The organism is Arthrobacter sp. A5 (assembly GCF_051131705.1).
GTDB lineage: Bacteria > Actinomycetota > Actinomycetes > Actinomycetales > Micrococcaceae > Arthrobacter_M.
This window is the reverse complement of record NZ_CP180316.1, coordinates 682,982-1,605,727: the sequence shown is the minus strand read 5'-3', so window position 1 is coordinate 1,605,727 and position 922,746 is coordinate 682,982. Positions and strand designations below refer to the sequence as shown.

The window sequence follows — 922,746 nt, the reverse complement described above, 5'->3', positions numbered from 1 at the left end:
CAAATGAAGCGTCGGGCAATTGGCGATAGCGCCGCTTGACCAGTCCGTCCCACGCAGCAACGCGGACCTCCTGCATGACATCGTCGAGGTCGTCGACGCGGCCAATGCGAAGCAGTCTGGCGCGCACGTACGGGCGAACACTTTCGACGGCGATCATCAACTGATCGATGGGAATGTCGAACTCCGGCGGGCGTACCAACGACGGGTCGATGCTGCTGTGGAGGAAGGCGGTACTTGATTCTCTGGAGTTGAGGCCCATCATCTTCACCGTTTTCGTGCGTATGGTGACTATCGACGAGCGGCGTCGCGACTGGCGCCACCGCTATGGCTCACGTCCGCGCAGATAGGTGTGTTGACGAAAGCACGCTGGATTTCCCAGCTGTGAAGCGAGCCCTCGTGGTTCCCGTGGGCGCCTCCGCATGAAGTTACCATTTCAGTGTTAGACATGTCTAAAACATTGTCAAGAGCGTTCTGCCCGCTTGTGGACAGCCCTGGGGTGGAATGACCCCATGCCTCAGGACGCTACCGACAGACGGAGAGTGGTCGTCCGGAGGGTCGGCGTCGAACTTGTTCACAGGCAACGAAGGGCGCCGTGGTACTCGACAAACAAGGCCCGTATTAGGGAGCGGACGGCCGCCCATCATCGAAATCTTCTGAAAAATTAACGGCCAGGTGCTCGCCGCTTGAGCGCCGTTTGATGTCCTTGTTGAGGTAATCGGTGATCGCCTTGAGGGTTTCAGGCGATACGTCCCCCAACGCTCGGGCGGCAAATGATTTCACCCTCGCAGCCCGTAATGACCTTACAAACTCAAGGCGGGAATCGATACGCTCCGGCAACTCCGATTCGTCGTCCCCTAGCAAGTAAGCCGGATCTACGTCAAAAACGTCACTAATGGCCGTCAACAGTTGGGGGTCCGATACCAGGCGCCCCGTGCCATCTTTCATATATGACCAGCGAGCCCGAGAAAGACCTACACCGCGGTCGGCCAGTTCCTTTTGCAACTCGGGGAATGTTAGCGGACTACCCCTTTCCGCCATAACGACGTCGAGCAGCAAGTTCAGGCGGCGCGCGAGAATAAGTTGGGCCGACGGAGTGACATCAGCATCTCGTTCCTCGCCTGCCACTTCGCGCTCCCGGTGCTGGACATCCCGGCACCAGCCGTCCCTCAGTCCGGTGCGCCCTTACTGACCCCAGTATTCCGTGCGGTTGTTCCCGCCGCAATAAGCCGCTCCAGCGCATTGTCGGCTGCCGTCATCAGGACCAGTTCGGCGTTTACCTTGCCGGCGACGGGATACATGGTGATCCCCGCGGCGGCGCCATAGGCGAAGAGCCCTGCGGGATCCAAGACCTGGATGGCATCGAGATGGTACGAAACCTCCTTCAGGACATCCATCAGCGCACGAAGAAACTCCGCGTCTTCATCACCGTTCCGATGCCAATACCGTTCGTTTCTCATTAGCTCTGCGGCTTGATGGAATGCGTTGGCTTGCGGATGCTCAGTCACGGCATCCTCCTTCCTGACTATGGCGAACCAGCCGGATATGTTCGGACGCTTCAGTCTTTTGGCTGTTCATCGTTTCCCGAGGCTCTTCCGACATGACCAAACCGATACAAACTCGGGCCCTGGGTGCCTCAGCCACCAACCTGCAAGTTCCTCGCCGGACGGGCAGCCTGGCGGATACACGCTAGATCGCGGATCCGAAAGAGAGTATTGCGGCCGCCCAGACGGATTCAGAGCTAGCCAGAGGCGTGCGGGGAGGTTACGTCGCTTGCTGCACTTACCACTATGAACAGTGCAAGGCTCTAATTACAGAATCTCGGGCCACAGTTCGCCACTGTCCGCACCGAAAGGGACTTGCAATGAAGATCAGTCAAAACCCGGCCGCTCATGCCTCGACCCAGGCGGAACAGTGGATGTCCCCCCAAGACGTCTGCGACCAACTGCAGATTCCACGACAAACCTTCTACCAATGGCGAGCCAAACACATGGGTCCACCCGCTTACCGCTTCGGAAAGCTGATCCGGATTGACCGCGACGACTTCAATGCATGGCTCGCCGGGCATGCCGAACCAAGCACCTCGTCATCGAGTGAAGTCGCGGAAAACGGACGGTAGCAACATGCGCCTCGAATTCTACGAGCCCGATGAGGCCGCTGCACTGCTCCGCTGCTCTGAAGCCTGGCTGCGGGCCGGAGCTGCGAACTGCGAATTTCCCCACCTCACCTGGGGCAAGGGCAAGATCATTTTCACTGACGAGCATCTCGAGGAGATCGCCCACCTCCGTGAAGTCAAACCCCAGACTCTCGATGCAGGCACCCGCCGCGTCATCGGCACACGAGCCGAACGCAGGCTCAAATAGGCGAGCTGCGAGAAGCGCCCTACTCCTGCCAGGCCCTCGACGATCGCTCGACCGCGTCCGCTGCGTCCTGAAGTGCCTGCGGCATGAGGTGTCCGTAGATTTGCTCCGTTGTCGACGTGGAAGCATGGCCAAGGCGCCGCGAAATCGTGAACAGCGAGACGCCGTCCTGGATAAGCCACGAAGCATGGGTATGCCGAAGATCGTGGATGCGCGGCTCCTTCACCAACCCCTTCGCCTGCGCCGCATTTACGGCGGGGAGCCAATAAATTGCCCAAAACACCCGGTGCCGCAACTGCCCGCCACGAGGCGCAGGGAACAGCAGCTCCGTGCTTGCCCGAGTCGCGACCAGCGGAATCAATCTTTCCACCAGCTGCGGGTTCAGTGCGACGGTCCGCTTGCCGGCCCCCGTCTTTGTTGCGCCAAGGTAGAACTCGCTGTTAGCGCCGCGCTTCCATGCCTTGTTGATCCGCACCGTCGCAGGCTTGGCCAACAGGTCCACATCGGTGACGGTGACAGCTGTCGCTTCCCCGAAGCGCGTCCCTGTCATGACGAGGAACTCGGTGAAGACTTTATATGCCTGCTTCATTCCGTCCATGATCAGTCCGAATTCGCGGTGCGTCAGGAATCTGGCCTCGTCTTCGGGCTTCTCCCCCGTGGGCAGCTGGACCCGCCGGCAGGGATTGTCGCTGCGGTACTTCAACGCGATAGCCGTTTCCATAGCCGAGTAAAGAAGGGCATGCACGTTCTTGATCGTCTTGGCACTTCGACCCTTTTTCTGCATGGACTTAATCCACGCGGTCAGGTGCCGGATGTCGACTCTGTCTACTGCAATAGAACCAAGGGTGGGAACGATGTGGAGGTTCAGCATGGTTTGATACGTCCGGACGGTGCCGACAGACGGCCGTACCAGCAAGTCGATGTGCTCCTGGACGACTTCGGCGACGGAAGGAACGTTCCGCCGGGCGTCGAGGATGGCGTCTTGCGCAACCTTGAACGACTGACCGTTGGCGTCAAGGAGCTTCTTCAATGTGACTGCTTCCGTCTCGGAAGCAAAGGTGATGCTCTGCTGGGCCCCTACCTCCGGGTCTCTCCACCGGACTTGGTAAGCCTTGGGTCCGGTTCGAGATGGGCGCACTACGATGCTGGCCATAGCCTTAATGCTACGCCGTTTGGGAACACTTTATAAGGTTTTGGGAACACCACGCCGGTCAATGCGCCTCTGACCTGCGGTAACACGGTGCCCGAGGTGGGACTCGAACCCACACACCTCTCGATACTGCATTTTGAGTGCAGCGCGTCTGCCATTCCGCCACTCGGGCCTTCAACGTGAGATAAAGAGCAAAAAACCCTCACCCATGCGAGAAACTACTCTACATGCCGATAGGCTAAATCCTAGAACCGCAACCTCCAGCCCGAGGCGTGGACTGTTGAACGCCCCCGGAGTCCCGTTGCCCAACAATACCGCTTTCAAGGAGCCCTCGTGTTAGAACAAACGGAACCCGCGCCGACCACTCCGTCCACGCCCGTTCCGGCTCGCCGCGTGGTGGTCGCCGAAGATGAAACGCTGATCCGCCTGGACATTATGGAGATTCTCCGCGGCGAGGGCTACGACGTGGTCGGCGAGGCGGACAACGGTGAGAAGGCGGTGCAGTTGGCCGAGGAGCTGCGGCCGGATCTGGTGCTGATGGACGTGAAGATGCCGGTGATGGACGGCATTACGGCCGCGGAGAAGATTGTGAAGGCCCGGATTGCCCCGGTGGTGCTGTTGACGGCGTTCAGCCAGCGGGAGCTGGTGGAGCGAGCGCGGGACGCGGGCGCGATGGCGTATGTGGTCAAGCCGTTCACGCCGGCGGATCTGATCCCTGCCATCGAGATCGCGTTGTCCCGCCATGAGGAGATCAAGGCGCTGGAGGCGGAGGTCAGCGATCTGCAGGAGCAGTTCGCGACGCGGAAGCTGGTGGAGCGAGCCAAGAGTCTGCTGACGACGAAGATGGGGCTTTCAGAGCCGGAGGCGTTCCGCTGGATCCAGAAGACATCGATGGACCGGCGGCTCGGCATGCGCGAGGTCGCGGAGACGATCATCAATCAGGTCAACTAAGTCGCACTTATGGCACTCAAACGGTAGTTTGGGTGCCATAAGTGCGACTCAGTTGGGAGAGCAGCGCTGCCGGTTGGGACAGCAGCGCTGCCGGAACTTTAGTGGGTGGGCCAGGGGCCGACCTTTTCCCGGTTCGAGGTTCCGGTCGCGCTGAAGTCAGCCAGGTCGCCCACCTTGTGGACCTTCAGCGAGTTCGTGGAACCGGCCTGGCCGGGAGGGGAGCCGGCCGCGATGACCACCAGGTCGCCGTCGTCGACCAGTTTTTTCTCCAGCAGGATCTTGTCCACCTGTTCGGTCATTTCGTCCGTATGGTGCACCATCGGTACCAGGATGGGCCGGATGCCCCAGGTCATGGCCAGCTGGTTCCAGACATGCTCCACCGGCGTGAACGCGAAGACGGGCTTGACGGGGCGCAGGCGCGAGAGCCGGCGCGCGGAGTCGCCGGACTGGGTGAAGGTACAGATGTACTTCGCGTCCAGCTGATCGGCGATGGTGACAGCTGCACGGGTGATGGCGCCGCCGCGGGTCCTCGGCTGGGTGCCCAGTGGCGGGACACGTTCCAGTCCGTGGACCTCGGTGGATTCAATGATCCGGGCCATCACCTTGACGGTTTCGATGGGGAACTTGCCGACGCTGGTTTCGCCGGAGAGCATGACGGCGTCCGCGCCGTCCAGGACGGCGTTGGCACAGTCGGAGGCCTCGGCGCGGGTGGGGCGCGGGCTTTCGATCATGGATTCGAGCACCTGGGTGGCCACGATGACCGGCTTGGCCCAGCGGCGGGCCAGCTCGATGGCGCGCTTTTGCACAATCGGGACCTCTTCGAGCGGGAGCTCCACGCCGAGGTCGCCACGGGCCACCATGATGGCGTCGAAGGCGTCGATGATGGCCGGCAGGTGCTCGACGGCCTGCGGCTTTTCGATCTTGGCGATGACCGGGACGCGCCGGCCTTCCTCGTCCATGATCTCGTGCACGCGGTCAATATCGGCGGCGTCCCGCACGAAAGAGAGGGCGACGATATCCACGCCGCGCGCCAGTGCCCAGCGCAGGTCGTCCTCGTCCTTCTCGCTCAGGGCGGGGACGTTGACGGCCACGCCGGGCAGGTTGATGCCCTTGTTATTGGAGACGACGCCGGGCACGGTCACCTCGGTGACCACCTTGACGTCGTCGACCGCGGTGGCCCGCAGCGAAACCTTGCCGTCGTCAATCAGGAGGATGTCCCCCACGTTGACGTCCTCGGGCAGGCTCTTGAGCGTGGTGGAGCACATGTCCTTGGTGCCCGGGACGTCCTCGGTGGTGATGGTGAAAACGTCGCCAACGGCCAGCGCGTGCGGACCGTCCACGAAGCGGCCGAGCCGGATCTTGGGGCCCTGCAGGTCGGCCATGATGCCGACCGGTTTGCCGAGGGAGGCCGCGGCCTTGCGGACGTTCTCGTAGGTGGTGTCGTGCACGGCGTAGTCACCGTGGCTCATGTTCATCCGTGCCACGTCCACCCCCGCCTCCAGCACGGCCAGCGTGTTTTCATAACTGGCGATCGCCGGTCCGAACGTTGCAACAATTTTCGCGCGTCTCATGTACCTACCCTAATGGAGTTCTTCGGCTAACAATCTTGTCAAAATTAACAGTTGGTGAATTCGCCCCCATTGCAGCAGCCACCTCGTGGCGGCGGCGCCGGCCCCGCTACAGGACGCTGACCGCGACGTCGGTCGGCGCGACCGGCGCGGGGAGCAGTGTCTGGCCGCACAGGAACTGATCCACCGCGGCCGCACAGGATCTGCCTTCGGCGATCGCCCAGACAATCAGGGACTGTCCGCGTCCGGCGTCGCCGGCGACGAAGACTCCCTCGGTACCGGTCATGTAGTACCCGTCGCGGACTACGTTGCCGCGGCGGTCAAATTCGGCCTTGATCTGCTCGGTGATGCCTGCCGGTTCCGGACCGGTATAACCGAGCGAGAGGAAGACCAGGTCGGCGGGAATTTCGCGCTCGGTGCCGGCCTTGGGTACCCGGCGGCCGTTGACGAACTCGGTCTCCGCGATCTTGATGGCCGTCAGCACGCCGTCCGTGCCCACAAATTCAACCGTGGAGGCAAGGTAGGTCCGCTCGCCGCCTTCCTCGTGCGCGGCGGCCACCTCGAACAGGGTGGGAAAGGTGGGCCAGGGCTGGTGCGCGGCGCGCTCCAGCGGAGGCTGCTGCCCGATGGCCAAGGTGGTGACGGAGGCCGCCTGCTGGCGGTGCGCGGTCCCGAGGCAGTCTGCGCCGGTATCGCCGCCGCCCAGAATCACCACGTGCTTGCCGACGGCGTCGATCTGGTCCGCCACGGCGTCCCCGGCCACCACGCGGTTTGCCTGGACCAGGTAGTCCATCGCGAAGTGCACGCCGGTCAGCTCCCGGCCCGGGATGTCCAGGTCCCGCGGCACGGTGGAGCCGGTGGCGATGACGACGGCGTCGTAACGGCGGCGCAGCTGCTCCCAGGAAACGTCAGTGCCCACCTCGACGCCGGGACGGAAGCGCGTGCCCTCTCCCGTCATCTGCTTGATCCGGCGGTCCAGATAGTGCTTTTCCATCTTGAAATCGGGGATGCCATAGCGCAGCAGGCCGCCGATCCGGTCGTCGCGTTCGTAGACCGCCACGGTGTGCCCGGCGCGGGTCAGCTGCTGTGCCGCGGCCAGCCCGGCCGGCCCGGAGCCGATCACGGCCACGGTTTTGCCGGTCAGCCGTGCCGGCGGCAGCGGCTTGACCCAGTCGTGGTCAAAGGCCTGCTCGATGATCGATACTTCGACCTGCTTGATGGTCACGGCGGGCTGATTGATGCCCAGCACGCAGGAGGACTCGCACGGCGCGGGGCAGAGCCGGCCGGTGAACTCCGGGAAGTTGTTGGTCGCGTGCAGCCGCTCGACTGCCTCCTCGCCCTTGTCCCGCCGGATCAGGTCGTTCCATTCCGGGATCAGGTTGCCCAGCGGGCAGCCCTGATGGCAGAACGGCACGCCGCAGTCCATGCAGCGGCCTGCCTGGCTGCGCAGCACGCCCTTCTCCTGTGCCTCATAGACTTCCTTCCAGTCCATGATGCGCACCGGCACCGGCCGGCGCGGTTGTGTGACGCGTTCGCGGACCTTCAAAAATCCCCGTGGATCAGCCACCGGTAACCTCCAGAATTCTCTGCCAGACGGCGTCCCCGTCGGGGTCAAGACCCTCGTTGGCGGCGTCCAGGCGCGTTTGCAGTACGGCGGCGTAGTCCCGCGGAAGTACCTTGGTGATCCGGGCGGCGGTGGCGGCAAAATCCTCCAGCAGCCGCGCCGCGACGGCGGAATCCGTTTCTTCGCGGTGCCGCACCAGCAGGGCATGGACCAGGGTGCGGTCCTCGGCGTCCAGTTCAAGCAGCGTCAGCTCCCCCGAGTCCAGGCTTTGTTTGTTCACCTTGGCCGGCTGCAGATCCAGCACGTACGCCGTCCCCCCGGACATGCCGGCGCCAAAATTGCGTCCGGTCCGTCCCAGGATCAGGGCCTGGCCGCCGGTCATGTATTCACAGCCGTGATCGCCCACGCCTTCGACGACGGCGGTGGCACCGGAGTTGCGCACCAGGAACCGCTCCCCGACCTGGCCGCGCAGGAACATTTCCCCGCTGGTGGCGCCGTAGCCGATCACGTTGCCGGCAATGACGTTGTCCTCGGCGGGGAAGACGTTCGTGCGGTCCGGTCGAACCGTGATCCGGCCACCGGAAAGCCCCTTGCCGACGTAGTCGTTGGAGTCGCCGAAGAGCCGCAGGGTGACGCCGGCGGGCAGGAAGGCGCCCAGCGACTGGCCGGCCTGGCCGGTCAATGTGACGTCAATGGTGTCCTGGCCCAGCACGTCGATGCCGAATCTTTTCGTCACCTCATGACCGAGCATGGTGCCTACGGAGCGGTCCGTGTTGACCACCTTGACGGAGATTTTCACCGGGATCCGGTCGCTGAGCGCCTCGGCGCTCATGGTGATCACCTGCTGGTCAAAGTGCTTGTCCAGTTCGTGGTTCTGCGGCACCAGATTGCGCAGCGGCGCGTCGGAGTCGAAGTCCATGCCCGCCAGGATCGGATCCAAGTCCAGCCCCGACGCCTTCCAGTGGCTGATGGCTTCCTGGGCGTTCAGCGTGTCGGCGTGGCCGATCGCCTCCTGCAGGCTGCGGAAGCCCAGTCCGGCGAGGATTTCGCGGACCTCCTGGGCCAGGAACTCGAAGAAGTTGACCACAAATTCTGGCTTGCCGGTGAACCGGCGGCGCAGCTCGGGATTTTGCGTGGCCACGCCCACCGGACAGGTATCCAGATGGCAGACGCGCATCATGACGCAGCCGGAGACCACCAGCGGGGCGGTGGCGAAACCGTATTCCTCGGCACCGAGCAGCGCCGCGATCACCACATCCCGGCCGGTCTTGAGCTGGCCGTCCACCTGCACCACCACGCGGTCGCGCAGCCCATTGAGCATCAGCGTCTGCTGCGTCTCCGCCAGGCCCAGTTCCCACGGAACCCCGGCGTGCTTGAGCGAGTTCAGCGGGCTGGCGCCCGTGCCGCCGTCATGCCCGGAAACCAGGACGACGTCGGCCTTGGCCTTGGTCACACCGGCGGCCACCGTGCCGATCCCGATCTCGGAGACCAGCTTGACGTGCACGCGGGCGGCGGGGTTGGCGCGTTTGCAGTCGTAGATCAGCTGCGCCAGGTCTTCGATCGAGTAAATGTCGTGGTGCGGCGGCGGCGAAATCAGCCCGACGCCGGGCGTGGAGTGCCGGGTGCTGGCCACCCACGGGTAGACCTTTTGCGCCATCAGCTGGCCGCCCTCACCGGGCTTGGCTCCCTGCGCCATTTTGATCTGGATGTCCGTGGCGTTGGTCAGGTACAGGCTGGTGACGCCGAAGCGCCCCGAGGCAACCTGCTTGATGGCCGAGCGGCGTTCCGGATCCAGCAGCCGGTCCACGTCCTCGCCGCCCTCGCCGGTGTTGGACTTGGCGCCGAGCCGGTTCATCGCGATGGCCAGCGTCTCGTGCGCCTCCTGCGAAATGGAGCCGTAGCTCATCGCTCCGGTGGAGAAGCGCTTGACGATGCTGGCGACGGATTCCACCTCGTCGATCGGGACCGCCGGGCGCACTCCTTCCTTGAACTTCAGCAGTCCGCGCAGGGTCATCAGGTTCTTGGACTGGTCGTCGATGCCGACGGTGTACTGCTTGAAAATGTCGTAGCGGCGTTCGCGGGTGGCGTGCTGCAGCCGGAACACGGTGTCGGGGTTGAACAGGTGCGGCTCGCCCTCGCGGCGCCACTGGTATTCGCCGCCGTTGAGCAGGGGGCGGTGCGGGTCTTCGACGCCGTCCGCCGGGTAGGCCATGGCATGGCGTGCGGCCACCTCCGCGGCGATCACACCCAGCCCGATCCCGCCAAGCTGGGAGGTTGTGCCTGCGAAGAACTCGTCCACGAGGTCCTGGGATACGCCGAGCGCCTCGAAGGTCTGCGCCCCGCAGTAGGAGGCCACCGTGGAGATGCCCATCTTTGACATGATCTTCAGCACGCCCTTGCCGAGACCCTTGATCAGGTTGTAGACGCCCGCCTCGGCGCTCACCCCGGTGATGTCGCCGTTGCGGATCAGCTCCTCGACGCTTTCCATCGCCAGGTACGGGTTCACCGCGGCGGCGCCGTAGCCGACCAGGACCGCCACGTGATGCACCTCGCGGACGTCGCCGGCCTCCACCACCAGCGCGGTTTTGGTGCGGTTGGCACTGCGCAGCAGGTGATGGTGCACCGCGCTGAGCAACAGCAGCGACGGGATGGGAGCCCACTGCGCGCTGGAATCGCGGTCCGAGAGCACGACGTACTGCACGCCGCGGTTGATCGCGCCGGAGACCTGCTCACAGATTTCCGCCAGCCGGGCACGCAGCGCGGCCTCGCCGCCGTCGGGCTTGTACAGACCGCGGACCTTCACGGCCACCCGGTCCCCTGCGGCGTTTTCAATATTGGCGATCTTGGCCAGCTCGTCGTTGTTGATCACCGGGAACGGCAGGGCCAGCTGCGGCTGGCGCACCTCGGCAAGCGAGAGCAGGTTGCCCTGCGGACCAATCGTCGAATTCAGCGAGGTGACCAGCTCTTCGCGAATCGCGTCCAGCGGCGGGTTGGTGACCTGGGCAAAGGACTGGACAAAGTAATCGAAGAGCAGCCGGGGCCGCTTGGACAGCACTGCGATCGGGGTATCGGACCCCATCGCGCCCAGCGGTTCGGCGCCGGTGCGGGCCATCGGGCCGATCAGGATGCGCAGTTCCTCCTGCGTGTAGCCGAAGGTGCGCTGGCGGTGGTTGACCGAGGCAGGCGTGTGGACCACGTGCTCACGCTCCGGCAGGTCCGCCAGCTTGATGACGTTCTCCCGCACCCAGTCACCCCACGGGTTGGCGGCGGCGAGTTCGCTCTTGATTTCCGTATCAGAGATGACGCGCCCGGCATCCGTGTCCACCAGGAACATTTTCCCGGGTGAGACGCGGCCCTTCTTGACCACCTTGGCGGGCTCGATGTCGATCACACCCACCTCGGAGGCAAAAATGACCAACCCGTCCTCGGTGATCCAGTACCGGCCCGGGCGCAGACCGTTGCGGTCCAGCGTGGCCCCGACCACGGTTCCGTCCGTGAAGGACACTGCGGCCGGCCCGTCCCACGGCTCCATCAGCATCGAGTGGTATTCGTAGAAAGCCCGGCGCGCGGGATCCATGGTGGCGTGGTTTTCCCAGGCCTCCGGAAGCATCATCATGATGGCCTGAGTGATGGGACGCCCGGCCAGCCAAAGCAGCTCCGCGACCTCGTCGAAGGATGCCGAGTCCGACGCGCCCGGCGTGCAGATCGGGAACAGGTCTTCGGGATTGTCACCCAGCAGCGGGTGGCTCAGCGTGGACTGGCGCGCGCGCATCCAGTTCCGGTTGCCCTTGACGGTGTTGATCTCGCCATTGTGCGCGATTGTGCGGAACGGCTGCGCCAGCGGCCAGGACGGGAAGGTGTTGGTGGAAAAGCGCGAGTGCACAATCCCGAGCCTGGTCTTAAACCGGCTGTCCGAGAGGTCCGGGTAAAACGGCTCGAGCTGCGCGGTGGTCAGCATGCCCTTGTAAACAATGGTGCGCGAGGACAGCGACGGGAAGTATACACCGAATTTGTTCTGCGCGCGCTTGCGCAGCCGGAACGCCTTGGCGTCCAGCGTCCTGTCGTCCGGGTGCCTGGGCTCCGGGTGACTCGGCTCATGGTGACTCGGCTTCGGGGAATTATGCTCTTGGTGATCCGCCGGGGCGGCGGCATGCTCCGGCAGCGCCAGGAAAAGCTGGACAAACCGGGGCATGCAGGCCTTGGCCATGGAACCGACCAGACCCTCCACAATGGGCACGTCGCGCCAGCCGAGCACGGTCAGCCCCTCGTCGGCAGCCAGCGCTTCGAGGCCGCTCCGGGCGAGTCTGGCTTCGGCTGCTTCCGGCGGCAGAAACGCGATGCCGACGGCGTAATGTCCGGCGGGCGGGAGGGTGAAGGTGGTGACGGCGCGGAAGAACTCGTCCGGGATCTGCGTCAGCAGTCCCGCACCGTCGCCGGTGCCTTCGTCGGCCCCGACGGCCCCACGGTGTTCCAGGTTGCGCAGGGCGGTCAGGGCGGCGTCCACGATGTCGTGGCCCGGTTCGCCGCGCAGCGTGGCCACGATTGCCAGTCCGCAGGCGTCCTTTTCCTGCTCCGGATGGTAAAGGCCCTGAGCGGGCGGCATGGCGGCGAAACGCCCGAAAGGTGACTGCACAGCTGCCGGCGGCGCGGACGCCGGTTCGGTTGCCGCTGCCGGATCGGTTCCGTTTGGGATACGAATCATTGCGATCTGTCCTTCCCCCTGATTGAGCGTACGGAGGGGACAACATTGGCCCTGAGCAACGGACGGCACAGAACCGCCCGCAGATTTACTTGTGGAAATTATATGACAGCAGTCACAGATGTTCTAACGGACACCAAGTGTCAGCTGACACCACTGGAGCGACGGCGGATGCTCTTGATTCCATCAGCCGCGCCAGTTGTTCCCACGTCATCGTGGGAACGGACCATTCCGGGTGATAACCCGGTGCTGTCAACGCTTTCCCTTAGTACCGGCAGGCCAGCTGGATGATCCGCCCTGTCCCGGCGCCTTGGTACCGGCGGCTTTCTCGCCACCGGTACCCGCGAGATTATCACGCGCTGGGGTCTCTTCGCCGCTGCTGGACAAGTTGTCCGCATTCTGGACAGGTGCGGCACCGTCGGTACCGGCCCTGCCAGCGGCGGCCCCGGTCCCGGCGTCGTCGTCCGCTGTACCGGACCTGCCGTCGTCCTCGGTACCGGGCCCGCCGCCGTCGTCCTCGGTACCGGGCCCGCCGCCGTCGTCCTCGGTACCGGCTCCGCCGCCGTCGTCCCCGGTCCTTGAGCGTTTCCTGCCAGCGAGCAGCACCGAGTCATTATCCGGCTTGGCCTTGGCAAATGTCAGGGCCAGGAAGATCACCGTGGATACCACGAAGACCAGGATGCTGGTCCACACATTCAGCCGTGTGGTGATCCCGAAGAAAGTGATCTGCTCCGCGTCGTCTATGCGCAGCAGCTCGATCCAGACCCGGCCCAGGGTGTAGTACATCGCATAAAGCCAGAACAGCCGTCCGCGGCGGAAATGGAAGCGGCGGTCCAGCAGGAGCAGGAGCGCCACCCCGACCAGGTTCCAGATGGACTCATACAGAAATGTCGGGTGGAACAGCGTATCGGCGGCATATCCGGCCGGGAAGTTAGCGTTGGACGGGTCGACCTGCAGCCCCCAGGGCAACGTGGTGGGGCCGCCGAAGAGTTCCTGGTTGAAGTAGTTTCCCCAGCGTCCCAGTGCCTGCGCCAGCAGCAGGCCTGGTGCCGCGGCGTCGACGAACGCGGTCAGCTTGACCCCGGAGCGCCGGCAACCGATCCAGGCACCCAGTACACCGAGGACGACGGCGCCCCAGATTCCGAGGCCGCCGAGCCAGATCTGCGGAATCAGCCAGAGGTTTCCTGTGCCGTCGAAGTGCGGGCCGAAGTATGCGTCCGGGGAGGAAAAGACGTGATAGAGCCGGCCGCCGATGATGCCGAAGGGGATGGCCCAGATGGCGATGTCCCAAATGGACCCTTCCGGCGCGTGCCGTCGGGTCCAGCGGATGTGCGTCAGGACCGTCGCCGCGATGATGCCGACCAGGATGCACAGCGCGTAGGCGTGGATCCGGAGGGTTCCCATCGGGAGCGGAATATCGAATCCGGACCACCCCGGGGCCGGAATGCTGGCCGGCAGCGCCGTTAGAGCGGTCTCAAACGCATTTCTCATCGGGTCAGTCAGCTTCCGTGCCGGCGGGCCGCAGCCCGGAACTCAGTTCTTTGGTCAGGTCAGCCAGGGCGGGAACGCCGCCGTCACGCAGGGCGGCCACCAGTGCGGTGCCGACGATGACGCCGTCGGCATAGGCCGCGATTTCACGGACCTGGTCCGCGGTGCTCACGCCCAGGCCGACGCAGACCCGGTCCGCTCCCGCCGCGAGGGTGTTCGCCACCAGTTTCTCCGCGCTGCTGCTCACGGCCGTCCGGGTGCCGGTGACGCCCATGATTGAGACGGCGTAGACAAAGCCGCGGCTTGCCGCGACGGTGCGGGCCAGCCGTTCGGGTGTGGAGGACGGTGCCACCAGGAAGACGCGGTCCAGCCCGTACTTGTCCGAGGCGGCCAGCCACTCGGCGGCCTCGTCCGGTATGAGGTCGGGCGTAATCAGTCCCGCTCCCCCGGCCTCGGCCAGCCGGCGGGCAAATTCGTCCACGCCCAGGCGCAGGACGGGGTTCCAGTAGGTCATCACCAGCACGGCCGCGTCGGTGGCCGCCGTAATGGCCGCGACGATGTCAAAGACACTGGAAACGCGGAAACCGTTGGCGATGGCCTCGGTGGTCGCCGCCTGGATCACGGCACCGTCCATCACCGGATCGGAGTACGGGATGCCGATTTCGATAAGGTCCGCACCGTTGCGTGCCAGCGCGATGCCGGCATCGATGGTGCTCTGCACGTCCGGGTAGCCTGCGGGGATGTAGCAGATCAGCGCGGCGCGGCCCTGTGCCCTGGCGCGGTCAATGGCGGCGGCGCTCTTGCTTCCGGCCCTCAGGTCCATGCTCATTCTCCAGTCCATCCGTGGGCTTCGTCCTCGCCGGCGTCATTACGGGGCGATCCGGCGTCGGGCCCGGCATCGGTTGCCCGGTTGACCGCTTCCACCGCGGCCTCCGCCGCGGTGGAGGCATCCAGCAGGTCGAACCAGGCCGCAGCTGTTTCCACGTCCTTGTCCCCGCGCCCGGACAGGTTGACCACGATGATGGTCTCCTCCGGATTATTTGTGCCGGCCGTCAGCCGCTGGCCGACCTTCATGGCCCCAGCCAGGGCATGGGCGGATTCGATCGCGGGAATGATCCCCTCGGTGCGGCACAGCAGCCGGAAGGCCTCCATCGCCTCGGCGTCGGTGATCGGTTCGTAGCTGACCCGGCCGATGTCGGCGAGATAGGCATGTTCGGGACCCACGCCCGGATAGTCCAGGCCGGCGGAGATGGAGTGCGATTCGATGGTCTGACCGTCGTCGTCCTGCATCAGGTACGAGCGCGCGCCGTGCAGCACGCCGGGCCGGCCGAGGGTAATGGTGGCGGCGTGGCGTCCCGATTCAACGCCCTCGCCGCCGGCCTCAAAGCCGTAGATCTTCACGTTAGGGTCGTCGAGGAAGCCGTGGAATATGCCGATCGCGTTGGAGCCGCCGCCGATGCAGGCGCAGACGGCGTCGGGCAACCGGCCGGTCTGCTCCAGGATCTGCCCGCGGGCCTCCTCGCCGATCACCTCGTGGAAGAACCGGACCATGGCGGGGAACGGGTGCGCACCGGCTGCCGTGCCGAGCAGGTAGTGCGTGGTGTCGACGTTGGCAACCCAGTCCCGGAGCGCATCGTTGATGGCGTCCTTCAAAGTCTGGGAACCGTTGGTCACCGGGACGACGGTGGCTCCGAGCAATCGCATCCTCGCCACGTTCAGCGCCTGCCGGCGGCAGTCCTCCGCCCCCATGTAGACGACGCATTCGAGCCCCAACAGGGCCGCCGCCGTCGCACTGGCCACGCCGTGCTGGCCGGCGCCGGTTTCCGCGATCACCCGCGTCTTGCCCATCCGCTGGGCCAACAGCGCCTGCCCGATCACATTGTTGATCTTGTGCGAGCCGGTGTGGTTCAGGTCTTCACGCTTGAGGAAGACCCGGGCCCCGCCGGCATGGGCGGCGAAGCGCTTCGCCTCGGTCAGCAGCGAGGGCCGGCCGGAATAGTTCTTGTTCAGGTCCGCGATCCGGGCCAGAAAATCGGGGTCGATCTTGGCCTTCTCGAAGGTGTCTTCCAGCTCATCGAGGGCGGCGATCAGGGATTCGGGCATCCAGCGGCCGCCGTAGCTGCCGAAGTAAGGCCCGGGCGCATGGCGCAGGCTCTCGTGTCCGGGACCCGTTCCCTTGGCTCCGCTGAGAAACGCATCGGCTGGCCCGTCCTGGGCCGAAGCTGCCGGCGTAGTGGCCATCGTTCCCACCATCCTGTTCTAAAAGTAAGTGCGTGTGAATGTCATCGGTCCGGAGGTGCGAGGAGGCCGGGCGTGGGGGGTACCGGCCGGCTAGCGGACGGCCTCGTCGGCGCTGGCCAGGCCCGCGGCGCTGACGGCCGCGGCACCGGCCGAGGCGAACGCGCCGATCCGTTCCCGCGGGGCGGCATCGCTGACCAGCGCCTCGCCGACCAGCACGGCGTTGGCCCCATGCGACGCATAGTGGCGGACGTCGTCGGTATTACGGACACCCGATTCCGCCACGATGATGGCGCCGGCCGGAATGAGCCCGGCCAGCGCGCCGAACACGGAGCGGTCCACGTCCAGCGTTTTGAGGTTGCGGACATTCACGCCGATGATCCGCGCCCCGGCGGCCACGGCGCGCCGGACTTCCTCGCTGGTATGGGTTTCCACCAGCACGTTCATGCCCAGCTCATGGCCCAGCGCCAGGAATTCGCTCAGTTCACCGTCTGTCAGGGCAGCGACGATCAGCAGGATCAGATCCGCCCCGTGCGCCCGCGCTTCCCAGATCTGGTACGGGTCGCAGGTGAAATCCTTGCGCAGCAGTGGGATGTTGACGGCGGCACGCACCGCATCGAGATCCGCCAGCGAGCCACCGAACCGGCGCTGTTCGGTGAGCACGCTGATCACCGCGGCCCCACCGTCGGCATAGCTGCGCGCCAAGGACGCCGGATCCGCAATCTCGGCCAGCGCCCCCTTGGACGGGCTGCGGCGCTTGACCTCGGCGATGATTTTCAGGGCGGCGCGCGGGGAATCGTCTCCGCCCAGTGCGGCCCACGCGTCCAGCGCCGGCGGCCGGGACGCAATCAGCTCCTGCAGCCGTCCCAGACCGACCATCTGCCGGCGCGCCTGGAGATCCTCCCGGACTCCGGCGATGATGTCGTCGAGAACGCTCACGCCTAGTGGCCGTCGTTCTTGAGCTTGCTGCCTCCGACACCATAGCCGGCAGCACGCATGCCGTATCCGACGCCCAGTCCGAGCACCATGATCACAACGCCGACAATGAACAGCACGGTGGCTTCCTTGCCCAGGACGAAGCCAACACAGCTGATGGCGGCGCCCACCAGCATGACGGCAACCGTGGTCCACGCTGCGGGGCTGTTGCCGTGGCCGACTTCAATGGAATGATCCACGTCCTGCGTCGCTGCGGCGGCCTCGCCCGTGCTGGCGCTGTTGTTGCTCATGCTAAATCTCCCTCACGCTGAATCTCCCCGAAATGGATACTGCCTACATTCTGCCATTAGTTCCCCCGCCCGGTTCCCAGGCCGCGGCCGCCGCGTCACCTCAGGATGTGGGGTCGTCGCCGCGGCTGAGCTGATCCCAGCTGTCGATGTCATCCAGCGGCTCGGCATGCTCCGGGCCGGCAGCCGTCCTGCCGTCCGTTTCCAGGCTGCCCCCTGCCGTCCCGTGAGACGTTTCCAGGCCACGTGCCGTTCCGCCGGCGGCATTCGCTGCGGCTGCGCCGGTTCCGGTTCCCGCTGCTGCCCGGCCGGCGGCGGCGTCGTATTTGGTCCGCTGGTTCCAGGACCGGCCCAGCCAGGCGATCAGCACGGCGGCAAAACCGAGAACGACGGCGGCCGCGACGGCTATCAGCGGGAACACCGTCGTCGTGACGTCGGAATTTTGGCCGGTAACGCCGGTGGCCGTGCCGACCGGGCCGGCCGCCGCTGCCTGCGGGTTGAGCACGACGGCGAGCGCGGAGACCACGATGCCGGCGGCACCAAGGAAGATGATGATGGCGGCCACCACCCGGGAAATCCGCCCGGCGATGGATGCCGCCAGTGCACCTGCCAAGGCCACAAGCGCCAAGGCGGTCACCGCCGTCGCCGCCTTACTGCCGGGAACGTTCAGGTCTGCCTGCTGCACCACGCCTTCGCCAAGTTTCACCTGCACCCAGGTCTGCGTCGTGCTGCCAAAGACCACCAGCGCGCCGACCACTGCGAGCATAATCAGGGTGGACTTGCGTCTGAACCGCCCGCTGCCTTGGTTTCCGGGCCGCTTGCGGTTGGGCGGCCTACGGTTGGGCCGCATGCCGCTTTCGGGCCCGAAGTGGACGGGGTTATTCCCAGCTGTTTCACTCATGAGCGGAGTCCGTGCGGGGTGTTGAACGCGGCGTGGCTGAAGTCCGCGGCGATGGTCTGCAGCGAGGAGGCGGCGTGCACTGCGCGCAGCGGCGCCGCGGCCTTGTTCACCGATTCCTGCGCCTCGGTGGCATTGTCCGAATCCGCCACGATTCCGCCACCGGATTGGACATACGCCCGTCCGTCACGCAGCAGGGCGGAACGGATGGCGATCGCCATGTCCATGTCGCCGGCGAAGTCCAGGTACCCCACCACTCCGCCGTAAATGCCGCGGCGGTGCGGCTCCAGTTCATCGAGCAACCGCAGCGCCCGCGGCTTGGGCGCCCCGGAGAGCGTTCCGGCCGGGAAGGTCGCGGCCAGCACGTCGTAGGCCGTCCGTTCCGGGTCGAGACGGCCGACGACGGTGGAGACCAGGTGCATGATGTGGCTGAATTTCTCCACCTCCATGAACTGCGTGACGTCCACGGTGCCGGGCACGCAGACCTTGGAAATGTCGTTCCGGGCCAGATCCACCAGCATCAGATGCTCGGCACGCTCCTTGGCATCCGCCAGAAGTTCTTCGGCCATAACCTTGTCCGCCTCGACCGTCCTGCCACGCGGCCGTGAACCGGCGATCGGGTGCGTAATGACCTCGTCCCCGGTCACCGTGACCAGTGATTCCGGCGACGAGCCGACGATGGAGAAGGCCCGGCCCTTGGCATCCTCGAAGCTGAAGAGGTACATATACGGGCTCGGATTGGTGTTGCGCAGCACCCGGTACACATCCAGCGCGGAGGCGCCGCATGCCATCTCGAAGCGGCGCGAGATGACCACCTGGAAGACCTCGCCCTCCACGATGGCCTCCTTGCCGCGGTCAATGGCGGCCAGGTAGTCCGTCTCGGCCCAGCTCTGCTGGACCCCGTCCGCGAACGGGACCGCATCCTGCGTGTTCATCACCGAGACGGGCTGCAGCACCGGGGTGCTGATCCGCTGGAGCAACACGTTCACCCGGGCCACGGCGTCGTGCCAGGCCTCGTCCACCCGGTCGGTGGTGCCGTCGTAGTTGATCGCATTCGCAATCAGCATCACCGTGCCCTCGGCGTTGTCGTGCACCGCCATGTCCGCGACCAGATTCAAGGCCAGCTCGGGCAGATGAAGGTCATCGTCCGGCGGCGAGACCAGTTTCTCCCAGTGCCGGACGGATTCCCAGCCCACAAACCCCACCAGCCCGGAGGTGAACGGCGGCAGCCCCTCAAACCGCTCGGTGCGCAATTCCTCGATGGTCGCCCGCACGGCTTCCACCGGGTTGCCAGCCAGCGGGACGCCCACGGGAGCGTCCCCCAGCCAGCAGGCGGCGCCGTCGTCCGTCGTCAAGGTTGCGCGCGAGCGGACGCCGATAAACGAATAGCGCGACCAGACACCGCCCGCGGCTGCCGACTCCATCAGGAAGGTGCCGGGCTCCCCGTCCGCCAGCTTGCGGTACAGCCCGATGGGCGTCTCGGCGTCGGCCAGGACCTTCAGCCGCACCGGGATCACCCGCCGCGTCTGCGCCAGCAGGCGGAATTCGTCAAGGGTCGGGCTGATCACGCCTAGATCCTGCATGGAGTTCATTGACTTTCCGTGAGTAGGGTTGACGTTGAAAAAAGACCTGACGCCGGCTCAGAGGCGCTGGCCGGAGCTGCCGCACACCGGAAGCGTTTGACGGCTGGCGCACACCGGTGCGCGTCCGCCGGGTCAGCCGGTGACGGCGCCCAGGTCCCGGCCGTCGAAGCAGCTCCGGGTTCCGGTGTGGCAGGCCGCACCGACCTGGTCCACAGCGATCAGCAGTGCGTCGCCGTCGCAGTCGAGCGCGACCGACTTGACCTGCTGCAGGTGGCCGGACGTATCGCCCTTGCGCCAGTACTCCTGCCGGGACCGGGAGTAAAACGTCACCCGACCGGACGTCAGGGTCCGGTGCAGGGCCTCGTCGTCCATCCAGCCCAACATCAGGACCTCACGGGTGTCGAACTGCTGGATGACAGCGGCCACCAGGCCGGCCGGATCACGCTTAAGCCGGGATGCGATAGGGGCGGGGAGGGCGGATTCCCGGGCTGACCCGGTAATAGTGGTGGAAGAGGACGGGGGGTTCGGCTGCTCAGACATCACCCCAATTCTAGTGCCGCTGGCGTAAGCTGGCGTCACGAGGCAGGTGCCGTCGATTCGATGACGAAATCCGGCGGTTCAAAGTCCATCTGGGAGGGATTGCGTGCTAATTTCACAAGTGATGCATTTTGTAGATCCTTCCCGCGAAGTCCTGGCCGAAACCCTGCTCGCAGCCGGGCCCGACGCCGCCACACTGTGCGCCGGCTGGCGCACCCAAGACCTGGCCGCGCACCTGTACCTGCGCGAACGCAACGCCAGGGTGGGGTTGGGACTGCTGATTAAGGCCTTCAGCAAGGCCTCAGACAAGGCGACGGCTGCCCTTGCCGGGAAATCCGGCACGCCGGAGGCGTACGCCAAACTGGTGGCTGATTTCCGCGCCGGACCTCCTCCGCTCTCTCCGCTCAGGATCAAGGCCCTGGATGAAAGCTCCAACCTGATCGAGTACTTCGTCCACACCGAGGACGTCCGGCGGGCCACAGACCGCTGGGCCCCGCGCGCTCTGGATGACGAATATTCGGATGCGCTTTGGGACGAGCTGATCAAGCGCGCGGCCATCCTATACCGCGGTGTGGACCTGGGCATTGTGCTGGTACGGCCGTCCGGACCGCGGCACGTGGCCAAGCGGGCTCCGGTGTCGGTTGCGATCCTGGGCGAGCCCGGTGAGCTGCTGATGCACGCCCACGGCCGGACCGGGCATGCCTTGGTCACCTTCGAAGGACAGCCCGACGCCGTCGCCCTGCTGCAGACGGCCGAAGTCGGTCTCTAACCCACACGTCCCGCCCCGCCTCTCCCAACTGGGTAGGCAACAGCGGGCCGGCGGGGCTAGCGGACCTCGTACCCCGCGGCGCGGATGGCGGTTTTTACCTGGGCGATGGCGTCGTCGGGACCGAAATGGAAAATCGAGGCCGCCAGCACGGCGTCCGCTCCTGCGGCGACAGCCGGCGGGAAATGCTCCGGTTTGCCGGCACCGCCCGAAGCGATGATCGGGACCCGTACCGCGGCCCGGACCAGCCGGATCAGCTCCAGGTCAAAGCCTTCCTTGGTGCCGTCGGCATCAATGGAATTGAGCAGAATTTCCCCGACTCCGCGGTCGGCCGCCTCCCGCGCCCAAGCCACCGCATCGATGCCGGTTCCCTGCCGGCCGCCATGGGTGGTCACTTCAAAGCCCGACGGCGTCGACGCTCCGCGGGTGCGCCGGGCGTCGACCGAGAGCACCAGCACCTGCGAACCAAACTGCCGGGTGATCTCATCGATGACGTCAGGCCGGGCAACCGCCGCGGTATTGATGGATGCTTTGTCCGCACCGAAGCGCAGCAGCTTGTCCACCTCGGCGACGCCGCGGACACCCCCGCCCACGGTCAGCGGGATAAAGACTTCCTCCGCAGTCCGGGCGACGACGTCATAGGTCGTCTCGCGGTTGCCCGAGGAAGCGGTCACATCGAGGAACGTCAGTTCGTCGGCCCCGGCCCGGTCGTAACGGTGCGCCAGCTCCACCGGATCGCCGGCATCGCGCAGGCCCTCAAATTTGACGCCCTTGACGACGCGTCCGGCATCGACGTCCAGACAGGGGATAACGCGGATTGCAACACTCATGACTGATCCCTAACGCTCATGAAACTGGCCCTTAACGCCCACAAGTAACGCCCACAAGTAACGCCCACCAATAGCTCCCACGAGAGGCACCTCAGATTCGGCAAGCGTGGATGCTGCTGACCAGAATTGCTCTGGCACCGAGTTCGTACAGCTCGTCCATGATCCGGTTGGTGTCCTTCTTGGGCACCATCGAACGCACCGCAACCCATTCGGAATCACGCAGTGGGGAAATCGTCGGGGATTCCAGTCCCGGCGTCAGCGCGGCTGACGTTTCCACCAGATCCTTGCGGATGTCATAGTCCATCAGCACGTAGCGGCGGGCCACCAGCACGCCCTGCAGCCTGCGGATGAGGACATCGAGCCCGGGCGGGGCCTGGACGCCGGCGCGTCCGATCAGCAGGGCCTCGGACTTCATGATGGGATCGCCGAACACTTCCATCCCCGCAGCCTTGAGCGTGCTTCCGGTTTCCACGACGTCGGCAATGGCATCGGCCACGCCCAGCCGTACGGATGATTCGACCGCACCATCGAGCCGGACCACCGTGGCGGCGATGCCCTCCCCGGAAAGGTAGCGGCGCAGCAATGCATCGTAGCTGGTGGCCAACCGCTTGCCCTGCAGCTGGGCCAGCTGGGAAAACTGTCCCGCCGGTCCCGCGAAGCGAAAGGTGGAAACCGCGAAACCAAGCGGCAGCAGCTCCTCCGCATCCACCTCCGCGTCCAGCAGCAGATCGCGCCCGGTAATTCCGACGTCGAGTGTTCCGGCGCCTACGTAGACGGCAATGTCCCGGGGACGCAGGAAGAAGAATTCGACGTCGTTTTCCGGGTCAACCATGACCAGCTCCCGCGGGTCACGGCGCTGCAGGTAGCCGGCCTCGGCCAGCATGGCGGAGGCGGCTTCGGACAGGGAGCCCTTATTGGGGACGGCAACTCTAAGCATGGCAAGAGATCTTTCGCATCTGGTTCACGTGATCTGCGCACGTGTGGTGGTCAGGGAGGTCTGGCGGTCCGGCCACGGCGCCTGCTGTCTCAGCATGGGCTGCTCCGGTCGTTCGGAGGCGGCAACCCGTGAGCGCGGCGGGTGGCTAGAGATGCTTGTAGACGTCGTCCAGAGTCAGACCCTTGGCGATCATCAGCACCTGCAGGTGGTACAGCAGCTGGGAAATTTCCTGGGCAGTATTACTGTCCGATTCGTATTCGGCGGCCATCCAGACCTCGGCAGCTTCTTCCACAACCTTCTTGCCGATGCCGTGCACACCCGATTCGAGTTCGGTGACGGTGCGGGAGCCGGCCGGCCGCTGGAGCGCCTTGTCGCTGAGCTCAACAAAGAGCGTTTCGAAAGTCTTCACACCCTCTAGACTACTTGTCTTGCCGGGCTGCCCCTGATTCGGCGCCGGAGTATGAACAAAGTCACCGCTCCGCATTCCTTGCCGGCTCCGCTACCGGGCCGCCGCGCTCATCAGCGTCCGGCAAACAGCAGCGCCGTGGTTAACGCCGCCGTCGTCGCCTCATGTCCTTTATCCTCGCTGGAGCCGGGCAGACCAGCGCGCGCCAGGGCCTGCTCCTCGTTGTCACAGGTGAGCACGCCAAAGCCGATCGGGACGCCCGTGCGGACACTGACGTCTGTCAGGCCAAGGGTCGCGGCCTGACAGACGTAGTCAAAGTGCGGTGTGCCGCCGCGGATCACGACACCAAGGGCGACGACGGCGTCATGCTCCGCTGCCAGCCGGGCGGCGGCGACGGGCAGTTCAAAGCTCCCGGGGACACGCAGCACGGTGGGTGCGTCGATGCCCGCCTCCGCCGCGGCCCGGAGCGCGCCCGCCAGCAGCCCGTCCATGACTTCCGTATGCCAGCTGGCCGCCACAATGGCAAGCCGCAATGTAGAGGCCCTCTCTTTGTCCTGCGTGCTGAACCCGATCGTGGGTGCTCCGTGGCCGCTCATTGTCGTTTACCTTTCGTTGCCGGCGTGGTCGTTGGGGTCTTCGCCGATGTTGGTCCCGCCGTGCTGGCTGCCGTGATGGTGGGTGTGTTTGCTGCCGTGCCGGTGCTGGCTGCACCCGCGTGGTCCGGCAGAATGAGGATGTGGTTCATGCGGTCCCGCTTCGTTTCCAGATAGCGGACATTCTGCTCCCGGGACGGAACCTCGGTGGGCACCATTTCCGTGACCTCGATGCCGAGGGCGGCCAGCTGGCTCTGTTTGAGCGGGTTGTTGCTCATCAGCCGGATGCGATGCAGCCCCAGTTCCGCCAGAATCGCCGCCGCGGCCGCATAGTCCCGCGAATCGACCGGCAATCCTAGCTGTTCATTCGCCTCGACGGTGTCGGCGCCGGCTTCCTGCAGTGCGTAGGCACGAAGCTTGTTGGCCAGACCGATCCCGCGGCCCTCGTGGCCGCGCAGGTAGATCAACGTCCCGCCGCCGGCATGGATCATCTGCAGCGCGTAGGCCAGCTGCTCCCCGCAGTCACAGCGGTAGGAGCCAAAAACATCCCCGGTCAGGCATTCCGAGTGGAGCCGGACCAGCGGTGCCGCTCCGGCCCTGACAGCGGATTGCGGTGTCCCGTCCGGCTGCGGTGTCCAGGCCGCCTGTGGTGTCGCGGCCGGCGCGGCAGCGCTGACGGTGAGATGTTCGGCGCCCGTGGTGCCATCGATCCACGCCTGTGCCAGGAATTCGCCGAAGACAGTCGGCAGCTGAACCAACGGCCCCGCACTCACCGGGCGCGCCCCCGTCCCGGGCTCCGGCACGGCCCCCGTCCCGGACTCCGGCACGGCTCCCGTCCCGGACTCCGGTCCGGCTCCCGTCCCGGACTCCGGTCCGGCTCCCGTCCCGGACTCCGGTCCGATTCCGGTCCCGGCACCGGGCATCATGACGCCCCCGGGGATGCGGGGGCATCGGCCGCCGGTGGGCCCAGATAGGTCACCAGATCCTCGATGGAAATGAGCAGCAGACCGTGTTCATCCGCGAACGTGCGCAGACCGCCCAACCGCAGCATTTCGCCGTCGTCGTTCACGACCTCCGCAATGATCCCCACGGGCTCGCAGCCGGCCAGACGGCACAGCTCGACGGCGGCTTCCGTATGCCCGGGACGCTGCCGGACACCGCCGGCCACCGCCCGCAGCGGAAACATGTGCCCGGGCCGGGTCAACTGGACCGGGACCGCGGCCGGGTCGGACAGCACGCGAGCCGTGCGCGAACGGTCGGTGGCACTGATGCCCGTCGTGATCCCCGCCGCGGCGTCGCAGGAAACCGTATAGGCGGTACCTTTGGCGTCCTGATTGACCGCCACCATCGGCGGGAGCGCCAGCGCGTCCGCACGGTCGTGGCCCAGCGGCACGCAGATCACGCCGGAGCTGTGCCGGATGGTCCAGCCCATCAGCGCAGGGGTGCTGTGCTGGGCGGCGAAAATGATGTCACCCTCGTTCTCGCGGTCCTCGTCATCCACCACCAGCACGGGCCTGCCCGCGGCGATGGCAGCGACGGCATCCTGCACCGTGTCCAGGGCAGTGGCCTGGCCCTGCCCGGTCATTTGCCCTGCTCCGCGGTGACCGGGGCAAAAGCGAGCAGCCGCGCGGTGTATTTCGCCAGCACATCGACCTCCAGATTGACGGCGGACCCCGGCCGTTTGGCGCCCAGCCCCGTTTCGGTCAGTGTGGTGGGGATCAGCCCAACCTCGAACCATGGGCTGGCCTGCGCAGCGTCGCTGACCGCCGTCACGGTGAGGGAAACGCCGTCGACGGCGATGGAACCCTTTTCCGCGATGTACCGAGCCAGCGGCTCGGGAACAGCAAAGCGCAGGCGCTCCCAGTTGCCGAGGTTTTCGCGTTCGAGCAGTTCGCCGACGCCGTCCACATGTCCTTGGACAACGTGGCCGTCAAGCCGGCCGCCCGCCGGCACACAGCGTTCCAGATTGACTCCGTCCCCGGGCGCCAGCAGTCCGGTGGTGGTCCGCTCCAGCGTCTCGCCCATTACATCGACACTGATCTCCCCGCTGCCGATGGCCGTTGCGGTCAGACAGACCCCGTTGACCGCGATCGAACCGCCCAGCCCGAGGCCCTCGAGGGATGAATCCGCGCTCAGGACCAGGGTGGCGCTGGCACCGTCAGGCGCCTGGACCAGCGACTCGACGCGACCCTGCTCAGCGATGATTCCGGTGAACATTTCAGTTTCCTCCTGTGGTTCCGGCGGCAAATGGTGCCGCGGGTGTTAGTCGAAGTTTCAGATCCGGTCCCAGCACGGTGACGGGACCTCCGCCTGCCGGGTCCCAGGCCCACTGCTGGGCGTCCGCCAGGGTGCCGATGCCCAGATCCCCGAGCGCAGGGACGCCGGAGCCCAGCAGGTTGGGTGCCAGGTAGATAATGAGCTCATCCACCAGCCCGGCAGCGAGAAAGGCGCCGCTGATCCGCGACCCGCCTTCCACCATGAGGTGCCGGACATTGCCGGCGAACAAGGTGCCGGCAGCGGCCAGCGGATCACGGGTGCGCAGCTGCAGGTAACCGGCATTAGATGCGACGTCGGCGTCGGAGCCGACACCAACGCCGGCGGGGCCGGCACCGACGCCGGCGGGGGCGGCACAGGTGCCGGCGGGGGCGGGGGCGGCACAGGCGGGGGCGGGGGCGGGGGCGGCACAGGCGGGGGCATCCGAGCCATGCACCCCATTCGTCCCGCGGACAGCGGCATCCGCCGGGATGTCCCGCAGCCCCATCACGACCCGCAGCGGCTGCCGCATAGACTCCGATCCGTCCGGTTCGCGGGCCGTCAGCCGCGGGTTATCCACCAGGATCGTTTCGGTGCCGACCAGAATCGCATCGATCAGGCGGCGGATCCCATGGTTGTCGGCTCGCGCGGCGGTCGAGGTGATCCACTGGCTGGTCCCATCGGCGGCCGCGATCCGGCCATCCAGCGTCTGAGCCAGATGGAGGGTGATAAACGGCCTGCTGTCCCGGACGGAGGCGAACCAGCGGCGGTTAAGCGCGAAGGCTTCATCCGCCCGCAGCCCGCCGTGGACGTCAACTCCCGCCTCGCGCAGCCGGCGCGCTCCCCCCGCCGCGGGCTGGTGCGGATCGTCGACGGCGTAGCTCACCCGGCCTATTCCCGCATCGATAATGGCCTGTGCGCAGGGCCCGGTCCGACCAACGTGGTTACACGGTTCCAGCGTCACGACCATGGTGGCAGCTGCCAGTTTGCCGGTCAGCTCCGCTGGAACCCGCGCCAGCGCATCCACCTCCGCATGGGCTGTCCCGGCGCCGCGGTGGTGCCCCACGGAGAGGATCTTGCCCGCGGCGTCGAGCACTACCGCGCCCACCAGCGGGTTGGCACCCCGAACACCCAGGGCAGCGGCGGCCAGTGCGGTGTCCATCGCCAGCGATTCCGACTGCGTCCAGCCGTTGCCCGCACCCCTGTCGACCGCGCCGCCGCTGACCTTGGAATCGGGGGAATCGCTCATCGGGACACCTTCGGGTCAGGAAAAGCCGTTTCCACCGTGACGCGTTCGGCGTTCCGGTTGCGGACCCGCCACCAGATGAAGAACCCGGTGAGGGTAAATGCTCCATAGAAGATGTACATGAAGGCGGAGGCGTAGTAGCCGGCACCAAACAGAAGTGGTACGCCAACAACGTCGACCGCGACCCAGACCAGCCAGAACTCGACCCAGCCCTTGGCCATTCCGAAGGTCGCCAGCAGGGAACCCATGAAGATCCAGGCGTCCGCCCAAACGGGAGGGTAGGAACCCAACGCGCTGAAGATCGGCGTCAGCACCGCCGTGCCGCCGATCATGGCAATGACCAATGCCAGCCGGACTCTGCTGGATGCCCATTTGGGTTCGACGGCGGCTCCGTTGGGGTCGCGCTGGCTTTGCTTCCAGCGGTACCAGCCAAAAATGGAGACGGCGATGAACATCAGCTGCCGGCCGGCCTGGCCCAGCAGGTTGGCGTAGACGGGCGAGCCGAAGACGGAACCCATGAAGACGGTGAAAAGCAGCGCATTACCGACGATGCCGACGGGCCAGGCCCAGACCTTGCGGCGCATTCCACCCAGCGCGCTGGCAAGACCGAAGAGATTGCCCAACACCTCGCGCCACAGCAGGAAGCCGCCGCGCGGAAAATCCAGTTTCGCTTCAAAGAGCCACCGGAGGATGTCCATCGTTACTGCCTTTCCGAAACCACGATGGCTCCGGGGGTAACGACAGAAGACCTAAGCGCGAGCTGCACCGGTGGTGGTGCAGCTATGGCAGGCCAAAACTGTTCGTGCTTCTCCCATCCAGACTTTAACTGTCGGTACCGGAATTCCACCGGTTCAACCGTTTACTTCCTGCTGCTGCCAGCCGAAAGCGTGCGGGTCGCGGACTATAACCGCCGGTTCGGACTTACACCGACCCCGGAGCACGTAAATACTTACTACATCTTCATTATGACACTGACAACGCCATGCTCGGGACAACTGGTCCGCCCAGGCCGATTGCTGCCCCGGATGACGCTTCCCGGCTGCGCGGTCACGTGCTGCACCGTTCCCTGATCGCGGGCACCCAACCCGGTGTTCAGCCCGGTGTTCGGTCCAGGGCCAGCTGGCCTTTGGCCCTGAGCGTCTCGATCGCTTTGGCGGGATCGGGGGTGCCGTAGACGGCGGATCCTGCCACGAACATGGTGGCCCCCGCCTCGGCGGCCCGGGTGATTGTTTCCTCGGTGATGCCGCCGTCCACCTGGATGGCCACTTTGACTCCCGAACCCTCAATTGCCTGCCGCGCCCGGCGGATTTTCGGCAACGTCAAATCCAGGAACGACTGCCCGCCAAATCCTGGCTCCACGGTCATGATGAGCAGCACGTCCAGCTCCTCCAGCATGTCCAGATACGGCTCCACGGGCGTCGCCGGACGCAGTGCCATTCCCGCCTTGGCGCCCCGCGCGCGCAATTCACGCGCCAGTTTGATCGGGGCGTCGGAGGCCTCCACGTGGAAGGTCACCGACGCCAGCCCGGCATCGGCATAGGCCGGCGCCCAGCGGTCCACCTCCGCGATCATCAGGTGCGCGTCCAGCGGCACCGGGCTGATCTCCTGGATGCGCTGCACCACGGGCAGCCCGAGGGTCAGGTTGGGCACAAAGTGGTTGTCCATGACATCCACGTGCACGGCGTCGGCGTTGCCGATCCTGTCCAGCTCGGCCTGAAGATTGACAAAGTCCGCGGAAAGAATGCTTGGACTGATGCAGCAGCGCGCAACGGAACGGTTAGCGGTCATGAGGTGCCTTTCGTGCGAATCAAGCTTTTTTGCGGATCAGCGCCAGGAACATGGCATCGGTCGAATGGATATGCGGCCACAGCTGAGCAGTGTTCTCGTGCCCGGAGTCCAGGTTCCCGGTCAGGCTGACGGCGTTCAGCACGGCGCCGGCGTCGAGCAGTTGCAGGTCGTCACGCTTGCGCAGGGCGTCCAGAACGACGGCGTTGGTCTCGGCCGGGTGCGGGGAACAGGTCGCATAGGCGACGACGCCGCCGGGGCGGACTGCCTTGATCGCCGCAGCCAGCAGTTCGCGCTGCAGCGGTCCCAGCTCGCCGACGTCGGAAGGTTTTCGGCGCCAGCGCGATTCAGGCCTGCGCCGCAGCGCACCGAGCCCTGTGCACGGGGCGTCCACCAGAATCCGGTCGAAGCCTTCCGGCCGCTGCTCCCCCAGGTCGCGGCCGTCACCGATCCTTACGCTCCAGAATTCCCGCGGCACCGCGGCCAGCGCCTGCTTGACCAGCTTGGCCCGGTGCGGGGCCGGCTCGTTTGCCAGCAGCGTTGCGCCACGTTGCCGGGCCAGCGCGGCAAGCAGGGCGGCCTTGCCGCCCGGCCCGGCGCACAGATCAAGCCAGCGTTCGCCGTCGGGCGCGGCTTCCTCTGCCGTCAAGGTGACCGAAGCAGCATCCGGGGCGCCCTTCTGCGGCGCCGGGAGCAGCTCGGCGGCGGCCAGCGCGCGGGCCACCAGCTGGGAACCGACATCCTGCACGCGGTTGGAGCCGTCCCGGACGCTGGAGAGCCGGCCCGGATCGCCGCCGGAAGACAATGCCGAATCGGGTGCCAGCCCACCGGGGATAAAGCCCTCTTCCATGGCCTCGGAAAGGTCCCCCAGCCCGGGCAGCGCCACCAGGTTCACCACGGGCGCGGCATTGTCGGCCGCCAGCAGCGCGGTGATTTCACTGACATCCCGACCGTGCGCCACCAGTGACTGGCGCAGCGCCCGGACAATCCATTCCGGGTGCGAATAGGTCAGCGCGGCGATCGCGGACGACTCGGTCTCCCCCTCGGTCAGTGCCGCAATCCACTCGTCCAGGTCCTTCGCGGACACCCGGCGGAGCACCGCGTTGATTAGCGTGGACGGTCCGGCGCCGATGACGGCCCGGGCCAGCCCCACGGTCTGGTCCAGCGCGGCGTGCGCCGGGACCCGCATGGCGAGGAGCTGGTGCACCCCCAACCGCAGGGCGTCGAGCACGGCCGGATCCAGCTGCTCCAGCGGCCGGTCAACGCAGCGCGCCAGGATCGCGTCGTACGTGCCCTGCCCGCGCAGGGCGCCGTAACTGAGTTCGGTGGCAAAACCCGCGTCGCGCTTGTCCAGCCGGTGGTGCCGGATCCGGGACGGGAGGACCAGGTTGGCGTAGGCGTCCTCGCCGGACACAGCACGGAGGACTTCGAAGGCCACCAGGCGGGCGGGATCAGCCTTGCGCGTTCGTCCCGACGGGGTCGAGGCGGTGAAAGACGGTGTGGAGCTGCGGTTGCGTTCCCGCCCCTGCGCGTTCCGCCGGCTGCCGGCGCCCTGGCTCCCGGTCCGGCCTGCGCCCTGGCTCCCGCGGCCATCGTTCTCCCGGCTTCCATGCCCGCCGCCGCGCGGACGCCCCGCATTGTCGTTCGTCACTCAAACACCACGTCTTCCTTATTCGTCAGGCCTCGCGCCCAGTCGATTGCCTGCATGGTTTTTTTGCCCGCCGGCTGCACGCGGACCAGCTTCACTGCGTGCGACCCCGTCCCGACCTGGATCGATGTTGGCCCGAAGGCAACCCGGCCCGGCGCCAGATCATGCGTTCCGACGCACAGCTCCACCGGACCGATTTTGAACCGCGCGCCCTCCAGTGTGGTCCAGCCGCCGGGCTCGTCGGTCACGGCGCGGATGCGCCGTCCGATGGCCAGTGCCGGCTGCGCCCAGTCGATTCGACCGTCGTCGATGGTCAGTTTCGGTGCCAATGTGACGTCCCCGAGCTGCTGTTGTGCCCCGGCGTGCCCGGAATTCAGGGCACTGAGCGTTTGGACGAGCAGCACAGCGCCGCTGCGCGAAAGCCGTACCAGCAGCTCGGAACTGGTGTCTGCGGGCTTAATGGTTTCCGTCAGGGTACCGAAGACCGGCCCGGTGTCCAGACCCGCCTCCAGCTGGAAAGTGGATGCACCGCTTACGTCGTCGCCATGCAGGATGGCGTGCTGTACCGGCGCGGCCCCGCGCCAGGCGGGCAGCAGCGAGAAATGCAGGTTGACCCAGCCCAGCGCCGGGATCCGCAGCGCAGCGGCCGGAATCAAGGCACCATAGGCCACAATCGCGGCCACGTCCGGAGCCAGCCTGGCGATCGCGGCGGAGGCTGCCTCGTCGATCCGCGCGGCCCGGATCACCGGAAGGCCCAGTTCCTCGGCCCGTCGTGCAACAGGCGACGGCGTGAGCACGCGTTTGCGTCCGATCGGGGCATCCGGTCGAGTCAGGACCCCAACGACGTCGAACCCGGCAGTCAGCAGGGCCTCCAGCGAAGGGATGGCGACGGCGGGGGTACCGGCAAATAGGACCCTCATTCGCCGGCGCTAAAAACGGAGGTGGAGGAGGCGGAGGTGGAGGTGGAGGTGGAGGAGGCGGAGGTGGAGGTGGAGGTGGAGGTGCCTGCATCCACGGAACGACCGGGGATGCCAGCACCGAAACCCGAGCCGCCAAAACTTGACCCCACGCTGCGGGCACGTTTCGCCGTCGTCTTTTCCGCCACCTGCTCATAGCTCGCGTCGCGGATGGCGCGCAGGGCCATTTTACGGTCCTCGCCGTCCAGCCGGTCGACAAACAGAGTCCCGTTTAAGTGGTCGGATTCATGCTGGAAACAGCGCGCCAGCAGACCCTCGCCCTCGATCTCGATGGCATCGCCGTGGAGGTTCACACCGATTACCGTGGTCCGCAGCGCCCGAGGTGCAGGGAATCCCAGGCCCGGAACGGACAGACATCCCTCCAGCCCCGCCGGCTGAAGCTCCATGCTGCTCTCCAGGACCGGGTTGATCACATGGCCGTGTTCCGCACCGATCCGGTAGGTGAAAACGCGTTTGCTCACACCCACTTGGGGAGCCGCCAGCCCGGCACCGCCGACGTCGTCCATGGTGTCCATCATGTCCTGCACCAGCTTCGCCAGCTCCGGGCCGAACTCAGTGACCGGATCCGCCACGGTCCGCAGCACCGGGTCGCCAATGATGCGGATACTCAGGATGGCCATGCGGAAGGAGCCTCACTTCGGTGCCGGAATGACGGATGATTGGATTGCGTTGCTGCACTCCCCAGTCTAGTTGGCCGGCACACTCCGGCCTGCCCCGTCTGGAGCGGTTGTAGCGGGGGCCGCGGCCGGGGCGACGAAAGCTGGCTGGGGCGGAGAAATCGGCAGCAGCGCCGCACCGGCGGCCCGCGCGTCCGCTGCCGTTTTCCACACGGTTCGCAGCGCTGCGAACTTGTACCAATGATATTTGAGCACCTCCGGGTTGGCCCGCAGCGCACGGACCTCCGTCTCCCCGATGGCCACCCCCAGCAGGATGGGATCCTCACCGTAGAGCCATGGCTCCCAGCTCCCGGCACCGGCGTCGACCAGGCCTTCTTCGGCCTTCATCCCTGCCACCAGTTGCATAACCACCTTCTCGTCCAGCGGCTTCACCCCGCCGTTACGGTCCGTTCCCTTGGTTTTGTAATCGATCAGACACAACCTCCCGCCGATCCGCGCCACCAGGTCCAGCGTCCCTGCGTAGCCGACGGAATGGTTCCAGACCGTCACTTCGGGCGCGACAGGTTCTACCTTGTACAGGTCCCACCATTCATCAAAGCGTGCGGCGAACTTCTCCTCACCATTCTCCGCAAGCGCGGCCCTCGCCTCCGGCATCCGATGCACCCGGCCCAGCGCCCGCAGCGACACCTGTTCGCAGTATGAGTGAACACGGTCTCCCCGAGCTGCGGCCGCATCCCGAAATCTCTCCGCCGCCTTGGAAGCATCGTTGACCATCCCGCGCAGTTGGGAGGGGTTGGTCAACGCTCCCGGGAGGGCCGGATGCTGGGCCAGTGAATTCGCAGCCATGTACCCGAACCAACCGTCCAGCGTCCCCGACTGCTGGGAAATCACCGTAGTGATGGACGGCATGATGGGCGGTTCCGCTAGGGACCGGGCGTACATCCGGCCGAATTCGGTGGCGTGGGCTAAGGCTGGCTGAGTCATGCTTCCACTATTGCATCCGCCACCGACACGAACCCGGACGGCAGAGTCACCGGTAGGTGCACCGGCACCGGTAGCCGGCAGCCGACCGACAGAGACCCGCCAAAACGATCCCGGCCCTTGGTGTGATGTTAACCACAGAGTATTCGGCAGTACCCTTGCCTTTTCGGGCGTAGCCTGTGGGGCAGTAGCCAGCGATGGCGCTGGTGTGGAACGAGGAGTCATGTCATGAGAAACAAGCCATGAGCACCGAGCCCAGCCCCATCCCCTCCCACGCTGCTCCTGCGCAGGTAGTGCCTGCAGGGGCGCCCGCTGCGACCCTCCCCTTCGCCGATCCGGCCGCGCTGGGCCTAGGAGCCTTCGCACTGACCACTTTTGTGCTCAGCGTGATCAACGCCGGCATAATTCCTAAACTCGACGAGCCCGTGGTGCTGGGCCTGGCCCTGTTTTATGGCGGGGCAGCCCAGTTCGCGGCCGGTATTTGGGAATTCGCGAACCGGAATACCTTCGGAGCAACCGCGTTTTGCTCGTACGGGGCCTTCTGGCTCTCCTTCTGGTTCCTGGTCCAGTTCCGGGCCGCCGCGCTGCCGCCTGCGGATGCAGGCAAAGGCATTGGCCTGTATCTATTGGCCTGGGCCATTTTCACCGCCTATATGTCCGTCGCCGCTTCCCGGGTCAGCACAGCGGTCTTCGCCGTCTTCATTTTCCTGACTCTGACCTTCATCGCCCTGGCCATTGGCGCCTTCACCGGCTCCGACTCGCTGACCGTTGTGGGCGGATGGCTCGGCATCGTCACGGCCCTCCTCGCCTGGTACGCCTCACTGGCCGTGGTGACAAACTCCACGTTTAAGCGGTCAGTAATACCGGTAGGGACCCGGTGATTCCGATGCCCGACGCCTCAGGAAACGCCCAAGTCAACCCGAATCGGGGCGGCGACGCAACGCCGGGAAACACCTCTTCCAGGACCGAGACTCTCGCGAACCTGCTGCACGAGCAGCGGCGGTTCCCGCCGTCGTCGGACTTCACTGCGCAGGCCAACGTCACAGCCGAGGCGTACGCGCAAGCGGACGCCGATTATCAGGCGTTCTGGGAACGCCAGGCCGGCCGCCTGGCCTGGGCGGAGGAATGGACGAACGTACTGGACTGGTCCAACCCGCCGTTTGCCAAATGGTTTGTCGGCGGCAAGCTCAACGCCGCGTACAACTGCCTGGACCGGCATGTCGAGGCCGGCCGCGGGGACAAGGTCGCCTACTACTTCGAGGGCGAAGGCGGGGACACCCGGACCATTACCTATGCGCAGCTGACGGACATGGTCTGCCAGGCCGCGAACACCCTGACCGACCTCGGCGTCACAGCCGGTGACCGGGTGGCCATCTACATGCCGATGATCCCGGAGACGGTCGTGGCGATGCTGGCCTGTGCCCGGATCGGCGCGCCGCACACCGTCGTCTTCGGCGGATTTTCAGCGGACGCCCTGCGCACCCGCATCCACGACTGCGACGCACGCGTTGTGATTACCGCCGACGGCGGCTACCGGCGCGGGCAGCCAGCGGGCCTGAAGTCCGCCGTCGACGAAGCGCTGCTTGACTGCCCCGACGTGCGCAGCGTGCTGGTGGTCCGGCGCACCGGCCAGGACGTCGCATGGCAGGACGGGCGCGACATCTGGTGGCACGACTCGGTGGAGCAGGCCAGCACGCACCACGACGCCGAGCCCTTCGACGCCGAACATCCGCTCTACGTCATGTACACCTCCGGCACCACGGGAAAGCCCAAGGGCATCCTGCACACCACCGGCGGCTACCTGACCGGCGCCGCGTACACTCACTGGGCGGTCTTCGATCTCAAGGCGGAGACGGACGTTTTCTGGACGGCTGCGGATATTGGCTGGGTCACCGGGCACAGCTACATCGTCTACGGACCGCTGGCCAACGGCGCAACCTCGGTCCTGTACGAGGGCACACCGGACACCCCGCATCAGGGCCGCTGGTGGGAAATCATCGACAAATACAAGGTCTCGCTGCTGTACTGCGCCCCGACCGCCATCCGGACCTTCATGAAATGGGGAGCACAGATCCCGGACAGGTACAGCTTGGCCAGCCTGCGGCTGATCGGTTCCGTGGGCGAACCGATCAATCCGGCCGCCTACATCTGGTACCGCGACACGATCGGGCATGGCCGCACGCCCGTGGTGGACACGTGGTGGCAGACGGAGACCGGCTGCATTGTGGTCAGCCCGCTGCCCGGAATCACCGCCGGCAAGCCCGGGGCGGCCATGAAGGCGCTGCCGGGCTTCCAGGTCGACGTGGTGGATGACGAGGGGCAGCCGGTACCAAACGGCTCCGGCGGGTACCTGGTGCTCACCCGGCCGTGGCCTGCCATGCTGCGCACCATCTGGGGCGACGACGATCGGTACGTGAAGACCTACTGGTCCCGTTTCCCCGGGCTGTACTTTGCCGGCGATGGTGCCAAGAAGGACGACGACGGCGACATCTGGGTATTGGGGCGGGTGGACGATGTGATGAACGTCTCCGGCCACCGGCTCTCCACCACCGAAATCGAATCCGCCCTGGTCTCCCATCCGATGGTGGCCGAAGCCGCCGTCGTTGGTGCCACCGACGACATGACCGGGCAGGCCGTCGTCGCCTTTGTCATCCTGCGCAGCGAAGCCGGCGACGGCGGCACGGACATCGTGCAGCAGCTCCGTGCGCACGTGGCCAAGGAAATCGGGAAAATGGCCCGGCCGCGGCAGATCATGGTGGTGGCCGAGCTGCCGAAAACCCGCTCGGGCAAGATCATGCGGCGGCTGCTGAAGGACGTGGCGGAGAACCGCGAGATCGGGGACGTGACCACGTTGGCGGATTCCACCGTCATGGAACTGATCCGCTCCAGCATGCCGCGAACGGAGTCCGAGTAGCCGCCGGTCTGCGCCTGTTGTCCTCAGTGGCGGCGGGATTCCCTAAGCTTGACGGATGCAACGACTAGCCAGGGTCCTTACCGAAGTCTTTTCTCCCACAGTTGTGGTGTCCGTGTTTTTGCTGACCACCGGCGCGGTGTCCGATGGTTGGCGCGGCTTCGGGTTTGCCATGCTGGCAGCGCTCTTCACCGCTGTCGGACCCTTTGCCGGCATTCTCCTCGCGACCCGCCTGGGCAAGGTCTCCGATCATCACATCGGGAACCGGCGGCAACGGCTGCCAGTACTTTTGGCTGCCATGGTCTCGGGTGTCCTGGGACTGGTCATCCTGCTCCTGCTCGGCGCCCCGCGCGTCTGCATTGTCGGCCTGCTGAGCGTTATCTTCGGAATGGTCCTTGTCGGCGCGGTGAACACCTTCTGGAAATTGTCCGTCCACGTCTCCGTCGTCACGTTCGCGGCCGTCGCTTCGGTGCTCACCTTGGGCGCGGGTTTCCTGCCCGCACGGCTGATTCCGGCGGCGGTCGGCTGGTCCCGGGTGAAACTCGGCGACCACACCACGGCCCGAGTCCTCGCGGGCATTCCGGCGGGGTGCATAGTCGCCGTGGCATATGCCGGGTTCCTTTAGTGCCCTTCCGGACAGGGAAAAGCCCCTCTGACCGGCGTTTGTGCTGGTCAGAGGGGCTTTGCTTTGGTGGGCGATACTGGGTTCGAACCAGTGACCTCTTCGGTGTGAACGAAGCGCGCTACCACTGCGCCAATCGCCCGCATGGCCCGCCGACCCGGAAGGCCGCTCAAGCACTGCGTTGCTTCAAAATCCTAACGGATACCGGCGTTGGCTCATAATCACGCCGCACATCGGCCCAGGAAGCAGGGGCTCCCCCGTGATAAGGAAGCAGGGGCTCCCCCGTGATAACGCTGTTGCGCAGCACCGTCCTCGCGAGTGAGCCCCGCCTTCGGCCGTGGCACTGGTCCGTAGGTGGTGCGGCGCCTGAAAATTACAGCGGTAAATTACAGCGGTGTAATCCCAAAATTCCGCGTCTTTCCGGGCCACTCGTCCGCGCGCGGCCCGGTCCTAAGCAGCCTTCGGTGCCTCAATTTGGCGATTCCGCGAACCTTCTGTAAAGTTTTTCTAGCAAGGAATGCCACGAACGCTTCAGAGGGAACGAAGCGGGACGGAAACAAAGAGACCTCAGATATTGAGAAATCAACGTTGTTCCTTATGCGGATGTGGCTCAGTGGTAGAGCATCACCTTGCCAAGGTGAGGGTCGCGAGTTCGAATCTCGTCATCCGCTCGCAGGACACTGTCGGATAGTGTTCGGAGCATTTCGAATCAGTTAGTCGAGTTGCTGGTTTCCGGACTGGTACACGGTGGGGTGGCCGAGAGGCGAGGCAGCGGCCTGCAAAGCCGCGTACACGGGTTCGAATCCCGTTCCCACCTCCACTTTGACGGCAGATAGCAGATTTCAGCAGATATTCTGGTGTTCATCTGGGCGATTGGCGCAGCGGTAGCGCGCTTCCCTGACACGGAAGAGGTCACTGGTTCGATCCCAGTATCGCCCACCCAAACAGTCAGCAGCTTCTTCAGGAAGCTGCTTTTTTGTTGCCCGGATTCCTGGCCGGCCGGGCACGGACTCCCGCCACCCTTGCCAGCGCTGGATTGAGTTCAAGGACCAGAGCTCCTTGGCCGCTGCTCCTTGGCAGCGTCAGAATCTGCGATTAGGATTGTTTTAGTGGAGCAAAATGGCTCCAAGGAGTGAAGGGAGGTGCCCGTTGTCAGTATTTGACGATATCAAGGGCAAGGCCGCAGGACTGGTTAACGGTAACGAAGGAGCGCTCAGAGGCGGAATCGAAAAGGCCGCGAACTTCATCGACAGTAAGACCGGTGAAAGGTTCAAAGACCAGATCGACGGCGTCCAGAACGCTGCCGGAGGCTTTATCGGCAAAGTGGGCGGCAGCACGACTGCCACCGCAGCCGATGACGGCGCCGAGGATCATCGCGCTTAAAACTCCCTTCGCCTGAGAATTGAGTCAAAGGGCGCTGGCCCTGCCGGGAGGCAGAGCCAGCGTCTTGGCGTTTAAGGACGCCTGCACAGCCAGGCACCATCGAACGCAAGCATTAGGAAGCCCGATCCTGTCTGACGTCACCACCCCTGAAGTAGACGGTGACCAGGCCGTCGCCGGCCTCCGGACTGCTGGCCCTGACGGTGATCTTCAGCATGCGCGTTTTGTTGGTTCCTGACGCAGCCGGCCGGTCACGTTTGCACGGTCCACGCCCGGGGCTGCCCTGCTGGTCAGTACCGGAACGGTCGACGACGGCTGGCCGGCCGCCGTCGGCGCCTTCCTTGCCGTCGGGCTGCTGATCCTTCTGACCGGACTGGTCCCGGCGCTGGGAACCCTGATCGGACGGATTCCGGTGGCACTGGCTCAGGCGCTGCGGTGCTGAATCCTTCGGTTTCGCGACGCCGTGGCGTTCCTCCATGCTGGTCACGGCATCGGAACCCTGCCGGGGGGCGCCCTTCGGCGGACACGCCATCAATCCGGCGGCTTTCAGGGCGGCGCCGGCGGCCGGAAGTTTCCGGCGTCGGCTGCCTAACTGACTTCCTGCTCCTGGCCTTCGCGGGCCAGAGCCGTCAGCCGGGACACCGCGCGGTAATACTTCTTCAGGTAACCGCCGGCCATCATCTCCGGGCTGAACAATGAATCGAGGGGCACCCCACTGGCAAGGATCGGCACGTCGCGGTCGTAAAGCCGGTCCGCCAGCACCACAAAGCGCAGCGCCACGGACTGCTCGGTAATGGTCTTCACATCGCGCCAGACAACGCCGTCGATCCCGTCCACCAGCTGACGGTACCGGCTGGGATGGACCGCGGCCAGGTGATCTACCAGCGTCACAAAGTCATCCACGGCAACCGTTTTGCCGTCAAATTCCGCTTTCATCGCCGAATCCAGGTCGCTGTTGGACAGCGGCGCCGGCGGCGTCGGCAGCCCGCGATGCCGGTAATCCTCGCCGTCGATCCGGACCACCTCGAACTGGTCCGCGAGCACCTGGATTTCCCGCTGGAAGTCGACGGCCGCAAAGCGGCCCTCGCCGAGGGACCCGGGCAGCGTGTTGGAGGTGGCAGCCAGCTTAACGCCGGCGTCCGCCAGCTCGCGCATCAGTCGGGACATCAGCACCGTGTCCCCCGGGTCGTCGAGTTCAAACTCATCAATGCACACCAGTTTGTAGCTGCTCAGTGCCTCCACGGTCTTGCGGAAGGACAGTGCCCCCACCAGGTTGGTGTATTCCACGAAGGTGCCGAAGGCCTTGGGACCGGGAGAGGCGTGCCATAGGGAGGCGAGCAGGTGCGTCTTGCCGACGCCGAACCCGCCGTCCAGATAGAAGCCGGACCGGACGGCCGGCTTCTTCGGGGCGAAAAGCCTGCGCAGTCCCTTGGGCTCCGGGGTTTTGATGGAGTCGGCGAACTGCTCCATGGCCCGTACCGCGGTGGTTTGCGACGGCTGCGCGGGGTCCGGCCGGTAGCTGGCGAAGGAGACCGATCCGAAACGCGGCGACGGATAAAAACCCTTGAGGAGCTCATCCACCGTCACTGACGGCATGCGGGCGGAGAGTTGCTCAAGCTTGACCAAGGGGCGGCGTCCATTCGTTGTGGTCTGTGCGGACCGGCGGAGTACGCGGTCCGCCGGCGGATGCAGGGGTGCCCTGCAAGAATACCGCCAAGGGCGACCGGCAGAATGTCGGCGGGTGTGCAGACACTGCCGACGGCGGCGCCCGGCCGGCCGACATTGCGCCAGATTAACGGGCCAGGGGCCTTTTCGGTCGTACGTGGATAAGCTGGTCAGGAGGGCGGCCGCGCACCCGTGTGCCCGCCGACGTTCCGATTGCCGATCCGACGAATTTAGGGGCACCATGCCGATTGCAGCAGAAACGAACAAGAAGTTTGCAGCCTACGCGCATCCCGACCGGCTGGTTTCCACGCACTGGCTAGCCGACGCACTGGCCGCCGGCGCCGCCGCCGATGGTTCGCTGGTGCTGGTGGAGTCCGACGAAGACGTCCTGCTCTACGAAACGGGGCACATCCCCGGCGCCGTCAAAATCGACTGGCACACGGATCTCAACGACGAAGTGACCCGCGACTACGTTGACGGGCCCGCGTTCGCCCAGCTGGCCGCGGCCAAGGGCATCTCGCGGGACTCCACCGTCGTCATCTACGGCGACAAGTCCAACTGGTGGGCCGCCTACGCCCTCTGGGTTTTCACGCTTTTTGGCCACGAGGATGTCCGTTTGCTGGACGGCGGGCGCGACAAGTGGATCGCCGAAGGCCGCGACGTCACCACCAAGTCCACCAAAGTCGAACCGGCCAAATACCCGGTCGTGGAACGCTCCGACGCCCCGATCCGGGCGTTCAAGGACGACGTACTGGCCCATTTGGGCAACCCGCTGATCGATGTCCGGTCTCCGGAGGAGTACTCCGGCCAACGCACGCACATGCCCGCTTACCCGCAGGAAGGCGCCATGCGCGGGGGCCATATCCCCACCGCCGCGTCGATTCCGTGGGGACGCGCGGCCGCGCAGGACGGCACCTACCGCAGCCGGGACGAGCTGGAAGCGCTGTACCTTGACGAAGCTGGCCTGAAGCCCGGCGATGATGTGGTGGCATACTGCCGGATCGGCGAGCGTTCCAGCCACACCTGGTTTGCGCTTAAATACCTGTTGGGCTTCGATACCGTCCGCAACTATGACGGCTCGTGGACCGAATGGGGCAACGCGGTCCGCGTCCCCATTGCCAAGGGCAGCGAACGCGGCGACCTGCCGGCGGCGCGCTGACCGCCGTCGGGCCCTCTGCATGCCGCGCTACGTATACCGTCCTTTCTATATTGTCCAATGCAACCCGTGCGCAGTAACCGCGCGGGGAAATTCTGAGTAGGCTGGTGATGATGACTACGACACCCGTATTGCCGCCCGCCCTCGCCGACATCGTCGACGATTTCCAGGCGCTGGACGAGCCCGAGAGGCTCCAGCTGCTGCTGGAGTTCTCCCGCTCGCTGCCGCCGCTTCCGGAGCGCCTGACCGATCACCCGGAGCTGCTCGAACAGGTGGTGGAGTGTCAGACACCGCTGTTTTTGACGGTGGAGACGGAAAAGCACGACGACGGCGACGTGATCCGGCTGTTCTTCAAGGCACCTCCGGAGGCGCCCACCACGCGCGGCTTTGCCGGCGTCCTGCATGAAGGTTTGGACGGACTGCCGGCCACGGACATTCTGGCGATCCCGGATGACATGCCGGATCTGCTCGGGCTTACCCGTGCGATCACGCCGCTGCGGATGCGCGGAATGTCCGCCATGTTAGGGCGGATCAAGCGCAAAGTGGCCGCTGCGGGCCGTCCGTCCGCCGGTTAGTCGGATACGTTCAGTCCGCCGGCTCCGTCCCGTGCGGCAAATCGTAACGGCCCAGCCGCGGTTTGAGCCATGCGGCCACCAGTGCGTCCCAGCGCTCCGGTTCCACGTTCCACTCCTTGGTGTGCAGAGCGTGGCTGAAGGGCTCGAACGTCACCATTTCGGGGTTGCGTGTGGCCAGTTCAGCCGACGGCCCGTAGGGCACGAAGTCGTCATCAACGCTGTGGATAATCAGCGTCGGCGTGCGCAGTTCCACGGCCCGGCTGACCCAGTCCATGCTCTTCAGATCCACCGGGGTGGCCAAGCCGGTGAGCCGGCGCCCCAGGGGATGGCTGAGCATCAGCTGCCCGTACCGGCCAGCGGCCGCGGGGATTTTGTTCAGCTCAGCCTGATGAGCCAGCACGTCCACCCAGTTAATCACGGGTGCGTCCAGAACCAGCGCCAAAATGATGTTCCGCTGCCTGCTGTGATCGGCGACCTGCAGCGAGATGGCTCCGCCCATCGAATAGCCGAACAGCACCACGTCCTTGGCACCATGGGCAACGGCGAAATCAATGGCGGCCTCGACATCGGGCCATTCCGTGGCGCCGAGCCCATAACGGCCGTCCCCCGCCGCCGGCGCCTCACCGTCATTGCGGTAGGACACCACCAGACTGTTCAGACCCAGATCGTGGGCGGTCCGGACCGCCCGCAGACCTTCATTCCTGGTGGCACCGCGGCCATGCACCATGATCGCCCAGGTGCTCAGGGCCGGCTCCGCCCGAAACAGCCATGCCGGGGACGGGCCCACGGGCAGGTCGATGGTGACATCCTCCGCCGTCAGTCCCACATCTTCGGGCCCGGCGAAGACGGCCGAACTCCACCAGCCGCGGGCCGCGTGCGCCAGATCCGATCCGGACATCCGCAGCACGTCACGGGTCACCGTGCCTTCACGCGGCACGTAGGAGCGGATGCCGCCAATGACCGCGTGGCCGGCACCGCCGTCGAAGAACAGACTGTAGGTGCCCTGCACCGTGGTTTCCGCCGTGACCGGCAGCACCACCTGCAGGTCCATGCCGTCACGGATCACGGCCAGGATCGGCAGATCCTGCTCGCGGACCCTCGCCGGCGTGACAACCCGGCGGGCGAAGTAGGCCGCCAACGCGGCCGTGGCCGTGACGAGCAAGGATGCCCCGCCGGCACCAACGCCGATGCCTAGGGCGGCCCATTTCAGCCAAGAATCCCGTTCACCCTCGGAGGACGCGGCACGGGAATTGCTCATGGACCGTTCGGCTCCGGGAGCCCGCACTGGCGGCGCTGAAGTTGGCATGGTCCCATTCTTCCCAACCCCGCGGAGAACGTCGAGCGGCGCACCGGGAAGGTGCCGAAGTCATCGGAGCCGGCCAAGGATGCCGGTGCAGCCCTCCGCTGGCATACGCTTAGGCCATGACTGATTCGATCATTATTCTGACCGAGGAGCCCTTGGGCGACATCGACGCGGAAAACATCACCCGACTCTACGAAGACGACGACGATGTTGAGCTGCTGGTACTGGTCCCCGCGGACACCAAACGGAACCTGCTCGTCGACGTCGTGGATCAGCTGACTATGCTGGATCTGCCCGGTGCCCTGCGTGAACTGCGGGAAAAGGCCCCCGATCAGGCGGCCGTCCGTGCCGAGGCCGCGCACACCCTGGAGATTTCCCTTACCACGTTGCGGAACGCCGGCACCAAGGTGACCGGCGCCGTAGCCGAGGGAAACGCCGTCGCCTCTCTGGTGGCCAAAGTCAACGAAACGCAGGCACGGCAGGCCGTCGTCGTGACCCGTCCGCATGCCCTCGCAGATACCTTCCGCCGGGACTGGGCCAGTCAGGCGCAGCATAAGCTCGGCCTACCGGTGCTGCACCTGTACGCGGGCTCGGGATTTATTGGCGACTCTTAAACGTTGGAGCGATTATGAGCAATATTGAGAAGACTCCCGAATCCGTGCCAGCCGTGACGCCGGAAGCAGCGTCACCTCAAGCGGCAAAGACCGATCAGCAGTGGCGCGATGAACTCACACCCGCGGAGTTCGATGTGCTGCGCCGGTCAGGGACCGAGCGGCCGTTCACCGGCGAATACTGGGACACACACACCCAGGGCGTGTACCAGTGCCGCGCCTGCGGGGCGGAACTGTTCACCAGCGGGGAAAAGTTTGATTCCTCCTGCGGCTGGCCTTCCTTCTGGGCTCCCTTGGCCGAGGGGAACGTCCGCTACATTCACGACAGGTCACTGGGCATGGACCGCGTGGAAGTCCGCTGCGCCACCTGCGACTCGCACCTGGGGCATGTCTTCGAGGGCGAGGGCCTTGGCAATCCGACGGATCAGCGGTTCTGCATTAATTCCGTGTCGTTGAAGCTCGTCCCGGCGTCCTAACCGGGCGGCGTTTTCGACGGCCATCCGGATCCGGCCGCCGGCGCCGGGCCGTCGGGGTTCCGGCGTCCGATCGCCCGAGGTCCGACCCGCCGGGATCGGGCCCTCCGGCAGCAGCGGCGCGTCCAGCACTCCAAACGCTGGGCCAGCGCCGCTTTTTGCTCCCATGAGCATAACTCTTTCTAATGAGAGGGATTATTTGAGATAAGGCTTGCTGTTGCCTTGATACGCTCGGGACATTCCGGCAGTCGCCAGGGCCGGCCATTTCCCGGACCGGGCGCCAGACATGAAAGGACCGGCAACGTGACCGAGACACTCAAGACGACCCCCCTTCCCACCGAACAGTTCAACACCGAACAGGTCAACCGCGAACAGTTCAACCGCGAACAGTTCAACCGCGGGCAGTTCAGCAGCGGGCAGTTCAGCAGCAAGCCGTTCAGCGCCGAACAGCCGGCCGGCGGACAGCCCACTACTGCTCAGCCCGGCGCGGCGCAGTTGAGCGCCTCGGACGTTGCCGGCAGCGCCGACTGGCTGGCGCTTAAGGCGGCAGCAAGCGCTCTGCAGCCGCTGCAGATCAAGGACGGCTCAGTTCCCGAAGCGGCCGATCATGCCGGCGCCGCGGAACATGTCGGCATCATCTGCCGCTCCATCGAGACCCTGGCCCCGCACTTCCCGCACGACTCTGCGTATCTGCGGCTGCTCGTGAAGGACTTTGGCCACTGGCGGGACTCAGGCTTCGGCGTCCCGGACTTCCTGGATTCGCTGCTCGCCTTCTCTCCTGCCGCCGAGCGCGTCAACGGGCTGGGCCATCTGGTGGTCTTCCCGATGTACACCCAGAACGGCAGCACCAGCCGGCTGGTGGAAGCGGTGCTGATCGAGGTGGTCTGGCCGGACTTCGTCGCCGAGTTGGAATCCGGCGCGTACTCCAACAAGCTCTTCGTCCCGGTCCGATTCCTGGACTTCACCGCCGGCTATGACAGCAATTCCGCAGTGCTTTTCCCGGAGAGCGTCGCGGTACGCGAGACTCCGACCTTCACCTGGGGTGCCATTTTTGCCGACCGCGAAGCAGCCCGGTTCCGCCGCGTGCTGCGTGCTGCCGCCGCCACCACCTCGCTCGAGCTGCCGGCGGACGCCGCGGCGCTGCTCGATGACCAGCAGCTGGCCCAGGAAACGTTCGTCATGTGGGACCTGATCCACGACCGCACGCATATGCGCGGCGAGCTGCCCTTCGATCCGTTCATGATCAAGCAGCGGATGCCCTTCTTCCTGTATTCGCTGGAGGAGCTGCGCTGCGATCTGACTGCCTTCCGCGAGTCGGTGAAGGTGGAGCACGACGACGACGCCTCACCCCAGGCGCGCCGGCACGCCAAACTCGTGCAGTACGCCGTGATCTTCGACCGCATCTTCCGCTTTGCCATCACCGGCAGCCGGGTCCGCAACTACGACGGGCTCGGCGGACAGCTGCTGTTCGCCTGGCTGCATCAGCACCATGTACTGCACTGGACGGACACCAAACTCTCCATCGACTGGGACGAAGTGCCCGACGTCGTTATTGCCCTGGGCACGGCCATCGAGGACCTGTATTGGCGCTCCATCGACCGGCCGAAGAAGGCACACTGGCTTGCCGCCTACCAGCTGGTCTCGGCCACCGTGACGCCCAATCCCGGGTCCGTCTGGGCCAAGGGACCCGACGCGCTTCCGCTGGCCGGCGCCCCGCGGGGCCTAACGGATCAGGTGCTGGACGATGAATTCCCGCTCTCCATGTTCTATGAGGCGCTGGAAAAGAAAATGCGCTCCGTGATCGAATCCACCGCGGGCATCACCGGAGAAACCCAGGACGCGTCTGCGGCCGGAACTGACGAGCGCGCGGCCGCCTGAGTGGCTACGCTGGGAGCTGTGAACGGATTGGAAGAACCCCGGCGGCAGCGCACCGTGCTGATCGCCGGGGGCAGCAGCCCCGCCGGCATTGCCGCCGCGCGGGTCCTCACCGGAGCGGGCATGCGAGTGCTCTCGGTCGGCTCGGATGCCTCCCGGATCAGCGCCGCCGTCGCCGGAATGACCGGGGCCACCGGCTTGGTCTGCGACCTGGCGGACGCGTCCGAGGTGGCGGCGCTGGCCGGGCGGATCCATGCCGAGCACGGGCCGGTGGACGGCCTGGTCCATCTGGTGGGAGGCTGGCGCGGCGGCAAGGGCCTGGCCGCTCAAAGCGACGCTGATTGGGACTTCCTGCACCGCAGCGTGCTGACCACCCTGCGCAACACCACCCGCGCCTTCTATCCGGATCTGGCCGCCTCACCCGTCGGCCGGCTGGCCATTGTCTCCAGCACCTCGGTCACCGCTCCGACGGCGGGTAACGCCAACTATGCCGCCATCAAGGCGGCGGCCGAGGCTTGGACGCTGGCGGTGGCGGACGCATTCGCCACCGACGCAAGCCAGGGCGCCGCCGTCGTCCTGGTGGTCAAGGCTCTGGTGGACGACGCCATGCGCGCCGCCGCGCCGCAGCGCAGCTTCCCCGGCTTCACCGATGTTTCCCTGCTGGCCCAGGAATTCCTGGCACTGTTTTCCCACCCCGCGGCCGGCCTCAATGGCCGCCGTAAGATCCTCTAGAAAAGGCGGACCCGAACCCGTGACCGAGCATGCAGTGACCGAAAAGGCAGTGCCCGATAACGCGACGGGAGAGAACGCAGTGCCCGATAACCCGGCGGCAGAGAACCCTGTGCCCGACACGACCGGCCGGGTGGCTCCCACCCAGTCGGGAGGCCGGCTGCATGATGCGTCCGTGCGGGGGTTTGCCTCTGACAACTACTCCGGCGTGCACCCGGAGGTCCTGCAGGCACTGGCCGCGGCCAACGAGGGCCATCAGGTCTCCTACGGTGAGGACGTTTACACCACCCGGCTGCAGGAGGTCATGCGCGGCCACTTCGGTCCCGGCGTCGAGGTCTTTCCGGTGTTCAACGGTACCGGTGCCAACGTGCTCGGCCTGCAGTCGGTACTACCGCGCTGGGGTGCGGTTGTCTGCGCCCGGACGGCTCATATCAACATGGATGAGAACGGCGCCCCGGAGCGCGTGGGGGGCATGAAGCTGCTCGCCGTCCCGGCGCCGGACGGCAAACTCACGCCGGAGTTGATAGACCGCGAGGCTTGGGGATGGGGCGATGAGCACCGTGCCCAGCCGCTGGCGGTTTCCATCACTCAAACCACCGAGATGGGCACCTGCTACACGCCGACGGAGGTCCGCGCGATTGCCAATCATGTGCACGCCCGCGGCATGAAACTGCACATGGACGGCGCGCGTCTGGCCAATGCGGCCGCCCACCTGGAGCTGCCGCTGCGCGCGTTCACCTCCGATGCGGGCGTGGACGTGTTGTCCTTCGGCGGGACCAAAAACGGCATGATGTACGGGGAAGCCGTGGTGGCGCTAAATCCCGAAGCGACGTCCGGCCTGTTGTTTTTGCGCAAGATGAACATGCAGCTCGCGTCCAAGATGCGCTTCATCTCGGCCCAGTTCCTCGCCCTGCTCGAAGGGGATCTGTGGTTGCGCTCCGCCCGGCATGCCAACGCGATGGCCACCCGGCTGCGGACCGGCGTGGAGGGAATCGACGCCGTTCGCCCCACCCAGGACACCGAGTCCAACGGCGTCTTTGCCGTGCTCCCTGCCGGCGCGGCGGACAAGCTGCGGGAGTCCTTCCGCTTCTACGACTGGGACGAGGCGGCCCGCGAGGTGCGTTGGATGTGCGGCTTCGACACCACCGAGGCGGACGTGGACGCATTCCTCGCGGCCATCCGCCGCGAACTCGGCTGACCTCCCCGCCACCCCGTATTCCCCAACCCGCCCGCGCCCAACCCCCCACTCCCCCACCCGCTCCGCGCCCCGTTTCCCCACGCGGCATCCCTCCCAACTGGTAGACATTCCCCAACTGAGTAGCAGTAGGTGCACTCAAATCAGTGATTTGAGTGCACCTACTGCTACTCAGTTGGGAGCGAGGGGCGGGAGCGTGGGGCAACGGAGGGGACGGGGATATCGGCGCGCCTGCCGTGTATTGCCGTCGGCGCGGCATAACCTGCCAATGTGAGCGCCATAGCACAGGTACCCTCAGAATTCCTGACGGCCTTGGAAACCCTTCGGGAAGCACAATGTCGGAGCGAGCTGCGACTGGAAGAGATTCCGGCGCCGTCGCGGCTTGCACCCTTCGCCGTCGCCCTCGGCGCCGAGGTGAAAGGCACCGGAGCAATCGGTGCCGCAGCGGTCGGTGCCGGCCTGACAGCTGCGGAAGGGACCGGCGCGGGACCAGCCCGCACGGGCGGGTCCGTACGCGCAGTGCACGGACCTGCCCTGATGGCCGCCGCACAGGATGCCCCGGAACTGGCCACCGGGCGTTTCATTCTGCTGCACGATCCGCAGGGTTCCGAACTCTGGGACGGGACCTTTAGAATCGTCACCTACATCCGTGCGCAACTCGAGCCGGACATGGGCAACGACGCGATGCTGTGCTCTGTCGCCTGGACCTGGCTGGTGGACGCGCTGGAGAACCACAACGCGCCGTACCGGGCCGCGGGCGGCACCGCAACCAGAATCCTTTCGGAGAGTTACGGGAGCCTTTCCGGACGACCCGATTCGATCGACATTGAGCTACGGGCCTCGTGGACGCCCGCATCTGCCGATGTCGGCTCCCATCTTCAGGCCTGGTCCGAGATGATCTGCACCTTCGCCGGCCTTCCGCCGCTGCCCGAAGGCGTCACGGCACTACCTGCCAAGCGGCGCAACTGAACATGCGGACCGCCACGGAGCCAGCCTTCAGTAGACTGGGATCATCATGACCACCCCTCATACCGAAAAACGCACCAGAAAACGCAGCGCCAGGACTCCCCGGGCGGCAAAGAATCCGCAGACCGGGGAAGCAATTCCGGAGGCGGCTGATTCCTCCGCTGCCTCTCCCGCGGACGCGGCCACGATGACGGCCGGCGAGCTCAGCGAGGAAATCTCCGGTCTCCCGGCCGTGATTGAGCTGGACGCCCCCCGTGACGGCGTTCCGCTGGTGATCTCCAGCCAGGAGGGACTCCAGCGCTGTGCGGCCGCCCTGGCCGCGGGATCTGGTCCGGCCGGAGTAGATGCCGAACGGGCCTCCGGCTACCGCTACGGCCAGCGGGCCTTCCTGATTCAGATCCGCCGCGAGGGCGCCGGGACCTGGCTCATCGACCCGGAACCGCTGAACGACCTGAGGATCGTCGACGAGGCGCTGCGGGGGGTGGAATGGATCCTGCACGCCGCCAGCCAGGACCTGCCCTGTCTGTTGGAGCTGGGCATGTGGCCGGACAAACTCTTTGACACCGAACTGGCGGCCCGGATCGCCGGTTTGCCGCGGGTGGGCCTGGCCGCGGTGATCGAACAGCTGCTCGGCTTCGGCCTCGCCAAGGAGCACTCTGCCGCCGACTGGTCAACCCGGCCGCTGCCCGAACCGTGGCTGCGCTACGCGGCCCTGGACGTGGAGGTCCTGGCCGAGCTCCGTGATGAACTCGTCGAACTGCTCGAAGCCGACGGAAAGCTCGGCTACGCGGAGGAGGAATTCGCCGCAATCCTCGCCGCAGGAGTTCCGGCGCCCCGGGCGGAGGCCTGGCGCCGCACGTCAGGGGTTCATCAGCTTCGTGACCGCCGTCAACTGGCCGCCGTCCGTGAGCTGTGGCAGGAGCGTGATCAGCTGGCCCAAAAGCGCGACGTCGCCCCGGGCCGACTAATCCCCGATTCTGCACTGGTGGCCGCGGCGAAGGCGATGCCCGTCACCGTGCCGCAGCTGCTGGCGGTTCCCGGGTTCCATGGCCGGGCGGCGAAGAAGGAAGCCCCGCGGTGGCTGAAAACGATCGCTACGGCCCGGGATCTCACTGATCTACCGCCGCTGCAGCTTCCGACAAACGCTCCTCCACCCCCACGCATCTGGGCGGACCGGGACCCGGAGGCTGCAGCCCGCCTTGCCACCGTGCGTCCGCAGCTGGCGAATCTTTCCGATGAACTTAATATTCCGGTGGAGAATCTGCTGACGCCTGATTATCTGCGCCGGGCCAGCTGGCGACCGCCCGCCCTCATCAACACGACAACGGTCTCCGAACAGCTTTCCGAGCTGGGCGCACGTCCGTGGCAGATTTCCCTGACCGCCCCGGTGCTGACCGAGGCGTTCCTGCACCCGGCTCCGTTGCCCCCCAAGGAACCCAAGATCAAGACTGGCGTGGGAACGGCTGCGCACACCAGCCTCGCGGCGGATGTCCCCGGCCGCGTCGCCCACGACGCGGCCGGGGCAGCCTGAAGGACCATCTGGAGCGAAACCGCACCATTGGGGGCTTGGGGAAGATCGGTACAGGATTCAACGATAAGGGTTTGGCTGTTGGTGACGCTTCGGTAGTGAAGGGCTATGCCCAGCGCCTGCCGACGCAGCATGGGCATACACGGGAGATCAGCGTGGCATATGGCTATGTTGACTTCGCTGACCCGGAATCCAATGGGCGGAAAACTGGTGCTTAGGATCGAGTCGGCGGCACTATCCCGCCACCGGATCCTGATCCGGTCGACGTTCGGAGTGTCCGGTTGAGCTGAGGGATGAACAGTTACGCGAAGCTGCATCATCCAGGCTTATCGGGGTTTTGTGATGGGAGACTATATGTGTGGCTTCTACAACCGGACGTTTCACCGTTAACGCGCATGGGCCGGCAGCGTGGGATGGTTGAGGGTGGCTGTTCAATCGCTGAAGAGGTACAGAAACATGCCTCAGTGCTTGCGGCCGATGATTTACGGTGCGTCGCTGAATCTGTTTTGAAGGAGTGGTCCGATGGGGACATTCGTTCCCCGTGTTCTGAGCATTGCGGGCACGGACCCGACCGCCGGCGCCGGAATCCAGGCAGATTTGAAGAGCATTGCCGCGCACGGAGGATACGGTATGGCCGTCGTGACGGTACTGGTCGCCCAGAATACTCACGGTGTCCGTTCGGTACATATGCCTCCGGCGCCTTTCCTTCATGAACAGCTGGACGCTGTCAGTGACGACGTCACGATCGACGCCGTCAAGATCGGGATGCTTGGCAGTGCCGGATCATCGATGAGGTTGATTCGTGGCTTCGCCGTAGCGTGGCGCCGGTTGTGGTGTTGGACCCGGTGATGATCGCCACCAGCGGCGACCGGCTGCTGGATCCAGGAGCTGAGGAGGCTTTGGGTCGGTTGCTGTACCGTGCGGACCTGGTCACCCCGAATCTGCCAGAACTCGGTGTCCTGCTCAGGGAACCCACGGCGCGTACCTGGGAGCAGGCTCTTGAGCAGGGGAGCCGGCTTTCTGCGGCCAGAAACGTCATCGTCCTCGTCAAGGGCGGCCATCTGGAGGGTACGGACTGCCCGGATGCGCTGGTGGATGCTGCCGGACGGCTGACCGGTAACCGGGAGGTTTATGAGGTCACTACCCCGCGGGTGGACACGGCCAATACGCATGGGACGGGATGCTCCATGTCCTCCGCCATGGCTACCCTGCAGGCGCGCTTTGGTGATTGGACAGAGGCCTTGACGGTGACCAAAGCGTGGCTGCAGGACAGTCTGCTTCATGCCGGGGAACTGCATGTCGGTTCAGGCGCAGGTCCGATCCATCATTTTCACCAGTTATGGAACCCAACCGTGCCCATTCCGGCTGAACACCCGCTCCCGGAGCCGTCCGCGGGGGTACCGGGCTCTGACGGTTCCGACGCTACCCACCTCTGAGGGGCGCTGTATGTTGATGCGGTTATTGGAGGTGTCTGTTTTGGTGGTTTGCAGGGCCGGCCGGTCCACGGGGGTACCGGTGCCCGCGGTACGGGAGGTCCGGTGGTCGCGCCGCGGTGTCCGGGACGGGAGCCGTTTGGGAAGCGGTTCGGGCAGGGCACGGCGGCCGCACGGCCAGGTGCGGGCGCTGGTTTGGCCGCGGGCTGGGTATATACTCGCTCCCAGTGACACGGGGTGCCGGGCGGCTTTATTGGCCCGGCTGAGATGACACCCGTTGAACCTGATCTAGTTGACACTAGCGAAGGGATGTCCTGCAACGGTTCGCACGGTCCTGGCGTCCGGATCGCATCCTTTCGCCTTATCCGAAGGTGAAGAAACTGATGGAACTGGCAGAACAAATTGTTCTTGTGACCGGCGGCGGGCGGGGCCTGGGCAGCAGTATTGTGCAGGCGTTCGCGGGCCGGGGGGCGCGGGTGGTCATCAATTACCGCCGCAGTGCCGAAGCCGCCGGGGAACTGGCCGCCGGTTATGGCCCCGAGCGCGCTGTTGCTCTGCAGGCTGACGTCACCGACGCCGGTCAGGTGTCGGTTTTGCTGGAGCAGGCCAGGTCCCATTTCGGTTCCGCCGTCACCACTGTGGTCAATAATGCGCTGGCCGATTTCTCGTTTAACGGGGATGCCCGCTCCGGTGCCGGGGATATTTCATGGGCGGAGTTCGAGGCACAGTTCGCCGGCAGTGTCCGGGGTGCTTTGACCACGACCCAGCAGGCTTTGGAGGGGATGCGCGGCCACGGGTTTGGGCGCATCATCAACGTTGGGACCAATCTGTTCCAGAACCCGGTGGTCCCGTACCACGACTACACCGCGGCCAAGGCCGCCCTGCTGTCCTTGACGCGCACCATGGCCAAGGATCTGGGGCAGCACAATATTGCCGTGAACATGGTCTCCGGCGGCCTGCTGCGCACCACTGATGCCAGCGCCGCAACCCCGGAGGAGGTCTTTGACTACATTGCCGCTTCGACCCCCCTGGGTAAGGTCACCACCCCGGCCGAGTTCGCCGATGCCATCTTGTTTTTCGCCTCGCCTTGGGCGCGGTCGGTTACCGGGCAGAACCTGGTGGTCGACGGCGGACTGGTCATGGACTAGGCGCCCTGGCGATGAACGGGAATCGGCAACTGCATTTGAACGCTTTCCTGCTGGGAGCCGGCCACCACGGTGCTGCGTGGCGGCGGCGCGGATCGCCGCTGGAGCAGCTCGGAGAGATCGGCTATTATGAGCGGCTCGCACAAAGCGCCGAACGCGGCTTGTTCGATGCCGTGTTTTTCGCCGACGGGCAGTCCGCCGGTGACGTCGGCGCCGGGCCGAGATGGTTTCTGGAACCGTTGACCGCGCTGGCGGCCATGGCCCGGGCAACGGAAAACATCGGGCTTATCAGCACCGTCTCGGCGACCTTTTATTCCCCTTTTCATGCTGCCCGGATGCTCGCCTCCCTGGATCACATCAGTGCCGGGCGGATCGGGGCGAACGTGGTCACGTCGATGTTCGATGCTGAAGCCCGCAATCACGGGCTGGAAGCGATGCCCGGCCACGCGCAGCGCTACGGCCGCGCTGCGGAGTTCATTGAGGTAGCGCTGGGGTTGTGGGACTCTTGGGCTGATGATGCGCTGGTTCGGGACAGGGCCGGGTTCTATGCCGATCCGGCCCTGGTCCGGCCGTTGCATCATGAGGGGGACCACTTCCGGGTGGAGGGGCCCTTGAATGTGCCCCGGGGCCCGCAGGGACGCCCCGTGCTGTTCCAGGCCGGTGCTTCCGGGGCCGGCCGGGATCTTGCCGCCCGGTACGCGGAAGGGATTTACGCCGTGGCCTACGATCTTCCCAGCGCCCAGGCCTACTATGCGGATATGAAACAGCGGATCGCTGCTGCCGGGCGTAATCCGCAGAAGGTAGCGATCATGCCCGGATTGGTGACGTATGTGGGCTCCACCGCGGCCGAAGCCCGGGCCAAACAGGACCGGACGGATGCGCTGCTGCCCACCGGAGAATCCCTGACACAGCTGGGCACGTTCGTGCAGCAGGACTGTACCGGCTGGGAGCTGGACGCCCCCGTGCCGTCCCTGCCACCGGCGGCAGAATTTACTGGGCCGCAGGGCCGTTATGCCACCATATTGCGCATTATTGAAACCGAACGTCCCACCGTGCGGCAGTTGCTGGGGCGCCTGGCCGCAGGAGGGGGCCACTGCACCATGGTCGGCACGCCGGAGCAGATCGCTGACCAGATGGAGCTCTGGTTCCGCTCCGGGGGCGCTGACGGGTTCAACCTGATGCCCCCGCTGCTGCCCGATTCCCTGGACGAGTTCGTCGATGACGTCATCCCCGTCCTCCAGCGCCGGGGACTCTTCCGCACCCGCTACACCGCCTCGACGCTGCGCGGTCATCTGGGGCTGGACCGCCCGGCTGCTGGCGCCCCACCGTAAGAGAGCCACCACGGCATGGCGGCGGTTCCGATCATCCAATACCGTCCGGGACAGGGTTGCCGGGGCGGTGAAGGGTTTCGAGGAGTTGGAGTTCGTAGTGGGCGAACCGGGCCGAAGCCATCATCGACAGCTGACGTGGTCTGGGCAGGTCGATGGGGAGGTTTAGGCGCACGGAGGCGGGCCGGGGGCTGAGTACGACGACCCGGTCGGCCAGGTAGATCGCTTCACGGATGTCGTGGGTGATCAGGACCGCGGTCCAGGAGTTGTGGGACCAGACATCTTGAAGCCACGCCTGCATGTCGGTGCGGGTGAGGGAATCGAGGGCACCGAAGGGCTCATCCAGTAATAGGACGTCACGGTCCTGGACCACCGTGCGCAGCAGTGCGGCCCTTTGCCGCATTCCTCCGGAGAGCTCTTCCGCCGCGGACTTCCAGGCCCAGGGCGGTGTTCTGGAGGATAGTGCGCCAAGGAAAGAGGAGGTCTTTTTGCGGCATGTAGGCGAAGTGTTCACGTTCCCCGGTGACGGGGCGCCCGTCGATGAGGATTTCGCCGTCGCGGGGTTTTTCCAGGCCGGCCATGATGTTGAACAGGGTGCTCTTTCCGCATCCGCTGGGACCGATGATGGCAAGGAATTCTCCTTGTTGTGCGGAGAAATCGACTTTGTTGATGACGGGACGGGATTGTCCGTGGCCCAGCTCGAAGGATTTGGTAATTGCACGTACTTCGACCCTGGGTGCGGCAGCGGTGGTTTCAGACATGGCGGTTCCTGCGTTCCTTGGAGTGCCAGGGGATGATCAGCCGCTCGGCGGCGTAGGTCAGCAGGAACAGGCCCACACTAAGGAAAGCGGTGACTGCGACTGCTGCCAGTACGACGTCGGTGCGGAACGAGTTTTTCATCGTGACCATGTAGATACCCAACCCTTCCCGGGCGCCAATGTACTCGGCGAAAATGGCGCCCGTAACAGCGTAGGCAATGCCGATCCGCAGGGCTGTGAAGAAGGAAGGAAGAGCCGATGGAAGGCGTACATAGACGAATTGCTTCCACCGGTTGGCGCCCATGCTGCGCAGCAGATTGCCCACGTCACGATCGGTGAGGTTGAAGCCGTCGATCAGGCCGACGGTCACCGGAAAGAACGTGACCAAGGCGATGACCATGATCTTTGGCATCAGACCGAAGCCGAACCAGATGATCATCAGCGGGGCAATGGCGATGATGGGTATGGTCTGGGATGCCACCAGCAGGGGCATCAGGGCTCGGCGAAGCCACGGTGAGAAGTCGATGGCGACGGCAAGGGCCCACGCCAGGGTCAGGGAGACGGCGAAACCGAGAAAGGTTTCCTGCAGCGTCGGCACCGTGTTGTCGAAACCGCAGCAGCGTACAGGATTTTATGAATACATGATTCTCTGTACTATTGGGTTTCATGGAGACCCTTTCGTCCACGGCAGTCCTGGCCCGTTTCGGCAAGGCTCTGGCTGATCCGACCAGGTCCTCGATCCTAATGGTGCTCAAGGACGGCGGCGCTTTTCCGGCGGACCTCGCCAATTCGATCGGAGTGAGCAGACAGATACTCTCGAACCACCTGGCCTGTCTGCGGGACTGCGGGCTCGTGGTCGCGGAACCTGTCGGGCGGCGGGTCCGCTACGAACTCTCCGATACGAAGCTCGCCCACGCGCTCGAGGATCTGCTTGCGGTGATCCTGACGGTCGACCCGATCTGTTCCTGCCCGATCGAGGAATGCGCCGTATGAGTGTCCTCACCGTTGACCGACGCAGGGTCCTGAACCGGCGGATCCGTTGGTTCGTGGCCGCGACCATCAGCTACAACGTCATCGAGGCGATCGTCGCCATTGCCGCCGGGACGGCGGCGTCCTCGGTCGCGCTGATCGGGTTCGGCCTGGATTCGGTCGTGGAGGTGCTCTCCGCCGCCGCCGTCGCGTGGCAGTTCGCCGGCCGCGACCCCGAAGAACGGGAAAAAACGGCCCTGCGGGTCGTGGCATTCTCTTTTTTCGTGCTGGCCGTCTATCTGGTGGTCACCGCCGGGCTGAAGTTCCTCGGCGTCGACGAGCCCGTTGATTCCCCTGTGGGTCTCGGCCTGACGGCGCTGAGCCTGCTGATCATGCCGCTGCTCTCCTACGGACAACGGCGCACCGGGAGGGAACTGGGGTCCCGGAGTGCTGTGGCGGATTCGAAGCAGACCCTGCTGTGTACGTACCTTTCCGGCGTGGTCTTCCTCGGTCTCCTGGTCAATACCCTGTGGGGGTGGACCTGGGCCGACCCGGTCGCCGCTTTGGTCATCGCCGGCCTCGCGGTCAAGGAAGGTCTGGACGCCTTCCGGGGAGATGGCTGCTGCGCCGCCCCCGCCTGGCGGGACGTCACCGAGGAAGCGGCGGTGCAGGACTCCTGCTGCGGCCCCGACGGAGCCTGCCACACGGATGATCAAACCGGACCTGCCTACAGATCAGGAAGTACACCCGGTGAGCGCTGAGCATTCCCATGCCGTGGACCCGGTGAAGAACCAGACCCGTTTGATCCTTGTCCTGTCGGTGACCCTGCTGGTGATGGCCGCCGAAGTCATCGGCACGGTGATGACCGGCAGCCTGGCGCTGCTGGCCGACGCCGGGCATATGCTCACCGACGCGGCCGGGCTGCTGATCGCCCTGATCGCGGCCTCCCTTGCCCTGAAGCCCGGCCACCGCGAAAAGGACCTGGGGCTACGCCCACGCCGAGATCCTCGCCGCGGCACTGCAGGCGGGCCTGCTGCTCATCGTCGGCGGATTCGTGATCTACGAAGGCATCCGCCGGCTCATCGACCCCCCCCGTTACCTTTTTAGTAGCCCCTAATTGAGTAAGAATTGGGTTGCTGGCCTGTTGGTTCCCGGCATGATTTATGCCCCCAGTCTTCAATGATCCGGGGGGTGATGTCACCGGGATCCGATAGGTGTCAGGGGATCGCTAATAGGGACCGGACCAGCGGCAGTTTTTATCGTGGCAGGTCAGCCGTAACGTGGATGCCGACTCTTGTCGCCGCAGGACAGACCAGCGCTGTTTTACAGGTCTCGGATGCGGGAGGTTTTGAGGTTGATTAAGGATTACGAGAGTATCGATGTCTTCATCGGAGTCGATGTCGGCAAGAGCAATCACCACGCGGTGGCGCTGGATAAATCCGGGAAGAAGCTGCTCGATAAGGCTTTGCCTCAGGACGAAGCGAAGCTGCGGGCGATCATCGACACACTGGCCAAAAACGGCACGCTACTGCTGGTCGTGGACCAGCCCGCCACCATTGGTGCGCTGCCGGTGGCGACGGCCCGGGCCGCCGGAATCCTGGTCGGTTACCTGCCCGGGTTGGCGATGCGCCGGATCGCGGATCTGCACCCCGGCGAGGCTAAAACCGATGCCCGGGACGCGTACATCATCGCCGAGGCAGCCCGGACGATGCCGCACACCCTGCGCTCGATCGAGGTCGCCGATGAGCAGATCGCCGAGCTGTCGATGCTGTGCGGTTTTGATGATGATCTGACCCAGCAGACCACCGCTACATCAAACCGTATCCGCGGGCTTCTGACCCAGATCCACCCGGCCCTCGAACGGGTGATCGGCGCACACCTGGACCACCCGGCAATGGCGGAGCTGCTGGTGAAATATCCGACCCCCACCGCACTGAAGACCGCCGGCCAGGCACGGGTGGCCACGTACCTGGCCAAGTTCGCCCCGCGGGCAGGCAAACACTGGGCAGCCGATATCTTTACCGCCCTCGGCGAGCAAACCGTGGTCGTCGCCGGCACCGCCGGAGCCGGCATCGTGCTGCCCCAACTGGCAGGCATGCTCGCCGGTCTGCGTAAAGCCCGTGTCGAAGTCCATACCCGGGTCGAGGCGCTCGTGGAGGCCCACCCTCTTCACCTCGTCCTGAGCTCGATACCGGCGGTCGGGATCAGGACCGAAGCCAGGATCCTCACCGAAGTCGTCGGTAAACACTTCGCCACCGCCGGGCATCTGGCCTCCTATTCCGGACTGGCGCCGGTGACCTGGCGATCAGGGACGTCCATCCGGGGAGACCACCCCTCCAGGAAGGGCAACAAGATCCTCAAGCGCGCTCTCTTCCTGTCCGCGTTCGCCGCCCTCAAGGACCCCACCTCACGGGACTACTACGACCGAAAACGCGCCCAAGGGAAACGCCACAACCAGGCCCTGATCGCCCTGGCCCGGCGCCGCTGCGACATGCTCTTCGCCATGCTCAGAGACATGAGCATCTACGAAGAAAAAAACCCCAAAAGCGGCTTGACAAAAACATAGGGACACCCCCCCCCGGAGGTCGGCTCTTCCCTGATGCTGGTCTTCGGCATCATCGGACTGGCCGGAAACGCGGTAGGGCTGATCATCCTGGCCTCGGGGCGGCACCATAACTTCAACCTCAGGGCCGCGTTCCTGGAAGTCCTCAACGACGCCCTCGGCTCCCTCGCCGTGATCGCTGCCGCCGTCGTGATTGCCCTAACCGGGTGGACCCGCGCCGATGCCCTGGTGTCTGTGCTGATCGGTGTGCTGATCATTCCCCGGACCCTGCGCCTGCTCAAGGACACCGCCGACGTGCTGCTCGAAAGCACGCCCAAGGGCCTGGACCTGACATCGGTCCGGGAACATATCCTGGCGCTGCCGCACGTGATTGATGTCCACGACCTCCATGCCAGCCTCATAGGCTCCGGCACCCCCGTCATCACCGGCCACGTCACCCTCGAAGATGAATGCCTCACGGACGGACACGCCGCCGAAATCCTTGCGGACCTGCAGAAATGCGTGGCGGAGCATTTCGACGTTTCCGTCGAACACTCCACCTTCCAGCTCGAACCGGCTGCGCACCGCGACCAGGAACACATCCCCCATTGACGAAACGGGCTCACTTCATGACCAGTGCCGATCCCACGGCCACCATCACGAGCACCGGCCTGCTGCAGCGCCGCGGGCTGCGCCTGGAATACGCCACGCTCGGCTGGAACGTCATCGGACTCGCGGTCCTGGCCGCCGCCGCCCTCCAGGCCGGCTCCCCTGCCCTGGCCGGCTTCGGCCTGGACTCACTGATCGAGATCTTCGCCTCACTCGTCGTGGTGGTGTGGCAGCTCAAGGGCGTCCACGCGGACCGGGAGGCCCGGGCGATGCGGCTGATCGGGGCCGGTTTCGCCGTCCTCGTCGTCTACCTGATCATCCAGCTCATCGTGGTCTTCGCCACCGGCGGCCGGCCGGGCGTATCACTGCTGGGCATCATCTGGACGGGCCTGACGTTCCTGGTCAAGCTCGCCCTGGCCTGGGGCAAAATCCGCACCGGACAAGCCCTGGGCAACCCGGTACTCACGGCAGAAGGGAAAGTGACCCTGATCGATGCGTGCCTGGCCGGTGCCGTCCTGGCGGGCCTGGTCCTGAACGCCCTCTTCGGGTGGTGGTGGGCGGACCCGCTGGCCGGCGCCGTGATCATCTACTACGCCGCACGGGAAGCACACCACGCCCTCACCCACACCAGCGACGAGACCACCGCATGAACGGGTGGGACGCACTCATCGCCGTCATCGGCGGGATCGTACTGATCTACGCAATCCGGCTGGTCTTCCTGGTCCTCTACGCCCATAAACATCCGGCTACGGTGGGCATGAGAGATGCCCTGCGGCTGCTGCCGGACCTGCTCACCCTGCTGCGCCGGCTCACCGCCGACCGGACGCTGCCGCGTGGAATCCGCGTCCGGCTCGTGCTGCTGCGGATCTACCTCGCCTCGCCCATCGACCTCGTGCCCGATTTCCTGCCCGTCATCGGATACGCCGACGACGCCATCATCACCGCCCTGGTCCTGCGCTCCGTTATCCGCAAAGCCGGCAACGGACCACTGGAACACCACTGGCCCGGCACACCCGCCGGCCTCACCCTGATCCAACGACTGGCCGGAACCACCAGGACCGAATGAGTGGCGCACAGTCCACCACCGCCCGGAGTGGTCCCGCCTGCGGACGTCAGGAGCTCCGGGACCCAACCCTCCACATCGAACCAGCCGCCCACCGCGACCAGGAAAGCATCCTGAAAATCTCGCCTGGGGTGCGGTGACCGCAGGGGCCGGTCCGGAGACTTACATGTCCCGGATCGGCGCCCTGCGGCGTTATTGTCTATTTGGCGGCTCGGGTGCGGCGCCTGGCCAGGACCAGGGCGAGTGCTGCTGCTCACCACTGGCAAACCTCATGCTCTCCGTCGTGGGTGCGTTCGCGGAGTTCGAGCGGGCCCTCATCGGCGAACGCCAGTGGGAAGGGACCGTCCTGGCCAAAAAGCGGGGAGCTTACCGGGGACGCAAGAAGGCGCTGTCCTCCGAGCAGGCGGCAGAACTGGCTGGGGGCGTGCCGCTGCCGGAGAGCCGAAAGCGGTCCTGGCCCGCGATTTCGGCATCAGTCGCGAAACGGTCTACCACTACATTCGCCCGACCGGCTGAAGCCAACAGTGCCGCGGTGCAGCCATTGCGGCTTGCGGGATGCCCGAAAACCGCCAAACCGGACTGTGAAATTGCCACCATTCATGGGCAACGGTCGGACCACGGAGCCCGATACTTCCATCTCAAAATACCTTAGCGTTCAATCCTGTACCGATCCTCCCCCAAGCCCCCATTGAGGCTGTGCGCTCGTGGCCGACGGCACCGAATCCGCGTATTGATCCGCTTGCCCAGCTGCCAGCCGAGCCACTTGCCGACTGCGCGTACCGAAAGTCCCGCGCACCTGGCCGCACCCGGGAGGGCAATACAATTAGGCTCAACGGCTCCGCTTGTCAGCTAAGTTACCGTCTAGTAACATAGGCGGTGACGCCGTCGAACATCACACCGGCAGCATGCAGGACCCTACATCCATGTCCCGATGAGGAGTTACAGGTGAGCCACAACAGGCAAGTAAGGGATGTTGTCTTCGTCGACGGCGTCCGCACACCCTTCGGCAAGGCCGGCGAAAAGGGCATCTACGCCGGCACCCGGGCCGACGACTTGGTGGTCAAATGCATCCGGGAACTGATGCGCCGCAATCCTTCGCTCCCACCCGAACGCGTCGATGAAGTTTCCATTGCCGCCACCACGCAGACCGGCGATCAGGGCCTGACCATCGGGCGCACCGCCGCGCTGCTGGCGGGCCTGCCGAAGTCCGTCCCCGGTTTCGCGATCGACCGGATGTGTGCGGGCGCGATGACCGCGGTGACGACGACGGCGTCGGGCATCGGCTTCGGCGCCTACGACGTCGTCATCGCCGGCGGCGTCGAACACATGGGAAACCATCCCATGGGCTCGGGCGCCGACCCCAATCCGCGGTTCATGTCCGAGCGCCTGGTTGATCCGGCCGCACTGAATATGGGCAACACTGCGGAGAATCTGCATGACCGCTTCCCCGCCATCACCAAGGACCGCACCGATGCCTTCGCCGTCGGAAGCCAGAATAAGCTGGCCAAGGCCTACCAGGACGGCCTGATTCAGCCGGACCTTGTACCCGTCGCGACGCTCAAGCCCGAAAAGGGCTGGGCACTGAACACCGTCGATGAGCCGCCGCGTCCGGGCACCACGGTGGAGGACCTTGCGTCCCTGCGCACCCCCTTCCGTGCCCACGGCCGGGTCACGGCAGGCAATGCCGCGGGCTTGAACGACGGCGCCACGGCAGCCCTGCTGGCCTCGGCCGAGGCTGCGGAGGAACTGGGCCTGAAGGTAAAAATGCGCCTGATCTCCTACGCCTTTGCCGGCGTCGAGCCGGAGGTGATGGGCATCGGCCCCGTCCCAGCGACGGAAAAGGCATTGAAGATGGCCGGCCTGAGCATCGAGGACATCGGGCTTTTCGAAATCAACGAGGCGTTCGCCGTACAGGTGTTGTCCTTTTTGGACCACTTCGGCATCGCCGACGACGATCCGCGCGTCAACCGCTATGGCGGCGCTATCGCCGTCGGGCATCCGCTGGCATCCTCGGGCGTGCGCCTGATGAATCAGTTGGCCAGCCAGTTCGAGCAGGATCACAGCGTCCGCTACGGCATCACCACCATGTGCATCGGCCTGGGCATGGGAGGAACCGTAGTCTGGGAAAACCCGCACTGGGACGGCACGACTTCACAGAACGTCGCGGGCGCAGCGGGCTCGGCCAGCGCAGCAGGCACCGCCAACGCAGCAGGCACGGCCAACGAAAAGGAGCACGCAGCATGAGCGCGCAGGACTACAGCACCCTTACCGGGCTCTTTCCGGATGAAGTGGTCACCCACTCGTATGTGCAGGACGTTCAGCTCCCCGCGGTCAATGGCCGTCCCGGCGCCGGGACCTTTGCCCTGATCACGCTGGACAACGGCCTGGACCACCGTCGGCCCAGCACCCTTGGACCCAACACGCTGGTGGAGCTCAAGGGTGTGCTGGAGGCCCAGCGGGCCCGCGCAGCCGCGGGGGAAATCATCGGCGTCGGCGTCTCCGGCAAGCCGCACTTCCTGGTGGCCGGTGCGGACCTCTCCGCTGTCAAAGGCCTGCACGACCGCGAGTCCGGCGTCTTAATGGCCAGCCTTGGCCACGACGTCTACAACACCCTGAACGATATCGGGGTCCCCAGCTTCGTCTTCATCAACGGCGTCGCCCTCGGCGGCGGGCTGGAAATCGCCCTGAACGCGAATTACCGGACCGTTTCCACCGGTGCCGGCGCCATTGGACTGCCGGAGGCGTTCCTCGGCCTGGTGCCCGGCTGGGGCGGGGTCTACCTGCTCCCCCGGCTGATCGGACCGGCTAACGCCGTCAAGGTGATGATCGAGAACGCGCTGAGCAACAACCGCACCCTCAGCGGCGCAGCCGCGTTCAAACTCGGCATTGCGGATGCCCTCTTCGAACCGGCAGACTTCGTGGAACAGTCCCTCGCGTGGGCCGCCAAGGTCATCACCGGCGAGGTCACGGTGAACCGTCCCAACGCGGTCTCCGAACCGCTCTCGGAAGCCAACAGCGCGGCCTGGGATGCCGCCGTCGCCGGTGCCCGTAAGTTTGTTGAAGACAGGACATCCAACGCCGCCCCCGCTCCGGCACGGGTCATCAACCTGCTGGAAGAGGGCAAGCACTACACCAAGGCCGAGTCCTTTGCCCAGGAAGAGCTCGCGCTCGCGGACCTGATCGGCACGGACGAATTCCGCTCCACCGTCTATGCCTTCCTGGACCTGGTGCAGAAGCGTGGTAAGCGTCCGGCCGGGGCACCGGATGCAAAACTGGCCCGCCCCGTCACCAAGGTGGGTGTGGTGGGTGCCGGCCTGATGGCCAGCCAGCTAGCCCTGCTCTTCGCCCGGCAGCTCAAGGTCCCGGTGATCATGACGGACATCGATCAGGCCCGCGTGGACAAGGGCGTGGGCTACGTGCACACGGAGGTGGACAAGCTGCTGGCCAAGGGCAGGATCTCCCCCGATGCCGCCAACCGGACCAAGGCGCTGGTCTCCGGCTCCGTCTCCAAGGCTGCCTTCGCGGACGTGGACTTTGTCATCGAAGCCGTCTTTGAGGAACTCAGAGTCAAAAAGCAGGTCTTCGCCGAGGTGGAGGCCGTGGTTTCCGAAACCTGCATCCTCGCCACCAACACCTCTTCACTCTCCGTCACCGCGATGGCCGAGGACCTGGCGCACCCCGAGCGGCTGGTGGGCTTCCATTTCTTCAATCCGGTAGCCGTGATGCCGCTGCTGGAAATTGTCCGCGCCCCGAAGACAGACGACGCCGTGCTGGCCAGCGCCTTCGAGACGGCCAAGGCGTTGCGGAAGACGGCGGTCCTGGTCAAGGACGCCGCCGCTTTCGTGGTCAACCGCATTCTGGGCCGGATGTTCGGCGAAATCACTGCCGTCTTCGACGAGGGCACCGATGCGGTCACCGCCGACAATGCGCTGCGCCCGATGGGCCTGCCGATGAGCCCGTTCGGCCTGCTCGCGCTGGTGGGGGTGCCCGTGGGCCAGCATGTGCAGGAATCCCTGCATGCAGCCTTTGGCGATCGCTTCCACGTCTCCGCGAACCAACAGCGGTTGATCGATGCAGGCAAGAAGGGCCTGTGGGAGAAGAACGACGACGGCAGCCAGTTTGTGTCCGAGGAGACGCTGGCGCTGCTGAGCTTCGGCGACACTCCCTCCACCAGCGAAGAAGTGCTCATCCGCACGCAGGATGCCTTGGCCGACGAGATCGGCCGGATGCTCGCCGAGGGCGTGGTGGCCGGATCGGAGGACATCGACCTGTGCGTCATCACCGGCGCCGGCTGGCCGATGCATCTGGGCGGCATCACGCCGTATCTGGACCGGGTGGGGGCGTCCGAGCGCGTCAACGGCAGGCTCTTCCACCCGGAGCTGGCTGCCTGAGCCCTGGCGAATCCGCGGGCCGGCCCCTACCTCAGGGGCCACGGCCGGCGGGCGGGTGGGATTGGGCTGTGGGAAACTTCCCAGTCAGAGCTGGCAGACTGGATCCATGACTTCGAGCGCTCCGCTAAACCGCCGCACCCTGCTGAACCATTCCCTCCTGACGGCAGGTGCCGCCGCTGGCACAATTGCGGCACTGACGGGCTGCTCTCCGCAGCAGGGCGCCCCGGCCGGTGCGCAGATGCCGTCGGCCACTCCCAGTGCCGGCGGAACCCCCGTCCGGGTGGGTCGTTTGGCCGATATCGCCGTCGGCACCACGGGCAGTGCAACAGCCAATGATAAGAACATCGTGCTGTTCCGCCCGGACGATACGTCGGTCCTCGCCTACAGCGCCGTCTGCACGCACGCCGGCTGTACGGTAGCGGCAGCCGGGAAAAAGTTTGACTGCCCCTGTCACGGATCGTCCTTTCAGGCCGCGGACGGGACTGTCATTACCGGACCGGCCCAGCGCCCCCTGGTGCCGCTGCATGCCGCCATTGACGGTGACTGGATCACCGTCACGCTGTAGCTGCCCACGCTGTAGTTGCCTGCGTTGTAACTGCCTCAGGCAACAATTTCCGCAAGATAGCGTCCCGTCCGCCCCGCCGAGATCCAAATCACGTATGCTCACTACCAACGGCCCTGACACAGGGGTCGAAGACTAGTTTCACCACAGGAGAGCAGAACTAGAGACGTTACATTCCGTCGTAAAAATCGTGGAAACGGGTTGGCATCGTGCAATTATCCGTCATTGGTTCCGACGGCCTTATCCGTGGGGACGTCCAGGTCCCGAACTCGAAATATCATGCCCATCGGGCCCTGATCCTCGCCTCGCTGGCTCCCGGCGTCAGCCATATTTCCGGGCTCAGCGACGCCCGTCACGTGGACTATACCGTTTCGCTGCTGCGATCGCTCGGCATCCGAATCGAGATCAGCGGAGATACCTTCATTGTCCACGGCGGCCCGTACCACCCGCGCTCGGACGCAGCCTCCGCCGGCAGTTCGGGCAGCACCTTGTATTTTATGGTGGGACTGGCTTCACTGGCAGACCGCGACGTGACCATCACGGGTCAAAAGTACTTCCAACGCAGACCCGTCGGCCCGTTACTCGCCGCCCTGCGCCAGCTCGGCGTAGACGCCAGCTCCCCCACTGACTGCCCGCCGATCCGGGTCAAAGCCCGCCGTCCCAGCGGCGGCATAGTGCACATCTCCGGAACGCTCTCGCAATGGGTTTCGGGATTGCTCCTGCTCGCTCCGTTCGCTCTGGACGAGAGCACAGTGGTCATCGACGGGCCGCTTAACGAACGCACCTACATTGAGCTCACCGTGCGCATGATGCGCCAATTCGGCCTGCAGGTCGATGTGTCCGCGGACGGCAGGCGTTACACCATCCCGCCCAACCAGGTGCCGCGGCCCACGGATTTGGTCCTGCCGCCGGACATCGGCTCCGCCGCCTTCGGGCTGGCCGTAGGGGCCCTGCACCCGTCGGACATTCTGCTGCGCGGCTTACGCCAAACCAGCTCCAGCGGCACCGACCATCCGGAGTCCGAGCTGCTGGACATCGTGGCCGCGATGGGGCTGCCGATGGAGTACGACAGGCAGGCCGACGGCGTCCGGGTGCGGCACCAGGGCCGGCGGATGGGACCGATGGACGTGGACTGCCGGACGGTGCCGGACATGCTGCCGGTGCTCTCGGTTATGGCGGCCCTGGCCGATGGCGAAAGCGTCTTCCGGCACGTGGAGCACGTCCGGCTGAAGGAGTCAGACCGCGTCGTGGCCATGCTCCAGCTCAACAGCATGGGCGCAGACCTGAACTTTGACGGCAGCAATTTATGCGTCCGCGGCGTTCCACGACTGCATGGCGCCCACCTTTCATCCTTCAACGATCACCGGGTCCTGATGTCCTTGGCCGTCGCGGCAACGGCCGCGGCCGGCAGATCCTCGCTGACCTACCCGAATGCCTACCGGATCTCCTACCCGAAATTCCTGGCCGCCATGCAGACGCTCGGCCTGGATATGGAGGTGGAGCAGGGCTCCGCACGCGGGTCCGTGCTCCGTCATCCCGCCGGACCTGATGCGAAGGAGAGCGCCGCTGCCGAGTCGATGACGGCGTCGGACTGGATCCGGCGCTGGGCCGAGGAGAAACCGCATGCCCTGGCCGTGGTGGATGCCCGGTGGAATACGACGTCGCACCTGAGCTGGGCGGCCCTTGATAACGAGGTTGATCACGCGGCGACCGTCTTCCTCAATCTGGGTGTAGCCGCCGGAGACAGAATCGCGGTCCAGCTGCCGAACTGGCGCCAGTTCGTCGTGATCTCCGCAGCGGCGCTGCGGATCGGGGCAGTCATCGCACCGATCATGCCAATCTTCGGCGACCGTGAAGTCGCCTATGCGCTGCAGCAGTCCGGGGCGAAAGTGCTGTTGGTGGCAGACAATTTCCGCGGCCGCCAGCATGCCAGCGAAATCGCCCGGCTGCTCGACCGCAGCGGCCCCGGCACCGGTGCGGGCACCGGAGCGGATCCCGTCGCGGGCGGCAGTGCGGATGAGGCTACCGACGCCGCCACCACTGCCGGCACCGCCGGGATCCGCGTCGAGCACGTCTTCGTCGTGCACGGCACGGCTGGTGTCCCGCGGCTGATGCCCAACAACACCAATCCCCGGGTGCAATGGTCACCCTGGCATCATGCCTGGGCGTCCGCCGTCGTCGACCGCGCAGCCCTGGACGCGCGCGCGCCAGGTCCGGACGACGCCGCCCAACTGCTGCTGACCTCGGGCACCTCGGGCCGGCCCAAGGGTGTGATCCATACGCACCGGCGGCTTTCCCGGGCTGCCCTGATGGAAGCGCGCCAGCTGGGCCTGGACGCCACCGATTCCATCTATATCCCGTCGCCGCTGGCCCACCAGACGGGTTTCCTCTACGGGATGTGGCTGTCGTTCACTCTGGGCGTCCCGCAGATCCTGCAAAGCGTCTGGGATGCTCCCCGGGCGTTGGACATTCTGCATGATTGGGAAGGAACTTTTGTGCAGGCCGCGACGCCATTTTTGACCGATTTACTGCAGGCCGTGGAAGACGGCGGGACCCGGCCGGAACGCCTGCGTGTCTTCGTGGTGACGGGCGCGGCCGTGCCCCGGGCGCTGGCCGAACGCGCCACCCGCGTGCTCGGTACGGCAGTGTGCGGGGCTTTTGGCACCACCGAGACGGGGCTCGGCGCGCTTACCTCACCGGCGGACCCGCCGTCGAAGGCGTGGGGTACCGATGGCAGGGCGCTGACCGGGGTGCAGCTGCGGATTGTCGACGACGACGGACTGCGGCTGCCGCCGGAAGCGGAGGGGAATCTGGAACTGACCGGCCCCACGGTCTTCGACGGCTACCTGGACCGGCCCGAGCTGGCCGCGGAGACGTTTAGCTCCGATGGCTGGTACCGTACCGGGGATCTGGCCACCATCGATGACGAGGGCTACCTCCGCATCACCGGCCGCGTGCGGGACATCATTAACCGCGGCGGGGAGAAACTTCCGGTCGCAGAGCTCGAACAACTCCTGCACACCCACCCGGCCATTGCCGATGTGGCCATCGTTGCCATGCCCGATGCCCGGCTGGGCGAGCGTGCGTGCGCCTTCGTCCGGCTGGCACCGGGAGCGGAGCTGAGCTTCAGCGGGCTCCAGCGGTTCCTGCAGCACAGCGGCGTGAGCAAACACTACTGGCCCGAGCGGCTCGAACCAATAGACGAGATCCCGCGCAACCCAGTGGGCAAGATCCAAAAATTCGTGCTGCGCGAGCGCGCCGCGCATCTGGTCCCGCAGACGCACACGAAAAGAAGGGCCAGGGAAAAATGACGGTACGGCAGGCTTCCACCTTGGACGGGCGCGGCAGCGCCGTGCCGCAGGAACTATACGACAGTCTCCTGGCGGAGGTCACGGACTGGGTCGAGGGCCCCGGCGAGGCGTGGGCCAGAAGAATCGAGGACAGCGGGACGGTGGAACCGGCCCTGCGCGCCGAGCTCAAGAGCAAGGGCTTCCTGGGCCTGGCGGCACCCGTGGAACTGGGCGGACGCGGACTGAGCTTCACACAGTGGATGGGACTGATGGAGGTCTTCTCCCGGTCCCACGCCTCCATCCGGATGATCGTGCATGTGGTCAACGGCACGTGGCGGTCCATGAATCCGCACGCCAGCGCCGAACAGCGGGAAAAATTCATCGTCCCCTCCGTCGCCGGAGACATCACCGTAGCCTTCACCCTGACCGAACCCGATAACGGAACCGGGGCGGACATCAGCTGCTCCGTCCGCAGGGACGGGGACTTTTACTACCTCACCGGGACCAAGCATCTAATCACGTTCGGCGTGAACTGTGACTATTGGCTGCTCTTCGCCCGAATCGCCGGCAGCAGCGGCTCAGAAGGCACCGTGGCCCTGCTGGTGGACCGCGACGCTGCCGGCGCCACGGTGCAGGACACCTCCAACACCATGGGCGTAAGGGGCACCGATCACGCCCGGCTCACGTTCCGCGATACCCCGGTCCCGGTGTCCCAGCGCCTCGGTGCCGAGGGCGACGGCCTCACGATTGCGTTGGGCGGATTCCTCACGCCGAGCCGGATTTCCGTGGCCATGAGCTGCGTCGGGCTGGCCGAGCGTGCCCAGCAGCTCGCCGTCGGCTATGCCCAGCATCGGGTTACCTTCGGGAAGCCGATTTCGCAGCGGCAGGCCATCGCGTTTCTGCTCGCCGAAAACGCTGCGGACATCGAGGCCGCCCGGGCCCTCGTCATGCACGCGGCTGCCCAGTGGGAAGCCAGTTCCGACCGCGCCCCTGCCCTGTCCTCGATGGCCAAGCTGACCGCCGTCGACATGCTCACCCGGGTGACGGACAAGGCACTGCAGGTTCACGGCGGGCTTGGCTATTGGAAATCGCAACCGATTGAGCGTGTCTACCGGGACGCACGGGCGCAGCGTTTTGAGGAGGGAACCAATGAGATCCAGAAGGCCGTGATCGCCAAGGACCTCCTCTCCCGTGCGGGCCACGGAGCGGACCCGGCCACACCGGACCCGGCGGCACCGGACCCGGCCGCCTCGGTGGGCGCAGCCCACGACGCTGATTCGGGCCTGACGGGGGCAGCCCTGTGACCGCCGGCAGCGCAGCCGGTGCTTCCGGCGATGCAGCCGGCGGTGGAGCCGGCAAATACGCCGGCAAGGTGGCACTGATCACCGGGTCTTCACGCGGGATCGGCCGGGCGCTGGCCCTGCAGCTGGCCGCGGAAGGGGCCAGCGTGGTGATCAACTACCGGAAAAACGCAGACCTGGCCCACGCCGTCGTAGCCGAAGCCAAGGCCGCCGGCGGGGACGGCATCGCCGTCCAGGCGGATGTCGAAAATCCCGACGACATCATCCGGCTCTTCGATGAGGTGGACGCCGCGTACGGGCGGCTGGATTTCTTCATCAACAACGCCGCCGCCTCGGCGTTCAAAAAACTGCTGGACCTCAAGACCCACCACTTGGACCGTTCCTACGCCATGAACGTCCGGCCTTTCGTGCTCGGAGCGCAGGAGGCGGTCAAACTCATGGACCGTGGTGGGCGCATCGTCGCGGTCACCAGCTACGGCAGTCACCGAGGATTCGCCACCTACGCTGCCCTCGGATCCTACAAGGCAGCGGTGGAATCCTTCGTCCGCTACATGGCCGTGGAGTTTGCCGGCTACGGCATCAACGTCAACGGCGTCAACGGAGGACTGATCGATTCGGACTCGCTGGAATACTTCTACAGCATGCCGGGCATGGCCCCGATGGAATCCGTCCTCGCAACAATCCCGCTAGGGCATCCTGGCACCGCGGCGGACATGGCCAATGCCATCGAATTCCTGCTCTCCCCGAATTCCCGTTACATCACCGGGCAGATCCTCGTGGTCGACGGCGGCATGACGGTGGCGGCGGCGCCGTACTACGCGCAAACCACCGATCCAATAAGTCTGCCCGAGCGGCCGACGCGGCACTGAACGGGGGCAGTTCCACGAGCGGAGCGCGGATCGCGGCGAAGGCATTGACCGAAGGCGACTCCGCGGAATATCCACACGCCTGCACCGCTTGTTAGGAGACTGCTGGGCTTCCCCCTTTTGCCGAACCCGCTCGCCGGCCCGATAAACGGTTGAACGGCCAACTGAGAACAATTCGGCCAGCTCATACATGGCGTGCTCGTCAGCGCTATGCAACTTCACGGGATGGGAATCCTGACTGATGGTAGCTCTGGCTGCTTACACGCAGCCGCCCGTTGGCCTTCGCGATCTTCATGCCCTCCCTTGGGCGCGTCCGAATGACGTCTCCTACGAACTCCGCAACCATCGCCCGAACATTGAACAGCAGCATTCCCATGGGATCCGTCGGATCATGCACCGAACCACCGATGCTGAGCTTGATCCCGCGACCGACAAGGTCATCAGCAATTGCGTGGGCGTCCCGGACGGACCGGGCCAACTGGTCCAACTTGGTCACGACAATGTCTAGCAGTGTCCTATATATGGGCACCCCTGCAAGAACCACGGCAGCGTGAGGTTGCGCTGCACCCGAGCACTGCCGCCGCGCTGGCCCACTACACTCGGGTGCGAGACGCGCGCTGCCCGGCGCCTTCCTCGCCGGCATTCTTCATTAGCAGCTTGGGTGCTGCTGGAAGTCGGCGCGGACGCCGCAGAGGGCCTCTACCGCTTGTTGATGCCGCCCTTTATTTACATGGGCGCTGGGTCGTCGGCCATCAGCGAACGTATGGGAACTTCAGTTGGCTTCGACGCCCTCATGCACAGGACCCTCGCCACGGCGACCGTTGACCGGCTCCTGCACCACGCGCACGTCTGTCAGACCTCCAGGGACTCCATCCGGCTCACGCAGGCCCTCGCCGGGAAGGGAGTCACCCCGATGAGCTAACCGATGAAAAACTCCCCGTATGGCCAACGCCGCCAGAATCCTGGTGGGCAGATCTGTTGGCCATACATGGGCAGTTTCCGTGGCCACCAGCGGGCATTCTTGCTGGCCGCCCACGGGCAGAAACTACTGGCCATTGACATGCGCACACGTCCATCAGAGCGCAGACTCCACTACCTTAAATTCCGACAGGTGCAGACGGGGCTCCTCGGTCCTATGAAGTCAGAAACACTTCAGACCGAATTGATTCAACACACTTCAGGTCTGGATCGTGCCGTTGGATTTGAGAACCTGAGTCAGCTTTGGTGGGCACGTTTCCGCCCACTGACACGAACTTGAGAATACGTGTAGATTCCGGCGTACTTTGTCATCAAGTGATGCGCTGAGCTGCTGGTTCGCCTCAAGACGCCGAGTCGAAAATCCGTTGTTTCTTGTCACCTTCCTACGGTGGACTCGGGCCCGAGCGTCGCGCGCTCAGACGTACTCGGTTCTGGTGGTCGGTGCGCTGATCCTCCCAGTAAGTTTCCCCTAAGGTGTTCCCCCCTCCGCACCCAGCCGCGCCGCGCGATCCTTCAGGTAGGCCTTCTCCGTCTCACTCTCGGTGAACTCCGCGGCGGTGAGATAGCCGGATCGGGCGATCTCGTAGTCGCCGAGCAGCTCGATTAGGTGGGCACGAACCACGTGCAGCCGGTGGTTGGAGATGAGGCGGTCGTCGTCCTCTAGCAGGGCGAGCTTGGCGAGGCCAGCATCGGGGCCCTGAACCATCGCGAATGCGACCGCCTGCGCGAGCGAGGCCATGGGGTTGGGGGCGATAGCCTCGAGTACCTCGTAGAGCGCGAGGATCTGGGCCCAGTCGGTCTCGGCGGTGGTGGGGGCCTCCGCGTGCAGTGCGGCAATGGCCGCCTGCACCTGGTACGGGCCGAGCGGCAGGCGTGCGAGGCTGTCGGTGATCAGATCAATGCCTTCGTCGATGAACGCCCGATCCCAGAGCTTCCTGTCCTGTTCGGCCAGCGCGATCAGGGTGCCGTCGGCGCACGTGCGGGCCGCGCGTCGCGAGTCGATGAGCAACATCAGTGCGAGGAGCCCCACCGCCTCACCGTCGTCGGGCACCAGCGCGGCCAGCAGGCGAGCGAGACGGATGCCTTCGGTCGCGAGTTCGCCCCGCTGCAACTCCGGGCCGGAGCTCGCCAGGTACCCCTCATTGAACACAAGGTAGAGCACATGCTCGACCGCGCGGAGCCGATCGCAACGCTCCTCGGCGGGCGGCATCCGAAACGGCTGGCCCGACTGCCTGATCTTCTGTTTCGCGCGCGTGATGCGCTGGGCCATGCTCGCCTCGCTCGCCAGGAACGCCCGCGCGATCTGCGCCGTCGTGAGACCGCCGACCGCACGCAGTGTGAGCGCGACCTGCGAGATCGGCGTCAAAGACGGGTGGCAGCAGAGAAAGAGCAGGGTGAGCGTGTCGTCCTGGCCCGCACTCACCCCCGGATCTGCGGCCTCCAGATCATGCAACGAGAGTTCCGCCGCCTTCGTCTCGCGGCGGACCCGCGCGAGATCAGTGCGCACCTGGTCGATCAGCCGTCGGTACGCAACCGTGATCAACCAGGCTGTTGGGTCCTGCGGGATGCCGTGGGCCGGCCACCTCGAGTATGCGACGAGCATCGCTTCCTGCACCGCGTCCTCGCAGGTCTCGAAATCGCCGCTGCGCCGCACGATAGCGGCGAGCACGTGGGGAGCGGCGTGCTTGAGCACGCGCTCCACCTCCGTGTCGGCATCCATCTCAGTGGCTGGGCTGCGAGGTCATCTGGCGCACCTCGACGAGTCCATACTCGGCCTCGGCGAGGTTGCCAGCGATCTGCGTCGCCCGGTCGATGCCCTGGCACTCAACGATGTAGTACCCGGCGACGATCTCCTTGATCTCTACGAACGGGCCGTCAGTCACCTCGGACACGCCGCCCTTCGTGCGCACGATCTTGGCGTTGTCGACCGGCAGCTCATTGGTGTCAACTAATTCGCCCGAGGCCTTCAACTCCTGCTGGAGCGCCCTGTGCGCGGCCATCAGTGCCCCGAACGAGTCAGCATCCATCGCGTTCCAGCTCTCGAGATTGCCGTAGATCAGGATCATGTATTTCATCTGTCGTGTCCTCACGTCGGGGCGCCCGGTGCGGCACCCATCATACAAAGGTCGGAACCGGTCCCATATTCTCTACATCGCGGGAGCACTTCACCGCATCTGCCAGTTCAGAGCCAGCTCTGAAAATTATGCCGATGTCTGTGTTGGTGCGGGTCAAATGATTGTTGGGCTGACCTGCAGTGACATTTGCGGCCTTTCACCTTCGGTTCTCAATTTTGTGTCACTTTCCTACCACGATTGAGGTTGAAAAGTCGACCTGCGGGCTCAGAACAGTGTCAAGGGCCATTAGAAACTGACCACGGGCGGCCAGCATTTGTGGTCATGTCCCTGCAGAGGACCCCTGTGGCAGCGACGTCAGTGCCAATTGCTGATCTTGACGTCGCGCGGCTCCGGGTTGCCGGTGCCGGACTCGAGAAGCGACTTCAGGCTCATCAGGAGGACGGCCCACTTGGTGCTGCAGTGATGCATGAACTCGGCCGGCTCCTCCAGCCAACGTGGCTGAACAGGACGATGATGTACTCACCTTCCTGCTTGATCTCCCAGTTCACTGTCGTGCCGATCGGCCGGGCCGTCGACGACCTGCCAGATGACGCGCTCTGCCGGTTTGAGCTCGACGACCTGCGCTTAGAAGCCATCGGGCTCGAAGCGAAACTCGATCACTCCGCCGACCTCGACAGATCCCTTCGTGTCGCTGGCCCACCAGCCGGACAGGCCATCGAGTGTGGTCAATACGTCGTAGACCTTGTCCGGAGACGATTCCTTGGCGCCGGTTTTGTGGAGGATATCCACCATGTCCTACTCCTTCGTCTTGTCTTGGTAGGTCTGGTCTTGAGTGCGCTGGATCGCCTCGGCGATCCGCTTGATCCGCCGCAGCCGTGCATCCCAGGCCGTCCTGACCGCGGCCAGCTGGGCCACCGCGCGGGCGAACTGCGTGTCGTCGAGCCGGTAGCGCATCTCGCGACCGGCGGGTGTGACGTGGACCAGGCCGGCACGGTCGAGCACGTCGAGCTTGCGACGCAACCGCTTGACGCGTCACCGGAAGGTGCTCGCTGAGACTCGTGGCTGTTCCCCCGCCATCGGCCAGGAGCAGGTCGAGCATGCGACGACGCGTGGGGTCCCCGATCGCCGACCAGAGGTCGTCGTCCACAGCGACCGTCATGACGACGACACCAGCCGTGCGACGTACTCACCGAGGCGGGGGGATGAAGTAGTCCCAACCCTCGCTGTGCTCCTGGTAGACCTGCTCCAGAACAACAGCCTCCCAGCCCGCTCGCGGAAGCCGATCTCGGTCATCCTCACCCGGGTCCCCTCCCCCGACGGCTCAAGGTCGAAGGTCACCAGCAACGAGTTGCTCGGCCCTGGCACCGCTCGCGCCTCGTAGACCCAGCGGAACGAAAAGCGGCGCGGCGGCTGGGCGTCTACAACCATGATCGTAACGACCAGCGCCTCCTCGGGTGCGGCGCGATGAAAGACGATGCGGCCCGTGGCGCCGGCCGCAGCGTCGATCTCCGCCTCGTCCCGCCACCACTCCTTGAGGTGCTCGGGGCTGCTGAGGACCTCGAAGACACCATCAGGAGAGGCATCCACGTGGATCTCACGCTCGATTCTTCCGTACTCCATGATCGTCCCGCTTTCTGCAACGTTGGTTACAGAAAGCGGTAGTTCATAGAAACCAGACGCGCAACGTTTGGTTTCTCTTCTTGTCCTTCATTTTGCTGAACAGCGGTGACACGAAAAGCGGAAAATGAGACCAGTTGGCCCTCTCCCTGACCCGGGCACGGCGAGGCCTTCCATGACGAGACTCTGCCCCGGAACCGGCCAAGACCGCCCACTTCTGGTCCATGTGCGGGCCGAAGTTCTGCTCCATGCGCATCTCCCAGGAACTCAAGGACCAGTTCTGAGGCGTGTCCGGACAAGAAGCCATCGCCGGAATGGAAGCCAGGTCCACCGACTTCCGCGAATCCGGCGGGAATGTCTACCTGGCCGAACCGGTCCTACCCGGCAACTAGGGGCGGGTTCGGTCAGGGCCGGTCTTACTAGTCGTAGTGCTGGAAGGCGGACCAGATCGTTGTCCAGCTGGCTAACGGTCCGTAGCAGAGGGTGATGGGTTGGTTTTGTTCCTCGTTGTGGACGCCTAGTCCGTTAGCCAGCTTTCCGGTGGTGATGCATGCGCGGAAGTATTGTCGGGTTGAGCGGATTTGGCTTCCGATGACGACGGCGGTCATGGTGTCTGCGGGTGGCGTTGCGTTGTAGTAGAGCTGGTTATGGCCGCTGTAGGGCTGGGGGAGTCCGAGCGCAGGCCCATAGCGGGCGATGGCCCCGGCTTCGCCGTAGTTGCTGGTGATGATGACGGTGCGGCGCGCGGTTGCCGCGGGCAGTCCCTTGTAGACGTCCGCGATCTGCTGGACATAGGTGGGCCAACCGACCTGGTCCGCGGCGACCTGGCTTACGGAGGGTACCGGGCTGGACCCGAGGATGGAAAGCGGCAGCAGGGGCAGCCCCAGCACGGCGGAGATGGCGGCATTCACGGCTACGCCGATAGTCAGGACGGGCCGCCACCAACGCGCTGACCGGCTGATGAATTGCGCCGTCGGGACGCAGCCGGCCGCGAAGAGGACTGACAGCAGGCCTAACGGGTAGTAGAACTGGGAGCCGGCAACGAATGTAAAGACCAGGACGAGCGGGAAGGCGACGGCAACGCAGCGCACCGGGCGCCACCGAGGGCGTCGGAGAAGGGCTGTCAGTCCGGCTATCCAGATGGGGACCAGGGGAGGACCGAGCAGGAGCAGCAGGAAGGGCCACATCTCGATCCGGACCTCACCTGCGTTCTTGCGGGCCAGGGCCGCTCCCATGCTCAGCTGCGGCCAACCATTCAGTGCCTGGTAGATGATGTTGGGAGCGCCAATGATCAGGGCGATCACTGCGGCTCCGGCCACGTGTCTGGACAGCAGGGCCCGCCGCGGGCCCGCGATAAGCAGCCCGACCGCCAAGGCAGCCAGCAGTGCCGCGATGAGCAGCTTGTTGTACATGCTCAGGCCGATGACTGCGCCGACGGCGTACCACCAGCGCGGCTGACTACGCAGCAGGGCCCGGATGACCAACAATGTCACGGCCGGCCAGACCAGCAGGTCGATGGTGGAGGTGAGCATGACATGGCCCATCAGCAGGGGGAACGCTGCGAAGGCATACGCCCAGGCGCACAGTCCCTGCGCGCCCCGGTCTCCGCCGAGTTCGCGTGTGATCAGGGCGAGCATCAGGACCCAGGCCGTGGCAGCCATGGTGGCCGGAATCCGGATCGCCCACGCCTCATCGGCGACGAACGTGCTGAAGAGGTGCACCAGCAGCGGCGTCAGCGGGGGTTGGTCAACATAGCCCCAGGCCGGGGCCAGCATCCGGAAATACAACTCGTCCCGGTGGTAACCGTAACCCGCGCTGAACAGAGTCAGCAGCACGGCGACGGCGGCCATCGCCGACAATACCGGACCCCTCGCCAGCGGCGGCAGCGCGGAACACCGGTGCTGATCAAGGCAACCAGTCACCATGCCCACGCGCTGCCACAATTTTCCTCGTCGCGCCCGCAAACGCCGCCTCGAATTTCCATGTCCCCAAGGTATTCGGAATATTCGCCGCCATCAAACACCATGCCACATCATGAACCGGCGCCGAAGACAAAGCCCAAGATGCAAAACTTGACCATCACGTTCTCAACGCACCCCGTCCTCGATTGCCAAAAAACGGGCTATTCCGGATTGAGAGTGTAGTCAGTGCCGCGGTGTGAGGAGCCTGGGGTTGGCAAGTTGTTTCATCTGAGGTGAGGACCTTGGGAGAGAATCGGATTGTCTAGATCGTGATTCCTCTACCGCAGGGCCCTCGTGTTCCACGCTACCTTTCAATGCCCTGACCTGACCACATTCTGCCGCCTCGATGGGCTCGGGCTCGAGGTGACCGGGCAGTATCTGCGCCCCGATCGTGCCGTCCTGGCCTGCCGCGTCACCGAAGCGGATGACTGGTGTTCGCGGTGCGGGTGCCAACGTGTCCCACGGGATACGGTGACCCGTCGGCTGGGCCACGAACCGTTCGGGTGGCGTCCGACCACATCCTCGCGCACATGACCATGGCGGCCCGCTACGACGCTCCGGCATTCATGCAGGAGTTGGCCGCGGCCGGAAACGACTTCGACGTGTTGTCTGAGACGGTGGCCCGCCGCGACGGGAACTTGCCCTTCGCACGGCTGCTGGCCGATCTGCGCAGCGACACTATGGCTGTCTGGGCCCCACCCGGGGGTGGGGCGATGGGTGCGCTCAGCCACGTCATCATCCACGGCCTCGACATAACCACCGCCATCGGTCTGTCACGCACCGCCACCGACGAGGCGACTCAGATCGTGCTCGCCCTCATACGGACGGCGTCGCGAACCACTTCGGCACTGCCCCGTCTGGGCGGCTGCTGCGGGCGACCGGACTGGCGGTTCGGCGAAGGCGAGCCGATCAACGCCTCGGCCGCCGACCTGGTTCTCGCCCTCGCCGGGCGCCCGCGCCCCGGCCTCGACCCGCTGACGCCCGAAAACTGATTCCATGGTGTCCTGTATCGGCGAGATGGTCCTCGACCGTCCCGATCCCCAAACCTCAGCAAGTCCTGGCCTGCTGTGCTTGGCTGGCAAGTGGTACACCGCCTTCACCGGCGGTTCGAAACGGCGGATTGAGCTGCCGCGAGGAATTCGGACAGCGGAATTGGTGGATTCTTCTACGCTGCAAGGGCTGGCTGTTGATAACCATAGTGGACTTCATTAGGGCGTCGGTAATCGAGCGCGGAGTGTCGGCGCCGACTATTGTAAAACCCCTCAATATAGCGGATCACGTCGCTGCGGGCTTGTGATTTCGTCGCGTAAACGGTCCGGTAGACACGCTCGTTCTTGAGCATCGAGAAGAAGGATTCCGCCATACTGTTATCCCAACACACGCCCGTGCGGCCCATCGATGAGCGCATCCCCAAGCCGGTCACCAAGGCCCGAAACCCGGCCGAGGTATACACGCTGCCGCGGTCGGAATGCCAGATCGCGTCCGGCTCTATCAGGGTCGTTGCGGCGGCGTTGTTAAGGGCGTCGGCGACGAGTTCGGTGCGCATGTGATCGGCGATGGACCAGCCGACGACCTTCTTGGAGTAGCAGTCAATGACGGTGGCCAGGTAGATGAACCCTTGCCAGGTGTGGATGTAGGTGATGTCGCCGACAAACTTCACCCCGGGGCGAGTGGCGGTGAAGTCACGGTTGACGAGGTCGGGCATGTTGGCCGCAGCCAAGGCGTCGGCCTCGGTCGTGACCCGGAATGGCCGGGGTTGGCAGGCCACAAGGCCCTCCTGGCCCATGAGCTGCCGCACAAGTTCGGGTGAACATTCAGTCTGCTCCGCGGCGAGGTCGGCGTGGATCCGACGATACCCGTAGGTGCCTTCAGACTCCTCGAAATAGTGTTGGATCCGCGCTATCAGGGCCTTCCGGCGAGTGGCAGTCGCCGATTGCGGGCGCGTCAGCCAGTGGTAGAAGCCGGACGTCGAGACGCCTAACCAGCGGCACATCTTCACGACCGAATTCAGGTTGGCGGGCTCAGTTTTTTGGGAGTCGATGTATTCGTACTTGCTCACTACCGCTGCTCCCGCGCGAAGTAAGCGGCCGCTTTTTTTAAGAAGAGAGTCTCGGCTCGAAGCTCCTGATTTTCCCTCTCGAGCTCCTTCAAGCGAGCCCGTTCCGGCAACGTCAGGTCCGTCTCGGTGCCCCCGTTGGCCTCACGGTATTTGTTCAGCCAGTTGCGCAGAGTCTCGGGGCCGACACCGTAAGCGGTGGCAACATCCCTGATGGGTCTGGACGTGTTGATCACCTCACGACACAACTCGTCTTTGAACTCCTGGGTGAAACGCCGGCGTGCTGCAGTCATGCTGATCTCTACTTTCAGTAGACCCCCATTTTAAGAGGGCCCACTGTCCGAAAACTCCACAGCAGCTCAGATCCAGTCCAGCACGACCGCGGGGTCCGAATCCTTCTTCATCTGCACGAGCTCGCCAGTTTCCGGAGTCAGCGCACAACCAACAACGGATGCGGCGTCAACATCGAGCCCAATGAACGTATGCTCAAACATAGCCGGGACCTCCCAATGCTCACATGTGGCACTACCAATGCAACTCTCCCAAGGCCGAGACGCCAAGAGGTTGTTCACTGGCAACCCACGAAACCTGTGAAACAGAAGGCCCCGGCCCCTCATCGGCCCCGGCCCAGTCCCTGCCCGTTCCGGATAAAGGACATCTCCGCCGGGGCCAAAGGCCTCGCCGCGCCGCCTCCGGCAAGAAGACAAGGCACCGGGATCAAGCCGGCGCTGCGGGACCGCCCGGCGAAAATGGCCGCTCCGGACGGGCAGGAAACTGAACCACCCCCTACCTCATATCGTCTAAAACACTCTCCAAAAAGCCCGGGGCTAGACCATAATTGGTGTCCACGCTTTCGATCACGTCGTTCCCTGGTTAACGAGATTTCTGCCCGGGCCTCTGCGAGTCATCACGGGACTGTGATTGATTAAGCTCGTTTTGACCGTTCCCGCAACAGTGTGAGGCTTACGGGGATTCCAGAGGCGGCTAGGGTGGCGGCAACAGCGAAGGCCAATGCCGCCCCGGACATTGGGTTTGCGGGGGTCAGATTTCCCGAGGCGACTGCAACGCTGGAGCAGATCGCGACGCCAAGGGCGGAACCAATCGAGAAGGACGTGTCGAAAAGGCCTGAAGCGACCCCCGACTGCGTTTCGAGCACGCCGGTCAGCGCGGAGATTTGCGAGCCAACCATGGCTCCACCCAATCCCGCCCCGAAGACGAAAAGGGCGGGGACAAGTAGCCAGTCCAGTCCAGTCGACGAGATTGCGGCCAAGCTAAGGCACGCGACAGCGAGTAAACCCATGCCGAGGGCTGCGAGATTTCGCAGCCTGATGCGCCGCACAATTCTTTGTGCACACATTCCTCCGACGATGGAGGTGACAGTCATGACGGTTGTGACGAGACCGAATTCGATCGCGGACCATTTTAGCGAGAGTTGCGCGTAAGCGGTCAGGGTGATGAGCATGCCGTCGACTACGATGCCGGCAATGAGGACTCCGAGGTCCTCCGATGATCATCCGGGACCGCAGCAGTCCGTGCGGAATGAGTGGCTCTGCGGCGGCGCGTTCAATCCGCGTGAGGAGGATGGCAAGAACCAGAACGACCAGGCACAGTCCTCCTGTGGACCAGCTCAGAATCCCGGTGGTAGGGATTTCGGTAATCACGAAGACCAGTAGTGCGAGGGTGGTGGTCAATATCACGCCGCTCGCGAGGCCGAACGCATGACCGTTTTTCGGCTCGCGATTCGGTTTGAGCAGGAGCGGGACAGCAATAATGACAAGGCAGCCAACCGGGATATTGATCCAGAACACCCAGTGCCATCCGACCGTGTCGGTGAGCGCACCGCCGAGGCCAGCCCAGATCCCGAGGGTTTTGTTCCGTTCGGGTCCCTCCGGGAACAGGTTCACAACCATGGACAGCGCGGCTGGAGCGATTATCGCGGTCGACATCCCCTGCACCGCGCGGGCGGCGATGAGGAATTCTGACGATGTCGCCACGCCACACGCCAGAGCGGCGAATATTCGAATGCCCATTCCGATGATCAGCATTCGCCGCCTTCCCCAACGGTCAGCGGCCCTGCCGAACACGAGAAGGGGACCGCTGAATGCGATCGCGTACGCGGTAACTGTCCATTGGGTCGCCTGAGGTGACAAACCGAGTTCGAGTTTGATTGACGGGATGGCGGACAGCATGCTCGTGGCATCGAGGATTGTCATCAGGAAGGCTGTCCCCAACAGAGCCAAACTCCACCAGCGGTGACTGGTCGGTGTCCGGGACAACAGCGGCGAAAGTGAAGTCACGACTTTGACCATTCTCATCGGATCTGATGCGGGCGCCCTGGGAAGGCCGCCCCGGCGTGATGGGGGGTCCCGGGCGGGCAGCTGGAGTTGATTACTGCTTGAAGAAATCGACAAGTACCGGCACTATGACCTCATGCGCGACCGGGTGCCCCTGGCCAGGTATTGCTTCGATGCGGGCACCGGCAATTGCTGTTGCGACGGCGGTCGCAGATTTTAGCGCCCAAGCCGGGCTTTCCCCGCCATAGAACGCGACGGTGTCGGCGGCGATGTGAGCGAACCTTTGAGCGGGGACGGTGGCATCCCGGGTTAGGGCGAGATCGTAAGGCAGCGTATCGGCGAGGGCAATCAGTGTCGGCCAAAATGGTGCGTACTTCCACTCTTCGTCGAACGGGGCACCCGTGTTGCGCATCCAGTCAGCGACGGCGTCATCGCGCCGTCCCTCTGCAAGAAGCTTGTCGAGGTGTTCGGCGAACCCGGGCTTTGCTTCGGTGCAGAATGGAGGCTCATACACGGCAACTTTTGTGAACCCGGGGGTGTCCTCGGCGGCATACAGCGCGAGAATTCCGCCACTCGAGTGCCCATAGAGGTATGCCGTTCCGCCCGCGGCGTCGAGGACTGCATGGAGGTCTTCAACTTCGCGATCAACAGAATATGGTGCCGTGTTTCCGCTGTCGCCGCGGCCGCGCCTGTCGTAGCTGTAGACGGTGAAACCGTCCTGGAGTTGTGAAACGAGAGTATCGATGGACCGCCGGCTGCACAGGGCGCCCACGGTCAGAACTAGAGCGGGGCCCGTTCCCGTCTGTTCGCAGGCGATCGGTGTTCCGTCGGTAGAACGTACTGTTTCGACCATGGTCTTCTTCCTTCTTCTGTGCAGGGTTGCGGGAGCCGCTCGTTCGGCCCTATTACGCAGTTGTCGAAACCACCCGCCCAGTTTCGACTTAAACGTGACACCATTTTCGAAGAAGCTAAAGGAGTTCCCATGAAATTCATCATCCTGATTCACAGCAACCCCGAGTTCCGGCAGATCTGGGAGACCCTCTCAGAAGCGCAGCAGGTCCAGTTCGGTCGCGACCACTTGTCCGTTACTGCCGATATTGATGAAGCTGGTGAATTGATCACCTCAGAGGGTCTCGCCGACCCGGCGACGGCACGGACGGTGTCCACGCGGGGCGGCCTGCTCTCCGTTACAGACGGCCCTTACTCCGAGGTCAAGGAGCAGGTCGTTGGGTTCTACTTGGTGGACTGCGTCAATATGGATCGAGCCATCGAATATGCTGCCCGGATCCCTGATGCCGCGTATGGCGCAGTCGAAGTTCGCGCGGTGGCAGATCTGAAGTTCTTGGACATCTGATGTCGGAGCAGCTCACGGTCGAGCTAATGCGCGAAGCCGCGCCAAGAGTGTTGAGCACGCTTCTTCGTAGATATCGCGATTTCGATTCCTGTGAAGACGCCGTACAAGAGGCGCTCCTTGCCGCATCCCTGGAATGGTCAAGGGGTCGCATGCCGAACAACCCCTATGGATGGCTGCTCACCGTTGCGTCTCGTCGGCTCATCGAAATCTGGCGGAATGACAGCTCAAGGCGCCGGCGGGAAAGGGCGGTCTCGGCTGGGTTAGCACTCCGGGCAGGAGGGATCTCCGGGGTGGATGACACGCTCGACCTCCTATTCCTCTGCTGCCATCCCGCGTTGAACTCCTTGGCACAAGTAGCGCTCACGTTGCGCGCCGTTGGTGGACTCACTACAGCAGAGATCGCACGCGCCTTCCTGGTTCCAGATGCGACGATGGCGCAACGTATCAGCCGGGCGAAGCAACGGATCCGCGCAAACGGTTCCCGATTCGTGATTCCGTCAGGAACCCGGTCCGAGAGAATCCCCGTGGTGCTGCATGTCGTTTATCTGATCTTCACAGAAGGCCACACGGCCAGTTCTGGGAATCAGGTTTACCGGATCGATCTGACCAGCGAAGCGATCCGTCTTGCGCGGCAGCTTCGCTCCCTTCTGCCGGAAGACGGTGAAGTCACCGGGCTGCTGGCGCTGATGCTCCTCACCGACGCTCGTCAGGGAGGGCGCAGCCCGGACGGGAGTGCCCTTGTTCCGCTTGCCGAACAGGACAGGAGTCTGTGGGATGCGGCTGCCATTGCCGAAGGAGTCGCCTTGATCAGCGCGAGCCTGTCGAACAAGGCTCTAGGTCCATACCAGATTCAAGCCGCGATCGCCGCGGTCCATGACGAGGCCGCCCATGCCGACGATACAGACTGGGCTGAGATCGTCGAGCTGTACGACCTGCTGATGGTTCTCTCGCCTGGCCCAACGGTCGCCCTCAACCGGATTGTCGCACTGGCGATGACAAGCGGTCCCGCAGCCGGCCTGCGGACTCTTAATTGCGTCGAGACGCAATACGGTTTGTCAGAGCTACATCGGGTCGACGCCGTGCGCGCGCACCTGTTTGAAATGGTGGGGGACGTTCAGGCGGCGCAGGAGCATTACCGAAACGCCGCACAGCGCACGTCGAACGTCCCCGAGCAGCGCTACCTTAATGCCAAGGCGCGGACATTGGCGGCTTCGTTGACTCGTAAACCGCCCCTATCCGGGGAAGCCCAAAGCGACGCCAAGCCATAGGAGATATGCACACTCCGGCCCGTGACATCGGCAAAGGAACAACGTTTCAGAGACTTCACCGCTGCTTCTTTGGGACCCGGACGGGTCCTCGTGTTCCCCCTACTTGACCCGTGGATAGCGCATCCTCGCAGGTGAAAGGCCAGTTGTCCCGAGACGAACGTATGCCACTTCCAAATGAATGGCTGACCATGACCAGCAATACCCTGCTCGCCCGGTCCGCGATCGACCGGCTCGCCAAGGCGCCCACACCCTCGTCATCGAAGGACCCTCATGGCGCCAACGCAACGTCCGGGCTGCCATTGACGAAAACCGGAGGCCCGGAATGCTAAATAACATTCCAGAGTGGTCCCGTATCGCTGGCAAGCGACGCCGGACAGCTCCACGGTAGCAGGGCTCGTGGTTTCTGCTTCGCTTCCACCTGCTGTCCCTCGCCGGAAACGGCCCCGGGGCGCCGGTTCCACGGCAGCATGAGCCGCCCTTGGGAATTCTCGTCGAGGTGCGCCGTATCGTCCCGGCTCTTGGTACCTGTGGTGGGGCAAAGTGATGCTGACATGACTCGGACCCGGTGACCAGGAGCATCCGTAGCCGTAATGGTCCCGGTTACGGAAGTTTCGGGTGGCGCGGTGCTGAAAATTGACGAGCCCGGCGACGGCTATTGAGCCGCCGTTGTTTCTCACATCCGGATCCGGCCCGATATGAAGCTTGATCCGATATCAGCGGATTCGAGGGCAGCTGACCGTGTCATGGCCTGCGGCGGATGATGCGCGTTCACGGCCGTACGCTGTAAACGAGGGCGACGGTCCCAAGGTCTGTCTGTGCGACTGACCTCAGCGCGAGGTGGCGCGGTGCCGGTAGCTCGCCGAACAGGCGCTTGCCAGCTCCCAGAAGTAATGGATGGATGAAAAGACGGATTTCGTCGACCAGGTCCTCGGCGAGCAGCTCCCGGCAGAATACACCGCTGCCCAGTACCGCGATGTCCCCTTCGACGGTTGTCTTGAGTTCTCTCACCGCGGCGGAGACCCCGGACGAGAGGATCCGCGTCCCGGCCCATGTTGCGTCGGTCAGGGTCCGAGACGCTACGTACTTGGGAGTAGCATTCCGATGGGCGGCGATGGGGTTCTCGGCCGGCTGGTGGGGCCAGAACGCGTCCATTTTCTGGTAGGTCTTGCGTCCGAGCAGGTAGCTCGAGGTATTCCCGAGCCCCGACGAGGCGGTGACCTGGTGGATGCACTGGGCATAGGGCGCGCCCAAGCCTCCGTGTGTGAACCCGCCTTCCGTGTCTTCCTGCGGAGACCCAAGCCCTTGCATAACCCCGTCGACCGTCAGAAACTCGATCATGACCAACGTGCCCATAGTGACGTCCTTTCCTCGTTGTCTTACGACGGTATGATCACGAAAGCCGTTCGGTCTTGAAAAAATTGGCATCGAACGGAGTGCAGACTGTGAGCGGGTTCGGGCCGACGATCGTCAGGCACCCTGTGCCCCGCCGATTACGCGGGCTCGTCGCGGGGATCGTGGGCTACGACGAGATCGCCCCTCCGAGAGGGCGCGACCGGGTGCAACCTGCCGGCAGCCTTCTCCTGCTAGAGATTTCGTTCACAGCACCGCTTCTCGTCCGGGAACTCCACGCGGTCGCGGGGACGGAAATTGCTCATGGTGCTTTTCTTGCCGGGTTGATGCTCGGCCCGGTGCGGACAGTTTTCTTCGACCGCCACGCACCGGTGCAGATCTACCTGACTCCTTTGGGTGCCTACCGCCTGCTGGGCGTTCCGGGCCGGGAGACCGCCGGGCACGTCACGCCGCTGGCAGACCTCGTGCCGCGCTGGGAACGCGACCTGCCCGATCGGCTCGCCGGTGCGCCGGGGTGGCACCAACGTTTCACGATCGTGATCGACGAACTCATCCAACACGCCGGGTACGGACCGGCAGCTGATGCCTTAACGGAGTGGGCGTGGGCGGAACTGCAGCGCACGGGCGGCCAAATACGGATTGCAGCACTCGCGCAACGCTCAGGCTGGAGTGTGCGGCATCTCAGCAAGAGGTTCGATGATGTGACCGGCATTTCGCCAAAGGGCGTCGCACAAGTGATCAGGTTCGAACGTATCCACGCAGAACTGGAGAGATGGAGTCTCGCGGAGCTCGCCGCGCGTCACGGGCTCTCAGACCAGAGCCATTTCTCAAGAGAAGTACGTCGGTACGCCGGCGAATCACCTCTCGCCCTCGCGCGGGCGCAACGTCCCACCGCGATCGGCACACACGCTGCTCATGCGTAGTCATCCCCCTCCAAGCGCGCAGCCACCCGATGCCTGCCTGGAGAGTCCACCGACCACGACCGTCAGCCGCGCAGGCCGGGGCAGCCTCCCGCGAGTCGACTCGCTGACCGATCCGGGATGAGTTGATTCGATCCGGCATCGGGCTCACCACACAGACCGCCGGAATGTGCTGCACTTTCAGCAGAGAGACAGCAGGCGCAACGGCTGAGCTGCTGGGAACACGCACAGCTCAATGATGTCTTGAACGAGCATCAGACGTCCCCTTGCGCGCGAGAACAGCATTAGCCCGGGGTTTTCATGAGAGTGCCCGTCACAGTGCGTGTTACGCGACGAATGGTGCTTCTGTGCTGGGGAAATAGTGTTGCTGGATGATTCCGGGGGTGCCGGGGTATTCAAACGTTTGCATGATCAGGGAATCCTTCTCGACTGAGTGAAACCCCGCGGGAGGCGTAGGTGTTGCCTTCTGGATCAAGACGGAAATACCTTCACTGCACTCCAAGGACCGCGTTGTGAATTTCGACGTCAGTCTTTAGCACGAACTTGGGGCACGAGTGTGGCACATTCACCACGTGCTCGCAGGCTCTGACCCTAGGCCAAGGCCGTGTCGCTCGGTTGACGCTTGATTTGGTGAGCACGCGGCTGCCATGCCCTGCCACCCCGCCATCGAGGCTTAGACTGCTGCCGCGGTAGGTTCCCTGTGCCCTTGGAATGTTCGCCGGTATGCGGCGGGACTGATCCCCAGACTCTTGTGGAAGTGGTGCCGCAGCAGGACAGCCTGCCCGAAGCCGGCGGCGCTTGCGATGGCGTCGATAGTGAGGTCTGTTTCCTCAAGCAGGGTCTGCGCCCTGAGCAGACGCTGCGAATTCACCCAGGCGCCAGGCGTGGCACCGGTTTCGGCCCGGAACCGCCGTGCGAATGTTCGTTCGGACATGTGCATCCTGGACGCGAGCCTGCTGACCGGAAGCTCGGCATTCAGGTGTTCGGCCATCCACACCAGGAGTTTCTCCATCGTGTCGCCGCGCTGCACTGGGACGGGCCGGTCGATGTACTGTGCCTGCCCGCCGTCGCGGTGCGGTGGCACCACCATTCCGCGCGCGATGGTGGACGCGGCCTTGGCGCCGAACTCGGTCCTGATCAGGTGCAGGCAGGCGTCGATGCCGGCGGCGGTCCCTGCACTGGTAATCACGTTTCCGTCCTCCACATAGAGAACGTTCTCATCAACGGTCACTTGCGGAAAATCGGCCGCGAGTTGGCGGGAATGTTTCCAATGCGTAGTGGCACGTCGTCCGTCCAGAATGCCGGCTTCTGCCAGGGCGAACGCGCCGCTGCAGACCGAGAGAATGCGGGCTCCGCGGGAGTCGGCACGCCGCAGCAGGTCGATTACCGCCGGCGGCGCGGGCGCACCGCTGTGATAAGGCGCCATGATCACCAAATCTGCATCGTCAGCGGCATCGAGACCGTACTCCACCAGGATCGAGAACCCGATGTCCGTTTGGAGCAGTCCCGGGCAAGGAGTGCAGACCCTGAAGTCGAAGGCGGGCAGGCCGGTGCCTTGATCAGAACGGTCCAGGCCGAATACCTCGCAAACCACTCCGAATTCGAACGGGGACAGACCGGGGAGGGCAATCACGGCAACGGAGCGCAACATATGTCCATTATGGCAGAAATTTAGTGAAAGTGGTCGTCTCTGCCACTGCTGATTGCCGTTGAATCGGAGCATGATCGATGCATGGAAACCTTCGTAGTGCTCTTGCCGCAGCGCCCCTCCTCCTGATTCTCCACACCCCGCGCCTACCATGCCGTGACGCAGCGGGAGCGCCGTTCGATTCGAGGAGCCCTTGACCGCCGGCTCGCTGCACAGCATGGGTTACTCCAGCATTTCATTGGACATTCACTGATCGGTGTCCCAAGCAGGACACGAACCGAAAGAAGGACCACCATGCATCTTGTACATCCCGATGGTCGGCTGAAGTTGCACACAGCCGGTTGAGCGAGTTGGTTGAAAAACCACGCCGGCGGGCATTAACAACGGACAGCTACACCGGCGCGGCGCCGAGTCGAAGCCAGCTCCGCCGACGTTGTCCAACTTGCCCACGTGATCGGCAGCACCGGCATCGAACCCTGCGCCGCACTCAAACCGGTGTTCTACCGTCATAGCGCATTGCCCTGGAGGCCCTAGACCGACTGTGTGCGTCATCGTCACCGGCGCCCGCCCTAGTTCCCGGACGAGTTGGAGCCGAGAATCCGCCGTCAGGATGTCCTTTTCACGGGTTTGGGTCGTCGTACGGATGTAACGGTTTGAGAACTCGCAGGCAGACGTGCGCCGGCGATCGAGCGTTGAAGGAGAGCTCAAGTCATGATGAACAACGATTATGCATTCTGGCAGTTTTGGCACTTTAGGGAGGAGTGCCTCAGAGAAGAATTGGAAGGCCGCCGTATTTCTCGCGAACATGAGGAGGAACGCCGCCGTATTTCTCACGAGCGTAAATTGGAACGCCACCGTATTCCTCGCGAGGGTCAAGGTGATGACATGGACCAGGATAGGCTGCAGGCTGTCGTTGAGGCGGGTGCCTTCGGGCGGCAGAAGGCCGGTCGACCAGCTCCTCGCTGAGGCAGGCGTACTCGGGTCGGTACATATTGTTAACGGTATGAACATCAACAGGATTCAGGTGCTGACGCTGCCGGTGTCGGACCAGGAGAGGGCGAAAGCGTTCTACGTCGATGCCTTTCGGCTTGAAGGTGATCCGGGATAACCCGATGGGCTCCGATCAGCGGTGGCTCTAGGTGGATCCGGCCGGTTCACATACCGGCATCACACTGGTCAGCTGGTTCCCTACCATGCCCCCGGCAGTACCAAGGGCCTAGTCCTGCAGACTAGCGACATCGACGGAGACATCATTGGGCTCAAGCAGGCCGGAGTGACCGTAGACGGACTGCAAGATGCGGTATGGGGGTGTTTCGCCACTTTCGATGACCCGGATGGTAAGGCTATTGTGCTGGCTGGACCGCCGCCGACTGGCATGTGAGTCGTCCACGACCGCAGTCGACACGCTATTAGCGTCGTTGACCAGTCCGGACCGCCGACAGATCCTCGACACCCTCTGAATGAATGGACCCCAGCCCGCTGGAGCCATAGCCGCGAACGCCGATACCGGTTGGCCCTTGGACCCTTGCGCGAGGCCGTCTCCTGGCTCTCCCCGTACGACAGGTTCTGGTGTCAGCACCTGAAGGACCTCAGCGATTTCTTGGACGTGGAAAAACGATGTGCGGCCGCCGCACCATCGAGGTCGACCAGGACGGCATCGTCCACTGTCAGGTCCTGGCCTTTGAGCCAAAGCGCTATCTCCGTTCCACTCAATACAACTCACGCCGCATGAGTACGCGCGGGAATCCGATGTGAACCGAGTCAGTCACAGCGGCCTGGGTGAATCCGCCCCGTTCGAACAGTGCACGAGTACCCACGTAGGCCATGGTGAGGTCGACCTTCTCGCCGTGGTTGTCGACCGGATAGCCCTCGATCGCCGGTGCCCCCTGATCGAGAGCGAATTGAACGGCGCCCGCCAACAGGTGGTGCGATATGCCTTTACCGCGGTGCCCCGGTCGGACCCTGATGCACCAGACGGACCATACATCAAGGTCGTCCACATGCGGGATCTTGCGGTTTCGGGCGAAGCTGGTGTCGGCGCGCGGATGCACGCCGGCCCACCCCACAACCTCATCGCCTTCATACGCCAGCACTCCGGGGGGAGGATCTTGACCGACCAGTTCCTTGACGAGAGCTCCCCTCTCCGGACCGCGCAGCGCACTGTTCTGCTTGGACTGGATGCGATAGCTGAGACACCAGCACACATTTGCATCAGGCCGCTTTGGTCCCACCATCGCCCTCACGTCATCGAACATCGTTGCGGGAAGGACTTCGATCGTCATGTCGCCACCCTGCCACCGGTGCACAGCAGAGGCAATAGCGTTGCCGGCGTCGGCACTCCTTGGAGGGGCCTAAGCTATTGACCAACCGCAAGAACGATGTCCCGGTGTCTGCGCGGTGGCAGCGCCGATGTCTTCTCGTCGGGTCACATCGCAACGCAGCGTCAAGACGCTCGATTTTGTCTCACTAGAGGTAATCCGACAAGAAGCATCTCTTTAGTCCCGCTCGAAGCACTGGCTGGCAACCGGCCTGGTGTTCAGGATCGGAGCACCTGCGAGGGTCATTCTGATGGGCCGGGTGACGACCCCTTGTTCACAAGGGCCGCAGCCTTTGACAAATGGTGCTCAAGGGCTGCGCGCTCCTCAGGACTGAGTCGGGGGGTTCGAGCGATGAGAGCGTCGGTGATTGTGTTGTTCGCGCGGGTGAGGATGAGAGGTCTGGCGGCTGGTTCGATGTTGAGCCGGTTCTTGCGTCGATCGATCAAGTCGGCACGGATACTTATCACTCCTGCATCATTCATGACGCGGACGATGCGTGACACGAGACTCTGTGCGAGACCGGTGCGCTTGGTGACGTCACTGACGGTGCTGTCGGGATAGCGCGCGATGTCCTCGATGACCGCGAGTTCCCCGGCATTGACCGCGTCGGACCCGATGTTCTCGGTGGCTAAGAGTGCAATCTCCCGTAGAGCTCGAGCCAAGCGGTGTAGGTCAGCAACACGCATACCTATATTAAATCACTAGTGATACAGTTTTAGATACATCACTAGTGATGGAATAGGAGTGGGTATGGGTTGGGACTGGAGAGCCATCAACAGCACACTAGATGATGTGTCGATCACGGTGGGGATAGCGATCATGATCGTCCGCCAGTTCATTTGGCGTTCCGCGCAACTGCACAGGATGATGCGGCTGCCATTGATCGTCATCTGCTTGGGGATCGTCTACCTGGTAAGCGAATTGTGGGAAGGTTTCCGGTGGGTACTGGGCGACTGGTTGATTGTCGGTGAACTCGTTCTCGTCTCCATCACAGGGACCGCGATGGGTTTCGTGACCCGATTCCGCACTGCCGGAGCCAATCTGCAATACCGCCTCACCGGTATAGGTCTCATCCTCTGGGGCGTGTTTATCGCGATCCGCATCGGGTTCTTCACCCTGGCGGAACTGCTCGGAGCGAACCTTCTCTACGCCACCGGCCTAATCCTGCTCTCGTTCGGCGTGAACCGTCTCGCCGCGATCCTTGTCGTCCGACGCCGAACACGCGAAATCCTGAACCCGAACAGAGGGCCTGCACGTCCGTTCCGCGCGTCGTCATGAGATCATGCCACTGCTCATTCACTAATTACGCGGCGGCCGTAGTGGCCCGACCGCGCCGCCCTCGGTGTAAACGGCCTCACCTAGCTCCTGGCCGGTTGGCTCTGCGTGCTCGCGTTGACCGCAACATTCAACCGCGCCCTCAGGACACACCAGAATCGCTAGTCAGCTCAGTGACCCCGGCGAAGGTCGTCATGACGCACTGCGGAGCGCGTTCTCACCGATCGGGAGGCGCTCTCCCCGCTGCAGCCCTCGCCGTTTCGCGAGCCACGCCGCGCTTCGGTGACCGTTCTTATTCGCGGTGCCGTAGACCACCCTAGTTGCACCCCATTCTCACGGTCGTAGCAACCGGACGTGGCTTATGCCGTCTCGGGTTGCCAGGTTGAACTGGAACCGCTGTTCCGCCAGCCGGTGGCATGACCGGTCTCAACGCCAGGCCGGGAGCTTCAGGTGGGTGGCGTGACCGATGATGACAAGCCCATTTCGGAAGGTCATCACCTCCTTGATCATGACTCCGTGCTGGTTGCGATAATGCACGACGATCGTTTCCACTCCCGCGTAGACATCGATCAGCTCGAACCGGAGATCCTGGTTGCCCCGTAACGCCAGGGTCCAGTAGCTGCGCAGCGCAGCCTTGCCGGAGATGCTGAATGCCCAGCGAGAAACCTGTTGAGTTCACACTTGCTCTCGCCCGTTAGCCGATCCGCTTACAAGACGTATACCGCCCGGACGCGCCGACCCACCCACGCTGAGCATCCGTCTCGGGCCCACAACGCCAACCACCAACCCGCTGATCGGCCACCTAGCCGCCGTCGTGATCGGCCTATTCACTGATCGGACTGAGGTCGAGCATCTGGGTTCCTGCACCGCCAGTTTCGGCCCCACCAGAAATGGTGCCACCCTGACTGTGGCACCCTCGCACGAGCCGACCGCCAATACCGCCACCACCAAGCATCGCCTGCGGCACGTTAGGCAACCGACTCCGGGCTCCATTCTGTCTTGGACGCCCAGAACACGCGATCACGGGTCCGTCCGTGCAGAGGACTTCGGAGAAGGACATTCGCGACACCTCAAGTAGGAAGAACTTCTTTATGTTGTTGGCTACGGCTTGGTCGTGACGTCCTTCTTCGAATCGGAGCTCGGAGGCTAACGGTCGAAACGGTCCCCCGCACCACAAGTTGCGCCGACGAGTGGTGGTCTTAATTGGCTGAATGCGGTCCTGGGTTGGCAGAAATTGTGTGGACGTCAAGTCCTTGCCACTGGAACCATGGAGGGCATGACCCGGCTACGCTCAACTACAACCCGCATTCCCTCGCCCCGCGTCGCCGGAGGCACCGGCACTGTGGGACCCACCGCTGCTGTCCAGCCGACCGGCACTGTCGGGGTCCTTCAAGGTTCCGCCCTCTACATCTCCGCCGTGCTGGGCACAGGAATCCTGGTCCTGCCCGGGCTCGCTGCGGACTCCGCAGGGCCGGCATCCATCCTCGCGGTAGCCGCCGTCCTGCTGCTCTCGGTTCCGTTGGCGGGCACGTTTGCCGCGCTCGCAGCCCGGTTCCCGGATGCCGGCGGCGTCGCAACGTTTGTCCGGCTTGCGCTAGGCAAGACGGCCGCTCGGATGGCCGGCTACTGGTTCTTCTTTGGCGTGTGCGTCGGCGCCCCGGTCGTTGCCGTTTTGGGCGCCTCATATCTGGTGGCGATCTTCGGTGGTCCGCGCTGGGCAGTCGTCGTCCTCACCGTGGTGCTCCTGGTTCCGCCATTCCTCTCAAACGCCTACGGCCTTCGAGTTTCGGGACCTGTCCAATTGGGCCTCACCGCAGCACTCGTGGCCATAGTGGTCGGCGTGGTGGCCGTCTGTTCGCGGGCGATGGATCCGGCTCACTTCGAGCCTTTTCTACCGCATGGTTGGGCAGGAGTGGGAAACGCCGTGAGCCTGTTTGTCTGGGCGTTTGCGGGCTGGGAAGCCGTGACACACCTGGCCGGAGAGTTCAGGAATCCGCATCGCACCATCCCGCTGGCAACCGGCATCGCCGTAGCAGTAGTCGGCGGGGCCTATCTCGCGCTGCAGTTGATGACCGTCGGGGTGTTGGGAGCAAAGGCCGACAGCAGCCCTGTGCCGCTACTGGCCCTGGTCGCGAGCACGGCTGGGGAAACGGGCCGGATTATCGTCGCGGTGATCGCCGCGGTGGTGGCGCTCGGGGTGCTGAACGCGTACGTCGGGGCGTTCGCCAAGCTCGGGGCCTCCCTCGGCCGCGACGGCGACCTGCCTCGTTGGCTCGCAGCCGGCGTGGAACCGGGGCAAGCACCAAGGCGGAGCCTGGTAGTCGTGGCCGCCCTGACCGGCGTCTACCTCGCGGCCCTGGTTTTCACTGAACTCGACCTGCTGCCTTTCATCCTGATCCACACCAGCTCGATGGTCGCGGTGTATTCCTTCGGAATGCTTGCGGCAGTGCGGCTGCTCGATCGGTTCTCCCTCGGCTGGTGGCTTGGGGTCGTTTCCTTGGTGCTCACCGCCGGCCTGCTGCTGCTTGCCGGGGCGCACCTGCTGGTTCCCGCGGGCCTTGCAGTTGGCGCGCTGCTTGTCGCCCTCTTCAAGCATCTGAGGAATCCGATACCAACGCGGCAGGTCCGCCGATAACGTCCTTTCCCCTTCCAGGCGCGGCTTTCCGGCCAGGAAGGGGAAACATCGTCACTATCACAAGAGCCAACGAGGACCCCAACCAGGTCCGGCGTTTAACCTTCCTTGGCGTCGGGCGGATGTGACAGGTGCCACCGCGCGACGGGGACCGGAACGGGCCATCCGAACTTTGTCCACGGCCTACCGACGGACTTCGCCAACGCGCAGCAACCGACTGCCACCCCATCTTCCTCGACACCTCCCGTCCTGACAGTCCTCGCTGGTGCTTGAGGGGATCGAGGCGCAGTCCGGGCAGGCCATGCGAAACGTGCTCACAGTGCTCGCCGCAGCGGGGACAGGTCCCGAACACGTCGTCAGCTCACCATTTATCTTGTCGCTGGGGTCGACGCGCTGACAGGATTCGTCGCCTCACAGTCGGTGTGGGGTGGCCATCGCACGGCTATCAGCGTCATCACGGTGGCCAGTCTGGCACGACCAGACGCCCTGGTGGAGATCGACGCCGTAGCGGTCATTTTCATGTCAGTCGTGCGGCGGGCGACCGCCGTGAGGATTGATAAGCTCGCAAGGGAGTGTCCGGCGACAATGGGCTGCGCTGCCAATGGAGTCTTGGCAGCGTTGAATGCGCCGGAGTTCATGGATTAGGCCGAAGTTACGTGGGTGGTGACGTGGGAAATCCCCGCCGTCCTTGACTTCCAGCGGAGATTTCGTGGTTTTGGGGTTTCTTCCTTCTGTCTACTTCAGGTTCAGCGGGAGGGTTTGGCCGATGAGTTCGAAGGCACGGCGCTGGATGGGTGTGGGCGCCGCGAGCGTCGGGACTGCGGGCATCGTGGTGTCGGTGCCGTAACGGATGTCGTTGCGGGTCAGGGTGGCGAGGTGTTCGAGCAGGGCCCGGAAACTGTAGGCAGGGGCCCCGTCGGCGGTGGTCCGCCGGCTGGCTTTGGTCTGCGCGGCGGTGGAGCGTTGTGCGGGGGCGACGGGGTCGGCCGGTTCGGGGCGGTGTTCGTCGGTGAAGGTCAGCGGCGCCCACGCTTTGCGGAGGTGCCAGGTGAGGTAGGCGGCGAGCATGCAGATGAACACGTGCGCCCGGACCCGGGTTTCGGTGTGGTGGTGGATCGGGCGCAGGGCCAGGTCGATGGCCTTGATGGAGCGGAAGTCACGTTCGACGTTGGCCAGGGACTTATACGTTGCCACGACTTTGGCGGCGTCCATCTGCTTGTCGGGGATGGTGGTGCGGATGATGTAGATCCCGTCCAGGGCCGCCTCGGCGGCGATGTTCTCCTCGTTGCGGGCGTAGGTGAAGGAGGTATCGGTGATGTCGAGTTTGTAGTGCTTTTCCATGTTGTATTTCCCGACGACTTTCCCGGCGCGGATCCCGATGCGCCCGGCGTCCTTGAGCCTGCCCGCTTCGGTGGCGGCGGTGATTTTGGCCAGTTCCTGATCGGTCGCGGCGAGCAGGTCGCCGCGTTTGCGTGAGCGTTCGGCCGCGAGGGCGGGGTTGCGGCAGGCGATCAGCCGTTCGCCGGGATAGTCCGGGTGGCTGATCTCGGCCAGGTTCGTTTCATCGAACAGGGACATCTGCAGGGGCCCGTCGTCGGCGGCCGGCGCCTGGATCGCCGGGGCCCGCAGCGCGGTGACCCAGCCGAGGCCGCCGAGTTCCTTCAGCGCCTCGATGCGGGCACTGGTGATCATGCCGCGGTCCCCGACCATGACCATCTCCTGGAGTCCATACCGGGTTTTGAGGTCCTTCGCGAGGGCCTCGAAAGCGGTCGGGTCCGCCGTGTTCCCCGGCACGACCCGGACGGAGACGGGACGGCCTTCCGGGTCGGTGAGCAGGCCGTATTCGATCTGCGGCAGTCCCTTCTTCCCGTCCCGGGAGTAGCCCCGTGCGGCCAGCGGGCAGTGGTGCCCGGTGACCCAGGAGGAGGACAGGTCGAACAGGGCCAGCCGGTCCGGGTTCGCCCCCGGGGACAGGTGTTTTTTGGCCAGGGCCTTTTCGATGCTCTCCTGCCGGGTCTCGAGCCAGTCCATCGCGGCGTAGACCTCGTCGGTGCCGGCTGCGGTGAGGCCGAGGTCCACGGCCAGGGTGGTGTCGGCCCACCATCGTGTGGTGGCCAGTTTCGAGCCGGGCCGGCAGACCCGGGCGATCACCAAAGCCAGGGCCAGGTCCCGCTGCGGGCAGGCGGGCCCGAGCAGGGCCGGCAACCCGAGGGCCTTCGCCTGCGCGGTGACCGCGGCGACGTGCCCGTGCGGGCGGGAGCGCAGGATCGTGGCCGCGGCATCGGCCGGGACCAGGTGCTGGCCCTTGAGTCCGGCCTCGATCAGGTCTACGACGTGGTCGGGCAGGGCCGAGAGGTTCGCCACCGTCTCGTTGCGGACCTTCCCGCCCTCCCGGAAGCTGCGGCGCAGATAAGCCGAACGGTAATCGCGTTCCAGGCCGTGCTTGTCAGTGTGGGACTTCCTCACTCTGACTACGTGAACCGGCTTCTCCTGCTGACTCATACCAACAAACTACACCCGTGTGTGGTCAGCACCGGTAACGACATGCCGAATATTCTGTCTACAGTTATTGGCCGAAAATGGACCTTTCGCCAAGAAACTCGCGGGAATCAGAGCGAAAGGTCCACGTAACTTCGGATTAGGCGCCGACACGGGTCTGTCTACACCAAGCTCCTGGACCGAGACGTCTATCTGGGGTCAGTGCCGACGTTCTACCATCCCGATCTTGTCGATGTCCCTCGGCTCAGCCGGCGTCGGAGCGCCGGTAGATGTTGATCACCACTCCCGAGGACAGGGCGCGGGTATCGACCAGGGCGAGTCTCGAGAGCGGGAACCCGTCGGAGAACAGCCTCTTGCCGGTGCCCAGCACGATCGGGTAGACGACGAGCCGGTACTCGTCGACCAGGTCGTGCTCGGCCAGCGTCTTGATCAGCTCGGAGCTGCCCCACACGCGGATCTCGCCGCCGGGCGCCGCACGCAGTTTCGCCACGGCGACCGGAACGTCGGGGCCGAGGAGCTGCGTGTTCTGCCAGCCGAACTCGGTCAGCGTGGACGACGCAACGTACTTGGGGATGCGGTTGTACCTCCTGGTCAGCTCCCCCTGCAGGCCCTCGGCGTTCTCGTCCCACGCGCCCCACGAGCCGGCGAAGATCTCGTACGTCCTGCGGCCGAGCAGCAGCGCCTCGGTCCTGCTCTCCCACTCCCCGACGATTTCCCCGTCCTCTGCGGAATCGTACCCGTCTTGCCAGCCGCCGTGCTCGAAGCCGCCGTCTCGGTCTTCATCGGGGCCGCCCCGGTGTGCGATAGGCCGCATGCACCGTCGCCGCAATGACTGGGCCGGCGGCTCATGCACACGGCGGTAGTGCTGCTCGAACTCGATGGGATCCTCGGGTGTTGCGTACCTGACTCGGAAGTGGATCATAATACCGCCTCATCCTCAGCTGTATAGATGGCAAGGGTCGCCGGTCCGACGCGCTCCGCGGCGGTAAGGCACAGTTGTACGCCGTTGGGGTAAAGTCGACGACCTGCTCCGACCGCAACGGGGAAGGTGAGCAGCCGGTACTCGTCGACGAGGTCGGCGGCGGCGAGCTGTGCGACAATCGAGCCGCTTCCAATCACGACGATGTCACGCGTCTGCACAGTGCCGGCCACCCAGGTTGCCAACGGCTCGGGGATCCGGCTCGAGTTGGCCCACCCCGCTGGATCGACTTCGTGGTGGGTGACGACTACTTTGGCGGCGGCATTCATCGCCTGGGAGAACGGGTCGTCGCGTGTAGGCCATAGCGCGCTGAAATGTTCCCACGTTCTGCGGCCGAAGAGCAGGAGACCTTGATTCAGGATCGGGCCGAGCCGGAACTTGTCGCCGGCCACCCCCTGTGGGCCGTACCGCATTGCCCAACCGCCGCATGCGGTGCCATCGCTTCCGTCGGGATCCTCCACCACGCCGTCGAGGGTTATGAATTGGGCAACGATCAACCGTCCCATGATGTCTGCTCCTCCGTGAGATGAATGCTTCACCAATTCATGCGGGCGAGAGCAGGCAAACTCATCGGTGCGTCGAGAACTCATGCTCGAAGAGAGCGAAAAGTCGTGCATCTTGGTAGACGAGCACGTGTCCGATAGCTCCGAAACCATCACCGTCGAACAGCTGCAGGGTGTGCGGCTCCAGCGCCTGCGGCGTTGCCCGGTAGAGCAGAATGCCGTGCTGTCCATTGGCGGAGATCGTGTGTGTGCTCCATCCCGTCCCACGCCGGGAGAACAGATGCTCCATGAAGGCGCGTAAGGGCTCCCGTCCGCGCGTCCAGTTCGGCACCGGCGGCATCTCGAAGACGACGTCCTCGGCTACAAGCAACGCCAGCTCGTCCGCATCCGCTCGCTCAATCGCGCGCGCATACCGCTCCACGGCACCCTGCGCCAGCGGCTGCCGCCGGGGCGCTCCCTTCCGAATCGCGTCGCGTGCACGCCGCAACGCGGAGTTGACAGATGCCACGCTCATCTCAAGCACGGCGCTCGTTTCCGCCGCAGTGAAGTCCAGCACGTCTCGAAGCACCAGGACGCCGCGCTGTCGTGGTGGCAATCTCTGAAGCATCGCCGTCACCGCAAGCCTGACGTCTTGCGCCCGTTCAGCGGATTTCTCGACGTCAGACGTAATGCACCACTCGGTCGGCGCCGGCATGAGCCACGGGACGTCAAAGGCGGGCACAAGGGGTGCACCGATCTCCAGTCCGGGATCTAGAAGATCGCGCGGCAGCGGACGGCGCGGAGTCTCACGGAGCCGGTCGATGCAGACGTTCCGCGCGATACGAAAGCACCAAGTCGCCAACGAGGCGCGCTCCGAATCGAATGAGTCCCGGGCCCGCCAGGCACGCTCCAATACGTCCTGCGCGGCATCCTCCGCATCAAAGTGCGATCCCAGCATCTGATAGCAGAAAGCGATCAGTCCTCGACGCAACCCCGCCAACTCGACCGCCGTGTTGTGAGCCACGACGCCAATGCTACGTTGCAGTCAACCACTGGGGCTACTTCAGATTCTCAGTGAGTTGCGTCATAGCGCGTTACTGGTTCGCCGCTCCCGGTGGCGCGGCACCTGCCCGATCTCGTCCAGTGACGCTCCAGCGGCGAGCATCCGGCTCGCCGCTGCGTGCCGCAGCCGGTGAGCACCGAACCGCTCGATCCCCACGTGCCAGCAAGCATCTTGCGCGACCGCTGTGACCGCATACCCGGACATCGTCCCTGGCGGCGGCATCACCTTCAAGAACAATGTCCTACAACCACCAGGCGCCGATGGCCGACGCTGCTGGTAGCCCGCTAACGCCTCTCCGACATCGGCGGCCAGCGGCAAGAAGTCTTCCCGTCCGCCCTTGCCATGAACGAGGATCCCGCCAGCACGCCAGTTCACATCGTCCAAACTGATCCGGGCAACCTCACTTGAGCGCAGCCCCAACCTGGCCAGCAACTGCAAGATCGCGTAGTTGCGCCGGCCAACCGTCCCCCGTCGATCACGGCCAGCCAAGAGTGCATCAATCACCCCTGGTTCGAAGGCACGCGGCAACGACCGATCCCGGACAGCGGCCACCCCGGGTACCGCCCACTCAAGCGGCGCCGTGATCAGCCCGGCAAGATGGAGGTACGAAGCACCGAACGCACAACAACCACCTGCATCTGCGCCTCGGCGGCACCACGCAGCGGGCACTCACGCACGAAAAAGGCAGTCACATCGGCGGCCGTCAACCGATCCGAGCCGAGGTCCGCGAGCCCCTCGCACCGGCGAGAGGAACCTTCGAGCCCTAGGCTCATAGCAGGCCACCGTCGCCTCGCTGACCCCCCGCTCGAGAAGCACGTAGCGCAATACCCCTCTCCAGCATCCCCCTCTACTGCGTCATCCGCGAGCTTTGAGATGCCCTCCGTCACCACTCGCCGCTTGCTGTCCATCGCGGCCTCCTGAAATCGACGAAATCTAATCCAAGAAGCATCAACCCAAGCCCACGGTTATGCCAAGTAGTTCACCCAAAACCGCTCCTGACCAGCAAGAACACAGGCCGCCGGACCCCACTCGGCATAATCAATGACTCGGCATAAGACCCGTAGTGCGTATCCGGTTAGCTCAGGTTCGGCGTGTGGTGCCGGGCCCTTGTGCCACGATTTCCCAGAAGGTCGTGGGGTCATGGTGCGACTCGAGCCCGAGCAGGCTTTGGAAGGCTGACATGGGTGAGCGCCGCCGGTTGTAACGAAAGACGAACTCGTCCGGATAGACCTGCAGGTGCTCATTACTCACGGCGCGATGGGTGCCTCGCAGCCAGGACTTGAAGTTGCTGATGGCTCTGTGAACACGCGGCATGACAGGTTCAGTGTCCCCGGTGCGTTTGGCTGCCCTTTGGGATCGCGGCCGATGGTCGTAACCCTTCTTCGCGAGCAGGACATACGGACCCCATCCGTCCGTATGGACAACCGCTCCAGGTGCCACGGTGTCATGGACGAAGTTATACAAAGTTGGTCCTGACGCCTCCGGGATGACCTGCATACGAATACGCCCGGAGCCCTGGCCGCGGACCTCAACAGCAACAACAACATGGGCTGCTTTGGCCATCCGGCTGCCTCCGCCGCTCCGGCCCTTTTCCACCCCGCCGACCTCGCATTCATCAACCTCGACCTCCCCCGTCAGCAAGGTGCGCTCGGGGTTGACCATGGCACGGGGCAGCTTGTGCAGCATCGTCCACGCGCTCTCGTAGCGGCTGAGCCCGAGCTGGCGCTGTAGCTGCACCGCGGAGATTCCGAGCGTTCTGGTCGTCATCAGATAAGCCGCCCAAAACCAGTACTGGAGCGGCAGATGGGTCTTGTGCAGCGCCATCCCGGCCGTTTGCGAGGTTTGGCGATGGCAGCCAGCACATTCCCAAAGAATCCGCGTCGAAAGGGGCCAGCCCTTACGCCCCTGACATCGTGGGCAAACAAAGCCCTCCGGCCATCGGCAGGCAAACAAATATTCCAAGCAGGACGACTCGTCACCGAACCTCCCCTGGAACTCCAGAATCGACCGCGGAAAGTCCGGACGTGCCATAATCCCAAACTACACCTGAGCTAACCGGATACGCACTAGACCCGTTATGTCGAAACGGCATAACGGGTCTTACGGGACGGTTCACGGCCCGATCTTCAAGAGCGCAGGTCAGCCGGGGATTCGTCCAGTGGAGGACCGCTTACGGGACTCGTTGAGTAGTATGGAGCTAGCCTTTTTGCAACTCCGAAACGGAGACGAGATTCCTCGTGAGCACACCGGTCGTTACAGCTATAGACACGACGATTAAGGCAGGGCGCGAGCAGGAGCTGCTTGATGGGTTCAGCCAGTTGTATACGGGTCAGAAGCCCGATGGCCTCGTTCGCGCGGAGCTCCTTCGCGGTCAGGGCGGCTTTTGGCGCCTTCAGCCGACGTGGCGCGACCTGGACGCCCTCATGGTTCTGCGCAACAGCGGAGAGTCGCCCGCGGCTCTCGCTCTGCTCGACCGTCTCGGAGCCGAGCACTCGCACGCCGTCTTCACGGTGGAGCAGAGGTACGACGCATAGGTGCTGCTCCGCCAAATCTGCCGTGCGCCTGAGAACCGCCCAGCAGCTCGCCCGGATGGCTTTCCGCTAGTGGGACTCGTAGATCTCTCGACGATGTCCGACTCTGAGGACTAGAACTGTCAACTGATTGTCGTGAATCTCGCGAATGATGCGGTAGTCGTCTGTGCGTACTCGCCACTCGTCATTTACGGCGTCGGCTCCGTTTTGGTGCCATGCATTTCTTCCCGTGATTTCCCGGCTGCATGGATATCCATCTTGTCTTCTGCCAGTTCGATCAGCCGTTCTCAGTCGTCGGCATCGACGACGGCCGCGACTCGGCGAGCGCGGCGTGACAAAAAGACCGGCTCACGGTTGGCTTGGGCACGACTGATGATCGAGCCAAGCTGGCCACCCGTCAGAGACGCTGAGCGGGACTGTAGTAGACGTGCTGCAAGCGTGCGTTATGCGAGGCAGATGTACAACGGTTCTGCATTCGTACTATGTGCGTCCCGCGGGCCGTTCCCCGTAAGGACACATATCAGACGATGGCTGGCTAACGTTTCCTGCAGCCGCCGACGGAAAAAGACAGTGGCGGCCCCGCCAACCGACGGGGCCGCCACCACACCTATCGCAGGGACATTGTCAGACCTGACTCCGGTCTACTTGGCCGCCTGCACAAACTCATTCGTGAAGGTCTTGGCCAGGTCAATGGTCTTGCCCTTGACATCGGGGTTGGTCTGAAGCACGTCGTTGACGATCTTCGGTCCGTCCGCCGGCATGAGCCCGGTCGGGCTGTAGATCCCCTTTTCCGCATCCAGTGCCTTGATGTATGCGTCCTTGCCGACGCCGGCGTAGTAGTCCGCCGGCACCTTGTCGGTGATCTCGGCCGCCGTGTGGTCCGCGATGAACTTGAGCGTCTTGACGTAGGCGTCGGCGAGCTTTTGGACGACGTCCTTATGCGCATCCACATACGCCGTGGTCATGTACAGCGACGTGGCGGGGTAGGCGCCGCCGAAGGTTTCCTGCGCTCCGGCAAGGGTCCGCGAGTCGTAGAGGATGAAGGCCTTGTTGGTGTTGACCAGCTGGGACACGGTCGGCTCCGTGGTCATGGCGCAGTCGATGTTTTTGTGGTCGATCGCGGCAATCAGGGTGGCCCCGGCCTGGACGCCGATCCGGTGTGTTTCGGTCGGTGCCACGCCGTTTTTCTGGCCGATGTACTGGGTCAGATAATCGGTGGAGGAGCCCAAATCGGTAATTCCGAGGTTAAGTCCCTTCCAGTCCGCGGCGGACTTGATCTTGTCCTTGAGGTCGGTCCGGCACAGTTCCACCTCACCGGGCACCTGGAGCATCGTTACCACGGCCTCGGTGGACTTGCCTTTGGCTTGCAGGACCTGGTTGTGGTCGTAAAATCCGCCCACCCCGTCCACCTGTCCGGAGATCATGTTCGTCTCCGCGTCCACACCGGCGGGCTCATCCGTGAGCTGGATGTTCAGCCCGGCGTCCTTGTAGTAGCCCAGCTGGTCGGCCAGTTTGAACGGCAGGTAGATCTGCTTGTTCAGACCTCCCACCATGATCTTCACCTGCTGGCCTGCGGTATCCCCGACCTGCTGGGGTGCTTGGCCCGAGGTGCTGGCGGTGTTGGCGCATCCGGTCATGGTGGCCGCCAGTGCAACAGCCATGCCCGCGCCGGCCATCCATTTTCTGCCGGACGTGAAGGCGCCGGACGTGATCTTGTGAGACATTTTTCTCCTCGTTGAGATGGTGGTTCTTGGAACCGGTTTGGGCCTCGGAGCGGGTTCGCCCGCGGGGCAGTGGGGTCAGAAGGCGGCCAGATCCGCGTCGGCGCTGTGCTGCGGCGGACGCCAGCGCAGCAGGCGCATCTCCAGCTTGGTGATCAGCCATTCCGCGATCAGGGCGACGACGGCGATGATCAGCATGGCGGTCCAGATGCCGTTCTGGTTCAGGTTGCCCTGCGCCTGCCGGATCAGGTTGCCCAGCCCGGCCTGGGATCCCAGGAACTCCCCAACAATGGCCCCGATCAGGGCGAAGCCAAAGGCCACGTGCAGGCTGGCGATGATCCAGGTGACGGCGGAGGGAATGACCACCTGGCGGGTGACCTGCCATTTGCTGGCACCGAGGATGGCGGCATTGGCGATGAAGTTCTTGTCCACTTCGCGGGTCCCCTGGAAAGCGTTGAAGAAGACGGCGAAGAACACCAGCACAATGACCAGCAGTACCTTGGACATCAGTCCCAGTCCGAACATGACCACGAACGATGCGCCCAGCACAATGCGCGGGATGGCGTTGACTACCTTGATGAACGGGCCGAACACCTCCGACAGGAAGGCGACCCGGCCTAGGGCCACGCCGCAAACGATGCCCAAAACGGTGCCGATCGCGAAACCGATCAGCGCCTCCTCCAGCGTGATCATGATCTGCTCCCCCAGCGATCCGTTCACGGTGCCCTCCGTAAGCCAGACATACATCTGGTTCACCACGCCGCTGGGCTGCCCATACAACAGCGGGTCCAGTATGTTGGCCCGCACCAGCAGTTCCCAACTGCCGAGCAGAACGATGACGATCGCCAGCTGGCTGCCGATCACCCGGGTCTTGTGGGCGGCTCTGGAGGGCCTCCGGGTGCCGCCAAATTCCTCGAATTCCGGGGGCCCCGGAATCCCCTGATGGCCCGCTTGGGCGATGTCGGCGCTCATGATGCTTCCTCTCCGGTTGGTGGGGCGCTGCGGGTGGTCTGCGCGTAGGCAATGTCCACTTCCTCGCGGAGCGCCTCCCAGATGTTTTGGTAGATTTCGGTGAATTTGGCATCAAAGCGGATCTCCTGCACCACCCGCGGCCGGGGCAGGTCAATCGGGTAGTTCGCCTTGATCTCTCCTCCCGGTCCGGCGGTCATGACCACCACTCGGTCGGCCAGCGCGATGGCTTCCTCCAGATCATGGGTGACGAAGACGACGGCGGGCCTGTTCTGTTCCCACAGCCCCAGCAGTTCGGTGCTCATCTTGGAGCGCGTCTGCACGTCCAGGGCGCTGAACGGCTCATCCATCAGCAGCAGTTCCGGTTCGTTGATCAGGTTCTGCGCCAGCGCCACGCGTTTGCGCATGCCGCCGGAGAGCTGGTGCGGGTAGTTGGTCTCGAATCCGGCCAGACCCACCCGGCGGATCCAGTCCCGCGCATCCCGGTAGGCCACGTTCTTGGAGGTCCCGCGGTAGCGCGGGCCCGCGGCAACATTATCCAGCACCGACTGCCACGGCAGGATGGCATCCGTCTGGAACATAAACCCAGCGTTCGGGGTAATGCCGGTGACCTCCTTGCCGAAGACCTTCACGCTTCCCGCCGATGCCCGTTCCATCCCGGCGGCGAGGGTCAACGTCGTCGACTTTCCACACCCTGTTGGCCCGACGACGGCGCAAAACTCGCCCCGCTCCACGCGCAGGTCCAGATTCTTCAGCGCCGTATAGCCGGCCCCGTCCGGGGTTCGGAAGCGCTTGGCCACCCCGACCATTTCTATCGCCGGCGCCAACGCCGCCGTTGCTGGTGATCCCGGCATGGTTCTTGCTTGTGGAACAGTTCCTGGTTCTGACACGGTCGTCACTCGAATCCCTTCGTTGTTGCCGTTAGCTGCCGTGAGGTGTATCACATATGCTGTGAATAGTGTAGCGTGTCGTTGATTCCTTTGGGTCTGATTGTTTGTCAGACTTGATCCATGGTTTATCTGGCAAAGGCACTTCAGTTGCGCGACGGGGACCGGGGCGCCCTGGAAGCGTTGACTCGTGGGAATTCTTCCACTGCGACGTTGGCGTTGCGGGCGCGCACGGTTTTGTTGGCTGCTGACGGGATGCCGAATGTCCAGATTGAGAAGATCACCGGGTTTTCGGCGCCCACGGTTTTGAAGTGGCGCAACCGCTATGCCGAGGGCGGGATCGAGGCCCTGTCCGATGTCCAGCGCCCGGGCCGGGAGCGGGAGATCGACGAACTCGCCCTGATTGCCGACACCCTGACCAATGACGGGAACCCGCCGGCGGAGCTGGGGATCTCGCACTGGTCCGCGCGCATCATGGCCGAACGCCACGGAATCTCTTTTTCGTCCGTGGCCCGAATCTGGCGCCGTTGGAAGATCCAGCCGCATCGGATCGAGACGTTTAAATTCTCCACCGACCCGGCCCTGGAGTCCAAGCTCCGGGACGTGGTGGGCCTGTACATGTCCCCGCCGGAAAACGCGGTGGTGGTGAGCATTGATGAGAAGACCCAAATCCAGGCACTGTCCCGCACCGGCCCGGACCAGCCGCTGTCCCGACCCACCCGCTGCAGCAGACGCACGACTACAAGCGCAACGGCACCACCACCTTGTTCGCCGCCTTGGAGGTTCTCACCGGCAAACTCAGCGCGAACGCCTTCTACCCAAAGCACACCAACATCGAGTTCGTCGATTTCCTGAGCCGGGTCGCCCACGCCCACCCCGGGGTTGAGCTGCATGTCATCTGCGACAACTATGCGACCCATAAGCACCAGAACGTGAAGGACTGGCTGGCCGAAAACCCGCGCGTGAGCCTGCATTTCACCCCGACCAGCTGTTCCTGGCTGAACATGGTGGAGATCTTCTTCGGGATCATCACCCGCCAGTGCCTCAAACGCGGAGCATTCAGCTCCGTGAAAGAGCTGGAGGAAACCATGGAACGCTACATCGAGAACTACAACCAGGACGCCAAACCATTCACCTGGACCAAGTCAGCGGAGTATCTCCTGGGCAAGATGAAACACAAACAAACCATTAACACGGAACAATAGCTTAGAAAGGGGCCTTTCGTGCAGAAAGAGTTCCGGAGTTTCCGTGTCTTTTCAGCATTACTGGTGGTTTAGTGCAATTTGATCGTCCGCTCCCGGGGTACCGGGTTGAATAACATCGCCCGGCTCTGGCGCACCCGGCCGCTGGCCTCGCAGATCCTGGTGTGGATCCTGTGCATTCTGCTGCTGACCGTAGCGTTGGGTGCGTTCCTCTACAGCCAGATCAGCAACCAGACCCTGCAGCGCCAGTACGAGTTGCGCGCGCTCGGGATTGCCACCACCGTGGCGCAGATGCCGGAGGTGGCGGCGGACCTGCAGACCGGTGATCCGGGCCACCAGATCGCGGCCATTGCCGGCAAAATCCAAGCCGAAGCGCAACCGGCCTACGTGGTGGTCACGGACCGCGCTGGCGTGCGCTTTTCGCATCCCAATCCGGCCCTGATCGGGGCGACCCTCGAGGAACCGGTCGCGGTGTTGGACGGCCAGACGCACACGGGCACCGATTCCGGGAGCCTGGGCCTTTCCGCGAACGCCAAGGCTCCGGTCAAGGCCCCCGACGGCAGCGTAATCGGCCAGGTCTCGGTAGGGATTCTGGAATCCACGGAGAACTCCGAGCTGGCCCAGGATATCTGGCTGATCGTTGGCTATTCCGCCCTGGTGCTGCTGATCAGCACGCTGGGGTCGCTGCTCCTCTCCCGGCGCATCAAACGCGTGACCTTTGATCTGGAGCCGGCGGACATTGCCTCGCTCCTGCAGGAGCGCGAGGCGCTGCTGCACGGAATCCGGGAGGCCATGGTGGGGTTCGACGACGACGGCAAGGTCACCGTGATCAATTCCGAGGCCCGCCGGCTGCTGGACCTCGAGGGCAATGTGGTGGGCAAGCGGCTTGAGGACCTGCTTCCGGCCGGGCGGCTGCGCGCACTCCTGACGGGCGAAATCGGCGGCACCGACGCCGTGGCGCTGACTGAGGACGCGCTGCTGATGGTCAACCGGATGTCCGTTTCACTCGCCGGCCGCAGCATCGGCTCCGTGGTCACGCTGCGCGACCGGACCGAGGTGGAGTCCCTGGTCCGCGACCTGCACTCGGTCCAGGGTCTGATGCAGGCCCTCCGGGCGCAGGAACACGAATACGCCAACCGGCTGCACGTCGTCGACGGCCTGCTGGAGATGGGCGACGTGGAGCAGGCGCGCAGCTACGTTTCTAAAATCTCCAGCACCTCCAACTCGACGGGAGAGGGACTGCGCTCCCGGGTTGAACCGCCAGAACTGGCGGCCCTGCTGCTGGCGAAAATGACTGTCGCCGCCGAACAGGACGTGCAGATCACGGTCACCGACGACTCGCGGCTGTTCGCGCCGACGGCGGACACCCAGTCGCTGGTGACGATCGTCGGCAACCTGCTGGACAATGCCGTGGACGCACTGTCCGAGCAGCCCGCGCCGCGTAACATTACCGTGCAGCTCGATGACTCCTCGGGTGTTTTCATTTCCGTCCAGGATAATGGCCCAGGCGTTCCACTGGCAGAGATTGCCAATGTCCTGACCGACGGGTTCACCACAAAACCTGCCCGTCCCGGCATGCGCCGCGGCATCGGGCTGGCCCTGGTCAGCCGGATCGTCCGGCGTACCGGAGGAACCATGGACGTCTTCCCCGGTCCCGGCGGCCAGTTTGAGGTCTGGTTGCCGGAGACCCCCCTGGTCTCCCCCGCGGCCGCGTCCACAGCCACAGCCGTTGCAGCAGCAGCCGCCGCACTGGAAGGAAATGAAACATGATCCGCACCCTGGTGGTCGACGACGACTTCCGCGTGGCCCATATCCACGCCGCCCGGGTCAACCGAGTCGACGGCTTCGAATGCGTCGGGGAGGCGCACAATGCCCAGATGGCCCGGAAGGCCATTGCCCAGCTGAAACCGGATCTGCTCCTGCTGGACGTCTATCTACCCGACGAGGACGGCATTTCCCTGATGCGCTCTCTGCAGGCGGCTGGCGAGCCCCTCGACATCATCATCATTACCGCCGCGCGGGACCTGCAGACAGTGCGTTCGGCCATGCGCGGCGGTGCGGTCTACTATCTGGTCAAGCCCTTCGGCTTTGAACAGCTCAAGAGCCAGCTGGAAAGCTACCGGAAATGGCGGAGCGAGACAGACGTCGCGTCGGTCGTCGATCAGGCCGGCATTGACAGCGTTTTCCACCGGCGCCCGGACGCCCCGCGTCCGGCCCCGGGTCGACGGCTGCCGCCGACCATGCAGAAGGTGTTTGACGCCGTCGCCTCCGCCCCCGCCGCCAGGGGAGCCGCAGACGTCGCCGATGAAATCGGGATCAGCCGGCCGACGGCGCAGCGGTATCTCAGTGAACTGGAGCGCAAGGGCCTGGTGGAACTGCGGCTCACTTACGGCACCACGGGTCGGCCGCAGAACACCTACGTGCCGCAGAACCGCTAGCCCGGATCAGGGCCAACCGTCTCTGACCAGCGGCGCGGACTGGTGCTCGGGGCGTATTGGTGCTCGGGACGGCCTGTGCTGCCGTAGCGCAGGGCCACCTCCACCATCCTCTCCTCCCCCAGGGACGAGAGGTACCGTTGGGCGGGGACATGCCCACTGCCGCGGCGACCTCCGCCGCCGTCGCCGGCTGCGCCGAACGTGTCACCGCCTCCAGAACCGCCCGTTCGGTGACTGACCTCGGCCGTCCGGCGCCGTCGCCTCGGTGAAGTTGCCGCAAGGCACGTTCCACTGCCTCCTGATCCAGGGCGTTCTCCGTAGCCAGCAGGCGGCGGTAGCGGGCGTAGCCGCGCAGCCGCTCCGCGAGCAGCTCCGCGCCAAAGGGTTTGATGAGATAAGCCATCGCTCCGCGGCGGACCGCCTTGCGTGCGGACTCGGCATCGGCGGCCGCCGACAGCACGAAGGCGTCGACGTCCAGCCCGCGCAGGACATCCAGACCGTTCCGGTCCGGAAGGTATACGTCGATCAGCACCAGATCGGGCCGGTGCGTCTGGACCGCACGGACCGCTGCCTCGCCTCCACCCACGGGATCCAGCGCGGTGAATCCGGGCGCGGCTTCGACCTACGCGACATGAAGCCGCGCCACATGGATATCATCATCAACTATCAGCACACGCAGGTCATCAGGCATCCGCAGTTTCCTCCGGTTCCAGAGCGGCCCTTTCCAAGGCGTTTCCTTCCAAGGCGTCCTCGAGCCGCGCCGCAAAAACGACGCCCGGGCCGCCGTCGTGCCCCGCGGACAGCACCCAGACATCGCCGCCGCCCAGCCGCGCGATCTGCCGGGACAACGCCAGCCCCAGCCCCTCGCCGTGGCCCGTTCCCTGGACGCTGCCCGCGGGCAGCGCCGTCGTATATCCCTCCCGAAAGGCCAGCCCGGTATTCGGTATCCGGAGCCCGTTTCCGGAATCCGCCACGAACACGTGCGAGGCCGCGTCATCGCTGAGCAGCTCAACTTCCACCCAACGGTCCGTCCCGTCCCCCAGCACGTCCCCCAGCACGGCATTATCCACCAGGTTTCCGAGCACGGTGGTGACATTCTGCGCGTCCCGGAGCGGATGATGCAGCGCGGTCCCGTCCCCGATCCGCAACCGGACGCCCTTTTCGGCTGCCTGCGCGCTTTTGGCGCCCAGAAGATCGCGGCCACGATGCCGTCGGATTATGCCAACGCGGGTTCGGGCTTGTACGAGGAGTCCATCAATGACACCAAGACCATGTTCAACAAGGACGGCAAGATGGACGCGGACGGGGCCAAGAACGTCGTGAAGATCCTTGACCAGTACTCCACGAACGTCAAGGACAAGGGCTCCACGATCGACCTGTCCAAGACCTACACCACGGAGTTCGTGGACAAGGTCCCGGCCGAGTAGAACAAGTACGACGACGGCGGTCCCCTATCTTTCCGCGGCACCGCCGTCGCCGTCCGTTAACCCGGCGTGCCGACGTCCGTTTCTGAGCATGCCCGCGAACCCCGCTTGCCTAACTCCGACTGTTTCGGCGGCGGAGCCAGGCCGCCGGTGCCTCCACTCCGAAGGCCTCACCCGTACTGAAGTGCCGGTCCAACACCTCTGAGATCGGCCCGTCATCGACGATCCGACCGGCGGCCAGCAGCACCAAGCGCCCGCAGTGCCGATAGGCGAAGTCAAGGTCGTGCGTCACGACGACGACGGCGGCCCCGCCTGCCGCTTCGGCTCTGATGGCGTCGGCCAGGCGCCTCAGGCCGTCGCGGTCCATGGCTACGGTCGGCTCATCAAGGGCCAACACCGAGGGCCTTCGGGCCAGCACAGTTGCCAATGACACGAGCCGCTGCGCCGAGGCCGGCAGCTCGTAGGGGTGCTCCTGCGCCACGCCGCTCAGACCGCAACGCTCGAGAACGTCCCGAACGGTACCGCTATCGGCAGCGCGCTTCCCGTTGGCTGCGTCCATGCGGTTCCCGCCGCCGTCGTCCGCGTCTGCGTCCGCGTGACCGACCCCCGCCCCGGACAGTCCGAAGGCCACCTCGCGGGCGACGGACCTCTCGAACAGCTGGTCATGCGGATCCTGGAAGAGAAAGCCCACCTGGGCCGCCACCTCACCCACGGGCCTGCGGGCGATGTCAGCGCCCAGAATGTGGACGCTGCCCGTCCGCGGCCTGGCCAGTCCGTTCAGATGGCGCAGCAGGGACGACTTCCCGGCACCGTTGGCGCCGGCAATGGCCACCACTTCGCCCGGAAGAATCCGCAGATCGACATTATCCAGTGCCAGCATGGCGGTGTCCGCCGCGGCCCGGGTGCCAACGTCGACACGGCGGGCCCGGCGGAAGCGCCGGAACCAGCCTGCGCGCGGGCGGGACGCGCCGTTATGGCTGAAGACGACGCCCCGGACGTCCACTGCGGGCCGGTACCCGATGACTGACGCCGCAACGGTATCCACATGTCCGGTTTCCGCGTCTGCAAGACCGGTATCCGCGTCTGCAACACCGGCCACGGATGCTACCCTGTCTTCCGGCGGGCTGTCCAAGGGGTCTTCCAGCACGGGCAGTCGGACGGCCTCGGCCGAGGCGAGTACCGTGGAGCGGGGCCCGTTTGCCACCTGCCGGCCGCCGTCGAGCAACACGATCCTGCCAGCCAGCCGCCCGATGCCGCCGGTCTCCGGGGACAGCAGGACGATGCCCGTGCCACGGGCCAGCATGGATGCCACCAAGGATTCCACGGCGCGCCGTGCGACGGCATCCAGTCCGGCGGTGGGCTCATCCAGCACCAGCACCGCCGGGTGAAGGGCTACGGCTCCGGCAATAATGACCCGCCGCAGCTCGCCGCCCGAGAGTTCGGCGGGGCTGCGGTGCAGCAGCCCCTCCAGCCCCAGTGCGGCTGCCGTGTCGTGTACGCGCCGCACCATCAGCGTTTGTTCCATGCCGGCGTTTTCCAGTGCAAAGGCAATCTCCTCCGCCACGGTCTGCGCCACGGTGGACAGCTGGGCCGCAGGGTCCTGGCCGACGTAGGCCAGCTGGCGGTTCCACACGGCCGGATTGATGCGAGGATTGACACCGTCCGGCGTCGCCGTGGCAGCGGAAAACACCAGGTTCTCCCCCGCCACTTCGAATCGCGCGTTCAGCGTACCTCCATTGCGGCCGGGCAGAACGCCGGCCAGAATCCTCGCCAGGGTGGACTTCCCTGAACCGGAACCACCGGCCACCAGCACGCAGTTCCCGGGTTCAATGCTGAGGTCAATGCCGCGCAGTGCAGGTTTGTCCTCACCGGGATAGCGGAAGTCCGCAATGACGAGCCGCATTACCAGCCCCCGCCGGGCAGCCCGCCGGGCAGCAGTCCGGGCATCGCGACCGTCTGCAACGCCTGTGCCCGCAGCGCCGGCACATACCAGAGCAGCAGGAACAGCAGCATCGACACCAGCGCGGCCCAGCGGAACACCCGCTGGGCGCCGGAGTCAGGCACCTCCCGGTAACTGGTGCGCACGCCGCGGCCGCCGAAGCCGCGGGCTTCCAGAGCGTGTGCCCGGCTACCCGACTCGTGCAGCAGGGCCAGTACCAGCGGGACCGCCTGCTGGCGTACGGCACGGATCCGTCCCCCCAGCCCGGCGCCGGCGACCAGGCCGCGGGCCTCCTGGGCCTGGCCGATCCGGTGGGCCCGGGACATAACGGACGGGGCAATCGTCAAGGTGGAGCAAAGCACGAAGCCCAACTGCGGCGGCACACGGTAGCGGGTGAGCAGAGCCATCAGGTCCGCGGGGCAGACGCTGAAGGAAAAAGCCAAAAAAACCACCACAGCCACAGCTGTCCGCAGCCCAACGTCCGCGGCGAACAACAGTCCCTCCGAGGTCATGCGGGCCGGTCCCCACTCCCACAGGACTGTGCGGCCCTCGTGGAAAAACAATCCGTGGGTCAGCAGCAGGGACAGCCAGAAGGGAATCATGATGACCGCGGCCGCCGGCAGCACCCGCCGGCCCAGCCCGTGCAACTGCGGCAGCACGGCGGGCAGCACGGCGAGCACCAGCAGCACCGCAGCGGAAACCGTCCAGCTGTTGACCGCCGTCGTCGTAATAGCGATCACCGCGGCGGCCGTCAGCTGTGTCAGCGGGCTCAGCGGGCGGGCCGAGGCCCGCAGTTCGGATGCCAAGGAACCTAGGAACGCTTCCGGGCCGCCAGCACGCGGTGGCGCCGAATGAACGGGAACTGCAAAGTGGTGCGGCGTGGCAGGGCATAAACCAGCAGCGCCACGACGCTGAAGACGATCGCCTTATCCATCGGATCCGACAGCAGCGCCTGCTTGGTGATGGCGCTCAGGAGCGAGTCCCCCATCGCCCGGAAGGCGCTCACAACGGCCCCCGTCGCAATGCCGGAGGTCCCCCCATAGACGAACGCCGCGATCGGCGCCGAGAAGACGCCGGCAAAGATTCCGGTGATGAAGCCGGCAACCGGGGCAAGATAGAACCGCCGGAACAGGCCATAGCGTGCCGCAAGTCCGGCCAGGAATCCGATCAGCGCAGCACCGGCCGCGAACGGCAGGACGGTGGGGTTGAACAGGGACCAGACGATGCCGCTGAGCGCACCCGTTGCCGCGCCGGCCGCTGGACCGGCGAGCACCGCGATCAGCACTGTGCCGATGGAATCGAGGTAGAACGGCACCAGCGTGCTCCCGATGAACTGGCCAAGGACGATGTTAAGCACCAGGGCTACAGGGATCAGCACCAGCGTCGAGGTGGGAACGGTTGGGAGAACGCCGGCAATCAGCAGCACGGCGCCAAGCAGGAAGCCGGACAACGCCAGCAATGTGGAGCCGCTGGAGAGGCCGTTAGTAATGTCCGTCGGCTGGGCCAGCACTAAGTAGATGTAGGTTGCGGCAATGGCCGCACCGCCCAGGATTTCCAGCAGGCGGCGGTTGCGGCCGGCCGCCTGTCCAGAGGCGGGCAGGGTCAATGAGGAGGAGGAGGACATCAGGAATCCTTGAGAGTACGGAAACGGTCCGCCTATGTCACCTTGGCGCAGTTAACCATTCTAGCCGCTCGGGCTCGCCCGCGACCCCAACATCCCAGCCTTCCGTCCCCGCTGACGGCTGGGCGATCCGACAGGTGGTCATGGTCGGTGATTGTTCTGCGTGGCCGGCCCGTAGAGTTCCCGGGCCAGCCCGCCGACCGACCCGATCAGCTCCCCAAAACACTGCTCCGGGTCATTGTCCACCACAATCCGGGCGTTCGGCGCCTTACCCCAGATACCGCGGAAGTCCGCAACCGTGGTGCCCACCAGCAGCGGCGAGGAGGTTTCGACGTCGACCGTTGCCAGCCGTGTCCGATACGGGGTGCGTTCCGCGGCCACCGCGGCCGCAAACGCGTCGTGCATGTGCGCAATGTAACCCTGGTCGTAGAGCCGGTGGAACTCCATATAGAAACGGATGGCGTCCGAGAGGCAGGCCACCAGCGGGTTGTCCGAGCTGCTGCGCTGACCTTCCGGCTGCCCCGGCAGCACCAGCTCCGGGTGTGCTCCCGCAACCTCCGCCAGCCGTGCCAGGTGCTCCGGCCGCATTTCGATCCGTTCCGTGGTTTCCAGCGCACAGACAATGGGCAGCCGGTCCTCCGGCAGCCCCGTGTAGGCCTCGAAAACCTCCCGGGCGGCGTGCGGATCCACCGAAACGTTCCACTCGGCGGTGGGCGTGGTGTTGCCCTGGTAGTAGAAGCAGCCGCCCATGATCACCAGCCCCTTGAGCAGACGCGGGAGCTCCGGTTCACGCCGCAGCGCCAATGCGAAGTTGGTCAGCGGGCCGGTGATCAGGCCGGTGATCTCTCCCGGATGAGCCCTGACATGATCCACCCAAACGTCGACGGCGTGGCGCCGCGAAATATGCTGCGCCGGCTGCGGCAGGGCCGCGTATCCGATGCCCTGCGGGCCGTGGGTCTCCTCGGTGGTGACCAGCGGGATCTCCAGCGGCACCTCAGCACCGATCGCTACCTCGATTCCGGCCCGGCCGCAGAGTTCCAGCAGGGAAAGATTGTTCAGGGCCACCTGGCGGGCACCGACATTGCCCGCCGTACAGGTGATCGCCTGCACCTGCACTCCCGGCTGGGACAGCAGGTACACCAGCGCCACAGCGTCGTCGATGCCGGTGTCCATGTCGGCCAGGATCCGGTTCACTAAAACAGCGCTACCGTGGGCGTGCGCGGGAAAATGACGTCCAGCTCCGCAAGGTCATCGGCCGACGGCGTCCAGCAGACCGCCGCCGCATTGGCCCGGACCTGCTCGATCTTCGTCGCACCCGCGATGACGCTGCTGATGGAGGGCTGCGCCGCAAGCCAGGAAAACGCCACCTGCACCTCGGTCAGTTCCCGCGCCGCGGCGAACGTGCCAAACCGGCTCAACTGCTCCCAGTCCGCCTGCTCCAGCAGGTTGGTGCGCGAATGGGTGAGCCGACTGCCTTCGGGTGCACTGCCCTTGCCGTACTTCCCGGTGAGCAGCCCATTGGCGAGGGGGAAATACGGCAGCAGCCCAAGGCCGTATGCCTCCGCTGCCGGAGTGACCTCGAGCTCCGCGCGCCGGTCCAGCAGATTGTAGTGATTCTGCGAGGAGATGAACGGCGTGCAGCCGCGGACCCGGGCCGTGAACTCTGCCTCGGCGATCTGCCAGCCGGCGCGGTTGGAATGCCCGATGTAGCGGATTTTCCCTGAGGTGACCAGATCATCGAGCGCCGCCAGCGTCTCGTCAATGGGCGTCAGCGGATCCGGCGTGTGGAACTGGTAGAGGTCGATCCAGTCCGTCCCGAGCCGGCGCAGCGATGCTTCCGCCGCCCGGACGATGTAACGGCGTGAACCGCGGCGCCCCCAATCCGCGCCGTTGACGCCCTTCATGTCCATGCCAAACTTCGTGGCGACAATGACGTCGTCGCGCTTGCCGCCGAGGGCTTTACCGAGCATTTCCTCGCTCAGGCCCGGTGCCATGCCGTACGTATCGGCCACGTCAAAGAGCGTGATGCCCTCGTCAATCGCGACGCCGATCACCGCGTTGGTCCCTTCCTGCGTCTGGGTCGCAGTCCCGGTGCGGCCCAGGTTATTGCAGCCGAGGCCGACGACGGAAACGGTGAGTCCGGAGGTGCCAAGCTGTCGATATTCAGTCATTCGTCCAGCCTACCTGCGCAGCCTGACAGCGCAGAGTCTCCGGGGGAGCGCCAAAGGCCGGTGAGCTGGAGGGATGCCCTGGAAATTTCCGCGGCATCCGCCCATATCGCCGGCAAATCGTCCGAGGCACCGGCTACAGGGTGAAGGTGGCACCCTTCTTCAGCCCGTGTTTGCCCCTGATCTCGTCGAGGTGACCGTAGGGGGCCACTCCGATGCTCAGCTTGGTGACGTCCAGATCGGACTCGCGCGCGCAAATTTTGATGCCCGCGACGGCTTTGGCAGCATCCGGAGCCACCGTGAAGATATTGAGCTTCCCTGCCCCGAACTCGCTGCGGTCGACGACGCCGATGCCCCGCCAGGCGAAGAATGACGTAATGCTGCTGGTGGCCTTGCGCTCGAGATACCGATCCCGTTCCGTCCCCTCCACGGACTTCAAGGCGAACTGGGCGATGACCCAGTACTGCTCCTCCAGCGGAATGACCCGGAACCCGTCCTCGATCGCATGGGTCTCGAAGGCTGCCAGCAGCGCCGCACCGGCGTCGGACGTCTCCGCGGGCGATTCCTTGGTCGCGCTTTGATGCCCGACGGCTCCTGCGTTGACCACGAAGACCCCATCCTCGGCGTCGCGCCATGCTTCACGGAATTCCAGCACGCCGCCGTCGGTCTTCTTGTACATTCTGATAATGCTCATGCCCGCCCGTTCTCAAACCATTTGGTGTCCGTGCCGTCAAACGGCCCCTGCCGCGCCGTCACGGCCGCAAGGATGCGGTCGCATTCGGACCGTATTCCGGTAATGACCTCCGCCGGGTAGCCCATGGCCACCTGGTGTTCGGCAAATTCATCCTCGTCATCGACAAACGCTCCGTGTGCCCGCCTCCGGATGACGTCGAGGTCCATGTCGATCAGATGGAACTCAAACACGTGCGGCCGGATCAGGTTCCAGCCGGGGTCCACAGCAAGATCGACATACAGCTCGGTGCCGTCCGGATGCCGTTCATCAAAGAACGTGGCCACGTAACTGCCGCTGCGCGGAATGAGCAGGACCGCGTCGGACGCGGTATAGAGCGCGGCCCCGGGCCGGGAAATGAATTCGTTGCTGCCCTGGAAAATCCACCAGCCATACTGGTCCTCACCCAAATACCGGCCGGGCACCACCCAGTGCGGCTTCGCATTCCATTTCCGGTTCCGCGCCACCACCAGATCCCCGGGTTCGATGCCTTCCGGCCGGCTCACAGCTGTGGAAGCTGCCCGGTGTGCGGGGCCTCCTGGCCGGGCATCGGACGGGCAAACGGAACCTTGGTGCCCAGCACTTGGGCGACGACGTCCTGTGCCACGCGCTGAGCGGTCAGCCCGACGCGCTCCAGCACCTGCGACCGGCTGCCGTGATCGAGGAATTCGACCGGCAGGCCCACCTCGTTCAGTGCGGTGTCAACGCCAGCCGCGCGCAGTTCCTGGCGGATGCGCGAGCCAATGCCGCCAGCCCGGACGCCGTCTTCAATCACGACGACGATGCGGTGCTGTGCCGCCAACGAGACGACGGAGGGCGGTACCGGCAGTACCCAGCGGGGATCGATAACCGTGGAGCTGATTCCCTGCGCGCCGAGCCGGTTGCAGACGTTCAAAGCCATTTCACTCATCGCCCCGACGCTGACGATCAGCACGTCGTTGTCCGTCGATCCGGCCGGGCGCCGCGCCAGTACGTCCACACCGTCGTCGAGCCTTTCAATGGCCTCGCTCTCGGCGCCGACATTACCCTTGGAATACCGGATGACTGTCGGGGCATCGGAAACGGCCACGGCTTCGCGCAGTTCTTCCCGCAGCCGGGAGGCATCGCGGGGGGCGGCGAGGTGCAGTCCCGGGACGATCTGCAGCATGGACAGGTCCCACATGCCATGGTGGCTGGCGCCGTCCGGGCCGGTCACTCCGGCGCGGTCCAGCACAACGGTGACGCCGGCTTTGTGCAGCGCAACGTCCATCAGCAGCTGGTCAAAGGCGCGGTTCAGGAACGTGGCGTACATCGCGACGACGGGATGCAGGCCACCGAACGCCATGCCCGCGGCGCTGGTGAGGGCATGCTGTTCGGCGATGCCGACGTCGAAAACCCGGTCCGGATGCCGCTCGGCGAACTTGTGCAGGCCGACGGGGATCAGCATGGCGCCGGTGATGCCAACGATGTCCGGGCGTTCATCGGCGATGTCGGCGATTTCGTCCGCGAAAACGCCTGTCCAGGACCTGCCGCTGGTCCCGCCGACGGGCTCGCCCGTTTCGGGATCAATGACTCCGACGGCATGGAACTGATCCGCTTCGTGTGCCCGGGCCGGGGCGAAGCCGTGGCCCTTTTCAGTAATCGCGTGGACAATGACGGGACCGCCGAAGTTCTTCGCCGCGGTCAGTGCCGCTTCCATGGCTTTTTCATCATGTCCGTTGACGGGCCCGATGTATTTGAGCCCCAGGTTGTCGAACAGCCCCTGCGGCGCCCACCAGTCCTTGATGCCGGTTTTCGCCGCGTGCAGGCTCTTGTACACGAACTGTCCGGCCAGGTTTCCGCTTTGCAGCTTCTGCTTGGCCCAGGACATGGTGTCCTCGTACTTGGGATGTGTGCGGACATGGTCGATGGCCGGGCGCATGGAGGCCAAATAGTCGGCGAGGCCGCCGACGGTGGGTGCGTAGGAGCGGCCGTTGTCATTAACGACGACGACGACGCGGCGTCGTTTGTCCGCGGCAATGTTGTTCAGGGCTTCCCAGGTCATTCCGCCGGTCAGCGCGCCATCGCCGACGACGGCGACGACGTAGCGCTCTCCTTCTCCGGTGAGCTGGCGGGCACGGGAGATGCCGTCCGCCCAGGAGAGCGAGGACGACGCGTGGGAGCTTTCCACGATGTCGTGGACCGATTCCGCTCGGGACGGGTACCCGGAGAGCCCGCCTTGCTGTCGGAGCGTGGAGAAGTCCTGCCGGCCGGTGACCAGCTTATGCACATAGGACTGGTGCCCGGTGTCAAAAACGATGCTGTCCCGTGGAGAATCGAATACCCGGTGGATGGCGAGCGTCAGTTCGACGACGCCGAGATTGGGCCCGAGGTGGCCGCCGGTTGCGGACACATTGGTGATCAGGAAGCTGCGGATCTCCTCCGCCAACTGATCCATTTGCGCGCCGTTGAGTTTGCTCAGGTCAGCCGGGTGCCGGATCGTCTCTAAAAGTCCCATAGGTCCTCTCCTAGGATCGACCATTTGTCGACTAATTCTAGCGCCTGTATGCGGCCGGTCATGCCCCCGCGCACGGCGCGGGCCCCGGTCCGGACGGCAATCCGTCCGGACCGGGGCCCGCATATTCAGCCCGACAAGCTTCATCGGCGCGGCATAGGGCAGGATCAGTTCGTGGCTGAGATCTGACGCAGCACGTACTGCAGGATGCCGCCGTTACGGTAGTAATCGGCTTCGCCTGGCGTGTCGATGCGCAGCACGGCGTCAAAGGACGTATCCGTGCCGTCTTCTGCCGTGGCCGTGACCTTGAGCGTCTTCGGTGTGCTGCCTTCGTTCAGGGCGGTGACCCCTGAAACGGAGAATACCTCGGTGCCGGTCAATCTCAGCGACTGGGCATTTTGGCCGGCCGGATACTGCAGCGGCAGGACCCCCATGCCGATTAGATTGGAGCGGTGGATGCGCTCGTAGCTCTCGGCGACGACCGCCCTGACCCCCAGCAGCGCGGTGCCCTTGGCGGCCCAGTCGCGTGAGGAACCGGAGCCGTATTCCTTGCCGGCCAGAACCACCAGCGGGATCCCGGCAGCCTGGTAGTTGACCGAGGCATCGTACACGCGGGCCTGCGGCGCATCGGCTTGGCTGAAGTCGCGGGTGAAACCGCCCTCGACGCCGGCGCCGTTGTTTTCGGCCGCGAGCAGTTGGTTCCTGATCCGGATGTTGGCGAACGTTCCGCGGATCATGACCTCGTGGTTTCCGCGGCGGGAACCGTAGGAGTTGAAGTCCTTCCGCTCCACCCCATGGGCCAGCAGATACTGGCCCGCCGGCGTGTCCGACTTGAAGGAACCGGCCGGGGAGATGTGGTCCGTGGTGACGGAATCCCCCAACATCAGCAGGACGCGTGCACCGGCAATGTCCTCGACCGGGTCCGGCTGGGCCTTCATGCCCTCGAAGTAGGGGGGCTTGCGGACATAGGTGGAGTCCTCCGCCCAGGCGAAGGTGTCACCCTTGGGCGTGTCGAGGGACTGCCAGCGCTCGTCGCCCTCGAAGATCGTGGCGTAGGACTTCGTGAACATGTCCTTGTCAATCGACGCGTCCATGACCTGCTGGACCTCCGTCGGGTTCGGCCAGATGTCCTTCAGAAAGACGTCGTTGCCGTTCTCATCCTGGCCCAACGGGTCCTCGTCGAAGTCGAAGTCCATCGACCCGGCCAGGGCATAGGCGATCACCAGCGGCGGCGAGGCCAGGTAATTCATCTTCACGTCCGGATTGATGCGGCCTTCGAAGTTGCGGTTACCGGAAAGGACGGCCGTGACGGCCAGGTCGTGCTCGGCGATCGCTGCGGAGATTTCTTCCTCCAGCGGGCCGGAGTTACCGATGCAGGTGGCACAGCCGTAGCCGACGGTGTAGAACCCGAGCTTTTCCAGGTACGGGATCAAGCCGGACTTTTCGTAGTAGTCGGTGACAACCTTGGACCCGGGAGCAACCGAGGTCTTCACCCACGGCTTCGAAGCCAGGCCCTTGTTGACGGCGTTGCGGGCCAGCACCGCGGCGGCCAGCATGACCGATGGGTTGGAGGTGTTGGTGCAGGAGGTGATGGAGGCGATGCTCACGGCCCCGTGGTCGAGCTCGAATTCGCGGCCATCGGCCATCCGCACCTGGACCGGTTCACTGACGCGTCCGGCCGCGCCATGGGCCGCCGAGTACTTCGGCGGCTCGCGGTCCGTGTCGGTGACCTTGGTGTCCGGCTGCGTGAACGACGGCGGATCCGAGGCCGGGAAGCTCTCCTCCAGCGACTCGTCGACCGTCCCCGCGTCGGCCTCGTGGGCGACGTAGTTCAGGATGTCGTTGCGGAACTCGTCCTTGGCGTTGGTCAGTTCGATGCGGTCCTGCGGGCGCTTTGGTCCGGCAATGGAGGAAACCACCGTGGACAGGTCCAATTCGAGGTATTCGGAGAACTTAATGTCGATGGACGGATCGTGCCACAGACCTTGTTCCTTGGCATAGGCCTCGACCAGCGCCAGCTGATCGTCACTGCGACCGGTCAGGCGCAGGTAGTCCATGGTGACCTGATCAATCGGGAACATTGCCGCAGTGGAGCCGAATTCCGGGCTCATATTGCCAATCGTGGCACGGTTGGCCAGCGGCACCGCGGCAACGCCTTCGCCGTAGAATTCGACAAACTTTCCGACCACACCGTGGTTACGGAGCATCTCGGTGATGGTCAGCACCACATCGGTCGCGGTGGCACCGGCGGGGATCAAACCGGTCAGCTTGAACCCGACGACGCGGGGAATCAGCATGGAGACGGACTGGCCGAGCATGGCGGCCTCCGCCTCGATGCCGCCGACGCCCCAACCGAGCACGCCCAGGCCGTTGACCATGGTGGTGTGCGAGTCCGTGCCGACGCAGGTGTCCGGGTAGGCGCGCAAAGTCTTTACGCCGTCGACCTCCATCGTGCGGGTCATGACGGTGCGGGCCAGGTACTCGATGTTGACCTGGTGGACGATGCCCATGCCCGGGGGGACAACCTTGAAGTCATCAAAAGCCGTCTGGCCCCAGCGCAGGAACTGGTAACGCTCACCGTTGCGCTGGTACTCGATGTCCATATTGCGTTCGACGGCGTCAGCGGAACCAAACACATCGATCTGCACCGAGTGGTCAATCACCATTTCGGCCGGAGCGAGCGGGTTGACCCGGGTGGGATCCCCACCGAGTTCCTTGACGGCCTCGCGCATGGTGGCCAGGTCAACGATGCAGGGAACCCCGGTGAAGTCCTGCATGATCACGCGGGCCGGCGTGAACTGAATCTCCGTATCGGGCTGCGCGTCCGGGTTCCAGCCGGCGAGGGCGCGCACGTGGTCCGCGGTGATATTGGCACCGTCCTCGGTGCGCAGCAAATTCTCCAGCAATATTTTAAGGCTGTACGGAAGGCGTTGTGCGCCTTCTACCGAATTCAACCGGAAAATCTCGTATTCGGTCCCGGCTACGTCTAGTACGCCTTTGGAACCAAAACTGTCCACATTCGTCATCGTTGGACTCCTCTCGCCACAGCTTTTATCTTTGCCACGCGGCGCCTGACCCGCTAGTTAGGAGGTCCTTACTCGCGCTCGGACACGGCTCCCCGTTTTTTCAGGAACCGGTACAAGAATTCGATCGCCGTGCAGCCCAGTACTACTACTCCCATCGTAGCCGCCAGCAGCCGGCCGCCTGGAATCTGCAGGGCGAAGACGGCCCGCCCGAAGGGAACTGCAAGGATCAGGGCCAGCACCAGGATCAGGGCCACCAGCAGCAGCGCCCGCCACTTATCGAACGGCCGGGCCAGTGCCGAGAGCACCCACAGGGCCACCAGCAGGACCGTGACCGTTGTCGCCGTCTGGCCGGCCTGGACCTGGGCCCCGGGATCAAGCGCCGGGTCCGCGAAGGCGCGTGAGTAGCCGTACACCGACAGGATGCACGCACTGATGATCACTCCCGCGGGGACGGAAAACATCAGGCAGCGCCGCAGGAACCCTGGTTGGTAGCGGCGCTTATTGGGCAGCAGCGCCAGGAAGAACGCCGGGATGCCGATCGTGAGCGAACTGACGATGGAAAGCTGACGGGGCAGGAAGGGGTACTGCCACAGCAGCAGTCCGATCACCAGCGAAATGATCACCGCGTAGGCGGTCTTGGTGAGGAACAGATTAGCGACCCGTTCGACGTTCGCAATCACCCGCCGGCCTTCGGCCACCACCGACGGCATCCGGGAAAACTGTCCATCCAGCAGCACCAACCGGGACACCGCCTTCGTCGCGGCGGCACCGGAACCCATGGCGATGCCGATGTCGGCGCTCTTGAGCGCCAGGGCGTCATTGACGCCGTCGCCGGTCATCGCGACCACATACCCCCGCCCCTGCAGGGCCAGCACAATGGATTTTTTCTGTTCCGGGGACACCCGTCCCAGCACGTGCTCGCGCTCCAGCACCTCCCCCATGGCCGCCACATCATCGGGAAGCCCGCGGGCGTCGTACCCGTGCTGCGCATCCGAAAAGCCCACGGCACGGGCCACCGCCGCAACGGTGCGGGGATTATCGCCGGAGATAATGCGCAACGCAACGCCCTGTTCGCGGAAGTAGGACAGCGTTTCAGCAGCGTCGGAGCGGATCTTCTCCCGAAAGGTGAGCAGCGCCACCGGGGTGAGGGTACCCGGCAACACGCCCGCGGAGACCTGTTCGACGGCGAAAGGTGACGGGGTGTGCGCCAGCAGCAGAGCGCGCAGACCCTGGGCGGCGAGCTGCGCCGCGTGCTCCAGCGCCTGCGCGTGGCCAGGAGCCTGCGCGTCCAACAGCATCTCCGGTGCGCCGAAGAACCAGCCGGCGCCCGAACCGACCGGCCTCCCGTCGTCGGGAGCGCTGATACCGCCGGCAGCGCTGACACCGCCGGGAGAACCATCGAATCCCACGGCACTGTACTTGCGGACGCTGTTGAACGGGACCACCCGCGCGGGCGATCCGGCGGGCGTGCGGACAAATTCGGGCCGCAGCGCGGCGGCGGTGGCATTGGCGTTGTCATCCGAGCCGAAATAGCCGAGGGCCTCTTCCCAGCCCGGCGGCGGGGCATCGCCGAGCAAATGCCGGCCCTCGAGGACGATCAGCCCCTCCGTCAGCGTTCCGGTTTTGTCCAGGCAAACCATGTCCACGCGGGCCAGACCCTCAACCGCGGGCAGTTCCTGCACCAGCACTTGCCGCCGGGCCAGCGTCACCGCCGCCAGCGCGAAGGAAATACTCGTCAGCAGCACCAGCCCTTCCGGAATCATGGCCACAATGCTGGCCACCGCGCTGACCACCGCACTTTTCCATTCTCCGGAGGCCAGCGCCGGGCCCCAGCCGCCGCGGGCCTGGATCTGGCCGTTGATCACCAGCAGTACAATCGGAATCAACGCCCAGCTGATGTACACAATAATGCGGTTGATCGCGTTGCGGATTTCCGAGTTGACCAGCGAAAAACGCTTCGCCTCCGCCGTCAGCTTGCTGGCATAGGACTCCGCTCCGGCCCGGATCACCCGCGCCGTCCCGGACCCGGCCACGACGGACGAGCCGGAGAGGACCTCGTCCCCGGCGTTCTTGACGACTGCATCCGCTTCCCCGCTGAGCAGGGATTCATCGACGTCAAGACCCTCCGCAGTGAGCACGAGCGCATCGGCCGGGACCTGATCCCCTGCCCGCAGCACCAGCACGTCGTCGTGCAGCACGGCACCCACGCTAAGCTCCAGCACCGTATCGGCCCGCAGCACATGGGCCTTGGGCGCGTGCAGGACCGCCAGCCGGTCCAGCGTGCGTTTGGCCCGGAATTCCTGGACCACACCGATGGCTGTGTTGGCGACGACGATGAAACCGAAGAGCGCGTCGCGCGGGTCCCCCACCAGTAGGACGATCACCAGGCACGCGCCCAGCACACCGTTAAAGAGGGTGAAAAGGTTCGCCCGCAGAATCTGCCAGATGCTCCTGCTGCCCTCGTGCGGCACGGCATTGGTCAGCCCGGCGGCGGTCCGCTCCTGGATCTGAGCGGCATCCAGCCCGTGCTCCGCCAGCGCGGCCTCGTTCAGCGGCCGCAGTGCTCCGCGGGCCAGCGCCAGGGCGGCCAGATGTGCAGCGGCGCGCGCCGACGGGCCCGCCGTGAGAGGGGTGGATTTCGTCGCCCCCGGCTTCGCCGACGCCCCCGGCTTCGCCGACGGACCCGGCTTCGCCGACGGACCCGGCTTCGCCGCGGGCGCTGGCGTCAAGAACCGGCTCCCGGCGTGAGCAGGGCAACTGTCTCCAGATGATGCGTGTGCGGGTACAGGTCGAAGGCCCGCAGCTTCGACAGGTTCCAGCCGGCCGCCCGGAAGTAGCCGACATCCCGGGCGAATGACGCCGGGTCACAAGAAACGTAGACGACGGCGCGGGGAGCCAAAGCGATCAGCTGGCGCACCACCGTTTTACCGGCTCCGGCCCGCGGCGGATCCAGTACGACGGCGTCAAACCGGCTGTTGGGCTGACCACGCCTCGCCTGCAGCACCCGCTCCACCCGGTCGCGCTGGATCTCCACGTGGGCCGCCGCATGCAGGTTTTTGCGGGCGTCCTTGCTGGTGCTTACTGATCCTTCCACGGACAGTACCGAGCCGGAAGGCCCTACTGCATCGGCCAATGAGGCGGTAAACAGCCCCGCGCCGGCGTACAGATCGGCCACGGCGGCGCCGGGGAATAGATACCCCGTCTTACCTCGCCCGTCCGGCCTACCTGACGCGTCCGCACCGTCCGTTCCGCCGCGGCCCCCCGCGCTGCCGGCCCCGTCTGCCTCGCCCGTGAGGAAGTCCATCGCCGCCCCGGTAAGCACCTCCGGCGCGCGTCTGTGGATCTGCCAGAAGCCGCCGCCGCTGACGCGGAATTCATGCCCGGCAGCAGATTCCGAGACCCAGCCTCGGCCGTTGACGGGTGTGAGGGCTCCGCTCCCCGGTTCCCAGCCCGCGACGGAGACGGCCGAGCCGGTGGCCGCTGCCGGTCCAGCCACGGAGTCCGGCGCATCCGCAGCTCGCGCTGCTGCTCCCGCTCCTGTTCCCTGTGTTCCCTGTGTTCCCTGTGTTCCCGCTGTGCCCGGCGATCCCGGCGCATGGTGCTGAAGCTGCGATGCGATGCGCTTCAGGGCCAGTCCCCTGGCCTTGGCGGAGAGCTGCGGATCAGTGGCCAACAGCACCAGCGGCGCCGAGCCATTGGCCGGTGCCGAAACCTCGATGCGGACAATGCCTGACAGATCGATTTCCCACAGGCGCAGGGCATTGATGTCCACAGAGGCCAGCGGCATTTCACGGACCGGCAGGACAGCCTCCGAGCGGTGGGCGTGCATGCCGAGCCGGCCGGGAGCCACGGGGACGGCAGAGCCAGCGACCGCAGGGCCCGACACGGCAGAGCCGCTGTCAGTGGTCCCTGTCACAGCAAAGCCGGCGCGCGTCCGCCAGCCCAGGCCAGCACCATGGGCGTCAGCACCGCCAGAGGCAGGCCTGTCGGAATCAACATCCTCGACACCCGCGGTCAGCAGCGCCGACCCGGAACTTTCGCTGCGCGCGGCGCGCTCCCCGTCTGCACCACCGGTTCCGCCGGTTCCGCCGCCAGCTCTCGCGCCGGTTCGGTCGCCCGTTCCAATACCGAGGTCAATGCCAGCAAGCCGCCGCAGCTGCTCGGCCAACACGTCCGCCTTGAGCCGGCGCTGACGTTCACGGCTGATGTGCCCGAACTCGGCCCCGCCGACGGGCAACCGCCCGGCGGCCGCCGCCTTGAGGGCGTCGGCTTCGGCCCAGAAGTGCGGAACCCGGTCCGCGGACGCTTCCAGCACGTCGGTGACATCCGCGCGCCAAAATGATGCGTCGTCGTCGTGCTCGGTCAACGCAACCCGCACCACTTCGCCCGGAATGCCGTGCCGGACAAATATCACCCGACCCTCGTGCCGGGCCACGCAATGGCCCCCGTGCGCCACCGGACCCAAGGTGAGGGTCAGCGTCTGCAGATTATTCACCGGTCGTGCTCCTGGCATCAGTGTAAGTCCTGAAATTTCTGTGAGTCTTCGGAGGATTTCAGCTGCCACGGCACGCTGGCCACCATCACGCCCGGCTGGAAATGCAGCCGCGTCTTGATCCGCAGCGCCGTCTGGTTATGCACCAGCTGCTCCCACCATTTACCCACCACATATTCCGGGATGTACACCACGATCAGATCACGCGGGGAATCCCGGCGCATGGTGGTGATGTAGTCCATGATTGGCGTAATGGTTTCACGGTATGGGCTGGCCAGCACCGTCAGCGGTACCGGAATGGCCAACTTTTCCCAGTCCTGGATCGTCTGCTCGGTCTCCACCGGGTCCAGATCCACCGTGATGGCGTCGAGCCGGGAGGGACGCGACGCCCGCGCATACGCCAGCGCCCGCAGCACCGGTTTGCGCACATGCGACACCAACAGCACCGCGTGCACCCGAGACGGCAGGGCCCGGGGCGAGGAATCCTCGTCCACGGCCAGCTCCTTGGCCACTCTCTCGTAGTGCATCCGTATGCTCAGCATGATCATGAACAGGAAGAACATGGCCAGCAGTGCGATCCACGCGCCCTGCTCAAATTTGGTGATCAGCACAATGATCAGCACCGTCAGCGTCATCAGGAAGCCGACGCCGTTGATCACCCTCGACCTCAGCATCCGCACTCGTGAGACTTTGTCATTGACCGTGCGCAACAGTCTCGTCCAGTGCCGGACCATGCCTATCTGGCTGGCGGTGAAGGAGATGAACACTCCTACGATGTAGAGCTGAATAAGTTTGGTCACGTCGGCGTCGAAGGCGATGATCAGCACCAGCGCGCCCACGGCCAGGGCGATGACGCCGTTGCTGAACGCGAGCCTGTCACCGCGGGTGCGCAGCTGCCGAGGCAGATAACCGTCCTGGGCCAGGATCGAGGCCAGCACCGGAAAGCCATTGAACGCGGTATTGGACGCAAAGACCAGGATGACGCCGGTGGCGGCCACAATGATGAAGAACAGAATGGAACCTGTGCCAAAGACCGTGCCGGCGATCTGGCTGATGACGGGGTTCTGCACGTAACCGTCCGGCAGAGCCTGGCCATTGAGCCTGAATTCACTCGCCGGATCCTGCGCCATCTGGACTCCGGTTGTCCTAGCGAGGTACAGGATGCCGGCGATCATTGCGGCGGCGATCGCTCCCAGCAGCAACAGCGTGGTAGCAGCATTCTTGCTCTTAGGCTTCTGAAAATTTGGCACACCGTTGCTTATGGCCTCCACACCCGTCAATGCAGCGGCGCCCGACGAGAATGCCCGCAACAGCAGGAATCCCCCGGCCAGTCCCACCAGTCCGTTTTCGAAATCCGACTGCGGAACAATATCGAAAGCGGCCGACGGCGCCCGTCCCAGGTTTCCGGTCACCGCCTCGATCAGCCCCGTCACCGTCATCCCGAGAATACAGAAGATGAAGATATAGGTGGGGACGGCAAAAACGCTGCCGGCTTCCTTGATTCCACGCAGATTCACCAGAGCCAGCAGCACCACTCCGATCGTCGCCACCAAGGCCTGGGTCCCGTGCATCCCGGGAACCGCCGTGGCCAGGTAATTGGCTGCGGAAGACATGGATACCGCAACGGTCAGGACGTAGTCCACGAGCAGCGCGGAAGCGACCGTCAGGCCCGCGGTCTTGCCGAGATTAACATTGGCGATCTCATAGTCCCCGCCGCCGGAGGGATACGCATGCACATTCTGCCGGTAGGACGCGACGACGGTCAGCAGCACTATCATCACCGCAATGCCCACCCACGGCGCCAAGGTGACAGCCGCTGCGCCGGCCAGGGCCAGGGTCAACAGGATTTCGTCCGGGGCATAGGCCACGGAGGAGAGCGCGTCAGAGGCATAAACCGGCAGCGCGATCCGCTTCGGCAGGAGCGTGTGGGCAAGACTGTCGTTCCGGAAGGGACGACCGACCAGCACCCGCTTAAATGCGTTGAAAAAAGTCAGCACGGTTCTACCTTTGAGGCTCATATGCGGCCAAGGCAGGGACCAGCCTTGGCGTCAGTATCAACGCCACTTTACGGCACGGCCAGCGCGAAGGCTCCGGCAGGACTGACAAGTTACCCGCGCCGGTGGGCACGAGTTGGTCAGCGTGTATCGGGCAGCGGATAATGTCCACGAACGAGTTCACCATCCGCGTGGCAAAGAACGTCACGGAACAAGCACCTTGAGGAGGGCCAATGGCGCATTTCGTGATCATGGGCTGTGGCCGGGTCGGCGCCACGTTGGCGCATACGCTGGAGGACGCCGGACATTCGGTGGCCATTATCGATCAGGACGACCGTGCCTTCCGCCGGTTAAGGACGGGCTTTGCCGGCCGCAAGGTCACCGGCGTCGGCTTTGACCGGGAAACACTCAAGCAGGCGGACATCGAAAACGCTTACGCCTTCGCCGCTGTTTCCAGTGGTGATAATTCCAATGTGCTGGCCACACGCGTGGCACGGGAGACCTTCCACGTGGAGCACGTCGTCGCCCGCATCTATGATCCGGGCCGCGCGGAGATCTACCAGCGTCTTGGCATTCCCACCGTCGCAGCCGTGCGCTGGAGCGCGGACCAGGTGCTCCGAAGGATTCTGCCGGAGGCCACCATCAGCGGGGACTTCCGCGAGCCGTCCGGCCGGCTGATCCTCACCGAGGTCAATCTGCACGCGGGCTGGATCGGCCGACATGTGCTGGACATCGAAAAGGCCGCCGGCTGCAAGGTGGCCTATCTGACCCGATTCGGCGAGGGCATGCTGCCCCGCGCGGACACCAGTTACCAGCAGGGCGACACCGTTCATGTGATGCTGCCGGTGGCAGAAAATTCCGAGATCAGCCGCATTCTTGCCAGCGCCCCAGCCAAGGAGTCCGAGTGAAAGTCGTCATAGTGGGATCCGGCAGCGTAGGATCCTCGATCGCCCGGGAGCTGCTTTCGCACGGGCACGAGATTCTGCTGATCGATCCGAAACCGGAGGTGATCGGCCGCAGCGGCCTGCGCGGTGCGCGCTGGCTGGTCGGGGACGCCTGCGAAATCAGTACGCTCAGGGAAGCCAGACTCGAAGAGGCGGACGTCGTGGTCTCGGCAACCGGTGACGACAAGGTCAACCTGGTGGTCTCGCTGCTGGCCAAGACGGAGTTCGGTGTCGGACGCACGGTCGGTAGGGTCAATAACCCGAAAAACGACTGGATGTTCGACGATTCCTGGGGGGTTGATGTCGCGGTGAATACGCCGCGGCTAATGACAGCCCTGGTTGAGGAAGCGGTGGAAATCGGCGATCTGGTGCGTCTGCTGACGCTGCAGTCCGGGGTCTCCTCACTGGTGGAGTTCACCGTGCCCGGGGACGCGGCGGTGATCGGCAGCACAGTCGGTTCCATTACGTGGCCGGCGGATTCCACCCTGGTGGCCATTCTTCGCGACGAAGCACCGATCACCCCGAGCATCGACGACGTAATCGACAGCGGCGATGAGCTGTTCTTCCTGACCACCATCGCGGCCGAAGACGAGCTCAGGGCGTTGTTGTCCCCGCGGAAGCCGGCCCGGCAGTAGAAGATCCGCTGGCGGGTTCCGCAGCGGGGTCTTCCGCGGCCACCGGACGGCTGATCAGCCAGGCCAACCACAGGCCGAGCGCGTACAGCGGCAACCCCATGATCAGCCGGGTGGCGCCCAGGGCACCCACCTGGTCCGCGAGATACAGCGGAAGCTGCACGGCCAGCCGAAGCCCCATCACGGCGATCAACATCCAGGTGGCGGCCCGGTAGGCTCGCATCCGTCCGGCGTCTTGGCGCCAGCGCAGCCCCTCGTTGCGCACATAGCCGAAGATCACCCCCATCACGGGCCATCTCACCAGGATCGAGATCAGCATCGCCGCCATGTAGGCCGCGTTGGTGAAGAATCCGGGGACGTAATAATCCTTGGCCTCGCCGGTGGTGCGGCTGATGAAAACCGAAATGACCACCCCCGCCAGGCCGGCGAGAGCCTGCGTCAGCGTCTCCCGCTTCAGGAGCCGCGCCACGGTGAACACGACAGCGACGGCCAGCGAGACAATGAGCGAGACATTCAACGCACCCGTGATGGTGAACAGCACCACGAACACCAGCCCCGGGCAAACGCTCTCGGCGATGCCGCGCCAACCCCCCGCGGCTTTCAGCAGATCAATCTGCCCGTTGTCCTTGCGCTCCAGACCAGAATTCGTGGCCATCTCCCGCGCCAGTCCAGCCAGCGTCGGAGCATCGGGTGCCGCGCCGCTCCCTAGGCCCGGCCGGGCCGCGGGCAGCCGGGATCCCGGCACTTGACCCGGCGGCGGTTGAGAGGGGGGCTGTTGAGACGGCGGCGGTTGAGACGGCGGCGGTTGAGACGGCGGCGGTTGAGACGGCGGCTGCGGAGACGGGGGCTGCCGGGTACGGTCTTCGGGGTTATTCAACTAGATCTCCTGTTTCCCGATAATTTCATACCGCGGGTTGAACATCGTCGGCAGACCATCCCTCAGGGCGACCATGCCCTCGAACCGCAGCCGGGTTCCCGGCGCAATGCCGGGCACCCGCCGTCGTCCGAGCCAGATCACCCGGATGCGGTGGTTCTGTTTTCCGTTCGCCGTCACGCCCGGCCTGACGGCGCCGCCCGGTACAGGCAGCAGATATTTATCCACGTCGGTGATGATGGCGGAAAACTCCGGCGCCCGGCCGGGTGGAAGGATCGTCACCGAGTCGACAAAACCGCTGCAGCGGACACGTCCGCGCGCGGGCAGGGCACAGACGGGCGTCCCCTCCTGCACTTCGACGGGCTGACGGTCAGGCACGGAAACTAACCAATTTGGGTGATTTCCGGCCCGCGTCGGTACGGCTCGCCGCCCTGGCCCTCCGCGGGCTGTTCCGCGGGAACATGTCCGGTGGCATCCGCTATAGCATCCTTGGGGAGCCGCAGGGCCAGCAGGTCACGCGGCGGAAGCGGGCTGTCACCGCGGACGACGACGACGGCGCGGAAGAGAGTTTCCAGCGGCGCCGCCGCATCCCGGTCCAGGGCCGCGTCGCCGCCGAGCACGCCGCGAAGAAACCACCGCGGGCCGTCCACGCCGATAAAACGGGCCACCCGTAATCCGCGGCTGCCATCGGCCGCCACGGCGGGCAGCTTGGCCAGGAGTTCCGGGCCAAACATACCGTCAAGTTCCTCGATGCTGCCGCTTTGCGAGCCAACGGACAGGCCGATCTGCTCCCGGATTTCCGGCCACAGGCCTTCCGAGCGCGGGGCCGCGAAGGCCTGTAGCTGAAGGCTCGAACCAGCCAGGTCCAGCGTCACGGCAATGACGCGTTGGGTCCGCTCTTCCACTTCCAGACGCAGTTGGAGTCCGTCGTACGGGGTGATGAGCAGGGCACCGAGATCAAGGTAACCGTCGCGGGTGGAAATTTCATCCGCATCGAAGGGTCCGTGAACCGCGCGATCATAGGCGACGTCGGAGGGGTCACTCACGCTCACGTGCCGATCCTCCGCGGGGGCCACGGTGTTCGCGTCGTCCTGCGTCCCATCGGCCCGGCCCGGGCCTTTGGAGTTTTTCTTGCCTAACCCAAAAACCATCGTGAGGTATCTCCTTTGACTATGTTCGCAATATTCATTCCCGTGGCGATTCCACGTCTTCGTCCGGACGTCCCGCGACCCTGGCGGCAATGGCGGTGGACGGCCCTCAGCTGAATCCGCCGGTGGAGCCGAAGCCCCCGGTTCCACGAACGGAGTCCGGCAGTTCGACAACCGGGATAAAGACTGCATGCTCCACGCGCTGAATGACCATCTGTGCAATTCTATCTCCGCGGGAAAGGCTGATGCTGTGGGAAGCGTCGGTATTGAGCAGAGTCACGGCAATTTCCCCGCGGTAGCCGGCGTCGACCGTGCCGGGAGCGTTGACGATGGTCAGTCCGTGCTTTGTGGCCAGCCCGGAACGCGGGTGGATCAGCGCCACATACCCCGCCGGCAGGGCGACCGCTACTCCGGTGGGCACCAGCACCCGTTCGCCGGGTGCAATAACGAGGTCCAGCCGGGTCCGCAGGTCCGCACCTGCATCACCGGGATGGGCGTAGCCGGGTGCTTCGATCCCAGCATCAAGCATTTTCAGCTGCACCTGGAGCCGTGCCGCCCCGGTGCCGCCCGCAGGTGCGGGTGCGGCGGCCGGCCCGGGAGTTACCTCAAAGTTATCTTCGCTCACAGCAGATCACTCTAGCGGTTACCAACGGCACGGGTCCGTGCGCGGCCGGCGCACCGTGCCGGCCAAGATGAAAACATCCGGGAAAGGTGAAAAACTGTCGCTATGTCCCAAAATTCCGCGATGAACACCGCGCCGGCCGCCGCCGTCATCTACTCCGAGAAGCTCTGGCCTAACCCGTGGATCTGGATTGTCGTCGTCGGGCTCTCCGGTGCCGGCATTCTGGTCCTTGCTCCGATCAGCATGCTGGCCGGTTATCTGGCCGCTGCCGCCCTTTTCCTGATCATGGCAATTCTCCTGCTAACCTCAACACCGCGCATCGAGGTGACCGAGGATACGGTGCAGGTGGGGCGCGCCAACATCGAACGCCGCTTCGTTGGCACCGTCGAAGGTTTCCGCGGCGAGGACGCCACCGCCCAGCGCGGTACGCAGCTGAACGGACTGGCATACCTGTGCATCCGCGGCTGGATCGGCCCCGTGGTCAAAATAGCCATAACCGACGAAGCGGACCGCACTCCGTACTGGCTGGCATCAACGAGGCACCCGGAAAAGCTTGTCGCCGCCCTGACCGCCCCGGCCTAAACGTCCCTCCGCGGACGAACGTCCCGCTACTACAGCTCCGCCGGCCGGGCATCGGGCACTCCGCCGTCGCCGGCTAGACGTCGGGCCCTCCGCCGTCGCCGGCCGGGCAGAACGGCAGGTACTCAGCTTTCGCAGTCCCGGCAGAAGAGCATTCCGTTGTTTTCCCGGGCAATCTGCGACCGGTGCCGGACCAGGAAACAGGATGAACAGGTGAATTCATCGGGCTGCGGCGGCACCACTGTCACCAGCAGCTCTTCGCCGGAGGGGTCTGCTCCGGGCAGTTCAAAGGCCTCGGCCGCTTCCGCCTCATCTTCGTCCACCACGGCCGATTTCGTATCGGTGCGGTGGTTTTTCAGCTCGTCAATAGAGTCTGCACGGAGTTCATCGTCGGACGTCCGAGGCGCATCGTAGTCAGTCGCCATAATTTCTTATCTCACGCTCCGGTAGGTGTTGCTCGGTTACTGATTTTCCCCTGCACCGCCGACGTTGCCGGACCGGCGGGTGTTGAAGGATCCGGGATTGAGGATCCTGGTCCAGGGGCCGGGCGACCCGCTTTCGGCTCACCCGAATCAGGCATCTTTGGATGCACGTCTGGTCAAACGCCAGGGACCTTGGATTTGTGCCCGCAACGGCGGCATTTCTCCCACGGCGGATCCGCCGGTCCTCAGTTCCACCGGCCGATGATCCGGATGTCTTCACGCCACGCCTGCACCGGTAGTAGGAAAAGGGTGCGTTCAGTGGCAAAGTTTTCCATGATGTAGTGAGAGGCTGGAGGGCTTATGCAGGATTTGCGGTTGGTGGGTGTCCATGATGGCGGCGAACATCTGCTTCTCAGTGGTGCCGGTGGCGACATATACCGTCTGCGTATTGACGAGGCGCTGCGCGTAGCGGCCTCGCGTTCCGCCAAGGCCATCCGTCAGACTCCCCGGGACACCGGTGAGGCGAAGCCGCGCCTGTCTCCGCGCGACATCCAGATGCAGATCCGTGCCGGCGCCACCGTGGAATCGATCGCCGAGTCCTCCGGACTGGACCTCGCGCACATCCGCCGGTACGAAGGACCGGTGCAGGCCGAGCGCGACTTCATTGCCCGTCAGGCCCGGGCCGTCGAAGTGTCCGCGGCCGTTCCGGCCCATGACGGGTACCGTTCCGCCTTTGGCGACAATGCGGCTACCCTTGACGAGATGGTGGCCTACCGGCTGGCCGCGTTCGGCATCGATCCTGCCAGCGTCGAGTGGGATGCCTGGCGTCGCCCGGATGGGACCTGGACCGTTACCGCCGATTTCAACACTGCCGCTTCCAGCACTGCCGCTTCCAACACTGCCGCTTCCAACACTGCCGCTTCCAACGCCGCTGATGCCAACGCCGCTGCTTCCAACGCCGCTGATGCCGAAACCGGCAGCGCGGGGGCGGTCGCCAGCATCGGGGAGCCTGCACCGGCCCAGTGGACCTTCAGCCCAGGCCGCAAGACCATCCACAACGCCAACCGCTGGGCGCAGCAGCTTAGTGAACTTGAGCCGCTTGACAGCCCGCTCCCCGGCCGCCGGCTCACCGCCGTCGCCGACAGGCCCTTTGATTTTGAGGCCCAGGCAGCGCTGCAGTCCGAGACCGCAGACGACGACGGCGAAGCGGCCGATCCCTCCAACGCCGACAGTGACGCCGACGGTCTGCTGGATATGCTCCGCTCCCGGCGTGGGCAGCGGCTCGGGGTGGACGAGGACGAAGACGATGCCTTGGCGGCGCTGCTCACCAGCGGCGTTCCGGCATCCCATCCGCGTCAGTTGGCCCCCCCAACGGATGCGGCGGAGCCCGCCGCGGACAGCGCGGATTCCGCGGATGGTGGCTCGGCAACCGGGTCGGATGCCCCCCGCCGGCCGGAAAGCCGGTCCCGCGCCTTCCCACTCCTCAGTCTGGCACCGCGGCCCGCGGAGCCTGCTCCGGACAGCATCGCGTTGCACAATGTCAGCACGCAGACCGGCGAAATCAGGATGTCGGCCGCACCCAGAACCCCTCCGGCAGCAGCCGGCTCCGCTCCGGCAGCCCGGGACCTGCCGGCACAACCGCTGGCCGCACCGACGTCGTCCTCCGACACCCCAGACCGCGCAGACCGCAAGGCCGCTGTGAAACCCAAGCGCTCCAGTGTTCCGAGCTGGGACGAAATCGTGTTCGGCACGAAGGGCGACTAGCCGGCGCGGTGCAGCATCGCCGCGATGAGTGCAACCAGCAGGAACGCCCGCTAGGCTCCTATCCTTGGCCGGCTCCGCACCAGGTCTGCGAGCTCAATCAATCGTTGGGAGCCGGGAAAGAGCCTGGTGCGGAAGTCAGTGGCGATGCCAAAGGCAAACACATCCACGTCCATCTCGTCCACCGTGCGCGCCAACTGTTCGACCTGCCCGGACGTTTAGAACTGCACCTCGTCGCAGATCAGGTAGCCGATCCTCTCCCCCAGCGTGCGCCGTCGGACGTTTTCCGCCCACAGGTCGGTCTGCGGGATCACCTCAACGACGTCCCTGTGCAGCCTCAGCCGGCTGGAGATCATCGAGTCCCCGGCGCGGTCGTTACTACTGAATCGCAGCCCGCTGCGGCCGGGGGCGCGGTGGTTGTAGTCCATCTGCAGTGCCAAGGTTGATTCCAGCTGTCCATGGTGCCGGAAAAGAAGATCAGCTCAGCCACGCCGGCCTTTCCTGCCCTGGCTCCCGCTCCTGCCCTGCATGCTGATGCGCAGCAACGGCACTTCACGTTCGGCCTTGGTCAGGGAGCCATGCTGGCCCACTACGTCCATGGCGGAGCTGCGGACGCGCCGCAGGTCAAAGAACGCCACGGGTTCCCTTGCCGCGATCAGCACATCGCCGATCCGTCCGCTTACCTCGGGCCGCACCGGGCCGAAGTAGCCCGCCTGGACCGCCTGCTCGCGGGTGAGGACCCACGCCTGCTTGCCGTAACGCTTCAGCCAGGCAGCCACCAACCGCTCGAGCGCGCCCTCCCCGGCATCCGGTTCGAGGTACAGATGCACCATTCGCGGCTCCCCCGCGGTATGCCGAACCTGCTCAACCAGTTCCGGTTCCGCGGAATAATCGATCCGCGCCTGCGGTGGGACATCCACCATGCCGTGGTCGGCCGTGAGCAGCAGAACCGTGTCCGCCGGAAGCTGGGCCGCCAGCCGCTTCATCGCGGCGTCGAGTTCCTCCAACTGGTGTTCCCACGCCTCGGACTGACAGCCGTGTCCGTGGCCGGCCTTGTCCAATGCGCTCCAGTAAAAGTACATCAGCATGCTCTCATTTGCCGCCATCAGTTCCGCCGCGGCCGCCGTGCGGGCGTGTGGGGAAGCGGCGGCGACAAATTCACTGCCCCGCAGCGCCGCGCGGGTCATCGGCGAATCGGCGAACTTGGGCAGGCTGACGGTGCTCACCGGCACCTGGCCGCAAAGCCGTTCGAAGACGGTCGGGTGCGGCTGCCAGGCGAGCGGATCCACGCCGGCATCCCAGTTCCCCAGCAGATTGACCACCTTGTCCTGCGCGGGGTCCAGCACGTCGTACCCGACCATCCCGTGCTGACCCGGTACGACGCCGGTCCCCAGGCTGGTCAGCGAGCTCACCGTGGTGGAGGGGAAGGAGGCGTTGAGCGTGGGCAGCTGGTGGTGCGCCGCGGCGTCGCTCATGACCGACCGCAGGAAGGGCGCGTGCGCGGCCCGCTGGGTCAACAGGGCCCTACCCAGCCCGTCGACCAGCACCACGCAGATCCGCCGGGCACGCGGAATATTGAGCGCATTGGCGAACCCCGGCACGCCAAGTGCCGCCGCGCTGCTGGTGAACACTTCGCCGATGGTGTTCCGCCCGTAGCCGGGCGGCTGCGGCAGCGGAGCCTGCGTGTAGGGGGGTGGTGCCGCTGCTGTCCCGGCGGTCGACGTCACCGCTTAGCGCCGGTGATGTCCACGGCTGGACTTCGGACTCAGGGACGGAAATCTGCCGCGCTCAAGCGAATGCGGCTCGGTGTCCGTCGGGGCGGCGCTGCTGGTATTGACCGCCCGCACCGCCCGCGCGAAGGATTTGGCATCCTGGACGGCCTGCAGCCCGTCCGCCTCCGCGCTGATCCGCAGCGCAATGTCCTCCTGGGCGATGGTGCCGGTGTAGCCGTGATCCGCATCGCACTGCGGGTCCCCGCAGGCCGCCGGGCCGACATCGACCCGCTGGCCGCCGGACCACGCGATCGAGAGCGTGAGTTCACGGACCGGGTCGGAGGGCTTGTAGTTCTGCGGCTGCGAATACACGTAGCTAAGCACCACGGATCTGATCTGGCTCACGGGGACGGATTCGGTGGAGACCTGCGCCACCATCTGCTCGCCCTCGTCGTCGAGCTGCTGGTCATCAACATGGGTGATCACCAGCATGTCCTCGGTCAGCACCAGCACGGTGATGTGCCGATGCACCTCGGTCCGGTCGAAATGGGTTTCCAGATGCACCAGATGGGACAGGCATGCCCGGCCATCCAAAGCGTCCTCCACCACGTCCGAGACCAGCAGCGGATAAAAGCCGGCCCGCTGCAGAGCGGCCTGGAGGTTATGACCCTGCGTGCCCTGATGTGCCGTCGTTCCGAACGAATTCATAGCTCTATTTTCACAGATCCGCAGCACGCAAGCTAACCGATCAGGAAATCATGGCCCGACGTGCGCTGTCCGTGCGCTGCGCGGGATTTCCGATCCGCACATCCGCGGCCAGGATCCGCAACCCGTCCCGGCCGACCAGCACCGGATTAAACTCCACCAGTGCGATTTCCGGATGCTCGTCCTTAAGTACCGCAAGTCTGGCCGCAAGATCCTCCAGCGCGGCAATATCGACGGCGGGGAGCCCCTCGTAACCGAAGAGCTTGCGCGCCGCCTGCGGCGAGCGCACCAAGTCCGCCACATCCGCGCTGGTCAGCGGCGGGATCCGATGCGCCCAATCGCCCAGCAGATTAACAGCGTCGCCGGCCAGCCCGAACGAAACCACCGGGCCCAGCAGCGGGTCCTCGATCGCCCGCAGCGTGCACGACTGTCCCACCGCGGCCATGCTTTGGACTTCCATGGCGAACCTACCGAATGGTTCAAGCACCTTGGTCATCTGCGAAATGTTGCGCCGCAGCGACGCCGCATCCTCAATATTGAGCCGGACACCGCCCAGATCCAACCGGTGCCGCAGGGTGGCGTCCATCGTCTTCAGCGCCACCGGCCAGCCGAGCCGATCCGCACCGGCCACCGCTTCGTCAGCGGTGCTGAACGGCACCGACTCCAACACCGTGATCCCATAATGTGCCAGCAGTTCCGCGGCGGTGGGCTGATCGAGGCGGACCAGCCCGTCCCCATCGACGCCGTGCAGCAGATCGTCCAGCCGCGCCGCCGCCGCATCGGTATCGATTCCGGCGGGCTCGGCGAAGGCCACCTGTTCGCGCTGTTGCCACTGCGCATAACGGACGACGGCGGCGAGGGCGGCGACGGCGGCCGCCGGGTTGGAGTAGCACGGGAGACCGGGTTCGATCAATCCCTCCACATAAATCGATGGGTCCAAAATTCCGGTGAACGCGGCGACCACGGGCTTACCCGACTCCCGGGAGCAGTCGAAGAGCACCTGTGCAATCGCCTCGACGGTAAGCCCCCGCGCGGGCAGCAGCGTCACGACGGCGGCGTGCACGGTGTCCTGCTGCAGCGCGCCGAGCAGCCGGCGCCGCAGTTCCGGCAGCGCCACGGACTGCCCGCTGTCCAGCCGCAGGTCCGCAGAGACGGGTCCGGGATTGAGCCCGTACGCCACCGCGGAATCCGCGACCACCTTGCCCAGCGCCAGCGAGTTGCTGAAAACGGCCAGGCCGGGCCCGCCGGGAAGCGGTTGGCTGTCCACTATCTGCGCGACGTCCAGCAGTTCCTCAATCGTTTCGACCCGGATCACGCCCGCCTGCCGGAGCATCGCGTCCAGCGCACCGCCCGGCGCCGCCGTGGTCCGGACCGCGTGTCCGGGCGGCAGGCGCAGCCCCATCACATCCGATTTCGCCACGATGACGGGCTTGCTGCGGGCCAGCCGGCGGCAGATCCGGGAAAACTTCCGCGGATTGCCGATAGATTCCAGGTACAGTCCACAGGCGCGGGTCTGCTCGTCGTCTTCCCAGTACTGCATCAGGTCATTGCCGGAAACATCCGCCCGGTTGCCGGCCGAAAGCATGCTCGAGAGCCCCACCCGGCGGCGGCTGGACGCGGCATAGAGCGACACGCCGATGGCCGCCGACTGGCTGAACAGGCCAAGGCCGCCGCGTCGCGGCATGGCCGGTGCCATCGAAGCATTCAGGGAAATTTCGGGCCGGGTGTTCGCCACGCCCAGCGAGGCCGGACCCACCACCCGCATACCGCTCGCTCTGGCCCGCCGCACCAGGTCCCGCTGCCGCGCAAGCCCGCGGGCGCCGTCGTCGGCAAATCCGGCGGTAGCGACCAGCAGCCCCTTCACCCCCGCGTCGCCGCATTCGGCCACCACCTTTGGAACCTCCGCGTAGGGAACGGCAAGGATGGCCAGATCCACCGGCCCGGGAACCGCCCCGATGCTGCCATAGGTCATCAGCCCGGAGAGCTCCAATGCCTCCTGGTTGACCGCATAGACCGGCCCGTTGAACCGCCCCTCCACAATGTGCTCCAGCAGTTGGTTGCCGATGCTCCCCCATTGCCGGCTTGCCCCGATCACCGCCACCGAGCGCGGTGCCAGCAAACCCGCCACGCTGCGGGCCTCGGCACGGTGTTCCCGCGACTCCATCACAGCGCGCGATTTTTCCGTCGGATCGATGGCGAAGCCCAGCGAAATCACGCCGTCGTCGAAATGCCGGTGCACCTCATATCCGGCCTCGGAAAAGACCGTGAGCATCTTCCGGTTCTCCGGCAGGATCTCGGCGGTGAACCTGCGGATCCCGTTTTCCCGCGCGGCGGCAGCGAGGTGTTCGAGCAGGATCGAGCCGAGCCCCCGGCCCTGATGACGGTCGGCAATATTGAAGGCAACCTCCGCTTCGGTGGGGTCATCGAGCCGGTCGTAGCGGCCGATTCCGATGATCTCCCCGGGCCTGGTGATCACTAGGGCCACCCTGTCGCGGTAGTCAAGTTCGGTGAAGCGGCGCAGCTCCCGATCGCTGAGCCGGGCCTTGTAGGTGAAGAAGCGCAGGTAGGTCGAGTTCTGCGATTGGGCCAGATGAAAGGCCTGCAACGCGTCCGCATCGGCGGCCGACATGGGCCGCAGATGCGCAGTGCCGCCGTCGCGCAGCACGACATCGGCCTCCCAGTGTTCCGGATATTCGGGCTCAACGGGCTGTTCCACCATAGACTCACTGTACCCAGTTGAACCGTGCCTGACGGCTGAGTGCCATAACTTCACGTCCGGTCATCGAGCACCCGCAGCAGTTAGGAACCCCTTTTCGCATGGCCAAGCGCCAACCTCCCGCAGCAGAAGATTTCGCCGAGAAGATCATTGATATTGATGTTTCCAGTGAGATGGAAGGGTCCTTTCTCGAGTACGCCTATTCGGTGATTTACTCGCGCGCCCTGCCCGATGCGCGGGACGGGCTCAAGCCGGTGCAGCGGCGCATCCTGTACATGATGAGCGAGATGGGCCTGCGGCCGGACCGGGGCCATGTCAAGAGCGCCCGCGTGGTCGGCGAGGTGATGGGCAAGCTGCACCCGCACGGCGATACCGCCATCTACGACGCCATGGTGCGGATGGCGCAGGACTTCTCCCTGCGGCTGCCGCTGATTGACGGGCACGGAAACTTCGGCTCGCTCGATGACGGCCCCGCCGCTCCGCGCTACACCGAGGCACGGTTGGCGGCCGCGGCGCTGGCGCTGACGGACAACTTGGACGAGGACGTCGTCGACTTCATCCCCAATTACGACAATCAGCTGACGCAGCCGGAGGTGCTCCCCGCGGCGTTCCCCAACCTCCTGGTCAACGGCGCCAGCGGCATCGCCGTCGGCATGGCCACCAACATGGCCCCGCACAACCTCGGCGAGGTCATCGCGGCGGCCCGGCATCTGATTGCGCACCCGGATGCGACCCTCGAGGACATGATGGGCTTTATCCCCGGGCCCGATCTGCCCAACGGCGGCCGGATCGTGGGCCTGGACGGCATTCGGGATGCCTATGCCACCGGCCGGGGATCCTTCAAAACCCGCGCCAAGATCGGGATCGAGCAGCTCTCCGCCCGCCGGACCGGGCTGGTGGTGACGGAGCTGCCGTATCTGGTGGGGCCGGAAAAGGTGATTGAAAAGATCAAGGACGCGGTCACCTCCAAGAAGCTGCAGGGCATCAGCGACGTTAACGACCTAACGGACCGCAACCACGGGCTGCGGCTGGTGATCGAGATCAAGAACGGTTTCAACCCGAACGCCGTGATCGCCCAGCTGTATCGCTACTCCCCGATGGAAGATTCCTTCGGGATCAACAACGTCACCTTGGTCGACGGGCAGCCGCAAACCCTGGGGCTGCTGGACCTGCTGCGGGTCTACGTTGCGCACCGGCTGCAGGTGGTCCGGCGCCGGACGTCCTACCGGCTGGGGAAAAAGAAGGACCGGCTGCACCTGGTGGAGGGCCTGCTGATTGCCATCGTCGACATTGACGAGGTCATTCAGATCATCCGCTCCTCCGATGAGGTCGCCGCCGCGCGGGAGCGCCTGATGGCGATCTACGATCTCAGCGAGATCCAGGCGAACTACATTCTGGAGCTGCGCCTGCGCCAATTGACCAAGTATTCGCGGATCGAGTTGAAAAAGGAACAGGACGAGCTGCGCCGCGAAATCGCCGAGCTGGAAGCAATCCTGGCCTCCGAACAGCGGCTGCGGGACCTGGTTTCCGACGAGCTCGGCGCCATCTCCGACAAATACGCCACCCCCCGGCGCACGGTCCTGCTGGAATCCGAGGCCGTGGCCCCCGGCGTTGCCAAAGCCCTCGCAGCGGCTGACGGGGCCGGCGTTGGCGTCAAAGGAAAGGCCGCCCCACTGGCGCTGGAAATCGCCGACGACCCCTGCTGGGTGATCCTCAGTGCCTCCGGCCAGATCGCCCGGACGTCCCATCAGGAACCGCTCAATGATGGGGGGCCGCGCAACAAACACGATGTCTTCCGGTCTGTGCTGCGCACCAGCGCCCGTTCAGAGATTGCGGCGCTGACCTCCGCCGGGCGGATGCTGCGGCTGCAGGTGGTGGACATGCCGGTGCTCCCGCCGACAACGGCCATGCCAAACCTGGCCGGCGGCGTCCCCGCCAAGGAATTCCTCACGCTGACACGCGGCGAAACCCTAGTCGCGTTCACGGCGCTGAACGAGATCATCGCCATCGGCACCGCCCAGGGCGTGGTTAAACGCGTATCCCCGGACTACCCGCTGAACCGCGATGACTGGGATGTCATCGCGCTCAAAGACAAGGACAGCGTGGTAGGCGCCGCCTCCGCCGGTGAGGACGACGAGCTGGTCTTCATCACCGAGCAGGCGCAGCTGCTGCACTTCCCCGGCTCCAGCGTTCGCCCGCAGGGCCGTACCGCCGGCGGAATGGCCGGCATCAAGCTCTTGCCCGGGGATTCCGTGATCAGCTTTACCGTCGTCAAAACGGCCGACGACGGCGCACCCGATCCGGCCGCTGTCGTCGTCACCATCTCCGGCACCTCCGATGCCCTGCCGGGCACCGTGCCGGGCTCCGCCAAGGTGACCGCGTTCACCGAGTACCCCGCCAAGGGCCGGGCCACCTGCGGCGTCCGGGCACACCGCTTCCTCAAGGGCGAGGACCAGCTGCTGCTGGCCTGGGCGGGCCACGGTCCCGCCAGAGCCGGTTCCGAGGCCGGCGTTGCCAGGGCTCTACCCGCCGAACACGGTCGCCGCGACGGTTCAGGCATCATGCTGTCCCAGGCGGTCGAGGCGATCGGTCCCAGCTACGCGGCTACATCCGCTGCGGCCGGCACCGGGGACTGACGCAGCGCTGATCGTCGCACAGACGTCGTGGCATATGCCTAAACTACTGTCATGGTCATCACCCCGGATAGCAAGGACTGGACTTGGGTACTCACCAGGCCCTGTCCCGACTGCGGTTTCGAAGCCGCCACCACAACCCCGGCGATGGCGGCCAGCGCGCTGCCCGAACTGCTGCCCCGCTGGCACGCCGTGTTGCGCCGGCAGTACGCGGCGGAGCGCCCGGATGGACACACCTGGTCGGTACTGGAATATGCCTGCCACGTCCGCGATGTCTTCGGCCTTTTCGACCAGCGTCTGCACCTGATGCTGGAGAGCGACGACCCGGAGTTCGCCAACTGGGACCAGGACCAAGCCTGCCTGGATGAGGATTACGGCAGTTCGGATCCGGCAGCCGTGAGCGCCGCTCTGCTGGAGGCCGGCGCCGAAATCGCCGCGTCTTTCGCCGCCGTTTCGCAGGACCAATGGTCCCGGACCGGACGGCGCAGCGACGGCAAGGTTTTTACGATCAGGAGCTTCTCCGGGTATTTCATGCACGACATCGTGCATCATCTGCACGACGTCGACGGCTGAGCGGAATAGTCCCAGGCTGCTGAGCGGTGCGTGGGCCGGAAGCCCATCCGATCGTAACTGGCTAACTGGTATCCCACCATCTCACCAGTACCGGCATCCAACGCGACCGCAGCGACAGTCGCCGCTCTAGCGAGTGAGTGGTCGCTTAGTGGCCAACGACGGCCGCTTTGAACCTGTCCTGACGAAACTAAGGTGGTAATCCCGATATGGCGGTAGTCTCCATAGTGTTTCTCATAGTTGGTACGAACTTGTGCACCATTCCCGCGGCGATGCAAGTCGCGAAGGCATATCCTGAACCGATTAGCTACTTCAAGGGACCTGTAGGAAAGGTCGCCTGGCTGTGGCTTTTGGGAATTGTCTTTTTTGTTGTCGGCACCTGGACTCTTCCTCCCACTGATGGTCTAGACCAACGCTGGACCTTCGCCATTCTGCTGATTGCAACCGTCGCTCCCGGGGCCGTTCTCCGCATATTTCATAACGCTTTAGCGCGACTCTAGGAGAACCATAAGCATGGGTGAGTCGATAGTATTATGGTCCTCGGCCTCACCTGGATTGTGCTAAGAAACCCAATAGCGTATTTCCTAAATTTTATCGTGAGGTCTTTGGGCATGATGCGCCCAGCGGGAAAAGGGGCTCTTCCGAATTGAGAGTGTAGTCGGGGCTGCAGTGTGAGGAGCCTGGGGTCGGCAAGTTGTTTCAGCTGAGGTGAGGGCCTTGGGAGAGAATCAGATTATCTAGATCGTGATTCCTCTACCGCAAGGCCCTCGTGTTCCACGCTACCTTTCACAGCCCTGACCTGACCACATTCTGCCGCCTTGATGAGCTCGGACTTGAGGTGACCGGTCAGTACCTGCGCCCAGATCGTGCCGTCCTGGCCTGCCGCGTCACCGAGGCCGATGACTGGTGTTCCCGGTGCGGATGCCAGGGAGTCCCACGGGACACGGTGACTCGTCGGCTGGGCCATGAACCCTTCGGATGGCGCCCGACCACACTGCTGGTGAGTATCCGCCGCTACCGCTGCACCGGGTGCGGGCACGTGTGGCGGCAGAACACCTCCATGGCCGCGGAGCAGCGGGCGAAACTTTCCCGCCGCGGGCTGCGCTGGGCACTGGAAGGGATCGTATGCCAACACCTCACGGTCGCCCGTGTTGCCGAGGGCCTGGGCGTGACCTGGAACACCGCGAACAAGGCTGTCCTGGCCGAGGGCAGGCGTGTGTTGATTGATGATCAACACCGCTTCGACGGTGTGAAGGTCATCGGTGTTGACGAGCATGTTTGGCGGCACACCCGCCGCGGGGACAAGTACGTCACCGTGATCATTGATCTGACTCCGATCAGGGACGGCACCGGCCCATCGAGGCTCCTGGACATGGTCGAAGGCCGCTCCAAACAAGTCTTCGTCACTTGGCTGAAGGCACGCCCACAGCAGTGGCGGGACGGGGTTGAAGTGGTCGCCATGGACGGGTTTTCCGGGTTCAAGAGTGCCGCCACCGAGGAACTCCCTGATGCCGTTCCGGTGATGGATCCATTTCATGTGGTCCGCTTGGCTGGGGAGGCGCTGGATTCGTGCCGGCGGCGAGTTCAGCAGCAGACGCGCGGGCACCGCGGAAGGGCCGGAGACCCGTTGTATTCGGCTAGGCGGACGCTGCATACTGGGGCGGATCTGCTTACCGAAAAGCAACGCGACCGCCTTGAAACCTTGTTCTCCACCGATACGCATGTCGAAGTCGAGGCGAGCTGGGGCCTCTACCAACGCATGATCGCCGCGTACCGGGAACCGGACCGCTCCCGCGGACAGGAGATGATGCAAGCCGTGATCGACTCCCTCAGCGCCGGCGTCCCCAGCGCGCTCACCGAGCTCAGAACCCTTGGCCGCACGCTCAAACGCCGAGCCGTCGATGTGCTCGCCTACTTTGAGCGGCCTGGCACTTCCAATGGCCCAACTGAGGCGATAAATGGCCGTCTTGAACACCTTCGTGGTTCCGCTCTCGGGTTCCGTAACATCACCAATTACATCGCCAGATCGCTGCTGGAATCCGGCGGATTCAGACCCCGACTACACTCTCAATTCTGAAGAGCCGGAAAAGGCGAAAGCCCTGGCCGCCATCGCGATGCTTTTCGCTATTTTGCTGCTGGTTGCAGGAGCCATAATTCTTGGTCTCAACCTTGTCTATCGCCAGCTCAGAACGGCTTGGTACTCGGCGGATGCCTGGGTGGCCTGCACATCCATGGGAGCACTCCCCGTGGAGACTCTCGGCGCCCCGAGCTCCAGGGTGAGGTCCGCCGGATGGCGAGCCGCCAGGTCGTGGGTGACCAGCACCACCGCTTTGTCCCGTAGCGCCCGGCGCAGGTCCGCCAGCAGCGAGGCCGCCGATTCGGTGTCAAGATGGGCCGTGGGCTCGTCCAGCAGGAGCACATCGGCGCCGGTGAGCAGGGTTCGTGCGACCGCGGCCCGCTGGCGCTGTCCACCGGAGAGATGACTGCCCTCCGGGCCGAGCCGGGTGTCCAGCCCGTTCGGCAGCTCCCGAAGCAGCGGACCGAGCCCGACGTCGTTGAGCACCTTAACCAGCTCGGCCTCCACAGGCGCGTCTGACCGCGGGCGCGCCAGCAGCAGGTTCGCCCGGAGGGAGGAGTCGAAGAGGTGCCCCTGCTGCGGACACCACGCGATCCGGCCCGTCGAGGTGCAGGTTCCCTCGAGGGGTGCCAGGAAGTCGAGCATCACGGCCAGCAGAGTTGATTTCCCAGACCCTGACTCCCCCGTCACCGTCAGCCATTCGCCGCTGCGCACGGTCGCATCGAGCCCGCTGAAAACGGGCGCGGCCGAATCCGGCCAGTGCGCCGTGACGCCCTTTAGCCTCAGACCGGGCGTTGCGGAACTCTGCCGTGAATCCGCAGGCAGCGCCGAAAGCGGCTCCGGGCGGACGCGCCCGGAGCCGGCGTTCTCCCCGCCTGCGCCCGCGGGCACAAAGTCATCACTGAAGCGTGCCAGCACCGTTCGCAGCGCGGGCCAGAGCTGGACGGCGGCACAGACCGGGGCAAAGGCGTCCACCAGGGAGAGATTCAGCAGCACCAGCGCGGCCAATGCCTCGACGGGAAGCGTCCCGGACGCGACCTGACCTGCACCTGTGCCAAGAATGCCAAAAGCGCCCAGGGCAGAAAACAGAACCAAGAGGCCCTGCGCTGTGCCTTGTGCCCGGGCCGCCCTCTGTACTGCCGTCGTCGCGGCGCGATCATCCCGGCGGAGCCGTTCCAGCAGTGGCCCGTCCGCGCGGTTGACGCGTAAATCGGCGGCCGCGCCGAGCAGGACGCTCACGGTGCGGATGACGGCGGAGCGGTGCCGGTGTTCGGCAATGCCTGCTCTATTGTCGGCCCACAGGGCGGTGGCCGGAGCCAGCAGCAAAGCACCTGTGAGCACCACGAGCTGGAGCGGGGCGGCGGCAGGCAGCAGCAGCGCCGTCGTCGTCACCACGGCCGCTGCGGCCAGCAGGCCGGCGGCCGGCGGGAGCACCACCCGCGGCGCCAAGTCACGCACGGCGTCGAAATCCCCGATCAAGTGGTCCACCGCGCCGTCACCGCGCAGCAGGGACCGCCGGGAGAGCACCCGCAGCGTCAGGGATTCCCAGACGTGCACACGCAAACGGGTGAGCGAAGCGAAGACCGCGTCGTGCAGCCAGAGCCGCTCGCAGTATCGCGAGACCGCCCGGAGCAGACCGAAGAACCTGACGCCCACAATGGCGACCAACAGATACAGGATGGCCGGTTGCTGGCTGGCACGCACGATCAGCCAGCCGGAGAGAGCGGTCAGCGCGAGGGCGGCGAGCGTTGCCACCGCACCGGCGACGACGGCGAGCAGGAACCGCGGGCGCCATGGTTCCAGCACGGCGACCAGCAGTCTGAACAGCCGTGCGGTGGGGACGGATTTGCCAGACCGGGCGGAATGGCCGGACCGGGCGGACCGGGAGGAAGAAGGACGGTCCGCCCGGACTGAAGACGTACAGGGCGCTCGTGCGGCAGAAGGGAGGAGACCGTTGGAAGAGGGACCGGCCGCACCGCCGGAGGCCAAAACGTCCTTGACGATGAGCGTGCTCGGGTCAACGTCCCCGGAGACAGTGATCGGCAGGCTCCGCGCGTCCCTGGCTCCGCCGGCATCGGAACTTTCGGCCGTCCGAATGCCGCCGGCATCGAGGCGGACCACATGATCCGCCAGTGCGAGCGTGGATTCATTGTGCGCGACGAGGATGATAGTGACAGTTCCACAGAGAGCGATAATGGTCCGCTCGATGCTGCGGGCTGTGAGACCGTCCAAATGGGCCGTCGGTTCGTCCAGCAGCAGCACGGTTGCTCCGGCCTCGATGCGGGCCAGAGCACGGGCAAGTGCAAGGCGCCGCAGCTCTCCCGGGCTGAGCTCCGCCGGATGGCGCGCGGCGGCATAGCCAAGCCCCACTCGGTTCAGCAGCTCGTCAGCCGTTCCGCGAGGCGCCGTTCCGACGCCTGCACCGTAAAGTTCCACTTCGGCACGGGCAGTCTGTTCAACGGTGGCTGGATGCTGCGGCACCCACGCCAGGTGTTCGGGATCTACCCCCGTGATCTGGCCGCTGACCTGCACCGCCGGTGCCGCAGTCCTGCCGTCCGGTCCGGCGTCCGCGTCAGCCTCTGCCACGGTGGCTGTCGCGGCCTGCGGCGCAGTCTCGGACGGACCAAGCAGCCCAGTCTCAGTCACGGAAAGCGGGGCGACGATGCCGGCCAGTACGTGCAGCAGGGTGGATTTTCCGCAGCCGCTTGGCCCGGAAATTGCGGTGATCTGCCCAGCCGGGGCCGTGAAACTCAGTCCGGAAACCGCGTCGCCGCTCCGATCCGGATAACTGACGCGCAGCCCGGACACCCGGACCTCCGGGACGTGCCGGACCTCCGGGGCGTGCCGGTCCGCCCGCGGCCGCCCGCCGCCGTCATCCCCAGCGCCGCCGTAATCCCCGGCGCCGCCGTTGTCCGGAGCGCCGTCGTCGGCCTGCGGGGAATGCAACTGAGCCGCAGGCACCCGAACCGTCAGGGGCACCGCAACCGGAGCGGCAAGGATTTTCTCCGCCCGCTCCAGCGCCTCCCGGCCGTCCTCGCTGGCGTGGTGCGCAGTGCCCAGCTCACGCAGCGGCAGGTAACACTCCGGCGCCAGGATGAGCACCAACAGGCCCGTTTCCAGATCCATGGAGCCCTGCACCAGCCGCACGCCGATGAAAACGGCGACGACGGCGACCGAGAGGGTGGCGACCAGTTCCAGTGCCAGCGCGGACAGGAACGCCACGCGCAACGTACCCATGGTGGTCCGGCGGTAGTCCTCGGAGACCCTCCGCAGTGCCTCGGTCTGCGCCTTCGCCCGGCCCAGGCCCACCAACACGGGCAGTCCCTTTGCCAGCTCCAGCAGGTGATTGGACAGCCGGGACAGCGAATCCGCCGCCCGTTCCACCTGCTCGCGGGTGTGCATGCCGATCAGCACCATGAACAGCGGCACCAGCGGCACCGTCAGGACGACAATCAGGGCGCTGACCCAGTCCGCCAGCAGAATCCGGGCACCGATCAGCAGCGGCATCGTGGCGCAGCCGACCACGGCCGGCAGAAACTGGGTGTAATAGTTATCCAGCGCGTCCAGTCCGCGGGTGGCCAGCACGGTGCCGGCACCCTGTCCACCGGCACCACCACCGGCACCCTGTCCTCCGGCACCACTACCGGCGTCGAGGACCATCCGTCCGGCAAGTTTCAGGCGAAGGTCCTCCTTGGCGCCGAGTGCCGTCTGCCGGGCCACAACGGCGATGGCCCAAACCACGGCTGCCCGGGCCAGCGCGGCGACGGCACCGGTCAACAGAGCCGCCGTCAGGCCGCCGTGGTCGGATATCACGCTGACTATCCCTGTGACCACCGCCTGGGCCAGCAGCAGCCAGATCAGCGACTTCAGCGCGATCAGCAGACCGAGCAGATACAGGCTGCGCCTGGCCCCGGCGGGCAGCCGCGGGCCGTTGCCGAGAGCCATCTCAGTCCGTCCCCACGGCAGGCACCACGTCGTGCGCCTGCGGCAACTGGCTGGCGCTGACGCGCTTGCGGAAAACCCAGTAGGTCCAGCACTGGTAGGCCAACACCAGCGGCACACCCACACAGGCCACAATGCTCATCAACCCGAGGGTGTACGGCGAGGAGGAGGCGTTGCTGATGGTCAGGTCCCACTCTTGGTTGAGCGTGGAGGGGAGAACCGTGGGGAAGACGGATCCGAAGATCGCGGCACTGCCGGCCAGCAGGAACACGCCCAGACCCAGAAAACTCCAGCCCTCCCGGCCTCGGCCGGCCATCCGCCAGGCGGTGAAGGCGGCTACCGCGGACACGGCGACCAGCAGCCAGCTGATCCCCTTACCGTGCTGATAGGTCAGCAGCACCATCCAGAGGACCAGCGGCAGCAGACCCACCGGGAGCCAGCGGGTCACCAGGCGCCGGGCGCGTTCGCGGATCGCACCGTCCGTTTTCAGGGCAAGGAAGGCTGCGGCGTGCACCAGCGAGAAGCCGACGACGGCGAAGCCGCCCAGCACGGCGTACCAGCTGAACCAGGCGAACGGGCCGCCCACGCGGTCACCGTTGGCGTCGAGCGGGAGACCCGTCGTGGTCAGGGCCAGGGCGGCCCCGATTCCGAATGCCGAGACGAAGGAACCCAGGGCAATGGCCCAGTCCCAGCGGTCGCGCCAGCGCCTGGAATCGATTTTGCCGCGGTACTCGAAGGCGACAGCACGGAAAATCAACCCCAGCAGGACAAAGACCAGTGGAATATAGAGGGCCGAAAACAGCGACGCATACCAGAGTGGGAAGGCCGCAAACATGGCCCCGGCGGCGGTGATCAGCCAGACCTCATTGCCGTCCCAGACTGGCCCGACGGTGTTCAGCAGCACCCGGCGTTCGGTGTTGTTGCGGGCGAAGAGCTTCATCAGCATGCCGACGCCCAGATCGAAGCCTTCCAGGAAGAGGTAGCCGGTCCAGAGCACGGCAATCAGCACAAACCAGATAGTCGGCAGGGTCTCCATGACGGTGTCCTTTAACGTTAGGGGAAAATCAATGCGCTGGGCGGCGGCCGGACCGCAACTTTGGGGGTCGACCCGCGCAGGGCCGACCCCTGCACGACAGGCCCTGCCGGCGTGGCGGATCTCAGTAGGCGAAGGCGAGGACATCATCGGAATCCCCCGGGCTGCCGCCGGAGCCGCCCGCACCGCTGCCCTCGTCGTCGTCGGACTTCGACGCATCGTCGGACTTCGACGCGCCGTCGGACTTACGCAGGTTCACGGGACCCTCCTTCGCGGCGTGCGCGAGCTCGGGCATCGCCGCGGCGACACCGCCCCGGACGTAGCGGAAGAGCAGTCTCACCTCCACCACCAGCAGCACCGCGTAGACGCTCGCTAGCATCACCAGCGAGAAGATCAGCTCCCCCGCGGAGACGCCGGGCGAGACGGCCGCGGCGGTGAACATGAAGACCTGGTCAATGCCGCTGAGCTGCGGGTTGGGTGCCACGACAAATGGCTGCCGGCCCATTTCCGTGAAGATCCAGCCCGCCGCGTTAGCCCCGAACGGCGCCAGAATGCTGAAGAGGGCCAACCGCATCAGCCATCGTGACGACGGCACGGTGCCCTTGCGGACCAGTACCAGTCCCACCAGGGCGGCCAGCGCCGCCAGTCCTCCGAAGCCGATCATGATCCGAAAGCCCCAATATGTGACCGCCATGACGGGTACGTACTGGATCTCCTGGCCGGCCCGATCACCGTAGATCGGATTGGCAGGCAGTGTGGTGCCGTATTTGGCCTGATACTCGGGGACCAGCGTATTGACACCTTTGATGTCGGTGGTGAAATCGTTGTGCGCCAGGAAGGAAAGAATTCCGGGCACCTCAATCACGGCAGTGACGTCGCTGCAGTTCTTGCTGCCCGGGTCCCCGATCGAGAGAATAGAGAAACTGGTGCCGTCGTGGCAGGCGGCCTCAGCAGCGGCCATTTTCATCGGCTGCTGCTCAAACATCAGTTTGCCCTGCATGTCGCCGGTGATCGCGGTGCCGGCGAAGGCAATCATGGCCACCACAGCGCCAATGCGCAGGGAGCGGATCCAGACGGCGTGGTCGGTCCGGTCGCGGCCGGGGATGGTGGCCGACTCCCCCACCACCACGCGGCCGTCAGCATCGATGGTGTCGACGCCGTCGCGCCGGCGACGCCACAGGTGATACCAGGAAATACCCAGCAGAAACCCGCCGGCGACAGCGACGGCCCCGGTGAGCGTGTGCGGGAATGCCACCAGCGCGGTGTTGTTGGTGAAGACGGCCCAGGCATCGACCATCCGCGGACGTCCGTCCACCATTTCGACACCCACCGGATGCTGCATCCATGAATTCGCCACCAGGATGAAGTACGCCGACACCGCCGAACCAAGCACCGCAATCCACAGGCACGCCAGGTGGATCCGGGCGGGGAGTTTTTTCCAGCCGAAGATCCACAGTCCCAGGAAGGTCGATTCGATAAAGAAAGCCAGCAGGGACTCCATCGCCAGCGGGGCGCCGAACACGTCGCCGACGAAGCGGCTGTACTCGCTCCAGGCCATGCCGAACTGGAACTCCTGCACCAAGCCGGTGGCGACACCCATGATGAAGTTGATCAGGAAGAGCTTGCCCCAAAATTTGGTCATCCGAAGGTACTCTTCCTTGCCGCTCCGCTGCCACAGCGTCTGCAGCAAGGCCACCAACAGGCCAAGGCCAATGGTCAGCGGGACCATCAGGAAGTGGTAGACGGTGGTTATTCCGAACTGCCACCGTGCGATATCCAGGGCTTCCATCGATTCACCTTAGGGACGGGAACATGACTCTTCTACGATACGTAGAAAACCAATTTCTACCAATTGTAGAATATTTCGGCCGGACCCTGTAGATTTAAGCCAAGGCATCTGCCGCACCCACTTTAAAAGGATCACGATGGCCACTTTGGGGGAGCTCGAACGAGCCGTTATGGATCTGCTGTGGGAACACCCGGAAGCGATTACCGCGAACGCCCTGCGGGACCTGCTCTCCCAGCGTCCGCCCGCCGTCGCTGGCGGAACCGACAGCAGGGAACTGGCGGTCACCACCGTTTTGACCGTACTGTCACGGCTGGAAAAGAAGGGCCTGGTGGAACGCGAAAGATCCATCCGCCCGCACCGGTACCGCTCGGTCACCAGCCGAGCCGAGCACACGGCCGAGCTGATGCTCGAGGTCCTCGGATCCGCTCCGGACCGTGAGGCCGTTTTGGCGCGCTTTATCGGAACCGTGAGCGACGGCGAGGCCACCACGCTGCGTAAACTGCTCGGCCAGGGCTAGGGCCACCAGGCACACCGGTTGGACGCATACAGCTGATGTTCTGGACGTCCTGGTTCCTTGCACTCCTTGCCGTCATCCTGGCGTGGCCGGTTCCCCTGTTGCTGGCCCGCGCCGGTTGGACCGCCCGCTCCCCCTTCACCGCCATGGTCCTCTGGCAGGCAATCGCCCTCGCTGGCGGGTTGTCCATGATCGGGGCAATGCTGGCGTTTGGGCTCGTGCCACTGGGCGGAAACCTGATCTCCGGGCTGAAGAATCTGCTCGGCATTCTGCTGGGCAGCAGCACCGGTGAGCGGCTCGAGTTCTGGCATGCCTTCGCGCTCAGCGCCGCGGCCCTGCTGCTGGCCCACCTGCTGTTCACCCTGCTGTTGACCTACGCACGGATCCGCAAACAACGCCGTCGGCACCGCGAGCTGTTGGATCTGCTCAGCTCACCGGCCACCGGCAGGCCGGGAACGGTGGTCATCAATCACGACGCACCCGTAGCATATTGCCTGCCCGGCGGATCCCGTTCCGTCACGGTGCTCTCCGACGGACTCATGAACATGCTGGAGCCGGACGAACTGCGGGCGGTCCTGATTCATGAAAACGCCCATCTTGCCCAACGCCACCATCTGCTGCTTTGGGCCTTCGCAGCCTGGCGTTACGCACTGCCTTGGCTGCCCACGTCACGGCTGGCGCAGCGCTCGGTCAACTCGCTGATAGAGATGTTGGCCGACGACGTCGCACTGGAATCAGTGGACCGCTCCACCCTGGTGAAGGCGATCGCTCTGGTGGCCAGCGGCTCGGCCCTGCTGCCCGCCAGCGAGCTGGTGAACGGTGGCGCAGACCGCATCGATACTCCGGAGACGACGTCGGCACGGCTGGGCCGGCTGCTGAAGCCGGCTCCGGTACTAAGCCGGAACGCGCAGCTCCTGGTGCTGGCCGGCTCCGTCCTGCTGCTCGCGGTTCCCACGGCGCTGCTGATCGTGCCGGGGCTGCTCGGCTGAGATGATCAGCCCAGGTTCCGCCGGTTTGACGGCACCGGAAGCTTACGGCGGGCATCATCGACAAGAGCCGTGTCCAGCTCCGCGAACAGTAGGCCCGGTCGTCCGTCGAGCTGGTTGATAATCGCACCGAACGGCGAGATGACTGCGCTGCGTCCTATTCCCGTCGGCGCGGTGCCTTTAACGGAGATGCCTGCAGAGGCCGGGTCGCCCTGCCCACAGGCGAGGACAAATGTGGTGGTGTCCGCCGCGCGGGCCCGGGCCAGAAAGTCCCATTGCTCCGCCTTGCCGGGGCCGGCGCCCCACGACGCGCAGATGATGTTAACCTGCGCCCCGTGGACCGCATTAGCGGTGAACAGCGCCGGAAAGCGAATGTCGTAACAGGTGGCCAGGCCGAAGGTGATTCCGCCTGCAACGAACGTGACCGGTTCGGTGCCGGCTTCCACGGTGTCCGACTCGGCAAAGCCGAAGGCGTCAAAGAGATGGATTTTGTCGTAGCTGGTCTCCACGCCCGGTCCGGTCGCCAACAAGGTGTTGCGGACCTTGCCTTCCACCCCGGGGGTGAACATCCCGACCACGACGACCAGATCCAACTCGGCAGCCACACCGCGGACACGTGACGCCCATGGGCCGTCGGTCCGCTCCGCGATATCCGCCAGCGGATTCCCGAACGCCCGCATGGTTGCTTCCGGGAAGATGACAACGTCCGCGCCCCCGTCTTTCGCTTGGCGGGCATAGCCTGCCAGCAGATCCAGATTGTCTTCCAAGCTGGGACCAGTGATGATTTGAGCGAGTGCAATGCGCACAATACCTCCAAGTCGGTGTAATCGTAATGCACGCAGCAGCAATCAGCGGATGCCGCTGCGGGCGGGCGGCGCACGGGCGGACGGCGCACGGGCGGGCGGCGCACGGGCGGACGGCGCACGGGCGGACGGCGCACGGGCGGACGGCGCACGGGCCGGCGGCCGGAACCACGAAACGGCGAAATCCGTCCGGTCCTATATATCGGGACCGCGTTCACCAAATCGCGTTCACGGGTCGCAGCCGTGGAACCCGCCTTCGGGCTTTAAGCGTCGATGCGTTCGCGGTCCAGCGAGGAGCTGCCGGCGATGATGAAGTCCTTGCGCGGCGCAACGTCGGACCCCATCAGCAGTTCAAAGGTTTTCTCCGCCAATTCCGCATTGGCCGCTGTCACCCGCCGCAGAGTCCGGTGCCTCGGGTCCATCGTGGTTTCCGCCAGCTGTCCTGCATCCATCTCGCCCAGACCCTTGTAACGCTGAATCGGTTCCTTGTACCGCTTTCCGGTCTGCTCCAACGAGGCCAGCAGCGTGTGCAGCTCCTGCTCGGAATAGGTGTAGATCATCTCGTTCGGCTTCGTGCCGTGATTGATGACCTCCACCCGGTGCAGCGGCGGGACGGCCGCGAACACCCGACCGGCATCGATCATGGGTCTCATGTAACGGAAGAACAGCGTCAGCAGCAAGGTCCGGATGTGGGCACCGTCGACGTCGGCATCGGTCATCAGAATCACCTTGCCGTAGCGGGCCGCTTCCAAGGCAAAGCTCCGTCCCGAGCCCGCACCCACCACCTGGATCAGGGCCGCGCACTCAGCATTGGAAAGCATGTCGCCCACCGAGGCCTTCTGGACATTGAGGATCTTGCCGCGGATCGGCAGCAACGCCTGGAAATCCGAGGATCGCGCGAGCTTTGCCGTACCTAGGGCGCTGTCCCCCTCGACAATAAACAACTCGCTGCGTTCAACCTCATCTGTCCGGCAATCCGCAAGCTTGGCCGGCAGCGAGGAGGTTTCCAGCGCGTTCTTGCGCCGCTGCGTTTCCTTGTGCACCCGGGCGGAGATCCGGGATTTCATCTCCGACACCACTTTTTCCAGCAGCTGGGCCGACTGGGCCTTCTCATTGCGCTGTGACGAGTTCAGCTTGGCCGTCAGCTCCCGCTCGACCACCTTGGCGACGATGGTGCGCGCCGCCGGTGTACCGAGGATCTCCTTGGTCTGACCCTCAAACTGCGGCTCGGCCAGACGTACGGTCAGGACCGCCGTCAACCCGGCCAGGACGTCGTCCTTCTCAATCTTGTCATTGCCCGCCTTGAGCTTCCGGGCGTTGGACTCGATGACCTTGCGGAAGGTCTTCAGCAGCGCCTGCTCGAAACCTTCCTGATGACGGCCGCCCTTGGGCGTAGCGATGATATTTACGTAACTGCGCATGGCGGTGTCATACCCGATCCCCCAACGCATCGCGATATCCACCTCACAGTCCCGCTCGACCTCGGTGCTCTTCAGATGACCGTTCGAATCCAGCACCGGAACGGTTTCCCGGAAGGTGCTGCTGCCGTGGATACGCCACACATCCGTCACGGCCGGGTCGGCGGCCAGGTAGTCCACAAATTCGGACAGGCCACCGTCGTGTTGAAATACCTCTTCGTGCACCTCCGATTCCCCCGGTGTGCCTGGCAACCGACGCTCGTCACGGATGGAGATGCGCAGCCCCGGAACCAGGAAGGAGGTCTGGCGGGCACGGTCGGACAGCTCCGTGTAGGAAAACTTCGCGTCGGGGGTGAATATCTGCCGGTCCGCCCAGTAACGGATCCGGGTCCCGGTGACACCACGCTTGGTGGTGCCGACGATGTCCAGGCTTGAATCGTCCACGAACGGCTCAAAGACAGCAGTGGGGCTTAGGCTCCGGCCGCTGTCCTTGAAATGTCCGGGCTCGCCACGGCGAAAGCACATCTGGTAGGTCTTGCCGCCGCGGTCCACCTGCACGTCAAGACGGGCCGAGAGCGCGTTCACCACGCTGGCGCCGACGCCATGCAGGCCACCGGAGGCGGTGTAGGACCCGCCGCCGAACTTCCCGCCGGCATGAAGCTTTGTCAGGACGACCTCAACACCGGTCAGGCCGGTTTTGGGCTCCAGGTCCACCGGGATGCCTCGACCGTCATCATGGATCTCCACGGAGTTATCGGGGTGCAGGATGACCTTTATGCTTTGACCATGACCGGCCAGAGCCTCATCAACGGAGTTGTCGATGATCTCCCACAGGCAGTGCATAAGACCCCGTGAGTCCGTGGAACCGATGTACATTCCCGGCCGCTTACGGACAGCTTCCAGCCCCTCCAGCACGGAGAGATGGCGGGCCGTGTAATCGGAATTTGGTGGGACCACGTTCGGCAGACTCCTTGGACGGTGCTGATGGCTGGTGGGGCTGATGAGAGATGGGGCTGATGACTGGGGGCTGACAGGGGATGCGGTGCCGGGGCCCGGAAGTAGGGCCACTGTCTACGATATCTTCCGGCGCGGCCCGGGCGGTACAGGCTTGCCGCCGGGCCGCGCTCCGAGTTTCGTGCCTCGCCAATACGGTCTCCGGGTGCTTCCGTCCCCGGCGGCGACATGGCCCCGCGGTTTAGCTGCCGCTACGCGGTCAGCGAAAGTCGACCCAACCTGCCATGCTTCCGCGACGAATAGTGGTTGTATAGATGTACAGAACTACTAAGGAGGCCATCATGACAACAGCTGTAGCCAGCCGCGAACTGAACGCCCTGGACCGCTGCGACCGCTGCGGAGCTCAAGCATATGTCCGTGTCGTGCTGGAATCCTCCGGCGGTGAACTGCTTTTCTGCGGTCACCATGCCCGGGCCGTGGAGCCCACACTGAAGCCGCTGTCTGCCCAGTGGCAGGACGAGACCGCCCGGTTGCATCAGAAGGAGTCCGTTCTCGTCGAGGACTAAGCGGGAACGGAACACCGCTGAGCGGCGGTGGAAGGCGGTCGGCCCCGCCAGCCGATAACCCGGGCGGGCAGTCGGTAGCGGCAAAAGAGCATAAGACCGACCAGAATTAGAACGAAAGACCAAGAAAGGGCCCCTCCGTCGGAGAGGCCCTTTCTTGGTTCCGGGTCTCGGCCCGGTCCGCCAGTTCGTTTAACCGTGGACCGTTTGGCCCCGGACCGGGCAGCCCCGAGCCGAAGCCAAACGCGGCTGCCTGGCTGCTTAGTCCAGGTAGTCCCGCAGAACCTGAGAGCGCGACGGGTGCCGGAGCTTGGACATCGTCTTGGATTCAATCTGGCGGATCCGCTCCCGCGTTACGCCGTATACCTTGCCGATTTCGTCTAAAGTCTTAGGCTGGCCATCGGTCAACCCGAAGCGCATTGCCACCACGCCTGCTTCGCGCTCGGACAAAGTGTCAAGGACGGAATGCAGCTGCTCCTGCAGCAGCGTGAAGCTGACAGCGTCGGCCGGAACAACCGCTTCGGAGTCTTCGATCAGGTCGCCGAACTCGGAATCTCCGTCTTCCCCGAGAGGCGTGTGGAGCGAAATCGGCTCCCGACCGTACTTCTGCACCTCGACAACCTTCTCCGGAGTCATATCAAGCTCGATCGCCAGCTCTTCCGGGGTTGGTTCGCGGCCCAGATCCTGAAGCATCTGCCGCTGTACACGGGCCAGCTTATTGATGACCTCCACCATATGCACCGGGATACGGATCGTACGCGCCTGATCCGCCATGGCGCGGGTAATGGCCTGCCGGATCCACCATGTGGCGTAGGTGGAGAACTTGAAGCCCTTGGTGTAATCGAACTTCTCAACCGCACGGATCAGACCCAGATTGCCTTCCTGGATCAGGTCCAGGAACAGCATGCCCCGGCCGGTGTAACGTTTGGCCAACGACACAACCAGGCGAAGGTTGGCTTCCAGCAGGTGGTTCTTGGCGCGTTTACCGTCGTGGATTACCCACTGCAGTTCGCGCTTGAGCTTGTCATCGATCTTCCCGTCGTCCGCCGCCAGCTTCTCGTCCGCGAAGAGCCCAGCCTCAATACGCAGCGCAAGGTCGACCTCCTGCTCGGCATTCAGCAGCGCAACTTTACCGATCTGCTTGAGGTAATCCTTCACCGGGTCAGCCGTGGCACCGGCGGACATGACCTGCTGGACGGGTGCGTCATCGTCATCGGCATCCGAGTAGACAAAACCGCGGCCGGTCGTCTCCGGGACAATTTCGACGGTCTCCGAGTTTGTGCTCACCCCAGCCTCATCGTCGTCCACTGTTGTGGCATCCTCGGTTTCGTGATCCTGGGATGCCTTCGGAGCCCGCCCCCGGGCAGCTTTGGCTGGAGCGCCGGCAGTCTTGGCCTGACGGCCGCCGCTCTTCCCAGCCGCGCCGTCACCGCCTTCGACGGCGGCCTTCTTAGCGGCGATCGTGGCCGCTCGTTTCTGCGCCGGGGACTGGGACGCTGCGGCGTCGCCGCCGTCATCCGACTGGTCGATGGTGGCAGTAGCCGTACGGGCGGTGCTGGTTTTCGCAGCAGAGGCCTTCTTCGGGCCGGCAGCTGGGTTTGCCGAGGCATCAACCTCGGAAGTAGCAGAGTCATTGCTCTTGGCAGTGTCAGACACAGAAAACCTTTCTTGCGGCGGTCTGTGGAGTCACCTGCGGGCAACACCACTATGACCCTGTCAAGTCCGTGATGACTTACACACCTCATCACAACCTGCAGAGCCACTAGGTATAACTACCGTCGAACCGACATTGTTCCCATCGGCTCACAGAGTTTTCCACAGAAGTTCATCAGGGAGTCACAGGGTGAATCACGGACCCAACCGGGTCTCGACTCCCATTGTCTCACGATATTTACCCCGCCTCCCCGTTCACCGGTCTGTAGGAGGGTGCCAGGAGGTCCTGCGGTCGCGGGCCCAGTTGCAGATGATGCCGCGGCTGACCAGCTCACCGAGCAGCAACGCCAACCGGTAGCCGGCGGCGTCCCTCAACGCCAGCCGCAGATAGGCGTCGGCAGCCGAACCCCGCCCCCGGCACCATTGCGCCCAGGCCAGCATGGTCAGCACCGCGGCCCGCGGTTCCCCCGAAGCGGCCCGGGACAGATGGGTCAGCAGCTCGTCCATCTTATCCAGTCTATTCCAGTCCGGATCGCTGGCGCCCTCGCCCATGAGCACCCGGCCAAAGTCCTGCCAGAGAAGGTCGTCGCCTGCGCTGAAACTGCTGCGCAGCGCCACCCACTCCCGCGTGGTCGGCTCCCAGGGAACGGGCCGTACTATGTCCTGCTCGGATTCCGCCAGCAGCCCATAACCCAATGCCCCGGCGAAGGCCAGCTGCGCCCCCACGCTGGCCAGCACCAGTACCGCATCCCGGACCGTCACACTTTCCAGCGACGCCAACAGGTAACCGGAGGTCGTCGCGGCGGGCGGCTCGGGCCACCGTGCGATGGCAAGCTCCCAAGCCTGCAAGGTGGCCATGAACTGCTCCTGCCCGAGCTGCCGGCCCGACAGAACCGCGGTGGAGGTCTGCAATGCCCGATGCACAGCCAGCCCGGCCCCGTCCGGGAGCGGGACCACCGCGGAGCCCGCGCGTTCCTGCGGATCGAGATAGCCGCTGCCGCGGAAGATCAGCTCAGCATTCAGGGCGCTGCTGACGATGTCATCCAGCGGGCGGCCCGGCCAGCCGCAGCAGTCGATGTCCGTACAGACGTAGTTGCGCCAATACGCCGGTCCCAGGAACCATTTCTCCTTCACCGGTGTGCCTGCTTTCCGCAAGGCCGACTCGAGCACCTCCATTAAGCGCCGGTAGGGAATCCGTCCCGGTACCAACCAATCGCGCCTGCCGAATACCGCCAGCAGTACACCGTCGGCGTGCTCATCAGCTCCCAAAGCGGCGCAGACGTAGTGGGCAAAGTCCTGCAGTCCGACGTCGTGGACATCCGGCAGGTCAACGCGCAAGGTGGCGCCGATGGTCTTGCCTGCCATCGTAAGACAGACCAGACTGCGGGCCGGCCAATAGCCCAGCGAATGCGGAATGTAGCTGAGGATATCCTCGCCGGAGCTGATGGACAGGCGCTGTTCAGTAGTCATGACACCACTGTCGGGGCGTCCGGCGGCGGCGGCCAGACAAAAAGCACAGGATGTGCAAGCCGACGGCGCCGCAACGCCCTGTGCAGGATTAATCCGAACCGGCGGAACCGTCCTCCCCAGTACCGTTCTCGGCGGAGCCGTTCCGCCCGGCCCCGTTCCGCCCGGCCCCGTTCCGCCCGGCCCCGTTCTTGCCGGCGGATTTCCCACCAGGCTTCTCCGCCGCGCCATTCCCGGTTCGACCTCCCGCCATTCTGCGCGCATTGGCCCGGGCGCTGCGGACCTCCGCACGGTACTGCTGCCGGCGCCGCCGGTTGTCCCCCATTGCCACCCACAGCGGCGGGACCCGGACACCTTCCAGCGCCATTTGGCGGCGGACAGCCCGGCGGCAGGACAGCACGTAGGACGCACCCACTGCGAGCATGATGAACTGCACCGATAAAGCGATACGGAAGGAATCCAACGAGTACAGATCCCCCTTCGAGAAACCGCTGTTATTGAGCAGATCCAGTACCAGTCCCACGATATACATCGTCAGCAGTGCGGCGCAGAACCCGCCGACGTTGACGATTCCGGTGGCGGTGCCCATCCGGTGTGACGGATTATAAGTGCGGGCAAAGTCGAATCCGATCATCGAGGCCGGTCCACCCAGCGCAAGCACCAGGACCAGAACCAGCAGAAGCCACAGCGGTGCCCTGCCCGGGTATGTCAGGGTGGCCAGCCAAACGACGCCGATCGCGGTGGAAATCAGCAGGACCATGGTGGAACGGCGGAGCGGATGGCGGCCCACCCACCCTCCCAGCAGCGGTCCGCAGATGATTCCCACGACGACGAACAGACTCATAATGCCGGTCACCATCGCCGGCTCCAGCCCTTGGCCGGAGACAAGGAACGGGTAGCCCCACGTCATGATGAAGACAGTGCCGGAAAACTGCGTGGTGAAGTGGCTCCACATGCCCAGCCGGGTTCCGGGCTGTTTCCAGGCCTTGCTCACCGCCGTCGCCGTTTCCCGCAGACCCTGCTGGGTCTTGCCGCTCGGCGTTCCCGCCGGCTGATTGCGCAGCAGCGCGGCGGCGAGCACGAAGGCCAGCAGGGACAGTCCCGCCGCACCCAGAAACGCCGGGCTCCAGCCGAAAGCATGCAGTACCAGCGCGAACGGGATGACACTGATCAGCTGGCCCATCTGGCCCAGCTGCCCCGTCAGCTGCGTCAACAGCGGAACCCGGGTGGCCGGAAACCAGGCGGGGATCAGGCGGAGCACGGCAATAAAGGTCATGGCGTCGCCGGCACCCACCAGCACTCGGCCGAAGATGCCGGCGGAAACGGACGTTGCCGCTGCGAGCTGCAGCTGCCCCAGGCACATCAGCACGGCTCCGGAAGCGATCATCGCCCGCGGCCCGAAGCGGTCCACCAGCACACCCACCGGTATCTGTAGCGCCGCGTAAACCAGCAGCTGCAGCACGGTGAAGGCCGACAGCGCGGAGGCGGTTGCCTCAAATCGGGCGGTGGCTTCCAAACCGGCCACGCCAAAGGAAGTCCGCGCGGTGATCGCAATCAGATAGGCAAAAACACCGACGCCCCAGACAAACCAAGCCCTGCCACTGGAGATGCCGCCGCTCTGCCCCGGCGTGCGGCCGCTGCCGCTGCCGGTCTGGGGTCCGCTGCTCGAATCTTGTCCATGGATGGTTCCGCTACCGCTGGCTTTCACTCATCCATCCTATTCCGGCACGTTTCAGCGGGCGGCCGGTCCGCCGTCGTTCTCCGGATCCTGACTGGCCAGGTACGCCTCCACTGCCGCCCCGAGCGTGTCTGCGTCCGGAAGCTCATCGTTCTCATCCGCCAGCAGGGACCGGCGCGCGGTGCCCTTGGTCCGGTCATCAAACTGGTGTTCCAGATTGTGCACCACTGCTTGGACCTCCGCGGAGCCCTGCGTCTGTTCGGCAATCTGCCGCTCCACATCACGGCCGGCCTCCCGGAGCCGCTCGCTGGGCAGCATCAAGGATGCCACCGCTCCCAGGTGCTCCAGGCCGGCGACGGCGGCGGGCGGGTATTCGGCGTCGGCCAAGTAATGCGGGACGTGGATGGCGTACCCCGCCACGTTCCGCCCGGCCTCCTGTAGCCGGTATTCGAGCAGATGGCCGACGGCGGAGGGCAGGTCAACGGTGGCCTGCCAGGTGGAGATTCCCTCGATCAGCTCCGGCCTGTTGCCATGCACGGTGACGCCGATCGGGCGCGTGTGCGGGACAGGCATCGGGATGGAATGCACCCACGCCACCAGATTAACGTCAAAGCGTTTGACCAGCTTCAGGACCGCACCGCTGAAGCGTTCCCACTGCAGATCGGGCTCATTCCCGGTCAGCAACAAAAACGGCTGGTCCAGCGCATCCTTCATCCGGTACAGGGCAAGACGGGGCTGCTGGTAGTCGGTCAGGCGGTCCTGGGCGAAGGTAATACGCGGACGGCGCGAACGGTAATCAATGAGCTGGTCGATGTCGAAGAAGGCCACCGGCTCGCTGTCCAGATGTCCCAGCAGCTCGGCGGTGATCTGCGACACCACGTGGCCGGCATCGGAGAATCCGGAAAAACCCATCACCATGTTCAAACCGCGCAAATCCTCCTGCTGCAGCAAAACATCATTGACGGCATACAGATCCGACGGCTCCAGAAACGGTGTGTACTCGATATCTTTCACAACTTCCTCCACGGACCAGGGATCCGGTGCTGATTACTGCGGTCTGTAAACTACTGCGGTTCTGTCTCAACTGCTGCGCCGTCAAAAATGCTGCCCGTCTGAACTGTCGTGCCGTTCAAACTGCCGCGCTCTGAAGCTTCTGCTTTACCAGTACAACACCGCGGATGCCCGGAATCATTCCGGATCTGGGCGCTGTCCCTCTCATGCCATGACGTGGGCCTGCACCAACGGTATTTTGCCAACGCTGAGGGCGGCCCGACGGATTTCCCAGGCCCGCCGATTTCCCGGCTACGGCTCGTCCCCGGCGCAGTCCCCCGCCCTGCTTCTCCCCGCCCTGCTTCTCCCCGCCACAGCCGGGGAATGCCTCCAGCCCCAGCGCCAGATCGTTCTGCAACAGTAACCGGAGCCGCCAATTACCACGATATCCGGCCACCGCACCAGAGCGCCTTCGCCGCCGCCCTGCGGGCTGCCTCCTTTGCCGCCCTGCGGGCTGCCTCCTTTGCCGCCGTGGCGGGGCTTCAGACTACGATCATTAGACGAGCCGCTTTAGGTGTCTACCAACAACCAGCGAGGATCAATATTCGTGTTCAAAAATCATGAAGTAACGCTCCGGGCCATTGCCAAAGACCTCAAAAAGGACGAATCACAGGCCCTCGTGATCGGCGTCGGACAGGGCACGGACGGTCCCGTCCTGCTCGACAACCCGCTGCCCGTCAAAGCAGCCAATGCACTGGCCGCCTCCCTGCAGGTCCTGGGCATCACCGGTGCCGCCGACGAGGTGCGTCGGTTGCCCGGCGTCCCCGAGGTGGGCGCCCAGGTTCTGGTGCTTACCGGTGTCGGCAGGCTGACCGGCAACCAGACCAGCGAAGAGGCGCTGCGCCGCGCCGCCGGCTCCGCCGTCCGCCAGTTGGCTGGTGTGGAGTCCGTCGCCGTCGCATTGCCAACGACGACGGTCGGCCAGGCTGCCGCCGTCGCCGAAGGTGCCGCCCTGGGCGCCTACACCTACTCCGGGCTGCGCACCGCTGAAGCCGCCGCGAAGGCGAACGTCGGCTCCGTTACGATCTTCACCCCCGCCGCGGACGATCCCGCACTGGCACCGGCCCTGAAGCGGGCCGCCATCGTCGCTAAGGCGGTCAATGCCACCCGCTCGCTGGTCAACGAACCGCCGAGCCATTTGTACCCGGAGACGTTCGCGGAAGCGGCCAAGGACCTGGCCAAGGGGCTGCCCGTCAAGGTCACGGTGCTGGATGAAAAGCGCCTGGAGCGCGACGGCTACGGCGGCATTCTGGGCGTCGGACAGGGCTCCTCGCGACCGCCGCGCATGGTGAAGGTGGAATACGCACCGACCCGCGCCAAGGTCAAGCTGGCCTTGGTGGGCAAGGGCATCACCTTCGACAGCGGCGGAATCTCACTCAAGCCCGCCGGCAGCATGATGACCATGAAGTGCGACATGGCTGGCGCTGCTGCTGTCCTCAACGCGCTGCTGGCCGTCGCGGAACTGGGCCTGCCGGTCCGGCTGACCGCGTGGCTGTGTCTGGCGGAGAACATGCCGTCCGCCACCGCCACCCGTCCCTCAGATGTGCTGACCATGTTCGGAGGCAAAACCGTCGAGGTCCTGAACACCGACGCCGAGGGACGGCTGGTCATGGCCGACGGCCTCGCTGCCGCTTCGGCCGAACTGCCGGACGCCATCCTGGACGTAGCCACCCTTACCGGCGCCCAGATGGTTGCCTTGGGCAAGCGCGTTTCCGCCGTGATGGGCGACGACGGCGTAAGCGCCGCGGTGAAGGCCGCTGCGGACCGCGCGGGAGAGCTTTTCTGGCCCATGCCGCTGCCCGAGGAACTGCGCCCAACGCTGGATTCACCGGTGGCCGATCTGGCCAACATCGGCGAGAAAATGGGTGGCATGATGACCGCCGCGGTGTTCCTGAACGAATTCGTCGGAGAGAACAAGGACGGCTCCAAAATTCCGTGGGCGCACCTGGACATCGCAGGGCCGGCCTTCAACGAAGGCTCCGCATTCGGCTACACGCCCAAGCAGGCCACTGGTGTCGCCGTGCGCACACTGGTCTCCTACGTCGAGGACGTCCTGGTTCGTACCGCCTGAGCCTGTCCCTGTCTCACATTGCCTGTCATGGCCGGCCGCACTATAGCCGCCGGCTATGACAGGCTGCTCTCATTGCCGCGTGAGACTGAACACATCCGCATCATTCGGGGGCTTCGCGGGTGGAGCATGGTTGCTGTGAAGGATAGGGTGAAGGCTGAAAGCACTGCATCAGGGATTCAGCACCCCACCGGAATCCGGCACTGCATACGTCACACCAAGTCAGTACAAGAACAACAGGACGCGCGACTACGCGCGTCAACCGATACGCGAGGGAGCGTCTAAGTGGCCGATCAGGCAGCTGCGCAAGAATTTGACATCCTGGTTCTCGGGGCTGGGAGCGGCGGCTATGCCGCAGCCCTCCGTGCCGTCCAGCTGGGCTTCACTGTTGGACTTGTCGAGAAAGGCAAGCTGGGCGGAACCTGCCTGCACAACGGTTGTATCCCCACCAAGGCGCTGCTGCACTCTGCGGAACTCGCCGATCATGCCCGCGATGCTGCGAAGTACGGCGTCAATGTCACCCTTGACTCCATTGACATGACCGCGGTCAATGCTTACAAGGACGGCATCGTTGCCGGCAAGTTCAAGGGGCTCTCCGGCCTGATCAAGGGCAAGGGCATCACCGTCATCGAGGGCGAGGGCAGGCTCACCGCGGAGAAAACCGTTACTGTGAACAGAACCGCCTACACCGGTAAGAACATCATTCTGGCCACTGGCTCGTACTCCCGCAGCCTGCCGGGACTGGAAATCGGCGGCAAGGTCATTACCTCCGACACCGCCCTGACCATGGATTACCTGCCCAAGAGCGTCATCGTGCTCGGCGGCGGCGTCATCGGCGTCGAGTTTGCCTCCGTCTGGAAGTCCTTCGGCGTGGACGTCACCATCGTTGAGGGCCTGCCGTCCTTGGTCCCGAACGAGGACGCCGCCATCATCAAGGTGCTGGAGCGCAGCTTCAAAAAGCGCGGCATCAAGTTCAGCACCGGCACGTTCTTCCAGGGCGTGGAGCAGAACGACGACGGCGTCAAGGTGACCCTGGTCGACGGCAAGACGTTCGAGGCGGATCTGCTGCTCGTCGCCGTCGGACGCGGGCCGTCCACGGCGAACCTGGGCTATGAAGAAGCCGGCATCACGATGGACCGCGGATTCGTCATCACCAACGAACGCCTGCACACCGGCGTTGCCAACATTTACGCCGTCGGCGACATTGTCCCCGGCGTACAGTTGGCGCACCGCGGATTTCAGCAGGGCATTTTCGTGGCAGAGGAAATTGCCGGTAAGAGCCCGGTCATTGTCGAGGACATCAACGTCCCGAAGGTCACCTACTGCGATCCCGAAATTGCCTCAGTGGGCCTGAGTGAAAAGGCCGCCAAGGCAAAGTTCGGCGACGACAAGGTCGAAAGCGTCGAGTACAATCTGGCAGGAAACGGCAAAAGCTCCATTCTGGGCACCAGCGGCCTGGTCAAGTTCGTCCGCGAAAAGGACGGCCCCGTCGTCGGCGTTCACATGATCGGTTCGCGCATGGGCGAGCAGATCGGCGAGGCTCAGCTCATCGTGAATTGGGAAGCCTACCCCGAGGATGTTGCGCAGCTGCTCCACGCGCACCCCACGCAGAACGAAGCCCTGGGCGAGGCTGCCATGGCCCTGGCCGGCCACCCGCTGCACGGCTAGTAACAATTGATCAGTGCACCCGGTGTTCCGCACCGGGTGCACTATGCTCAAAGCAGTATTCCATGCGGTATTTCAGGCGTAGAAATACCGATATCAATTCGCATTGCAGATAATAAGGAGAACGGGGACGAAATGTCTGAATCCGTGAACTTACCCGCCCTTGGTGAAAGCGTCACCGAAGGTACCGTCACTCGCTGGCTCAAGCAGGTTGGTGACCGGGTAGAGGTGGACGAGCCCCTGCTCGAAGTCTCCACCGACAAGGTCGACACCGAGATCCCTTCTCCGATCGCCGGTGTGATCGAGGAGATCCTCGTCGCCGAAGACGAGACGGCTGAGGTGGGCGCCCCGCTGGTACGCATCGGCAGCGGCGACTCCGCTGCTGCGACCGAAGAGGCTCCCGAGGCGGCCAAAGCCGCAGCACCGGAAGCGCAAGTTTCACAGGCCGAGGCAGCAGTGCCCTCCACAGATGCCCCCATCGGTTCCGACTCCTCCGCGGCTCAGGCGGCTCCTGCCGGCGGCCCGGCTCCTTCCAAGGGTGCGGACTCCTCCAACGACGGCGAGACGCACGACGTCACTCTCCCCGCTTTGGGTGAGAGCGTGACCGAGGGAACCGTGACCCGCTGGCTCAAGGCCGTCGGCGACTCCGTTGAGGTGGATGAACCCCTCCTCGAGGTCTCCACGGACAAGGTGGACACGGAAATTCCCTCCCCCGTCGCAGGAACGCTGCAGGAAATCCGCGTCAACGAGGATGAGACCGCTGAAGTCGGCTCCGTGCTCGCCGTCATCGGATCCGGCGCCGCCGCACCTGCGGCCGAACCCGCACCGGAGGCCCAGCCGGCTGCCGAGGCCAAGCCTGCCGAGGCCAAAGAGCAGTCCGAGCCTGTCGATACCTCCAGCCCCGAGACGGGCGCCGGTAACGAGGCTCCCGCCCCGGAGGCCGAGGCTCCCTCTGCCGCACCGTCGGCACCTCCGGCCTCGGCGCCGACGGTTTTCACCCCGAAGGATTCCGCGCCGAAGAATGCGGCCGCACAGGCACCGGCCGACGGCGGCGAAGCCGGTTATGTCACCCCGTTGGTCCGCAAACTGGCCAATCAGCACGGCGTCGACTTGGCGTCCGTCACCGGCACCGGCGTCGGGGGACGCATCCGCAAGCAGGACGTCGCCGCCGCCGCCGAGGCAAAGGCCGCGCCCGCACCCAGCCTGGCTCCTGCTGCTGCCTCGGCGCCGTCCGCTCCGGCTGCTGCTGCGGGCGCGTCCGGAGCGCCTGTTTCATCACTGCGCGGCACGGTCCAGAAGGCTCCACGGATCCGTCAGGTCATCGCCCGGCGCATGCGCGAATCCCTGGATGTTTCCACCCAGCTGACGCAGGTGCATGAGGTCGATATGACCAAGATCGCCAAACTGCGCACCGCCGCAAAGGGCACGTTCCAGGCTCAGAACGACGTCAAGCTCACGTTCCTGCCGTTCATTGCCAAGGCTGTCGCCGAAGCGCTAAAACAGCACCCGAAGCTGAACGCCGCATATGACGAGGACAAGCAGGAAATCACGTACCACAACGCCGAGCATCTGGCGATCGCTGTGGATACGGACAAAGGCCTCCTGGTCCCCGTCATCGCCGATGCCGGCAACCTCAATCTTGCCGGCCTCGCTGCCAAGATTGCCGACGTCGCCTCGCGTACACGCAATAACAAGATCGGCCCGGATGAGCTCTCGGGCGGAACCTTCAGCATCACCAACATCGGTTCCGTTGGCGCGCTGTTCGATACGCCGATCATCAATCAGCCGCAGGTCGGCATCCTGGGCACCGGCGCCATTGTCAAACGTCCCGTCGTCATCACCGGCGTGGATGGCGATGACACCATCGCCATCCGCTCAATGATGTACCTGTCCTTGACATACGACCACCGCCTGGTGGACGGCGCCGACGCGGGCCGCTTCCTGCAGACCCTGCGGGCGCGACTGGAAGAGGGCAGCTTCGAGGCTGATCTGGGACTCTAAACTAATAGTTTGCTGTACCGTAAGGGCGTCCATCCCAAGGGGAAGGGCGCCCTTACAGATTTGCATGTCTCGAGACCGTAGCACCACCGGCGCGATGCTCCCAGCAGGCCACGTTGCGGCAGTGGTGACGCCCGGTCGCAGCCGAAATATTCTAAACACTTTATCGAAACTATATTCGATAAAAGACTACCGATTTGTCATGATTAGGAATATACTGGTAGTATGGCTGGCGAACAGAGTTTCGAATCGCTCCTCGAGGAATACCTCGGGAGGCCCGAACACGCCCGCCGCGGCCTCGTCCAAGGCACTCTGACTGCGGGGTCCGCGGTCCCTTTTCTCCCGGAACTGATCTGGGGCCCGAGCCGTCCGGTCACCGACGAGGACCTCCGGCACTCCCTGGTGAACATCCCCGCCGCGGATAACCCCGCGGCGGATAACCGAGTTGTCAATGACGGTGCGATCGTCGACCCGGCCGCCGACGTGCCGGACCCCGACGTGCCGGACCCCGACGTGCAGCCCACGGACCTGCAGCCCACGGCGGACAGTGGCCTGCCGGACCCCGGCCTGCCGGACCCCGGCCTGCCGGACCCGGGCCTGCAGCCGGCGGACGTGGAACCGGCGGATGTACAGCCACCGGTGCTGCCAGAGAGTGATCTGGCGTCCCCGGATGTGCGCCCCGCTGACCTGCAGGTCGAGTCCGTCTGCCGGGCCCTGTTGGCGGGCCTGGTCCGCGAAGAGGACCCCGACAGGCTGGACCCGCTGCGGACCGCCGAGGCCCTGCTGCTCACCGACCCCGCCGGCGGTGATGCCGACCAGAAGCTCGACTACGCCGCCGCAGCCGGGAAAATGGTGTCCTGGGCCCAGGCCATCCAGACCCGGGCCGTCGCCGCGTTCGCCGCAGAACGGCCCCCGCTGCCGGCCGAAACACCACGGCGCTTCACCGTGCCGGCCCGGTCCGAATGGATCAGCGAACGCTCCCGGTACGCGGCAGCGGAAATCGGTGCCGCCCTGCACATCGGCCGCTACAGCGCCCAGCGCCTCCTGGACAACAGCGACTACCTCACCAGCATGCTCCCTGCCACCCTCGCCCAGCACGAGCAGGGCCTCCTGGACCGGGCCCGCGTCCACGCCGTCCTCTCCGGACTCGGCACCACCCCGGCCGAACTCTGGGGCCCGGTCGAAGACGCGATCACCGCCCTCGCACCCTCCCTGACACCCAAAGCCCTGGAACGGCATGCCCGCGAAACGGCGGAGAAACTCGACCCCGAACCCCTCGCCGCCCGGCACGAACGCGCCCGCACCCACCGCGACGTCTGGTTCTTCGCCCAACCCGACGGAATGGCCGAAATCGGTGCACTCCTCCCCGCCGTGGACGCCCGGCGCTTCTACGAAACCATCGACGCCTGGGCCCACCACGCCCAACACGAAGGCGAACCCTCCACCGGCACCACCCCCGGCGGGAAACCCTCCCGCGCGATCAACGAATACCGCGCCGACGTCATGGTCGACCTCTTCAACAACGCCCTGGACCCCGACGACACCGACACCGACACCAGCGACGACACCGACACCAGCGACGACACCGACACCAGCGACTGCACCGACGATACCGACACCGGGAACGCCGGGAAGACCGGCACCGGGAACGCCGGGAAGACCGGCACCAACACCGGGAACGCCGGGAAGACCGCCCGTGGCCGCCGGGGCCGGAAGGCCCCCCGCTACGCACCCGCCCAGATCGCCGTCACCGTCCCCGTCCTGACCCTGATGGGACTGGACGAACGCCCCGGCAACCTCAACGGCTACGGCCCCATCCCCGCCGACCAGGCCCGCGAACTCGCCGGCCAGGCAACCTCCTGGCTCAGGATCCTCACCCACCCCGAAAACGGCACCATCCTCTCCATCGGCCGGACAGCCTACGAACCCGCGGCAGACCTGCGCCGCTGGATCATCAACCGGGACAAAACCTGCCGCGGCATCGGCTGCGACAAACCCGCAAGACTCTGCGACATCGACCACACCATCCCCTACCACCGGCAGACCTACGCCCCCGACGGCACACCCCTGCCCCTGGGCGAAACCAGCGACACCAACCTCGGCCCCCTATGCACAGCCGATCACCACCTCAAAGACGACCCCGGCACCGGCTGGACCGTCACCCAACCAACCCCCGGCGTCTTCATCCACACCTCACCCACCGGACGCGTCTACCCCAACAACCCCGAACCACCACCACCCTTCTGACGCCGCCCCAACAATTGGGATATCGGATATATCCTGTGCGGCATTCGAGTCGCGGTTGGTAAGCACCATAGTTTCGTCCCATTCGAATCTCCGACTCAATCCTGACTGTTGGCGTCCTTTAATAGCCACGAATGGGCGCGGCCTGTGCGAAGAACTGGCTCACGGCATAGGGTGGAATGGTTAGGATGCTTGGACATACCCCGTTGTTGCTGGTGTTTCGTTACTAACACCGGCAGCATCCACGATTATAGGAGTTAGCATGGCGACTACACGCACAGCCCATACCATCTGGAACGGCGACCTACCTACGGGCTCCGGTCAGGTCTCACTCGACACGTCCGGCCTCGGCACCTACGACGTCACATGGAAGGCCCGCGCGGAGCAGGCGGAGGGCAAGACCAGCCCTGAAGAGCTCATCGCCGCGGCACACTCGGCCTGCTTCTCCATGGCGTTCAGCAACATGCTGGGCGAGGAGGGGAAAACGGCCGACGAGGTCCATACCACTGCTGATGTGACGTTCCAGCCAGGAGAAGGAATTACCGGCAGCCATCTGACTCTCAAGGCGAAGGTCCCGGGGCTCAGCGAGGAAGATTTCCAGCGTATTGCGGACAACGCCAAGTCGGGCTGCCCGGTCTCCGCCGCGCTGGCTGGCGTCAACATCACCCTCACCGCCTCGCTGGAGGCCTAGCAATAAATTCCGGGGCTCGGTCGCCGGAGCACGAAGGCCGCGGCACCCCTTGGAACCGCGGCCTTCACTGTCCCTTGCCATCACTTTCCCTTGCCAGCACTGTCCCTTGCCATCACTGCCCGTGCCTCAACTGACCGTGGCCTTCACTGCTCGGGCCCAACTGACCGTGGCCTTCACTGTCCAAGCCGCGACTGACCCCGCTCCACAGACGCGGCGCCCTTTAGACACCTTTGCCCGGCCGACTGGTTTCTTACGGCTACGGCTACAGCTACGGAGGAGTCACTCCGCCGGTGGCCGGGCCGGCAGCTTCCCGGGCTGACGGCTGGGATATCCGGCCAGAGGCGGGGGTGTCTGGGTAGGGATCTCGGCGAGCATCTTTTTGAGCACGCCCACACCGTATTCCAGCTGTGGGTCGGAACCGTCACCGTATGCGTGCGGCGGGAATGGGACTTCGATGTCGGGATCTACCCCGTAGTTTTCCACCTGCCACCCGACTCCCCCACTGAACCAGAACGCATACCTCGGCTGGGTTACCCCCGTGCCGTCAGCAAGCGAGAACTTGCCGTCGATGCCCACCACACCGCCCCATGTGCGCATTCCGACCACGGGACCGATGCCCCGCAGTTTCGCCACCTGGGTGATGATGTCTCCATCCGAGCCGGCAAATTCGTCGGTCAGGAGAACCACGGGTCCCCTCGGCGCCTGCGCCGGATAAATCCCAGGGCGCCGACCTCGCGCCTGCGACCACGCCGTCATCTTCCGTCCGATCAGTTCCGCGACGAGTTGGGAGGTATGGCCGCCGCGATTTCGCCGGACGTCCACAACCAACCCGTCCTGGGCCGTTTCCGTGTCCAGATCCCGGTGCAGCTGCGACCAGCCCCGCGCTTGCATATCCGGAACATGCAGGTAACCGAACCGTCCCTTGGATGCCTGGCGGACGGTGCGGCGGTTTCCCAGCACCCAGTCCTGGTAACGCAACCGCTCTTCATCCTTGACCGGCACGACGGCGATCCGACGCACCTTGCCTGCAAGGTCGTCGTGCCCGGGCCCATTACGGACCGTGAGTTCAACGGTCTTCTCGGCTGCTCCGACCAGAAGCGTTTCGGGACCATTTTCCGGCAACGCCACCCCATCAATGCGCAGCAGTACGTCGCCCGGAATGACTCCCGCCCCGGGCGCACTCAACGGGGAGCGGGCTTGCGGATCCGAAGATTCGCCCGGAAGCACCCGCTCAATTTCCCAGCCGCGGGCGGTGCGTTTGAGATCGGCGCCCAGCCGGCCCTGATGGCCGGAATCCGCTTCTTTGACCACCTTGGGCGTGACGTAGGCGTGGGAGGTGCCCAATTCACCATGCATCTCCCAGAGCAGATCGACCAGATCGTCGTGAGATCCCAGTTTTTCCACGAGTGGCCGATACCGGTCGTAGACGTCCTGCCAGTCGATTCCGGCCATGTCAGCGGTCCAGTAGAAGTCCCGCTGCAGCCGCCAGGCCTCGTCGAAGGCCTGTCCCCAGACCTTGAGCGGCTCCAGCTGGACCCGGATCCGGCTCAGATCGACGGTGATGCTCTCCGCGGAACTTTCCTCGACTTTCGTCGCGGTCGGAACCACGCGGACCTTGCCATCGTGGACCAGCACGATCCGCTTACCGTCCCCGGTGATGCGGTACGCGCTCAACGCGGGAACGAGCGTGCTGACCTCACGCGTCGCGATGTCGAAACGGTCCAGCCGCTGGGCCGCGGGTTGATCGCTGGTAGAGGCCCGGCCGTCGCCGGTAACGCCCTCGGCCGCACCGGCGAGCCAAAGCAGCGCGCCGTCCGCGGCGCTGAGCTTCTCGTAGTTGCCCTGCGGAACCGGGACCGGAACGAGCCGTCCGCTGATCCCCTGCGCGTCAACCACCAGCGGCACGGCGTGGCCCTTGTGCTTGTCCTCGCCCCCGTCAGCCTTGAGTGTCTCCGGCTCCGCGGGTGTGCCTTCCACAGACGGGCCAAAGGGCGACGGCGTTCCGGCGGCGAGCGCGAGCAGGAACGGTTTGGTGGAGGCCGGGAAGCTCAGATCGAATCCGTGCGTGTCGTAGACCGGATCGAAGCTGCGCTGGGATAGGAAGGCGATAAACCGTCCGTCGGGAGTAAACGCCGGGCCGTGGTCGGCGAACCTGCCGTCTGTCAGCTCCAGGATTCCGCTGTCATGTGCGGCTGCGCCGCTGGCGACCAAGTGGTCTTTCACAGGGGCCAGCCGCAGCCTGGAACGGTCGGTATCCGCACCGACGGGTTCCACCCATAGCAGCCAGGCCGAGTCCGGGCTGAAAACCAGCTCGCCGATGGCGCCCGCATCCGTGGCTGCCACTTCCCGCAGGGTTCCTGCCGCGACGTCCAGCAGCAGTACCCGACCAAGTTCGGTTCCCACCGCGGCAAACCTGCCGTCCGGGCTGGCGGCTACTTCGCTGACGCGGACCAGACCGTCGAATTCGATCCGACGGGCGCCGGGCGCCGGATCCCTGAGCCTGCGCGATCCCGCGGTGCTGGGCTGGGTCACGGCGACGGCGGAGTCCCCCGCTCCACCGGCTGGCGGAGAGTCCTGGCGAGCCGGTTCCTCGTCAGGCCAGGCGGGGACCGGCACGGAAACCGCGCCGCCCTGGGCCACCTCGGCGGCGGAAACCGGCCGGGGCAGCGAATCCTGGCGCGATGAATCCGGTGTTGCAGCTTTGACTCCGGTGTCCTCTACCGCGCTGTCCGCATTGGCCCCCAGATTGACCGTCGCATCGGTGCCGGTTCCGCCAATGGCGTCCAATCGGCTGCTGTTCGCGGCCTGCAGGGGGTCGCCGAAAATCCCGACGCCCTCGGTCCAGCTGGCGGCACTGCCGCCGTCGGCGGTTTCATTGCCGCCGTCGGCGGTTTCATTGCCGGGTAGCGCGGCGGCGGAACTTTCCGCAACATCGGCCCGGACATCCTTAATATAGAGGGCCTCGACGCCGCCGTGATCGGCAACATAGACCACCTCGTCGTTGCCCAATGGCCGCACCAGCCGGGTCCGTACGCCCGGGGTGGCCTCCAGGATGCGCGACGGTCCGTCACGGTGCGTCAACCAATGCGCCGTGCCATGGGCCTCCACCGCGCTTGCGCGGCCGGTCAGGTCCGGCACCACTTCGCCGAGATGCTCGCTGACATTCAACGGTCGGGGCCGGCGCCCCGTCGACGCCGAGCCCAAGGTCACGGCCAACGGGACCGGTTCGGCATCAAGACTGGAGAGCAGGAACAGGTCCCCGGCGGACTCGAATATGATCCGCTCGCCATCCGTGGCGGCGTGCCGCACGTAGAACCCTTCGTGGTCCGTGTGCCGCTGCAGGCCGGTGCCGTTCGGCCGGACTGAATAGACGTTCCCGTGGCCTTCATGGTCGGAGAGGAATGCAATTCGGTCACCGATCCACATCGGATCCGTCAGATTGCCGTTCAGACCGGGAACCAGGCGGGAGAATTCCCCGGACCCGTCCGCGTCGATCCACAGTTTCCCGGCGGTGCCACCGCGGTACCGCTTCCACCAGGCCGGTTCGCGTGACAGTACCGAAGAGACGACGACAGGCCTCTCGTCACCTACTTCGCGACCGAACGACACGGCTTCAATCGGCCCGTAAGGCAGCAGCGCCCGGGCCGAGCCATCCGTTTTCAGCGCGTACGCCCAGGTGTGGCGGCTCTCCGCCTGGTCAAAAGCGCTGGTCACCACCACGTCGCCCGCGGCGGTGAATCCCTTGACCTTGGTGCTCTGATGCCCGAAGTAGGTCAGCCGGCGGAAGTCGCCGCCGTCAAGGGATGAGCTGACCACCTCCGGCGCGGAGTCCTGCACGACCGTCCAGATCAACCGGGCGCCGTCGGGGGTGAACCGCGGATTTTTGGCCGGCAGCTGCAGCGACGATACGCGCCACGCCCGTCCGCCGTCCAGCGGCGCCACCCAGACGTCGTCCTCGGCCACGAAGGTGACCAGTTCCCCGTGCAGATGCGGATAACGGAAGTAGCTAGAAGAGGTCATTGTTCGATCTTAGCCACTCAGCCCGCGGGCGCAGGGAGGCCACAGACCGCCCGCGGGCGCAGGGAGGCCACAGACCGCCCGCGGGCGCAGGGAGGCCACAGACCGCCCGCGAGACTTGTTCGCCGCGCGTCATAACTCGGATCCGGCGGGTGTTCCGCACCGGTGGCTGCTGTGATGTGATGGCTCTATGCGAATCCTCATATCCGGCGGCTCAGGACTGCTCGGCTCGGCCGTCAGTCAGCATCTCACCGCCCAGGGGCATCGGGTGACCAGTCTGGTCCGCCGTCGCGCCCGCAGTTCCGCTGAGGTACAATGGGACCCGGCCGGCCGGGAACTGGATCCGCACCGGATGGACAGTATGGACGCCGTCGTCAACCTTTCCGGCGCGGGACCGGCGGACCGCCCATGGACGCGGAGCTACGTAGAAACGCTGTATGAATCGCGAATCGGTTCCACCGCTACACTGGTCCGTGCCATGGAACAGGCGGACAACCCGCCCCCGGTCTTCCTCAGCCAGTCCGGAACGGGATATTACGGGAACGTTGACTCCGCCGCAGTGGACGAGACGGGTTCATCAGCCACGGATTCCCTGCTGGCGGATATTTGCCGGCGCTGGGAAGATGCGGCCTTGGCTGCCCCGGATGGGGTGCGCACGGTAGTGATGCGAACGGGCGTCGTCGTCACCCGGTATGGCGGAGCGATCGGCAAACTGCTGCTGCCATTGAAAGCCGGCGTCGGAGGGCCGCTGGGCAGCGGCCGGCAGTACTGGCCCTGGATTTCATTGCCGGACGACGTCGCCGCGATGGAATTCCTGCTGCATAACGACATCCATGGACCTGTCAACCTGTGCGCGCCGGAGCCGGTGCAGGTGGATGACTTGGTGGCCGCGTTGGCGCAGGCGCTGGGAAAGCCCGCACGCCTGCGCGTCCCCGAGTTCGTTCTCGCTGCCGCGCTGGGCCGGCTAGCCGACGAAATGCTGCTCACCAGCACCCGCGCGGTACCCGGGGTGCTGCTGGAACACGGCTTCAGATTTATCCATCCGACGGCGTCCGCCGTGGCGCAGTGGGTGGCCGGCACCGATTGACCGGCACCGACGGCCCGGCGCGGTGACCGGCACGAATGGTAATGCCCAGGGGCATTACGGACAGATCGGTACCCAGCAAAGAGATCAGCCCACGGTCCGCCCCGTCAATTGGCCGGCAAGTGAACCTCGGCTATCCGCCAGTGCCCTTGCTCCTCCCGTTGCAGCACGAACAACAGCTCTTGGGTTGCCGCGTCGGGCTGGGAGCGGACCACCACTCCTTGCTGGTCCTGCTCGGCGAAACCGCTGGTGACGGTGGTCGCATTGAGGCGTGCCGAATCGGGCAAATCGTCGGCCAGTTCGTGGGAACTGAGGACCTGGCTTTCCAGACCGGTGAGCCTGTGCTTGTCCTTCTGCAGCAGGGCGGCGACCGCCGCATCCGCAGCCATGGCGGGTGAATCTGCGATATCCACATGCTTCAATAGGTCCGCTTGGCCGGAGGAAAATGCATATGAGCGCAGCCATGCCAGCGCGCCCAGGGCCTCCGCGGGGTCCTCAGCGCCCAGCTTGGCGCGGATCGTGTCCGGCACGGCCAGGGTCGCCAGCGCATCCTCTGGAGGCTCCGGCCCGCCCGCGCCCTCCACCGGCGCTAGTCGACCGGTTCCGCCGACATCCGGGCGCCAGATAAGCATGCCGGCGCTCACCACCAGGAGGAGAACCACGGCCGAGGCGAAAGTGCGGAGCATCCGGACCATGCCGCTGGCGCGAAGATGTATCTCCTCACGACTCCTGGCTCGGGCCTGTCCCTCCTCACGGCCTCCGGCGTGGGCCTGTCCCTCCTCAGAGCTCCAGTCCCGACGGCGAACGCCGCCATGGCCCCGACGGAAGTATCTGCGGCGAGGACGGAAGTCTCTGCGGCTAGGACCTCCGGCTCCTGTTCCGTCGCCGAGGCGCGCAGCCATGCCCATTCCGGCCGCCCCAATGCGTTCGTTCGACCCGGGGAACACGCTCCCCGCTCCAGCCACGCCGTCTCCGGCCAGACTCCGTCCAGCCGGGCCCCGTCCAGCCGGGCCCCCTCCTGCCAGACCCGATCCAGCCTGGCCGCCACGGCCGCTCACCCGGCGCCATCCTCGCCTGCGGAAACCTGCTGATCCATGACGCCGCCCCTCCGGGTGACCGGGTCTGGAGAGCTGCCGCAGGCGTGTCCAGCTTCCAGGCCGGTACCAATGCACGGTCGGACGCCGCACCTGGCGCCGGGTGAGCAAATCCGGCAAAACGCTGGGATGGACTGAGGCTGACAGATCGATGACGGCGGCGGGAGCGCTGCGGTACACCGCCTGTGCAAATTCAAGCGCCGTCGGCCGCCGCATCGGGACTTCCTGCAGTCCGGCTTCAAGAGCCGCCGCGAGCTCTTCTGGCACGCCCGGAACTAAGGCCGATAGGGGCGGCCGGAACTCGGTTTCCCTGGGAACCTGTCCGGTGAGGGCGAACCAACCCACCGCGGCCGCAGCATAGACGTCACCGGCCGGGTCCAGCGCCGCCTCGCCGCCGTCGCCGGAATAAGCAGCGGCGTCAGCGGTGAAGCCCTGAGTGCCGGTCCTGAACTGCACGGCATCCCCGACCATCCTGGCCACGCCAAAATCTGCGAGAAGCGGTTTGCCCTGTGCGGTAAAGAGAACATTGCCCGGTGATACGTCCCGGTGTGCGACCCCCTCGGAATGCAGATAACCCAGCACCTGTGCCAGTGGGGTCAGGACCGTGACGCACTCGCCGATGCTGAGCGGGCCGCGCGCGGCGACCAGGGCCGCCAGCGATCCACCGGGCGCGTACTCCATCAGCAGGGCTCTCCCGCCGGTCCACGCGCCGCCGAGCCCGGCTGCGGAGTGGACCGTCAGTAAATGGTCGTGTGTGAAATTCGCCAGGATCCGCAACTCCCGCGCCAACGACGCGTCCGAGGCCCCGGTCAGGGATTCCTCCGGCGGAAAACACTTGGCCGCCAGCAGCCTCCCCGTTGTCTCATGTTGTACGAGCCATACCTGCGCACTGGCTCCGGTTCCCAGCAGCCTCTCGGCATGGTAGCCCGGAAGCACCGGGCGGGTGTCCGGATCGTCGTCGAACGACAGAGCCAAACCGTCGTCTGGCGGCCTTACCGAACTGTCGTCGGAAGCGAAATTGTCCATAGCTCAGGGATAGACCAAAATCCCGAATCGTGCAGAAGTTATGCACAGGTCATCTGCGGCTGGACGGATTTAGTGCCTGAGACCAACAGGTCTACCCTTGACCTCATGACTCTTGAGTTCAGCGAGGTCGGATTCGCTCCGGAATTTGTCGATTACACGCAGGCGTGGGACCTGCAGCGCAAGCTGCACGACGACGTCGTCGCCTCCACGGCGCCCAGCACGGTCCTGCTGCTGGAACATTCCGCCGTCTACACGGCCGGAAAACGGACCGAGGAGCACGAACGGCCCTTTGACGGTACGCCCGTGATCGCCGTGGACCGCGGGGGCAAGCTGACCTGGCACGGTCCCGGTCAACTGGTGGGCTACCCCATCGTGGCACTGAAGGATCCGCATGGCATCCGGGAGTACGTTCGTATTCTCGAGGAAATCATCATCAACGTCCTTCGCGAGTACGCCATTGCGGTCACCCGGGTCGGCGGACGCGCGGGCATCTGGATCGAGGCGGACGACCGAGGACCGACGCGCAAAATCGCGGCCATCGGGATCCGCGTGCATGAGGGCGTCACAATGCATGGCTTTGCGATCAACTGCAACAATGATCTGGCACCTTACTCAATGATCATCGCCTGCGGCATCACTGATGCCGGTATCACTTCCATCTTGGCAGAGACCGGGCGGGACGTTGGGCCGACCGATCTGGTGGCCCGGATCACTGAAGAATTTTGCAAGTACGAAGGGGCGCTCATTGCCCCGGACGTTCACGACGAAGCGATCGGACGCAGTCCCACAGGACCGGCGCCGGCAGAAGGAGTTTTACTGTGACCTTGGCACCCGAAGGCCGCAAGATGTTGCGTATCGAGCAGCGCAACTCCGAGACCCCGGTCGAGCGGAAACCCGAATGGATCAAAGCCAAGGTCAAGATGGGCCCGGAATATATCGGGTTGAAGAACCTGGTGAAGAAAGAAGGGCTGCATACTGTCTGCGAGGAAGCGGGCTGCCCAAACATCTTCGAGTGCTGGGAAGACAAGGAAGCGACGTTCCTGATCGGCGGGGCACAGTGCACCCGCCGCTGCGACTTCTGCCAGATTGATACCGGCAAGCCTTCCCCGCTGGACCGTCTCGAACCCACCAAGGTGGCCCGCTCCGTGCGCGCGATGAACCTGCGTTATGCCACGGTAACCGGAGTGGCCCGCGATGACCTGCCGGACGAAGGTGTCTGGCTCTATGCCGAAACCATCCGCAAAATCCACGAGCTGAATCCGGGCACCGGCGTCGAAATCCTCATTCCGGATTTTTCCGGAAAACGTGAACACATTGCGGCGATCTGCGACTCCCGTCCTGAGGTCTTTGCCCACAATGTGGAAACCGTCCCGCGCATCTTTAAGAGCATCCGTCCCGCGTTCCGCTATGAGCGCTCGCTCGACGTGATCAGCCAGGGCCGGGATTTGGGCATGGTCACCAAATCCAACGTGATCCTGGGGATGGGCGAAACCCGCGAGGAAGTATCGCTGGCATTGCGGGATCTGCACGAGGCGGGCTGTGACCTGATCACGATCAACCAGTATCTGCGTCCTAGCGAACGCCACCATCCGGTGGACCGTTGGGTTAAGCCGCAGGAGTTTGTGGAACTGGCGCAGGAAGCCGAAGAAATCGGTTTCCTCGGTGTGATGGCTGGCCCGCTGGTTCGTTCGTCATACCGTGCCGGACGGTTGTGGGCCACGGCGATGCGCAAGAAGGGCCTGACGATTCCCGAGGAGCTGGCACACATTGCCGACTCCGGCTCCACCCGCCAAGAGGCGGCAACGCTTCTGGCCGCTCATTAACCGCTTCAATTACCGATAGAATTAATTCCACTATGGCCAAATCCACCAGCTCCGCATCCACCAGCCCCGACGCACCCAAGCGGAAGCTGTTTTCACGCCGCTCCAAGAACGGTGCCTCCGCCGTCCCGAAGAAGCAGGGGCGCGTCAAGCAGATGGTGGAAATCTTCAAGATGACCCGCCGCCACGACCCGAATGTCCCGTGGCTGATGCTGCTGGTCTTCCTCGGCGTCGTTGTTGTGGGTCTGGTGCTGGGAATCTTCGTCTTCAGCGGCAACTGGATCACCGGGCTGATCCTAGGCATCGCCCTCGGTCTGCTGGGGGCGCTGCTGGTGCTTTCTCGGCGTGCCGAGCGCGCCGCTTTCGCCCAGATTGAAGGCAAACCGGGAGCGTCCGGCGCGGCCCTGAATACGCTCAAGCGCGGCTGGATCGTTGAAGAGCAGCCGGTCGCGGTCAACCCGCGCACCCAAGACGCTGTCTTCCGCGCCATCGGCCGGCCGGGCATCGTACTGATCACGGAGGGCCCGTCCGCCAGGGTGCGCCCGCTGGTCGATTCCGAGCGCAAGCGGCTGAAGCGGATCCTGCCCAACGTCAGCGTTCATGTCATTGAAACGGGCCGCGGCGAAGGACAGGTTGAGCTGAGCAAGCTGACCAAGAAGCTGCAGAAGTTCAAGCCGGAGCTGACCAAGGTGGAGGTCGGCGCGGTCAGCAAGCGCATCTCCTCGCTGGGGAACAAGCTGCCTATCCCGAAGGGCATCGACCCGTACAAGGCGCGTCCGGACCGCAAGGCCGCCCGCGGCCGTTAGAGACGTTCCGTCAATGGCCTGGCGTTAGTGATGTGCCGTCAAAGGCCGGCTGTTAGAGATGTGGTGTTAGAGATGTGCCGGCAAAGGCCGGGTGTTAGAGATGTGGTGTTAGAGATGTGCCGGCAAAGGCCGGGTGTTAGAGATGTGGTGTTAGAGATGTGCCGGCAAAGGCCGGGTGTTAGAGATGTGCCGGCAAAGGCCGGGTGTTAGAGATGTGCCGGCAAAGGCCCAGGACTCCTGACCTAGCGCTTTATTCGCTGAGCGACGTTTCGCGTTTCTTTTGTCTCGAATCGCAGGATCCGGTCCGTGCCTGGGTAACGGGTTTCGGTGCTGGTGAGGTGGTCGCAGAGTTCGGCGATCGCGGCCGTGGGCCGTTTGGTGGGGAGGGGGTCGAGGCGGATGGTGAGGTAGCCGTCCCGGCCGGGGTCGATGTCGCCGCTGGTCGTGAGGGCCTGCCGGATCAGGGCGTGGGCTTCGTCGTCGGCGCGGGCGTAGCCGGTGTTGGTGCGGATCTCCCTGGCCAGGGTGGTGGCGGTGTTGAACGCGGCCATCCGGATCGCGTGGGTGAGCAGTTTCGTCTCGGTGTCCAGGACCTGCTGGCCCGGGGCGATGTCACCAAGGGGTACCCGGGCCGGGATCTCCTTATGCACCGCCTGCGCCTCCTCGAAGACGGTTTGGGCGGTGAAAAGGTCCGCGGTGATCGCGTTGTGCCCGGCATTGGTGATCAGGACCGTGGCCGTTCCCGGCGCCGGGGTCCGGGCCGCCAGCAACGCGGCATCGGTGTCGGCGAGGGCCTTCCCGTACCGGGTTTTGGCGGTAAGTACGTTCTGGTAGGCCTTGCGTTTGGCCGGGTTCGGCACCGACCGTTCCGGATCGTCATCGGTACTGGTGTAGGCGTCGTGGGAATCCAGGGCGAAGCGGATCCTGGCGTAGCGGAAGTAGTTCTCCTGCCGCCACCTGGCACCCATACGGTAAATCGCTTCCCCGGTAGCGAGGTCTGTGTCGGTGGTGAGGATGTGGATCTGCCGTAACCCGCCTGCCGGGACCTTGACCTTGCGGCTGATCTGGCGCATCGACAACACTTCCCCGGTAGTTCCGACAGGCACCTCGACCCGGATGTCGGCCGCGGCCCAGGTCCGGGTTTGTCCGTGTTCGTCGGTGTGCGTGACCTCGCTGAAGAGGGAGTCGTCGATGTCCCCGGTGGTGCCCTTGCGCCAGGTCAGCACATCAAAACCTGCTGAACTCATGTGTTGGAACAGGGCCGGGGACCAGCCGCCCCGGTCGAAACCGACCAGGACCGGGCGGTCATCGCCGATGATGGTGCGCAGGGTCGGCAGGAGCCGGCGCAGTTCCCCGGTCAGCGCGGCCCCGGGTTCGGCCATGACCACCAGCACCGGGGACCCGTGTCCGTCGGCGACCCAGGTCTCCTCGGTCGCCGGGACCGGGAACTTCAACCTCGTGGAATGGACCTTCCCGATCTTCCTCGTGCCCTGATAGGCGCGGACATGCCCGTCAACGTAGAGCACCGCGGCCAGACCCCCGCCCTCCTCGTCACCGCTGCCGTTCAGGTGTCTGGTTGCCATCGCGGTCAGCAGTTCCCCGGCCCTGCCGGTCCCGGCCAGGGCCGCGGTTTTGCGGCGGAGGGTTTTCACTTCCGGCGCCCGGTCCAGACCCAGCACCCGTCCCATCGCGACCGGGTCGATCCGGGTTATCCCCTCGGCCCGGGGTTCCCCGGCCAGGGCCTGAAACACCGCCCCGGTGAGGATGGTGTCCAGACCGTAAAACCCGTTCGGCAACGCCCCGAACACCTCCTTCGCACACTCCAGCAATCCGGTGTTCACCAGGGCGGGCAGGGCCAGGAACAGCCCGGCCAACGGCACCCGGGCCGCCGGGGCGAACACCGGGGCCGCGCATTCCAGCAGCCCGGTCCGGGCCCAGGCCCGTTCCCCGGACCGGTCCGCCGCAGCCGGCAGAACCGGCAGCCCTTCCGCCGGTTCGGTGATGACGGGACCGGCTTCCGGGTCCTGCCGGGACGGGTGCGCAGTGGCCGGTTCCTGTGCGGCGGTTTCCATGGCCAATGTCCGCCGGACGGTGAATTCGGAGACACCCACTTTCGCACCGACTGCGCGCAGTGGCAGGCCGGTGGAGCGCAAGGCGCGGATCTCGGACATCATGGATTCCGTCAGCCGGCTGGGCCCCCTCGGGCCCGGCTTTTCCGGGGCCAGACCCAACACCCCATCCATGGCCAGGACCTGGCGCCAGCGCCACAACGTGCCCGGATCCACACCGAAAGCGGCAGAAATCTCCGCCACCGACGCGGCCTTAATGTCCGCCAGTTTCGCCGCCGTGAACCGGCGCGTCGCGGTGTCCCCGACATCCCAGGCGTAAGAGAGTTCCCCATGAACAAAAGCCCTGCCACCCGTCTCATCCTCGACCAGCGACACCGCCAGACCAATCGGGACGGCACCGGCGTCCATGGCCATCGGAAGGGGCAGTTGAGATGTCATCACGCCCATCATCCACCCCTCCCGAAGCCGCCGATTATCTTGCTTAGATTCTATCGCGTCTGAGGGAAAATTAACAGCCGACCACTCAACAAAAACACCGGAATCACACGGAAGCCATCGCGACAGTCACGCCCTATGTCCAGAGTCCTGAGGCCGGGTGTTAGAGATGTGCCGGCAAAGGCCGAGTGTTAGGGGCCTGCCGTCATAGGCCTGACGTTGGAGGCCTGGTGCGGTATGGCGTTGGATCTCCAGCCAAGACGTGATCGTCCCCCGAGGACAAATCGCCAGACAAGCTGTAAGGAGGCGCCGCTCATCCTGGGCGGCGCCTCTTTGCGGTTACCGCGGAACGGGGAAAAATTGCGGCCGCGGATCGTTTGCAGCGGCGCGATTTATGCGGCCGCGGATCGTTTGCAGCGGCGCGATTTTTGCGGCCGCGGATCGTTTGCCTCCGCAGGATGATTTCAGCTGCACGATGTTTACGCCAGGGCTTGTTCCTGATGCGGAATGGTTGCACGCCTGAAAAAGCCAACTCCGGTGAACTTCCATTACATGCGGACGAGCTTGGTGTTCATCGCCTTGTCGTGGAGCCCCCGGTGGTCCGCGTCCACTATGGCCACAGGGATCACCAGTGCCAGCAGCAGCGTGCGGACCACAGCCGCCAGCGGGCCGGCCGGGCCGCCGTCGAGCCTTGTCACGTGAATGCCGGCAATCCGGTGACCAATGCTGTAACCCAACGTGCCCACCAGCAGAATTTGTTCCAGGATGAAAATGCCCAGGATTCCGGTGGAGTTTCCGTTCAACAGCAGGTGCGCTATCAGGTAGCACAATCCCCAGTCGATGCAGATCGCCAGGATCCGCCGTCCGGCCCGGGCCATCGAGCCGGGGCCGGATTCCGGCAGGCCGAGCCGCTCCCCGGGGTATTTGGAAATTCCAGAGGTATCAGGGCCGCTGAGCCAGGAGCCGATGTCTTTACGATCCACCACGTCTCAAGCGTACCCGTGCCACCGATGCGGGCCGGACCGTATGCCGCCGTTAGACTTGGGGTAAACGGCGATCCCGTAACCTCCCCGAAACAATGCAGACACTCCCGGGTAATCCCGTGTGCCTAGTCTGGTAACAGTTGCAGTTGCACTATTCGGCCGCTCGCGGCCGGACACCCCTTATGCGTAAGGAGCATAGATGTTCAAGAACGCGGACGAAGTCCTCAAATACATCAAGGACGAAGACGTTAAGTTCGTCGATATCCGATTCACCGATCTGCCAGGGGTACAGCAGCACTTCAATGTTCCCGCGAAAAGCGTCGATGCGGACTTCTTTGTCCACGGCCAACTCTTCGATGGTTCCTCCATCCGCGGTTTCCAGGGCATTGCCGAGTCGGACATGCAGCTTATCCCGGACGTGACCACCGCATTCGTTGATGCCTTCCGGCTCGAGAAGACCCTGGCGCTGAACTTCTCCATCGTCAATCCGCGCACCGGAGATCCGTACCACCGGGATCCCCGCGGCGTTGCCGAGAAGGCCGAGGCCTACCTGGCCTCCACCGGCATTGCCGACACCGCGTTCTTCGGTTCGGAGGCGGAATTCTTCGTCTTCGACAACGTGCAGTTCGAGTCCTCTCCGCAGGGGTCCTTCTACAAGATCGATTCGATCGAAGCCAACTGGAACAGTGGTCGCGAGGAAGAGGGCGGCAACCTCGGTTACAAGACTCCGGTCAAGGGCGGTTACTTCCCGGTGGCTCCGGTTGACCACCAGGCAGATCTGCGCGATGCGATGTGCATCGAGCTGGACAATGTTGATCTGGAAGTGGAGCGCTCCCACCATGAAGTCGGCGCTGCCGGCCAGGCGGAGATCAACTACAAGTTCAACACCCTGGTCCACGCCGCGGATGATCTGCAGAAGTTCAAATACGTGATCAAGAACACCGCGTGGCAGTGGAACAAGTCCGTGACGTTCATGCCCAAGCCGGTCTTCGGTGACAACGGCTCCGGCATGCACTGCCACCAGTCACTGTGGAACGGCGGCGAGCCGCTGTTCTACGATGAGAAGGGCTATGCGGGTCTGTCCGACCTGGCGCGCTGGTACATTGGCGGCCTGCTCAAGCACTCCTCCGCCGTGCTGGCCTTCACCAACCCGACGGTCAACTCCTATCGCCGCCTGGTCAAGGGGTTCGAGGCGCCGGTGAACATGGTCTACTCCCAGGGCAACCGCTCCGCTGGTATCCGCATTCCGATTACCGGGTCCAACCCGAAGGCCAAGCGCCTGGAGTTCCGTGCCCCCGATGCCTCGTCCAACCCGTACCTGGCCTTCGCCGCTCAGCTCATGGCCGGTCTGGACGGTATCAAGAACCGAATTGAACCCCCGGCGCCGATTGACAAGGATCTCTACGAGCTGCCCGCCGAGGAGGCCAAGGACATTCCCAAGGCGCCGGGTTCCCTGGAGGAAGCGCTGCAGGCCCTGGCCGATGACAATGAGTTCCTGCAGGCCGGCGGGGTCTTTACCCAGGACCTGATCGACACCTGGATCGAGTACAAGTACGAATACGAGATCCGCCCGCTGTCCCTGCGCCCGAACCCGTACGAGTTCGAGCTCTACTACGGGGTGTAGCTAGATCAAAGGGAAGTAGCGGCCTCAGTCCGCACGGAGTCCGCACGAGCTGCCAGGACACTAGCGACGGCAGCGCGTGCGGACTCATCTTTGTCCGGCCACATATGGCTGTACGTGTCCAGCGTCGTTTTTGCTGAAGCGTGGCGCAGCCTGTTCTGCACCACCTTCACATCAAGCCCGGAAGCGATCAGGAGCGAGGCGAAATAGTGCCTCAGGTCATGAAAGCGGAATCCCTCCGGCAAGCCCTCCACGGCCACCCTGACAGCCCGGAATGCGTCCTCGATGAAGTGGGGGGACACCGACCGGCCAAACTCACTGGTCACGATGGTGTCACTCCCCCACTTTGCCGCGTTCCTGGACAGTTCGAGGGCCAACTCCTGAGGTATCGGGATAGGAGTCTTCGAAACTTCCGTTTTCAGCGGCTCCGCCGGGTATTGGATGGCCGGCGCGATGACGCCCCGCATGAAGTCAATGTCGGTGTTCCGCAGCGCGGCAACCTCTGCGATCCGCAGCCCGGCAAACGCGCCCAGGAGGACTGCGGCACGCATGCTCTCGGGCATCCGGTCATGCAACGCCCAGACCTGCGCCGTAGTGGCCACGTAGGGCCGCTGTTTGCCCATCGCCGGAGACGTTCGCCGGCTGCATGGTGACTTGGGGATGATCCCGTCATGCACGGCATCGGCCATGATTTGAGCAAGCCGCGAATGGATCGCGTAGATTGTTGAATCCGCGTAACCTGAGTCCTTGAGTTTCACCGTCCAAGCCTTGACCTCGGACGGGCGGACCTGGGCAAGCTGCTTGGAGCCGAACGCCTCCACAATGTGCTTGACATGCACTCCGGCCTGACGGACCGATGACGCCCGTTTGCTGCCGTAGCCGATCAGCCAGGACTCACACCATTCAGTGACCGTGAGCCGTGCCATTTTCGGATCAACATAGGCGCCGGTCATGATACTGGCGGTAACCCCGTCAAGCCACTTCTGAGCGTCGATCTTCCGCTGGAAGTGCTGAGAGTGTTCCTTGCCGTCAGCGTCCCGATACCGGGCACGCCACGCGCCGTCAGGCCTCTTCTTGATGCTCGCCATTGTCATTATCCAGTCCGCGATCAAGACCAACATGACGCCTAGCAAAGGCAGCTAGTACATCAACTATTTGGTCAACTTCTTCCTGTGAACTCAGGTCAACGTACTCGTTATCTTCAACGGGCCAGCGGCTGATTCTGTGTGCAATCCAATCCACATATTCCGACGGAGAAGAAGGAGTGCCGAAATCCTCATCCGTCAGACTTGCCAAGAGTTCAGGATGCTTTGTCAAATGCGCTCTCGTCTCCGCGATGGACCACGCCGCGCTAGCTAGTGGTTCCGCTAGGAGCTGTAGGTTTCTGTTCGCGGCCCTCCGGATGCTCTGTAACTCCTGCGATGGTGTCTTAGATCCGCTGACAAGCCATTCCAGATCTGTATTTAGAACTTCCGCAATGGTCAAAGCTTCAATCAGGCGTACCGATCGCGTGCCCTTTTCAATCCTCGACACCGCAGAGGCATCAACGGGCATTCCTTTAGTGGTCAACTGTTCGGCAAAATCCCGCTGACTCAACTTCATCAGCTTCCGCATCATTGCTACGGCTGCTCCGAACTCTTCCTCGGCCGAACCCGGGATGGACTCATTTTGTTGCATGAGGAACATCGTATGCGCTTGACAGCAACACTGCCAACACTTACCGTTGAATTGTTGACTTCGACAAGCGCTGTCAGTGAGAACAAATGGAGACAAGATGGAAACCGTAAAGGCCATGAAGCTACTCACGCTGGATGAGGTGGCAGAGATGCTGCGCAAGTCCCCGGCCCAGCTCCGATGGATGCGCCACAACAGCAGCGGCCCTAAGTGCGCCAAGCTCGGAGGCCGGGTCATGTACCGAGAGGCCGACGTTGTCGACTGGATAAACGCCGCGTTCGACGCTGAGGTGTCCAAGTGAAGTTCACGCCGGGCACCCGCGTTCGGTGGGCAACCCGTGACGTGGAAGGGACCGTCCTGGATGACCACGCCGCCGACTTCCCGGACTTCATCGCCATTCAGTGGGACAACGGGGACCGGACGTTCTCAGCCCCGACCCACCTCAATATCCAGACAGTAAAAGACCGTGACGCCTCGCCAAAGTCCGTCACGGCCAAGAAATCAGCACCTATCAAAATGGAGATTCCTATGAACAAGCCTATCAAGACCCCCACGACAGTGCGCGAACTCGGCGACCTCGCCGACGGGCTCGGCCTGACCCCCATGGAAGTTTGGGGATTGATCGATGGCGCGCTGGGCGACAGGTGGTGGGACCACGGTCTTGGTGAAGTTACGTTCACCACCCAGGCCCCTGCCACTATCAAGCGTCCTTCCGGCTACCTCCGCGAGAAGGGTCGCAAAGGAACCGAGGCACGCAAGGCCCGCTTTGCCGGCCCGGAGCGCGTGGCCAGGGGATGGATTCTGACGCCGACCTGGAACGCGAAGACGAACCAGCACGCCATCGAGATGTGGAGCGCGGTAGACGCCAAGCTGACGCCCGCCGATGCCCGCAAGCTCGCCGTGGCGCTCATCGAGATGGCCGACGACGTAGAAGCCGCCAGCACGACCACGGAGGACTAAATGGACTTCGACGCGGCAGACATAGCGGCTTATCGTGCATGGTTCGCTGAAGAATATCCGGACTACGGGCACAAACTCGCCGCATGGGTAGACGTACTGGCCGCCCGCCGCGCCGACGATAGGACGGTGAGCGTATGACCACGACGCCCGACTACTTCGCCGCCGAAGCTTTCACGGATGACCTGCCGACAGCCCTACAGGCCGCTAACCTTGCAGCCGAGGGCGAACAGCATCGCGGACAGGCACGCATGGCCTACCGCCTCGCTGCCGCCTACGGCTCGCGGCTCATGTACGTTCGCGGCATTGGCTGGCATATCTGGGACGGGCAGCGATGGGCCGAGGATGAAAAGGACGCTGCCAAGAATGCCGTCTTGGATATCCTGCGCCAGGCACTTACTGAATCCCTCGATAACAGGGAACTGCGGACAGACGTTCGCAAATGTGAGTCATCGGCTGGCGTGGCCGGCGTGCTGGATCTCGCCTCAGCACTCCCGGCACTGCGGGCCGCGATTATCGACCTCGACGCCGACCCCTATTTACTCAACTGCGCTAACGGCACCCTTGACCTGCGCACCCGCCAGCTACGGGAACACAACCCCGCCGACAGGATTACACGAGTCACGCGGGGAGCGTTCGACCCCAACGCCGACAGGACCACATGGGACGGCTTTCTTGCCTCAGTCCTGCCAGACAATGACGAACGGGCCTACCTGCAACGAGTCATAGGCCAGAGCGCATACGGGCGCGTTAGGGAGCACCTTTTCCCCGTCCTGACCGGCAGCGGTTCCAACGGCAAGGGGACCGCCTACGGGGCCATTACAAACGCGCTGGGCGACTACGCAACCATCATCAACCCCGATCTACTCATGGCATCCGAGCGCGGCGGCGGTGGCCCGGAAATGATGACCCTGCTAGGCGCCCGTCTCGTTGTTGGTTCGGAGACCGACGAGGGCCGGCAGCTTGACGCCGCCACCATGAAGCGGCTGACCGGCGGCGACGAGCTCACCGCCCGGCGGCTGTACCAAGAGCCGGTGAAGTGGCTGCCTACTCACCAGCTGATCTACGTCACCAACCACCTGCCGAGGGTCAAGGGGAACGATCCGGCAGTGTGGCGCCGTATCCGCGTTGTTCCGTTCGACATCGTTGTGTCCGAATCCATGCGTGACCAGACGTTGCCGGAGCGCCTCGAACTGTCCGCTGACGCGATCCTGACATGGGCCGTCGAAGGTTGGTTCGACTATGAGGACAACGGCGGCATGAACGAGCCCGACACGGTGCGCCAGGCAACGGATGACTACCAAACGGAATCCGACGCGCTGAAAAGGTTCATTCAATCCGAATGCGTCACGAGCCCTCACGTTCACGTCACTACCCGTGAGATCTTCGGGGCATGGACAACATGGTCCGCGGCTGACGGTGCCGACGCACTGACCGAGCGGGCGTTTGCCAAGGAACTGGACCGGCTGGGCTACGAGGCCAAAAGGACGCGCATCGGAGCGTCAAGGGCTGGCATTGCACTACGTGCCGACGAGTCCGAACAGCACGAAAACGGGAGTTGGTGACGCTTGTGACGCTTCTCTGCAAACTCTTTCACGATAAAAGACATAGAAGAGTTTGCAAACATCCGTCACAAGCGTCACACATCGACCAAAGACCCCGGAAACAAGCGGAAAAGGAGAAACAGCATGAGCCGCCGACCCAAGGTCCACATCAAGCCCTACGACTGGAAGGCCTCGGACGGTGCCGCTACACCCGGCATCGGGATACACCACCACGGCGTGACCATCGCCCACTACACAATTGCCGAGGCAATCACCTTGGCAGACCGGCTGGTTGATCTGGCCGAACAAATGGAAAAGGAAGAATCATGACAATAACAGCACCTTGGATCTGCCCCGAATGTTCCGGCCCGTGGGTTAGGAACTTCGTGTTCGACCACGACCACGCCACGTGCAGCTTGGGCAAGGCTGACGACGCCACCCAGTACGCCGACTTTGAGCGGCTGCACCCCTATCAGCCAGACTCGTTAGAGACCGCTTCTTGAACGAGAATAGGGGCTGAAGGCAGGAGGGAAGTTTGACCATGACTACGACCACGAGCACCACTACACCAGCAGGAACCGGCCGGCCCGTACCGGAGGAATCAATCAGTCAGGCCCCGGGGTCCCCGGAGCAGGGCCCCCGGGCCAACCGGTCGGCACGCAGGACCTTTAGCGCCGAGTTCAAACGAGCGATCGTTCGGGAATACGATGCGGCACTGATGGGATCCAAGGGTGCGGTGCTGCGTCGCGAAAGGCTCTATGACTCCCATATCCAGGAATGGCGGGCCGCGTTCGAAGCGGGCACCCTCGACAAGCCGGCAGCCCGTCGGGGACGGCCGAAGAAAACATCCGAGCAGGTCCAGATCGACCAGCTGACCAAGGAACTGGTCGCGGAGCGGGCCTCGCACGAGAAGACTCGCGACCAGCTGGCTTCTTCGGATGCCGCCTTGGATACCTTGGGAAAAGGAGTCGCGTTCTTGGAAGCTCTCTCGTCGAAGAACGCGTTATCACCGGCATCGGATACCAGTCGTGGCAAGCAGAGACCGTAGCGGAGCTCAGCTCGCATCTCGGGGTGGTGAAGGCCTGCAAGCTGGTGGGCCGGTCCCGGGCCACCCATCACCGGCAGGCCAACCCCCAACCGCGGATGCATGGGCCTTGGCCCAAGGCCCAGCACCCGGCGGAGCTCTCGGCGGCGGAGCGTGCCCAGATCCTGACGGTACTCAACCGGCAGGACTACGCGAACCTTTCACCGACCCAGGTCTACGTCCGTGAGCTGGACGAGGGGAGGTATTGGTGCTCGCAGCGGAGCATGTACCGCGTCTTGGCGGAGGCCAAGATGGGCGGGGAACGGCGCCGACAGGCCACCCATCCACCTCGGGCGATTCCCGAGCTGATCGCCACCGAGCCGAACGACGTGTGGTCGTGGGACATCACCAAAATGCGTGGCCCGGCCAAGGGCATCTGGTACCACGCCTACGTGGTGCTCGATATCTTCTCCCGCTACGTGGTCGGTTGGCGGATCGAACGTATCGAAGACGGTCAGCTTGCCGCTGACCTCGTCCAGGAGATCGTTGCGCAGACCGGGCACCCGCCCGGGTATCTGCACGCCGATGGTGGGGCCGCGATGACCTCCAAAGCCCTGGCTTCGATGCTGGTGGACATGGACATCACCCGGTCGCATTCCAGACCCCACACAAGCAATGACAACCCATTTTCGGAGGCCCAATTTAAGACCATGAAATATGTCTCTGACTACCCGGATCGCTTCGCGTCCGTCAACGAGGCCAGAACCTGGATGGAAGGTTTCATCACCTACTACAACCACGAGCACCGTCACTCCGGGATCGGATACCACACCCCGGCCAGCGTCCATTACGGCACCGCCGAAGCCGTGCGTGAACAACGCCAAGCCACCCTGGACCGGGCGCACAACGCGCATCCCGAACGCTTCGCCCGCCGCCCAATCGCACCCCCGCTGCCCCTCAAAGCGGCGATCAACGACCCAGCGAAACGGGCCGAGCCCTCAGTTCATTAAAAACAAAGACTATGTCTCATTTGATTTGACAAATTCCGGCACACCAGGACCACCTTCGACCGGGCAGCAACAAACACAGAGCTTGAACTGTTCATCGCCATTGCCGGATACAGCCCCACCGAGGCGGAATTTCGGGCACCTACCGATCCAGTCCCCACGGCACCTGTCCCCATGACTACGGTGACAAATCGAGTGTCAGGCATCCACCACCGCATCGTTGCCGGACTGGACCCGGACACCCTCGCCAAGGAGGTCACGGCATGAGCGGCACACCACTTGCAGCCGGCGGCATGGATGCTCTCATCATGGAGCGCGCAGCACGGAAGGCCGCGGAACGTGCCCGAGTGAAGGCCCAGGCTGCCGCGAAGGAAGCCAACGAACGGGCCGAGCTGTGGGAACTCCGTTGCAAAGACACCGGACGTTCCCTGAAATGGTTCAAGGCCGAGTACAGGCGCTACAAGGAACTCCACGAGCAAGCCCAGATCAACAACAACATCTACGCAGACTAGGAATATGAACATGAACACCAAAACCAACATCAACGCCAACACCGAGACCGCCAGCACCACGCCCGAGGCCCCCGAGACACCTGTCACGCCGCCCGTACCGACCCCGCAGGCCCCCGCCGAGGCAGCAGAGCACCCAGAGGCCCCAGAGGCTCCCGAGGCCCCAGAGGGCAAGGCAGGCAGGGACGCCGCCAAGTACCGGAGACAGCTCCGCGACACCGAGGCCGAGCGCGACCAGCTTTCCGCATCCGTGGAAACGCTGCGAAAGCAGATCGTCGCCGGCAACATGCCACATGGCAGCAGCGCCGGGGCAGAACTCCTGTGGACTTCCGGTTGTAACCCCGCTGACTTGTTTGACGAAGCGGGCGCCCTGGATCCTGACAAGCTCACCACCGCGGTGCAAGACGTACACAAGCGCGTCGGGCTTCACTTCGGGCCGTCCCCCGTCCATGCATCCGGCACCGGGCACTACACCGGAACCGATGGCCCAACCTGGAGCGACGCACTAAAACGCAAATAAGCAACACACTGGAATAATTGAGCATAATGCTCAACAAACGGCCCCTGGACTGGTAGAATTGCCCTAGTGGTAAGACTGCAGGCCAGGGGCCGCACTTATTGCTAGACGCCCCAGGACGGGCACCCGGTAGGGGCTGGACCTCCCGGAAAAAGCACACTCACGCTAAATACCCGTCCCTTGGAGGACCAAATGTCTTTTCTTGAAGCTGCCGCATCCGGCATCCTGCCCCCCGAATACTCCGCACTGATCACCGGGCCAGTAGCTGCCCTGGCACTCCCGTTTGATCCGGCACTCGCTACCGTCGTCACCACCGGTAACGCCACCTTCAATGTCCCCATCGTCAAGAAGGACGCCGGCGCCGCTTGGGTAGTCGAAGGCGGCGAAATCACCCCCGACGATCCAACCATGGACGAGCTGACCATCACGCCTAGCAAGGTTGCCGGCCTGACCATCATTTCCCGCGAGCTCGCCGATGATTCCAGCACGGACGCACAGAAAATGGTCGGAGACGGACTCGCCCGCTCCATCGTTACGCAGATCAACACCGCATGGCTTGGCAGCGCACCCGCCCCGGCACAAAAGGGCCTCGGCTCCCTCGGAGTCAACACCACGGCGGTAACTGGCACACTCGCCAACTTGGACGTGTTCGCGGAAGCAATCTCCGCCGCTGAAATTGCCGGGTTCAACCTCACCGCGTTTGTAGTCCACCCCTCCGACGCCCTGGCCATTGCCAAGCTCAAGGACACGGGCAGCTCCAACAAGGCACTGCTGGACAACCCCCGCCAGATCCTTGGCCGCCCCCTGTTCGTCAGCGACAAGGCCACCGCAAAGACCATCTGGGGACTTGACGCAGTGCAGACCCTCACCGTCCTGCGGGAAGACGTACAGCTCGCCGTCAGCAATGAGGCCTACTTCAGCTCCGACAGGGTCGCCATCCGCGCATCCCTCCGCGTCGGGTTTGGATTCCCCCAGCCCAAGGCCGCCGTGAAGATCACCATCACCGCGTAACCAGGCAGCACACCATGAGGCCCCGCATCTTCACAGGTGCGGGGCCTTACTGCTTTCCATCACACACAGGAGACTTGACGCCATGAGCACCAACGACCGACGCCGCATCATTGCCGCCATCAACGCCGCGAACAACGGCGGACAAATCTGCTGCCCCACATGCGGAATCCCGCTCAACTACGACCGCGGCGGACTGCCCAACACCGCCAGTGCGAACGCCGCCGGAACAGTCACATGCCAACGCTGCGCACGGGACACAGCCCGAGAGCCCGACGCATCAAAGCCCCGTATAACCAAGCCCAACACTGCTACCAACTTCACCGGCTGACCCCAGGGAAGACACCCCTCCCACACACACGCCAGAAGCACCCCTAGGCTAAGCGATATATCCCCCCGAGGTTAGTAGCTCAGCGTTTAGGTGGAGGGCGGCGCGTCAAGCCCCGGAATGTAGGGGATTTTGGCGTACTTCGTAGAGAGCCCCGCGTGGAAAAAAGACGGTGAATAGAAGAGGCACTAAGCCAAGAGGAGTGCCTGCGTATGGGCCCCCACCCTCCCCTCCCCTGGGGTCGACGGGGAGGGCACAGGAAAAGCCCCTGGTGTCCGCGTGATGGACGGCCTATCTGTTGGAGGTGCTTGGCGAGGAGCCATTTAGGCTTGCCCGCATCGAGCGTCAACAGAGTGTGGTTATGCTGGCCACATGCAAAATTTCGACATCACCTTCATCTTTCCGACGGACGGCACTCCCGCCCCTGGCCAGTCAGTCCCTGTCCAATTCGGGGCTGAGTCCCTTGAGCACGCCAAGCGCCTAGGTGCATGGGTCGGTAGTGGTTTTAGCCGTTTGATGTTCGGCGGCGTGGCAGCCGATGAATCCTGATGCCGGTAATAATTTCCTTTGAAGGAGGCGCCCCCGCCCCGAGGGATCGTTCAGCGAGGTGTGAAGAGCCGCCGTTGGCGTCCCGGGGCTGCCCCGTTGCCGGCCCCCGTTCTACATCCGCGCCAGGGAGGCCGCCCGGGTGCGGTGGCTGAAGAGCTTCATTAGGTTGTGGCACCCTGCCAGCAACTCCCACTCACGCGCTGCCTTCTCCATGCCGCGCAGGAGCACGTTTTTGCCCTGCCGGGTCTTGATCTGGCCGAAGACCGGTTCAACGATCGCTTTGCGCCGGGCATAAATTTTCTTGCCCTTCTTGGTTTTGAGTTTCCGTCCCATCCGTTCTGCCAGGCTCGCGTTGGCCGGGATCCTGCCCCGGGGCGACTCGGGAATCGGCGTACCGTGTTTCATGCGTCGGGTGGAGATGAAGAACTCGGTTGAATGAGCCGTTTCAACGTCTTTGACGTGCTCGAGGTTGGCTGCCGAGCAATACCCGGCGTCGGCACTCCACGTCGTGGGCATTGCACCTACAGAGACAGCCGTGTGTTCGATCATGGGGGCCAGCTGCTGCACATCCACGGCCACGTTGTTCAATCTGGTGGCAACAATTACCTGGTGGTCAGCATCCACGACGGCCTGGCCGTTGTAGCAGTAATGGTATGAACCATCCGCGGTTTTCATGATCCGCGCGTCCGGGTCCGTGAAGTTCCGTTGCGCCGTGGGCTTCGGCTCGGCCTTCGCAGCGGCAGTGTCGCCGGCAGCGGTGATGTCCTCGTCATCATCGCCGCGGGACCGGGCCTTCTCTTCCGCGAGCTGGCGGGCCTTGGCAGCGGCTTCTTCCTCCAGTGAGGCACGGGCCGTGGCCATCGCCGCGGCCCGGGCCCGCCTGTTCGCCAGCTCCGCGGGGAGTTCGTCCCCGCGAGTGCCCGGCCCGAAGCGGGCGTCCTCGGCCGCGTCGACGGTCTTCGCCTCTTCCATCAGGTCGCTGATCTCATCGGCCAGGACCTTCTGCTTCGCGCTCAACCGGGCATAGCTCATGGCCTTGTGCCGGGACGCGTTGGCCCGCACCTTCGTCCCGTCCAGGGCCACCCTGCCCAGGGAGACCATACCCGCGGCCCGGCACAGTTCCAGGGCCTGGAGGAACACGTTCGCCAGGGCCGCGAGGTGGCGTTCGCGGAAACGGGCGATCGAGCGGAAATCAGGGGCCTGCTGCGCGGCCAGCCACCGGAACGCGACCACATCCGTACATGCCCGCTCCAACTCCCGCGAGGAGCGGACCCCGACACAATATCCGTACAGGACGATGCGCAGCATCAGGCGCGGATCATACGGCGGCTGGCCCTTGGCCTTCGCATAGGACTTGTAGAAGCGGGCCAGGTCCAGCTCCGTGTCCACCATTTCGGCAATGAACCGGGCCAGATGGTTTTGCGGCAGCCACTCATCCAGTGACGGCGGGACCAGCATCACCGCCTCGGGTTCAAACCCCCGGAACCGCTTCCTGGCCCCGCCGTTGGCATCCATCGGCTCATCAACGGCCGGAGGCACGAGGGGCCCCACGAGCGACTCGGCGAACAAACCATCCTGGGAACCGGCATCCATACCCCAATTCTCCCAGCCCCACATCCGGCAGCCCGGCTAATCCGCCGGCGTTTTAAATAATTCGCCGGCGTTTTAAAACTAGGACGGACTACTGACCCACGCACCTAGCGGATGCAATGATCGCGAAAAGGAGCCTTACGCACCGAACCGTCACCGGTGCTTTCCTCACCATGGCTGAGGATCACGTGACAGAGGTTACGAGGTGGAACCGGAATAGCGGATGGATGGACACGTAGTCCGCAGCGAGTCCGCAAGAAGTCCGCAAACGGCCCATTCCGGGCAATGCCATATTATAGGTGAAACCCCTAGAACACGCGGAAAATGACCCCTGCCAACCATACCCAATCATGCCTGTTTAGTTCGAGCTCTACTACGGCGTGTAGCCCGCTCTCCTCATCGACTGCGCAGCAGATGTCCGGTACACGCCGCTGAGGCACAACTGCCGCGCAATCAGTGAGAACGAGACAAGCGATGAAGAACGACGGCGACGGCCCCGCACCTAAGTGCGGGGCCGTCCGCGTGCGGGGCCGTCCGCGTGCGGGGCCGTCCGCGTGCGGGGCCGTCCGCGTGCATCGACGGGCGACGTGCCTGCCGGCTTATTGCTTCCCGTATTTCTTGTGGACCGCCTGCTTGCTGACACCCAGGCATGCTGCCACCGCCTCCCAAGAAAGCCCCGCCTGACGCGCCCTGCGCACCAGCGCGGCCTCGGTGCGCCCCACTTCCTTCTGTAGTTCAGCAACAGCGTGCAGGGCCTCCGCGGGGCCCATGCCATCCATCGATCCAACCATCGTCTTCAACCGGTTCACCTCCATGCGTCAACCATAGTTGACGCGACGTTTCAAGGTCAACCCAAGTTGACAACAGGATGTTGACGGGTTCCAGGCTTTACGACGGGTTCCCTGAGCGGTGGTGACCCGGTGCCGACGGTGGCTCCCGAGCGAGGTAACGGGGCGCGGTCTTGAGGTCTTGACAAGCTCGACCAGCGGTCAGAACCCAGCACTCACCAGCCCGGCGGCGGCTTAGAAGATGGACCAGCCGGTTCGGGTGGTGAACTCGTCCAGGGCCTCGACACCGGCCAGCGAGTTTCCGGATTTGCTCAGCCCCGGGCTCCAGACGCAGATGGTGCACCGGCCCGGTACCACCGCAACGATGCCACCACCAACGCCGCTTTTGCCCGGCAGCCCCACACGGTAGGCGAATTCTCCCGCCGCGTCGTACGTGCCGCAGGTGAGCATGACGGCGTTAATGCGTTTGGTCTGGCTCGGCGAGAGAAACTGGGTTCCGTCCGCAGCCACTCCGTTGCGGCCGAGGAACCTGCCGCCGACGGCCAGATCCCGACAGCTCATTTCCAGCGCGCACTGGTCGAAGTACTGCTCCAGCACCAGGTCCACGGGGTTTTCCAAGTTTCCGTAACTGGCCAGCAGATGCGCCAGGGAGGCATTGCGGTGCCCGAACTTCGCCTCGGAGGCCGCCACCAGTGGATCGGCTGCAATGCCCAGGTTCCCGCTCTCGCGGCGGAGCAGGTCCCGGACCGAGGCGCCGGCGTCGCCGGTGACGGTGATCAGCCGATCCGTCACCACCAGAGCGCCCGCATTGATGAACGGGTTGCGCGGAATGCCCTCCTCGGACTCCAGCTGAACCAGCGAATTGAATGGCGTCCCGGAGGGTTCCCGGAAGACGCGCTGCCAGATCCGGTCGCCGTCGCCGGCGAGCACCAACGCCAGGCTGAAGACCTTGGAAATACTCTGAATGGAAAACGGGGTGTCCCATTCGCCCGCGCCGTAGAGCTCGCCGTCGGCGGTGGCCACGGAAATGCCGAAGTGGTCCGCGCTGACGGAGCTCAGGGAGGGGATGTAATCGGCCACCGCTCCCGCGGCCGCCACGGGGCGGACGGCGCCGGCGATATCTTCAAGAAGATTCTGGATATCCATCCACACCTCATTCCTCGTTTTCGATGCTTCAGTTCAATCGGTTCCATGTTCAATCAATTTCCACGGTCACCGGTGGAAGCAGGATCTGCCGTTAGAGGACTTTGGCCAGGAAATCCTGCAGCCGTGGCTGCTGCGCATGGCTGAAGATGTCCGCCGGGCTGCCCTGCTCACAGATCAGCCCGTCGGCCATAAAAATGACCCGGTCCGCCACCTCGCGGGCAAACCCCATCTCGTGCGTCACCACCACCATGGTCATTCCTTCCTTGGCGAGGTCCCGGATCACCTGCAGCACTTCCCCTACCATTTCCGGGTCCAGGGCGCTGGTGGCCTCGTCGAAGAGCATGATCCCGGGGTTCATTGCCAGCGAGCGGGCAATGGCCACGCGCTGTTTTTGGCCGCCGGAGAGTGACGCCGGCCTGGCATCGGCCTTCCCTTCCAAACCCACGCGCCGGAGCAGGTCCATGCCTGTCTTCCGCGCCTGCACCTTGGTCTGCTTCTTCAGCTCCACCGGAGCCAGCGTGATGTTTTCCAGCACGGTCATGTGTGGAAAGAGGTTGAAGTGCTGGAACACCATTCCGATCTGCTGGCGGACCTTGTTCAGATCCACTTTCGGAGCGGTCAGGTCAATACCGTCCACTACCACCGAGCCGGCGGTGATGTCCTCAAGCTTGTTCAGACAGCGCAGAAAGGTTGATTTGCCCGAACCGGAGGGCCCGATCACGCAGACCACTTCCCCGTCCGCGACCTCAACGTCGATGCCCTTGAGGACCTCGTTGGCGCCGAAGGACTTTTTCAGACCCTTGACGGCAATTTTACTGACGGCACTCCTGCCGGCGGATTTACTGCTCGCGAGCTCGCTCATTTGTTGAACCTCTTATCCACGATGTTGGACAGCTTCGTCAGGATCATGATCCCGATGAAGTACATAGCGGCCACGATCAGCAGCGTTTCGCTGATGCGGAAGTTGTTGGAGTAGATCTGCTGGCCCTGGTAGAGCAGCTCGGCGAAGCCAATGGCCAGCAACAGCGAGCTGTCCTTGAGCAGGATGACCAGCTGGTTGATCAGCGACGGCGTCATGATTTTGAAAGCCTGAGGCACGACGACGCGGCGCATCGAGGTGCCGTAACCGAGCCCCAGGCTGCGGCTGGCTTCCAGCTGGCCGGGATCCACGGACTGGATGCCGCCGCGGACGATCTCGGTGACGTAGGCGGCCGAGTTCAGGCTCAAAGTCAGCACGCCCGCAACCCAGATATTGACCGGCTGCCCGATGATCTGCGGGAGGCCAAAGTAGAAGAAGAACGCCTGCACCAGCAGCGGCGTGCCGCGGAAAATGTTCACGAAGGTGGTGGCGATCCCGCGCAGCACTATGTTGTGGGAGACCTTCAGGAAACCGAAAAGCAGCCCCAGCAGCATGGCGAAGGCGAAGGAGATCAACGTGACGACGACGGTGTTCTGCAGGCCCTTGAGCAGCGCCGGCATGCTGCTGACCAACAGCGACCAAAAGCTGCTGTCCGCCGAGACGGTGTCCTGGGGGGACTTGAGGTATTTGTCCAGGATTGCCTGGTACTGGCCGTTGCTCTTGAGCTCCGCCAGGCCCTTGTTGAAGGCGGCCATCAGCTCCGCGTTCTGCCCCTTGTTGACAGCGAATCCATAGGAGCCGCCAGCTTCTTTTTCGGTCACGGTCTTCAGCCCGTTATTCTGGCTGACGCCGTAGGCCAGCACCGGGTAGTCGTCAAAGACGGCTGCCGCATTGCCGGATTTGACCAATTCGTACATCGTGGCTGACTGGTCGAGCGGCTTCACCGTGAAGCCGTACTTGCCCGCGATGGATTGAGCGAAGGTCTCCCCTTCGCTGCCGGTCTTCGCGGTAACCGTCTTTCCCTTCAGGTCCGCATAGCCCTTGATGTCCGTGTTGCTCTTGGCGACGGCCATCTGCACGCCGGAATCGAAATACGGATCGGAGAAGTCGTAGACTTTTTTCCGTTCGTCCGTGATGGACATGGCCGCAATCACCCCATCCACCTGCTTGGAGGACAGCGCCTGCAGTGCCGCGGCGAATCCCAGCGACTTCACTTCAACGGTGAAGCCCTGGCTCTTGGCCACGGCGCGGATGATATCCATGTCGATGCCGACCAGTTCCCCGCTGCTGTCCCGGAACTCAAACGGGGCGAAGGTGGTGTCCGTGCCGATGGTAAAGGTCTTACCGGCTACGTCCGACGGCGCCGCGACCGGCGCGGGCGCGACGGCACCGGAGCGGTCCGCCGGCTGGGCGGCCACGTGCGGCGCCGGAGACAGCGCCGCGGCACCAGAGGCCCCGAAAAACATGGCCAAAATGGTCAGCAACACACCCAGTGCGGCTACGCTGCCGCGCTGGGTCCGTCGGGCTGTCGATAGCCTCTGCATGTAATACAACCCCTCACAGGTTCCGGCCGGCCGCTTCGAAAGCCGACAAAGTACGGGGTTGACGCTACCCGTTATCCCCCGGCAGCGCGAAAAGGGAGGCAGCCCGGCGGGGCGGGGTCATCGGCACGGCCGCGCACCGCGGGTAAGGGCAGCCGCCACTCGCGCGCCTTAGCCGCGCCCGAGGGTGGCTCGCCTCCGTGCTTTATCTCCGATTCAAGTCCGCCGCGCGCTGGGTCGGTTATCCAGCTAAAACCCGTAAAACAGCCGCTCGAAGACCGCCCGGGACCGTCTGGTCAGGCCAAGGTAATCGTCCTCGAGCTGGGCCGCTTGACCGCCGTCGTAGCCGCACCAGCGCGCCACCGCCTCAAGGTCACGGCGCGAGGAGGGCAACAGATCCGAAGACCTGCCGCTCCAGATCACATTGGCGGAGCGGATTCTGCTGGCCAGCCGCCAACTGTTGGCCAGCAGCCCGGCATCCTCCGCGGTGACCAGACCCAGTTCCCGGGCCGCCTCCAGCGCCAGAAGGGTGGATGTCGTGCGCAGAGCCGGCTCACTGTGGGCGTGCTGGAGCTGCCACAGCTGTACCAGCCATTCGACGTCGCTCAGGCCGCCGCGGCCCAATTTCAGGTGCCGGGCAGGGTCCGCCCCGCGGGGCAGCCGCTCGGATTCGACTCTGGCCTTGACCCGGCGGATCTCGCGCAGATCGGCTTCCGTCAGCGTGGCGGGGTAACGGACCGGATCGATCATGGCGGTAAAATCGGTGGCCAGCTCATCGGGGCCGGCCATCGGCGTGGCCCGCAGCAGCGCCTGCGCCTCCCAGATCAGCGACCAGCGCTGATAATACTCACGGTAGGAAGCCAACGACCTGACCATGGGCCCTTTTTTACCCTCCGGGCGCAGGTCCGCGTCGATGGTCAGCACCCGTTCGGCCGGAATGGCGGGCTTCAGGGGCTGCGTCAGCAGCACCGAGAGCCGGGACACCATAGCCTCGGCCTGCTGCTGCGCCTCGGCGCCGGGAACACCGGGGAGGGCGCGGTGCACGTAGAGGACGTCCGCGTCCGAGCCGTAGCCGATTTCGCGTCCGCCCTGCCGGCCCATCGCCACCACCAGTAGCTTCGTTTTGGGTCCGGCCGCAGCGTACGCTTCGGCTTCGGCCACGTGCAGTGCGCCCAGCACGGCGGCCCGGTCGGCATCCGCCAAGGCAAGGCCGACGTCGTCCTGCTTTAACAGGCCCGAGCAGTCGGCAATCGCGATCCGCAGCACCTCGCGTCGGCGGATCAGCCTGATCAGCCGGATGGCATCATTCGGCTCCGGATGGCGGGACATCTTGGAGCGGATTTCCTGCCACTGCGCCTCAAAACTCAGCGGCACCAGCTCGTTGTTCGTGCCCAGCCAGGCGGTGGATTCAGGCGAGACCTCCAGCAGATCAGTGATGAGTCTGGAGCTGGAGAGAACATGGCAGAGCCGCTCGGCTGCCGCCTGCGAGTCGCGGAGCATGCCCAGGTACCAGTGCGAGGTACCCAGCGCCTCGCTGACCCGCCGGAAGGCGAGCAGACCCGCATCGGGATCGACGCCGTCGGCCAGCCAATCCAGCAGCACCGGAAGCAGCTGACGCTGCAGGGCCGCGCGGCGGCTGACGCCGGAGGTCAACGCCTCGATATGGCGCATGGCACCGCTGGTGTCGCGGTAGCCGAGCGCGGCCAGACGTCCCTGCGCCGCCTCGGACGTGAGCCGGACGTCATCGGCACTCAGGTGTGCCGCCGTCGTCAGCAGCGGCCGGTAGAAAATCCGCTCGTGCAGGGCGCGGACACTGCGTTTGACCTTCTGCCACTGCGCCAGCAGCGAATCCGCGGTGGGGCGCGCCGTGCTTAGCGGGCCGATCGAGGACTTTGCCAGTGCCCGCAAGCCGCTGTCCGTGGCCGGCATCAGGTGGGTGCGCCGCAGCCGAACCAGCTGGATCCGGTGCTCCAGCACCCGCAGATACCGGTAGGCGGCGTCAAATTCCCGCGCGTCCGTGCGCCCGATGTACCCGGCGGAGGACAACGCCGCGATCGCCGTCGTCGTATCCCTGCAGCGCAGCGACGGATCGGCCTTGGCATGCACCAGCTGCAGCAGTTGGACGGTGAATTCAACATCGCGCAGGCCGCCCTTGCCGAGCTTGATCTGCCGCGCGCCGTCCTGTAGGGGGATGTTGTCCGTCACCCGGCGGCGCATGCTCTGGACCGACTCGACGAAACCTTCCCGCTCCGAGGACGACCAAATGAGCGGCGCCACCGCATCTTCATAACGGCGGCCCAGCTCCGCGTCTCCGGCGACGGTGCGCGCCTTCAGCAGCGCCTGGAATTCCCAGGTCTGGGCCCAGCGCCGGTAGTAGGTCAGGTGTGATTCCAGCGTCCGCACCAGCGGCCCGTCCTTGCCCTCTGGGCGCAGATTCGCATCCACCTCCCAGAGGCCCGGCTCACGGGCAGGGGCGTTGATTGCGTGCGAAATACCCGCGGCCAGCTGGTTCCCGACCGCGGCTGCGTGCGCTTCGTCCATCCCCGGCGCGTCGATCACGTAGATGACATCGACGTCGGAAATGTAGTTCAGTTCATGTGCCCCGCATTTGCCCATCCCGATCACGGTCAGCCGGACCCGGGCAACGTCGCCGGGTGCCACCTTGAACGCCAGCTCGCGGCGGGACACCGCCAGCGCCGCTTCCAGCGCGGCACCGGCCAGATCGGCCAGCTCCGCCCCGGCGTCGGGCAGGAAATCCTGCGGTGAGGCCGCGCAGAGGTCACGGATGGCTAACTCCGTCAGATGCCTACGGTAGCGGGTCCGCAGGGCAATGTACGCCTGCGTCCCGTGCATGGTCGCCACGGGCGGATCGGCCTGTGGATCCGCGCCGACCGCCTGCAGCAGCGATGATCTCAGCCCGGCGCCGTCCCTGGCCCTGGGCTCCGGGCCGACAGCGACGGAAAGCACGTCCAGGTGCTCCGGATGGCGCATCAGGAATTCCGCCAGCGCCTCGGAGGCTCCGAGCAGGCGGAACAAGGGTTCGCTGCGCTGGACGCCGTCGTCGATCAGTTCCTTCAACCCCGGATTGTGACTGAGCAGCCGGACCAGCGACTGCAACGCCAGATCCGGATCCGCGGCCATGGCCAGCCCCTCAAAGAGCACGGACGCCCCGATGCCGGCCAGCTCCGGGGCGTTCAGGAACCGCTCGCTCTTGTCAAGATCCGCGAAGCCGTTGGCAATCAGCGTGTGCTGCAGGCTTCTCACCGTTGCCATCCCCTCACCCGCGCGTCCCTGTCATTGGTTGAACCCCGTCACGTGCGCACGCTAGAGAATGCCCAGATAGCGCTGCAGCTCATAGCGGGTGACCTGGAGCCGGTATTCCTGCCATTCGGCCCGCTTATTGCGCAGGAAGTGTTCAAAAACCTGCTCGCCGAGAATGTGCGCCATCAGCTCGGAATCCTCCATCTGACGGACCGCATCATGCAGGCTGGACGGAAGTGGATCATGCCCCATCGCCCGGCGCTCGGCGGCGGTCAGCGATTCGATGTCGTCTTCGGCCGCGGCGGGCAGTTCATAGCCCTCTTCGATACCCTTCAGCCCGGCACCGAGCAGCACGGCATACGCCAAGTACGGATTGGCCGCCGAATCGATACCGCGGTACTCGATCCGGGCGGACTGACCCTTGCCGGGCTTGTACAGCGGCACCCGCACCAGCGCCGAACGGTTGTTGTGCCCCCAGGACAGATAGCTGGGTGCTTCCCCGCCGCCCCAGAGCCGCTTATAGGAGTTCACAAACTGGTTCGTCACCGCTGTGAATTCCGGCGCGTGACGCAGTACCCCGGCGATGAACTGCCGGGCCGTCAGCGAAAGCTGGAACTCAGCACCCGCTTCATAAAACGCATTGGTATCCCCCTCGAAGAGGGAGAAATGCGTGTGCATTCCGGAGCCGGGATGATCCGAGAAAGGCTTCGGCATGAACGTGGCATACGTACCCTGCTGGAGCGCGACCTCTTTGATCACGGTCCGGAACGTCATGATATTATCCGCGGTCTGCAGCGCGTCCGCGTACCGCAGATCGATCTCGTTCTGCCCCGGTCCGCCTTCATGGTGACTGAACTCCACCGAAATGCCGACATTTTCCAGCATGGTCACGGCGGTGCGGCGGAAGTCCTGGGCAACGCCACCGGGAACGTGGTCAAAGTAGCCCGCCTGATCCACCGGAACCGGTATGCCGTCCGGGCCGAGGTCCTGGGACTTCAGCAGGTAAAACTCGATCTCCGGATGCGTGTAGCAGGTGAACCCCATGTCGGCGGCCTTCGCCAGTGTCCGCTTCAGCACATTGCGCGGATCCGCCGCCGACGGCTTGCCGTCGGGGGTGAGAATGTCGCAGAACATCCGCGATGTCTGATCCTTCTCACCACGCCACGGCAGGATCTGGAACGTCGACGGATCCGGCTGCGCCAGCATATCGGACTCGAATACCCGGGCCAGGCCCTCGATCGCGGAACCGTCAAAACCAAGACCTTCTTCGAACGCGCCCTCCACCTCGGCTGGAGCCAAGGCCACCGATTTAAGCGAGCCGACGACGTCGGTGAACCACATGCGCACAAAGCGCACGTCACGCTCTTCGATGGTACGAAGAACAAATTCCTGCTGGCGATCCAAAATGCCCTCGTTTCTGACTCGGATGACGAACCGTCGTGGCGTACCAAGGATGCCTTGGTGCACCCGCAGGTTCCGTTCCGGGGTCGGCGTGCGGGCCGCCGGCCAGTGATCGACGGCAGCTCCATACTCACTTTACTGACCATTGCCCTCGCATCGGTGACATTCTGCCTTCCGGACGTCAATCAATCGACCCGGCGACTCAGGTGCCGCCCGTCCTCGTCACATTACCGGTCCAAGTCTGCAGCAGGTCATGGCCGGTCACCGCCGGCGTTAAGCTCTATCCATGGTCCCCGTAAGCACTCCTGATTCCAATACGCCCGCCGAGCTCGCCGCCCCGTACGGCTCAGGGCCCACGCCTCCGTCCGCTCCCATCAAGCGCATACGGACCCACCACCTGCAAGCGGCAAAGAACAACGGCACGAAATTCGCCATGCTGACCGCGTATGACCAGTACACCGCCCAGATTTTCGACGAGGCAGGCATCGAGGTGCTGCTGATCGGTGACTCGGCCGCGAACAACGTCCTGGGCTACGAGACGTCGCTGCCCATCACCCTCGACGAAATGATTGTCTTCTCCCGTGCAGTCAGTGCCGGCGCCCATCGTGCCCTTATCGTCGCCGACCTGCCATTCGGAAGTTACGAATCATCTACGGCGCAGGCCATCGACTCTTCAGTCCGGCTCATGAAGGAAGGACTGGTGCACGCGGTCAAGATGGAAGGCGGCGCCTACTACGCGGACACCGTCCGGGCCATGACTGCCGCCGGCATACCCGTCATGGCGCACATCGGCTTCACCCCGCAAAGCGAGCACGCCCTGGGCGGGTACCGTGTGCAGGGCCGCGGCGGCGCCGGACAGGCGTTGACAGACGACGCCGTCGCATTGGCTGAGGCGGGCGCGTTCTGTGTGTTGATGGAAATGGTTCCCTCCGACGTCGCGGCGGCTGTCGACGCCGCCGTTGCGGTGCCGACGGTAGGCATTGGCGCCGGGAATTCCACCACCGGCCAGGTGCTCGTCTGGCAGGACATGGCCGGCCTGCGGACCGGACACATCGCTAAATTCGTGAAACAGTACGCGGATCTGCGGACCGTGCTCTCCGGCGCCGCCAAGGCGTACGGGGACGATGTCCGGGCCGGAACGTTCCCAGGCCCCGAGCACTCCTTCTAGGCTGCTTCTGGATTGTCAGGCACCGTGAGTCTGCTCAGCGCGCCATGCGCGCGTCGGGAACGGTCAGTCGTCGTCGCCCGCTTCCCAGGACTCATTGCGGGCCTTGACCTTCTCCAACGCCTTTTCGGCGTCTTCACGGCTGTTGTACGGGCCGATCAGCTGCTTGTAATCGGACATGGCGTCCTCTTCGACCTGGTGGGTGTTGACGTTGTACCAGAACTGCGGCATTGCTGCTCCTTCCTGACAGTAAAGCTGCTTTAAGCAAAGACTTCGGGCGATCGGCAGACCCGGGGTCCGGCGACTCCTTATAGGATAGGACCATGCCTGCGTACGCCACCACCGCCCCCGTCGGATCTCTTGTGCAAGGAAAGGTAAGCCCCGTGCTGCCCGTTCCGTCTTCCATCCCGCGACCGGAATATGTGGGCAAGGCGGGGCCGGCCAAGTTCACCGGATCCGAGGTCAAATCCGTGGAAACGGTGGAAAAGATCCGCATCGCCTCCAGAATCGCGGCCCAGGCCATCGTTGAGGTCGGCAAGTACATTGAACCAGGAGTGACGACGGACAGGCTGGACCGAGTGGGCCACGAATTCCTCCTGGACCACAAGGCCTACCCCTCCACGCTGGGCTACCGCGGTTTCCCCAAGTCGCTGTGCTCCTCACTGAATGAGGTCATCTGCCACGGCATCCCCGACAGCACCGTGGTGCAGGACGGGGACATCATCAACATCGATATCACCGCCTACATCAATGGTGTGCATGGCGACACAAATTACACTTTCCTGTGCGGCGACGTTGACGAGGAATCCCGGCTGCTGGTGGAGCGCACCAGGGAATCCTTGGCGCGGGCCACGCGCGCCGTGGCACCCGGGCGCGAAATCAACGTCATTGGCCGCACCATCGAGTCCTATGCGAAGCGGTTCGGCTACGGGGTGGTCCGTGATTTCACCGGGCACGGAGTGGGTGAGGCGTTCCACACCGGTTTGATTATTCCGCATTATGACGCGGCCCCGGCCTACAGCACTGGGATGGAGACCGGCATGGTGTTTACCATCGAACCCATGCTGACGCTCGGCAGCATTGAGTGGGATATGTGGGACGATGACTGGACAGTGGTCACACGTGACCGCAAACGCACCGCACAGTTTGAACACACCCTGCTGGTCACTGAATCGGGAGCCGAAGTCCTCACCCTGCCCTGACCGGTATATTATCGCCAGCCGCCTGCAGTCTGTCCTTATCAACCCCCACCGACCCTCCCGGAGCCAGCATGTCGAAAAAGTCCTCGCCCCATTCCAACGTCATCGGGATTGACATTGGCGGCACCGGTATTAAGGGCGGAGTCGTTAACCTGGAAAAGGGCAAGCTGGTCGGCGACCGGTTCCGCATTGACACTCCTCAGCCGTCAACCCCGGCGGCGGTCGCAAAAGTTGTCGGCCAGATCGTTGCCGAACTGATGACCCGCGACGGCGCCCCGGAAAGGGATGCTCCGGTGGGCGTCACCTTCCCGGCCATCATTGCGCACGGGGTGGCCAAGTCCGCGGCCAACGTGGACAAGAGCTGGAAGGGCACCGACGTCGACGCCCTGCTGACGCAGGAACTGGGCCGCGACGTTCAGGTCATGAACGACGCCGATGCCGCCGGCCTGGCGGAGGCGCGGTATGGTGCCGGTAAGGGTGTCAAGGGAACAGTTCTGGTAATCACGCTCGGAACGGGTATCGGCTCCGCATATATCTTCAACGGCAAGCTGGTCCCCAACGCCGAGCTCGGACACCTTGAGATCGATGGGGCCGATGCCGAATCCCGGGCATCCGCCGCGGCCCGCGAGCGGGAAAATCTCAGCTGGCCCGACTATGCCAAGCGGCTGCAGCGCTACTTCAGCCACCTGGAATTCATTTTCTCCCCCGAACTGTTCATCATCGGCGGCGGCATTTCCAAGCGCAGCGAAGATTACCTGCCGCTGCTGGACCTGGAAACCAGGATCATCCCGGCCGAGCTGCAGAACAACGCCGGCATCGTCGGCGGTGCGCTGCAGGCCGCCCTGCACTTCAAGCTCGTCAAGTAGGTACCCCAGCCGGTACGTGTCTGAGCCCGCTGGGGTGGACGTTCGCGCCGGCTGCCATCGTGGCCTTGGTGCCGGTGGTGGCCCGGGCTTCCCCTCCCTGGCCACCACCGGAGCTTGATGGTCCCGCGGCTTGTTCAGCCGCCGCCTGGCTCCCCTGCCTTGTCGCTGGCTTTCACCGGGACCCGACCGTGCGGAGCTGATGTCGGCCCGAGGTGTGGGGTCTCGCTGCGCAACAGCCCGATGGCGCTTTCGAAGTCCTCCAGGGATTCAAAGGCCTGATAGACGCTGGCAAACCGCAGGTAGGCCACCTGGTCCAGCTTTTGCAGGGGACCAAGAATGGCCAGCCCAACCTCGTTGGCCGCCAGCTCCGCTGCTCCGCTGGCGCGGATGGTTTCTTCGACCTCTTGGGCCAGCATGGCCAGATCATCATCGGTGACAGGACGACCCTGACAGGCCTTCCGCACGCCGGTGATGATTTTACTGCGGCTGAAGGGCTCGCCCACTCCGGAGCGTTTGATCACTGACAGGCTGGCGGTTTCGACGGTGCTGAACCGCCGGCCGCATTCCGGGCACTGTCGGCGCCGCTTGATGGTCGAGCCGTCGTCGGCCATGCGGCTGTCCACCACGCGGGAGTCGGGGTTACGGCAAAATGGGCAATACACGCCGGCCCTCCTCCTGTCAGCGGACTTACCGGACCAGTCTACTACTACATCTGGCAGAATTACAACGTCGTGATTACTATATGTAGTGTTTCTTGTGTAGGCGGTGACTTAACCCAGGCGATTATCAGCCGCCGCACTGCAGCCGGGCGATCCTTCCCAGGTGACAGCTGTAGGAGGTAGGCGGTCAGCTGTTGCGGAAGCGGATCCGGACCGCATCCCCGTGTGCAGGCAGGTCTTCCGCGCCAGAGAGGGCGACGATGTGGGCGGCCACCTGCGACAGCGCCGCCTTGTCATACTTGATCACTTGGACGGCGCGCAGGAATGTGGTCACATTCAGACCCGAGGAGAACGCGGCGGTCCCCCCGGTTGGCAGCACGTGGTTGGAACCGGCGCAGTAATCGCCCAGGCTCACCGGACTGTAGTCGCCGACGAAGATGGCCCCGGCATTGCGGATCCTGGCGGCCACCGCTGGCGCGTCCTCGGTCATGATTTCCAGGTGCTCGGCGGCATAGGCATCGCAGACCGCGATGCCTTGTTCCAGCGAATCCACCAGCACGACACCGGACTGGGGGCCGGACAGCGCCTGTGCCACGCGGTCTCGGTGCCGGGTCTGCGCGGCTTGAACACTAAGCTCGGTCTGCACCGCGGCAGCGAGCGCAGCCGAATCGGTGATCAGGACGGAGGCGGCGTGTGGATCGTGCTCGGCCTGGCTGATCAGGTCGGCGGCCACCAAAACGGCGTCGGCGTCGGCATCGGCGAGGATGGCGATTTCCGTGGTGCCGGCCTCGGAATCAATGCCAACGGTGCCCTTCACCAGCCGCTTGGCGGTGGCCACAAAAATGTTACCCGGCCCGGTGATCACGTCGACGGGCGGCAGCGACGGTGCGCGCCCGGGGCCGTCGGTGCCGGCTCCGTCCGCTTCAACAGTGTTCGCCTCGGCAATGCCGGCTTCCTCCATGTCCGCCTCGACGCCGTAGGCAAATGCAGCGATGGCCTGGGCCCCGCCCATAGCGTAGACCTCCTCGATGCCCAGCAACGCGGCCGCCGCCAGGATGGTGGGGTGCGGCAACCCGCCGAAGCCCTTTTGCGGCGGCGATGCCAGCGCGATGGACGCCACCCCGGCGGCCTGTGCGGGCACAACGTTCATTACTACCGACGATGGGTAGACGGCCAGGCCGCCCGGCACGTACAGCCCCACGCGCCCCACCGGGATCCAGTGCTGGCTCACCGTGGCGCCGTCGGCGAGCTGCACGTCCACGTCGGCGGGGCGCTGGGCCGTGGCAACGGTCCGTGCCCGGTCGATGGATTCCTCCAGCGCGGCGCGGACCTGCGGGTCCAGCTCCGTCAGTGCAGTTGCCAGGGCCTCAGCCGGCACCCGCGGGTGCCGCTGTGCGACGCCGTCGAACCGCAGGGCCAGCTCGGCCAAGGCGGCATACCCCCGGTCCCGAACGTCATCGATAATTTGCCGGACCTTGTGTTCGGCATCGGCAACGGAAGCCGAAGTGGCCCGGGGCACTAACCCTCGCAGCTCGGACAGGCTCAACGTCCGTCCGCGCAGATCGATGGTGCGGAACACCACGACGGCGGCGCTTCCGGGTGCGGCTGGGCTGGAATCCTGAATCTTGCTGGGGGTCACCGTTCGAGTTTACCGGTTCCTGCCCGGATCCGGTGTCCGGGACTTAGTGTGACCGGGCCGGACCAGCGGGCGCACAGCTGCCCGGACGGCCTATTATTCGTGCGGGGCCCGGCTGGCGCGGCCGGAGAGCGGCGTCCCCGACGCCCTATTGTTCGTGCGATGGACCGGAGCGAAGCAGGCTGATCAGCGTGACAGCAAACACCAGCAGGGCACAGATGGCAGGCCAGAGGGCCAGTACGCCCGGCGACCGGAGTGAGAATGCGATGCTCGAATTTGCGGGATGAGCCGGTGCGTGCCCGAAAAGCCGGCCGGCGAGATCGCCGAGCTGCCAGGCGATGACTGATCCGGCAGCGGAGCCGACCACGGCGGCGAGCACTTTGGTATACGAGCCGGGGTTACGGCGCTGTGGCAGCAGGAAGAGCGCGACGACGACGCCGGCCACGAGTCCGAGGGTCCCCAGCACCAGATCACGGGGAAGCCAGTTCGCGGGGTCTTCCCCCGAGCCGTAAAACGCCCCTCCGGGCGCCAGCAGCCACCATAGGACGCCAACAACGATGCCGGCAGCCGCCGTGCAGCTGAACCAGCGCAGCAGCGAGGCGGGCGGTGCGCTGGTGAGGTCGCCGGGGACGGCCTGTGCGTAAACGGCCGGCGGATACTGCGGCGCACCGGTGGAGGGCGGTTCAGTCATGGTTCTACGCTAGCAAATGAAACAGCCGCCGAAGTTTGACCGCTTGTCGCCTCCGGATAGGGCAAGACGACGGCGTGTTGCCGCAACACGCCGGGTCCCTGAAATGAAACATGGTCAGATTTCAACGTGCCGGCGCCACACCTCTGCCGCTACACCTCCAGGCAGGTGGGCCCGAGCAGCACCTTGAGGTCGCCAAACAGCGCCGGCGTCGGATTCACCCGAAGGTGCAGACCCAGTTTCATGACCTCGATGGTGCGTGACCCGGCCAGCCGCAGCTGCACCTCGGTGGTTCCCGGGTGCGTCTGGAGGACCTCCCCCAGCGCGGTCACCACGTGTTCGGTGGCTTTGAAGCTCGGCAGGGAAATCACCACCGGCCCGGAATGACCGTCGCTGAGATCGGGGACTGTCAGTTCCATGGCGTTCAGCGCGATGGCGCCGTCGTCGCGCTTCTGCAGCCGTCCCTTGACGACAACTATCAGGTCTTCAGCCAAAATCGTGGCGATCGGACCGTAGACCTGGCCAAAGAACATCACCTCGATGGAAGCACCCAGGTCCTCCACCTCGGCCCGGGCATAGGCGTTGCCGCTGGCCTTGGCGATGCGTCGGGACAACGAGGTGATCATGCCCGAGATGGTGACAATGGCGCCGTCGGACGGACCTTCCTCGCCGATCAATGTGCTGATCGTCTGGTCGGCGTGCTGGCTGAGCACGCCCTCGAGCCCCTGCAGCGGATGGTCCGAAACGTACAGACCCAGCATGTCCCGTTCGAAAGCCAGCTTGTCCTTTTTCTCCCATTCGGGCAGTTCCGGGATCTCCAGGGCCAGGCTGGCCTCGGGTTCCTCCTCCGCAAATCCGGCGAACAGGTCAAACTGGCCCACCGCCTCGTTGCGTTTGAGCACGATCACGGAATCGATTGCTTCTTCGTGGACCATCGCCAGTGCGCGCCGCGGATGTCCGAGCGAGTCGAAGGCACCGGCCTTGATCAGTGATTCGATGGTCCTCTTGTTACAGACGACGGCGGGAACCTTCAGCAGGTAGTCCTTGAAGGAGGTGAAATCCCCTGCCTCCTGGCGGGCGGACACCATGGCCTCCACCGCGTTGACGCCGACGTTGCGGATCGCCGCCATGCCGAACCGGATGTCGTGGCCCACCGGGGTGAAGTTCACGCTGGATTCGTTCACATCCGGGGGCAGCACGGTGATGCCCATTTTGCGGCACTCATTGAGGTACAGGGCGAGCTTGTCCTTGTCGTCGCCGACGCTGGTCAGCAGGGCAGCCATGTATTCGGCCGGATAGTGTGCCTTCAGAAACGCAGTCCAGTAGGAGATCATCCCGTAGGCGGCGGAGTGCGCCTTGTTGAAGGCGTAGTCGGAGAAGGGCAGCAGAATGTCCCAGAGCGTCTTGATGGCCGCGTCGGAGTAGCCGTTGTCCTTCATGCCCTGCTCGAAGCCGGCATACTGCTTGTCCAGCTCGGATTTCTTCTTCTTACCCATGGCGCGGCGTAGGATGTCCGCCTGTCCCAGGGTGAAGCCGGCGACTTTCTGGGCGATGGCCATGACCTGCTCCTGATACACGATCAGGCCGTACGTGCCGCCAAGGATCTCGGCGAGTGGCTCCTCAAGCTCCTTGTGGATCGGGTCGATATTCTGCAGACCGGTCTTGCGCAGCGCATAGTTGGTGTGCGAATTGGCGCCCATTGGGCCCGGCCGGTAGAGGGCGATAACGGCGGAGATGTCCTCAAAGTTGTCCGGGCGCATCTGTTTGAGCAGCGCGCGCATCGGACCGCCGTCAAGCTGGAAAACACCGAGCGTGTCGCCGCGGGCCAACAGCTCGTAGGATTCCGCGTCATCGAGTTCCAGCTCCTCAAGCACCAGGTCGACGTCGGCATTGGACTTAATGTTTTCGACGGCGTCGGTGATGATGGTCAGGTTACGCAGACCCAAAAAGTCCATCTTGATCAGGCCCAGGCCCTCGCAGGTGGGGTAATCAAACTGGGTGATGACCTGGCCGTCCTGCTCCCGGCGCATGATCGGGACGATGTCGATCAGCGGATCCGATGACATGATCACACCGGCGGCATGCACGCCCCACTGGCGCTTAAGACCTTCGAGTCCGAGCGCCATGTCGAAGACCCGCTGCGAGTCCGGATCCGTGCGGAGGATTTCACGCAGCTCCTCCGCTTCCGAGTAGCGCTTGGCCTCCTTTTTGTGCACTTCCGTCAGGAGCATGCCCTTGCCCATTACGTCCGGCGGCATCGCCTTGGTGAGGCGCTCACCGGTGGAAAACGGATAGCCCTGCACGCGGGAGGAGTCCTTCAACGCCTGCTTGGCCTTGATGGTGCCGAAGGTGACGATCATCGCCACGCGTTCGTCGCCGTATTTTTCGGTGACGTAGCGGATCACCTCGGACCGGCGTCGATCGTCAAAGTCCACGTCAAAGTCGGGCATGGACACGCGCTCCGGATTCAGGAAGCGCTCAAAGATCAGCCCGTGCCGCAGCGGATCCAGATCCGTGATGCGCATGGCGTAGGCCACCATGGAGCCCGCACCGGAGCCGCGGCCCGGGCCGACCCGTATGCCGTTGTTTTTGGCCCAGTTGATGAAGTCGGCCACCACCAGGAAGTACCCCGGGAAACCCATCGCCGTGATGACACCGACCTCGAATTCGGCCTGCTTGCGCACCTCATCGGGAATGCCCGCCGGGTAGCGGAAATGCAGCCCCGTTTCCACCTCTTTAACGAACCAGGAATTCTCGTCCTCGCCCGCCGGGACGGGGAAAACGGGCATGAAGCTGGCGCTGGTGTTGAAATCCACGCTGCAGCGCTCGGCTATCAGCAGTGTATTGTCACAGGCTTCGGGATAGTCGCGGAAAAGCAGCCGCATTTCCTGCGGGGACTTCAGGTAAAACTCATCGGCGTCGAATTTGAAGCGCTTGGGATCGGCCATGGTGGAACCGGACTGCACACACAGCAGCGCGGCGTGGGATGCCGCGTCTTCCGGGTGAGTGTAATGCAGGTCATTGGTGGCCAGCAGCGGAAGCCCGAGTTCCTTGGCAAGTTTATGCAGATCCGAGGAGACGTTGCGTTCGATGTCCAGACCATGGTCCATCAGCTCGCAGAAATAGTTGTCTTTGCCGAAAATATCCCTGAAATCGGAGGCCGCCTGTACGGCCTCCTTGTACATGCCGAGCCGAAGCTTGGTCTGCACCTCCCCGGACGGGCAGCCGGTGCTGGCGATCAGCCCCTTCCCGTAGGTCTGGAGCAGGTCCCGGTCCATCCGCGGCTTGTACAGATACCCTTCCAGCGAGGCCTTCGAGGACATCCGGAAGAGGTTGTGCATGCCCTCGGTGCTCTCCGACCACATCGTCAGGTGCGTGTAGGCACCTGCTCCGGAGACGTCGTCGCGCCCGCCGCCGCCCCACTGCACACGCGTGCGGTCCTGCCGGGCGGTCCCGGGCGTCAGGTAGGCCTCAACCCCGATAATCGGTTTGATTCCTGCGGCCATGGCCTTGGACCAGAAATCGAAGGCGCCGAAAACGAAACCATGGTCGGTCGTGGCCAGCGCATTCATGCCCAGCTCGTCGGCATGGCTGAAAAGATCCGTCAGCCGCGCCGCCCCGTCCAGCATTGAATACTCGGTGTGATTGTGAAGATGAACAAAAGAATCGGAGCTAGCCACCTGTATATTCTAGGCTGTCCGGAGCCCGCATCCGCGGACGAGGCATTCCTCCGCGGGGAACCCGCGCCGTCGACTCGCAGGTCTGCGCTGGGCGTCCCGGCACCAGCTGCGGACCAGCGCCGCCGCTGCAGCAGCGGGCTCCGTCCATACCTGGTGCGTCGGCCCGTGCTGGAACCCACGAGACCTAAAACAACAGACCTAGGGCAGGCCCGACTGGAGCGCCGTCAGGGCGTAGGAAAGATCCTCCGGATACTCGCTGACAACCTCAACCCATTCGCCGGTGCGGGGATGGCTGAAGCCCAGCTGACGCGCATGCAGCCACTGCCGCGTCAACCCCAGCTCCGCCGCGAATTTCGGGTCCGCGCCATAGGTCAGATCCCCGGCGCAGGGGTGGTGCAGGGCGGAAAAATGGACGCGGATCTGGTGCGTGCGGCCGGTTTCCAGGTGGACCTCGACCAGGGCGGCGCGGCCGAAGGCTTCCAGAACCTCATAGTGCGTCACGGACGGGCGACCGCCTTCGATCACGGCGAACCGCCAGTCGTGGCCGGGATGGCGACCGGTTGGCGCATCGATGGTGCCGCGCAGCGGATCCGGCAGGCCCTGCACCACGGCGTGGTAGACCTTCTCCACGGTCCGCTCCTTGAAGGCGCGCTTGAGCAGCGAATAGGCGTGTTCGGTCTTGGCGACCACCATGACCCCGGACGTGCCGACGTCCAGCCGATGCACGATCCCGGCACGCTCCGGGGCGCCGGAGGTTGAGATACGGTAGCCGGCAGCGGCCAGCGCGCCGACGACCGTCGGGCCGACCCAGCCCGGCGAGGGGTGCGCGGCGACGCCGACGGGCTTCTCGATCACGACAAACGACTCGTCGTCCAGCAGGATCTTCAGATCTTGCACCGGCTCGACGACGACGGCCAGCAGGTCCCGCCGCACCGGGATGGTCACGTCAAGCCGGGTACCTGCGCGCAGTTTGTCCGCCTTGGCCAGCGCCGTGCCGTTGAACAGGACATTGCCTTCGGCACACAGCAGCGCCGCCGAGGAACGCGAGATGCCCAGCAGGAGCGCCAGGGCCGAATCCACCCGTTCGCCGGCGAGGTCGGCCGGCACTTCCACCTGCTCAGACATCCTTTCCCTCTGTTCCGGCTGCCGCCGGCCCCTCTTCGGCGGGTTGCGCCGGGGCGGCTCTTCCGCCGAACGGGATTCCTTTCAGCGTCAGAATGCAGATCAGTATCACCGAGCCGACAACGGAGGAATCGGCGATATTGAAGATCGCGAAGTTGGGCAGGGCAATGAAATCAACCACGTGTCCCATGCCAAAGGACGGTTCACGGAACAGCCGGTCGGTCAGATTTCCCAGCGCGCCACCGAGCAGCATGCCCATGGCCACCGACCACCAGACGGAGCCCAGCTTACGCGCCTGCACCACGATGCCGATCGCCACCACCGCCATCACTATGGTGAACAGCCAGGTGACGTTTTCACCGATTGAGAAGGCCGCTCCGGAATTGCGGATGTAATGCCAGCTCAGCAGCTGCGGGAGCACCGGCGTAATCTGGCCATCCGTCATGGTGCTGGAGACCCACCATTTGGTCAGCTGGTCCAGCACATACGCCAGCACGGCAAATCCGGCAAGCGTCAGCAGCAGGGACACGCGGCGCCGTCCGGGAAGGCCGGGTCCGCGAAGACCAGTCCCGGGAACAGGAGGGACGGGACGGCGCCGGGATGATTCTGATGCGGCAGGGCCGCGGGTTGGTTCGTCGCTCATAGTGCTTTCGTTGTATCACGCAGTGGTTGTATCAGGCAGTGGTTGCATCAGGCAGTGGTTGCGCTGGCCTTAACGTCAAAAACCGGTGGCCGAGGATATCCCCAGCCACCGGCTCCCATCACGTGTGTCAGGAGTTCGAGTTTCCGTCCGCCGCATCCGCGGCGACGACGGATCCCCGCGCATCCAGATCGCGCAACTGACCCTCGATGTAGGTCTTCAGCCGGGCGCGGTAGTCCCGCTCGAAACCGCGGAGCTGCTCAACCTTGCGCTCGAGGACGGAGCGCTGCTGTTCCAGCGCGCCAAGAGTCTTGCGGCTCTTTTCCTGGGCGTCGTTGACCAGCGTGCTGGCTTCCACCTGGGCTTCGGCAATGATCTTGTCGCGCTGCTCAACGCCGGCATTGACGTACTCATCATGCAGACGCTGTGCCATGGCCAGGACTCCAGCCGCGGAATCAATGCCGGCGGCATTGGCTGCCGCGGGGGCCGGTTCCGGAGCGTGCGGAGAATCGGCTGTCTTGGCCGCGGTCAGCGGGACGGCGCTCGTGGAAGCAGCATCGGTCTTGGACGCAGTGCCGTCCTTGCCCTCGGCGTCCTTGGAGTCGGTGTTTTTGGAGTCAGCGACCTTGGAATCGGCGACCTTGACGCCGGTGGCCTTGGAATCCCTACCATCAGGCTTGGCGCCGCTGTGCTTGTCGTCCCCGGTCGGTACCTTTTCAACAATCGGCGCCGGCACGGAGGCGGCCGAAGCGGAGTTTGCGGGCTGGGACGAAAGCTTCTTGCGAAGCTCCTCGTTCTCTTGGGTCAGCCGACGGAGCTCGACCACGATTTCGTCAAGAAAGTCGTCGACTTCGTCCTGGTCGTAGCCTTCACGGAATTTCGTCGGCTGAAACCGCTTGTTGACAACATCTTCTGGCGTGAGCGCCATCCAGTCACCTCGTTGGTTTAAGTTAGTCCAGACCGCCCGGGAGCGCTCTGGACTGCGGTACCTGATACGGATCTGAAGATCCACAGTTCAGGGTATGTCGAATTTACAGTATAACTTTTCTCGACCGGGGACTAACCTCGGCCGAACCTTGCCGGCTAATGCCCCCGGCGAGCGGTATTGCGGCGCTATAAAGCGAACGCCTGAGTGATGGACATTGCAATCCCCACGAGGATCAGCAGGAGCAGAAAGCCCAGATCCAACGACACGCTGCCGAGCTGCAGGGGCGGGATCAACCGCCGGAGCAGCCTCAGCGGCGGGTCAGTCACCGAGTAGACACCGGAGGCGGCCACCAAAGCCAGTGATTTTGGCCGCCAGTCACGGGCGAACATCTGCACCCAGTCGAAGACCAGCCGGACCATGAGGGCAAGAAAGAACAGCAGCAGCAGCAGATACAGCAAAGCGAACACTATTGTCACGCCGGGAGACACGATCCTTATACGAAGTCAGTCGGAGGAGAACTCAACAATACCGCCCTTGGATGGAAAAGGCCCGGGCGGTTGGCCGGGCCTTTCATCATCAGCTCTGGTTGAAGAAACTCGCCTGCGTGTCAGACGCCTTCTTGTCGTCGCCCAGAACCTCAATGTAGGAGGGGGACAGCAGGAAGACTTTGTTGGTCACACGCTCGATGCTGCCGTGCAGGCCGAAAACGAGACCCGCTGAGAAGTCGACCAGCCGCTTGGCGTCGGCCTCTCCCATATCCGTAACGTTCATGATGACGGGAATGCCATCGCGGAAGCTTTCGCCGATGACTTTGGCGTCATTGTAGGAACGCGGGTGCACGGTGGTGATCTGCCTCAGCCCGGACACCGTCTCGCGGCTTGATGCGGCGCGCTTGATCGGAGTCACCGGCGCCCGGTACTCATCGTCCGTCACCTTGGCCGCGACCGGCACGGGAACGGCCTCCACGCGGCTGGGGGCATCGCGGTCATAGTCCACTGAATAATCCTCATTCTTGTGTCCAGACTGAGGGTGCTCAGCCTCGTAGTGCTCGTCACCATCGGCAAGCCCAAGATAGATCATTGTCTTGCGCAGCGCGCCGGCCATGGTTGCTCCTCATAGGTCTTGTGACTGCTGGTCTCTGTGGTGTCCTCCGGCATAGGACAACTCCTCTGCCGTGCTGGTCTCCCACTGCTCCGACGCTACCGTAACGCCGGGCGCGGACCGAGGACATCCGATCCGACACGCAGGTGTGTCGCACCGGCAGCAAGAGCAGGTTCCAGGTCCTGGCTCATTCCGGCCGAGATTGCGGTGGCATGCGGGAAGCGGTCGACGACGGCGGCCGACGTCTGTTGGAGCCGCGCGAAGGCTTCGCCCGCGTCACCACCTAAGGGGGCCACCGCCATCACGCCGGCCAGCCGCAGCCCGGGGGCGGCCTCGATCAGCTCCGCCAGCTCCAATGCCTGGGCCGGGAGGGCACCTCCGCGCGACCCTGCTGCCCCGTAGCCCTCCACTCCCGCCGGTGTTGACAGTGCGGGGTCCAGGTTCAGCTGGATGAAACAGAGCAGGTCCGCCCGGTTGCTGCGCTGCTGCTCCGCGGTCATGGCCGCGCTCAGGGCTCGGATGAGGCCGGGCCGGGCCACGGAGTGGACGGCATGGGCATAACCAGCCACCGATTTCGCTTTGTTGGTCTGCAGCTGACCGATGAAATGCCACCGCAGCGAGGCGGATTCCCGGTGCTGCGCTACGTTGGCCGATTTGCCGGCCGCTTCCTGGTCCCGGTTCTCGCCGAGGTCCCTTACGCCCAGCCCGGCCAGCAGGAGGACATCGGAGGCAGGATGGAATTTCGTGACAACGATCAGCTTCGGCTCGCCCCAGGCCGCCGGCCGCAGCCGGACGGCGTCGGCAATCCGCTGGCGCACCGCGGCAAGATTTGCGCTCAGCTGAATCAGGCGGTCATCCCCGTCGGGCTCCCGCGCACCCTCATTCGGTGACATAAATGACTCCTGCAAATCGGCCCTGCGGGCGGTTATGAGCCGCGTCCCGGCGGTGCGAGAACAGGCCCGGCTGTTCCATCGTGCACGCCCCAAGACGACGCGTGTTGCCTCCGGCAGCTTCAACTCCGGCTATTTTCACTCCGGCTCGGGGTGTTTCCCTTCCAGCTCCGACTGATTCCATTCCAGCCACTTCAACACCGGCAGCGGACAGTTGGCTCAATACTCCGGCCGGCAGATCCAAGGCAGGCGTTCCCCAACTCGTCGTCGCGAACGTGGAAGGCTCAACCGCCGCTACTTCATCACGCAGCCGGGCGGGCACCTCATAGCAGGCTCCGCAGACGGACGGTCCCAGCCAGGCACGGATCCGCACCGCACCGCGGCTGCGCATGGCCTCCACGGTCTTCGGCACCACCTGCGAGGCTACGCCGGGCCTGCCGGCATGCGAGACCGCCAGCACCGGCCTCCCCGCCGCCGACTCCCCCAGCAGCACCACGGGGACGCAGTCGGCCACCAGCACGGCAAGCGAGGCGTCGGTGGAGACCATGGCGTCCGCCGTCGGGCCCGCGTCCACCGCTGACACCTGCACCACCGCACAGCCGTGCACCTGGTTCATGAACCTCAGCGGCCCTGCTCCCGGCCCCAACTCGAGCTGCAGCCCAGCGCGGTTCAGCCTCACGTCGTCGGCGTCTCCGCCAACGTGAAAGGCCAGGTTACCTGCACCGGTGTCCGTGAATCCCACCCGGATTCCCGGACTGACTTCATGGTGCCACCAGAACACGGCCACCTGACCTTCCGTCGATTGAAACTGCCCTCGGGGCCGGACTACTTCAGGAAATCGGGAACATCCAGGTCATCCATCCGGTGTCCGGAGAGGTCCGGCTCAACGATGGCCGGCAGATCCACATCGAAGCCGGCGTCCGCTGGGACGTGACTGCTGGACTGCTGGCCCCAGTGGTTGGTCCCGGCGGAGGGAACCGATGCCGGGACTCCGACAGGTGCCGCCAGCGGAACGGCGGGAGCGAGCTGCACAGGAACAGCCGGCTCGGCCTTGGCCGAGGTGACATCGACATTGTCGAAGCCAGCGGCGATCACTGTCACGCGGGCCTCGTCCCCGAGGGCATCGTCAATGACGGCACCGAAAATGATATTCGCTTCCGGGTGCGCCACTTCCTGCACCAGCCGCGCGGCCTCATTGATTTCGAACAACCCGAGATCCGAACCACCCTGGATGGACAGCAGCACGCCGTGGGCGCCGTCGATCGACGCTTCCAGCAGCGGCGAGGCGATGGCAAGCTCCGCGGCCTTAACGGCACGGTCCTCACCACGGGCGGACCCGATGCCCATCAAGGCGGACCCCGCACCCTGCATGACGGACTTGACGTCCGCAAAGTCAAGGTTGATCAGGCCAGGGGTGGTAATCAGATCGGTGATGCCCTGGACGCCGGAGAGCAGTACCTGATCCGCCGAGCGGAACGCATCCAGCACCGAGACGTTGCGGTCGCTGATGGACAACAGCCTGTCATTGGGGATGACAATGAGCGTATCGACCTCGTCGCGGAGTGCGTCAATGCCGTTCTCGGCGCTGGTCGCCCGGCGGCGCCCCTCGAAGGTGAACGGACGGGTGACAACGCCGATGGTCAAGGCGCCGAGCGAGCGGGCAATGCGGGCCACCACGGGCGCTCCGCCGGTACCGGTTCCGCCGCCTTCACCGGCGGTCACGAAGACCATGTCAGCCCCGCGCAGCACCTCTTCGAGCTCGTCCGCGTGATCCTCGGCGGCCTGGCGTCCAACATCGGGGTTGGCGCCGGCGCCCAGGCCGCGGGTCAGTTCACGTCCGATGTCAAGCTTGACGTCGGCGTCGGACATCAACAGGGCTTGCGCATCCGTGTTGACGGCGATGAATTCAACGCCGCGCAGTCCAACGTCGATCATCCGGTTGATTGCGTTGACGCCACCGCCGCCGATGCCGACGACCTTGATGACGGCCAGGTAATTCTGGGGTGCTGCCACGTTACGTGTCCCTTGTTCGTGTGCTGTTTGAAAATTCGTGTGCCCGGTAGGGCGTAGTAGTGACGCCCGGGGGCTCCACTGGTTGAGTCTGTGCTGCTGATCGAAGCCTGTACTGCTGGTGAAGCTTGGATTGCTGGTGAAGCTTGGGAGCCTAACCTTCAACTTGAAGGTTATAGTTATGTCAAGTAACTCTTGTCTGTGACGCTATTGGGCATCGGTTCAGCATGCAATTACCGCCGTGGGCGTGTCGGATAAATCGGTGAAGATTATCTCGTCACCGGGTGCCGCGGCGTGCTGACGTCGTAAACCTGTACCGCCGCCGGGGCAGGCTTTCCTACCGCCGCCGTCGGAGCGGGGGCATTCAGCAGCGCTTCCAGGACCTTCGCCTTGAGCTCCTTCTCGCTGGCGTTGCCCCAGATTATCGTCTTCCCATCGTTGAGCGTCAGTTCGACGGCGTCCGGCGAGCCAGCCGATGCATGCTCCAGTTTAGCGAGCACAGTCTGCGGCAGTGCAGCCAGCACCCCGGTCATGGCCTTGAAGGTTTCCTTGCCGATGACCGCGGTGCCGCCGTCGATCAGCGGCAGCGCCACGGCGGCAGGATCCGCCGTCCCGCCCAACTGTATGCCGTCGGGGTCAACCATGATGTACTGCTGGTCCGTTTTGAGCAGCGCGACCGGCTCACGTTCCAGCACATGCACCAGCAGGGACGACGGCGGCCTCGCTTCCACGGACACGGAACGGACCTGTTGAAGCGGCGCCAGCAGATGTTCCACTTGGGCTTGGTCGATCTGCGGCAGCGGCTTGTCTTCCAGCGGCGCCAGCGCTGCCTGAATGACCCCGGTCGTGGCCAGCTTGTTGCCGTCGACCGTGATGGTCTTCAGCGCCAGCAGCGGAGAGAACATCGCGATGGCAAGCACGGCAGTGACGACAACGGCAATGCCGACGACGGCGATCCAGAGATTGCGCCGGCGGCGCCTCCGCGGCGGCGCCGGAAAGGCAAGGACCGTGGCCGACGGACCTTTTACAGCTGGCGGACCCGATTCCACATCGTTCGATCTTGGGCTGTCCAGTCTTGCAGTGAGCGGCTCCGGCGCGCCCGGCGCCGTGTGCAGCGCGAGGACGGAAACCTTGGCGGAACCCGCCCTGGCAGTTGAAGCAGGCGCGGCAGTTGAAGCAGGCGCGATAAAAGCACCGACTTCTCGGCCTGCGGCTGCCAGGGCGCCGCCTTCCCGGCCCACGCCTGCCAGAGTGCCGCGTTCCATGCCCCCGTCATCGAGGGTGGAGTCCGCATGGTGATCCAGCGCACCGTCGTCGGGGACGGCGTTTTTTGCGGTGTCGATCTTTGACGCGGTGACTTTGCCGGAGTGCGGCGCCGGACCGTCATCCGCCGCCGCGGACCGCACGTCGGAACGCGTGCGAAAGCCGGAACCCGGCTTAGCCGGGTCTGTGCGGATCACCGGAGGCTTGCGTTTACCCGTCATGCGTGCCGTCCGCCCTGTCCGACGCGTTCTGGGTCGGCAAGCCGCTGCGCCCGGGGGCCGTTTTGCCGTCGAGGGCAGCGACCAGGGCGGCCCCGTATCGGGTCACGTCGCCGGCGCCGATGGTGAGGATAATGTCGCCGGGTGCCGCGGCCGCCGTGAGGACGGCGACGGCGGCCTGCGCGTCCGGAAAATGTCCCCCGGGCCGGTCCAGACCCACGGTGATCAATTCGCTGCTGACGCCGGGAATGGGATCTTCGCGGGCTGGATAGATGTCCAGCACCGCCACGGTGTCCGCGCTTGAGAGCGCACGGCTGAACGCGGCGGCGAACTCCCGGGTGCGGGAATAAAGGTGGGGCTGGAAGAGCACGTGAACTTGGTGCTCACCCGCCACAGCCCGGGCCGCGGCCAGGGCAGCGTCAACCTCCGTCGGGTGATGGGCGTAGTCGTCGAACACGCGGACCCCTGCCGCTTCCCCTTTGGCTTCAAAGCGCCGGGCGGCACCGGAGAAGGTCCTCAGCGCGGCCACCGCCACCGCCGGATCCACGCCGAGTTCCAACGCCACGGCCAAGGCGGCCACGGCATTGCGCACGTTATGGACGCCGGGGACCTGCAGGGCCAGCGGCAGCTCCAACAGCTGCCCCTGTCGGCGCACCGTGACCGTGCCTTGGGTGCCGGTACCGCGGCTGACCATCTCCTTGGAAATCCGCAGATCCGCCGTCCCGCCGTGACCGTAGAGCAGCACCCGCGTTCCGGCGGCCCGTGCCTGCTCCGCCAGCGTCCGGGAGCCGTCGTCGTCCGAGCAGGCGATCAGCAGCCCGTCCGGCGGCAGCAGCGCGGCAAAATCGGCAAAGGCACGGTGGACCGCCTCGGCGCTGCCGTAGTGGTCCAGGTGGTCCGGCTCGGCGTTGGTGACGACGGCGATCGTCGGCCGGTAGTTCAGGAAGGAGCCGTCCGACTCGTCCGCCTCGGCGACAAAGATGCCCGATGTGCCGTGTGCTGCATTGACGCCCAGCGCCGGGACGGTACCGCCGATGGCAAACGATGGGTCCAGACCGACTCCGCGCAACAGCACGGCAATCATCGCGGTGGTGGTCGTTTTGCCGTGGGTCCCGGCCACCGCCACCACGGTGTGGCCCTGCATTACGGCGGCCAGGGCTTCGGAGCGGTGCAGCACGCGGAGTCCGGCGGCCCGGGCGGCGGCAAGTTCCGGGTTGGACCCGCGGATCGCGGACGACACGACGACCGTGTCAACTGCACCGATGGAACCGCTGTCCTGCCCGACGTGCACCCGGGCACCGAGGGCTGCTAAGTCAGCCAGCGCGGTGGACGCGATCGCATCGGAGCCACTGACCGTAACGCCGCGGGCCAGCATGATCCGCGCGATGGCTGACATCCCGGCACCGCCGATGCCGATGAAGTGGACGCGGCCCAGCGTCGTGAGCGCATCGTCCGCGGCGGTCCCGGGGCTGCCGGCGCTGCCGGGGCTGCCCGCGCTGCCGGGGGCAACACTGCTGACACTGTCGCTGTTGTCGGTTCCGCTGCCTATGTTGACTGAGGCTGCCGTCATCGTCCTGCCGCCTTCTTAACCATCTCTGCCATCCGGTCGTCCGCATCGCGGATGCCCAACCGCCGGGCCTGCAAGCCCATATGTTCGAGCCGCCGCTGGTCCGCCAGCAGCGGCAGAATTTCCCGCTGCAGCCACTCCGGATTGAAATCGGCATCCCGGACCAGCAGTGCCCCGCCGGCGGAAACCAGCGGGGCAGCGTTGAGCGCCTGCTCGCCGTTGCCGACCGGAAGCGGAACGAACACCGCCGGCAACCCCACCGCGGCGACTTCGGACACCGTGCCGGATCCGGCGCGGCAGAGCAACAGATCGGCAGCAGCATAGGCCTGTTCCATCGCGTCGACGTATTCCACCTGCCGGTACCGCTCCCCCGCAAGTTGGGTACCGTCGGCGGCCATAACTTTCTTGCCCCGCCCGGTGATGTGCAGCACCTGAACACCGGCGGCGAGCAGCGCCGGCAGCGACCGCGCGACGGTCTCATTGATCCGCTGTGCCCCGAGTGATCCGCCCGTGACGATCAGCGTCGCCAGCGCCGGGTCCAGTCCCAATGCTTCCCTGGCCGTCTGCCGGGCAGCACTGCGGTCGAGTGCGGAGATTTGGGTCCGCATGGGCATGCCCACCAGCTGGCCGCGCCTAATTCTGGTCTGCGCGAACGCGGTGCCGACGAACTCCGTGAAACGGGCCCCGAGCCGGTTGGCCAGCCCTGCCTTGCTGTTGGCCTCATGAATGACGATCGGGATGCCGCGCCGGCGGGCGGCCAGGTACATGGGGCTGCAGACGTATCCGCCGACCCCCACCAGGACCGTGGCATTGGCCCGCTCCAGGATCTGCGCGGACTGCCGCACTGCCCGTAGCAGCCGGCCGGGCAGCCTGAGCAGCTCAGCGGACGGCTTCCGCGGCAGCGGGACACGATCGATGACGGTGAGCTCAAGTCCGGCCGCCGGGACCAACCTGTTTTCCATCCCGTCCGCCGTTCCCACGGCCAGCAGCCGGATCGCCGGATCGGCCGCGCGGAGGGCAGCGGCGATGGCCAGCAGAGGGCTGATGTGCCCCGCCGAGCCGCCGCCGGCCAGCACCACGGATAGCGGGCCTGATGTGCGGCCGGGGCCGGACGGACGAGCGGGAATAGTCATGATGGAGCTTTTTCTCTTTCCGGATGAGTGCGGGCAAAAGACAAGACGACGCCGATGGCCGCCAGCACCAGTGTCAGCGCCGTGCCGCCGTAGGAGATCAGCGGAAGGGGGACGCCGATTACCGGAAGCAGCCCGGTGACCATGGCGATGTTGACGAAGGCCTGGCCGATGATCCAGGTCATGATGCAGCCGCACACAATGCGGATGAACGGGTCGTTGTGGCGGACGATAACGCGGAAGATGGCCAGTGCGATGATGCCGTACAGCACAACGAGCACCATTGTTCCCAGCAGGCCCAGTTCCTCACCGATAATGGCGAAGATAAAGTCGTTGTGCGCCTCCGGGATCCAGTTCCATTTCTGCCGGCTCTGGCCCAGCCCGACACCCCACCAGCCACCCGAGGCCAAGGCATAGATGCCGTTTTGCGCCTGGAAGCAGAGGTCATTACCGTCGCTGCAGTTACCCTGCCAGCCGGAGAGCCGGGAGATCCTGTTGCCGCTGGTCAGCGCCATCACCACCGCGGCGATTGCGCCAATGACGGCCGCCGGAACGAAGACGCGTGCACGGGCACCGGCAAAGTAGAGCCCGGCAGCAACGATCCCCATCATAATCACGGCCGTGCCAAGGTCGTGGCCGAGCAGGACCAGACCGATCGCGAGACCGGCGACGGGGATCACGGGGATGGCCATGTGCTTCCCCTGCGTCAGCAATGGTTCCTTGCGGGCGAGGACGGCCGCCATCCAGAGCGAGAGAGCCAGCTTCGCCGCTTCAGATGGCTGGGCGCTGAAGCCGCCGATTTCAATCCAGTTGCGGTTACCGCCGACCGCTTTTCCGATCGGACTAAACACCAACGCCAGCAGCACAAGGGACAGCCCGACGGCCGGCCATGCCAGTTTCTTCAGACGGCCGATGCTCAGCCGGGACAATATGAGCATCGCTATCACGCCGATGCCGGCGTACATGCTCTCTTTCAGGAAGAGGTCATAGGCGGGCACATTCTGCGAAATGGATTCCGCGGCGGAGGCCGAGAGCACCATCAGCAGGCCGATGCAGGTCAGCGCGAGCGTGGCACCCAAGATGAGGTAGTAGCTGGAACCATTGCTGGGCCGGTTGCTGCCTTCGATCCTGGGCCAGAACTCCCGGAAAAACCTACTGATCCGGGAAACCGATTTCACCGGATGGCTGCCTGCGGCGCCTCCTGCGGCAATGGGACCGGCCCTGCGGGCGCCGGTCGACCTATCGTACGGGTTGGCCCCGGCGGGCCTGCCGTGCGCCTTGGCGCCGGCGGATCTGCCGTGCACCTTGGCGCCGGCGGACCTTTCATGTGGCGCGGCGCCGGCGGCCGGGCCCTTCGGGGTAACTCCGGCCCGGCCCTTGGGGGCCGGCCGAGCGGGCGTGCTGACCATTAAAACTCCTTGCCGGCCTTCGCCTGCCCTTCCACGAGCCCGCGGACGGCGCTGATAAACGCCTCCCCGCGCTGGGCGTAGGAAGCGAACTGATCCATCGATGCCGAGGCCGGAGCCATCAGCACCGTATCGCCCCGCAGGGCTATTGAGGCGGCAGAGGCCACCGCCCGGGCCATCACGGTCTCGCCGGAAAGCGGCGGCCCTCCCCGACCTGGTTGTGTGTCCGGGGGCTGAGTGTCTCCTGCCGTCTGTACCTTTCCAGTCTGTACCTTTCCAGTCTGTACCTTTCCAGTCTGTACATTTCCAGTCTGTACATTTCCAGTCTGGCCCGTTCGTGTCTCGATCACGGGCACATCCGGCGCGTGTCGCCGCAGCGAACCGCTCAGTGCGCTAGTGTCCGCCCCAATCAGGATCACGGCTTTGAGACGGTGGCCATGCCTGCGGATCAGCTCGTCGTAGTTAACGCCTTTGGAGAGCCCACCGGCAATCCAGATCACCGAATCGAACGCCGACAGGGACGCCGCCGCCGCGTGCGCGTTGGTGGCCTTGGAGTCGTTGACCCAGAGCACGCCGTTGACGCTGGCCACCGGCTGGATGCGGTGCTCTCCGCTCTCGTACCTGTGCAGGCCGTCCCGGATGGCGCCCGGTTCGAGACCGTAGGCGCGGACCAGCGCGGCGGCGGCGAGTGCGTTGGCCACCAGGTGCCGCGGCACCAGCTCCGCGATGTCCGAGACCTTGGCCAGTTCGACGGCGGAATGCTTGCGTTCGGCGATGAAGGCGCGGTCCACCAGCAGTCCGTCGACGACGCCGACCATGCTGATGGCGGGTATACCGGTGGTGAAGCCGATCGCGCGGCAGCCCTCGACGACGTCGGCCGCTTCCACCATCCGCTCCGTCTCGTCCTGCTCCGCGTTGTAGACACAAGCGAGCCGGGTGTTCGCGTAGATTTTCGCCTTATCCGCCGCATAGGCCGCAAAGGATCCGTGCCAGTCCACATGGTCCTCAGCCAGGTTCAGGCAGACGCTGGCCGCCGGGGAGACGGTATGGATCCAGTGCAGCTGAAAGGTGGAGAGCTCCACGGCCAGGACGTCATAGCCCTCCGGTTCGCGGACGGTGTCCAGTATCGGCGTGCCGATGTTCCCTGCGGCGATGGCCCGCAGTCCGCCGGCCTGGAGCATGAGCTCCACCATCGTGGTGGTGGTGGTTTTGCCATTGGTGCCGGTGATCGTGATCCAGTCGGCCGTCTTCCGCCCGGCGCGGATACGGACCCGCCACGCCAGCTCGATGTCCCCCCAGACGGGGATCCCGGCGGCCGCCGCGGCGACCAGCAGCGGATGAGACGGGCGCATTCCCGGCGTGGTGACAACGAGCTCAGCCTGCTCGCCGTCCACCTGCGGCAGGCGGGTTGACGTCTCCTCGCCCAGCAGAACATCGGCGACCCCGACGATCCGCAGGGTATCGGCGTTCCGGCGGGCTTCGCCGTCGTCGGACGCCGCGACCACCACGACCCGCGCGCCCAGTTCGGCGAGCGTGTCCGCCGCGGAAAAACCGGTCTTCGTGATGCCGGTGACCACCACGCGCAGTCCGGACCAGTCCGCGTCCCAGCTGGTCAGCGCGGCCAGGCGGTCCGGATCAGCATTGGGGAAATCAGCCTTGGGGACATCGTCGCTGGGGTTAATTGACCGGCTCACAATTGGACAATCCATTCGGCATAAAAGGCGCCCAGGCCCACGGCCACCATCAGCCCGCAGAGGATCCAGAAACGGACCACGACGGTGACCTCGGCCCAGCCCTTGAGCTCGAAGTGATGCTGCAGCGGTGCCATCTTGAACACACGTTTGCCGCCGCTGAGCTTGAAGTAGCCCACCTGAATGATGACGGAGACCGTGATCAGCACGAACAGGCCGCCGATGATGGCCAGCAGGATTTGGGTCCGCGAGAGGATGGCGAAGCCGGCTATGGCCCCACCGATGGCCAGCGAGCCGGTGTCCCCCATGAAGATTTTGGCCGGTGATGTGTTCCACCACAGGAAGCCGATCAGCGCCCCGAAGATGATGACCGACAGCAGTGCCAGGTCCAGCGGATCCCGAACGCTGTAGCAGATGGTGCTGGAGACCGCCCGCGGCGAACCGCACCCCTGGTTGCCCTGCCAGATCCCCATCAGCGTGTAGGCGCCGAAGACCATCACCGAGGCACCGGCCGCCAGACCATCGAGGCCGTCGGTGAGGTTCACCCCGTTCGTGGCCGCGGTGACAATCAGATTGGACCAGATAATGAACAGGATTACCCCGACGCCGGCACCTGCGAACGCCAGATCCAGGCCTGGAATGTCACGGGCAAAGGAGATTTTGGTGGTGGCGGGCGTCAGCCCCAGATCATTGGGGAAGTTCAGTGCCAGCACGGCGAACGTCACGCCCACGGCCGCCTGCAGAATGAGTTTTGCTTTGGCATCGAGCCCCAGACTGCGCTGTTTGGAAATCTTGATGAAGTCATCCAGGAAGCCCACCAGCCCCATGCCGACCATCAAGAAAAGCATGAGCCAGCCGGACACGCTCGGACCAGCCGAACGGGGGTCAAGCAGCCAGAGCACCAGGTGCGTGACCAGGTAGGCGAACACCACCGAGCCGACGACGACGGCGCCACCCATGGTGGGCGTGCCCCGTTTGGTGTGGTGCGAGGTAGGTCCGTCATCGCGGATGAACTGGCCGTATCCCTTATTCACCAGCAGCTTGATGAAGAGCGGCGTTCCCACCATGGCCAGGGCCAGGCCCAGGCCGGCGCCCATGAGCAGTCCGATCATTGGTTCCGTGTCCCTTCGCCCTCGGTGCCGTCAGTTGGTAATGCTATCCGATCGCCCAGAAACCGCAGTCCGGCGCCATTGGAGGATTTGAAGAGCACGATGTCCCCCGGGCTCAATTCCCGGCGCAGCAGCGCGTAGGCCGCGTCGGCATCTTCAACGAATACGGATTCGTCCCCCCAGGAGCCCTCCATCACCGCCGCGACGTGCATGGCGCGGGCTGCTTGTCCCACCACCACCAGCCGGGAGATGTTCAATCGGACCGCTACGCGTCCGATCGCATCGTGTTCGTGGATCGAGTCCGCGCCAAGTTCCAGCATGGCGCCGAGCACGGCCCAGGTGCGGTGTTCCGCGCCGCCGTCGCCGCGTCCCAGCTCGGCCAGGGTGCGCAGCGCCGCCCGCATGGACTCCGGATTGGCGTTGTAGGCATCGTTGATGACGGTCACGCCGTCCGGTCGGACGGTACGTTCCATCCGCCAGCGGCTTTGTGCCTTCTGTCCGTTCAGCGCCTCGGCAATGAGATCCGCCGGAGCACCCGCAACGCGTGCGGCAGCGGCCGCGGCCAACAAATTGGTGACTTGGTGCAGCCCGAGCAGTCCGCTCGTGACCGGCCTTCCGGCGGTGTCCGTGGCTGCATCGCCCTCGTAAGCGGCACCACAGTCATCAGCACTTTCGCCAACAGCACCATCGTTAGTGCCACCGCCTCCCGCGGCGCCGTCATTGAAGTGCAGGATGAATTCGGGATGGCCCTGCGCATTGGTCGTGGGCTCCGAGGCCCGTACCATTGGGTGGCCGCCGGCCGTATCCGGGCTGCCGGCTCCAAAAAAGACGATCCGGGCCGGTGTGCGCCCAGCCATGCCGCTGACTCGGACGTCATCGCGGTTCAGCACGGCGGTTCCGTCGGAAGAGAGCGCTTCCACCAACTCGCCCTTGGCCTTGGCCGTGTTTTCCACCGAGCCGAATTCGCCCGCGTGCGCGGTGCCGACGCCCAGCACGACGCCGATGTCCGGCTTCACCAGGGAGGCAAGATACCTGATGTGGCCGATGCCGGTGGCACCCATTTCGATGATCAGGTACCGGGTGGATTCGTCGGCCATGAAGACCGTCAACGGAACGCCTATCTCGCCGTTGTAGGAGCCCTGCGGGGCCACGGTAGGACCGAGCCGGGACAAAATGCCCGCCAGCAGATCCTTGGTGGTGGTTTTCCCCGCCGAACCTGTGATGCCGACAACCGTCAGCGTCCCGGCCGCGCGGATCAGCCGCACCGCCTCGGCCGCCAGCGCCCCCAGCGCCAGCACGGCGTCCGGGACGATCACCGCCGGATAGCTGCGCCCGGCCGAATCCAGGATCTCCCGCTCGGCCAGCATCAGAACCGCGCCGGCCGCAACGGCGGCGGGAATGAAGTCGTGTCCGTCGGCGGATTCGCCCGGTTTGGCAACGTACAAGGACCCTGGGAACGCCGCCCGCGAATCGGTGACGATGTGGCCAAGGCCGATCATCTGCTTTGGGTCTGCGGTGGACGTAAGGCGGCCGTGGGTTAGCGCGGCCAGCTGTGCCGCTGTCAGTTCAATCATCTCGATCTAGGACTCTATCCCGGGAACGGGCTCGGGAGTGAATCCGAAGCGGCGGAGGGCGTGGCGGAGTTCGACTCTGTCATCAAGGGCAAGGTTGATCCCCTTGACCTCCTGCCAGACCTCATGACCACGTCCGGCCACCAGGATTGTGTCCTGCGGACGGGCCAGTTCCACGGCCCGAAAAATGGCGTCAGCGCGGGGAAAAACCTCCAGGATCTCCCGTCCCAGCGACCGCTCCGCATTTGCCTGGCGGGCGCCGGCCAGAAGATCCCGGCGGATGGACGCCTCGTCCTCATCGTGCGGGTCATCATCAGTGATAATCACAACATCCGCGAGCTGGGCCACCACTTCACCCATCTTCGGGCGCTTGCCGGCATCTCGCTGCCCCGTGGCGCCAAAGACCACGATCACGCGCGAGCCAGGTTCGGACGAACGCACGGCCAGCAGGGCGCGCTTAAGGGCGTCCGGATTGTGCGCGAAATCCACGATGGCCGCGGGCGATTTTCCCACCAGCTGCATCCGGCCCGGCACCTGCACCGTGAACGGATCGTGGCTGTCCAAGGCGGCTTGCACCCGCTGAAGCGCCGCCGGCCCCGTCTGGCCCAGAAACTGCAGCACCATCAACGTTGCCAGGGCGGCATTGGCGACGTTGAACCGACCGGGCAGCCCGGTCGAGACGTTCAGCGTGCGTCCATCCGCCCTGCGCAGCACGAAAGAGCTGCCGAGCCCGCGCGGACGGACAGCCGTGACCTGCCAGTGCGTCGGATCGGCCCGGTGGCCCGCGGCGGGAGCGGCGGCCCCATGGGCTGCCGCTGCCACGCCCGTGGCGCCCCCCTCGATCGTGGCGCCTACCTCGGCCGTCGTGCCCGCTTCGCCCGCTTCGGCCACCTCGCCTGTAGTACCCACTTCGCCTGTAGCGCCAACTTCGCCAGTAGCGCCAACTTCGCCAGTAGCGCCAACTTCGCCAGTGGAGAGGGTGGTGACAGGTATCCGGCAGGATTCCGCCAAGCGCCGGCCCCAGGTGTCGTCGACGGTAATAACGGCGGCGCGGGCATGGTCGGGACTGAATAGTTCGGCCTTCGTGGCGAAATACGCGTCCATGGTGCCGTGCAGATCCAGATGGTCCTGTGTCAGGTTCGTGAAACCGGCGACGTCGAAGACGACCCCGTCCACCCGGTGGAAGGACAGTGCATGGGACGACACTTCCATCGACGCCGCGTCCAGCCCGCGCTCACGCATCAGGGCGAGCAGAGCGTGCACATCCGTCGATTCCGGCGTCGTGAGCCGACTGGGGATCGCCGCGGATCCGGCCAGAATCTCGATGGTGCCGATCAGTCCGGTGCTGCCCCCCAGCGCCTGCAGCAGCGAATTGATGAAATACGTGGTGGTGGTCTTTCCGTTGGTGCCGGTCACGCCGTACAGCGGCATCGGCGCGGCATCGGGGTCCGCTGTGCCGTAGATGAGCGCCGCCACCGCTCCAACGATCGCGCGCGGCTCCGGCACCACGAGCACCGGCACGCCCGGGCCACCGGGCAGCAGGCGCAGCCGGCGTTCGCCGTCGTCATCCGTCACAATTGCCGTGGCACCCGCAGCCAGCGCCTGGCCGGCAAACTCAGCCCCGTGCCTCTGGGCTCCGGGCAGAGCCAGATACAGGTCCGCCTGTTCAGTCGCGCGGGAGTCCACGCTGGCGCCGGTCACCGCAAGGCCGCCGAAGTCCTGGGCGCGCGCACCGATGAGCTCCGCCAGCGCCGCAAGCGGCACCGGCTTCACCCGGGCGGGCCGCAGGGAGGACCCGGCGCTGCCTGGCAGCGGTTCATGTGTGCTCATTTATCCGGCTCCGAAACCTTCAGTATTTCTGCGGCAGAGCCACAGAGTGTGTGGTGGACGGCGGCACGTTGTTGCTGTGCAGGACCTGACCCATCACGGAGTTGAACACGGGGGCCTGGGAAATACCGTAAATGTCACCCTGCGGGCGCTGGACCGTTACCAGCACAACATACTGCGGGTCCTCCATCGGCGCCATGCCGACAAAGGAAGCCGTGTACCCTTCAAAGCCGGCACCGTCGTCCCTGACGGCCTCGGCGGTACCGGTCTTGCCGCCCACCCGGTAGCCGGGCACCGAAACGTCCTTGGCGTCCGCGGCGGTGACAACACTTTCCAGGATGTCTTTGACCTGCTGCGCGCTCTGCGGGCTGACAACCTCGGTGCCGGCGGACCCATCCACCTTGTGTTCCGTGCCGTCCGGATCAATATAGGACTCCACCAGCTGCGGCTTAAACCGAACGCCGTTATTGGCGATCGTCTGGTAGATCATCGCGGTCTGCAGCGGCGTCTGCGAGACACCCTGACCGAAGAGCACCGTGAATTCCTGCCGGCCGTCCCACGAGTCCGGCTGCGCCAGGATCCCGGCGTTTTCACCCGGCAACGGGATCCCGGTGGCCTGACCGATGCCGAAGTTGTGCAGGTAGTCATAGCGCTGCTGTTTGCTCAGCCGCTCACCGACCATCACGGTCCCGGTGTTCATCGAATCCCCGATGATCCCGGCGAAGGTGCGCTGTTCCGTCCCATGGGTAAAGGCGTCAGCGAAATTCTCCCCGTTGACCGTGTAGGTCGGCGGCACCAGCACATGCGACAGCGGGCTGACCTTGCCTTCCTGGATGGTGGCCGCGGCGGTGACCGTCTTTTCGGTGGATCCGGGTTCTATCGCCGCCGTGACCGAGCGGGCACCCCGGTTGGCCGCGTCGGTGGCTCCCGGATTGTTCGGATCCACGGTGGAGTCCTCGGCCATCGCGACAATTTTGCCGGTCTTAGCCTGCACCACCACGATGTTGCCCCATTGGGCGCTGAACTTCTTGACCTGATCGGAAATAGCCTGCTGCGCGAAGTACTGCAGGTCGCTGTTGATCGTCAGCTTCACGGTCTCGCCGTCGACGGCGGGCTGGTTTTCCTCCGGCGCGGTGGGAATGACAATGCCGTTGGCCCCGCGCTGGTACTTTCGGCTGCCGTCTGCGCCCTGCAGCTTGGAGTTCAGCGTCTGCTCGATTCCGGCCAGCGGCGTGCCGTCGGAGCCCAGGAAACCCACAATGCTGCCGCCTACAGCGCCGAGCGGATAGGTCCGCTCGCTCGTTGCCTCGGAATAAATGCCCGGAAGCTGCAGGTCCATCACCTTGGACTCCACCGCCGCAGTGACGCCCTTGGACACATAGGCGAAGTCGGAATTGCCGGTGACCGTCTTACGGACGTCCGCTTCCTTCAGGCTCAGGGCATCCGCCAGTTCTTTGATCCCCTCATCCCGGGTGACCGTATCGACGTTGCCGGTGCCGGAGTTCTTGCGGACGAAGGTATCGGCGGCGGTGCTGTTTTTCGGTGAGACCGTGATGTTGTACCGGACGATGCTCTGTGCCATCACCTTGCCGTTGGCGTCCACGATTTCGCCCCGCGTTGCGGGCAGCTTTGAGACCACGGTGCGCTGATTGATGGCGGCCTCGGCCATCGATCCGGTGTCCAGGCCCTGAATCAGAAACAGCTTTCCGGAAATGATCAGCAGCAGCGCCAGAACCAATCCCAGCCCCACCCGAAGCCGGATTCTGTTCCGCGTGGTGCTGCCGGAGGCCCTAGTATTTTTGCGGTCGCTGCCGGTGTTTTGTGCCACTTGCCAATCCTTATTGCCTAGCCCTTGCAGCACTGCTGCCGGTCCGCTGCGCCGTCCGTTTGCCCTAGCCGTTCTTCTGCTTGGGCGCCGGTATGGTGCCGCCGTTAAGATCCTGCGCCGGTGGCGCGGCCACCTGGCGCGCCGCCGTCCCCGCCGCCGCCGTCCCCGCCTTCGACGGGCCGCCAGGCGCAACCGGTTCGGACGCAGCCGGCGCAGCGGCAGCCCCCGTCTTCTTCGACTCCTCCTGCTGGCCGGTGACCGCCGGCGGAGCGATCACCGTCAGGGGTTTGTCCCCGGCGACAGCCGCCGCCGGCTTACCCGTGACAGCCATGGTATCCAGGTTAATCTGCCCCGTGGACGAGGAGGTAACCATTCCCAATTCTGCGGCCTTGGCCACCAGATTCTGCGGAGCCTGCGCATTTTGGACCTGCTGTGTCAGATCCTGGTTCGTCTTCTGCAGTTCCAGCTGCGCTGCGCGAAGCTCCACGAGCTGGTACTGTCCGCTGGAAACGGAGATGTTCAGCACCAGCACGGTGGCCAACGCTGCCACTAAGGCGAGGAAACAGAAAACCACGAAGGGTGCCCGGCGTTTACGTGGGGTACTGACAACCAGCGAGAGCGGAGATCGGCCTTGGCGCGCCGGCCGCGCGTCCGGGGCAAAACTGGTGAGTGCACGGGCCGTATTTCCCATGATCGACTGGAAATTCCCCTGGGCCGATGCGCTCATATTGCTCTCCTGATTCGAACTCGTTCAACTGCCCGCAGCCGCGCTGACGCGGCCCGGGGATTTTCGGAAATTTCCGCTGCGGTGGGAACTTCGGTGCCCCGCGTCAGCATCTTCAGATCCGGTTTGTGCTCCTCCAGCTCCACCGGGAAGCCAACGGGCGCCGATGATTTGGAGCCGGCGGCGAACACGGACTTGACGATCTTGTCTTCCAACGAGTGATAGGACATGATCACGCAACGACCGTGCATGGCCAGCGAACCGACGGCTGCCGGGACCGCCGCTTCGAGCACCTCGAGTTCCTCATTAACTTCGATGCGCAGCGCCTGGAAGGTCCGCTTGGCCGGATGGCCGCCCGTCCTCGCAGCGCCCGCGGGCACCACCTGGCGGATTTGTTCGACCAGTTCTCCCGTACTGACGAACGGCTTCGTTTCTCGGGCAGAGACGATTCGGTTGGCTATCCGACCGGCAAATTTCTCTTCGCCCCATTTCCGGATCACCCGCAACAGGTCTTCTTCGCTGTAGGTGTTCACCACGTCCGCGGCCGTTTGCCCCCGGCTGGTGTCCATGCGCATGTCCAGCGGCGCATCGTAGGAATAGGCAAAGCCACGCTCCCGCTCATCGAGCTGGAGTGAGGAAACGCCGAGGTCCATGAGCACCCCGTGAACTTCCCGGAAGCCGAGATCGGCGGCGACGTTGGCGATTTCGTCGTAAACGGCGTGGACCAGATCGGTCCGCGCCGCGAAGGGAGCCAGCCGTTCCCCGGCCAGTGCCAGCGCCTCAGTGTCCCTGTCGATGCCGATCAGGTGCAACGAAGGAAACCGCTGCAGCATCGCCTCGCTGTGGCCGCCCATGCCCAAGGTGGCGTCGACTGCCACCGGGGTTTTTCCTGCGGCGATGGCCAGTTCAAAAGCGGGGGCCAACAGGTCAAGGCAACGGTCTTTCAGAACTGGTACGTGGCGGGCGGAGGTGGGCGGCGTGGGTTCGTCGTCGTGCGCCATCCCGCCTCCTTCCTCTCCCCGTCCGGTGTCCTGCATTCGGTGCTCGTCTATTCGGTGCTTGCCTCTTCGGTGCTCGTCCTGCTGTGCAGCAGACGGCTTCTTAAGCCAGATCCCCATCCGCGCCGGGCTGTCCCTGCCTGGCACCGGGGAAGGTGAGCCAGGTAGTTGGTGCCGGGCGGCTGGAGGTCTTGTTCAAGAATCCGTGTCTGTGTTTCGTGCCGGTGATCGACCGATGGTAGCGCCGCTCAGAAGACGCCGGGAATGATCTCTTCGTCCGTTTCGGAATACGCGTTCTCCTTCTCCCCCAGGTACTCTTCCCATGCCGTGGCATCCCAGATTTCTGCCCGGTCGCCAGCCCCGATAACGGCCAGTTCCCGGCCCAGTCCGGCATACGTCCGCAATGCCGGCGGGATGGTGACCCGGCCCTGCTTGTCCGGAACTTCATCCGAGGCCCCCGACAGGAAGACCCTGCTGTAATCGCGCGCCTGACGGGAGGAAAGTGGAGCCTGGCGCATTCTTTCGTGGACTCTTTCAAATTCACTGTGGCTGAAAACGTAAATACAACGCTCCTGGCCCCTCGTCAGGACAAGCCCGTCGGCCAGTTCCTCGCGGAATTTGGCCGGCAGAAATATCCTGCCTTTCTCATCAAGACGCGGCGAGTGTGTTCCGAGAAACATCTCTACCGCCTTGTTGAAGCGGGGATCTGCAGTCCCCCGTTGCCACTACCCTCTTACAAGCTCCACTTTACTCCACAATCCCCCACGGTCAACGCCAACACGTCCGTAGTCGAGGTGTTTCACGGCCGGAATCCGCACCATCCCTCGATGTCGCCACGTGGTGGGAGGTGGAGGGAAACGACGGCTTCGAGCATCGGAGGGCCTGGCAGCGAACCGGCGACGTCTACGGTCGAGACAGCAGGCCTGGCGGCGGCCCGCAGCAAGGTGTTTGGCGGATGGACCTGAGCCCATCCTTGCCTTGACCGAAGACTGAACAAGGCAGGTTACTCTCAGTCAGGTTAAACAAAAAAAAAGACCTGCGGCTGCGGGTCTTTCATTGGGTGAGTCAGTATTCAGCTGTATTCTTCCCCGGAGCTCTGGTCAACGCGGCCGGCTGCAGTCATAGCTTCCGGCCGCGACACCAGCTGCCCGTCCTATGAGCAGCCTCCGGCCTATTGGCCGCGACGGCGCTCATCCCAGCGTTCTTCCAGGCTGCTCATGAAGGAACTCCTGGGCTTCCTGGTCTGTCCGGCAGCAGAGCCCGTATCGGCGGTCCGGGGAGACCCGCGCCGCAGCGTGGCGACGTAGACTCCGGCACCCATGACCACAAACCCAGCCACGCCCAAGGGAATTATTTGCCAAGCCACTCCCGCCAGCAGCACCAGGATGCCGGCAATTGCTATCAGCACGCCGATCACCACGTGTCTGGTTGAAAATGAGTTGGCGGGATCCGACCCTAATGTGTGGGCAAACTTAGGGTCCTCCGCATGCAGCTGCTGCTCAAGCTGATCCAGTAACCTTTGCTCGTGCTCCGAAAGGGGCATCTCGACCTCCTTCAGGTCCTTGCCGTTGGCGTCTACTCTTCAAACGAGCGGCGCCGGGTGGTTAGTTCCCGCGGCCGCGGGACACCTTCCGGCGAAGCCGTCCTTAGATAACTCCGTGCCTTAAGAATAGGCTTGATTTCACAGAACTGAAACCCTTGCCTGCGGCGCGGGAACAGGCGCGGGAACAGGCGCGGGGCCCGAGTCTAGCCGGGACCGTTGCGTGGAGGTAGGCGGTTCGACGACGGTCTGTCCGGCCCCGGTTCGAGCAGCCGGGCGGGCACAATCTTCTGCGACCCGAATTTGGCCGTGACGGCGTCCAACGCTGCCTCTGCCGTGCGCCAGTTGTCATCGCGGCGGTCCAGGCTCAGCTGCAGAAAGGTTTGGCCGGCCACTTCCAGCTGCTCGGCCCGGAGGCCGATCAACCGCACGCTCATGGGCCGCGGTCCCAACGACTCAAGCAGCTGGACGGCGGTTGCATAGAGCATTTGCGCGCTGTCGACGGGCGTCTGAACCGTGCGCGCCCGGGTCACCGTGGAGAAATCCGCATATCTGATCTTCAAGGACACGGTCCGCGCCAGCAGCCCGGACTGCCGCAGCCGCGCCCCGGTCCGGTGTGCCAACGCCAGCAGTCCGCGCTTGAGCACGGCATCATCGGGCGTATCGACTGCGAAGGTCTCTTCGGCTCCGATGCTCTTTTCCGTCCGCACGGGGGTCACCGGCCGCGGGTCAATGCCCAGCGAGAGCCGGTGAACCTGTTCCCCTCCGACGCCGAGCACGCGGCGCAGCACCGAAAGCGGAGTTGCCGCCACGTCTGCGACGGTGTGCACCCCCAGCCTGGCGAGGACCTGCACGGTCTTGGCCCCAACTCCCCACAAGGCCTGTACCGGCAGCGTATGCAGATACCGCACGGTGTCCGCGGCGGGGATCAGCAGCATCCCGTCCGGTTTGCAACGTGTGGAGGCGATCTTTGCGACGAACTTTGTCGACGCAATGCCTACCGAGGCCGTGATCCCGAGCTCCGCGCTGACTCGCCGTCGAATCAGCGCCCCGATCTCCAGCGGTGGCCCGAGCCGTCGTATGGCACCGGCGATGTCGAGAAAGGCCTCGTCGACGCTGAGCGGTTCCACCAGATCCGTAATCGAGTCGAAGATTTCCATGATCCGGACGGAGACCTCCCGATACAGTGCCTGCCGCGGCTCGATAATGGCCGCCGCCGGACACATCCGGATGGCCGCGGACATCGGCATGGCCGAGCGCACCCCGACGGCACGCGCCTCATAGGAGGCGGACAGCACCACCGAGCGCCCCTCCGGGTGCCCCACGATGACGGGCTTCCCTCTCAGCCGGGGAGCATCCCGCAGCTCGACCGAGACGAAAAACGCGTCCATGTCCACATGCATAATGTGACTGCTGTGGTCCTGGTTCCCGCCACCGCCCTGATCTGCCTCCACACCTGCCATCTTAGGTTCAGGAACTGACATTTTGTCCCTGCCTGCCCCTCAGGCGGTGTGGACGTCCTTCCCGGAGCCCGTGCCGCGGTTTGCTGCGCCATGGCTAAACTGGAATGACCTGCTGCAGACACCTCCGCATTTAAGGAAACCAGTGATGTTGAACGGACCCGCATTTCCGAGTCAGGCCGACAAACGGGCAGATACGGCCTCCAAGGACCGGCCGGCCGTCCGGGGGAACCGGGCCCCTGCTCTGGCCGCCGCCGCCTTGGCCGCGGGGCTGCTCCTGAGCGGCTGCACCAGCCCGGGCACCGGATCCGGCGCCACAAGTCAGCCCGCATCGGGCAGCAGCCCCGCTTCGCCCGCCAGCGCCGGGAGCACGACGCCGGCCGGCCCGAGCGGGTCAGCCAGCCCCACGCCGTCCTCCTCGGCATCCGGCTCCACCTCACCCACCGCCACCACGACGGCCACGGTCGGTGCCCTCGTCCAGGGGTTTCCCGCCGGCTTGCTTCCGGTTATGCCCGGGGCCAAGGCCACGGCGTCGAGCTTCACTAAGACCAATACCGCCGCTACGGCGTCGCTGACCGCGTCCACGACCGCGTCCAGCGCAGATGTCATCGCCTTCTACACGAAAGCGTTCCAGGATCAGGGTTTTACCGCGCTGGCCGGTGACGCCGTCGGCTCGGTGGCTGCCAAGGACTTTACCCGAGCCAACGGGACGGAAACCGTGCAGGTCTCCGTGGTCCCATCCGGCTCCGGGTTCACCTTCACCGTGAGCGCCAACGTTCTCCCCGCGTCGCTGAAGTGAGTGCCGACGCCAGCAGCCGCACCGAAGCGCGCCGGGACAGCGTGCAGTTGGAGAGCCAGGCGGCCGAGCAGGAACTCTTCATCAGCGGCGTTGCCCGGGAACTGGCCGGTTTCCTGGATTCCAAACGCGGGTTGCTCACCGCCATCTCCCCCGACACAGTAATTTTGCTGGATTCCATCCGTGATCTGGTCACCGGCGGAAAACGCCTCCGTGCCCTGATGTGCTATTGGGGCTGGCGGGGTGCCGGCGGCGGTGAGGCTAGCGCCGAAATTGTCACGGCGGGAGCTGCCCTTGAGCTGTTTCAGGCCGCCGCGCTGATCCACGACGACATCATCGACCGTTCCGACATGCGGCGCGGCGGGCCGAGCGTACATCGGCAGTTCAGCCAACTGCATCAGCGCCACGGCTGGTCCTTGGACGGGGAACGGTTCGGTCACGCGGCGGCAATCCTGACCGGGGACCTGTGCCTGTCCTTCAGCGAGGAAGTCTTCGCGTCGATAGGAGCGCCGACGGCGGCCGGCACCCGGGCGCGCGAGGTGTTCAATCTGATGCGGGCCGAGGTGATGGCCGGACAGTATCTGGATATTCTGGAGGAGGTTTCCGGCCCGCATAAACCGGCGGGAACCGCCGTGCAGCGCGCGCAGTCCATCATCCGGTACAAAAGTGCCAAGTATTCCACCGAGCATCCGCTGGTGCTGGGCGGAGCCTTGGCGGGCGCGCCTTCGCAACTGCTGTCCGGTTATTCAGCCTTCGCGTTACCGCTGGGCGAGGCATTCCAGCTCCGTGATGATGTGCTGGGCGTCTTCGGCGACCCCGGAACAACGGGCAAGCCGGCCGGGGACGATCTACGCGAAGGCAAACGGACGGTCCTGGTCGGTCTCACGCTGGCAGCTGCCGGGGAGGAAGAAGCGCAGTTCGTGGACGAGCGGTTGGGCAGGCAGGAACTCAGCGACGACGAGATAGAACAGATCCGGGCGGTGATGATTGATTCCGGCGCGCTGGCCGCGGCCGAGTCGCTGATCGAGAACTACAGCGACATCGCCTACACGGCCCTGGCTGCCCTGGATATTCCCGCGGGACCGGTCGTGTCACTGCGGGCCTTGGCTACGGCAGCGGTCCGGCGCAAGTCCTAAGCCGGCGCTGCCGCGAGCCAAAGGCGCCAGGGCGCCGTGCGCACGGAGCGCAACCGCCGGAGACCGCGTTTACCAGCCGAGGGCCTGGGCGCGGCGGCGGATCTCCGTCTTGCGTCCCTCGCGCAGCGCATCGACCGGGCGGCCCGGAAGGGAATCATCTTCGGTGAACAACCAGGCAATGGCCTCTTCGTCGCTGAACGCTGCATCGCTGAGTACCACCAAGGTGCCCCTCAGACTGTCAAGAATCTTCCCGTCCACGAAGAATGCAGCGGGGACGGATCGGATTTTGCGTTCGCCGATCCGGACTGCCAACAGCGCCCGGCTCTCCAGCAGGCTGTGGACCTTGGTGATCGAAACGCCCAGCAGCTCACTGACATCGGGCAGGGGCAACCATTCGCTGACTAGTTTCTCCACATTGTTCACCCCATAAGCGTGCCACATCCCTGGACCGCCATCCTATTCCTGCCGGTCACCGGTCCGGCGGGCATATATCACTGCCGCAACACTCCCTGCAAGCCCGCTCCCCGGTTTTGGAAATGATTGTGCTATAAGAATTCTCGTGTAAATTCACATTAGTCACTTTTGTAACTAAGTTAACAGGAGGCCACCTCATTAACACTGGCACCTCCCCCATCAACGTTGAGGAACAATTTCATGACTCCCGCACATGCGCCACGACCGGGCCAGAAATCAGTAAGGAAGCTGGCCGTGGTTACCACTGCAGCCCTTCCTGTGGTCATGCTTTCATCCCTCGCTCTGGCAATGCCGGCAGCCGCTGCGCCGGGTACGGCTCCGGCCATGAGCACGGGCTCCGTGGCCTCCGTGTCGGCGATCACAGCCGCGCGGTACGCCCACTTGCCAGCGGGAAATGTCGCTACGGCCATCCCCGCCAGCTTCGCGCCGGCCAAGGCCGCCGCCCCGGCCGATTACATGGTGCTACCCGGTGATACCGTCAGTGCCATCGCGGGCCGGTTCGACTTGGACGTCAGCCAAGTGCTTGATTTGAACCAATTGGGAGCGGCCTCGCTGATCCATCCCGGCCAAAAGCTCACGCTGACCGGCACGGCCCCCGCCGCACCGGCTACCGTGACTCATGCAGCCACGCCGACCGCCGCCGTCGACAGCTACACCGTTCAGGCCGGCGATACCATCAGCGCCATCGCAGCTGCCCACTCGCTCTGGGTCAGCGACGTACTGTCCCTCAACGGCCTCAACGCCGCTTCGATCATCCGCCCCGGCCAGAGCATTAAGCTTGGCGCCCCCGCCGCGGCCGCTTCCCCGTCCAGTTCGGGGAAGTACCTGATCAAGGTGGGAGACACGCTGACCGCCATCGCGGCAGGTAACGGTGTCACGGTCCAGGCGCTGGCCTCCGCCAACAACCTCACGGTGAACAGCATCATCCACCCCGGTCAGAGCATCGCACTGCCCGGCACGGTCGCCGCGGCCTCCAGTGCTGCGCCCACGGAACTCGTGCCGAGCACTTTCCTGCACTACACCTACCCCGAGGCCGTGGTGGCCCAGGCCAACGTCAATAAGGCCGCACTGATGGCGGCTCCGGTCCCGTCCCGGGCCCAGATGCAGGAAATCGTTGCCGACACCGCCAGCCAGATGGGCGTAGATCCCTCACTCGCGCTGGCCTTTGCCCTGCAGGAATCCGGCTTCAACCATCAGTCGGTCTCCCCCGCCAATGCCATTGGCGCCATGCAGGTCATTCCGCAGGCCGGGGAATGGGCCTCCGAGCTCGTTGGACGCCACCTGAACCTGCTGGATCCGCAGGACAATGTCACTGCCGGTGTGGCGATCATTCGGGCGCTGGTCTCCACCAGTGACTCCCTGGACAATGCCATCGCCGGGTACTACCAGGGTCAGTACTCGGTCACCCTGTACGGGATGTACCCGGACACCCGGAACTACGTTGAGTCGGTGAAGGCAAACCAGGCCACGTTCGGCTAAAGCGAATTCCCCCGCGCCGCGCGGGGATAACGATGAGGGCCGGAACGGGTGTTGTTTCCGGTCCTCTTCGTTTGACCGCCTAAGATCAAAGGGTGCAAGAACTTCCGGCTGACCCCTTGGTGGGCAGCACCGTCGATCGCCGCTACCTCGTCCTGTCGAAGGTTGCGCGCGGCGGCATGTCCACCGTCTATCTGGCCACGGATCTCCGGTTGGACCGCAACGTCGCCCTGAAGGTGCTGCATCCGCATCTGGCCACGGACAGCAACTTCCTCGACCGGCTCGGAAGGGAAGCCAAGGCGGCGGCGCGCTTGTCGCACCCGCACGTCGTCGGCATGTTTGACCAGGGCAACGACGGTCCGCTGGCATATCTGGTGATGGAATACATCCCCGGCCATACGTTGCGCGATGTGCTGCACGAACACGGAGCTCTGCCGCCTCGGCTGGCACTGGCATACGTGGACACCGTCGTCGAGGGACTGGGGGCCGCACACGCGGCCGGGCTGGTGCATCGCGATGTCAAGCCCGAGAACGTCCTGATTGCCGACGACGGACGGATCAAGGTCGGAGATTTCGGGCTGGCCCGCGCGGTGACGACGACGACAAACACCGGAACGCTGATCGGCACCGTCGGATACCTCTCCCCCGAGCTCGTCGACGGGGCACCTGCCGACGCCCGCAGCGACATCTATTCCGTAGGCATCATGCTTTACGAGCTGCTCACCGGCCATCAGCCCTTCACCGGCGAACTCCCGATCCGGGTGGCCATGCAGCACCTGACCACGCCGGTTCCACCGCCCTCCGCCGAGCTGCCCGGCCTCTCCCCGGATCTGGATGAGCTGGTGCGCTGCTGCACCGAGAAAGATCCGGAGGCACGGCCCGCGGACGGCTACGCGCTGCTAGAGGATCTGCGCCATATCCGCACGACGCTCAGCGATGCGGAACTGGACTTCACCGCACCGCGGCTCCCGACGGCGGCCATGGGACAAGGCCGGACCGAGGCGATCGACCGGCCCACCGGTTCCAGCTCAAATGCCGATCACACGACGCTGATGCCGGTCGGGGCCGGTGATGGGAGCCGGTCCCAAACCGGATCCCAGCCCACCGAATTCATTGGTACTGGGGTCAACCACACGACGGTGATGCCGGCCGGCGGCCTCGCCCCGGCAGGACCGGCCGCGGCTCAACCCCATGCCGCGGCGCACCCCTACGCCGGGCAGCTCTACCCGCCGGATGAAAGAAGCGCGCCGGTCCCCGGGCCGCGCCGGCGTGACGTCAAGCGGGCGGCACGGACGGCCGAGAAGGCCCGCATCCGCGCCGCCGAGCGCCCGCTGCAGACGCTGCGCCGAGGCCGGCCACGCCGCCGCGGCATGATCTGGCTGATCATGGTGCTGGTGCTGGCCCTGTTGGGGGCCGGCGCCGGCTGGTTCTTCGGCATGGGTCCGGGTGCCCTGGCCGCCATCCCCGATGTGCAGAACAGGACCGTGGCGCAGGCCCAGGCGTTGCTGCGGGAACAAGGTTTCGGCTCCGTCAGCAGGGACGTCAACGATGAGACCGTACAACAGGGCCTGGTGGTGACGAGCGATCCGGGGCCCGCGAGGCAGCAACGGAGATTTCTCCCGGTGACTCTGTTGGTGTCCAAAGGGCCGGTGCTGTATCCGGTTCCCGCACTGGCCGGCGACACATTGGAGGCGGCCACGGCGGCCCTCCGTAACGCCAAACTGGCCGTTGGAACGGTTACGGAACAGTATGACGAACAACGGGCCGCCGGCATCGTCCTGAGCCAGGATCCCGCTGCAAAGACGCAGCAGCGCGGCGCGACATTGGTGAACCTGGTGGTTTCCAAGGGGCCGACGCCGGTCCCGGTACCCAACGTCGTCGGCCAGTCCAAGGAGGCGGCCCAGAAGGCGCTCACGGACCTCGGACTGACCACGCAGGTTGCCCCGGACACCGTTTTCGACAAGCAGATCCCGGCGGGCTCGGTGGTGTCACAGAACCCGGCCAGCGGAACGGCGGCCAAGGGAAGCGCGGTGACGCTGACCGTGTCCAAGGGTCCCAAGATGGTCAGCGTGCCCAGTTACATCGGCAAGCAGGTCGACAAAGCCGTCCATGGGCTCCAGCAGCTGGGCTTCGAGGTCAAGGTCAATAACATCCTGGGCGGGTTCTTCGGCACGGTGCGCGATCAGAGCCCGGTGAACAAGGACGTTCCCGAAGGCTCCGTCATCACGCTCACCGTGGTCTGACCGGTGCGGCGGATTTCTATGAGCGGTGGGACAGCGCTCCGGCCACCAGGAACGCCATCTCCAGCGACTGCTTGTGGTTCAGCCGTGGGTCGCAGACCGATTCATAACCTTCCAGGAAAGCCTCCTGATCGATCGGGTCCGCGCCGCCCAGACACTCGGCAACGTCGTCGCCAGTCATTTCAACGTGCAGGCCACCGGGGAATGTTCCCAAGGACTTGTGCACCTCGAAGAAGCCCCGGACCTCATCGATGACATCATCGAAGTTACGCGTCTTGTAACCGTTCGGCGAGGTAACTGTATTGCCGTGCATGGGGTCCGTCACCCAGAGGACCTGGGCCCCGGAATCGGTCACCTTCTGGACCAGTTGGGGCAGTTTTTCCCGGATGTTGCGCGCACCCATGCGGGTGATGAAGGTCAGCCGCCCGGGCTCTCGGTTAGGGTCGAGCTTGTCGATCAGGCGCAACGCATCGTCGCCGGACGTGCCGGGGCCAAGTTTGACGCCGATCGGGTTGCGGACGCGGGAGAGGAAATCCACGTGGGCGGCATCGAGCCCCCGGGTGCGTTCACCAATCCAGAGGAAATGCGCGGAGGTGTCATATGGCAGGCCTGTGCGTGAGTCGATCCGGGTCAGGGCGCGCTCATAGTCCAGCAGCAGGGCCTCGTGGCTGGCAAAGAACTCCACGCGTTTGAGCGCCTCGAAGTCGGCTCCGCAGGACGCCATGAACTTGATGGCCCGGTCAATGTCCTTGGCCAGCGACTCATAACGTGCATGGGCGGGGTTCTCGGTGAATCCCTTGTTCCACTGGTGGACCAGACGCAGGTCCGCGAAACCGCCCTGGGTGAAAGCCCGGATGAGGTTCAAAGTGGAAGCAGAGGTGTGGTAGGCCTTGAGCATCCGCGATGCATCATGGGCGCGGGATTCCGGTGTGAACTCGAAGCCGTTCACAATGTCTCCGCGGAAGGCCGGCAGCGTGACGCCGTCACGGGTTTCGTCGTTGGAGGATCGCGGCTTGGCGAACTGGCCCGCCATGCGTCCCATCTTGATCACCGGGAGCGATGCCCCGTAGGTGAGCACAACCGCCATCTGCAGGATCGTTTTCACACGGGCGCTGATCTTGTCCGCCGTTGCCGCGGCGAAGGTCTCGGCACAGTCGCCGCCCTGCAGCAGAAATGCCTTTCCCTGGGCCGCCTGCGCCAAGCGGTCGCGCAGATCGTCCACCTCGCCGGCGAAGACCAGCGGCGGCAGCATCGACAGCTCCTTTACGGACGCTTCGTATACCGAGGCATCCGACCATGAGGGCTGCTGCGCAATCGGCAGCTGACGCCAGGTGTCAAGTCCGGGATAGACGGCGGATCCGCCCGTCGCTGCGGGCACCGCAGCGGCGGCCGCAGCCCCATGGTTCGGAACAGTCGGCGCGGGCGTTGATAAATCGGTCACGTATTAAGCCTAGTTGCTTTTGTGGGCGAACGACGACGGCCGGCGGTCACGAAAGGGGAATCAGCCGTCACAAAACCGGCGTAGCACCCTGACGGTGCATCGCGAGGCCGGGAATGCCGACGCGGGAAACCGCGCCCGAAGGGCGGCGTCCGCTTAGCGGACCGGACCCCCGCTTAGCGGACCGGACACCCGCTTAGCCCACCGGGGGCCCGCTTAAAGGAGGGGTTCCTCCCCCGCCGGTGGCACGGTCCTTCGGCGGAACGGACGAAGCCGCATCGTGGCCGGCGGTCGCTCGGGCTCCGGTGTCTCCATCCTCGGCTCGAAGAATTGCTTCAGCGACGGACGGCGGAACCGCCACGGATTTCTCCGGCCTCTCCGCCGACGGGAGCCTGTCAGACGGGTCCTTGCCCAGGCCCGGCGTTGGAGGACTTCCACCGATCACCGTCACGGCCCCGGGTTTCACCGCGTTGTCTCCCGCTGCCCGCAGCCGGACGGCAGCGGCAGCTTTGGAATCCACCGCGTCTTTCCCCGCCTTCCTAGCGGCAAGCTTTTCCTTCACCGTGCTGGCATAGGCGTCCACGTATTCCTGACCGGACAGGCGCATGAGCTCGTACATGATTTCATCCGTGACGGATCGTTGGACAAACCTGTCGTTTTCGAGGCCTTGGTAGCGGGTGAAATCCATCGGTTCACCGAAGATGACGCCGATGCGCCGGATGTTGGGAATTTTGCGTCCTATCGGCTGCACCTTGTCCGTTCCGATCATGGCCACCGGGATGACCGGAACACCGGCGCTGAGCACCAGTTTCGCGACGCCGACCTTGCCCCGGTACAGCTTGCCGTCGGGACTGCGTGTACCCTCCGGATAAATGCCAAGCAGGCCGCCGTTGTGCAGGATCTGCCGCCCGGATTCCAGCGAGTTAGCGGACGCGGCGCCACCTGAGCGGTCCATCGGCAGCTGGTTGGTCAGACGAAAAAACGCGGCCGTCAGCTTACCCTTGATGCCCTTCCCGGTGAAATACTCTGATTTCGCCAAGAAGACCACCGGCCGAGGGACCATCAAAGGCATGAAGATGGAGTCTGAAAACGACAAATGATTGCTGGCCAGCACGGCTGCCCCATCCGCCGGAATATTATCCAAACCCTTGATCCACGGCCGGAACACCAGTTTCAGGACCGGACCGATGAATATCCGCTTCATCACCCAATAGAACACGCGGGGTTCCCTTCTGGTGCCTTCGCGCACGGGCGCAGCCGTTGCTGCTGTCCTGACCGGCACTTTTTCTAAAACATTACTCTAGTGAGAAAAGGCTGGAAAAGTGACACCATGGCCCTATGACGATCACACTTGGTGCCGGGGATTTTGATCTCCTTGTTCCCGTCTGCGGCAATGGTTTTCACTAGCCCGGGACACGGAGCCATGGCGCGGGTGGGCGTAGCTCTCAGTCATGGCTTCACCGGTTCCCCGGTGAGCCTGCAGGGCTGGGCCGACTACCTTGCCGGACAGGGATTCGCTGTCAGCCTGCCGTTGCTTTCCGGGCACGGCACCAGTTGGGAGGACTTGGCTAAGACCCCCTGGACCCGGTGGTACAGCGATTTTGAAAGGGCATATCTGGACCTGACGGACCGTTGCGACGTGGTCTTTACCGCCGGGCTGTCCATGGGTGGTGCGCTGGCGCTGCGCGTGGCGGAGCACCACCATGTTGCCGGGGTCGCCGTCGTTAATCCGGGACTGACATTTTCGGACAAACGCGCCAGATACTCCGGCCTGCTGAAATACATTGTCAAAAGTGTCCCCGCCATCGGTAATGACATCAAAATGACCGACGTGGACGAGGGGGCCTATGCCCGGACCCCGGTGGCGGCGGTCCACCAGCTGTCCGCCCTCTTCAAGGACACCGTGGCCGGGTTGGGGCAGGTCCAGGCGCCCACGATCGTTTTCCGCTCCTCCGTGGACCGGGTCGTCCCGGAAAGCAGCATGGATATCCTCGGTGACCGGATCGGCAGCACCAATTACGAAGTCGTTCGACTAGAGAACAGCTATCACGTGGCGACCATGGACAACGACGCCGCGCAGATCTTCGAAGGGTCCGCAGCCTTTTTCCGGGAGCATTCCGTTGGTCAATAAACCAGAGCAAAACCCGTCCGGGCCCAGCGCGAACGACGACGACGATGCGGTCTGGCGCGATCTCGTGGCGCGGCTGGAAAGCCCGTCCGCGCAGGGATACTCGCCGGAAGGACTGACCGACGACTCATCCGGCGGATCGCCCGCCGCAGGAGACGGTGGCACGGGAATCCCGGAACAACGTGATTACCCGTCCTTCTCTGACTTTGACCCGTTGGGCGTGTCCCGTCGGGAGCGCAGGCCCGGCGTTCGTGACTCCGGCCCGGGCACGGATGCCGGTTCCCGAACCCCTGCCGACGGTCCCTCCAAGGATCCAAACGAAGGAGCTCCGAGAGGCCCGCGCGACTATGCGGGAGACGACCCCTGGCCCGACGATGAGGGTTTTGTCCCGGCAGAGCCTCCGCCGCTTTCCAGCGTCGAACCCGCACTGATGCTTGCCTGGACGGGTGCGCTGGGCGGCCCGCTTGCCGTGCTGCTGGCCGCTTTGTTCTGGCGCGACGCACCAGTCACGGCGATCATCGCGATGATCGCGGTTTTCGTCGTCTCCGCCGGCTACCTGATGTTCCGGCTGCCGTCCCACCGGGAGGACGACGACGACGACGGCGCCGTCGTGTAGGCACCGACATGCAGGCGCCGCGGTCGCCCCTCGGACCGGTAGCGGAGCACCGGGAGCGCTTCTAGGTGCATGGGTCGGTAGTGGTTTTAGCCGTTTGATGTTCGGCGGCGTGGCAGCCGATGAATCCTGATGCCGGTAATAATTTCCTTTGAAGGAGGCGCCCCCGCCCCGAGGGATCGTTCAGCGAGGTGTGAAGAGCCGCCGTTGGCGTCCCGGGGCTGCCCCGTTGCCGGCCCCCGTTCTACATCCGCGCCAGGGAGGCCGCCCGGGTGCGGTGGCTGAAGAGCTTCATTAGGTTGTGGCACCCTGCCAGCAACTCCCACTCACGCGCTGCCTTCTCCATGCCGCGCAGGAGCACGTTTTTGCCCTGCCGGGTCTTGATCTGGCCGAAGACCGGTTCAACGATCGCTTTGCGCCGGGCATAAATTTTCTTGCCCTTCTTGGTTTTGAGTTTCCGTCCCATCCGTTCTGCCAGGCTCGCGTTGGCCGGGATCCTGCCCCGGGGCGACTCGGGAATCGGCGTACCGTGTTTCATGCGTCGGGTGGAGATGAAGAACTCGGTTGAATGAGCCGTTTCAACGTCTTTGACGTGCTCGAGGTTGGCTGCCGAGCAATACCCGGCGTCGGCACTCCACGTCGTGGGCATTGCACCTACAGAGACAGCCGTGTGTTCGATCATGGGGGCCAGCTGCTGCACATCCACGGCCACGTTGTTCAATCTGGTGGCAACAATTACCTGGTGGTCAGCATCCACGACGGCCTGGCCGTTGTAGCAGTAATGGTATGAACCATCCGCGGTTTTCATGATCCGCGCGTCCGGGTCCGTGAAGTTCCGTTGCGCCGTGGGCTTCGGCTCGGCCTTCGCAGCGGCAGTGTCGCCGGCAGCGGTGATGTCCTCGTCATCATCGCCGCGGGACCGGGCCTTCTCTTCCGCGAGCTGGCGGGCCTTGGCAGCGGCTTCTTCCTCCAGTGAGGCACGGGCCGTGGCCATCGCCGCGGCCCGGGCCCGCCTGTTCGCCAGCTCCGCGGGGAGTTCGTCCCCGCGAGTGCCCGGCCCGAAGCGGGCGTCCTCGGCCGCGTCGACGGTCTTCGCCTCTTCCATCAGGTCGCTGATCTCATCGGCCAGGACCTTCTGCTTCGCGCTCAACCGGGCATAGCTCATGGCCTTGTGCCGGGACGCGTTGGCCCGCACCTTCGTCCCGTCCAGGGCCACCCTGCCCAGGGAGACCATACCCGCGGCCCGGCACAGTTCCAGGGCCTGGAGGAACACGTTCGCCAGGGCCGCGAGGTGGCGTTCGCGGAAACGGGCGATCGAGCGGAAATCAGGGGCCTGCTGCGCGGCCAGCCACCGGAACGCGACCACATCCGTACATGCCCGCTCCAACTCCCGCGAGGAGCGGACCCCGACACAATATCCGTACAGGACGATGCGCAGCATCAGGCGCGGATCATACGGCGGCTGGCCCTTGGCCTTCGCATAGGACTTGTAGAAGCGGGCCAGGTCCAGCTCCGTGTCCACCATTTCGGCAATGAACCGGGCCAGATGGTTTTGCGGCAGCCACTCATCCAGTGACGGCGGGACCAGCATCACCGCCTCGGGTTCAAACCCCCGGAACCGCTTCCTGGCCCCGCCGTTGGCATCCATCGGCTCATCAACGGCCGGAGGCACGAGGGGCCCCACGAGCGACTCGGCGAACAAACCATCCTGGGAACCGGCATCCATACCCCAATTCTCCCAGCCCCACATCCGGCAGCCCGGCTAATCCGCCGGCGTTTTAAACAATTCGCCGGCGTTTTAAAACTAGGACGGACTACTGACCCACGCACCTAGGACCGGGAGCGCTTCTAGTGTAGTGTCTCAGTTTTGTTTTGTGGCTTGGAGGGCTACGCGTCCGCGGCGGACTTTTTCGATGATGGAGTCGGCGGTCGCTGTCCAAATCAGCGGCGTGGGGTTCTCGTTGTTGACGCGGATGTAGGCTTCGATTTTCTCGATTAAATCCGGCACCGAGTGGAAGACCCCGCGGCGCAGTGCCCTCTCCGTGAGGTCCCTGAACCAGCGCTCCACCAGGTTCAGCCAGGAGGAGGAGGTTGGGGTGAAATGCAGGTGAAACCGCGGGTTCTTCTCCAGCCACGCTTTCACGTTCGAATGCTTATGGGTCGCATAGTTGTCCACTATGAGGTGGATTTGAAGGCCCTTGGGGACCTCCTTCTCGATGGTTTTTAGAAACCCCAGGAATTCATCGTGCCGGTGCTTGGGCACGCAGGATCCCAGGACCTTTCCCGTGGCGACCTCCAAGGCCGCGAAGAGCGTGGTGGTTCCGTTGCGCTTGTAGTCATGCGTTACGGTCTCGGCCCGACCCCTGACCATCGGCAGGGACGGTTGGGAACGGTCAAGAGCCTGGATCGAGGTCTTCTCATCCATGCAGAAAACCATCGCGTTCTCCGGCGGATTCAGGTACAGCCCGCACACATCAATGAGCTTCTCGTCAAAGTTCGGATCGGTGGAGAGCTTGAACGTCTTGATCAGGTGCGGCTTCAGCCCACGTGCCGCCCAAATCCGCTGCACCTGCGCCGGAGACACACCGACACGTGCCGCCATGGACCGCACCGACCAATGCGTCGCACCCTCCGGTTTGGAAAACCGCGTCAATTCAACGATTTCGGCGATCTTCGACTCCGGGATCGCCGGCTTGCGCCCCCGCCCCTCCTTGACCTTGCCGAACTCCTTCAGCCCTTCCCCTACGAACCGGGCACGCCAAGCCCGCACCGTCGCCGGGCTTACACCCACCACCCGGGAGATCCACTCGTTAGCCAGGCCCTCGGCAGCCATCAGGAGAACCTGCGCCCGCTGCACCTCGCGATGTGAAGCAAGCCGAGACTTGGACAGGGCCTCCAAGACCTGGTGCTGGGCGTCGGTGAGGGTCAATGCGGGAGCTGGATTCGACATGTTCCCAGCTTAATCCACAAGTCATAAACTATTTTGGAGACACACCACTAGGACCGGGATCCGCTGCTGATCCGGGAAAGGTCCGCCGCGCCGATCATGCCCGCCCGTGGACCCAAGGCCGCCAGTGAAATCTGCGCCGCGGGCCGGAAGCCGCGGCCGGTGAGGTTTCGGCCGAAAGCCCGGCGGGCCGGTTCCAGGAGCAGTTCCCCCGCCTCGCAGAGTCCGCCCCCTATGACGAACATTCCCGGGTCCAAGGCGGCCGCCAGATTAGAAAGCCCAAGGCCCAGCCAGTCGCCGACCTCCTCCACCAACTCACGGCACGCGGCATCCCCGGCCATCGCCAGCTCTGTCACGACGGCCCCGGTAATCGTGTCCACGGCACCGCCGACCCGGCGAAGCAATTCCTGCGCCACAGGCGAATTGGCCCTGGCCAGTTCGCGGGCCTCCCGCCCCAGTGCGTTCCCGGAGGCGTATTGTTCCCAGCACCCGCGGTTACCGCACTCGCAGCGGTGTCCCTGCGGCATGATCACCTGATGGCCGAATTCACCGGCCAGTCCGAAGCGCCCGCGTTCCAACCGCGAGTCCATCACCATGGCTCCGCCGATGCCCGTGCCCAACGTGATGCAGACCAGCCGGCTTTGCCCATGGCCGGCGCCGAAGCGCCATTCCGCCCAACCGGCCGCATCGGCGTCGTTGCTGAGGACCACCCGGCGGCGCAGCATACGCTCCAGGTTTTCCCGCAGTGGCTCGTTCCGCCACGCCAGGTGTGGGCTGAAAAGCACCATGCTGGAACTTAGATCCATCCAACCGGCGGCTCCAATGCCGACGGAGACAACACGGTGGTCGGCAGAGAGTTCGCGGACCAGTTCCACAATCGTCGCCTCGACGGCGCGCGGGTCGCTTCCCGGCGTCAGCTGCCTCCGCTCGTCCAGAACCACCCCACGCGGGTCCACTACGCCGGCCGCAACCTTGGTGCCACCGATGTCGATGCCTATCACGAGCCCGCTGCGCCCCAGGCGCCGCGGAACGCGCTCCGGCCTGTGCTCGTACGTCCGGCGGCTCCCCAAGCCCGGACGGTGCCAGGCGGCCGTTAGCACGGAAGCGGCCCGGCGGCCGGATCCGCGGGAATCATTGTCGACCATTCTTGTCATTCTACCGAGGCCGAACGGGCCTCATGTCGCCGTTCGGATCCGCCGGCCGGCCCGCAGGCCTGCCCGGCCAGCTCTCACGTCCCCGCCGCCGCACCCAACCGGCAGGACCACCCCCGAAAGCGCCCCTCGCGCGATCGGTTCGGCGCGATCGGTTCGCGCGATCGGTTTATCGGCGCGCATGGTATCGAGGGTGCTGGTGGCGAACACCGGGTGGACGCGGTGGGTTTCGAGCAAGGTCTCTTGGTCCGGGGTGATCGCCGCCAGATTCTCCGGGAACCGGGAAGCGACCGCGTCGAGCTGACATGCATGACCGAACGTGAACCCGCGCAGGAACGATCCGAGCGTCGAGGGGGCAGACCACTTATTGAAAAGGTTGCCCGGGGGAATCGCCGTCACAGGGCAGGAATTACCTGCGGAAGACCGGGCAGTGGCTTCACCATTCCAGCTTTCCGAGGGAGCGTCCGCGTAATGACTCATGAGAAACCAGGACGGTTCGATTTTCGGCGGAGGGGGCGGCCCCGGCGGGGGGCCGGCTTGGGAAAGTAGGGCCTGCAGCCAAAATGTTACTGACTAGTAACAGCATCTGAGCCGCCCCGCCGATGGTGCCGGATAGAGTAATGGCAAACCCCTGTGGTCCTCAGGTATCGAAGGAGCTATAGTGCGACAATTTTCCGTTGCGGCAGTGGTGAATGTTCCCCGGAACACGAACACCACGGATCTGGTCCTGCGGCAGGCGAACAAGGCCTCCAATCCCGCCCTGTTCGCCCGTCTGGACGGGGAGAAGAACTGGGTGGACATCCCCGCCACGGAGTTCCGTGATGATGTCGGCGCCCTGGCCAAAGGTCTGATGGCCTCCGGTATCCGCCTTGGGGACCGAGTGGGCATCATGGCCCGCACGCGCTATGAATGGTCACTGGTGGACTTCGCCATCTGGTTCGCCGGGGCCGTTTCGGTGCCGATCTACGAGACTTCCTCCCCCAGTCAGGTGGCCTGGAATCTCGGCGATTCCGGCGCCGTCGCGGTTTTTGCTGAAACCGCCAACCATGAAAATGTGGTCCGCCAGGCCGCCACCGCGGAGGGCCTGACCGCGCTGGCGCACGTCTGGCAGCTGGGGGCGGCCAGCCTGCAGGAACTGCGTACTGCCGGGCAGTCCGTTTCGGATACCGAGCTGGAGGAACGGCGGACCGCCCGCGGCCTGGACGACCTCGCCACCATTATCTACACCTCCGGAACCACCGGCCGGCCCAAAGGCTGCGAGCTGACGCACGGCAACTTCGTTGAACTCTCAGACAATGCCCTGGGTGTGCTTTCCGACGTGGTTCCCGAGGGTGCGCAGACCATTATGTTCCTGCCGCTGGCCCATGTCTTTGCCCGCTTTATCTCCGTCCTCGCGGTGGCAGCCGGCGCCAAGGTGGCGCACACACCGGACATCAAGCACCTGCTCTCGGATCTGCAGAGCTTCCAGCCGAGTTTCATTTTGGCCGTTCCACGGGTATTTGAAAAAATCTACAACTCGGCCGCGCTCAAGGCCGAGTCCGAGGGTAAGGGCAAAATTTTCACTAAGGCCGCGGAGGTTGCCATCGCATACTCGCGCGCCCGGCAGGGTGGTTCGGTCCCGTTCCTGCTCAAGGCCAAGCATGCGATCTTCGATAAGCTGGTCTACCGAAAACTTCGGGCAGCCATGGGTGGGCAGGTCAAACATGCGGTGTCCGGCGGTGGGCCGCTGGGCGAGCGGCTCGGCCACTTCTTCCAGGGCATCGGGTTGCAGATCCTCGAAGGATACGGACTGACGGAAACCACCGCGCCGGTGACGGTGAACCGGCCCGCGATGATCAGAATCGGCACCGTTGGGGCCCCGCTGCCCGGCAATGCGGTCAAAATTGCCGACGACGGCGAAATTCTCGCCAAGGGCGTCAGCGTGATGCGCGGTTACTGGCACCGCGATGACCTCACCACCGAAGCGTTTGCCGATGGTTGGCTGCACACCGGGGACATCGGCGAGCTCGACGCCGAGGGTTTCCTGCGCATCACCGGGCGCAAGAAGGAAATCATTGTCACCGCCGGCGGCAAAAACGTTGTTCCGGCGCTGTTGGAGGATCAGATCCGTGCCGACGCGCTGATCTCCCAGTGCGTGGTGCTCGGAGATCAGCGGCCCTTCATTTCCGCTCTCGTGACCCTGGATGAAGAGGCGCTGCCTAAATGGGCCGAAAACCACGGCCTGCCCGCGGGCATCAGCCTGAGCGAGGCGATCGGACAGGACACCATCCGGAATGCCGTTCAGAAGGCAATCGACAAGGCCAACGCGTCCGTCTCGGCGGCCGAATCCATCAAGGCCTTCCGCATCGTGCCCACCGATTTCACCGAGGCTTCCGGACACCTCACGCCGTCGCTGAAGATCAAGCGCAGCCAGGTGCTGAAGGATTTCGATGATGTCGTCGCCGATATTTACTCGGCGAAGAAACCGGCTGACCGATAGGACGGGTGTTGCGGCCGGAACCTCGCAGCACCCGGATGCCAGCAGGTCAGTGCTTCGAGCCGACTTTCAAGGACAGCAGGGCGTTTTCCACGACCTCGGTTAGGGCTGGATGGATCCAGTACTGGCCACGCGCCATGGTGCGGACATCCAGACCGAAGCTCATGGCCTGAATGAGGGGCTGGATCAGCATTGACGCCTCGTGGCCCATGATGTGTGCGCCGAGCAGCAGTCCACTGTCTTTCTCCGCGACGAGCTTCACGATGCCGGTGGTGTCCTCCATGGCCCAGCCGTAGGCCGTCGAACCGTAATCCTGCACGGCCGTGACGATCTCCAGGCCGTGGCGGGCGGCATGGGCCAGAGCCTGCTCCTCGGTCATCCCCACCTTGGCGATCTGGGGCCGCGTAAAGACGGCCTCCGGGACAAATCTGTGGTCGCTGGCGCGCAGCTGCCCGGGGTGCAGCAGATTGTGTGCCACCGTACGGGCCTCATGGTTTGCCACATGCTTGAGCTGGAAGTCGCTGCTGACATCCCCCAGCGACCACACGCCGCTAATGGGCTTCCCTCCCGAGAGCACACGCTGATACTTATCTACCCGGAGCCGGCCGTCGGCGGTCAGATCGAATCCCGCCGCGGTCGCATTGAGGCCATCGGTGTTGGGCCTGCGGCCGGTGGCGAGCAGCACCAGATCCACTTCCACGGAGGCCGGCGCGTCGGCCACTCCTGCCACCGGTGCCAACTCCGCGAGGACGCGTCCTGGCCGGTCCGGCACTGCCCGGACGGACGCCACCTGATAGCCGTGCCGGATATCCCAGCGGCCTCTGACCTGCTCCTCGAAACGCCGCGAAATTTCGGCGTCCTGACTCTTGAGCAACCCGGGGGATCGGGTCAGCATGACCACCTCGGAGCCCAGTGAAGCGAAGATATGGCCGAACTCCGCTGCGATGAACCCGCCACCGACGATCAGGACCCTGGCGGGCAGTTCATCAACCCTCATGATCGTGTCCGAAGTATGCACCTGGAGCAGGTGGTTCCCCGGAAAGTCCGGGATGACCGGCCGGGAGCCGGCTGCCACGACGATCTGTTCCGCCGTGATCACCGTGCCGCCGGCAGTGCGCAGGGCCTTCGGTCCGGTGAATTCGGCATGCTCCGGATAGAGGGTGATATTCGGTTCCCCATGTGCGCGGTATTCCATCCCGCCGGCTGAAATCGCATCAATGCGGCCAAAGATCCTGTCCCGGATGGCACGCCAGTGCACGGCGGTGACTTCCGCCCGAACGCCCAGGCGGGCTGCCTCGCGCGTTCCGGCCGCGAGATCTGCGGGATAAACGAACATTTTGGTCGGAATGCAGCCAACGTTCAGACAGGTCCCACCGAACGTTCCGCCGTCGATCACGGCAATTTTCTTATTCGCCCATTGCGGACCCGGCAGGGAGTTGCCGGACCCGGAACCGAGGATCGCAAGATCGTAATGTGTCATCATTCAGCCCGCCTGCAGCTCGTCGACCACCAGAGCGGCAAGTTCCATGGCCGCCGCACGGGTGGCCGGACGCAGCTCGTCGAGCCGGACACGGGAGCCCTCGGCCAGGTGCCGGTCATACGGGATCCGTAGTACGTGACTGACGCGGGACCGGAAATGGTCCTCAATCTCGCCGATGTTGACCTGGGTGCTGTCCCCTGAGGACATGTTGATCACCACGATTGCCTTGGCCACCAGATCATGCCGGCCGTGGGCTTCCAGCCAGGAGAGCGTCTCCGAGGCAAGCCGCGCCTCGTCGACGCTGCCGCCGGAAACCAGCACAACGGCGTCGGCCTTCTCCAGCGTCCCCTTCATCACCGAATGCACCATTCCGGTTCCCGAATCCGTCAGCACAATCGAATAGTAACGCCCGAGAATGTCTGTGACGGCCCGGTAGTCCGAATCGTCGAACGCCTGGGCTACGGCCGGATCGGTATCCGAGGCCAGCACGTCGAGGCGGGATCCGTCGCGTGCCACATAAGTGGACAGCTGCGAAAAGGTATTGACGCTGAACCGGTCCTGGACCAGTTGGCGTGCGGTAAAGTCCGCACGCCCGGGCGATCTGTCCGAGAGCGTTCCGCGGTCCGGATTTGCGTCCATCGCGATGACCCGATCCTCCCGCAGCTCGGCCAACGCCATCCCCAGCAGCGTGGTCACCGTGGTCTTACCCACGCCGCCTTTGCGTGAAAGCACCGGTACGTAGCGGGTGTGGTGCCCCAACCGTGCCGAGATGCGGTGTTCGCGGGCACGCTGGACGCGCACCTTGTCCGAATCTCCCACGTGGAGGGACCCGAAAGTGAGCTTGTACAGCCACAGCCGCCATCCGCCGGCGGGCGGGGCCGCCGCCGGATTGAGCAGCCGATCCGCGGTCAGCGCCGCTGCCGGCTCCGGGCCGTCTTCACGGCCCCGCCGCGCGCTGCGGGGCTGATCGCGGCGGTGCCGATCACTGCCGACATTGTCCCTGAGGTTCTTGCCACTGCCGGCTTGGGCACTGCCGGCTTGGGCACTGCGGGACGCACGTGCTGATTCCGGAACGGCCGGAATGGAGCCGGTCGGTTCCCCGCCGGCTGCCGCGGCATACAGCGGTTCCCGGCTTGGGTCCGCCGCCGAAGGTACCGCGGTGGTCAGCACCTCGGCGGCTGTGGATCCTGGCCGGGGCGGCGACGTCGCGGGATCATTGGATTGCAGCGGAATCACGGGCGTCATGGACGTCACCGTCCCGGCGGAACCGGGATCGGTTACGGCATCTGAGCTGACCAGCGCAACGGCAGCGCCGTCGTCGTCGCTGCCGTCCACATTTTCGTCGTCCACATTCCCGACACCGCCGTTTTCGACACGCTCGCCGCCCGACGCGGCGGAAATGGCATCACCTCTGACACCAGCGCCGACCACACGGGCCGTCTGGCCGCCGTCGGTCTTCGCGCCTGCGGCCTCGTCCTTCGCTTCGCGTCCGGACCGTCCGTTCACCGGATTGTTCTCGTCCTGCGTCATAACTCCCGCCCGCTGCAAGGGAGCCGCGGCTGCCTCATGCAGCCACGGCCCCACCGATCAGCCCTATTTTAGCGCAGACCGGGCCGGGAGGCCGCGTACCCGCTATTCCTCCACGACCACCAGCAGATCGCCGCCCTGAACCTGCTCGATGGCGGCGACCGCCACCCGTGAAATCCTGCCCGCGACGGCGGTGGTGATGGACGCTTCCATTTTCATCGCCTCGATGGTCGCGATGGTGTCCCCGGCCTGGACGGCGTCGCCAACGGCAACCGTGACCGTGACCGCACCGGCAAACGGTGCGGCAATCTGACCCGGGACGGACTCATCTGCCTTTTCCGCGGCCTTGACGTCGCTGACCACGCTGCGGTCGCGGATGACCACCGGGCGTGACTGGCCGTTCAGCGTGCACATCACGGTGCGCATGCCCTTCTCATCCACCTCGGAAACGGCTTCCAGCGAGGCGATCAGCCGGACACCCTTCTCCAGCGCGATGATGTGTTCCTGCCCGCGCTGCAGACCGTACAGGTAATCCCTAGTATCCAGCACGGACACGTCCCCGTAGGTCTCCTTGACCTTCAGATAGTCCCGAGTGGGGCCTTCGAAGAGCAGCCGGTTGAGGGTGGCCCGCGCGGTGGCGGGTTCCCCCACCAGGGCCGCGCTGTCGTCGGCGCTGATCTCGGCGTCGCGGATTTTGACGTCGCGGCCCTGCAGCGCCTTGCTCCGGAACGGTTCCGGCCAGCCGCCGGGCGGGTTGCCCAGCTCACCGGAGAGGAAGCCGATGACCGAATCGGGCACATCGTAGTTCTGCGGGTTCGCCTCGAAGTCCTGCGGGTCCGCCTTGATGCCGACCAGATGCAGGGCCAGATCCCCGACGACCTTCGAGGACGGAGTTACCTTGACCAGATGGCCCAGGATCCGGTCCGCGGCGGTGTACATATCCTCGATTTCCTCGAAGCGCTCCCCTAAGCCCAGCGCCATGGCCTGCTGGCGCAGATTAGAGAGCTGTCCGCCGGGAATTTCATGCTGGTACACGCGCCCGGTGGGCCCGGCCAGACCGGATTCAAACGGAGCATAAACCCGCCGCACTGCTTCCCAATAGGGCTCCAGCGCGCAAATGTTCGGCAGCGAAATACCGGTGTCGCGTTCGGTGTGCGCCAACGCCGCCACCAGCGCCGAGGCCGGGGGCTGGCTGGTGGTTCCGGCCAGGGCGGCGGATGCAACATCCACAGCGTCCACGCCGGCGTCGACCGCGGCCACCAGGGTGGCCATCTGGCCACCGGTGGTGTCGTGGGTGTGCAGGTGCACCGGGAGGTCAAATTCGGCCCGCAGGGCGGCGACGAGTTTCGCCGCCGCGGCCGGCCGCAGCAGCCCGGCCATGTCCTTGATGGCCAGAATGTGCGCACCGGCATCGACGATCCGCCGGGCCAGGGCAAGGTAGTAATCCAGCGTGTAAAGCTTCTCTGCCGGATCCAGCATGTCCCCTGTGTAGCACAGCGCCACTTCCGCGACCGCTGTTCCGGTGGCGCGGACGGCCGTGATGGCCGGGGCCATCTGGTCGACGTCGTTGAGCGCGTCGAAGATACGGAAAATATCAATCCCCGCCGCGGTTGCCTGGCCGACGAACGCCTCTGTCACTTCTTCCGGGTACGGCGTATAGCCGACGGTGTTGCGTCCGCGCAGCAGCATCTGCAGGCAGATGTTCGGCAGCGCCGCGCGCAGTGCGGTCAGACGCTCCCAGGGGTCCTCTCCCAGGAAGCGCAGAGAAACGTCGTAGGTTGCCCCGCCCCATGCCTCCACGGACAGCAGCTCTGGGGTGAGCGCGGAGACGGCCGGGCCGACCGCAACGAGATCGCGGGTCCGGACCCGGGTGGCCAGCAGCGACTGGTGCGCATCCCGGAATGTGGTATCCGTAACGGCCACGGCCGTCTGCGCCCGCAGCGCCGCCGCGAAGCCTTCCGGACCGAGTTCCTGGAGCCGCTGGCGCGACCCTGGCTTGAGGTCCTGGTCATCCACGGGCGGCAGCTTCCCGGCCGGATCCACATGCACCTTCAGCTCGCCATGCGGCTTGTTCACGGTGACATCGGCCAGCCAGGTCAGCAGTTTGGTGCCCCGGTCCGCGGAGACCCGCGCCTTGAGCAGCTCCGGTCGCTCATCGATGAAGGAGGTCGCAACGTTGCCGGCGATGAAGTCCGAATCGTCCAGCACCGCCTGCAGGAAAGAGATATTGGTGGAGACGCCACGGATGCGGAATTCCGCCAGCGCCCGGCGGGCACGGGCCACGGCACTGGGGTAGTCCCGGCCGCGGCAGGTCAGCTTCACCAGCATGGAATCAAAGTGCGGACTGATCTCGGCACCCGCGTACACGGTGCCGCCGTCGAGCCGTACACCGGCGCCCCCGGCGGAACGGTACGCGGAGATCTTTCCGACGTCGGGCCGGAACCCGTTGGACGGATCCTCTGTGGTGATGCGGCACTGCAGCGCAGCGCCCTTGATCGACACCGAGTCCTGGCTCAGGCCAAGCTCCGAAAGGGTCTCCCCCGCGGCGATCCGCAGCTGCGCCTGGACCAGGTCGACATCGGTGATTTCCTCGGTCACGGTGTGCTCGACCTGAATCCGCGGGTTCATCTCAATGAAGAAGTGCTGACCGGCCCGTTCGCCCACGGTGTCCACCAGGAACTCCACGGTTCCGGCATTAACATACCCCAAGGCCTTCGCAAACTTCACGGCATCGCGGTACAGCGCCTGCCGGATATTCTCGTCAAGGTTAGGAGCGGGCGCAATTTCCACCACTTTCTGGTGCCGGCGCTGGATGGAACAGTCCCGCTCGAACAGGTGCATGACGTTGCCCGCGGCATCGGCCAGAATCTGCACCTCGATGTGGCGCGGACGCAGCACTGCCTGTTCCAAGAACATGGTGTCATCACCGAAAGCGGCATCCGCCTCACGCATGGCCGCCCGAAGTGCCTCCGGCAGATCCTCCCGCTTGTCCACCCGGCGCATGCCGCGACCACCGCCGCCGGCCACAGCCTTGGCGAAAATAGGGAAACCGACTTCGTCGGCGGCGGCAATCAGCTCATCCAGATCCGCCGACGGCTGACTGGACTTGAGCACCGGAATACCGGCGTCGCGGGCTGCGTCAAGCGCGTGGACCTTGTGCCCGGCCAGTTCCAGAACGTCGGCCGGCGGCCCCACAAAGGTGATCCCGGCTTCCTTGGCCGCCGCGGCCAGCCCCGGGTTCTCCGAGAGGAAGCCGTAGCCCGGGTAGATTGCATCCGCGCCGGCCTCCTTGGCCACCCGGATCACTTCTTCGACGTCCAGGTAGGCACGGACCGGATGCCCCTCCGTTCCGATCAGATACGCCTCGTCGGCCTTCTGCCGGTGGATGGAGTTGCGGTCTTCATATGGAAAGACGGCCACCGTCTTGGCGCCCAGCTCGTAGCTCGCACGGAAGGCTCGGATGGCAATTTCGCCGCGGTTGGCTACCAGAATCTTTGAAAACATGATGCTCCTGGGGAACTGGGTCGGAGGAAGGTGGCGGGTCTGCGTGCTGTCAGTCTCTAAGAGCGAACGAGCTCAGGACAAGTCGAGGTGCCATAGGTCACAACCGGCCGGCGTAACAATGCGTCGTAACAAATCTGCGTCGTACCAATGTAGTACAAGAGCACGAAATACAGGAGCACGGCGGACCTGCGGATACAGAAGGTCTTGTGCAGCGTTGCACGCTCGTGCGCGGGCACGTAGATCCGCCGCATGGCGAGCCTCATCGGCCGTCACGGAGAGACCGCGTCGCTTCCGTCCGCACACTGGTGGGGATCGGGCAGCGCCGCCCGTCCAGCTCATCCAAAGACCGGAAGCCGAGGGCGTTCAACATATGATGAAGGTGGGGTTCCGTAGAAGACCCCCATGTGCCGGTCGCTGAATGGCGTCGGTACGGTGTTGTCAGGCAGCGGTCCACCCGCCGGGTTACGTGTGCTATTGGTGTCGTTTTTCGATGGGGCCGCAAGCCGCGAACGGTCCGCATATAGCATGTTTCTGACTCCATGCCTCGGGTTACCCCCGGGCACGGCGCGGACACGGCAGCAGCACGCATACGAGTAGGCGACGAAAAGGTATTGGTTCAAGCCGTGCAGGTAGTGAGCATCAGCAGTCTCAAAGGAGGCGTCGGCAAGACGTCCGTCACCCTGGGGCTGGCCTCGGCAGCGCTGGCGGCCGGCGTTCCGACCCTGGTGATCGACCTCGACCCGCATGCGGACGCCAGCACCGGCTTGGCTGTCTGCGCCGACGGCCAGCAGGATATCGGGCACATGCTCAAGAACGCCCGTAAGGCGGCGCTTGCCGCCAATGTGCTCCCCAGCGGGTGGGTCAAAAACGCCACCTCCGACGGCGGCGCCGCACCCGTGTTGGACGTGGCGATAGGTTCGGCCTTCGCCGGCGTTTACGACCGGCCTGACCTGGGGCGCAGGGATCTGCGCCGGCTCCACACGCTGCTGAACAATTCCACCAATTCGACCCCGCGCAGCACCCGCACATACCGGCTGGTGCTGATCGACTGCCCGCCCTCGCTCAATGGCCTGACCAGGATGGCGTGGACCGCCAGTAACCGGGTCATGCTGGTGGCTGAGCCGGCACTCTTCTCCGTGGCCGGCACCCAGCGCACCCTTCGCGCCCTCGAATTGTTCCGCGCCGAGTTCGCACCTGGTCTGTCCGCTGCCGGAATTGTCGCCAACCGGGTGCGCAGCGGATCCACCGAACACAGCTACCGCCTGGCAGAATTGAAGACGATGTTCGGCCCGCTCCTGCTGTCCCCCACCATCCCGGAGCAAGCCAACTGGCAGCAGATTCAGGGGGCCACGCATCCAATTCATCAGTGGCCCGGAGAATCGGCGAAAAACGCCTCGGAACTCTTTGACCAACTGCTCAGCGGGCTGCTGGCGAAAGGCTCCGTCCGGAACCGCATCCACCGCTAGGCTTCCACCGCCCCCGGACAGCCACCACCGGTCCCCAGCCGCAACCTCAAAACTTACAGGGGATCAAGGCGGGTGCCGGTCAGGCTAGGAGATCTTGCGGGCGTCCCGGCGCTTGCTGAGTTCGTCGTCGGGGAAGGACTGCACTGCGGCGTGTTCGCTGGGCAGCGCGGCGAGGCTTCCCTCCACCTCGCGCCAGACCCGGCCGACGGCGATGCCGAAGACACCCTGACCACCCTGTACCAGATCGATGACCTCGTCCGCGGACGTGCACTCGTAGACCGATGCGCCGTCGCTCATCAGGGTGATCTGTGCCAGGTCTTCCACACCCCGTTCGCGCAGATGTTCCACGGCCGTGCGGATCTGCTGCAGCGAAACTCCCGTGTCGAGCAGACGCTTAACAACTTTGAGGACCAGGATGTCACGAAAGCCGTAGAGGCGCTGGGACCCTGATCCGGCCGCACCGCGCACAGCGGGTTCCACCAGCCCCGTCCGCGCCCAGTAGTCCAGCTGACGGTAGGTGATGCCGGCAGCCTTGCAGGCGATGGGTCCGCGGTAACCGGCATCTTCGTCCAGGACGGGCAGATCCTCGGTAAACAGCAGCCCCTGTGCTCCGGCCGGTATGGCCTCGCCCGGGACGGGTGCGTGTCTTAGCTCGCCGGCGTCGCCTTTCGGACTCACGTGGACCCTCCTTGTCGTCGTTCCCTAGGAGAAGTCGCGTGGCGGCTTCTGCAGAAAGTGCCTAGAGCTGAAAATGTGCCTCAAGCTCAAGCCTGAACTTGCCTCAAGAGTGCTGGTATCGGTATCGCATGATCGGTGGTGCAGAGCTGAAGTGCATACCCGAACAGTCTGACCGCCCGAACTCCCACTGGCAATGGGAACTCATATACCGACGTTAGAGCCGCCACGGCCTTTGGTCAAAGACGCGGGAACTAATTTTCCGGCGTGTCGGAACTTTCAGGTTCAGCTTTAACCTTACCCGGACGCGATCACCTCTTTCGCGCACCTCATTTCTCGAAGTCCTCCGGTTCCACGCCGTTAAGGAATTCACGGAACCGGCGAAGCTCCCGCTCCTCGGCTTCCGGGGAGGTGATGGCGTCGGGTTCTTCTTCATCGTGATCGGTTATCCGCACCCCGGCGTCCTCCATCACCGCCGGAGCACACCAGATGGTGCAGTCCGCGCGCAACGCGACCGCCAGCGCATCCGAGGCCCGGGAACCAACCGCTGTGCCGTCGTCGAACATCAGCTGGGCGTAGAAAACGCCGTCCTCAACGGCCGTCAGCGTAACGCTGGCAACGGAGCGCCCCAGCGCCTTCACGATGCTGCAGAGCAGGTCATGGGTCAGGGGACGGGGCGGGACAACACCCTGCTGAGCAAGCGCGATGGCCGTGGCCTCCGCCGTGCCGATCCAGATCGGCAGGTGGCGATCCCCCGCCACCTCTTTGAGCAGCACCAATGGCTGGTTGGAAGGCATCTCCACCCGCACACCGACGATCTCCAGCTCAATCATGTCCGGTCAGTCATCCTTCGCGCAGCGTCGGGGTCCGGGAATACATCAGCGGTCCATCCGGGAAATCCGATCCTGGACCAGCGCACTGTGCAGACTCAGACACAGTTCGCTGATTTCACGGGCCGTCTCCGCGGCCCGGGCCTGCGAGGCACCGTCACGGCGCGAGCTCAGCGGCGCGACCGCCCGCTCCACCAGCCCGAACTCGCGTTCGGCGGCGGCCTGGAATGGGCGCAGGTGCCGCGGCTCCAGCCCGTGCGATGAGAGCGCGGTGCAGGCCTTCGCCACGCGCAGGGCGTGGTCATCAAAATGGCCGTCAACGGCGGCGATCAGGCCAAAGCTCACGAGCGAGGCCACCAGCTCACCACTGGCCCCCGACTCGGCGCGCAGCTGCTCCGGGCTGAGCCTGCGCGCCCGGCTCTTGAGCTCGACGGCAAATTCATCAGATACCATCCGCGGCGCGATGGACACGCCCGGGGGCAGATTTTCGGGCCCTTCGCCGCGGTCAATCGCGTCCAGATAGTCGCGGATCACCTTCAGTGGAAGATAATGATCGCGCTGCAGGGCCAGAACAAAACGCAGCCGCTCGACGTCGGCTTCCCGGAACTGCCGGTATCCTGCCGGCGTCCGCTGCGGGGCGATCAGCCCCTTCTCTTCATAGAAGCGGATCTTGGAGGCGGTCACCGACGGAAAGTCCTCGCTCAGCTGAGCCAGCACCTCGCCAATATTGAAAATGACGGGTGGTCGGGACCGTCCCGAGTGCGTACGGGCATCCGTCAGGGTCCTGCGCGCCGGCTGATTCATGCTGCCCATGCCGGCCCTCAGGGCTGAGTCTGGGCGGGAGCGGCGGGGCTGTAGTAGTACGTGAGCCGAAACTTGCCGATCTGGACTTCATCCCCGCTGCGCAGCCGGACCGAGTCAACCCGGTCTCCATTGACATATGTCCCGTTGAGGCTGCCGGAATCGACGACCTCGAATCCGCCGCGCAGCCGGCGGAACTGGACATGCCGCCGGGACACGGTGACGTCATCCAAAAATACGTCGGCGGCCGGATGCCGGCCCGCAGTCGTCATGTCGGCATCGAGCAGGAACCGGGCGCCGCGGTTGGGTCCGCTGTGCGCAATCAGCAGTGCGGAGCCGGCCGGCAGAGCCTCCACCGCCACCCGCTCTTCCGAGGCCAGCTTATGCTCAACCGTTGGCTCCCTGCTGAGCGGAGACAGTTGGATCGACGTCGTCTCGGAAGCACCCGGCTGATCCGCAAACTCCGCCTGACCACTGGACACGGCGTTGCTTGAGTTGTCAACCATCGGTACTCCTCCTCATGTCGCTAGCCCGCGGCCCGCACAATCGTACGGCCGGCGCGTAACAAAAAACTGTAGTGAATGTCGCCATCAGCGGCGCGCCTACGCAAGCAAGCGCCGCCCTTCCCACTAGCCTACCTGTTGTTCGTACTCACCGGCACTGAGCAGCGTGTCCACGGACGAGACGTCGTCGAGCTTAATCTCCAGCAGCCAACCGTCGCCGTACGGGTCGGAGTTAATCAGCGCAGGCTCGCCGTCCAGGGCCTCATTGCGGGCGGAAACTTCCCCGGCGAGCGGTGCGTAAATATCGCTGACGCTCTTGGTCGACTCGACCTCACCGACGACGGCGGCCGCGGCGACGTTACTCCCGGCTTCGGGCATCTGCACATAGACAACATCGCCCAGCGCGTCCTGGGCAAAATCGGTGATGCCCACCCGGACCACGCCGTTCGCGTCCGGGGCGGTAATCCACTCGTGCTCGGCGGTGTAGGAGAGGTCTGCTGGAATATTGCTCATCTGGTGCCTTTCGCGGGTGGGACGTGCTTTCGTCCAGTCTTTCGGGCGGCGGCCAGCATTACAAGCCGCCGCAGAAAGTATAGGCAAATCAGACCGGACGTTGGCTGCCATGTCGATGTTGCGGTCGCAGGGCTTTCGGGTAGTGGGAGAGTATCCATAAACCGCCGCCCTCCTTCGGACTCTCTGCGCCAGCCACCGGAATCGGACGTCGTCATGGCTGCTGCGCCGAGCAACGAACCTCATTTCACGTCTGGAGGCGTGCGGTCCGCGGCGGCTTCGGCCTCCGAGACATCGAAGGATGCGAACATATTGAGCAGGTCGGCGGGCGAGGCCGGGGCGAAGATCACCTCGAGGCTCGCCGCTCGGCCGATCCGAACGTCAGTGCGCCCTGGGCCTTCACGACGAGCGTGCCATCGGATCAGCGCACCGACTTCTGGTTGTAGAGCACCATCGACCAGGCGTAGCCGACGACCGACAGCAGCACGATCCAACCGATCGCGAGCAGCGGGTTCGCGCCCATGTCGCTGCCGGTCAGCAATCCCCGCACGGTCTCGATCCACGGGGTGAACGGCTGGTACTGCGCGAACCCATGCAGCCACGCCGGCATCGATTCGGTCGGCACGAAGCCGCTCCCCAGAAAGGGGAGGAAGGTGAGTATGAGCGGCTGGTTGCTGGCGGTCTCCACCGACTTCGCCGCCATCCCCATCGCGACCGCGAGCCACGTGATCGCGAATGCGACCAGTGCCATCAGTCCGGCGGCCGCAAGCCACTGCAGCGGCCCGGCGGTGGGCCGGACGCCGATCAGCAGGCCGACGCCGAACACGACCACGACGGCGATGAGCGCCTGGAGGGTGTTCCCGAGCACGTGCCCGGTCAGCACTGCCGCCCGAGAGAACGCCATCGTGCGGAATCGCGCGACGATGCCCTCCGTCATGTCCATCGAGACCGTCGTGGCGGTGCCTCCCGCGCTCCCGGCGACCGTCATGAGCAGGATGCCGGGAAGCACATAGGCGGCATACGCCTCGCGTGCGTCGACGGCCCCACCCGGGAGCCCGGCCCCAATAGTGCCGCCGAACACATACACGAACAAAAGCAGGAACACCACCGGTAACACCACGACGAAGACTGTCAGACCCGGATAGCGGATCATATGCAGCAGGTTCCGGCTCGTCATCGTCAACGAGTCCGACAGGACGTGCCCGCGCTGGGGTTGGGTTGTTGCGGTGGTCATGAGGGGATCCCTTCTGTCCGGGTGTGCTCGACCCGGGCGGTGAGCGCGAAGAACACGTCGTCCAGGTCGGGGGTGTGGATGCTGAGGTCGGCGACCTCGATGCCCGCGCCGTCGAGTCGGTCGAGGGCGCTCCGCAGGCTACGCACCCCGTCGCGGTTCGGTACCTCGAGGCTGAGCGCCGCATCCTTGCGGGCAGCCTCGGCGAACAGGGCCGCAGCCGAGTTCAGGGCCTGCGCGTCCGCGAACTGCAGGCGGATGTGGCCGCCCGGCACGAGCCGCTTCAGCTCGTCGGGGGTGCCCTCGGCGACGATCTTCCCGCCGTCCAGCACTGCGATCCGGTCGGCGAGCTCGTCGGCTTCGTCAAGGTACTGCGTGGTGAGCAGCACCGTGGTGCCCTGCGCAACCAGCTCGCGCACGATGTCCCACATGGTGTGGCGGCTGCGCGGGTCGAGTCCGGTGGTCGGCTCATCGAGGAAGATGATCCTCGGGGTGTCGACAAGGGTCATCGCCAGGTCCAGCCGGCGCGCCATGCCACCCGAGTACGTGGCGAGCGGCTTGCGGGCCGCCTCGACCAGGTCGAACTGCTCGAGCAGCTCGGCCACGCGGGCCTTCACCCGCTTGGCCGGCAGGTGACGCAGCCGCGCCATGAGCCTCAGGTTCTCCTCGCCGGTCAGCAGCTTGTCGACCGCCGAGAACTGGCCGGTGAGGCCGATCCCGGCACGCACGCCGTCCGGGTTCCGCACCACATCATGTCCATCGACGGTTGCGCCGCCGCCGCCGGGCCGCACAAGAGTCGTAAGGATGTTGACGGCGGTGGTCTTGCCGGCGCCGTTCGGTCCAAGGAGAGCCGACACTGTGCCGCGCGCGACGGTGAGGTCGACGCCGTCGAGCACCACTTTGTCGCCGAACGACTTGCACAAACCGCGCAGTTCGATCGCTGGGCTGACGATGGTCATTGGTAGTTCCTTCCGTCCGGTGGATGGGTGTGTTGGTTCCGACTGCCGGGCGTCGGCCGTGGCCTCCCTGGGTGTGTGACGTTGCGCGGGTCTACTGTGCGATGGCGGGCTGGACCGTGATGTCCCCGTAGCTGGTGCGCACCCGCACTTCGACGCTGCTCTCGCTACCCGCGGGGCCCTCGCCGGCGTTCATGTCGTTGCACACCACGCCGTTCTTGGACTGGATGTCGAGCCAGGCGGCGACGCCGCGGCGGATAGCGACGAGCACCTCCCCATAGGACGCGTCAAGCGCGATGGCGCCGGAGGACACCTCGTCGATGCGGATCTTGCCGTAGGAACTGCGGGCGGTCACCGAGTCGAGGGCCTCGCCGATGCTGATCGAACCGTTCGCGAGCTTCGCGGTCAGCGCCCCTCCTGCCACACCGACGTGGATGTCGCCGTTGGAAGCCTTGAGCGCGGCGGTCCCACCCACGTAGTCGACGCGAGTCGGGCCGTTGCCTGAGGTGAGCTCCAAGTCGCCGTCGACGTGGCCGACTGCCACCTCACCGCTGCTGGCGTGCACCTGCAGCTGTTCGGCACGCTCGATGCTCACGTCGCCGGCCGAGGACTTGATCCGCGTCGCACCAAGTGGCCCGTGGGTGCGGATCCGGCCGAAACTGGTGTCGGCGGTCAGCCGTGAGCCGCTCGGCAGGTCGACGGTGACATCCACCGACTCTTTGCCGCTACCGATGAGCGGGCCGTACCGGTGCGGCACGGCGATGGTGACCCGGCCGTCCCGGTATTCGACGACGGTCTCCGCGGCGGCACGCACGTCGGCCTTCTTGCTCGGATTGCTCGGATCGACACGCACCTCGACGTCCGTGCGCTCGCTGGCGGTGACCTCGATGCGCCCGACGGGGACGTCGATGGCGAGGTCGATGGGACCGTTAGTCTGGTATTCGGGCATGCTGTAGCCTGCCTTTCGAAGGGCGTTGTCGGGCGGCCTCGCGGTTGCGGGGCCGGTCAGTGGGCGGGGCGGACTAACGCACCCAGCCAGCGAAATGGTCAACGGAGCCTGACCCTCGTTGGGTCGAGCGGCGGCTCTTGGGTTCCAAAGCCGATGCGATGGCACGCACCAGCCAGGAGTTCACGGAGAGCCCGTCAGCGGCGGCCGCGTCCTCGACCCGGACCTTGAGGGCGTCCGGGAGCCGAAGTGTGGTGCGGGTTGTGCTCGCGCCGTCCGCGTCGTAGGACACGCTGCCGCGCGTTGCCTGCGGGTCGGCGTAGGACGCCTCGGCGGGCAGGCTCACGACGAACTCGGGGTCGCGGCCGCGCAGGCGCACGTCCACCAACCCGGGCGATAGTTCGCGGGTTATCTCCCCCGCGGCCGCCGAGAGGGCTTCGAGCAGCACCAGCCGGGTCGCCGAGTCGAGTGGCGCACTCAGGCGCTCGGCGACCGCGCGGACCTCGTCGCCGCCGCTCTCGGCTGCGACGGCCAGGTGGTGCTGAAGCTCTGCGACGTACTGATCCAGTTGCATGACACCAGTATTGCACCGTCATGGTGTCACGTCAAGCAATTATGATGTCACATAGCCGCCGCGTGACACCACGCTTGCGAGGAGCACGATTGGACGATGGGATGCGGCCGCCGGCCTGGGCATCCTGCTCGCGGGCGGTCCCGCAGCAATCCTCCGTGGAGACCAACCGCACCTACCTCCACCCCGGCGGTCGGAACCTCGCCTCCGCCGGACATGACAAAGCCCTGGTGAGAAACATGCTCTCACCAGGGCTTTTACGTCGGGCTGACAGGATTTGAACCTGCGACCCCTTGACCCCCAGTCAAGTGCGCTACCAAGCTGCGCTACAGCCCGAAAGTTCTGATCCGGCCAAAATACGGCCGGGCGAACCACCTCAAAAAGCTTACCGTAAAAACCGTGCCGCGCCGACCAGCAGACCTCAGGCTGTGCGCGGAACGCTGCGCGGATTGGCACGCCCAGGACGGCACGACGACGACGCCACCTGCCGTGCGCCGTCGTCGTACCCGAAGCGTCCGCTACTTCCGGGCAGTCTTTCCGCGCTTCTCGCGCACCCGCATGCTGACCTCAATCGGGGTGCCCTCGAAGCCGAAGGTTTCGCGCAGCCGGCGGGTAATGAAGCGGCGGTAGCCGGGATCCAGGAACCCGGTGGTGAAGAGGACGAACTTCGGCGGCCGGCTGGAGGCCTGCGTGCCGAAGAGGATACGGGGCTGCTTACCGCCGCGCACGGGGTGCGGGTGTGCGGCCACGAGCTCGCCCAGGAACGCGTTCAGGCGGCCGGTGGGGATGCGCCGGTCCCAGTTCTCCAGCGCCAGGTCCAGCGCCGGCACCAAGCGGTCCTTGTGCCAGCCGGTTTTGGCGGAGATATTGACCCGGGGGGCCCAGTCCACGTGGGCCAGGTCCTGCTCGATTTCGCGCTCCAGGTAGCGGCGGCGCTCGTCGTCCAGCAGGTCCCACTTGTTGAAGGCCAGCACCAGCGCCCGGCCGGACTCCACTGCCAGTTGGAGTATGCGCACGTCCTGTTCGCTGAGGACCTCGTCGACGGCCAGCAGGACGACGGCGACCTCAGCCTTCTCCAGTGCGGATTGGGTGCGCAGCGAGGCGTAGAAATCCGCGCCCTGCGCCATGTGCACCCGGCGGCGGATGCCGGCGGTGTCCACGAAGCGCCAGGTGCGGTCCCCCAGTTCGATGAACTCGTCCACCGGGTCGCGGGTGGTGCCGGCCATCGGATCCACCACCACACGCTCACTGCCGGCCAGCTTGTTCAGCAGCGAGGACTTGCCCACGTTCGGGCGCCCGATCAGGGCAACGCGCCGTGGGCCGCCGGAGCGTTCCAGGCCTTCGACGGCGGAGAACTCCGGCAGTACTTCCATCACGCGGTCCAGCATGTCGGCCACGCCACGGCCATGGACCGCGGACACCGGCCAGGGCTGGCCCAGTCCAAGGCCCCACAGGGTGGCGGCATCGGATTCCTGCACAATATCGTCTACCTTGTTGCCGATCAGGATGACCGGCTTTTTGGACCGACGCAGCATCTTGACCACGGCCTCATCGGTGGCAGTGATGCCCACGGTGGAATCCACCACGAGCAGCACGGCATCGGCCATCTCGACGGCGACCTCGGCCTGGTCGGCAACGCGGGCGTGGATTCCGCGGGCGTCGTGCTCCCAGCCGCCGGTGTCCACCAGGGTGAATTTGCGCCCGTTCCAGTTCGCCGCGTAGGACACACGGTCCCGGGTGACGCCGGGGGTGTCCTCCACCACGGCCTCCCGGCGGCCCAGGATACGGTTCACCAGGGTCGATTTGCCCACGTTCGGGCGCCCTACAATGGCGAGCACCGGATCCTGACGGACCAGGCCGTCGTCGTCGGCGTCCTCGAAGGTGCCGTCCAGCAGCGCGGCATCCTCGTCGTCGAGCTCGTAATCCGACAAGCCGGCGCGCAGCGACGCGGCACGGACCTCGGCGTCCTCATCATTCAGGGCAGCCAGGTGCTCAGCAACCCGGTCGGTGCCGGAGGGCGTATATTCTTCGTCACCGTGGCCAAAGTCACCTGCATCGGTTCGGCCGGTGGACTGAGAGTCGCTCATGGTTGCTTTCCTTCATGCTGATTTGTAAGGTCATCTTCGGCAGGTAATTCCTGCCCTGTGGCGGCGATTGCGGCCTGGACGTGCGCGGAGGGCCGGAGGCGTAGGTGCTCGGCCGCTCTGTCCATTGAAACACGCCGGGACACACCCCGTTCGCGGCTGGTCTGCACCGGGCCGTCGAAAAGCACCTGAAACCGTCCAGATGGACGCGGGGTTTGGTCCTGGTGCCGGGGAACCGTGTCCCAGCACTACGGCGAGGACGACGGCGGAACCCGGGTTCAGCGCGAGGGCGCAGGTCCCGGCATCGGCTTAGGCATTGCGGGCTGTGCTCCCGAAATGGCCGCCCTCTAAATGGCCGCCCTGGAAATGTTTGCCCTCCACCGCGTCGACGACCACCCGAAGGACGGCGTCAACGGTCTGCTCGAAGTCCAAATCCGAGGAATCCACTGTCACCACGCCGTCGGCGGCCCGGTGGAATTCCACCACGGTGGAATCCTTGGCATCCCTTGCCAGCACCTGGCGGGTGAGCTGCGCCGTCGTCTGGGTTCCGCCGAGCTGAATGCCTCGGCGCGCCATCCTGGCCTCTTCACTGGCGGTCAGCAGCAGCCGGACCTCGGCTGTCGGCGCCACGACGGTGGTGATGTCCCGACCCTCCACCACCATTCTCTTGGCCGCACGGACAATCGCCTCACGCTGCCGGCGGACCAGTTCCGTGCGGGCACCCAGTGTGGTCGCTACCGCGCTGACGGCGGCGGAGATGCGCGGTTCACGGATCAGTGCGGCAACCTCCCGGCCGCCAACCTTGACAAATTCATGGTCCGGATTGGTGCTTTGTTCCAGCTCAAGGGCGCGGGCGGCCGCCTCGACGGCGACGGCATCATCAAGGGCCACCCCGGTGTCCAGACACTGCCAGGTCAGCGACCGGTACATGGCACCGGTGTCCAGATAGGCCAGCCCCAGCCGACGGGCCACCTCCCGGCTCACGCTTGATTTCCCGGACCCTGAAGGACCGTCGATGGCAACCACCAGAGACTTTCCCTGGCGGAGCCCTAACAGACGGCCGGTAGCCGCAGCGGAGGCACTTTGGGTTTCCGTCACAATATGACCTTCCAACCGCGGTTTGTCAGTTCTTCCACCAGTGCCACCCGTTTGTCCGGCATGACAGACAATTCCACCATTCCCACTTCCCTACCGGCCGAATGATCCAGCCGTAGATCTTCGAGGTTGACCCCGATGTCGCCGATTTCCGTCAACAGCCGGGCAATCTGGCCGGGCTTGTCATCCACGAGCACCGTCAGCCACGCGTAGGCCAACGCGGGCCCGCCGTGCTTACCCGGGATGCGCGCCTGCCCGGCGTTCCCCTCGCTGATCAGCTGCGCAATATCCAGCCGCGCACCCGGGGCCGTGGGAGCCTCCAGCGTTGCAATCAGGCGGTTCAGGTCATCGCGGACACCGTGCATGACGTCGACCAGTTTAGCGGCATTAGCCCCGAGGATCTGCACCCACATGGCGGGATTGCTGGCCGCGATCCTGGTAACATCGCGCAGGCCGTTCCCGGACAGCGACAGGGCATGTGCCGGACTGTCCTGCAGCCGGGACGCGACCAGCGAGGCCATGATCTGCGGCAGGTGTGAGACCAGCGCGACGGCCTCGTCGTGTTCGTCGGGTGTGAACCGGAAGACGACGGATCCCAGGTCAATTGCCAGCGAGTGCGCGGTCTTGACGGCCGCGGCACAGCTCAGCTCGGAGGGGCAGAGCACCCAGGGCGTGCTGGTGAACAGCTCGCCCCGGGCCGCCACCGGGCCGGAACGCTCGCTGCCGGCCATCGGGTGCGTGCCCACATATCGGCTCAGGTCAGCCTCCGTGACTCCCGGCAGCTCCCGCAGTTCGGCCAGAATACCGGCCTTGACACTGGCTATATCGATGACGGCCGCCTGCGGGTAGTTTCCCAGCGCGGCAGCCACCACGGCAGCCGTGACGTCCGGCGGAGCGGCCACCACGACCAACTCAGGAGCAAGCTGTTCGCCGGCTTTTGGCGCACGGCCGGCCCCGATGTCCACCGCAACGGCCTGCGCTGAGGGCGACGTGTCCTGCAGGACGACGTCGATGCCCCGGGCGCATAAACCGAGCCCGATGCTGGCGCCGAGCAACCCGGTGCCGATAACAAGCACGGGGCCGTTCAGATGCGATGGATTCATCGGGTTAGAGCCCGACAGACGCGAGCAGGTGTCCCACTTCCTGCCGGCCCAGGACACGGATGCTGCCCTGGCGCTGGTCATTCATGCGGATCGGACCAACCTGGACGCGCACCAGGCGCTCCACGGGGTAGCCGACTGCGTCGAAGAGGCGGCGCACGATGCGGTTCTTGCCGGAGTGCAGCACAACCTCCACCAGAATGTGTCCCGGCGTGGAGTCGACCAGGCGGAAGGAATCAACGCTGGCCACGCCGTCCTCCAGCTCGATGCCTTCACGCATCTGCGCGCCAACGCCCTGGCCCATCGGCCCTCGGACCTGCGCCATGTAGGTCTTGGGAACCTCATACTTGGGGTGCGACAGACGGTTGGCCAGCTCGCCGTCGTTGGTCAGCAGCAGCAGACCCTCGGTGGCCGTGTCAAGACGTCCGACGTGGAATAGACGCTCATTACCATGGCGGTTCTTCAGGTAGTCGCTGATGCATGGGCGCCCCTCGGGGTCGTCCATGGTGGAGACCACACCTTTGGGCTTGTTGAAAACCATGTAGACCTGCGATTCATCGAGCTGCAGGCGGATCCCGTCGACCGTTATCGCCACCTTTTTGGGATCAACGCGCAGGCCGACCTCGGTGATGATCTGACCGTCGACCTCGACGCGGCCTTCCTCGATCATGTCCTCGCAGACACGACGGGAGGCGACGCCGGCGGACGCCATGACCTTCTGCAGACGGATTCCCTCGGGATCATGCATGTCAACGTAGGGGCCCTGGTTCTTTGGGCGGCGGTTCTGCTCGGTCGGGCGGTTCTTGACCGGGCCAAGATTGCTGCCGAAGCGTTCGCCGCCGAAGGCGCGCGGTCCTTTCGGTGCGCCGGACCTGGCTGCACCCGTTTTTGCGGCACCCTTGGCTGCCGTTTTGCGGGCGGCGCCGAACTTCGAAGGCCTGCCAGTCCCGTTGCCGACCCGGGGCGCACCGGATCCGGGGGCACGTGAGTATGGGGCATCCGAACGCGGTGCACCCGAACGCGGGGCATCGGAACGCCGGTCATCCGAGCGGGCATCCCGCGAGAACGGCGCACCCGAACGCGGGGCATCGGAACGCCGGTCATCCGAGCGGGCATCCCGCGAGAACGGCGCACCCGAACGCGGGGCATCGGAACGCGGGGCATCGGAACGCCGGTCATCCGAGCGGGCATCCCGCGAGAACGGCGCACCCGAACGCGGGGCATCGGAACGCCGGTCATCCGAACGGGCATCCCGCGAGAACGGCGCACCCGAACGCGGGGCATCGGAACGCCGGTCATCCGAACGGGCATCCCGCGAGAACGGCGCACCCGAACGCCGGCCATCGGACCAGGGTGTGCTGGTCCGGCGCTCGCCCGCGCGCGGTGCACCGGAACCGGCGGCGCCGCTGCCCGACCCCCCGGTGCGGGGCTTGATCCGGTCCTGACCGGAACGGCTACGCCCGGAATCATCTGAGCGGTGCGACGGTGTCATTACGTGTCCTTATAAAAATCGAATAGCTGGTCAATAGGATGAATCGTCAAAATCCTGGAGGTTTTCCAGTCCGGGCAAATGCGGGGCCAGCTGCGGAAGCTCGTCCGCACTGGCGATCCCCAGTCGTTCCAAAAAATAGTGCGTGGTCCGGTAAAGCAGAGCACCCGATTCAGCATCGGTCCCCGTTTCCTCGATCAAACCACGTTGGGCAAGCGTGCGCACCACAGAATCAACGTTGACTCCACGGATAGCGGAAACCCGCGCACGCGACACCGGCTGTCGGTAAGCGATGACGGCCAAGGCCTCCAGCGCAGCCTGCGTGAGCCTGGCTGACTGTCCGTCCAGCACGAAGCGGGAAACTATGTGAGCAAAGTCGCTGCGTGAATAGATGCGCCAGCCGCACGCGACCCTGCGTAGTTCGAAACCACGCGGCGTCACCCGGGTTTGCCCTGCCGCAAACTCTGGAGAATCCACCACAGGTTTCCCTGCAACCGACCCGGAAATGCCGACGCCGGCACCATCGCCCCTACCAGTATAGCCGTCATAATGACGCTGCAGACCGATGAGCAGGCCGCCCACCTCCTCAACGCCCAGCCCGACGGCAGCGGCCAGCTGTGATTCAGAGACCGGCTCATCGGTGACCATCAGGATGGCCTCCAGAGCCGCTCCGGCCCCACCGGGGAGATCATGAACGTCCGTTCCCGGCATGTCGGCGCCGTCCCCCGGATCACGGGAATTCTGCTGTTCAATCACTGGATGGCTTCCTCCGGCACGGACATTTCGGATAGCACGCCGGCATACTCCGCGGACAAATTATTGCTGCGCCAGTCTCGGGACACTCCCGTCCAGCGCACCTGCAGCTCACCGAGCGGGCTCGCCTGCTCGAACGTCACTGCGGCGTCGCGGAACATCTCCAGCAGGGCCAGAAACCGGGCCACGACCACCATCGTGGTCTCCGCATCGGCGATCAGGACGCGAAAGGACAGGGCAGTACCGGCGGCCAGCATGGCCCGCATGATCTGCGCCTGTTCCAGTACGCTGACGGCCGGCGCGTGCAGATGGCTCAGGCCAACCTCCGTGGGCGCGGCTTCCCGAGGGGCCAGCGCCTTGCGCGCCAACGCGGCGAACTTCTCCGGCGAGTGCCGCCAGAGTAGTTCCGGCAGCAGCGAAGCGAACTGCGGTTCCAATCCCACCAGCCGTGGAAACCGATCGGCCTCACGGTCCAGCCAGCCACCCATGATGGCCGCGATTTCCTTGAATGCCTTGTACTGCAGCAGTCTGGCAAAGAGCAAATCGCGCGCCTCCAGCAAGGCTATGTCGTCGTCGTTCTCCACCTCACCGGCCGGCAGCAGTCGGGCGGCCTTGAGATCGAGCAAGGTGGCGGCCAGAACCAGAAATTCGCTGGCTTCGTCGAGCGCCCATTCCTTGCCTAACTCCTGCGGCCGACGGATGTAGGCGATGAATTCGTCCGTAACACGAGCCAAGGCTATCTCTGTGATGTCCATTTCGTGCTTGGAAATCAGCCCCAACAACAGGTCGAAAGGACCCGTGAAATTCTCCAGCCGGACTTCGAATCCTGCCGGCGCACGACTGCCCTCAGCAGGACTGGTCTGCTGCTGAGTCAGGGCGAGCCACCACGGGACACGAGCTCTTTGGCCAGCCGGCGGTAGGAATCCGCACCCTGATGGTTTCCTGCGTAGGTGGTGATCGGTTCGGCAGCAACCGTTGCGTCCGCGAATTTGATGGTGCGCTTGATGACAGTTTCGAAGACCTTGTCACCGAACGCCTCCACCAGCCGCGAGATGACCTCGCGGCTGTGCAGTGTGCGCGCGTCATACATAGTCGCCAGCACGCCATCCACCTGCAGACGCGGGTTGAGCCGGTCCTGCACCTTCTCGATGGTCTCCACCAAGAGTGCCACCGCACGCAGGGCAAAGAACTCGCAAATGAGGGGAATAATCACCCCATGAGCGGCGGTGAGGGCATTGACCGTGAGCAGTCCTAAGGAGGGCTGGCAGTCGATCAGGATGACGTCGTAGTCATCTTCGACCTTTTTCAGGGCGCGGTCCAGCACCTGCTCGCGGGCCACCTCGTTGACCAGCTGCACTTCTGCTGCGGAGAGGTCAATATTGGCCGGCAGCAGATCGATGTTTTCGATTTCGGTGTGCCGGATCGCGTCGCGGATATCGACCTTGCGGTCCATCAGTACGTTGTAGACCGTGAGATCGAGCTCATGCGGATTCGTGCCCAGACCAGCGGAAAGAGCGCCCTGCGGATCGAAGTCCACCACCAGTACCTTACGGCCGGCCTCGGCCAGTGCCGCGCCCAGATTGATGGTGGACGTGGTCTTGCCGACGCCGCCCTTCTGATTAACCATGGCGATGACACGTGCAGGTCCGTGCGAGGTCAGCACGGGGGGCTCCGGAAATTGGGTCAGCGGCCGTCCTGTGGGACCCATTACGACGTCGTCAAAGTCCACGTCCGCGTGCTCCAGTTCTGCGCCCTCTGACCTTGTGCCATCCGGTTCTGTGCCCGCCAGAGTTGTTGAACCCTGTTCGTTGCTCACGTATTAGTCCACGCTTTCTCTCGTATCGGGGGCCCACCGGTCCTGCTAACTAGGTTACCGCCCGTGGCAGACTGAGTTTGGCACATTTGGCTGCCGCCGATTTTGAGCCTTGACCCTCAAGCTGAGCGTGAATGCTAGGTTTTTGGCCCCTGCAGGGACGTCGGGGCCGCCCAACGGGACCTCTCGTCCGGCTCGCCTATACTTTCAATGACATGAGCAAGCCGCATAAACCCGCCAAGGTCCCCGCCGCGGGTTCCCCCACCCCGCCGCGCCCGGAACTCGTCCGTGCGGAGCGATTACGTGTTGGATATGGCACTAAGCCGGTCTGCGGCGAGATCGCCTTCACCCTGCGTGAAGCCGAAGCCATCGCCCTGGTGGGCCCAAACGGCGCCGGCAAATCGACGGTACTCAAAACCGTCGTCGGACAATTGGGAGCGATCAGCGGCAAAACCCACATCCGCGGTCAGGAGGCGGACGACCGCCGGCTGGACTTCCGCCGCGAGGTGGCGATGGTCTTCGACGACGATGCCTTCTTCCCCGCACTGACCGTCGAGGAGCATCTGGCCATCGTCGCTGCGGGGCATGGCTCCACCGCGGTCGAGGCACTGATCGACGCGGAACTGGACTTTTTCGGCCTCAGCGAGGAACGCGCGGCTCCGCCGCACAATCTCTCCTCCGGCCAGCGGCGCAGAATGCTCCTCGCAGCGGCCTTCGTCCGGCCCCGGTCACTGTTGGTCCTGGACGAGCCCGAGCAGCGGCTGGATACCGGCATGCGCGCCCGGCTGGCCGCGCGGTTGCGTGACCAGGTCGATGGCGGCCAGGGCCTGCTGCTGGTCACCCACGACCCGGCATTTCTGAGCGCCGTCGCCACCCGCGCCATTTTTGTCGACGACGAGGTGAAGAAGATGACGCCGGCACAGGCGGCACTGGCCATCTCCTCCGAGAACCCGCATGCGCACTGAGCAGACATCATGACCGTGGCACCGCAATCGCCAGAAGCCTCCGGGCCTCCGCCTCCGCCTGTGTCTGCGCCGGCGGCGCTGAGCGCCAAGGAGATCCGCCGCTACACCTTTAAGGTCGGGCTGGCACGCTCAGAAGGCGGCATCGGAGAGCTGATTTCGGAGATCTACACCTATGTCTTCGGCGCCGTCGTGCTCGTGGTCATGTCCGGGGCCATCATCGTTGGGCTGCGGCATTCGCTGGGCCTGGGCTCGGAACCGGTATGGACTGCATCCGCCCTTGCTCCCGGCTTTGCCAGCCTGGAGCCGCTGCAGGCCTCTGCCACGCTCATGCTCACCCTGGCCGCGGCGCTGCTCAGTGTCCAGATGAACATCGGCCCGATCGCCATGACCGTGCCGCAGACCTTCTGGTGGCTCGGTCTCCCGGTCCGCCGGCGTGGTTTTATTGAGCCGGGCTTCTTCCGGTCCATGATCTGGCCCGTCACCGGGTCGGTCGCCGTCGTCGTCCCCCTGTCGCTGGGCATCGGCGCGGATAACGCCCCCGGTCCCGTCGCATTAGCCACACTGTGCGGCGCGGCTCTGGCACTGCTGTTATACGGGATTGCCGGCTGGGTGCAGATCACCGGCGGGGAGCGCTGGCTGCGCCCGCTGGCCGGCGCGGTCACCGTCGTCGCGCCCCTTTCCCTGGTAGCCACCGCACTGTTCAATAACGCCGAAAACACCCGCGTGGACATGTCCTGGCTGCAGTACCTGCCGACCAGCTGGCCATTGCTCGTGGCCGCGGGCCAGCTCTGGCCGCTGCTGGTGACCGGGCTGGCGCTGCTGCGCCAGCCCTCGACCCTGGTGCGCGTGGCGGTGCTGGCGGCCATACCCGCAAGTCTTGCCTCGGTGCAGTTCCTGGGCAATGCCACGCTGATTGCCGTGGTGCTGTATTTCTGTGCACATTTTGCGGTCACCGGACTGGGCTCGGTGGCGCGGTTTGCAGCCGGGAATCCCAGTGTGGATGCCCTGATGCCGCTCCCGGCCAAGACCGTCCGGCGGGTGCATTTTGTGCTTCCGGCGGCGGGCATGACGGTGTGGGCGATTCTGTGCTTCGTGCTGCTGTTCGTGCTGGGAGTGGGTTCCTGGCCGCTGATCATTCTGGCCGTGCTCGCCGGTCCGGGCTTGGGCGGCGCCACGCTGCGGGCCGCATTCCGGCCCACCCCGGACTGGAACATGCCCGCCGTTGCTACGGCAATGGGACCTGTTCCGACCGGTGCCATCCGCAGCTTCCTGATCGGTCCCGATCTGACGCTGATCACGCTGCTGCCGGTGCTGATCTGTCTGATTTCCGGTGGCGTTCCGCCGCTGGCGTTCCCGATCCAGCTCGCCCTGACCCTGATTGCCTATGCCTGGGGTACCCGGGTGCGCAAGCCCAAAAAGAAGGGCGACGGCGGCATATTCGGCATGCCTGCGGTCCCCGCCGCCCGCTGACGCGGGTCGGACGGACCAGCCGAAGGGTCGGGCGGACCGCTTGAAGACGTGTGTCCGGCGTCATGCAACGCGCCGTTTCGCTTTGCCGCGGGAATAACGGCACTATGGGTGGATGACACGTGGAGCGCCCGTCGAGGACATCAACGAAAACCATCTGACCGTCAAGAAGCCGAAGAAAAGCGCCGCCGGACTCACTGCGGTCGGCGTGGCCCTTGACCGCGGAATTTCCCAGGCAGGCGTGACCCGGACAGCGCGGTCGCTGCTGCGGCTGAACCAGCGGAACGGCACCGACTGCCCGGGCTGTGCCTGGCCGGAATCACAGGGCCACCGGAAAACAGCCGAATTCTGTGAAAATGGTGCCAAAGCCGTGGCCGAGGAAAGTACTCTCCGCACTGTGACGCCCAAATTCTGGGCCGAACACTCCGTTGCAGAGCTGGCAACCCGGACCGAATACTGGCTGGGCAATCAGGGCCGGATCACCCATCCGATGGTCATCCGGCCCGGGGGGACGCATTATCAGCCGATTCCCTGGAGCGAGGCCTTTGAACTCATCGGCGAGCACATCAGGGCCTCCACGCCCGAGCGAACCGTTTTTTACACGTCCGGCCGCACCGCCAACGAGACGGCGTTCATGTATCAACTGTTCGCCCGCTCCCTGGGCACCAATAATCTTCCGGATTGTTCCAACATGTGCCACGAGTCTTCCGGCTCGGCGCTGAACCCCACCATCGGCATCGGCAAGGGGACGGTGTCCCTTGAGGACATCCATCGGGCCGAGCTGATCTTCGTCATCGGGCAGAATCCCGGAACCAACCATCCGCGGATGTTGTCGGCGCTGAAGGAATGCAAGGACAACGGCGGCAGGATTGTTGCCGTCAACCCGTTGCCCGAGGCAGGATTGTTCAATTTCAAAGATCCACAGACGCCGTCCGGACTTCTCGGCGACGGTACCGCGCTGGCCGACGAGTTTCTGCAGATCAAAGTCGGAGCGGATCTGGCGCTGTTCCAGGCGCTCGGCCACCTGCTGCTCGAAGAGGAAGAGCGCGTTCCTGGCTCCGTCGTCGACCACGACTTCGTCGCCGCCAATACGGATGGGATTGAGGCCTACCGGGCCGCGCGGAAGTCCGTCGACTGGGCCGAAACGGAGCAGGCGACGGGGCTGTCCCGGCTGGAGATTGCCAACGTCGCCAAGATGATGGTCCAATCCAAGGGCACCATCATCTGCTGGGCCTTGGGCCTGACCCAACAGCCCCATTCGGTGAACACGCTCAAGGAAATCATTAATCTTCTGCTGCTCCAGGGGAACTTCGGCAAACCGGGAGCAGGCGCTTGTCCCGTCCGCGGGCATTCCAATGTCCAAGGCGACCGCACGATGGGCATCTGGGAGAAACCCCATGAATGGATGCTGGCGGCATTGGACCGGGAATTCGGGATCACTTCCCCGCGCGCCCACGGTCTGGACTCGGTGGACACCGTCACGGCCTTCGAGAACAACGAGGTCGACGTCTTTATCTCGATGGGCGGCAATTTTGCCTTGGCCTGCTCGGACACGGACCTCCTCGAAGCGGCGATGCAACGGGTGGGCCTGACGGTCCATATCTCCACCAAACCGAACCGTTCGCACGTCTCGCACGGCATGACCTCGTTGATTCTGCCGACCTTGGGCCGGACCGATACCGATGATAAGCATGCCGGCGGGCGTCAAATCCTGTCTGTTGAGGACTCCATGTCGGTGGTCCGCTCCACCCAGGGCCGGCTCGCTCCTGTCTCTGACCACCTGCTCGCAGAGCCGGTCATCGTCGCGCGGATGGCCAGCGCCACCCTTGGCGACGATCATCGCGTCGATTGGAAGGGCATGGCGGAAGATTATGACGTCATCCGCGATCACATCTCCCGGGTCCTGCCCGGCTTCGAGGACTTCAACCGCCGGCTGCGGACCAAGAACGGCTTCATTCTGCCAAATCCACCCCGTGATACCCGCAGCTTTGCCACGGACATTGGCCGGGCACGGTTTACGGTCAGCCCGCTCGAATATCTCACGCCGCCGGCGGGTCACCTGATTCTGCAGACCGTCCGCAGCCATGACCAGTACAACACGACGTTTTACGGCCAGGATGACCGCTACCGCGGGATCTCCAACGGCCGGCGCGTCATTCTGCTCCACCAGGATGACGCGGATGCGATGGGATTCCGGGACCGCGACATGGTGGACGTTATCAGCACCTTTCAGGGTGCAGAACGCCGGGCCAACAAATTCCGCTTAGTGGTTTACCCAACGCCGCGGGGCTGCGCAGCCGCTTATTTCCCGGAGGCCAACGCGCTGATGCACCGGGAGCTCGTGGCACGCGAATCAAACACGCCTGGATACAAGGCCATGTCAGTACGCTTTGTGCCGCACGCGGACAGACTCGAGCAAATGAGCTGAATTCACGGGATTTACGCCCCCGGGTCCAGGCCAAGAAAACATTCGATTGACATATAAAATAGGCTGGGTTAGTGTCATTTGAATTGCGAACCGAATAGCCGCTTAACTGGCAGGGTGGGCAATCGATCGATTCGTCCTTTCCAAACCAGATTCGGCCGGTCACCACGTGTCATCGTCTGTTTAGCAATGGAGCGCTCATGAGCAGTGTGGGTTTGCTGTATGTAGGGGCCGTGCTCTTTGTTAACGGTCTCATGCTCATCGGACTTGTACCCGGAAAATCGGCTGGTATACTGAATTTCTTTGTCGGCGGCATGCAGGTGCTTTTCCCGACTGTCATCATCCTGCAGGCCGATAACAATCTGCCGGCAATCTTCGCAGCCGCCGGCCTCTATCTGTTTGGCTTCACGTACCTCTACGTCGGCATTCTTCAGTTCACCGGGATTACCGGAGAAGGCCTCGGCTGGTTCTCGCTCTTCGTGGCGGCCTGCGCCGTCGTCATCGGTATTCTACAGTTCACCATAATCAACGATCCTGTTTTCGGAGTCATCTGGTTTGTCTGGGCTATTCTCTGGTTCATGTTCTTCCTGCTGCTGGGCCTCGGGAAAAAATCCCTGACGCATGCCACCGGCTGGTTCACGATCCTCATCAGCCAGCCGACCGCTACCATTCCGGCCTTCTTCCTGTTGGTCGGGAAATACGAAACCAATGCCGCCCTGGCTGTCCTGCTTGCGGTCCTTGCGGTGATTGCCCTCGCCGCCGCCCTGTTCCTGGGCCGCAATGCGGTGCGGACCCGGGAAGCTGCCGAGGCACCAGGAATCCTGCAGACCGTATGAGCGCACACCGCTCTCCCCCGGGAGAACGGCAGCAACCAGGATATTGAGAACCTCTCGAAGGACTCGGACTCTCTCGACTCCCATCTGTCGTACCAGAGGGCGTGCCTGCACGCCCCCTGGCACCTGACAAAGTTCGGCTACAGCACGGAGCAGGTCTATCTCATGCTCGGCGCCGCTCCGACCCAAGGGCGGCTCTCCGGCGTCGTGGATGTTCCGAACTCATGTTCTACGGTCTAGATTCCGACGTGGATCTTTGACTTCGATGTCCGGCCGTCGGCGGCGGGCCGTACCAAATCGATCCGGGCATCGCGGCGCCCAGGGCGAACAACAAGTGAGGCACCGTGTGGTCAGCAGGGCGCCCTGCCGGCCACGCGGGAGTCAGCTGGCCGGCGGAGCTATACGGCAATAATGACGTCCAGCCGCCGCGGGCCGTGCACTCCCTCGACACGCTCCAGTTCAATGTCGCTGGTGGCACTGGGGCCGCTGATCAGGGTCAGCGGACGGGTGCCGTCAAGGCGTTTGAGTGCCTCCGGCAGAATCCCGGCAATACTCTCCACCGGCACCACACAAACGTGGTGGTCCGGCACCAGCGAAATGGCCCGCCGGCCCTGATCAGCGGAGCCGTCCAGCACGATCGTTCCGGTCTCGGCCACCGAGACGGCGCTCGATGTCAGCACGGCGTCCATCGCGTCCAGCCTGGCGATGGAGAGGGGACTCTCGAGGCTGTCGACGACGGCGCGGGCCGGTTCGGTGTCAAAGGCCAGCCACGCTGCGGGCAGGCCTGGCGGGATCACAAACTGGCCGGCGCCAGCCAGCAGCCCGCCGATCCGGCCGCTGACGCCGTCGGACTCCTCCACGAAGACGTTAGCCTTGTAATCCACCAGACGGTCCACCAGCAGCGCCACCAGCGCTTGAGCGTCCAGCCCGGACGTACGCCGGTAATCACGGGGAACCGGCGGAACCGCTGGCTGATCGGACAGTGCGGCGTGGATCCGGTCCAGAATTTCTTCCCGTGCGCTCATGCGTTCTCTCCCGTTCCGGCCGCCGTGTCAGCCGTGGGTACATGTTCTTTTTTCCACCAGTCACGGAACGACTGCGCCGGCGGCGCGGGAATATCCCTGCTTTGCGTCCAGCCGCCGGCAAGGCCGGGCAGCCGCTTGATCAACCGATCCGGCCCGGCCGCCAGCTTGCCCAGCGGCAGTCCCTTCTCCGCCAGTGCCAGGTTGCGGCCGGAGGAGAGCGCAACCTTAGCCACTGTCATCCCCACGTCCATCTGGCTGGGCAGTTTACGCTTGGCATGCTCGGCGGCCACCTCCTTACCGCGCAGGTGGACCAAGATCTCCGGGATATTGATCTTCACCGGACACGCATCAAAGCACGCCCCGCACAACGAGGAGGCGTACGGCAAGGAGTTGTTTTCCTCGGCCTCGATCCCTGTCATCAGCGGGGAAAGAATGGCTCCGATGGGACCGGGATAGGTGGAGCCATAGGCATGGCCGCCGGTGCGCTCGTAGACCGGGCAGACGTTCATGCACGCGCTGCAGCGAATACAGTGCAGCGCGGAACGGCCCATTTCGTCGGCAAGCGCAGCGGTGCGGCCGTTATCCAGCAGCACCAGGTGGAAGTTCTGCGGCCCGTCCCCCTCGGTGACGCCCGTCCACAGCGAAGTGTAGGGATTCATCCGTTCACCGGTGGAGGAACGCGGCAGCAGTGCCATGAACACCTCGAGGTCCAAGAAAGTGGGCAGCAGCTTCTCAATGCCCATCACTGTGATCAGCGTTTCCGGCAGCGTCAGGCACATCCGGCCGTTTCCTTCCGACTCCACCACCGCCAGGGTGCCGGAATCGGCGATCGCGAAGTTTGCCCCGGAGACGGCAACCTTCGCGGTTAGGAATTTCCGCCGCAGGTGCGTACGGGCAGCCATCGCCAGCTGCCGGGGATCATCGGTCAGCTCCGGATCCACCCCGGCCATTCCGGCCAGGAAGATGTCCCGGATCTCGGTCCTGTTTTTGTGGATGGCGGGCACCAGAATATGGCTCGGTTTGTCATGGCCCAACTGAACGATGAGTTCGGCCAGGTCCGTCTCGTAGGCCGCGATTCCCCGCTCTTCCAGGTACTCATTGAGACCGATTTCCTGCGTGGCCATGGATTTGACCTTGACCACCTCGGTGGCGCCCTCGGCCCGAATAAGACCGGTGACAATCTTATTGGCTTCCTGTGCGTCGCGGGCCCAGTGAACCGTACCCCCGCGCTTGGTGACATTTTCCTCGAGCTGCACCAACAGCCGGGGAAGATCGGCCATGACCTGCTGTTTGAGCACACTGCCGGCTTCGCGCAGTTCCTCCCAATCGGGAAGCTCGGAAACCACGCCTAGACGCTTCTCCCGGATGGTCCTGGTGGCATGGCCCAGATTGGCGCGCAGCTGGGTGTTGGCAAGTTCGCGGTGCGCGGCGTGCGGGAAGGGCTCGGTCGCGAACAGGTTACCGCTGCCGTAACTGGCGATCTTCGGCATACCCACATTGATCTGGCTCATGAGCGTCCCCGTCCGGTCAGCAGTTCGACCTCGCCGGACACGGAGACGGGCGCTTCCACCGTGCTGGCAAGTATCTCGGCAAAGTGCATGGTTGCGGCACCGCTTTCTTTGCGGGAGAGGCCGCCGCCGATGTGCAGCAGGCAGGAGGCATCGCCGCCCGTGCACAGTTCTGCGCCGGAGGCTTCAATAGAGGCCACCTTATCCTCGAGCATCGCACTCGAGACATCCGCGTTCTTCATCGCAAAGGTGCCCCCGAATCCGCAGCACTGATCCGGTTCTGCAAGGTTGCGCAGATCGATCCCGCCGACCGTCCGCAGCAGATCCAGCTGCCGGTCACCCAGTCGGAGCAAACGCATGCCGTGGCAGCTGGGGTGGTACGCCACCGTATGCGGGAAGTATGAACCAAGCTGGCCCGCGGCGTCGGTGATGCCCAGGACGTCCACCAGAAGCTGGGAGAGTTCGTAGGTCTTAGCGCCGACGGCGTTGGCCCCGTTTTCCAGCGCAGCGTCACCGCAGTGCCGGGCAATCATCGGCTGCTGATGCTTCACCGATGCAACACAGGAAGCAGAAGGCGCAACGGCGACGTCGTAGTCCCCGTGGCTGAACGCGGCGACATGGTTTGCGACCACCGGCAGGGCGTCGTCGAAGTAGCCGCTGTTGATGTGCATCTGGCCGCAGCAGGCTTGACCGGCCGGGAAAACAACCTGGTGTCCCAAGCGTTCCAAAACCGTCACCGTGGCCTTCGCGGTACGCGGGAACATAGCGTCCACAATGCAGGTGGCGAAGAGCGCGATCTTCATGGAATCCTTCCGGGGCAAGGTATGCCGGGACGCGGATGACGTGTGGTCAGACCATAGTAGCCCCGTGCTGCACGTCACGTCCACCTGCTGGCGGCTCTCGGTGACTGGAGCGCCGCCATGTTGCCGGTGATTCGGACAGCGGCTCCGGGACCGCTTCTTCACTGGGCGCCTACGCATGGCAGGATAGAAAGGATTTCCAGTCGTCCAAGGAGGGTACTGTGGCGGCAACGCGGCGAACGTACGAGATTGTGCTCAGCAATATAGAAACGGACCTTCGCTCCGGTGCCATTAAACCCGGTGACCAGCTGCCCGGTGAGCGCGCACTGGCGCAGACATACGGTATTTCCAGGGCCTCTGTGCGCGAAGCCGTGCGCATTCTCGATGCCATGGGCGTGGTGCGCACATCATCCGGATCCGGCCCCAATTCGGGTGCCATTGTGGTGTCCAATCCCGCCGCCGGCCTTTCGTCCGCGTTCAGATACCATGTAGCCACACGCCATCTACCGGTCCGGGACATTGTGGAAACCCGTATCCTGCTGGAAACCTGGGTTGGCCGGGCTGCGGCCCAACAGGAGCGCGACGGCGCCGAATTGGACGGCGTGCGGGGGTTGCTCGCCGCCATGGATGACCCGGGTCTCGATCAGGAGATCTTCCACGTCTTGGATGCACAGTTCCACGTTGCCGTCGCCTCGCTGGCGGGCAACGCGGTGATTGAAACCATCATGGTCTCGCTGAGCCAATCCATCCGTGGCTATGTTAATGAGGCGGTGGACAAGGTCGTCGATTGGGAGGAGATCGCCGTGACCTTGCGCCACCAGCACCATGGCATACTGGACGCGATCAGCGACCACGACCCGGATGCCGCCGAGGTCCGGCTGCGCGAACACATCGAATGGTTCTATCACCGCACGCTTTCACCCGACCCCGGCACCCCTGCTTTTCCCGAGAAGTAACTGGTCACGGGCAGTGGACGGCCCCCGCCGGCGCCGTCCCGGACCACCGGGACGTCCGAACGCACGGACCGCTGCGCCTGTTGCGAAGGCCCACGGCGCGCCTGGCATTCTATTCGTCCCCCTACCTATTGCCATCGTTACCTATTGCCATCGTTGCCCTGCACGCGCACAATGTACGTGTCCGGTCGCGTCGCCCGGGAATCAGCGGTCTCAACCGTTGACAATCCCAGCCGCCGCGACGCTGAACCGGAAGTTTCCGGGATTTTCCCTCGGCTGTGCATTCCGCATCGGCAGCAGAGGGATGGCGGGGAGGGGAGACCGCTGTGAACCGCGTCTGGAGTCCCCGTCATGCCAGGATGGCAGCGGTCGCCGGCTGCGCTGCCATAGGGCTGGCGCTCGTGACCGCCTGCGCCCCGTCTGCGCCGCAGTCACCACCTCCGGCAAGTCCACCAGCGCAGGAGTCCGCCACTGGCCCGAGCGCATCGGCCCCCTCAGGGAGAACCGATCCGGGCGCCGTCGTAAATCCCACCGGCCCACCGGAAGCCGGAGCGCCACCGGCTGCAGGCAATGCCCTGGCGTGGGTTCCGCCGGGTCCTGCGGATCCGGCGGATGCGCCGCCTGATGGCTGGTACGCCCTCATGGAAGCGCACAGGTGCGACGAAATGGCCCCCAATGATGCGCTGGCGCGTGCAGCCCAGTCGATCTGCACCGCCGTCGATCCGCGGGCCTCTGCCGCGGACGTTTCGTCTGCTTGGGCGCAGGCGGTGGCCAGCTTCCGGGAGGCACAGCCGCCCGCGCCGACCGCGTGCTTGGAGGCGACCGCCTACTCGGTTGTCTCCAATCTGTTGGCCTACCACGTGGCGCACCCGAACAGCCCGGTGCTGCCCGCCGCGGGGTCAGGAACGGCATGCCCGCCCCAGCTGACCCGAGTCGACCCCGCGGCGGACGCCCAAGCAGGCACCAAGATACGGTTGATAGGCCACTTCGTGGAGCTTTCCGCGGTCCTCGTGGACGGGATAGCCGTCCAGTTCCGGAAGGTGTCGGAAAACAGGTTCGTGTTCACGGCGCCAGCGGCGCATTCCGGCCCCGCAACTGTTCGAGCCGTGGGTCCAGGTGGAACTACCATCGAGGGCAGCGCCGAATTCACCTATTTGGTGCCGATATCAGCGTCGCTTGTGCCGAGCGGCCCGGAGGTGACCGCCGCCCCGGAACCAGCCCCAGCCCCGGAACCGACCCCCGCCCCGGATCCGACCCCCGCCCCCACGGCGAGCCCCGCCCCGGATCCGACCCCCGCCCCGGATCCGACCCCCGCCCCCACGGCGACCCCCGGCTCCGATCCAGCCCCCGGTCCCCATCCAGCCCCCGCCCCGGAGCCGACCGCCGCCCCGGACGTGCCGACGTCGTCCGGCCCTCAGGCGCCGGGCCCAGCCGCGGCGGCCCCGGACGCAGGGCAGCAGCGAAGCTCCCCGGCTCCGTAAGTGCCACGGTGCGGGCATCTCCGGCCGGGAACGAAGTCGCTCCGGGGCAAAAAGCAATCTCTAAACTCTGGGCCACCTGCGCACACGCCGGGAGCACCGGTCCAGCCCCCGAAATCAGCAGCCCAACCCACCCAAATCATCGGTCGAGACCGCCGAGGTCACCGTGTTCCCGACAAGTCCGACCAACGGAACAATCCGGGTCCCGACAGGATCGGTCAACCGCACGACCTGTTTAGCACTCGACGACGTTCACCGCCAAGCCCCCCATGGCCGTCTCCTTATACTTCGTATTCATGTCCTTGCCCGTTTCGCGCATGGTCACAATGACCTCGTCCAAGGAGACGCGGTGCTGACCGTCGCCCCACAATGCCATCTTTGCGGCATTAATGGCTTTCGCGGCCGCAATGGCATTGCGTTCGATGCACGGCACCTGCACCAGTCCGCCGATTGGATCACAGGTGAGACCGAGGTTGTGCTCCATGGCGATTTCCGCCGCGTTCTCCACCTGCTCGGGCGTCCCGCCCATGACCTCGGCCAGGGCACCGGCGGCCATGGAGGAAGCCGATCCGACTTCGCCCTGACAACCGACTTCGGCACCTGAGATCGAGGCTTGTTCCTTGTAAAGGACTCCGATGGCGCCGGCGGTGAGCAGGAACCGGACGACGACGTCGTCCTTGGCTTCCGGCGCTGCGTCGCGCATGCCCTTCGTGTAGTGGGTGGCATAAAACATGACCGCCGGAATGATGCCGGCGGCGCCGTTGGTGGGTGCGGTGACCACGCGGCCACCGGAGGCGTTTTCCTCGTTCACGGCCAGTGCCACCAGATTCACCCACTCCTGCCAGTACTGAGGATCCCGATCTGTGTCTTCGAGCCGCAGCCGGGCATGCCAGTCCGGCGCACGACGGCGGACCTTGAGACCGCCGGGGAGCAGGCCGGTGCGCTGCAGGCTGGAATTCTTCGAATCTTCCATGACGTCGCGGATGTGCAGCAGACCGCTCCGGACTTCGGCCACGGAGCGGCTGACCATTTCGTTGGCCAGCATGACGGAGCTGATATCCAGCCCCGACGCGGCGCAGTGCCCCAGCAGACCGACGGCAGTGCGGAACGGGTACGGCAACTGCTCCTTGGAGGTTTCCAGCTCCGTCGCTGCCGATTCCTCCTCGCCCTCGCGGACAATGAAACCGCCGCCGACGGAGAAGAACGTCGCCTCCTGCAGGACGTCACCGGATGAGTCCGTGACCTGGAACTTCATCCCATTGGTATGCCGCGCCAGCACTGTCAGCGGATGCAGGATCATGTCCTCCACCCGATAGCTGATGGTCCTGGCGCCGCCGAGCTCCAGCTCGCCGCGGTCCGCAAAGAACGCCAGCCGGTCCTGGACTTCCTCCGGCAGGATCAGCTCCGGCTCCCGCCCTTCCAACCCGAGCAGCACGGCCGTCATGGTGCCGTGCCCCTTGCCCGTGGCCGCGAGCGAGCCGTACAGATCCACCCGCAGCCCCGCCACGTCATGCAAAATGCCACGGAATTTAAGTTCGGCGGCGAAAACGGCGGCCGCCCGCATCGGGCCAACCGTATGCGAACTGGAAGGCCCGATGCCGACCGAGAAGAGGTCGAAGACTCCTACTGCCATGACTGGTCCATTTCCGGAACTAGGGTGTACAAACGTGGATGACTGTCCGAACCGGCTATGCCAGTTCCGCAAGAGTTGGATACAGGGGGTGTGCAGCCGCCAGTGCGTGCACCCGGGCCGCCAAGGGCGCCAGATCATCCCCTGGTCCGGCGAGCAGCGCCTCGGCGATGATGTCCGAGACCTCGACGAAGGCTGTCTCGCCAAATCCGCGGGTCGCCAAGGCCGGCGTCCCGATCCGGAGCCCGGAGGTGACCATTGGCGGCCGCGGATCGAACGGGACAGCGTTCCGGTTCACGGTAATGTCAATTGCCGCCAGGCGGTCCTCTGCCTGCTGCCCGTTGAGGTCGTAATCGCGCAGATCCACCAGCACCAAGTGTACGTCTGTGCCACCGGAAATCACCGAGATTCCAGCGGCCGCAACATCCGGGCGGGTGAGCCGGTCCGCAAGAATTTTCGCTCCGGCCAGCACCCGTTCCTGTGGTTCCTTGAACTCCGGTGACGCCGCGATTTTGAAGGCGGCGGCCTTCCCGGCGATGACGTGTTCCAACGGGCCGCCCTGCTGACCGGGGAACACAGCGGAGTTGATCTTTTTGGCGAGATCCGCGTCATTGGTCAGGATGAAGCCACCGCGTGGACCGGCCAGGGTCTCGTGCGTCGTGGAAGTGGTGATGTGGGCGTGCGGCACCGGGCTCGGATGCAGCCCGGCTGCCACGAGACCGGCTAAATGCGCCATATCCACCATCAGATAGGCCCCCACCTCGTCCGCGATCCTGCGGAATGCCGCAAAGTCCAGCTGCCGGGCATAGGCGGACCAACCGGCCACAATCAGCTTCGGCCGGTGTTCCCTGGCCAGCCTTTCGACCTCCGCCATGTCCACGCGATGGTCGTCTTCGCGCACCTGGTACGGAATGACGTTGTAGAGCCGCCCGGAGAAGTTGATCCGCATACCGTGCGTGAGGTGCCCGCCGTGGGCCAGGTTCAGCCCCATGATGGTGTCTCCGGGCCTGATCAGCGCATGCATCACCGAGGCGTTTGCCTGGGCGCCGGAGTGCGGTTGGACATTCGCATAGGCGGCGCCGAACAGTGCCTTGAGCCGCTCGATGGCCAACTGCTCGATGGCGTCAACGTGTTCGCAGCCGCCGTAGTACCGCTTCCCCGGATAACCCTCGGCGTACTTATTGGTCAGGACCGAGCCCTGGGCCTGCATGACCGCCACGGCCGTGAGGTTTTCGGATGCGATCATTTCCAGGCCGTCGCGCTGGCGACTCAGTTCGTCGTCGATCTTTGCCGCCACTTCCGGGTCCACCGCACCGATGTCGCCGTCCAGCAGCGAGGCGCTGCGCACCGTCCCCGCGCTCACATCTCGCCTCCATTGGCCGCGGCGTAATCCTCGGCGCTCAACAGGGGCCCGTCCGCACTGACGCTTACCTTGAAAAGCCAGCCGACGCCGTACGGGTCGCTGTTGATCCGGGCGGGATCCGCGGCGACGGTGCTGTTGATTTCCGTGATCTCGCCGCTGACCGGGGCATACAGGTCGGAGACGGATTTGGTGGACTCAATTTCACCGCAGCTCTCGCCGGCAGTAATGATGGCGCCCACCTCTGGAAGGTCAACATAGACGATATCACCCAGGGCCTCCGTCGCCACGGCGGTCACGCCGACGGTGGCGGGACCGGATCCGTCCCGCCCCACCCATTCGTGTTCGGCGGAGTACTGCAGTTCGGGAACAACCTTGCTCATGATCTCTTCTCTCGGGAGAGTTGTGGGGTCTCGATAGCCCCGACCAGAGGGAGGCTATTCGACCAGTGGGACGCTATTTGACCAGGGGGCGGCTATTTGACGCGCTTGTAAAAGGGCAGTTCGACAATCGTGAACGGTTCCGGCCTGCCGCGCAGATCCACGCTCACTTCGGAGCCCCGTTCGGTATGTTCGACGTCAACATAGGCCAGCGCTACCGGGTAACCGAGTGTCGGGCTGGGCGCACCGGACGTCACCTCGCCGATCACGTTGCCGTCCAGCGTGACCGGATAGTGTGAGCGGCCGGCGCGCCGGCCCGTTCCCTGCAGACCCACCAGCCTGCGGCCCGTGGTCGTGCCGGCGCCGCTGGCCTTTTTGCCTTCCAAGGCGCTGCGTCCGACGAAGTCACCGGGCTTGGACAGCGCGACAATGGGCCCCAAACCGGCGGAGAACGGATCAATATCCAGGCTCAGCTCGTTGCCGTAGAGCGGCATGCCCGCCTCCAGCCGGAGCGAGTCGCGGCAGGCCAGCCCCGCCGGAACCAGCTTCTCCCCGCCGGCCGCCAACAGTGCGGTCCACAGCGCGGCTGCCTGCGCGTTAGGGATGTAGAGCTCGAAACCGTCTTCGCCGGTGTAACCGGTGCGGGCCAGCAGAACGTCCATGTCCTGGTCGCCGGCCTGAACAGTAATGCCGGTGCTGGCGTAGTACTTAAGGCTGCGCACCGCCTCGGCATCCGCTGCCGGGACCAGCGCCAGCAGGATCGCCTCGGCGTCCGGACCCTGGATGGCAATCAACGAGGTGGCGGCGGACTGGTCATCGACGACGACGTCGAATCCCGCGGCCCGCTGTGCCAGCGCCTCTGCCACCACCGGGGCATTGCCGGCATTGGGCACTACCAGATACTTTTCATCGGAGCGGCGGTAGCTGATCAGATCATCAATGATGCCGCCCTCGTCGTTGCAGATCAGCGAATACTTGGCCTTGCCATCCACGACGGCGGAGAGTTTTCCCACCAGTGCGAAGTCCAGGAACGCACCCGCATCCGGGCCGCTCACCCAGACCTCACCCATGTGGGACAGGTCAAAGAGACCCGCCGTGCGGCGAACCGCGTGGTGCTCGGCAAGTTCGCTGCTGTACTTCAGCGGCATCTGCCAGCCGCCGAAGTCGGTAAAGGAGGCGCCCAGCTTCTCATGCTCCGCATACAGGGCCGTGTACTGGGATTTCGTGGTTGTTGTCATGATCGTCACCGTTCTGTGGATGGCGCTGATTCTGTGGATGGCGCTGAGTTAATGGACGCTGGGTCAGCTGGCGGAGTCGGCGGAGCTGTCCTCGAAGGCTTCGGGGGGTGGGCAGGAGCAGATGAGGTTACGGTCGCCGTTGGCACCGTCGATCCGGCCCACCGGCGGGAAGTACTTGTCGGTCCGGAGCGAGGACAGCGGGAACGCCGCCTGCTCGCGGCTGTAGGGCCGGTCCCAACTGCTGGTGACGACGGCAGCTGCGGTGTGCGGAGCCCGTCGCAGCGGGCTTTCTTCGGCGCTGAAGTCGCCGTTTGCCACCTGGTCGATCTCACCCTTCACGGCGATCATCGCATCAATGAATCTGTCCATCTCGCCCAGGTCCTCCGACTCGGTCGGTTCCACCATCAGCGTCCCGGCCACGGGGAATGACAGCGTGGGTGCGTGGAAACCGTAGTCGATCAGTCGTTTCGCCACATCCTCCGCGCTGACACCGGTCCGTGCGGTCAGTTCGCGCAGGTCCAGGATGCATTCGTGGGCGACCAGGCCGCCGCTGCCGGTGTAGAGAATGGGGAAATGCTCGTTCAGCCGGGTCGCCACATAGTTGGCCGCCAGCAGCGCGGACTTGGTGGCCTCGGTCAGGCCTTCCCCGCCCATCAGCTTCACGTAGGCCCAGGAAATCGGGAGGACGCCCGCGGAACCGAAGCGCGAGGCCGAAATCGGCACGCCGGCAGCGGCCGATTCCGTCCCGCCGGCGCTGGCCGCGGCCACCGCATCGCCGGGCATGAACGGCGCCAGATGTGCCTTGGCCGCGACCGGTCCGACGCCGGGGCCGCCGCCGCCGTGCGGGATGCAGAAGGTCTTGTGCAGGTTCAGGTGCGAAACATCGCCGCCGAACAGGCCGGGCTTGGCCAGCCCGACCAGCGCATTGAGGTTGGCGCCGTCGATGTAGACCTGGCCGCCCGCTGCGTGGACGGAATCGCAGACCAGCCGGACGTCGTCGTCGTACACCCCGTGCGTGGACGGATAGGTGATCATGATCGCGGCCAGCTTGTCGCCGCTGGACTCGATCTTGGCCTGCAGGTCCGCGTGGTCGATGCTGCCGTCGGCCGCGGTGGCCACCACCACAACCTTCATCCCGGCCAGCACCGCGGAGGCGGCGTTGGTGCCGTGCGCGGAAGCGGGGATCAGGCAGATGGTGCGCTGCTCGTCGCCGCGGGACAGGTGGTAGCCGCGGATGGCGAGTAGGCCTGCGAGCTCGCCCTGTGAGCCGGCGTTCGGCTGGATGGAGACCTGGTCATAGCCGGTGATTTCCGCCAGCGACTGCTCCAGATCGCCGATCAGTTCCCGCCAGCCCTCGGTCTGCGAATCCGGCGCGAACGGATGGATCGAGGCGAATTCCGGCCAGGAAATGGATTCCATTTCCACCGTGGCGTTGAGCTTCATGGTGCACGAGCCCAGCGGGATCATGGTGCGGTCAAGGGCCAGGTCCCGGTCGCTGAGACGGCGCATGTAGCGCAGCAGCTGGGTTTCGGAACGGTGGCTGTGGAAGACCGAGTGGGTCAGGTAGCCGGAGGTACGGACGACGGCGGCGGGCAGCTCGAAACGGGTGCCTCCGGTGCCGCCGTCGGTTGCGGTGGCTCCTCCGGTTCCGGTGCCGCCGCCGGGTCCGCCGGTTCCGGTGGCTCCGGCGTCGGCCGGTGCGGCGCCGAACACCGCGGCGACCGCGGTGATGGTTTCGGCCGTCGTGGTTTCATCCGCCGAAATGCCGACCTGGTCCGCGTCGACGCGGCGCAGGTTGATGCCCTTGGCCTCGGCCGCGGCGATGATCTGCGCGGCCCTGCCCGGGACACGGACCGTGAGCGTATCGAAGAACGACGCGCTGGCCAGTTCGAGACCGGCGCCCGTCAGGGCGGCGGCCAGCGCGCGGGCGTGTCCGTGGGTCTGTTCGGCGATCGCCTTCAGCCCGTCCGGGCCATGGTAGACCGCGTACATGCTCGCCACGATGGCCAGCAGGGCCTGCGCCGTGCAGATGTTGGAGGTGGCCTTTTCGCGGCGGATGTGCTGCTCGCGCGTCTGAAGGGCCAAGCGGTAGGCCGGCAGACCGGCGTCGTCCTTGGATACACCGACGAGCCGGCCGGGCAACGAACGCTCCAGCCCGTGGCGCACCGCCATGTAGGCCGCATGCGGTCCGCCGTAAAACAGCGGCACGCCAAAGCGCTGGGCGGAGCCGACAGCGATATCGGCACCCTGCTCCCCCGGTGCAACGATCAGGGTCAGGGCCAGCAGGTCCGCGGCGACCGTCACCATGGCGCCGCGTTCCTTCGCCCTCGCGATCACCGGAGCGTGGTCGAAGACGCGGCCGGAGACGCCGGGCTGCTGCAGCACGATGCCGTTGATGGTCCCCTCGGGCAGGCCGGCGGACAGATCCGCTACTTCAACCTCGAAACCAAGAGCTTCGGCGCGGCCGCGCACAATGGCCAGCGTCTGCGGCAGCAGATCCGCGTCCAGCACGGTCTTGCCCTGACCGGCGCCCGGGGCCTTGTTGGCCCGGCGCATCAGCAGGACGGCCTCGGCGACCGCCGTGGCCTCATCGAGCAGCGAGGCATTGGCCACCGGGAGCGCGGTGAGGTCCGCAACCATCGTCTGGAAATTCAGCAGCGCTTCCAGCCGGCCCTGCGAAATTTCCGGCTGGTACGGCGTGTACGCGGTGTACCAAGCGGGGTCTTCGAGGATATTGCGCCGGATCACGGGCGGGGTGAACGTGTCGTAGTAGCCCTGGCCGATCATCTGCACCGCGGTCTTGTTTTTTTCGGCGAGCTTGCGGAGCGCGACGAGGGCCTCGGCCTCGGTCAGCGCCGGCTGCAGAAGCAGCGGGGCGGGCTGGCGGATGCTCGCCGGAAGAGCCGTGTCCACGAGTCCGTCGATGCTGTCGTAGCCGATGGCTTTGAGCATGGTGTCGACGTCGGACTGGCGGCGTGCGCCGATGTGCCGGTCGGCGAAACTGGTGCGCGAAGGCTGCACCGGAAGCGATGGGCGAGGGCTGGAAGACTGAACCGTCATGAGGAACTCCAAGTTTGGCCGACATCGCAAAGATGCCGGAGGGGCCGGGTTCCTCCCCGCTCTGTATTGGACCTGAGAGTTTCCGCGGACACGAGTCCGCTTGCACCGTCGGTGAGTCCGGGCTTTCGCCTGACTACTTTCCAGAGTTGCCTTGCCGCAGCGGTACAGGGGCCTGAGAGATTCCTGGGGAGGATTTGCTCCTACGGCGCCTGCACGGTGTTGCACCGGCAGGACTCTCCCGCCGCGGTTCAGAGGCTGTGAAATTATAGGTGATTCGGCTCACCAGCTTACCCCTGTTGGCGCGTCCGGCCAAAGCCGTGCGCGTTTGACATTACCTCGTGACAGACAACACACTGAAACCCAGGCAGCCGCGGCCAAAGCGGCACCATCCACTCCGGGCAAGCACCCGACCCCCGACTTTTCGCGCGCCTTATCCATCTCTTGAGAGAAGTTTCATGTCTGAAAGAACGACGGTTCAACCGCCGGTCCGCACCCCTGACCGGGCCGCGGAAGGACCGCACCTGACCCGCTCCTTGTCCAACCGGCACATCCAGCTGATAGCCATTGGCGGCGCCATCGGCACCGGCCTGTTCATGGGCTCGGGCAAGACGATCAGCCTCGCCGGCCCCTCGGTCATTTTCGTGTACATGATCATCGGCTTCATGCTCTTCTTTGTCATGCGGGCGATGGGGGAACTGCTGCTCTCCAACCTCAAATACAAATCCTTCAGCGACTTCGCCGCGGACCTGCTCGGACCCTGGGCCGGATTCTTCACGGGCTGGACCTACTGGTTCTGCTGGATCGTCACCGGGATTGCGGACATCATCGCCATCTCCGGCTACGTCCGCTTCTGGTGGTCCGGACTCCCGCTGTGGATTCCGGCGCTGGCCGCCATCGCGGTGCTGCTGGGACTGAACCTGCCGACGGTCAAGGCCTTCGGGGAGACCGAATTCTGGTTTGCCCTGGTCAAAATCGTCGCCATCGTCACGCTCATCATCGTCGGCCTGGTCATGGTCTTCACCGCCTTCCATGCACCCAACGGCGCGCAGGCAAGTTTCGCCAATCTGTACAACGACGGCGGCCTCTTCCCGACCGGGCCGATGGGCTTCGTGGCCGGTTTTCAGATCGCCGTCTTCGCCTTCGTGGGCATTGAACTCGTCGGTACCACCGCGGCGGAGGCCAAGGATCCAGAAAAGAACCTGCCCAAGGCCATCAACTCCATCCCCGTCCGCGTGATGCTCTTTTACGTGGTGGCCCTGATCGTCATCATTTCGGTGACCCCGTGGCGCGAAATCACCGCCGACAAGAGCCCCTTCGTAACGATGTTCAGCCTGGCAGGGCTGCTGATCGCCGCCGGGATGATCAACTTCGTGGTGCTGACCAGCGCCGCGTCGTCGGCGAACTCCGGCATTTACTCCACCTCGCGGATGGTCTTCGGGCTGGCGCAGGAAGGCAACGCGCCGCGGAAGTTCGGTAAACTCACCCGCAACCACGTGCCGGCCAACGCCCTGTTCTTCTCCTGCATGTTCCTGCTCGCCGCCGTCGTGCTGCTCTACGCAGGGTCGTCGATCATTGAGGCCTTCACCGTGGTCACCACCATCTCCGCGCTGCTCTTCATGTTCGTCTGGACCATCATCCTGGTCAGCTACCTCGTCTACCGCAAACGGCGCCCGCAGCTGCACGCGGCGTCGAAATTCAAGATGCCGGGCGGTGTGGCCATGTGCTACGTGGTGCTGGCGTTCTTCGTCTTCCTGCTCTGGGCGCTGACGCAGAAGCAGGACACGCTGCAGGCGCTGCTGGTGACGCCGATCTGGTTTGCCCTGCTCGGAATCGCCTGGGCCCTGGTCCGCCGCCGGCCCGGCCATAAGGCCCGCTATGCGCTCTTCCAGCAGGAGCTGCAGTCGGACAAGGACACCCTCGCCGACGCCCAGGCGCCCGGCGGGAACTGAGCCACGTCCACCGCCCCAACTGGTCAGCATTTGTGGCTCCAATGAGCGCTTATTGGAGCCACAAATCCTGGTTAGTTTGGGGTTTTTGGTGCTCGTTAGGACGCCGTGTTTTCCTAAAACGCTGTGTTTCCTAGGACCTGTGTTTCCTAGGACGCCGTGTTTTCCTTGCTGCGCAGCCAGCTCTCGATTTCCTCCAGGCTGCGGCCCTTCGTTTCGGGCACTAGCTTGACGGCGAAGAGCCAGCCCAGCGCACAGACCACCGCGTACAGCCAGAACACCGGCGACTTCCCCAAGCCGTTGAACAGGGAAAGGAACGTCAGCGAAACGACAAAGTTCATCCCCCAGTTGCACAGCAAGGTGGCGCTCATCGCCGAGCCTCGGATGCTCAGCGGGTACAGCTCCGATGGCAGGACAAAGACGACGACCCCGACGCTCACCGCGAAAGCGGCGATGTAGACGGCCACACAGATGATGGCGATCCAGCCCGCGGAGGCCGGCAGCGGATTCGGCAGCAGGACTAGCCCCAAAACCAGCAGGCTCACCGTCATGATCGCAAATCCAATCATCAGCAGCAGCCGACGGCCCACCCTGTCCACCAGCGACATGCCCACCAGCGTCATCACCACGTTAACGGCTCCCACTCCGGCGGTCGCCAGAATGGCCGCCGCGGGCCCCAACCCGGTGGCATTAAAGATGGTGGGGGCATAATAAATGACGGTGTTGATGCCGCTGGCCTGGCCGATTACTGATACCCCGATCCCGGCGATGAGCGCCGGGCGCACCCAGGGTTTGGCCAGGTCACGCAGCGTGGACTTGTGCTGTTCCGCGGATTTGGTCTGCTGGATATCCGCCAGCTCCACGGCCGCAATACGGGGTCCGCGCAGCCTCAGCAAAACCGCCTTGGCCTCCTCTATTCGACCTTTTTCCACGAGCCAGCGCGGCGTTTCCGGCAGGAACAGCATCCCGATGCCTAACGCGGCCGACGGAATCAGTGCCAGTCCGAACATCCAGCGCCAGCCGCCGTCGTACGCGAAGGCCGCATTCGTCAGGTAGGCAACCAGGATGCCGATGGTGATCATCAGCTGGTTGAAGGAGACCAGCTTGCCGCGCGTGGCCGGTGGTGCGGCCTCGGCAATGAACAGCGGCACCAGGACGGAGGCCGCACCTACGGCGATGCCGAGGATGACGCGCGCGGTGATGAGCGTTCCCACGCTCGGAGCAAGCGCCGCTACGACGGCGCCGATGGCGAAGATCGTTGCTGCCCCGGTGATGGATAAACGCCGACCGATTTTGTCCGCCAGCGGCCCGCAGGCGATGGCGCCTGCCATGGCGCCGATCAGCAGCGAGCTCACCACGACGCCCTCGGAGAGTGGATCCAGGTGGAATTCGTCGCCGATGAACAGCAGCGCCCCGGAAATGACACCGGTGTCGTAGCCGAAGAGCAGGCCACCCAAGGCCGCAATGATACTGACCGCGTAGACCAGCGCGCGGGATCCCTCCTTGCCTGCAGGTTGTTGATGGGCTTGCTGCGTGCTCATGTGAAAACTCCTTCCCTCGATGCCGCTCGGGTGTTCGCGTTTCACTCTATCCCCGGGGCACTGACACCGGCTGGAGAGATCCGCTACCGGGGCCGGATCCCCACCCGGTCCGACATCCTGTTCGGCCAGGCCCGCGCCGACGTTCTCGAATCGGCCTCGAATCGGCGCTGCACCCACTGAAGAAAATCAGCCCGGGCGGGGTAATTAGGGTTCGCTAGCGATCCAGCGACCAAATCCACCGAAACAAATATTGTATGCAGGATTGAGCAGTTCGATTAACCACGTCTTGAAGCGGTTGTCCGCCCAGATCTGGTTATGGGCCCGACCGTGACCGGCGCATGACGCTTGAAGTGATGGCCACCATCTGCCCGCCGGCTGACATTCTCATCTTCCACGTCTTGGAGGCCCCGCGAAAGATCATTGACATAGCTGAAAGGGGAACGGGCGAATGAACACCCAAAATGGCAGGGGCGACGAGGGGCAGGTACGGAAAATCAGGCCCGGTACCACGCCGTTGTTACTTGGGCTGAAACAGCCGAGATCGGACCCGACGCGCGAATATCCAAGACCCGCGGTGACGGGGCAGGGCTGGCCCTGTTGGAAGCCGCTCTTGGGTCTTCTGCCGCGGTAAAACGCGCTGTCGGCAAACCGTCGATAAGCAAGGAAGGCACCCCCCCTCGCGGTCCATCAGGCTTCCGAAAGAACTTGACGCCCAACTCCTCGCCCGCTCCGCAGAGGAGCGGCGCAAGCCGAGCGAAATCGTGCGGGTTGCGCTGCAGGAATATCTGAGCCCCGCCTCAAAGCCATATCACGGGGCTGTAGCTGGGACAGGGGTGTCCTCCCCGTCCCGGGGAAACAGGCTGACGTCACCAGGTTGTCGGCACTGAGCATTGCATCTTGAACGATGGCAGGAGCAGAGTTGCTACATGTTCCTCGATCGCAGCCGGCGTCCGTCCGATGCTCCGGAGCCGCCGACACCGGATGAAATTGCCGCTGGTTTTGCCGTGCCGTTGCTGACGCTCGCCGCCCAGGACTCAGTCGAGGAAGCGAGCGCCGGCATATCATCTCAAACGCAGGATCATCAACCGGTGATGGAAGCAGCAACGCTGTCATATACGTTGTGGCGTAACCCGTCCGATCGCGACGATCCCGCCAACCTCGTGGACCTTACTGAGGAGATGCGGGCAGCCCTCGACGCGGAGCCGCCGTGGCCGCTGCCGGAGTGGATCAGCCGGTGGCGTGCCAGGATGTGTTACCCGCTGCTGTGGGATGCAGTGCGCACGACTCACATCAGCGAAGTCCAGGGGCATGACGGATACACCCGGCACACTCCGGAGCTGGCGTTGGTCGAACACATCAACTACATCGTGAGAAACACGTACCGTGACGTACGCGTCCACGGCGGGTTTCCCGGCGAACTCATCGATCCGGCGTCCGAGGACAGTATTGAGCACGGCTATCCGGTTTCCGTCGGTGGTGCGGATGTCGTGGGCCTGCGGGTCGACTCGGATCCCCACGTGCTCGGATTGGCCGCCGACCTTGACGGTCGGCTGCTAACCGCCGTCATCGGGCGTGAGTACCTGCCCTACCTGCGGCTCGCGTTCGCCACCCGACCATCACCGGCACGGCCGTGAACATCTGGCCGACGGGCGTGGGGAGACAACGCACCATGAAAACGAGCAGATGAGCACCCTTGAACGAGCCGCAGGGTCCCGGATCAGCCGCATCCGGAGGGCCCTGACCCTCCGAGAGTGGGGTTCGATCGCCTCGATGGCGGGGTTCGTGGCACTCCTGCACCTGGTGGGTTGGGGGGTGCTGGCCGGCATTGTGGAACCGGCACATCGACAGACGGGTCAGGCGGGGGTTTTCGGGCTGGGGCTGGGGGTCACCGCTTATACCTTGGGCCTGCGGCATGCCTTCGACGCTGATCATATTGCCGCCATTGACAACACCACGCGCAAGCTGATGAACGACGGGAAGAGGCCACTTTCCGTGGGGTTCTGGTTTTCCCTGGGCCATTCGAGCATAGTCTTCGGACTGTGCTTCCTGCTGGCTCTGGGCATGCATACCTTGGCCGGTCAGGTGGACGCCGATTCCTCTACCCTGCACACGGTGCTTGGACTCATCGGGACCGGTGTCTCCGGGATCTTTCTTTACATCATCGGGATCATCAACCTGGTGATCCTGCTGGGCATCGTGAAAATCTTCCGCCGTATGCGGCAGGGCCAGTTCGATGAGCCGGCGCTGGAACACCAGCTCAACAATCGAGGCCTAATGAACCGGCTGTTCGGCGGCGTGAACCGGCTCGTCACCCGGCCCTGGCAAATGTACGTCGTCGGTCTGTTGTTCGGTCTGGGTTTCGATACGGCCACGGAAGTTTCCCTGCTGGTGCTGGCCGGCGGTGCGGCAGCGCTTTCGCTGCCCTGGTACGCCATTCTGACCCTGCCGGTTCTCTTCGCTGCCGGAATGAGCCTCTTGGATGCGCTGGACGGGTGCTTCATGAACTTTGCCTATGGTTGGGCGTTCTCGAAACCCGTCCGCAAGATCTACTACAACCTCGTCATCACCGGGCTTTCCGTTGCCGTAGCGCTGATTATCGGGTCGATCGAGCTCATCTCCATTCTGGTCGACAGAACCGGGATCCACTCCGGACCGCTGGCGGCTATCGGGGGGCTGGATCTGAACAACGTCGGCTACGCCATCGTGGCGATTTTTGTGCTGGCCTGGATCATCGCCGTCGGCACTTGGAAGTTCGGTCGGATCGAAGATAAGTGGACCGCAGCGCTGCGGCGTCCAACCCCGCCCGACGTCGACTCCTGACGGCGCACCCTTCCGTACCGCACTCGGGTGTGCTCCGTAGCACACCCGAGTGCACTGCACAGACCGCCGGATCAGAGTGCGCTGCACAGGCCGCCGGAACCTATTGCGGTTCGGAACCTATTGCGGTTAACGGCCCATGAGCCTACATTGTTGTCACGAGGTGGCAAAGCCCATGCACGAACTCTCCATTACCCAAAGCCTGGTTGACGCGGTGCTCGACTGCACCGGCGATCGCACTGTCACCGGCGTGAACCTGCGAATCGGGCGGCTCAGCGGAGTTCTGCCGGATGCCCTGCGGTTCTGCTTCCAGCTGCTGGCCGAGGGAACCCCGCTGGCCGGGGCGGATCTGCGAATCGATGAGCCAGCGGGCCGGGCCACCTGTCACACGTGCCGGCAGAGTTTCATTCTCCCGGATACGATCCCGCTGTGCACCTGTGGCAGCGCCGACGTTGAAATTACGGGCGGCCGCGAGCTGATGCTTGCTTCCGTGGAAGTGGGGTAAAAATGTGCGCTACCTGCGGTTGCAGCGACGACGTCGGAGTCCGGGTGTCAACCGGGGACGGCAGCGGTGCGTCCCCGGAACCGGTTCTCGATCACCAGCATCTGCACGACGGCGGCCGGCAGCATCCGCACGACCACGCGCACGATGGTGGCCACGATCACGTGCACGAGAGTGGGCAGGCGCACAGCCATGCTCCGGTGGCCACGATCGCGCTGGAGCAAAGCCTGCTCGCCAAGAACGATCTGCTGGCGGCGCGGAACCGGGGCTGGCTGGAGGGACGCGGCATCCAGGCATTCAATGTGATGAGTTCCCCCGGAGCGGGCAAGACAACCCTGCTGGTGCGCACCATTGAAGAACTGGGAAGCAGGCTTAACATCGCCGTCATCGAAGGCGACCAGGAGACGTCGCTGGACGCCGACCGCATCCGCACCGCCGGGCGTCCGGCCGTTCAGATTAACACCGGAGCCGGCTGCCATCTGGACGCCGATATGCTCCGACGGGGGCTCGACGCGTTGAATCCGGAGCAGGGATCAACGCTCTTCATTGAAAATGTCGGAAATTTGGTCTGTCCGGCGCTTTTTGATCTCGGCGAAACAGCCAAAGTAGTAATTATTTCCGTCACGGAGGGTGATGATAAGCCGCAAAAGTATCCGCACATGTTTATGGCAGCAGATCTCGTGATTATCAATAAGTCGGATCTACTGCCTTATGTTGAATTCGACGTGGATCAATGCCTCCGCCAGGCACGGCAACTGAATCCACGCGTCGAGATGCTCTCCGTTTCCGCCACGACGGGCGTAGGCCTGGACGGTTGGTACGACTGGCTGATGAAAAATGCTAATGCTCCGGCGGTGCGCGCGGGCGCCGCTACTCTACCGGATGGCGTCCGTGTCTGAGGTGCAGACATACGCATAATGGGCCCGGCTCGGATGAGCAGGACTCTCAAAGGAGGCAACGATGCCTACAGAAGCTTCGATTAAGGCCGAAGAAGCGCTTATACATGTTTTGTGGATCAATGCAGGGCTCAGCTGCGATGGCGACTCGGTGGCACTGACCGCGGCAACGCAGCCCAGCGTGGAGGAAATCGCTCTCGGTGCCCTGCCCGGCCTGCCGAAGATTGCCATGCACTGGCCGCTCATTGATTTCGAATGCGGCCCGCAGGAGGGCGCTGATGACTTCCTTGAGTGGTTCCGCAAGGCGGACCGAGGGGAATTGGAGCCTTTTGTCCTCGTTGTAGAGGGTTCCATTCCCAACGAGAAACTGCACGACGTGGGCGGATACTGGTCCGGATTCGGAAATGATCTGGAAACCGGACAACCCATCACGACAAGCGAGTGGCTGGACCGCCTCGCGCCGAAGGCAACTGCGATTATTGCCGCCGGTACGTGCGCTGCCTACGGCGGGATCCATGCCATGGCAGGTAACCCCACCGGCGCGATGGGCGTTCCCGATTACCTCGGTTACGACTGGAAATCCAAGGCCGGGATACCGATTGTCTGTGTTCCGGGATGCCCGATCCAGCCGGACAATCTCTCCGAAACCATCACCTATCTGCTCTATCAGGCGACCGGACAGGCACCGATGATCCCCTTGGACGACGCGCTGCGGCCGACGTGGCTATTCGGCCGGACCGTGCACGAGGGGTGTGACCGGGCGGGGTACTACGAGCAGGGTGATTTTGCCACCGAATACGGCTCCCCGAAGTGCATTGTGAAGCTGGGCTGTTGGGGCCCGGTGGTTAAATGCAATGTTCCCAAACGCGGCTGGATGAATGGAATTGGGGGGTGTCCGAACGTCGGCGGCATCTGCATAGGCTGCACCATGCCAGGTTTCCCGGATAAGTTCATGCCGTTCATGGACGAGCCTCCTGGCGGCATTCTCTCAACCAACGCCGTGCGGCCGTACGGCGCTGCCGTCCGGACTCTGCGGCACATCACCATGAACACCCTTGATAAGGAACCACGCTGGCGCAGGACCGGCCGCGAACTGCTTACAGGCGCCACCCGTACCTGGTAAGAACGGCATGAGAAAGAGGCAGAGGCAATGACCTCCACGATTCCATTACCCGCACAGGGCAGCACCGCAGACGACTCACTGGTGGAGATGGCTTGGGACCCCATCACGCGGATCGTGGGCAGCCTTGGCATTTATACCAAAATCGATTTCAAAAACAAGGAAGTCGTGGAGTGCCACAGCACCTCATCGATCTTCCGCGGCTACTCGATCTTTATGCGCGGCAAGGATCCGCGGGACGCGCACTTCATCACCAGCCGGATCTGCGGGATCTGCGGGGACAATCACGCCACGTGCTCCTGCTACGCGCAAAACATGGCCTATGGGGTAAAGCCCCCACATCTTGGCGAATGGATCGTCAATTTGGGCGAAGCCGCGGAGTACATGTTCGATCATAATATCTTCCAGGAGAACCTGGTCGGCGTGGACTACTGCGAAAAAATGGTCTCCGAAACCAACCCGGGTGTGCTGGCCAAGGCGGAAAACACCCGCGCCCCGCATGAAGGCGAACACGGCTATCGGACCATCGCGGACATCATGCGCTCGCTGAATCCATTTACCGGCGAGTTTTACCGCGAGGCGCTGCAGGTCAGCAGGCTCACCCGGGAAATGTTCTGCCTCATGGAGGGTCGCCACGTACACCCCTCCACGCTCTATCCGGGCGGAGTCGGCACCGTCGCCACGATCCAGCTGATGACGGACTACATCACCCGGTTGATGCGCTACGTGGAATTCATGAAGAAGGTCGTACCCATGCACGACGACCTCTTCAATTTCTTCTACGACGCGCTTCCCGGCTATGAGCAGGTCGGGCTGCGGCGGACGCTGCTGGGGTGTTGGGGCTCCTTCCAGGACCCGGAATTCTGCAACTTCGCCTACAAGGACATGACAGACTGGGGCCGGAAGATGTTCGTCACCCCGGGCGTCGTCGTCGACGGAAAACTGGTCACCACGGATCTCGTGCGGATCAACCTCGGCATCCGGATCATGCTTGGCTCCTCCTACTATGAGGACTGGAATGACCAGGAAATGTTCGTCAAGAATGATCCGCTGGGCAACCCGGTGGACCGGCGTCATCCGTGGAACCAGCACACCAACCCGCTCCCGCAAAAGCGGGATCTGGAGGACAAGTACAGCTGGGTGATGTCGCCGCGCTGGTTCGACGGGCAAGGCAATCTGGCGCTGGATACCGGTGGTGGCCCGCTCGCACGGCTCTGGTCAACGGCGCTGGCGGGGCTGGTCGATATCGGCTACATCAAATCCACCGGACACAGCGTGGAGATCAACCTGCCGAAAACGGCGCTCAAGGGACCCGTGTCCCTCGAATGGAAGATCCCGCAATGGAGCAACACACTCGAGCGCAACCGGGCCCGCACCTATTTCCAGGCGTATGCCGCGGCAGCTGCCCTGCATTTCGCAGAAAAGGCGCTCGAGGAAGTCCGTGCCGGGCGGACCAAGACGTGGGAATCGTTTGAGGTCCCGGACGAGGCTGTCAGCTGCGGCTTCACCGAAGCGGTCCGCGGCGTTCTTTCGCACCACATGGTGATCCGCGACGGAAAGATCGCCAATTACCATCCTTATCCGCCGACACCGTGGAACGCCAGTCCGCGTGATGCCTCCGGAACCCCGGGGCCCTATGAAGACGCGGTGCAGGGTCAGCCCATCTTTGAAGAAAACGATCGGGAGAATTTCAAGGGGATCGACATCATGCGCACGGTCCGTAGCTTCGACCCTTGCCTGCCCTGCGGCGTGCACATGTATTTGGGCGAGGGTAAATCCTTGGATATGCTGCACTCCCCCACGCAGTCCCTCACCGGGGAATGACTTGCCATGAACGCGCAGAACGGTTTGCTGGAGCCAAGTGAAGCCGTAGCTCCTGCGGCCGCCGCACCGTGGGCCGCGGCGCCGGTGCCTGCGGCCCGGTCCGGCGGGGACCAGCTGCGGAACTCTGGCGAACGGATCGGAACGCTGTTGGACGCCCTGTCCTCCGGTGGTTCGGTGGCCCGCGAGCGCGCCGAGGAACTGGTCCGGCAAGTTACGGATCTCTACGGCGCCGGGCTGGAACGCGTGCTGGACGTCATTTCGGCCCGGGGAGGCGAAACGGACGGCACACTGGAGGCCCTGATCAAAGACGAGCTGATCTCAGGTCTGCTGCTGGTCCACGGTCTGCATCCACAGGACTTGCCAACCAGAGTCGCCGCGGCGCTGGATAGTGTCCGGCCGTACCTTGGATCCCATGGGGGCGACGTGGAGCTGCTGGGCATCAGCGCGGACGGGGTGGTGAGCCTCCGCCTGCTGGGGAGCTGCCACGGCTGCCCGTCCTCGTCCGTGACACTCAAGCTTGCTGTCGAGGATGCCATTGAAACGGCGGCCCCCGAAGTGACATCGATCCAGGTGGCGGAGGAGGAGTCCGCCCAGTCCCCTGCGGTCATTCCGGTGAATGCGCTGCGGATGCGCCTGGATCAACAGGCAGAAAAGGATCTACAGGCCGGACGGTCCGTTCCGGGTCCAGCAGGTGGTTCATGGGAGGCGGCGGCGGAGCTTGCCGGACTGCAGGCCGGCGAGGTGGCCGGCTTCCTGATCGGTGGAGCCCAGGTGCTGGCCTGCCGGATCGGCGAGGATATTTTCGCTTACTTGGACTACTGCCCACGGTGCACGAAGTCCATGGCCGGGGCGTCGTTGCAGCGCGCCCTTGCAGCCCCCACCGGCGGCGGGCTGCTGCGCTGCCCCACCTGCCGGGCCCATTTTGATGTCCGGATGGCCGGTGCCTGTCTGGAAGACAAGGCAATGCATCTGGATCCCCTACCGCTGCTCGTTCGCGGCGGCGTTACCTCCGTGGCCATCCCTGCCAGGACGGCTTCGTGAACACCGGAACAGGCAGCATCGCAGCTGCAGGGCCGGTTGCCATGCTCCGGCGCATCGCTGTCAGTCGTCCAGCCGCCACCGCTGGCGAGCGCTGTGAGATGTGCGCCGAGCCTCTTGCGGAAAAACACCAGCACGTGGTGGACGTGGACAGCCGCGCACTGATGTGCACTTGCCGCCCGTGCTACCTGCTCTTCACCGATGCGACGGCGCACCTGCGTTACCGTTCGGTGCCCGAGCGTTACCTTTCCTTCCCCGGCTTTGAACTGGGAAGCGGCGGGTGGGATGAACTTGAGATTCCCGTTGGCTTGGCATTCTTCTTCACCAATTCCCGGATGGGGCGGACCGTTGCATTTTATCCTGGCCCCGCCGGTGCCACCGAGTCAGAGTTGCCGCTGGGGGCCTGGGACCCGGTGCTGGCCAGCAACCCTGCCGTTGCCGTTGCCGTGCCGGACACGGAGGCTTTGCTGATCCGTGCTCCCGGACCGGAGCGCCTGAAGGCCGATTGCCATCTCGTGCCGATTGATGCCTGCTATGAACTGGTCGGCCAACTGCGCAAGGTCTGGCGGGGCTTCGACGGCGGCCAAGACGCGCGTGCCCAGCTCACCGCGTTCTTTGAGCGTGTGAACAACCGCAGCAGACCTTATCCCGGCACTTTCTCCGGATCGGTCCACGCCGGAAGCGGGCCCCGGCCATGACGGACCTTGGCTTCAGTGTTCTGGACATTATCCCGGAACGCTATGCCGCCTCCCCCCAGTTGACCGCCCGGCTGTTCCTGACCGAATCCACCGGGGCGGCAATCCATGCTATAGCGCTGCGCTGCCAGGTGCGGATTCAGCCGCAGCGCAGGGGCTACACCCCGGAGGAGGAAGCCGGTCTGCTGGATCTTTTCGGAACCCGCGTGCGCTGGCCTTCGACGCTGAAGCCCTTCCTTTGGATGCAGTGCAGCACCATGGTGCAGGGTTTCACCGGACAGGCCGAGGTGGATCTGGCACTTCCATGTACGTTCGACTTCGAGGTCGCGGCGGCGAAGTACCTGCATGCGCTCCGCGAGCGCACCATCCCCGTGGAACTGCTGTTCTCGGGAACGATCTTCACCAAGGGAGTCACGGGGTTCGGCGTCGAACAGGTCCCATGGGACCGCGAGGCGTCGTTCCAACTGCCGGTCTCTACCTGGACTGAACTGATGGACCAACATTTTCCCAACAGCGGCTGGATCCGGCTTGACCGGGATGTACTTAAAGCGCTGGCGCATTACAAATCAAGCCTCGGGCTTACCACGTGGGAAGCCGCTGTTGAAGGGCTATTGGCGGCGGCCGGTGATTCGGTCCGATGATGAATCCAAGTCTTAGCCTGGCCAGGGCCATCGCGGACGCAGTCCTTTACGAGGGGTACCTCCTCTATCCCTACCGTGCCTCCTCACAGAAAAACCAGTCACGCTGGCAGTTCGGCATCCTGGGCCCTCCCGGCGCGGCCGCCGCCGGGGCAGGCGAAGAATCAACCATGTTCGCGGATGCCCTGCTGCGTGCCGGCCGGCACGCCCGGTTGGAGGTGCATCTGCGCTTCCTACAGTTGCAGTCCCGGACGTGCGAAAAGTTCGACGACGGGACGTTCACGCCGGTGTCGGAGCTCAGCATCGGTGCGGCCCGCTGGCTGACGTGGGACGAGGCGACCGAACAGGAGATGATGCTGGGTCCGTTCGCGCTCGATCAACTGGCCGGCGGATTGACTGTGCCGGTTCAGATTTCCGGTGCCGAAGAAGTGGAGACGCTCCAGGATGCGGCCGGTGCGGTGGCAGGACGACTGGTACGCCGACGGCTGCCGCTTCAGTGCGAGGTCGGGCTCGGCACGACCGCAGTAGGCGGTACCGCACTCGGCGGTACCGGCGGCGGTGAAGGAACCGGCGGCGGAGAATCCTCAACCGCTGGCTTGCTGCGTCTTCGGGTGAGTGCTGAAAACACGGCAGGGGGCCGGACAGTAAAAAAGCCGGAAGCAATCGCTCTGTCCTTCATCGGAACGCACCTGCTGCTGAGCCTGCACGATGCAGACTTCATTTCGCTGCTGGACCCGCCGGAGGACGCGCGGGCCGCGGCGGCGTCCTGCTCGCAGCACCGCGGCTGGCCTGTCCTGGCCGGCCCCGAGGGGCAAAGCGACGTCCTGCTGATCTCCCCCATCATTCTTTATGACCATCCCGCCGTGGCTCCGGAAAGCTCGGTGGCGCTCTACGATTCAACCGAAATCGACGAGATCCTTACGCTGCGCGTACTGACGCTCACCGAGGATGAAAAGGCCGAAGCCAGGGCAACGGATCCGCGGGCTGCGGCCATCATCGACCGCTGCGAGGCGATGACCGATGTTCAACTGCAGGCTCTGCACGGCATCCTGCGCAGTCCCCATGCGGAAGAAGAGCTTGGTGCCGGTCCCGGAAGCGGCGCCGGACTCCTTGGCGCCCCCCGGGATGGTACTGACCTTGCCGCTGCCTTCCCGGTGCTGACCGACGATCCTCTGGCGGGCCCCCCGTGGTGGGACCCGGCGGCCGATTCCAGCGTCAGACCGGAAGCCGACGCCGTCGTCATTAACGGGGTGGCCGTCGCCAGGGGCAGTCGCGTTGTGGTCCGGCCCAACCGCCGGGCCGACGCGCAGGACCTGTTCTCTGCCGGACAGACGGCGCGCGTGACCGGCGTTCATTTTGACGTCGACGGCGGCACGCATGTCGCCGTCGTGATTGAAGCGGATCCGGCCGCGGAACTGCAGGAGTGGTACGGAAGATACCTCTATTTCTCGCCGGACGAGCTGGAGCCTCTCGATCCGGTACCCGCGATGAATGACGGAAAGGGAACCTGACATGAGAAGCCTTGGAAAAATGTCCGCTGTGTTGTTGGCACTGACAGCCCTGACAGGAATCGCGGTGATGGTGCGTTCGATCCCGGACATTGTCCGCTACGTGAAAATCAGCCGGATGTGAGCGGCGTCGATGCCGTCGGCCCGGGAGTCAGCAGCGCCGGGCCGGCGGGTGACCGTGTGATGGCGGGTGACTCTGTACCCGTGCCCGCAGGTGACGGTGCGATTGCCCCTGCCTGCATTCTCGTGGCCGGAGTAGGCAACATGTTCCAGCGTGATGACGGGTTCGGCCCGGAGGTTGTGCGCCGGATGGGCGCAGATACCGGCATGGCGAGTCCGGGCGTCCGCGCGGTGGACTACGGCATCCGCGGAATGCATCTGGCCTATGACCTGTTGGATGGCGTGGACGCCCTGATCCTGGTCGATGCCGTCCCGCCGCTGACAGGCTACAGCGGAAACGGAACAGGGGGCTCCCGCCGGGTGCCGGCGAAGCCCGGAGCCATCCGCGTTCTGCAGGTCCGGCCCGAGGATCTTCACGGCGATTACAGCACGGATCATGGCCGCAGCGGGCCACCGGCCTTAGACCCGCATGGCATGGACCCGGCGGCCGTGCTGGGCAGGATGAAATCCCTGGGCGGCGACTTTCCTCTGACGTTCGTCGTGGGATGCGTGCCCGGTGACCTGGCTGAAGGAATCGGCTTATCCGAATCGGTGGAAGCCGCCATACCCGACGCGCTGGGTGAGATTCGGCAGCTCATCAATGAAATCACTGAACGTATTCCAGCGGTAAGGAGAAACGGATCATGTGCTTGGGAATCCCTGGCCAGGTGATTGAACTGCTGGCCGGCTATGGCGACCAACTGGCGCTGGTGGACGTTGCCGGTGTACGGCGAAAGATCAACATTGGTCTGCTGGACGAGGGGCCCCTGGAAGCGGGGACGTGGGTGATTATCCACATGGGATTCGCCTTGGAACGTGTAGATGCGGCCGGAGCCGAGCAGGCGATGGGCGGCCTGAAGCTCATGGGTTCCGGCGTGGATGAAGACGCGACCGCTGGCTAGAACCGGGCGCTCCGCGATGGGGCGTTAGCGTTCCAGCGCTACGGCAGTGCCGCGGTGTTCGACGCCGACGTTGGCTATCTTCAAGTGCCTGGTTGTAAAGTGCTGCAGCCGCTGCAGCTGCAGGGGTGTGAGACGGTCGCACACCCAATCCCAATGCAGCGATACCGCGTCACCCACGGCAAGATCGGCCACAAAGCCTGCCCCCGCGACGGCGTGCTTGGCCGTCTCCACGATTGCCGGGCCAAGACTTAACACCGCTCCGTCCCAGACCAGGGGCTGCGAGCGCACCACAGCCTCATCCGCGGTCACGGCCAGCACTTCACCCCAGCGGATGCGGCACTGGTCCAGCACATTCAGCGCCGTCGGGTATCTGCGGTCGTCGCGGAGCAGCCCGAGCCACGGATATATCTCGAAGACATGGAAGCTGTGGTGCGGAACCCCGCCGGCGAGTACTCCCTCGACCAGATGCGGGAACTGCATTCCCGTCCGCGCGCGGAAGCGGTCCTCCATCGAGTTGCCGATATTCGTCACGCCGACGGTGTCCAGCAGTCTGTTGCCCACCCAATAGGCCTCCACCACCCGGTAATCGAGCGGATCGGCGATTTTGGTGGCCCCGGCAATCAGCTCAAGATACGGCCATGCGCCGGCGAAGCCTTTTGCCAGCTCCTTGAGTCCGCGGTCCGTCACCCCGGATTGACCGTAATGCAGCAGTGCGTCGCTGTCTTCCGGGCCGCAGCTGCCCCGGGAATTGGGCGGATAGGCGTAACGGACAAACAACTGGGCACCGTTAATAACCATGATTCGGCCTCGTTCAGCAAAAGGTAATTTTGACGCTAGCACCACCCACCGCCGGCTACAAGGACCAGGATTTGATCCCTCGCAGCAGGTGACGTCCCGGCATTAATTCCCGGCGCCGGACGTTCGCTGCACTGGCTGCCCGAAGCCACTGGGACAGGACACCGGCAGGCCGACGCTGTCATTGACAGCCCTGTCGTTCGGGCGGATGCTGTGAGCAATTGAAAAAATGCATACTTTGCTGATCTTTACCGTAAGGAGGCCAGCCCGTGAGCAGCCCTGACATGAGCCGTCGCTCGGCTCTGTCCACCATTTTGGTCGCCGGCGGTGCGGCGGCCCTCGCCTCCTGCGGGCAACCAAAAACGGAACCTGCCGTCACGCCGCGCGCCGCCGTCAGCGCCCAGCAGCCGATCGTTGTAACTGACCAGCGCGGTAAGACGCTGACCTTCGACAAACCTGTCACCCTGGTCGTGACGATTCCCATGCCCGCCGCCTCGCTGCTCGTCGCCGTCGACCAAAGCGCAGACCATCTGGCCGCCATGCACAACGCCTCCTGGCTCGCCATGCGGGACGGCATTATGGGCAAGCTGTTCCCCGACGCCCTGAAGATCCCACACGACGTCGCCGCCAATGACTTCACCCCCAACGTGGAGAGCATCCGGGCGCTGAATCCGGACGTCGTGGTGCAGTGGAGCGATTCGCAGTTCACGGAACCGCTCGAAAACGCGGGGCTGAAGGTCCTGGGTCTGACCAATACGGGCAAGCAGGAGGACGTGGATGCCTGGACTGCGATGTTTGCCGCGATGCTGGGCAAACCGGACCGCGCCGCGCAGATCAAGGCCCGCAGCGACCGGACGCGGACGAATATCATGGCGCTGACCGCCAGCCGTTCCCGAAAGGGACCGAGCATCCTCTACTTCAATCGGTTTACCGGCGGCCTCAAGGTGGCGGGAAATGCCAGCTACAACGACTTCTATATCAAGCTGGTGGGCGGAACGAATCCCGCGTCCGGCGACCAGGGTACCAAGGGTTCCGGCATGGTCGGGGTGGACGTAGAACAGGTCCTGGCGTGGGACCCGGAGGTCCTCCTGCTGGGCAATTTCGACGACGCCTTGCCCGCTGACATCACCTCGGACCCGGTTTGGAAGGACGTCTCAGCGGTGCGCGATCGACGCGTCTACAAAGTCCCCCTGGGCGGTTACCGCTGGGACCCTCCCGGGCAGGAATCGCCGCTGATGTGGCGCTGGCTGGCGGACATCGCTTTCCCGGATCAGACGGTCTCTCCACTGCGCAGCACGATCATGGACGACTACAAGCTCCTCTACGGCCGTGAGCCAAGCTCTGCGGACATCGACACTATGCTGTGGACGTCGGTGAACGGTCAGTCAGCCAACTACCGGCAGTTCAATGGCGCATGAGGTCCGGGAGCACCGGCGGGTGGGGCTAGGGAACCCCCGACGTTTCCGCTCTCCGAAAGCCTTCGGCCCGGTGACGGGCACCGCCGTCCTGTTGCTCGGCGTTGCTTTACTGGCCTTGGCCATGGGCCGTTACACCGTCCCGTTCTGGCACGTGGTGCAGGCACTCCTCTCCCATGTGCTGCCGTTGGACAGCTCCGCGACCAGTTCCGAGGCAAGTGTGGTGCTGCTGGTACGCCTCCCCCGGGTCATGCTGGCGCTGCTGGTCGGCGGCGGTCTCGCAATCGGCGGCGCGGCGCTGCAGGCCATCTTCCGCAATCCCTTGGTGAGCCCGGAAATCATCGGGGTATCGGCTGGCGCTTCTTTCGGCGGAGCCATCGCGCTGCTCGTCGGCGCCGGCGCCATCATGCTGGTCAGCGGCTCTTTTCTCTTCGGCCTGGTGGCGCTGGGGCTGTTGTTCCTGATCACTTCCGGACGGGGCGGGACGCCGATGCTGCTGATCGTCCTCGGCGGCGTGGTGGTGGGATCATTCTTTTCCGCACTTGTCTCGCTCATAACCTACCTCGCCGACCCGTTCAGCACGCTGCCCGCGATCGTCTTCTGGCTGCTGGGCAGCGTTGCTACCGCCAGCTATGCCAAGGTGCTGATCGCCGTCGTACCAATCCTTGCCGGCACCTCGGCGCTGCTCGCCCTTCGGTGGCGAATAAACGTACTCTCCCTGGGCGATGAGGACGCTGCCGCACTGGGGCTTCGGCCACGCACGCTGAGGTGGGTGGTGCTGATCTCGGTGGCCCTGATCGTGGCCGGCGCGGTGGCCGTCAGCGGCGTCATCAGCTGGGTGGGGCTGGTGATTCCACATCTGGCCAGAATGTGGGTGGGGCCGGATCACAGGGTGCTGCTGCCCGTCTCCTTTCTGCTCGGCGGCTCCTACATCATCGCCGTTGATACCGTCGCCCGCACCATCACCGGCGGCGAAATTCCGCTGGGCGTGCTGACGGCGCTGATCGGCGCCCCCGTCTTCTTCGTGCTGCTGCGGCACAACCGGGACAGGATCTGGGACAGTGCTTGAACTGGACGACGCGGGCTTCTCCTATGGGGGACGGGGCCGTGCCCGCTCCGGTTCCGGCGCCGGTGGCCGGGACTGGGTCTTCCGGAACGTGAGTTTCCGGGTGTCCGCCGGATCCGCGACGGCAATTCTCGGGCCCAATGGGAGCGGAAAGACAACGCTGGCACGCTGCGCCGCCGGACTCCTGGCACCCAGTGAAGGCACTGTCCTTCGGGATGACACCGTGGGGTATGTCCCGCAGGCCCACGGCAGCGCCTTCGCCTACCGGGCCCTGGACATGGTGCTGATGGGACGGGCCCGGCAAATCCGCGTGTTCCGCTCACCGGGAACGGCCGACACGCGGGCGGCGCACGAGGCGATGGAACGCGTAGGGATCGGTGTCCTGGCCGAACGGCTCTTCCCAACATTGAGCGGGGGCGAACAACAGTTGGTATTGATCGCCCGGGCCATCGCCGCAGGTTCCCCCACCTTGGTGCTGGATGAGCCCTCGACCGGGCTCGATCTGAAGAACCAGATACAGGTGCTAAGGCTCCTAAGCGCCCTGGTCGCCGACGGCATGGCGCTGCTGCTGAGCAGCCATGATCCGGATCATGCCCTCTTCCTGGCCGACTCGGTGGTGCTTATGGACAAGAACACGGTGCGGACCGGTACGGCGGAAGCACTGCTCAACGCCCGCGAATTATCCACACTGTACGGCGTTTCGGTCAGCACAATCGACTACAACGAGGAAAACGGGGCCGGCCGCCGAACGGTGGTCGCGCACTACGAAACTCCCGTGGGGAAGTCCCGTTCCCGCGATCGATGACACACTCGGCGCCCATGTCGTCGAGGCGAACAACATGTGCCCCAAGTGCGTCATCGATGGTCGGCAATGTCGTCGATGTCAGGGATGGAGGATCAGGCGCGGGTCTTTTCCCATCCGGTACCCGCGGCGTCCCGGATTTGCCCATCCATGGTCGTCAAGGCCCCGTGGTCCGCGCCGCCGTCGCGCCCGTGGTCCGCGCCGCCGTCGTACCCGTGGGAGCCGCCGTCGTCGGCCAACATGGTGGCCTCATCAAAGGGCTCGAGCCGATCCAGCACCCGGTCCACCCGTTCCCGGTCGATTTCCTTCACCCAGGTGCCCATCAGCACGGTGGCGACGGCGTTGCCGGTGAAGTTGGTCAGCGCTCGGGCCTCGGACATGAACCGGTCGATACCGACGATGAACGAGACACCGCCGACCAGGTCCGGCCGGTGCGAGGCGAGCCCGCCGGCCAGCGTGGCCAGCCCGGCACCACTGACACCAGCGGCGCCCTTGGAGGCGATGATCATAAAGACCAGCAGCCCGATCTGCGAACCGAGGTCAAGCGGAGTGCCCATGGCCGAGGCAATGAACAGCGCCGACATGGTCAGGTAGATCGCGGTGCCGTCGAGATTGAAAGAGTAGCCGGTGGGTACGGTGATGCCCACCACCGGCTTGGAAACGCCCAGGTGCTCCATCTTGGCGATCAGCCGCGGCAGAGCCACCTCCGAGGATGAGGTGGAGACAATGAGCAGGTATTCCCGGCCCAGGTAACGCATCAGCTTGAAGATGTTGACGCCGGTGGCCAGCTTAAGGATGCTGCCAAGGATCACCACGATGAAGATGGCGCAGGTCAGGTAGAACGCGCCCATCAGGGACAGCAGGCTCAGGACGGCCTGCCAACCGGTCAGGCCGACGACGGCGGCAATGGCGCCGAAGGCCCCCACCGGGGCCAGCCACATGACCATGATCAGGATCCGGAAGACCAGCTTCTGGATGTGGCCGATCCCCTTGAGGATGGGCTGGCCGGCTTTACCCATTTTCTGCAACGCGAACCCCGCCAGCAGTGCCACCAGGAGTGTCTGCAGGATGTTGTTCCCGGTCAGCGAGGACAGCAGCGAGGTGGGGATGATGCCGAGCAGGAATTCGGTGCTGCTCGCGCTCTCCGCCGGGGCCTTGTAGACCGCGTCCTGCAGGTGCAGGCCCGCCCCGGGGTGGACAATGTTGCCCACCACCAGCCCGATGGCCAAAGCGAAGGTGGACATGACCATAAAATAGCCCAATGCCAGGCCGCCGACCTTGCCTACCGTCGCCGCCTTGGCAATGGAACCGATGCCCAGCACAATTGTGCAGAAAATAATCGGCGCGATCATCATCTTGATCAAGGCGATGAATCCGTCGCCCAGCGGTTTAAGCTGGGCGGCGAAGCCGTCCTTACCGGGAAACCCCAGTCCGACGACGACGCCAAGAATGACGGCGACGATGACGGCGATGTACAGCCAATGCGTTTTATCCAGCCCTTTGCGGCGGACCGCAGGTGCAGCTGATTTACTCGGCTGAGAGGTCATCGCGCACTCCTTTAGTTAGTCTTGGTGAGCGCGGCTTCTTTACCGCACAATGACCAGCATGCCTTTCGGTGTGACAGCAATCACCCTTGCGTTCATATTGGTCCCACCCAACCCGTCCCCTCGGTTGTGGGCACGCAGCATTTCAGGCACGCAGCATTTCAGGCAGATATGATTTCGGGCACAGAAGAATTCAACACAGATGAAGGAGCCGGTGGTCTATATCCACGACTGGAGCATTGCGCGCCGGCTGTTTGCCGTCAATGTGCTGTTTGTACTGGCACTGACCGTGTTCGTCACGACAGCGGGTTTCGTCGACGCGCGGGACCAGGCCTACCGCCAGGCCGAGGATCGGATGATGTCCATTGCGGCCACCGTGGCGGACAACCCGCTGGTCCTGACCGCAGCGGCCTCCTCGGATCCGTCCGGGGAACTGCAGCCCTACGCGGTAAAGGTGATGGCGGAGGCGAAAGCGGACTTCGTGACGATTATGGCGCCGGACCGTACCCGTTGGACGCACCCAGATCCTGCGGAAATCGGCCGCCTTTACATCGGCTCGGTTGATCAGGCGCTGGCCGGGCACGCTTATACGGAGGTGACAGCCGGAACGCTTGGCCCCTCGGTGCGTGCCATTGTCCCGGTGAAGGATGGGGCCGGAAATGTCCGGGCCCTCGTCGCCGCCGGCGTGACCGTGACAAATGTCGAGATCGCGTTCACCAGCTCACTGCCCGCCGTCGTCGGTATTGCCCTGGTGCTGCTGCTGGGTGGTTCGCTGGCCGCCTGGCTGCTGGGGCGCTACCTGCGCAAGGTCACGCTCGGTTGGGGGCCGGAGCGGTTGGGGCAGCTGTTTGTCTACTACGAGTCCGTCCTGCATTCGGTCCGCGACGGGCTGGTGCTGACGGACCGCAACGGCGAACTGGTGATGTACAACGATCAGGCGGCAATGCTGCTGGGTATCCCGGTCCCCTCGGAGAACGGACCGGCACCGAAGCTGGCGGATCTGGATCTGCCGCCCTCGCTGGAGGAGTTGCTGCGCAGCGGGCGCACCGCCAGGGATGAACTGCACCTGACCTCCGACCGCCTGCTGGTGGTCAGCCAGGAGCCGGCGCGCTCCCCGGGATCCGACGCTGAGCCCCTGCCGATAAGGCGGACCAACCCAGGCATGCGGGCCAGCCGGGGCACGCGAACCAACCGGGGCCTGCGGACCAGCCGGGTCAGACGGGCCGACCAGGGTTCCGGCGCGGTGGGCATCGGGACGGTCGCCACGGTGCAGGACCATACCGTCATGGCGGAGCTGGGCGACGAGCTCCGGTCGACGCAGACGCTGACGGACGCCCTCCGCGCCCAGACCCACGAACATTCCAACCGGATCCACACGCTGGTGTCCCTGCTGGAGCTGGGCCGCACGGGTCAGGCACTGGAGTTCGCCACCGCCGACCTGCAGTTAAGCCAGCGGCTCGCCGACGAGGTTCTGAATGCGGCGGATGAGCCGGTGCTCAGCGCGCTGCTCATGGGCAAGATCGCACAGGCCAGCGAGCGCGGGATCGAGCTGCGGATCAGCACCGAAACACGGACACAGTTCTCCGGCCTCCGCGCGCACGACGCAGTCACGATTCTGGGGAACCTGCTGGACAATGCCATGGATGCCGCGGCCGACGGCGCCGAACCACGATGGGTGGCTCTACACCTTGGTCCGACCGCGGACGGGCTGGAGCTGGAAGTCTCCGACAGCGGGCCTGGCTTGGATGCGGCACAGGCCGCCAGCGTTCTCGCCAAAGGTTTCAGCACGAAGCATTCGGGCGGAGCAGGCCGCGGGATCGGGCTGGCGCTGGTCCGCCAGACCGTCCAACGGCTGGGCGGCCGGCTGATTATCGGGCCGCGCGGGAACGGGCCGCAGGTGGAAGGATCACCTGCAGCAGGAAACAGCGGGGCCGTTTTCACCGTCCTTCTGCCCGCGGATACTACCGGTACGGAATCCGGCACCGGATCCGGCACCGGTCCCGGCACCGGTCCCGGCACCGAACAGCCCGCCGGACAACCAGATGCCAGGGAGCAGCCGTGAACACTGAACCTCCGCCGATCCGAGTCCTCGTGGTCGAGGATGAACCGATTGCCGCCGATGCGCACGCCGTCTATCTGCAGCGGATCGGCGGTTTTTCGCTCGCCGGCACTGCCGCTGACGGGCAGTCCGCGCTGCGTGCTCTGCAGCAGGCCGCCGAAGCCGGTCAACCGATCGATCTGATTTTGCTGGATATGAATCTTCCGGACCTGCACGGGCTCGACATCGCCCGGCGCATCCGGTCCGGCGGTCTTGCGGTGGATATCATCGCCATCACCGCCGTGCGGGACCTGAAGGTGGTCCGGGCAGCCATTTCCAGCGGTGTAGTGCAGTACCTGATCAAGCCCTTCACCTACGCGATGTTCGCGGAAAAGCTCGCCAACTACCGCGACTTCCGGCAGCAGCTGGCTTCCCCCACCGCGCGTGCCTCGCAAAACGACGTCGATCTGGCATTGGCCAGTCTGCGCGCGCCCACCGCGGCACCACTGCCCAAACGGCTGTCCGAAAGCACGCTGACCGCCGTCGTCGTCCTGCTCAAATCTCATGCCGGCCCTATCTCGGCGTCCGAGGTCATGGATCGGCTGGGGATCTCGCGCGTCACCGCGCGGCGCTACCTGGAGTACCTGGCGGACCAGCAGACCGTGCGCCGGACCGCACGCTATGGGACTCCGGGCAGGCCGGAAAATGAATATCTCTGGCGGGGCTAACTGACTGGCTAGCTGACGTAGACTATGATTTTTCCGCGCGGGTGGCCCTCCATGCTGAGCCGGTAAGCGTCCGCCGTCTGCTCCAGCGGGAAGGTCTTCGCAACCTCGACGGTGAGTTTGCCCGCGTGGGCGAGGTCTGCGAGCGCCTGCAGGTCTTCCCCGGAAGGACGCACCCATATCCAGGCCCCGCCGTGCTGCTCCGCTTCCGTCGCAATCACCCGTGCACCCCGGTCAGCGGCGAGCTGAACGGCCGCCGAGCCGTAGGCAATCACCTTATCGCCTGGCTTAAACTCCGGTGCGTCCGGACCGGCCGATTCCACCACTCCGGCGACGTCCCAGCCAGTGATGACGGGGAACTCAATGTCCAACATGGCATCCAGCCCAATGGCTCTCATATTGGGCCCAACCCCCCTATCAGCCAGACTCGTTAGAGACCGCTTCTTGAACGAGAATAGGGGCTGAAGGCAGGAGGGAAGTTTGACCATGACTACGACCACGAGCACCACTACACCAGCAGGAACCGGCCGGCCCGTACCGGAGGAATCAATCAGTCAGGCCCCGGGGTCCCCGGAGCAGGGCCCCCGGGCCAACCGGTCGGCACGCAGGACCTTTAGCGCCGAGTTCAAACGAGCGATCGTTCGGGAATACGATGCGGCACTGATGGGATCCAAGGGTGCGGTGCTGCGTCGCGAAAGGCTCTATGACTCCCATATCCAGGAATGGCGGGCCGCGTTCGAAGCGGGCACCCTCGACAAGCCGGCAGCCCGTCGGGGACGGCCGAAGAAAACATCCGAGCAGGTCCAGATCGACCAGCTGACCAAGGAACTGGTCGCGGAGCGGGCCTCGCACGAGAAGACTCGCGACCAGCTGGCTTCTTCGGATGCCGCCTTGGATACCTTGGGAAAAGGAGTCGCGTTCTTGGAAGCTCTCTCGTCGAAGAACGCGTTATCACCGGCATCGGATACCAGTCGTGGCAAGCAGAGACCGTAGCGGAGCTCAGCTCGCATCTCGGGGTGGTGAAGGCCTGCAAGCTGGTGGGCCGGTCCCGGGCCACCCATCACCGGCAGGCCAACCCCCAACCGCGGATGCATGGGCCTTGGCCCAAGGCCCAGCACCCGGCGGAGCTCTCGGCGGCGGAGCGTGCCCAGATCCTGACGGTACTCAACCGGCAGGACTACGCGAACCTTTCACCGACCCAGGTCTACGTCCGTGAGCTGGACGAGGGGAGGTATTGGTGCTCGCAGCGGAGCATGTACCGCGTCTTGGCGGAGGCCAAGATGGGCGGGGAACGGCGCCGACAGGCCACCCATCCACCTCGGGCGATTCCCGAGCTGATCGCCACCGAGCCGAACGACGTGTGGTCGTGGGACATCACCAAAATGCGTGGCCCGGCCAAGGGCATCTGGTACCACGCCTACGTGGTGCTCGATATCTTCTCCCGCTACGTGGTCGGTTGGCGGATCGAACGTATCGAAGACGGTCAGCTTGCCGCTGACCTCGTCCAGGAGATCGTTGCGCAGACCGGGCACCCGCCCGGGTATCTGCACGCCGATGGTGGGGCCGCGATGACCTCCAAAGCCCTGGCTTCGATGCTGGTGGACATGGACATCACCCGGTCGCATTCCAGACCCCACACAAGCAATGACAACCCATTTTCGGAGGCCCAATTTAAGACCATGAAATATGTCTCTGACTACCCGGATCGCTTCGCGTCCGTCAACGAGGCCAGAACCTGGATGGAAGGTTTCATCACCTACTACAACCACGAGCACCGTCACTCCGGGATCGGATACCACACCCCGGCCAGCGTCCATTACGGCACCGCCGAAGCCGTGCGTGAACAACGCCAAGCCACCCTGGACCGGGCGCACAACGCGCATCCCGAACGCTTCGCCCGCCGCCCAATCGCACCCCCGCTGCCCCTCAAAGCGGCGATCAACGACCCAGCGAAACGGGCCGAGCCCTCAGTTCATTAAAAACAAAGACTATGTCTCATTTGATTTGACAAATTCCGCCCGGCCGTCCCGGCGCTTACTCCGTCGGGCCGGCCACGTTCGTTTACCGGGCCGCGTGATATTTATTCCGGCCGGTTCGGTTACCGGGCCGAGGGCGGACAAGTCCAGGTCTGGTCGGATCAGGGCAGTTCCGCCGGACGCAGAATGGGCAACAGTGCGTCAAGGACGCTGGCATCCTCGATCGTCGATGGGACCGCATACTCGTCACCGTCCGCGATCTGGCGCATTGTCTTGCGCAGAATCTTCCCCGACCGTGTCTTGGGCAGGGATTCAACCACCACGGCCTGTTTGAAATCCGCGACGGGACCGATTTGGCGGCGGACCAGCGCGATCAGCTCCTTCACCAGCTGCTCCTGGTCCATCTCGACGCCGGATTTCAACACCACGTAAGCGCTGGCGCGCTGGCCTTTAAGGACGTCGGCCAGCCCGATCACGGCGCATTCGGCCACCGCGGGGTGCCGCGCCAGAACCTGTTCAATGGCGCCGGTGGAGAGCCGGTGGCCGGCCACGTTGATCACGTCATCGGTGCGGCCCATCACGAAGACGTATCCGTCGTCATCCACGTAACCGGAATCACCCGTGGTGTAGTACCCGGGGAAAGCGCGCAAATAGGAGGAGACGTAGCGTTCGTCGCTGCCCCACAACGTCATCAGGGTGCCGGGCGGCAGCGGCAGGCCGAGCACAATATTCCCCTCCGTACCTGGCGGTACCGGATCCCCCAGGCCGTCGACGATGCGCAGATCAAAGCCCGGCATTGGGAACGACGGCGACCCGGCCTTGATCGGCAGCGGTTCGAGCCCGCGCGGATTGCCGCAGATAGCCCAGCCCGTCTCGGTCTGCCACCAGTGATCCACCACCGGAACGTTGAGCACCCGTTCGGCCCAGTGATAGGTATCCGGATCCAGCCGCTCCCCCGCCGCAAAAAGCATCGTCAGGGAGGACATGTCGTAGGTGGCCAGCTCGGCGGCGTCCGGATCCACCTTGCGGATGGCCCGCAGGGCGGTGGGCGCTGTGAAGAGCACCCGGACCCGGTGGTCGCTGACCACGCGCCAGAAGGCACCGGCGTCGGGGGTTCCGACAGGTTTCCCCTCATAAAGCACGGTGGTGGCACCGGCGAGCAGTGGTCCGTAGACGATGTAGGAGTGACCGACCACCCAGCCCACATCCGAGGCGGTCCACATCACGTCGCCGGGATGGATGTTGTACAGATTGGTCATGGTCCACATCAACGCCGTCGCGTGCCCGCCGTTGTCCCGAACCACTCCCTTGGGCGCACCTGTGGTTCCCGAGGTGTAGAGGATATACAGCGGATCCGAGGCAGCCACGGGCACCGGATCCGTGCGCCCCGCGCCGCGCACTTCAACGTCCCAGTCGAGCCAGGTCCCGTAGTCCGTCCCGGGGTCTCCCGCGGCGGCCTCGAAGCCGTCCCGTGCCTTGACGATCACCGGCGTGCCGGCGGCGTCCGCCAGCCGCAGGGCCTCGGCCACGGCCGGCAGGTACTCAATTTTACGGTTCGGTTCCAGCCCTCCGGATGCGGTCACGACGGCGGAAGGCTGAGCGTCCGCGATGCGCGCCGCCAGCTCGGCCGCGGCGAATCCACCAAACACCACGGAATGCACCGCGCCCAGGCGGGCGGTGGCGAGCATGGCTATCACCGCTTCCGGGATCATCGGCATGTAAATGACAACGCGGTCGCCTTTGCCGACCCCCTGCGAGCGCAGCACGGAGGCAAAACGCGCCACCAGATCCGTCAGTTCCGCGTAACTATAGCGCCGTTGGATGCCCAGCATGGCCGAATCGTAGATCAGCGCGTCCTGTTCACCGCGACCGGCCAGCAGATGGCGGTCCAAGGCATTAAACGAAGTATTCAGCTGCGCGTCCGGAAACCATTTGGTGATGGGCGCAGCGGCGGCGTCCAGCGCGCGCGACGGCTCGGTATACCAGTCCACGGCCTGGGCGGCCTCCAGCCAGAACCTCTCCGGATCGCGCAGACTGCGCTGATAAACGGCCCGGTAATTCTCTGCAGCCATGTCAATTCTCCCATTCACGGTGCTGTGATGTCAGTCATACTAGCCGCACCGAGTGGCGCAAAACAAGAGTTATGTATACAACCATGGCAACTGTTTGGAAGCTACCCCGGGATGTTGCCACTTTGCACCAGTCTTTGTATACACTTGATCACAGAAGCTCAATCCGCAGCCAAGCAGTGGCTGACCCAAAGGGCGAGCCGAGCAGGGCGGCCGAACAGGCAAGCCGGGCAGGCAGCGGAGCAGAACCAAGCAAGGAGGCAGCATGCGGGCCAGCGACCGGGCCTACGCCGCACTACGCGGCGACATCGTCGAATGGCGGCTCCCGCCCGGATCCGTCCTGGCAGAGGTCGAGCAGTCCGAGCGGCTGGGCGTTTCCCGCACACCCCTGCGCGAGGCTCTGGCCAGGCTCACCGCGGAAGGCTTGACCGCGGCGCAACGCGGCCGGGGCGTGGTGGTCACCGATATTTCCATGGACCACGTGCGCGAGCTGTTCGAGCTCCGGGCAACGCTGGAGTGCCGTGCCGTCGAACTCGCTTCCGTGCGCGGCGACCGCGAGGTGTTCCGGCAGTTGCACCGGGAACTCAGCGGCGCGCCCGGGTTGCTGACCAATGCGGATCCGTCCCGCGCCGCCTACTACGAGTTGGTCGGGCGCCTCGATGCCGCGATCGACGCCGCGATCGGCAACAGCTACCTGGCCCAGGCGCTCAAGAGCCTCCGCGTGCACCTGGTCCGGGTCCGTCGCCTTTCCCAGGACAATCCGGGCCGGCTGCTGGAAGCCGCCCGGGAGCACGCGACCATTGCGCATGCGATCGCCAGGGGAAACGCCGCGGTCGCCAGTGCCGCCACCACCGTCCATCTGGACAACAGCCTGGACCATCTGCTTTCCACCAACACCAATTAACAACCACCAGTCGGCCGGCATACGGCAAACCCGAGAGGAAACCATGGTGCTCATCCATCACGTCCGTGTTTACAAGAGCGAGGAAAACCTGCCCCGGGAGGACCAGCTCGCGTACAAGATTGCCAAGGTGGCGGCCGACCCGGTCGCCGTCACGGCGGAGGTCACCGACATGGTGATTAACCGCATCATTGACAACGCCTCGGTCGCCATCGCTTCCTTGAACCGTGGTCCCATTGTCGCGGCCCGGGCACAGGCCCTGACCCATGGCCCGAGCGCAAGCGGCAAGGGTTCGTGCATCTACGGTATTCCGGACCGGGTCTCCCCCGAGTGGGCGGCCTGGGCCAACGGCGTGGCCGTTCGAGAGCTGGACTATCACGACACCTTCCTGGCCGCCGAATACTCCCACCCGGGCGATAACATCCCGCCCATCCTTGCGGTGGGTCAGCACGTGGGGAGCACCGGCGCGGACCTGATCCGCGGCATTGCCACCGGATATGAGATCCAGGTGGACCTGGTCAAGGCCATTTGCCTGCACAAACATAAGATCGATCATGTGGCCCACCTCGGGCCGTCCGCGGCCGCGGGCATCGGCACGCTGCTGGGTCTGGACGCTGAAACGATCTTCCAGGCGGTGGGCCAGGCACTGCACACGACGACGGCGACGCGCCAGTCGCGCAAGGGCGAGATTTCCACGTGGAAGGCCCACGCACCGGCATTTGCCGGCAAGATGGCCGTCGAGGCGGTGGACCGCGCGATGCGCGGGCAGACCTCCCCCACGCCGATCTATGAGGGCGAAGACGGCGTCATCGCCTGGCTGCTGGACGGACCGGACGCCTCCTACGAGGTTCCACTGCCGGCCGATGGCGAGGCAAAGCGGGCAATTCTGGACACCTACACCAAGGAGCATTCCGCCGAATACCAGGCGCAGGCGTGGATTGACCTGGCCCGCAAGCTCCATCGTGAGCACCCCGAACTGGTGGACCCGGCGAACGTCCCCAGCCTTGTGCAAAAAATTGTGATCCACACCAGCCACCACACCCACTTCGTGATCGGCTCGGGCGCCAACGACCCGCAAAAATACGACCCGACCGCTTCCCGCGAGACCCTTGACCACTCCATCCCGTACATCTTCACTGTCGCTCTCCAGGACGGCGACTGGCACCACGTGGACTCCTATGCGCCCGAGCGCGCCGGGCGGCCGGACACGGTGGAACTTTGGCACAAGGTCAGCACTCAGGAAGATGCGGAATGGACCCGCCGCTACCACTCCTTGGATCCGCAGGAAAAGGCGTTCGGCGGCCGGGTGGAAATCACCCTCACGGACGGCCGCACCATCACGGACCAGATCGCCGTCGCCGACGCCCATCCGCTGGGCGCACGGCCGTTTGCCCGGGAACAGTACATCAACAAACTCCGGACGCTGGCCGCCGGGGACAGCGGCCAACGGCTCGTGGACGAGGACGAAATCAGCCGTTTCCTGGACACCGTCCAGCGGCTGCCGGAACTGGGTGCCGGTGAACTGGACGGCCTGAACATCCAGGCCGCGGCCGGTGTCGTCAACCTGGCGAACGCACGGAAGGGACTCTTCTAATGCTGTATTCCTCCACCACACCCGAGCAGAAGCGCGTGGCGTTCCGGGCCGGGCTGGCCTCCGGCACTCTGCAGCAGTACCCCGGAGCATTTAACCCGCTCTCCGCGCGGCTGATCCAGGAAAAGGGCTTCGACGGCGTCTACATTTCCGGTGCCGTCCTCGCCAATGATCTGGGCCTGCCGGATATCGGACTGACCACCCTCACCGAGGTCGCCGTCCGCGCGGGACAGATCGCCCGGATGACGGACCTTCCCTGCATGGTCGACGCCGACACCGGATTCGGCGAGCCGATGAACGTGGCCCGAAGCGTCCAAGAGCTCGAAAACGCAGGCCTGGCCGGCTGCCACATCGAGGATCAGTTCAATCCCAAGCGCTGCGGCCACCTGGACGGCAAAAACGTCGTCGATCTGGAGACGGCCACCAAGCGGATCCGGGCCGCGGCGGACGCCCGCCGCGACTCGAACTTTCTGATCATGGCCCGGACGGACGTCCGCGCCGCGGACGGGCTGCGGGCTGCCCAGGACCGGGCCAAAGCCCTGGTGGAGGCCGGGGCGGACGCCATTTTCCCCGAAGCCATGCAGGACCTCTCCGAGTTCGCCGCCATCCGGGACGCGGTGGACGTGCCCATCCTGGCGAACATGACGGAGTTCGGCAAGAGTGAGCTGTTCACTTCGGAGCAGTTGGCCGCCGTGGGCGTCAACATGATCATCTACCCGGTGACTCTGCTGCGCAGCGCCATGGGCGCGGCGGAACGGACGCTGGACGCCATCAAGACCGATGGTACGCAGCAATCCGCTGTGGAGGCCATGCTCACGCGTGCACGTTTGTACGAATTGGTGGATTATGAGTCCTACAATCATTTCGACACCTCCGTCTTCAACTTCCAGGTCCCCGGCAAGCATTAAGGAGCGTCATGACACAAACACCTGAAGCCACGAAAATCCACAAGGGCCTGGCCGGCGTCGTCGTTGACACGACCAGGATTTCCCAGGTCAATGCGGACACCAACTCGCTGCTCTACCGCGGCTACCCGGTGCAGCAGTTGGCCGCCAAATGCAGCTTTGAGCAGGTGGCCTATCTGCTGTGGAACGGTGAACTGCCGACCGCGGACGAGCTGGCTGACTTCGAATCGAGGGAGCGCGCGGACCGTGCCCTGGCGGACAACGTCAAGGCGGCCGTCGACCTGCTGCCGGTCAGCGCCCATCCAATGGACATCTGCCGGACAGCGGCCAGCGTCATGGGAGCCAACCACCCACTGTCGGAGGACTCCTCGAAGGAAGCCAACCTGAAGAAGTCCCTGGACCTCTTCGCCGCGATGCCCGCCGTCGTCGCCTATGACCAACGCCGCCGACGCGGTCTTGAGGCCGTCCCGGCGCGGGACGATCTGAGCTACAGCGCCAACTTCCTGTATATGACGTTCGGCGAGGAAGCGGCGCCGGAGGTGGTGGACGCCTTCAACGTCTCGATGATCCTGTATGCGGAACACTCCTTCAACGCCTCCACCTTCACCGCCCGGGTCATCACCTCCACGCTGGCGGACCTGCATTCTGCCGTCACCGGGGCCATCGGTGCGCTGAAGGGCCCGCTGCACGGCGGCGCCAACGAGGCCGTGATGCACACGTTCGAGGAGATCATCAGAGCCGCCGACGGTGATGACGTGGCCCGATCGGTGAAGACCTGGCTGGACGACGCGCTGGCGGACAAGAAGAAGATCATGGGCTTCGGCCACCGGGTCTACAAGAACGGGGACTCCCGCGTTCCCACCATGAAGGCCGCCATGGACAAGATGGTCGCCCACTACAACCGCCCCGACCTGGGCGAACTGTACAAAGGTCTGGAATCCGCCATGACCCAGGCCAAAAACATCAAGCCGAATCTGGATTACCCCGCTGGACCCACCTACCACCTGATGGGTTTTGACACTCAGATGTTCACCCCGCTGTTCGTGGCCAGCCGTATTACCGGTTGGACCGCGCACATCATGGAACAGCTGGAAGCCAACTCGCTGATCCGCCCACTCAGCCTGTACGACGGCGTCGACGAACGCCAAGTGCCATAGGGTCTGGACCGCGGGGCTGCCGGCTCCCATAGTCCGGACCCACGCGGTCTGAATCAACCACACAGTCTGAATCAACCACACAGTCTGAATCAACCGCACGGGCCGGGAAGACACGGTACTGGAAGAGATGGAGCGCCGCATGGAAAAATCATCGCTGAAGGCCCTGGACCGAGAGCTGCTGAGCAAGGCCCAATCGTCCACCAACGGGCGCAGTGCGAAGACGGTGTACGGCGGCCATGAACACGTGCTGCGCCAAACGGTGATCGCGTTGGCTGCCGGACAGCAGCTCGACGAGCATGAAAACCCTGGCGAAGCCACCGTCTATGTCCTCAGCGGCCGCGTGGTGCTCTCCTCCGGCGACACCTCGTGGGAGGGCTCACCGGGTGATCTGCTGATTGTCCCCCAGGCCCGGCACTCCCTGCGTGCCATGGAAGCGGGATCCGTGCTGCTGACGGTGGCCAAAACCGGCTGATGATTGGGCGCCGCTCACTTATGACGGCGATCCCCGCCGATGACGCTGCGCCCCACGTCATAGACGAGGGATCGCCGTCATAGTTCGGTTGCGGCGCGGCGGGGGTCAGACCATCGACTGGGATACATATTCGGCCACGGTTTCGTTGTCGGTGTGAAGGACGACCCGAACCGCGAGCCGCTCCCCGGCGAGCATGGGCGGTAGCCACCGGCTGGCGTCGGCCCACATCAGCTCATGCGGCAGGTTCCGCACAGGATGCCATTGGGGTGCTATTTCCGAGCTTTCCGCCGGCTCACCCTGCCATCGGGTGGCGAGGAACACCGTAGTGCACATGTCCCACTCCGGCTGCGACGGGAAGACAAAATCCACCGTCCCGGCCGACAGCAGATCGGATTCTTCCACCCGGACATGAACTTCTTCTGCCACCTCACGGCAGACCGCTCGTGCAGCGCTTTCCCCCGCCTCCAGATGGCCACCAATGCCGACGATCTTGCCGGTGCCGAACCCGGTTTTTTTCAACCCCAGCAGTACTTCCTGTCGCCCATGCGTATCACGGAGCAGGAAACACAGTGTTACCTCGGCAGCAGTCATGATCCCAGCCTACGTCCGGAGCGCGCATCCCCGCGCCCGGACCCGGCGGCCTCAGCCCAGGGCGCGCGGATGCGCAGCGGCATAGACCTCACGCAGCGTTTCCGCGGTGACCAGCGTGTAGACCTGCGTCGTGGTCACGGAGGCGTGACCCAACAGCTCTTGGACAACCCGCACGTCGGCGCCCCCTTCCAGCAGGTGCGTGGCGAAGGAATGCCGCAGCGTGTGCGGAGAGACGTCCGCGCCGATCTCCGCTTTCCCGGCGGCCGCCTTCAAAATGGTCCAGGCGCTTTGCCTGCTGATGCGGCCGCCCCTGGCGTTGAGGAACAGGGCGGGGTTGCCCTTGCCCTTCGCCGCCAGCGGTGGCCGGCCGCGGACGAGGTAAGCCTGCACCGCCCGCGCTCCATAGGAGCCCAGCGGCACCACGCGTTCCTTGGAACCCTTTCCGAAGAGCCGGACGACGGCGGGACCGCCGGTCCCGCGGCTGTCCGGCGATGCGCTGGTTTCGACCGCTACATCGTCCACATCCAGTCCCACCGCCTCGCTGATCCGGGCCCCGGTGGAGTAGAGGAATTCGAGCAGGGCGCGGTCGCGCAGCCCTGTGGCGGTGTCCGCGCCGACGGCCTCCAGCAATCGGGTGACCTCATCCACGCTGATCGCCTTCGGCAGCCGTCGTCCGGCCATCGGCGGGTGCACATCGGCGGCGGGATCCGTCGTCGTCATGCCTTCCAGCGCCCAGAATTTGTGCAGCCCGCGGACGGCGACGATGGTACGCGCAGCGGACCGGACCCCCAATGGCGTGGATCCGTCCGATCCGTCCGCGATGGCCTGGGCGAAACCGGTTACGTGATGCCGGGTAATGTCCGCCGGTGCCTGCACTCCGGCTACCGCGAGGAACTGCTGATACCGGTCCAGATCGCGCCGGTACGCGCTCATCGTGTTGGCTGCCAGCCCACGCTCCACCCCCACATGCTGCAGGTATTCGATCACGGCCCGGTTCAGACCCACAGAGGTGCTTCCGGCCCCGGTCTTTTCGTCATGCACTGAGGTGGAACGGGAACTGCCAGGGGGCCGGCTGGCCGCCGAGGGATTCACTATCCCCGCTGGCCCGGGTGCGCCGGCCACGGCACACCGGCGGGACGCAGAGACGCAAAGCCGTCAGCCCGCGCTGCTGCGGCGGCCAGAATACCGACGACGGCGGACGGGTTATGGAGCGATCCGTCCAGCACGGCCGCAACGGCCTCCTCCAACTCAACCCAGGCGAAGGCAATTTCGGCTTCCTCCTCGGTGCGTGTGTGGCGCTGGTTGGTGGGGACCTCGGACAAGCCCCGGGCCAGATAGATCCGGATGGCCTCGCTGGACGAGCCTGGCGAGTTGAAGACATCGGCCAGCACCAGCCACTGCGACGCCATCAGGTCCGCTTCCTCGGCCAGCTCCCGTGCCGCAGTCGCGACGGGGTCTTCGCCGTCGACGTCGAGCAGGCCGGCCGGAATCTCCCACAGCGTCATCCCCACCGGGTGCCGGTACTGGCTGATCATTAGCACCTGCCCGGCGGCATTCATCACCAGCACGGCAACCGCCCCCGGATGGGTGATGTAATCCCGCGTCAGCGGCTTGCCGACGTCGGGTTCTGCGCCGTCGGCAACTGCGCCGTCGGTCAGAATGAAGGTATCGCTGACCACATCCCAGATCCGGCCCCGGTACACCGTCTCCGAAGACACCAGGGAGCGGGGGCTGAGCAGATCTGCGAGTTTCTCACCATTGTCCCGGGTCCCTGCCAGTGCCCCGTCCGGGCTCACCATCACGGCTCAGACCTCGAGCAGCCGGGTGGACCGCTGGCGCTCCAGTGCGGCCGCCACCAGTCCCGCGAACAGCGGATGCGGGCGGGTGGGACGTGAACTCAGTTCCGGGTGCGCCTGGGTGGCCACGTAGTAGGGATGGACGTCGCGGGGCAATTCAACAAACTCCACCAGCTTCCCGTCAGGCGATGTACCGGAGAACACAAGCCCCTTGGCGGCAATCTGCTCCCGGTATTTGTTGTTCACCTCGTAGCGGTGGCGGTGGCGCTCGCTGACGGTGGTCTTGCCGTAGGTTTCCGCGATGACTGAACCGTCATCCAGCTTCGCTTCGTAGAGACCCAGACGCATGGTTCCACCCAGATCGCCCTTGCCGTCCACGATGTCCAGCTGCTCTTCCATCGTGGCAATGACCGGATATTTGGAATCCGGTTCGAATTCGCTGGACGACGCACCGTCCAGCCCGACGACATTGCGGGCGTATTCGATCACCATGCACTGCAGGCCAAGGCACAAGCCCAGGGTGGGAAGCTGCTTTTCGCGGGCAAAGGTGAGCGCCCCTAGCTTGCCTTCAAGCCCGCGGATACCAAAGCCGCCCGGCACACAGACGGCGTCGACGCCGTCGAGGGCCCTCGCCGCTCCCGCTTCGGTGGCGCATTCATCCGAGGGCACCCAGCGGATTTTCACCCGGGTCTGGTTCGCAAAGCCGCCGGCACGCAGGGCCTCGGTGACGGACAGGTAGGCATCCGGGAGGTCGATGTACTTTCCGACCAAGGCGACCTCGACATCGTGCGCGGGGTTGTGGACCGCTTCCAGCAGGGTGTCCCACTTGGTCCAGTCAACGTCTTTGAACGGCAGGTCCAGTGCACGGACGATGTAGGAATCCAGACCCTGCGCGTGGAGGGTCTTGGGGATGTCGTAGATGCTGGGGGCATCCGGGCAGCCGATGACGGCGTCGACGTCAACATCGCAGGCGCGGCCGATCTTCTCCCGCATGGAATCGGGCAGTTCACGGTCCGAGCGCAGGATGATCGCGTCCGGCTGGATGCCCAGGGACCGCAGCGCGGCCACGGAATGTTGGGTGGGTTTGGTCTTCAATTCCTGGGACGGCCCGATGTACGGCACCAGCGAGACGTGCAGGAAAAAAACATTGTTCCGGCCAACGTCCTGGCGGACCTGGCGCGCTGATTCGAGGAACGGCTGGGATTCGATGTCGCCGACCGTCCCGCCGATCTCCGTGATGATGACGTCCGGCGGGGTCTTGGCCTCCGCAGCCAGGCGCATCCGGCGTTTGATCTCGTCGGTGATGTGCGGGATGACCTGGACCGTGTCACCGAGGTATTCGCCGCGGCGCTCCCTGGCGATGACGGTCGAGTAGATCTGCCCGGTGGTCACGTTCGCGGAGCCTTCGAGGCTTTCGTCGAGGAACCGCTCGTAATGGCCGATGTCCAGATCCGTCTCGGCACCGTCATCGGTGACGAATACCTCGCCGTGCTGGAAGGGATTCATTGTGCCCGGATCGACGTTGAGGTAGGGATCCAGCTTCTGCATCGCGACGGAAAGCCCGCGCGCCCTCAACAGATGACCGAGGCTTGAGGCCGACAGTCCCTTCCCCAAAGAAGACGCCACGCCGCCGGTGACGAAGATATGTTTGGTCGTCTTGGACTGACCACTGAACCGGGAATTTGATCGATGCACCACGGAATTCGAGCCTAGCACCTTTGCGTCGGGGGCGGGTCGGACTGGTCCATATTGTCCGTCTGCGGTTGTGCCGTTGCGCACCTGACACGGTCACCTGACGCCCTCACCGGCCGCTGCGCGCCTCATCGAGGAGCTCCCGGGCATGTGCCTGGGCCGTCGCGGAGTCCTCCTGGCCGGCCAGCATGCGCGCCAGCTCCCGAACCCGTCCGCCGTCGTCGAGCAGGGTCACGTCGCTGGAAGTGAACCCGCCCCCGGAGGTCTTGGTGACACGGATATGCTGGTCCGCGAACGCGGCCACCTGGGGCAGATGGGTGACGACCAGCACCTGCACATGCCTGGCCAGCATGGCCAGCCGGCGACCGATCTCCACCGCAGCCTTTCCGCCCACGCCGGCATCCACCTCGTCAAAGACGAAGGTGGGGACCGGATCCACGGCCGCAAGCACCACTTCAATGGCCAACATCACGCGGGAGAGCTCACCGCCGGAGGCACCCTTGCCCAGCGCCCGGGGCGCCGCTCCGGCATGGGGCTGCAGCAAAAAGACGATCTCATCCGCGCCATTGATGCCCGGTGCGGAAGCAGTGGAGATGTCGATCACGAGTTTCGCATCGGGCATGGCAAGGGCCGTCAGTTCCGCACTGACCCGGCGGGACAGTTCGGTGCCGGCCTTGGTCCGGGACGTGGTGAGCCGGGCGGAGAGCACCGCGAGCTGCGCCGCCGCGGCCGCCACCTCCGCCTCCAGGGCTTCGATGCGGCCCGAATCGTCCTGCAGCTCGTCCAACCGGACCCTCGAAGCCTGGGCCCAGGACAGCACCTCGTCCACCGACGGCGCGTATTTGCGCACCAGCACGGCGAGGGCACCCCGGCGGTCTTCCACCTCGGCAAGGCGCCCGGGCCCATCCGAATCCAGAGACGTCGAGTAACCGGCAAGGTCGCGTGCAATGTCGGCCAGCACGATCCCCGCCTCCGTAAGGCGGGCGGCTGCGGAGCCGAGTTCCTCGTCATGGTCGGCGACGTTTTCGAGCAGCCGTTTGGCAGTATCAACAAGGGTGGTTGCGTCGGCGTCAACGCCGAAGTCCTCCGAGCTCAACGCTTCACGGGCCTGTTGCGAGGCCAGCCGCAGCTCCTCGAGATTTGATAATTTAATGGATTCCGCCTTAAGCGCGTCATCCTCGCCAACCTGCGGATCCACCTGATCGATCTCCGTCAGGGCCTGTCGAAGCGCCTCGGCCTCCTGGAGCCGTTCCCGGCCATTGTGCCGCAGTTCATCCAGGTCCGTTTGTGCGTGCTGCCAGCGCCTGTACAGCGCCCGGTACTGCTCCAGTCCGGCGGCAAAAGTCTGCTGGAAATCCCCGGCAAACCGGTCCAATGCCTCGCGCTGGGCGGTGCTGCTCTTGAGCCGGATCTGATCCGACTGGCCGTGCACCGCCACCAGCTGCTCACCGAGCCCGGCGAGCACTCCAACAGGCGCGGACCGGCCGCCGACGTGGGCCCGGCTGCGGCCGTCTGCGCCGACGGTGCGCGCCAGCAACAGCCCGGCGAACGGTCCGCCGCCGCCGTCGAACTCGCCGCCGTCGAACTCGTCAATCTCGCCGCCGGCCTCCAGCGCCCGTGCCAGGGCCCGGTGTCCGCTTGGCAGCCGGACGGACGCCTCGGCGGAGGCGGACTTGGCACCGGTCCGCACCGCTCCGGCGTCTGAACGGGCACCCAGGAGCAGCCCGACGGCGGTGACCACCATGGTCTTGCCGGCACCGGTTTCACCGCTGACGACACTCAGACCGGGGCCCAAGGTGAGCGTTGCTTCGGCAATAACGCCCAGATCCCTGATTCGGATTTCTTCGATCATGGCGTGTTGGGGGCCCTTCGGCCGGACGGGGCGGGCCAGGCCTGGTCGGTGGCTGAAGGGGCTTTGCGGGCTGGTGGCACCGCCACGGGTGCCATGGGTTTGGGGCTGCGGACAATTGGAATCTGCGACGTCCGCGCGGCAGCTTCCTCGCCGGCGCGCCCGCGCCAGCCTTCAATGGGCAGCTCAAACTTGCGCACCAGGCGAGCAGAAAAGGGTGTCTGATGCGTGCGTGCCAGCCGCACCGGATGGTCCGATTTGGTGACTTCGATACGCGATCCAGGCGGCAGGTCAACGGTCCGCCGGCCATCGCACCACATCACTCCGTGTGCTTCGGTGCGGGTGAGCACCTCCACCGCCAGCTGTGACTTGGGCGAAACCACCAGCGGTTTGGCGAACAGCGCGTGCGCGCTGATGGGAACCATCAGCAGGGCCTCCACCTCCGGCCAGACCACCGGGCCGCCGGCGGAAAATGCGTACGCCGTCGATCCGGTCGGGGTGGCCATCACGATGCCGTCGCAGCCGAAGGAACTCAGCGGACGGCCATCCACCTCGGTCACCACCTCGATCATCCGCTCACGGTTTCCTTTTTCGATGGCCACTTCATTGAGCGCCCAGGTCTGCAGGATTTTCCGGCCCTGCGCCCACACCGTCACATCAATGGTCATCCGTTCCTCAACGGTGTAGTCGCGGCGGACCACCCAGTCCACGGTCTGCGCCAGGTCCGCCCGTTCGCTCTCGGCCAGAAAGCCCACGTGTCCAAGGTTAACGCCCAGCAGCGGCACGTCCAGACCGCGGACCTCTTCGGCGGCACGGAGAATGGTGCCGTCCCCGCCGAGGACCATAACCAGCTCAATGGCCGCCAGGGTGACGTCAACATCCAGGATTTCCATCGGCACACCGGTAAAGCCCAGATGCGCGGACATATCCGCGAGTTCGTTCCGTGACATCACCGGGATCAGCCCGGAGGCCTGCAGCTGGAGGCATACCTCCAGAGCAGCTGCCATCGCTTCCTCGCGCCCGGTATGGGCCAGGATCAACACTCGCCTGCTCATGTGGCTCCGCTTTCCGGTCAGCTGTTCGTCGTTGGGGCCCAAATTGCCGCCAGCAGCCGCTGTACGCTCGCCTGCTGCTCCTCGATCTTAGGCATTGCGCAGGCCTGCGTGCGGACAACCCACAGGAAATATTCCACATTGCCATCCTGCCCGGGCAACGGGCTGACCGCCAAACCGCGCAGTTCAAGTCCGGCCGCCACCGCGGCCGCGGCGACCTGGCTGACGGCCCGGCACCGTTCGTGTTCGGAGCCCACCACTCCGGTCCGACTCAGACGCTCCCGACCCACCTCGAACTGCGGCTTCACCATCAGCAGCAGGTCCGCGCCCGGTTGGGTGGCCAGGGCAAGCGGAACCATCACCAGGGTGAGCGAGATGAAGGACAGATCGCAGACCGTCAGTTCCACGGCACCGCCGATATCGGATTCCTGCAGGTAACGGATATTCAGCCCCTCGTGCACCTCCACCCGCCGATCCGCCCGGAGTGCCGGCGCGAGCTGGCCGTGCCCCACGTCCACGGCGACCACCCGGGATGCTGCACGGCGCAGCAGCACATCCGTGAACCCGCCCGTGGATGCTCCCGCATCCAGGCATCGTTTGCCGGCCACCACGATGTCCGGGAAGGCATCCAGCGCACCGGCAAGCTTATGGCCGGCCCTGGAGACGTAATCTGGGCGGCCGCTGCCGGCCACCGCCAGCTCCCGGTCGGGATCAATCTGCCGGGCCGCCTTCACCAACACCGTGCCGCCGGAACTGACCTGGCCCGCGGCGATTAAAGCCGCAGCATGGGTCCGTGACCGCGCCAGCGTGCGCCGCACCAGCTCCTGATCCAGGCGTGCCACCGCTATGCCCCGGCGCCGGCGGCCGTGGTGCCGGCGGGCTCCGCGTCCAGCTCCCGTTTCAAATCATCGTGCAGGGCGCTGTACCGCGCGGCGTGATCGACCGTCGGCATCCGGTGCAGATCTGGCAGCCCTGCCATGACCGCGTCCACGGCGGTGTCCGACGTCGTCGGAATGACCTCCGGCCAGATCAGCTCCGGCCGCGCGGGCCCCGAACCGATGCCCGAAGGCGCGGCAAGGAATGCTGCAACCGACGCGGGCGCCGCCGCTTCGGCCGCACCCAGGTCATGCGAATTCACGTCGGGATGCCGATCTGCCATGGTTTTATTCTAGTGACCCGCCGTGCCAGCGCAGCTCGGGGGCCCGGGCTACGGCCGCGTCGGGTACGGCATCCCACCACGCAGCGCAGGCGCAGCGCCAGCTGTCGACGTCGTCCTTGTCACCGGAGACGCTGACGGTACCGTCGGCCACGGACGCCGTGGATTTGCCGCAGCTGAAGATTCCATTGCTGCCCGTCACGTCCGGGTACGGTTCGAAGAGCTCAGCCAGGGTGCGCAGCAGAAAGCGCGGTCGCTCGGCTGTCCGGGCAGCCAGCACTGTCTCGGTGGTGTCCACACCCGTCAGCACGACGGCGGTTGCCATTTTCGCGTTGTTGCCACCCAGGATGTCCGTATCCAGCCGATCGCCGACCACCAGCGGCCGCGACGATCCGAGCCGTTCGGCGGCAGCATGGAACAGCACCGCTTCCGGCTTGCCCGCCACCAGCGGTTCCTTCCCCGTGGCCGCCCGGACGGCCGCCACCAACGCACCGTTCCCGGGCGCAATTCCACGGGCCTGCGGGATGGTCATATCGGTGTTGGTGGCCACCCACGCTGCACCATTTTCAATGGCATAGGCGGCTTCGGCCAACTCTTTCCAGCTCAGCGTCGGTTCAAAGCCCTGAATCACGACGGCGGCGCCGTCGTCCGCCGAGCGGACGGGCACCATCCCCACCAGCTCCACTTCGCGGGCCAGTGCGTCGCTGCCGGTGATCAGCACCTTGGAACCGGCCGGGAACTTATCGGCCAGCAACCGGGCGCCCGCCTGCGCAGAACTGACCACCTGATGGTCCTCGGCAGGCGCACCGAGCCCGCGCAGATGCGCGGCGACGTCAGCCGGCGTACGGGACGCATTGTTGGTCACGTATGCCAGGTCGACACCGAAGCCGGCCAGCCGCTGCAGCGCCTCGACGGCGCCCGGAATCGCGTGTGGCCCGGTATAAACGACTCCGTCCAGATCGGACAACACCGAATCGAAGGCGGTGACCAGTGCCTGCTCAGTCATGCCGGGCACCGCCTTCGGCCGCGGACCTGTTGTCCTCGGTGTCTTCCAGCGCTGCGCCGTTGTCAGTGCTACTGCCAGTGCTGCTGTCACTGTCCTCCGCGACGTCGTGCCCACTGCCGTCCTGCGCCTCGTCCGGGTCCGCGCTAAACTCATCCGACTCGGCGTCGTCGGAATCGAAATAATCCGATTCGGCGTCATCGATGTTGTCCACTGCTGCAGCGTCGACCGTGGAGGTTGCGGCCTCGTCGGCAGAAACCGCTTCAACGAGCGGAGCGGACGCACGCTTCACGGGCGCCGTCGGCTTCCGAACGATCGCTTCGCCGTCGGCGTTGAACATGGACGTGTCCTGCCTCTTCTTTGGCTTACCCTCATCCTCCTCTTCTTCAGCGAGGTCAACGATGAATGGATCCGCGTCCTCGCCGATACCCAGGGCCGACTCCGCCTTGACAGCCTGCCGGCGCCAGGTGGCGGCCTCGGTGCTGCGGCCAGCGGCCTCCAGCGCGTCCGAGTAGGCACGGAAAAGCCGGGGACTAAAAGAGAATGCCCGGTTCCTGTCCAGCTGCGCGATTTCCAGGGCGGCCACGGCTGCCTCCCGCTCCCCCAGATCGGCCCGCGCACCGGAAGCCACGATCGCCAGCTCAACCCTGCCGGCGGTGTCCAGAGTCTCTGCGTCCTCGGAACGGATCAGGTCCAAGGCCCGGTCCGGACGGCCCATCCCGCGTTCACAGTCGGCCATCACGGGAAGATGCTCATTGGACCCGCTGATCCTGCGGTAGGTACGGAACTCTCGCAGGGCTTCACCGTAGTGGCCGGCCGCATAGGCAGTCAGGCCGACGGCCTCGCGGACGGCAGCCAAGCGACCACCACGGCGGCTTGCTGCCAGGGCATGCTGGAAGGACAGCTCGGGGTCGACGTCCATCAGCCTGCCCGCCATCACCAGGTGTCGGGAGACCCATTCGGCGCTATTTTCCTCCAGGGTACGCAGCTGCGCCCGCGTCACCTTGTCCAGCTCGGTGCCCGTCACATCGTCATCTATCTGCGGGGACCGCTCCCGGTCGGGGCGGTTGGCGCTGCGCAGATCGCGTGCGTTGTGAGTAGCGGCCGGACGGTCCTCGCGTGAACCGTGGTCGCCTCGAGCGGCTCCGTCACCGCGGGGCTGCCATTCCTTGCGCGGCGCGGCGCGGTCGTTGTAGGGACGGTTGTTCGCGGGCCGGTCGCTGCGCGGAGCACGATCCCCGTAAGGCTTCCGCTCACCCTCGCGGGCCGGACGGTCAGTGAAAGGCCGGTCGCTGCGCGGAGCACGATCCCCGTAAGGCTTCCGCTCACCCTCGCGGGCCGGACGGTCAGTGAAAGGCCGGTCGCTGCGCGGAGCACGATCCCCGTAAGGCTTCCGCTCACCCTCGCGGGCCGGACGGTCAGTAAAAGGCCGGTCGCTGCGCGGAGCACGATCCCCGTAAGGCTTCCGCTCACCCTCGCGGGCCGGACGGTCAGTAAAAGGCCGGTCGCTGCGCGGAGCACGATCCCCGTAAGGCTTCCGCTCACCCTCGCGGGCCGGACGGTCAGTAAAAGGCCGGTCGCTGCGCGGAGCACGATCCCCGTAAGGCTTCCGCTCACCCTCGCGGGCCGGACGGTCAGTAAAAGGCCGGTCGCTGCGCGGAGCACGATCCCCGTAAGGCTTCCGCTCACCCTCGCGGGCCGGACGGTCAGTAAAAGGCCGGTCGCTGCGCGGAGCACGATCCCCGTAAGGCTTCCGCTCACCCTCGCGGGCCGGACGGTCAGCGAAAGGCCGGTCATCCCGGGCACGGAATCCGCGGGGCTCGCCGCCCGAGTTACTGGTCCCCCTGAAGGGACCGCCGGTGCCCCGACCGCCGTCGCGACCTTGACTGGGACGGCCTCCGGAATTTCCTCCGCGGTTCCCGTCGCCGGGCCGGCTGCCGGGCGACTTGTCGTTATGTGGCTTGTCACCGCGGTTACCGCCGTTATATTCAGCCATGTCGGACTCCTATGCTCACGAGCTGACCAACTGGCACAGTAACAGCCGCTCTTCACTATTGATCTACAAAAATTACAAAAAAATTCTCTGGGCACGGTGACCCTAGAATCATTCTAGTCGACGTCCTGCGAGCCGCCCATGAACCGTGCGTAGCGGTCCAGGACCTGCGGCCATTCGCGGAACACATCGCCGCCAGGTTGGGCTCCCGACCGCGGCGCCCAACGCTCGTGGACAAGAAGCACCCGCGTGCCGCCATCTCCGTGAGGACGGAAAGAAACGGCTACGTGGTCGGGGTTGAGCGGATCCCCGCCCAGTAGCCACGACAGCAGAAACGACGACGGCGATATCCAGGAGTTGATACGCGCCCAGAGACATTTCTCTCCTTTGGCCGGCTCCTCCACTAAGTCGCCGTCCTCGAAACCCAGATAGGAATCGACGCCGAATTCACTGTAGTCCTCCATGGGCCACCACAGGTGCACATTGTCCGTGAACCCCTCGAAGGCGTCGTGTACACCGGACGGAACGGTCACCTCAGCGGTTATGGTCTGAAGCGAAGCCGGTTCCTGCGAAGGTTCGGGGGCAGCATGGGAAAAGAGCTCTGACATGACTTAAGCCTACTCAACGCGTCCTGGTCCGTTAGGGGTACTGTGTTCATTCGCGGGCGGCCGGCCGATCGGTCGGTGCCGCGGTGGGGGTGTGGACGGTGCCGCTACTGGACAGGCTCCCGCGGGCGGCGGGGGTGGGGCCGGCGAATTTTGGGGGGGTGTTAAATGGTTTGAGCCCCGCACGGTGTGCGGGGCTCTAGCCTTTTTGTTTTCTAAATGGTGTCCGGCGGTGTCCTACTCTCCCACACCCTCTCGAGTGCAGTACCATCGGCGCTGTGGGTCTTAGCTTCCGGGTTCGGAATGGGACCGGGCGTTTCCCCCACGCTATGACCGCCGTAACTCTTTGTCCGCACCGGCACCACCGGGTTTTTGGGTGGGTGCTGGGGGAAATTTGTGGGTTACAACTTCACTTTATGTAGTTATTCACTGTATGTAGTTATTCACTGTATGTAGTTATTCAACTGTATGTAGTTATTCAACTGTGTGTAGTTATCCATGTGGTGTTGGGCATGGGGTGGTTGAGGGTGCAACCAGGACCAACCCGTTCCCCTGTCGTGTGACAGGGGGTGGGGGTTGTTGGTTGGGAACCACATAGTGGACGCAAGCAGCAGATCTTTTTCCCTGACCGTGGTGGTGCAGCGTTTGAAGTCGCTTCACCGGTCAGGGGTGTGGTGTAAGTCATCGGCCTATTAGTACCGGTCAGCTTCACGGGTCTTTAGTCCCCGCTTCCACGTCCGGCCTATCAACCCAGTGGTCTGGCTGGGGGCCTCTCACACACAAAGGTGCATGGAAATCTCATCTCGAAGCGGGCTTCCCGCTTAGATGCTTTCAGCGGTTATCCCATCCGAACGTAGCTAATCAGCGATGCACTTGGCAGTACAACTGACACACCAGAGGTTCGTCCGTCCCGGTCCTCTCGTACTAAGGACAGCCCTTCTCAAATTTCCTGCGCGCGCAGCGGATAGGGACCGAACTGTCTCACGACGTTCTAAACCCAGCTCGCGTACCGCTTTAATGGGCGAACAGCCCAACCCTTGGGACCTACTCCAGCCCCAGGATGCGACGAGCCGACATCGAGGTGCCAAACCATGCCGTCGATATGGACTCTTGGGCAAGATCAGCCTGTTATCCCCGAGGTACCTTTTATCCGTTGAGCGACGGCCATTCCACAATGTGCCGCCGGATCACTAGTCCCGACTTTCGTCCCTGCTCGAGATGTCTCTCTCACAGTCAAGCTCCCTTGTGCACTTACACTCGACACCTGATTGCCAACCAGGCTGAGGGAACCTTTGGGCGCCTCCGTTACTCTTTAGGAGGCAACCGCCCCAGTTAAACTACCCATCAGGCACTGTCCCTGACCCGGATTACGGGCCGAAGTTAGATGTCCAAAGTGACCAGAGTGGTATTTCAACGATGACTCCACCGTAACTGGCGTCACGGCTTCACAGTCTCCCACCTATCCTACACAAGCCACTCCGAACACCAATACCAAACTATAGTAAAGGTCTCGGGGTCTTTCCGTCCTGCTGCGCGTAACGAGCATCTTTACTCGTACTGCAATTTCGCCGAGTTTATGGTTGAGACAGCGGGGAAGTCGTTACTCCATTCGTGCAGGTCGGAACTTACCCGACAAGGAATTTCGCTACCTTAGGATGGTTATAGTTACCACCGCCGTTTACTGGGGCTTAAATTCTCAGCTTCGCCCGCAAGGGCTAACCGGTCCTCTTAACCTTCCAGCACCGGGCAGGAGTCAGTCCGTATACATCGTCTTGCGACTTCGCACGGACCTGTGTTTTTAGTAAACAGTCGCTTCCCCCTGGTCTCTGCGGCCCCGATCCCCTCCGACCAGCACGTGGTCATCAAGGTTGGGGCCCCCCTTCTCCCGAAGTTACGGGGGCATTTTGCCGAGTTCCTTAACCATAATTCTCTCGATCGCCTTAGTATTCTCTACCTGATCACCTGTGTCGGTTTGGGGTACGGGCGGTTAAAACCTCGCGTCGATGCTTTTCTCGGCAGCATAGGATCACCAAATTCCCCCTCACGGGGGTCCCGTCAGATCTCAGACCCGGTATCAAAACCAGGGCCACGGATTTACCTATGACCCGCCCTACATCCTTAGACCGGGACAACCATCGCCCGGCTTGGCTACCTTCCTGCGTCACACCTGTTAATACGCTTACCTCCCGGGATCAGGTCCCGCGGTCCGCAAAAAACCGGACCCGCCACAAGGGCGGACGGTCATGCATCCGGCGGTTAGTATCACCCGATCAGCATTGGCGGTTTTTCACCGGTACGGGAATATCAACCCGTTGTCCATCGACTACGCCTGTCGGCCTCGCCTTAGGTCCCGACTTACCCAGGGCAGATTAGCTTGACCCTGGAACCCTTGATCATCCGGCGGACGGGTTTCTCACCCGTCATTCGCTACTCATGCCTGCATTCTCACTCGTGTAGGCTCCACCACTGGTTTACACCGCGGCTTCACCGCCCACACGACGCTCCCCTACCACTCCGGACGACTGAACCACGAAGGCTTGTCTACTATCCGAAATCCACAACTTCGGCGGTGTACTTGAGCCCCGCTACATTGTCGGCGCGGAATCACTTGACCAGTGAGCTATTACGCACTCTTTTAAGGATGGCTGCTTCTAAGCCAACCTCCTGGTTGTCTTCGCAATCCCACATCCTTTCCCACTTAGCACACGCTTAGGGGCCTTAGTTGGTGGTCTGGGCTGTTTCCCTCTCGACCATGAAGCTTATCCCCCACGGTCTCACTGCTGCGCTCTGACTTACCGGCATTCGGAGTTTGGCTGACGTCAGTAACCTTGTAGGGCCCATTAGCCATCCAGTCGCTCTACCTCCGGCAAGAAACACGCAACGCTGCACCTAAATGCATTTCGGGGAGAACCAGCTATCACGAAGTTTGATTGGCCTTTCACCCCTACCCACAGCTCATCCCCTCCATTTTCAACTGAAGTGGGTTCGGTCCTCCACGACGTCTTACAGTCGCTTCAACCTGGCCATGGGTAGATCACTTCGCTTCGGGTCTAGATCACGCCACTACACTCGCCCTATTCAGACTCGCTTTCGCTACGGCTTCCCCACACGGGTTAACCTCGCGACGTAACACTAACTCGCAGGCTCATTCTTCAAAAGGCACGCCGTCACAAGAATCAGACTCGCTCCGACGGTTTGTAGGCACACGGTTTCAGGTACTGTTTCACTCCCCTCCCGGGGTACTTTTCACCTTTCCCTCACGGTACTTGTCCGCTATCGGTCATTAGGTAGTATTTAGGCTTATCAGGTGGTCCTGACAGATTCGCACGGGATTTCTCGGGCCCCGTACTACTTGGGATACTCTCCAGGCGGTGTCAGAAACATTTCGGTTACGGGGCTCACACCCTCTACGGCCGGCCTTTCAAGACCGTTCACCTATGCCTACACTCTCACCTCCCCAGCCCGGCAGAGCTGGAACGGAAAGTCCCACAACCCCGGCCATGCAACGCCCGCCGGCTATCACACATGACACGGTTTAGCCTGATCCGCGTTCGCTCGCCACTACTGACGGAATCACTGTTGTTTTCTCTTCCTGTGGGTACTGAGATGTTTCACTTCCCCACGTTCCCCCCACACAGCCTATGTGTTCAGCTGCAGGTCACCACGTCACCCCAAAGAGCGCGTGGCGGGGTTTCCCCATTCGGACATCCTCGGATCAGGGTTCGGTTATCAACTCCCCGAGGCTTATCGCAGATTCCTACGTCCTTCTTCGGCTCCTAATGCCAAGGCATTCACCGTGCGCCCTTAAAAACTTGACCACAAAAGATCACAAAACAAAACACATCGAGAGAACCATGAAACCACCACACCACCCCACACCCCGAAAGGCACGAAACGATGCAACAGATCCAGGTTCAAACATTCTCAAAGAAATTGCTTCTTAAGATGCTCGCGTCCACTATGTAGTTCTCAAACAACAACCCCATCACACACCAGCCACCACACCAACGCGCGGAAACCAGCCATGCCCGGGAACACCAGAAACACCAAACCCCCGCAACCCCCTCCACCCACACCAGCAGGCAAAAAAGACCACGGAACCCTGTTGCCTCAGGACCCAACAGTGTGCCAAACGAAACCCACGGAACCACCAACCGCAAAACCATCCTTTCCACACCCGCCGCCACGCCCCCCAAAGGAGAACACAACACACGGGCCGTACTCAAACACCGGCCGGCACCCCACAGGCACCTGTCCTGTCAATATTCCACCCATGAGCACCCACCGCGGAACCTGCGTCCGCGCAACGGGCCTCCTGCAGACCCCCACCACCAACCACCAGGGCCGGGGCAAACGAATCTGAGGCGCTCCTTAGAAAGGAGGTGATCCAGCCGCACCTTCCGGTACGGCTACCTTGTTACGACTTAGTCCCAATCGCCGGTCCCACCTTCGACGGCTCCCCCCCAAAAGGGTTAGGCCACCGGCTTCGGGTGTTACCAACTTTCGTGACTTGACGGGCGGTGTGTACAAGGCCCGGGAACGTATTCACCGCAGCGTTGCTGATCTGCGATTACTAGCGACTCCGACTTCATGGGGTCGAGTTGCAGACCCCAATCCGAACTGAGACCGGCTTTTTGGGATTAGCTCCACCTCACAGTATCGCAACCCTTTGTACCGGCCATTGTAGCATGCGTGAAGCCCAAGACATAAGGGGCATGATGATTTGACGTCGTCCCCACCTTCCTCCGAGTTGACCCCGGCAGTCTCCCATGAGTCCCCGGCATAACCCGCTGGCAACATGGAACGAGGGTTGCGCTCGTTGCGGGACTTAACCCAACATCTCACGACACGAGCTGACGACAACCATGCACCACCTGTAAACCGACCGCAAGCGGGGCGACCATCTCTGGCCGTTTCCGGTTCATGTCAAGCCTTGGTAAGGTTCTTCGCGTTGCATCGAATTAATCCGCATGCTCCGCCGCTTGTGCGGGCCCCCGTCAATTCCTTTGAGTTTTAGCCTTGCGGCCGTACTCCCCAGGCGGGGCACTTAATGCGTTAGCTACGGCGCGGAAAACGTGGAATGTCCCCCACACCTAGTGCCCAACGTTTACGGCATGGACTACCAGGGTATCTAATCCTGTTCGCTCCCCATGCTTTCGCTCCTCAGCGTCAGTTACAGCCCAGAGACCTGCCTTCGCCATCGGTGTTCCTCCTGATATCTGCGCATTTCACCGCTACACCAGGAATTCCAGTCTCCCCTACTGCACTCTAGTCTGCCCGTACCCACCGCAGATCCGGAGTTGAGCCCCGGACTTTCACGGCAGACGCGACAAACCGCCTACGAGCTCTTTACGCCCAATAATTCCGGATAACGCTTGCGCCCTACGTATTACCGCGGCTGCTGGCACGTAGTTAGCCGGCGCTTCTTCTGCAGGTACCGTCACTTACGCTTCTTCCCTACTGAAAGAGGTTTACAACCCGAAGGCATTCATCCCTCACGCGGCGTCGCTGCATCAGGCTTGCGCCCATTGTGCAATATTCCCCACTGCTGCCTCCCGTAGGAGTCTGGGCCGTGTCTCAGTCCCAGTGTGGCCGGTCACCCTCTCAGGCCGGCTACCCGTCGTCGCCTTGGTAAGCCATTACCTCACCAACAAGCTGATAGGCCGCGAGTCCATCCAAAACCAATAAATCTTTCCACCACCCACCATGCGGTGAAGAAGTGAATATCCGGTATTAGACCCCGTTTCCAAGGCTTATCCCAGAGTTAAGGGCAGGTTACTCACGTGTTACTCACCCGTTCGCCACTAATCCCCCCAGCAAGCTGGAGATCATCGTTCGACTTGCATGTGTTAAGCACGCCGCCAGCGTTCATCCTGAGCCAGGATCAAACTCTCCGTTGATGTAAAAACAGACACCACCACAACACCCGGAAAAAGGATGACATGACAGCACTAAATTCGAAACCAGCCAAAAAAGCCACCCACCACCACAAACACGGCAGCAGGCAACAGTCTCAACCAATAAATAAATACCGGTATCAACAAAACTTGGCACACTATTGAGTTCTCAAACAACAGATACATACGAATACTTTAGGTTCCAAATTGATACAATCAATTTATTAGTAGAACCGTATTTCACCGCTGCAATATCTAAAGCTTATTTCATTTTCTTTTCCCTTGTCAAATCCGCTTATTCAATCGCATTCGACCCAGGCTTCTCAAACTCCCCGTCATGAATTGAAGCGCATCCGGCCTCTGCTCATAGAGCACGCACGGAATCGCAACTAATTTTTTTGGGGGTTTGGTCTTCGCTCCAGCGAGTGAACCGGTCATCTTTCAAACGGTTGACTGCGCTCCTCAGCGGGCGACTTAGAAGACATTACACGCACTGTAGGGAACGCGCAAATCAGCCATGTCAGCGTCCCGGACCGCCTGACCGTCGCCGTCGCCGTCGCCGGCGTCGCCGCAGCCGTCGTCGTCGTCGTCGTCAGGGCGTGCGGACCTGGACCATCGCCAGGTTCCGCTTCCCGCGCCGCAGCAGCAGGTAGCTGCCATGCAGCAGTTCAGTCTCGGCAATCACCGCGTCCGGGTCCGTGATTTTGGTGTTGTTCACGTAGGCGCCGCCTTCGGACACTATCCGCCGGGCCGCGGAATTGCTGGCAGACAGCCCCGAAGCCACCAGCAGATTAATGATGCCCAGCCCTTCCCCGTTCACGGAGCCTCGCGGCAGTTCTTTCGTGGCCGCCGCAAGGGTGGCCGCATCCAGGCCGGCAAGTTCCCCTTGCCCAAAGAGCGCGGCCGACGCCGCAATGACCTTTTCGGTCGCCTCGGTCCCATGCACCAAGGAGGTGACGTCGTAGGCCAGCTTCCGCTGGGCCTCCCGAAGGTGCGGGCGCTCGGCAACTGCGCCGGCGAGTTCCTCGATCTCATTCCTGTCCAGGAAGGTAAAGACCTTCAGCCGCGCCACGACGTCGGCGTCGGCCGTGTTCAGCCAGAACTGGTACATCTCGTAGGGGCTGCACATACCGGCGTCGAGCCAGATGGCGTTGCCCTCACTCTTGCCGAACTTCGTGCCGTCGGAATTGGTGATCAGCGGTGTACCGATGGCGTGGGCACCCTTGCCCTCCACCTTGCGGATCAGGTCCGTCCCGCTGGTCAGGTTGCCCCACTGGTCCGAGCCGCCCTGCTGCAGAACGCAGCCGTAACTGCGGTAGAGCTCCAGGAAATCCAGGCCCTGCAGGATCTGGTAGCTGAATTCGGCGTAGCTGATGCCCTCGTCTGAGTCGAGCCGCGAGGCCACGATGTCTTTTTTGATCATGGTGCCCACGCGGTAGTACTTACCGATGTCGCGCAGAAAATCGATCGCGCTCAGCGGCGCCGTCCAGTCCAGGTTGTTCACCATTCTGGCGGGGTTATCTCCCTCGAAGCTGAGGAAGCGCTGCACCTGCGCTTGCAGGGAGCCGACCCATTCGGCCACCGTCTCCTTGGTGTTCATGGTCCGTTCCGCCGTCGGCCGCGGGTCCCCCACGAGTCCGGTGGAACCCCCTACCAGTCCCAGCGGCCTGTGTCCGGCCAGCTGCAGCCGACGCATGGTGAGCAGCTGCACCAAGTTGCCCAGATGGAGGCTGGGGGCGGTCGGGTCGAAGCCGCAGTAATACGTGATCGGATCGCCGGCGAGCAGCGTCTCCAGCTCCGCCTCGTCTGTGGAGACCTGAACCAGGCCGCGCCACTTGAGCTCCTGCCAAATGTTGGCAAAAGTGGGATCGTTGCGCTGGGCTGCGGTTGCTGTTTGTTCTGACACAGTTCAAAATTACCAGCACGACGGCGGATGCCGCGCCTATTGCCCGACGGCGGCGCGGAGGCGGCCGCCACTGACACCGCTATCGCCGGTTCCTGGACGGGGTGCCGAAGTAACTGCGCGGATGACGGGCGGTCAGAGTGTCTGCGTGATCCAGCAGGTCAGCTGGTGCGGTAAAGACAATCCGGCCGCCATCGGTCCCGGGCACCGTGGCCGAGGTCGATATTGCAGTCAACGTGGGCCAGGACGGCCTGATAATGCTCAATGGCCAGGTTGAGCCGCTGCCGCACCGCGCCGGACAGAATGGTCAATGGCTGGCCCAGGCTCAGGCAGCCGAGCCCATGTCGGCCAGCCGGCTCAGGATCGCGTGCGCGGGACGGCATCCGGATCCGGAAGACTCCCGGGCCTCGGTCCCCGGTCCTGCAGCCGGGCGCGGTGGTCGAGGCGCCGCCCGGTCAGCCGTTTGGGAATGTCCAAGGGAGACTTTCTTCAGATTGTTTCCCCGCGCACCGCGGACCTGAATGGCAGGGTGCCTGTCGGCCACGGGAGGCTGAAGAGCGATCTGTTCGGACGGCACGTCAGAACTCCGGACAGACCGGCAGCAGTTAGCCCTCAATCCCGGCCGGAAGCTCCGACGACGTGATCAACCGCAGCCGCTGGGTGGGACGGGTCATCGAGACGTAAAGGTCGCCGACCCTGCCGGCATTGCCGGCAAGCAGCGCCGCGGGCTCAACGATCACGACGCCGTCGAACTCCAGCCCCTTGGCCTCATGCGGGTCCATCACCACGATGTCCTGCTCAATGGAACCGGCGCCGTGCCCGATCCGTCGCCCGTAGACGGCCCTGAGCGCCTCCGCTGTTGCTTTCACCTGGCTGCGCGCCGTGATGACGGCCAGCAGCCCGCCGTCGATCGCCGCCATTTCCGCCGGCAGCACCTCCACCAGCGTGTCCAGCACCTTACCGACCGGGACACGGTCGATCACCGGATCCCAGAGCCCCTCCCGCACGGCCTTGGGTGCGGAGACCTGCTGGCCGGCCGCGTTGGCCATCCGCACAGCGGCTTCGGCGATCTGCAGCGGCGTCCGGTAGTTCACCGTGAGCTCCTCCAACTGCCAGCGGTCCCCCATAAACGGCGCGAGAGCCTGCTGCCAGGAACCGGCGCCGGAGGCGGAACTGGTCTGCGCGATGTCACCGACAATGGTGAAGGATTTGACCGGGCAGCGGCGCACCAACAGCCGCCACTGCATGGCCGACAGCTCCTGCGCCTCATCGACCACGATATGGCCGAACGCCCAGGTCCGGTCCGTCAGTGCCCGTTCCGCCGGAGTCAGCCGGCTGTCCTGGACCGCGTTATGGTCCGCCAGATCCTCCGCCGTGAGGATGCCGTCCACGCCCGAATCCGCCATGGCCTGGGTCATGTTGTCGATGGCACGCTCGGCATTGGCAATGTCCCGGCGCCGCTCGGCCTCCTTGGCGGCCTGGTGACGACCGCCGGTGGCATCCTGCTCGCCGAGCAGCTCGGCTGCCTCATCCAGCAGGGGAACGTCCGCCTCGGTCCAGAGCGCGTCGGCCCCGCGCAGGAGCGCGTCACGCTCCTGGACGCTGAGCATCGGCGCCGCTGCGTCCAGGATGGCCGGCTTACTGAACAGCTCGGCCACCAGCTTCTGCGGCGTCATCGGCATCCAGGCCAGGTTCAGCGCGATGCGCACGTCCCGGGCCTGCCGGACATCCTCCGCGAGATATGCCCGGTCCGCGGTATTGCCGAACCCGGAGGATTCAATGTGCTCGGTCAGCTGTTCGGTCAGCTCGCGCAGCAGAATCCGCACGAACGTCAGTCGGGCTTCGTTGTGCGGCTTCCCGGTGGCCCGGGCCTTGTCCCTGGCGCGCCGGACCTGTCGCTGCGTCAGCAGCAGCGTAGTACCTTCGACGTCGAGCTTGCGGTCTTCGGCTGGAATTCGCTGCCGGTTCGCCACGGCATTGCGGATCACCTCCGCCATCAGGATGCGGCCCTTGATCTCCGCGGCTTCGGGGTCTTCCACGGCGGTGGCCGCGATGCCGGGCATCAGCCGCCCGACACTGGCCATGACGACGCCCGTTTCGCCCAGGGACGGCAGGACGCGCTCGATGTATTTCATGAACGACGACGACGGTCCCACCAGCAGGACGCCAGCGGACTTGAGCCGGTCCCGGTGCGTGTAGAGCAAATAGGCGGCGCGGTGCAGCGCAACCGCTGTCTTCCCCGTGCCCGGGCCGCCCTGCACCACGAGGGCGCCGGAAAGCGGAGCGCGGATAATCCTGTCCTGCTCGGCCTGGATAGTGCCGACTATGTCCGACATCCGCCCGGTCCGCTTGGAATTGAGCGCCGCCAGCAGCGCACCCTCCCCCTGCAGCGAGGCGCCCTCATGAAGCATTTCCTGATCCAACACATCGTCTTCGATGGCCTTGACATTGCGGCCGTTCAGGATCAGGTGCCGACGTCGGCGCACCCCCTGGCGCTCAAAGGCGGTGGCCTGGTAAAAGGTGCCGGCCTCGGGCGCCCGCCAGTCCACCATCAGTTGGCGGAGATCGTCGGTGGACAGGCCGATGCGGCCGATGTACCGCGTTTCCCCGGAGTCCAGATCAAGCCGGCCGAATGCGAGCTTGTCATCCACGGCATTCAGCTGCGCCAGGCGGTTCTCATAGAGCGAAGCAAAGGCGTCCCGCTCCGAGCGCATCTGGTGCGTTCCCATGGCCGTGGTACGCCGGACCTGCTCCAGCTGTTGTAGTTTCTCCTGTCGGAGCTCATCCAAGCGGGCGTAAAGCCCCGCTACGTACTCCCGCTCATGGGCGAGTTCAGCATCAAGCATTGCGGCGATCCCTTTCGCAAAAGGCAGACCGTCCATTCTACCGGTATTTCCCTGAACGCATATGAAGCACGTCATAGAACCGGTTGCCGGATCATATTGGACGTGACGCGGACGCTGAACAGCGGATAGCCGCTGCTGGCTGCGGCCTCCTTAGAGGCGCATCAGCGAGCGCACCCGGTGACCGGCCAACGCCGCGCGGCCGCGTAGTTCACCGAGTTCAAGCACGACGCCGAAACCGGCCACGTGCACGTTTGCCCGCTCAAAGAGCCGAGCCGCCGCGGAAAGGGTTCCGCCGGTGGCCAGCACGTCGTCCAGGATCAGCACGCGGCTGCCCGCAGGGACGTCCCCTTTATGGAGTTCCAATGCAGCGCGGCCGTACTCCAGGGAATAATCCTCCCGGTAGACCTCGCGAGGCAGCTTGCCGGCCTTGCGCACCGTGATCACGCCGGTCCCGGTGGCATAGGCGGCCGCGGCCGCGAGCAGGAACCCGCGGGCCTCAATCCCGGCGACGGCGTCGAACCGGCCGGCGAAGGGTTCAACCAGAGCGCCGACCACCGCATGCAGCGCCAGTCCGTCGGCAAAGACCGGGGTCAGATCCTTGAAGGAAATCCCCCGCTCCGGATAATCCGGCACCGTCTTGGTCAGCCGGGAGATGATCGCTTCCACGCTTTCGCGGGGTGGTGTCGAGCGCGGGGCGATGCCCGGAGTTGCTCACGGGGCGGGGAAATCGGAAGCAGCAGAAGTCACGTCTCCACGGTACCCGCATCACCGGTAACCTCGGTCATGGGTCCCGCCGAGCGCTCAGTGCTGATCAGACGGGCGGTACTGTCCAGCACGTCGTACACGAAACATCCTTTTTCGCCGTTCCAACAGGAGACGCCCTAGCTCCGAACGATCCGTCCCGGGGAGCGCTGGGGCGGTGGAGGTGTAGATATTGCCGAGGGGTGTGCTGGTTTGCACGGTGTGCCGGGTGCCACGAGGGGATCGGTGGGATGCGGCTCTCGGTTTTGTTTTCCTGGCTCCTGATGGTGGCTCGGGGCGGGGTGTGGAGGACCAGCCGGGCGTTTCTTTCCGAAGATTGCAGTGTTGACACAATTCCTGTCCGTTAAGTCCGCTGGTCTGACCTCCGCCCTCGCCTTTGTGTCTATCCCGGTACGGGATGACGTGATCTATGTGTCTGATGGGTGCATCGCACCAAGGGGTCCGGCAGGTCTGATCCCTGGCGATGATGAATCTTCGTAGTCCGGGTGGGAAGAGCCTGCCTTTGGAGTCCATCCCGACGAGTTGCCCGGCACCGGGAGCGGTGTAGAGCCGGCGGATCCAGACCCGGAACGCCGGATCTCCCATCGCCGTGGCGATACCGGCACCAGTACCAGCACCAGCGCTTGGCCCCGCCCCGGGGTTCGCCGTGGCGGCGTGTGCCCCGGTTTCCCCGTGCCGGATGAGGTCTCGGGCCCATTGTGCGGGGACCGTTCCATAGCCGGTGAGGTGGGCCGGTTCGCTGTCTCCTTGGAGCAGGGTGCGGTCAGTCACGACGAGCTGGATCTCCACCCCCGTGATTCCGCCGGGGGTGCCGGTGATGTGCTGGACGAGGGTGTCGGCCATGATTTGTCCCCTGCCTCGGTGGTCGCCGGCGGCGCGGAGGGAATCGGCTTCCCGGGACAGGGCGGCGTAGGCGGAGACGCCTTGGGCGACGGGGAGGAGGGCGGTGAGGTTGACCATGGTGTCCGGGGCCGGCCGGCAACTGACGTGCCGGTCTATCTCGGCTTTCGCGTTCCGGGCCATGGCGGCGTGCGATCAAGCCGGTACGCGACCCGTTTGGTTGCTGCGCTGATCTGTCCGTCACCCATGCCGTCCATCGCACCCGTGTCGTGGGCGAGTTCGGTGTCCACGGCACGGCGGTCATCGAGGCTGAGGAATGCGGTCTCCTGCACTATGAGGGTGGCCCGGTACTCGTTCAATTTTCCGGTGGCCAGGGCGGTGAGGGTGTGCGGCATCTCCGCCACGAGTACCTTCGCCATTCCCAGGAGCTGATTCCCCTTGTGCGGGGACTGGCGGCGGGCCAAGGCTATCTGGTCCCCGATGTTCTTCCCCAGTTTCTCCGCAGCGATCCCGGCGTTTTCCTGGGCTCGGCGCTGGGAGGCATCAAACGCCGCCGCGTCCCGGGCCTGCGAGGCACAGAGAGCTGATTTCAGTTCTTCTTTCGCCCGCAGCAGCCCGATCCGTTCCGCGTCATCAGAGTCCTCTGGATTGATTCCAGCCAGAGTGGTGATCCAGCCCCGGATCACCGCCTCATTCACCCGGAGGGCGTTATCTTCCGTAGCGGCAGCGGTCGAGGCGGATGGTACCGGCGAAGCGTGATTCGTTTCGCTGCTTCTGTCACCCGTTCCACCATCATCGAACATGTGTTCTAGTCTAGCATGATAAACTAGAAAATAAATGGTATATTTTGGGTTGGAGGTGGCCTTTTGGCGGTGCTTGGTGACGTTGGTCGGGGTCACCGCGCGGCAGCGGGTGGCCACAGCCGGCCACTGAGCAGCGTGACCGGCTGTGGCCGAACACCGAACACCGAACACCGAAAAATGTGGCCGGCCTTGAACGAGCACCGTATGGTCGGACGTCGTTGGTCGAGCTGGGAGACCGTACAACTAGGGCGACCGTGCAACTAGGAAGACCGTGCAACTAGGAAACAGCGGGACGTTTTCGCACTACAGCGGGCTTGTAGCGGGAAACGGTCGGGTCTGCGGCAATCCAGTACCGCCACGGGTAACTGGCCGATCCCCCAGGTCCGCCCAATCCGACGCGTGGACCGGTGAGAATGTCATCCGGTGCCAGCGCCGAAGCCAGTTCCACGCTGAAATCCCCGCCCAGCGCCCAGGCCCCGTTGTGTTCCCTGCCCATGGCCAATGCCGTTGCCAGCCGGGCCGGGCCCTGCGCCAGCTCTTTGTCCCTGCGGGCAGCAGGTCGGCGGGCACGGGCAATGCCGATGCCTTCCACCACTTCCCCCGCCCGCAGCAGGCAACCCGAGGATGTGCCCGCCGGGGAGCAGACGAGGTTGGCGCAGTAATGCATGCCGTAGGTGAAATAGACGTAAAAGTGTCCGGCCGGGCCGAACATAGTGGTGTTGCGCGGCGTTTTCCCGCGGTAGCTGTGCGAGCCGGGATCCGGCGCGGCGGAGTCGGCGGGTCCCATGTACGCCTCCACCTCTGTCAGGCGCACAGCTACCGTGCCATCGGCGCTGCGATGCCGGACGACGGCGCCGAGCAGGCGGGGCGCGACAACGACGGAGGGCTGCTGGAGCAGTTCCAGCAGATCGGATTCGGCAGCCATGGCAAAACCGTAGCAGTCGCCTGCTCGACGGCACGATTCGAATCCGGCGGCCCATACCCGGGTAGGATGCCGACTATCCAAGGAAACATCAGCACAAGGGAGTCGCCATGGCATTTGGTTATATCGGCTCAATGAGGACCAAGCCCGGGCGCCGGAATGAAGTCGTCGGCATTCTGCTCAACGGCACCGACGGTTTGCGCGCTGCAGGCTGCCAGGCATACGTCGTCGGGCTCTCCGATAGCGACGAGGACGTGATCTGGGTGAGCGAAGTGTGGGACACCAAGGAGCAGCACCACAATTCCCTGCAGCTGGCCGCAGCCAAGGCAGCTATTGGCAGGGCCATGCCGATGCTGACCGGTGAATTCACGTCCCAGGGGATGACTGTGGCCGGCGGCGTGGGCCTGTAACCACAGGAAGGCGCCCCGCATAAGACGCACCATCGCCATGTCTGATTTCCGCTAGCAGACCCCGCCAACGCCTGCGAACATGGAGTCATGGACTTTTCGCAACGGTACCGGGTGATTGAATCCAAGGACGCCCGCTTCGACGGGCAGTTCTTCACCGCGGTGCGCACCACCGGCATCTATTGCCGCCCGTCGTGCCCCGCCAGGACCCCGAAGCCCGCCAACGTTTCTTTCTTCCAAACGTCGGCCGCGGCCCACGACGCCGGGTACCGCGCCTGCAAACGGTGCCTGCCGGAAGCAGTTCCCGGTAGTCCGGATTGGAACGTCCGTTCCGACGTCGCCGCCCGCGCCATGCGGTTAATCGCCGACGGCGTCATGGACCGCGGCGGCGTGACGGAACTTTCCGCCCGGCTTGGCTATTCCAGCCGCCAGCTCAACAGGATCGTGACCGCCGAACTGGGTGCCGGTCCACTGGCTCTGGCACGGGCCAGCCGCGCTCAGACCGCCCGCACCCTTCTGACCGCAACGAACATCAAGTCAGCCGATATCGCATTCGCCGCGGGATTCAACAGCATCCGTCAGTTTAATGAAACCGTGGCCGAGGTATTTTCCATGACTCCAACCGCATTGCGCACACGAGGCCAACGCCGGCATCAGCACTCGCATTCCGCGGTCTCGGCTGCCGGATCTCGGGCTGGCAGGACCCGGGCTGCTGGGACGTTGGCTGCCAGCACCTTGGCCGGCGCCACCTCACCTTCCGGCCTAGGGGCAGCCGGGGATTCCGAAGTTGCCGGATCGCCACGGGGCACGCCGGCTGAGCTATCGTTGACGCTGCCTTTCCGGAAGCCCTTCGATCCGGGAATCTTCGCCTTCCTGGCTGCCCGCGCCGTGGCAGGTGTGGAGGGAGGGGTCGCCAACCGGTACGCACGCGCCTTAGCTCTCCCGTGCGGGCACGGTTGTTTTGAGCTGCGCTGGACGGGAGCCGCGCTGGAGCTCACCGCCCGGTTGGAGGATCTGCGTGACCTTCCGGCCCTGCTCAGCCGGGTGCGCCGGCTCTTCGACCTCGATGCGGACCCCGTCGGCATCGATGCCGTGCTGAGCGCGGACCCCGCCATGGCACGCCGTGTCACGCTGGTTCCCGGCATTCGTCTGCCGGGTGCTTTGGATGCCGGCGAAATTCTCATCCGGGCCATGATCGGCCAGCAGATCACCGTGGCGGCCGCGCGCACCGCGCTCAACCAACTGGCCGCCGTCGGACTTCCCAGCCGGACGCCGTCGGGCACGTTGGTACGGCATTTCCCGACGCCGGCGCTAATTGCCGAACACGGACCTGGAATTCTGCGTGGGCCGCGCAGACGGATCGAATCGGTCTGCGCCGTCGCCGGATTGCTCGCCAGCGGTGAGCTCGTTCTCGGCATCGAAGATGACCTTTCGGCGCTGACCGCGAAGCTGCTGCCGTTGCCGGGAATCGGTCCGTGGACGGTCGGATACGTTGCGATGCGGGTGCTCGGGGCGCCGGACGTTTTTCTGACCAGCGACGCGGCAGTCCGCAACGGCTTCGCCAGGCTCAACGAAAGACCCGAGGGCACTCACCGGTCTGAGGGGAGGGGCGCGGCCAGCTCCTGGACCGGCGCACTGTCCCTCACCCACTATGCCGCCCGGTTCAGTCCGTGGCGCTCCTACGCCACCATGCATCTGTGGCGCGCCGCCTCCTCCAAAGCAGCGGCGGCCACCATAGCTCCACAAACCACATCCCATGAGAAAGCATCGCAATGATCGCCGAGACCCTGACCATGAATACGCCGGACGGACCCTTCACTGTCATTTCCGCCGACGGGGCCGTGCTGGCCTCCGGTTGGACCGCCGAGCTGGACGAGCTCACGGGCCAGATCCATCCGACGCTGCGCCCCGCCGGCTACACCGCCGTGCGGTCGCTCGGGTCCATCTCCGACGCCGTCGCCGCCTATTACGACGGACGGCCCGAGGACATCATGGATATCACGGTGCTGCAGAAATCCGGGCCATTCCGGGCCCACGCCTGGGATGTGCTGCGCACGGTCTCCCCCGGGAAACCCGTCACGTATACCGAATACGCGCTGCTGGCGGGAAACCCCGCCGCGGTGCGGGCCGCGGCAAGCGCCTGCGCCTTCAACGCCGCGGCACTCTTTGTGCCTTGCCACCGGGTGGTCCGGACCGACGGGACGTTGGGCGGCTTCCGCTGGGGGCTGCAGATAAAGGGACGCCTGCTGGCCCGCGAAGCCGTGGCCTGATCGGCCGTCAGGCGGCGCGGCATCTACTGCGCCGGGTGACGTTGACCGCCCCCGCGGATCGATCGGTGGGCCGGATTGGAGGACAAAGTCGGTGACGTTGCGGGCGGCTATTTGGGCGCGACGCCGGACGGCCATGGGAGCAGTTCTGGGAGGTCGACGGCGTCTGCCGCGGCTTCGGCGCGCAGGCTGCCCAGACTCGGTGTCCGGCCGGCGAGCCACGCGGCGAGATCCGTCAACATCCCGCTGACCGACACGGAGCTTCCGCCGCTGTCTTTGTTTTCCAGCGTCAGCGCGGGCAGCCCGAGCGGCTGAAGTTTCAGCCGCAGGCCCGCAGGAACCCGGGGCTGGAGGAAGCCGAATAGGTGGCTGCAGAATTCGCCCGACCAGGTTTCCGGGCCCCGACCCACCTCCAAATCGGACAGGTGGATCACCAGCTCCCGCCAGAGAGCCAGCCCGCCGTCATAAACAACGCCGTTTCGGTAGGTGATCGGCAGCTGCCAGCCCGCCTCATCGAGACCGCGCAGATCCGTCAGGACCCGGTTCAGCGCGCCCTGCAGCGCGGCGAGGTGTTCCGCGGCCGTGTTGCCCGCAGCGACCTCGATCGAGCGTGTTCTGCCCTCAAACCCGCCGTCGTAGAATTCGATACTTTCACCTTGGGCGGCATATTCGCACTGGCGCGCCACGGCATTGGCGACCCCCCTCAAATGGGCCAGCACGTGGCCGCGGGTCCAGCCCGGGAGCGCGGAGGGAGCGTGGATCTCGTTCTCCGTCAGCGCGGTGGTTTGGGCCAGCAGGATCTCTGCAGCGGCGTCGAGATCGGCCAGCAATTCGTCAGTCGAAATCCTGGCGCTGGAAGGCCGTCTCGTGAACGGTTCGGTGGAGGAAGGCTCAGTCATGGAGACAGCCTAGCGGAGACAACCCAGCGCCGGTCGGTGGGGTAACGGGGGCGCCCGCCAGCAAACCGCAACCACCACCGCCAAACGTTCATCGGTGTAGGAAGGTACGCGCCTGAGCGAGCTGGAGCTGGAGGGCATCGAGCTGGGCAAGGACGGCCGACGGCGCCGTGCCGCCTTGCGCGCTGCGGCTGTTCAGCGACCCTTCCGTGCTCAGGACGGTGCGCACCTCGGGAGTGAGCTGCGCCGAAATCCCGGCGTACTCCCCGTCAGTCAGATCCCACAGCTCGACACCGCGGGCCTCCGCCAGTTTGACCGCCGACCCGGACAGCTCGTGAGCTTCCCGGAACGGCACGCCCTGGCGGACTAGCCATTCCGCGATGTCAGTGGCCAGGGCGAACCCCTGCGGAGCCAAGGACTGCATCCGCTCGGTGTTGAACACCAGGGTGGCGATCATGCCGGAGACGGCCGGCAGCAGCAGTTCGAGGGTATCCGCCGCGTCGAAGACCGGTTCCTTATCCTCCTGCAGGTCCCGGTTGTAGGCCAGCGGCAGGCCCTTGAGCGTGGCGAGCAGCCCGGTCAGATCACCGATCAGCCGGCCGGCCTTGCCCCGGGCCAGCTCGGCGACGTCCGGATTCTTCTTCTGCGGCATGATCGAGGAGCCGGTTGAATAGGAATCGTCGAGGGCGACGAAGGAGAATTCCTTGGTGGCCCAGAGGATGACCTCCTCGCTGATCCGGGACAAATCCACCCCGATCATGGCGGCAATCCAGGAGAATTCGGCGAAGACATCGCGGGAGGCGGTGCCGTCGATCGAATTCCAGGTGGCAGAATCAAAGCCCAGTTCCGCAGCCACGGCATTGGGATCCAGGCCCAACGATGAACCCGCCAGCGCACCTGATCCATAGGGCGACACTGCCGCGCGCTTGTCCCAGTCCTGCAGTCGCTGGACGTCACGCAGCAAGGCCCAGGCATGGGCCAGCAGGTGATGGCCCAGCAGCACCGGCTGGGCGTGCTGCAGGTGGGTGCGGCCGGGCATGGCCACGCCATGGTGCGCCTTCGCCTGGCCGACTAGGGCATCCACCACGGAAAGCACGCCTCCGGCGACGATCCGCGCATGGTCGCGCAGGTACATCCGGCCCAGCGTGGCAATCTGGTCATTGCGCGAGCGACCGGCACGGAGTTTGCCGCCCAGCTGGACCCCTGCGCGTGCAATCAGTCCGCGTTCCAGCGAACCGTGGACATCCTCGTCGGACTCCGCCGCCGTGTAGGCCCCGGATTCCACGTCCGCGCCCAGCTCGGACAGTGCGTCGAGCATGCCGGCCAGCTCGCCGCCGTCGAGCAGTCCGGCCTGGTGCAGCACGCGGGCGTGTGCCTTGGAGCCGGCAATGTCGTACAGTGCCAGCCGCCAGTCAAAGTGCGTGGACTTGCTCAGCGCCGCCAGGGCGTCCGCCGGTGCGCCGGCGAACCGGGCACCCCAGAGCGCACCCGTGTTGGTCCCCGAGCGCTCCCCACCCTCGCTCTGTCCGGCCGACGGGTTCGGGTCAACCACCGCTACTGCCCGGCCACGCGCTGGTCGCGGGAGGACGCGACCTTGGAGGACATGCCCCAGAGCTCGATGAAGCCCTTGGCCTGGGACTGATCGAAGGTGTCCCCGGTGTCGTAGGTCGCGAGGTTGAAGTCGTACAGCGAGGTCCCGGAACGGCGTCCATCCACCACAGCCGCGCCGCCATGCAGGGTCATTCGGATGTCCCCGGTGACGTACCGCTGGGTGTCCTCGATGAAAGTGTCCAGGGAACGCTTCAGCGGGGAAAACCACTGGCCGTCATAGACAAGTTCGCTCCAGCGCTGGCCCACGGTGGCCTTGAAACGGGCCTGCTCGCGCTCGACGGTGATGTCCTCCAGGTGCTTGTGCGCGGTGATCAGCGCCATGGCGCCGGGGGCTTCGTAGATTTCGCGGCTCTTGATGCCCACCAGCCGGTCTTCGACGACGTCGATCCGGCCCACGCCCTGCGCACCGGCGCGGCGGTTCAGTTCCTGGATGACCGCCAGTGCGGAGAGCTTGACGCCGTCGACCGCCACGGGCACACCGCGCTCGAAGGAAATGATGACCTCGTCCGGTGCCGGCGGGAATTCCGGCGTGGCCGTGTAGTCATAAATATCCTTGGTGGGACCGTTCCAGATGTCTTCCAGGTAGCCGGTTTCCACGGCCCGGCCCCAGACGTTCTGATCGATCGAATACGGGTTCTTCTTGGTCGTCTCGATCGGCAGGCCCTTGTCCTCGGCGAACGCGATCGCCTTGTCGCGGGTCAGGGCCAGGTCGCGGACGGGCGCGATGCATTTGAGGTCCGGGCCCAGGGTCTGGATACCCACCTCGAAGCGGACCTGGTCATTGCCCTTGCCCGTGCAGCCATGGGCCACGGTGGTGGCACCGAATTCACGGGCGGCCTTGACCAGGTGCTTGACGATGACGGGACGCGAAATGGCAGACACCAGCGGGTAGTGCCCCTGGTACAAGCCGTTGGCCTTCAACGTCGGGACGCAGTAATCGTCGGCAAATTCCTCGCGTGCGTCGGCGACGTAGGCCTCAACGGCGCCACAGCCGAGGGCGCGCTGGCGGATGGTCTCCAGCGATTCACCGCCCTGCCCGACGTCAACGGCGACGGCGATCACCTCGGCACCGGTGGCTTCGCCGATCCAGCCGATGGCAACGGAAGTATCCAGGCCACCGGAGTAGGCCAAAACAATGCGGTCAGTCACTACATGCTCCTCAATTGGGTGTCATTCATCTTGAAACTACGTTAAAGGCTCCGGCGCTGGCGGGCTACCAGTTCGCCGATGGCTCGGCCGCGAACTGCAGGAAACGCCCGGCAACGTCGGCCCCGCCCTGCGGGTCACGGGTGATCAGCATTACCGTGTCGTCGCCGGCGATGCTGCCCAGTACGGTGGGCATCACCGAATGATCGATCGCCAGGGCCAGAAAATTCGCCGCCCCCGGTGGGGTCCGCAGCACCACAATGTTCGCCGACGCCTCGGCCGTGACGAGAAGTTCGGCGCACAGCCTGGTCAGCCGAGCGTCCAGCAGCTCCTGCGAAACGGCCGAATGCGGGGTTCGGTCGCCGCCTTCCCGCGGCAGTGCATACACCAGGGTGCCGCCTTCACCCCGGACCCGGACGGCCCCGAGCTCCACAAGATCCCGCGACAGCGTTGCCTGTCCCACGACGAGTCCGTCATCGGCCAGCAGTGCCGCGAGCTCCGCCTGTGACCGCACGGGTCGGCTCGTCAGCAGGGCAACGATGCGGCCCCGTCTGGCGGTTTTAGTGGCCGGCATCCCGGCAGCGGGACCGGCGGGGGCGGCGCTCATCAGGCCGGCGCCCCGCCGGCTGCGGCCTTCTCCGCCCCGGTGACCGGAGCGTCATTGTCCTGACGCGCGGACTGTTCCACGAGCCAGACCATCAGCGCCTTCTGCGCGTGCAGCCGGTTCTCGGCCTCGTCCCAGACCACGGACTGCGGCCCGTCGATGGCATTGGCGGAGATTTCGTAGCCGCGGTACGCGGGCAGGCAGTGCAGGACGACTGCGTCGGGCGCCGCCTTGGCGAGCGCGTCGTCGTCGAGCGCGTAGTCCTTGAACAGCTCCTGCCGCGCGGCTTTCTGGTCTTCCTGCCCCATCGAAACCCAAGTGTCCGTGGCCAGCACGTCGGCGCCGGCGCAGGCCGCCGCGGCATCCGTGGTGACCAGCACCGAGCCGCCGGTCTCCGCGGCCCGGGCCTCCGCTGCCGCGACGACGGCGGAATCGGGCAGGTACCCTTCCGGGCCGGCAATGCGCACGTGCATGCCCGCGGTGACGCAAGCCAGCAGGTAGGAATTGGCCATGTTGTTGGCCGCATCCCCCAGGTAGGTTAGGGTCAGGCCGCGCAGTGCTCCTTTGTGCTCCTGGATCGTGAGCAGATCCGCCAGCAGCTGGCACGGATGGTACTCATCGGACAGCGCATTGATCACCGGCACCGAGGAATTGGCTGCCATTTCCTCCAGCCCGGACTGCGCATAAGTGCGCCAGACGATGCCGGCAACCATCCGTTCGAGGACCTTGGCGGTGTCGGCGATGGATTCCTTGTGTCCCAGCTGCGAATCCCCCGCGCCGATGATCAGCGGCACCCCGCCGAGATCCGCAATGCCGGTGGCGAAGGAAACCCGGGTGCGCGTGGAGGTCTTGTCAAAGATCACGGCGACGGTTTTGCGCCCCGCGCCCGAGCCGGCGAAGGTGCTGCGGGAATAGGGTTCCTTTTTCAGCGCGGCGGCCAGGGCCAGGACCTCGCCCTGTTCGGCCGGCGACAGATCCGTGTCGACGAGAAAATGGCGTGTCATGATGGTTCTCCCTTAGTGCTGATGCCGGTGCTGCTGATGCTGCGTGCCGCGGCGGCGAGAATGGCGGGCAGCGCGGTCAGGAACCGCCGGACCTGGGAATCGGTCAGAATGAGCGGCGGCGCCAGCCGGATGGTCGCGGGGCGGGGCGCGTTGATGATGAAGCCGGCGTCCAGGGCCAACCGAACCACCTCCGCCGCCATCGGGCGTCCGAGATCGAAGCCAATCAGCAGGCCATGCGCCCGGACCTCGGTGACACCCTCGATGGCGGCCAGGCCAGCCGCGAGCGCAGCCCCCACCCGGCGGACATTGCCGAGCACATCACTGGACTCGATCACATGCAAGGTGGCGAGCGCGGCGGCGGTGGCGACGGGATTGCCGCCGAACGTGGTGCCATGTTGGCCGGCGGAAAGCAGCTCCGAGGGCCCGGTGCCGATGGTGATCAGCGCCCCAATCGGGAACCCCCCGCCCAGGCCCTTGGCCAGGGTGACGGCGTCCGGCAGGTCCACCGCGTCGGCGCCCGGCCCGCCGTCATTCCCGGCAGCTCCCGGGATCCCCGCGAACCACTCACCGGTACGGCCGATGCCGGTCTGGACCTCATCCAGGATCAGCAGGGCTCCAGCGGCGCGGGTGAGTTCCCGCGCGGCCTGCAGATATTCGGCCGAGAGCGGGCGCACACCCGCCTCCCCCTGGATGGGTTCGAGGATGACCGCGGCCACGGTTTCGTCGACGGCGTCGCGTAGGGCGGCAATGTCGTTGAAGGGAATGTGCAGCACCCCGGCCGGCATCGGCTCAAAGGGTTCGCGGTATGCATACTTGGCGGTCATGGCAAGTGCACCCATGGTCCGGCCGTGGAAGGCCCCTTCGAGGGCAATAATCACGCTCCGTGCGGGACCCCCCGGCTGACTATGGGCCTTTCCATGGGCGCGCGCCAGCTTGAAGGCCGCCTCGTTGGCCTCCGTCCCGGAGTTGGCAAAGAACACCTTGGACCCCTCCGGTGCACCGCAGAGCCCGAGCAGCTTCTCGGCCAGGGCGATCTGCGTTGGGCTGGTGAAGAAGTTGGAGACGTGCCCCAGTGTGGCCAGCTGGCTGGCCACCACGGACGTCACGAACGGGTGGGCGTGACCAAGCGCATTGACGGCGATGCCGCCCAGCAGGTCCAGATATTCATTGCCGTCCACGTCCCAAACCACCGCCCCGTTACCGCGCACCAGGACCCGCTGAGGAGTGCCGAAGACGCCCATCAGGGAGTGCGAATACCGCGCGAGCCAGGCGTCCCCGCCGGCGCCTGTCCCGACTGGGCCTGCCATGCCGGGGCTTGCCATGCCGGGGCCTGCCATGCCGGGGCCTGCCGTGCCGGCATCGCGTGTGGCGTGTGCATCGTCTGTCATGATGGTTCCCCTTCGTCCGGAAAAACCTGGGTGCCGTTACCGGCGGTCGTGATGAGCTCCAGCAGCATGGAATGCGCGCTCCTGCCGTCCACCACGGCGGCACGCTGCACGCCGCCGTCGACCGCCTTCAGGCAGGCGGTCATCTTCGGGATCATGCCCGATTCCAGACCGGGCAGCAGATTGCGCAGCTCGGTGGCGCCAATCGCGGAGATCAGCGACGATTTGTCCGGCCAGCGGGCGTAAAGGCCTTCCACATCGGTCAGAATCACCAGCCTGGAGGCCTGCAGCGCCACCGCCAGCGCGGCCGCGGCGGTATCAGCGTTGACGTTGAGCACCGATTCCGCATGCCCGAGCTCCGGTGCCACGGTGGAAATGACCGGGATCCGGCCGGCATCGAGCAGGTTCAGGATGGACCCCGGGTTCACACCCACCACCTCGCCCACCTGGCCCAGGTCGACGTGCTCGCCGTCGACCGTGGTCCCGGTGCGCTCGGCTTGCAGCAGCGCACCGTCCTCCCCGGACAATCCCACGGCATAGGGCCCGTGGGCGTTGATGAGCCCCACCAGCTCGCGCCCCACTTGTCCCGTGAGCACCATCCGGACCACGTCCATGGCCTCCGGCGTGGTGACTCGCAGCCCGCCCTTGAACTCCGATTCAATGCCCAGCCGGCCCAGCATCGCGTTGATCTGCGGGCCGCCGCCGTGCACCACCACCGGCTTGATGCCCACGTGGTGCAGGAAGACGATGTCCTCGGCGAACGCCCGGCGCAGCTCGTCGTTGATCATGGCGTTTCCGCCGTATTTAACGACGACGACGGTGCCGGCGAAGCGCTGGATCCAAGGCAGCGCTTCGATCAGGGTGGCTGCCTTATCCTGGGCTGCTGCGACCGATGTCATGAACGGATCCTTATGTTTCGGTGGGTCAAATTTCGGTGGCCGAACCGGATGCGGTCTCTACGGGTTGGACCGGTGGCTGCGGCGCGGGTCAGGAGGAGTAAGCGCTGTTTTCTTCAACATACTCATGCGTGAGGTCATTGGTCAGGATGGTGGCGGTGGCCTTTCCGGCCTGCAGATCGATTTCCACGTTCACTTCCCGCGGCGTCAGGTCCACCAGGTCCCGGGACTCCCCGATCATCCCGTTGCGGCAGACCTGCACGCCGTTGATCGCGACATTGAGCTGATCGGGTTCGAAGACCGCATCCGTGGTGCCGACGGCGGACAGTACGCGTCCCCAGTTCGGGTCGTTGCCGAAGATCGCCGTTTTGAACAGGTTGGAGCGTGCCACGGCACGCGCGGCGAGTTCGGCATCGTGCTCGGTGGCGGCGTTGATCGCCGTAATGGCAATGTCGTGGCTGGCACCCTCGGCGTCGCCGATCAGCGCACGGGCCAGCTGCCTGCACAGTCCGGTCAGCCCGGCGGTGAATTCGGCCATCTCCGGATAAACCCCGGACGCGCCGGAGGCCAGCAGCAGCACCGTGTCATTGGTGGACATGCAGCCGTCCGAATCGGCGCGGTTGAAACTCACCCGGACCGCGTCGCGCAGGGCCGCGTCCAGCCCGTTCGGTTCGACGACGGCGTCGGTGCTGATCACCACCAGCATGGTCGCCAGCCCGGGGGCGAGCATGCCTGCGCCCTTGGCCATGCCGCCGATCGAATAGCCGGCCCCGGCAAAGACAGCCTCCTTGGCCACCGTGTCGGTGGTCATGATCGCCTCGGCCGCCGCCGGGCCGCCGTCGTCCTTCAATGCCGCCGAAGCGGCTTCGATGCCGGGCAGGAGCTTGTCCATCGGCAGCTGCTCGCCGATCAGACCCGTGGAACAGACCGCCACATCAGCGGCGGACAGGCCCAGCAGGTCCGCCACTTTCTCCGCCGTTGTGTGCGTATTCTGGAAGCCCTGCGGGCCCGTGCAGGCATTGGCGCCGCCGGAATTGAGCAACACCGCATCCACCCGACCGTCGCCGAGCACCTGACGCGACCAGTGCACGGGGGCTGCGGCCACCCGATTGGACGTGAAAACGGCGGCGGCGTGCTTTAGCGGCCCGTCGTTGACCACCAGGGCAAGATCGGACCTTCCGGAGACCTTCAGCCCGGCTGTCACACCGGCGGCCCGGAATCCTGCGGCGGTTGTCACGCTCATGGTGCTACTCCTTGGAAGGTCAGGCCTGTCGTTTCGTCCAGGCCGAGGGCAATGTTCATGGACTGCACCGCGCCGCCGGCGGTGCCCTTGGTCAGATTGTCGATGGCGCAGCAGACAATCACGCGGCCGGCATGCGCGTCGAAGGCAATCTGCAGCGCCACGTGGTTGGACCCTTGGACGGACTTGGTGGAGGGCCATTGACCGGGCGGCAGAACGTGGACAAACGGCTCGTCCTCGTAGGCATCCAGCCAGATCTGCCGCAGTTCCGCTTCGGCAGCGTTGCCTGCGCCGGCTTTATATGCGCTGTCTTCTTCGGCACCGGTTCCTCCGATGCTGCCTTGACCGGCGCTGCCTTGACCGGCGCTGCCTTGACCGATGCTGCCTTGACCGATGCTGGCGCGCATCCGCGGGACGACCTTGGCCGTGGCCGTGGCCAGGATCCCGCGGCTCATCGGCGCCAGCGTGGGTGTAAAGGACACGGTGACGGCAGTTCCGGCGGCGGCGGAGAGGCCCTGTTCGATCTCCGGCGTGTGCCGGTGGCCGCCGCCCACGCCGTAGGGGCTCATCGAGCCCATGACCTCGGAGCCGATGAGGTTGACCTTAGCGGTCTTGCCGGCACCCGAGGTTCCGGACGCCGAAACGATGACGACGTCGTCGGGCATCAGGGCGCCTGCCGCGAAACCGGGGGCCAGCGCCAGCAGCGCGCTGGTCGGGTAACAGCCCGGGACGGCGATCCGCCGGGCATTCCGCAGCCTTTCCCGGTGCCCGGGCAGTTCGGGCAGCCCGTACGGCCAGGTGCCGGCGTGGGCGGAGCCGTAAAACTTCTCCCAGGCCGCCGGATCCTCGAGCCGATGGTCGGCGCCGGCGTCAATCACCAGGGTGTCCGCAGGCAGCTGGCGGGCGATCTCCGCAGACGCACCATGCGGCAGGGCCAGGAACACCACATCGTGGCCTGCCAGGTTGTCGACAGTGGTCTCCTCCAGCAGCCGGTCCGCGAGAGAATGCAGGTGCGGCTGGAGTTCGCCCAGACGCGCGCCGGCGTTGCTGTGCGCTGTGATGGCGCCGATCGTCACCTCCGGATGGCCCGCCAACAGGCGCAGCACCTCTCCCCCGGCATAACCGCTGGCTCCCGACACCGCTACAGAGATCGTCATGGACCCAGCATACAGCAGATTTATTCATAGCCACCGATAATTATGCATATTTCGCGGCACCTCCTCCAACTGAGTCGCAGATATGGCACCCAAAAGACGATTTGAGTGCCATAAATGCGACCCAGTTGGGACGGGAGGTTTGCGGCAGGTCCTAGCATGGAGATGAGACCCATCCGCATATCCAGCTGAGCAAATGGAGCCATCTCATGAGCGAGAACATGAAAGCGATTGTCGTCACGGAGACCGGTGGTCCCGATGTCCTGCGGGCAGCCGACGTCCCGATGCCGCTGGCCGGACCCGGTGAACTGCTGATCAAGGTGGCCGCCAGCGGGGTGAATTTCATCGAGACATACCAGCGCAGCGGCCACTACGCCATTGATCTGCCGTATACCCCAGGTTCTGAAGCTGCGGGCAGCATCGTCGCGGTAGGGGACGGCGTGGAGGACTTCGCCGTCGGGCAACGCGTCGCCACCGCGGAGGGCCGGTCAACCTATGCCGAGTTCACCGTCGTCGAAGCCGCGAAGGCGCTTCAGGTTCCCGATGGAGTGTCCGACGACGTAGCTGCCGCACTGCCGCTGCAGGGCATGACGGCGCATTACCTGATCAACTCCTCCTACCATGTGGAGCCAGGGCAGACGGTGCTGACCCATGCCGGTGCCGGCGGCGTCGGGCTGCTGCTCATTCAGCTGCTCAAGGACCGCGGCGCACGGGTGATCAGCACCGTCTCCACCGACGAAAAGGAAGCGCTGGCACGCGGGGCCGGGGCGGACGAGGTGTTGCGCTATGACGGCTTTCCCGAGCGGGTGCGCGCAATCACCGACGGAACCGGTGTTGATGTCGTGTACGACGGCGTCGGAAAGAATACGTTTGACGGCTCGCTTAAAGCGCTGCGGCTGCGCGGCACGCTGGTGCTCTACGGAGCCGCGTCCGGTCCGGTGCCGCCGTTTGATCTGCAGCGGCTTAACGCGGGCGGCTCACTGAGCATCACCCGGCCGAAGCTGGGAGACTTCCTGCAGAATCCGCAGGAACGCCGCTGGCGGTCCCAGGAGGTTTTCACGGCCGCCGCCACCGGGAAACTGGAGGTGCGGATCGGTGCACGCTATCCGCTGGCCGAGGCAGCACAGGCACACACCGATCTGCAGGCCCGCAAAACCACCGGCAAAGTTCTGCTCGTGCCTTAGTCTCCGTCACCTTGCGCCCATCGATCCCGATGGGTGTAGCACTTCGCACCCAGGTCCCAGCAGTAAAACATGGGCGCGAAGAGCTACACCGATGGGGAAAAGGGCGCGGCGCTAGCCCCTCAGGACTGCTCCGAACCGTTCGGCGGCAACCGCAACGGCCGCTTCCCGGGCCGCGGTGGCTTCGTCCGCTGTCAGCGTCCTGTCATCGGCCCGGAACCGCAGCCCGAAGGCCAAGGACTTCCGGTCCTCGCCGATCCCGGTTCCGCGGTAGTCATCGAACAGCGCTACATCTTCGAGCAGTTCCCCGGCCCCCTCGCGCAGTGCCGCCAGCACGTCTTCGGCCGGAATCCGGGCCGGAACCACGAGGGCAACATCCTGGGTGGCGATCGGAAAGGTGGAGATGTGCTTGGCCACAATGACGTCCGGCGCGGCCTCGAACAGCTGGTCGGCGTCCAGTTCCAGCGCCACCGAGCGGGCAGGCATATCCAGCTCCGCCAACAGCTTCGGATGGAGCTCACCGGCGTAGCCGACAACATCCCCGCTGCGCAGTGTCAGCACCGCGGTGCGCCCGGGGTGGAACGCCTGGTGCAAACCCTGGCTGATCACCACCTCGACGCCGAGGACAGCGCCGATGAGGCGAACAAAATCCAGGGCGTCGGCATAGTCCCAGGCCCGCCCGGAGTGACCCGCGGCCAGCGGGGAATCCTTGCCCGTCAGTACGGCGCCGATGTGCAGCGGCTGCTCCGGCACCCCATCATAGAGCGCGGCCAACACGTCCTCGGAAGGCAACAGGCCCAGCGGCGGAATGCTTTCGGTGCCCTGCGTTCCGTCCGGGAGGAACACCAACCCGGCCTCAAACAGGGCCACGTCGCGGAAGCCGCGGGAATGGTTGCGCTTGGCCACCTCGATCAGCCCCGGCAGGATCGAGGTCCGCAGGTAGCCGTTTTCCTCGCTCAACGGGTTTGCCAGCTTGATGGCGGAACGCTCAGCCCCGGCGTCGGCCACACCGAACGTGTCGTTGTCTTCCTTGGAAATGAAAGGGTAGGCCAGGACTTCGGTCAGGCCGGCGTCGGCCAAAGCCTGCAGTGCACGACGGCGGAGCTGCTGTGGGCGCGAGAGGCCGCGGCCTGGCGGGGCCACCGGGAGCGTGGCGGGAATCTTGTCGTAGCCGACCAGCCGCGCTATTTCCTCGGTCAGGTCTTCCGGCGTTTCCAGGTCGTGGCGCCAGCTAGGGGCGGTGACCCGGTAGCCGCCGTCGATCTTTTCCACCGTGCCGCCCACATCGGTGAGCGCCGTGACGATCTGGCCATCGGTGAAGTCGATGCCGATCAGGGCGGAGGCAAAGCCGGACGGCAGCGTGATCGTGACCGCCGCGGGCTCGGTGCCGACGTCGGTCACGGTGGTGTCCTCGGTGCCGCCGGCCAGTTCCACGAGCAGATCGATGACACGCTGCGCGGCCTTGTCGGCCATCTGCCAGTCGACGCCGCGTTCGAAGCGCTTGGACGCCTCGGATGGCAGTTTGTGACGGCGGCGGGAGCGCGCGACGCTCACCTCGTCGAAGTGGGCGGCCTCGACCAGGACGTTGACGGTGGCGTCGGAACACTCGGTGGAGGCACCGCCCATGAGACCGGCGATGCCGATCGGGCCCGCACCGTCAGTAATGAGCAGGTCCTCCGGGTCGAGGGTGCGCACCTTGCCGTCGAGGGTCCGCAGAGTCTCCCCCGGGGTTGCGCGCCGAACCACGATGCCGTCGGCCAGTTTGTCGGCGTCGTAGCAATGGGTCGGTTGGCCTAGTTCAAACATCACATAGTTTGAAATGTCGACCGGCAGCGAGATGGACCGCATGCCCGCCAGGCGCAGACGGGCGGACATCCAGGCCGGTGTTGGCGCGGTCGGGTTAATTCCGTGGACCGTCCGTGCTACAAAACGGTCGCAGCCGGGCTTGCCGTAGATGGGGGCCGCATCCTCGAGCCGCACCGGATAACCGGCGCCGCTGGAACGTGTGACAGATATCTGTGCCGCCGGATCGAGGAAGGCGGTGCCGGTGGCGTGCGCGAATTCACGGGCCACGCCGCGGATGCTGAGCACATAGCCGCGGTCCGGCGTCACGTTGATTTCGGCGGCCTCGTCATGGAGGCCGAGCAGTTCGAGGGCGTCCGTGCCGATCTCGGGGTCCAGGCCCAGAGTGCTCAGCACCAGGATACCGTCGTGGTCCTCGCCGATGCCCAGCTCACGCACCGAGGCAATCATGCCGGCAGAGACGTGCCCATAGGTTGTCCGGGGCGCGATTCTGAAGTCTCCGGGCAGCACGGCGCCGGGGAGGGTGACCACCACCTTGTCCCCAACCTCGAAGTTGTGGGCGCCGCAGACGATGCCCTGCACGCCCGACGGATCAACGCCGTCGCCTGTCAGGGTCTGGGTCAGGCCTTCGGGGACAACGCGGACCTCGCACCAGTTGATGGTCTTGCCGTTGGTCTGCGGCTCCGCCTCGAGCGAGAGCACCTGGCCGACGACAATCGGGCCGCTGATTTCATCGCCCGGGCGGTGCACACCCTCTTCCTCAAAACCGACTTTGACCAGTTCGGCCATCACATCTTCGGCAGTCGCGTCCGCCGGTACCTGCGCAAACCCGCGCAGCCAGGAAAGTGGGATTCTCATGCCTAGATCTCCATCCCGAAGTGCTCGCTGAAACGTACATCGCCCTCGATCATGTCCCGCATATCGCCGACCTCATTGCGGAACATCAGGGCACGTTCAATGCCCATGCCAAAGGCAAAACCTGAATAAGTCTGTGGATCAATACCGGCCGCGCGGAGCACGTTCGGATTGACCATCCCGCAGCCGCCCCATTCAATCCAACGCGGGCCGCCCTTGGCACCGGGATGCCAGATGTCCAGTTCCGCGGACGGTTCGGTGAACGGAAAGAAGTTTGGACGCAGCCGGACCTTCGCCTCATCGCCGAAGAGCTGGCGGGTGAAATGCTCCAGTGTGCCCACCAGATCCGCCATGGAAAGGTCCTTGTCGATCGCCAGGCCCTCGAACTGGTGGAACACCGGGGTGTGCGTCGCATCGAGCTCGTCGGTGCGGAACACTTTACCCGGGCACAACACGTAAATGGGCAGCTCCCGTTCCAGCATGGACCGCACCTGCACCGGGGAGGTGTGTGTGCGCAGCACCAGATGAGCCTCCGGAGGCTCCACGAATAAGGTGTCCTGCATTTCGCGCGCCGGGTGGTCCGGCTTGAAGTTCAGCGCGTCAAAGTTGAACCACTCGCTCTCCAGCTCCGGCCCTTCCGCGATTTCCCAGCCCATGCCCACAAAGATGTCGCTCACGCGCTCCTGCAGCGTGGAAAGCGGGTGCCGTGCGCCGGCACGACGGCGGCGCGCTGCCGCCGTGACGTCGACGGTTTCCTCGACCAGGATCCGCGCGGCGTCTTCGGCCTCCAGCTCGGCGGTCCGGGCCGCGAGCGCCTTATTGACCTGGCCGCGCGACGCGCCCATCAGCTTGCCGGCCGCTGCCTTCTGCTCCTTGGCCAGCGAGCCGATGCCGCGGTTGGCCAGGCTCAGCGGGGACTTTTCCCCCGTGTGCGCCAGCCGCGCGGCCTTGAGCCCGTCCAGCGTGGCGGCGGCGGCGAAGGCGGCAACCGCCTGCCCGACGGCGGCAGTTATGGACGCTTCGTCGGTCGGGTCGGGTGCGGCCTGCGCGCCAAGGACCGCCTCCGGTACCGCTTCCGGGACCAATGCCGGTACCGTTTCGGGTACCGCGGCGTCTGCTGCTGGGGCGGATTTCTCGGTTTTGTCAGACATCTACTGTTGTTACCTAAGCTCGTCAGGACAGGGTGGCGGGTCGGTTTCCCGCCCCGCCCAGTCTAGTTGAACCCGGAGCGGAGCCTTGAACCGGGGCGGAGCCGAATCGCGGCCGGGAGCACCAGCTACGGACAGATCCGCGACCCGGCTACGATGTAACCATGATGGGTGGACTGTAACTATAATGGGCGGACTGCAACCATGACCGGCTGGCAGCGGCTGCGGATGGCGGTGAACCTGCTTAACTTGTCTACGCCGCTGGGCATATTGCTGGCCCGGCTCACGCGGGCACAGCTGCAGCCCGGACCCGACGGCTTGGTCTTCGCCACCGGTTACCGGCCCCTCTTGCCGACCGCGGGCGCGTTTACCGTCGGCAACGTGGTGTTCTATCGCGCTAACCGCTGCTTCATTGACGCCCAGCCTCGGCTGCTGGGACACGAGGCGCGGCACTGCACCCAATATGCCTGCTGCCTCGGTCTGCCCTTCCTCCCGCTTTACGGTCTCGGCGCCCTCTGGTCGCTCTGCCGCACTGGGGAGCCGGGCAGCCGCAACCCGTTTGAACGCCAGGCTGGGCTGGACGCCGGAGGCTACCAGCGCCACCCCACCATCGACCGTTTCCGCGGCACAGAAACCGAGGTAGTCCGATGATCCCGAACCAACAGCAGTCCCCGCCCGTACCTGCGGACGACGGCGCTCCACAGGTGACCGTGACCGGACGCGGGGCCTGCAGCCAGGTTCCCGACAAGCTGACAATCAGCATCGGCATCGAAACCCGGCGGGACACGGTGCCGGCTGCCTACGCCGGTGCGGCGACCGCTGTGCAGGCCATCCTGCGGCGGCTGCAGTCGTTGGGCGTTGCGGCGGACGATACCACCAGCAGCGCGCTGAATGTCCGCGCCGAAACGAACTGGCAGGAGGGCGCAGGGAACGTTGTCAGCGGTTACCTGGTCAGCAGCTCCTTCGCGGTACGGCTCGACTACCGGACAAACGCCCGAGACCAAAGTGCCCAGGACGTCATCGTGGCCACGGTGGAAGCCGGCGGCAATGACGTGCGCCTGAACGGCCTGCAGCCATCCGTGTCCGATTCCGCGCAGGCCGCGGCGCGGGCGCGAGAACTGGCCTGGGCTGATGCCGCATCGAAGGCGGAACATTTTGCCGCCCTGGCCGGCCGCGCCATCGGCCTAGTGCTCATCATCACCGAAGGTGAACCGGCCGCCGTCGGGCCGTCCCCTGTGCCCGTTATGGCGCGCGCACTGAACACGGAGGCAATTCCGCTGGAGGCTGGGGAGTCGACCGTCGAGGCAGCCGTCACGGTGAGCTGGGAACTTATCTGAGCGGCGGTGGTCCCGTCTGCGCCCACGCTGCCAACCCAACCTCTCCGCCTGCTGCCAGCATGTCCGCGGCGTGTTCCGGTGCAGCCAACAGCGTTTTGCCGGACACGCTGACGACCACCCGGGCGCCGAGAAATGCCACATCGGCCAGGATCTGGTCCCAGTGCCGATACTGCACGTCATGTCCCTCATGCTGATAGATCCGATTCTTCACGACGTTGGGAAGCGCCGCCCGCCAGCGCTCCAGCTGGGCCAATGGAACTGCCGGATCCGCGCTGCCCCAGTAGGTAAAAACGGGCGCGTCCACGCGGCTCAGATCAGGCAGCGGCGTGTTCCCGCACAGCTCAAAGGCCTGGCTCAGACCTTGCGGAGACACATCCCTGCCCCGGGCGAAGACTCCTCGGGTTGCTTCTTCAATCACCGAGTCATCGAAACCTGGAACTCGGTGAACCGGGCTGTTCGCAGGAAAACGCCACCAATCCGCCGGATCCTCCGCGATCTTCTCTGCGTTGAAGGGTACCGCCCCGGCATCGCCATTCTCCGCGTAGGCACAGGCCAGATGGAGCGATCTCACCCGTTCCGGCCATTCGGCTGCAAACCAGGCAGCGTAGGGGCCGCCACCGGAAATGGCGACGACAGAGACCGGCCCGATGTCCAGCGAATCCAACAGCGACCAGACGTCCGCCCCATATTCGACGAAGCCGACGGCGGGATCGAAGGGCGTTTGTCCGAGCCCGTTGCGCTCTACGGAAATGATCCGAATCCGCAGCTGCTCCCGGAATGACCGAGCGAACTCCATCAGCCGGAACGCCCGTACGGTGGTTCCCGCTCCGCCTAGAAAAAGCAAGGGCTGCCAGTCTGGCCGTCCCTCATCGATGAAATTGACGGTACGGCCGGAGCCAACGACGGTGCTGCGCACGGTCGGGCCAAGCGGATCAAAGCCCTGCTGCAGCACGGCGGGTGCGACCTCTTCCTGCAGAATCTCCATGCCGTTCCTCTCATTCGTACTCGTAAAAGCCGCGGCCGCTCCTGCGCCCCGACATTCGCTTTCCACCCTGCGCCTCAGCAGCACTCGCCGTCGACGCGGTTAAGCGCGGCATAGGCCAGTTGCTCTATGAGCAGCGATGATGCGGCGGAGGATTCGACGGCGGCGTCGATGGCGGCCTTGGTCCAGGCCAGGGCCATGGCGGGCTGCCCGGCCAGGAAGGCCGCGCGTTCCAAAGCCACGGCAAGGGCCTCGCCGGCCGGGACAACCTCACGGACCAATCCGAGCCGGTGTGCCTCTGCGGCCGGGAACCGTTCACCGAAGAGAATGATTTCCCTCGTGATGGCCGGACCAACGGCACGGACCAGCCGGGTCAGGCCACCGGAGCTGGGCAGGATGCCCAGCCCCACCTCAGGCAGGCCGAACCGGGCCGATTCGTCGGCAATCCGGACGTCGCAGGCCAGCGCCAGCTCGAACCCGGCGCCCAGACAGTAGCCGGACACTGCGGCGACGGTGGCCTGCGGCAGCCGGGAGACGACGTCATACAGCGAGCCGCTGCCCCGGTAATAAGCCGCGATCCGCTCCGGCGTCATGTCCGGCAGCTCCGACGTATCGGCTCCGGCGGAGAAGGCCCGCGCGGAACCGGTGAACACGATGGCCCCGGCGGAGGCGACAGCCGGTGTCCGCAGCAGGTCCAACAGCGCCTGCTCCAAGGCGGTGGAGAGGGCATTCATTTTGGCCGGTCGGTTCAGCTGCAGGACCACCACTTTGCCGTGGTCCTGCACCTGGACCAGCGGCTCCGCCGGCTCCTCGCCGTACAGCTCGGTGGGGTGCGGCTGGGTCACTGCGGCACGGCTCCAGCGTACCTGAGCAGGCCCTCGGCTCCGCGCTTGTTGATTTCGTTGCCGATAATGATGGTCTGGATCTCCGAGGTGCCCTCCCAGATCCGGTCCACACGCAATTCCCGCCACAGCCGTTCGACCGGATTTTCCCGCATGTAGCCGCGTCCGCCGAAGATCTGCAGGGCATTGTCCACGCAGCGATTGGATGCTTCCGAGGCCCCGAGCTTGATGACGGCGGCCTTGGCGTTGAGCAGCTTGCGGTCCATGCCCTGGTCCGCCTCCCATGCCACCTGGTACGTCAGCACCCGGTTGGTCATGATGTCCACGGTGTTCTTGGCCAGCATGTTCTGGATCAGCTGGAAATCGATGATCGGCTTGCCGAACTGTACGCGCTCCTTGGCCCACTCCGCGGCCAGCAGGGTGGCCCGCTCCGCGGCTCCGATGGTACGGGCCGCGATCATCAGGCGCTCCTCCACAAACCAGTCCCGGGTCAGCTCATAGCCTTGGCCTATCGCGCCGAGGATCTTGTCCGCACCAACGCGCACGTCCTCAAAGATGAATTCGGGGTGCTCATAGACGAAGGTGTGGGTGTAGCGGGGCACCCTCTTGACCGAGACGCCGGGCAGGTTCTTGTCGACCAGGAACATCGTCGGAGCACCGTCCACGCTGGCCAGCAGCAGAATGAAGTCAGCCACATCTCCGATGGTCACGAACAGCTTTTCCCCGTTGATCAGGTACGAATCCCCGTCCTTGACAGCGGTGGTTCGGATGTTCTGTGGATCCGAACCCGCCTCGGGTTCGGTAATCGCCACGGCGTCGCGCCGTTCACCGCGGATTTCCGGGATCAGGTATTCCTCGCGCTGCGCCGGGGTGCAGGCCTTCAAAGCGTTGGCCGGGCGCCACATGGTGTCCCAGAGCGCCCCGGTCAGCTTGCCGACCTCTTCGGAAACTATCGCGTGCTCCAGTACGTTCAGCCCGGCCCCGCCCCATTCCTCGGGCATGTTGATGGCGGCCAGTCCGTGATTGAGGATCAGCTGCTTGACCTTGGCGTGCTGGTCATCGGAGAGCCCGTTATTCATTTCGCAGTCGAGTTCATACTGCATCATTTCGTTGGTCCACGCGGCGGCGCGCTGCTTCAGCTCGATCTGGCGTGGGGTCATCTGGAAGTCCATGGGTCCGCTTTCTCTGAGGGTGGGTACTAATGGGAATAAATGGCCGGCGTGCTGCCGGAGGGGGTGTCCGGGTGGAATCAGCCGAGGACGATGCGTGCGTCCAAGGCCAGGGCGCCGCCGGGCATCGCGGCAACGGGATTGCACTCGATTTCGGCGATCTCCGGGTGCGCGGCGGCCAGCTCCGAAAGCCGGGCGACGACGTCGGCCGCGGCGTCCAGATCCACCGGGGCCCGGCCGCGGGCGCCGGTCAGCAGGGCCGCCCCGCGCAGCGAGAGCAGCAGGTCCCGGGCCTGTGGCACTGATACCGGGCCGAGCGCGCACCGGACATCGCGCAGGATTTCCGCGAACACCCCTCCCAAGCCGACCAGCACGATCGGGCCGAAGCGTGGGTCGCGGCGGATGCCGACCAGCAGTTCGACGGCGCCGGACAGATCAGCCATTTGTTCAACGGAGCACGCCGGCGGCGCGAGCCGTGCCGTGACGTCACGCCACGCGGTCAGGAGTCCGGGCTCGTCCGCTATATTGAGGATGACGCCGCCGCGGTCGGACTTGTGGTCATCGCCCAAAGCCTTGAGCACCAGGGGGTAGCTCAATCCGGCCGCAGCGCCGAGCAGCTCCTCCTCGGTGGACACCTCGGCGGCCGGAATAAAAGGAATTCCCGCGCCGGCGAGCAGTGCCCGCGACGGGTAGTAGCCGGTGTCCCGCACCGGTGTTGCTGCGGCCGGCAGCAGCGGAATCCCGGTAGCCGGCTCCGCCTGACGCCGTGCCAGCCGGCCCAGCACCCAAGCGGCTTCCTCAATGCCGCGGTAAACGGGAACCCCGCCTTCCCGCAGCGCGTCGGCACCGGCCGACTGCCAGTTCATCGTCTGCACCACCACGGTGCCGCCGCAGGCCGCCGTCGAAGCGGCCATGGCACGCGCGGCCTCGATCTCCCTGGCCGCAAGTTCCGGGCCGTAGCTGCCGTAGCCGCCAAAATAGCCGCTCATCAGGGTGGCATCCACAGCCGGGCTCGCCGTCAATTGCTCCAGCACGCGGGGGAAACACATGATGTCCTGCTCGCCGCCACCGGCAACATCCACCGGGTTGCTCACGGCCGCCGTTGCGGGCAGCTCGGCGGCCACCGCCGCCTGCAGCTCCGCGGGAAACTCGGCAACTTCCAGGCCCTGCGCCGCGGCGCAGTCACTGGCCACCGAGGCTTGGCCGCCGCCGTCGGCGAACACGGCCGTCCGGCTGCCGCGGGGCACCCGGCTGCGCACCAGTGCCTGCAGCAGGTGGGCCATCTGCGCCGGAGATGAAACCTGTTCAATGCCTGCGGCCCGGCAGGCCGCGTCCACCACGATGCCGGAGGACACCATGGCGCCGGTGTGGGACTTGGCATTTCGGACCGAAGCATCGGTGGCCCCTACGGTCAGCAGCACCACCGGTTTACCGGCCTCCGCGGCCCGCTCAGCCGCCCGGGCGAAGCGCCGCCCGTCATGGAAATCCTCGCAGTAGACCGCTATCGCGGCCGTCCCCTCATGCCCGGCGTAGGCTTCGATCAGATCCGCGGCGTCCAGGTCCGCCTGATTTCCGAGGCTGGCGAAGCGTGAGACACCCAGGCCATGGTCCACCAGTAACGTGGCCAGTTCCAGCGCCATATTGCCGCTCTGCGAAATCACCCCGATGCTGCCCACCGGGAATTCATTGGAGGCCAGGGTCAGTCCGCTGCCATGGTCCAGCACGCCGAGGCAGTTGGGCCCCAGCATCCGGGCTCCGGCCGCCCGCACCTTCGCCGTAATCCGCTCCTCCAGCCGGCGGCCTTCCTCCCCGGCCTCACCGAGTCCCGCGCTGATGCCCACGATGGCACGGGCTCCGGCGGCGAGCGCGTCGTCAACGGCTTCCTCAAAGCCGGCAGCCGGGACGGCGATGACGGCCAGGTCAATCGGACTGCCGACTGAGACAGCGCTGCGCACCGCAGCTCTACCCAGGACGGTCGCCCGGGTGCGGTTTACCAGATGGACGGGTCTGTCGCCCTTCAGCGCCTGAACCGCAATCCAGTTGCCGTACTTGCGCGTGTCGTCACTGGCTCCGATGATGGCAACGGCGTTGGGCGAAAAGAGAGCAGCCAGACTGCCGGCGGCAGGGCCGGACCGGCTGGTTGCGTCCAGGGTAATCGTCATCAGAGCTCCTTTGCTGGGACGGGGCGCCCGGTCCCCCAGGCATCGGCCCCGCCGTCAATGGTTATGGTGGTACCGGTGATATAGCGTGCGGCGTCGGTGGCCAGGAAGGTAATGACGTCCGCGACGTCCTCCGGCTGGCCAAGCCGGCCGAGCGGGACACCTTGTTCCCACTCGCGCCGCGCCTCGGCAGCATATTGGTCAAGGCCTTCGCTGACGATGCTGCCCGGAGCCACTGCCACGGAGCGGATGCCGTAGCGGCTCCATTCCAGAGCCAGCCCGGACGCCAGATTTTCGACGGCGGCGCGGGCCGCGGTCGCGTGCACCATGCCGGGAATGCCCCGGCGCGGCGAGAAGGCCATGAAAACCACCAGACCGCTCCGGTTCGGAATCATGCTGCGCGTGGCCACCTCCCGGGTGACGTTCCAGACTGCCTCCACGGACAGCCGGTGGACGGCCCGCCAGCCGTTCACGCTGATCTCCTCGGCGGGGGCCTGGAACTGCCCGCCGGCGTTGTTGACCAGAATGTCGATCCGGCCGAACGCGGCCAGCGCCTGATCGACCAGCTCCGTCACCTGCTCCGGTTCCCGGATGTCGCCGGCCACTATCCGGGCCTCACCGCCAGCCTGGCGGACCAGCTCCGCAGTTTCCTTCAGCAGCGCCTCGCGCCGTCCCGCCAACACCACTTTGGCTCCGGTGCGTGCCATCGAAAGAGCCGTGGCCCGTCCGATTCCGGTACCGCCGCCGGTGAGCAGCGCGATCCTGCCCGTGAGCGCCTCGGGATGGAAGCTGGGCCGCAGCGCCGGTTCTGCTGCCGGTCCTCCTCCCGGTTCCACTGCCAGTCCTGCTGCCGGTTCCACTGCCGGCATGCTGACCGCGCCGTTCACAGTGCCCGCACCCGGAGGCCGCGGCCGGAGGCATCGGTCTCGGCCTGCGGCTCCCCCGGCGCTGTATACAGCCGTCCGGGGAGCTGGAAGTTCGGTGTAGCCCGCATCAGCGCGCGTGTGTAGTCATGCTGCGGATCTGCAAAGACCTGGGCGACGTCGCCGAATTCCACGATCCGCCCTTGTTCCAGCACGGCCACCTGTTGGGCAATGTTGCGCACCAGAGCGAGGTTGTGCGTAATGAACAGCAGTGTCAGACCCATGTCCGCCTGGAGCCTCCGCAGCAGGTCCACCAGTGAGGACTGCACCGAAACGTCCAGCGCCGAGGTGATCTCGTCACAGACGAGGACGTCCGGCTCGGTCGCCAGGGCCCTGGCAATGGCCACGCGCTGGCGTTCGCCGCCGCTGAGCTGGTCGGGGTAGCGCTGTGCGTGGTCCGGACGCAGCGACGCCCGTTCCAGGGCAGTGGCGACAATCTCGCGTGAATTCCTGACCCTGCCGCGCACGGCGGTCACCGGCTGCAGGATCAGTTCCTCCACGGTGCGTCGCGGATTAAGGGACTCGTACGGGTTCTGGAAGATGTACTGGATCCGGCGGCGTTCCTCCTTCGTCCGCTTAAAGCTGCTGGCCGCCAACGGCACACCGTCCAGCAGCAGCCCGCCGGTGAAATTGTGATGCAGGCCGGCGATGCAGCGGCTCAACGTGGTCTTGCCGGAACCGGATTCACCGAGGAGCGCCACGCAATCCCCGGCATAGACGGACAAATCGATGTTCGCCAGCACTGTGTTGTCCCCGTAGCCTGCCTTCAGTCCGCTGATCTGCACGACGGGCCGCGCCGCGCCGTCCCGGGCTGAACGGGCCCGGGAGTGCTGCACGTGGATCGGCGGCAGAGCCTCATCCGCTTTGAAGCAGCGCACGCTGTGGCGCTCCCCCACGTCGGTGACGCCGGGCGGAGCCACCGTGCAGCCGTCATCGGCGAGCGGACATCTGGGCGCGAAGGCGCAGCCCGCCGGCCGGGCCAGGGGCGAGGGTGCGTTACCGGGAATGCCGACCATCGGCCGCTTGGCTTCCAGGTCCGGCACGGCCAGCAGCAGCCGCGCGGTGTAGGGATGCGCGGGGCTGGCCAGTACGTCCGCGGTGCTCCCGATCTCAACGATCCGGCCCGAATACATCACGGCTATCCGGTCCGCCAGCTCGGCAACCACGGCCATGTCGTGGCTGATGTATACGGCGGCGCAGTCGTACGTCCTGCACATCGAGCGGACCGTTTCCAGCACATGCTCCTGGGTGCTGACGTCCAGTCCCGTGGTGGGCTCGTCCATCACTATCAGCGCCGGCCGGGCGGTGAAGGCCATCGCGATGGCTATGCGCTGCTGCTGACCGCCTGAGAGCTGGTGCGGATAGCGGGCCAGGAACGCATCGTCGTCCGGAAGCGCCACTTCCCGCAGCACCTCCCGCACCCGGGCCAGCCCAGCCGCGGAGCTTCCGGCCAGGCATTCGGTGAGCTGGGTGCGGATGCGCAGCGCCGGGTTGAGGGCGGACGCCGGCGACTGCGGAATGTAGGCAACAGTGCGCCCGCGCAGTTCGCGCACCTGGCGCCAGTTCAGGCCCGCCAGGTCCTTCTCCCCCACGGTGACGGAGCCGCCGTCGACCCTGGTCCCCTCCTTGCAGTAATTCAGCAGCGCCAGCCCCAGGGTGGTCTTTCCGGAGCCTGACTCGCCGACGACGCCGAGGATCTCACCGGGACGGACCTCCACGTACAGCTCATCGATGATGGCCGCCATCGACGGGACGCCGATGATTTTCAGGTCCTCCACCGTCAGGGTGGGTGTGCTGGTGCTCATTCTTTGACTCCTTGGTCGCTGCCGATGGCGGCTTTCGCCAGGCCGTCCGTCACCAGGTTGGTGCCGACGGTCAGCAGGGCGATGGCGATGACGGGCAGCGCCACCGACCACGGCGAGATGGTCAGCGCTATACGGTTTTCATTGATCATCAGGCCCCAGTCCGGCGTGGGCGGCTGCAGGCCCAGACCCAGGAAGCTCAGCCCGGCCACCAGCCCGATCGAGTAGGTCAGCCGCAGGCCGAATTCCACCGCCAGGGTGCTGCTGATGTTGGGCACAATCTCCCCGACCATGATCCGCCAGCGCGGGATCCCCACTGATTCCGCGGCCTTGACGAAATCGCGTTCGACGACGGACAGTGCCGCCCCGCGCACGACCCTTGCCACGCGCGGCAGGTGGCCGAGTCCGACCATGAGCACCAGCAGCCACAGCTGCGGGCCGATGATGGACAGGAAGAGCAGGGCAAGCACGATCTGTGGAAACGCCAGGGCCACATCGCCGGTGCGCATCAGTGCTTCGTCCAGCCAGCCGCGGCGGTACGCCGCGAGCACACCCACCAGGGCGCCGAGCCCGACGCCCAGGGCGGTGGCCACCACGGCCAGAATCATCAATGTCTGGCCGCCGGCCAGGAACCGGGACAGCACATCCCGGCCAAGGTTGTCGGTCCCGAAAGGCCCTCCGGTGCCGGCCGGGGAGAATGGTGCGGCAACGAACTCGGTGGGTGAATGTGGCGCCATGTAGGGTCCCAGGAACGCCAGCGCGAGGACGAGGATGGTCAGGGCCAGGCCGATGACCGTGCGCCTGGACTTCAGGGACCGACGCAACAGCCCCGGTTTGCGTTGGACCTTGGCCGCGGCACCGGTTTTGGTGATGGCCTCAGTGGCCGTGCCGTTGCTCATTGGGCCGTCCTTACTTTCGGGTTGGCAGCCAGCGTCACGACGTCGGCGAGGAGATTGACGACGACGTAGAAGAGGGCGATGGCCATAACCAGGATCTGGACCACCGGCAGGTCCCGGTTGGTTACGGCGTCGATCAGCTGGAAGCCGATACCCGGGAAACGGAAGAGATATTCCACGATCACCACGCCGCCGATCAGCCACGCCAGCTGCAGGGCAACAACCTGGGCGACCGGGCCGATGGCGTTGGGGATAGCGTGTCGCCAGATCACGGTCCGCTCCGGCAGGCCCTTCAGCCGTGCCTGCTGAACGTACTGGCTCTCCAGGACCTCCAGCATGGTGGCGCGCATGATCCGGATGATGTAGGGGGATACGGCGAGGACCAGGGTCAGCACCGGCAGCACCAGCTGCGCCGGGTTGCTCCAGACCTGCTCTCCTGGAATGAGGACGAAGACCGCCGGGAAAAGGTGCAGGAAGCCAGTGGCCAGCAGCAGTACCAGCAGCACTCCGACCACGAATTCCGGCAGGGAGGCCAGGACCAGGGTGACAACGCCGGTTACATGGTCCACCACGGTGTCCTTCTTCAGCGCGCTCCAGGTTCCGATGACGATGGCCAGCGGAATGGCGATGACGGCAGAGCCAAGCATCAGCACGCTTGAATTGAGGAGCATCGGCGCTATAACCTGGACCACCGGCTTGCCGCCCGCCAGCGAATTGCCCAGATCGAAGGTGACCAGGTGTCCCAGCCAGCTGATGTACTGCTCGGGAAGGGAGCCGCCGAGGTGGAGTTGTGCCCGCAGTGCGGCCAGCCGCTCCGGGGTCGCCTCCCGGCCCAGGATGGCCTGGGCCGCGTCCCCCGGAAGTGCCTGTGTGGCGAGGAAGACGACAAGGGAAACGACCCACAGAGTGAACAGGCCGAACATGGACCGCCGCAGCAGCAGCCGTCGCATCCCCCCGATTCGTTTCCGGTTTTCCGTTGTTGGCCGGCCGGACGAAGCTGTCTCGGCCGTCGTTTTGGTCTGGGCCACCATTTTTGAAAGCGTCACTTATTCAACCAGACGTTGCGGAAGGTGAAGGACGTCAGCGGAATGCCGCTCTTGTCCGGGGTGAACCCGCTGACGGTCGAGGAATAGGCGTCGACGCTGTTCGGGAAGCCCCAGATGATGTAGCCGCCGCGGTCGAACTCAATCTGCTCGGCTTTCTGGATGAGCCCGCAGCGGGTGGCCTGGTCCGTCGTGGCGTTGGCCTGGTTGACCAGGTCGGTCCACTGCTTATCATCCCAGTGTGTCTCGTTGTAGGGGGAGGTGCTGAAGCCGGAGGCTGCGGTCTGGGGCAGGTAGTCCCGGGTAAACCAGAAGTCCTGGGAGAAAGTCCACTTCAGGTACTGGTCGCCGTAAAATTCGCCGGGATCGACCTTTTTGACGTTGATGGTTACACCGGCCGCCTTGGCCTGCTGGGCGAAGACCTGTGCCGCCTCGACAAGTCCGGCAGCGGCGGCGGAAGTCACCAGGTCGACGCTGAGGTTGGATTTACCGGCCTCGGCCAGCAGCTCTTTAGCCTTGGCGATGTCCTGATTGCGCTGCGGCACGTCCTGGGGGAAGCACGCGTCGAAGGGTGCGTACATGTCGTTGCCGACGGTGCCGTGGCCGCCCAGGACCTGCTCGACCATCTGCTGGCGGTCTACGATGAGCCGGAACGCCTCGCGGACCTTCGGATCATTGAAGGGCGCCTGGTCCACGCGCATCGTGAAGGGCAGCCAGGAACCGGTGGCCGATTCCAGCACCTTTAGCTGCGGGTTGGCCTTGACGACGTTGACTTGGCCCAGCGGCAGCTGGTCAATGGCGTCCACCTGGCCGCCAAGCAGTGCGTTGACCCGGGCCGTGTCGTCGGGGAAGTCGATGATGGTGACCTTGTCCAGATAGGGCTGCCCGGCACGCCAGTAATGCGGGTTCTTCACGAACGTGCTCTGCTGGCCCGGCGTAAAACTTTCGGTCATGAACGGGCCGGAACTGACCGGATTCTTTGGGTCGTATCCGACCGGAACGATGCCGGCGTTGTATTGCGTCACAATGTCGGGAAAGGTCGCGAACGCGGTGGCGAAGGGAAAGACGATGGTCTGCGGGTCGGGTGCCTTCATGGCGTCCCGCTCCAGCCCGGACAGGGCCGTTGCGCCCGCCATGGGATTCTTGGGATCCGTGATGCGCTGGAAGGTGAAGATGACGTCGTCGGCCGTAATCGGCTTCCCGTTACTGAATTTCAGGCCATCGCGCAGGTGGACGGTCCAGGTCTTCGCATCGGCCGACGGCGTGATCTTGTCGGCCAGCGACATCTGGATTTTGTGGTCGACGTCGTAACTGGCGAGTGTGTCATACAGCTGAATGGCCCGTGCCTCGTCCGGGTGCGTAACAGGCGAGTGCGCATCCAGGCTGTCCTTCGCCGATCCTCCGACTATCCCCACTCGAAGGGTGCCCCCGGCCCTCGGGCTGGATGCTGCACCGGCATCCGCAGCGGGGGTGCCAGCCGAGGAACAGCCGGCAAGCCCCATCAGCGAGGCCGCCAGAGCCATGGCGGTTAGTGTTCGAAGACTCCTGGGACGACGGTGGACGGTCATTGGCTGCGCCTCCTGCGGCGGTGAAGGAAGAATTCCGGAAACTAAAGCGTCTGACTGACGCGTCGGTCATGACCCTAGCTTTGTGCCTGACGTCACACCCTGTCAAGCACGAAACGCTGGTTGTCCAGAAATTCACCCAGTCAAGCGGGATTGGGGGGGTCATAATTGGTGTCAGATGAAACAACGACCATAAGCAGCACGCGGATAGCAAACGGGAAAAATCCTTCAAGTTCTGACTGATGCGTCAATCAGACGAGAACGCTATAGTTTAGGAACCCGGTTTTGCTCTTCGCGCTCACCGAACCTCCGTGATCGCAGAAGATGAACACTGGAGACGAACGCTGAATTTGAAGACGGACGATGAAGACTGACGATGAACACCGAAGGAACCGCGATGAACGAAGCCCCTGAATCCCGTGGAAGTCAGGACCGGCGCACGGCCATCCTGGAAGCCGCGTGGCAGCTGATAGCCGAACGCGGGTATCATCACGTCCGGGTCCAGGACGTTGCACGGATATGCGGCACCAGCACGGGTACCATCCACTATTACTTTCCAGGCAAGGATGATGTGCTGCGCGAAGCGTTGCGCTATTGCGTTGACCAGGCCTTCGAACGGCAAGGGAGCATCCTCCGCCAGATAGCCAACGCCCGTAAGCGCCTGCTCGCCCTGATCGAAATGCAGCTTCCATCGGGCGTGCAGATCCGCAACGAATGGTCGATCTGGCTTCAATTCTGGTCTGAAACATGCCTGAACCTTGACCTGAGACCGGTGCACAACGACTTTTATGCTCGCTGGATGGATGCCGTTGTCAGCATCGTCCGGCGGGGTCAACGCCAGGGCATTTTCCGCGACGTGGATCCGGTGGTTTTCGCCCGGCTGCTGACCTCCGCCACGGACGGGGCCGCCATCAAAATCCTTACCGGAGCCCCGGGCATGAGCGTCGATGTCATGCGGAGCATGCTGGTGTCCATCGTGGACAAAGAACTGGCACTGACTCCGAGCCCCGTCTGAACGGCCGTGATCACTGACAAGCCGGCAGAGAGCGCTTTCGAAGAGCTCCGCGCCTCGCTCCGCGCCAGGCTCAGCGGTTGGACCCGTAATGCGGTCACGAATCAGCCGGATGTTCCCCGGGCAGCCGTCACCATCGCCATCTACGAGATCTCCGGCGCACCGCATTTTCTGATGATTAAACGCGTACCGCGTGGCTCGAACGCCGGCCAGTGGGCGCTGCCCGGCGGACGGATGGACCCGGGAGAGGACATCGTCGAAACGGGTCTGCGCGAACTGGCCGAGGAAACCGGATTGAATGCTGCGGCGGCCCACGTGGTCGGCCTGCTGGATGATTTCTACGCCAGCCGGGGCATTGTCATCACTCCCGTCGTTGTCGTGCTGGAGGGTCCTCAGCGGCCGCGCCGGAGCCCTGCGGAGGTAGCCTCGCTGCACCCCCTGCCGTTGGCCGCCCTGACCGCCCCGGGCGTGCCACGTTGGAAATCTGTCCGAGGCAGCGGCAGCCTGCTGCAGCTGCCGCTGCGGCACGACATGGTGGTACACGCTCCCACCGGCGCCATACTCTGGCAATTCGCTGAAGTGGCCCTGCGCGGCAGGCCGCTGCGGGTGCAGAACCTCACCGAACCGGGCTTCACCTCGCGGTGATCCGCCGCGGGCTCAGGCCTTGATTTCGCGTTTTAGGATCTTGCCGGTCGGGCCCTTCGGCAGGGCATCCACAATGAGGACTTTCCGCGGGTATTTGTAGGCCGCGATCCTGTCCTTGACGAAATCTTGGATCTGAGCCGCCAGGTGTTCCGGATCCTCGGCCCCCTCTGCGTTCTCCTTCAGAGCGACGACGGCGATGATCTCCTCACCGTGGACGTCATCGGGGCGCCCGACGACGGCGGCCTCCGCCACCGCGGGATGTTCGTACAGCACCTCCTCGACCTCACGGGGGTAGACGTTGTACCCGCCGCGCAAGATCATGTCCTTCTTCCGGTCCACGATGTAGAACACCTTGTCCTCGTCCATCCGGGCCAGATCTCCGGTGCGGAACCAACCGTCCGGGATGGCGGCCGCGGTGGCCTCCGGGTTGTTCCAATAGCCCTTCATGACGTAAGCGCCGGCGACGGCGAGTTCTCCCACGGTCCCGGCATCGACGTCGTGTCCGTCCTCGTCGACCACCCGCAGCTGGGCTCCGCGGACCGCCGTGCCGATCGAACCGGGCTTCCGGATCCCGTCCAGCTGGTTGAAGCACACCACCGGCGACGTCTCGGAAAGGCCGTAGCCCTCCAGCAACGTGGCGGCGAAGGTCCGCTCAAATTCGTGCAGCACCTCCAACGGAAGCGCGGATCCGCCGGACGCTGCCACGCGCAGGCTGGAGACGTCAAACCTGTCCCGGTTGCCCTCGGCTGCGCGGGCGCGCAGCAACGCGATGTACATGGTGGGAACGCCCTCGAAGATGGTGACCTTGTCCCGTTGGATGATTTCCAGGGCCTTGACAGGATCGAATTTTGGCAGGATGGTCACCATGCAGCCGGTCATGACCGCTGAGTTCAGTGCGCAGGTCTGGCCGAAGACGTGGAAGAACGGCAGGCCGCCGAATATCACGTCGTTGATCTGCGCGCCGAACAGGCCGGTGGAACATTCGGCGTTGCTGCGCAGGTTCTCGTGCGTGAGCTCGGCTCCCTTTGGCCGGCCCGTGGTGCCGGAGGTGTAAAGGATGACGGCGGTGTCATCAGGTGCCGCTGCGGCCGTTTCATCCACGGATTCGACCGCTCCCAGAAGGCCCATCAGGTCGGCATTGATCAAAATCACGTCCGCCCCGGCAGCCTCCGCCCCGGGGCCCACCTCACCGAGGACGCCGTCCCAGGCGAAGGCGATCTTGGCTCCGGAATCGGTCAGATGGTACTGAACCTCCCTGGACTTCAGCAGCGGATTCAACGGGACCACGATGGCGCCGAACCGCAAAATGCCGTAGTAGATCGAGGGCATCAGCGGCAGGTTCGGGCTGATCAACGCAACTCTGTCGCCCGGTGCCAGACCGCGGTCCTGAAGCAGGCCGGCTACCTTCCTGCTCAACGCGTCCATCGCCGCATAGCTGATCTCGACGTCGTCCATCTTGACCGCAATACCTGCTGGATTGGACTGTGCGGACTTGGTCAAAATGGTGGCCAGATTGGACATCGCGGGCTCCTTTGCTCGACGGGGCGACGGCGACGCCGGGTAGGAACCGCGTCGCTGCATGTTCTCACGCTAACCTAGCTGTCCAGCCCCCGGGAGGGCAGCACCCCCGCGGCGCTCCGGGCACAGAGCAGCGGGACGACCCTTGCACTTGGGTCGAAAGTATGTTCGACTGGAGGCATGCGTTGGGAAACCCAGGAGTTGGCACCGGAAAAGGCAGCGGCCGTCCCGGCATTGCTGCCGTTGGCGGGCCTGGTCCGGACCGTATCCACTCCGGATTTTGCCGGCATTACCTTCCACGAAGTGGTATCCAAATCCGTGCTCAACAAAGTTGCCGCCGGCTCCAAAATGCCGTTCAGCTGGACGGTGAACCCCTACCGTGGATGCTCGCACGCGTGTGTGTATTGTTTCGCGCGGAAAAGCCATACCTATCTTGACTTTGATGCGGGTATGGATTTTGACAGTCAAGTGGTCGTGAAAATCAACGCCGGTGAGATATTGCGCAAGGAACTGGCAAAATCCACCTGGTGCCGCCAGCATGTAGCGCTGGGCACCAACACGGATCCATACCAGCGCGCCGAGGGCAGGTACAAACTGATGCCCGAAATCATCAACGCACTGACCGATTCCGGGACGCCGTTTTCCATCCTCACCAAGGGCACCTTGCTGGGACGCGACATCCCTTTGCTCAAGGCTGCGGGGCAGCAGGTCTCTATCGGGATGGGGATTTCGCTGGCCCTCACGGATGAGGCATTGGCACACACGCTGGAGCCTGGCACGCCGTCCCCGCGGGCACGGCTGGCCCTGATCAGCAGACTGCGCGAGGCCGGGCTGCCATGCGGCGTGATGGCGATGCCGATCATCCCGTGGCTTACCGATTCAGCTCAGGCCCTGGACGCGCTGTTCGGCGCACTGGCCACGGCGGGCGCCACGGGGGTCAGCGCCGGGGCGTTGTATCTGCGCCCCGGAACACGGGAGTGGTTCATGCAGTGGCTGGCCAGGGAACACCCTGCGCTGGTGGGACGGTACCGCCGGCTCTATTCAACCGGCCCCTACGCACAGAAAGACTATCGGCAGTGGCTGGCGGGCAGGATCAACTATTTCAAGGCCCGTCACGGCTTTACCGGTACAGATGGTTTCATCCACGACGCCCGGACCGAGGAGTCACGCTATCCGGCCGGCAGTCTACCGGAAGATAAGACTGTGCGGTTCGGGCGGAAGGATTCCCCGGCAGCAGCGGAGCCCACGCTGTTCTGAAGCATGCCGGTTTGTTCTAACGGCCGGCGCCATTCTCAAAGCGCCGCACTTCCCCGGGGGCCGTCCACCGGGGGCCGTCCACCTATCCACAGACGGCAGGGCCGCGCTACCGGTAGCGTAGGAACCGGCAGCCCATCGTGCTGAGCAGCCGTGTGAAGTGAGCGATGCAGGAGAACCTATGAGCCATGGAATCTACGTCAGCGCCACATCCCCGGGATCGGGAAAGTCTCTGATCACGCTGGGGCTGGCGGATATGCTGCACCGGCACGCGGACAGAATCGGGTTTTTCCGGCCAATTGTGCAGGCCGCCGACCCGAATCAGGATCCGATGGTTTCGCTGATGCGCCGCAGTTTCAGGCTCGACGCGTTTCGGTGCCGCGGAGGGCTGACCGACACCCAGGCCCGGGGGCTGTTGGTGGCTGGAAAGCGCGAGGAGATCGACTCTGCCTGCGTTGCGATCTATTCCGAATTGGCCCGGCACTGCGATGTCATTATCGTCGAGGGCACGGATCTGATCGGACAGGACGCCGCCGTCGAGTTTGACTTGAATGCCCGGCTTGCGAACAACCTAGGCTGCCTGGTTGTAGCCGTGGTGAGCGCCCGTGATCTGGCACCGGCGCAGGCTGCCGATGCCGTCGATGTGGCCCGGCGGGAGCTCGACGCCGCGGGGTGTTCGCTGCTGGCCATGATGGTCAACCGGGCGGACGGCAGTGCCGTTTCGGACATCATCTCCGCCGTCCGCCCGGGAAAATCACACCGCCCGGTCTATGCAATCCCGGAACTGGAGGAACTCTCCCGACCTACCGTCGCCGCCGTCGTGAGCACGCTTGCGGCTATCCAGGTTGCCGGGACCGACAATCTGGAACGCGACGTCAACGGCATTAAGGTCGCTGCGATGAGCGTGGCTAATTTTCTGCATGTCCTGCTCGACGGCGACCTGGTGATCACCCCGGGTGACCGGGCGGACATCGTCGTCGCCACGCTGGCATCCGCGCTCTCCCCCGGGCTGGCCGTTCCCTCGGCCCTTGTCCTCACCGGCGGGCTGGCACCGGACGAACACATCCGGCCGTTGCTGGCACAGGCTCCGTTTCCGGTTTTCACGGTTCCGGACGACACCTATCGGACGGCTCAACGGGTCGGCAGGGTCCGCGGCGAGATCGCCACCGGGGAACGGCGGAAGGCGGCCGCTGCGCTGGGCGCGTGGGCTAAGGCGGTGGATGAGTCCGAACTGCTGGAGCGGCTCTCCTTGCCGCGTCCGGCGCGGATGACGCCGCTGCGGTTCCTGCACGACCTAATCGAGAGGGCCCGTTCCCAGCGGCGGCATATTGTGCTGCCCGAAAGCTCGGACGTGCGCGTGCTGCACGCGGCCGAGATCCTGCGCCGCCGCGATGTCTGCGACCTGACGCTGCTGGGGCCGGCGGCACAGATCCGCGAACTCGCCGTATCCCGGGGAATCGATCTGACCGGCATAACGATCGTTGACCCTGCGCACAGCCCGCTGCGGGAACAGTTCGCCGTTGAATACGCGCGGCTCAGGGCGCACAAAAACGTGGAGCTGGCTGCGGCGCGGGACACTATGCTGGATGGCTCATACTTTGGCACCATGATGGTGCAGCTTGGCAAGGCCGACGGCATGGTCTCCGGCGCTGCGCACACCACGGCCAACACGATCCGCCCAGCCTTGGAGTTCGTCAAGACCCGTGCGGGGGTGCGGATCGTCTCTTCTGTCTTCCTGATGCTGTTGGCGGACCGGGTGCTGGTCTACGGCGACTGCGCGGTGAACCCGGAGCCGAACGAGGAGCAGCTGGCGGACATCGCCATTACCTCGGCCGGCACGGCGGCGCAGTTCGGCGTGCAGCCCCGGATCGCGATGCTCTCCTACTCAACCGGCGAATCCGGCGCCGGGGGCGCAGTCGAAAGCGTCCGCCGCGCCACGGAGCTCGTCCGCGGCCGTCGCCCGGACCTCCCGGTGGAGGGACCTATCCAGTACGACGCCGCCGTCAACGTTTCCATCGCGGCTTCAAAAATGCCGGGCTCGACGGTGGCCGGGCAGGCGACGGTGTTCATCTTCCCTGACCTGAACACGGGAAACAATACGTACAAGGCGGTGCAGCAATCCGCCGGCGCCGTCGCCGTCGGGCCCATTCTGCAGGGGCTGAACAAGCCCGTCAATGACCTGTCCCGCGGCTGCACCGTGGAAGACATCGTCAATACCGTCGCCATTACCGTCGTTCAGGCACACACGGCCCAGGACACGGCGCACACCCGCACTGAGCCGGCCCACACCGTTCAGGAACCCACCCAAAGACAGGCGGGCTGACATGCTCATCCTGGTCCTGAATTCCGGCTCATCCTCGATCAAATACCAGATCCGTGAGGTCCCCGACCCCGGTGCCCGGCCACGCGGGGGGATGGTGGACGGCGCGGGGGTCGATGCTGATCAGGCAGTCCCGGGCGGCATACCGTCCGTCGACGGCGGCGCCAGAATCGTGGCCGAGGGCCTGATCGACCGGATTGGCGACTCCACCCCGGGCCCCGATGCGGTCAAGGACCATGCCGAGGCATTGGACCGGATCGGCGCGGCGGTCTCCGAGGTGCTCGGCGGCAACAAGCTCGACGCCGTCGGGCACCGCGTGGTGCACGGCGGCGAACGCTTCAGCGGACCGGTGCTGATCAACAACGAGATCACCCGCTCCATTGAGCGATTGAATCCGCTCGCCCCGCTGCATAACCCCGCCAATGTGCTCGGAATCCGTGCCATTACCGGGATTTGGCCACAGCTGCCGCAGGTGGCCGTCTTTGACACTGCTTTCCACCGCACCCTGCCCGAGCATGCCTGGCGGTACGCCGTGCCGGATGAGCTGTACAGCCGCTACGGCATCCGACGCTACGGTTTTCACGGCACCTCACTGGGCTACGTGTCGGTCCGGGCGGCCAGGCTGCTTAACATTGCCCCGGAGGACTTCAACGCGGTCATCGCCCATCTCGGAAACGGCGCCTCGGTCACCGCGGTCCGGGGCGGCACCAGCATCGATACGTCCATGGGCTTCACACCGCTGGCGGGGCTGGTGATGGGCACGCGGTCCGGGGACATCGATCCGTCGGTCCTGATCTTCCTGCTGCGCCAAGGCATGGACGCGGACGGGCTCGACGAACTACTGAACAGGAATTCCGGGCTGACGGGACTGGCGGGAAACAATGACATGCGTTCCGTGGTGGAGGCGGCCGACGGCGGCGCGGAGGCTGCGCGGACAGCGCTGGCTGTGGCGTCCTACCGGCTCGCCAAATACGTCGGCGGCTACCATGTGGCCGTCGGTGGGGCCCGTGCGATCGTCTTTACCGCCGGGATCGGGGAAAATTCCTGGCAGTTCCGGCAGCTGGTGGTGGACCGGCTGCAGGTGCTCGGCATCCGTCTGGACGCAGATGCCAACCGTGCCCGCAGCAGTGAGCCACGGATCATCAGCACAGCCGATTCCGCGGTTGCGGTGCTTGTCGTCCCGATGGATGAGGAGCGGGCGATCGCGGAGGCGACTGCGGCCGTCGTCGCCGGCCTTCGCTAAAGCCGGACCAATAGGTCCGCTGCGGACGTAATGATCAGATTCAGGCCGGCCAATCTCGCGTCGAGCCGCTCCAGCCGTTCGAAAGTTTGTACCGCGTGAACTGCCGGCCGTCCTGTTCGAACGCATGCATGTTCTCCATTGTGCGCGCGCCGGTGCTGGCTTACCGGACATGGCCAGAAACGTGGTGCTGTGCAGCTCCCGGGCGGCCCGGGCGAATTGCCGGTCCTCCCACGCAGCGATGAGTGGTTTCGTCACCTGCGGATGTCCCTCGGGCCGAACGTCCCTATCCGGGTACCGTCCGGCTCCCGGCGGCTATCCGCTCTTGCGGCGGAACTCACGCTTCTGCGAGGCGGATCCATGCTCGTGGCTTATCCTGGCACCGGTGGAGGCCTCGACTGTGGCATGGTGCTGGCTGTTTTTGCGGTCCAGCGCCTCGCGGAACTTCTTCTTCATGTCATCGCTGGCACCGGCCTTCGCGTCAGCGGCAGGCTCGTCCTCGTTGTGCTCGCCAGATGTTGTCATCTAATCCTCCTGGGTGTCTGCGGTGAAGCTCCAGTCTGGCACAGTTCTCCGCCGCCCGGGGCGGAATGTGCGCAGGACCGGATACGGGCCGGCCCGCCTATAGAAAGGGGATCAAAACGGTCAATCTGGAACCGGCATGGCTAGGGCCCGACGACGACGGCCAGCAGGGCGCACACGATCGCCAGATCCGCCGGAATCCATGCCAGCTCCAACAGCCCGGCATTCTGATCCAAGGGCACCCACCGCAGTTCGTCATGATCCTCCAACGGTATCGGCGTGCCCGAGCTCAGCTCGGCGAGCCAGACTCGCATCGCCGCCTGTTCACTCAGCGGCCAGCCGGTCGCCGTCGGGCCCGTGAGCTCCGGACCCAGCCGCACCGCAACACCGAGCTCTTCACGAAGCTCGCGGTGCAGGGCATCCTCGTGCCCCTCCCCCGGCTCCACCTTGCCGCCGGGGAATTCCCACATTCCGGCGTAGGCTGGCGGGGCCGTGCGCCGGGCCGCCAGCAGCAGCCGCGGGTTCCGCAGCGAATCCACGATCGCGCCGCCGACGATCTGCCTCAGTAAAGTCACGGCCACCAGTTTAGGGCCAATTAGGATGGAAGCGCACAGCGCGGTCCTCGATCCCAGTAGACCAGCGCTCCCACCCCGAACTATCGAGAGACGAATGACGACGACCTCGACTCAACTGTCCCCCCGCCAGATCACGCTGGCCATCTTTTCCCTCGCCGTCGGCGGATTCGGCATCGGTACCACCGAGTTCGCGATGATGGGGCTGCTGCCCAATATTGCCGACGGTGTACGCGTCGGCATTCCCGAGGCTGGTCATCTGATCTCCAGCTACGCGCTCGGCGTGGTGGTCGGCGCGCCGCTGCTGGCCGCCGTCGGCGCCCGTCTGCAGCGCCGGAAGCTGGTGCTGGGGCTGATGGTGCTTTTCACCCTGGGCAACCTTTCGTCTTTCTTTGCCCCGGACTACGGGACCCTGCTGGTCAGCCGCTTCGTTGCCGGGCTGCCGCACGGCGCTTATTTTGGGGTGGCAGCGGTGATCGCCGCCTCATTGGTGGCACCGACAAAACGCGGACACGCGATCTCAATGGTCATGCTCGGGCTCTCGGTTGCCAACGTCGTGGGGGTTCCGCTGGCCACGCTCATCGGGCAACAGTTCGGCTGGCGGCTGATGTTCGTGCTGGTGGCCCTGATCGGCCTTACTACGTTGGCCTGCGTCCTCCGCTTTGTACCGGCGCAGAAGACCGCGAAGGGTGCGAGTATCCGCACCGAGCTGGGCGCGCTTAAACGGCTTCAGGTCTGGCTGGCGCTGCTGATCGGCATCGTTGGCTTTGGCGGCTTCTTCGCCGTGTATTCCTACATCGCGCCGACCATGACCGAGGTCGCTGGTTTCCCGGCTGATTTCCTGCCCGTTGTGGTGGCCCTGTACGGCCTCGGAATGGTGACGGGCAACATCATCGGCGGGAGGATTGCGGACAGGTCGGTGATGGGCAGCATTTATGCCGTCATGGTGTTCATCGCCCTGATGCTGCTGGTCTTCAGCCTGACCGTCCACATTCCGTGGGCCGCGCTCGTGATGATCTACGTCGTCGGCGCGGCAGGCTCCATGCTGGTGCCCGCACTGCAGACCCGGTTGCTGGATGTCTCACCCGATGCACCGTCGCTGGCGTCCTCGCTGAACCATGCAGCGCTGAACGTGGCCAATGCGCTGGGCGCGTTCCTCGGCGGTGTGGTCATCACCTGGGGCTGGGGTTATACCGCCCCGGCGCTGGTGGGAGGGTACCTGGCGGCTGTCGGCGTCGGCATCGCGCTGGTCAGCGGGCTGGTGGACCGCCGTCGGCAGCAGGCACGGCGAGCACCTCAGCTACCGGAATCGACCGGGGCTGCCTTGGCTGCCGAATAGATATCCGGCTCCAGATAGATAATTTTGGCGATTGGGACGGCCGCACGGATTCGCTGTTCCGCCGCGTCGATGGCGGCCGCGATTCCCGCAGCCGAATCGGCAGCCGAAACGGCGATCTTTGCGCCCACCAGCAGTTCCTCCGGACCAAGGTGCATGGTCTTCAGATGAATAATGCGGCTCACCCCGGGGCCCACCAGGGCGGCCTCGATCGCCCGCACATCCGCCACGGTGGCCGATTCGCCCAGCAGCAGCGACTTGGTCTCGATGGCCAGCACGACGGCGACGGCCACCAAAAGGAGGCCGATCAGCGCCGTTCCTGCCGCATCCCACCGCCCGTCACCGGTCACCAGCGTCATGGATACGCCAAAAAGGGCAAAAACGAGACCAACCAGTGCCGCCGAGTCTTCCAGCAAGACGACAGGCAGTTCGGGGGCCTTTGCCGTGCGGATAAACTGCACCCAGCTTTTCCCGCCCCGCGTACCGTTGGATTCCTTTACGGCGGTGCGGAACGAAAACCCCTCCAGGATAATAGAACCAACCAGTACCACCAGCGGGACCCAGGCCCAATTCGCATCGATTCCGTGCGGATCGTGAAATTTCTCATAGGCCTCAAAGAGGGCAAACAGACCGCCGACACTGAAAAGCACAATGGAGACTATAAACGCGTAAATATACCGCTCCCGGCCGTACCCGAAGGGGTGTTCCGGACTGGCCTGCCGCTGGGCCCTCTTACCTCCCAGCAACAGCAACAGTTGATTTCCGGAGTCGGCCAGTGAGTGAATCGATTCGGCCAACATTGACGACGACGCCGTCAGCAGAAAGGCGACGAACTTAAGTATCGCGATCGATATATTCGCTGCGAACGCGGCAACGATTGCCTTGCTTCCTCCACTGCTGGACACAATGCCACTCCTTTGAATTGCTATCCAATAAACGCGCGCCCGCGGGATCTAATCCCGCCAAGACTAATACTCCCGGGAAAACACTACCGGTCGCATGGGGAAACGCCCAACACGCCCAAAGGAAAGTGATCAGTCTGCTTTGTGTCCAGCCCCCCGGGTGCTAGTCTCTCAGATGTAAGTTCATCAGAAGGAGGAGTCATGGGTTTCATTAGTTGGATTATCCTGGGTCTCATCGTTGGTGCCATTGTCAAGGCTGTCATGCCGGGGCGTGTCGGCGGCGGCTGGGGCACGAGTCTGATTCTGGGCGTCGTCGGAGCCATCGTCGGCGGCTGGATCTCCAGTCTGGTCTTTGGCGGTGACTCCATGAACGGTTTGTTCCATATCGGTACATGGATCTTCGCCATTATCGGCGGTCTTGTCGTCGCTGGCGTTTACGGTGCCATCACTGGCCGGAACAAAAGCAACGCCTGAATTTACAGCTGGCAATTCAGCCAGTGACAACGGGAAGGGCCGGCGCCCTTGTGCCGGCCCTTCCTGTTGCCTGCCGGAGTATGCCAAGCGCGCCGTGATCGTTGCGGCCTACTGTTCCCCGCCCCGACGCTGGGCCCGTGCGCTGGCGTACAGGCACACGGTCGCAGCGGTCGCGAGGTTCAGGCTCTCGGCTGACCCATAGACCGGCACGGCCACGCGATGATCGGCCTGCATCAGCTCGTCGTCGGAAAGTCCCTGCGCTTCGTTGCCGAACAGCCACACGGTGGGCGTCTCAAGCTCACACTCCGACTCCGGGACCTCCTGGTCGAAGCCGCGTGCGGCACTTTCATCCTGAAGATCATCGAGGTTCAAGTGACCGTAGCCGTCAGCGGCCAGAACCATCATCCCGGCCGCCTTGCATTTTCCCACCACGTCGCCGACGCCGGCGCCGGTGACCACCGGCAGATGAAACAACGATCCCACGGTGGAGCGGACCGCCTTGGGGTTGTAGATATCTACGCTCGAGGCCGTGAAAACGACGGCGTCGGCGCCAGCGGCGTCCGCCGCACGCAGCAGAGTTCCAGCGTTGCCGGGGTCACGCACCTGGCACAGCACCGCAATCAGACGCGGTTTCCCCGCAATCACCTGCTCCAGGGGCACATCCACAAAGTTGCAGACGGCCAGAATCCCCTGTGGCGTCACCGTGTCGGTCATGGCTTCCAGCACCAGTTCGCTGGCCACGCGCACATGCAACCGGCAGGCCGGGTCCTCGGCGAGTTCCAGCAAATCTGCGTTCTTCTTGAGGCATTCGAGGCTGGCATACACGTCGGTTACCAGTTCGCTTCCACCCGCTGCCAGCGCGTCCCGGTGCGCCCTGAGCGCTTCACGGACGGCCTGAGGCCCTTCGGCAAGGAACTGTCCGCGCTTAAAACGAACCGGGCGTCCAGCCAGCTTGGCAACGTCCCGTACCCGATCTGCTCGGGGATTGGTCATTGCATCTGCTGGCGGACGCCCGGATTCAGTCATTCTAGGACTGTAGCAGTCTTCCTTGAGGCCTAAAAAGTCCTGACGTTCTCTTGCTGCTACCGGGCAGCCGGTGCTGAGGTGTCGGCCGGGAGCGCCGCCTTGGCCAGCTGGACCAGGCCCGCGAACGCCGCGGCGTCGTTGACGGCCAGGTCGGCCAGCATGCGGCGGTCAACCTCGATCTCGGCGGCCTTCAGTCCTTGGATCAGGCGGTTGTAGGTGAGGCCGTTGGCGCGGGATGCAGCGTTGATGCGCTGGATCCAGAGCCGACGGAAGTCACCCTTGCGCTTGCGGCGGTCACCGTAGCTGTACACAAATGAGTGCAGCAGCTGCTCTTTGGCCTTGCGGTACAGGCGTGAACGCTGTCCGCGGTAACCTTTGGCGCGCTCAAGAATAACCCGACGCTTCTTATGGGCGTTGACCGCCCGCTTCACACGTGCCACGTGCGTACTCCTTAAAGTTCTTCATCCCAAGCCAAACGTGCCTGAGAAGGCTTATTGCGATACCGCCGTCCCGTGTGGACAGGCAGCCGATTGACTATGGGTCAGATACCCAGCATCTTGCGGATGTTGCGGGCATCTGCCGGGGCAACAATCCGGTCGCCGGCCAGGCGGCGCTTGAGCGATGACGGCTTGTGCTCCAGGTAGTGACGGCGATTGGCCTGCTGGCGCTTGAGCTTACCGCTTCCGGTGAGCTTGAAACGCTTTTTGGCCCCGCTATGGGTCTTCATTTTCGGCATGGAAACCGATCTCCTTACGTATCCACCGGCGCTGCCTGTGGTTCTCTTTGCAGCAACCGGTCAGGTCACTGGGGGGGGTAATTCACGGCCGGACGGGGCAGCTGCCCTACTCGGCTGAGTCTGATGTTTCCTTACTTTCCTTACCGGCCGTGAACGCGGCGGAACCGGTCCGGGCGGCGGGCTTGATACCGGTTGCCGGGCGCGATGCAGGCTTCGCGGCAGGTTTGATCGGCGCGGGCTTCGCGACCGGCTTCGGCATCGGAACCGGCTTGGGCGCCGGGACCGGCTTCGCCGACACCGGCTTGGCGGCTTCCGCCGGCTGGGCGGCCACCGTCGGCTTGGCGGCCACCGTCGGCTTGGCGGCCACCGTCGTCGGCCGTGCCGCCGCTGTGGTCCCTCCCGACGTTGTGGGCCGTGCCGACGTTGTGGGCCGTGCCGACGCCAGTCGGGAAGCCGCTGCGGGCCTCGTCGCTGGTGCTGCAGCCGGAGCCGCGGACGCCGTTGCCGGCTGCACAGCCGACGCGGGCGGTGTTACCGGCTTTTCCTCGGCGGCCGAGGCCGCCACCGGCGCCGGGACTTCCTGCGGGGCGGTGTCCGCTGTTGCTGCGGCCCCAGTCGCCACACCCGGCCCTTCTGCCGGCACGGCCGGAGTCCGGTCTTCGTTCAGGTGCAGTCCATCGGGCAGCAGATCCGCAAGGCTCTGCGTCATCGGTACATGGCTGTCCCGGTCCACATCAACACGTTCCTGGCCGGAAGCAACCGCCTCGTTGTGCGCCTTCGAATCGGCACGCTGCGCGGCACGGCGTGCCTCGGCCTTGGCCTCGGCCTTGTTCTTCAACGGGCCGATCACCATCACCATGTTGCGGCCGTCAATGCGGGGGCTGGATTCAATCGCGCCGACCTCGCCGACGTCTTCAGCGAAACGCTGGAGCAAGCGGATACCCATCTCCGGGCGCTGCTGCTCGCGGCCGCGGAACTGGATCATGGCCTTGACCTTGTCGCCGGCTCCCAGGAACCGCAGTGCGTGCCCGGTTTTGGTTTCGTAGTCATGCTTATCGATCTTGAGGCGGAAACGGATTTCCTTCAGAACAGTATTGGTCTGGTTTTTCCGCGCTTCACGGGCCTTGACGGCGGCCTCGTATTTGTACTTGCCGAAGTCCATCAGTTTGCACACCGGAGGCTTCGCCGCCGGTGCTACCTCAACAAGATCCAGGTCCGACTCAGCCGCAAGGCGCAGCGCGTCTTCAATGCGAACGATGCCGACCTGTTCACCTGCCGGTCCTACCAACCGCACCTCGGGGACGCGGATTCGATCGTTGATTCGTGGCTCGCTAATGTGTCACTCCTGTTGTTTTCGAAAATCGTGCGAACACCAGAAATAGGAGAAGGCCCCCGACTGCTGGCGCAATCAGAGGCCTCATGGTCGGCGGCCGCAGATCCCCCGAAGGGATATCCACCGTCAGCCCCTTGTCAGGAGCGCCTGGCCGACCTGTACCCGGTAACTCCGGGGTTGCCCAAACGCTGGGGAAACCTGTACCGGGTCGACGGGTGGGAAAGAACTCCGCTTGCTGGCTGAATGCACGTTCCCTGTCCGGACCTGCACCGGGGGGCTGCGGAACAACCATCGGTGCATCCGGTCTGGACGCCAAGAAAATAGCGACATTCAGTCGGTCTGTGACAAGCTTACCAGCATGAGTACGCCAGAGAACAATTCACCCGTAGAGCAGACCCGCCACAGTTTTGGCCAGGCACCGGAAGCGGCCGGGGCAGCCCGGCAGGCGCCCGAAGGGGAAGGTGCCGGCACGCAGTTGCGCGATATTGCCGAAGTTCCTGCCGTTGAGGTGATTACGACGGCGGCAGTGCACCTGATGAGCGCGGCCGCGGTGAAATGCGGGCTGGCGGATGGTGCCGACGCCGACGATCTCAAGGACCTGGATGAGGCCCGCAAGCTCATTACCGCTCTGGCCGGCTTCATTACCGCCGCCGCCCCGGAGATCGGCAGCCAGCACGCTGGTCCATTGCGTGACGGGCTGCGCTCCCTGCAGCTGGCCTTCCGCGAGGCATCCGAGTTTCCCGACGCACCGGGCAAGGGTCCCGGCGAGAAGTTCACCGGCGCGGTCAACTGACACCCCGCGGTGAGTGTCGAGATCTGCCCCTGAAGACTCCGTTGGGATCGGCCGGTCTCCCAACTCACCTCGTGGGAGATGCCGCGGGGGCAAGTGATCAACAATGGTGCCGCTATGTGAGGGCCGGCCTGCTGAGGGAGCGTCGTCTGAACGCCTGGGCCACTAGCCCTGCCAGGGCCAGTGCCGCGGCCAGGATGCCCACCGTAGTGAACCCTCCCCAGGGGCCAACGATGTCGATCATCATACCGCCGAACGGGGCGCCGATTGCGCTTCCCAGTGTCAGCGATGAACCGTACCAGCCCATGGCCTCGCCGCGGCGCTGTTCCGCCACAAGTTCTGCGATCCGCTCCGCGCTGGAGGTGAGCACCGGCGCGCACAGCAGTCCGGGGGCAATGGACAGCAGCGCCAGGCTCCAGGCATCGGTGGCGAAGCCCATCGGGATTGTCAGCAAAGCCATGGCCGCCAGCATCCAGAGCGGGTTGACCGGCCGGCTCAGCGCGCCGTAGATCAGACCGCCGACCACCGAAGCCGCGCACCAGAACACCAACACGATGCCCATGGATCCGATCTGATCCGAATTGCGCAGTACCGCCACGATCCCCACATCCGTTCCGGAGAGCACCAGTCCCGCGCCCAGGGAGGCGCCGAGGACCGCGATCACGGCGACGTTCAGCCAGACCAGGCTCCCCTTGGTGCGTCCCCAGAGCCTGCCCAGCACGTTGGCGCCGGCGAAGGACTGGCTGCCGGCGGCCTCGGCCGGAGACAACTCTTCCATCGAGGCCAATTCGTCATTGACATCCTGCTGATAGCTGCCGCGCTGCCCGGTACGGGTGGGTGGATTGAACCACATCAGGAACAGACCCGCCACTGCAGAGGCCGCGCCGATAAGGATCAGGCCGGCCACCGAATGCAGGGTGGTCGAGAGCAGAACACCGAGTGCCGGGCCCACCATAAATGTCAGTTCCGCCCCGACCGAATCCAGCGCATAGGCCGTGCGCCGCTGCGCCGGCGCCACCATGACACCCAGCGCTTGTCGGACCACGGAGAAGATCGGCACCGAAAACAGGCCACCGATGACGGCGGCCACCAACAGCAATTCATAGCCGAGGAAGGGCGCCACCGACCACACCACGACTTCCGAGATGACGGAGGGAACCAACGCCCGGCGCAGACCCACCAGATCCACGCGCCGTCCGCGCCAGGGAGCGCCCAGCGCGATGCCGATAGTGACCGCCGCGGCCACGCCGCCGGCGGCGCCATAGCCGAGGTTCAAAGTTTCCACCACGTGCAGTGTCACCAGCACCCCCGCGGCGGCGTGCGGAATACGCGCTAGCATGGCGACCAGCAGGAGCCGGCGTACAGGCGCTATGGAAAGCAGTTCCCGGTAGCCGGCAAAGTTCACTGACGTGTTCCTTCTCGTCGTTCCTGCACGTTGAGCGCCGGATCAGCACCGTGCCGCTTCAACACCGTGCCGCTTCAACACCGTGCCGCTTCAACACCGTGCCGCTTCAACACCGTGCCGCTTCAACACCGTGCCGCTTCAACACCGTGCCGCTTCAACACCGTGCCGCTTCAACACCGTGCCGCTTCAACACCGTGCCGCTTCAACGCGCCGGTCTGTCCGTTGACGCGGCGGCCTGCAGGCGGACCTCCACCGAATCAACAGACTCCGCGAAGTATTCATTTCGCGACCATAACAGCTCCAGTTCCCCGATCAGGGCGTTCAGCGCATCCTGATCAAGGCCGGGTGCCAGAGTCAATTGAACCCGTAATTCCGGCCCCGCGCCACCACCGGGAGAGGTGTTCCCCTCATGGTCGGCGGAAACGATCCCAGCGCCGGGTTCCGCCCGGATTCCCAAAAGGGCCGGATGCCCCAGCGCTGCCATGGATCCGGCCAGTGCGCTGGCTATCTGCGGGTCGGCGTAGCTGGGCAGCCAGCGCTGCTGACGGGCCAGCGCCCACACTGCAGGGCGCCGCAGCACGAACGTCTGCGGCGCCGCCGGATCCACCACCATCAGCTGCGCTTCTTCGGCCACGGCGGAGAGCGCCGCCCGCGGGGCATACACGGCGACGGGCCGCGCCTGAGGGTTCCAGCGGGTCAAATTCTCGGTGGAGGTGAACACCGGCAGCGCCCGACGCCCGTCCGGCGCCGTCAGTGTCACCAGTGCCATATCGGACTCCTTGTCCGAGGCCAAGCCATTCGACACAACGTGCGCCCGTGCCACCTGAGCCAGGATGGGCACGAAGACCCGGGCCGAAGCCAGGCTGTGGACGACCGCGGCTTCATCCCCCGTCCTGGCGCTCAGCGCAGCCAGTGCCGCCGCGTAGCCCGCGTCGGTGGCGCCGTCGTCGTCCTCAAAATTGTGATACTTCCGCTCCGCACCCAGCGTCCGCCCCTGCCACGGCTGGTCGGCCGAATCGGCGGCACCGCCGGCTGCCGCCAACGCCGCGGCAATGTGCCCCGGAAGCGAGCGCTGCACCGGCTCAGACATTGCGGCTAGCGCCGGCCGGCGATATCCAGGGCCTGGGGAAGCGTAAAGGCTCCGGCGTACAGCGCCTTGCCCACGATTGCCCCCTCGAGCCCCAGCGGAACCAGCGTGCGCAGTTCCTGCAGATCCGCCAGACTGGAAATGCCGCCGGATGCCACCACCGGCTTTCCAGTGCGCGAAAGAACCTCGCGGAGCAGCTCTACGTTCGGACCCCGCAGAGTTCCGTCCTTAGTCACATCGGTGACGACATACCGGGCACATCCTGCATCCTCCAGGCGGGCCAGCACCTCCCAAAGGTCCCCGCCCTCCTTCGTCCAGCCGCGAGCTGCGAGCGTGGTGCCACGAACGTCAAGGCCGACGGCGATCTTGTCACCGAAACGTTCAATGGCCCGGGCCGTCCACAACGGGTCCTCCAGCGCTGCGGTGCCCAGATTCACCCGGGCCGCACCCAGCTCGAGGGCGCCCTCCAAGGACGCATCGTCGCGGATACCGCCGGAAAGCTCCACCTTGACGTTCAGGGCCTGCACTACCTCGCGCAGCAGTTCAAGATTGGAGCCCCGACCGAACGCGGCGTCCAGATCCACCAGATGCACCCACTCGGCACCGTCATTCTGCCAAGCCAGCGCGGCATCGAGAGGGGATCCGTAACTCGTTTCGCTGCCGGCCTCACCCTGCACCAGGCGCACGGCCTGGCCGTCGGCGACATCTACGGCGGGAAGCAGTTCCAGAAGGGTTGTCTCAGCGCTGGTCATCGGGTCCTCATCGGTCTAGGTGCGTGGAATAAGCAGGGCAGCGGCCCGCGCGTTCAGCGGACCGCCGGATGGAATTATTTGGAGGCCGGCAGCGTCAGCAGGTAAGCGGCCAGCAGCGACATGACGGCCAGCAGGGCAAAGGAAAACGGGATCCAGCGCGGCTTCTTCTGCTGGTAATAGGCAATAGCACCGCCGACCAGCAGCCCGGCGAGGCCCATCAGGACAACCGACCACATTCAGGCCGCCGCCTTCCGCAGCGAGTGGACCCAGTTACGCAGCAGCCGTGCCCCGGCGTCCCCGGATTTTTCCGGATGGAACTGGGTGGCGCACAGCGGCCCGTTCTCCACCGCGGCAATAAAGCGGGCTCCGTGCTCAGACCAGGTGACCAGGGGAGGTTTGATGCGCGCGTGGGCCACATCAAAGTCCCATGTCTGCACACCGTAGGAATGCACAAAATAAAAACGGTCATGCTCGACGCCCTCGAAAAGCTTCGACCCCTCCGGCACGTCAACGGTGTTCCAGCCCATGTGCGGCACCACCGGAGCCGGGAGCAGTTCCACCGTGCCGGGCCACTCGGCCATCCCCGGTTCGCTGTTGCCGTGCTCGACACCGCCATCGAAGAGGATCTGCAGTCCAACGCAAATGGCCAGCACCGGACGGCCGCCGGCGACTCTCCGGCCGATCATCCGCAGACCGTCGACGCCCTTGAGCTCCTTCATCACCGTAGCGAAGGCCCCGACACCCGGGACGACCAGGCCGTCGGCGCCGAGCACGTCGTCGGCCTTGGCGCTGAGCGTCACCACGGCGCCGGCGCGCTCAAGGGCCCGGACGGCGGAACGTACGTTCCCCGAGCCATAGTCCAGCACCGTCACCGTCGGACCCGCCGCGGAACCGCCGCCGTCCGCCGACGGGGCGTCAGCGGCGCTGTCCGGCGAAAGCTGCTCCGCCGTCACAGGCTGCCCTTGGTGGAAGGAATGCCGACGACGCGCGGATCGGGTTCGATGGCACTGCGCAGGGCGCGGGCGAAGGCTTTGAACTGTGCCTCCACAATGTGGTGCGGATCCCGCCCGGCGAGGACCGTCATGTGCAGGCATATCCGTGCGTGGAATGTCATGGCTTCAAAGACATGGCGCGTCAGCGAACCGGTGAAGTGGCCGCCAATAAGGTGATATTCCTGTCCGGCCGGCTCGCCGCTGTGAACCAGGTAGGGGCGGCCGGAAACATCGACGACGGCGTTGGCAAGTGCCTCGTCCAGTGGAACGGTGGCTTCGCCAAACCGCCGGATGCCGGCCTTGTTGCCCAGGGCCTGGCGCAGGACTTCACCCAGGGTGATGGCCACGTCTTCCACGGTATGGTGCACGTCAATGTGGGTATCTCCGCTGGCCTTGACGGTCAGGTCGATCAGCGAATGTTTCGACAGCGCTGTCAGCATGTGATCGTAAAAGGGGACGGAGGTAGCGATGCTGGACACCCCTGTCCCGTCCAGGTCAACCTCTACCAGTACGGACGACTCGCTGGTGCTCCGTTCCAGCCGCGCCGTGCGTGGGGCGCCGGAAGTGGATGTGTTCTCGCTCATTGCGGGCGGTCCTTCGTTCCTGGATTGTGGATGGTGCTGGCCTCTGCAGTGCGGCGCCGGAACGCGTCCGGATTATGCAGCACCGGTGCCAAAGCATTGGTCGCGTCCCCTAATTCTAGGAGAATACGGACGGATCCCCGAATGCCGGTCGGCCAACAGCCATCGAACCCGTCGTTCGCGGGCCACTCAACGGCCCAACACCACGGCCAGCCGATCGAGGAAAGCCGATGTTTCCGTTTCCGTGCCGGCGGTGACGCGCAGATGACCGGGAATGCCGACGTCTCTGATCAAGACGCCCGCCTCCAGCAGTCCCTGCCAGATGGCATGCGGATCCTCCATGCCGCCAAAGAAAACAAAATTGGAATCCGACGGCGCCGGCTTGAGCCCGAACGCGGATAGTCCGGCCACGATCCGGTCGCGCTGGATCTTGATGTCCTCAACGTTGGCCAGCAGGGAATCGGAGTTCCGCAGCGCCGCCACGGCCGTGGCTTGTGTAATGGCGGAGAGGTGGTAAGGCAGCCGGACCAGCCGCAATGCGTCGGCGATCTCAGGGGCGGCGGCGAGATAGCCCAACCGGGCGCCGGCCAGGGCGAAGGCCTTACTCATGGTGCGGGAGACCACGAGGCGCTCACGCCCCGGCAGTAAAGCCATGGCGCTGGGTGTTCCGTCATGGGCGAATTCCGCGTATGCCTCATCGACGATGATAATGGCTTGCGATGCCTTGCCCGCCTCGTAGACCTCTTCAACAACTTCGGCCTTGAGCGCCGTGCCAGTCGGATTATTTGGTGAACAGAGGAAGACAATGTTGGGTGCCAGTTCGCGTACCTGTTCGGCGGCTGACGCGGCGCTCAGGCCGAAATCCTCCGTGCGGCGCCCGGTGACGTACTCAGTTCCGGTGCCGTTGGCGAGCAACGGATACATTGAGTAGGTGGGAGGGAAGCCCAGGGCTCTGCGTCCCGGTCCGCCGAACGCCTGCAGGATCTGTTGCAGCACCTCGTTGGACCCGTTGGCTGCCCAGACGTTCTCAGCCGCTAGGCCGTGCCCCAAATATGCAGCCAAAGCCCGTCGCAGTTCGGTGAATTCCCGGTCCGGGTAGCGGTTGAGGCCGACCAGCACGTTGTCGACCGCCTTGAGGATGGCCTCGCGCGCATCATCGGGGACGCCGTGGGTATTTTCATTGACGTTGAGCAGGATGGGGACGTCCAGCTGAGGTGCACCATACGGGTGCAGCCCGCGCAGATCGTTCCGCAGGGGCAGCCGGTCGAGACGCTCAGTCTGATTCACGGTTCCAGTTTAAGCTCCCCGGCCGCCACGGTCGAACCGGGCCGGGAATTAAAGCTGACATAACCACCTCATCAGTCAGCTCTTAGAGGCTCACCGGCCCCAATGGTTGGCGACGCTGGTGGGCCTCACTGCTGTGCTTCAAGGCAGCCTTCGCCATCAGTTCAGCAGCGGAACGTAGACCTGCTGCCCCGGCTGGACGACTGAAGTGGTGAGACTGTTCAGCTCCAGGATGTCCGCCACAACGTCCCGCGGATCCCGTGACGGATCGCTTGCCGAGGCGATGCTCCAAAGAGTCTGGCCCGCCATGACGGTGACCTTGGAAGCGTGGACCCCCGGCGAATTTGCACCGGTGGAGGCTTGGGCCGGCGACGTAATGAACCCGGCCAGCAACAGCACAGCGATAGCGGACAGCATCAGTGGAATACCCATCAGGACCAGACGCCCGCGGCGAGTCAGTCGGAGCTGGATCTTGGATGCGGGCTGCCAGCCCTTGGAAGCCGGCCGCCGGCTCACGGAGGCGGGCCGGGCTTCGAGATTAAAGGTCGATGTGGCGTTCATTTTCTTCACCTTTCACGCTACGAGGTCCAGTTGTCCTGACCCGGCAGTGCACTTGTAGCGCCTGTAGGCGGCGCAGGGTTCAACTACCACTGGTCCAGCTAGAACATGTATTCGAAACTGTGTTCTCCAGTTGTAGCACTCACTAACGATGCATGCCAAGACCCGGTAGAACATATGTTTGAAATCAACCGGAAACTGCCCTAGATTAGAAGCAGGATCCGGCCACACGACGAGTCCACCAGAACCCACCGACATTTTGGCTGGGGGCGTTGGGGGGTGGTCAGCTCCGACCAAGCCGTAGCATACGGATGACGGGCGGAGCGGATCCGCCGGGCGCTTGTCGGCGCCGGGCCGGTTGCAGTTTCAAGAAGGGACGGCACGTCATGGCAGGTCCGGAATTCATCCTCCATAGCGGGAACCGTGCCAGCCGGGCCGGCTTTAAGGGCCTGACGGTGCGGCAAAAAAAGATCCTTGAGTGTATCCAGCGCTCCATCAGTGACAAGGGCTACCCGCCGTCCATGCGTGAGATCGGCGACGTCGTCGGGCTCGCAAGCCTGTCCAGCGTCACTCATCAGCTCTCCCAGTTGGAAAAACTGGGCTATCTGCGTCGGGACGCGAAGCGCCCCCGCGCCATGGAAGTGCTCATCCCGCTCACCCTGGACGACGGGGTCGTGGAAATCGAGGGCGTGCCATCCCCGGCAAAGCTGCGCAGCGCCAGTGGTCTGAACATGGCAGAGCTGAGCAGCGCCTCAGACACCGCCATGGTGCCTCTAGTCGGACGGATCGCCGCCGGCGGACCCATCCTGGCTGATCAGGTAGTCGAGGACGTCATGCCACTCCCACGCCAGCTCGTAGGTCATGGAGAGCTCTTTATGCTCAAGGTGACCGGCGACTCCATGATCGACGCCGCGATCTGTGACGGCGACTGGGTCGTAGTGCGCCGGCAGCAGGACGCCATCAACGGCGACATCGTGGCGGCCCTCCTCGATGACGAAGCAACCGTCAAGACGTTCCGTCAGCGGGATGGGCACACCTGGTTGCTGCCGCAGAACACCCGTTATGAACCGATAGTGGGCGACAATGCCACCATCATGGGCAAAATTGTTTCGGTGCTGCGCGCCATCTAGGCGGGCGGTCTGCCGCCGGTCAGGCCTCGGGTTTGCCTGCTTCGGCCAGCCGCTGCAGGGCGCTCATCACCAGCGCACGGTCCGTCGTGGGCCAGAATGGTGGGAGGGCCGCACGCAGAAAGCCACCGTAACGGGCCGTGGCCAGCCGTGAGTCCAGTACTGCCACCACGCCCTTGTCCGAGGACGAGCGGATCAGCCGGCCCGCGCCCTGCGCAAGCCGGACCGCCGCGTGAGTCGCCGATATCGACATGAAACCGTTCCCGCCGGCCTTGGCAACGGCGCGCGAGCGTGCGGTCATCAGCGGGTCATCCGGGCGCGGAAAGGGGATCCGGTCTATCACCACGAGCCGGCAGGACGCACCCTGCACATCAACGCCCTGCCACAGGGACATGGTGCCGAACAAACAGGTGTCCGGTTCAGCCTCGAACTGCTTGACAAGGGCGGCCATCGATGACTCCCCCTGACAGAGCACAACCACCTCCAGCCGGGACCGGAGCGCTTCCGCGGCGTCCTCTGCGGCCCGGCGGGAGGAAAAGAGGCACAGCGCCCCGCCGCCCGAAGCCCGGATCAGTGCTTCGAGTTCATCAAGCTGCTCCGCCGAGGTGCCGCGCTCCGGCTTCGCCAAATGGGCGGCCACATACAGCATCCCCTGCTTGGCGTAGTCGAACGGCGAGCCTACGTCCGCCCCGGTCCAGCTGGGCGCCCCGGGACCCAGCAGTCCCAACCCGCCGGCCGCCGGTTCAAATGCCGCGCCGACCGCGAGGGTAGCCGAGGTCAGCACAACCGTATGATCCGCGAAGAGCCCCTCCCGGAGCCGGCCGGCCACGCTCAGCGGTGCGATGTTGATCAGAGCCGGAGCCGACTCATCCGGCACGGAGTAGCCTTGCTGCGGGGTGAATCCGCCCGGTCGGGACAACCAGACCACCTCGCCGGCCTCGCGCGCCACCAGCAGCCTCTCGGCCAGTTCCAGAATCAACGTCAGGCGTGAGCGCGCCATCTGGCGTCCGCCGTCGGCATTGCCGGCGTCCCCCTTGGAATCCGACAACGCCGTCCGGCAGGCATCGCGCACCTGATCAATGGCGGTGAGCTGCTGCTCGTTCAGGCCCGAGGGCAGCAGCCCGGACGGGAGTCCGCCAAGGGCCGCCTCCAGATACCCGGCCGCGGAATTGAGTGTCTCCATCGAGATGCCCGTATTCTTCCGCGCGCTGGAGGCGGCAACGTGAATCATCTGCACAGAGAGCTGACCGCTGACAGCACCGGTAACCCGGTCCTGAAGTTCATGCGCCTCATCCACCACGACGACGTCATACTCGGGCAGGACCGCGAGGCCCTCAAACGCGCTGATCGCCAGCATCGCATGATTCGTCACGACGAGGTCCGCCTCCGCGCCACGTACCTTCGCCAGTTCGCTGAAGCATTCGAGCGCCAGTGGGCACTTCTGCGCCCCAAGACACTCCATCGACGTCACCGAAACCTGGCGCCAGGCCCGATCGCTGACCCCCGGCGTGAGTTCGTCGCGGTCTCCCGTTTCGGTGTCCTCCGCCCAGTCCCGGAGCCGGACCACCTCACGGCCCAACTGGCTGGAGGACCCGGAAGAGGCGCCGACGGGGTGAATGACGCTGGTGTCCTCGCCGAGCGCGAACAACTGGCCCTCGGAGGGCTCCTCCGACGGGAACCCGCCCTGCAGCTTATGCTTGCAGACGTAATTGCTCCGCCCCTTCACCAGCGCCACCTTCACCGGCCGCGGCAGCATTGCGGAAATCGATTCCAACAGCCGCGGAAGGTCACGGCCGACAATCTGCGCCTGCAATGCAAGCGTTGCGGTGGAGACCAGGGAAGGCTTATCGCTCTCGAGCGCATGCGCAATCAGCGGGATCAGATAGGCCAAAGATTTTCCGGTCCCTGTGCCGGCCTGGACCAGCAAATGATCACCGGTGTCGATGGAGGCGACCACGCGGCGGACCATTTCGTGCTGACCGTCACGCTGCTGGCCGCCCATGGCGTCCACCGCGGCATCGAGCAGCTCCAGGGCAAACTGCTCCCCCGCGGCCGTTTTTACGTTCCGTGCCGCTGCCTCAGCCATGGAGGATAAATGGCTCCAGCTCTGCGGCCAGCCCCTCGCGCACCTTCACGCTGGCGTGCGTTCCGGACTCGCCATGGTCCAGCGTAAGGATCTCGGCATCGGATTCATGCAGCTTGCTGATCAGGTCCCCCCGGTCGTACGGAATCAGCAGCTCCAGCTCCACGCCTGGGCGCGGAATTGCTTCGCTGATGGCCGCGAGCAGTTCGTCAATGCCCTGCCCCGTGCGGGCCGACACCACCACGTTGCGTGGTTCGCGCTGGCGGAGCCGCTCGATCACGTAAGGGTCGGCGGCGTCGGCCTTGTTCAGGACAATGATCTCCGGGACCTTGCGGGCGTCCACCTCGCTGAAAACGTGGCGGACGGCGGCGATCTGACCCTCCGGATCCGGATGCGAGACGTCCACAATGTGCAGGATCAGGTCCGCATCCGCCACCTCTTCCAAAGTGGACCGGAAGGCCTCCACCAGCTGGGTGGGCAGCGAGCGGACAAAGCCGACGGTGTCCGCCAGCGTAAAGCCGAGCCCGTCGGCGGTTTCGGCCTTGCGGACGGTGGGGTCCAGCGTGGCAAAGAGCGCGTTTTCCACCAGCACGCCGGCGTCGGTGAGCCTGTTCAGCAGCGAGGACTTACCGGCGTTCGTGTACCCGGCAATGGCGACGGACGGGACGGCATTACGACGGCGGTTGGAACGTTTAGTGTCCCGCGCGGGTTTCATTGCACCGATTTCACGGCGCAGTTTGGCCATCCGAGTCCTGATCCGGCGCCGGTCCAGTTCGATCTTCGTCTCACCGGGCCCCCGGGAACCTATGCCTCCGCCGGCCGCTCCGATGCGTCCACCGGCCTGCCGGGACATGGAGTCACCCCAGCCGCGAAGCCGAGGCAACAGGTACTCCATTTGGGCCAGCTCCACTTGGGCCTTGCCCTCACGGGATTTGGCGTGCTGGGCAAAGATGTCCAAAATCAGGGCCGTCCGGTCGATCACCTTGACCAGTACGATGTCTTCAAGGCTACGGCGCTGTGACGGAGCCAACTCGCCGTCCACCACGACGGTGTCGGCGCCGGTTGCGGCCACGATGTCCTTAAGCTCCAAGGCCTTGCCGGAACCAAGGAACGTGCCCGGGTCCGGTTTGAGCCGGCGCTGAACGATCCCATCCAGCACCTCTGATCCTGCGGTTTCCGCCAACGCCGCCAACTCACGCAGCGAATTCTCCGCGTCCGCGAGCGTGCCTTCGGTCCACAGACCGGCCAGCACCACGCGCTCCAGCCGCAGCTGGCGGTACTCGACCTCGGTGACGTCCTCAAGCTCGGTGGACAGACCTGCCACCCGGCGCAGTGCGCGGCGATCCTGCAGATCCTCCTGGTCGCCGTCGTAGCTGCCGTGCCCGCCGTCAAGAGCGGATATCGCCTGTGCCTTTCCCAGGTTGGTGCTCAACCCGCGGGCCTTTGCGGCGCCGTCGGAGGTCCTGGAACCGGAACGCGCCGCATGCTCGGCCACCCCGGCGTCCTTGGCCAGAATCCGGTCAATGACGGCCTGGATATCGGCCGCGGTCATGTCCTGACCCTCGTCGGATGTTCCTGCTTCATCGGCGCCGGGGGCTGGATTCGGGTTGGTCATAGTCTCCTTTAGAAGGTCGTGCTTAACATCGTAGTCCGGTCCGCGGGCATTGGAGCCGGCCGCAGGGCCTTCCGGCGTTTGGCCGGGCGTTGGTATACCTGGGAATTCCTGGGCCATTAAACATCCTTAGGTGATCGGTTCGCACGGATTTTACTCAACGTGCCGGCGGCGAAGCGGGCTGCAGCCAGTTCATGGCCTGGCGCTGGCATGAACCGCCGCTGGACTACCGCTCTTGGAATGGGCCCTGCCGGAATCGCCTCTGAACGGGCCACTGCGGGACGGGCCACTGCGGGACGGGCCACTGCGGGACGGGCCACTGCGGGACGGGCCACTGCGGGACGGGCCACTGCGGGACGGGCCACTGCGGGACGGGCCACTGCGGGACGGGCCACTGCGGGACGGGCCGATCACAGAATGTACATGCGTCCATGCTAGCAGTGGTCCCGGTCGTGGCGGCGGAATTATGCGGGCGGCGGAAGCGGACGCCTGCAGATTCCGTTTCGGCCACCGGCACACTAACGTGACGGACTATGGGCTCGGATCATTACTTCAGCGCGCAGCCGGCAGGACCGGAAAAACGGCGGTCACTTCAGGTGATTCTGGCCGGTGAACAACGGCATCTGAGCACGACGGCGGGCATCTTCAGCCCGGACGGCGTGGACAAGGGGACGACGATTCTCCTGCAAAATGCACCAGCGCCCGCAGAGAGCGGAAATCTTCTCGACATCGGCTCCGGCTGGGGACCGGTGGCCCTGACCCTGGCCCTGCGCTCGCCGGCAGCCCGGGTCTATGCGGTGGACGTCAATGAACGCTGCATCGCCCTGACCAACGAAAACGCTACATCGCTGGGGCTGAACAATGTCACCGCGAGCCTGCCGGAGGAGGTGGATCCGGCGGTCACGTTCCAAACCATCTGGTCCAATCCCCCCATCAGGGTGGGCAAGGACGAGCTGCATTCGCTGCTGCGCATGTGGCTGCCGCGGCTTGCTCCCGGAGGTGCCGCGTATCTGGTGGTGCAGAAAAATCTTGGTGCGGACTCGCTTCAGCGCTGGCTTAGCACCGATCTCTGCGCCAAATTTCCCGCACTTGGCCTGGGCGTCTCCCGCTTCAGCACCTCTAAAACCTTTCGGATCCTGCAGGTTGTCCGCGCCGAAACCCCATCCTGAGCGCCGAGAAGCACCAGACCACGGGAAACAGGCGACGGGCGCTAGGCCAGCACACCTGTTGCAACAATAACGGCCGGTCCGCTCAACTCCACATGTTCGCTGCCGTCGGCCGCAGGAAGGAACCGCACGCCAAGGTCACCGCCGGGCACACTGACGCGCCAGACGTCGGGCGCGGTCTTTCCAGCCCAAAACCGGGTTGCTGCCGCCGCGGCGCAGGCACCCGTTCCGCAGGACAGGGTCTCCCCCACACCCCGCTCGTGCACCCGCATGGTGATCATGCCCAGGCCATCGACGACCAGCGGGTCCGCCGGCACGGCAAATTCCACATTCGTTCCGTCCGCCGGTGCTGGATCAACCTCCGGTGCCCGGGACAGATCCGTGGCCGCCAGGTCCCCCACGTGGGCCAGAGCGACGACAGTGTGCGGATTGCCCATGCTCACCGAGAGCGCGGGTCGTGCCACGTCCAAGCCCCCGGCGGTCACCAGCGAATCCATGCCGCGCTCCTCCGCGGATCCACGGTGGATGAATTCCCACGGCCCCATATCAACGGCATAACCGCCATCCGTGCGCAGCACCTTCCTGCTGCCGGCCCGGGTGCCGATCGTCAGGGTCGCGCCAATGGGCAGGCAAATCAGCTCCCTGGAGAGCAGGAACTGCACGAAAACACGGACACCGTTGCCGCACATTTCGGAGATTGAGCCGTCCGCGTTGCGATAGTCCATAAACCATTCGGCATCAGGGGCGTCCGCCAGCACGGCCCGCCCCTCCGGAAGCTCCCGGGAGCGCAGCGCCCGGATTAAACCGTCGGCCCCAAGCCCGCGGTGCCGGTCGCAAAGCGCGACGACGTCGGCGTCGGCAATGTCGCGGGCGCCCTCGGGATCCGCGAGAAGAATAAAGTCGTTGCCGGTGCCATGACCCTTGGCGAAAGTGAGGCCGGCGAGGCCGGCCGATGCGCCGGTGGCCATCGGTTCAGTCGTCATTTCTTAACCCTACGTCAGGAGCTCGGGAACGGCCGCAAGGCAACCCAGTACTGCGTTCAGCAGATCCGGCCGGTCCCAGTCGAACCAGTGGATCCGCGGATCAGCGCGGAACCAGGTAATCTGCCGGCGGGCAAACTGCCGGGTAGCCACCACTGTCTGCCCGCTGGCCTGCGCCACCGTTGATTCGCCGTCGAGCACCTGCAGGAACTGCTGGTAACCCAAAGCGTGGGAAGCGGTCTTCCCCTGGCGGAGCCCCTCGCGGTCCAGCGCCGCTACCTCTGCGGCCAAACCCGCGGCCACCATGCCGGCCACGCGCTCCTCAAGCCTGCGGTGCAGGGCGGGACGATCCACGGCCAGACCGATCTGAACGGCCGGTTGGAAATACTCCCGCTGAGGCATGTAGGAACTGAAGGGCCGCCCGGTGAGCTCATGGACCTCCAGCGCCCGGACCACCCGCCGGCCATCGCCGATCCGCTCGGCCGAGACCGGATCCACCGCCCGCAGCCGCTCCAGCAGCGCACCAAATCCCTGCTCGGACAGCTCGGCCTCGAGCCTGCGCCTGATATCGGCGTCGATACCGGGGAACTCCAGCACGTCAAGTGCGGCGCGGACATACAGCCCGGAGCCACCCACCAGGACAGGGACCCTGTCGCGTCGGCGGATATCCGCGATGGCGTCACGGGCCAGGCGCTGAAAATCCGCCACGTTGGCCTCGTCCCGGACCTGCAGAATATCCAGCAGATGATGCGGCACCCCCCGCCGCTCGGCGGGGGGCATTTTGGCCGTGCCAATGTCCATGCCGCGGTATAACTGCATCGCGTCCGCATTGATAATCTCGCCGTCCAGCGCCAGCGCGAGTGCCACTGCCAGCTCCGATTTACCCGACCCGGTAGGGCCGACGACGGCGACGACCGGGGCGGGAGCCGGGGGCTCCTCGGCCCGCTGGGGAAGGGCCCGGGAAGCATCCGCCGCGGTTCCTCGCTTCGTCACTGCCGTCACCGCGGATGCCGATGGCCGGCAATGCGGGCGGCTGGTCTCCACTCAACGCCGGGCGGCATTGGTCGACCTCCTCGAGCAAGCAGCGCTGGCGGAGCACCGGGCGTTGGCAGCGCCGGCGGAGCAACGCAAGCGAGCAGCGCTGACGGAGCACCGGGCGCTGGCATTGTCAGCGGACCGGCAGTGCGGGCATGCCGAGGGAAACGGCCTTCCGCGCACCGCCGACGGTTTTCGGGGCATCAGAGGGCGCACCGCACGAGTCGGCCTGTGAGCGGTCCCAGGCGTCACCGGCGCTGGAGCGGCGCACGCTGTAGCCGTGTGCCCTGTCGGTGGGGTCTGCCACAAGGTGAAAGGCCGCCGCCGACGTGATGGTCACCGTGACCAGATCGCCGGGGCGTGGCGTACCGGCACCTTCCGGGACGCTGAAGTGGACCAGCCGCTGATCCTGGGCCCGACCGGAGAGCCGTCGGGTCTCCGCGGCTTTACGCCCCGACTGCGCGGTCACCATGACTTCCACGGTACGTCCGATTTGACGCGCATTTTCCTCCGCGGCGATCCTGTCCTGCAGCGCGGTGAGGCGCTCAAAACGTTCCTGAACTACAGCCTTAGGCAGCTGGCCTGGCAGGTCCGCGGCCGGGGTGCCGGGACGTTTGGAGTATTGGAAGGTGAAGGCCGTGGCGAATCGGGACTTCTCCACCACATCGAGTGTGGCCTGGAAATCCTCCTCTGTCTCGCCTGGGAAACCGACAATGATATCGGTAGAAATCGCCGCGTCCGGCATCCGCTCACGGACCTTGTCGAGTATGTCCAGGAATTTCGTGGACCGATAGGAGCGGCGCATGTCCTTGAGGACCTTATCTGAACCCGACTGCAGCGGCATGTGCAGTTGCGGCATGACATTGGGGGTCTCCGCCATCGCGTCGATGACGTCGTCGGTGAACGCAGCAGGGTGCGGACTGGTGAAACGGACCCGCTCCAGGCCATTGATACTGCCGCATGCCCGCAGCAGTTTACTGAAGGCCTGCCGGTCACCGAATTCGACGCCATAGGAGTTCACGTTCTGGCCCAGCAAGGTGACCTCAATGGCGCCGTCGTCCACCAATGCCTGAATTTCGGCCAGAATCTCCCCTGGGCGGCGGTCCCGTTCCTTGCCGCGCAGGGCCGGGACTATGCAGAACGTGCAGGTGTTGTTGCAGCCGACTGAGATGGAGACCCAGCCGGAATAGACCGAATCACGCTTCGCGGGCAAGGTGGAGGGGAATACTTCCAAGGATTCCAGGATTTCCAGTTGGGCGTCCTGATTGTGCCGCGCCCGCTGTAACAGCGCGGGCAGCGAACCGACATTGTGCGTGCCGAAGACGACGTCTACCCACGGGGCGCGCCGGAGTATCGTATCCCGATCCTTTTGCGCCAGGCAGCCCCCCACGGCGATCTGCATTCCCGGGTGCGCCTTCTTGACCGGCGCCAGCATGCCCAGGCTTCCGTAGAGCTTGTTGTCCGCATTCTCACGCACAGCGCAGGTGTTAAAGACGACGACGTCGGCGTAGTTTTCGAAATGGCCGTCGGCGGGTCCGCCCTCGGCCTGGACCAGACCAGTGGCTTCCAGCAGGCCCGCCATCCGCTCGGAGTCGTGGACGTTCATCTGGCAGCCGAAAGTCCGCACCTGGTAAGTGCGCTGAGGCTCCCCGTGTCCGCCGTCCGAACGAGGGGCTGATGCTGGTGCTGTGGCGGAGGGTTCAACGCCGGAAATGGTCAGACTCACCCCTCCAGCTTAAGACCTGCATCCCGCGGGACGTTAACCGGCCCACGGCACAGCGGACCGATCAGTACCAGTTCTGGGCCACCTCATGGGCCCACGCTCCACAAGGCGAACCGTACCTGTCCCGGATGTACCCGAGCCCCCAATTGATCTGGGTCCGGTAATTGGTCAACCAGTCGCTGCCGGACTCGGCGTATTTGCTGGGCAGCAGCGCCTGCGCAATCCCATAGGCTCCGCTGGACCTGTTCGTGGCGTTGGTCTGCCAACTGGACTCGCGGATCCACAGCTGCACCAGGCAGGTGAGCTGGTCCTGGCCCCAGCCGTATGCTCCCAGCCGGCTGGAGGCATAGGCCTGGGCTCCTGCCGGGTCGTTAACGCCATTCCCGGGAATATTCGGCAGCAGCACGCTGACGGGGATGTAGCCGCTGCCGTAATCGGTGCTGACGGGCGCAGGGACCGCAGGAGCGGCGGCGGAGACCGCTGCCCCGGAGTTCGCCCCAGCCTGCTGGGCAGCCTGCTGGGCCGCGGCCTGCTCCACGGCGGCCAGCCGCTTGGCCTCCTGGGCTGCCGCGTAAGCGGCCAGGGCAGTCTGGCCCTGACGGTACTGGTCTTCCGTGGCAACGGTGGAATCCTTCAACGAGGCCAGCTGTGCAACCAATACGCCGCTTTGCTGCTTCTGCCGGGCCACCTGGGTCTCCACCGCTGTCTGCGCGCCGACGGCTGCGTTCAACTTTTGTTCGGCGTCCCCGGCGAGGCGCGCCCGCTCGGCCCGGGCGACCTGCTCCTGATCTGCCAGCGCCTTGGCCGTACCCTGTGCGGCGGTGGACTTGTTGTACATGGTCGTGGCCCGATCGGTCACGATTCCCAGCACGTCCAGGCGCTGCAGACCGTCCTTGGATCCGAGCGCGTCCAACGAGGCGAACAAACCAATGCTCGAACCGCCTGACTTGTAGCTCTGCGCGACCAGTGCTCCGGCCTCTTTCTTGTACTGCGCCACCAGTGCATCGGCCTTCTGCGCCTGCGCGGCGAGCAGATCCACCTTGGCGCTGGCCGAGTCCAGGTCTGATTTAGCTACTGCAAAGTGCCCTCCGGCCTCGACCGCCGCATTGCCCAGCTGATCTGCCTCCGTCTGTAGTCCGTCAAGCAGGGAGTTGATCCTGCCGACCTCGGCACTCTTGGAGGCTTCGTCCTGTTTCGCCGTCTGGACGTCCTGCCAGCTCGGGAAACCGCTCGGAGGTGCCGAATCGTCGGCGCTTACCGGGCCCGCCAGCGCGGCGGGCAGCACCAAGGTACAGGCCAACACCGCGGCGGTACCCAAGACTTTAAACCTAGTTCCGAACGTGTCCATAAGTCGCCAGCATATCCGGTGCCGCGGTGTTCTGGAGTCGCGCCACCTACGGGGAGCCCGGTTCAGTCCCTTAACTGCCGCAGAAAAGCGCTCATCTCGGCATCGACTATTCGGAAGGCCACGGACGGCGGATAACCCTTACGCGCCAACATACTGACGAGGCGGCGGGTATATTTATCCCGCTCGGTGCGGCCCGAAACCGCCAGACCGGCGCGAAGTTTCCGGCGCACGAGCGCCACGTCCGCCTGGCTCTCATCGTCATCGGTGATTTGTTCCAAAGCCTCGGCGGCCCGCTTATCGGAAATGCCCTTTTCCGAGAGCTCACGCTTAAGAGCGCCACGCGCCAGCGATCGGGTCTGCGCCCGGCTGCGGACCCACATCCGCGCAAATTCGGCGTCATCCACCAGCCGGACCTCTTCAAATCGGTCCAGCACGGCATCGGCGACATCTTCCGGTATGTTGCGTTCCGCGAGTTTTTTGGCCAGCTGTAATCTGCTTTTGGCCGAACCCGTCAGCTGCCGCAGCACGATGGCGCGTGCCACGGCGGCAGGGTCCGCGTACGGATCCAGTTCCGGTGCCGGTCGTTCACCGCTCATTCGGCCAACCTGCCTAGAATCCGTCCACGGCCTTGAGTTTGGGTTCCGTCTCCTCGGCGGCCGCGGGCTTGACCCCCACCCCGAGCTTCTCCTTGATCAGACGCTCAAGTTCCTCGGTCAGCTCCGGGTTGTCCCGCAGGAACCGGCGCGAGTTTTCCATGCCCTGACCTAACTGATCGCCATCATAGGTGAACCACGACCCGGACTTCTTGATGATGCCGTGTTCCACGCCCATGTCGATGATGCCTCCCTCGCGGGAAATGCCTTGGCCGTAGATAATGTCGAATTCCGCAATCTTGAATGGCGGAGCCATCTTGTTCTTGACGATCTTGGCCTTCGTGCGGTTGCCGACCGCGTCGGATCCTTCCTTCAACGTCTGGATCCGGCGGACGTCGATGCGGATCGAGGCGTAGAATTTCAGCGCCTTGCCACCGGTGGTCGTCTCCGGGCTGCCAAAGAACACGCCGATTTTTTCACGCAACTGGTTGATGAAGATGGCCGTGGTCTTGGTCTGGCTGAGCCGGCCCGTGATCTTGCGCAGGGCCTGGCTCATCAGGCGCGCCTGCAGTCCCACGTGGCTATCACCCATGTCACCTTCGATTTCGGCCCGCGGAACCAGCGCAGCCACGGAGTCGATAACCACAATGTCCAGCGACCCGGAGCCGATCAGCATGTCCATGATTTCAAGGGCCTGCTCGCCGGTGTCCGGCTGCGACACGAGCAGCGCATCGACGTCGACACCCAGCTTCGCTGCATAGTCCGGGTCCAAAGCATGTTCGGCGTCAATGAACGCGGCGATCCCGCCGAGCTTCTGTGCATTCGCCACAGCATGAAGGGCCACCGTCGTCTTACCCGAAGATTCAGGACCGTAGATCTCCACCACGCGGCCACGGGGAAGGCCGCCGATGCCGAGGGCTACATCCAAGGCGATGGAACCGGTCGGGATGGTCTCGATCGGAACGCGGACTTCGTCTCCCAGGCGCATGATCGAGCCTTTGCCAAACTGCTTATCGATCTGGGCAAGGGCTGCTTGCAGTGCTTTTTCACGGTCTGCGGGAGCTGCCATGATTCACCTCGGTCTTTCATCTGTGCCATTTCTGGTCTTGCCATCTCCGGTCTGCGGGCCACGCCCGCTACGAGCGGGCGACAACGGGTTTCCGGTATTAAGTTAGGGCCGGAACAAACAATGTGCCGGTGCAGTCGTGCTGGTCCAGCCCACCGACATCTACGACGCTAGTCCAGCCCACCGATATTTTCAGGATGAAGCCCCGGGGTGTGGACAAGGTCGCGAAAATCAGCCATCAGGACGTTGACTGCCTTTACTATCTCTTCACATACCATCGTATCGGCACCCGAACGGATATTCGAAGAGGCACGCCGGGGTCATTTCACGGGAACGTCCCTGCCCAGGCGTCGCTCAATGGGAACGTCCTGCATATCGCAGACGGCAAGCCAGACCGCGCGCGGCTCGATTCCGGCCTGCAGGGCCTGCTGGGCGCTGCGGCCGCCAGCCGCGGCCAGCATGAGGTCGCGGGCCAGGACCCGGGAGTAGCCTGCACCGAATTCATCGTCCATCAACCGCCAAAAATCACTTATCCGCACCTCTAGAGTCTCTCACGGACAGGGGGCCCTAGAATGAAGAAATGACTGCCCAAGCCCCAGACGGCCGCATCGGTTCCAGCGGTAGCGGTTCTACCCGCGCCGACCCTCCCGGAAGCACGCAGGATGAATACGCCCCGGGACTTCCCGCGTCGGATTCAGCGGGAGAAGACGCCGTTGACGCCGTCGAGCTTCAACTCAGCCTGCTATGGCGGCGCGCCCGGGCGATGTCGCTCAATCTTTCCCGCAGCGTCCATCCGGAACTGGAACCTGCAGCCTACGGTCTGCTCACCATTCTGATCCGTGACGGTGCCATGCGTCTGACAGAGCTCGCCTCATGCATCGGGGTCGGCAAGCCGTCGGTCAGCCGCCAGGTCGCCTTTTTGGAATCGGTCGGCCTCGTCCGCAAGGAAGCGGACCCGCTGGACGGACGGGCCCAATTGATTTTGCTGACCGACAAGGGTGCCGAACAAATGCGCACGGTGCACGCGGCCCGAAAGGAAGCCTTTCGCGGGCGCCTGCAGCACTGGTCACGACCGGAACTGCTCGATTTGGCCACCCTGATGGCTAAGCTCAATGAGGACTATGCACGGGACCTTCACCTGCGCGGGCCCAAGGAATCGGAGACCCCCCGCTAACGGTCGCCCCCGCACCAATGATCGGGCCGCTCGTGTGCCGAACCGGAATTTAGGGCACCCATTAGCCTGCCCTGCCAGCCTACCTGCGCGGCCCGGGTCGGACGGGACAGGCGCGCAACTGGTCTCCGAGGCCATCCGATGGCGGACGCAGATGAGGCCCGCCACCAGCGGTGACAGGCCCCGACCGCGAAAGATCCCGGCGTAGAGACCTAGAAAGCGTTAGACAAGAGGTCCTTGCTCAGTTCGTCGGAGATTTCCTCGCCCAGATCCCGGCCATAGCGTGCCGAGAACTCCTGCGGGACGGTATCCGGCACCGAGACGCCCTCTGCGACGGCCAGCCTGTCGCTGACCTCCCGGAGCATCAGGGAAAGCGGAACGTCGAGAGCCGAACAGATCGAGGACAGCAGCTCCGAGGAGGCTTCCTTCTGACCCCGTTCAACTTCGCTGAGATAGCCCAGCGAGACACGGGCGTTATGTGAGACTTCGCGGAGGGTACGGCCCTGGCGCTGACGAACGTCGCGCAAAACGTCACCAATTTCATGGCGTAAAACCACCATTTTGCGCTCCTTCTGCTCGTGCTTAGCCGCTGCCAAACCCACATCACGCCAGCGCACTACGCCGTTTACGGATACGGGTTGCTTCACCATCTGTATCGCCTTACTCCCTCTTTGTTCGGTACCGGCTCCCGGGGTTCCCGGGCCGCCGTCGACGGGCTGATCATCCTATCCTAGGACCGAACCACCCCGCCCGCCTTCAATATCACTAACTATCCGGTCACGGATTTTGTTCCCGGACCTGCGACACCACCTGCTGCAACAAGGAGAGGGCCTCGTCGCACGCCTGCTGGCGGACGGCCGATCGTATGCCAGCGAAATGATACTCGTAGGCCTGGGCCACACCGTCGAGTGCTATCCCAATATAAACACTGCCCACTGACTTTCCGCCGTGCGGCTCCGGCCCAGCCACCCCGGTCGTGGAAACCCCGACCCTGGCCCCGGCGACCCGGCAGGCGCCCAGTGCCATCTCGCGTGCGACTTCCGGATCCACCGCCCCGGTGCTCTCCAGCAGTTCCGCGTTGACGCCGAGAATGGAGCTCTTAAGCACATTCTGGTAAGCGATGATGCCGCCCTGCAGCATCGCGGAAGCGCCCGGAACCTCGACAAGCGCGGCGGCGACCATACCCCCGGTCAGCGATTCTGCCGTCGCAACCGTCAATCCGGTTGCCGTGGCGTCGGCCACGATCCGGGGAAGATCCAAAATAATCACGGGTGTCCTGCCTTCGCTGCCGTCCGTAACCGAACGGCCTGAACAATATAATCGGCGCCGGTGACGAGAGTGACCGCCAGCGCAAGGAGCATGAAAATGAGAGCGGCCGTGCCCAACCACGGCGCGATGCCACCCAGCGGCAGCAGATACAGGAAAATGGCCGCGGTCTGCAGCACCGTCTTGAGCTTGCCGCCGCGGGAAGCCGGAATGACGCCATAGCGGATCACCACGAACCGCAGCGCGGTGATACCGACTTCACGCACCAGCATCAGGATGGTGATCCACCAGGGGAGTTCGTTGAGGGCGGACAAAATGATCAGCGCCGAGCCGATCAGCAGCTTGTCCGCAATCGGATCGGCGATCTTGCCGAAATTCGTGACCTGACCCCGCTTGCGGGCGATGTCGCCGTCCAGCTTGTCCGTGTAAATCGCGACGGCGAACGCCAGCACGGCAGCCCAGCGCCAGATATCCTCCGTGCTGTGGTCGGCAATCATGAACCAGATAAAAAACGGCACCAGAACAATGCGTAACATCGTCAGGACGTTGGGTAAGTTCCAAAGCTGCGCAGCAGGCACGGTCGATTCGTTCACAGACCAAGGCTACCCGCCGGGGGCCACGAGAAGTCACTGACCAGCTCAGCGGCCTGTCAGTGACCAGGCGTCCGTGCCGCCGTCGTCGTCTTCTCCGGGAACGTCCGCACCGTCGTAATACTCCACGGCCTGCGTGCGGGCGGCCAGATCATCGGCCACCAGGTCAGCGCCGTAGCCGTGGTTCGCATTCGCGTTGTCCGCCAGCGCCGCGGTGCCTGCGCTGACCGGAGCCTGCACCGGCCCGTCATCCCCGCGCAGGGCCGCGAGGGTGGCCGCCAGATCATCCGGCTTCACCAGCACGTCGCGGGCCTTGGAACCCTCGGACGGGCCCACCACTCCCCTGGATTCCAGCAGGTCCATCAGCCGGCCGGCCTTGGCGAAGCCGACGCGGAGCTTGCGCTGGAGCATCGAGGTCGAGCCGAACTGCGTGGTCACCACCAGCTCGGTGGCCTGCAGCAGCACGTCAAGATCGTCGCCGATATCGTCATCGATCTGCTTCTTCGGTGCCTCCACGGCAACATCCTCGCGGTAGACCGCGGTCAGCTGGCCCTTCACGTGCTCCACCACCTGGTGGATCTCGGATTCGGTCACCCAGGCACCCTGCACGCGGATTGCCTTGGAGGCGCCCATCGGCAGGAATAGCGCGTCTCCTTGGCCGATCAGCTTCTCCGCGCCCGGCTGGTCGAGCACAACCCGGGAGTCCGTCACCGAGGACGTGGCAAACGCCATCCTGGACGGCACGTTGGCCTTGATCAGGCCGGTGACCACATCCACTGACGGGCGCTGGGTGGCCAGCACGAGGTGGATGCCGGCGGCGCGGGCCAGCTGGGTGATGCGCACAATCGAGTCTTCAACATCGCGCGGCGCCACCATCATCAGATCCGCGAGCTCATCCACAATCACCAGCAGGTATGGATACGCCTTGACCACGCGCTTGGAATCGACCGGCGGGTGCACCTTTCCGGCCCGGACGGCCTTGTTGAAGTCGTCGATGTGCTTGAAGCCGTAGTTGGAGAGGTCGTCGTAGCGGGTGTCCATTTCGCGGACCACCCACTGCAGCGCCTCGGCCGCCTTCTTCGGGTTGGTGATGATCGGCGTGATCAGGTGCGGGACGCCCTCATACGCGGTCAGTTCCACCCGCTTGGGGTCCACCATCACCATCCGCACCTCATCCGGAGTGGCGCGCATCAGGATGGACGTGATCATCGAGTTCACAAACGAGGACTTACCGGCTCCGGTCGCCCCAGCCACCAGCAGGTGCGGCATTTTGGCCAGGTTCGCCACCACGAATCCGCCCTCCACATCCTTACCCACTCCCATCACCATCGGGTGGTCGTTGCGGCGCGCATTCTGGCTGCGCAGCACGTCCCCCAGCGACACCGTCTCACGGTCCGTATTGGGAATCTCGATGCCAATGGCGGACTTCCCGGGGATGGGCGAGAGGATGCGCACGTCGGCGCTGGCAACGGCGTAGGAAATGTTCTTGGAGAGCTGGGTGACCCGCTCCACCTTGGTGCCGGAGCCGAGCTCGATTTCATAGCGCGTCACGGTCGGTCCACGGGAGAACCCGGTCACCTGTGCGTCGACGTTGAACTGGGTCAGGGTATCCGTCAAAGCGGCGACGACGGCGTCATTGGCTTCGGAGCGTTCCTTCGGCGGGGTGCCGGGAGCCAGTAGTTCAGCGGCGGGCAGCGTGTAGGTCACGTCACCGGCCAACGAGAGCTGTTCCGTCCGCTGCGGAATCGGCGGTTGCTGCTGCGGAACGCGGGAGAGGACCGGAACCGTCGGAACAGCGGACGCGGCTGCCGGTACGACGGAAATTGCCTCCGTGGCAGGAGCGGTGTCGGTGTTCGTGGGAAGTCCCTGCCGGGCCTTGATTTTGTCGGCCGCGATTTCGGCCTGAGTGGGCCGCCGGACGCCGGGCGCCACCGCAGGAACGGACTGTGCCGAAGGCACGGGCCGGGCGGCGGCCGCGGCACCGTCCGAGGATTCCACATCGGCATCCACGAGTGCGCGTTCGAAGGCCTCATCGCCGACGTAGCCATCCAGGAGGGCGTCGTGCTCATGGTCCCGCTTGCGGCCGAACAGCCCCTTGCCCTTCTTCCGACGGGCCGGGGCCTCGGCCTTCACACCGGACTCGTGGGCGTCCCGTTCGTAGAGATAGCTCTGGTCATGACCATCGCCCTCGCCTGACTCGTCCGGGTACTGTCCCATCAGGGCCTCGTACAGTGACCGCAGCCGCGACGGGACGGACCGGAACGGCGTGGCGGTGAGGATCAGCACGCTGATAAACGCCATGACGGACCAGAAGGCCACAGCCAGCCAGAGGTTCAGGCCCGCTATCAAACCGCCGGCCAGAAATCCCAGCATGCCGCCGGCCTCCTGCAACGGCTCGAACCCGCCATTGAGCTGTGGCATGCCCGCGGCCACATGCGCCAGGGAGGTGCCGGCCAGGGTCAGCAGGCTGAAGCCGATGGCCACCCGGTTGTTGCCGCGCACATCGGCGGGCGTACGGAAGACGCGGACCGCAAAGATCAGCAGCATCGGCGGCAGGACGACGGCGAACCAGCCGAAGGTGCCGCCCAGAACGCCATGCACCCCGTCCACGAAGCCCCCGGTGAGTCCCCACCACTCAAAGGTGGCGATGAAAACCGCCAGCAGCACGAAAAACAGTCCGCTGCCGTCGCGGCGTTCCTCCGCCGGGAGCGAACTCAGGTCGTGCCCCATCCGCCGCATTATGCCGCCGAGCAGATGCCCCACTCCCTGCCAGCACGCGGCGATCATCCGTACCGGCCAGACCGGCCGTGCTATCGATTCGGGCTCCGGCTGTTTGGCGCGCGACGAAGCGGGCCGTGCTGCCGTCTTCGGGGATCGCCCGGCGGTACCGCCCGTGCGACCGGCGGATGGGCGGGCGGGAGTAGTACGTGTCGCCATATCGGCCATATTACCTGTGAAAAACCTGAATTCCGGGGATTTCGCGGGGCCCGGGACCGGTGCCTTCCATGCCGCGAAGGGGCCGGAACGCACAAACGCCAGCGATCCCCGCTCACGAGGCCGAAATTCCCGCCCCATAAGTGGGGATCACTGGCATTTGTGGACTTGGGCTCCTACGCCTCGAGAACCACCGGGATGATCATCGGCTTGCGGCGGAGCCGGCGGTTGACCCAGGAACCGACGATCCGGCGCATCACCTGCTGGAGCTGATAGGTAGTGTGGTCCTTGCTGGCCGTCACAGCCTCTTCCAGGCCCTGCTCGATCCGCGGCTTAATCTCATCGAAGACGGAATCGTCCTCCGCTACACCGCGGGCATGGATCTCCGGCCCCGAGACAATCTTGCCGGTGGTGCGGTTGACCACCACAACGATCGAGATGAAGCCCTCCTCGCCCAGTATCCGGCGGTCCTTCAGATCGGCGTCGGTGACCTCGCCGACGCTGGACCCGTCAACGTAGACGAAGCCGCACTCCACCTGCCCGACGATCTTGGCCTCGCCGCCGCGCAGATCCAACACGGTGCCGTCGTCGGCCAGCAGGATATTCCCGGCCGGGACACCCGTTGCCTCGGCCAGCTTGCCGTTGGCGATGAGATGCCGGGTTTCCCCGTGCACCGGCATGACGTTCCGTGGCCGCAGGATGTTGTAGCAGTAGAGCAGCTCGCCGGCGGCCGCGTGGCCGGATACGTGGACCTTAGCGGTGCCCTTATGGATTACCTCGGCACCGAGCTTGAGCAGACCGTTGATCACGCGGAAGACTGCGTTCTCGTTTCCAGGAATCAGCGAGGAGGCCAGGATCACCGTGTCGCCCTTCCCGACAACGATCTTATGGTCGCCGCTGGCCATCCGGGACAGGGCCGCCATCGGCTCACCCTGGGACCCGGTGGACATCAGCACCACCTTATTGTCCGGCAGGTTGCCGATGTTCTTCAGATCGACGACGACGTTCTCGGGAACGTGGAGATAGTCCAGTTTCGCGGCGATCGCCATGTTGCGGACCATCGAGCGGCCTACGAAGGCTACCTTGCGCCCGTGCAACACGGCAGCATCGAGGACCTGCTGGACGCGGTGCACATGGGAGGAGAAGCTGGCCACGATGATGCGCTTTTGGGCCTGGCCGAACAACCGGTCCAGGGTGGGCCCGATCTCCAGCTCCCCGGTTGTGAAACCGGGAACGTCAGCGTTGGTGGAGTCGGACATCAACAGGTCGATGCCCTCTTCGCCGAGTCGGGCAAAGTGGCGCAGATCGGTGATTCGGCCATCCAGCGGCAGTTGGTCCATCTTGAAATCTCCGGTATGCAGCACATTCCCACCCGCGGTGCGGATAAAAACGGCAAGTGCATCCGGAATGGAGTGATTCACAGCAACGAATTCACACTCGAAGGGACCGAAACGCTCAACGCCGCCCTCGGCAACTGTCAGTGTGTACGGCTTGATCCGGTGTTCCTGCAGTTTTGCCTCGATCAGCGCCAGCGTGAGCTGGGACCCAACGACGGGAATGTCCTCGCGCAGCCGCAGCAAGTACGGGACCGCACCGATGTGATCCTCGTGCCCGTGCGTCAGGACAATGGCGACGACGTCTTCGAGCCTGTTCTCGATGTAGGAGAAGTCCGGCAGAATCAGATCCACGCCCGGCTGGGTCTCCTCCGGGAACAGCACGCCGCAGTCGACGATGAGCAGTTTTCCGGCGATTTCGAAGACGGCCATATTGCGGCCGATCTCCCCCAACCCGCCCAGCGGCACAATCCGCAGCGTAGCGGCAGGAAGGTCCGGCGGCGTCCTCAGCCCAGGAAATGCTGTTTGAGCCGATGCCGCAGAACTCGATGCCGTTGGAGTCAATGTCAGAAGTCCATTCCAGCTTCCGCGAGGTCGGCCTTGATGGCGTCGATCTCTGCCTGGCCGGGCTCCACCAGGGGAAGTCGGACCACCGAACTGGACAGGACACCCTGCCACTTAAGAATCTGCTTGGTCGAGACGGCACCCTGGACATGGGTCATCACGGCACGGATCACCGGATCCAGCTCAAAATGCACGGCGCGGGCCGTGGCGAAATCGCCGGCAAGCGCGGCGTCGACCAGGGCACGGAACTTTTTCGTGGCAACGTGTGCGGAGACGCTGACCAGTCCGACGGCGCCGGCGGCCATCCACGGCAGGGTCAGTCCGTCGTCGCCCGAGTAAACGTGAAGATCCGTGTTGGCCAGGACCCGGGTGGCGGCGGAAAAATCGGCCTTGGCGTCCTTGAGCGCGAGGATCCGCGGGTGGTCCGCCAGCCGGATCAGGGTTTCCGTGGCAATGGGGACGCCGCTGCGGCCGGGAATGTCGTACAGCATCACCGGAAGGTCCGTCGAGTCCGCCACGGCCTCGAAATGCGCCTGAATTCCGGCCTGACTGGGCTTGTTGTAATAGGGCGTGACCAGCAGAAGACCGTCCACCCCCAACGCGGCCGCACGCTGGGAAAGGCTGATCGAGTGACGCGTATCGTTGGTGCCGGTCCCGGCGATCACCTTGGCACGGCCGCCGACGGCGCCCACGACGATCTCGAACATGCCGAGGTTTTCCTCATCCGTCAACGTAGACGTCTCGCCGGTTGTCCCGGTCACCACCAGTCCGTCACACCCGTCGTCGACCAGCCTATTGGCCAGTTTTGCGGTTTGATCGAAGTCCACGTCGCCGTCCGCGGTAAAGGGGGTAACCATCGCGGTTACCAGCGTGCCGAAGGGATATTTGTGCATGTCAGACTCAGCCATGGCTAAAACGTTACCCGCTTGCGCACGGTTTGGAGCAACGGTCCCTCCACAGGGGTCCGCGGCGGGCTATTTGTGACGACGACGGCGCAAACCGGTCTGTAAGCCTACACTGAGACCGTGGACCAGACTCCGGGACTCGTTGCACGGCATCGATCGCTGCAGGCAAAGGCAGCGAACTCCCTGACGAACAGCCGGCTCCGGGACGCCGGACGGGCGGCCGAGCAGTTCCGGCGGTTTGCCACGGTCACCGTGCTGGGCGCCGCGGGGGCGGCGGTTTCGGTGGCTGCCGTCGCCTTCCTGTCCCGGGTAGAGGGCCTGATCGCCCGCCGCACCATGGGAAGCCCGCTGGGCGATGTCGCGCCGATGGCGGATAAGACCTACCGCAAAAAACTCGGCAACCCGTTTAAGGACACGGTGCACCGGCTGCGCGCGATGGGGGCGGAGGTCGTCGTCGGAACCTGCCCCGATTTGGGCACGCTCCCGGCGATACCGCAGCCGCTGCGCAGTTTCGGCGGACGCGCCTCGCGCCGGTTGGCGGCGGCCCAGGCCAAGGGAGTATCGGCCGCAGGCGGACGTCCGGTATTGCTCGGACGAGTGGTCCGGCCGAGGTTCTTGGCCCGGCCGCAAGAGATGTTTGCCGAAGACCGTTTCCATCCCTCCAACCTGGGCTACCGGCGCTCGGCGAAGGCGCTGCTGCCGGCCCTGCTGGAGGCTCTCGACCGCCCGGGCCTGGCCGGTGACCGCGTTGGCGCTGACCGCGGGGTCGACAGCCCGGAGGGCGCTGGCGGTGGCCCGGATTAACTCGGCCGAACTGCCGGTGGGCCCTCCCCGCGGACCCTGCCCTCCGCTCGATGCCTTTCACAGTGAGCTGGGCCGCCACCGGCCTGGACCAGTATGAAAATTAGGCGTTGGTCCTGCTCATTGCCGTTTCAGTGGAAGTGACCAAAATTGGCCGGTAAGGTCCCGGCCGACGCCCAGGCCTCTGGTTTCCGGGTCAACGAGCAGGATGCGGAGTTTCGCCGTTGCGGCATTTTCCCGCACACAAAAGATGCAGCCCGCACGTTTTCCATCCACTTCAGCGATGGCAGCGACGACCTCCCTGCGTTGGCCCGGCGCCAATGTGTTGAGGAGGTCCGAGATCTGACGGGTGGAACGCCCGCCCAACCCCCCGGAAATGTTACCTGCTTTAGTCAGATAAATAGACGTACCGCAGTCACCGCTTTTCGGCCGGAGGTGAGACGATCAGAGGATGCCAGCACTTGCCCAGCGGCTTCCCGGGATCGACGCCGCCAGAGGAATTGCCCTGCTGGGTATGGTGGCCACGCATATCCTCCCGCTGATGGGTGCCGGCGCTGAGCCAACCCCGGTGGGGCTGCTCGTTTCCGGGCGGGCGGCCGCGCTCTTTGCCGTGCTGGCGGGGATCGGACTGGCGCTTTCCACCGGAAAGCAAACACCGCGTCAGGGCAGGACTCTTCGTGCCGGTCAGCGCTCCGTGAGCGCCCGGGCGCTGGTGTTGCTCGCCGCCGGCCTGACGCTCGGGATGGTGCACGTCAACGTTGCCGTCATTCTGGTGCAGTATGCCGCGCTGTTCCTGTGCATCCTGCCGTTTTTGGGCCTGCGGCTGCCCGCGTTGGCCGCGTGGGCAGGTGGCTGGATTCTCCTCTCCCCCGTTGCCGGTTATCTGCTGCGCCCGCTGCTGGCAGAGCATCTGGCGCCGCACGGGCTCGGCCGGCTGGCTGGCGGCAGCGCCAGCTGGGATTCGCTGCAGCAGCCCGGGCTCCTGCTCGCCGATATTTTCGTCACCGGGTACTACCCGGTGCTTCAATGGATCAGCTATCTTCTGGTGGGGCTGGTCCTGGGCCGGCTGGCGCTGCACCGCGCAGGCGTCCAACTGGCCCTCCTAGGTGCATGGGTCGGTAGTGGTTTTAGCCGTTTGATGTTCGGCGGCGTGGCAGCCGATGAATCCTGATGCCGGTAATAATTTCCTTTGAAGGAGGCGCCCCCGCCCCGAGGGATCGTTCAGCGAGGTGTGAAGAGCCGCCGTTGGCGTCCCGGGGCTGCCCCGTTGCCGGCCCCCGTTCTACATCCGCGCCAGGGAGGCCGCCCGGGTGCGGTGGCTGAAGAGCTTCATTAGGTTGTGGCACCCTGCCAGCAACTCCCACTCACGCGCTGCCTTCTCCATGCCGCGCAGGAGCACGTTTTTGCCCTGCCGGGTCTTGATCTGGCCGAAGACCGGTTCAACGATCGCTTTGCGCCGGGCATAAATTTTCTTGCCCTTCTTGGTTTTGAGTTTCCGTCCCATCCGTTCTGCCAGGCTCGCGTTGGCCGGGATCCTGCCCCGGGGCGACTCGGGAATCGGCGTACCGTGTTTCATGCGTCGGGTGGAGATGAAGAACTCGGTTGAATGAGCCGTTTCAACGTCTTTGACGTGCTCGAGGTTGGCTGCCGAGCAATACCCGGCGTCGGCACTCCACGTCGTGGGCATTGCACCTACAGAGACAGCCGTGTGTTCGATCATGGGGGCCAGCTGCTGCACATCCACGGCCACGTTGTTCAATCTGGTGGCAACAATTACCTGGTGGTCAGCATCCACGACGGCCTGGCCGTTGTAGCAGTAATGGTATGAACCATCCGCGGTTTTCATGATCCGCGCGTCCGGGTCCGTGAAGTTCCGTTGCGCCGTGGGCTTCGGCTCGGCCTTCGCAGCGGCAGTGTCGCCGGCAGCGGTGATGTCCTCGTCATCATCGCCGCGGGACCGGGCCTTCTCTTCCGCGAGCTGGCGGGCCTTGGCAGCGGCTTCTTCCTCCAGTGAGGCACGGGCCGTGGCCATCGCCGCGGCCCGGGCCCGCCTGTTCGCCAGCTCCGCGGGGAGTTCGTCCCCGCGAGTGCCCGGCCCGAAGCGGGCGTCCTCGGCCGCGTCGACGGTCTTCGCCTCTTCCATCAGGTCGCTGATCTCATCGGCCAGGACCTTCTGCTTCGCGCTCAACCGGGCATAGCTCATGGCCTTGTGCCGGGACGCGTTGGCCCGCACCTTCGTCCCGTCCAGGGCCACCCTGCCCAGGGAGACCATACCCGCGGCCCGGCACAGTTCCAGGGCCTGGAGGAACACGTTCGCCAGGGCCGCGAGGTGGCGTTCGCGGAAACGGGCGATCGAGCGGAAATCAGGGGCCTGCTGCGCGGCCAGCCACCGGAACGCGACCACATCCGTACATGCCCGCTCCAACTCCCGCGAGGAGCGGACCCCGACACAATATCCGTACAGGACGATGCGCAGCATCAGGCGCGGATCATACGGCGGCTGGCCCTTGGCCTTCGCATAGGACTTGTAGAAGCGGGCCAGGTCCAGCTCCGTGTCCACCATTTCGGCAATGAACCGGGCCAGATGGTTTTGCGGCAGCCACTCATCCAGTGACGGCGGGACCAGCATCACCGCCTCGGGTTCAAACCCCCGGAACCGCTTCCTGGCCCCGCCGTTGGCATCCATCGGCTCATCAACGGCCGGAGGCACGAGGGGCCCCACGAGCGACTCGGCGAACAAACCATCCTGGGAACCGGCATCCATACCCCAATTCTCCCAGCCCCACATCCGGCAGCCCGGCTAATCCGCCGGCGTTTTAAATAATTCACCGGCGTTTTAAAACTAGGACGGACTACTGACCCACGCACCTAGCTGCCGGCGCCCTGGTCGCCTTCGCGGCCCGGAACATTGGTTCTTTTTTCCTTGACTATCTGGGCGGTCTGGACGCCCTGCTGCAGACCCCCGCGGCTGCGCGCGGGCCGTTGCGCAGCCTGTTGCAGGTGGATCTTGCCTGGGTGGACCAGAGCGGTTCCTGGTGGTGGCTGGCCACGGCAGCCCCGCACTCCGGCACCACACTGGATCTGATCCAGACCAGCGCCGTGGCGGCCGCCGTCGTCGGGCTCTGCCTGCTGCTGACGCGACTTCACCCGCGCATCCTGCTGCCGCTGTCCGGCGCCGGGGCCATGACCTTGACGTTGTACTGTGCCCATGTCTTGACGCTCAGCCGGCTGCTGGAGCTGTGGCCCACCACTGGCCGGCCGCCCGGATGGACCACGGAGCAGCTGTTCGGCGCGCAGGCCGTGGCAGTGCTGCTGACCGGTACTGTCTTTGCCCTGCTGCAATGGCGCGGGCCGCTGGAACTCACGGCCCACGCGGCAGCCGCGCTGGCCGCGGGCAGGAGCCGCTCCGGACGTGATCCCATCCGTGCCAAGGCCCGGTAGGGCAGCCCCTTCCCCGTTACCTTCCCGCCTCAGCCCTTGCGGCCTCAGAGTGTGCGGCGGGAGGGACGGGGCTGGGGTGTGGCGGGAGGGTCCGGACCGGAGGTCTGTTGGCCGGGCCGCGGGCCGGGGTCAGGCCGCGGGGCCGGGGTCAGGCCGCGGCGCTGCGGAATATGCTGATGGCGTCCCGCATTGTCTTCCGCGCGCGTGTCCTGTCTCCGGACGCATCATATGCGCAGGACAGCCGGAACCAGGAACGCCAGTCGCCCGGAGCCGCTTCCGCTTCGAGGCGGTACTTTTCAAACTCAGTGTCGGCCGCCGCCCGGACGATGCGTCCGCCCGGGGTCCGCGGCAGCTCGTCCACCGGAAGTCCGCCCTCGGACTCCAGAATTTTGGCCATCCGCTCCATCCGCGACCCAAACATCAGCTCACGGATCAGGGCCCAGGCTCCCACAACGGGCAACACCAGGTACGCCGCACCGAGGCCCTTGGAGGTCAGGTCCGGGTCTGCCAGCAGCAGGAAGGCCCGCTGAACCGTCACCACCAGGTAAAAGACCAGCAGCAGGCAAATCAGGCCCACCCAGATTTTGGTTTTCGACACGTTTAGGCCTCCAGATTCAGATAGCCGTCGAGTCCGACCGTAAGCCCCGGACGAGATGCCACCGTCCGGACGCCGATCAGCACGCCCGGCATGAACGAGGCCTGATTGAACGAATCATGCCTGATGGTCAGCTGCTCACCGAAGCGTCCAAGGAGCACCTCCTGGTGCGCCGTGAGGCCCGCCAGCCGCACGCTGTGCACCGGGATACCCTCCACGCTGGCTCCGCGCGCGCCGTCGAGCTGGGTCTGCGTCGCGTCCGGTGCCGGCGCCACCCCGGCCTCGGCCCGGGCGGCGGCGATCAGCTGCGCCGTGCGGACGGCCGTCCCGGACGGTGCGTCGACCTTGCGTGGATGGTGCAGCTCGATGATTTCCACCGAGTCAAAATACTTGGCCGCCCTGGCCGCAAAGCTGCTCGCCAGCACGGAACCGACGGCGAAGTTCGGCGCGATCAGCACTCCGATCTGCGGGTGTTCGGCCAGCAGCGGGCGCAGCGCGCCCAGCTTTTCATCCGTCCAGCCTGTGGTTCCGACGACGGCGTGCATGCCGTGTTCGACGGCGAACCTGACGTTCGTCTCGGTGGCGTCCGGAACGCTCAGATCGATGATGATCTGCGCCCCGGCGGACACCAGCGAATCGAGCGGATCATTGCGGCCCAACGAGGCAACCAGTTCCAGGTCCGGCGCGTCCGTCACCGCCATGACAGCCTCGCGGCCCATCCGGCCGCAGGCCCCCAGCACGGCCACCCGCACCGTTCCCGCGGCCGGCTCGTCGCTGTGGGTTCTGCGCCCAGTCGCCTGTTCATTCATGCTGCCAAGTTTACCGGGGCGCGGCTGAGGATCCTGCACCTACCCATTCCACCGAACCGTCCGCGAAGAACTGCTCCTTCCAGATCGGCACCTCATCCTTAATCCGATCCACCAGTGCGGCGCAGATGCTAAAGGCCAACTGCCGGTGCGCGGTGGCGACGGCGCAGACCAGCGCGGCATCGCCGATCCGCAACGGCCCAATCCGGTGCGCTGCCCAGATCCGGATGTTGGACCCGCCAGCGTCGAGCTCGGACCCATGCGCCCGCAGGACGCCGTCCACCACCTCGGCAAGCACGCGTTCGGCGCTGGGATGCGCCGAGTAGCCCAGTTCCAGTACGTCCTTGCCGCCGTCGTGATTGCGCACCACGCCGCTGAAGCTGACCACGGCTCCGCAGCCCGGCGCCTCCACCGCGGCAACGGCCACGTCAACGAAAATGGGCTCAGCGCTGAGCTGTGCGGCGAGAATCTCAATGCTCATGGCTGCCCTCCAGCTGATCGCAAATATGCCTGAGCAGCGGCGCCAGCACCGCCAGCCCGTCCCGGATGCCACCGGCGGAGCCGGGCAGATTCAGTACAAACGTCCGCCCGCTCACTCCAGCGTAACCCCGGCTCAGCGCCGCCGTCGGCGTTTTCGCCCCCCCGGCCGCACGGATAGCCTCCATGATCCCGGGAATTTCGCGTTCCAACAGCGGATGCGTCATTTCCGGGGTCAGATCATCGGTGCTCAGTCCGGTGCCGCCACTGGTGATAATGACCGCAGGGTGCCGGTTGAGCAGGCTCTGCAGCGCATCATGGACATCCTCGCCGTCCGGCACAACGTGCGTTTGGAACACCTCAAACCCCTGCTCCGCCAACCAGCCGCTGATCACCGGTGCGCTGGTGTCCGGATAGATTCCAGACGCCGCGCGGGTGGAGGCAATGACGATCCCGGCCGTCCGCCGGGGGCCGCCGTTCACAGCGTCCAGTCCCCGCTCTTGCCCCCGCTTTTCGCAAGTACCTTGATATCCGTAATGACGGCGTGCTTGTCCACCGCCTTGATCATGTCGTAAACACTCAACGCGGCAACACCGGCTGCGGTCAGCGCCTCCATTTCCACTCCTGTCACGGAGCGCGTCTTGACCATCGCGTGCACGGTCACGCTGGTGGCGGCGAGCACGAAGTCCACCGTGACCTTACTGATCGGCAGCGGATGGCAGAGCGGAATCAACTCCGGCGTTTTTTTCGCTGCCATAATTCCGGCCACGCGGGCCACGGCCAGCGCGTCGCCCTTGGGCAGATCGCCGGCACCAAGCAGCGCCATGACCTGCGCCGTCGTCGTCACCACGGCCTGCGCGGTGGCCTGCCGTGTGGTCTCGTCTTTGGCGGAGACGTCCACCATCTGCGCGCTGCCGTCCGCGCGCAGGTGGGTCAGTACGGCGTCCTGCGTGGCCACGGACGGAATCTGCGGATTACTCATAACAGCCATACTTCCACTTCTGCGCCCACGGCGAGTGCCGTGACGTCCGCCGGGACCTGGATCAGCGCGTTGGAGTCCGCGAGCGCGCCGATCAGGTGCGACGACGGTCCCCCCTCCGGCCGCACGGTGGCTCCGGCGGGTGCGCCGGCGGGTTCAAAGACCGCCCGACGGATCTGGTGCTTGCCTGCGGGCGAAGTCAACGCCTCGGTCAACACCGCGGTGACCCTGGGCCGCGGCTGCGGGGAACCGGTGAGCTCCGTCAACGCGGGCCGGAGGAACATTTCAAAGGACACGACGCCGCTGACCGGGTTCCCGGGAAAACCCAGAAATGGGACACCGTCAAAGGTGCCCAGCGCCTGCGGTCCGCCCGGCTGCATGGCGACGGAGAGGAAATCAATATCCTCCCCGCTGAGCGCCTGCTTGACCACTTCGTAGGCGCCGGCACTGATGCCGCCGGTGGTCACGATGGCATCGATCCGTCCGCCGGCCACATGTCCGCGGAGGATCCGCAGCAGGGTTTGGGGATCATCGGGGACCAGCCCCGCGGTCACCACTTCGGCTCCGGCTTCGAGCAGACAGGCGTGCAGCAGCATCGAATTGGCATCGAAGATCTTCCCCGCCGGCAGCCCGCCGCCGCGGCCCACACTGCCTGGCAGCACCACCTCATCGCCGGTGGCCGCCAGCAGCACGCGGGGCCTGCGCCGCACTGCCAGTTCGGTCAGCCCCAAGCCCGCGGCCACGCCGAGATGGCGGGCGGTCAGCCTGGTTCCTGCAGTGATGACCCGCCCGCCGCGGCGGATGTCGCTGCCGGCATGACGGACAAACGTGCCGGTTTCGGTGGCCGGCAGGGTGACCATGGACTGGGCCGGCGGGCTGGTCGTAGTGGAATAGGGGCGCGGCCCAGACGAGGTGGGATGGGGCGGCGGGCCGGCCGTGGCGGACACGGGCGGGGCGGACACGGGCGGGGCGGGAAAAACCGGGGGGTCGGCGCGTTCCACCGGGACGACGGCGTCGGCACCGTCGGGTAGCATGGCGCCGGTCATGATCGGCGCGGCAAAGCCACGCTGCAGGGCGGCAGGAACGGAGCCGGCGGGAATGGCCGCGGCAATCTTCAGCCGGGCCCGCGCGGCGAGATCGGCAGCATTGACGGCAAACCCATCCATCTGCGAGTTGGCGAACGGCGGCAAATCGATCCCCGCATCCACGTGCTGGGCCGCCACACGTCCCAGCGCCTCGATCAGTGGCACCCTCCCGCCGTCGTCGAACTTTCCGGCCCAGGCGGCACCCAACAGGGTACGCACCGCCTGCTGATGCTCGGCAACAGTTCTGCGCATGGCATTCCTTCCGCTGATGACTTCCTCATTGGCATGATGCCAGACATAGTGGTTCGGCGCGCAACGGTCTTGCCCATGTGGGCTGCCGTCCGCCCCTGCCATGGTTCGGGCCGTCGGGGACGGGACAAAGCAGCCGTTTAAGTCGCAGCCGTTTGAGTTGCGGCTAATAGCCGGTTTCGGCAACCCGTTTGAGCCCGGCAAGATCCGCCGCCACGGCCTCGACATCACGGGCAAAGTCCTCCTCGCTCATTCCCGGCCTCCGGCGGATGGTGAAGACCACCTCACACGTTCCCCCGTCCGCGATCACGCGCATCGGATTGTAAATGGTCTCCCCGGACGGAAGGGTGACCTCGTGGTCGAGCACACCGTAGGGATTTTGCCCGGTGAAATTGATGCGGACCTGCCCCATCGGTGAATCCGCTAACCAGTGATCGTCCACCCGTTCCACCGGACTTCCGGTGAGCCCGGCGGCCCACTGCGGCAGGTGGATCGGGTCCGAGGCGTAGGCGTAAACCTCCGCGGCCGGGCGTTCGATGGCGGTTGAGATGTGTCTTGACGCCGGTTTCATTGCTGCCTCCATTTCATACCTGCCTCAGTTTCACTACTACCTCAGATCCGCTGCTACCTCAGATCCGCTGCCTCATCAGATCCGCAGCTTCAGCAGTGTCAGGGCTGCCACCGTTTCAGGGCTGCATCTGATCTACCGGGCGGCCGGCGGCTGCCAGGCTGGATCACGTCCGAACCATCCAGCCAGCCGGTCCTGGACGGGAGCTCCATCGGGCACCGAAACCTCCGGGCCGAAGGCCTTGTCCGCACCGCGAAAGGCCGGCTGCAGCATCCGCTGCCCCCAGGCCAGGGCGTACGCGGCCACCTCCGGATCCAGATGGCTGCCCTGGCCAGTAGCCCGGGCAAGATCCCACGCGTGCACACTCAATTCGGTGATCTGCTGGTCAGCGCGGTCAATCAAAGGGGCTAGGCGGCCGCCCGGCCCGGCAACCTCGGCGTCCCGGTCGGCCTCACGCCAGGTGCTCAGCAGCCGCTGTGCGCGCTCCTGGTAATCAACCGACCAGGCATTCCCCAGAGCCTGCGGCGGTTCCGCCCAGTCGGGCGTTTCCCCGCGGGCCGCAACGGTGAAATTGTGCAGATCCTGCCCCACCACGTGCTGCAGCAGGCGGCCCACGTCCCAGTTGCCGCACGGCGTGGGCAGCGATGTCTGGCCTGATTCCACGCCGGAGACAATGCGGCCGGTCTGCAGCACCGCACGTTCGAGCAACATCAGGGTGTCCTCCGAGACTATCGTCATAGCTGTTCCTTTCAGCGCGTCCAAGGTGATGGCTGGATTCTACTCCTGCCGGCAATCCGCCATCCCTGCAATCCGCAACCCCGGCAATCTGAGCTGACCGTTAGGAGAGCCGGTTCGACCGTCAGAAGCAGCGAGGCCGCGGTCAAGGCGCTGCCATGCAGCCCAGAGCCAGCGGCTCTGATCTGGCATCAGCGATAAGCCAGCGATGGCCCCTCGTTGCAGATCCGCTTCTGAGGGAATAACGTGGCAGTCATGACGCAAATACGGATCGCCGACGCCGCACGGTTTCTGAGCGTCAGTGATGATACCGTGCGGCGGTGGATTGAAAACGGCACGCTCTCCGGGGCCAAAGATGATTCCGGGCTGGCCGTGGTGGACGGACTGGAGTTGGCCGGGCTGGCCCGGAAGCAGTCGGTCCTGCCCGACGATCCGGCGCAGGTGAGCAGCTCGGCGAGGAACAGATTCGTGGGGCTGGTGATACACGTTGTGACCGACACCGTCATGGCCCAGGTTGAGCTGCAGTGCGGACCGCACCGGATGGTCTCGCTGATGAGCAGCGAAGCGGTCAGGGAGCTGGGGTTGGAACCTGGATCGGTGGCGACCGCCGTCGTCAAGGCTACCAACGTGATCGTCGAAACCCCGCAGCGCAAGGCCGCCCTGTGAAACAACCGCCCCGACTCCGGGGCTGCGCGAGGGTTATGACCGGACTGCTCTGCACCGGTCTGCTCTGCCTGGGCCTCGCCGCCTGCGGGTCCGCAGCTGCGGGTAACCGCTCGGATTCACCCGCCGCCGGCACCGCAGACACGGAAACTCTCTCAGGCACCCTGACGGTGTTTGCCGCCGCTTCGCTGAAGGCGACGTTCACCGACCTGGCAAACACATTTGAAAAGGACCACCCGGGAACCATAATCCAGCTGAGTTTCGCGGGCTCCTCCGATCTGGTCACGCAGATCACCGAGGGCGCGCCGGCGGATGTCTTTGCTTCCGCGGACACCACGAACATGGCCCGGCTGTCCGATGCCTCCCTGCTGGAGGGCGCTTCATTGGACTTTGCCAGCAATGCCCTGACCATCGCGGTCCCACCGTCGAACCCCGCGTCCATCGCCGGCTTCGCAGATCTGGCCCGCCCCGGCGTCAAAGTTGTCGTTTGCGCGCCGCAGGTGCCCTGCGGCGCTGCGGCGGCGAAAATCGAACAGGCAACGGGCACCACCCTGAAGCCGGTCAGCGAGGAATCCGCCGTCACGGATGTACTCGGAAAAGTGAGCTCCGGGGAGGCCGATGCCGGTCTGGTTTACGTCACCGATGTGAAGGGGGCCGGCGGAAAAGTCACCGCGATCGGCTTTCCGGAGTCCGGCACCGCCGTCAACACCTATCCCATCGCCACCGTTGCCGGCAGCATACACGGGCAGCTGGCCAAGACCTTTATTGACATGGTGACCGGTGCGGCGGGGCAGAAAGTCCTGGCCGACGCCGGCTTTGGAAAGCCCTGACCGGGCACAGGGCGAGGACCCGACGGTGCCGTCCCCACGCGCGGGCCGGCTACGACGGCGGATACTCGGCGGTTCCGCTCTCGGTCTGGCTCGTCGCCGCCGTCGGCACGCTCTTTATTCTGCTGCCGCTGGCGGCGATGACGGCGCGGGTCAACTGGGCGCAGTTCATCCCGCTGGTGACGTCAGAGCCTTCGCTGGCGGCGCTCGGCCTGAGCCTGCGCACGTCCGCGGCCAGCACAGTACTGTGCGCCCTGCTGGGCGTTCCGTTGGCGCTGGTGCTGGCCCGCAGCCGGTTTCCGGGACAGCGGCTCCTGCGTTCGCTGGTGCTGCTGCCGCTGGTGCTCCCTCCGGTGGTGGGAGGAATTGCGCTGCTGTACACGTTCGGCCGGCGCGGACTGATCGGTTCGTCCCTGAGCGTGCTGGGAATACAGATTGCTTTTTCGACGACGGCGGTCGTCCTGGCGCAGACTTTTGTCGCCCTGCCGTTCCTGGTCGTGAGCCTCGAAGGCTCACTCCGCACGGCGGGGCACCGGTATGAAGCCGCCGCGGCGACGCTGGGAGCCAAACCGGGGATCGTCCTACGCCGCATCACACTCCCCTTGGTCCTGCCGGGCCTGGTCTCCGGGGCCGTGCTGTCGTTCGCGCGCAGTCTCGGTGAATTCGGGGCAACTCTGACCTTTGCCGGAAGCCTGGAGGGCGTCACCCGCACCCTTCCGCTGGAGATCTATCTGCAGCGCGAAACCGATCCCGATACGGCCGTTGCCCTGTCGCTGGTGCTGGTGTTCATCGCCGTCGCGGTGGTCGGCATCTCCTTCCGCCGCACCGCGCCGCGTCTGCCCGCGGCCATGATGAAGCCGTGACATTCACCATCACGGCCGGTGTGGCCGCAAGAGCGCTCGAGGTTTCCCTGCGCGTGGACGACGGCGAAACAGTTGCCGTCCTGGGCCCCAATGGTTCCGGTAAATCCACCCTGCTCGCCGTCATCGCGGGCCTGCTCCGGCCCAGTTCCGGACGCGCCGAACTGGACGGGCGGGTACTGTTCGACTACGGCAGAACCGTGGCCGACGACGGCAGGCCCCATGGTGGTGGCGCAGCGGGCCGGAGCGCCGGAGCAGCAGGGCCATCCACGCCGTTCCAGCGCACGGCAGCGCAATGGGTTCCGCCATACGACCGGAAAATCGCCCTGCTGGCGCAGGAGCCGCTGCTTTTCCCGCATCTGAGCGTGCTTGAAAATGTGGCCTTCGGCCCCCGGTCGGCAGGGGCCGGCAGGGCCGACGCCCGGCAGACTGCACGGCATTGGCTGGTCGAGGTGGAAGCTCTGGAGCTGGCGTCCCGGCGTCCGGGCGAGCTTTCCGGAGGCCAGGCGCAGCGGATCGCCCTCGCCCGCGCCCTCGCAGCGGAGCCGGACCTCTTACTTCTGGACGAGCCGATGGCCGCACTGGACATCGCGGTGGCGCCGTTGCTGCGCAAGTTGCTCAAACGCGTACTCGCTGGCCGGCGCTCCATTATTGTCACCCATGACGTGGTGGATGCCCTCGTGCTGGCGGATCGGGTCGTTGTGCTCGAGGGCGGAAAAATCGTCGAGGAAGGGCCAACAAGGCGTGTCCTGGAACGGCCGCAGAGCCGCTTTGCCGCCGGCCTGGCCGGGTTGAATCAGGTCACCGGAACCGTCACCGGCCACGGGATCATCACCGCTTCCGGGATGAGCATCACCGGGCCGCCCGACGGTGCCGCAGTCCTTGGCGAGGCGGGCGTCGCCGTCTTCCGCCCGTCCGACGTCTCGGTGTTCCGCGACCCTGTCCACGGCAGCCCGCGCAACGCCTTTGAGGTCAGCATCAGCGATCTGGAACCACATGGGGATCAGATCCGGATCCGGGCTGGCGGCCTCGCGGCCGACGTGACCTTGTCCGCCGCCGCGGAGCTTGATCTCACCGCCGGGAGCGTCGCATATTTCGTGGTCAAGTCTGCCGCTGTCCGTGTATTCCCGGCCAAGGTTTTCCCGGTCAAGGCACATTAGGGCCGGTCAGCCCGCGGGTGCCGGGCCGATCAGCTCGTGTGCACGGTGATTGTGTGATAACCGGTGGCCCCGTCCGGCACCACCTGGGCCACCTGATCGGTCTGCGGCTGGCCGGCGCCGTCGAATGCCCTGACCTGCAGCTCATGCTGGCCGGCACCCGGACTAAGCCGGATCGTCCACTGCACCCACGTGTCCTTCGAAATGCCACCGCCCAGCACCGCGTCCTGCCACTCCCCCTGATCAACGCGAACCTGAACCTTCGAAATGCCCTTCTGGGGGGCCCACGCGACACCACCGACGGCCACCGTGTCCGTCTTCAGCGAAGTGCCATCGCGCGGAGTGTCGATCCTGGACTCCGTTTTAATGGGTCCGTGATCCGACCAGCCGCGCGTGGACCAATAGCCTTTCTCGTCCGAAAACCTCGTGACCGTCAGACTGGTGACCCACTTGGTGGCGGAAACAAAACCATACAGCCCCGGCACGACCAGCCGCGCTGGAAAACCATGTTCCTGCGGCAGCGGCTGGCCATTCATGCCGACGGCGATGACCGCGTTACGCGCATCCGTCATGGCCTCCAGCGGCGTGCCGGCCGTGAAACCGTCCGTGCTGCGCGAGAGGACCATGTCCGCGCCGGGCTGAACGCCGGCCAGCGCCAGCAGCTCACGCACCGGCCAGCCCAGCCATTTCGCATTCCCCACCAAGTCGCCGCCAACCTCGTTGGACACGCAGGCGAGAGTGGTGTAATTCTCCATCAGCGGCTTCGCCAGCAGTGTCTTCAAATCGATTTCCACCTCGTGGTCGACCATGCCGTTGACCGTCAGCGTCCAGCTGTCCGGGTTCACGGAGGGGACGACCAGCGCGGTGTCGATCCGGTAAAAGTCGGCGTTGGGTGTCACCAAGGGGGCAATGCCGGGAAGCGCCAGCGCCGCACCGGCGGGAAGCGGTGGCACGGCCGTAACGGGCCCTGGAAGTACGAGATTGGCCCGCGCCTGGGCTATGCCGATCGCGGTAGAGCGCACCACTGTGGCGGCGAAGCCGGCGACCACGGCCACGGCCGCGCCGACGCCTATCGACGTGAGGAACTTGCGCCGCCCTGGGGCCGATGGACCGGCGGCGGCTGTCGAACCCGGCAGCGCATCGCGCGGCATCCATTCCAGCAGCCGGTTCCGGAAGGCCGTGAGGAAGACGACCGCCAGCCCCGCCGCGACCAGCGGCGGTGCGATGGCCGCCGTCGTGCTCTGCGCGCGGGTGAGCACGGCAACGACGCCGATGATGCCAAAAAAGGCGAAGCCGGCCAGGCCGGTGAACTTGCGGCGGAGCTCAACGATGCCGCCCAGCACGGCCAGCGCCGCGATGACCAGGCACATGGCCAGCAGGAACGCGAGCTTGTCCGAGGTGCCGAACAGCGAAATGGCCCAGTCCTTCACCCCAGGCGGCATCGCATCGATCGCCACCCCACCGACGGCGGTGATCGGCGAGAGGGACGGGCTGACGGCCGCGGCGGTCAGCTCGCCGGCGGCCACGCCCAGGGCCCCGGCGACCAGGCCGCAGGCCCCGGCCCACCGCGTCAGCCGCCGCCGCTCGGTGCGGCCCGTCCGGCCGGTGTCTCCCAAACCCCCAGTGCCGGAGGGGCCGCCCGGGGTTCCGCGGCCACCGCCGTCGCCCGGTCCGCCCGCATCTCCCGGCAGCCCGCCGTGTCCGGTTAGCCCGGATCTGGTGCGGATGCTCATGATGGATCTCCTTGGCTGACTGTTGCAATGTAGTCGTCCGCACCCATTTCCAGGCCCATGATCCGGTCGCCCTCCGTACCCGGCGCGTCCCCGCCCACAAGAATGCGGCGGTTGCGCACCCCGGCGGGTCCGGCGGAAAACTTCGGACTGTTCACCCTCCCAGCATAGGTTCGCCCCGCCCCTTCGGCAGCGGTGCAGGGGCCCGGATGCGCATTTGTCCCCGTTCCGTAAGGATTTCGCCGGGCCGGAACGGCGGCCATGCTCCTACCGTCAAAGGGTGAAGGAAAAGCCCTTGATCAATGAAGTCCCCGCATCCCCGTGCGGTGCCGCGGCCCGAGACATGTCCGCACAGCTGGCCCGCGTCCGCACGCCGGACGGCTCCCAGCGAAGAAGGGCCGCCGTCGTCGTCGTGCCAAGCGCCGCCAGCAGCAGATTGCTGGTGATGGACGGGACCCCGTCGTCGGGGGACAAGGGGCTGGAGGACTGGTCCGGCCCGGAGGGTCGGTTCAGTTCCTGGCTCGGTCCGGCGCACGACGGTGGCTTCCGGGCTCTGGCGCTGCACCAACCGGACGGACACCTGGTCCGCTGCGTGCCGATGTCCACGCCGACCACCGGAGCTCATCAGCTGGCGCGGCTGCATCATGCCGGGATCAGCGCCGGCCTGGTTCCGGTGCTGACCGACGTTGACGCCGTCCGTGCGGCCCTCAAGGTCCCGCAGGAATGCCCGGGTATTCCGTTCGCGGACGACGTCCGGGGCCTGACCCGCTCCCTTGATCCGCTGGAGGATTCCATATGAGCACGCAGGCAGCCCGGACCACCGTCAAACCTCCGCGCCGGCTTTTTGGCCAAGGCCGCGAGGAACCGTATGCGCGAGGGCTCCGCCAAGGTGCCGGAATCCTGGTTCTCCGGCCGGTGGAGGGCACCATGCCGGTGGAGGTCACTATGGGAGCCGTTCCCCGGCGGTTCCAGCTTCGGGATTGGTGCGCTCCCGCGGGCGCCGCCGAATGCGCCCTGCTGCACGGCGCCCGCGGGCCGGTCCTGGACGTGGGCTGCGGTCCCGGCCGGATGCTCATTGCGGCTGCCGGTTTGGATCTAGAAGCCGTGGGCGTAGATACCTGTGAGATTGCGGTAGTGCACGCCCGCGCCCGCGGTGCCGTGGCGCTCAACAGCTCCATTTTTGACCCACTGCCGCAGGAAGGCCGGTGGGGATCGGCCCTGCTGCTGGACGGGAACATCGGCATCGGCGGCAATGCCGCCGCCCTGCTCGCCAGGCTGGCGCAGCTGCTGGACGCGCAAGGCAGCATCCTCGTCGAGGTGGATCCGCGTGCTGAACTGGATCTGGCCTACCAGGCGGTGCTGGAGGATGCTTCGGGCCACGTCAGCGAAGCGTTTCCATGGTCCCGTGTCGGCGCCGGCGCATTGGCTGTCCACGCCGCTGCAGCCGGCTGGAGGATTGTGAGCACCGGCGGATTCCAGCAGCGTGTCTTCTGCCGGCTTGTCCGCCGGAATTAGCGCGTATCGGAGTCCCTGTTCGGTCTTAGGCAATAATGATCTATCCCTCTGGTTGACTGGTTTTACGGAAAGTCAGAGCACGTCCGGTCCCCTGGAACGGTGCCAGGCGCAGCAGACCGGGGCGTGGAGGAGTATGGCCCGTACCGGCGTGGTGGTGGGCCAAGGGCGCCGACCCATTCGGGCACACCGCCGGCCTCATGGGCCGGCGGTCAGGAGTGGGGCGAGTTCGTCAAGGGTGCTGATGGTGAAGTCGGGTGGTGTGAAATATGCGGGGTAGGGGGTGCCGGTACGGTTGATCCATGCTGTGCGCATGCCGGCATGCGCGGCGCCATGGATGTCCCAGGGGTGGACGGCGGTGAGCAGCATGCGGGCCGTTTCCAACCCGCAGCTTTGTGCGGCGTAGTCGTAAGCGCCACGGAGCGGTTTCCAGCCGGGGCCGTCCTCGACGGAGAGCAGCTTTTCGAAGTCACCCAGGATGCCGGCGTCGCTGAGCAGCTTTTCTGCCACACGGGTCGAACCGTTGGTGAGGGTAGTCAACCGGAATCCGGCGGCCTTAAGGGCGCGGACCCCTCCTGCTGCGTCCGGATGAAGGGTCAGGGCTGCGAAGCCTTCCATGATGTGGTCGACGGCTTCGTCGATGGTGCAGTTCAACGGCAGGCCCGTCAGTGTTACGCGCAGTGATTCGGCGCCTATCACGGCGAACTTTTCACCGCCGCCGGCGGCAGCCAGGGCGAAACCGTCCCGCAGGAGTGCTGCGAACCACACTTTGGCCAGCAACGCCGGGGCTCCGGTCTGAGCGAACCGGTCCCCCATGGGTGACATGTCCGAGAGGGTTTCATTGACATCAAAAACAATCACGGCTACTGGATCGTTCATGAACGGCTCCATAATCTGTTCGGGTGGGAGAATCTTTATTCAGCCGGCTGTCCGGATCACATGGTGCCGCGGCCACGGAGTGGCACGCCATGACATCCCAGGCTCCAATTCTTTCTCACGTCCGGCGCCGGTCCCTTCGCTCCAGACTGCGGCGGCGAGTCTGCACTGTCAAGCCTACCCAGATGCCCGGGTGTCGGGCGCCGAAGACTATGGACTTGCCCGGGGGCTGCCAAGGATCAATAAAGGGCGTCCACCGGCACCGTCCGACAATATTCCCCGACGCGCCCCTTCGGGTCGGTTTGGTACGCATATCGTAAGGATTACCTCCTTCCCCGCCCGGCGCCGCGCTGATGAAATGGACGTATGCGAAGGTTCCTTGGTTGGCTGCTGCGGAAGATCTTCGGGTGGCTGCAGGGCAGTTTCACTTCAACGCTGCATTCCCCGCGGACGGCCGTGGTGGTGGGCCGGTTACTCGGAGTAGCCTTTGTGACCTGCTTTTTCACCGGGTTGTACTCCCACTTCCTGCAGGACCCGTTACCGTGGCAACCGGTGCTGGCCAGACCGACCTGGCTCTACCGTCTCAGCCAGGGCACGCATGTGGTCACCGGTGTTGCCTGCATTCCGCTCCTGCTGGCCAAGTTGTGGACGGTCTATCCGAAGCTCTTCAGCTGGCCGGTGATCACCGGGGTCAGGAGCGCGGTCGAGAGGGCATCGATTGCTCTCTTCGTCGCCAGTTCCGTGCTCGAACTCGGAATGGGTCTGCTTAACGTTTATAAATGGTATCCGTGGCCGTTCAGTTTCCGCGAGGTGCACTTCTGGTTGGCCTGGATTATCGTTGGGTCGCTGGTCATCCATATCGGGGTGAAACTGCCCCTGATCCACGCACACTGGCGGGCCTCCCGTCCCGCCACGGCCGTCGAGCACGAAGTGCTAACCTCGCGCCGCGGCTTCGTGGGCGCGATTGTCGCCGCGGCGGCGGTTCTGACCGTGACCACCATCGGGCAGGCGATACCTGCCCTGGGCCCCGTCGATCTGTTCGCGCCGCGCCGCCCGGGGGAAGGCCCCGCCGCACTGCCGGTGAACCGGACGGCCGCGGAGGCGAAGATCCACGCACCCGCCACGGACCCCGCATGGGCCCTGAAGGTCATCAATAAGGACCTCACGCGCATGTTCACCCTGGCCGAGCTCCGTGCGATGCCGCAAACCGAGGTGGTTCTGCCGATCGCCTGTGTTGAGGGTTGGAGCCAAAACGCGCGCTGGGGCGGTGTCCGCGTCCGGGAGCTTCTGGCCATGGTGGGGGCCGATCCCCGGCAAGCGGCCGAGGTCCGTTCCCTGGAAACCGAGGGCGCCTACACCGGGGCCCAGGTACCGCGCGAGTACGCGTGGGATGAGCTGACCCTCATCGCCCTGGACGTCAATGGTCAGCCCCTGGACCTTGAACACGGCTACCCGGCACGCCTGATCGCCCCCAACCGACCCGGTGTGCTGCAGACAAAGTGGCTATCCAGCCTGGAGGTACGGTAGGGATGACCGATTTGAGAAAGTCCCGGATCCTCCTCATAGTCCTTGGCCTCCTGCCCCTGGCCTGGGGCATCTACGGGATTGCGACGAAGGTGCCGCCGGGCCAGATCGTGGGGATCATAGTGTGGCTGGCCGGCAGCGTGATCCTTCATGACGGTCTATTCGTACCGGCTCTGCTCATCATGGGAGCCCTCACGGTATTTCTTGCCCGGAAACTCTCACGGGCCGGAAGGTACCTGATCCGTCTGGCCCTCGTCATCGGCGGGGTCGTCCTGCTCGTTGTAATGCCACTGATCTATACGGCGCCCCGCACCGGAACGCCCACCGCGTTGACCCTGCCCTACACGCTGAATTTGCTGGGGTTCCTCCTGGGCCTTGCCGCCGCGACCACCGCCGGTGTCGTGATCGCCGAACGCCAGCAACACAAGCGAAACACCTCGCCGAAACGGCGACGGCTTCCCCCGTGGGTTGAGAGGGCTTGATCTTTTCGAGCGCCGCCTTTTCCTGCTCAAGGTTCCGGCGTAGTCCAGAGAGCGGTGTTCCATGGTCAGGGCGGCGTCTCATGGGAACATCTCCGTGACCATGGGGGGGCGCCGCAGGTGCACGCATCCTGGCCGACATCCGCAGCGTGATTGCGGATGTCGGGTAGCTTCTGGCGCCTCCGGCACCCCGTCCAGACCTTACGAAATCCGAACGGTGGGCCGTTCCGGCTCCCAATGACGGTCGTGACGGTGCAGGATCGGTATGTGAGCGAAACACCGGATGGACCGGGTGGCGGCAACTCGGCGCTGCATCAGTGGCTGCTCCCGCTGGCCCTGCTCTTCGGGCTGGCCGCCGTCATCTTCTGGACCGTAACCCAGGACGCCGGGGCGGAATGGGTTTCTCCGGTCGGCACCCTGGCAGCGTGGGCCGTCTTTGTTCCCACCGCGGTGGCGGTCCGCCGGATTCCCGCCCGCCGTGCGGCCGCCGTCGTCGTCCTCGGATCTCTGCTGCTGGGCGGTGCGGCCATATCCGCAGCTCCGGCCACGAGCAACGACGCGGCCCGGTATGCCTGGGACGGGATTGTCCAGACGGTGGGCGTTTCCCCGTACCGTTACGTTCCCGCCGATGAGGCGCTGCAACGGCTGCGGCCGGGGTGGCTGTTCCAGCCGGCGGCCGCTGACGGCAGTTGTACGGCAAAGCTGTTCCCCAGCGGAACGGAGGCCACCACGGCCGTTCCCGGCGGCACGCCGCTGTGCACAGCGATCAACCGGCCGCATGTGCCCACCATCTACCCAGCCTTGGCGGAGATCTATTTCCTGGCCGTCCGGCTGCTTCCGGGCGCCGGGGCAGGCCTGCTGGCGTTCCAGCTGGCGGGCTTCGCCCTCAGCCTCGCCGTGACCGTCCTGCTGCTGCGCTTCCTGCGCCGCACCGGCCGGCCCTTGCACCAGGCGGTCTGGTGGGCCTGGTCTCCGCTGGTGCTCTTCGAGGCCATCAACAACGCGCACGTGGACGTCCTCGGGGCCGCGCTGGTTACGGCCGCAGTGCTGCTGTTGGTGCGCGGCAGGGCGCTGGCTTCCGGTGCGGCCTTCGGTGCCGCGGTGGCCGCCAAGCTGATCCCCGCGATCGCTGCACCGGCGCTGCTGTACCGGCGGCCGCTGCGCTTTGTGCTGGCGGCGATGGCCTCGTTCACCGTGCTCTACCTGCCGTATCTGCTGGCCAACGGCTGGGCCGTGATCGGCTTCCTGCCGGGTTACCTGACCGAGGAGGGCTACCGGAGCAAGGACAGTCCGCGCTTCACGCTGCTGCGGCTGGTGCTGCCGCAGAGTTGGGCCGTGCCGGCCGGCGTTCTGCTGCTGGCGGCGCTGGCCGTGTACGTCTGGCGCCGGGTGGATCCGGAACGGCCGTGGGACAAGCAGGTGCTGATGATCGGCGGCACGCTCCTGATCGCCAGCCCCAGCTACCCCTGGTATGCGCTTGTGCTCCTGCCCTTCGTCGTGCTGAGCCGGCGCTATGAATTCCTCACCATTCCCCCGGTGCTGGCGATGATGTATTTCACCGGGGCCCAGCCCTATGGGCAACTCGTGGCGAGGCTGGGACTGGTTGCCGCCGTCGTCGTCATTGCCGGAACCAAGTGGTATCGCAGTCGGCAGGCCGCGCGGCAGGCGGCGGTCGGTGCTGCGGAAGAAGCCGGACCACGCGGATCTTCGTCGGCTCCACAATGATCACGGTACACGGCCAGCTGACCAGCACGACGACGGCTGCCTCACCTTTTCGACAACCAACGATGAACCCGCCCAGCCACGGAATCCTGCCCACGCGTCAGGCAATCCAGCCCCGAGGTGGTGCCCGCACGGTCCGGGTGGCGTAGCGTTGGGGTATGAGTGTTGACCATGTCCACGCGACGCAAGAACCCGTGCTTTTGGGTATGCCCCCGGTCACGGCTACTGCCGAGGCTGCGGACCCCACCGGAAAGCCGCTCGGTCAGGGCGGACTGTTTGACAGGTACGGACGCCGGGCGACTGACATGCGCCTTTCCCTGACCGACAAATGCAACCTGCGCTGCAGCTACTGCATGCCCGCCGAGGGCCTGGCCTGGCTGTCCAAGAACCAGGTCATGACCGCGGAGGAGATCCTGCGGATAGTGCGCATCGGGGTGGACCGGCTCGGTGTCCGTGAACTGCGGCTGACCGGTGGCGAACCGCTCGTCCGGGCGGACCTGGTGGCCATCATCGCCGGGCTACGCCAGGCCCATCCCCAGCTGCCGATCTCCCTGACCACCAATGGTGTGGGTCTGGCGAAGAAGGCGCAGGCCCTCAAGGACGCCGGGCTGACCAGGATCAACATTTCGCTGGATTCGCTGCATCCGGAGACCTTTGCCCAGCTGACCCGCCGGCCCTTCCTGGATCAGGTGCTGGCCGGCGTGGAGGCTGCCGCCGCGGCCGGGTTAGGGTCCATCAAGATCAATGCCGTGCTGATGCGCGGCATCAACGACCAGGGCGCCGCGGAACTGCTGGGATGGGCGCTGGCAGGTGGCTATGAACTGCGCTTCATCGAACAGATGCCCCTGGACGCGGACCACGGCTGGACCCGGGCGAACATGATCACGGCCGCGGAAATCCGGCAGCTGCTCTCCGCGGAATTCGATCTTTCCCCGGACCCGCGCGAGCGTGACGGCGCGCCGGCTGAGCGCTTTGAGGTGCGCCGGCACGGCTCCGCGGAGCTGCTGGGCACGGTCGGCATCATCGCCTCGGTCACGGAGCCCTTCTGCTCGGACTGCAAGCGGACCCGGATCACGGCGGAGGGCAAGGTGATGAGCTGCCTGTTCTCGCGCGTCGAGGTGGATCTGCTGGACCTGCTGCGCGCCGGTGAGACGGCGGCCGACGACGACGCCATCGCGGTCCGCTGGAAAGAAGCCATGTGGGCCAAGCCGAAGGCGCACGGCATGGACCACGTGGGCCTTGGCGCGGCCGGTTTTGTGCAGCCGGACCGCAGCATGAGCGCGATCGGCGGATAGATGCTGATCCGCTATTTTGCGGCGGCCCAGGCCGCCACCGGTATGAACGAAGAGACGCTTCTGCACGCCGGGCCGATCAGCATCAATGATTTACGGGAACAGCTCACCGCGCTGCATCCGGTTTCGGCATCGGAGCATACGCCGCCCTTGGGTGAACTGCTGAAGCGGTGCAGTTTTCTGCGTAATGAGGTCGTGCTCCGGGACCTCGCCGCCGACCTGGACCCGGAGGACGTCGTAGATGTTCTGCCGCCCTTCGCCGGCGGCTAACCGCTTTTCGGCAAACGGTTCTGCGCACCGCTGGCGGCTTGGGCTGCGCACGATGCAACCCTGCGCACCGTGACGGGCTAACTCTGCGCCGCTTTCACCGGCGCCGGTGGCCGACCAAGGGAGCCCTCGCGAACGCGCGGTCAGAGGCCGAAGGTCTCGGATTCTTCGAAGGGGCCGACGACGGTGATGGTGCGGGGCGCGGCGGCGAGTTCGCGCGCCAGCGTCCGGACTTGCTCCGCCGTCACCATGCCAACGCGGGAGAGCGTCTCGTCGATGTCCAGGAATTCCCCGGAGACCAGCTCCGAGCGGCCCAGCCGGGACATCCGCGAGCCGGTGTCCTCCAGCGCGAGAACAATACCGCCGGAGAGCTGCCCGATGGCCTTGGTCAGTTCGTCGTCGGTGATCCCGTCAGCGGCAAGTTTTTCCAATTCAGTGGTCAGCAGCCCGATCACCTGGCCGACCTTCTGCGGGGCACAGCCGGCGTACATGCCGAAGTATCCTGCGTCGGCGTAGCCGGAGGCGAAAGAGTACGTGGAGTAGACGAGGCCGCGCTTTTCGCGGATTTCCTGAAACAGCCGGGACGACATTCCGCCGCCCAGCACGGCGTTGAGGACGCTCATCTCAAACCGGCGCTCGTCGTTGGCGACGATGCTCGGGCAGCCGAGAATGATATTGGCCTGTTCGACCTGGCGCTTGATCACGTGCAGACCGGCGGTCCCGGAAATGACCACCGGCTCGCTGGACCGGCGCGGAGTGGGGGCGGCGTCGTCGTCCATCTCCCAACCGGCCGCGCGCAGTGCCGTCAGCACCTGACCGCAGACCTCGTCATGATCCAGCCCGCCCGCGGCGGTAATGACCAGCTCATCGGGACGGTAGTAGCGCTGGTAATGCGCCCAGACGGACTCGCGGGAAACGGCGCGGATCGCGTCCGGGGTGCCGCCGATCGGACGGCCGAGGGCATGGCCTCCGAGCACCGCGGCAACAAAGTTCTCGTGCGCAACGTCGGTCGGATCATCGCTGTCCATGGCGATTTCCTCAAGGATAACGTCGCGTTCCTGCTCGAGCTCGGCGGGATCGAGGACCGCGCCCGTGATCATGTCCGCGATGACGTCGATGGCCATCGGCAGATTCGAATCAAGAACCCTCGCGTAGTAACAGGTGCTTTCCTTGGCGGTCGCGGCGTTGGACTCTCCGCCCACCTCGTCAAACGCCGAGGCAATTTCCAGCGCCGTGCGGCGCCGGGTGCCCTTGAACAGCAGGTGTTCAAGGAAGTGGGTCGAGCCGTGTTGGCCCTCGGCTTCATCCCGAGAGCCAACACCGACCCAAAACCCTATTGTCGCGCTCCGCTGGGCGGGCATGGATTCGGTCAGAACCCGCACTCCCCCCGGCAGGACGGAACGGCGCACGACGGCGCCGCCCGTCTCGCCCGAGATCACTGCGGAATCCTGCCCGGCGGTGCCGGCAGCCGACGTCAGCGGCAATAGGGTGTAGGCCATGAACTACTCAGCAACGCTTTCTGCCGTGACGGAAGCGTCCTCGGCCACGACGGGCGAGAGGGAGAGCTTTCCGCGGTCATCGATCTTGGTGATTTCCACCTGGATCTTCTGGCCGACGCTGACGACGTCATCGACGTTATCCACGCGCTTGCCGCCCGCGAGCTGGCGCAGCTCGGAGATGTGCAGCAGGCCGTCCTTGCCCGGTGTCAGGGAAATGAATGCACCGAAGGTCGTCGTCTTTACGACGGTCCCCAGGTAACGCTCGCCGATTTCCGGGATCTGCGGGTTCGCGATGGCATTGATCGCAGAACGTGCGGCATCGGCGGAGGGGCCGTTGGTCGCGCCGATGTAGACGGTGCCGTCATCCTCGATGGAGATGTCGGCGCCGGTGTCCTCCTGGATCTGGTTGATCATCTTGCCCTTCGGCCCAATGACCTCGCCGATCTTGTCAACCGGGATCTTGACCGCGATGACGCGGGGCGCGAACTCGGAGAGCTCGTCCGGAACATCGATGGCCGCGTTCAGCACGCCGAGGATGTGCAGGCGTGCTTCGCGGGCCTGCTTCAGGGCCGCGCTGAGCACCGATGCCGGAATACCGTCCAGCTTGGTGTCCAGCTGGATCGCGGTGACGAACTCACTCGTTCCGGCAACCTTGAAGTCCATGTCGCCGAAAGCATCTTCGGCACCCAGAATGTCGGTCATCGCCGCGTAGCGGGTCTGTCCGTCAACCTGGTCGGACACCAGGCCCATGGCGATGCCGGCAACCGGCGCCTTCAGCGGCACACCGGCGTTGAGCAGGGACAGCGTGGAGGCGCAGACCGAACCCATCGAGGTGGAGCCGTTGGAGCTGAGGGCTTCGGAGACCTGGCGGATCGCGTACGGGAATTCCTCGCGCGAGGGCAACACCGGAATCAGGGCCCGCTCGGCGAGGGCACCGTGACCGATTTCGCGGCGCTTCGGGGAACCGACGCGGCCCGTCTCACCGGTGGAGTACGGCGGGAAGTTGTAGTTGTGCATGTAGCGCTTGCGCGTGACCGGAGACAGCGAGTCGATCTGCTGTTCCATCTTGAGCATGTTCAAGGTGGTGACGCCCAGGATCTGCGTTTCGCCGCGCTCGAAGATCGCCGAACCGTGCACACGCGGCAGAACCTCGACCTCGGCGGTGAGCTGGCGGATGTCGGTCAGGCCGCGGCCGTCGATGCGGATCTGGTCCTTGAGGATGCGCTGGCGGACAACCTGCTTGGTGACGGAACGGAAAGCAGCGGAGAGCTCCTTTTCGCGTCCCTCAAACTGTCCGGCGAGGGAGCTGACAACCTGGTCCTTGAGTGCATCCGAGGCGTTGTCGCGGTCCTGCTTGTCCGCAATCTGGAACACCTCGGTCAGCTTCGCGGCCGCGGCGGTCTCGACCGCTGCAAACACGTCGTCCTGGTAGTCCAGGAAAACCGGGAATTCGGCGGTCGGCTTGGCGGCGCGTGCCGCCAGGTCGGCCTGCGCTTCACAAAGTGCCTTGATGAACGGCTTCGCCGCTTCCAGACCCTCCGAAACGATGTCCTCGGTCGGCGCAGTGGCTCCCTCTTCCTTGATCAGCTTCCAGGAGTTGTCCGTGGCTTCGGCCTCGACCATCATGATCGCGACGTCGCCGTCGGCGGTGACCTTACCGGCAACCACCATGTTGAACACGGCGTTTTCCAGCTCCGAGTGCTTCGGGAAGGCAATCCACTGAGAGCCCTGCTCATTGTTGACCAGAGCAACGCGGACGCCGCCGATCGGGCCCGAGAAGGGCAGCCCGGAGAGCTGCGTGGACATTGAGGAGGCGTTAATGGCGACGACGTCGTACAGCACGTCGGGGTTGATCGCCAGCACGGTGACCACGATCTGGACCTCGTTGCGCAGGCCCTTCACGAAGGCCGGGCGCAGCGGGCGGTCCATCAGGCGGCAGGCCAGGATCGCCTCCGTCGAGGGGCGGCCTTCACGGCGGAAGAAGCTGCCCGGGATGCGGCCGGCGGCGTACATGCGTTCCTCGACGTCGACCGTCAGCGGGAAGAAGTCGAAGCCTTCGCGCGGGTGCTTGCCGGCAGTCGTCGCCGACAGCAGTGCCGTGTCCTCGTCGATGTAGACCATCGCGGCACCGGCGGCCTGCTGGGCCAGCCGTCCGGTCTCGAAGCGGATAACGCGCTTGCCATAGCGGCCGTTGTCAATAACGGCCTCTGAGTACTTAATTTCGGGACCCTCCATAGAGAGTCACCTCCGTTTCTTTGCGTGTGCGGCAGGAGGCAACCAACATCATCCCCAAGCCCACCCGTCTTTAGCTGTGGGACCTGTACAACACCCGGTCTTCGATCGAGATCCACGGGCGCCTGCCGTCAATAGGCCGTCTGTTCCCGGAGATCACTACCGAGGACCGCGAATGCGCGACGCCGGTTGGCTCCTGATTAAGTTAGTTCTCGAATTACTGACTAATTGCCGGGTCAGTACCGGCGATATTGCCGGTATAATACCGCGGAGGCGGCCCTTCCGGACTGGAAGGGCCGCCTCACGGTGCTGCTAGCGGCGCAGGCCGAGACGCTCGATCAGCGTACGGTAGCGCGTAATGTCGGTGTCATGCAGGTACGTCAGCAAACGACGACGGCGGCCGACCAGGCCCATCAGACCACGACGCGTGTGGTGATCATGCTTGTGCGCCTTAAGGTGCTCGGTCAGATCGAGGATGCGCTTGGAGAGCATCGCAACCTGGACCTCCGGCGAGCCGGTGTCGCCCTCGCTGGTGGCGTAAGCCTTCATGATTTCTTGCTTTACAGCGGCTTCTAATGCCACGGTTACTCCTTGGATTGTGCCGTGATGCCCGGTGCAGCACTGCGCTGCCGGGTACTGCCTGAGGCGGATCGGACTCGCTACGTTGCGGTAAGCGAAGCCGCCCGATCAGGACGGAATCCAGCCGCCACGGACTGCAGCCGGATTCAACCTTTCCAGTTTACTCTGCGCGGGTTGACTCTGTCGAAGTGGCGTGCGACAAGCCGCAGTTCTTCCGACCTGCAGACCAGAATCTGCCGGCCTTCAGGCCAGAATCTGACGGGCCTGGTCCACATCCAGGTGCATTTGGTCCACCAGCGCCGCGGGACCGGTGTACGCGACCATGCCTCGGAGCCTGGTCACAAACTCAACGACGACGACCTGGCCGTAGAGGTCAAACGCCTCCACCGGTTCGTTCGGCCGGTCGATCACATAGGCTTCGACCTGCCGGCTCACACCCACAAAGGTGGGATTCGAGCCGATCGAGATCGCTGCCGGCCGGCGCACTCCGTCCGCGTCCGTCAGCCAGCCTGCGTACACGCCGTCGGCCGGAATGTAGCCGACGGCGTCGTCAGAGAGGTTCGCCGTCGGAAAGCCCAAGGCGCGGCCGCGTGCCGCGCCGTGGACCACCTCACCGCGCATATGGTGCGTACGCCCCAGCACCTCTGCGGCGGTGTCCACGTCGCCCCTGGCCAGCGCCTCGCGCACCCACGTCGAGGAGCAGCGCCGGTCCGATCCGAACTCGCTCACCACGACGACGTCGAAACCCAGGTCCTTGCCCAGCTCCTGCATGGTACCAAGGTCCCCGGAATTGCCCCGGCCGAAGCGCACATCGTGGCCGATTACCACAGCGGCGGCACCGAGCGTGTCGACAAACACCGACCGGACGAATTCCTCCGGAGTCTGCGCGGCGAGCGCCAGTGTATACGGCATTACCAGGACCGCGTCCAAGCCGCAGGCGGCCATTGTCGTCAGCCGGTCGGCCAGCCCCATCAGCTGCTCCGGAGCAGTGTCCGGGCGGTGCACCTTCGCTGGATGCGGATCAAAGGTAATCGCCAAGGCCTTGGCCCCACGGTCGTGCGCGGTGGCCACCAACGCGGAGAGCACATGCTGGTGCCCGCGATGCACCCCGTCGAAGTTCCCCAGCGTCACCACCGATGGTCCGTATCCAACGGGAACCTCGTGAAGACCGTTCCAGAAGTGCACCATCACCCTCGTCCTTTTGCCGCGCGCGGGCGCCCGGCGTCGTTACTGACCGACCCGCTTGGGGGCCGAAAACCTCTCTAAGGTTACCCGCATGCGGGGCCGGTCCCGCCCGGGCGCCCGCTGCCCGGACCATCGACGCCGCAGGTCCGGCACCAGTGCCGCGGTGGGCGCATGCCGCCAATGACGGGGGGCGCGTGCCGCCACCGCAGAGGGCGCGTGCCGCCCCCGCACGGGCACTCGGCGCGGTGGTTGACCGGCAGGCCCGCGGCTACGGCGCCGCCGCACCGTCCCACGGAGTCCTCGGGTGCCGCTGATCCGCGGCGGCCAGGGTGAGGATCCAGGCGTCTGCGGGTGTTCCACGGTCGTCGGTGAAGCCGCGCAGCTGCGCTTCCAGCTGGAACCCCAGTTTCCAGGCCAGTTTGCGGCTCGCCCAGTTCGGCACCAGCGCGCGCCAGTAGAGGTACTGGAGATTCAGACCGGTGAAGGCGTAGTCGATCAACAGCCGCGCTGCCCCCTCGGCCGCCCCGCTGCCCCGAGCCTGCGAAGCCATGTTGATGCCGAGCTCGGCCGTACCTGGCCGGAAGCCGTGCAGGTCGATGGTGCCCAGCAGTTTGTCCATGCCCGTGTCGGTAACCGCGAAGGTGTGCGTCTCCCCGCTGGCCCAGCCCCGCGGTACAACATCGTGGATAAAGGTCAGTGCATCGGCCGGACCATAGTCCAAGGGCACCGTAGTCCAGCGGATCGCCTCCGGATCCCGGCAATTCGCGACAAGCTGCTCCTTATCCGAGCTCCGGAGCGACCGCAGTGTCACAAAGGCGTCGGTGAGTACCGGCACGACCGCTGCCGGGGCCGGAAATTCCGGAAGACGGCCCCGCCCGGAACCGTGGTCCTGCGCCGTCAGCGTGAAAATCCACCCGTCCGCAGGCTGGCCGCCGGCGCTGCCATACCCCCGAACGGTGCCTTCCAGCGTGAATCCAGCGCGCTCGGCCAGACGTCTGCTCGCCATGTTGCCGACGCCGGCGTGCCAGTGCAGGACGTCCAGGCCCAGTGTGTCGAAGGCGTAGCCGGTGATCAGCCGGACCGCGTACAGCGCCAGGCCCCTGCCTCGAGCCGACGGGGCGAGCTTGATGCCCAGTGCGGCGCTGCCGTCACGCACATTATGCAGCGCCGTTGTCCCGGCGAACGCGCCGCTGCTCTCGGCAACGGCGAAACGCAGGGTATGGCCACTGGCCCAATTCTCCGGGATGATTCCGGTGATCGCGGCCAAGGCCTGCGCAGTGGTCATTTCCGGATCCGAATTGGCCCAGCGGACATTGTCCGCATCCCGGTTCAGTGCCGCATAGTCGCCGGCATCGGCGGTCCGGAACGCGCGCAGCCGTACGACGCCGTCGTCAAGCTCGGGAACGCCCGCACTCATGCGGTTTGCGCCGGTGCCCGGTGACGGTACAGCCAGATCAGGCCCAGAATGGGCAACAACAGCGGAACAAATCCGTAGCCGCGGCCGAACAGGCTCCAGACGGTCTCCTGTGGGAACACCCGGGCATCAAAGAGACTCAGTGCTCCCACGACCAGCACCCCGAGCAGTTCCACACCGACCGCCACCGCGGCCGCACGGAACCAGAATGCCCCCTTTTTGGCCAGCGAAACGGTGGCAGCAATGTAGACCAGGCCGGCAAAGGCGGAGAGCAGGTAGGCCACCGGCGCTTCGGAGAACTTGCTCGCGATCTGGAAGCCGGCACGTGCGCTGGCGGCAAGTGCGAAAATACCGTAGACGGCGATCAGGAGCCGGCCCGCACCGGTTGACTTGCTGTCCTGCGTCCTGGCCGCCGGAGTGCTGTTAATGGTCATAGCTATGTCCCTACCGCTAGTGTTGCCATGCCGTACCAAATCTGCGCCATTCGGGCCATCATCACCACGATGGTCAGTCCCACCGCCGCCAGCACGTAATTACTCCAAAAGGCGCGGTCCAGAATGGCCCAATAGAATCCCGCGACCGGCAAGGAAATGGCCGTAATCAGGTAGGCCCAGAATTCCCATGCCGCCCCGGCTGGCTGCACGCCGGTGGCGGTCCTGACGATTGAGGCCACCAGATAGCTCAGCAGAAACAGTTCAACCGCCACCACGGACAGCAGCGTTACATCGTTGGGCCCCTTCTTCAGCAACGCGGCCACCACACAAATTAACGAGGAGATGAGCCCGACCACGAGCGAAGCAATAAACCAGCCGTCCACTGTCACGCCTTAGGCTCCCAGATCAGGGCTGAAAACGAGGACGGGCCTGGCATAGCTTCCGGCGTCCGCCAGCAGGGCCACCAGAGCGCCGTCCGGCCCAAACGCGGCGGCGGGCTTCTCCGAGGTGTGGGGGCCGTCCCCGCTGCACACAATCCGCCGGCCGAAGGAGAGCTCGGATGCTTCCTCGTCGGTCAGTTCGCGCACCGGCATCAGTGCCCGGGCGGCCCCGGCCAGGTCAAGGATCTGCACCTCGCCCCCTGACTGCACAGCGTCCTCGAGCTGTTCCAGGGTCCTGGCCTGGTCGACGGAATAGGGTCCCACGCGGGTGCGGCGCAGCGCGGTAAGGTGCCCGCCGACCCCCAACCCGGCGCCAAGATCCCGGGCCAGCGCCCGGATGTAGGTTCCCGACGAGCACTCTACCGTGACGTCAAGATCGGTCAACTCCACGCCGTCTCTGGCCCCGGCAACTGGCGCTGCTGGGACCCTGCGGATGCCGTGGATTTCAAAGCTGTGGACCGTAACCGGACGGGAGGCCAGGATCACTTCTTCGCCGGAGCGGACCCGGGCATAGGCGCGCTCGCCATTGACCTTGATGGCGCTGACGCTGCTGGGAACCTGCGAAATTTCCCCGGTCAGTGCCCCGACCGAGGCGCGGATAGCCGCATCGGTGAGCGCCGCCGTCGTCCTTGTGGCGGTGACCTCGCCCTCGGCGTCGTCCGTCACGGTGCTGCGGCCAAGCCGAATCGTGGCCTCGTAGGTTTTGCCGGTCCCGACGATGTACGTCAGCAGACGGGTGGCCTTGTTGATACCGACAACCAGCACGCCGGTGGCCATCGGATCCAGGGTACCGGCATGGCCGACCTTGCGGGTTCCGGTCAGGCGCCGCAGCCGGGCGACGACGTCGTGGCTGGTGAAGCCGGGCGGTTTATCCACGATGATCAGTCCAGAATGCACGCTCTCCAGTATATGTGGAGCCCCTGGGAAGTCCTGCCCGAGGCAGCTGGCGCCTGTGCTGGACGGTCAGTGCTGGACGGTCAGCACGTTCGAGGTGGCCAACACCGAACCGTCCAGGTGCAGCGCCTGAACCGCGACCTTGGCCGCCACTGCCACCGCCGCGGACGTTTCAAATCCGCGGCGCGGCACGGTCCCCGCCTCGGTAAGCGATTCCTCGCTGGCCCCGGTCATAAACCGCCACGCCGCGGTTTCCGTGGCACCGTTCCAGCTGGCGTAGACCTGCATCGTGGAGCCGTTGCCGGTTAGAACAGCGGCCTCGGGAAGCGTGGTCGGGCTTGCTGTCCAGGGGCAGCGGTAGGTCCGGTAGGACGCATTGCCCAAGCCAGTGGTTTCGAACAATGCCCTGCCATCCGGGGTGAATTCGGTGGCGGCGGGGTCCGATCCCCAACCAACGAGGACATGCCCGTCGTCGAGAATCTGGACATTTCCCTGCGAATTGCCACGATGGCCGGCATGGCTGAACTCCTGTTGCAGTGACACCGTCCGCGCCGCTTCGTCGACGCTGAGCAGCCACCCACGCGAGGCGCCGGTATTCCCGGCGGAATAGTGGTTGTCGAAAAGGCTAATCAGGGTGCCGGACCGGTGCCGGGCGTCGTGCTGCCGGGCGAATGCTGCGTCCGAGGCCACCGTGAAGTCGCTGAGCTTCCCGCCCAACCGCCAACGGATGGCCCCGTCCGCGCGGTTGAGCAGATAGAGCGTGTGCGTGTGCCGTGAGGAGACGAGCAAGGCATCGCCTGCGTCATCGACAGAATTGAGATGGAACGGATCGAACGCCTTGGCTTCGGTGGAACCATCGGCGCTGGCGTTGTCGTCCGCCGGCAACTTGTAGGTATCCGCAATATCGATATGGTCGGCGGCGCTCCAGTCGAAAAGCATCTCGCCGGATCTGACGTTGATTTCCTGGACATGGCAGTCGTAGATGAACCCTTTGGTCGGACCGCCGACGGGCCGCAGATCATGGGGAACCGTCGGGTACGACATCATCAGCGCGGTGCCGGCCGCGGTGAGGCTGAATTCGTGCAGGTCCGCTTTCAACCCGTTGCCGGCATTGACTTGGGCGACCATCGTGTAGCTTGTGTCCAGAATGGTGCCGGTGCCCTGCCCATGTCCGCCGATTCCGGTCCCGGTCCAATACGTCAGCACCGGCTGGCCCTCGAACGTTTGAACCCGCAGGTCGGTCACGCCGGCGCCGGTCGACTCCATCCACACAGGTTCGGCATGGCTGTCCAAAATCAGACCATTGGAGCCGTGACCCATCGGACCGACAAAAATCAGCCCGGCGGCGGTCGGCGAAGTGGCCCAGCTTGTGACCCGCGGGGTGGTCAGGTGTGTGCTGACGAAGGTCCGGTCCGGCAGCGCGGGCGGCGCTGCGGCAACAGAGCTGGACGACGCCGACGGGCTGGGACCCGCCGATGCGCCTGGATGCGCGGCGGTACGAGTCAAAGCGCCGGAGATCGCATCGTGGCTGGCATAGGTGGCAGCAGCAACCGCTCCCGCCCCGGCCAGCCCGGCGCCGATCAGGAACCCGCGGCGGCTGAGAGCTCCCCGCACCCAGGTCCTTCGGTCGACGCCGCGGCTGGCTTCGTCCTCATCCTGGATAGGTTCCATATTCAATAATATGGACCGGGATCTGCAGTTCACCGGCACGTACGCTGATACTCTGCTGTGAGCCCTCAGCATCCCCACGGGTCCTATTTCAAAGCGGCAGTCGTGCTTTTAACGCGGAAGCCCGCCGGCACGCACCCTGTCGGGCGGTGCGGGCGGGGCCTGCGCCGGGTTTATTCCTCGTCGTCGTCCCGCTGGTCCAAATCGGATTCGTCATCCTTCTTGTAAGGATCCGCGTCCCCGGCGAAGGCAGCACCCTGGGCGATCGCGGCGACTTCAGCATCGCGTGCCTTGGCCGTCCGAAGCAGATCCTCCAGGTGGCTGGCGTTAACCGGAATTTCGTCCGCCACAAATTCCAGCGTGGGAGTCAGCCGGACCGTAACGTTCCGGCCCACTTCCTGCCGAAGCACGCCGCGGGCCTTTTCCAGCCCCACCTTCGCATCGGTCTGCGCGGTTTCGTCGCCGAGCACCGTGTAGTAGACCGTCGCATGCTGAAGGTCATTGGTCACCCGGGCATCGGTCACCGTGATGCCCTGGACCCGGGGATCCTTGACCCGCTTGCGCAGCCCCTCGGCGACAATAACCTTTATCCGTTGCGCCAACTTAGCAGCGCGTGCCGAATCGGCCATAAAACTACTCCTCAATAAGGTGAAGTGCGCAAAATGGGGGTGATTTGGCTTTGCGGCCCCATTTTGCGCACCTCAGATGTCGGTGTTAGGCGCGCGGCTTCTCGCGCATCTCGAACGTCTCGATGATGTCCTCGGCCTGCAGGTCGTTGAATGACCCGAGTCCGATACCGCACTCGAAACCATCCCGGACCTCGGTCGCGTCGTCCTTGAAACGCTTGAGCGAATCGACGGTGAGGTTTTCCCCAATAACCTTGCCGGCGCGCAGCACTCGTGCCTTGGAGTTCCGACGGATGGTACCGGAGCGAACGATGGAACCGGCGATGTTTCCGAACTTGGACGAACGGAAGATCTCGCGGATCTCCGCCGTACCAAGCTGGACTTCCTCGTACTCCGGCTTGAGCATGCCCTTCAGCGCCAGCTCAATGTCATCGATCGCGCCATAGATGACCGAGTAGAAGCGCATGTCAACGCCTTCACGGTCCGCAAGATCGGCAACACGCTCTGCCGGTTTGACGTTGAAGCCGATGATGATCGCATTGTCCACGGTGGCCAGGTTGACGTCGTTCTGCGTGATGGCACCAACGCCGCGGTGGATAACCCGCAGCTGGACACCCTCACCGACGTCAATCTTGAGCAGCGAATCCTCCAGCGCCTCAACGGCACCGGACACGTCACCCTTGAGGATGAGGTTGAGCGTGTCAACCTTGCCCGCGGCGACTGCCTGATCGAAGTCTTCAAGGCTGATGCGCTTGCGGCGCTTGGCCAGGGCAGCGTTGCGGTCGGCCGCTTCACGCTTCTCGGCGATCTGACGAGCCGTACGCTCATCCCCGGTAACGAAGAACGTGTCACCTGCACGCGGAACATTGGACAGCCCCAGTACCTGTACCGGGCGCGACGGGCCCGCCTCCGTGATGATTCCGCCGTCCTCATCGAACATGGCCCGCACACGGCCGTGCGCCGTACCGGCCACGATCGTATCGCCGACGTGCAGCGTTCCGGACTGGACCAGCACCGTGGCTACGGCACCCCGGCCCTTGTCCAGGTTCGCTTCGATCGCGATACCGCGGGCGTCCTTGTTCGGATTGGCACGCATGTCCAAAGCCGCATCCGCCGTCAGCAGGACCGCTTCGAGCAGCTCGTTGATGTTCAGGTTCTGGCGGGCCGAGACGTCGACGAACATGGTGTCGCCGCCATATTCCTCAGGAACCAGACCGTATTCGGTCAGCTGCCCACGGATTTTCTCCGGGTTGGCGCCTTCCTTATCGATCTTGTTAACCGCGACGACGATCGGCACGTTTGCTGCCTGGGCGTGATTGAGCGCTTCGACCGTCTGCGGCATGACGCCGTCGTCGGCTGCGACCACCAGGATAGCGATATCGGTGACCTTGGCACCACGGGCACGCATAGCGGTGAACGCTTCGTGGCCCGGAGTATCAATGAACGTGATACGGCGATCGGTGCCCTCGTGCTCGTGCTCAATCTGGTAGGCACCGATGTGCTGGGTGATGCCACCGTGCTCATCGGCCACAACGTCCGAGTTGCGGATGGCATCCAACAGACGCGTCTTACCATGGTCGACGTGGCCCATGACGGTGACGACCGGCGGCCGCACCTCGAGGTCCTCGTCACCCTCGGCCTCAAGTTCGGCCTCGAAGTCGATGTCGAAGTTGCTGAGCAGCTCGCGCTCCTCGTCCTCCGGCGATACGACCTGGAGCTTGTAGCCCAACTCGGTGCCGAGCAGGGCAAAGGTGTCCTCGTCGAGCGACTGGGTCGCGGTAGCCATCTCACCGAGGTGGAAGAGTACCGTCACCAGCGCTGCCGGGTTCGCCTCGATCTTGTCGGCGAAGTCCGTAATCGAGGAGCCTCGGCGCAGACGAACAATCGTGTTGCCGTCGCCGCGGGGTACGCTCACGCCACCCAGCGACGGAGCACTCATCTGCTCCAGTTCCTGCCGCTTCGCCCGCTTCGACTTGCGCTGCTTGCCGCGTCCGGCGCCTCCCTTACCGAAGGCGCCCTGGGTCCCGCCGCGTCCACGGCCGCCCTTGCCGAAACCACCGCCGGCCGGTGCTCCGGTGCCGCCTCCGGCACCCGGCGCACCAGTTCCCGGTGCACCCGGACGTCCACGGCCGGCTCCGCCGGGGCGATCGTTGCCGCGGCCCGGTGCTGCCGGACGCTCGGTGCGGTTAGGCATCATGCCCGGAGTGGGGCGCGCGCCGCCGGGGCCCGAACCGCCAGGACGCGGTGCCCCCGGACGAGGTCCGCCAGCGCCAGCCGCGGGACGGGGTCCGCCTGCGCCGGCTGGGGGCCTTGTCCCTGCATGAGCGCCGCCTGTTCCAGCCTCAGCGGAGCGGGGTCCGCCCGTACGCGGCATGCCCTGGGACGGAGCAAAAGGATTGTTTCCCGGACGGGGGCCGGCGGCGCCGGGACGCGCGCTCCGCTCGCCCTCACCACGGTCGGGACGTGAACCGGATCGGGGCATGCCCTGCGACGGCGCGAACGGGTTGTTGCCTGGACGCGGGCCGCCGGGGCGCCCTGCCGTCGCAGGACGCGACGGGGCCGGTGCAGGAGCCGGGCGTGCTCCCGGCTTGGCCGCAGTGGACGATGCTGCAGCCGCTGCTGCCGGAGCCCTCTGAGCTACGGGAGCCGGAGCCGCAGGAGCGGTAACCGCCGGAGCGGCCTGAGCTACGGGAGCGGTAGCCGCCGGAGCGGTCTGAGCTACGGGAGCGGTAGCCGCCGGAGCCGTCTGGGCTACGGGAGCCGTAGCCGCAGGAGCTGAAGGTGCTGCTGCCGGAGCCGGAGCCACGGGAGCTGCCGGAGCCGGAGCTGAGGACGCGGGGGCGGCCGGAGCCGGCGTTGTCCTAGCGGAAGGAGCCGGAGCGGCTGCCGGAACCGGAGTTGCCTGAGCGGCCGGAGCCGGAGCAGCGGCCGGGGCAGTTGAGGAGCCGTTGGAAGCCCCGGCACCGGAAGGTGCAGCGGGGAATGCGTCGCGAAGCTTCTTCACGACGGGCGCCTCGATGGTGGAGGAGGCAGAGCGAACAAACTCGCCCAGTTCCTGAAGCTTGGTGACAGCTTCCTTCGAGGTAATGCCGAGCTCTTTTGCAAGCTCGTGTACGCGGGCCTTGGCCACATTTCTCCTGTCTCGGCCCGCACCGGACAGGTACGAGCCTTTAATTCTTAATTCGACGCTCCATGCCGGAACGTACGGTTTCAGAGCATAAAAAAACGCTCATCGTTGGGCACTCATCGCTGGGTACTCATCGGGTTTCCATCAGTTTTCTGACCCGCTTCCAGGTTGGACATTTGTTCAGTTCGGTCATAGTGCTACCCTCCGGTCAGTCCTGCGATATGGCCTAGGACGGACGAGTTGTCGGCGACACCCGGCAGGGCGCGGCCGATGGCACGTCGTTTGAGAGCCAGCTCAAGGCATTCCCGGGTGGGGTGCAACCAGGCACCCCGACCGGATAGACGATGGTGAGGATCGGCTACCGCACTAATCACACCGTCGGCAGTCATTCCACGCACCATCCGCAATAACCGTGACTGGGCATCACGACGACGGCAACCCACACAGGTGCGCAACGGTACCGCAGGCGCTTGAAACACTGTTTCCGCTTCAAACACTTCTGTTGCCTCAGGTGGGAGTCGACGGTCGCTGGACCCGGTCTATTACATTCTAGCGCGTCGGGAACGGCGTGCCTAAACGCTGCCGGAGCCTGAGGTGCCATTTATGACGACGTTTACCGTCCGCGACGCCGGAATTTCCAGCTCACTGACGGAGAACGGCGTCAATGTGACCACAGTCCGCATCACGGGAGAATTAACCAGCTGCGGCAACCGCCGCATCCGAGATGATGTCGATCCGCCAGCCGGTCAGCTTGGCAGCCAAGCGGGCGTTCTGCCCTTCCTTGCCGATGGCCAGCGACAGCTGGTAATCGGGGACGACTACGCGTGCGGACCGGGCATCCGCATCGGTGATCGTAACGGAAATCACCTTTGATGGAGACAGCGAGTGGGCAATGAAAGTGGCGGGATCGTCACTGAAATCAACGATGTCGATCTTCTCGTCGTTGAGCTCGGTCATCACGGCGCGCACGCGGGACCCCATCTCGCCTATGCATGCTCCCTTGGCGTTGATGCCCGGCTGGTGCGCCATGACCGCGATCTTGGTGCGGTGCCCGGCCTCCCTGGCCAGCGCGACGATCTCCACGGACTGGTCCGCAATTTCCGGCACTTCCAGTTCGAACAGTTTCCGGACCAGGCCCGGATGCGAGCGGGAGAGTGTGATCGAGGGACCTTTGAGCCCGCGGTGCACATCGATGACGTATGCCCGGACGCGGTTCCCGTGTTTGTACTGCTCGCCGGGGACCTGCTCCGTGGGAGGCAGCAAAGCCTCCACCGAGCCCAGGTTCACCTGAATCATCTTCGGGTTGTGTCCCTGCTGGATCTGCCCGGAAACGAGTTCGCCTTCCTTGCCGCGGAATTCGCCCAGGACGTTGTCATCCTCAACATCGCGAAGCCGCTGCAGGATGATCTGGCGTGCCGTACTGGCCGCGATCCGGCCAAATCCGGCGGGCGTGTCGTCGAACTCGCCGATCGCGGCGCCATCTTCGTCAAGCTCTGCGGCCCAAATCGTTACATGCCCGTTCTTGCGATCCAGCTCCGCCCTGGCCGTTGCCACCGCTCCTGGCGATTTATGATAAGCCACCAGCAGTGCCTGTTCGATCGTCGGGATCAGCAGATCCAGAGGGATCTCGCGCTCACGCTCCAACAACCTCAGCGCGCTCATATCGATATCCATGTCAGCTATCCTCTCCGTCGACCGCGCCTGCGGCCGGATCAAAATTCTCGTTCAGCCCGGCATCCTCGGACACAGCTTCATCCGCGTGACTGAATTCAACTTCAACCGTGCCGCGGCGAATTCGGCCAAAACTGATGCGTTCGGGTTCACCCTGCTTGGGTTTCATGCCCTTCTTAACCGGCAGCTCAGGGCGGATCGTGACGCCGTCATCGTCGACCGCCAGCAGCCGTCCTGTCAGGTTCTCCCCCTGCACCACGTTGATCCTGACCATCCGACCACGAGCGCGGCGCCAGTGCCGGGGCTCCGTCAACGGACGGCTCACACCGGGCGACGAGACTTCCAGATCGAACGGGCGGCCGTCGTCGTGGGGGTCCGCGTCCAGCACATCGGAGAGCTCACGGGAAATCTCCGCAATGATATCCAGACCAACGCCGCCGCTGAGGTCCTGTTCAAGGTCGACGACGACGCTGACGGTACGGTGGGCGCCGGCCAGGTGGACGCTGACGTCTTCAAGGTAGAGTCGGTGAGCCTTAACGGCGGGGTTCAGCAGGCCAAATAACCGCTTGGCTTCCGTAGCCGTGGCAAGAGTTGTGTCGTGAGGCGCACTATGAGCGGTGGGCCGATCCGGCTGGGTCATGAGTTTGCCGCCTCCCGTTAGATGATGTTGTAGCCCATATCCTACCGAGTTTCGAGCCGATCGGGTGAACCGGCACCGGCCGTTGCACGCCCTTCCAGCGGGCGTTCGAGCGCGTTGTGTGCGCGCTGAGCAAGCGGCGTGAGATCATCAGTCATTGTGAATGACTCCTGCTCCGCCAGCGACGACGGCGACCGCCGGCGAGGCACCAATTTGTCCGGAACCGCGCGTAGTATCCGCCGCACGGAACCCCATTGGGCGCCCACGCCTGCCACCCCTCCGGCAGGTTTTTTTATCGCAGCCGATGTGGAAGCCGGCAGCGCGGCAGGGACCGATACGACGCCTCGGTCTGTGCCGGATCCGGCGGCATACGTCCGTGGGACAGCCGCCGCGGAGACCAACATCACCCCGGCTGCCGTTGTATCATCCGGGCCGGATCATGAAACGACAACCTCGCCGGAGCCCGGAGCGGACCTTGCGGCCAAAGCAGCCGGAGAGCCGGAGCCCGGAGCGGACCCTGCGGCCAAAGCAGCCGGAGAGCCGGAGCCCGCACCTCACCCGGTACCCGAGCCCGCGGCGGTGCCCGGGACTCCAGGCCCCACCGGTGCCGCGCACGCAGGCACCGGAATCGACGCCCAAAGCCGGCAAGCGGCGTCGGGGTCAGAACACGGCTTGAGCCCGTCCGGAAGCGGCCGAGGGCGCGGTACCGTGCGCGCGGGGGCCGGTGTCGTTCGCCGGCTGCTGCTTCTCCTGGTGGCCGCCGCCCTGGTCCTAAGTCTGGGAACTGTAGTTGCCAGCATGAGGGAGCCGGAACCTGCCGGGCCATCCGCTACCGAGCTCGCCCGACAGGATGCCCTGTCCAGTGCCAGCGTTCTCGCGGGTTCGGTGGCCGCTCTGCAGGCTGCGGCACCCGCGCCCGCCATTGCCGCGCAGCTCCAAGCCGCCGACACGATGCTGCATGGCTACATGACTGCGCTGTCCGTTCCCGGGTCCGGCATACCGACCGAGGGTGCGGCATCTGCTTCCGGCTCCGCGGCCCGGGCAACGGAACCGGCAGGCATCGGAGAACTGATCGACGGCCTGGCAGCGAACAGCACCACGTCCCTAACCGCCGCCGGGACGGCAGACGGGACCGTGGCCCGGGTGCTGGCGTCCGGCGGGGCCGCCACCCTGATGCAGGCCCGGGCCTTAGCCGCTGCCGCCGCGCTGCCGGTACCGAATTCCCCGTACCTCGCTTCCGGCAGCGTTTCTCCCGGCTCCGGCACCGTTTCTCCCGGCTCCGCCGCCGGAACCAACGGTGCGTCCGACGTTGCATCCAATGGTGCGTCCGGCTCCCCATCCGGCGGCTCCGCGACGTCAGGCCTGGCCGCCGCCTCGTCCGTTCCATGCGCGGGTCAGCGGTCCCCCGCCGCCGGGATCAATGACGGACAGGCGCTTTTGGCGGCCACGACCGCGGAGCAGAAGGCCATCTATGCCTACCAGGTTGCCGCCACCCGGCTGACGGATCCGGCGTCCAGCTTGGCCGTCAGGATTCTGTCCGCGCACGAGGCGTCGCTGCGCGCTTTGCAGGATCTGCTCGCTGCCAAGTGTCTTGCGGTGCCTGCGGTGGAGCCCGGGTATGCTCTGGCTCCTGGGTTCACCGCCCAGCCGGCCGCCGCCCTGGCGGGGTTGGAGGATCAGCTCGGACTTCTCTACGGGGAACTCATTGCGCTCAGCGGCCCGACTGACACGAGCCCTCCTGCCGCTATCCGGTCCGTGGCCATCACTGGCCTGATTGACACGGCGCAGCACCGGTTGCTCTGGGCAGCGCCCGACCGGCCCCTGCCCGGGCTTGACCTTCCCGCCGACGACGGCAGCACGGGCACGGGCGCCCCAGGCTCGGCAGCACCCTCGGCCGCCGGCGTGGGGTGACCAACGGAAAACCACGGATATCACGGGTAACAACGGATCGCCACGGCAGCTCCGCGAGAGTCACACCGGTGCCGGCCGATCTGCCGCACCTTCCGGAGGTCCGCATTGGCCCCCCCGTGCATGGAGCTCCGGATATGTCGTCAGGGCACCCTTTCCTTGCTGGCGGTACCGGGACTCACGTGGTTTGCTGATGGAATGAGCGAAGCGCCGGAACTCTCCGTACACAACAATGAACCGCATCGAGGAGACGTTGCCCAGCGGCTGAATTGGCTGCGCGCGGGGGTGCTCGGCGCCAACGACGGCATCGTTTCCGTGGCCGCCATCGTCGTCGGAGTCGCCGGTGTCACGACCAGTACGGGGCCGATCCTGATCGCGGGCATGGCCGGACTGGTGGGCGGTGCCATATCCATGGCGCTGGGGGAATATGTTTCCGTCAGCAGCCAAAGTGACAGCCAACGCGACCTGATCGCGAAGGAACGCCGGGAGCTGGCGGAGGAACCCGAGGAGGAGCTCGCCGAGCTCGCCTCCATGTATCAGGCCAAGGGCCTCAGCGCCGGCACAGCCCAACAGGTTGCTGAGGAACTAACGGCCCACGACGCGCTGGCGGCGCATCTGTCCGTCGAGCTGAACATCAACGCGGAAGACGTCGTCAGCCCGTGGCATGCAGCCCTGGCCTCCGGAGTATCATTCACCATCGGCGCCATCCTCCCGATGCTCGCCATACTGCTGCCGCCGGAGGCCTGGCGGGTGCCTGTCACCTTCGTAGCCGTGCTTGTTGCCCTGGGGGCGACCGGTTGGCTTGGCGCCAACATCGGCGGCGGCTCGCGCCCGCGCGCTGCGGTGCGTGTCGTCGTCGGCGGTGCCTTGGCTCTGGCAGCAACCTACCTGATCGGGAATCTGCTCGGCGCCAGCGGGGTCGTCGGCTAATCCTTCCCGCCGCCAGCGGCCACAGAACGGCCGTGCGGCAGTAGGCTATGGATTGTGGCCGCCGTCGTACCGATCCCCGCCGACCTGCAAAGGCGTTACCGCAACAGCAGCGCCCGGCGTGCGTGGCTGGCCAGCGTCCCCGTACTGATTGAAAACTCCTTGCAGCGCTGGAATCTCGTAGTGGACCTGCCCGCGGGACGGGAACCCTGGAACGGCGGAACCGGCATCGTGGTCCCGGTCAGGGCCGGGGACGGGACAAGGGCAGTTCTGAAGGTTGCGTATCCTTCCGAGGAGACCCGGCTGGAGCCGCTGGCGCTGCGGCTTTGGAGCGGACACGGGGCCGTGCGGTTGCTGGAAGACGATCCCGCGGACTGTGCCATGGTCCTGGAGCGACTGGACGCCGGACGTTCCCTGCAGGGCGTTAACATCGATCCAGCCATTGAGGTCTGGGGCGGCATTGTCCGGCTGCTTTCCGTGCCTCAGGACGCCCAGCCCGGCTGGCCCGAGCTCCCCCACATCGCAGATACGGCCGAACGCTGGAGCGACGATCTCCCGGCCGACTGGGACGAACTGGGCCGTCCTTTTGAGCGCTGGCTGCTGGAGGCCGCTCTGGAGGTCTGCCAGACACGGGGGGCAGTGGGCAGGCGGTCATCGCGCGACGTTCTGGTGCATTCCGATCTGCACTTCATGAACATCCTCGGCCGGCCTTCGGATGAAAGCTATGCCGCCATCGATCCGCAGCCCACCGTGGGTGAGGCCGAATTCGCGGTGGCACCGTGCCTGTGGAACCGGATTCCGGACCTTTCCCGGGCAGATCCGCAGGCGGCGCTGCGCGAACGCTGCGCGGATCTGTGTGAGGCCGCCGGGCTGGACTACGAAGTCGCCCGACAATGGACCATTGCGCGCGAGGTGGACAACGCGCTGTGGTATTTTTCCGGAGGCGCCCACCAGGGAGACGCGGTGCGCTCCCTCTGGGTGGCCAGCACGCTGGCCGGAAAAACGCTCGCCGGGCTGCCTGCCGCGCATGAGCTCAAGACCCTGTAGACCGGTTCCGACAGGTGGTCCTAGCCGTTATGGGCAAGGTTTTCATTCCATACGTCATAGCCCAGCTTAATAATCAAGGCACCCACCACGACCAGGAAGACAACCCGGATGAAGCCGCTGCCCTGCTTCACCGCTGTCCTGGCCCCCAAATAGCCGCCGGCCATGTTTGCCGCTCCCAGCAGCAGGCCCACGCCCCACAACAGCGAACCATGCGGGAGGAAGAACAGCAGGGCTCCGGCGTTGGTGGCCATGTTGACGATCTTGGCCTTCGCGCTGGCCTCCAAAAACGCATAGCCCATCAGGGTCACCAGGGCGATGATCAGGAATGAACCGGTGCCGGGGCCAATTAGTCCGTCGTAAAAACCGATCACGGCGCCAATGACGCCCGCGAGTACATAGTGCCGATGACCGGTATGCCTCAGCGCGGTCAGCTCACCCACATTCGGCTTAAGCGCGGTGAAGATGGCCACCGCAATCAGCGCCGCTACGATGATGGGTTTGAACACGGACTGCGGCAGGTTGGCGGCCAGCACCGCCCCGCCGAAGCTCCCGCCCAAGGCCACCACCGCCATCGGGATGGCCGTCTTGAGGTCCGGGCCCACCCGCCGGTAATACGTGACAGCGCTGGTGGTGGTCCCGAAGATGGAGCCCATTTTGTTCGTCGCCAGCGCCTGCACGGGGGTTATCCCCGGAATCATCAGCATGACGGGAAGCTGGATCAGGCCGCCGCCCCCGACGACGGCGTCAACCCAGCCGGCGGCGAAGCCTGCCACGACCACCAGAATGATCGTGGTCAGCTGGATGTTCTCAAATCCAGAGATCAACGCCGCGCCGCGTCAAGCACATACTGGACCGCCGCACCGACGGCTACGTTGTCCGCCACACCTGTAGCGCGGTTTTTAATTTCGACGACGCCGTCCACCAGTCCGCGGCCCACAGCCAGAATCGTGGGGACGCCGATCAGCTCGGCATCGCCGAACTTCACGCCCGGCGAGACCTTCGGACGATCATCGTAGATGACTTCCAGCCCCGCTGCTTCCAGCTCTTCGGCCAAGGTCTGCGCGGCGGCAAAGATTTCCTCTCCCCGCCCGACGGCCACCACGTGGACGTCCGCCGGCGCGACCGACCTCGGCCAGACGAGGCCCTTGTCATCGTGGTTCGATTCGGCCAGCGCTGCCACGGCACGCGTCACGCCCACGCCATATGATCCCATCGTGACCACGGCGAGCTTGCCGTTGCGGTCCAACACCCTCAGGTCCAGCGCCTGCGCGTATTTCCGGCCCAATTGGAAAATATGCCCCATCTCTATCCCACGCGCAGCCTCCAACGGCCCGGAGCCATCTGGAGCCTCGTCGCCCGCGCGTACCTCCACCGCCTCGATGGTGCCATCCCAACCGAAGTCCCGGCCGGCCACCAACCCGAACACGTGCTTTCCGGCCTCATTGGCACCGGTGATCCAGGACGTTCCCGCGGCGACGCGGGGGTCCACCAGGTACAGCAGTTTGGTGGTCCCTTCGGCGCCCAGCACCGCAGCGTCCAGGCTCAGTCCCGGCCCGATGTAGCCCTTGACCAGCAGGGCATGTTTTTTGAGATCTTCTTCGCCGGCGGCCTCGACGCCGATCTCGCCCGCGGTGGGAAGGTATACCCCGATGTTGGCCTCGATGCGCTTCAGGTCCACCGCCCGGTCACCGGGCAGGCCGACGACGACGAGCTGCCGTTCTCCGGTGGGCAGGTCGACGGCCAGCACGACGTTTTTCAGCGTGTCCGCCGCGGTCCATGGTCCGGAATTGCGCGGGGCAATGGCATTGGCAGCGTCCACCAAGGTCGCGATGGTGGGCGTCTGCGGTGTATCGCGCACCACGGCGGCAGGGGCGCCGCTGAAATCGATGTCCCTCGGAGCAACGGTGGTAACCGCTTCAACGTTGGCCGCGTAGCCGCCGGCCGAACGCACAAAGGTATCCTCACCGATCGCGGTCGGATGCAGGAACTCTTCGCTCTTGGACCCGCCCATGGCACCGGCTGTGGCCGCGACCGGAACAATGTCCAGGCCTAGCCGTTCGAAGATCCGCAGATAGGCACTCCGGTGGGCCTGATAGCTTGCTTCCAGGCCGTCGTCGTCAATGTCGAAGGAATACGAATCCTTCATGATGAACTCCCGCCCGCGCAGCAGACCCGCCCGCGGACGCGCCTCATCGCGGTACTTGTTCTGGATCTGGTAAATGCTCAGCGGCAGATCCTTGTAGGAGCTGTACAGATCCTTGACCAGCAGAGTGAACATTTCTTCATGCGTAGGCGCCAGCAGGTAATCGGCACCCTTACGGTCTTTCAGCCGGAAAATGCCGTCACCATATTCGGTCCACCGATTGGTGACCTCATAGGGCTCCTTGGGCAGCAACGCCGGGAAATGCACCTCCTGCGCGCCGATGGACGCCATTTCCTCGCGGATGATCTCCTCCACCTTGCGCAGCACGCGCAGACCAAGCGGCAGCCACGTGTAGATGCCGGGGGCCGCACGGCGGATGTAGCCGGCACGCAGGAGCAGCTTGTGGCTGGCCACCTCGGCTTCGGCGGGGTCCTCGCGCAACGTGCGAAGGAACAGGGTAGAAAGGCGAAGGACCACGGGGGATTCCGTTTCTTGAGCAGTTGGGGCCTGACAAAGTTACAAAGGCCTGTACTAATCTACCGTCCGGGGCACCGTGAGGCACTTTGACGCCGCCGTCCACGATGAACGGCCGCCGCAGAGGTGTACCGGATTGATCAGGATGCTGGACAGACGCGTTCCGCAGGCCTAGCTTTAATTCATCGCCTGATGAATTAGCCCGGAATGCCTTTTGGAGGCCGCCATGTCCCACCTTGCCCTCCCCCATGACAATGCCCCGTCGGCGCCATCGGTCCCCGGCGTGGAAGTCCGCGGGTTGTCTGTGCGGCGGGCGAAAGCCACCGTCCTGGCCGGGCTCAACTTCACCATCCCCTCCGGCCGCATCACCGGGCTGCTGGGCCCCTCGGGCAGCGGGAAAACCACGCTGATGCGGGCCATCGTCGGCGTCCAGCGCATCACGTCGGGAACAGTACGGGTGATGGACAAGGACGCCGGCGACCCGGAGCTGCGGCGTGACGTCGGCTACGTGACCCAGGCGCCAAGTGTCTACCGTGATCTCAGCGTCGAGGACAATGTCCGCTACTTCGGCGCCATGCACCGCCGCAACCGCGCCCAAGTGAGGGAGGCGATCGACGCCGTCGGGTTGACCGACCTCGCACGAGGCCGGACGGCGGACCTGTCCGGCGGACAGTTCAGCCGGGTTTCGCTGGCGTGTGCACTGGTCTCCACGCCCCGGCTGCTGATTCTGGATGAACCGACCGTTGGGCTGGATCCGGTGCTGCGGGCAGAGCTTTGGGAGCGTTTCGCCCGGCTCGCCGCGGGCGGCACCACACTGATCATTTCCAGCCATGCCATGGAGGAAGCAAGCCACTGCGACACCTTACTGCTGTTGCGTGACGGCAGGCTGCTGGCCCAGCTCACACCGGACGAACTGCGCTCCCGTGGCGCATCGGATGATCTTGAACTGGCTTTCCTGCATCTGATCCGGGCGGACATCGCAGCCCAGGGCGGCGCGGCATGAACCCGCGGATGATGGGCGCCACCGCTGCCCGCGTGCTCCGTCAGCTCCGCGGTGACCCGCGCAGCATCGCCCTGATTCTGGTGGTTCCCGCCGTGCTGTTGACGTTTGTCTATTACTTGTTCGAAAACGAAACACTGCCGCCCGGCATCCCGCGCACCTTCGACCGGGTGGGGTTGATGATGCTGGCCATTTTCCCCTTCGTGGTGATGTTCCTGGTGACCTCCATCACTATGCTGCGCGAGCGCACGTCGGGCACTCTGGAAAGCCTGCTGACGACGCCTATCCACAAGGCGGACCTGCTTTTCGGCTACGCACTGGCGTTCTCCATGATGGCGGCGCTGCAATCTCTGGTGGCCACCGCCGTCGCCTATTGGGTGTTTGGTCTGGACATCAAGGGCAATCCCGGTCTGGTCGTCCTGGTGGCCGTGCTGAACTCCGTGCTCGGCGTGGCCCTGGGGTTGCTCTGCTCGGCGTTTGCCAGGACGGAATTCCAGGCCGTTCAATTCATGCCGGTGGTGGTCATTCCCCAGATTCTGCTCTGCGGACTGTTCGTGGCGCGGGATCAAATGAACAGCGTGTTGGAGGCCGTTTCGAATGTGCTCCCGTTGAGTTATTCCGTGGACGCGCTGCAGGAAATCGCAGGGCACTCCACGTCCACGGCGGCCATGTGGGCGGATGTGCTGGTGATGATCGGGTTCGTCCTGGCGGTGCTTTTGCTGGCATCACCGACGCTGCGTAGACAGACGCCATGAGCGCCGGCCTGCCACGGCGGGGGCGGCGGAGCGGCACCGAAAACACGCGCGCAGTGATCCTTTCCAGCGCCCGGAAGCTGTTCGCCGAGCTCGGATACGATGCGACCAGCCTGCGCGGAATCGCCCGTGATGCCGGGGTCGATTCCGCGATGGTGCATCACTATTTTCAGGACAAGGATGGACTCTTTGCCGCCTGCATTGAACTCCCCGCAGATCCGCGCACGGTCCTGGCCGGCGTCGCTCACACCGCGCCGGAAGTCCGCGGGGAAGCCCTTCTGCACGCTGTCCTTGGCCTCTGGGACTCACCCGCGCAACCTGCCTTGATTGCGCTGATGCGCGGAGCCGTGAGCTCCTCATCCCGGGCCGCCCTGCTGCGCGAAGTCCTGATCAAACGAATTGTCGCACTGCTGTTGGCCGATTTGCCCGGCGATGCCGCTGCGCATCGGTTGCGCGGATCCCTCGTGGCGAGTCAGCTGATCGGCCTGATGATCAGCCGCTACTTCCTGAAGTTGGAACCGCTGGCCACCGCGGATCATGACGAAGTCGTCGCCCTGTTGGGTCCTACCGTCCAGCGCTACCTCACCGCTCCCCTGCCGTAGCTCACGTTCGTTGTCGGGGAACGGCGCATGCGGACGGCGGCTTGTCGGAACGACGACAAATCGCCCCGCTCATTCGGCTCATCGAGCGGCTGCTCATCGTAGGCGGCGTAGCCGCGTCCACCTCGTCGTCGCGGTGGCGAACGAGCAACGCAACGAGAGGCGCGTCGATGAGGGCAGCTTCGGTGCCCCGGACATCGCTCGCCGAGCACCTTCCAGGAGGTCGGCTTCCAGGAGGTCGGCGTCAATAGTCGTGCTCAGGCGTATGAGGACCACGCCGTGATCATGCCGCGCCGACGCTGGCGCGGACAATTCATCCGCGGACGTCAACTGACTAAGGTGCCCGCAATGGGCGTAGACGACCAAAACGGCCCCATCGCGGGCACCTCAGAAGTCGGGGGAAGGGCGCAGGGCGTTCAGGGTGTCATCTGCCCAGCTGAGCCAGGCCGTCTCGAAGCTGATGCCAGCCTGCAGGACCGCGCGTTGCAGGGCCGCGTCGGGTCCACTATCAGGTCCGACGCTAAGTCCACCGCTGGGCCCCACGCCTGGTCCGCAGCTGCGTTCGTCCGGGGCGGCTGTGGACTCCCGATGCGGTGGAAACTTCGTAAAATCATGGGCTTCTACCGCCTGATAAAGGGACAGCTGTTGTTGATGCAGCCCCCGGTGCCGTGCCAGTTCCGCGCGCAGGCTTCCATCCCGCACGGTTCCATCGTGCGTCATTCCTGCCTGCAATACGGCCGCCGCCCGAAGCCTTACCAGCAGGGCGTCCCGGACAGGCTGCGGATCCTGCTGCAGCCCGGTCCAGCGCTGAAGCTCCGCCGCTCCAGCCGGGAGGACCGCGTAATCGCGTTTTCGCCCCCTGGTCGCTTCACGCGCAGCGGACCGGATCAGACCACGCTCCTCCAGCCGCGCCAGCTCGCGATAGATCTGCTGATGGGTGGCCTGCCAGAAGTAGCCAATCGACTTGTCGAAGCGCCGTGCCAGCTCGGCCCCTGAGCCGGGTCTTTCCAGCAGGGACGTGAGAATTGCATGCGGAAGCGACATGGTTAGAGGACGGCCGCCAGCCGGGTACCCTGGCTGATCGCACGTTTGGCGTCGAGTTCCGCCGCAACATCGGCCCCGCCGATCAGGTGCACCGAAGCACGGCTTCCGGCCTGCCCTGCCGGTCCTCCCTGCGCGGAGAGTGCCGCTAGTTCTGCCAACTCCACCTGCAGTTCCCGGCGCGGATCCTGCCCGGTGCACACAATCACCGTATCCACGGCGAGAACCTGCATGGCGCCGTCGATGCTCAGGTGCAGTCCGTCGTCGTCAATCCGGTGATACGTCACGCCGGGAATCATCGTCACGCGCCTGGCCTTCAGCTCGGTCCGGTGGATCCAGCCGGTCGTTTTGCCGAGCCCTGCACCGATTTTGCCGGCCTTGCGCTGCAGCAGGTAGACCTCGCGGGCTGTCGATGGGCGCTGGGCCGGCCGGATCCCGCCACGATCGGCGTAGTCCGGATCGATGCCCCATTCGCGGTAAAACTTCTCCGGGACCAAGGTGGCGCTCTCGCCGTCGGCCGTAATGTACTCCGCCACATCGAAGCCGATGCCGCCAGCGCCGAGAATTGCGACCCTGGCCCCGACCACCTTCCCGTCCCGGACCACTTCCGGATAGGTCAACACACTGGGATGGTCCAGCCCCTCGATCTGAGGCATTCGCGGTGTGACCCCGGTGGCCAAAACGATCTCATCGAAGCCGCCCGCTGCCAGCTCGACGGCCCCGACTCGCGTGTTCAACCGGACCTCCACCCCGAGCAGCTGGAGCTGGCGGCCGAAGTAGCGGATGGTTTCATAAAACTCCTCCTTGCCGGGAATCCGCTTGGCAATGTTGAACTGGCCGCCCAGCTGGGCATCCGCCTCAAACAGCGTCACCGCATGCCCGCGCCCTGCCGCCGTTACCGCAAAGCTCAGACCTGCGGGACCGGCGCCGACAACGGCGATCCGCTTAGCCGACGGCGCCGGGGTGACAACGATCTCTGTCTCGTGGCACGCGCGGGGGTTGACCAGGCAGGAGCTGGTCTTGCCAACAAAGGTGTGATCCAGGCAGGCCTGGTTGCAGGCAATACAGGTATTGATTTCATCCGCGGCCCCGCGGGAGGCCTTCAGGACAAAGGCCGGATCAGCCAGCAGCGGCCTTGCCATCGACACCATGTCCGCGAATCCGTTGGCCAGAAGCTCCTCGGCCACCTCCGGCGTATTGATCCGATTCGTGGTGACCAGCGGGATGGACACCGAGCCCATCAGCTTTTTGGTCACCCAGGCAAAACCGGCCCGGGGCACCGACGTGGCCACCGTGGGGATGCGCGCCTCATGCCAGCCGATTCCGGTATTGATCATGGTGGCACCCGCCGCCTCTATCGCCTGCGCGAGTGTGGTCACCTCCGCGAGCGTGGACCCGCCCTCCACCAGGTCCAGCATGGACAGCCGGTAAATGATGATGAAATCCGGGCCCACCCGTTCGCGGGTGCGGCGCACAATTTTCAGCGGGAAACGAATCCGGTTGTCGTACGGACCTCCCCAGGCGTCGTGGCGTTCGTTGGTGCGCGAGACGATGAACTCATTGATCAGGTAGCCTTCTGAACCCATGATTTCCACGCCGTCATAGCCGGCCTGCTGGGCCAGTGCTGCGGCGTTCACGAAGTCCTCGATGGTCTGCTCCACCTCCTGGGAGGAAAGTGGACGCGGAACCAGCGGGCTGATCGGCGCCTGCACAGCGCTCGGCGCCACCGGTTCCGGCTGCGTCGAATATCGCCCGAAATGCAGCAGTTGCAGCGCGATCCGGCCGCCATTGGCGTGCACTGCCTCGGTGACAAGCCGGTGCTGCTCCGCCTCGGCCTCGGTGTTCAGCTTCGCCCCGCCCGCAGCAGGCCGGCCCTGCTCATTCGGGGAAATGCCGCCGGTGACCATCAAGGCGACGCCCCCGCGGGCCCGCTCGGCATAAAACGCCGCCATCCGTTCAAAGCCGTGGGGCAGCTCCTCCAGGCCCACGTGCATGGAGCCCATTAGCACCCGGTTCGGCAAGGTCATGAAACCCAGATCCAGCGGCTTCATCAAATGAGGATAGTTCGTCACGGATGCAACTCCTTAAGGCAACTAGTTGCATAAAGACTACGGCAGCCATTGAGCGGGGACCAGCCGCCGGTCAACCGCTAGTGTGGCCGCTGAAGTTCCTGCAGGAGACGTTCAAGCGGTCGGCCCACAGCCAGCAGCAGCAGCGACCACAAACCGATTCCCCGGATTGTCACCGCGACGGCAAAAGCCAGAATCAGCAGGATCGTGGTGATCACGTAGGGCCGCAACGACGGGGGCCGCTGATTGCCGGGTGCATGCAGGTCCGCAGACCGGACCACAATGACCTGCTGCAGCAAGATGGCTGCGCTGGTGAGGACCAAGGTTCCGATATACACCGCGTACGTGGCCAGGTCACGCCGATCGCCCGAGCCCAGCAGCTCGGTGGGAAACGGCAGGAACACGATGGTCAGCAGCCAGAGCAGATTCGCCCACAGCAACGGGACGTTGTAGTCAATCACCTGTTCATACAGCCGGTGGTGCACGAGCCAAAAGTTTCCGATCACGGCGAAACTGAGTACAAAGACGAACAACAGAAAGGCGTTTTGTGCAAAGAGCTCGCCGACGCTCAACGTTCCGATGTTGCTGGCAGCGTCGACCAGCGGCAGGATCAGCAAGGTGATGGCAATCGCCACCACCGCGTCGCAGAAATTCACCATCCGGGAAAAGCCGTGCGGAGTTCTTCCCGCTCCCCGCGGACTAGTCGGGGTTGTCACTTGCGCCCTCCCGGACGCGGTGCCGCCGTTGCTCGTCAAAGTCACGCATGGCTTCGGCAAGGTCCTCACTGGGCAAAAAGGCGCAGTTCCAGGCAGCCACGTAGTCCAATCCGGCTTGCACTTCCCGGCCGTGGCCGAAATTGAGGACTTCCTTCACGCCCTGCACAGCCAGTGGTGGGTTGGCTGCAACGGCCGCCGCCAACTCGCGCCCCCGTCCCAGCACGTCCTGCGCCAGCTCCGTGCCGAGCCCCAGGGACAAGGCGCGGGCCGCGTCTATGTCTTCGCCGGTAAGGGCCAGGTGCCGCGTGGCTGCTTCGCCGATGAGCCGTGGAAGCCGTTGCAGAGACCCCAGATCTGCCACGATTGCCATCCTGACCTCGCGGACACTAAATGTCGCTGCCGGCGAGGCGATTCTAATATCCGCGGCCGCCGCAACATCCACGCCCCCGCCGATGCACCAGCCATCCACCGCGGCAATCACCGGCTTGACGCAATTCTGCACCGATGCCACGGCCTGCTGCAGCCTTCCGATTGTCCGGCGGAATTCCGCACGCTGGTCGGCATTTCTCCCGTTTCCGTGCATGAGCGCGGCGAAGACCGGTTCCATGGTGATCAGGTCCAGACCATAACTGAAGTTTCCGCCGGCGCCATAGAGCAAGACAGCACGAACCCGCCGGTCCGCACTCAACGCGCCGAACACCAAGGGCAGCTCATCCCAGAAGTCCGGGCCCATCGCATTACCCCTGCCGGGACCGACTAACTGCACCTCCGCGACAGTGCCGTCGACAACAACCCGCAGGGATTTCAGCGAGCGGAATTGGTCCCCGGTGTCCCCGTCGAACGCCCCGCCAACCTCGGCTGCTGCCATTGGTCCTCCTCCTGCAGATGTTCCGCCCTTGTGCTGCCTGGAACAATCTAAAACAATACGGTCGCGAACGTCCCCACCTGCCGGAAGCCCACCCGTTCGTAAGTGGCGCGGGCGCGGACGTTGTAATCGTTAACGTAGAGGGTGGCCAGCGGTGCGTGGCACTGAGCCAGCCGGACGACGGCGGCCATGTAGCCGGCGCTGAGGCCACGGCCGCGGTACTCGGGATTAAGCCACACCCCCTGGATCTGGGTGGCTGCTGAGGAAACCGCGCCGAGATCGGCTTTAAAGATGACTTCGCCGTTGCCGTTGAGATGGCTGAGGGAGTACCCCTGCCGGATCAGTGCCGCGATGCGGCGGCGGTAGTGCTCCTCGCCGCCCAGAAACGGCGAATACCCCACCTCCTCTTCAAACATGGCGGCAGCCGCGGGCAGGATCGCTGCGAAATCTTCTTCGCGGCTGGGCACCAGCCCGGGTTCACCAGCCAGTCCCGGTTCGGCTGCCATGACCAGGAGCGGCTGATCAGCTCTGATTTCCGCGGCCTTCGCGCCCGCGGACTTCAACTCGGCATAGATCCCCAGCACGGCTTCGGCGGGGCCAAAAATCGAGGCAATATTCCGTTGCGAGGAAGCCAGCCACTGGCCGAAGAACCGGGCCTGCACCGCCGTCGCCTGGACAGGGACCACGTTGGCACCGATCCAGCAGGCGCCCGTGAGTGCGCCGTCGTCCTCAAAATAACCGAGCACCACGGTACCAAGCCCCGCCGGGACGGCGCTCCCCGCCGTCTCCAGCTGGGACGCCATAAAAACATTGGCCACCGGGTCAAGCCCAACCAGTCTGCCGAGCGCGTCCGTGTCCTGATGGACCAGGGCCCGCACCGCACCGGCAGGAGATCCGCCGTTACGAGACGCTAACCACGGGACCACCCTTGACAGCATCTTCGCCATCGGTGTCCCCCATCTGTTCTGCGATCTTCATCGCCTCTTCAATGAGTGTCTCAACAATCTGGTCCTCGGGAACAGTTTTAATGACTTTCCCCTTCACAAAAATCTGGCCCTTGCCGTTTCCGGAAGCTACCCCCAGGTCCGCCTCACGGGCCTCGCCGGGCCCATTGACCACACACCCCATGACAGCAACGCGCAGTGGAATCTCCATCCCTTCGAGCCCGGCGGTTACCTGCTCGGCCAGAGTGTAGACGTCCACCTGGGCACGGCCGCAGGACGGGCAGGAGACGATTTCGAGTTTGCGGGGGCGCAGATTGAGCGACTGCAGGATCTGGTTGCCTACCTTGATTTCCTCCACTGGCGGGGCGGACAGGGAAACGCGGATGGTATCGCCGATTCCCTTGGCGAGCAGCGCACCGAAGGCGGTGGCGGACTTGATGGTGCCCTGGAAGGCGGGGCCGGCCTCCGTTACACCCAGATGCAGCGGCCAATCGCCGCGCTCGGCCAGCAGCTCGTAAGCCCGCACCATAATCACCGGATCATTGTGCTTGACGGAGATCTTAAAATCGTGGAAGTCATGCTCCTCGAACAACGATGCTTCCCAGACGGCTGATTCGACCAGTGCCTCGGGTGTGGCCTTCCCGTACTTCTCCATCAGGCGCGGATCGAGGGATCCGGCGTTGACGCCGATCCGGATGGAGGTGCCATGGTCCTTGGCGGCCTGGGCAATCTCCTTGATCTGGTCATCGAACTTGCGGATGTTTCCTGGATTCACGCGCACCGCGGCGCAGCCGGCATCGATGGCGGCGAAAACGTACTTCGGTTGAAAGTGGATGTCCGCGATGACCGGAATCTGGGACTTCCTGGCGATGATCGGCAGCGCCCCGGCGTCATCGGCGGAGGGGCAGGCGACCCGGACAATGTCACAGCCGGACGCCGTCAGCTCGGCGATTTGCTGGAGAGTGGCGTTGATGTCCGTAGTGGGGGTCGTGGTCATCGACTGCACGCTGATGGGCGAATCCGAGCCAACGCCGACTGAACCGACCCTGATCTGCCGCGTCTTACGCCGGGGGGCAAGGACGGGTGGTGGTGCTTCCGGCATTCCGAGGCTGACCGAGGTCAAAATGTACTCCTTGTGGTTCTACGTGAACCTATTGGTTCGATATGAACCCGGTGCCGCCCGGGCTTGACGGCGGCGGTTCAGTTCAATTGTAGGCTTCGTGGCCCGACCGCAGCACGGGATCCAGGTAACTACAAGCTGGTGCTCAACAAACCCATCATGGGGTTCCATTCGGTGACCTTCAGCCCAGCGATTCCGCCGGCAATATTGAACGGGTCATCGGTCAGCAGGCGATTTAGCGCGTCCTCAGTGTCGGTCTTGAAGATCAGCAACGCACCGGTGCCGTCGACGAAGGGGCCTGTTGCCAGCACCCGCCCGTCTTCCACCAGCGAGGCCAACCAGGCACGATGGGCCGGCCGGTGCTTGTCACGCACGTCCGCCGATTCGGGGCTGTAAACATATTCCACTGCAAAAGCGCTCATGAAGCCAGCTTATCCGCCCACGCCGCCGACTTGAGCACCGCTGCCATTGAAACACCGCACCGGGCCGGCCGGGGCGGCATGAATCAACCGCCGATCAGCCGCCCAGCAGGAGCCATTTGGCCAGTGTCGCCACCGCAGCGGCCCACAGCATGGAGCTGAGCGTGCCTATGATGAACCGTTCACTGGCGGCCGGGCTCTGTTTAAGCTCCGGAAAACGGCCGAGTCCTTTGATGGCGACAATGTAGGCAATGGCCACCGGTTGTTCGGCGAGGATGGCAATGACGACAGCAGCCCGCTCCAGCAGCCCGATCACGAGGCCTCCGCGCAGCACGCCCGGCGGAGGGCGGTCGACGGAGAGCCGGTCTTCCCGCGCGGCAGGGGGACGGGGATCGCCACCGGCCGGTGCATCGGCTAGACCCTCGTCTCCGGGGGCATCTGCTTCGTGGTGCTCGGTCTGGGTGCCGTCGGCTTCTTGGCCGTCCGCGGCCCGGGCACGCCGCTCCTGGGCATCCGCTTCCTGTGCCAGCCGGAGCATTCCGGTGGTGACCGGCCATCCGAGGCCGACCGCGGTCAGAACGGTCAGCACGATCCATAGCGCCTGCATTCCGATACCCGCTCTTTCGGTAAAAGGTTCGCTGACCGGCATCCCGTCCCGGTCGTCTACAGCCTAACGTCAGCCCCTGACAGGAATGCCGGAAGTCAGGAATGCCGGAAGTCCGTAACGCCGGAAGTCAGGATTACCGAAGTCCGGAAGGCAGGACGGTGTCAGAGAGTATCGGAGACAAGGTTCAGCAGCACGGCGGCCGCCGCCCGACCCGCATGCTCTTCCTGCCAGCCGGAGCGCAACACCGCTTTGCTGACGGCCTGCGGGCTGATTCCGAGCCGTTCCGCGACGGCGGCCTGACCGCCCCGCACTCCGGGCTGAAGCAGATCGAGAATGCGCCATTCGGCTTCCGTCCGCCCTCTGACAAGCCGGCCGGTCAGGACCAGGACAGCTTCGGCCGAGGCCGCCAACTGCTGCGGATCGGCGCGGCGGAATCCGGCCTGGACAGCGTCGGCCGAGTCGAGACCGGGCTCGGAGGAACCTGATTTATGCGACGCGGCTCCGCCTCCGCTCCATTGCACGGACAAAGGTACGCGCTCCCCGGTTTTCTTGGCCCGCTCCACCGCGGCGCGCGCGGCCACGAACGCCGGTCCACTGGCCTCCCGTGGGCTGGGGGGCAACGGCAAGTCCACGGGTCCCACGCCAATCCCGATGTACCACTGCCCGGTGCGGAGCGCGCGCATGACTACCTCAATAATTGAGCCGGGATCCGTCAACACGCCCTGTACCTCGTCACCCACCGAGCGCTCGAACGCCAGCTTGGCGGGGATGTCCCGAAGCATCTCCAGCAAACCGGGAACCAAATCGGGGCCTCGTCGGCTGGCACGCTGGTCCATCGTCAAGACAAACATAAATCAATCATATGCAGATGATTTTAACAAATCAATCTTTAATGGCTGATAGGTGAACATCAACCTGTGCTCCCCGGGGCCAAGGGACCCGCCAGCCGGCCCCGTAACCCACCAACTGCCTTGGAACTCAGCCATGGGCCACCCCTGCTGTCGATTGAGCGCGGGAAGCCGAGGTTTGGCAGGCTGATGAATCTGAATAGTGGAGTCCGCCCGGCAGACGCCCGGGATGCTCAGCAGTTGGTGAAATCCATGTGGCATGCTGGAAGCAGACCTACGCCGGCCTTCTATCAGAGGAATGCTACGCCGGCCTTCTATCAGAGGAATGCTTGGCTACGTTGTCCGTCAGCGACAAGCAAACCATGTGGTCAAGGATCCTGAGCGGGCCGGAATGGGAAGACCCGGTTGAGCTCCGGGTGATCCGTTAGCACGGGTCGAGCGGGCTCGCTCCACACGCGGCGGCCGACACGGTAAATCGACGGGTCCAAGATCAACCGAAGATATTAATCGGCTTGACGATATCGGCATACATGAGCAGTGCGCCCATCACCAGCAGCAGCGACGCCACCACATAGGTCAGCGGCAGGAGTTTCGCGATGTCGAAGGCGCCGGGATCCCTCCGCCCGAAAAGCTTCGCCACCCGCCGGCGGGCCGCCTCGTACAGCGCACCGGCCACGTGGCCGCCGTCGAGCGGCAGCAACGGAATCAGGTTGAACACACACAAGGCCAGGTTCACCCCGGCAAGCAAACCGACCAGCGTGGCAATCCGTGCGCTCAACGGAACCTGCTCCATCGCCGCCACCTCACCGGCCACCCGGCCCACGCCCACCATCGAAATGGGTCCGTTCGGATCGCGCGGCTCACTGCTGAAGGCCGCCTTCGCCACGCCCACCAGGCGCTGTGGCAGATTCAGCACCACGCCGGAGATCTTGACCATGCTGTCCCCCACCGAGGGAAGCACCGCGCTGGGCGGCTGGGCCACCATCTCTGAGGTGGGTCCCACGCCGATGAACCCGACCTGCTGGGTCACGGCCTGGCCCTTGTCGTCGAGCACGACGGCGCCGCTGGCGTCCGTCACCGGCCGCGCGGTCAGCACCGGAGTGATGGTCAGCGTGAGCTCCCCGCCGTCGCGCAGCACTGTAATCGGGACATCCCTGCCGGCAGATGCCCGGATCCACGACGTCATGTCGGACCAACCGGTCACCGTCCTGCCGTCGAAGGAGGTGATCACGTCACCGGGTTTCAGTCCGGCAGCCGCGGCGGGCGTCTTGTCGCACGTGCTCAGATCGGTCGGCGCCGGCTTCCCATACGCCACCTGACAGGCGTTGACGTCGGCCAGCGTCGTCGTCGCCTGCGGAGTACCGAAGCCCATCAGCAGCACAGCTGTCAGCACCACACCGATCAGCAGGTTCATAAATGGTCCGCCAAGCATGATGACGATCTTTTTCCAGACCGGCAGCTTATAGAACATCCGGTTTTCGTCGCCGGGGCCTACGTCCTCATGAGCAATGCTGCGGGCCTCGGTGGCAAGCGTCTGGAACATTCCGGTGCTGGAGGGCCGGACGCTGCCGTCGCCGGGATTTGGCGGGTACATGCCGATCATGGCCACATAGCCCCCTGCCGGAATGGCCTTAAACCCGTATTCCGTCTCGCCCTTCTTCTTGGACCACAGCGTGGGTCCGAAGCCGATCATGTATTTAGTGACGCGGACTTTGAAGAGCTTGGCGGGCACAAGGTGTCCCACTTCGTGCAGCGCAATGGACACGGCAACGCCCACGGCCACGAAGATGACGCCCAGGATGAAGAGCAAAACTGTCACAATAATCTTTCCGGCTCGCCTATCGGCTGATGAGAGCTAAACGCTCGATGCTGCGGGTCCGTGCCCACTGCTCAGCATCCAGCACGGATTCGAGCGTGAGCTGCGAATGCGCTGAATGCTCGCTGAGGACCTCCTCAATAGTGTCGACAATATTGAGGAAACCGATCCGTCCGGCATGGAAGGCATGCACGGCTTCCTCATTCGCGGCGTTGTAAACGGCGGGGAACGTGCTGGCCCTCTGCGCGGCGTCCTTGGCGAGGTCAACGGCCGGGAACGCCGCCGCATCCAATGGTTCAAACGTCCAACTGGCCGCCTTGGTCCAGTCGCAGGACTTCGCCGCCCCCGGGACCCGGTCCGGCCAGCCCAGCCCCAGCGCGATCGGCAGCCGCATATCCGGCGGCGAGCATTGCGCGATCGTGGAACCGTCCGTGAACTGCACCATCGAGTGCACCACTGACTGCGGATGCACGACGACGTCGATCCGGTTCAGCGGGATGTCAAAAAGCAGATGCGCCTCAATCAGTTCAAGACCCTTGTTCACCAGCGTGGCCGAGTTGGTGGTCACCATCGGACCCATCGCCCAGGTCGGATGCTTGAGCGCCTGAGCCGGCGTGACCTGGGCCAGCTGTTCCCGTCCCATACCACGGAACGGACCGCCCGAGGCAGTGAGGATCAGCCGGTCCACCTCCGCGGCACTGCCCGACCGCAGGCACTGCGCCAGCGCGGAGTGTTCCGAATCCACCGGCACCAGCTGCCCGGGTCCGGCTGCGTCCTTGACCAGCTGGCCGCCCACGATCAGCGATTCCTTGTTGGCCAGGGCCAGCAGCGCACCGGATTTGAGCGCCGCCAACGTCGGCGCCAGCCCGATCGAACCGGTGATGCCATTAAGCACGACGACGGCGCCGCCCTGCGCCTGTCCGGTACCGGCGGCGCGGCCGCCGGCTTCCCGCCGGCCCGAGGTGTCCTTCCAGCCGGCAATCCTGGTCGAGGCGTCGGCGCCAACAAGGATCTGAGGATGATAGCAGCGCACCCCTGCCGCATCGGCGACGCCGTCGAGCATCTCTTTAAAGCCGCTGGCATTCCCGGCGGCGATCCCCACCGCTTCCGGCCGGAAACGCACGGCCTGCCGCGCCAGCAGTTCCTGATTTGTCCCGCCCGCGCTGAGCGCCAGAACCTCAAAGCGCGGGCTCCCGTCGTCCTGCCGGGCAGCGTCAATGACGTCCAATGCCTGCGTGCCGATGGAACCCGTCGAGCCCAGAAGAATAATCTGCCGCGTTGCGGTGCCGTGTGGTTCCCGATGATTCTGCATCTTTCCAGTATCCCAGCAGGGGCTGACACTACAAGCCGCAGCGCCCGTACTGCCGCGGGCACCCAGCGCCCGTACTGCCGCGGCGGCCATCGTATAACGCGGCGGCGCTCCCTTAAAAGGGGCGGACTTAGGGGAGTAACTTCATGCCGTCCACGTCGGCCGCCTGTTGGTCAAAGGTGGCGTGTAGGCACGGCCGGCTTCCACCCCGCGGAGTGCAATGAGCGAATCGGCAAATCCTGCCCCGCTGCCGCCGGCCGCGCTGCCTTGCGGACCAGCACAGGGGACTCCACCGGGATTTCTTCCGCGGAGGAAAGTTCAAGCAGCAACCGCGATATATCCCGCGCATCAAGTTTGTACGTCCGCCGCAAGACCCACCATTTTCACGAGGACGGTGAGCCGGATGTAAGCAGGCTCCGCCTCACAGCCACCCCGATGCTCTCGGCCGCCGCCGCGATGTCCCTCAGCCGCAGCACGCCCGTTCCGGTCACAGGCCTGCCGTCGCCGAGCCAGGTCATCGGGTCCGTGGTCCACTGGATCAGCGGAACCGCGGCGAAGCCGGACGACTCTTCGGCGTCCGTCAGCTCCGGCAGGTGCACCGTTATCCGGGGCGCCGGCGGAATCCACGGGACAGCAGCCGGTATCCGGGCCGCAGATGACGATACCGGCTTCACCTGCGGCTTGCGCTTCGGCTGCTGCGAGCCCGCCTTAGGTGTGCGCTTGGGTCCTTGGACTTTTTCGCCACGCTTCTGCTCCCTGGAGGTTCCGGTAGGTGCCGGCTGTCTGGTTCGTGAAATAGATCCAGCAATTGCAGCCGCGCATCACGTGTGGTTTTCAGTCGGCGGACAGATGAGTTCCACCGTGGGGAAATACGCACGATATCGTCTGCTGTCCCGGGTGATGAGCGTCAGACCCGAAACTGCTGCGTGAGCACCAATATAGAAGTCGGGCAAGGGAGCCCGCTTCAAGCCGCCACGCGAACGATATTGCGCGAACGCCTTCCCTGCCAGGAATCCCGCTTGGTACGGAATAGGGAGGCGGGCAAAAAGTTCTTCCGGCAAGGCCGCATCAAGGCTCTCGATCCGCTTGTACCCGACGGAGACTTCGGCATAAATCAGCGGATTGATGGCGACTGTGCCTGTCCTCAGCGGCTCTGCCATCGCATCCTCTGACCAGCTGCTCCAGTCCGCGTCCTGCAGCGCGACATCAAGCAGAACGTTTGAATCGACCAGAAACCTACGGGCTGCGGGCCAGCTGCTACTCACCGCGCGTCAACGCCATGATCTCGTCCGTGGTCATTCTGGTCTTGGCGCTGCCCCTCAGCAATTCCATGGCCCGGTCTGCCCGGTCCGGTTTCCGCGCTTTCGCTTTGACAATCCGGACACCATCACCATCGGCGACGAACTCAACGTCGGTCTCGGGCAACAGACCAAATTCGTTCCGAAGCGCCTGCGGTATCGTCACTTGGCCCTTGGATGTAATCCTCATGAAATAATCTTACTCTTAATGTTTTTGGTAATACTCTTGAATCTCCAGAAAGTTGTGGCCGCAGTATGTGAACGTTCCCCCAATTCAGTCCCAGGTGAAGTGCCTCGAAGTCGCAGGACCCTTCAGGCATGGAAGAGCTCGAGATTGCGGCAGCGGATGCACGGGCCATCACCGGGTTTCCGGACCTCATAGGCCATGATCCGTTCGACCGTTTGCTTTTAGCCCAGGCTGCTGCCAACGGGATGACGTTTCTGACAGCGGACCGGGCTTTGCCGGGCCTGGGGCTTGAATGTGTCGTCAGCGCGCGGATGTAGACTACTTTTGAAGACGGAGTCACGGAAGAGAGTTACGTCAATTCGGCGCGCCGCAGGGTCTGGCGCGCGTGTTTGAGGATGGGGCCGTCGATCATTTTGCCCTTGTACGCGAAGACACCCGATCCCGACGCGGCAGCGGCTGCAAGGAGCTCCCGAGCCAGGGCCACCTCCTCCGGCGCCGGCGTATAGGCATCGCGGATGACGGCGACCTGACCGGGATGGATGCAGGCCGTAGCGCCAAAGCCGGAGGCGACGGCGTCTCGTGCCTCCGCGGCCAGGCCGTCCAGATCCGGAATGTTCACGTGGACGGCATCAATCGCGGTTTTGCCGAAGGCGCCGGCCGCCAGCAGGACACTCGACCGGGCGTGCGCGGCCACGGCGCGGTAGCCGCCGTCGTCCGTCCGGCTGGAGCTGCCGCCGAGGGAGGCAACCAAGTCCTCCGCGCCCCACATCAGCGCCACGACGTTGGGAGCCGTCGCGATCCGCGCAGCTTCCAGCACGCCGCGGGCGGTTTCACAAAGCGCGACGACGTCAAAACCGTCCAGTTCGGACAGCGCCGAGGCGTCTTCGGCTTTGGCCACCATGATGGTCCGGTACTGCGTCTGTTGCAGCGCCGCCAGGTCCGCGTCCGCGTCTGCGGTGCCGAGCGGGTTGATGCGCACGATGGTCCGGCCCGGATCCTGCGGAGTGCCGGTCAGGTGCCCGCGCGCGGCTGCCTTGTCCTTGGGTGCTACGGCGTCCTCGAGATCCAGGATCACCGCATCCGCCCGGTCCGCGGCCTTGGCATATCGTTCCGGACGATCCGCGGGGCAGAAGAGCAGGGCCGGGCCCATGCTAAACGTCATGATGTGGGCTCCTGGGTCGTCACGTGCTCGCCCGGGCGCCCCACCGGAGCTGCGTTCCGGTCATCGGCCAAGGCAGCCTGCGGCCGTGTGGAGATGGCCCCCGCGGCATGCCCTTCTTTGGTCCACATCAGGCAGCTTCGTTCCAGGGTTGCCACCACAACCCCGTTCTGGTTCCGGCCGGTGTGGGCCATGGTGACAATTCCCTGCCCGGGACGGGAGGCCGAAAGCCGTTTGCCGGTGATCACGGTCTCGGTATAGAGGGTGTCGCCGTGGAACATCGGGTGCGGGAATTTCACATCGGTGAGGCCCAGCTGCGCGATGATCGTTCCCTGCGTCAGCTGCGACACGGACTGGCCGACGACGGTCGCCAGCGTGAACATCGAATTCACCAGCCGCTGCCCGAACGGCTGGGTGGAACTCCAGGCAGCGTCCAGATGCAGAGCCTGCGTGTTCATGGTCATGCTGGTAAACAGGACATTGTCCGCTTCGGTCACCGTCCGGCCGGGCTTGTGTGCATAGATCACACCGGATTCCAGCTCATCGAAGTACAGTCCGCGCTGCTCGATCACCCTGGTCCCGCTCCCCTGCTCGGCCTGTGGCTGCACACTCATACGAGGTCCACATCGTGCATCTCCACCAGAAGCTCCGCGCCAGTGGCCGCATGGACCTCATCGACGGTGACCCCGGGCGCAACCTCGCGCAGCACCAGCCCGTCCGCCGTCACGTCGATCACGGCCAAATCGGTGATGATGCGGTCCACGCAGCCCTTGCCGGTCAGCGGGAGGGTGCAGTGCTTGAGGATTTTCGGTTTGCCGGTGCGGTCCACGTGCTCCATCATGATGATCAGCCGTTTGGCACCGAAGACCAGATCCATCGCGCCGCCCATGCCCTTCACCATTTTGCCCGGGATCATCCAGTTGGCCAGGTCGCCGTTCTCGGCCACTTCCATGGCGCCGAGGACCGCCACATCCACGTGGCCGCCACGGACCATACCGAAGGACACCGCGGAATCGAAGAACGCCGCGCCCTTATTCACGGTGACGGTCTCCTTCCCGGCGTTGATCAGATCCGGATCGACGTTCTCCTCGGTAGGGTACGGTCCGGTGCCCAGAATCCCGTTTTCGGAATGCAGGACAACTTCGACGCCGGCGGGAATGTAATTGGGAATCAGCGTCGGCATGCCAATGCCGAGGTTGACGTACTGGCCGTTCTTCAGTTCCTTGGCCACGCGGGCCGCGAGTTCGTTGCGTGTGAGTGCCATGTCAGGCTTCCTTCATTGCGGTCGCGGCGTCCCGGTGCACGACGGGGGCCGTGTCCCGGTGCTCGACGGAGGCCGCCCGTGGCCGAGCGTCGTCGACCCTCGGGGGCGGGTCGACCAGGACGGCGGGCGCAGTCAGCGGATCAGGCTCGACGACGGGGGCGGCGACGGTGCGCTTTTCAACGCGTTTCTCGCTGTGCGGTGCCCCGACCGGAACATGCACCACGCGTTGGACGAAGATCCCGGGGACGTGAATATGTTCCGGATCGAGCTCGCCCGGCTCCACCAGCTCCTCGACCTCCGCAATCGTGATCTTGCCGGCCATCGCGCAGAGCGGGTTGAAATTCATCGCGGTGGCGTGGAAGATCAGGTTCCCGTGCCGGTCCCCGCGCTGCGCATGCACCAGGGCAAAGTCCGGATTGACCGACTCCTCCAGGACATAGTCTGCGCCGCCGAATGTGCGCACCTCCTTAGGTTCCGAGGCAATCGCAACGTTGCCGCCGCCGTCGTACTTCCTCGGCAGGCCACCCTCGCTGACCTGCGTGCCGACACCTGCGGTGGTGTAAAAGGCCGGAATGCCGGCGCCGCCCGCGCGCAGCTTCTCGGCCAAGGTTCCCTGCGGTGTGAGCTCGACCTCCAGTTCGCCGGCCAGGAATTGCCGGGCGAACTCTTTGTTTTCCCCGACGTAGGAGGACGTGGTGCGGCGGATCCTGCCGTCCGAGAGCAGGATGCCCAACCCCCAGTCATCCACGCCGCAATTGTTGCTGATGGTCTCGAGCTCTTTGGTGCCCTGATCGTGCAGGGCAGCGATTAAGGCCACGGGAATCCCGCACAGGCCGAACCCACCGACGGCCAGCGAGGCACCGTCGGGAATGTCGGCGACGGCCTCTGCCGCGGTGCGGACAACTTTGTTGATCATCGTTGATCCCTTTCTGCGCAGTTTCGTCTGGGTTGTTTCGATCATAGGGCTTGGCTTGCGCCCTCCGTGCCGTGCATCCTGACAGGATGCCTTGGATATGGACGGATGCCGTGGAAATTCCCACGGCATCCGTCCATATGACCGGCGTCCTGTTCCACCGGTGGCCTAGAGGCCCAGATCCCGGGCGATCAGCATGAGCTGGACCTCGGTGGTGCCTTCCCCGACCTCGAGAATCTTCGAGTCGCGGTAATGCCGGGACACCGTGAATTCATTGATGAACCCGTAGCCGCCGAACACCTGGGTCGCGTCCCTGGCGTTGTCCATTGCGGCCTCGCCGGCGACCATTTTGGCGATGGCTGCCTGCACCTTGAACGGCTTCCCGGCCAGCATCCGCGCGGCGGCATCATAGTAGGCCAGCCGCGCGGTGTGCGCCCGGGCCTGCATCCGGGCGATTTTGAACGAGATGCCCTGGTACTTGCCGATATTGTGGCCGAAGGCATGGCGGTCCTTGGCGTAGCGGACGGATTCGTCCACACAGCCCTGCGCGGCACCTGTGGCCAGGGCGGCGATGGCGATCCGCCCCTCGTCCAAAATGCTGAGGAAGTTCGCGAAGCCCCGGCCCTGCACTCCCAGCAGGTTGGCCCCGGGAACGCGGACGTCCTGGAGCGTGAGCGGATGGGTGTCCGAGGCGTTCCAGCCCACCTTGTTGTAGGCCTTCTCCGCCTTGAACCCTGGCGTATCGGTGGGGACCAGAATAGTGGAGATCTCCTTCTTAACCGACCCGTCAGCGCGCTCGGATGTCCCGGTGACGGCGGTGACGGTGACCAGTTTGGTGATGTCCGTCCCGGAGTTGGTGATGAATTCCTTGTTGCCGTTGATGACCCACTGCCCATCCTCCAGATGCGCATGGGTTTTGGTGCCGCCTGCATCGGATCCGGCCTCAGGTTCAGTCAGTCCGAACCCGGCGAGCGCCTTGCCCGAGGCCAACAGCGGCAGCCACTGGCTCTTTTGCTCCTCGGTGCCGAACCGGTGAACCGGCATGGCGCCGAGCGAAACGCCCGCTTCCAGTGTGATGGCAACGGATTGGTCGACGCGTCCCAGCTGCTCCAGCGCCAGCGCCAGCGCGAAGTAATCTCCGCCCTGCCCACCGTATTCCTCGGGAAATGGCAGCCCGAACAGTCCCATGTCCGCCATCTGCGAGACAATCTCGTACGGGAAGCTGTGCTCCTCGTCGTGCTTGGCCGACACCGGAGCGACCACGTTGTCGGCGAAGTCGCGCACGGCATCGCTGAGGTCCTGGTAGTCCTCGCTGAGTTCAAAATCAGGCATTGCTGGGAGCTCCTTCTGGATCTGCTGCTGTGGGAGTTGTCGCTGTGGGAGTTGTCGCTGTGGGGGTCTCTACGGGATCTGCTGGGTGCCGGCTCTCTGCGGCGGCCACGGCGGCAGGGACGGTGTGGATTGTGGCCACCACCTGATCGGCCTTCACCAGGTCCCCTGGCCTGACGCTGATGTGGACGGTGCCGGCCACCGATGCCACCAGCTGGTGTTCCATCTTCATGGCCTCGACGGCCAGCAGCGTCTGACCTGGTTCGACGGCGTCGCCGTTGCCGACATTGACGGCGACGACGGTGCCCGGCATGGGCGAGCGGACCTGCGGATCCGCTGCGCCCTCCTCGCGGGCGATCCCCGCGAGAACCGCTGCAAGCTGCTCTTCTCGGCTGCGCAGCCGCAGTTCGCAGGCGAATCCGGACTCGCCGATCCAGACGGATGCGCCGTCGCGCGCCACGTGGATGCCGCGGGAGAATCCGTCGTACTCGATCCGGCCGGCGGCTCCAGCGTCGATCCGGCCGGCGGCTCCAGCGTCGTGCCGGTAGGTGGCAAGCACCGGCGCACCGTCAGCAACGGCCACATCGCCGCGCACACCGTCGCCGGATCGGACCACGCCGGCCAGCTGGACGGTCACGGATTCAGTGGCACCGAGCGCAAACTCATACCGCAGTGGCCGGTGCCGTCCCAGCCGCCAGCCATCACGGGAGTGCCACGGACCGGTGGCGGGGGCGCCGCAGTCGCCCGTTCCCCAGCCATCACGGGAGTGCCACGGACCGGTGCCGGGCGTGCCGTCGTCGTTCCTTCCATCATCCAGCGTCCCGGGGTAGACACCCGAGGCAAACAGGTACAGGGCGGCCGCGGCCAGCAGGGCGTCATCCGCCTGCCGGAACGTCAGCCCCGGCAACTTGCGCTCGATCATGGTGGTGTCCAGCCGCCCGGCCAGCACATCCGCATCGGCAACGAGCAGCCGCAGGTACTCGATGTTCGTGCCGAGCCCGAGCACGGTGGTGTCCGCGAGCGCCCGGTCCAGCCGCGCCAGCGCCTGTCCCCTGTCGGCGCCCCAGGCGATCACCTTGGCCAGCATCGGGTCGTAATCCGAACCGATCCCCAGCCCCGGCAGCAGCGACGAATCCACCCGCACGCCGTCTCCCGTCGGCTCCGCCAGCGCCAGCACCCTCCCGCTGGTGGGCAGGAAACCCCGCGCCGGATTCTCCGCGTAGACCCGCGCCTCGACGGCGTGCCCGGTGAGCGCCACGTCGTCCTGCCGGAGGGTCAGCGGCTGCCCGGCGGCAATGCGGATCTGCCACTGCACCAGATCCAGCCCGGTGACCATCTCGGTGACCGGGTGCTCCACCTGCAGCCGGGTATTCATTTCCATAAAAAAGAATTCATCCGGCGCCGTGTCCGAGACCAGGAACTCCACCGTGCCCGCACCGCTGTAGCCGACGCTGCGGGCAGCCTTGCAGGCGGCTTCGCCGATCCGCGCGCGGGTGGCGCCGCCGTCGTTCAATGACTCCAGCAGGGACGACGGTGCTTCCTCGATGACCTTCTGGTGCCGGCGCTGCAGCGAGCATTCGCGCTCGCCCAGATGGATCACGTTGCCGTGGTTGTCCGCCAGGACCTGGACCTCGATATGCCGCGGGGCTGCCACCAGCCGCTCCATAAAGAGCGTGTCGTCGCCGAAGGCGGACGCCGCAACCCGACGCGCGGTGACAAGTGTCGCCACCAGGTCTTCGGGGCGCTCCACCACGTGCATTCCCTTGCCGCCTCCCCCGGCGGAGGGCTTGATCAGCAACGGGTAGCCGACGCCGTCGGCCGCCGCGACCAGTTGATCGTTGGTCAGCCCGGGCTCGGCGATGCCGGGCACCACCGGAACACCGTGCGCCATCACATGGTTTTTCGAACGGATCTTGTCGCCCATCATGTTCAGCGCGTGCACGCCGGGTCCGATGAATGCCACACCGGCGTCCGCGAGTGCGCGGGCAAATCCCTCGTTCTCGGACAGGAAGCCGTAACCGGGATGCACGGCCTGGGCCCCGGTGGCTCTGACCGCGGCCAGGATGGCGTCCGTATTCAGGTAGCTGAGCTGCGCCGCGGCCGGCCCGATCCGCACGGCCTCGTCAGCCAACCGCACGTGCCGGGCGTCGGCGTCGGCATCGCTGTACACGGCCACGGAACGGATCCCCATCCGGCGCAGGGTGGCAAAGATGCGGCAGGCGATCTCGCCGCGGTTGGCCACCAGCACAGTACTGAATGTCGCAGCGGCGGGCGAGGATGTATTCGGAGGGACGAAAAGTGTCATCGGGTCACATCCTGAAGAGGCCGAAGGAGGTGTCCGGCAGCGGCGCTTGGGCACAGACATCGAGGGCGAGACCCAGCACGGTCCGCGTGTCAGCAGGGTCAATAACGCCGTCGTCCCACAGCCGGGCGGTGGAATAGTAGGGGCTGCCCTGATCCTCGTACTGTGCCTTGATCGGGGCCTTGAACGATTCCTCCTCGGCCGCGGACCATTGCCCGCCGCGGCCCTCGATCTGCTCGCGCTTGACGGTGGCCAGCACCGAGGCGGCCTGGTTGCCGCCCATCACGGAGATCCGGCTGGCCGGCCACATCCAGAGGAAGCGCGGGCCGTAGGCGCGTCCGCACATCGAGTAATTGCCGGCACCGAATGAGCCGCCGACGACGACGGTCAGCTTGGGTACGCGGGCTGTGGCGACGGCGGTGACCATCTTGGCGCCGTTCTTGGCGATGCCGCCCTGCTCATAGTCCTTGCCGACCATGAAACCGGAGAGGTTCTGCAGGAAGATCAAAGGAATCCCGCGCTGGTCGCACAGTTCGATGAAGTGCGCACCCTTGAGGGCGGATTCGCTGAAGAGCACACCGTTGTTGGCGATGATGCCCACCGGGTGGCCGTGCAGGCGGGCAAAGCCGGTGACCAGCGTGGTGCCGTAGTTCTTTTTGAATTCGTGGAAACGGCTGCCGTCCACGATCCGCGCGATGATTTCGTGCGCATCATAGGGGGTGTTGAGGTCAGTGGGTACCGCACCGTACAGGTTCGCCGGGTCGGCTTCCGGCTCGATGCTGGTTTCCATATCCCAGGCCGGAGCCGCCGGTCGGGGCAGAGTGGCGACAATGTCGCGGACGATCTGCAGCGCATGCTGGTCATTTTCGGCCAGATGGTCGGTGACGCCGGAAATTTTGGAGTGCACGTCCCCACCGCCGAGCTCCTCGGCCGTGACAATCTCCCCGATGGCGGCCTTTACCAGCGGGGGGCCACCCAGAAAGATGGTGCCCTGGTTGCGCACGATGACCGTCTCGTCGCTCATCGCCGGGACGTAGGCGCCGCCGGCGGTGCAGGAGCCCATCACGGAGGCGATCTGCGGAATTTTGGCCGCGGAAAGCTGTGCCTGGTTGAAGAAGATCCGTCCGAAGTGCTCCTTGTCCGGGAAGACCTCGTCCTGCTTGGGCAGGAATGCGCCGCCGGAATCCACCAGGTAAATGCACGGCAGCCGGTTCTCCAGCGCGATCTCCTGCGCCCGCAGATGCTTCTTGACCGTCATTGGGTAATACGTTCCACCCTTAACGGTGGCGTCGTTGGAGATGACCAGCACCTGCCGGCCGTGCACCAGGCCGATGCCGACAATCACCCCGGCGCCGGGCGAATCGTTGCCGTACATGCCGTTGGCGGCCAGCGGGGCAATTTCCAGGAACGGGCTGCCCTCATCGAGCAGCTGGTCGACGCGGTCCCGCGGGAGCAGCTTTCCGCGGGCCACGTGGCGGACCCGTGAACGCTCCGGGCCACCCAACGCGGTTGCCGCCAACCGCTCGCGCAGCTCCACCGCCAATGCAAGCTGCGCAGCCTTATTCCCGGCGTACGGCGCGCTGCCCGGGTCCACCCGGCTTTCAATCGTCTCCATCGACAACTTCCCGCTTCCTCGCATCAGCCGGCATCGCATTTTGGTTAGTGACTGTTAACTGAGTTTAGGCTAGTCTGTCTTATCTGTGATGTCCACTATGGAAGGAATGATGAGCAACGCAAGCGAGCCCGCGGGGCGCGGCCACGCCGCGCAGGGCGGCCGGCCCGCGCAGGGCGGCCAGGCTACGCTGCGCAGCCTGGCCAAGGCGGACAGGCGGCAGGCCCTGTTGACTGCCGCCGCCGGCCTTTTTTCCCAGCACGGCTTCAACCGGGTCTCCATCGAGGACCTCGGTTCGGCGGCCGGCGTCAGTGGACCGGCAGTTTACCGCCATTTCACCAGCAAGCAGGCCGTCCTTGGAGCCCTGCTGGTGGGGGTCAGCGCGGACCTGTTCGATGGCGGCACCTCGGTGGTGGCCGCCGCGGCGGACGACGCGGCAGCACTGCGCACGCTGATTGAATTCCACGTGGACTTTGCGCTGTCCAACCCGGATGTGATCCGCGTCCAGGACCGTGATCTGGACAATCTCGCACCCCCGGATCTGGCGTCCGTGCGCAAACTCCAGCGAGGCTACATTGACCTGTGGGTCGCAGTACTCGGCCGGCTCGAGCCCGGCACGGACCCCGCCAGCCGCCGGCTCAAGGTCCAGGCCACCTTCGGGCTGATCAACTCCACCCCGCACAGCGCCCGGAGCCACGGCCGGAAAATCGCCGCCCGGACCGCGCGCCCCGTCCTCGAACGCATGGCCCGCGCCGGCCTCCTCGCCTAACGGCCCGGATGCAGCCAGCAGCTGCGGGAGCAGGAGACGGGCGGACGCCACGCACGCCGACAATCATGTTGCTCTTCTCCGACCCGCCACGATACCGAAGATGGGTGGGAGATCTGCCCCACAAAACAAGACCACATTTCAAGGGGCACATCTCCACTCTCGGCGCAAGGATCAGATCATCGTGAGGACCATGCCCGGTTCGGCCAGGATAGTGCCGATGTCGGCGAGGAACCGCGAACCCTGCTCGCCGTCCACCAGCCGGTGATCAAAGGACAGGCTCAGCGTCATCACCTGACGCAGGGCGACTTCACCGTTGTACTCCCACGGCTGCCGGCGCACAGCTCCCATGGCCAGGATGGCAGCCTCGCCCGGATTGAGGATGGGCGTCCCCGCGTCAATACCGAACACTCCGATGTTCGTGATGGAAATGGTGCCCCCGCTCAGCGCCGCCGGAGTGGTTTTTCCGGCCCGCGCCGTATCTGTCAACTCGGTCAGTGCGGCGGAAAGCTGCATCAGGTTCATGGCCTGCGCATCCTTGATATTGGGCACCATGAGTCCACGCGGAGTCGCGGCGGCAATGCCCAAGTTCAGATAATTCATCGTAATGATCTCGCCATTGGCCTCATCCCAGCGTGAATTCACCGACGGCTGGCGCCCGGCGGCAATGCACAGCGCCTTCGCCACCAGTGTCAGCGGAGTGAGTTTGTAGCCCACGAACCCCCTGCTGCCCTTGAGCTTGGCGAGCAGGTCCATGGTGGGCGTGACGTCGACGGTGAGGAATTCGCTCACGTGCGGGGCGGTGAACGCGCTGGCCACCATGGCAGCCGCCGTATGTTTGCGGACGCCCTTGATCGGAGTGCGGATCTCGCGGGCGGTATCTGCCTGTACAGTATCTCGCCGTGCGGTGTCTTCCTGTACTGCCAACGGCGTGGATTCGAGGCCGTCGGACACCGCAGCGAGCACATCCTCGCGGACAATCAGCCCGTTCGGTCCCGTCCCAGTGATCGCTGCCAATGAAACGCCCAAATCTTTGGCCAGTTTCCTGACCGGAGGGGTTGAGCGGGGCCGCTCAATTTCGCGCTGAGCCGGGACATCTGCCTGACCTACCGCGGCGGCAACCGCAGCAGCGGGAAGACGACGGCGGCGGCGGGCCGGGTGGCCGTTCGTTTCCAGTTCGGCGCCGTACCCGACGAGGGTGGGGACGCGCTTGGCGTCAGCAGTCTCCACGCGCCGGTCCGTCCCGTGGCCGAGCATCGAAGAAGTGCCTCTCCCAGCTTGGTTGGCACCCGGAAAACCATCGTTCCCCGTCTGGTCGGCGAGCGAAGAACTGCCGGCGCCAACGGCGGCACCGTCACTGCCGCCGTCGTCGGCCCCGGGCAGTTCAAAGGAAACGATCGGTGACCCGACCTCCACCACGGTGCCGGGCTGCTCATGCAGCTTCGCGATCACGCCGGCATAGGGCGAGGGCAGCTCCACCACGGCCTTAGCGGTCTCGACCTCGGCGATCACCTGGTTCAGCGTGACCGTGTCCCCCACCGCGACCTTCCACGCCACGATTTCGGATTCGGTCAGGCCTTCGCCCAGATCCGGGAGTCTGAATTCCTTAATCATCCTCACCCTTCCAGCCCGCTTAGGGAGTTTGGACGGCCCAGTGCACGGTCCACGCCGTCCAGTATCCGGTCCAGATCGGGCAGATGATATTTTTCGAGTTTGGACGGTGGGTACGGCACATCGAAGCCCGTCACCCGGACCGGCGCCGTTTCCAGATAGGAAAAACAGCGTTCCGTGAGACTGGCTGCCAACTCCGCGCCAAGCCCGCCGGACTGCGCCGCCTCGTGCGTGATGACCAGCCGTCCGGTCCTGCGCACGGAGGCCTCCAACGGGGCAAAATCTATCGGTGCCAGCGAGCGCAGGTCAATGACCTCCACGGAAATCCCCTCATCCGCGGCGGCCACGGCGGCATCACGGGCGGTCTGCACCAGTGGCCCGTAGGCAACGAGCGTGACGTCCGTCCCGGCGACGACCACCCGCGCGCTTTCCATCGGCAGCGCGTCCCGGAGTTCCTGGGTCTCATCCACCTCGCCCTTGGTGTGGTAACGGCGCTTGGGTTCAAAGTAAAGCACCGGGTCATCGCTGGCAACGGCCTGCCGGATCATGGTGTACGCGTCCTGCGGGTTGGACACGCTGATCACGCGCAGCCCCGATGTGTGGGTGAAGTAGGCCTCCGGCGATTCGGAATGATGCTCCGGAGAGCCGATGCCGCCGCCAAACGGAACGCGGATGGTGATGGGCATTTTGACCTTGCCCTGCGTGCGGTAGTGCAGCTTGGCCACCTGGGCGACGATCTGGTCAAAGGCGGGGTAGATGAAGCCGTCAAACTGAATTTCACACACCGGCCGGTAGCCCCGGTAGGCCAGCCCGACGGCGGTGCCCAGAATGGCGGCCTCGGCAAGCGGGGTGTCCAGAACGCGCTGCGGGCCGAAGTCCTTCTGCAGTCCGTCGGTGATGCGGAAAACACCGCCGAGCTTGCCGATGTCCTCGCCCATCAGCAGGACCTTTGGATCATCCTCCATCGCCTTGCGCAGGCCCGCGTTAATGGCCCGGCTAAATGTCATGCTCGACATCAGTTGCCTCCTTCGGCACCGGCAAGCGTTGCCAGATAGCGGGAATAATGGTCACGCTGGCGGTCCAGCCAGGAATTGTGCGTGCTGTACACATTGTCAAAAACGTCCAGCGGAGCCGGTTCCGGCAGCCCGATGCAGCCCGCACGCATTTCTTTGGCGACGGCGTCGGCCTTGGCGGCCACGGCGTCCTGCAGCTTCGGGGTAAGCAGACCGTCCTTGGCCAGCAGTGCTTCGACCCGGGAGATCGGGTCCTTGGCGGCCCAGTCCTCCAGCTCATTGGCGTCCCGATAGCGGGTCGGATCATCCGCCGTCGTGTGCGGCCCCATCCGGTAGGTGACCGCTTCGATGAAGGTGGGTCCGCCGCCGGTCCGGGCACGGTCCAGGGCAATCCGGGTCGCGGCCAGCACGGCGAGCACGTCGTTCCCATCCACGCGCAGGGCCGGGATGCCGAAGCCGGGGGCCCGGTCCGCGATCGGAATGTGCGACTGCAGGCCAACGGGTTCGGAAATGGCCCAGTGGTTGTTCTGGCAGAAGAAGATCACCGGCACCTGGAAGCTGGCGGCAAAAACGAGCGCCTCATTGACGTCACCCTGGCTCACTGCCCCGTCGCCGAAGTAGGTGATGGCGGCAGAATCGGCGCCGTCGTTCTGGATCCCCAGGGCATAGCCGGTGGCGTGCAGCGTCTGCGCGCCGATGATGATCTGCGGCGTGGCCATATTGATGCTGAACGGATCCCAGCCCGAGGAGACATTGCCGCGCCAGACGCGGAGCAGGTCCGTCAGGTCCACGCCCCGGCAATAGGCCACGCCGTTTTCCCGATAGCTGGAAAAGACGAAATCGTCGGTCCGCAGGGCACGTGCGGAGCCAATCTGCGATGCTTCCTGGCCCAGCAGCGGCGGCCAGAGCGCCAGCTCCCCCTGCCGCTGAAGATGCGTGGCTTCGGTATCGATCCGGCGGATGACCACCATGTCCTCGTAGAGGGCGCACAGCCGTTCGTCATCAATATCCTGCAGCCAACGGTCAAATTCCGGGTGGCCGACGCGCGTTCCGTCCGGCGTAATGAGCTGGATCATCTCCGGCTGCTGAAAGCCCCGGGTAGGGGCTGTCTCGTCCTTCACCATAGTTCCACGCAACCTTTACACATTGTCTCGGCCGGCCTCGAATTTTTGGTCCATGGTCCGTCCCAGCCCCGGTTTGTGACCGTTCGACTGTCCACGGGCTCCCTTGCCCGTATGTCTTGTGACCCTACTCACAGGAGCAGGGTGGCACAACCGGGAGGAGCAAAATTGAGCAGAATGCACTATTTTGCAACCTTTCACCGTGCTAACGTTGCGCACTATGCAACCCTTGGACGGCACCGACACGCGGCTCCTGATGGCGCTGGCCGAAGATCCCCGCCGCACCGTGGTGGCACTGGCGCAAACGCTTGGGCTGTCCCGCAATACGGTGCAGGCCAGGATGGCGGCGCTGGAAACCAGGAACGTCTTTCTGTCCTTCGAACGGCGGATCAACCCGGCCGCGCTCGGCTACCCGCTGCTGGCCTTCATCTCGATCCATGTCCAGCAGCAGAAGCTCGGCGCCATCACCCAGGCATTGGCCCAGATCCCCGAGGTCCTCGAGGCCTTCGGGCTCACCGGTGCGGCCGATCTCCTGGTCCGTGTGGTCTGCACCGATGCCGAGGACCTCTTCCGGATCAACGGCAAGATCCAGGCCTCCGACGGCGTCGAACGCACGGACACTTCGCTGGCCATGGGCGAGCTGATCCCGTTCCGGCTCGACCCCCTGCTACAGCGCGGACCCCGGACCGGCGGGTAACTTTCCGCCCGGCAGGGTCCGCCCGGAGATTTCTTCGGCATCCGCCCATCCTTTACCTTCCGTGCCGCGAACTAAGGCTGCACGTTCCGCCCGGAACTGTGGACACCCCGGGAACCGCACTGCGGCGCCCCCGCGCTACGGAAGGCTTTTATCATGCGCACTTCACCCAACAGGCTGATTGCAACGATCTTCGGTGCCGTCTACCTTCTGGTCGGCATCCTCGGATTCTTCGTCACCGCCGGCATCGGCTTTTTCGCCACCGAGGGCAGCAATGTCATTGTCTTCGCGGTCAATCCGCTGCACAACATCATCCACCTGGCCATCGGGGCTGCCCTGCTGATCGCCGGACTCAAGTCGGTCCCGGCAGCCAAATCCGTCAATACCACCGTCGGCGCCGTGTATCTGCTGGTCGGCATCTTGGGTCTGTTCCTGCTCGGCAGCTCGCTGAACATCATTGCACTCAACGGGGCGGACAATGTGCTGCACCTGGCCAGCGCCGTCCTGCTGCTGGGCGTCGGTCTCTCCCAGGACAAAACGGTTTCACGGCGTTCCGTCGGCGCCGGTCGCACGGCGTAACCGATGTCCACCGTCACCGGCGGTCGGGTACGTTTCCGGGCGGGCCGGACCCGCAACGGGTCCGTGCCCGCCACCGCGGCCCTGCTTCCGGAAACCGTGCGCCTCTTCACGGGATTCGCCGCCTTCGGGGCCGCGGCGTTGACGTTCGGACTCAGTTCCAACCTGCTTGCGGCCGCACTGGGAGGCAACCCAACGGGCGCTCCTGGCACGACAGGGCCGGTCACTACGGTGGCCGTTCCGGCTGAGCTTGCCGGCGCCGTGATCGTGGCGGCCTGGGGCGTATGCCTGCTCCTGTGGGCCATCCGGTCCCTGCGCCGCGGGGTGGCGGCATGGCCCGTCCTGACCACCAGAATCCTCCCCATCGCGGTGGCGGTCCAGCTGCTGGGCATCATTTACGGCCTATGGCAGCTGCCCATGGCCAACCGCAGCTTTGACCTCAGTGCCGCGTGCGCCTTCATCCTGGAACTGGCCATGCTCGGCTGCCTCGGTTGGCTGCACCGCACCGGTAAATCCGCGCAGGATACCGATCGTGGGTCAACAGTCGCGGGATCAACAGGCGCGGGGTCAATGGTTGCTGAATCCTCAGTTAAGGGGACGACGGCGGCGGTTCCGGCGGCTGCCCCGCCTGCGGGTCGGCTGCTGGCCGCCATGTTTGCCGCCTCGATGCTGGTCGCTGCGGTTGCCACGCCAGGGCTCGCCGCCACGACGGCTGGACTGCACGCGGTCCCGCACGGCGGCCACGGCGGCACGGCGCCCACGCTCCACGACCCGGCCGCACACCACCACTGAAACGCACCGCACTGAACGGCGCCTGCACCGACCAGTGCACCGCACCGACAAGCACCGCACCGAGAGGCGCACCACGAAGTCCGGAACCGACGAGCACCTACCCGACGAGCACCGGCACCGACGAGAACCTACCCGACGAAGACTTGCACGAACGAAAGCCGGCCCGAACAAAAGACGGCACGAAAAAGGGCCGGCACCAGCCGAGACAGAGCAGCACACCGCACCATCGGCGCGGGGCCCTGCTCTGTCTCTCTGTATTTCACTCGGTTCGTCAACCGGGGTTCGTCAACCGGGTATCGCTGACCTTATTATCACTGCTCACGTCATGAGCAGCGCCCACTCCATGGGTAGCGCTCACCTCACGATCAGCGCTCACCCATGGTCAGTGCGAGGTCGCCTTTTCGGCCCCAACGCCGGTCAGCGAACGGACCTCCATTTCCGCCTGCATGGCGGGTCTTCCTGCTTCTTGTCCAGCACCGTACCGAGCCAGCCCAGCAGGAAGGCGACCGGGATCGAGACGAGTCCGGGGTTGGCGAGCGGAAACCAGTCAAAGTCGGCACCGGGGATCATGGCCTTGGCGTTGCCGGAAACCACGGGCGAGAAGGCTATCAGGATGATTGCCACAGCCAGGCCGCCGTACATGCTCCACAGCGCGCCCCGGGTGGTGAAGCGCTTCCAGAACAACGAGTACAGGATCGTCGGCAGATTGGCGCTTGCAGCGACTGCGAAGGCCAGCGCCACGAGGAATGCCACATTCTGGCCGTTGGCCAGAATACCGCCGCCGATGGTGACAATACCGATTACCACGACGGTGCGGCGCGGCACCTTGACCTCCGTCTGCGGATTGACCTTACCCTTGGCAATGACGTTCGCGTAGATTTCGCGTAGATGTAGATATTGTGCGCAGACGCTGCCGCCGCCGTGATGGTCAGGCCGGCAACCACAGCCAGGATGCTGGCGAAGGCCACCGCGGAGATGAAGCCCAGCAGCACCGGGGCGCCGATCACGAAGGCCACCAGAGGTGCGGGGGCGCAATATTGTTCAGCTCATCACTGGCCAGCACCGGATTCGCGCAGGAACTCCTGGCCCAACCGGCGGCCTGGACGGTGCCGACGGCCTTTGTGGTGATGGTCTTGGTCTCGCTCCGGACCAGGAACCGGCGCCCCGGAGCGCTCACGCGGATCATGACCAGGCTGCACGCCGCGGAAAGGCCGCTGGCCACTAATCGATGGATGCCATCAGTTCGACAACGCGGTCCAGGAACGCATCCACTTGGCTTTCCTCATAACCCTCGGCACCCACGGCCGGGGCGAATACCGCGCGCCGGACGATGTCGACGCTCATCGGCTTATTCTCTTCGAAGTAGGCCAACAGCTCGCGGCAAAGCCCGTCGACTTCCTCAACACAGTAGCTTCGCACCCTGCGTTTGGGCCGGCGGAACCGTTCCCCGTCGCCGCGGTGCAGCCGGGCGCGGAGCACGGACGAGATCCTGCCGATCTGCAGCAGCCAGGCTTCCTCACCCTGGCCGCTCACCAGCTGATCCCGCTCGCGCTGGGCGAAGACATCCTCCAGCCGGTCCAGTGCTGCATCGACGGCCAGGGCCTGGTAGCCCCCTTTGGCGGGATCAAAGGAAACGGTCCGAACGTCGTGGCTGGTCACAGTCTTCTGCCCGCTGTCCTCAGCGGTGTAGAAGGCGTGGGCGCGGGTAAGAAAATGGTCCACCTGCTTAATGCTGTAACCGAATTCGTTGCGGCCTACGCGCGCAAAAGGAGTGTTTGTCCGCTGTTGTTTGTCCACGGTCACAGTCGTTCCTTGCTGGAGCTGGTCGGCGTCTTCGCCGGCGGCTTCCGGTCGGGCCGCTGGCGCGGCTTGCTGGACAATATTCTATCCGGGAACAACCCGGCGGACGGCCAGGACACAGTCTCCGTAGCCTAAGGCGCCGAACCCGCGACGCTGCGCTATCCTGCTGCGCTACGCGGCGAACCGGCCAAGCACGGTGAAGATGATAAATGCCACCGGCGCCCCGAAGAGGATCGAATCCAGCCGGTCCATCACTCCGCCGTGCCCGGGCAGTATGCTGCTCATGTCCTTGACGCCCAGCTCGCGCTTGACCATGGATTCAGCCAGGTCACCGGCCGTCGCGGCTGCCACCATTGTGACGGCGAGAACCAGCCCGACCCACCAGGGCCCGTTCAGCAGGAAGATCGTGGCCGGCACGGCTATCAGGATGGCACCGGCAACAGAACCGGCAAAACCCTCCCAGGATTTTTTCGGGCTGATCTTCGGCGCCATCGGATGTTTGCCGAATAACACGCCGACCAGGTAACCGAAGGTATCGTTGGCAACCACCAGCATGAGCATGAGGGCAACCTGTACCGCCCCCCGTCCGGGTTCCAACAGATCCCAGGTGACCCCCGTCGTCGCCACTCCTTCGCCGCGCAGCAGCAAAAAGACGAAACTGATGAAGAATGGGATCCACATCAGTGCGAAGACGCCGGCAAAAATACTTTGAACCGCTCCTGCGGCCGGATCCAGACAGCGCCAGACGAGCACTGCGGCGGTGCTGGCCACCAAGGCAAAAAGCAGGCCCTCCGCGCCGGAAATATAGGCCGACGCCGGCATGGCAGCAGTTCCGATCAGCACCGGCACCATGGGAACAGCGATCCCGCGCTGGAGCAGTGCCCGGCTGAACTCCCAGATGCCGAAGCCGGCAAAGGCCGTCACGATGACGACAAACGCGAGGGGGTAGATCAGTATGCCGCCGAGCACGACGACGAGCATGGTCAGACCGACGCCGATGGCCGCCGGCAGATCCCTCCCGGCCGACGGTGTGCGCCCGGCGGACTTACCGGCCACCTCAGGAACGGGTATGACGATTGCGGTGGAGTCCGCCGAATCCGCAACAGGAGACGGAGCTGGTGGCCCGGTCCCGGCCAACGTCTTCGGCACTCGCCGCGCCGACGCTTCCGGCGGCAGCGGCCGGATCTGCTGGGGAGCAGTCGGAACGGGGGGCACAGCGGCAGACTGCCTGCGGGACGACTGCTGACCCCGCGGCCGGCCGCCGTCGCGCAGTGAGCGGCGGGAGGGATGATTCGGCGCGGGGCCGGCAGCCCCTGGGCCGGGAGATCCGGCCGGGCCGGAGCCAGCCGCCGGGGGCGGTAAATCGCTCATTAGACCTCGAGGAGTTCCGCTTCTTTTCGCTTGAGCAGTTCGTCGATATTGTCCGTGTGCGCCTTCGTCAGGCCGTCCAGCTCTTTTTCAGCCCGTGAGCCCTCGTCCTCGCCCGCGTCGCCATCCTTGACGATCCGGTCCAGCCCTTCCTTCGCCTTACGGCGGATGTTGCGGATCGACACCTTCGCGTCCTCGCCCTTGCCCCGAACGATTTTGACATACTCCCGGCGTCGTTCCTGCGTCAGCTCCGGCATGACAATGCGGATAACATTGCCGTCATTGGACGGGTTCGCTCCGACCTCGGAATTGCTCAGCGCACGCTCGATATCGTTTAGGGAGGTCTTGTCGAAGGGAGTGATCAGCAACGTCCGGGCCTCCGGCACTGCAAACGACGCCAGCTGCTGCAGCGGCGTCGGTGAGCCGTAATACTCCACCATGACCTTGGCAAATAGACCGGGATTCGCGCGGCCGGTGCGGATCGAGGCGAAATCCTCTTTCGCCACCTCAACGGCCTTATCCATCTTTTCTTCGGCCTCTAGCAAGGTTTCTTCGATCACGATCTCTCCCTCGGAAATTGGTGCCCCTATTACGCGTAGGACGCGACCGCTGATTTCCCGGCCCCGCTGCCCCACCCGCTGATATCCTGACTTCATCCTAGCGTGGAGGCACACCGGTCGGGTGCCAGACGCTAGGCCCTGGTCAGGGTGTGACTAATGTTCCCAGCTCTTCGCCCAGAATGGCGCGGGCAACGTTGCCTTCACCCTCCATGCCGAAGACGAGCATGGTCACGTTGTTGTCCTTGCACAGGCTGAGCGCCGTCTGGTCCATAACCCGGATATCACGCTGCATCGCCTCGTCGTAGGTGAGTTTATCCAGCTTGTGCGCCGTCGGGTCCTTCTTCGGATCCGCCGTGTAGACGCCGTCGACTCCGTTTTTCGCCATCAGCACCACATCGGCATGGACCTCCAGCGCCCGCTGGGCAGCGACGGTGTCCGTGGAAAAATACGGCAGGCCGGCACCGGCGCCAAAGATGACGACGCGGCCCTTCTCCAGGTGCCGGATGGCACGGCGCGGAATGTAAGCCTCGGCCACCTGACCCATGCTGATGGCGCTCTGCACTCGTGTCTCGACGCCGGCCTGCTCCAGGAAATCCTGCAGCGCCAGGCAGTTCATCACCGTTCCAAGCATGCCCATGTAGTCCGCGCGGGAACGGTCCATTCCGCTTTGCGCCAGTTCGGCACCGCGGAAAAAGTTTCCGCCGCCGACGACGATGGCCACCTCGACGGTGCCGTTGGTGCTGGCGATCTGCTCGGCAATGCCCCTGACGGTGTCTGGGTCCACGCCGAGCTTGCCGCCGCCGAAGACCTCGCCGGAGAGCTTGAGCAGCACCCGGCGGCGCGGCTGGCCGTGCTCCTCGCAGGGCTGCAGCGCCTCTGCCGGGACAGTAGCAATGCCATCCGTGCTGATTAGATTGTCGATGCTCATATCGCCTTCCGTTGGCGCGGTTGCCGTGTATCTGATGATAGTCGGTGGCATGCCAAGGGGGCGGCCACCGCAGTGACCGCCCCCTCAAGCATTACCGGTTCCCCGTTGTACCGCTGCGTTACGCACCAACACGGAAGCGTGCGAAGGCCGTGGCCTTGACGCCTGCTTCTTCGAGGACCTGTGCGACGCTCTTCTTGGCGTCCTTGGCAAATGCCTGATCGACCAGAACACTCTCCTTGAAGAAGCCCGTGAGGCGGCCTTCAACGATCTTGCTCATGGCCGCTTCGGGCTTGCCCTCAGCGCGGGCAGTCTCGTCCGCAATCCGGCGCTCGCTTTCGACCAGATCCGCCGGAACCTCGTCGCGGGTCAGATAGGTGGGCGAGTAGGCGGCGATGTGCACCGCGATGTCGTGAGCGGCCTCCTGGACGGAGTCCCCTTGACCATCAACAGCGAACAGCACGCCGACCTGGGCCGGGAGGTCCTTGGAGGTCTTGTGCAGGTATGCATCAACCGTCTTGCCCTCAACCCGGGCAACGCGGCGGACAGCGACCTTTTCGCCCAGCAGCGCGCCGGCCTCGATGACCAGCTCCGAGAGCGGCTTGCCGTCCACGTTGTGGGCCAGCAGGGCATCAATGTCTGAGGCACCGGAGTCAACGGCGGCGGCAAGTACCTTCTTGGAGAACTCAATGAACGGGCCGGCCTTGGCCACGAAGTCGGTTTCACAGTTAATTTCAACCATGACGCCAACGCCGCCGTCGACCGCAGCGGCCACAAGACCCTCAGCGGTGGAACGGCCTTCACGCTTGGTGGCACCCTTGAGACCCTTGATGCGGATGAGCTCCATCGCCTTCTCGGCGTCGCCGTTGGCTTCGTCGAGCGCCTTCTTGACGTCCATCATGCCAGCGCCAGTGCGCTCACGCAGAGCCTTGATATCAGCGGCGGTGTAATTCGCCATAGTGCACTCCTGTTTCTTGTCGGTCTTTTGCCAATTGTTGAGGGACCCGCACGGGGCGGGCACAGCACTGCCGGAATACCAGAAGGCATCCCGGCAGCACTTAGGAGTTACTTGTCTTCGGTCTTGTCTTCGGAGATGACGTCGGCGGCTTCAGCTGCCGGGGCCTCAGCTGCCGGTGCTTCCGCGGCCGGGGCCTCGGCTGCCTTTTCGGCCTCAGGTGCCGCCTCTGCAGCAACGGTCTCTTCAACAACTGCCGCCTTGGCTTCGCCTTCGGCGCCGACGAGCAGCTCGCGCTCCCACTCGGCCATCGGCTCTGCCGGCGCTTCGGTGTTGCCCGATGCCTTGTTGTTGCGCGCCATCAGGCCTTCAGCAATAGCGTCGGCCACCACGCGGGTCAGTAGATTGACAGAGCGGATAGCGTCGTCGTTACCCGGAATCGGGAAGTCGACCTCGTCCGGATCGCAGTTGGTGTCCAGGATGGCGACAACCGGGATGTTCAGCTTCTTGGCCTCGTCAATGGCGAGGTGTTCCTTCTTCGTGTCGACAATCCAGACGACGGAGGGGGCCTTCGTCAGGTTGCGGATACCGCCGAGGTTGGTCTGCAGCTTGGTCAGCTCGCGGCGCAGGAGCAGCAGCTCCTTCTTGGTGTGGCCGGAGGAAGCGACGTCGTCGAAGTCGATCTCTTCGAGTTCCTTCATGCGCTGGATACGCTTGGCGACGGTCTGGAAGTTGGTGAGCATACCGCCCAACCAGCGCTGGTTCACGTACGGCTGGCCAACCCTGGTGGCCTGATCGGCAATGGCTTCCTGCGCCTGCTTCTTGGTACCCACGAACAGAACGGTGCCGCCGTGTGCAACCGTGGCCTTCACAAACTCATAGGCACGGTCGATGTAGGACAGCGACTGCTGCAGATCGATGATGTAGATGCCGTTGCGCTCCGTGAAGATGAAACGCTTCATCTTCGGGTTCCAACGACGGGTCTGATGTCCAAAGTGGACGCCGCTGTCAAGCAGCTGGCGCATGGTTACGACGGGCATGCCGGCGCTCCTTCTATATTTGACGGTTATTAGCCTCGTACCCCGGCAGACAATTCTGCTGGGGCTTGCTCCTGGCGCCCAGAACACCTCATAACCGAGATTCGTTTTCACTCATCCTCGGACCGAAAGAGGCGTAATCCGCTTGTTCCATGCATCAGAGACCAATATCAGTCACTGACGGGACCTAGCGGTTTGGGCACGCGTAGTCAGTCTGCACACAGCAAACTGCTCCTTTTATCGTACTACAGCCGGGACGCTCTCCCGGGCCGCGCCCGGAACACTACTCCTGCACAGGGCGAGATTCGAGCATCTCGGTCCCCTTCCGACCGCTGGGGCTAGTTCGGCACCCATTCCGGCGACAGGCTGGACGCATGAAACAACGACGACGGCGACCTGCCGGACCGCGTCTGCTGGTGCTGGGCACCCTTTCGCTGCAACTAACCTTCCTCCTGTCTGTGAGCGGCTGCGCCGCTGCCCCCGCCAGCCCGCACAGCACCGTGGGCCTGAACAGCCCGATGGGACTCTCGGTGTCCGCGGAGTCCTCCGTATCCCAAGAAACCGCAACAGTGCCGCTCGCTGCTGTCCCGGCGGACCTCGCTGAGGGTCCGTCCGAGAAGTTTCGTTTTCCTTCCAACAAAGGATTCCAGCCTCCGGTCCCCACAGCATTCCAATTTCATCCCCCTACCGGAGCGTTTCAGTCCGCCACCCGCACCGGAGCACTTCATCACCCCGCCACCGGGGCATTTCAGCCCCCCGCCTTGGCCGGGGCATTTCGGTCTGCCAACGCCGCCGGGACAGGGAAACTTCCGATCTCCTACGCCGCCGGGACAGGGACACTTCCGATCCCCACCGCCGCCGGGACAGGGGCACTTGAGCTCCCCGCCCGCACCGGATCGCGCAGAACTGCCGCCGTAAAAGCTGGCTGGAAGTGGCCGCTGACGCCGCGCCCGGCGGTCATCCGCTCCTTTGACCCGCCGGCACAGCCGTGGCTGTCCGGGCACCGCGGGGTTGATCTTGCGGCGCCTCCGGGTTCCATCGTCGTTGCCCCGGCCGGCGGCATCGTTACCTTCGCCGGCTGGGTAGTCGACCGCCCCGTCCTGACGATCACCCACCCGGACGGACTCCGGAGCAGCTTTGAACCGGTGGAGTCCGGGCTAAGCGCCGGCACTGCCGTCGCGGCGGACGAGGCTATCGGCACGGTCGCGGCCAGTCGGCACTGCGCACCCGCGGACTGTCTGCACTGGGGTGTGCGCCGCGGCGCCGACTATATTGACCCGCTGCAGTTCGTCACCGACCGGAGGCCATCAATCCTGCTTCCGCTTGATGCATCGTAGGGTGCCGTTCTGGCGCCTCAGACGATCGCGGAGATTCCCGTGATGGCCCGGCCGGTCACCAGGGTATTGACTTCGTGGGTGCCCTCGTAGGAGTAAATCGCCTCGGCGTCGGCAAAGATCTTTGCCATTTCATAGTCCGTGACGATGCCATTGCCGCCCAGAATGCTGCGGCCCAAAGCGACGCTCTCGCGCATCCGCGCCGTCGTGAAGGCCTTGGCCAGCGTCGACTGCTCGTCCTTGGCCACGCCCTCGTCCTCAAGCTGCGCCAGCCGGACCATCATGCCCATCGAGCTGACCGCGTTGCCCAGGATCTGTACCAGCTGATCCTGTACCAGCTGGAAGGACGCTAGCGGGCGGCCAAACTGCTGACGCTCCACCGCGTACCGGCGAGCCACATCGAAGGCAGCAAGCTGCTGCCCCACGGCCTGCCAGGCCACGCCAAGACGCGTCACCTTCAGCACCTTGTTGGTATCGCGGAAGCTGTTGGCCCCGGCCAGTTTGAACTCATCTGGAACCACCACATTGGTCAGCGTGATATCCGCGTTCTGCACGGTGCGCAGCGAAATCTTGTTTTCAATCTTCGTCGCGGCATAGCCCTCGGTCCTGGTGTCCAGCAGGAAGCCCTTCACCTGGTTATCGGCCACGTCCCGGGCGAAGATCAACACCCAGTCGGAGAAAGTGGCATTGCCGATCCACCGCTTGGCGCCATTCAGAATCCAGTTGTCACCGTCACGCTGGGCGGTCGTCCGGGTTCCGCCGGCAACATCCGAACCCCCCAGCGGCTCGGTCAGCCCGAAGGCACCGATCTTCTTCAGAGAGTAGATATCCGGCAGCCAAGCAGCCTTCTGCTCCTCGGACGCCAGCTCCTCAACGGAACCAGTAAACAGACCATCATGGACACCCATGAACGTGGCGATGGAGGCATCCGCCCGCGTGAACTCTGCATGCACCATCCCGGCAAAAACGTTGGAATATCCCTGGCGACGGACCGGGCTGACCACGTCCAGCTCCGCCAGCTTCGGGATAATCTCCATCGGGAAATCGGCGCGGTTCCAGCAATCGACAGCAATCGGCCGGACCTCCTTGGTCAGAAAATCCCGGACCTCCTGTAGCCGCGCACGTTCCGCATCGCTTAGGAGGTGTTCAAAAGAATAGAAATCGCCATCGGCGTAAGGGAGATTATTGAGGTCAATGGCCTTGGACATCGGCGTTCCTTCGCTCGTGATCCTGCTGATCTGAGAGGTTGCCCGAAACAGGATCCGGATTAGTTACTCATGAGTAACATACCGCAGTTATCCTCCGGCGGCAAAGACTTCCAACGGGGCTGCAGCGGACGACGAAAGATCTGAGGCCCACCCTCTGTCCCCTGGCCAGCTACGCCGGGACTTTTGGCCAGCCGCGCGGCGATTCACAGCCGCGGATTTATCTCCACGGTTCCTCCGAAAGTTCACATTCTGACCGTGAGCCGCTGCACAGTATGCTGTGGAAAGTATTTGCCGGATGGCAGTAAGCGTTATTTGCGCTGGATGGCAGTTACAGGGGTCCCGCTGGTCCTTGACGCACCTATCATTATTGGGGAATCTAATGAAGAGTCTTTTTGACCTGAGCTTCGACAGGTACATCGCACCGACGGTCGCAAAAATCGTCTACATTCTTGCGATGGTCGGAATTGGCCTAAGCTATATGATCTTCGTCATCGCGGCGTTCAACCAGAATGGACTTTTAGGGGTATTCGTCCTGCTGATTCTCGGACCGATAGTCGGATTGTTGTACCTCGTCTTCGTCCGCATCGGGTTGGAATCCCTGTTGGCCAGCATCAAAACGGCGCAGAACACCGCCGTGCTGGTGCGGCTCGCTGGCGGAAATCTGCCACCGGAGGAAGGCGTCTATCCGCCGCCCTATGGCCAGGGTCCGGCCCAGCCCTACCCGGCCCTACCCGGGCCATCCCGCCACCCCGCCGACGCGCTAAAGGCCGGCCCGGCAACGACTGAACAGATGAAGGTCCGGCCCCCGCAGGGACCGCACCTTCATCTTGCCGGACCTTCAATCTTGTCTGTAGGGCTACTCGGACTTGAACCGAGGACCTTAGGATTATGAGTCCCGCGCTCTAACCAGCTGAGCTATAGCCCCATGCGCACGCACCGAAACGGCCGTCCTAGCCATCCTAATAGGTCTGAAGCCAGCTTCCGCGCATTTACCCGTCGGGCCGTCAGTGAAGCAGGAATTGCCGATCGGCTGCAGCGTCTTGTGGTTTCGGACCGAGCTCCCGGCCACAGATCCCAGAATTCAAACCCCGGATTCCAGAATCCAGCCCTAGACGCCAGACCCTAGGTGCGTGGGTCAGTAGTCCGTCCTAGTTTTAAAACGCCGGCGAATTATTTAAAACGCCGGCGGATTAGCCGGGCTGCCGGATGTGGGGCTGGGAGAATTGGGGTATGGATGCCGGTTCCCAGGATGGTTTGTTCGCCGAGTCGCTCGTGGGGCCCCTCGTGCCTCCGGCCGTTGATGAGCCGATGGATGCCAACGGCGGGGCCAGGAAGCGGTTCCGGGGGTTTGAACCCGAGGCGGTGATGCTGGTCCCGCCGTCACTGGATGAGTGGCTGCCGCAAAACCATCTGGCCCGGTTCATTGCCGAAATGGTGGACACGGAGCTGGACCTGGCCCGCTTCTACAAGTCCTATGCGAAGGCCAAGGGCCAGCCGCCGTATGATCCGCGCCTGATGCTGCGCATCGTCCTGTACGGATATTGTGTCGGGGTCCGCTCCTCGCGGGAGTTGGAGCGGGCATGTACGGATGTGGTCGCGTTCCGGTGGCTGGCCGCGCAGCAGGCCCCTGATTTCCGCTCGATCGCCCGTTTCCGCGAACGCCACCTCGCGGCCCTGGCGAACGTGTTCCTCCAGGCCCTGGAACTGTGCCGGGCCGCGGGTATGGTCTCCCTGGGCAGGGTGGCCCTGGACGGGACGAAGGTGCGGGCCAACGCGTCCCGGCACAAGGCCATGAGCTATGCCCGGTTGAGCGCGAAGCAGAAGGTCCTGGCCGATGAGATCAGCGACCTGATGGAAGAGGCGAAGACCGTCGACGCGGCCGAGGACGCCCGCTTCGGGCCGGGCACTCGCGGGGACGAACTCCCCGCGGAGCTGGCGAACAGGCGGGCCCGGGCCGCGGCGATGGCCACGGCCCGTGCCTCACTGGAGGAAGAAGCCGCTGCCAAGGCCCGCCAGCTCGCGGAAGAGAAGGCCCGGTCCCGCGGCGATGATGACGAGGACATCACCGCTGCCGGCGACACTGCCGCTGCGAAGGCCGAGCCGAAGCCCACGGCGCAACGGAACTTCACGGACCCGGACGCGCGGATCATGAAAACCGCGGATGGTTCATACCATTACTGCTACAACGGCCAGGCCGTCGTGGATGCTGACCACCAGGTAATTGTTGCCACCAGATTGAACAACGTGGCCGTGGATGTGCAGCAGCTGGCCCCCATGATCGAACACACGGCTGTCTCTGTAGGTGCAATGCCCACGACGTGGAGTGCCGACGCCGGGTATTGCTCGGCAGCCAACCTCGAGCACGTCAAAGACGTTGAAACGGCTCATTCAACCGAGTTCTTCATCTCCACCCGACGCATGAAACACGGTACGCCGATTCCCGAGTCGCCCCGGGGCAGGATCCCGGCCAACGCGAGCCTGGCAGAACGGATGGGACGGAAACTCAAAACCAAGAAGGGCAAGAAAATTTATGCCCGGCGCAAAGCGATCGTTGAACCGGTCTTCGGCCAGATCAAGACCCGGCAGGGCAAAAACGTGCTCCTGCGCGGCATGGAGAAGGCAGCGCGTGAGTGGGAGTTGCTGGCAGGGTGCCACAACCTAATGAAGCTCTTCAGCCACCGCACCCGGGCGGCCTCCCTGGCGCGGATGTAGAACGGGGGCCGGCAACGGGGCAGCCCCGGGACGCCAACGGCGGCTCTTCACACCTCGCTGAACGATCCCTCGGGGCGGGGGCGCCTCCTTCAAAGGAAATTATTACCGGCATCAGGATTCATCGGCTGCCACGCCGCCGAACATCAAACGGCTAAAACCACTACCGACCCATGCACCTAGACGCCAGACCCCAAACCCCAAACCCCAAACGCCAGACCCCAGACCCCAGACCCCAGACCCCAGACCCCAGACCCTAGACCGCATAGTCCTCGTACCGGCCGCCGCGGTACAGGTCTTCGAAGGTGTCCAGCGTCTTGGCCAGGCCATGCTTTTCCACCATCTCGTGGCTGGCCTCACCCATGGCCGCGCGGTCTTCTGCGGGAAGCTGCAGAATGGTGGCGATTTTCTGCGCCAGGTCGCTGCTGTCCCCAGGTGTGAACAGGTATCCGTTGCTGCCCTCCCGCACCAGGTGCGGCAGTGCCATGGCATTGGCCAAAACCACGGGGGTGGAGGCGCTCATGGCCTCCAGTGTGACCAGTGACTGCAGCTCTGCGGTGCCCGGCATGCAAAAGAGATCCGCTTGAATGTACGCCTTGCGCAGGTCCGCATCGCTGGCGAGACCGAAAAACTTGACGCGGTCCTTCAGCCCCAGGCGTTGCGCCTGAGCCTTGAGCGCGGCTTTGACCTCCCCACCGCCGACAATTTCCACGTGGACGTTGAGTTCTGCCGGCGTCTTGGCAACCGCGTCAAGCAGGACGTCAACGTGCTTTTCTTCCGCCAAACGCCCGGCAAAGAGCACCGTGGGATGTTGGTGCCGTTCAATGTCCTCGCCGGGCTGGAGCTCATAGACTGCCGAATCGATTCCGTTGGAGAGCGGGAGCACCCGTGGCAGGAACGCGTGCCGGTGCATGGCCTTAGCGGCCAGCGGCGTGGGAGTAGTGATCACGTCCGCCCGGCCCATGACCTTGCCCATGTCCTTCCATGACACGCGCCCGATAATGTTCTTGAGCCACTGCGGAAACGGCAGGAAAGGATTCAGGTTTTCCGGCATGAAATGATTCGTCGCGATGATCCGGATACCGCGGCGCTGGGCCTCGTACACAACCTGCTCGCCGATCATATAGTGGCTCTGGACGTGCACCACGTCCGGTTCGATCCGGTCAAAAAGCAGGCTGATGTCCTTCTTGATTTCCCAGGGCAGGCAGACGCGGAAATACTCATGCGTCGGCACCGAATGGGCACGGAGCCGGTGCACCGAAGCCTCCCCGCGGAACTCGGTGAAGCTTTTCCCCTTGTCCGCGCGGCACGCGAGGACGTGGACGTCGTGGCTGCGCGCGGTCATCCCCTTGGCCAGACGGTAGGTGAACATTGCCGCGCCGTTGACCTGGGGAGCGTAGGTGTCTGCAGCGATCAGGACGGTCAGGCGCTTCGGCTGAACTTCGGGTTCCGTGCGGGCCTCCGGTGCGTGCTGGGCCGCGGCCCGGTGGTGCGGTTCGGTGCTCTGTACGGATGTCACTGAAATTACTCCTGGTGGCTTCTCACGCGCCCGGTTCCCACCGGGTCCGCGCGCGCCGGGATTCCCGGCCGACGTGTTTTGACGCTGACGACTGGACTCCCCCACACCGGGCTACCGCTTCGCGGTTTTTTTCGAGCCCTTTTTATGGTCCTTTCGGGATGCGTCTCTCTGTTTGACCACATCGGGATGGTGTCGGGACAGCGCTACAACTCCCACGATAGCAAGCAATGCGGCTCCGGCCATGCCAATGGCAATCACTGCGGGCACGTCGGGGCGGAGCTCGCCCAGAATGGTGATGCCAATCGCGATACCCACAATGGGGTCGATCACCGTCAGTCCGGCAATCACCAGATCAGGCGGTCCGCTGGCATAGGCGCTTTGCACGAACCAGGAGCCCAGCCCGCCGGCGGCGGCAATGGCAATAATGGAATACCACTGCACGTTCAGCAGAAAAAGACCGTTCGGATCGAAGAGCTGCTTTGAAATGATCCTGGTCAGCACCGCGACGAAACCGAACAGGGCCCCCGCCCCGAGGATGTAGAAAAATGCCTTCAGCCGGTGCTTGAAGAGCACCATGCAGGTGCCCAGAAGCCCGACGACGACGGCCAGCAGCAGGACGACCGTCAGCTCCTCCGCCACCGTGACATGCGTGTTTTCGCGCACCACATTGACGGCGAGCAGCACGAACAGTGCACTTCCCGTGACGCATAACGAGATCGTTACGACGGTGGCACGGTTGAGCCTGATGTTCTGATCCTTGGCATTGACGATCGTTGTGATGACAAGGGCAATCGCCCCGATCGGCTGAATCACGGTCAGGGTTCCCAGGGTCAGAGCCACCACGTTAAGAGCCATGCCGGCGGTCAACAGCAGCAGTCCCAGCACCCAGCGCGGATTGCGCAGCAGTCGAAGAAATCCGTTCCCGCCCAGAGCCAGACCGCCGGTGTTGGCCTGAACTGCACTGCCCTGGCGCTGGGCGCCGAAGGCCAGAAAAAACGCGCCGGCTACGGCGCAGGTCACAGCGAGCCACATCACGGGGCACCGTCTCCGGCCCGGGGGCCAGGGGACAGTGGTTCGTTCGGCAGCGAACCATCGGGTATCCGTCCCGCGCTGCGGAGCTGGCGGTGTTTGCGCAAAATAGCCCAAAAGTAGCTGTTGGCCGCGATCAGGTGACCCACTATTCCTATCGTCAGGAAGATCCAGGCGAGAATCTGGAGCGCATTCGGCTCCGAGCCCACCGCCTTCGCCAGCAGGAGCAGCGGAGTGCCCAGCAGAAGCGCGGCGATCCGGACTTTTCCCAGGATGCTGACCGGCAGATCCGGATGCCAGCGGAAGAACACGATGCACATGGTCAGCAGGACGGCGTCCGGAACCACCAGTGCGGCCAGCAGCCACCAAGGGGCGAGGCCGGCGATCACCAGGGTGATTGCCACGGCGGTCAGCGCCAGCCGGTCGGCGATGGGATCAAGCACTCTCCCCAGCCGGGACATCTGATCAAAACGGCGTGCCACATAGCCATCCACCCAATCGGTGCCGCCCATGATGGCCAGCACCAACACGCCGAAGCCGTACTGCTGTTCGGCGAGGACGAGCCACATGAAAAGTGGCACACCGAGAAAACGCAGCACCGTGAGCACATTGGGGACGGTGAGGATCACCTCATGATCCGTCAGGGTTTCACCGCGCCGGGTTCCCGCTCCGATCAGTCTCACGCCGTCACCCTCCTCCGTCTCACGCTCATTCCGCTGCCGTTATCCTCTTACGTGGCGAGTGCTTCGCATCCGGCAGCGGACCGTCATTACTTCCGGATCAATTTTCGCAGGAATATCAGCAGGATCGTTACGGACACCAAGAAGACGCCGACCGGAACCCAGCGGTCCCTGGCCGTCTGGGCGGCTGCCGACCCGGACAGATCGGCGAGCCCGCGGCGCGCATCCCTGGCGGCGTCGTCGGCCGTAATCTTGGCTTTGTGAATCAACGTCCGGGCGTCCTTCCGGACATCCGCATGGGCCATGATCGTTGCCCGCAGCCCGAGCAGATGCTCGCGCCGCGCCGCCGTCCGCTGGCTAAGCTCGTGTTCGGTCGGGGCGGGGCCGTTCAAGGCTGCCTTTGCTTCCTTCTCCGCCTTGGCGCGCTTGGACTTCGCAGTCTTCTCGGCCTTCTTGGCCTTGGCCTCGGCCTTGGTCAGCGGCTTTGCCACCAAGGTGGAAGTATTGAACTTAGCGCCTTCTTTGACAACTCCGACGTCGTAGCGGAGACCGGTGATGGCCTGCTCCGGCTTCAGAGGCAACGCCTTCTTGAGCCTGAGCGCGCCGATCAGACCGGCGATCAGGAGGACTATCAAGAAGAACGCGCCGACCAGCAAGGCAGCCAGCCAAGCCGGCATGATCGTGGCCAGCCCCATAATGGCCGCCACAACAAGCGCCACCACCAGAAGCGCCAGGAAGATCAGGGCCACGGCGAAGAATGCGGAAGCGATGCCCAGAGCTATGCCTTTGCGTTTGAGCTCCGCCTTCGCCAGGGAAATCTCATCGTTCAGCTGCTTGGGCACCAGCCGGGACGCCATCTTGAGCGCGCCCATCAAGGTGGACCCGCTGCCCGCGGAGTGGACCTCCAGGGGGCCGGCCTTAGCGTGTCGAGCACTACTCATCGGAACCGCCTCCATCATTGGAACCTGCGAACGCATACGGACCGCACGCGCGCGATGCGCCGAGCTCCCCGGCACTCTTACGTCTCAAAATTACCATCGAGCTGGGCCTCGCCGAGCCGCTGCCGGACGGCGCCGAGGGCAGCCACCACGCGGCTGCCGACCGGCCCGCGGACGAACCCGTTTGGCCGCCCATCATGCCTTGAGGAGTTTGTTCTTATCCTCAAGCTCCCGACCAGTGACCTCGGGCATCTTGGTCTTCACGAACCAGAAGGACAACGCGGCGAAGACGGCAAAGCCGCCGTACACAAAGCCCAGTCCGACGGCGGCGCTGAGGATCGGGAACAACAAGGTGACGACGAAGTTGAAGATCCAGTTGACCATCGCGGTCAGCCCAAGGGCCAGGGTCCGGATGCGGTTCGGGAAGATCTCGCCCAGAACCACCCACATCACCGGTCCCCACGTAGCCGCGAAAAAGATCACGAAAATGTTGGCACCGACCAAGGCGACCGCGCCCCAAGGTGCGGGAAGGGAGACATTGTTTCCGCTGCCGGTGGCCTGCGAGAATGACACGGCCGCCGCGAGAAGGCCGAGGAACATACCGGCGGAACCGGCCAGCAGGAGCCTGGTGCGGCCCACCTTATCTACGAAAAAGATGGCCACAAAGGTCAAGGCGACGTTAATAACCGCGGTAATGACCGACGTCGTAAATGAGTCCTTTTCGCTGAAACCGACCGATTGCCACAAGGTGTTCGAGTAGTAGAAGATCGCATTGATGCCAACCAGTTGCTGCAGCGCCGCAACCGCCATGCCGACCCACAGGACCGGTTGCAGTCCCAGTTTTGGTCCGCGCAGTTCCCGGAAGCTGGTTTTTTCCTCGCGCTCAAAACTGTCGCGGATTTCCTCAATGCGGGCATCGGGATCCCGGGAGCCAACCACGCTGGCGATGACTTTGCGTGCCTCATCGACTCTGCCGACACGGATCAGATATTGCGGGGATTCGGGAATGCCGAGGGACAGTGCGCCATAAACCGCTGCCGGCAGAACGCCCACCAGCAGCATCCAGCGCCAGGCCGACAGACCCAGCCAGAACTGGCCCAAGGCGCCACCGGCAGAATCGGCCAGAAAGGCATCCGAGAGCAGTGCCAGAAAAATACCCGAGGTGATGGCGAGCTGCTGCAAGGATCCCAGCGCCCCACGCATTCGCGCCGGCGCCACTTCAGCAATATATGCCGGGGCAATCACTGACGCGGTTCCGATTGCCAGACCGCCGATGAAACGCCAGATCATCAGATCCCAGGCGGCGAAGGAGAGGCCTGCGCCAAGCGAGCTGGCAATGAAGAGGACCGCGGCCAGCACCATCACTTTTTTGCGGCCCCAGAGATCCGCCAACTGGCCCGCGAACCAGGCACCGGCGGCACACCCGAGTAGCGTAACCGCCACGACAAAACCTAGCACCGCGGGGTCCAAGGCAAATTCCGCCCGGATGGCCTCGTTGGCACCGTTAATCACCGCCGTGTCGAACCCGAACAACAGCCCGCCCAGAGCCGCCGCTATGGTCACACCGATAATCTTTCCCCGTTTTGGTGTTGCGCCGTGCTGTTCGGAACTCATGCTCTCTCCTCTGCTGGTCCAGGCTTTAGGATAAAGACTTGGCCTTCTGCTGTCGGGAATTCCGCCGGATGTCCACTGAAACTACCAGCATACTGACTGACGTGGGGCACGCCACGGCTCGTAACCATCAGAGGAAGATTCTTGAGCTCGCACGTCCATCCGGGGGACGCTCTCTCCCGCCGGCAAAAACTGGTCTACGTTCTGATTCTTGGCATGCTCACGGCGCTGGGTCCGTTCACCGTGGATCTCTACCTGCCGGCATTCCCGATTCTCGAACATGACCTCAATGCCAGCGCCGCGGCTATCCAGCTCACACTGACAGCGACCACCCTGGGATTTGCACTAGGCCAGCTGGTGGTCGGTCCCTTCAGCGACAAGTTCGGGCGCCGGATGCCACTCATCCTGGCCACTGCTGTTCATGTGCTTGCATCAGTGGGGGCTGCGTTGTCCACGGACATCACTATGCTGGGGGTTTTCCGCGTGCTTCAGGGCGTCGGAGCGGCTGGCGGCGGTGTCGTCGCGATGGCGATGGTCCGGGACCTGTTCAGCGGCTACCCGTTGGTCCGCATGCTGTCACGGCTTGCCCTGGTGAACGGTATGGCTCCCATACTGGCGCCGGTGATCGGTTCCCAGCTCCTGGGCCTCGTGGCGTGGCCGGGCATTTTTTGGTTCCTGACCGCATACGGATTTATTGTGCTGCTCGCGGCCTCCTTCTTCATCGTCGAAACACTGCCGGCTCAACAACGGCGCCGCTCCGGTGCCACGATGCGGCAGCGCTACCGCATCCTTTTCGCCGACCGGATCTTCGTGGGCACGCTGCTGGTCGGCGGACTGAATTTCGCGGGCCTGTTCACCTACCTTTCCGCATCTCCATTCCTCTTCCAGACGGTCTACAAATTTTCCCCGCAGGAGTACGGACTCCTCTTCGGAATTAACTCGTTAGGCATCGTTACCGGTGTGCAGGTCTCCGCGCGTTTGCTGCGTCGGCTCGGACCGCAATGGGTCATCGCCGCCGCCAGCGCGGTCCAACTGCTGATGGCTGCCCTGATTGTCATCTTCGATCAGCTGCAGCTGGGCCTGTGGGGCGTCATGCTGCCGCTGTGGTTCTACATCATGGCCACGGGCTTTGCCTTCCCCTGCATCCAGGTCCTGGGACTCTCCAAACACGGCGCCCAAGCCGGCACTGCAGCGTCGCTGCTGGGCGCTTCCACCTTCGGCTTCGCCGGACTCGTCTCCCCTCTGGTCGGACTGGTCGGCGTGGGCAGCGCAACCCCAATGGGGGCAGTTATGGCGGCCTGCATCGCGCTGTTGGTGCTGTCCCTATGGATTGTCATTAGACCGCGGACCGTACCTCCCCTATAGATGAACCTCACCGATGGGCCTGACGGCCGACCCACACTGATGGACCTGACGGCTCCAGGACAGTCGTGAGGGAACCCGGACCCAGCTGCCAGCCGTTGATCAATACGCGCCCCGATCCGGGACCGCATTGGCCATTCGAGGACGACACCGGGAGCATCAAGAAGCCGAACGGGCCATATTCCGCTGCGTCAGGTACTACTCCACCGAAAACCGGTGTTCCGTTTTGATTGGCGCCCACGTCCGCGCTGCCTCGCGCTAGCCGCTCCGGCCGATTCAGAACGTACAGCTCCACCTTCAGGTCAGAAGGGTGGTGGTGGTTCGGGGTTGTTGGGGTAGACGCGTCCGGTGGGTGAGGTGTGGATGAAGACGCCGGGGGTTGGTTGGGTGACGGTCCAGCCGGTGCCGGGGTCGTCTTTGAGGTGGTGATCGGCTGTGCATAGGGGGCCGAGGTTGGTGTCGCTGGTTTCGCCCAGGGGCAGGGGTGTGCCGTCGGGGGCGTAGGTCTGCCGGTGGTAGGGGATGGTGTGGTCGATGTCGCAGAGTCTTGCGGGTTTGTCGCAGCCGATGCCGCGGCAGGTTTTGTCCCGGTTGATGATCCAGCGGCGCAGGTCTGCCGCGGGTTCGTAGGCTGTCCGGCCGATGGAGAGGATGGTGCCGTTTTCGGGGTGGGTGAGGATCCTGAGCCAGGAGGTTGCCTGGCCGGCGAGTTCGCGGGCCTGGTCGGCGGGGATGGGGCCGTAGCCGTTGAGGTTGCCGGGGCGTTCGTCCAGTCCCATCAGGGTCAGGACGGGGACGGTGACGGCGATCTGGGCGGGTGCGTAGCGGGGGGCCTTCCGGCCCCGGCGGCCACGGGCGGTCTTCCCGGCGTTCCCGGTGTCGGTATCGTCGGTGCAGTCGCTGGTGTCGGTGTCGTCGGGGTCGGTGTCGCTGGTGTCGGTGTCGTCGCTGGTGCCGGTGTCGTCGGGGTCGGTGTGGTCGGGGTCCAGGGCGTTGTTGAAGAGGTCGACCATGACGTCGGCGCGGTATTCGTTGATCGCGCGGGAGGGTTTCCCGCCGGGGGTGGTGCCGGTGGAGGGTTCGCCTTCGTGTTGGGCGTGGTGGGCCCAGGCGTCGATGGTTTCGTAGAAGCGCCGGGCGTCCACGGCGGGGAGGAGTGCACCGATTTCGGCCATTCCGTCGGGTTGGGCGAAGAACCAGACGTCGCGGTGGGTGCGGGCGCGTTCGTGCCGGGCGGCGAGGGGTTCGGGGTCGAGTTTCTCCGCCGTTTCGCGGGCATGCCGTTCCAGGGCTTTGGGTGTCAGGGAGGGTGCGAGGGCGGTGATCGCGTCTTCGACCGGGCCCCAGAGTTCGGCCGGGGTGGTGCCGAGTCCGGAGAGGACGGCGTGGACGCGGGCCCGGTCCAGGAGGCCCTGCTCGTGCTGGGCGAGGGTGGCAGGGAGCATGCTGGTGAGGTAGTCGCTGTTGTCCAGGAGGCGCTGGGCGCTGTAGCGGCCGATGTGCAGGGCGGCACCGATTTCCGCTGCCGCGTACCGGGAGCGTTCGCTGATCCATTCGGACCGGGCCGGCACGGTGAAGCGCCGTGGTGTTTCGGCCGGCAGCGGGGGCCGTTCTGCGGCGAACGCGGCGACGGCCCGGGTCTGGATGGCCTGGGCCCAGGACACCATTTTCCCGGCTGCGGCGGCGTAGTCGAGCTTCTGGTCGGCATCACCGCCGGCGGGGTCGGTGAGCAGCAGAGCCTCGGCGGTCCGCAGCGGGTCCAGCCTGTCGGGGTCCTCTTCGCGGACCAGGCCCGCCAACAGGGCCCGGCAGACGGACTCAACCTGCAGGTCAGCGGGGCGCACATCCGGGGACGCCAGATCACTCTCTGGCAGCACCGGTGGCTGTACATCCGCCGGTTCCACGTCCGCCGGCTGCAGGCCCGGGTCCGGCAGGCCGGGGTCCGGCAGGCCACTGTCCGCCGGTGGCTGCAGGTCCGCGGGTTGCAGGCCCGGGTCCGGCACGTCGGTGTCCCGCAGGCCAGCGGCCGGCAGGTCAGTGTCGGTAAGTGGTTGCAGGTCCGTGGGCTGCACGTCGGGGTCCGGCAGGCCGGCGGCCGGCAGGTCAGTGTCCGTAAGTGGTTGCAGGTCCGTGGGCTGCACGTCGGGGTCCGGCACGTCGGCGGCCGGGTCGTCGATCGCACCGTCATTGACAACTCGGTTATCCGCCGCGGGGTTATCCGCCGCGGGGTTATCCGCCGCGGGGTTATCCGCCGCGGGGTTATCCGCGGCGGGGATGTTCAGGGCGGCGCTGTTCACCAGGGAGTGCCGGAGGTCCTCGTCGGTGACCGGACGGCTCGGGCCCCAGATCAGTTCCGGGAGAAAAGGGACCGCGGACCCCGCAGTCAGAGTGCCTTGGACGAGGCCGCGGCGGGCGTGTTCGGGCCTCCCGAGGTATTCCTCGAGGAGCGATTCGAAACTCTGTCCGCCGGCCATACTACTAGTATATTCGCAACAGCAAAAGATTACCATAGTTAGATCGAAGATATATTCTAAATTTCCCTCCTGCAGATGCTTCATCTTTCAGGGATGCCCGTCGGTTATCCCGGCTGCCAGCGTTGCCCCGACCCTCTCTCGGCCCTCAAAGGGCCTCTGGCTTGGTGGTCCCCCTATCGACTGTGTCGGCAGGGTACGTGCTAGCAGGGAAGTGGTGGCGTCTGGGGGTTTCATGGGGGCCTCTGCCACAGCTGATCGCTCCGCCAGCCGCGGCAGCATCGCCGTCGTCCTTGATTGGTAAGCTGTCGTCATGACCAATTCGGCTCCGTCCCGAAACGGCCGCGGCCTGTTCGTCGGCATCCTGCTTGGCGCCGTGCTAGGCCTCATTTTGGGCGGCTATTTCGGAAATAGGCTGATTCCCGCGCTGATCGGTGCCGTAGTTCTGGGCGCGGCAATGTACCGGATCAATCCCGGGCGCAAATAGGGCGGTCCCCTGTTCTAAGCAGCCGCGCCGGGATAAAATCTTTACATGCCTAAGAGGCAGGATCCCGAACCCCTTCCAGCCACGTGGCAGCGGTGTGATAACGGATTGTTGACCATGTGGTGGGATCGCTTGTGCGCACACTCCGGTCAGGAATCAGCGGCCTTGTATGCAGGCGGACTATTTGTTGAAGACCGGCGGCGGCCGATTGCACAGTGGTTTAACCCCGCGCTCGGTGCCGCCATGCTCGTGGCTCCGGAGACTTCCCCGGAGTGGCCGGTGCAGCGCTTTGGGATTTTCTATGCCCCGCCTGAGACCGGATTCGAGCGCGTGCATTCATCGCCCCATGAATGGCATCCGCGGGAGCCTCGACAGTCCCCCACCGAGCAGGAGGCGTTTCTGGCCGCAGTGGCCGAGGCGGAGCGCTTTTTGCAGGCGGAGATGAGCTTCGTCTGATTTCATTCTGCAGCCTCCGTTCTCCGGCCCAGTGAACGCCCTTTCTCTGCCGGGTTCATTTTCCGCGTGCGCAGCCGCAGCGTCCTCTTCCCCAAAGCGGTGATCCGCTTCGCCCCGGCCGCTGCGGCGATGAGCGCCGGTCCCTTCCGTCGGCGGCGGAAGGGGCCGGCAACCAGCCTGCGGTCGCCGTCGTCGTAATCTTCTGCTCCCACAAACCTGGCGTGATATCGGCATTCAGTGGGTGTCCACCATTTCGCGCGGAACGGCGAAGACGTCGACCGCTGCACCGGAGCGCAGCACGGTAATGGGCAGCGGGACGCCGATGGCGTCGGAGAAGAGCAGTTTCTGCAGGCTCTCAGCGCTGGCGACAGGGCGCCGGCCGGCGCTCAGCACCAGATCGCCGCCCTTGAGTCCGGCCTGGTCGGCAGGGGACCCGGGAATGACCTCGACGACGCGCAGCCCCTGCCGCTGCCCGGTTCGCAAGACCAGGCCCGCGTTCAACGAAACCGGCGTGCTGACCAGGCCGAGGTAGGCACGTCGGACCCGTCCGTCGGTCAGCAGCGCGGAAATAATCCGGCGGGTGGTGGCGTTTATGGGCACAGCCAGCCCAAGGCCGGCCCCAGCCACCGCCGTGTTGATCCCGACGATGCGGCCGCGGGTATCTGCCAGTGCGCCGCCGGAACTGCCCGGGTTGAGGGCAGCGTCCGTTTGAATGACGTCCTCGATCACCCGTCGGTTCGGCCCGGCCCAGGTGGGGATTGAACGCCCCAGACCGCTGACGACGCCGGCCGAAACGGAGCCCGCCAGGCCCAGCGGGTTGCCGACGGCAATGACCAGCTGGCCGACGCGAAGTGTTTCGGCATCGCCGAGCGTGGCGGGCGCCGGCGTCGCCGTCCAACCGCGGATGACGGCCAGATCGGACAACGCGTCCGATCCCACAATGTCGACCTCGGTGGCGGTGCCGTCGGCAAACACAGCCTGCCCGGCACGGGCCCCGGCGACGACATGCGCGTTCGTCAGCATGTAGCCGTCCGCGGTGAACACAACAGCCGAGCCGGCGCCGATCCGGACCTGCCCACCGCGCCCGCCGCCCGTCACCTCAATGGCCGCCACCTGCCCGGTCACAATTCCCGCGACCTGGATGACGGTCCGCGAATAGCTGTCGAGCGGGTCCTCATCATCGGGGGAACGAGCTGTATGGGTATTGGGAGTCGTGTTCACGGTGCACCTCCTGGGGATGCTGGTTACCTATAGACAACCGCACTTAGCGCCGTGCTAATCCGGCAAAAGCTACGCCCTCAGTGAACCAGGCTGGCCGGGACGAGGGCAGAGTGGCCAGCCGGGCTCCACCTTCGGCAGGCCCCGCCGGGGCGACAAATCGCGACAAAAGAAAAGAAGCCCCGACAGGCGTTTCCGCTGATCAGGGCCTCTTCGTGCCGCTCCCCCGGCTGGACTTGAACCAGCAACCCTTCGATTAACAGTCGAATGCTCTGCCAATTGAGCTACAGGGGAATGAAGCAGGTTCAAGAATAACAAAGGTTTACCGTAGCGCGAAATCGTCGGCGGCCGAGGGTCTACGGGGCCCTCCTGGCGGGGCTTGTCAGTCGCCTCGAAGGTTGCGCCTGCGGATTTCCAGCTCCATCAGTTCCCGCTGCAGCTGCTGGGAGGCGGTCGGGTCCGCGCCCGGGTCCATCCGCTGCAGGGCGCCCATCTTTTCTGCCTTGAGCCGGGTGATCTGCATTTCGAAGAGCCGCCGCATAATGTCCAGGCAGTAGTTGCGCAGGGTGTCCGCGTTGGTCGCCGGCAGGGGTGTGACGGCAAGCTCGGCGACAAGCGGGCGAAGTGGTTCGGGAAGTTCCTCCCGCACCTGCTCCAGCCACTGCGCCGGGGCGGTTCCCGCATCCCCGACCGCGCGAACGGCCTGATGCACCGCGCGGTAGGCGGGGACGGCAAATTCGGCCTCGGAAAAACGTGCCCAGTCGTCGGTGCTGAGCAGTCCGGGCTGCTGCAGGGCAACCTCCAGTGCTTCGCGCTCCATCCGGACCACCGGGTCTTTCGGATCCGGGCGCCCATACGTCGGCGCGGCCGGTTCGGTGCGTGCCTGGGTGGGTGTTCCCGGTGCCGCGGTCCGCGTCGGGGTGGGGCCGCGTTTGAGCGCGGTGTTGACCGCGCGCAGGACCTCGTTCGGATCGGCAATGCCGAGCCAGCCGGCCAGCTCCTGGCTGTACCCGGTCCGGGTGGAGCCGTCCCTGATGGCGGCGACTACCGGGGCGGAGGCGCGCAGTCCCTGGACCCGGCCCTCCACGGTGCTGAGATCGAATTTTGCGAGCGTGGAGCGGATCGCGAACTCGAAGAGCGGCCGCCGGGAGCGGATCAGCGAGTGCACAGCGTCGTCGCCCTTGCGCTGGCGGAGTTCACAGGGATCCGCGCCGGAGGGCTCGACGGCGACGTAGGTCTGGGCGACGAAGCGCTGGTCCTCGTCGAAGGCCTTCAGCGCCGCCTTCTGGCCGGCCGAGTCGCCGTCGAAGGTGAACACCACCTCGCCGCCGCTGCCGTCGTCGGAGAGCAGCCGGCGGGCAACCTTGATGTGGTCCGCGCCGAAGGCCGTGCCGCAGGTGGCCACGGCGGTGTCCACGCCGGCCAGATGGCAGGCCATGACGTCCGTGTAACCTTCGACGACGACGAGCTGGCGTTTCCTGGCGATGTTCCGTTTGGCCAGATCGATGCCGTAGAGCACGTTGGATTTTTTGTAGAGCACGGTTTCCGGCGTGTTCAGGTATTTGGGTCCCTGGTCCTCATCGAAGAGCCGTCGCGCGCCGAAGCCGATGGTGTCCCCGGCGATGTCGCGGATAGGCCAGATGAGCCGGCCACGGAAGCGGTCGTAGATTCGGTCCTGGCCGGATGCGGACGCGCCGCCGGAGAACATTCCGGTGAGTCTGAGCTCTTCTTCGGTGAACGCACGGCCACGGAGATGTTTGAGCAGGGAATCCCACCCCTGCGGGGCGAATCCCACGCCGAAGTGGTCCGCGGCGGAGCGTTCAAAGCCGCGTTCGGCCAAGAACCTGCGGCCGGTGGATCCCGCCGGGGTGAGCAGCTGTTCGCGGAAGTACTCGCCGGCAATCTTGTGCGCATCCAGCAGCCGTTGCCGCCGGCCCACTTCCTCGCGGCGCGGACCCGAGCCGCCGTCCTCATAATGCAGCTCAAAGCCAATCCTGGCCGCCAGCTTCTCCACCGTTTCACTGAAACTGCTGTGGTCCATTTTCTGCAGGAAGGCAATCACGTCGCCGCTCTCCTGACAGCCGAAACAGTGGAAGTACCCCATCTGCGGTCGGATGTGGAAGGACGGGCTGCGCTCATCGTGGAACGGACAAAGACCCTTAAAGGAACCTATTCCCGCGCTCTTGAGCGTGACGTAACCGTCGACCACCTCTTTGATATCCGTGCGTGAGCGGACCTCGTCAATATCTTCGCGTTTGATCAGCCCGGCCATGGGCCAAGTTTACGGGACCGCGCGGACGTTACTGTGTGCCGCCGTCGGCCCTGTGCTTAACGCTCCGGGAGTTCAGCACAGGAAATCACAGCAGGGTTCGGCGCACGCCCACCAGCCGCTCATGCAGGGCCAGCGCGGACACGTCAGTCAGCGACGCCACCTGATCCACCACCACGCGCAGCCGTGCGCCGTCGTCGGGCGCCTCCCGCCAGTCCGCGGCAAACATCGTCTCCAGATGCTGCGCACCGCTGGCGCTGAGCACGGCGACGAGTTCGTGGAGCACGTCCTGCTGGCGCTGGTAAATGGGCTGGCGGTGGTCGGTGGTCATCACGAAGGTGGTGGCCAGGCCCTTCATGACGGCGATTTCTGTCACGGTTTCTTCCGGCACAATGACGTCCGCTGCGTAGCGGGTCTGCGGTTGCGGGCCGTAGAGACCGCGGGTGGCCTCCAGCGCGCTCTGGCAGAACCGGCCGATCAGCTGGCTGGTCATATTTTTCAACGCAGCCATCGAGGCCCGGCTGCCATCGGCGTGCCGCACCCACACCGGGGTGGCCTCCAGCCGGCGCAGCGCCTCGTCGATTGCGGCCGGTTCGCTGTGCGGCAGGTACCACTGCTGGGTGTACCCGATCACGCGGCTGCGCTGGTCCGTATTGTCCAGCCATTTGAGCTGGAAATGGCCAGCCACGATGGCGTCCTCGACGTCGTGCACCGAGTAAGAAATGTCGTCCGCCAGGTCCATCACCTGGGCTTCAATGCACGCATGCGCCCGCGGAGCTCCGGCCCTGAGCCAGCCGAACACCGGTAGGTCATCCTGGTAGGCGCCGAATTTGCTGGTCCGCTGCCCGTGGATGGCGGGGGCGTCGGGCGCGGCCCAGGGGTATTTGCAGGCTGCGTCCAGGCTGGCCCTGCTCAGGTTCAGGCCGGCGGGGCGGCCGTTGGCGTCGAGGACCTTGGGTTCCAGCCGGGTCAGCAGCCGCAGGGTCTGCGCGTTGCCTTCAAAGCCGCCGATGGCGTGGGCAATGTCGTTGAGCGCGGATTCGCCGTTGTGGCCGAACGGCGGGTGGCCCAGATCGTGGGAGAGGCAGGCCGTGTCCACCACGTCCGGGTCACAGCCCAGGGCCCGGCCCAGGTCGCGGCCCACCTGCGCCACTTCGAGGCTGTGGGTAAGCCGGGTTCGGACAAAGTCGTCCGTGTCAGGGGCGACGACCTGGGTTTTAGCTCCCAGCCGGCGCAGCGCAGAGGAGTGCAGCACCCGCGCGCGGTCCCGTTCGAAGGGGGTGCGGTAGTTGCTCTTGGGCGCTTCCCGGACCCAGCGTTCGGCGTCCTGCTCCGTGTAGGCGCCGGGGACGGCGCCCTGCCCGTACTGGCCCTGCCCGTACTGGCCCTGCCCGTTCGGCGAGTTGGCCTCAGCCACCGGACACGTCCAGTTCCGCCGCACCGATGACGGCCTGCTGCGCCGGGCTGAGCGCGCGTTCATTCAGCCAGCCATCGGGCAGCGCCGTCCGTTTGGGCGTACCGGCGCGGCCGCGTGGCCCTTCAGCATCCGGCCCGGGATAGGCTGCGTCCCGGTCAAGTTGGTCCAGCAGCGAGCGCAGTACCTCAAGCGTGGGGACGGTGGAGAGCTTGGCGCGGAGTTCGCCGCCGACGACGTATCCCTTGAAATACCAGGCCATGTGCTTGCGGATGTCCCGCAGCGCCTTGTCCTCGTCCCCGAAGGTGTCGATCAGGAGCTGGGCGTGCCGATAGACGCTGTCCGAAACCTCGGCGAGGCCGGGCTTGTGCCGGCTTTCGCTGCCCTCAAAGGCGGCCATCAAGTCGCCGAACAGCCACGGGCGACCCTGGCAGCCGCGCCCGATGACGACGCCGTCGACGCCGGTCTCACGGACCATTCGGATCGCGTCCTCGGCACTCCAGATATCGCCATTGCCGAGCACCGGAATGTCCGGCAGCGACTCGCGCAGGCGGGCGATGGCGGACCAGTCGGCCTGGCCGGAATAGAACTGGGAAGCGGTGCGTCCGTGCAGGGCGACGGCGGCGACGCCACTGTCGCGCGCGATCCTGCCGGCTTCCAGATAGGTCAGGTGATCGTCGTCGATGCCCTTGCGCATCTTGATGGTCAGCGGGATGTTTCCCCTGCCGGCCTCACGGACGGCGGTGCGCACAATGGCGGTAAAGAGGGCCGTCTTCCAAGGCAGCGCAGCTCCCCCGCCCTTGCGGGTCACCTTTGCCACCGGGCAGCCGAAGTTCAGGTCAATATGGTCGGCGCGGTCTTCCTCGACCAGCATCCGGACGGCCTTGCCGACAGTGGCCGGGTCCACGCCGTAGAGCTGCACCGACCTGACCTTTTCGTCGTCGTCGTGCTTGATGATGCGCAGCGATTCCGGCGTACGCTCGACCAGCGCACGTGAGGTGACCATTTCGGAAACGTAGAGACCGCCGCCGTATTCCCGACAGAGCCGGCGGAACGCGGTATTGGTGATGCCTGCCATCGGTGCAAGCACGACGGGGGTGGGCACGGTTATGTTGCCCAGCTTCAGCGGTGGCAGCTCAAGTCTGGTGGAGCTGGCGGGCAGATCGGTAACAGTCACACAGCAATTCTCTCAAAGTCCCGCAAATCCTGCCCGCCCCCTCATCGAGGACGCAACTGGCACCTGCCCGGCTGGAAAACATCGGCGCGAAGTGCGACATCGATGGACCGATCCAAACCGATTGGGACACCCACCTTTGAGGCCTGTCGCCACCCGCGACGGCGCTGACATGATCTGCGGACCCGTCTGGTTATGCTCCATGGGTAAGGGAACGGTCGCGCCGCTCATCGTCAGGCTGGCGCGGTATGGGCCCTGGGCCTCTCGCCCTCGGCCGCGCAGCTGCAGGCAACCAAGGCATCCATTCCGCCGGCGCTGCTGAAAATCACCTGCGTGCTGGATTTCGGCACTACCATCTTCACCTGGCAGTCCCTGCTGACGCTCGCCATTCTCATTCTGCTCACCACGGTCAGTGCGCATTTCTCCGCTCCGACCGGCGCCGCCATCCGCACGGCACAGGATCTGGGCGTGGACCTGAAGGACCAGCCGGAGGAATCCGCCCCACGCAGCCGGCCGCGCGAATGGCTGGAATACAGCAGCATCCTGCCCGTCCTTGCAGGCCTGCTGACGCTGGGCTTCCTGCAGGCCGTGACGAAGGCCGTCCCCGCTACAGCGGGCATACTGGTCCAGTTCCCGCTGTACGCGGCGATGGCAGCCATTCTGACCGAGGTCCAAGGGACCGGCGGGTTGTCAATCTCCGAGCATCTGGCCCATTTCTTCACCAGCATCGGTGGGGGCGGCGGCTTCGCCGTCATCATTGCCCTCTACACTGCACTGCTCGCCCACCCCCAACCAGCCGCCGTCGCCCGCCCCCGACCAGCCGCCGTCCTTTACTGACGGCGTTCCCGCCAAATGATGGCAAAGTTACCACTTCATTTGGCGGGATTGCCGTCATTGTTCCGGTGGCCGACGGGAGCGGTGGCTTAGTCGCCTACGACGAGCGTTTCGGCACCGAGGACGCGTGCGCTGCCGGCGTCAAGCAGGGGCCCGACGACGGCGGACAGGGCTGCCATGGAATCGTCCAGTTCCAGCACCACCGGGTACTGATGCGAAATCAGCGCCAGCAGGTCCCGGACCGCCGCGGCGGCCTGTTCCGGCGGCAGCGACGGCTCATGACCCAGGAAAACATCCGTCGGCTCGTCCGTCGCACCCTGCGTGTAGCTGACCGCGAAGGCCTGGATGCGGCTCTTTTTGCCCGTCGCCACCGCACCGCCGAAAGCGCTCTCCGGCGTCCCGCGCAGCACGATGGCCCCGTGGGCGCCGGAGAGATCGTCCAGGAACAGCTTCTGCACCGTGCCTGGCGAGAGTACGCCGGTGGGGTCCCACTCGTGGGCGGATGCGTAGTAACGGCCCACGACGTCCGTCAGCTCCACCGAACCGGTGGCCAGATCCTGGATCCGGGCGCTGGCCGCGGCCTCGCTGCCGTCCCCGAAGACCGGAAGCCGTAGGGCGCCCGGCTGCACCCGGACAATCCTGCTGCGCTGTAGCTGCCGCATCCCGGCGGTCCGGGTAAAAGCGGCACCCGGCGTTCCCGGCTCCACCTTGGTCCGCAGCGCACGCACCCCCGAGGGCGCCTGTTCGCCTTCCCGGCGGAGCATGGTCAGCAAGGTGGCACCCACACCGGCGCGGCGGTGATCCTTGGCGACTTCGAGGTAGGCCCAGAGCCTTTGCGCATGCAGACTGGTCTCATAAATTACGCCGGCCGCCACCGGAATCCCCTGATCCTCGGCGACTATGCAGCGCCGCCAAGGACCGGCGTCGGAATTCTCCGCCAGCGCGCCGCGGAACTGGCCGCCTTGATACGTTTCCGGGTCGCCCCAGAGCTCGTTCAGGGCCAGATCGTCGCCGTCGCGCCAGGCGCGGTAAGTGAGTTCGCTCATGAGATATCCCTAGGCGCCGATCAGGCGCACGGCAAGGTAGCCCTCCACCTTGTCCAGCGGAACGCGTTCCTGCGCCATCGTGTCGCGTTCCCGAATGGTGACCGCGTTGTCCTCCAGCGTGTCGAAGTCCACCGTGATGCAGAACGGCGTGCCCACCTCGTCCTGACGGCGGTAGCGGCGCCCGATTGCGCCGGCGTCGTCGAAATCAATGTTCCAGTTCTTCCGCAGGGCGGCCGCGAGCTCGCGGGCCTTCGGGGAGAGGTCCTCGTTGCGGCTCAGCGGCAGCACGGCCGCCTTGATCGGGGAAAGCCGCGGATCCAACTTGAGCACGGTGCGCTTGTCCACCCCGCCCTTGGCGTTCGGGGCCTCATCCTCGGTGTAGGCATCCACCAGAAACGCCATCAGCGAGCGGGTCAGGCCTGCAGCGGGCTCGATCACGTAGGGGGTGAACCGCTCGTTCGTGGCCTGGTTGAAGTAGCTCAGGTCCGTTCCGGAGGCCTTGGAGTGCGTGGACAGGTCAAAGTCCGTGCGGTTCGCGACACCCTCCAGCTCGCCCCATTCGGAGCCTTGGAATCCAAAGCGGTATTCGATGTCCGCGGTGCGCTTGGAGTAATGGCTGAGCTTGTCTTCGGGGTGGTCAAAGAAGCGCAGATTCTCCGCCCGGATGCCCAGATCCGTGTACCACTTCATCCGGGTTTCCATCCAGTATTCCTGCCATTGCTCGTCGGTGCCGGGCTCGACAAAGAATTCCATTTCCATCTGCTCAAATTCACGGGTGCGGAAAATGAAGTTTCCCGGTGTGATCTCGTTGCGGAAGGATTTGCCGATCTGGGCGATGCCGAACGGCGGCTTTTTGCGCGAGGTGGTCAGGACGTTGTTGAAGTTCACAAAAATTCCCTGAGCGGTCTCCGGGCGCAGGTAATGCATGCCCTCCTCGTTATCCACCGGACCCAGGAAGGTCTTGAGCAGGCCGGAGAAGTTCTGCGGTTCGGTCCAGGAACCGGGCTGTCCGGTCTCCGGGTCCTTGATATCTGCCAGTCCATTGACCGGCGGGTGGCCGTGCTTCTCCTCGTACGCTTCCAGCAGGTGGTCGGCGCGGTAGCGTTTGTGCGTGTGCAGGGATTCGACCAGTGGGTCGGAAAAGACCTCCACGTGACCGGAGGCTTCCCAGACCTGGCGCGGCAGGATCACCGAAGAATCAAGACCGACGACGTCGTCGCGGCCGCGGACCATCGACTGCCACCACTGCCGCTTGATGTTCTCCTTCAGTTCCACACCGAGGGGTCCGTAGTCCCAGGCCGACCGCGAACCGCCGTAAATCTCACCGGCCTGAAAAACGAATCCACGGCGCTTGGCCAGGGAAATAATCGGGTCGAGCGAGGATTTATTGGCCATTGTGGCGTTGTCCCTTTCTAGGAGCGTCGCGGGGCCGCTGGGTGCGGTCCGCCTGAGCCGAGGGTAAGTATCCCGCGGTGGAGATCATGGCCGGTGCCGACGGGGATTTCCGTGGTCCGGGATGCGGCGGACAGTGCGCCGGAGAACTTTAAACCCTAGCTTACCGGGCAGCGCCGGCGCCCGGACGGGCTGCGGCTCCTGCTCAAGCTGCGGCTCCCGCTCAAGCTGCGGAGCCCGGATGAGTGATCTCCTCGGAGTGCAGGCACACCGGCCACCCGCCTGCGCTGCCGCGATACCTGCACCGGTCCGGCGGTACATGGACCGGCCCGCTGTTGCAGACGGCGATACCTGCACAGGTCCGGCGGGTACATGGACCGGCCCGCCGTCAGGCATTATTGCTTGTATGAGCAACCGGGACACTACCGACATTTCCATCCGCGACGACATGATCCGCTTGGGACAGCTGCTGAAGCTGGCCAGCCTGGTTGAGGACGGGGTGGAGGCCGCCGAGCTCATCAAAAACGGGCTGGTGCAGGTCAACGGCGAGATCGAGGAGCGCCGCGGACGCCAGCTGCACGTCGGCGATACCGTTACCGTCAATGGCCAAACCGTGCGGATAACCGCGCCCTGATCTCACCGCACGCCGCCGGGGCCACGGTGAGGGCTTGAGCACGCCGCACCATCAGGCCTTGAGCACGCCGCACCATCAGGCCTTGAGCACGGTCAGTCCGAGGAACTCCTTGACGTGCGCCATTTCCTGGTCGTTGATGCCGTGCCAGATTCCGGTATAGAGGACTTTGGTCAGCTTCGAATGCGCGCGCAACCAGGCGGCGGTGAAGTCCACGGCTTCGACCGGAATCACCGGATCGGCCTGGTCACGGCCCCAAAACACCGGCAGTTGGGCCGCGGCCAGTTCCGCGTCGTGGAAGAAGCCCTCCCCTTCCGTCCCGGCGTCAATAACAAAACCGGAAAGGCCGACGACGGCGGCATAGTCGTGCGGACGGTGCCGCGCCAGCGAGGTGGCCATGCACATTCCCTGCGAAAAGCCGAGCAGGGTGACGCTGCTGTGCTGCCCGCGGACGCCGTCGAGCCAAGCCGTGACGGCCGCCGTCGTCGTCTTCACTGTCTGCACCGCATAGGAGACATCCGAGCGCAATGGAAACCAGGAGTACCCGGGACCGGCACGCTCCGGCCCGCGCACGGACGCAACGGTGAACTCGTCCGGCAGCAGCTGGGCCAGGCTGAACAGGTCAGCCTCGTCGGCGCCGTAGCCGTGCAGCATCACGAGTAAGGGCGTCCCGGGGCGGGCCTGTTCGGCCTTGGACCAGACGACGGAAGGGGCCGCGGTGTTTGTCGCTTCAATCATCCGTCCATCTTTCCACGCCCGGCCTTCAGGACGCTGACCACGCGGAACCTTTCCAGGACCACCAGTGTTTCCTCATTGACGGTGAAGCCCGGATCTTTCAAGGCTTCGCGCATCGCAGGGCTGTGCCAGTACTCCTCATGGTCTTTGCGCCAGTCGAGAACGGATGCGTGTCCCTCCCCCTCGTCCAGTGCGTGCTGCAGATCGACCTGATCCAACGGACAGATTACGATCCCGGTGACTTCCAGGATGGCCACGTTGCGGCCCTCCGAGTCGATCACCACCGACCGGTCCCCGACGCGGGGAATCGGGTCGCCGCAGGCTTCGTAGTCGGCGACAAGTCCAGTGGTGCTGGTCTTGCTTCCGTCAAGGACCGCGGCGACCAGCTTGTCGCGGAGCGGGCCGGGGAACGCGAACTCGGCGACCGGAAGGGACTGGAGGTCTTCGGGCGGATCCTCGGCGGTCATTCCTCCACCGTACCGGCCCATCGTTCAGACCCGGCCGCGGACGCTGAGCCGTCAGACCGCTGTGCCCGGGTGCGTGAACGGTGTGGTGGTGGCCAGTTCGACGAATCCCAGACGCCGCAGGATGGGCCGGCTGTCCGCCGAAGCGTCCACCTGGAGATACCGGAAACCCCGGGCGGACGCAATTGCCGCACGGTGCGCCACCAGCGAGCAGAACACGCCCCGCCCGCGCCATGGGGCCAGTGTGCCTCCACCCCACAGGCTGGCGAATTCGGTTCCCGGGTGGAACTCAACCCGGCCTGCTGAGACCGGGATCCCATCGGCCATGGCCACAACGGCGGCGGTGGTCGGCGGCTGGTGCCCGATGCCAGCGAGCAGCGCCTGGCCTATGGCGGAGTGGTCCCCGCCGAACACCTCGTCGTGCACCGCCACGAGCGAGTCAACGCCGTCCCGGTCCAGCACCGGCATCAGCTGCACGCCCGGCGGCGGCGGGACGTTGAGGTTTAGATCATCCAGGATTTCGGCCACCATCAGCGCCTCCGCGGGCCCCGGAGCCAACCCCGCTGCCAGCAGCCTGTCGGGCAGATCGGCGGGCAGGTCATAGGAGTAGTGCTTCCACTCCCAGGGACGAGCCGACCCCGCCAACCTGCCCGCCTGGGCGAACCGTTCGACCTGCGCGGCGATGGCCTGGTCGGCGCCGACGGCATTCAGATCGCTCCAGGCCACCCCGGACCACCCGGTGCCCATCTGCCGGACCACGTGGCCGTCCGTCTCGATGACTCCGTCCCCGGAGGCCGGTTCCGGACGCCGGCGGATCTGCTCGTTGAAGGCCGCAAGTACTGCTTGTTTATCCATCCGGGCAGTCAATCAGAACCGCCGAGGGATGGGAAACCGGGCCCCGACAGCGCGTTGACCGGCGGGGCGCCGGCCGGCGCAACCGAGCCGCAACCGTCGTCGTCCTGGCGCCAAAAAAGCCGTACGACGCTGACCGTGAAAATGGACTGCGGTGGCGTAACCATGCCGGACATGGGCAGGATGGAGCGGTGATTCCCATCGAAAGCGCCGCCAAATGACTGAGCAGGACGCCCGCACCCATTCCGAACAGCTGCCGGGCAGGCTGCATCCGTGGAACCGCTATGTGGCCATGGGTGATTCGTTCACCGAAGGGATCGGGGACGCCAAACCATCCAGCCCCGGCGGACATCGCGGCTGGGCCGACCGTTTGGCCGAGGAGCTGAGCCGGGGCCACGAGGACTTTGCCTACGCGAACCTGGCCATCCGCGGCCGCCTCCTGCAGCAGATCCTGGACGAGCAGCTGGAGCCGGCGCTGGAACTCAAGCCCAGACTGATCTCGATCTCGGCCGGCGGCAATGACCTCATCCGTCCCGGCTCGGACCCGGACGCGTTGGCCGAGTCCCTGGACGGCGCTGTGGAACGGATGACGACGTCCGGCGCCACGGTGCTGCTCTTCAACGGTCCCGATATCCGCGATACCCCGGTGCTGGGCCTGGTCCGGGGCCGCGTGGCGATCTACAACGAAAACCTGCGCACCATCGCCGCCCGTCACGACGCCATCATCGCGGACATGTGGTCGTTGCGGCAGCTGAAGGATCCGCAGATGTGGGCCGGTGACAGGCTGCACTTCTCCCCGCTGGGCCACCACACCGTTGCGTTGATGGCGCTCGAGGCACTCAACGTTCCGCATACCCTGGAGCCGAAGTTCCCCAAGCCGCTTACGGTGCGGAACTGGCGTACGGCCCGGTCGGAGGACCTTGTCTGGGCGCGCGAGTTCTTTGTGCCGTGGGTGCTGCGCCGAGTGCGCCATCAGTCCTCCGGCGACGGCATCAGTGCCAAGCGTCCGACGGCGGGCCCGGTCTTCGGCCCCGGGATGCCGCCCGGGGCCGGAGCGTAGGTACATCGACCGTCAAGGTTTGACCACCTTTAACCGAGCAGGTGCCTGTTACAGACCTAAAAAGGGCGCTGCTCCCCAATCGAGGCAGGGTTACCGAAGAACCTCCGCCGTAGGAGCACTCCGACGGCTTCGGTCTCGGTGAGGAAACCGTCGTGCCCGATCTCCGACTCGATGGCGTCCACGCCTACTTCTCCGGGCAGCGCCGCCGCCAATTCATCCGACTGTGCGGGGAAATACAACCGGTCCGAGGCCACAGCGGCAATCAGGAATTCGACGTCCGCGGCCTGCTCCAGTGCCTGCCGCAGGGGACCGCGCCCGCGGCACACATCGTGGCTCATCAACGCCTCGGTGATGACGATGTAGCTGTTGGCATCGAATCGCCGGGCCAGTTTATGCGCCTGGTGGTCCAGGTAGCTTTCCACCTGATACCTTTCCCCGGCGGAAGACCCGGCAATATTGCGGATCCTGCCTTGGCTCACCGGAGCCTCCCCGGGCTGTGCGCTCCGGCCGAACCGCGCCGACATCTCCGGCTCGGACCGGTAGGTAATATGGGCAATCCGCCGCGCCAGTCCGAGTCCGGCCACCGGCGCTGCCCCGTCGTAATAATCCCCGCCGGCAAAGTCCGGATCCAGCCGGATTGCGAGCACCTGGGCCTGGGCGAAGGCGATCTGCTCTGCGGTACTGGCCGCGCAGGCGGCGACGACGGCGCAGCGGCGTACCCGTGCGGGCAGCGTGACAGCCCACTCCAGTGCACGTGCTCCACCCATCGACCCGCCGATCACCGCATACCAGGAGCCAATGTCCAGCTGATCGGCCAGCCGAGCCTCGGCCTGGACGGAATCCCGGATCGTCACGAACGGGAATCTGGACCCCCAGGGGCGTCCGTCCGGGGCGATGCTGGACGGTCCGGTACTGCCGTAGCAGCCGCCCAGCATATTGGGCGACACAACGAAATACCGGTCCGTGTCGATGACCCGGCCCGGACCGACCAGACCCTCCCACCAGCCGTCCTCCGCGGAACCACCGCGGGAGACGTGGGTGCTGCCGGTGAGTGCATGCGCGATCAGCACCGCGTTGGAGGCTTCGGCGTTCAGCGTCCCCCACGTCTCATACGCGACAGTGACGTCCGGCAGCCGTCCGCCGGCCTCCAGATCAAGGTCGCCGATCCGCGCATACTTTACTTCGCCGTCGGCCGTGGCGAGCGGCGATGTTCCGGTCGGCAAATCGGTCGGTGCTCCGGCCGACGCCATGCCGGCCGGCACCTCACCGGTCGATGCCAGTCCCGCCGATGCCGGTCCTGGTGGCGGGCACACCGCTAAGGAGCCCGCCGCGCCCGGTCCGGGGACCGCCGTCGTTCCCGGGCCGCTCACGCTGTCTTGGCCGCCCGGAAACCGGCCTCCAGATCCGCGAGGATATCGACGATGTTTTCCAGTCCCACCGACAGCCGCACCAGACCGGGAGCCACGCCGGCGGCCAGCTGCTGTTCCGGCGAAAGCTGCGCGTGGGTGGTGGAGGCCGGGTGGATCACGAGGGAGCGCACGTCGCCCAGATTGGCAACGTGGGAGTGTAATTCCAGACCGTCAACAAAGCGCTTGCCTGCCTCGAGACCGCCCTTGATATTGAACGCGATGACGGCACCGGTGCCCCTGGGTCCGTACTTGCGTCCGCGCTCGTACCACGGGCTCGAGGGCAGACCGGCGTAGGCAACGGACTCCACGAACTCGTTCGATTCCAGCCAGGTGGCAACCTTAAGAGCGTTTTCCACGTGCCGCTCCACGCGCAGGCTCAGCGTTTCCAGACCCTGCGCAATGAGGAAGGAGTTGAACGGTGTAACCGCCGAACCCAGGTCGCGCAGCAGTTGCACGCGCGCCTTGAGAATGTAGGAGAGATTCGCCCCCAGCGCACCGTTTTCGCCCAGATCGCGGCCGTAGACCAGGCCATTGTAGCTCGGGTCCGGGGTATTGAAGCCGGGAAACTTCTCCGGCTCCTTCGTGTAGTCGAACTTGCCGCCGTCGACAATCACGCCGGCAATGGCGGTGCCGTGCCCGCCCAGATATTTCGTGGCGGAATGAACGACGACGTCGGCGCCCCACTCGAGCGGCCGGATCAGATACGGGGTGGAGAGCGTGTTGTCCACGATCAGCGGCACGCCTGCCTCGTGCGCGGCCGTGCTGACACCCTCGATGTCCAGCACATCCTGGCGCGGATTGGAAACGACCTCGCCGAAAAACAGCTTCGTGTTGGGCCGAACGGCGTCGCGCCACTGCTGAAGATTGTCCGGATCCGCCACGAAGGTGACCTCGATGCCAAACTTCTTCAGCGTATGCGCAAAGAGATTGAAGGTTCCCCCGTACAGGCTCGGGCTGGAAACTATGTGGTCGCCGGCCTCCGCGATGTTGAGCACCGAAAAAGTGGATGCAGCCTGTCCGGATGAGAGCAGCAGTGCACCCAGTCCGCCTTCCAGACTCGCAATCCGCTGCTCCACGGCATCTTGGGTCGGGTTGCCGATGCGGGTGTAGATCGGGGACAGCTCGGTCAGTGCGAACCGGTTCGCCGCGCTTTCGGTGCTGGGGAAAACGAAGGACGTGGTCTGATAAATCGGCAGAGCGCGGGCGCCGGTGGTGGCATCGGGTTCCTGGCCTGCATGGATCTGGCGTGTTTCAAATGACCATGCATTGCTCATGTGTGGCTCCTCATACTGGGGACACCGGGTTCATCAGTAGGCACAGCCTGGGGTGATGCCCGCTGAGCTGAGCCAAGATGGTCGTGTGACCCGCGCTTGCGCTTAGCCGTTTGGCTAAGGCCTGGTCCTCACCCGGGGCACCCCACCGCGGTGGAGGGTTGCCGGCCAGCGAGCCGGGGCTTGTCGCTGACACTCATGACCTGAATCAAGTCTGGCGGACCCGGGCGGATGCTGGCAACAAGATGACGCCAATATGACGCCCACTCTCCAGTTGGGAGAGTGGGCGGGGTGGGAGAGGGTGCGGGGTGGGAGAGGGTGCGGGGTTGGAAATTGGGCCGAGGGAAAGTGGGCCGAGGGGAAGAGGGTCGAGGGGAAGAGGGTCGGGAGATAGCCCCTGCGGGTCGTCCCATGTTGGTAAGCCGGACCTAACTCGAGAGGTCACTCGCAAAGTGTAAGGATGAGCAGCATGCGCATGGATCATGTTTCTTACGCCTGTGAATCAGATGGTTTGGCCGCCACCGCCGCCCGCATTTCAACTGCTCTGGGAATCGAGCGCGTCCGTGGCGGTGTACATCCCCGCTTCGGTACCCGCAATATCATTTTCCCGCTCATGGATCACCACTATCTGGAGGTCGTGGAGGTGCTGGAGCATCCGGCGTCGGACAAGGCTCCGTTCGGGCAGGCCGTCCGCGCCCGCTCCGCGGCCGGCGGTGGCTGGATGGGATGGTGCGTCGCCGTAGACGATCTTTCCCCCTTTGAGGAACGTCTGGGTCGCAGCGCCGTTCCCGGCAACCGGAAGTTCCCGGACGGCCAGGAACTGATCTGGAAGCAAATCGGCATCAAGGGACTCATTTCGGACCCGCAGGTTCCATACATGCTCAAGTGGGAGGGCGATCCCACCCTGCACCCGTCGCAGGCCAGCCCGACCAACGTCAGGCTCTCGAAGCTGACCATTGCCGGCAGCGCCGACCGCGTGACCGAATGGCTCGGCGAACCGGTGGAAAAGCCGCTGGACGACGTTGCGGTGGAATGGATCGCTCCGCGTGGGACTCCAGGCATTATGAGCGTGACCTTCGAGACCGCGAATGGGTTTGTCACGATTTAGCCGCGTACCCAGGTAGGCCCAGCCCCGTCTGGTCAATACGCCGACGACGGGGCCGCCCCGCGAGGACGTAGTTGCGCAGCACCGTTTTCGCGGGTTGGCCCCTTTGTCGGCGCGAAAGTCCTTCGGCCCGACGGGGTGGCCCCTTTGTCGGCGCGAAAGTCCTTCGGCCTGACGGGGACGCCCCGGTTTCAGCACACACCTCAGCCAAACCCGAGCGCCGGGCCCCCTACAAAAGCGGCGATGTCCAGCAGGGCATGGGCAATCACCAGCGGCGTGAGCCGGCCAAAGCGCCGATAGACCCAACAAAATACGAGTCCCATCAGGAAATTTCCGGCAAATGGGCCGAAGCCTTGGTAGAGGTGGTAGCTGCCGCGCAGCAGCGAACTGGCCAGCACTGCTGCCGTCGCCGACCAGCCGAACCGGCCGAAGCGTTCCAATAGGTAGCCGACGACGATGACCTCCTCGACGATGGCGTGCCGGACCGCGGAGAGGACCAGCACCGGGACGGTCCACCAGTACGTGTTCAGCGCGCTGGGGATGATCTCCGTGGTGATACCCAAGGCCCGTCCGGCCGCGTAGAGCGCCAGCGACGGAATCCCGATCAGGGCAGCCAGCCCCAGGCCGCAGAGAAAATCCCGGCCGGGACGCTGCAGCGTGAAGCCCAGTCTGGCGAAGGCGGACCGGCCGGGCTGCCAGAGCAGATACAGCACCAGCGCCACCGGGACCAGGGCAAAGAGAATACCCAGCAGCTGGTACACCAGGTCGAAGTATTGGCGGCTGCTCTGGGCCGCATTAAGGGTGGAGGTGCCCTGCGCGAGCGGCGCCCGGCTCAGCTTGTCCAAAAGCTGGACGACGGCGTAAACCGCCGACTGCCCCAGCGAGAGTCCCAGCACAATGCAGACCTCAACGCGGAGCCTGGCGTGCGGACGGGTTCCCCATGTACCGGTCTTGGGGGCACCGGTCTCTGATCGGCCCGGGACGGAATTGCTCATGGTCCCTATCTTGCCCGCATTTCCTGAGGATCGGATCGACAACGTCTTCCGGTCGGCATTCGAAAGGGACATACGCAGCCGCGACACCCCACGTGCCAATGCCCAATACGGGTGCTGAGCCGCGAACGCCCCGCGGCCAGCCGCGAACGCCCCGCGATCAGTCGTCCGGCGCCACGATCACGTCCATGTCATTGTGCCCAAAGGCCGCCAGCTGCTCGGCCGTGATTCCGGCATCGGTGATCAGCTTATGGAAAGGGTATCCCTCCATGGTGGCAAACGATCGCTGACCGATCTTGGACGAGTCCGCCAGCATATAGGCCTCGGAAGCGCGCCGGGCCATCAGGGCGTTCACCGTTGCCTCCCCCTCGTCGCTGACCGTGGGACCGACTTGCGGATCTATGCCGTTCACGCCGATAAACGCGAAATCCAGCGCGACCTTCTGCAAGATGATGTCCGTGTACGGTCCGACCAGCTCGTAGGAGCGCGGGTTGACGATCCCGCCGGTGACCATAATCTTAAAATTCGGCCGGACCGCCAGCTGCGCGGCGATGTTGATGGCATTGGTGACCACCGTCAGCGTGGGCCGGTTCGAGGCTTCCATCAGATCGGCTCGCGTGGACAGCACCTGCGCCAGCGCGGTGCTCGTCGTGCCGCCGCACAGTCCGATCACGGCACCCTTAGGGATCAATGCGCTGGCCGCGCGGGCTATCTGCAGCTTTTGCAGGCCGTGATCGTCACGGTTATACCTGCCCGGCAGGTCATAGGCGACGGCGCCCTGGACGGCGCCGCCGCGGGTCCGGCTGAGCAGCCGCCCGTTGGCGAGGGAGTCCAGATCCCGCCGTGCCGTGGCCGGGGAAACCCCTAGCCCGGAAACGATGTCATCCACCTCGATCTGGCCGGATCCTGCCAGCAGGTCCAGGATGGCATTCAGCCGTTCGGTACGATTCATTTTTCTCCTTGCGCGTGCACAGTCGAGAACAGACTCAGCAGGCGTGCCACCTCCGGAACGAGGGCGTCCCGGCCGGCTTTGAGGTACTTCCGCGAGTCGACGACGGCGGGGTTCAGGTTAAGGTATTCCCGCACGGCCCGGGTGAAGAACCCGTTCAGGTGCGTCGAGACGTTGATTTTCGTCATTCCGGCCGCGATCGCCGCCACGATGGCATCATCCGGGACGCCGGAGGAACCGTGCAGCACCAACGGCACATTCAGTGCCGCCTTAAGCGCACCGATCCGCGCCAGGTCCAGGGCCGCACTGCGCTCGGTCATGGCATGAGAAGAGCCGACGGCGACGGCGAGCGCGTCAACCTTGGTGGCGGTCACGAAGGCGACGGCTTCCTTTGGGTCGGTGAGCACGCCGGGCGCATGCGCGCCGTCCTTGCCGCCGACCTTCCCCAGTTCCGCCTCAACGTACACGCCGCGTGCGTGCGCGTACTCCGTGACCCGGCGGGTCACGGCCACATTGTCCGCATACTCAAACCGGGCGCCGTCGTACATAATGGATCCGAAACCCAGATCGACCGCCTGATAGGCCAGCTGCTCGTCCTCGGCATGGTCCAGATGGACCGACACGGGAACGGATGACCGCCGCGCCGCGGCCAGGGTGGCCAGCGCCAGCGGTTCCAGGCCGCCGTGGTACCGGGCGCAGTTTTCGGAAATCTGCAGGATCAGAGGCAGGCCGGCGGATTCCGCTCCGGCCAGCAGGCCCTCGACCGTCTCCAGGTGGATGATGTTGAAGGCCCCCTGCCCGGAGCCGGTTGCCGCGGCGGCAGCCATCAGTTCGCGTGTGGGGCTCAGTGCCATGTCTTCCTTCGATCGTTGCGTGGCTCGGGAGTGGCTGAAAAAGTCAGTGCCGCCTGATGATGAGCTGGCCGGCCAGCTCCTGATGGCGCGGGGATATTTCGCCGGCCGCGGGCATCAAGACCGCGGCCGCGCTCCAGGCGGTTGCGCGGCGCAGAATCTCCTCCAGGTCGGTGATTCCCGCTGCCAGGGCGACGGCGGCCGCACTGACCGCGGCGTCGCCGGCCCCGGTGGGATTTCCGCGCAGCGGCTCCGGCAGCCGGGCGCAAAGGTACCGTCCGGGGGTTCCGGCGTCAAAGGCCAGCATGCCCTCGGCGCCGGCGCTGACCAGCACCCTCCGGGCACCCATTTCAAGCAGGCTACGCGCGGCCGTGACCAGATCCCGCTCCCCCATCGCCTCGGTCAGCTCGTCATTGTTCGGCTTGAGCAGATCTGCGCCTGCCTTCGCCGCGGCCAGTATGCCGGCGCCGGAGGTGTCGATGATCGCCGGCACGCCAGCCCGGTGGGCCAGTTCGACCAGAGCCGGATAAAAATCCGCCGGCGCATTCTCCGGCAGGCTGCCCGAGCCGACCAGCACGCCGGCCGTAGCAAGGCTTTCAACGACGGCGGCAACCAGACGCTGCCACTCCGAGGCGCTCAGCGCCGGGCCCTCTTCGTTGAAGATGCTGGTCAGGTCCGCCCCGGTATCCACCAGTGCGATGGTCCGGCGGGTCTGCGCTGTCACCGGGATGAGCCGGTTCGGGATCCCGCTGTTGCGGAGGTCGGCGGCGAATTCCGCACCGGTGCCGCCGCCCGCCGTGGAGATGACCAGCGTCGGGCAGCCCAGCTGGTGCGCCACCCGGGAAACATTAACGCCCTTCCCACCGGCCCGCGTCAGCGGTGCGGGTACCCGGTGCGATCCGCCCGGTCGAACCCCGGCGACCGTATAGGTAATGTCCAGGGCGGGGTTCGGCGTGACGGTGACGACAACGCCGGTCATTGCGGCGCCGTTCTCCCCCCTGCCGGTTTTCCCGGTGCCCGTCACGCCCGTCACGGTAGGACCTGTCGTTGCCGGACCGGTCTTGAGGATCCCTGCGCCGCGGCGAGCAGGTCGCGCGCCTTGAGCGCGGACCCTATCAGTCCGGCATTTTGTCCCAGTTCGGCATGCACCAGCCGCGGGCGGCGGTGAAAGGTCAGCAGTTTATCCACATCCCTGTCCAGCGGCACGAACAATGCATCTCCGGCCTCGGCCAGCCCGCCGCCCAGTACCACCGTTTCGGTCCCGAGAATGGAGACGCACTGTGCCACACTGAAGGCCAGCGCGGCCACGGCGTCGGCCCAGATCCCGGCGGCGAGGGCGTCGCCTAGGCCCGCCCGCTCCAGCACCTCGCGCGCCCCACGGACGGACGCCCCGCCGGCTTCGGTGTACCGGCGGGCCACGGCACCGGCGGAGCCCACCGACTCCAGAATCCGCAGGGCACCGTCCGCGCCCGGGACCATGGCATGGCCGAGCTCCCCGGCTAGGCCGCCGCCGGTCAGCCGGCGGCCATCGCTGAATACCGCTCCTGCGATGCCGGTCCCGATCACCAGCACGACCACGTCGGACCGGCCCCGCGCCGCGCCGATCCGGAATTCCGCTTCGCCGGCCATGCCGACGTCGTGCCCGAAGGCGACGGGGAGCCCCAGCCGGGCCTCGAGCCGTGCGACAAACGGGTAATCCCGCCAGCCCAGGTTTGCCGAAAACAGGCCGACGCCGGCCGCCTCATCCACCAGCCCGGGAACCGTTACGCCCACCGCGGCCAGCGCAATATCCGGGTGACTGCGCCGGTAGGTCTCCGTCAGCCCGGCGATCCGTTCCACAATGGCGTCGCCGCGCCCGGCACCGGCCCGGGCGGTGCCTTCGCAGTGCGGCGTGGGCAGGCGCTGCAGGTCCCGGACCACGGCGTTACCAGCCGAAACTCCGCCGGCCACAATACCGGCCTTCATATCTGTGCCGCCAACGTCGAAGGCCAGGACGGCCGGCTGGGCATGACTCATGGGTGCGCTCTCCGGGGCAGCGGGCCGGGTCAGGCGTCGGCCGTGGGACCGGACGTGGGGCCGGACGCCGCATCGAAAATGGCGTCGTCCAGAATCACCGAACGCGTGAGGTTGCGCGGCGAATCCGGATCCAGGCCGCGGGCACGCGCGCGCTCCAGCGTCACCCGGTGCACGCGGGCCAGCTCGGCCAGCGGGTGCCTGTCCGTATGGATATACAGGGCACCGGTCCTGGCCATATCCGCATCCAGCCCCTCCGGCTGCGCACCAAACAGCCAGGTCACGCGGTTGGGCGCCGCGATCGCGATGGGCCCGTGCCGGTATTCCATCGCCGGATAGCTCTCGGTCCAGCCCTGCACTGCTTCACGCATCTTCAGCCCCGCCTCATGCGCCAGTCCGACGGTCCAGCCGCGCCCCAGAAAGGTGAACTGTTCGGCGTCGATCAGTTCCTGTTCCACCGGTGCGCTGACGGCTGTCTTGGCTTCTTCAACGGCGCGGCTCAGATCCATACCGACGCTGGTCAGCAGGTAGGCAAGGGCGGTGGTGGCAAAACGTGTCTGCACCACCGACTTTTCGTCAGCATAGGGAAGTTCGACGACGGCGTCGGCCAGAGTCATGATCGGCGAGCCCAGATCCCCCACCAGCGCGACGGTCCGCACCGTGCCCTTGAGCTGCGTCAGGATTTCCAGCACCTCGGACGTGGTCCCCGAGCGCGTGATGGCCACGACGGTGTCGTAGCCGCGGGCGGACCCCAGGAACGCCTCCGACGCGGCAAAGGGATCGGTGACACCCTTGCCCGCGGATTCGCGGGCCACGGCGTAGCTTTGCGCCATAAACCAGGACGTACCGCAACCGATGACCGCAACCCGCTCGCCGTCGCGCGGCAGCAGATTCCCGGCCTTCCCATCCGCGGTGGCCTGCTCGATGGCGCGGGCCCAAACCTCCGGCTGGCTCGTCAACTCTTCATCCATGTACGCGCCGCCGGTGGCGGTTGCAGCTGCGTCGGTCATTGTCAGCCAATCTCTTTGCATCAGGTCGGTAATATACGGCCCACGAAGACCGATTCTTTGCCCCAGCATAGCACCCGATGATTGAATGTGACGTCTTACCGCTAGGTTTGATCATTTTCGATCCACATCCCTACCGGTTCGGGTCAGTCCTGGCCCTGACGGAGCGGGGGGACGTATTCACCGGCCGGTTCACGGATCCACCACAGGCCGCTGGCCCGGCGTTCCACGGGTGTTGAGTACCGGTAACGGAACAAGCGGGCGCGGACCCAACGCGGTCGGGCTCCGGCAAAGGGATCCACGCGCAGTAAGCGCAGGGTCGGCCGGTCCGCCGCCAGCAGGCGCTGCAGCAGGGGAACGAACCAGCTGAACCCCGGTGAGCCGAGGGCCAGGAACCACATCATCCAGTCCAACCGCAGATGGTACGGGGCGAACTGGCGTGGCATCCGGGCCGGATCCCCGGGTTTTCCCTTGAATTCGTACTCCCGCCAGCGCGCACCCGTGCCGGGATCGTCGTCGTCGGTCCCCTCGACCACCACCTCGTAACGGCGACGCGTGATGCTTCCGAAGGCTCCGTAGGCGTTGCAGAGGTGCCAACGGTTGAAGCTGGCGTTCATCAGCTGCCGGCGGGAAAGCAGATTGCGTGCCGGCCAGTAGCTCAGGAACAGCATTCCGGCCGTCATCACCAGGACCACGGCGGTAAACCACAATGGCGTCGCCGCCCGGTCCGGAACGCCGGCCGGAACTGTCGCCAGGACGGCGTGCGCGGCGCCGTCCCCGAGGGCGGAAAACGCCAGCACAATGGTCAGCACGTTCAACCAGGCAAAATTTCCCGATATAACCAGCCAGAGCTGGGTCACGATAATGATGCCGGCCGCCACGCTGGCCACGGGCTGCGGGGCGAACAGGAAGAACGGCACTATCAGCTGGGCAAAGTGGTTCCCGGCAACTTCCACCTTGTGCAGCGGCTTGGGCAGGTGATGGAAGAACCAGCTGGCCGGGTTCGGCATCGGCTGCGTTTCGTGGTGGTAATACAGCGCCGTCAGGTCCCGCCAGCAGCTGTCGCCGCGGATCTTAATCAGCCCGGCGCCGAACTCCAGCCGGAACACCAGCCAGCGCACCAGCCAGATGACCGCCACCGGCGGCGCCGTCTCGTTGGACCCCAGGAACGCGGCCAGAAAACCCGCCTCCAGCAGCAGGCTCTCCCAGCCGAAGCCGTAAAACACCTGCCCGATATTCACTATGGAGAGGTAACCGGTCCACAGCAGCGCGAACACGACGAACGGCAGCCATGGCGGACCCAGCTGCGGCAATCCGGCCACGGTCACGGCAGCGAGCGCGGCGCCTGCCCACGCCACCAGGAGCAGGAACCGGTCCGAATAGTGCCACCGGAAGATGGTCGGCACACCGCCGCCAGCAACCCGGGCCAGGTACCTCGGCGCCGGCAGCAGCCCGTGCTCGCCCAGCAGCGGGCGGAACTGGGCCACCGCGGAGAAAAATGCCACAAGGTACACGCCGGCAATGCCCCGCTGGAGGACCTGCCGTGCGAATTCATATCCGGTGGCATCGACTGACCAGGTCATGGCATGGTCAACGTTACGACGGGGCACAGCGCGGGGCAATGGCCGCCCCGGTGGTTGACGGCGCCGGCCCCGCGTCCGCCGGGCAGAGCTCGCGAGGACCCGCCCGGACGGAGGGCTTTCGCTTGCCTGACTCCGGTCCGCCAGACAGCCGCGGTGGGCCCGCCCGGGCGGAAGGCTTACGCTTGCCGGACTCCGGCCCGCCAGACAGCCGCGGTCAGCGGGATACCCGGGCGATAGGCCAAATGGGTCGCCGAGGGGGCGTTCAGCAGGTGCAGGTCCGCCCGGTGGCCGACGGCAATGGATCCCACGGCCCGGCTGCCATCGGTATCGGAGCCACTCTCCCGGCCCAATGCCAGGGCACCACCGTAGGTGGCGGCCCGCACCGCTTCGTGCACGCTCAATCCCATCTGCAGCACCGCCGTCGTGACGCAGAACGCCATCGAACTGGTGTAGGAAGTGCCCGGGTTGCAGTTGGACGCCAGCGCCAACTGCACGCCGGCGTCCAGGAGTAGGCGGGCCGGTGCCAGCGGCTGGCGGGTGGATAGATCACACGCCGGCAGGGCAGTGGCAACGGTGCCGCGGCGTCCCTGCCCGCCCTGCCCGTCCCAGTCGGACCAGCTGCCGGCGAGCGCCGCCACGTCGTCGTCGTCAAGGTAGTTCACATGGTCCACGCTGGCCGCGCCGAACTCCACCGCCAACCGAACCCCGGCGCCGGGCCCCAATTGGTTGCCGTGCACGCGCAGTCCCAGCCCGGCTGCACGGCAGGCCTGGAGCACGCGCCGGGATTGTTCCTCCGTGAAGGCGCCGCGCTCGCAAAAAACATCCGCCCAGCGGACGTACGGCCTGACGGCGTCGAGCATCGGACCGCACACCAGTCCGGTGTACTCGTCCGGATCCGTCCCGGCGGGAACCAGATGGGCGCCCAGATAGGTCACCTCGTCCACCACGGTGGAAGCGATCCGCGCGCTGCGGGCCTCGTTCTCCACATCAAGTCCGTATCCGGTCTTCGTTTCGAGGTACGTGGTCCCCTGCGCGACCGCCTCGGCCACCCGCCCCATCGCCAGCCGGGTCAGATCGAAGTCCGGGGTGCTGCGCGTGGCTCCCGTGGTCACCGCAATCCCGCCTGCGCTGTAGCTTTTCCCGGCCATCCGCGCCTCAAACTCCGCGGTCCTGTCGCCGGCGAAGATCAGGTGCGTATGCGAATCCACCCAACCCGGCAGCAGAGCGCGGCCTTCGGCGTCGAAGGAGAGATCCGCGGCCGGCGCAGACGCGGCGGGGCCCAGCCAGCTGATCCGCTCCCCCTCGATGACGACGGCGGCGTCCCGGAGCACGCCCTCGTCCGCTCCGGCCCGCGGGTCCTGGGTCATCAGCTCGCCGATATTGGTGATCACAAGGCTCATGACTCAACCCTACGGGGCTACCTGAACCGCCGGGGTGGCTGCGTCCGCGTCCGGATCCGGGATACCGGACACTTGGTCCGGCGCCGGCGCAGTCTGCTGCCGGAAGCCTTGCCCGTGTTCGGTCCGGCACCGGCGCAGTCTGCTGCCGGAAGCCTTGCCCGTGTTCGGTCCGGCACCGGCGCTCAAGGTACCGGACGCTTTGCCCCGCGTTCGGTCCGGCGCCGGAGCGGCGCGGCCCGGTGGGCAATTCGCGAGGAAGATGGGAGCATGACCATCGCTTCCCTTCTTGCCTTTGCCGGGCTGTGCCTGCTGTTGTCACTGACGCCCGGACCGGATACCTTCTTGGTGCTGCGGACCGCGCTGAAGCGGGTCAGCGCAGGACTGGCCACCGCTGCCGGATGCTCGGTGGCCGGCATTATCTGGGCTCTGCTGGTCGGCGTTGGACTTGCGGCCGTGCTGGAACAGTCGGCCGAGCTCTTCCGCTGGTTGAAGATTGCCGGCGGCCTGTACCTGCTGTATCTGGGTGTATCCGCTTTTCTGCGCGGCCGGCGCGAGCGCGCGCGGGTCGTTGCAGCCAGCACTGACGACGTCATGCCGCCGCAGCGGGGCTCCGGCCGGACGGGTCGTCTGGCAGGGTTCGGCGCCGGCGCCCTCTCCACGCTGCTAAATCCTAAGGTAGGGCTGTTTTACCTCGCGGTGGTACCCCAGTTCATTCCGCACGGCGGAAATTCCCTGCTCACGGCGCTGGTGCTGGGCTCCATTGAGGCCGGTATCGGGGGCGCTTATCTGTGCGCGGTGGCCTTCGCCGCGGCCAAAGCGATGGGACTGCTGCGCAAGCCCAAGGTGAATCTGTGGTTGGAGCGCGTCAGCAACTCCATCATCGGTGCACTGGGGCTGGGCATACTCGTTTCGGGCGCCACCAGCTGAAGCTGAGGTGCCCATTTTGCGGCCATTCCGCCAGAGCTGCCGCGATATGAGCACTTCAGATCGGATGCGGGGAGGCAGGGCGCGGCCTTAGGGCCGGTCGGCAGCCAGCTCCAACGACAACGAGTTTGGTGGTTCAGCGGGCGAAAGGATCAGGCCCGCCGCCAGTTCGGCAATCGCTGCCGAGGTCTGAACGCCGTACCCGCCCTGGCCCGCGAGCCAGAAGAATCCGGGCGACTCCGCGTCAAAACCGACCACGGGGAGCCCGTCGGAACCTGAGGTGCGCAGCCCCGTCCAGCTCCGCTCCAGCCCGGCGATGCCCAATGACGTCACGGCGTTGAGCCGCACTATCAGCCGGCGCACGTCCCCCTCAACCGCCCGGGCGTCTTCGGCGATGCTGGGGATGGACTCGCAGGGTGAGATCAGCAGCGCGCTACCGTCCGGACGGTAGTAGAAGCTGTTATCCACGGCGGCCACCATCGGGCCGGCAGGGTTGACCGGCTGCTCCGTCCGCACAATCGCCGCCGTGCGACGGTGCGGGCGAAGGCATTGGATCCCGACGCCGGCTAGCACCGCCAGTGGATCGGCCCAGGCTCCCGCGGCGTTCACCACCACGGCAGCTACAATCGCCTCCTCACCGGCACCGGCTATCCAGCCGCCCGAGGTCCGCTGCATTGTGTGTACCGGAAGTCCCGTCATGATGGCCGCTCCCGCCGCCACGGCCCCGGACCGGTAGTATTCCAGCAGCGCCGGCACATCGACTTCCATGGCCGAGTCGTCCAGACATGCCGCGGCGAAAGCGTCCGGGCGCAGATCCGGGCTCAGCAGCAGCGTCTCCGCGTGGCCGAGCGGGCACAGGTGAGCGTTGGCCGCGGTGCTGGCGGTGACGTCTGCCTCGGTGCCGATGAAGATCAACGGCCGCGGCTGCAGAATCGGCTGCCCCAGCTCGGCGGAAATTCCCCGGACTGCCTCAATGCTCCGGGCGGTGAGTTCCCGGATCGCGGCCGGTCCGTAGCTGGGCTGCATCTGCCGGGCCGAGCGCGAGGACGTGTGGTAGGCCAGCGTTCCCTCCGCCTCCACGAGTACGACGGCGGCATGTGGGGCCAGTCTGCATGCCAGCGAGAGCCCGGCTATCCCGCCGCCCACAATCAGTACGTCAGTGTTCATTTCCCGGCCTTCCGCCGTCGTCCTACAGCTCTGCTGGATCTTTCCCGATCGGCCCTCAGCCTATCGCCCGGGTGTCAACCCAGCGCGGGCCTCGACGAAGGCAGCTACGCAGGTTTCGACGTCGTCCGCGCTGTGCGCCGCCGAGAGCTGGACCCGGATCCGGGCCGCGCCGCGCGGCACCACCGGGAAGCTGAACGCAGTGACGAAGACGCCGTGGCCGAGCATCTCATCCGCCATAGCCGCCGCAAGAACGGCATCACCGAACATCACCGGCACGATCGCATGCTCCCCGGGCAGCAACTCGAAGCCCTCCTCGGTCATCCGTCGACGGAAGTGCCCGGCGTTGTCGAACAGTGTGCTGCGCAGCTCCCCGGAGGTTTCCACCAGTTCGAGGGCCTTGAGCGTAGCCGCGACGATGCCCGGCGCCATAGAGTTGGAGAACAGGTAGGGACGCGCCTTCTGCCGGAGCATGGCCACGATTTCGGCCCTGCCGGAAACATAGCCGCCGGACGCTCCGCCGAGGGCCTTGCCGAAGGTCCCGGTGTAGATATCCACCCGGTCCGACACCCCCGCGTGCTCAGGTGTGCCGGCACCGGTGGCGCCCATGAAACCGACGGCATGGGAATCATCGACCATGACCAGCGCACCGTACTTGTCCGCCAGATCGCAGATGGCCGCCAGCGGCGCGAGGAAACCATCCATGGAAAAAACCCCGTCGGTGACGATGACCGTCCGGCGCGCGCCGGTGCCGTTGAGCCCGGACGCTTCCACCAGCGCCGACTCCAGCTCGGCCATGTCCTGATTGGCATAGCGGTAGCGCTTGGCCTTACACAGCCGGATGCCGTCGATGATGGAGGCGTGGTTCAGTGCATCGGAGATCACGGCGTCGTCCGGGCCGAAAAGCGACTCGAATACGCCGCCGTTCGCATCGAAGCAGGACGAGAACAGGATGGTGTCCTCGGTACCCAGGAAGTCCGAGACCCGTGATTCCAGCTCCAAGTGCAGATCCTGCGTGCCGCAGATGAACCGGACCGAAGCCATGCCGAATCCGCGTTCATCCATGGCGGTCTTGGCCGCGGTGATAATGTCCGGGTGGTCCGCCAGGCCAAGGTAGTTATTGGCGCAGAAGTTCAACACCGGCCGGGCGTCGCCGTGCAACGGACCGGCCTGAATGTGGTTGGACTGGGCCGACGAGATCCGGCGCTCGGTCTTGAAGAGGCCGGCCGCCCGGATTTCGTCCAATTCGGCAGCCAGTTGGTCTTTCATTGCGGTGTACATACAGCCTTGCTCCTTAGAATCCGGTCCAGTCCAGCACAACTTTGCCGCCCGCGCCCGATCGAGCGGCCGCGAATCCCTCTTCCCACCGGGCGGCCGGCAGCGAGTCCGTCACCACGGCCGAAATATGCCGGTGCAGCAACGGATTTGAGGAGAGCATGGCGCTCATGGCGTACCAGGTCTCAAACATCTCCCGGCCGTAGATGCCCTTAAGCGTCAGCATGTGGGTCACCACCTTGCCCCAATTAATATCGATGGACTGGCTGGGCAGACCCAGCATCGCGATCCGGCCACCGTGGTTCATATTGTCGATCATTTCCGGCAGCGCCGTGGGGTGTCCGGACATTTCAAGACCGATGTCGAAGCCCTCCCGCATGCCGAGCTCGCGCTGAGCATCCTTCACCCGCGTGCTGGAAACGTCGACGGCCAGGTCAACGCCCATCGTGCGGGCGAGTTCCAGCCGGGGCTCCGAGACATCCGTGATGGCGATCTTCCGTGCGCCGGCATGACGGGCGACGGCGATTGCCATCAGTCCGATGGGTCCGGCACCGGTGATCAACACGTCCTCGCCGACGAGCGGGAAGCTCAGGGCGGTGTGCACGGCGTTGCCGAACGGATCGAAGATCGCACCGAGCTCAGGGGTGACGGATGTGTCGTGGTGTACCCACACATTGGTTTCCGGTATCACCACATATTCGGCAAAGGCCCCGTCCCGCTGCACGCCGACGGACACGGTATTGATGCACATCTGACGGCGCCCCGCACGGCAGTTGCGGCAGATTCCGCAGACAATATGGCCTTCGCCGGAGACACGGTCACCGATCTTCACGTCCCGCACCTGCGCTCCGATCGCCACGACCTCACCGTAGAACTCGTGCCCGGGGATCAGCGGTGCGTTGATGTTCTGCGCGGCCCAGGCATCCCAGGACTCGATGTGCAGGTCCGTGCCGCAGATGCCGGTCGTCATGACACGGATCTCTACGTCGTCCGGGCCGGCCTCGGGCTCCGGCCGGTCCACGAGCTCGAAGCCCGCATGGGCTCCGGATTTGTACAGTGCTTTCATGGTTTCCCCTTGGCCGTCATCGTGTCGCCATTGCAGTCATCGTGTCCCATTGTGTGTGGGTGTTCTCTTCCTTCATTACAGCGGGCTGAACGCATTAGCACAACCTCTATTATCTGACGCGACGATTAAGTCATCCTAATGCTTTAGTGTGGCTTCCATGGAATTACACCAACTGGAAATGTTGCGGGAACTGGGTGAGCTGGGCAGCGTCAAGGCCGTGGCGGAAACGTTGTCGGTGACGCCGTCCGCCGTCTCCCAGCAATTGGCCATGCTGCAGAAAAACGTGGATGCCCCGCTTACGCGTAAGGAGGGCCGCAACCTGGTCCTCACCGAGGCCGGGCAGGTACTGGCGGATGCCGGTGCAACGGTGGTCAGCGCGATGGCCGACGCGCGGGCGGCCATTGGCGGTTATCGTGAAACCAGGAACGGCATTGTCACCGTCAGCGGCTTCCACAGCGCTGGCCAGGCACTGTTTGCCCCGCTGCTGCGGATCCTGGCCGGCGCGGATTCGCCGAGCGTCCGGCTCTCCGATGAGGACGTGGCACAGCAGGACTTCCCCTCCCTGACGGCACGCTACGATCTGGTGCTGGCGCACCGCCTGGACCACAGTCCGCCGTGGCCGGAGGGGAAGGTGACGGTGCTGCCGCTGGCGCACGAGCCGCTGGACGTCGCGATGTCCGTCCGGCATCCGCTGGCGGCGCTGGACGCACTGACCCCGCTCGACGTCGTCGACGCGGCTTGGGTGACCAGCCGCGGCGGCTACTCGCCCGCGGACGTGCTCTCCGCCGTCGGCGCCGTGGCGAGTAAACCCGTGAACGTCGTGCACCGGATCAACGACTACTCCACTGTGGCGGCAATCGTCTCGACCGGCAGCGTCATCGGCCTGCTGCCACGCTATACCGCCAGCCCCGCGCTGAAACCGGGCATCGTTCTGCGGCCGCTGCAGGGCATCAGTACCCGCCGCCGGATCGACATCCTGGCCCGGCCCGAGAGCCTGAAGCGCCGCTCGGTCCTGCTGGTCTGCGATGCTCTCCAGGCTGCCATGGCCGAGCTGGTCAGCTGAACTAGTCAGGAGCCCAACTGCCCGCGCCCTGGTCAGCTCAGGGAGGGAAGCGCCTCCGCCCCGGACGGGTCAGATCCCAACTCTGGTTGGTCGCGCAGTTCCAGCTCGGTCCCGAGGTGTTCCAGCTCGAGAATGGTGATCCGGTTACGTCCGGGGCGCAGCAGCGGGGCCGGGATGTACAGCGTTATCTGGGGTCCGATCTCCCAGTACCGGCCAAGCAGGAAGCCGTTGACCCAGGCGAAGCCCTTGCCGAATCCGGGCAGCGCCAGGTAGGCGTCGGCGGCTTTTGTGAGGTCGAACTCTGCAGCGGCGAATCCCGCGCCGGCAATCGCGTGACCTTCGGCAGCGGGTCCGGTGGAGGAGAGCACACCCAATTGACTTTCGTCCAATTCCTCCAGCGGCACGAGGCGCTGCTCCCAGTGGAAGACATAGCGCCGTCCGACCATGACGCCGCCCAGGATGCCCTTGCCCTGTCCCAGCAGCGGACCGTAATTGATGCGGCCCTGGTTCTCGACCAGGATCTCCAGGCTTACCGGTCTCCCCGCACCCGTGACACGGACGCCGTCGGCCGCGGTGGCATCATCGAGCACCCCGGCGAAGGCGCCGTCAACCCAGAGGTAGGCCCGGTCATGCAGATCCCGGATGCCGATGGTGGTCTCCGCATCCGGCAGCACGGCCGTGGCGCTGTACAGGACAAGCCCGCGGTCAAGCCCGAGCTGTTCGAAGCTGAGCGGCCGGACGCTGCGCACCGGCTGGCCCGAGCGCGCAAAATCCAGAAGCCCGACGCCGGGGCGCACGGCCAGCGTCTGCGGCGCCACTGTCGCCGTCGGAGTCGTCAGGCCAGCGGGGAGCGGCGGCAGTTCCTTGCCGGCCGCGGCATGGAACTCGGCACGCATGGCATGGAATTTATCCGTCAGGGTACCGTCCTCCGCGATCGGCGCGTCCGAGTCGTAGCTGGTGACGGTGGGCTGCAGGATCGTGTCATGGTTGCAGCCGGAGGTCAGCCCGAAATTGGTTCCGCCGTGGGCCATGTAGAGGCAGACGGAGCCGTCCCGCTCCAGCATCTGGCGCACCTCGGAAGCGGCCTCGGCCGCGTCCCGCGTATGGTGGTGCTCCTTCCAGTGGTCGAACCAGCCGTTCCAGAATTCCACATTGAAAAACGGCTCGCCCGGGCGTCGGCGTTTCCAGGTTTCAATGGCCTCAGCGCCACGGCTGCCCAGTGTCGCCGTGGCCCAGGTATCCGGCAGGACGCCGCCATCCAGGAAGTAATCCGTGCCGCCGTCGGCCGTGAAAAGGATCTCGGTGATGCCGCGCTCCTGCAGGGCCTGCCGGTTCCATCGCAGGTAGTCCCGGTCGTCGCCATAGCTGCCGTATTCGTTCTCCACCTGCACGGCGACGATGGGGCCGCCGTGGCCCGCCTGCAGCGGCGCCAGCTGGGGCAGGAGCTGATCAAACCACTTCCCCACCACCGAGGTGAAGGCGGGGTCCGAGCTGCGCAGCCCCACACCGGGGATGGCAGTAACCCAAGATGGGAATCCGCCGTTGTCCCATTCGGCACAGATATACGGACCCGGGCGCACGATCACGTCCAGACCTGCCTGCTCCGCCAGCTGGATGAAATGTGCCACGTCGCGCCAACCGGAAAAGTCTGGAGCCTCACCGGGCTTGGGCTGGTGGAAGTTCCAGGCGATATAGGTGTCAAGAGTGTTGGCGCCCATCGCCGCCAGCCGGGCTATGCGGTCCTCCCACTGCGCCGGATGGACCCGGAAGTAGTGGATGGCCCCGGCCAGGATCCGGTGCTCCCTGCCATTGCGGAACAGCGCGCCCTCGCGGATGGTGAGTGCTGGTTCGGGGGCGGAGGCGGCGGCGAGGGTTGTCCCGGGAACGCCCGGCTGAAGGTGAGCGTGCGTCATGGTTACAGGGCCGTCGTACGTGCGGGCTGGCCGGCGTTGAAGTACTCCAGCAGCTCGGGAGCCAGTTCCGGCACCGTGCGCGCGGAGCCGTCGGTACGCAGCGATTCGGTGGCGAGCACGCCGGCCGCCACGGCCTGGCGGGCCGCTACCGGGCTGGTCTGAGTCATGCCTCCGTGGCGGGCGAAGTCCAGGAACTCGGCGATCAGCTTCGGATCCGCCCCGCCATGGCCGCCGTCGCCGTCGAGGATCTCCACCTTTGCATCCGGCTCGCTGAAGCCGTCCTGGGTCCGGGTCGTCCAGACGTGGATGACGTCGCCCGGGCCGTCGCCGAAGTTCTCAATCCGGCCTCTGGTGCCGATCACCGTGTAGTTCCGCCAGTAATCGGGGGTGAAATGGCACTGCTGGTAGGACGCCAGCACCCCGTTATCCAGGACCATCTGCATCATCGAGATGTCCTCCACGTCGATGACCGGGTTCAGGTCCGTCTGCTCGGTGGGTGGCCAGTTGTCCAGGCTGAACCAATCGCCCATGCGCCGGTCAGAGTTGTCCCGTCTGCTCGCTACGTCGCCGTACACCGCAAGATCACCCACCGCGGACACCCGCTTGGTGTACCCATTGGCCAGCCAATGGATCACATCGATATCATGGGCGCCCTTTTGCAGCAGCAGGCCCTTGGTGTTGGCCCGCTCGGCGTGCCAGTCCTTGAAGTAGTAGTCCCCGCCATTGCCCACGAAATGCCGGCACCAGATGGCCTTAACCTCGCCAATGGTGCCGTCGAGGATCAGCTGGCGCATCTGCGCCACGACCGGCATGTGCCGCATGTTGTGGCCGATGTAGAGCCGGGTCCCGGTCTCAAAGGCCGTCTGCAGGACCAGGTCCGCGGCCTCCAGGGTGACATCCAGCGGTTTTTCGCAGAACGTCGGGATACCGGCCCTGAGCGTCTCAACGGCCACCACGGCATGCTGGTTGTCCGGGGTCAGGACCAGGACCGCATCCAAGCCGCTGGCCAGCAGCACATCCAGGTCATCGGTGACCTTCGCCGTCGGAATCTTCGCCGCCGCGTCGGCACGGCCGCGCTTACTGGTGTCGCAGACAACGGTGACCTCGGAGCCCTGGCCCGGTTTGTGCGCGTGCTTCCACAGTCCCGCCCGCAGCCCGAATCCGACAACACCAATCTTCATATCAACTGTGTCCATTGTGTTTTGCATTCCTCTTACCTGAATCTGACTAAATCTGCTGACTGTACCTGCTGCTGAAGCGGCTGAACCTGCTGCTGCACCTGCCGCTATGCCGGCGCGGATTCGCGGGCGAACAGCTGCCACGGGAAGTCCAGTACGGCCACTTCCCGCTCCGCGCCGGTGGCCCGGTCCAGCAGCAGCCGCGCCACCCTGTCGAAGAAATCAATGGGTCCCACCGAGCTCAGCGAGGGAGTCATCCGTCCCCCCTCCCCGGTGTTGCCCACGCCGATGATGTCAATGTCCCGGCCCACCGCCAGGCCCAGCCGCTGCGCGGCGTTGACCGCGCTCATCGCCGCATAGTCCGTGGTGGCATAGATTGCGGTGGGCCGCTCCGGGCCGGAGAGCATCCGCACCGCGGCGGCGTAGGCGCTGGCGGGGGTGACATCGAAGGTCTCCAGGTAGTCCTCGCGCAGCTCCAGACCGGCACCGGCCAAGGCCTGGACATAGGCCAGGTAGCGCGACGGAGGTCCCGGCGCTGCGCTCCGGCCGGAGGTCAGGCAGCCCACCTTGCGGTGCTTTTTGAGCAGGTGCTCCATCGCCAGGACGCAGCCGGGCCCGGCGACGGAACGGATCACATCGAAGCCCTCCGGCGCCAGCGTCTCGTCGAATACCACCAGCCGGGTGCCCCGTTCCGCGAGCCTGCCCAGGCTGTCCCGGCTCTCCGGCGGCACGGCGTCGATGAAGACGGCGTCCGCGTCGTGGTTCCGCAGTACCTGGGCCCAGTCCGCGTCGGCCAGGATCATCGGCGTGATGCCCAGCGGAGCGGCGAGGCGTTGGACGGCCTCGATGACCTCCAGCGACCATGGGTCGGAGAGCATTGTCAGGGACAGCAGCACCGTATTCGTCCGGCCGGTCCGGATGGCCCGGGCCGCGGAATTCGGCTGGTAACCCAGCCGGTCAGCCGCGTCCCTGACACGCTGGACCGTGGCGGGGGAAACCCCGGCCTGTCCCTTGGCGCCGCGGCGCCCCGAGAGTACATACGAGACGGTCGCCGTCGAGACTCCCGCTTCCCCTGCCACACTCCGGATAGTAGCCCGCATTCCGATGCCCCAATCACTGCTGAAGTCCTACCTGATGGTTACTGTAGCCGCGGCGGCGGGCCCTGAGGACCAGCCACCGCGGCGGTGCCGCCGAACGCGGCGGATCACGCTACGCGCCGAACACCGGCACGTCCGCGGGCAGCGCCTTCTGGTACTCCTCGCGGATCTTGTCTCCGCCGCCGTCCTTCCAGCGCTTCACCGCATCCTTGAAGTCGGAGACCTTGGCGCGGCCGGTGATGATGTCGATGGTCTTATCCGTGATGATCTTGTTGATCTTCGCCCCCACCTTGGCGTTGGTGTCCGAGTACGAGCCGTTGGTCGGATTGCGCCAGGCGAAGTCCAGCAGCTTCTTTTCCTGCTCATAGATGTACTTGGTGTCATCCGGGAATGCCGGGTTGAACACCACGTTCTCCGGGCTGGACATGATGTTCAGGGCGCTGGCTACGCCGGGGATGTCCTTCAGCCCGGATTCGGTCATGACCGGGTTGCCGCCGCCGTCCGTCGTGTAGTCCTGGCCGGCTTCGCCGTAGTTCTTCTGCAGGTATTCGGCGCTGCCGAACGGCGCGGACAGGTAGTTCATCAGCGCCAGCAGCTCGCGGATCTTGCCCTCATCGGTCTTCTTGAAAGCCGTGAAGCCGACGGTTCCGTAGCCCATGTCATAGGTGGGCCTGATCTTTCCATCGAAACCGAAGGGAATCAGGATCTCCGTCTGGGCATCCTTGTCCAGATTGCGGTAGCGGGCGATGTTGTGGGGTCCCACGATCACCTGGGCGGCGACGGTGCCGTTGACAATCCGGTTGGAAATGTCCGTGGCATTGACGTCCGGGTAGAAGCAGCCGGCGGCAAACAGTTTGGCCGCATACTCCAGGCCCGCCTCATACTGCGGCGTTTCATAGCGGTTGGTGAGGGTGCGGTCCTTGTTGACCGCCCAGCCGTTCGGGGCACCGAGCCATTCGGTGATCATGTGCAGCATGTTGATGTAGGCCGGCTCCAGCGCGTACTTGCCCTCGTTGGGCCGGGTCAGCTCCTTCGCCTTCTGGAAGAACTCATCCGCGCTGCTCGCGGTCAGGCCGCCCACCTGTGCCCAGGTGGTCTTATTTCCGGCCAGCACCTGTCCGAAAGGGGTGCTGGGGATCGGCGCGCCCCAGATCTTGCCGTTGACGACGGCGGTCTTCCAGGAGTCCGGTTTCAGTGCGGCCAGGTTGGGGTACTCCAGCACGGCGTCGCCCGAGAGGTACTTGGTCAGGTCCTGGAATTTGGCTTCCAGCATCGGGCCGATGTTCGGGATACCCTGGTTCGGCGGTACCCACATCATGTCCGGCAGTGTGTCGCTGGCCAGGATGGTGGCGAACTTGGCCGGGTACCCATCTCCGACGTCCTCGGCGATCTGCAGGTCCAGTGTGCCGCCGAGTTTGGCGTTGAGCCGCTGCCAGAACTTGTTGTCCGCCATCGCGGGGGACATGGTCTCGAAGGTTTCCGTCAGGCCCGTGACCGTGCCCTTGAGCGGAGGCGTCTTCACCGTCTGCACCGGGCTGGGCATCGTCAGGAAACCAGCCTGCAACCCCTTGGCGTTGCCCGCGAAATCCGGTGTAATCCCGGTGAATTCCTTGTAGGTGGGCAGCTTGACGCCGGCGGATGCCGCGCCGCCGCCGATGGCACCGGAGCCGGTACCGCCGCAGCCGGCCAGCGATCCGCCCACGGCCACGGCTGTGACGGAAAGCCCCGCGAGGCCCAGGAAGTTGCGCCGGCTGACGCCGGCGTCTTTGGAAGTGCGAGTCATCGCATGTCCTTTCGGTTTATCCCTTGATGGCGCCGGTAATGACGCCCTTGTTGAAGTGCTTCTGCAGGAATGGGTAGACGAGCAGAATGGGCAGCAGCGCCACGACGACGATGGCCATCTGCATGGACTGCGGCGGCGGTGTGGAGGCGATCCCCAGCTGGTCGGCCAGACCGCCGCCTTGCACCACGTAGTTGCGCAGCACCAGCTGGACGGGGAACTTGGTCTGGTCGTTGATGTAGAGCATTGCGTTGAAGAAGGCGTTCCAGAATCCGACGGCATAGAACAGGCCGACGACGGCGACCACGGCCTTGGAGAGCGGCAGCACGATTTTCCACAGAATTTTGACGTCGCTGGCACCGTCGATCCGGGCCGCCTCGATGAGCTCCTGCGGAATGTTCATGAAGAAGGATCGCATCACCACAAAGTTGAAGGCTCCGAAGATGCCCGGCAGGATCAGGGACCACAAGGTGTCCAGCAGGCCCAGTTGCTTGACCATCAGGAACATCGGAATCAGGCCGGGGGCGAACAGCAGCGTAAAGAGCACCATCAGCAGCACGGGCCGGCCGAAGAGCACCGGACGGCTGGTGGCGTACGCCATGGTGATCGTGACGAACAGGGCCAGCACGGTCCCGACCGCCGTCACGACGGCGCTCACCCCCAGCGCCCGGAACATGAACTGTCCGCTGAAGATGGCCTGGTAGGCCTGCAGCGTCGGGTGCGTGGGCCACAGCACGTAGCCGCCCGCGGCCACCAGCTGTTGGTCATCCGCCAGGGATGTTGAAACCACCAGCAGGATCGGCAGCACGATGGAAAGCGTGATGAGTCCCAGAACGACGGCCTTGATGGCCTGGTAGAGCGGCGAGACCGGTTCCTTCCAGGCCGGACGTGTGGGATTGAAAGTCAGCCCCTTGGACTGCCTGCCGGATGACTTCCGGACCATTGTGTCTGTTGCCATGAGATGCCTCCTTGGGTGGCTGGATTCCCGGCGCAGGCCCGGAATCAGCCCGCCTTTTTCGAAAAGATTCCGGGTTCGCCCAACCTGTGCGCCACCTTATTGGCCGCGAAAATCAGGACTGCGCCAACGATGCCCTTGGCGAGGCCGGCCGCGGCGCCGATGCTCCAGCCGCCGCCCACCACGCCGGCAAAGTACGTGAAGGTATCCAGCACTTCCGAGGCCCCCGGACCCACCGCGTCGTGCTGGAGCAGGAACTGTTCAAAGCCGACGCTGAGGATGTCCCCAATGCGCAGGATGAGCAGCAGGATGATGATGGACCGCAGGCCGGGCAGCGTGATGTGCCACATCCGGCGCCAGCGCCCGGCCCCATCCGCGGCCGCGGCCTCATAGAGGGACCCATCTATGCTAGCCAGCGAGGCAAGGAAAATGATCATCGCCCAGCCGGCGTCCTTCCACACCAGCTGCACCGTGGCCAGCAGCGGGAACGTATCCGGGTTAGTCATGAAGGGAAGAGCATCCAGTCCCAGGTGCCGCAGCTCGTTATTGACCAGCCCCGCCCCGCCCAGCACTTGCTGGAACAGCGCAATAACCAGGACCCAGGAAAGGAAGTGCGGCAGGTAGACAATGCTCTGGAACCACCGGCGGATCCTGGAGCTCATGAGTGAATCCACAACCAGCGCCAATCCCAGCGGGACCGGGAAGAAAAGCACCAGCTGCCAGAGCGCCAGCACCAGGGTGTTTCGCAGCGCCACCCAGAAGTCCGGGTTGAAATAGAGATCCACGAAGTTCTGAAAACCGACCCAGTCGCTGTCTCCGATGCCCAGGAATGGCTGGTAGTCCTGAAAGGCAATGACATTGCCAAGAATAGGGATGTAGAAGAAGAGCAACAGGAAGAGCACACCCGGCACCATCATCAACAGCATCTGCCGGTCGCGCTTCCACCGCACCCTGAAACTTTGTCCGGCGAAACTCTGTCCAGCCACCGCCGACGCTTTCTTCTTCCCGCCCCGGAATTTACCCGGTCCGGTCGAAGCCGCGGCGCGTTCGGGCGCCGGCGCCGGCGGCACCTCACTCGTTGTCGAGCTCATGGTCTCTCCTCTTACCTTTGGGCTGCGGCGAGGGATACATGATGTGACCTGCACCTCGTTAACCGTTTAACAAACCTAGAGGATGAATTCCAAATATGCAAGAAACTGATCGAATACAGATGTAACAAGCATCTTTCGTCACGTTGACGGCGACATCGGGCCATGGCCGGGCTACCATAAAGCGGAAGACGGCGGAATTCATCGATCCGCTCCCCGCCACCGCCACCAGCCGAACGGAGGATCCATGGCGCAGTGCTGCAGCCCGCAGGGCCGCGACGAGCCTCCCGTGGTGGCCGGCCATGTCGCCGCCGGCCCGGAGAGCCAACGCGGCGGGGCCGGCAGCGGAAGGCCGCCGACCGCCCTCGTCCATCAGGACGTCAGGATTCCGGGCGACACCTTCGCGATGGGGGATCCGTTCGGGGAGGGTTACGCCGGCGACGGTGAAACGCCGTCCACCAGGTCAGTCTGGAGTCCTTCCGGATCGACTCCGCCGCGGTCAGCAATGCCCAGTTCGCGGCCTTTGTCGAGTCGACCGGATACCGGACCGAGTCGGAAATCTACGGCACGACCGCCGTTTTCCATCTCACGGTCCGCGCTGATCCGCAGGACATCCTCGGCGCGGTGGCCGATGTCCCGTGGTGGCTGAACGTGTGTGGCCGGACAAAACTGGACAAACCGAACGAAGGAAAGGTGGCCATTCCCCATGACGCGGCCCAATGTCATCCTGATCTGCGCCGACGAATGGCGCGGCGACTGCCTTTCCGGCGCCGGCCACCCCTACCTCCAAACCCCGCACCTGGACGAACTGGCCCGCAAGGGCTCGCGGTTTGAGCACGCGTATTCCGCCACACCCACCTGCGTGCCGGCCCGCGTTGCCCTCTTCACCGGCCAGTCGCAGGAACGGCACGGACGGGTCGGCTACCAGGAGGGAGTTCCCTTCGACGTTGCGCACCCGGTGACGCTCCAGGGCGAGTTCCGCAAGGCGGGCTACCAGACCCAGGCGATCGGCAAGATGCATGTCTTCCCGGAGCGGAGTCGAATCGGCTTCGATGACATCATCCTGCACGATGGTTTCCTGCACTTCGCCCGTCAGCAGCACCGGCTCAATTTCAGGTTCTTCGACGACTACGTCCCCTGGCTGCGCCGGCAGCCGGGCGTGGACCCGGAGGAGGAATACTTCGACCACGGGGTCAATTGCAATTCCACGGTGGCCCGTCCCTGGGACAAGGCCGAGCGCTTGCACCCGACCAGCTGGGCCGGCAGCCAGGCTGTTGACTGGCTGTACCGCCGGGATCCGACCAGGCCATTCTTCCTGTACCTGTCCTTCCATCGGCCGCACCCGCCCTACGATCCGCCGGCGTGGGCCTTCGAACAGTATCTGGACCTGCCCGCATTCCGACGCCGGTTGGGCAATTGGGAGCACCATTTCGATGCCGTCCGGACCGACGGGCTGCACCAGGCCGCGTTCGGCACCCTGTCCGAGGCTGTGACGCACCGCGCGAGGGCCGGCTACTACGGGCTCATGGCCCACGTCGACCTTCAGATCATGAGGCTGCAGGAGGCTCTGTCCGACTTTGGGCTCGCCGACGACACTGTCATCGCATTTACCAGCGATCATGGCGAGATGATGGGCGACCACGACTTCTACCGCAAGGCCGTCGGCTATGAGGGCTCGGCCCGGATTCCGTTCATCCTTGCCCCCGCGCCGTCCGACGCGAAGGCGGCCCGGCAGATCGTCGTCGACCAGGTGGTGGAGTTGCGGGACGTGATGCCCACACTGCTGGATCTTGCCGGCATCCCGGTCCCGCCGGAGTGCGACGGCATATCCCTGGTTCCGTTGCTGCACGGCGAAGCCGGTGTTCCGGTCCGGGACTGGCTGCACGGCGAGCATGTCTATTTCGGACAGTCCCTGCAGTGGGTCACCGATGGTCATGTGAAGTACCTGTGGGCCTCGGGCTGGGGCACCGAAGAGCTGTTCGATCTGGATGCGGATCCCGGTGAGCTGGACAATCTGGCGGATGATTCGGCGCACGCCGAGCTGCTGGCATTGTGGAAGTCCCGGCTGATCCGGGACCTGACCGGCCGGGAGGAGGGCTTCATCGAGGACGGGCGGCTGGTCGCGGGGAAGGCCGTGACCTCCATCCTCCGGCACACGCGCGAACGGTTGGCAGGCGCCGAAGCCCATCTGCCCCGCAGATAACGCACGAAAACCGCGCTTTGCCGGCTCTTATCTGCGGGGCAGTTGGACCCGGGTGGCGTCCTGGTCCTGGTCCGCCGGTTCGACGACGAGCACCGTCGCGTCGTCGGCCACCTCGCCGATGGCCCGCTGATGGGCGCGGAGCCGGTGCATCAGTTCCAGCGCACCGACGGGCGTCGAGACGGCCTCCAGGAATTCTCCGGCATCGCTCATCAGGCCAAGATCGACGGCGCGCCAGGCGCCGTCCGAGGCCATCACCATCAGTTCGGGCCGGGGCAGCTGGACGACGTACGCGTGGTCAGCCGCCGCCGGCTCGCGGCGTGCCACCCAGAGCCCGTCCGCGGTGTTGCGTCGTTCCCGGTCCGCGATCTGCCGCGCCCGGACGCCGACCGGATCCGGGCCGGTAGTCGGCACGGCAGCGTGGATGCGGGAATCAGCCAGCTCGCTGAAGACGTGCTCTATACCGCCCCCGGCCAGCCGTACCGCCACGTGGCAGTCGGCCAGGCTGAGCACTTCCACGCCGCCGTCGTTCAAATGGGCTACGGAAACGGCGGCGCTGGGAAAGCGCACGCGTTCCTCCCCCACTGACCGCCGGCCGCCGTCGTCGACCTTTTGCAGCGCCGCCGCCAACAGAGCCCGGACGCCGGACTCCGACATCGGGGCCGCTGGCTCGGATTCCGCCACCACCTCGGCCAAGGCAACGGAGAGCGTCTGCGCCAGCCAGGAGGGATCGGAGGCTCCGGGCAGGCCGAGCGGTTCCAGCAGGGAGGTGGCACCGTCGATCACCCAGGCGGCCGGGCCGGCAAACCCGCAGGTATCCTCCATCACGTGCGCGTCCCCCTCGGACTGCACGCGGGCGCGGATCTTCCAATTCAGGGATTCGGGGGCCATCGCTCCACCCTAATCTCAACCAGGTAGCAGTTATCGCATCCAAATCGCGTTTTGAGTGCGATAACTGCTACTTAGTTGGGCTAGGCTTCGACGCCGAGGGTTTTGAGGATCAATTCGCGAACCCGCCCCGCGTCGGCCTGCCCCTTGGTGACCTTCATGACGCCGCCGACAATGGCGCCCACGGCTTGGATTTTGCCGGCGCGGATCTTGTCAGCCACCTCCGGCTGCGCGGCCAGAGCCGTGTCGATGGCACTCTGCAGCGCGCCGTCGTCGGACACCACGGCCAAACCGCGCGTCTGAACCACATCCGCGGGCGTTCCCTCGCCGGCCAGCACACCGTCCAGGACCTCGCGGGCCAGCTTGTCATTGATCGCGCCGGAGCGGATCAGGGCGTCAAGTTCGACGACGACGGCCGGCGTCACGCCGAGCGCCACCGGATCGACGTCGGCCAGCTTGGCACGGCGCGCGATCTCCCCCATCCACCATTTGCGGGCGACGGCGGCGGAGGCACCGGCGGCGACGGTTTCCTCGATTTCATCCATGACGCCGGCATTGACCACATCGCGGAATTCCAAATCCGTGTAGCCCCAGTCCGCCTGCAGGCGCTTGCGGCGCTCCGCGGGCGGTTCGGGCAGTTCGGCCCGCAGGGACTCCACCCATTCAGGTGTGGCCAGGATCGGCAGCAGATCCGGCTCCGGAAAGTAGCGGTAGTCATCCGCGTCCGATTTGGGCCGCCCGGAGGTGGTGGACTTGGTGTCCTCGTGCCAGTGCCGGGTCTCCTGCACAATGGTGTTGCCGGAATCCAGGACGGCCGCGTGGCGCTGGATTTCGAAACGGACGGCGTTTTCCACCGCACGCAGCGAATTCACGTTCTTCGTCTCGGACCGGGTACCGAACTTTTCCTGACCGTACGGTCGCAGCGACACGTTGGCGTCGCAGCGGACGTTGCCGCGCTCCATCTTCGCATCCGACACGCCGAGGTTCTTCACGATCTCCCGCACCGCGGCCACATAGGCCTTGGCAAGTTCCGGCGCCCGGGACCCGGCACCTTCGATAGGCTTGGTGACAATTTCCACCAGCGGAACGCCGGCACGGTTGTAATCCACCAACGAGAAATCGGCGCCCTGAATGCGTCCGGTGGCCCCGCCCATGTGGGTGAGCTTGCCGGCGTCCTCCTCCATGTGCGCCCGCTCAATCTCCACGCGGAAGATGCTGCCGTCGGAGAGCTCCACGTCCAGGTGCCCGTCGTACGCAATCGGGTCATCGTACTGGGAGGTCTGGAAGTTCTTCGGAGTGTCAGGGTAGAAGTAGTGCTTGCGGGCGAAGGTGCAGGATTCGGCGATCTTGCAGTTCAGTGCCAGGCCGATCTTGATCGAGGACTCCACGGCCTTCCTGTTGACCACGGGCAGGACGCCGGGCAGGCCCAGATCCACCTCGTTGACGTTGGTGTTCGGCTCATCACCGAAGACGTTAGGGGCGGAGGAGAACATTTTGGTGGCGGTGTTCAGTTCAACGTGGACCTCAAAGCCCAGGACCGGGTCAAACTTCTCCATCGCGACGTCAAAGCTCAGGGTTGCGTCGGTCATTATTTTGCCTCCATGGTCTGTGTCGCGACCAGCTCGGGCGCCATATTCAGGATCGGGCCGCCCCAGCGTTCTTCCAGCAGCCCTTCGAGCACGGCACCCACGCGGTAGAGCCGGGCATCCTCGCGGGCCGGGGCCAGCAGCTGGATCCCCACCGGCAGCCCGTCCTCGTCGGCCAGTCCGCCAGGAATGGACAGTCCCGGAACACCGGCCATGTTGGCGGGGATGGTTGCCACGTCGTTGAGGTACATGGCCAGCGGATCGTCCAGTTTCTCACCCAATCTGAAGGCGGTGGTGGGGGACGTCGGGGAAATTAGCACGTCGGCCTGCGTAAAGGCCGCGTCAAAATCGCGCTGAATCAGGGTGCGGACCTTCTGCGCGGAGCCGTAGTACGCGTCGTAGTAGCCAGCGCTGAGCGCGTAGGTACCCAGAATAATCCGACGCTTGACCTCGTCACCGAAACCGGCGGCGCGGGTGGACGCCATCACGCGTTCGATCGTCATGGGCCCTTCCTTGGGCAGCGTGCGCAAGCCGAACCGGACGCCGTCGAACTTCGCCAGATTGGAGGACACCTCGGACGGCATGATCAGGTAATAGGCACCGAGCGCGTAGACGAAGTTGGGGCAGGACACCTCGACGATTTCCGCGCCGGCGTCGCGGAGCAGGTCCAGCGACTCGTTGAACCGCGCCAGCACGCCGGCTTGGTAGCCCTCGCCGCCAAGTTCCTTGACCACACCGATCCGCAGGCCCTGCACATTGCCGGTCCGCGCGGCCGCCACCAGGCCGGTGGACGGGTCCGTCAGCGAGGTGGAGTCGTGCGGGTCGTGGCCGCCGATCAGTTCGTGCAGCAGCGCGGCATCCAGCACCGTCCGGGAAACCGGACCGATCTGATCCAGCGATGACGCCATCGCTATGGCCCCATAACGCGACACGCCGCCGTAGGTCGGTTTCACGCCCACCGTCCCGGTGACCGCACCGGGCTGGCGGATGGAACCTCCGGTATCCGTCCCGAGTGCCAGCGGAGCTTCAAAAGCGGCGACGGCGGCCGCTGAGCCGCCGCCGGAACCGCCGGGAATGCGGTCCAGGTCCCAGGGGTTGCGGGTGGGTCCGTACGCCGAATGCTCTGTGGAGGAGCCCATCGCGAACTCATCCAGATTGGTCTTGCCCAAAATCGGCATCCGTGCGGTGCGCAGCTTCTTGACCACCGTCGCGTCGTAGGGGCTGTGCCAGCCCTGCAAAATCCGGGACCCGGCCGTCGTCGGCTGCCCGACGGTTACGATCAGGTCCTTGACCGCGATTGGCACACCGGCCATTTCGTGCAGATCCTCGGCGTCTGCGCCGCCCCTGGCCCGGCGGCCGTCCACGTCGGCGGCGACCGCGAGCGCCTCATCGGTGTTGACGTGCAGGAAGGCGTGCACGCCGCGGTCAGCATCGCCGTCGACGGCGGCAATCCGGTCCAGGTGCGCCTGCGTCACTTCGACGGCGGAGACGTCCTTGGCCGCCAGCATGGCGGCCAAGGTGGCCGCCGAGTGCTTAATCAGTTCCGTCATTAGTCCTCCTCCAGAATCGCGGGTACGCGGAAACGGCCGCCGCGTGCGTCCGGGGCGCCGGCGAGCGCTTCCTCGGCGGTCAGCACGTGGCCGACGACGTCCTCACGGAGCACATTCGTGAGCGGAATCGGGTGCGACGTTGCGGGAACATCTGCTCCCGCCACCTCGCTGACGGATTTCACCGAATCGACGATGACGGCCAATTCGCCAGCCATCCGGTCCAGTTCGTCAGCACTCATCTCGATGTGAGCCAGTTGCGCCAGATGCGCCACGTCGTCACGATTGATCGCAGCCATGGATCTCCCCTGCAGAAGTTGTTGTTTCCCGTCCAGTCTACTGTGCGGCAGCGGGCCATTTAGGGCTGGGACTCTGCAGCGTCGAAGAGGGAACCGTCACCGGGTTTTACCGGCGAAGGCATCTTTGACTCGAAACGGGACATTCTCCGCAGCGGCCGTCCCCGGATTGGTCTTGACGGCGCTCTATAAATACCCGGCGGCAAAAGGGTGTGTGAATTGCTGTGTCAAACAACGGGTCGAAATCAAATCAGCTTCACATTGGCAAAATGGATTCAGCATTGACAAGATAATCATTACCGGCACAAAGCAGCGTGCATAACCAACGTACATAAATTAGGGGTAGAACATGGCGTTACCGCAGCAGTCGTACTCGTCCGAAAAGACCGCACCATTGTGGGCACCGTTGTACGGAGCGTCGCTCCCGGATGCGGTGAAGCGTTTTTGGAAAAAGTACGTCGTATTCTCGGGCCGCGCCAGCCGAAGCGAGTACTGGTGGTGGGCTCTGGTTTCGGCCGTCGTCGTCCTGGTACTCGAGATCATCGGCGCGGCCGCCGGCGGCGCCGGAGCAACTGTCGCCGCCGATGGTACGTCCGTTCCCGGTCCGGGATTCGGCGTTGCCGCGGCCATCATTGGACTCTGGGGAGTTGCCACGATCATTCCGGGACTGGCCCTGCTGTCCCGGCGCCTGCATGACGGAAACTTCAGCGCGTGGTTCATCCTCCTCGGGCTCGTCCCCTTCCTGGGGGCAATCGCCCTTTTGGTCATGACGCTCATGCCGTCGAATCCGCAGGGACGGCGCTTCGACGGACCGGTTGCGGTTCAGCAGGGCTCCGGCTACCAGGCATAGCGGCTGCGGTGAAGAGCCGCCCGATTCTCAAACCGCGTAGATTAGTGGGTATGCCTACCCACGAAACGCCAGTACCCCTTGACGCCTCACCCGCAGACCGCATCGGCGCCGCCGTCGACCTCTACGGACAAGGCAACGTGGTCAAGCGCGCGCTCGCGCTGCTTGCCGGCGAGGACGAGACGAAGGAATTCCTGCTCTTCGCCGGCGGGGCGCATGCCAACGGCATCATCAACGGCGCCCCGGCGCTCTACTGGCCGGAGCTGTGGGGCGCGCGCGTCTTTATGTACCTGTGGGATGAGTCCGCCGCTGCCCCGATCCGGGCCGGGCTGGGCAATCAGGCGTGGCGGGTACGGGAAATGTGCGCCAAGGTCACGGCCTTGCGGGGGCTCCCGTTTACCGAAGAACTCCAGGCACTGCTGGCCGACGACGTGCCCCGGGTCCGGGCCGCCGGTGCCCGCGCGCTGGCCCAGGTGGGCGGGGAAGGGCATTCCGGAGCCATCAAAGCACTGTTAATGGACTCCGACATGGATGTGCGTCGTCAGGCCGGCGCCGCACTGAAGCGGTTGGCCGACCGTTTCGCAGCCGGCACTACAGCTCCAGGCGGTACACCAGCAGTTTGATCTTCGTTTCAGGAACCAGCCAGTCGCGTTCGGGCACGCGGCGGAACCCGGTGGATTCGTACAGGGCGTGAGCGCTGTGCCAGTCCCGTCCGGTGGTCAGGCTGACGGCGCTGACACCGTCGAGTTCCCTGGCATGGGCCACGATCGCCTGCACCAGCGCGCGGCCGATCCCGCCGCGCTGGACGGCGGGATCCACCACCAGCATGCGGAATTCCAGCTCGTCCTGGCGGGCTATGTCCGCGAATTTGTCCCCGGCCCGCGCCAGCGTGACCGACCCGGCAATTACGCCGTCGCGCTCTGCCACCCAGATCGGCGCAAATGCGGCCCGATCTGAAACCTGCTGGATCTGCCGCATGTACGGATGCTCAGCGTCGTCAAAATACCCCGCTGCCAGGTAGGAATCCCGAGTGATGCGGGCTATTTCGGTATAATCGGTGGGTGCTGCGGGCCGCACGGTGATCGTGGCGCTCATGGGCTGCGTGGTGTTCCTATCGAGGCGGGACGAAAGCCGCGGCGGATGCCGCCTATCTATTCTGCCCTACCACCGCGCTGCCGACGCCGGGTCCCGGTGGTTCTGCGCTACCACCGGGGCGGCGCGGATCCATAACCGCGGGCCGGAACATCCCAGCGGACCGGAACACCGGCAACCTCCATCGGCATCGGCAGCCGCAGTCCCGCTCCCCAAACGGTCTGCTCCGGCGCGGCCGCCTGGTCTGCGGCGGACGGGACGTCTGAAGGTCCGGTCCCCATCAGCCCGACTGCACCGATTCCTTCGGAAGTGCCAACAAGTTCGACGGCGGTGCGGGCCAGCGACGCACGGACGGCGGTCACCTCCCCGCCTCGCCGCCGGGTCCAAGCCAGCACGGTGGCGGCCGCCAGCAGATAGCCGGTGGCGTGGTCCAAAGCCTGGACTGGCAAGGGCCGCGGAGCCGGCGAACCGTAGTTGCGCATGCCGGCGTCGGCAATCCCGCAGCTCATCTGCACCAGCGAATCGAAGCCGCGGCGGCCGGCCCACGGTCCGGTCCAGCCATAGGCATCCAGGGCGGCAGTGACAAGACCCGGGTAGTCCGTTGCCAGCACCGAGGGCCCCAACCCCAGTCGATTCAGGGCGCCTGGCCGGTACCCGTGCACGAGGATGTCGGCCTCAGCCAGGAGTGTCTTGAACCGCAGCAGACCGTCGGGCTTCTTCAGATCCAGCCGCGCGCAGTTCTTTCCCACCGTCATTTCCGGTTCCAGCGCCGGTTCGAACCAGTCCAACGGGTCGATCCGGAGCACCTGCGCTCCATATCCAGCCAGGAACCTGGTCGTCACCGGCCCGGCCAGCACCCGGGTCAGATCCAGCACCTTGACGCCGTCCAGCGGCCTTTCCGGCGTGCCCGCGTCCCGCAGTGCAGCCCGTCCCAGCCGGTCCCAGTGGATCAGCGGCTCCGCTATCACCGCGGCGCCCTGCGGATGCATCGCCCAATCCGCGACGCTGCGCATTTGCGCCGCACAGCCACCGGCTGCCAGCACCGCGTGCTCCAGGTCCGCAGCCCGCCAATGTTCGACGGCGGCGGCGACCGTTGCGCGTGACGGTCCGGCTCCCGGGTGAGCCGGCTCCGGAACGGCCCGCGCTCCCGAAGGTTCCGGCGGGGCGGCCATGCCAAGCACCGAAAGCGCCGCAGCGCGGTGGTGCGGTGCGTTGGTGTGCAGCCTGATCCAGCCGTCCAGGGTCCGATAATCCCCGGCCAAGGAATCCCAGGCCGACGGAAGTTCCCACCCCACCGGACGGAAGGACTGGCCGAACCACAGCGAGGCCAGTCCCCGATCCACCCGGACCTGCGGCCGCGGCACGCCGAACGTTTCAACGAGCCCGGCCACCGCCGCCCCCGCAGCTGCCACCGAGGCTGCCGCCAGATCCGTGACCGCGAAGGCGGACGGCAACGTCCTGCTGCCATGGAACAGGACCCCGTCGTCGCCGTCCGCGGCGCCGCCAAGGCCCTGCCAGATCCTCTGCAGCAGCTGTTCTGCGGTCATGTCACGAGACTACGCCCCCAGCAGACCTACAGGGCAGAACGAGACCTCAACGGGTCCCGTACTCCCAACTAGGTAGCAGCAGGTGCAGTCAAAACGCGTTTTGAGCGCATCTGCTGCTACCTAGTGTAGTGTCTCAGTTTTGTTTTGTGGCTTGGAGGGCTACGCGTCCGCGGCGGACTTTTTCGATGATGGAGTCGGCGGTCGCTGTCCAAATCAGCGGCGTGGGGTTCTCGTTGTTGACGCGGATGTAGGCTTCGATTTTCTCGATTAAATCCGGCACCGAGTGGAAGACCCCGCGGCGCAGTGCCCTCTCCGTGAGGTCCCTGAACCAGCGCTCCACCAGGTTCAGCCAGGAGGAGGAGGTTGGGGTGAAATGCAGGTGAAACCGCGGGTTCTTCTCCAGCCACGCTTTCACGTTCGAATGCTTATGGGTCGCATAGTTGTCCACTATGAGGTGGATTTGAAGGCCCTTGGGGACCTCCTTCTCGATGGTTTTTAGAAACCCCAGGAATTCATCGTGCCGGTGCTTGGGCACGCAGGATCCCAGGACCTTTCCCGTGGCGACCTCCAAGGCCGCGAAGAGCGTGGTGGTTCCGTTGCGCTTGTAGTCATGCGTTACGGTCTCGGCCCGACCCCTGACCATCGGCAGGGACGGTTGGGAACGGTCAAGAGCCTGGATCGAGGTCTTCTCATCCATGCAGAAAACCATCGCGTTCTCCGGCGGATTCAGGTACAGCCCGCACACATCAATGAGCTTCTCGTCAAAGTTCGGATCGGTGGAGAGCTTGAACGTCTTGATCAGGTGCGGCTTCAGCCCACGTGCCGCCCAAATCCGCTGCACCTGCGCCGGAGACACACCGACACGTGCCGCCATGGACCGCACCGACCAATGCGTCGCACCCTCCGGTTTGGAAAACCGCGTCAATTCAACGATTTCGGCGATCTTCGACTCCGGGATCGCCGGCTTGCGCCCCCGCCCCTCCTTGACCTTGCCGAACTCCTTCAGCCCTTCCCCTACGAACCGGGCACGCCAAGCCCGCACCGTCGCCGGGCTTACACCCACCACCCGGGAGATCCACTCGTTAGCCAGGCCCTCGGCAGCCATCAGGAGAACCTGCGCCCGCTGCACCTCGCGATGTGAAGCAAGCCGAGACTTGGACAGGGCCTCCAAGACCTCGTGCTGGGCGTCGGTGAGGGTCAATGCGGGAGCTGGATTCGACATGTTCCCAGCTTAATCCACAAGTCATAAACTATTTTGGAGACACACCACTAGTTGGGTGGCGGTGCGGCTCATTGTCCCCGGCTATTCCGGCGGGGTGTAGGTTCCGGCCAGCACCGGAACCGACGCCGCCGTCCACGCGGACAGCGTCTCGCTCGAGGACGGAAGACCGTTCAGGGCAGAGCTCAGCTGCGGTCGCCGCACCCAGGCGCCTGCCTCTTCTGCAATCAACGCTCCGGCGGCAAAATCGTGCTCGAAAAGTCCGTATTCCAGGTAAGCGTCCAGCCCGCCGTCGGCGACGGCGCACAGCTCCAGAGCGGCGGATCCGAGCCGCCGGAAGTCATTGAACCCCTGCATCCTCCCGGCCAGCTCCGATGCGAGCCGGCTTTGGATCGTCCGGTCGTAGGTCAGTGAGGTGGCGAGTAGATTTCCGTTCCGCGCCGCCAGCGGTCCGTCCAGCCGGCGCACCCGCGCAACCCCGTCCGGGCCTCGATCCGACAGCCACGCGCCTCCGCCGCGGCTCGCATAGTAGGTCCGGCCCAACGCTGGTGCGGCGACGACGCCGGCCAGCCAGCCGCCGTCGGGCCCTGTTACGGCCACCGAGGTGCAGTAGTAGGCGATATTGCGGATGAAATTCATGGTGCCGTCGAGTGGATCCACGGACCAGCGATAGCCGGAGGCGCTGGCGGAAACGGCCGGCGCCAATTCCTCCCCGGTTATGGTGTCATGCGGGCGCGCGGCCGAGATGGCGCTTCGCACCGCGCGTTCCGCCGCCAGATCAAAGGCGGTGACCCAGTCCGCGTCCGAGGTTTTAGCCGTGGCGGCAAAGGCAGACGGGTCCCGGCCAGCCAGCACAGCGGCCCCAGCGGCGGCGGCGTCCCGCGCCACCGCCAACAGTTCTTCGAGCAGTTCCGCGCTCATATAGTTCCCTCCGTCAGTAGCTTCACAAATCCATCCTCATCCAGCACCGTCAGGCCCAGTTGTTCGGCCTTGTCCAGCTTGGTGCCCGCGTTCTCCCCCGCCACCACGTAGCTGGTGTTCTTCGAAACGGAACCGGAAGCCGTCCCGCCCCGGGTAATGATGGCCTCTTTCGCCTCGTCCCGGCTGAAGTTCGGCAGCGACCCGGTGACCACAATGGTCAGACCGGCCAGGGTGCGCGGCATGGTCTCGTCCACCTCGTCCGCCATCCGCACCCCGGAAGCGGCCCAGCTGTCCACGATCTCCCGCTGCCAGTCCACGGTGAACCACTCCGTTAGTGCCTCGGCAATAACAGGCCCGACGCCGTCCACCTGCGCCAGCTCCGGCACCGAGGCCGCACGGATGGCATCCATGGAGCCGAACGCCGTGGCGAGCGCGCGCGCGGCCCGCGGCCCCACGTGCCGGATGGACAGTGCCACCAATACCCGCCAGAGCGGCTGGCTTTTCGCCTTCTCCAATTCGCGGAACAGCTTCTCCGTGTTTGCCGCCGGGACCGACGGTTTCTTCGCCGTCGCCTTGGTATAGAAGTAGGGCACCAGCTCGCTTTCGCCGGTCGGCACCCCCTTCGCTTTCTTCTCCCGTCGGACCATCACCTCGGACAGGTCCTGGGCTGTGAGGTTGAAAATGTCTGCCTCGGTGGTCAGCGGCGGGGTGTCCGGTGCGGCCGGGCGGGTCAGCGCCAGCGCCGCTTCATCTCCGAGCGCCTCGATATCGAAGGCGCCGCGGCCTGCCAAGTGCGCCACGCGCTGAGTCAGCTGCGCCGGGCAGGATTTCGCGTTGGGACAGCGCAGGTCGACGTCGCCATCCTTGGCCGGGGCCAGCGCCGTGCCGCAGGACGGGCAATGGCTGGGCATCACAAAAGCACGTTCCGAACCGTCACGGAGCGCGACGACGGGACCGACAATTTCCGGGATCACGTCCCCCGCCTTGCGCAGCACCACCGTGTCCCCGATTAGCACACCCTTGGCCTGGACCACGTCCTGATTGTGCAGCGTTGCCATCGTGACCGTCGAACCCGCCACCAGCACGGGCTCCATCACCCCGTAGGGTGTGACGCGTCCCGTACGGCCAACGTTGACGGCGATGTCCAGCAGCTTGGTATTGACCTCTTCCGGCGGATACTTGTAGGCCACCGACCAGCGCGGCACCCGCGAGGTGTAGCCCAGCGCGCGCTGCGTGGCAAAGTCATCCACCTTGACCACAATGCCGTCGATTTCGTGCACCAGGTCATGGCGGTGCTCACCGAAGTGCGTAATGAACTCCAGCACCTCGTCCTCGCTGTCCAGCACCTTGAAATACGGGCTGGTGGGCAGCCCCCAGGACTTCAGCAGCTCGTAGCTCTCAGACTGGCTCGCCGCGTCCAGCCCGGACCGGGCGCCGATCCCGTGCACGTACATGCTCAGCGGACGCTTCGCTGTTTCCGCCGGATCCTTCTGCCGCAGGGAGCCTGCGGCGGCGTTGCGCGGGTTGGCAAACGGCGCCTTCCCCGCGGCCACCATCGTCTCGTTTAGCGCAGTGAAATTCTTCGAGGCAATAAAAACCTCACCGCGGATCTCCACCTCCGCCGGCAGCTTCTGGCCCTTGAGCCGCTGGGGAATGTCCTTGATCGTTGCCACATTGTGGGTAATATCCTCACCCGTGGTGCCGTCCCCGCGCGTCGCTGCACGGACCAGTTTCCCGTCCCGGTACAACAGGTTCACGGCCAGCCCGTCGATCTTCAGCTCGGTCAGCCATTTCAGCGGCGCCTGCGCACCCAGTTTGGCCACGGATCCTTCCGCGCGCCGCAGCCACGCCTGCAGCTCCTCCACCGAAAAGACGTCTTCCAGACTGTACATCCGGGCCAGATGTTCGACGGCGGCGAAGGCTGCGGACACGTCGCCCCCCACCTCCTGGGTGGGCGAGTCATTGCTGATCAACTCAGGATGGAGCGCTTCGATTTCCTCGAGTCGCCTGTACAGCGCGTCGAACTCCGCGTCCGAAACCAGCGGCGCGTCGTCGTTGTAATACGCAAAACGGTACGAGCGCACCTTATCGGCCAGCGCCTCGTAGTCCTCGCGCAGCGACTCGGACGGAATGACGCGCCCGGCGGACCCGGGAATGGCATCGACAATATCCTTGGCTTTACTCACTGTTCTATCTTGCCCTATGGCACAGACACAGGCGCAGAGTGGAGATTCGGCCAGTCCTTCGGCCGAGGCCGCCGGATGTCCCGCGGGAGAACGGCGAGCCGGGCAGCACCCGGCGGTAGACCGCGTGCGAAGGCTTCCACGAGGTTGGACGGAGGCTGGAACACGTTCCAGAACACGGCCAGCCGACCATCGCGCTGCGGCGGCCGAACCCGGCCATCCTCACATCGACGTCCACGCCGAGCACCCGGCAGCCCGCCGTCTGGAAGGTTCGGGCGGACACACCGGTCCAATGCCGACGTCGAGCACATCGCGCCCGGGACTGGCGGCGACGATCCGCTCCACCATGGCTTGCGGGTAGCGGGACCGCGTCCGGTCGTAGCGTGCGGGATCAGAGCCGAACGACTCGGCAATCTGTCGGGAGTGATGGGACTCTCTGGCCGAGAAATGCGCCCAAATATCGGCGACTGCAATCTGGCGCAGGTCCTCGGCATGATCTACATGAGCTGTTGACGGGTCGAGCCCGGAGCCGTCAAAGATCCTGTTGATGTACTCGATCAGCTCCTCTAACGTGCCCTTGCTCTTCTCCCGGGTGGCGCGCCCTTACGGACTCGGGGTCAGAGGGTAAACGTGCACACGTCCAGGACCGTCGTGGTACTCGATGTCGATATGAATATTTGGGCGCGAAATGCGTCACCGTGGATCAGGAACCGGACGTTTGGGGCGTTCGGGCACCACCGTCACTGGGCAGCGGTATTGAGGACAGCCCTTGCATCGACGATGATCACAGTGACGTTGTCCCGGCCGCCGGAGCGCAGAGCGGACTGAACCAGTGAATCAACAGCATCCTGGGGACCTGCCGTGGTGCTCAGTATCCGGTGGATCTGGTTATCAGTCAGTTCTGCGTTCAGTCCGTCGGAGCAGACCATGTAACGGTCGCCCTCTTCGACGGGGACCAGCCAGTAATCGGCCTGCGCATCGTCTCCCGTTCCCACGGCACGGGTGACAACATTACGGCGTGGATGGACCAGCGCCTCAGCAGGAGTGATGAACCCTGCGTCCACCATTTCCTGGACCTCCGAATGGTCCACAGTCACCTGTTCAAATTTGCCCTGGCTGAGCCGATATGTCCGCGAGTCCCCGACATTGAAAACCAGCCAGTACGGAACGCCGCGCTCCTCCACCAGCACCACACCGGAGACGGTGGTCCCGGCCCGCGAATTCGTCAGCTCACGGATGCGGGCGTCGGCCTGCTGCAAGGCCAGTTGGAGATCTGCCGCCGTCGCATCCCGCGAACCGGCTGCCAGCGCGGCGCATTGTCTCAGCGCGCTAACGCATTCCCGGCTTGCCACCTCTCCCGCTTCGTGGCCGCCCATGCCGTCTGCCACCGCAAAGACCGGGTCGGCCGCGAGAAGGGAATCCTCGTTCAGCTCCCGCCGGAGCCCCCGGTCCGTGCCGTATCCGCAGCTGAGCCGGATGGTCGGCGCGGGATCCGACGGCATAGGGGAAAGACTGCCCTGATGAGCGTTCATGCGCGTCCTCTCAAGAAACCGCGGCCGCCATTCCTGCGCAATGTCAGAGGTGTTGTGGACATAGAACAGGACGGATCTGCCACGGCTGGGAGCTGATCAATCATTTCCCCATCGTAACCGGCGGCCATGCCGGCCATCAGGGTCGGACCGCCCAGATCCACGGTGCGGCTGTCATAGAGGCTGGTTGCGCTGCCACAGCGAAGATATCCGGTGGCACCTGCCGGTCCCCGGACGCCGGGCTTTCGTCAGTCGGGCATTCGTCAGTCGGGCATTCGTCAGTCGGGCGTCCGTCAGTCGTGGTCCGGCGCCCAGGCGTCCGTCAGTCGACGACAAGTCCCTCGCCGCGCCCGCGCGCCAGCACCACCGGGTGGATCGCCCCGAAGCCGCGGACCTGCTGGACCTCCTGGGGAATCAACACAAAACGGTCGTCCGCATTCAGCGCCGCAGCCGTGCTCGAGTCGATCAGCACCGTGCCCGGCTCCGCCAGGGCCGTCAACCGCGCAGCCAGATTCACCGTTGGCCCGTAGATGTCCCCCAGCCGGGAGAGCACCCGGCCCCAGACCATCGAGACACGGGCCTCCGGCAGGAAATCGTCAGCCGCCATGGCCTCAGCCAAGGCGAGCGAGATCTCCGCCCCCGCCACCGGGGTCTCACAATTGAAAAGTACTTCGTCGCCGATGGTCTTGACCAGGCGGCCACCGCCCACGGAAATGATTTCCGCGCACTTGTTCTCAAAGCGCTGCACCAGCTTGGCCAGCGTCTTCTCGTTCATCCGGCGGGACAGGCTCGTGTAGCTGACCAGATCAGCGAAGCCGACGGCGCGGGCCAACGGCAGCGGCGCGTCGTCCTCGGTCCCGTGCCGGCCTTCGGCGCTCGAATCCAGACCGGCCTGCGCCCGCACGGCAAGGCGCTGTACGCCGGCGTTGAGTTGACGGCGCCAAGAATAGAGGAGCATTTTTTCCATCGGGTCAATCAGATCCGGTAACTCGGACACCAATGTGCGCCGCGCCTCGGCATCGCTGACACCGCGCTCTTCAGCGATGTCCTCCACCAGAGCCTCGATCTGCCAGACCACCATCCGGTCCGTCATCTGGCCGACAGCCCGCGTGACCGAAATGGCTGCATCCTCGGTGAGCAGCCCGGACCGCACCACATCAATAACCGTGGTCAACGCATCCTGGTCCCGCTCGCTGAAAGCGACGTCGTCGTCGCCCAGGTTCGGGAAACCCATGGCGCGCCAAAGCTTCCGCGCCGACAACAGCGAAACGCCCGCGCCGTGGGCCACCTCCCGGCGGCGGAACTTGCGCTCTCCGCCAAGCAGACGGGCCTCCAAAGCCTGCAACGCGCTTCGTTCGGGGCCAAGGTCAGCACCGCCGGCCGTGTCCGTTGCCTCGGGTGCCCCGGCTTCAGGGGCCGCTTCCGGAACGGATTCGGGAACGGCTTCCGGAACGGCTCCCGAAACGGGACTCCTATCCGCAGCGGGTTCCCCAGCCGGCGAACTCCCGGAACCGGGAGCAGACTCCGCTTCCGGGCCGGTTTCCCGCAGCCGCTCGGCTTCGCCCGCCGGAGCGGCTTCCTGTTCAGGAGCGGTTTCCTGTTCCGGAGCGGTTTCCGGATGCACTTCCGGCTCTGGCCCGGGTCCCTGCCCGGTTTCCCCGACATGTCCGGCGAAAGCGGATCCTGCCGGCTCGGTACCCCATTTGGACACAGGAATCAACGCTACCGCCGCCCGGGATCCGGAAGTTTCCGGCACTCCATTAGCGTCTTCCATGGTCCAGTTCCTCCCACCCATCTCGATCAAGCATCCTGCGGATAATTCCAATCACCTTCGGGGCCGGTCAGCGCCGTGTGCGGCAATTCGTTGATCGCGTCCAGCGCAAAATCACGGAACCGGGCCACCTCCGGCACGTCCTTGACGGATGCCGACCCCTCGTACCCCATGTCCAAGGTTATATTCCCGGAGCGCAATATCCGTTGCAGCCAGGATTGCCGCGTGCCCAGATTACGGACCGCGCCGAGGGGAATGTCCTGACGTGACTGCCGCAGCCAGCCGCGCCGCACGATGATCCGGCGGCTGGTCAGCGTGTATCGAGTGCCGGCCCAGCGCAGAAAAATGCGCGTCGGGTACAGAACAAGACCGGCAATGCCGAGGACGACGACGGCACTCGTCAGCGGTTGCTGCCAGGCCGCCGTCTGGCTGGACAACCGCTCCAATCCGCCGCGCCGCAGCCACGCCAGAGCAAACCCGACGACCGCCGGAATCAGGATGAAGACCACGGCGGGGCCGGTTAATGCACGCGCTTGGGGCCGGCTCTGCACAATGACCTGTTCCCCCGGAGCAAGCCGGCTACGCATAGCGGCTGGAAGCGCCGGAACCGCGAGCCCTACGGGAATGATTTGCCTCACGGGGACCACTTGCCGCGGCCGAACCACATGCCGCGCCAGAACCACCTGGGCTGCCGGCAACGTGGCGGCGCAAATGGACCACGTCGCCGGCCGAAACGGTGTGCGTGGTCCCCGAAGCATCGGTCAGCAGCAGCGAACCGGTCATATCCAGACCCACGGCCAGTCCAAAAATGCTCTTATTGCCAGGGAGATCCGCGCGCACCTGCGTTCCCAAGGTGACCATTGCCGCCGTCGCCCGCTGCAGCAGACTCTCTCCTCCGTCCAACGGACGTCGAGCGTCCCCGTCCACGGCACAAAAAGCGAGGTAGAGCGCAGCAAAACGATCCAGGTAGGCGGGCAGCAGGAAGTTCCGGTCCAGCGTCAACGCACCCTCGATGGCCAGCGAGGTTGCGGTCTCCACCGGAAGTTCATCCGGGCTCTGCGACACGTTGACGCCTGTCCCCACAATAACAATTGGACCGGCAGTGACGACGGGGCCGGCCGCCGACGACGAAACGGCCGTCTGCGCGGCCGTCATTTTCGGCGACGCCAGCTGCGCCAGAATCCCAGCCACCTTCCTTCCGTTGACCAGAACGTCGTTGGGCCACTTCAGCTGGGCCCGGACGCCGGCAACGTCTCCCACAGACTCGATCAGCGCAATCGCGGCAAGCAGAGACAGCCACGAATACGCCGTAAACGGCAACGGCTTGCCGGCATTTTCCGGTCGGAGCAGCACACTGACAATCATCGAGCTCCCCGGCGGGGACACCCACGTCCGGTCCAGCCGCCCCCTCCCGGCAAGCTGCTCCTCAGCCGCCAGCGCGCTCAGGTCAGGCCACCGTTCCGCTTCAGGGGACCCGCTCGCCACTGCCGCGGCCGCCACCAGATCCGCGTTCGTGGAACCAGTTGAAGCGGCCAGATCCATCCGGCTGTAGCGCCCGTCAGGCGGTATCAGCGCACGACGCAGCCGGTTCAGGTCTAGGGGAACGGGCTCCGGAGTCATACCTCCGATCCTATCCGGCCTCCTGACACTCCCTGCAGGCACCGGCCTGCAAGGCACCGGCTGCAGGCACCGCCCTGCAGGCACTAGCCTGCAGGCAATAACAAAAACCACAGGTCACCTGGCAGCACCGACAGGTGACCTGTCAGTGTCGGTTGTTACGGTGGAACCATGGCGCATCCCAACCAAACAGCTGTCCCCGCCGTCCCCGTCGCTGCGGCGATCCGGAGAACGGCCCCCGAGGCGCCCCCCGCGGCGGTCCGGACTGTGGCCCTCGAGGCGGTCCACATTGCGGCCCCCGAGGCGCCCCCCGCGGCGATCCGCGCTGACCTTCCCGCCGGGTCCTCGGGCTGGGTCCGGGTCCGCGGTGCCAACGAGCACAATCTGCGCAGCGTGGACGTGGATATCCCGCGCGACTCGTTCGTCGTCTTCACCGGCGTCTCCGGCTCAGGCAAATCTTCGCTGGCCTTTGGAACTATTTTCGCCGAGGCGCAGCGGCGTTATTTCGAGTCCGTTGCCCCTTATGCGCGGCGCCTGATCGATCAGGCCGGTGTCCCTGAGGTGGCTTTATTGGACGGCCTGCCGCCCGCCGTCGCGCTCAAGCAAGCCCGCGGGGCAACCAGTTCGCGTTCCTCATTAGGCACCATCAGCTCAACGTCGGACGTGCTCCGGCTGCTGTTCAGCCGCGCCGGGACCTATCCTGAGGGCGCCGAGCACCTGCCGGCGGCCGCCTTTTCGCCCAATACCGTTGCCGGCGCCTGCCCCACCTGCCACGGAGGGGGCGTTGCCCGGAGCACCACGGAGCAGCTATTGGTCCCGGATCCGTCCCTGTCGATCGACGACGGCGCCATCGCGGTCTGGGCGAACAGAGGCTGGCAGGGCGTGAACTACCGCAGAATCGCTGATGAACTCGGCTACGACATCCACGTTCCGTGGTGCAGGCTTCCAGCCAAGGACCGCCGGCAGATCCTGTTCGGCGACGAGGAGCCAACGGTCGTGGTCCACGCCCGTGAAGGCGGCAATAAGCGGCCCTACAACGGGACCTGGCAGTCCGCGGAAAAGTATTTGTTGCGCACGTACGCCAAGACCGAAGCCGCGTCCCAGCGCGCCCGGCTGGAGCCGTTTATGATCACCGGCCCGTGCCCCACCTGCCACGGCAAACGGCTGCATCCGCAGGCTCTGGCAGTGACCTTTGGCGGGTTCGACATTTCGGAGCTGGCGGCGATGCCGCTGTCCAGCCTGAACGAGGTACTGAACGTCGGCTTAACGGCACAGGCCCTCGGCCCGGACAGGCATGGTGCGCCCGCTGCCTCCGCCGCCCGGTCCCTGGTCAAAGATCTCAGCAGCCGGGTCGAGGCCATCATCCGGCTCGGTCTGGGCTACTTGTCGATGAGCCGCTCCAGCGTGGACCTTTCGCCCGGGGAACTGCAGCGGATCAGGCTCGCCGGTGCGCTGCGTTCCGGACTCTTCGGTGTCCTCTACGTGCTGGACGAGCCGTCTTCCGGCCTCCACCCGGCGGATGCCACCGCCCTCTATGCCTCGCTGCGCGACCTCATCGGCGCCGGAAACTCATTGTTCGCCGTGGAGCACGACCTTCAGATAGCGCGGCGCGCAGACTGGATTGTCGACGTCGGCCCGCAGGCCGGAAGCGCGGGCGGCACGATCCTTTACAGCGGACCACCGGAAGGTCTGGAGCGGGTACATGAATCGGCGACGGCGGCGTTCATGTTTCCGTCCGGGGGCACCCCCGCTCACACCGTCCGGGAGCCGTCGTCCTGGCGGACCTTCGGGCCCTTGGCCCGCAATAACCTGCAGGACATCACGGTCCGGATACCGCTGGGCGTGATGACAGCCATCACGGGCGTGTCCGGCTCCGGCAAGACCTCCCTGCTGACCGAGCTGATCAACTCTGTTGAATCCCAGCAGGGTGAATCCCCCGGTGGGGACGGCGGGCCGGATGGGCGGGGCGCTGATCCTGCCGGCGCTGCTGGCTCAGCGTCTGCCGGGGCGGCTGCGGTGGCGCCGGAACGTGTCATTTCCATCGACCAGAAACCTATCGGCCGTTCGCCGCGTTCCAATCCCGCCACCTACACCGGCCTGTTCGACGGCGTCCGGCACCTCTTCGCAGGCGCAGCGGAAGCGGCCGCCAGAGGCTTCACTGCCAGCCGATTCTCCTTTAACGTCGACGCCGGACGCTGCCCTACCTGCCGTGGCGAAGGATTCATCAGCGTGGAACTGATATTCATGCCGGACGATTACTCCCCCTGCCCTACGTGCCACGGCTCGCGGTACAACCCCAAAACCCTTGAAGTCACGTACCGCGGCGCGAACATCGCCGAGGTGTTGGACATGACAGTGACCCAGGCCCAGGAATTCTTTTCCGATTCGCCCTCCGTGGCCCGGTCGCTTAACGCACTGTCCGACGTGGGGCTGGCCTATCTGCGCCTGGGGCAGCCTGCCACCGAGCTTTCCGGCGGCGAAGCACAGCGCGTCAAACTTGCCACTGAGCTTCAGCGGCCGGGGAAAACCGGCACCATTTTTGTCCTAGATGAACCCACCGGCGGTCTGCACCCGGCAAATGTCCGCGATCTCATCGCCGTATTTGGAAGGCTCACAGCCGCAGGTAATACGGTCATCACCGTGGAACACAACATGGACGTTGTCGCGGCGTCGGATTGGGTAATAGAGCTCGGCCCGGGCGGCGGGGACAAGGGCGGCCAAGTCATTGCCGCCGCCACCCCGCCGGAACTGCTCACCATCAAGGCCAGCGTCACGGCACCTTATCTGGCTACGGTGATGGCGGCCGGCTGTACTCCGTAGAATGTGACGATCGATCCACCCGACTTCGATACCGGCCTGGTCACGGAGCTCTACGCGCCTCTCACGTCGACCAGCCAGAGCGCCGAACCATATGCGCGCTTCACCGCGGCCACGGCGCTACCGATCCATCTTCCTGGCCGGCCCAACCTCCACACTCCTGCCCGACGATGACACCGCACTTCGGGCTCTCCGCAGCATCCGCGTGCATCTGGCCGAAGGGGGCTCCGCGCTGGTCCCCCTCCTTATCCTCTCGCCACGCCCGTGAAGCAGTTCGGGCTTGTCGAAGAGTCGACGGCGACGGATGGCGCCGTCCTGCGGCCGCAGGGCTGGCGACGGTAGCTGTCCAGAATGCGGACGGACAGCCACCGGCAGCGGATGCCAAGGAATTCATCTTTCTCCTTAAAACCGACGCGTAAACTGCACGCGCAACATCAGCGGCCGGACCATTAGGAGCCGTATGAACTTTCCTCGTTCCCTCACCTTGCGACCGGCCGTTGCCGACATGGTACGACCCAGCGGCCTGGGCCCCGGCGGCGTCCGCCCCGGCGTCCCGGCGTCCCCTGCAGAATGCGTCACCTCGGCATGAGGACGTACCGCCTGAACTGGATAAAGTGCTCATGGACCCAGGCTAATCCCCGATCAATAGTTGTATTACTGATCAGTAACATGGCCCCGGCCGCACTGAACCGCGATAGTGAATCGCGGTGAAATTGTAGGTTTGCTACACAGATAGCCAGCCGATCCCTCATTAGACTGGGGAGGACGTTCCCTGCTTTGTTTGTTTCCTACTTAACGCGCCGCTGGTTAACGCGCCGCTGGCCGTGCGTGCGGGCCGGACCGAAAACTTACTGACTGCAGCACCTGACCTAAGAACCTGAACAGCCAACCGAGCCGGAGAGCATATGAGCCATGATCTGACGACAACCGCAGGCAAGATCGCGGATTTCCGTGACCGGCTGACGGCGGCCGAGCAGCCTTCCGGCCCTGCCGCCGTCGAAAAGCAGCACGCCCGGGGCAAGCACACCGCCCGCGAGCGCATCGACATGTTGATCGATCCGGGCTCCTTCACCGAGTTCGATGCCCTGGCAATACACCGGTCCACGGCCTTCGGCATGGAGAAGAAGAAACCCTTGGGCGACGGCCTGGTATCCGGATACGGAACCGTGGACGGCCGGCCCATCGCGGTCTACAGCCAGGACTTCACCGTTTACGGGGGCTCGCTCAGCCAGGTAAATGGCGAAAAAATCGTCAAGGTCCAGGAATTCGCCCTCCGCAACGGCTGCCCCGTCGTCGGCATCCTGGACGGCGGCGGCGCCCGCATTCAAGAGGGCGTCGCCTCGCTGGCCATGTTCGCCGACATCTTCCGCAACAACGTCCATGCCTCAGGAGTGGTCCCGCAGATTTCACTGATCATGGGTCCCTCCGCCGGCGGCGCCGCGTACTCCCCCGCGCTGACCGATTACGTCATCATGGTGGACAAAACCAGCCACATGTTCATCACCGGCCCCGACGTGATCAAAACCGTCACCGGCGAGGACGTGGACATGGAGACCCTCGGCGGCGCCCGCCAGCACAACGCCACCACGGGGACCTCCACCTACCTCGCCACGGATGAGGCCGACGCCGTCGAGTTTGTCCGCGAGCTGCTGGATTTCCTGCCATCCAACAACCTGGCCGAGGGTCCCGTCACGGAACACGAGCAGGAATTGGAGGTCGACGACGGCGATCTGGCCTTGGATGCTCTGGTTCCGGACTCCGCCAATCACCCCTACGACATGTGCGCGGTGATTGAACAGATCGTCGACGACGGTCATTTCTTGGAAATGCAGGCCCTGTACGCGCCGAACATCATCATCGGCTACGGCCGCGTTGAGGGACACACCGTCGGCATAGTGGCCAACCAACCCATGCAGTTCGCGGGCACGCTGGACATTAACGCCTCGGAGAAGGGCGCCCGCTTCGTCCGGCACTGCGACGCGTTCAACATCCCGATCATCACCCTCGTGGACGTGCCCGGTTTCCTGCCCGGGAAGGACCAGGAGTTCCAGGGCATCATCCGCCGCGGGGCCAAACTGCTCTATGCCTACGCCGAGGCGACCGTTCCGAAGCTGACCGTCATTACCCGCAAAGCCTATGGCGGAGCGTACATCGTGATGGGTTCCAAGAAGCTCGGCGCGGACCTGAACCTGGCGTGGCCCACCGCCCAAATCGGCGTGATGGGAGCCCAGGGAGCGGTGAATATCCTGTACCGCCGCGAGCTGGCCGCCGTCGGCGAGGCCGGCGGAGATGTTGAGCAGAAGCGCCAGGACGTCGTCCGCCAGTATGAAGAGGAGCTGCTCAACCCCTATCAGGCCGCCCAGCTGGGTTACGTCGACGCCGTCATTGCGCCGTCGGACACCCGGATCGCCCTGGTGCGGGGCCTGCGCGCGCTGCGGGACAAGCGGGCCAGCCTGCCGGCAAAAAAACACGGAAACATTCCGCTATGAGTACCGACACCTCCCAACCGGCCACCGAGCCGATGGTCGACCAAGGCCGGTCACGGCCGCGTGGCGGCCTCTCTGCCGAACCCACCCCGGTGGCCGAACCCCAACCGCGGGTCAAGCCCGCCGAGACCCCGGTCCTGCAGATCCTCAGGGGCACGCCGTCGGCCGAGGAACTGGCCGCACTGGCCGCCGTCGTGTTCTCTCTACAGCCGGCCGAAGACGACGCCCCCGTACGCCCCGCGCAACGTCATTGGGTGCGCCGCGCGGCGCTGAACCTCGCCCCGAAGCCAGGGCCTGGAGCATGGCGCCGCAGCCGGGCATAACGGCTGGCGGCCATCCGCAGCGTGATCCTGCATGCACTGATTGCAGTGCATGCACTGCAATCAGTGCATGCAGGTTTGCGGAAGGACTGTGGCCTGGCCGCTGGAGCTACCGAACCGAACTCCGGGGCGGCGCGTCAGGCCCTGCGTGCGGGCAGCAGTTCGCGGAGCAGCGCGGCAGTCACGGCTCCGTAGGCAAGGTGCGGGATGATGTCACTCATCCAGTCCACAACGGACCAGGATTTCGGGTCGGTGATGCCCAGCGCACTCATCGGCCCGTCCGCGCCGGCCATCGCGGCCGCAGCGGCCAGCAGGGCGCTGGTTGCCGGCCCCGGATGCAGACCAGCGGAACGTGCACACCCAAAGATGGCGCCCACACCGATCCCCGCCGCCAGCCCTGTCATCGGTCCCAGCCCGGCCACTCGGTTCTTCCGTTCTTCGCCGCTGCCGGGAATTTTCAGGTGGGCAACCTCAGCGACCTTTTCCACCGTCTTTTCGGGAGTATCGCTGGTCGGTCGACCGCGCAGGACCATGTCCAGATAGGTGACGGCGTTCAGGGCGGTGGTGCCGGCGGCTCCTGCTGCGGCGCCGCAAAGCATACCTCGTACCAGTTTCATGACTCCGGTCTACCATGGATGGTGTCGCTGTGGCACCCCTCCGCGAATGGTGGCCATCGTACTGGCGAAGCTGTCCTTCCTATGGAAAAACTCTGGCGGTAGGCTCGTCCGGGTGACTAACGACGCGCTGAAACCGACCCGCACGCCCACCGTCATCGACGCCGTAGCCGATGCCTACACGAACCGGCTGCTGGAGCTGGATCCCGGTTTCGCCACGGAGCTGGGGCTCCCCGGCCACGAAACCGAGTACCGCGACTATTCCCCGGCCGGGCACGATGCCATGGCTGCCGCGGCTAGGCAGACGCTGGACCATCTGGCCGCCCTGGAGCCGGAGGACGGCGTGGACGCGACCACGCTGCATGCGATGCGCGAGCGGCTCGGACTGGAGCTGGAGCTGCATGCCACCGGCTGGAATCTGGCGGACCTGAATAACATCGCCTGCCCGGCCCAGAACATCCGTGCCATTTTCGATCTGATGCCCACGGCCACGGTGGAGCAGTGGGAACACATTGCCGGTCGGCTGGCCAACGTTCCGGCAGCGATGGACGGCTACATCGAGTCCCTGCGGGCCGGTGCCGGGTGCGGTCTCGTCGCTGCCCGCCGGCAGGTGGAGAACGTGATTGAACAGGCCGAACGGCATGCTGCCGAGGACGGATTTTTCGTCACCCTGGCGGCCAATGCACGGCTCGACCGGCCTGAAGCGGCCGACGGCGGCGCCGAAACCGGGAGCGTGCTTCCGGCGGATACCGCCAGCCGGTTGGCCGACGGCGCGCAGTCAGCGCGCCGGGCCTATCAATCACTCACCGATTTCCTTCGTGGCGAGCTGCTGACCGCGGCACCGGCGAAGGACGCCGTCGGCCGTGAGCGCTACGAACTGGCCTCGCGCGCTTTCCTGGGTTCCGCAGTCGACCTTGAAGAAACGTATGCCTGGGGCGTCGAGGAGCTGGAACGGATCATCGCCGAGCAGCAGCAGGTGGCCGAACAGATTAATCCCGGTGCCGGCATTGCGGAGGCCAAGGAGGTCCTGAATGCGGATCCGGCGCGCCAGCTGCAGGGAACCGCGGCGCTGCGGGACTGGATGCAGGAGCTTGCGGACAAGGCGGTGGCGGAGCTGGCCGGCGTGCACTTCGACATTCCACACATCATGCGCACGCTCGAATGCAGAATCGCACCGACCCAGGAGGGCGGCATTTACTACACCGGTCCCAGTGAGGATTTCTCCCGCCCGGGCCGGATGTGGTGGTCGGTTCCGGCTGGCGAGGCTTCCTTTACCACTTGGGCGGAGACAACGACGGTTTATCATGAGGGCGTGCCGGGGCACCATCTGCAGGTGGCCACCACCACGTACCAAAGCGGGCTGCTGAATACATGGCGGCGCAACGCCTGCTGGGTCTCCGGACACGGCGAGGGCTGGGCACTCTACGCCGAGCGGCTGATGGACCAACTGGGTTATCTCTCCGATCCGGGCGACAGGATGGGCATGCTGGATGGTCAGCGGATGAGAGCCGCGCGCGTGGTCTTCGACATCGGGGTTCATCTGGAGCTGCAGATCCCGCCGGCCTGGGGGCAGGGAACCTGGACGTCTGAGACGGGGCTTGCATTCCTGCAGCAGAATCTGGACATCAGTGCCGGTCAGCTGGACTTCGAGTTCAACCGGTATCTGGGCTGGCCCGGGCAGGCGCCGTCATACAAGATCGGACAGCGGATATGGGAACAGATACGCGACGAGTGCCGGCTGCGGGAGGGTGCGGATTTTGATCTTAAGGCCTTCCACACTCAGGCGCTCAATCTTGGCTCCGTCGGTCTGGACTCGCTTAAGGCTGCCCTTCTGGGGTGAGGTTCTTCACAGCAGATCGAGGAATACCCAAAAATGCGCCGGATGGCGCCGATCTGGCGGCCTCGGGAATAAATCACGGTCGTCATAATTCGCAACATGGACTGGAATATGCTATCGGCTCGGTCATAGCGTATGGGAGTGACTTCAACCGCCCAGAACCCCACCGTCCACAAGCCCGGCCGTAAGCTGCCTAAGTGGGCTGCATCCTTTGGCGTCCAGATCATCGCCGCGCTCATCATCGGCCTGGCACTGGGCCTGATCGCCAAATCCTTGGGTACGGGTCCTCAGGCCGTCCCGAATGGGCTGGGCACGGCACTGACCACCATTGGCAGCAGCTATGTCTCGCTGCTGCAGGCCGCCGTCGTCCCGCTCATTTTTACCGCCGTCGTCAGCTCCATCGCGAATCTGAGCCAAGTCGCCAATGCGGCGAAACTCGCGTGGAACACGCTGCTCTGGTTCGCCGTCACCGCGCTGATCGCTGTGAGCATCGGCATCGGCCTGGGTCTGCTGTTTCAGCCGGGCGCCGGCACCGACAAGACCGCCCCCACCAGCTACACCGGCAAAACCGGAGACTGGTGGTCCTTCTTGACGGGCTTGTTCCCCAAGAACTTCCTGGGTTTGGGCGCAAATTCGACGGTGGCACAGTCTGGGACCGTCACCACCTCCATCAGCTTTAACGTGCTGCAAATCCTGGTGATTGCCATCGTCGTCGGCATCGCCGCCTTGAAGGTCGGCAAGGCTGCGGACCCGTTCCTGAAACTCAACGCTTCCGCCCTCGCCGTGATCCAGAAGCTGCTCTGGTGGGTCATCCGGGTGGCCCCGATCGGCACTGTCGGCCTGATCGGCCACGCCGTCTCGACCTACGGCTGGGACACCATCGGTTCGCTGGGGAAATTCACCGTGGCCATCTACGCCGGGCTCGTGCTGGTGCTGTTCGTGGTCTACCCGATCCTGATCCGCAGCCACGGGTTGTCCATCAAGGCGTACTTCTCCGGCGTCTGGCCCGCGGTTCAGCTCGGTTTCGTCTCCCGGTCTTCGATTGGCACCCTTCCGCTCACGCAGCGCGTCACCGAGCGCAGCCTCGGCGTCCCCCGCGGCTACGCGTCCTTCGCCGTCCCGCTGGGTGCGACCACCAAGATGGACGGCTGTGCGGCCATCTACCCGGCAGTCGCCGCCATCTTCGTGGCGCAGTTCTTCGGCATCCATCTTGAGCTGAGCCAGTACCTGCTGATCGTGCTGGTCTCCGTCCTCGGCTCCGCCGCAACGGCCGGGACCACCGGCGCCGTCGTCATGCTGACATTGACGCTCTCCACCCTCGGCCTGCCGCTTGCCGGCGTCGGGCTGCTTTTGGCCATCGACCCCATCATGGACATGGGGCGCACCGCTGTCAATGTTGCCGGCCAGGCTCTGGTTCCGACCATCGTGGCCAAGCGCCAGGGAATCCTCGATCTGGCCCTGTACAACGCTCCGCGGAACGGCGACCCGTTCGCCGACGACACGCCCGCAGAGGATGCGGCGAACGTCGCCGGTGCGGCAGAGGCCGCGGATGCCCGCGACAAGGAACTGTCCCGCGTGTAGTTCCGCCGCAAGCACACCGTAAGAGCCCGCTGCATCAGCCGCCCAGCCGATGTGACGGGCTCTTATATTTGGGGCCGGCGTTCACATCCGACGAAGGCTGCCGTCGGCGAAGCGTCCCGTCGGCGTGCGTAGCAGCTCAGTTGTTCGGCTTGTCCCTGACCGCTCGTTCTATCAGTAGCTCCGTCCCACGCAGTGCAGCTACTTCAGCGGGGACGTCGCCGCTGAGGAGCGTGGAGTTCGGCCAGGGCAGGTCGGCGTCGGGGCTGGAGGAGGCGACGTACTTCCTCGCCTGGTTTAGGCCGTCCTTGAACGGGCCGCCGGCCCGGTTCCAAGCAGGGAAGCGCACCGCTGTATATCGAGTCCCCCACCACGCGGTCCAGCGTCGAAGTGGGCTGCCTTCAGTTCGTCGTCGTCCATAGGACCATGCTTGTGGTCGATTGGTCGTCTTGCGAGAATCAGTCCATGACGAAAGAAGTGCAAATCACGTTCGACTGCGCCGACCCCGCTGGGCTGGCGGCCTTCTGGGCCGAGTTGCTCGGCTACCGGGTGCAACCGCCGCCCGACGGATTCAACTCGTGGGATGCGGCCCTCGAAGCGTTTGGCGTGCCGCGCGACCAGTGGAACTCACGTTCAGCGATCCTCCCCATCGAGGGCCCACATGCGCGCGTCTTCTTCCAACGCGTGCCTGAGGGCAAGGTCGTCAAGAATCGGCTTCACCTCGATGTACGTGTGGCGCCCGGCCTCGAGGGTGACGATCGGATGAACGTCCTCGAAACCGAGGCCAATCGATTGGAGGCGCTCGGTGCGATTCGCGCCTATCGGGTCGAGCCCGACAAGGCGACGATGGAGTCCGGTTTCATCACGATGCACGATCCGGAGGGAAACGAGTTCTGCCTCGACTAAGTTCTGCCTCGACTAAACGGAGAGGTTCTAGAAGCATTCTCAATTCGGCAAATCTCGCGCAGGTGTCGATGTAGATGATCACCGCTCGTCACGTTCCGACGACACGAGGCCCGAGGCGTAGCCGGGAGCCGTAGCGACGATCCCACGGGGCATGTTCCTTGACCGCCGCTGCCAGAGACTCCTCAACTCGGCTAATCAGCTGCTGCATAGGCCAATGCTAGGAGATACATCTCCATTTGTTATCAACGACCGCTGTGACTGCCCCACACCTCAAACAACCCTGTGGCGCCAAGTACTGAAACCCACACTCCTTGCACTCACTGCATAACTTGCACCGAGTGCACCTTTGCCTTTATCGTGGAACCGTGACAATCGTAGAGGAAGCCGCCATCCCGTCCCGGCGCGAGTTGAACAAGGCCGCCACCCGGGAGGCCATAGCGACGGCCGCGCTGAAGCTGCTGCGGGCCAAAGGCATGAACGGCTTCACCGCCGATGACGTCGCCAATGCGGCAGGTGTTTCGCGTCGCACTTTCTTCAATTACTTCTCCAGCCCGGAAGCGGCCATCGCCAGCTTCACGCAGAAATATCTGGGCACCGTCATCGAGCAGCTCCTCCTGCGTCCGCGGGACGAGGCATTGCTGGAATCCGCGCAACATGCGCTGACCGCCGTCGAACCCAAGGATCTGGCCACTCTGGCCGAAACCTTCGCGCTCACCCAGGGCGACGCGCAACTCTCCCGCTTCCAACTCGAGGCCTGGGATAACTGCAGCAGCAAAATCATCACCGCAATCGGGAGCCGCCTCGGCGGACTCGACGCGGCCGCGGGTGCCGCGCCAGGCTCCACCCCCCTGGATGCCAATGGCGAGCTCTACCTGCACGCCCTCGTCCAGTCGGTGATTGCCTGCGGTCGCGCGGCGGTCGAGGTTTGGTTCCGACGTCACGGTGAGGACATCAGCCCCGCCTCGCTCGCACAGCTTCGGGAGCTTCTCGTCAGCGCCATCGGCCACCTGCGGACCGGCTTCCACAGCTGACTTCTGCTTCAGTGCAGGCAACATCCACCGCAGCTGAACATCCACCCATCAAGAAACGGAACCATCATGGCCTTGCTGCTCTACCGCCTCGGCAAATTCTCTGCCCGACGCCACTGGTGGGTGATATCCGCATGGGCACTTATTGTGGTGCTGGTGGGCGGTTCCGCACTGCTTTTCCACGGCCAGACGTCCAACAGCTTCAAGATCCCCGGCACCGAAACCCAACAGGTGGCCGACAAGCTCAAGGCCGATCTGCCCCAGTCCTCCGGCGGCAGCGGCAGCGTTGTCTTCGCCAGTGCCGGCGGAACTCCCTTCACGCAGGCGCAGAAGGACGCCATCAGCGTCGCCCTGAAAAAGGCCGCGACGGTCCAGGACATCCGCGGCGTCACGGATCCCTTCAGCACGCAGGCCACCCTCGACGGCGCCGCCGGCCAGATTGCCGACGGCGAAGCGAAGCTCACCGATGCCCAAGCCAAGCTCGATGCCGGCAAACCGCAGCTTGACGCCGCCGCGGCCCAGCTGACGTCATCGGCGCAGAACCTGGACGCGGGCCAGCGGCAGCTGGACCAACAGAAGGCTGCCGCAGCAGCATCGGGCAGCGCCAGCACCGCCGCCCAGCAGTCCCAACTGGCCGCTGCGCAGGCCCGGATCAACCTGGGCCGGCAGCAGCTGGCAGCGGGGCAGGCCAGCTACGACCAGAACAAAAAAACGTACGACGACGGCGTGGCCGAAGTTGCGCGCCAGCGCGCCACCCTCGATCTGGGCAAGCAGCAGGCCACGGCCTCGCAGGCCATCCGTTTCGTCTCCGCCAACGGGCAGGCCGCGATCGCCCAGATCCAGTTCACCGGTTCGATCGACGGCGTCAGCCCCGAGGTCCGCACCCAACTCCAGGCAGCCGTGCAGCAGGCCGCGGCATCCGGCGTGCGGGTGTATCCGAGCAAGGAAATCACCCAGGACGTTTCGGAAATCTTCGGCACCGCCGAAGTCATTGGCATCGCCGTGGCCGCTGCCGTGCTGATCCTCATGCTGGGCACCATGGTCGCCGCTGGGCTGCCGCTCATCATGGCCATTATCGGAGTCGCCGTCGGGGTGGGCGGCGGCTTTGCCCTCAGCGGCGTGGTCGAGATGTCCTCCATCTCGCCCATCCTCGCGCTGATGCTCGGCTTGGCCGTCGGAATCGATTATTCGCTGTTTATCGTCAACCGGCACCGGCAACAACTGCTGACTGGAATGGCTCTTGAGGAGTCCGTGGCCAAGGCCACCGGCACCTCGGGTAACGCCGTGCTGTTTGCCGGACTGACGGTGGTCATTGCACTCTCCGCCCTGACCGTCTCCGGGCTGCCGTTCCTGGGCGTGATGGGCGTCGCAGCCGCGGCCACCGTCGCCGTTGCGGTCATTGTGGCCTTGACCCTTACCCCGGCACTGCTGGGCCTGATCGGGACCAAACTGATTTCCAAACGTGCCTGGGCCAAAGCCACGGCGCAGCATGGAAGACACGTCGCGGCGGACGACGCCACTGCGGACACGGCCAAGAGCGGCAAGGGCTGGGGCGGGTTCGTTACCCGGCACCCCGTGCTCACCCTCGTCACGGCCGTCGTCGCGCTCGGCATTGTCGCCCTCCCGGCAGCGGGCCTGCGGCTGGCCCTGCCGGATGGCGGCTCGGAGCCCGTGGATTCCAGCGCCTATCAGGCCTACCAGCTGACCGGGAAGAACTTCGGCGAGGGCGTTAACGGGCCCATCATCGTCGTTGGCTCGCTGCCTGCAGGGCTGAATGCCACCGACGCCCAGGCACTGGAGCTGAAGGTGGCCGACGAACTGCGCTCGGTCCCCAATGTCGTTGCGGCGGTACCGGCTGCCCTCAGCGAGAACCGCCGGACCGCGGTGTTCCAGATCGTCCCCACCGAGGGGCCGGCCAGCGCCAGCACCGTCCAGGTTGTCGCCGATCTGCGGGCCAAGGGCGCTCAGATCAGCAAAGATACAGGTGTCACCATCGGGCTGACCGGACAGACGGCTGCCAACGTGGACGTCTCCAACAAGCTCGGTGACGCCCTTCCGCTGTACCTGGTCGTCGTCGTCGGCCTCTCGCTGGTGCTGCTGCTGCTGGTCTTCCGCTCCATCCTGGTGCCGATCCTGGCCACCGCCGGCTTCCTGCTGTCCCTCGCGGCGGCGTTCGGAGGCGTGGTGGCGGTGTATCAGTGGGGCTGGCTCAGTGCCATCTTCGACGTTCCCAACCCGGGGGCGGTGCTCAGCTTCCTGCCCATCATTCTGATTGGCGTGCTCTTCGGCCTGGCGATGGATTATCAGGTGTTCATTGTCTCCGGCATGCGTGAGGCGTACGTCCACGGTCAGAGCGCCAAGCAGGCGGTGCGGACCGGCTTCAGCCACGCCGCCCGGGTGGTGGTGGCCGCCGCCATCATCATGACCAGCGTCTTCGCCGGTTTCATCTTCAGCCATCTGACCATGGTCCGGCCGCTGGGCTTCGCGATGGCCTTCGGTGTGCTGCTGGATGCCTTCGTGGTCCGGATGACCATCATCCCGGCGGCCATGCACCTGCTGGACAAGAGCGCCTGGTGGATCCCGCGCTGGCTGGACAGGATTCTGCCGGACGTGGATGTTGAGGGCGCCAAGCTGGAGAAATCCACGGTCCGCACCGACGGGACACACCCGGGCGACGCCGCCGATGGGGCGGCCGAGGGGGCGCCCGGCGAGTTGGTGGACACCACTTCCTGAGCCGTCCTCTCCACACCCACCCGCCCGCTGGGGCGAGCGTGGAGACCCGCCGCTAAAATCCTCCGTGGAGGGGCAGATCACCACACTGGATTCGGTGTCCGAGGATGGGCGAGTCCTAGCCAGGCGGACACCGACGGCGGATACTGAGGACATGTCCGAAACTCAGGCGGGCGCGAATCCGTCCGCAACCACCCCTGCAGCCGTCCCCGCCCCGAATGTCTGGCCGGCCCTGCAGGCCCGCGACGCCGTCGCCCTGATCGATTACCTCGTGGACTGCTTCGGTTTCCTCCGAACGGCCGTCTATATGGACGGGGAGGCCGTGGCCCACGCCCAGCTGGACTGGCCCGAGGGCGGGGGCATCATGCTGGGCAGCTATAAGCCGGCGGGCCCCTTCACCCTGGAACCGGGCACCTTTGCCGCCTATGTGGTGTGCTCGGATATCCCTTCCCTGCATCGGCGGGTGCTGGACCACGGCGGCCTGGCGGTGACGGAACCGGCACAAACGGACTACGGCAGCCTGGATTTCTCGGCCAGTGACACCGAGGGAAACCACTGGACCTTTGGCACCTACCGGGGCGAACCTCGGACTCCGCCGGCAGAGTCCTGAAGCCGCAGATGGAATCACACAGCCGCCCGTTCACATGGGCTGCCATTGAGCCCGGTGCGTTCGCCGCGCACGAGAATCTTCCCGGCGGCCTTCTGGGTGGCTCGCTGCGGGCCGATGGGCTGCGGCCAGAGGTGCGCGCATCCTGGGAGCGATCGCTGCGGTACCTTCAAGCACCAGCGGCTGCCCGACCGCCGCTTCTCTGGGACGATGAAGAATTCGAAATCTACCGAGGTGGCCATCCGATGGCCGCTGTTTTGCCCGTCATCGCCCAACTCCTCGTCCAGCCAAGCCACGACACCGGGCTGCTGGTCGCCATCGGTGACCAGCACGGCAGGTTGCTGTGGGTGCAAGGCGACCAGGATTCACGGGCCAAGGCGACCCGGATCAACTTCGTCGAAGGGGCGGACTGGTCCGAGGCCGCCGTCGGCACCAGTGCTCCCGGCGCCGCGCTGGCCACGGACAAGAGCATCCAAATTGCCGGTGCGGAGCACTTCAATTTCGGCGTTCATCAGTGGAGCTGCACGGCGGTGCCGCTGCATGATCCGGACTCCGGGTCCGTGCTGGGCATCGTTGATGTCACCGGCGGCAGCGAGGCCGTTGCCCGGCACACGCTCTCGCTCGTGAACGCCACGGTGGCGGCCGCCCAGGCCGAGCTGCGGATCCAACGCCTGCAAGGAGGGACCGTGGAATCCGGACGGCAGGCCCGCAGGCCCGCGAGGGCCGGGCCGGACGCCGGCCGCGACAGCCTCCACATCCTCGGCCGGGACCAATGTGTGCTCAACCTCAACGGGCGCCCGGTCAAGCTCAGTGAACGGCACACGGAAATCCTTACGGTCCTGGCCCTGAACCCGGCCGGTCTTCCCGCGGACGAGCTGGCGCCATGGTTTACCCGCAGGGTACGCCCGTGACCACGGTCCGCGCCGAGCTGGTGCGGCTGCGGCGGCTGCTGCTCGCGCACGGACAAGGCATGGTCCCGGAATCGCGGCCCTACCGGTCGCCGACGGAGCTGGTGGTTGATGCCCAGCAGGTGCTCGAATATCTGAACCGCGGTGCGCATCGCCTTGCCCTTCGTGTCTACCGCGGCCAGGTCCTTCCGTCTTCCGAGGCGCCGGCCGTCGTCGAGCTGCGGCACCGCGTCTCCGGTCTGCTGCGCGAAGCCGTGCTCAGCCATGCCGGCGTGGAGGTTCTGCTGGCCTACCTTCAGCTTCCGGAGGCACGGGAGGACGACGACGCCTGGCTCACCGCTCTGCGCCTGTTGCCGGCGCGCTCACCTCGGCGCGCCGGCATCGTCGACCAGCTGGAACGGCTGCAGGCCGCGTCCGGTTGACCGGCGCTTCAGCCGCGCCTTCACCGCAGACCGGGATGGAGCAGCCGCAGCCGCCCGTGCAACGTGAATGCAACCTTCCCAGGCCTACGCTGTGCAACACAAGGACGACGCAGCAAGGACGACGACGTCCGCACGATCGTACGATGGAGCACAAACAATGACCGTTTACGCCCAGCCCGGACAGCCCGATGCCAAGGTGACCTTCAAGGACCGGTACGAGAACTGGATCGGCGGCGAGTGGGTGGCCCCGTGAAGGGCCAGTACTTCGAGAACATCTCCCCCGTCACCGGCAAGGCCTTCTGCGAGGTGGCCCGCGGCACCGCGGAGGACATCGAATTGGCCCTCGACGCGGCCCACAAGATCGCTCCGTCCTGGGGCAAAACCCCGGTGGCAGAACGGGCCGCCGTGCTGAACAGGATCGCGGACCGCATCGACGAGAACCTGGAACTGCTCGCCGTCGCCGAAACCTGGGACAACGGCAAACCGATCCGCGAATGCCTGGCCGCCGATATTCCGCTGGCCGCGGATCACTTCCGCTACTTTGCCAGCGCGGTCCGGGCGCAGGAGGGCCGGCTGTCGCAGCTCGATGACGACACCACCGCCTACCATTATCATGAGCCGCTCGGCGTGGTCGGGCAGATCATCCCGTGGAACTTCCCGATCCTGATGGCCGTCTGGAAGCTGGCCCCGGCGCTGGCCGCGGGCAACGCCGTCGTGCTTAAACCGGCGGAACAGACGCCGACCTCGATTCTGGTGCTGATGGAGCTGATCGACGACCTGCTGCCCGCCGGCGTCCTGAATGTTGTCAACGGGTTCGGCGTCGAGGCCGGCAAGCCGCTGGCCTCCAGCCCGCGGATCCGTAAAATCGCCTTCACCGGCGAAACCACCACCGGGCGGCTGATCAGTCAGTATGCCAGCCAGAATTTGATTCCGGTCACGCTGGAGCTCGGCGGCAAGAGCCCGAATATCTTCTTTGCCGATGTCGCGGACGCCAACGACGCCTTCTATGACAAGGCACTGGAGGGCTTCACACTCTTCGCCTTCAACCAGGGCGAGGTCTGCACCTGTCCGTCCCGGGCGCTGATCCAGGGGTCCATGTACGACTCCTTCATGGCGGACGCGATTGCCCGGACGGAGAAAATCATCCAGGGCAATCCGCTGGACACGAACACCCAGCTCGGCGCCCAGGCTTCCAATGACCAGCTGGAGAAAATCCTCTCCTATCTGGACATCGGCAAGCAAGAGGGCGCCACGCTGCTCACCGGCGGTGCACGGGCAGAGCTCGACGGCGATCTGGCGGAAGGCTACTATGTCCAGCCGACCATCTTCGAGGGCACCAACAACATGCGGATCTTCCGGGAGGAGATTTTCGGTCCGGTGCTCGCGGTGACGCGGTTCAGCGACTACGCAGACGCGCTTCACATCGCCAACGACACGCTGTATGGCCTCGGCGCCGGCGTCTGGTCCCGCAACGGCAATGTCGCGTACCGTGCCGGCCGGGAAATCCAGGCCGGACGCGTCTGGGTGAATAATTATCACGCGTATCCGGCGGGTGCAGCCTTCGGCGGGTACAAGTCCTCCGGTATCGGGCGCGAAAACCACGCCATGATGCTGGACCACTACCAGCAGACCAAGAATCTGCTGGTGAGCTACTCGGAAAACAAGCTCGGCTTCTTCTAAGCGGTGCTGGACCTGCGCAGCGGCTGATCCCGCCGCCGCGCAGGGTCCCGGCGCCCTTGGTACTGCAGGAATAAAACCAACAGGATGCGTTCCATGACAACAGCCCCGCTTGACTCAGCGGTGACCATACCCGGGCGAGCAATCCTCGCGCGTGGCTCTCTCCCCGGTGGCCGTGGAGCTGCTGCTCAAGCTGTGGGACCAGCACGGCCCCCTGATGTTCCACCAGTCCGGCGGCTGCTGTGACGGCTCCTCCCCGATGTGCTTCCCGGCGGGGGAATTCATCACCGGAGACTCGGATGTTCTGCTCGGACGCTTCGAGCTGGCCCAGCCGGCCGGAGCCAAGCCGTTGGACTTCTGGATGTCCAAGGAGCAGTTCAACTACTGGTGCCATACCCATCTGACCGTTGACGTCGTCAAGGGCCGGGGCAGCGGCTTCTCGGTCGAGGCGCCCGAAGGCGTACGGTTCCTGATCCGCTCCCGGCTCGTTGAAGGTTTCGAGCCGACACCCTGACCCGGCGCCGTCGTCAGGCCGCGCACCTGCCGCCGTCGTCCGCCGTCAAGCCGCGCCGTTTCCGCGCGCAATGTCCACGGCCTCCTCGACGCCCCGGGTCCACGGTTCGCCATGACCGGGAAGCCGCAGAGGCTCAGCTCCCGGACACCCTTGATCCGAAGGGCTCCCGCGGCGGTCATAGCCCAGCAAGGCCAAGGACTTCGGGAGCATGGTCCACATCGGGGGCAGCCCGGAGTCAACAATGGTCACCCCGCCCTCGCCCTCAACAAGGTAAAAATTGACGTACCCGTGCGATATCCAGCCGGCGTCCGTCAGCACTGAGCCTACTTAGCAGCAGCCGCTCCGCCAACACCCTGAGCAGCGGCCCCGCGCAGCATGCCGGTGCCGACCTGCGGCTACGCTTGAACGCGTGACTGAACTTCGCCTCATTCTGGCCTCCGCGTCCCCCGCCCGCACCAAGCTTCTCCGTGAAGCCGGCATCACCCACGAGGTGCTGATTTCGGATGTCGATGAGGACGCGGTGACGGCCCGCTACGGCATCACCGATCCGCACGACACGGCCCTGCTCCTGGCCCGGGCCAAGGCGGAGGCCGTCGCGGCTCTCCCGGAGGCCGCGGGCGCGCTGGTGCTCGGCTGCGATTCGGTCTTCGAACTCGACGGTCAGGCGTACGGAAAGCCATACGAGGCCCACGTTGCGCGCGAGCGGCTGACGCTCATGAGCGGCAATTCGGGCGTCCTGCACACCGGCCACTGGTTGGTGGACAACAGGGAGACCGCTGCCGGCGGAGGCTCGGGCGCCACGATCGGGGCGGTCGCCTCCGCTGAGGTTCACTTCGCGGCGATGACGGAGAAGGAAATGGACGCCTATATCGCCACCGGAGAGCCACTGCAGGTGGCTGGCTCCTTCACCATCGACAGCCTGGGCGGCGCTTTTATCACCCGCATCGACGGTGACCCGCACGCCGTCGTCGGGCTGTCTGTGTCCACGCTGCGAAGCCTGCTCGCCAGCGCCGGCGTCGGCATCACCGAACTCTGGCGATAACGCCGCCACACCGCAGGCGAGGCGCGGAACGAGTCGTCACAGTCTACGCATGGGCTATCGGCCCGGAGTGGTTTATAGTCCTCTTATCTTTGGCTCTGCCGCTCCGCACCCGGCACTGAGACTGTCAGAGTGATTTAGGGGAGAAACGATGCTCAATCTATGGATTGCCGCCGCTGCTGACATTGCAGCCATCAGTGTTTTGGTTTTCGCTGTCTACTTCCGCCGCCATTTCCGCCGCGACCTGGTCCTGGCGTATGTGTCCTTGAATGTGGGCATCATGGCGGTGACCATGCTGCTCTCCGGCAACGATGCCGGACTTGGATTGGGCTTGGGGCTGTTCGGTATCCTGTCCATCATCCGGCTCCGCTCGGACACGCTCACCCAGGAAGAGGTCGCGTACTACTTCATGTCGCTCGCGATCGGGCTGATCAACGGACTGCATCCGGATCCCTTCTGGTTCTCACCGTCGGTATCGTTCGCTCTGGTGATGATCATGTTCTTCGCCGATCATCCCCGGTTCGCTGCCAACACCCGGCGCCAGACAGTGACGTTGGATGCGGCGTATCCGGTGGAACAGCAGCTGCACGCTGCCCTCGGGAGGCTGCTGAACGCCAAAATCCTTCGCACCGTGGTGCTCGAGCTGGACACCGTCCGTGACCTCACGGTGGTGGACGTCCGGTTCAGGTCAGCCCCGTCCTGCGCCGTCGATCTGGCCGCCGGTCCGCGTCCGCTGTCCACCCAACTTCTTCTGGAGCCGGACAGGATCCGGCAGTGACGGCCGATCTCGGTTCCCCGACCGTCACCGCGGTGGAGGCCTACCCAATCGGGCAGGCCGCCACGACGGCACAGCCCGACCTGACGGCACAGCCCGACCTGACGGTGCAGCCCGACCTGACGGCACAGCCCGACCGGACGGTGCAGCCCGACAGTTCCAGGTCGCTCCTTGTTCTGGCCGCGGTGACGGCAGAGCGCGACCCGATCCTTTTGAACGAGGTGATGAGCGAGGCGGCTCTGCAGACCCGGGTGGACCGCAAGTTCCTGCTCGCCCCCGACGAGCTCGCCCGACTGGCGGCCTCGCTCGGTCAGGATTTCCGGGCCCTGGAGATCGGCACGCGACGGGTGTTCGAATACGAATCGGTGTATTTTGACACCCCGGAGCTGGAGCAATTTCGGGCTCATCGGCAGGGACGACGCCGGCGCTTCAAGGTGCGCACCCGAACTTATGTGAACAGCGGTCTGTGCATGTTCGAAGTGAAATTCAAAGGTCACCGGGGCGAAACCGTCAAGCACCGGATGCCCTATCGGATGCAGGACAGTTCCGGACTGACGGAAGCGGCGGAGGAATTTTTGGCCGCGCAACTCGAGGCCGACTACGGGCAGACGCTGCCCATCCTTGAACCGTCGCTGAGCACCGACTACACCCGGGGAACCCTGGTAAACCCGCTGACCCGGGAGCGGCTGACCTGCGACGTGGATCTGGTTTTCGGCAACCTGGACCGGACGGTACGGGCTCCCGACCTGGTGGTGGTGGAAACCAAAACGATGGATGGCTTCGGTGTGGCGGATCAGGCGCTGGCCGCCATGGGAATCCGGCCGGTGAGCATGAGTAAATACTGTCTGGGCATCGCCCTGCTCCACCCAGATCTGCCTGCCAACCGGTGGAACCGCCTGCTTCGGGACAGCTTCGGCTGGTGCCGGGAACTGCCAGGGCAAGCGGGCCAGGGTCACTGACGGCAGCAAGTAGTTAATTCTGCTCCTTGGTCAAGGCAGGTTCAGCCCCGCACCCCCTGGTGCCTTGGCTTGACGCCCGAGCGACGGCCACATTGTAGGATACCTACAAACAACACGCCACTCGAGCGCAGAAACGGCATGGTGCTTGGGCGAAAACCTCAAAACCGCGCTAGGCTCCCAAGAGAATAGAAGGAGTCCTGTGTGAGCATTTCACCACCCCCCAACGCTATCGGTCCAGGTACCAAGGTCATGACCAAAGTATTGGTCGCCAACCGCGGCGAGATCGCCGTCCGCATCGTCCGCGCTGCCCGCGACGAAGGAATCGCCTCCGTCGCCGTGTATGCAGAACCGGATCGCGAGGCCCTGCATGTACGGCTCGCGGATGAGGCCTACGCATTGGGCGGCAGCACGGGCGCGGAGTCCTACCTGGTCATCGAGAAGATTCTCGACGCTGCGGCCCGCTCCGGGGCGGACGCCATCCATCCCGGCTACGGCTTCCTCGCCGAGAACGCCAATTTTGCCCGCAAGGTGATCGACGCCGGTCTCATCTGGATCGGCCCGTCACCGGAAGCCATCGCGGCCTTGGGGGACAAGGTGCAGGCGCGGCACATTGCGGAAAAGGTTGGCGCACCGCTGGTCCCGGGGACGAAGGATCCCATCGGTTCGGCCCAGGAAGTGCTCGATTTTGCTGACGAGTTCGGCCTACCGCTGGCCATCAAGGCCGCCTATGGGGGCGGTGGCCGCGGCATCAAGGTGGTACGGGACCGCGGGGAAATCCCGGAGGCCTATGACTCCGCCGTCCGGGAGGCCATCGCGGCATTCGGGCGCGGCGAATGCTTCGTGGAACGGTTCCTGGACTCCCCCCGCCACGTCGAAACCCAGTGCCTCGCGGACGCCGCGGGCAACGTCGTCGTCATTTCCACCCGTGACTGCTCACTGCAGCGCCGCAACCAAAAACTGGTCGAGGAGGCGCCCGCGCCCTTCCTGAGCAAGGACCAGAACGCTCGTCTGTACGAGGCATCCAAGGCCATCCTCAAGGAAGCGCGGTATCAGGGCGCCGGCACGTGCGAATTCCTGGTCGGCACCGACGGCACCATCTCGTTCCTGGAGGTCAACACGCGCCTGCAGGTGGAGCACCCGGTATCCGAGGAGGTGTCCGGTATTGACCTGGTCCGCGAGCAATTCCGGCTGGCCCGCGGCGAGGACCTCGGCTACCCGGATCCGGAAATCCGCGGCCACGCCTTCGAATTCCGCATCAACGGCGAGGATCCCGGCCGCAATTTCATGCCCGCGCCCGGCCGGGTTGAGACGATGAAGCTTCCCACCGGCCCCGGCGTGCGCGTCGATTCGGGCATCGAGGCCGGCGAGGTGATCGGCGGCAACTTCGATTCGCTGCTGGCCAAGCTGATCATCACCGGCGCCAGCCGGGAGCAGGCCCTGCAGCGTGCCGGCCGCGCGCTGGCCGAGATGCACATCACGGGCATGCCTACCGTGCTCCCGTTCCATCGTGCCGTCGTCGCGGACCCGGCCTTCGCGCCGTCGGACGGTTCGCCGTTCACCGTGCACACGCGCTGGATCGAAACCGAATTCAACAACACCATTCCCGCGTTCATCCCTGGCGGTTCCGCGGGCACAAGGTCAGCTGCCGGCACGGGAACGGACGACGACGGCGGCAACCGCCAGCGGGTCACCGTCGAGGTCGGCGGGAAGCGCCTTGAGGTCGTGCTCCCCGCATCCCTGGTGGGCAGCTCCCGGTCCTCTGGTGCCGGGTCATCGGGTGCCAACGGCAAGTCGAAGAAGAAGTCCGCCCGCCGCAGCTCCGCTGCCCCGGCCGCCAACGGAAATTCGCTGACCTCACCGATGCAGGGCACCATCGTCAAGGTGGCCGTTGCGGACGGTGACGTGGTCTCCGAAGGAGATCTGATGGTGGTCCTGGAGGCGATGAAGATGGAACAGCCGCTCACCGCGCACCGCGCCGGCACCGTCACCGGGCTGGCCGCCCTCCCCGGAGATACCGTCTCCGCCGGCGCCGTACTGGCCACCATCGAGGACTGACCCGGGACAATGACCCAAAATGACGGCGATCCCGCAAAATGACGTTACTAGGACCTAGTCATTTTGCGGGATCGCCGTCATTTTCGCGCCGCGGAGCACGGCCATCGCACTGAGGTAGACGCCCGCCAGGAACGTGCTGCCGTGCGCGGCTTGCCAAAGGGCAACGGCAATGAACGGCGCCACCGCTGCGCCCAGGACACTGGACAAGTTGTAGCTGACGGCCGAGCCGGTGTACCGGACATTGGTCGGAAACAACTCCGGCAGCAGCGCACCCATGGGCCCGAAGGTAAGACCACTTGCCGTCTTGGCGGTACACATAGGACCGGCTTTCATGCAGGCCGGACACGCCCGAAGGCCGCCCGACGTTGGGTGAGGATCAGATGAACAATCCTAGGACTGACCGTCCGTTCAGTGGACAAACGTCTCAGCATGCGAGCTTCTTCGGCGGCGCCGGAGCGTGCCTCACCGGGGGAACGCAACGGCGGATAGGTGGATGTCACAGCCCGTTTAGGCCCGGCGTCCGTGCCGGAAACGCACCCTCAGTAACTTGGAGGCGTACCGGAAAGCACCGATAGTGGAGGCCCTTGTGACTGTTGACCGCGTTGACCATCCTACGGCGGCTACCCCAATGGCTGCCTTTCCCGCCCTCGTCTCACGCCCCGGCCGCTGGATCGACAATTGGAGTCCGGAGAACTCCGCCCAATGGGCCGGCCCCGGCCGTGATATTGCCCGACGGAACCTGAACTGGTCCATCGGATGCGAGTTCCTTGGCTTTGTGATCTGGCAGCTGTGGTCGATCGTCGTCATCTTTCTGCCCGCCGCCGGCTTCCGCTTCAGCTCCTCCGAGCTGTTCTGGCTGATCTCCATGCCGTCCCTGGTCGGCGCCACCCTGCGGATCCCCTACACATTTATGGTGGCCCGGTTCGGTGGCCGCAACTGGACGGTCGTTTCCGCTCTATTGCTGCTGCTGCCCGCCACCGGACTGGCATGGTGCGTTGCCGATCCGCGGACACCGTTCGCCGTGATGCTCGGCGTCGCGGCCCTGGCGGGGCTTGGCGGCGGGAACTTTGCCAGTTCGATGGCGAACATTACGTATTTCTTCCCTGTCCGGGAAAAAGGCTGGGCGCTGGGGCTCAACGCTGCCGGCGGGAACCTGGGGGCCGCCGTCGCCCAACTGGCGGTGCCGGTGGTGGTCACCGCCGGCGCCGCAGCCGCCGGTGCCGCCGGCAGCCTCCCGCTGGCCGGCCTGATCTGGATTCCGCTGATCCTGCTCGCGGCGTTCGGTGCATGGAAGTTCATGAACAATATCTCCAGTGCCACGTCCGACATTGCCGGCTCGCTGGCCTGCCTGCGGGAACCGCACCTGTGGGTACTGGCGTTGCTGTACATCGGCACCTTCGGCTCATTTATCGGCTTCTCCGGCGTGTTCCCCAAGCTGCTGGCCGACACGTTCGGTCCCTCCACAGGGTTCACACTGGGTGCGGCGACCATTTCGCTGGCCTTCCTGGGCGCCCTGGTCGGCTCCCTGGTCCGGCCCTACGGTGGCCGGCTGGCTGACCGCTGGGGCGGCGCCCGCATCACGATGGTCTGCTTCGCCGCCTTGGCCGTCATCACACTGGTCCAGGTCTGGACCCTTCCCTTGCACTATTTCGGCATCTTCCTGGGCCTGTTCCTGCTGCTCTTCGCCGCTGCCGGGGCCGGGAACGGATCAACGTACCGTATGATTCCCGTGGTCTTTGCCCTCCGTTCCCGGGACCGTCGCCAGGGCCATGGGACGGACGACGGCGCCGAGGTAAGTTCCGCGCGGAAGGCTTCCGCCGCGCTGGGCATCATTTCCGCCATCGGCGCCTATGGCGGATTCCTGGTCCCGCAGGTGCTCAATGCTTCGCGTACCGCTTCGGGCGGTTACGAGTCCGCATTCTATGGTTTCGTTGCCGGCTACCTGCTGCTGATGGCTGTCACCTGGTTCTGCTATCTGCGGCGGTCCTCGCGCGCCGTTTTGGCCGGTGCCTGATGGGGAGAACAGGCGATCTGCTGCGCAGTACGGACACGCACTGCCCCTACTGTGCTTTGCAGTGTGCCATGACGCTGACGCCGGGCGCGGCCGTTGAAACGGCAGCCGCGGAGTCACTCCCCGACGTTGCCGGACGCGAATTCCCCACCAATCGCGGCGGCCTGTGCCGCAAGGGCTGGACCTCAACCACACTGCTGCAGCATCCGGGGCGGGTCACCGAACCACTGCTGCGCGGCGCGGACGGAGCGCACCGGCCGGTCAGCTGGGACGAGGCGCTGAGCCGTATTGCGGATGCCGTCCGCAGCACGCGCAGGCTGCACGGGCCCGACGGCGTGGCCGTGTTCGGCGGAGGCGGGCTGACCAATGAAAAGGCGTACCAGCTCGGCAAATTCGCCCGCTTGGCCCTGGGAACCTCCCGGATCGATTACAACGGCCGGTTCTGCATGTCCTCCGCCGCCGCCGCGGGTAACCGATCATTCGGACTGGACCGCGGCCTGCCGTTCCCTGTCGCGGATCTGGACGCAGCCGCCACCATCATGCTGCTCGGCTCCAATGTGGCAGACACCATGCCCCCATTCATGGCGCACCTGCAGGGGGCCCGCGACGCCGGGGGCCTAATCGTCGTGGACCCGCGCCGATCTGCCACCGCGGCGTTCACCGCGGACGGCGCCGGCATCCACCTCCAGCCGGTCCCCGCGACGGACCTCACGCTGCTGCTGGGGCTGACCCACATCGTCATCCATGAGGGCCTGGCGGACCACGCCTTCATCAATGCCCGCACCAGCGGCTTCGAGGAAATTTCCCGTAGCGTCGCCGGCTGGTGGCCCGAACGTGTGCAGTCCGTGACTGGCGTCCCCGCAGCCACGCTGCGGAAAACGGCACGGCTGCTCGCGGCGGGGGCTGCCGGAGCAGGCTGCTACATTCTGACCGGGCGCGGCGTGGAGCAGCATGTGGACGGAACGGACACGGCCACGGCTGCCATCAATCTGAGCCTGCTGCTGGGGCTGCCCGGCAGCCCCCGGAGCGGCTACGGAACACTCACCGGACAAGGCAACGGGCAGGGCGGCCGCGAGCACGGCCAAAAGGCCGACCAGCTCCCGGGCTACCGCAAAATCACCGATCCGGCCGCCCGGAAGCACGTCGCCGGGGTCTGGGGCGTCGACGAGGCCCTCATTCCCGGGCCCGGCCTGCCCGCCGTCGAACTCCTCATGAACTTGGGCCAGCCCGGCGGCGTGCGCTGCCTGTTCGTGCACGGCGCCAATGTGGCAGTCTCCGCCCCGGACGCGTCCGCCGTCATCGCCGGACTGCGTCGGCTGGATTTCCTGGTCGTCTGTGATTTCTTCGTCTCTGAGACGGCTGCCGAGGCGGATCTGATCCTACCGGTGACGCAGTGGGCGGAGGAGGAAGGGACGATGACCAATCTTGAGGGACGCGTGCTGCGCCGCCGCGCCGCAGTGACCCCGCCGCCGGGGGTCCGCACCGAATTGTGGATCATGGCCCGGCTGGCCGAGGCGCTCGCTGCACCGTCGACCTTCAGCGCGGACCCGCGGACCGTTTTCGAGGAGCTTCGGCTGGCCTCCGCCGGCGGGGAAGCGTACTGGCCCTTCCCGGCCGGCGGCGCGGGTACGCCCCGGCTGTTCCTGGAGCGTTTTGCGCACGACGACGGTCGCGCGGTTTTGGTGCCCGTCGCGCCACGCGCGGGGGTCGGCAGTGACACCTTCGACATCACGGCTGGCAGCACGACCAATATGCGGGACGACAGCCGGAACGCACCGCGCCCGGGTCTCCACCCGGTACACGGCACGGCGCGCGATGTCCTCTTTGCGGGCCGTTCGCTGGCTCTGGCCACCGGCCGACTACTGGAGCATTACCAATCCGGTGCCCAGACAAGGCGTGTCCCCGATCTTGCCGCCGCCGCACCGGAGGCCCGGCTGGTGATCCATCCGCAAACCGCCGCCGCCCGCGGCATCGCCGACGGCGAACCGGTACGGGTGTCCAACAGCCGCGGCGAGGTGTACTGCAGGGCCCGGATCAGCACCGGGATCCGGCCGGACACCGTCTTCCTGCCGTTCCATTTTCCCGGCCTGCAGAGCGCTAACCTGCTCACCAAAGCCGCCACCGACCCGATTTCCGGCATGCCGGAGTTCAAAACCAGCGCCGTGCTGGTCGAGGCAGTGCTGGTCGAGGCAGTGCTGGTCAAGGCCATGCCGGTCAAGGCCATGCCGGTCAAGGCCGTCGTGCCCGCACCGGCGGGAACGGCTGCACGCAACGGCAGGGTGTCCCGATGAGCCTCGGAAATCTCCGCGACGAAACCGCAGGCGCCGCCCCGGCCGGGACCTCGGCCCCTGGACCGGAACGAATCGTCGTCGTCGGTTTCGGGCCGGTCGCCTCCCGGCTGATCGACGAACTGCTGCCCGCGGTCCGCAGCAACGCCGTGCGCATGCTGGTCATCGGGGAAGAGCCGGACCCGGCCTACAACCGCGTGCTGGTGGCGGAGCTGGGCGTCAACCGGACAACCCAGGAAGCCATCACCGTGGCCGATCCCACGGTTCTGCGGCGCCTGGGTGTGGAGCTGCGGCTGGGCGTCAAGGCGGTCCGGGTCGACCGGGCCCGGCAGCACGTGCTGCTCGACGACGGCGCTACGGCGCGCTATGACAGACTGGTGTTCGCGACGGGCTCGCGGCCGGTGGTGTGACCGGGCGCCGCCGCGTCGTTGTGCTGGGCGCCGGCATTATGGGCCTCGAGGCCGCCCTCGCCGCGGCCGATGAAGGCGCAGAAGTCACCGTGGTCCATCACGGACCGCATCCGCTGGGACGGAACATTGACCGCGGCGGCGGCTTCGTCCTGGCCGCTCAGCTGCGGCGGCGGGGAATCCGGCTTGCCCCAAATGCCCGCTCGACCGGGATCGAAACCACCCGCTCCCCCGCTGACGGCCCCAGCCGCTCTGTTAGGGAAGCCGCCGGGAGCCCTGTTGAGGGCGACGCCGGCAGGGGCGCTTTCGCTGCGCTGCTGCTGGACGACGGCTCGGCCATCGATGGCGACCTGCTGCTGCTCTCCTGCGGTGTCCGGCCACGGATCGAGCTCGCCGCGGGATCCGGACTGCCGACCGGCACCGGCATCCTGGTCGATCACAACCTGCAGGCCCACCACGACGGGCATGTCTTCGCCATCGGCGATTGTGCCGAGGTCCGCTGCACGGATCCCGATTGTGCCTGCTGCCGCAACGCACTCGGGCCCTCCGGCCTGATCGGCCCCGGCTGGCGTCAGGCCGAATGGCTGGCCGCGCACTTGCTGGATCTGACCGGACAGGCCGGTATGCCCTCCGGATCCGCCACCACCGCAGCTGCCGGCGGATCAGCCGTTACCCGCGTGCCGCTGCCGGCCGAAGGGGCGGCCGTCATGCTGCTCAAAGCCCGCGGCGTTGAGGTCGCAACCGCCGGCCAGACTTCGGCGGATCCTTGGGACGACGAACTGATGGAAGCGGGAACCGCCCCCGGTCGGCCCCGCCTGCAGGTGGCCCAATGGGCCGATCCGGAACACGGCCGCTATGTGAAGATGAGCACCCGCGGCGGCGTGCTGACCGGACTGGTTTGTGTGGGCATGCCCCGCACAGCAGCAGAGCTGGTGCTGCTCTTTGAACGCGGTTCCGAACTCCCGGCAGATCGCTCCAGCCTGCTGCGGTTGGATGGCCCGGAACAATTGCTGGCCGATTCCTCCGGCGTGTCCGATCCCGAGGCAACCGTCTGCCGATGCGCCGGAGTCAGCCGGGCCAGCATCGAGGCCGCCGTGCTGGGCGGTTGCGGCACCCTGGCCGACGTTTCCGGAAGCACACGGGCCGGCACCGGCTGCGGCGGCTGCCATTCGGACGTCCGTCGACTCATCGAGCAGCATTTCCAGCCGGCCCCCGCCTAACGCCCGTGTAGGCAGCCACACCGCAGGCTAGACCCTAATCTCCACGAAACCGTTCACCAGCCGGGTGCTGTAGGTGGCCAGCCGCAGCGTTGGGATGCCGAAGCACTCGCCCGTCCGCAGATCGTAGACCTCTTTATGCAGGGGTGAGGCGATGGTTGGCCGGGTCCCACGCGAGCCGACAATACCGCGGGCCATCACGTGCGCCGCCGTCGCCGGATCTTCATGGGCGACGGCGAAGACCTGGCTGCCGCCGGTGCGGAACAGCGCCACGTGGCTTCCGTCCACCAGTGCGGCTTCGCCCCAGGATTCGTCCAGGTCGCTCAGCGGACAGACCCGGTACCAGACAGGGTCTTTGACTAAATCGGGGTCTTTGACCAAATCCGGGTCTTTGACCGGATCCGCATCGATGCGGCGCCCCGCATAACTGGCGGGCTGGCCCCCGGAACCGGTTTTTGCAACGGCTTCAATTACGGCTATGGACATCGGGGGCTCCTCATACTTGTCATGCTCGTTCCTGCCATCGGTTTCTCCATGCTGGCTGTCCCCTGTTTCCGGCACCGGCCGGGCATGTATCCGACAGGTAAAACAGACGTCACCGGCATCGAAACGGTCCCGTGATGCGGAAGTTAAGTTCGCGAAACAATGGGGAAACGGAAGGGAAACTGACCCGTCCTAGGCTGGAATGACACGATGCGGGGTCCACCTGCAGACCGTTGGAAGGGCTACGCCATGACCGCAGACTCGTCACCCGCTAAGACGCCGCGACGGATCGTGGTGGCCGGAGGCGGTCCCGCGGCGCACCGCTTCGCCGACGCCATGCATGCGCGCTGCCTGGACGGCTGGGACATCACGGTACTCGCCGAAGAGGTGCACCTGCCCTACGACCGGGTGGCGTTGAGCAAGGCCCTGACGGACGACGGCGCCGACCTCACCCTGGGGAAGGTCGCCATGTGGGAGCACCCGGCCCTTCGGTTGCGCGGCGGTGAGCGTGCCGTCCGGATCGATACGGCCAACCGCATCGTCCACACCCGCGCCGCTCCCGCAGCCGGGCCGGCCGCCGCGGATGCCCCGGCTGATGCCGCCGCGGCCGCCGCGTATAGCTACCCCTATGACGAGCTGGTGATCGCCACCGGTTCGGATGCCGCCCGGCTGCCCATCCCGGGGGAGGAATTCAGCCACGTATACCGCACGCTCGATGACGTCTGGTTCCTTAGTCAGGAGGTGCGCCGGCTGGCGCAGGCCCTGGGGCGACAGGTCAATGCCACGGTGATCGGCGGTGGGCTGCTGGGCCTGGAGGCGGCCGCCGGCCTGCAACAGCTCGGCGTCCGCTCCTCGGTCATTAACGGCGCGCCCTGGTTGATGAACACCCAGCTCGATGAGGGTGCCGGCCAGGCGCTGGGCCGGCTGATCGCCGCAAAGGGCCTGTCCGTGCATGGCGGCGTCTTCCCCGCCAGTATCCGGACCGATCCCGCTGGCACCGTCACGGGTGTGCAGATGGCCGATGACCGCGTCATCGAGGCTGATCTGGTGGTGGTGGCGATCGGCGTCAAGCCCCGGGATGAGCTGTTCCGGGACGACAGCGCCGGCGGCGATCCCGGCCGGGCCGGTTTCCCCGCCGGCCAGGGCTTCGAGCTGGGCCCGCGCGGCGGCGTGGTGATCGGAGAGGATTGTGCCACCACGGTGTCCAACGTCTGGGCGATCGGGGAGGTCGCGAACTTCGGCGGCATGTGCCTGGGCCTGGTGGCCCCGGCCACTACGATGGCCGAGATCGTCGCGAACCGACTGCACGGCGGCGCCGCAACTTTCCCAGGCTTCGACACCGCAACAAAGCTCAAGCTTTCCGGCGTCGACGTCGCCAGCTTCGGCGACGCCTTTGGCCGCACCGAAAGCAGCCTGGAAATCGTCTACGCCGACCCCGCGCGCGGCATCTACCAGAAGATCGTCACCACCGATGATGCCAAGACGCTGCTGGGCGGCATCTTCGTCGGCGATGCCACCCCGTACACCAGCCTGCGCCCGCTGCTGGGCCGCGCCCTTCCCGCCGAGCCCGGAGCGTATCTTTCCGCCGCCGGCGGCGATGCCCCGGAAACGGAGTTGCCCGACGATGCGATCCTTTGCTCGTGCAACAACGTCCCGGCCGGCACCATCCGGGACGCCGTGCACGCGACCGGCTGCTGCGAGGGAAACGGACCCGTCCAGGACGTGCCGGGTTTGAAGGCCTGCACCCGGGCCGGCACCCAGTGCGGTTCCTGTGTACCGCTGTTGAAGAAGCTGCTGGAGAGCGAGTTGACCAAGTCCGGCGTCGCCGTCTCCAAAGCGCTCTGCGAGCACTTTGGCATGTCCCGGGCGGGGCTGTTCGAGGCCGTGCGCGCCCTGGAGCTGACCTCTTTCGAGCAGATCCTGGCCCGCTTCGGCACGGTCGAGCCGGCCGCCGGCAGCGCCGGCTGCGACATCTGCAAGCCCACGGTGGCCTCCATCCTGGCCAGCCAGCACAGCGCCTACGTGCTCGACGACGGCCGCGGTGCGCTGCAGGACACCAATGACCGGGCGCTGGCGAATATGCAAAAGGACGGCACCTACTCGGTGGTCCCGCGCATCCCCGGCGGTGAAATCACGCCCGAGAAACTCGGCGTGATCGCCCAGGTGGCACAGGATTACGGTCTCTACACCAAGATCACCGGCGGCCAGCGGATCGATCTCTTCGGTGCCCGGCTGGAGCAGCTGCCGGATATCTGGAAGATCCTGGTGGAGGCCGGCTTCGAATCCGGCCAGGCCTACGGCAAGTCCCTGCGCACGGTGAAGTCCTGCGTCGGGTCTACCTGGTGCCGCTTCGGTGTGCAGGACGCGGTGTCCATGGCGATCAACCTGGAGCTGCGTTACCGCGGGCTGCGCAGCCCGCACAAACTCAAGATGGGCGTCTCCGGTTGTGCCCGCGAGTGCGCGGAGGCGCGCGGCAAGGACGTCGGCGTGATCGCCACGGCGGACGGCTGGAACCTTTATGTCGGCGGCAACGGCGGCGCACAGCCCGCGCATGCGCAGCTGCTCGCCAAGGACCTCGATGACGCCACCTTGATCAGTTACATCGACCGCTACCTGATGTACTACATCCGCGTCGCGGACCGGCTGCAGCGCACGGCACGCTGGCAGGAAGAGCTCGACGGCGGCCTCGCCCATGTGGTCGACGTGGTGATCAACGATTCGCTGGGCATCGCCGCAGATCTGGAAACCGCGATGGAACGGCATGTGGGTAACTACGAGGATGAATGGGCCGCCACACTGGCGGACCCGGATCGGCTGCGCCGCTTCCGCTCCTTCGTCAATGCCCCCACCACCGCCGATGACTCCATCGCCTTCGTCCCCGAGCGCGGCCAGATCCGGCCCGCCACGCCGGCCGAGAAGCAGAGCGTGCTGATCGCCACCAGCATCGGCATCCGCCCCGGCGGCTTCGCAACCTCCCCGGACGGAGCCTGACATGGACCTGGACGCCGATCTCACTGGACAATCCGTGCTGATCACCGGTTCCGCCGTCGCAGCGCGGCGTGCCGTGCGGCGCTACCGAGCGGCTGCCGCGGACGTGCGCACCGTCGACTGCCCGGCGAATTTCCGCACCTCGGTCTTGGACGAGGTGCTTCTCGTCGTGGCCGTGGACGACGGCGATCCCGGCTGGGCTCCTTTGGTGCAAGCCTGCCGGCTGCACAGCGTCCTGCTGGTCCGTGAGCAGGCCGCCAGTCCCGGCCGCCACATCGCCTTGGTGGGTGGCGGACCCGGGCCGGCCGATCTGCTCACGGTGCGCGGCCGCGGCGCCCTGCGCGAGGCCGACGTGGTCTTTTACGACCGGCTGGGACCGGTCGCCGACCTGGACCAGCTGGCCCCCGGCGCGCAGCTCATCGATGTCGGCAAAACGCCCGGCCACCACCCCGTCAGCCAGACCGACATCCAGGCGCAGATGATCGCGAGCGCCCGGATGGGCAACCGCGTGGTCCGGCTCAAGGGCGGCGATCCGTACGTCTTCGGCCGCGGCGGAGAGGAAGTCGCGGCCTGCGCGGAGGCCGGCATCCCCGTCACCGTGGTGCCCGGTGTCAGCAGCGCCATCTCCGTCCCCGGCGCCGCCGGTATCCCGGTCACGCACCGCACGGTCAGCCACCTCTTCACCGTCGTCTCCGGCCACGCACCGCTGACCGACCCCGAACTGGAACACCTGGCGGGACTGGGCGGGACCATCGTGGTGCTGATGGGCATCGGCACGCTGCCGCAGCTCACGAACGGTCTGCTCCAGGCGGGCCTGCGCCGGGACATGCCAGTCGCCGTCGTCGAACGCGGTTTCAGCCCGCACCAGCGCACCACCATCTCAGATTTGAGTAACATTGTCAGTGCAGCATCCAAGTGCAGCAACCCGGCCGTGGTGGTGATCGGTGAGGTGGTTGCCGTGGGGCGGGCCGCCGGCGTGCAGAGCGAAATCGCCGATTTAACGGCCGCCATGCTGCGGTCATGAGGGAGATGCAATTGTCCAAACACGACGATCCGGCAGCCGCCGAATCAAGCCCGGTCGGGTCAACAGCAGGGTCAATGCTGGGGCCAACACTGACCGACCCAACACTGACCGATCCTGGACCGACCGCTTCAGCAGCGCCCGACGTAGATCACTCGGCGGGCGCCGCGGAACTGGCGTTGACCGGATTCCGCGTCGGCGTGACCTCGCACCGGCGGTCCCGGGACCTGATCGAGGCGCTGGAGCGGCGCGGCGCCGACGTTTTGTACGCCCCGGCCCTGAAAATCGCACCAGTGGAGGAAGACCTGCCGCTGGCCGAGGACACCCTGGCCATCATCGCCGCCCGGCCGGATATCCTGATCGTGACCACCGCCTACGGCATGCGGCGCTGGTGCGAGGCCGCGGACGCCTCGGGCATCGGGGAAGAGCTGCTCGGCACCCTGGGGAACTGCCGGATTTTCGTCCGCGGCCCCAAGGCCCGGGGAGCCGTACGCGCGGCCGGCCTTAATGACGTCGGCATCAGCAGCGACGAAACCACGGCCACCCTGGTCGATCTGGTGTACGCCGAGGGGGTCAGAGACGGCGGGCCCCCACTGGCCGGGAAGACCATAGCCGTGCAGCTGCACGGCTACACCGATGTGAAGCAGCTCGACCGGCTGCGCGCTGCCGGGGCCACCGTGCTGACGGTTACGCCCTACCGCTGGGTCCGGCCGGAAGGCGAGGACCTGCTGCCCAAACTCATCGACGCGGTCTGCCAGCAGGAATTGGATGTTGTCACCTTCACCAGCGCCCCGGCCGTGGACGCCCTCTGGAGCACAGCACATGAAATGGGCAGGTACCATGCGCTCATCGACAGTTTCAAGACCTCGGTGGTAGCCGCCGCCGTTGGGCCCGTCACTGCCAAACCCCTGCTGGACGCCGGCATCACTGCGCTCATTCCGGAGCGGTTCCGGATGGGCGCCCTGATCCGTCTGGTCTGCGAGCATTTGGAACGGACCGGTGTCCGGACGCTGCAGACCCAGGCCGGCCAGCTGGAATTGCGCGGGCGTGCGCTGCGCGTCAACGGTATGCCGGTGGAGCTGGCGCCCGCTCCGCTGCTCCTTGTTCGTGCCCTGCTGGAGGCCGGCGGTTCAGTGCTCCCCCGTGACACTCTGGTCAGACTGTTGGATCAGCGTGGTGCCGAGCACGCGTTGGACATGACGGTCAGCCGGCTGCGGGCCGCTCTCCCGGACGCCGCCATGATCGAAACTGTTCTCAAGCGCGGCTACCGGCTCCGCGTCTGACCCGTGCCGCGTCTTGGCGTCCCGTCGCTAAGGCTTGGCGTCGTCGTCGCGGCTCCGCGCCGTCGCCCGCCGGCTTCCCATCGCCAAGGCTTGGCTTCCCGTCACTACTGCTTGGCGTCGTCGCCCGTGGACGTCGTCGTGGTCGGGCCGCCGTCAACATCGTCGTCCTCCCCTTCCGCCGCAATCTGTGAATGCCGGCGGTCATCCGTGTCTTGGTCGTCCCCTTCCTCACCTTCCGCGGGCGCCTGCCCGTGCACCCGGTCCGCATCTTGTCCCGCTTCATTCCGTTCCATCACATTCTCCTTGCGCATCACGATTCTTCACGGCCGGAAGTTGCTGTTTAGCCTTCATCAGCGCTGTTAAATTCCAGTCCGCAGCGCCTTAACAAGCATACTTAGTGTTAGCGTTGAAGGACCGCTTTGCCCACGGGTTTCAGGTCGGGGCTTGTTCGAAACTCCGGGGCCCCGGCTGAGCATGATGAGGAGGAATCCGCCATGGCCGAACGAGGCAGCAGCAAACACGGCGCCAGGCTCGACGACGAGATGAAGCAGGAAGCCCAGAGCATGACGAAGGGTCATCGGGCGGCCCATGTCGAAGAGGGCCGCGAATCCGAGCCGTTCCCGGACAGCACAGACGGCGCCGAGGTTCAGCAAGCCATTGGCCTGACCGCAGATCCGGAGGAGGAAGAGGAAGCGTGAGCCGGTATGACCAGACGGACCGCCGCGCAGTGGGCACTGCCGCAGGATAATCCGGACCCGGAAATTGAGGTCTTGATCCCCACCCGGGGCCGGCCCGCCGAGTTGGCCGTGGTCTTGGCCGGCTTGGCTGCCCAGGACGAGCCGGACTTTTCTGTGATCATCAGCGACCAAAGCGACGCGACGGTGGACTGGGGGCACCCCGCTGTTGCCGCCATGATCCGCGTCCTGCGGGCCCAGGGCCGCGCGGTGCGAACCAGCAGGCACCGGCCGCGCCGCGGCATGGCAGAACACCGCCAGTACCTGCTGGGTCTGGCCGTGGCACGCCGCGAACTCTTTCTGGACAACGACGTTTGGCTTGAACCCAACTCCATGAACCGTATGAATGAGGCGCTGCAGGATCTGGGCTGCGGTTTCGTCGGCATGGCGGTTCAGGGCCTGAGCCACCTGGCGGACATCCGGCCCGATGAGCAGACCGCTTTTGAACCATGGGAGGGTCGGGTGCACCCGGAGCGGATCCGCCGCGCGGAACCGTCCTTCCGGCGATGGCCCCTGCATAATGCTGCCAACCCCGCCCACATGGCCGCCTCCCTAAAGCTTGGTCCGGATCAGTGGCTTGCCTACAGGATCGCGTGGGTTGGTGGCTGTGTGCTCTTTGACCGCCTGGCGCTGGTGGCCTGTGGAGGCTTTGAATTCTGGCCGCTACTGCCCCTGGACCATTCAGCCGAAGACGTGGCGGCGCAGTGGAAAGTCATGGATGTATGCGGCGGCGCGGCGATGCTGCCATCCGGTGCCGTGCATCTGGAATCCCCGACCACTGTCCCGGAACGGCGGGTGGAAGCCTTCGACGTGGTCTTCCCTCCCGATGGATCTTCTCCAGGCAAGCCCTCTTCAGACATCCCAATACGGGACAGCACCCATGCAGCCGAACACCTCTGAAAGGCAAATATCATGTCCAATTCACCCAACCCGATTCAGATCCAGAAGTTCCTCGGCGGCATTGACTACCCGGCGAGCCGCGCCAAACTAGTCAGCAAGGCCGAGGACTCCGGTGCAGACGAGCCCGTCCTTGAAGCCCTGCGCAATATACCGGACCGGGAGTTCAACGGCCCCAATGCGGTCAGCCAGGCCGTGTCAGAAGGCTCAAAAGATGTTTGAGAAACTGACCACCGCCCACGAATTGTTCATTTTCAAGCTGGGCTCGGCTCTCAGCATGGAGCAGGACTCGCTGCAGATGCTCGAGGACCTGACCAGCAGGGCGCAGCGGGTGGAACTCAAGGAACTGCTGGAGGAACACACCGCAGAAACCCGCCAGCAACTCGCCAACCTGCAACGCGCCTTTGAGCTCCTCGGCGAAGATATTGATGATTCCCCGTCGCCAACCACTGCGGGACTTGCCAAGGAGGGAAAGACCACCCTGCGGAAAACCATTCCGCAACTGGCGGACCAGGTAATCCTGGCCGGCGCGCTGGAGACCGAACACTATGAGATCGCGGTGTACGAGACGCTGATTGCCGCAGCGCTGGCGGAAGGCAGGACCGAGCTGGTCTCTATCTTTGAGCAGAATCTCGGCCAGGAGAAAGCCGCGGCGGAAAAGCTTCGTGCCGCCTCCCGCGAAGTCGCGGCCCAGGGGCCGGTGCATTCGCCGGAAGACGAGACGATCTGACCGGAAGGGAACCCGCCTTCATCTGCCCCGAGGCTCACGGCCGTATCTCGCAGGGAGTCTGCGGTGTCATCTGGGCGGAGTCGGCGGTGTTCTGGGCCGTCGATTGTGTGCCGTGGATATGGATGGGTGCCACGGGAATTCCCATGGCACTCATCCATATCCACGGCATCCGGCTGAAAACAGCGGTATGTCTCGTGCTCAAACGCCGTGAGGCGCTACATATGGACGTGCAGGCGCCGCGCAGCCTCGGAAATCGACCCGCTGAGCGACGGGTAGACGGTGAACGTGCTGGCCACGTCGTCCACGTGCAGCTTCTGCGTCACGGCGAGCGCGATCGGGAAGATCAATTCGGAGGCGCCGGGACCCACCACGACGCCGCCAATCACGGTGCCGGAGCCCTTGCGCGCAATGATCTTGACGAACCCGTCCTTGAAATTACGCATCTTGGCGCGGGCGTTGGTGCGCAGCGACAGCTTAACCACGTCGCCCTGGTACTTACCGGAGGCCAGATCCGCCTCGGACACCCCCACTGAAGCAATTTCCGGCGAGGTGAAGATATTGGAGGAAACCTGCAGCAGTTTCAGCGGCCGTACGCCGTCACCGAGCAGATGCGCCACGGCGATCCGGCCCTGCATGGCCGCCACCGAGGCCAGGGCGAACACTCCCGTGCAGTCGCCCGCCGCGTAAACGTTGGACGCCGTCGTCCGGGAGACGCCGTCGACCTTAATATGGCCGCCCTCGGTGAGGGCAACGCCGGCCTCTTCGAGCCCGATTCCCGCGGTATTGGGGATAGAGCCGACGCAGACCAGGCAGTGGCTGCCGGTCACCTTCCGGCCGTCGCCGAGGGTCACGACGACGCCGTCCTCGGTCCGGTCGACGGCGGCGGCTCTGGAGCGGGAGAGCACGGTCATCCCGCGGCGCTCGAAAACATTTTCCAGCACCTGCGCGGCATCCGAGTCCTCCCCCGGCAGCACCTGGTCGCGGCTGGAAATCAGTGTGACCTTGGAGCCCAGCCCATTGTAGGCGGAAGCAAATTCCGCCCCTGTCACCCCGGATCCCACCACGATCAGCTCCGGCGGTACCTCCTGCAGGTGGTACAGCTGTGTCCAGTTAAGGATCCGCTCGCCGTCCGGCTTGGCCGTGGGCAGTTCGCGCGGGTGCGCCCCGACGGAGACCAGAATCGCGTCCGCCTTGATCGTTTCGGTGCTGGCGTCAGCCCCCTCGCCGGTTGTCGCTTCGATCGTATTGTTGTCCAGTATCCTGCCGGTGCCCGGAATAATCCGCACGCCGACCCGCTCCAGGCCAGCGTGGATGTCCGCGGATTGTTCGCCGGCCAGGCGCAGCACGCGCTCGTTGACCGCCTTGAGGTCAGCGCGCATCAGCGGCACGTAATCGCCCTCGTCATCGACGTCGAAGCGCACGCCCAGCGCGGCCGCGTCGGTCATCCGGGTCATCGTGTCCGCCGTCGCGATCAGCGTCTTGGATGGGACGACGTCGGTCAGCACCGCGGAGCCGCCGAGGCCGGCCCGCTCCACGATGGTCACCTGCGCGCCCAGGGAGGCGGCAACGATCGCGGCCTCGTACCCGCCGGGGCCGCCGCCCAGAATCGCGATGCTCGGAGCGGACTGGGTGGAAAAAAGATTATGTTGGCTGGTCACAGTAGTTCATTCTCGCCTATCGCGGCCATCCTCACCAAGCCGGTAGGTTATTCTAATGCACACATTTGAATCCCCCGCTGCCCCTGAACCCGCCGCCGATGCCCGCGACGCTGACGCATTAAGGCCGACGACGGCGGCTCCCGGCGCTGCTGCGGCAGAGCCGTTCGCTGCGGTCCCGACCGGCACGGATCCCTTCGAGCTGGCGCGGGCGGCGGCGGACTACATTTCGGAGCATACCGGGGTTGCCACGCACGACATCGCTTTGGTGCTCGGCTCCGGCTGGGGCGAGGCCGCCGGATTGATCGGCGAAACCACCGCCACCCTCAACGCGACGGACATCCCGGGCTTCTCCGCGCCTGCGGTGGCAGGCCATGTGGGGACCGTCCGCTCCATCCTGACACCGACCGGCAAACGTGCCCTGGTGCTGGGTGCGCGCACCCACTTTTACGAGGGCAAGGGCGTGCGTGCCGTGGTGCACGGCGTCCGGACCGCCGCTGCCGCCGGGGCCGCCACCCTGGTGCTGACCAACGGCTGCGGCGGTCTCAACGAGGCCTGGGACCCGGGCACTCCCGTGCTGATCAGCGACCACATCAACCTCACGGCCGCGTCCCCGCTGGAAGGCGCCACCTTCGTGGACCTCACCGATCTCTATTCCGCCCGGCTGCGTGCACTGGCTCGCGAAGTGGACCCGAAGCTGGATGAAGGTGTCTACGCGCAATTCGCCGGTCCGCATTACGAGACCCCTGCAGAGGTCCAGTACGCCAAGCGGATCGGGGCGGATCTGGTGGGAATGTCCACCGCTCTGGAGGCGATCGCCGCCCGGCACGCGGGGATGGAGGTCTTCGGGATTTCGCTCGTCACCAACCTCGCGGCCGGGATCAGCCCGGTCCCCCTCGACCATCAGGAAGTGCTGGCAGCGGGCCACGCCGCCGGGCCGCGGATCTCCCGGCTGCTGGCGGACATCATCGCCCGGCTGTAGCGCGGCTTCCGCCGTGCCCCCGTACGCCGGCGGACCGTTCTGCGCACCTCCCGGTGCCAGCCCGCGCAGGACGCCCTCCTGCGCAAGGTTCACACCCTAGTCCGCGCAGCTTCCGCCGTATACCCGCTTACGGGCTGAGCCGTTCCCCGGGCCACGATAGGTTGGATCCATGACGCTTCCGGACACCGAACTCCAGCCGCTGCTGCACGCCGCCCGGGCGTGGGCGGATCAGGACCCGGATCCGGTGACCGCCGCGCAGCTGAGGGCACTGATGGTCTGTGCCGGCGGCGCCGACGCCGGGGGCACCGATGCCGGGGGTGCCGACGCAGGGGGCGCCCAGGCAGGGGGCGCCGACGCGGAAGCCGCCCGCCAGGAAGCCGCGCAGCAGGAACTCGCCGACAGCTTCAGCGGCAATCTGCAGTTCGGCACCGCCGGCCTGCGGGCCGCCATGGGGCCCGGACCCAACCGAATGAACCGCGTCGTCGTCCGCCGTGGAGCGGCGGGGCTTGCTGCGTTTCTGCTGAAACGGGCATCCACGGATCCGGCTGCTGCCTCCAAGGGCCAGGACAGCACCACCACCGACAGCACCCTGACCAGAAGCACAGTCCCTGCAACCCCTGCAACCCCGCCCACCACTGCAACCCCGCCCACCACTGCAACCCCTGCAACCCCTGTAACCACTGCAACCCCTGCAACCCCTGCAACCCCTGCAACCCCTGCAACCCCTGCAACCCCTGTAACCACTGCAACCCCTGCAACCCCTGCAACCCCTGCAACCCCTGCAACCCCTGCAACCCCTGCAACCACAACGATCCACGCCACGACGGACCGCACGCCGCCCTATACCCCCCGCGCCGTCGTCGGCTTCGATGCACGGCACAACTCCGATATTTTTGCGACCGAAACCGCCGCCATCTTCACCGCGGCCGGCATTGAAACCTTCCTGCTGCCGTGCGCCCTGCCCACACCCTTGCTGGCTTACGCAGTCCGGGCGCTGGACTGCGACGGCGGCGTCATGGTCACGGCCAGCCACAATCCCGCCCAAGACAACGGCTACAAGGTGTACCTGGGCGGACGCACCGTGACGGACGCCGGTCAGGGTGCGCAGATCGTTGCACCCTTCGACGAGCTGATCGCCGCTGAAATTGCCGCGATCGGCCCGTTGGCAAGCATCGAACTCGCGGACTCGGGCTGGACCGTTGTCGACGCCGGCTTCACCACCGGGTACCAGGGCGAGGTGCGCTCCCTCGCCGATTCCAAGGCGTTTCCCGCCCGGGATCTGAAGATTGTTTACACCCCGATGCACGGCGTCGGGGGCGTAACCGCCGTCGAGGTCCTGAACGGTGCCGGCTTTGAGGATGTATCCGTGGTGGCCGCCCAGGCGTTGCCGGATCCGGATTTCCTCACCGTGGCCTTCCCGAACCCGGAGGAGCCCGGTGCACTGGATCTGGCCTTGGAACTGGCGCGGGAGTGCGGCGCGGACATCGTACTGGCGAACGATCCGGATGCGGACCGTGCCGCCGTTGCCGCATTGGATCCCGCCACCGGGTCCTGGCGGATGCTGCGCGGTGACGAAGTGGGAGCCCTGCTCGGGGCCCATATCGCGGCGCGTCTTTCCGCCGGGCATTCCGTCTCAAATCAGGCCGACGACGGCGGAACGCGGGCAGGCGGCTCGGGGGCCGACGACTCGGGGGATGGGGGCTGGCCGGTCACCGCTGGCGTCGACGCGAACGTCGGCGCGGACTTCGCCACGCCCGTCTTCGCCAACTCCATCGTTTCCTCCCGGCTGCTGGCCAGGATTTCCGCCTCCCATGGTCTTGCCCACACAGAAACGCTGACGGGTTTCAAATGGATCTCCCGGGTACCGGGCCTTGTCTACGGTTATGAAGAAGCACTGGGATACTGCATCGCGCCGAAACTGGTCCGGGACAAGGATGGCATCTCCGCGGCGCTCCTCATCGCGGAACTTGGGGCGGAGGAGAAAGCACGGGGCCGGACAATCTTCGACACGCTCGATGACCTTGCACTGGAGCACGGCCTGCATGCGGGCGACCAGCTCAGCCTCCGGGTTCCGGATCTGGCGCAGCTGGCAACGATGATGACGGCGCTCCGCCGGGAGCCGCCGCCACAACTGGGCGGATCCGCCGTCGAACACTTAATTGATCTGGCTCAGGGCTCCGACGCGCTGCCGCCCACGGACGGTCTGCTCTTCCTGACGGCTGACGGCAGACGCGTGATCATTCGGCCCAGCGGGACCGAACCCAAGCTCAAGTGTTATCTGGAGGTCATCATCGCGGTGGACGCGGCAGCGGATCTCCCCGAAGCGCGGCGCCGGGCACGTTCGGCCCTGGACTCCACACTCGCGGACCTGCGCGGAATCTTGGCGCCCTGATTCCAAAAATGACGCCCATCCCGCAAAATGACGTGCGCGCCCCGCGTCATTTTGCGGGATGGGCGTCATAAATCTCGGCGTCCACATCAGGACGTCCGTTTCGGGTGCGGCAAGGATTCCGGGCGGGGTTATCCACATTCTCTCAGGGTGCTGTTCCCTTGGGCAGCGGCGAAATCCATGCTGGAAAGATGGATTATCACGGATTGATCTTTTGCTCCGAGGTAGCCGCCGTCGGGCAGGATCCGAGGAACCTCGCGCGTCGCGCCAAGGCCGGGCAACTGGTCCGCGTCCGGCGCGGAGTGTATGTGGACGGCGGGACTTGGAAAGGCGCCGATACCTGGCAGCGCTATGGCCTGCGAGCCGAGGCCTTCAACCGCACTGTGGCGGTAGCACCGACGTTTTCCCTGCAGACGTCCGGGCTGCTCTGGGGCCTGGCTCTCCTGGGCTGCCCGAAGGACCTCCATGTGCTGACGTCATTCCAGCAGGGCGGGCGGTCCCTTGCCGGCGTTAAACGTCACTTCGGGTCCATGGACGCTCGGTTGACCGAGCTTGGCGAGTTCCGCACCACGGATAAGGCACGGACAGCGGTTGAACTGATGGCGCGGTTGCCTTTCGCCCAAGCAGTTGCAGTCGCGGATTCCTGCCGCAGGATCCGCGTCGCCCCTGCCCCGTGGGCCGATTCAGTGGCGGGGCCAGAACGCCGAGCGCTGATCGTTGATTGGAAGCGCGATACGCCGCTGGGCCCACCGGTGAGCCTCGATGAGCTCCGGGCAGCCGCGTTGGAGCTCCCCAGCCGGGCCAAGATCGAGCGGGCAACGGCGGTCCTGGAGTTCAGTTCGGACTTGTCGGAATCGGCCGGGGAATCAATGAGTCGGGCGAACATTCACATCCTCGGTTTCCGTGCGCCGGAACTGCAGCACGCGTTCTCCATCCGCGGCGGCGTCACAGCGCGAACGGACTTCTACTGGCCCAGGGAACGGGTGGTGGGCGAGTTTGACGGACGGGCGAAGTACACGCGTTCAGACTGGGCGAGCGGTAGTTCCGTCGAGGAACGCGTCCTGGCTGAGAAGGACCGGGAGAATAAGATTCGCGCTTTGGGCATGGGGTTCGCCCGGTGGAACTGGGCCGAAATGATGGATCTGGCCCGACTGGAGAGAATTCTCAGTGATGCTGGGCTACGTCGAACGCCAAAAACGTAAGCGCCAAGAGAAAATGACGCCCATCCCGCAAAATGACGTGCGCCTCGCGCGTCATTTTGCGGGATGGGCGTCATTTCGGCGCTCCCGGCTTACGCCCGCCGCGTTCCCGGCGGGCGGCCGCTGTCACCAGGTCTCCGGCCGGTCCTTCCAGCATCCGGGGTCCCTTCCATACGGCGTGCATCCGCCGTTCCAGGGACAACCCCGGTACCGGCACTTCCACCAGTGCGCCGCTCTCGAGCCATGGGCGGACGGCGAAGATGCTGAGCACGGCCGCGCCGGCGCCGGCAGCAACACTGAGCCGTACGGCCGCGTTGCTGCTCAGCTCCAGGGTGGGCGGAACCGGCCCATAGGCCTTCAGCGCGCGATCGAGCGTATTCCGCGTGCCGGACCCGGGTTCGCGCACCACCAAGGCGGTAGAGGCCAACTCCTGAGGCGTCACTCCATTCCGTGCGGACGCCCAAGGATGATCCGGTGCCACCACGACCACCAAGCGGTCTGTGGCCACGATCAACCGATGCAGTCCGGTGGCCAGACGCGGCGACTCCACGAATCCCACGTCCGCCGCTCCCTGGGCAATCAGCTCGAATACCCGGCTCGAGTTCTGGACGGACAAGGTCACGCTGAGGTCGGGATCAGAGCGCTTGAGTGTGGCCAGCCAGCCCGGCATCAGGTATTCGGCAACGGTCATACTTGCCGCTACCTTCAGCCGGGAGAGGCGTTGCGTCTGCAGCGCCTCCGCCGCGGACATCAGCTCGCGTGCGCTGTCCAGCGCCGGCCGCGCCCAATTAACAACGACGGCGCCTTCAACCGTTAGCCGCGATCCGCCGGGGCGCCGATCGATCAGAATCACGCCCAGCGAGCGCTCCAGCCGGGCCAGCGACCGGCTCGCGTTCGGCTGCGCCATACCCACGGCGCGCGCCGCCGAGCTCAGGCTGCCGCATTCGGAAACCGCCACCAGAAGTTCAAGGACGGCAAGATCGGGCCAGTTCATGCTCATATCAAAATGATATATTTCCATGCGTCATTGGCGGCTACCGGGTCGGCCCGGGCGCTGGCAGCATCGAAGATATGGATACGACAGAAACAACAACCACCCCCGCGACCTTTGACACTTCGCTTTCGGATCCGCTGCCTTCGGATCCACTACGAGGCAAGGTTTCCGATCCGCCTTCGGATCCACTACGAGGCCAGGTTTCCGATCAGCCTTCGGGTGCGGTTACCGATCCCCGTGCAGATTCGGTTTCCCGCCGGACTACCTTCACGGGCGCCGGCTACCGCTGGTTCCGCGCTGTGGCACCTGGCCTAGGCGTCTGCGCGGCCGCCGTGCTGGCCGCGATGGGAATCGGCCGGTTCGTCCCGACCGTGAGCCTGCTGCTGATCGCCATCGTTCTGGGCGCGGTGCTGCGGAATGTGGTCCGGTTACCGGCCGTACTGGACCCGGGATTCAGGTTTGCTGCCAGAACTCTCCTGCGGGCCGGCGTCGTCCTGTTGGGCCTGCAGCTCTTGCTCGGGGACATCCTCGGGCTCGGTGCAGGAATGATCCTGGTGGTCGTCGGTATTGTCGGCATCGGCATTTTGGGTACCCTGCTGCTCGGCAAATGGATGGGCATCAGCCCCACGCAGCGCCTGCTGATTGCCTGCGGATTTTCCATCTGCGGTGCGGCGGCCGTGGCGGCGGTGGATGGGGTGATCGAAACCGAGGATGAGCAGGAGGTGGTGACAGCCATTGCCCTGGTGGTGATTTTCGGAACGCTGATGATCCCGTTTATTCCCTTCGCCGCCGGATTCCTGGGCCTTTCCGATCAACAAGGCGGCATGTGGGCCGGTGGTTCCATCCACGAAGTGGCGCAGGTGGTGGCGGCGGGTGGAGCGATCGGCGGCGCCGCACTCGGTGTGGCGGTGATCGTCAAGCTGGCACGCATTCTCATGCTGGCGCCGGTTATGGCCGTGGTCAGCATGCGCCGCCGCCGGTCCATGAGCCAGACGGACAGCACCTCGCGCCGCCCTCCGATCATGCCGCTCTTCGTCCTGGGCTTCATCGTGATGATGCTGATCCGATCCACCGGACTTGTTCCGTCCGCGGTGCTGACTATTGCCGGCGCGGGCCAAACCTCGCTGCTGGCGGCTGCCATGTTCGCTCTTGGAACCGGCGTGCACCTTAAATCACTCCGGGCCGTGGGGTTCAAACCGTTCGTCCTCGCGGCCGCTTCCACTGTGCTTGCGGCGACCACGTCCCTGACCGGCGTCCTGCTGGTCAGCTGAGCCGGAACTGTCGGTCCGCCGTGGGAGCATTGAGCTAACGAACTCCTACAGGAAGGCCGCACCATGACCTCTCTCCCCGGCACACCGGCCAGCGCCCCCACCTCGGAACTGGCCAGGTACATCGACCACACGCTGCTGAAGCCGGAGGCCAGCGAGGCGGATGTGCTCAAAATCTGCGCGGAGGCTGTCACACACAGGTTCAAGTCCGTCTGCGTGAACCCGATCTGGGTCAAGACCGTGCACAACGCGCTCAAGGGCACCGGTGTGCTCACCTGTTCGGTGATTGGGTTCCCGCTTGGTGCCACGCCGACCGATGTCAAGAGGTTCGAGGCCCGCGGCGCCGTCCTGGACGGTGCCGATGAAATCGACATGGTCATCAATATCGCCTCGGCGCGGGCGTTGGACAAGGGCGCCCTGGTGGAGGACATCTCCGCCGTCGCCGAAGAGGTGCATGCCGGCGAGTCGATCCTGAAAGTCATTATTGAAACGTCCCTCCTCACCGACGAGGCGAAGGTGGTGGCCTGCCGCGCCGCCGTCGAAGCCGCGGCGGACTATGTCAAGACGTCAACCGGTTTCAACGGAGGCGGCGCCACCGTCGCGGACGTGGCTCTGATGCGTGCCACCGTTGGGCCGGGGCCGGGGGTCAAGGCCTCCGGCGGGATCCGTACGCTTGCCGACGCACGCGCCATGATCAACGCGGGCGCAACCCGAATCGGCGCCAGCGCCGGCGTCGCCATTGTCCGTGAAGAAGCCTACGACCTGAGCCATGGCGCTGCCGGTGCGGGCGGCACGGCAGCGGATCCAGTGACCGATGACGGGCATCCCGCGGGATCGTACTAAGCTTTTAGGCAGAACCGTTAGCCGGTGCAGTCGGCGCCCAATTACACCCCCTAGGGGGCCAGGAGGAACTATGTCCAACCGTGCGCAAGAGCGTGAGAACAGTCTCGTTCAGAGCGTTATTCTCTTCGCCATCTTCTTCGTGCTCTTCCTCGGCGGCATCTTCGCAATGTCCTTTCTGTCGTTGGAGAACGCCCTGCCCATGGCAATCGCGCTGGGGCTGTGTTTCGTGGCATTGGTCATCCCCCTGACCTGGCTGAATAAATCCGACTCGGGTGCCAACCAGTAGCCGTCCGGCCCAACCAGTAGCCGTCCGGCAGAACCGCGACGTCCGGCAGAACGACGACGGCGCCACCACCAACCGCAGCGCCGGTCCCGGTCCGCTCGGGTCGCCCGCGCTTCAGTAGTGATGCGGCCGGCGGGTTGCTATCGGGCAATGCATTGCCGGCCCGATGAGGGAGAAACCGACGCCACTATTCCGTGAAGATCGCCTCCAGCACACCCTGCGCCCAGGCCAGCACCTCGGCGTCGGCCAGGTCCCGACCGCCGATCCGCGCGGTTTTCGGCTTGGGAATCAGCACGGCGTCCAGCGCATTCTTCATTATCGATCCCGGGTACATCCGCTGCAGCCGCATCAGCTTGGACTCGGGCAGTTGCGCGGGCGCAAATTTGATGAAATTGCCCTGCAGCGCCACGTCGGTCAACCCCGCAGCGCGCGCCGCGACGCGGAATCGGGCGACGGCGATCAGGTTCAGTGCCGCTGCCGGCGGCTCCCCGTACCGGTCGGTCAGTTCGGCCAGTACTTCCTGGATGGCCTCCTCCGTCGCCGCCGCTGCCAGCTTGCGGTAGGCCTCCAGCCGCAGCCGCTCCCCCGGCACGTAATCGTGCGGCAGGTGCGCGTTGACCGGCAGCTCAATCTTCATTTCCGCCGGACGTTCCTCGGACTCGCCGCGGTAGTCCGCCACGGCCTCGCCCACCAGCCGGATGTACAGGTCAAAGCCCACACCCTGAATATGCCCGGACTGCTCCCCGCCCAGCAGGTTACCGGCACCGCGGATTTCCAGGTCCTTGAGGGCCAGCTGCATCCCGGCACCGAGCTCGTTGTGCGCCGCCACGGCCTTGAGCCGCTCCAGCGCCACCTCGCCCAGCGGCTTGTCGAACGGGTACAGGAAGTAGGCGTACGCGCGTTCGCGTCCGCGTCCCACCCGACCGCGCAGCTGATGCAGCTGCGAGAGGCCGAAGTTATCCGCCCGGTCCACAATCAGCGTGTTGGCGTTGGAGATATCCAACCCGGTCTCAATGATCGTGGTGCAGACCAGCACGTCGAAGCGCTTCTCCCAAAAATCGACAATGATCTGCTCCAGCCGGGACTCGCTCATCTGCCCGTGGGCCACCGCCACCCGCGCCTCCGGCACCAGCTCACGGATATGCGCGGCGGTCCGATCTATCGAAGACACCCGGTTATGCACAAAGAACACCTGTCCCTCGCGCATCAGCTCGCGCCGTATCGCCGCTGAGGCCTGCTTGTCCGTATATGGCCCCACATAGGTCAGCACCGGATGCCGTTCCTCGGGCGGCGTGGCCAGCGTGGAGGTCTCCCGGATTCCGGTCAGCGACATCTCCAACGTGCGGGGAATCGGCGTCGCGCTCATCGCCAGCACATCCACATTGGTGCGCATCTTCTTGAGCTCTTCCTTGTGCTCCACCCCGAAGCGCTGTTCCTCATCAACAATCACCAGCCCCAGATCCTTGAACTGGACCTCCTTGGAGAGCAGCCGATGCGTGCCGATCACCACGTCCACGGCTCCGCTGCGCAGACCTTCGACGGTTTCCTTGGATTCCTTCGCCGTCTGGAACCGGGACAGCGGCTTAATCCGCACCGGAAAGCCGGAAAACCGCTCGCCAAAAGTCTCCAGGTGCTGCTGTGCCAGCAGCGTCGTCGGCACCAGCATCGCCACCTGCTTGCCGTCCTGCACGGCCTTGAACGCCGCGCGAACCGCGATCTCGGTCTTCCCATAGCCCACGTCGCCGGAGACCAGCCGGTCCATCGGGACTTCCTTCTCCATGTCCGCCTTGACCTCGTTGATTGTGGTCAGCTGGTCCGGGGTCTCCACGTAGGGAAACGCCTCCTCCAGCTCGCGCTGCCAGGGCGTGTCCGGACCGAAGGCATGCCCCCGGGTCGCCATCCGGGCCGAATACAGCCGGATCAGCTCGCCGGCGATCTCCTTGACGGCCTTGCGCGCCTTGTTCTTGGTGCTGGCCCAGTCCGAGCCACCCATCTTGCTCAGCGCGGGGGCATCGCCGCCAACATAGGCAGTGATCTGGTCCAGCTGATCGGTCGGCACGAAGAGCCTGTCCCCCGGTGCACCGCGCTTGGACGGCGCGTATTCGAGCACCAGGTACTCCCGCAGCCCCGCGCCCCCGCTGGCACTGGTCGAGACCTTCCGCTGGATCAGCTCCACGAATTTGCCCACACCGTGCTGCTCATGGACAACAAAATCACCCGCGCGCAGCTGCAGCGGATCCACAGCATTGCGGCGCTTGGACGGCAGCTTGCGCATGTCGCGGGTCGAACTGACCGAGTTCTTCCCCAGCAGGTCTGCCTCGGTCAGCAGCCCCAGCTTCAATCCGTCAAAGACAAAACCGCGCCCGACGGCGGCAGTAGTGATCTCGATAATGCCTGCCTGCGGCGGCCGGTCCAGACTGTCCACCCGGGCCGCGGGGATGTTGGCGTCGTGGAACAATTCGGCCAGCCGCTGAGCCGGTCCCGGGCCGCCCGTCGCCACCACCACACGCCACTGATCGCGGACCCTGGAGCCGATGAACTCCATCATCTCTGCCACGTCCCCCTGGTATCCGCGCGGTTCGCGGGCCGGCAGGTTCAGCACATCGATGTCCGGCAGCAGATCCTCATCCGTGCTGAAAGAGGTGATGGACCACCAGCTCACGCCGGCGGCGAGCGCACTGGCCCGGGTTTGGGCAAGGGATTTGAAACTTGCCGCCGCCAGATCCAATCCTTCTTGCGAGCCGAGGTCCAGCGGAGCAACACCCCCCTCGGACGCCGTGGACCAGGCAGCCTCCAGGAACTCCTCGTTCGTGGATTCCAGATCGTGAGCGCGCGCCCTGACCTTCTCCGGCTCCACTACCACGGCCACGGACCCGGCCGGGAACAGCGACGTCAGCGGCACCATGCCATCCACCAGTGCCGGAGCCAGGGACTCCATCCCTTCCACGGCAATGCCGCCGGCAATCTTTTCCAGCATGGCCGCGGCAGCGGGCATCTTGTCCTTGAGGAGTGCGGCCCGGGACATCACCGAGGGTGTGATCAGGATTTCCCGACACGGCGGCGCGTATAGCGTCGTCGGGTGCACTATGCCCTCCGCTGCGAGTGAGCGCTGGTCCGCCACGGCGAACCAACGCATCTGCTCCACCTCATCCCCAAAGAATTCCACCCGAATCGGATGGTCCTCGGTGGGCGGGAAAACGTCCAGAATGCCGCCCCGGACCGCAAACTCACCTCGGTGAGTGACCATGTCCACCCGGGCATAGGCGGCACCGGCAAGGCGCGTAATCAGATCCGTGAAGGAGACCTCATCACCCACCGACACCGTGACCGGTAACAGGTCGCCGAGCCCTGCCACCAGCGGCTGCACTACGGCCCGGACCGGAGCCACCACAACTTGCAGGTTTTCACCTGGCTGCGGGTGGCTGAGCCGGCGCAGCACAGCCAATCTGCGGCCCACCGTGTCCGAGCGCGGCGAAAGACGCTCGTGCGGCAGCGTTTCCCAACTGGGAAATTCCGCCACCGCGTCCGCGGGCAGAAACGCACGCAGCGCCGCCGCGACATCCTCGGTTTCGCGTCCGGTCGCGGTCACCGCCAGCACAACGCCGGGTCGTCCCTCCGGCCCGGGGACGTCCGCCAGCCCCTCGGCCACCTCAGCCAGCAGCGCGGCGCGCAGACCCGACGGCGCGCCGAACTGGAGATCCTGGCTGCGGTCGGCGTGCGGCCTGGCCGCATATTGACGGACCCGCGCGAAGGCGGGATCGTCGACAAGGGCAGTTCGCAGACCGTTCAGGCTCATGGATGTTTCTCCTCGGCAGGCACAACACAACAGCCCGACGTTCGTAAAGAACCCCGGGGACGCCTCAAGCTTACGCGTCGGAGGGCGCAGCCGCCCGGCCTGTATCCTGAAATCTGCCCAACCACCGCTCAGCCATCCCGGAGGAAACATGGCGCTCCGCGCAACGACCAACCTGCCCCACCCGGTCCACCGGGTCACGGAAGTCTTCACGGACGAGGATTTCATCCGCAGCAGCAGTGAATCAGTGGGCGGGAAATTGGTGTCCTTTGAGCGGAACGGCGCGTTGGATTCCGCGTTCAGTACGAAAACCGTCCGGACCCTGCCCACAAATCGGCTGCCGGATCTGGCCAAAAAATTTGTCGGCGCGTCCATTACCGTCACCCAGCTTGAGGATTGGTCGGTCCCGGAAGCCGACGGCTCCCGCACGGTTGACCTCACGCTGACCGTTTCCGGCGCACCCCTGACGGTCACCGCCGTCGAACGTCTGGTAACAGAAGGCGCAGGCAGCCGCGTGGACCTGGAAGGGACCGTCACCTCGACCATGCCTTTCCTCGGCACCAAAATTGCCGAAGCCGCCGAACCAATGATCGGCAAGGCCCTGAACCTGCAGTCCACCCATGCGCGGAGCTGGCTGGAAAACCACCCCGCCTAAGACCATCCCGTCCCCCGGATTTTGGAGAACCCCCTCGTGCAACTCCCCATACCCCTGTCCATTGTGCTGATCCTTGCCGGTCTCTGGTCTTTGATCGTCTGGCCGCAGTTCATGCGCCGCGTTCTCAAAGATCCGAAGGCGCGCGATGAAGCGGGCAAGGCCACGCGCTTTTTGACGGTGCACCTGATGCTCGTCTCCACGTCCATGGTGCTGGGCCTGGCCACGGCCGTGATCGGTATCCGCGCGCTGGTCAGCTGACCCCCGCTACCCGTCCCAACTAGTGGTGTGTCTCCAAAATAGTTTATGACTTGTGGATTAAGCTGGGAACATGTCGAATCCAGCTCCCGCATTGACCCTCACCGACGCCCAGCACCAGGTCTTGGAGGCCCTGTCCAAGTCTCGGCTTGCTTCACATCGCGAGGTGCAGCGGGCGCAGGTTCTCCTGATGGCTGCCGAGGGCCTGGCTAACGAGTGGATCTCCCGGGTGGTGGGTGTAAGCCCGGCGACGGTGCGGGCTTGGCGTGCCCGGTTCGTAGGGGAAGGGCTGAAGGAGTTCGGCAAGGTCAAGGAGGGGCGGGGGCGCAAGCCGGCGATCCCGGAGTCGAAGATCGCCGAAATCGTTGAATTGACGCGGTTTTCCAAACCGGAGGGTGCGACGCATTGGTCGGTGCGGTCCATGGCGGCACGTGTCGGTGTGTCTCCGGCGCAGGTGCAGCGGATTTGGGCGGCACGTGGGCTGAAGCCGCACCTGATCAAGACGTTCAAGCTCTCCACCGATCCGAACTTTGACGAGAAGCTCATTGATGTGTGCGGGCTGTACCTGAATCCGCCGGAGAACGCGATGGTTTTCTGCATGGATGAGAAGACCTCGATCCAGGCTCTTGACCGTTCCCAACCGTCCCTGCCGATGGTCAGGGGTCGGGCCGAGACCGTAACGCATGACTACAAGCGCAACGGAACCACCACGCTCTTCGCGGCCTTGGAGGTCGCCACGGGAAAGGTCCTGGGATCCTGCGTGCCCAAGCACCGGCACGATGAATTCCTGGGGTTTCTAAAAACCATCGAGAAGGAGGTCCCCAAGGGCCTTCAAATCCACCTCATAGTGGACAACTATGCGACCCATAAGCATTCGAACGTGAAAGCGTGGCTGGAGAAGAACCCGCGGTTTCACCTGCATTTCACCCCAACCTCCTCCTCCTGGCTGAACCTGGTGGAGCGCTGGTTCAGGGACCTCACGGAGAGGGCACTGCGCCGCGGGGTCTTCCACTCGGTGCCGGATTTAATCGAGAAAATCGAAGCCTACATCCGCGTCAACAACGAGAACCCCACGCCGCTGATTTGGACAGCGACCGCCGACTCCATCATCGAAAAAGTCCGCCGCGGACGCGTAGCCCTCCAAGCCACAAAACAAAACTGAGACACTACACTAGGTCGCAGCAGGTGCACCCAAATCTCGTTTTGAGTGCACCTGCTGCGACCTAGTTGGGGGAGGCGACGGCAGGCGGACGGGTATGGTGGTTCCGCGCCCCAGCACCGAGTCCGCTATCACCCCTCCCCCAGTCAGTCTCGGCACAGCCGTCAGCCCGGCCAGCATAGGTTCCGACGCCACCGTCCGCCGCACAGCAGCGTTCGGGTGAATCAGGAGCACATGGCGTTGGACGTCCCTGACATTGGCCGGCTCTGTCTCCGCCGTGGGCCATTTTTCCCCGGAAATGGGTGCTTGCGTGTGCTCAGCATTACCTTCCGGTAGGTTAGTCCGGGGCGCGCCCACCGTACGGTCGTCCCCGCAGTCCTGCTTCGTCTCCCGCCATCTCACTTCGGTCTCCGCAGCCTCACTTCGGTCTCCGGTAGCATGGAACCAGGTGCGCCGGGAAGTCTGGTCGGCAATCGATTTGCCGTACCCTCCCTCCGATTGTGAGAAACCGCTGATGTCAGCATCCATTCCTCCCGCCCATTCCCGCCGGAAACGTCCCGCGGCCCGCATTTTCAGCCGGTCCAGCTACCCCGAACAACTGCGGATCACCGCCATCCTGCGAAAGGAGACCGTTGGCGGAGCGCTGCTGCTCATCGCCACGGTGTCCGCCCTCGTCTGGGCGAACTCCGCCGCCTCGCACAGCTACTTCGCTCTCCGCGACACCGTCGTTGGCGTGGATTTCCTGCATCTGAACCTGCCACTGGGGAACTGGGCGGCGGACGGCCTGCTGGCCATCTTCTTCTTCGTTGCCGGGCTGGAGCTCAAGCGCGAATTTGTGGCCGGGGACCTGCGGAACCCAAGCCGTGCCGCCGTACCGGTTGCCGCCGCCGCCGGCGGGGTGGCCCTTCCCGCGGTGCTCTACACCGTGGTCAACCTCACCGCCGGACCGGAGGCGCTCCGCGGCTGGGCCATCCCCACCGCCACGGACATCGCCTTCGCGCTGGCCGTACTGGCGGTCATCAGCACCCACCTTCCGGCGGCCTTGCGCACCTTCCTGCTGACCCTGGCCGTGGTGGACGATCTGATGGCGATCGCCATCATCGCCGTGTTCTACCCCGGAGAGCTCCACCTTGAGATGCTGGCCTTCGCGCTGGTCCCCCTCGCTGCCTTCACCTATCTGGTGCAGAAACGTATCCGCAGCTGGTACCTGCTGGTGCCGCTGGCGCTGGCGGTCTGGGTCCTGATTCATGCCTCCGGCATCCACGCCACGGTGGCCGGCGTTCTGCTCGGGTTCGCCGTGCCGGTGCTGCGCTCACGCAAAAACGGCGGTCCCGAGGCCGGCCCCGGGTTGGCGGAACACTTTGAACACCGGATCCGTCCTCTGTCCGCGGGGATAGCTGTGCCCGTGTTCGCTTTTTTCTCCGCCGGCGTCGCGATCGGAGGCGCGGATGGACTGAAGTCTGCCGTTACCGACCCGGTGGCTGTCGGCATCGTGGTGGCGCTGGTTGCAGGGAAAGCACTGGGGGTTTTCGGCGCTACCTTAATCGTCACCAAAACCACCAAGGCAGAGCTCGACGACGGCCTGGCCTGGATCGATGTGGCCGGCCTGGCGCTGCTGGCCGGCGTCGGGTTCACTGTCTCGCTGCTGATCAGCGAGCTGAGCTTCGGTGTGGACTCCGCCCACAACGACCATGCCAAGGTGGCGATTCTGATCGGTTCGCTGGTCTCGGCGCTGCTCGCCGCCGTCGTACTGCGCATCCGGAACCGGCACTACCGCACCATCGCGCTGCTGGAGGCTGCGGATCAGGACGGCGACGGCGTCCCGGACGTTTTCGATAAAGTGTGACTCAAGAAAGTGTGACCCAAGGCAGGAGCCGGGAGCCGGCCGTTCCGCCTGTCCACCCACCGTTCTCTCAAAGGTTGCAGGCATGAGCTCCATGGTCCCTATGTCAGAGGTGGATGTGCCGCTGGCTATGTTGCTGGTGGGCGGCCGTGGACGGTATTCCTCGCTGATCCGCCTGCTGCCACTGGCCGTCCCGATGATACTGACCGGTGCAGTCTTCGGCACCTTCTATCCCCAGCTCTTTGACGATCCCTTTTTTGCCACCGGCTACCTCGTGCTCTTCGCCGCCATGGTCCTGGCTGCCCTGCTGCCCTGGAAGCGGCTCCCACGGAACGCTCCACTGCTGCTGCCGATGCTGGGACTGCTGGCCATTGGACTGGCCCGGGCAGGGTCCCAATCGGTGCTGGATGTGCTCGGCCTGATGGCTGTTTTTCCTGCCATCTGGTTGGCGACGTCGGATAGGTACCGTGGCGTTGCGGTGGGCACAGCTGGCACCGCCGCCATCGTCGTTGTTCCGCTTCTGCTGGCCGGATCGCCGGTCACCTCGCAGCAGTGGGCCTGTCTGGTGCTTCTCCCGGTGGTGGTGGGCGGCGTCGGCCTGACCGTCAGCGTGATTACCGGCCGGCTCGAAGCCCAGACCCGGGGGCTACGCGCCGCGACCTCCCGGTTGATGGCTGCCCTTGCACGCACCGGCGAACAGCGCCATCTGCTGCAGTCCATCCTCGACGCCGTGGAGGTCGGCGTCGTAGCCGTGGACGCCGAAGGCAACACGGTGCTGACCAACAACGCCGGGCTTGCAGAGGAACTGCAGGCAGCACAGCTGGCACAGCAGCGCGGCGCACCACGGGTGGAATGGGAGGCGATGGGCGAGGGAACGAAAGTCATGTTCGAATCGGACAGGCTGACCCCGATACCGCCGGAGCGCCGCCCAATCGCCAGGGCCAACCGCGGCGAGGTCTACAGCAACTACCTCTTTTGGACCGAGGAACAAGGCCGCCGGCTCGCCTATTATGCGACATCGCGTCCGGTCCGGAACGCCGATGCGGGGACCGCGGGGTTCGTCGTCGCCTTCGCCAACGTGACCGCTTTGATGGAGGCCACCGCGGCACAGACCGGGTTCGTCGCCTCCGTATCCCATGAGCTGCGGACCCCGCTGACCTCCATCCTGGGCTACACGGATCTGCTGCGCGAACGGCTGGAGGAATCGGATGTCGATCCCGGGCCGGAACTGGACATCATCGAGCGCAACGCCAACAGGCTCCGGACCCGTGTGCAGGATCTGATGTCCTCGGCGGAGTCCACCCTGAGCATCGCTCCGGTCCGGATGGATCTCACTGCCGTCCTGAACAACGCCGTCGAGTCCATTTCCCGCGTCGCGCAGGCCCGGTCAATCGGCATCATCAATGAAACCAGCGGTCCGCTCGTGGCACTGGTCGATCCGGAGCGCATCTGCCAAGTGCTGGACAATCTGTTCTCCAATGCCGTCAAATACAGCCGCCCGGGAACGACCACCACCGTCCGCTGCTATCCGGACGAAGCCGCTGGTCAGGCAGTCATCGAGATCGAAGATCAGGGAATCGGCATCGCCGCAGAGGATCAGGAGCATGTGTTCACACAGTTCTTCCGCGCACCCACCGTCCGCGATTCCGAGGCCAAGGGCTTTGGTCTAGGGCTCAACGTGGTCAAATCCATCGTGGACCGCCACGGCGGTTCCATTCGGTTGCTCAGCGCGCCGGGAGAAGGCACGACGGCGGTCCTGCGGCTGCCGCTGGGGGTTTGACCCGCTTAGTGGTCTACGTGCCCGGCTCAGGCCGCGCCTATGCCTTCCGGTGCCTGGCGACGGCAATCCGATCGAGCAGATCATGTGGACGGAAAGGCTTCGTCAGGTAGTCATCGGCGCCCGATTCCTGACCGCGCAGCATGTCGATGGCTTCCGACCTCGCCGTGAGGAGCACGATATAGGCGTTGCTGAACTGACGTATCTGCCGTGTCACTTCAAGCCCGTCGCTATCCGGCAGACCGACGTCCGCTGTGATCACCGAGGGTTGGCAGGTACGCACGGCGGCGAGGCCCTCGATCCCGGTTGCGGCAGTGTGGACCTCAAAACCTGCTTGGGCCAGGATGAGGGAGATCAGTTCGCGGATGTCCGCTTCATCCTCGATCACGACGGCAATTGGACGCACCCTCACCGGGCTCCTTCTGTAGCGGCTGATTGGTAGGGGACAGCCTATGCTGACATGACTATTGCACGCCCAGGCAGCGGAGCGTCCAGGGCGAAAGCCAGCGCAGGAGTGTTCCCCGCCATACCAGCACCGGCACCTTCCGCCGCAGCGTAATCTCCGCAAACCAACGCTGTTTCGATACAACGGCAGAGCTGCTCCATGCGAAGCGCGCCGATCATCGCGGATGTGATCTTGAGGCTTAATACGGCTTCCATGGCCATCGCGGAGTCCTGTGCGCGAAGGGCATGGAGGATCCGGCTGACGCGGCCAGGCAGCAGAACCAGGAACGTTGAAATGAAACGTTGCACTGCGTCGTCGTTCTGCGTTTCCTCACAGAGACTTGCCACGCTCGACAATTCGAAGACGGGTTGAACTGCATGAGCATCGGTCCCTTCAAGCATTTATGGTCTCCACCACCCGGTGCCGTGGAGAAACGGACTTTCGCGTTGCAGTCATGGTGATCTTTCCAGTCCGGGAGGTTGGCGAAGGGGAACAGTCGTGGTGAGTCCGCCAACAAGAACCATATTGCCTGTCAAACCTCAAGCGCATGCCACGAAGACGGTCAGGAAATCCGCAAGATTACCGCAACAATTTTCCTTCACTGGCAATACCGGAAACGGCGCCACCCGCGAAGCCGTCCCGGACGCCGCCTGCGCCGCGACATGGCGCTCGCCTGATATCGCTTTCAACTTATGCCGGCGTAACGCTCATATCTTCTCCGTTAGAGCGCGGTTGTGGTGCTTTATGATTGAGCTGCGCCGATGTTGTGGTGCGTTGACTTTTTGAAATGCTGTGCCGAAAGGGTCGGGTGTGTGTCGGATCAGTGTGGAAAAGGACCCGTTGTGAGTGAAGTTCGTGAGTAAAACCGGACCCAATGCGCTGATTACCCGCTACTTCTACCAGCAAAGCCTGCGTGTCCGCGTAGTGCTCACGCAGCTCCCGCTGACCATCACCATGGCACTCGTTGGGGGTCTTGCGGCGGTGTTCCGCCCCGACGCACTGGAGAATTCGCTCTTCCAGATCGGTCTATGGGGGCAGGTCGTGCTGCTGCTTGCCTGCCTGCTCATCCCATGGGGCCGCCTGCCCCACCCCAGCTTCCTCGTCATTCCCTGCCTGGACTTTGTTGCGTTGGGATTCTCCCGTGAGGGCAGTATGAATTCCCTGTCGGGCGTGGGTCTGCTGGCGCTGTTTCCGGTCTTCTGGCTCGCTGCCTCCGGCGTTGCCCGCAGGGCGGCTGTCATCGGCGGCACGCTCGCGACGCTGCTGATGGTCTGGATTCCGATCTTTCTCGCCCCCGGTCCCACCACCGCTGACCAGCTGAGCCGTCCGATGATTCTGCCGCTGATGATGCTGGCTTTCGCCATTACCGTTGCGGTGATGACCACCAGCATGGACGCCCAACGGGAGCAGCTGGAGGAAAAGGACTCGGCGCTGCGGCAGGCCCTGACGGCCAGCCGCGACCGGGAGCGCCTTCTTGATGCCATCGTCAACACGGTCAGCGTTGGCTTGGTGGCCGTGGACGCGGACGGACACGACGTGCTGATGAACCGCAAGCAGCGTCTGTTCCATCAGCTGGCCGCTCCCTCCGGTGAAACGGACCCGGCCGAAAAGGATCTGCTGATCTTCGCTGCGGATCGTCGAACCCCCCTGACGCCGCCCGAACGCCCGGTGGCCCGGGCCGTCCAGGGGGAGACCTTCTCCCAGGTCCTCATCTGGGTGGGACAGGGCAAGGAATCCCGCGCACTTTCCGTCACGGCCCGTCCCATCCACGGTGTCGACGAGCGTGCGGCAGGTTCAGTGGTGGCGTTTTATGACGTGACGGAGCTGGTAGCGGCGCTCACGGCCAAGGACGACTTCGTTTCCAACATCTCTCATGAGCTGCGTACTCCGTTGACGTCCATCCTGGGTTATCTGAGCTTGGCGCTGGATGACCCCAGCAGTCTGACCAAGGAAATCGTCCAGTATCTGAAGGTGGCCGAACGTAATGCGGAGCGCCTGCTGACACTGGTTACCGACCTGCTCTCCACAGCGTCACGGACCATGGCGATTAAACCGCGTCTGACAAATCTGGCGGACATCATCGAGGACAGCCTCGATTCGGCCGGGCCGCCTGCCGCCGAGAACGGCGTAATCCTGGTCAACAACGTTCGGGAGCCGCTGTACGCCACGCTCGATGTCGGACGGATCGGCCAGGTGCTGGATAATCTCATCTCCAACGCCATTAAGTACTCGCCCGACGGTGGCACCGTTATCGTCCGTGCACATACCGAGAACGATTCGGTGATCTGCGAAGTTCAGGACCATGGCATGGGCATGGACACCGTCGAGCAATCTGCGGCATTCAGCAGGTTCTTCCGGGCCGGACCGGCGCTGAACCGGGCCATTCCCGGCGTCGGCTTGGGGCTGCTGATCACCAAGACGATCGTCGAAAACCACGGCGGCACCATGCATCTGCGCAGCGAGCCAGGCGTGGGCACCACGATTGGCTTCACCATCCCACTGCGTACATCGACAGAGTGGGCAGAGCCTGCGACCACTGGTCGATCAGTCCCGGCGCCGCCGTTATTCTATTAACCGGAACTTATCAACTAACCGGAACTTATCAACATAGCAGGAACGGGTTTCTATGTTCACGGTACTACCGCGGGCCATCGCCACCCTGAGCCTGCGCAGACAATTCCATGAATTGCGGCTGTCCGAGAGACTTTTCCTGAGCCAATCGCCACTGGTTTTCTGCACCGCAATCGTTGCCGCCGTCGTCGCCGTCGTCCATCCGGAAGATTTTGCTAAGCCGGGTTTTCTCTGCGGGCTGGTTCTACTGGCCGTCCTGACGGCGGTCTGCCTGCTCGTTCCATGGGAGCGATCCCCGAAGGGCACATACTGGGTGATCCCGCTGGCGGACTTCGTCGCGGTCGGGCTTCTGCACAGCAACACCAGCAATGCTGCGATAAATGTCAGTCTGCTCGCCATCTTCCCGGTCTTCTGGTTGGCCTGGTCGGGTATAGCCCCGCGAGCGGCCCGGATCATCAGCTTCCTCGTTCCGCTGCTGATCGTCTGGTACCCGGTTTTTACCTCCGGACGTCCGGTTACGGCCGGTGCCCTGGCCGTGCCCTTCCTCATCCCGGTAGTTCTGACCTGCGTCAGTATCGCCGCCTCTGTCGTGGACCTCAGTACCACGACCCAACAGCGGGCGTTCGAAGAGAACGACCGGAGGTTGCAGCAGACGCTGCGGGACAGCAACCGGCGAGGGAAACTCCTGGACACCGTCCTTAACACCGTCGAGATGGGCGTCTTGGCCGTGGACAAGGATGGCCACAAATTCCTGACCAATACCCCGCAGCGTGCCTACCACCGGCGCGCCACGCCGGAAGGGGTCGAAGACCCCATCGAAGCGGAACTGCTCATTTTCGGTGCCGATCGTGTCACTCCGATGCCAGCGGACCTGCGCCCGATGCGGCGCGCTATTCTCGGAGAGTCCTTCTCGGATCATCTCATTTGGGTGGGCGTAGGAAAGCAGCAGCGCGCCCTGACCACCTCTGCGCGTGCCATCAGGGACGACGACGGCGCTCTGGTAGGCCACGTCGTGGCCTTCAATGACGTGACGGATCTGGTCACAGCCCTGGCCACGAAGGACGATTTCGTTGCCAACGTCTCGCACGAGCTGCGTACCCCGTTGACCTCGATCCTGGGATATCTCGATCTGGTCCTGGAGGACGAGGCGGCGCTGCCAGAGGGAGCCGCAGCTTCCCTCCAGACGGCCGTGCGGAACTCGGAGCGGCTTCTGCAGCTGGTTTCGGATCTGCTCTCAACAGCGGCAGCTCAAATCAGCGTCAAGCAGGAAAGCAGTGACCTGGTCGGCGTCATCCTTGTCAGCCTGGATTCCGCGCGGCCGCGGGCCGCGGAAGCCGGAGTCGAGCTGGCGGCGGATCTGCCCGAGCGGCTCCATGTTTTCATCGATCCGCAGCGGATGGGGCAAGTGCTCGATAACCTGCTGTCCAATGCAATCAAGTATTCCCCGGACGGCGGCACCATTACCGTGCGCGCCTGGACCGCCGGTGGGAACGTTGCATTCCAGGTCGACGATGCCGGCATGGGCATCTCGGAGGCGGATCAGCGCGAGGTTTTCGCGAAGTTCTTCCGTGCAGATTCCGTCCGCAAGGCCGCGATTCCGGGCGTTGGACTGGGGCTGGCCATCAGCCGGAGCATCGTCGAGGCCCACCGCGGTACTATCTCTCTGACCAGCCGTCCGGCAGCAGGAGCCGTCTTCACGGTCACGCTTCCGTTGGAAACGCCACCGCCACCCTGCGTGCCTGGTCTGACACCGACCCTCGGCACGCTGGCCACTTAGCCTAGGGCGCCAAGCGGTAACCCACACCCCGGATAGTTTTCACCCATCGCGGCGCCTTGGGATCGTCTCCCAGCTTGCGGCGAAGGTTGCCCATGTGCACTTCTATGGTGCGTTCGTCCGCGTCGCTGATGTACCCACCCGTATCGTAGTCATCGTCACGGAGCCGGCGCACCAGGTCCGCCTTCGTGCGCACCATCTTGCCGCTTTCCATCAGCGCGTGCAAAAGATCGAATTCGGTGCGAGTCAGCTCCAGTTCGGCTCCGTCCACTTCGGCCGATCGGGTTGACCCGTTCAGCAGCAGTCCGTGGTGGAGCAGGTTGCCTGAATCCCTATCGGCGGCGTCGGTTTTGTCTCCGGCCCTGTCGGGAGCCGCCACGTCGGTGTCCCCTGGAGCGAGGGCATCTGCACCGTTAGCGCTGTCAGGCAGGGTCTTGGCCGGCCGGCTGTCGACGGCAGATGATGTCTCACCCCCCTGCCGCGGGCGGCGGAGCATGGCGCTGACGCGGGCTCGCAGTTCGCGGGGCCGGAAGGGTTTGGTCAGATAATCGTCGGCCCCGGACTCCAGCCCCATCAGCGTGTCCAGCTCCTCTGCCCGGGCCGTCAGCATAATGATATAGCTGTCGCTGAACAGCCGGATTTGACGCGCCACCTCAAATCCATCGATATCGGGCAGACCTAGGTCGAGAGTGATGATCGTCGGCGAATACTCACGAACTGCTTTCACCCCCGCGGCACCCCGATCCACGGCATGGACCTCAAATCCGGATTGATTCAGGACCACTTCAATCAGTTCACGGATATCCTGATCGTCCTCGATGATAACAGCTACCCGAGGACCGTTCATCCCCTACCCCCACGATTCTTTTAATCCCGGCAATTCATTTGAGACCGGCAAGAGCTATGCGTAAGCACACCGCATCGTAGTATAACGGTTGGTACGTGTTCCGGGTTAAACGGTGGTGGTCTGGAACGAGGTTACTGTGCGTTCGCCGATACCGGAGCCTGCTGCTCCAGCTTGTAGCCAACCGGGCCGAAGTTATAAGTCTGATTGACGCTGTCACGATTCGTGGTGGACGTTTTGAACGTGAAGGTAGTCGAGGCCGTCACTACGTGTCCGTTAACCAACGGGGTCAGGACATCGCCCGAGGTAATCGGCTTGAGTGCGGTCGCGTCTTTGAGCGCGGTTGCCGACACATCGACACTGGCTGGGGTGAAGCCTGCGTTGGCGCCCGCGTTCGTGACGCTGAGTTTGGCTTTCATCAAGTCGCCCGTCAGCGTGACCTTCAGGTCCTGCGTATAGGTCAGGACATCGCCGGGAACCACTTTGTAAACTGCGGGATCAACGGTAGTTCCGGACGCATTGGTCCAGTGGCCCTTGTCCGTGGCCGTGTTGACTTCCAGGTTCAAGTCGCCGGAGACAACAGAGCCCATCGAGGCGTTCTGCGCCTGGTTCCAGGTGGCGAGAGTTCCGCCACCACCCACCATGAGAAGCACGCCCGCGCCGGTGGCTATTGCGCCTTTGACCATCTTGTTCATCGTGAAGCCCCTTGGTTCCTGATCCTCATCAGCAGGCCTTCCCGCTGATAGAGACAACCATCCGGCAGGGACCTCAAGAACGAACCCGTAAAATCCGGAAGATCCCCGGAAGAACTCCTCAACCTTTCCGCAAGATTTCCTCACGACGGCCTCAACTTGAATACATTCCCTGACCCCACCGGTAGTACTGGAACGTCCGGTACACAGGATCCCCCGCCAGAGTCCCCTGCATCGGCTGAATCCGCAGGGTGTAATCGGCAAAATAGGCGGCCTTGGCGTCGGAATCCGTCCACGGGAACGTGAGCGTGGCGCTTAGACCGTCCACCGTCACCTCGGTTCCGTACGTCCAGGACTTCGACGTCAGGGTCAGCACATAACTGGTGGCTCCAGTGGACTTGGTCCAAGTGAACGTTACGGCTGATTCCGTAGTTCCCTGGGCTACGGAATAAGGTCCGATGGTGGGGGTCGGCAGCGGCGAGCGCCCTGCTGGGTCCAAGTAGTAACAATTATCGGATTGCCCCGGGGCGTATTGATATGTTCTGTAGGATGCGTCCCCAGCCGTCGTCCCATTCATCGGCTGAATCCGTACGCTGTATCTGCCGTAGGAAGCCAGTGTGCGGTCCAGAGTGAAAACCGCCTGACTCGAACTCACGTTCTGCGTGGTGGCGTAGGAGTATCCGGCACCAATATACGTCACGCTCACACGATAAACGGTGGCGTTGGCGGAGGCCGGCCACGAGAATCTGATATCCGCCGCCGTGGCGCCGGCCAACTCTGCTTGGGGACGGACGGATGCGCAGCTCACGGTATCTGGCACGATAGTTGCCGGCCGGGTGGCCAGAGCCGGAGCAATAACCACACGCCCGCTGGCTGGCGCTGCCGGGGTTGGCGTGGGTGTGGGGGTCGTCGGAACGGCGGCTACTGTCACAGCAATCGTCGCGGTAGCGCTTTGCTGCCACATCGCGACCGCAATGGCTGCGCCGGCTCCCATGAAGACCACCAGGGCGAACGCCACCGCCGCGGCTGTGAAGCCAGGCAGGGCCCGCATCCTTGCCGTCCAGCCGCAGGCTGCCGGCGGTTGACCTGGCCAGTCCGGGCCTGGCATTTGGTCGCTCATGCGTTCCTTCTCCGTCTCCGTACAGCGCTAGTCAGCAAAAAAGCCGGCGTAGCCAGCACTACAAAAACGGCCCAAAAGGGGTTATTGACCACCACATTGCTTTGCAAACCAACGGGTTCGAACGTAGTCCCGGCAAATTCTTGGTGCGGGGAAACGTCTTGGGGCTCACCGCGGGCGTCCACGCCTGCGGTGGCTGCGCCTGCTGCCGCCGCGCCGACCCCCGCGGGGACTCGGCTGCCCACTTTCATGCTTGTGCCTGGAACTATCCCTGCGCCAGCACCGCCCGGTGCACCTAGGCCGGGGACAGTGGTTCCGGCGCCAGCGGCAGCGCAGGCGTTCAGCGCCTGCACGCTGGGGGTGATGTCCTGCAGCAGAAAGACCACGTCAAAATTGGCCCTTTGCGAGCGCGTTTCATTCGATGCCCCCAGCCGCAGATCCAACACCAATTCCAGGTGCATGGCCTGCCCGGGCTGCAGACTCCAGCCGGACATGACCTCGGTACACCCGCCGGCAGCGGCGAGCGCCATGTCGGCCGATTTCAACGAGCCGGATTGCACCTGCAGGCCCAGATTCCGTGCCAGATCAGCATCTCCAGCCCCGCTCACTGCGGCAATGGATAGCGTGGTGGCGTCAGCGCTGTTATTGAGGACCCAGATGCCGGCGGTGCGTGACGCGCCGGGGACGTATCCACCAAGTCCGGAAAAGATTGGTCCGATCGCCTGTTCGGCGTAGTGTTTGCCGTCGATGCTCAGCAGCAGGTTGTTCTCTGCTGCCCGGGCCGGTGCCGTGGGCAGAACCACCAAGGACACGGTCACCACCGCCAGGGCCAGCGCGGATGCAGCACCGTGCACACGAAGGACGGCACGACGACGGCGGCGCTGGACGAACGTCGTCGTCGTCGCTGCCGCCGCCCCCGTCGTCGCCGTCGTCGTCGTCGTCGTCGTCAGATCCTCTTGGCTCATGCTGCAGCCCGGGTGCGTTTTTTGGTTACCGCCCCGCGGATGGTGGTGAAGACACCGAACGCAATCAGCGCCATCCCGCCTATCGGCACCAGCGCGCCGCGGTTCACCTGGCCGGCCGCATTTGCCACGAAACCTACATAGGGCACGGCGTAAAGCAGCTTTCCGCGCACCTGAACCTCATGGACCGGGGCTTCGTCCTCCAGGGAATTATTGTCGCCCTTGGTGGTGAAGACCCGCTCGCCATTTTGCGTGGAACTGACGGATACGATCCGGTGGCTGATCACCGCGGGCTTACCTGATTCGATTTGGTATGTAATGATGTCCCCGACCCGCAAGTCCGCGAAGGGCGTAGGCTTCACCACCATGAACGTCCCGGGCGCATACTTCGGAGCCATGGAATTGGTCAGCACCGTGAAGGTCTGGGAACCGGTGACCAGCGGAATAAGGATCAGCACCAGTGCCGCAAGGGCTGCCACGACCAGGACGACCAGAGCAATCGAGCGGCCAACGAACCGCACCGCTTTTCCAGCGGGGCTTCGGACCACTTCGCCGCGACGAGGGCCGGAACTGCGGTCAGGAGCTGCGCTGCCGGCAGGAACAGCGCTGCCGTCAGGAACAGCGGCGACCGCAACGGCCCGGTGGGTCTTGAACATGGCGTTCCTTCTCAGAGCTGGTCGACGGTGAGCGGAATGGAAATGCTGGCGCTCTTACCCTGCAGGCTTCCGGGCGCATTGACGGCCAGGGTGACCTGGAAGCAAAGAACGGCGCTCGCGTTTTTGGCAATGCTCACAGAGGCTGTGGCCGGCGCGTTGGCGTACAGGGCGGCACTCTGGCACTGCGCCAAGGTGGAGGCGGCAACGGCCTTCACGCTCAGAAGGGCTGCGACGCCGCTTCCCGCGGTATCGGTTTTACCCGGTGCGCCCGCACTGGCTTTGATCGTAAAGTCTCCACCCGCATTGGTGACATTGCCCAGCTGCACCCCCGCGTAGACGGACTGCCCCGGGATTACCACACCGATGGGCGTCGTGCTCAGGGCGATAGTCGCTGGCCTCCCGTCCGGAGTACCGTTGGCCAGCGTCATATCCATGGTCGTATTCGTTTGGGTATCGTTGAGGCTGACGCGGAAATCCGCTGCCTGCACCGTTCCGGCATTGGAGTTCACCGCTGCGTTCCACAAAGCGTAGGTTCCCTGCACCGTCAAAAGGCCGAGCACGACGGCGGCGAGGACCAAGCCGGCCGCCTTCAGTGCTCGTGGGGTATGCATAAACTCTCCGGAAGGGGTGGCGGTGTGCCGGCATTGCGCGAGCACACCGCCGGGGTTTCACTTCTTCAGATCCGGTCGGCGGCCCTGCTGGCCGGTCGTGCTAGGAGGCGTTGGCGGCAGGCGGTGCCTGCTGCACCAGCTTATAGCCCACGCCGTTGAAGTCGTACGCCTTCGCGCCGGCGCTGTCGCGGGCGTCCGTGCTGGTCTTGAACGTGAAGGTAGTGGAGGCGGTTACCACGTGACCGTTGACCGAAGGCGTCAGAGCGTCGTCCGCAGCAATGGTTTTCACGCCATCCTTGATGGTGGTGGGAGCCACCACGACGTTCTTGTCCAGAAAGCTGGTGTTGGCTCCCGTACCGGTCACGGCAAGCTTGGCGGTCATCTCGTCTCCGGTCAGGGTCACCTTCAGGTCCTGCGTGTAGGTCAGCGTATCCCCGGGAACCACTTTGTAAGCCTTGACGTCAACAACCGTGCCGGCGGAGTTCGTCCATTTGCCGATGTTGGTTGCGCTGTTAACCTCAAGGTTCAGGTCACCGGAAACAACCGAACCCATCGAGGCGTTCTGTGCCTGGTTCCAGGTAGCGAGCGTGCCGCCACCGCCAACCAGCAGAACTACGCCGACACCGGTTGCGATTGCGCCTTTGGCCATCTTGTTCATGGTGAAACCCCTTGGTTTGAAAGTCTTGCTCAGCAGGCCTTCCCGCTGATGAGTACAACTATCCAGCGGGAGCCATAAGAACAAGCCCCGCAAATCCGGAAGATCCGCGGAAGAAAAACGCAACCTTTCCGCAAGACCGGCGAAGCCTCAAGACCTTGACAAGAAATCCTCAAGAACAGCACAAAGTGCCGTCCCCCCATTCGTTCATCTATCCGTCGGCGCCCCCATAAGCCGCAACACTAACCGCTGTGCCGCCCGCGGTACGGTTGGACGCATGACCTCCCAGGCTCCATTCCGCATCCTTGCCGTCTGCACCGGCAACATCTGCCGCTCCCCCATGACTGAACGTCTCCTGCAGCACGGACTCGACGCCGCCTCCCCTGGAAGCTTTTCCGTCCGCAGTGCCGGGACCGGAGCGCTGGTGGGCTCCGCCATGGATCCGCAGATCGAGGGCTATGTGCAGGTTTTTGGTGCCTCCGCGGAGGGTTTCGTCTCCCGGCAGCTCACGGCGGAGATCCTGCAGGGTCAGGATTTGGTCCTGGCCCTGAGCAGGGAACACCGCAGCCGCATCGTTACGTTGAGTCCGGCCCTGCTGAAGAAGACCTTTACCTTGCGCGAACTCGCCAGGATCCTCCCGGGGGTCCCCGGCGAGTCCGGGGCTGCTCCCGCGGACCCCGCGGCTCGTTGGCGGTCAGCGCTGACCCGCGCGCTGCGGGCACGTACCCGGCACGCCGTGGATCCTAAAGAGGACGACGTCGTCGATCCTTACCGCCGTGATGATCACGTCTATCAGCAGATGATGCGCGAACTCACCCCGGCCGTCCGGACGCTGATCGAATGGGAGCAGCAGTACGGCTGAGTGCTAAAGGGCCGCGTCAGCGCAGCAAGGCAACTGCCGCGGCAGGCACCTTCAGTTGGAGATCTGCAGCACGCTCAGCGACCCCGGTCAGGGGAAGCCGATTCTTCCGCGTAGCCTTACGCAGCGGATCCGCGGCGAATGCTTCCGACTGTTCCCCCGACGCGGCTTCCGCCTAAGCGACACTGCGCCTTCGACGACGCCGCGCCTTGCTCCCGGCCCCCGATCTTAACCGTATGATGTACGGGGGCTGTGTACCGCAGCGACTTTTACTGCTGTCTCAGAAAGGCCTATACCTGTGGAATTAAAAGACTACCTAGGCATTGTCCGCCGTAGCTGGATCCTGATACTTAGCATCACGCTCGTGGGACTGTTGGCCGGGGCCGCGGCGTCCTACCTAGTCAAACCCACCTACACTGCGGAAACGCAGCTTTTTGTGGCCATCCAGAACTCCGGAACGGTGCAGGAGCTCCAGCAGGGCAATACGTTCAGCCAGGCGCGGGTGCAGTCCTACGTTAAGACTGTAGCGACTCCCGTTGTTCTGCAGCCAGCGATCGACAGCTTAGGCCTGGACATGACGGCCTCTCAGCTGGCCGGTAAAATCAAGGCAACCACTGACTTGAACACCGTCCTCATCACCATCTCCGTCGCTGACGGTTCCCCCGTCCAGGCGGCAGCCATCGCCCAGGCGGTCAGCAGCAGTCTCATCAAAGCAGTGGATACCCTCGAACGGCCTGACACCAGTTCCCAGTCTCCAGTCAAGCTGTCGATTATCACTCCGGCCTCAGCTCCGGCGGCGCCTTCGAGCCCTAACACAAAACTGAATCTGGCCCTCGGGTTGTTGGTCGGACTCGCGCTGGGCCTAGGAGCGGCGGTTCTGCGGACCACTCTTGATAACCGCATCCGCGGTGAGTCAGATCTCCGCCGCGTAACAGACGCTCCCATCCTTGGCGGCATTGCCTTTGATCAGGACGCCGTCAAAAAACCGCTGATAACTCAGGTTGCCAATCAAAGCCCACGCGCAGAGTCATTCCGCCAGCTACGTACCAACATGCAATTTGCCAACATTAGTCAAAAAACGGGTGCCGTGCTCGTCACCTCATCGCTGCCAGGAGAAGGCAAGAGCACCACGGCTGCCAACCTGGCCATAGCACTGGCGCAAGCCGGCCAAACGGTCGTACTGGTCGATGCCGACCTTCGCCGTCCGATGGTGGGCGAATACCTAGGTCTTGAAAGCAACGCAGGCTTGACCACAGCACTTGTCGGCAGCGCAGAATTGACAGATCTGCTGCAGCCGTGGGGCGAAGACGAACTGTACGTGTTAACTTCAGGACAGATACCTCCCAATCCAAGCGAACTCCTCGGTTCCGATGAAATGCTTCAGCTCGTTCGCAAACTTGAGAACTCCTTCGATGCCGTCGTAATCGATGCTCCCCCTCTGCTGCCCGTCACCGACGCAGCGGTTCTCTCGCAACACGTCGGCGGCGTCATCGTCGTTATCGGCAGCCAGAAGGTCAAACAAGCCGACCTTCAGAAGTCGCTGGCAGCCCTCAACATGGTGGACGCGAACGTCATCGGCGTCGTCCTGAACAGGCTCCCGAGCAAAGGCCCCGACGCATACGCGTACAGCTATTACAGCCACGAGAACCAACTATCTCCTACTGGATCCGCTACATGAGGGGGAGCTTGAACCTATGGGTTCAAGAGGCGAGAAGCCACAGCGGATGTCGGCTAGCTCGCTGATGGTGACAATGGCACGGTACAAAAAATAGCAGCCAACCATCTCTCATCGACTCCATAAGTTCCGAAGTATTGCATGGCCTGCCTAAAGCACCGACTAGTCACTCGTCTAACATAGCCGGGCATCACAGGCCTGCCTATGGTCGGAGAGATAGCTCATTGATAGACAGGAGGGAGTCACTATGTCAATAAGCGGCATGTCCTTGCGAAAAAATGTTCCTGCCCTCCTAGCAGGACAATTTTCTCGCCTCGTATTGCAAACTGCATACTTTATAGTTCTCGCCCGAATGCTCGGGGCAGGTGGATACGGTACGTTCGCAGCGGCGCTGGCCCTCGCCGCCCTCATCGCACCATTCAGCAGTATCGGTACAAATACCTTAATGGTGAAAATGGTCTCCCGGGAGCCATCTACAGCAAGGTCCGCATGGAAGAGAGCAGTCTTTTACACAATTATTGGAGGGATAGTTCTATCGATCCTTTTGGCTCTATTTGGCGGCTTCGTAACACCTCCTGGGGTATCTCGGATTGCACTTTTCGAAATTTGTATCGCCGATTTAGTCGGTTTGAAGTTAATCGAAGTCAACGGGAGCTTATGGCAGGCACTCGGAAGGAGCAAGGCGCTCGTTGTTCTACCATCTATGACTAATCTCTTTCGCCTCCTAGCGGCCATGATCTTGTGGTTGGTATTGGGTAGCACTTCCTTAGATGTTTGGTCGTGTCTATTTCTTCTTGCGACAGCCCCCCTAGCTATCGTTGTCACTGTCCGCACCACCGTGAAACTCGGCTCTTCTAAACGTGGGTTAAGTTTAAGTCGGAAGGACGCGAAAGAGGGGCTGCTTTATTCCATTGCCCTTGCGTCACAAAATATGTATAACGACATAGATAAAATTATGCTTGCCAAGATTGGATCGGTCGCGAGCGCGGGTTACTATTCGGCCGCGTACAGAATTATTGACGTGGCATATGTTCCAATAAGGTCTTTCGCGGCCGCGGCCTACCCACACTATTTTCGAGAGGGCGAGAAGGGGCTCCGGTCGGCCATAGGAGTCACGTACAAAATTCTTCCATTTGTGCTCACTTACGGTGCCGTGGCATCTCTGGGAGCTTTTTTTGCAGCACCGCTGGCGCCAATAATATTGGGCGAGGACTACGTCCACGCGGTTGAGATCGTCAGAGCTCTAGCGCCCCTCCTATTGTTGCGAGGGATCTCTTTCCTTGCAGCGGATGCCTTGACCGGCAGCGGTCACCAGGCGTACAGGACAAGTATGCAAGGAGTCATCGCCGTTATTAACACCACATTGAACTTCCTACTCATTCCTATAATTGGCATCTGGGGCGCAGTGTTTTCTACCTTGTTATGCGAAGTTCTCTTGGCACTTTTGTTGTGGATATACGTGCTGTTATATGTTCGTCGCAAACGGAACTCCGAGCCCATTCTAATATCATCAGTTCCTTAGGCCTTACGCGCGGCCCCTAGGTTACTGAATATAATTCTAATATTATTGGTTCATACAGCCGCCTACTTTTGTACGTGTTCGAACTTTTGCACGTACTCGAAAAAGCTCTCAGTTTTCATGGGTAATGGCATGCAGACTGAGATATTTCTTGCCGCTTATATTGAACGGCTGATTTAGAATGCTATGGGAGCAAAACCGGTGGGCCGGAATGCTCGTAGGCTTCTACAACTACTAAGTAGGCGCGGTTTTTTGTTTTCACTAAAGGTCACGTCCGACAGGAGAGTCATATGTTAGATGGTATTGTTGATGTTTCAATTATAATACCTTCCACGGGAAGGCCGGAGCTACGTAGGGCCATAACAAGTGTCCTACGCCAGAATTACGCGGGTCATATGGAAATTATTGTTGTATTCGACTTGGCCGTTGACTCCGTTCATGATGGGGTTCGTGATCTCGCTGAGGGGGCTACTAGCTTGCTTTTCACGGGCGGTGGAATGCGCGGTGGATATGCCCGCAACCTAGGCGTGCGAAATGCGAGAGGGGAATGGATCGCATTTCTGGATGATGATGATGAATGGATGCCGGAGAAGTTGAAGTGTCAATTTGATCTTCTGCGAAACCATGATCGCCCGGCCGGAAATCCAGTAATTGGTTCGAGAATCGTCCAAATGTTCGCTGATACGTCAAGACGGCGCATCACTACCGGCATTCCTGCCGTGCTGATCGCGCAAAACCAGAACCTTGCATCCTATCTATTCTCACGACGGCGTCCTGGCGCCAGAAGAGCTTCTTTTTTCACTTCCACTATTCTCGCTAAGCGCACCCTATGTACTCAGATTCCTTGGAACGAGGATCTGAATCGTCATCAAGACTGGGACTGGCTGATTAGGGCCGGACACGAACCGTCAACCTATTTTTTGCAAACTGATGAACAGTTAGTCAATATATTTGTTGGATCAGCGGGATCGCTGTCTGCCGGAAGCGATTGGTCAAGCTCATTGAAATGGGCTGAGGCCACCCTGTGCACCGAAGGCGGTCGCCCCTACTCGGACTTTCTGACAGCCCAAACGCTACGCTATGCTCTGCAAGGACGGGATGCTCGAGGAGTATTGGAAGTTGTTGGTCGTATATTCGGAACTAGGACGATCCCTAGCCTTGGGCCACTTATTATCGGTTTGTCAGGTATCCTGCCCAGACGAACGATCCAGAGGCTCCTCAGTGTTATTAAGTGATACGTGTCCTGTGGTGTTGTCTTCTCTGTGCTGCTTGCCTAGATGGGGTAAAGGAAAATGACGTCTCCAGCTCCCCGTCGCCGAATAACCTTCGTGGTCTCCCACCTTTCTCCGGTTCTCGGGTTGGAAAAAGTTACGCTATGCCTCATAAAGGCACTGAGTACAACTTACGATGTCAACGTGATCGTCCTAGGAGGATCGGAGGAAGACACTTGTCTCTATCATGGAGTCGAAGTTCTGGGTACGCCTCTTCGTGGTGTGCGCAGGACTTTGAGCGTAATCCGACTACTCCCGATTGTCTGTCGCCAGGATCTGGGTACGGTTATCCTCGCTGGCGTATGGGCGGCCATTCCCTGGTTAATCCTGGCGCCACGGAGAGTGGAGCCCACTATCGTCTGGGAACACACACTTATGTCTGAGAAACTTCGCAGTTCGAGGTCGATCAGGTTACTCTCATACCTGTCTCGCATCCTTTATCGGCGGGCCAGTAGCATAATCGCTGTAAGCGCCGCCGTCGGCGATGATATGGCCAAGTACCGAGGAATTCGTAAAGTCCTAGTCATTCCAAATGTCGTTGAAACACCAACTCCGCACATCGTTGCTCAGACTTGTGAACGGCGAGTCCCAGATCCTCACAGCCTGGTTTGTGTGGGTTCGTTGACTTCTGTGAAATCTCAACACCTCGCGATACGTGCGCTTGCGCTGCTAGACCCGGCCTATAGATTGACCATCATTGGTACTGGGCCCAGCTTAGAGCGCCTTCGTTCACTTGCGGTCGATCTTGAGGTAGACAAAAGAACGACATTTACAGGCTTCTTACCACCGCCAATGATCCGCGCTACTCTAGAACGAGCATCAATGCTAGTCCACTGCTCAGTTGCTGAGACGTTTGGCCTCGTTTACACAGAAGCTGCAAACCTTGGGGTACCCGTTCTTTCGGTTCTTACTCGGACTTCCAAAAAGATGATTCCTTATTACGCCCCGGGCTGGCTTTGCTTACCGGAGCCGGAATTAATTGCAGAGATGATACAAACCAAGTCAAATACTCGTATTAGCGATGAAGACTTTGTCGTCGCAGCGGAACGAAGGGGCGTAGATTTTGGGCCCACTAAGATCCAGAAGCAATGGACGAAATTATTGGAGGACGATCATGGGACAATTCACTGAGTTGAGATGCCGATGACACCCATATTAGATTTGATTACCGTCCTTGCTATCTTATCCGTAATATCCCAACTTCGTTCGATTTACCGGACCGCTGTCATCGCCCGTGATTGGCTCGGCTTTATTGGAATGTTCGTGTTTACTTTTGGCGGCCTGCTCTACGAAACAGCCCTGATTCCTCAAACTCGAATAACTCAATTTATACTTCTTTTGTTACTCGTTCTATTTTCGTCTGCTTTAACGCTACGATCGTTCCTTTCTCGGGTTTCCTCTCGTCTACGCCGGACCGCACTACTTCCCGCACTGATTTCATTTCTTCTCTTTTTCGTCAATGCTTTAATGAACGAACAAGGTCTAGCGAGTCTTTTGATGGCCCGGCTGCTACCTACTATTTCCTTAATAGCACTTACTTTGATGCTGAGCTTGGTGCGACTCACATTAACTGACCTTTGTCGTGTATCAGTATTGGCGATTAGTCTGGTGATTCTACCCTCCCTTTTAATGCCTGGAGTTTGGAGAGCCTGCGATAAATTTAAATGCGGTCCTTTTGGAGGATTATACAGTGGCCCATTTGAGTCCGAGAATACGGCGGCTTTGTTTGCTGTTATTGGCATCTTATCCATTTTTTTCTGTTGGAAGTCGGGACGTAGCTACTCTGGAATCGCTTTAATGAGTTTGGTCTTGTATGCGACTGAATCAAGGACTTCACAACTCGCTTTTTTGGTCGCGCTTTTGTCCTGGGGCCTTATTTCTATCACCAACAATTCTCGTTCCTCGTCGTATCTAATTGTAGATGAGCAGCGGCAGTCTCGGCGTCTCATAATCAGCCTGCGATTTTTTCGTCTATTACTCGTGTCGATATTTGCCAGCGGATTCTATTTTCTTGTAAGCGCCGAACCGGAATCGTTCAGTAATAGGGGAGGAATTTGGATACGAGGTTTACTGGCACTCGGCCCTGACTGGGTGATGGGACTAGGAATGGATCGATGGTCTTTCCTTCAGTCTGTGGGCTTGCTTCCCCCACTTTTCCCACACAGTCAATATCTACTCCTGCTGTTCGGAGGCGGAGCGCTTGCAGTAGTAGCGCTGTTTGCGCTTTTTAACTGCGCACTCAAGACGTCCCTTGTTAGTAATGAATACCCTGCGTTCGGGACGGCCTATATTATGTTTCTTGCGGTTATGGGGATAACCGAAGCGTTTTGGAATCCAGTTGCTTTGGATGGACACAACCTGATAGCTGTTCCGGTCATTTATATACTGGCGACAAGCCATGCTGGTAGAAGCCTTTCAGCAATGAGTGAAGTTCAGAAAAATCAACCCTTGGCACTCAAGAGTGCCATCTGATTTTTGGTGCCCTTGGCCCTGCGCATGATTTGGAGAATTTAAAATCACGACTCGGGCCTCTTGAATGTGATGATGGTATGAGGTCGGTGGGTTGGCGTGACTCCCCTCCGGACTAACGCCCCTCGAGGTCGTCCTTCTCCAGATCCGTCCGCCGGTCCCGGGGCTCCTGACGGTGATGATGGTAATAGGCCATTGGCGGGCATGACTCGCCACTTGGCTGACAACCTCCGGCGTTGTCTTTCGTTTGATCCGTCCGCCACTCGATGGCCTGCACCAAACACGTTGGCCAGCCCGAGATGACTTGATAAGAGCCCGACCAAGAGGTCCCATCACCGTCTTGTCTGCCCACCTGGCCAACGCGAGCCCCAGGGCTCTGGATATGGCCTGGGGTGGGTGTGTGGGTTTCATTGGGTTTCCGGGGTTTTTTGGGCTCTTCAGAATTGAGAGTGTAGCTTCGGTCTGAATCCGCCGGATTCCAGCAGTGATCTTGCGACGTAGTTGGTGAGGTTGCGGAAGCCGAGAGCGGAACCGCGAAGGTGTTCGAGCCGGCCATTGATGGCTTCAGTTGGACCGTTGGAGGTCCCTGGTCGATCGAAGTATGCCAGCACATCTTTTGCCCGACGTTTGAGGGTTCGCCCGAGTGTTGTGAGCTCGATGAGTGCGCTGGGAACTCCGGTGCTGACGGAGTCGATCACGGCTTGCATCAACTCCCGCCCTTTGGGCCGGTCTGGTTCCCGGTAGGCGGCAACCATGCGTTGGTAGATGCCCCAGCTCGCTTCAACTTCTATATGCGTATCTGTAGAGAACAGGGTTTCAAGGCGTTGACGTTGCTTGTCGGTGAGCAGATCCGCCCCGGTATGAAGCGTCAGCCTAGCCGAATACAGCGGGTCGCCGGCCCGCCCGCGATGACCGCATGTCTGCTGCTGAACGCGTCGGCGGCAGCTATCCAAAGCCTCCCCAGCTAGGCGGATGACATGGAAGGGATCCATCACCGGAACAGCGTCGGGGAGCTCTTCGGCCACTGCGCTCTTGAACCCGGAGAACCCGTCCATGGCCACGACCTCGATCCCGTCCCGCCACGCTACCGGGCGTGCTTTTAGCCAGGTGGCGAAGACCTGTTTTGAGCGGCCTTCGACCATGTCCAGCAGGCGGGAAGGGCCTGTGCCATCACGGATCGGGGTGAGGTCAATGATGACGGTGACGTACTTGTCTCCGCGGCGGGTGTGTCGCCAAACATGCTCATCAACACCAATGACCTTGACCGCGTCGAAGCGGTGCGGGTCATCAATCAACACACGCTTGCCTTCGGTTAGGACGGCCTTGTTCGCGGTATTCCAGGTCACGTCCAGGCCTTCGGCAACGCGGGCGACCGTCAGGTGTTGGCACACGATTCCTTCTAATGCCCAGCGCAGTCCGCGGCGGGAGAGTTTCGCCCGTGGTTCGGCGGCCTTGGGGTGTCTTGCCGCCACACCTGCCCGCACCCAGAGCATTTGTACCTGCGCACTCTCAGCAGCAGTGTGGTCGGGCGCCAACCGAAGGGTTCATGGCCCAGCCGACGAGTCACCGTGTCACGAGGGATGCCTTGGCTCCCGCAGTTCCGGCACCAGTCATCCGGATCAACAACACGGCAGGCCAGGACGGCCCGATCACCGCTCAGGTACTGTCCCGTGGCCTCGAGTCCGAGCTCATCGAGGCGGCAGAATGTGGTCAGGTCAGGGCTATGGAAGGTAGCGTGGAACACGAGGGCCTTGCGGTAGAGGAATCAAGATCTAGATAATCTGATTCTCTCCCAAGGCCCTCACCTCAACCGAAACAACCTCCCGCCGCGGACTCCTCACGCGGCAGCCCCGACTACACTCTCAATTCTGAAGAGCCGTTTTTTGGTGGCTGGGCTTTTAACTCTGCCCGATTAGCGATATAATAAACAGAAGAAGATCAATCGTTTTTGGAGGGGTGGGATGATGGCCATAATGACTGCGCAACCGCCCCTGCCCCTTCCGATGGTCTCTGGTTCTGGTCCTGGCCTGGTAGCGGTCGGATCGGCGGTGTTTTTGGTGGAGGATGACGCCGGCGGCCGGGTGTTCATTCATGGTCAGCTCTCCTACGCCTGGGATGCCGGGGACGTGGCGACGCGCCGGTTCACGGCGGTGAAGCTGGCCGAGATCCGGGCCGCTTCGGTGGCCGAGGTGGCCGAGGCGTTCAAGGTCTCTCCGGGGACGTTGTGGCAGTGGGGTCAGCAGCTGGCCGTCGGCGGCGTGGTGGCCCTGGCACCGGAGAAACGCGGCCCGAAGGGGCCCACCCGGTTGACTGAGTCGCTCATTAGCCGGATCCATTCCCTGCGGGAGACTGGTATGTCCTTGCGGTCCGTCGGCACGGCCGTGGGCGTCTCGGAATTCAGCGTCCGCCGGGCACTGGCCATGGAACCGGCCAGTGAAACCGCGCCGGAACCCGCTGCGGAAACAGCAGCCACGCCGGCCAGGACCACGGCGGAGGCGACCACACCGCCCCAGCGCGAATTGCCGGTGCAGACCGGGCTGCCTGTGTTGCCGGGTCCGGTGGATCGGGCCCGGGAGCGGGCGGCCGCCCGGGCGGGGATGCCGGGGTGCGCGGTCCCGGTGTTCGCGCCGGCCGCCCGCGTGCCGTTCGCGGGGTTGTTCCTTGCCCTGCCCGCCCTGGAAACCACGGGGCTGCTAGCGTGCGCGAAAGACGTATTCACGGCGTTCCCTGACGGGTTTTACGGGTTGGAGACCATGTGTCTTGACGCCGTGTTGCGTGCCTTGGCCGGGGAATCCAGGGCCGAGGGGCGACCCGGTTCGATCCCGTAGCCCTGGGGCGCGTCCTGGGTATGGACCGTGCCCCGGAAGTGAAAACCATCCGCCGTAAAATCGGTTTGCTCGCCGAAACGGGCCGGGCCGGGGAGCTGATCACGGCCCTGGCCACCCACCACCTGAACAACAACGGTGGTGGGGAGGACGGCGGTGAGGATTTGGCGGCGGTGTTATATGTTGACGGGCATGTGCGCGCCTACCAGGGCACGAAGAAAATCGCCAAGGTCCACTCGACCCGGTTGAAGTTCCCCGTCCCGGCGACGGAGGAGACCTGGGTCTCTGATTCGCAGGGGTCCCCGGTGTTCGTCGTCATGGCCGCCCCCGGTGCCGCGCTGACCGGGGAACTACGCCGCCTCTTACCCTCCCTGCGCACGATCATAGGGGACGACCGAGACGTGCTCGTTGGTTTTGACCGGGGCGGCTGGTCCCCGGCACTGTTCCAACACATGGCCGGGAAGGGCTTTGATGTGTTGACGTGGCGCAAAGGCGCCACCGAGGACATCACGGAGAACCTCTTCACCAGCGTCACCCATACGGACGAGCACGGCCAATCATCGTCGTGGTCTGCGGCCGACACCCTCGTTGACCTGCTCCTGAGCAAGACCGGGGAAGTGTTTCGGATGCGGCAAATCACCCGGATCGTACCCGCCCGGGGCGGGGACACACGGCAGATCCACATCCTCACCACCAATACAGACATGGGCGCCGGTGAGATCATTTACCGGATGGGGGCACCAGGGCTCCTGACGGTGAGGTATTCAGTGTGGGTTCAGGGGTTTTTGATTTCGTAGCGCAGGATGAGCCCGGTGCCTGGGTAGCGGATTTGGGTGGTGGTGAGGTGCTGGCAGAGTTCTCTGATTGCTGCGGTGGCCCGTGCGGTGGGGAGTGGGTCCAGGCGAATGATGAGGTACCCGGGGGTGGTGGTGTCGATGTCGCCGCTGCCGGTGAGCACCTGCCGTGCCAGGGCGTGGGCTTCCTCGGTGGCGCGGGCGTAGCCGGTGTTGGTCCGGATCTCCCTGGCGAGGGTGGCGGAATTTGTCAAGTCAAATGAGACATGGTCGTAGTAGTTAATGAACCGATAACTCGGCGCGTTTCGCTGGGTCGTTGATCGCCGCCTTGACCGGCAACGGTGGCGCGGCAGGCCGGCGGGCAAACCGTTCAGGATGCGCGCCGTAAGCGCGGTCCAGGGTGACTTGGCGTTGTTCACGCACGGCACCCGCGGTGCCGTAATGCACGCTGGCCGGAGTGTGATAACCAATTCCCGAGTGCCGGTGCTCATGGTTGTAGTAGGCGATAAATCCTTCCATCCAGGCCCTGGCCTCATTCACTGAAGCGAAGCGTTCAGGGTAGTCAGAGGTGTATTTCATGGTCTTGAACTGGGCCTCGGAGAACGGATTATCGTTACTTGTATGAGGCCTGGAATGCGACCGGGTGATGTCCATGTCCACCAGCATCGAGGCCAAGGCCTTGGACGTCATCGCCGCCCCGCCATCGGCATGCAGGTACCCCGGTGGATGCCCACCGGTATCCGCAACGATCTCCTGCACGAGATCGGCAGCGAGCTGACCGTCCTCGATACGTTCGATGCGCCAACCGACCACGTAGCGGGAGAAAATATCGAGCACCACGTAAGCGTGGTACCAGATTCCCTTGGCCGGACCCCTCATCTTCGTTATATCCCACGACCACACGCCGTTGGGTTCCGTGGCCACCAACTCGGGAATCTTCTTTGGCGGATGGGTGGCCTGCCGCCTGCGCTCCCCGCCAATTTTCGCCTCCGCCAACACGCGATACATCGTGCGCTGAGAACACCAATACCGCCCCTCGTCCAGCTCGCGGACGTAGACCTGGGTCGGTGAGAGGTTCGCGTAGTCCTCCCGGTTGAGTACCTCCAGGACCCCGGCACGTTCGGCCGCTGAGAGCTCAGCCGGGTGCTGTGCCTTGGGCCACGGACCGTGCATCCGCGGTTTCGGGTTGGCTTGGCGGTGATGGGTAGCCCGGGGCCGACCTACCAGTTTGCAGGCTTTCACTAACCCGATATGCCCGGTGAGTTCCGTTACGGTTTTTGCTTGCCATGACTGGTAGTCGGTGCCGGTGATGACGCGTTCTTGGATGAGAGAGCTTCCAAGAACGCGACCCCTTTTCCCAAGGTCTCCAGAGCCGCATCCGATGAAGCCAACTGGCCTCGAGTCTTATCATGTGCGGTGCGTTCGGCGGTCAGTTCCTTGGTCAGCTGGACGATCTGGATCTGCTCGGCGGTGTTCTTCGGCCGTCCCCTACGTGCCCCCGCTGCTGGTTTCTCCAGCGTGCCGGCTTCGATAGCGGCCCGCCATTCCTGGATGTGTGAGTCGTAGAGCCGTTCGCGGCGCAGGACCGCACCTTTGGACCCGTTCGGTGCCGTGTCGTATTCCTGGACGATCGCGCGTTTGAACGCGGCACTAAAGGTCCTGCGTGCCTGCCGATTGCTCCGAGGACCCTCGTGCGGTTCCCCTGCGTCCTGGTTGGTTGGTTCTCCCAGCTCGGGGTGGCTGGTTCCTGCTGATGTTCCGATAGTCATGGCGTAGTTTCCCTCCTGCCTTCAGCCTCTATTCTCGTTCAAGAAGCGGTATATAACGAGTCTGACCGATAGGGACCGCCCCATCGGAGGGTAGTGGCAGGCTCAACTTCTAATCCGTTTCCTACGGTCCCGCCACCCACCCGTATAACCAGCGTCATGACGGCTCCACGAGATAGGCGAGCAAGTTTGCGATATCCGGCGACGGCACGTGTGAGATCCATATTCCAAGACTATCGGTAGCTCCCGCGTATTCTGGCACAGTCAAAATAATTCCGGTTAACTCCCCCACCACACAGCCCCACTCTGGGGCCTTTCAGCGACCATCGGCTAGAGGAACACATGAAAACGCGGAGTAAAGAACGTGCCCTCCGGGCTGCAGTCGTTGTGCCGTGGCAGCACTTTGGGGCCAGCTCGAGACACGACTGTGAGCATACGGCCCGTGCCGTTAACGCTCGATCCTAGACAATGACAAGCCCTAGCCGAACAATCGTCATTTGGTAACCAACCCGCGAATATTAGCCTAGCGCTGCAGTCGAAAACAAGACTCGCCAGCACGACAACCACACCCGCACGGCGCCCAAACCAGCGGTTCCCACCGAAGAAACTGGGAGCCGCTCACCACCGCCCCTTGAGGGTGATGATGGTAGGAGGCCATTGGCGGGAGTGACTCGCCTCTTCCAATGGGCGGGGACGCCGTTTCCGATGTGTATCGCCTACGGAACCAGCCGGAAGTGTACGGGCCGGTGGCCTCGGATCCCACGATCAGCCGGCTCTTCAAGGTTCTTTCAACGGTGCAGCCTGCCAAGGCGCTGGCAGCGATCAACAAAGCCCCTGCCGCGGGGCGTGCGCGTGTCTGGGCGCAAGCCGGGAAGGACTCGCCGCTGCACGGAGTCACCGTGGAGAACTCGCTGGTCATCGACCTGGACGCGTCGTTGCTGAATTCGCACTCGGAGAAGGAATCCGCCTGCCCGACGTGGAAGAAGGGCTTCGGCTTCCATCCGTTGTGTTCCTTCCTTGACCACGGCCTGCTGGGGACCGGGGAACCCTTGGTGGCCTTGCTGGGGTCTGGCAATGCCGGCCCAACACCGTGACGGACCATATCCCGGTCGTCAAGGATTTCCTCACGCAACTTCCGAAGGGGTACCGGTCTGGGCGGAAGGTCATGATCAGAACGGATTCGGCCGGTGGCACGCATGGCTTCCTGGACTGGCTCACCGCCAAGCACCGCAACTTCTCCTACTCTGTCGGGTTCCCGATCCACGGCGCCGTGGCCGACGTGCTCCCATTGGTCCCGAAGAAGGGGTGGAGCAAGGCGTATGACAGTGACGCCTTTGAACGCGATGGTGCCTGTCAAGCGGACATCACCGGCATGCTGGACCTCTCCTCCTGGCCGGCCGGGATGCGGGTCATTGTCCGCAAGGAGGTCCCGCATGTCGACGCGCAGTTGCGGATCACCGACCTTGACGGGCACCGGTACACGGCGATCGCGACGAATCAGGAAAAGGGCCAGCTGGCCGCCTTGGAGGTCCGCCATCTGTTGCGGGCACGTTGTGAAGACCGGATCCGTAACGCCAAGGACACCGGGCTGACGAACCTGCCGTTGCAAGCCTTCGCCGGCAACGAGCTCTGGTGTCATCTGGTCATGCTCGCCTCCGAGATCATCGCCTGGACCCAAATGATCGCCTTCACCGGCACGAAGGCCAGGCGTTGGGAACCCAAGAGGGTGTATGAATCTGTTTACCTAAGAATCGGAGTGAGTTCGGCCTTTAGCAACGGCGCGAGTTTGGTCGCGTATTCGTTAGTGATATGCGTGGCGTCGCGCCGAACGATGGTCCCATCAATGAACACTGGGCATTTCTGATCCGCGGAACAGAACCACGACCGTTTGTCGAGGTAGTTGTCACCCACAAGCTTCGATACGCGCTGGTCCACTTCTGCAAAGGATTTCCAGGTTGATGTGACCTGAGAAGTGCAATCATGAGGTGTCGAGAAACGCGTAACACAAGCCTTAGGGTCCTTCCCAGCGGGTGGTGGCGCAAGTGTCACCACCCTGCCAGCTCCCTCAAGCCAGTCCCCCCGCGCCGTGATGGCTGCCTGCTCCCACTCAGAAACGGCAGCATCGCCTGTAACGCCTGACGCCAAAGTTAGATTATAGAGATTGCTGACAATGACGAGGGCTGGTTTGACTTCCTTGATGGCTGCGGAAACAAGCGCCTTGTGGCCTGGGCATGCATGTGTGATGCTAGCGTCTGCCGCTACCGTATCTGCATCCAAGAACGGGCACCCCACATACGTCATAGACTCAACAGTCCATCCTTCGGGTTCCAGCGCCGCTTTTATTGTCGGCAACCATGCTGCGCCCATGGAGTCGCCAACTACGACTGCGAGCTTCTCGGGATCAAGCGATGCCATGGAGCAGTCTTTTCCTCGAGGCGTTGCGGGGGAGCACCCTTCGGAGTCATTCTTGTCGAAACCTTTTGAGCCCAGGTCATCTATTGTGGGCTGGAGGGCCGGCCACACACTTGCCTGCAAGGCGGTCGTGATCTTAGCTTGGTGGGCACCCTCCGGGGTAGCTGGCGCGCCGGTCGCCCCTGCGCTCGGCGTGACGGGAGCTACACCGGCCACCAAAGTGCCCTCGTTCGTGGGTGTCGACTTCACGAGCGCAACCGCTGAGAGTCCAATCGAAGCGACAGCTAACAGGGCAATTCCCATGATCTGAGTCTTCACAGTCAATTGGAACGGCGCTTTTTCATGCCGCTTCCGACCAGGCAGTTCAAGCCATTGAGAATGTCGTAGCGGATCTTCAACAAAGTGGTAAGAGGCAACTGAAAGCATCAGGATAATGCCGATCACCACGAGATGTCCCATGATACCCATGGAGGGCGCGATGACAGCACCTAGAACGTTCACGGGGAAGTGCCACAAGTACAGGGAGTAAGAGATATCCCCGATGTATCGGGACACTGGATTCGTTAGGGGCGACATGTAGCGCTGGCCGCCAACGCCTCCGGCGATTACCATTGCTGTAGCAATGACGGGCAGTAGCGCTCCTGGTGCGGGGAATGCCGTGGCCGGAGTAACGACGAATAGTGAAGCGATGATGCCGAGTAGGCCCGCCCACTGAGATACTAGCCGAATAACGGCCGGGATCCTCGCCAGCAGCGGAAGCAGCACAGCGACGAGGGCGCCGATTCCGAGCTCCCAGGCCCGCGATAATGTCGAGAAGTAGGCCACCGTGGGCGCGTTGAACGTTTCCCCGTATGCGAAGGCTAGTGATGCGGCGATTACCGCAATGAGAACAACACCAAGAACTCGTCTGGCCGTGGTTTCCGACCATGAAAAGCGGCTTGCCAAGAAGCCAAGAATCACAACGAGCATCAACGGCCAAATGAGGTAGAACTGTTCTTCCACTGACAACGACCAGTAGTGCTGAAGAGGTGACACGGGGCCGTCAGCTTGCATATAGTCGGTGCCGGTGGCTGCGAATCGCCAGTTGGCGGCGAAAAGAGAAGACGCTATCCCGTCCCAGAGGATCGATCGCGCTCGCCCGCCCGCGAATAGATACCACGAGGCGGCTGTGGTAACCGTCAGCACTACCAGAGCTATCGGCATGATTCGCCGAACACGACGGCGGTAGAAATCCGAAAAGGAAATACGACCGTTCTTATTATGTTCTCTGAGCAAAAGCCCTGTGATAATGAAACCAGAGATTACAAAGAACACGTCTACGCCGACGAAACCGCCTAGAGGGTAACCGAAAAGGTGGTCGGCAATCACGGCCACAACGGCAAGAGCACGAAGGCCTTGTATGTCAGGGCGGAACGAAGACGCCCTAGTTCCAGCTGGCTGACCCAATTCAGGCCGAAGTGTGGGCGTAGAAAGTACCATGAAATCTCCCATATAATACCGATGATGCGCCAATCCTACAGGCCATATAGGACCGATTATTTGCCACATAATAATGGAGCAGTGTCACCACCTGCCCGCCTTCGTTGTGTAGTATCCGGCCACGACGCCACAGATCAGGGTAACCGTACCGGAATCGGTTAGAGCGCGCACTCGCCGCGATCAAGCTGAGGGACGAGGCGCAGAAACAGTTCTCGCTTGCCATGGCGTACTTTTGTTGCTGCAGCCCATTATTCCCCAAGCTCAGAAAGACCATTGTCACTTAAACACACCCCAAAACCGCCACACTCATGAAACCCCTGGATAATCCGACGGTATGATGCGGCAGTAGCTTTTGGATCACCTGTCGTGACTAACTGGGGAACAGGCAACCCACGGCGTGAGTTCCTTCATGTTGACGACATGGCCAAGGCCTGCCCCCATCTCTTAGAGCACTAGGACGGGCCAGAACAGGATAAGGTCGGAACCGGTGCGGATACTGCAATTCGATAGCTGGCTTCCATCGTTGGGGACGCGGTGGGCTTCAAAGGCGCTAGTATATGGGACGTTTCGAAACCGGTTGGTACGCCACATAAGCTGTAGGACGTTGGCGACATTAGAACTGCAAGTGGACTTCACAGGTTGGTCTGCGTGATGGTATGGAATCCACCGTGACTTGGTGTCGCAAGAATCTAGCCTTACTTCGGAACTAGCAGTACACGGCAACGGCATCTTATCCAGCGCCGAATCGAACAGTTAAACCTGCGTAGGCAGAAGAAGGGCTATCAGTTGGGGGAAAACTTAGAGTGGCGCCGCAAGTACGCATGGCGTCTAACGATTGTAGATGCGTGCATCGTCCTGTGGGCCACCTTGGGTGCATTCCTGATCCGCTTTGGCGTCGGGGATCAATTTGCCACCGAAGAGACCTCGGTTGCCTACGCTGTATTCGCCATTGTGCTTGCAGTGGTGTGGTGGGTGATGCTTGGTGCATGGGGCAGCCGCAACTCAACGATCCTTGGTTCCGGTACGGACGAATACAAAAGGATCGCGTCAGCGTCCCTCTGGCTTTTCGGCCTTATTGCCGTTCTTTCCTACACGTTCAAGGTTGATACCGCACGTGGATTTGTAGGCCTTGCCCTACCCGCCGGACTCGGCGGCCTCCTCCTTTCCCGGTGGTTGATCCGCCAGCACCTAACCTTAGAACGAGGTCGCGGTGCCAGCAGTTCGAGGGTCATGGTAGTCGGCAGTCCATACGCGGCCGAACATTTGGCCCGTTCGCTAAGCAGCAGGCCTTCGGCTGGGTATTCTCCGGTTGCGGTATATCTGCCGGGCGCCTCGGCTCCCGCGGACCTGCCTGACGGGTTCGACATCCCCGTGGCTGGTTACGATCCGACGGTAGCCTCCATAATCACCGCAATCAGGTTTACGGGCGTCGATGCCGTCGCTATCTCGGCTGGCGTCAATCTAAGGCCCCTGGATTTGAGGCGGTTGGGCTGGGAGCTTGCGGCTCTGAACGTCTCCATGATTCTGGCGCCAGCCCTCACCGATGTTGCCGGCCCCCGGATCCATACACAACCAGTGGCCGGACTGCCCCTGATACATGTCTCCACCCCAAAACTGACCGGCGGGAAAAAGGTTGCCAAACGCGCCTTCGACATTGCAGGAGCCGGGTCGCTTTTGCTCCTGGCCGCACCGGTCTTGGCCGTACTGGCTGTGCTGACCAAAATGTCGAGTCCGGGGCCGGTTTTCTATACCCAGGAGCGGGTAGGCCTTCGCGCCACTACCTTCAACATGGTCAAATTCCGGTCCATGGTCACGGGGGCGGACCTTCAGCTCAGTGGTCTCCTCCTGGCGCAAGGCTCAGCGGACAAGCCTCTATTTAAGATCGAGAATGATCCACGGATAACCCCGGTTGGTCGCATCCTGCGCAAGTACTCACTCGATGAACTGCCCCAGCTGTTCAATGTGCTTACAGGCAGCATGAGTCTGGTGGGACCGCGGCCCCAACGCGATGGCGAAGTAGCCCTCTATGATGATGATGCCCGCCGCCGGCTCTACGTTCAGCCCGGTATGAGCGGCCTTTGGCAAGTGAGCGGGCGGTCCAATCTCAGTTGGGAAGAGAGCATCCGGCTCGACCTGTACTATGTGGAGAATTGGTCCCTGATGTCTGATTTGGTCATTCTCTTCAAGACCTTCAAGGCCGTATTTGCCAGCACCGGCGCTGTCTGAATCCTCGGGCTCCAGCCCTCGATCCCCCAAAACCTAGTGTTTTCCACGTCAGCCCTGAAAGGCCTTACTCATGCGCGTCTCAGTTATCGGTTGCGGATATCTCGGTGCCGTCCACGCCGCCTGTATGGCCAAGCTGGGTCACGATGTGGTGGGCATCGATGTGGATGAGCAGAAGATTGCCGAGCTGTCCACGGCGCGGGCACCCTTCTTTGAACCCGGGTTGGAGGAGCTGCTTGGTGAGGTCCAGGCCACCGGCCGGCTGACCTTCACCACCGATATGGCCGCCGCCGAGGGTAGTGCCGTGCACTTCATCTGCGTGGGGACACCGCAGAAGAAAGGCGAGAACGCGGCGGATCTGCGTTACGTGGACGCCGCCGCGCTGGGCCTGCTCCCCTATCTGGCTGACGGCGATCTGGTGGTGGGCAAATCCACCGTTCCGGTGGGGACGGCCGGCCGCCTGGCCGAATTGATTCGGGACGCCCAGCCCGGCGCCCATCTGGCCTGGAACCCGGAGTTTCTGCGCGAAGGCCATGCGGTGCAGGACACGCTGAGCCCAGATCGCTTTGTCTACGGCGTGCCCGGCGGCTCCGAGGACCACGCTGCGGCCGGAGTGCTGGACGAGGTCTATGCCACTCCACGTGGCATGGGAACACCGCGCTTGGTGACCGATTACGCCACCGCTGAGTTGGTCAAGGCAGCAGCGAATTCGTTCCTGGCAACCAAGATTTCCTTCATCAATGCGATGGCTGAAGTTTGTGACGCCGCGGGTGCTGACGTCACGCTACTGGCCGACGCCATCGGCATGGATGAGCGGATTGGTCGGAAGTTTCTGCACGCCGGGATCGGGTTTGGCGGCGGCTGCCTGCCCAAGGACATCAGGTCCTTTATGGCCCGTGCAGGGGAACTGGGCGCGGATCAGGCGCTGACGTTCCTGCGTGAGGTGGACACCATTAATATGAGACGCCGCACCAGGGTGGTGGAGCTGACCCGCGAAATGTGTGGCGGGAGCCTGCTGGGGCAGCGGATTACCGTCCTGGGAGCGGCATTCAAGCCGGACAGCGATGATGTCCGCGACTCCCCCGCGTTGAGCATTGCCGCCCAGCTGCAGCTGCAGGGTGCCGTGGTCACGGTGACGGATCCGCAGGCGTTGGCAAACGCGGCACGGCGGTTTCCGGAGCTCAATTACGAGCTGGATATTGAGGAGGCCCTGCGCAACGCGGATGCGGTGCTGCTCCTGACCGAATGGCGGCAGCATCGGGATCTGGACCCCTTTGCGACCATCCAGCTGGTGCGCAACGCCAGAATCCTGGACGGCCGCAACGCGCTGGATCCGCAGAAATGGCGCGCTGCGGGTTGGACTTACCGTGGAATGGGCAGGCCCTAGGAGTGACGGATTTCGCGAAGCCGGGCGCTCAACCGGAGCCGTCCGATGATGCCCCCCGCCGGCGTAGAACGCGGCAGCCCGCTGGCCGGCGACGGCGGCGCAAGAGGCTGCTGCAGGCAGGTCTTGCCGCCGTCGTCCTTGTCGTGATACTGGGCGGCGCGGCGGCCTGGCTCGGATTCCGCGCCGGCCAAATCAAGGATAATCTGCAGGCCACCGCCGCGCAGCTGCCGGAACTGAAGGCCCAGCTGCTGGCCAATGACGGGCCCGGGGCGGCGGTAACGGTAGCATCACTGGGCGCGCACACGGCCGTGGCCAAGAAAGCCGGCGCTGACCCACTGTGGAAGCTGGCCAGCGGACTGCCGTTGCTGGGGGCTAATTTTTCGGCAGCGTCCGAGGTCGCCACTACAGCCGATGATGTGGTCCGGTTGGCCGCCGTCCCCATGGTCGGCGCCTTTGAGTCCCTGGACTGGAAGGCACTGACGCCGGTGGCCGGCGCTGTCAGCATGGACCCGCTTATACGGGCAACTCCCAGTGTGGTCTCCGCCGCGAATACGGTCCAGCTCTCCTACAGCAGGCTGGCCGGCATCGATACCAGCCGTCTGCTCCCCCAGATTGCTGCCCCTTTGAACGGCGCCAGGAACCAGCTGAACGAAGTTCGCGGCACGCTGTCCGTGGCATCCGACGCCGCCCAGCTGATCCCTCCCATGATGGGAACCGATGGACCGCGCAATTACCTGCTGCTGATCCAGAACAACGCGGAAATCCGGGCCAGCGGAGGAATCCCGGGTGCGCTGGCGCTGATCCATGTGGAAAACGGCAAAATACAGCTCACGGCGCAGGATTCCGCAACTGCCCTGGGCTCATTCAGCCCGCCAGTCGGCGTGGATCCGAGCCAGGAAACCATCTACACCGGTCGAATCGGCACCTTTATGCAGGATGTCAACATGACGCCCGATTTCCCCACGGCAGCCGCTACGGCCAAAGCCATGTGGGAGCAGCGGCATTCTTCCGAGCCCGTGGACGGAGTAATTTCCCTCGACCCGGTGGCCTTGTCCCTCGTGTTGAAGGCCACCGGGCCCATTGATATGACCGTTGGAATGCCGGAAGGGCTTGGCAGCAGCGGGCTGCCAGCGAAGCTCACCGCGGACAATCTGGTGAAGACGCTGCTCTCCGATGTCTATGCCAACGTCCGGGAACCACAGCTGCAGGACGTCTACTTTGCCGAGGTGGCAACAAGGGTCTTTGACGCTATCTCGGCGGGGAAGACCTCCGGCGAACATCTGGTCCAGGCACTGGGAACGGGTGTAGCTGATCATCGGATTCTGCTCTGGTCGGCGAAACCGGACGAACAAAAGGCCCTGTCCCCCCGGACGATCAGCGGTTCCATTTCCGGGCCGAGTGTTCCGGCCGCTGGCTTCGGCGTCTACTTTAATGACGGCACCGGCGCCAAGATGGATTACTACGTCAAGCGCACCGTCCAATTAGTGCAGCGCTGCTCTGCCAGCGGCTATGCGCAATACACCGCACGGGTGAAGATGACCAATACGGCCCCGCTGGATGCGGCGAAGTCACTCCCGGCGTATGTGACGGGCGACGCCGTCTTCGGAGTCGAGCGGGGCAGCGTGGCTACCAATGTGGTCGCCTATGGGCCGGCGCAGGCCCGGGCCCAAGGTGCCAGAGTCGACGGCCAAACCGCAGGACTTGGCTCGTTCACGCATGCCGAGCGCCCGGTTGGCGTGATCCGGGTGCAGCTGGCGCCGGGTGAGTCCAAGACCATCGAGATCGACTTCTCCAAGGTGGTGCAGACGGGCCAGGCTGAGCTGGAGGTGACGCCTACCATCGAGAAACGTTCCGACGTAGTGCTGCCCGAGGAAATGGCCTCCGAGTGCCGTTGACGCGGCCGAGTTCCGAATCATCACCTCCGCAACATGGCTCACTGGTGAAATTTTGGTAACAGAACGTGACAGAACGTGACAAGTGCAAAAAAGTACCATGTTCACCTGATAGTGTCGTTATAGGTCGCGGTCTCACTGGGGGCACCAGCGATAACTTCACTTTTAGAACCGGGGAATCGCTATGAAAAAAACCCTTGCAGCAGTAACTCTTGCTGGCATCCTGACTCTTTCTGCGGGCGCCATGGCCGCGCAGGCAGCGCCGGACGAATATCCCTCCGCACCCGGTGCCACGGTCTCCGCGGGCACCGTAGCACCAGGACAGGCCGTAGTTTTCAGCGGCTCCGGCTTCACTCCCGGTGAAATCGTCGACATCACGGTCACCATGTCCAGCCCGGTTGCCGGTGGCGCCATTGGCTCCGTCGGCGGCATGTCGATGTCCGTTCCGATGATCATCAAGGCCGCTCCGGTTTCGCTGACCGCGACTGCTGCAGCGGATGGCAGCTTCTCCGCCAACGTCCCGCTGGAGCAGACCGGCACCTACACGCTGACCGCAAGGGGCCGGACGTCGGGTGTCACGGTCAGCCAGGTCGTCAAGGTTGTCGCTGCTGCCGGGACCGCAGCCGACGTGACTGGCACGTCAGCTGATGCCGCCGCCGTAGCCGGTGCCGCTAACGGAACCGGCCTGGCCTACACCGGCGTAGACAGCGGCGTGCTGATCTGGTCATTGGCCGGTGCCGGAGCGCTAGCCGCAGGCGTCAGCACCGTGGTCGTTTCCCGCCGCCGCAACCGCACCGCCGTGGACGCATAGCATTTAGCATCAGCAGAAGTGCCCGGAGCCATAGGCTCCGGGCACTTCTACGTCTACGGGGCGGGTCCTGTTCCTGCCCCGTTGCCGATTGTCGAGTCCGTCAGATGGCTGGCATCGGATAACCAAGGAAAGACGATCTGGAGCAATAGGGCCAAGACTCCCACGAGCAGCAGGACCGAGCTGAAGACCCGCAGCCAGAAGGGCCCGGGCAGGTGAGAAAAAATCCACGCGTACACAGTCAGCCCCTCCCCGCCAGAGCCGCCACTTGCCCAGCGATGGCAGCTGGAGCCCCTGCGGATACCGGCCGCCATGATTCCAGCACGGAGTAGGCGATTATCCGCTCCTGTGAGCCGAATCTTGGATTGCAACTCGTCATGGTCAGCAAGCTCTCTTTTGGCTGGACTCCGGGCTGGGTTGGCACCGGCAGCAACACGTCCATCCGGGACGGCAAAACTATTTGTTCATTGCGGAACGCATAGGTGTAAAAGGCATCCTTGGTTTGGATGTAGATCTTGTCTCCAGGGGCCAGTGTGTGGATGTTGTCCAGGACAGCGCCGTGGGTCTGCCGATGCCCCGCGACGGCAAAATTTCCGACCTCCCCTGGCATGGCGGTACTCGCATAGTGCCCCAAACCCAGGGTGTCCAGTACGTCAATGCTGGTGCCCTCGGCCAAGGGACGGCTATAGGTATCGCCGAACCGCGGAATGTAAATGATGCCGAATGTCTTCCCATGGTCCGGTGCCTCCAGTACCGGTGCGGTTCCGTGGGGTTGGGAGGCCGACGGCAGGGGGGCGCCGGGGGGATTGGCAGGGGTTGGTACCGGAGCCTCGCGGGCAAACTGTTGAACTGCCGCGCTCTGGACCGCTCCTGCCGTTAGATTTGTCCACCACAACTCCCAACCGACAAAAAGCAGCGCTATAACGCCAAAGGTCAGCAGCAGTTCGCCGACGACCTGCACAGCCGACGTACGGGCACGGCGGGGAGGGGACTTGTGGCTCCTGCCAGTAACAGCGCTCCGTGATCGAAGCATCTGGGGCATGGACTCTCCTGGATAAAAGGCAGCAGCTGAAGGGACAGCTCATTAAAGACTAACGGTCGCCGCCGATGAAGCACTTACCGCTGGAAAGCACCGGCAGGACGGCGACAGAGACTTGACCGTCACGGATTTTCGCCATGACGCATTGCGTACCGCTGAGCACACCCGCTTCAACCCCGTCCGCTTTGAGACCCGTCGGTGTCCGGCTATCCGACACCTCCGTCATCTCCGGCGCGGTGCCTGCCTGCGCAAGAGCGGCTTCCACCTGTCCGCGGTCCGGCTGCGGGGAGACTTCGGACAACTTGGTCAGTGCCTTCTCCACCGAGAGTTGCATCGCAGAAACAGCGTCGGCTTCCGGACTTGTGGAGGGTGTGTTCGGGCCTACCGTGTCAGGAAGGGAGACCGCGCCGGTGGTGACGGTAGGCGCAAAAGCAGCTGACGGCGAAGCGGCAGAAGGGAGCGCTTTTGTCTGGACCACGTCGCTTCTTGCGCTGCAGCCGGAGCAGAAGGCCGCGATACTCAACACAACAACCACGCCAACGACGTTCATCCGAAATCGGTGTACCAAGCTGGTGCGACACGCGCTCCTGCTGCCCTGAACCATCGCACCATTCTGTCATGCCACGGAGCGCGAATTACGCACCGGCACCCGGGCCACGTCCCCGGCCACGTCCGCGGCAGCGTCCGCGGCAGCGTTCGCGGCGGTGCCGAGCCGTTAGGCTGCGGGATCAGCCGGCAAGGCTTGCGCTGATAATCACGTTCTTACCCCAGAGATCTTCCGTGTAACAGCTCACCAGGATCAGCCGGTTCGGCACGATGTTCCAGATGTCGCTGTCCTTGAGGGTGTCCTTGTCATGGGTGCTGACAGAGTCAACACGATAGGCCAACGAACCGGTGGCCATAACGACCGTAAAGACATCGCCGACCTTCGCCTGGGCGCTGAGGTGGTTGAACGGAGCGTCCCTGCCCTCCCAGCTATGTCCCACGATGTACGTGGTGTTCGCTGAACCGGTGCCCGGCATCCCGTAGGAGGTCAACCAGTACGCATTTTCGGTCAGCGGTGGATCCAGCTCCTGACCATTGGTTTCGGCGTCCGTGGGTGTGAGCGGCAGGACGCTCAGATCGATCCCGACGCTGGGGTAGAACAGTCGCTCCGGCGCGGCGGCAGCCGGCCCTGGCGCCGCCGGTGCTGCCGCCGCCGGTGCTGCCGCCGGCGAAGGATTCGCGGGCCTTGCCGGAACCGGCTGTGTGAGAGGAACGGGAGCCGTTGAAAACGCCGTGGAAGGCGCGGTGGCGGCGACATCCGCGGAAAGCTGGGGAAGAAAAAGGGCGCCAAGCAGGGTTACGAGTATTAACAGCACAACGACGGCCAGCCGGCGCCGCTTGCGGCGTGCACTCAGTTGCGCGGGCCGTTCCGCAGCGTGCGCTTCCTCTTCAGGCATGAACGTGATGGTCCTTAATGATGCCGTGGCAAACGTAGTAGGTGCCTCAGGGGAGCCTGCTGCAATGATCCAGCCGGCGCCCCTGAGGCCATGGAGAGATTAGCTATCGTTTCGTGACTTGCGGCGCATCCTGACGGCCACCAGGACCGGAACTCCGAGGCCTGCAGCGAGCAGACCGCCCAGAGCAAAGATGTTAGCCGGTTCGTCCGCGGACGCACGGGCAGCGGTCTGCACATTCATGCCCTTGTTCGTCGCGACGGGTGCAGCGGCTCTTTCCTTCCCTGCGACGACGGTGGTCCCTGTACCCGCACCGGCGACCCTCGGTGTCACGACCGTCCCGGTTGCCCCGCCGGAGCAGGCAGCGATGGAGGCCTCGAACGCCCGGTGCAGTTCCGCCGTGTCGATCCTCAAGTCCCCCATATCAGCATTCAAGGCGTCGACGGCGGCCATCGCCTGCTGCACAGCAGCTACTGCTGCCGCAATCCCAGCCGCATTTTCTGCAGCCACGTACGCAGATTCGGTCGTGACTGCGGCCGCGGCAGCCGCGGCCTCGGCCTTCTGCGCCGTTTGCAGATTGAGCGCAGCCGTCACAGCCACAGCCGCAGGAGTTCCGGACGTTGCGGGATCCAGCGGCAGCCGCGCCTTCGCGACGTCGGCGTCGGCGGCCTCCAGCGCCGCAGCGGCCACCTGGGCATTCCCTTGCGCCGTCGTCAGGTTGTTCTGAGCGGCCACGCTGGCCGCGACGGCGAGCGCGAGCTTCTGCGCCGCGGCGTCCTTGGGGGCAGCGGGATCGGCCGGCAGGGCGTCGAAGGCGGCCTGCGCCTCGACGACGGCGACGGCGGCAGATTTGGCTGCAGCGTCCGCCGCTGCCAGCTCGGCACCGGCGTTCGCAGCCGCGGCCGCCGCTTTCGTCTGGGCGGTGAGTGCTATGGCCAAGTCAGCCTGCGCCGCGCCGAGCGCCGGCTGCGCTGCCGCGGCCGCCGCCTGGGCAGTCAGCAGATCCGCCGATGCCTTGACCAGGTCCGCCTTGGCAGCCTCCCATGCAGCCCCCGCCGGAGGGGTGTTCGCGAAGGCAGCGGCAACCACAGCCACGCCCGCTTTCTGCGCGTCAAGCACCGTCTGTAAGGCTGTGGCCAGCTGGGCCGTGCGTTCCGATTTCACGCCGGCGTTGGTCAGCGCCGTGGTGAAGCCAGCTTGGGCAGTCGTGCAGGCGCTGGCAGACGGAGCTGCCAGCGGGGGAACCGGTCAAAAAGAGACCGCCGCCCACAAGAGCGGCGGTGGCAGAAGCTGCTAACAGACGATGTGTAGTTCCAGTCAAGATGACCCCTCAGATGCGGGCTGATCCCCCTGCCGACCGGCCGGGGAAGAGGGCGACTCCCGAACGCTCAGCTACCCCCAAGTAGCAACTATCACGGATACGATCACCACGACGGGGAAATTACCGGTTTCCAAGTAGGAGTGAGGAAAAGCGAGTAGAAAGACAAGTAGCAGACCACTCGACGAGAAGCTGTCCTGAACCCCGGTGTGCCGGTCAGCGGGTCGTTACCGCTTGCTGGAGCGCGTCCTCGGCCGCTACCCAGGAGAGCATGGCGCATTTGACCCGCGCGGGGTATTTGGAAACGCCGGACAAAGCCGCGGCGTCGCCGAGGACCTCTTCGTCGGCCTCCATCCGGCCGCGGGAACGCATCAGCTCGCGGAAGTTCTCGATGAGCCCCTGCAGTTCCTTCGGGACCAGCCCCTCGGCCAACTCGCTGAGCACCGAGGCGGAGGCCATCGAGATGGCGCAGCCGGCCCCGTTCCAGCGCACTGCGGTGACCTTACCGCCGTCGACCTCCACGCGCAGGGTGATCTCATCCCCGCAGACCGGGTTCAGCTGGTGGGATTGCCCGGTGCCCGGGAGACCGGGGGCGGCAGCCGTCTGGCTTTCCGGCAGATCTCCCCCGCTGCGCGCCCTGGCATGGTCCAGAATGGTCTGCTGATACAGCGCATCCAAGTCGCTCATACGCCGGCTCCCCTCGTGGTGACGCCGAAATAGCCGCGGATCCGGCCTGCGGCGTCCAGCAGCTGATCCACCTCGTCGGTGGTGTTGTACAGATACGTGCTGGCCCGGGTGGTGGCCGTCAGCCCGAGCCGGCGGTGCAGCGGTTGCGCGCAGTGGTGACCAACGCGGACGGCGATGCCGCGGTCATCCAGGAACTGGCCGACGTCGTGCGCGTGCACGCCTTGCACGTCAAAGGCCGCAAGCCCGGTGCGTTCCCGCCCGGGCTTCGGACCCAGCACCCGGACGCCGTCAATCGCATCGAGCCCGGCAACCAGGCGCTGGCCAAGTTCCGTCTCCCACCGGTGGATCCGGTCCATGCCGGTTTCGCGCAGATAGTTCACCGCGGCGGCCAGAGCCACCGCCTGGGAAATGGGCTGGGTGCCGGCCTCAAACCGCTGGGGGGCGGGCAGGTACCGGGCTTCGGACATGGTGACCGTGGTGATCATGGACCCGCCGGTCAGGAATGGAGGCATGGCGTCGAGCAGCTCCGCCCGCCCGTACAGCGCGCCGATCCCCGTGGGACCGAGCATTTTATGCCCGGAGAAGACGGCGAAGTCCACGTCCAGCGTCTTCAGATCCAGGGGCAGGTGCGGGGCGCTTTGGCAGGCATCGAGCACCACCAGCGCGCCGGCGTTGTGCGCCAGTGCGGTGAGCTCCCGCACCGGGGTGATGACGCCGAGAACATTGGAGACATGGGTGAAGGCCAGAATCCTGGTCCGGCCGGTGATCAGCCGCTCCGCCTCCTCAAGCCGCAGCGCGCCGTCGTCGTCGACCGGAATGAACTTAAGCGTGGCGCCGGTGCGCCGGCACAGCTCCTGCCACGGAATCAGATTCGCGTGGTGCTCCATCTCGGTCACCAGCACCTCGTCGCCGGGCGCCAACGCAAACCGCTGCGCCTGGGAGGGTTGGTTGCCTGCGCCGGAGCGGCTGGCATTCGAGAACGAATACGCCAGCAGGTTCAGCCCGGCGGTGGCGTTGGCCGTCCACACGAGTTCGTTGTCCTTCGCGCCGACAAACCCTGCCACGGTGGCGCGGGCGTGCTCAAAGGCGTCCGTGGCGGCCACGGCCAGTTGGTGCGCGCCCCGGTGGACCGCGGCGTTGCGCTGTTCATAGAATTCCTGCTCCGCTTCCAGCACGCTGAGCGGGTTCTGCGACGTGGCGCCTGAGTCCAGGTAGATCAGCGGCTTGCCGCTGATCTGCTGGCTCAGGATGGGGAAATCGTTGCGGATCCGGCGCACCTCAACGTCATCCAGCGCGGACGCGTCGTGCTGCTGTGTGTCGTGCTGCTGCGTACCGGCGGCGGAAACCAGGGCCAAGAGAGTAGCTCCTCGTCGAATAGGGCATGTTAATGATTCCTAATTGTCGCACCTTCCGGGCACACCGACGGGTTTGGCCGGGGGCACAGGTGGATGTGATTTGATGACTTCACGTTCTGCTCCTGTTTCGGGCTGATCGTGTTTCACGCCAGCCGCCCCACCGGAAGGGTCTCCCATGCCAGTCGCCGCGCCCGCCGGAGCCACGCCGGCCGACCCTGTCGGGGTTCCGGCCCCGTGACCGCGCGCAGGAAGGCCCTCTGCGTCCTGGCCGTCTATCTGGTTCTCCTCGCCCTGATCGCTTTCTGGCCCACCCCCGTGGACCGCCCCGTGGATGGAACGCTCGAGGCATTCCTGCGGTACCTGAACCGACATGGGGTACCGGCCTGGGTCGACTACGGGTTCGTCGAGAAGTCGGCCAACGTCGCGCTCTTTTTCCCGTTAGGCCTGCTCGTCGCGCTGATTCTCCCCCGCCGCCGTTGGTGGCTGGCCATCCTCATCGGCATATGCGCCTCGTGCTGCATCGAACTCGGCCAGCTGCTGTTCCTCAGCGCACGCGTTGCCAGTGTCACCGACATCCTGGTGAACTCCCTGGGCGCCGCCCTGGGAGCGGTATGCGCACACATCTGCGGGCACCGGCTGCGGGCCCGACGGTTGCGCCGGGCCCGGAACCGGAGCCTCAGCGGGAGGTGAGCGTGGCCGAGAGGTCAAACCCCAGGTCTGCCGTTGCGTGGTAATTGAGGTGCGTCTCGGCGGCTATCACGTTGGTGCCGCCGACCAGCAACGACACCGGCACGTCAAAGACCACAGGTGCGGCGTCCGCCGTCGATGTTCGAACGGAGCTTGACGCGTAGGTGTTGATGCTCACCGGCCCGGCGGGCATATTGCGCCGGCCCACTTCCGTGCCGTTGACGTAGACCACGACGCCGTCGTTGGCCACGGTGCTCACCTTCAGCTTGACGACTTTGGCCGGGTCGCTGACGTTGAACTGCCGGACAAAGTATGCCGTTAGCGGGCGCGTACCGGCCGACCCGGTGACGTCGATATTGGTGCCGGGTCCGCTGCCGCCGAACCCGAGCGGCCCCGACCCCGACTTCCAAGCCGTGGCGTCAAAGCCGTTGTCCTTCCACGCGGCGGGCGGCGCCTCCCGCTCGAACCGCCAGTTCCAGGAGGATCTGGCGGGTACGACGGCGGTGTCCACAGGTTGCGGTTCCGGGGCAGGACCGGTGGAGGTCACCGCCACGGCCTTGGCCGCCGTGCCGGTGGCGCCCTGGTCATCGGTGACGGTGAGGCGCACCTGATACGAACCTTGTGCCGCATAGGCATGGCTTGGGGACAGCCCGGATCCCGCAGCGCCGTCACCGAAGTCCCAGGCATACCCCGCAATCGTCCCGTCCGGATCCGCCGACCCGGCCGCGTTGAACTGCACAACCAACCCGGCGCCAGCCCAGCTGAACCCGGCGGTAGGCGACGCGTTCGGCGGAGCGGGCGGGGCGCCGTCGCCCTGTGCCTGCAGCACGGGGGCGCTGGACGAGAGGTTGCCCGCGGCGTCAACGGCGCGGACGAAGAAGCGGTTCTCTCCGCTCTTAGGCACCATGGCGGTCAGTGCGGATGTGGTGGCCACCACCCTGTCATCTCGGAGAATCTGATAGGACACACTTGAGCTGCCGTCCGTTGCGGCCGCCCAGCCAAGGGTGACCGACGCCGTGGTATCGGCCGAGGCAATCACCCGCGACGGGGTGCTGGGCGCTGTGGCATCCGTCTGCGGAAAGCGGGCCAGCCCGCCGGCCCATTTCCGCTCTGAACTTGAGGTCGCTACAAGGCTCAGGTCACCACCGGCCCACAGGGCACCATTGCTGTCCACGGTTGACGCCCAGACGCCGCGGCCCAGCCGCGAGGTCATCCGGGGAGTAAACGACGGCACCACGTCGCCGCTGACGGCATCCCAGGCGCCGATCCAGCCAAATGAATCCGCTTCGGTCCAGTCGGTGCCCAGATTGGCACAAGTGAGCCCAAGCTGGCAGTTGAAGGCATTGGAGTACAACCACTGGTTTCCATGCGACCCCGCGTACACCATTCCCGCCTTGCCGGTGCTGATGGTCTGGAAGTCCCCGTGGTCCACCCCGATGAACCCGGAGAGCCGCGCAAAGGTGGCAGGCGAGTAGGTAAACAGGGAGTGCTGGCCGCCGCCCACCCAGATGCGGCCACCGACCTCTGCAATGGCGTTCTGGTAGTCGCTGCCGGCCTTGTCGCTCCAGACGGGTTTCCAGCTGGGCGTGGCCAGGGGTGCGCCCGCCGATGACCGCACGGCGGCCGCGTGATTGGCCGGGGCCGTTCCGGAGCTGGAGAAGTAACCGGCGGCGTAGAGTCTGCTGCCGTCTTCGGCTGTGTCAACGGCCATGACCGTGCCGTTGAACTCCGGGTTCCAGCCGGTGTCGGGCGTTCCGTCCGCTATCGATACCCGCGCGGCATTCTTCAGATACACCGTTTGACCGGGCCTGCTGCCCCCGGACATATGCGTGAAAGCGCCGCCCAGATACAACCAATTGCCGCGGACGGACAGCGCGCCGACGGACAATGTGCCGGAGGACATCCGGTTCACGGGTTTGACTGACCAGTTGGGCACCGTTGCCCCGGTCACCGGGTCCAAGGCAACGATCGCCGTGGCGGCGGCTCCATTGGCCCATGAGAAGGTGCCGGCCGCCACGATGTTTCCGTTCGGCAGCGCGGTCAGATCCATCACGGAACCATTGAGTACAGGCGTAAAGCCTCGGATCAGCTCGCCGGTTGCTACGTCAAAGGCGGCCAGGAACGCCTGGGGCACCCTGTCCGTGCCGGCTGAGTTCGCCGCGCGCTGGACGGAACTGAAATTGCCGCCCACGTACATCCGGTTACCGCTTTGCACGAAGGCCTGAACCTCAATATCGCCCTCCCGGCTGCTCGCCTTGGGGCCGGCCACTCCCCACGGGCTGTCCAGGGCAGTTGAGCTGGCCACCGGAATGTTGGTTTTTGCCGCCGTACCGGTGTCCGGAATGCGGGTAAACCCCGGATCCGTGGACCGCAGCTGCGGGCGGAGGAACATTTCCGTGTACGGTCGGGCCGAACCGGTCCCGTTGCTGGCGGACCACACATACGTCGAGCCGCTGTTCGTTCCGGCGACGCCGGTTCCGTAGGCGAACCCGGCCGTGTCGCTCTGCGCCTCCGACGCGGACGTGTTGATGTGCCGGTAGGCATTGTCCGGGCCGAAATCGGACGTCAGCCCCCCGCTGCCGCGCACGCCGGTGAAGGAGAACCACGCCACCTTGTGCGCCGCGCCAAAGGTCCACACCCATCTGTCGCCCTTGTCGGTATTGAACCGGGATTCCTGCCACTGCGTACCGGCCGCGTTCATGGCCCTCTTGAGCCGGATTCCGTCGCTCAGGGCGTCGACCCGGCCGTTGTTCAGCAGCGAGTCGATGATCTGTGCAGGGTACTGGGCCGTGGTCCTGGACATCGGGCTCAGGCCGGCGGTCCGCAACGCCGCGGGCGATCCGGTCCCCTCATTGTGGTCGGTCCAGCCCTCGCGGCCTTTACCCACCAGAACCCAGCCCCCGCCGTCGGTGGTCATGTCGCAGTAGAACTGGTCCGGGGCTGCCATGGCGGGCGTCAGCAACCAGTAGGTTCCGTCAGCAGCCGACGGCTTGTCGGTCTTGATTTCCCAGCACGACGACGCCGCAACCGCCGCCGCCGAACCGTCACGTACCACCGCGGCCGCCGGCACGACGGACGGGGCGGCAGTCAGAGCGGCAGCCCGAGTGGACGGCGCTGCCGCCACGCCCGACGGGGCGGCAGCGAGGGCGGACGGAGCTGTAGCCACACCGCCGGCCAGCACGAGTGAGGCCGTGGCCAGCCATCCGACGATTCCGGTAAAGACACGCGCCCTGAACACAGAGAAACCCCTCGCAAATTACGCGGATCCACGGAATATGCGTTCCCCCGATCCGGGCCGGACCTCTGGCCCAGCGGCAGAGTTTCTTCAACGGTAAGTGACGCGCGCGCCGCGGGAAAGCGAATATCGCCGGCGGGACCCCCCGTTTCCGCGCGGCGGTTACCTGCTTCGGTCCCCCCATCACTTGCCGCGTTCAGCCAGACGCCTGGGGATCCGTTGCCCGGCGGTCCGCTGCCTTGAGACGCACTGCCTTGAGACGCACTGCCTTCAGACGCACTGCCTTCAGACGCACTGCCTTCAGATCCCCTGCCCTCAAGCCCAGAGTGGGGACCGTCCGAGGTATTCCGCCAGCTCCGCGTTGTGCGGAGCATAAAAGGCGCCCAGCTCCCGTCGGATACCCTCCGGGATTTTTGACTGCGTGATGGCGTTGAAGGTTTTGGTGTTGGGCAGGGCAAACCGGGGAATCTCGAGGTAATCGGTTACTTTGTCAAAGGTCCCCTGGACGTCAAGATACATATCTTCGCTGCGCAGAACGAGCATCTGCTCCGCTGGGAATGATGCGCGCCAGTTCTGCAGCTGAGGCAGGTAAACTCCCCTGCCCCGGTAGGCGTAGAAGTCGTGCGCCGAACTGTAATAGTCCGGGTCGGCCAGCATTTTCTCTTCTTCACCGGCCAGCCGGTTGTCCTCCGCGGCCAGGGCGGCTTCAAAGCTCAGCGGCTCCACGCCGTTATGCACCCGCTCCTGATAATGGGACCAGGCGCGCTCCACCGGATCCCGCAGCAGCGCAATCGCCTTGACGCCGCTGCAGAGCTGCTGGACCTGCGGTGCAACCCGGGGGTCCCACAGATAATAGGGGGAAGCCTCTCCGCTGACCGGGCCGTACCCCAGCCGTCGCTCGACCATTTTACGGTACATCCCGGTATGAAAATGCGACCGGTACCAATGATCGCCCCGTCCGCGCTCTTTAAAGAAATAGTCGGTGCTCTTGCGTCCGCGCAGCTGTGGAAACAGGCCGAGCACACCGGGATGCATCAAAAGATAATTGAACATTGATGTGGTGCCGCCACGTTTGGTTCCCACGATCAGGAAGTCCGGCACGAGCCGCGAGCCGGCCGTCCGCAGCGCGTAGGCACGCGTCAGCGTGTCCGATGCGTCCTTCAACCATCGCGGTGATGAATCCTTAAGCTGCGACAGGGTTGTCATAATGCCCTCCGGGTTGGTGCCTGGTTTAGAATCAAGTGTTGCAAACGGTGTCCTGAAAAAACGGGTGTCCTGAAACGGGTGTCTCAGACGACGGCGGTGGCGTTGGCCGTCGTCGTCTTACCGCGGCGGGACAGCAATGCCAGGTCGTTCATCCGCAGCCTCTTTCTGTCGATCGAGCACCACAGTACAAGCAGCATGACGGTCATCACCCCGGCGACAAGGCAGGAGACGGTGGTGTTGCCAAGGAGAACTATGGCCAGCACGCTGGCGGGGACCACACAGACGGCGGCGACAAACAGTGCGTAAAACACGCGTTTGGCATCGAAGCGGATCCCAATGAATATCCGCGTCTCGATGGAGGCCATGGCCGCGTCCAGCAGCAGGCTGAAGGCCCACGTTGCAGCCGCTCCGACGATGCCCCAGACCGGCACCAGCACGACGTTTCCTACAATGTTGATCGCCAGGACCACGGACTTGTTGGCGGCCATCCAGCCGCTGCGCCCGCTCATCATCAGCACGGAGTCGACATTGCCTGCCAACAGGGATGTAATGGCGCCAACGCAGAGGATAATCAGCGCCAGGGCGCCGGATTGAAAGCCTTTCCCCAGCCACCCCAAGGCTGTGGGCGCGAAGAACATGAATAGGCCGTAGATCGGGGCTCCCAGGAGGACGATCCAGGTCACCGTTGTTGAGTAGAGCTCCTGGACTGCCCGTGTCTTGTTTTCGCTGAGCAGGGCGCTGAACCGTGGTGAAATGACCATCCGCATCGCCGTGGAGATGATCAGGCCGGCACTGACGAACCTGCTGGCGGCGCCGTAAACGCCCGCCACGCCTGCCCCGGCAATGGCACCCACCAGGATGACGTCGAACCACACGATGGATTGTTCGATACCCGAGGAGAACCATCGGGGCAGGGCGAATTTCCAGATCCGGGTGAAAACTCCGCGGTCCGGCAGCCAGCTGCCCTTGACCCCGCCGCGCCGCTCGTGCCTGCGCAGCCGCATCCACAGTGCCCAGAGTGCGGCGATCATGGCCAGCGGCAACGGCATCGCCCACGCCAGCGCCGCCCACACGGCAGGGCCACCGACGGCGACAACCAGAAGAACGGCCACCGGTCTGGACATCGGCAAGGCGATCGCACCGACCACCGTATACGGCACCACATTCCCCAGTCCGCGTGTCGCGGTCAAGGCCACCATCATGATGGCGGCGAACGGCAGGAACCAGGTCACATCGGAAAGCGCGGTAAGGACCTCCCCCTCGTTCCCCTCCCCGGAGAGACCAAGCTGCGGCAGGACACCCACCAGCAGCAGGGCCATGACGATCCCCACGCCGGCGGTTGGAACGAGCAGCGCCGTGACGGCGCCCCGGATTTTGGAAACATCCGACAACGCCAGCCGGGGGAGGATCCAGATACCGGCCGTATCCATGCCTGTCCTGGCGATACCCAATGCAATGGAGAACACCGCGATTGCCTGCAGGACCACACCGGAGCCGGCCGTGCCGAACGACCGGGCCAGCACCAGAGTCAGGACAAATCCCATGACCGCGCTGGTGCCCGCGCCAACCATGCTGACGAGCCCCCCGCGGGCGGCCTGCCTCGCCTCGTCCGCGTGATCGTGCTTCACGGTACCGCCCTGCTGGATCACCTGATCGCTCATCGTTCCCCCTGTAGTGCCCGCGCCTGTCATGCCCGCGGGTGAGTACGGTGTGTCGTCACCGGCACCCACCGTGTACGATACTGGATCATTGCCATTACCTCTAGCAGATCCGGTGCCGCCACGGAAACGGGCGGAATTGAAGGAGACAGTTCATGTCCGTGACGGATCAACCAGCCGGTAACCGTAAGCGCTTTTGGACCATACTGACAATCGCAGCGCTGTTGGTCGTGCTGGTCGCCGTGGTGGTGGCCGTGCAGCTGGGCCGCGGGCCGGACGGCGCCCAGACCACATCCAATACGGGGACCGCGGCTGCCGGTGGAACCGGCACTGCCGTACCCAGCCCGGCCGGAGCTTCCCCTGACCCATCGGCTCCGGCCGGCACGGCTCCAACCGGCGCGGCTGCCGCCCCCGTCAGTGCTGCCCCCGGCATCGCCATTCCGCCGGCCGATCAGCAAGCGGCGGTGCAGGACATGGACGCCTTCGTCAGCGGCTCGGCAGCAATCATGGCGGCCCAAACGCAGCCGTCGGACGCAGAACTCGCCGCACTGGCCACGGGTTCCGCGTTGGGTTCCCTGCAGGCCGACACGGCGGAGTTCGCCAAGAACGGCTGGCATCAGGAAGGCCAGCCCACCGTGGTATCGACCAACGTGGTGGCCTATGATCCCGCGGCCGCTCCGCCGCAGCTGACCCTGAATGTCTGCATTGACTCCTCCAAGGTCAACATTCTTACGGCGGCCGGAGACGCTGTCCGCACGGGAACGGACAAGGACCGCTCGCTGAATATCCTGACCCTGAACCGTTCTGACGATGGAAAGTGGCTGGTCAGCAGGGTCAGCTTCCCCGACGACCCGACGTGCTGACCCGGCCCGTACCGGGTCAGCACGGGCCGGCTCAGCCAAGGGACGCAGCCGCCGTCAGGTCAAAGCTGAGGTCCTTGGTGGCCCGGTAGTTCACGTGCGTCTCCACCGCGATCGTATTCGTCCCGTTGACCAGCAGTGACACGGGCACGTCTATGGTCACCGGATTCAGATTGGCCGCCGGGGTTCCCACGGCGGTCAGCGCGTAGGTGCCGAAGCCAATGGTCCCGGCAGGCATATTGTTGCGTCCCACTTCGGTTCCGTTCACGTACACGACCACACCGTCGTCGGCCACAGTGCTCAGCCTCAGCTTCAGCACGCTGGCGGCCGAATTGACAGTGAACTGGCGCAGGAAATAGGCCGCCAGGGGACGCCCTGTGGGAGTGTTGACAACGTCTATGTTGGTCCCCAGTCCGGTCGAACCAAAGCCAAGGACCGCGTTACCCGATTTCCAGGTGGAGGCGTCAAAGCCGGGGTTCTTCCAGGTCGCCACAGGGGCCACCGCGTCGTACCGCCAAGCCCAGGTCGATTTGGCGGCGACCACCACGGTATCCGGCGCTGCCGTCGCGGTCACCGGAACCGTCTTCACCCCGGTGGCGCCCTTGTCGTCCGTCACCGTGAGCGTCACGTTGTACGTGCCGGCCGCCGCGTAGGCATGGGCCGCGGAGACACCCGCGGCAGTTCCGCCGTCGCCAAAGTTCCAGGCCCAGGCCGTCACGGTCCCGTCCGGATCCGCGGAACCGGATCCGTCAACCGTAACGCCCATATCCTTCGCCGTGGCCGTGAACGCGGCCACCGGTGCCTGGTTGACCGGCGGGGGCGGAGTCGTGACGGTCACCGGAGTTGTTTTCGTGGCCGTACTGCCCTGATCGTCCGTGACAGTCAGCGTGACCGGATAACTGCCGGCCGCCGCATAGGTGTGCGTCGCCGTGGCACCTTGCGCTGTGCCGCCGTCGCCAAAATTCCAGGCCCAGGTAGCCACTGCCCCGTCCGGGTCCGTGGAACCGGATCCGTCCACGGCCATGCCCAGATCCTTGGCGGTGGCGGTGAAGGCCGCCACCGGCGGCTGGTTGGCGGTGGGTCCGGCCGAGCCCAGCTGGTAATGCCGGGCTACTTGGGCCGCCGTCAACGGAACCTGGTAGACGGCCGCCTCATCGAGTGTTCCGGCAAAATAGGGGCTGGTGGATCCCCAGGTGCTGTCTCCGCCGATCCGCCAGAAGCCGGTGTAGGACTGCGCCCCCGCCTGCGCGTTCGTTCCCACCTGGACGCCATCCACGTACAGAACCATTCCGGCGGCGGACTGCACGGCCGTGGCGGAATGCCACTTCCCGTCGTTGTAGGGAAGCGCCGACGTGATGATATTTTTGGCGGTCGTATAGGTTCCGAAAACCAGCTTTCCGTCATTTTGCATGTAGACATGACGGTCGTAGCTGCTGGACAGTCCGGTGGCCTTGTCGCCAAAGCCGATCAGTTTTCCGCCACGGGTGGTGGTCGTGTTGAACCAAACCTCCAGCGAGTAGGTGGTGGGGTTGACGTAACTCTGCCGGCTGACCGCCACGGCAGAGCTTCCGTTGAACCGTCCCGCCGTATCGGTCACGCCGTAGAGCGCGCCCGGTGCCCCCAGCACCACGCCCCCCGAGTAGTCCCCCGGCAGACCGGCGGCGCTGGAATCCTGCGCCACCAGTCCCGATGCTTCACCCATACGGTAATAGAATGCCGGGCTGTCCGCATACACGGCGGCCCCGTACGCGTCCGCGGGCGCCGCCCGCGTGAGGACAGCGGACCGGGTGGTGCTGGACTTCTCGCCGCCGTTATCCGTCAGGCTCAGCCGGACCGTGTAGGTTCCGGGTGTGGCGTAAGTGTGCACGGCAGTGACCCCCGAGCCCGTGGCGCCGTCCCCGAAGTCCCAGGCGTAGTCGGCAATGGTACCGTCGTCCGTGGATGCGGACGCGTCAAATGTCCCGGTCAGCCCGGTGGCAGCGGTGGTGAAGGACGCCACCGGAGGCGCATTCGCCCCGCTGGCCGTGATGACCGGCGAGCTGGCGGAGAGATTCCCGGCCGCGTCCACCGCGCGGACGAAGTAGCGGTTTTCGCCGCCCTTGGGGAGCACCGCGCTGGTGGCGTAGGTGGTCGCAACCACCCTGTCGTTGCGCAGGATCTGGTAGGAGACGGTGCCGCTGCTGTCGCTGGATGCCCCCCAGGCGAGTTTAACGGAGGTGGGTCCATCGGCGGAAGGAACCACGTTCGACGGCGTCGTAGGCGCCACCGCGTCAAGCTGCGGGAAACGGGCAAAGCCGCCGGACCACCGGCCGGCCGCCGTCCGGGTCGCGACGGTGGTCATGTCGCCGCCCGCCCACAGGGTACCCTTGCTGTCCACCACGGAGGCCCAGATGCCTTGGCCCAACCGGAACTTCATGCTCGGGTTGAACGCCGGAATGATGTTGCCGCTGGCGGTGTCCCACGCTCCGACCCATTCGAACGAATCCGCTTCCGTCCACCCCGTTCCCACATTGGACCAGGTGAAGGCGTTTGAATAGTTCCAGTCGTGGCCGTGGGATCCGGCGTACAGGACGCCCGTGGCGCTGGTGCTCATCGATTGGAAGTCGCCGTTGGCCTTACCGATATTGCCGGAAAGCCGGTCAAATGAGGCGGTCGAATAGCTGAAAAGGCTGTGCTCCGAACCGCCAACCCAGACACGGTCCCCGGCCTGCCCAATGGTCTGCTGGTAGTTGTTCGTTGAACTCCACACCGGGCTCCACGCTGGGGTGGCCAAGGGGGCTTTAGGCGCGGATTGCACGGCCGCTGCCCGGTAGGCCGCCGCGGTGCCGGAGGTGGAGAAGTACCCGGCCGCATAGAGCCGACTGCCGTCGTCGGCGGCATCTATCGCCACCACCGTGCCGTTGAAATCGGGGTTCCAGCCGCCGTCGGGAGTTCCGTCCGCCAATGCCACCCGTGCCGCGCCCCTGGCGTATACGGTCGAGTCCGGTTTGCTGCCGCCCGACAGATGGGTGAAAGCGCCGCCGAGATACAACCAGCCGCCGCTGACGGACAACGCACTCACGCGCAGCACAGCGCCGGTGAGCCGATTCTCCATTTTCAGGGGCCAGCTGCTCACCGTGGCACCTGTGGCCGGGTTGAGGGCAACTATCGCCGTGGCCGGCGCTCCGTTGGCGGTGCTGAACATGCCGGCCGCAACGATGTTTCCATTGGGCAGGGCCGCCAGGGCCATGACCGAGCCGTTGAGCTGCGGGGTGAATCCGCGGAGAAGTTCACCGGTTCCGACGTCGAAGGCTGCCAGGAACGGCTGCGTGACGTTGTCGGTTCCGGTGGCGGTGGCGCTGCGCTGCACCGTGGTGAAGTTGCCGCCGACGTACATCACGTTGCCGCTTTGCACGAAGGCCTGTGCCTCCACGTCACCTTCGCGGGTAGGGGCCTTCGGGCCCGCCAGCCCCCAGGGGCTGTCAGCCGCGAGCGAGGCCGCCACCGGAGTGTTGGTCTTGGGAGCTGTTCCCGTGTCGCCGATGCGGACAAAGCCGGCGTCCACGGAGCGCAGCTGCGGGCGCAAATACACCTCCGTGTACGGCCGGGCGCTGCCAAGACCATCCGTCGCGGACCACAAATAGCTGGTGCTGCTGCTCGTGCCCGTGACGCTCTTCCCAAACGAAAAACCGATGGTGTAGCCCTGGTCCTTGGCCTCGGACGTATTGGTGTTGATCCTCTTGTACGCGTCGTCCGGACCGAAACTGGACGTCAGACCGCCCGTTCCTCGGGCGCCGTCGAACGAATACCACGCCACCTTATGCTCGGCTCCAAAGGTCCACACCCAGCGGTCCTCTTTGTCCGTATTGAAACGAGACTCCTGCCATTGCGTCCCGCCGGCGTTCATGGCCCGCTTCAGCCGGATGCCGTCCGCCAGTGCGTCGGGGCGGCCGCCGTTCAGGAGCCTGTCTATGATCTTCGATGAGTACTGGCTCGTCAGGCCCGACATCGGGCTCAGTCCCGCGGTACGCAGGGCGCTTTGCGTCCCGGTGCCCTCGTAGTGTCCGCTCCACCCCTCCCGGCCCTTGCCGATCAGCACCCAGCCGCCGCCGTCGGTGGTCATATCGCAATAGAACTGCGCCGGCGCATCCATGGCAGGCGTCAGCAGCCAGTACGTGCCGTCCGGCGCCGCTGCGTTGTTCGCCTTGATCTCCCAGCACGACGCCGCCGCCCCGGCTGCCGCCGAGCCGTCCCGCAGCGCCGGCGCGGCAGCGGCGGGGGGCGAGACGGCAGCCAGCGCGGCGAGCACCACGACGGCCGTTGTCAACGAACTAATGACTTTTGTGACAATGCGATCGACGGACATGGCTTGCTCCCTGATGAAAATTAGCGCCGGTTCCGTCCGTGGACGGGTACCTGGAGACCCGGCGTTTGTCTGCCAAAGCCCCCCATGACATCCCCCAGTGGACATCGCCGACGAATGAAGACTACGTCCCCGAGGGAGCCGCTGAAAAGAGCATTCCGCCGTGTCCGTTACCCGTCTTTAGGGTGCCGCTACGCGTTAAAAACCGGACACTACCTGCTCCGGAAGTGGCGGCGCGAGCGGCCGGCTTTTCCGCCGACGCTCCCGCCCTCACGCACCACCCTCAAGCACCCTCCGGAGCTCCGGTACCGGCTATTTGGTGGTTGCCACCGCGCTCAGGTCAAAACCCATATCGGGGGTGGCGCGGTAGTTCACGTGCGTCTCCACCGCTATGGTGTTGATCCCGTCCACCAGCAGCGACGTCGGGACGCTGATCGTGAGCGGATTCGCTGCCGCCGTGGCGGAGCGGATGGCGGTCACGGCATACGTGCCGAAGGTCGCCGGCCCGGCGGGCATGTTGTTGCGGCCCACCTCGGTTCCGTTGACGTACACGACGACGCCGTCGTCGGCTGCGGTCTTCAGCGTCAGTTTGGCAAGCTGCGCGGCCGAATCGACGTTGAATTGGCCGACGAAGTACGCTGCCAGCGGACGTGTGCTGGGCGCCCCGGCCACGTCGATATTGGTGCCCAGTCCCGCTGACCCGAAGCCCAAAGTTCCAGCGCCTACCGGCCAGGCGGAGGCATCAAATCCCCGGTTCTTCCAGGCTGCGTCGGGAGCCCCCGCACTGTAGCGCCAGCTCCACGATGACTTGGCCGGGACCACCACAATATCTACCGGACCGGTCGGCGTTGCCACCGTCACCGGTGCCGTGGTCACCGAGGTGGCGCCCTTATTGTCCGTCACGGTCAGGGACACCGTGTAGGTGCCGGCCGCCGCGTACGTGTGCTGCGCGGTAGCACCGGTGGCCGAACCCTGATCACCGAAGTTCCAGGCATAGGCGGCAATGGTGCCGTCGGGGTCGGTGGACGTCGACCCGTCCGCGGTAATACCCAGTCCCTTCACGGTTGTGGTGAACTTGGCCACCGGGGCCTGGTTCTCCACCGGACCCGGGGCGTCCCCCACCGTGGCGGTGGCGCTCAGGTCAAAGCTCAGGTCCTTGGTGGCGCGGTAGTTAACATGCGTTTCCACGGCGATGGTATTGACGCCGTCGGTCAAAAGTGAAACCGGGACGTCAACGACCACCGGATTGGCATTGGCTACGGTGGTGTTCGGCGCCGAGGCCGCGTAGCTGTTGAAGGTCACCGCTCCCGCCGGCATGTTGCTGCGCCCCACCTCGGTCCCGTTGACGTACACCACCACGCCGTCGTCGGCCACCGTGCTCAGGCGCAGCTTCTGCACCTTGGCGGCGGAGTCAACGGTGAACTGGCGGAGGAAATAGGCCGCCAGCGGCCGCCCGCTGGTCGGACCGGCGACGTCGACGTTGGTTGCCAGCCCCGCCGTACCGAATCCGAGCACTCCGGAGCCGGTTTTCCAGGATGATGAGTCAAAGCCCGGGCTCTTCCACGCGGCGGCCGGAGCCGTTGTCTCGTACCGCCAGGCCCAGCTGGATTTGGCCGGTACCAGCACCACATCCACCGGCCCACTGGATGGCGCGGTGACCGTCACGGGGGCGGTTTTCACGCCCGTGGCACCCTTGTCATCGGTGACCGTCAGCGTCACGGTGAATGTTCCCGCGGCCGCGTAGGCATGCGTGGCTTTGGCCCCTGCGGCCCTGCCGCCGTCGCCGAAGTCCCAGGCGTAAGCGGCCACGGTCCCGTCCGGATCCGCGGAACCGGAGCCATCCACGGTGAGCGTCAGGTCCATTGCCGTGGAGGTAAAGGCCGCCACCGGTGCTTGGTTGGCCGGTGCCGGTGCTGCCACCGTCACCGGGCCCGTCTTCACGCCGGTGGCGCCCGCATTATCCGTTACCGTCAGCGTCACCGTGTAGGTGCCGGCCGCGGCGTAGCTGTGCGTGGCCGTTGCGCCGGCAGCAGTACCGCCGTCGCCAAAGTCCCACGCGTAGGACGCCACGCTCCCGTCGGCGTCGGTGGAACCGGAGCCGTCCAGCGCCACGTTGAGATCCGCCACGCTTGCCGTGAACGATGCGACCGGTGGCTGGTTCGCCGCCGGGGCCGAGGTCCCCAGCTGGTAGTGCTTCGCCACCTGTCCGGATGTCAGGGCCGCCGGGTAAACGGCCGCCTCATCAAGAGTGCCGGCAAAATAGGCACTGGAGGATCCCCAGGTGTTGTCCCCGCCGATGCGCCAGTATCCGGTGTAGTCCTGCGCACCGGTCTGTGGATTGGTCCCTGCCTGGACTCCGTCCACGTAGAGCACCATGCCCTGATCCGACTGGGCGGCCACCGCCTGGTGCCACTTTCCGTCATTGTAGGCGGAGGACGTGGTGATGACGTTGGTGCTGCCGGTATAGGTACCGAAGACCAGCCGTCCGTCGTCCTGCATGTAGATATGCCGGTCGTAGTTATTGGACAGCCCCGTTGCCTGGTTGCCGAAACCGATCAGCTTGCCGCCCCGCGTGGTGCTGGTGTTGAACCAGACCTCCATGGAGTAGCTCTTCGGGTTGTTGTAGCTCTGCCCGCTGGCCACCAGGCCGTTGTTGCCGTCGAAGGACGCCGCGGTGTTGGTGGTGCCGGCCAGGGCGCCGGCAGCGCCCTGGGTGACGCCGCCGGAGTAGGCGCCCGGGTAGCCCATCGGGCCTGAGTCCGCGGCCGTGCTTCCGGTGGTTTCGCCCAGCCGGTAGTACAGCGTTGGGGCGTCCCCGAAGACCGCCGCGCCGTATGCGTCCGCCGGGGCCGGTGGGGCAATCGTCACCGGACGTGTCAGACTTGCCGTTGCGCCGCCGTCGTCGGTCAGCGTCAGCTTGACCTGGTACGTTCCGGTTGCTGCGTAGGTGTGCGCGGTCGTGGCACCTGTTCCATTGGAGCCGTCGCCGAAGTCCCAGGCATAGCCGGCAATGGTGCCGTCATCCGTGGATCCGGTGGCGTCCAGCGCCGCATCGAGGCCGTTGACGGTCGAGGTGAAGGCCGGCGTCGGGGCCGCGTTGCCGCCGCCCAGGTGGAAGTGCCGGCCGACCGTGGCCGCGCTGAGCGCTGTCGGGTAAACCGCTGCCTCGTCAATGCTGCCGGCAAAGTAGGGACTGGAGGAGCCCCAGGTGGTGTCCCCGCCGATCCGCCAGTAACCGGTGTAGGCCTGCGCTCCTGTCTGCGGATTGGTTCCCGTCTGGACGCCGTCCACATACAGTACCATGCCCGCCGCGGACTGCGTGGCGACCATGTGATGCCATTTGCCGTCATTGTAGGCGCTGGGTGTGGTGATGACGTTGCCGGTGCCGGTCCAGGTGCCGAAGACCAGTTTGCCGTCGTCCTGCATGTACACATGCCGGTCGTAGTTGTTGGACTGCCCGGTGGCCTGATCCCCGAAGCCGATCAGCTTTCCGCCGCGGGTGGTGGTGGTGTTGAACCACAGCTCCAGCGAATAGGTGGACGGGTTGTCATAGCTCTTGCGGCTGCTGACCAGGCCGGAGCTGCCGTCGAAGGTGGCCGCGGTATCCGCTACGCCGGGCAGCGCGCCGGCGACACCTTGGGTCACCGTGCCGGAATAGGTTCCGGGGCTGGCCGAGACGCCGGCGTCATTGGCCGTGGAGCCCGTTGATTCACCAAGACGGTAGTAAAAGGTTGGGCTGTCACCGTAGACAGCCGCGCCGTAGCCGTCCGTGGGGGCCGGCTGGACCATGCTGACGTCATGCGTCACGGCCGCTTTTTCGCCGCCGTTGTCCGTCACGACCAACCGCGCGGCGTAGGTCCCGGCCGCGGCATAGGGATGCGAGGCCGTGGCCCCGGAACCGGTGGTGCCGTCACCAAAGTCCCACGCGTAGCTGGCGATGGTGCCATCGTCGGTGGAGCCGGCAGCGTCAAACGTTGCCGTGAGGCCGGTGACCTTGGAGGTGAACGCCGCCGTGGGTGGCAGATTCGCCCCGCTGGCCGTGATGACCGGCGAGCTGGCGGAGAGATTCCCGGCCGCGTCCACCGCGCGGACGAAGTAGCGGTTTTCGCCGCCCTTGGGGAGCACCGCGCTGGTGGCGTAGGTGGTCGCAACCACCCTGTCGTTGCGCAGGATCTGGTAGGAGACGGTGCCGCTGCTGTCGCTGGATGGCCCCCAGGCGAGTTTGACGGTGGTGGGTCCATCGGCGGAAGGAACCACGTTCGACGGCGTCGTAGGCGCCACCGCGTCAAGCTGCGGGAACCGGGCAAAGCCCCCCGCCCAGCGACCCGCGGAGGTGGAGGTGGCCACCGTGGTCATGTCGCCACCGGTCCACATGGTGCCGTTGCTGTCCACCGTGGTGGCCCAGACGCCCTGCCCCAACCGGAATTTCATGCTGGGAGTAAAACCTGGAATGAGGTTGCCGGTTGCGGCGTCCCAGGCTCCTATCCACTCAAAAGAGTCCGCTTCCGTCCAGCCGGTTCCTACGTTCGGCCAGCTGAAGGCATTGGAGTAGACCCAGTCATGGCCATGCGAGCCGGCATAGATCACACCTGTCCGGCTAACGGACATGGCCTGGAAATCGCCGTGGTTTTTGCCGATGTTGCCGGAGAGGAGGTCGAAACTGCTGGTCGAGTAACTGAAGAAGCTGTGCTCGGAGCCGCCGAGCCAGACCCGGTCCCCCACCTGGCCGATGGTCTGCTGATAATTGTTGCTGTTGCTGAAAGTGGGCGTCCACGCGGGCGTGGCCAGGGGCGCGCCGGTAGCAGACTGCACGGCGGCGGCTTTGAGGGCCGGTGCGGTGGCCGAGGTGGTGAAATAGCCTGCCGCATACAGCCTGCTGCCGTCGTCGGCGGCGTCTATCGCCACCACGGTGCCATTGAAGTCGGGGTTCCACCCGGTCCCCGGCGTACCATCCGCCACTGCGACCCGCGCGGCGCCTTTGGCATAGACGGGTGAGTTCGGATTGGTACCGCCCGAAAGGTGGGTGAAGGCCCCGCCCAGGTAGAGCCAGTTGCCGTTGATGGAGAGGGAACTGACGCGCAGTACACCGTTGGTCGTCCGGTTTTCCACCTTCAGGGCCCAGTTGCCCACTGTTGCCCCCGTGGCCGGATTCAGCGCCACAATTGCGGAAGCGGGCGCGCCGTTGGCCTGGGTGAAGATACCGGCGGCCACTATATTTCCATTGGGCAGCGCCGCAAGCGCCTGAACCGGCGCGTTGAGCACCGGCGTGAAGCCGCGCATGAGCTCCCCCGTGTTCACGTCGAAGGCTGCCAGGAATGACTGGGACACTTTGTCTGCCCCGGTGGCGGTGGCACTGCGCTGCACCGACGTGAAGTTACCTCCCACATACATCACATTGCCGCTTTGCGCGAAGGCCTGAACCTCTACATCGCCTTCCTTGGTGGGGGTCTTGGGACCGGAGACGCCCCACGGGCTGTCGAGGGCCAGCGAGTTCGCGACGGCGGTGTTGGTCTTGACCGCGGTTCCGCCGTCCGCGATCCGGGTGAAGCCTGCGTCCAGGGAACGGATCTGTGGCCGCAGGTACATTTCGGTGTAGGGCATCGCATTGCCCAAGCCGTCCGTGGCCGACCACAGATAGCTGGTGCTGCTGCTGGTCCCCGTAACGGCACTGCCGTAGGCGAAACCGATTCTGTACCCCTGTGCGCTGAGCTCGGAGGCATTGATCTGCCGATAGGCGTTGTCAGGGCCGAAGTTGGAGGTCAGGCCGCCGCCGCCGCGGACGCCGTCAAAGGAATACCACGCGACCTGATGCTCGGCCCCGAAGGTCCATACCCAGCGGTCACCCTTATTGGTGTTGAACCTGGATTCCTGCCAGGCGGAGCCATCGGCGTTGGTGGCCCTCTTGAGCCGGATGCCGTCCGACAGCGCATCAACCCGGCCGTTGTTGAGCAGGCCGTCGATGGCGGTCGCCGGAAGCTGGCTGGTGGCGCCGGACATGGGGCTCAGGCCCGCGGTCCGCAGCGCGGTCTGCGAGCCGGTCCCCCGGTTGGCCTCTGTCCAGCCTTCGCGGCCCTTACCGACCAGCACCCAGCCGCCGCCATCGGTGGTCATGTCACAGTAAAACTGGCCCGGCGCGTTCATGGCCGGTGTCAGCAGCCAGTAGGTCCCGTCCTGCGCCGAAGCATTGTCCTGTTTGATCTCCCAGCAGGACGCGGCGGCCGATGCAGCAGCTGAGCCGTCGCGGACGGCGGATGCTGCGGATGCGGGGGCGGCAATCGCCACCAGAGCGGAAAAAGCCACAGCAGCTGTAACCAACAAACCGAGAACTCTGGAAACGATATGAACCCTCGACACAGGGACCCCTCAGAAGTATTGCGGAGCGCCCAATCGATATGTTCACTCCAAGACCGTCACGCTGCAAAACTGCAGAATGAGGTAAGAGTATGTCCGGCACCAAGGGATGAGAAGCAGAACCGGCCGGTAAGCGTACCCGACTTATGGCCTGCTCTACGTGTTTCCGTTTCGGGGGTACCTGCCCGGTGCTGCGCGCCTGCCCGGGACGACGGGCCTGCCCCATGGTGCGCGTTCTGGCTTAACCCGGGCAGGAAACTGCGCCGCCGCCTGACCGGCCGGATCGTTCCGCAGGGCCAAGGCACCGGCAACCATCACTATCACCAGCCCAGCGCCGAGAATGCCGTAATAGAACACCTCGACCAGGGACACAAGGATGATGGTGTTGCAGACCAGGCCGACCACGTCCGTGCGGCGCATTGTCTTAAGAAACAACATCACCAGCCAGCCCAGGAACAGACCCAGACCGACGAACCCATGGGAAAACATCACCATCCAAATCTGCCCCTGGGTCCCTACTGAGGGCTGTCCCGCCCGTTCGGAAGGCCGCGGGGCACCATACCCGAACACGGGCGATTCCAGCGTCCTGTCAAAAGTTTCGACATACAGATTTCCACGGTCAACGATGCTTTCGACCTTGGCCGTGCGTTGATCCAGACGTTCCTGAACGGGAAGGACGTTGACAGCGATGCCCGCAATGGCAGTAATGCCGATAATGGCCATAATGATCTTGCCATGGCCTTGCAGAGCGGCCCGGATGCCGATATACACCAGCGCCACTCCAAGACCGAGGAACATGCCTCGGTTCAACGTCAGGAAGGCGGGAACGAAGGATATCGGCAGGGCCAGGACCAGCAGCCAGAATTTCCGCTCCCGCCGGACCATTGATGCGTAAGCGATGACCACGGGCGTCAGCAGCGAGTACACGTTCCCCCAGCCGTTCGCGTACAGGAACGGGGCGCTGGGTCTTGGAGCAGCAATGACGTAGGCGTTCGGGTCGGGGTTGAACTGGGTCAGCCGTCTGAAAGCCATGTCATGGACATAGGAATTGTCCAGCAGCACCTGCGGAAACACATACGCCAGCGGTGTCTTGAGTTCAAAGACCGGGAACGCAAGTCCCGCATAACCGCCGACCACCACCGCCAGCCAGAATATCGTCAGAACGCCGAATATCTTGCGTTCGCTGAGTGAGTGGCGTGCATTATAGACGTAGACAAACACGATCGTGGCGGCCAAGTACAGCCCATAACGGTAAAAAAAGCCGACAATCCGGATTGGCTCATCGATCTGGATCAGGGAGCAGAGCATCCACAGCATAAACAGCAGCCAGACGCCGAGCCCGCGTGGGGCTTTCACCTTTGAGAACCGCGCCAGACCATACACCATGACCGCGGCGAAGACCGGCCATGCCAAGTCGCCCAGGCCCAGGAGCCACCACAACGGAAAACCGGCGAAGGCGACCAGAACGGGCCAGCCGGGCAGGTGCTCAGTCCGGAGCCGTCGGGCACGGCGTTCGCCGCCGTCGTTCCGGCCGGTAGGCGCCGGAGCATAACGATGAGCATGGGGCCGGGCTTTGGCCCGCGGCTGAACAGCCATCTGTATCCTCAAGGTAACGAGACCAGCCCGGTGAGCAAAGCACAGCCCGGGTTCCATTGTTCGCATTGTACCCACATCCTGGGCTAAAGGCCGCTCCATGTCCTACCGGGCGCCCCGGCACGGCGTTTCCGCTACCCGGACGGGCCGATCCGCTACGCGGCCAGGCCCATCCGCTACCCGGAGGCAGAAAACTATTTCGCTGCTAGGCTCGCCCCAATATCATCTTGATGGAAGGGGGAATCGTGAGCAGCAACGCTGATGCCGGGGGGCACAGCCCGTCGGAGACCGACATTCCCGCCGGCGTATCTGGGCCGCAATTGCCGCATGTCGGCGTGGTTCTGGTGACGCATAACCGCCCCGAGCTCATGCGCCGGGCGCTGGATTCGATCCTGACCCAGGACTATCCTGGCCCCATCACCGTACACGTGGTCCATGACCGCTGCGCATTGGATTTCGGTCTAGTGCGGCAGGATCCGTTCCGGGAGGTCCGGGTGCAGGAAAACTCCAGGACCCCGGGTCTGGCGGGTGCACGCAACACGGGCATTGTCAGTTCGGTCACGCAATTGGTAGCCTTTTGCGACGACGACGACAGTTGGTTTCCGGGCAAGCTGCGGCTGCAGACCATCGCCCTGCTGCAGGTGCCGGGGGCTGCATTCGCCTCCACGGCAATGGTGGTCGATTACGGTGCTCATACGGCGGTCCGTCTGGCCGGTTCAAAAGCCATTCGGCACGAGGACCTGCTCCGATCCAGGATGTCCATGGTCCATTCCTCGTCTTTTTTGGCCGATCGTGAGGCTTTGATCGGAATTGGCATGGTCGACGAGACGATTCCGAACAGCATGTGCGAGGACTGGGATCTGCTCCTGCGGGCCACCCGCCACGGGGCCATTGTGAACGTCGACCAGCCGCTCATCCGCGTCCAATGGGGCGGTTCCTCGTACTTTTACCAGCAATGGGAGGTAAAGAACGTCGCCCATATGTGGATGCTCGATCATCACCAGGACATTCGCACGAACGGCGTTGGTGCCGGCAGGGTGTATGGTCAGCTTGCCTTTGGTCATGCGGCGCTGGGACAACGGCGCGCGGCCCTGCGATGGGCGGGACGCTCAATACGCGCCAACTGGCGCGAGCCCAGAGCGGTTCTGGCGTTGGCCGTAGCGACGGGGGTTGTTTCGGACAAACGTGTCTTGGATTCCCTGCAGCGACGCGGGCACGGGATCTGAACAATTGCGCAAAGGTCAGGACGACAGATTACAACACGGCCACTTTTTGCGTCACGAGGACCTTCCTCGGAGATCTGGGCCATAGTCTCGTAGCAGTACAGCTCTGAAAGCTGGAAATGAGTTTTAGCTGGGGAAATTCCTGACTTCGGTCAGCGGCAGAATGAGGATGGCATGAATGAGAAACCTTCGGTGGGTATCGGCCACTATGTTGTAGTTTTGAAAAGGCAATGGAAGATCATTGTTGCCATGGCGCTGTTGGGCGTACTGGCAGTCGTTGCATTCCTCTACCTGGTACCCAGCAGAGTCATGGCTTCGACGCTGGTGAATGTTAACGTGATTGTTTCCGATCCGTTCAACCCCTCCCGCCCGGCGTCCGGATTGCTTGATGCCGCGACCGAAGATCAGCTGGCCAGTTCCTACGTCGTAGCGCATAATGCTGCCCAGACGCTCCAGGGCGGTGACGATGCTGCCGCTTTGCGCGACGGCGTGAGCGTGACCGCTGGTCTTAACGCCACGACCGTGCGGATCTCTTATACGTCCTCCTCGGCTGAACGCGCGCGGGCCGGTGCGGATGCGCTCGCCAATTCTTATTTGCTGTACAGGCAGAGCGAGGCGGACGCCCGCAAGACGAAGATGATCAACCAGCTCCAACAACAGTTGACCTCGCTGAACGCGGTGATGGGCGCGACGGCATTGGCGGATCGGTCGGCCCTTAGCGGGCGTATCTCCAGCGTGGAGTATCAAATCAACCAGCTCACTGCCATCGACACGACGGGCGGCTCGGTTCTGACCCCGGCGGCGGAAAATCCTGTCTCGGTCCAGCCGCAGACATCAACGTTCCTGGCATCCGGTCTGCTGGTCGGCCTGGTGCTGGGTGTCATTCTTGCCTTCATCCGGAACGCCTTCAACCGGAGGATTTTGGACGGCTATGACGTCGGCTTGGTCGGTGCAGGTCCCGTACTCGCGGAATTGGACGGATCCAGGGGCACTATCCCGGCACGCGGCGATGACGTGAACGAGTTCCGGATGATCCGTGAGCGGATGCTTGCGTCCGCCGGGACAAGTCTGGAGGCCCTCACCGTCATTGATACCACCCAGGGAGGGCTCTCGGACGTTGCCCCGAATCTTGCCGTCGTCATGGCGCAGACCGGGGCCGACGTCGAACTCGTTGTCATGGGGACATCGGAAATGTACATGACGCTGCTGCGCGATGGGCTCCAGTTGGTCCCTGACACCACCGACTCGGACGAAGAAGCCGAGATTCTGGGGTCGCTGCGGATCCCGCATCTGAAGGTCACCAGGCCGGACCGGACGGGGACCCATGACGGAGCCGATGATTTGGTGACGGGAGTTGTGCGCCGTCGGACGGCGGGCCGCAAGCCGGGAACGGTCATTATCCTGGCGCTGCCGGCCGATGCTCCATACGCCAGCCGGCTGGCCGCCGGAAGGCTGGCGGGGGCAGGCGTGATGGTCGCGGAACGGCTGCGCAGCCGCGCGGATGACCTGGCCGCCGGAGCGGCGCAACTGGACGAGGTAGGTGCCGTCCTGCTCGGCGTCGTCCTGCTGCAGCGTGGCAGGACCATCACTGATACCCACGAGACATCACACCCCGCAACGCTGGAGGTCCCGGGCCGGGATGCGGTTTCTGCCCGGCGCTGAGGTGCCAGCGTTGATCCGCATGGGGAACACAGATGGGGGCTGCACCGATGAGCGATAGAAGCGCGGAACAGACAGTGGCTGGAAATCCGGGCAGTTCGATGCTGTCCTTCCGGATCGCACTGTCGGCGGCAATTGTCCTCGTGCTGCTGGCTCTTGTTCCGCTGGCGGCCGGCCGGGTAGGTTCAGCTCCCGCGGCATCGGTAACCCCACCGGCTCCGTCCAGCGGGATTAACCACGTCTTTGTGATCAATCTGGAGAACAAGGGCTACAGCCGGGTCTGGGGATCGGATTCCGGCGCCCCATATCTTTCCCAAACACTCCGCAGCCAGGGCGTGCTGCTGTCGTCCTACTATTCGATCGCCCACAGTTCGTTGCCTAATTACATCGCGCAGATTTCGGGCCAGGCCCCCAACACCCGAACGCTCAAGGACTGCGCCGTATATTCCAAATTCGCCGACACCGGCACCGTGCCGCCCGGTCAATGGGTCGGCACCGGATGCGTCTACCCCGCAGCCGTTCCCACCGTGGCCGACCAGCTGACCTCAGCTGGGAAGACCTGGAAGGGGTACATGGAGGATATGAAAACCCCCTGCCGGCACCCCGAGCTGGGTGCGGCGGACGACACGAAGAAGGCCGTGGTGGGGGACCAATATGCCGCCCGCCATAACCCTTTCGTCTATTTCGCCGGGATCACGGGATCACCGCAATGTGCCGCCAACGTTGTTGATCTCGATGCACTGACCGGCGATCTGGCCTCCGCCGCGACAACCCCCAACCTGTCCTATATCACGCCGAACCTGTGCAGCGACGGCCACGACAAACCGTGCGTGGATGGCCGCGCCGGCGGTCTCCAGGCCATTGACACCTGGCTCAAACAGTGGGTTCCCCGGATCACCGACTCCCCCGCGTTCCGACAGGACGGTGTCCTGGTCATAACCTTTGACGAATCCGATGAAAAGGACATCGTGGATCCGGATGCCTATACCTGCTGCACGGCCAGTTCGACGCCGGTCGCCACCGTGCCCGGCGGCATCGGCGGCGGCCTGGTGGGCGCGCTGGTGCTCTCACCGCACATCAAGGGTGGCACCACCTCGGACACGGTCTATAACCACTACGGCCTGCTGGCCAGCATAGAAGACATTTTCTCGCTCCCCTACCTCGGTTATGCAGGAGCTTTTGGACAACACCGGTTCGGCACTGACGTCTACAATTCGGTACCCTGACGGTCCCCCATGCACCGCGACGGACGAAGCGCAAGGCAGCGCAAGGCAGCGCAAGGCAGCGTCAGCAGCGCAAGGCAGCGCTGCCAGCACAACGGGCTGACGCCAGCGTTGCACTGCCTGCCGTGCAGGTAATCGGGTCAGCGCATGAGCGTCCGCGCCGCAGCAAGAACGTCCATCAGGTCCTGCTGCGAGATCCAGGAGGAGGGCCAGCCGCCATTGTGCACGGCAAGCGTCCAGGCACGCTCGGTCACCACCAGCGCGTACACGGCGGCGAGATCGCCCTCCGCCGACTTCGGTACGCCGGCGGCCCGCAGGTACAGCTCCGAATCCTCGAGCGAACGCGCCAGGTTTCCTGCCACCGTGCCGGTTCCTGCTTCCCTGCGGACACTGATCGCCCAATGCAGAGCGTCGAGTCCCGCGATGGCATCCGGCTCCGCCGATTCCCAGTCCCAGCACCACAATTGTCCCCCGGGTTCGCGTGCGGCATTCCACGGCACCAGGTCGCCGTGCCAGCGGCGGGTGATGGGAAGGGCGGCGTCCCTGGCCAGAACCATACGCTCGGTCTGTGCGGCCGCTGCCCGCAGCGCCTGCTCCGCACCGTCGGGAAGAGCTCTCAGGCGTTGACTCAGCGCGCGGAAGTGACCGGTCGACGATACGGTCCCAATGCGCTCCACCGGGGTGAGCGCAAACATCTCCGCCGGCGTAGGTCGGCCGACGTTTCCGCGGACCGCTCTGACGTTCTCCGGCAGCGGTTCGGTGATCAGGTACGGAAATCCGTCCCACTTTCCGGTACCCAGAAGTCGGGGAACTCGGGTCGGGCCGGAAGCGGTCGCCAACGCTGTCAGGGCGGCTTCCTCCGTCTGGATGTACTCGCGGCTTGTCTCATTCCACGCCAGCTTCGCGTAACCGGCCGGCCGGCCGTCGCCGTCGAAAAGCTGCAACGTCGGCTTGCGGTTGTCGCCAAGCCGGATCCCTATGGCCGCGGACAGCGGACCCAGTTCCAGGCAGGAGGTGATTTCCTCCAACGGCAGGCAAGCTTCTGCCCGTGGTGATCCGGCCACCACGGGCCTTTGAACGGAAAGCGTGTGCAACGCCGGCGGCAGCCCCGCTCTGGCGACCAGGCCCAAGGCGTTCCGTGCCCACCGGACCTTCGGTGGCCGCAGCGCGCGATAGCTCCTCAGTGCTGCCGCTGTGACCCGGGGATTGCGGCGCGGTATCAGCAGGCGTGCCTTCGCGGGCGACGGCAGGACCCAATACGTCTCCGCATCCGCCCATTGGCTGTTCGGCGCCGCATCGACGACGACGCGCGCCTGCCCGGTCCGGACGGGTGTGGACCACAGCTGTTCCACCAGGCAATCCAGCGGTGTTCCGCCGGCGCCTGTGATAATCCGTTCCGTGCCTTGCATTTTCTGCATTTTTTTCTCCTGCCGGATCGGCGGCCTTGTGTTGCGGGTGGCTGACTCCGTGGCCGGGACCAAACTTCGGCGGCGCTGTTACGGAGCGGGGATTGAGCTGTTCAGCCGAAGCCGGCCGTAAGCGGGCGGTCCGTCGGCCAGGTAGCGACGGGCCAGCCTGCGGGGTTCGTGCACCAGCCGCCAGACCCACTCGAGACCGTGGCCGCTGACCCATTGGGGGGCCCGCGCCACACGACCGGCGAGAAAATCAACCGCGGCGCCGAAGGCCAGCAGGACGCGGGCGCCTGTCAGGGCCCCGTACTGGCTGATCCACACTTCCTGCCGCGGCTTTCCTAATCCGACCACCAGGATGTCCACCCCCGCGTGCGAAATCTCCTCGGCGAAACGCCGACAGGCCTGCGGATCGGAGAGCTCGGAACGGGCAGGCGCCCACCATCCGGCGACCACCAAATCGGGGCGGATAGCCGCGAGTTTGCCTTTGAGGAGTTCATGGGTTTCCTCGGTCCCGCCCAGAAATCCAACCCGAAGGCCCCGCGTGGCCGCCCGATCCAGCAGCGGTTCGATGAGGTCGCTGCCGGCCAGTCGGGGCCAGTTCTGCCCCGTCATCCGTTTGGCCTGCGCGACCAGCGGCGCGCCGTCCAGGAGACTGAGCCACTGGACCGCCGGCTGGTCGGCCGGTACGGCACTGGCGCGGGTCCCTCGGTCTCCGGTTCCCAGGTTGAGCGTGCCGCCGGCACCGAAGTGCTTGATGTGGTCCAGATTGACGGAGACGACCGCCATCGGCAGAGGGCCCGGAACAGCAGCCCGGTCGGACACCATGTCCACGGCGGCGTCAAAGGACATCAGGTCCACTTCCGCGCCGCCGAGAATGACGCGGGATGTGGATATTGCTTTCACCATGGTGCTGCCCCCTGCTTCGATATGGTGCCAAATTCGAGCGTGTACAAACTTAGGGAGTGTCCCCTAGGCGTGCACGATCATGCCGGCACCGACGGTGTTGTTGGTGTGTTCGTCGATCAGGACGAAACCGCCCGTTTCACGGTTGCGCCGGTACTCATCGGTCAGCAATGGTGTCGTGGTGCGAAGCCGTACCCGCCCGATGGAATTGAGCTTGAGCTCCGCACAGGATTCGTTGCGGTGCAGCGTATTCACATCAAGCTCGTACTGGACCGATTTCACCAGGGCCCGGGTGTTGCGGGTGGTGTGTTTGAGGGCAAGTTTTTGACCGGGCCGCATGGGTTCATCACTCATCCAAGCCACCATCGCGTCGATGTCCTGGGTGATTCTGGGTTGGTTATTCGGGCGGCAGATCATGTCGCCGCGGGAAATGTCAATGTCGTCTTCCAACCGGACCGTGACGGACATCGGCGCAAACGCCTCGTCCACCGGGCCATCAGCGGTTTCAATGGAGCTGATCCGGCTCGGCAGCCCGCTGGGCAGGACGATGACTTCGTCTCCCGTGCGCATCACTCCGCCGGCGATTTTCCCGGCGTATCCGCGGTAATCATGAAATTGGCTGGAATGCGGCCGGATCACATGCTGGACGGGAAAGCGCCCGTCCACCAGGTTCCGGTCACTGGCGATGTACACGTTTTCCAGGTGATTGAGCAGCGAGGCGCCCTCATACCAGGGCATGTTCTCCGAGCGGTCCACGACGTTGTCGCCGTGCAGCGCAGATACCGGAATAACCGTCAGATCTGCTATCTGCAGCTTGGCCGCAAATTCGGTGAATTCCCGCCGGATGTTCTCATATACTTCCCGGGAGTACCCCACCAGATCCATTTTGTTGACGGCCAGCACGAGGTGCGGGACCTGCAGCAGTGAGACCAGGAAGGCATGGCGGCGGCTTTGCTCCACCAGTCCCTTGCGGGCGTCAACCAGCACGATGGCCAGATCTGCGGTGGACGCACCCGTCACCATGTTGCGCGTGTATTGGATGTGGCCCGGGGTGTCGGCGATGATGAACTTGCGTGCGGGCGTGGCGAAATATCTGTAGGCAACATCGATGGTGATGCCCTGCTCCCGTTCGGCCCGGAGCCCATCGGTGAGCAGCGACAGTTCCGTGTATTCGGACCCCATCTCGCGGCTGGCACGCTCCACGCCCTCAAGCTGATCTGTGAATATGGATTTGGAATCATAGAGCAGACGACCGATAAGGGTGCTCTTGCCGTCGTCGACCGACCCCGCTGTCGCAAATCTGAGCAGATCCATTAGAAGTAGCCTTCTTTCTTTCGGTCTTCCATCGCTGCTTCGCTGACCCGGTCGTCTCCGCGGGTTGCGCCGCGTTCGGTGATGCGGGTGGAGGCAACTTCGTCAAGGACTTTCTCAACGGTGTCCGCCTGGGAGCGGACGGCTGCCGTCAGCGTGGCGTCGCCGACGGTGCGGTATCGGACCGACTCCATGAAGGTCGGCTCCGCGGCCATCGGCCGACAGAATTCGTTGGCGGCGAACAACATGCCATTGCGTTCGAACACCTCGCGTTCGTGGGCGTAATAGATGGACGGCACCTCGACGCCCTCTGCCGCGATGTACTCCCAGATGTCCAGCTCGGTCCAATTGGACAGCGGAAAGACGCGGATGCTCTCCCCCACATGCACTCGTGCGTTGAACAGATTCCACAGTTCCGGCCGTTGTTTTTTTGGATCCCACTGGCCGAACTCGTCCCGGAAAGAGAATATGCGTTCCTTGGCCCGCGCCTTTTCCTCATCCCGGCGCGCCCCGCCCAACAGTGCATTGAATCCGTACTTTTCCGCCGTTTCCAGCAGCACCGGCGTCTGCGTACGGTTGCGGGTTCCGTTGGGCTCTTCCTTGACCGTCCCCCGGTCAATGGCATCCTGGACGGACCCCACCACCAGGTTCAGCGAATACTGCGCTACGATCTTGTCGCGGAAATCCAGCACCTCCGGGAAATTATGTCCAGTGTCCACGTGCAGGATGGCCATTGGCACGGCCGCCGGGGCGAACGCCTTCCTGGCCAGGTGCAGCATGACCAGGGAGTCCTTGCCGCCGGAGAACATCAGGGCCGGCCGCTCAATTTCGGCAACAACTTCCCGGATAATATAGATCGCTTCTGATTCCAATACCTCGAGCTGCGACAAAATCCGCCTGGGGCTCTCCATCACGTCACTCACCTGCGTTTCCTTTCGACCGGCTACTGGTCAGCCTGGTCTCGTCGATGAGCCGAAGCAGCGCCCCGCTCAGTTCCGGTCTGCACACCAGCAGATCGGGTAAATAGGGATTTGGTTGGTTGTAGCGCAATGGCGACCCGTCGATCCGGCTGGCATGCAGTCCGGCACCCCGGGCCACCGCGACAGGCGCCGCCGAATCCCATTCGTACTGGCCGCCGTCGTGCAGGTAAATATCCACTTCGCCGCTCGCCACTGCGCAGACCTTGTATCCTGCCGATCCCATCGGAATCAGCTGGGCGCCGATTTGTCCGGCCACCTGGGCCGCGAGTTCGGGCGCACGGCTGCGTGAAACCGCCATCCGCAACGGCGCATGCGGTGCGGACACCTGGCCTTGCCGCGCGGAGCTGCAGACCATGTCCAGTCGCGGCAATGCCACCGCCCCGGTGACCAGCTCGCCCGCTGACCAGAGCGCCACATGGACGGCCCAGTCCCCCCGTCCTTCGGAGAATTCCCGCGTTCCGTCCAACGGGTCGATGATCCACACCCGGTCGGCGTTCAGCCTCGCCGGGTTGTCTGTTGCTTCCTCCGAGAGCACCATGTCCCCGGGCCGCGCCTGCTGGAGCGCTTTTCTCAGATATTCCTGCGAGCGCTTGTCACCCACCACTCCCAGTGGTGTCTTACCGTCGTGCGGCTCCCGGCGCTGCAGCGCGAGGAGTGCCTTTCCCGCACCTTCTGCAAGCTCACAGGCCAGATCGTCGTCGGACAATTTTGCGCTGCGAACGGTGTCCCGCTTGAGTAATAACATGTTCCCCCCTGGTTTTCGGTGCTGCGGTTAGTAGGCGCCAACAGGATTCTTGAGCATCCTTGCGGTGCGCCAGAGAATAATGAGATCGCCGGTGAGAGACCAGTTTTCGACGTAATACAGGTCCAGACGGACGCTGTCCTGCCAGTTCAGAGCGGAGCGGCCGTTGATCTGCCACATACCCGTTAGGCCCGGTTTGATGTACAGGCGGCGGTGGACCCGATCCTTGTATCCGTCAACCTCGCGCTGCAGAGGTGGCCTGGGGCCGACCAAGCTCATGTCCCCGCGCAGTACGTTCCAGAGCTGGGGAAGTTCGTCCAGCGAATACCTTCGCAGCCATTCGCCGGTGGTCGTCACGCGCGGGTCGTCCTTCATCTTGAAGAGGAGTCCGGCGCCCTCATTGCGCCCGAGCAGCCCGGCCAGTTCCTCCTCCGCCGTCACGACCATGGATCGGAATTTGAACATCACGAACTTCTCCCCGGCCCGGCCGATCCGTTCCTGGCGGAAAAGCACCGGTCCCGGACTGTCAAGGCGGATCAGCACGGCGAGGACCAGAAAAAGCGGAGCGAGAACCAGCAAGGCGCAGCCGGAGAGAACAACATCCAGCAGGCGCTTGACCACATGTTTTGCCCCCGCGTACTGCGGAAGTTCCACGTGCATTAGCGGCAGTCCCTCCACCGGGCGGGAGTGGATACGGGGTCCGGCCACGTTGGTCAGTCCGGTGGCCAGGACAAGTTCGGTTCTGGATTCTTCGAGCCGCCAGCCCAGTTTCTGGATGTAATCACTGCCGCCCTTCAGCGGGCCGGCCACGATGACGGCGTCCGCTTCGAAACGGCGGACGGCGTCCACCACCGAGTCAATGGTGGACACGACGGGTACGGCGGTGGGGCCGACGACGACGCTCAGCCGCGGGTCACTGCCGGGCAGGGCCGCGCCCACGACATGATAGGCGGCCCCGGATTTCTTCTGAATCTGGTTGATGACGTAGCGGACGTCCTTGTGGCGGCCCAACACTATGACGCGGGAAAGATAGTGGCCGAAGGCGCGTTGCCGCATCAGCCAGTTCCGCAGCGCCCAGCGCGAAGCTATCAGCCCGCCCACGCCCAGCGGGACGGCCAGGGCGAAGTAGCCTCTGGCAATGTCAATCTTAAAAACCAGGAACGTGATGGCCAGCAGACCAAGCAGTGTGGTCGTAGCGCTGATGACCCGCTTGTATTCGTCCGAACCGATCCCCACCACACGTGCGTCCCGGCTGCCGTAAATGCCCAGCGCCAGCATCCAGGCCGCTGCTATCCCCAAGGAGAGGAATCCGTATCCGATTCCGAACTGGCCCACGCTGACGTCCGGGTTTCCGAACCCGAATCGGCCAATCTGCGCTCCGATGGCAACGGTGGTCAGTACCGTGGCGTCACTGATGCACAGCCGCAAGTGATACCTTGTGGCCCACTGCTCACCCGAACGGACGGTGGCGGCTCCTGCCCGGGACCGCACCGACCGGCTGGCGGGGTAGTAGCGTGCCGGCGCCGCGAGATCAAGCCCAAGGCCGAATGCACCCGAGTCCTCCAGGGGACTCATGCGGTGCGCCGGGAGCCGGTGCTGCTAAAAGGGGAGGCCGACGACGGCTGGGGGGAAGTCTTGGTCTCAGAAGACTCCACCGCCATCGGCCCCGAATGGGGGGCCCGCAGATTGGTGTGCGGGCGGAGCTGCGGTGCAGCTGAAGGGACAAGCATGATGAAGGTTGAAGGTAAGCACATAATTCGAGACCTGCTTCGTACCCGGTAGTTGATTGAGTGAATACCTCAACGCTATGGGCGTCGATCGCCCCGCACACGAGTAGCGCCTACGCGTCTTCTCAGCCGGGCCTACGTGGTCTTGCGCTGGGGTACTTTGTATCGCTCCCCGCTGGAGCAGGAGACTACTTGGTGCCGTGACGGACTACTCCTCCACCGCATATCACTACCCATGTGCACGCGCGCGGAGCAATGGCAAAATCTCCACTTATGGACTTAATGGTGGTATTCGCAGCCTTTGGCGTGGCTATAGTGGTCGGCTTGACCGGCATGGGCGGCGGGGCGTTGATGACTCCCGTCCTGGTGCTGATCTTCGGCGTTCCTCCGTTGGCCGCCGTATCCAGCGACCTGGTGGCAAGCGCCGTCATGAAGCCGATCGGTTCCGTTGTCCATTTGCGCCGTAAGACGGTCAATCTTGACCTGGTCAAATGGCTGGCTCTGGGCTCGGTGCCCGCTGCGTTTTGCGGGGTGCTGGTACTCAAGGCGCTCGGTCCCGGTGAAGCGGTCCAGGAAGGGGTCAAACTGGCCCTTGGCGTCGCGCTGCTGCTGGCCGCCGTGCTGCTGGTGGTGCGCTCTTTCCTGCGGCTGGTGGAACGGGCCCGCAGTCGGAACGGACAGGGGTCTACGCCACCCCAGGACCGCCCTTCGGTGCTGGCCCGGCCGTTGCCGACGGTGCTGCTTGGCGCCATTGGCGGCCTCGTCGTCGGAATGACGTCGGTAGGCTCGGGCTCCATCATCATCATTGGGCTGATGATGATTTATCCCGGGCTTAAGGCCAGCCAGCTGGTGGGCACGGACCTGGTCCAGGCCGTACCTCTGGTGGCCGCTGCCGCGTTGAGCCACTCCGTCTTTGGTGACCTGGATCTGGCCCTCACCCTGCCCTTGGTTCTGGGGAGCATCCCGGGCGTCTATCTGGGAGCGCAACTGTCCAGCCGGCTCTCCGGCGGATTCGTGCGGCGCGCCTTGGCCTTTGTCCTGCTCGCCTCCGCACTGAAAATGCTGGGATTGGGCAATGTCCCGACCGCAATTATTCTAGGCGCCGCCCTCATGGTGGCACCGGTGCTGTGGATGTATATCCGCAGATTCAACGGTCTGCCGGCACTGGCGGTCACCGAGAGCCGCCAACGCCGCAGCGCGGCCGTCAACGCAGACCATGCCTTACAAACCGGGAGATCAAATTGACCAGCTGGACCAGTCCCGACCCAACACCTGTTCATGCCCTGGATGGACCCGCACTAGACGAGTTGGAGCTCCTGCTCGGTGGGTTATTCGCGCCGGCGCATGGCTATTGCCTGCCGGGACAGGCGCCACCTTCCTGGCCTGACAACTTCACCTTGGCGGTGCCCGTCGGGCTGGGCGAAACGGCAAGGATCCACGGAGCGCTAGTCCTCTCCGATCCGGATGGAACACCCTTGGCCCGGCTCATTATCAGCGACTCCACCCACCTGTCCACCACGGTAATGAACCTCGCCGGCGAGCTGGTCCCCTTACGCCCGGCCGAGCACCCGCCGGCCAGAGGATTGCGGCTGACCCGGCCGCTGCCAAAACCGGCGGGGCGCAGGACACTTCTCGCCGCCTTTTCTGGTCAACCGCGGGCGGCGCAGATGGCCATGACGGCTGCAACAGCGAGGAGGGAAGAGGCGGACATTTGGTTCGTCGCCGTTTGTGGACCCCAGCCACATGGCCGCTACACGGTAACGGGTCTGATGACCACGCTTGAACAATGTGCTGCCCAGCTTCCGGATTCCTCGGTCGGACTGGTGATTATGCCTACCTCCGTGGATGCGATGGACCGGCACGACCGTCTCCTGCGCGGGCATGTTCTGGCGAATCTGGGCGCGGACGTGCTGCTGGACTTCACGGAACTGGCGGAAACGCCGGACCGCGTCCCGGCGCAGCAAGCTGGTGTCCCTGGCATGGGTGCCGTGGTCTTCCTGACCGGGCTCTCCGGTTCGGGGAAATCGACCATCGCACGCGCGCTGGCCGGCCACCTGCAGCACAGCGACAGGCGGCCCGTGACGTTGCTGGACGGAGACGATGTCCGCCGGCTCCTGTCCTCCGGGCTGGGGTTCAGCAAAGAAGACAGGGAGATCAATATCCGGCGCGTTGGCTGGGTTGCCTCACTCATCGCCCGGTCCGGGGGGATCGCCGTCTGTGCGCCGATCGCCCCGTTTGATGCCACCCGTCAGGAGGTCCGCGCCATGGCTGCGGGTGCAGGGACGTTCCTGCTGGTGCACGTCTCCACTCCGCTGCAGGTATGTGAACAACGGGACCGTAAGGGCCTGTACGCCCGGGCGCGGGCCGGCAACCTGCCCGACTTCACCGGAATCGATTCACCGTACGAAATACCCGAGGATGCGGACGTCGTCATCGATACCTGGTGCACGGGCGTCCAGGAGGCCGCGGAGCAGATCGTGGACGCACTGGCCGCGCGTGCAATACCGGAGCGCTCGACACCTGAGCGATCAATGCAGGAGCCATGCCCCGCAGTCGCCGATAGCAGGCTCGACGGTGCCAGGCTCACCGTAGCCCGCTGACGCCGTCGCCCCCTCGTTACCTCCGCATTGATGACGCACTTGGCGCCCATGTCCCCGAGGGACATGGGCGCCAAATGTGATATCGACGGGAACAGGGCTCAGGTTGCGGATTCTTCCACGCGTGCCGTGCTCCTGCGGCCAGGGCTCACGGTCTGCCCCTGTCAGGCGAAGGTGTCTTTGAGTTCAGCCCTTGACGTGACCTGGAGCTTGCCGTAAATCTGATACAAGTGGCCTTCCACGGTGCGCACAGAAATGTGCATTTTGGCCGCGATGGCCCGGTTGCTGACTCCCGCCGCAGCCCAGGCCGCGACCTCCTGCTCCCGCGCGGTCAAAGCCTCCCCGTCCTCGCTGGACCGCTTGACGCCACCGAGCTTCTCCAGACTCCCGCGGATGAACTGCTGGGCCACCCTCATCATGTTGCGGTCCGCGGCATCGGCGGCAAATTTCAGCGCGGCGCGGGCGGCGTCACGGGCGAACAGGTCGTCCCCGCTGCCCGAGGCGGCTTCCGCCACGGCGGTCAGTACGCCGGCGTCCATGCTCAGCAGTCCAGTGCCGTAGTCCTGACATTGCTGCGCAAACGGTCCGTGGATGCCCGATGCCACATCGACCAGCCGCTGTGCACCGGTGGTGCTGCCAAGACGAACGGCCGCATTGACGAACAGCAGTTCGGCGGACGATGCCTGGCACCGGCGCTCCTGATCGGCAAGGCTGAACAGCCTCACGATGGCCTTTTCTTTGGAGGCCAGCTCCGCCGAGGCCAGTATTTGGAAATACGCACACCCGCTCGCCAGCATCCGCGACGTCCGGCCTCTCGGTGGTTTGCCGCTGTTCAGGCACTCCAATGCCCGGTCATTGTCTCCTTGCAAGGCGTAGGCATACGCTGCCGCGGCACTCGCAAGCGCCGAAGTCCCGTCCGGATCCAGCTGCCGGAGCTGGCTGGCTGCCGGCAGCAGATGCTCCAGGGCCTCCTGCGTGCGGCCGCGGTAGGCGAAAAGCAGCCCGTCTCCAAGTTCGCCAAACGCCGCCGCACGGGCACCCGTAAAGGTGCAGGAGTACATAGCAACGTCGGGAACTGCCCGGACCGGGGCAGCCGTTCCGGTCAGGATGGCCAGTAGTATGGCCGAGTCCGCAACCTCCCAGCGCGACGGCAGGACGTCATACCCGGCAGACCGCGCGCCCACCTCATGAGCCAGCTTGACCGCTTCCGTCTGGCGCCCGGTAAGGGTCTGAATTTCGCACAGCAGGCTTCCCGCATGACGTCTTTGGTCCCTGCTGCGCCCTGACGCGTGGATTCTGGCCAATTCCGCCGCAAATTCGACGTAGCGGCCGCCATAAATCCCCAGTTCTGCCCGCGCCAGGATCAGCTCCTCCTTAAAATTCGCCAGCTTGTCCGGGTCCAATCCCTCACTCCCGCTGCACCGGTTCAGCCGCGCCCCCACCGCATCGAGGATTGCCTGCGGATCCGGTTGTTGTGTTTCCGAAGACCTGACAAGCCTGGAACGCATGAGCTGAATCTCCACCCACTGCGCCAGCGGCATGTGATCCGAGAGCAGGCCCTGGCTGAACAGGACGGAACGGGCCGATTCAATCTCGCCCAATGCCATCAGCGCGCGGGCCTCCTCCGCGACCGCCTCCAACCGCTGCGCCGGGTCCCGCAGGACGGCAACAAAGTTCAGCGCGGTTTCCGGGTTGCCGGAGCAATTGGCCAGCCGGGCCGCGCGCAACGCCAACTCTGGGGCAAGGGCCAGGCCGCAACTCAAAGCCCACGCTGCCATGGACAATTCTTCGGACTCTGTCACAACCGTCTTGACCAGTATCGCGGCCACCGTGTGATGGAGGTCCCTGCTTCTTCCGATCGCCACCTGGCTGCGGAGGATGTGGACGATCAGCCGGTTGGAGAGTCTGACCCGGGACGGCTCGCCCCGGGTGATGTCCAGATATCCGCGCTGCTCAAGTGAGTTGATGGCCAATGGATCACAGACGCCCAGCAGCCGGTCGAGAGTCAGGCCGCCGGAAAGCGCCAGAACGTCCATGACCAGACATTCCTGCTGTGAAAGCGAGTTAAGCGAAGTCATCACGGTGTCCGCGACCGTGGTGCTGTATTCGAACGGCTTACCGGTGAGGACCCAGATGCCATCCTGCTGCACGACCGTTTTGGAGGCTATCTGTTCCGGCAGGATGACTTCCGCGAAACGCGGATTTCCTCCGCTTGCTTCCCACAGCGCCTCGGACAGGGCTCGGGAGACCTTGGCATCGAGTGCGGCGACCAGCCACTGCGCCATTTCGTATTCACTGAAGGGCTGTACTTCCACCCTGCGCACCAGACCATCCTTCCACAGCCCGACGATGCCGCCGGGAGCCGTGGCCAGGTCCTCGCAGGCGGCCAACAAATGCACGGTTCCGTTGGCGGTCAGCTGACTGACGACCAGGGCCGTCAGCTCGTCAAGGTACTGCGCGTTATCGACACACAGGATGATGTCGCGCCCATGGGCCCTGGTCCGCAGCAGCTTGGTGAGTCCCCGCAGGACAGCCAATGGGTTTCCCACCACGTCTTCGTCAAGATCGTTAAGCAGTGAGCTGAACGCCCCGTACGGCATTTCGGAGGCCATCGAGCTGCCTCGCACCTGCACTATGTAAGCGTTCTCGCCCAACTGCGCGGCTGCTTTTCTGGTCAGAAACGTCTTACCGGCGCCGTACTCCCCGACGAGAATAACCCCGCACCTGGTGCTGCCGGTCAGAACCGTCACGATGTCGTCGACGAGCAGTTGCCGACAGTAGGAGGAGTTTTCGATCTTCTGCCGGATAATCCTAAATACGGAATCCTGTGAAATGGATTTGCCCGCGCCGGCAATACCTGAGTGCAACATGTTTGAGACCTTCATATCCAGTTGGGGGTGCTGCTAAACCAAACTTACGAAAGTCCCGCCTCCATGGCACGAGTAGAAAGTACTCCATTTCCCAGTATTTTCACAGGCGGCCCGGAACAGGTGTACTCAGTACTCTGTAGGATGCCTGCTTTTAGGGACCAAGTAGTCACGGCGCAACGGAGCAGGCAGACGGTAGCGGTCATCATCCGGGCCGCCATGGCGTGATGACAACCCTTTGAGTACAGGCAGCGCAGCGACATTGAACGGCGCGTTACGGGACCGGACCGGACCGCGAACGGGACCGGACAGCGAAGGGCACGGCGAAGGTCACGCCCGTGCAGGGCGTCCAACAGGGAAGGGGTCTGGTCAGTGAAGGGCGTTTGGCGACGTCAGCCCGACCACGAAGCCCAGCTCCTGGCGCCCGGCAATGCCGAGCTTGGCATAGCTGCGGTACAGATGGCCCTCGACGGTACGCACGGACGAGTGCAGGTGATCGGCTATTTGCCGATCCGTCAGCCCCTCGAGCGCCAGTGAGGTAATGGCCCGTTCCCGGGGCGTCAGGATTTTTTGGATGTTCAAGGCTTCCGGAGACTGAGCCAGCGGCTGCCCCAGTTCATTGGAGCAGCCGTTCCGCCCTGCCTCCGCCCAGGCGGCGTTCCGGATGTCTCCATCCCGTTTTGACAGGCGGGCCGCCACGCCAAAACATTCCGCGGCCAAAGGCGTCAGCGCTACGGCGCGCAGCGTTTCTGCCGCACGGATGAAAGCTGCAGCGCCGCCGTCGTCAAGTGCCTCCCCATATGCCAGCAGCGCGGCGGCCCAGGGACCTTCGCAGTCCGCTGCGACCGAAAGGAAGCGCGGCAGCCGGGATCTGTCATTAAGGCTGATGCACAGGAAGAGCGCCTGCAGCTCCACCGCCTTGGTTGCGTCATCGGAGAGCAGATCGGCCACGTCATGAAGCTCGTCAAGCCCGGTTCCGTCCTTGGCGCAATATTCCTTGCCTGCCGCCATAAAGGCGTCCGCGTACCAGCGCGTCAACTTTGGACCGCCGTGTCCGGCCACCTCGAATTCGGCCAGCAGCTGACGGGCGGCAGCTACCTGCCCCAGTGCAGCGGAAGCAAAGAATGCCATCGCTACGCACAGCTGGAAGAGCTGCTGGGGATCGTTGTTGCGGACGGCTTCCACCCCTGCCAGCACCACGTCCAGGGCCTGGGCGTACCGCTGCTGCCGAAGCAGGAGAAAGCACCGGGCAACGTAGAATCCGCCCCCGAAGGGGATCAGCCCACGGCCGGAGTCCACGACAAACCGTTCCAGGGCCGCGTCCACGCCTTTCCAGTCGCCGGCGTCGAGCAGGCACAGAACCAGCCGCAGGGAAATGAATTCAGCGAAGAAAAAGACCTGTTCAGACCCGCCTTGGAAGAGGCCGCTGGCCTGCTCCAGCTTGACGCGTGCCTGGAGGGGCAGTCCGCGGGCGCACAGCCACTCCGCGCGCATAACCAGGATGAAAACCTTGGTTTCCGTCGTCCGCAGGTGCGCCTGCGAATGGTGCTCCAATACCTGAAGCTTGTCTCCGAGGGCGCTGAAGTCTCCCGCGGCGGACAGCGCCATTAGTTCGTGCAGGGCGCTGTGGTCCTCGATCTCCCGCAGAATCAGCACCGACTCATCCTGGTTGGCCGCCGCGACCCTTTTCCCCGCGGCCCGCAGCCGTTGAGCATCCCGCAGGAATTCCTCCGCCGGGTGCTGCAATGCGGAACGGGTGCTGCCCCACAGCAGGCTTCCATCGACCAGATCCTCCAAGGTGGATCCCGTCGCAAAGCCCGGCTCCAGCAAGGCGGCGGCCGCGCTGTAATCGCCCCGGTTATAGTGCGCCCTGGCCATAATGACCTGTGCCCGCAGCTGATATCCCGGCCCTGTCACCTGTGCGGCCGCCCGCTGGGCCAGATCATTGTCGAAAAGCTGACTGGCGAGGGTAGCCGCCCGGATCAGCAACCGATCTGGAACCGCCAGACCGCAATCGAGTGCCCAACTGACCCGCCGCAGCAAGCCTTCCGTATCCTCAGGTTCCTCTGCGAGCTCGGTGAGTAATTGTGCTCGGAGAACCAGGCTTCGCGGCACCGACACCAGGGTGCGGATGGCTTCCCCGTAGAGTGGATGCCAAAGCCGCAGGACACGGACAGCATCCCCCGTGATGGTGATGAGCTGGTGCTCCACCAGAGCTGCGACCGCCGCCGCGCCACTGATGGCCACCACTGCCTGCTGGTCTACGGGCTCAGCCAACGCGACCAGCTGCAGGGCCTCGCGCTCGGCGTCGGAAAGGCGCAGAAAACGGCGTCGCATGACGTCCTTGAGCGCGCTGCCGCGTGGCAGATCGCCTGCAAAAAGCCAAACACCGCGCTGGAGCATCAGGCTGCCCGATTCGCGGGACTCGTCGAGAAGAACCTGCACCAACATCGGGTTTCCCTGCGAACTCCGCCACAGAATATCGCTGCTGCTCGCCGCCACAACGTCCCCGAGAACCGTCTGGCACATCTGGTTGACCTGGTCCCGGCTCAGCGGCGGCAGTTCAAACCGCTCGGCGATTCCGTCGTACCAAAGTCTGGCCAAGTCCTGCGGCGGCCCCGGCTGTTGCCGCGAGGTGATCAGGACCTTGGCCCAGCCGGCAGTGGCCAGCTCAGCAATGACCGTGGCGCTCCCTTCATCGAGGTGGTCGGCGTCATCGACAACGAGCAACAGGGGGTGTGACTTGAGGTGGTGGGATTGTTCCAGCCGCGTCCACATTGCCCGCAGAATGGTCACCGGCGAATTGCCTTCTTCGATCTGCAGATCAGTCAAAAATGGTGCCAGGACGCCGAATGGAACCTTGGCCAGCGATGAGCTGGCATGGACGTTCATAACGGACATTTCCTGCTGCAGCAGCTCTGCCACCCTGCGGCTGGTCACCGACTTTCCAAAACCGGAATCGCCGATAAAAAAGACGCCGCCCATGCCTGGTGACCGGATGGCATTGATCGCGCCCTCAATAATATGTTCCCTGCCAATGAGCGTCCTCCCGCCAAGCTCCTTGGTGCCGATCATCCGGGATTCCTGTCACAACGGTTTGCCGTGCTGCGCCCGATACGGTTACAGGCGCCCAACCAGTTCGCCCCTCGTCTTGACATTCAGTTTGGCAAAGATCTGATAAAGGTGTCCCTCAACGGTACGGATGGAGACGTCCAGGGCCAGCGCAATGTCCTTATTGGATGCTCCCCCGCCAGCCAGCAGCCCGATCTCGCGTTCCCGACCCGTCAGCGCGAGCGAACCGTCGGTGTGGACAACCGGACGCATGGGCAAGATGGCCTTGATGGTGTCCAAGCGGTGCTGGGCGGCCCTGACCGTGGCCCGGTCGCCGCGCTGACGAGCAAGCTCCACTGCGTGCGCCGTGAATTTTGCCTCCGCCGAATCCAGCCGGAGGCTTTGGGCCAGGTCCGCGGCCTTAAGGAAGGGCCGGGGGTCCTTCGCGCGGTTACCGGCCACGAAGAGCGTTCCGATGTCGGCCAGCGTTCCCTGCCGGCGGTTTGCGGTCTCTTCGATCAGCCGCTCCACTTCCTCGCTGCCGGCAACCGAGGCTCCCATCAGGGCAATACCTGCAGACACGACGAGCCCCCGGGCTATATCCACTTGGGCACTCCTGATCAGCGTGGCCGCGGCATTCGGATCTCCGGTCCAGAGCCTGGCCATCAGGGCACAGTTTTCGGCAAGCGAGCGCGCCAGCCAGGAGTACGGTCCCGTGCAAGTGCCCATACGGGCGAGATACTTCAGCACGCTCGGCCTGTCGCCGAGCTGGGCGTAGGCATATGCCGTCGCCGCGTACGCGAGGTATAGATGATCGTTCCCGGACCTGAGTTCCAATTGCGCCACAGCGCCCAGCAGCGGTTCCAGCGCCTCGTTAGCGCGGCCTGCGTACGCCCACGCCAGTCCCTTAAACAGTTCTGCCTGACCGCCCCGATATTGCAGCTTCGCGGCGGGCCCGGACATGACCCCGGCAAGCATACGCACGCATTCCTCCCATCGGCCCAAAAAGAACCGGCACAGGAATTCGCGCCGGCCGAGCCGGTCGCGACGAAACGGCGGGCAATCGAGTGTCCCGATCAGTGAAGAGACTTCTCCGATCAGGGCAATAGCGTCAAGTTCCCGCCCGGTGAGGGCCCAGGCCTCCGCGAGCAGGCTGCCCGCGGAAAGCCGGTACTCCAAATCCGTTGAGTCCGAGCGGTAGATCTCTTCGAGCCTTGCAGCAATGTCGGCATAGTCGCCGAGGAAGACCGCCACCTCGAATTCCACCATTTCCAGCCGATGGGCGCCCCGTTCCAACTCCTCCAGCAGCCGGGCATCGGCCCCCGTCCGCCAAGCCGCCATTCTTGCCTTGGCCGCCTGCAGGACTGCCAAGACCTCGACCGTGCCCCCGCTCCCCGGCATCAGCGCATCACAGAGTGCGACAATGTAGCTCACGTATTCCGCGGGGCGCAACGCATCCAATTGCCAGCTTGAAACATCCCGGAGCTCGCGCACGGCCGAATTCGCGTCGGAGAGCAGCAGGTGGCCGGCGGCTTTGACTTCCTGGCCCGCCACCCACAGGGGATCCAGCCGAGGGATATTTGCGGCTGTGCGTAAGGCAAACTGTGGGTTGTAAAGCTGGACGGCCAGCCGGGCCGCGGCCAATGCCGTGTCCGGCTCCAGGGCAGCTCCGCAGTCCTGCGTCCACGCCGCATGGGCCAGAAGGTCATCCACATTCATCGCGGACATGTCTGGTTTGAGCTCACGGACAATCCTGGCGTGTAACTCGCGGCTCCGGGCGGCCGGGACCCATCTGCGGACAATGTCAGCAACATAATGGTCCCGCAGCGCGACCCATTGCTGCGTCGCGCCCTCGATGTTGATCAGCCCGTCATCCTCCATCCAGGAAAGCTCGGCGGCGCCAAACATATCCATGGCAACATCGAGCGGCAGCCGGCGCGCCAACGCCAGGACTTCAATAACCTCTCGGGTTGCTTCATCGGCGCGGGCCCACGTTGCCTTGAAAAGGTCCTCCACATTGCCACCAAAGGTGGGCATTTCCTTCAGCACCCAGGTTTCTCCGCGCAGCACCAGATTTCCGGTGCGCTGTTGTTCCGAGGTGAGCGCAGACAGGACGCGCGAATTACCCCGCGACAGCGAATACAGCACCGCAGCCGCACCGGAACCGACGTAGTGGCCCAGAGTTCCGTGCAGAATCGTCTTGGTCTGCTGGAGCGTGAAAGGGTCAAGATCGAGTTGGACAAGTTGGCCGGTATCCAGGAAATAGAGCAGGTCCGGCGGGACCAGGCTGGCGTCGGTGGCCAAAACTATGAGGCGAACGGTTCCCGAGGCCACGAGATGAAGAATGACGGCTGTGCTCATCTCGTCCATGAACTGAACGTTGTCGAGGACCAGGTAAACGGGCTTGCCCCCGGCATCCTCGCGGATGGCTGCTGCGATTCCTTGAATGACGCACATCGGGTCGTCCAAGGCCTTCGGCGGAACCCGCGCCAGCATGAAGCCCAAATATCCATACGGAATATTCTTCGTGGATTGCTCGCCGCGGAAGTACACGGGGTGGTTATTGGTGGACTGGCCCAGACAAGCACGAGCGAACGCCGACTTCCCCACGCCTGCCTCGCCCGTGACAAGTACTCCCAGAATGTCGGGGTCCGCCAGGAATTGGCGCAGCGCGGCAATCTCGGCATCGCGCGCTGACCCCACCGCCCTGGCGCGTTCATCGCCTGCGGACCATATAGTCCTGACATGTTCGATGGCGTCCGGACGTCCCGGGAGTAAACCCGTTGCTCCCCGATCCCCGGACACGGAAATTTCTGCCCGCAACCTCATTCAAATATCCCCCCACTGCTAAAGAACCCCACGGGACCGCCACGACACCGCGCTTGTTCGAACACTACCCCGGCGGACCACCAGTAACCATAGAATGCGGCTAACTCGGCGAAACTAAACAACTTATCACGAAACGTGACAACTTTGTCAACTACGAAGACAATTTTTTGCCTAGCGAATAGATGATTTTACGTTTGGCTGCGTCAAGCTTCGCGTACGGCTCCGTGGAACTTCTGCTGCGCCTCCAGCAGACCGGCGGAAATCAGAAGCTCGGCGGCATCTGCGGCATCGTGGATCAGGAATGGAAGGTCCTTGGCCTCAGTTGAGGAGAAGTCCTTCAGGACATGGGTTGCGGCGTCCGCGCGGCCCGGCGGCCGCCCAACGCCCACCCGCACGCGGTAGTAGTCTTTCGTACCCAAGGCTTTGGACATGTCGCGCAACCCGTTGTGGCCGCCCTCGCCTCCGCCGATCTTTAGTTTGATCGTGTCAAAGGGAATGTCAATTTCGTCGTGGACGGCGATGACATGTTCTGCGTCCAAGTCAAAGAACTTTGCCAGCGCGGCGGCCGGTCCACCGGAGAGATTCATGAACGTCAAGGATTTGGCCAATACCAGTTTCGGACTGCCGATGCCGAGCCTGCCCTCGGCCACCAATGCGCGTGCCTTGTGGGTGCGGAATCCGGAACCCGTCCGCCGGGCCAGTTCCTCCACGACAAGATAGCCGATATTGTGCCGGTTACGGCTGTAGCCGGGCCCGGGATTCCCGAGCCCGACTACAAGCCAGGTATTACTCATGTGGATCTACCGGCCGGGTTATTACTCGGCAGCAGGAGCATCCGCGGCGGGAGCCTCAGTCTCTTCGCCCAGATCCTGCTCTTCCGGCTCGGAGATATTCACGATCAGCAGTTCCGGATCGGCCAGCAGGACGGAGCCGGCAGGCAAGACGAGGTCGGCGGCGTAGATGTGCGCACCGACTTCGCGACCGGCAATGTCAACCTCGACGTGCTTGGGCAGGTTGGTGGCTTCCGCCTCCAGGGAGATGGTGACTTCCTCCTGGTTGGTGACGGCGCCCGGGGCGACTTCACCGATCAGGACGACGGGAACGTCAACGATGACCTTTTCGCCCTTGCGGACTGTCAGCAGGTCGATGTGCTCGATGATCTGCAGCAGCGGGTCGCGCTGGATGTCCTTGACCAGGGCCAAGTGCACGTCGCCCTGGATGTCCAGGGTCAGCAGGGCGTTGGCACCGCGGACAGCGCGGGTGGTCTGGCGTTCCGGGAGGGCAATGTGGATCGGCGCAGCACCATGGCCGTAAATAACCGCCGGGATCTGGTTGGCACGGCGCGCACGGCGGGCGGAACCCTTGCCGAATTCGGTGCGGACGACGGCGGCAAGCTTCTGCTCGTCCTTCTTGACAGCTTTCTCAGCCATGAGTGACTCCTTCATTTCGTTTTTCGTTGATCAGCGGGGCCCCGGCAGGAAACCGAGGGCCGGAACTGAGGCCTAAACCAAGCCGACACGCCAAACGCGAAGGAGTTTCAGACCCAGTCGATAACGGATCGGTGCCGCTGCGGCACCGATCCCTCGCCAAGGTATCGGGACAATCCTACCAGCCCGCTGGCCGCACCAGCGCACCTCAGATCCGGGTGTTAGACCTGACCGTCGAACAGTGAGGTGACCGACCCATCCTCGAACACTTCGCGGATGGCCCGCGCGATCAGCGGCGCGATGGAGAGTACCGTCAGCTGCGGGAAGCGCTTCTCGGCAGGGATCGGCAGCGTGTTGGTCACTACCACCTCGCGGGCGCCGCTCTCCGACAGCCGCTTTGCCGCCGGCCCTGAGAACACGCCGTGCGTCGCCGCGATGATGACATCCTTGGCACCGGCATTCTTGAGCACCTGGACCGCGCCGGAAATGGTTCCACCGGTGTCGATCATGTCGTCGATCAGCACACAGGTCCGTCCCTGTATCTGGCCTACCACCGTTTTGGACATCGCCTGGTTGGGGACCGTCAGGTCGCGGCTCTTGTGCACGAACGCCAGCGGCGCACCGCCGAGGCGCTCCGCCCACTGCTCGGCAACGCGGACGCGCCCGGTGTCCGGGGAAACCACCGTGACGTTATCCCCGCCGACGCGGGTGCGGATGTAGTCGGCCAGCAGCGGGATGGCCATGAGATGGTCCACCGGACCATCAAAAAAGCCCTGGATCTGGCTGGTGTGCAGGTCAACGCTCATGATGCGGTCGGCGCCGGCGGTCTTGTACAGGTCCGCCACCAGCCGGGCGGAAATCGGCTCACGTCCCCGGCCTTTCTTATCCTGGCGGGCATACGGGTAGAACGGCGACACCACCGTGAGGCGTTTGGCGGAGGCACGCTTAAGCGAATCAACCATGATCAGCTGTTCCATCAGCCAGTTGTTCAGCGGGGCCGGGTGCGCCTGCAGGACAAACACATCGGTGCCGCGGACGCTTTCCGCGGAGCGGACATAGATCTCGCCGTTGGCAAAATCATAGGCATCGATGGGCAGCAGCTCGGTGCCCAGCTCTTTGGCGATCTCCTGTGCCAGTTCCGGATGCGCCCGGCCGGCGGCAAGGACCAGTTTCTTCTCGCCATGTGCCGTAATTCCGCTCATACTTGTGTGCCCTCTTCTGTCGGTGCCTGGATGCTGGAGGAATCAGGGTCCGCACGGCGCGCGGAGACGGAGCCCGTGTGCCGGACGGAGTCGGAACCGGCGCGCTTGGCCAGCGTCCAGCCTTCCATGTTGCGCTGCGGGGAGACGTTGATGGCCAGGGCCCCGGCCGGCACGTCCCTGCGGATCACCGTGCCGGCCCCGCTGTAGGCGCCGTTTCCGACACTGACCGGGGCGACGAAGACGGTGTTGGAGCCGGTGCGGACGCCCGAGCCGATCACCGTGCGGTGCTTGTGTTCGCCGTCGTAGTTCGCGGTGATGTTGCCGCAGCCGATGTTCGTGTCTTCGCCGATCTCGGCGTCCCCGGCGTAGCCGAGGTGCGAGAGTTTGGAGCCGCGGCCGATGGTGACGTTTTTGGTTTCGTAGAAGGCGCCGATCTTGCCGTCCGCGCCCAAGACTGTGCCCGGCCGCAGGTACGTGAACGGGCCCACGTGTGCGTGCGCGCCGATCCTGGCGCCGCTGCCATGCGTGCGCGTCACCTCGGCGCCCTCCCCGATCTGCACATCCGTTAACGTGCTGTCGGGCCCGACGACGGCGTCCCGGGCCACCGTGCAGGAGCCGTGCAGTTGGGTGCCGGGCAGGATCGTGACGTCCTCTTCGAGAAGCACCGTCGAGTCGATCCAGGTCGTGGCCGGGTCGATGACCGTCACGCCCGCACGCATCCAGGCCTGCACTGTTCGCCGGTTGTGTTCGGCGCCTAGCGCGGCCAGCTGGACGCGGTCGTTGGCGCCCTCGACCTGCCAGCGGTCCCCGGTCACAACGGCGGCGACCCTGCCGCCGTCGTTCCTGGCAATCGAGAGAACATCCGTCAGATACATCTCACCTTGCGAGTTGTCCGCGGTGACCTGCCCGAGCGCGGCACGGAGCACGGCGGCGTCGAAGGCGTAAATGCCCGAGTTGATTTCCCGGATGTCCCGTTCCGCGGCGCCGGCGTCCTTGTGCTCGCGGATCCCCAGCACCGTACCGTCGCCGGCGCGCAGAATCCGGCCGTAGCCGCTGGCGTCGTCAAGCAACGCGGTCAGCACCGTCACCGCATTCCGGTCCGTGCTGTGCACGTCGACGAGCTCCGCCAACAGGGCAGTTGTGAGCAACGGCACATCGCCATACGTCACCACAACGGTGCCCTCGAGGCCTTCCGGCAGTGCCTCCAACGCCGACTGAACCGCCCGTCCGGTGCCCGGGACGTGGTCCTGGTCGACAATCAGCGCTTCCGGATACAGTGCCGAGATATGTTCGGCGACGAGGTCGCGTTCATGACGGACGACGGCGGCAAGGACCTTGGGGCGGAGCGCCCGGGCCGCGGCCAGGGCGTGCCCGATCAGCGAAATCCCGCCGATTTCGTGCAGAATCTTCGGTTTCCGGGACTTCATCCGGGTACCGGCACCGGCGGCGAGGATGATCACCGCGGCCGGCTGCTTTTCCGGTTCTACCGCCGGCTGCGTTTGCGGTTCTACCGCCAGCTGCGTTTCCGGTTCTACCGCCGGCTGCGTTTGCGGTTCTACCGCCCGTTGGGTGGGCGGGGAAACGGCTGCTTCGAATGCCGACGCGTCCCCAACCGCGCCTTCACTGGTATTTCGGGGGCTCACTAAGTGGCACTCCTACCCGGACTGGATCCGTCGTCAAACTGAGCAAAGGGTTAACGCAATGTTACCTTCCCGGGAAGCCGCCCTCGGTCACCCGACGCCGCGGATTCCGCTGCCAAGCGGCGCACTTCACCGAAACCGCCGAGCGAACGCGGGTATTGTCTGTTCCGCCCATAGGATTCGAACCTATACTCCACAGCTCCAAAGGCTGGGGTGCTGCCATTACACCAGGGCGGACCATGCCGGCGCCGCTGATTCCGCTGCTCCAGTCAGCCGTAGGCGTCGGGAAGCAATGCGGGCGGCCGCACGAGTATCTAGTTTGCCACGCCGGTGACCGTGCCCGCGACTCGGGATGGTGATTCATCCTAGGACCGAAGCAAATTGCGCCGACTTGCCCCCGGCGTGACGGGTGTACTTTCCCGCGTTCCGGGCAGAGGTATCAGCGCGCAGGCTTTATCGCCTCGAGCGCACGAGCGGCCCATTCGAGCATCAGTTCCGGCGTCCAGAGCGCAATACTGCCCCGGATCCGATTACTGGACGGGCCCGGACGGCGGCCATCAGTGCACGCTGGGAAACCCCGGCAGAGAACGTCCCTTCGGCAGGCCGCGTTACCGAGTTCTGAGCGGGCACTAGTGTTCCGTGTTAATGGTTTGTTTGCGTTTCATCTTGCCCAGGAGATACTCCGCTGACTTGGTCCAGGTGAATGGTTTGGCGTCCTGGTTGTAGTTCTCGATGTAGCGTTCCATGGTTTCCTCCAGCTCTTTCACGGAGCTGAATGCTCCGCGTTTGAGGCACTGGCGGGTGATGATCCCGAAGAAGATCTCCACCATGTTCAGCCAGGAACAGCTGGTCGGGGTGAAATGCAGGCTCACGCGCGGGTTTTCGGCCAGCCAGTCCTTCACGTTCTGGTGCTTATGGGTCGCATAGTTGTCGCAGATGACATGCAGCTCAACCCCGGGGTGGGCGTGGGCGACCCGGCCCAGGAAATCGACGAACTCGATGTTGGTGTGCTTTGGGTAGAAGGCGTTCGCGCTGAGTTTGCCGGTGAGAACCTCCAAGGCGGCGAACAAGGTGGTGGTGCCGTTGCGCTTGTAGTCGTGCGTCTGCTGCAGCGGGTGGGTCGGGGACAGCGGCTGGTCCGGGCCGGTGCGGGACAGTGCCTGGATTTGGGTCTTCTCATCAATGCTCACCACCACCGCGTTTTCCGGCGGGGACATGTACAGGCCCACCACGTCCCGGAGCTTGGACTCCAGGGCCGGGTCGGTGGAGAATTTAAACGTCTCGATCCGATGCGGCTGGATCTTCCAACGGCGCCAGATTCGGGCCACGGACGAAAAAGAGATTCCGTGGCGTTCGGCCATGATGCGCGCGGACCAGTGCGAGATCCCCAGCTCCGCCGGCGGGTTCCCGTCATTGGTCAGGGTGTCGGCAATCAGGGCGAGTTCGTCGATCTCCCGCTCCCGGCCCGGGCGCTGGACATCGGACAGGGCCTCGATCCCGCCCTCGGCATAGCGGTTGCGCCACTTCAAAACCGTGGGCGCCGAAAACCCGGTGATCTTCTCAATCTGGACATTCGGCATCCCGTCAGCAGCCAACAAAACCGTGCGCGCCCGCAACGCCAACGTCGCAGTGGAAGAATTCCCACGAGTCAACGCTTCCAGGGCGCCCCGGTCCCCGTCGCGCAACTGAAGTGCCTTTGCCAGATAAACCATGGATCAAGTCTGACAAACAATCAGACCCAAAGGAAACAACGACACGCTACACTAGTGACCTAGCGGTGCGCAGATCCATCCGCCACCCCTGGCGAATGGATTGGCGACCGGCTAGGCGAGAGTGTCGGAGGCCTGCATCCATTCCTCCTCAAGGGCTTCCCTATCGGCCGCGAGGCCCTGCAGCTTGCGGTTCAGTCCGGTCAGCAGCTCGTGGTTACCCACGTTGGCTTCCATCTGCCCGTTGAGCTTCTCCTCCTGCGCGGTGAGCTTGCCCAGCTGGCGTTCGATCCGGCCCAGCCCCTTGCGGGCTTCGCGTTTCTCCGCTTCGCTCGGCCCGGTCTTGGCCGGCGCCACTGAGTCCTGTCCAGCAGCTGCCGGGCCCGATGTCGCGGCTTTCCCGGCGAGTGCGGCCTCGCGCAGCTGAAGGTACTGGTCCACTCCGCCCGGCAGGTCGCGGATTTTGCCATCGCCCAGCAGTGCCATCTGCCGGTCCGTGACGCGCTCCAGCAGGTAACGGTCGTGCGAGACCACCACGAGCGTGCCCGGCCAGCCGTCCAGCACGTCCTCCACGGCGGCGAGCGTATCGGTATCCAGATCATTGGTCGGTTCGTCGAGCATCAGTACGTTCGGCTCCCCCACCAGCAGGCGCAGCAACTGCAGCCGGCGCCGCTCGCCGCCGGAAAGCTCGCTCACGCGGGTCCACTGCTTATCCTTGGTGAAGCCGAGCTGCTCCACGAGTTGGCCAGCGGTCATGTCCTTGCCGCCGACGGCGAAGGAGCGTTTTTCCCGTTCGATGACCTCGATGACCCGCATGTCCAGGACGTCGTCAAGCTCAGTGACCTCCTGGGTGAGGACGGCCGTCTGGACCGTTTTACCGCGCTTAAGACGGCCCTTGGTCGGCGGTACCTGTCCGTTGAGCAGCTTCAGCAGGGTCGTCTTCCCGGAGCCGTTGACCCCGACGAGGCCCAGCCTCTCACCCGGCGCCAAGCGCAAGGTGATGTTGTCCAGCAACGGCGCGCCGCCGTCGTCGTCCGTTGCATAGGAAAGGGTGACGTCCTCCAGATCCAGCACGTCCTTACCCAGCCGGGCAGTCGCCATTTTGCTCAGCGAGACCGAATCACGAGGCTCGGGCACATCGGAAATCAGCTCGTTGGCCGCCTCGATCCGGAACTTCGGCTTCGCCGTCCGGGCCGGAGCACCGCGGCGCAGCCAGGCCAACTCCTTCTTGACCAGCTGCACCCGTTTGCTTTCCATCACCGAGGCGGAGCGGTCGCGCTCGGCGCGCGCCAGCACATACGCCGCGTAACCTCCGTCGAACGGGTCAACAATGCCGTCGTGGACCTCCCAGGTCCTGGTACAGACCTCGTCCAGGAACCAGCGGTCATGGGTGACGACGACGAACGCGCCCTCGTTCGCGCGCCAGCGGGTCTTCAGGTGGCGGGCCAGCCAGGCGACGCCCTCCACATCCAGGTGGTTGGTGGGTTCATCAAGCATGATCACGTCGTCATCGCCAATCAGCAGCTTGGCGAGCGCCACGCGACGCTTCTGGCCGCCGGAGAGCGCATGCACGTTGGCATGCCAGTCGACCTCGCCGACCAATCCGCCCATGACTTCGCGGATCTTCGGGTTGGCGGCCCATTCGTGATCCGCCGCGTCCCCGACAATCGCCTCCCCGACCGTCAGGTCCGCGTCGAGCACGTCGGACTGGTCCAAGTACCCGACCTGGACGTTTCCGCGCAGCGTGACCCGGCCTTCGTCCGGGGTCTGGCGTTGGGCCAGCAGGCGCATCAGGGTGGATTTGCCGTCACCGTTCCGGCCCACGATGCCGATCCTGTCCCCTTCCTCCAGGCCTAGGGTAACGCCGTCCAGCACGGTACGGGTCGCGAACTGGACGGTGAGGCTTTCGCCGCCGAGAAGATGTGCCACGGATCAACTACTTTCAATAAGATTCAAGGCCAGCCATTCTACCCCGCGGCCCCGGGCCGGCTCCGCATGCCTTGGAACGGCGCCCAGGAGGCTCAGCGGATGACGTCTGAGATGATTTTCGCCCCGTGCACCGGACCGTGTACCGGAAGCGCGTTGTGCCCGTCGTTCGCCAGCCGGTCCGCCAGTACCCGGGCGTCGGCCTCATCGGCTGCCAGCATCGCGATGGTGGGTCCGGAACCGGACACGAGGGAAGCCAGCGCACCGTGTTTCTTCCCTGCTGCGATCACGTCCGCGAGCTGCGGCGCCAGTGCGACGGCGGCGCGCTGCAGATCGTTGACGAGCACGGCGGCGAGAGCCCTAGCGTCCCCGGCGCGCAGGGCCGCGAGCACGGCCGGATCCACCTGCCCGGGCACCGACGGTTCGGCGTCGTCGTCCTCGCGCATGCGGTCCAGCTGCCGGAACACCTCGGGGGTGGGCAGCCCGAAGTTGGCCTGGACCAGCACCCAGTGCAGCTGCGACGGCGCCAGTGCCGGGGTGAGCTCATCCCCCACACCGAGCCCGACGGCGGCACCGCCGAGCAGCCCGAAGGGCACGTCGGCGCCGAGTTCGGCGGCCAGGTGGGAAAGCTCCTCGCGGGAGAGACCGCTGTCCCAGAGCGCCTCGCATGCCAGCAGTGTGGCCGCGGCGTCGGCGGATCCACCGCCCATCCCACCGGAGACAGGCACTCGTTTAGTGATTTCCAGCAGGACCGGTCCGGCGCCCTCGCTGACGTCGGACATCAGCCGCGCCGCCCGGACGGCGAGGTTCCTCTCGTCCAAGGGAACCGCCAGTGCACCCTCGGCCTGACCCGGATTACCCCTAAGCCGGACGGTGACCGCTGCCGGGGCCGTGGCGTCCGCAACGGGTCCCGTGGTGGAGGTGGGTCCGTCGGGGCCGGCGATGGTGCCGGGCGTGGGTCCGTCGGTGAAGGCGGGGCCAGTGCGACCGGTGGTGGAGCCGGTGGTGCGGCCGGTGGTGGAGCCGGTGCTGGCAGAGTCCGCGGCCCGCATCAGCTTGGCGGGGACGCTGGTCGCGGCGACCTCCTCATACAAGGAGACCGCCAGGTACAGACTGGCCACCGAGTGGTAGCCATCAGGCCGCAGCGGGCCAGCCCGGAAGAAGACGTTGATCTTTCCCGGCGCCCTGACCCGGACGGTCCGGCCGACCGGAAACCTGTGCACTGAGCTCATAGCCTCCAACTTAGGGTACGGCGTGGCCGGGGCCAACTGCCGCGAGCCCTGTCCGCAGGGTTCTGCCGAGTTACCGGGACCCGTCACCGGGCTCCACGCCCGGCCCCGGCGATACGGTCTCCGCTGCCACCGTCGGGGGCGGACCGCTCCCTCCCGATTCAAAAATGACGGCGGTCCCGCCATATGACGGGCGCGTCCCGCATCATTTTCGGGGACCGCCGTCATTTTTGTTAGTGGTGCCCTCTGCCCGGGGTGCCCTCTGCCCGGGGCGTCGGCCCGCGACGGTTCAGACGATCAGGGGAATTTTCGCTTCCGCAATCCTCGCATATGCCGCAATATCGATGACCTCTCCGCGGGCCCGGGGGTCGACGCCGGCAACGGTCAGGCACCGCTCGGCTTCCGCGGCTCCCCCGGCCCACCCCGCCAGTGCGGCCCGGAGGGTCTTGCGGCGCTGCGCGAAGGCGGCATCAATGACGGCAAATACCTCTTCCCGGCTGGCCCGCGTGACAGGCGGCTGGTGCCGGGTGAAGGCCACCAGGCCGGAGGAAATCTTGGGCGCGGGCCAAAAGACGTTCATCCCGATTACGCCTGCCTTGCGCATCCGGGAATACCAGGCGGCCTTGACGGACGGGATGCCGTAGGTCTTCGAGCCGGGTCCGGCCGCAAGCCTGTCCGCCACCTCGTCCTGGACCATCACCAGACCATGCTGCAGCGATGGGAAGCGTTCCAGCAGGTTCAGCACCACCGGGACGGCCACGTTGTAGGGCAGGTTCGCGACCAGGGATGCCGGCTGGACGGGGAGCTCGGTGACACGCATCGCATCGGAGAGCACCACGTCGAGATTGGCTACCAGATCGGGACGGAAGGCGGCGATCGTGTCCGGCAGTTTGGCGGCCAGCACAGGATCGATTTCCACGGCGACCACCCGGGCCGCTGCATCCAACAGTCCCAGGGTCAGCGAGCCCAGTCCGGGACCGACTTCGAGGACGGTTTCCGCCGGGTCGATCCGGGCTGTGGCCACGATACGGCGGATGGTATTACCGTCAATAACGAAGTTCTGGCCCAGCGTTTTGGTCGGTCGGATGCCGATCTCATCTGCCAGCCGGCGGATATCCGCCGCTCCCAGCAGGGGTCGAACGGGGAGGGCACTCTCGGGGCGGGAAGCTGGCTCTGTCACTGTGCCATCTTAGTCACTGTGCCATCTGAGCCCCCGGCCACCTGAGCCAACTGGGCTCAGGTGCGGTCGGGCTTCCCTAGCGTGCCGCCCCTGCGCAGCCCCATGGGGAGAGACCTGCCTTGGCGTAATAGGTGTTGGCGACGGCAATCTGCTGCTCGCGGGTGGCCAGGTCGGCGCGGGGGGCGTACTGCCCGCCGCCATTGGCCAGCCAGGAGGAGTTGTCGAACTGCAGGCCGCCGTAGTAGCCGTTGCCGGTGTTGATGGCCCAGTTGCCGCCGGATTCACACTGAGCGATCTTGTCCCACATCGCGGCGTTCATCACCGGCGGTGCGGCCGCAGCGGCGGGTGCCGCAGCCGCGGGTGCCGCAGCCGCGGGTGCCGCAGCGGCGGGTGCCGCAGCCGCAGGCGCGGCAGGCGCAACGGCCACCGGATGATCCTTGCTGCCCACGGTGACCTGCTCGGCGACGGGCTGAACCGTGACGGTCTCGCCCGATTCGGCCCGGTTCACTTCGCGGCCGTCGATGGTGGTCAGGGCGTAGGTCTTCTCCAGTTTGCCCACGGTGCCGGCCAGGGTTGTCTTCTGCTCATCCTTGAAGAGGTTCGGATCGACAGTGGTCTCGGTGGTGAAGGCTACGTCGGAGGCGACCGTGGTGCTGGTCCCGCTGACGACACGGGACACCTTGATCACCATGTTGTTCACTACGGGTGAGTCTTTGGGCTGGGACACCAGGTCCGCAGCTGCGGGGGTTACTCCCGCGGAAGCCAGGACTTCGGCCACGGTGGCTGCCGTCGTCGTCTGTTCCACGCTCTTGCCGTCGGCGAGGATCGTCACCGTCTTCGGCGTCACGATGTCAATGACATCCGTGCTGGCAAGTTTCATGTCCTTGGGGGCGGAAACCATCGCGTTGGCCGTCACGCCGAGCTGGTTGATCAGGTCGCCGACCTTGGCGGATGTGGTCTGGACCGTCGTGCCGGAGCCGTCCAGGTTGACCTTGATCTGCTTGGACGTGTTCACGTTGATGACGGTGCCGTCGTCCACCGCCGTGTCCAGTGCCGGGCTGACATTGTCAGCGGATTTAACCTCTATGTTGGCGTGCTGCAGCACCTGGCTGACAGAACCGCCGAACGTCTGCACGGAGCTGGCCTGCCCGTCCACATTGACGGTGATGGTCTTGTTGTTGCCGACGAAGGCCACAAGACCCAGCACGAGGGCCAAGAGCACCAACGCCTGTCCACCGATTTTCGCCAGACTTGGCTTGCCGCCGGCCGTTTTGAAGAAATTTGCCACAGGAACCCGTCACTACTCAAGGATCCGGGCACGGGGAATAGCGCTCATTCCTTCCGTGCGGCGGCCGCGAGGCATCCGCACGGCAGGCCTGGGCACTGCCGCACTTCCTGGTTTTAGACGTGCCCATGCGACGGTGTCCATGCGCTGCATGACGGCCGGCAAACGGCATCCGTGCACCGCGGAACGGTGCACGAAACTGAAGTGAACTTACCCGATGGCCTTCCCCGACCCCGGCTAATAGTTCCCCAGCGTAACCCAATCGTGACATTAACGCCAAGGTGCACAGCCCACTTTCGGCCCGAACAAGACCGCATGACAACCGTTTGACAAAAAGTTGACGGCCCGGTGTCAAAGGCTACCGGGAGGGTGTCACGGACGGACGGTGGTCGGATTCGGGGGCCGCGGTCAGCCCCAGGAGCCATAGACCGCTTCGGTGTTGGCGGCCAGCTCCGCACCGAGCAGACCAAGGTCTTTAGCCAGCAGTTCCGCCATCGAGCGGACCGTGTAGGGCACCATGTAGCTGGCGTTGGGCCGCCCGCGGTGCGGGTGCGGGGTCAGGAATGGCGCGTCGGTCTCGACCAGGACCAGCTGCGGGTCCGCCACGGCTAGCGCGGCCCTGATGTCATGCGCATTTTTAAACGTCACGGTGCCGGCAAAAGACATGTACCAGCCGTTGGCATTGCAGATCCGGGCCAGGTCGGCGTCGCCGGAGAAACAGTGCAGCACCACCCTTTCCGGTGCGCCCTCCGCCTGCAGGGTCGCCACCACATCAGCGTGGGCGTCCCGGTCATGGATCTGCAGCGCCAGCCCCAGGCGCTTGGCCAGGTCAATGTGCCGGCGGAATGAGTACCGCTGGTCCGCCAGGCCGGATTCCGCGGTTCGGAAGTAGTCCAAGCCGGTTTCGCCGATGGCCCGCACCCGGGGGTGCGCTGCGAGCCGTTCAATCTCCGCGAGCGCGCCCTCCAGCGCGCCCCGCGCAGCCAACTCCGGAGCGTCGTTGGGATGGAGAGCGACGGCGCCCAGCAGTCTGCGGTCCAGCTCCAGGGCCGCTACGGTAAAGCGGGACGATTCCAGATCGCAGCCGACCTGTACCGCGCCCTTCACGCCCACCGCTTCGGCCGCGTCCAGCGCCGCGGCCACGGAGACCTGGACCAGACCGTCACGCATATCCAGATGGGTGTGATTGTCGATCACGGGAACCGGCAACGGCTCAGGGGCACCGGGGTAGTCAAGCTTCCGGCGCCGTCCGTCGTCCTCCTTACTGCTGCGCGTCCCGCGGTCAGACGACGACGGCCGCCGGGCGCCGTCGTCGTCCGGCCGCGATCCAGCGCGGTACTGCACGGGAATCTCTGTGCTGCTCATGTGCCCAACTTTACCTAGCGGCGCACCTAGCCATCGACCTGGGACGTCGTGCACCGGCCGCCGGGAACCGGAACGGACATAACGGTGTTGAACTAGTAACCTAGGTCTCACGACCGACCTCGGACGGACACTGCGCGGCTGCGGCTGCGAAGGTAACGGGAGGTCGGCGACGCGCGAAAGGTCGATGATGGACCAACAGAACCGCACCATCGCAGGGCAGTCATTGCCGCGCCCGGCAGCCGGGGACAACGGAACCGCCCGGCCCGGTGCGCTCGGCAACGCCATTGCACCGGGCGCGACCACAGCGGCCGGGGGTCTCAGCGCGGCCGACGGACCCAGCGCGGCCGCAGCGCCCGGCGAGGGCAGTGCCATGGATCCGGCGCAATTCCAGCAGACAAGCCAACGGATACTGGCCACCATCAACACGGTCATGGACGGCAAGGCCCGGGCCGCGGAGCTGGCCCTGACCGTGCTGCTGGCCCGCGGGCATCTGCTGGTGGAGGACGTGCCAGGGGTGGGCAAGACCCTGCTGGCCAAAACTCTGGCCCGGACCATCGACTGTTCGGTCAGCCGCATCCAGTTCACCCCTGACCTGCTGCCCTCCGATATCACCGGGGTGTCCATCTACAACCAGTCGACGCGGAAGTTCGAGTTCCGCCCGGGCGCCGTTTTCGCCAATATCGTGATCGGCGACGAGATCAACCGCGCCTCTGCGAAAACCCAGTCGGCGCTGCTGGAAAGCATGGAAGAGCACCGCGTTACGACGGACGGCACCTCGCACCGGCTGCCGGAGCCGTTTATGGTGGTCGCCACGCAGAATCCGATCGAGATGGAGGGCACGTACCCCCTGCCGGAGGCGCAGCGGGACCGTTTCATGGCCCGCATTTCGATGGGCTACCCGGACCGGGCTTCGGAGATCGATATGCTCCAGACCCATCAGTCCGTCTCGCCGCTCGAGGCGGTCAGCGCTGTCGCCACCGTGCAGGACGTCGCCTCGATGATGGGCGCCGTCGACGTCGTCTATGTTTCGGCCCCCGTTAAGGAGTACATCGTGGCGCTCGGCCGCGCGACGCGGGAGAGCCAGCAGCTGAGGCTGGGGGCGAGCCCGCGGGCTCTGCTCCAACTGCTGCGCGCAGCGAAGGCGCACGCCGCGCTGCAACAGCGCACCTTTGTCATTCCCGACGATGTGGTGACCATGGCTGATGCGGTCCTGGCGCATCGGGTCATTCTGGAGCGCCGGTCCGCGAGTGCGGGTCAGACCGCGTCCGGCGTCATCGCCGCCATTTTGGACGTGTTGCCGGTTGGCTCCGAGGCCGATTGGGCAGGGCGGCGGCCAAGCGGAACCGGACGCCTTGGCCCTGGCAGTACCGGCGCCGGCCGGTAGCGGGAGGATGCCATGGGCTTCGGCTGGTTTCCGTACAGGCTGCTCCTTCTCCGCGGCTGGGGTCTTGTGGGGGCCGGGCTCTTTGCCATGCTGCTCGCGCAGATCCTGGGCCGGCGCGATCTGCTGACCCTGGGCATTTTCCTGCTGGTGCTCCCGCTTTTGGCGGCGCTGGGCATAAAGCTGCTCCGGCCCGAATTCGTGGTCCATCGGGAGTTTTCGCCCGCGTCGGTGGAAACGGGGACGACGACGACGGCACATCTGGCGATCACCGGGGGTGGATTCGGCAGCGGGCGGATCCGCATGTCTGAGCAGCTTCCGCCACGCTTCGGCGATCCTCCATCGTTCACGTACCCGGCCCGTTACCGCACCTACGGCGGGGTGAGCCGTTACGAATATCGGCTCCGCCCGTCCCGCCGCGGACAGTTCCGGATCGGCCCGGTGACGGCGGAATTCACCGATCCCTTTGGCCTGAGCGGGCACCGCCGGGAATTGGGCGTCACGGAACTGCTCACCGTCACGCCCGCCGCCGTCGAACTTCCCGCCACTTCCCTCACAGGTGCCCGCGGCGATGACGGAATGACCGCCACCCGGCAGCGTGCCAATCCCAGCGACGATGACGTGATGACCCGCCAATACCGCCACGGTGATCCAATGCGCCGCGTGCACTGGCCCGCGACCGCTCGCCATGGGGAGCTCATGGTCCGCCAGGAAGAATCCGTCACCACTCCGGAGGCCACCGTGCTGCTGGACAGCCGGCTGAGTGCTTACCGGAACGCCGGTCACGCCCCGGGCGGTGCCTTCGGTTCCGGCGCCCCGGACGGCAGCCATGCCGATCTGATCAGCAGCGAAACCTTCGAGTGGACGGTGGTGGCAGCCATGTCCGTTGCCGCGCACCTGATTGAACGCAGCTTTGACCTGCAGATTCTTGATCTCGGCGGTCAGCCGGGATTCCACACCTCGGGATCGGCTCCGCAGCCCTGGGAAGACAGCTATGAGGGCGGCGCCGGGCTGGCGTCCGTGGCCGCATCGCTGGCCGCCCTTGAACTGACGACGCCGGCGGGGCGGCGCGGGGGCGCCCCGCCGTCCGCCGCGGGGCCGGAGGCCTGGGCCGAGCCGCTGCTGGACAAGTTGTCCCTGCGCCGCCAGCACGGTCCGCTGATCGCTTTACTGGGTGGGCTCTCCTACGGCGAAGCGGCCGCGCTGGCTCCGGCGGCCGAGTACAGTGCCAGCGCATTCGCAATTGTCTGCACCGGGCAGCCGCTGGAAGCCGGCGAGCTGCTGGAGATCCTGCGGACCGGCGGCTGGCGGGCTGTCGCCGTCGGCAGTGGCACCCCGCTGGCCTCCGCGTGGGCATGTTTCGACGAGCCGGAGTTATCCGGCGCCGCCAACGGGCCCGTCCGGGGTGGCAGTCTGGGCCCCGCCCACGCCGGTCCACGCCGCGGCGTCCCAGGCCGCGGCGTCCCAGTCAGCGGCGTCCCAGTCAGCGGCGTCCCAGTCAGCGGCGTCCCAGTCAGCGGCGTCCCAGTCAGCGGCGTCCCAGTCAGCCACGGAAGATTCCGCTTCCACAACGGTTCCGGGGGGAGCCGGCCATGAGCACCCGTACGCAGGGCCCCGGGCTGGTTTCGGACCCGGGCAATGGCGCGGCCGGGACACGGCGCTCTTCCCGTCCCGCCGCCGGAGTGGCGCCGTGGTCTATGGCCGGAGCCATCTTCGTTGCCGTTATCGGCACTTCACTGGGTCTGAACGGAGTGCTGCGGGGCTGGAGCTGGTTGACCCTTGTGATCTTGACTGTGGCCGCGGTTCTGCTGGTGACCGCTGGCGCCCGTGCCTTCCGCCTTCCACCGGCAGCCGCCCAAATGCTGGGTCTGGCGGCCTTGGTCATGGTGCTGACGCTGCTGTTCCTTAATTCCTCCGCCCTGTTGGGATTTATCCCGGGCAAAGAGAGCTTCGAGGCCCTCCAACCGTTGATCAGCCAGGCCTCGGACACCATCATCACGGGGGCGGCGCCGGTGTACCCCAACGCGGGCATCGTTTTCATTGTCTGCGCCGGCATCGGCCTCGCGGCCCTGCTGACAGATTCGCTGGCCGTGGGTCTGGCCATGCCGGCCAGCAGCGGGCTCGGCATCTTCGCCATCATGCTCATTCCAGCCCTCATCAAACCCGACAGCCTTGGTCCGTTGGGTTTTCTCGGCGGAGCGGCCGGTTACCTGCTGATTCTGGGACTGAGCCAATGGTACGCACCGGCTGCCGACCTGGATCAGAGCGCCAGACGGTCAACCGGACAGCTCCGGCGGGCCGTCAGCGTCGCCGTCGCCGCCGTCGTCGTCACCGTGCTCGCGGCACTACTGATCCCCGGCTTCAACTCCGGGACGTTCCCGCAGGGAACCCGGCTGAACGCCTTCGGCAAGGTCTCCGGGCTGAATCCAATGCTGTCGCTGGGTAACGATCTGCGCCAGTCCGGCGGCCAGGGGATGATGATCTATGCAACGGACGCGACCTCCGCACCCTATCTGCGGACCACGACGCTGGAGGATTTCAGCGGCAATTCCTGGGAGCCCACGAGCCGGAACACGATGCGCCAACTGGACGCCAACAACATCACCGGTGATTCGTCCCGCGCTTCCGGTGTTCCTACCGTCACGACCACCACGGTGATCGAGTCCACGGACTTCAGCGGCCCGTGGCTGCCGGTGCCGTATGCGCCGGTGAACATCACGGGGCTTTCCGGGCGCTGGGGTTGGGATCCGGAGACGCTGGCCATCCAAGGCATCAACTCGACATCCTTGAACCAGCAGTACATCGTCCGGAGCGTCATGCCGGCGCTCACCAAGGGCGCGCTGTCCCAAGTGGTCCAAAAACCGCCCAGCACACTGGACCCGGTGTTCATGTCGTTGCCGACCGACACGCCCGGCATCATCCGGCAGCGGGCCCTGGACGTCACAGCGGGTGCCTCCACCTACTTTGACAGGGCACTGTCGATCCAGAATTATCTGCGCGGCCCGCAGTTCAGCTATTCCGAACAGACCCCTGTGACCAATGGTTACGACGGCAGCGGCATGGACGTTCTGGCCACGTTCCTCGACGTCAAGAGCGGCTATTGTGTGCACTATTCGGCCGCCATGGCGGTGATGGCGCGGGAGGTCGGGATCCCCAGCAGGATTGCGGTGGGCTACGCACCAGGGCAGCTCACCGGTCGGACCGTGCTGATAAACGGCGAGCAACTCACGGAGTACCAGGTGGATGGACATAGTGCCCACGCCTGGCCTGAACTGTACTTCGCCGGCCTCGGATGGGTTCCCTTCGAACCTACTCCCAGTCGAGGCCAAGTCCCCGCCTACGCGATGCAGCTTGGCGTCTCCGGGGGCGCGGCCAACAGCCCCGATAATGAGCTGCGGCCAGGAGACAACGCGGCCAATACCGCTTCACCTTCCGCGGTGGCATCGCCCGCGCCGGTTTCCCCGCACGCCACCGGAGGACAGGCGGGTGGCACGGTCCAACCGCTGTGGTTCGTGCTGACGCCCGCCGTTGTTCTGCTGCTGGCCGCGCCCGGTCTAACCCGCATCAATTTGCGCCGGCGCCGCCGGCGGACCACCCGCCCCGGTTCGGGGGCAGCCCGGGCGCCAGAATCCGCAGCCTGGGCGGAGCTGACGGACCTCGCGTTTGACTATGGACTGCAGCCGATGGCCAGCGATACGCCCCGGACCTTCGCCGCCCGTCTGCTGCAGGGGCCGCTGCGCGGTGGCGCCGGGGGCGGGATTGGAGGCGGCGCCGGGGCCGTCAGAGCCGCCGCCGGCACGGCAGGCAACACAACCGCCGCCGGACCGGTGCAGGTATTGCTCTCCGCCTACGAGCACCGTGCCTACGGTTCACCGGAGGAAGAGCCATTCGTGGACCGCAGCGATCCGGAGGCGGACGCGGATGAGGCCGCGGTGCGGAGCGGGCTCAGGAGCGCACTGACAGTGGCGCATCGGCTGCTGCGCGCGAAGGCACCTGCCGGCCGTCGGCTTCGCGCCGAGCTGTTGCCGCCGTCGACCCTGCGGCGCTGGCGCGGCGGGCCAGAGCGGTCCAGCCGGAAGCGCCCGCCGCCCCCTTCCCAAGCGGACCGCGGTGCTACGTCCTAGGATGCGTATGGGTCCGCGATGCCGATGTACTGGGTGTACAGGTATTCCTCGATTCCTTCCAGCCCGCCTTCGCGGCCCAGACCGGACTGCTTGACTCCGCCGAATGGTGCGGCTGCATTGGAGATGACCCCGGCGTTAAGCCCGAGCATGCCGGTTTCCAGCCGTTCGCCCATCCGCAGCCCGCGGTTCAGATCCCTTGTGAAGACATAGGCCACCAGCCCGAATTCGGTGTCATTGGCCAGAGCGACGGCTTCGGCCTCGTTCTTGAAGGTCACGATCGGTGCCACTGGCCCGAAGATCTCCTCGTCGAGAATGCGGGATCCGGGCTCGACACCGGTCAGGACGGTGGGCTGGTAGAAATAGCCGGGGCCATCCACGGCCGCTCCACCCGTGAGCGCCGTCGCGCCGTCGGCGAGCGCGTCCGTGACCAGCGAATGGACCTTGTCGCGGCTCTTGGCATCGATCAGCGGCCCTACCTGGGTGGCTTCTTCGGTGCCGCGGCCGGTGCTCATGGCGGACATTTTCGCGGCAAATTTTTCCGCGAATTCCGCGGCCACGGATTCGTGCACAATGAAGCGGTTCGCGGCGGTGCAGGCCTCGCCCATGTTCCGCAGTTTCGCAGCCATGGCGCCGGTGACGGCTGCATCCAGGTCGGCATCCTCGAAGACCACGAATGGCGCGTTGCCGCCCAGCTCCATGGAGGTGCGCAACACGTTGGTGGAGGCATCCGCCAACAGCCTGCGCCCCACCTCGGTGGAACCGGTGAAGGACATTTTGCGCAGCCGGGAATCCTTGATCAGCGGACCCGTCACGGCCGACGCGGAGGTGGTGGTGAGAACATTGAGCACGCCGTCCGGCAACCCGGCCTCCTGCATCACCTCGGCAAAAAGGAGCGAGGTCAACGGGGTGAGCGCGGCGGGCTTCAGTACCATGGTGCAGCCGGCGGCGACGGCCGGGGCGATCTTGCGGGTGGCCATGGCGAGCGGGAAATTCCATGGTGTGATCAACAGGCACGGCCCGACCGGCTTCTTGTTCACCAGCAGCCTGGACTTGCCGTCCGGCGAGATCGAATAGCGGCCAAAGGCGCGGACGGCTTCCTCGGAGAACCAGCGGAGAAACTCTGCTCCGTAGGCGACCTCACCGCGGGCTTCGGCGAGCGGCTTACCCATTTCGAGAGTCATCAGCAGGGCGAAATCGTCGGCGCGCGCCGTGACCATTTCGAAGGCTCGGCGCAGGATTTCGCCGCGTTCCCGCGGGGCGGTGGCCGCCCAGCCGTCCTGGGCGGCAACGGCGGCGTCCAGCGCCGCGACGCCGTCCTGCGGGCCGGCGTCGGCGATGGAAACCAGCGTTTTCCCCGTCGCCGGATCTTCCACGCCAAAGGTCCTGCCGCCCGTGGCCGGCCGCCATGACCCTCCGATCAGCAGTTCCGCAGGAATGCCGGCGAGCAGTTCGCTCTCACGGTCGGCGGTGATGGTCTGGGTGCTCGCGCTCATACGGACTCCTATGTCAGAGAGGAAATATGTCAGATAAGAAATACTTCTGCTGCCCACGGTAGTTCCCGGCCGCTGGGGATGTCTACGCATGTGAGCACCACCCTGACGGTATTCCGTTGTGCAGCTGCACAACTACCGTCGGACAGCTACCTCCGTGGATTGCAGCCCGCGTTGCCGGCGCCGCTCAGCGCGCGGCCAGCACCGCGCTGTACAGCTCGCGCTTGCTCACATGGACCTCCTCCGCGACCGCGGCCACCGCCTCTTTGAGCCGGATCCCCTGACCGATCAGCTCGTTGACGGCTGCTACGTGGTCCTCGGGACGGCTCGGAGCCGACTCCGCCGCGCCGGCAACGACGACGGCGATCTCGCCCCGGACCTCGGACGTTTCGGCCCATTCGAGAAGCTCACGCAAAGGTCCGCGCAGCACCTCCTCATAGGTCTTCGTCAGCTCGCGGGCCACCGCAGCCCGGCGGTTCGGTCCAAAGGCCTCCTGGAGCGCACGGAGCATCGGCTCCAGACGGTGCGGCGCCTCGAAAAACACCATGGTGCGCCGTTCCAGGCGCAGCTCTGCCAGCCGGCCAGCCCGTTCACCGCTCTTGCGGGGCAGGAAACCCTCAAAACAGAACCTGTCGGTGGGGAGTCCGGACAGCGCCAGTGCCGTCAGCACCGCCGACGGTCCGGGGGCGGCCGTGACCCGGATCCCGGCGGCAACGGCCGCTTCCACCAGCCGGAAACCGGGATCGGAAACGGCGGGCATCCCGGCGTCCGTCACCATCAGCAATGTGCGGCCCTCCCGGACCTGAGCCAGCAGATCCGCCGTCCTACTTTGCTCGTTGTGCTCGTGGTAACTGATCACGCGCCCGGTCACGGTGACACCCAGCGCCTGCACCAGTCGATGGAGTCTTCGGGTGTCCTCTGCGGCGATAAGATCGGCCGAGCCCAGCCATTCCATCAGACGCGCGGAGGCATCACCCATATTGCCGATCGGGGTCGCCGCCAGCACGATGTAGCCCTCGCCAGCCATCCGTCCGGTGGTCGGTGCGGTGGCTGCTGCGGCCGGTTGCTCTGTGTCCATGCTTCCAGCCTAGTGTTCGCCGCACCGGCTGATACCCGGCTCCGTCAAACGCGCACCGACGGTTCCGATGAGCACGTCGCGCGGGTCGGACCGGTGGGGAGCCAAAGGTAGCATTGGCAGGGTGAGCCTGAACGTTACCGATCCCGCAGCGCCCCCGCCGGTGCCGCCGCCTCCGGCACCCGGTGCGAAGCAGCGCTGGCTCAGCGATCCGAAGACCACGTTCACCGTCGCTGCCCTGCGCGACCGGCTGTTGGGTTCGCGGTGGCGCTGGCTCGAGACACCGCTGTCACTGCGCCTGTGGTTCTGGCTGGCACCGGCTCTGATGGCCACGATCGGCGGAATTCTGCGCTTTGTCCGACTGGGGGAACCGCATTCCCTGGTCTTCGACGAGACCTACTACGTCAAAGACGCCTATTCCCTGCTGCAGAGCGGCTACGAACGCAACTGGGCTGAAAAGGCCAACGAACACTTCAATGCGGGCGACTTCAGCTCCATCCTCGGCACGCCCGAGTACGTGGTCCATCCGCCCGTCGGCAAATGGATGATCGCCTTCGGCATGTGGCTCTTCGGCCCTTCCAGCACCTTCGGCTGGCGCTTTTCCGCCGCCGCGGTGGGAACAGTCTCCATCTTCCTGCTGGCACTGATCGCGCAAAAAATGTTCCGTTCCAGCATCATCGGCGCCATGGCCGGGCTGCTCTTCGCCGTCGACGGGCATGCGATTGTGCAGTCCCGCACTTCCCTGCTGGATAATTTTGTGATGTTTTGGGCGCTGGTGGCCTTTGGCGCCCTGCTGTTGGACCGCGACGACGGCCGGAACCGGCTCGCCGAACGGCTGGCCGCGCTGGCGGCAGCCCGGGGCGGCATTCCGTTCGGGAAGGATCTGGTCCACGGGCCATGGCTGGGCATCCGCTGGTGGCGGCTGGCTGCCGGCATCGCGCTGGGCCTGTGCATCGGGACCAAGTGGTCCGGGGTGTTCTTCCTGGTGGCCTTCGGCCTGCTCACCGTTTTCTGGGACCTCAGCGCCCGCCGCATAGCCGGCGTCCGCCACTGGATCGCGGGCGGAATACTCAAGGATGGGATCTTCGCGTTCGTCTCCGTCGTCCCGGTGGCAGCCGCGACGTATCTGGTGTCCTGGACCGGCTGGTTCCTGGCCGCGGACTCCTGGGACCGCAACTGGGCCGCCACCGATACCGGCAGCGGCTGGGGCTGGATCCCCGATCCGCTGCGTTCCCTGTGGCACTACCATTTCACCGCCTACAACTTCCACACCGGGCTGGAATCGGACCACCCATACAAAGCCAATGCCTGGTCCTGGCTCGTGATGGGCCGCCCCACCTCGTTTTACACCGACTATCCAAAGCACGGTGAAAAGGGCTGCATGGCGGACAGCTGTGCAGCCGTCGTTTCCTCCGTCGGAAATCCGGTGATTTGGTGGTCGGCGGCCCTGGCCGCGGCGTTCCTGCTGGTCTACTGGATTACACGCCGCGACTGGCGCGCCGGTGCTATCCTGGCTGCCCTGGCTGCAGGCTACCTGCCGTGGCTGCTGTACCCGAACCGCACCATCTTTTTCTTCTACGCGATCGCCTATGAGCCGTACCTGATCCTGGCCCTGGTCTTTGTGCTGGGCCTGGTGCTGGGCAAATCCACCGATGCCCGGTGGCGGCGGCTGCAGGGCGCCCTGCTGGTGGGGATTTTCCTGGTCCTGACGGTGGTGGTCAGCGCCTACTTCTACCCGATCTGGACCGACCAGATGATCCCGTATGGGCAATGGCGGAACCGGATGTGGCTGCCCAGCTGGATTTAGCCCGCGCAACTGCTCGGACGGCAGCTGCTATATTTCGGCTGCCGTCCGCCGGCCCTGCCGCGGATTCCTTGCCCGTTTGCTCAGATTGCGGCGCTGTTTGGTCGGCCAGGTGAAGGCGAGCGTCAGCGTCGAAACCAAGAGGACGACGACGCCGATCAGGAGACCGGAATCGGTCCAGAACTGCTCCGGGAACAGTCTGATCAGGGAATCGTCGAGATAGAACGTCCAGGTCCCGTTCTTGAAGAATATTTGGTGGAAGTCCGTGAAGAACGCTTCCCAGCCCGCGAAGGCCAGAACGCCCAGGCCGATCACCAGCACCAGCGTGACAATGGAACCGGCGAACAGACCGCGGCGGACCCCACCCGTGCTGCGGCGCATCAGGTACACGATGGCGACAATCATGACGACGGCGAGCACCGCGCCGGCGATGAACGCCACGGTGATGACCGATTTCACGTCCTCCATGTGGCTGACCTCGCCGACGGCAAACAGCTTCCCGCCGTCCGGTTTGACCAGGTCTGCCAGAAAGCGTGGACCGGCAAAATTGAGCAGATAATCCACCACATAGGATCCGTAAGTCATCCGGTCGTCGGTACTGAAACCGAAGGTATCGGCGGGAAATCCGGGGCGGTGGTATTCCACCCAAAGAAACAGTGGGGTGGTGATCAGCCGGATGGCAAGCACCAGGAGCACCACGGGGTAACAGACGGCAAGCACCACCTGCAGTACGCGCGGCAACACTGGCTGGACCTTGGCGGCCTCCTCGCGCTGCGCGGCGCGCCGGTCCACGTCCTCCTGCGGCGGCCGGATCTGCAGCATGCTGGTGGGAAGGGGCTCATGGAAGACAGCGGAGCCGTCTGCACTCGGGGCGTCTACGGCGGACACGTCTGTACTGGGGGCGTCTACGGCGGACCCGTCTACACTGGGGGCGTCTACGGAAGGGCCGTGCCGGGGCACGGGTGCGGCAGCGGTCCGTGCTCCGGACGATGGCCCAGCACCCGGCCGGACAGTGCCCGCCTGGGCGGCTGCGGAATGTCCGGCAGCCGGCGTCATCCAGGCGAATGCCGGCTCATCGTCCTCCGGCGTTTCGGACGACAGCTCGCCGATGCTCTCATCGGGGGTCGCGGGCAGCCGAGACTCGGATCCGGCGTTATCGTCCGCGGGGTGGGCTGAAACTGGCTTCTTGTTCTCACTCACATTTTCAGCGTACCTGCCGTCCGTCTCAGGGCGAGGCCGCCACCCCGCAACGCAGCCGAAGTCGGGCCGCATATCCGGCCCTGCGCTTGCCGGGTGCTGCTGCGGCAGCAGTGGGAAGCCCGACAGCCAGCGGCGTGCGGCAGCCAGCGGCGTGCGGCAGCCAGCGGCGTGCGGCCAGGCGGAATTCCCCGGCGTCAGGCTGTGGCGAGGCTGTCTCCCGCGTCGGTGCCGTCCAAGTCACCGAGCTCCCCCGTCAGCACGGCCCGGCCCCCCAAAATCAGCACGTAGGCCCAGTACCCGGCCAGCACCAGTGCGCCGAGGGATATTTTGGCCCAGACGGGAAGCTGACTGGGAGTCACAAAGGCCTCCACCAGCCCCGAGACAAAGAGCACGATCAGCAGGCCGATCGCCACGGTAATCAGCGACCGCCCCTCCTGCGCCAAGGCCACCAGACGGGGGCGCGGTCCCGGGGAAATCCAGGACCAGAAGATCCGCAGACCCGCCGCGCAGGCCACGAAGACCGCCGTCAGCTCCATCAGACCGTGCGGCAGGATATAGCTGAAAAACACGTCGCCGCGGCCATACCCGAACATCACCCCGCCGGTGAGTCCGACGCCCATCGCGTTTTGGTGGAGCAGGAACGGAACGTACACGCCCGTGATGCCCAGTGCCACGGCCTGCGCCGCGATCCACGCGTTGTTGGTCCAGACCTGTCCGGCAAACGAGGCTCCCGGATTCTCCGAGTAGTAGTCGACAAAGCCGTGATCCACCAGCTGGCGCAGCCGGGCATCGTTGCCCAGGGCGGACAAAACCTGCGGGTTTCCAGCCGCCCATATCCCATACAGCACCGCGATGGCCACGAATACGGCGCCGACGCCAAGGGTCAGCCAGCGGATCCGGTAGAAGGCGGCTGGCAGGGCCAGGACGAAGAAGCGCGCCAGATCTTCCGCGAAATTCGAGCGGGCACCGGTGAAGCGCGTTCTGGCCCGGGCCAGCCGAGTGGACAGGGAGGCGGAAAGGGCGCTTTCGGGCGCCGCCGAGCGGATCATCGACAGGTGCGTGGACGTGCTTTGGTACAGCCGCAGCAGTTCATCCGCCTGCTCGCCGGTGAGCCTGCGCCGTCGGCCCAATTCGTTCAGCCTGTCCCACTGCGCACGATGTACCGCGGTAAACGCATCCAAGTCCACCATCCCACACTAACCTGCCCGCCGCCGTCGTACTCCTCATGGTTGCTCCGCCCACCCATCCGGGAATGGCTAGACTGGACAACGCACGGCGAGGAAGCGCGCCCGTGCGCCTTTGGACCGGTGTGGAAGGAGCGCGACCATCAGCTCAATCATCACCGGTGAGGCAGTGGTTCTGGAGCTCCGGGCCGCCTCTTTTGCCGCCCGTGGGGTGGGCGCGCTGATCGATTTTGCCGTCGCGGTTGTCCTGCTGGTCGGGCTGGGGCTGCTGCTGCTTTCCGGATTGGGCGACATTGATCCGGCCGCGGCCAGCGCGCTGGTGCTGGGCACCGTGGTTTTTGTCTTCGTGGCGCTGCCGATCGGTGTGGAAACATTGACCCGGGGAAAGTCGCTCGGCAAGCTGGTGATGGGGCTGCGCATAGTGCGTGACGACGGCGGCTCCATCCGTTTCCGGCAGGCCCTGATCCGGGGCCTGCTGGGTGTGTTCGAGCTGTACATGATGCTCGGGTCCGTAGCGTTTCTGGTGTCCCTGTTCAATTCCCGCTCCAAGCGGCTCGGCGACATGCTGGCCGGAACCTACTCGATGCGTGAGCGGGTGGCCGCGGCCCCGCCCTTGATCGTGACCACGCCGCCGCAGCTGCAGCCCTGGGCCGGACTGGCCGATATCGGGCGAATGCCGGACCCGCTGGGCCGACGGATCTCCGCGTTCCTGACGCAGTGGGCGAAAATGACACCGGAGTCCCGGGCGCAGCTGGCGGCGGCTCTGGCGACGGAGGCCGCCGCCTATGTCTCTCCGCCGCCGCCGCCCGGGACGGCTCCGGATGCGTATCTGGCTGCGGTGACGTCCGAACGCCGGAACCGCGAGCTGCGCCGCATGACCGCCCAGCGGGAACGCGCCGACGAAACCGCCCGCCGGCTCTACACCCTGCCCTTCGATCAGGACAACTAGGATCCGCTCCGGTCGAGGGAACGCCGCGATGACGGAGAGGGGTCCGGGAGGGGCAGGCAGAAGCGGGAAGGAGTGCGCGGTTTAGCGGGAGGCGTACTGCGCCCAGGGGATGTTCCAGTCGCCGTAGCCGTCCGTCGGCGCAGCCGACTCGCTGACGCTGTTGATGACCTGGACCAGGTCGCCCACCCCCATGTTGTTGAAGACCCAGGAGGCGCCTGCCTCGTCCATGCCGATGCAGCCGTGCGAGAGGTTCAACTGGCCAATGTAGGCCACTGCCGAATCCGTGGCCTGATGAATGAACTCGCCGCTGGGGGTCAGCCGGGTGGCGTAATTGACGTCAAGTTCGCCGTAGTTGGCCGGATCACCGGGCTTGAGCCCAATGCTGGCGGCCACGAAGTGCGCGGTCCGCTGCCGGTCCATCAGCACCAGGTAGCCCGAGGCCGAGGGGAAACGCTCGTCGCCCATGGTCACCAGGAAGTGCTGGGACGGCTGGTCGTTGACATAGACATCGGCAACGTGGTTGGCCGAATCCGCAACCATGACCTTCTTGTCGCCGATCCGGACGGTGACCGTCTTGTTGAAGTTACCAATCTGGCCTTTGCCCAGATCCACGCCGAACAGCTGCATCTCCATGGTGATGGTGCTGTTCGCGGTCCAGAAGCCTTCGGGCCGGTAGCGGACCATCGTGTCGCTGTACCAGTGGAACGCGCCGACCTGACCCGCCGTCGTCGTAATTTTAAGCGCCTTCTCGACGGCTTCCTTGTTGATCACCGGCTCGCTGAAGGTGATCTGTAGGGGCTGCCCGACGCCGACCTTCTGGCCGTTCTGCGGATACACGGCGGCGTCGGCTTCGTGCGAGGCTGGCACCGTCGTAAAGGTCTGCGCCTGGTGTGTTTCCCGGCCGGCTCCGTCCACCACGGTGTACTCGTACTGATAGGCGGTGTCAAACTTCAGCGCACCACCTGCGGTCCAGGTCGATCCGTCCGCGCTGGTGGCCCCCTCAACGGCCGTGCCGGACTTGGCCTCGGTCAGCGCGACCGATTTAATCGTTCCGTAGGTTGCCTTGACGACGACGGGCGCAGCAGGGTTAACCTGCGCGGCACCGTCCGTGGGAGTCACGCCAAGCTCCATAGCCTGCACGACCGGAGCCGCGAGGCCCTCTGTGGTGCGCGCGGGACTCTGCGACTCAGATGCGATCGAAGACCCGGCCCAGGTGGGAGCGGTGGCAGCGCCAATTCCGCCGCCGACGACGCCAAGGCAAACGAGGGCAATCAGTCCGATTTTCCAGCCCTTGCCGTGGCTCTTGCGCATCTGCGAATCCTGCACTGCTCTCCCCCAAACCCAACGAAAATACGGGGCCATTAACTATGCCCGCGCACGGCAGCCATAGCGGCTGCCGTTCTATTTTACGTCATCGGCCCGAGCACCGCGGACGGCGGTGCTCCCGCCACGCAGAAATTCAAGCTGGGCTGCAACGGACAATTCCGCGGCGGCCCGGACCTCGACGGGCGTGTCGGCATAGACCACGGCGGCGACGCCGGCCGCCGAAGCCTGCGGCCCCAGCTGCTCCAGCGCGGCGCGGACCTGGACGAGGCGCTCGTTCCGGTGCGCCAGATAGGCGCCGGACGCGGCAGCCAGATCCGGCAATACCGGGCCATGCGCCGGAAGCAACCGCGCTGGGCCCATCCGTTCCAGGGTTTCAAGCGAGCGCAGATAGGCCCCCAGCCGGCCGTCCGGGTAATCGATCACGGTGCTGCCGCGGCCCAGAATGGTGTCGCCGGTCAGCACCGAGCCGGTCGGGCCGTCGTCAGGCAACCAGAAACATACGGAATCGGCCGTGTGCCCGGGCGTGGCGATGACCTCGATGCGGACGCCGGCGGCCGTTATCCGCTCCCCCGGCTGCAACGGCTGGCCGCCCAGGCAGTACGCCGCGGCCAGGGCCCGGACCGGCGCCCCGGTTAGGTCTCGGAACCTGCGGCTGCCGGCTGTATGGTCCCGGTGCCAATGGGTTATCAGCACCAGTTCCACCATTCCGCGGCCGGCGAGCGCGCGCAGATGCGGCTCGTCCACCGGCCCCGGATCCACGACCACCACACCGGCGAAACCGGGCGCTGAAATGATGTAGCTGTTGGTACCGTCCAGCGTCATGGGGCCCGGGTTGGGCGCCAGCCTGCTCCAAGTCAGCGCGCTGCTGCGCGTCCACCCGACGGAATCCACTAAATCCACTGCGTCCATGCCGCCTCCTCCCCGCAGGGCCCATCTGCTGAGCAATAGGTGCCTCCGTCGGGCCCCAACAGAGCATCTGCGGCTCAGTCGATTGACGTTTAGTAGCGGTACTGCTCCGATTTGTAGGGGCCGGCAACGTCCAGTCCGAGGTACTCCGCCTGCGTCTTGGACAGCTCGGTCAGCTCGACATCCAGCGCGTCCAGGTGCAGCCGGGCCACCTTTTCGTCGAGAATCTTCGGCAGCACGTAGACCTGGTTTTCGTATTCGGGCTTGCCCTCGGCATCCGTCTGCCCGTGTCTGCTGAAGATTTCGATCTGCGCGATGGTCTGGTTGGCAAATGAGTTGCTCATCACGAAGGACGGATGGCCGGTGGCGTTGCCCAGGTTCAGCAGACGGCCCTCGGAGAGCACAATGATGGAGCGCGGCTCCGTGCCGCCGCCGTCGTCTGCGCTGCCGTCCGGAGCGAAAATCCATTCGTGCACCTGGGGCTTGATCTCGACTTTCCGGATGCCGGGAACCCGCGCCAGCCCGGCCATGTCGATCTCATTATCGAAGTGTCCGATGTTGCCGACGATCGCCTTGTTCCGCATCCTGGCCATATGCTCGGCCATAATCACGTCTTTGTTGCCGGTGGTGGTGATGAAAATGTGTCCCTCGCTAAGCACGGATTCCAGCTTCGCGACCTGGTAACCGTCCATGGCCGCCTGCAGCGCGCAGATCGGATCGATCTCGGTCACGATCACCCGGGAGCCCTGTCCGCGAAGTGCTTCGGCGGCGCCCTTGCCGACGTCGCCATAACCGCAGACGACGGCGACCTTCCCGCCCATGAGAACGTCCGTGGCCCGGTTCAGTCCGTCCGGCAGCGAGTGCCGGATCCCGTATTTATTGTCGAACTTGCTCTTGGTGACCGAGTCATTGACATTAATGGCGGGAAAGAGCAGTTTGCCCTGCTCGGCGAGCTGGTAGAGCCGCATGACCCCGGTGGTGGTTTCCTCGGTGACGCCCTTGATTCCGGCGGCCACGCGGGTCCACTTTTGTCCGTTCTGGGACAGCGTTTCCCGCAGTACATCGAGAAATATCCGGTATTCCTCCGGATCGGCGTCGGTGCCGGCCGGGACCGCACCGACGGCCTCGAATTCAACACCCTTGTGCAGCAGCATGGTGGCGTCTCCGCCGTCGTCCAGAATCATGTTCGGGCCAAGCTCGGGATCGGCATCCGCCCCGGGCCAGCTGAGGATCTGCAGCGCGGTCCACCAGTATTCCTCCAGCGTTTCACCCTTCCAGGCGAAAACGGGGACACCCTTCGGGTCAGCCTCGGTGCCGTGCCCCACGACGACGGCGGCGGCGGCCTCGTCCTGGGTGGAGAAGATGTTGCAGGAGGCCCAGCGTACCTGAGCACCGAGCGCCACCAGCGTCTCGATCAGAACGGCGGTCTGCACGGTCATGTGCAACGAACCGGCGATCCGCGCGCCCCGCAGCGGCTGCGTGGAGCCGAACTCCGTCCGCAGCGACATCAGCCCGGGCATTTCATGCTCGGCGAGCCGGATCTGGTGGCGTCCGGCCTCCGCCAACGTGACGTCGGCAATCTTGTAGTCGAAGCTTTCGCAGGTGTTGGGCTCGGGAGTCATCTGCGGGGTTCCTTACTGGACATCGGAGGGGTGGCGTCAGGAGAGGTGGCGTCAGGTGAGGTGGCGGCAGCGAAGGTTGTGGCATCGGAAGGTGCGTCCGTGGCGCCGGCGTCATGCTGGTCCGACCCGGCCGCCACTGCATCGGAAAGCTGCTCCGGGGACAGCAACAGCACAATTCCGTCCTCGATGCGGTAGCGCAGCGGATGGGAGTCCGGTCCGGGAACCGTGCTGACCAGCTCTTCACCGTCCTGCCGCAGGGAGGATCTGGTCACGGGACATCGAAGAACTGCCAGGAGTTCATCTCTGACATGCGGCATGGGCTCGCTCCCTCAAACTAGGTAAAGTAGGCAGACAGGGCAACAGGTAAACCGGCAAACACCAGTAAGCCGGACAATCCGCCCTTGTTGCGTCCCGTAGTTGTTCAAGCCTAGTACCGGGCCCTCAGTCGCGCAGAATGCGTAAATGACTGCGACGCGCCGACTGGCCGGCGGCCGTGCCCACCGGCGGTTCGAGGGCCGATTTTGTGCCGCGCTGCGCCAACGGCGCGGTATCCTCGTCGGGGACGCAGGCCGCCTCCCGCACGGCGTCGACGAGTGCCAGCAGGTCGTCGGGGCCCGGCCCGGCAGGTGTCGACGGCATGGCCAGCCGCAGAACCTCCCAGCCACGCGGAACACTGAGCCGGCCCGCGTGCAGGGAACACAAATCGTAACTGTGCGGCTCCGCAAATGTCGCCAGCGGTCCAAGGACGGCCGTGGAATCGGCATATACGTACGTCAGTGTGGCGATTGCCGATTCTCGGCAGCCGGATCTTGAACACATGCGCATGGTACCCACGGTGTACAAGATTACCCGCCTTTAATAACGTTCGCGCTCAGACGCGCTGACGAGTCGACGACGGCGATTGGCCAGACAGGTGGCCATGAATAGGGAACAGCGCCTTCAAACCGGCACATCCCGACCGGCCGGCTCAGGGTACGGCGGCCTTCAAGGGGACCGGAAAGAGGCCGCCGTTTTCGGTTAAAGTCTGCTCGGAGGCCTAAAGTCGTTGTATGCAGTTCGAGTCCAGCGGCGCCGGCTTCACCGTAGTTTTCGATGCGGTCATGTCCGATGGTACGGTCATTTCCCCTGCAGCCCCGGGCAGCGAACCCACCCCCCGCGGGCGTGCATTCCAAGCGCGCCGCAGGAACCGCCATGATCGCGGCCTGCGCGGCGAGTTGATGCTGCCGGCCCTTCCGGGGTCGCTGACCCGGGCGGAAAAATTCAACGAGCTGCTGATGGACTCGGCGGAACGGCTCAGCGAGCTCTGGGGGGACGCGCTCGACGCGGTCGAATTCGCCGTCGAGGATATTCCAGGTTCCCTCGAGAGTCTGACGGGCACGGGCGAAAGAGTGCCGATGGCGTTCTTCCGGCCCGCCGCCGCGGACACTCCCGCCGTGATCACGATCTACCGCCGGCCCGTCGAACAGCTGGCCGATAACCAGGACGAGCTGCGGGAAATCGTCCATGAAGTGGTCATCGAGCAGGTTGCCGGGCTGCTCAACCTTTCCCCAGATGCCGTCGACCCTGCCTACCGCCGGTTCCGGCGCTACTAGCGCCGGCGCTTCAACCGGCTCAACCGCCTCCCCCCGCTGTCTGCAAAAGTGGCTGTCTGCAAAAGTGGCTGTCTGGATCAGTACCCCAGAACCACCTTGAGGTCCTGCGGCCCGGAGACCCCGCGGGGCACGCCCAGCACCGAAACGGCTGCCTTGTCTTTGCTGCCCAGCACCTGCGCGCCGTAGACAGCATCTCCCGTGGCGGAGAGGATGAAACCTGCCACCGCTTCACCGGCCAGCTGTGCCGGGTCAACAGTAACAGTCGTTCCACCGGCGACGTCGACGGTCTTGACCGCCAGTAGTTTGCCCGCCGCGGTGACCGGCGTCAGGGACACCTTGGCGCGGCCCGCTGGAACGCCAAAGGACAGGGCCGAGACCGGGCCCTGCGGAACCGTGATGAGCTGGCCGTCCCCCAGCTTGGCCCCGGCTGCCGAATAGCCGAAGTCGACGGCGTCTCCGGTCTTGAGACCGCTCACCACACGTGCCGTGGCGGTGAAGGAAATGTCCGAACCGACGTCGAGGGTGTAGGTTCCCGCAGGCAGCCCGGTCAGCGCCAGCTCCGATACGGCCCCGGCCTTGACCGTGAAAACACCACCATTGGGCAGCGGCTGCTGCCCGCCGGAGCCGTAGACCTTGACCTGGACCAGCGCGTCGGCCGTTCCCGGGACGGTGACCTGCAGCGCAGCGGCGGCGTCCGCGTAACCGGATTGTGCGGCCAGCGATGCCGCTAATGCCGGATCCTGGACCGCGACGCCGGTGATCACCTGCCGCGCTGCCGGCACGTTCGCGGGCGCAATGACGTCCACTCCGCCGGCGGTAAGGCCGCGCAGAACGGACTGCTGGACGGTCGCCGCCACGGGACCGCCCGTGCTCTTGAGATGGACCGAAAGGCCACTCTGTCCAGATGCAAGCCCAGCCAGGACCACGGCCCTGTTGGTTCCCGGTGGCACCAGCAGGCCCTTGGCCCCCGGGGCCTGCAGCGGGCCATCATCGCCGTACAGGTCAAGATTCACGGTGGCCGCAGTCTGTGACGAATTCGAGATGTTCAGAACTGCCGTGCGTCCCACGGTCGTGCTGGCGCCCGCAAGCCACAGATCGTTGGACGGCTGCTGGCAGCCGGCCACGGCCAGACCCGCCAGATCACCGTCCGCGGCGGAGTAGGACATCACCGCGCCGACGGCGGCACGTTGGGCGTCCACGGGGTCCGCCCGCAGGACCGAGGCATCACTGACCGCCTGATTTCCAAGCACGACCGCCTTGCGCTGGTCCCCGGCTGCCCCGGTGCTGGGGCTGGCGACGGTGCTGGGGGTGCTGCCGGTGCTGGCAGAACCGGCGTCCGGCGCGCTGGCCAGGGTTGCCAGCGGCGTGCCTCCCGGCAACGGAGCCAGGATGCTGTGGGGCAGGATGCCCCAGGCGGAGCTCAGCACCATCGCGGTCACCGCCGAGCTGGAACTGCTGGACGCCGCGGAAAACTGCGGATCCGTCCCGCCTGTCGAGCCGTCCAGCAGAAGAGCCGGCCCCGGACAATTCGTCACGCTTTGGCCCGCCGGCAGCGCGGCAACCGGGGGTTTCACGGTGGCTGCAGCAGAGATCTGCGGGGTGACCGATCCCGCCGCGACGACGGCTCCGGCTACGACGGCGATGCCGCAGCCGGCGAGAACGGACAGCACGGCGCCGCGCCGGCGCCGCCCGGACCCGAGCCCTTTCGGGTCCTTCCGCGCCGTCTGCACTGCAGGTTTCGCGGCCGTCTTCGCCGCAGGTTTCCCGGCCGCCTTGGGTTCCTCAACCACGGGTTCCTACCTTATGTATCGCTGCGTCGTGTCCGGGTGCTGCTTCCAAGCTGGCCCCGAGAGCGGCGCCCGGATCGGGCGCTTTCGCGCCGACGTCCGGCACCCGTCCAGGACCAGGGCCGGCGCCGGGCGCGGCTACGCGTCGCCGTCGGGCCGGCATCGGTATGGCCATCAGCAACGTCAGCCCGAGCACAATGATCTGCACGAGGTTCCACAGGGTGAACCACGGCTTTTCATAGCGGACCTCAAGCTGGCCGCCGGAGGACGGTAGCGTGAAGGCCTGCGACCAGCCGGAGCCCGTCGCCGTCAGGTTCTCCCCATTCAGCCGGGCGGTCCAGCCGGAATCCGCCCGCTCCGCGAGCACCAGCCGGCGGCCCGCGTCGCCGGCCTCGATCCGCGCATGTACATCCACAACTTCGGAACCCAGATAGGCAACGGTAGCGCCGGCGGCATCAATGATCCGCACCCGCGAACCAACCTCGGGTGTCTGCCCGGCGATGGCACCAGGTGTCACCCGCCAGAGCCATCCGACGTCGGTCGGGCCAACCGTCGCCAGTCCCGGAACGGCTTCAATCTGACTGGCCAACAGTTCCGCGGCGGTGTCGCCGTGTTGCAGGACGACGAACCCCACGCCCAGCTCGGTCAGCTCCGGCCGCGGATCAACACCCGTCCCGGCCACGATGGTCGCGACTGCCTTCCGGACGGACGCTGTGGCTGCGTCATCCCCGCGCACGGTCTCCGAGCCGGGCGAGCCGGTGATGTCCCGGGCGGACGCAATCGTTGAGAGCGAATCCAAAGTGGTTCCGGCGCCCCGCATCAGGGCCGCGCTGACGCTGGCGTCGGCATTGATGCTCAACACCAGGGTCCGGGCGCGCTCGGTGCCGTTCCCGCGGTCCGCCGCGGTAGCCGGCAGGGTCCGCGCGGCACTGGGACGGATCAGCGGGGGGACACCATACGCTGCGGCAAGCGGCGCCGGCTTGGACGTAATATCACTTTGCGGTCCGGCCTCCAGCGCCAGGGACCTATCCGCTGCCTGATCGTTGCTGTGGACAAGATTCTGCGCCACCCACAGTGTGAGGCTGGCCGCGGGGCAAAGCACCAGCAGCACCGATACCAGCACCGCGGTGACACGGTAACGGCGTGTCACCGTGCCGGCCCCCTGATGTGCACGCTGCAGCAGCGCGTCCAGGCCGAGCACCGCCGCGCCCAAGAGGGCAAACGCTCCGACGGAGACACTGGGACCGCTGAAAGGCGTGACCAGGAAGGTGCCGCCGAGGGCGACCGCGATGCCGCCGCTGAGATAGCCGCTGATCAGCCCCAGCACCGCAACGCCCCACAGCGCCCGGACCATGCCGGCATGAAGGGTGCGCAGCAGCAGGGCGGCAACGGCCAACAGCACCACCGGCGCGCCCACCAGCAGCATCGCTGCCAGTGCCCAGGGGAAGCCGCCGGCGGTGAACCAGGGCAGGGCGTTGATGCCGGCGCCGGTCCCGATCTGTACCGGCTGGCCGAGTATTTGTTCCCACAGCGGCGCATTGACATAGGACAGCGGGACCCCCGGATCCGCGAGGATGGCCCGTGGCTGGTCCAGCGTGGAAATGATGAAGGGCACGAACATGGCCGCGCTCGGGAGCAGCGCCCACCAGAGAGTGCGGCCGCGCCGGCCCAGCAGCACCATGGCAAGACCGAGGCCGACGACGGCGGCCACCAGGAGTGACGGCGCGGAGGCCGTGATGACAGCTAGGCCAAGACCGGCTGCGGCGGCCGCCGTCCAGGACGGAACCCGTCCGGTCCCGGGTCGGCCGACCGGAACAGTCACAGTCCGCGAGGTGCGTCCTGCGGAACGGCGGGAATGAACCGGCTGGGGCGTCACCTGCCCGGCTGCCGCCGGTCCGGGGCGTCCCGCGGCTGCGCCAGCGGCGCGGATCAGGCCCAGCAGGACCCAGGGCATCAGTACATGTGCCAGCAGCGCGCCCAGACGCCCCTGGCCGATGGCAACCTGAAGGGCCGGTGCCGAGGCCCAGATGAGAGCTGCGGTGAAACGGGGCCAGCGGTGCCGCGTCAGGGCACCGGTGGCGAACCAGGCGCCCAGCCCGGCCAGCGGCAGCGCCAGAATGAGGAGCCATGCAACGGCGGCAGAGCCATTCCCGAATCCGACTACCGCCAGCAGCCAGAGCACGTAGCCAAAGGGATCCCCGTGTCCGGGCAGACCGGCCCCCACGGCAATCCACCAGGTGGAGGCGTTGTGCCAGATCCCGCCGAGGCCGGTCGAAAGCGGCAGAAGGGCACCGCCGGCAACGGCGCCGGAGCCGATCAGAGGGAACAAACAAACCAGGCCGACGGCGAGCAGTAGTACGGTGGCGGCAATGGCTCCCGCGGCGGCCGGCAGCCGGGTGGCCGTGCTGATGGCGGCAAAATCGTCGGCAGCGTCCCCGCTCGGAACCAGCTGGGAGGATGCGTCGTCCGGGTCGGTCCACGCGACGGGCTCGCCGAACAAATCAAGCAGCGAGCGTCGATGTGAACGGATCTCCCGGCCGCTGGCTTGGAGTCCGCGCATCACCGATCGTGGAAGAACCCGGGTCGTCGCGGCCATGACCCGGCTGCGCCGCACCGTCAGGGGGCGGGCCAGTGCGGCGCAGGTAGCCATGAACTGCCCGGCACCATAGCCGGGCTCCTTCACTACGATCCCGGTCAGCAGGCGGAACACGCCGCCGAACAACGCACCAAGGGCCAAGAACGGGACCTGCCACCAAGCGGCATGCTTGAGGCGCAGGTGGATTTGCGCCTTACGGGCGGCCTTAGGAGTAGCCAAACCGCGGCGTGGGTGGGCGACGTGGAAGACCCTGGCCTGCGGAACCACGACGACGCGGTGGCCGGCCAGCCGGTTTCGCCAGCAGAAATCGATGTCGTCCCCGGTGCCCGGCAGCGCCGGATCAAAACCGTCCAGCTCCTCCCAGACGTCGCGGCGCAGAAGCATGCCAGCGGAGTTGACGGCAAACACATCGCTGCGGCCGTCGTGCTGCCCCTGGTCATGCTCATCGCGGTCAATCAAGGTAATGCGCTCGGCCCCGCGGCTGGCGGACAAACCGACATCCACCAATTTGCGCGGTTCGGCCCAGTCCAGCTGTTTACACCCGGCCACGGTCACCGACGGTGCCCGTTCAACCGCGTGCAGCAGTTCGGCCAGCGCATCCGGGGCGGGTGCAGCGTCATCGTGCAGCAGCCAGAGCCATTCGGAGTCCGGAATGGGACCGGCCTCGGGAAGCGGGGCTAGCTGGTCTGCCGCGGCCCGGACGGCGGAACCGAATCCTCCCCGGTGCGAAGCGTGGGTGATGACCTTTCCCTTGCCGAGGGCGTCCTCAAGGAGGTCCAGCGAGCCATCCCGGGACCCGGTATCGGCTCCGATCACGGTGTCGGCCGGCCGGGTCTGGGCGGCAACCGCCGCCAATGTTCTGGGGAGATATTTTTCACCATCGTGGGCAATAACGATGGCGGTGACTCTTACTGCAGCAGAAATTAGACCGCTCGCTTCCGTAGCCGGCGACGTTCACGCTCGGACAGTCCACCCCAAATGCCAAACCGTTCGTCATTGGACAGCGCATATTCCAGGCACTGGGCGCGGACGTTGCACGCGCCGCAGACTTTTTTGGCGTCTCTGGTCGAGCCGCCCTTTTCGGGGAAGAACGCTTCCGGGTCAGTCTGCGCACACAGCGCGTCGGTCTGCCAGCCGAGTTCACCCTCGTCGCTGAAGTCATCACTTCTGGAGGGAAGCCCGATCCACACCGGCTGGGGAAGTCCCTGCACCGGCTTGACGAGCAGCTCCAGGGGCGGGTCCGTCGGATCCTCGGCCAGATCGTCACCCAACTCCTGCGCTTCGTGATCGGCCAGGAACGCCGTCGCCTGATCCTCGAGGGACTCCCGGGCACTCTGGTGGTACCGCTCGGCAGCCAGCGGATCCGCCGGATCGACGTACCAGTCGCTGGGGACACCAAGCGAGCGATACTGCTCCGCAGCCTGCCCCTGCACGGCGGACTGGCCGCCCAGGACGGTCGCCGCTATAGAACCAGCCGTCGAGCGTTGTGCCGGTGAAGCTGCACTGCGTTCCGCTTGTCCCATGGTCGTCCTCCTGTGTGTCCGCTGCGGTAAAAGAATTGGCCGTTGGCCCGGCTTCCGGTTCGTTGCAACCGCCGGCAACGACGTGGCGTGGTTCTAATTACACCGTTGTAAGACAGGGTGCGTCAAGCGGGAGGCGATCCTATCCACAAACGGCCCGTCGGACGCGCCGCGCCACGCCCGACATCCGGATGGGCTATCCCGGGCGTGGCGGATTGCTTTAATCGCCGCCGCGATGATGCCCGCGAAAGTACACGCTTTTCATGCCGAGCCGCCGGATACGCGCCGGCCGGGAAAGTGGGCAATATCACATCGACGCAGACCGGATTGCAGGCTTTCGGCACTCATTGGCTTTCGGCACTCACTGGCCGCCGGCACTCCGTGCTGGCGGCTCCTGATGGCAGGATGAGTACATGCCGGGAAAAATGTTCACCATATCCGATCTCATGGCCACTCTCCGAAGTGTCGATGCCACCGCGCCCCGGCTGACCTGGTACGGGCCCGACGGCGAAAGGGTGGAACTTTCCGGAAGGGTGCTGGACAACTGGGTGGCCAAGACTGCGAACTTTGCCGTGGACGAGCTGGACGCCGGACCCGGCAGCACGGTCGGCGTGGACATGCCGGCGCACTGGCGCTCGCTCTGCTGGCTGCTGGCAGCCTGGCAGGCAGGGGCCACGGTGGTCTTCACCGCCGGGTCCGGGGCACCGGCGCCGGCTGCCGCGGCAGCCGACGGCACGGACACTGATGAAACGACTACCGATGTCGTGGTTACCGCCGATCCCGGGCTTCCGGCCACCAGCATGGACGGGTCCCTGGTCGTCGCCGTGGCGCTGGGAGCGTTGGACATGCGCTGGCATGGAGACCTGCCGGGCGGTGTCATCGACTATGCTGCCGAGGTGCGCGCACACGGGGACGTTTTTATGCCCTTTGACCAGCCGGCCATGACGGACACCGCCGTCGTACACCGTGCCGTCCAGGGAAACAATAACGGCGACGGCACCGTTACCGGTGGTTCTGCAGCCGCGCCGGACCCTTCCTTGAACACGGCTCCCGTCACTTTCGGCACCCTGATGGACGGCTACGCGGTTCCATTCGGGCAGCCGGAGCGGGTGCTCCTGCGCGCGGACGCAGGGTTGGAACCCACCGTGCGCACAGCACTGGGCATTTGGGCCGCGGGCGGTTCGGTACTGCTGGTGCATCCGTCCGTCCAGATCGAAGACCGGCTGCTCGCATCTGAGCGGGTCACCTCCGGCCGCTGACCCATAAGGCTCAGCCGCGCCTTGACACACTCGGTATCTGCCCCGGGGCCCAGGACCGTCACCCGCGCTCAGTTGCGGGCAGTGGGATCCTGCTGCACTGGCGCCACCAGCTCATGGTCGTTGGCAAACTCGGGGTCCGCGTCCAGTTCCTCGGTGAAGACCCAGAACCGGTACGCAAAGAACCGAAAGATGGTTCCCAGCACCAGGCCGATCACACTGCCGGCAACGAAGTCCGCAAACGGAGTGGTGAACCCGAGCATCCAGTGTGAGACGTAAACGCATGCGCCGGCGATGGCAATGCCGATCCCGTTCATCACGGCGAAAAGCACGATCTCCCGGAGGATGTTGGCACGGCGGCGGTGCCGGAAGGTCCAGTACCTGTTGGCGACCCAGGAAAAAACGGTGGCGACAATGGCGGAGACAATTTTGGCCCGCGTCGGGTGGTCCGACATCGGGCCATGCAGCAGCCAGAGAAAGATGCCCGTGTCAATGACGAACGCTATGCCGCCGACGGCACCAAACTTCGCAACTTCGCGCCAGAACAACCCAAAAAGTCCCTTAGCGCGTGTTACTACCAACTCAAACATGATCCTCCAGGATCGCTGCACTCAATAAGAACGGAATTGCCGGTCCTGTCGGGGCAGCCCGCCCTGCCGGCGCACCTCCCGACCCCCTGCGGCAGCGCGTGCAGGCGGACCGGCCAAAATAACAGCCAACGTAGGATTCTACGGGAAAAGCCTTGATCGTAGCTCCCAATTTCCTGATAATTGCCCTTCTGGGCATGCCGAACCCGGTTTTCCGGGGCCGGTTCGGTAGTCTGTGGACTGTGACTTTTCCTGTAATCGGTGTTGTTGGTGGCGGCCAACTGGCCCGCATGATGGCTCCGGCCGCCGTCGCCCTCGGTTTTGAACTCCATGTTCTGGCCGAAGGGCCGGATGTGTGCGCCGTCGCCGCCGTCGCCCACGCGCCGGTCGGCGACTACGGTGATCTGGACGTGCTGCGCCGCTTTGCCGCGGACGTGGACGTGCTGACCTTTGACCATGAACATGTCCCCTCCGGACACCTTCGCACCCTCATAGCTGAGGGCGTGAACGTTCAGCCCCGGCCCGAGGCGCTCATCCATGCCCAGGACAAACTCGTCATGCGCGCCGCAATCGAACGGCTGGGTCTGCCGAACCCGCGGTGGTCCGCCGTCGCGTCGGTGCCGGACGTGGTTGCATTCGGGGACCTGCATGGCTGGCCAGTGGTGCTCAAAATGCCGCGCGGCGGCTACGACGGTAAGGGCGTGAAGGTGCTCGACGACGCCGGTGCTGCCGCCACCGCCGCGGACTGGTTCACCGCCATGAGCCCCTTGCTGGTGGAAGCGAAGGTCGATTTCAGCCGCGAACTCGCCGCACTGGTGGCCCGCACACCGGACGGGGAGGCGAGGGCGTGGCCGGTCGTGCAGTCCGTGCAGGTGGACGGCGTCTGCGACGAGGTGATCGCGCCCGCGCCGGATCTTCAGCCAGTGGTGGAGGACGCCGCAGAGGAAACCGCGCTGCGGATCGCCACTGAACTTGGCGTGACGGGAGTGATGGCGGTGGAGCTTTTTGAAACTCCCGGCCAGGGCCAGGGTTTCCTGATCAACGAACTGGCCATGCGGCCGCACAACTCCGGGCACTGGACCATGGACGGTTCCGTCACCAGCCAGTTCGAGCAGCACCTGCGTGCCGTGTTGAATCTGCCGCTGGGAGCCACCGGCATTCTGGGCGACGTAGTCGTCATGAAGAACTTCCTTGGCGGCGCTAATACGGATCTGTTCGGCGCGTATCCGGCCGCGCTGGCCGCAGGTCCAGCCGTGAAGGTGCACAGTTACGGCAAGAGCGTGCGGCGGGGACGCAAACTCGGACATGTGAATGTCGTCTCCCGCCCCGGCGAAAGTGTAGCCGCCGTCCGGGCCCAGGCGGCGACGGTCGCTACCATCATCCGGGACGGCGCGGCTTCGGGTCCCACACAGACCTCCGAATCCACACAGACTTCCGATTCCACACAGAAGGGGCTCCGATGAGCCAGCACCTGGACCACACGGCAAGCCCTTCCGATTCCTATTCCGCTGCGGCTGTGCCCATCGTTGGTATCGTCATGGGTTCGGACTCGGACTGGCCCGTGATGGAAGCCGCGGCCGAGGCCTTATCCGAATTCGATATTCCCTTCGAGGCTGACGTTGTCTCAGCACACCGGATGCCCGTCGAAATGATGTCCTATGGACAGTCCGCGCGGGACCGCGGCCTCCGCGTCATCATCGCCGGTGCCGGCGGCGCGGCCCATCTGCCCGGGATGCTGGCCTCCGTGACGACACTGCCCGTCGTCGGCGTTCCGGTGCCATTGAAGACGCTGGACGGACTGGATTCGCTGCTGTCGATCGTGCAGATGCCGGCCGGAGTTCCGGTGGCAACTGTCTCCATCGGCGGAGCACGCAACGCCGGACTGCTGGCGGTCCGGATGCTCTCCTGTGGCACGGATGGAACGGCGATCCGGCTGCAGGGCGAACTGGCCGAGTTTGCCGCGGGGCTCAACCGCACGGCGAATGCGAAAGGACTCTCGCTGCGGGAAAAGGCCGCGCAGGTTTTCCCCGGGCTGGTGGGCGCTCCGCGGCGCGGCGCAGTGGATTAGGCCGCCGCCATGAGTATCAGCAGCCCGAATGTCAGCCGGGTTTCCCGAAAACCGCCGGTGCTGACGAACCCGGTGCGTTACCCACACGGGTCGCCGGCACCGGTGCGCACCAAGCGCGCCTTCATGCTCCTGTTGTTGACGCTGGTGCTGCCCGGCAGTGCACAGCTTGTTGCCGGCAACCGGAAACTTGGGCGGCTGGCGTTGCGCATCACCTTTGGTGTTTGGATCGCGATCATGCTGGCCGCAGTGGTTGCCCTGCTGAACCGAGCCATTCTCTTCAGCGTGGCCACCAACCCCATCAGCTCACTGCTGCTGGTCATCGCGCTGGTAGCGCTCGCCCTGGGCTGGGCCTTCCTGTTCCTGAACACGCTGCGGATCATCCGGCCCGCGCTGCTGGCTCCCGGCATGCGCGGCATTGTCAGCGCGGTGCTGGTGCTGCTCATGGTGTTGACCTCGGGTTCCGTCGGTTATGCCGCGTACCTGATCAATGCCAGCCGGAATGCCATCACCAGCATCTTTTCTGCCGGTCCCGATATGGCACCGGTCAATGGCCGGTACAACTTCCTGCTGATGGGCGGGGACGCCGGTGCGGACCGGGTTGGACGCCGCCCGGACAGCATCATCGTCGTCAGCGTAGACGCCACCAGTGGACAGTCCGTGACCATCAGCATTCCGCGCAACCTGCAGAACGCGCAGTTCCCGGCGGATTCCCCGATGCACGCTGTGTACCCGGACGGTTATAACTGCGGGGACAACTGCATTATCAACTTCCTCTACACGGAGGTCACAGAAAAATACGCAAACCTTTACCCGGGCAGGGCCGATCCGGGCGCCGCGGCCATGATGGATGCCGCCAGCGGCACCCTCGGCCTGAAGATCCAGGGCTATCTGCTCATTGACATGTCCGGCTTTTCCAAACTGATTGACGCCCTGGGCGGGGTCAAGATCAATGCCGCAGGCTGGGTGCCCATCACGGGTGCTGCCCTCGATGATGCGGGCTACAGCCATGCGCCGCCGGAGGGCTGGATCGCCCCCGGCGAACAGACCCTCAACGGCGAGCAGGCACTGTGGTACGCTCGTTCACGTCAGTGGGTGCTTGAATACTCCCGCAGTGAGCGCCAACAATGTATCCAGCAGGCGCTGCTCAAACAAATGGATCCTGCGACGGTACTGGCCAAGTTCGAGTCCATTCTCAACGCCGGAACCCAGGTGATGGAATCGGATATACCGGCCGCCCAATTGGGCAGCTTCGTTGATCTGGCGTTGAAGTCCAAGAAGCACCCCCTCAACCGGTTGACCATCGGGCCCCCCGATTTCGACATCAATTTTTCCACCACTCCGGACTTCGACGTGATCCATGCCCGGGTCAAGGCCCTGATCGCCGGCAACAGCTCCGCCGCCGTCACCACGGCACCGGACGCCGGTGCCGCACCCGCGGCCCCGGCGCCGGGGGCATCGGCGCCGGCCACACGGGCGGCCGCGGCATCTGCCGCCGAATCGCCGGCCGCACAGACGCCGCAGGTATCCGAGCAATACCTGCAGCAGCTCGCCGAGCAGGGCGACGATGCGACGCTGGAATCGCTGCTGGCCAATAACGGCAGCTGCACGCCCGGATAACTACGAGCTCAAGGAGAGTAAATGTACACTTTGACAAACGTGCTGCGCCCATACGCTTGGGGCTCGCCGACCGCAATTGCAACGCTGCTCGGCCGCACGCCCTCCGGTGGTCCGGAAGCCGAGCTGTGGCTGAGTGCGCATCGGGACTCGCCGTCGCTGGCCACCTCGCCGGACGGCGGTATCGGGCCGCTGGATGCGCTCATCTCGGCCGATCCGGACGGCATGCTCGGCTCCCCCTGCCGGAGCACCTTCGGTGACCAATTGCCGTTCCTGGCCAAGATTCTCGCGGCCGCGGAGCCGCTGTCGTTGCAGGTCCACCCGACGCTGCGACAGGCACAGGAGGGCTTTGCCCGCGAGGAGACCGCTGGTGTCCCCCGCGATGCGGCCGACAGGAACTACAAGGATGACAATCACAAAACGGAGCTGATACTCGCCCTGACGGATTTCGAGGCGCTCTGCGGCTTCCGCTCCGCTGTGGCATCCCGGGCGGTCTTTGAACACCTCGCCGCCGTCTTCGATCTGGCCGCGGCGACGTTTCCGCCGGTGCTGCTTAATGTCATCTCGGATCTATCCGGGACAGACGAGCCGGCGGCACTCCGGGCGGCCTTCCATCGTCTTATCACCGGCGGCAGCGACGTTTCCGCAGCCGCTGCCGCCGTCGTCACCGTGCTCCGTTCGGGCGCCCCGATGACGCCGCACCAACGGGAACTTTCTACGGTGGTCAGCCTGAACGGTACCTATCCGGGCGATCCCGGCGTGCTGCTCTCGCTGTTACTCAACCCCGTCTCGCTCAAGCCGGGTGAAGCGATCTACGTGCCCGCCGGGACCGTCCATGTCTATCTGTGCGGGCTTGGTGTGGAGGTGATGGCGTGCTCGGACAATGTGCTCCGCGGCGGCCTCACCCGCAAGCATGTGGACGTTCCGGAGGTGATGAAGACGGTGGAGTTCCGGGCGATTCCGGTGCCGATGAGCCAGGCCGACATCACCGAGCTGGGCCAGGAAATCTGGGCTCCTCCGTTCGGGGAATTCCAGCTGCAGCGGGCCGTCCTCGAACCCGGCGGGTCCCCGGTGCCGCTGGCGCAGAACGGACCGATGCTCGTCATCGCCGTCGAAGGCTCGGCGCTGATGGATTCACCGCGCGGAGACATGCTGCTGGAGCGCGGAGCCAGCGTCTTCGTGCCGGCCCGTGAGAATCCGGTCGTCGCGCATCCGGTCAGCGGCGCCCGCCTGACCGCCGTCCTTTATGCGGTCACTGTGGCCGGTTGTTCCTAGCAGCCCTTTTCCGCAGGCCTGCCAGCGCGGTCGGCGCGGCAGCGACCAGAGCCAGCGTCTTGCGGACCGATGTGCGGGCGAGAGGCAGCGCCCTGGCATAAACCGGATACAGCCGTGAAAGCGGCATATCCCAAGTTCCGGCCAGCATGTCTTCATGATCAGCAAACCCGAATTTGAACTGCGATACACCGTCATTGAGCAGCCCGTTGAAGTCGTATCGACGGACGCCACGCTCTTTCATGGCTGTGATGGCGGTCCACTTCAGCGTGAAATTGGCCCGGAGGTTCTGCCCGGCATCGTTCATTCCGCCGTAGAGCTCAAAGGCCGTGCCGGCGCTGGTGGCGAGCCAAAGGAAAGCCACCACTTCGTCGCCGTCGAAAGCGGCGAAAACCGGCGAGTGCTCCCCCAGATTGTCGAAAATATCCAGGTAGTAGCCGTCCGCGTGGATGCCGAAGCCAGCGCGCTCTGCGGTCATCCGGTACACGGCCAGGCACCCCGGCAGTTCCTCCCGGCTCACTCGGCGGTAGCTCAACGCCTCTCGGCCCGATTTGCGGATGTATTGGCGCGTCTTTTTCGTCATTGCCGCGAGCAGCTCGTCTTCGGAGCGCTGCAGGTCCAGGATCAGCGTCCGACCGATCAGTATCGTGTTCGGGGATCGCCGCCAGCCTTCGGCGGAAAGCGCCTTAGCAGGAGGTGAGTCCAGCTCCCAGTCAGGTTCAATGCTCAGCACCACCGAGCGATGCATCGACTTCACGTAATCGGCGACGGCGTCGAGGACATCAGCACTGCAACCCGCCGCAGCCTGCGGTCCGCGGGCTATATAGGCAAGCGATCGGAACGGAAACGGCAGCCTTCGGAAAAGCAGTTGCGCAGAGCCGACGAGGACACCCGCCGTGTCTTTGACGAGGACCCGGTCCACGGTCCAATTATGTGCCGCCTTCGTCTGCCCCCAGCCCCATAACTGCATCGGGTGGCCCAACGCGGCGTTAATGGCCGCATCCCACTCGGCCCGGTCTGTGCACTGCTCAATGCTCAAGGTCATACAGTCAACCCTATCCGGCTCCCGGGAGACCCTGTGATCGATGGAAGGCGGTACGGCGGGTTTTCGGAGCCGCGGCAGAGTCCCACGTCGCCCGCGTCACCTTCCGCCAGCGCATAGAACGTGCCGCGGGCTGCGGATTGGTTTCCTCATTCCGTCAGGTGCCTTTGATGCGCTAATGCGCGGCCCCAGTGGTGGCGATGTTGCCGCTGACGATGAGCTGGCCCACGACGGTGACAAATCGGTGACTTGTGCCCGAGCGTGCGGAGGTCCATTCTGCTGGTTCCTCGACGAACTGGCTTTGCGTCGCCGGATTTTGTACCGGACGAACCAGGCTTGCTTGCGCCCGTTCTACCTGTTCCAGTCCCAGCAGGTGCTGGTGTGGTGCCGGGTAGGGCGGGTGCGGTGGATTGGTAGGTGTGTCCGGTGGGGGTGGTGATTTGGACGGTATGGCGGGGTCCGGGTCGTGGGATGGAGGACCAGCCGGGCGCTTCCTTGGCGAGGTTGCAGCGTTCGCATGTTCCCTCCCCGTTGATTTCGCTGGTGGCGCCTTTGCGGTTGTGTGGCATGATGTGGTCCGCGTGCCGGATCGGCGCGTCGCAGTAGGGGGTCCGGCAGGTCTGGTCCCTGGTCCGGATGAGGCGCTGCAGTCCCGGCGGGAAGAACCTGGACCTCGCGTCCATGCCGACGAGCTGCCCGGTCCCCGGGGCGGTGAACAGTCTGCGCAGCGACACCCGGATCCCCGGTTCATCCGGCATCGCCGCGTCCGGCATCTCCCCGCCGGAGCTGCCGGCGGATCCACCGGGTTTGGTGGGTCTGTTGGTGGGTCTGTTGGTGTGGGTGCGGCGGGTGAGGTTCCGGGCCCATTGCGCGGGGACGATGCCGTAGCCGGGGAGGTAGGCCGGTTCGCTGTCGCCCTGGAAGAGGGTCCGGTCTGTCATGACGAGTTGGATCTCAACGCCGGTGATCCCGCCGGGGGTACCGGTGACGCGGTGGACGAGGGTGTCGGCCATGATCTGCCCGCGTCCGCGTCCGTCTCCGGACGCGCGCAGGGAATCCGCTTCCCTCGCCAGTGCCGCGTACACGGCCACGCCCTGAGCGACGGGGAGCAGCCCGGTCAGGTACGTCATGGTGTCCGGCGCGGGCCGGCAGCTGACGTGCCGGTCGTTTTCGGCCTTCGCGTTCCGCGCGGTGACGGACTGCGGGTCAAGGGCGTACGCGGCCCGTTTGGCCTCGTTGACGAGCTTGTTGTTCCCCATCCCCGCCAGCGCCCCGGTGTCGGCGGCGAGCCCGGCATCAACGGTGCGCCGGTCATCGGCGCTCAGGCACGCGGTCTCCCGGGCCAGCAGTACCGCCCGCCACTCATTGAGCAGCCCGCTGCTCAGGGCCGTGAGGGTGTGCGGCATCTCGGTCACGAGGATCCGGGCCAGGCCCAGCAGCCGGTTTCCCTGCTGCGGGGATTCCCGCCGCGCCAACGCGATCTGCCCCCCGATGCCCTTGCCCAGCTCCGCGGCCGGGATACCCGCCCCGGCCTGCGCGCGGCGCTGGGACGCGTCGAACGCGGCAGCGGTACGGGCCTGCCCCGCGCAGGCAGCGGATTTGAGGTCCTCCATCACCCGCAGCAACCCGATCCGCTCCCCGTCATCCCCGTCCTCGGGATCCATCCCCGCCAAAACAGTGATCCACCCCGCAATCATCCCAACCCGACCAGCAACAACAGGGCCGGCAGCAACAGGGCCGGCAGTGACGGGGCCGGCAGTGACGGGGCCGGCAGTGACGGGGCCGGCAGTGACGGGGCCGGCAGTGACGGGGCCGGCAGTGACGGGGCCTGCGGCCGGACCGGCGGCAGCCCGGGCGCCCGAGTGGGCAGTGCCGAGGGTCGAAGCCGGGGGTGTGCCGGCCGCGTTGTGTGCGGACCCCGCGGAACCGGAACTCAAGGTATCGAACATGTATACTATAATACGCCTTGTCGGGAGTAAATAGTAGTATCTGGGAGTTTCCTTGTACGAATAACACTGTTGTCCTGTAGTGGCAGGATGGAGCCCTCCGAGGCCCCCGCCGAGTTCGTCTGTAAGGACATGCCGGCGGCTCCGCAGGACAGAATGCCTTCCAGAGGAGCCAAATATACGACCCGATGGCAGCCCATCCGGCTCGCTTTGGGAGCCTCATGACGGATAGGGGCAGCATTCCTCCGGCATGAGCAGGTCCGGACCCGGAGCGGGCGAAGCAGGTCCGGACCCGGAGCGGGCGAAGCAGGTCCGGACCCGGAGCGGGCCAAACGAAGGACGTCCATTCCGGGAGGGGTGACCGACTTCATGTCTCCGGCCGCAGGCGGCCCTAATCGAAAACCGGGACGGAGCGCCGTCGTCGTCAATCCGTGGTTAATCCGCAGACCATGCCTCCGGCCGCCGCGCGGCCGGAGGCGACCTTGGAGTGGGGCCTTAAGCCATGCGGGCGTAGGACTCCCATTTGTGCGACTGGTGCTCGCCGTCGACGAAGCGGATGGTACCGGACTTGGAACGCATCACAATCGACTGCGTCAGGACCTTATTCTTGTCGTAGCGCACTCCGCGGAGCAGGTCCCCATCGGTAATCCCCGTGGCCGCGAAGTAACAGTTGTCGCTGCTGACCAGATCATGCGTGGACAGCACCCGGTCCAGGTCATGGCCGGCATCGATGGCCTTCTGCTTCTCTTCGTCGCTGGTTGGCCACAGTCGTCCCTGGATGACGCCGCCCAGGGTCTTGATGGCGCAGGCTGCGACGATACCCTCCGGGGTACCGCCGATGCCCATCAGCGCGTCGACGCCTGTACCGGAGCGGGCCGCTGCTATGGCACCGGCCACGTCGCCGTCCATGATCATCTTGGTGCGGGCACCCGAATCGCGGATTTCCTGCACCAGCGGCCGGTGACGGTCCCGGTCCAGCACCATCACCGTCAGGGCGTTGACCTTGACACCTTTGGCTTTGGCAATCAGTCTCAGGTTTTCCTTGACCGGCAGCCGGAGATCAACCACTTCCGCCGCTTCCGGCCCGGTGACGAGTTTCTCCATGTAGAACACCGCGGAGGGGTCGAACATGGTGCCGCGCTCGGCCACGGCCAGCACCGCCAGTGCATTGTTGATGCCCAATGCGCACAGCCGGGTGCCGTCGATGGGATCCACGGCAACATCGCATTCGGGGCCGGATCCGTCACCGACCTGCTCGCCGTTATACAACATCGGCGCTTCGTCCTTTTCACCCTCGCCGATCACCACAATCCCGTTGAAATGGACGGTAGAGAGCAGCGAACGCATGGCGTCGACGGCGGCGCCGTCGGCCTTGTTCTTGTCCCCGAAACCGACCCAGTGACCACCGGCAATTGCGGCCGCTTCGGTGACCCGGACCAATTCCAGAGCAAGGTTCCGGTCCGGCTCGTCATCTCCTACAGCCAAGGCCGGGGAAAGGGTCGAATACTGGGCTTCGTCATTGTTTTCGGACACGAGTAACCTCATCCTTGAGTTCTGCTGGCGGTCTTCAGTACGTGGGAAGCGCGGCGGCTCCGCCGGTCGCCCTCCGCCTTCATCATAGTTGGCCTGCTGCCCGGTCCGCCCATCGGATCGAAGCCGGAATTCATAGCGAGTCATCCCGCGAGTCATCCAGAAGGTGTGATCCCGGCACGGATAGGCGATTATAGAAGGGTGACTCAAACACACGACACGGATTCATCGGGGCCCAATCCCCCCTCGGCGGGACCGGATCGAGTCCCCGCCGCGACGCCCGCGGTGCCGCCCGCCGTGGTCAGGCCCGTCATCCCGGCCTCCGCCGCGAAGCGCGCCAATGCATCGGTTATGGGCATGATCCTGGCGCTGCTGGTCACGGTCGCCGTCGTCCTGCCCATCATCCTCCTTAACCCTCATCAGAACGCTTCCGCCTACCGGCCCGGGGTGGATGTTCCGGTGGTTGCCGGGCAAGCCAAGGACGCCGCCGGCTTTGCCCCGGCGGCTGCGGTGCTACCCGAAGGCTGGAGCGCCAATTACGCGCGCTGGAACTCTGCAGGCCCAACCGAGGTGGCCTTCTGGGAGGTCGGTTATGTGTCGGCGGCCCAGCAGTTCATCTCACTGAAGCAGAGCGCGAACGCCAACCCGACCTGGGTGGCCCAAGCCACCGACAACGCGCCCGTGACCGGTGACCGCAGGGTCGGCCCGCAGGACTGGGAACTGCGGGACAAGCCTGGGTCAAATAAGAGCCTGATCCTCAACTACAAAGGAACTACGTTGGTCCTCAGTGGAAGCGCCACATTGGCGGAATTTGATATATTGGCAGCCGCCGCGACCGCCTCCATCGACGCGCAGCAGGCCAGCGGCAGCGCGTCTGCTCCGGCCGCAGGGAGCGCCAAGTGAGCGGCCCCGAGGACGGTGCGGTGCACGCTCCCTCCGCCGACCTGACACCGGCGCAGGCGTGGAAGAAGCTCAGCGAGGGTAATCAGCGCTTTGTTGACGGTTCATCCTCGCACCCGAATCAGGATGCCTCCCACCGGGCCACTCTGGTGAACTCGCAGAATCCGTTTGCGGTAATTTTCGGCTGTTCCGATTCCCGGCTGGCGGCGGAGATCATCTTCGACTTGGGATTGGGCGACGCCTTTGTGGTCCGTACAGCAGGTCATGTGATTGATAACACAGTCCTCGGCTCGCTGGAGTACAGCATTGCCTATCTTCATGTGCCGCTCATCGTGATTCTGGGCCATGACAGTTGTGGCGCCGTGACGGCCACCAAGGGAGCGGTTGAGACCGGGGACATGCCGGTCGGCTTTATCCGGGACCTGGTGGAACGAATCACCCCCTCCGTACTCACCTCGCTTCGCCGGGACAAGCACGATGTCAACGACATGGTGGTTGAGCACGTCAAACAGACGGCCCAGCGCCTGGTGGAGAACTCCCCGATCATCGCTTCGGCCGTGGAGGAGCAGCGGACCGCCGTCGTGGGGCTTGCATACCGGCTGCAGGAGGGCCGCGCTGACCTGGTCTCGAATTTCGGGACGTTGTGATTTCGGGACGTTGTGATTTCGGGACGTTGTGATTTCGGGACGTGGTAGGCACGCGACAGGCGGACGACAGGAGACACCGGAGCCATTTGCCGCTGCGGATCGGGACGGTTCCGCAGCGGCAAATGGCCCGGTTTCGGGCCTGCCTACAGGTGGCGTTATTCTTGGTGTCATGACGCAGACACCGGAGACCCCCGTCCAAGAATCCGATCAGCAGTTCCGCATCGAACACGACACGATGGGCGAGGTCCGGGTTCCGGCCAATGCCCTGTACGGCGCCCAGACGCAGCGTGCCGTTGAGAACTTCCCCATTTCGGGGACCACCTTGGAGCGCGCACACATTCAGGCGCTGGCCCGCGTAAAGAAGGCTGCCGCCACCGCAAACGCAGAATTGGGTGTGCTCGACGGCGAGCTTGCCAGGGCGATCGAAGCAGGGGCCGAAGACGTCATCGCCGGGAAGTACGACGGCGATTTCCCGATTGACATCTTCCAGACCGGCTCCGGCACGTCATCGAACATGAATGCCAACGAGGTCATCGCTTCCCTGGCCAACCGGGTGCTCCAGGAGGCCGGCAGCGACAAGGCCGTTCATCCGAATGACCATGTGAATGCGTCACAGTCCTCCAATGATGTCTTCCCGACTTCAGTACATGTGGCAGCGGCTTCGGCTTTGACGAAGGACCTGATTCCGGCCCTCAAGCACCTGGCCGCGTCGCTGCAGCGCAAGTCGGAGGAATTCGCCACCGTGGTTAAGTCCGGCCGCACCCATCTGATGGACGCCACCCCCGTGACCTTGGGGCAGGAGTTCGGTGGTTACGCCGCACAGGTCCGCTACGGCGTCGAACGCATCAACGCTTCGCTCCCGCGCGTCGCCGAGGTCCCGCTGGGCGGCACCGCGGTGGGCACCGGTATCAACACCCCCAAGGGCTTCTCCGAACGCGTCATCGAACTGCTGGCCCAGGACACCGGCCTGCCGCTGACCGAGGCGCGCGACCATTTCGAGGCGCAGGCGAACCGCGACGGCCTGGTGGAGATGTCCGGCCAGCTGCGCACCATCGCCGTGTCACTGAGCAAGATCAGCAACGACCTGCGCTGGCTGGGATCCGGCCCCAACACCGGGCTCGGCGAAATCTCGCTGCCTGACCTGCAGCCCGGCTCCTCGATCATGCCCGGCAAGGTCAATCCTGTCATCTGCGAGGCGGTATTGCAGGTCTGCGCTCAGGTGGTCGGCAACGACGCCACGGTGGCCTGGTCGGGAACCAACGGCGCCTTCGAACTTAATGTGGGTATCCCCGTGATTGCCGCGAACCTGCTGGAGTCCATCCGGCTGCTGGCCAATTCCACCCGCGTCATGGCGGACAAGATGATCGACGGCATTGAGGCGAATGTGGAGCGCGCCCGCTTCCTGGCCGAGGCTTCCCCATCCATCGTCACCCCGCTGAACAAGTTCATCGGATACGAAAGCGCCGCCAAGATTGCCAAGCACGCCATAAAGGAAGGGCTGACCATCCGCGAGGCGGTCGTGGCCCTGGGCTTCGTGGAGCGCGGGGAACTGACGGAAGAACAGCTGGACACCTCCCTGGATGTGCTGTCCATGACGCGGCCGCCGCAGTAGCCGTATCCGCGGCAGGAATTTGCCGCACCAGCGACCGCGCTTCACTAATGACGGCGCTGGTCATGGTGCTGACCGGAGGTCCAACGGACTTGATGGACGACGGCGGACACGGGCTTAAGGAGGCCGCGAACCGTTAGCGCGAGAAGTACGTCTCACCGGCGAAATCGAGGGCCCACTGCAGCCGCTGCAGATGTGCCTCCCCCAGCGGCGGCAGTTCATCGAGGCCGAACCAGCCGACCGCCGTCGACTCGTCGTCATTCACCCGTGCTGCACCGGACACCGCACGGGCCCGGAACACCAGATTCATGAACTGGCAGCGGTCCTTGTTGACGAATTCCACGGGAGGCTGGCTGTGCACCGCGACCAGACTCTCGATCAGCACCACAACGCCGGTCTCCTCCAGCACCTCACGGGCACCGCCCACCGCGGGTTCCTCACCCGGGTCCAGGATCCCGGTGATCAGAGTCCACTGCGCCGTGTCGGCGCGCTGGCCCAGCAGCACCCTGCCGCCGTCGTCGAACGCCGCCACCGTCACACCGGGCAGCCACAGCAGATCATGGCCAATCTTTTCTCGCAGGGCCAAAATGAATCCGGGGGTAGGCATACCCCACCTTAACCGGCGGGGACAAGCATGACGGCGAGGGCGCCTGCCAGCATAAACGGACCAAAGGGTATCTGCGTCTTCGGGCCACCCAGCCGCGTGACGATCAGCACGATGCCGCACAGGCCTCCAAGCAGGAACCCCGTCATCGTGCCGAACAGCACCTGCGGCCAGCCGAGGTAGCCCAGATACAGTCCCAGCAGGGCAGCCAGTTTTACGTCTCCCAGTCCCATTCCGGCAGGGTAAATCAGCCGCAGCAGTAGATAAAAGGCCCCCAGCACCATCGCCCCAAGCAGCGTCCGGACCGCGGTACGGAAATCGCCGGCGGCAAAACCAGCCGCCAGCAGAAGCACCATTGCCGCCCCGAAGGACGGAAAGACAATCCGGTCCGGCAGCCGGTGACTGCGGATGTCAATCACGGTCAGCCGCACGGCCGCCAACACCAGTCCGGCGCAGGCCAGCAGCACCAACCAGGCCGCCACTGGATGGTCCGTCCAAAGCCCGGTCAGGCGTGTGATCATAGCTGGATATTACTGGACGGTGCCCTGCGCGCCCAGACCCGGGAAAGCTGTGGACATGACTGAGTAAACTGTGGATATGACTGGGCCCGTGGAGCAATTCAGAGACTTGTGCAGGTCATCACCGTGGAAATGGCAGAGCCTGCGCTTTGAACTGCGTTTCCGGCAGGCGCCCGGGGCCTTCGACGCCATGGACGCCGCGGGCGACCCAGCCGAGCCAGGTGAGCCAGGTGCCCCAGCCAATTCAGACGAATCAGCCAGCCAAGACGCCGCAGACGGCGCAGAAGGCCCGGGCAGCACGGACGAAACCGGTGCCGTCCAGGAACCCGATGCGACGGTCAACTGCTGGCTCCGCCGTCCGCATGCACTTCGCGTGGAGACCCCGGATGGCACGCTGCTGCACAGCACCACGGGGATCAACGATTCCAAGGACGGCCTGTTCATCAGCGGCCGCCGGAAGCCTTGGCTGTTGCCGGCCCATCTGGTCACACCGGTGTACGACGACGGCGGCCTGGTCCGCCGCCGTCCGGAAGCCGCCTACGGTGAGCCCCGGTTCGGCGACGGCCGGTTCCCCGCACTGCTGGACCCGGTGGAGCTCGCCGGCGATGCCCCGGTTCCGCTGGATTTCCCCTTTGCCAACGTGACCGAACCGGGTCCCATTGCCCTCGTGGATCATGAGGGCCGGCCGGCGCTGGAGAGCATCCTGACGCCGAACCCGTCGTACCGGCCGGTGGTGGCGGAGCATCCGTTGCTGTATCCCGGACGAACCGCGGTTCGCATCGACGCCGGCACCGGAGTCTGCGTCGCCAGTCAGTCGTTGGATGGTCCCACCACGGGGGCCGGGCACTGGCTGAAAATTCTGGGCGTGGACGAGTACATGCTGGACGATCTCTTCGTGGAGGTCAGCATGGGGCTCACCGATGTCCGCAGTCACATCAGCTGGGACGTCGGGCCAAGCGCCTGAACAGTCCTGCCGCCCGCCCCAAAACCTCTGCGCCCCTTGCCCCAAAAACACTACACGCTGCCCCAAAAAACACCACACGCTTACAGGCCAGTGGGTACATCTGCCCCCGAAAGCTCCCGTCCACAGGGCAGATGTCCCCACTCGGCGGGTCAGATGTCCGTGCCTTCGAGCAGTTCCGTGACGAGTGCGGCGATCGGTGATCGCTCAGACCGGGTCAGCGTGACATGACCGAACAGCGGATGGCCCTTGAGGATCTCGACGACGGCGGCAATCCCGTCATAACGTCCCACCCGGAGGTTGTCGCGTTGGGCGACATCATGCGTCAGCACGATTTTGGAGTTCTGCCCAATTCTGCTCATCACCGTCAGCAGCACGTTCTTCTCCAGCGACTGGGCCTCATCCACGATCACGAAAGAGTCGTGCAGGGACCGTCCGCGGATGTGCGTCAGCGGCAGCACCTCGAGCATGCCGCGGTCCATCACCTCTTCGACCACCTCCTGTGAAACCAGCGCGCCGAGGGTGTCGAAGACCGCCTGCGCCCAGGGGTTCATCTTCTCGCTCTCCGATCCGGGCAGGTAGCCGAGCTCCTGACCGCCGACGGCGTACAGTGGGCGGAACACCAACACCTTGCGGTGCTCGCGGCGTTCCAGCACAGCCTCAAGTCCCGCGCACAGGGCCAGCGCCGACTTCCCGGTCCCGGCCCGGCCGCCGAGCGAAACAATGCCGACCTCCGGATCCATCAGCAGGTCGATGGCCAACCGCTGCTCCGCCGAGCGGCCGTGCAGCCCAAAGACGTCCCTGTCACCCTTGACCAACCGGACCTGTTTGTCCGCACCGACCCGGCCCAGTGCCGAGCCGCGGTTCGAGAGCAGCACCAGCCCCGTATTGGCAGGCATTTCCGCGGCCGCGGGGATGAACACCGGCTCATGGTTGTACAACGCGCCGACCTCGTCATCGCGGACGTCCAGTTCGGCCACCCCGGTCCAGCCCGAATCCTTGACCAGTTCGTTGCGGTATTCGTCCGCCTGCAGCCCCATCGCCGAGGCTTTCACCCGCATCGGCAGGTCCTTGGACACCACGGTCACGTTGCGGCCCTCATTGGCCAGGTTTTTGGCCACGGCCAGGATTCGGCTGTCATTGTCCCCATTGCGGAATCCGGCCGGCAAAACGTCGGAGGAAATGTGGTTCAGTTCCACCCGCAATGATCCGCCCTCTTCCCCGAGTGGGATCACCTGATCCAGGCCGCCGTGCTTTATCCGCAGCTCATCGAGCAGCCGCAGCGCCTTGCGGGCAAAATACCCCAGTTCGGGGTCGTGGCGTTTCTTTTCCAATTCGCTGATGACCACGATGGGCAGGATGACTTCATGCTCGGCAAAGCGGAGTATCGCGTGCGGGTCGGAAAGCAGCACCGAAGTGTCCACCACAAAGCTGTGCTCCGCCGTCGTCTGTTCAACCTGGGCTCGTTCAGAAATAGCCACATCGACTCCAGTCCCGGGCGCACGCACCCGGATTTACTAGGGGTGAGGCGGGCGGCCCGGTAGGCCGCACGCGGCCCCGCGATGTATTCCGCGCAAAAACGCGCTTCATAGCCGGCCTCCCGATCGTCAGGCATTGGGCCCTCCGATAGCACCTAAACTACGCCTAATTCTGGATTTTGCGCGTTCCGGCCACGCGGTGTGTCGATGAACAGCGGGTGAACGACTGCCGTCCGCTGTGGACAGCCCGGAATGCCGTTACTCGTGAACCGGAACCCTGCGAGATATCAACGTTGCGGTCAGTATTCCGGCAACCGCCAACCACAGCGCGTCCAGGCTTAGCGCATGGTAGGCCAGACCGCCCATAATGGAGCCGCAGGTCAGTGCAAACCACAGCAGAAAGTACCGCAGCCAACCGAGCCTTTCGCCACCAGCCAGCGCCCCCGCAATCCGCTGCCCCATCTTCACCAACGTTCCGGTCATATAGGTCAGTCCGATGCTCACCTCCCCGTCACGTTCAAAGACGACGTTCTCCGCGCCCATGGCAAACGCCATCATCGGAGGAACCAGGGACACCCAGAAGCCAGCATCGAACAACACGGCCGCGGCTGCCAGCATCGCTGCGATGCACAGCAGAACCACGATGCGCTTGTGCACCGGTACCGTCCGGCGCAGCAGCGAACCGGCAATGACACCTGTCAAAAATGCTGCCACCAGACCCATCGCCAGGGCTACACCCAGCCAAGATCCGTCGGCCAGAAGGGCACCGGCCCGGGTGGAGTTGCCGCTCATAAAGGAAACAAAGTAGCCACCCAAATGTATAAAGCCGATGGCGTCAACAAAACCGGCGACCGCCGAAAGCCCGACGGCGAGGACTATTTCCGTCCGGTGGTGCCGGTGCATCGGATTTTTTCGATCCGTTCAGGCGCCGAAGCGGCGCTGCCGGCCGGCGTAGTCCCGCAGTGCGCGCAGGAAATCAATCTTCCGGAAGGCCGGCCACAGCGCCTCACAGAAATAAAACTCGCTGTACGCGCTCTGCCACATCAGGAAACCGGAAAGCCGCTGTTCACCGGAAGTGCGGATCACCAGATCCGGATCGGGCTGGCCGCGGGTGTAAAGGTACTTGGAGATGTCGTCCACGTCGAGTTCGTCGGCGAGCTTGCCGATGTCATGGCCCTTGGCCACGGCGTCGTGCAGCAGCTCACGCACGGCGTCCACGATCTCGCGCCGGCCACCGTAGCCGATGGCCACGTTGACGTGAATGCCCTCCTGCTCGGGACGCCGGGCAGCGAGCGTGGACAGCCGGTCCGAGAGGTAATCCGGCAGCAGTTCCGGCGCTCCCATCGCGTGGACGCTGATCTTGCTGTCCGCATCCAGAATGTCCAGGGTGTTCGCAATGATGCCCATCAGCTCATCGAGCTCATCGGGCGAACGGCTCATGTTGTCCGTCGAGAGCATGTACAGCGTCACCACCTTGACGCCCAGTTCCTGGCACCAGCCGAGGAACTCGAGGATCTTATCCGCCCCGGCCTGGTGTCCCTGGCGGGTAGGTGCGTTGAATTGCCTGGCCCAGCGCCGGTTTCCATCGACCATGACGCCGATGTGGTTGGGGATCCTGTCCAGTTTCAGCGCCCGGGTCAGCCGGCGCTCGTAGAAGTCGTAAACCAGTCCGGGCAGCCTCCTGGGCGACAAGTACGGCTGCAAAGATTGTCACCTGGCTTCCACTGCTGGGCCCTAGCGGCCGCGCTGATATGCACCCCCTACGTTACCCCGCGGTGCGGCCCTGTGGGCACCGCGGCGGCCCTGCCCGGGCCCGGCATCCGGGCGCCGCACAGGGACTGCCCGCGCGGGGAGACGGCATGCTCAGTTAGAATCCGGATATGAATGGCACGGCGTCTTCTCCCTCCCCGGCCTCCGGGAATCCGCAGCAATCCGCACGTTTTCCGACCCAGCCGGCGCACCGCGCCGGCGCTGCGGCCGGGTCGGACGGGTCGGCTGGTGGTGGGTTGGCAAACGGGGCGCCGGACGGCGGGTACGGTCCGCTCGGTGCCGCCGCGGAGAAGCTGGCGGATGCCATGGAGATCAAACCCAGCTGGCGGGGCTGGATCCACGCCGGCGCGACACCGGTGGCCATTATGGCCGGCATAGTGCTGGCCAGCATCGCCACGTCGCCGCTGGCCAGAATCACCTCCGCCGTGTACGCCATTACCGGAATCCTTCTTTTTGGCACGAGTGCGCTATATCACCGCGGGAACTGGCAGCCGAGCACCAAGGCCGTGTTAAAACGACTGGACCACACCAACATCATGCTGGTGATCGCCGGCTCGTACACTCCGCTCTCGGCACTGCTGCTGCCGGAGTCGAAGGCCACCTTGCTGCTGTGGGTGATCTGGACCGGGGCCATCGCCGGAGTGCTCTTTCGGGTGCTGTGGGTGGGTGCGCCGCGCTGGCTCTATGTGCCGATTTATGTGGTGTTGGGGATGGCGGCGGTCTTTTTCATGCCGGATTTCTTCGCCGCCAATGTCCCGGCAAGCGTGCTGATTTGTCTGGGTGGAGCGTTCTACATCGCCGGGGCGGTGGTGTATGGCATCAAAAAACCCAACTTCAGCCCGCAGCATTTCGGCTTCCACGAACTTTTCCATGCCTTCACTGTGGTGGGATTTGCTGCCCAGTTTGTGGCCATCATGATCGCCGTCCTGCGCTGACAGCTGATCGCTGCCGGCTGCCGGCTGCTGTGGGATGCCACCGGCGGCGGTTCGAGGGCGCTCTGCAGACTACGCGCTCTGCAGACTACGGGTTCAGGGCCCGGCGCAGCTCGTCGGCCGTTGCCACGGGTTGCAGGCACACCATCATCCGGCAGACGTAGGCCAGCGCCGACCCCCCGCTCCCCCGTCCGGACAGCAGCGGTACCGAAGTCGCTTCGCCGCTGCCACCGCTGGTGCCGCTCCCAACGGCGATGATCAGTCCCGGCGAAGGGTCCAGTGCCGCCACGCGCAGCAACTGCGCCCGGGCCGGCGTGTCCGGGCCGACGACGGCGACTTCCAGCGGGCCGGCCAGCATAGCCTGCGCGGTGGCCAACGCGCAGCCCGCTGCCCGTGGGGCCTTGACCGCCACCGTCGGCAGCCATCCCAGCAGGCCTTCCGCCAGGGCGCGGTGCCCGGTGGATCCGCTGTAGCCGGCATAGCTGAGCAGGGCAGCGGCGAAAGCTGACGTCCCGCTGGGGGTGGCGTTATCGAACGGATCCGCCGAGGACACCCGTCCGGCGGCATTAAAAACCTGCTCCGATTCCGTCGCGGAATCCGCCACCGCGCCGTCCCGGACAAAGCGCCGCTCGGCCGCCAGCAGCAGCTTTTCCGCCAGGACGTACCAGCGTTCGTTTCCGCTGGCCGCGTAGAGCGCCAGCAGCCCGTCGGCGCAGAACGCATAATCCTCCAGCAGTCCGCCGATGCCCCGCGCTGCAGCGGCGTGGGAGACGCGGATCAATACCGCACCGTCCCAGTGCACCGTCTCCAAGTAGTCCGCGGCGGCCGCCGCAGCCTGCAGATAGGTGGGTTCGTCCAGCAACAACCCGGCATCCGCAAGTGCCGCGATGGCCAGCCCGTTCCAGCCCGCCACCACCTTGTCGTCGCGCTGCGGCTGGACCCGTCCGGAGCGCTGCCGCAGCAGTTCGGGGCTTACCCGTTCCCAGATCCGGCGGTCCGCCGGGGCCAGCGGGCCAGCGGGGTGCAGCGGGGATCCGGGGTGCAGCGGGGATCCGTCCGGTGCGCGGTCCCGACCCGCCGAATTCCCGGCCGCCCGGACGCGGCCGGTGACATTCATCATCCGCGTGAGCCGCGGCCCGTCGTCCGGATATCCGGCTGCCGCGGCCCCGGCACTGAGTTGCTCAGCCGTCCACAGATAGGTCGCGCCCTCCCGGTGCACGCCGTCGATCACGGTATCGGCGTCCAGGGAGGAGGCAAACCCGCCGCCGTCCACCCGCAGCGCGGCCAGCAGCCAGCCGGCCGTCATCCGGACCACGCGCTCGGCATCGGCGCGGGGGAAGTCCGACCCGTCGGGCAGCCGGAGCCAGTGCGCACAGACCCGCAGCAGCGCGGCATTATCGTAGAGCATTTTCTCGAAGTGCGGCAGGGACCAGTCGGCGGTCACCGAATACCGCGCAAAGCCGCCGGCCAGCTGGTCGAACAGCGCCGAACCGGACATCGCCGTCAACGTCCGGGATGCCATCGACCGTGCTTCGGCGGCGGCGGGACCGCCAGCGGCGGCGTGACGGAGCAAAAATTCCAGGACCGACGACGGCGGGAACTTGGGGGCGGTGCCGAAGCCACCCGCGGCGCGGTCCTCGGAGGCAGCCAGCGCTCGCACCGCCGCGGTCAGGATGTCCGCCCCGGGCGGTTCTGCGGGCAGGCCGAGGCCCGCGATGTGGTTCAGCGGACTGTGGGCCAGCCCCGCTGCCAGCTGCGCGGCGCTGTGCTCGACATCACCGCGGCGCTGCTGCCAGGCCTCGGTCACTGCCTCAAGGACCTGGCGGAAGGATGGCCGGCCTGCGACGGGCCGCGGACCGAAGTACGTGCCGGCATGGAAGGCAAGCCCGTCAGGTGTCAGGAAGACGCTCATCGGCCAGCCGCCCTCGCCGCTGATCGCCTGGGTCGCGGCCATGTAGACCGCGTCCACGTCAGGACGTTCTTCACGGTCCACCTTCACCGGCACAAAATGCGCGTTCAGGTACTCCGCGCTGACGTCGTCCTCGAATGATTCGTGGGCCATAACGTGGCACCAATGACAGGCCGCGTAGCCGATGGAGAGAAACACGGGAACATCCCTGTCCCGGGACTGCGCAAACGCCGCGTCGCCGAAGGGCTGCCAGTGCACCGGATTACCGGCATGCTGGCGCAGGTACGCGGACGGCTCAGCCGCCAGCGCATTGGACCCGCTCGGGTCAGCTCCGCTCGTGGGGTCCATCAGCCGGTCCATCGTCCTGTTTCCCGGATCCCAGGAAGTCCCCATCGGGGCCGTGCTTGCCGCCCGCGTACTTCTGACCCGAGGCGGGCCGCCCGGGCCGCCCGCCGCCGTCGTCCGCCCGCAACAGTCCGCCTGCCCCCGGATCTTTGTCACCTTGACCACCGTCGCCCTCCGCAGCGAGGGCATCTTCCTCGACCTGGGCGCGGTAGCGGACCCGACGGATCCGCTTGACCATGTCCCGGATGAGGAAAAACATGATGCCCACCACGCCGAAGGTGAAGAGGAACCCGAGGAAACCCGGGCTGACCTGATCCGGATCCAGCCCCGGCCGGATGGTCGGGGAATCGCTGGGCGGCGTGGTGGCCAGCAGCAAAATCAAATTAGGCAAAGTCAAACTTTCTCTGGTCCCCATGGCGCTCTTCCGGCGGCCGGCATGTCACCGCCGTGCCCCTATCTATCGTAGGCCAGCAAACAGGTCGTGCTCCGGCAGGGAAGTGTCCACCCGGCTCTCGATCAGCGAATAATCCTCCCAAGGCCAGATTTTTCGTTGCATATCCGCCGAGACGGCGAAGAAGAAACCCTCCGGATCCACCTGCGTGGCGTGCGCGCGCAGAGCAGATTCACGGGCTTCGAAGAAGTCGCCGCAGTCCACCTGACTGGTGGCCGGATGCCGCCCCACCGGCGGCTTGTGCCCCTCCGCATCCGCTTCCATCCAGGCCGCGATCCGCTCAGCGTAGGGCGACTGGATCCCTGCCTCTTCCAGGGCAAAATGCAGCGCCCGGAAACGCGCCGGGTTGAACGCGAGGTCGTAATACAGCTTGGCGGGCTGCCAGGGAGCTCCGGTGCCCGGGTAGCGGTCCGGGTCGGCTGCGGCGTGGAACGCTTCCACGGTCACCCGGTGTGCCATGATGTGGTCCGGGTGCGGGTATCCGCCGTTTTCGTCGTAGCTGATCACCACCTGCGGTCTGAATCGGCGGATCAGCCGCACCAGCGGGGCCGCAGCCCGTTCCAACGGCTGGCGGGCAAAGCAACCGAACGGCAGTTCCGGCAGCGGCTCCCCCTCCGGCAGCCCGGAATCGACAAATCCCAGCCACTGGTGCCGGATGCCCAGCGCCGCGGCGGCCGCGGCCATTTCGATCCGGCGGGCGCCTGCCATGTCCCGAGCGGAGTGTGGGTCCTGTGCCATTGCGGGGTTCTGGATGCCGCCGCGCTCACCCCCAGTGCAGGTGGCCACCACCACGTCAACGCCCTGGGCCACATAGCTGGCCATCATCGCGGCGCCCTTGCTCGCCTCGTCGTCCGGGTGCGCATGTACTGCCAGCAGACGCAGGCCTGCGCCGGGGCGCTCATCCACTGCGGTCATTGAAATACCTCCGGGTGATCGGAACTCATCTAAGCGGAACTCGCAGCGAGCCCCTGGTGAACTGTCCAGCTGGACAAGCGCCGCCGAAACGCCGTGCCCGCAAACGCCGTGTCCGTGAACGCCCACCTGGGAACGCGTGCATAAAGACTCTCCATAAGAACGATAAACTGAAACGGCCCGGACCACCGTGTCCGTAACCCTGATCACCGCGCTGGATTCATCCAGCACAGAAGAAACCGTGTGGACCCAGTGAGCGTTTCTGATTCATCGGCAGCTACCAGCGTAGCCACTCGTTATGGCACGCCCAAGCGCGTGGTGCCGCGGCGGCAGAAAATACTCCTCACGACCGTTGTCGCCGTCCTGGCACTGGTCTTTGTCTCCTGGCTGGCCTTGGGCCGCGGCGAGGCGCCGGTGACCAGCAAAGACATCGGATTCTCCGTACAGGACGGCACGATGACCCAGGTGGATTTCCAGGTGGTCAAGAACTCCGGCGACACGGCGCAGTGTGCCGTGAAGGCGCTCGGCTCCAGCTTCGCCATCGTTGGTTGGGACGTCGTTACGGTCGGCCCCAACGCTGCGGACTCGGGCACAGACCAAGGACGGACGACCGCGCAGCGCGCTTCCGTACGGACCGAGTCGCCCGCCGTGTCCGGCGTGGTGGACAGCTGCTGGATCGTCACCGCAAAGTAACCAGTGGGGGTAGCCGTCGGGGTGCACATCGGGTAGGCATTAGGGTGGAATGGGCGGCGCAAAGCGCAGTACCGCCGTCGGTATCTTGGGATTATCGCGCTTGTTGCCTACACTGGATGCATACCTTGCCCCGCTTGAACGGCTACCGTGGTGTCCCTCGGCACTTCCGGTGGCGTCCGTCAGCGGGGTCTTTTGCTTCTCAGTACCCAAGGAGAACCCTGTGTCTACCCCTAACAGCGCACCCGCAGCCTGGCTCACCCAGGAAGCCTTTAATCGCCTTCAGGCTGAGCTTACGGAACTGTCCGGTCCCGGCCGTGTTGAAGTGGTCAAGAAGATCGAGCAGGCCCGCTCGGAGGGCGACCTCAAGGAAAACGGCGGTTACCACGCGGCCAAGGAAGAGCAGGGCAAGATCGAGGCCCGCATCCGCCAGCTGACCGAGCTGCTCCGCGACGCCCATGTGGGCGAGGCTCCGGCCGACGACGGCATTGTGGAGCCGGGCATGCTGGTGGTGGCGAAGATTGCCGGCGACAAGACCACGTTCCTGTTGGGCAGCCGCGAGGTGGCCGGGGATACCGACCTGGACGTCTTCAGCGAGCGGTCGCCGCTGGGAGCCGCCATCCAGGGACATATAGCCGGCGACTCGCTCAGCTACACGGCCCCCAACGGCAGGGAAATTCAGGTGGAGGTCATCTCCGCCAAGCCTTTCACGGGCTGATTTCCCGGCGGTCTGGTGGTTCCGCCGTCGAGCGGGGAGGTATGCCCTTGGAGCGGCCCTTCAGGTGGCATACCTTCCCGCTCGTCGCGTGTTCGGCGGCGGACGGTGTCTTCGGCGGCGGACGGCGTCGAGGTGCGGCGGCGTCAGTGGACGACGATGGGCTGAAACCCTTCGGTGCGCAGCGCCGTGAGAACCTGTTCACAGTGCACATGGCCCTTGGTCTCCAGATTGACCGTGATGGAGACGTCACCCATGCTGATGGATCCACCCACGCGGGTGTGGTCGACGCCGGTTACGTTGGCGTCGTTCTCGGCAATGATCCGCGAAATGGTGGCCAGCGACCCCGGGCGGTCATCGAGCATCATCCGGACGGTCATGAACCGGCCAGCCGCGGCAAGACCCCGCTGGATCACCTTGAGCATCAGCATAGGATCGATATTGCCGCCCGTGAGAATCACCGCGGTGGTGCCCGGATTCTCAATCTTGCCCTCCATCAGCGCGGCCACACCCACGGCGCCGGCCGGTTCCACCACCATTTTGGAGCGTTCCAGCAGGAAGATCAGGGCCCTCGCCAGCGCGTCTTCGCTGACGGTGACCACGTCGTCGACCAGCTCACGGATGATCGAGAATGGCAGCTGCCCCGGCCGGCCTACGGCAATTCCGTCCGCCATGGTGGATACCTTTTTCAGCGGCACCAGGGCGTCCGCAGCCAGCGACGGCGGATACGCCGCCGCGTTCTCCGCCTGAACCCCGATGATCCGGATGTCCCGTCCCAGCTCCTGCGCCTTGGATTTAATGGCGACGGCGACGCCTGCCAGCAGTCCCCCGCCGCCGACCCCCATGATCACGGTGTCCACGTTGGGGATCTGTTCCAGGATTTCCAGACCGATGGTCCCCTGCCCGGCAACAACGTCGACGTTGTCGAACGGGTGGACGAACACAGCTCCGGTTTCATCCGCGTAACGCTGAGCCTCGGCCAGCGATTCGTCCACGTTGTGGCCGTGCAGCACCACCTCGGCGCCGTGCCCGCGGGTGGCCGCCAGCTTGGGCAGCGCAACTCCGAGCGGCATATAGATCCGCGCCTTGATCCCAAGCGCCTTCGCCGCCACGGCAACACCTTGGGCATGGTTTCCGGCCGATGCCGCCACCACGCCCCGAGCCTTTTCCGCGGCGGTCAGTTTAGCCATCCGCACGTAGGCCCCACGCACCTTGAAAGAACCGGCCCGTTGGAGGTTTTCACACTTAAAGAAGACCTCGGAACCGGTCTGCCGGCCCAGCGCGCGCGAACTTTCAATGGGAGTGAGAGCAATAATATCCGCCACTAAACGCTGCGCGTCCTCGATGTCGGCCAGGGTGACGGGAAGGTCGCTGAGTGCGTTCACTGATTGTTCTCTCTCGTGCTGGAAGGGGTCTCGTCCGTTGACTGGGCTCGGGTGGCAGCGCCGCGGCGGCGGGCGCGCACGCCGCGGATATCCCGAAGGGCTGTGGGCATCGGGGGCCCGCTGCCGGTGTCGGTGAGTGCCCCCGGGTTTCCGCTGCCGGGCGGTCCCGATTCGTGTTCCCAGCCGCGGACAGCAATATAGCGGACGGCGGAATTGCATACGGCCAGCAGCGGCACCGCGAAGAGCGCCCCGGGTATGCCCGCCAGCCCGGCGCCGGCGGCCACGGTCAGGATCACCGCGACCGGATGCAGCGAAACGGCCTTGCCCATGACAAGCGGCTGCAGCAAATGGCTCTCCGCCTGCTGGACCAGCAGCACAATGCCCAGCATGATCAGGGCATTGACCCAGCCGTTGGCCACCAGCGCCAGCAGGACGGCCACAATGCCGGTGACCAGGGCGCCGATCACCGGAATAAACGAGCCGAACAGGACCAGGACACCCAATGGCAGCGCCAGCGGCACACCGATGATGGCCGCTCCGGCACCGATGCCCACGGCATCAATCAGTGCAACCAGGACCTGGATCCGCACGTAGCTGACCATGGAGCCCCAGCCGCGGCGGCCGGCTCCATCGGTGGCCTGTCGTGCGCGTTGTGGCAACAACGTCACCAGGAACAACCAGATGCGTTCGCCCTCGAGCAGGAAGAAGACCAGGACGAAAAGCGCCAGCAGCAGCCCGGCAGCGAAATGCCCCGCCGAACTCCCGACGGAAAGGGCGCCGCTGAGGATGCTGCTGCTGTTGTTCTGCAGCGCGTTCAGCCCCTCGCCGATGTACTTGTCCATGTCCGCAGCAGAGACCTGGAGCGGCCCGCTGGAGAGCCATTGCTGGACTTGTTTGATGCCTTCACCGGCTTGGCCGCGCAAAGCGGAGAATCCGGCAACCATTTGCCGTCCCACCAGCGTCAGCGCACCGGTAATCACCACGATGGCTCCGACCACCGTGACGGCGACGGCGAGGCCCTTGGGTAACCGGTGCCTGCGCAGGAATGCGACAATCGGACTTATCAGCGCCGCCAGCAGCGCCGCCACCATAATGGGAATGACCAGCAGTGTAATGAAACTGAGGAGCCACAGGATAGCTCCGCTCACCAGCAGGATCAGGCCCAGGCGCCAAGCCCAGGCGGCCGCGATGCGCACCCCGTAGGGCACATCCTGGTCAACAGGACTGCTGGACGGATCATTGCTCTTGGTCGGTGGCGACATGGGTTAATAATTCCCCACCGCCGAGGAATACCGAAACCGTGTCCAGCGCCGGCCCGGTCCAAACCGTTGTTCAGCCCAGATCGGCGCTGATTCCCCACCGCATGGTGAACGCTTCCCCGGGCTCGAGCCAGCCCAACCCCTGCCCTGAATTGAAGGCATCCCCCGGCCCGGTCATCGGCTCAAGGGCCACGGCCCGGCGTCGCCCGGGTACGCGGTCGGTGACGAACAGCTGCACATAGGGGCACATGGGCTCCTGCCAGAGCGAGACCGAGCGCCCGTCCGGCGCGCTCAGCGTTTGTCGCGCTTTGCCGCCGTCGAACACCAGATCCGTGTAGGAGACATCGAGATCGAGCTCCCCCACGACGCCGCCGTAACGCAGATCGGCCGGCCCGGAGACGGCTTCGGCTCCCCTCGGGATCATCCGCTCATCGGTGAGCAGACGGGTCGCTGCGGAGATTCGAATGGTCAGCTCTTCGGTGGGCACCTCCCCGATCCGCAGGTAGGGATGGGCGCCGAGCACAAAGGGCGCCCTGGCCGCCGAGCCATTGCGCAGGGTCTGGCTGACGCACAGGTCAAGCTCCGCCGAGATCGAGTAGCGGACCTGATGCGTCAGCAGGAAAGGGTAGCCGTGCTGCGGGTAGATGTCTGCCTCCAGCAGCACATGATGCGGCGATCGTGCCACCAGCGCATAGCCCGTGTTCCGCAGCAGTCCGTGGATGGCGTTGTTCAGCGGCACCTCGGTGATGTCCAGCTGCTGGGCCGCCCCGTTGAGGTTCCACCGACCGCCGTCTATCCTGTTGGCCCACGGTGCCAGCGTGATACCCGCGCCACCCGGCGGAGTACGGTCGTCCGGGTAACTTTCGGTCAGAGCCGTCCCGGCCCTGGAAAACAGCCGCAGTCCGGCGGCAAGCGAGACGACGACGGCGGTCGCGTCGCCCCGGGTCAAGGTGTACTGGGTGCCGGTGGCACAGCCGGGCGGTGAATGTTGTCCAGCTGAGGGCTGGCCGGAAGAGGGCTGCGCTGGCGTGGGCTGCGCTGGCGTGGGCTGCGTCGGCGAGGAGAGCGGATCCGTCATTTGACCACGGTATCCTAGCTTCAGCCGAGTAGAGCTGTTATATTTTGTTTGAAAGTATTCGAATTTGATGGATGTTGCTACAGTGACTTTACCGCCGGATCAACAGTGGAGCGGATCAACAGTGGAGGGAGCCCGTGATGCTTGCACCGGAAAGACAGTCACGCATCCTCAAAGAGCTGCAGCGGTATGAAGCCGTCCGGGTTACGGACCTGGCGGCGGCACTGGGTGTCAGTGAGATGACCGTGCGCCGCGATATCGAGGCTCTTGACGGCAAGGGGATGCTGCGCAAGATCCACGGCGGTGCCACGCGCCTGACGAGGCTGAGCGCCGTCGAACCCGGTTTTGCCAGCAATTCGGACCTCCGGCCGGAGGCCAAGGAAGCCATTGCCCAGGAGGCGCTCGCACTTGTCAAGCCGGGGATGACCTTGGCGCTGACGGGCGGGACGACCACCTACCGGCTGGCCACCCTCCTGAACCGGGTGGAAGGGCTGACCGTCATTACCAACTCACTGAAGGCCGCGGAGGCCCTGTATCAGCTGCAGCCGGCTGATGGGAGCAAGGTCATCATCACTGGCGGCGAGCGCACACCGTCCGAAGCGCTGGTCGGTCCGGTGGCCAGCGCAGCGATCCGCTGCCTGAATGCCGACATCTGTTTCATGGGCGTCCATGGCATTGACGCGCGGCGCGGCTTGACCAGCCCCAATTTGGTCGAGGCACAGACCAACAGCGCCTTCACCGCGTCGGCCGAGCGCCTGGTGGTGCTCGCCGATCACAGCAAATTCAACGTCCGCAGCCTGGCCTCGGTGGCCGAGCTGAGCGACGTGGACACACTGATCACGGACGACGGCGTCAGCGCCGCCACGGCGGCGATCTTCCGGCCCCTGGTCCGGACCCTTCGCCTCGCCGTCATCCCCCCTTCACGAGCTTCTTCTGACTGGAGCGCACTATGACAACGGCCACAACCACCACGCTGGCTGACGGCCGCGAGCTCATCTATTTCGATGACGGCGACGCCGTCCGGGCGCACCTCGAGCGGGACCTGCGTCCACTGTTGCCGCGCTCGGACGCTGACACCGGTGATATCCGCTTTGACGCGCTCACCGGTGACTGGGTGGCCGTCGCGGCCCACCGCCAGAGCCGTACGTACCTTCCACCTGCTGACCAGTGTCCGTTGTGCCCCAGCAACAACGCGGGAAACCTCTCCGAAATCCCCGCGCCCGACTACGACGTCGTCGTCTTTGAGAACCGCTTCCCGTCGCTCGGACCTGCACTGGGAGCCGCACCGCAAAATCCCAGCTGGGGCACCAGCGGCAGCGCCTTTGGGCGCTGCGAAGTCGTTGCCTTCACTCCGGAGCACACCGGATCCTTCGCGGCGCTGACCGAGACCCGGGCCCGAACGGTCATTGATGCCTGGGCGCAGCGCACTGCCGCACTCAGCACTCTGCCCGGGATCAGGCAGGTCTTCCCCTTCGAGAACCGCGGTCAGGAAATCGGCGTCACCCTGCACCACCCCCACGGCCAGATCTATGCCTACCCCTACATCACCCCGCGGGCAGCCGTGATGGCGGAGGCAGCCCGGCGGTTCTACGACGCTGCCGGCGGCCGGGAGACCCTTACCGGGTCCATCCTCGGTTCCGAGCGGCAGTCCGGGGAACGGATGATCCTGGAGGGCACGCATTTCAGCGCCTACGTGCCGTTCGCCGCCAAATGGCCGCTCGAAGTCCACCTCACCCCGCACCGGCAGGTACCGGACATTGCGGCGCTGACCGGTGTGGAACGTGACGAGCTGACCTGGATGTACCTGGACCTGCTGGCGCGGCTTGACAATCTGTACGACACACCCACACCTTATATATCCGGCTGGCACCAGGCACCAGTGGACGACTTCTTCCGGCCCGCAAGCTACCTGCACCTGCAGCTGACTTCCCCCCGCCGTGCGGCGGATAAGCTGAAGTTCCTTGCCGGTTCGGAAGCTGCCATGGGTGCCTTCATCAATGACAGCACCCCGGAACAGATCGCTTCCGCGCTTCGGAACGCCGGCGGCCGGCAGGACTCCCCGCACGCACGCCTGAAGCGGAAGGTCCACTAACATGAGCAGTCCCTTTGCCCGCGACGAGCTCACCGCCCGGTTCATGGCAGCGTTCGGCCACGCACCCGACGGCGTGTGGGCCGCGCCGGGCAGGGTGAATCTGATCGGCGAGCATACCGATTACAACGAAGGTTTCGTGCTGCCCTTCGCCATCGGCCCCACAGCCAGGGCCGCGGTGCGCCGCCGGACGGATCGCACCGCCCGGCTGATCTCCAGCTACGGCGACGAGGGTCTGGTGACCGTCGATCTGGAGCGGCTGGCGCCGTCGAACATGCACGGCTGGACGGCCTACCCGCTGGGCGTGGCCTGGGTGCTTGGCCAGCAGGGCGTTACCGTACCCGGATTCGATCTCTTCCTGGACTCCTCCGTGCCCACCGGCGCCGGGCTTTCCTCTTCCGCGGCGATCGAGTGCGCGGTGGCGCTGGCGCTCAACGAGCTCACGGGAGCCGGGCTGACCCGCGAGGAACTGGTCCCGGTCGGACAACGCGCCGAAAACGAGGTGGTGGGAGCGCCGACGGGCATTCTGGACCAATCCGCGTCCCTGCTGGGCACCGAGGGCCATGCCGTTTTCCTCGACTGCCGCAGCCGGCGTGCCGAGTCCGTTCCGCTGGATCTGGCCGGTGCCCAGCTGGTGCTCCTGGTGGTGGACACCAGAGTCAGCCACACGCACGCGACCGGCGGCTACGCATCGCGCCGCGCATCCTGTGAACTCGGCGCCGAGGTGTTGGGCGTGCCGGCGCTGCGGGACCTGGGCGCGGCCGATCTGCGGGAGGCCGCCGGGCTGCTGGACGATGAAACCTACCGGCGGGTCCGCCACATCGTCACCGAAAATGACCGCGTGCTGGCGACCGTCAAGGTGCTCGTCGAGGAGGGGCCGGCCGCGATCGGCGCGCTGCTGACCGCAAGCCACGCATCCATGCGGGATGACTTTGAAATTTCGTGCCCGGAACTCGATCTTGCAGTGCAGACGGCCCTCGCCAACGGGGCCCTCGGCGCGCGGATGACCGGTGGCGGTTTCGGCGGTTCCGCCATCGCGCTGATCCCGGCGCCAGCGGAGCAGACCATACGGCAGCAGATCCTGGCAGCCTTTCACTCGGCCGGTTTCCGGCCACCGGACGTCTTCACCGTCACCCCGGCCGCCGGAGCCCGGCGCATCGCCTGATGCCCCCAGCGCCTAGGAAGACAGCGCTTGCGTGAGGCGGTGTTTGAGTACGACAGCGTTTGAGATCGGGCGTTTGAGGAAGGTCAGGCGTTTGAGTGAGACGGTAATCACGTCCACAATGGAGTCATGTCTGCATCCACGCCTGCGTCCGCTCCAGAAGCGGTTATTGTCTCCGTTGCCCGCGGCCCCATCGGCCGGGCGTTTAAGGGCTCCCTCAAGGACGAGCGCCCGGATGACCTGGCCGCTGCCATGGTCGGGGCCGCCCTGACCAAGGTTCCGGAGCTGGATCCGGCCACGCTCGATGACCTCTACCTGGGGTGTGCCGAGCCCAGCGGGGAAGCTGGCTCCAACATGGCCCGCGTGGTGAGTGTGCTGGCCGGCCTGGACACCGTTCCGGCAGCCACCATTAACCGCTTCTGCGCCTCCAGCATCCAGACTCTGCGGATGGCCTTCCACGCCATCCGTGCCGGTGAGGGGCACGCCTTTGTCGCGGCAGGCGTCGAATCCGTCTCCCGTTACCGCGATTGGAGAGGCGCAGGAGAGACGGATAGGGGCAACCACAATACAAGGTTCGACGACGCCGCCCGCCGCGCAGCTGCGATGGCAGCAGCCAACACAACGTGGACCGACCCGAGGTTGGACGGTGAGCTGCCGGACATTTATCTCGCCATGGGCCAGACAGCGGAGAACGTGGCCACCTCGCTGCGCATAGGCCGGCATGAGCAGGATCAGTGGGGTGTGCAGAGCCAGAACCGAGCCGAGTCCGCCGTGGCCAGTGGTTTTTACGCCCGCGAGATCACACCGTACACCCGGCGCGACGGCGTCGTGATCGATCGGGACGACTCCCCCCGCGCTGGCGTCACGATGGAATCCGTCGCCTCACTACAACCGGCCTTCCGGCCCGATGGCACGGTCACCGCGGGCAACGCCTGCCCATTGAACGACGGCGCCGCTGCTGCCGTCGTCATGAGCGACCTCCGGGCCCGCGAACTGGGGCTCACGCCAATGGCGCGCATCGTGTCCACGGGAGTCAGCGCTCTCTCGCCGGAGATCATGGGTCTGGGCCCGATCGAGGCCACCCGCCGCGCCCTGAACCTGGCCGGTCTAGGCATCAACGACATCGACCTGGTGGAGCTGAACGAAGCCTTTGCCGTGCAGGTGATAGCCAGCCGGCGCGAACTGGGCATCGACCCGGCCAAGCTCAACGCCTTCGGCGGGGCCATCGCACTCGGCCACCCCTTCGGCATGACCGGCGTGCGAATGGTCACCACACTGCTGAACGGCCTGGCGACGACGGGCGGCACCTTGGGCTTGGCCACCCTGTGTGTGGGTGGCGGGCAGGGCATGGCACTCGTCTTGGAGCGGTTGAATTAACGGGTGGGAGGCTGCGGAGGGGCTGGTGGCTGCTGCCGCCCGGGATCGCTGCCCCACTGCTGGCCGGGCTGCTCCGCGGGATATTCCCCACCGTGGGATCGGTGGCCCCAGCGGCCTGGACCTCGCTGAGTCTCAGCTGCGTGCGGCGGCTAATTATTTCGCATGATGGCGAGTAAGCGCAGGATCTCCACATACAGCCAGACCAACGTCACGGTCAGCCCGAACGCGGCGGTCCAGGAGTACTGGGCCGGAACCCCGTTCCGCACGCCGCCCTGGATGGAGGTGAAGTCCATCACCAGCGAGAAGGCCGCCAGGCCGATGGCCAGCAGGCCGAGCACCAGCCCGAACGGGATGCTGGTCCCCGGGATGTGCATGCTCCGGATACCCCAGGGGCTATCGGTGACGTTGAAGATCATTAGGCCGAAGTTCAACAGCGAGAACACCAGGTAGCCGCCGATGGCTATCATGAAGATCTTCGTCATCTTCGGAGTCGCCCGGACCTTGCCGCTCTTGAACAGCAGCAGCGTCACGGCGAAAACGGACAGTGTGCCCAGCACGGCCTGCACCACGATGCCCGGGAACATTCCCTCAAGGAAACCGGAGATGCCGCCCAGGAACACGCCCTCCGCAGCCGCGTAGAGCATCATCAGCGCCGGTGACGGTTCACGCTTGAACGAGTTCACCAGACCGAGCACCAAGCCGACAATCATGCCGGGGATGGTCAGCACCGGGAACATCCAGCCCACGGCTGCCCCGGCCAGCACCAGAGCAAGCATGCCCACGGTCTTGATGATGACGTCGTCGAGCGTCATTCGGCCTGTCTGTACGGGACCGGCCGATGGGGCGTTGTACAGGTCCTGCAGCTGCTGCGGATTCAGCCCGGCATCTTTGGTCGCGTAATCGGCGCCCTGGTATCCCTGGTTCTGCAGCTGGCCTTGGAACGCCGGCTTGGGATTGAAATTCTTGTTGTTGGCAAATACGGGGTTTCCGCTGACAGCCATGATGCGGTGTCCTCCACTCGGGGGCAGGTTATCAAACCTAAGCCTAACAAGTTTGACGAATCGCCGGGGGAAATAGTTCCGGCCATGCCTGCGCCCGGGACTTCGATTCGCCGGTCGATCGCGTTCCTTTGCTCACAGGATTCCACGCGGGTCGGCCGATTGCCAGGCCGGGAGCCGGACCAAATAATATGATTGGGAAACCCTGAACAATAGGCACAAATCGTAGCCAGAGCTTTGGGCGTCGACAATGAGAGACTGCTGGGCGGCCCGGAGTTCAATGGCCAATCCGACGTCTATCGTGGCCGGGTCGATTTGGAGGAGATCAGCGACCGCTCCCCGGCGGTGGCCACCACCTGCGTCGAGCAGCGGAATAATGGCCTGTTAGCTCGCAAATTGAAGTCCCAAAAAAGAGGGCCCCTGCTCTGCATAGCCGCGGGTCAAGAGCCTCTTTCTTTGTGCCCCAACAGGGACTCGAACCCTGACTGTGCAGATTTTAAGTCTGCTGCCTCTGCCGATTGGGCTATTGGGGCCCGGCGTCCAGCGTACTCGATCCGCTGTACAGGAGGGAAAACACGCTCACGAAACGCGAACGGCGCCCGCCGGCGGAAACCGGGACGGGCGCCGTCGGGCACCAAAATCTGCCAGCGTTACTCGGCCCCGACCGGGACCTCGTTTTTCGCGGCCGGAGCCGAAGCGGAAGTCGGCGCGTCGGCCGGCTTGGCAGCCGGCTTCGGCGCGGGGCCCGCTGCGGCGCGGAAGGCCGCGCGGGGACGGTCCAGGTCCAGCAGCGCGGTGGTGTCGCGGCCGGTGAACAGGCTGATGAACCAGTCCGAAATGACGCGCCATTTACGCTCGAACGTCGGCATCGCCAGGCCGTGGTAGCCGCGGTGTGCCAGCCAGGCCGGCCAGCCCTTGAGTCCGACGCCCATGATGTTGGCGACGCCCTTCCATTCGCCGAAGCCGGCGACGGCACCAAGGCTCTTGTGCTTGTAGTCCGTCAACGGCTTGTTAAAGCGTGAGGCCCACAGGTTGCTGGCCAGACGCTTTGCCTGGCGGAGTGCGTGCTGGGCGTTCGGGACGCAGATGCCCGCTACTCCGCCGCCGGTCAGATCCGGAACGGCGGCGACGTCGCCGGCCGCCCAGGCGTTCTGGATCGCGCCGAATTCACCGGTGACCCGCAGATCAGCGCCAACCTGGACACGTCCGCGCGGATCGATCGGGAAGTCGGTGGAACGGACCATCGGGTTGGCCTGCACTCCGGCGGTCCAGATCAGCGTGTCCGCATCAAATTCCTGCGCGACGGTCTTGTCCGGCATGTTGATCAGGCTCATGTGGTTGTCCACGGCGCTGGCCAGGGAGGTATTGAGCAGAACCTCGATGTTGCGGCTGCGCAGGTGCTCAATGACCCATTCCGACTGCGGTTGCGTGACCTCGGGCATGATCCGCCCCATCGCCTCGACCAGCACGAATCGAAGTTCTGCGACGTTCAGCCGAGGGTTCTGCTTCGCCGCGGTGCGGGCCATGTCCTCGAGTTCGGTGATGGTTTCGATGCCGGCAAAACCGCCGCCGACGACGACGAACGTCAAGGCGCGCTTGCGCTTGGCCGGATCCGTCTCGGTCGACGCCGCTTCAATGCGGTCCAGCACCTGATTGCGCACCGCAACGGCCTCTTCGATGGTCTTCATGCCGATCCCGTTTTCCGCCAGGCCGTTGATCGGGAAGGTCCGGGTGATGGAACCGGCTGCCACGACGACGTCGAAGTACGGGAGTTCAAAGTGCTCTCCGCCGTCCACCGGGGCTACCACGGCGGTGCGGTTTTCATGGTCGATGCTGGTGACGGAGCCCTGGATGAGCTCGGTCTGCCGCAGGTGCTTGCGGTGCGAGACCACGGCGTGGCGGGCCTCGATAGTGCCGGCAGCGACCTCCGGAAGGAAGGGCTGATACGTCATGTAGGGCAGCGGATCAACCACGGTGACGATGCCACCGGCATTGGCGATCTTCTTCTGCAGACGCAGTGCCACGTAGAGGCCGACGTAGCCGCCGCCGACTATGAGAACGCGCGGACGATCCAGGAACTGGGGTGTAGGAGCCATGCCTCCATGGTACAAGACTTTGTGAAAACATTCACTAACGGTTTCCGGGTTCGCTCTTAGCGGGAGAATCCACGGGTTTCCGGCTCCCTGGGGCCACGGCTGGGCGCGATGGGCGGCTGCCGTACCGGTCAGCGGGAAGGTCGGCAGATTGGTCGGCGGCGTCCTGCCCTCGGCGGGCTACGAGCAGGTGAATGGTCCCGCCCGCCAGGATGGCCAGGAACAATGCCAAGAAGCCGATCACCACGGTGCCGGGCAGTGCACCGTCCAGCTCCGACGGCGCGAGCGCCACCGGAACCGTCGGAACAGGCAGGGCCGGGGCAGGCGCGGATGTCGCGGCCGGGCTGCCGGGCGGGGTATGCGCAGGGATAGCCTCGGTGCGCCGATGAACCCGAATCCAGTCGGCGATGCTTCCCAACGGATTTTCGCTCACGACCGGAACATCCGCCGTCACAGCGGCCTCGGCGTCGAGCAAGCCGTAACCGTACAGCGCATTGGGGATCGGCTCGCCTTTCCCCTTGGCAGTCGTCACGATCCGGTTGATCACCTGGGCCGCCGACATGTCCGGAAACTCGGACCGGATCAGCGCCGCGACGCCAGCCACGATCGGTGCCGCCCCCGACTTACCGCTCCAGTCCGCGTACCCGCCGCCGGGCAGACCGCCCACCAGCTTCTCCGCCGGCGCGGAGACCCCGATGGTGATGCCTTGGGAGGAGGAATCCTGGCTGGCCGTACCGTCATGGTCCAGGCCGGCCACAGCCAGGACGCCCGGGATGGTGGCCGGCGCCCCGACCTGTGCGCTGCCGGTCTTCCGGTTGCCCGCGGCCGCAACGATCACCACGTCCTTTTGCTGGGCATAAAGAAATGCATCGTCCCAGCTCTGCGGCCAGGCCGTCGAGGTGCTGCCCAAGGACATGTTGATCACCTTGGCGCCGTTATCCACTGCCCAGCGCACGGCAGCGGGTATCTGTTCCTCGACGCTTTTCCCGGATGGGTTGGTGCTGCCCAGCCAGGCGGAAACCGTCAGCAGTTGGGCCTCGGGAGCCACCCCGATGACGCCGTCGTCCCCGGGTCCTACTTGAGTCGGGATGGGCCTCCCGTCGGGACCGGCCGACGCCGAACCGGACGCCGCATGTCCACGACCCGCCAACAGGGTGGCCACCAGCGTGCCATGCACCGGCTCAGCGCCGATCCCCTTCTGGCCATCGGCGCCGCCGGAACCGGAGACATCGGTGCCGCCGACCAATGCACCGTTGAGATCCGGGTGGGTGCCGTCAATACCGCTGTCGATGACGGCAACCTTAACACCAGCGTCCTTGGAGACATCCCAGGCCTTGGTGATGCCGTACGTGTCGAGCCAGTATTCGCGGTTGCGGATGTCGTCGGCGCTTGCCGGCGACGCTGTGGCGAGTCCCGCCATTGACATTCCCGCGAAGACGGCAAGCGTGAGCAAGACCGCGGCTGCGGGCCGCAGCATCGTTGGTAGCTGCATCTATTTCTCGTCATCCTCGTCGGTGCCGACCACATCGGTGTTGACCTCTTCAGCCATGGCCACCGGTGGCAGCTGGCAGAGCCTAGTCCTGCCGGGAGATCCCCAACGCTATGCCGTCCAGAATATCGTGTTCACTCGCCGTAACCGAGTCGACCCGCCCCGCGGTGAGGACACCGAGCCTGGCGACCACCGTCCGCCAGATCAGCGCACCGGCACCAATGACATCCACCCTGCCCGGATGCATAAACGGCAGTGCCTGACGCTGTGCACGCGTCATCCCGAGCAGATCCGTGCAGGCCCGGATGATCTGGGCTGCCGGCAGAACGGCACCGTGGATCTGCCCGCGGTCGTAACCGGGCAGGTTCAGAGCCTGCGCCGTGATGGTGGTCACCGACCCGGCCACGCCGATCAGGCTGTCAACCTCCGCCAGCGGTACGGTGGCCAGCACGGCGGAGATATTGTCCTCGATTTCGGCCTCTGCCGCGGTGATCTCGGCAGCCGTCGGCGGATCACTGAGCAGGTACCGCTCGGTGAAGCGCACGCAGCCCATATTTGTGCTGATTCCGGCCTGGACACCCGCGGTGTTTCCGGCCACAAATTCAGTGCTTCCGCCACCAAGATCCACCACGAGCGCCAGCGGCAGGCCCAGGCCGGGCAGCACGCTGGCCGCACCTGCGAACGACAGGGCCGCTTCCTCGTCCCCGCTCACCACTTCCGGTTCAACTCCGAGTCGGGCGCGGATTCCGTCGATGAAGACCTGCCGGTTCTGCGCGTCCCGGGTCGCTGAGGTGGCCACGAACCGCACGCGCTGTGCCCCATGGGTTTTGATCAGCTCCGCATAGTCCTCCGTGGCGGCGAAGGTCCGCGCCAGCGCCTCCTCCATCAGCCTGCAGGTCGCATCCACTCCCTGTCCCAGCCGGACCACCCGCATTTCACGGTGCACATCCGTAAGGACGCCGTTGTCGTTATCGGCAATTAACAGGCGGATCGAATTCGTTCCGCAATCAATGGCGGCTACACGCATGGGAGACCTTTCTTTGGCGCGGATCTTTGGCGCGGACCTTCGGCGCGGACCTTCGGCGCGGTTCATTGGCCGGAGAGGCCCGCGTTAGCCCGTGTTCGTCCGGGGGCGGGGACATTACGGTGTCTGGTGCATGTGTTTGACATGCCGGCTCAGGTCCCGGGCCGGAACGGGACTCTCCGTGTCCCAGGCACCGACGCAGTAGCAGCGGTCCCGAGTCCACCATTCGACTATCCCCTCGATAGTCTCATCGCCCAACGGGTTGACGCCGGGGCCGGCAGCCAAGGCATGGCCCACCAGGACATGCAGGCACTTCACCCGGGTGGGCATGCCGCCGGCCGAGATGCCGTCGATCTCGGGGACGGGACCGGTACCGGCCCGTGCGCCGATTTCCGCCCGAGCCTGCAGATAAGCCTCATGCGCGCCGCGGTAGGCTGCCGCCAGTCCGGGCTCGGCCAGAAGCCGCTCGCTCATCCGGTTCATCAGGCCTGCGGCCTCAAGCCGCGAGACGGCGGCCGTAATCACGGGGTGGGTCAGATAATACGTCGTCGGAAAGGGGATTCCATTACTGAGCCGTGGAGCGGTGGCGGCCACCAGTGGGTTACCGCAGACACAGCGGGCCGGTATTTCGACGACGTCGCGGACGGGGCGGTTAAGCTGGCGGCTGAGGGTGTTCAGATCCTCAGCCGTGGGGACACGTCCCGAATCGGATGCGGATGTGGGGGCTGGTGTGGTCACCGACGTCCTTCCTGGAAAATTGGGCTTGGTGGTCCGTGGCAGCGGGGCTGTGGCAGTGGCGGTGCTGATCGGTCCAACAGTGTCAGGGGTGCGGAATGCTAGCCGATGGCGGACCGCTTGATCGATTCCCAGAGCCCGTCGACCCACGGCAGGTTTCCGTTCGGAGCAGCCTGGGACTTCGAATCCATGCTCTTCTCCGGCTGCGCGCTTATTCCATCGGCTCCGTACACCCAGTAGCCGGTTTCTCCGGGCATCACCATGTTAACCCGGTCCCGGGCCTGCTGCTTGATGTACGCCGGGTCGCTCCAGCGGGACAGCTCGCTTTTCAGGTCCGACTGCTGCTGCGTTTTGGCTGCGATGTCCTGGCTCAACGCGGTAATCTGCGCCCGCTGCTGCAGATACGTGTGTACGGAGGGCGCGAGCAGTACGGTGATGGTCAGCAGGACGACGGCGAGGGCCAGCAGGCGCCCGGAGAAGGCACGGGCCGGAACCGGCCTCGGCGCCGCGCCGGCTGCGGAACCGGCCCGCTTTGCGACTGCGGGTTTACTGTCCGACGATCTGCCCGGTCCGCGGTTGCGTCCCCACGGCTTCCTGCCCCACGACTTCTTGCCCGAAGGCGTCGGGCTGGCCGCCACCGACGAGCCGATCACCGATGCGCCGCCTGCCGATGAACCGGACGCCGGTGAACTGTCCGACGAAGCGGCCCGGGGCGTGCCGTTGGGCAGCTCGCCGGGGCGTCCGTCTCCAGCGCTCCCGCCGCGCGCACCGGCGGGTGCCTGTGCGCGGGGGACTTTGGGACGACGGGTGGCCATGATTCTCCTGAAATTCGGCAGTAGCTGCGGCCGGGCTCCCGGCCAATTCACGCCCGGCGGCCGGGGCGCGCGGTTTCACGAGTGAAGGCCGCGGCGGGACCGGCTAAGGCTTGGAGTTAACCTTAGCCAGTCGCGGGGCCTTACTTGGCCGTGAAACGCGGGAAGGCGGCCGAGCCGGCGTAACGCGCGGCGTCGTCGAGCTCTTCTTCAATGCGCAGCAGCTGATTGTATTTGGCCACCCGCTCGGAACGCGCGGGCGCACCTGTCTTGATCTGACCGGCATTCGTGGCAACACAGATATCCGCGATGCTGGTGTCCTCGGTCTCACCGGAGCGGTGCGAGGTAATCGTGGTGTATCCGGCGCGCTGAGCCAGCGACACGGCGTCGAGGGTCTCCGTCAGCGTGCCGATCTGGTTCACCTTGACCAACAGGGAATTGGCCGTCTTCGCGTCGATTCCGCGCTGCAGCCGCTCCGGGTTGGTGACGAAAAGATCGTCGCCCACGATCTGGACCCTGTCGCCGATGGCGTCGGTGAGGGTCTTCCACCCGTCCCAATCGTCCTCGTCCAGTGGGTCCTCAATGGAAACCAGCGGATAGTCACGAACCAGTTCCTCGTAGTAGGCGCTCATGTCCGCAGCCGTCAGGGACTTGCCCTCGAACTGGTAGGTGCCGTCCTTAAAGAACTCCGAGGACGCGACATCCAGTGCCAGTGCCACGTCCTTGCCGGGGGTGTAACCAGCCTTCTTGATGGCCTCCAGGATTAGATCAAGCGCGGCACGGTTGGACGGCAGGTTGGGCGCGAAGCCGCCCTCATCTCCCAGCCCGGTAGAGAGCCCCTTCTCCTGCAGCACGGACTTGAGGTTGTGGTAGACCTCCACTCCCCAGCGCAGGCCCTCGGAGAATGTTGCCGCGCCGAGCGGGACCACCATGAATTCCTGGATGTCGACATCGGAATCCGCGTGCGACCCGCCGTTGAGAATGTTCATCAGCGGCACGGGCAGCACATGGGCATTAGGGCCGCCCAGGTAGCGGTACAGCGGCAGGTCTGAGGAATCCGCGGCGGCACTGGCGACGGCCAGCGAAACACCCAAGATGGCGTTGGCGCCCAGGTTTGACTTGTTCGGGGTGCCGTCCAGCTCCAGCATGGTCTGGTCAATCAGGCGCTGGTCCGTAGCATCGAAGCCGATAAGCGCCGGCGCGATGGTGTCGATGACCGCGTCGACGGCCTGCCGGACGCCTTTGCCCTGGTAGCGGCCCTTCTCATTGTCACGGCGTTCCGCTGCCTCGAAGGCGCCGGTGGACGCGCCGGACGGGACGGCCGCGCGCCCTACCGATCCGTCGTCGAGCCCCACCTCTACCTCAACCGTCGGGTTGCCTCGGGAATCCAGAATTTCGCGTGCATGAATGGCATCAATAATGGCCATGGATGGCTCCTAAGATGTGTTGTCCAGAGTCTTGGGTAACTGGCGGATGGAAGTCGACCTCGCTGTCCCACCTAGCCTAGCGCGTTGCCGGCGGGCCGGACCCACGTCCAGCCGACACCCGGGCTCGGGAGCACGGTTGGGGACGTGTGGTCGCCGCGCGGAATCCGGGATCGGATACCGCGAAAGAGTCGAAAAAAGTCTTGACTGTCCATTTATAGCGATATATCGTTGACCTATCGCGAAGTTTCTTGAAGAACACCCGCAATCCCGGGGGACAACGGCGTGAGCGTGTCCGCCGCCCGGGGCCACTGGGTGCATCCCGGCCGTCCAACCGGCCGCGCCAGACAGAGCAAGCCGACAGACAGAGCAAGCAGACAGACAGAGCAAGCCGGGAGGAATCCCCCGGCGTACCTCCCCTCTTAAAACGAAAGTACTCATCATGAACAGCAACGAAGCTTTCCCCAACGACAGAAATCCGGCCGGCCCGGAAGGCGCGGAACGGCAATCCTTCGGCGGCCCACCACACGGACGTGGCCAGCACGACCACGGCCCGTCGAACGCCCAGGGCTCCCCGCCGGATCCGGCGTCAGAATCGTGCAGCGACCCCTCGGGAGAGTCCGGACGCGGCTGGGGTCCCGGCGGCTGGGGTCCAGGCGACCGGGGTCCAGGCGACCGGGGCCACCGCGGTGGTGGCCGCGGGGGTCCCGGTTTCGGAGGTCCGGGGTTCCCGGGTTTCGGCGCCCCGGGGTTCCCGGGCTTCGGCGGTCCGGGGCTCCCCGGATTCGGCCGGGGATTCGGGCCGGGCGGCCGGGCCCGCAAGGGCAATGTCCGCAGTGCCATCCTGTCCCTGCTCAGCCAGGCTAGCTACAACGGCTATGGCCTCATCAAGGCCATCGTCGTCCACACGGATGGAGCTTGGCGTCCCAGCCCCGGATCCATCTATCCGGCCCTCGCGGCGCTGCAGGCCGAGGAGCTCATCAGCCCGGTCGGCGAAGGCCGCCGGACCGAGTTTGAGCTCACGGGGCAAGGCAGGGACTATGTGGCCGGTCATCACGAGGAAATGGCCGCGGTCTGGCAAGAGGTCAGCGAGGAAGCGGGCGTCGGCCAGGAACTGCGTCTGAGTAGCGGCAAACTCATGGGGGCCGTACGGCAGATCGGCGCCGACGGCACCGAGGAGCAGCAGCGGAGCGCCACGGCAGCCCTCGACGTAGCGCGCCGCACCATCTACAAGCTGCTCTCTGACTGACCTGCCCTCGGGCCACTTGTCCACAGGACAAGGCAGCCTCCCGAGCACCAGCTCCCGATCAGCCGTCCCCGAGCCCCGGATCTCCTGCACAGTCCGAATGAACAGCACAAACAACTGCCCGGCAGCCGCGGCCCGAAAGCGGGTCCATCACAGCTGCCGGGCAGTCGCTTAGCCGGGGCTGATTTCGGAGGTCTGGAAGCGGCGGACGGCCGAGCGCAGGGCACGCTCGGCGTCCAGTCCGGCCGCGCGCGCGGAGCGGACGACGGCGAACAGCACGTCCCCAAGTTCGTCCTCCGTCCGCGGGCCGGAAGCGGCGACGCCGGCACCGGCGGGGTCAAGCAACCCCGCGCCAGCCGCGGAGCGCGCGCGGGCGGCGCGGTCCAGCGATTTCTGCGCCAAGGCCAGCGCTGGCAAGGCTCTGGGGATGCCGTGAAACGGGGACTCTGTGCCGCCGCTGACTGATTTCTCCCCAGCCGTGAATTCCCCTGCCTTGGCTTCGCCCGGCTTGGATTCGCCTGTCTTGGATTCCCCAGCCTGATTCTCCCCGGCCTTGATCCGATGCCAGGTAGTTTCGATCGTGGCGATGTCCGAGGGGAAGGTGTCCTGCAGCGATCCGTCCGACTGGAAGACGTGCGGACTACGGCGGATCAGTTTCTCTGCCAGGGCCTGCGCGACGTCCGCAATATCAAAGCCACCTACTTCCTGCGCCAGCCGGGCGTGCAGCACCACCTGCAGCAGGATGTCGCCGACTTCGCCCTTGATCTCGTCGCCGGATCCGGTCTCGATTGCCTCGACGAGCTCGTATGACTCCTCAATGAGGTACTGCACCAGCGATTCATGCGTCAGCGCCCGCATCCAGGGGCAGTGCGTCCGCAGCTGATCAATCACCTCAATTAGGCGCAGCAGCGCCGTTGCCGGGTCGGCTGGGGGAGGCATGTCAGCGTCCGCCGGTATAGGCCTCAATGAGGTGATCGGCCAGCGCCTCACGGTCCTCCAACGGCAGGAAGGCCGCCTCCGCCGCGTTCAAGGACAGGGCCAGCAGATCATCCAGGTCATAGTCGAAGATGTCCACCAGCAGCTCGAACTCATCGGTCAGCGTGACCCCGCTCATCAGCCGGTTGTCCGTGTTGATGGTCACCCGGAAGCCGGTCTGGTACAGCAGGTCCAGTGGATGGTCCGCGATGCTGCCGCCGAATCCGGCGATGGCCCCCGTCTGCAGGTTCGAGGACGGGCAGATTTCCAGCGCAATACCGCGGTCCCGCACCCAGGCGGCAAGCTCCCCCATGGTCACGATGCCAACCGTGTCCTCATCATCGGCACCGTCGAAATCCCCGCCGGCCGTGCGGGAGTCCGCGCCGGCTTCCTCGGCGTCCTCCGCCGCGACGTACTCCACCTCGATGTCCTCGGCGATGCGTACGCCATGCCCCAGCCGCTGGGCACGGCCGTGCACCAGCGCGTCCTGGATGCTCTCCAGTCCGGCTGCTTCACCGGCATGCACGGTCGCCGGAAAATTGTGCTCGGCCAGGTAGGTAAAGGCGTCCTTGAAGCGCGAGGGAAGGAAGCCCTCCTCCGCCCCGGCGATGTCAAAGCCCACGGCCCCGGAGTTCCGGTGCCGGACGGCCAGCTCGGCGATTTCCTGGCCGCGGTCCGCGTGCCGCATGGCCGTGATCAGCTGCCCCACCTGGATATGCCGTCCTGATTCCTCCACCGAGGCCACCCCGGCTTCCAGACCTTCCTGCACGGCTTCAACCGTTTCATCCAGAGTCAGGCCGGCCGTCAGGTGCTGCTCGGGTGCCCAGCGCACTTCGCCGTAGACGACGCCGTCGTCCGCCAGATCTTCAACGAACTCCCGGGCAACCCGGATCAGGCCGTCCCGCGTCTGCATTACTGCGATGGTGTGGTCGAAGGTTTCCAGGTAGCGGACCAGCGAGCCTGAATCAGCCGACTCGCGGAACCACTGGGCCAAGGCCACCGGGTCCGTGGAGGGCAGCTTATGCCCGGCAGCGGCTGCCAGTTCGATGATGGTGGCGGGGCGGAGACCTCCGTCCAAATGATCGTGCAGGGAAACCTTCGGCAGGCTCTGCAGGTCCAAAGCCTTCTCGGATGCGGTCATGGCGTCTTGCGCGGATTCAGTCACCGTTCAACTCTAACGCCCTGATCCCTGGCGCTGTCGGTTCGCACGCCGTCCGCCGCGGGAGTCTCGGCCGGCAGCGGATCGGCCGACGGCGGCACTCGGATCGCCGACGGCGGCACTCGGGTCGCCGTCGTCGCCCGTTCCGCCTCCGCCCGGTCGGGTTGGTCCGCGGCTGGCTGACTTCCTGCTGACTGACCCGCTGCGGGGCTGGATTTCGCCCGTTTGCCGAGCCATCGGTGGAAGAACTTCATCGCGTTATCAACGATGAAACCCATGAGGATGGCAAACACGATGGCGATGCCCACGCCAAGCAGCGGGTTGTGATGCACCCATCGTCCGGCAAAGCTACCGATGCCCACCGAATATCCGGACCAGGTCAGGGCCGCGGCGAAGTCCAGCCAGAAGAACTTCTTCCAGGGGAAGCGCGTTGCGCCGGCGGTGAAGTTGACGGCAATCCGGCCCACCGGAATATACCGGGCGGTGAAAATCAGGATGGCTCCGCGCTTGTCCAGTTCCTTGCGCGCCCACTCAAACGCCTTCGCCGTCCGCGGCCTGCGCATCCAGCGGAATCGGGTGACGCCGAGCTTGCGCCCCAGGAAATAAGCAATGTTATCTCCCACGATGGCGCCGATGGCGCCGCCGGCCAGCAGCAGCCAGATGTTCGGCTCCCCCAGCCTGGAGGAAATCGCGGCGAGGGCCACAATGGCTGTTTCGCTGGGGAGGAACAGAAAGAATCCATCGATCAGGCAAAAGAGCATCACCAACGGCACAATCCACCATTGGTTTGCCGAGTGCTCAATCAAACGGTTCAGCTCGCCCATTAGGTGGGGTAAGGCATTCAGCAGGTCCACTGGGGACGATTCCTCTCCGGGGGTGGGATACTAATAGTTTCCCACGCCACGGGCACCCGCGCCATCAATCCTTCGGCCTACATTTCGCGCCCCTGCTCCACCCTGGGGATGAGCCTGCCGGCCGCATTCCTAGCCGATGCGACCAAGGATGAGCTTGGCCGCCGGCCGCGAGCCTTCCGGAGCGATCAGCACCGCCTCCGCGAGCGCTTCCCGGGCCCGCGCGAACTTCTCTGGAGTGTCCGTCAGCAGCGTCATGAGTGGCTCCCCGGCCCGGACCAGTGCACCGGGTTTGGCGTGCATCCGCACGCCGGCTCCAGCTTGGACAGCGTCCTCTTTGCGCGCACGCCCGGCACCCAGGCGCCAGGCTGCGACGCCGACGGCCAAGGCGTCCAGCCGCACCAGGACCCCGTCCGCCGGAGCGTAGATCACGTCCGATTCCCTGGCCGCCGGGAGCTGTGCCTGCGGGTCACCGCCCTGGGCCGAAATCATCCTGTTCCAGACGTCCATTGCCCGGCCGTCCTTGAGCGCCGCCGCGGGATCGGCGCCGTGCACGCCGGCGCCGGCCAGCATTTCTTCGGCCAGCCGGACGGTCAGTTCGACGACGTCTTCCGGGCCACCGCCGGCGAGCACCTCGAGGGACTCCTGAACCTCGATCGCGTTCCCGGCGGTCAGCCCCAGTGGCGTGTCCATATTTGTCAGCAGCGCCACGGTACTGACCCCGGCGTCCTGGCCCAGGGCCACCATGGTCTCGGCCAGCTCGCGGGCCATCCCCTCGGTCTTCATAAAGGCCCCCGAACCGACCTTCACATCCAGCACCAGGGAGCCGGTGCCTTCGGCAATTTTCTTGCTCATGATCGAGGAAGCGATCAGCGGTATCGATTCCACCGTGCCGGTGACATCACGGAGCGCGTAGAGCTTCTTATCGGCCGGTGCCAGCCCGGCACCGGCGGCGCAGATCACGGCCCCCACCTCGCTGAGCTGGCGCATCATGTCGTCATTGCTGAGTTCGGCCCGCCAGCCCGGAATGGATTCCAGCTTGTCCAGGGTACCCCCAGTGTGACCGAGCCCCCGGCCGGAGAGCTGCGGGACGGCCACACCGAACACCGCGACCAGCGCCGCCAGCGGAAGCGTGATCTTATCCCCTACGCCCCCGGTGGAGTGCTTGTCGCTGGTGGCCTTGGGTGCCCCGGCCGGACCGCGCAGGCCGGAGAAGTCCAGCCGTTCTCCGGAGGCAATCATGGCCGCGGTCCACGCCGAGATTTCCTCCCGCCCCATGCCATTGAGCAAGATGGCCATGTTCAGCGCGGCCATTTGTTCCTCGGCTATGGTGCCGCGCGTGTAAGCGTCAATGGTCCAGTCGATTTGCCCGCGCGTCAGCGTGCCGCGGTCCCGCTTGGTGCGGATAATGTCGACGGCGTCGAAGGTCTCGGTCACGGGGTTTCCTCCAGATGTTGGGGCCCGAACGCATCGGGCAGCACTTCGTCCATTGTTTTGATGCCCCGGGTGGTCATGAGCTGCATTCCGGGCGCGCGGAATTCATACAGCAGCTGCCGGCAGCGACCGCACGGCATCAGTACGGCCCCCTGCGAGTCCACACAGTAGAAAGCTGCCAGCAGTCCGCCGCCGGACAGCTGGAGATTTCCGATCAGGGTGCATTCGGCGCAGAGTGTGAGGCCATAGCTCGCATTCTCCACATTGCAGCCGCTGATGATCCGGCCATCGTCGGTCAGCCCCGCTGCGCCGACAGGAAACTTCGAATACGGCGCATAAGCGCGCAACATCGCTTCCCTGGCTGCGCCGGCCAGCGCGGCCCAATCGACGGGATCTGCCATCTCCCTAGCCCTTCACATAGGGGACGCCGCTGGCGGCCGGCGCGCGCGACTTGCCCACCAGCCCCGCCACGGCCAAGATGGTCAGCGCGTACGGCAGCATCGCCAGGAACTGCCCGTCCACCGGGGTGACCGCCAGCTGCAGGATGCTCTTCAGGTTTCCGGCCACGCCGAACAGCATGGCCGCAAGAAAGGCGCCGATCGGATTCCAGCGCCCGAAGATCAAGGCCGCCAGGGCGATGAACCCGAGGCCGCCGGTCATGTCCTTGCTGAAGCTGCTGACAGCCACCAGCGTGAAGTACGCGCCGCCAACGCCGGCCACCGCTCCGCCGGCGAGCACGTTCAAAAACCGGGTGCGGTTGACATTGATGCCCATGGTGTCCGCCGCCTGCGGGTGCTCTCCCACGGCACGGATGCGCAGCCCCCAGCGAGTGTGGAACAGCGCAAACCAGATCCCCGCCACGAGTACCAGCATCAGGTAGCCCAGGATGGACTGGCGGAAAAACGTCGGCCCGATGATCGGGATTTCACTCAGTAGCGGGACCGGCAGGTTGGGCAGGTGCGGCGGCTGGTTGTAGATGGTGGCACCGCCCACCTTGATCTTCATGATCTTCTCGAAAAGGAATCCGGTCAGGCCGGCCACCAGCACGTTCAGCACCACCCCAACGATGATCTGGTTGACCAGGTATTTGATGCTGAACGCCGCCAGCATAAACCCCACCAGCACCCCGGCGACGGCAGCCGCGAGCAGTCCGGCGATGGCATTTCCGGTGATGGAACCGACCAGCGCCGCGGTAAAGGCCCCCGCGAGCAGCTGGCCCTCAATGGCGATGTTGACCACGCCGGAGCGTTCGCACAGCACTCCCGAGAGCGAGCCGAACACCAACGGGGTGACAATGAGCATGGCCCCGGTGAACAGCCCCACCAACGTGATGTTCTGCGTCTTAGTGCCGCCGATGATCCAGATCAGGAAACCGGCCACGAACAGCACCGTGAAGGAGGATGTCACCGCCCGCGACGTTCTGCCCACCGTCCTGGTCTGCAGATAGGACATCGCCGCCAGGACCACACAGCCCAGTGCGGCGATGATGCCGGAAATCTTGGCGGGCAGCACCAGGTCCGGCAGCTGCCAGGCATCCGAGTCCTGCGAGAGCCGGAAGGTTGCCTGGCCATCGGGTCCGAAGACCGCGAAGACGACGACGGCGAACGCCGCCATGAACCCGAAAGCGATCGGTACTTTCCAGCTCCGGACGGCAAGCTGGTCCCGGACTGTGCTGGTCGCTGTGCTCATCGCTGTGCTCATACTGCAGCTCCTCGGGTGGCCTGCGCGGAGATGGTCGGCGGCTTGATGGTCGGCGGGTTGATGGTCGGCGACTTGACCCGGAAGATCGCGCGGATCAATGGCGGCGCTGCGATGAACAGCACGATCAGGGACTGGACCACCAGCACGATGTCGATGGAAACGTCCGCGTTGACCGCCATGGAGGTACCGCCGGCTTTGAAAGCGCCGAAGAGCAGCGCGGCAAAAAAGGTGCCCCAAGGGGTCGACCGGCCCAAGAGGGCCACGGTGATGGCGTCGAAACCGATATTGCCTGCCACATCCGCGTCCAGCGACCGCTCCGTGCCGGAGATCTGGGACACGCCGGCCAGTCCGGACAGCGCGCCGGAGATCAGCATGACCACAATGTAGCCGCGGGAGACCACCATCCCGGCTGTCCGGGCGGCATTCGGGTTCGCCCCGATGGCCCTGAACTCGAAGCCCAGGGTCGAGCGGTTCAACAGCCAGGCCATAGCAATCACCGCGAGCACCGCCAGGATGAATCCGGCATTCAGCCGGAAGTTGGGCCCCAGCAGCAGTGGGAAGACCGCAGAGCCCGGCATCGCGGGGCTGACCGGGTTGGAGCTGGCCGGGTCCTTGAGCTGATTCTTCAGCAGGTACAGCACCAGATTGACAGCAATGTAGTTGAGCATAATGGTCACGATCACCTCATGCGCCCCGGTGCGCGCCTTCAATAGACCGGCGATACCACCCCAGATGGCGCCGCCGACAGCCCCGCCGACGATGACGACCAGCAGATGGATGCCCGGCGGGAGCTGCATGCCGAAACCGAGTGCGCCGGCAAAGATGGCGCCCAGGATGATCTGCCCCTGCGCGCCGATGTTGAACAGCCCGGCGCGGAAGGCAATGGTCACCGAGAGCCCTGCCAGGATGAGCGGCGTGGCGAAGGTGAGCGTTTCGAAGATTCCCAGCTGCCCCAGCCAGGTCCGCGCGGTCGGGTCATAGGTGGCGCCGCGGAACAGCGAGCCGTAGGCCTCCGACACGGCGGCCCACATGGCGGCAAAGGTGTCGCCGGGCTGGGCGAAAAAGTACCCGGCTGCGGCGGCGACGCGTGCGTCCGTGACCGCGATCAGGACAGCGCCGATGAGCAGGGCGACGACGACGGCGAGCACCGAGACAAGTCCGCTGCCGGTCATGATTTCGCGGATCAGGTCCTTGCCGCGCTCGTCCTTGCCTGGGCCTGTCCGCGGCAGTTTCATCGAGGCCGCGGCCCCGGTCAGGTCCGCCCCGCCAGGGCTGCCGGCCGGGGCCGCCGAGAGGCTGTCCTCAGGGGCCGGTTCGGTCCGCGGATCAGTCAAGACGGCTCTCCTTTTAATGTCGTGGTGGCGCTGAGCTGGGCCCGGGCTTCGTCCGCCGAGAGCCCGGCCATCATCAGACCCAGCAGATCACGCGATGACTTGCCGGGCACGATGCCCATCAGCCTGCCCGCAAAGAGTACGGCAATGCGGTCCGCGAGCTCAAGCACCTCATCGAGCTCGGTGGATACGATGATCACCGGCGTTCCCTGATCCCTTTCGGCCACAATGCGCTTGTGTAAAAACTCGATCGAGCCCACATCCACCCCGCGGGTGGGCTGGGAGGCGATAAACAGCTTCAGCGGCCGGGACAGCTCGCGCGCCAGCACCACTTTTTGCTGGTTTCCGCCCGAGAGCGTATCGGCGGGCGCCTGCGCAGAGGGTGTGCGGACATCAAATTCTTCGATCTTGCGGGCAGCGTGTTCGGCGATCGCCGTCCGGTTCATCATGGAGCCGCGGGAGAACTCCTTCTTGCCGTAGAGATCCAGCACCAGGTTCTCGGCAATGCTGAAGGCGCCGACCAAGCCGTCAATCCTGCGGTCCTCGGGCACGAATCCAACGCCGGCGTCGAGCACCTGCCGGACCGAACGGCCCACCAGTTCATGGCCGTCGAGGGTAATGGAGCCCCTGACGTGCCTGTGCAGGCCGAGCACGGCCTCCGTCAGTTCCGTTTGGCCGTTTCCCTGCACACCGGCGACGGTGAGGATCTCGCCGGTGGCGACGGCGAAGGACACGTCGTCCACCAGCCGCGTTCCGTCGTCGGACATCACCGTGAGATTTCGGATCCGGAAGACCTCCTCCCCCGGCCGCGCCGGGGCCTTGTCGAGGCTCAGGTTGACCGACCGCCCCACCATCATGGAGGCCAGGTCCGTGGTGGAGGCCGACGGGTCCGCAGTGCCGACCACCTTGCCGCGCCGGATCACGGTGATGCGGTCCGAAATCGCCTTGACCTCGCGGAGTTTGTGCGAGATGAAAACGATCGAGGTGCCGCCCGCCGTCAGCTGGCGCATGATGTCCATCAGCTCGTCGGTCTCCTGCGGGGTGAGCACCGCAGTCGGTTCATCCAGAATCAGGATGCGGGCATCACGGACCAGGGCCTTGATGATCTCGACTCGCTGCTGAACCCCGACGGGCAGCTCCTCGATCACGGTGTCCGGATCCACATTGAAACCGAATTTGGCGGAGATCTCCCGGATCTTCCTCCGCGTCTGCTCCAGATCCAGAACGCCCCCAAGGCCAGTGGACTCGCGGCCCAGGGCAACGTTTTCCGCGACGGTGAAGACGGGAACCAGCATGAAGTGCTGATGGACCATGCCGATCCCGGCCGCCATGGCATCACCGGGACCGGAGAACTTGACGGCTTGCCCATCCACCAGGATTTCGCCCGAAGTCGGTTCATAGAGTCCGTAGAGGACATTCATCAGCGTCGACTTGCCGGCACCGTTTTCGCCGAGCAGGCAATGGATCTCGCCGGGTTCCACCACGAGATCGATGCGGTCGTTGGCCACCAACGAGCCAAAGCTCTTGGTGATGCCCTTGAGTTCGAGTTTCAAGGCTGCAACCATTCTTAGGTTTGTGTCGGAGGCCGGCACACTTTTCACGACAAGGACCTGGCGACCGCCCCGCCGCTGCGGCGGGGCGGATCCGCGGACATTTTTCCTGCCTACTTCTTCGGGCTGGCCGGGGACTCGATCTTCAGCGTGCCGGAGATGATGTCCTTCCTGATCGCATCGAGTTCGCTCTTGGTGTCCGCAGTGACACTTGAGTCCAGGTCATGGAACGGAGCCAGCGCGACGCCGTCGTTCTCCAACGTCCCGACATACGGCGTCGGATCGAACTTGCCGTCCTTGTCGTCCTTGACAATGTTCTCCACCGCTTCGCCCATCTTCTTCATGACGGAGGTCAGCAGCACGGCTTTGAAGGCCGGGGCCGTCAGGTAGCCGTCCGAGTCAACCCAGACCAGCTTGGCGTCTTTGCCGGCGGTGTTCGCCGCCAAAATGGCATCGCCGGCGCCCTTGCCCAGCGGGCCTGCCACGGGCATGATGATGTCCGCCCCGTCGTTGAGCAGGTTGTTGGTGGCCTTGGTGCCCTCCTGGACCACGTCGAAGGTGTTCGTGAAGACACCCTGCTGAGTGTTCTTGTCCCAGCCCAGCAGCTGGACGGACTTGCCCTTTTTCTCGTTGTAGTACTTGACGCCGTCGGCGAATCCATCCATGAAGATTGTCACGGTGGGGATGTTGATGCCACCGAAGGTGCCCACCTTGCCGGTCTTGGTCTGCGCGGCGGAGGCATAGCCGGCCAGGAACGCAGCCTGGGCGGTGTCGTAGACCACCGGCTTGACGTTCGGCAGGTTAATCGAGTTGTCATCAATGATCGCGAAGTGCGCCGAGGCGTCGGACGTGGCCACCTTCTTGGTGGCGTCCGCGAGCAGGAAGCCCACGGTGAAGGTCAGGTTGCAGCCGGCGTTGGCCATCTGGTTCAGGTTCGGCTCGAAGTCCGCCTTCGTGGTGGACTCCGCCTGCTTGATCTTGATGCCGAGGTCCGTTTGCGTCTTCTTCAGGCCCTCGTAGGAGGACTGGTTGAAGGACTGGTCGTCGAATCCGCCGGCGTCGGAGACGATGCAGCCGAGATAGTCGCTGGCCCCCGCCGTGCCACCACCCGACGGCGCCGGTGCAGCGCCGCAGCCGGTGAGCAGGAGCGCGGTTGCACCCAAGGTGATGGTTCCAACGGTGGCGCTGCGTTTCAGGGCACCGGGCAAGGACAGGGCGCTGTGCAGTGGGTGATTCAAAGTTCCTCCAACAGAGATTGAGCGCAGCGAACAGCAGCGGTTCAATGAGTGTCCGTTGGTCACGGTGCGTAACACCGGGACTCAAATTCTGTTGTCACTGATATCTTCGAAGCGCTGCGCTATGGCGCGATGATGATAATACCCTAATGGGTGATTCAGCCCACCTGCACCTTTCGACGCCGCCGATGCCTCATCGTTGGAAAGTCGTTACCTGTCCGCCCTCGCCAAAACGGGGCGGCGCCGCGAAGGAGGGGCGGCCCCGCGAAGGAGGGGCGGCGCAGCGAAGGAGGGGCGGCCCCGCGAAGGAGGGGCGGCGCAGCTGCGTTGTCGCGGGGACGCCCCTCCTTCGAGAATGCCCGAGGATGACCGGTGTCTGTCCGGCAGAGGAGGTGCGGCCAGCATCCCGTCCACTCCTCCACACTTCTGGAGTGTGGCGTCGTCCTGCACAGCGGATCGGTGCCGTTCCTGTCCAACCGGCTGTGAGCACTATCTTACTGACATGGACAAGAACAGGCTTCGGAAAACGCTGGAGGTGCGGTGGCCTCCTGGTGGGCCTGTCGCCTCGACTGCGCAGTTGGCATCGGCCGGTGTGGGGGACCGGTTGTTGGCCGCTGGGGTTGCATATGGTTTCGTGCATCGGCTCAGGCGCGGGGCATACATTCAGATGAGTTTATGGTTTCCAGCCGCCGTTTGGGAGCGGGACATGTTTGGTCTGCAAGCCCATTTCTACACCAGCGGCGGCGCATGTACGTACAGCCACTTCAGCGCTGCGCGTCTTCACGGATGCTGGATTTGGGACTGCGGCAGCAGTATTCACATCAATTCCGCCTCTGCGCTGTCGCAGAACAGTGCCGGCCCTGATGTGACGGGACATCACTGCCGCTTGGAGCTCCGGGAAACTGTCGTGGTCAGTATCCGCGGCGAGGGGCCGATCTGGGTGACTTCGCTCGAGCGAACCGTCGTCGATTGTGCCAGAATCGGCGAGTTTCAGCGCGCCGTAATCATCGGGGACCATGCCCTGCGCAAAGGTGCGAGCCTGCAAGGGATACAGTCCCTGGTCGCATCAATGCCGGGCAGCCGCGGTATACGACGCGCCCGCCAAGTGGTTGAGGCACTCGATGCACGGTCCGAGTCTGCTGGCGAGACTCGGACGCGGCTGATCCTTCGCGCATTCAACATCGAACAGCCGGATGTTCAGGTCGTTATACAGGCGGGGAGCATCAGCTATCGGGCGGATTTCGCGTGGCCGGCACTCAAACTCATCCTGGAATTTGACGGGAAATCGAAATACTTCGATTTCGCCCCGACTGGCCAGGTTATTTTTGAGGAACGACGGCGCGAAAAGGCATTGATGGAGTTAGGTTGGAGATTCATCCGGATCGAATGGTCCGATCTGGGGCGCCCGGGCGAGCTGCGGACGCGGATTCAAGCAGCGATAGCCCGTGCACGCGAAGGACTGGCCGCGTGAAGACGGGGCTCGCTCGCGACAGCGGTGCTGGGCCGCATCGTCTTCGCGGGGGCGCCCCTCTTTGATGGTCGGTCCTCCATCCCGCGGGGCAACCTCGGCCTGTCAGTCCAGCGTCACGACCATTTTCCCGGTGTTGGCACCGCGGAGCAGATCGATGAAGGCCTGCGGCGCGTTTTCCAGGCCGTGCACGAAGGTCTCATCGAAGCGGACCGCACCGTCGCCAAGCCATCGCGCCATTTTCCCGGCGAATTCCTCCGCCAGGTACTGGTAACTGCCCACGATGAACCCCCGCAGTGTCAGCTGCTTGCCGATCGCCAGCGCTAGATTCCGTGGACCACTGACCGGCGCTGTGCTGTTGTACTGCGAGATCGCCCCGCACATGGCAACCCGGCCGAACCGGTTCAACACGGAGATGGCGGCCTCAAGGTGTTCGCCGCCCACATTGTCGAAGTAGACGTCGATTCCGGCCGCATCCGAGGCGCCGGGCGTTGCGGCGCCCGTCCGTTGCAGGGCAGCCTTGAGCTGATCCTTGACCGGTCCGTCGTGGTAGTTGAAGGCCGCGTCGAAGCCCAGCTCCAGCAGCCGTGCCACCTTTTCCGACGAGCCCGCGCTGCCGATCACGCGTGCCGCGCCGAGGTTTTTAGCGATCTGCCCCACCAGGGATCCCACCGCGCCGGCGGCGGCGGAGACAAAGACGGTATCTCCGGGCTTGAAGGCCGCCACCTCGGTCAGGCCGGCATAGGCGGTGAGCCCGGTCATGCCGAGGGCGCCGAGGAACGCCGTCGGCCGCGACAGCGTGCTGTCCACGGTCCGGGCCTCCCCCTCGGCCAACACCGCGTAGTCACGCCAGCCCAGTGCGTGGACAACGACGTCCCCCACTTTGTGTGCGGCGCTGCGCGAAGCAATCACCTCGCCCACCGCGCCGCCGTCGAGCGGCGCATTCAGGGCAAACGGTGGGCTGTAGGACTTTACATCGTTCATGCGGCCCCGCATGTACGGATCCACGCTCATGGCCGTATTGCGGACCAGGATCTGACCGTCCGCCAAAGCGGGAATGTCCGATTCCGTGAGCCGGAAGTTCTCCGGCACGGGCTCCCCCTGCGGACGGGACGCGAGCTGCACCTCGCAGGTGGTGCGGGGAAGTGCCGATTCATCGACGGCGGGAGTGTCGTGGTTGTGCGATTCATTGCTCATGCGGATGCCTCCATTGCGGGTTGGGTAACGGTTCTGATGCTGCTGCAGGCACTAATGGCCGGCGGGGCCAGGATGCTCAGTTCGACGCTGATATTGCCGCGGGTGGCATTGGAGTATGGGCAGATCAGATGGGCCGCCTCGGCCAGTTCCCGGGCGGCGGATGGCTTCAACCGTGGCAAACCGATCTCCATCCGCACGGCGATCCCCTAGGCACCCTCGCCGACTGCGCCGAAATCGACGTTGGCGGTCACCGTGGAACCGGAGACATCCGCCTTGTGGCGCCGCGCTGCCAGCCACAGAGCGGAGTGGAAGCAAGCGGCATAGCCGGCAGCGAACAGCTGTTCCGGATTGGTTCCGTTGCCGTCTCCGCCCAGTTCCACCGGCGCTGCCAGTCTCACCTCAAGCTTGCCGTCGGAGCTGCGGGCCTGGCCGTTGCGTCCATCGCCGGTGGCATGGGCTTGTCCGGTGTAAAGAATTTTCATGGCCGTCCTTGGTGGCGGTGGTGGTGGTGGTGGTTTTTAGCTTGCCGCAGCGTGCAGGGCAGCGGTCAGCCGGGATAGTGTGCCCCGCAATTGATCCAGCTCGCCGGGGCCGAGGCCCGCTGCCTCTGCCAGCTGCTGCGGAACCGCAGCTGCCCGCTCGCGCAAGGCGGCGCCGTCGTCCGTCAGGTGCACCTGAACCCGCCGCTCGTCGTCGGCGCTACGCTGACGTCGCACCAGCCCGGCGGCCTCCAGCCGCTTGAGCAGCGGGGACAGTGTACCGGAATCCAGCGCGAGCTCCTCCCCCAGCTCGCGCACCGACGCGCCATCCCGCTCCCAGAGCAGGAGCAGCACCAGATACTGCGGATACGTCAGCCCCAGCTCGCTGAGCATTGGCCGGTAGAGCGCAGTGGCAGCCCTGGAGGCCGAGTACAGCGCGAAACAGACCTGCCGCTTGAGAACGTCGCGCTCATCCATACCTCAAACGTAGTACACAATTCCATTGTGCACAACCTATCGGATGGACGCCTGCCCTTCGCCATCCACGTCCCCGCTTATCCCAGGCACCCGCCTCCTCCCCCAGGGATGAGGCAGGGAGCGCGCGGGGTTAAGTGAGGTCGCGGATGGCCCGCAGGGCGGCTGCCCCGAGCACCCTGATCCCCAGACCCAGCGCACGCTCATCCACAATGTAATCGCCGCGGTGCAGATCGTACTGTTCCCCGCCGGGCACGTGCGTCCCCAGCCGCATCAAGGCTCCCGGTGTGTCCTGCAGGAACCAGGCGAAGTCCTCCCCGCCCATTGACTGCGGCGCCAGAACGACGGCGTTCTCGCCCAGTTCGGCGCGGGCCGCGGCCTCGATCAGCGCAGTTTCATGTTCCGAATTCACCACCGGCGGAACGCCCCGGGTATGCTCCAACAGGACATCCACGCCGTACGGCGCGGCGACCTGCTGCACCACTTCGTCCAGCAGCTCACCGGCCGCGTGCCAGGCCTCGCGGTCCAGGCAGCGCATGGTGCCGGCCATGAAGCCGGTGCCCGGAATGGCGTTTGGCGCGGATCCGGCACCGATCTGGCCCCAAACCACGGACACGCCGCTGCGCACATCCACCCGGCGGGAGAGAACGGCCGGGACGTTGATGGCGATCTCGGCCAGTGCGAAGACCAGATCCTCGGTCAGGTGCGGACGGGAGGTGTGTCCGCCCCGGCCGGAGAGTTCTATCTTGATGGTGTCCGACGCGCTGGTGATCGAGCCGATGCGCGTACCGATGTGTCCCAACTCGATCCGCGGGTCGCAGTGCAGGGCCATGATCCGCGGCACGCCCTCCAACGCGCCCTGGGCAATGCAGTCCAACGAGCCGCCGGGCATAATCTCCTCGGCGGGCTGGAAAATGATCCGTATCGTGGCCCCCAGCGGCCGCTGCGCGTGCATGTCCGTCAACACCAAGGCGATTCCCAGCATTGTGGTGGTATGGATGTCATGCCCACAGGCATGGGTGACACCGTGGTTCCGGGAGGCAAACGACAGGCCGGTTTCCTCCATGACCGGCAGCGCATCAATGTCACCGCGCAGGGCGGTGGCGATCGGGCCGTCGCCGACGTCAACAAAGAGCCCGGTGCCCGACAGGCGCCGCGGTGCCAGACCCGCGGCGATGAGCCGTGCCATCAATCTGTCAGTGGTGCGGAATTCCTGCCGCGAAAGCTCCGGATGTGCGTGAAGATCCCGTCTGAACGCCAGCATCTCGGCGATTCTCGGTTCCAGCCAGGGGTTTATCAGAGCTGTCGGTTCGGTCTCTAATGAGTAATTGCGCACACAGAAACTCTAGCGACCCCGGACCGCATCAAGGTCATTCACGGCCCAGAGTTACGGCCGCGCCCCAACCCGCCGGTGAACCCGGTCCGGCTATAGAACGTCAGTGTCGCCGCTGGCCTTGAGATGGTCCACGGCGCTTTTCACCTGCTGTGCGTGCGCCGTCGTCGTCACGAGCAGTGCATCAGGGGTGTCCACAATAACGACGTCCTTGATGCCGATCAGCGCAATAACGCGCTTGGTGTCCGTGACCACGACGCCGGAGGCTCCCTCGGTGAAAACGCGGGCCCCCTCGCCGACGACCGTGACGTCGTCGACCTCTTTGGCGCTGTTGAGCCGGCCGATGGCGGCAAAGTCTCCGACGTCGTCCCAGCTGAACGTTCCCGGAATCACGGCGACATCGCCGGCGTCGGCCGCAGGTTCGGCCACGGCATAGTCAATGGCCGTTTTCGGCAGGGTGGGCCAGATCCGGGCCGTGACTTCCTGCTGCTGGTCCGTATCCCATGCGTTGGCGATCTCGGTCAGGCCGCTGTACAGTTCCGGCTGATTCTGTTCCAGGTGCTTGAGCATCAGCGCCACCGGAGCCACAAACATGCCGGCGTTCCAGTTGTAGTCGCCGCTGGCCAGGTACTCCTCGGCCACCGCCTTGCTCGGCTTTTCCACAAATTCGACGACGGCATGGGCGCTGGGCGCACCGGCGATGTCCAGTGCTTCACCGGTGCGGATGTAACCGAACCCTGTGGAGGGGTGCGTGGGTTTGATGCCGATGGTGACGATCTTGCCCGTCGCGGCGGTGAAGATCGCCTCACGGACGGCGTCCTGGAAGACGCCGTCCGGGCTGATCACCTGATCGGCGGCGAATGAGCCCATGATGATGTCAGGGTCCCGCCGGTAGAGGATGGCGGCGGCCAGTCCGATGGCGGCCGCCGAGTCCTTAGGCTCGCTTTCCAGCACGAAGTCCGCGTCCTTGATCTCGGGCAGCTGCCGGCAGACGGCCTCCCGGTGGGCAGTGCCTGTTACCACTACCACACGATCCCCGGCCAGCGGCGCCAGTCTGTCGTAGGTGGCGCGCAGCAGCGTGCTGCCCGAATTCGTCAGGTCATGAAGGAATTTCGGCGCGGCGGCCCGGGACAGCGGCCATAGCCTGGTCCCGACGCCGCCGGCCGGGATGACCGCATAAAATCTGTCCAGTGTCTGCACTGACCGGTTTTGCGCGGACCACTCTTCCGCGGACCGTGCGGCCGGTGTGCCTAAAGATTCAGTATTCATCACCCGTCAGTCTAGTGGACAGCCCACAACGGCCTGCGCGGCCCCGTCCGGGCACGTCGGCCACGTCGGCCACGTCCGGGCACGTTTATGCGACGTCCGGCCAAGTCCGGGCACGTTTCGGCGCCGGAACGCCCCTGCGGGACCAATGCGTAACGCCTGTGACCAAGGCGATAGAGCAAGGAGCGCCTAATTTGAATAAGCTGTAAGCGAAGCCTACATTTAGGCCTGAGCTACGAGTGCTCTCGCAACGAGCGTAACCCCGCGTGGAACCACGCTAGCGCCGCTGTGATGCAGAGAGGATTATTGCGTGCCGACAAAACCAGCTGGCACTCTGTACCGCGGCCGAGAAGGCATGTGGTCCTGGGTGGGACACCGTATTACGGGTGTTGTGATTTTCTTTTTTCTGTTGGTGCACGTCCTGGACACTTCGTTGGTGCGCGTGTCCCCGGAAGCGTATAACGCCGTCATCGGCACGTATAAGAACCCGATCATGGGTCTGGGCGAGGCCGGTCTGGTCGCCGCCATCGTTTTCCACGCGTTCAATGGGCTACGGATCATTGCCATTGACTTCTGGAAAAAGGGCAACAAGTACCAGGCTCAGCTCCTCTGGGCCGTTCTGATCCTGTGGGTCGTGGCGATGGTGCCGTTCCTGATCCGCCAGCTTTCCATCGTTTTCGGGGGGAACTAATCATGGCAACACCTATAATCGACGCCCCGCGCAGCGGCAAGATCGATGTGAAGTACAACCGCAGCAAAGGCGGCAAAGGCAGCTTCGAGATGGTCGCGTGGCTCTTCATGCGGCTCTCCGGCGTGGTGCTGGTGGTTTTGATCTTCGGTCACCTGTTTGTGAACCTGATGGTCGGCGACGGCGTCCACGCCATCGACTTCGGCTTCGTGGCCGGCAAATGGGCCAGCCCGTTCTGGCAGATCTGGGATCTGCTCATGCTCTGGCTCGCCATGCTACATGGCACCAACGGTGTGCGGACCATCATCAACGACTACGCCGAGCGCAATGGAACGCGGATGGCGCTCAAGACCGTGCTTTACGTCGCAACGGTGGTCATCATCGTCCTCGGCACGCTGGTCATCTTCACCTTTGATCCGTGCCCGGCCGGCGCCGTGACCGACCTGCCGTCCTTCTGCACCGCCCGCTAACAGCAGCGGCAGCAAGAACAGCGCTCCGCACCAGCCGCTTCGCCGCGGCCATCAGGAAGCACACACACGCTTTAACCGCAGTTTGAGAGAAAGAGCATCCAGTATGCAGGTCCATAAGTACGACGTCGTTATCGTCGGGGCCGGTGGCGCGGGCATGCGTGCCGCCATCGAATCCGGCCAGCGCGCACGCACCGCTGTACTGACCAAGCTCTACCCCACCCGCTCGCACACCGGGGCGGCCCAGGGCGGCATGTGCGCCGCGCTGGCGAACGTGGAGGAAGATAACTGGGAATGGCACACCTTCGACACGATCAAGGGCGGCGATTACCTGGTGGATCAGGACGCCGCGGAGATCATGGCCAAGGAGGCCATCGATGCGGTGCTGGACCTGGAAAAGATGGGCCTGCCGTTTAACCGCACCCCCGAGGGCCGGATTGACCAGCGCCGCTTCGGCGGCCACACCCGTGATCATGGCAAGGCGCCCGTCCGGCGCGCCTGCTACGCCGCGGACCGCACCGGCCACATGATCCTGCAGACGCTCTACCAGAACTGCGTCAAGCACAACGTGGAGTTCTACAACGAGTACTACGTCCTGGACATGCTCATGGTCGATGAGGAAGTCACCGTCGACGGCGTCACCAGGATCCACAAGCGCGTTGCCGGCGTCGTCTCCTATGACCTGGCTTCCGGCGAACTCCACATCTTCCAGGCCAAGTCCGTCATCTTCGCCACCGGCGGCGCCGGCAAGGTCTTCAAGACCACCTCCAATGCGCACACGCTGACCGGTGACGGCATGGGCATCGCCTTCCGCCGCGGCATCCCGTTGGAGGATATGGAATTCTTCCAGTTCCATCCGACAGGCCTGGCCGGGTTGGGCATCCTGCTTTCCGAGGCGGCCCGCGGCGAGGGCGCGATCCTGCGCAACTCCGAGGGCGAGCGCTTCATGGAACGCTACGCCCCGACCATCAAAGACCTTGCCCCGCGCGACATTGTGGCCCGCTCCATGGCCAATGAGGTCCGCGAGGGCCGCGGTTGTGGTCCGAACAAGGATTATGTCCTCCTGGACCTGACCCACCTCGAGCCGGCGCACATCGACGCCAAGCTCCCGGACATCACGGAATTTGCCCGCACCTACCTTGGTGTGGAGCCCTACACGGAACCGGTTCCGGTCTTCCCGACGGCGCACTACGCCATGGGCGGCATCCCGACCAACGTCCAGGCCGAGGTCCTGCAGGACAACGACACGATCATTCCGGGCCTCTACGCCGCCGGCGAGGTCGCGTGCGTCTCCGTGCATGGTTCCAACCGGCTGGGCACCAACTCGCTGCTGGACATCAATGTCTTCGGCAAGCGTGCGGGCATTGCGGCAGCCGAGTATGCCCAAACCGCCGATTATGTGGACCTCCCGGACGATCCCGAGGCCTACACGGTTGAGCTGCTCAACCATGTCCGGACGTCCGACGGCGGCGAAAAGGTCGCGCTGATCCGCAAGGATCTGCAGGACACCATGGACACAAACATGCAGGTATTCCGCACGGCGGAGACCCTCAACCAGGTGCTCACCGACATTTCTTCGATGGAGGAGCGCTACCAGCGCATCACCGTCCAGGACAAGGGCAGAAGGTTCAACCTTGATCTGCTCGAAGCCGTGGAGCTGGGCTTCCTGCTGGAACTGGCCAAGGTCATGACCGTCGCCGCGCTGCACCGCGAGGAATCCCGCGGCGGCCACTTCCGTGAGGACTTCCCGGAGCGCGACGACGAGAACTTCATGAAGCATTCCATGGCCTATAAGGTCCAGGAGACCGCCAATAAGGAACACACGGCCGGCATCCGTCTGGGAACCAAGCCGGTTGTCTTTACGCGCTACGAGCCGATGGTGAGGAAGTACTAATGAGCCCCATTGAAACTGCCGAAACGGCCCCAGAGCCGGCTTCGAAAATCGAACTGCCCGCCCACGTTGGCGGCGGCGGCGAAATCCCCACCTTCAACATCACCTTGCGCGTTCGCCGGTACAACCCGGAAATTTCCGAGGACTTCAGCTGGGAAGACTACGAGCTGACCATGTACGGCACGGACCGCGTGCTAGACGCCCTGCACAAGATTAAGTGGGAGCACGACGGTTCGCTGTCCTTCCGCCGTTCCTGCGCTCACGGTGTCTGCGGGTCCGATGCGATGCGCATCAACGGACGCAACCGGCTGGCCTGCAAGACGCTGCTGAAGGACCTGGACACGAAGAAGCCGATCACGGTGGAGGCCATCAAGGGCCTGCCGGTGGAGAAGGACCTGATCGTGGACATGGAACCGTTCTTCCAGTCCTACCGCGAGATCATGCCGTTCCTGATCAACAAGGGCCACGAGCCCACCAGGGAACGCCTGCAGTCCGCCGAGGAGCGCGCCCGCTTTGACGACACCACCAAGTGCATCCTCTGTGCGGCGTGCACCTCCTCGTGTCCGGTGTTCTGGACGGACGGCCAGTACTTTGGGCCGGCCGCGATTGTGAATGCGCACCGCTTCATCTTCGACTCCCGCGACGACGCCGGCGACATGCGCCTGGAGATCCTCAACGACAAGGAAGGCGTGTGGCGCTGCCGCACCACCTTCAACTGCACCGAGGCGTGCCCGCGCGGCATCCAGGTCACGCAGGCGATCTCCGAGGTCAAACAGGCCATCCTCAGCCGCCGGGTCTAAGACCCCGCAGGCCCCGTGGGGATCCAACTCCATCGACTGAGCAGTAGATGTCCGTTACAGCCCCGTATCGGACATCTGCTGCTCAGTCGTTTATCCGGAGGGCTCTTCAGGCCCGCCGCAGGGTACAGGCGCGTCCGCGCCGGTCCCCAACGCGGGTGCCTTGGCACGGCGCACGTCGCAGAATCGCGCACACGGACCCGTAGTTCGGGGCTGGTGCGGAGTTGCTGCGGCCCGGTCCGCCGGGACCCGGCGCAATTGGCCGTATTTTACTTCAGGGATGGTTCGTCGTCACCGCGGAGCCAATCTCAAACAAGGAGCGGCGCAGCGCCCGGTAGCGCTCGGAGCCCAGCGCCTCCGACCATCGTTCCTCCGCATCCGCGATGATTTTCAGTGAAAGGGCGACGGCGGCGACGCCGCCAGTTGTCAGCGTCTGGAGGTTCTACACGCCCCGGGTTTCCGTCACCGGTTCCTTGAATGGTTGACGGCCCGGTCTGAGCCGCCGGGTCCAGTCCTCCGCGGCAGACCGGCGCCCCCACCCCCATCGACTCAGCAGCAGGTGTCCGTTTCGGCCCCGTATCGGACATCTACTGCTAAGTCGTTTATCCGGAGGGCTCCTCAGGCACGCCGCAGGGATCGCGCCCGGCCCCGCTGATCCGCTGGGACAACAGCCGCATTAATGTCGGCCTGCCCGACGGCGGACCACGCGGCCGCAATCAGGAAAACCTGGCTGACGAAGTTGAACCAGATCAACAGACCGATAATGACCGCGAAAGGGGCCAGCAGCGGGTTTGCTCCCGCCCTGGCCAGCAGGAGCCCGCTGAGCAGCTGGAGAACAGTGGCACCCACGCCCGCCAGCAGGGTGGACTGCAGGAAAATTCCGCGGTCCGGTTTCAGCCCCGCTGCCAGCCTGAACAAGATGGTCGCGGTGAGCCAGTTCAGCGCGACGGCCACCAAGACCCCGAGTCCGAAACCTGCGGGATTCGCCACTGCCGGGTCGAGTTTGAGGGCGGTGGTGATGGCGTCCAGCGCACCGCCGAAGATCACCGTCACCCCGGCGGTGAGCACCAGCGCAACGCCCAGCAGCAGCAGCGTCCCGGCGTCTTTAAGCTTCATCATCACGGGATTTACTGTCGGCGCGGGGGCCCCCGCCACGCCCCGCATGCCGATGCGCAGCGACGCGATCCAATTCAGCGCGGTGAAGATGGTGACGACGGCGGCGATGATTGCCGTCCACCCGAGCCCGGCGGGATTCAGCAGGGACTGCGGATCGACCAGACCATCGCCGCCGTCGACCTTCAACAGTCCGGGTGCGCTCGTCGCGACGCTGGCAACCAACGCGTCCAGCAGAACCTTGTCGGATCTCAGGACCAGCGCGGCGATCGAAAACCCGGTGGTGAGCAGACCGGTGATGGAAAAGAACATGGTGAAGCCGATGCCGGCGGCCATCACGGGGCCGCGCCTCATGTTGTACTGTGCCATCGTGCGCAGCGGGCGCAACGTGTTGGCTCGGGCCAGCTGAGAGTTCAGCCAGGCGATGAAGACGCCGAGCCGGCCGGCACCCTCCCGCTTGGCGCGCCCATAGGCGGTCTGCTTGCGAATTACCTCAAGCCTGAGTTTTGCCAGCTCGGTCGGCAGCGGCTTCGCATCGTCGGGTGCTTTGTTTTTCAGACGTTCCGCCAAAGTTCAGCTCTTCCTTTAGTAGCCACACACCAGAACTATCATGCTCGTAAAGCCCCATCCCGGTTACCGGGAAGGTGGCCGCAAAGTCCTCCAGCGTTCCCGCGGCCTCGTCCAGACCCGCGGCGCCGATGTCGTGGGCCACGGTGATGTGCGGATGAAAGTTAAAGGCCAGGTCCCGTGCCAGCGGCCCGCTCTGGAGTTTTTCGTGCAGCCGGACGCACTCCTCAAACCCTTCCTGAATCTGCAGATAGACCACCGGTGACACGGGGCGGAATGAAGCGGTCCCGCTGACGGCCACCGTAAAGGGACGCTGCTCCCGCGCCACTTCGCGCACGTGTCCGACGGTTTCCTCCCAGTCCTCGGCGGGCGTGGTGGTCACCAAGGTGATGTGTGCCGGGATGACGGCCCCCAGCCGATCGCCGAAGGTGCGCCTGAAGTTTGTGATTTCCGTGGCCAACGGTTCGGGCAGCGCCACGATGATCCCCACACAGCGGGGGTCAGGATCCGCGCCGGCCTTTAGCCGGCCGTCGGCGTGCGCGTTCAGGAGCTCGCCGCTGCCGGCGGCCCTCGTTGATGCACGCTGATCGGCTGACTTGGCCATGGTGCTAGCGGCCACCCTGCAACGGGAGGAAGCCCATTTTGTCGTACACCTGGCGCAGCGTCACCGACGCAATTTCCCGGGCCCGCCGCGCACCGCCGGCCAGCAGCCGGTCCAGCTCCGCCGGATCGGACATCAGTTCGTTCGTCCGGTCCCGCAGCGGAGTGATGAAGTCGACCATCACGTCGGCCAGGTCCGCTTTCAGATGCCCGTACATTTTGCCCTCGTAGAGCCGCTCCAGTTCGGGGATCTGCTGCCCCGTGAGGGTGGAATAAATGGTCAGCAGGTTGGAGACACCGGGCTTGGTTTCAATATCAAAGCGGACCTCGGTGCCGTCATCCGTCACCGCGGTTTTAATCCGTTTGGCGGCAATCCTCGGATCCTCCAGCAGCTGGATCGACCCGCTGGCGGATTCCCCGGTTTTGGACATCTTGGCCACCGGATTCTGCAGGTCATAGATCTTGGCTGATTCCTTGAGGATCTTCGCATCGGGCACGGTGAAGGTTTCGCCGAACCTGGCGTTGAAGCGCTGGGCCAGGTTCCGGGTCAGTTCCAGATGCTGACGCTGGTCTTCGCCCACCGGCACCAGATCCGTTTGGTAGAGCAGAATGTCCGCTGCCATCAGGGTCGGGTACGCAAACAGTCCCAGCGTGGCGGCCTCGGAACCGCCCTTCTGCGTCTTGTCCTTGAACTGCGTCATCCGTGCGGCCTCACCGTAGCCGGTAATGCAGTTCAGCGCCCAGGCCAGCTCGGCGTGTTCGGGCACCTGCGACTGGACAAAGAAGATGCACTTCTCCGGGTCGATTCCGGCCGCGATGTACTGCGCGGCAACCGTGCGGGTCCGCCTGGCCAGCATGTCCGGCTCGAAATCAACAGTCACCGCATGCAGGTCGGGAATGAAGAAGACCGCGTCGTACTCCGACTGCATCTGCACCCAGTTGCGCACGGCGCCGATGTAGTTCCCCAGATGCAGGGAATCGGCGGTGGGCTTTGCTCCGGAGAGGATGCGCTGGCGTGCTGCAGTCATCAATTCTGAACTCTCAAATCTCGATAGCGGGATAGGTGGGTGCCTAGGGCTGGACGCCGAGCCGGTAATCGACCACCAGCGGCGCGTGGTCGGAGAAGCGCGTGTCCCAGGACGGCGCGCGGTCGACGACGGCGGCGCCGGCCGCCGCTGCCAGTGCGGAGGTGGCCATGTGGTAGTCAATGCGCCAGCCCGTGTCATTGTCGAAGGCCTGCCCACGCCACGACCACCAGGTGTAGGGGCCCTCAACCTCACCGGCGAGCCGGCGGTGCACGTCGGCCCAGCCGAATTCGTCGCCGAAGAACCTGTCGAAGTAGGCGCGCTCTGCCGGCAGAAAACCGGCCCGCTTGACGTTGCCCTTCCAGTTTTTGATGTCCAAGGTGGTGTGACCGACGTTGAGGTCTCCCACCACCAGGGCATGGTCGCTCTCCCGTTCCAGTTGCGGCAGGCGCGTAGCCATAACGTCAAGGAAGCGGTACTTGTCGACCTGCTTGGGTGTATCCACCTCCCCGGAATGCACATAGGCGCTGACAACGGTGAGCTTTCTGGTCTGCCCGTCGGCGTCGGTGACCCGGTAATCGGCCTCCACCCAGCGGCCGGCGGCGGCGAAGTAATCATCACCGATCCCCACCCGGGTTTCCACCGGTTGGATCCGGTCCCGGCGGGAGGCGATCGCAACGCCGGCGCGGCCCTTCGCCTCGGCCTCGGCATGCAGAATGTGCCATTCGTCGCCGAGCAGGTCCTGCACCACTGCGTCCGGCGCACGGACTTCCTGCAGGGCCAGGATGTCCACGTCCCGCGCGGCCAGCCACTGGGCCATGCCGCGCTTATAGGCGGCCCGAATCCCGTTGACATTGACGGAGGCGATCCGCAGGCCGTTCTTGGGCGCCGTTCCGGGGACGTCTGCCGCCGCAGGCACCAGCTCTGTCATGGTTGCCGTCAGGGGCTCTGTGGCGGATAACTGCCGTGCGGTGACTAACTGCCCCGTGGCCAACTGCCCTGGTGCCGTTGCTGTATTCGTTGACATGCTCACCCGTTCCACTTTACCGTTTCAGCGCATCGCGCAAACCGCGGCCTGTGTCCGCGCTCCCGGCCGCCCGCCTTAGTCGAGAACGACGCCGCTGACCGGGCCGCCGTCGTCGGATCCGCCGCTGTTGCTGACCATGCCACGACCGTTATGGGCGGTGATCGAAATCGTTTCCAGCGCGCGCATCATGGCCGCGGAATCGGCGCCGGTTCCCCGGCCCAGCTGTTCCTCGATTAGGCCGGCCTGCACCTGGATAATTTTGAAGCTGTGGTCCAGCTTCAAATCGCGGATGCCGGCAGAACCGTCGTCGATCAGGGCGGTCCCGCGCGCTTTCTTTCCCGCCGGAGCCGGCGGACCGCCGGCTCCGTTGACCCCGGCCAGGGTGCTTTGGGCCCGGCGGACCTGCTCGGCGCCGAAGCGGGCGGCCTTGTGCACTCCGATGTAGACAAAGGTGGAGAGGGCCAGCCAGCCCAGGGCAACGGCGGCGATGAACCAGCCAAGCACATCATTGCTGTTGGCCGCGAAGACCAGCGCCACCAGGAAAACCAGGGCCAGCACAATGGTCCCGGTTCCGGTCCATCGGCCGGGCCGCTGCGGGCTTCTGCCACCGTCTTTGCCGAGAGAATACATGCCTTCAGTATGTCAAAAGCCACCGCCGATGGCAGGACGTTCCACCACCGGCGGAAACCTGAGGTGCCCGTAGTGGGCCATGGGGCGTGAACCGCCCCCTTGTGGGCACCTCACATTGCCAGCGGGTCAGTCCGCGATGATGCCTGCCTGCCGCTCGGCCGCCTCCACCACATTTGCCAGCAGCATGGCACGCGTCATCGGCCCCACACCGCCCGGGTTGGGAGAGAGCCAGCTGGCGACGTCGGCTACGTCGGGGTCGACATCGCCGACAATCTTGGACTTGCCCGTTTCCTCGTCCACCACCCGGCTCACACCCACGTCCAGCACGATCGCGCCTTCCTTGAGCTCGGCGGCCTGGATCATTGCCGGCATCCCCACCGCGGCTACCACCACGTCGGCCATCGCCAGCAGTTCCGGAAGGTCAAGGGTGCCGGTGTGCGCCAGCAGCACCGTCGCGTTGATCGAGCGCCGGGTCAGCAACAGGCCCAACGGGCGTCCCACGGTGACGCCGCGGCCGATCACCAGCACCTTCTTGCCGTTCAGCGCAATCTTGTGCCGCAGCAGCAGCTCCACGATGCCGTGCGGCGTGCAAGGCAGCGGCGCGTTCACCGGGGAACTGACGTTGAGCACCAGCCGGCCCAAATTGGTCGGGTGCAGGCCATCGGCGTCTTTCGCCGGGTCAACGCGCTCCAAAATGGCATTGGTGTCGATGTGGTCCGGCAGCGGGAGCTGGACGATGTAGCCGGTGGTGTTCGGATCCGCGTTCAGCTCATCCAGCACGGCTTCCAGCTCCTGCTGGCTGATGTCCGCCGGCAGATCCCGGCGTACCGAGTTGACCCCGATCTCGGCGCAGTCACGATGCTTACCCAGCACGTACCACTGGCTGCCGGGATCTTCGCCGACCAGGACCGTGCCGAGACCGGGCGTGATACCACGCCTCTTGAGCGCCTCGACACGGACGGCCAGCTCACTTTTCACGGCCGCCGCCGTCGCCCTTCCGTCCAGAACCTGCGCCGCTACCGGCGTGCCGAAGGGAGTCTTCGCGCGCGTGGGACTCATGCTGTTGGTCACGGGATCACCATTCCTCTTGGCCGGGGTACAGCGGCAAATCGTCGGTCAGCTTCTCCACCCGAGCGCGCAGGGACTCGAGATCACCGGCCGGGCCGTTCTTCAGCGCGGTCGCAATGATGTCAGCCACCTCGGTAAACTCGGCCGCACCAAAGCCCCGGGTAGCCAGGGCCGGGGTGCCGATCCGCAGCCCGGACGTCACCATGGGCGGACGGGGATCAAACGGTACGGCGTTGCGGTTGACGGTTATTCCCACGCCGTGCAGCAGATCCTCGGCCTGCTGGCCGTCCAGCTCGGAATTGCGCAGATCCACCAGCACCAGGTGAACGTCCGTGCCTCCGGTCAACACCGAGACGCCGGACTTCGCCACGTCGGCCTCGCTGAGCCGGTCCGCGATGATCTTGGCACCTTCCAGCACGCGCTCCTGGCGTTCCTTGAACTCCGCTCCCCCTGCGATTTTAAAGGCCACGGCCTTGGCGGCGATGACGTGCATTAGCGGTCCGCCCTGCTGACCGGGGAAAACGGCGGAGTTGATCTTCTTGGCCCACTCCTGCTTAGCCAGGATGACGCCCGAGCGCGGGCCGGCCAGCGTCTTGTGCACGGTGGAGGTCACGACGTCGGAGTGCGGGACCGGGGACGGGTGCAGTCCTGCGGCGACCAGACCGGCAAAGTGGGCCATGTCTGTCCAGAGCAGCGCCCCGACCTCGTCGGCGATGGAACGGAAGGCCGCGAAGTCAAGGTGCCGCGGGTAGGCGGACCAGCCGGCGATGATGACCTGCGGTTTTTCGGCAATGGCCTGCTCTCGCAGCTTGTCCATGTCGACCCGGAAAGTATCCTGTTCGACCTGGTAGGCGGCAACCTTGTAGAGCTTGCCCGAGAAGTTCAGTTTCATGCCGTGGGTCAGATGGCCGCCGTGGGCCAGCGACAGACCCAGGATCTTGTCCCCGGGTGTGATCATCGCCGCGAGTGCGGCGGCATTGGCCTGGGCGCCCGAGTGCGGCTGCACATTCGCGTACTCCGCTCCGAACAGCGTCTTAACCCGCTCGATCGCCAGGTTTTCCGCGACATCGACATATTCGCAGCCGCCGTAGTACCGGCGCCCCGGGTAACCCTCGGCGTATTTATTGGTCAGCACGGAGCCTTGGGCTTCGAGCACCGCCCGCGGCGCGAAATTTTCCGAGGCGATCATTTCGAGGGTGCCTCGCTGGCGGCCGAGTTCGTCCTTGAGGACGGCGGCGATCTCGGGATCCAGCTCGGCGAGCGGGAGATTGGTCACTGACTGGGCGGATTGAGTAGACACGAAGACTCCTGGGTGGGCGTGAGGAAACTGCTACAGGTCAGGCTACCGGTTGACGGACGGCGCCCGCAGCCGAGGCGGCGGAACGCAGTTGCCGAGGTTCAACAAGCAAAACGCGACCCTCGGCCCAGGCGTACGATCCGTGGTCTTGCACACCGCTGCTCCCCGGTGGTGCCCCACCTAACGCCAGTCACAACACCGCTAATTGTATTACAGGCGTCCTTTATTACGGGCGTGCCGGCCCCAACCGCCGGTCTGCGGCGCGACCGCAGGTACCCTTAATCGGGTGACCGAGACAGCAATCGCCGCAAAGCCCGGCTTCATCCTGACGTTGTCCTGCGCGGACCGGCCGGGAATCGTGCATGCTGTGTCCGGTTCGCTGCTGGCCGCCGGATGCAACATAACGGACTCCCAGCAATACGGGAATCCGGTCACGGGCACCTTTTTCATGCGTGTGGCGGTGGAAACCGGCACCTCCTATCCCCGGTTGCGCAGCCAGCTGGAGTCCGTTGCTGCCGAGTTTTCCCTGAGTTGGGAGCTGCACCCCGCAGGCGCTCCGGTCCGTACGTTGATCCTGGCGTCCAAGGCCGCCCACTGCCTCAACGACCTGCTGTTTCTGCAGCGTTCGGGCACCCTGCCCATTGAAATCCCGGCCATCGTCTCCAACCACCGTGAGCTGGCGGAGCTGGCCAGGTTTTACGGCATCCCGTTCCATTACATTCCCGTGACGGCCGAAACGAAGTCCGACGCCGAGAACGCGCTGCGGGCACTGGTCGCCGAGCACAACGTGGAGCTCGTGGTGCTGGCGCGCTACATGCAGGTCATTTCCGATGAGCTGTGCACCGAGCTGGCCGGCAAGGCCATCAACATTCATCATTCCTTCCTGCCCGCGTTCAAGGGAGCCCGCCCCTACCACCAGGCCCATGCCCGCGGTGTGAAGATTATTGGCGCCACCGCCCACTACGTCACGGGCGAATTGGACGAGGGCCCCATCATCGAGCAGGAGGTCATCCGCGTCGATCACGCCCACTCCACCAAGGAGTTCGTGGCGATGGGCCGCGATGTGGAAGGCCGCACGCTGGCTAAGGCGGTCCAGTGGCATGCCGAGCACCGCGTGCTGCTGGATGGAAACCGTACCGTCGTCTTCAACTGATCGCTGCCCCGCCTCAGTCCAGCGGCACCGGGCCCAGCTCGTCCAGCAGGTCCCCCGGGCCGGGGTTGCCGGGCGCCGAGCTGCCGCCCAGATGCCGCACCACGCCCCAGACGGCATTCAGCCCGGTTGTGACCGCACCCTCGGCCCAGCCGGCCGTAAAGGACACGTCATCTCCGGCCAGGAAGATCCCGCTCCGCTCCGGCGGCAGAGTGTCCTGCTTGAAGTGCGTGAAGAGCCGCTGCTGGTAGCGGTAGTGCCCCGGGAGGTTCGCCTTGAAAGCACCCATAAAGTTTGGGTCCGCCTCCCAGGACACGGTGATCGGCTGGCCGACAATATGCGAGGCGATGTCCACCGTGGGGTAGATCTGCTTGAGCGAATGCAGCATCAGCTCCACCCGTTCCTCGGAGCTCAGCGCCAGCCACTTCAGCGCGTCGTCGTTCCAGGTGTACGAGAGCAGGATGACGGCGGGCTTGCCCGGGCCGTTGTCCAGCAGGTAGGTGGCGCGGTTCAGCCGGTCCGTCAGGGTCATGGACAGCACCTCACGGCCGGTGTCCGGATCGACGTCCTTCCAGAACGGCCGGTCCACCATGACAAAGGTCTTCGAGGACTGCATGTAGTGCGAGCGCTCGATCGCGGTCCACATTTCGGGCGCGAAGAGCCCTTCCTCGGTGTGGATCCGGGTGGAGAGCAGCCACGACTGGCAGGTGGTCACCACGGCCGGGTAACGGGCCGTGCGGCCCCAGCGTTCCTGGACGCGAATGTTGCCGTCCGGGGCGCGGGAAATCTTCGCCACCGCCCCGTGCGGGGAGCCGTTGTGCAGCGACGCCAGCGAGGTTCCTGCGGGCCAGTGCTTCATCTCCGACGGCGAAATGTCCGAGGGCGAGTGGTGCCAGAGCGCCTCGGGCAGGCGTTGCGCCCCGCCCACCAGGGAGCGGTGGCCGTCGTCGGCGTCCGTATAGACCACGCGCAGGATCTCCAGGATGGAGTTCGGGAAGTCGGTGTCCCAGCCGCCGGTGCCGAAGCCGACCTGGCCGAAGGCCTCGCGGTGCGCGAAGCCCGCGTCCTTGAAGGACTTGCTCTGCGCGATGAAGCCGTAGAAGGTCTCCTCGTCCAGTTCCGGCAGCAGCGCGTTCCACAGTGACTTGATCCGGCCGGTGTCGCGGGCACGGATGGCCTGCTGCATTTGGGCGAATTGGGCGCCATCGTTCACTGCGGCGCGCCAGGCCTCGGCCACCTCGTGGAAGAACGGCGGCAGGTCCGCACTGGTTCGCGCGTAATGCGAGGTGCCGGCCAGTTCGATGACCGTGCTGGAGGTAACCTCCGCGAGCGGATTCGGGAACGCCGTCGTCGCCAGTCCCAGCTTGTCCACGTAGTGGTAGAAGGCCCGGCCGGAGGCGGGGAAGCGCATCCCGCCCAAATCCGCGACCACGTCGGGGGCCGCCGGGAAGCTGGCCGTGCGCAGCCGGCCGCCGAGCTGATCCGCCTCATACAGCACCGGTCGCAGGCCCAACTTCATCAGCTCATACGCGGTCACCAGCCCGGACAGGCCCGCCCCTACCACGGCTACCTCGGTGCCATAGAGCTCCGCCGGAACCGAGCCCAGCCCGGCCGGGTGCGCCAGGTACAGGTCGTAGCTGAAGGGGAAATCCGGGTTGAGCATCGTGATCGGCGCCGTGCCCGGTGCCGGCGGCTGCTGCGGATCGGTGGCGATCGTCATGGCTGCCCAACTTTCACGGGTTCGTCGTCGAACGAGCTGGTGGCAAGCACACGGTACTCTTCGGTGTTCAGCTGTGCCACCTTGGAATGCCGGCGGCCGTAGCCGAAGTAGGCCGCGAACCCCACCAGCATCCAGCCAGCGAAGACCAGCCAAGTGATGCCACCTAGGTTGATCATTAGGTAGACGCACATCAGCGAGCCCAGGATGGGTGTCAGCGGATAGAGCGGGACGCGGTAGCTGCGTTTAAGCTCCGGACGCTTACTGCGCAGGTAGATCACGGCCAAGTTGACCAGCGCGAAGGCGAACAGGGTGCCGATGCTGGTGGCATCCGCCAGCGCGCCCAGCGGGATCAGGCCGGCGGTGAGGGCGACTACGATGCCCACGATCAGCGTGCCGGCCACCGGGGTGCCGGTGCGGGCGGAAATCCGGCCGAAAACCTCCGGCACCAGTCCGTCCCGGGACATCGACATCAGGATCCGGGTCTGTCCGTACAGTACCGTCAGCACGATGCTGACGATGGCCAGCACGGCACCGACGGAGAAGACGACGGAGATCCACGGCTGGTGCGTGATTTCCTGCAGGATCTGCACCAGTGCGGCCTGGGTTCCCTCGAACCAAGTCCATTCGCGGGCGCCGACGGCGGCGACGGCCACCAGCACATAGAGCGTGGTGACGATGACCATGGAGAGCATAATGGCGCGCGGCAGGTCCCGTTGCGGGTTGCGTGCCTCTTCACCGGCGGTGGAGGCGGCATCGAAACCGATGTAGGAGAAGAAAACCCGGGAGGCGGCGGCCGAAACGCCGGCGGCGCCCATCGGCATCAGCGGTGCGAAGTGGCCGGAGTTGAACGCGCTGAACGCGATCACACAGAAGAAGAGCAGGATGACGATCTTGATGATTACGATGGCGGTGTTGATCCAGGCGCTTTCCTTGGCGCCGCGCACCAGCAGGGCCATGGCCAGCAGGACAATCACCATGGCTGGCACATTGAGCACCCCTCCGGAGCCCGGCGGCTGTGAGATGGCGTCCGGCATGCTCAGGCCGAAGGTGGAGACCGTCTCGTTGACGTATTGTCCGGCACCCACGGCGACGGCGGCCACGGAGACGGCGTATTCGAGCACCAGGCACCAGCCGCAGATCCAGGCCATCCCCTCCCCCAGCGTGGCGTAGGTGTACGAGTAGCTGGACCCTGACACCGGCACGAGTCCGGCCATTTCCGCGTAGGCGACGGCGGAGAACAGTGCGGCCAGGCCGGCGATGACGAAAGAAATCCAAATCGCCGGGCCGGCCAGCGGCACCGAGTCGCCAAGGATTACCAGGATGCCGGTGCCGAGCGTGGCGCCGACACTGATCATGGTCAGCTGCAGCACGCCAAAGCTGCGAATCAGCTTGGGACCATTCGAGCCGCTGCCGGCTTCGTGGACCATCTGGCCCAGCGGCTTGCGGCGGAGCAGCTGGCTGCCGAGTCCGACTGCCGGACGGGCACCGCCGCGCCCTCGGTCTCGGCCTTGGCGGCCGGTCCGGGTAGATGTCGGCCCGCTGGCGGGCGAGGTCTGCTGTTTCAGTTGGCTGGGCACAGGCACCATTGACTTCCTTGTCGTGCGTTGTTGGTGGTTTCCCCTGATCCAGAATAGGACCGTGACCCAGCTCTCGAGCTTGTGCATAATGCCCTACGATGGTCATTTATGAGATGTATTGCACTAAATTCCACCCTACCGGAGCATCTGGTCTCGGGACGGCTCGGCGCTGGCGGGCCGGGAGCAGAGCATGCCGCTGCTTTCTGAGAAGCTGGATTCCCAGTTTCGGCTCGTTACCCTTGCGCAGTTCCGTCGCGAACTGCCCGATGACCTCGTCGTGCTCCATGATGCGAACCAGGGACGCGAGGGTCGGGACGCCACCCTACGGTGGGTGGAGCCCAGCGAGCTGGAGAACCCGACACCGTACCTGATGGACGGCGAATTCATCCTCACGGCCGGTCTGCCGTTCGTGGGCGAGGGCGGCCGGCCGGAGCTGGTGGACGCCTACGTGGTTCGGCTCGTGGAAGCGAAGGTGTGCGCGCTGGGCTTCGGGCTCACGCCGTACCACGACGCCGTGCCGCAGACGCTGATCGATTCCTGCCGGCGTCGGAACCTGACCCTGATCCAGGTGCCGGCGTCGGTGCCCTTTGCCGCCATCGGGCTGCAGTTCGCCCAGCTACTCGAATCCGAAGGCGCCAAGGTCTTCCGCCAGCTCGCCGAAGCCAACCGGGTGCTGATGCGAGGGGTGCTCTCCCCGCGGCCGGAGCACGAGCTGCTCCGTGCCCTGGTCCAGCGTTTTCCCTGCTGGGCGGTGCTGGTCGGCGGGGACGGCCGGATCCGCGCACGAGCCGGCAAATCACCGCTGGACTCCGCCTCGCTGGCATCCATGCTGGACCGGCTACTGTCCGGCTCCGGCCCCCGGCTGGAGCTGGAGTCCTTCGCCGCCGCCGGCTCCCGGTACGTCGTCGGCCACCCGCTGCGCAGCTCCCGTGACGCCACCCTGGGCGCGCTGGTGATCGGCTCCGACGAGCGGCTCACCCCGGCGCAAAACAATGTGGTCTCCACTGCCGTCGGACTGTTGGAGCTGCTCATCCGCCAACGCACCAGCGGGTCACTGGCGCCCAGCCAGCTGGCCGTGGCGCTACTGCTGCACCCGGAGACAATGACCGGCGGCAGCGGCCGGCAGGTTACAGCGGCCAAGGACCTGCTGGCGCAAAGCCTGACGTCCACCCGCACGGCTCCGATGCGCGTCGTCCAGGGAGTGAACGTGGACGCACTGGATCACGCGCAGCGAGGCAGCATTGACAGCCCGGTGCGCGAACTGCTGCAGTGGCGTCGGCTCTTCGAAACCAAGTTGGTGGAAATCACCGACTACGGCTTCGCAGCGATCACCCGGCTGAGGGTCGACGACGCCCTGCTGGCCGAGGTGGACAAGTTGGGCTGGCGCGTCGTCGTGGGGGATCCCACTGAGCTCAACGACCTGCCGGCTGCATACAAGCGTGCCACCTCGTTGCGCTCCCGGGTCCAGAGCACGCAGCAGAACCTGCGGGTGGACGCGGTGACTTGGTCGGTCACCGGGCTGCTGGGGCCGGAAGCCGGCAGCATGCTGGCCGGACGGCTCTTTGCCCCACTGCTAGGGCTGGATCCTGAGCGGCGGGAGACGCTGCTTGGCATCCTACGGGCTTGGTTGGGTGAAAACGGCAGCTGGGACGGTGCGGCCAAAGCGCTCGGCCTGCACCGCAATAGCGTCCGACGGCAGATCGGTGTGCTGGCCGAGCTGCTGCAATACGACATTAACGACGCGCAGACTCGGGCGGAGCTGTGGATCGGCCTGCAGTACGCGGATTCGTTACCGTGACCGTCTCGGCGGCTCTCGGGCCTGATGCCTCGTGGCCCCGGGCTACCGGCCCTCCCAGCGCCCGTATAGGTCCGGCCGGCGGTCGCTCAGATAAGGTACATCCGCTCGGGCGGAGTGGATTTCTGCCCGGTTTATCTGCGCAAAAAGCAATTCCTCGCCGCTGCCCGCCTGCGCCAACACCCCGCCGTCGGGCCCGGTGATGATGCTCCCGCCGCCAAAGCGTGTCCCGCCCTCCGTGCCGCAGTGGTTCGCGTAGCCGATGGCCAGTTGGCTCTCCAGTGCACGGGCCCGCAGCAGCACCTGGGGCACGCTGGCATACCCGTGCCCCAACGCGGTCGGGACCAGCAGCAGCTCGGCGCCGCGACTGGCTGCTGCGCGCACCGGCTCGGGAAACTCAACGTCATAGCAGATCAGCACCGAGGTCCGGAGGCCGGCGAAGTCGACGACAGCGGGCGGCTGGTCCGCGGGCGCAAAGGCTTGGCGCTCCTCGGGGCCGAAGAGATGGACCTTGGCGTAGGTGAGTAGTTCCGCACCTGACCGGTCCAGCAGGGTGGCCGAAATGTTCCAGTCCCCGTTCTCGCGGACCGAGGGCAGGCTGTAGACCAGTGCAATGCCATGGCGCACGGCAATGGCGGCCAGCCGGCTGGCCAATCGCGGCAGTGTGGCCGGATCCAGCTCCGCCCGGACCGTCAGAGGCGCGTAACCGACAGGGAATAGCTCGGGCGTGAGCAGCACCGTAGCCCCACGCGTGGCAGCCCGGGCGGCCGCCACATCGATGGCGGCCAGATTGGCCCCGATTTCCAGGGTCTGGGCCCGGCCCTGAAGAACCGCGAGCAGCATGCGGCCAACCTCTCTTTTTGCGATGTCTCCGTTTCGGATGTCCGGATTCCAGAATAACCATCCGACTGTCCCCCGAGCGGGGCAGATCATCCCACCTGGATGGCATCTGGGGCGAAAGATCCTCGGCGCGATGGTCCGGATGTTAGCACAGGGGTGAACGTCCGGTAGCGGGTAGCATCGATGCCATGACTTCGCTTATTACATTTGGTGGCAAGACACCCGCTGTTGCCGCCTCCGCCTTCGTCGCCCCCTCGGCCACCCTGATCGGCGACTTGGAATTGGGTGCCGACTCCAGCGCCTTCTACGGCGTGGTGGTACGGGCCGATACGTCCGCCATCCGGGTCGGCTCGGGCACTAATCTGCAGGACAACGTCGTGCTGCACTCGGATCCCGGATTTCCGACGACGGTGGGCAACGGCGTGAGCATCGGTCACGGTGCAGTGGTGCACGGTTGCACGGTGGAGGACGACTGCCTGATCGGCATGGGGGCCACCATCATGAACGGCGCGGTGATCGGCGCCGGTTCCCTGGTGGCCGGCGGCGCCGTCGTCCTGGAGGGCGCAGTGATTCCGGCGCGCTCGCTCGTAGCAGGCGTGCCGGCGAAGGTACGCCGGGAACTGACGCAGGAGGAGTTCGACGGCGTCCGGGAGAACGCGAGCCACTACGTTGAGCTGGGGAAAGCCCACAAGGAGATTCACGCCGCCCCAACTGAGTAGCAGTTGCGGCACTCAAAACGCGGTTTGAGTGCGATAACTGCTACTCAGTTGGGGAGGAGGCGCGAAGTGTTGCCTTCAATTCTTGACTACAAGGGTCGATTGATGCACTGTACTACTTATGGCCGAAGAAGACCGCACGACCACCCCGACGAAGAGGCGCTCCCGCAATCCGGGGTCGCAGCCTGCGCTGCGTCTGCTGAACCGCCAGCGCATCATTGACGCCCTGCTCGGCGCCGGCCCGTCGACCCAAGCGGAGATATCGCGTTCCACCGGTCTCTCCACGGCCACCGTCTCCAACATCGTCAAGAGCATGGCGGCCAAGGGCCTCGTTTCAACCGCCCCCACCACCAGCTCCGGCCGCCGCGCCCTCTCCGTCACCATTAACGGCAACGGTGCTGTCGCCGTCGGCATTGACTTTGGCCGCAGCCACGTCCGCGTCGTGCTGGCCAACCTCGGCTATCAGGTCGTCGCGGAAAGGGCGCTCCCGCTGCCGCTGGGACACCACGCCAGCGAGAGCATCGCGGCGGCCGCGGACCTGCTGAATCTGCTGCTCGCTGAGGCCAACATACCGCGGAGCCTGATCGTTGGTGCCGGCGCCGGCATTCCGGGGCCGATCGACCGGCGGAGCGGCACCGTCGTGCAAGGCGCCATTTTGCCCGAGTGGGTTGGAATTAACATCCTTGAACGCTTGGAAAAGACTCTGGAGCTTCCTGTTTACGCGGACAATGACGCGAACCTTGGCGCCTTGGCGGAGGTCACCTGGGGCCCGCACAGGTCGGTCAGCAATCTGATGTTCCTCAAAATCGGCAGCGGAATCGGCGCCGGTCTCATCCTCAACGGGGCGCCGTACTACGGGAATGTCGGCGTGACCGGTGAGATCGGTCATGCCACCATCAACGAACATGGACCGATCTGCCGTTGCGGCAACCGCGGCTGTCTGGAAACGGTGGCGTCAACGGCCACCATGATCGAACTCCTTAGCCGCGGCGCGGTGGAACCCTTGACCGTAGGAGACATCGTGCGGCGCGCACTGGCGAAGGATTCCGCGACGCTTCGGGTCATTGACGACGCCGGACTCGCCGTCGGGCGGGCCATCGGCAACGTAGCCAACCTGATAAATCCCGAAGTCATTGTGGTGGGCGGCCCGCTGGCCGGCCTCGATGACCTGCTGCTGGATCCGATCCGGCGCGGCCTGCTGCGCCATGCCGTACCCGTGGTCGGCGAGAGCACAACCTTGGCCATGTCCTCCCTTGGCGACCGGGCGGAAGCTTTGGGCGCCGCGTCCTTGGTCTTCCAGCATCAGCGGATCCGCCGCCCCTAAAATGGGCTATCCTCGGGTTTTTGCGTTAAAGGCTTGACGACAAGTACTGTGACCGAGTTTACTTTTCTTCAGGCATGCAGCTGCCCGCAGTTTCCGGCCCATGCAGGAACAGGACCGTGGCCGCAGCGCTGCAGCGGCCGGTTTTGACCAACGTGTACGACAAAGAAGTCGCTTTGGAGGCGGAGAAGATCATGGTGTCCAGCAGACCGGTAGTCCTGGAGATGCGCTCAATCACCAAAGAGTTCCCTGGTGTGAAGGCGCTCGCCGACGTCTCCATCAGCGTGCGGGCTGATGAGATCCACGCCATCTGCGGTGAGAACGGCGCCGGAAAATCAACGTTGATGAAGGTACTGTCCGGCGTCTACCCGTACGGCAGCTACAGCGGGGAGATCTTCTACCAGGGACAGGTCTGCGAATTTAAGGATATCCGAGCCAGCGAAGCCGCAGGAATCGTGATCATCCATCAGGAACTGGCTCTGATCCCCGAACTCTCTATCCTCGAAAACAACTTCTTAGGCAATGAACCGACAAAGTTTGGCGCCATCGACTGGAACCAGGCTCGGCGCCGGTCCATCGATCTGCTGGCCCGCGTGGGCCTGCGGGATGACCCGGACACCCCCGTCAAGGAGATCGGTGTGGGCAAGCAGCAGCTGGTGGAGATCGCTAAGGCGTTGAACAAATCCGTCAAACTGCTGATCCTGGACGAGCCAACCGCCGCCCTCAACGAATCCGATTCCCAGCATCTCCTGGACCTGATCCGTGGGCTCAAGAGCAAGGGCATCAGCTCCATCATGATCTCGCACAAGCTCAATGAGATCGAACAGGTGGCGGATTCCATCACCATCATCCGCGACGGCAAGACCATCGAAACGCTTGATGTGAAGGCCGACGGCGTCGATGAGGACCGCATCATCAAGGGCATGGTGGGGCGGACACTTGAATCGCGCTTCCCGGACCACACACCGAAGATCGGTGAGGTTTTCTTCGAGGTCAAGAACTGGACCGTGCGGCACCCTCAGGTCCCCGACAGGTTGGTGTGCAAGAACTCCAGCTTTAACGTCCGCCGCGGAGAAATCGTCGGCTTCGCCGGACTGATGGGTGCCGGGCGCACAGAGCTGGCACGGTCCGTCTTTGGCCGCTCCTATGGAAACTTTGTCTCCGGTCAGATCATCAAGGACGGCAAGGAGATCAGTCTGCGCACCGTTCCACAGGCCATCCGGCACGGCATCGGCTACGTCACCGAGGACCGTAAGACCCTAGGCCTTAATCTGCTGGACGACATCAAGGAAACAACCGTGTCGGCGGCGCTGCAGAAGGTCTCCACGTATTCCGTGGTGGATGAGAACAGGGAATACGCCGTTGCCGAGTCATACCGCAAACAGCTGCGTACCAAGGCTCCCAGCGTGGATGAAGGCGTCTCCAAGCTCTCCGGCGGCAACCAGCAGAAAGTGGTGTTGGCCAAGTGGATGTTCACCGACCCCGATCTGCTGATCCTGGATGAGCCGACCCGTGGCATCGACGTCGGCGCCAAGTACGAGATCTACGGCATCATTCAGCAGCTCGCCAATCAGGGCAAGGGAGTAATCGTGATTTCCTCGGAACTTCCGGAACTCTTGGGCATTTCCGACCGGATCTACACCATCTTCGAGGGCGCCATCACCGGCGTCGTCAGCAAAGAAGCTGCCAGCCAGGAATCCCTGATGAAACTTATGACCGCGGCCAAGAAATCCGCCTGAACCACGGAAGAAACAGGATCCACATCATGAATGCCATAAAACAGCTCTTCGGCGGCAACACCCGCCAGTTCGGGATGATCTTCGCTCTGTTATTCCTGATTGTCTTCTTTCAGGTATTCACCGGCGGTCTCACCCTGACACCTGACAATGTCATCAACCTCTTCAATGGCAATGCCTACATCCTCATCCTCGCCATCGGCATGGTCCTGGTGATCATCGCAGGCCACATTGACCTGTCGGTCGGTTCCATCGCCGCGTTCGTGGGCATCGTCGTCGCGATCACCATGCGTGACTGGCACCTGCCCTGGTATATGGGCATCCTGATCGGCCTGATTTTGGGCGCGATCATCGGCGCGTGGCAGGGTTTTTGGGTCGCCTACGTCGGCATCCCGGCCTTCATTGTGACCTTGGCGGGAATGTTGCTTTTCCGTGGCGCCAACCAGTTCGTCGGCAAATCCAATACCGTCCCTGTGCCCAAGGATTTCCAGTACATTGGCGCCGGCTACCTCCCCGAGATCGGACCCAACACCGGTTATAACAACCTCACAGTGCTGATTGGATTGATCGCCGTCGCTGCGATCATTTGGGGCGAGGTCCATACCCGGAAGAACGCCGAGTCCATTGGCGCCGAGGTGTCCCCGCTATGGGTATCCATCATCAAACTCGTGCTTCTATCGGCAGCCGTCGTCTACGCCACCTACCTTTTCGCCACCGGTCGTCCCGGCACTTCCTTCCCCATCCCGGGCATCATTCTCGGTGTCCTGGTGCTGATCTACGGGTTTATTTCGTCGCGGACCATCACCGGCCGGCACATCTATGCCGTCGGTGGTAACCGTCATGCTGCCGCGCTCTCCGGTGTGCAAAGCAAAAGGGTGGATTTCCTGGTCATGATGAATATGGCCGTCCTCGCCGGGCTCGCCGGAATGATCTTCGTCGGGCGCTCCAATGCGTCGGGTCCGTTCGACGGCGTCGGCTGGGAACTCGATGCGATCGCCGCGGTCTTCATCGGCGGTGCCGCGGTCACCGGTGGCGTTGGGACCGTCGTTGGTTCCGTCATCGGCGGTCTGGTGATGGCAGTCCTGAACAACGGCCTCCAGCTCCTGGGCGCCGGAGCGGACATCACTCAGATTATCAAGGGCCTGGTGCTGCTGGCCGCCGTCGCCTTCGACGTCTACAACAAAAAGCAGGGCAAAAAATCCCTCATCGGGCTGTTGATGAGGAACTTCGGCAATAGGGCTCAAGCCGAGACGACCGAAACGAAAGAAGTCATTTCCAGCACGGCCGGCGTCTAACGAAGCACCGTCAGCACATTTTTCCCAGCAAGGCATGTATCCCACCAAAGAAAGCGAAAACCATGTTGAAACTCAACAAATCGGTGAAGACCATAGCGGTCCTTGCCGCGGCGTCCGCCCTCGCGCTGACCGGTTGTGGCCGCGCGGACACCGGTTCCTCTGCCAACGGCAGCTCCGCTGCGGCCGGCTTCGCCAAGGATGCCGAAATCGGCGTTGCGCTGCCGCAGAAGACCTCGGAGAACTGGGTTTTGGCCGAGAGTCTGTTCAACAACGGCCTCAAGACCGCCGGGTTCAAGGGCGACGTTCAGTTCGCCAACGGCGGCGTGTCCGATCAGCAGAACCAGATTAGCTCCATGGTCACCAAGGGCGCCAAGGTCATCATCGTCGGCGCGATCGACGGTGCCCAGCTGGGCACCCAGCTCAAGCAGGCAAAGGATGCCGGTGCCACCATCATCGCCTATGACCGGCTCCTGCTGAACACGGAGAACGTGGACTACTACGTGGCCTATGACAACTACAAGGTTGGGCAGCTGCAGGGTCAGGCGCTGCTGGACGGAATGAAGGCCAAGAAGCCCTCCGGACCGTACAACATCGAGCTCTTTGCAGGCTCTCCCGATGACGCCAATGCCAAGGTCTTCTTTGACGGCGCGATGAACGTCCTGCAGCCGAAGATCGACGATGGCACGCTGAAGGTCGTCTCCGGACAGAAATCCTTTGAACAGGCCGTCACCCAGGGCTGGAAGGCAGAGAATGCCCAGAAGCGTATGGATACTCTGCTGGCCGGAAGCTACACCTCGGCCGCCCTGGACGGTGTGCTCTCCCCCAACGACACGCTCGCCCGCGCCATCCTTACGTCGGTGAAGGCCGCAGGCAAGCCGCTGCCGATCGTCACCGGCCAAGATTCCGAGGTGGAGTCCGTCAAATCAATCATGGCCGGCGAGCAGTACTCGACCATCAACAAGGACACCAGCGCTCTGGTGACCCAGGCCATCGGGATGGTCAAGGATCTGCAGGCGGGCAAGACCCCGCCGACCAACGCGGAAGCTGACAATGGAACCAAGAAGGTCCCCACCTTCTACCTCAAGCCCGTCATCGTCACCAAGGCCAACGCGGCTGAGGCGTATGCCAATGACAAGGTTTTGGCCCCGCTGACCAAGTAGTTCCGGCTGACCAAGAGGCTCCAGCAGGGCAAACAGCTCCAGCGGGCCGCTGAATGGTCCCCGTCCCGGTTTTCCGGGACGGGGACCATTGTGCTTTGCCCCTCCAACCTGCGATGCGTCTCTGGCATGATGGCAGGATGACGACTCCGAACCGTTACATCGCCAGGCCGCACTGGTATACCTCCGCTTCACCGGATCCCATCAAAGCCACCGGGAAACCGTTGCGCTGGGGTGTGGTGGCCACCGGGAACATTGCCCGGACCATGACCACCGATCTCGCATTGTTGGAAGATGCCGTGCTGCAGGCCGTCAGCTCCCGCAGCCGGCACAACGCCGCAGACTTTGCGGCCCGCTTCGGCTTTGCGCGCCACTATTACGACGACGGGGGCCAGCACGACGACGGCGGAACAGTCGGGAGCGCGTCTGCCGGGAATATGCCGGGGTACCAGCAGCTGGTCGCGGATCCCGAGGTTGATGTGGTCTACATAGCCACCCCGCACGCCCAGCACCATGCCGTGGCGAAGGCTGCCCTGGAAGCCGGCAAACACGTCCTGTGCGAAAAAGCCCTGACCATCAATGCCCGCGAAGCGGCGGAGCTGATCGGACTGGCCCGGGAGCGCGGGCTCTTCCTGATGGAGGCCGTCTGGGCGCGCTTTGTCCCAGGAATGCAGCGGGCCTTCGAGATCGCCGCCTCGCGGGAGATCGGGGACGTGCAATGGGTCCAGGCGGATCTGAGTTTCGTGGCCCCGCTGGACCGCGCGGCCCGCATCTGGGACCCGGCGGCCGGTGGTGGGGCGCTGCTCGATCTGAGTGTTTACCCCCTGCTCTGGGCTTGGGGGACGCTGGGTGCCCCGCAGTCCGTTACCGCGGCCGGCACCCTCACGGATTGGGGCGTGGACAGCCAGAACGTGATCACCCTCGGATACTCCTCCGGAGCGCATGCCCAGCTCATCTCCTCCCTCACCGCATTCGGTCCGCGGTCCGCCGTCGTCGCCGGTTCCGAGGGCTTCATCCGGACCTCAGGGTCGATTAATAATCCGACCTCACTCGCCGTTCACGTTGGCTCCCGCACCGCCCGGGTGGAGAATTTCGAGTTTCCCGGCCGCGGCTACACCTACCAGTTGCGCGAAGTCACGCGCTGCATCCAGCAGGGGCTCACCGAAAGCCCCACCATGCCGCTGGATGATTCATTGGCCATCATGGCGCTCTTTGACGGCATCCGCGGCCAGCTGGGCATCACCTATCCGGCGGATAGGATGAGCGCCGGATAACCCCGTTCCCACAATGGCGCAACTTCCGACGAGTACTGACGGGCGAATCTGAAGCGGATCGCGTCCACATTAGAAACGGATCGCGTCGATCACCTTGACGCGGACCGCCACCAGGGCAGGGATCAGGCCAGCCAGCGCGCCAACCGTCACGCCGAAGAATACCCTCCCTCCAGTGGCGCCAAAGCTGCGCCGCCAGTGGCGCCAAAGCTGCGCCGCCAGTGGCGCCACTGCTCCGCCGGTGCCTGTTAAACTGCCACGAAAACTGGGGAAAGTTTAACGCGAAGGCTCAATGGGCTGACGCCAGCGCTAGCCGACGCCCAGGTACGCCTCCTTGATCGCGGGATTGGAGAGCAGTTCCTTGCCCGTCCCGCTGTGCGTGATTTCGCCGGTCTCCAAGACAAAGGCCCGATGTGCGCGCGCCAAGGCCTGGTTGGCGTTCTGCTCCACCAGCAGCACCGTGGTGCCTTGGCTGTTGATCTCCGTGATGATCTTGAAGATCTGCCGGATGAACTGCGGCGCCAGCCCCATGGAAGGCTCATCCAGGAGCAGCAGCTTGGGGTTGGACATGAGCGCGCGCCCGATCGCCAGCATCTGCTGCTCGCCGCCGGACATGGTCCCGCCGAGCTGCTTCTGGCGTTCCTCCAGCCTCGGAAAGAGGGCAAAAACGCGGGCAATGTCCGCCGCCATGCCGCTTCGGTCCTTGCGCCCGAACGCCCCCATGTCCAGGTTCTCCAACACGGTCATGCCGGGGAACACCCCGCGTCCTTCGGGAGCCTGCGAGATGCCCTGCACCACGCGGATGTGGGCCTTCATCTTGGTGATGTCCTGCCCGGCGAATTTGATGGATCCGGCCGAGGGGTTCAGCAGCCCGGAAATGGTCTTCATCGTCGTCGTCTTGCCGGCACCGTTGGCGCCGATCAGCGAGACGATCTCCCCCTCCTCGACGGTGAAGGACATGTCCTTAATCGCCTGGATCCGGCCATAGTGGACGCTTACATTGTCCAGCTCAAGCAACGTCATCTTCGGGCTCTCCTAGGTATGCCGAAATCACGAGGGGATCTTCACGGATCTCGCGGGGGCGGCCGTCGGCAATCTTCTTGCCGAACTCCAACACCACAATCCGGTCCGTCACCCCCATCACCAGTTTCATGTCGTGCTCGATCAGCAGCACGGTGTAGCCGTCGTTGCGGATGGTGCGGATGAGCGTCATCAGCTCTTCCTTCTCCGCCGGGTTGAAGCCTGCCGCGGGCTCATCCAGGCACAGCACCTTGGGGTCCGTAGCGAGCGCGCGGGCAATCTCGAGCCGGCGCTGGTGTCCGTACGGCAGGTGCCGGGACAGGAAATGCGCATGCTCGGCGATCCCGACGAAGTCCAGCAGTGCCATGCCGCGTTCGATGGCCGACTTCTCCTCGCGGACATGAGTCGGCAGCCGCAACAGGGCCCGCCCCACGCTGGTCTTATGCCGGGCGTCAAGGCCGACGACGACGTTCTCCAGCGCCGTCATCTCGCCAAACAGCCGGATGTTCTGGAAGGTGCGGGCCAGTCCCATCCGGGTGATCTTGTGCTGCTTCTGGCCCCCGATGGACTGCCCCTCCAGCAGCACCTTGCCACTGCTGGGCTTGTACACACCGGTCATCGCATTGAAGCAGGTGGTCTTGCCGGCACCATTGGGACCGATCAAGCCCAGGATCTCGCCGCGCTTGATGTCAAACGAAACATTGTCCAGCGCCATCAGGCCACCGAACTTCACGGTCAGATTCTGCACCTGGACCAGACTGTCACCGATCTTGACGCCGATTTCCCGCTCCGGCGCTACAATTTCGGCGACGTCCAGATCGATTCCCTGCTCGGCCAGGGCTTGTTCATTGATTCCGGCGGGCTGCGCAACTGCAGTCTCCGCATCGGCAGCGCGGCGCCCGGCCCGATGCTCGACCGGGTGCCGCTCCGGGTGTCCACCGTCGGTGCCGACGGGCTCCCCCACCGGCCAGTCCGCCGTGTGCCGAGGAAGGTCCTCGTTGTGATCCCCGCTCATGCCTGTGCTCCCTTCTCCTGCGCCGTACCAGCCGTTCGCTTCGCGCTCGCGCCGCCGTCGTCCTTCTTGACCGCCCACTTATAGGCGTCACGGCCATACGACAGCAGCCGCTGCCGGGCCGGAAAGAGCCCTTGAGAGCGGAAAATCATGATCAGCACAAGGGCAATACCGAAGATCAGGTATTTGTACTCGGCAATGGCGGTGAAACGATCCGGAATGTAGCTGACCAGTGCGCCGCCGACAATCGCGCCCACCTTATTGCCGGCGCCACCGAGAACGACGGCGGCGACGAAGAGGATGGAGGTGTACACGTCAAAGCGCTGATTGCTGATAAACCCAACCTGCCCCGCGGCCAACGCGCCGGAGAGTCCACCGACCGAGGCGCCGATCGCGAAAGCCCAGACCTTGTATTTGAAGGTCGGAACGCCCATGATCTCGGCGGCGTCCTCGTCCTCCCGGATAGCGACCCAGGCCCGGCCGACGCGGCTGCGCTCCAGGTTACCCACCAGCAGCAGCACAATAATGATGATGGTCAGGATCAGCCAATACCAGGGAATGCCGTTGGAGTTGGTGAATATCGGAGTCCCGTCGGCCGCAGTGCCCGGCGGGTGCCCCACGGACTGGAAGCCGACCTGTCCCTTCATTGCGGGGATGATGGTGGCCAAAATCCGCACGATTTCGCCAAAGCCCAGCGTCACGATCGCCAGATAGTCACCGCGGAGCCGCAGGGTAGGTATTCCCAGCAGCACGCCGAAGAACATGGTCACGGCCATGGCCACCGGGATGGTCCACAGGTACGGGATTTTCAAAAACGCCGAATCAGGGCTGGTCAGCATCGCAGAGACGTAGGCGCCCACGGCGAAGAACGCGACATAACCGAGGTCCAGCAGGCCGGCGTAGCCGATCACCACGTTCAGACCGATGGCGATCAGGGCGAAACGGGCCATATTGAAGCAGGCCAAGCCAAAGTTATTGCCCGGTTCGGTGGTCAGGATAGGCGGGTTGATAACCGGCAGCAGGTAGGCCAGCACCACCACGATCAGCAGGAATGCCCACTGCTGCTGACGGCTGAGCGCATTCCAACGCTGACCGAGCGAACCGGGCTTCTTCCCTTTGCGGCCGGCAATACTGGCGCCGGGAGCGGTGGTCAGGGCCTCGCGGTCGTCAGCAGACTGCGCCGCTTTTGCGGACGGCAGCGGGGTGGGGCCATCTGTCATGCTCATGCTTTGCTCCTTCCAAGGGAGGTGCCTAGGATGCCCTCGGGCCGCACCAGCAGTACCAGCACCAGCACCATGAAGGCGACGACGTCGGTCCACTGCGAATTGCCGAGCAGTATCTGGCCATAGTTACCAATGAGGCCCAACAGCAGGCCACCGAGCAGTGCGCCGCGGACGTTGCCGATGCCGCCCAATACTGCGGCAGCGAAGGCCTTGATGCCCAAGACAAACCCACCGTTGTACTGGACACCGGATGGAATCTTCATGACGTAGAAGAGCGCCGCCGCCCCGGCAAGGATACCGCCGATCACGAAGGTGATAATGATGATGCGTTCCTTGTTCACACCCATGAGGGTGGCAGTATCGGGATCCTGCGCCACCGCGCGGATCCCGCGCCCGGTGCGGGATTTGCTGATGAACCGCTCGGTGAGAACCATCATGATGACGGCCGCAATGACAATGACCAGTTGCTGGGAATCAATGATGGTACCGAATACGTCGAAGATGGGCGTCGGTTTGAACATGGTCACGGCAGCCTCGGGGCTGGGACCACGGATGGCATAGATGGTGTATTGAATGGTGAAGGAGACGCCGATGGCCGTGATCAGGAAGACCAGCCGTGGTGCATTGCGCTTCCGCAGCGGCTTATAGGCGACGCGCTCCACCAGGAACGCCGTGAGGGCAGAGGCGATCATGGCGATCACCAGGGCCAGCACGAGGTTCAGCACAATGGACGCCAGCGACAGGTGCGGAACGTTGGGGCCGAATCCCAAACCGTTGAGTGTAAAGAAAACCGCGTAGCAGCCCATGATGAAGACTTCTGAGTGGGCAAAGTTAATCAGGTTCAACACACCATAGACCAGGGTGTAACCCAAGGCCACGAGCGCGTAGATGGACCCAAAGGTCAGTCCGTCAAAGGTGGCGCTCCAGAAGTTCTCGCCCAAGGACGCAACATCGAAGCTGATCCAGTCATTGTCCATCGGCATGGACGTCAGTAGTGAAGTGAGCATTGGCACATCCTGGTTGAGTCCGGGAAACAGATCGGCAGTGATCCGGGCGGACAATCGGTAGCTTTCGGTTTTTCGTGCGTCCAAGACAATGCTGCGGGACCTCGCCTACCGGCCCCGCAGCATTGTCCTTGTTCCGCTAGTTACTCGCCGATCGCGCCAACTGGCACAATCTTGCCGTTTTCCACTTTGTATCCGTAGACCGTCGGGGCCTGCAGTTCGCCCTTGTCGTCCCACTTGTAGTGCTTGCTCAGACCGTCCTTGTCGTAGGACTTGACCCAGGAGAGCAGATCCGCGCGGGACTGCTTGCCGGCGTCGATGCCGGACAGGAGCACCGTCGCGGCGTCGTAACCTTCAATGGAGTACGTTCCCGGCTCCGCGTTGTTCAGGGACTTGTACGCGCTCTCAAAGGAGGGAATCAGTTCACCCGGAATACACGGGCAGGTGAAGTAGGCGTTGTTGGAGGAATCTCCGGCCTGCTTGATGAACTGATCATCCTTGAGGCCGTCGGGACCGACGAAGGTTCCGGTGAAACCCTTGCCGACCAGCTGCTGGTCAAAGGGCGCGCCCTCGGCATAGTAGCCGGAGTAGAACACCGCATCGGCCTTGGCATTGATGATCTTGGAGATTACCGCGGAAAAGTCCTTCTGCCCGGTCGTGACCTTGTCGGTTCCGGCCAGCGCGCTTCCGAGCCCATCGGAGGTCGTCTTGCCCAGGCCGATGCCGTAGTCGGAGTCATCCTGAACGACGTAGACCTTCTTGGCTGCCAGTTTCCCGGTCATGAATTTTGCGGCTGCCGGTCCCTGTACGGCGTCGTTGCCCAGGCCGCGAAAGAAGGTCGTCCAGCCGTTGGTGGTCAGGCCCGGGTTCGTTGCGGCCGGAGTGATGTGCACCAGTTTCGACTGCTCGAAAATGTTGCCGGTTGCCTTGGACTCGCCGGAGAACGGCAGACCGATGACACCGATGATGCTGGCCTCGGTGGTCACCTGGGTCACCGGGCCGGTGGCCTTGCTCGGATCCCCCTCGGTGTCAAATTTCTTGAACTGCACCTGGCAGCCGGCGTTCGCGGCGTTATGCTCGTTGATGGCCAGCTGAACGCCGTTGAAAATGTTAATACCCAGCTGGGCGTTGGGGCCGGTCTCCGCACCCGCGTAGGCCAGCGTCGTGGTGGCCGGGCAGGTGGCCTTGCCGTCACCCTTGGGCAGGACAGCATTCGGCGGAGTGTCAATTTTGGTCAGTGCCGGGACGTTCACCTTGCTGCCGGACGCACCGGTGTCGGAGGAGGTGCCGGTTCCTGCCTGGTTCGCGCACGATGACAGCAGCATCCCCAGCGTGGCTGCCACGGCCAGTGTCGAGACAAGTTTCTTGCGGTACATAGATTTGCCTTTCGGGCCACATCCGAGCAAAGGCCTCATTGCCTGCGCTCATTCGTTGATTATGTCCTGAGACTACAACGAAATGTTGTGTCGGACACACTCGGAAGAAATTAAGATCAGGTAACGGCCGAAAGACGAATATGCGACAGGACTGCCCACTCTCCCATGCGGGCGAGCGGGCAGTGGATGTACCGCGGCGGCGTTTAGCTACCGGCCGGTAGCTAAACGCTGAGCGTGGCCAGAATTTCGTTGAGCTTCGCCGACGGACGCATGACGGCGGCAACCTTCGCCACATCGGGGCGGTAGTAGCCGCCGAGGTCAACCGGGGGGCCCTGCACGGACAGCAGCTGCCCGACAATGGTTGTCTCGTTGGAGGTCAGCGCCTCGGCAACGGCGGAGAAAGGGGCGGCCAGCTCGGCGTCCTCGGTCTGCTTTGCCAGTTCCTGAGCCCAGTACCGCGCCAGGTAGAAGTGGCTTCCGCGGTTGTCCAGCTCCCCGACTCTGCGGCTCGGGGACTTATTCTCGAGCAAAAAAGTTCCGGTGGCGCGGTCCAGCGTGTCCGCCAGAATCTGGGCACGCGTGTTGCCGGTCGAGGTGGCCAGATGTTCGAAGCTGACGGCCAGCGCAAGGAATTCACCCAGGCTATCCCAGCGCAGGTGGTTTTCCTGCAGCAGCTGCTGAACGTGCTTCGGAGCGGATCCGCCGGCACCGGTCTCGAAGAGTCCGCCGCCGTTGATCAGGGGAACGATGGAGAGCATCTTGGCGCTGGTGCCCAGCTCAAGGATCGGGAACAGGTCTGTGAGGTAATCCCGCAGCACATTGCCGGAGACGGAGATGGTGTCCTCGCCCCTGCGGATACGCTCCAGCGTGAAGGCGGTGGCGTCCTCCGGCGTCATGATCTCGATCCGCAGGCCCTCGGTGTCGTGATCCTTCAGGTATTCCCTGACCTTGGTGATCAGGTTGGCATCGTGGGCGCGGCCTTCGTCCAGCCAGAAGACGGCGGGAGTCAGAGAGGCACGGGCACGGGTGACGGCCAGCTTGACCCAGTCACGGATCGGCAGGTCCTTGGTCTGGCAGGCCCGCCAAACGTCGCCGGCCGAAACCTGGTGTTCGATCAGCACGGTCCCGGAGCCGTCGACGATCTGTACGGTGCCTGCAGCCTGGATCTCGAAGGTCTTGTCATGGCTTCCGTATTCCTCGGCAGCCTGGGCCATCAGGCCAACATTCGGGACGGTGCCCATGGTGGTCGGATCGAACGCGCCGTTCGCGCGGCAGTCATCGATCACGACCTGGTAAACGCCTGCGTAGCAGCTGTCCGGAATCACTGCCAGGGTATCCGCGGCTTTGCCGTCCGGGCCCCACATCTTGCCGGAGGTGCGGATCATCGCCGGCATCGACGCGTCCACGATGATATCCGAAGGAACATGCAGGTTGGTGATCCCCTTATCCGAATCCACCATGGCCAGTGCGGGCCCGTCGTCCAGGCCCTGCTTGATGGCAGCCTGGGCACCTTCACGGATGTCGGCGGGAAGCGCATCGAGTCCGTTGAGGATGGAGGCCAGACCGTTGTTCGCGCTGAGGCCCGCCTTGGCCAGCTGAGCACCGTAGCCTGCAAACAGATCCGGCAGGAAGGCCCTGACGATGTGGCCGAAGATGATCGGATCGGAAACCTTCATCATGGTGGCCTTCAGGTGTGCGGAGAACAGCACACCCTCGTCCTTGGCCCGGGCAATCTGCGCTGCCAAGAACTCATCGAGGGCGGCCACCCGCAGGACGGTACCGTCGACAACCTCGCCGGCAAGGACCCGGAAGGAGTCCTTTAGTACGGTGCTGGTGCCGTCTTCGGCGATGAACAGGATCTTAATGGTTCCATTGGCGCCGATCACCACGGACTTCTCATTGGAGCGGAAGTCATCGGCAACCATATGGGCGACGTTGGTCTTCGACTCTGAAGACCAGGCTCCCATGGTGTGCGGGTTCTTGCGCGCGTAATTCTTCACCGACAGCGGCGCCCGGCGGTCGGAGTTGCCTTCACGCAGGACCGGGTTGACAGCGGAACCCTTGATCTTGTCGTAACGGGCCCGGACAACCTTTTCCTCATCGGTGGAGGGATCGTCGGGATAGTCCGGGAGGTCGTAGCCCTGGCCCTGAAGCTCGGCGACGGCAGCCTTCAACTGCGGGACGGAAGCGCTGATGTTCGGCAGCTTGATGATGTTCGCTTCGGGTTTCCTGGCAAGTTCACCCAGCTCCGCCAAGGTATCGCCGATCCTTTGTTCCTCGGTGAGGTAGTCGCCGAAAACGGCGATGATACGGCCCGACAGTGAGATGTCGCGGGTCTCCACTTCCACACCGGCGGTGGAGGCGAACGCCTCGACAATCGGCAAGAACGAATAGGTGGCCAGCATCGGCGCTTCGTCGGTGTGGGTATAGATAATCTTGGCCATTAGCGAGGCATCTCCTGTGAACGTCTACGGAAATCTGGTGTCATTTCTTTTATATCCAACCTACCTGAGGAGGCCTGGTTGCCGCCCATCAGGCACCCCTGCCGTCGATATCGCACTTCGCGCCCCTGTTGTCCGCCGGCACGGGCGAGAAGTGTGACGTCGATGCGGGGTCAGTGGAAGAAGTGGCGTGATCCGGTCAGGTACATTGTGACGCCGGCCGCCTGGGCCGCGGCGATGACTTCCTCATCGCGCACGGAACCGCCGGGCTGGACGACGGCGCGTACGCCGGCCTCGAGCAGAATCTGCAGGCCATCGGCGAACGGGAAGAACGCATCCGAGGCAGCCACCGCCCCGCGGGCCCGCTCAATGGCGGTACCGTCCTTGTCCGGGGCCAGCGTATTGGCGCGTTCCACCGCCAGCCTGCAGGAATCCACCCGATTAACCTGCCCCATGCCCACGCCGACCGAGGCGCCGTCATTGGCGAGCAGAATCCCGTTGGACTTGACCCCGCGCAGCGCCTTCCAGGCGAACGCCAGGTCGGCCATGGTGGCGTCGTCTGCCGGTTCACCCGAAACCAGTGTCCAGCTCTGCGGATTGTCCCCCGCGGCATCCATCCGGTCCGTGGACTGGATCAACATGCCGCCGGAGACCTGCCGAAATTCCACCGCGGCGCGGGCGTAGCCCTCCGGCAGCGTCAGCAGGCGGATGTCCGCACGCTTCTGCAGGCGCTCCAGCGCGTCCGGCTCGAACGACGGCGCAATGATGACCTCAGTGAAGACGCCCTTCAGGCCGGCCGCCATGTCATACGTGACCGGACGGTTGGAGGCGATCACGCCGCCGTAGGCCGAGCTCGGGTCGCAGGCGTGGGCCTTGGCGTGCGCCTGGGCCACCGGGTCGTCAGCATCGGCGGGCGCCACGGCAACGCCGCAGGGGTTGGCATGCTTAACCACGGCGACGGCCGGACCATCGAATTCAAAGGCCGTCCGCAGCGCCGCGTCCGCGTCCACGTAGTTGTTGTAGCTCATCGGCTTACCGTGCAGCTGGTCCGCCTGGGCAATGCCCGGCGTGGCGGCTCGGTCGACATAGAGCGCGGCGGCCTGGTGCGGGTTTTCGCCGTAGCGCAGCACCTCGGAGCGCTCCAAGGCGACACCTGCGTACGCGGGCCAGTGTTCGCCGTCGTCGTTAAGCTCTTGAGCGGTCCACGCGGCCACCGCATTGTCGTAGGCGGCGGTATGCGCGAAGGCCAGCGACGCAAGCCGCCGGCGGCTTGCCAGATCAAAGCCGCCCTGCTGCGCAGCCGCGATGACGTCGGCGTAGCTCTTCGGATCCACGACGACGGCGACCGAGGCGTGGTTCTTAGCGGCGGCACGCACCATCGACGGGCCACCGATGTCAATCTGCTCGACGACGTCGTCATTGGCCGCACCCGAAGCGACGGTCTCGGCGAACGGGTAAAGGTTGACGACGACGAGATCGAACGTGTCGATCTCCAGATCCGCGAGCTGCTGCACATGGTCTGGCAGCCTCCGGTCCGCCAGGATGCCGGCGTGAATGCGCGGATGCAGCGTCTTGACCCGGCCATCGAGCATCTCGGGCGAGCCGGTGACCTCTTCAACCCCCTGCACCGGAATATCCACGGCGGCGATCCGGGCGGCCGTCGAACCGGTGGAAACGATGCTGACGCCTGCGGCATGCAGCCCGGCCGCAAGTTCCTCCAGCCCGGTCTTGTCGTAAACCGAGATCAGGGCCCGGCGGATAGGTACCCGGTCAAGTTGTGCAGGGTCAAGGGTGCTCACGGATTCTTCTCCAGTACGTGTCGACTGACGCTGCGCGGCGTCCGGGAAGGGGATACCTCCAAGTTTAGGCCACCGCCATCTGTACCCTTGCAGTATGACCGAGTCGACCGCGCCCGCCACGACAGATGCCCAGTCCCTTCGGCGTCTGGTCAACGGAGTGATCTGGCCCGGATTCATTGGCACATCGGTGCCCTCCTGGCTCGCGGAGGCATTGTCTGACGGCTTGGCCGGGGTGGTGTATTTTAGCCACAACCTCCTTCCCGACATGCCCGGCCAGCCGGCGGAGCTCTCGGCGGCGATCCGGGCCGCCAATCCGTTGGCCGTCACCGGGGCCGACGAAGAGGGTGGCAACGTCACCCGACTGCAGTTCCGCGCCGGCTCCGACATTCCCGGCGCGGCGGTGCTCGGAGCCCTCGACGACGTCACACTCACCGAGGCGGCCGGCCGGGCCATCGGGACGCTCTGCCGCGCGGCCGGCATCAACCTGGTGATCGGCCCGGTGGCGGATGTGAATACCAACCCGCTCAATCCGGTCATTGGCGTCCGCTCCTTCGGCTCCGGCACGGACCTTGTCAGCCGGCACACCGGCGCCATGGTCCGCGGCATTGCGTCCACCGGCGTCGGGGCCTGTGCCAAACATTTCCCCGGTCACGGGGACACCAGCGGCGATTCGCACCTGTCTCTGCCACGCCTGGATATGACCCTCGACGACGTCAAGCGGGTCCATCTGCCGCCGTTCCGGGCTGCGGCGGCGGCGGGTGCAGCGGCGATGATGACCGCACACATTGCGATTCCCGATCTGGGCGAGGCACCGGCCACACTGAATCCGGCCGCTGGCGCCCTGCTCCGCGGACTGGGTTTCGACGGGCTGCTGATCACCGATGCACTGGACATGGCGGCGGTGCAGGCCACGGTTGGCATGGGCCAGGGCGCCGTCCAGTCCCTGCTGGCCGGGGCGGATCTGCTTTGCGCGGGCAACCCGTCCAATCCGTACAGCTCCGGGGGAGGCACCGACGGGACTGGTCAAGGGGGCGCCGGCGAGGACGACTATCTGCAGGTCAGAGACGCGCTGCTGGCCGCCGTTGCCGACGGCACACTGCCCATCTCAGTGCTGGAGCGCGCGGCCGCACGGGTTGCGGCGTTTGCGTCCGGTGCGGCGCGCGTGCCGGCCGCGGACCATCCGGCGGACCCGGCGCAGGAACCTGACTGGGTGGCCGTCGCGGCGCGGGCCTGCACGGTCTCGGGCAGCGGCGGCACCGCTGCCGTGGCGATGCCGCGTCTACCATCCGGGGTATCCGCCGTCGACGTCGTCGATCTTCGCACCGCGCACAATATGGCGGCCGGCGCCACCGAAAACTTCTTTGCCGCAGCGCTGGCCGAGCGCCTGACGGTGCGGACACTGTCACTGCAGGAGCTGGTGGCCGACAAGGAAGCCGTACAGGTTCCGCCAGGGCTGGACAGCCCATCCCCGCGGCCCTGCGTGGTGGTCCTTGACGCCCTGCTGGATCGGGGCCAGGCCGCTGGGCTGGCGGAACTGATCGACGTAGTTCCGGACGCCATCGCCATTAACGCCGGCCTCGCGACGCCTCTCCCGGTCGCTCCGCCGATGCCCATCATCAACTGCTTCGGCTCGTCCCGTGTCAGTGCCCGCGCGGTGGCCCGGCTGCTCACGGCGGAAGACCGGACAGGAAGAACGCTATGACCGACCCCAGTGCCGCCCTCCGTACCGAGCTGACCGGGCTGACCACCGAGGCCGCTAACCCCGAACTCTCCGCCCTGGACACGATGGGCACGCTGGCACTGGTGCAGGCCATGAACGCCGAGGACAGCAAGGTGCCCGCGGCCATTGCCGGCGCGGGCGTCAGCATCGCCCGCACCATCGATGCCGTTGCCGAACGGATGGCGCGCGGCGGGAGACTGATCTACGTGGGCGCCGGTACCTCGGGCCGCCTCGGCGTGCTTGACGCCAGCGAATGCCCGCCCACATTCGGAACGGATCCGTCCCAGGTGGTGGGCGTCGTGGCCGGCGGTGAGCAGGCGCTCCGGCAGGCGGTCGAAAATGCCGAGGACGACGACGAGGCCGGCGCCGCGGATATGCGTCACCTGAGCGTCACCGCCGCAGACGCAGTCGTCGGCATCTCCGCCTCCGGCCGGACACCTTATGTGCTGGGCGCACTCGCTGCTGCCCGGGAGACCGGCGCCCTGACTGTCGGGCTCTCCTGCAACGCAGACTCGCCGTTGGGTGCCGCGGCCGGGATTGCTATTGAGATCGAAGTCGGCCCCGAATTCGTCACCGGGTCCACCCGGCTGAAAGCCGGCACCGCGCAGAAACTGGTCCTGAACATGATCAGCACCCTCACCATGATCCGGCTGGGGAAGACGTATGGAAGCCTCATGGTGGATCTGAAGGCAACAAACGCCAAGCTGCGTGCGCGGTCCGAACGAACTGTCATGCAAGCGACAGGAGCGGCCGCCCCCGAGGCGGCCGGCGCGCTGGCCGCCGTCGACGGTTCCGTGAAAGCGGCGATTCTGCTGCTGCTGACGGGCCTGCCGCCGGAGCAGGCGCTGGAGTTGCTGCGCGAGCACCGCGGGCAGCTGCGCTCGGCCATTGGTGCCACCGGCGACGAACGGCCCGCATGACTGCCGGCATCCATTCTGGTGAGGGAGGGCTTCGGCGGGCCGAAGCCCTCCATGGCCACCGCCGGGATGACCGGCGTTGGCTTGGGCGTCGCCGCCGCGGCGCTGCTGGTGGAACGCGTCGGGCGAAAATGGATTCTCGCGGTGACCGGGCCGTTGTCCGCGTTGGCGCTGGTGATTTTCGCCCTGACGTTGGGAGTTCCTGATGATCGTCGTCGCCCGGAACAAAACGCCACCGCCTCGCTTAATCCCAACTGGGACGGGTGGCGAGGTCCGCCAGCACCTTGATTAACAGCTCCCGTTCCGCCATCTTGATCCGCTCATGCAGCGTCTCTTCGGTATCACCGGGTTCCACGGCCACCGCGGTCTGCGCGATGATAGGCCCCGTGTCCACGCCGGCGTCGGCGAAATGCACCGTGCACCCGGTGACCTTGACCCCGTAGACCAGCGCATCCCGCACCCCGTGAGCGCCGGGGAAGGCGGGCAGCAGGGCCGGATGAGTGTTCACATACCGCTTGGGGAATGCATTGATAAAGCCCGGTGCCACGATCCGCATAAACCCGGACGAGACCACATAGTCGGGCGAATATGCGGTCACCGCGGCCAGCAGCGCCTCGTCCCACTCCGCCCGGGTGGCAAAATCCTTGAAGTTGACCACGAACGTCTCCAACCCCGCCGCGGCCGAGCGCTCAATGCCGAAGGTGCCCGGCCTGTCCGCCCCCACCGCGGTGATCTCCACCGGCAGTTGCCCGTCCCGGACCGCGTCAATGACAGCCTGCAGGTTGGAACCGGTGCCGGAGACGAGGACGACTATGCGCATGGGACAACCTTAGGTGACAGATCCAGGGGAACCAGAAGATCAGCCCGACTCGCCGCCGGACACGTGCGCTGCATCTTTCGGTTCGCGCTCCAGCCACGGCCCTGCCGCATAACCAACGACGACGCCGACGGCCACTTCCACCGCCACCCAGACTGCCGTGGTGGCAAAGTCGGGTCCGATATCCGTCAGGCGGCCGAGACCGGACGATCCGTGCGCCAGCAGGGCCAGAACGCCTGCGAAAATCCCGGCCGAGGCGCCGATCACCGCTCCCAGCGCCAGCGTTGAGACGGTCGCGGTGAACCAGCGGGTCTTGACCTTGATGGCGAGCCACTCATCGAAGTGATTTTCCCCCGCACGCAAGAACCACCAACCCGCGAGGGCTCCCGCCAGTACGTTGATCACCATCGCCACCACCCCCCAGGAGAACTCCCCTACCGGAAGCGCGCCCAGCACGGGAATGGCGGGCACCGGGGCCACAACGGTTCCCAGCGGGGAGACGGAGGAACCAACGCCCAGAGCGAAGCCCGCGCCCGAGGCCCAGGCCAAGGTCCAGATCACTAGGTTCGGCAGGAAGCTGAGCTGAATAATAGTCAACGCGATGCCACCCACCACGCCCGTTTTCAGCCCCTCGTAGACGGCCACAATGTCGGACCAATGCCAGACAATGTCAACCACCAGCAGCAATGCTGACAGCGCCAGCGCGCCCAGCAGCGCCACAAAACCGGCACGGACGGCTGCCCAGGCGTAGGATCCCGCCCAGCGTGAGTGCTGACTGGTTGCGGCGATCCAGTCCGCCGCGTCAACCCCGATCAGCCGTCCCCACGTGCCTGCTTCGCGCCGCGCCCCGATGATCAGGCCCAGACCAACGGGGATCAGCGGGATCAAGGTGCCCAACGGAAGACTGGCCCTGACTTCGGCGGTTTCACAGATAAACGCCGTCCCCATACCGGCAGCGGCATATGCCAGCAGCGCTCCGAGCACCGCCTGCCAGAGCTGGTCCGTGTAGGAGGCCCGGGCCAGCCGCCGTCCCGCACGCCAGGAGAGCAGAAAGGGAATCACCGCCAGGCCCAGCGGGACCAGGCTGAGCGTCCCGTTCTGCACCGAGGCGGAACTGGGGCCGTTGTTAAAAGTCAGGTTCAAAGGGACCGCGTGCATCACGAGCCAGATCTGGCCGCCGAGCCTCGCCAGGCCGGCGAAGGACTTGTTCTGGAAACCGTCCGCCCACCACACTCCGGCCAGCGGAAGCAGCACCAACAGAGCGGAGATTACGGCCGCCTGAGCGGACTCGAACGCGCCCTGCAGCCACAACGGCATTGGAATTCCCTGTTGGCTTCCCCTGCCCGTTGTCAGTCTCATCGTCTACCATCGTGCCACGTGGCGGTGCATACTGCCCGTCGGCAACGCCGGTGACGGGCCGGATAGCAGGCAGTGCCTTATGGTCGTGCTGCTTATTAAACTCCCGCAACTTTAACGTACAACTGCTTAGTGGGTTCCGGCCGCCATGACTAAGCTGTCCTCATTAGCCGTACCGGGTGGAAAAATCGCTGGCAAAGGAGCCGTGACATGAAATTGCGGAAAAACAAAGGGGTGGGAGCCGCCGCTGCCGCCATAGTGGGCCTGCTTGCCGTGGGCCTGGTGGCCTGCAGCCCGGAGGCACCCGGGACTCCTGCCGCCAGCAGCTCGGGCGGCGCAAGCTACGACGACGTCATTAGCGCCGGCGCAAAGGCGGACGACGCAACCGTCGCGGCCAACGAGTGGGCCAGCCAGATCAAGAAAAACGGTGTCCTGCACGTGGGCGGCACGGAGACGTCCCAGCTGTTCAGTCTGCTGAACCCCAGCACCGGCAAGGCGGTTGGCTTCGATGCTGGGCTTTCCCAACTGCTGGCCAAATACATCATCGGCGAGTCCAAGACAAAGCTGGATCAGGTCACGGTTGACACCCGCGAGGATCTGCTGGTGAACAAATCTGTGGACACCATCATCGCCACCTATTCGATCACGGACAAGCGCGCCGCCCGGGTGGACTTTGCCGGCCCCTATTACTCCTCGCAGGCGGGAATCCTGGTCAAATCAACCAACACCGATATCAAGGGTGTGGCCGATCTCGCCGGTAAGACGGTGACCACACAGGCCGCGTCGACCGGCGTGACGCTGCTGGCCAGCCAGGCTCCGAACGCCACGGTGCTGCCGCTGCCTGACAACGCCCAATGTCTGGCCGCCGTGCAGCAGGGCAGGGCGGATGCCTATGTCATCGACCAGTCCCTGCTGTTGAATGCCTTGGTGGCCAACAAAGACGTGAAGATCGTCGGCGATCCCTTCGGCCCGAAGGACAATTACGGCATCGGTCTCCCCAAAGGTACCGACGCCAAGGCGTTCGTCAATGACTGGCTGAAAAACATCATCGCGGACGGAACCTGGCTCAAACTCTGGAAGGCGACCATCGGGGCGCAAACCGGCACCGCAACCCCGCCCACCGCGCCTACCGTCGGCTAGCTCCACACTATGGACATCCTGCTCACGAAATATCTGGGAACCTTCGGCGAGGGGCTGTGGGTCACGGCCCAGTTCACCGTCGTCGGCTTCATAGGTTCCATGATTCTGGGCGTTGTCCTGGCAACATTCCGAATCAGCCCAGTGGCGTACCTGCGCGCCGTCGGGCTGATCTTCGTGGAGATTTTCCGTAATGTTCCGCTGGTTTCCCTGTTGATCCTGGTGGTCTACGGGCTCCCTGAAATCGGCATCACCATCGACTACCTGCCGTCGGTGATGATTGCCATGATCCTGGTCGGCGCGTCCTTCGCCTGCGAGGTGTTCCGAACCGGCATCAACGCCATTCCGTCCGGTCAGGTGGAGGCCGGCCGGGCGATCGGGCTGGGCTTCTTCGGCGTGCTCCGGGAGATCGTCTTCCCGCAGGCCACCCGTGCGATGGTGCAGCCCATCGTCACCTTGTTCATCGGGATCCTGCTCTCCTCCTCACTCGCCGGCGTCGTGGGCGTGATGGATCTGACCGCACAGGTCAGCTTCATCAATAACAAGGAGGCACTGGGGCTGGTGACGTTCCTCGTGGCCGCCGTCATTTATGCCACCATTGCACTGGGGGCCGGTGCCGTCGGCGCCAGGCTTGAAACAAGGCTGCGAGTGCTGCGGTGAGCACCCAGCAGGTCCTTTTCGACGCCGTCGGCCCCAAGGCCCGGCGCCGCGTCATGATCCTGACCATTGTCAGCATTCTCGTCACACTGGGCCTGCTGATTCTGGCCTATGCCCAGTTTTATCAGAGCGGCCAACTCGCGCCGTCCAAGTGGGCGGAGTTCAAACAGTCCAGCACCTGGCGGTACCTGCTCAAGGCCTTTGGCAACACCGCGCTCGCCGCACTGGGGGCCGGCGCCATCGCGCTGCCGCTGGGCCTGTTCCTGGCGTTGGGGAGGCTTGCCGACGCGAAGCTGGTGCGCTGGCCGTGCACGGCGGTGATTGAACTGCTGCGCTCGGTGCCGCTGCTGCTGATCATTTACATCTTTGTCTCAGCGCTGCCGCCCTATGGGATAAACCCGGATGTCTTTTGGAAGCTCGTCATTCCGATCGGCCTGTGCTCCGGGGCGACGATTGCCGAGGTTTTCCGGGCCGGTATCCTAGCGCTGCCCAAGGGCCAGACCGAGGCGGCCATCGCCGTCGGGCTCACCCCCGCGCAGGCATTCCGACTGGTGGTTTTTCCGCAGTCCGTGCGGATTGTGCTTCCGGCCCTGATTGCACAGGTGGTGATCCTGCTGAAGGACACCACGCTAGGTTATGTGGTCTCCTATGGTGAGCTGCAGCAATCGGGCAAGGTTCTGGTGGCTTCCACCGGGCATCTGGTGCAGACCTACCTGATCATTACCATCGTCTACATCGGCATGAATATCGTCATTTCGAACGCCGCCAGCGCCATCGACCGCAGGATGTCACGACGCCGGGCCGGCGTTGCGGGCCCGGCCCCGCAGGATGCCACGGAGCGTCAGCTCAGCACCATCGCCTGACTCCTGGCCCTCGGCCCCGTCCAGTGGAGAGGTGCTGGAACGCGCGGTCGAAATACATCCGTGGCTTCCTGTGACGGGTCAATGCCGGGGGTTAAACAGAAGCAGGTCGGGAGATTCCCGCCCTGCTTCGGTTGCCGTTCCCGGCGAGTGCCGTTCATAATGAACGGCAAGCAATACTAGACAGACTGAATATTGGTAGCCTGCGGGCCCTTCGGGCCCTGCTCTACTTCAAAGGAAACCTTCTGGTTTTCTTCGAGGGAGCGGTATCCACCGGAGTTGATGGCGGAGTAGTGAGCGAAAACATCCTGGCTGCCATCATCAGGAGAGATGAAGCCAAAGCCTTTTTCGGAGTTGAACCATTTGACGGTACCTGTTGCCATTTTATTTATTTCCTTTAGAAGATGGAGTATCCGCCCGACTTTCGGGCCCCCTGGTTACTTGTTCTTTGCCACTTCTTCGAAAAAAACAGCAACCTCTCGAGAATCCCTCGAGGCCGCCGCTTGAACTACAAAATGCGCAACACAACAACAACTAACATAAGTATACACATCGGGCGGCCTCGACGCCAGCAGATCCTGCACACATTGAGTGTCCACCAGGCCGGCCTCCGAGCCCTCAGCAGGCCGTCGGGAGGCGGCAAATGGGTCACGTGGACGAGAGCTGCGTCACTTATTCGGTGAGGGATGCATCACTTAAACGTTCCGGGACCGAGCCACCACCGCTCAGCGATATCGCCGTTTCAAGTCCACTGCCGTCGTGCGCCGTCGTCCGCGCCGTCGTCCGGCCGTCGTCCGCGCCGTCGTTCTGGACCGTTACCGGGGCGTCAGCGCTGTGGCAGAATCAAGGAGATCCTCATGGCAAAGAACGCGGCAAAACAGACCCGGAACCCGGCGAAGACAGACGGCACAACGCCGCACCAGCCTGCCGATATCTCCCGCCGTCTTCTCCTGCTGGCCCTCGGAGGCGCGGCGGCCGTCACGGCGTTCCGCAGCAACATCGCCGCAAACTACCTCATCACCGACAATCTGTCCTTTAAAGTCATCACGCCGCAGAACACCGCGAACAGCAACGCCGCCGGCCGATTTCCCGGTGCCACGTGGTACCTGCTGGGAGGTTTTGAGGTCTCCAACAGCACGGCCGGACGCAAACTGGCGGCGGTGCAGCCAGCCATGAACGAGCGCGCAGAGGCGTCCTACATTGGTTATTCCAACCGCGGCATTGACGTGGCGCAGCTCTTTATCGCGATCATCAGGGACGCCTATGTGCGCAAAATCAGCACGGTGTACTTGTACGGCGACAGCTTCGGCGGGATGGTCGCCGTCGTTCTGGCGCCGTTGCTCGAACAGAACGGGCTGCACGTCAAGCTCATTGTTTTTGGTTCCAGCCCGAGCAGCGTGGAGGATGTGAGGGACCCCGGCAAGAAGTACATCTCCCTTGCCGGCGCAGTGGTGCCCTATCTGGGCATTGTGGGCCGGCTTGGCTGGGGTTTCTGGAGCGGCCTGAGCAACCCGAACGGCCAGGACATGTACACGGCGGCGCAGTCAGGCGTGCAGTCATCCTTCGACGACGGTCAGAACAGCCTAATTCTCAACACCTCCCAGGCGACGTTCCTGAAGGCGTTCCCCGCGCAGTTCGACGGCGGTGTTTCTCCCTTAACCGGCATTGGCCTGCTCTATGACCCCACTGACTTCATTGTGAACGCCGCCAGCGCGATGGGGGGCTGGCGGCGACTGCTGCCGAACAACACCTTCTTCCGCTACGACATCGCCAGCACCGGTCATGCCAGCCCGGAAATCCATCCGGACACCTATCAGAGTGCGCTGCGTGTCCTGCAGGACGTCTTGGCCCCGCCGCCGTCGGTCCCTCCGGTCAAGACCAGGTACTTCTAGGTGCATGGGTCGGTAGTGGTTTTAGCCGTTTGATGTTCGGCGGCGTGGCAGCCGATGAATCCTGATGCCGGTAATAATTTCCTTTGAAGGAGGCGCCCCCGCCCCGAGGGATCGTTCAGCGAGGTGTGAAGAGCCGCCGTTGGCGTCCCGGGGCTGCCCCGTTGCCGGCCCCCGTTCTACATCCGCGCCAGGGAGGCCGCCCGGGTGCGGTGGCTGAAGAGCTTCATTAGGTTGTGGCACCCTGCCAGCAACTCCCACTCACGCGCTGCCTTCTCCATGCCGCGCAGGAGCACGTTTTTGCCCTGCCGGGTCTTGATCTGGCCGAAGACCGGTTCAACGATCGCTTTGCGCCGGGCATAAATTTTCTTGCCCTTCTTGGTTTTGAGTTTCCGTCCCATCCGTTCTGCCAGGCTCGCGTTGGCCGGGATCCTGCCCCGGGGCGACTCGGGAATCGGCGTACCGTGTTTCATGCGTCGGGTGGAGATGAAGAACTCGGTTGAATGAGCCGTTTCAACGTCTTTGACGTGCTCGAGGTTGGCTGCCGAGCAATACCCGGCGTCGGCACTCCACGTCGTGGGCATTGCACCTACAGAGACAGCCGTGTGTTCGATCATGGGGGCCAGCTGCTGCACATCCACGGCCACGTTGTTCAATCTGGTGGCAACAATTACCTGGTGGTCAGCATCCACGACGGCCTGGCCGTTGTAGCAGTAATGGTATGAACCATCCGCGGTTTTCATGATCCGCGCGTCCGGGTCCGTGAAGTTCCGTTGCGCCGTGGGCTTCGGCTCGGCCTTCGCAGCGGCAGTGTCGCCGGCAGCGGTGATGTCCTCGTCATCATCGCCGCGGGACCGGGCCTTCTCTTCCGCGAGCTGGCGGGCCTTGGCAGCGGCTTCTTCCTCCAGTGAGGCACGGGCCGTGGCCATCGCCGCGGCCCGGGCCCGCCTGTTCGCCAGCTCCGCGGGGAGTTCGTCCCCGCGAGTGCCCGGCCCGAAGCGGGCGTCCTCGGCCGCGTCGACGGTCTTCGCCTCTTCCATCAGGTCGCTGATCTCATCGGCCAGGACCTTCTGCTTCGCGCTCAACCGGGCATAGCTCATGGCCTTGTGCCGGGACGCGTTGGCCCGCACCTTCGTCCCGTCCAGGGCCACCCTGCCCAGGGAGACCATACCCGCGGCCCGGCACAGTTCCAGGGCCTGGAGGAACACGTTCGCCAGGGCCGCGAGGTGGCGTTCGCGGAAACGGGCGATCGAGCGGAAATCAGGGGCCTGCTGCGCGGCCAGCCACCGGAACGCGACCACATCCGTACATGCCCGCTCCAACTCCCGCGAGGAGCGGACCCCGACACAATATCCGTACAGGACGATGCGCAGCATCAGGCGCGGATCATACGGCGGCTGGCCCTTGGCCTTCGCATAGGACTTGTAGAAGCGGGCCAGGTCCAGCTCCGTGTCCACCATTTCGGCAATGAACCGGGCCAGATGGTTTTGCGGCAGCCACTCATCCAGTGACGGCGGGACCAGCATCACCGCCTCGGGTTCAAACCCCCGGAACCGCTTCCTGGCCCCGCCGTTGGCATCCATCGGCTCATCAACGGCCGGAGGCACGAGGGGCCCCACGAGCGACTCGGCGAACAAACCATCCTGGGAACCGGCATCCATACCCCAATTCTCCCAGCCCCACATCCGGCAGCCCGGCTAATCCGCCGGCGTTTTAAACAATTCGCCGGCGTTTTAAAACTAGGACGGACTACTGACCCACGCACCTAGGCCCGACGGCGGCCACTACCGTGGGGAAATCTGCGCCAGGAGCCGCTCGAACGGCAGCGACCGGGTCAGCTCCGCTTCATGCCGGGCCCGTTTGTCCTGCCGCCCCTGCTCCGTGAGGCCGGCGGCTACCGGAACGATCATGCCGGCCAGCTCGCCGGCCGCCTGGGCCACGCGGAGGTCCAAACCACCCACCGTCGAGTCGCCTGATCCCCAGTCTTCCGGAGCCGCGAAGACCCCAGTAGGCACGGTCCGCGCCCGGAAGTAGTTGAAAAGCGGGCGCACGGCGAAATCCAGCACCAACGAATGACGCGTGCTGCCGCCGGTGGCGCCGATGATGACCGGCATTGCTTCCAGAGACTTCGGATCCAGCAGATCGAAGAACGATTTAAACAACCCGCTGTAGGAAGCGCTGAACACCGGTGTGACCGCGATCAGCGCGTCGGCATCGGTCACCCGGGCTATCGCCGCGGCCAACGGGGCCGGCGCGAACCCGGCAACTAGGTTATGTGCGATGTCGACGGCGAGGTCACGAAGTTCGACGACGACGGTCTCCGCCGCGATGCCGCGGTCCGCCAACTGGGCCAACGTGCCCCGCGCCAGCTGATCGGAGAGCATCCGGCTCGATGACGGCACCGATAAACCGGCCGAGATGACGACGATCCTACGTTGCATTGCGCTGTTCCTTTGGTAGCGGCAAACCTATGCGTTTGCATCTACCTTGCTCAACCGGTGCTGCCCGCGTCTTATTCCTGCCCCGAGGCACGACGCAGTACCCGAACCGATGCCGGCGGTCACCAGCGGCAAAGATGCTGGCGTCAGCGGCAGCGGCAGTGCCGGCATTGTTGTAGCGTCGAAAGGTGCAACATGCCAGCCGTAATACTCCCAAGAGCCGGTGACGATTATCGTGGCCGAACGCATCAGTCCCGCGCAGCGCAGCGCGAATATGTCCCGAATCAGGGGTAAAGACACCAAACCTGAACTGCTGGTGCGCCGGATGCTGCACGGGGCCGGGTTCCGCTACCGGCTGCACGGCCGTTATCGGTCCGAGCGGCTGCCGGGACGTCCGGATCTGGTGTTTGCCGGACGCCGCAAGGTCATTTTCGTCAACGGTTGTTTCTGGCACACGCACAGTTGCGCCGCCGGCCAGCATGCGCCGCAGAACAACGCCGAATTTTGGGCGGACAAGCGCCGCCGGACGGTGGAACGCGACGCCCGCCAGCTGATTTCCTTGAGAGCTCAGGGCTGGCAGGTGCTGGTGGTGTGGGAATGCGAGCTTAAGGACGCATCCATGCTGGAATCCCGGCTGATCGGCTTCCTCGGATCCGACCCCAAGGTGCCGCCCCGCCCATTCCAGCCGTTCCCTCATCCCAACTAGGTAGCGGCCTTAGCCCATGGAGAACTGGTAGCGGGCCGGCACCGGCTCGTTGGGGCAAACCTCCAGCCAGAGCTCGGTGATGGAATTCTCCCCCTCCCGCAGATCGGGGACCTCCAGGCCTGCCCGCAGCAGGGCGGCCGCCTTCGCTGGATTCCCCGCGCGGGCGTGGGCAAGGGCGGTGAGAAATCCAATCCGCGCGTTTCCTGTGAGCTCCGGTGGGGCGTTCCGCACGAGTTCAAGGGCATCGACGGGCATGCCGTGGTGCAGATGGACCGACATCGCTTCGGCCAGCAGCGGCCTGCTTGCCCTGCTGGCCGCGCAGGCCATGCGCAGCTGCTCGAGCCCTGCAGCCGCATCCCCCAGCGCCACGAGCGCCAGCCCCAGGCCACGGTGGGCCAGGGCCAGGGTTGCGGGATCAAGACCGGGAGCAGGCGCGGCGGGAGCCGCGTCTGGCGGCTGCTGCCCGGCCGCCGATCCGGTGATCGCCTGCACGTATAGCGGACGCGCCGCGGCATGGTCCTGCCGGGCATGCAGCATGCTGGCCAGCTGGAAGGCCGCCTTCCGCGCCGCCGGATCTGCCTCTCCGCCACCTGACAGAGGAGGCAACCCGGCAGCGGCCGGGGTGGCCGCCGGGGTGGCTGGCGGGGCAGCCGGCGGGCCAGCCGAGAGAACGCCTCTGAGCCGCGCTTCCCAGTCGGGGCCGGCGACAAAGCTCTCCGCGCCGAAGAAGCTGCCGGTTTCCAGCAGTTCGCGCCAGGGTCGTTGCTCCTCGTCCATGCTGGTTGGCGGGAAGGGCGTTCCGGAATCGTCGATCCATGGCAGCCGCCGGCCCCCGGGCCCGGCTTCATGTTCAGCACCCGGGGCCGAAACCGAAGCCGTTTGTCCGGTCCCCTGAGCAGTCTCCGGCACGGTCCCCAGCTTTATCTCCCACGCCGTCTCCGGTCCGACAACCGGCTCCGCCCATCCGTACCCTGCCTCCGTCCCCGACTGCTCCGCCGGTCCGTCCCCCAGTGCGCCCTCGGGGACCGGCTGTCCACCGTTCCGGCGCTGCGCTTCCAACGCTCCCCAGCCACTGCCGGTCAGTACCGGCTGCGCCGGCGAGAGGTCGGCCCAGCGGCGGGCGTCCGCGAGCGCCTGCCCCAGTGCCGCGCTGCTAACCAGCTGATCTACCCGGCCCTGGGCATGCTGGACCGCTTCGGCCCAGTCCGTGCTGTGCGCCGGACCGGCAGCCAGCCGGGGGTTCCCATAGGCCTCCACCCACTGCCAGCTGGCTCCCGCAGGCATGGCCAGATGCTCAAACTGCGTCTGCGCCAGGCCGGCCTGGATTTCGGCATACCGGCCCCCGCCCGGCGACAACCAGTCCTGCCAGCGGTGTCCGCCCGGGCTCTCGCCCCAGACAAAGAGTTTCCGGCCGCGCAGCGCAGCGCTGGACAGCATCGCGAGCCCGTCGCCGTCGTCGTCCGCGCTGACGATCCAGGGCCGCTGCTGCGGAGCGAGATCGAAAAAGAAGTCCGCCGCCCGCCGGTTCCGCACCGGCCACGTGGCGTCCGTGCCCTCGTGTTCCTGCGGTCTGACGGTCCTAATTCCGCCGCGATAGTCCGCCTTGAAGGCCCGGGCCGCCGGGGCGATGACTCTGGTCCTCTGCCGCTGCGGGACCGCGGCATTGCTCCACCAGTACATCGGCACCTCGTGCGGATTGGGGTTGCGGATCCGCACCGCCACGAACAGCACGGCCGAGTCTTCCGGCAACCAGGCATCAAGCTGGAAAACCACCTCCCTGAGCCGGTCGAACTCCCACATCCGCAGCACATCCATGCCCTCCGGTGTATGCACCAGGGCGGCATGCAGCGGGCTGCAGGTGGTGGGCGAGTGCCCGCGGGTGCCGATATTGAATTCGATCCCACCGGCAAACCAGGCATTGCGCAGCGCGAGATTGGCGAACTGGACGCTCTGTTGAGTATGGACCAGCGCCTTGTCCTGGACCTTGTCATATAGTTCCCAGAGCCGGCCGCCCAGCGACGGCAGGAATACGGCCCGCAGCCGGGTGTTTTCCAGCACGACGGCGCGTACCTTATGTTCCGCGGTGGTCCGGCTGTACCCGTCCTGGCTCAGGTATGGGTACATGTTCGGCACACCGCCGTAGGCCGCGCCGGTGACAAGTTCTGCCGGAATGTCCGCGCCAACCTTGTATGGAGGACCCGGCAGCGCCTCCACCGGTGGCAACGGACTCAGCGGTCCCAGCTCGGCCACGCGGAGCACACGTTCGTCGATCCGCATGATGTCCGCTAAATTCCGAGGTGAGTGGGGCCAAACATTTTCAGGAGCGTGTTGACAACGACGACGTTGGGTCCTTCGGCGGTAAAGCCCGCCCGCAGCGCGTCCCCGACATCCTCCGGCGCCACCCGCTGGGCCGGCACGCCGAACGATTCGGCGAGCTTGACGAAGTCCGGACCGGCAAGCTCGGTGTGGGTGGCCTTACCGAAGGCGTCGACCATGTATTCACGCAAGATGCCGTAGCCGCCGTCGTCGACAATCAGCCACGTGACAGGGGCGTTATGCTGACGGGCGGTGGCAAGTTCCGCAATGGAATACATCGCCGAACCGTCGCCGGAGACCGCGAGCACCCGGTCCGGACGCGCGTGGAACTGCAGGCCGAGCGAGCCGCCGATCGCTGCCGGGAAACCATAGCCCAACCCGCCCGCACCTTGGGCGGAATGGAACTGCCCGCTGCGGGCGTCCCAACAGCTCCAGCCCCAATAGGCGGCAATGGTCATATCCCAGAAGGTCTGCATTCCAGCCGGGACGGCGGAACGAATATCCGCCATGAACTTCCGTTCCAGCCGCAGATCCTGCTCGTCAAGCCTCGCCTGCACCTTCGCGAGCGTCTCCTCGACCAGCGACTGGGGAGACTGCCCGTGCCAGTCGGCGCGTTCACCCTGCGCCTCGGTGAGGGCTTCATCCAAAGCCTTCAGGGCCTGACCGGCATCCGCCCTGATGCCCAGCGCGGGCCGGTTGGATTCCAGCACCCGTGGCTCGGCGTCGATCTGGATGATGCGCCCGCGCGGCTCCATTGTGAAGTAGTTACTGGACACCTCACCCAGGGACGATCCGATGACCACCAGGACGTCCGCGTCTTCCAGGACCTCGGTGACGTAGCGGTCCTCCACCCAGGACTGCAGCGATAGCCCATGGCGCCAGGGGAACGCGCCGTTGCCGCCGGGGGTGCAGACCACGGGCGCGTTGAGCTTTTCGGCAATGGAGAGCAGTTGGGCCGTGGCGTTCCCGCGGCGCACGCCGCCGCCGGCCACGATGGCCGGGCGCTCGGCGGCGGAGAGCCAGCTGACGGCTTCGCGGACCAGCTCCACTCGGGGCGGGTTGTCGAACGGCTCGGCGAGAGCGTCCTCGACGGCCGGCACGAAGATCGGATCCAGCAGCACATTCTGCGGGATTTCAATCCACACCGGCCCCTGCGGCGAAGACACCGCCTCGGTCCAGGCATCCTGGATGGCGGAGGGAATGCCGGAGGCGTGCTGGATCAACCGCTGGCTCTTGGTGACGTTCGCGGCCGAGGCCTTCTGATCGTCGAGTTGGTGCAGCATCCCTTTGCGCCGGGCGCCCAGTCCCTCCAGCGGGATCTGGCTCGCGATGACGATCATGGGCACGCCGGTGGCATTAGCCTCCTGCAGACCGGCCAGCGCGGTCAGCGCGCCAGGACCGGTGGAGAGGAACAGCACGCCAACCTCACCGGTTGCCCGCGAATAGCCGTCGGCGGCAAATGCGGCATTGTTTTCCACCCGGGACGAGACGAAATGCAGCGACGACCGGCTCAGCGCATCGAACAATCCCAGCGCATGCTGACCGGGAATGCCGAAGACCGTGCCGGCCCCGAGTGCACTGAGCGTTTCGACGACGAGGTCCCCGCCGTTACGGATATCGGCACTCTTTTCCTGACTGGTGGCGGCCGGATCGACGTCGATCATTTGACTGCCCCCGCGGTCCCGGCACTCTTCACGGTTTCGGCGCTCTCTGCCGTCTCGTCCGTCCCGTCCGGCGGGGAGGCGAAGAATCCCGCCGGCCGGCGGGACCGTTGGCCGAGGGCCTGGGCGGCATATCCGCCCGGCGCTCCGAAGCGGTCCCCGGGCACGGCATGGTCCGCCATCAGGGTCACCAGCTCGAAGGCTACGTGACTGGCGGCGATGCCGGTGATTTCCGCGTGATCATAGGCCGGGGCCACTTCCACAATGTCCGCGCCGATCAGGTTCATGCCACGGAAGCCGCGGATGATCTCCAGCAGCTCCCGGCTGCTGATGCCGCCGGCCTCGGGCGTCCCGGTGCCCGGAGCGTGGGCGGGATCCAGCACGTCGATGTCAACGGAGATGTACAGCGGCCGTTTGCCGATGCGCTCCCGGATCTTGGCCACGGTTTCCAGCACACCCTGGTAGTAAACGTCGGCGCTGGTGACAATGCCGAAGCCGAACCGGTGGTCGTCGTCGAGATCCTTTTTGCCGTACAGCGGGCCACGTGTCCCGATATGGCTCATTGCCTCGGTATCGAGCAGGCCTTCCTCGACGGCGCGGCGGAAGGGCGTGCCGTGGGTGTATTCCGCCCCGAAGTAGGAGTCCCAGGTATCAAGGTGCGCATCGAAGTGCAGCAGGGCCACCGGTTCGCCGGCGCGTTCGGCGGCGGCGCGCAGCAGCGGCAGCGCGATCGTGTGGTCACCGCCGAGCGTCAGCAGCTTGGCCCCGTCGGCCGTCAGGTCCAGGGCGTTCTGCTGGATGGTTTCGATGGCCTCATGAATATTGAATGGGTTCACCGCCATGTCCCCGGCGTCGGCCACCTGGATGTTTTCGAACGGGGAGACGTCCATGGCGGGGTTGTACGGCCGCAGCAGCCTGGACGCTTCCCGCACATGATTGGCTCCGAAGCGCGCCCCGGGACGGTAGGACACGCCCGCGTCAAAAGGAACCCCCACGACGGCGACGTCAGCCGCCGCGACCTGGTCCAGTCGAGGAAGCCGAGCGTACGTGGCCGCTCCGGCATACCGCGGAATGCGGGCGGAATCGATCGGGCCAATGTTGCCATTGGCTTCAATGCGCAGTTCTTTCATGGGGGCCTCACCTTCGAAATCTTCAAGTAATCCGACGCTGACGTTGCCACCATGCTACAACGCAGGTTGTCTTATGTGAACCAAATGTTCTCTCGTAGACAATTTTTTGGGCCTTTCCATCCCGCCTGCCGTGTCGGCCGTCGTCGGCGGGGCACGCCTCCCAGCCCAGGCGGCGCCTACCGGCGCCATGGTGGCGGGTCATGTGCCTGGCCCAGGAAAGCCCACGCGGCGAGGGGTCGATCGCGATGCTGGAGCATTCGCTGCCACGCTGGTGGGGAAAGATTTTTGTGCTCGCGCTGCTCGGGTTTGCCGCGACGGATTCATGATCACGATCACCCTTTCCGCGGCAGATGCCACCGCACACCTGATCGAGAACCCCTTCGCGCCCGGCTTCCTGCACGGTCAGAACGTGGTGATTACCCTGGTCCTGGTTGCGCTGCTGGGCGCCGTTTTTCTCCCGGTCACCCTGGAGGTCCTGCGCGAGGCCGAACCCGACCTGACCAAACGGCCCTGGGTCCACGTGGGCTGACCCCCCGTGCCCCGGCGCGCCCAACTAGGTCGCACTTGCGGCACTCAAAGGACGTTTTGAGTGCCGCAATTGCGACCTGGTTGGGTCACTTGCCGGAGGCGGCCGGGACGAGGATGAAGAGGGCGGTTACCGGCAGCCCGGTGTGGTTGATCCAGCTGTGCGGCTCGCGGCCTGGAAAGGACAAGGTGTCCCCGGCTTCGAGGTCATAGCTGGCGTTGGTCATGATCAGGGTGAGCCTGCCGCGGACTATGTGCAGCACGTCCACATCGCAGTCGACGGCGTACAGCTCGGACTCGCCGCGGCCATGCGGTTCGATCTCCGTCTGCAGGACCTGCACCCTCCGTTCGGAGCGCGCCGTCAGCAAACGCTCCACGATTCCTTCACCGCCAAGCGAGATCCGCGGGCCCTCGTCGCGCCGGACCAGGTGCGTCTCCGGAACGGCGAACAGATCACCGATCGAGACGGACAGGACCTGACACAGCGTCACCAGTGAGGCAACACTGGGAGAGGTCAGGTCCCGCTCCACCCGGCTGAGGAATCCCTTGGTCAGCCCGGTCGCGTGAGCTACGTGTTCGATGGTCAGCCGCTGGCCCTGGCGGGCGGCGCGGATCCGTGACCCGATAGCCACGGGAATGGCGCTGGGCTCTACCGGCAGTGCTTTCATTACCCACCTTCCATGCGGAGTCGTGTCTGCGGTCAACAAAGGGTAGTTTGTCTGGCGACCGTCGTTTGTCCGGCCACCGTGGTCTATCCGGCCACCATGGTTGGAAGCGGCTGTAACGATAATCACACTTTAGCTTACGAGACAACAAAGGTTTCGCCGCAGATACTATCGGGAAAACAAGTCGCGGCGGCGGCCGCGTTGGCCGTCCGGGCATACGCGGCTTTGAGGCCAGCCTAATCTTTCGGGACAGGGAAACCGGCCGGATATCACCCTCAGTTTTCGCTAAAGTGGGGTGACCCAAGGAGAGATTCACCGTGCCGGAACGCACCCCCACCGCCAGGGACTTCAAACGCTGGCGCCAATACTTAGCGGACGAACGCGCCGAGGCAGCCGTCTACCGTGATCTGGCCCGACGGCGGCATGGCGAGGAGCGGGAGATTCTCCTGGCCCTGGCCGAGGCCGAGGGCAGGCACGTGAAGCACTGGCTGGGTCTCCTTGGCGACAAGGCCGGGTCCGCGCGCCGTCCGTCCAGACGCAACCGTTTGGTGGGGCTGCTGGCCCGCCGCTTCGGTTCGGTCTTTGTATTGGCCCTGGCCCAACGCGCTGAATCCCGGTCCCCCTATGCCTCGGACGCGGATGCCACGGCAAGCATGGCTGCCGATGAACAGATCCATGAGGAAGTTGTCCGGGGTTTGGCCACCCGCGGACGCAACCGGCTCTCGGGCACCTTCCGCGCCGCGGTCTTCGGCGCCAACGACGGGCTGGTCAGCAACCTGTCCCTGGTCATGGGCATGGCGGCATCGGGGGTCGGCAGCCATGTGGTGCTGCTCAGCGGGGTGGCCGGGCTGCTCGCAGGGGCGCTGTCCATGGGCGCCGGAGAATTTGTCTCCGTCCGGTCCCAACGGGAATTGCTCAGCGCCTCGCGTCCGACTCAGATCACCCTCTCGGCGGCGTCGTCGCTGGACATTGAACACAACGAGCTGCTCCTGGTCTACCTTGCGCGCGGCATGTCGCGGGAGGCAGCCGAGCATCGCGTTGCCGAACGCATGGGCCGCTTCACCTGCGACTGCGACCCGAGCCTTTCCTTGCAGCCGGAATCGACGCCGGGCGAAGACGCGCACGAAACCATCGGGACGGCCTGGGGCGCGGCCACCTCGAGCTTTTGTTTCTTCGCCTCCGGAGCCATCGTGCCCGTCCTGCCGTTCCTTTTCGGCATGACAGGAGTTCCGGCCCTGATCCTGGCCTGCGTCCTGGTGGGGCTCGTACTGATGGCCACCGGCGCCGTCGTCGGGCTGCTCTCCGGAACGTCACCGCCCAGCCGCGCCCTGCGCCAGCTCGGCATCGGCATGGGTGCAGCCACGGCCACCTATCTGCTCGGTCTGCTCTTCGGCAGCGTCATCGGTTAGGTAGTTGACCGGTCAGCGCAGCACCACCGTCCGGTTGCCCTGCAGGATGACGCGTCCCTCGCAGTGCCACTTGACGGCATTGCTCAGCGCCTTGCATTCGGTGTCGCGCCCGGCGGCCACCAGATCCGCCGGCCCGTAGGTATGGTCCACTTCGACCACCTGCTGGGCGATGATCGGCCCTTCATCGAGCTCGCTGTTGACATAGTGCGCCGTCGCGCCCACGGTTTTCACCCCGCGCGCATAGGCCTGGTGATAGGGTTTGGCCCCCTTGAAACTGGGCAGGAAGGAGTGATGAATGTTGATCGCGCGGCCATCGAGCTGGCGGGTCAACGAATCGCTGAGCACCTGCATGTAGCGGGCCAGAACCACCAGTTCGGCCTCGTGCGTATCGATGAGCTCCAGCAGCCGGGCCTCCGCCGCCGGTTTGGTCTGTGCCGTCACCGAGACATGATGGAACGGGATGCCGTGCCACTCCACCAGTCCCTGATGGTCGGTATGGTTGGAAACGACCGCGACAATGTCCACCGGCAGCTCGCCGCTGCGCGCACGGAAGAGCAGATCATTGAGGCAATGCCCGAATTTCGACACCATGATCAGCACCTTGCGCTTGGCTCCGTGCTCGCGCAGTTGCCAGTTCATGTCCCACTGACGGGCCAGTGGCGCAAAAGCCTCGCGCAGGAGCCCTAGGGTGCTGGCGTCGCCCTCGGAGATGAAATGAACGCGCATAAAGAAGTGCCCCTGGCTGCGCTCGCCGAACTGATGGTTGTCCAGAATATCGCAGCCATTCTCCAGCAGGAAACCGGAAACGGCATGGACGATGCCGGGCGCCTCGGCGCAATCGAGGGTGAGCACATGTTCAACGAGATGCCGGTCAGCACTGGTCATATCGTCGCCTAACACTCGATCACGTTCACGGCCAGGCCGCCCCGCGAGGTTTCCTTGTATTTCGTCATCATGTCTGCGCCGGTCTCACGCATGGTCTTAATCGCCTTGTCCAGCGACACCTTCTGGCTGCCGTCGCCGTGCAGCGCCAGCCGGGCGGCGTTGATGGCCTTTACACTGGCAATGGCGTTCCGCTCGATGCACGGTATCTGCACCAGGCCGCCCACCGGGTCGCAGGTCAGACCGAGATTATGTTCAATGCCGATCTCGGCGGCGTTCTCCGCCTGATCCGGAGTCCCGCCGAGCAGTTCACACAATGCACCGGCCGCCATCGAGCAGGCCGAACCCACCTCGCCTTGGCAGCCCACCTCGGCCCCGGAGATGGAGGCATTGATCTTGAACAGGATTCCGACGGCGGCGGCCGTCAGCAGGAACCGCACCACGCCGTCGTCGCTGGCCCCGGGAACAAACTTCATGTAATAGTGCAGGACTGCCGGGATGATGCCCGCGGCACCGTTCGTAGGCGCGGTGACAATCCGGCCTCCCGCGGCGTTTTCCTCGTTGACTGCCAAGGCAAAGAGGTTGACCCATTCCATCGCCCGCAGCGGATCCTCGGCATTCTCCGGTGCCTGCAGGGTGTGGAACAGCCCCGGCGCCCGACGGGTCACCTTCAACCCGCCGGGGAGAATTCCTTCGCTGGCACAGCCGTTGTCCACGCATTCGCGCATGACCGCCCAGATCTGCAGCAGCTCCGCGCGCAGTTCGGCCTCGGTGCGCCAGGTGAGCTCGTTCGCCAGCATCACGTCGCTGATGGACATCTTATTGCGGGCACATTGTTCCAGCAGTTGGGCTCCTGTGGTGAAGGGGTAGGGCAGCACCGTGCTGTCCGGGACAATACGGTCCGCCCCGGCCGCTTCCTCGTCCACTACGAACCCGCCGCCCACGGAGTAATACGTCCGCTCGCGCAGCACCTCGCCTTCGTGATCCGTGGCACGGAAGGTCATCCCATTGGGGTGAGCCGGCAGCGATTTGCGCCGGTGCAGCACCACGTCCTTGTCAAAATTGAAGTCCACCGGATGAGTGCCGGCCAGCAGCAGCCGCGCGTCCAATGCCGCAGCGGCCACCTGGTCATCGGCCGTCGCGGTATCAACGGTTTCGGGGTCCTGCCCCTGCAGCCCCAGCACCACGGCCTTATCGGAACCGTGGCCGCGGCCGGTGGCGCCCAGGGAACCGAAAAGTTCCGCCTGGACGCGCACCGTCCGCGTCAGCTCGCCACCGGCAGCCAGGCCGTCAACAAACCGCCTGGCAGCCCGCATCGGGCCGACCGTATGGGAGGAGGACGGACCGATGCCAATGGAAAACAGGTCCAGCACGCTCAGTGCCATCAGCGCACCTCGACGGAGGCGAACTCGCGCATGCCGTCCAACAGCCAACGGCCAACGAAATCGGCAAAGGAGGCCCGCGGGAAGATCCGGAAGCGCTCCGCCTCCAGTTTCCACAGCACCACCGGGATGCTGCCGATTTCGGTGCCCAGCGCCGTCCCTACGGTGAAAGCGCGTGGGTGCAGGTCCAGCGCGCAGCTCTTCTCCAGCACCGCTAGGGCGCTGTGGCCGGCCAGCTCAAAGGTCGTCCGGTTGGCCGAAAGGTCAACCACCTGGCCTGCGCCACCGGCCAGCGCCTCGAGCAGCCGCCCTAGCAGGTCCGGACCTTTACCGTGTGCCGGGCCCACCACGAGGAACTCCTCAGGCCCCAGCCACAGCGTGCCGGTCGCTTCGCCCTCGGCCAGCGGGCCGCCGACCTCCCCGCAGCGCTCCGGCAGGCCGCCGACCACCTCGGCGATCCGCGCTCCGGTCTCCGACGCAGGATCGACACGCACACCCACCATGGTCAAAAACGGGATCTCCCGCAAGGTCACGCCCAGGCTGCCGGCCACCGATTCCTGCTCAAATTTCTCCCACAGGTGGACGGCCGGGCTGCGGCGCAGCCCCTGGAGTCGTGCGTTTGCCATTTCTGCTGTTTCAGCCATCTCGGCGCTTCCCTTCGGCATCAAAAAGTACGGTTTCTCCAACAACTACATCCACCAGCTCATCGCCCATGGCGGCGACCATGCGCTCGCCGATCCGATTGCGCCCGTTTTTGATCAGCGCCAGGCCAAACGACCTGCCCAACGCCGCACTGTGGTAACTGGACGTGACGAAACCCTGCATCGGAACGGGCCCGTAGGCCGGGTTGACCGAGACACCCGATTCCACCAGCTGGGTGCCTTCCGGAAGCCGGATGGAACCGTCCACGGGCAGCACACTGACCAGGTGCTTACGGTCAGTCCGGTTCGCTCCGGCCCGGGAGTAGGAGCGTTTGCCCACGAAGTCCTTGACCTTGGACACCACCCAGTCCATCCCGGCGTCCTGCGGCGTGACGGTGCCGTCGGTGTCCTGGCCGACAATCGGGTAACCCTTTTCGGCGCGCAGCACGTGCATTGTTTCGGTGCCGTACGGGGTGATATTGAACTCCGCACCGGCCGCGGTGACCGCTTCCCAGGTGCTCAACCCGTACCAGGCGGGGACATTGATCTCGTACGCCAGCTCCCCGGAGAAGGAAATCCGGCAGACCCGTGCCTGCACCCCGGAAGCCAACGTGGTTTCACGGAAGGTCATGAACGGGAAGGCCTCGGAATTGTCGGCACTGCCCAGGTCCAGCTCCGGGGCCAGCTTGGCCAGCACCGCGCGGGATTTAGGCCCGACGACGGCGATGGTGGTCCACTGCTCCGTCACCGAGGTGCAATACACGTCCAGCTCGGGCCACTCGGTCTGCAGCCATTCCTCCAGCCAGTCGAGCACCTTCGCCGCGCCGCCGGTTGTGGTGGTCATGAAGTAGCGGTCCTCGTCCAGGCGCAGGGTCACGCCGTCGTCGAAAATCATGCCGTCCGCCATGCACATCACGCCGTACCGGGCCAAGCCGGGCTTGAGTTTCTTGAACGCGTTGGTGTAAATGCGGTTCAGGAACTCGCCGGCGTCCTTGCCGCGGATCTCGATCTTGCCCAGCGTGGTGGCGTCCATGTAACCCACGGAATTGCGGGTGGCCGCACATTCGCGCAGCACGGCCGCGTCCATGTCCTCCCCGGCCTGCGGGTAGTACCACGGGCGTTTCCACTGGCCGACATCCTCAAACTCCGCGCCGTGCGCGACATGCCAGGGCTGGATCGACGTCACCCGGGCCGGGTCGAAGAGTTCTCCGCGTTCCCGGCCGGCCAACGCGGCGAAGGCCACGGGCGTAAACGGCGCACGGTACGTGGTGGTGCCGATCTCCCCGATCCCGGCACCGGCACCGCTGCCCTGCCCCAGGGCCGCGGCGATGACGCCGATGGCGTTGACCCCGGAGGTCTTGCCCTGATCGTTGGCGGTGCTGATGGAGGTGTAGCGCTTGATGTGTTCAACACTGCGCATCCCTGCACCGGTGGAGCGCAGCACGTCCGCGACGGTCTGGTCCCGCTGGAGGTCGACAAAATGATGGTGCCAGTCCGACGGCGTCCCTTCGAGTCCGCCGACCAGCCAGAGCGCGCGGGTGGGACCCTGGGCAACGGCCGGTTGTGCCGGCCGGGCGGCAGCCGTCGTTGCGGCGTCCACGGCGGCTGCGGTGGCAAACCCGGCGGCGACGGCGGCGACCGAACCGGCGGAGATTCCCTCCGCGACGCAATCCGAAAGGGCGTAACTGCCGCGTCCGGAGCCGATTACCTGTTGGTCCCGGACCACGGAGGAGGGCACGAATCCGACCAGGTCATCGTCCCACCGCAGCTTGCCCTGCCGCTGGCTGTGCAGGTGCACCAGCGGCGACCATCCGCCGGAGACCGCCAGCAGGTCGCAGCTGATCTCCTCGGTGTCCCCGACGGGGTTGCCGTCCGCGTCGATTGCGCTGACCGTGACGCTGCTCAGCCGGCCGGCGCCGTCGCTCTCCGTATTAACCACCGCCGCCGAGCTGATGATCCGCACATCCGCCTTACCGGCTGGGCCGGCCGCGGCGGTGGCCCGTTCCGAAGGCTCCGGCCGTGCGTCCACGACGGCGGCCACCGTGACTCCTGCCGCGCGCAGGTCGGCTACCAGATCGTAGGCGGAATCATTGGTGGTGGAAACCACTACCTGTGAGCCGGCCGCGACGGCGTAGCGGTTCAGATAGCTGCGCACGGCGGAGGCCAGCATGATGCCCGGGCGGTCGTTGTTTTCAAAGACCAGCGGCCGCTCATGGGCGCCTGCGGCCAGAATCACCTGGCGGGCCCTGATGTGCCAGATGCGCTGCCGCGACACGCCGTCGGCCGCGGGGCTACCGAGGTGGTCCGTGCGGTTCTGTACCGCCAGGACGTAGTTGCTGTCGTAGGAACCGAACGCCGTCGTACGGTTGAGCACCGTGCATTCTTCGCCGGAGATCAACTCCGACTCGACGTCCTGGACCCAGTTCAGCGCCGGTGTGCCCTGCACCGTCTCGGCGCGGCCGGACAGCAGACTTCCGCCCAGCTCGGGCTGGTCGTCGATCAGGATCACCCGCGCCCCGGTCCGCACGGCCGCGCCTGCCGCGGCCAGCCCGGCGGGACCACCGCCGACGACGAGCACATCGGTGTGCACGTATTTCTTGTCATAGAGGGCCTTGTCCTCGGCTGGATCCAGCTGGCCCCGGCCCTGCAGGTATTCCGCGGTGAGGCCGTCCACCAAGGACACCGCCGTTGCCGGCAGCATTGATTCATCCGCATGACCGGGGAAGCGCCCGATGACCTTGACCATCGCGTTGGCCTCCTCCACTCCGGCGGACATGATGCCGCGGGGCCGGTCCTCATACAGTGAATTGCCGGCCGCAATGTGCCCGTTGGCCAACAGCGCGGAAGCGAGGGTATCCCCGGGATGGCCGGTGAACTCGGCACCGTCAACGGTAAAGCGCCAAGTGATGCTGCGGTCGATCCGGCCACCGTGGCCGATTCGGGAGGTCTGCGGGGTCATGACTGCGCTCCTTTCTGCTGGGTTTGTACTGTGCTGGCTGGAAACTGGCCGGCCGGCGACTGGCCACCGGGAGTGGGGCTGGTGGAGCCCATCGGGTAAACGGCCTTAACCTCGTAGCTGACGGTGTCCCGCAGCATGTTGAACCATTGCCGGCAGCCGGTGCTGTGGACCCAGCGTTCGGCGAAGTCGCCTCTGGTGTTGTCGCGGTAGAACAGGAACTCGGCCCATTCCTTATCCGTCATCGCGTCCGTGTCTTTCGGATAGGGCACGTGGGCCTGGCCGCCGTAATGGAACTCGGTTTCGTCCCGCGGGCCGCAGTTGGGGCATGAAAACAGCAACATGGGGTGTGCTCCTTGCTTCGTCTAGTGAGCCACGGCAGCGGCGCCGTGCTCGTCGATCAGGGCGCCGGTCTCGAAACGCTCCAGCGAGAACGGCGCGTTCAGGGGGTGCGGCGCGCCGGTGGCAATGGTGTGGGCGAAGGTCAACCCGGCCCCGGGGGTCCCCTTGAACCCGCCGGTTCCCCAGCCGCAGTTCACATACATGTTCTCCACCGGGGAAAGACCGACAATGGGCGAGGCATCCAAGGTGGTGTCGACGATGCCGCCCCAGGTGCGCAGTACGTGGGCACGGGCAAAGATCGGGAACAGCTCGACGGCGGCAGCCATCTGTTCCTCGATCACGTGGAAGGAACCGCGCTGGCCGTAACCGTTGTAGGAATCCACCCCGGCACCCATCACCAGCTCCCCCTTATGCGCCTGGGAAACATAGACATGGACATGGTTGGACATGACCACCGTGGGATGGACCTGCTCATGAAGTTCGGAGACCAGCGCCTGCAGAGGGTGCGATTGGATCGGCAGCCGGAAGCCCGCCATTTCCGCCAGCACCGAGCTGTGTCCGGCCGCGCACAGCCCGACTTTTTCGGTGTTGATCGTGCCGCGGTTGGTCTTCACGCCGACCACCTTGTTGCCATCCTTGAGGAAGCCGGTAACCTCGCAGTTCTGGATGATATCGACCCCCATTTCGTCGCACTTGCGGGCAAATGCCCAGGCCACATGGTCATGCTTGGCGATGCCGGCCCGCGGCTGGTAGGTCGCCCCCATCACCGGGTAGCGGATGTTGTCGCTGATGTTCAGGATCGGACACAGCTCCTTGACCTGCTGCGGATCCAGCCATTCCGCGTCGACGCCGTTGAGTTTGTTCGCTCCGACCCGGCGAATGCTTTCGCGGACGTCACCGAGGGTGTGGGCCAGGTTCATTACGCCGCGCTGGCTGAAGAGGAAGTCGTACTCCAGTTCCTCGGGCAGGATTTCCCACAGTTTCAGCGAGTGCTCGTAGATCGCCGCGCTTTCATCCCACAGATAATTCGACCGGATGATCGTGGTGTTGCGGGCCATGTTCCCGCCGGCCAGCCAGCCCTTTTCCAGCACGGCGATATTCGTCATGCCGTGGTTTTTGGCCAGAAAGTACGCGGTGGCCAAGCCATGGCCACCGCCGCCGACGATGACGGCGTCATAGGACTTTTTGGGGTCCGGGTTGCGCCAGAGGAAGTCCGGGTGTTCGGGGAGATGTTCAGTTATCATGCTCCGGCTCCGATCAGATCTGCTGTGGATGCTACGGCGGATGAGCCGCCGCCGTTCTCCAGATGGGGGTAAAGCGGGTGCCGGGCAGCCAGTGCGGCAACGCGGGCACTTAGGGCGGCTTCGTCGTCGGCACCGAATTCGGGGAGCAGCGCCGCGGCAATGATGTCCGCCACCTCGGTGAAGTCTGCAGCGCCGAACCCGCGGGTTGCCAGTGCAGGGGTGCCGATCCGCAGCCCGGAGGAAATCATCGGCGGCCGCGGGTCGAAGGGGACGGCATTGCGGTTAACCGTGATGCCGATCCGATGCAGACGGTCTTCACCCTGCTGCCCGTCCAGCTCGGAGTGCCGCAGATCCACCAGGACCAAATGGACATCCGTGCCACCGGTGACCACCGAGATCCCGGCGGCCGCGACGTCCTCGGCCAGTAAACGCTCGGCCAGAATCCCGGCGCCCTCCAGCGTACGCCGTTGGCGGTCCGCAAATTCCGCACCTGCGGCGAGCTTGAAGGCCACCGCCTTGGCAGCAATCACATGCTCCAGCGGTCCGCCCTGCTGACCGGGGAAGACGGCGCTGTTGATCTTCTTGGCCAGTGTCTGCTTGCTGAGGATCACGCCGCCGCGGGGGCCGCCCAAGGTTTTGTGCGTCGTCGTCGTGACTACGTCAGCGTAGGGTACCGGATTCGGGTGCAGGCCCGCGGCCACCAGTCCGGCGAAATGTGCCATGTCCACCATCAGGTAGGCGCCCACCAGATCGGCAATCCGGCGGAATTCGGCAAAATCCAGCTGGCGGGAGTAGGCGGACCAGCCAGCCACAATCAGCTGCGGACGGTGCTCGAGCGCCAGCGCCTCCACCTCCACCATGTCCACCAGCAGGTCCGTCTTGCGCACATGGTACGGAACCACGTTGTAGAGTTTTCCGGAGAAATTGAGCCGCATCCCATGGGTGAGGTGGCCGCCATGGGCCAGATCCAGGCCCATGATGGTGTCCCCCGGAGACAGCAGAGCAGCCATTGCCGCCGCGTTGGCCTGCGCGCCGGAATGCGGCTGGACATTTGCCGCTTCCGCACCAAAGAGGGCCTTGACCCGGTCAATGGCCAGCTGCTCGATGACGTCCACGTGCTCGCAGCCGCCGTAGTAGCGCTTGCCGGGATACCCTTCGGCGTATTTGTTCGTCAGGACCGATCCCTGCGCGGCCATGACTGCCGCCGGAGCGAAGTTTTCGGATGCGATCATCTCCAGAGTGGACTGCTGGCGGAGCAGCTCGAGGGAAATGGCCCGGTCGACTTCGGCGTCGACTTCGGACAATGGATCGGTGAGCAGGTCTGCCATCGGTTTCTCCTTTGAAATAAAGCCATGCGGTGAAATATTAGATTTGCATCTACTGATATATCAGTGCTGGTTGAATGCTATGATCGATCTCACAGATAGTCAAGGGGGCTGCGGCCGACCCAGTCAGGAGCGTACGTGAACGCCTTACCGGAAATGCCGCCAGCCGAAGCCGAAGAACTCTCCTTGGCGGAATCCGCTTACCGGAGGATCCGGGACAAACTCATCATGCTGGAGATCAGGCCGGGCGAGCCGCTCAATGACGCGCAGCTGGCCGGCGAACTGAGGGTGGGGCGCACGCCGGTCCGCGAGGCGCTGAAAAAACTGGAAATCGACCACCTGGTGGTCTCGTACCCTCGTCGCGGCACGTTTGCCACCGTCGTGGATATCACCGAACTCGCTGACGTCTCGGAGATCCGGCAGCTGCTCGAGCCCCTCGCAGCCCAGCGGGCCGCGCTGCGGGCGACCCCGGACCTGCGCGAGGAGCTGCGCGCCGTGGCGCGGACCATCGGCACGCTGGATACCCGCCCCACCGACCAACGTGAGCTGATGGGCTATGACCTCACCGTGCACCGGCTGATCTACAAGGCAGCCGCCAACCCGCATCTGGAGGACGCCCTGATCAGATACGACAATCTGGCCACCCGCATCTGGTGCCTGGTGCTGGATAAGGTGCCCTCGGTCAGCGGCCACATCACCGAACACGTCCGGCTGCTGGAAGCGATAGCCGACGGCGACGCCACCTTGGCCGCCGAACTGGCACTGGAGCACGTGGCCAGTTTTGAAAAGACCATCCGCAGCGTGCTGTAAGCCCCGCCGGGCGGGAACCCACCCGCGCGGTCAGCCCGCCAGCCTGCCGCCCAGACGGGTGGAGACGGTCCGGGCGGCAGCCAGGACAAGGCCCGCCAGCAGGGAAATCCGCTCCTGTCCCGTTCGGGATCGTGGTGCCGAGGTCGTGATGCAGCCAACCACGACGCCCCGATAGTCGCGGACCACCGCCGAAATGCCGACTTCTTCGAAGGTGGTATACCCGTCATTGACGGCGTAGCCCTGCTTTTTCACCTCTGTCAGATGCTGCAGGTAGTCGCTACCGAGCCCGGATTCCAGCGAATGGGTAATCAGCCCCTGATCCAGCATCCCCTGCGCGGTCGCAAACGGCAGTTCTGCCAGGAAAGTCCGCACCGAGGAACTTTCATACAGGTTGTATCGTGTTCCGATGGGCGCGGTGTGCTTGACCTGGTGCGGGCTGGGAATCTGTTCCACCACCACGGCCTCGGTGCCGTTCCAGACGGCCAGCGCACTCGTTTCCCCGGTCAGTTCGGTCAGCCTTTCAAGCTCGGCGTGCGCGGCCCGACGGACATCGAGTTCGGCCAGCAGCGGCCCGGAGAGCCCGATCAATCCCAGCCCCAGACGAAATCGCCCCGTTTCCTCATCGCGCTCCACATATCCTGCGGTGGCCAGCCCCGTCAGGATTCGGGAGACGGTACTTTTGTGCAGGTTCACTTTCTGCGCTATTTCCGTTACCCCGAGCACCGGCTTCTCGATGGAAAACGCCTCGAGCACGCCCAGCCCGTTAAGCAGAGAAGCGGCAGCCCCTTGAGGCAGCTCATCGCTCTGCCGTGGCCTTCCTGCCATCGTTCCATCCTCACGTACACCCGCACCCGGCGGCCGGTCCGCGGTGAAATCACCGTGATTCCCCATCATAGAACGGGACGGCCGGAAAATATCTTCGAATACCCCTTGTGGCGTTGCTTAGATAGCAACTATATTGAACTTACAGCAACGTACTGTGAATTACATCACTTTTTGGTCGCCGGGTCCCACCGCCACTGCACAAGTGACACGCGTGATCCTCCCGATGACAGCACCCCCCCCAGAGAGCAACTCCAGCCAGTTCCGGAGCAGACCGTTCCACAGCAGACAGTTCTCATTCAGAACCTGAAAGGCAACAATATGAAGCGCATCGGAGTAGACGTTGGCGGTACATTCACGGATTTCTATCTGTCGGATGACGAAACAGGCCGGGTGGTCATTGAAAAGGTCCCGTCAACGCCCGACGACCCGTCGCGGGCCGTCCTGCATGGCCTAACCCTGCTGACAGCCAAGGCCGGCATCGAACTGTCCCAGGTGGACGAGTTGGTCCACGGCACAACGGTGGCGACGAATATTGCCCTGACGCACACCGGCGCGGAGGTGGGCATGATTACCACGGAGGGTTTCCGTGACATCCTGCACATCGCCCGGCACAAGAAACCCTTCAACTTTTCCCTGCAGCAGGAACTGCCCTGGCAGAGCTCTCCGCTGGTGAAGCGTCGCCACCGTCTCACCGTGAAGGAGCGGATCACGGTTCCAGATGGCGGGATCCTGGTCCCCTTGGACGAGGACGAGGTGCGCGTCCGGGTGCGCGAGCTGCGCGATGCCGGCGTCGAGTCGATCGCGGTGTGTCTGCTGCACTCTTACCTGAACCCGATGCATGAACAGCGGATCAAACAAATCATTCAGAACGAATTTCCCGAGGCGTTCCTCTCCATCTCCAGCGAGGTTGTCCCGCTTTACCGTGAATTTGAACGGTTCTCCACCACGGCGCTGAACGCCTACGTGGGGCCGAAGGTCTCCCGCTACCTGGCCAGGCTTTCCGCCCAGGTCAAGGAGCTGGGCTACACCCGTGACGTACTGCTGATGCAGTCCTCCGGCGGTATGACCCCAATCGACGTTGCCGGTGAGCGTCCGGTCAACCTGCTGATGTCCGGTCCCGTGGGCGGCCTTATTGGAGGTATCTGGGCGGGCAAGCAGGCCGGCTTCGACAATGTCGTGACGCTGGATATCGGCGGCACCTCGGCGGACATCGGCGTTGCACCCGGCGGCGAACTGCGGATGCGTCATCTGTTGGACACCAAGGTCGGTGATTATCAGGCGATGGTCCCCATGGTGGATATCGACACCATCGGCGCCGGCGGCGGTTCGATTGCCTTCGTCGACGACGGCGGCATCTTCCGGGTCGGCCCCGCTTCCGCGGGCGCCCGGCCTGGTCCGGCCTGCTACGGCCATGGCGGTACGAAGCCCACGTCAACCGACGCGCAGGTGGTGTTGGGCCGGCTGCGCGCCAAGCGCAACCTTGCCGGTGGCGAAATGCAGATGAACGTGGATCTGGCCCGGACCGCGATGTCCACGGTGGCGGACCAGCTGGGCATGACCGTGGAGGAAGCGGCGCTGGGCGCCCTGCAGATCCAGAAATTCGGCATGAGCCAGGCCATTGAGCTCAACTCCGTCCGCCGGGGCTACGACCCCCGGGACTTCACCCTGGTCGGAGGTGGCGGGGCCGGAGCCCTGTTCGCCTGTGAAATCGCGGCCGAGCTGGACATTCCCACCGTCCTGATCCCCGCGCATCCCGGCATTATCGCCGCCACGGGCCTGGTCGCCACGGATCAGAAGTACGAATACGTTGCCACCGCCCGGTACACCCTGCCGGATGTGGATAGGGCAGGACTTGAATCCCGGTACGCTTCTCTGTCCCTCGACGCCGTCACGCAATTGACCGCCGATGGGATCCCGGCGGACCGCCGGGTGCTGCGCCGGCTGGCGGACGGCCGCTATGAGGGCCAGGGTTACGAGGTCCGCTTCGAAGTCCCCGAGGGGGACATCACAGAGGCCTGGCTCGAGGAGCTGGTGGAGCGCTTCCATCAGGCGCACGAGACCGAATACGGACACCGTTTCGCCACCGGCCGGGTGGAAATCGTCAACATCCGTGTTGAGGGCATCGGGATCATGGACGAGCTGCCCGCCCCGATCCTGGGCCGGGCCTCCGGCGGGCTCGACCGGGCGCTGCTGGACACCCAGGATGTCGTCTTTGACGCCGCCGGGAAGCCCGGATTCTTTTCTACGCCGTTCTACGACCGGGAACTGCTCGGCGCGGGCCAGCGCCTGGATGGCCCGTGTGTGATCGAGCAATATGACTCCACGGTCGTGGTGCCGCCGGCGTTCAGCGCCACCATCGACAACCACGGCAACATTGTCATCGCCTGCCCGAAGAAAGACCAGGAGGGCGCCGGCAGCGAACTGGCCACGCCGATTCTGATGCGCGTCATCGGGGGTGCCTTTAATTCGATGGCCAAGGAGATGGCTTCGGTGCTGTTCCGGATGTCCTATTCCTCCATCATCCGCGAGTCGGAGGACCTGGGTGCGGGCATCTTCGATGCCGACGGCCATGTGCTGGCCGAGTCCGACTCGACACCGATGTTTATGGGTGCGATGCCCAAAATTGTCCGCGGCGTGATGAGCGTGCTGGGCGATGACATCCACGAAGGTGACATCATCCTGCACAATGATCCATATCTGGGGGCCACGCACTCCCCCGATGTGGCGATCGTGATGCCGATCTTCTTTGAGGGCGAACGGATTGGTTTTGCCGGGGCCTCCGGCCAGCTGCTGGACATCGGCGGTGCCTACCCGGGCCTGGCCGTGGACCTGGTGGACAACAAGGCCGAGGGGCAGATTTTCCGGGCCGTCAAAATCGCCGAAAAGGGCGTCCGTCAGGAAGCGCTGCTCAAGCACATTCTTGCGAACACCCGTACGCCAACCCACAATGCCGGTGATCTGGAAGCCATGATCGCCGCCTGTGAGCTGGCCACCAGCCGATTCCTGGATGTCACCAACCGGTATGGGAAGGAAGCGGTCAAGCGGGCCGGTGAGCAGTGGATCAACTACTCCGAGGCGATGCTGCGGGCCGAGATCGCCAAGGTGCCGGACGGAGTCTACGAGACCGAGGTCGGCTACCTGGACGATGACGGCAAGAACTACGGCAAGAAGCTGCCGATCCAGGTCAAGGTCATCATCGAGGGCGATCAGATCACCTATGATCTGACGGGTTCGAGCCCGCAGGTGGAGACGGGCTATAACTGTCCGTTCGAAGGCACCACGGTTTCCGCCTTTGCGTTCATCACCCGGATGATTTTCCTGGATGAGGTGTCGCACTCGGTCTTCGTTCCGCAGAACGAGGGGATGCTCAAGCCCATCAAGGTGATCGCGCCCAAGGGGACGATCTTCAACCCGAACTATCCGGCAGCCTGCATTGCCCGTTTCGCGCAGGTCCAGCGCGTCGTGGATCTTGCGCTGCGGGCGCTTTCACCGGTCCTGCCGGAGAAGATCACCGCGGGTAACTCCGCCCACATCCACTTCCTTTCCTACTCGGGCTGGAGCGAAGCAGCCAAGGAGTACTGGGTTTACCTGGAGGTCAACGAGGGCTCCTACGGTGGACGACCGGACAGCGACGGGCTCGACTCGGTGGACAACCTGATCGCCAATACGCGCAACAACCCGATCGAGGAACTGGAATGGCGGTTCCCGATGCGCACCGACCGCTACGAGCTGCGCAGCGAGGCCGCCGCGCCGGGAGAATTCCGCGGCGGGATAGGAATCGTGCGGGAAAACACCTTCCTGACGGACACCGTGGTCACCTGCGAGGGCGAGCGCCACGAATCCGATGAACCGTGGGGCATCTTCGGCGGTTACCCGGGACTCAACGGTTCACTGGTGAAGAACGTCAACCGCGACGGCGAGGAAAACTGGCCGTCCAAGGTCACGGCCCGCCACCTCAAGGCCGGGGACTCGCTGCAGATCACCGTCCCCAGCTCCGGCGGGTACGGCGATCCGCTCAAACGCGATCCGCAGAAGGTGCTCTCCGATGTTCTGGACGAGTTCACCACCGTGGAACTCGCGGAAAGGGACTACGGTGTCGCCATCAACGTCACGGCCATGACGGTTGACGATCGGCGCACCGCACAGCTGCGTACGGCAGAGCTGCGTACCGCTGCAGCGGTCATCGTCTAAGCGGGATCGGTCGGAAACCCGGCGGCCGTGGGGCGGATGCAGCAGCATCCGGCCCGCGGCCGCCTTCGTTTTACCCTCCACCGGTCAGGTTCCGCTTCGCACGCCTCGGACCTGACCCCAGTAGATAAGGAAAGTCAATGGAAACACCCATCGGAACCACCGTCAACTCGGTAGTATCCGCTCCAACCCCCGTCACCACCAGGGATGTGCGCATCGCAACCTGGATCTGCTTCTTTGCCTGGACTTTCGCCGTCTATGACTTCGTCCTCTTCGGCAACCTCTTGCCCAAACTTGCCCACGATTTGGGCTGGGCTGCCTCCCAGTCCACGGAAATCAACACCTGGGTGACGGCCGGCACTGCCCTCGTGGCGTTCGCCGTCGGTCCGCTCGTGGACAAGATCGGTCGGCGAAAGGGCATCCTCATTGCCGTGGTCGGAGCCGCGGTCGCGTCCATTCTGACGGCGGTCGCGGGACTGGTCATCGGACTGGTGGCCGGCGTCGGCCTTGTGCTGCTCATTGTGGTCCGTTCCGTGGCCGGCTTGGGCTACGCGGAGCAGGCCATCAATGCGGCCTATCTGAGCGAAATGTTCGCTCATGTGTATTCCGATCCGGCCAAGGCGCGCCGGCGCGGCTTTATCTACTCGCTCGTGCAGTCCGGCTGGCCTGTTGGCTCCGTGCTGGCGGCCGGCTCGATTTATGTCCTGTTTCCGATCGGCGGGTGGGCGCTATGCTTCATTGTCGCGGCGGTGCCCGCCATCTTTATCGTGATTGCCGGCAGGTGGCTGAAGGAGAGCCCGCAGTTCACCGCCCGCGCTGGCGCAGAGAAATTGTTGGCCGCAGGACGGACCGAGGAGGCACTGGCGCTCGCCCACAGTGTCGGCGTGGACCTTTCAGACAAGGCCAGCCCGCTGGCCTCGGCCTTTAAAGGTGAGTCGCTGCGGTCAACACTGGTGATCGGCTTCGCCTTCATGCTTAGCTGGTTTGGCGTGCTGGCGTTCGCGATCCTCGGAACGTCGGTGCTGACCGCGGCCAGCGGCAAGAACCTAGCGTTCGACAGTGCCTTGGGGATTTTAATCATCTCCAACGCAACCGCCTTCGCCGGGTATCTCTTCCACGGCTGGCTGGGCGACCGGCTGGGTAGGCGCAACGCCATTTCCATCGGCTGGATTCTCTCGTCCGTGTCCTTCAGCGCGATGCTGCTGGCGCCCAACGGGGGTTTCGCGTTGATCATCACGCTCTACAGCGCGGGTCTTTTCTTCCTGATCGGCCCGTTCTCGGCCCTGCTGTTCTTCAACGGCGAGAGCTTTCCGGTGCATACCCGCGCCACCGGAGGCTCCATCATCAACGCCGCCGGGCAGGTCGGCGCCATCTTTGCCGGTCTGCTCATTACCGTGTCCCTGACCAACGGACTGTCGTGGACGGCGGCTGCCTTCTACTGGGGGTGCCTGCCCATTCTGGCCGCCGGAATACTGCTGCTGGGGGCCCGCAACGTGGATCCGCGCCAGGTGCGCAGCGACTAGATCCACCGACGCCAACCCGACCACGATGGCTGCGGTCCGCGATATGCGGGCCGCAGCCTTCCGCAGCTCGGGCCCAAAAACATTTAACCGCAAACCTCTTGTCTGTTGCTGACTCAGCAACTATATTTGTAATACAGCAACAGCCAAGAGATGTAACTCACTCTCAGCTTCTGCTTTTGCAGGTTAGTCCCCCGTCATACAAATCCGATTCAAAGGAGTCACCCCATGAGCCAGGACCTTAACGCCCAGCTGAACGAACTGCTCGCCAAGGCCTTCGCCGCAGGCACCGAGCAGTACCATGAGCTTGGCTTCAAGCGTCGCGTCGGGTACGGTAATCGTCCCGCCATCGTGCACATCGACATGGCCAACGCCTGGACCCGCGAGGGCCATGCGTTCAGCTGCGAGAACATGGACACCATCATCCCGGCCTGCCAGGACCTCAACGAGGCCGCCCGCGCCAAGGGCATTCCGGTCATCTACACCACCACCGCCTATGACATCGTGGACCGCTCCAAGCCCTCCGACATGGGCCTGTGGGTCAACAAGATTCCGCTGGAGCTGCTGGAAGAAGGATCTGAGGCAGTCAAGATTGACAGCCGCATCGCCCCGGAACCGGGCGAGCTGGTCATCACCAAGAAGCGTGCCAGCGCCTTCCCCGGCACCAACCTGCAGCAATTCCTGACCGCCAACCGGATCGACACCATCATCGTCACCGGCGTCACCGCCGCCGGGTGTGTCCGCCACACCGTCGAGGATGCCATCGCCGAGGGGTTCCGCCCGATCGTCGTCCGCGAAGCCGTCGGCGACCGCGTCGCCGGTACCGTGGCCTGGAACCTGTTCGACATCGACTCCAAGTTCGGCGACGTCGAGCCGCTCTCCAATGTCATTGCATACCTGAACAACCTGCCGAAGTTCGACGAGACCACCACCCCGTAGCGCCAGGCAGCGGCACCTCTCACCCTGCGGCCGCCGGAACCACCAGTTCCGGCGGCCGCATCCGATTACCGGCTAAACCCCGCCCAACCGTATACGGGCAGCGCATTTCCCGGGCACCCGGTGGCATCGAATGCCACCGCCGGAACAGGCATTCCACCATGGGAGAAAACCATGCAATCTCAACATCCTGACCGACGCGTGTCATCCCGGCGCCAAGTCTGGGAGCATGATCCTATGGTTGTCGACAGATCCCCCGCTGCAGTACCCGAAGCCGTGACCGATTTGGATGGTTCCTCCCGGGGCGGGGTGCAGTCAGTGGACCGGGCCATCACCGTACTGGAAATCCTGGCACGCACCGGCGGCGCCGGCGTCAGTGAAATCGCGGAAGAAATGGGGGTCCACAAATCGACGGCCTCCCGTCTCCTGAGCGCCCTGGACGCGCGGGACATGGCCCAGCAGGACCACGAACGCGGCAAATACCAGCTGGGCTTCGGCATCCTGCGCCTGGCCAGTTCCATCCCCGGGCGGCTGAACGTAGGCGCCGAGGCCCGCCCCTTCCTGCGCGCGCTGGCCGAAAAATTCCAGGAAACCGTTAATCTGGCCGTGCTGCGCTCGAATTTTGCCGTCAATGTCGATCAGGCCATGGGCCCGTCGACGCTGGCCACGTCCGACTGGGTGGGCAGCCTGACGCCGGTGCACGCGACCTCCAGCGGCAAGATGCTGCTGGCCTGCCTGGACACCGCCGAACGTGGACGCATCCTGAAGGAAACCGGGCTCCCTGCCCTGACGGCCAGTACCGTCACGTCCCGTCCGGCCTTGGAAAAGCAGCTCATAGCGGCTGCTGCGGACGGGTACGCGACCTCTTATTCCGAGCTGGAGATCGGACTGAACGCCGTCGCCGTGCCGGTGCGGGACCACCGCGGCATCGCCATCGCCGCCGTGAGCATCTCCGGACCTGCGTTCCGGTTTGACCCCAAAAAAGCCCCCGGCCTCCTTGCTGAGCTCAAGGAGACCGGACAGTTGATCAGCGAGAAGATGGGACATCCTCGCCGCTGATCCTGCTGGTGACCCAGTCGTGGAAAGCAGCGATGTGATGTTCGCTCGGCACCAGAACACCGCCCTTGGCATAGATGCGCGATCCCATGGACGGCTGGCAGCGCTCGCAGGCGTCAAAATCCTGCCGGTTGACGCGGTCGAACAGCTCGACGGAAGCGGTGAGGTCTTGGCCGCTTTCCACCACGCTGGGCAGGTACAGCCAGTCACACTCGACAATTGTGTGATCGGCAGCCAACGGGAACATTCGGTGGATGATGACATGATCCGGCACCAGGTTAACAAAAACCGTAGGCTTGATCGTGATGGCGTAATAGCGGCGGTCCTGGTCGTCGTCGATCCCGGTAATCCGCTCCAGGCCTTCGGAACCGTCCACGGTAAAGCCCTTGATGTCTTCACCGAACTCCGCGCCGTGCCCCACAAAGTACTGCGCCGCGAGTCCGTCGGCAAACTCGGGCAGGACTTCGGTCAGCTCGGGGTGGATGGTGGCACAGTGGTAGCACTCCATGAAGTTCTCTATGATGAGCTTCCAGTTGGCCTTTACGTCATAACGAATGCGCCGGCCCAGGCTCAGGTGGGCAATGTCGTACCCCTCGATCGCTTTCAAATCACCGAGGCGTTCCTCGATGGCGCCCATGACGTCATGCTCGAAGGACGGCGGTTCGTCCGCCAGGCAGACCCAGACGTAGCCCATGAATTCCCGCACCGCGATCTTCGCCAGCCCGTACTCCTGGCGGTCAATGTCCGGCATCTTTGTCAGGTTCGGCGCGGCAATGAGCTTGCCCTCGAAGTCGTACGTCCAGGCGTGGTACGGGCATTGGAAGGACCGGCCTGCAACACCTGCTTCCTCCATGCACAGCTTCACGCCGCGGTGCCGGCAGATGTTGAAAAATGCACGCACCTCGCCCTTGCGCGTGCGGTTGATGAGCACGCTTTCGCGGCCGACCTGCACCGTCTTGTAGGATCCCGGTTTGGCCAGGTCAGCGGACAGCACGGCGCAAAACCACATCTTCTCAAAGATCTGTTCCTGCTCCGCGCGGAAGATGTCCTCGTCCACGTAGGTGTGTCCCGGTAGTGTGGGGATCAGGGACGGAGAAATTACTTCGGAGGTCATTCTTTTACTCCTCAACAGCGGTGGTGGACAAAAGCGGTGGCGGGAGGGCAACAGCAGTGGCGGACGGCTAGCAGACCGGGCTCAGCGACGTCGCTCCGGTTTCCCTACCGGGCGGCACGCGTTTATTCGGGGTATCACCGGTGAGGGCCTTACGCCATCTGGTGAATAGTCGGGGCTGATTCATGCCCAAAATGGCGACCGCTTCCCCGGCACGGTAATAGACAGCCAGGAAATTATGTTCGGCAGGGTCGCCGGCTTCAATTTCCACGCTGTCGGCGTCGCTCGCGCTGCCGGCGAACTGGAGCCTCGCACCGTATTGGTCGGACCAGAAGTACGGCAGATCCAGCGCGCCAGGCCCAGTATCGGTCGGTGCATCATGAGCCGCGGCGGCATCCGCCAGCAGTGCAGCCACGGCGCGGCCGGCCCGCTCCATGGCTCCGGTCCAATGTTCGTCCCGCTCGTAAGCTCCCGATCGGTCGTCAAACCAGGCGGCGCAGTCGCCCACGGCAAAGACGCCGCGGACACCGGTCCAGCCGGCCGCATCGCACCGGATCCCGTCAGTTAGATCCAACCCGGAACCTGTGAGCCAATCGGTATTCGGCACCGAGCCCAAGCCGAGCACGACGACGTCGGCCGGCACCGTGCGTCCGTCGGCCAGCCGGACGGCGCTGGCCGTCCTGCCGTTCCCGGCCGTCGCGTCTTCACAAACAAAGGACGCAACCCGGGCGCTGCTGATCAGTTTGACACCGTTGTCCTCGTGCAGCCGGCCGATCAGGGCGCCCATTTGCATGCCGAGCGGACCGCTGAGGGGGAACGACCCGGACCCGATCAAGGTGACGTCCATCCCGATGCCTCTGGCCGTCGCAGCGACCTCGGCTCCGACGAACCCGGCACCGACCACCACGAGGCGGCGGCCCGGGACAAGCTGCTCCTTCAGACGCTGCGCATCCTCAAGGGTCCGCAGGGTGTGGACATTCCCGAATCCCGCGGCAGCCGGCAGCACCCGTGCCCGTGAGCCGGTGGCAATAATGGCCGAGTCATAGGCGACTGTGCGGCCGTCACTGCAGGAGATTACGCGTCGCCGCGTGTCCAGCCCGGTTGCCGCGACACCAAGCAGCCATTCGGCTTCCAGCTGCTCATCGTCCGATTCCAGCGCCAGGTCCGCGGCAGTGATCCGTCCGGCGAGAAAGTTCTTGGACAGCGGCGGCCGGTCATAGGGCCGCCGGCCTTCGTCCCCGATGATCACGAGGCGGCCGCGGTATCCCTGCGCACTGAGGGCCCGTGCAGCGGAGATGCCCGCCAGCGAGGCTCCCACAACAGCGATAGTGGTCATGTGCCGTCCCTCCTTAGGGAAGAAAACGTGGCTCAGGGAAGAAAATGTCTGGAGACGTCCGATATTGCGCGCTGCGCAACCAACATCGTCATGTGAAACAGAATGGGTGTTGGAATATGCGTTGTCAAGGGGTCCATCCGAATGGCCTGACCCCCTTGACAAGCGGTGTGAGATGAATCACGATGTTCCGTAATGCGAGTTAAGTTGCAGAATGCGAAACGGTCGACCCTGGCGAGATGACCTGCAGGGTGTGGTTTGCACGGATAGCTCAAAGAATTCCATAGGAAACAGAGGTTCGCCCATGCATACAGCATGTCCACTCAGCGCTCTTGCCCCCGGCGATGCCGTGCGACTGGAGACGACCCCGCCCATTGCCGTCTTCCACACGGAGGATGGAGAACTTTTTGCCATCGATGACACGTGCACGCATCAGGATGCTTCCTTGGCCGACGGCTGGGTGGAAGGCTGCGAGGTCGAGTGTCCGCTGCACGCGTCCCGCTTCAATCTGCGTACCGGTACCGCAGACGCTCCTCCGGCCAAGTTGCCTGTCCGTGTTCATACCGTGTCGGTGATTGACGGGAACATCATGGTCGCAGAGTCCGGTGAGGTGCCAAACCTGCCGCCGGGATTGAGCCTCCACGGCCACGGCTGATACCCCTGCCCCCGCCCGCCAGCAACGCTTTGCCCGTCCGGAACGTATGTCGAGAACGTATTTTGGGAGTTGATCATGACTAGAGCGCAGGTCCTGATGCAGGAAGCACCGGCAGAGTCCGGGGCAGCCGTTGGCTCCCCGATCCACGTCCTGACCCTGAGCTGCCCGGAGCGGCCGGGCATCGTGCATGCCGTGACGAGTTTCCTGGCCGAGGGTGGTTTCGACATCGTCGAACACCAGCAGCTGGATGACCATGTCTCCGGCACCCTGTTCCTGCGCACAGCCTTCCGTTATGAGGCGCTGCAGGGGGACAAGGCCGACCCGGGGATGACCGCCTTGGGGATGACGGCGTCGGCCCTGACCGCGTCAGATCTCACCCAACGCTTCGCACCGACCGCGGAAAAGTTCTCCATGACGTACCAGATCAGCGACGGGCGCAGGGAGCGGCTGCTGGTCATGGTCTCCAAATTCGGGCACTGCCTCAATGACCTTATCTACCGCTGGCGCTCCGGCTGCCTGAGTGCGGACATTGTGGCGGTCGTTTCCAACCATGAGGATCTCCGCCCGATGGCCGAGGCCGCAGGCCTGCCCTTCATCCATATTCCCGTGATGGCACAGACGAAGTCCGCCGCAGAGCACCGGCTGCTGGAAGTCATTGCGGATTACCGGATCGATCTGGTGGTTCTGGCGCGTTACATGCAGGTCCTCTCGGACCAGCTCTGCGGGGAGCTGGCGGGCCGGGCGATCAACATCCACCACTCATTCCTGCCGGGATTCAAGGGGGCCAAACCGTACCATCAGGCCTACGAACGCGGGGTGAAGCTGGTAGGCGCAACCGCGCACTATGTCACCGCGGACCTTGACGAGGGCCCGATCATCGAGCAGGAAGTCATCCGGGTGGACCACTGCCTGGATCCGGAATCGATGGTTGCCGTCGGCCGCGACGCCGAAGCCCTGGCACTTTCCCGCGCGGTGGAATGGCACACCTCGCACCGCGTGCTGCTCAACAAAACCCGCACCGTCGTCTTCCGCTAGCCGGTCAGAGCCGGCCGCCCCTCAACCCCTCCCGCGCCGCCCCGCTTGCCCCGCAACCACTCCTGCCCTTGCGCAGCCTAAGCCCCTTGGAGATTATTCAATGACCACATCACCCCGCGTCGTGATTATCGGCGCCGGCATTGTCGGAGCGAACCTGGCCGATGAGCTGGCCAGCCGCGGCTGGACCAATACAACCGTCGTCGAACAGGGTCCCCTGCACCTCGCGGGCGGCTCCAGCTCGCATGCACCGGGACTGGTCTTCCAGACAACTGCGTCCAAGACCATGAGCGCGTTTGCCGGCTACACGGTGGAGAAGCTGCTCTCGCTGCGCGCTGACGGTATGAGCTGCTTCAACCAGGTGGGCGGTCTTGAGCTGGCGACCACCGAGGCCAGGCTGGCCGAGCTGCACCGCAAACTTGGCTATGCGACCTCCTGGGGCATCGAGGCGCGGGTCATCGATGCTGACGAATGCGAAAAACACTATCCGCTCCTTGGCCGGGACCAGGTCCTGGGCGGGCTCTATGTGCCCACCGACGGGCTGGCCTCCGCGGCGCGGGCCGTCCGCCTGCTGATCGAGCGGGCCACCGCCGCGGGGGTCACCTTCGTCGGTTCAACACCCGTCCTTGCCATTGAGCAACGCGGCGGCAAGGTCACCGGCGTCCGCACCCCGGATGCGGTGATTCCCGCCGACATCGTCGTGTCCTGCGCCGGCTTTTGGGGACCGAAGATCGGGGCCATGGTCGGCATGGCCGTGCCGCTGCTGCCGCTGGCCCACCAATACGTGAGGACGACGTCGCTGCCGGCGCTGGCGGGCAGGAACGAGCTGCCCGGCGCACAGCTGCCGATCCTGCGGTATCAGGACAAGGACCTCTATTACCGCGAACACGGCGACCGGATCGGCATCGGTTCCTACGCCCACCGTCCCATGCCAGCGGATCTGGACCAGCTCCCGCGCGTCGCCCCGGCCGAGATGAATGAACACCACATGCCCTCGCGGCTGGACTTCACCGAAACGGATTTCCTGCCGTCCTGGGAGGACAGCCAGGCGCTGCTGCCGGCCCTGCAGGGGGGGGCGATCGCCGACGGCTTCAACGGCATCTTCTCGTTCACTCCCGACGGCGGCCCGCTGGTGGGAGCCTGCGCGCAGGTGGAGGGCTTCTACCTGGCCGAGGCCGTCTGGGTCACCCATTCGGCAGGTGTGGCACGGGCCGTGGCGGAACTGCTGGTCGAAGGCCAATCCCGTACCCCGCTGCACGAATGCGAGGTCTCGCGCTTCGAGGAGGTGCAGACGGCCGAAAGCTACGTCAGTGAAACCTCGCAGCAGAACTTCGTGGAGATCTACGACATCCTGCACCCGTTGCAGCCCCGGGTCTCCCCCCGGGAATTGAGGGTGAGCCCGTTCAACGTCCGGCAGAAGGAACTCGGGGCCTTCTGCCTGGAATCCGCCGGCTGGGAGCGTCCGCACTGGTTCGAGGCCAACCGCGGTCTGCTCGCCGAGCTGCCGGTCGAATGGCAGCCGCCCGAGCGCGAGCCATGGGCCGCCCAATTCTCCTCCCCCATTTCCGCCGCCGAAGCGTGGAAGACGCGCACCGCCGTCGCCCTTTACGATATGACCCCGCTTAAACGCCTGGTCATTTCGGGGCCCGGGGCGCTGGCGCTGCTGCAGCGGCTGAGCACCGGCCAGATCGCCAAGAAACCGGGAGCTGTGACCTACTGCCTGCTGCTGGCCGGCGACGGCGGCATCCGCAGCGACATCACGATCGCCCGGCTCGACGAGGACACCTTCCAAGTCGGCGTAAACGGCAACATCGACCTCGACTATTTCAGCACCGAGGCCCGGAAACAGACCGCCGCGGACGTGGCCCAGTGGGTCCAGGTCCGGGACAGCACCGGCTCCACCTGCTGTATCGGGCTGTGGGGGCCGCTGGCGCGGGCGGTGATGTCGAAGGTCAGCACGGACGACTTCAGCAACGACGCGCTGCGTTACTTCCGCACCAAACACGTGCGCATCGGCGGCGTCCCGGTGACCGCGATGCGGCTCTCCTACGTTGGCGAGCTGGGCTGGGAGCTGTACACGACGGCGGAAAACGGGCTCCGGCTCTGGGACGTGCTCTTCGAAGCGGGGCAGGAGCATGGCATCATCGCGGCCGGCCGCGGAGCCTTCAACAGCCTGCGGCTGGAAAAGGGCTACCGGCTCTGGGGCACCGACGTCACTCCCGAGCACGACCCGTACCAGTCCGGTCTTGGCTTCTCCGTCAGCAAAGCCAAAACCGGAGAGGACGACGGCGGCAAGGCCGTCGATTTTGTCGGCGCGGCGGCACTGGCGCGCCGCCGCGAAAAACCCGCAGCCCAGGAGCTGCGCTGCCTGACCGTCGACGACGGCACGTCGATCGTGCTGGGCAAGGAACCGGTGTATGTCCACGGCGAACCAGTCGGGTATGTCACCAGTGCCGCCTACGGCTACTCCATCGGCAAACCGATTGCCTATGCGTGGCTGCCCGCTGCGACCGCCGTCGGGGACGCGGTCGAGATCGAATACTTCGGCCGCCGGATCCGGGCTACGGTCACCGCCGAACCACTGGTGGACCCGGGCATGGAACGCCTCCGCGGCTGACACGGCCACCGAGCAACCGAGCAACCGAGCAACCGGTTCCGCACATCACCACATCCGGCCCGATTATTTCCACCCCGTACGAGGAGACCCGCATCATGACGGACAAGAGCTACGACAGTGTTAAAGACAACGCTGTGAAGCATGACGGTGTGAGCTATGACTATGTGATTGTCGGCGGCGGCAGCGCCGGTTCGGTGCTGGCCGACCGGCTCAGCGCCGATGGCACCCGAACGGTCCTGGTCCTGGAGGCCGGTCGCAGTGACTACCCCTGGGACCTGTTCATCCAAATGCCGGCGGCGCTTACCTTCCCCAGCGGAAACCGGTTCTATGACTGGCGCTACCAATCAGACCCGGAACCGCGCATGGCCGGCCGGAGGGTCGCCCATGCGCGGGGGAAGGTGCTGGGCGGGTCAAGCTCGATCAACGGCATGATCTTCCAGCGCGGCAATCCTTTGGACTACGAGCGCTGGGCCGCGGATCCCGGGATGGAGAGCTGGAATTACGCGCACTGCCTGCCCTATTTCAAGAAGATGGAGAACGCCCTGGCGGCGGCCGGGGACGACGAGCTGCGCGGACACGACGGGCCACTGGTGCTCGAACGCGGGCCGGCCCGGAACCCGCTGTTCCAGGCCTTCTTCCAAGCAGCCCGGCAGGCCGGCTACCCCCGGACCAATGATGTCAACGGCTACCGGCAGGAAGGGTTCGGCCCCTTTGACCGCAATGTGCACAAAGGACAGCGGCTCTCCGCATCGCGGGCCTATCTTCGCCCGAACCGCACCCGAGACAACCTCAGCGTGCTCACCCGCGCCTTCGTCACAAAAATCAACTTCACCGGCACGGTTGCCACGTCGGTCAGCTACCGCAGGAACGGGCGGCGGCACACCGTGCACGGCGCGGAAATCATCCTGTGCGGCGGTGCCATCAACACGCCGGCGCTGCTGCAGCTTTCCGGCGTGGGCGATGCTGCGCACCTACGGCGCCTGGGCATCGCGTCCGTGGCGGACCTGCCCGGCGTGGGCGAAAACCTGCAGGACCATTTAGAGGTCTACATCCAGCATGCCTGTACCCAGCCCGTGTCCCAGCAGCCGAGTCTGAGCCTGTGGCGCTACCCGTTCATTGGTCTGCAGTGGCTGCTGGGCCGCACCGGACCGGCCGCTACCAACCACTTTGAGGGCGGCGGTTTTGTCCGCTCCAACGAGGACGTCACCTACCCGAACCTGATGTTCCACTTCCTGCCCGTCGCGGTGCGCTACGACGGGCAGAAAGCCGCCGCCAAACACGGCTACCAGGTGCACATCGGACCGATGTATTCCGATTCCCGCGGCAGCGTGAAAATCCAATCCGCGGATCCGCGCCGCCACCCGTCATTAAAGTTCAACTACCTCTCCACCGCCCAGGACAGGCGCGAGTGGGTTGAGGCCGTGCGCATTTCCCGGGACATTCTGGGCCAGGCCGCAATGGGAGCGTTTGACGGCGGCGAGCTCTCCCCCGGACCGAAGGTGCAGACCGACGACGAGATCCTTCAGTGGGTGGCGCGGGACGCCGAGACCGCCCTGCACCCCTCCTGCACCGCCAAAATGGGACCGGCATCCGACCCGATGGCGGTCGTGGATCCGCTGACCATGCGGGTGCACGGCACCGGTGGCCTGCGGGTGGTCGATGCGTCCGCGATGCCATATGTGACCAACGGCAATATCTATGCACCCGTCATGATGCTCGCCGAGAAGGCGGCCGACCTGATCCTTGAGAAGACTCCGCTGCCGGCCCAGGCCGCAGATTTCTACCGCCACCCCGGGCCCGGACCCGCACCGGCGGAAACAGCATCGGCGGAAACAGCATCGGCGGAGTCGGCACCGGCGGAAACGGCTGCCACCCTCGGCGGGACGAAATCATGAGTGCGGCGCAGTCCGTGGACCTCGGGGTCCAGCTGGCCCGCGGCGTCTATGCCGGCGGAGCGTGGCTGCCATCCGTTGGCGGCGGAGTTCGGCTCATCAGCTGCCCCGCGGATGGCACCCCAGTCGCCACCGTGGCCGAGGGCAGCACGGCCGACGCCGAAGCAGCCATCGCCAGTGCACGGCACAGCTTTGACGACGGCGGCTGGCCGGCGACACCCGAAAAGGAACGCGGACGGATCCTGGCGCGTACGGCGGATCTGCTCGAGCGCGACAAGTCTGCCTATGCCAGGGCGGAGGCCTTGGATACCGGAAAGCGGTATGCCGAAGCCGAATTCGACATCGACGATGTCATTTCCTGCTTCCGGTACTACGGTGGCATCGCCGGCACGGACGCCGGCCGCGTGATCGACACGGGCCAGCCTGGGGCCATCAGCAGGATTGTCCATGCGCCCATCGGCGTCTGCGGCCTGATCACGCCCTGGAACTACCCGCTGCTGCAGACCTCCTGGAAGGTGGCACCGGCCCTGCTGGCAGGGAACACGTTCGTGCTCAAACCCAGTGAGCTGACGCCGTCGACCGCTATCCTGCTGATGGAGACACTTGCTGAGGCAGGAGTTCCTGCCGGTGTGGCCAATCTGGTGACCGGCTCCGGACCGGTGGTCGGCGCCGTACTGGGCACCGATCCTCGGGTGGACATGATCTCATTCACCGGCGGCCTGGCAACGGGCAAACTCCTGATGGCGGCCGCGGCCGCCACGGTGAAGCGCGTGGCGCTCGAGCTCGGCGGCAAGAACCCGAACGTCGTGTTCGCCGACGCCGATCTGGAGGCCGCCGTCGACTACGCGCTGACGGCCGTTTTCCTGCATTCGGGCCAGGTCTGCTCCGCGGGTGCGCGGCTCATCATCGAAGAGTCGATCCACGCCGATTTTGTAGCCGAGGTTACCCGGCGGGCACGGCTGATCCGGCTCGGTGGGCCGTTTGATGACAACGCCCAGACCGGTCCGCTGATTTCCACCGCGCATCGGGCCAAGGTGCACTCCTATGTTCAGGACGGCCTGGCCGAAGGCGCCCGCTTGCTCTGCGGCGGATTCATTCCGGACGACCCGGGCCTGATCGGCGGAAGCTACTACCCGCCGACCATTCTCGATGGCTGCCACAGCACCATGCGCGTGGTGCAGGAGGAGTCCTTTGGCCCGGTACTGACGGTGGAGACCTTCAGCACCGAACAGCAGGCCATCCGCCTGGCCAATGACACCATCTACGGGCTCGCGGGCGCGGTCTGGACGCGGGATGGCGCCCGCGGCCAACGGGTGGCAAACGCCCTGCGGCACGGGACGGTGTGGATCAACGATTATCACCCCTACGTTCCGCAGGCGGAGTGGGGCGGTTTCGGCCAATCGGGGAACGGACGGGAACTGGGCGTGGCCGGCCTCGCGGAGTACCGCGAAACAAAGCACATCTGGCAAAACATCGACCCGGGTCCCGGCAATTGGTTCGACCCATCGACGGCAGGAGAACAGCGATGAACAGCCCCGTTATTTCGGTCCGCAATCTCTGGAAAGTCTTCGGTTCCGGAGGTGAAAAGGTTCCCGGTGATGCCGGGCTGTCCGGACAAAGCTCCGCCGAGCTGCTCGAAAGCACCGGCTGCGTGACGGCCGTGCGGAACATGAATTTCGACGTCGCCAAGGGCGAGGTGTTCGTGGTGATGGGGCTTTCCGGGTCGGGGAAGTCAACGCTGATCCGCTGCCTCACCCGGTTGATCGAACCAACATCGGGGCAGGTACTGGTGGACGGCAGGGATGTGCTTCAGGCCGGCACCTCGGAGCTGCGCGAGCTGCGCCGGCGCAAGATCTCCATGGTGTTCCAGCATTTCGGCCTGCTCCCGCACCGCACGGTCCTGGACAACGTCTCCTATGGCCTGCAGATCCGGGGTACGGCCAAAAACGAGCGGTACAGCAAGTCCCAGGAGATCATTGACCTCGTGGGGCTCACCGGCTACGAGCAGCACTATCCCGACCAGCTCTCCGGCGGTATGCAGCAGCGCGTCGGACTGGGACGGGCCTTGGCCGGAGACCCGGACACCATCCTCTTTGACGAACCGTTTTCCGCCTTGGATCCGCTGATCCGCCGCGATATGCAGGCCGAGGTGATCCGGTTGCACAAGGAGATGGGAAAGACCATGGTCTTCGTCACCCACGACCTGTCCGAGGCGCTCAAGCTCGGTGACCGGATCCTGATAATGCGCGACGGCGAGATGGTCCAGGTGGGCTCCGGTGACGAACTGGTGGGTTCCCCGGCAGACAGCTACATCGCTGACTTCGTCTCCGAGGTACCGCGGGCCGACGTCCTAACGCTCAAATGGATCACCAAAACCGTAGCGGCCAGCACGGCCCATGATGGTCCCGTACTGGCCGCGGGGACGTTGATCAGGGATGCCATTCCCGTGGTGATGAGCACGATCTCTCCGGTGCTGGTGTCCAACGGCGACGGAACTATCCTGGGCCAGATAGACCGCGACTCCATCCTGTCGGTTATCCACGGCTCCGGCAGCCATACGTCCGACGGCCGGGCTTCCGGCAACCCTACTTCCGGCAACCACGGCGCTGCCTTCCCCGCCCCGGGCAGCCGCGACAATGAGGCTGTCCCCAATAAGGAAGTACCCGGTAAAAAAGCAGCCAGCAAAGAAGCAGTCGTCTGATGGCTACGCTACTGCGGGACCGCCCGGCCGCAGCCACCCGGCCCGACCGCGGCTCGCTGGGCGCCCGCCGGGTCAGCCGCCGGACTTGGCTGCTGCTGGCGGCCGCTGTCCTGTGGCTGCTCGGCTTCCTGTTGCTGCGGGGAACCGGCACACTGGCTCTGCCGGCCTCGGAGCTGACGGACCTGCACCGGAGCCTTAACCGGTTCAACGGCTGGATCGCGGAGAACCGCGACGGCAATCCCGTCTTCATGTACATCCTCACGCCCCTGCGCAGCGCCGTCGGGCTGGTCGCCGGCTTCTTCATGGCCCTCTTTGCGGCCAGCCCCACCGGCGAAGTCATCCCCGTCCTGGGTTGGCTGGGCACCGTCGCCGTGCTGACCTGGATCGCGTTCGCCGTCGGCAACGTCAGGGTTGCGCTGCTGACCGCCGTCGTCTTCACGTTCTTCGGAATCCAGGGACTGTTCGTCGATGCGGCCTATACCTTTGCCCTGGTGCTCACGGCCGTGCTGTTGACACTGATCGTCGGCATTCCATTGGGTGTGCTGGCCGGGACCAGCAACCGGGTGCAGAAGGTCCTCACGCCGGTGCTGGACTTCATGCAGACGATGCCCACGTTTGTGTACCTGGCCCCGCTGGCGCTGATCTTTCTGATCGGCCCCGCGTCCGCGGTCATCGCCACCGTGATCTATGCTGCTCCGCCGGTCATCCGGCTTTCGTCCCACGGCATCCGCAGCATCCCCGAGAACACCAAGGAGGCCTCCGATTCGCTGGGCACCACCGGCTGGCAGCGGCTGCACACCGTGCAGCTGCCGATGGCACGCCGGACTATTGTGATGGGCATCAACCAAAGCACGATGGCCGCATTGTCCATGGTGACCATCGCGGCCCTGATCGCCGCCCCGGGACTGGGTCAGGTCGTCGTCGTCGCCCTGCAGTCCCTGGACGTGGGCACTGCCGTCAACGCCGGGCTGGCCATCGTCCTGATGGCCATCGTACTGGACCGCGTCACCACGGCGGCCAGCCAACGGGCCGAGCCAAGTGCCCGACGGGCCAGAAGGCTCTCCGGGCGGGCCCGGTACATCGTCCTCGCAGGCACGCTGCTGCTGACCCTCGGGATCGTGCAGGTTTCCCGCACCGTACTGTGGGCAGCCGTCTTCCCTGCGCGCCTGAACGTGGGGGCGGCCATCAGCGACGGCGTCACCGCCGCCAGCGGCTGGCTGCAGACGAATCTGTACTTCCTGACCCACTCCTTTCGCGAGTCGGTGACGGTTGGCATCCTGAACCCGTTCCAATCGCTGTTGACCGAGACGCCGTTTTATCTCCTGGTGGTCGTGATTGCCATTGCCGCCTACGCCATTGGCGGCTGGAAGCTGGCAGCGGTGACCACCTTTTGCCTGGCCGTGATCGTCTCCCTGGGCCTATGGAACGATGCCATGGTCACGCTCGCCAGCACCCTGCTGGCGACCGTGATTGTGATGCTGCTGGGCGTGGTCTTCGGCGTGGCGATGGGACGGTCTCGCCGGATAGATGCGGCCATGCGGCCGATGCTCGACGCCGGCCAGACCATGCCGGCATTTGTCTATCTTGTTCCCTTCCTCGGATTGTTCGGGGCCACCCGCTTCACCGCCATCGTGGCCGCCATCATTTACGCCGCTCCGGTGGCCATCAAGATCACCGCGGACGGCATCGCCGCCATTTCGCCCACGGTGGTGGAGGCGGCCGTTTCCAGCGGCTCCACCCCGTGGCAGGTCATCAGCAAGGTCCAGCTCCCGATGGCCCGGAAAACGCTTGCGCTGGCCGCCAACCAGGGTCTGATGTATGTCCTGGCGATGGTGGTCATTGGCGCCCTGGTCGGCGCCGGCGGTCTGGGCTATGACGTGGTCGCGGGCTTCGTCCAGAGCTCGGTCTTCGGGAAGGGCCTGGCGGCGGGCCTGGCCATCGTCTTCCTCGGTATCCTGCTGGACCGCATCACCCAAGCCGCCGCCTCGACCCCCGGCAGGAAGCCGGGTGCCCAAAGGACCTGACCCCAGCATTCCGACCCCGGCATTCCGACCCCAGTTCCACCGATGGCATTCCGGCAGTACCGCCCCCACCGTAAAGAGAGAGAATAATGTCCAGAACCGCAGGGCTCCTCAAACGCAGTCTCCCCGCCGCCGCCACGACCGTCGGAGCGCTCATGCTGCTCACCGGCTGCGGAGCCGCAGCCGTGAACCAGGCGGCGCCCGGCGCCGCGGCCAAAACCGACTGCGGGACGGTCAACGTCGCCTTGAACGCCTGGGTCGGCTACACCGCCGATGCGGCGGTGTACAACTACGTGGCCACCAACAAGCTCGGCTGCACGGTGGTGGAAAAGAACCTGAACGAGCAGATCTCCTGGCAGGGATTCGCCTCCGGCCAGGTGGACGTCATCATCGAAAACTGGGGCCATGACGATCTGGCGAAACAGTACATCACCGATCAGAAGGTCGCCGTCGATGCCGGTCCCACCGGCAACGTGGGCCACATCGGCTGGTACGTACCGCCGTGGATGGCGGCAAAGTATCCCGATATCACGGACGGCAAAAACCTGAACAAGTACGCGGACCTGTTCAAAACGTCCGAGTCCGGGGGCAAGGGGCAGGTGCTTGACGGCGACCCGGCCTTCGTGACCAACGACGAAGCGCTGGTGAAGAACCTCGACCTGAACTACAAGGTGGTCTTCTCCGGCTCCGAAGCTGCGCTCATCCAGTCGTTCCGGACGGCGGAAGCGAACAAGACGCCGCTGCTGGGCTATTTCTACGACCCCCAGTGGTTCCTTTCGGAAGTTCCATTGGTCAAGGTCGAACTCCCGGCCTGGACTCCAGGTTGTGACGCCGACCCGGAAAAGGTCGCGTGCGACTACCCGCAGTACAAGCTGAACAAGATCATCTCCAAGAAGCTCGCCGACAGCGGCTCGCCGGCGGCGAAACTGGCCACGGCCTTCACCTGGACCAACGAGGACCAGAACTCCGTGGCCAAGGATATTCAAGGGGGCATGAAACCCGACGCCGCAGCCAAGAAGTGGGTTGATGCGCACGGCAGCGTCGTGGACGGCTGGTTGAAATGACCAGGCACCGCCGGGCCTACTCGCCGATATCCTCGGCCCAAAGCTCCGGATGGTCGCGTTGGAAGCTGCGCATCATGTCGATGCAGCGCTCATCGTCCAGGACCACAACTTCCACCCCGCGGGACCGCAGCAGCTCGAACTCCCCAGGAAACGTCCGGGCCTCCCTCACGACCACGCGTGGAATCTTGAACTGCAGCACGGTGCCGGTGCACATGGCGCACGGTGCGAGAGTGGAGTACAGCACCGTATCACGGTACGTTTTCTGCCGCCCCGCGGCCCGCAGGGCTGACATTTCCCCATGCGCGATCGGGTCGCCGCGCTGCACCCGCTCATTGTGACCGGATGCGACGACTTGCCCGTCGCGGGCCAATGCCGCCCCGATCGGAATGCCACCTTCGCGCAGGCTTTTCCGGGCAGCCGCCACGGCTGCCTCAAATGCGGGATCGGTCGTCATCTTCTCCTTGTTCATTGCACGTCGGCACATGGTGCAACAATTTGCGGTGTGAAACTTCGTGGTGCGGGTAAATCAGCGCAGCCTGGACGCGTGGACGTGGTGTGGCAGGGTCGTCGCCAGCCGGACGGCCAGATGCAATCCGGCCATCTTGCCCGTGCCGCGCGGATCACCGCCCAACAACTCGAAAATCCGGGTCAGCCGATTGTGCATGGACTGGCGCTCCAGGAACAGCATGCGGGCCGCGACCGCCGTATTGCACCCGGCCACCAACCATTGGTCGAGCGTTTCCAGCAGGCTGGTGCCCCGGCGCTTATCGTACTCCAGTAGTTCTCCGACCAATTCCTGAGTCAGGCGCCCCACGGTCAGCGCCGGCAGCGCACCCGCCAGCCGTTCCACCACAAAGTTTTCGCTGTCCCACAGATTATTGCCAACCTTAGACGCCGGTCCCAGCGAGTGCGCCAGTTTGGCCTCGCTCAGCGACCAATGCGCCAAGGTGGCGTCTACGACCGTTGGACCCATGACCCCGGTGACCGCGGCTTCGGCCAGCTCCTGCTCCAGCGCCACCAGAATGCTGACCCGCCGTTGCCGGGTTCCTGTGGTGCCCAACGGGATCAGGGCGTAGACGTTGCCGGCATCCTGATACGTCCGCACACCGGGGCAACACCGTCGCACCGCCCGTTCCGCGGCCCCCTGGATATTGGCCAATCCGATCCGCCGGAACTCCATCATCAGCACGGGCTGGTCGGTGGGAAATCCGGCTATCCTGCAATACTCCTTCACCTGCGCCGGCCCGGAGCCGTCAACTACGGCACGCATCAACGTTGTATCGGCGATCTGGGACAGCGTGGGCTGGTGCCGCTGGGACAACGCCAGCGCGAACGTTCCGCTGAGCCGCTCCCCGATGGTGCGGAGCACGGAGGCGTCGGTTCCGGCCCGTCGCTGGACGGCCAGTTTCGCCGTCACAATGCCCCCGATGAAGATATCCACCTCGATAGGGTCGGCATGTTGCGCCGGTTCGCCCGCCGTTTCCAGCACTGCCCCCCGCAGATCGATCAGCGCCACGTGCGTTTTCAGCGATTCCGCCAGGAGCTCCAAAAGCGCAGACAGGGTGGCACCCGAGGCCAGCCCTGCCATCAACCGCTGACCAATAAGGTCCGCGCTTTGCAGGACCGCAATCTGCCGGGACACGATCCGCCGGTTAATGTCTTCGGCAATGTCCACGAACGGGACAACTGATTGAAACTCGATGAGCGGCAGGGCTGATTCATCGGCGGCCTGAATCAGTTCCGGCGACAGCGGACGGCTCAATCCCGCTGTCTCAATGATCAAGGCACTGACATGCCGCTCTGCCAGCCGCCGTATATAATCCTGCTGCGCCGCCGGCTTAAGCCCCAAAAGCGCTGATCCTCCCGTCAGCAGAAGCTCCTCACCGCGCAGGAGCGGAGCGATCTGCAGCACCTCGCTGGAGTGGACCCAACGAATGGAGTTCACCGCGACCATCGCCCGGCCGGCACGGACCCGTGGCCGGCCCTGCCGGACAAGATCGCTCTCCAGCACCTCGGCCAGTGGAATCACCATGCTGTCCCCTTCTTAACGATCCGGCACAACAATCCGGGGGCGCCCGGACACAACGATCCGGCACCCCGGGATGCAAAAAAGCCGACCTTCACGCAGAACCGATGGACAGTGTGTCATGTCAACCGCCGCTGATCATGGACAGTTGCACCATACCATGTGGTGCCAATCACACATAGGCTTCTCGCAGGCTCCTTTACTCAGCGGCGGAAAGAGAAAACCTGTGAAACAAAGATCGGCGACGAAATCGGAAAGCGTCACTCAGGAAGTAGAAGATATCCTCCAACCCGTGCCCGAATCGGCGCGGACAACGAAGCTGTCCGGGCAGTTCTGGATCTGGGCCGGCGCCAATGTTGCCCCGATCAACTGGATCCTCGGCGCCTTGGGGATCCAGTTGGGCCTCGGGCTCTCCGACACCCTGATCGTGCTCATTGCCGGAAACCTCATCGGCATGCTGGGCTTCGGCTTTTTTGTCATTCTGGGCCAGCGGACCGGTGCCACCGGGATGCTGCTTTCCCGTGGCGCCTTCGGGCGCCGCGGCGCCTATCTCCCCGCGGCCATCCAAGCGCTTGTGGCCGTCGGCTGGGCAGCCGTCAACACCTGGATCATCCTTGACCTGGTCATGGCCTTGTTCGGTCTGATCGGCTGGGTGGACCCCGCCGCCGCCAATTTCGGGTGGCGGACCAGCACGGCCGCCGTGATCATGAGCATCCAGGTGATCATCTGCTACCGGGGTTACCACGCCATCGCCAAATTTGAACGATGGACCATGCCGCCCACCATCGTGGTGCTGGTCGCCATGTCCATCCTCGCGTGGACCCATTTGAACATCGACTGGGGCTATCAGGGACCCCCCGGGGAAATTCTCACGGGGGCACCGCGGATTGCGGCCATGTCGGGCGTCATGACAGCCATCGGCATCGGCTGGGGTATCGGCTGGTTCACCTACGCTCCGGACTATTCGCGCTTCGTCAGCAAGAAAATCCGTCCGCGGAAACTCTTTACCGTCAGCGTACTGGGCCAGTTCCTGCCCGTGGTGTGGCTCGGTATTCTCGGGGCCAGCCTGGCGACGAAAAACGGCAGCGCCGATCCGGGCGCGTTGATCGTACAGAACTTCGGCACCTTTGCCATCCCGGTGATCCTGCTGGTGATCCACGGCCCGATTGCCACGAACATCATCAATATGTACACATTCAGCGTGGCCGTCCAGGCATTGGACATCAAGGTATCCCGAAAGAAGCTGTCCATTCTCGTGGGGGTGCTGTCCATGGTGGCAGTCATCGGCTTCATGTTCGCCCGCAACTTCGGCGAATTGTTGGATACGTGGCTGATCGCCATCGTCGCCTGGGTCGCCACCTGGGGCGGCATCATGGCCGTGCATTACTTCATCTTTGAACGGCGCCACAAGAACTTCGGCTATCTGTTCCTGCCGCCCGAAAAGACCCATCTGAAGGCATTCAACCCGGCGGCCTTCATTGCCTTCTTCGCCGGCATCATCATGACCTGGATGTGCATGTATGGCGCCATTCCCGCACTGCAGGGCCCGATCGCCACGGCGCTGGGCGGCATGGACTTTTCCTGGCTCGCGGGCACCGTCACCTCGGCAGTCCTCTACTTCGCGTTGGGCTACCCGCGCTTCCGCTCCCGGCTGGCAGCGGGCATTCCATTGGGCATCCGGGCCCCGCTGACCGACGCCGATGTGCTGGAGCGCAACGGCAACGCGGAGGACCTGCACCACACCGACATCATCGCCGAGGAGAACCAAAATGTCACTACCCAGCTTTGAATGGCCCAAAGGCAAGCGCGCAGCGGCGTCCTTCACCTTTGACGTCGACGCGGAATCCGGCGCGATAGCCCACGACGCGGGCTTCGTGAACCGTATGTCCCTTATGTCCCACCAAAGCTACGGCCCGTTGGTCGCCATGCCAAAGCTCTTGGCGATGCTCAACAGGCAGGAGGTATCCGCCACGTTTTTCGTCCCCGGCTTTACCGCCGAGCTGTATCCGGACATGGTCCGCAGGATTGTCGATGAAGGGCACGAGATCGGCCACCATGGGTATCTGCACGAAAAGACCACGGACATGTCTGCCGCGGAGGAGGCTGACATGCTGGACCGGGGGCTGGAGGCACTGGACAAGGTGGCCGGCGTCCGGCCGGTCGGTTATCGGGCACCCTGGTGGGAATACAACTGGCAGACCACCAAACTCCTGCATGAGCGCGGCTTCCTGTACGACTCCAGCCTGTTGGACGGGGATGCACCGTACTCGTTTGCCGGCGAAGGGATGGACGCGGGCTCGCTCATTGAAATTCCGGTGGACTGGGCCCTCGACGACTGGGAACAGTACGGTTACTATCCGGGTTGGACCGGTAGCGGCGTCATCGAATCCCCCCGCAAGGCGACCGAAATGTGGTTGCTGGAGGCCCAGAGCGCACACGCCGGTGCAGGCTGCTTTGTGCTGACGAATCATCCGTTCATTTCCGGCCGGCCGTCCAGGCTGACGGCGCTGGAGGAGCTCATCGTCCGGGTCAAGAGCCTGGAAGGCATGTGGGTGGCTCCTCTGGAGGAGATTGCACGCCATGCCCAAAGCGTGTGTGCCGACATCTACCGGCATCGGCGTCTGGTGCATCCGGGACCGCAGCCCGGCCAGGACCGTCTCTTGCTGAACGACGCCGTTCTCCGGTAGGCACGGCAGCGGTCTCCAGTTGCGTAGAACCGGCGCAGCAGGGGCAACACGGTTGGGGTGACGGCAATTCCCGGAGCGAACCGATTTTTTTCGCGCCGGGACGCGGCATCGTCGGCGGGGACAAAGTTTTCTTGTAATCACTGCGAAAAGCCCTTGACCGTGATCCGGATCACGCCGTACGCTGGTGCAACGACGTTGCAATGATTGCAACCCCAAACCCTTTGGTGGATTCTTATGACTAATGAAACACCCGAAGTAGCATTGCCCGCCGGTTTGCCGGGCACCGAACCCAATGCCGGGCTCGCTTCGCTGTCCCCCAAGACGACAACCCTCAGCGGCCAGCAAGGCCCCAACGACGGAACCGGCGTTTCCAAGAGCACCCTGCGGCGGGTCATTGGCGCCAGCTTCATCGGCAACTTCGTCGAATGGTTCGACTACGCCGTCTACGGATACCTGGCCGTCACCATAGCGCACGCCTTCTTTCCGGAGGCGGACAAGCAGACCGCACTGCTGCTGACGTTCGGCTTGTTCGCCATCTCCTTCTTTGTCCGCCCCATCGGGGGGTTCATTTGGGGGCACATCGGCGACCGGGTGGGGCGCAAGAACGCCTTGTCCTTGTCGATTTTGATCATGTCCGGGGCGACCTTCGCGATCGCGCTGATCCCCGATTACAACATCATTGGCATCTGGGCACCGATCCTGCTGCTGCTCGTGCGCGTTGTCCAGGGGTTCTCGGCCGCCGGTGAATACGCCGGCGCCTCGGCGTTCCTGGTGGAGTACGCCCCGGCGAACCGGCGCGGACTCTACGCAGCTGTGGTGCCCGCCAGCACGGCCACCGGGCTGCTGCTTGGCTCCTTGATCGCGTTGCTGCTTTCCGTCTCCCTGTCCCCGGACCAAATGGACTCCTGGGGCTGGCGCCTTCCGTTCCTGCTTGCCGCCCCGATGGGTCTGATCGGCCGCTACATCCGTGTCAAGCTCGAGGACACCCCGGCATTCCTGGCCCTGGAAAAGGAAGACGAGGCGATCAAGGCCCCCGTCACGGACTTGTTCCGCAAGCACTGGCGTCCGCTCCTGATCGCCATCGGTGCAGTGGTCCTGAACGCAGTCGGCTTCTATGTGGTTCTCAGCTACATGCCCACCTACCTCAGTGAGGTCGTCGGCCTGGATTCCTCCGGGTCGTTCCTGGCCACCACGGTCGCCCTGGCCGCCTACATTGGCTTCATCTTCCTGACCGGGCTGGCCTCGGACCGGTTCGGCCGGAAACGGGTCCTGATCACCGCCTCGATCCTCTTCGTGGTGCTGACCGTTCCGATGTTCTTGCTCTTGGGCACCGGGAACTTCCTGGTCATCATCTTGGTCCAGATCCTGCTGGGCGCGATGCTGACCCTCAATGACGGAACGCTGCCCAGCTTCCTGGCCGAACTGTTCCCCACAAAGATCCGCTACAGCGGATTCGCCGTGAGTTTCAACCTCACCAACGCACTCTTTGGCGGCACCGCACTGTTCGCCTCGACACTGCTCATCAAGCTCAGCGGCTCCAACCTGGCACCAGGCTGGT

General features: G+C 64.8%; 779 protein-coding genes, 10 tRNA genes, 3 rRNA genes, 24 pseudogenes and 6 riboswitches (2 of these 822 only partly in view). Of the genes and pseudogenes, 316 read left to right on the top strand and 500 right to left on the bottom strand.

All coding sequences use genetic code 11. The features are described from left to right. The 3 genes from ACLLJI_RS07325 to ACLLJI_RS07315 form a co-directional block, all read right to left on the bottom strand. Positions 1–262, bottom strand: partial view of an RNA polymerase sigma factor gene (locus ACLLJI_RS07325; protein ID WP_434619681.1) — the beginning only. Its footprint begins 674 nt before the window's first position; the window shows 262 of its 936 coding nt (coding positions 1–262); it begins with the start codon at positions 260–262; its stop codon lies beyond the left edge, outside the window. Between the two features lie 356 nt (positions 263–618). Beyond that, a complete protein-coding gene (locus tag ACLLJI_RS07320; RefSeq protein WP_434619678.1) occupies positions 619–1,125 on the bottom strand; it encodes a helix-turn-helix domain-containing protein in 507 nt (168 codons plus the stop codon). 41 nt (positions 1,126–1,166) lie between these two features. Next, positions 1,167–1,505 carry a hypothetical protein gene (locus ACLLJI_RS07315; RefSeq protein ID WP_434619675.1) on the bottom strand — a complete coding sequence of 113 codons (339 nt, stop codon included), beginning with the start codon at positions 1,503–1,505 and terminating at the stop codon, positions 1,167–1,169. 356 nt (positions 1,506–1,861) lie between these two features. Here ACLLJI_RS07315 and ACLLJI_RS07310 point away from each other — a divergent pair, with 356 nt between their 5' ends. Both ACLLJI_RS07310 and ACLLJI_RS07305 read left to right on the top strand, forming a co-directional pair. Next, positions 1,862–2,116, top strand: a complete 255-nt coding sequence (locus ACLLJI_RS07310; protein ID WP_434619672.1) for a helix-turn-helix domain-containing protein — start codon at positions 1,862–1,864, stop codon at positions 2,114–2,116. A gap of 4 nt (positions 2,117–2,120) precedes the next feature. Then, on the top strand, positions 2,121–2,360 hold the full coding sequence (locus ACLLJI_RS07305) for a hypothetical protein (protein WP_434619669.1): 240 nt from the start codon (positions 2,121–2,123) through the stop codon (positions 2,358–2,360). 19 nt (positions 2,361–2,379) lie between these two features. Here the strand turns inward: ACLLJI_RS07305 and ACLLJI_RS07300 are convergent, their stop codons facing one another. Continuing rightward, on the bottom strand, positions 2,380–3,510 hold the full coding sequence (locus ACLLJI_RS07300; RefSeq protein ID WP_434619666.1) for a tyrosine-type recombinase/integrase: 1,131 nt from the start codon (positions 3,508–3,510) through the stop codon (positions 2,380–2,382). 88 nt (positions 3,511–3,598) lie between these two features. Continuing rightward, positions 3,599–3,679, bottom strand: a tRNA-Leu gene (locus ACLLJI_RS07295). Positions 3,680–3,840: 161 nt separating this feature from the next. On the opposite strand from ACLLJI_RS07295, the gene ACLLJI_RS07290 reads away from it, so the two are divergent. Further along, a complete protein-coding gene (locus tag ACLLJI_RS07290) occupies positions 3,841–4,458 on the top strand; it encodes an ANTAR domain-containing response regulator (RefSeq protein ID WP_283560196.1) in 618 nt (205 codons plus the stop codon). A 98-nt stretch (positions 4,459–4,556) separates the two neighbouring features. On the opposite strand, the gene pyk is transcribed toward ACLLJI_RS07290, so the two are convergent. From pyk to hisI, 11 genes are all read right to left on the bottom strand, one after another. Then, complete coding sequence (pyk, locus tag ACLLJI_RS07285; protein WP_434619662.1) at positions 4,557–6,029, bottom strand: pyruvate kinase; 1,473 nt, start codon at positions 6,027–6,029, stop codon at positions 4,557–4,559. 106 nt (positions 6,030–6,135) lie between these two features. Then, a complete protein-coding gene (locus ACLLJI_RS07280) occupies positions 6,136–7,593 on the bottom strand; it encodes a glutamate synthase subunit beta (RefSeq protein WP_434619659.1) in 1,458 nt (485 codons plus the stop codon). After that, positions 7,586–12,292 carry a glutamate synthase large subunit gene (gene gltB / locus ACLLJI_RS07275; RefSeq protein WP_434619657.1) on the bottom strand — a complete coding sequence of 1,569 codons (4,707 nt, stop codon included), beginning with the start codon at positions 12,290–12,292 and terminating at the stop codon, positions 7,586–7,588. Before gltB ends, ACLLJI_RS07280 begins: the two co-directional genes overlap by 8 nt. A gap of 249 nt (positions 12,293–12,541) precedes the next feature. Beyond that, positions 12,542–13,780 (bottom strand): prolipoprotein diacylglyceryl transferase, encoded by a 1,239-nt coding sequence (gene lgt / locus ACLLJI_RS07270; protein WP_434619654.1) that lies wholly within the window; start codon positions 13,778–13,780, stop codon positions 12,542–12,544. A gap of 4 nt (positions 13,781–13,784) precedes the next feature. After that, entirely contained in the window at positions 13,785–14,600 is an 816-nt protein-coding gene (trpA, locus tag ACLLJI_RS07265) for a tryptophan synthase subunit alpha (RefSeq protein WP_434621343.1), read from the bottom strand. Between the two features lie 2 nt (positions 14,601–14,602). Further along, complete coding sequence (gene trpB / locus ACLLJI_RS07260; RefSeq protein WP_434619651.1) at positions 14,603–16,018, bottom strand: tryptophan synthase subunit beta; 1,416 nt, start codon at positions 16,016–16,018, stop codon at positions 14,603–14,605. A 90-nt stretch (positions 16,019–16,108) separates the two neighbouring features. Beyond that, the gene (gene trpC / locus ACLLJI_RS07255; RefSeq protein ID WP_434619648.1) at positions 16,109–16,954 is read right to left on the bottom strand and encodes an indole-3-glycerol phosphate synthase TrpC; all 846 of its coding nucleotides are present in this window, start codon (positions 16,952–16,954) and stop codon (positions 16,109–16,111) included. Between the two features lie 2 nt (positions 16,955–16,956). Continuing rightward, positions 16,957–17,241, bottom strand: a complete 285-nt coding sequence (locus ACLLJI_RS07250) for an HGxxPAAW family protein (RefSeq protein WP_434619645.1) — start codon at positions 17,239–17,241, stop codon at positions 16,957–16,959. Between the two features lie 100 nt (positions 17,242–17,341). After that, positions 17,342–18,139: a Trp biosynthesis-associated membrane protein gene (locus tag ACLLJI_RS07245; protein WP_434619642.1), complete on the bottom strand. Its 798-nt coding sequence runs from the start codon at positions 18,137–18,139 to the stop codon at positions 17,342–17,344. After that, positions 18,136–19,719, bottom strand: a complete 1,584-nt coding sequence (locus ACLLJI_RS07240; protein WP_434621340.1) for an anthranilate synthase component I — start codon at positions 19,717–19,719, stop codon at positions 18,136–18,138. Before ACLLJI_RS07240 ends, ACLLJI_RS07245 begins: the two co-directional genes overlap by 4 nt. Positions 19,720–19,851: 132 nt before the next feature. After that, the gene (hisI, locus tag ACLLJI_RS07235) at positions 19,852–20,259 is read right to left on the bottom strand and encodes a phosphoribosyl-AMP cyclohydrolase (protein ID WP_283560204.1); all 408 of its coding nucleotides are present in this window, start codon (positions 20,257–20,259) and stop codon (positions 19,852–19,854) included. 121 nt (positions 20,260–20,380) lie between these two features. Here hisI and ACLLJI_RS07230 point away from each other — a divergent pair, with 121 nt between their 5' ends. Next, the gene (locus ACLLJI_RS07230; RefSeq protein ID WP_434621337.1) at positions 20,381–21,025 is read left to right on the top strand and encodes a TIGR03085 family metal-binding protein; all 645 of its coding nucleotides are present in this window, start codon (positions 20,381–20,383) and stop codon (positions 21,023–21,025) included. Between the two features lie 56 nt (positions 21,026–21,081). Here the strand turns inward: ACLLJI_RS07230 and hisF are convergent, their stop codons facing one another. The 14 genes from hisF to ACLLJI_RS07160 form a co-directional block, all read right to left on the bottom strand. After that, a complete protein-coding gene (hisF, locus tag ACLLJI_RS07225; protein WP_434619639.1) occupies positions 21,082–21,852 on the bottom strand; it encodes an imidazole glycerol phosphate synthase subunit HisF in 771 nt (256 codons plus the stop codon). A 91-nt stretch (positions 21,853–21,943) separates the two neighbouring features. Continuing rightward, entirely contained in the window at positions 21,944–22,789 is an 846-nt protein-coding gene (hisG, locus tag ACLLJI_RS07220) for an ATP phosphoribosyltransferase (protein WP_434619636.1), read from the bottom strand. Positions 22,790–22,934: 145 nt separating this feature from the next. Beyond that, positions 22,935–23,198, bottom strand: a complete 264-nt coding sequence (locus tag ACLLJI_RS07215; RefSeq protein WP_283560207.1) for a phosphoribosyl-ATP diphosphatase — start codon at positions 23,196–23,198, stop codon at positions 22,935–22,937. Between the two features lie 110 nt (positions 23,199–23,308). Then, positions 23,309–23,791 (bottom strand): 6,7-dimethyl-8-ribityllumazine synthase, encoded by a 483-nt coding sequence (gene ribH / locus ACLLJI_RS07210; protein ID WP_434619632.1) that lies wholly within the window; start codon positions 23,789–23,791, stop codon positions 23,309–23,311. Next, positions 23,788–24,714, bottom strand: a complete 927-nt coding sequence (locus ACLLJI_RS07205) for a GTP cyclohydrolase II (protein WP_434619630.1) — start codon at positions 24,712–24,714, stop codon at positions 23,788–23,790. Before ACLLJI_RS07205 ends, ribH begins: the two co-directional genes overlap by 4 nt. After that, the gene (ribB, locus tag ACLLJI_RS07200; protein WP_434619627.1) at positions 24,711–25,373 is read right to left on the bottom strand and encodes a 3,4-dihydroxy-2-butanone-4-phosphate synthase; all 663 of its coding nucleotides are present in this window, start codon (positions 25,371–25,373) and stop codon (positions 24,711–24,713) included. The genes ACLLJI_RS07205 and ribB overlap by 4 nt, the downstream gene beginning before the upstream one ends. Further along, positions 25,370–26,005, bottom strand: a complete 636-nt coding sequence (locus ACLLJI_RS07195; protein WP_434619624.1) for a riboflavin synthase — start codon at positions 26,003–26,005, stop codon at positions 25,370–25,372. Before ACLLJI_RS07195 ends, ribB begins: the two co-directional genes overlap by 4 nt. A gap of 1 nt (position 26,006) precedes the next feature. Next, the gene (ribD, locus tag ACLLJI_RS07190) at positions 26,007–27,290 is read right to left on the bottom strand and encodes a bifunctional diaminohydroxyphosphoribosylaminopyrimidine deaminase/5-amino-6-(5-phosphoribosylamino)uracil reductase RibD (RefSeq protein ID WP_434619621.1); all 1,284 of its coding nucleotides are present in this window, start codon (positions 27,288–27,290) and stop codon (positions 26,007–26,009) included. Next, a complete protein-coding gene (gene pnuC, locus ACLLJI_RS07185; RefSeq protein WP_434619618.1) occupies positions 27,287–27,985 on the bottom strand; it encodes a nicotinamide riboside transporter PnuC in 699 nt (232 codons plus the stop codon). The genes ribD and pnuC overlap by 4 nt, the downstream gene beginning before the upstream one ends. A 101-nt stretch (positions 27,986–28,086) precedes the next feature. Beyond that, positions 28,087–28,231: riboswitch (FMN riboswitch) on the bottom strand. A 148-nt stretch (positions 28,232–28,379) separates the two neighbouring features. Next, entirely contained in the window at positions 28,380–29,075 is a 696-nt protein-coding gene (rpe, locus tag ACLLJI_RS07180) for a ribulose-phosphate 3-epimerase (protein ID WP_434619615.1), read from the bottom strand. Between the two features lie 19 nt (positions 29,076–29,094). Next, entirely contained in the window at positions 29,095–30,723 is a 1,629-nt protein-coding gene (locus ACLLJI_RS07175; protein ID WP_434619612.1) for an RsmB/NOP family class I SAM-dependent RNA methyltransferase, read from the bottom strand. Continuing rightward, positions 30,720–31,640, bottom strand: a complete 921-nt coding sequence (fmt, locus tag ACLLJI_RS07170) for a methionyl-tRNA formyltransferase (protein ID WP_434619609.1) — start codon at positions 31,638–31,640, stop codon at positions 30,720–30,722. The genes ACLLJI_RS07175 and fmt overlap by 4 nt, the downstream gene beginning before the upstream one ends. Next, positions 31,637–32,317: a peptide deformylase gene (gene def, locus ACLLJI_RS07165; protein WP_434619606.1), complete on the bottom strand. Its 681-nt coding sequence runs from the start codon at positions 32,315–32,317 to the stop codon at positions 31,637–31,639. Before def ends, fmt begins: the two co-directional genes overlap by 4 nt. 66 nt (positions 32,318–32,383) lie before the next feature. Further along, positions 32,384–33,298 carry a cytochrome gene (locus tag ACLLJI_RS07160; protein ID WP_434619603.1) on the bottom strand — a complete coding sequence of 305 codons (915 nt, stop codon included), beginning with the start codon at positions 33,296–33,298 and terminating at the stop codon, positions 32,384–32,386. Between the two features lie 239 nt (positions 33,299–33,537). Here ACLLJI_RS07160 and ACLLJI_RS07155 point away from each other — a divergent pair, with 239 nt between their 5' ends. Genes ACLLJI_RS07155 through ACLLJI_RS07145 form a run of 3 tightly spaced genes read left to right on the top strand, consistent with a single transcriptional unit; the run spans position 33,538 to position 36,831 of the window. After that, positions 33,538–34,176, top strand: a complete 639-nt coding sequence (locus tag ACLLJI_RS07155) for an acetate uptake transporter (RefSeq protein ID WP_434619600.1) — start codon at positions 33,538–33,540, stop codon at positions 34,174–34,176. Between the two features lie 5 nt (positions 34,177–34,181). Beyond that, positions 34,182–36,209 (top strand): acetate--CoA ligase, encoded by a 2,028-nt coding sequence (gene acs / locus ACLLJI_RS07150; RefSeq protein WP_434619597.1) that lies wholly within the window; start codon positions 34,182–34,184, stop codon positions 36,207–36,209. A 55-nt stretch (positions 36,210–36,264) separates the two neighbouring features. Continuing rightward, positions 36,265–36,831 carry a phosphatase PAP2 family protein gene (locus tag ACLLJI_RS07145; RefSeq protein ID WP_434619594.1) on the top strand — a complete coding sequence of 189 codons (567 nt, stop codon included), beginning with the start codon at positions 36,265–36,267 and terminating at the stop codon, positions 36,829–36,831. Between the two features lie 64 nt (positions 36,832–36,895). On the opposite strand, the gene ACLLJI_RS07140 is transcribed toward ACLLJI_RS07145, so the two are convergent. Further along, positions 36,896–36,970: transfer RNA gene (locus tag ACLLJI_RS07140), tRNA-Val, on the bottom strand. 457 nt (positions 36,971–37,427) lie between these two features. On the opposite strand from ACLLJI_RS07140, the gene ACLLJI_RS07135 reads away from it, so the two are divergent. From ACLLJI_RS07135 to ACLLJI_RS07120, 4 genes are all read left to right on the top strand, one after another. After that, positions 37,428–37,499, top strand: a tRNA-Gly gene (locus ACLLJI_RS07135). A 75-nt stretch (positions 37,500–37,574) separates the two neighbouring features. Further along, positions 37,575–37,648, top strand: a tRNA-Cys gene (locus tag ACLLJI_RS07130). 47 nt (positions 37,649–37,695) lie between these two features. Further along, positions 37,696–37,767: transfer RNA gene (locus ACLLJI_RS07125), tRNA-Val, on the top strand. A gap of 210 nt (positions 37,768–37,977) precedes the next feature. Then, positions 37,978–38,211, top strand: a complete 234-nt coding sequence (locus ACLLJI_RS07120) for an antitoxin (RefSeq protein WP_434619591.1) — start codon at positions 37,978–37,980, stop codon at positions 38,209–38,211. Positions 38,212–38,323: 112 nt separating this feature from the next. Here the strand turns inward: ACLLJI_RS07120 and ACLLJI_RS07115 are convergent, their stop codons facing one another. Together ACLLJI_RS07115 and zapE are read right to left on the bottom strand one after the other, a co-directional pair. Next, positions 38,324–38,695 carry a hypothetical protein gene (locus ACLLJI_RS07115; RefSeq protein ID WP_434619588.1) on the bottom strand — a complete coding sequence of 124 codons (372 nt, stop codon included), beginning with the start codon at positions 38,693–38,695 and terminating at the stop codon, positions 38,324–38,326. Positions 38,696–38,796: 101 nt separating this feature from the next. Next, complete coding sequence (zapE, locus tag ACLLJI_RS07110; RefSeq protein WP_434619585.1) at positions 38,797–39,834, bottom strand: cell division protein ZapE; 1,038 nt, start codon at positions 39,832–39,834, stop codon at positions 38,797–38,799. Positions 39,835–40,114: 280 nt separating this feature from the next. On the opposite strand from zapE, the gene ACLLJI_RS07105 reads away from it, so the two are divergent. After that, positions 40,115–41,032 carry a sulfurtransferase gene (locus ACLLJI_RS07105; protein WP_434619582.1) on the top strand — a complete coding sequence of 306 codons (918 nt, stop codon included), beginning with the start codon at positions 40,115–40,117 and terminating at the stop codon, positions 41,030–41,032. Positions 41,033–41,142: 110 nt separating this feature from the next. After that, the gene (locus ACLLJI_RS07100) at positions 41,143–41,604 is read left to right on the top strand and encodes a SufE family protein (RefSeq protein WP_434621334.1); all 462 of its coding nucleotides are present in this window, start codon (positions 41,143–41,145) and stop codon (positions 41,602–41,604) included. Between the two features lie 10 nt (positions 41,605–41,614). On the opposite strand, the gene ACLLJI_RS07095 is transcribed toward ACLLJI_RS07100, so the two are convergent. Next, positions 41,615–42,862, bottom strand: coding sequence for an alpha/beta hydrolase (locus tag ACLLJI_RS07095; RefSeq protein WP_434619579.1), 1,248 nt, complete (start codon positions 42,860–42,862; stop codon positions 41,615–41,617). Between the two features lie 164 nt (positions 42,863–43,026). On the opposite strand from ACLLJI_RS07095, the gene ACLLJI_RS07090 reads away from it, so the two are divergent. The 10 genes and pseudogenes from ACLLJI_RS07090 (at position 43,027) to ACLLJI_RS07045 (ending at position 54,193) form a co-directional block, all read left to right on the top strand. Next, on the top strand, positions 43,027–43,521 hold the full coding sequence (locus ACLLJI_RS07090; RefSeq protein WP_434619576.1) for a hypothetical protein: 495 nt from the start codon (positions 43,027–43,029) through the stop codon (positions 43,519–43,521). Between the two features lie 14 nt (positions 43,522–43,535). Beyond that, positions 43,536–43,994 carry a peptide-methionine (R)-S-oxide reductase MsrB gene (gene msrB, locus ACLLJI_RS07085; protein ID WP_283560227.1) on the top strand — a complete coding sequence of 153 codons (459 nt, stop codon included), beginning with the start codon at positions 43,536–43,538 and terminating at the stop codon, positions 43,992–43,994. Positions 43,995–44,486: 492 nt separating this feature from the next. After that, on the top strand, positions 44,487–45,869 hold the full coding sequence (locus tag ACLLJI_RS07080) for a DUF6421 family protein (protein WP_434621331.1): 1,383 nt from the start codon (positions 44,487–44,489) through the stop codon (positions 45,867–45,869). Between the two features lie 18 nt (positions 45,870–45,887). Next, positions 45,888–46,598: an SDR family NAD(P)-dependent oxidoreductase gene (locus tag ACLLJI_RS07075; RefSeq protein ID WP_434619572.1), complete on the top strand. Its 711-nt coding sequence runs from the start codon at positions 45,888–45,890 to the stop codon at positions 46,596–46,598. 130 nt (positions 46,599–46,728) lie between these two features. Beyond that, entirely contained in the window at positions 46,729–47,793 is a 1,065-nt protein-coding gene (locus tag ACLLJI_RS07070; RefSeq protein WP_434621328.1) for a threonine aldolase family protein, read from the top strand. 267 nt (positions 47,794–48,060) lie between these two features. Then, positions 48,061–48,759: a DUF3000 domain-containing protein gene (locus ACLLJI_RS07065; protein ID WP_283560229.1), complete on the top strand. Its 699-nt coding sequence runs from the start codon at positions 48,061–48,063 to the stop codon at positions 48,757–48,759. Positions 48,760–48,943: 184 nt separating this feature from the next. Further along, the gene (locus tag ACLLJI_RS07060) at positions 48,944–50,287 is read left to right on the top strand and encodes an HRDC domain-containing protein (protein WP_434621325.1); all 1,344 of its coding nucleotides are present in this window, start codon (positions 48,944–48,946) and stop codon (positions 50,285–50,287) included. Positions 50,288–50,806: 519 nt separating this feature from the next. Next, a pseudogene (thiD, locus tag ACLLJI_RS07055) lies at positions 50,807–51,630 on the top strand (bifunctional hydroxymethylpyrimidine kinase/phosphomethylpyrimidine kinase); the annotation flags it as partial. Positions 51,631–51,940: 310 nt separating this feature from the next. Beyond that, positions 51,941–52,044: riboswitch (TPP riboswitch) on the top strand. A 56-nt stretch (positions 52,045–52,100) separates the two neighbouring features. Further along, positions 52,101–52,865: a 3-oxoacyl-ACP reductase gene (locus ACLLJI_RS07050; RefSeq protein WP_434614440.1), complete on the top strand. Its 765-nt coding sequence runs from the start codon at positions 52,101–52,103 to the stop codon at positions 52,863–52,865. 11 nt (positions 52,866–52,876) lie between these two features. Beyond that, positions 52,877–54,193 carry an LLM class flavin-dependent oxidoreductase gene (locus tag ACLLJI_RS07045; protein ID WP_434619568.1) on the top strand — a complete coding sequence of 439 codons (1,317 nt, stop codon included), beginning with the start codon at positions 52,877–52,879 and terminating at the stop codon, positions 54,191–54,193. 31 nt (positions 54,194–54,224) lie between these two features. Here ACLLJI_RS07045 and ACLLJI_RS07040 read toward each other — a convergent pair whose 3' ends face one another. The 3 genes from ACLLJI_RS07040 to ACLLJI_RS07030 are packed head-to-tail and all read right to left on the bottom strand — an operon-like array spanning position 54,225 to position 55,546. Then, positions 54,225–54,593: a hypothetical protein gene (locus ACLLJI_RS07040; protein ID WP_434619565.1), complete on the bottom strand. Its 369-nt coding sequence runs from the start codon at positions 54,591–54,593 to the stop codon at positions 54,225–54,227. Further along, entirely contained in the window at positions 54,547–54,951 is a 405-nt protein-coding gene (locus ACLLJI_RS07035) for an ATP-binding cassette domain-containing protein (protein WP_434619562.1), read from the bottom strand. The genes ACLLJI_RS07040 and ACLLJI_RS07035 overlap by 47 nt, the downstream gene beginning before the upstream one ends. After that, on the bottom strand, positions 54,944–55,546 hold the full coding sequence (locus tag ACLLJI_RS07030) for an ABC transporter permease (RefSeq protein WP_434619559.1): 603 nt from the start codon (positions 55,544–55,546) through the stop codon (positions 54,944–54,946). The genes ACLLJI_RS07035 and ACLLJI_RS07030 overlap by 8 nt, the downstream gene beginning before the upstream one ends. A gap of 68 nt (positions 55,547–55,614) precedes the next feature. Here ACLLJI_RS07030 and ACLLJI_RS07025 point away from each other — a divergent pair, with 68 nt between their 5' ends. The 15 genes and pseudogenes from ACLLJI_RS07025 (at position 55,615) to ACLLJI_RS06955 (ending at position 70,544) form a co-directional block, all read left to right on the top strand. After that, positions 55,615–55,941 carry an ArsR/SmtB family transcription factor gene (locus ACLLJI_RS07025; RefSeq protein WP_434619556.1) on the top strand — a complete coding sequence of 109 codons (327 nt, stop codon included), beginning with the start codon at positions 55,615–55,617 and terminating at the stop codon, positions 55,939–55,941. Continuing rightward, a complete protein-coding gene (locus ACLLJI_RS07020; protein WP_434619553.1) occupies positions 55,938–56,678 on the top strand; it encodes a cation diffusion facilitator family transporter in 741 nt (246 codons plus the stop codon). Before ACLLJI_RS07025 ends, ACLLJI_RS07020 begins: the two co-directional genes overlap by 4 nt. Beyond that, positions 56,626–56,844, top strand: a pseudogene (locus tag ACLLJI_RS07015) (cation transporter); the annotation flags it as partial. The gene ACLLJI_RS07020 and the pseudogene ACLLJI_RS07015, both read left to right, overlap by 53 nt. Before the next feature lie 76 nt (positions 56,845–56,920). Continuing rightward, positions 56,921–57,034 carry a hypothetical protein gene (locus ACLLJI_RS07010; RefSeq protein ID WP_434621322.1) on the top strand — a complete coding sequence of 38 codons (114 nt, stop codon included), beginning with the start codon at positions 56,921–56,923 and terminating at the stop codon, positions 57,032–57,034. 219 nt (positions 57,035–57,253) lie between these two features. Further along, positions 57,254–58,483: an IS110 family transposase gene (locus tag ACLLJI_RS07005; RefSeq protein ID WP_434613454.1), complete on the top strand. Its 1,230-nt coding sequence runs from the start codon at positions 57,254–57,256 to the stop codon at positions 58,481–58,483. Positions 58,484–58,492: 9 nt separating this feature from the next. Then, positions 58,493–59,071 (top strand): annotated as a pseudogene (locus tag ACLLJI_RS07000) (cation diffusion facilitator family transporter); the annotation flags it as partial. Between the two features lie 17 nt (positions 59,072–59,088). Next, positions 59,089–59,718 carry a cation transporter gene (locus tag ACLLJI_RS06995; RefSeq protein ID WP_434619550.1) on the top strand — a complete coding sequence of 210 codons (630 nt, stop codon included), beginning with the start codon at positions 59,089–59,091 and terminating at the stop codon, positions 59,716–59,718. Further along, entirely contained in the window at positions 59,715–60,134 is a 420-nt protein-coding gene (locus ACLLJI_RS06990) for a YkvA family protein (RefSeq protein ID WP_434619547.1), read from the top strand. The genes ACLLJI_RS06995 and ACLLJI_RS06990 overlap by 4 nt, the downstream gene beginning before the upstream one ends. A gap of 250 nt (positions 60,135–60,384) precedes the next feature. Continuing rightward, a pseudogene (locus tag ACLLJI_RS06985) lies at positions 60,385–60,647 on the top strand (helix-turn-helix domain-containing protein); the annotation flags it as partial. A 429-nt stretch (positions 60,648–61,076) separates the two neighbouring features. Beyond that, positions 61,077–62,375, top strand: a complete 1,299-nt coding sequence (locus ACLLJI_RS06980) for a thiolase family protein (RefSeq protein ID WP_434619544.1) — start codon at positions 61,077–61,079, stop codon at positions 62,373–62,375. Further along, positions 62,372–64,522, top strand: a complete 2,151-nt coding sequence (locus ACLLJI_RS06975) for a 3-hydroxyacyl-CoA dehydrogenase NAD-binding domain-containing protein (protein ID WP_434619541.1) — start codon at positions 62,372–62,374, stop codon at positions 64,520–64,522. Before ACLLJI_RS06980 ends, ACLLJI_RS06975 begins: the two co-directional genes overlap by 4 nt. A 106-nt stretch (positions 64,523–64,628) precedes the next feature. Beyond that, on the top strand, positions 64,629–65,087 hold the full coding sequence (locus ACLLJI_RS06970) for a ubiquinol-cytochrome c reductase iron-sulfur subunit (protein WP_434619538.1): 459 nt from the start codon (positions 64,629–64,631) through the stop codon (positions 65,085–65,087). A gap of 206 nt (positions 65,088–65,293) precedes the next feature. Next, a complete protein-coding gene (gene aroA / locus ACLLJI_RS06965) occupies positions 65,294–68,395 on the top strand; it encodes a 3-phosphoshikimate 1-carboxyvinyltransferase (RefSeq protein ID WP_434619535.1) in 3,102 nt (1,033 codons plus the stop codon). Continuing rightward, positions 68,392–69,678, top strand: a complete 1,287-nt coding sequence (locus ACLLJI_RS06960; RefSeq protein WP_434619532.1) for an acyl-CoA dehydrogenase family protein — start codon at positions 68,392–68,394, stop codon at positions 69,676–69,678. The genes aroA and ACLLJI_RS06960 overlap by 4 nt, the downstream gene beginning before the upstream one ends. Next, positions 69,675–70,544 (top strand): SDR family oxidoreductase, encoded by an 870-nt coding sequence (locus ACLLJI_RS06955; RefSeq protein WP_434619529.1) that lies wholly within the window; start codon positions 69,675–69,677, stop codon positions 70,542–70,544. Before ACLLJI_RS06960 ends, ACLLJI_RS06955 begins: the two co-directional genes overlap by 4 nt. Before the next feature lie 205 nt (positions 70,545–70,749). On the opposite strand, the gene ACLLJI_RS06950 is transcribed toward ACLLJI_RS06955, so the two are convergent. Beyond that, positions 70,750–71,037, bottom strand: a complete 288-nt coding sequence (locus ACLLJI_RS06950) for a recombinase family protein (protein ID WP_434619526.1) — start codon at positions 71,035–71,037, stop codon at positions 70,750–70,752. A gap of 165 nt (positions 71,038–71,202) precedes the next feature. Here ACLLJI_RS06950 and ACLLJI_RS06945 point away from each other — a divergent pair, with 165 nt between their 5' ends. Beyond that, positions 71,203–71,463 carry an ATP-binding protein gene (locus ACLLJI_RS06945; RefSeq protein WP_434619523.1) on the top strand — a complete coding sequence of 87 codons (261 nt, stop codon included), beginning with the start codon at positions 71,203–71,205 and terminating at the stop codon, positions 71,461–71,463. A 525-nt stretch (positions 71,464–71,988) separates the two neighbouring features. Here ACLLJI_RS06945 and ACLLJI_RS06940 read toward each other — a convergent pair. The 5 genes from ACLLJI_RS06940 to ACLLJI_RS06920 form a co-directional block, all read right to left on the bottom strand. After that, positions 71,989–73,239 (bottom strand): RNA polymerase sigma factor, encoded by a 1,251-nt coding sequence (locus ACLLJI_RS06940; protein ID WP_434619520.1) that lies wholly within the window; start codon positions 73,237–73,239, stop codon positions 71,989–71,991. A 1-nt stretch (position 73,240) separates the two neighbouring features. Then, the gene (locus ACLLJI_RS06935) at positions 73,241–73,594 is read right to left on the bottom strand and encodes a YciI family protein (RefSeq protein WP_434619517.1); all 354 of its coding nucleotides are present in this window, start codon (positions 73,592–73,594) and stop codon (positions 73,241–73,243) included. Positions 73,595–74,218: 624 nt separating this feature from the next. Beyond that, positions 74,219–74,386 (bottom strand): hypothetical protein, encoded by a 168-nt coding sequence (locus ACLLJI_RS06930; protein ID WP_434619514.1) that lies wholly within the window; start codon positions 74,384–74,386, stop codon positions 74,219–74,221. A 3-nt stretch (positions 74,387–74,389) separates the two neighbouring features. Further along, positions 74,390–74,614 (bottom strand): hypothetical protein, encoded by a 225-nt coding sequence (locus ACLLJI_RS06925; protein WP_434619511.1) that lies wholly within the window; start codon positions 74,612–74,614, stop codon positions 74,390–74,392. A 135-nt stretch (positions 74,615–74,749) separates the two neighbouring features. Then, the gene (locus tag ACLLJI_RS06920; RefSeq protein WP_434619509.1) at positions 74,750–75,214 is read right to left on the bottom strand and encodes an SRPBCC domain-containing protein; all 465 of its coding nucleotides are present in this window, start codon (positions 75,212–75,214) and stop codon (positions 74,750–74,752) included. 128 nt (positions 75,215–75,342) lie between these two features. Between ACLLJI_RS06920 and ACLLJI_RS06915 the strand changes: the two are divergent. Next, positions 75,343–75,603 (top strand): annotated as a pseudogene (locus tag ACLLJI_RS06915) (phosphomethylpyrimidine synthase ThiC); the annotation flags it as partial. Between the two features lie 27 nt (positions 75,604–75,630). On the opposite strand, the gene ACLLJI_RS06910 reads toward ACLLJI_RS06915, so the two are convergent. Continuing rightward, entirely contained in the window at positions 75,631–77,061 is a 1,431-nt protein-coding gene (locus ACLLJI_RS06910; protein WP_434621319.1) for a glycosyltransferase family 39 protein, read from the bottom strand. A gap of 405 nt (positions 77,062–77,466) precedes the next feature. Here ACLLJI_RS06910 and ACLLJI_RS06905 point away from each other — a divergent pair. Together ACLLJI_RS06905 and ACLLJI_RS06900 are read left to right on the top strand one after the other, a co-directional pair. Beyond that, positions 77,467–77,691, top strand: a pseudogene (locus ACLLJI_RS06905) (ISL3 family transposase); the annotation flags it as partial. Further along, the gene (locus ACLLJI_RS06900) at positions 77,676–78,164 is read left to right on the top strand and encodes a hypothetical protein (RefSeq protein ID WP_434619506.1); all 489 of its coding nucleotides are present in this window, start codon (positions 77,676–77,678) and stop codon (positions 78,162–78,164) included. The pseudogene ACLLJI_RS06905 and the gene ACLLJI_RS06900, both read left to right, overlap by 16 nt. A 173-nt stretch (positions 78,165–78,337) precedes the next feature. Here the strand turns inward: ACLLJI_RS06900 and ACLLJI_RS06895 are convergent. The 5 genes and pseudogenes from ACLLJI_RS06895 to ACLLJI_RS06875 all read right to left on the bottom strand — a co-directional run bounded on the left by ACLLJI_RS06895 (position 78,338) and on the right by ACLLJI_RS06875 (position 82,375). Next, a protein-coding gene (locus tag ACLLJI_RS06895; RefSeq protein ID WP_434612585.1) for an IS3 family transposase occupies positions 78,338–79,521 on the bottom strand; the annotation gives its coding sequence in 2 pieces (ribosomal slippage) (positions 78,338–79,281 and positions 79,281–79,521; 1,185 coding nt in all). Positions 79,522–79,587: 66 nt separating this feature from the next. Next, positions 79,588–79,722, bottom strand: a complete 135-nt coding sequence (locus tag ACLLJI_RS06890) for a hypothetical protein (protein WP_434619503.1) — start codon at positions 79,720–79,722, stop codon at positions 79,588–79,590. A gap of 431 nt (positions 79,723–80,153) precedes the next feature. Beyond that, complete coding sequence (locus tag ACLLJI_RS06885; RefSeq protein ID WP_434621316.1) at positions 80,154–80,714, bottom strand: MFS transporter; 561 nt, start codon at positions 80,712–80,714, stop codon at positions 80,154–80,156. Positions 80,715–80,994: 280 nt separating this feature from the next. Beyond that, positions 80,995–81,417 (bottom strand): annotated as a pseudogene (locus tag ACLLJI_RS06880) (MFS transporter); the annotation flags it as partial. Positions 81,418–81,616: 199 nt separating this feature from the next. Continuing rightward, a complete protein-coding gene (locus ACLLJI_RS06875; RefSeq protein WP_434619500.1) occupies positions 81,617–82,375 on the bottom strand; it encodes an alpha/beta fold hydrolase in 759 nt (252 codons plus the stop codon). 129 nt (positions 82,376–82,504) lie between these two features. Here ACLLJI_RS06875 and ACLLJI_RS06870 point away from each other — a divergent pair, with 129 nt between their 5' ends. The 4 genes and pseudogenes from ACLLJI_RS06870 to ACLLJI_RS06855 all read left to right on the top strand — a co-directional run bounded on the left by ACLLJI_RS06870 (position 82,505) and on the right by ACLLJI_RS06855 (position 84,473). Further along, positions 82,505–82,876: a YciI family protein gene (locus ACLLJI_RS06870; RefSeq protein WP_434619497.1), complete on the top strand. Its 372-nt coding sequence runs from the start codon at positions 82,505–82,507 to the stop codon at positions 82,874–82,876. Then, a pseudogene (locus ACLLJI_RS06865) lies at positions 82,876–83,088 on the top strand (sigma factor); the annotation flags it as partial. The gene ACLLJI_RS06870 and the pseudogene ACLLJI_RS06865, both read left to right, overlap by 1 nt. Positions 83,089–83,166: 78 nt before the next feature. Further along, positions 83,167–84,144: an RNA polymerase sigma factor gene (locus tag ACLLJI_RS06860; RefSeq protein ID WP_434621313.1), complete on the top strand. Its 978-nt coding sequence runs from the start codon at positions 83,167–83,169 to the stop codon at positions 84,142–84,144. A gap of 188 nt (positions 84,145–84,332) precedes the next feature. Further along, positions 84,333–84,473 carry a hypothetical protein gene (locus tag ACLLJI_RS06855; RefSeq protein WP_434619494.1) on the top strand — a complete coding sequence of 47 codons (141 nt, stop codon included), beginning with the start codon at positions 84,333–84,335 and terminating at the stop codon, positions 84,471–84,473. A 439-nt stretch (positions 84,474–84,912) separates the two neighbouring features. Here ACLLJI_RS06855 and ACLLJI_RS06850 read toward each other — a convergent pair whose 3' ends face one another. Next, complete coding sequence (locus ACLLJI_RS06850) at positions 84,913–85,497, bottom strand: dihydrofolate reductase family protein (RefSeq protein WP_434619491.1); 585 nt, start codon at positions 85,495–85,497, stop codon at positions 84,913–84,915. 56 nt (positions 85,498–85,553) lie between these two features. Between ACLLJI_RS06850 and ACLLJI_RS06845 the strand changes: the two genes are divergently transcribed. Next, on the top strand, positions 85,554–86,417 hold the full coding sequence (locus tag ACLLJI_RS06845; RefSeq protein ID WP_434619488.1) for a helix-turn-helix transcriptional regulator: 864 nt from the start codon (positions 85,554–85,556) through the stop codon (positions 86,415–86,417). Between the two features lie 670 nt (positions 86,418–87,087). On the opposite strand, the gene ACLLJI_RS06840 is transcribed toward ACLLJI_RS06845, so the two are convergent. Next, positions 87,088–88,065, bottom strand: coding sequence for a GlxA family transcriptional regulator (locus ACLLJI_RS06840; RefSeq protein ID WP_434619485.1), 978 nt, complete (start codon positions 88,063–88,065; stop codon positions 87,088–87,090). Positions 88,066–88,773: 708 nt separating this feature from the next. On the opposite strand from ACLLJI_RS06840, the gene ACLLJI_RS06835 reads away from it, so the two are divergent. Both ACLLJI_RS06835 and ACLLJI_RS06830 read left to right on the top strand, forming a co-directional pair. Then, positions 88,774–89,028, top strand: coding sequence for a hypothetical protein (locus tag ACLLJI_RS06835; protein ID WP_434619482.1), 255 nt, complete (start codon positions 88,774–88,776; stop codon positions 89,026–89,028). Positions 89,029–89,065: 37 nt separating this feature from the next. Then, positions 89,066–89,170, top strand: coding sequence for a VOC family protein (locus ACLLJI_RS06830; protein WP_434619479.1), 105 nt, complete (start codon positions 89,066–89,068; stop codon positions 89,168–89,170). 601 nt (positions 89,171–89,771) lie between these two features. Here the strand turns inward: ACLLJI_RS06830 and ACLLJI_RS06825 are convergent. Continuing rightward, a complete protein-coding gene (locus ACLLJI_RS06825; RefSeq protein ID WP_434619476.1) occupies positions 89,772–90,344 on the bottom strand; it encodes a GNAT family N-acetyltransferase in 573 nt (190 codons plus the stop codon). Positions 90,345–90,622: 278 nt separating this feature from the next. Further along, on the bottom strand, positions 90,623–91,066 hold the full coding sequence (locus ACLLJI_RS06820) for a MarR family winged helix-turn-helix transcriptional regulator (RefSeq protein ID WP_434619473.1): 444 nt from the start codon (positions 91,064–91,066) through the stop codon (positions 90,623–90,625). A 64-nt stretch (positions 91,067–91,130) separates the two neighbouring features. On the opposite strand from ACLLJI_RS06820, the gene ACLLJI_RS06815 reads away from it, so the two are divergent. The 3 genes from ACLLJI_RS06815 to ACLLJI_RS06805 all read left to right on the top strand — a co-directional run bounded on the left by ACLLJI_RS06815 (position 91,131) and on the right by ACLLJI_RS06805 (position 94,290). Beyond that, the gene (locus tag ACLLJI_RS06815) at positions 91,131–91,658 is read left to right on the top strand and encodes a hypothetical protein (RefSeq protein WP_434619470.1); all 528 of its coding nucleotides are present in this window, start codon (positions 91,131–91,133) and stop codon (positions 91,656–91,658) included. A gap of 456 nt (positions 91,659–92,114) precedes the next feature. Next, the gene (locus tag ACLLJI_RS06810; RefSeq protein WP_434619468.1) at positions 92,115–92,258 is read left to right on the top strand and encodes a hypothetical protein; all 144 of its coding nucleotides are present in this window, start codon (positions 92,115–92,117) and stop codon (positions 92,256–92,258) included. Between the two features lie 664 nt (positions 92,259–92,922). Next, complete coding sequence (locus ACLLJI_RS06805) at positions 92,923–94,290, top strand: APC family permease (RefSeq protein WP_434619465.1); 1,368 nt, start codon at positions 92,923–92,925, stop codon at positions 94,288–94,290. 732 nt (positions 94,291–95,022) lie between these two features. On the opposite strand, the gene ACLLJI_RS06800 is transcribed toward ACLLJI_RS06805, so the two are convergent. The 6 genes from ACLLJI_RS06800 to ACLLJI_RS06775 all read right to left on the bottom strand — a co-directional run bounded on the left by ACLLJI_RS06800 (position 95,023) and on the right by ACLLJI_RS06775 (position 101,341). Then, a complete protein-coding gene (locus ACLLJI_RS06800) occupies positions 95,023–96,753 on the bottom strand; it encodes an IS1634 family transposase (protein WP_434619462.1) in 1,731 nt (576 codons plus the stop codon). A 277-nt stretch (positions 96,754–97,030) separates the two neighbouring features. Further along, on the bottom strand, positions 97,031–97,708 hold the full coding sequence (locus ACLLJI_RS06795) for a dihydrofolate reductase family protein (protein ID WP_434619459.1): 678 nt from the start codon (positions 97,706–97,708) through the stop codon (positions 97,031–97,033). Next, entirely contained in the window at positions 97,705–98,271 is a 567-nt protein-coding gene (locus ACLLJI_RS06790; protein WP_434619456.1) for a dihydrofolate reductase family protein, read from the bottom strand. Before ACLLJI_RS06790 ends, ACLLJI_RS06795 begins: the two co-directional genes overlap by 4 nt. Positions 98,272–98,332: 61 nt before the next feature. Further along, positions 98,333–99,271 (bottom strand): RNA polymerase subunit sigma-70, encoded by a 939-nt coding sequence (locus ACLLJI_RS06785; protein ID WP_434619454.1) that lies wholly within the window; start codon positions 99,269–99,271, stop codon positions 98,333–98,335. A gap of 60 nt (positions 99,272–99,331) precedes the next feature. Then, positions 99,332–99,814, bottom strand: a complete 483-nt coding sequence (locus ACLLJI_RS06780) for a tyrosine-type recombinase/integrase (RefSeq protein ID WP_434619451.1) — start codon at positions 99,812–99,814, stop codon at positions 99,332–99,334. 576 nt (positions 99,815–100,390) lie between these two features. Beyond that, a complete protein-coding gene (locus ACLLJI_RS06775) occupies positions 100,391–101,341 on the bottom strand; it encodes an IS1595 family transposase (protein ID WP_434619448.1) in 951 nt (316 codons plus the stop codon). A 206-nt stretch (positions 101,342–101,547) separates the two neighbouring features. Here ACLLJI_RS06775 and ACLLJI_RS06770 point away from each other — a divergent pair, with 206 nt between their 5' ends. Continuing rightward, positions 101,548–101,844 carry a hypothetical protein gene (locus tag ACLLJI_RS06770; protein ID WP_434619445.1) on the top strand — a complete coding sequence of 99 codons (297 nt, stop codon included), beginning with the start codon at positions 101,548–101,550 and terminating at the stop codon, positions 101,842–101,844. Positions 101,845–101,910: 66 nt separating this feature from the next. Here the strand turns inward: ACLLJI_RS06770 and ACLLJI_RS06765 are convergent, their stop codons facing one another. From ACLLJI_RS06765 to ACLLJI_RS06750, 4 genes are all read right to left on the bottom strand, one after another. After that, on the bottom strand, positions 101,911–102,075 hold the full coding sequence (locus tag ACLLJI_RS06765) for a type II toxin-antitoxin system RelE family toxin (RefSeq protein WP_434621310.1): 165 nt from the start codon (positions 102,073–102,075) through the stop codon (positions 101,911–101,913). A gap of 407 nt (positions 102,076–102,482) precedes the next feature. Further along, positions 102,483–103,565 carry an ABC transporter substrate-binding protein gene (locus ACLLJI_RS06760; RefSeq protein WP_434619442.1) on the bottom strand — a complete coding sequence of 361 codons (1,083 nt, stop codon included), beginning with the start codon at positions 103,563–103,565 and terminating at the stop codon, positions 102,483–102,485. A gap of 75 nt (positions 103,566–103,640) precedes the next feature. Further along, complete coding sequence (locus tag ACLLJI_RS06755) at positions 103,641–104,534, bottom strand: ABC transporter permease (protein ID WP_434619439.1); 894 nt, start codon at positions 104,532–104,534, stop codon at positions 103,641–103,643. Further along, entirely contained in the window at positions 104,531–105,385 is an 855-nt protein-coding gene (locus ACLLJI_RS06750) for an ABC transporter ATP-binding protein (RefSeq protein WP_434619436.1), read from the bottom strand. The genes ACLLJI_RS06755 and ACLLJI_RS06750 overlap by 4 nt, the downstream gene beginning before the upstream one ends. Before the next feature lie 156 nt (positions 105,386–105,541). Between ACLLJI_RS06750 and ACLLJI_RS06745 the strand changes: the two are divergent. The 3 genes and pseudogenes from ACLLJI_RS06745 (at position 105,542) to ACLLJI_RS06735 (ending at position 109,058) form a co-directional block, all read left to right on the top strand. Then, a pseudogene (locus ACLLJI_RS06745) lies at positions 105,542–106,623 on the top strand (IS630 family transposase). 105 nt (positions 106,624–106,728) lie between these two features. Further along, positions 106,729–108,390: an ATP-binding protein gene (locus ACLLJI_RS06740; RefSeq protein WP_434619433.1), complete on the top strand. Its 1,662-nt coding sequence runs from the start codon at positions 106,729–106,731 to the stop codon at positions 108,388–108,390. Beyond that, positions 108,387–109,058, top strand: coding sequence for a response regulator (locus ACLLJI_RS06735; RefSeq protein WP_434619430.1), 672 nt, complete (start codon positions 108,387–108,389; stop codon positions 109,056–109,058). Before ACLLJI_RS06740 ends, ACLLJI_RS06735 begins: the two co-directional genes overlap by 4 nt. Here ACLLJI_RS06735 and ACLLJI_RS06730 read toward each other — a convergent pair. Next, positions 109,055–109,746 (bottom strand): annotated as a pseudogene (locus tag ACLLJI_RS06730) (response regulator). The gene ACLLJI_RS06735 and the pseudogene ACLLJI_RS06730 sit on opposite strands and share 4 nt — an antisense overlap. After that, entirely contained in the window at positions 109,739–110,203 is a 465-nt protein-coding gene (locus ACLLJI_RS06725; RefSeq protein ID WP_434619427.1) for an ATP-binding protein, read from the bottom strand. Before ACLLJI_RS06725 ends, ACLLJI_RS06730 begins: the two are co-directional and overlap by 8 nt. On the opposite strand from ACLLJI_RS06725, the gene ACLLJI_RS06720 reads away from it, so the two are divergent. Then, positions 110,171–110,482, top strand: coding sequence for a hypothetical protein (locus ACLLJI_RS06720; RefSeq protein ID WP_434621798.1), 312 nt, complete (start codon positions 110,171–110,173; stop codon positions 110,480–110,482). The two genes, ACLLJI_RS06725 and ACLLJI_RS06720, sit on opposite strands and share 33 nt — an antisense overlap. A 109-nt stretch (positions 110,483–110,591) precedes the next feature. Here the strand turns inward: ACLLJI_RS06720 and ACLLJI_RS06715 are convergent, their stop codons facing one another. The 12 genes from ACLLJI_RS06715 to ACLLJI_RS06660 form a co-directional block, all read right to left on the bottom strand. Next, positions 110,592–112,382 (bottom strand): ABC transporter ATP-binding protein, encoded by a 1,791-nt coding sequence (locus tag ACLLJI_RS06715; RefSeq protein ID WP_434619425.1) that lies wholly within the window; start codon positions 112,380–112,382, stop codon positions 110,592–110,594. Then, positions 112,382–113,224: an energy-coupling factor transporter transmembrane component T family protein gene (locus ACLLJI_RS06710; protein ID WP_434619422.1), complete on the bottom strand. Its 843-nt coding sequence runs from the start codon at positions 113,222–113,224 to the stop codon at positions 112,382–112,384. Before ACLLJI_RS06710 ends, ACLLJI_RS06715 begins: the two co-directional genes overlap by 1 nt. Before the next feature lie 5 nt (positions 113,225–113,229). Beyond that, positions 113,230–114,042: an ECF transporter S component gene (locus ACLLJI_RS06705; RefSeq protein ID WP_434619419.1), complete on the bottom strand. Its 813-nt coding sequence runs from the start codon at positions 114,040–114,042 to the stop codon at positions 113,230–113,232. Between the two features lie 138 nt (positions 114,043–114,180). Continuing rightward, a complete protein-coding gene (locus ACLLJI_RS06700) occupies positions 114,181–115,212 on the bottom strand; it encodes a nucleoside hydrolase (RefSeq protein WP_434621307.1) in 1,032 nt (343 codons plus the stop codon). Between the two features lie 20 nt (positions 115,213–115,232). After that, positions 115,233–116,210, bottom strand: coding sequence for an aldo/keto reductase (locus ACLLJI_RS06695; protein ID WP_434619416.1), 978 nt, complete (start codon positions 116,208–116,210; stop codon positions 115,233–115,235). Positions 116,211–116,343: 133 nt separating this feature from the next. Beyond that, complete coding sequence (locus ACLLJI_RS06690; RefSeq protein WP_434619413.1) at positions 116,344–116,901, bottom strand: hypothetical protein; 558 nt, start codon at positions 116,899–116,901, stop codon at positions 116,344–116,346. Next, complete coding sequence (locus ACLLJI_RS06685; protein ID WP_283561244.1) at positions 116,898–117,443, bottom strand: DUF402 domain-containing protein; 546 nt, start codon at positions 117,441–117,443, stop codon at positions 116,898–116,900. Before ACLLJI_RS06685 ends, ACLLJI_RS06690 begins: the two co-directional genes overlap by 4 nt. Next, complete coding sequence (dxs, locus tag ACLLJI_RS06680; RefSeq protein ID WP_434619409.1) at positions 117,440–119,413, bottom strand: 1-deoxy-D-xylulose-5-phosphate synthase; 1,974 nt, start codon at positions 119,411–119,413, stop codon at positions 117,440–117,442. Before dxs ends, ACLLJI_RS06685 begins: the two co-directional genes overlap by 4 nt. Positions 119,414–119,577: 164 nt before the next feature. Next, positions 119,578–122,436, bottom strand: coding sequence for an aconitate hydratase (locus ACLLJI_RS06675; protein WP_434619406.1), 2,859 nt, complete (start codon positions 122,434–122,436; stop codon positions 119,578–119,580). Between the two features lie 68 nt (positions 122,437–122,504). Continuing rightward, complete coding sequence (locus tag ACLLJI_RS06670) at positions 122,505–125,165, bottom strand: HAD-IC family P-type ATPase (protein WP_434619403.1); 2,661 nt, start codon at positions 125,163–125,165, stop codon at positions 122,505–122,507. Further along, positions 125,162–126,931: a class I SAM-dependent RNA methyltransferase gene (locus tag ACLLJI_RS06665; RefSeq protein ID WP_434619400.1), complete on the bottom strand. Its 1,770-nt coding sequence runs from the start codon at positions 126,929–126,931 to the stop codon at positions 125,162–125,164. Before ACLLJI_RS06665 ends, ACLLJI_RS06670 begins: the two co-directional genes overlap by 4 nt. A 17-nt stretch (positions 126,932–126,948) precedes the next feature. Next, positions 126,949–128,946 (bottom strand): APC family permease, encoded by a 1,998-nt coding sequence (locus ACLLJI_RS06660; protein WP_434619397.1) that lies wholly within the window; start codon positions 128,944–128,946, stop codon positions 126,949–126,951. Between the two features lie 209 nt (positions 128,947–129,155). On the opposite strand from ACLLJI_RS06660, the gene ACLLJI_RS06655 reads away from it, so the two are divergent. Together ACLLJI_RS06655 and ACLLJI_RS06650 are read left to right on the top strand one after the other, a co-directional pair. Beyond that, on the top strand, positions 129,156–129,830 hold the full coding sequence (locus tag ACLLJI_RS06655) for a potassium channel family protein (protein ID WP_283561249.1): 675 nt from the start codon (positions 129,156–129,158) through the stop codon (positions 129,828–129,830). Then, positions 129,827–130,501 carry a potassium channel family protein gene (locus tag ACLLJI_RS06650; RefSeq protein ID WP_434619393.1) on the top strand — a complete coding sequence of 225 codons (675 nt, stop codon included), beginning with the start codon at positions 129,827–129,829 and terminating at the stop codon, positions 130,499–130,501. Before ACLLJI_RS06655 ends, ACLLJI_RS06650 begins: the two co-directional genes overlap by 4 nt. Here ACLLJI_RS06650 and ACLLJI_RS06645 read toward each other — a convergent pair. The 4 genes from ACLLJI_RS06645 to dut all read right to left on the bottom strand — a co-directional run bounded on the left by ACLLJI_RS06645 (position 130,461) and on the right by dut (position 133,061). Beyond that, positions 130,461–131,153: a DUF3159 domain-containing protein gene (locus ACLLJI_RS06645; protein WP_434619390.1), complete on the bottom strand. Its 693-nt coding sequence runs from the start codon at positions 131,151–131,153 to the stop codon at positions 130,461–130,463. The two genes, ACLLJI_RS06650 and ACLLJI_RS06645, sit on opposite strands and share 41 nt — an antisense overlap. A 222-nt stretch (positions 131,154–131,375) precedes the next feature. After that, complete coding sequence (locus ACLLJI_RS06640) at positions 131,376–131,750, bottom strand: hypothetical protein (protein ID WP_434619387.1); 375 nt, start codon at positions 131,748–131,750, stop codon at positions 131,376–131,378. Positions 131,751–131,755: 5 nt separating this feature from the next. Continuing rightward, positions 131,756–132,523, bottom strand: a complete 768-nt coding sequence (locus tag ACLLJI_RS06635) for a DUF3710 domain-containing protein (RefSeq protein ID WP_434619384.1) — start codon at positions 132,521–132,523, stop codon at positions 131,756–131,758. A 106-nt stretch (positions 132,524–132,629) separates the two neighbouring features. Next, positions 132,630–133,061: a dUTP diphosphatase gene (dut, locus tag ACLLJI_RS06630; protein WP_434621304.1), complete on the bottom strand. Its 432-nt coding sequence runs from the start codon at positions 133,059–133,061 to the stop codon at positions 132,630–132,632. 186 nt (positions 133,062–133,247) lie between these two features. Between dut and ACLLJI_RS06625 the strand changes: the two genes are divergently transcribed. Further along, a complete protein-coding gene (locus ACLLJI_RS06625) occupies positions 133,248–133,724 on the top strand; it encodes a DUF3093 domain-containing protein (protein ID WP_283561254.1) in 477 nt (158 codons plus the stop codon). 122 nt (positions 133,725–133,846) lie between these two features. Here the strand turns inward: ACLLJI_RS06625 and ACLLJI_RS06620 are convergent, their stop codons facing one another. Further along, on the bottom strand, positions 133,847–134,146 hold the full coding sequence (locus ACLLJI_RS06620) for a DUF4193 domain-containing protein (RefSeq protein WP_283561255.1): 300 nt from the start codon (positions 134,144–134,146) through the stop codon (positions 133,847–133,849). Between the two features lie 357 nt (positions 134,147–134,503). On the opposite strand from ACLLJI_RS06620, the gene sepH reads away from it, so the two are divergent. Further along, positions 134,504–135,907, top strand: a complete 1,404-nt coding sequence (sepH, locus tag ACLLJI_RS06615; RefSeq protein WP_434619379.1) for a septation protein SepH — start codon at positions 134,504–134,506, stop codon at positions 135,905–135,907. A gap of 74 nt (positions 135,908–135,981) precedes the next feature. Here sepH and ACLLJI_RS06610 read toward each other — a convergent pair. The 4 genes and pseudogenes from ACLLJI_RS06610 to ACLLJI_RS06595 form a co-directional block, all read right to left on the bottom strand. Continuing rightward, positions 135,982–136,394: pseudogene (locus ACLLJI_RS06610) on the bottom strand (thymidine kinase); the annotation flags it as partial. Beyond that, positions 136,387–137,631: an alkaline phosphatase family protein gene (locus ACLLJI_RS06605; RefSeq protein WP_434619376.1), complete on the bottom strand. Its 1,245-nt coding sequence runs from the start codon at positions 137,629–137,631 to the stop codon at positions 136,387–136,389. The gene ACLLJI_RS06605 and the pseudogene ACLLJI_RS06610, both read right to left, overlap by 8 nt. Before the next feature lie 3 nt (positions 137,632–137,634). After that, positions 137,635–138,324 (bottom strand): DUF5998 family protein, encoded by a 690-nt coding sequence (locus ACLLJI_RS06600; protein ID WP_434619374.1) that lies wholly within the window; start codon positions 138,322–138,324, stop codon positions 137,635–137,637. A 40-nt stretch (positions 138,325–138,364) separates the two neighbouring features. Further along, positions 138,365–141,040, bottom strand: coding sequence for a GNAT family N-acetyltransferase (locus ACLLJI_RS06595; protein WP_434619371.1), 2,676 nt, complete (start codon positions 141,038–141,040; stop codon positions 138,365–138,367). A gap of 98 nt (positions 141,041–141,138) precedes the next feature. Between ACLLJI_RS06595 and ACLLJI_RS06590 the strand changes: the two genes are divergently transcribed. From ACLLJI_RS06590 to ACLLJI_RS06580, 3 genes are all read left to right on the top strand, one after another. Then, a complete protein-coding gene (locus ACLLJI_RS06590; RefSeq protein ID WP_434619368.1) occupies positions 141,139–143,673 on the top strand; it encodes a DNA gyrase/topoisomerase IV subunit A in 2,535 nt (844 codons plus the stop codon). 51 nt (positions 143,674–143,724) lie between these two features. Then, positions 143,725–144,243 (top strand): DinB family protein, encoded by a 519-nt coding sequence (locus tag ACLLJI_RS06585; protein WP_434619365.1) that lies wholly within the window; start codon positions 143,725–143,727, stop codon positions 144,241–144,243. 766 nt (positions 144,244–145,009) lie between these two features. Then, a complete protein-coding gene (locus tag ACLLJI_RS06580; protein ID WP_434614561.1) occupies positions 145,010–146,317 on the top strand; it encodes an ISL3 family transposase in 1,308 nt (435 codons plus the stop codon). A 96-nt stretch (positions 146,318–146,413) separates the two neighbouring features. On the opposite strand, the gene cydC is transcribed toward ACLLJI_RS06580, so the two are convergent. The 3 genes from cydC to ACLLJI_RS06565 all read right to left on the bottom strand — a co-directional run bounded on the left by cydC (position 146,414) and on the right by ACLLJI_RS06565 (position 153,081). Then, on the bottom strand, positions 146,414–150,262 hold the full coding sequence (gene cydC / locus ACLLJI_RS06575) for a thiol reductant ABC exporter subunit CydC (RefSeq protein WP_434619362.1): 3,849 nt from the start codon (positions 150,260–150,262) through the stop codon (positions 146,414–146,416). A gap of 1 nt (position 150,263) precedes the next feature. Further along, complete coding sequence (cydB, locus tag ACLLJI_RS06570; protein ID WP_434619359.1) at positions 150,264–151,295, bottom strand: cytochrome d ubiquinol oxidase subunit II; 1,032 nt, start codon at positions 151,293–151,295, stop codon at positions 150,264–150,266. 121 nt (positions 151,296–151,416) lie between these two features. Continuing rightward, positions 151,417–153,081 carry a cytochrome ubiquinol oxidase subunit I gene (locus ACLLJI_RS06565; protein ID WP_434619356.1) on the bottom strand — a complete coding sequence of 555 codons (1,665 nt, stop codon included), beginning with the start codon at positions 153,079–153,081 and terminating at the stop codon, positions 151,417–151,419. 136 nt (positions 153,082–153,217) lie between these two features. On the opposite strand from ACLLJI_RS06565, the gene ACLLJI_RS06560 reads away from it, so the two are divergent. Both ACLLJI_RS06560 and ACLLJI_RS06555 read left to right on the top strand, forming a co-directional pair. Next, the gene (locus ACLLJI_RS06560) at positions 153,218–153,598 is read left to right on the top strand and encodes a BlaI/MecI/CopY family transcriptional regulator (RefSeq protein ID WP_434619353.1); all 381 of its coding nucleotides are present in this window, start codon (positions 153,218–153,220) and stop codon (positions 153,596–153,598) included. A gap of 35 nt (positions 153,599–153,633) precedes the next feature. Then, complete coding sequence (locus ACLLJI_RS06555; RefSeq protein ID WP_434619350.1) at positions 153,634–154,584, top strand: M56 family metallopeptidase; 951 nt, start codon at positions 153,634–153,636, stop codon at positions 154,582–154,584. A 5-nt stretch (positions 154,585–154,589) separates the two neighbouring features. On the opposite strand, the gene ACLLJI_RS06550 is transcribed toward ACLLJI_RS06555, so the two are convergent. Beyond that, positions 154,590–155,387 (bottom strand): carbon-nitrogen hydrolase family protein, encoded by a 798-nt coding sequence (locus ACLLJI_RS06550; RefSeq protein ID WP_434619347.1) that lies wholly within the window; start codon positions 155,385–155,387, stop codon positions 154,590–154,592. Positions 155,388–155,647: 260 nt separating this feature from the next. After that, the gene (locus ACLLJI_RS06545; RefSeq protein WP_434619344.1) at positions 155,648–157,759 is read right to left on the bottom strand and encodes a DNA gyrase/topoisomerase IV subunit B; all 2,112 of its coding nucleotides are present in this window, start codon (positions 157,757–157,759) and stop codon (positions 155,648–155,650) included. Positions 157,760–158,097: 338 nt separating this feature from the next. Between ACLLJI_RS06545 and ACLLJI_RS06540 the strand changes: the two genes are divergently transcribed. Further along, entirely contained in the window at positions 158,098–158,322 is a 225-nt protein-coding gene (locus ACLLJI_RS06540; protein ID WP_283561277.1) for a DUF7455 domain-containing protein, read from the top strand. A gap of 258 nt (positions 158,323–158,580) precedes the next feature. On the opposite strand, the gene ACLLJI_RS06535 is transcribed toward ACLLJI_RS06540, so the two are convergent. The 4 genes from ACLLJI_RS06535 to ACLLJI_RS06520 all read right to left on the bottom strand — a co-directional run bounded on the left by ACLLJI_RS06535 (position 158,581) and on the right by ACLLJI_RS06520 (position 164,131). Further along, on the bottom strand, positions 158,581–159,975 hold the full coding sequence (locus tag ACLLJI_RS06535) for an RNA polymerase sigma factor (protein ID WP_434619340.1): 1,395 nt from the start codon (positions 159,973–159,975) through the stop codon (positions 158,581–158,583). Positions 159,976–160,227: 252 nt separating this feature from the next. Then, a complete protein-coding gene (locus ACLLJI_RS06530; protein WP_434619337.1) occupies positions 160,228–161,442 on the bottom strand; it encodes a DUF4192 domain-containing protein in 1,215 nt (404 codons plus the stop codon). Between the two features lie 88 nt (positions 161,443–161,530). Continuing rightward, positions 161,531–163,048, bottom strand: coding sequence for an MFS transporter (locus ACLLJI_RS06525; protein WP_434621301.1), 1,518 nt, complete (start codon positions 163,046–163,048; stop codon positions 161,531–161,533). A 123-nt stretch (positions 163,049–163,171) separates the two neighbouring features. Continuing rightward, entirely contained in the window at positions 163,172–164,131 is a 960-nt protein-coding gene (locus ACLLJI_RS06520) for a proteasome assembly chaperone family protein (RefSeq protein WP_434619334.1), read from the bottom strand. 583 nt (positions 164,132–164,714) lie between these two features. Here ACLLJI_RS06520 and ACLLJI_RS06515 point away from each other — a divergent pair. The 5 genes from ACLLJI_RS06515 (at position 164,715) to ACLLJI_RS06495 (ending at position 172,833) form a co-directional block, all read left to right on the top strand. Next, positions 164,715–166,238 (top strand): leucyl aminopeptidase, encoded by a 1,524-nt coding sequence (locus ACLLJI_RS06515; RefSeq protein ID WP_434619331.1) that lies wholly within the window; start codon positions 164,715–164,717, stop codon positions 166,236–166,238. 282 nt (positions 166,239–166,520) lie between these two features. Further along, the gene (lpdA, locus tag ACLLJI_RS06510; protein ID WP_434619328.1) at positions 166,521–167,903 is read left to right on the top strand and encodes a dihydrolipoyl dehydrogenase; all 1,383 of its coding nucleotides are present in this window, start codon (positions 166,521–166,523) and stop codon (positions 167,901–167,903) included. A gap of 132 nt (positions 167,904–168,035) precedes the next feature. Next, entirely contained in the window at positions 168,036–169,901 is a 1,866-nt protein-coding gene (gene sucB, locus ACLLJI_RS06505) for a 2-oxoglutarate dehydrogenase, E2 component, dihydrolipoamide succinyltransferase (RefSeq protein WP_434619325.1), read from the top strand. Between the two features lie 222 nt (positions 169,902–170,123). Further along, positions 170,124–172,145: a DUF222 domain-containing protein gene (locus ACLLJI_RS06500; RefSeq protein ID WP_434619322.1), complete on the top strand. Its 2,022-nt coding sequence runs from the start codon at positions 170,124–170,126 to the stop codon at positions 172,143–172,145. A 259-nt stretch (positions 172,146–172,404) separates the two neighbouring features. Beyond that, positions 172,405–172,833: an OsmC family protein gene (locus ACLLJI_RS06495; RefSeq protein WP_283560755.1), complete on the top strand. Its 429-nt coding sequence runs from the start codon at positions 172,405–172,407 to the stop codon at positions 172,831–172,833. A 279-nt stretch (positions 172,834–173,112) separates the two neighbouring features. Here ACLLJI_RS06495 and ACLLJI_RS06490 read toward each other — a convergent pair whose 3' ends face one another. Then, the gene (locus ACLLJI_RS06490) at positions 173,113–176,853 is read right to left on the bottom strand and encodes a S41 family peptidase (RefSeq protein ID WP_434619318.1); all 3,741 of its coding nucleotides are present in this window, start codon (positions 176,851–176,853) and stop codon (positions 173,113–173,115) included. Positions 176,854–177,040: 187 nt separating this feature from the next. Between ACLLJI_RS06490 and ACLLJI_RS06485 the strand changes: the two genes are divergently transcribed. Further along, positions 177,041–177,937 (top strand): TIGR01777 family oxidoreductase, encoded by an 897-nt coding sequence (locus ACLLJI_RS06485; protein ID WP_434619315.1) that lies wholly within the window; start codon positions 177,041–177,043, stop codon positions 177,935–177,937. Between the two features lie 104 nt (positions 177,938–178,041). On the opposite strand, the gene ACLLJI_RS06480 is transcribed toward ACLLJI_RS06485, so the two are convergent. Beyond that, the gene (locus ACLLJI_RS06480) at positions 178,042–180,054 is read right to left on the bottom strand and encodes a protein kinase domain-containing protein (protein ID WP_434619312.1); all 2,013 of its coding nucleotides are present in this window, start codon (positions 180,052–180,054) and stop codon (positions 178,042–178,044) included. A 105-nt stretch (positions 180,055–180,159) separates the two neighbouring features. Here ACLLJI_RS06480 and lipB point away from each other — a divergent pair, with 105 nt between their 5' ends. The 3 genes from lipB to ACLLJI_RS06465 are packed head-to-tail and all read left to right on the top strand — an operon-like array spanning position 180,160 to position 182,680. Beyond that, positions 180,160–180,876 carry a lipoyl(octanoyl) transferase LipB gene (lipB, locus tag ACLLJI_RS06475; protein WP_434621298.1) on the top strand — a complete coding sequence of 239 codons (717 nt, stop codon included), beginning with the start codon at positions 180,160–180,162 and terminating at the stop codon, positions 180,874–180,876. After that, positions 180,873–181,877 (top strand): lipoyl synthase, encoded by a 1,005-nt coding sequence (gene lipA, locus ACLLJI_RS06470; RefSeq protein ID WP_434619309.1) that lies wholly within the window; start codon positions 180,873–180,875, stop codon positions 181,875–181,877. The genes lipB and lipA overlap by 4 nt, the downstream gene beginning before the upstream one ends. A gap of 32 nt (positions 181,878–181,909) precedes the next feature. Then, a complete protein-coding gene (locus ACLLJI_RS06465) occupies positions 181,910–182,680 on the top strand; it encodes a DUF4191 domain-containing protein (RefSeq protein ID WP_283560760.1) in 771 nt (256 codons plus the stop codon). A 242-nt stretch (positions 182,681–182,922) separates the two neighbouring features. Here ACLLJI_RS06465 and ACLLJI_RS06460 read toward each other — a convergent pair whose 3' ends face one another. Next, positions 182,923–185,199 (bottom strand): putative transposase, encoded by a 2,277-nt coding sequence (locus ACLLJI_RS06460; protein ID WP_434619306.1) that lies wholly within the window; start codon positions 185,197–185,199, stop codon positions 182,923–182,925. Positions 185,200–185,732: 533 nt separating this feature from the next. Continuing rightward, positions 185,733–186,170, bottom strand: coding sequence for an RDD family protein (locus ACLLJI_RS06455; RefSeq protein WP_283560761.1), 438 nt, complete (start codon positions 186,168–186,170; stop codon positions 185,733–185,735). A 196-nt stretch (positions 186,171–186,366) separates the two neighbouring features. On the opposite strand from ACLLJI_RS06455, the gene glnA (ACLLJI_RS06450) reads away from it, so the two are divergent. Continuing rightward, on the top strand, positions 186,367–187,791 hold the full coding sequence (gene glnA / locus ACLLJI_RS06450; protein WP_283560762.1) for a type I glutamate--ammonia ligase: 1,425 nt from the start codon (positions 186,367–186,369) through the stop codon (positions 187,789–187,791). A gap of 5 nt (positions 187,792–187,796) precedes the next feature. Here the strand turns inward: glnA (ACLLJI_RS06450) and ACLLJI_RS06445 are convergent, their stop codons facing one another. Together ACLLJI_RS06445 and ACLLJI_RS06440 are read right to left on the bottom strand one after the other, a co-directional pair. Then, entirely contained in the window at positions 187,797–188,876 is a 1,080-nt protein-coding gene (locus ACLLJI_RS06445; RefSeq protein WP_434619301.1) for a tyrosine-type recombinase/integrase, read from the bottom strand. Then, entirely contained in the window at positions 188,851–189,465 is a 615-nt protein-coding gene (locus ACLLJI_RS06440) for a helix-turn-helix domain-containing protein (RefSeq protein WP_434619298.1), read from the bottom strand. Before ACLLJI_RS06440 ends, ACLLJI_RS06445 begins: the two co-directional genes overlap by 26 nt. A 97-nt stretch (positions 189,466–189,562) precedes the next feature. On the opposite strand from ACLLJI_RS06440, the gene ACLLJI_RS06435 reads away from it, so the two are divergent. The 11 genes from ACLLJI_RS06435 (at position 189,563) to ACLLJI_RS06385 (ending at position 196,359) form a co-directional block, all read left to right on the top strand. Next, positions 189,563–189,763, top strand: coding sequence for a helix-turn-helix transcriptional regulator (locus tag ACLLJI_RS06435; RefSeq protein WP_434619295.1), 201 nt, complete (start codon positions 189,563–189,565; stop codon positions 189,761–189,763). Continuing rightward, complete coding sequence (locus ACLLJI_RS06430) at positions 189,760–190,422, top strand: hypothetical protein (RefSeq protein WP_434619292.1); 663 nt, start codon at positions 189,760–189,762, stop codon at positions 190,420–190,422. The genes ACLLJI_RS06435 and ACLLJI_RS06430 overlap by 4 nt, the downstream gene beginning before the upstream one ends. A gap of 134 nt (positions 190,423–190,556) precedes the next feature. After that, positions 190,557–191,984, top strand: a complete 1,428-nt coding sequence (locus ACLLJI_RS06425; RefSeq protein ID WP_434619289.1) for a DNA primase family protein — start codon at positions 190,557–190,559, stop codon at positions 191,982–191,984. Between the two features lie 123 nt (positions 191,985–192,107). Continuing rightward, positions 192,108–192,293, top strand: coding sequence for a hypothetical protein (locus ACLLJI_RS06420; protein ID WP_434619286.1), 186 nt, complete (start codon positions 192,108–192,110; stop codon positions 192,291–192,293). Continuing rightward, complete coding sequence (locus tag ACLLJI_RS06415; protein ID WP_434619283.1) at positions 192,290–192,466, top strand: hypothetical protein; 177 nt, start codon at positions 192,290–192,292, stop codon at positions 192,464–192,466. Before ACLLJI_RS06420 ends, ACLLJI_RS06415 begins: the two co-directional genes overlap by 4 nt. A gap of 38 nt (positions 192,467–192,504) precedes the next feature. Further along, positions 192,505–193,011 (top strand): transposase, encoded by a 507-nt coding sequence (locus tag ACLLJI_RS06410; protein WP_434619019.1) that lies wholly within the window; start codon positions 192,505–192,507, stop codon positions 193,009–193,011. A 23-nt stretch (positions 193,012–193,034) separates the two neighbouring features. Further along, positions 193,035–193,997, top strand: coding sequence for an IS3 family transposase (locus ACLLJI_RS06405; protein WP_434619016.1), 963 nt, complete (start codon positions 193,035–193,037; stop codon positions 193,995–193,997). Positions 193,998–194,257: 260 nt separating this feature from the next. Beyond that, positions 194,258–194,506 carry a hypothetical protein gene (locus ACLLJI_RS06400; protein WP_434619280.1) on the top strand — a complete coding sequence of 83 codons (249 nt, stop codon included), beginning with the start codon at positions 194,258–194,260 and terminating at the stop codon, positions 194,504–194,506. Positions 194,507–194,516: 10 nt separating this feature from the next. Beyond that, positions 194,517–195,023, top strand: coding sequence for a hypothetical protein (locus ACLLJI_RS06395; protein WP_434619277.1), 507 nt, complete (start codon positions 194,517–194,519; stop codon positions 195,021–195,023). A 189-nt stretch (positions 195,024–195,212) separates the two neighbouring features. Beyond that, positions 195,213–196,031: a phage major capsid protein gene (locus ACLLJI_RS06390; protein ID WP_434619274.1), complete on the top strand. Its 819-nt coding sequence runs from the start codon at positions 195,213–195,215 to the stop codon at positions 196,029–196,031. 82 nt (positions 196,032–196,113) lie between these two features. After that, entirely contained in the window at positions 196,114–196,359 is a 246-nt protein-coding gene (locus ACLLJI_RS06385; RefSeq protein WP_434619271.1) for a hypothetical protein, read from the top strand. A 657-nt stretch (positions 196,360–197,016) separates the two neighbouring features. On the opposite strand, the gene ACLLJI_RS06380 is transcribed toward ACLLJI_RS06385, so the two are convergent. From ACLLJI_RS06380 to glnA (ACLLJI_RS06350), 7 genes are all read right to left on the bottom strand, one after another. After that, entirely contained in the window at positions 197,017–198,420 is a 1,404-nt protein-coding gene (locus ACLLJI_RS06380; RefSeq protein ID WP_434621093.1) for an IS1182 family transposase, read from the bottom strand. Between the two features lie 674 nt (positions 198,421–199,094). Continuing rightward, positions 199,095–199,310: an AsnC family protein gene (locus ACLLJI_RS06375; protein ID WP_434619268.1), complete on the bottom strand. Its 216-nt coding sequence runs from the start codon at positions 199,308–199,310 to the stop codon at positions 199,095–199,097. 207 nt (positions 199,311–199,517) lie between these two features. After that, positions 199,518–200,429, bottom strand: a complete 912-nt coding sequence (locus ACLLJI_RS06370) for a glutaminase (protein ID WP_434619265.1) — start codon at positions 200,427–200,429, stop codon at positions 199,518–199,520. A gap of 91 nt (positions 200,430–200,520) precedes the next feature. Then, positions 200,521–201,291, bottom strand: coding sequence for an amino acid ABC transporter ATP-binding protein (locus ACLLJI_RS06365; protein WP_434619262.1), 771 nt, complete (start codon positions 201,289–201,291; stop codon positions 200,521–200,523). Continuing rightward, a complete protein-coding gene (locus tag ACLLJI_RS06360; RefSeq protein ID WP_434619259.1) occupies positions 201,288–202,832 on the bottom strand; it encodes an amino acid ABC transporter substrate-binding protein/permease in 1,545 nt (514 codons plus the stop codon). The genes ACLLJI_RS06365 and ACLLJI_RS06360 overlap by 4 nt, the downstream gene beginning before the upstream one ends. A 246-nt stretch (positions 202,833–203,078) precedes the next feature. After that, positions 203,079–206,102, bottom strand: coding sequence for a bifunctional [glutamine synthetase] adenylyltransferase/[glutamine synthetase]-adenylyl-L-tyrosine phosphorylase (locus ACLLJI_RS06355; protein WP_434619256.1), 3,024 nt, complete (start codon positions 206,100–206,102; stop codon positions 203,079–203,081). A 51-nt stretch (positions 206,103–206,153) separates the two neighbouring features. Beyond that, on the bottom strand, positions 206,154–207,494 hold the full coding sequence (glnA, locus tag ACLLJI_RS06350; protein WP_434619253.1) for a type I glutamate--ammonia ligase: 1,341 nt from the start codon (positions 207,492–207,494) through the stop codon (positions 206,154–206,156). A 283-nt stretch (positions 207,495–207,777) separates the two neighbouring features. Between glnA (ACLLJI_RS06350) and panB the strand changes: the two genes are divergently transcribed. Then, positions 207,778–208,659 (top strand): 3-methyl-2-oxobutanoate hydroxymethyltransferase, encoded by an 882-nt coding sequence (gene panB, locus ACLLJI_RS06345; RefSeq protein ID WP_434619250.1) that lies wholly within the window; start codon positions 207,778–207,780, stop codon positions 208,657–208,659. A 63-nt stretch (positions 208,660–208,722) separates the two neighbouring features. On the opposite strand, the gene ACLLJI_RS06340 is transcribed toward panB, so the two are convergent. Beyond that, entirely contained in the window at positions 208,723–208,887 is a 165-nt protein-coding gene (locus tag ACLLJI_RS06340; protein ID WP_283560770.1) for an SPOR domain-containing protein, read from the bottom strand. Between the two features lie 92 nt (positions 208,888–208,979). On the opposite strand from ACLLJI_RS06340, the gene map reads away from it, so the two are divergent. Together map and ppgK are read left to right on the top strand one after the other, a co-directional pair. After that, positions 208,980–209,858: a type I methionyl aminopeptidase gene (gene map, locus ACLLJI_RS06335; RefSeq protein WP_283560771.1), complete on the top strand. Its 879-nt coding sequence runs from the start codon at positions 208,980–208,982 to the stop codon at positions 209,856–209,858. A gap of 68 nt (positions 209,859–209,926) precedes the next feature. Then, a complete protein-coding gene (gene ppgK / locus ACLLJI_RS06330; protein WP_434619245.1) occupies positions 209,927–210,721 on the top strand; it encodes a polyphosphate--glucose phosphotransferase in 795 nt (264 codons plus the stop codon). 134 nt (positions 210,722–210,855) lie between these two features. Here the strand turns inward: ppgK and nrdR are convergent, their stop codons facing one another. The 26 genes from nrdR to dinB all read right to left on the bottom strand — a co-directional run bounded on the left by nrdR (position 210,856) and on the right by dinB (position 242,410). Further along, entirely contained in the window at positions 210,856–211,383 is a 528-nt protein-coding gene (gene nrdR / locus ACLLJI_RS06325; RefSeq protein ID WP_434619242.1) for a transcriptional regulator NrdR, read from the bottom strand. Positions 211,384–211,567: 184 nt separating this feature from the next. After that, positions 211,568–213,019 (bottom strand): histidinol dehydrogenase, encoded by a 1,452-nt coding sequence (gene hisD, locus ACLLJI_RS06320; protein ID WP_434619239.1) that lies wholly within the window; start codon positions 213,017–213,019, stop codon positions 211,568–211,570. A gap of 145 nt (positions 213,020–213,164) precedes the next feature. After that, positions 213,165–213,707, bottom strand: a complete 543-nt coding sequence (locus ACLLJI_RS06315; protein WP_434619236.1) for a hypothetical protein — start codon at positions 213,705–213,707, stop codon at positions 213,165–213,167. 149 nt (positions 213,708–213,856) lie between these two features. Further along, positions 213,857–217,384, bottom strand: coding sequence for a DNA polymerase III subunit alpha (dnaE, locus tag ACLLJI_RS06310; RefSeq protein WP_434619233.1), 3,528 nt, complete (start codon positions 217,382–217,384; stop codon positions 213,857–213,859). Positions 217,385–217,582: 198 nt separating this feature from the next. Then, positions 217,583–218,509, bottom strand: coding sequence for an RluA family pseudouridine synthase (locus ACLLJI_RS06305; RefSeq protein WP_434619230.1), 927 nt, complete (start codon positions 218,507–218,509; stop codon positions 217,583–217,585). Next, entirely contained in the window at positions 218,502–219,149 is a 648-nt protein-coding gene (gene lspA, locus ACLLJI_RS06300) for a signal peptidase II (protein ID WP_434619227.1), read from the bottom strand. The genes ACLLJI_RS06305 and lspA overlap by 8 nt, the downstream gene beginning before the upstream one ends. Before the next feature lie 127 nt (positions 219,150–219,276). Then, positions 219,277–220,074: a DivIVA domain-containing protein gene (locus tag ACLLJI_RS06295; protein WP_434619224.1), complete on the bottom strand. Its 798-nt coding sequence runs from the start codon at positions 220,072–220,074 to the stop codon at positions 219,277–219,279. A 185-nt stretch (positions 220,075–220,259) separates the two neighbouring features. Continuing rightward, complete coding sequence (locus ACLLJI_RS06290) at positions 220,260–220,550, bottom strand: YggT family protein (RefSeq protein ID WP_283560779.1); 291 nt, start codon at positions 220,548–220,550, stop codon at positions 220,260–220,262. Positions 220,551–220,650: 100 nt separating this feature from the next. Continuing rightward, complete coding sequence (locus ACLLJI_RS06285; protein ID WP_283560780.1) at positions 220,651–221,178, bottom strand: cell division protein SepF; 528 nt, start codon at positions 221,176–221,178, stop codon at positions 220,651–220,653. 95 nt (positions 221,179–221,273) lie between these two features. Beyond that, on the bottom strand, positions 221,274–222,068 hold the full coding sequence (locus tag ACLLJI_RS06280; RefSeq protein ID WP_434619219.1) for a YggS family pyridoxal phosphate enzyme: 795 nt from the start codon (positions 222,066–222,068) through the stop codon (positions 221,274–221,276). Further along, the gene (locus ACLLJI_RS06275) at positions 222,055–222,846 is read right to left on the bottom strand and encodes a polyphenol oxidase family protein (RefSeq protein ID WP_434621295.1); all 792 of its coding nucleotides are present in this window, start codon (positions 222,844–222,846) and stop codon (positions 222,055–222,057) included. Before ACLLJI_RS06275 ends, ACLLJI_RS06280 begins: the two co-directional genes overlap by 14 nt. Positions 222,847–222,890: 44 nt before the next feature. After that, positions 222,891–224,078, bottom strand: coding sequence for a cell division protein FtsZ (gene ftsZ / locus ACLLJI_RS06270; RefSeq protein ID WP_283560782.1), 1,188 nt, complete (start codon positions 224,076–224,078; stop codon positions 222,891–222,893). Positions 224,079–224,344: 266 nt separating this feature from the next. Further along, entirely contained in the window at positions 224,345–225,559 is a 1,215-nt protein-coding gene (locus ACLLJI_RS06265; RefSeq protein ID WP_434619215.1) for a cell division protein FtsQ/DivIB, read from the bottom strand. Beyond that, entirely contained in the window at positions 225,549–226,952 is a 1,404-nt protein-coding gene (gene murC, locus ACLLJI_RS06260) for a UDP-N-acetylmuramate--L-alanine ligase (protein ID WP_434621292.1), read from the bottom strand. The genes ACLLJI_RS06265 and murC overlap by 11 nt, the downstream gene beginning before the upstream one ends. 170 nt (positions 226,953–227,122) lie before the next feature. Continuing rightward, complete coding sequence (gene murG, locus ACLLJI_RS06255; RefSeq protein WP_434619212.1) at positions 227,123–228,256, bottom strand: undecaprenyldiphospho-muramoylpentapeptide beta-N-acetylglucosaminyltransferase; 1,134 nt, start codon at positions 228,254–228,256, stop codon at positions 227,123–227,125. Beyond that, positions 228,253–229,662 carry a putative lipid II flippase FtsW gene (gene ftsW / locus ACLLJI_RS06250; protein WP_434619209.1) on the bottom strand — a complete coding sequence of 470 codons (1,410 nt, stop codon included), beginning with the start codon at positions 229,660–229,662 and terminating at the stop codon, positions 228,253–228,255. Before ftsW ends, murG begins: the two co-directional genes overlap by 4 nt. Continuing rightward, a complete protein-coding gene (gene murD / locus ACLLJI_RS06245) occupies positions 229,662–231,341 on the bottom strand; it encodes a UDP-N-acetylmuramoyl-L-alanine--D-glutamate ligase (protein WP_434621289.1) in 1,680 nt (559 codons plus the stop codon). Before murD ends, ftsW begins: the two co-directional genes overlap by 1 nt. A gap of 8 nt (positions 231,342–231,349) precedes the next feature. Beyond that, positions 231,350–232,462, bottom strand: coding sequence for a phospho-N-acetylmuramoyl-pentapeptide-transferase (mraY, locus tag ACLLJI_RS06240; protein WP_434619206.1), 1,113 nt, complete (start codon positions 232,460–232,462; stop codon positions 231,350–231,352). Then, the gene (locus tag ACLLJI_RS06235) at positions 232,459–234,033 is read right to left on the bottom strand and encodes a UDP-N-acetylmuramoyl-tripeptide--D-alanyl-D-alanine ligase (protein ID WP_434619203.1); all 1,575 of its coding nucleotides are present in this window, start codon (positions 234,031–234,033) and stop codon (positions 232,459–232,461) included. The genes mraY and ACLLJI_RS06235 overlap by 4 nt, the downstream gene beginning before the upstream one ends. 6 nt (positions 234,034–234,039) lie before the next feature. Further along, the gene (locus tag ACLLJI_RS06230) at positions 234,040–235,860 is read right to left on the bottom strand and encodes a Mur ligase family protein (protein ID WP_434619200.1); all 1,821 of its coding nucleotides are present in this window, start codon (positions 235,858–235,860) and stop codon (positions 234,040–234,042) included. Between the two features lie 19 nt (positions 235,861–235,879). Then, on the bottom strand, positions 235,880–237,685 hold the full coding sequence (locus tag ACLLJI_RS06225) for a peptidoglycan D,D-transpeptidase FtsI family protein (RefSeq protein ID WP_434619197.1): 1,806 nt from the start codon (positions 237,683–237,685) through the stop codon (positions 235,880–235,882). Positions 237,686–237,749: 64 nt separating this feature from the next. After that, positions 237,750–238,412, bottom strand: coding sequence for a hypothetical protein (locus ACLLJI_RS06220; RefSeq protein ID WP_434619194.1), 663 nt, complete (start codon positions 238,410–238,412; stop codon positions 237,750–237,752). Then, positions 238,409–239,446, bottom strand: coding sequence for a 16S rRNA (cytosine(1402)-N(4))-methyltransferase RsmH (gene rsmH, locus ACLLJI_RS06215; RefSeq protein WP_434619191.1), 1,038 nt, complete (start codon positions 239,444–239,446; stop codon positions 238,409–238,411). The genes ACLLJI_RS06220 and rsmH overlap by 4 nt, the downstream gene beginning before the upstream one ends. A gap of 209 nt (positions 239,447–239,655) precedes the next feature. Beyond that, positions 239,656–240,087, bottom strand: coding sequence for a division/cell wall cluster transcriptional repressor MraZ (gene mraZ, locus ACLLJI_RS06210; protein WP_434619188.1), 432 nt, complete (start codon positions 240,085–240,087; stop codon positions 239,656–239,658). 491 nt (positions 240,088–240,578) lie between these two features. Next, a complete protein-coding gene (locus tag ACLLJI_RS06205) occupies positions 240,579–240,950 on the bottom strand; it encodes a DUF3040 domain-containing protein (protein ID WP_434619185.1) in 372 nt (123 codons plus the stop codon). A 203-nt stretch (positions 240,951–241,153) separates the two neighbouring features. Further along, complete coding sequence (dinB, locus tag ACLLJI_RS06200) at positions 241,154–242,410, bottom strand: DNA polymerase IV (RefSeq protein WP_434621286.1); 1,257 nt, start codon at positions 242,408–242,410, stop codon at positions 241,154–241,156. 145 nt (positions 242,411–242,555) lie between these two features. Between dinB and ACLLJI_RS06195 the strand changes: the two genes are divergently transcribed. Next, entirely contained in the window at positions 242,556–243,206 is a 651-nt protein-coding gene (locus ACLLJI_RS06195; protein ID WP_434619182.1) for a hypothetical protein, read from the top strand. A gap of 41 nt (positions 243,207–243,247) precedes the next feature. Next, positions 243,248–244,339, top strand: coding sequence for a polyprenyl synthetase family protein (locus ACLLJI_RS06190; RefSeq protein ID WP_434621283.1), 1,092 nt, complete (start codon positions 243,248–243,250; stop codon positions 244,337–244,339). A gap of 69 nt (positions 244,340–244,408) precedes the next feature. On the opposite strand, the gene ACLLJI_RS06185 is transcribed toward ACLLJI_RS06190, so the two are convergent. Next, on the bottom strand, positions 244,409–244,780 hold the full coding sequence (locus ACLLJI_RS06185) for an Rv2175c family DNA-binding protein (RefSeq protein ID WP_434619179.1): 372 nt from the start codon (positions 244,778–244,780) through the stop codon (positions 244,409–244,411). A gap of 267 nt (positions 244,781–245,047) precedes the next feature. Here ACLLJI_RS06185 and ACLLJI_RS06180 point away from each other — a divergent pair, with 267 nt between their 5' ends. Beyond that, positions 245,048–246,292: a LysM peptidoglycan-binding domain-containing protein gene (locus ACLLJI_RS06180; RefSeq protein ID WP_434619176.1), complete on the top strand. Its 1,245-nt coding sequence runs from the start codon at positions 245,048–245,050 to the stop codon at positions 246,290–246,292. Positions 246,293–246,384: 92 nt separating this feature from the next. Continuing rightward, positions 246,385–248,532, top strand: a complete 2,148-nt coding sequence (locus ACLLJI_RS06175; RefSeq protein ID WP_434619173.1) for a protein kinase domain-containing protein — start codon at positions 246,385–246,387, stop codon at positions 248,530–248,532. A 16-nt stretch (positions 248,533–248,548) separates the two neighbouring features. Here the strand turns inward: ACLLJI_RS06175 and ACLLJI_RS06170 are convergent, their stop codons facing one another. Continuing rightward, complete coding sequence (locus ACLLJI_RS06170) at positions 248,549–249,970, bottom strand: class II 3-deoxy-7-phosphoheptulonate synthase (protein WP_434619170.1); 1,422 nt, start codon at positions 249,968–249,970, stop codon at positions 248,549–248,551. A gap of 535 nt (positions 249,971–250,505) precedes the next feature. Continuing rightward, positions 250,506–251,186: pseudogene (locus tag ACLLJI_RS06165) on the bottom strand (lysophospholipid acyltransferase family protein); the annotation flags it as partial. A 174-nt stretch (positions 251,187–251,360) separates the two neighbouring features. On the opposite strand from ACLLJI_RS06165, the gene ACLLJI_RS06160 reads away from it, so the two are divergent. Continuing rightward, the gene (locus tag ACLLJI_RS06160; protein ID WP_434619167.1) at positions 251,361–252,098 is read left to right on the top strand and encodes an alpha/beta hydrolase; all 738 of its coding nucleotides are present in this window, start codon (positions 251,361–251,363) and stop codon (positions 252,096–252,098) included. Beyond that, on the top strand, positions 252,088–252,711 hold the full coding sequence (locus ACLLJI_RS06155) for a hypothetical protein (protein ID WP_434619164.1): 624 nt from the start codon (positions 252,088–252,090) through the stop codon (positions 252,709–252,711). The genes ACLLJI_RS06160 and ACLLJI_RS06155 overlap by 11 nt, the downstream gene beginning before the upstream one ends. Before the next feature lie 241 nt (positions 252,712–252,952). On the opposite strand, the gene ACLLJI_RS06150 is transcribed toward ACLLJI_RS06155, so the two are convergent. The 4 genes from ACLLJI_RS06150 to ACLLJI_RS06135 all read right to left on the bottom strand — a co-directional run bounded on the left by ACLLJI_RS06150 (position 252,953) and on the right by ACLLJI_RS06135 (position 257,205). Next, positions 252,953–254,356 carry an IS1182 family transposase gene (locus tag ACLLJI_RS06150; protein ID WP_434621093.1) on the bottom strand — a complete coding sequence of 468 codons (1,404 nt, stop codon included), beginning with the start codon at positions 254,354–254,356 and terminating at the stop codon, positions 252,953–252,955. Between the two features lie 213 nt (positions 254,357–254,569). Then, positions 254,570–255,658 (bottom strand): IS630 family transposase, encoded by a 1,089-nt coding sequence (locus ACLLJI_RS06145; RefSeq protein WP_434615129.1) that lies wholly within the window; start codon positions 255,656–255,658, stop codon positions 254,570–254,572. A gap of 47 nt (positions 255,659–255,705) precedes the next feature. Then, entirely contained in the window at positions 255,706–256,800 is a 1,095-nt protein-coding gene (locus tag ACLLJI_RS06140) for an ROK family glucokinase (protein WP_434619161.1), read from the bottom strand. A 30-nt stretch (positions 256,801–256,830) separates the two neighbouring features. After that, positions 256,831–257,205, bottom strand: a complete 375-nt coding sequence (locus ACLLJI_RS06135; RefSeq protein WP_434621795.1) for a hypothetical protein — start codon at positions 257,203–257,205, stop codon at positions 256,831–256,833. Between the two features lie 262 nt (positions 257,206–257,467). Here ACLLJI_RS06135 and ACLLJI_RS06130 point away from each other — a divergent pair, with 262 nt between their 5' ends. Continuing rightward, positions 257,468–259,285, top strand: a complete 1,818-nt coding sequence (locus ACLLJI_RS06130) for an AMP-dependent synthetase/ligase (RefSeq protein WP_434619158.1) — start codon at positions 257,468–257,470, stop codon at positions 259,283–259,285. A gap of 46 nt (positions 259,286–259,331) precedes the next feature. Here the strand turns inward: ACLLJI_RS06130 and ACLLJI_RS06125 are convergent, their stop codons facing one another. From ACLLJI_RS06125 to ACLLJI_RS06115, 3 genes are all read right to left on the bottom strand, one after another. Beyond that, complete coding sequence (locus tag ACLLJI_RS06125) at positions 259,332–260,762, bottom strand: mycothione reductase (protein WP_434621280.1); 1,431 nt, start codon at positions 260,760–260,762, stop codon at positions 259,332–259,334. A 3-nt stretch (positions 260,763–260,765) separates the two neighbouring features. Beyond that, positions 260,766–262,292, bottom strand: coding sequence for a MinD/ParA family ATP-binding protein (locus tag ACLLJI_RS06120; RefSeq protein ID WP_434619155.1), 1,527 nt, complete (start codon positions 262,290–262,292; stop codon positions 260,766–260,768). A gap of 102 nt (positions 262,293–262,394) precedes the next feature. Continuing rightward, on the bottom strand, positions 262,395–265,793 hold the full coding sequence (locus ACLLJI_RS06115; protein ID WP_283560803.1) for a pyruvate carboxylase: 3,399 nt from the start codon (positions 265,791–265,793) through the stop codon (positions 262,395–262,397). A 623-nt stretch (positions 265,794–266,416) separates the two neighbouring features. On the opposite strand from ACLLJI_RS06115, the gene ACLLJI_RS06110 reads away from it, so the two are divergent. After that, the gene (locus ACLLJI_RS06110) at positions 266,417–267,259 is read left to right on the top strand and encodes a ParA family protein (RefSeq protein ID WP_434619151.1); all 843 of its coding nucleotides are present in this window, start codon (positions 266,417–266,419) and stop codon (positions 267,257–267,259) included. 84 nt (positions 267,260–267,343) lie between these two features. On the opposite strand, the gene ACLLJI_RS06105 is transcribed toward ACLLJI_RS06110, so the two are convergent. The 17 genes from ACLLJI_RS06105 to ACLLJI_RS06025 all read right to left on the bottom strand — a co-directional run bounded on the left by ACLLJI_RS06105 (position 267,344) and on the right by ACLLJI_RS06025 (position 282,619). After that, the gene (locus tag ACLLJI_RS06105; RefSeq protein WP_434619148.1) at positions 267,344–267,937 is read right to left on the bottom strand and encodes a MerR family transcriptional regulator; all 594 of its coding nucleotides are present in this window, start codon (positions 267,935–267,937) and stop codon (positions 267,344–267,346) included. A gap of 326 nt (positions 267,938–268,263) precedes the next feature. After that, positions 268,264–268,767: a bifunctional nuclease family protein gene (locus ACLLJI_RS06100; RefSeq protein ID WP_283560806.1), complete on the bottom strand. Its 504-nt coding sequence runs from the start codon at positions 268,765–268,767 to the stop codon at positions 268,264–268,266. A gap of 45 nt (positions 268,768–268,812) precedes the next feature. Beyond that, positions 268,813–269,568 (bottom strand): transcriptional regulator FtsR, encoded by a 756-nt coding sequence (gene ftsR / locus ACLLJI_RS06095; RefSeq protein WP_434621277.1) that lies wholly within the window; start codon positions 269,566–269,568, stop codon positions 268,813–268,815. Between the two features lie 17 nt (positions 269,569–269,585). Then, complete coding sequence (locus tag ACLLJI_RS06090) at positions 269,586–270,071, bottom strand: FHA domain-containing protein (protein WP_434619144.1); 486 nt, start codon at positions 270,069–270,071, stop codon at positions 269,586–269,588. Positions 270,072–270,194: 123 nt separating this feature from the next. Continuing rightward, on the bottom strand, positions 270,195–270,581 hold the full coding sequence (gene gcvH, locus ACLLJI_RS06085; RefSeq protein WP_434619141.1) for a glycine cleavage system protein GcvH: 387 nt from the start codon (positions 270,579–270,581) through the stop codon (positions 270,195–270,197). 418 nt (positions 270,582–270,999) lie between these two features. Continuing rightward, positions 271,000–271,812 carry an ABC transporter permease gene (locus tag ACLLJI_RS06080; RefSeq protein WP_434619138.1) on the bottom strand — a complete coding sequence of 271 codons (813 nt, stop codon included), beginning with the start codon at positions 271,810–271,812 and terminating at the stop codon, positions 271,000–271,002. Beyond that, positions 271,809–272,762 carry an ATP-binding cassette domain-containing protein gene (locus ACLLJI_RS06075; RefSeq protein WP_434621274.1) on the bottom strand — a complete coding sequence of 318 codons (954 nt, stop codon included), beginning with the start codon at positions 272,760–272,762 and terminating at the stop codon, positions 271,809–271,811. Before ACLLJI_RS06075 ends, ACLLJI_RS06080 begins: the two co-directional genes overlap by 4 nt. A 97-nt stretch (positions 272,763–272,859) precedes the next feature. Then, positions 272,860–273,714: a DUF4097 family beta strand repeat-containing protein gene (locus tag ACLLJI_RS06070; RefSeq protein ID WP_434619135.1), complete on the bottom strand. Its 855-nt coding sequence runs from the start codon at positions 273,712–273,714 to the stop codon at positions 272,860–272,862. A 73-nt stretch (positions 273,715–273,787) separates the two neighbouring features. Then, on the bottom strand, positions 273,788–274,285 hold the full coding sequence (locus ACLLJI_RS06065; protein ID WP_434619132.1) for a histidine kinase: 498 nt from the start codon (positions 274,283–274,285) through the stop codon (positions 273,788–273,790). A gap of 259 nt (positions 274,286–274,544) precedes the next feature. Beyond that, positions 274,545–274,618 (bottom strand) — tRNA-Pro (locus ACLLJI_RS06060). A gap of 182 nt (positions 274,619–274,800) precedes the next feature. After that, complete coding sequence (der, locus tag ACLLJI_RS06055) at positions 274,801–276,369, bottom strand: ribosome biogenesis GTPase Der (RefSeq protein WP_283560812.1); 1,569 nt, start codon at positions 276,367–276,369, stop codon at positions 274,801–274,803. 306 nt (positions 276,370–276,675) lie between these two features. Next, entirely contained in the window at positions 276,676–277,467 is a 792-nt protein-coding gene (cmk, locus tag ACLLJI_RS06050) for a (d)CMP kinase (protein ID WP_434621271.1), read from the bottom strand. Continuing rightward, the gene (locus tag ACLLJI_RS06045; RefSeq protein ID WP_434619129.1) at positions 277,461–278,564 is read right to left on the bottom strand and encodes a prephenate dehydrogenase; all 1,104 of its coding nucleotides are present in this window, start codon (positions 278,562–278,564) and stop codon (positions 277,461–277,463) included. Before ACLLJI_RS06045 ends, cmk begins: the two co-directional genes overlap by 7 nt. A gap of 4 nt (positions 278,565–278,568) precedes the next feature. Continuing rightward, positions 278,569–280,053, bottom strand: a complete 1,485-nt coding sequence (locus tag ACLLJI_RS06040) for a pseudouridine synthase (protein ID WP_434619126.1) — start codon at positions 280,051–280,053, stop codon at positions 278,569–278,571. Positions 280,054–280,083: 30 nt separating this feature from the next. Then, positions 280,084–280,761 carry an SMC-Scp complex subunit ScpB gene (gene scpB, locus ACLLJI_RS06035; protein WP_434621268.1) on the bottom strand — a complete coding sequence of 226 codons (678 nt, stop codon included), beginning with the start codon at positions 280,759–280,761 and terminating at the stop codon, positions 280,084–280,086. A 41-nt stretch (positions 280,762–280,802) separates the two neighbouring features. Then, on the bottom strand, positions 280,803–281,678 hold the full coding sequence (locus tag ACLLJI_RS06030; protein WP_434621265.1) for a segregation and condensation protein A: 876 nt from the start codon (positions 281,676–281,678) through the stop codon (positions 280,803–280,805). Further along, the gene (locus ACLLJI_RS06025) at positions 281,675–282,619 is read right to left on the bottom strand and encodes a ParA family protein (RefSeq protein ID WP_434619123.1); all 945 of its coding nucleotides are present in this window, start codon (positions 282,617–282,619) and stop codon (positions 281,675–281,677) included. The genes ACLLJI_RS06030 and ACLLJI_RS06025 overlap by 4 nt, the downstream gene beginning before the upstream one ends. Before the next feature lie 212 nt (positions 282,620–282,831). Here ACLLJI_RS06025 and ACLLJI_RS06020 point away from each other — a divergent pair, with 212 nt between their 5' ends. The 5 genes and pseudogenes from ACLLJI_RS06020 to ACLLJI_RS06000 all read left to right on the top strand — a co-directional run. Beyond that, positions 282,832–283,581 carry an ABC transporter ATP-binding protein gene (locus ACLLJI_RS06020; protein ID WP_434619120.1) on the top strand — a complete coding sequence of 250 codons (750 nt, stop codon included), beginning with the start codon at positions 282,832–282,834 and terminating at the stop codon, positions 283,579–283,581. A 60-nt stretch (positions 283,582–283,641) separates the two neighbouring features. Then, a complete protein-coding gene (locus ACLLJI_RS06015; RefSeq protein WP_434619117.1) occupies positions 283,642–285,051 on the top strand; it encodes a DUF6297 family protein in 1,410 nt (469 codons plus the stop codon). Between the two features lie 112 nt (positions 285,052–285,163). After that, positions 285,164–287,476 carry an FdhF/YdeP family oxidoreductase gene (locus tag ACLLJI_RS06010; protein WP_434619114.1) on the top strand — a complete coding sequence of 771 codons (2,313 nt, stop codon included), beginning with the start codon at positions 285,164–285,166 and terminating at the stop codon, positions 287,474–287,476. A gap of 197 nt (positions 287,477–287,673) precedes the next feature. After that, positions 287,674–288,309 (top strand): AmiS/UreI family transporter, encoded by a 636-nt coding sequence (locus ACLLJI_RS06005; RefSeq protein ID WP_434619111.1) that lies wholly within the window; start codon positions 287,674–287,676, stop codon positions 288,307–288,309. Between the two features lie 72 nt (positions 288,310–288,381). Continuing rightward, positions 288,382–288,644, top strand: a pseudogene (locus ACLLJI_RS06000) (acetamidase/formamidase family protein); the annotation flags it as partial. Positions 288,645–288,704: 60 nt separating this feature from the next. Here ACLLJI_RS06000 and ACLLJI_RS05995 read toward each other — a convergent pair. Genes ACLLJI_RS05995 through ACLLJI_RS05985 form a run of 3 tightly spaced genes read right to left on the bottom strand, consistent with a single transcriptional unit; the run spans position 288,705 to position 291,642 of the window. Continuing rightward, a complete protein-coding gene (locus tag ACLLJI_RS05995) occupies positions 288,705–289,331 on the bottom strand; it encodes a LutC/YkgG family protein (protein ID WP_434619108.1) in 627 nt (208 codons plus the stop codon). Further along, a complete protein-coding gene (locus tag ACLLJI_RS05990; RefSeq protein WP_434619105.1) occupies positions 289,328–290,842 on the bottom strand; it encodes a LutB/LldF family L-lactate oxidation iron-sulfur protein in 1,515 nt (504 codons plus the stop codon). Before ACLLJI_RS05990 ends, ACLLJI_RS05995 begins: the two co-directional genes overlap by 4 nt. Next, positions 290,839–291,642 (bottom strand): (Fe-S)-binding protein, encoded by an 804-nt coding sequence (locus ACLLJI_RS05985; protein WP_434619102.1) that lies wholly within the window; start codon positions 291,640–291,642, stop codon positions 290,839–290,841. Before ACLLJI_RS05985 ends, ACLLJI_RS05990 begins: the two co-directional genes overlap by 4 nt. A 218-nt stretch (positions 291,643–291,860) precedes the next feature. Between ACLLJI_RS05985 and ACLLJI_RS05980 the strand changes: the two genes are divergently transcribed. Both ACLLJI_RS05980 and ACLLJI_RS05975 read left to right on the top strand, forming a co-directional pair. Beyond that, complete coding sequence (locus ACLLJI_RS05980) at positions 291,861–292,595, top strand: FadR/GntR family transcriptional regulator (protein ID WP_283560824.1); 735 nt, start codon at positions 291,861–291,863, stop codon at positions 292,593–292,595. A gap of 662 nt (positions 292,596–293,257) precedes the next feature. Next, positions 293,258–294,073, top strand: a complete 816-nt coding sequence (locus ACLLJI_RS05975; protein ID WP_434619099.1) for a hypothetical protein — start codon at positions 293,258–293,260, stop codon at positions 294,071–294,073. Positions 294,074–294,305: 232 nt separating this feature from the next. Here the strand turns inward: ACLLJI_RS05975 and ACLLJI_RS05970 are convergent, their stop codons facing one another. The 5 genes from ACLLJI_RS05970 to gcvP form a co-directional block, all read right to left on the bottom strand. After that, positions 294,306–295,703: an L-serine ammonia-lyase gene (locus tag ACLLJI_RS05970; protein WP_434619096.1), complete on the bottom strand. Its 1,398-nt coding sequence runs from the start codon at positions 295,701–295,703 to the stop codon at positions 294,306–294,308. 55 nt (positions 295,704–295,758) lie between these two features. Beyond that, a complete protein-coding gene (gene glyA / locus ACLLJI_RS05965) occupies positions 295,759–297,063 on the bottom strand; it encodes a serine hydroxymethyltransferase (protein ID WP_434619093.1) in 1,305 nt (434 codons plus the stop codon). Continuing rightward, positions 297,060–297,443 (bottom strand): glycine cleavage system protein GcvH, encoded by a 384-nt coding sequence (gcvH, locus tag ACLLJI_RS05960; RefSeq protein ID WP_434619090.1) that lies wholly within the window; start codon positions 297,441–297,443, stop codon positions 297,060–297,062. Before gcvH (ACLLJI_RS05960) ends, glyA (ACLLJI_RS05965) begins: the two co-directional genes overlap by 4 nt. A 92-nt stretch (positions 297,444–297,535) precedes the next feature. Continuing rightward, positions 297,536–298,678, bottom strand: a complete 1,143-nt coding sequence (gcvT, locus tag ACLLJI_RS05955) for a glycine cleavage system aminomethyltransferase GcvT (protein ID WP_434619087.1) — start codon at positions 298,676–298,678, stop codon at positions 297,536–297,538. 63 nt (positions 298,679–298,741) lie between these two features. Further along, complete coding sequence (gene gcvP, locus ACLLJI_RS05950; RefSeq protein WP_434619084.1) at positions 298,742–301,738, bottom strand: aminomethyl-transferring glycine dehydrogenase; 2,997 nt, start codon at positions 301,736–301,738, stop codon at positions 298,742–298,744. Positions 301,739–301,789: 51 nt separating this feature from the next. Continuing rightward, a riboswitch (glycine riboswitch) is annotated at positions 301,790–301,887 on the bottom strand. 1 nt (position 301,888) lies between these two features. Then, positions 301,889–301,989: riboswitch (glycine riboswitch) on the bottom strand. 204 nt (positions 301,990–302,193) lie between these two features. On the opposite strand from gcvP, the gene cycA reads away from it, so the two are divergent. Then, positions 302,194–303,687 (top strand): D-serine/D-alanine/glycine transporter, encoded by a 1,494-nt coding sequence (gene cycA / locus ACLLJI_RS05945; RefSeq protein WP_434619081.1) that lies wholly within the window; start codon positions 302,194–302,196, stop codon positions 303,685–303,687. Positions 303,688–303,833: 146 nt separating this feature from the next. Here the strand turns inward: cycA and ACLLJI_RS05940 are convergent, their stop codons facing one another. Continuing rightward, a complete protein-coding gene (locus ACLLJI_RS05940) occupies positions 303,834–305,225 on the bottom strand; it encodes a sugar porter family MFS transporter (protein ID WP_434619078.1) in 1,392 nt (463 codons plus the stop codon). A gap of 926 nt (positions 305,226–306,151) precedes the next feature. On the opposite strand from ACLLJI_RS05940, the gene ACLLJI_RS05935 reads away from it, so the two are divergent. The 3 genes from ACLLJI_RS05935 to ACLLJI_RS05925 all read left to right on the top strand — a co-directional run bounded on the left by ACLLJI_RS05935 (position 306,152) and on the right by ACLLJI_RS05925 (position 308,547). Further along, on the top strand, positions 306,152–306,859 hold the full coding sequence (locus tag ACLLJI_RS05935) for a hypothetical protein (protein WP_434619075.1): 708 nt from the start codon (positions 306,152–306,154) through the stop codon (positions 306,857–306,859). A gap of 49 nt (positions 306,860–306,908) precedes the next feature. Then, positions 306,909–308,045, top strand: a complete 1,137-nt coding sequence (locus ACLLJI_RS05930) for a HoxN/HupN/NixA family nickel/cobalt transporter (RefSeq protein ID WP_434619072.1) — start codon at positions 306,909–306,911, stop codon at positions 308,043–308,045. Positions 308,046–308,217: 172 nt separating this feature from the next. Next, the gene (locus tag ACLLJI_RS05925) at positions 308,218–308,547 is read left to right on the top strand and encodes a hydrogenase maturation nickel metallochaperone HypA (RefSeq protein WP_196397484.1); all 330 of its coding nucleotides are present in this window, start codon (positions 308,218–308,220) and stop codon (positions 308,545–308,547) included. Positions 308,548–308,594: 47 nt separating this feature from the next. Here the strand turns inward: ACLLJI_RS05925 and ACLLJI_RS05920 are convergent, their stop codons facing one another. Continuing rightward, positions 308,595–308,738: a hypothetical protein gene (locus tag ACLLJI_RS05920; protein WP_434619069.1), complete on the bottom strand. Its 144-nt coding sequence runs from the start codon at positions 308,736–308,738 to the stop codon at positions 308,595–308,597. Between the two features lie 6 nt (positions 308,739–308,744). On the opposite strand from ACLLJI_RS05920, the gene hypB reads away from it, so the two are divergent. From hypB to ACLLJI_RS05870, 10 genes are all read left to right on the top strand, one after another. Beyond that, a complete protein-coding gene (gene hypB, locus ACLLJI_RS05915; protein ID WP_434619066.1) occupies positions 308,745–309,443 on the top strand; it encodes a hydrogenase nickel incorporation protein HypB in 699 nt (232 codons plus the stop codon). Positions 309,444–309,504: 61 nt separating this feature from the next. Next, on the top strand, positions 309,505–310,563 hold the full coding sequence (locus ACLLJI_RS05910) for a hydrogenase expression protein HypE (protein WP_283561574.1): 1,059 nt from the start codon (positions 309,505–309,507) through the stop codon (positions 310,561–310,563). Between the two features lie 27 nt (positions 310,564–310,590). Beyond that, positions 310,591–312,384 carry a nickel-dependent hydrogenase large subunit gene (locus tag ACLLJI_RS05905; protein ID WP_434619063.1) on the top strand — a complete coding sequence of 598 codons (1,794 nt, stop codon included), beginning with the start codon at positions 310,591–310,593 and terminating at the stop codon, positions 312,382–312,384. A gap of 6 nt (positions 312,385–312,390) precedes the next feature. After that, entirely contained in the window at positions 312,391–313,425 is a 1,035-nt protein-coding gene (locus ACLLJI_RS05900; RefSeq protein WP_283561576.1) for a NifU family protein, read from the top strand. Further along, the gene (locus ACLLJI_RS05895) at positions 313,422–314,120 is read left to right on the top strand and encodes a DUF5947 family protein (protein WP_434619059.1); all 699 of its coding nucleotides are present in this window, start codon (positions 313,422–313,424) and stop codon (positions 314,118–314,120) included. Before ACLLJI_RS05900 ends, ACLLJI_RS05895 begins: the two co-directional genes overlap by 4 nt. Continuing rightward, positions 314,117–314,758 carry a DUF6084 family protein gene (locus ACLLJI_RS05890; protein ID WP_434619056.1) on the top strand — a complete coding sequence of 214 codons (642 nt, stop codon included), beginning with the start codon at positions 314,117–314,119 and terminating at the stop codon, positions 314,756–314,758. Before ACLLJI_RS05895 ends, ACLLJI_RS05890 begins: the two co-directional genes overlap by 4 nt. Continuing rightward, the gene (locus tag ACLLJI_RS05885; protein WP_434619053.1) at positions 314,755–316,266 is read left to right on the top strand and encodes a hypothetical protein; all 1,512 of its coding nucleotides are present in this window, start codon (positions 314,755–314,757) and stop codon (positions 316,264–316,266) included. Before ACLLJI_RS05890 ends, ACLLJI_RS05885 begins: the two co-directional genes overlap by 4 nt. Before the next feature lies 1 nt (position 316,267). Next, the gene (locus ACLLJI_RS05880; RefSeq protein WP_434619050.1) at positions 316,268–316,387 is read left to right on the top strand and encodes a DUF6893 family small protein; all 120 of its coding nucleotides are present in this window, start codon (positions 316,268–316,270) and stop codon (positions 316,385–316,387) included. Continuing rightward, entirely contained in the window at positions 316,384–317,094 is a 711-nt protein-coding gene (locus ACLLJI_RS05875) for a hydrogenase maturation protease (protein ID WP_434619047.1), read from the top strand. The genes ACLLJI_RS05880 and ACLLJI_RS05875 overlap by 4 nt, the downstream gene beginning before the upstream one ends. Then, the gene (locus ACLLJI_RS05870; RefSeq protein WP_434619044.1) at positions 317,091–317,324 is read left to right on the top strand and encodes a HypC/HybG/HupF family hydrogenase formation chaperone; all 234 of its coding nucleotides are present in this window, start codon (positions 317,091–317,093) and stop codon (positions 317,322–317,324) included. Before ACLLJI_RS05875 ends, ACLLJI_RS05870 begins: the two co-directional genes overlap by 4 nt. A gap of 24 nt (positions 317,325–317,348) precedes the next feature. Here the strand turns inward: ACLLJI_RS05870 and ACLLJI_RS05865 are convergent, their stop codons facing one another. Beyond that, the gene (locus ACLLJI_RS05865; RefSeq protein WP_283561582.1) at positions 317,349–318,122 is read right to left on the bottom strand and encodes a DUF6390 family protein; all 774 of its coding nucleotides are present in this window, start codon (positions 318,120–318,122) and stop codon (positions 317,349–317,351) included. Positions 318,123–318,388: 266 nt separating this feature from the next. On the opposite strand from ACLLJI_RS05865, the gene ACLLJI_RS05860 reads away from it, so the two are divergent. The 3 genes from ACLLJI_RS05860 to ACLLJI_RS05850 all read left to right on the top strand — a co-directional run bounded on the left by ACLLJI_RS05860 (position 318,389) and on the right by ACLLJI_RS05850 (position 321,405). Next, the gene (locus tag ACLLJI_RS05860; protein WP_434619040.1) at positions 318,389–319,537 is read left to right on the top strand and encodes an ABC transporter substrate-binding protein; all 1,149 of its coding nucleotides are present in this window, start codon (positions 318,389–318,391) and stop codon (positions 319,535–319,537) included. Positions 319,538–319,607: 70 nt separating this feature from the next. Next, the gene (locus ACLLJI_RS05855) at positions 319,608–320,603 is read left to right on the top strand and encodes a FecCD family ABC transporter permease (protein WP_434619037.1); all 996 of its coding nucleotides are present in this window, start codon (positions 319,608–319,610) and stop codon (positions 320,601–320,603) included. Next, entirely contained in the window at positions 320,596–321,405 is an 810-nt protein-coding gene (locus ACLLJI_RS05850; protein WP_434619034.1) for an ABC transporter ATP-binding protein, read from the top strand. The genes ACLLJI_RS05855 and ACLLJI_RS05850 overlap by 8 nt, the downstream gene beginning before the upstream one ends. 92 nt (positions 321,406–321,497) lie before the next feature. Here the strand turns inward: ACLLJI_RS05850 and ACLLJI_RS05845 are convergent, their stop codons facing one another. Further along, positions 321,498–322,949: a cation:dicarboxylate symporter family transporter gene (locus ACLLJI_RS05845; RefSeq protein ID WP_434619031.1), complete on the bottom strand. Its 1,452-nt coding sequence runs from the start codon at positions 322,947–322,949 to the stop codon at positions 321,498–321,500. 199 nt (positions 322,950–323,148) lie between these two features. Here ACLLJI_RS05845 and ACLLJI_RS05840 point away from each other — a divergent pair, with 199 nt between their 5' ends. Then, on the top strand, positions 323,149–325,008 hold the full coding sequence (locus tag ACLLJI_RS05840; protein ID WP_434619028.1) for a sensor histidine kinase: 1,860 nt from the start codon (positions 323,149–323,151) through the stop codon (positions 325,006–325,008). Continuing rightward, the gene (locus ACLLJI_RS05835) at positions 325,005–325,712 is read left to right on the top strand and encodes a response regulator (protein WP_434619025.1); all 708 of its coding nucleotides are present in this window, start codon (positions 325,005–325,007) and stop codon (positions 325,710–325,712) included. Before ACLLJI_RS05840 ends, ACLLJI_RS05835 begins: the two co-directional genes overlap by 4 nt. 8 nt (positions 325,713–325,720) lie before the next feature. On the opposite strand, the gene ACLLJI_RS05830 is transcribed toward ACLLJI_RS05835, so the two are convergent. Further along, positions 325,721–326,083 (bottom strand): zinc-binding dehydrogenase, encoded by a 363-nt coding sequence (locus ACLLJI_RS05830; protein ID WP_434619022.1) that lies wholly within the window; start codon positions 326,081–326,083, stop codon positions 325,721–325,723. Between the two features lie 112 nt (positions 326,084–326,195). Here ACLLJI_RS05830 and ACLLJI_RS05825 point away from each other — a divergent pair, with 112 nt between their 5' ends. Together ACLLJI_RS05825 and ACLLJI_RS05820 are read left to right on the top strand one after the other, a co-directional pair. After that, positions 326,196–326,702: a transposase gene (locus tag ACLLJI_RS05825; RefSeq protein ID WP_434619019.1), complete on the top strand. Its 507-nt coding sequence runs from the start codon at positions 326,196–326,198 to the stop codon at positions 326,700–326,702. 23 nt (positions 326,703–326,725) lie between these two features. After that, a complete protein-coding gene (locus ACLLJI_RS05820) occupies positions 326,726–327,688 on the top strand; it encodes an IS3 family transposase (protein ID WP_434619016.1) in 963 nt (320 codons plus the stop codon). Between the two features lie 158 nt (positions 327,689–327,846). Here the strand turns inward: ACLLJI_RS05820 and ACLLJI_RS05815 are convergent, their stop codons facing one another. After that, the gene (locus ACLLJI_RS05815) at positions 327,847–329,757 is read right to left on the bottom strand and encodes an AMP-binding protein (RefSeq protein WP_434619013.1); all 1,911 of its coding nucleotides are present in this window, start codon (positions 329,755–329,757) and stop codon (positions 327,847–327,849) included. Between the two features lie 262 nt (positions 329,758–330,019). On the opposite strand from ACLLJI_RS05815, the gene ACLLJI_RS05810 reads away from it, so the two are divergent. From ACLLJI_RS05810 to ACLLJI_RS05790, 5 genes are all read left to right on the top strand, one after another. Further along, entirely contained in the window at positions 330,020–330,658 is a 639-nt protein-coding gene (locus ACLLJI_RS05810) for a GntR family transcriptional regulator (RefSeq protein WP_283561590.1), read from the top strand. A 43-nt stretch (positions 330,659–330,701) separates the two neighbouring features. After that, positions 330,702–332,249 carry an MmgE/PrpD family protein gene (locus ACLLJI_RS05805; RefSeq protein ID WP_434619009.1) on the top strand — a complete coding sequence of 516 codons (1,548 nt, stop codon included), beginning with the start codon at positions 330,702–330,704 and terminating at the stop codon, positions 332,247–332,249. After that, on the top strand, positions 332,249–333,154 hold the full coding sequence (gene prpB, locus ACLLJI_RS05800; protein ID WP_434619006.1) for a methylisocitrate lyase: 906 nt from the start codon (positions 332,249–332,251) through the stop codon (positions 333,152–333,154). Before ACLLJI_RS05805 ends, prpB begins: the two co-directional genes overlap by 1 nt. 8 nt (positions 333,155–333,162) lie before the next feature. Further along, on the top strand, positions 333,163–334,308 hold the full coding sequence (locus tag ACLLJI_RS05795; protein ID WP_434619003.1) for a bifunctional 2-methylcitrate synthase/citrate synthase: 1,146 nt from the start codon (positions 333,163–333,165) through the stop codon (positions 334,306–334,308). Positions 334,309–334,447: 139 nt separating this feature from the next. Next, on the top strand, positions 334,448–334,780 hold the full coding sequence (locus ACLLJI_RS05790) for a cupin domain-containing protein (protein ID WP_283561594.1): 333 nt from the start codon (positions 334,448–334,450) through the stop codon (positions 334,778–334,780). Between the two features lie 105 nt (positions 334,781–334,885). On the opposite strand, the gene ACLLJI_RS05785 is transcribed toward ACLLJI_RS05790, so the two are convergent. From ACLLJI_RS05785 to ACLLJI_RS05685, 21 genes are all read right to left on the bottom strand, one after another. Further along, positions 334,886–335,371 (bottom strand): 8-oxo-dGTP diphosphatase, encoded by a 486-nt coding sequence (locus tag ACLLJI_RS05785; protein WP_283561595.1) that lies wholly within the window; start codon positions 335,369–335,371, stop codon positions 334,886–334,888. 51 nt (positions 335,372–335,422) lie between these two features. Further along, complete coding sequence (gene xerD, locus ACLLJI_RS05780; protein ID WP_434619000.1) at positions 335,423–336,412, bottom strand: site-specific tyrosine recombinase XerD; 990 nt, start codon at positions 336,410–336,412, stop codon at positions 335,423–335,425. A 50-nt stretch (positions 336,413–336,462) separates the two neighbouring features. After that, a complete protein-coding gene (locus tag ACLLJI_RS05775; protein ID WP_434621262.1) occupies positions 336,463–337,170 on the bottom strand; it encodes an NUDIX domain-containing protein in 708 nt (235 codons plus the stop codon). 6 nt (positions 337,171–337,176) lie between these two features. Next, positions 337,177–338,883 (bottom strand): CTP synthase, encoded by a 1,707-nt coding sequence (locus ACLLJI_RS05770; protein WP_434618997.1) that lies wholly within the window; start codon positions 338,881–338,883, stop codon positions 337,177–337,179. Positions 338,884–338,968: 85 nt separating this feature from the next. After that, on the bottom strand, positions 338,969–340,711 hold the full coding sequence (gene recN, locus ACLLJI_RS05765) for a DNA repair protein RecN (RefSeq protein ID WP_434618994.1): 1,743 nt from the start codon (positions 340,709–340,711) through the stop codon (positions 338,969–338,971). Further along, entirely contained in the window at positions 340,708–341,763 is a 1,056-nt protein-coding gene (locus tag ACLLJI_RS05760) for an NAD kinase (RefSeq protein WP_434618991.1), read from the bottom strand. The genes recN and ACLLJI_RS05760 overlap by 4 nt, the downstream gene beginning before the upstream one ends. A 17-nt stretch (positions 341,764–341,780) precedes the next feature. After that, a complete protein-coding gene (locus tag ACLLJI_RS05755; RefSeq protein WP_434618988.1) occupies positions 341,781–342,602 on the bottom strand; it encodes a TlyA family RNA methyltransferase in 822 nt (273 codons plus the stop codon). Between the two features lie 2 nt (positions 342,603–342,604). Further along, on the bottom strand, positions 342,605–342,919 hold the full coding sequence (locus ACLLJI_RS05750; RefSeq protein ID WP_434618985.1) for a hypothetical protein: 315 nt from the start codon (positions 342,917–342,919) through the stop codon (positions 342,605–342,607). A gap of 4 nt (positions 342,920–342,923) precedes the next feature. Then, a complete protein-coding gene (locus ACLLJI_RS05745; protein WP_434618983.1) occupies positions 342,924–343,922 on the bottom strand; it encodes an HAD-IIA family hydrolase in 999 nt (332 codons plus the stop codon). Continuing rightward, positions 343,915–344,946, bottom strand: coding sequence for a hypothetical protein (locus ACLLJI_RS05740; RefSeq protein ID WP_434618980.1), 1,032 nt, complete (start codon positions 344,944–344,946; stop codon positions 343,915–343,917). Before ACLLJI_RS05740 ends, ACLLJI_RS05745 begins: the two co-directional genes overlap by 8 nt. Before the next feature lie 1,082 nt (positions 344,947–346,028). Next, positions 346,029–346,520, bottom strand: a complete 492-nt coding sequence (locus ACLLJI_RS05735) for a hypothetical protein (RefSeq protein WP_434618977.1) — start codon at positions 346,518–346,520, stop codon at positions 346,029–346,031. A 221-nt stretch (positions 346,521–346,741) separates the two neighbouring features. After that, a 5S ribosomal RNA gene (gene rrf, locus ACLLJI_RS05730) occupies positions 346,742–346,858 on the bottom strand. Positions 346,859–347,188: 330 nt separating this feature from the next. Continuing rightward, positions 347,189–350,335 (bottom strand): 23S ribosomal RNA (locus ACLLJI_RS05725). A 557-nt stretch (positions 350,336–350,892) separates the two neighbouring features. Next, positions 350,893–352,417 (bottom strand): 16S ribosomal RNA (locus tag ACLLJI_RS05720). Together the 16S, 23S and 5S rRNA genes form the textbook arrangement of a ribosomal RNA operon. 589 nt (positions 352,418–353,006) lie before the next feature. Continuing rightward, a complete protein-coding gene (gene tyrS, locus ACLLJI_RS05715) occupies positions 353,007–354,320 on the bottom strand; it encodes a tyrosine--tRNA ligase (RefSeq protein WP_434618974.1) in 1,314 nt (437 codons plus the stop codon). 158 nt (positions 354,321–354,478) lie between these two features. Then, a complete protein-coding gene (locus ACLLJI_RS05710; protein ID WP_434618971.1) occupies positions 354,479–354,700 on the bottom strand; it encodes a hypothetical protein in 222 nt (73 codons plus the stop codon). A 222-nt stretch (positions 354,701–354,922) separates the two neighbouring features. Further along, on the bottom strand, positions 354,923–357,163 hold the full coding sequence (locus tag ACLLJI_RS05705; RefSeq protein WP_434618968.1) for a HelD family protein: 2,241 nt from the start codon (positions 357,161–357,163) through the stop codon (positions 354,923–354,925). Positions 357,164–357,313: 150 nt separating this feature from the next. Continuing rightward, a complete protein-coding gene (locus ACLLJI_RS05700) occupies positions 357,314–357,820 on the bottom strand; it encodes an adenine phosphoribosyltransferase (RefSeq protein ID WP_434621259.1) in 507 nt (168 codons plus the stop codon). A gap of 144 nt (positions 357,821–357,964) precedes the next feature. Further along, complete coding sequence (locus tag ACLLJI_RS05695) at positions 357,965–358,948, bottom strand: HNH endonuclease (RefSeq protein WP_434618965.1); 984 nt, start codon at positions 358,946–358,948, stop codon at positions 357,965–357,967. After that, positions 358,921–359,463: a hypothetical protein gene (locus ACLLJI_RS05690; RefSeq protein WP_434618962.1), complete on the bottom strand. Its 543-nt coding sequence runs from the start codon at positions 359,461–359,463 to the stop codon at positions 358,921–358,923. Before ACLLJI_RS05690 ends, ACLLJI_RS05695 begins: the two co-directional genes overlap by 28 nt. Positions 359,464–359,845: 382 nt before the next feature. Further along, positions 359,846–360,493, bottom strand: coding sequence for a DNA-3-methyladenine glycosylase (locus ACLLJI_RS05685; RefSeq protein ID WP_283561178.1), 648 nt, complete (start codon positions 360,491–360,493; stop codon positions 359,846–359,848). A gap of 107 nt (positions 360,494–360,600) precedes the next feature. Between ACLLJI_RS05685 and ACLLJI_RS05680 the strand changes: the two genes are divergently transcribed. From ACLLJI_RS05680 to ACLLJI_RS05670, 3 genes are all read left to right on the top strand, one after another. Continuing rightward, complete coding sequence (locus ACLLJI_RS05680; RefSeq protein WP_434618959.1) at positions 360,601–360,900, top strand: putative quinol monooxygenase; 300 nt, start codon at positions 360,601–360,603, stop codon at positions 360,898–360,900. An 87-nt stretch (positions 360,901–360,987) separates the two neighbouring features. Next, complete coding sequence (locus ACLLJI_RS05675; RefSeq protein ID WP_434618956.1) at positions 360,988–362,673, top strand: DNA-3-methyladenine glycosylase 2 family protein; 1,686 nt, start codon at positions 360,988–360,990, stop codon at positions 362,671–362,673. After that, positions 362,670–363,167: a methylated-DNA--[protein]-cysteine S-methyltransferase gene (locus tag ACLLJI_RS05670; protein WP_434618953.1), complete on the top strand. Its 498-nt coding sequence runs from the start codon at positions 362,670–362,672 to the stop codon at positions 363,165–363,167. Before ACLLJI_RS05675 ends, ACLLJI_RS05670 begins: the two co-directional genes overlap by 4 nt. 107 nt (positions 363,168–363,274) lie before the next feature. Here ACLLJI_RS05670 and ACLLJI_RS05665 read toward each other — a convergent pair whose 3' ends face one another. The 9 genes and pseudogenes from ACLLJI_RS05665 to argC form a co-directional block, all read right to left on the bottom strand. Continuing rightward, complete coding sequence (locus ACLLJI_RS05665) at positions 363,275–364,063, bottom strand: maleylpyruvate isomerase family mycothiol-dependent enzyme (RefSeq protein ID WP_434618950.1); 789 nt, start codon at positions 364,061–364,063, stop codon at positions 363,275–363,277. An 88-nt stretch (positions 364,064–364,151) separates the two neighbouring features. Then, positions 364,152–365,612: an argininosuccinate lyase gene (gene argH / locus ACLLJI_RS05660; RefSeq protein WP_434618947.1), complete on the bottom strand. Its 1,461-nt coding sequence runs from the start codon at positions 365,610–365,612 to the stop codon at positions 364,152–364,154. Between the two features lie 2 nt (positions 365,613–365,614). Beyond that, the gene (locus ACLLJI_RS05655; protein WP_283561185.1) at positions 365,615–366,820 is read right to left on the bottom strand and encodes an argininosuccinate synthase; all 1,206 of its coding nucleotides are present in this window, start codon (positions 366,818–366,820) and stop codon (positions 365,615–365,617) included. 64 nt (positions 366,821–366,884) lie between these two features. Further along, on the bottom strand, positions 366,885–367,424 hold the full coding sequence (locus ACLLJI_RS05650) for an arginine repressor (RefSeq protein WP_434618944.1): 540 nt from the start codon (positions 367,422–367,424) through the stop codon (positions 366,885–366,887). Next, the gene (gene argF, locus ACLLJI_RS05645) at positions 367,424–368,425 is read right to left on the bottom strand and encodes an ornithine carbamoyltransferase (RefSeq protein ID WP_434618941.1); all 1,002 of its coding nucleotides are present in this window, start codon (positions 368,423–368,425) and stop codon (positions 367,424–367,426) included. Before argF ends, ACLLJI_RS05650 begins: the two co-directional genes overlap by 1 nt. Further along, complete coding sequence (locus ACLLJI_RS05640; RefSeq protein WP_434621256.1) at positions 368,422–369,762, bottom strand: acetylornithine transaminase; 1,341 nt, start codon at positions 369,760–369,762, stop codon at positions 368,422–368,424. Before ACLLJI_RS05640 ends, argF begins: the two co-directional genes overlap by 4 nt. 47 nt (positions 369,763–369,809) lie before the next feature. Continuing rightward, complete coding sequence (gene argB, locus ACLLJI_RS05635) at positions 369,810–370,709, bottom strand: acetylglutamate kinase (RefSeq protein ID WP_283561188.1); 900 nt, start codon at positions 370,707–370,709, stop codon at positions 369,810–369,812. An 88-nt stretch (positions 370,710–370,797) separates the two neighbouring features. Further along, positions 370,798–371,949 (bottom strand): bifunctional glutamate N-acetyltransferase/amino-acid acetyltransferase ArgJ, encoded by a 1,152-nt coding sequence (gene argJ, locus ACLLJI_RS05630; RefSeq protein ID WP_434618938.1) that lies wholly within the window; start codon positions 371,947–371,949, stop codon positions 370,798–370,800. A 107-nt stretch (positions 371,950–372,056) separates the two neighbouring features. Beyond that, positions 372,057–373,103: pseudogene (gene argC, locus ACLLJI_RS05625) on the bottom strand (N-acetyl-gamma-glutamyl-phosphate reductase); the annotation flags it as partial. A 206-nt stretch (positions 373,104–373,309) separates the two neighbouring features. On the opposite strand from argC, the gene ACLLJI_RS05620 reads away from it, so the two are divergent. Continuing rightward, positions 373,310–374,284: a quinone oxidoreductase family protein gene (locus tag ACLLJI_RS05620; RefSeq protein WP_434618935.1), complete on the top strand. Its 975-nt coding sequence runs from the start codon at positions 373,310–373,312 to the stop codon at positions 374,282–374,284. 111 nt (positions 374,285–374,395) lie between these two features. Here the strand turns inward: ACLLJI_RS05620 and pheT are convergent, their stop codons facing one another. Together pheT and pheS are read right to left on the bottom strand one after the other, a co-directional pair. Further along, a complete protein-coding gene (gene pheT, locus ACLLJI_RS05615) occupies positions 374,396–376,942 on the bottom strand; it encodes a phenylalanine--tRNA ligase subunit beta (RefSeq protein ID WP_434618932.1) in 2,547 nt (848 codons plus the stop codon). Positions 376,943–376,944: 2 nt separating this feature from the next. After that, the gene (gene pheS / locus ACLLJI_RS05610) at positions 376,945–378,090 is read right to left on the bottom strand and encodes a phenylalanine--tRNA ligase subunit alpha (RefSeq protein ID WP_434618929.1); all 1,146 of its coding nucleotides are present in this window, start codon (positions 378,088–378,090) and stop codon (positions 376,945–376,947) included. Between the two features lie 201 nt (positions 378,091–378,291). Here pheS and ACLLJI_RS05605 point away from each other — a divergent pair, with 201 nt between their 5' ends. Further along, complete coding sequence (locus tag ACLLJI_RS05605; RefSeq protein WP_434618926.1) at positions 378,292–378,738, top strand: hypothetical protein; 447 nt, start codon at positions 378,292–378,294, stop codon at positions 378,736–378,738. Further along, positions 378,735–379,424: an SIMPL domain-containing protein gene (locus tag ACLLJI_RS05600; RefSeq protein ID WP_434618923.1), complete on the top strand. Its 690-nt coding sequence runs from the start codon at positions 378,735–378,737 to the stop codon at positions 379,422–379,424. Before ACLLJI_RS05605 ends, ACLLJI_RS05600 begins: the two co-directional genes overlap by 4 nt. Here ACLLJI_RS05600 and ACLLJI_RS05595 read toward each other — a convergent pair. The 9 genes from ACLLJI_RS05595 to ACLLJI_RS05555 all read right to left on the bottom strand — a co-directional run bounded on the left by ACLLJI_RS05595 (position 379,417) and on the right by ACLLJI_RS05555 (position 390,763). Beyond that, entirely contained in the window at positions 379,417–380,409 is a 993-nt protein-coding gene (locus ACLLJI_RS05595) for an alpha/beta fold hydrolase (RefSeq protein ID WP_434618920.1), read from the bottom strand. The genes ACLLJI_RS05600 and ACLLJI_RS05595 overlap by 8 nt on opposite strands. 74 nt (positions 380,410–380,483) lie before the next feature. Then, complete coding sequence (locus tag ACLLJI_RS05590; protein ID WP_434618917.1) at positions 380,484–381,251, bottom strand: enoyl-CoA hydratase/isomerase family protein; 768 nt, start codon at positions 381,249–381,251, stop codon at positions 380,484–380,486. Beyond that, positions 381,248–382,408, bottom strand: coding sequence for an acyl-CoA dehydrogenase family protein (locus tag ACLLJI_RS05585; RefSeq protein WP_283561198.1), 1,161 nt, complete (start codon positions 382,406–382,408; stop codon positions 381,248–381,250). Before ACLLJI_RS05585 ends, ACLLJI_RS05590 begins: the two co-directional genes overlap by 4 nt. Before the next feature lie 89 nt (positions 382,409–382,497). Beyond that, the gene (locus ACLLJI_RS05580) at positions 382,498–384,579 is read right to left on the bottom strand and encodes an acetate--CoA ligase family protein (RefSeq protein ID WP_434618914.1); all 2,082 of its coding nucleotides are present in this window, start codon (positions 384,577–384,579) and stop codon (positions 382,498–382,500) included. Continuing rightward, complete coding sequence (locus ACLLJI_RS05575; protein WP_434618911.1) at positions 384,579–385,445, bottom strand: SDR family NAD(P)-dependent oxidoreductase; 867 nt, start codon at positions 385,443–385,445, stop codon at positions 384,579–384,581. Before ACLLJI_RS05575 ends, ACLLJI_RS05580 begins: the two co-directional genes overlap by 1 nt. Before the next feature lie 14 nt (positions 385,446–385,459). Then, positions 385,460–387,304, bottom strand: a complete 1,845-nt coding sequence (locus ACLLJI_RS05570; protein ID WP_434618908.1) for an ABC transporter ATP-binding protein — start codon at positions 387,302–387,304, stop codon at positions 385,460–385,462. After that, the gene (locus tag ACLLJI_RS05565) at positions 387,301–388,200 is read right to left on the bottom strand and encodes an ABC transporter permease (RefSeq protein ID WP_434618905.1); all 900 of its coding nucleotides are present in this window, start codon (positions 388,198–388,200) and stop codon (positions 387,301–387,303) included. Before ACLLJI_RS05565 ends, ACLLJI_RS05570 begins: the two co-directional genes overlap by 4 nt. Next, positions 388,197–389,243: an ABC transporter permease gene (locus tag ACLLJI_RS05560; RefSeq protein ID WP_434618902.1), complete on the bottom strand. Its 1,047-nt coding sequence runs from the start codon at positions 389,241–389,243 to the stop codon at positions 388,197–388,199. Before ACLLJI_RS05560 ends, ACLLJI_RS05565 begins: the two co-directional genes overlap by 4 nt. Then, a complete protein-coding gene (locus ACLLJI_RS05555; protein ID WP_434618899.1) occupies positions 389,240–390,763 on the bottom strand; it encodes an ABC transporter substrate-binding protein in 1,524 nt (507 codons plus the stop codon). The genes ACLLJI_RS05560 and ACLLJI_RS05555 overlap by 4 nt, the downstream gene beginning before the upstream one ends. 418 nt (positions 390,764–391,181) lie before the next feature. Between ACLLJI_RS05555 and ACLLJI_RS05550 the strand changes: the two genes are divergently transcribed. After that, positions 391,182–391,820 carry a TetR/AcrR family transcriptional regulator gene (locus tag ACLLJI_RS05550; RefSeq protein WP_434618896.1) on the top strand — a complete coding sequence of 213 codons (639 nt, stop codon included), beginning with the start codon at positions 391,182–391,184 and terminating at the stop codon, positions 391,818–391,820. 6 nt (positions 391,821–391,826) lie between these two features. Next, positions 391,827–392,462: an NUDIX hydrolase gene (locus ACLLJI_RS05545; RefSeq protein ID WP_434618893.1), complete on the top strand. Its 636-nt coding sequence runs from the start codon at positions 391,827–391,829 to the stop codon at positions 392,460–392,462. Positions 392,463–392,474: 12 nt separating this feature from the next. Here ACLLJI_RS05545 and ACLLJI_RS05540 read toward each other — a convergent pair whose 3' ends face one another. Beyond that, complete coding sequence (locus ACLLJI_RS05540; protein ID WP_434618890.1) at positions 392,475–393,983, bottom strand: long-chain-fatty-acid--CoA ligase; 1,509 nt, start codon at positions 393,981–393,983, stop codon at positions 392,475–392,477. Positions 393,984–394,160: 177 nt separating this feature from the next. Here ACLLJI_RS05540 and ACLLJI_RS05535 point away from each other — a divergent pair, with 177 nt between their 5' ends. The 3 genes from ACLLJI_RS05535 to ACLLJI_RS05525 all read left to right on the top strand — a co-directional run bounded on the left by ACLLJI_RS05535 (position 394,161) and on the right by ACLLJI_RS05525 (position 398,797). Beyond that, positions 394,161–395,237 (top strand): Rv2578c family radical SAM protein, encoded by a 1,077-nt coding sequence (locus tag ACLLJI_RS05535; protein WP_434618887.1) that lies wholly within the window; start codon positions 394,161–394,163, stop codon positions 395,235–395,237. 178 nt (positions 395,238–395,415) lie between these two features. Next, positions 395,416–397,557, top strand: coding sequence for a phosphate acetyltransferase (gene pta / locus ACLLJI_RS05530; RefSeq protein WP_434618884.1), 2,142 nt, complete (start codon positions 395,416–395,418; stop codon positions 397,555–397,557). Between the two features lies 1 nt (position 397,558). After that, positions 397,559–398,797, top strand: coding sequence for an acetate/propionate family kinase (locus tag ACLLJI_RS05525; RefSeq protein WP_434618882.1), 1,239 nt, complete (start codon positions 397,559–397,561; stop codon positions 398,795–398,797). A 312-nt stretch (positions 398,798–399,109) separates the two neighbouring features. Here ACLLJI_RS05525 and ACLLJI_RS05520 read toward each other — a convergent pair whose 3' ends face one another. Together ACLLJI_RS05520 and ACLLJI_RS05515 are read right to left on the bottom strand one after the other, a co-directional pair. Beyond that, positions 399,110–399,319, bottom strand: coding sequence for a DUF5302 domain-containing protein (locus ACLLJI_RS05520; RefSeq protein WP_283561210.1), 210 nt, complete (start codon positions 399,317–399,319; stop codon positions 399,110–399,112). 140 nt (positions 399,320–399,459) lie between these two features. Further along, positions 399,460–399,891 carry a (deoxy)nucleoside triphosphate pyrophosphohydrolase gene (locus ACLLJI_RS05515; RefSeq protein ID WP_434618877.1) on the bottom strand — a complete coding sequence of 144 codons (432 nt, stop codon included), beginning with the start codon at positions 399,889–399,891 and terminating at the stop codon, positions 399,460–399,462. A 94-nt stretch (positions 399,892–399,985) separates the two neighbouring features. Here ACLLJI_RS05515 and ACLLJI_RS05510 point away from each other — a divergent pair, with 94 nt between their 5' ends. Continuing rightward, positions 399,986–401,227: an MFS transporter gene (locus tag ACLLJI_RS05510; protein ID WP_434618874.1), complete on the top strand. Its 1,242-nt coding sequence runs from the start codon at positions 399,986–399,988 to the stop codon at positions 401,225–401,227. Here the strand turns inward: ACLLJI_RS05510 and ACLLJI_RS05505 are convergent. Beyond that, the gene (locus ACLLJI_RS05505; protein ID WP_434618871.1) at positions 401,185–402,129 is read right to left on the bottom strand and encodes a cation diffusion facilitator family transporter; all 945 of its coding nucleotides are present in this window, start codon (positions 402,127–402,129) and stop codon (positions 401,185–401,187) included. The genes ACLLJI_RS05510 and ACLLJI_RS05505 overlap by 43 nt on opposite strands. A 198-nt stretch (positions 402,130–402,327) precedes the next feature. Between ACLLJI_RS05505 and ACLLJI_RS05500 the strand changes: the two genes are divergently transcribed. Next, positions 402,328–402,600, top strand: a complete 273-nt coding sequence (locus ACLLJI_RS05500; RefSeq protein ID WP_283561214.1) for a GlsB/YeaQ/YmgE family stress response membrane protein — start codon at positions 402,328–402,330, stop codon at positions 402,598–402,600. 108 nt (positions 402,601–402,708) lie between these two features. On the opposite strand, the gene ACLLJI_RS05495 is transcribed toward ACLLJI_RS05500, so the two are convergent. The 4 genes from ACLLJI_RS05495 to infC all read right to left on the bottom strand — a co-directional run bounded on the left by ACLLJI_RS05495 (position 402,709) and on the right by infC (position 405,656). Then, positions 402,709–403,626, bottom strand: coding sequence for a TrmH family RNA methyltransferase (locus ACLLJI_RS05495; RefSeq protein ID WP_434618867.1), 918 nt, complete (start codon positions 403,624–403,626; stop codon positions 402,709–402,711). Positions 403,627–403,682: 56 nt separating this feature from the next. Beyond that, the gene (gene rplT, locus ACLLJI_RS05490) at positions 403,683–404,066 is read right to left on the bottom strand and encodes a 50S ribosomal protein L20 (RefSeq protein ID WP_283561217.1); all 384 of its coding nucleotides are present in this window, start codon (positions 404,064–404,066) and stop codon (positions 403,683–403,685) included. Positions 404,067–404,167: 101 nt separating this feature from the next. After that, a complete protein-coding gene (rpmI, locus tag ACLLJI_RS05485; RefSeq protein ID WP_196396269.1) occupies positions 404,168–404,362 on the bottom strand; it encodes a 50S ribosomal protein L35 in 195 nt (64 codons plus the stop codon). 106 nt (positions 404,363–404,468) lie between these two features. Further along, entirely contained in the window at positions 404,469–405,656 is a 1,188-nt protein-coding gene (gene infC / locus ACLLJI_RS05480) for a translation initiation factor IF-3 (RefSeq protein ID WP_434618863.1), read from the bottom strand. Between the two features lie 397 nt (positions 405,657–406,053). Here infC and ACLLJI_RS05475 point away from each other — a divergent pair, with 397 nt between their 5' ends. Then, complete coding sequence (locus ACLLJI_RS05475; RefSeq protein ID WP_434618860.1) at positions 406,054–406,488, top strand: DUF1844 domain-containing protein; 435 nt, start codon at positions 406,054–406,056, stop codon at positions 406,486–406,488. A 112-nt stretch (positions 406,489–406,600) separates the two neighbouring features. Here the strand turns inward: ACLLJI_RS05475 and ACLLJI_RS05470 are convergent, their stop codons facing one another. The 8 genes from ACLLJI_RS05470 to ACLLJI_RS05435 all read right to left on the bottom strand — a co-directional run bounded on the left by ACLLJI_RS05470 (position 406,601) and on the right by ACLLJI_RS05435 (position 413,147). Beyond that, the gene (locus tag ACLLJI_RS05470) at positions 406,601–407,890 is read right to left on the bottom strand and encodes an MFS transporter (protein ID WP_434618857.1); all 1,290 of its coding nucleotides are present in this window, start codon (positions 407,888–407,890) and stop codon (positions 406,601–406,603) included. A 202-nt stretch (positions 407,891–408,092) separates the two neighbouring features. Beyond that, complete coding sequence (locus ACLLJI_RS05465; RefSeq protein ID WP_434618854.1) at positions 408,093–408,980, bottom strand: SseB family protein; 888 nt, start codon at positions 408,978–408,980, stop codon at positions 408,093–408,095. A 5-nt stretch (positions 408,981–408,985) separates the two neighbouring features. Continuing rightward, on the bottom strand, positions 408,986–409,729 hold the full coding sequence (gene priA, locus ACLLJI_RS05460; RefSeq protein ID WP_434618851.1) for a bifunctional 1-(5-phosphoribosyl)-5-((5-phosphoribosylamino)methylideneamino)imidazole-4-carboxamide isomerase/phosphoribosylanthranilate isomerase PriA: 744 nt from the start codon (positions 409,727–409,729) through the stop codon (positions 408,986–408,988). Positions 409,730–409,803: 74 nt separating this feature from the next. After that, a complete protein-coding gene (locus ACLLJI_RS05455) occupies positions 409,804–409,965 on the bottom strand; it encodes a hypothetical protein (protein WP_283561222.1) in 162 nt (53 codons plus the stop codon). Further along, positions 409,966–410,601: an imidazole glycerol phosphate synthase subunit HisH gene (hisH, locus tag ACLLJI_RS05450; RefSeq protein ID WP_283561233.1), complete on the bottom strand. Its 636-nt coding sequence runs from the start codon at positions 410,599–410,601 to the stop codon at positions 409,966–409,968. A 77-nt stretch (positions 410,602–410,678) separates the two neighbouring features. Further along, a complete protein-coding gene (gene hisB, locus ACLLJI_RS05445; RefSeq protein WP_283561223.1) occupies positions 410,679–411,305 on the bottom strand; it encodes an imidazoleglycerol-phosphate dehydratase HisB in 627 nt (208 codons plus the stop codon). Between the two features lie 186 nt (positions 411,306–411,491). Beyond that, positions 411,492–412,589, bottom strand: a complete 1,098-nt coding sequence (locus ACLLJI_RS05440; protein WP_434618846.1) for a histidinol-phosphate transaminase — start codon at positions 412,587–412,589, stop codon at positions 411,492–411,494. 156 nt (positions 412,590–412,745) lie between these two features. Beyond that, the gene (locus tag ACLLJI_RS05435; protein WP_434618843.1) at positions 412,746–413,147 is read right to left on the bottom strand and encodes a LysM peptidoglycan-binding domain-containing protein; all 402 of its coding nucleotides are present in this window, start codon (positions 413,145–413,147) and stop codon (positions 412,746–412,748) included. A 383-nt stretch (positions 413,148–413,530) separates the two neighbouring features. Here ACLLJI_RS05435 and lexA point away from each other — a divergent pair, with 383 nt between their 5' ends. Next, entirely contained in the window at positions 413,531–414,274 is a 744-nt protein-coding gene (lexA, locus tag ACLLJI_RS05430; protein ID WP_283561226.1) for a transcriptional repressor LexA, read from the top strand. 19 nt (positions 414,275–414,293) lie between these two features. Here the strand turns inward: lexA and ACLLJI_RS05425 are convergent, their stop codons facing one another. Together ACLLJI_RS05425 and hflX are read right to left on the bottom strand one after the other, a co-directional pair. Next, positions 414,294–416,357, bottom strand: coding sequence for an ATP-dependent DNA helicase (locus ACLLJI_RS05425; protein WP_434618839.1), 2,064 nt, complete (start codon positions 416,355–416,357; stop codon positions 414,294–414,296). Beyond that, complete coding sequence (hflX, locus tag ACLLJI_RS05420; protein WP_434618836.1) at positions 416,350–417,969, bottom strand: GTPase HflX; 1,620 nt, start codon at positions 417,967–417,969, stop codon at positions 416,350–416,352. Before hflX ends, ACLLJI_RS05425 begins: the two co-directional genes overlap by 8 nt. A 530-nt stretch (positions 417,970–418,499) precedes the next feature. On the opposite strand from hflX, the gene ACLLJI_RS05415 reads away from it, so the two are divergent. After that, the gene (locus ACLLJI_RS05415; RefSeq protein ID WP_434618833.1) at positions 418,500–419,135 is read left to right on the top strand and encodes a class I SAM-dependent methyltransferase; all 636 of its coding nucleotides are present in this window, start codon (positions 418,500–418,502) and stop codon (positions 419,133–419,135) included. A gap of 41 nt (positions 419,136–419,176) precedes the next feature. Here ACLLJI_RS05415 and dapF read toward each other — a convergent pair whose 3' ends face one another. From dapF to ACLLJI_RS05380, 7 genes are all read right to left on the bottom strand, one after another. After that, positions 419,177–420,115 (bottom strand): diaminopimelate epimerase, encoded by a 939-nt coding sequence (dapF, locus tag ACLLJI_RS05410; RefSeq protein ID WP_434618830.1) that lies wholly within the window; start codon positions 420,113–420,115, stop codon positions 419,177–419,179. A 9-nt stretch (positions 420,116–420,124) separates the two neighbouring features. Continuing rightward, on the bottom strand, positions 420,125–421,105 hold the full coding sequence (gene miaA / locus ACLLJI_RS05405; protein WP_434618827.1) for a tRNA (adenosine(37)-N6)-dimethylallyltransferase MiaA: 981 nt from the start codon (positions 421,103–421,105) through the stop codon (positions 420,125–420,127). Between the two features lie 175 nt (positions 421,106–421,280). Beyond that, positions 421,281–422,873: a tRNA (N6-isopentenyl adenosine(37)-C2)-methylthiotransferase MiaB gene (gene miaB, locus ACLLJI_RS05400; RefSeq protein WP_434618824.1), complete on the bottom strand. Its 1,593-nt coding sequence runs from the start codon at positions 422,871–422,873 to the stop codon at positions 421,281–421,283. Between the two features lie 61 nt (positions 422,874–422,934). After that, positions 422,935–424,218 carry a coiled-coil domain-containing protein gene (locus ACLLJI_RS05395; RefSeq protein ID WP_434618821.1) on the bottom strand — a complete coding sequence of 428 codons (1,284 nt, stop codon included), beginning with the start codon at positions 424,216–424,218 and terminating at the stop codon, positions 422,935–422,937. A 62-nt stretch (positions 424,219–424,280) separates the two neighbouring features. Next, positions 424,281–424,814: a regulatory protein RecX gene (locus ACLLJI_RS05390; RefSeq protein WP_434618818.1), complete on the bottom strand. Its 534-nt coding sequence runs from the start codon at positions 424,812–424,814 to the stop codon at positions 424,281–424,283. Positions 424,815–424,827: 13 nt separating this feature from the next. Then, positions 424,828–425,880, bottom strand: coding sequence for a recombinase RecA (gene recA, locus ACLLJI_RS05385; RefSeq protein ID WP_283561157.1), 1,053 nt, complete (start codon positions 425,878–425,880; stop codon positions 424,828–424,830). A gap of 317 nt (positions 425,881–426,197) precedes the next feature. Further along, the gene (locus ACLLJI_RS05380; protein ID WP_283561156.1) at positions 426,198–426,416 is read right to left on the bottom strand and encodes a DUF3046 domain-containing protein; all 219 of its coding nucleotides are present in this window, start codon (positions 426,414–426,416) and stop codon (positions 426,198–426,200) included. Between the two features lie 41 nt (positions 426,417–426,457). On the opposite strand from ACLLJI_RS05380, the gene ACLLJI_RS05375 reads away from it, so the two are divergent. Then, positions 426,458–427,051, top strand: a complete 594-nt coding sequence (locus tag ACLLJI_RS05375) for a MarR family winged helix-turn-helix transcriptional regulator (protein ID WP_434618813.1) — start codon at positions 426,458–426,460, stop codon at positions 427,049–427,051. Between the two features lie 209 nt (positions 427,052–427,260). Here ACLLJI_RS05375 and ACLLJI_RS05370 read toward each other — a convergent pair whose 3' ends face one another. From ACLLJI_RS05370 to dapA, 6 genes are all read right to left on the bottom strand, one after another. After that, positions 427,261–427,698: a helix-turn-helix domain-containing protein gene (locus ACLLJI_RS05370; protein ID WP_283561153.1), complete on the bottom strand. Its 438-nt coding sequence runs from the start codon at positions 427,696–427,698 to the stop codon at positions 427,261–427,263. Positions 427,699–427,825: 127 nt separating this feature from the next. Then, positions 427,826–428,317 (bottom strand): CinA family protein, encoded by a 492-nt coding sequence (locus ACLLJI_RS05365; RefSeq protein ID WP_434618810.1) that lies wholly within the window; start codon positions 428,315–428,317, stop codon positions 427,826–427,828. Next, positions 428,314–428,907: a CDP-diacylglycerol--glycerol-3-phosphate 3-phosphatidyltransferase gene (gene pgsA, locus ACLLJI_RS05360; protein ID WP_283561150.1), complete on the bottom strand. Its 594-nt coding sequence runs from the start codon at positions 428,905–428,907 to the stop codon at positions 428,314–428,316. Before pgsA ends, ACLLJI_RS05365 begins: the two co-directional genes overlap by 4 nt. A gap of 45 nt (positions 428,908–428,952) precedes the next feature. Then, positions 428,953–431,841, bottom strand: a complete 2,889-nt coding sequence (locus ACLLJI_RS05355) for a DNA translocase FtsK (protein ID WP_434618806.1) — start codon at positions 431,839–431,841, stop codon at positions 428,953–428,955. Between the two features lie 173 nt (positions 431,842–432,014). Further along, a complete protein-coding gene (locus tag ACLLJI_RS05350; protein ID WP_434618803.1) occupies positions 432,015–433,736 on the bottom strand; it encodes a ribonuclease J in 1,722 nt (573 codons plus the stop codon). A gap of 2 nt (positions 433,737–433,738) precedes the next feature. Then, positions 433,739–434,644, bottom strand: coding sequence for a 4-hydroxy-tetrahydrodipicolinate synthase (gene dapA / locus ACLLJI_RS05345; protein WP_434618800.1), 906 nt, complete (start codon positions 434,642–434,644; stop codon positions 433,739–433,741). Positions 434,645–434,761: 117 nt separating this feature from the next. Between dapA and ACLLJI_RS05340 the strand changes: the two genes are divergently transcribed. Both ACLLJI_RS05340 and ACLLJI_RS05335 read left to right on the top strand, forming a co-directional pair. Next, positions 434,762–435,445 carry a hypothetical protein gene (locus ACLLJI_RS05340; RefSeq protein WP_434618797.1) on the top strand — a complete coding sequence of 228 codons (684 nt, stop codon included), beginning with the start codon at positions 434,762–434,764 and terminating at the stop codon, positions 435,443–435,445. A 448-nt stretch (positions 435,446–435,893) separates the two neighbouring features. Then, on the top strand, positions 435,894–436,613 hold the full coding sequence (locus ACLLJI_RS05335; RefSeq protein WP_434618794.1) for a heparan-alpha-glucosaminide N-acetyltransferase domain-containing protein: 720 nt from the start codon (positions 435,894–435,896) through the stop codon (positions 436,611–436,613). A gap of 111 nt (positions 436,614–436,724) precedes the next feature. Here the strand turns inward: ACLLJI_RS05335 and ACLLJI_RS05330 are convergent, their stop codons facing one another. Then, positions 436,725–438,128 (bottom strand): IS1182 family transposase, encoded by a 1,404-nt coding sequence (locus ACLLJI_RS05330; RefSeq protein WP_434621093.1) that lies wholly within the window; start codon positions 438,126–438,128, stop codon positions 436,725–436,727. Positions 438,129–438,442: 314 nt separating this feature from the next. Between ACLLJI_RS05330 and ACLLJI_RS05325 the strand changes: the two genes are divergently transcribed. Then, positions 438,443–438,883: a hypothetical protein gene (locus ACLLJI_RS05325; protein WP_434618791.1), complete on the top strand. Its 441-nt coding sequence runs from the start codon at positions 438,443–438,445 to the stop codon at positions 438,881–438,883. A gap of 148 nt (positions 438,884–439,031) precedes the next feature. On the opposite strand, the gene ACLLJI_RS05320 is transcribed toward ACLLJI_RS05325, so the two are convergent. The 8 genes from ACLLJI_RS05320 to ACLLJI_RS05285 form a co-directional block, all read right to left on the bottom strand. Then, positions 439,032–439,481, bottom strand: a complete 450-nt coding sequence (locus ACLLJI_RS05320; RefSeq protein WP_283561144.1) for a hypothetical protein — start codon at positions 439,479–439,481, stop codon at positions 439,032–439,034. Between the two features lie 2 nt (positions 439,482–439,483). Then, entirely contained in the window at positions 439,484–440,287 is an 804-nt protein-coding gene (dapB, locus tag ACLLJI_RS05315) for a 4-hydroxy-tetrahydrodipicolinate reductase (RefSeq protein WP_283561143.1), read from the bottom strand. Positions 440,288–440,297: 10 nt separating this feature from the next. Beyond that, positions 440,298–440,765, bottom strand: coding sequence for a molybdenum cofactor biosynthesis protein MoaE (locus ACLLJI_RS05310; protein ID WP_434618787.1), 468 nt, complete (start codon positions 440,763–440,765; stop codon positions 440,298–440,300). Further along, a complete protein-coding gene (locus tag ACLLJI_RS05305) occupies positions 440,755–441,252 on the bottom strand; it encodes a MogA/MoaB family molybdenum cofactor biosynthesis protein (protein ID WP_434621251.1) in 498 nt (165 codons plus the stop codon). Before ACLLJI_RS05305 ends, ACLLJI_RS05310 begins: the two co-directional genes overlap by 11 nt. Then, a complete protein-coding gene (gene moaC / locus ACLLJI_RS05300; protein ID WP_434618784.1) occupies positions 441,240–441,743 on the bottom strand; it encodes a cyclic pyranopterin monophosphate synthase MoaC in 504 nt (167 codons plus the stop codon). Before moaC ends, ACLLJI_RS05305 begins: the two co-directional genes overlap by 13 nt. Beyond that, complete coding sequence (locus tag ACLLJI_RS05295; RefSeq protein WP_434618781.1) at positions 441,740–443,077, bottom strand: molybdopterin molybdotransferase MoeA; 1,338 nt, start codon at positions 443,075–443,077, stop codon at positions 441,740–441,742. The genes moaC and ACLLJI_RS05295 overlap by 4 nt, the downstream gene beginning before the upstream one ends. Before the next feature lie 163 nt (positions 443,078–443,240). Beyond that, complete coding sequence (locus tag ACLLJI_RS05290; RefSeq protein WP_283561137.1) at positions 443,241–443,645, bottom strand: SRPBCC family protein; 405 nt, start codon at positions 443,643–443,645, stop codon at positions 443,241–443,243. 132 nt (positions 443,646–443,777) lie between these two features. After that, a complete protein-coding gene (locus ACLLJI_RS05285) occupies positions 443,778–444,380 on the bottom strand; it encodes a TIGR03086 family metal-binding protein (protein WP_434618778.1) in 603 nt (200 codons plus the stop codon). Between the two features lie 252 nt (positions 444,381–444,632). On the opposite strand from ACLLJI_RS05285, the gene ACLLJI_RS05280 reads away from it, so the two are divergent. Genes ACLLJI_RS05280 through ACLLJI_RS05265 form a run of 4 tightly spaced genes read left to right on the top strand, consistent with a single transcriptional unit; the run spans position 444,633 to position 447,887 of the window. Then, positions 444,633–445,043: a TOBE domain-containing protein gene (locus ACLLJI_RS05280; protein WP_434618775.1), complete on the top strand. Its 411-nt coding sequence runs from the start codon at positions 444,633–444,635 to the stop codon at positions 445,041–445,043. Positions 445,044–445,078: 35 nt separating this feature from the next. Next, the gene (gene modA, locus ACLLJI_RS05275) at positions 445,079–445,870 is read left to right on the top strand and encodes a molybdate ABC transporter substrate-binding protein (protein ID WP_434618772.1); all 792 of its coding nucleotides are present in this window, start codon (positions 445,079–445,081) and stop codon (positions 445,868–445,870) included. Beyond that, complete coding sequence (locus ACLLJI_RS05270; RefSeq protein ID WP_434621248.1) at positions 445,867–446,730, top strand: ABC transporter permease; 864 nt, start codon at positions 445,867–445,869, stop codon at positions 446,728–446,730. Before modA ends, ACLLJI_RS05270 begins: the two co-directional genes overlap by 4 nt. Beyond that, positions 446,727–447,887, top strand: a complete 1,161-nt coding sequence (locus tag ACLLJI_RS05265) for a sulfate/molybdate ABC transporter ATP-binding protein (protein WP_434618769.1) — start codon at positions 446,727–446,729, stop codon at positions 447,885–447,887. The genes ACLLJI_RS05270 and ACLLJI_RS05265 overlap by 4 nt, the downstream gene beginning before the upstream one ends. Before the next feature lie 29 nt (positions 447,888–447,916). On the opposite strand, the gene ACLLJI_RS05260 is transcribed toward ACLLJI_RS05265, so the two are convergent. Then, positions 447,917–449,617, bottom strand: a complete 1,701-nt coding sequence (locus ACLLJI_RS05260) for a molybdopterin-dependent oxidoreductase (RefSeq protein WP_434618766.1) — start codon at positions 449,615–449,617, stop codon at positions 447,917–447,919. Further along, positions 449,614–449,772 carry a hypothetical protein gene (locus tag ACLLJI_RS05255; RefSeq protein ID WP_434618763.1) on the bottom strand — a complete coding sequence of 53 codons (159 nt, stop codon included), beginning with the start codon at positions 449,770–449,772 and terminating at the stop codon, positions 449,614–449,616. Before ACLLJI_RS05255 ends, ACLLJI_RS05260 begins: the two co-directional genes overlap by 4 nt. A 137-nt stretch (positions 449,773–449,909) precedes the next feature. Between ACLLJI_RS05255 and ACLLJI_RS05250 the strand changes: the two genes are divergently transcribed. After that, positions 449,910–450,413, top strand: a complete 504-nt coding sequence (locus ACLLJI_RS05250) for a hypothetical protein (RefSeq protein WP_434618760.1) — start codon at positions 449,910–449,912, stop codon at positions 450,411–450,413. After that, positions 450,410–451,129, top strand: a complete 720-nt coding sequence (locus ACLLJI_RS05245; protein ID WP_434618757.1) for a class I SAM-dependent methyltransferase — start codon at positions 450,410–450,412, stop codon at positions 451,127–451,129. Before ACLLJI_RS05250 ends, ACLLJI_RS05245 begins: the two co-directional genes overlap by 4 nt. A gap of 195 nt (positions 451,130–451,324) precedes the next feature. On the opposite strand, the gene ACLLJI_RS05240 is transcribed toward ACLLJI_RS05245, so the two are convergent. Beyond that, a complete protein-coding gene (locus ACLLJI_RS05240) occupies positions 451,325–452,005 on the bottom strand; it encodes a haloacid dehalogenase type II (RefSeq protein ID WP_434618755.1) in 681 nt (226 codons plus the stop codon). Between the two features lie 363 nt (positions 452,006–452,368). Between ACLLJI_RS05240 and ACLLJI_RS05235 the strand changes: the two genes are divergently transcribed. The 5 genes from ACLLJI_RS05235 (at position 452,369) to ACLLJI_RS05215 (ending at position 457,289) form a co-directional block, all read left to right on the top strand. After that, on the top strand, positions 452,369–453,529 hold the full coding sequence (locus tag ACLLJI_RS05235; RefSeq protein ID WP_434618752.1) for a molybdopterin-dependent oxidoreductase: 1,161 nt from the start codon (positions 452,369–452,371) through the stop codon (positions 453,527–453,529). Between the two features lie 2 nt (positions 453,530–453,531). Further along, positions 453,532–454,008: a hypothetical protein gene (locus tag ACLLJI_RS05230; protein WP_434618749.1), complete on the top strand. Its 477-nt coding sequence runs from the start codon at positions 453,532–453,534 to the stop codon at positions 454,006–454,008. A gap of 264 nt (positions 454,009–454,272) precedes the next feature. Further along, entirely contained in the window at positions 454,273–455,730 is a 1,458-nt protein-coding gene (locus ACLLJI_RS05225) for a glycosyltransferase 87 family protein (RefSeq protein WP_434618746.1), read from the top strand. 155 nt (positions 455,731–455,885) lie between these two features. Beyond that, entirely contained in the window at positions 455,886–457,022 is a 1,137-nt protein-coding gene (gene moaA / locus ACLLJI_RS05220) for a GTP 3',8-cyclase MoaA (RefSeq protein ID WP_434618743.1), read from the top strand. Continuing rightward, positions 457,023–457,289: a MoaD/ThiS family protein gene (locus tag ACLLJI_RS05215; RefSeq protein WP_283561123.1), complete on the top strand. Its 267-nt coding sequence runs from the start codon at positions 457,023–457,025 to the stop codon at positions 457,287–457,289. Between the two features lie 140 nt (positions 457,290–457,429). On the opposite strand, the gene ACLLJI_RS05210 is transcribed toward ACLLJI_RS05215, so the two are convergent. The 14 genes from ACLLJI_RS05210 to rimP all read right to left on the bottom strand — a co-directional run bounded on the left by ACLLJI_RS05210 (position 457,430) and on the right by rimP (position 473,695). After that, the gene (locus ACLLJI_RS05210) at positions 457,430–458,785 is read right to left on the bottom strand and encodes a M16 family metallopeptidase (RefSeq protein WP_434618739.1); all 1,356 of its coding nucleotides are present in this window, start codon (positions 458,783–458,785) and stop codon (positions 457,430–457,432) included. Positions 458,786–458,788: 3 nt separating this feature from the next. Beyond that, entirely contained in the window at positions 458,789–461,020 is a 2,232-nt protein-coding gene (locus ACLLJI_RS05205) for a polyribonucleotide nucleotidyltransferase (protein WP_434618736.1), read from the bottom strand. A gap of 309 nt (positions 461,021–461,329) precedes the next feature. After that, positions 461,330–461,599 carry a 30S ribosomal protein S15 gene (gene rpsO, locus ACLLJI_RS05200; protein WP_283561120.1) on the bottom strand — a complete coding sequence of 90 codons (270 nt, stop codon included), beginning with the start codon at positions 461,597–461,599 and terminating at the stop codon, positions 461,330–461,332. Between the two features lie 240 nt (positions 461,600–461,839). Next, the gene (locus tag ACLLJI_RS05195; protein ID WP_434618732.1) at positions 461,840–462,784 is read right to left on the bottom strand and encodes a bifunctional riboflavin kinase/FAD synthetase; all 945 of its coding nucleotides are present in this window, start codon (positions 462,782–462,784) and stop codon (positions 461,840–461,842) included. Positions 462,785–463,049: 265 nt separating this feature from the next. After that, complete coding sequence (locus ACLLJI_RS05190) at positions 463,050–464,198, bottom strand: GNAT family N-acetyltransferase (protein WP_434618729.1); 1,149 nt, start codon at positions 464,196–464,198, stop codon at positions 463,050–463,052. Next, positions 464,195–464,629 carry a hypothetical protein gene (locus ACLLJI_RS05185; RefSeq protein ID WP_434618726.1) on the bottom strand — a complete coding sequence of 145 codons (435 nt, stop codon included), beginning with the start codon at positions 464,627–464,629 and terminating at the stop codon, positions 464,195–464,197. The genes ACLLJI_RS05190 and ACLLJI_RS05185 overlap by 4 nt, the downstream gene beginning before the upstream one ends. A 2-nt stretch (positions 464,630–464,631) precedes the next feature. Next, complete coding sequence (locus ACLLJI_RS05180) at positions 464,632–465,012, bottom strand: hypothetical protein (protein WP_434618723.1); 381 nt, start codon at positions 465,010–465,012, stop codon at positions 464,632–464,634. Positions 465,013–465,021: 9 nt separating this feature from the next. Then, positions 465,022–465,966: a tRNA pseudouridine(55) synthase TruB gene (gene truB, locus ACLLJI_RS05175; RefSeq protein WP_434618720.1), complete on the bottom strand. Its 945-nt coding sequence runs from the start codon at positions 465,964–465,966 to the stop codon at positions 465,022–465,024. A gap of 66 nt (positions 465,967–466,032) precedes the next feature. Beyond that, positions 466,033–467,634 carry an arylsulfotransferase family protein gene (locus ACLLJI_RS05170; protein WP_434618717.1) on the bottom strand — a complete coding sequence of 534 codons (1,602 nt, stop codon included), beginning with the start codon at positions 467,632–467,634 and terminating at the stop codon, positions 466,033–466,035. A 170-nt stretch (positions 467,635–467,804) separates the two neighbouring features. After that, the gene (gene rbfA / locus ACLLJI_RS05165) at positions 467,805–468,260 is read right to left on the bottom strand and encodes a 30S ribosome-binding factor RbfA (protein WP_434618714.1); all 456 of its coding nucleotides are present in this window, start codon (positions 468,258–468,260) and stop codon (positions 467,805–467,807) included. Positions 468,261–468,345: 85 nt separating this feature from the next. Continuing rightward, the gene (gene infB / locus ACLLJI_RS05160; protein WP_434618711.1) at positions 468,346–471,387 is read right to left on the bottom strand and encodes a translation initiation factor IF-2; all 3,042 of its coding nucleotides are present in this window, start codon (positions 471,385–471,387) and stop codon (positions 468,346–468,348) included. A gap of 194 nt (positions 471,388–471,581) precedes the next feature. Next, positions 471,582–471,827: a YlxR family protein gene (locus ACLLJI_RS05155; RefSeq protein WP_434621245.1), complete on the bottom strand. Its 246-nt coding sequence runs from the start codon at positions 471,825–471,827 to the stop codon at positions 471,582–471,584. 250 nt (positions 471,828–472,077) lie between these two features. Further along, positions 472,078–473,058, bottom strand: coding sequence for a transcription termination factor NusA (nusA, locus tag ACLLJI_RS05150; RefSeq protein ID WP_434618708.1), 981 nt, complete (start codon positions 473,056–473,058; stop codon positions 472,078–472,080). 1 nt (position 473,059) lies between these two features. After that, positions 473,060–473,695 (bottom strand): ribosome maturation factor RimP, encoded by a 636-nt coding sequence (gene rimP, locus ACLLJI_RS05145; RefSeq protein ID WP_434618705.1) that lies wholly within the window; start codon positions 473,693–473,695, stop codon positions 473,060–473,062. A gap of 795 nt (positions 473,696–474,490) precedes the next feature. Between rimP and ACLLJI_RS05140 the strand changes: the two genes are divergently transcribed. The 3 genes from ACLLJI_RS05140 (at position 474,491) to ACLLJI_RS05130 (ending at position 477,574) form a co-directional block, all read left to right on the top strand. Then, a complete protein-coding gene (locus ACLLJI_RS05140; protein WP_434618702.1) occupies positions 474,491–475,603 on the top strand; it encodes a DUF4439 domain-containing protein in 1,113 nt (370 codons plus the stop codon). A 195-nt stretch (positions 475,604–475,798) separates the two neighbouring features. Then, positions 475,799–476,530: a VIT1/CCC1 transporter family protein gene (locus ACLLJI_RS05135; protein WP_434618699.1), complete on the top strand. Its 732-nt coding sequence runs from the start codon at positions 475,799–475,801 to the stop codon at positions 476,528–476,530. Between the two features lie 54 nt (positions 476,531–476,584). Further along, positions 476,585–477,574, top strand: a complete 990-nt coding sequence (locus ACLLJI_RS05130; RefSeq protein WP_434618696.1) for an aminoglycoside phosphotransferase family protein — start codon at positions 476,585–476,587, stop codon at positions 477,572–477,574. 20 nt (positions 477,575–477,594) lie between these two features. On the opposite strand, the gene ACLLJI_RS05125 is transcribed toward ACLLJI_RS05130, so the two are convergent. Both ACLLJI_RS05125 and ACLLJI_RS05120 read right to left on the bottom strand, forming a co-directional pair. Further along, a complete protein-coding gene (locus tag ACLLJI_RS05125; protein ID WP_434618693.1) occupies positions 477,595–478,398 on the bottom strand; it encodes a sulfite exporter TauE/SafE family protein in 804 nt (267 codons plus the stop codon). After that, positions 478,395–480,194, bottom strand: a complete 1,800-nt coding sequence (locus ACLLJI_RS05120) for a proline--tRNA ligase (protein WP_434618690.1) — start codon at positions 480,192–480,194, stop codon at positions 478,395–478,397. Before ACLLJI_RS05120 ends, ACLLJI_RS05125 begins: the two co-directional genes overlap by 4 nt. 223 nt (positions 480,195–480,417) lie before the next feature. Between ACLLJI_RS05120 and ACLLJI_RS05115 the strand changes: the two genes are divergently transcribed. The 3 genes from ACLLJI_RS05115 to ACLLJI_RS05105 are packed head-to-tail and all read left to right on the top strand — an operon-like array spanning position 480,418 to position 482,545. Then, entirely contained in the window at positions 480,418–481,194 is a 777-nt protein-coding gene (locus ACLLJI_RS05115; RefSeq protein ID WP_434618687.1) for an ABC transporter ATP-binding protein, read from the top strand. Then, positions 481,191–481,946 carry an ABC transporter permease gene (locus ACLLJI_RS05110; RefSeq protein ID WP_434618684.1) on the top strand — a complete coding sequence of 252 codons (756 nt, stop codon included), beginning with the start codon at positions 481,191–481,193 and terminating at the stop codon, positions 481,944–481,946. The genes ACLLJI_RS05115 and ACLLJI_RS05110 overlap by 4 nt, the downstream gene beginning before the upstream one ends. After that, positions 481,943–482,545 (top strand): TetR family transcriptional regulator, encoded by a 603-nt coding sequence (locus ACLLJI_RS05105; protein WP_434618681.1) that lies wholly within the window; start codon positions 481,943–481,945, stop codon positions 482,543–482,545. Before ACLLJI_RS05110 ends, ACLLJI_RS05105 begins: the two co-directional genes overlap by 4 nt. A gap of 384 nt (positions 482,546–482,929) precedes the next feature. Here the strand turns inward: ACLLJI_RS05105 and ACLLJI_RS05100 are convergent, their stop codons facing one another. The 14 genes from ACLLJI_RS05100 to ACLLJI_RS05035 all read right to left on the bottom strand — a co-directional run bounded on the left by ACLLJI_RS05100 (position 482,930) and on the right by ACLLJI_RS05035 (position 495,784). Next, a complete protein-coding gene (locus ACLLJI_RS05100) occupies positions 482,930–483,586 on the bottom strand; it encodes a PadR family transcriptional regulator (protein ID WP_434618679.1) in 657 nt (218 codons plus the stop codon). Positions 483,587–483,588: 2 nt separating this feature from the next. Further along, positions 483,589–485,655 carry an FAD-dependent oxidoreductase gene (locus ACLLJI_RS05095; RefSeq protein ID WP_434618676.1) on the bottom strand — a complete coding sequence of 689 codons (2,067 nt, stop codon included), beginning with the start codon at positions 485,653–485,655 and terminating at the stop codon, positions 483,589–483,591. A gap of 77 nt (positions 485,656–485,732) precedes the next feature. Next, the gene (locus ACLLJI_RS05090) at positions 485,733–486,311 is read right to left on the bottom strand and encodes a TMEM175 family protein (protein ID WP_434618674.1); all 579 of its coding nucleotides are present in this window, start codon (positions 486,309–486,311) and stop codon (positions 485,733–485,735) included. A 40-nt stretch (positions 486,312–486,351) separates the two neighbouring features. Continuing rightward, positions 486,352–487,236, bottom strand: coding sequence for a crotonase/enoyl-CoA hydratase family protein (locus ACLLJI_RS05085; RefSeq protein WP_434618671.1), 885 nt, complete (start codon positions 487,234–487,236; stop codon positions 486,352–486,354). Between the two features lie 47 nt (positions 487,237–487,283). Then, a complete protein-coding gene (locus ACLLJI_RS05080) occupies positions 487,284–488,180 on the bottom strand; it encodes a GNAT family N-acetyltransferase (protein WP_434618668.1) in 897 nt (298 codons plus the stop codon). Further along, positions 488,134–489,300 (bottom strand): flavodoxin-dependent (E)-4-hydroxy-3-methylbut-2-enyl-diphosphate synthase, encoded by a 1,167-nt coding sequence (gene ispG, locus ACLLJI_RS05075; protein ID WP_434618665.1) that lies wholly within the window; start codon positions 489,298–489,300, stop codon positions 488,134–488,136. The genes ACLLJI_RS05080 and ispG overlap by 47 nt, the downstream gene beginning before the upstream one ends. Positions 489,301–489,428: 128 nt before the next feature. Beyond that, entirely contained in the window at positions 489,429–489,719 is a 291-nt protein-coding gene (locus ACLLJI_RS05070) for a YciI family protein (protein WP_434618662.1), read from the bottom strand. A 94-nt stretch (positions 489,720–489,813) separates the two neighbouring features. Beyond that, positions 489,814–490,323: a hypothetical protein gene (locus tag ACLLJI_RS05065; RefSeq protein WP_434618660.1), complete on the bottom strand. Its 510-nt coding sequence runs from the start codon at positions 490,321–490,323 to the stop codon at positions 489,814–489,816. A 161-nt stretch (positions 490,324–490,484) separates the two neighbouring features. Next, positions 490,485–491,174, bottom strand: coding sequence for a MarR family transcriptional regulator (locus ACLLJI_RS05060; protein WP_434618657.1), 690 nt, complete (start codon positions 491,172–491,174; stop codon positions 490,485–490,487). A 487-nt stretch (positions 491,175–491,661) separates the two neighbouring features. Then, complete coding sequence (locus ACLLJI_RS05055) at positions 491,662–492,993, bottom strand: M50 family metallopeptidase (protein ID WP_434621242.1); 1,332 nt, start codon at positions 492,991–492,993, stop codon at positions 491,662–491,664. A 16-nt stretch (positions 492,994–493,009) separates the two neighbouring features. Next, positions 493,010–494,299 carry a 1-deoxy-D-xylulose-5-phosphate reductoisomerase gene (gene dxr, locus ACLLJI_RS05050; RefSeq protein ID WP_434618654.1) on the bottom strand — a complete coding sequence of 430 codons (1,290 nt, stop codon included), beginning with the start codon at positions 494,297–494,299 and terminating at the stop codon, positions 493,010–493,012. A 380-nt stretch (positions 494,300–494,679) separates the two neighbouring features. Beyond that, a complete protein-coding gene (locus ACLLJI_RS05045) occupies positions 494,680–494,895 on the bottom strand; it encodes a hypothetical protein (RefSeq protein WP_434618651.1) in 216 nt (71 codons plus the stop codon). Between the two features lie 222 nt (positions 494,896–495,117). Further along, positions 495,118–495,561, bottom strand: coding sequence for a type II toxin-antitoxin system VapC family toxin (locus tag ACLLJI_RS05040; RefSeq protein WP_434618648.1), 444 nt, complete (start codon positions 495,559–495,561; stop codon positions 495,118–495,120). Next, positions 495,554–495,784, bottom strand: coding sequence for an AbrB/MazE/SpoVT family DNA-binding domain-containing protein (locus tag ACLLJI_RS05035; RefSeq protein WP_434618645.1), 231 nt, complete (start codon positions 495,782–495,784; stop codon positions 495,554–495,556). The genes ACLLJI_RS05040 and ACLLJI_RS05035 overlap by 8 nt, the downstream gene beginning before the upstream one ends. 128 nt (positions 495,785–495,912) lie before the next feature. Here ACLLJI_RS05035 and ACLLJI_RS05030 point away from each other — a divergent pair, with 128 nt between their 5' ends. Beyond that, positions 495,913–496,098: a hypothetical protein gene (locus tag ACLLJI_RS05030; RefSeq protein WP_434618642.1), complete on the top strand. Its 186-nt coding sequence runs from the start codon at positions 495,913–495,915 to the stop codon at positions 496,096–496,098. A gap of 32 nt (positions 496,099–496,130) precedes the next feature. Here ACLLJI_RS05030 and ACLLJI_RS05025 read toward each other — a convergent pair whose 3' ends face one another. The 7 genes from ACLLJI_RS05025 to ACLLJI_RS04995 form a co-directional block, all read right to left on the bottom strand. Beyond that, the gene (locus ACLLJI_RS05025) at positions 496,131–496,943 is read right to left on the bottom strand and encodes an HpcH/HpaI aldolase/citrate lyase family protein (RefSeq protein ID WP_434618639.1); all 813 of its coding nucleotides are present in this window, start codon (positions 496,941–496,943) and stop codon (positions 496,131–496,133) included. After that, on the bottom strand, positions 496,940–497,554 hold the full coding sequence (locus ACLLJI_RS05020; RefSeq protein ID WP_434618636.1) for a MaoC family dehydratase: 615 nt from the start codon (positions 497,552–497,554) through the stop codon (positions 496,940–496,942). Before ACLLJI_RS05020 ends, ACLLJI_RS05025 begins: the two co-directional genes overlap by 4 nt. Then, the gene (locus ACLLJI_RS05015) at positions 497,551–498,204 is read right to left on the bottom strand and encodes a CoA transferase subunit B (protein ID WP_434618633.1); all 654 of its coding nucleotides are present in this window, start codon (positions 498,202–498,204) and stop codon (positions 497,551–497,553) included. The genes ACLLJI_RS05020 and ACLLJI_RS05015 overlap by 4 nt, the downstream gene beginning before the upstream one ends. A gap of 1 nt (position 498,205) precedes the next feature. Further along, entirely contained in the window at positions 498,206–499,120 is a 915-nt protein-coding gene (locus tag ACLLJI_RS05010; RefSeq protein ID WP_434621239.1) for a CoA transferase subunit A, read from the bottom strand. 165 nt (positions 499,121–499,285) lie between these two features. Further along, positions 499,286–500,449: an acyl-CoA dehydrogenase family protein gene (locus ACLLJI_RS05005; RefSeq protein ID WP_283561863.1), complete on the bottom strand. Its 1,164-nt coding sequence runs from the start codon at positions 500,447–500,449 to the stop codon at positions 499,286–499,288. Next, positions 500,442–502,751 carry an acetyl/propionyl/methylcrotonyl-CoA carboxylase subunit alpha gene (locus ACLLJI_RS05000; RefSeq protein ID WP_434618629.1) on the bottom strand — a complete coding sequence of 770 codons (2,310 nt, stop codon included), beginning with the start codon at positions 502,749–502,751 and terminating at the stop codon, positions 500,442–500,444. Before ACLLJI_RS05000 ends, ACLLJI_RS05005 begins: the two co-directional genes overlap by 8 nt. A gap of 4 nt (positions 502,752–502,755) precedes the next feature. Beyond that, on the bottom strand, positions 502,756–504,363 hold the full coding sequence (locus tag ACLLJI_RS04995; RefSeq protein ID WP_434618626.1) for a carboxyl transferase domain-containing protein: 1,608 nt from the start codon (positions 504,361–504,363) through the stop codon (positions 502,756–502,758). A gap of 106 nt (positions 504,364–504,469) precedes the next feature. Here ACLLJI_RS04995 and ACLLJI_RS04990 point away from each other — a divergent pair, with 106 nt between their 5' ends. Beyond that, the gene (locus ACLLJI_RS04990) at positions 504,470–505,129 is read left to right on the top strand and encodes an SACE_7040 family transcriptional regulator (RefSeq protein ID WP_434618623.1); all 660 of its coding nucleotides are present in this window, start codon (positions 504,470–504,472) and stop codon (positions 505,127–505,129) included. A gap of 171 nt (positions 505,130–505,300) precedes the next feature. On the opposite strand, the gene ACLLJI_RS04985 is transcribed toward ACLLJI_RS04990, so the two are convergent. The 3 genes from ACLLJI_RS04985 to pdhA are packed head-to-tail and all read right to left on the bottom strand — an operon-like array spanning position 505,301 to position 508,874. Continuing rightward, entirely contained in the window at positions 505,301–506,740 is a 1,440-nt protein-coding gene (locus ACLLJI_RS04985; RefSeq protein WP_434618620.1) for a dihydrolipoamide acetyltransferase family protein, read from the bottom strand. Between the two features lie 2 nt (positions 506,741–506,742). After that, the gene (locus ACLLJI_RS04980) at positions 506,743–507,753 is read right to left on the bottom strand and encodes an alpha-ketoacid dehydrogenase subunit beta (RefSeq protein ID WP_434618617.1); all 1,011 of its coding nucleotides are present in this window, start codon (positions 507,751–507,753) and stop codon (positions 506,743–506,745) included. Beyond that, positions 507,753–508,874, bottom strand: coding sequence for a pyruvate dehydrogenase (acetyl-transferring) E1 component subunit alpha (pdhA, locus tag ACLLJI_RS04975; RefSeq protein ID WP_434618614.1), 1,122 nt, complete (start codon positions 508,872–508,874; stop codon positions 507,753–507,755). The genes ACLLJI_RS04980 and pdhA overlap by 1 nt, the downstream gene beginning before the upstream one ends. 217 nt (positions 508,875–509,091) lie before the next feature. Between pdhA and ACLLJI_RS04970 the strand changes: the two genes are divergently transcribed. The 3 genes from ACLLJI_RS04970 (at position 509,092) to ACLLJI_RS04960 (ending at position 510,933) form a co-directional block, all read left to right on the top strand. Next, positions 509,092–509,568, top strand: coding sequence for an Lrp/AsnC family transcriptional regulator (locus ACLLJI_RS04970; protein ID WP_283561870.1), 477 nt, complete (start codon positions 509,092–509,094; stop codon positions 509,566–509,568). Between the two features lie 153 nt (positions 509,569–509,721). Next, on the top strand, positions 509,722–510,144 hold the full coding sequence (locus ACLLJI_RS04965; RefSeq protein ID WP_434618609.1) for a DUF4383 domain-containing protein: 423 nt from the start codon (positions 509,722–509,724) through the stop codon (positions 510,142–510,144). 3 nt (positions 510,145–510,147) lie between these two features. After that, on the top strand, positions 510,148–510,933 hold the full coding sequence (locus ACLLJI_RS04960; protein WP_434618606.1) for a hypothetical protein: 786 nt from the start codon (positions 510,148–510,150) through the stop codon (positions 510,931–510,933). 382 nt (positions 510,934–511,315) lie between these two features. On the opposite strand, the pseudogene ACLLJI_RS04955 reads toward ACLLJI_RS04960, so the two are convergent. From ACLLJI_RS04955 to ACLLJI_RS04945, 3 genes and pseudogenes are all read right to left on the bottom strand, one after another. Beyond that, a pseudogene (locus ACLLJI_RS04955) lies at positions 511,316–511,958 on the bottom strand (solute symporter family protein); the annotation flags it as partial. Then, positions 511,937–512,155 (bottom strand): hypothetical protein, encoded by a 219-nt coding sequence (locus tag ACLLJI_RS04950; RefSeq protein ID WP_283561873.1) that lies wholly within the window; start codon positions 512,153–512,155, stop codon positions 511,937–511,939. The gene ACLLJI_RS04950 and the pseudogene ACLLJI_RS04955, both read right to left, overlap by 22 nt. Beyond that, the gene (locus ACLLJI_RS04945; RefSeq protein ID WP_434618602.1) at positions 512,155–512,736 is read right to left on the bottom strand and encodes a DivIVA domain-containing protein; all 582 of its coding nucleotides are present in this window, start codon (positions 512,734–512,736) and stop codon (positions 512,155–512,157) included. Before ACLLJI_RS04945 ends, ACLLJI_RS04950 begins: the two co-directional genes overlap by 1 nt. 9 nt (positions 512,737–512,745) lie before the next feature. On the opposite strand from ACLLJI_RS04945, the gene ACLLJI_RS04940 reads away from it, so the two are divergent. Continuing rightward, positions 512,746–512,868 (top strand): hypothetical protein, encoded by a 123-nt coding sequence (locus tag ACLLJI_RS04940; RefSeq protein ID WP_434618599.1) that lies wholly within the window; start codon positions 512,746–512,748, stop codon positions 512,866–512,868. A gap of 36 nt (positions 512,869–512,904) precedes the next feature. Here the strand turns inward: ACLLJI_RS04940 and ACLLJI_RS04935 are convergent, their stop codons facing one another. The 5 genes from ACLLJI_RS04935 to rpsB all read right to left on the bottom strand — a co-directional run bounded on the left by ACLLJI_RS04935 (position 512,905) and on the right by rpsB (position 517,581). Continuing rightward, positions 512,905–513,810 (bottom strand): phosphatidate cytidylyltransferase, encoded by a 906-nt coding sequence (locus ACLLJI_RS04935; protein ID WP_434621236.1) that lies wholly within the window; start codon positions 513,808–513,810, stop codon positions 512,905–512,907. Between the two features lie 293 nt (positions 513,811–514,103). Continuing rightward, a complete protein-coding gene (gene frr, locus ACLLJI_RS04930) occupies positions 514,104–514,661 on the bottom strand; it encodes a ribosome recycling factor (RefSeq protein WP_283561875.1) in 558 nt (185 codons plus the stop codon). Positions 514,662–514,803: 142 nt separating this feature from the next. After that, a complete protein-coding gene (pyrH, locus tag ACLLJI_RS04925) occupies positions 514,804–515,589 on the bottom strand; it encodes a UMP kinase (RefSeq protein ID WP_283561876.1) in 786 nt (261 codons plus the stop codon). 118 nt (positions 515,590–515,707) lie between these two features. Continuing rightward, positions 515,708–516,544: a translation elongation factor Ts gene (gene tsf / locus ACLLJI_RS04920; protein ID WP_434618595.1), complete on the bottom strand. Its 837-nt coding sequence runs from the start codon at positions 516,542–516,544 to the stop codon at positions 515,708–515,710. 107 nt (positions 516,545–516,651) lie between these two features. Continuing rightward, positions 516,652–517,581, bottom strand: coding sequence for a 30S ribosomal protein S2 (gene rpsB / locus ACLLJI_RS04915; RefSeq protein ID WP_434618592.1), 930 nt, complete (start codon positions 517,579–517,581; stop codon positions 516,652–516,654). A gap of 371 nt (positions 517,582–517,952) precedes the next feature. On the opposite strand from rpsB, the gene ACLLJI_RS04910 reads away from it, so the two are divergent. After that, complete coding sequence (locus ACLLJI_RS04910; RefSeq protein WP_434618589.1) at positions 517,953–518,915, top strand: M23 family metallopeptidase; 963 nt, start codon at positions 517,953–517,955, stop codon at positions 518,913–518,915. Positions 518,916–518,932: 17 nt separating this feature from the next. On the opposite strand, the gene ACLLJI_RS04905 is transcribed toward ACLLJI_RS04910, so the two are convergent. After that, positions 518,933–520,120: an acyl-CoA dehydrogenase family protein gene (locus ACLLJI_RS04905; protein WP_434618586.1), complete on the bottom strand. Its 1,188-nt coding sequence runs from the start codon at positions 520,118–520,120 to the stop codon at positions 518,933–518,935. 295 nt (positions 520,121–520,415) lie between these two features. Between ACLLJI_RS04905 and ACLLJI_RS04900 the strand changes: the two genes are divergently transcribed. Then, positions 520,416–521,012 (top strand): DUF4282 domain-containing protein, encoded by a 597-nt coding sequence (locus ACLLJI_RS04900; RefSeq protein ID WP_434621233.1) that lies wholly within the window; start codon positions 520,416–520,418, stop codon positions 521,010–521,012. On the opposite strand, the gene ACLLJI_RS04895 is transcribed toward ACLLJI_RS04900, so the two are convergent. Beyond that, positions 520,972–521,045 (bottom strand) — tRNA-Ile (locus ACLLJI_RS04895). The two genes, ACLLJI_RS04900 and ACLLJI_RS04895, sit on opposite strands and share 41 nt — an antisense overlap. Before the next feature lie 383 nt (positions 521,046–521,428). On the opposite strand from ACLLJI_RS04895, the gene ACLLJI_RS04890 reads away from it, so the two are divergent. Then, on the top strand, positions 521,429–522,832 hold the full coding sequence (locus ACLLJI_RS04890; protein ID WP_434621093.1) for an IS1182 family transposase: 1,404 nt from the start codon (positions 521,429–521,431) through the stop codon (positions 522,830–522,832). Positions 522,833–523,085: 253 nt separating this feature from the next. Here ACLLJI_RS04890 and ACLLJI_RS04885 read toward each other — a convergent pair whose 3' ends face one another. From ACLLJI_RS04885 to ACLLJI_RS04865, 5 genes are all read right to left on the bottom strand, one after another. Then, positions 523,086–524,255: a glycosyltransferase gene (locus ACLLJI_RS04885; protein WP_434621230.1), complete on the bottom strand. Its 1,170-nt coding sequence runs from the start codon at positions 524,253–524,255 to the stop codon at positions 523,086–523,088. Between the two features lie 204 nt (positions 524,256–524,459). Continuing rightward, the gene (locus ACLLJI_RS04880; protein WP_283561882.1) at positions 524,460–525,383 is read right to left on the bottom strand and encodes a DMT family transporter; all 924 of its coding nucleotides are present in this window, start codon (positions 525,381–525,383) and stop codon (positions 524,460–524,462) included. Then, entirely contained in the window at positions 525,380–526,060 is a 681-nt protein-coding gene (locus ACLLJI_RS04875) for a CDP-alcohol phosphatidyltransferase family protein (RefSeq protein WP_283561883.1), read from the bottom strand. Before ACLLJI_RS04875 ends, ACLLJI_RS04880 begins: the two co-directional genes overlap by 4 nt. An 86-nt stretch (positions 526,061–526,146) precedes the next feature. Beyond that, positions 526,147–526,998: a phage holin family protein gene (locus ACLLJI_RS04870; protein WP_434618581.1), complete on the bottom strand. Its 852-nt coding sequence runs from the start codon at positions 526,996–526,998 to the stop codon at positions 526,147–526,149. Positions 526,999–527,190: 192 nt separating this feature from the next. After that, complete coding sequence (locus ACLLJI_RS04865; RefSeq protein ID WP_283561885.1) at positions 527,191–528,609, bottom strand: sugar porter family MFS transporter; 1,419 nt, start codon at positions 528,607–528,609, stop codon at positions 527,191–527,193. Positions 528,610–528,750: 141 nt separating this feature from the next. Between ACLLJI_RS04865 and ACLLJI_RS04860 the strand changes: the two genes are divergently transcribed. Then, positions 528,751–529,971: a multidrug effflux MFS transporter gene (locus tag ACLLJI_RS04860; RefSeq protein ID WP_434618577.1), complete on the top strand. Its 1,221-nt coding sequence runs from the start codon at positions 528,751–528,753 to the stop codon at positions 529,969–529,971. A gap of 299 nt (positions 529,972–530,270) precedes the next feature. Here the strand turns inward: ACLLJI_RS04860 and ACLLJI_RS04855 are convergent, their stop codons facing one another. Continuing rightward, positions 530,271–532,442, bottom strand: coding sequence for a DUF222 domain-containing protein (locus ACLLJI_RS04855; RefSeq protein WP_434618574.1), 2,172 nt, complete (start codon positions 532,440–532,442; stop codon positions 530,271–530,273). A gap of 310 nt (positions 532,443–532,752) precedes the next feature. Here ACLLJI_RS04855 and ACLLJI_RS04850 point away from each other — a divergent pair, with 310 nt between their 5' ends. Together ACLLJI_RS04850 and ACLLJI_RS04845 are read left to right on the top strand one after the other, a co-directional pair. Next, entirely contained in the window at positions 532,753–532,926 is a 174-nt protein-coding gene (locus tag ACLLJI_RS04850) for a hypothetical protein (protein ID WP_283561644.1), read from the top strand. Between the two features lie 45 nt (positions 532,927–532,971). After that, a complete protein-coding gene (locus tag ACLLJI_RS04845; protein ID WP_283561643.1) occupies positions 532,972–533,379 on the top strand; it encodes a hypothetical protein in 408 nt (135 codons plus the stop codon). A 234-nt stretch (positions 533,380–533,613) separates the two neighbouring features. Here the strand turns inward: ACLLJI_RS04845 and ACLLJI_RS04840 are convergent, their stop codons facing one another. The 5 genes from ACLLJI_RS04840 to dusB form a co-directional block, all read right to left on the bottom strand. Further along, complete coding sequence (locus tag ACLLJI_RS04840) at positions 533,614–534,600, bottom strand: S1C family serine protease (RefSeq protein WP_283561642.1); 987 nt, start codon at positions 534,598–534,600, stop codon at positions 533,614–533,616. 218 nt (positions 534,601–534,818) lie between these two features. Then, positions 534,819–534,891, bottom strand: a tRNA-Asn gene (locus ACLLJI_RS04835). An 88-nt stretch (positions 534,892–534,979) separates the two neighbouring features. Next, a complete protein-coding gene (dnaG, locus tag ACLLJI_RS04830) occupies positions 534,980–536,869 on the bottom strand; it encodes a DNA primase (protein ID WP_434618569.1) in 1,890 nt (629 codons plus the stop codon). Between the two features lie 85 nt (positions 536,870–536,954). Continuing rightward, entirely contained in the window at positions 536,955–538,346 is a 1,392-nt protein-coding gene (locus ACLLJI_RS04825; protein WP_434618566.1) for a deoxyguanosinetriphosphate triphosphohydrolase, read from the bottom strand. Then, positions 538,276–539,457: a tRNA dihydrouridine synthase DusB gene (dusB, locus tag ACLLJI_RS04820; protein WP_434618563.1), complete on the bottom strand. Its 1,182-nt coding sequence runs from the start codon at positions 539,455–539,457 to the stop codon at positions 538,276–538,278. Before dusB ends, ACLLJI_RS04825 begins: the two co-directional genes overlap by 71 nt. A 330-nt stretch (positions 539,458–539,787) precedes the next feature. Here dusB and ACLLJI_RS04815 point away from each other — a divergent pair, with 330 nt between their 5' ends. Then, on the top strand, positions 539,788–540,291 hold the full coding sequence (locus tag ACLLJI_RS04815) for a TIGR00366 family protein (protein WP_434618560.1): 504 nt from the start codon (positions 539,788–539,790) through the stop codon (positions 540,289–540,291). A gap of 86 nt (positions 540,292–540,377) precedes the next feature. Here ACLLJI_RS04815 and ACLLJI_RS04810 read toward each other — a convergent pair whose 3' ends face one another. Beyond that, positions 540,378–541,334, bottom strand: a complete 957-nt coding sequence (locus ACLLJI_RS04810; RefSeq protein ID WP_434618557.1) for a GNAT family N-acetyltransferase — start codon at positions 541,332–541,334, stop codon at positions 540,378–540,380. Between the two features lie 9 nt (positions 541,335–541,343). Next, a complete protein-coding gene (locus ACLLJI_RS04805) occupies positions 541,344–542,729 on the bottom strand; it encodes a glycine--tRNA ligase (RefSeq protein WP_434618554.1) in 1,386 nt (461 codons plus the stop codon). Positions 542,730–543,132: 403 nt separating this feature from the next. Here ACLLJI_RS04805 and ACLLJI_RS04800 point away from each other — a divergent pair, with 403 nt between their 5' ends. After that, positions 543,133–543,360 (top strand): RNA-binding S4 domain-containing protein, encoded by a 228-nt coding sequence (locus ACLLJI_RS04800; protein ID WP_434618551.1) that lies wholly within the window; start codon positions 543,133–543,135, stop codon positions 543,358–543,360. Positions 543,361–543,435: 75 nt separating this feature from the next. On the opposite strand, the gene ACLLJI_RS04795 is transcribed toward ACLLJI_RS04800, so the two are convergent. Genes ACLLJI_RS04795 through ACLLJI_RS04785 form a run of 3 tightly spaced genes read right to left on the bottom strand, consistent with a single transcriptional unit; the run spans position 543,436 to position 545,411 of the window. Further along, positions 543,436–544,095: an alpha/beta hydrolase gene (locus ACLLJI_RS04795; RefSeq protein ID WP_434618548.1), complete on the bottom strand. Its 660-nt coding sequence runs from the start codon at positions 544,093–544,095 to the stop codon at positions 543,436–543,438. Then, positions 544,092–544,559, bottom strand: a complete 468-nt coding sequence (locus ACLLJI_RS04790; protein ID WP_434618545.1) for an ASCH domain-containing protein — start codon at positions 544,557–544,559, stop codon at positions 544,092–544,094. The genes ACLLJI_RS04795 and ACLLJI_RS04790 overlap by 4 nt, the downstream gene beginning before the upstream one ends. A 51-nt stretch (positions 544,560–544,610) precedes the next feature. Continuing rightward, a complete protein-coding gene (locus ACLLJI_RS04785) occupies positions 544,611–545,411 on the bottom strand; it encodes a GNAT family N-acetyltransferase (RefSeq protein ID WP_434618542.1) in 801 nt (266 codons plus the stop codon). 214 nt (positions 545,412–545,625) lie between these two features. On the opposite strand from ACLLJI_RS04785, the gene ACLLJI_RS04780 reads away from it, so the two are divergent. After that, complete coding sequence (locus tag ACLLJI_RS04780) at positions 545,626–546,468, top strand: SGNH/GDSL hydrolase family protein (RefSeq protein ID WP_434618539.1); 843 nt, start codon at positions 545,626–545,628, stop codon at positions 546,466–546,468. 56 nt (positions 546,469–546,524) lie between these two features. Here ACLLJI_RS04780 and metX read toward each other — a convergent pair whose 3' ends face one another. Both metX and ACLLJI_RS04770 read right to left on the bottom strand, forming a co-directional pair. Beyond that, positions 546,525–547,718 carry a homoserine O-acetyltransferase MetX gene (metX, locus tag ACLLJI_RS04775; RefSeq protein WP_434618536.1) on the bottom strand — a complete coding sequence of 398 codons (1,194 nt, stop codon included), beginning with the start codon at positions 547,716–547,718 and terminating at the stop codon, positions 546,525–546,527. A 116-nt stretch (positions 547,719–547,834) separates the two neighbouring features. Beyond that, entirely contained in the window at positions 547,835–549,151 is a 1,317-nt protein-coding gene (locus tag ACLLJI_RS04770; protein ID WP_283561630.1) for a bifunctional o-acetylhomoserine/o-acetylserine sulfhydrylase, read from the bottom strand. Between the two features lie 87 nt (positions 549,152–549,238). Then, positions 549,239–549,352, bottom strand: a riboswitch (SAM riboswitch). 265 nt (positions 549,353–549,617) lie between these two features. Between ACLLJI_RS04770 and ACLLJI_RS04765 the strand changes: the two genes are divergently transcribed. Next, positions 549,618–550,256: a VOC family protein gene (locus ACLLJI_RS04765; protein WP_434618533.1), complete on the top strand. Its 639-nt coding sequence runs from the start codon at positions 549,618–549,620 to the stop codon at positions 550,254–550,256. Positions 550,257–550,456: 200 nt separating this feature from the next. Here ACLLJI_RS04765 and ACLLJI_RS04760 read toward each other — a convergent pair whose 3' ends face one another. The 8 genes from ACLLJI_RS04760 to ACLLJI_RS04725 form a co-directional block, all read right to left on the bottom strand. Continuing rightward, complete coding sequence (locus tag ACLLJI_RS04760) at positions 550,457–551,248, bottom strand: CPBP family intramembrane glutamic endopeptidase (RefSeq protein ID WP_434618530.1); 792 nt, start codon at positions 551,246–551,248, stop codon at positions 550,457–550,459. Between the two features lie 157 nt (positions 551,249–551,405). Further along, positions 551,406–552,197 (bottom strand): DeoR/GlpR family DNA-binding transcription regulator, encoded by a 792-nt coding sequence (locus ACLLJI_RS04755; RefSeq protein WP_283561627.1) that lies wholly within the window; start codon positions 552,195–552,197, stop codon positions 551,406–551,408. After that, positions 552,194–553,048: a class II fructose-bisphosphate aldolase gene (locus tag ACLLJI_RS04750; RefSeq protein WP_434618526.1), complete on the bottom strand. Its 855-nt coding sequence runs from the start codon at positions 553,046–553,048 to the stop codon at positions 552,194–552,196. Before ACLLJI_RS04750 ends, ACLLJI_RS04755 begins: the two co-directional genes overlap by 4 nt. Positions 553,049–553,091: 43 nt before the next feature. Further along, positions 553,092–554,024 (bottom strand): 1-phosphofructokinase family hexose kinase, encoded by a 933-nt coding sequence (locus tag ACLLJI_RS04745; protein ID WP_434621227.1) that lies wholly within the window; start codon positions 554,022–554,024, stop codon positions 553,092–553,094. Positions 554,025–554,074: 50 nt separating this feature from the next. After that, positions 554,075–555,061, bottom strand: a complete 987-nt coding sequence (locus ACLLJI_RS04740) for an ROK family protein (protein ID WP_434618523.1) — start codon at positions 555,059–555,061, stop codon at positions 554,075–554,077. Between the two features lie 29 nt (positions 555,062–555,090). Further along, positions 555,091–556,068, bottom strand: coding sequence for an SIS domain-containing protein (locus tag ACLLJI_RS04735; RefSeq protein ID WP_434618520.1), 978 nt, complete (start codon positions 556,066–556,068; stop codon positions 555,091–555,093). Between the two features lie 143 nt (positions 556,069–556,211). Then, on the bottom strand, positions 556,212–557,648 hold the full coding sequence (locus ACLLJI_RS04730; protein ID WP_434618517.1) for a lipase maturation factor family protein: 1,437 nt from the start codon (positions 557,646–557,648) through the stop codon (positions 556,212–556,214). A gap of 176 nt (positions 557,649–557,824) precedes the next feature. After that, entirely contained in the window at positions 557,825–559,048 is a 1,224-nt protein-coding gene (locus tag ACLLJI_RS04725; protein WP_434618514.1) for an amidohydrolase family protein, read from the bottom strand. Between the two features lie 267 nt (positions 559,049–559,315). Here ACLLJI_RS04725 and ACLLJI_RS04720 point away from each other — a divergent pair, with 267 nt between their 5' ends. After that, positions 559,316–559,975 (top strand): LysE family translocator, encoded by a 660-nt coding sequence (locus ACLLJI_RS04720; RefSeq protein WP_434618511.1) that lies wholly within the window; start codon positions 559,316–559,318, stop codon positions 559,973–559,975. 87 nt (positions 559,976–560,062) lie between these two features. On the opposite strand, the gene ACLLJI_RS04715 is transcribed toward ACLLJI_RS04720, so the two are convergent. The 3 genes from ACLLJI_RS04715 to tdh are packed head-to-tail and all read right to left on the bottom strand — an operon-like array spanning position 560,063 to position 563,477. After that, entirely contained in the window at positions 560,063–561,139 is a 1,077-nt protein-coding gene (locus tag ACLLJI_RS04715; RefSeq protein ID WP_434618508.1) for an NAD(P)/FAD-dependent oxidoreductase, read from the bottom strand. 60 nt (positions 561,140–561,199) lie between these two features. Beyond that, the gene (locus tag ACLLJI_RS04710; protein WP_434618505.1) at positions 561,200–562,417 is read right to left on the bottom strand and encodes a glycine C-acetyltransferase; all 1,218 of its coding nucleotides are present in this window, start codon (positions 562,415–562,417) and stop codon (positions 561,200–561,202) included. 13 nt (positions 562,418–562,430) lie between these two features. Further along, entirely contained in the window at positions 562,431–563,477 is a 1,047-nt protein-coding gene (gene tdh, locus ACLLJI_RS04705; RefSeq protein WP_434618503.1) for an L-threonine 3-dehydrogenase, read from the bottom strand. A 157-nt stretch (positions 563,478–563,634) separates the two neighbouring features. Here tdh and ACLLJI_RS04700 point away from each other — a divergent pair, with 157 nt between their 5' ends. Then, entirely contained in the window at positions 563,635–564,540 is a 906-nt protein-coding gene (locus ACLLJI_RS04700; RefSeq protein WP_434618500.1) for a LysR family transcriptional regulator, read from the top strand. 32 nt (positions 564,541–564,572) lie between these two features. Here ACLLJI_RS04700 and ACLLJI_RS04695 read toward each other — a convergent pair whose 3' ends face one another. The 6 genes from ACLLJI_RS04695 to ACLLJI_RS04670 form a co-directional block, all read right to left on the bottom strand. Beyond that, on the bottom strand, positions 564,573–566,453 hold the full coding sequence (locus ACLLJI_RS04695) for a beta-galactosidase (RefSeq protein WP_434618497.1): 1,881 nt from the start codon (positions 566,451–566,453) through the stop codon (positions 564,573–564,575). A 2-nt stretch (positions 566,454–566,455) separates the two neighbouring features. Further along, complete coding sequence (locus ACLLJI_RS04690) at positions 566,456–567,649, bottom strand: Gfo/Idh/MocA family protein (RefSeq protein ID WP_434618494.1); 1,194 nt, start codon at positions 567,647–567,649, stop codon at positions 566,456–566,458. An 89-nt stretch (positions 567,650–567,738) separates the two neighbouring features. Beyond that, the gene (locus ACLLJI_RS04685) at positions 567,739–568,731 is read right to left on the bottom strand and encodes a LacI family DNA-binding transcriptional regulator (RefSeq protein WP_434618491.1); all 993 of its coding nucleotides are present in this window, start codon (positions 568,729–568,731) and stop codon (positions 567,739–567,741) included. A 109-nt stretch (positions 568,732–568,840) separates the two neighbouring features. Beyond that, positions 568,841–570,511: a sugar ABC transporter substrate-binding protein gene (locus ACLLJI_RS04680; RefSeq protein ID WP_434618488.1), complete on the bottom strand. Its 1,671-nt coding sequence runs from the start codon at positions 570,509–570,511 to the stop codon at positions 568,841–568,843. Positions 570,512–570,527: 16 nt separating this feature from the next. Further along, a complete protein-coding gene (locus tag ACLLJI_RS04675; RefSeq protein ID WP_434621224.1) occupies positions 570,528–571,451 on the bottom strand; it encodes a carbohydrate ABC transporter permease in 924 nt (307 codons plus the stop codon). Between the two features lie 59 nt (positions 571,452–571,510). Continuing rightward, on the bottom strand, positions 571,511–572,389 hold the full coding sequence (locus ACLLJI_RS04670) for an ABC transporter permease (RefSeq protein WP_434621221.1): 879 nt from the start codon (positions 572,387–572,389) through the stop codon (positions 571,511–571,513). A gap of 630 nt (positions 572,390–573,019) precedes the next feature. Between ACLLJI_RS04670 and ACLLJI_RS04665 the strand changes: the two genes are divergently transcribed. Continuing rightward, entirely contained in the window at positions 573,020–573,385 is a 366-nt protein-coding gene (locus tag ACLLJI_RS04665; protein ID WP_434621216.1) for an SUMF1/EgtB/PvdO family nonheme iron enzyme, read from the top strand. Continuing rightward, positions 573,276–574,754 carry an arylsulfatase gene (locus ACLLJI_RS04660; RefSeq protein ID WP_434621213.1) on the top strand — a complete coding sequence of 493 codons (1,479 nt, stop codon included), beginning with the start codon at positions 573,276–573,278 and terminating at the stop codon, positions 574,752–574,754. Before ACLLJI_RS04665 ends, ACLLJI_RS04660 begins: the two co-directional genes overlap by 110 nt. A gap of 27 nt (positions 574,755–574,781) precedes the next feature. Here the strand turns inward: ACLLJI_RS04660 and ACLLJI_RS04655 are convergent, their stop codons facing one another. From ACLLJI_RS04655 to gatC, 4 genes are all read right to left on the bottom strand, one after another. Continuing rightward, positions 574,782–575,642, bottom strand: coding sequence for a PP2C family serine/threonine-protein phosphatase (locus ACLLJI_RS04655; RefSeq protein ID WP_434618485.1), 861 nt, complete (start codon positions 575,640–575,642; stop codon positions 574,782–574,784). 80 nt (positions 575,643–575,722) lie between these two features. Continuing rightward, on the bottom strand, positions 575,723–577,231 hold the full coding sequence (gene gatB / locus ACLLJI_RS04650; RefSeq protein WP_434621210.1) for an Asp-tRNA(Asn)/Glu-tRNA(Gln) amidotransferase subunit GatB: 1,509 nt from the start codon (positions 577,229–577,231) through the stop codon (positions 575,723–575,725). Further along, positions 577,228–578,775 carry an Asp-tRNA(Asn)/Glu-tRNA(Gln) amidotransferase subunit GatA gene (gatA, locus tag ACLLJI_RS04645; protein ID WP_434618482.1) on the bottom strand — a complete coding sequence of 516 codons (1,548 nt, stop codon included), beginning with the start codon at positions 578,773–578,775 and terminating at the stop codon, positions 577,228–577,230. The genes gatB and gatA overlap by 4 nt, the downstream gene beginning before the upstream one ends. Continuing rightward, positions 578,775–579,071, bottom strand: a complete 297-nt coding sequence (gatC, locus tag ACLLJI_RS04640; protein ID WP_283561608.1) for an Asp-tRNA(Asn)/Glu-tRNA(Gln) amidotransferase subunit GatC — start codon at positions 579,069–579,071, stop codon at positions 578,775–578,777. Before gatC ends, gatA begins: the two co-directional genes overlap by 1 nt. Positions 579,072–579,417: 346 nt before the next feature. Between gatC and ACLLJI_RS04635 the strand changes: the two genes are divergently transcribed. Both ACLLJI_RS04635 and ACLLJI_RS04630 read left to right on the top strand, forming a co-directional pair. Next, positions 579,418–579,918: a DUF805 domain-containing protein gene (locus ACLLJI_RS04635; protein ID WP_434618479.1), complete on the top strand. Its 501-nt coding sequence runs from the start codon at positions 579,418–579,420 to the stop codon at positions 579,916–579,918. 50 nt (positions 579,919–579,968) lie between these two features. After that, complete coding sequence (locus ACLLJI_RS04630; protein WP_434618476.1) at positions 579,969–580,538, top strand: HEAT repeat domain-containing protein; 570 nt, start codon at positions 579,969–579,971, stop codon at positions 580,536–580,538. Here the strand turns inward: ACLLJI_RS04630 and ACLLJI_RS04625 are convergent. The 9 genes from ACLLJI_RS04625 to ACLLJI_RS04585 form a co-directional block, all read right to left on the bottom strand. After that, a complete protein-coding gene (locus ACLLJI_RS04625; protein WP_434618473.1) occupies positions 580,507–581,010 on the bottom strand; it encodes a GNAT family N-acetyltransferase in 504 nt (167 codons plus the stop codon). The two genes, ACLLJI_RS04630 and ACLLJI_RS04625, sit on opposite strands and share 32 nt — an antisense overlap. A gap of 107 nt (positions 581,011–581,117) precedes the next feature. Then, a complete protein-coding gene (locus ACLLJI_RS04620; protein WP_434618470.1) occupies positions 581,118–582,554 on the bottom strand; it encodes a CoA transferase in 1,437 nt (478 codons plus the stop codon). 133 nt (positions 582,555–582,687) lie between these two features. Continuing rightward, on the bottom strand, positions 582,688–583,776 hold the full coding sequence (locus ACLLJI_RS04615) for an IS630 family transposase (RefSeq protein ID WP_434615665.1): 1,089 nt from the start codon (positions 583,774–583,776) through the stop codon (positions 582,688–582,690). An 81-nt stretch (positions 583,777–583,857) separates the two neighbouring features. Next, the gene (locus ACLLJI_RS04610; protein ID WP_283562183.1) at positions 583,858–584,694 is read right to left on the bottom strand and encodes an inositol monophosphatase family protein; all 837 of its coding nucleotides are present in this window, start codon (positions 584,692–584,694) and stop codon (positions 583,858–583,860) included. Beyond that, on the bottom strand, positions 584,691–586,880 hold the full coding sequence (ligA, locus tag ACLLJI_RS04605) for an NAD-dependent DNA ligase LigA (protein WP_434618466.1): 2,190 nt from the start codon (positions 586,878–586,880) through the stop codon (positions 584,691–584,693). The genes ACLLJI_RS04610 and ligA overlap by 4 nt, the downstream gene beginning before the upstream one ends. 737 nt (positions 586,881–587,617) lie before the next feature. Next, entirely contained in the window at positions 587,618–588,409 is a 792-nt protein-coding gene (locus ACLLJI_RS04600; protein ID WP_434618463.1) for a PP2C family protein-serine/threonine phosphatase, read from the bottom strand. Between the two features lie 319 nt (positions 588,410–588,728). Continuing rightward, positions 588,729–589,955: an adenylate/guanylate cyclase domain-containing protein gene (locus ACLLJI_RS04595; RefSeq protein ID WP_434621207.1), complete on the bottom strand. Its 1,227-nt coding sequence runs from the start codon at positions 589,953–589,955 to the stop codon at positions 588,729–588,731. A 251-nt stretch (positions 589,956–590,206) separates the two neighbouring features. Continuing rightward, on the bottom strand, positions 590,207–590,764 hold the full coding sequence (locus ACLLJI_RS04590) for a PH domain-containing protein (RefSeq protein ID WP_434618460.1): 558 nt from the start codon (positions 590,762–590,764) through the stop codon (positions 590,207–590,209). After that, positions 590,757–591,797, bottom strand: coding sequence for a biotin--[acetyl-CoA-carboxylase] ligase (locus ACLLJI_RS04585; protein ID WP_434618457.1), 1,041 nt, complete (start codon positions 591,795–591,797; stop codon positions 590,757–590,759). The genes ACLLJI_RS04590 and ACLLJI_RS04585 overlap by 8 nt, the downstream gene beginning before the upstream one ends. Positions 591,798–591,965: 168 nt before the next feature. On the opposite strand from ACLLJI_RS04585, the gene ACLLJI_RS04580 reads away from it, so the two are divergent. The 3 genes from ACLLJI_RS04580 (at position 591,966) to ACLLJI_RS04570 (ending at position 597,420) form a co-directional block, all read left to right on the top strand. Beyond that, complete coding sequence (locus ACLLJI_RS04580; protein WP_434618454.1) at positions 591,966–594,614, top strand: ABC transporter; 2,649 nt, start codon at positions 591,966–591,968, stop codon at positions 594,612–594,614. A gap of 902 nt (positions 594,615–595,516) precedes the next feature. Next, positions 595,517–597,100 carry an acyl-CoA carboxylase subunit beta gene (locus tag ACLLJI_RS04575; protein WP_283562177.1) on the top strand — a complete coding sequence of 528 codons (1,584 nt, stop codon included), beginning with the start codon at positions 595,517–595,519 and terminating at the stop codon, positions 597,098–597,100. Continuing rightward, positions 597,097–597,420, top strand: coding sequence for an acyl-CoA carboxylase epsilon subunit (locus ACLLJI_RS04570; protein WP_434618451.1), 324 nt, complete (start codon positions 597,097–597,099; stop codon positions 597,418–597,420). Before ACLLJI_RS04575 ends, ACLLJI_RS04570 begins: the two co-directional genes overlap by 4 nt. A gap of 134 nt (positions 597,421–597,554) precedes the next feature. Here the strand turns inward: ACLLJI_RS04570 and ACLLJI_RS04565 are convergent, their stop codons facing one another. Further along, the gene (locus ACLLJI_RS04565; RefSeq protein WP_434618448.1) at positions 597,555–598,034 is read right to left on the bottom strand and encodes a hypothetical protein; all 480 of its coding nucleotides are present in this window, start codon (positions 598,032–598,034) and stop codon (positions 597,555–597,557) included. A 112-nt stretch (positions 598,035–598,146) separates the two neighbouring features. On the opposite strand from ACLLJI_RS04565, the gene ACLLJI_RS04560 reads away from it, so the two are divergent. From ACLLJI_RS04560 to ACLLJI_RS04515, 10 genes and pseudogenes are all read left to right on the top strand, one after another. Continuing rightward, positions 598,147–599,871 carry a DUF885 domain-containing protein gene (locus ACLLJI_RS04560; protein WP_434618445.1) on the top strand — a complete coding sequence of 575 codons (1,725 nt, stop codon included), beginning with the start codon at positions 598,147–598,149 and terminating at the stop codon, positions 599,869–599,871. Between the two features lie 138 nt (positions 599,872–600,009). Continuing rightward, positions 600,010–601,449 (top strand): dicarboxylate/amino acid:cation symporter, encoded by a 1,440-nt coding sequence (locus tag ACLLJI_RS04555; protein WP_434618442.1) that lies wholly within the window; start codon positions 600,010–600,012, stop codon positions 601,447–601,449. A gap of 462 nt (positions 601,450–601,911) precedes the next feature. Then, positions 601,912–602,352: a VOC family protein gene (locus tag ACLLJI_RS04550; RefSeq protein WP_434618439.1), complete on the top strand. Its 441-nt coding sequence runs from the start codon at positions 601,912–601,914 to the stop codon at positions 602,350–602,352. Positions 602,353–602,717: 365 nt separating this feature from the next. Beyond that, on the top strand, positions 602,718–603,383 hold the full coding sequence (locus ACLLJI_RS04545) for a TetR/AcrR family transcriptional regulator (RefSeq protein WP_434618436.1): 666 nt from the start codon (positions 602,718–602,720) through the stop codon (positions 603,381–603,383). A gap of 66 nt (positions 603,384–603,449) precedes the next feature. Next, positions 603,450–606,113 (top strand): MMPL family transporter, encoded by a 2,664-nt coding sequence (locus tag ACLLJI_RS04540; protein ID WP_434618433.1) that lies wholly within the window; start codon positions 603,450–603,452, stop codon positions 606,111–606,113. 151 nt (positions 606,114–606,264) lie between these two features. Beyond that, complete coding sequence (locus tag ACLLJI_RS04535; RefSeq protein ID WP_434618430.1) at positions 606,265–606,720, top strand: VOC family protein; 456 nt, start codon at positions 606,265–606,267, stop codon at positions 606,718–606,720. An 8-nt stretch (positions 606,721–606,728) separates the two neighbouring features. Beyond that, positions 606,729–607,628 carry a hypothetical protein gene (locus tag ACLLJI_RS04530; protein WP_434618427.1) on the top strand — a complete coding sequence of 300 codons (900 nt, stop codon included), beginning with the start codon at positions 606,729–606,731 and terminating at the stop codon, positions 607,626–607,628. Beyond that, positions 607,601–608,047 carry a hypothetical protein gene (locus ACLLJI_RS04525; protein ID WP_434618424.1) on the top strand — a complete coding sequence of 149 codons (447 nt, stop codon included), beginning with the start codon at positions 607,601–607,603 and terminating at the stop codon, positions 608,045–608,047. The genes ACLLJI_RS04530 and ACLLJI_RS04525 overlap by 28 nt, the downstream gene beginning before the upstream one ends. Before the next feature lie 157 nt (positions 608,048–608,204). After that, positions 608,205–609,727: pseudogene (exaC, locus tag ACLLJI_RS04520) on the top strand (acetaldehyde dehydrogenase ExaC). Between the two features lie 93 nt (positions 609,728–609,820). Then, positions 609,821–610,238 (top strand): annotated as a pseudogene (locus ACLLJI_RS04515) (DUF779 domain-containing protein). Between the two features lie 45 nt (positions 610,239–610,283). Here ACLLJI_RS04515 and ACLLJI_RS04510 read toward each other — a convergent pair. Next, a complete protein-coding gene (locus ACLLJI_RS04510) occupies positions 610,284–610,556 on the bottom strand; it encodes a hypothetical protein (RefSeq protein WP_434618421.1) in 273 nt (90 codons plus the stop codon). A 91-nt stretch (positions 610,557–610,647) separates the two neighbouring features. Between ACLLJI_RS04510 and ACLLJI_RS04505 the strand changes: the two genes are divergently transcribed. The 4 genes from ACLLJI_RS04505 to ACLLJI_RS04490 all read left to right on the top strand — a co-directional run bounded on the left by ACLLJI_RS04505 (position 610,648) and on the right by ACLLJI_RS04490 (position 615,066). Next, complete coding sequence (locus ACLLJI_RS04505; protein ID WP_434618418.1) at positions 610,648–611,280, top strand: Maf family protein; 633 nt, start codon at positions 610,648–610,650, stop codon at positions 611,278–611,280. Positions 611,281–611,428: 148 nt separating this feature from the next. After that, positions 611,429–612,055: a DUF4956 domain-containing protein gene (locus ACLLJI_RS04500; RefSeq protein ID WP_283559930.1), complete on the top strand. Its 627-nt coding sequence runs from the start codon at positions 611,429–611,431 to the stop codon at positions 612,053–612,055. Then, on the top strand, positions 612,052–613,011 hold the full coding sequence (locus ACLLJI_RS04495; RefSeq protein WP_434618415.1) for a polyphosphate polymerase domain-containing protein: 960 nt from the start codon (positions 612,052–612,054) through the stop codon (positions 613,009–613,011). The genes ACLLJI_RS04500 and ACLLJI_RS04495 overlap by 4 nt, the downstream gene beginning before the upstream one ends. Before the next feature lie 249 nt (positions 613,012–613,260). Then, on the top strand, positions 613,261–615,066 hold the full coding sequence (locus ACLLJI_RS04490; RefSeq protein WP_434621204.1) for an acetyl/propionyl/methylcrotonyl-CoA carboxylase subunit alpha: 1,806 nt from the start codon (positions 613,261–613,263) through the stop codon (positions 615,064–615,066). A gap of 54 nt (positions 615,067–615,120) precedes the next feature. Here ACLLJI_RS04490 and ACLLJI_RS04485 read toward each other — a convergent pair. Beyond that, positions 615,121–615,369 (bottom strand): annotated as a pseudogene (locus ACLLJI_RS04485) (MFS transporter); the annotation flags it as partial. 325 nt (positions 615,370–615,694) lie between these two features. Here ACLLJI_RS04485 and ACLLJI_RS04480 point away from each other — a divergent pair. The 3 genes and pseudogenes from ACLLJI_RS04480 (at position 615,695) to ACLLJI_RS04470 (ending at position 620,992) form a co-directional block, all read left to right on the top strand. Beyond that, positions 615,695–617,080, top strand: a complete 1,386-nt coding sequence (locus ACLLJI_RS04480) for an MFS transporter (protein WP_434621201.1) — start codon at positions 615,695–615,697, stop codon at positions 617,078–617,080. A 17-nt stretch (positions 617,081–617,097) separates the two neighbouring features. Then, on the top strand, positions 617,098–619,368 hold the full coding sequence (locus ACLLJI_RS04475; RefSeq protein WP_434621198.1) for a molybdopterin oxidoreductase family protein: 2,271 nt from the start codon (positions 617,098–617,100) through the stop codon (positions 619,366–619,368). A 71-nt stretch (positions 619,369–619,439) separates the two neighbouring features. Continuing rightward, a pseudogene (locus ACLLJI_RS04470) lies at positions 619,440–620,992 on the top strand (FAD-dependent oxidoreductase). 27 nt (positions 620,993–621,019) lie between these two features. On the opposite strand, the gene nirD reads toward ACLLJI_RS04470, so the two are convergent. Next, entirely contained in the window at positions 621,020–621,475 is a 456-nt protein-coding gene (gene nirD, locus ACLLJI_RS04465; RefSeq protein ID WP_434618412.1) for a nitrite reductase small subunit NirD, read from the bottom strand. Between the two features lie 246 nt (positions 621,476–621,721). Here nirD and nirB point away from each other — a divergent pair, with 246 nt between their 5' ends. The 3 genes from nirB (at position 621,722) to ACLLJI_RS04450 (ending at position 626,764) form a co-directional block, all read left to right on the top strand. Beyond that, the gene (nirB, locus tag ACLLJI_RS04460) at positions 621,722–624,463 is read left to right on the top strand and encodes a nitrite reductase large subunit NirB (RefSeq protein WP_434621195.1); all 2,742 of its coding nucleotides are present in this window, start codon (positions 621,722–621,724) and stop codon (positions 624,461–624,463) included. Position 624,464: 1 nt separating this feature from the next. Next, complete coding sequence (cobA, locus tag ACLLJI_RS04455; RefSeq protein ID WP_434618409.1) at positions 624,465–625,484, top strand: uroporphyrinogen-III C-methyltransferase; 1,020 nt, start codon at positions 624,465–624,467, stop codon at positions 625,482–625,484. Positions 625,485–625,558: 74 nt separating this feature from the next. After that, a complete protein-coding gene (locus ACLLJI_RS04450) occupies positions 625,559–626,764 on the top strand; it encodes a uroporphyrinogen-III synthase (RefSeq protein ID WP_434621192.1) in 1,206 nt (401 codons plus the stop codon). Between the two features lie 104 nt (positions 626,765–626,868). Here ACLLJI_RS04450 and ACLLJI_RS04445 read toward each other — a convergent pair whose 3' ends face one another. After that, positions 626,869–627,057 carry a hypothetical protein gene (locus ACLLJI_RS04445; RefSeq protein WP_434618407.1) on the bottom strand — a complete coding sequence of 63 codons (189 nt, stop codon included), beginning with the start codon at positions 627,055–627,057 and terminating at the stop codon, positions 626,869–626,871. A gap of 201 nt (positions 627,058–627,258) precedes the next feature. Here ACLLJI_RS04445 and ACLLJI_RS04440 point away from each other — a divergent pair, with 201 nt between their 5' ends. Genes ACLLJI_RS04440 through ACLLJI_RS04425 form a run of 4 tightly spaced genes read left to right on the top strand, consistent with a single transcriptional unit; the run spans position 627,259 to position 629,125 of the window. Further along, positions 627,259–627,462 (top strand): hypothetical protein, encoded by a 204-nt coding sequence (locus tag ACLLJI_RS04440; protein WP_434618404.1) that lies wholly within the window; start codon positions 627,259–627,261, stop codon positions 627,460–627,462. Positions 627,463–627,468: 6 nt separating this feature from the next. Continuing rightward, a complete protein-coding gene (locus ACLLJI_RS04435) occupies positions 627,469–628,398 on the top strand; it encodes a glycosyltransferase family 2 protein (protein WP_434618402.1) in 930 nt (309 codons plus the stop codon). A 12-nt stretch (positions 628,399–628,410) separates the two neighbouring features. Then, a complete protein-coding gene (locus ACLLJI_RS04430; RefSeq protein WP_434618399.1) occupies positions 628,411–628,617 on the top strand; it encodes a DUF2795 domain-containing protein in 207 nt (68 codons plus the stop codon). After that, on the top strand, positions 628,610–629,125 hold the full coding sequence (locus ACLLJI_RS04425; RefSeq protein ID WP_434618396.1) for a ferritin-like domain-containing protein: 516 nt from the start codon (positions 628,610–628,612) through the stop codon (positions 629,123–629,125). Before ACLLJI_RS04430 ends, ACLLJI_RS04425 begins: the two co-directional genes overlap by 8 nt. A gap of 215 nt (positions 629,126–629,340) precedes the next feature. On the opposite strand, the gene ACLLJI_RS04420 is transcribed toward ACLLJI_RS04425, so the two are convergent. Beyond that, complete coding sequence (locus ACLLJI_RS04420; protein ID WP_434621189.1) at positions 629,341–630,696, bottom strand: NAD(P)H-quinone dehydrogenase; 1,356 nt, start codon at positions 630,694–630,696, stop codon at positions 629,341–629,343. Positions 630,697–630,838: 142 nt separating this feature from the next. On the opposite strand from ACLLJI_RS04420, the gene ACLLJI_RS04415 reads away from it, so the two are divergent. The 3 genes from ACLLJI_RS04415 (at position 630,839) to ACLLJI_RS04405 (ending at position 635,353) form a co-directional block, all read left to right on the top strand. Continuing rightward, positions 630,839–631,762: a purine-nucleoside phosphorylase gene (locus ACLLJI_RS04415; RefSeq protein ID WP_434618393.1), complete on the top strand. Its 924-nt coding sequence runs from the start codon at positions 630,839–630,841 to the stop codon at positions 631,760–631,762. A 169-nt stretch (positions 631,763–631,931) separates the two neighbouring features. After that, positions 631,932–634,154 (top strand): phospho-sugar mutase, encoded by a 2,223-nt coding sequence (locus ACLLJI_RS04410; protein ID WP_434618390.1) that lies wholly within the window; start codon positions 631,932–631,934, stop codon positions 634,152–634,154. 188 nt (positions 634,155–634,342) lie between these two features. Continuing rightward, on the top strand, positions 634,343–635,353 hold the full coding sequence (locus ACLLJI_RS04405; protein WP_434618387.1) for a type IV toxin-antitoxin system AbiEi family antitoxin domain-containing protein: 1,011 nt from the start codon (positions 634,343–634,345) through the stop codon (positions 635,351–635,353). A gap of 70 nt (positions 635,354–635,423) precedes the next feature. Here the strand turns inward: ACLLJI_RS04405 and ACLLJI_RS04400 are convergent, their stop codons facing one another. Then, positions 635,424–636,350: a LysR family transcriptional regulator gene (locus ACLLJI_RS04400; protein ID WP_434618384.1), complete on the bottom strand. Its 927-nt coding sequence runs from the start codon at positions 636,348–636,350 to the stop codon at positions 635,424–635,426. Between the two features lie 71 nt (positions 636,351–636,421). On the opposite strand from ACLLJI_RS04400, the gene ACLLJI_RS04395 reads away from it, so the two are divergent. From ACLLJI_RS04395 to ACLLJI_RS04380, 4 genes are all read left to right on the top strand, one after another. Then, complete coding sequence (locus tag ACLLJI_RS04395) at positions 636,422–637,615, top strand: YeiH family protein (RefSeq protein WP_434618381.1); 1,194 nt, start codon at positions 636,422–636,424, stop codon at positions 637,613–637,615. A 63-nt stretch (positions 637,616–637,678) separates the two neighbouring features. Beyond that, a complete protein-coding gene (deoC, locus tag ACLLJI_RS04390) occupies positions 637,679–638,455 on the top strand; it encodes a deoxyribose-phosphate aldolase (protein ID WP_434618378.1) in 777 nt (258 codons plus the stop codon). Positions 638,456–638,525: 70 nt separating this feature from the next. After that, positions 638,526–638,741, top strand: coding sequence for a hypothetical protein (locus tag ACLLJI_RS04385; RefSeq protein ID WP_283559945.1), 216 nt, complete (start codon positions 638,526–638,528; stop codon positions 638,739–638,741). Next, complete coding sequence (locus ACLLJI_RS04380; protein ID WP_434618375.1) at positions 638,728–638,859, top strand: hypothetical protein; 132 nt, start codon at positions 638,728–638,730, stop codon at positions 638,857–638,859. The genes ACLLJI_RS04385 and ACLLJI_RS04380 overlap by 14 nt, the downstream gene beginning before the upstream one ends. A 66-nt stretch (positions 638,860–638,925) precedes the next feature. Here the strand turns inward: ACLLJI_RS04380 and mfd are convergent, their stop codons facing one another. Then, the gene (gene mfd / locus ACLLJI_RS04375; protein WP_434618372.1) at positions 638,926–642,534 is read right to left on the bottom strand and encodes a transcription-repair coupling factor; all 3,609 of its coding nucleotides are present in this window, start codon (positions 642,532–642,534) and stop codon (positions 638,926–638,928) included. A gap of 148 nt (positions 642,535–642,682) precedes the next feature. On the opposite strand from mfd, the gene ACLLJI_RS04370 reads away from it, so the two are divergent. The 5 genes from ACLLJI_RS04370 to ACLLJI_RS04350 all read left to right on the top strand — a co-directional run bounded on the left by ACLLJI_RS04370 (position 642,683) and on the right by ACLLJI_RS04350 (position 648,223). Then, positions 642,683–643,186: a DUF2505 domain-containing protein gene (locus ACLLJI_RS04370; protein WP_434618370.1), complete on the top strand. Its 504-nt coding sequence runs from the start codon at positions 642,683–642,685 to the stop codon at positions 643,184–643,186. Positions 643,187–643,222: 36 nt separating this feature from the next. After that, the gene (locus tag ACLLJI_RS04365; RefSeq protein WP_434618367.1) at positions 643,223–643,444 is read left to right on the top strand and encodes an SCO4848 family membrane protein; all 222 of its coding nucleotides are present in this window, start codon (positions 643,223–643,225) and stop codon (positions 643,442–643,444) included. A 70-nt stretch (positions 643,445–643,514) separates the two neighbouring features. Beyond that, complete coding sequence (locus tag ACLLJI_RS04360; protein ID WP_434615129.1) at positions 643,515–644,603, top strand: IS630 family transposase; 1,089 nt, start codon at positions 643,515–643,517, stop codon at positions 644,601–644,603. Between the two features lie 511 nt (positions 644,604–645,114). After that, on the top strand, positions 645,115–646,446 hold the full coding sequence (gene nhaA, locus ACLLJI_RS04355; RefSeq protein WP_434618364.1) for a Na+/H+ antiporter NhaA: 1,332 nt from the start codon (positions 645,115–645,117) through the stop codon (positions 646,444–646,446). A gap of 82 nt (positions 646,447–646,528) precedes the next feature. Next, entirely contained in the window at positions 646,529–648,223 is a 1,695-nt protein-coding gene (locus ACLLJI_RS04350; protein WP_434618361.1) for a sensor histidine kinase, read from the top strand. Between the two features lie 37 nt (positions 648,224–648,260). Here the strand turns inward: ACLLJI_RS04350 and ACLLJI_RS04345 are convergent, their stop codons facing one another. Further along, the gene (locus ACLLJI_RS04345) at positions 648,261–648,632 is read right to left on the bottom strand and encodes a response regulator transcription factor (protein WP_434618358.1); all 372 of its coding nucleotides are present in this window, start codon (positions 648,630–648,632) and stop codon (positions 648,261–648,263) included. Between the two features lie 38 nt (positions 648,633–648,670). Continuing rightward, a complete protein-coding gene (locus ACLLJI_RS04340; protein ID WP_434618355.1) occupies positions 648,671–649,066 on the bottom strand; it encodes an Hpt domain-containing protein in 396 nt (131 codons plus the stop codon). Between the two features lie 454 nt (positions 649,067–649,520). Between ACLLJI_RS04340 and ACLLJI_RS04335 the strand changes: the two genes are divergently transcribed. Both ACLLJI_RS04335 and ACLLJI_RS04330 read left to right on the top strand, forming a co-directional pair. After that, entirely contained in the window at positions 649,521–651,239 is a 1,719-nt protein-coding gene (locus tag ACLLJI_RS04335) for an ATP-binding protein (RefSeq protein WP_434618352.1), read from the top strand. 52 nt (positions 651,240–651,291) lie between these two features. Beyond that, positions 651,292–653,013, top strand: a complete 1,722-nt coding sequence (locus ACLLJI_RS04330; RefSeq protein ID WP_434618349.1) for a sensor histidine kinase — start codon at positions 651,292–651,294, stop codon at positions 653,011–653,013. Position 653,014: 1 nt separating this feature from the next. On the opposite strand, the gene ACLLJI_RS04325 is transcribed toward ACLLJI_RS04330, so the two are convergent. The 7 genes from ACLLJI_RS04325 to ACLLJI_RS04295 form a co-directional block, all read right to left on the bottom strand. Beyond that, the gene (locus ACLLJI_RS04325; RefSeq protein WP_434618346.1) at positions 653,015–653,857 is read right to left on the bottom strand and encodes a response regulator transcription factor; all 843 of its coding nucleotides are present in this window, start codon (positions 653,855–653,857) and stop codon (positions 653,015–653,017) included. Positions 653,858–653,988: 131 nt separating this feature from the next. Further along, positions 653,989–654,549, bottom strand: a complete 561-nt coding sequence (locus ACLLJI_RS04320) for an alternate-type signal peptide domain-containing protein (protein WP_434618343.1) — start codon at positions 654,547–654,549, stop codon at positions 653,989–653,991. Between the two features lie 151 nt (positions 654,550–654,700). After that, complete coding sequence (locus ACLLJI_RS04315; protein ID WP_434618340.1) at positions 654,701–655,597, bottom strand: hypothetical protein; 897 nt, start codon at positions 655,595–655,597, stop codon at positions 654,701–654,703. 65 nt (positions 655,598–655,662) lie between these two features. Next, a complete protein-coding gene (locus ACLLJI_RS04310; protein WP_434618337.1) occupies positions 655,663–656,628 on the bottom strand; it encodes a hypothetical protein in 966 nt (321 codons plus the stop codon). Further along, positions 656,625–657,281: a signal peptidase I gene (locus ACLLJI_RS04305; RefSeq protein ID WP_434618334.1), complete on the bottom strand. Its 657-nt coding sequence runs from the start codon at positions 657,279–657,281 to the stop codon at positions 656,625–656,627. Before ACLLJI_RS04305 ends, ACLLJI_RS04310 begins: the two co-directional genes overlap by 4 nt. Positions 657,282–657,292: 11 nt before the next feature. Continuing rightward, positions 657,293–657,892, bottom strand: a complete 600-nt coding sequence (locus ACLLJI_RS04300; RefSeq protein ID WP_434618331.1) for a SipW-dependent-type signal peptide-containing protein — start codon at positions 657,890–657,892, stop codon at positions 657,293–657,295. Positions 657,893–657,992: 100 nt separating this feature from the next. After that, positions 657,993–658,550: an alternate-type signal peptide domain-containing protein gene (locus tag ACLLJI_RS04295; RefSeq protein ID WP_434618328.1), complete on the bottom strand. Its 558-nt coding sequence runs from the start codon at positions 658,548–658,550 to the stop codon at positions 657,993–657,995. Between the two features lie 274 nt (positions 658,551–658,824). Here ACLLJI_RS04295 and ACLLJI_RS04290 point away from each other — a divergent pair, with 274 nt between their 5' ends. The 6 genes from ACLLJI_RS04290 (at position 658,825) to ACLLJI_RS04265 (ending at position 666,343) form a co-directional block, all read left to right on the top strand. Beyond that, positions 658,825–659,409 carry a low molecular weight phosphatase family protein gene (locus ACLLJI_RS04290; protein ID WP_434618325.1) on the top strand — a complete coding sequence of 195 codons (585 nt, stop codon included), beginning with the start codon at positions 658,825–658,827 and terminating at the stop codon, positions 659,407–659,409. A gap of 295 nt (positions 659,410–659,704) precedes the next feature. Next, complete coding sequence (locus ACLLJI_RS04285; protein WP_434618322.1) at positions 659,705–661,084, top strand: polysaccharide biosynthesis tyrosine autokinase; 1,380 nt, start codon at positions 659,705–659,707, stop codon at positions 661,082–661,084. 244 nt (positions 661,085–661,328) lie between these two features. Then, complete coding sequence (locus ACLLJI_RS04280; RefSeq protein ID WP_434618319.1) at positions 661,329–662,603, top strand: oligosaccharide flippase family protein; 1,275 nt, start codon at positions 661,329–661,331, stop codon at positions 662,601–662,603. Positions 662,604–662,890: 287 nt separating this feature from the next. Continuing rightward, entirely contained in the window at positions 662,891–663,835 is a 945-nt protein-coding gene (locus ACLLJI_RS04275) for a glycosyltransferase family 2 protein (RefSeq protein WP_434618316.1), read from the top strand. A gap of 57 nt (positions 663,836–663,892) precedes the next feature. Beyond that, positions 663,893–665,002, top strand: coding sequence for a glycosyltransferase (locus ACLLJI_RS04270; protein ID WP_434618313.1), 1,110 nt, complete (start codon positions 663,893–663,895; stop codon positions 665,000–665,002). A gap of 12 nt (positions 665,003–665,014) precedes the next feature. Next, a complete protein-coding gene (locus tag ACLLJI_RS04265; protein WP_434618310.1) occupies positions 665,015–666,343 on the top strand; it encodes an O-antigen ligase family protein in 1,329 nt (442 codons plus the stop codon). A 434-nt stretch (positions 666,344–666,777) separates the two neighbouring features. Here the strand turns inward: ACLLJI_RS04265 and ACLLJI_RS04260 are convergent. Continuing rightward, positions 666,778–668,084 (bottom strand): annotated as a pseudogene (locus tag ACLLJI_RS04260) (ISL3 family transposase). A 229-nt stretch (positions 668,085–668,313) separates the two neighbouring features. Between ACLLJI_RS04260 and ACLLJI_RS04255 the strand changes: the two are divergent. Next, complete coding sequence (locus ACLLJI_RS04255) at positions 668,314–669,168, top strand: putative transposase (RefSeq protein WP_434618307.1); 855 nt, start codon at positions 668,314–668,316, stop codon at positions 669,166–669,168. Then, positions 669,132–669,962: a putative transposase gene (locus ACLLJI_RS04250; RefSeq protein WP_434621186.1), complete on the top strand. Its 831-nt coding sequence runs from the start codon at positions 669,132–669,134 to the stop codon at positions 669,960–669,962. The genes ACLLJI_RS04255 and ACLLJI_RS04250 overlap by 37 nt, the downstream gene beginning before the upstream one ends. Here the strand turns inward: ACLLJI_RS04250 and ACLLJI_RS04245 are convergent. The 3 genes from ACLLJI_RS04245 to ACLLJI_RS04235 are packed head-to-tail and all read right to left on the bottom strand — an operon-like array spanning position 669,941 to position 671,728. After that, positions 669,941–670,213 (bottom strand): hypothetical protein, encoded by a 273-nt coding sequence (locus ACLLJI_RS04245; RefSeq protein ID WP_434618305.1) that lies wholly within the window; start codon positions 670,211–670,213, stop codon positions 669,941–669,943. The two genes, ACLLJI_RS04250 and ACLLJI_RS04245, sit on opposite strands and share 22 nt — an antisense overlap. 25 nt (positions 670,214–670,238) lie before the next feature. Beyond that, complete coding sequence (locus ACLLJI_RS04240; protein WP_434612825.1) at positions 670,239–671,201, bottom strand: IS3 family transposase; 963 nt, start codon at positions 671,199–671,201, stop codon at positions 670,239–670,241. Between the two features lie 26 nt (positions 671,202–671,227). Then, entirely contained in the window at positions 671,228–671,728 is a 501-nt protein-coding gene (locus ACLLJI_RS04235) for a transposase (RefSeq protein WP_434612823.1), read from the bottom strand. Positions 671,729–672,408: 680 nt separating this feature from the next. Here ACLLJI_RS04235 and ACLLJI_RS04230 point away from each other — a divergent pair. Both ACLLJI_RS04230 and ACLLJI_RS04225 read left to right on the top strand, forming a co-directional pair. Continuing rightward, the gene (locus tag ACLLJI_RS04230; RefSeq protein WP_434618302.1) at positions 672,409–672,819 is read left to right on the top strand and encodes a transposase; all 411 of its coding nucleotides are present in this window, start codon (positions 672,409–672,411) and stop codon (positions 672,817–672,819) included. Next, a pseudogene (locus ACLLJI_RS04225) lies at positions 672,816–673,442 on the top strand (transposase); the annotation flags it as partial. The gene ACLLJI_RS04230 and the pseudogene ACLLJI_RS04225, both read left to right, overlap by 4 nt. A gap of 23 nt (positions 673,443–673,465) precedes the next feature. On the opposite strand, the gene ACLLJI_RS04220 reads toward ACLLJI_RS04225, so the two are convergent. Beyond that, on the bottom strand, positions 673,466–675,616 hold the full coding sequence (locus tag ACLLJI_RS04220) for an acyltransferase family protein (protein WP_434621183.1): 2,151 nt from the start codon (positions 675,614–675,616) through the stop codon (positions 673,466–673,468). A gap of 321 nt (positions 675,617–675,937) precedes the next feature. Here ACLLJI_RS04220 and ACLLJI_RS04215 point away from each other — a divergent pair, with 321 nt between their 5' ends. From ACLLJI_RS04215 to ACLLJI_RS04195, 5 genes are all read left to right on the top strand, one after another. Next, positions 675,938–676,072: an NAD-dependent epimerase/dehydratase family protein gene (locus tag ACLLJI_RS04215; RefSeq protein WP_434621180.1), complete on the top strand. Its 135-nt coding sequence runs from the start codon at positions 675,938–675,940 to the stop codon at positions 676,070–676,072. 330 nt (positions 676,073–676,402) lie between these two features. Beyond that, the gene (locus ACLLJI_RS04210) at positions 676,403–677,842 is read left to right on the top strand and encodes a sugar transferase (RefSeq protein WP_434618299.1); all 1,440 of its coding nucleotides are present in this window, start codon (positions 676,403–676,405) and stop codon (positions 677,840–677,842) included. Positions 677,843–677,912: 70 nt separating this feature from the next. Continuing rightward, on the top strand, positions 677,913–679,226 hold the full coding sequence (locus ACLLJI_RS04205; RefSeq protein WP_434618297.1) for a UDP-glucose dehydrogenase family protein: 1,314 nt from the start codon (positions 677,913–677,915) through the stop codon (positions 679,224–679,226). Positions 679,227–679,228: 2 nt separating this feature from the next. Continuing rightward, complete coding sequence (locus ACLLJI_RS04200; protein ID WP_434618294.1) at positions 679,229–681,121, top strand: DUF4012 domain-containing protein; 1,893 nt, start codon at positions 679,229–679,231, stop codon at positions 681,119–681,121. Between the two features lie 181 nt (positions 681,122–681,302). Then, on the top strand, positions 681,303–681,929 hold the full coding sequence (locus tag ACLLJI_RS04195) for an LPXTG cell wall anchor domain-containing protein (RefSeq protein WP_434618291.1): 627 nt from the start codon (positions 681,303–681,305) through the stop codon (positions 681,927–681,929). A gap of 238 nt (positions 681,930–682,167) precedes the next feature. On the opposite strand, the gene ACLLJI_RS04190 is transcribed toward ACLLJI_RS04195, so the two are convergent. The 6 genes from ACLLJI_RS04190 to ACLLJI_RS04165 all read right to left on the bottom strand — a co-directional run bounded on the left by ACLLJI_RS04190 (position 682,168) and on the right by ACLLJI_RS04165 (position 687,764). Beyond that, positions 682,168–682,968, bottom strand: coding sequence for a class E sortase (locus ACLLJI_RS04190; protein ID WP_434618288.1), 801 nt, complete (start codon positions 682,966–682,968; stop codon positions 682,168–682,170). 49 nt (positions 682,969–683,017) lie between these two features. Beyond that, positions 683,018–683,443 carry a DUF6993 domain-containing protein gene (locus ACLLJI_RS04185; protein WP_434618285.1) on the bottom strand — a complete coding sequence of 142 codons (426 nt, stop codon included), beginning with the start codon at positions 683,441–683,443 and terminating at the stop codon, positions 683,018–683,020. Between the two features lie 250 nt (positions 683,444–683,693). Then, complete coding sequence (locus tag ACLLJI_RS04180) at positions 683,694–684,407, bottom strand: class F sortase (protein WP_434618282.1); 714 nt, start codon at positions 684,405–684,407, stop codon at positions 683,694–683,696. A 99-nt stretch (positions 684,408–684,506) separates the two neighbouring features. Beyond that, the gene (locus ACLLJI_RS04175) at positions 684,507–685,568 is read right to left on the bottom strand and encodes a hypothetical protein (RefSeq protein ID WP_434618279.1); all 1,062 of its coding nucleotides are present in this window, start codon (positions 685,566–685,568) and stop codon (positions 684,507–684,509) included. 370 nt (positions 685,569–685,938) lie between these two features. Beyond that, a complete protein-coding gene (gene sufU, locus ACLLJI_RS04170; RefSeq protein ID WP_434618276.1) occupies positions 685,939–686,409 on the bottom strand; it encodes a Fe-S cluster assembly sulfur transfer protein SufU in 471 nt (156 codons plus the stop codon). Beyond that, positions 686,406–687,764, bottom strand: coding sequence for a cysteine desulfurase (locus tag ACLLJI_RS04165; RefSeq protein ID WP_434618273.1), 1,359 nt, complete (start codon positions 687,762–687,764; stop codon positions 686,406–686,408). Before ACLLJI_RS04165 ends, sufU begins: the two co-directional genes overlap by 4 nt. Positions 687,765–687,998: 234 nt before the next feature. On the opposite strand from ACLLJI_RS04165, the gene ACLLJI_RS04160 reads away from it, so the two are divergent. Then, positions 687,999–688,454, top strand: coding sequence for a VanZ family protein (locus ACLLJI_RS04160; RefSeq protein WP_434618270.1), 456 nt, complete (start codon positions 687,999–688,001; stop codon positions 688,452–688,454). Here ACLLJI_RS04160 and ACLLJI_RS04155 read toward each other — a convergent pair. The 3 genes from ACLLJI_RS04155 to ACLLJI_RS04145 all read right to left on the bottom strand — a co-directional run bounded on the left by ACLLJI_RS04155 (position 688,441) and on the right by ACLLJI_RS04145 (position 694,553). After that, the gene (locus ACLLJI_RS04155) at positions 688,441–691,689 is read right to left on the bottom strand and encodes a PKD domain-containing protein (RefSeq protein ID WP_434618267.1); all 3,249 of its coding nucleotides are present in this window, start codon (positions 691,687–691,689) and stop codon (positions 688,441–688,443) included. The genes ACLLJI_RS04160 and ACLLJI_RS04155 overlap by 14 nt on opposite strands. A gap of 312 nt (positions 691,690–692,001) precedes the next feature. Then, positions 692,002–692,892 carry a sulfotransferase domain-containing protein gene (locus tag ACLLJI_RS04150; RefSeq protein WP_434618264.1) on the bottom strand — a complete coding sequence of 297 codons (891 nt, stop codon included), beginning with the start codon at positions 692,890–692,892 and terminating at the stop codon, positions 692,002–692,004. Positions 692,893–692,975: 83 nt separating this feature from the next. After that, a complete protein-coding gene (locus tag ACLLJI_RS04145) occupies positions 692,976–694,553 on the bottom strand; it encodes an oligosaccharide flippase family protein (protein WP_434618261.1) in 1,578 nt (525 codons plus the stop codon). A 152-nt stretch (positions 694,554–694,705) separates the two neighbouring features. Between ACLLJI_RS04145 and ACLLJI_RS04140 the strand changes: the two genes are divergently transcribed. Further along, positions 694,706–695,413 carry a hypothetical protein gene (locus ACLLJI_RS04140; protein ID WP_434618258.1) on the top strand — a complete coding sequence of 236 codons (708 nt, stop codon included), beginning with the start codon at positions 694,706–694,708 and terminating at the stop codon, positions 695,411–695,413. A 31-nt stretch (positions 695,414–695,444) separates the two neighbouring features. Here ACLLJI_RS04140 and ACLLJI_RS04135 read toward each other — a convergent pair whose 3' ends face one another. The 3 genes from ACLLJI_RS04135 to ACLLJI_RS04125 form a co-directional block, all read right to left on the bottom strand. After that, positions 695,445–699,755: a PKD domain-containing protein gene (locus tag ACLLJI_RS04135; RefSeq protein ID WP_434618256.1), complete on the bottom strand. Its 4,311-nt coding sequence runs from the start codon at positions 699,753–699,755 to the stop codon at positions 695,445–695,447. A gap of 309 nt (positions 699,756–700,064) precedes the next feature. Beyond that, complete coding sequence (locus ACLLJI_RS04130) at positions 700,065–706,052, bottom strand: PKD domain-containing protein (protein WP_434618253.1); 5,988 nt, start codon at positions 706,050–706,052, stop codon at positions 700,065–700,067. Positions 706,053–706,259: 207 nt separating this feature from the next. After that, on the bottom strand, positions 706,260–707,699 hold the full coding sequence (locus ACLLJI_RS04125; protein WP_434618250.1) for an O-antigen ligase family protein: 1,440 nt from the start codon (positions 707,697–707,699) through the stop codon (positions 706,260–706,262). 242 nt (positions 707,700–707,941) lie between these two features. Between ACLLJI_RS04125 and ACLLJI_RS04120 the strand changes: the two genes are divergently transcribed. The 3 genes from ACLLJI_RS04120 (at position 707,942) to ACLLJI_RS04110 (ending at position 711,804) form a co-directional block, all read left to right on the top strand. Continuing rightward, positions 707,942–708,922, top strand: coding sequence for a glycosyltransferase family 2 protein (locus ACLLJI_RS04120; protein ID WP_434618247.1), 981 nt, complete (start codon positions 707,942–707,944; stop codon positions 708,920–708,922). A 171-nt stretch (positions 708,923–709,093) separates the two neighbouring features. After that, on the top strand, positions 709,094–710,581 hold the full coding sequence (locus ACLLJI_RS04115) for a hypothetical protein (RefSeq protein WP_434618244.1): 1,488 nt from the start codon (positions 709,094–709,096) through the stop codon (positions 710,579–710,581). Positions 710,582–710,628: 47 nt separating this feature from the next. Beyond that, positions 710,629–711,804 carry an alkaline phosphatase family protein gene (locus tag ACLLJI_RS04110; protein ID WP_434618241.1) on the top strand — a complete coding sequence of 392 codons (1,176 nt, stop codon included), beginning with the start codon at positions 710,629–710,631 and terminating at the stop codon, positions 711,802–711,804. Positions 711,805–711,941: 137 nt separating this feature from the next. On the opposite strand, the gene ACLLJI_RS04105 is transcribed toward ACLLJI_RS04110, so the two are convergent. The 6 genes from ACLLJI_RS04105 to ACLLJI_RS04080 all read right to left on the bottom strand — a co-directional run bounded on the left by ACLLJI_RS04105 (position 711,942) and on the right by ACLLJI_RS04080 (position 718,724). Beyond that, the gene (locus ACLLJI_RS04105) at positions 711,942–713,219 is read right to left on the bottom strand and encodes a hypothetical protein (RefSeq protein WP_434618238.1); all 1,278 of its coding nucleotides are present in this window, start codon (positions 713,217–713,219) and stop codon (positions 711,942–711,944) included. 78 nt (positions 713,220–713,297) lie between these two features. Continuing rightward, positions 713,298–714,119 (bottom strand): WecB/TagA/CpsF family glycosyltransferase, encoded by an 822-nt coding sequence (locus tag ACLLJI_RS04100; protein WP_434618235.1) that lies wholly within the window; start codon positions 714,117–714,119, stop codon positions 713,298–713,300. 63 nt (positions 714,120–714,182) lie between these two features. After that, positions 714,183–715,430 (bottom strand): sulfate adenylyltransferase subunit CysN, encoded by a 1,248-nt coding sequence (gene cysN, locus ACLLJI_RS04095; RefSeq protein WP_434618232.1) that lies wholly within the window; start codon positions 715,428–715,430, stop codon positions 714,183–714,185. Continuing rightward, positions 715,430–716,338 carry a sulfate adenylyltransferase subunit CysD gene (gene cysD, locus ACLLJI_RS04090; RefSeq protein ID WP_434621177.1) on the bottom strand — a complete coding sequence of 303 codons (909 nt, stop codon included), beginning with the start codon at positions 716,336–716,338 and terminating at the stop codon, positions 715,430–715,432. The genes cysN and cysD overlap by 1 nt, the downstream gene beginning before the upstream one ends. Positions 716,339–716,342: 4 nt before the next feature. Further along, positions 716,343–717,152: a 3'(2'),5'-bisphosphate nucleotidase CysQ gene (locus ACLLJI_RS04085; RefSeq protein ID WP_434618229.1), complete on the bottom strand. Its 810-nt coding sequence runs from the start codon at positions 717,150–717,152 to the stop codon at positions 716,343–716,345. A 27-nt stretch (positions 717,153–717,179) separates the two neighbouring features. Continuing rightward, positions 717,180–718,724, bottom strand: a complete 1,545-nt coding sequence (locus ACLLJI_RS04080) for a sugar transferase (protein WP_434618226.1) — start codon at positions 718,722–718,724, stop codon at positions 717,180–717,182. A 434-nt stretch (positions 718,725–719,158) separates the two neighbouring features. On the opposite strand from ACLLJI_RS04080, the gene ACLLJI_RS04075 reads away from it, so the two are divergent. Both ACLLJI_RS04075 and cysC read left to right on the top strand, forming a co-directional pair. Beyond that, positions 719,159–720,121, top strand: a complete 963-nt coding sequence (locus ACLLJI_RS04075) for a sulfite exporter TauE/SafE family protein (protein WP_283559977.1) — start codon at positions 719,159–719,161, stop codon at positions 720,119–720,121. After that, positions 720,118–721,476, top strand: coding sequence for an adenylyl-sulfate kinase (cysC, locus tag ACLLJI_RS04070; RefSeq protein ID WP_434618223.1), 1,359 nt, complete (start codon positions 720,118–720,120; stop codon positions 721,474–721,476). Before ACLLJI_RS04075 ends, cysC begins: the two co-directional genes overlap by 4 nt. Positions 721,477–721,637: 161 nt before the next feature. On the opposite strand, the gene ACLLJI_RS04065 is transcribed toward cysC, so the two are convergent. From ACLLJI_RS04065 to ACLLJI_RS04000, 14 genes are all read right to left on the bottom strand, one after another. After that, positions 721,638–724,343 (bottom strand): LuxR C-terminal-related transcriptional regulator, encoded by a 2,706-nt coding sequence (locus tag ACLLJI_RS04065; RefSeq protein ID WP_434618220.1) that lies wholly within the window; start codon positions 724,341–724,343, stop codon positions 721,638–721,640. 366 nt (positions 724,344–724,709) lie between these two features. Beyond that, on the bottom strand, positions 724,710–727,415 hold the full coding sequence (locus tag ACLLJI_RS04060) for a LuxR C-terminal-related transcriptional regulator (RefSeq protein WP_434618217.1): 2,706 nt from the start codon (positions 727,413–727,415) through the stop codon (positions 724,710–724,712). 45 nt (positions 727,416–727,460) lie between these two features. Further along, positions 727,461–730,094, bottom strand: coding sequence for an AAA family ATPase (locus ACLLJI_RS04055; RefSeq protein ID WP_434618214.1), 2,634 nt, complete (start codon positions 730,092–730,094; stop codon positions 727,461–727,463). 329 nt (positions 730,095–730,423) lie between these two features. Beyond that, a complete protein-coding gene (pth, locus tag ACLLJI_RS04050; RefSeq protein ID WP_434618211.1) occupies positions 730,424–731,014 on the bottom strand; it encodes an aminoacyl-tRNA hydrolase in 591 nt (196 codons plus the stop codon). Positions 731,015–731,035: 21 nt separating this feature from the next. Continuing rightward, the gene (locus tag ACLLJI_RS04045; RefSeq protein WP_434618208.1) at positions 731,036–731,650 is read right to left on the bottom strand and encodes a 50S ribosomal protein L25/general stress protein Ctc; all 615 of its coding nucleotides are present in this window, start codon (positions 731,648–731,650) and stop codon (positions 731,036–731,038) included. 218 nt (positions 731,651–731,868) lie between these two features. After that, entirely contained in the window at positions 731,869–732,849 is a 981-nt protein-coding gene (locus ACLLJI_RS04040) for a ribose-phosphate diphosphokinase (protein WP_434618205.1), read from the bottom strand. Continuing rightward, on the bottom strand, positions 732,846–734,276 hold the full coding sequence (gene glmU, locus ACLLJI_RS04035) for a bifunctional UDP-N-acetylglucosamine diphosphorylase/glucosamine-1-phosphate N-acetyltransferase GlmU (protein ID WP_434621174.1): 1,431 nt from the start codon (positions 734,274–734,276) through the stop codon (positions 732,846–732,848). Before glmU ends, ACLLJI_RS04040 begins: the two co-directional genes overlap by 4 nt. 378 nt (positions 734,277–734,654) lie before the next feature. Further along, positions 734,655–734,726 (bottom strand) — tRNA-Gln (locus tag ACLLJI_RS04030). Positions 734,727–735,118: 392 nt separating this feature from the next. Next, positions 735,119–736,201: an IS630 family transposase gene (locus ACLLJI_RS04025; protein WP_434612124.1), complete on the bottom strand. Its 1,083-nt coding sequence runs from the start codon at positions 736,199–736,201 to the stop codon at positions 735,119–735,121. 111 nt (positions 736,202–736,312) lie between these two features. Next, positions 736,313–738,127, bottom strand: coding sequence for an ABC-F family ATP-binding cassette domain-containing protein (locus ACLLJI_RS04020; protein WP_434618202.1), 1,815 nt, complete (start codon positions 738,125–738,127; stop codon positions 736,313–736,315). A gap of 92 nt (positions 738,128–738,219) precedes the next feature. Beyond that, the gene (locus ACLLJI_RS04015; protein WP_434618199.1) at positions 738,220–739,356 is read right to left on the bottom strand and encodes a 4-(cytidine 5'-diphospho)-2-C-methyl-D-erythritol kinase; all 1,137 of its coding nucleotides are present in this window, start codon (positions 739,354–739,356) and stop codon (positions 738,220–738,222) included. A gap of 286 nt (positions 739,357–739,642) precedes the next feature. Beyond that, the gene (gene rsmA, locus ACLLJI_RS04010; protein WP_283559988.1) at positions 739,643–740,533 is read right to left on the bottom strand and encodes a 16S rRNA (adenine(1518)-N(6)/adenine(1519)-N(6))-dimethyltransferase RsmA; all 891 of its coding nucleotides are present in this window, start codon (positions 740,531–740,533) and stop codon (positions 739,643–739,645) included. A gap of 76 nt (positions 740,534–740,609) precedes the next feature. After that, the gene (locus tag ACLLJI_RS04005) at positions 740,610–741,821 is read right to left on the bottom strand and encodes a transglycosylase family protein (protein WP_434618195.1); all 1,212 of its coding nucleotides are present in this window, start codon (positions 741,819–741,821) and stop codon (positions 740,610–740,612) included. Positions 741,822–742,226: 405 nt separating this feature from the next. Next, positions 742,227–743,183, bottom strand: a complete 957-nt coding sequence (locus ACLLJI_RS04000) for a TatD family hydrolase (protein ID WP_434618192.1) — start codon at positions 743,181–743,183, stop codon at positions 742,227–742,229. Between the two features lie 184 nt (positions 743,184–743,367). Here ACLLJI_RS04000 and ACLLJI_RS03995 point away from each other — a divergent pair, with 184 nt between their 5' ends. Genes ACLLJI_RS03995 through ACLLJI_RS03985 form a run of 3 tightly spaced genes read left to right on the top strand, consistent with a single transcriptional unit; the run spans position 743,368 to position 748,688 of the window. Beyond that, complete coding sequence (locus ACLLJI_RS03995) at positions 743,368–744,567, top strand: AAA family ATPase (RefSeq protein ID WP_434618189.1); 1,200 nt, start codon at positions 743,368–743,370, stop codon at positions 744,565–744,567. 12 nt (positions 744,568–744,579) lie between these two features. Next, positions 744,580–746,160, top strand: a complete 1,581-nt coding sequence (locus ACLLJI_RS03990; RefSeq protein ID WP_434618186.1) for a DUF58 domain-containing protein — start codon at positions 744,580–744,582, stop codon at positions 746,158–746,160. Next, positions 746,157–748,688: a transglutaminaseTgpA domain-containing protein gene (locus tag ACLLJI_RS03985; RefSeq protein ID WP_434618183.1), complete on the top strand. Its 2,532-nt coding sequence runs from the start codon at positions 746,157–746,159 to the stop codon at positions 748,686–748,688. Before ACLLJI_RS03990 ends, ACLLJI_RS03985 begins: the two co-directional genes overlap by 4 nt. On the opposite strand, the gene ACLLJI_RS03980 is transcribed toward ACLLJI_RS03985, so the two are convergent. Together ACLLJI_RS03980 and rsmI are read right to left on the bottom strand one after the other, a co-directional pair. Continuing rightward, positions 748,685–750,181 (bottom strand): NAD-dependent succinate-semialdehyde dehydrogenase, encoded by a 1,497-nt coding sequence (locus ACLLJI_RS03980; protein ID WP_283559994.1) that lies wholly within the window; start codon positions 750,179–750,181, stop codon positions 748,685–748,687. The genes ACLLJI_RS03985 and ACLLJI_RS03980 overlap by 4 nt on opposite strands. 184 nt (positions 750,182–750,365) lie before the next feature. Then, positions 750,366–751,205 (bottom strand): 16S rRNA (cytidine(1402)-2'-O)-methyltransferase, encoded by an 840-nt coding sequence (gene rsmI, locus ACLLJI_RS03975; protein WP_283560017.1) that lies wholly within the window; start codon positions 751,203–751,205, stop codon positions 750,366–750,368. A gap of 118 nt (positions 751,206–751,323) precedes the next feature. Here rsmI and ACLLJI_RS03970 point away from each other — a divergent pair, with 118 nt between their 5' ends. Further along, positions 751,324–753,060 carry a dolichyl-phosphate-mannose--protein mannosyltransferase gene (locus ACLLJI_RS03970; RefSeq protein ID WP_434618180.1) on the top strand — a complete coding sequence of 579 codons (1,737 nt, stop codon included), beginning with the start codon at positions 751,324–751,326 and terminating at the stop codon, positions 753,058–753,060. Positions 753,061–753,087: 27 nt separating this feature from the next. Here ACLLJI_RS03970 and ACLLJI_RS03965 read toward each other — a convergent pair whose 3' ends face one another. Both ACLLJI_RS03965 and ACLLJI_RS03960 read right to left on the bottom strand, forming a co-directional pair. Then, a complete protein-coding gene (locus ACLLJI_RS03965; RefSeq protein ID WP_434618177.1) occupies positions 753,088–754,257 on the bottom strand; it encodes a TIGR01906 family membrane protein in 1,170 nt (389 codons plus the stop codon). A 194-nt stretch (positions 754,258–754,451) separates the two neighbouring features. After that, on the bottom strand, positions 754,452–755,444 hold the full coding sequence (locus ACLLJI_RS03960) for a stage II sporulation protein M (protein WP_434621170.1): 993 nt from the start codon (positions 755,442–755,444) through the stop codon (positions 754,452–754,454). Between the two features lie 166 nt (positions 755,445–755,610). Between ACLLJI_RS03960 and ACLLJI_RS03955 the strand changes: the two genes are divergently transcribed. Further along, a complete protein-coding gene (locus ACLLJI_RS03955) occupies positions 755,611–756,390 on the top strand; it encodes an RDD family protein (protein ID WP_434618174.1) in 780 nt (259 codons plus the stop codon). A gap of 81 nt (positions 756,391–756,471) precedes the next feature. On the opposite strand, the gene ACLLJI_RS03950 is transcribed toward ACLLJI_RS03955, so the two are convergent. From ACLLJI_RS03950 to ACLLJI_RS03930, 5 genes are all read right to left on the bottom strand, one after another. Further along, positions 756,472–757,701: an Ig-like domain-containing protein gene (locus ACLLJI_RS03950; protein WP_434618171.1), complete on the bottom strand. Its 1,230-nt coding sequence runs from the start codon at positions 757,699–757,701 to the stop codon at positions 756,472–756,474. A 90-nt stretch (positions 757,702–757,791) separates the two neighbouring features. Continuing rightward, on the bottom strand, positions 757,792–758,625 hold the full coding sequence (locus ACLLJI_RS03945; RefSeq protein ID WP_434618168.1) for an MBL fold metallo-hydrolase: 834 nt from the start codon (positions 758,623–758,625) through the stop codon (positions 757,792–757,794). Between the two features lie 89 nt (positions 758,626–758,714). Then, the gene (ahcY, locus tag ACLLJI_RS03940; RefSeq protein ID WP_434618165.1) at positions 758,715–760,244 is read right to left on the bottom strand and encodes an adenosylhomocysteinase; all 1,530 of its coding nucleotides are present in this window, start codon (positions 760,242–760,244) and stop codon (positions 758,715–758,717) included. Beyond that, positions 760,241–760,561 (bottom strand): Trm112 family protein, encoded by a 321-nt coding sequence (locus ACLLJI_RS03935; protein WP_434618162.1) that lies wholly within the window; start codon positions 760,559–760,561, stop codon positions 760,241–760,243. Before ACLLJI_RS03935 ends, ahcY begins: the two co-directional genes overlap by 4 nt. Before the next feature lie 124 nt (positions 760,562–760,685). Next, a complete protein-coding gene (locus tag ACLLJI_RS03930) occupies positions 760,686–761,078 on the bottom strand; it encodes a DUF3499 domain-containing protein (RefSeq protein WP_434621167.1) in 393 nt (130 codons plus the stop codon). A gap of 215 nt (positions 761,079–761,293) precedes the next feature. On the opposite strand from ACLLJI_RS03930, the gene ACLLJI_RS03925 reads away from it, so the two are divergent. After that, the gene (locus ACLLJI_RS03925; protein ID WP_434618159.1) at positions 761,294–761,836 is read left to right on the top strand and encodes a metallopeptidase family protein; all 543 of its coding nucleotides are present in this window, start codon (positions 761,294–761,296) and stop codon (positions 761,834–761,836) included. Between the two features lie 77 nt (positions 761,837–761,913). Here the strand turns inward: ACLLJI_RS03925 and ACLLJI_RS03920 are convergent, their stop codons facing one another. The 3 genes from ACLLJI_RS03920 to ACLLJI_RS03910 form a co-directional block, all read right to left on the bottom strand. Further along, positions 761,914–763,626, bottom strand: coding sequence for a DUF5719 family protein (locus ACLLJI_RS03920; protein WP_434618156.1), 1,713 nt, complete (start codon positions 763,624–763,626; stop codon positions 761,914–761,916). Beyond that, complete coding sequence (locus ACLLJI_RS03915) at positions 763,619–767,074, bottom strand: glycosyltransferase (RefSeq protein WP_434618153.1); 3,456 nt, start codon at positions 767,072–767,074, stop codon at positions 763,619–763,621. The genes ACLLJI_RS03920 and ACLLJI_RS03915 overlap by 8 nt, the downstream gene beginning before the upstream one ends. A gap of 68 nt (positions 767,075–767,142) precedes the next feature. After that, positions 767,143–767,742 carry a WhiB family transcriptional regulator gene (locus ACLLJI_RS03910; protein WP_434618150.1) on the bottom strand — a complete coding sequence of 200 codons (600 nt, stop codon included), beginning with the start codon at positions 767,740–767,742 and terminating at the stop codon, positions 767,143–767,145. A gap of 410 nt (positions 767,743–768,152) precedes the next feature. Here ACLLJI_RS03910 and ACLLJI_RS03905 point away from each other — a divergent pair, with 410 nt between their 5' ends. Next, positions 768,153–768,998 (top strand): TIGR03089 family protein, encoded by an 846-nt coding sequence (locus ACLLJI_RS03905; protein WP_434618147.1) that lies wholly within the window; start codon positions 768,153–768,155, stop codon positions 768,996–768,998. A 68-nt stretch (positions 768,999–769,066) separates the two neighbouring features. Here the strand turns inward: ACLLJI_RS03905 and ACLLJI_RS03900 are convergent, their stop codons facing one another. After that, entirely contained in the window at positions 769,067–769,585 is a 519-nt protein-coding gene (locus ACLLJI_RS03900) for a GtrA family protein (protein WP_283560007.1), read from the bottom strand. 239 nt (positions 769,586–769,824) lie between these two features. Here ACLLJI_RS03900 and ACLLJI_RS03895 point away from each other — a divergent pair, with 239 nt between their 5' ends. The 4 genes from ACLLJI_RS03895 to manA are packed head-to-tail and all read left to right on the top strand — an operon-like array spanning position 769,825 to position 774,539. Beyond that, on the top strand, positions 769,825–771,045 hold the full coding sequence (locus ACLLJI_RS03895; protein ID WP_434618144.1) for a 5-(carboxyamino)imidazole ribonucleotide synthase: 1,221 nt from the start codon (positions 769,825–769,827) through the stop codon (positions 771,043–771,045). Beyond that, positions 771,042–771,650, top strand: coding sequence for a 5-(carboxyamino)imidazole ribonucleotide mutase (gene purE / locus ACLLJI_RS03890; protein ID WP_434618141.1), 609 nt, complete (start codon positions 771,042–771,044; stop codon positions 771,648–771,650). The genes ACLLJI_RS03895 and purE overlap by 4 nt, the downstream gene beginning before the upstream one ends. A 9-nt stretch (positions 771,651–771,659) precedes the next feature. After that, on the top strand, positions 771,660–773,267 hold the full coding sequence (locus ACLLJI_RS03885; protein ID WP_434618138.1) for an LCP family protein: 1,608 nt from the start codon (positions 771,660–771,662) through the stop codon (positions 773,265–773,267). Positions 773,268–773,288: 21 nt separating this feature from the next. After that, positions 773,289–774,539, top strand: coding sequence for a mannose-6-phosphate isomerase, class I (gene manA / locus ACLLJI_RS03880; RefSeq protein WP_434618135.1), 1,251 nt, complete (start codon positions 773,289–773,291; stop codon positions 774,537–774,539). On the opposite strand, the gene ACLLJI_RS03875 is transcribed toward manA, so the two are convergent. From ACLLJI_RS03875 to glpX, 3 genes are all read right to left on the bottom strand, one after another. Then, positions 774,517–775,581, bottom strand: a complete 1,065-nt coding sequence (locus tag ACLLJI_RS03875; protein WP_434618132.1) for a lipid II:glycine glycyltransferase FemX — start codon at positions 775,579–775,581, stop codon at positions 774,517–774,519. The genes manA and ACLLJI_RS03875 overlap by 23 nt on opposite strands. A gap of 146 nt (positions 775,582–775,727) precedes the next feature. Further along, complete coding sequence (locus tag ACLLJI_RS03870) at positions 775,728–777,527, bottom strand: DUF222 domain-containing protein (protein WP_434618129.1); 1,800 nt, start codon at positions 777,525–777,527, stop codon at positions 775,728–775,730. A gap of 492 nt (positions 777,528–778,019) precedes the next feature. Further along, positions 778,020–779,069 carry a class II fructose-bisphosphatase gene (glpX, locus tag ACLLJI_RS03865; protein WP_434618126.1) on the bottom strand — a complete coding sequence of 350 codons (1,050 nt, stop codon included), beginning with the start codon at positions 779,067–779,069 and terminating at the stop codon, positions 778,020–778,022. A 186-nt stretch (positions 779,070–779,255) separates the two neighbouring features. Here glpX and ACLLJI_RS03860 point away from each other — a divergent pair, with 186 nt between their 5' ends. The 3 genes from ACLLJI_RS03860 to ACLLJI_RS03850 all read left to right on the top strand — a co-directional run bounded on the left by ACLLJI_RS03860 (position 779,256) and on the right by ACLLJI_RS03850 (position 782,213). Next, positions 779,256–779,957: a DUF4245 domain-containing protein gene (locus ACLLJI_RS03860; protein ID WP_434618123.1), complete on the top strand. Its 702-nt coding sequence runs from the start codon at positions 779,256–779,258 to the stop codon at positions 779,955–779,957. Continuing rightward, complete coding sequence (locus ACLLJI_RS03855) at positions 779,954–780,601, top strand: carbonic anhydrase (protein WP_434618120.1); 648 nt, start codon at positions 779,954–779,956, stop codon at positions 780,599–780,601. Before ACLLJI_RS03860 ends, ACLLJI_RS03855 begins: the two co-directional genes overlap by 4 nt. Before the next feature lie 169 nt (positions 780,602–780,770). Beyond that, complete coding sequence (locus tag ACLLJI_RS03850) at positions 780,771–782,213, top strand: class II fumarate hydratase (RefSeq protein ID WP_283558598.1); 1,443 nt, start codon at positions 780,771–780,773, stop codon at positions 782,211–782,213. 133 nt (positions 782,214–782,346) lie between these two features. On the opposite strand, the gene ACLLJI_RS03845 is transcribed toward ACLLJI_RS03850, so the two are convergent. Together ACLLJI_RS03845 and ACLLJI_RS03840 are read right to left on the bottom strand one after the other, a co-directional pair. Beyond that, entirely contained in the window at positions 782,347–782,817 is a 471-nt protein-coding gene (locus ACLLJI_RS03845) for an NUDIX hydrolase (protein ID WP_283558597.1), read from the bottom strand. 8 nt (positions 782,818–782,825) lie between these two features. Next, positions 782,826–783,335, bottom strand: coding sequence for an A24 family peptidase (locus tag ACLLJI_RS03840; protein ID WP_283558596.1), 510 nt, complete (start codon positions 783,333–783,335; stop codon positions 782,826–782,828). An 88-nt stretch (positions 783,336–783,423) separates the two neighbouring features. On the opposite strand from ACLLJI_RS03840, the gene ACLLJI_RS03835 reads away from it, so the two are divergent. Then, entirely contained in the window at positions 783,424–784,296 is an 873-nt protein-coding gene (locus tag ACLLJI_RS03835) for a hypothetical protein (RefSeq protein ID WP_434618115.1), read from the top strand. Positions 784,297–784,445: 149 nt separating this feature from the next. Here the strand turns inward: ACLLJI_RS03835 and ACLLJI_RS03830 are convergent, their stop codons facing one another. The 3 genes from ACLLJI_RS03830 to ACLLJI_RS03820 all read right to left on the bottom strand — a co-directional run bounded on the left by ACLLJI_RS03830 (position 784,446) and on the right by ACLLJI_RS03820 (position 787,475). Next, positions 784,446–785,774 carry a PhoH family protein gene (locus ACLLJI_RS03830; RefSeq protein WP_283558594.1) on the bottom strand — a complete coding sequence of 443 codons (1,329 nt, stop codon included), beginning with the start codon at positions 785,772–785,774 and terminating at the stop codon, positions 784,446–784,448. Positions 785,775–786,029: 255 nt separating this feature from the next. Then, positions 786,030–786,674, bottom strand: a complete 645-nt coding sequence (locus ACLLJI_RS03825; protein ID WP_283558593.1) for a YoaK family protein — start codon at positions 786,672–786,674, stop codon at positions 786,030–786,032. Between the two features lie 18 nt (positions 786,675–786,692). Then, the gene (locus tag ACLLJI_RS03820; protein WP_434618111.1) at positions 786,693–787,475 is read right to left on the bottom strand and encodes an isoprenyl transferase; all 783 of its coding nucleotides are present in this window, start codon (positions 787,473–787,475) and stop codon (positions 786,693–786,695) included. A 359-nt stretch (positions 787,476–787,834) separates the two neighbouring features. Between ACLLJI_RS03820 and trhA the strand changes: the two genes are divergently transcribed. Further along, a complete protein-coding gene (trhA, locus tag ACLLJI_RS03815) occupies positions 787,835–788,476 on the top strand; it encodes a PAQR family membrane homeostasis protein TrhA (RefSeq protein WP_434621164.1) in 642 nt (213 codons plus the stop codon). 85 nt (positions 788,477–788,561) lie between these two features. On the opposite strand, the gene ACLLJI_RS03810 is transcribed toward trhA, so the two are convergent. The 3 genes from ACLLJI_RS03810 to mca form a co-directional block, all read right to left on the bottom strand. Continuing rightward, positions 788,562–790,730 (bottom strand): thioredoxin domain-containing protein, encoded by a 2,169-nt coding sequence (locus tag ACLLJI_RS03810; protein ID WP_434618108.1) that lies wholly within the window; start codon positions 790,728–790,730, stop codon positions 788,562–788,564. After that, the gene (locus ACLLJI_RS03805) at positions 790,708–791,118 is read right to left on the bottom strand and encodes a hypothetical protein (protein ID WP_434618105.1); all 411 of its coding nucleotides are present in this window, start codon (positions 791,116–791,118) and stop codon (positions 790,708–790,710) included. Before ACLLJI_RS03805 ends, ACLLJI_RS03810 begins: the two co-directional genes overlap by 23 nt. Before the next feature lie 66 nt (positions 791,119–791,184). Further along, positions 791,185–792,093 (bottom strand): mycothiol conjugate amidase Mca, encoded by a 909-nt coding sequence (mca, locus tag ACLLJI_RS03800; RefSeq protein ID WP_434618103.1) that lies wholly within the window; start codon positions 792,091–792,093, stop codon positions 791,185–791,187. A gap of 249 nt (positions 792,094–792,342) precedes the next feature. Between mca and ACLLJI_RS03795 the strand changes: the two genes are divergently transcribed. Continuing rightward, positions 792,343–792,783: a DUF4307 domain-containing protein gene (locus tag ACLLJI_RS03795; RefSeq protein WP_434618100.1), complete on the top strand. Its 441-nt coding sequence runs from the start codon at positions 792,343–792,345 to the stop codon at positions 792,781–792,783. Between the two features lie 220 nt (positions 792,784–793,003). After that, on the top strand, positions 793,004–793,498 hold the full coding sequence (gene greA, locus ACLLJI_RS03790) for a transcription elongation factor GreA (RefSeq protein ID WP_434618097.1): 495 nt from the start codon (positions 793,004–793,006) through the stop codon (positions 793,496–793,498). Between the two features lie 143 nt (positions 793,499–793,641). Here the strand turns inward: greA and ilvA are convergent, their stop codons facing one another. From ilvA to ACLLJI_RS03775, 3 genes are all read right to left on the bottom strand, one after another. Next, positions 793,642–794,880: a threonine ammonia-lyase gene (gene ilvA / locus ACLLJI_RS03785; RefSeq protein ID WP_283558586.1), complete on the bottom strand. Its 1,239-nt coding sequence runs from the start codon at positions 794,878–794,880 to the stop codon at positions 793,642–793,644. Further along, positions 794,877–796,142, bottom strand: a complete 1,266-nt coding sequence (locus ACLLJI_RS03780; protein ID WP_434618093.1) for an AI-2E family transporter — start codon at positions 796,140–796,142, stop codon at positions 794,877–794,879. The genes ilvA and ACLLJI_RS03780 overlap by 4 nt, the downstream gene beginning before the upstream one ends. Positions 796,143–796,212: 70 nt before the next feature. Continuing rightward, the gene (locus ACLLJI_RS03775; protein ID WP_434618090.1) at positions 796,213–797,217 is read right to left on the bottom strand and encodes an aldose 1-epimerase family protein; all 1,005 of its coding nucleotides are present in this window, start codon (positions 797,215–797,217) and stop codon (positions 796,213–796,215) included. Positions 797,218–797,354: 137 nt separating this feature from the next. Between ACLLJI_RS03775 and ACLLJI_RS03770 the strand changes: the two genes are divergently transcribed. The 4 genes from ACLLJI_RS03770 (at position 797,355) to ACLLJI_RS03755 (ending at position 801,842) form a co-directional block, all read left to right on the top strand. Beyond that, on the top strand, positions 797,355–798,167 hold the full coding sequence (locus ACLLJI_RS03770) for a DeoR/GlpR family DNA-binding transcription regulator (protein WP_434621161.1): 813 nt from the start codon (positions 797,355–797,357) through the stop codon (positions 798,165–798,167). Further along, positions 798,164–799,306, top strand: coding sequence for a galactose-1-phosphate uridylyltransferase (gene galT, locus ACLLJI_RS03765; RefSeq protein WP_434618087.1), 1,143 nt, complete (start codon positions 798,164–798,166; stop codon positions 799,304–799,306). Before ACLLJI_RS03770 ends, galT begins: the two co-directional genes overlap by 4 nt. Before the next feature lies 1 nt (position 799,307). After that, positions 799,308–800,468, top strand: coding sequence for a galactokinase (gene galK, locus ACLLJI_RS03760; RefSeq protein WP_434618084.1), 1,161 nt, complete (start codon positions 799,308–799,310; stop codon positions 800,466–800,468). A 126-nt stretch (positions 800,469–800,594) separates the two neighbouring features. Next, positions 800,595–801,842, top strand: coding sequence for an acetyl-CoA C-acetyltransferase (locus ACLLJI_RS03755; protein WP_434618081.1), 1,248 nt, complete (start codon positions 800,595–800,597; stop codon positions 801,840–801,842). Between the two features lie 149 nt (positions 801,843–801,991). On the opposite strand, the gene ACLLJI_RS03750 is transcribed toward ACLLJI_RS03755, so the two are convergent. The 8 genes from ACLLJI_RS03750 to eno form a co-directional block, all read right to left on the bottom strand. Further along, complete coding sequence (locus ACLLJI_RS03750) at positions 801,992–802,843, bottom strand: Bax inhibitor-1/YccA family protein (protein ID WP_434618078.1); 852 nt, start codon at positions 802,841–802,843, stop codon at positions 801,992–801,994. A 456-nt stretch (positions 802,844–803,299) separates the two neighbouring features. Beyond that, positions 803,300–803,373: transfer RNA gene (locus tag ACLLJI_RS03745), tRNA-Leu, on the bottom strand. Positions 803,374–803,490: 117 nt separating this feature from the next. Beyond that, on the bottom strand, positions 803,491–804,936 hold the full coding sequence (locus ACLLJI_RS03740; protein WP_434618075.1) for an NAD(P)/FAD-dependent oxidoreductase: 1,446 nt from the start codon (positions 804,934–804,936) through the stop codon (positions 803,491–803,493). A gap of 34 nt (positions 804,937–804,970) precedes the next feature. Then, complete coding sequence (locus tag ACLLJI_RS03735; protein ID WP_434618072.1) at positions 804,971–806,425, bottom strand: S8 family peptidase; 1,455 nt, start codon at positions 806,423–806,425, stop codon at positions 804,971–804,973. Positions 806,426–806,507: 82 nt separating this feature from the next. After that, positions 806,508–807,449, bottom strand: a complete 942-nt coding sequence (locus ACLLJI_RS03730; protein WP_434618069.1) for a Ppx/GppA phosphatase family protein — start codon at positions 807,447–807,449, stop codon at positions 806,508–806,510. 114 nt (positions 807,450–807,563) lie between these two features. Beyond that, a complete protein-coding gene (locus ACLLJI_RS03725; protein ID WP_434618066.1) occupies positions 807,564–808,184 on the bottom strand; it encodes a DUF501 domain-containing protein in 621 nt (206 codons plus the stop codon). A 98-nt stretch (positions 808,185–808,282) separates the two neighbouring features. After that, positions 808,283–808,996 (bottom strand): FtsB family cell division protein, encoded by a 714-nt coding sequence (locus tag ACLLJI_RS03720; RefSeq protein ID WP_434618063.1) that lies wholly within the window; start codon positions 808,994–808,996, stop codon positions 808,283–808,285. 140 nt (positions 808,997–809,136) lie between these two features. After that, positions 809,137–810,420, bottom strand: a complete 1,284-nt coding sequence (eno, locus tag ACLLJI_RS03715) for a phosphopyruvate hydratase (RefSeq protein ID WP_434618060.1) — start codon at positions 810,418–810,420, stop codon at positions 809,137–809,139. 439 nt (positions 810,421–810,859) lie between these two features. Between eno and ACLLJI_RS03710 the strand changes: the two genes are divergently transcribed. Then, entirely contained in the window at positions 810,860–811,666 is an 807-nt protein-coding gene (locus ACLLJI_RS03710; RefSeq protein WP_434618057.1) for a PadR family transcriptional regulator, read from the top strand. A gap of 168 nt (positions 811,667–811,834) precedes the next feature. Here the strand turns inward: ACLLJI_RS03710 and ACLLJI_RS03705 are convergent, their stop codons facing one another. From ACLLJI_RS03705 to ACLLJI_RS03665, 9 genes are all read right to left on the bottom strand, one after another. After that, on the bottom strand, positions 811,835–812,602 hold the full coding sequence (locus tag ACLLJI_RS03705) for a MazG nucleotide pyrophosphohydrolase domain-containing protein (protein WP_434618054.1): 768 nt from the start codon (positions 812,600–812,602) through the stop codon (positions 811,835–811,837). 1 nt (position 812,603) lies between these two features. Then, entirely contained in the window at positions 812,604–813,779 is a 1,176-nt protein-coding gene (locus tag ACLLJI_RS03700; protein WP_434621158.1) for an adenosine deaminase, read from the bottom strand. 20 nt (positions 813,780–813,799) lie between these two features. Continuing rightward, a complete protein-coding gene (locus ACLLJI_RS03695; RefSeq protein WP_434618051.1) occupies positions 813,800–814,651 on the bottom strand; it encodes a DedA family protein in 852 nt (283 codons plus the stop codon). 129 nt (positions 814,652–814,780) lie between these two features. Further along, complete coding sequence (locus tag ACLLJI_RS03690) at positions 814,781–816,085, bottom strand: thymidine phosphorylase (RefSeq protein ID WP_434618048.1); 1,305 nt, start codon at positions 816,083–816,085, stop codon at positions 814,781–814,783. Beyond that, entirely contained in the window at positions 816,082–816,483 is a 402-nt protein-coding gene (locus ACLLJI_RS03685; RefSeq protein WP_283558568.1) for a cytidine deaminase, read from the bottom strand. The genes ACLLJI_RS03690 and ACLLJI_RS03685 overlap by 4 nt, the downstream gene beginning before the upstream one ends. 4 nt (positions 816,484–816,487) lie before the next feature. Then, positions 816,488–817,783 carry an ABC transporter permease gene (locus ACLLJI_RS03680; RefSeq protein ID WP_434618044.1) on the bottom strand — a complete coding sequence of 432 codons (1,296 nt, stop codon included), beginning with the start codon at positions 817,781–817,783 and terminating at the stop codon, positions 816,488–816,490. Beyond that, entirely contained in the window at positions 817,780–819,117 is a 1,338-nt protein-coding gene (locus ACLLJI_RS03675) for an ABC transporter permease (RefSeq protein ID WP_434618041.1), read from the bottom strand. Before ACLLJI_RS03675 ends, ACLLJI_RS03680 begins: the two co-directional genes overlap by 4 nt. Further along, positions 819,114–820,667 (bottom strand): ABC transporter ATP-binding protein, encoded by a 1,554-nt coding sequence (locus tag ACLLJI_RS03670; RefSeq protein WP_434621155.1) that lies wholly within the window; start codon positions 820,665–820,667, stop codon positions 819,114–819,116. Before ACLLJI_RS03670 ends, ACLLJI_RS03675 begins: the two co-directional genes overlap by 4 nt. A gap of 110 nt (positions 820,668–820,777) precedes the next feature. Beyond that, positions 820,778–821,902, bottom strand: coding sequence for a BMP family lipoprotein (locus ACLLJI_RS03665; protein ID WP_434618038.1), 1,125 nt, complete (start codon positions 821,900–821,902; stop codon positions 820,778–820,780). 904 nt (positions 821,903–822,806) lie between these two features. Here ACLLJI_RS03665 and ACLLJI_RS03660 point away from each other — a divergent pair. Next, positions 822,807–823,370: a hypothetical protein gene (locus ACLLJI_RS03660; RefSeq protein ID WP_434618035.1), complete on the top strand. Its 564-nt coding sequence runs from the start codon at positions 822,807–822,809 to the stop codon at positions 823,368–823,370. Between the two features lie 102 nt (positions 823,371–823,472). Here ACLLJI_RS03660 and ACLLJI_RS03655 read toward each other — a convergent pair whose 3' ends face one another. The 5 genes and pseudogenes from ACLLJI_RS03655 to ACLLJI_RS03635 form a co-directional block, all read right to left on the bottom strand. Beyond that, positions 823,473–824,564 carry an NADP-dependent oxidoreductase gene (locus ACLLJI_RS03655; protein ID WP_434618032.1) on the bottom strand — a complete coding sequence of 364 codons (1,092 nt, stop codon included), beginning with the start codon at positions 824,562–824,564 and terminating at the stop codon, positions 823,473–823,475. A gap of 68 nt (positions 824,565–824,632) precedes the next feature. After that, positions 824,633–825,046 (bottom strand): annotated as a pseudogene (locus ACLLJI_RS03650) (organic hydroperoxide resistance protein); the annotation flags it as partial. 36 nt (positions 825,047–825,082) lie between these two features. Next, the gene (locus ACLLJI_RS03645; protein WP_434618029.1) at positions 825,083–825,520 is read right to left on the bottom strand and encodes a MarR family winged helix-turn-helix transcriptional regulator; all 438 of its coding nucleotides are present in this window, start codon (positions 825,518–825,520) and stop codon (positions 825,083–825,085) included. A 130-nt stretch (positions 825,521–825,650) separates the two neighbouring features. Then, the gene (locus tag ACLLJI_RS03640; protein WP_434618026.1) at positions 825,651–826,853 is read right to left on the bottom strand and encodes an amidohydrolase; all 1,203 of its coding nucleotides are present in this window, start codon (positions 826,851–826,853) and stop codon (positions 825,651–825,653) included. Positions 826,854–826,943: 90 nt separating this feature from the next. Continuing rightward, positions 826,944–828,119, bottom strand: coding sequence for a mannose-1-phosphate guanylyltransferase (locus tag ACLLJI_RS03635; protein WP_434618023.1), 1,176 nt, complete (start codon positions 828,117–828,119; stop codon positions 826,944–826,946). Positions 828,120–828,426: 307 nt separating this feature from the next. Between ACLLJI_RS03635 and sdhC the strand changes: the two genes are divergently transcribed. The 4 genes from sdhC to ACLLJI_RS03615 all read left to right on the top strand — a co-directional run bounded on the left by sdhC (position 828,427) and on the right by ACLLJI_RS03615 (position 831,962). After that, positions 828,427–828,807 carry a succinate dehydrogenase, cytochrome b556 subunit gene (gene sdhC, locus ACLLJI_RS03630; protein WP_283558560.1) on the top strand — a complete coding sequence of 127 codons (381 nt, stop codon included), beginning with the start codon at positions 828,427–828,429 and terminating at the stop codon, positions 828,805–828,807. Between the two features lie 2 nt (positions 828,808–828,809). Next, positions 828,810–829,274, top strand: coding sequence for a succinate dehydrogenase hydrophobic membrane anchor subunit (locus ACLLJI_RS03625; protein WP_283558559.1), 465 nt, complete (start codon positions 828,810–828,812; stop codon positions 829,272–829,274). Positions 829,275–829,377: 103 nt separating this feature from the next. Then, positions 829,378–831,165: a succinate dehydrogenase flavoprotein subunit gene (gene sdhA, locus ACLLJI_RS03620; RefSeq protein WP_283558558.1), complete on the top strand. Its 1,788-nt coding sequence runs from the start codon at positions 829,378–829,380 to the stop codon at positions 831,163–831,165. After that, positions 831,165–831,962 carry a succinate dehydrogenase iron-sulfur subunit gene (locus tag ACLLJI_RS03615; RefSeq protein WP_283558557.1) on the top strand — a complete coding sequence of 266 codons (798 nt, stop codon included), beginning with the start codon at positions 831,165–831,167 and terminating at the stop codon, positions 831,960–831,962. Before sdhA ends, ACLLJI_RS03615 begins: the two co-directional genes overlap by 1 nt. A gap of 615 nt (positions 831,963–832,577) precedes the next feature. Here ACLLJI_RS03615 and ACLLJI_RS03610 read toward each other — a convergent pair. The 7 genes from ACLLJI_RS03610 to glyA (ACLLJI_RS03580) form a co-directional block, all read right to left on the bottom strand. Further along, on the bottom strand, positions 832,578–833,642 hold the full coding sequence (locus ACLLJI_RS03610; RefSeq protein ID WP_434618017.1) for a YihY/virulence factor BrkB family protein: 1,065 nt from the start codon (positions 833,640–833,642) through the stop codon (positions 832,578–832,580). Then, positions 833,566–834,243 carry a 2'-5' RNA ligase family protein gene (locus ACLLJI_RS03605; protein ID WP_434618014.1) on the bottom strand — a complete coding sequence of 226 codons (678 nt, stop codon included), beginning with the start codon at positions 834,241–834,243 and terminating at the stop codon, positions 833,566–833,568. The genes ACLLJI_RS03610 and ACLLJI_RS03605 overlap by 77 nt, the downstream gene beginning before the upstream one ends. A 4-nt stretch (positions 834,244–834,247) precedes the next feature. Beyond that, complete coding sequence (trpS, locus tag ACLLJI_RS03600; RefSeq protein WP_283558554.1) at positions 834,248–835,267, bottom strand: tryptophan--tRNA ligase; 1,020 nt, start codon at positions 835,265–835,267, stop codon at positions 834,248–834,250. Between the two features lie 43 nt (positions 835,268–835,310). Next, positions 835,311–836,195, bottom strand: coding sequence for an exodeoxyribonuclease III (locus ACLLJI_RS03595; RefSeq protein WP_283558553.1), 885 nt, complete (start codon positions 836,193–836,195; stop codon positions 835,311–835,313). A gap of 171 nt (positions 836,196–836,366) precedes the next feature. Then, positions 836,367–836,921 (bottom strand): hypothetical protein, encoded by a 555-nt coding sequence (locus tag ACLLJI_RS03590; RefSeq protein ID WP_434618009.1) that lies wholly within the window; start codon positions 836,919–836,921, stop codon positions 836,367–836,369. Positions 836,922–837,047: 126 nt separating this feature from the next. Then, positions 837,048–837,980, bottom strand: a complete 933-nt coding sequence (locus ACLLJI_RS03585; RefSeq protein WP_434618006.1) for a bifunctional methylenetetrahydrofolate dehydrogenase/methenyltetrahydrofolate cyclohydrolase — start codon at positions 837,978–837,980, stop codon at positions 837,048–837,050. Between the two features lie 16 nt (positions 837,981–837,996). Next, complete coding sequence (gene glyA, locus ACLLJI_RS03580) at positions 837,997–839,289, bottom strand: serine hydroxymethyltransferase (protein WP_434618003.1); 1,293 nt, start codon at positions 839,287–839,289, stop codon at positions 837,997–837,999. A 115-nt stretch (positions 839,290–839,404) separates the two neighbouring features. Continuing rightward, positions 839,405–839,490: riboswitch (ZMP/ZTP riboswitch) on the bottom strand. A 97-nt stretch (positions 839,491–839,587) separates the two neighbouring features. Here glyA (ACLLJI_RS03580) and purU (ACLLJI_RS03575) point away from each other — a divergent pair. Then, positions 839,588–840,439 (top strand): formyltetrahydrofolate deformylase, encoded by an 852-nt coding sequence (purU, locus tag ACLLJI_RS03575; protein ID WP_434621152.1) that lies wholly within the window; start codon positions 839,588–839,590, stop codon positions 840,437–840,439. Positions 840,440–840,452: 13 nt separating this feature from the next. On the opposite strand, the gene ACLLJI_RS03570 is transcribed toward purU (ACLLJI_RS03575), so the two are convergent. Both ACLLJI_RS03570 and ACLLJI_RS03565 read right to left on the bottom strand, forming a co-directional pair. After that, complete coding sequence (locus ACLLJI_RS03570; protein ID WP_434618000.1) at positions 840,453–842,156, bottom strand: flavin monoamine oxidase family protein; 1,704 nt, start codon at positions 842,154–842,156, stop codon at positions 840,453–840,455. After that, complete coding sequence (locus tag ACLLJI_RS03565) at positions 842,153–843,583, bottom strand: amino acid permease (RefSeq protein ID WP_434621149.1); 1,431 nt, start codon at positions 843,581–843,583, stop codon at positions 842,153–842,155. The genes ACLLJI_RS03570 and ACLLJI_RS03565 overlap by 4 nt, the downstream gene beginning before the upstream one ends. 340 nt (positions 843,584–843,923) lie before the next feature. Between ACLLJI_RS03565 and ACLLJI_RS03560 the strand changes: the two genes are divergently transcribed. Continuing rightward, positions 843,924–845,531, top strand: coding sequence for a PucR family transcriptional regulator ligand-binding domain-containing protein (locus ACLLJI_RS03560; RefSeq protein WP_434617997.1), 1,608 nt, complete (start codon positions 843,924–843,926; stop codon positions 845,529–845,531). 42 nt (positions 845,532–845,573) lie between these two features. Here the strand turns inward: ACLLJI_RS03560 and ACLLJI_RS03555 are convergent, their stop codons facing one another. Further along, positions 845,574–846,371 carry a carbon-nitrogen hydrolase family protein gene (locus tag ACLLJI_RS03555; protein ID WP_434617994.1) on the bottom strand — a complete coding sequence of 266 codons (798 nt, stop codon included), beginning with the start codon at positions 846,369–846,371 and terminating at the stop codon, positions 845,574–845,576. A gap of 185 nt (positions 846,372–846,556) precedes the next feature. Between ACLLJI_RS03555 and ACLLJI_RS03550 the strand changes: the two genes are divergently transcribed. The 6 genes from ACLLJI_RS03550 (at position 846,557) to ACLLJI_RS03525 (ending at position 853,867) form a co-directional block, all read left to right on the top strand. Further along, a complete protein-coding gene (locus ACLLJI_RS03550) occupies positions 846,557–847,087 on the top strand; it encodes a gamma carbonic anhydrase family protein (protein WP_283558547.1) in 531 nt (176 codons plus the stop codon). Between the two features lie 118 nt (positions 847,088–847,205). Continuing rightward, on the top strand, positions 847,206–848,408 hold the full coding sequence (locus ACLLJI_RS03545; protein WP_434617990.1) for an ROK family transcriptional regulator: 1,203 nt from the start codon (positions 847,206–847,208) through the stop codon (positions 848,406–848,408). Between the two features lie 191 nt (positions 848,409–848,599). After that, positions 848,600–850,144 (top strand): multiple monosaccharide ABC transporter ATP-binding protein, encoded by a 1,545-nt coding sequence (mmsA, locus tag ACLLJI_RS03540; RefSeq protein ID WP_434621146.1) that lies wholly within the window; start codon positions 848,600–848,602, stop codon positions 850,142–850,144. A 26-nt stretch (positions 850,145–850,170) separates the two neighbouring features. Continuing rightward, positions 850,171–851,436, top strand: coding sequence for a multiple monosaccharide ABC transporter permease (gene mmsB, locus ACLLJI_RS03535; RefSeq protein WP_434617987.1), 1,266 nt, complete (start codon positions 850,171–850,173; stop codon positions 851,434–851,436). A 62-nt stretch (positions 851,437–851,498) separates the two neighbouring features. After that, positions 851,499–852,596, top strand: a complete 1,098-nt coding sequence (locus ACLLJI_RS03530; RefSeq protein WP_434617984.1) for a substrate-binding domain-containing protein — start codon at positions 851,499–851,501, stop codon at positions 852,594–852,596. 137 nt (positions 852,597–852,733) lie between these two features. Further along, positions 852,734–853,867, top strand: a complete 1,134-nt coding sequence (locus tag ACLLJI_RS03525) for a Gfo/Idh/MocA family protein (protein WP_434617981.1) — start codon at positions 852,734–852,736, stop codon at positions 853,865–853,867. Positions 853,868–853,936: 69 nt separating this feature from the next. On the opposite strand, the gene ACLLJI_RS03520 is transcribed toward ACLLJI_RS03525, so the two are convergent. The 8 genes from ACLLJI_RS03520 to purH all read right to left on the bottom strand — a co-directional run bounded on the left by ACLLJI_RS03520 (position 853,937) and on the right by purH (position 863,739). Continuing rightward, entirely contained in the window at positions 853,937–854,095 is a 159-nt protein-coding gene (locus tag ACLLJI_RS03520; RefSeq protein ID WP_434621792.1) for a hypothetical protein, read from the bottom strand. Between the two features lie 78 nt (positions 854,096–854,173). Further along, the gene (locus ACLLJI_RS03515; protein ID WP_283558542.1) at positions 854,174–854,887 is read right to left on the bottom strand and encodes an ABC transporter ATP-binding protein; all 714 of its coding nucleotides are present in this window, start codon (positions 854,885–854,887) and stop codon (positions 854,174–854,176) included. Continuing rightward, positions 854,874–855,899 carry an ABC transporter ATP-binding protein gene (locus tag ACLLJI_RS03510; RefSeq protein WP_434617977.1) on the bottom strand — a complete coding sequence of 342 codons (1,026 nt, stop codon included), beginning with the start codon at positions 855,897–855,899 and terminating at the stop codon, positions 854,874–854,876. The genes ACLLJI_RS03515 and ACLLJI_RS03510 overlap by 14 nt, the downstream gene beginning before the upstream one ends. Then, positions 855,896–857,122 carry a branched-chain amino acid ABC transporter permease gene (locus ACLLJI_RS03505; protein ID WP_283558541.1) on the bottom strand — a complete coding sequence of 409 codons (1,227 nt, stop codon included), beginning with the start codon at positions 857,120–857,122 and terminating at the stop codon, positions 855,896–855,898. The genes ACLLJI_RS03510 and ACLLJI_RS03505 overlap by 4 nt, the downstream gene beginning before the upstream one ends. Beyond that, entirely contained in the window at positions 857,119–858,126 is a 1,008-nt protein-coding gene (locus ACLLJI_RS03500) for a branched-chain amino acid ABC transporter permease (protein WP_283558540.1), read from the bottom strand. The genes ACLLJI_RS03505 and ACLLJI_RS03500 overlap by 4 nt, the downstream gene beginning before the upstream one ends. A 140-nt stretch (positions 858,127–858,266) precedes the next feature. After that, positions 858,267–859,499 (bottom strand): branched-chain amino acid ABC transporter substrate-binding protein, encoded by a 1,233-nt coding sequence (locus ACLLJI_RS03495; protein WP_434617972.1) that lies wholly within the window; start codon positions 859,497–859,499, stop codon positions 858,267–858,269. Positions 859,500–859,720: 221 nt separating this feature from the next. After that, positions 859,721–861,943 carry an NADP-dependent isocitrate dehydrogenase gene (locus ACLLJI_RS03490; RefSeq protein ID WP_283558538.1) on the bottom strand — a complete coding sequence of 741 codons (2,223 nt, stop codon included), beginning with the start codon at positions 861,941–861,943 and terminating at the stop codon, positions 859,721–859,723. Between the two features lie 170 nt (positions 861,944–862,113). Then, a complete protein-coding gene (gene purH / locus ACLLJI_RS03485; RefSeq protein ID WP_434617969.1) occupies positions 862,114–863,739 on the bottom strand; it encodes a bifunctional phosphoribosylaminoimidazolecarboxamide formyltransferase/IMP cyclohydrolase in 1,626 nt (541 codons plus the stop codon). Between the two features lie 94 nt (positions 863,740–863,833). Between purH and ACLLJI_RS03480 the strand changes: the two genes are divergently transcribed. The 3 genes and pseudogenes from ACLLJI_RS03480 to ACLLJI_RS03470 form a co-directional block, all read left to right on the top strand. Further along, positions 863,834–865,441, top strand: coding sequence for a glycoside hydrolase family 3 N-terminal domain-containing protein (locus ACLLJI_RS03480; RefSeq protein ID WP_434617966.1), 1,608 nt, complete (start codon positions 863,834–863,836; stop codon positions 865,439–865,441). Next, entirely contained in the window at positions 865,438–866,379 is a 942-nt protein-coding gene (gene murQ / locus ACLLJI_RS03475; RefSeq protein ID WP_434617963.1) for an N-acetylmuramic acid 6-phosphate etherase, read from the top strand. Before ACLLJI_RS03480 ends, murQ begins: the two co-directional genes overlap by 4 nt. Before the next feature lie 12 nt (positions 866,380–866,391). Continuing rightward, a pseudogene (locus tag ACLLJI_RS03470) lies at positions 866,392–866,580 on the top strand (MFS transporter); the annotation flags it as partial. A 40-nt stretch (positions 866,581–866,620) separates the two neighbouring features. Here ACLLJI_RS03470 and purN read toward each other — a convergent pair. After that, complete coding sequence (gene purN, locus ACLLJI_RS03465) at positions 866,621–867,196, bottom strand: phosphoribosylglycinamide formyltransferase (RefSeq protein WP_283558534.1); 576 nt, start codon at positions 867,194–867,196, stop codon at positions 866,621–866,623. Between the two features lie 39 nt (positions 867,197–867,235). Next, positions 867,236–868,552: a cell division protein PerM gene (locus ACLLJI_RS03460; protein WP_434617960.1), complete on the bottom strand. Its 1,317-nt coding sequence runs from the start codon at positions 868,550–868,552 to the stop codon at positions 867,236–867,238. Between the two features lie 207 nt (positions 868,553–868,759). Between ACLLJI_RS03460 and ACLLJI_RS03455 the strand changes: the two genes are divergently transcribed. The 3 genes from ACLLJI_RS03455 to ACLLJI_RS03445 are packed head-to-tail and all read left to right on the top strand — an operon-like array spanning position 868,760 to position 871,206. After that, a complete protein-coding gene (locus tag ACLLJI_RS03455) occupies positions 868,760–869,689 on the top strand; it encodes a glutamate ABC transporter substrate-binding protein (protein ID WP_283558532.1) in 930 nt (309 codons plus the stop codon). Between the two features lie 9 nt (positions 869,690–869,698). Next, positions 869,699–870,346, top strand: coding sequence for an amino acid ABC transporter permease (locus tag ACLLJI_RS03450; protein ID WP_283558531.1), 648 nt, complete (start codon positions 869,699–869,701; stop codon positions 870,344–870,346). Further along, positions 870,343–871,206, top strand: coding sequence for an amino acid ABC transporter permease (locus ACLLJI_RS03445; protein ID WP_283558530.1), 864 nt, complete (start codon positions 870,343–870,345; stop codon positions 871,204–871,206). Before ACLLJI_RS03450 ends, ACLLJI_RS03445 begins: the two co-directional genes overlap by 4 nt. A gap of 176 nt (positions 871,207–871,382) precedes the next feature. Here the strand turns inward: ACLLJI_RS03445 and cspE are convergent, their stop codons facing one another. Continuing rightward, the gene (gene cspE / locus ACLLJI_RS03440; RefSeq protein ID WP_196396675.1) at positions 871,383–871,586 is read right to left on the bottom strand and encodes a transcription antiterminator/RNA stability regulator CspE; all 204 of its coding nucleotides are present in this window, start codon (positions 871,584–871,586) and stop codon (positions 871,383–871,385) included. 474 nt (positions 871,587–872,060) lie between these two features. Between cspE and ACLLJI_RS03435 the strand changes: the two genes are divergently transcribed. After that, positions 872,061–873,095, top strand: coding sequence for a hypothetical protein (locus ACLLJI_RS03435; RefSeq protein ID WP_434617955.1), 1,035 nt, complete (start codon positions 872,061–872,063; stop codon positions 873,093–873,095). 176 nt (positions 873,096–873,271) lie between these two features. On the opposite strand, the gene ACLLJI_RS03430 is transcribed toward ACLLJI_RS03435, so the two are convergent. Beyond that, positions 873,272–874,675, bottom strand: a complete 1,404-nt coding sequence (locus ACLLJI_RS03430; RefSeq protein WP_434621093.1) for an IS1182 family transposase — start codon at positions 874,673–874,675, stop codon at positions 873,272–873,274. 201 nt (positions 874,676–874,876) lie between these two features. Beyond that, positions 874,877–875,533: a CE1759 family FMN reductase gene (locus tag ACLLJI_RS03425; protein ID WP_434617952.1), complete on the bottom strand. Its 657-nt coding sequence runs from the start codon at positions 875,531–875,533 to the stop codon at positions 874,877–874,879. 232 nt (positions 875,534–875,765) lie between these two features. Here ACLLJI_RS03425 and ACLLJI_RS03420 point away from each other — a divergent pair, with 232 nt between their 5' ends. Further along, complete coding sequence (locus ACLLJI_RS03420; protein ID WP_434621143.1) at positions 875,766–876,236, top strand: very short patch repair endonuclease; 471 nt, start codon at positions 875,766–875,768, stop codon at positions 876,234–876,236. A gap of 9 nt (positions 876,237–876,245) precedes the next feature. Here the strand turns inward: ACLLJI_RS03420 and ACLLJI_RS03415 are convergent, their stop codons facing one another. The 3 genes from ACLLJI_RS03415 to speB are packed head-to-tail and all read right to left on the bottom strand — an operon-like array spanning position 876,246 to position 881,343. Next, positions 876,246–878,513, bottom strand: coding sequence for a DUF5107 domain-containing protein (locus ACLLJI_RS03415; protein WP_434617949.1), 2,268 nt, complete (start codon positions 878,511–878,513; stop codon positions 876,246–876,248). A gap of 8 nt (positions 878,514–878,521) precedes the next feature. Next, positions 878,522–880,216 carry a thiamine pyrophosphate-binding protein gene (locus ACLLJI_RS03410; protein WP_434617946.1) on the bottom strand — a complete coding sequence of 565 codons (1,695 nt, stop codon included), beginning with the start codon at positions 880,214–880,216 and terminating at the stop codon, positions 878,522–878,524. Then, a complete protein-coding gene (gene speB, locus ACLLJI_RS03405; protein ID WP_434617943.1) occupies positions 880,213–881,343 on the bottom strand; it encodes an agmatinase in 1,131 nt (376 codons plus the stop codon). The genes ACLLJI_RS03410 and speB overlap by 4 nt, the downstream gene beginning before the upstream one ends. 106 nt (positions 881,344–881,449) lie before the next feature. Between speB and ACLLJI_RS03400 the strand changes: the two are divergent. After that, a pseudogene (locus tag ACLLJI_RS03400) lies at positions 881,450–881,800 on the top strand (amino acid transporter); the annotation flags it as partial. A 157-nt stretch (positions 881,801–881,957) separates the two neighbouring features. On the opposite strand, the gene ACLLJI_RS03395 reads toward ACLLJI_RS03400, so the two are convergent. Next, on the bottom strand, positions 881,958–882,536 hold the full coding sequence (locus ACLLJI_RS03395; protein WP_283558524.1) for a helix-turn-helix domain-containing protein: 579 nt from the start codon (positions 882,534–882,536) through the stop codon (positions 881,958–881,960). Between the two features lie 314 nt (positions 882,537–882,850). On the opposite strand from ACLLJI_RS03395, the gene ACLLJI_RS03390 reads away from it, so the two are divergent. Further along, positions 882,851–883,942 carry a VIT1/CCC1 transporter family protein gene (locus tag ACLLJI_RS03390; protein ID WP_434617939.1) on the top strand — a complete coding sequence of 364 codons (1,092 nt, stop codon included), beginning with the start codon at positions 882,851–882,853 and terminating at the stop codon, positions 883,940–883,942. 12 nt (positions 883,943–883,954) lie between these two features. On the opposite strand, the gene purU (ACLLJI_RS03385) is transcribed toward ACLLJI_RS03390, so the two are convergent. The 7 genes from purU (ACLLJI_RS03385) to glyA (ACLLJI_RS03355) are packed head-to-tail and all read right to left on the bottom strand — an operon-like array spanning position 883,955 to position 892,717. Further along, on the bottom strand, positions 883,955–884,827 hold the full coding sequence (gene purU / locus ACLLJI_RS03385) for a formyltetrahydrofolate deformylase (protein WP_434617936.1): 873 nt from the start codon (positions 884,825–884,827) through the stop codon (positions 883,955–883,957). Between the two features lie 8 nt (positions 884,828–884,835). Further along, a complete protein-coding gene (locus ACLLJI_RS03380) occupies positions 884,836–886,209 on the bottom strand; it encodes an L-serine ammonia-lyase (RefSeq protein ID WP_434617933.1) in 1,374 nt (457 codons plus the stop codon). Next, complete coding sequence (locus ACLLJI_RS03375) at positions 886,209–886,850, bottom strand: sarcosine oxidase subunit gamma (RefSeq protein WP_434617930.1); 642 nt, start codon at positions 886,848–886,850, stop codon at positions 886,209–886,211. Before ACLLJI_RS03375 ends, ACLLJI_RS03380 begins: the two co-directional genes overlap by 1 nt. Next, positions 886,843–889,806: a 2Fe-2S iron-sulfur cluster-binding protein gene (locus ACLLJI_RS03370; RefSeq protein ID WP_434617927.1), complete on the bottom strand. Its 2,964-nt coding sequence runs from the start codon at positions 889,804–889,806 to the stop codon at positions 886,843–886,845. The genes ACLLJI_RS03375 and ACLLJI_RS03370 overlap by 8 nt, the downstream gene beginning before the upstream one ends. After that, entirely contained in the window at positions 889,803–890,147 is a 345-nt protein-coding gene (locus ACLLJI_RS03365) for a sarcosine oxidase subunit delta (RefSeq protein ID WP_283558518.1), read from the bottom strand. The genes ACLLJI_RS03370 and ACLLJI_RS03365 overlap by 4 nt, the downstream gene beginning before the upstream one ends. Positions 890,148–890,168: 21 nt before the next feature. Next, a complete protein-coding gene (locus ACLLJI_RS03360; RefSeq protein ID WP_283558517.1) occupies positions 890,169–891,389 on the bottom strand; it encodes a sarcosine oxidase subunit beta family protein in 1,221 nt (406 codons plus the stop codon). Beyond that, positions 891,386–892,717 carry a serine hydroxymethyltransferase gene (glyA, locus tag ACLLJI_RS03355; RefSeq protein WP_434617923.1) on the bottom strand — a complete coding sequence of 444 codons (1,332 nt, stop codon included), beginning with the start codon at positions 892,715–892,717 and terminating at the stop codon, positions 891,386–891,388. The genes ACLLJI_RS03360 and glyA (ACLLJI_RS03355) overlap by 4 nt, the downstream gene beginning before the upstream one ends. Positions 892,718–892,852: 135 nt before the next feature. Between glyA (ACLLJI_RS03355) and ACLLJI_RS03350 the strand changes: the two genes are divergently transcribed. Then, on the top strand, positions 892,853–893,524 hold the full coding sequence (locus ACLLJI_RS03350) for a GntR family transcriptional regulator (RefSeq protein WP_434617920.1): 672 nt from the start codon (positions 892,853–892,855) through the stop codon (positions 893,522–893,524). A gap of 30 nt (positions 893,525–893,554) precedes the next feature. Here ACLLJI_RS03350 and ACLLJI_RS03345 read toward each other — a convergent pair whose 3' ends face one another. Beyond that, complete coding sequence (locus ACLLJI_RS03345) at positions 893,555–894,349, bottom strand: IclR family transcriptional regulator (RefSeq protein WP_283558515.1); 795 nt, start codon at positions 894,347–894,349, stop codon at positions 893,555–893,557. Positions 894,350–894,667: 318 nt separating this feature from the next. Here ACLLJI_RS03345 and ACLLJI_RS03340 point away from each other — a divergent pair, with 318 nt between their 5' ends. The 4 genes from ACLLJI_RS03340 (at position 894,668) to ACLLJI_RS03325 (ending at position 902,052) form a co-directional block, all read left to right on the top strand. After that, a complete protein-coding gene (locus ACLLJI_RS03340; protein ID WP_434617917.1) occupies positions 894,668–898,540 on the top strand; it encodes a hydantoinase B/oxoprolinase family protein in 3,873 nt (1,290 codons plus the stop codon). A 137-nt stretch (positions 898,541–898,677) separates the two neighbouring features. Next, entirely contained in the window at positions 898,678–900,060 is a 1,383-nt protein-coding gene (locus ACLLJI_RS03335; protein WP_283558513.1) for an MFS transporter, read from the top strand. Positions 900,061–900,285: 225 nt separating this feature from the next. Next, complete coding sequence (locus tag ACLLJI_RS03330) at positions 900,286–900,996, top strand: isochorismatase family protein (protein WP_434617913.1); 711 nt, start codon at positions 900,286–900,288, stop codon at positions 900,994–900,996. A 234-nt stretch (positions 900,997–901,230) separates the two neighbouring features. Next, complete coding sequence (locus tag ACLLJI_RS03325) at positions 901,231–902,052, top strand: IclR family transcriptional regulator (RefSeq protein WP_434617910.1); 822 nt, start codon at positions 901,231–901,233, stop codon at positions 902,050–902,052. Here the strand turns inward: ACLLJI_RS03325 and ACLLJI_RS03320 are convergent. Together ACLLJI_RS03320 and ACLLJI_RS03315 are read right to left on the bottom strand one after the other, a co-directional pair. Next, on the bottom strand, positions 902,021–903,163 hold the full coding sequence (locus ACLLJI_RS03320; protein WP_434617907.1) for an aromatic ring-hydroxylating oxygenase subunit alpha: 1,143 nt from the start codon (positions 903,161–903,163) through the stop codon (positions 902,021–902,023). The two genes, ACLLJI_RS03325 and ACLLJI_RS03320, sit on opposite strands and share 32 nt — an antisense overlap. A 67-nt stretch (positions 903,164–903,230) precedes the next feature. Beyond that, a complete protein-coding gene (locus ACLLJI_RS03315) occupies positions 903,231–904,496 on the bottom strand; it encodes an NAD(P)/FAD-dependent oxidoreductase (protein WP_434617904.1) in 1,266 nt (421 codons plus the stop codon). A 301-nt stretch (positions 904,497–904,797) separates the two neighbouring features. Here ACLLJI_RS03315 and ACLLJI_RS03310 point away from each other — a divergent pair, with 301 nt between their 5' ends. From ACLLJI_RS03310 to ACLLJI_RS03275, 8 genes are all read left to right on the top strand, one after another. After that, positions 904,798–905,148, top strand: a complete 351-nt coding sequence (locus tag ACLLJI_RS03310; protein ID WP_434617901.1) for a bifunctional 3-phenylpropionate/cinnamic acid dioxygenase ferredoxin subunit — start codon at positions 904,798–904,800, stop codon at positions 905,146–905,148. Positions 905,149–905,244: 96 nt separating this feature from the next. Continuing rightward, complete coding sequence (gene purU / locus ACLLJI_RS03305; protein WP_434621140.1) at positions 905,245–906,183, top strand: formyltetrahydrofolate deformylase; 939 nt, start codon at positions 905,245–905,247, stop codon at positions 906,181–906,183. A 100-nt stretch (positions 906,184–906,283) separates the two neighbouring features. After that, complete coding sequence (locus ACLLJI_RS03300) at positions 906,284–908,797, top strand: GcvT family protein (protein ID WP_434617898.1); 2,514 nt, start codon at positions 906,284–906,286, stop codon at positions 908,795–908,797. 95 nt (positions 908,798–908,892) lie between these two features. Beyond that, the gene (gene betA / locus ACLLJI_RS03295; protein WP_434617895.1) at positions 908,893–910,692 is read left to right on the top strand and encodes a choline dehydrogenase; all 1,800 of its coding nucleotides are present in this window, start codon (positions 908,893–908,895) and stop codon (positions 910,690–910,692) included. Beyond that, positions 910,689–912,218 carry an aldehyde dehydrogenase family protein gene (locus tag ACLLJI_RS03290; RefSeq protein WP_434617892.1) on the top strand — a complete coding sequence of 510 codons (1,530 nt, stop codon included), beginning with the start codon at positions 910,689–910,691 and terminating at the stop codon, positions 912,216–912,218. Before betA ends, ACLLJI_RS03290 begins: the two co-directional genes overlap by 4 nt. Further along, complete coding sequence (locus tag ACLLJI_RS03285; protein ID WP_434617889.1) at positions 912,215–913,390, top strand: quaternary amine ABC transporter ATP-binding protein; 1,176 nt, start codon at positions 912,215–912,217, stop codon at positions 913,388–913,390. The genes ACLLJI_RS03290 and ACLLJI_RS03285 overlap by 4 nt, the downstream gene beginning before the upstream one ends. Beyond that, positions 913,390–915,414: an ABC transporter permease gene (locus ACLLJI_RS03280; RefSeq protein ID WP_434617886.1), complete on the top strand. Its 2,025-nt coding sequence runs from the start codon at positions 913,390–913,392 to the stop codon at positions 915,412–915,414. Before ACLLJI_RS03285 ends, ACLLJI_RS03280 begins: the two co-directional genes overlap by 1 nt. 86 nt (positions 915,415–915,500) lie before the next feature. Beyond that, positions 915,501–916,475, top strand: a complete 975-nt coding sequence (locus ACLLJI_RS03275) for an ABC transporter substrate-binding protein (RefSeq protein WP_434617883.1) — start codon at positions 915,501–915,503, stop codon at positions 916,473–916,475. Between the two features lie 16 nt (positions 916,476–916,491). On the opposite strand, the gene ACLLJI_RS03270 is transcribed toward ACLLJI_RS03275, so the two are convergent. Together ACLLJI_RS03270 and ACLLJI_RS03265 are read right to left on the bottom strand one after the other, a co-directional pair. After that, positions 916,492–916,929, bottom strand: coding sequence for a nucleoside deaminase (locus ACLLJI_RS03270; RefSeq protein ID WP_434617880.1), 438 nt, complete (start codon positions 916,927–916,929; stop codon positions 916,492–916,494). Between the two features lie 72 nt (positions 916,930–917,001). Continuing rightward, entirely contained in the window at positions 917,002–918,507 is a 1,506-nt protein-coding gene (locus ACLLJI_RS03265; protein ID WP_283558499.1) for a PucR family transcriptional regulator, read from the bottom strand. Between the two features lie 154 nt (positions 918,508–918,661). Here ACLLJI_RS03265 and ACLLJI_RS03260 point away from each other — a divergent pair, with 154 nt between their 5' ends. The 3 genes from ACLLJI_RS03260 to ACLLJI_RS03250 form a co-directional block, all read left to right on the top strand. Then, positions 918,662–920,290, top strand: a complete 1,629-nt coding sequence (locus ACLLJI_RS03260) for a purine-cytosine permease family protein (RefSeq protein ID WP_434621137.1) — start codon at positions 918,662–918,664, stop codon at positions 920,288–920,290. Continuing rightward, the gene (locus ACLLJI_RS03255) at positions 920,271–921,188 is read left to right on the top strand and encodes a polysaccharide deacetylase family protein (protein WP_434617876.1); all 918 of its coding nucleotides are present in this window, start codon (positions 920,271–920,273) and stop codon (positions 921,186–921,188) included. Before ACLLJI_RS03260 ends, ACLLJI_RS03255 begins: the two co-directional genes overlap by 20 nt. A 234-nt stretch (positions 921,189–921,422) precedes the next feature. After that, on the top strand, positions 921,423–922,746 hold the 5' portion of the coding sequence (locus ACLLJI_RS03250) for an MFS transporter (RefSeq protein WP_434617873.1). Its footprint extends 80 nt past the window's final position; 1,324 of the gene's 1,404 nt are visible here — the first part of the coding sequence; its start codon is at positions 921,423–921,425; the stop codon falls past the right edge of the window.

Bases quoted from the DNA above. Each gene is read 5' to 3' on its own strand.
- ACLLJI_RS07310 (WP_434619672.1), top strand. From the start codon at position 1,862: ATGAAGATCAGTCAAAACCCGGCCGCTCATGCCTCGACCCAGGCGGAA.
- ACLLJI_RS07305 (WP_434619669.1), top strand. From the start codon at position 2,121: ATGCGCCTCGAATTCTACGAGCCCGATGAGGCCGCTGCACTGCTCCGC.
- ACLLJI_RS07300 (WP_434619666.1), bottom strand. From the start codon at position 3,510: ATGGCCAGCATCGTAGTGCGCCCATCTCGAACCGGACCCAAGGCTTAC.
- pyk (WP_434619662.1), bottom strand. From the start codon at position 6,029: ATGAGACGCGCGAAAATTGTTGCAACGTTCGGACCGGCGATCGCCAGT.
- gltB (WP_434619657.1), bottom strand. From the start codon at position 12,292: ATGATTCGTATCCCAAACGGAACCGATCCGGCAGCGGCAACCGAACCG.
- lgt (WP_434619654.1), bottom strand. From the start codon at position 13,780: ATGAGAAATGCGTTTGAGACCGCTCTAACGGCGCTGCCGGCCAGCATT.
- trpA (WP_434621343.1), bottom strand. From the start codon at position 14,600: ATGGACCTGAGGGCCGGAAGCAAGAGCGCCGCCGCCATTGACCGCGCC.
- trpB (WP_434619651.1), bottom strand. From the start codon at position 16,018: ATGGCCACTACGCCGGCAGCTTCGGCCCAGGACGGGCCAGCCGATGCG.
- ACLLJI_RS07250 (WP_434619645.1), bottom strand. From the start codon at position 17,241: ATGAGCAACAACAGCGCCAGCACGGGCGAGGCCGCCGCAGCGACGCAG.
- ACLLJI_RS07245 (WP_434619642.1), bottom strand. From the start codon at position 18,139: ATGAGTGAAACAGCTGGGAATAACCCCGTCCACTTCGGGCCCGAAAGC.
- ACLLJI_RS07240 (WP_434621340.1), bottom strand. From the start codon at position 19,719: ATGCAGGATCTAGGCGTGATCAGCCCGACCCTTGACGAATTCCGCCTG.
- hisI (WP_283560204.1), bottom strand. From the start codon at position 20,259: ATGTCTGAGCAGCCGAACCCCCCGTCCTCTTCCACCACTATTACCGGG.
- ACLLJI_RS07230 (WP_434621337.1), top strand. From the start codon at position 20,381: ATGCATTTTGTAGATCCTTCCCGCGAAGTCCTGGCCGAAACCCTGCTC.
- hisF (WP_434619639.1), bottom strand. From the start codon at position 21,852: ATGAGTGTTGCAATCCGCGTTATCCCCTGTCTGGACGTCGATGCCGGA.
- hisG (WP_434619636.1), bottom strand. From the start codon at position 22,789: ATGCTTAGAGTTGCCGTCCCCAATAAGGGCTCCCTGTCCGAAGCCGCC.
- ribH (WP_434619632.1), bottom strand. From the start codon at position 23,791: ATGAGCGGCCACGGAGCACCCACGATCGGGTTCAGCACGCAGGACAAA.
- ACLLJI_RS07205 (WP_434619630.1), bottom strand. From the start codon at position 24,714: ATGATGCCCGGTGCCGGGACCGGAATCGGACCGGAGTCCGGGACGGGA.
- ribB (WP_434619627.1), bottom strand. From the start codon at position 25,373: ATGACCGGGCAGGGCCAGGCCACTGCCCTGGACACGGTGCAGGATGCC.
- ACLLJI_RS07195 (WP_434619624.1), bottom strand. From the start codon at position 26,005: ATGTTCACCGGAATCATCGCTGAGCAGGGTCGCGTCGAGTCGCTGGTC.
- ribD (WP_434619621.1), bottom strand. From the start codon at position 27,290: ATGAGCGATTCCCCCGATTCCAAGGTCAGCGGCGGCGCGGTCGACAGG.
- pnuC (WP_434619618.1), bottom strand. From the start codon at position 27,985: ATGGACATCCTCCGGTGGCTCTTTGAAGCGAAACTGGATTTTCCGCGC.
- rpe (WP_434619615.1), bottom strand. From the start codon at position 29,075: ATGACCGCTAACCGTTCCGTTGCGCGCTGCTGCATCAGTCCAAGCATT.
- fmt (WP_434619609.1), bottom strand. From the start codon at position 31,640: ATGAGGGTCCTATTTGCCGGTACCCCCGCCGTCGCCATCCCTTCGCTG.
- def (WP_434619606.1), bottom strand. From the start codon at position 32,317: ATGGCCATCCTGAGTATCCGCATCATTGGCGACCCGGTGCTGCGGACC.
- ACLLJI_RS07160 (WP_434619603.1), bottom strand. From the start codon at position 33,298: ATGACTCAGCCAGCCTTAGCCCACGCCACCGAATTCGGCCGGATGTAC.
- ACLLJI_RS07155 (WP_434619600.1), top strand. From the start codon at position 33,538: ATGAGCACCGAGCCCAGCCCCATCCCCTCCCACGCTGCTCCTGCGCAG.
- acs (WP_434619597.1), top strand. From the start codon at position 34,182: ATGCCCGACGCCTCAGGAAACGCCCAAGTCAACCCGAATCGGGGCGGC.
- ACLLJI_RS07145 (WP_434619594.1), top strand. From the start codon at position 36,265: ATGCAACGACTAGCCAGGGTCCTTACCGAAGTCTTTTCTCCCACAGTT.
- ACLLJI_RS07105 (WP_434619582.1), top strand. From the start codon at position 40,115: ATGCCGATTGCAGCAGAAACGAACAAGAAGTTTGCAGCCTACGCGCAT.
- ACLLJI_RS07100 (WP_434621334.1), top strand. From the start codon at position 41,143: ATGACTACGACACCCGTATTGCCGCCCGCCCTCGCCGACATCGTCGAC.
- ACLLJI_RS07095 (WP_434619579.1), bottom strand. From the start codon at position 42,862: ATGAGCAATTCCCGTGCCGCGTCCTCCGAGGGTGAACGGGATTCTTGG.
- ACLLJI_RS07090 (WP_434619576.1), top strand. From the start codon at position 43,027: ATGACTGATTCGATCATTATTCTGACCGAGGAGCCCTTGGGCGACATC.
- msrB (WP_283560227.1), top strand. From the start codon at position 43,536: ATGAGCAATATTGAGAAGACTCCCGAATCCGTGCCAGCCGTGACGCCG.
- ACLLJI_RS07060 (WP_434621325.1), top strand. From the start codon at position 48,944: ATGACGGCCGGCGAGCTCAGCGAGGAAATCTCCGGTCTCCCGGCCGTG.
- ACLLJI_RS07050 (WP_434614440.1), top strand. From the start codon at position 52,101: ATGGAACTGGCAGAACAAATTGTTCTTGTGACCGGCGGCGGGCGGGGC.
- ACLLJI_RS07045 (WP_434619568.1), top strand. From the start codon at position 52,877: ATGAACGGGAATCGGCAACTGCATTTGAACGCTTTCCTGCTGGGAGCC.
- ACLLJI_RS07040 (WP_434619565.1), bottom strand. From the start codon at position 54,593: ATGCGGCAAAGGGCCGCACTGCTGCGCACGGTGGTCCAGGACCGTGAC.
- ACLLJI_RS07035 (WP_434619562.1), bottom strand. From the start codon at position 54,951: ATGTCTGAAACCACCGCTGCCGCACCCAGGGTCGAAGTACGTGCAATT.
- ACLLJI_RS07025 (WP_434619556.1), top strand. From the start codon at position 55,615: ATGGAGACCCTTTCGTCCACGGCAGTCCTGGCCCGTTTCGGCAAGGCT.
- ACLLJI_RS07020 (WP_434619553.1), top strand. From the start codon at position 55,938: ATGAGTGTCCTCACCGTTGACCGACGCAGGGTCCTGAACCGGCGGATC.
- ACLLJI_RS07005 (WP_434613454.1), top strand. From the start codon at position 57,254: ATGCGGGAGGTTTTGAGGTTGATTAAGGATTACGAGAGTATCGATGTC.
- ACLLJI_RS06995 (WP_434619550.1), top strand. From the start codon at position 59,089: ATGACCAGTGCCGATCCCACGGCCACCATCACGAGCACCGGCCTGCTG.
- ACLLJI_RS06990 (WP_434619547.1), top strand. From the start codon at position 59,715: ATGAACGGGTGGGACGCACTCATCGCCGTCATCGGCGGGATCGTACTG.
- ACLLJI_RS06975 (WP_434619541.1), top strand. From the start codon at position 62,372: ATGAGCGCGCAGGACTACAGCACCCTTACCGGGCTCTTTCCGGATGAA.
- ACLLJI_RS06970 (WP_434619538.1), top strand. From the start codon at position 64,629: ATGACTTCGAGCGCTCCGCTAAACCGCCGCACCCTGCTGAACCATTCC.
- ACLLJI_RS06960 (WP_434619532.1), top strand. From the start codon at position 68,392: ATGACGGTACGGCAGGCTTCCACCTTGGACGGGCGCGGCAGCGCCGTG.
- ACLLJI_RS06940 (WP_434619520.1), bottom strand. From the start codon at position 73,239: ATGGATGCCGACACGGAGGTGGAGCGCGTGCTCAAGCACGCCGCTCCC.
- ACLLJI_RS06935 (WP_434619517.1), bottom strand. From the start codon at position 73,594: ATGAAATACATGATCCTGATCTACGGCAATCTCGAGAGCTGGAACGCG.
- ACLLJI_RS06930 (WP_434619514.1), bottom strand. From the start codon at position 74,386: ATGGTGGATATCCTCCACAAAACCGGCGCCAAGGAATCGTCTCCGGAC.
- ACLLJI_RS06920 (WP_434619509.1), bottom strand. From the start codon at position 75,214: ATGGAGTACGGAAGAATCGAGCGTGAGATCCACGTGGATGCCTCTCCT.
- ACLLJI_RS06910 (WP_434621319.1), bottom strand. From the start codon at position 77,061: ATGGCCGCCGTCGCCGTGCTGCTGACTCTGTTCAGCGCGGGTTACGGT.
- ACLLJI_RS06890 (WP_434619503.1), bottom strand. From the start codon at position 79,722: ATGTTTGAGCATACGTTCATTGGGCTCGATGTTGACGCCGCATCCGTT.
- ACLLJI_RS06875 (WP_434619500.1), bottom strand. From the start codon at position 82,375: ATGGTCGAAACAGTACGTTCTACCGACGGAACACCGATCGCCTGCGAA.
- ACLLJI_RS06870 (WP_434619497.1), top strand. From the start codon at position 82,505: ATGAAATTCATCATCCTGATTCACAGCAACCCCGAGTTCCGGCAGATC.
- ACLLJI_RS06855 (WP_434619494.1), top strand. From the start codon at position 84,333: ATGACCAGCAATACCCTGCTCGCCCGGTCCGCGATCGACCGGCTCGCC.
- ACLLJI_RS06850 (WP_434619491.1), bottom strand. From the start codon at position 85,497: ATGGGCACGTTGGTCATGATCGAGTTTCTGACGGTCGACGGGGTTATG.
- ACLLJI_RS06840 (WP_434619485.1), bottom strand. From the start codon at position 88,065: ATGTTGCGCTCCGTTGCCGTGATTGCCCTCCCCGGTCTGTCCCCGTTC.
- ACLLJI_RS06835 (WP_434619482.1), top strand. From the start codon at position 88,774: ATGATGAACAACGATTATGCATTCTGGCAGTTTTGGCACTTTAGGGAG.
- ACLLJI_RS06830 (WP_434619479.1), top strand. From the start codon at position 89,066: ATGAACATCAACAGGATTCAGGTGCTGACGCTGCCGGTGTCGGACCAG.
- ACLLJI_RS06825 (WP_434619476.1), bottom strand. From the start codon at position 90,344: ATGACGATCGAAGTCCTTCCCGCAACGATGTTCGATGACGTGAGGGCG.
- ACLLJI_RS06820 (WP_434619473.1), bottom strand. From the start codon at position 91,066: ATGCGTGTTGCTGACCTACACCGCTTGGCTCGAGCTCTACGGGAGATT.
- ACLLJI_RS06815 (WP_434619470.1), top strand. From the start codon at position 91,131: ATGGGTTGGGACTGGAGAGCCATCAACAGCACACTAGATGATGTGTCG.
- ACLLJI_RS06805 (WP_434619465.1), top strand. From the start codon at position 92,923: ATGGAGGGCATGACCCGGCTACGCTCAACTACAACCCGCATTCCCTCG.
- ACLLJI_RS06795 (WP_434619459.1), bottom strand. From the start codon at position 97,708: ATGATCCACTTCCGAGTCAGGTACGCAACACCCGAGGATCCCATCGAG.
- ACLLJI_RS06790 (WP_434619456.1), bottom strand. From the start codon at position 98,271: ATGGGACGGTTGATCGTTGCCCAATTCATAACCCTCGACGGCGTGGTG.
- ACLLJI_RS06775 (WP_434619448.1), bottom strand. From the start codon at position 101,341: ATGGCACGTCCGGACTTTCCGCGGTCGATTCTGGAGTTCCAGGGGAGG.
- ACLLJI_RS06760 (WP_434619442.1), bottom strand. From the start codon at position 103,565: ATGTCTCACAAGATCACGTCCGGCGCCTTCACGTCCGGCAGAAAATGG.
- ACLLJI_RS06755 (WP_434619439.1), bottom strand. From the start codon at position 104,534: ATGAGCGCCGACATCGCCCAAGCGGGCCATCAGGGGATTCCGGGGCCC.
- ACLLJI_RS06750 (WP_434619436.1), bottom strand. From the start codon at position 105,385: ATGCCGGGATCACCAGCAACGGCGGCGTTGGCGCCGGCGATAGAAATG.
- ACLLJI_RS06735 (WP_434619430.1), top strand. From the start codon at position 108,387: ATGATCCGCACCCTGGTGGTCGACGACGACTTCCGCGTGGCCCATATC.
- ACLLJI_RS06720 (WP_434621798.1), top strand. From the start codon at position 110,171: ATGATGCAGCGCGGTCCCGTCCCCGATCCGCAACCGGACGCCCTTTTC.
- ACLLJI_RS06715 (WP_434619425.1), bottom strand. From the start codon at position 112,382: ATGCGGCTCGTCATTGCGGACTTCCGCTATCCCGGTGAGGACAAACCT.
- ACLLJI_RS06705 (WP_434619419.1), bottom strand. From the start codon at position 114,042: ATGTCCTCCTCCTCCTCATTGACCCTGCCCGCCTCTGGACAGGCGGCC.
- ACLLJI_RS06700 (WP_434621307.1), bottom strand. From the start codon at position 115,212: ATGGACACCGGCATCGACGACGCTGTGGCGCTGGTGTACCTGCTGTCC.
- ACLLJI_RS06695 (WP_434619416.1), bottom strand. From the start codon at position 116,210: ATGACTGAATATCGACAGCTTGGCACCTCCGGACTCACCGTTTCCGTC.
- ACLLJI_RS06690 (WP_434619413.1), bottom strand. From the start codon at position 116,901: ATGAGCATTATCAGAATGTACAAGAAGACCGACGGCGGCGTGCTGGAA.
- dxs (WP_434619409.1), bottom strand. From the start codon at position 119,413: ATGGGACTTTTAGAGACGATCCGGCACCCGGCTGACCTGAGCAAACTC.
- ACLLJI_RS06675 (WP_434619406.1), bottom strand. From the start codon at position 122,436: ATGACGAATGTGGACAGTTTTGGTTCCAAAGGCGTACTAGACGTAGCC.
- ACLLJI_RS06660 (WP_434619397.1), bottom strand. From the start codon at position 128,946: ATGAGCCTCAAAGGTAGAACCGTGCTGACTTTTTTCAACGCATTTAAG.
- ACLLJI_RS06655 (WP_283561249.1), top strand. From the start codon at position 129,156: ATGGCGCATTTCGTGATCATGGGCTGTGGCCGGGTCGGCGCCACGTTG.
- ACLLJI_RS06645 (WP_434619390.1), bottom strand. From the start codon at position 131,153: ATGGCCACGAATTCTGGTCTGGAGCGCAAGGACAACGGGCAGATTGAT.
- ACLLJI_RS06635 (WP_434619384.1), bottom strand. From the start codon at position 132,523: ATGGTTTTTGGGTTAGGCAAGAAAAACTCCAAAGGCCCGGGCCGGGCC.
- ACLLJI_RS06625 (WP_283561254.1), top strand. From the start codon at position 133,248: ATGTCCCAAAATTCCGCGATGAACACCGCGCCGGCCGCCGCCGTCATC.
- ACLLJI_RS06620 (WP_283561255.1), bottom strand. From the start codon at position 134,146: ATGGCGACTGACTACGATGCGCCTCGGACGTCCGACGATGAACTCCGT.
- sepH (WP_434619379.1), top strand. From the start codon at position 134,504: ATGCAGGATTTGCGGTTGGTGGGTGTCCATGATGGCGGCGAACATCTG.
- ACLLJI_RS06600 (WP_434619374.1), bottom strand. From the start codon at position 138,324: ATGAATTCGTTCGGAACGACGGCACATCAGGGCACGCAGGGTCATAAC.
- ACLLJI_RS06595 (WP_434619371.1), bottom strand. From the start codon at position 141,040: ATGGTGGAACAGCCCGTTGAGCCCGAATATCCGGAACACTGGGAGGCC.
- ACLLJI_RS06590 (WP_434619368.1), top strand. From the start codon at position 141,139: ATGGCCAAGCGCCAACCTCCCGCAGCAGAAGATTTCGCCGAGAAGATC.
- ACLLJI_RS06585 (WP_434619365.1), top strand. From the start codon at position 143,725: ATGGTCATCACCCCGGATAGCAAGGACTGGACTTGGGTACTCACCAGG.
- cydC (WP_434619362.1), bottom strand. From the start codon at position 150,262: ATGGCTCTCGGCAACGGCCCGCGGCTGCCCGCCGGGGCCAGGCGCAGC.
- cydB (WP_434619359.1), bottom strand. From the start codon at position 151,295: ATGGAGACCCTGCCGACTATCTGGTTTGTGCTGATTGCCGTGCTCTGG.
- ACLLJI_RS06565 (WP_434619356.1), bottom strand. From the start codon at position 153,081: ATGGAAGCCCTGGATATCGCACGGTGGCAGTTCGGAATAACCACCGTC.
- ACLLJI_RS06560 (WP_434619353.1), top strand. From the start codon at position 153,218: ATGGCCACTTTGGGGGAGCTCGAACGAGCCGTTATGGATCTGCTGTGG.
- ACLLJI_RS06555 (WP_434619350.1), top strand. From the start codon at position 153,634: ATGTTCTGGACGTCCTGGTTCCTTGCACTCCTTGCCGTCATCCTGGCG.
- ACLLJI_RS06540 (WP_283561277.1), top strand. From the start codon at position 158,098: ATGACAACAGCTGTAGCCAGCCGCGAACTGAACGCCCTGGACCGCTGC.
- ACLLJI_RS06530 (WP_434619337.1), bottom strand. From the start codon at position 161,442: ATGACTACTGAACAGCGCCTGTCCATCAGCTCCGGCGAGGATATCCTC.
- sucB (WP_434619325.1), top strand. From the start codon at position 168,036: ATGTCTGAATCCGTGAACTTACCCGCCCTTGGTGAAAGCGTCACCGAA.
- ACLLJI_RS06500 (WP_434619322.1), top strand. From the start codon at position 170,124: ATGGCTGGCGAACAGAGTTTCGAATCGCTCCTCGAGGAATACCTCGGG.
- ACLLJI_RS06495 (WP_283560755.1), top strand. From the start codon at position 172,405: ATGGCGACTACACGCACAGCCCATACCATCTGGAACGGCGACCTACCT.
- ACLLJI_RS06490 (WP_434619318.1), bottom strand. From the start codon at position 176,853: ATGACCTCTTCTAGCTACTTCCGTTATCCGCATCTGCACGGGGAACTG.
- ACLLJI_RS06485 (WP_434619315.1), top strand. From the start codon at position 177,041: ATGCGAATCCTCATATCCGGCGGCTCAGGACTGCTCGGCTCGGCCGTC.
- ACLLJI_RS06480 (WP_434619312.1), bottom strand. From the start codon at position 180,054: ATGGACAATTTCGCTTCCGACGACAGTTCGGTAAGGCCGCCAGACGAC.
- lipB (WP_434621298.1), top strand. From the start codon at position 180,160: ATGACTCTTGAGTTCAGCGAGGTCGGATTCGCTCCGGAATTTGTCGAT.
- ACLLJI_RS06465 (WP_283560760.1), top strand. From the start codon at position 181,910: ATGGCCAAATCCACCAGCTCCGCATCCACCAGCCCCGACGCACCCAAG.
- ACLLJI_RS06460 (WP_434619306.1), bottom strand. From the start codon at position 185,199: ATGATGGGCGTGATGACATCTCAACTGCCCCTTCCGATGGCCATGGAC.
- glnA (WP_283560762.1), top strand. From the start codon at position 186,367: ATGTTCAAGAACGCGGACGAAGTCCTCAAATACATCAAGGACGAAGAC.
- ACLLJI_RS06445 (WP_434619301.1), bottom strand. From the start codon at position 188,876: ATGGCGAGCATCAAGAAGAGGCCTGACGGCGCGTGGCGTGCCCGGTAT.
- ACLLJI_RS06440 (WP_434619298.1), bottom strand. From the start codon at position 189,465: ATGCAACAAAATGAGTCCATCCCGGGTTCGGCCGAGGAAGAGTTCGGA.
- ACLLJI_RS06435 (WP_434619295.1), top strand. From the start codon at position 189,563: ATGGAAACCGTAAAGGCCATGAAGCTACTCACGCTGGATGAGGTGGCA.
- ACLLJI_RS06425 (WP_434619289.1), top strand. From the start codon at position 190,557: ATGACCACGACGCCCGACTACTTCGCCGCCGAAGCTTTCACGGATGAC.
- ACLLJI_RS06420 (WP_434619286.1), top strand. From the start codon at position 192,108: ATGAGCCGCCGACCCAAGGTCCACATCAAGCCCTACGACTGGAAGGCC.
- ACLLJI_RS06415 (WP_434619283.1), top strand. From the start codon at position 192,290: ATGACAATAACAGCACCTTGGATCTGCCCCGAATGTTCCGGCCCGTGG.
- ACLLJI_RS06410 (WP_434619019.1), top strand. From the start codon at position 192,505: ATGACTACGACCACGAGCACCACTACACCAGCAGGAACCGGCCGGCCC.
- ACLLJI_RS06400 (WP_434619280.1), top strand. From the start codon at position 194,258: ATGAGCGGCACACCACTTGCAGCCGGCGGCATGGATGCTCTCATCATG.
- ACLLJI_RS06395 (WP_434619277.1), top strand. From the start codon at position 194,517: ATGAACACCAAAACCAACATCAACGCCAACACCGAGACCGCCAGCACC.
- ACLLJI_RS06390 (WP_434619274.1), top strand. From the start codon at position 195,213: ATGTCTTTTCTTGAAGCTGCCGCATCCGGCATCCTGCCCCCCGAATAC.
- ACLLJI_RS06385 (WP_434619271.1), top strand. From the start codon at position 196,114: ATGAGCACCAACGACCGACGCCGCATCATTGCCGCCATCAACGCCGCG.
- ACLLJI_RS06380 (WP_434621093.1), bottom strand. From the start codon at position 198,420: ATGGATGCCAACGGCGGGGCCAGGAAGCGGTTCCGGGGGTTTGAACCC.
- ACLLJI_RS06375 (WP_434619268.1), bottom strand. From the start codon at position 199,310: ATGGAGGTGAACCGGTTGAAGACGATGGTTGGATCGATGGATGGCATG.
- ACLLJI_RS06370 (WP_434619265.1), bottom strand. From the start codon at position 200,429: ATGGATATCCAGAATCTTCTTGAAGATATCGCCGGCGCCGTCCGCCCC.
- ACLLJI_RS06365 (WP_434619262.1), bottom strand. From the start codon at position 201,291: ATGAGCGAGCTCGCGAGCAGTAAATCCGCCGGCAGGAGTGCCGTCAGT.
- ACLLJI_RS06360 (WP_434619259.1), bottom strand. From the start codon at position 202,832: ATGCAGAGGCTATCGACAGCCCGACGGACCCAGCGCGGCAGCGTAGCC.
- ACLLJI_RS06355 (WP_434619256.1), bottom strand. From the start codon at position 206,102: ATGGCAACGGTGAGAAGCCTGCAGCACACGCTGATTGCCAACGGCTTC.
- panB (WP_434619250.1), top strand. From the start codon at position 207,778: ATGGTCCCCGTAAGCACTCCTGATTCCAATACGCCCGCCGAGCTCGCC.
- ACLLJI_RS06340 (WP_283560770.1), bottom strand. From the start codon at position 208,887: ATGCCGCAGTTCTGGTACAACGTCAACACCCACCAGGTCGAAGAGGAC.
- map (WP_283560771.1), top strand. From the start codon at position 208,980: ATGCCTGCGTACGCCACCACCGCCCCCGTCGGATCTCTTGTGCAAGGA.
- ppgK (WP_434619245.1), top strand. From the start codon at position 209,927: ATGTCGAAAAAGTCCTCGCCCCATTCCAACGTCATCGGGATTGACATT.
- ACLLJI_RS06315 (WP_434619236.1), bottom strand. From the start codon at position 213,707: ATGACTGAACCGCCCTCCACCGGTGCGCCGCAGTATCCGCCGGCCGTT.
- ACLLJI_RS06305 (WP_434619230.1), bottom strand. From the start codon at position 218,509: ATGTCTGAGCAGGTGGAAGTGCCGGCCGACCTCGCCGGCGAACGGGTG.
- lspA (WP_434619227.1), bottom strand. From the start codon at position 219,149: ATGAGCGACGAACCAACCCGCGGCCCTGCCGCATCAGAATCATCCCGG.
- ACLLJI_RS06295 (WP_434619224.1), bottom strand. From the start codon at position 220,074: ATGGCGCTCACGCCAGAAGATGTTGTCAACAAGCGGTTTCAGCCGACG.
- ACLLJI_RS06285 (WP_283560780.1), bottom strand. From the start codon at position 221,178: ATGGCCGGCGCGCTGCGCAAGACAATGATCTATCTTGGGCTTGCCGAT.
- ACLLJI_RS06280 (WP_434619219.1), bottom strand. From the start codon at position 222,068: ATGTCACCGAATGAGGGTGCGCGGGAGCCCGACGGGGATGACCGCCTG.
- ACLLJI_RS06265 (WP_434619215.1), bottom strand. From the start codon at position 225,559: ATGACGGGTAAACGCAAGCCTCCGGTGATCCGCACAGACCCGGCTAAG.
- murC (WP_434621292.1), bottom strand. From the start codon at position 226,952: ATGTCAGCCATCGCGCGGATCATGCTGGCCCGCGGCGTTACGGTCAGT.
- murG (WP_434619212.1), bottom strand. From the start codon at position 228,256: ATGACTATTCCCGCTCGTCCGTCCGGCCCCGGCCGCACATCAGGCCCG.
- ftsW (WP_434619209.1), bottom strand. From the start codon at position 229,662: ATGGTCAGCACGCCCGCTCGGCCGGCCCCCAAGGGCCGGGCCGGAGTT.
- mraY (WP_434619206.1), bottom strand. From the start codon at position 232,462: ATGATCGGACTGCTCATGGGCGCCGGCCTGGGCCTGGCCCTGGCCATG.
- ACLLJI_RS06235 (WP_434619203.1), bottom strand. From the start codon at position 234,033: ATGATTGAACTGACAGCGGCACAGCTGGCCGCGCTAACCCACGGCCGC.
- ACLLJI_RS06230 (WP_434619200.1), bottom strand. From the start codon at position 235,860: ATGAGCACACATGAACCGCTGCCAGGCAGCGCCGGGTCCTCCCTGCGG.
- ACLLJI_RS06220 (WP_434619194.1), bottom strand. From the start codon at position 238,412: ATGAGCGCATCGGCCCAGGGGAATTTCCAGTCGATCATGGGAAATACG.
- rsmH (WP_434619191.1), bottom strand. From the start codon at position 239,446: ATGCAGGACACCGGACGGGGAGAGGAAGGAGGCGGGATGGCGCACGAC.
- mraZ (WP_434619188.1), bottom strand. From the start codon at position 240,087: ATGTTTCTCGGAACACACTCGCCGCGTCTTGATGAGAAAGGCAGGATA.
- ACLLJI_RS06205 (WP_434619185.1), bottom strand. From the start codon at position 240,950: ATGCCCCTTTCGGAGCACGAGCAAAGGTTACTGGATCAGCTTGAGCAG.
- dinB (WP_434621286.1), bottom strand. From the start codon at position 242,410: ATGGCAGGTGTGGAGGCAGATCAGGGCGGTGGCGGGAACCAGGACCAC.
- ACLLJI_RS06195 (WP_434619182.1), top strand. From the start codon at position 242,556: ATGTTGAACGGACCCGCATTTCCGAGTCAGGCCGACAAACGGGCAGAT.
- ACLLJI_RS06185 (WP_434619179.1), bottom strand. From the start codon at position 244,780: ATGTGGCACGCTTATGGGGTGAACAATGTGGAGAAACTAGTCAGCGAA.
- ACLLJI_RS06160 (WP_434619167.1), top strand. From the start codon at position 251,361: ATGGTTTTCACTAGCCCGGGACACGGAGCCATGGCGCGGGTGGGCGTA.
- ACLLJI_RS06150 (WP_434621093.1), bottom strand. From the start codon at position 254,356: ATGGATGCCAACGGCGGGGCCAGGAAGCGGTTCCGGGGGTTTGAACCC.
- ACLLJI_RS06145 (WP_434615129.1), bottom strand. From the start codon at position 255,658: ATGTCGAATCCAGCTCCCGCATTGACCCTCACCGACGCCCAGCACCAG.
- ACLLJI_RS06140 (WP_434619161.1), bottom strand. From the start codon at position 256,800: ATGGTCGACAATGATTCCCGCGGATCCGGCCGCCGGGCCGCTTCCGTG.
- ACLLJI_RS06125 (WP_434621280.1), bottom strand. From the start codon at position 260,762: ATGACACATTACGATCTTGCGATCCTCGGTTCCGGGTCCGGCAACTCC.
- ACLLJI_RS06120 (WP_434619155.1), bottom strand. From the start codon at position 262,292: ATGACGCAGGACGAGAACAATCCGGTGAACGGACGGTCCGGACGCGAA.
- ACLLJI_RS06115 (WP_283560803.1), bottom strand. From the start codon at position 265,793: ATGTTTTCAAAGATTCTGGTAGCCAACCGCGGCGAAATTGCCATCCGA.
- ACLLJI_RS06100 (WP_283560806.1), bottom strand. From the start codon at position 268,767: ATGATTGAGCTGGAGATCGTCGGTGTGCGGGTGGAGATGCCTTCCAAC.
- ftsR (WP_434621277.1), bottom strand. From the start codon at position 269,568: ATGAATCAGCCGGCGCGCAGGACCCTGACGGATGCCCGTACGCACTCG.
- ACLLJI_RS06090 (WP_434619144.1), bottom strand. From the start codon at position 270,071: ATGGTTGACAACTCAAGCAACGCCGTGTCCAGTGGTCAGGCGGAGTTT.
- gcvH (WP_434619141.1), bottom strand. From the start codon at position 270,581: ATGAGCAATATTCCAGCAGACCTCTCCTACACCGCCGAGCACGAGTGG.
- ACLLJI_RS06080 (WP_434619138.1), bottom strand. From the start codon at position 271,812: ATGACCACCGCAACAACCCAACCCCAGCGCGGGCACGTCCTGTCGGAC.
- ACLLJI_RS06070 (WP_434619135.1), bottom strand. From the start codon at position 273,714: ATGCCCGAATACCAGACTAACGGTCCCATCGACCTCGCCATCGACGTC.
- ACLLJI_RS06065 (WP_434619132.1), bottom strand. From the start codon at position 274,285: ATGCAACTGGATCAGTACGTCGCAGAGCTTCAGCACCACCTGGCCGTC.
- der (WP_283560812.1), bottom strand. From the start codon at position 276,369: ATGAGCGACTCTCAGTCCACCGGCCGAACCGATGCAGGTGACTTTGGC.
- ACLLJI_RS06045 (WP_434619129.1), bottom strand. From the start codon at position 278,564: ATGAATCCATCGCATCTGAACGGCCCCGTGCTTGTTATCGGCACCGGG.
- ACLLJI_RS06040 (WP_434619126.1), bottom strand. From the start codon at position 280,053: ATGACACCGTCGCACCGCTCAGATGATTCCGGGCGTAGCCGTTCCGGT.
- scpB (WP_434621268.1), bottom strand. From the start codon at position 280,761: ATGCCGGGAACGGACGTTCATGATCTCCCCGGTGGGGCCGGAGCGGCT.
- ACLLJI_RS06020 (WP_434619120.1), top strand. From the start codon at position 282,832: ATGAGCAAGCCGCATAAACCCGCCAAGGTCCCCGCCGCGGGTTCCCCC.
- ACLLJI_RS06010 (WP_434619114.1), top strand. From the start codon at position 285,164: ATGACACGTGGAGCGCCCGTCGAGGACATCAACGAAAACCATCTGACC.
- ACLLJI_RS06005 (WP_434619111.1), top strand. From the start codon at position 287,674: ATGAGCAGTGTGGGTTTGCTGTATGTAGGGGCCGTGCTCTTTGTTAAC.
- ACLLJI_RS05995 (WP_434619108.1), bottom strand. From the start codon at position 289,331: ATGAGCGCACGGGAAGAAATTCTGGACCGGATCCACGCCGCACTGTCC.
- ACLLJI_RS05990 (WP_434619105.1), bottom strand. From the start codon at position 290,842: ATGAGCCAGATCAATGTGGGTATGCCGAAGATCGCCAGTTACGGCAGC.
- ACLLJI_RS05985 (WP_434619102.1), bottom strand. From the start codon at position 291,642: ATGAAGATCGCGCTCTTCGCCACCTGCATTGTGGACGCTATGTTCCCG.
- ACLLJI_RS05975 (WP_434619099.1), top strand. From the start codon at position 293,258: ATGGCCCCCAATGATGCGCTGGCGCGTGCAGCCCAGTCGATCTGCACC.
- ACLLJI_RS05970 (WP_434619096.1), bottom strand. From the start codon at position 295,703: ATGGCAGTAGGAGTCTTCGACCTCTTCTCGGTCGGCATCGGGCCTTCC.
- gcvH (WP_434619090.1), bottom strand. From the start codon at position 297,443: ATGAGCAAGGTTGTTCCCGAACTGCAGTACTCCGCCGAACACGAATGG.
- gcvT (WP_434619087.1), bottom strand. From the start codon at position 298,678: ATGACAACAACCACGAAATCCCAGTACACGGCCCTGTATGCGGAGCAT.
- gcvP (WP_434619084.1), bottom strand. From the start codon at position 301,738: ATGACGGTTCAGTCTTCCAGCCCTCGCCCATCGCTTCCGGTGCAGCCT.
- cycA (WP_434619081.1), top strand. From the start codon at position 302,194: ATGTCTGAAAGAACGACGGTTCAACCGCCGGTCCGCACCCCTGACCGG.
- ACLLJI_RS05940 (WP_434619078.1), bottom strand. From the start codon at position 305,225: ATGAGCACGCAGCAAGCCCATCAACAACCTGCAGGCAAGGAGGGATCC.
- ACLLJI_RS05935 (WP_434619075.1), top strand. From the start codon at position 306,152: ATGTTCCTCGATCGCAGCCGGCGTCCGTCCGATGCTCCGGAGCCGCCG.
- ACLLJI_RS05930 (WP_434619072.1), top strand. From the start codon at position 306,909: ATGAGCACCCTTGAACGAGCCGCAGGGTCCCGGATCAGCCGCATCCGG.
- ACLLJI_RS05925 (WP_196397484.1), top strand. From the start codon at position 308,218: ATGCACGAACTCTCCATTACCCAAAGCCTGGTTGACGCGGTGCTCGAC.
- ACLLJI_RS05920 (WP_434619069.1), bottom strand. From the start codon at position 308,738: ATGGCTGTGCGCCTGCCCACTCTCGTGCACGTGATCGTGGCCACCATC.
- ACLLJI_RS05910 (WP_283561574.1), top strand. From the start codon at position 309,505: ATGCCTACAGAAGCTTCGATTAAGGCCGAAGAAGCGCTTATACATGTT.
- ACLLJI_RS05905 (WP_434619063.1), top strand. From the start codon at position 310,591: ATGACCTCCACGATTCCATTACCCGCACAGGGCAGCACCGCAGACGAC.
- ACLLJI_RS05900 (WP_283561576.1), top strand. From the start codon at position 312,391: ATGAACGCGCAGAACGGTTTGCTGGAGCCAAGTGAAGCCGTAGCTCCT.
- ACLLJI_RS05890 (WP_434619056.1), top strand. From the start codon at position 314,117: ATGACGGACCTTGGCTTCAGTGTTCTGGACATTATCCCGGAACGCTAT.
- ACLLJI_RS05885 (WP_434619053.1), top strand. From the start codon at position 314,755: ATGATGAATCCAAGTCTTAGCCTGGCCAGGGCCATCGCGGACGCAGTC.
- ACLLJI_RS05880 (WP_434619050.1), top strand. From the start codon at position 316,268: ATGAGAAGCCTTGGAAAAATGTCCGCTGTGTTGTTGGCACTGACAGCC.
- ACLLJI_RS05865 (WP_283561582.1), bottom strand. From the start codon at position 318,122: ATGGTTATTAACGGTGCCCAGTTGTTTGTCCGTTACGCCTATCCGCCC.
- ACLLJI_RS05845 (WP_434619031.1), bottom strand. From the start codon at position 322,949: ATGACCTCTCAGCCGAGTAAATCAGCTGCACCTGCGGTCCGCCGCAAA.
- ACLLJI_RS05840 (WP_434619028.1), top strand. From the start codon at position 323,149: ATGAAGGAGCCGGTGGTCTATATCCACGACTGGAGCATTGCGCGCCGG.
- ACLLJI_RS05830 (WP_434619022.1), bottom strand. From the start codon at position 326,083: ATGTTGGACATTGAGTTCCCCGTCATCACTGGCTGGGACGTCGCCGGA.
- ACLLJI_RS05825 (WP_434619019.1), top strand. From the start codon at position 326,196: ATGACTACGACCACGAGCACCACTACACCAGCAGGAACCGGCCGGCCC.
- ACLLJI_RS05815 (WP_434619013.1), bottom strand. From the start codon at position 329,757: ATGGCTGCAGAGAATTACCGGGCCGTTTATCAGCGCAGTCTGCGCGAT.
- ACLLJI_RS05810 (WP_283561590.1), top strand. From the start codon at position 330,020: ATGCGGGCCAGCGACCGGGCCTACGCCGCACTACGCGGCGACATCGTC.
- ACLLJI_RS05805 (WP_434619009.1), top strand. From the start codon at position 330,702: ATGGTGCTCATCCATCACGTCCGTGTTTACAAGAGCGAGGAAAACCTG.
- prpB (WP_434619006.1), top strand. From the start codon at position 332,249: ATGCTGTATTCCTCCACCACACCCGAGCAGAAGCGCGTGGCGTTCCGG.
- ACLLJI_RS05795 (WP_434619003.1), top strand. From the start codon at position 333,163: ATGACACAAACACCTGAAGCCACGAAAATCCACAAGGGCCTGGCCGGC.
- ACLLJI_RS05790 (WP_283561594.1), top strand. From the start codon at position 334,448: ATGGAAAAATCATCGCTGAAGGCCCTGGACCGAGAGCTGCTGAGCAAG.
- ACLLJI_RS05785 (WP_283561595.1), bottom strand. From the start codon at position 335,371: ATGACTGCTGCCGAGGTAACACTGTGTTTCCTGCTCCGTGATACGCAT.
- ACLLJI_RS05775 (WP_434621262.1), bottom strand. From the start codon at position 337,170: ATGGTGAGCCCGGACGGGGCACTGGCAGGGACCCGGGACAATGGTGAG.
- recN (WP_434618994.1), bottom strand. From the start codon at position 340,711: ATGATCGAAGAAATCCGAATCAGGGATCTGGGCGTTATTGCCGAAGCA.
- ACLLJI_RS05760 (WP_434618991.1), bottom strand. From the start codon at position 341,763: ATGAGCAGGCGAGTGTTGATCCTGGCCCATACCGGGCGCGAGGAAGCG.
- ACLLJI_RS05750 (WP_434618985.1), bottom strand. From the start codon at position 342,919: ATGGCAGATCGGCATCCCGACGTGAATTCGCATGACCTGGGTGCGGCC.
- ACLLJI_RS05745 (WP_434618983.1), bottom strand. From the start codon at position 343,922: ATGACTGAGCAGGCACTGGTCACCGCCTTCGATTCGGTGTTGTCCGAT.
- ACLLJI_RS05735 (WP_434618977.1), bottom strand. From the start codon at position 346,520: ATGTCAGAGCTCTTTTCCCATGCTGCCCCCGAACCTTCGCAGGAACCG.
- ACLLJI_RS05710 (WP_434618971.1), bottom strand. From the start codon at position 354,700: ATGCCGTCCCGCGCACGCGATCCTGAGCCGGCTGGCCGACATGGGCTC.
- ACLLJI_RS05705 (WP_434618968.1), bottom strand. From the start codon at position 357,163: ATGCTTGATGCTGAACTCGCCCATGAGCGGGAGTACGTAGCGGGGCTT.
- ACLLJI_RS05695 (WP_434618965.1), bottom strand. From the start codon at position 358,948: ATGGCCCGGAACGCGAAAGCCGAGATAGACCGGCACGTCAGTTGCCGG.
- ACLLJI_RS05685 (WP_283561178.1), bottom strand. From the start codon at position 360,493: ATGGCTGCCGAATCCGATCTGCTGGAACTGCTCCAGCAGCCCTCCGTC.
- ACLLJI_RS05680 (WP_434618959.1), top strand. From the start codon at position 360,601: ATGGCATTTGGTTATATCGGCTCAATGAGGACCAAGCCCGGGCGCCGG.
- ACLLJI_RS05675 (WP_434618956.1), top strand. From the start codon at position 360,988: ATGGACTTTTCGCAACGGTACCGGGTGATTGAATCCAAGGACGCCCGC.
- ACLLJI_RS05670 (WP_434618953.1), top strand. From the start codon at position 362,670: ATGATCGCCGAGACCCTGACCATGAATACGCCGGACGGACCCTTCACT.
- ACLLJI_RS05665 (WP_434618950.1), bottom strand. From the start codon at position 364,063: ATGACTGAGCCTTCCTCCACCGAACCGTTCACGAGACGGCCTTCCAGC.
- ACLLJI_RS05650 (WP_434618944.1), bottom strand. From the start codon at position 367,424: ATGAGCGCCGCCCCCGCCGGTCCCGCTGCCGGGATGCCGGCCACTAAA.
- argF (WP_434618941.1), bottom strand. From the start codon at position 368,425: ATGACACGCCATTTTCTCGTCGACACGGATCTGTCGCCGGCCGAACAG.
- ACLLJI_RS05640 (WP_434621256.1), bottom strand. From the start codon at position 369,762: ATGGCAGGCCCCGGCATGGCAAGCCCCGGCATGGCAGGCCCAGTCGGG.
- argB (WP_283561188.1), bottom strand. From the start codon at position 370,709: ATGACATCGGTCGCAGCAGCCCAGGATAAGGCAGCCACCCTGATCGAA.
- argJ (WP_434618938.1), bottom strand. From the start codon at position 371,949: ATGAGCGTGACAACCGCCGCAGGATTCCGGGCCGCCGGTGTGACAGCC.
- ACLLJI_RS05620 (WP_434618935.1), top strand. From the start codon at position 373,310: ATGAGCGAGAACATGAAAGCGATTGTCGTCACGGAGACCGGTGGTCCC.
- pheT (WP_434618932.1), bottom strand. From the start codon at position 376,942: ATGAGAATCCCACTTTCCTGGCTGCGCGGGTTTGCGCAGGTACCGGCG.
- pheS (WP_434618929.1), bottom strand. From the start codon at position 378,090: ATGTCTGACAAAACCGAGAAATCCGCCCCAGCAGCAGACGCCGCGGTA.
- ACLLJI_RS05605 (WP_434618926.1), top strand. From the start codon at position 378,292: ATGACCGGCTGGCAGCGGCTGCGGATGGCGGTGAACCTGCTTAACTTG.
- ACLLJI_RS05600 (WP_434618923.1), top strand. From the start codon at position 378,735: ATGATCCCGAACCAACAGCAGTCCCCGCCCGTACCTGCGGACGACGGC.
- ACLLJI_RS05595 (WP_434618920.1), bottom strand. From the start codon at position 380,409: ATGGAGATTCTGCAGGAAGAGGTCGCACCCGCCGTGCTGCAGCAGGGC.
- ACLLJI_RS05585 (WP_283561198.1), bottom strand. From the start codon at position 382,408: ATGACCCCACGCCAGATCGAGCTGAAGCAGCGCGCCGCCGCGTGGACC.
- ACLLJI_RS05580 (WP_434618914.1), bottom strand. From the start codon at position 384,579: ATGACGATTACCCTGGACGCAACCAGCCGGTCCGGCCCTGCCGCCGGC.
- ACLLJI_RS05575 (WP_434618911.1), bottom strand. From the start codon at position 385,445: ATGCCGGCAGTGGAACCGGCAGCAGGACTGGCAGTGGAACCGGGAGGA.
- ACLLJI_RS05570 (WP_434618908.1), bottom strand. From the start codon at position 387,304: ATGAGCACCAGCACACCCACCCTGACGGTGGAGGACCTGAAAATCATC.
- ACLLJI_RS05565 (WP_434618905.1), bottom strand. From the start codon at position 388,200: ATGAGCAACGGCACGGCCACTGAGGCCATCACCAAAACCGGTGCCGCG.
- ACLLJI_RS05555 (WP_434618899.1), bottom strand. From the start codon at position 390,763: ATGGCTCTGGCGGCCTCGCTGATGGGGCTTGCCGGCTGTTCCTCGGCT.
- ACLLJI_RS05550 (WP_434618896.1), top strand. From the start codon at position 391,182: ATGAACACCGAAGGAACCGCGATGAACGAAGCCCCTGAATCCCGTGGA.
- ACLLJI_RS05540 (WP_434618890.1), bottom strand. From the start codon at position 393,983: ATGTCCAATCTGGCCACCATTTTGACCAAGTCCGCACAGTCCAATCCA.
- ACLLJI_RS05535 (WP_434618887.1), top strand. From the start codon at position 394,161: ATGCGTTGGGAAACCCAGGAGTTGGCACCGGAAAAGGCAGCGGCCGTC.
- pta (WP_434618884.1), top strand. From the start codon at position 395,416: ATGAGCCATGGAATCTACGTCAGCGCCACATCCCCGGGATCGGGAAAG.
- ACLLJI_RS05525 (WP_434618882.1), top strand. From the start codon at position 397,559: ATGCTCATCCTGGTCCTGAATTCCGGCTCATCCTCGATCAAATACCAG.
- ACLLJI_RS05520 (WP_283561210.1), bottom strand. From the start codon at position 399,319: ATGACAACATCTGGCGAGCACAACGAGGACGAGCCTGCCGCTGACGCG.
- ACLLJI_RS05510 (WP_434618874.1), top strand. From the start codon at position 399,986: ATGACGACGACCTCGACTCAACTGTCCCCCCGCCAGATCACGCTGGCC.
- ACLLJI_RS05500 (WP_283561214.1), top strand. From the start codon at position 402,328: ATGGGTTTCATTAGTTGGATTATCCTGGGTCTCATCGTTGGTGCCATT.
- ACLLJI_RS05495 (WP_434618867.1), bottom strand. From the start codon at position 403,626: ATGACTGAATCCGGGCGTCCGCCAGCAGATGCAATGACCAATCCCCGA.
- rpmI (WP_196396269.1), bottom strand. From the start codon at position 404,362: ATGCCGAAAATGAAGACCCATAGCGGGGCCAAAAAGCGTTTCAAGCTC.
- ACLLJI_RS05475 (WP_434618860.1), top strand. From the start codon at position 406,054: ATGAGTACGCCAGAGAACAATTCACCCGTAGAGCAGACCCGCCACAGT.
- ACLLJI_RS05465 (WP_434618854.1), bottom strand. From the start codon at position 408,980: ATGTCTGAGCCGGTGCAGCGCTCGCTTCCGGGGCACATTGCCGCGGCG.
- priA (WP_434618851.1), bottom strand. From the start codon at position 409,729: ATGACCAGCGCTGAGACAACCCTTCTGGAACTGCTTCCCGCCGTAGAT.
- ACLLJI_RS05455 (WP_283561222.1), bottom strand. From the start codon at position 409,965: ATGTGGTCGGTTGTCCTGATGGGCCTCGCCGGGCTGCTGGTCGGCGGT.
- hisB (WP_283561223.1), bottom strand. From the start codon at position 411,305: ATGAGCGAGAACACATCCACTTCCGGCGCCCCACGCACGGCGCGGCTG.
- ACLLJI_RS05435 (WP_434618843.1), bottom strand. From the start codon at position 413,147: ATGAACGCCACATCGACCTTTAATCTCGAAGCCCGGCCCGCCTCCGTG.
- lexA (WP_283561226.1), top strand. From the start codon at position 413,531: ATGGCAGGTCCGGAATTCATCCTCCATAGCGGGAACCGTGCCAGCCGG.
- ACLLJI_RS05425 (WP_434618839.1), bottom strand. From the start codon at position 416,357: ATGGCTGAGGCAGCGGCACGGAACGTAAAAACGGCCGCGGGGGAGCAG.
- hflX (WP_434618836.1), bottom strand. From the start codon at position 417,969: ATGACCAACCCGAATCCAGCCCCCGGCGCCGATGAAGCAGGAACATCC.
- ACLLJI_RS05415 (WP_434618833.1), top strand. From the start codon at position 418,500: ATGGGCTCGGATCATTACTTCAGCGCGCAGCCGGCAGGACCGGAAAAA.
- dapF (WP_434618830.1), bottom strand. From the start codon at position 420,115: ATGACGACTGAACCGATGGCCACCGGCGCATCGGCCGGCCTCGCCGGC.
- ACLLJI_RS05395 (WP_434618821.1), bottom strand. From the start codon at position 424,218: ATGGACACGTTCGGAACTAGGTTTAAAGTCTTGGGTACCGCCGCGGTG.
- ACLLJI_RS05390 (WP_434618818.1), bottom strand. From the start codon at position 424,814: ATGAGCGGTGAACGACCGGCACCGGAACTGGATCCGTACGCGGACCCT.
- recA (WP_283561157.1), bottom strand. From the start codon at position 425,880: ATGGCAGCTCCCGCAGACCGTGAAAAAGCACTGCAAGCAGCCCTTGCC.
- ACLLJI_RS05375 (WP_434618813.1), top strand. From the start codon at position 426,458: ATGACTGCCCAAGCCCCAGACGGCCGCATCGGTTCCAGCGGTAGCGGT.
- ACLLJI_RS05370 (WP_283561153.1), bottom strand. From the start codon at position 427,698: ATGGTGAAGCAACCCGTATCCGTAAACGGCGTAGTGCGCTGGCGTGAT.
- ACLLJI_RS05355 (WP_434618806.1), bottom strand. From the start codon at position 431,841: ATGGCGACACGTACTACTCCCGCCCGCCCATCCGCCGGTCGCACGGGC.
- dapA (WP_434618800.1), bottom strand. From the start codon at position 434,644: ATGGCTGAGTCTGACATGCACAAATATCCCTTCGGCACGCTGGTAACC.
- ACLLJI_RS05335 (WP_434618794.1), top strand. From the start codon at position 435,894: ATGCCAGCACTTGCCCAGCGGCTTCCCGGGATCGACGCCGCCAGAGGA.
- ACLLJI_RS05330 (WP_434621093.1), bottom strand. From the start codon at position 438,128: ATGGATGCCAACGGCGGGGCCAGGAAGCGGTTCCGGGGGTTTGAACCC.
- dapB (WP_283561143.1), bottom strand. From the start codon at position 440,287: ATGAATGAACAGGCGACTGGGCGCAGAACCCACAGCGACGAGCCGGCC.
- ACLLJI_RS05310 (WP_434618787.1), bottom strand. From the start codon at position 440,765: ATGAGCATTGAGATTCTCGCCGCACAGCTCAGCGCTGAGCCCATTTTC.
- moaC (WP_434618784.1), bottom strand. From the start codon at position 441,743: ATGAGTAATCCGCAGATTCCGTCCGTGGCCACGCAGGACGCCGTACTG.
- ACLLJI_RS05295 (WP_434618781.1), bottom strand. From the start codon at position 443,077: ATGCGCAGAACTGTTGCCGAGCATCAGCAGGCGGTGCGTACCCTGTTG.
- ACLLJI_RS05290 (WP_283561137.1), bottom strand. From the start codon at position 443,645: ATGAAACCGGCGTCAAGACACATCTCAACCGCCATCGAACGCCCGGCC.
- ACLLJI_RS05285 (WP_434618778.1), bottom strand. From the start codon at position 444,380: ATGACGATAGTCTCGGAGGACACCCTGATGTTGCTCGAACGTGCGGTG.
- ACLLJI_RS05280 (WP_434618775.1), top strand. From the start codon at position 444,633: ATGACGCAAATACGGATCGCCGACGCCGCACGGTTTCTGAGCGTCAGT.
- modA (WP_434618772.1), top strand. From the start codon at position 445,079: ATGACCGGACTGCTCTGCACCGGTCTGCTCTGCCTGGGCCTCGCCGCC.
- ACLLJI_RS05260 (WP_434618766.1), bottom strand. From the start codon at position 449,617: ATGAGCATCCGCACCAGATCCGGGCTAACCGGACACGGCGGGCTGCCG.
- ACLLJI_RS05245 (WP_434618757.1), top strand. From the start codon at position 450,410: ATGAGCACGCAGGCAGCCCGGACCACCGTCAAACCTCCGCGCCGGCTT.
- ACLLJI_RS05240 (WP_434618755.1), bottom strand. From the start codon at position 452,005: ATGAACGATCCAGTAGCCGTGATTGTTTTTGATGTCAATGAAACCCTC.
- ACLLJI_RS05235 (WP_434618752.1), top strand. From the start codon at position 452,369: ATGCGAAGGTTCCTTGGTTGGCTGCTGCGGAAGATCTTCGGGTGGCTG.
- ACLLJI_RS05230 (WP_434618749.1), top strand. From the start codon at position 453,532: ATGACCGATTTGAGAAAGTCCCGGATCCTCCTCATAGTCCTTGGCCTC.
- moaA (WP_434618743.1), top strand. From the start codon at position 455,886: ATGAGTGTTGACCATGTCCACGCGACGCAAGAACCCGTGCTTTTGGGT.
- ACLLJI_RS05215 (WP_283561123.1), top strand. From the start codon at position 457,023: ATGCTGATCCGCTATTTTGCGGCGGCCCAGGCCGCCACCGGTATGAAC.
- ACLLJI_RS05210 (WP_434618739.1), bottom strand. From the start codon at position 458,785: ATGGCCTACACCCTATTGCCGCTGACGTCGGCTGCCGGCACCGCCGGG.
- ACLLJI_RS05205 (WP_434618736.1), bottom strand. From the start codon at position 461,020: ATGGAGGGTCCCGAAATTAAGTACTCAGAGGCCGTTATTGACAACGGC.
- ACLLJI_RS05195 (WP_434618732.1), bottom strand. From the start codon at position 462,784: ATGGTGCACTTCTGGAACGGTCTTCACGAGGTTCCCGTTGGATACGGA.
- ACLLJI_RS05190 (WP_434618729.1), bottom strand. From the start codon at position 464,198: ATGAGTGCGGGCGTTCCCGAGCTTGACGACGGCGTCGTACGGCTGCGC.
- ACLLJI_RS05185 (WP_434618726.1), bottom strand. From the start codon at position 464,629: ATGACCATTAACAGCACTCCGGCGGCCAGGACGCAGGACAGCAAGTCA.
- ACLLJI_RS05170 (WP_434618717.1), bottom strand. From the start codon at position 467,634: ATGGAACCTATCCAGGATGAGGACGAAGCCAGCCGCGGCGTCGACCGA.
- rbfA (WP_434618714.1), bottom strand. From the start codon at position 468,260: ATGGCCGATTCGGCACGCGCTGCTAAGTTGGCGCAACGGATAAAGGTT.
- nusA (WP_434618708.1), bottom strand. From the start codon at position 473,058: ATGGATATCGATATGAGCGCGCTGAGGTTGTTGGAGCGTGAGCGCGAG.
- rimP (WP_434618705.1), bottom strand. From the start codon at position 473,695: ATGACCCAGCCGGATCGGCCCACCGCTCATAGTGCGCCTCACGACACA.
- ACLLJI_RS05140 (WP_434618702.1), top strand. From the start codon at position 474,491: ATGAGGGAGCCGGAACCTGCCGGGCCATCCGCTACCGAGCTCGCCCGA.
- ACLLJI_RS05135 (WP_434618699.1), top strand. From the start codon at position 475,799: ATGAGCGAAGCGCCGGAACTCTCCGTACACAACAATGAACCGCATCGA.
- ACLLJI_RS05115 (WP_434618687.1), top strand. From the start codon at position 480,418: ATGTCCCACCTTGCCCTCCCCCATGACAATGCCCCGTCGGCGCCATCG.
- ACLLJI_RS05110 (WP_434618684.1), top strand. From the start codon at position 481,191: ATGAACCCGCGGATGATGGGCGCCACCGCTGCCCGCGTGCTCCGTCAG.
- ACLLJI_RS05105 (WP_434618681.1), top strand. From the start codon at position 481,943: ATGAGCGCCGGCCTGCCACGGCGGGGGCGGCGGAGCGGCACCGAAAAC.
- ACLLJI_RS05100 (WP_434618679.1), bottom strand. From the start codon at position 483,586: ATGTCGCTTCCGCATGCAATTCTCACGTCCCTGCTGGAAAGACCCGGC.
- ACLLJI_RS05090 (WP_434618674.1), bottom strand. From the start codon at position 486,311: ATGGTGAATTTCTGCGACGCGGTGGTGGCGATTGCCATCACCTTGCTG.
- ACLLJI_RS05085 (WP_434618671.1), bottom strand. From the start codon at position 487,236: ATGGCAGCAGCCGAGGTTGGCGGGGCGTTCGACGGGGACACCGGGGAC.
- ACLLJI_RS05080 (WP_434618668.1), bottom strand. From the start codon at position 488,180: ATGGCGAAGATGCTGTCAAGGGTGGTCCCGTGGTTAGCGTCTCGTAAC.
- ACLLJI_RS05070 (WP_434618662.1), bottom strand. From the start codon at position 489,719: ATGAGCGCTTTTGCAGTGGAATATGTTTACAGCCCCGAATCGGCGGAC.
- ACLLJI_RS05065 (WP_434618660.1), bottom strand. From the start codon at position 490,323: ATGCAGGCGCTATGGATCGTGCTGACCGTTCTGACCGCGGTCGGCCTC.
- ACLLJI_RS05060 (WP_434618657.1), bottom strand. From the start codon at position 491,174: ATGTTTGTCTTGACGATGGACCAGCGTGCCAGCCGACGAGGCCCCGAT.
- dxr (WP_434618654.1), bottom strand. From the start codon at position 494,299: ATGCAGAATCATCGGGAACCACACGGCACCGCAACGCGGCAGATTATT.
- ACLLJI_RS05035 (WP_434618645.1), bottom strand. From the start codon at position 495,784: ATGAGGATTACATCCAAGGGCCAAGTGACGATACCGCAGGCGCTTCGG.
- ACLLJI_RS05030 (WP_434618642.1), top strand. From the start codon at position 495,913: ATGGAAGAGCTCGAGATTGCGGCAGCGGATGCACGGGCCATCACCGGG.
- ACLLJI_RS05025 (WP_434618639.1), bottom strand. From the start codon at position 496,943: ATGACGTTTAGCATGGGCCCGGCCCTGCTCTTCTGCCCCGCGGATCGT.
- ACLLJI_RS05020 (WP_434618636.1), bottom strand. From the start codon at position 497,554: ATGAGTGTGCAGCCACAGGCCGAGCAGGGGAGCGGGACCAGGGTGATC.
- ACLLJI_RS05015 (WP_434618633.1), bottom strand. From the start codon at position 498,204: ATGGCACTCACACGCAACGAACTCGCGGCCCGCGTGGCCAAGGAACTG.
- ACLLJI_RS05010 (WP_434621239.1), bottom strand. From the start codon at position 499,120: ATGATCAACAAAGTTGTCCGCACCGCGGCAGAGGCCGTCGCCGACATT.
- ACLLJI_RS05005 (WP_283561863.1), bottom strand. From the start codon at position 500,449: ATGCCTGATTTTGAACTCAGCGAGGACTACCAGGACCTCAGCGATGCC.
- ACLLJI_RS05000 (WP_434618629.1), bottom strand. From the start codon at position 502,751: ATGACACTTTTCGTCCCTCCGAATACATCCTCGCCCGCCGCTGCGACA.
- ACLLJI_RS04995 (WP_434618626.1), bottom strand. From the start codon at position 504,363: ATGGAGACGATTGAAAGCCGGGTGGACCCGGGCAGCGCGCCGTACGCC.
- ACLLJI_RS04990 (WP_434618623.1), top strand. From the start codon at position 504,470: ATGATGAGCAACGCAAGCGAGCCCGCGGGGCGCGGCCACGCCGCGCAG.
- ACLLJI_RS04985 (WP_434618620.1), bottom strand. From the start codon at position 506,740: ATGATTAAGGAATTCAGACTCCCGGATCTGGGCGAAGGCCTGACCGAA.
- ACLLJI_RS04980 (WP_434618617.1), bottom strand. From the start codon at position 507,753: ATGTCGAGCATGACATTTAGCCGGGCCATTAACGCGGGCCTGCGCAAG.
- pdhA (WP_434618614.1), bottom strand. From the start codon at position 508,874: ATGGTGAAGGACGAGACAGCCCCTACCCGGGGCTTTCAGCAGCCGGAG.
- ACLLJI_RS04970 (WP_283561870.1), top strand. From the start codon at position 509,092: ATGCAACCCTTGGACGGCACCGACACGCGGCTCCTGATGGCGCTGGCC.
- ACLLJI_RS04965 (WP_434618609.1), top strand. From the start codon at position 509,722: ATGCGCACTTCACCCAACAGGCTGATTGCAACGATCTTCGGTGCCGTC.
- ACLLJI_RS04960 (WP_434618606.1), top strand. From the start codon at position 510,148: ATGTCCACCGTCACCGGCGGTCGGGTACGTTTCCGGGCGGGCCGGACC.
- pyrH (WP_283561876.1), bottom strand. From the start codon at position 515,589: ATGAGCATCGACAATCTAATCAGCACGGATGGCATTGCTACTGTCCCG.
- tsf (WP_434618595.1), bottom strand. From the start codon at position 516,544: ATGGCGAATTACACCGCCGCTGATATCAAGGCTCTGCGTGAGCGCACT.
- rpsB (WP_434618592.1), bottom strand. From the start codon at position 517,581: ATGCCCGTCGTAACCATGCGCCAGCTGCTTGACAGCGGCGTCCACTTT.
- ACLLJI_RS04910 (WP_434618589.1), top strand. From the start codon at position 517,953: ATGAAACAACGACGACGGCGACCTGCCGGACCGCGTCTGCTGGTGCTG.
- ACLLJI_RS04905 (WP_434618586.1), bottom strand. From the start codon at position 520,120: ATGTCCAAGGCCATTGACCTCAATAATCTCCCTTACGCCGATGGCGAT.
- ACLLJI_RS04900 (WP_434621233.1), top strand. From the start codon at position 520,416: ATGGCAGTAAGCGTTATTTGCGCTGGATGGCAGTTACAGGGGTCCCGC.
- ACLLJI_RS04890 (WP_434621093.1), top strand. From the start codon at position 521,429: ATGGATGCCAACGGCGGGGCCAGGAAGCGGTTCCGGGGGTTTGAACCC.
- ACLLJI_RS04870 (WP_434618581.1), bottom strand. From the start codon at position 526,998: ATGAGTAGTGCTCGACACGCTAAGGCCGGCCCCCTGGAGGTCCACTCC.
- ACLLJI_RS04865 (WP_283561885.1), bottom strand. From the start codon at position 528,609: ATGAGTTCCGAACAGCACGGCGCAACACCAAAACGGGGAAAGATTATC.
- ACLLJI_RS04855 (WP_434618574.1), bottom strand. From the start codon at position 532,442: ATGGCCGGCGGACAGAGTTTCGAATCGCTCCTCGAGGAATACCTCGGG.
- ACLLJI_RS04850 (WP_283561644.1), top strand. From the start codon at position 532,753: ATGACCAATTCGGCTCCGTCCCGAAACGGCCGCGGCCTGTTCGTCGGC.
- ACLLJI_RS04845 (WP_283561643.1), top strand. From the start codon at position 532,972: ATGCCTAAGAGGCAGGATCCCGAACCCCTTCCAGCCACGTGGCAGCGG.
- dnaG (WP_434618569.1), bottom strand. From the start codon at position 536,869: ATGGCCGGGCTGATCAAACGCGAAGATATTGACGAGGTCCGCTCACGC.
- ACLLJI_RS04825 (WP_434618566.1), bottom strand. From the start codon at position 538,346: ATGAACGCGCGCTCAGCCCGGCGCAGCAGGCCGTCATCGGTGCGGCGG.
- ACLLJI_RS04810 (WP_434618557.1), bottom strand. From the start codon at position 541,334: ATGAGCGAACTCACTTACCGCGCCTGGCGCGACGGCGACGATCTGGCC.
- ACLLJI_RS04805 (WP_434618554.1), bottom strand. From the start codon at position 542,729: ATGGCCAATAAATCCTCGCTCGACCCGATTATTTCCCTGGCCAAGCGC.
- ACLLJI_RS04800 (WP_434618551.1), top strand. From the start codon at position 543,133: ATGAGCAACCGGGACACTACCGACATTTCCATCCGCGACGACATGATC.
- ACLLJI_RS04795 (WP_434618548.1), bottom strand. From the start codon at position 544,095: ATGATTGAAGCGACAAACACCGCGGCCCCTTCCGTCGTCTGGTCCAAG.
- ACLLJI_RS04790 (WP_434618545.1), bottom strand. From the start codon at position 544,559: ATGACCGCCGAGGATCCGCCCGAAGACCTCCAGTCCCTTCCGGTCGCC.
- ACLLJI_RS04785 (WP_434618542.1), bottom strand. From the start codon at position 545,411: ATGGATAAACAAGCAGTACTTGCGGCCTTCAACGAGCAGATCCGCCGG.
- ACLLJI_RS04780 (WP_434618539.1), top strand. From the start codon at position 545,626: ATGACTGAGCAGGACGCCCGCACCCATTCCGAACAGCTGCCGGGCAGG.
- metX (WP_434618536.1), bottom strand. From the start codon at position 547,718: ATGGCGTCGGCCGGAGCACCGACCGATTTGCCGACCGGAACATCGCCG.
- ACLLJI_RS04770 (WP_283561630.1), bottom strand. From the start codon at position 549,151: ATGAGCAATGCATGGTCATTTGAAACACGCCAGATCCATGCAGGCCAG.
- ACLLJI_RS04765 (WP_434618533.1), top strand. From the start codon at position 549,618: ATGCGCATGGATCATGTTTCTTACGCCTGTGAATCAGATGGTTTGGCC.
- ACLLJI_RS04760 (WP_434618530.1), bottom strand. From the start codon at position 551,248: ATGAGCAATTCCGTCCCGGGCCGATCAGAGACCGGTGCCCCCAAGACC.
- ACLLJI_RS04755 (WP_283561627.1), bottom strand. From the start codon at position 552,197: ATGAATCGTACCGAACGGCTGAATGCCATCCTGGACCTGCTGGCAGGA.
- ACLLJI_RS04750 (WP_434618526.1), bottom strand. From the start codon at position 553,048: ATGGCACTGAGCCCCACACGCGAACTGATGGCTGCCGCCGCGGCAACC.
- ACLLJI_RS04745 (WP_434621227.1), bottom strand. From the start codon at position 554,024: ATGACCGGCGTTGTCGTCACCGTCACGCCGAACCCCGCCCTGGACATT.
- ACLLJI_RS04740 (WP_434618523.1), bottom strand. From the start codon at position 555,061: ATGAGTCATGCCCAGCCGGCCGTCCTGGCCTTCGACGTTGGCGGCACA.
- ACLLJI_RS04735 (WP_434618520.1), bottom strand. From the start codon at position 556,068: ATGACCGACGCAGCTGCAACCGCCACCGGCGGCGCGTACATGGATGAA.
- ACLLJI_RS04730 (WP_434618517.1), bottom strand. From the start codon at position 557,648: ATGACCTGGTCAGTCGATGCCACCGGATATGAATTCGCACGGCAGGTC.
- ACLLJI_RS04725 (WP_434618514.1), bottom strand. From the start codon at position 559,048: ATGAGCCTTGTGATCACCAATATCGGCGAGCTGATGACCCAGGACCCG.
- ACLLJI_RS04720 (WP_434618511.1), top strand. From the start codon at position 559,316: ATGACCATCGCTTCCCTTCTTGCCTTTGCCGGGCTGTGCCTGCTGTTG.
- ACLLJI_RS04715 (WP_434618508.1), bottom strand. From the start codon at position 561,139: ATGAACACTGACGTACTGATTGTGGGCGGCGGGATAGCCGGGCTCTCG.
- ACLLJI_RS04710 (WP_434618505.1), bottom strand. From the start codon at position 562,417: ATGTACACCGCAATGAAAGACCAACTGGCTGCCGAATTGGACGAAATC.
- tdh (WP_434618503.1), bottom strand. From the start codon at position 563,477: ATGAAAGCACTGTACAAATCCGGAGCCCATGCGGGCTTCGAGCTCGTG.
- ACLLJI_RS04700 (WP_434618500.1), top strand. From the start codon at position 563,635: ATGGAATTACACCAACTGGAAATGTTGCGGGAACTGGGTGAGCTGGGC.
- ACLLJI_RS04695 (WP_434618497.1), bottom strand. From the start codon at position 566,453: ATGACGCACGCTCACCTTCAGCCGGGCGTTCCCGGGACAACCCTCGCC.
- ACLLJI_RS04690 (WP_434618494.1), bottom strand. From the start codon at position 567,649: ATGGACACAGTTGATATGAAGATTGGTGTTGTCGGATTCGGGCTGCGG.
- ACLLJI_RS04685 (WP_434618491.1), bottom strand. From the start codon at position 568,731: ATGCGGGCTACTATCCGGAGTGTGGCAGGGGAAGCGGGAGTCTCGACG.
- ACLLJI_RS04680 (WP_434618488.1), bottom strand. From the start codon at position 570,511: ATGACTCGCACTTCCAAAGACGCCGGCGTCAGCCGGCGCAACTTCCTG.
- ACLLJI_RS04675 (WP_434621224.1), bottom strand. From the start codon at position 571,451: ATGGTCCGGAAGTCATCCGGCAGGCAGTCCAAGGGGCTGACTTTCAAT.
- ACLLJI_RS04670 (WP_434621221.1), bottom strand. From the start codon at position 572,389: ATGCTGTTGATGATGGTGCCGGGTGTGCTCTTCCTGTTGCTCTTCTTC.
- ACLLJI_RS04655 (WP_434618485.1), bottom strand. From the start codon at position 575,642: ATGGCCCCCGAATCCCTGAATTGGAAGATCCGCGCCCGCGTGCAGTCC.
- gatA (WP_434618482.1), bottom strand. From the start codon at position 578,775: ATGACGGAACTGATTAAGCACTCGGCGGCCACCTTGGCCGCCATGCTG.
- gatC (WP_283561608.1), bottom strand. From the start codon at position 579,071: ATGGCTGCGATCAATCGTGACGACGTGGCGCATCTGGCGCAACTGGCT.
- ACLLJI_RS04635 (WP_434618479.1), top strand. From the start codon at position 579,418: ATGGCGTTACCGCAGCAGTCGTACTCGTCCGAAAAGACCGCACCATTG.
- ACLLJI_RS04630 (WP_434618476.1), top strand. From the start codon at position 579,969: ATGCCTACCCACGAAACGCCAGTACCCCTTGACGCCTCACCCGCAGAC.
- ACLLJI_RS04625 (WP_434618473.1), bottom strand. From the start codon at position 581,010: ATGAGCGCCACGATCACCGTGCGGCCCGCAGCACCCACCGATTATACC.
- ACLLJI_RS04620 (WP_434618470.1), bottom strand. From the start codon at position 582,554: ATGACCGCAGAACAGCTGCTGCAGAGGATCTGGCAGGGCCTTGGCGGC.
- ACLLJI_RS04615 (WP_434615665.1), bottom strand. From the start codon at position 583,776: ATGTCGAATCCAGCTCCCGCATTGACCCTCACCGACGCCCAGCACGAG.
- ACLLJI_RS04610 (WP_283562183.1), bottom strand. From the start codon at position 584,694: ATGAGCGCGGAACTGCTCGAAGAACTGTTGGCGGTGGCGCGGGACGCC.
- ACLLJI_RS04600 (WP_434618463.1), bottom strand. From the start codon at position 588,409: ATGAACGCTCATCAGGGCAGTCTTTCCCCTATGCCGTCGGATCCCGCG.
- ACLLJI_RS04590 (WP_434618460.1), bottom strand. From the start codon at position 590,764: ATGCGTAGCCGGCTTGCTCCGGGGGAACAGGTCATTGTGCAGAGCCGG.
- ACLLJI_RS04585 (WP_434618457.1), bottom strand. From the start codon at position 591,797: ATGACTCCGGAGCCCGTTCCCCTAGACCTGAACCGGCTGCGTCGTGCG.
- ACLLJI_RS04580 (WP_434618454.1), top strand. From the start codon at position 591,966: ATGGCGCATCCCAACCAAACAGCTGTCCCCGCCGTCCCCGTCGCTGCG.
- ACLLJI_RS04575 (WP_283562177.1), top strand. From the start codon at position 595,517: ATGAGCCATGATCTGACGACAACCGCAGGCAAGATCGCGGATTTCCGT.
- ACLLJI_RS04570 (WP_434618451.1), top strand. From the start codon at position 597,097: ATGAGTACCGACACCTCCCAACCGGCCACCGAGCCGATGGTCGACCAA.
- ACLLJI_RS04565 (WP_434618448.1), bottom strand. From the start codon at position 598,034: ATGAAACTGGTACGAGGTATGCTTTGCGGCGCCGCAGCAGGAGCCGCC.
- ACLLJI_RS04550 (WP_434618439.1), top strand. From the start codon at position 601,912: ATGACGAAAGAAGTGCAAATCACGTTCGACTGCGCCGACCCCGCTGGG.
- ACLLJI_RS04540 (WP_434618433.1), top strand. From the start codon at position 603,450: ATGGCCTTGCTGCTCTACCGCCTCGGCAAATTCTCTGCCCGACGCCAC.
- ACLLJI_RS04535 (WP_434618430.1), top strand. From the start codon at position 606,265: ATGTCCGAAACTCAGGCGGGCGCGAATCCGTCCGCAACCACCCCTGCA.
- ACLLJI_RS04530 (WP_434618427.1), top strand. From the start codon at position 606,729: ATGGAATCACACAGCCGCCCGTTCACATGGGCTGCCATTGAGCCCGGT.
- ACLLJI_RS04525 (WP_434618424.1), top strand. From the start codon at position 607,601: ATGGTTTACCCGCAGGGTACGCCCGTGACCACGGTCCGCGCCGAGCTG.
- ACLLJI_RS04500 (WP_283559930.1), top strand. From the start codon at position 611,429: ATGCTCAATCTATGGATTGCCGCCGCTGCTGACATTGCAGCCATCAGT.
- ACLLJI_RS04490 (WP_434621204.1), top strand. From the start codon at position 613,261: ATGACCAAAGTATTGGTCGCCAACCGCGGCGAGATCGCCGTCCGCATC.
- ACLLJI_RS04480 (WP_434621201.1), top strand. From the start codon at position 615,695: ATGGCTGCCTTTCCCGCCCTCGTCTCACGCCCCGGCCGCTGGATCGAC.
- nirD (WP_434618412.1), bottom strand. From the start codon at position 621,475: ATGTCCATAGCCGTAATTGAAGCCGTTGCAAAAACCGGTTCCGGGGGC.
- nirB (WP_434621195.1), top strand. From the start codon at position 621,722: ATGACCGCAGACTCGTCACCCGCTAAGACGCCGCGACGGATCGTGGTG.
- cobA (WP_434618409.1), top strand. From the start codon at position 624,465: ATGGACCTGGACGCCGATCTCACTGGACAATCCGTGCTGATCACCGGT.
- ACLLJI_RS04450 (WP_434621192.1), top strand. From the start codon at position 625,559: ATGCTGGGGCCAACACTGACCGACCCAACACTGACCGATCCTGGACCG.
- ACLLJI_RS04445 (WP_434618407.1), bottom strand. From the start codon at position 627,057: ATGGAACGGAATGAAGCGGGACAAGATGCGGACCGGGTGCACGGGCAG.
- ACLLJI_RS04440 (WP_434618404.1), top strand. From the start codon at position 627,259: ATGGCCGAACGAGGCAGCAGCAAACACGGCGCCAGGCTCGACGACGAG.
- ACLLJI_RS04435 (WP_434618402.1), top strand. From the start codon at position 627,469: ATGACCAGACGGACCGCCGCGCAGTGGGCACTGCCGCAGGATAATCCG.
- ACLLJI_RS04430 (WP_434618399.1), top strand. From the start codon at position 628,411: ATGTCCAATTCACCCAACCCGATTCAGATCCAGAAGTTCCTCGGCGGC.
- ACLLJI_RS04425 (WP_434618396.1), top strand. From the start codon at position 628,610: ATGTTTGAGAAACTGACCACCGCCCACGAATTGTTCATTTTCAAGCTG.
- ACLLJI_RS04415 (WP_434618393.1), top strand. From the start codon at position 630,839: ATGCACACATTTGAATCCCCCGCTGCCCCTGAACCCGCCGCCGATGCC.
- ACLLJI_RS04410 (WP_434618390.1), top strand. From the start codon at position 631,932: ATGACGCTTCCGGACACCGAACTCCAGCCGCTGCTGCACGCCGCCCGG.
- ACLLJI_RS04405 (WP_434618387.1), top strand. From the start codon at position 634,343: ATGGATTATCACGGATTGATCTTTTGCTCCGAGGTAGCCGCCGTCGGG.
- ACLLJI_RS04400 (WP_434618384.1), bottom strand. From the start codon at position 636,350: ATGAGCATGAACTGGCCCGATCTTGCCGTCCTTGAACTTCTGGTGGCG.
- ACLLJI_RS04395 (WP_434618381.1), top strand. From the start codon at position 636,422: ATGGATACGACAGAAACAACAACCACCCCCGCGACCTTTGACACTTCG.
- deoC (WP_434618378.1), top strand. From the start codon at position 637,679: ATGACCTCTCTCCCCGGCACACCGGCCAGCGCCCCCACCTCGGAACTG.
- ACLLJI_RS04385 (WP_283559945.1), top strand. From the start codon at position 638,526: ATGTCCAACCGTGCGCAAGAGCGTGAGAACAGTCTCGTTCAGAGCGTT.
- mfd (WP_434618372.1), bottom strand. From the start codon at position 642,534: ATGAGCCTGAACGGTCTGCGAACTGCCCTTGTCGACGATCCCGCCTTC.
- ACLLJI_RS04370 (WP_434618370.1), top strand. From the start codon at position 642,683: ATGGCGCTCCGCGCAACGACCAACCTGCCCCACCCGGTCCACCGGGTC.
- ACLLJI_RS04360 (WP_434615129.1), top strand. From the start codon at position 643,515: ATGTCGAATCCAGCTCCCGCATTGACCCTCACCGACGCCCAGCACCAG.
- nhaA (WP_434618364.1), top strand. From the start codon at position 645,115: ATGTCAGCATCCATTCCTCCCGCCCATTCCCGCCGGAAACGTCCCGCG.
- ACLLJI_RS04350 (WP_434618361.1), top strand. From the start codon at position 646,529: ATGAGCTCCATGGTCCCTATGTCAGAGGTGGATGTGCCGCTGGCTATG.
- ACLLJI_RS04340 (WP_434618355.1), bottom strand. From the start codon at position 649,066: ATGCTTGAAGGGACCGATGCTCATGCAGTTCAACCCGTCTTCGAATTG.
- ACLLJI_RS04330 (WP_434618349.1), top strand. From the start codon at position 651,292: ATGTTCACGGTACTACCGCGGGCCATCGCCACCCTGAGCCTGCGCAGA.
- ACLLJI_RS04325 (WP_434618346.1), bottom strand. From the start codon at position 653,857: ATGAACGGTCCTCGGGTAGCTGTTATCATCGAGGACGATCAGGATATC.
- ACLLJI_RS04320 (WP_434618343.1), bottom strand. From the start codon at position 654,549: ATGAACAAGATGGTCAAAGGCGCAATAGCCACCGGCGCGGGCGTGCTT.
- ACLLJI_RS04315 (WP_434618340.1), bottom strand. From the start codon at position 655,597: ATGCGGGCCCTGCCTGGCTTCACAGCCGCGGCGGTGGCGTTCGCCCTG.
- ACLLJI_RS04310 (WP_434618337.1), bottom strand. From the start codon at position 656,628: ATGAGCCAAGAGGATCTGACGACGACGACGACGACGACGGCGACGACG.
- ACLLJI_RS04305 (WP_434618334.1), bottom strand. From the start codon at position 657,281: ATGTTCAAGACCCACCGGGCCGTTGCGGTCGCCGCTGTTCCTGACGGC.
- ACLLJI_RS04300 (WP_434618331.1), bottom strand. From the start codon at position 657,892: ATGCATACCCCACGAGCACTGAAGGCGGCCGGCTTGGTCCTCGCCGCC.
- ACLLJI_RS04295 (WP_434618328.1), bottom strand. From the start codon at position 658,550: ATGAACAAGATGGCCAAAGGCGCAATCGCAACCGGTGTCGGCGTAGTT.
- ACLLJI_RS04290 (WP_434618325.1), top strand. From the start codon at position 658,825: ATGACCTCCCAGGCTCCATTCCGCATCCTTGCCGTCTGCACCGGCAAC.
- ACLLJI_RS04280 (WP_434618319.1), top strand. From the start codon at position 661,329: ATGTCAATAAGCGGCATGTCCTTGCGAAAAAATGTTCCTGCCCTCCTA.
- ACLLJI_RS04275 (WP_434618316.1), top strand. From the start codon at position 662,891: ATGTTAGATGGTATTGTTGATGTTTCAATTATAATACCTTCCACGGGA.
- ACLLJI_RS04270 (WP_434618313.1), top strand. From the start codon at position 663,893: ATGACGTCTCCAGCTCCCCGTCGCCGAATAACCTTCGTGGTCTCCCAC.
- ACLLJI_RS04265 (WP_434618310.1), top strand. From the start codon at position 665,015: ATGACACCCATATTAGATTTGATTACCGTCCTTGCTATCTTATCCGTA.
- ACLLJI_RS04255 (WP_434618307.1), top strand. From the start codon at position 668,314: ATGACTGCGCAACCGCCCCTGCCCCTTCCGATGGTCTCTGGTTCTGGT.
- ACLLJI_RS04235 (WP_434612823.1), bottom strand. From the start codon at position 671,728: ATGACTATCGGAACATCAGCAGGAACCAGCCACCCCGAGCTGGGAGAA.
- ACLLJI_RS04230 (WP_434618302.1), top strand. From the start codon at position 672,409: ATGGGCGGGGACGCCGTTTCCGATGTGTATCGCCTACGGAACCAGCCG.
- ACLLJI_RS04220 (WP_434621183.1), bottom strand. From the start codon at position 675,616: ATGGTACTTTCTACGCCCACACTTCGGCCTGAATTGGGTCAGCCAGCT.
- ACLLJI_RS04205 (WP_434618297.1), top strand. From the start codon at position 677,913: ATGCGCGTCTCAGTTATCGGTTGCGGATATCTCGGTGCCGTCCACGCC.
- ACLLJI_RS04195 (WP_434618291.1), top strand. From the start codon at position 681,303: ATGAAAAAAACCCTTGCAGCAGTAACTCTTGCTGGCATCCTGACTCTT.
- ACLLJI_RS04190 (WP_434618288.1), bottom strand. From the start codon at position 682,968: ATGCCCCAGATGCTTCGATCACGGAGCGCTGTTACTGGCAGGAGCCAC.
- ACLLJI_RS04180 (WP_434618282.1), bottom strand. From the start codon at position 684,407: ATGCCTGAAGAGGAAGCGCACGCTGCGGAACGGCCCGCGCAACTGAGT.
- sufU (WP_434618276.1), bottom strand. From the start codon at position 686,409: ATGAGCGACTTGGATGCGCTGTATCAGCAGACCATTCTGGACCATGCC.
- ACLLJI_RS04150 (WP_434618264.1), bottom strand. From the start codon at position 692,892: ATGACAACCCTGTCGCAGCTTAAGGATTCATCACCGCGATGGTTGAAG.
- ACLLJI_RS04145 (WP_434618261.1), bottom strand. From the start codon at position 694,553: ATGAGCGATCAGGTGATCCAGCAGGGCGGTACCGTGAAGCACGATCAC.
- ACLLJI_RS04140 (WP_434618258.1), top strand. From the start codon at position 694,706: ATGTCCGTGACGGATCAACCAGCCGGTAACCGTAAGCGCTTTTGGACC.
- ACLLJI_RS04135 (WP_434618256.1), bottom strand. From the start codon at position 699,755: ATGTCCGTCGATCGCATTGTCACAAAAGTCATTAGTTCGTTGACAACG.
- ACLLJI_RS04125 (WP_434618250.1), bottom strand. From the start codon at position 707,699: ATGGCTGTTCAGCCGCGGGCCAAAGCCCGGCCCCATGCTCATCGTTAT.
- ACLLJI_RS04115 (WP_434618244.1), top strand. From the start codon at position 709,094: ATGAATGAGAAACCTTCGGTGGGTATCGGCCACTATGTTGTAGTTTTG.
- ACLLJI_RS04110 (WP_434618241.1), top strand. From the start codon at position 710,629: ATGAGCGATAGAAGCGCGGAACAGACAGTGGCTGGAAATCCGGGCAGT.
- ACLLJI_RS04105 (WP_434618238.1), bottom strand. From the start codon at position 713,219: ATGCAGAAAATGCAAGGCACGGAACGGATTATCACAGGCGCCGGCGGA.
- ACLLJI_RS04100 (WP_434618235.1), bottom strand. From the start codon at position 714,119: ATGGTGAAAGCAATATCCACATCCCGCGTCATTCTCGGCGGCGCGGAA.
- cysN (WP_434618232.1), bottom strand. From the start codon at position 715,430: ATGGATCTGCTCAGATTTGCGACAGCGGGGTCGGTCGACGACGGCAAG.
- cysD (WP_434621177.1), bottom strand. From the start codon at position 716,338: ATGGAGAGCCCCAGGCGGATTTTGTCGCAGCTCGAGGTATTGGAATCA.
- ACLLJI_RS04085 (WP_434618229.1), bottom strand. From the start codon at position 717,152: ATGTTATTACTCAAGCGGGACACCGTTCGCAGCGCAAAATTGTCCGAC.
- ACLLJI_RS04080 (WP_434618226.1), bottom strand. From the start codon at position 718,724: ATGAGTCCCCTGGAGGACTCGGGTGCATTCGGCCTTGGGCTTGATCTC.
- ACLLJI_RS04075 (WP_283559977.1), top strand. From the start codon at position 719,159: ATGGTGGTATTCGCAGCCTTTGGCGTGGCTATAGTGGTCGGCTTGACC.
- ACLLJI_RS04065 (WP_434618220.1), bottom strand. From the start codon at position 724,343: ATGTTGCACTCAGGTATTGCCGGCGCGGGCAAATCCATTTCACAGGAT.
- ACLLJI_RS04060 (WP_434618217.1), bottom strand. From the start codon at position 727,415: ATGATCGGCACCAAGGAGCTTGGCGGGAGGACGCTCATTGGCAGGGAA.
- pth (WP_434618211.1), bottom strand. From the start codon at position 731,014: ATGAGTAATACCTGGCTTGTAGTCGGGCTCGGGAATCCCGGGCCCGGC.
- ACLLJI_RS04045 (WP_434618208.1), bottom strand. From the start codon at position 731,650: ATGGCTGAGAAAGCTGTCAAGAAGGACGAGCAGAAGCTTGCCGCCGTC.
- ACLLJI_RS04040 (WP_434618205.1), bottom strand. From the start codon at position 732,849: ATGAGCGGAATTACGGCACATGGCGAGAAGAAACTGGTCCTTGCCGCC.
- glmU (WP_434621174.1), bottom strand. From the start codon at position 734,276: ATGAAGTCCCGGAAACCGAAGATTCTGCACGAAATCGGCGGGATTTCG.
- ACLLJI_RS04025 (WP_434612124.1), bottom strand. From the start codon at position 736,201: ATGGTTTATCTGGCAAAGGCACTTCAGTTGCGCGACGGGGACCGGGGC.
- ACLLJI_RS04015 (WP_434618199.1), bottom strand. From the start codon at position 739,356: ATGAGCTCAGTGCACAGGTTTCCGGTCGGCCGGACCGTCCGGGTCAGG.
- ACLLJI_RS04000 (WP_434618192.1), bottom strand. From the start codon at position 743,183: ATGAGCAGCACAGAGATTCCCGTGCAGTACCGCGCTGGATCGCGGCCG.
- ACLLJI_RS03995 (WP_434618189.1), top strand. From the start codon at position 743,368: ATGATGGACCAACAGAACCGCACCATCGCAGGGCAGTCATTGCCGCGC.
- ACLLJI_RS03990 (WP_434618186.1), top strand. From the start codon at position 744,580: ATGGGCTTCGGCTGGTTTCCGTACAGGCTGCTCCTTCTCCGCGGCTGG.
- ACLLJI_RS03985 (WP_434618183.1), top strand. From the start codon at position 746,157: ATGAGCACCCGTACGCAGGGCCCCGGGCTGGTTTCGGACCCGGGCAAT.
- ACLLJI_RS03980 (WP_283559994.1), bottom strand. From the start codon at position 750,181: ATGAGCGCGAGCACCCAGACCATCACCGCCGACCGTGAGAGCGAACTG.
- rsmI (WP_283560017.1), bottom strand. From the start codon at position 751,205: ATGGCTGGCGAGGGCTACATCGTGCTGGCGGCGACCCCGATCGGCAAT.
- ACLLJI_RS03970 (WP_434618180.1), top strand. From the start codon at position 751,324: ATGAGCACGTCGCGCGGGTCGGACCGGTGGGGAGCCAAAGGTAGCATT.
- ACLLJI_RS03950 (WP_434618171.1), bottom strand. From the start codon at position 757,701: ATGCGCAAGAGCCACGGCAAGGGCTGGAAAATCGGACTGATTGCCCTC.
- ACLLJI_RS03945 (WP_434618168.1), bottom strand. From the start codon at position 758,625: ATGGACGCAGTGGATTTAGTGGATTCCGTCGGGTGGACGCGCAGCAGC.
- ahcY (WP_434618165.1), bottom strand. From the start codon at position 760,244: ATGACTCCCGAGCCCAACACCTGCGAAAGCTTCGACTACAAGATTGCC.
- ACLLJI_RS03935 (WP_434618162.1), bottom strand. From the start codon at position 760,561: ATGCCGCATGTCAGAGATGAACTCCTGGCAGTTCTTCGATGTCCCGTG.
- ACLLJI_RS03925 (WP_434618159.1), top strand. From the start codon at position 761,294: ATGCAGTTCGAGTCCAGCGGCGCCGGCTTCACCGTAGTTTTCGATGCG.
- ACLLJI_RS03910 (WP_434618150.1), bottom strand. From the start codon at position 767,742: ATGGGACAAGCGGAACGCAGTGCAGCTTCACCGGCACAACGCTCGACG.
- ACLLJI_RS03905 (WP_434618147.1), top strand. From the start codon at position 768,153: ATGCCGGGAAAAATGTTCACCATATCCGATCTCATGGCCACTCTCCGA.
- ACLLJI_RS03900 (WP_283560007.1), bottom strand. From the start codon at position 769,585: ATGTTTGAGTTGGTAGTAACACGCGCTAAGGGACTTTTTGGGTTGTTC.
- purE (WP_434618141.1), top strand. From the start codon at position 771,042: ATGAGCCAGCACCTGGACCACACGGCAAGCCCTTCCGATTCCTATTCC.
- ACLLJI_RS03885 (WP_434618138.1), top strand. From the start codon at position 771,660: ATGAGTATCAGCAGCCCGAATGTCAGCCGGGTTTCCCGAAAACCGCCG.
- manA (WP_434618135.1), top strand. From the start codon at position 773,289: ATGTACACTTTGACAAACGTGCTGCGCCCATACGCTTGGGGCTCGCCG.
- ACLLJI_RS03875 (WP_434618132.1), bottom strand. From the start codon at position 775,581: ATGACCTTGAGCATTGAGCAGTGCACAGACCGGGCCGAGTGGGATGCG.
- ACLLJI_RS03870 (WP_434618129.1), bottom strand. From the start codon at position 777,527: ATGTTCGATACCTTGAGTTCCGGTTCCGCGGGGTCCGCACACAACGCG.
- glpX (WP_434618126.1), bottom strand. From the start codon at position 779,069: ATGAGGTTACTCGTGTCCGAAAACAATGACGAAGCCCAGTATTCGACC.
- ACLLJI_RS03850 (WP_283558598.1), top strand. From the start codon at position 780,771: ATGACGCAGACACCGGAGACCCCCGTCCAAGAATCCGATCAGCAGTTC.
- ACLLJI_RS03845 (WP_283558597.1), bottom strand. From the start codon at position 782,817: ATGCCTACCCCCGGATTCATTTTGGCCCTGCGAGAAAAGATTGGCCAT.
- ACLLJI_RS03840 (WP_283558596.1), bottom strand. From the start codon at position 783,335: ATGATCACACGCCTGACCGGGCTTTGGACGGACCATCCAGTGGCGGCC.
- ACLLJI_RS03825 (WP_283558593.1), bottom strand. From the start codon at position 786,674: ATGCACCGGCACCACCGGACGGAAATAGTCCTCGCCGTCGGGCTTTCG.
- ACLLJI_RS03810 (WP_434618108.1), bottom strand. From the start codon at position 790,730: ATGGACCCCACGAGCGGAGCTGACCCGAGCGGGTCCAATGCGCTGGCG.
- mca (WP_434618103.1), bottom strand. From the start codon at position 792,093: ATGACCGCAGTGGATGAGCGCCCCGGCGCAGGCCTGCGTCTGCTGGCA.
- ACLLJI_RS03780 (WP_434618093.1), bottom strand. From the start codon at position 796,142: ATGTCGCCACCGACCAAGAGCAATGATCCGTCCAGCAGTCCTGTTGAC.
- ACLLJI_RS03775 (WP_434618090.1), bottom strand. From the start codon at position 797,217: ATGACGGATCCGCTCTCCTCGCCGACGCAGCCCACGCCAGCGCAGCCC.
- ACLLJI_RS03770 (WP_434621161.1), top strand. From the start codon at position 797,355: ATGCTTGCACCGGAAAGACAGTCACGCATCCTCAAAGAGCTGCAGCGG.
- galT (WP_434618087.1), top strand. From the start codon at position 798,164: ATGACAACGGCCACAACCACCACGCTGGCTGACGGCCGCGAGCTCATC.
- galK (WP_434618084.1), top strand. From the start codon at position 799,308: ATGAGCAGTCCCTTTGCCCGCGACGAGCTCACCGCCCGGTTCATGGCA.
- ACLLJI_RS03755 (WP_434618081.1), top strand. From the start codon at position 800,595: ATGTCTGCATCCACGCCTGCGTCCGCTCCAGAAGCGGTTATTGTCTCC.
- ACLLJI_RS03750 (WP_434618078.1), bottom strand. From the start codon at position 802,843: ATGGCTGTCAGCGGAAACCCCGTATTTGCCAACAACAAGAATTTCAAT.
- ACLLJI_RS03740 (WP_434618075.1), bottom strand. From the start codon at position 804,936: ATGGCTCCTACACCCCAGTTCCTGGATCGTCCGCGCGTTCTCATAGTC.
- ACLLJI_RS03735 (WP_434618072.1), bottom strand. From the start codon at position 806,425: ATGCAGCTACCAACGATGCTGCGGCCCGCAGCCGCGGTCTTGCTCACG.
- ACLLJI_RS03730 (WP_434618069.1), bottom strand. From the start codon at position 807,449: ATGCGTGTAGCCGCCATTGATTGCGGAACGAATTCGATCCGCCTGTTA.
- ACLLJI_RS03720 (WP_434618063.1), bottom strand. From the start codon at position 808,996: ATGGCCACCCGTCGTCCCAAAGTCCCCCGCGCACAGGCACCCGCCGGT.
- eno (WP_434618060.1), bottom strand. From the start codon at position 810,420: ATGGCCATTATTGATGCCATTCATGCACGCGAAATTCTGGATTCCCGA.
- ACLLJI_RS03710 (WP_434618057.1), top strand. From the start codon at position 810,860: ATGAACAGCAACGAAGCTTTCCCCAACGACAGAAATCCGGCCGGCCCG.
- ACLLJI_RS03705 (WP_434618054.1), bottom strand. From the start codon at position 812,602: ATGCCTCCCCCAGCCGACCCGGCAACGGCGCTGCTGCGCCTAATTGAG.
- ACLLJI_RS03700 (WP_434621158.1), bottom strand. From the start codon at position 813,779: ATGACCGCATCCGAGAAGGCTTTGGACCTGCAGAGCCTGCCGAAGGTT.
- ACLLJI_RS03685 (WP_283558568.1), bottom strand. From the start codon at position 816,483: ATGGCAGATCCCGTCGATTGGGCCGCGCTGGCCGGCGCAGCCAGGGAA.
- ACLLJI_RS03680 (WP_434618044.1), bottom strand. From the start codon at position 817,783: ATGAGCACAGCGATGAGCACAGCGACCAGCACAGTCCGGGACCAGCTT.
- ACLLJI_RS03655 (WP_434618032.1), bottom strand. From the start codon at position 824,564: ATGAGCAATGAATCGCACAACCACGACACTCCCGCCGTCGATGAATCG.
- ACLLJI_RS03645 (WP_434618029.1), bottom strand. From the start codon at position 825,520: ATGGATGAGCGCGACGTTCTCAAGCGGCAGGTCTGTTTCGCGCTGTAC.
- ACLLJI_RS03635 (WP_434618023.1), bottom strand. From the start codon at position 828,119: ATGAATACTGAATCTTTAGGCACACCGGCCGCACGGTCCGCGGAAGAG.
- ACLLJI_RS03625 (WP_283558559.1), top strand. From the start codon at position 828,810: ATGGCAACACCTATAATCGACGCCCCGCGCAGCGGCAAGATCGATGTG.
- sdhA (WP_283558558.1), top strand. From the start codon at position 829,378: ATGCAGGTCCATAAGTACGACGTCGTTATCGTCGGGGCCGGTGGCGCG.
- ACLLJI_RS03615 (WP_283558557.1), top strand. From the start codon at position 831,165: ATGAGCCCCATTGAAACTGCCGAAACGGCCCCAGAGCCGGCTTCGAAA.
- ACLLJI_RS03605 (WP_434618014.1), bottom strand. From the start codon at position 834,243: ATGGCCAAGTCAGCCGATCAGCGTGCATCAACGAGGGCCGCCGGCAGC.
- trpS (WP_283558554.1), bottom strand. From the start codon at position 835,267: ATGACTGCAGCACGCCAGCGCATCCTCTCCGGAGCAAAGCCCACCGCC.
- ACLLJI_RS03595 (WP_283558553.1), bottom strand. From the start codon at position 836,195: ATGACAGAGCTGGTGCCTGCGGCGGCAGACGTCCCCGGAACGGCGCCC.
- ACLLJI_RS03590 (WP_434618009.1), bottom strand. From the start codon at position 836,921: ATGTATTCTCTCGGCAAAGACGGTGGCAGAAGCCCGCAGCGGCCCGGC.
- ACLLJI_RS03585 (WP_434618006.1), bottom strand. From the start codon at position 837,980: ATGAGTCCCACGCGCGCGAAGACTCCCTTCGGCACGCCGGTAGCGGCG.
- ACLLJI_RS03570 (WP_434618000.1), bottom strand. From the start codon at position 842,156: ATGACGATCGCCACCGATCCGCAGCAGCCGCCGGCACCGGGCACGGCG.
- ACLLJI_RS03565 (WP_434621149.1), bottom strand. From the start codon at position 843,583: ATGGTCCACGAAGCCGGCAGCGGCTCGAATGGTCCCAAGCTGATTCGC.
- ACLLJI_RS03560 (WP_434617997.1), top strand. From the start codon at position 843,924: ATGCCGCTGCTTTCTGAGAAGCTGGATTCCCAGTTTCGGCTCGTTACC.
- ACLLJI_RS03555 (WP_434617994.1), bottom strand. From the start codon at position 846,371: ATGCTGCTCGCGGTTCTTCAGGGCCGGGCCCAGACCCTGGAAATCGGG.
- ACLLJI_RS03550 (WP_283558547.1), top strand. From the start codon at position 846,557: ATGACTTCGCTTATTACATTTGGTGGCAAGACACCCGCTGTTGCCGCC.
- ACLLJI_RS03545 (WP_434617990.1), top strand. From the start codon at position 847,206: ATGGCCGAAGAAGACCGCACGACCACCCCGACGAAGAGGCGCTCCCGC.
- mmsA (WP_434621146.1), top strand. From the start codon at position 848,600: ATGGTGTCCAGCAGACCGGTAGTCCTGGAGATGCGCTCAATCACCAAA.
- mmsB (WP_434617987.1), top strand. From the start codon at position 850,171: ATGAATGCCATAAAACAGCTCTTCGGCGGCAACACCCGCCAGTTCGGG.
- ACLLJI_RS03530 (WP_434617984.1), top strand. From the start codon at position 851,499: ATGTTGAAACTCAACAAATCGGTGAAGACCATAGCGGTCCTTGCCGCG.
- ACLLJI_RS03525 (WP_434617981.1), top strand. From the start codon at position 852,734: ATGACGACTCCGAACCGTTACATCGCCAGGCCGCACTGGTATACCTCC.
- ACLLJI_RS03515 (WP_283558542.1), bottom strand. From the start codon at position 854,887: ATGACGTTGCTTGAGCTGGACAATGTAAGCGTCCACTATGGCCGGATC.
- ACLLJI_RS03510 (WP_434617977.1), bottom strand. From the start codon at position 855,899: ATGAGCGGGGATCACAACGAGGACCTTCCTCGGCACACGGCGGACTGG.
- ACLLJI_RS03505 (WP_283558541.1), bottom strand. From the start codon at position 857,122: ATGAGCATGACAGATGGCCCCACCCCGCTGCCGTCCGCAAAAGCGGCG.
- ACLLJI_RS03500 (WP_283558540.1), bottom strand. From the start codon at position 858,126: ATGCTCACTTCACTACTGACGTCCATGCCGATGGACAATGACTGGATC.
- ACLLJI_RS03495 (WP_434617972.1), bottom strand. From the start codon at position 859,499: ATGTACCGCAAGAAACTTGTCTCGACACTGGCCGTGGCAGCCACGCTG.
- ACLLJI_RS03490 (WP_283558538.1), bottom strand. From the start codon at position 861,943: ATGGCCAAGATTATCTATACCCACACCGACGAAGCGCCGATGCTGGCC.
- ACLLJI_RS03480 (WP_434617966.1), top strand. From the start codon at position 863,834: ATGACCGAGTCGACCGCGCCCGCCACGACAGATGCCCAGTCCCTTCGG.
- murQ (WP_434617963.1), top strand. From the start codon at position 865,438: ATGACCGACCCCAGTGCCGCCCTCCGTACCGAGCTGACCGGGCTGACC.
- purN (WP_283558534.1), bottom strand. From the start codon at position 867,196: ATGCGCATAGTCGTCCTCGTCTCCGGCACCGGTTCCAACCTGCAGGCT.
- ACLLJI_RS03460 (WP_434617960.1), bottom strand. From the start codon at position 868,552: ATGAGACTGACAACGGGCAGGGGAAGCCAACAGGGAATTCCAATGCCG.
- ACLLJI_RS03455 (WP_283558532.1), top strand. From the start codon at position 868,760: ATGAAATTGCGGAAAAACAAAGGGGTGGGAGCCGCCGCTGCCGCCATA.
- ACLLJI_RS03450 (WP_283558531.1), top strand. From the start codon at position 869,699: ATGGACATCCTGCTCACGAAATATCTGGGAACCTTCGGCGAGGGGCTG.
- cspE (WP_196396675.1), bottom strand. From the start codon at position 871,586: ATGGCAACAGGTACCGTCAAATGGTTCAACTCCGAAAAAGGCTTTGGC.
- ACLLJI_RS03435 (WP_434617955.1), top strand. From the start codon at position 872,061: ATGGCAAAGAACGCGGCAAAACAGACCCGGAACCCGGCGAAGACAGAC.
- ACLLJI_RS03430 (WP_434621093.1), bottom strand. From the start codon at position 874,675: ATGGATGCCAACGGCGGGGCCAGGAAGCGGTTCCGGGGGTTTGAACCC.
- ACLLJI_RS03425 (WP_434617952.1), bottom strand. From the start codon at position 875,533: ATGCAACGTAGGATCGTCGTCATCTCGGCCGGTTTATCGGTGCCGTCA.
- ACLLJI_RS03415 (WP_434617949.1), bottom strand. From the start codon at position 878,513: ATGCGGATCGACGAACGTGTGCTCCGCGTGGCCGAGCTGGGACCGCTG.
- ACLLJI_RS03410 (WP_434617946.1), bottom strand. From the start codon at position 880,216: ATGATCGACGTCGATCCGGCCGCCACCAGTCAGGAAAAGAGTGCCGAT.
- speB (WP_434617943.1), bottom strand. From the start codon at position 881,343: ATGAAAGAACTGCGCATTGAAGCCAATGGCAACATTGGCCCGATCGAT.
- ACLLJI_RS03395 (WP_283558524.1), bottom strand. From the start codon at position 882,536: ATGAAAGCACTGCCGGTAGAGCCCAGCGCCATTCCCGTGGCTATCGGG.
- purU (WP_434617936.1), bottom strand. From the start codon at position 884,827: ATGACCAGTGCTGACCGGCATCTCGTTGAACATGTGCTCACCCTCGAT.
- ACLLJI_RS03380 (WP_434617933.1), bottom strand. From the start codon at position 886,209: ATGGCACTGAGCGTGCTGGACCTGTTTTCCATTGGCATCGGTCCGTCC.
- ACLLJI_RS03375 (WP_434617930.1), bottom strand. From the start codon at position 886,850: ATGGCTGAAACAGCAGAAATGGCAAACGCACGACTCCAGGGGCTGCGC.
- ACLLJI_RS03370 (WP_434617927.1), bottom strand. From the start codon at position 889,806: ATGACCCCGCAGACCTCCCGAATCGGCCACGGTGGCCGGATCGACCGC.
- ACLLJI_RS03365 (WP_283558518.1), bottom strand. From the start codon at position 890,147: ATGTTGCTGTTTTCATGCCCCAACTGCGGCCCGCGGGACGAAACCGAG.
- ACLLJI_RS03360 (WP_283558517.1), bottom strand. From the start codon at position 891,389: ATGATAACTGAACATCTCCCCGAACACCCGGACTTCCTCTGGCGCAAC.
- glyA (WP_434617923.1), bottom strand. From the start codon at position 892,717: ATGGCAGACCTGCTCACCGATCCATTGTCCGAAGTCGACGCCGAAGTC.
- ACLLJI_RS03345 (WP_283558515.1), bottom strand. From the start codon at position 894,349: ATGGCAGGAAGGCCACGGCAGAGCGATGAGCTGCCTCAAGGGGCTGCC.
- ACLLJI_RS03340 (WP_434617917.1), top strand. From the start codon at position 894,668: ATGAAGCGCATCGGAGTAGACGTTGGCGGTACATTCACGGATTTCTAT.
- ACLLJI_RS03335 (WP_283558513.1), top strand. From the start codon at position 898,678: ATGGAAACACCCATCGGAACCACCGTCAACTCGGTAGTATCCGCTCCA.
- ACLLJI_RS03330 (WP_434617913.1), top strand. From the start codon at position 900,286: ATGAGCCAGGACCTTAACGCCCAGCTGAACGAACTGCTCGCCAAGGCC.
- ACLLJI_RS03325 (WP_434617910.1), top strand. From the start codon at position 901,231: ATGGTTGTCGACAGATCCCCCGCTGCAGTACCCGAAGCCGTGACCGAT.
- ACLLJI_RS03320 (WP_434617907.1), bottom strand. From the start codon at position 903,163: ATGACCTCCGAAGTAATTTCTCCGTCCCTGATCCCCACACTACCGGGA.
- ACLLJI_RS03315 (WP_434617904.1), bottom strand. From the start codon at position 904,496: ATGACCACTATCGCTGTTGTGGGAGCCTCGCTGGCGGGCATCTCCGCT.
- ACLLJI_RS03310 (WP_434617901.1), top strand. From the start codon at position 904,798: ATGCATACAGCATGTCCACTCAGCGCTCTTGCCCCCGGCGATGCCGTG.
- purU (WP_434621140.1), top strand. From the start codon at position 905,245: ATGCAGGAAGCACCGGCAGAGTCCGGGGCAGCCGTTGGCTCCCCGATC.
- ACLLJI_RS03300 (WP_434617898.1), top strand. From the start codon at position 906,284: ATGACCACATCACCCCGCGTCGTGATTATCGGCGCCGGCATTGTCGGA.
- betA (WP_434617895.1), top strand. From the start codon at position 908,893: ATGACGGACAAGAGCTACGACAGTGTTAAAGACAACGCTGTGAAGCAT.
- ACLLJI_RS03290 (WP_434617892.1), top strand. From the start codon at position 910,689: ATGAGTGCGGCGCAGTCCGTGGACCTCGGGGTCCAGCTGGCCCGCGGC.
- ACLLJI_RS03285 (WP_434617889.1), top strand. From the start codon at position 912,215: ATGAACAGCCCCGTTATTTCGGTCCGCAATCTCTGGAAAGTCTTCGGT.
- ACLLJI_RS03280 (WP_434617886.1), top strand. From the start codon at position 913,390: ATGGCTACGCTACTGCGGGACCGCCCGGCCGCAGCCACCCGGCCCGAC.
- ACLLJI_RS03275 (WP_434617883.1), top strand. From the start codon at position 915,501: ATGTCCAGAACCGCAGGGCTCCTCAAACGCAGTCTCCCCGCCGCCGCC.
- ACLLJI_RS03270 (WP_434617880.1), bottom strand. From the start codon at position 916,929: ATGACGACCGATCCCGCATTTGAGGCAGCCGTGGCGGCTGCCCGGAAA.
- ACLLJI_RS03265 (WP_283558499.1), bottom strand. From the start codon at position 918,507: ATGGTGATTCCACTGGCCGAGGTGCTGGAGAGCGATCTTGTCCGGCAG.
- ACLLJI_RS03260 (WP_434621137.1), top strand. From the start codon at position 918,662: ATGTGGTGCCAATCACACATAGGCTTCTCGCAGGCTCCTTTACTCAGC.
- ACLLJI_RS03255 (WP_434617876.1), top strand. From the start codon at position 920,271: ATGTCACTACCCAGCTTTGAATGGCCCAAAGGCAAGCGCGCAGCGGCG.